749 protein-coding genes, 3 tRNA genes, 7 pseudogenes and 2 riboswitches (2 of these 761 cut by a window edge) are annotated in these 922,746 nt (G+C 72.6%); of the genes and pseudogenes, 355 read left to right on the forward strand and 404 right to left on the reverse strand.

Translation table 11 applies throughout. The features are described 5' to 3' along the window. The 3 genes in view from Actkin_RS13580 to Actkin_RS13590 are tightly spaced (at most 7 nt apart) and all read right to left on the reverse strand, a layout consistent with a single transcriptional unit that may run on beyond the window. Window positions 1-754: the 5' portion of a carbohydrate ABC transporter permease gene (locus tag Actkin_RS13580; protein ID WP_189213802.1), read on the reverse strand. Its footprint begins 77 nt before the window's first position; the window shows 754 of its 831 coding nt (coding positions 1-754); the start codon lies at window positions 752-754; the stop codon falls past the left edge of the window. Continuing rightward, on the reverse strand, window positions 755-1,741 hold the full coding sequence (locus Actkin_RS13585) for a carbohydrate ABC transporter permease (RefSeq protein ID WP_189213803.1): 987 nt from the start codon (window positions 1,739-1,741) through the stop codon (window positions 755-757). 7 nt (window positions 1,742-1,748) lie between these two features. After that, a complete protein-coding gene (locus tag Actkin_RS13590; RefSeq protein ID WP_258907445.1) occupies window positions 1,749-3,035 on the reverse strand; it encodes a sugar ABC transporter substrate-binding protein in 1,287 nt (428 codons plus the stop codon). A gap of 173 nt (window positions 3,036-3,208) precedes the next feature. Here Actkin_RS13590 and Actkin_RS13595 point away from each other — a divergent pair, with 173 nt between their 5' ends. After that, window positions 3,209-3,958, forward strand: coding sequence for a GntR family transcriptional regulator (locus Actkin_RS13595; protein ID WP_189213805.1), 750 nt, complete (start codon window positions 3,209-3,211; stop codon window positions 3,956-3,958). A gap of 74 nt (window positions 3,959-4,032) precedes the next feature. Here the strand turns inward: Actkin_RS13595 and Actkin_RS13600 are convergent, their stop codons facing one another. The 4 genes from Actkin_RS13600 to Actkin_RS13615 all read right to left on the reverse strand — a co-directional run bounded on the left by Actkin_RS13600 (window position 4,033) and on the right by Actkin_RS13615 (window position 9,376). Continuing rightward, the gene (locus Actkin_RS13600; RefSeq protein WP_258907446.1) at window positions 4,033-5,529 is read right to left on the reverse strand and encodes a beta-N-acetylhexosaminidase; all 1,497 of its coding nucleotides are present in this window, start codon (window positions 5,527-5,529) and stop codon (window positions 4,033-4,035) included. A gap of 102 nt (window positions 5,530-5,631) precedes the next feature. Continuing rightward, window positions 5,632-6,564 carry a lactonase family protein gene (locus Actkin_RS13605; RefSeq protein ID WP_258907447.1) on the reverse strand — a complete coding sequence of 311 codons (933 nt, stop codon included), beginning with the start codon at window positions 6,562-6,564 and terminating at the stop codon, window positions 5,632-5,634. An 8-nt stretch (window positions 6,565-6,572) separates the two neighbouring features. Next, window positions 6,573-8,108 (reverse strand): N-acyl-D-amino-acid deacylase family protein, encoded by a 1,536-nt coding sequence (locus Actkin_RS13610; RefSeq protein ID WP_258907922.1) that lies wholly within the window; start codon window positions 8,106-8,108, stop codon window positions 6,573-6,575. After that, window positions 8,105-9,376 carry an alanine racemase gene (locus Actkin_RS13615; RefSeq protein ID WP_189213808.1) on the reverse strand — a complete coding sequence of 424 codons (1,272 nt, stop codon included), beginning with the start codon at window positions 9,374-9,376 and terminating at the stop codon, window positions 8,105-8,107. Before Actkin_RS13615 ends, Actkin_RS13610 begins: the two co-directional genes overlap by 4 nt. 161 nt (window positions 9,377-9,537) lie before the next feature. On the opposite strand from Actkin_RS13615, the gene Actkin_RS13620 reads away from it, so the two are divergent. The 5 genes from Actkin_RS13620 (at window position 9,538) to Actkin_RS13640 (ending at window position 14,122) form a co-directional block, all read left to right on the forward strand. Next, window positions 9,538-10,506, forward strand: a complete 969-nt coding sequence (locus tag Actkin_RS13620) for a sugar kinase (protein WP_396122988.1) — start codon at window positions 9,538-9,540, stop codon at window positions 10,504-10,506. After that, on the forward strand, window positions 10,503-11,258 hold the full coding sequence (locus Actkin_RS13625) for an IclR family transcriptional regulator (RefSeq protein ID WP_189213809.1): 756 nt from the start codon (window positions 10,503-10,505) through the stop codon (window positions 11,256-11,258). Before Actkin_RS13620 ends, Actkin_RS13625 begins: the two co-directional genes overlap by 4 nt. A 1-nt stretch (window position 11,259) precedes the next feature. After that, window positions 11,260-11,640 (forward strand): RidA family protein, encoded by a 381-nt coding sequence (locus Actkin_RS13630; RefSeq protein ID WP_189213810.1) that lies wholly within the window; start codon window positions 11,260-11,262, stop codon window positions 11,638-11,640. Between the two features lie 103 nt (window positions 11,641-11,743). After that, window positions 11,744-12,682: a sporulation protein gene (locus Actkin_RS13635; RefSeq protein WP_258907449.1), complete on the forward strand. Its 939-nt coding sequence runs from the start codon at window positions 11,744-11,746 to the stop codon at window positions 12,680-12,682. 1,041 nt (window positions 12,683-13,723) lie between these two features. Continuing rightward, window positions 13,724-14,122, forward strand: a complete 399-nt coding sequence (locus Actkin_RS13640; protein WP_258907451.1) for a pyridoxamine 5'-phosphate oxidase family protein — start codon at window positions 13,724-13,726, stop codon at window positions 14,120-14,122. 142 nt (window positions 14,123-14,264) lie between these two features. On the opposite strand, the gene Actkin_RS13645 is transcribed toward Actkin_RS13640, so the two are convergent. Next, window positions 14,265-16,073 carry a DNA/RNA non-specific endonuclease gene (locus Actkin_RS13645; RefSeq protein WP_258907452.1) on the reverse strand — a complete coding sequence of 603 codons (1,809 nt, stop codon included), beginning with the start codon at window positions 16,071-16,073 and terminating at the stop codon, window positions 14,265-14,267. A gap of 259 nt (window positions 16,074-16,332) precedes the next feature. Here Actkin_RS13645 and Actkin_RS13650 point away from each other — a divergent pair, with 259 nt between their 5' ends. The 4 genes from Actkin_RS13650 to Actkin_RS13665 are packed head-to-tail and all read left to right on the forward strand — an operon-like array spanning window position 16,333 to window position 20,313. Continuing rightward, window positions 16,333-18,864 carry a sensor histidine kinase gene (locus Actkin_RS13650; RefSeq protein WP_308425936.1) on the forward strand — a complete coding sequence of 844 codons (2,532 nt, stop codon included), beginning with the start codon at window positions 16,333-16,335 and terminating at the stop codon, window positions 18,862-18,864. Between the two features lie 43 nt (window positions 18,865-18,907). After that, window positions 18,908-19,360, forward strand: a complete 453-nt coding sequence (locus tag Actkin_RS13655) for a roadblock/LC7 domain-containing protein (protein WP_189213814.1) — start codon at window positions 18,908-18,910, stop codon at window positions 19,358-19,360. A gap of 10 nt (window positions 19,361-19,370) precedes the next feature. Beyond that, window positions 19,371-19,742: a DUF742 domain-containing protein gene (locus Actkin_RS13660; RefSeq protein ID WP_189213815.1), complete on the forward strand. Its 372-nt coding sequence runs from the start codon at window positions 19,371-19,373 to the stop codon at window positions 19,740-19,742. Continuing rightward, window positions 19,723-20,313 (forward strand): GTP-binding protein, encoded by a 591-nt coding sequence (locus Actkin_RS13665; protein ID WP_189213816.1) that lies wholly within the window; start codon window positions 19,723-19,725, stop codon window positions 20,311-20,313. The genes Actkin_RS13660 and Actkin_RS13665 overlap by 20 nt, the downstream gene beginning before the upstream one ends. Here the strand turns inward: Actkin_RS13665 and Actkin_RS13670 are convergent, their stop codons facing one another. After that, window positions 20,314-20,643, reverse strand: coding sequence for a hypothetical protein (locus Actkin_RS13670; protein ID WP_258907453.1), 330 nt, complete (start codon window positions 20,641-20,643; stop codon window positions 20,314-20,316). Then, a complete protein-coding gene (locus Actkin_RS13675) occupies window positions 20,640-20,807 on the reverse strand; it encodes a hypothetical protein (RefSeq protein ID WP_258907455.1) in 168 nt (55 codons plus the stop codon). The genes Actkin_RS13670 and Actkin_RS13675 overlap by 4 nt, the downstream gene beginning before the upstream one ends. 88 nt (window positions 20,808-20,895) lie before the next feature. Here Actkin_RS13675 and Actkin_RS13680 point away from each other — a divergent pair, with 88 nt between their 5' ends. From Actkin_RS13680 to Actkin_RS13690, 3 genes are all read left to right on the forward strand, one after another. Then, window positions 20,896-21,744 carry a helix-turn-helix domain-containing protein gene (locus Actkin_RS13680; protein ID WP_258907456.1) on the forward strand — a complete coding sequence of 283 codons (849 nt, stop codon included), beginning with the start codon at window positions 20,896-20,898 and terminating at the stop codon, window positions 21,742-21,744. Next, window positions 21,741-21,905, forward strand: a complete 165-nt coding sequence (locus Actkin_RS13685; RefSeq protein ID WP_258907457.1) for a DUF397 domain-containing protein — start codon at window positions 21,741-21,743, stop codon at window positions 21,903-21,905. The genes Actkin_RS13680 and Actkin_RS13685 overlap by 4 nt, the downstream gene beginning before the upstream one ends. A 94-nt stretch (window positions 21,906-21,999) precedes the next feature. Beyond that, window positions 22,000-22,647 carry a maleylpyruvate isomerase N-terminal domain-containing protein gene (locus tag Actkin_RS13690; RefSeq protein ID WP_258907458.1) on the forward strand — a complete coding sequence of 216 codons (648 nt, stop codon included), beginning with the start codon at window positions 22,000-22,002 and terminating at the stop codon, window positions 22,645-22,647. A 7-nt stretch (window positions 22,648-22,654) separates the two neighbouring features. Here the strand turns inward: Actkin_RS13690 and Actkin_RS13695 are convergent, their stop codons facing one another. Next, window positions 22,655-24,022 (reverse strand): tryptophanase, encoded by a 1,368-nt coding sequence (locus tag Actkin_RS13695; protein ID WP_258907459.1) that lies wholly within the window; start codon window positions 24,020-24,022, stop codon window positions 22,655-22,657. 32 nt (window positions 24,023-24,054) lie between these two features. Next, window positions 24,055-25,140 (reverse strand): tryptophan dimethylallyltransferase family protein, encoded by a 1,086-nt coding sequence (locus Actkin_RS13700; protein ID WP_189213822.1) that lies wholly within the window; start codon window positions 25,138-25,140, stop codon window positions 24,055-24,057. A 464-nt stretch (window positions 25,141-25,604) separates the two neighbouring features. Between Actkin_RS13700 and Actkin_RS13705 the strand changes: the two genes are divergently transcribed. The 3 genes from Actkin_RS13705 to Actkin_RS13715 are packed head-to-tail and all read left to right on the forward strand — an operon-like array spanning window position 25,605 to window position 28,679. Continuing rightward, complete coding sequence (locus tag Actkin_RS13705) at window positions 25,605-26,957, forward strand: hemolysin family protein (protein ID WP_258907460.1); 1,353 nt, start codon at window positions 25,605-25,607, stop codon at window positions 26,955-26,957. Further along, window positions 26,954-27,997 carry a hemolysin family protein gene (locus Actkin_RS13710; protein ID WP_258907461.1) on the forward strand — a complete coding sequence of 348 codons (1,044 nt, stop codon included), beginning with the start codon at window positions 26,954-26,956 and terminating at the stop codon, window positions 27,995-27,997. Before Actkin_RS13705 ends, Actkin_RS13710 begins: the two co-directional genes overlap by 4 nt. Window positions 27,998-28,043: 46 nt before the next feature. Continuing rightward, window positions 28,044-28,679, forward strand: a complete 636-nt coding sequence (locus Actkin_RS13715) for a DUF998 domain-containing protein (RefSeq protein ID WP_229787660.1) — start codon at window positions 28,044-28,046, stop codon at window positions 28,677-28,679. On the opposite strand, the gene Actkin_RS13720 is transcribed toward Actkin_RS13715, so the two are convergent. Beyond that, entirely contained in the window at window positions 28,651-29,373 is a 723-nt protein-coding gene (locus Actkin_RS13720; RefSeq protein ID WP_258907462.1) for an LmeA family phospholipid-binding protein, read from the reverse strand. The genes Actkin_RS13715 and Actkin_RS13720 overlap by 29 nt on opposite strands. 180 nt (window positions 29,374-29,553) lie before the next feature. Between Actkin_RS13720 and Actkin_RS13725 the strand changes: the two genes are divergently transcribed. From Actkin_RS13725 to Actkin_RS13735, 3 genes are read left to right on the forward strand one after another with little or no spacing between them, the layout of a single operon-like run. Then, window positions 29,554-30,726, forward strand: a complete 1,173-nt coding sequence (locus tag Actkin_RS13725; protein ID WP_189213826.1) for a PP2C family protein-serine/threonine phosphatase — start codon at window positions 29,554-29,556, stop codon at window positions 30,724-30,726. Continuing rightward, entirely contained in the window at window positions 30,719-32,317 is a 1,599-nt protein-coding gene (locus Actkin_RS13730; RefSeq protein ID WP_258907463.1) for a sensor histidine kinase, read from the forward strand. The genes Actkin_RS13725 and Actkin_RS13730 overlap by 8 nt, the downstream gene beginning before the upstream one ends. Next, window positions 32,314-32,754: a response regulator gene (locus tag Actkin_RS13735; protein WP_189213828.1), complete on the forward strand. Its 441-nt coding sequence runs from the start codon at window positions 32,314-32,316 to the stop codon at window positions 32,752-32,754. Before Actkin_RS13730 ends, Actkin_RS13735 begins: the two co-directional genes overlap by 4 nt. Here the strand turns inward: Actkin_RS13735 and Actkin_RS13740 are convergent, their stop codons facing one another. The 3 genes from Actkin_RS13740 to Actkin_RS13750 all read right to left on the reverse strand — a co-directional run bounded on the left by Actkin_RS13740 (window position 32,755) and on the right by Actkin_RS13750 (window position 35,142). Further along, on the reverse strand, window positions 32,755-34,137 hold the full coding sequence (locus Actkin_RS13740) for an SDR family NAD(P)-dependent oxidoreductase (RefSeq protein WP_189213829.1): 1,383 nt from the start codon (window positions 34,135-34,137) through the stop codon (window positions 32,755-32,757). It abuts the gene before it with no gap. 62 nt (window positions 34,138-34,199) lie between these two features. Further along, the gene (locus Actkin_RS13745; protein WP_189213830.1) at window positions 34,200-34,607 is read right to left on the reverse strand and encodes a four-helix bundle copper-binding protein; all 408 of its coding nucleotides are present in this window, start codon (window positions 34,605-34,607) and stop codon (window positions 34,200-34,202) included. A gap of 106 nt (window positions 34,608-34,713) precedes the next feature. Then, on the reverse strand, window positions 34,714-35,142 hold the full coding sequence (locus Actkin_RS13750; protein ID WP_189213965.1) for a DUF6319 family protein: 429 nt from the start codon (window positions 35,140-35,142) through the stop codon (window positions 34,714-34,716). A 226-nt stretch (window positions 35,143-35,368) separates the two neighbouring features. On the opposite strand from Actkin_RS13750, the gene hrpA reads away from it, so the two are divergent. Beyond that, the gene (gene hrpA, locus Actkin_RS13755) at window positions 35,369-39,259 is read left to right on the forward strand and encodes an ATP-dependent RNA helicase HrpA (protein WP_258907465.1); all 3,891 of its coding nucleotides are present in this window, start codon (window positions 35,369-35,371) and stop codon (window positions 39,257-39,259) included. A gap of 266 nt (window positions 39,260-39,525) precedes the next feature. Beyond that, a complete protein-coding gene (locus Actkin_RS13760) occupies window positions 39,526-39,981 on the forward strand; it encodes a lipase family protein (RefSeq protein WP_258907467.1) in 456 nt (151 codons plus the stop codon). Here Actkin_RS13760 and Actkin_RS13765 read toward each other — a convergent pair whose 3' ends face one another. Beyond that, window positions 39,982-40,893 carry an anti-sigma factor RsbA family regulatory protein gene (locus Actkin_RS13765; protein ID WP_189213832.1) on the reverse strand — a complete coding sequence of 304 codons (912 nt, stop codon included), beginning with the start codon at window positions 40,891-40,893 and terminating at the stop codon, window positions 39,982-39,984. A 127-nt stretch (window positions 40,894-41,020) separates the two neighbouring features. Here Actkin_RS13765 and Actkin_RS13770 point away from each other — a divergent pair, with 127 nt between their 5' ends. Next, entirely contained in the window at window positions 41,021-41,812 is a 792-nt protein-coding gene (locus tag Actkin_RS13770) for an ion transporter (RefSeq protein ID WP_258907468.1), read from the forward strand. Window positions 41,813-42,369: 557 nt separating this feature from the next. Here the strand turns inward: Actkin_RS13770 and Actkin_RS13775 are convergent. Together Actkin_RS13775 and Actkin_RS13780 are read right to left on the reverse strand one after the other, a co-directional pair. After that, window positions 42,370-42,618 (reverse strand): ketohydroxyglutarate aldolase, encoded by a 249-nt coding sequence (locus Actkin_RS13775; RefSeq protein ID WP_189213834.1) that lies wholly within the window; start codon window positions 42,616-42,618, stop codon window positions 42,370-42,372. After that, window positions 42,615-43,793, reverse strand: a complete 1,179-nt coding sequence (locus tag Actkin_RS13780) for a S8 family peptidase (RefSeq protein ID WP_258907469.1) — start codon at window positions 43,791-43,793, stop codon at window positions 42,615-42,617. The genes Actkin_RS13775 and Actkin_RS13780 overlap by 4 nt, the downstream gene beginning before the upstream one ends. A gap of 148 nt (window positions 43,794-43,941) precedes the next feature. Between Actkin_RS13780 and mshC the strand changes: the two genes are divergently transcribed. Then, window positions 43,942-45,180: a cysteine--1-D-myo-inosityl 2-amino-2-deoxy-alpha-D-glucopyranoside ligase gene (mshC, locus tag Actkin_RS13785; protein ID WP_258907470.1), complete on the forward strand. Its 1,239-nt coding sequence runs from the start codon at window positions 43,942-43,944 to the stop codon at window positions 45,178-45,180. A gap of 838 nt (window positions 45,181-46,018) precedes the next feature. Here mshC and Actkin_RS13790 read toward each other — a convergent pair. Further along, window positions 46,019-46,924: a PAC2 family protein gene (locus Actkin_RS13790; RefSeq protein WP_258907471.1), complete on the reverse strand. Its 906-nt coding sequence runs from the start codon at window positions 46,922-46,924 to the stop codon at window positions 46,019-46,021. 131 nt (window positions 46,925-47,055) lie between these two features. On the opposite strand from Actkin_RS13790, the gene Actkin_RS13795 reads away from it, so the two are divergent. Then, entirely contained in the window at window positions 47,056-47,691 is a 636-nt protein-coding gene (locus Actkin_RS13795) for an HAD family hydrolase (RefSeq protein ID WP_396122989.1), read from the forward strand. Here Actkin_RS13795 and Actkin_RS13800 read toward each other — a convergent pair. Continuing rightward, on the reverse strand, window positions 47,688-48,716 hold the full coding sequence (locus tag Actkin_RS13800) for a hypothetical protein (RefSeq protein ID WP_258907473.1): 1,029 nt from the start codon (window positions 48,714-48,716) through the stop codon (window positions 47,688-47,690). The two genes, Actkin_RS13795 and Actkin_RS13800, sit on opposite strands and share 4 nt — an antisense overlap. A gap of 129 nt (window positions 48,717-48,845) precedes the next feature. On the opposite strand from Actkin_RS13800, the gene Actkin_RS13805 reads away from it, so the two are divergent. Both Actkin_RS13805 and Actkin_RS13810 read left to right on the forward strand, forming a co-directional pair. Further along, window positions 48,846-49,847, forward strand: coding sequence for a glucose 1-dehydrogenase (locus Actkin_RS13805; protein ID WP_258907474.1), 1,002 nt, complete (start codon window positions 48,846-48,848; stop codon window positions 49,845-49,847). Next, a complete protein-coding gene (locus Actkin_RS13810) occupies window positions 49,844-51,691 on the forward strand; it encodes a glycoside hydrolase family 15 protein (protein ID WP_258907475.1) in 1,848 nt (615 codons plus the stop codon). Before Actkin_RS13805 ends, Actkin_RS13810 begins: the two co-directional genes overlap by 4 nt. Before the next feature lie 704 nt (window positions 51,692-52,395). On the opposite strand, the gene Actkin_RS13815 is transcribed toward Actkin_RS13810, so the two are convergent. Further along, window positions 52,396-52,917: a TetR/AcrR family transcriptional regulator gene (locus Actkin_RS13815; protein ID WP_258907476.1), complete on the reverse strand. Its 522-nt coding sequence runs from the start codon at window positions 52,915-52,917 to the stop codon at window positions 52,396-52,398. A gap of 70 nt (window positions 52,918-52,987) precedes the next feature. Between Actkin_RS13815 and Actkin_RS13820 the strand changes: the two genes are divergently transcribed. From Actkin_RS13820 to hisG, 3 genes are read left to right on the forward strand one after another with little or no spacing between them, the layout of a single operon-like run. Next, the gene (locus Actkin_RS13820; RefSeq protein WP_258907477.1) at window positions 52,988-53,404 is read left to right on the forward strand and encodes a DUF3995 domain-containing protein; all 417 of its coding nucleotides are present in this window, start codon (window positions 52,988-52,990) and stop codon (window positions 53,402-53,404) included. Window positions 53,405-53,458: 54 nt separating this feature from the next. Continuing rightward, window positions 53,459-53,722, forward strand: a complete 264-nt coding sequence (locus tag Actkin_RS13825; protein WP_229787665.1) for a phosphoribosyl-ATP diphosphatase — start codon at window positions 53,459-53,461, stop codon at window positions 53,720-53,722. A 45-nt stretch (window positions 53,723-53,767) separates the two neighbouring features. Further along, on the forward strand, window positions 53,768-54,613 hold the full coding sequence (gene hisG / locus Actkin_RS13830) for an ATP phosphoribosyltransferase (protein ID WP_189213843.1): 846 nt from the start codon (window positions 53,768-53,770) through the stop codon (window positions 54,611-54,613). Here the strand turns inward: hisG and Actkin_RS13835 are convergent. Next, complete coding sequence (locus Actkin_RS13835) at window positions 54,610-55,464, reverse strand: RecB family exonuclease (protein ID WP_258907480.1); 855 nt, start codon at window positions 55,462-55,464, stop codon at window positions 54,610-54,612. The two genes, hisG and Actkin_RS13835, sit on opposite strands and share 4 nt — an antisense overlap. Window positions 55,465-55,539: 75 nt before the next feature. On the opposite strand from Actkin_RS13835, the gene Actkin_RS13840 reads away from it, so the two are divergent. Together Actkin_RS13840 and Actkin_RS13845 are read left to right on the forward strand one after the other, a co-directional pair. Next, complete coding sequence (locus Actkin_RS13840) at window positions 55,540-56,661, forward strand: site-2 protease family protein (RefSeq protein ID WP_189213845.1); 1,122 nt, start codon at window positions 55,540-55,542, stop codon at window positions 56,659-56,661. A 55-nt stretch (window positions 56,662-56,716) separates the two neighbouring features. Next, entirely contained in the window at window positions 56,717-57,550 is an 834-nt protein-coding gene (locus Actkin_RS13845; RefSeq protein ID WP_258907481.1) for a tRNA (adenine-N1)-methyltransferase, read from the forward strand. Window positions 57,551-57,554: 4 nt separating this feature from the next. Here the strand turns inward: Actkin_RS13845 and Actkin_RS13850 are convergent, their stop codons facing one another. From Actkin_RS13850 to Actkin_RS13860, 3 genes are all read right to left on the reverse strand, one after another. Further along, window positions 57,555-58,277 carry a flagellar basal body-associated FliL family protein gene (locus Actkin_RS13850; RefSeq protein ID WP_258907482.1) on the reverse strand — a complete coding sequence of 241 codons (723 nt, stop codon included), beginning with the start codon at window positions 58,275-58,277 and terminating at the stop codon, window positions 57,555-57,557. 62 nt (window positions 58,278-58,339) lie between these two features. Further along, window positions 58,340-58,981 (reverse strand): hypothetical protein, encoded by a 642-nt coding sequence (locus tag Actkin_RS13855; protein ID WP_258907483.1) that lies wholly within the window; start codon window positions 58,979-58,981, stop codon window positions 58,340-58,342. 109 nt (window positions 58,982-59,090) lie between these two features. Next, window positions 59,091-59,744 (reverse strand): hypothetical protein, encoded by a 654-nt coding sequence (locus Actkin_RS13860; RefSeq protein WP_189213849.1) that lies wholly within the window; start codon window positions 59,742-59,744, stop codon window positions 59,091-59,093. 234 nt (window positions 59,745-59,978) lie between these two features. Here Actkin_RS13860 and arc point away from each other — a divergent pair, with 234 nt between their 5' ends. The 4 genes from arc to Actkin_RS13880 all read left to right on the forward strand — a co-directional run bounded on the left by arc (window position 59,979) and on the right by Actkin_RS13880 (window position 64,577). Further along, window positions 59,979-61,799: a proteasome ATPase gene (arc, locus tag Actkin_RS13865; protein ID WP_189213850.1), complete on the forward strand. Its 1,821-nt coding sequence runs from the start codon at window positions 59,979-59,981 to the stop codon at window positions 61,797-61,799. A 61-nt stretch (window positions 61,800-61,860) separates the two neighbouring features. After that, complete coding sequence (locus Actkin_RS13870; protein ID WP_258907484.1) at window positions 61,861-62,763, forward strand: aldo/keto reductase; 903 nt, start codon at window positions 61,861-61,863, stop codon at window positions 62,761-62,763. 59 nt (window positions 62,764-62,822) lie between these two features. After that, window positions 62,823-63,893 carry a hypothetical protein gene (locus Actkin_RS13875; protein ID WP_258907485.1) on the forward strand — a complete coding sequence of 357 codons (1,071 nt, stop codon included), beginning with the start codon at window positions 62,823-62,825 and terminating at the stop codon, window positions 63,891-63,893. Between the two features lie 60 nt (window positions 63,894-63,953). Beyond that, the gene (locus Actkin_RS13880) at window positions 63,954-64,577 is read left to right on the forward strand and encodes a hypothetical protein (protein ID WP_258907486.1); all 624 of its coding nucleotides are present in this window, start codon (window positions 63,954-63,956) and stop codon (window positions 64,575-64,577) included. Window positions 64,578-64,985: 408 nt separating this feature from the next. Here the strand turns inward: Actkin_RS13880 and Actkin_RS13885 are convergent, their stop codons facing one another. Next, window positions 64,986-65,495 carry an NUDIX hydrolase gene (locus tag Actkin_RS13885; RefSeq protein WP_258907487.1) on the reverse strand — a complete coding sequence of 170 codons (510 nt, stop codon included), beginning with the start codon at window positions 65,493-65,495 and terminating at the stop codon, window positions 64,986-64,988. Between the two features lie 70 nt (window positions 65,496-65,565). Between Actkin_RS13885 and dop the strand changes: the two genes are divergently transcribed. The 4 genes from dop to prcA all read left to right on the forward strand — a co-directional run bounded on the left by dop (window position 65,566) and on the right by prcA (window position 69,062). After that, window positions 65,566-67,071: a depupylase/deamidase Dop gene (dop, locus tag Actkin_RS13890; protein ID WP_189213855.1), complete on the forward strand. Its 1,506-nt coding sequence runs from the start codon at window positions 65,566-65,568 to the stop codon at window positions 67,069-67,071. Between the two features lie 107 nt (window positions 67,072-67,178). After that, the gene (locus tag Actkin_RS13895) at window positions 67,179-67,373 is read left to right on the forward strand and encodes a ubiquitin-like protein Pup (protein WP_189213856.1); all 195 of its coding nucleotides are present in this window, start codon (window positions 67,179-67,181) and stop codon (window positions 67,371-67,373) included. 46 nt (window positions 67,374-67,419) lie between these two features. Then, the gene (prcB, locus tag Actkin_RS13900; RefSeq protein WP_189213857.1) at window positions 67,420-68,256 is read left to right on the forward strand and encodes a proteasome subunit beta; all 837 of its coding nucleotides are present in this window, start codon (window positions 67,420-67,422) and stop codon (window positions 68,254-68,256) included. A 38-nt stretch (window positions 68,257-68,294) separates the two neighbouring features. Further along, window positions 68,295-69,062, forward strand: a complete 768-nt coding sequence (prcA, locus tag Actkin_RS13905) for a proteasome subunit alpha (RefSeq protein WP_189213858.1) — start codon at window positions 68,295-68,297, stop codon at window positions 69,060-69,062. Between the two features lie 662 nt (window positions 69,063-69,724). Here the strand turns inward: prcA and Actkin_RS13910 are convergent. Next, the gene (locus Actkin_RS13910; protein ID WP_258907488.1) at window positions 69,725-69,940 is read right to left on the reverse strand and encodes a hypothetical protein; all 216 of its coding nucleotides are present in this window, start codon (window positions 69,938-69,940) and stop codon (window positions 69,725-69,727) included. Between Actkin_RS13910 and Actkin_RS13915 the strand changes: the two genes are divergently transcribed. Next, the gene (locus Actkin_RS13915; protein WP_258907489.1) at window positions 69,931-72,336 is read left to right on the forward strand and encodes a S8 family serine peptidase; all 2,406 of its coding nucleotides are present in this window, start codon (window positions 69,931-69,933) and stop codon (window positions 72,334-72,336) included. The two genes, Actkin_RS13910 and Actkin_RS13915, sit on opposite strands and share 10 nt — an antisense overlap. Before the next feature lie 178 nt (window positions 72,337-72,514). After that, entirely contained in the window at window positions 72,515-73,501 is a 987-nt protein-coding gene (locus Actkin_RS13920; protein ID WP_189213860.1) for a LysR family transcriptional regulator, read from the forward strand. Between the two features lie 21 nt (window positions 73,502-73,522). On the opposite strand, the gene Actkin_RS13925 is transcribed toward Actkin_RS13920, so the two are convergent. After that, entirely contained in the window at window positions 73,523-75,025 is a 1,503-nt protein-coding gene (locus Actkin_RS13925; RefSeq protein ID WP_189213968.1) for a bifunctional phosphatase PAP2/diacylglycerol kinase family protein, read from the reverse strand. Between the two features lie 115 nt (window positions 75,026-75,140). Between Actkin_RS13925 and pafA the strand changes: the two genes are divergently transcribed. From pafA to Actkin_RS13975, 10 genes are all read left to right on the forward strand, one after another. After that, entirely contained in the window at window positions 75,141-76,499 is a 1,359-nt protein-coding gene (gene pafA, locus Actkin_RS13930; RefSeq protein ID WP_189213861.1) for a Pup--protein ligase, read from the forward strand. Between the two features lie 702 nt (window positions 76,500-77,201). Beyond that, window positions 77,202-78,176 carry a helix-turn-helix transcriptional regulator gene (locus tag Actkin_RS13935; protein ID WP_258907491.1) on the forward strand — a complete coding sequence of 325 codons (975 nt, stop codon included), beginning with the start codon at window positions 77,202-77,204 and terminating at the stop codon, window positions 78,174-78,176. Continuing rightward, complete coding sequence (locus tag Actkin_RS13940) at window positions 78,173-79,138, forward strand: helix-turn-helix transcriptional regulator (RefSeq protein ID WP_189213863.1); 966 nt, start codon at window positions 78,173-78,175, stop codon at window positions 79,136-79,138. Before Actkin_RS13935 ends, Actkin_RS13940 begins: the two co-directional genes overlap by 4 nt. 48 nt (window positions 79,139-79,186) lie before the next feature. Then, window positions 79,187-79,432 (forward strand): hypothetical protein, encoded by a 246-nt coding sequence (locus tag Actkin_RS13945; RefSeq protein ID WP_189213864.1) that lies wholly within the window; start codon window positions 79,187-79,189, stop codon window positions 79,430-79,432. Beyond that, window positions 79,429-79,719, forward strand: coding sequence for a Sec-independent protein translocase subunit TatA (gene tatA / locus Actkin_RS13950; protein WP_189213865.1), 291 nt, complete (start codon window positions 79,429-79,431; stop codon window positions 79,717-79,719). The genes Actkin_RS13945 and tatA overlap by 4 nt, the downstream gene beginning before the upstream one ends. A gap of 13 nt (window positions 79,720-79,732) precedes the next feature. Further along, complete coding sequence (tatC, locus tag Actkin_RS13955; RefSeq protein ID WP_396122968.1) at window positions 79,733-80,677, forward strand: twin-arginine translocase subunit TatC; 945 nt, start codon at window positions 79,733-79,735, stop codon at window positions 80,675-80,677. A 49-nt stretch (window positions 80,678-80,726) separates the two neighbouring features. Continuing rightward, window positions 80,727-81,608 (forward strand): diacylglycerol/lipid kinase family protein, encoded by an 882-nt coding sequence (locus Actkin_RS13960; RefSeq protein ID WP_258907492.1) that lies wholly within the window; start codon window positions 80,727-80,729, stop codon window positions 81,606-81,608. Window positions 81,609-81,642: 34 nt separating this feature from the next. Next, window positions 81,643-84,411 (forward strand): DEAD/DEAH box helicase, encoded by a 2,769-nt coding sequence (locus Actkin_RS13965; RefSeq protein WP_258907493.1) that lies wholly within the window; start codon window positions 81,643-81,645, stop codon window positions 84,409-84,411. Between the two features lie 105 nt (window positions 84,412-84,516). Then, a complete protein-coding gene (locus tag Actkin_RS13970; protein WP_258907494.1) occupies window positions 84,517-85,164 on the forward strand; it encodes a DUF4333 domain-containing protein in 648 nt (215 codons plus the stop codon). 4 nt (window positions 85,165-85,168) lie between these two features. Next, window positions 85,169-86,356: a GNAT family N-acetyltransferase gene (locus Actkin_RS13975; RefSeq protein ID WP_258907496.1), complete on the forward strand. Its 1,188-nt coding sequence runs from the start codon at window positions 85,169-85,171 to the stop codon at window positions 86,354-86,356. On the opposite strand, the gene Actkin_RS13980 is transcribed toward Actkin_RS13975, so the two are convergent. Further along, the gene (locus tag Actkin_RS13980; protein ID WP_258907498.1) at window positions 86,353-87,279 is read right to left on the reverse strand and encodes a 5'-3' exonuclease; all 927 of its coding nucleotides are present in this window, start codon (window positions 87,277-87,279) and stop codon (window positions 86,353-86,355) included. The two genes, Actkin_RS13975 and Actkin_RS13980, sit on opposite strands and share 4 nt — an antisense overlap. A gap of 127 nt (window positions 87,280-87,406) precedes the next feature. Between Actkin_RS13980 and Actkin_RS13985 the strand changes: the two genes are divergently transcribed. After that, window positions 87,407-87,652, forward strand: a complete 246-nt coding sequence (locus tag Actkin_RS13985) for an RNA polymerase sigma factor (protein WP_258907500.1) — start codon at window positions 87,407-87,409, stop codon at window positions 87,650-87,652. A gap of 201 nt (window positions 87,653-87,853) precedes the next feature. Here Actkin_RS13985 and Actkin_RS13990 read toward each other — a convergent pair whose 3' ends face one another. Further along, window positions 87,854-88,837 (reverse strand): LacI family DNA-binding transcriptional regulator, encoded by a 984-nt coding sequence (locus Actkin_RS13990; RefSeq protein ID WP_258907501.1) that lies wholly within the window; start codon window positions 88,835-88,837, stop codon window positions 87,854-87,856. Between the two features lie 61 nt (window positions 88,838-88,898). Between Actkin_RS13990 and malQ the strand changes: the two genes are divergently transcribed. Beyond that, the gene (malQ, locus tag Actkin_RS13995) at window positions 88,899-90,785 is read left to right on the forward strand and encodes a 4-alpha-glucanotransferase (RefSeq protein ID WP_258907925.1); all 1,887 of its coding nucleotides are present in this window, start codon (window positions 88,899-88,901) and stop codon (window positions 90,783-90,785) included. Between the two features lie 129 nt (window positions 90,786-90,914). After that, on the forward strand, window positions 90,915-93,809 hold the full coding sequence (locus tag Actkin_RS14000) for a glycoside hydrolase family 9 protein (RefSeq protein ID WP_258907502.1): 2,895 nt from the start codon (window positions 90,915-90,917) through the stop codon (window positions 93,807-93,809). A 58-nt stretch (window positions 93,810-93,867) separates the two neighbouring features. Here the strand turns inward: Actkin_RS14000 and Actkin_RS14005 are convergent, their stop codons facing one another. Next, entirely contained in the window at window positions 93,868-95,421 is a 1,554-nt protein-coding gene (locus tag Actkin_RS14005) for an adenylate/guanylate cyclase domain-containing protein (protein ID WP_258907503.1), read from the reverse strand. A gap of 123 nt (window positions 95,422-95,544) precedes the next feature. Here Actkin_RS14005 and Actkin_RS14010 point away from each other — a divergent pair, with 123 nt between their 5' ends. The 5 genes from Actkin_RS14010 to Actkin_RS14030 are packed head-to-tail and all read left to right on the forward strand — an operon-like array spanning window position 95,545 to window position 99,688. Continuing rightward, the gene (locus tag Actkin_RS14010; protein ID WP_258907504.1) at window positions 95,545-96,465 is read left to right on the forward strand and encodes a ParB/RepB/Spo0J family partition protein; all 921 of its coding nucleotides are present in this window, start codon (window positions 95,545-95,547) and stop codon (window positions 96,463-96,465) included. Window positions 96,466-96,476: 11 nt separating this feature from the next. Further along, window positions 96,477-97,100 (forward strand): isochorismatase family protein, encoded by a 624-nt coding sequence (locus tag Actkin_RS14015; RefSeq protein WP_258907506.1) that lies wholly within the window; start codon window positions 96,477-96,479, stop codon window positions 97,098-97,100. Beyond that, complete coding sequence (locus Actkin_RS14020) at window positions 97,097-98,965, forward strand: anthranilate synthase family protein (protein WP_258907507.1); 1,869 nt, start codon at window positions 97,097-97,099, stop codon at window positions 98,963-98,965. Before Actkin_RS14015 ends, Actkin_RS14020 begins: the two co-directional genes overlap by 4 nt. A gap of 15 nt (window positions 98,966-98,980) precedes the next feature. Further along, on the forward strand, window positions 98,981-99,193 hold the full coding sequence (locus Actkin_RS14025) for a hypothetical protein (protein ID WP_189213877.1): 213 nt from the start codon (window positions 98,981-98,983) through the stop codon (window positions 99,191-99,193). A gap of 9 nt (window positions 99,194-99,202) precedes the next feature. Then, complete coding sequence (locus Actkin_RS14030) at window positions 99,203-99,688, forward strand: DnaJ family domain-containing protein (RefSeq protein ID WP_258907509.1); 486 nt, start codon at window positions 99,203-99,205, stop codon at window positions 99,686-99,688. Window positions 99,689-99,848: 160 nt separating this feature from the next. Here Actkin_RS14030 and Actkin_RS14035 read toward each other — a convergent pair whose 3' ends face one another. Next, the gene (locus tag Actkin_RS14035) at window positions 99,849-100,436 is read right to left on the reverse strand and encodes a helix-turn-helix domain-containing protein (RefSeq protein WP_189213879.1); all 588 of its coding nucleotides are present in this window, start codon (window positions 100,434-100,436) and stop codon (window positions 99,849-99,851) included. 117 nt (window positions 100,437-100,553) lie between these two features. On the opposite strand from Actkin_RS14035, the gene Actkin_RS14040 reads away from it, so the two are divergent. Genes Actkin_RS14040 through Actkin_RS14055 form a run of 4 tightly spaced genes read left to right on the forward strand, consistent with a single transcriptional unit; the run spans window position 100,554 to window position 103,196 of the window. After that, the gene (locus Actkin_RS14040; RefSeq protein WP_258907511.1) at window positions 100,554-101,534 is read left to right on the forward strand and encodes an NAD(P)/FAD-dependent oxidoreductase; all 981 of its coding nucleotides are present in this window, start codon (window positions 100,554-100,556) and stop codon (window positions 101,532-101,534) included. Between the two features lie 11 nt (window positions 101,535-101,545). Further along, entirely contained in the window at window positions 101,546-102,127 is a 582-nt protein-coding gene (locus Actkin_RS14045) for a class I SAM-dependent methyltransferase (RefSeq protein WP_258907512.1), read from the forward strand. A 13-nt stretch (window positions 102,128-102,140) separates the two neighbouring features. Then, window positions 102,141-102,629 carry a DinB family protein gene (locus tag Actkin_RS14050; protein WP_258907514.1) on the forward strand — a complete coding sequence of 163 codons (489 nt, stop codon included), beginning with the start codon at window positions 102,141-102,143 and terminating at the stop codon, window positions 102,627-102,629. A gap of 9 nt (window positions 102,630-102,638) precedes the next feature. Further along, entirely contained in the window at window positions 102,639-103,196 is a 558-nt protein-coding gene (locus Actkin_RS14055; RefSeq protein WP_258907515.1) for a DinB family protein, read from the forward strand. Window positions 103,197-103,295: 99 nt separating this feature from the next. Here the strand turns inward: Actkin_RS14055 and Actkin_RS14060 are convergent, their stop codons facing one another. Then, window positions 103,296-104,225 (reverse strand): VOC family protein, encoded by a 930-nt coding sequence (locus tag Actkin_RS14060; RefSeq protein WP_258907516.1) that lies wholly within the window; start codon window positions 104,223-104,225, stop codon window positions 103,296-103,298. A gap of 58 nt (window positions 104,226-104,283) precedes the next feature. Here Actkin_RS14060 and Actkin_RS14065 point away from each other — a divergent pair, with 58 nt between their 5' ends. Beyond that, window positions 104,284-104,856 (forward strand): TetR/AcrR family transcriptional regulator, encoded by a 573-nt coding sequence (locus tag Actkin_RS14065; protein ID WP_258907518.1) that lies wholly within the window; start codon window positions 104,284-104,286, stop codon window positions 104,854-104,856. Here Actkin_RS14065 and Actkin_RS14070 read toward each other — a convergent pair. Further along, entirely contained in the window at window positions 104,853-106,298 is a 1,446-nt protein-coding gene (locus tag Actkin_RS14070; protein WP_258907520.1) for a BamB-related PQQ repeat family beta-propellar protein, read from the reverse strand. The genes Actkin_RS14065 and Actkin_RS14070 overlap by 4 nt on opposite strands. Before the next feature lie 114 nt (window positions 106,299-106,412). Between Actkin_RS14070 and Actkin_RS14075 the strand changes: the two genes are divergently transcribed. Then, window positions 106,413-107,852, forward strand: a complete 1,440-nt coding sequence (locus tag Actkin_RS14075; RefSeq protein ID WP_189213887.1) for a flavin-containing monooxygenase — start codon at window positions 106,413-106,415, stop codon at window positions 107,850-107,852. Here the strand turns inward: Actkin_RS14075 and Actkin_RS14080 are convergent. Further along, window positions 107,813-109,141 (reverse strand): FAD-binding oxidoreductase, encoded by a 1,329-nt coding sequence (locus Actkin_RS14080; protein WP_258907522.1) that lies wholly within the window; start codon window positions 109,139-109,141, stop codon window positions 107,813-107,815. The genes Actkin_RS14075 and Actkin_RS14080 overlap by 40 nt on opposite strands. Window positions 109,142-109,188: 47 nt before the next feature. On the opposite strand from Actkin_RS14080, the gene Actkin_RS14085 reads away from it, so the two are divergent. Then, on the forward strand, window positions 109,189-110,598 hold the full coding sequence (locus Actkin_RS14085) for a MocR-like pyridoxine biosynthesis transcription factor PdxR (protein ID WP_258907524.1): 1,410 nt from the start codon (window positions 109,189-109,191) through the stop codon (window positions 110,596-110,598). Here Actkin_RS14085 and Actkin_RS14090 read toward each other — a convergent pair. The 6 genes from Actkin_RS14090 to Actkin_RS14115 form a co-directional block, all read right to left on the reverse strand. Next, the gene (locus Actkin_RS14090) at window positions 110,576-112,045 is read right to left on the reverse strand and encodes a PQQ-dependent sugar dehydrogenase (protein ID WP_258907526.1); all 1,470 of its coding nucleotides are present in this window, start codon (window positions 112,043-112,045) and stop codon (window positions 110,576-110,578) included. The two genes, Actkin_RS14085 and Actkin_RS14090, sit on opposite strands and share 23 nt — an antisense overlap. Window positions 112,046-112,106: 61 nt before the next feature. Next, window positions 112,107-113,534 (reverse strand): DUF4153 domain-containing protein, encoded by a 1,428-nt coding sequence (locus tag Actkin_RS14095; protein ID WP_258907527.1) that lies wholly within the window; start codon window positions 113,532-113,534, stop codon window positions 112,107-112,109. A gap of 661 nt (window positions 113,535-114,195) precedes the next feature. Next, entirely contained in the window at window positions 114,196-115,218 is a 1,023-nt protein-coding gene (locus Actkin_RS14100; protein WP_229787685.1) for a HAMP domain-containing sensor histidine kinase, read from the reverse strand. Continuing rightward, on the reverse strand, window positions 115,215-115,889 hold the full coding sequence (locus Actkin_RS14105) for a response regulator transcription factor (RefSeq protein WP_189213892.1): 675 nt from the start codon (window positions 115,887-115,889) through the stop codon (window positions 115,215-115,217). The genes Actkin_RS14100 and Actkin_RS14105 overlap by 4 nt, the downstream gene beginning before the upstream one ends. A gap of 63 nt (window positions 115,890-115,952) precedes the next feature. After that, window positions 115,953-116,489, reverse strand: coding sequence for a vitamin K epoxide reductase family protein (locus Actkin_RS14110; protein ID WP_189213893.1), 537 nt, complete (start codon window positions 116,487-116,489; stop codon window positions 115,953-115,955). Beyond that, window positions 116,486-117,217, reverse strand: a complete 732-nt coding sequence (locus Actkin_RS14115) for a DsbA family protein (RefSeq protein ID WP_189213894.1) — start codon at window positions 117,215-117,217, stop codon at window positions 116,486-116,488. Before Actkin_RS14115 ends, Actkin_RS14110 begins: the two co-directional genes overlap by 4 nt. Before the next feature lie 87 nt (window positions 117,218-117,304). Between Actkin_RS14115 and Actkin_RS14120 the strand changes: the two genes are divergently transcribed. Beyond that, a complete protein-coding gene (locus Actkin_RS14120) occupies window positions 117,305-118,174 on the forward strand; it encodes an exodeoxyribonuclease III (protein ID WP_396122969.1) in 870 nt (289 codons plus the stop codon). An 85-nt stretch (window positions 118,175-118,259) separates the two neighbouring features. Continuing rightward, window positions 118,260-119,129, forward strand: coding sequence for an NAD(P)-dependent oxidoreductase (locus Actkin_RS14125; protein WP_258907529.1), 870 nt, complete (start codon window positions 118,260-118,262; stop codon window positions 119,127-119,129). Here Actkin_RS14125 and Actkin_RS14130 read toward each other — a convergent pair. The 4 genes from Actkin_RS14130 to Actkin_RS14145 all read right to left on the reverse strand — a co-directional run bounded on the left by Actkin_RS14130 (window position 119,108) and on the right by Actkin_RS14145 (window position 122,001). Further along, complete coding sequence (locus Actkin_RS14130) at window positions 119,108-119,533, reverse strand: PPOX class F420-dependent oxidoreductase (RefSeq protein WP_258907530.1); 426 nt, start codon at window positions 119,531-119,533, stop codon at window positions 119,108-119,110. The two genes, Actkin_RS14125 and Actkin_RS14130, sit on opposite strands and share 22 nt — an antisense overlap. 54 nt (window positions 119,534-119,587) lie before the next feature. After that, the gene (locus tag Actkin_RS14135) at window positions 119,588-120,430 is read right to left on the reverse strand and encodes a hypothetical protein (RefSeq protein ID WP_189213898.1); all 843 of its coding nucleotides are present in this window, start codon (window positions 120,428-120,430) and stop codon (window positions 119,588-119,590) included. 98 nt (window positions 120,431-120,528) lie between these two features. Continuing rightward, window positions 120,529-121,527, reverse strand: coding sequence for a methyltransferase (locus Actkin_RS14140; protein WP_258907532.1), 999 nt, complete (start codon window positions 121,525-121,527; stop codon window positions 120,529-120,531). A 9-nt stretch (window positions 121,528-121,536) separates the two neighbouring features. Further along, the gene (locus tag Actkin_RS14145) at window positions 121,537-122,001 is read right to left on the reverse strand and encodes a PhzA/PhzB family protein (protein ID WP_229787689.1); all 465 of its coding nucleotides are present in this window, start codon (window positions 121,999-122,001) and stop codon (window positions 121,537-121,539) included. Between the two features lie 119 nt (window positions 122,002-122,120). Between Actkin_RS14145 and Actkin_RS14150 the strand changes: the two genes are divergently transcribed. Next, entirely contained in the window at window positions 122,121-122,957 is an 837-nt protein-coding gene (locus Actkin_RS14150) for a PhzF family protein (protein WP_258907533.1), read from the forward strand. Here the strand turns inward: Actkin_RS14150 and Actkin_RS14155 are convergent. From Actkin_RS14155 to Actkin_RS14180, 6 genes are all read right to left on the reverse strand, one after another. After that, window positions 122,954-123,535 carry a pyridoxal 5'-phosphate synthase gene (locus Actkin_RS14155; RefSeq protein WP_258907534.1) on the reverse strand — a complete coding sequence of 194 codons (582 nt, stop codon included), beginning with the start codon at window positions 123,533-123,535 and terminating at the stop codon, window positions 122,954-122,956. The genes Actkin_RS14150 and Actkin_RS14155 overlap by 4 nt on opposite strands. Before the next feature lie 61 nt (window positions 123,536-123,596). Continuing rightward, a complete protein-coding gene (locus Actkin_RS14160) occupies window positions 123,597-124,955 on the reverse strand; it encodes a GH1 family beta-glucosidase (RefSeq protein ID WP_189213901.1) in 1,359 nt (452 codons plus the stop codon). A gap of 26 nt (window positions 124,956-124,981) precedes the next feature. Then, complete coding sequence (locus Actkin_RS14165; protein ID WP_258907536.1) at window positions 124,982-126,154, reverse strand: ABC transporter substrate-binding protein; 1,173 nt, start codon at window positions 126,152-126,154, stop codon at window positions 124,982-124,984. 60 nt (window positions 126,155-126,214) lie between these two features. After that, window positions 126,215-127,126 (reverse strand): MBL fold metallo-hydrolase, encoded by a 912-nt coding sequence (locus Actkin_RS14170; protein WP_258907537.1) that lies wholly within the window; start codon window positions 127,124-127,126, stop codon window positions 126,215-126,217. Between the two features lie 54 nt (window positions 127,127-127,180). Then, window positions 127,181-127,855, reverse strand: a complete 675-nt coding sequence (locus Actkin_RS14175; RefSeq protein WP_189213903.1) for a response regulator — start codon at window positions 127,853-127,855, stop codon at window positions 127,181-127,183. Between the two features lie 63 nt (window positions 127,856-127,918). Continuing rightward, window positions 127,919-128,992 (reverse strand): sensor histidine kinase, encoded by a 1,074-nt coding sequence (locus tag Actkin_RS14180; protein ID WP_258907538.1) that lies wholly within the window; start codon window positions 128,990-128,992, stop codon window positions 127,919-127,921. A 73-nt stretch (window positions 128,993-129,065) separates the two neighbouring features. On the opposite strand from Actkin_RS14180, the gene Actkin_RS14185 reads away from it, so the two are divergent. Further along, the gene (locus Actkin_RS14185; protein WP_258907540.1) at window positions 129,066-130,010 is read left to right on the forward strand and encodes a CE1 family esterase; all 945 of its coding nucleotides are present in this window, start codon (window positions 129,066-129,068) and stop codon (window positions 130,008-130,010) included. Between the two features lie 320 nt (window positions 130,011-130,330). Continuing rightward, window positions 130,331-131,353 carry a class 1 isoprenoid biosynthesis enzyme gene (locus Actkin_RS14190; protein WP_258907541.1) on the forward strand — a complete coding sequence of 341 codons (1,023 nt, stop codon included), beginning with the start codon at window positions 130,331-130,333 and terminating at the stop codon, window positions 131,351-131,353. On the opposite strand, the gene Actkin_RS14195 is transcribed toward Actkin_RS14190, so the two are convergent. Both Actkin_RS14195 and Actkin_RS14200 read right to left on the reverse strand, forming a co-directional pair. Beyond that, window positions 131,244-133,214, reverse strand: coding sequence for an NACHT domain-containing protein (locus Actkin_RS14195; RefSeq protein ID WP_258907542.1), 1,971 nt, complete (start codon window positions 133,212-133,214; stop codon window positions 131,244-131,246). The genes Actkin_RS14190 and Actkin_RS14195 overlap by 110 nt on opposite strands. Window positions 133,215-133,256: 42 nt before the next feature. Continuing rightward, window positions 133,257-134,141, reverse strand: a complete 885-nt coding sequence (locus Actkin_RS14200) for a phosphorothioated DNA-binding restriction endonuclease (protein ID WP_258907543.1) — start codon at window positions 134,139-134,141, stop codon at window positions 133,257-133,259. Window positions 134,142-134,227: 86 nt separating this feature from the next. Here Actkin_RS14200 and Actkin_RS14205 point away from each other — a divergent pair, with 86 nt between their 5' ends. Genes Actkin_RS14205 through Actkin_RS14215 form a run of 3 tightly spaced genes read left to right on the forward strand, consistent with a single transcriptional unit; the run spans window position 134,228 to window position 136,726 of the window. After that, on the forward strand, window positions 134,228-134,818 hold the full coding sequence (locus tag Actkin_RS14205) for a TetR family transcriptional regulator C-terminal domain-containing protein (protein WP_189213909.1): 591 nt from the start codon (window positions 134,228-134,230) through the stop codon (window positions 134,816-134,818). A gap of 27 nt (window positions 134,819-134,845) precedes the next feature. Continuing rightward, window positions 134,846-135,727: an alpha/beta fold hydrolase gene (locus Actkin_RS14210; RefSeq protein WP_258907544.1), complete on the forward strand. Its 882-nt coding sequence runs from the start codon at window positions 134,846-134,848 to the stop codon at window positions 135,725-135,727. A gap of 54 nt (window positions 135,728-135,781) precedes the next feature. Beyond that, window positions 135,782-136,726, forward strand: a complete 945-nt coding sequence (locus Actkin_RS14215) for a LysR family transcriptional regulator (RefSeq protein ID WP_258907545.1) — start codon at window positions 135,782-135,784, stop codon at window positions 136,724-136,726. Here the strand turns inward: Actkin_RS14215 and Actkin_RS14220 are convergent. The 5 genes from Actkin_RS14220 to Actkin_RS14240 form a co-directional block, all read right to left on the reverse strand. Next, window positions 136,723-137,664 carry an ABC transporter ATP-binding protein gene (locus tag Actkin_RS14220; protein WP_258907546.1) on the reverse strand — a complete coding sequence of 314 codons (942 nt, stop codon included), beginning with the start codon at window positions 137,662-137,664 and terminating at the stop codon, window positions 136,723-136,725. The genes Actkin_RS14215 and Actkin_RS14220 overlap by 4 nt on opposite strands. After that, entirely contained in the window at window positions 137,654-138,682 is a 1,029-nt protein-coding gene (locus Actkin_RS14225; RefSeq protein WP_189213913.1) for an ABC transporter ATP-binding protein, read from the reverse strand. The genes Actkin_RS14220 and Actkin_RS14225 overlap by 11 nt, the downstream gene beginning before the upstream one ends. Then, a complete protein-coding gene (locus Actkin_RS14230) occupies window positions 138,679-139,662 on the reverse strand; it encodes an ABC transporter permease (RefSeq protein WP_258907548.1) in 984 nt (327 codons plus the stop codon). Before Actkin_RS14230 ends, Actkin_RS14225 begins: the two co-directional genes overlap by 4 nt. A gap of 339 nt (window positions 139,663-140,001) precedes the next feature. Next, entirely contained in the window at window positions 140,002-141,726 is a 1,725-nt protein-coding gene (locus Actkin_RS14235) for an ABC transporter substrate-binding protein (protein WP_258907549.1), read from the reverse strand. 23 nt (window positions 141,727-141,749) lie between these two features. Beyond that, window positions 141,750-142,736 carry an ABC transporter permease gene (locus tag Actkin_RS14240; protein ID WP_258907550.1) on the reverse strand — a complete coding sequence of 329 codons (987 nt, stop codon included), beginning with the start codon at window positions 142,734-142,736 and terminating at the stop codon, window positions 141,750-141,752. 207 nt (window positions 142,737-142,943) lie between these two features. Between Actkin_RS14240 and Actkin_RS14245 the strand changes: the two genes are divergently transcribed. Beyond that, entirely contained in the window at window positions 142,944-144,212 is a 1,269-nt protein-coding gene (locus tag Actkin_RS14245) for an alpha/beta fold hydrolase (protein WP_258907551.1), read from the forward strand. 4 nt (window positions 144,213-144,216) lie between these two features. On the opposite strand, the gene Actkin_RS14250 is transcribed toward Actkin_RS14245, so the two are convergent. Further along, window positions 144,217-145,566 carry a type II toxin-antitoxin system RelB family anti-toxin gene (locus tag Actkin_RS14250; RefSeq protein WP_258907552.1) on the reverse strand — a complete coding sequence of 450 codons (1,350 nt, stop codon included), beginning with the start codon at window positions 145,564-145,566 and terminating at the stop codon, window positions 144,217-144,219. A 117-nt stretch (window positions 145,567-145,683) separates the two neighbouring features. Then, window positions 145,684-147,750: a S8 family serine peptidase gene (locus Actkin_RS14255; protein WP_258907553.1), complete on the reverse strand. Its 2,067-nt coding sequence runs from the start codon at window positions 147,748-147,750 to the stop codon at window positions 145,684-145,686. Window positions 147,751-147,973: 223 nt separating this feature from the next. On the opposite strand from Actkin_RS14255, the gene Actkin_RS14260 reads away from it, so the two are divergent. The 10 genes from Actkin_RS14260 (at window position 147,974) to Actkin_RS14305 (ending at window position 156,963) form a co-directional block, all read left to right on the forward strand. Further along, window positions 147,974-148,945, forward strand: coding sequence for a LysR family transcriptional regulator (locus Actkin_RS14260; RefSeq protein ID WP_258907554.1), 972 nt, complete (start codon window positions 147,974-147,976; stop codon window positions 148,943-148,945). A 91-nt stretch (window positions 148,946-149,036) separates the two neighbouring features. After that, complete coding sequence (locus tag Actkin_RS14265) at window positions 149,037-149,582, forward strand: carboxymuconolactone decarboxylase family protein (protein WP_189213921.1); 546 nt, start codon at window positions 149,037-149,039, stop codon at window positions 149,580-149,582. Between the two features lie 330 nt (window positions 149,583-149,912). Next, window positions 149,913-151,301, forward strand: coding sequence for a glucuronyl esterase domain-containing protein (locus Actkin_RS14270; protein WP_309569133.1), 1,389 nt, complete (start codon window positions 149,913-149,915; stop codon window positions 151,299-151,301). An 82-nt stretch (window positions 151,302-151,383) separates the two neighbouring features. Further along, window positions 151,384-151,872: a GNAT family N-acetyltransferase gene (locus Actkin_RS14275; protein WP_258907555.1), complete on the forward strand. Its 489-nt coding sequence runs from the start codon at window positions 151,384-151,386 to the stop codon at window positions 151,870-151,872. A gap of 56 nt (window positions 151,873-151,928) precedes the next feature. Beyond that, a complete protein-coding gene (locus Actkin_RS14280; RefSeq protein ID WP_258907556.1) occupies window positions 151,929-152,240 on the forward strand; it encodes a hypothetical protein in 312 nt (103 codons plus the stop codon). A 285-nt stretch (window positions 152,241-152,525) separates the two neighbouring features. Continuing rightward, window positions 152,526-152,599: transfer RNA gene (locus Actkin_RS14285), tRNA-Arg, on the forward strand. Between the two features lie 35 nt (window positions 152,600-152,634). Further along, window positions 152,635-152,705 (forward strand) — tRNA-Asp (locus tag Actkin_RS14290). 111 nt (window positions 152,706-152,816) lie between these two features. Beyond that, window positions 152,817-154,217, forward strand: coding sequence for a cellulase family glycosylhydrolase (locus Actkin_RS14295; RefSeq protein WP_258907558.1), 1,401 nt, complete (start codon window positions 152,817-152,819; stop codon window positions 154,215-154,217). Window positions 154,218-154,439: 222 nt separating this feature from the next. Then, complete coding sequence (locus Actkin_RS14300; RefSeq protein WP_258907559.1) at window positions 154,440-155,876, forward strand: S1 family peptidase; 1,437 nt, start codon at window positions 154,440-154,442, stop codon at window positions 155,874-155,876. 79 nt (window positions 155,877-155,955) lie between these two features. After that, entirely contained in the window at window positions 155,956-156,963 is a 1,008-nt protein-coding gene (locus Actkin_RS14305) for a LysR family transcriptional regulator (protein ID WP_258907561.1), read from the forward strand. Between the two features lie 4 nt (window positions 156,964-156,967). Here Actkin_RS14305 and Actkin_RS14310 read toward each other — a convergent pair whose 3' ends face one another. Next, entirely contained in the window at window positions 156,968-158,371 is a 1,404-nt protein-coding gene (locus Actkin_RS14310) for an ATP-binding protein (protein ID WP_258907562.1), read from the reverse strand. A gap of 116 nt (window positions 158,372-158,487) precedes the next feature. On the opposite strand from Actkin_RS14310, the gene Actkin_RS14315 reads away from it, so the two are divergent. After that, window positions 158,488-159,081, forward strand: coding sequence for a cysteine hydrolase family protein (locus Actkin_RS14315; protein WP_258907564.1), 594 nt, complete (start codon window positions 158,488-158,490; stop codon window positions 159,079-159,081). On the opposite strand, the gene Actkin_RS14320 is transcribed toward Actkin_RS14315, so the two are convergent. Further along, complete coding sequence (locus Actkin_RS14320) at window positions 159,078-159,629, reverse strand: TetR/AcrR family transcriptional regulator (RefSeq protein WP_258907565.1); 552 nt, start codon at window positions 159,627-159,629, stop codon at window positions 159,078-159,080. The two genes, Actkin_RS14315 and Actkin_RS14320, sit on opposite strands and share 4 nt — an antisense overlap. A gap of 940 nt (window positions 159,630-160,569) precedes the next feature. Here Actkin_RS14320 and Actkin_RS14325 point away from each other — a divergent pair. Both Actkin_RS14325 and Actkin_RS14330 read left to right on the forward strand, forming a co-directional pair. Beyond that, window positions 160,570-162,240: an ABC transporter ATP-binding protein gene (locus Actkin_RS14325; protein WP_258907927.1), complete on the forward strand. Its 1,671-nt coding sequence runs from the start codon at window positions 160,570-160,572 to the stop codon at window positions 162,238-162,240. Next, window positions 162,237-163,937 carry an ABC transporter ATP-binding protein gene (locus tag Actkin_RS14330; RefSeq protein ID WP_258907567.1) on the forward strand — a complete coding sequence of 567 codons (1,701 nt, stop codon included), beginning with the start codon at window positions 162,237-162,239 and terminating at the stop codon, window positions 163,935-163,937. The genes Actkin_RS14325 and Actkin_RS14330 overlap by 4 nt, the downstream gene beginning before the upstream one ends. Window positions 163,938-163,948: 11 nt before the next feature. Here the strand turns inward: Actkin_RS14330 and Actkin_RS14335 are convergent, their stop codons facing one another. From Actkin_RS14335 to Actkin_RS14360, 6 genes are all read right to left on the reverse strand, one after another. Further along, a complete protein-coding gene (locus Actkin_RS14335) occupies window positions 163,949-165,076 on the reverse strand; it encodes a homoserine O-acetyltransferase MetX (protein WP_258907568.1) in 1,128 nt (375 codons plus the stop codon). Beyond that, the gene (locus Actkin_RS14340; protein WP_258907569.1) at window positions 165,073-166,365 is read right to left on the reverse strand and encodes a bifunctional o-acetylhomoserine/o-acetylserine sulfhydrylase; all 1,293 of its coding nucleotides are present in this window, start codon (window positions 166,363-166,365) and stop codon (window positions 165,073-165,075) included. The genes Actkin_RS14335 and Actkin_RS14340 overlap by 4 nt, the downstream gene beginning before the upstream one ends. A 154-nt stretch (window positions 166,366-166,519) precedes the next feature. Next, entirely contained in the window at window positions 166,520-167,497 is a 978-nt protein-coding gene (yjfF, locus tag Actkin_RS14345; protein WP_258907570.1) for a galactofuranose ABC transporter, permease protein YjfF, read from the reverse strand. Then, window positions 167,494-168,480, reverse strand: coding sequence for an ABC transporter permease (locus tag Actkin_RS14350; protein WP_189213931.1), 987 nt, complete (start codon window positions 168,478-168,480; stop codon window positions 167,494-167,496). The genes yjfF and Actkin_RS14350 overlap by 4 nt, the downstream gene beginning before the upstream one ends. Then, window positions 168,477-170,021 carry a sugar ABC transporter ATP-binding protein gene (locus Actkin_RS14355; protein ID WP_258907571.1) on the reverse strand — a complete coding sequence of 515 codons (1,545 nt, stop codon included), beginning with the start codon at window positions 170,019-170,021 and terminating at the stop codon, window positions 168,477-168,479. The genes Actkin_RS14350 and Actkin_RS14355 overlap by 4 nt, the downstream gene beginning before the upstream one ends. 110 nt (window positions 170,022-170,131) lie before the next feature. Then, window positions 170,132-171,109, reverse strand: a complete 978-nt coding sequence (locus tag Actkin_RS14360) for an ABC transporter substrate-binding protein (protein WP_258907572.1) — start codon at window positions 171,107-171,109, stop codon at window positions 170,132-170,134. A gap of 363 nt (window positions 171,110-171,472) precedes the next feature. Between Actkin_RS14360 and Actkin_RS14365 the strand changes: the two genes are divergently transcribed. The 4 genes from Actkin_RS14365 (at window position 171,473) to araA (ending at window position 176,496) form a co-directional block, all read left to right on the forward strand. Further along, window positions 171,473-172,459, forward strand: coding sequence for a LacI family DNA-binding transcriptional regulator (locus tag Actkin_RS14365; protein ID WP_396122991.1), 987 nt, complete (start codon window positions 171,473-171,475; stop codon window positions 172,457-172,459). Window positions 172,460-172,616: 157 nt separating this feature from the next. After that, window positions 172,617-174,299: a ribulokinase gene (gene araB, locus Actkin_RS14370; RefSeq protein WP_258907574.1), complete on the forward strand. Its 1,683-nt coding sequence runs from the start codon at window positions 172,617-172,619 to the stop codon at window positions 174,297-174,299. Then, the gene (locus Actkin_RS14375; protein WP_189213935.1) at window positions 174,300-174,974 is read left to right on the forward strand and encodes an L-ribulose-5-phosphate 4-epimerase; all 675 of its coding nucleotides are present in this window, start codon (window positions 174,300-174,302) and stop codon (window positions 174,972-174,974) included. It begins immediately after the preceding gene. Window positions 174,975-174,999: 25 nt separating this feature from the next. Further along, the gene (gene araA / locus Actkin_RS14380) at window positions 175,000-176,496 is read left to right on the forward strand and encodes an L-arabinose isomerase (RefSeq protein ID WP_258907576.1); all 1,497 of its coding nucleotides are present in this window, start codon (window positions 175,000-175,002) and stop codon (window positions 176,494-176,496) included. Here araA and Actkin_RS32740 read toward each other — a convergent pair. The 3 genes from Actkin_RS32740 to Actkin_RS14395 all read right to left on the reverse strand — a co-directional run bounded on the left by Actkin_RS32740 (window position 176,438) and on the right by Actkin_RS14395 (window position 180,721). After that, the gene (locus tag Actkin_RS32740) at window positions 176,438-176,818 is read right to left on the reverse strand and encodes an RbsD/FucU domain-containing protein (protein ID WP_396122970.1); all 381 of its coding nucleotides are present in this window, start codon (window positions 176,816-176,818) and stop codon (window positions 176,438-176,440) included. The genes araA and Actkin_RS32740 overlap by 59 nt on opposite strands. Before the next feature lie 177 nt (window positions 176,819-176,995). Continuing rightward, window positions 176,996-179,224: a rhamnogalacturonan lyase family protein gene (locus Actkin_RS14385; protein ID WP_309569134.1), complete on the reverse strand. Its 2,229-nt coding sequence runs from the start codon at window positions 179,222-179,224 to the stop codon at window positions 176,996-176,998. A gap of 48 nt (window positions 179,225-179,272) precedes the next feature. Beyond that, window positions 179,273-180,721, reverse strand: a complete 1,449-nt coding sequence (locus tag Actkin_RS14395) for a family 43 glycosylhydrolase (RefSeq protein ID WP_258907578.1) — start codon at window positions 180,719-180,721, stop codon at window positions 179,273-179,275. 353 nt (window positions 180,722-181,074) lie between these two features. On the opposite strand from Actkin_RS14395, the gene Actkin_RS14400 reads away from it, so the two are divergent. Continuing rightward, window positions 181,075-182,442, forward strand: a complete 1,368-nt coding sequence (locus tag Actkin_RS14400; protein ID WP_258907579.1) for a glycoside hydrolase family 43 protein — start codon at window positions 181,075-181,077, stop codon at window positions 182,440-182,442. A 30-nt stretch (window positions 182,443-182,472) separates the two neighbouring features. Beyond that, window positions 182,473-183,924: a family 43 glycosylhydrolase gene (locus tag Actkin_RS14405; protein WP_258907580.1), complete on the forward strand. Its 1,452-nt coding sequence runs from the start codon at window positions 182,473-182,475 to the stop codon at window positions 183,922-183,924. A gap of 543 nt (window positions 183,925-184,467) precedes the next feature. Here Actkin_RS14405 and Actkin_RS14410 read toward each other — a convergent pair. Continuing rightward, window positions 184,468-185,370, reverse strand: a complete 903-nt coding sequence (locus Actkin_RS14410; protein ID WP_258907581.1) for a 3-hydroxyacyl-CoA dehydrogenase family protein — start codon at window positions 185,368-185,370, stop codon at window positions 184,468-184,470. A 236-nt stretch (window positions 185,371-185,606) separates the two neighbouring features. On the opposite strand from Actkin_RS14410, the gene Actkin_RS14415 reads away from it, so the two are divergent. Beyond that, window positions 185,607-187,253 (forward strand): tannase/feruloyl esterase family alpha/beta hydrolase, encoded by a 1,647-nt coding sequence (locus Actkin_RS14415; protein WP_258907583.1) that lies wholly within the window; start codon window positions 185,607-185,609, stop codon window positions 187,251-187,253. A 45-nt stretch (window positions 187,254-187,298) separates the two neighbouring features. Here the strand turns inward: Actkin_RS14415 and Actkin_RS14420 are convergent, their stop codons facing one another. Further along, the gene (locus Actkin_RS14420; protein ID WP_258907585.1) at window positions 187,299-189,083 is read right to left on the reverse strand and encodes a helix-turn-helix domain-containing protein; all 1,785 of its coding nucleotides are present in this window, start codon (window positions 189,081-189,083) and stop codon (window positions 187,299-187,301) included. A 12-nt stretch (window positions 189,084-189,095) separates the two neighbouring features. Further along, window positions 189,096-189,866, reverse strand: coding sequence for a CoA transferase subunit A (locus Actkin_RS14425; protein ID WP_258907587.1), 771 nt, complete (start codon window positions 189,864-189,866; stop codon window positions 189,096-189,098). A gap of 346 nt (window positions 189,867-190,212) precedes the next feature. Between Actkin_RS14425 and Actkin_RS14430 the strand changes: the two genes are divergently transcribed. From Actkin_RS14430 to Actkin_RS14450, 5 genes are all read left to right on the forward strand, one after another. After that, entirely contained in the window at window positions 190,213-191,538 is a 1,326-nt protein-coding gene (locus tag Actkin_RS14430; protein WP_258907589.1) for an MFS transporter, read from the forward strand. Continuing rightward, the gene (locus tag Actkin_RS14435; protein WP_189213945.1) at window positions 191,535-192,188 is read left to right on the forward strand and encodes a 3-oxoacid CoA-transferase subunit B; all 654 of its coding nucleotides are present in this window, start codon (window positions 191,535-191,537) and stop codon (window positions 192,186-192,188) included. Before Actkin_RS14430 ends, Actkin_RS14435 begins: the two co-directional genes overlap by 4 nt. Before the next feature lie 65 nt (window positions 192,189-192,253). After that, on the forward strand, window positions 192,254-192,481 hold the full coding sequence (locus Actkin_RS14440) for a hypothetical protein (RefSeq protein WP_258907591.1): 228 nt from the start codon (window positions 192,254-192,256) through the stop codon (window positions 192,479-192,481). A 160-nt stretch (window positions 192,482-192,641) separates the two neighbouring features. After that, window positions 192,642-194,423: a vWA domain-containing protein gene (locus tag Actkin_RS14445; RefSeq protein WP_258907592.1), complete on the forward strand. Its 1,782-nt coding sequence runs from the start codon at window positions 192,642-192,644 to the stop codon at window positions 194,421-194,423. Further along, window positions 194,423-194,977, forward strand: coding sequence for a hypothetical protein (locus Actkin_RS14450; RefSeq protein WP_258907594.1), 555 nt, complete (start codon window positions 194,423-194,425; stop codon window positions 194,975-194,977). The genes Actkin_RS14445 and Actkin_RS14450 overlap by 1 nt, the downstream gene beginning before the upstream one ends. Before the next feature lie 67 nt (window positions 194,978-195,044). On the opposite strand, the gene Actkin_RS14455 is transcribed toward Actkin_RS14450, so the two are convergent. The 3 genes from Actkin_RS14455 to Actkin_RS14465 are packed head-to-tail and all read right to left on the reverse strand — an operon-like array spanning window position 195,045 to window position 199,212. Beyond that, complete coding sequence (locus tag Actkin_RS14455) at window positions 195,045-196,637, reverse strand: amidase family protein (protein WP_258907595.1); 1,593 nt, start codon at window positions 196,635-196,637, stop codon at window positions 195,045-195,047. A 24-nt stretch (window positions 196,638-196,661) separates the two neighbouring features. Then, window positions 196,662-198,590 (reverse strand): FAD-dependent oxidoreductase, encoded by a 1,929-nt coding sequence (locus tag Actkin_RS14460; RefSeq protein WP_258907596.1) that lies wholly within the window; start codon window positions 198,588-198,590, stop codon window positions 196,662-196,664. A 52-nt stretch (window positions 198,591-198,642) separates the two neighbouring features. Beyond that, window positions 198,643-199,212: a TetR/AcrR family transcriptional regulator gene (locus Actkin_RS14465; protein WP_258907598.1), complete on the reverse strand. Its 570-nt coding sequence runs from the start codon at window positions 199,210-199,212 to the stop codon at window positions 198,643-198,645. 86 nt (window positions 199,213-199,298) lie between these two features. On the opposite strand from Actkin_RS14465, the gene Actkin_RS14470 reads away from it, so the two are divergent. Further along, on the forward strand, window positions 199,299-199,742 hold the full coding sequence (locus Actkin_RS14470) for a nuclear transport factor 2 family protein (RefSeq protein WP_258907599.1): 444 nt from the start codon (window positions 199,299-199,301) through the stop codon (window positions 199,740-199,742). A 7-nt stretch (window positions 199,743-199,749) separates the two neighbouring features. Here Actkin_RS14470 and Actkin_RS14475 read toward each other — a convergent pair whose 3' ends face one another. Next, entirely contained in the window at window positions 199,750-200,328 is a 579-nt protein-coding gene (locus tag Actkin_RS14475) for a CGNR zinc finger domain-containing protein (RefSeq protein ID WP_258907600.1), read from the reverse strand. A gap of 149 nt (window positions 200,329-200,477) precedes the next feature. Between Actkin_RS14475 and Actkin_RS14480 the strand changes: the two genes are divergently transcribed. From Actkin_RS14480 to Actkin_RS14515, 8 genes are all read left to right on the forward strand, one after another. Further along, window positions 200,478-200,930: a VOC family protein gene (locus Actkin_RS14480; RefSeq protein ID WP_258907601.1), complete on the forward strand. Its 453-nt coding sequence runs from the start codon at window positions 200,478-200,480 to the stop codon at window positions 200,928-200,930. 29 nt (window positions 200,931-200,959) lie between these two features. Next, on the forward strand, window positions 200,960-201,844 hold the full coding sequence (locus Actkin_RS14485) for a pyridoxamine 5'-phosphate oxidase family protein (protein ID WP_258907602.1): 885 nt from the start codon (window positions 200,960-200,962) through the stop codon (window positions 201,842-201,844). Between the two features lie 75 nt (window positions 201,845-201,919). Further along, the gene (locus tag Actkin_RS14490) at window positions 201,920-204,952 is read left to right on the forward strand and encodes a CHAT domain-containing protein (RefSeq protein ID WP_258907603.1); all 3,033 of its coding nucleotides are present in this window, start codon (window positions 201,920-201,922) and stop codon (window positions 204,950-204,952) included. Between the two features lie 10 nt (window positions 204,953-204,962). Then, a complete protein-coding gene (locus Actkin_RS14495; RefSeq protein ID WP_258907604.1) occupies window positions 204,963-205,322 on the forward strand; it encodes a hypothetical protein in 360 nt (119 codons plus the stop codon). Window positions 205,323-205,325: 3 nt separating this feature from the next. Beyond that, window positions 205,326-205,523: a hypothetical protein gene (locus Actkin_RS14500; protein WP_258907605.1), complete on the forward strand. Its 198-nt coding sequence runs from the start codon at window positions 205,326-205,328 to the stop codon at window positions 205,521-205,523. Continuing rightward, window positions 205,502-206,059, forward strand: a complete 558-nt coding sequence (locus Actkin_RS14505; protein ID WP_258907606.1) for a hypothetical protein — start codon at window positions 205,502-205,504, stop codon at window positions 206,057-206,059. Before Actkin_RS14500 ends, Actkin_RS14505 begins: the two co-directional genes overlap by 22 nt. A 201-nt stretch (window positions 206,060-206,260) precedes the next feature. Beyond that, window positions 206,261-207,184 (forward strand): hypothetical protein, encoded by a 924-nt coding sequence (locus tag Actkin_RS14510; RefSeq protein WP_258907607.1) that lies wholly within the window; start codon window positions 206,261-206,263, stop codon window positions 207,182-207,184. A 71-nt stretch (window positions 207,185-207,255) separates the two neighbouring features. Continuing rightward, window positions 207,256-208,362 (forward strand): hypothetical protein, encoded by a 1,107-nt coding sequence (locus Actkin_RS14515; RefSeq protein WP_258907608.1) that lies wholly within the window; start codon window positions 207,256-207,258, stop codon window positions 208,360-208,362. Window positions 208,363-208,371: 9 nt separating this feature from the next. Here the strand turns inward: Actkin_RS14515 and Actkin_RS14520 are convergent, their stop codons facing one another. After that, a complete protein-coding gene (locus Actkin_RS14520) occupies window positions 208,372-209,613 on the reverse strand; it encodes a PucR family transcriptional regulator (protein WP_258907609.1) in 1,242 nt (413 codons plus the stop codon). A 223-nt stretch (window positions 209,614-209,836) separates the two neighbouring features. Between Actkin_RS14520 and Actkin_RS14525 the strand changes: the two genes are divergently transcribed. The 6 genes from Actkin_RS14525 to Actkin_RS14550 all read left to right on the forward strand — a co-directional run bounded on the left by Actkin_RS14525 (window position 209,837) and on the right by Actkin_RS14550 (window position 224,317). Next, window positions 209,837-210,676, forward strand: coding sequence for an SGNH/GDSL hydrolase family protein (locus tag Actkin_RS14525; protein ID WP_258907610.1), 840 nt, complete (start codon window positions 209,837-209,839; stop codon window positions 210,674-210,676). A gap of 132 nt (window positions 210,677-210,808) precedes the next feature. Continuing rightward, window positions 210,809-211,078 (forward strand): hypothetical protein, encoded by a 270-nt coding sequence (locus Actkin_RS14530; RefSeq protein ID WP_258907611.1) that lies wholly within the window; start codon window positions 210,809-210,811, stop codon window positions 211,076-211,078. 128 nt (window positions 211,079-211,206) lie between these two features. Further along, window positions 211,207-221,070: a DNRLRE domain-containing protein gene (locus Actkin_RS14535; protein ID WP_258907612.1), complete on the forward strand. Its 9,864-nt coding sequence runs from the start codon at window positions 211,207-211,209 to the stop codon at window positions 221,068-221,070. Further along, window positions 221,067-221,381, forward strand: coding sequence for a PIM8 family immunity protein (locus tag Actkin_RS14540; RefSeq protein ID WP_189214131.1), 315 nt, complete (start codon window positions 221,067-221,069; stop codon window positions 221,379-221,381). The genes Actkin_RS14535 and Actkin_RS14540 overlap by 4 nt, the downstream gene beginning before the upstream one ends. A 28-nt stretch (window positions 221,382-221,409) precedes the next feature. After that, complete coding sequence (locus tag Actkin_RS14545; protein ID WP_258907613.1) at window positions 221,410-223,278, forward strand: S8 family serine peptidase; 1,869 nt, start codon at window positions 221,410-221,412, stop codon at window positions 223,276-223,278. Further along, a complete protein-coding gene (locus tag Actkin_RS14550; RefSeq protein WP_258907614.1) occupies window positions 223,268-224,317 on the forward strand; it encodes a Dyp-type peroxidase in 1,050 nt (349 codons plus the stop codon). The genes Actkin_RS14545 and Actkin_RS14550 overlap by 11 nt, the downstream gene beginning before the upstream one ends. Before the next feature lie 22 nt (window positions 224,318-224,339). Here Actkin_RS14550 and Actkin_RS14555 read toward each other — a convergent pair whose 3' ends face one another. Together Actkin_RS14555 and Actkin_RS14560 are read right to left on the reverse strand one after the other, a co-directional pair. Next, complete coding sequence (locus Actkin_RS14555; RefSeq protein WP_189214134.1) at window positions 224,340-224,903, reverse strand: EF-hand domain-containing protein; 564 nt, start codon at window positions 224,901-224,903, stop codon at window positions 224,340-224,342. Between the two features lie 125 nt (window positions 224,904-225,028). After that, complete coding sequence (locus Actkin_RS14560; RefSeq protein ID WP_189214135.1) at window positions 225,029-225,901, reverse strand: alpha/beta hydrolase family protein; 873 nt, start codon at window positions 225,899-225,901, stop codon at window positions 225,029-225,031. Between the two features lie 168 nt (window positions 225,902-226,069). Here Actkin_RS14560 and glpK point away from each other — a divergent pair, with 168 nt between their 5' ends. From glpK to Actkin_RS14605, 9 genes are read left to right on the forward strand one after another with little or no spacing between them, the layout of a single operon-like run. Continuing rightward, window positions 226,070-227,614 carry a glycerol kinase GlpK gene (gene glpK / locus Actkin_RS14565; RefSeq protein ID WP_396122971.1) on the forward strand — a complete coding sequence of 515 codons (1,545 nt, stop codon included), beginning with the start codon at window positions 226,070-226,072 and terminating at the stop codon, window positions 227,612-227,614. Window positions 227,615-227,616: 2 nt separating this feature from the next. After that, a complete protein-coding gene (locus Actkin_RS14570; protein WP_258907615.1) occupies window positions 227,617-229,143 on the forward strand; it encodes a glycerol-3-phosphate dehydrogenase/oxidase in 1,527 nt (508 codons plus the stop codon). Beyond that, a complete protein-coding gene (locus Actkin_RS14575) occupies window positions 229,140-230,021 on the forward strand; it encodes an alpha/beta fold hydrolase (protein ID WP_189214136.1) in 882 nt (293 codons plus the stop codon). The genes Actkin_RS14570 and Actkin_RS14575 overlap by 4 nt, the downstream gene beginning before the upstream one ends. Beyond that, entirely contained in the window at window positions 230,015-230,773 is a 759-nt protein-coding gene (locus Actkin_RS14580) for an ABC transporter ATP-binding protein (protein WP_258907616.1), read from the forward strand. The genes Actkin_RS14575 and Actkin_RS14580 overlap by 7 nt, the downstream gene beginning before the upstream one ends. Then, on the forward strand, window positions 230,770-231,495 hold the full coding sequence (locus tag Actkin_RS14585) for an ABC transporter ATP-binding protein (protein ID WP_189214138.1): 726 nt from the start codon (window positions 230,770-230,772) through the stop codon (window positions 231,493-231,495). Before Actkin_RS14580 ends, Actkin_RS14585 begins: the two co-directional genes overlap by 4 nt. 2 nt (window positions 231,496-231,497) lie before the next feature. After that, window positions 231,498-232,379 carry a branched-chain amino acid ABC transporter permease gene (locus Actkin_RS14590; protein WP_258907617.1) on the forward strand — a complete coding sequence of 294 codons (882 nt, stop codon included), beginning with the start codon at window positions 231,498-231,500 and terminating at the stop codon, window positions 232,377-232,379. Next, on the forward strand, window positions 232,376-233,377 hold the full coding sequence (locus Actkin_RS14595) for a branched-chain amino acid ABC transporter permease (protein ID WP_258907618.1): 1,002 nt from the start codon (window positions 232,376-232,378) through the stop codon (window positions 233,375-233,377). Before Actkin_RS14590 ends, Actkin_RS14595 begins: the two co-directional genes overlap by 4 nt. A 5-nt stretch (window positions 233,378-233,382) precedes the next feature. After that, window positions 233,383-234,645, forward strand: coding sequence for an ABC transporter substrate-binding protein (locus Actkin_RS14600; RefSeq protein WP_258907619.1), 1,263 nt, complete (start codon window positions 233,383-233,385; stop codon window positions 234,643-234,645). Next, window positions 234,645-236,291, forward strand: a complete 1,647-nt coding sequence (locus Actkin_RS14605) for a carboxylesterase/lipase family protein (protein WP_258907620.1) — start codon at window positions 234,645-234,647, stop codon at window positions 236,289-236,291. Before Actkin_RS14600 ends, Actkin_RS14605 begins: the two co-directional genes overlap by 1 nt. On the opposite strand, the gene Actkin_RS14610 is transcribed toward Actkin_RS14605, so the two are convergent. The 3 genes from Actkin_RS14610 to Actkin_RS14620 form a co-directional block, all read right to left on the reverse strand. After that, window positions 236,213-238,549, reverse strand: coding sequence for a LuxR C-terminal-related transcriptional regulator (locus Actkin_RS14610; protein WP_258907929.1), 2,337 nt, complete (start codon window positions 238,547-238,549; stop codon window positions 236,213-236,215). The two genes, Actkin_RS14605 and Actkin_RS14610, sit on opposite strands and share 79 nt — an antisense overlap. A 43-nt stretch (window positions 238,550-238,592) precedes the next feature. Continuing rightward, entirely contained in the window at window positions 238,593-239,729 is a 1,137-nt protein-coding gene (locus Actkin_RS14615; protein ID WP_258907930.1) for a helix-turn-helix domain-containing protein, read from the reverse strand. Between the two features lie 105 nt (window positions 239,730-239,834). Continuing rightward, window positions 239,835-240,698 (reverse strand): SGNH/GDSL hydrolase family protein, encoded by an 864-nt coding sequence (locus Actkin_RS14620; RefSeq protein ID WP_258907621.1) that lies wholly within the window; start codon window positions 240,696-240,698, stop codon window positions 239,835-239,837. 263 nt (window positions 240,699-240,961) lie between these two features. On the opposite strand from Actkin_RS14620, the gene Actkin_RS14625 reads away from it, so the two are divergent. Beyond that, a complete protein-coding gene (locus Actkin_RS14625) occupies window positions 240,962-241,609 on the forward strand; it encodes a hypothetical protein (protein WP_258907622.1) in 648 nt (215 codons plus the stop codon). A 3-nt stretch (window positions 241,610-241,612) separates the two neighbouring features. On the opposite strand, the gene Actkin_RS14630 is transcribed toward Actkin_RS14625, so the two are convergent. The 3 genes from Actkin_RS14630 to Actkin_RS14640 are packed head-to-tail and all read right to left on the reverse strand — an operon-like array spanning window position 241,613 to window position 246,283. Next, window positions 241,613-243,592, reverse strand: a complete 1,980-nt coding sequence (locus tag Actkin_RS14630; protein ID WP_258907623.1) for a carbamoyltransferase family protein — start codon at window positions 243,590-243,592, stop codon at window positions 241,613-241,615. 28 nt (window positions 243,593-243,620) lie between these two features. Continuing rightward, window positions 243,621-244,205, reverse strand: a complete 585-nt coding sequence (locus Actkin_RS14635; protein WP_258907624.1) for a class I SAM-dependent methyltransferase — start codon at window positions 244,203-244,205, stop codon at window positions 243,621-243,623. A 50-nt stretch (window positions 244,206-244,255) separates the two neighbouring features. After that, window positions 244,256-246,283 carry an MMPL family transporter gene (locus Actkin_RS14640; protein ID WP_258907625.1) on the reverse strand — a complete coding sequence of 676 codons (2,028 nt, stop codon included), beginning with the start codon at window positions 246,281-246,283 and terminating at the stop codon, window positions 244,256-244,258. 86 nt (window positions 246,284-246,369) lie between these two features. Between Actkin_RS14640 and Actkin_RS14645 the strand changes: the two genes are divergently transcribed. Both Actkin_RS14645 and Actkin_RS14650 read left to right on the forward strand, forming a co-directional pair. Then, window positions 246,370-246,843, forward strand: coding sequence for a MarR family winged helix-turn-helix transcriptional regulator (locus tag Actkin_RS14645; RefSeq protein WP_258907626.1), 474 nt, complete (start codon window positions 246,370-246,372; stop codon window positions 246,841-246,843). 71 nt (window positions 246,844-246,914) lie between these two features. Beyond that, on the forward strand, window positions 246,915-247,337 hold the full coding sequence (locus tag Actkin_RS14650) for a nuclear transport factor 2 family protein (RefSeq protein WP_258907627.1): 423 nt from the start codon (window positions 246,915-246,917) through the stop codon (window positions 247,335-247,337). A 130-nt stretch (window positions 247,338-247,467) separates the two neighbouring features. Here Actkin_RS14650 and Actkin_RS14655 read toward each other — a convergent pair whose 3' ends face one another. The 3 genes from Actkin_RS14655 to Actkin_RS14665 all read right to left on the reverse strand — a co-directional run bounded on the left by Actkin_RS14655 (window position 247,468) and on the right by Actkin_RS14665 (window position 251,448). After that, window positions 247,468-248,925 (reverse strand): APC family permease, encoded by a 1,458-nt coding sequence (locus tag Actkin_RS14655; RefSeq protein ID WP_258907628.1) that lies wholly within the window; start codon window positions 248,923-248,925, stop codon window positions 247,468-247,470. Further along, on the reverse strand, window positions 248,922-249,752 hold the full coding sequence (locus tag Actkin_RS14660; protein WP_189214153.1) for a carbon-nitrogen hydrolase family protein: 831 nt from the start codon (window positions 249,750-249,752) through the stop codon (window positions 248,922-248,924). Before Actkin_RS14660 ends, Actkin_RS14655 begins: the two co-directional genes overlap by 4 nt. 79 nt (window positions 249,753-249,831) lie before the next feature. Further along, complete coding sequence (locus Actkin_RS14665) at window positions 249,832-251,448, reverse strand: PucR family transcriptional regulator (protein ID WP_258907629.1); 1,617 nt, start codon at window positions 251,446-251,448, stop codon at window positions 249,832-249,834. 133 nt (window positions 251,449-251,581) lie between these two features. On the opposite strand from Actkin_RS14665, the gene Actkin_RS14670 reads away from it, so the two are divergent. The 3 genes from Actkin_RS14670 to Actkin_RS14680 all read left to right on the forward strand — a co-directional run bounded on the left by Actkin_RS14670 (window position 251,582) and on the right by Actkin_RS14680 (window position 255,563). Then, window positions 251,582-253,072, forward strand: coding sequence for a CoA-acylating methylmalonate-semialdehyde dehydrogenase (locus Actkin_RS14670; RefSeq protein WP_258907630.1), 1,491 nt, complete (start codon window positions 251,582-251,584; stop codon window positions 253,070-253,072). A gap of 34 nt (window positions 253,073-253,106) precedes the next feature. Next, window positions 253,107-254,483, forward strand: a complete 1,377-nt coding sequence (locus tag Actkin_RS14675) for an aspartate aminotransferase family protein (RefSeq protein WP_258907631.1) — start codon at window positions 253,107-253,109, stop codon at window positions 254,481-254,483. Window positions 254,484-254,702: 219 nt separating this feature from the next. Further along, window positions 254,703-255,563 carry a metal-dependent hydrolase gene (locus Actkin_RS14680; protein ID WP_258907632.1) on the forward strand — a complete coding sequence of 287 codons (861 nt, stop codon included), beginning with the start codon at window positions 254,703-254,705 and terminating at the stop codon, window positions 255,561-255,563. A gap of 37 nt (window positions 255,564-255,600) precedes the next feature. Here Actkin_RS14680 and Actkin_RS14685 read toward each other — a convergent pair whose 3' ends face one another. The 4 genes from Actkin_RS14685 to Actkin_RS14700 all read right to left on the reverse strand — a co-directional run bounded on the left by Actkin_RS14685 (window position 255,601) and on the right by Actkin_RS14700 (window position 260,033). After that, window positions 255,601-256,968 (reverse strand): Evf family palmitoylated virulence factor, encoded by a 1,368-nt coding sequence (locus Actkin_RS14685; RefSeq protein ID WP_258907633.1) that lies wholly within the window; start codon window positions 256,966-256,968, stop codon window positions 255,601-255,603. Between the two features lie 109 nt (window positions 256,969-257,077). Then, window positions 257,078-257,662 (reverse strand): LuxR C-terminal-related transcriptional regulator, encoded by a 585-nt coding sequence (locus Actkin_RS14690; RefSeq protein ID WP_189214158.1) that lies wholly within the window; start codon window positions 257,660-257,662, stop codon window positions 257,078-257,080. A 216-nt stretch (window positions 257,663-257,878) separates the two neighbouring features. Further along, window positions 257,879-258,817 carry a sigma-70 family RNA polymerase sigma factor gene (locus Actkin_RS14695; protein WP_189214159.1) on the reverse strand — a complete coding sequence of 313 codons (939 nt, stop codon included), beginning with the start codon at window positions 258,815-258,817 and terminating at the stop codon, window positions 257,879-257,881. 10 nt (window positions 258,818-258,827) lie between these two features. Continuing rightward, window positions 258,828-260,033 (reverse strand): NAD(P)/FAD-dependent oxidoreductase, encoded by a 1,206-nt coding sequence (locus Actkin_RS14700; RefSeq protein ID WP_258907634.1) that lies wholly within the window; start codon window positions 260,031-260,033, stop codon window positions 258,828-258,830. Window positions 260,034-260,175: 142 nt separating this feature from the next. On the opposite strand from Actkin_RS14700, the gene Actkin_RS14705 reads away from it, so the two are divergent. The 7 genes from Actkin_RS14705 (at window position 260,176) to Actkin_RS14735 (ending at window position 292,335) form a co-directional block, all read left to right on the forward strand. Next, window positions 260,176-261,510, forward strand: a complete 1,335-nt coding sequence (locus Actkin_RS14705; protein ID WP_258907635.1) for a hypothetical protein — start codon at window positions 260,176-260,178, stop codon at window positions 261,508-261,510. Between the two features lie 59 nt (window positions 261,511-261,569). After that, on the forward strand, window positions 261,570-261,794 hold the full coding sequence (locus tag Actkin_RS14710; RefSeq protein WP_258907636.1) for a hypothetical protein: 225 nt from the start codon (window positions 261,570-261,572) through the stop codon (window positions 261,792-261,794). Window positions 261,795-262,386: 592 nt separating this feature from the next. Next, window positions 262,387-263,715 carry a serine hydrolase domain-containing protein gene (locus tag Actkin_RS14715; RefSeq protein WP_189214163.1) on the forward strand — a complete coding sequence of 443 codons (1,329 nt, stop codon included), beginning with the start codon at window positions 262,387-262,389 and terminating at the stop codon, window positions 263,713-263,715. 55 nt (window positions 263,716-263,770) lie between these two features. Beyond that, a complete protein-coding gene (locus Actkin_RS14720; protein ID WP_258907637.1) occupies window positions 263,771-271,279 on the forward strand; it encodes a non-ribosomal peptide synthetase in 7,509 nt (2,502 codons plus the stop codon). Continuing rightward, on the forward strand, window positions 271,276-290,850 hold the full coding sequence (locus Actkin_RS14725; RefSeq protein WP_258907638.1) for a non-ribosomal peptide synthase/polyketide synthase: 19,575 nt from the start codon (window positions 271,276-271,278) through the stop codon (window positions 290,848-290,850). Before Actkin_RS14720 ends, Actkin_RS14725 begins: the two co-directional genes overlap by 4 nt. Before the next feature lie 55 nt (window positions 290,851-290,905). Then, a complete protein-coding gene (locus Actkin_RS14730; protein ID WP_258907639.1) occupies window positions 290,906-292,135 on the forward strand; it encodes an MFS transporter in 1,230 nt (409 codons plus the stop codon). Next, entirely contained in the window at window positions 292,132-292,335 is a 204-nt protein-coding gene (locus tag Actkin_RS14735; RefSeq protein WP_258907640.1) for an MbtH family protein, read from the forward strand. The genes Actkin_RS14730 and Actkin_RS14735 overlap by 4 nt, the downstream gene beginning before the upstream one ends. A 34-nt stretch (window positions 292,336-292,369) precedes the next feature. Here the strand turns inward: Actkin_RS14735 and Actkin_RS14740 are convergent, their stop codons facing one another. Beyond that, entirely contained in the window at window positions 292,370-293,098 is a 729-nt protein-coding gene (locus Actkin_RS14740; protein ID WP_258907641.1) for a hypothetical protein, read from the reverse strand. 183 nt (window positions 293,099-293,281) lie between these two features. On the opposite strand from Actkin_RS14740, the gene Actkin_RS14745 reads away from it, so the two are divergent. Then, window positions 293,282-294,718: an FAD-dependent monooxygenase gene (locus Actkin_RS14745; protein WP_258907642.1), complete on the forward strand. Its 1,437-nt coding sequence runs from the start codon at window positions 293,282-293,284 to the stop codon at window positions 294,716-294,718. Beyond that, the gene (locus Actkin_RS14750) at window positions 294,715-295,317 is read left to right on the forward strand and encodes a TetR/AcrR family transcriptional regulator (protein ID WP_258907643.1); all 603 of its coding nucleotides are present in this window, start codon (window positions 294,715-294,717) and stop codon (window positions 295,315-295,317) included. Before Actkin_RS14745 ends, Actkin_RS14750 begins: the two co-directional genes overlap by 4 nt. Window positions 295,318-295,460: 143 nt before the next feature. Here Actkin_RS14750 and Actkin_RS32600 read toward each other — a convergent pair whose 3' ends face one another. After that, on the reverse strand, window positions 295,461-296,639 hold the full coding sequence (locus tag Actkin_RS32600; protein ID WP_309569135.1) for a trypsin-like serine protease: 1,179 nt from the start codon (window positions 296,637-296,639) through the stop codon (window positions 295,461-295,463). Window positions 296,640-297,039: 400 nt separating this feature from the next. On the opposite strand from Actkin_RS32600, the gene Actkin_RS14765 reads away from it, so the two are divergent. Next, the gene (locus Actkin_RS14765; protein ID WP_258907644.1) at window positions 297,040-298,014 is read left to right on the forward strand and encodes a TerC/Alx family metal homeostasis membrane protein; all 975 of its coding nucleotides are present in this window, start codon (window positions 297,040-297,042) and stop codon (window positions 298,012-298,014) included. 143 nt (window positions 298,015-298,157) lie between these two features. Here the strand turns inward: Actkin_RS14765 and Actkin_RS14770 are convergent, their stop codons facing one another. Both Actkin_RS14770 and Actkin_RS14775 read right to left on the reverse strand, forming a co-directional pair. Next, window positions 298,158-298,511 (reverse strand): hypothetical protein, encoded by a 354-nt coding sequence (locus Actkin_RS14770; protein WP_189214172.1) that lies wholly within the window; start codon window positions 298,509-298,511, stop codon window positions 298,158-298,160. A 131-nt stretch (window positions 298,512-298,642) separates the two neighbouring features. After that, entirely contained in the window at window positions 298,643-299,206 is a 564-nt protein-coding gene (locus Actkin_RS14775; protein ID WP_189214173.1) for a hypothetical protein, read from the reverse strand. 230 nt (window positions 299,207-299,436) lie between these two features. On the opposite strand from Actkin_RS14775, the gene Actkin_RS14780 reads away from it, so the two are divergent. From Actkin_RS14780 to Actkin_RS14790, 3 genes are read left to right on the forward strand one after another with little or no spacing between them, the layout of a single operon-like run. Beyond that, window positions 299,437-299,979, forward strand: coding sequence for a D-alanyl-D-alanine carboxypeptidase family protein (locus Actkin_RS14780; RefSeq protein WP_189214174.1), 543 nt, complete (start codon window positions 299,437-299,439; stop codon window positions 299,977-299,979). Between the two features lie 49 nt (window positions 299,980-300,028). Next, a complete protein-coding gene (locus Actkin_RS14785; RefSeq protein ID WP_189214175.1) occupies window positions 300,029-300,715 on the forward strand; it encodes a response regulator in 687 nt (228 codons plus the stop codon). A 26-nt stretch (window positions 300,716-300,741) separates the two neighbouring features. Further along, window positions 300,742-302,103, forward strand: a complete 1,362-nt coding sequence (locus Actkin_RS14790) for a sensor histidine kinase (protein WP_258907645.1) — start codon at window positions 300,742-300,744, stop codon at window positions 302,101-302,103. Here the strand turns inward: Actkin_RS14790 and Actkin_RS32745 are convergent. Next, window positions 302,072-302,236, reverse strand: coding sequence for a class I tRNA ligase family protein (locus Actkin_RS32745; protein WP_396122972.1), 165 nt, complete (start codon window positions 302,234-302,236; stop codon window positions 302,072-302,074). The genes Actkin_RS14790 and Actkin_RS32745 overlap by 32 nt on opposite strands. 980 nt (window positions 302,237-303,216) lie before the next feature. On the opposite strand from Actkin_RS32745, the gene Actkin_RS14795 reads away from it, so the two are divergent. The 7 genes from Actkin_RS14795 (at window position 303,217) to Actkin_RS14825 (ending at window position 311,086) form a co-directional block, all read left to right on the forward strand. After that, the gene (locus Actkin_RS14795) at window positions 303,217-304,383 is read left to right on the forward strand and encodes a Cmx/CmrA family chloramphenicol efflux MFS transporter (protein WP_258907646.1); all 1,167 of its coding nucleotides are present in this window, start codon (window positions 303,217-303,219) and stop codon (window positions 304,381-304,383) included. A 65-nt stretch (window positions 304,384-304,448) separates the two neighbouring features. Continuing rightward, complete coding sequence (locus Actkin_RS14800; protein WP_258907647.1) at window positions 304,449-305,432, forward strand: serine hydrolase domain-containing protein; 984 nt, start codon at window positions 304,449-304,451, stop codon at window positions 305,430-305,432. A 112-nt stretch (window positions 305,433-305,544) separates the two neighbouring features. Further along, a complete protein-coding gene (locus Actkin_RS14805; protein ID WP_189214179.1) occupies window positions 305,545-306,696 on the forward strand; it encodes an ROK family transcriptional regulator in 1,152 nt (383 codons plus the stop codon). A gap of 140 nt (window positions 306,697-306,836) precedes the next feature. Then, the gene (locus tag Actkin_RS14810; RefSeq protein WP_258907648.1) at window positions 306,837-308,027 is read left to right on the forward strand and encodes a Gfo/Idh/MocA family protein; all 1,191 of its coding nucleotides are present in this window, start codon (window positions 306,837-306,839) and stop codon (window positions 308,025-308,027) included. An 8-nt stretch (window positions 308,028-308,035) separates the two neighbouring features. Then, window positions 308,036-309,331 (forward strand): ABC transporter substrate-binding protein, encoded by a 1,296-nt coding sequence (locus tag Actkin_RS14815; protein WP_189214181.1) that lies wholly within the window; start codon window positions 308,036-308,038, stop codon window positions 309,329-309,331. Beyond that, window positions 309,328-310,278, forward strand: coding sequence for a carbohydrate ABC transporter permease (locus Actkin_RS14820; protein ID WP_258907649.1), 951 nt, complete (start codon window positions 309,328-309,330; stop codon window positions 310,276-310,278). The genes Actkin_RS14815 and Actkin_RS14820 overlap by 4 nt, the downstream gene beginning before the upstream one ends. After that, window positions 310,271-311,086 (forward strand): carbohydrate ABC transporter permease, encoded by an 816-nt coding sequence (locus Actkin_RS14825; protein ID WP_189214183.1) that lies wholly within the window; start codon window positions 310,271-310,273, stop codon window positions 311,084-311,086. Before Actkin_RS14820 ends, Actkin_RS14825 begins: the two co-directional genes overlap by 8 nt. Window positions 311,087-311,152: 66 nt before the next feature. Here the strand turns inward: Actkin_RS14825 and Actkin_RS14830 are convergent, their stop codons facing one another. The 4 genes from Actkin_RS14830 to Actkin_RS14845 all read right to left on the reverse strand — a co-directional run bounded on the left by Actkin_RS14830 (window position 311,153) and on the right by Actkin_RS14845 (window position 314,110). Then, window positions 311,153-311,506 (reverse strand): hypothetical protein, encoded by a 354-nt coding sequence (locus Actkin_RS14830; protein WP_258907650.1) that lies wholly within the window; start codon window positions 311,504-311,506, stop codon window positions 311,153-311,155. Between the two features lie 77 nt (window positions 311,507-311,583). Beyond that, window positions 311,584-312,417 carry a MetQ/NlpA family ABC transporter substrate-binding protein gene (locus tag Actkin_RS14835; protein ID WP_189214185.1) on the reverse strand — a complete coding sequence of 278 codons (834 nt, stop codon included), beginning with the start codon at window positions 312,415-312,417 and terminating at the stop codon, window positions 311,584-311,586. A gap of 29 nt (window positions 312,418-312,446) precedes the next feature. Beyond that, on the reverse strand, window positions 312,447-313,127 hold the full coding sequence (locus Actkin_RS14840) for a methionine ABC transporter permease (protein WP_189214186.1): 681 nt from the start codon (window positions 313,125-313,127) through the stop codon (window positions 312,447-312,449). Further along, entirely contained in the window at window positions 313,127-314,110 is a 984-nt protein-coding gene (locus tag Actkin_RS14845; protein WP_258907651.1) for a methionine ABC transporter ATP-binding protein, read from the reverse strand. Before Actkin_RS14845 ends, Actkin_RS14840 begins: the two co-directional genes overlap by 1 nt. 604 nt (window positions 314,111-314,714) lie before the next feature. On the opposite strand from Actkin_RS14845, the gene Actkin_RS14850 reads away from it, so the two are divergent. Then, entirely contained in the window at window positions 314,715-316,022 is a 1,308-nt protein-coding gene (locus Actkin_RS14850) for a glycoside hydrolase family 10 protein (RefSeq protein WP_258907932.1), read from the forward strand. A gap of 62 nt (window positions 316,023-316,084) precedes the next feature. Here Actkin_RS14850 and Actkin_RS14855 read toward each other — a convergent pair whose 3' ends face one another. Then, window positions 316,085-317,617, reverse strand: a complete 1,533-nt coding sequence (locus tag Actkin_RS14855; protein WP_258907652.1) for a non-reducing end alpha-L-arabinofuranosidase family hydrolase — start codon at window positions 317,615-317,617, stop codon at window positions 316,085-316,087. Window positions 317,618-317,929: 312 nt separating this feature from the next. Here Actkin_RS14855 and Actkin_RS14860 point away from each other — a divergent pair, with 312 nt between their 5' ends. Then, window positions 317,930-318,970 carry a LacI family DNA-binding transcriptional regulator gene (locus Actkin_RS14860; RefSeq protein WP_258907653.1) on the forward strand — a complete coding sequence of 347 codons (1,041 nt, stop codon included), beginning with the start codon at window positions 317,930-317,932 and terminating at the stop codon, window positions 318,968-318,970. 10 nt (window positions 318,971-318,980) lie between these two features. On the opposite strand, the gene Actkin_RS14865 is transcribed toward Actkin_RS14860, so the two are convergent. Beyond that, the gene (locus Actkin_RS14865) at window positions 318,981-319,280 is read right to left on the reverse strand and encodes a PadR family transcriptional regulator (RefSeq protein WP_189214190.1); all 300 of its coding nucleotides are present in this window, start codon (window positions 319,278-319,280) and stop codon (window positions 318,981-318,983) included. A gap of 235 nt (window positions 319,281-319,515) precedes the next feature. On the opposite strand from Actkin_RS14865, the gene Actkin_RS14870 reads away from it, so the two are divergent. Next, the gene (locus Actkin_RS14870; RefSeq protein ID WP_258907654.1) at window positions 319,516-323,349 is read left to right on the forward strand and encodes a Pls/PosA family non-ribosomal peptide synthetase; all 3,834 of its coding nucleotides are present in this window, start codon (window positions 319,516-319,518) and stop codon (window positions 323,347-323,349) included. A gap of 8 nt (window positions 323,350-323,357) precedes the next feature. After that, on the forward strand, window positions 323,358-324,605 hold the full coding sequence (locus tag Actkin_RS14875; RefSeq protein ID WP_258907655.1) for a M1 family metallopeptidase: 1,248 nt from the start codon (window positions 323,358-323,360) through the stop codon (window positions 324,603-324,605). 9 nt (window positions 324,606-324,614) lie between these two features. Here Actkin_RS14875 and Actkin_RS14880 read toward each other — a convergent pair whose 3' ends face one another. The 4 genes from Actkin_RS14880 to Actkin_RS14895 all read right to left on the reverse strand — a co-directional run bounded on the left by Actkin_RS14880 (window position 324,615) and on the right by Actkin_RS14895 (window position 327,991). Then, complete coding sequence (locus tag Actkin_RS14880) at window positions 324,615-325,289, reverse strand: DUF2306 domain-containing protein (protein WP_258907656.1); 675 nt, start codon at window positions 325,287-325,289, stop codon at window positions 324,615-324,617. Window positions 325,290-325,404: 115 nt separating this feature from the next. Beyond that, window positions 325,405-326,064, reverse strand: a complete 660-nt coding sequence (locus Actkin_RS14885) for a response regulator transcription factor (RefSeq protein ID WP_189214194.1) — start codon at window positions 326,062-326,064, stop codon at window positions 325,405-325,407. Next, entirely contained in the window at window positions 326,061-327,188 is a 1,128-nt protein-coding gene (locus tag Actkin_RS14890) for a sensor histidine kinase (RefSeq protein ID WP_258907657.1), read from the reverse strand. The genes Actkin_RS14885 and Actkin_RS14890 overlap by 4 nt, the downstream gene beginning before the upstream one ends. Window positions 327,189-327,388: 200 nt before the next feature. After that, complete coding sequence (locus tag Actkin_RS14895) at window positions 327,389-327,991, reverse strand: hypothetical protein (protein WP_258907658.1); 603 nt, start codon at window positions 327,989-327,991, stop codon at window positions 327,389-327,391. Between the two features lie 140 nt (window positions 327,992-328,131). Here Actkin_RS14895 and Actkin_RS14900 point away from each other — a divergent pair, with 140 nt between their 5' ends. Continuing rightward, window positions 328,132-328,749, forward strand: coding sequence for a DsbA family protein (locus Actkin_RS14900; RefSeq protein ID WP_258907659.1), 618 nt, complete (start codon window positions 328,132-328,134; stop codon window positions 328,747-328,749). A 110-nt stretch (window positions 328,750-328,859) separates the two neighbouring features. After that, window positions 328,860-330,161: a cation:proton antiporter gene (locus tag Actkin_RS14905; protein WP_258907660.1), complete on the forward strand. Its 1,302-nt coding sequence runs from the start codon at window positions 328,860-328,862 to the stop codon at window positions 330,159-330,161. 16 nt (window positions 330,162-330,177) lie between these two features. Here Actkin_RS14905 and Actkin_RS14910 read toward each other — a convergent pair whose 3' ends face one another. Together Actkin_RS14910 and Actkin_RS14915 are read right to left on the reverse strand one after the other, a co-directional pair. Then, entirely contained in the window at window positions 330,178-330,813 is a 636-nt protein-coding gene (locus Actkin_RS14910) for a DUF2238 domain-containing protein (RefSeq protein ID WP_258907661.1), read from the reverse strand. 54 nt (window positions 330,814-330,867) lie between these two features. Continuing rightward, window positions 330,868-332,028 carry a UDP-N-acetyl glucosamine 2-epimerase gene (locus Actkin_RS14915; protein ID WP_258907662.1) on the reverse strand — a complete coding sequence of 387 codons (1,161 nt, stop codon included), beginning with the start codon at window positions 332,026-332,028 and terminating at the stop codon, window positions 330,868-330,870. A 163-nt stretch (window positions 332,029-332,191) separates the two neighbouring features. Between Actkin_RS14915 and Actkin_RS14920 the strand changes: the two genes are divergently transcribed. From Actkin_RS14920 to Actkin_RS14930, 3 genes are all read left to right on the forward strand, one after another. After that, on the forward strand, window positions 332,192-333,394 hold the full coding sequence (locus Actkin_RS14920) for a sensor histidine kinase (protein ID WP_258907663.1): 1,203 nt from the start codon (window positions 332,192-332,194) through the stop codon (window positions 333,392-333,394). Beyond that, a complete protein-coding gene (locus Actkin_RS14925; RefSeq protein ID WP_258907664.1) occupies window positions 333,391-334,080 on the forward strand; it encodes a response regulator transcription factor in 690 nt (229 codons plus the stop codon). Before Actkin_RS14920 ends, Actkin_RS14925 begins: the two co-directional genes overlap by 4 nt. A gap of 178 nt (window positions 334,081-334,258) precedes the next feature. Further along, complete coding sequence (locus Actkin_RS14930) at window positions 334,259-336,163, forward strand: B12-binding domain-containing radical SAM protein (RefSeq protein WP_258907665.1); 1,905 nt, start codon at window positions 334,259-334,261, stop codon at window positions 336,161-336,163. A gap of 127 nt (window positions 336,164-336,290) precedes the next feature. On the opposite strand, the gene Actkin_RS14935 is transcribed toward Actkin_RS14930, so the two are convergent. The 11 genes and pseudogenes from Actkin_RS14935 to Actkin_RS14985 form a co-directional block, all read right to left on the reverse strand. Next, on the reverse strand, window positions 336,291-336,488 hold the full coding sequence (locus Actkin_RS14935; protein ID WP_258907666.1) for a ferredoxin: 198 nt from the start codon (window positions 336,486-336,488) through the stop codon (window positions 336,291-336,293). Window positions 336,489-336,506: 18 nt separating this feature from the next. Continuing rightward, on the reverse strand, window positions 336,507-337,736 hold the full coding sequence (locus tag Actkin_RS14940; protein WP_258907667.1) for a cytochrome P450: 1,230 nt from the start codon (window positions 337,734-337,736) through the stop codon (window positions 336,507-336,509). Window positions 337,737-337,761: 25 nt separating this feature from the next. Next, window positions 337,762-338,781: a methyltransferase gene (locus tag Actkin_RS14945; protein WP_258907668.1), complete on the reverse strand. Its 1,020-nt coding sequence runs from the start codon at window positions 338,779-338,781 to the stop codon at window positions 337,762-337,764. A 35-nt stretch (window positions 338,782-338,816) separates the two neighbouring features. Next, on the reverse strand, window positions 338,817-340,019 hold the full coding sequence (locus tag Actkin_RS14950) for a cytochrome P450 (RefSeq protein WP_258907669.1): 1,203 nt from the start codon (window positions 340,017-340,019) through the stop codon (window positions 338,817-338,819). Window positions 340,020-340,045: 26 nt separating this feature from the next. Then, window positions 340,046-341,200: a flavodoxin-dependent (E)-4-hydroxy-3-methylbut-2-enyl-diphosphate synthase gene (gene ispG, locus Actkin_RS14955; protein ID WP_258907670.1), complete on the reverse strand. Its 1,155-nt coding sequence runs from the start codon at window positions 341,198-341,200 to the stop codon at window positions 340,046-340,048. Further along, window positions 341,197-342,972: a 1-deoxy-D-xylulose-5-phosphate synthase gene (locus Actkin_RS14960; protein WP_258907933.1), complete on the reverse strand. Its 1,776-nt coding sequence runs from the start codon at window positions 342,970-342,972 to the stop codon at window positions 341,197-341,199. Before Actkin_RS14960 ends, ispG begins: the two co-directional genes overlap by 4 nt. Before the next feature lie 105 nt (window positions 342,973-343,077). Continuing rightward, window positions 343,078-343,941, reverse strand: a pseudogene (gene ispH, locus Actkin_RS14965) (4-hydroxy-3-methylbut-2-enyl diphosphate reductase); the annotation flags it as partial. A gap of 3 nt (window positions 343,942-343,944) precedes the next feature. Then, a complete protein-coding gene (locus Actkin_RS14970; protein ID WP_258907671.1) occupies window positions 343,945-344,991 on the reverse strand; it encodes a polyprenyl synthetase family protein in 1,047 nt (348 codons plus the stop codon). Between the two features lie 35 nt (window positions 344,992-345,026). Then, window positions 345,027-346,961, reverse strand: a complete 1,935-nt coding sequence (locus Actkin_RS14975) for a KedN5 family methylcobalamin-dependent radical SAM C-methyltransferase (protein ID WP_258907672.1) — start codon at window positions 346,959-346,961, stop codon at window positions 345,027-345,029. 135 nt (window positions 346,962-347,096) lie between these two features. After that, window positions 347,097-347,849 carry a methyltransferase gene (locus Actkin_RS14980; RefSeq protein WP_189214320.1) on the reverse strand — a complete coding sequence of 251 codons (753 nt, stop codon included), beginning with the start codon at window positions 347,847-347,849 and terminating at the stop codon, window positions 347,097-347,099. A 152-nt stretch (window positions 347,850-348,001) separates the two neighbouring features. Then, complete coding sequence (locus Actkin_RS14985) at window positions 348,002-349,168, reverse strand: FAD-dependent oxidoreductase (protein WP_258907673.1); 1,167 nt, start codon at window positions 349,166-349,168, stop codon at window positions 348,002-348,004. Window positions 349,169-349,227: 59 nt separating this feature from the next. Here Actkin_RS14985 and Actkin_RS14990 point away from each other — a divergent pair, with 59 nt between their 5' ends. After that, window positions 349,228-350,199 (forward strand): UbiA family prenyltransferase, encoded by a 972-nt coding sequence (locus Actkin_RS14990; protein WP_189214322.1) that lies wholly within the window; start codon window positions 349,228-349,230, stop codon window positions 350,197-350,199. A gap of 46 nt (window positions 350,200-350,245) precedes the next feature. Here Actkin_RS14990 and Actkin_RS14995 read toward each other — a convergent pair whose 3' ends face one another. The 10 genes from Actkin_RS14995 to Actkin_RS15040 all read right to left on the reverse strand — a co-directional run bounded on the left by Actkin_RS14995 (window position 350,246) and on the right by Actkin_RS15040 (window position 362,439). Further along, entirely contained in the window at window positions 350,246-351,073 is an 828-nt protein-coding gene (locus Actkin_RS14995; RefSeq protein WP_258907674.1) for a phytanoyl-CoA dioxygenase family protein, read from the reverse strand. Between the two features lie 61 nt (window positions 351,074-351,134). After that, on the reverse strand, window positions 351,135-352,304 hold the full coding sequence (locus Actkin_RS15000; RefSeq protein WP_258907675.1) for a cytochrome P450: 1,170 nt from the start codon (window positions 352,302-352,304) through the stop codon (window positions 351,135-351,137). A gap of 26 nt (window positions 352,305-352,330) precedes the next feature. After that, on the reverse strand, window positions 352,331-353,497 hold the full coding sequence (locus Actkin_RS15005; protein ID WP_258907676.1) for a nucleotide disphospho-sugar-binding domain-containing protein: 1,167 nt from the start codon (window positions 353,495-353,497) through the stop codon (window positions 352,331-352,333). After that, window positions 353,494-354,735, reverse strand: coding sequence for a cytochrome P450 (locus tag Actkin_RS15010; RefSeq protein ID WP_258907677.1), 1,242 nt, complete (start codon window positions 354,733-354,735; stop codon window positions 353,494-353,496). The genes Actkin_RS15005 and Actkin_RS15010 overlap by 4 nt, the downstream gene beginning before the upstream one ends. Next, window positions 354,732-355,922, reverse strand: coding sequence for a cytochrome P450 (locus Actkin_RS15015; RefSeq protein ID WP_258907678.1), 1,191 nt, complete (start codon window positions 355,920-355,922; stop codon window positions 354,732-354,734). The genes Actkin_RS15010 and Actkin_RS15015 overlap by 4 nt, the downstream gene beginning before the upstream one ends. 8 nt (window positions 355,923-355,930) lie before the next feature. Continuing rightward, on the reverse strand, window positions 355,931-357,307 hold the full coding sequence (locus Actkin_RS15020) for a cytochrome P450 (protein WP_258907679.1): 1,377 nt from the start codon (window positions 357,305-357,307) through the stop codon (window positions 355,931-355,933). After that, the gene (locus Actkin_RS15025; RefSeq protein ID WP_189214329.1) at window positions 357,271-358,974 is read right to left on the reverse strand and encodes a prenyltransferase/squalene oxidase repeat-containing protein; all 1,704 of its coding nucleotides are present in this window, start codon (window positions 358,972-358,974) and stop codon (window positions 357,271-357,273) included. The genes Actkin_RS15020 and Actkin_RS15025 overlap by 37 nt, the downstream gene beginning before the upstream one ends. A gap of 32 nt (window positions 358,975-359,006) precedes the next feature. Continuing rightward, window positions 359,007-360,101, reverse strand: coding sequence for a class I SAM-dependent methyltransferase (locus Actkin_RS15030; protein ID WP_258907680.1), 1,095 nt, complete (start codon window positions 360,099-360,101; stop codon window positions 359,007-359,009). 135 nt (window positions 360,102-360,236) lie between these two features. After that, window positions 360,237-361,286: an NAD-dependent epimerase/dehydratase family protein gene (locus Actkin_RS15035; RefSeq protein WP_258907681.1), complete on the reverse strand. Its 1,050-nt coding sequence runs from the start codon at window positions 361,284-361,286 to the stop codon at window positions 360,237-360,239. Between the two features lie 109 nt (window positions 361,287-361,395). Beyond that, window positions 361,396-362,439, reverse strand: coding sequence for a ParB/RepB/Spo0J family partition protein (locus tag Actkin_RS15040; RefSeq protein WP_258907682.1), 1,044 nt, complete (start codon window positions 362,437-362,439; stop codon window positions 361,396-361,398). Between the two features lie 185 nt (window positions 362,440-362,624). Between Actkin_RS15040 and Actkin_RS15045 the strand changes: the two genes are divergently transcribed. Further along, window positions 362,625-365,573, forward strand: a complete 2,949-nt coding sequence (locus Actkin_RS15045; protein ID WP_258907683.1) for an AfsR/SARP family transcriptional regulator — start codon at window positions 362,625-362,627, stop codon at window positions 365,571-365,573. 71 nt (window positions 365,574-365,644) lie between these two features. Then, window positions 365,645-366,367, forward strand: a complete 723-nt coding sequence (locus Actkin_RS15050; RefSeq protein WP_258907684.1) for a polyamine aminopropyltransferase — start codon at window positions 365,645-365,647, stop codon at window positions 366,365-366,367. 32 nt (window positions 366,368-366,399) lie between these two features. Here Actkin_RS15050 and Actkin_RS15055 read toward each other — a convergent pair whose 3' ends face one another. Then, the gene (locus tag Actkin_RS15055) at window positions 366,400-369,201 is read right to left on the reverse strand and encodes an ATP-binding protein (protein ID WP_258907685.1); all 2,802 of its coding nucleotides are present in this window, start codon (window positions 369,199-369,201) and stop codon (window positions 366,400-366,402) included. A 209-nt stretch (window positions 369,202-369,410) separates the two neighbouring features. Here Actkin_RS15055 and Actkin_RS15060 point away from each other — a divergent pair, with 209 nt between their 5' ends. After that, complete coding sequence (locus Actkin_RS15060) at window positions 369,411-370,952, forward strand: S8 family peptidase (RefSeq protein ID WP_258907686.1); 1,542 nt, start codon at window positions 369,411-369,413, stop codon at window positions 370,950-370,952. A 47-nt stretch (window positions 370,953-370,999) separates the two neighbouring features. Continuing rightward, a complete protein-coding gene (locus tag Actkin_RS15065; RefSeq protein ID WP_258907687.1) occupies window positions 371,000-372,454 on the forward strand; it encodes a trypsin-like serine protease in 1,455 nt (484 codons plus the stop codon). 163 nt (window positions 372,455-372,617) lie between these two features. On the opposite strand, the gene Actkin_RS15070 is transcribed toward Actkin_RS15065, so the two are convergent. The 5 genes from Actkin_RS15070 to Actkin_RS15090 all read right to left on the reverse strand — a co-directional run bounded on the left by Actkin_RS15070 (window position 372,618) and on the right by Actkin_RS15090 (window position 380,085). After that, on the reverse strand, window positions 372,618-373,541 hold the full coding sequence (locus tag Actkin_RS15070; RefSeq protein WP_258907688.1) for a TAXI family TRAP transporter solute-binding subunit: 924 nt from the start codon (window positions 373,539-373,541) through the stop codon (window positions 372,618-372,620). Window positions 373,542-373,582: 41 nt separating this feature from the next. After that, the gene (locus Actkin_RS15075; RefSeq protein ID WP_258907689.1) at window positions 373,583-374,950 is read right to left on the reverse strand and encodes a HAMP domain-containing sensor histidine kinase; all 1,368 of its coding nucleotides are present in this window, start codon (window positions 374,948-374,950) and stop codon (window positions 373,583-373,585) included. 9 nt (window positions 374,951-374,959) lie between these two features. Continuing rightward, a complete protein-coding gene (locus tag Actkin_RS15080) occupies window positions 374,960-376,279 on the reverse strand; it encodes an Nramp family divalent metal transporter (protein ID WP_189214339.1) in 1,320 nt (439 codons plus the stop codon). Window positions 376,280-376,366: 87 nt separating this feature from the next. Beyond that, on the reverse strand, window positions 376,367-377,029 hold the full coding sequence (locus tag Actkin_RS15085; protein WP_258907690.1) for a response regulator transcription factor: 663 nt from the start codon (window positions 377,027-377,029) through the stop codon (window positions 376,367-376,369). A gap of 80 nt (window positions 377,030-377,109) precedes the next feature. Then, window positions 377,110-380,085 (reverse strand): AfsR/SARP family transcriptional regulator, encoded by a 2,976-nt coding sequence (locus tag Actkin_RS15090; protein WP_258907691.1) that lies wholly within the window; start codon window positions 380,083-380,085, stop codon window positions 377,110-377,112. 247 nt (window positions 380,086-380,332) lie between these two features. Between Actkin_RS15090 and Actkin_RS15095 the strand changes: the two genes are divergently transcribed. Further along, window positions 380,333-380,572: a hypothetical protein gene (locus Actkin_RS15095; RefSeq protein ID WP_189214342.1), complete on the forward strand. Its 240-nt coding sequence runs from the start codon at window positions 380,333-380,335 to the stop codon at window positions 380,570-380,572. Here Actkin_RS15095 and Actkin_RS15100 read toward each other — a convergent pair. Continuing rightward, complete coding sequence (locus Actkin_RS15100) at window positions 380,569-381,498, reverse strand: hypothetical protein (protein WP_258907692.1); 930 nt, start codon at window positions 381,496-381,498, stop codon at window positions 380,569-380,571. The two genes, Actkin_RS15095 and Actkin_RS15100, sit on opposite strands and share 4 nt — an antisense overlap. 116 nt (window positions 381,499-381,614) lie before the next feature. Here Actkin_RS15100 and Actkin_RS15105 point away from each other — a divergent pair, with 116 nt between their 5' ends. Next, window positions 381,615-381,971: an MmcQ/YjbR family DNA-binding protein gene (locus Actkin_RS15105; protein WP_189214344.1), complete on the forward strand. Its 357-nt coding sequence runs from the start codon at window positions 381,615-381,617 to the stop codon at window positions 381,969-381,971. 153 nt (window positions 381,972-382,124) lie between these two features. Next, on the forward strand, window positions 382,125-382,478 hold the full coding sequence (locus tag Actkin_RS15110) for a MerR family transcriptional regulator (RefSeq protein WP_189214345.1): 354 nt from the start codon (window positions 382,125-382,127) through the stop codon (window positions 382,476-382,478). 137 nt (window positions 382,479-382,615) lie between these two features. Here the strand turns inward: Actkin_RS15110 and Actkin_RS15115 are convergent, their stop codons facing one another. The 8 genes from Actkin_RS15115 to Actkin_RS15150 form a co-directional block, all read right to left on the reverse strand. After that, a complete protein-coding gene (locus tag Actkin_RS15115; protein WP_258907693.1) occupies window positions 382,616-383,614 on the reverse strand; it encodes an aldo/keto reductase in 999 nt (332 codons plus the stop codon). A gap of 46 nt (window positions 383,615-383,660) precedes the next feature. Then, window positions 383,661-384,893: a protein kinase domain-containing protein gene (locus tag Actkin_RS15120; RefSeq protein ID WP_258907694.1), complete on the reverse strand. Its 1,233-nt coding sequence runs from the start codon at window positions 384,891-384,893 to the stop codon at window positions 383,661-383,663. Between the two features lie 69 nt (window positions 384,894-384,962). Next, complete coding sequence (locus tag Actkin_RS15125; RefSeq protein WP_258907695.1) at window positions 384,963-386,975, reverse strand: transglutaminase TgpA family protein; 2,013 nt, start codon at window positions 386,973-386,975, stop codon at window positions 384,963-384,965. Beyond that, window positions 386,972-388,090: a DUF58 domain-containing protein gene (locus tag Actkin_RS15130; RefSeq protein WP_258907696.1), complete on the reverse strand. Its 1,119-nt coding sequence runs from the start codon at window positions 388,088-388,090 to the stop codon at window positions 386,972-386,974. Before Actkin_RS15130 ends, Actkin_RS15125 begins: the two co-directional genes overlap by 4 nt. Continuing rightward, complete coding sequence (locus Actkin_RS15135) at window positions 388,087-389,046, reverse strand: AAA family ATPase (protein WP_189214350.1); 960 nt, start codon at window positions 389,044-389,046, stop codon at window positions 388,087-388,089. Before Actkin_RS15135 ends, Actkin_RS15130 begins: the two co-directional genes overlap by 4 nt. Continuing rightward, window positions 389,031-391,070, reverse strand: coding sequence for a fibronectin type III domain-containing protein (locus Actkin_RS15140; RefSeq protein ID WP_258907697.1), 2,040 nt, complete (start codon window positions 391,068-391,070; stop codon window positions 389,031-389,033). The genes Actkin_RS15135 and Actkin_RS15140 overlap by 16 nt, the downstream gene beginning before the upstream one ends. Window positions 391,071-391,111: 41 nt before the next feature. Continuing rightward, window positions 391,112-392,362 (reverse strand): sensor histidine kinase, encoded by a 1,251-nt coding sequence (locus Actkin_RS15145; protein ID WP_189214352.1) that lies wholly within the window; start codon window positions 392,360-392,362, stop codon window positions 391,112-391,114. Beyond that, window positions 392,359-393,018: a response regulator transcription factor gene (locus tag Actkin_RS15150; RefSeq protein WP_229787821.1), complete on the reverse strand. Its 660-nt coding sequence runs from the start codon at window positions 393,016-393,018 to the stop codon at window positions 392,359-392,361. Before Actkin_RS15150 ends, Actkin_RS15145 begins: the two co-directional genes overlap by 4 nt. An 89-nt stretch (window positions 393,019-393,107) precedes the next feature. On the opposite strand from Actkin_RS15150, the gene Actkin_RS15155 reads away from it, so the two are divergent. The 3 genes from Actkin_RS15155 (at window position 393,108) to Actkin_RS15165 (ending at window position 395,216) form a co-directional block, all read left to right on the forward strand. Further along, on the forward strand, window positions 393,108-393,869 hold the full coding sequence (locus Actkin_RS15155; RefSeq protein ID WP_189214353.1) for an AfsR/SARP family transcriptional regulator: 762 nt from the start codon (window positions 393,108-393,110) through the stop codon (window positions 393,867-393,869). A 70-nt stretch (window positions 393,870-393,939) separates the two neighbouring features. Continuing rightward, complete coding sequence (locus Actkin_RS15160) at window positions 393,940-394,548, forward strand: helix-turn-helix transcriptional regulator (protein WP_189214354.1); 609 nt, start codon at window positions 393,940-393,942, stop codon at window positions 394,546-394,548. A 17-nt stretch (window positions 394,549-394,565) separates the two neighbouring features. After that, the gene (locus Actkin_RS15165) at window positions 394,566-395,216 is read left to right on the forward strand and encodes a response regulator transcription factor (RefSeq protein ID WP_258907698.1); all 651 of its coding nucleotides are present in this window, start codon (window positions 394,566-394,568) and stop codon (window positions 395,214-395,216) included. Here Actkin_RS15165 and Actkin_RS15170 read toward each other — a convergent pair. Beyond that, the gene (locus tag Actkin_RS15170) at window positions 395,213-395,740 is read right to left on the reverse strand and encodes a hypothetical protein (protein WP_258907699.1); all 528 of its coding nucleotides are present in this window, start codon (window positions 395,738-395,740) and stop codon (window positions 395,213-395,215) included. The two genes, Actkin_RS15165 and Actkin_RS15170, sit on opposite strands and share 4 nt — an antisense overlap. 70 nt (window positions 395,741-395,810) lie before the next feature. Then, entirely contained in the window at window positions 395,811-396,575 is a 765-nt protein-coding gene (locus tag Actkin_RS15175; RefSeq protein ID WP_258907700.1) for an SDR family NAD(P)-dependent oxidoreductase, read from the reverse strand. A 77-nt stretch (window positions 396,576-396,652) separates the two neighbouring features. On the opposite strand from Actkin_RS15175, the gene Actkin_RS15180 reads away from it, so the two are divergent. Next, window positions 396,653-397,798, forward strand: coding sequence for an MFS transporter (locus Actkin_RS15180; RefSeq protein ID WP_258907701.1), 1,146 nt, complete (start codon window positions 396,653-396,655; stop codon window positions 397,796-397,798). Here Actkin_RS15180 and Actkin_RS15185 read toward each other — a convergent pair whose 3' ends face one another. Both Actkin_RS15185 and Actkin_RS15190 read right to left on the reverse strand, forming a co-directional pair. After that, a complete protein-coding gene (locus Actkin_RS15185; protein ID WP_258907702.1) occupies window positions 397,799-398,233 on the reverse strand; it encodes a DUF4383 domain-containing protein in 435 nt (144 codons plus the stop codon). It lies immediately after the preceding gene. A gap of 64 nt (window positions 398,234-398,297) precedes the next feature. Further along, window positions 398,298-398,672 (reverse strand): SSI family serine proteinase inhibitor, encoded by a 375-nt coding sequence (locus Actkin_RS15190; RefSeq protein WP_258907703.1) that lies wholly within the window; start codon window positions 398,670-398,672, stop codon window positions 398,298-398,300. A gap of 335 nt (window positions 398,673-399,007) precedes the next feature. On the opposite strand from Actkin_RS15190, the gene Actkin_RS15195 reads away from it, so the two are divergent. Continuing rightward, on the forward strand, window positions 399,008-399,469 hold the full coding sequence (locus Actkin_RS15195) for an HNH endonuclease (protein ID WP_258907704.1): 462 nt from the start codon (window positions 399,008-399,010) through the stop codon (window positions 399,467-399,469). On the opposite strand, the gene Actkin_RS15200 is transcribed toward Actkin_RS15195, so the two are convergent. After that, window positions 399,455-399,820: an Hsp15 family ribosome-associated heat shock protein gene (locus Actkin_RS15200; RefSeq protein WP_258907705.1), complete on the reverse strand. Its 366-nt coding sequence runs from the start codon at window positions 399,818-399,820 to the stop codon at window positions 399,455-399,457. The genes Actkin_RS15195 and Actkin_RS15200 overlap by 15 nt on opposite strands. 1,314 nt (window positions 399,821-401,134) lie before the next feature. On the opposite strand from Actkin_RS15200, the gene Actkin_RS15205 reads away from it, so the two are divergent. The 3 genes from Actkin_RS15205 to Actkin_RS15215 are packed head-to-tail and all read left to right on the forward strand — an operon-like array spanning window position 401,135 to window position 408,456. Next, window positions 401,135-402,118 carry a multicopper oxidase domain-containing protein gene (locus Actkin_RS15205; protein WP_229787825.1) on the forward strand — a complete coding sequence of 328 codons (984 nt, stop codon included), beginning with the start codon at window positions 401,135-401,137 and terminating at the stop codon, window positions 402,116-402,118. Window positions 402,119-402,146: 28 nt separating this feature from the next. Next, entirely contained in the window at window positions 402,147-406,052 is a 3,906-nt protein-coding gene (locus tag Actkin_RS15210) for a ThuA domain-containing protein (protein WP_258907706.1), read from the forward strand. Window positions 406,053-406,104: 52 nt separating this feature from the next. Beyond that, entirely contained in the window at window positions 406,105-408,456 is a 2,352-nt protein-coding gene (locus tag Actkin_RS15215; protein WP_258907707.1) for an OmpL47-type beta-barrel domain-containing protein, read from the forward strand. A 1,106-nt stretch (window positions 408,457-409,562) separates the two neighbouring features. On the opposite strand, the gene Actkin_RS15220 is transcribed toward Actkin_RS15215, so the two are convergent. Genes Actkin_RS15220 through Actkin_RS15245 form a run of 6 tightly spaced genes read right to left on the reverse strand, consistent with a single transcriptional unit; the run spans window position 409,563 to window position 414,727 of the window. Beyond that, a complete protein-coding gene (locus tag Actkin_RS15220; protein WP_189214364.1) occupies window positions 409,563-410,477 on the reverse strand; it encodes an anti-sigma factor RsbA family regulatory protein in 915 nt (304 codons plus the stop codon). Further along, window positions 410,474-411,307 (reverse strand): MEDS domain-containing protein, encoded by an 834-nt coding sequence (locus Actkin_RS15225; protein WP_189214365.1) that lies wholly within the window; start codon window positions 411,305-411,307, stop codon window positions 410,474-410,476. The genes Actkin_RS15220 and Actkin_RS15225 overlap by 4 nt, the downstream gene beginning before the upstream one ends. 28 nt (window positions 411,308-411,335) lie before the next feature. Continuing rightward, window positions 411,336-411,998, reverse strand: a complete 663-nt coding sequence (locus Actkin_RS15230) for a cyclase family protein (protein WP_258907708.1) — start codon at window positions 411,996-411,998, stop codon at window positions 411,336-411,338. A 7-nt stretch (window positions 411,999-412,005) separates the two neighbouring features. Next, entirely contained in the window at window positions 412,006-412,584 is a 579-nt protein-coding gene (locus tag Actkin_RS15235; RefSeq protein ID WP_258907709.1) for a LutC/YkgG family protein, read from the reverse strand. Next, on the reverse strand, window positions 412,581-413,957 hold the full coding sequence (locus tag Actkin_RS15240) for a LutB/LldF family L-lactate oxidation iron-sulfur protein (RefSeq protein WP_396122992.1): 1,377 nt from the start codon (window positions 413,955-413,957) through the stop codon (window positions 412,581-412,583). Before Actkin_RS15240 ends, Actkin_RS15235 begins: the two co-directional genes overlap by 4 nt. An 11-nt stretch (window positions 413,958-413,968) precedes the next feature. Continuing rightward, a complete protein-coding gene (locus tag Actkin_RS15245; protein ID WP_396122973.1) occupies window positions 413,969-414,727 on the reverse strand; it encodes a (Fe-S)-binding protein in 759 nt (252 codons plus the stop codon). Window positions 414,728-414,760: 33 nt separating this feature from the next. On the opposite strand from Actkin_RS15245, the gene Actkin_RS15250 reads away from it, so the two are divergent. Next, window positions 414,761-415,462, forward strand: a complete 702-nt coding sequence (locus Actkin_RS15250; protein WP_258907712.1) for a FadR/GntR family transcriptional regulator — start codon at window positions 414,761-414,763, stop codon at window positions 415,460-415,462. Here the strand turns inward: Actkin_RS15250 and Actkin_RS15255 are convergent. The 8 genes from Actkin_RS15255 to Actkin_RS15290 form a co-directional block, all read right to left on the reverse strand. Next, window positions 415,449-417,092, reverse strand: coding sequence for a RecQ family ATP-dependent DNA helicase (locus Actkin_RS15255; protein ID WP_396122974.1), 1,644 nt, complete (start codon window positions 417,090-417,092; stop codon window positions 415,449-415,451). The two genes, Actkin_RS15250 and Actkin_RS15255, sit on opposite strands and share 14 nt — an antisense overlap. After that, entirely contained in the window at window positions 417,089-417,388 is a 300-nt protein-coding gene (locus Actkin_RS15260) for a DUF6766 family protein (protein WP_258907714.1), read from the reverse strand. Before Actkin_RS15260 ends, Actkin_RS15255 begins: the two co-directional genes overlap by 4 nt. Before the next feature lie 13 nt (window positions 417,389-417,401). Further along, entirely contained in the window at window positions 417,402-418,613 is a 1,212-nt protein-coding gene (locus Actkin_RS15265; RefSeq protein ID WP_258907715.1) for a cation:proton antiporter, read from the reverse strand. A gap of 752 nt (window positions 418,614-419,365) precedes the next feature. Beyond that, on the reverse strand, window positions 419,366-419,929 hold the full coding sequence (locus Actkin_RS15270) for a GNAT family N-acetyltransferase (RefSeq protein ID WP_258907716.1): 564 nt from the start codon (window positions 419,927-419,929) through the stop codon (window positions 419,366-419,368). Between the two features lie 43 nt (window positions 419,930-419,972). Continuing rightward, on the reverse strand, window positions 419,973-421,964 hold the full coding sequence (locus Actkin_RS15275; RefSeq protein WP_258907717.1) for a discoidin domain-containing protein: 1,992 nt from the start codon (window positions 421,962-421,964) through the stop codon (window positions 419,973-419,975). 123 nt (window positions 421,965-422,087) lie between these two features. Beyond that, window positions 422,088-422,621 carry an LppU/SCO3897 family protein gene (locus Actkin_RS15280; protein WP_189210185.1) on the reverse strand — a complete coding sequence of 178 codons (534 nt, stop codon included), beginning with the start codon at window positions 422,619-422,621 and terminating at the stop codon, window positions 422,088-422,090. 99 nt (window positions 422,622-422,720) lie between these two features. Next, window positions 422,721-423,977: an SGNH/GDSL hydrolase family protein gene (locus Actkin_RS15285; RefSeq protein ID WP_258907718.1), complete on the reverse strand. Its 1,257-nt coding sequence runs from the start codon at window positions 423,975-423,977 to the stop codon at window positions 422,721-422,723. A 60-nt stretch (window positions 423,978-424,037) separates the two neighbouring features. Continuing rightward, window positions 424,038-425,051, reverse strand: a complete 1,014-nt coding sequence (locus tag Actkin_RS15290; RefSeq protein ID WP_229786778.1) for a LacI family DNA-binding transcriptional regulator — start codon at window positions 425,049-425,051, stop codon at window positions 424,038-424,040. Between the two features lie 129 nt (window positions 425,052-425,180). On the opposite strand from Actkin_RS15290, the gene Actkin_RS15295 reads away from it, so the two are divergent. Further along, window positions 425,181-426,314 carry an endo-1,4-beta-xylanase gene (locus Actkin_RS15295; protein WP_189210188.1) on the forward strand — a complete coding sequence of 378 codons (1,134 nt, stop codon included), beginning with the start codon at window positions 425,181-425,183 and terminating at the stop codon, window positions 426,312-426,314. Between the two features lie 29 nt (window positions 426,315-426,343). Then, a complete protein-coding gene (locus tag Actkin_RS15300) occupies window positions 426,344-427,618 on the forward strand; it encodes an SGNH/GDSL hydrolase family protein (RefSeq protein ID WP_258907719.1) in 1,275 nt (424 codons plus the stop codon). Here Actkin_RS15300 and Actkin_RS15305 read toward each other — a convergent pair. After that, entirely contained in the window at window positions 427,615-429,171 is a 1,557-nt protein-coding gene (locus Actkin_RS15305; RefSeq protein ID WP_258907720.1) for an amidohydrolase, read from the reverse strand. The genes Actkin_RS15300 and Actkin_RS15305 overlap by 4 nt on opposite strands. Before the next feature lie 100 nt (window positions 429,172-429,271). After that, window positions 429,272-429,341: riboswitch (cobalamin riboswitch) on the forward strand. Between the two features lie 90 nt (window positions 429,342-429,431). Between Actkin_RS15305 and Actkin_RS15310 the strand changes: the two genes are divergently transcribed. The 5 genes from Actkin_RS15310 to Actkin_RS15330 all read left to right on the forward strand — a co-directional run bounded on the left by Actkin_RS15310 (window position 429,432) and on the right by Actkin_RS15330 (window position 434,977). Next, window positions 429,432-430,649 (forward strand): prenyltransferase/squalene oxidase repeat-containing protein, encoded by a 1,218-nt coding sequence (locus Actkin_RS15310; RefSeq protein WP_258907721.1) that lies wholly within the window; start codon window positions 429,432-429,434, stop codon window positions 430,647-430,649. Then, window positions 430,646-431,458 carry a hypothetical protein gene (locus Actkin_RS15315; RefSeq protein ID WP_258907722.1) on the forward strand — a complete coding sequence of 271 codons (813 nt, stop codon included), beginning with the start codon at window positions 430,646-430,648 and terminating at the stop codon, window positions 431,456-431,458. Before Actkin_RS15310 ends, Actkin_RS15315 begins: the two co-directional genes overlap by 4 nt. Then, window positions 431,455-432,510, forward strand: a complete 1,056-nt coding sequence (locus Actkin_RS15320; RefSeq protein ID WP_189210193.1) for a CbiQ family ECF transporter T component — start codon at window positions 431,455-431,457, stop codon at window positions 432,508-432,510. The genes Actkin_RS15315 and Actkin_RS15320 overlap by 4 nt, the downstream gene beginning before the upstream one ends. Next, complete coding sequence (locus Actkin_RS15325) at window positions 432,507-434,108, forward strand: ABC transporter ATP-binding protein (RefSeq protein ID WP_258907723.1); 1,602 nt, start codon at window positions 432,507-432,509, stop codon at window positions 434,106-434,108. The genes Actkin_RS15320 and Actkin_RS15325 overlap by 4 nt, the downstream gene beginning before the upstream one ends. Before the next feature lie 98 nt (window positions 434,109-434,206). After that, window positions 434,207-434,977 (forward strand): ECF transporter S component, encoded by a 771-nt coding sequence (locus tag Actkin_RS15330; protein WP_229787027.1) that lies wholly within the window; start codon window positions 434,207-434,209, stop codon window positions 434,975-434,977. Here the strand turns inward: Actkin_RS15330 and Actkin_RS15335 are convergent. Next, a complete protein-coding gene (locus Actkin_RS15335) occupies window positions 434,953-435,882 on the reverse strand; it encodes a PASTA domain-containing protein (protein ID WP_258907724.1) in 930 nt (309 codons plus the stop codon). The two genes, Actkin_RS15330 and Actkin_RS15335, sit on opposite strands and share 25 nt — an antisense overlap. A gap of 229 nt (window positions 435,883-436,111) precedes the next feature. Here Actkin_RS15335 and Actkin_RS15340 point away from each other — a divergent pair, with 229 nt between their 5' ends. The 5 genes from Actkin_RS15340 (at window position 436,112) to Actkin_RS15360 (ending at window position 456,391) form a co-directional block, all read left to right on the forward strand. Further along, the gene (locus Actkin_RS15340) at window positions 436,112-437,143 is read left to right on the forward strand and encodes an iron-siderophore ABC transporter substrate-binding protein (RefSeq protein WP_229786779.1); all 1,032 of its coding nucleotides are present in this window, start codon (window positions 436,112-436,114) and stop codon (window positions 437,141-437,143) included. 126 nt (window positions 437,144-437,269) lie between these two features. Continuing rightward, on the forward strand, window positions 437,270-453,490 hold the full coding sequence (locus Actkin_RS15345) for a non-ribosomal peptide synthetase (RefSeq protein WP_258907725.1): 16,221 nt from the start codon (window positions 437,270-437,272) through the stop codon (window positions 453,488-453,490). Between the two features lie 10 nt (window positions 453,491-453,500). Beyond that, a complete protein-coding gene (locus Actkin_RS15350; protein WP_258907726.1) occupies window positions 453,501-454,526 on the forward strand; it encodes a FecCD family ABC transporter permease in 1,026 nt (341 codons plus the stop codon). Then, a complete protein-coding gene (locus tag Actkin_RS15355) occupies window positions 454,523-455,566 on the forward strand; it encodes a FecCD family ABC transporter permease (RefSeq protein ID WP_229786780.1) in 1,044 nt (347 codons plus the stop codon). The genes Actkin_RS15350 and Actkin_RS15355 overlap by 4 nt, the downstream gene beginning before the upstream one ends. 15 nt (window positions 455,567-455,581) lie before the next feature. Next, entirely contained in the window at window positions 455,582-456,391 is an 810-nt protein-coding gene (locus tag Actkin_RS15360) for an ABC transporter ATP-binding protein (RefSeq protein ID WP_258907727.1), read from the forward strand. On the opposite strand, the gene Actkin_RS15365 is transcribed toward Actkin_RS15360, so the two are convergent. The 3 genes from Actkin_RS15365 to Actkin_RS15375 form a co-directional block, all read right to left on the reverse strand. Beyond that, window positions 456,371-457,198: a siderophore-interacting protein gene (locus Actkin_RS15365; protein ID WP_258907728.1), complete on the reverse strand. Its 828-nt coding sequence runs from the start codon at window positions 457,196-457,198 to the stop codon at window positions 456,371-456,373. The genes Actkin_RS15360 and Actkin_RS15365 overlap by 21 nt on opposite strands. A gap of 128 nt (window positions 457,199-457,326) precedes the next feature. Then, window positions 457,327-457,764, reverse strand: a complete 438-nt coding sequence (locus tag Actkin_RS15370; protein ID WP_189210202.1) for a CBS domain-containing protein — start codon at window positions 457,762-457,764, stop codon at window positions 457,327-457,329. An 84-nt stretch (window positions 457,765-457,848) separates the two neighbouring features. Then, window positions 457,849-458,685, reverse strand: coding sequence for an NAD(P)-dependent oxidoreductase (locus Actkin_RS15375; RefSeq protein WP_258907729.1), 837 nt, complete (start codon window positions 458,683-458,685; stop codon window positions 457,849-457,851). Between the two features lie 60 nt (window positions 458,686-458,745). On the opposite strand from Actkin_RS15375, the pseudogene Actkin_RS32605 reads away from it, so the two are divergent. Next, window positions 458,746-458,883: pseudogene (locus tag Actkin_RS32605) on the forward strand (MerR family DNA-binding transcriptional regulator); the annotation flags it as partial. On the opposite strand, the gene Actkin_RS32610 reads toward Actkin_RS32605, so the two are convergent. Together Actkin_RS32610 and Actkin_RS15385 are read right to left on the reverse strand one after the other, a co-directional pair. Beyond that, window positions 458,856-459,056, reverse strand: a complete 201-nt coding sequence (locus Actkin_RS32610; protein ID WP_309569136.1) for a hypothetical protein — start codon at window positions 459,054-459,056, stop codon at window positions 458,856-458,858. The pseudogene Actkin_RS32605 and the gene Actkin_RS32610 sit on opposite strands and share 28 nt — an antisense overlap. A 40-nt stretch (window positions 459,057-459,096) precedes the next feature. After that, complete coding sequence (locus Actkin_RS15385; protein ID WP_258907730.1) at window positions 459,097-460,083, reverse strand: helix-turn-helix transcriptional regulator; 987 nt, start codon at window positions 460,081-460,083, stop codon at window positions 459,097-459,099. 83 nt (window positions 460,084-460,166) lie between these two features. On the opposite strand from Actkin_RS15385, the gene Actkin_RS15390 reads away from it, so the two are divergent. After that, window positions 460,167-461,375 (forward strand): FAD-dependent oxidoreductase, encoded by a 1,209-nt coding sequence (locus tag Actkin_RS15390; RefSeq protein ID WP_258907731.1) that lies wholly within the window; start codon window positions 460,167-460,169, stop codon window positions 461,373-461,375. 509 nt (window positions 461,376-461,884) lie between these two features. Here the strand turns inward: Actkin_RS15390 and rox are convergent. Continuing rightward, a complete protein-coding gene (rox, locus tag Actkin_RS15395) occupies window positions 461,885-463,312 on the reverse strand; it encodes a rifampin monooxygenase (RefSeq protein WP_258907934.1) in 1,428 nt (475 codons plus the stop codon). 187 nt (window positions 463,313-463,499) lie between these two features. On the opposite strand from rox, the gene Actkin_RS15400 reads away from it, so the two are divergent. The 3 genes from Actkin_RS15400 to Actkin_RS15410 all read left to right on the forward strand — a co-directional run bounded on the left by Actkin_RS15400 (window position 463,500) and on the right by Actkin_RS15410 (window position 464,903). After that, complete coding sequence (locus Actkin_RS15400) at window positions 463,500-463,913, forward strand: VOC family protein (RefSeq protein ID WP_189210207.1); 414 nt, start codon at window positions 463,500-463,502, stop codon at window positions 463,911-463,913. A 101-nt stretch (window positions 463,914-464,014) separates the two neighbouring features. Continuing rightward, complete coding sequence (locus Actkin_RS15405) at window positions 464,015-464,455, forward strand: hypothetical protein (RefSeq protein WP_189210208.1); 441 nt, start codon at window positions 464,015-464,017, stop codon at window positions 464,453-464,455. Between the two features lie 10 nt (window positions 464,456-464,465). Further along, window positions 464,466-464,903, forward strand: coding sequence for a hypothetical protein (locus Actkin_RS15410; protein WP_258907732.1), 438 nt, complete (start codon window positions 464,466-464,468; stop codon window positions 464,901-464,903). 171 nt (window positions 464,904-465,074) lie between these two features. Here the strand turns inward: Actkin_RS15410 and Actkin_RS15415 are convergent, their stop codons facing one another. From Actkin_RS15415 to Actkin_RS15425, 3 genes are all read right to left on the reverse strand, one after another. After that, a complete protein-coding gene (locus Actkin_RS15415) occupies window positions 465,075-465,536 on the reverse strand; it encodes a hypothetical protein (RefSeq protein ID WP_258907733.1) in 462 nt (153 codons plus the stop codon). 83 nt (window positions 465,537-465,619) lie between these two features. Further along, window positions 465,620-466,777: an aminoglycoside phosphotransferase family protein gene (locus Actkin_RS15420; RefSeq protein ID WP_258907734.1), complete on the reverse strand. Its 1,158-nt coding sequence runs from the start codon at window positions 466,775-466,777 to the stop codon at window positions 465,620-465,622. A 119-nt stretch (window positions 466,778-466,896) separates the two neighbouring features. Beyond that, window positions 466,897-467,592, reverse strand: coding sequence for a hypothetical protein (locus Actkin_RS15425; RefSeq protein ID WP_258907735.1), 696 nt, complete (start codon window positions 467,590-467,592; stop codon window positions 466,897-466,899). A gap of 82 nt (window positions 467,593-467,674) precedes the next feature. Between Actkin_RS15425 and Actkin_RS15430 the strand changes: the two genes are divergently transcribed. Both Actkin_RS15430 and Actkin_RS15435 read left to right on the forward strand, forming a co-directional pair. After that, entirely contained in the window at window positions 467,675-468,784 is a 1,110-nt protein-coding gene (locus Actkin_RS15430) for a M24 family metallopeptidase (RefSeq protein ID WP_258907736.1), read from the forward strand. Then, window positions 468,781-469,230, forward strand: coding sequence for an Lrp/AsnC family transcriptional regulator (locus Actkin_RS15435; protein ID WP_189210214.1), 450 nt, complete (start codon window positions 468,781-468,783; stop codon window positions 469,228-469,230). Before Actkin_RS15430 ends, Actkin_RS15435 begins: the two co-directional genes overlap by 4 nt. On the opposite strand, the gene Actkin_RS15440 is transcribed toward Actkin_RS15435, so the two are convergent. The 7 genes from Actkin_RS15440 to Actkin_RS15470 form a co-directional block, all read right to left on the reverse strand. Next, complete coding sequence (locus tag Actkin_RS15440) at window positions 469,216-469,659, reverse strand: GNAT family N-acetyltransferase (protein WP_258907737.1); 444 nt, start codon at window positions 469,657-469,659, stop codon at window positions 469,216-469,218. The genes Actkin_RS15435 and Actkin_RS15440 overlap by 15 nt on opposite strands. Continuing rightward, window positions 469,656-470,783 carry a DUF418 domain-containing protein gene (locus tag Actkin_RS15445; RefSeq protein WP_258907738.1) on the reverse strand — a complete coding sequence of 376 codons (1,128 nt, stop codon included), beginning with the start codon at window positions 470,781-470,783 and terminating at the stop codon, window positions 469,656-469,658. Before Actkin_RS15445 ends, Actkin_RS15440 begins: the two co-directional genes overlap by 4 nt. A 98-nt stretch (window positions 470,784-470,881) precedes the next feature. Further along, window positions 470,882-471,937, reverse strand: coding sequence for a GDSL-type esterase/lipase family protein (locus tag Actkin_RS15450; protein WP_258907739.1), 1,056 nt, complete (start codon window positions 471,935-471,937; stop codon window positions 470,882-470,884). A 127-nt stretch (window positions 471,938-472,064) separates the two neighbouring features. Next, entirely contained in the window at window positions 472,065-472,727 is a 663-nt protein-coding gene (locus tag Actkin_RS15455; protein WP_258907740.1) for an ABC transporter ATP-binding protein, read from the reverse strand. Next, on the reverse strand, window positions 472,724-473,434 hold the full coding sequence (locus tag Actkin_RS15460) for an ABC transporter ATP-binding protein (RefSeq protein ID WP_258907741.1): 711 nt from the start codon (window positions 473,432-473,434) through the stop codon (window positions 472,724-472,726). The genes Actkin_RS15455 and Actkin_RS15460 overlap by 4 nt, the downstream gene beginning before the upstream one ends. Continuing rightward, window positions 473,427-475,967 (reverse strand): ABC transporter permease, encoded by a 2,541-nt coding sequence (locus Actkin_RS15465; protein WP_258907742.1) that lies wholly within the window; start codon window positions 475,965-475,967, stop codon window positions 473,427-473,429. Before Actkin_RS15465 ends, Actkin_RS15460 begins: the two co-directional genes overlap by 8 nt. 167 nt (window positions 475,968-476,134) lie before the next feature. Beyond that, on the reverse strand, window positions 476,135-477,586 hold the full coding sequence (locus Actkin_RS15470; RefSeq protein ID WP_258907743.1) for a KamA family radical SAM protein: 1,452 nt from the start codon (window positions 477,584-477,586) through the stop codon (window positions 476,135-476,137). 79 nt (window positions 477,587-477,665) lie between these two features. On the opposite strand from Actkin_RS15470, the gene Actkin_RS15475 reads away from it, so the two are divergent. The 9 genes from Actkin_RS15475 to Actkin_RS15515 all read left to right on the forward strand — a co-directional run bounded on the left by Actkin_RS15475 (window position 477,666) and on the right by Actkin_RS15515 (window position 488,429). Next, window positions 477,666-478,718 (forward strand): L-erythro-3,5-diaminohexanoate dehydrogenase, encoded by a 1,053-nt coding sequence (locus tag Actkin_RS15475; RefSeq protein WP_229786783.1) that lies wholly within the window; start codon window positions 477,666-477,668, stop codon window positions 478,716-478,718. A gap of 19 nt (window positions 478,719-478,737) precedes the next feature. Beyond that, a complete protein-coding gene (locus Actkin_RS15480; RefSeq protein ID WP_258907744.1) occupies window positions 478,738-480,402 on the forward strand; it encodes an amidohydrolase in 1,665 nt (554 codons plus the stop codon). Beyond that, a complete protein-coding gene (locus Actkin_RS15485; RefSeq protein ID WP_258907745.1) occupies window positions 480,389-481,963 on the forward strand; it encodes a lysine 5,6-aminomutase subunit alpha in 1,575 nt (524 codons plus the stop codon). Before Actkin_RS15480 ends, Actkin_RS15485 begins: the two co-directional genes overlap by 14 nt. Beyond that, window positions 481,960-482,706, forward strand: coding sequence for a lysine 5,6-aminomutase subunit beta (locus Actkin_RS15490; protein WP_189210221.1), 747 nt, complete (start codon window positions 481,960-481,962; stop codon window positions 482,704-482,706). The genes Actkin_RS15485 and Actkin_RS15490 overlap by 4 nt, the downstream gene beginning before the upstream one ends. After that, on the forward strand, window positions 482,703-483,086 hold the full coding sequence (locus Actkin_RS15495) for a 3-aminobutyryl-CoA ammonia lyase (RefSeq protein ID WP_258907746.1): 384 nt from the start codon (window positions 482,703-482,705) through the stop codon (window positions 483,084-483,086). Before Actkin_RS15490 ends, Actkin_RS15495 begins: the two co-directional genes overlap by 4 nt. Window positions 483,087-483,254: 168 nt before the next feature. Then, window positions 483,255-485,327 carry an AMP-binding protein gene (locus Actkin_RS15500; protein ID WP_258907747.1) on the forward strand — a complete coding sequence of 691 codons (2,073 nt, stop codon included), beginning with the start codon at window positions 483,255-483,257 and terminating at the stop codon, window positions 485,325-485,327. Between the two features lie 253 nt (window positions 485,328-485,580). Continuing rightward, entirely contained in the window at window positions 485,581-487,134 is a 1,554-nt protein-coding gene (gene lnt / locus Actkin_RS15505) for an apolipoprotein N-acyltransferase (protein WP_258907748.1), read from the forward strand. A 23-nt stretch (window positions 487,135-487,157) separates the two neighbouring features. Continuing rightward, the gene (locus Actkin_RS15510) at window positions 487,158-487,922 is read left to right on the forward strand and encodes a polyprenol monophosphomannose synthase (RefSeq protein ID WP_189210225.1); all 765 of its coding nucleotides are present in this window, start codon (window positions 487,158-487,160) and stop codon (window positions 487,920-487,922) included. A 120-nt stretch (window positions 487,923-488,042) separates the two neighbouring features. After that, window positions 488,043-488,429: a hypothetical protein gene (locus Actkin_RS15515; RefSeq protein ID WP_189210226.1), complete on the forward strand. Its 387-nt coding sequence runs from the start codon at window positions 488,043-488,045 to the stop codon at window positions 488,427-488,429. Between the two features lie 77 nt (window positions 488,430-488,506). On the opposite strand, the gene Actkin_RS15520 is transcribed toward Actkin_RS15515, so the two are convergent. From Actkin_RS15520 to Actkin_RS15540, 5 genes are all read right to left on the reverse strand, one after another. Then, window positions 488,507-488,851, reverse strand: a complete 345-nt coding sequence (locus Actkin_RS15520) for an RNA polymerase-binding protein RbpA (RefSeq protein WP_189210227.1) — start codon at window positions 488,849-488,851, stop codon at window positions 488,507-488,509. A gap of 242 nt (window positions 488,852-489,093) precedes the next feature. Further along, window positions 489,094-489,828: a thymidine kinase gene (locus tag Actkin_RS15525; protein ID WP_189210228.1), complete on the reverse strand. Its 735-nt coding sequence runs from the start codon at window positions 489,826-489,828 to the stop codon at window positions 489,094-489,096. Between the two features lie 16 nt (window positions 489,829-489,844). After that, on the reverse strand, window positions 489,845-491,254 hold the full coding sequence (locus Actkin_RS15530; RefSeq protein WP_258907935.1) for an MFS transporter: 1,410 nt from the start codon (window positions 491,252-491,254) through the stop codon (window positions 489,845-489,847). Window positions 491,255-491,398: 144 nt separating this feature from the next. Then, a complete protein-coding gene (locus tag Actkin_RS15535; protein ID WP_258907749.1) occupies window positions 491,399-492,226 on the reverse strand; it encodes an arylamine N-acetyltransferase family protein in 828 nt (275 codons plus the stop codon). A 34-nt stretch (window positions 492,227-492,260) separates the two neighbouring features. After that, a complete protein-coding gene (locus Actkin_RS15540; protein WP_189210229.1) occupies window positions 492,261-493,055 on the reverse strand; it encodes a glycerophosphodiester phosphodiesterase family protein in 795 nt (264 codons plus the stop codon). A gap of 67 nt (window positions 493,056-493,122) precedes the next feature. Between Actkin_RS15540 and Actkin_RS15545 the strand changes: the two genes are divergently transcribed. Together Actkin_RS15545 and Actkin_RS15550 are read left to right on the forward strand one after the other, a co-directional pair. Continuing rightward, window positions 493,123-493,461: a hypothetical protein gene (locus tag Actkin_RS15545; protein WP_258907750.1), complete on the forward strand. Its 339-nt coding sequence runs from the start codon at window positions 493,123-493,125 to the stop codon at window positions 493,459-493,461. A 61-nt stretch (window positions 493,462-493,522) separates the two neighbouring features. Beyond that, complete coding sequence (locus Actkin_RS15550; RefSeq protein ID WP_229786786.1) at window positions 493,523-495,205, forward strand: putative bifunctional diguanylate cyclase/phosphodiesterase; 1,683 nt, start codon at window positions 493,523-493,525, stop codon at window positions 495,203-495,205. 228 nt (window positions 495,206-495,433) lie between these two features. Here Actkin_RS15550 and Actkin_RS15555 read toward each other — a convergent pair whose 3' ends face one another. The 3 genes from Actkin_RS15555 to Actkin_RS15565 form a co-directional block, all read right to left on the reverse strand. After that, window positions 495,434-496,258 carry a tyrosine-type recombinase/integrase gene (locus Actkin_RS15555; RefSeq protein ID WP_258907751.1) on the reverse strand — a complete coding sequence of 275 codons (825 nt, stop codon included), beginning with the start codon at window positions 496,256-496,258 and terminating at the stop codon, window positions 495,434-495,436. A 991-nt stretch (window positions 496,259-497,249) separates the two neighbouring features. Then, complete coding sequence (locus Actkin_RS15560) at window positions 497,250-498,887, reverse strand: peroxidase family protein (protein ID WP_258907752.1); 1,638 nt, start codon at window positions 498,885-498,887, stop codon at window positions 497,250-497,252. A 120-nt stretch (window positions 498,888-499,007) separates the two neighbouring features. Then, window positions 499,008-499,820, reverse strand: a complete 813-nt coding sequence (locus Actkin_RS15565) for an SDR family oxidoreductase (protein ID WP_258907753.1) — start codon at window positions 499,818-499,820, stop codon at window positions 499,008-499,010. A gap of 435 nt (window positions 499,821-500,255) precedes the next feature. Here Actkin_RS15565 and Actkin_RS15570 point away from each other — a divergent pair, with 435 nt between their 5' ends. After that, window positions 500,256-500,912: a maleylpyruvate isomerase N-terminal domain-containing protein gene (locus tag Actkin_RS15570; RefSeq protein ID WP_258907754.1), complete on the forward strand. Its 657-nt coding sequence runs from the start codon at window positions 500,256-500,258 to the stop codon at window positions 500,910-500,912. Here Actkin_RS15570 and Actkin_RS15575 read toward each other — a convergent pair. Further along, window positions 500,871-501,749, reverse strand: a complete 879-nt coding sequence (locus tag Actkin_RS15575) for a sigma-70 family RNA polymerase sigma factor (protein WP_258907936.1) — start codon at window positions 501,747-501,749, stop codon at window positions 500,871-500,873. The genes Actkin_RS15570 and Actkin_RS15575 overlap by 42 nt on opposite strands. Then, window positions 501,749-502,156, reverse strand: a complete 408-nt coding sequence (locus tag Actkin_RS15580; protein ID WP_258907755.1) for a VOC family protein — start codon at window positions 502,154-502,156, stop codon at window positions 501,749-501,751. Before Actkin_RS15580 ends, Actkin_RS15575 begins: the two co-directional genes overlap by 1 nt. Before the next feature lie 631 nt (window positions 502,157-502,787). Here Actkin_RS15580 and Actkin_RS15585 point away from each other — a divergent pair. Continuing rightward, the gene (locus tag Actkin_RS15585) at window positions 502,788-503,921 is read left to right on the forward strand and encodes a coiled-coil domain-containing protein (protein WP_258907756.1); all 1,134 of its coding nucleotides are present in this window, start codon (window positions 502,788-502,790) and stop codon (window positions 503,919-503,921) included. 222 nt (window positions 503,922-504,143) lie between these two features. Here Actkin_RS15585 and Actkin_RS15590 read toward each other — a convergent pair whose 3' ends face one another. Continuing rightward, on the reverse strand, window positions 504,144-504,713 hold the full coding sequence (locus Actkin_RS15590; protein WP_258907757.1) for a dihydrofolate reductase family protein: 570 nt from the start codon (window positions 504,711-504,713) through the stop codon (window positions 504,144-504,146). A gap of 70 nt (window positions 504,714-504,783) precedes the next feature. Between Actkin_RS15590 and Actkin_RS15595 the strand changes: the two genes are divergently transcribed. Then, window positions 504,784-505,344: a TetR/AcrR family transcriptional regulator gene (locus Actkin_RS15595; protein ID WP_258907758.1), complete on the forward strand. Its 561-nt coding sequence runs from the start codon at window positions 504,784-504,786 to the stop codon at window positions 505,342-505,344. A gap of 52 nt (window positions 505,345-505,396) precedes the next feature. On the opposite strand, the gene Actkin_RS15600 is transcribed toward Actkin_RS15595, so the two are convergent. From Actkin_RS15600 to Actkin_RS15620, 5 genes are all read right to left on the reverse strand, one after another. After that, window positions 505,397-505,831 (reverse strand): DUF4383 domain-containing protein, encoded by a 435-nt coding sequence (locus Actkin_RS15600; protein WP_229787028.1) that lies wholly within the window; start codon window positions 505,829-505,831, stop codon window positions 505,397-505,399. A gap of 55 nt (window positions 505,832-505,886) precedes the next feature. Continuing rightward, window positions 505,887-506,798, reverse strand: a complete 912-nt coding sequence (locus Actkin_RS15605) for a pseudouridine synthase (protein WP_258907759.1) — start codon at window positions 506,796-506,798, stop codon at window positions 505,887-505,889. Next, complete coding sequence (locus tag Actkin_RS15610; protein ID WP_258907760.1) at window positions 506,799-507,767, reverse strand: tyrosine-type recombinase/integrase; 969 nt, start codon at window positions 507,765-507,767, stop codon at window positions 506,799-506,801. A 419-nt stretch (window positions 507,768-508,186) separates the two neighbouring features. Beyond that, entirely contained in the window at window positions 508,187-508,768 is a 582-nt protein-coding gene (locus tag Actkin_RS15615) for a dihydrofolate reductase family protein (protein ID WP_189210240.1), read from the reverse strand. Window positions 508,769-508,832: 64 nt separating this feature from the next. Then, window positions 508,833-509,654, reverse strand: a complete 822-nt coding sequence (locus tag Actkin_RS15620) for a helix-turn-helix domain-containing protein (protein ID WP_189211708.1) — start codon at window positions 509,652-509,654, stop codon at window positions 508,833-508,835. 216 nt (window positions 509,655-509,870) lie between these two features. On the opposite strand from Actkin_RS15620, the gene Actkin_RS15625 reads away from it, so the two are divergent. Beyond that, window positions 509,871-510,812, forward strand: a complete 942-nt coding sequence (locus tag Actkin_RS15625) for an alpha/beta hydrolase (RefSeq protein ID WP_258907761.1) — start codon at window positions 509,871-509,873, stop codon at window positions 510,810-510,812. Window positions 510,813-510,910: 98 nt separating this feature from the next. Here Actkin_RS15625 and Actkin_RS15630 read toward each other — a convergent pair whose 3' ends face one another. Next, complete coding sequence (locus Actkin_RS15630; RefSeq protein WP_258907762.1) at window positions 510,911-511,312, reverse strand: STAS domain-containing protein; 402 nt, start codon at window positions 511,310-511,312, stop codon at window positions 510,911-510,913. Window positions 511,313-511,426: 114 nt separating this feature from the next. Between Actkin_RS15630 and add the strand changes: the two genes are divergently transcribed. Together add and Actkin_RS15640 are read left to right on the forward strand one after the other, a co-directional pair. Beyond that, window positions 511,427-512,398, forward strand: a complete 972-nt coding sequence (gene add, locus Actkin_RS15635) for an adenosine deaminase (protein ID WP_258907763.1) — start codon at window positions 511,427-511,429, stop codon at window positions 512,396-512,398. Between the two features lie 66 nt (window positions 512,399-512,464). Continuing rightward, window positions 512,465-512,725: a hypothetical protein gene (locus tag Actkin_RS15640; RefSeq protein WP_189210244.1), complete on the forward strand. Its 261-nt coding sequence runs from the start codon at window positions 512,465-512,467 to the stop codon at window positions 512,723-512,725. 249 nt (window positions 512,726-512,974) lie between these two features. Here Actkin_RS15640 and Actkin_RS15645 read toward each other — a convergent pair whose 3' ends face one another. Beyond that, window positions 512,975-514,018, reverse strand: coding sequence for a winged helix DNA-binding domain-containing protein (locus Actkin_RS15645; RefSeq protein ID WP_258907764.1), 1,044 nt, complete (start codon window positions 514,016-514,018; stop codon window positions 512,975-512,977). A gap of 62 nt (window positions 514,019-514,080) precedes the next feature. Between Actkin_RS15645 and Actkin_RS15650 the strand changes: the two genes are divergently transcribed. The 5 genes from Actkin_RS15650 (at window position 514,081) to Actkin_RS15670 (ending at window position 518,322) form a co-directional block, all read left to right on the forward strand. Next, window positions 514,081-515,040, forward strand: a complete 960-nt coding sequence (locus Actkin_RS15650) for a helix-turn-helix transcriptional regulator (RefSeq protein WP_258907765.1) — start codon at window positions 514,081-514,083, stop codon at window positions 515,038-515,040. A gap of 46 nt (window positions 515,041-515,086) precedes the next feature. Further along, window positions 515,087-515,971 carry a ferredoxin family protein gene (locus tag Actkin_RS15655; RefSeq protein ID WP_396122975.1) on the forward strand — a complete coding sequence of 295 codons (885 nt, stop codon included), beginning with the start codon at window positions 515,087-515,089 and terminating at the stop codon, window positions 515,969-515,971. A 204-nt stretch (window positions 515,972-516,175) separates the two neighbouring features. Then, window positions 516,176-517,309, forward strand: a complete 1,134-nt coding sequence (locus Actkin_RS15660) for a DNA glycosylase AlkZ-like family protein (RefSeq protein ID WP_258907767.1) — start codon at window positions 516,176-516,178, stop codon at window positions 517,307-517,309. A gap of 31 nt (window positions 517,310-517,340) precedes the next feature. Then, entirely contained in the window at window positions 517,341-517,820 is a 480-nt protein-coding gene (locus Actkin_RS15665; protein WP_309569137.1) for an RrF2 family transcriptional regulator, read from the forward strand. Window positions 517,821-517,866: 46 nt separating this feature from the next. Next, on the forward strand, window positions 517,867-518,322 hold the full coding sequence (locus tag Actkin_RS15670; RefSeq protein WP_189210250.1) for a carboxymuconolactone decarboxylase family protein: 456 nt from the start codon (window positions 517,867-517,869) through the stop codon (window positions 518,320-518,322). Window positions 518,323-518,325: 3 nt separating this feature from the next. On the opposite strand, the gene Actkin_RS15675 is transcribed toward Actkin_RS15670, so the two are convergent. Further along, the gene (locus Actkin_RS15675; protein ID WP_258907769.1) at window positions 518,326-518,910 is read right to left on the reverse strand and encodes a TetR/AcrR family transcriptional regulator; all 585 of its coding nucleotides are present in this window, start codon (window positions 518,908-518,910) and stop codon (window positions 518,326-518,328) included. 85 nt (window positions 518,911-518,995) lie between these two features. Here Actkin_RS15675 and Actkin_RS15680 point away from each other — a divergent pair, with 85 nt between their 5' ends. Then, window positions 518,996-519,742, forward strand: a complete 747-nt coding sequence (locus tag Actkin_RS15680) for a class I SAM-dependent methyltransferase (RefSeq protein WP_258907937.1) — start codon at window positions 518,996-518,998, stop codon at window positions 519,740-519,742. Between the two features lie 48 nt (window positions 519,743-519,790). Here Actkin_RS15680 and Actkin_RS15685 read toward each other — a convergent pair whose 3' ends face one another. Genes Actkin_RS15685 through Actkin_RS15695 form a run of 3 tightly spaced genes read right to left on the reverse strand, consistent with a single transcriptional unit; the run spans window position 519,791 to window position 522,297 of the window. Further along, window positions 519,791-520,978 carry an SPFH domain-containing protein gene (locus Actkin_RS15685; protein WP_189210253.1) on the reverse strand — a complete coding sequence of 396 codons (1,188 nt, stop codon included), beginning with the start codon at window positions 520,976-520,978 and terminating at the stop codon, window positions 519,791-519,793. Window positions 520,979-521,005: 27 nt separating this feature from the next. Next, a complete protein-coding gene (locus Actkin_RS15690) occupies window positions 521,006-521,431 on the reverse strand; it encodes an NfeD family protein (protein WP_189210254.1) in 426 nt (141 codons plus the stop codon). Between the two features lie 50 nt (window positions 521,432-521,481). Next, window positions 521,482-522,297: a DUF3097 domain-containing protein gene (locus Actkin_RS15695; RefSeq protein WP_258907770.1), complete on the reverse strand. Its 816-nt coding sequence runs from the start codon at window positions 522,295-522,297 to the stop codon at window positions 521,482-521,484. 105 nt (window positions 522,298-522,402) lie between these two features. Here Actkin_RS15695 and Actkin_RS15700 point away from each other — a divergent pair, with 105 nt between their 5' ends. Beyond that, window positions 522,403-522,912 carry an RNA polymerase sigma factor gene (locus Actkin_RS15700; protein WP_189210256.1) on the forward strand — a complete coding sequence of 170 codons (510 nt, stop codon included), beginning with the start codon at window positions 522,403-522,405 and terminating at the stop codon, window positions 522,910-522,912. Next, a complete protein-coding gene (locus tag Actkin_RS15705; protein ID WP_258907771.1) occupies window positions 522,909-523,781 on the forward strand; it encodes a VOC family protein in 873 nt (290 codons plus the stop codon). The genes Actkin_RS15700 and Actkin_RS15705 overlap by 4 nt, the downstream gene beginning before the upstream one ends. On the opposite strand, the gene Actkin_RS15710 is transcribed toward Actkin_RS15705, so the two are convergent. Continuing rightward, window positions 523,778-524,572, reverse strand: coding sequence for an Rv2133c family protein (locus Actkin_RS15710; RefSeq protein ID WP_258907772.1), 795 nt, complete (start codon window positions 524,570-524,572; stop codon window positions 523,778-523,780). The two genes, Actkin_RS15705 and Actkin_RS15710, sit on opposite strands and share 4 nt — an antisense overlap. 7 nt (window positions 524,573-524,579) lie before the next feature. Further along, complete coding sequence (locus Actkin_RS15715) at window positions 524,580-525,146, reverse strand: Rv2134c family protein (protein ID WP_189210259.1); 567 nt, start codon at window positions 525,144-525,146, stop codon at window positions 524,580-524,582. Window positions 525,147-525,247: 101 nt separating this feature from the next. Between Actkin_RS15715 and Actkin_RS15720 the strand changes: the two genes are divergently transcribed. Together Actkin_RS15720 and Actkin_RS15725 are read left to right on the forward strand one after the other, a co-directional pair. Next, window positions 525,248-527,152 carry a S9 family peptidase gene (locus Actkin_RS15720; protein WP_258907773.1) on the forward strand — a complete coding sequence of 635 codons (1,905 nt, stop codon included), beginning with the start codon at window positions 525,248-525,250 and terminating at the stop codon, window positions 527,150-527,152. A 5-nt stretch (window positions 527,153-527,157) separates the two neighbouring features. After that, window positions 527,158-528,066 carry a S66 peptidase family protein gene (locus Actkin_RS15725; RefSeq protein WP_396122995.1) on the forward strand — a complete coding sequence of 303 codons (909 nt, stop codon included), beginning with the start codon at window positions 527,158-527,160 and terminating at the stop codon, window positions 528,064-528,066. On the opposite strand, the gene Actkin_RS15730 is transcribed toward Actkin_RS15725, so the two are convergent. Next, window positions 528,063-528,746, reverse strand: a complete 684-nt coding sequence (locus Actkin_RS15730) for an MBL fold metallo-hydrolase (protein ID WP_258907775.1) — start codon at window positions 528,744-528,746, stop codon at window positions 528,063-528,065. The two genes, Actkin_RS15725 and Actkin_RS15730, sit on opposite strands and share 4 nt — an antisense overlap. Window positions 528,747-528,815: 69 nt before the next feature. Here Actkin_RS15730 and Actkin_RS15735 point away from each other — a divergent pair, with 69 nt between their 5' ends. Next, window positions 528,816-529,379 (forward strand): dihydrofolate reductase family protein, encoded by a 564-nt coding sequence (locus tag Actkin_RS15735; RefSeq protein WP_189210262.1) that lies wholly within the window; start codon window positions 528,816-528,818, stop codon window positions 529,377-529,379. Here the strand turns inward: Actkin_RS15735 and Actkin_RS15740 are convergent. The 6 genes from Actkin_RS15740 to Actkin_RS15765 all read right to left on the reverse strand — a co-directional run bounded on the left by Actkin_RS15740 (window position 529,376) and on the right by Actkin_RS15765 (window position 537,295). Further along, the gene (locus tag Actkin_RS15740) at window positions 529,376-530,056 is read right to left on the reverse strand and encodes a Clp protease N-terminal domain-containing protein (protein WP_189210263.1); all 681 of its coding nucleotides are present in this window, start codon (window positions 530,054-530,056) and stop codon (window positions 529,376-529,378) included. The two genes, Actkin_RS15735 and Actkin_RS15740, sit on opposite strands and share 4 nt — an antisense overlap. Before the next feature lie 50 nt (window positions 530,057-530,106). Next, the gene (mptB, locus tag Actkin_RS15745; RefSeq protein ID WP_258907776.1) at window positions 530,107-531,615 is read right to left on the reverse strand and encodes a polyprenol phosphomannose-dependent alpha 1,6 mannosyltransferase MptB; all 1,509 of its coding nucleotides are present in this window, start codon (window positions 531,613-531,615) and stop codon (window positions 530,107-530,109) included. Between the two features lie 122 nt (window positions 531,616-531,737). Then, entirely contained in the window at window positions 531,738-533,339 is a 1,602-nt protein-coding gene (gene nikE / locus Actkin_RS15750; RefSeq protein ID WP_258907777.1) for a nickel ABC transporter ATP-binding protein NikE, read from the reverse strand. Further along, the gene (locus Actkin_RS15755; RefSeq protein WP_258907938.1) at window positions 533,336-534,187 is read right to left on the reverse strand and encodes an ABC transporter permease; all 852 of its coding nucleotides are present in this window, start codon (window positions 534,185-534,187) and stop codon (window positions 533,336-533,338) included. The genes nikE and Actkin_RS15755 overlap by 4 nt, the downstream gene beginning before the upstream one ends. Before the next feature lie 343 nt (window positions 534,188-534,530). Further along, window positions 534,531-535,538 (reverse strand): ABC transporter permease, encoded by a 1,008-nt coding sequence (locus tag Actkin_RS15760; RefSeq protein ID WP_189210266.1) that lies wholly within the window; start codon window positions 535,536-535,538, stop codon window positions 534,531-534,533. Further along, window positions 535,535-537,295 (reverse strand): ABC transporter substrate-binding protein, encoded by a 1,761-nt coding sequence (locus tag Actkin_RS15765; RefSeq protein ID WP_258907778.1) that lies wholly within the window; start codon window positions 537,293-537,295, stop codon window positions 535,535-535,537. Before Actkin_RS15765 ends, Actkin_RS15760 begins: the two co-directional genes overlap by 4 nt. Before the next feature lie 91 nt (window positions 537,296-537,386). On the opposite strand from Actkin_RS15765, the gene Actkin_RS15770 reads away from it, so the two are divergent. Then, window positions 537,387-538,208 carry a M55 family metallopeptidase gene (locus Actkin_RS15770; protein ID WP_189210267.1) on the forward strand — a complete coding sequence of 274 codons (822 nt, stop codon included), beginning with the start codon at window positions 537,387-537,389 and terminating at the stop codon, window positions 538,206-538,208. Window positions 538,209-538,212: 4 nt separating this feature from the next. Here the strand turns inward: Actkin_RS15770 and Actkin_RS15775 are convergent, their stop codons facing one another. The 5 genes from Actkin_RS15775 to Actkin_RS15795 all read right to left on the reverse strand — a co-directional run bounded on the left by Actkin_RS15775 (window position 538,213) and on the right by Actkin_RS15795 (window position 542,420). Continuing rightward, window positions 538,213-538,953, reverse strand: a complete 741-nt coding sequence (locus Actkin_RS15775; RefSeq protein ID WP_258907779.1) for a S8/S53 family peptidase — start codon at window positions 538,951-538,953, stop codon at window positions 538,213-538,215. A gap of 105 nt (window positions 538,954-539,058) precedes the next feature. Then, window positions 539,059-539,565 carry a hypothetical protein gene (locus Actkin_RS15780; protein ID WP_258907780.1) on the reverse strand — a complete coding sequence of 169 codons (507 nt, stop codon included), beginning with the start codon at window positions 539,563-539,565 and terminating at the stop codon, window positions 539,059-539,061. Between the two features lie 246 nt (window positions 539,566-539,811). Next, window positions 539,812-540,522: an Rv2135c family putative phosphatase gene (locus Actkin_RS15785; RefSeq protein ID WP_258907781.1), complete on the reverse strand. Its 711-nt coding sequence runs from the start codon at window positions 540,520-540,522 to the stop codon at window positions 539,812-539,814. A gap of 24 nt (window positions 540,523-540,546) precedes the next feature. Further along, on the reverse strand, window positions 540,547-541,374 hold the full coding sequence (locus Actkin_RS15790; protein WP_189210271.1) for an undecaprenyl-diphosphate phosphatase: 828 nt from the start codon (window positions 541,372-541,374) through the stop codon (window positions 540,547-540,549). Further along, window positions 541,371-542,420 carry an LLM class F420-dependent oxidoreductase gene (locus Actkin_RS15795; protein ID WP_258907782.1) on the reverse strand — a complete coding sequence of 350 codons (1,050 nt, stop codon included), beginning with the start codon at window positions 542,418-542,420 and terminating at the stop codon, window positions 541,371-541,373. Before Actkin_RS15795 ends, Actkin_RS15790 begins: the two co-directional genes overlap by 4 nt. Before the next feature lie 83 nt (window positions 542,421-542,503). On the opposite strand from Actkin_RS15795, the gene Actkin_RS15800 reads away from it, so the two are divergent. Beyond that, complete coding sequence (locus Actkin_RS15800; RefSeq protein ID WP_258907783.1) at window positions 542,504-543,481, forward strand: aldo/keto reductase; 978 nt, start codon at window positions 542,504-542,506, stop codon at window positions 543,479-543,481. A 794-nt stretch (window positions 543,482-544,275) separates the two neighbouring features. On the opposite strand, the gene Actkin_RS15805 is transcribed toward Actkin_RS15800, so the two are convergent. Next, window positions 544,276-544,665 carry a hypothetical protein gene (locus Actkin_RS15805; RefSeq protein WP_258907784.1) on the reverse strand — a complete coding sequence of 130 codons (390 nt, stop codon included), beginning with the start codon at window positions 544,663-544,665 and terminating at the stop codon, window positions 544,276-544,278. A 191-nt stretch (window positions 544,666-544,856) separates the two neighbouring features. On the opposite strand from Actkin_RS15805, the gene Actkin_RS15810 reads away from it, so the two are divergent. Both Actkin_RS15810 and Actkin_RS15815 read left to right on the forward strand, forming a co-directional pair. Then, entirely contained in the window at window positions 544,857-545,816 is a 960-nt protein-coding gene (locus Actkin_RS15810) for a YncE family protein (RefSeq protein ID WP_258907785.1), read from the forward strand. Next, entirely contained in the window at window positions 545,813-546,025 is a 213-nt protein-coding gene (locus Actkin_RS15815) for a DUF5703 family protein (RefSeq protein ID WP_189210276.1), read from the forward strand. The genes Actkin_RS15810 and Actkin_RS15815 overlap by 4 nt, the downstream gene beginning before the upstream one ends. On the opposite strand, the gene Actkin_RS15820 is transcribed toward Actkin_RS15815, so the two are convergent. From Actkin_RS15820 to Actkin_RS15830, 3 genes are all read right to left on the reverse strand, one after another. After that, complete coding sequence (locus Actkin_RS15820; protein WP_189210277.1) at window positions 546,018-546,515, reverse strand: DUF2231 domain-containing protein; 498 nt, start codon at window positions 546,513-546,515, stop codon at window positions 546,018-546,020. The two genes, Actkin_RS15815 and Actkin_RS15820, sit on opposite strands and share 8 nt — an antisense overlap. A 70-nt stretch (window positions 546,516-546,585) precedes the next feature. Beyond that, on the reverse strand, window positions 546,586-547,461 hold the full coding sequence (locus tag Actkin_RS15825; RefSeq protein WP_229786794.1) for an alpha/beta fold hydrolase: 876 nt from the start codon (window positions 547,459-547,461) through the stop codon (window positions 546,586-546,588). 19 nt (window positions 547,462-547,480) lie between these two features. After that, the gene (locus Actkin_RS15830; protein WP_189211712.1) at window positions 547,481-548,797 is read right to left on the reverse strand and encodes a M20/M25/M40 family metallo-hydrolase; all 1,317 of its coding nucleotides are present in this window, start codon (window positions 548,795-548,797) and stop codon (window positions 547,481-547,483) included. Window positions 548,798-548,924: 127 nt separating this feature from the next. Between Actkin_RS15830 and Actkin_RS15835 the strand changes: the two genes are divergently transcribed. The 3 genes from Actkin_RS15835 (at window position 548,925) to Actkin_RS15845 (ending at window position 550,646) form a co-directional block, all read left to right on the forward strand. Then, window positions 548,925-549,011: transfer RNA gene (locus Actkin_RS15835), tRNA-Leu, on the forward strand. A 356-nt stretch (window positions 549,012-549,367) separates the two neighbouring features. Beyond that, window positions 549,368-549,646, forward strand: a complete 279-nt coding sequence (locus Actkin_RS15840; RefSeq protein WP_258907786.1) for a hypothetical protein — start codon at window positions 549,368-549,370, stop codon at window positions 549,644-549,646. Beyond that, a complete protein-coding gene (locus Actkin_RS15845) occupies window positions 549,639-550,646 on the forward strand; it encodes a tyrosine-type recombinase/integrase (protein WP_258907787.1) in 1,008 nt (335 codons plus the stop codon). The genes Actkin_RS15840 and Actkin_RS15845 overlap by 8 nt, the downstream gene beginning before the upstream one ends. 78 nt (window positions 550,647-550,724) lie before the next feature. Here Actkin_RS15845 and Actkin_RS15850 read toward each other — a convergent pair whose 3' ends face one another. Beyond that, window positions 550,725-550,970, reverse strand: a complete 246-nt coding sequence (locus tag Actkin_RS15850; RefSeq protein WP_258907788.1) for a type II toxin-antitoxin system RelB family anti-toxin — start codon at window positions 550,968-550,970, stop codon at window positions 550,725-550,727. Window positions 550,971-551,223: 253 nt separating this feature from the next. On the opposite strand from Actkin_RS15850, the gene Actkin_RS15855 reads away from it, so the two are divergent. The 3 genes from Actkin_RS15855 to Actkin_RS15865 all read left to right on the forward strand — a co-directional run bounded on the left by Actkin_RS15855 (window position 551,224) and on the right by Actkin_RS15865 (window position 555,935). Beyond that, window positions 551,224-552,171 (forward strand): tyrosine-type recombinase/integrase, encoded by a 948-nt coding sequence (locus tag Actkin_RS15855; RefSeq protein ID WP_258907789.1) that lies wholly within the window; start codon window positions 551,224-551,226, stop codon window positions 552,169-552,171. Next, window positions 552,168-552,590: an AbrB/MazE/SpoVT family DNA-binding domain-containing protein gene (locus Actkin_RS15860; RefSeq protein WP_258907790.1), complete on the forward strand. Its 423-nt coding sequence runs from the start codon at window positions 552,168-552,170 to the stop codon at window positions 552,588-552,590. The genes Actkin_RS15855 and Actkin_RS15860 overlap by 4 nt, the downstream gene beginning before the upstream one ends. A gap of 2,073 nt (window positions 552,591-554,663) precedes the next feature. After that, window positions 554,664-555,935, forward strand: a complete 1,272-nt coding sequence (locus tag Actkin_RS15865; RefSeq protein WP_258907791.1) for a hypothetical protein — start codon at window positions 554,664-554,666, stop codon at window positions 555,933-555,935. 1,038 nt (window positions 555,936-556,973) lie between these two features. Here the strand turns inward: Actkin_RS15865 and Actkin_RS15870 are convergent. Continuing rightward, entirely contained in the window at window positions 556,974-558,002 is a 1,029-nt protein-coding gene (locus tag Actkin_RS15870) for a hypothetical protein (RefSeq protein WP_258907792.1), read from the reverse strand. A gap of 1,223 nt (window positions 558,003-559,225) precedes the next feature. On the opposite strand from Actkin_RS15870, the gene Actkin_RS15875 reads away from it, so the two are divergent. Next, window positions 559,226-560,950 (forward strand): hypothetical protein, encoded by a 1,725-nt coding sequence (locus Actkin_RS15875; protein ID WP_258907793.1) that lies wholly within the window; start codon window positions 559,226-559,228, stop codon window positions 560,948-560,950. A gap of 53 nt (window positions 560,951-561,003) precedes the next feature. Further along, window positions 561,004-563,280 carry a hypothetical protein gene (locus Actkin_RS15880; RefSeq protein ID WP_258907794.1) on the forward strand — a complete coding sequence of 759 codons (2,277 nt, stop codon included), beginning with the start codon at window positions 561,004-561,006 and terminating at the stop codon, window positions 563,278-563,280. Between the two features lie 647 nt (window positions 563,281-563,927). On the opposite strand, the gene Actkin_RS15885 is transcribed toward Actkin_RS15880, so the two are convergent. After that, a complete protein-coding gene (locus tag Actkin_RS15885; protein ID WP_258907795.1) occupies window positions 563,928-564,695 on the reverse strand; it encodes a ComF family protein in 768 nt (255 codons plus the stop codon). Next, window positions 564,692-565,633: a DNA-processing protein DprA gene (locus tag Actkin_RS15890; RefSeq protein WP_258907796.1), complete on the reverse strand. Its 942-nt coding sequence runs from the start codon at window positions 565,631-565,633 to the stop codon at window positions 564,692-564,694. The genes Actkin_RS15885 and Actkin_RS15890 overlap by 4 nt, the downstream gene beginning before the upstream one ends. A gap of 709 nt (window positions 565,634-566,342) precedes the next feature. Between Actkin_RS15890 and Actkin_RS15895 the strand changes: the two genes are divergently transcribed. The 5 genes and pseudogenes from Actkin_RS15895 (at window position 566,343) to Actkin_RS15915 (ending at window position 570,503) form a co-directional block, all read left to right on the forward strand. Beyond that, a complete protein-coding gene (locus Actkin_RS15895) occupies window positions 566,343-567,017 on the forward strand; it encodes a hypothetical protein (protein WP_258907797.1) in 675 nt (224 codons plus the stop codon). A gap of 556 nt (window positions 567,018-567,573) precedes the next feature. After that, window positions 567,574-568,953 (forward strand): ISL3 family transposase, encoded by a 1,380-nt coding sequence (locus Actkin_RS15900; RefSeq protein ID WP_258907798.1) that lies wholly within the window; start codon window positions 567,574-567,576, stop codon window positions 568,951-568,953. Next, complete coding sequence (locus Actkin_RS15905) at window positions 568,881-569,201, forward strand: transposase (protein ID WP_258907939.1); 321 nt, start codon at window positions 568,881-568,883, stop codon at window positions 569,199-569,201. The genes Actkin_RS15900 and Actkin_RS15905 overlap by 73 nt, the downstream gene beginning before the upstream one ends. A gap of 82 nt (window positions 569,202-569,283) precedes the next feature. Further along, window positions 569,284-570,064 (forward strand): annotated as a pseudogene (gene istA / locus Actkin_RS15910) (IS21 family transposase); the annotation flags it as partial. Window positions 570,065-570,107: 43 nt separating this feature from the next. Further along, complete coding sequence (locus tag Actkin_RS15915) at window positions 570,108-570,503, forward strand: hypothetical protein (protein ID WP_258908106.1); 396 nt, start codon at window positions 570,108-570,110, stop codon at window positions 570,501-570,503. A 268-nt stretch (window positions 570,504-570,771) separates the two neighbouring features. Here Actkin_RS15915 and Actkin_RS15920 read toward each other — a convergent pair whose 3' ends face one another. The 5 genes and pseudogenes from Actkin_RS15920 to Actkin_RS32750 form a co-directional block, all read right to left on the reverse strand. Then, complete coding sequence (locus tag Actkin_RS15920; RefSeq protein ID WP_258907799.1) at window positions 570,772-571,827, reverse strand: AbiV family abortive infection protein; 1,056 nt, start codon at window positions 571,825-571,827, stop codon at window positions 570,772-570,774. A 257-nt stretch (window positions 571,828-572,084) separates the two neighbouring features. After that, on the reverse strand, window positions 572,085-572,390 hold the full coding sequence (locus Actkin_RS15925; RefSeq protein ID WP_258907800.1) for a hypothetical protein: 306 nt from the start codon (window positions 572,388-572,390) through the stop codon (window positions 572,085-572,087). A 141-nt stretch (window positions 572,391-572,531) separates the two neighbouring features. Beyond that, the gene (locus Actkin_RS15930) at window positions 572,532-573,527 is read right to left on the reverse strand and encodes a hypothetical protein (protein WP_258907801.1); all 996 of its coding nucleotides are present in this window, start codon (window positions 573,525-573,527) and stop codon (window positions 572,532-572,534) included. Window positions 573,528-573,867: 340 nt separating this feature from the next. Beyond that, complete coding sequence (locus Actkin_RS15935) at window positions 573,868-574,221, reverse strand: hypothetical protein (protein ID WP_258907802.1); 354 nt, start codon at window positions 574,219-574,221, stop codon at window positions 573,868-573,870. Between the two features lie 76 nt (window positions 574,222-574,297). Further along, window positions 574,298-574,627, reverse strand: a pseudogene (locus Actkin_RS32750) (recombinase family protein); the annotation flags it as partial. 1,543 nt (window positions 574,628-576,170) lie between these two features. On the opposite strand from Actkin_RS32750, the gene Actkin_RS15945 reads away from it, so the two are divergent. After that, window positions 576,171-578,885 carry a DEAD/DEAH box helicase gene (locus Actkin_RS15945; RefSeq protein WP_258907803.1) on the forward strand — a complete coding sequence of 905 codons (2,715 nt, stop codon included), beginning with the start codon at window positions 576,171-576,173 and terminating at the stop codon, window positions 578,883-578,885. Between the two features lies 1 nt (window position 578,886). On the opposite strand, the gene Actkin_RS15950 is transcribed toward Actkin_RS15945, so the two are convergent. Further along, window positions 578,887-579,633: an IS5 family transposase gene (locus tag Actkin_RS15950; protein WP_258907804.1), complete on the reverse strand. Its 747-nt coding sequence runs from the start codon at window positions 579,631-579,633 to the stop codon at window positions 578,887-578,889. A gap of 974 nt (window positions 579,634-580,607) precedes the next feature. Here Actkin_RS15950 and Actkin_RS15955 point away from each other — a divergent pair. The 5 genes from Actkin_RS15955 to Actkin_RS15975 all read left to right on the forward strand — a co-directional run bounded on the left by Actkin_RS15955 (window position 580,608) and on the right by Actkin_RS15975 (window position 584,754). Beyond that, entirely contained in the window at window positions 580,608-580,871 is a 264-nt protein-coding gene (locus Actkin_RS15955) for a hypothetical protein (RefSeq protein WP_258907805.1), read from the forward strand. 42 nt (window positions 580,872-580,913) lie between these two features. Continuing rightward, entirely contained in the window at window positions 580,914-581,855 is a 942-nt protein-coding gene (locus Actkin_RS15960) for a hypothetical protein (RefSeq protein ID WP_258907806.1), read from the forward strand. After that, a complete protein-coding gene (locus tag Actkin_RS15965; protein WP_258907807.1) occupies window positions 581,852-582,382 on the forward strand; it encodes a DUF3558 family protein in 531 nt (176 codons plus the stop codon). The genes Actkin_RS15960 and Actkin_RS15965 overlap by 4 nt, the downstream gene beginning before the upstream one ends. Before the next feature lie 857 nt (window positions 582,383-583,239). Further along, the gene (locus Actkin_RS15970; protein ID WP_258907808.1) at window positions 583,240-584,199 is read left to right on the forward strand and encodes a DUF2157 domain-containing protein; all 960 of its coding nucleotides are present in this window, start codon (window positions 583,240-583,242) and stop codon (window positions 584,197-584,199) included. 51 nt (window positions 584,200-584,250) lie between these two features. Further along, a complete protein-coding gene (locus tag Actkin_RS15975) occupies window positions 584,251-584,754 on the forward strand; it encodes a hypothetical protein (RefSeq protein ID WP_258907809.1) in 504 nt (167 codons plus the stop codon). Window positions 584,755-584,873: 119 nt separating this feature from the next. On the opposite strand, the gene Actkin_RS15980 is transcribed toward Actkin_RS15975, so the two are convergent. The 4 genes from Actkin_RS15980 to Actkin_RS15995 all read right to left on the reverse strand — a co-directional run bounded on the left by Actkin_RS15980 (window position 584,874) and on the right by Actkin_RS15995 (window position 587,771). Then, window positions 584,874-586,268 carry an MBL fold metallo-hydrolase RNA specificity domain-containing protein gene (locus Actkin_RS15980; protein ID WP_258907810.1) on the reverse strand — a complete coding sequence of 465 codons (1,395 nt, stop codon included), beginning with the start codon at window positions 586,266-586,268 and terminating at the stop codon, window positions 584,874-584,876. Further along, window positions 586,265-586,672 (reverse strand): OsmC family protein, encoded by a 408-nt coding sequence (locus Actkin_RS15985; protein ID WP_189210296.1) that lies wholly within the window; start codon window positions 586,670-586,672, stop codon window positions 586,265-586,267. Before Actkin_RS15985 ends, Actkin_RS15980 begins: the two co-directional genes overlap by 4 nt. A 92-nt stretch (window positions 586,673-586,764) precedes the next feature. After that, on the reverse strand, window positions 586,765-587,352 hold the full coding sequence (locus tag Actkin_RS15990; protein ID WP_258907811.1) for a CBS domain-containing protein: 588 nt from the start codon (window positions 587,350-587,352) through the stop codon (window positions 586,765-586,767). A gap of 14 nt (window positions 587,353-587,366) precedes the next feature. Beyond that, a complete protein-coding gene (locus Actkin_RS15995) occupies window positions 587,367-587,771 on the reverse strand; it encodes an Hsp20/alpha crystallin family protein (protein ID WP_258907812.1) in 405 nt (134 codons plus the stop codon). Between the two features lie 207 nt (window positions 587,772-587,978). On the opposite strand from Actkin_RS15995, the gene Actkin_RS16000 reads away from it, so the two are divergent. The 3 genes from Actkin_RS16000 (at window position 587,979) to Actkin_RS16010 (ending at window position 590,218) form a co-directional block, all read left to right on the forward strand. Beyond that, entirely contained in the window at window positions 587,979-588,710 is a 732-nt protein-coding gene (locus Actkin_RS16000) for an HPF/RaiA family ribosome-associated protein (protein ID WP_258907813.1), read from the forward strand. 86 nt (window positions 588,711-588,796) lie between these two features. Next, the gene (locus Actkin_RS16005; RefSeq protein ID WP_258907814.1) at window positions 588,797-589,327 is read left to right on the forward strand and encodes a Gmad2 immunoglobulin-like domain-containing protein; all 531 of its coding nucleotides are present in this window, start codon (window positions 588,797-588,799) and stop codon (window positions 589,325-589,327) included. Between the two features lie 78 nt (window positions 589,328-589,405). Beyond that, window positions 589,406-590,218, forward strand: coding sequence for an FAD-binding oxidoreductase (locus Actkin_RS16010; protein WP_309569138.1), 813 nt, complete (start codon window positions 589,406-589,408; stop codon window positions 590,216-590,218). A gap of 14 nt (window positions 590,219-590,232) precedes the next feature. On the opposite strand, the gene Actkin_RS16015 is transcribed toward Actkin_RS16010, so the two are convergent. From Actkin_RS16015 to Actkin_RS16045, 7 genes are all read right to left on the reverse strand, one after another. Next, entirely contained in the window at window positions 590,233-591,336 is a 1,104-nt protein-coding gene (locus Actkin_RS16015) for an acetate/propionate family kinase (protein WP_258907940.1), read from the reverse strand. Continuing rightward, window positions 591,336-593,699 carry a phosphoketolase family protein gene (locus Actkin_RS16020; RefSeq protein ID WP_258907815.1) on the reverse strand — a complete coding sequence of 788 codons (2,364 nt, stop codon included), beginning with the start codon at window positions 593,697-593,699 and terminating at the stop codon, window positions 591,336-591,338. Before Actkin_RS16020 ends, Actkin_RS16015 begins: the two co-directional genes overlap by 1 nt. 100 nt (window positions 593,700-593,799) lie before the next feature. Further along, window positions 593,800-594,096 (reverse strand): BON domain-containing protein, encoded by a 297-nt coding sequence (locus Actkin_RS16025; RefSeq protein WP_258903198.1) that lies wholly within the window; start codon window positions 594,094-594,096, stop codon window positions 593,800-593,802. A gap of 17 nt (window positions 594,097-594,113) precedes the next feature. Further along, window positions 594,114-594,374, reverse strand: coding sequence for a DUF1918 domain-containing protein (locus tag Actkin_RS16030; protein ID WP_189210304.1), 261 nt, complete (start codon window positions 594,372-594,374; stop codon window positions 594,114-594,116). Window positions 594,375-594,391: 17 nt separating this feature from the next. After that, the gene (locus Actkin_RS16035) at window positions 594,392-594,835 is read right to left on the reverse strand and encodes a universal stress protein (protein WP_189210305.1); all 444 of its coding nucleotides are present in this window, start codon (window positions 594,833-594,835) and stop codon (window positions 594,392-594,394) included. A 111-nt stretch (window positions 594,836-594,946) separates the two neighbouring features. Continuing rightward, entirely contained in the window at window positions 594,947-595,789 is an 843-nt protein-coding gene (locus tag Actkin_RS16040) for a universal stress protein (protein ID WP_258903199.1), read from the reverse strand. After that, complete coding sequence (locus Actkin_RS16045; RefSeq protein ID WP_258903200.1) at window positions 595,786-596,496, reverse strand: CBS domain-containing protein; 711 nt, start codon at window positions 596,494-596,496, stop codon at window positions 595,786-595,788. Before Actkin_RS16045 ends, Actkin_RS16040 begins: the two co-directional genes overlap by 4 nt. A 151-nt stretch (window positions 596,497-596,647) precedes the next feature. Between Actkin_RS16045 and Actkin_RS16050 the strand changes: the two genes are divergently transcribed. Together Actkin_RS16050 and Actkin_RS16055 are read left to right on the forward strand one after the other, a co-directional pair. Further along, window positions 596,648-597,655, forward strand: a complete 1,008-nt coding sequence (locus tag Actkin_RS16050) for an Acg family FMN-binding oxidoreductase (protein ID WP_258903201.1) — start codon at window positions 596,648-596,650, stop codon at window positions 597,653-597,655. 23 nt (window positions 597,656-597,678) lie between these two features. After that, window positions 597,679-598,269: a DoxX family membrane protein gene (locus tag Actkin_RS16055; protein ID WP_229786799.1), complete on the forward strand. Its 591-nt coding sequence runs from the start codon at window positions 597,679-597,681 to the stop codon at window positions 598,267-598,269. 63 nt (window positions 598,270-598,332) lie between these two features. On the opposite strand, the gene Actkin_RS16060 is transcribed toward Actkin_RS16055, so the two are convergent. After that, window positions 598,333-598,719: a hypothetical protein gene (locus Actkin_RS16060; protein ID WP_258903202.1), complete on the reverse strand. Its 387-nt coding sequence runs from the start codon at window positions 598,717-598,719 to the stop codon at window positions 598,333-598,335. A 171-nt stretch (window positions 598,720-598,890) separates the two neighbouring features. On the opposite strand from Actkin_RS16060, the gene Actkin_RS16065 reads away from it, so the two are divergent. After that, the gene (locus Actkin_RS16065; protein ID WP_258903203.1) at window positions 598,891-601,152 is read left to right on the forward strand and encodes an SLC13 family permease; all 2,262 of its coding nucleotides are present in this window, start codon (window positions 598,891-598,893) and stop codon (window positions 601,150-601,152) included. Window positions 601,153-601,453: 301 nt separating this feature from the next. Here Actkin_RS16065 and Actkin_RS16070 read toward each other — a convergent pair whose 3' ends face one another. Beyond that, on the reverse strand, window positions 601,454-604,249 hold the full coding sequence (locus tag Actkin_RS16070; RefSeq protein WP_258903204.1) for a toll/interleukin-1 receptor domain-containing protein: 2,796 nt from the start codon (window positions 604,247-604,249) through the stop codon (window positions 601,454-601,456). A gap of 291 nt (window positions 604,250-604,540) precedes the next feature. On the opposite strand from Actkin_RS16070, the gene Actkin_RS16075 reads away from it, so the two are divergent. The 3 genes from Actkin_RS16075 to Actkin_RS16085 are packed head-to-tail and all read left to right on the forward strand — an operon-like array spanning window position 604,541 to window position 610,775. Continuing rightward, window positions 604,541-606,361, forward strand: a complete 1,821-nt coding sequence (locus Actkin_RS16075) for a protein kinase domain-containing protein (RefSeq protein WP_258903205.1) — start codon at window positions 604,541-604,543, stop codon at window positions 606,359-606,361. Then, window positions 606,358-608,532 carry an ATP-binding cassette domain-containing protein gene (locus Actkin_RS16080; protein WP_258903206.1) on the forward strand — a complete coding sequence of 725 codons (2,175 nt, stop codon included), beginning with the start codon at window positions 606,358-606,360 and terminating at the stop codon, window positions 608,530-608,532. The genes Actkin_RS16075 and Actkin_RS16080 overlap by 4 nt, the downstream gene beginning before the upstream one ends. Further along, complete coding sequence (locus Actkin_RS16085; RefSeq protein WP_258903207.1) at window positions 608,532-610,775, forward strand: XRE family transcriptional regulator; 2,244 nt, start codon at window positions 608,532-608,534, stop codon at window positions 610,773-610,775. The genes Actkin_RS16080 and Actkin_RS16085 overlap by 1 nt, the downstream gene beginning before the upstream one ends. Before the next feature lie 16 nt (window positions 610,776-610,791). Here Actkin_RS16085 and Actkin_RS16090 read toward each other — a convergent pair whose 3' ends face one another. Then, the gene (locus Actkin_RS16090; protein ID WP_258903208.1) at window positions 610,792-612,867 is read right to left on the reverse strand and encodes a tetratricopeptide repeat protein; all 2,076 of its coding nucleotides are present in this window, start codon (window positions 612,865-612,867) and stop codon (window positions 610,792-610,794) included. Between the two features lie 237 nt (window positions 612,868-613,104). Here Actkin_RS16090 and Actkin_RS16095 point away from each other — a divergent pair, with 237 nt between their 5' ends. Then, window positions 613,105-614,094, forward strand: a complete 990-nt coding sequence (locus Actkin_RS16095; protein ID WP_258903209.1) for a toll/interleukin-1 receptor domain-containing protein — start codon at window positions 613,105-613,107, stop codon at window positions 614,092-614,094. Between the two features lie 491 nt (window positions 614,095-614,585). Here the strand turns inward: Actkin_RS16095 and Actkin_RS16100 are convergent, their stop codons facing one another. Next, on the reverse strand, window positions 614,586-614,966 hold the full coding sequence (locus Actkin_RS16100) for a DUF6578 domain-containing protein (protein WP_258903210.1): 381 nt from the start codon (window positions 614,964-614,966) through the stop codon (window positions 614,586-614,588). Between the two features lie 67 nt (window positions 614,967-615,033). Beyond that, window positions 615,034-616,228: pseudogene (locus Actkin_RS16105) on the reverse strand (FAD-dependent monooxygenase). A gap of 314 nt (window positions 616,229-616,542) precedes the next feature. On the opposite strand from Actkin_RS16105, the pseudogene Actkin_RS16110 reads away from it, so the two are divergent. Next, window positions 616,543-617,436, forward strand: a pseudogene (locus Actkin_RS16110) (ferritin-like domain-containing protein); the annotation flags it as partial. A 971-nt stretch (window positions 617,437-618,407) separates the two neighbouring features. Here Actkin_RS16110 and Actkin_RS16115 read toward each other — a convergent pair. Next, window positions 618,408-619,496, reverse strand: coding sequence for a recombinase family protein (locus Actkin_RS16115; protein ID WP_258907941.1), 1,089 nt, complete (start codon window positions 619,494-619,496; stop codon window positions 618,408-618,410). 303 nt (window positions 619,497-619,799) lie between these two features. Further along, window positions 619,800-620,108: a hypothetical protein gene (locus Actkin_RS16120; RefSeq protein ID WP_258903211.1), complete on the reverse strand. Its 309-nt coding sequence runs from the start codon at window positions 620,106-620,108 to the stop codon at window positions 619,800-619,802. 563 nt (window positions 620,109-620,671) lie between these two features. On the opposite strand from Actkin_RS16120, the gene Actkin_RS16125 reads away from it, so the two are divergent. From Actkin_RS16125 to Actkin_RS16150, 6 genes are all read left to right on the forward strand, one after another. Then, window positions 620,672-621,067: a hypothetical protein gene (locus Actkin_RS16125; protein WP_258903212.1), complete on the forward strand. Its 396-nt coding sequence runs from the start codon at window positions 620,672-620,674 to the stop codon at window positions 621,065-621,067. Between the two features lie 76 nt (window positions 621,068-621,143). After that, window positions 621,144-622,631, forward strand: a complete 1,488-nt coding sequence (locus Actkin_RS16130; RefSeq protein ID WP_258903213.1) for a ComEC/Rec2 family competence protein — start codon at window positions 621,144-621,146, stop codon at window positions 622,629-622,631. Between the two features lie 48 nt (window positions 622,632-622,679). Beyond that, entirely contained in the window at window positions 622,680-624,050 is a 1,371-nt protein-coding gene (locus Actkin_RS16135; protein WP_258903214.1) for a hypothetical protein, read from the forward strand. A 214-nt stretch (window positions 624,051-624,264) separates the two neighbouring features. Further along, complete coding sequence (locus Actkin_RS16140; RefSeq protein WP_258903215.1) at window positions 624,265-633,093, forward strand: RCC1 domain-containing protein; 8,829 nt, start codon at window positions 624,265-624,267, stop codon at window positions 633,091-633,093. Between the two features lie 64 nt (window positions 633,094-633,157). Then, window positions 633,158-633,481 (forward strand): hypothetical protein, encoded by a 324-nt coding sequence (locus Actkin_RS16145; RefSeq protein WP_258903216.1) that lies wholly within the window; start codon window positions 633,158-633,160, stop codon window positions 633,479-633,481. 47 nt (window positions 633,482-633,528) lie between these two features. After that, window positions 633,529-633,765 carry a hypothetical protein gene (locus tag Actkin_RS16150; protein WP_258903217.1) on the forward strand — a complete coding sequence of 79 codons (237 nt, stop codon included), beginning with the start codon at window positions 633,529-633,531 and terminating at the stop codon, window positions 633,763-633,765. Between the two features lie 208 nt (window positions 633,766-633,973). Here Actkin_RS16150 and Actkin_RS16155 read toward each other — a convergent pair whose 3' ends face one another. Together Actkin_RS16155 and Actkin_RS16160 are read right to left on the reverse strand one after the other, a co-directional pair. Further along, a complete protein-coding gene (locus tag Actkin_RS16155; RefSeq protein ID WP_258903218.1) occupies window positions 633,974-634,186 on the reverse strand; it encodes a hypothetical protein in 213 nt (70 codons plus the stop codon). 336 nt (window positions 634,187-634,522) lie between these two features. Further along, complete coding sequence (locus Actkin_RS16160; RefSeq protein WP_258903219.1) at window positions 634,523-634,933, reverse strand: hypothetical protein; 411 nt, start codon at window positions 634,931-634,933, stop codon at window positions 634,523-634,525. Window positions 634,934-635,734: 801 nt separating this feature from the next. On the opposite strand from Actkin_RS16160, the gene Actkin_RS16165 reads away from it, so the two are divergent. Beyond that, entirely contained in the window at window positions 635,735-636,004 is a 270-nt protein-coding gene (locus Actkin_RS16165) for a hypothetical protein (protein WP_258903220.1), read from the forward strand. A 366-nt stretch (window positions 636,005-636,370) separates the two neighbouring features. On the opposite strand, the gene Actkin_RS16170 is transcribed toward Actkin_RS16165, so the two are convergent. Next, the gene (locus tag Actkin_RS16170; protein ID WP_258903221.1) at window positions 636,371-636,973 is read right to left on the reverse strand and encodes a hypothetical protein; all 603 of its coding nucleotides are present in this window, start codon (window positions 636,971-636,973) and stop codon (window positions 636,371-636,373) included. 163 nt (window positions 636,974-637,136) lie between these two features. Between Actkin_RS16170 and Actkin_RS16175 the strand changes: the two genes are divergently transcribed. Continuing rightward, on the forward strand, window positions 637,137-637,817 hold the full coding sequence (locus tag Actkin_RS16175) for a TetR/AcrR family transcriptional regulator (RefSeq protein ID WP_189210396.1): 681 nt from the start codon (window positions 637,137-637,139) through the stop codon (window positions 637,815-637,817). A 92-nt stretch (window positions 637,818-637,909) separates the two neighbouring features. On the opposite strand, the gene Actkin_RS16180 is transcribed toward Actkin_RS16175, so the two are convergent. From Actkin_RS16180 to Actkin_RS16220, 9 genes are all read right to left on the reverse strand, one after another. Continuing rightward, window positions 637,910-638,536 carry a lytic polysaccharide monooxygenase gene (locus Actkin_RS16180; protein ID WP_258903222.1) on the reverse strand — a complete coding sequence of 209 codons (627 nt, stop codon included), beginning with the start codon at window positions 638,534-638,536 and terminating at the stop codon, window positions 637,910-637,912. A gap of 340 nt (window positions 638,537-638,876) precedes the next feature. After that, window positions 638,877-639,332 (reverse strand): DoxX family membrane protein, encoded by a 456-nt coding sequence (locus Actkin_RS16185; protein WP_258903223.1) that lies wholly within the window; start codon window positions 639,330-639,332, stop codon window positions 638,877-638,879. Then, window positions 639,329-639,736, reverse strand: coding sequence for a hypothetical protein (locus tag Actkin_RS16190; RefSeq protein WP_258903224.1), 408 nt, complete (start codon window positions 639,734-639,736; stop codon window positions 639,329-639,331). Before Actkin_RS16190 ends, Actkin_RS16185 begins: the two co-directional genes overlap by 4 nt. A gap of 67 nt (window positions 639,737-639,803) precedes the next feature. Next, entirely contained in the window at window positions 639,804-640,511 is a 708-nt protein-coding gene (locus Actkin_RS16195; RefSeq protein WP_258903225.1) for a hypothetical protein, read from the reverse strand. 235 nt (window positions 640,512-640,746) lie between these two features. Then, window positions 640,747-643,017, reverse strand: a complete 2,271-nt coding sequence (locus Actkin_RS16200; protein ID WP_258903226.1) for a family 49 glycosyl hydrolase — start codon at window positions 643,015-643,017, stop codon at window positions 640,747-640,749. A 108-nt stretch (window positions 643,018-643,125) separates the two neighbouring features. Further along, on the reverse strand, window positions 643,126-644,853 hold the full coding sequence (locus tag Actkin_RS16205; RefSeq protein WP_258903227.1) for an alpha-glucosidase: 1,728 nt from the start codon (window positions 644,851-644,853) through the stop codon (window positions 643,126-643,128). 19 nt (window positions 644,854-644,872) lie between these two features. Further along, window positions 644,873-645,772: a carbohydrate ABC transporter permease gene (locus Actkin_RS16210; RefSeq protein ID WP_258903228.1), complete on the reverse strand. Its 900-nt coding sequence runs from the start codon at window positions 645,770-645,772 to the stop codon at window positions 644,873-644,875. Continuing rightward, window positions 645,762-646,697, reverse strand: a complete 936-nt coding sequence (locus Actkin_RS16215; RefSeq protein WP_258903229.1) for a carbohydrate ABC transporter permease — start codon at window positions 646,695-646,697, stop codon at window positions 645,762-645,764. Before Actkin_RS16215 ends, Actkin_RS16210 begins: the two co-directional genes overlap by 11 nt. Before the next feature lie 20 nt (window positions 646,698-646,717). Further along, window positions 646,718-647,998 (reverse strand): ABC transporter substrate-binding protein, encoded by a 1,281-nt coding sequence (locus tag Actkin_RS16220; protein ID WP_258903230.1) that lies wholly within the window; start codon window positions 647,996-647,998, stop codon window positions 646,718-646,720. A 189-nt stretch (window positions 647,999-648,187) separates the two neighbouring features. Between Actkin_RS16220 and Actkin_RS16225 the strand changes: the two genes are divergently transcribed. Next, window positions 648,188-649,348 carry an ROK family transcriptional regulator gene (locus Actkin_RS16225; RefSeq protein WP_258903231.1) on the forward strand — a complete coding sequence of 387 codons (1,161 nt, stop codon included), beginning with the start codon at window positions 648,188-648,190 and terminating at the stop codon, window positions 649,346-649,348. Window positions 649,349-649,847: 499 nt separating this feature from the next. Here the strand turns inward: Actkin_RS16225 and Actkin_RS16230 are convergent, their stop codons facing one another. From Actkin_RS16230 to Actkin_RS16240, 3 genes are all read right to left on the reverse strand, one after another. Further along, on the reverse strand, window positions 649,848-650,759 hold the full coding sequence (locus tag Actkin_RS16230; protein ID WP_258903232.1) for a helix-turn-helix transcriptional regulator: 912 nt from the start codon (window positions 650,757-650,759) through the stop codon (window positions 649,848-649,850). Window positions 650,760-650,840: 81 nt separating this feature from the next. Next, on the reverse strand, window positions 650,841-651,314 hold the full coding sequence (gene ectA / locus Actkin_RS16235) for a diaminobutyrate acetyltransferase (RefSeq protein ID WP_258903233.1): 474 nt from the start codon (window positions 651,312-651,314) through the stop codon (window positions 650,841-650,843). Between the two features lie 142 nt (window positions 651,315-651,456). Beyond that, window positions 651,457-652,329: an EamA family transporter gene (locus Actkin_RS16240; protein WP_258903234.1), complete on the reverse strand. Its 873-nt coding sequence runs from the start codon at window positions 652,327-652,329 to the stop codon at window positions 651,457-651,459. Between the two features lie 148 nt (window positions 652,330-652,477). Between Actkin_RS16240 and Actkin_RS16245 the strand changes: the two genes are divergently transcribed. Further along, window positions 652,478-653,392 (forward strand): LysR family transcriptional regulator, encoded by a 915-nt coding sequence (locus Actkin_RS16245; protein WP_258903235.1) that lies wholly within the window; start codon window positions 652,478-652,480, stop codon window positions 653,390-653,392. Window position 653,393: 1 nt separating this feature from the next. On the opposite strand, the gene Actkin_RS16250 is transcribed toward Actkin_RS16245, so the two are convergent. The 12 genes from Actkin_RS16250 to Actkin_RS16300 are packed head-to-tail and all read right to left on the reverse strand — an operon-like array spanning window position 653,394 to window position 663,622. After that, window positions 653,394-653,897 carry a flavin reductase family protein gene (locus Actkin_RS16250; protein WP_258903236.1) on the reverse strand — a complete coding sequence of 168 codons (504 nt, stop codon included), beginning with the start codon at window positions 653,895-653,897 and terminating at the stop codon, window positions 653,394-653,396. Further along, entirely contained in the window at window positions 653,890-655,398 is a 1,509-nt protein-coding gene (locus tag Actkin_RS16255) for an AMP-binding protein (protein ID WP_258903237.1), read from the reverse strand. The genes Actkin_RS16250 and Actkin_RS16255 overlap by 8 nt, the downstream gene beginning before the upstream one ends. Next, complete coding sequence (locus Actkin_RS16260) at window positions 655,391-656,365, reverse strand: hypothetical protein (RefSeq protein ID WP_258903238.1); 975 nt, start codon at window positions 656,363-656,365, stop codon at window positions 655,391-655,393. Before Actkin_RS16260 ends, Actkin_RS16255 begins: the two co-directional genes overlap by 8 nt. 17 nt (window positions 656,366-656,382) lie before the next feature. Continuing rightward, window positions 656,383-656,958: a 4'-phosphopantetheinyl transferase family protein gene (locus tag Actkin_RS32755; RefSeq protein WP_396122726.1), complete on the reverse strand. Its 576-nt coding sequence runs from the start codon at window positions 656,956-656,958 to the stop codon at window positions 656,383-656,385. After that, window positions 656,946-658,013 (reverse strand): acyl-CoA dehydrogenase family protein, encoded by a 1,068-nt coding sequence (locus tag Actkin_RS16265; protein ID WP_258903239.1) that lies wholly within the window; start codon window positions 658,011-658,013, stop codon window positions 656,946-656,948. The genes Actkin_RS32755 and Actkin_RS16265 overlap by 13 nt, the downstream gene beginning before the upstream one ends. A gap of 1 nt (window position 658,014) precedes the next feature. Further along, complete coding sequence (locus Actkin_RS16270) at window positions 658,015-659,193, reverse strand: acyl-CoA dehydrogenase family protein (RefSeq protein WP_258903240.1); 1,179 nt, start codon at window positions 659,191-659,193, stop codon at window positions 658,015-658,017. Then, window positions 659,190-659,444 carry an acyl carrier protein gene (locus tag Actkin_RS16275; RefSeq protein WP_258903241.1) on the reverse strand — a complete coding sequence of 85 codons (255 nt, stop codon included), beginning with the start codon at window positions 659,442-659,444 and terminating at the stop codon, window positions 659,190-659,192. Before Actkin_RS16275 ends, Actkin_RS16270 begins: the two co-directional genes overlap by 4 nt. 1 nt (window position 659,445) lies before the next feature. Then, entirely contained in the window at window positions 659,446-660,684 is a 1,239-nt protein-coding gene (locus tag Actkin_RS16280) for a type III PLP-dependent enzyme domain-containing protein (protein ID WP_258903242.1), read from the reverse strand. After that, window positions 660,677-662,161 (reverse strand): class I adenylate-forming enzyme family protein, encoded by a 1,485-nt coding sequence (locus tag Actkin_RS16285; protein ID WP_258903243.1) that lies wholly within the window; start codon window positions 662,159-662,161, stop codon window positions 660,677-660,679. Before Actkin_RS16285 ends, Actkin_RS16280 begins: the two co-directional genes overlap by 8 nt. Further along, window positions 662,158-662,406 (reverse strand): hypothetical protein, encoded by a 249-nt coding sequence (locus Actkin_RS16290; RefSeq protein ID WP_258903244.1) that lies wholly within the window; start codon window positions 662,404-662,406, stop codon window positions 662,158-662,160. The genes Actkin_RS16285 and Actkin_RS16290 overlap by 4 nt, the downstream gene beginning before the upstream one ends. Window positions 662,407-662,444: 38 nt before the next feature. Then, window positions 662,445-663,380 (reverse strand): hypothetical protein, encoded by a 936-nt coding sequence (locus Actkin_RS16295; protein ID WP_258903245.1) that lies wholly within the window; start codon window positions 663,378-663,380, stop codon window positions 662,445-662,447. Then, window positions 663,377-663,622 carry an acyl carrier protein gene (locus tag Actkin_RS16300; RefSeq protein ID WP_258903246.1) on the reverse strand — a complete coding sequence of 82 codons (246 nt, stop codon included), beginning with the start codon at window positions 663,620-663,622 and terminating at the stop codon, window positions 663,377-663,379. The genes Actkin_RS16295 and Actkin_RS16300 overlap by 4 nt, the downstream gene beginning before the upstream one ends. A 181-nt stretch (window positions 663,623-663,803) precedes the next feature. On the opposite strand from Actkin_RS16300, the gene Actkin_RS16305 reads away from it, so the two are divergent. Together Actkin_RS16305 and thpD are read left to right on the forward strand one after the other, a co-directional pair. Beyond that, the gene (locus Actkin_RS16305; protein WP_258903247.1) at window positions 663,804-664,187 is read left to right on the forward strand and encodes an ectoine synthase; all 384 of its coding nucleotides are present in this window, start codon (window positions 663,804-663,806) and stop codon (window positions 664,185-664,187) included. A 70-nt stretch (window positions 664,188-664,257) separates the two neighbouring features. Continuing rightward, on the forward strand, window positions 664,258-665,100 hold the full coding sequence (gene thpD, locus Actkin_RS16310; protein WP_258903248.1) for an ectoine hydroxylase: 843 nt from the start codon (window positions 664,258-664,260) through the stop codon (window positions 665,098-665,100). Between the two features lie 243 nt (window positions 665,101-665,343). On the opposite strand, the gene Actkin_RS16315 is transcribed toward thpD, so the two are convergent. Continuing rightward, window positions 665,344-665,952 (reverse strand): excalibur calcium-binding domain-containing protein, encoded by a 609-nt coding sequence (locus Actkin_RS16315; RefSeq protein ID WP_258903249.1) that lies wholly within the window; start codon window positions 665,950-665,952, stop codon window positions 665,344-665,346. A 294-nt stretch (window positions 665,953-666,246) separates the two neighbouring features. Next, window positions 666,247-666,846, reverse strand: coding sequence for a TetR/AcrR family transcriptional regulator (locus tag Actkin_RS16320; protein ID WP_258903250.1), 600 nt, complete (start codon window positions 666,844-666,846; stop codon window positions 666,247-666,249). A 96-nt stretch (window positions 666,847-666,942) separates the two neighbouring features. Between Actkin_RS16320 and Actkin_RS16325 the strand changes: the two genes are divergently transcribed. Continuing rightward, window positions 666,943-668,433 (forward strand): carboxylesterase/lipase family protein, encoded by a 1,491-nt coding sequence (locus Actkin_RS16325; protein WP_258903251.1) that lies wholly within the window; start codon window positions 666,943-666,945, stop codon window positions 668,431-668,433. 147 nt (window positions 668,434-668,580) lie between these two features. Then, window positions 668,581-669,030, forward strand: coding sequence for a hypothetical protein (locus Actkin_RS16330; RefSeq protein WP_229786823.1), 450 nt, complete (start codon window positions 668,581-668,583; stop codon window positions 669,028-669,030). Between the two features lie 675 nt (window positions 669,031-669,705). On the opposite strand, the gene Actkin_RS16335 is transcribed toward Actkin_RS16330, so the two are convergent. The 3 genes from Actkin_RS16335 to Actkin_RS16345 are packed head-to-tail and all read right to left on the reverse strand — an operon-like array spanning window position 669,706 to window position 672,920. Next, the gene (locus tag Actkin_RS16335; RefSeq protein WP_258903252.1) at window positions 669,706-670,743 is read right to left on the reverse strand and encodes a hypothetical protein; all 1,038 of its coding nucleotides are present in this window, start codon (window positions 670,741-670,743) and stop codon (window positions 669,706-669,708) included. Between the two features lie 35 nt (window positions 670,744-670,778). Continuing rightward, the gene (locus Actkin_RS16340; RefSeq protein WP_258903253.1) at window positions 670,779-671,690 is read right to left on the reverse strand and encodes an RNA polymerase sigma-70 factor; all 912 of its coding nucleotides are present in this window, start codon (window positions 671,688-671,690) and stop codon (window positions 670,779-670,781) included. A gap of 39 nt (window positions 671,691-671,729) precedes the next feature. Beyond that, window positions 671,730-672,920, reverse strand: a complete 1,191-nt coding sequence (locus Actkin_RS16345; RefSeq protein ID WP_258903254.1) for an NAD(P)/FAD-dependent oxidoreductase — start codon at window positions 672,918-672,920, stop codon at window positions 671,730-671,732. A 287-nt stretch (window positions 672,921-673,207) separates the two neighbouring features. Between Actkin_RS16345 and Actkin_RS16350 the strand changes: the two genes are divergently transcribed. Beyond that, on the forward strand, window positions 673,208-673,621 hold the full coding sequence (locus tag Actkin_RS16350; RefSeq protein ID WP_258903255.1) for a DUF6578 domain-containing protein: 414 nt from the start codon (window positions 673,208-673,210) through the stop codon (window positions 673,619-673,621). 58 nt (window positions 673,622-673,679) lie between these two features. On the opposite strand, the gene Actkin_RS16355 is transcribed toward Actkin_RS16350, so the two are convergent. Both Actkin_RS16355 and Actkin_RS16360 read right to left on the reverse strand, forming a co-directional pair. Continuing rightward, window positions 673,680-674,435 (reverse strand): class I SAM-dependent methyltransferase, encoded by a 756-nt coding sequence (locus Actkin_RS16355; protein WP_258903256.1) that lies wholly within the window; start codon window positions 674,433-674,435, stop codon window positions 673,680-673,682. Between the two features lie 2 nt (window positions 674,436-674,437). Then, a complete protein-coding gene (locus Actkin_RS16360; RefSeq protein WP_258903257.1) occupies window positions 674,438-677,218 on the reverse strand; it encodes a BTAD domain-containing putative transcriptional regulator in 2,781 nt (926 codons plus the stop codon). Window positions 677,219-677,503: 285 nt separating this feature from the next. Between Actkin_RS16360 and Actkin_RS16365 the strand changes: the two genes are divergently transcribed. The 3 genes from Actkin_RS16365 to Actkin_RS16375 all read left to right on the forward strand — a co-directional run bounded on the left by Actkin_RS16365 (window position 677,504) and on the right by Actkin_RS16375 (window position 680,192). Further along, window positions 677,504-678,796, forward strand: a complete 1,293-nt coding sequence (locus Actkin_RS16365; RefSeq protein WP_258903258.1) for a cell wall-binding repeat-containing protein — start codon at window positions 677,504-677,506, stop codon at window positions 678,794-678,796. Between the two features lie 14 nt (window positions 678,797-678,810). After that, window positions 678,811-679,494: a hypothetical protein gene (locus Actkin_RS16370; RefSeq protein WP_258903259.1), complete on the forward strand. Its 684-nt coding sequence runs from the start codon at window positions 678,811-678,813 to the stop codon at window positions 679,492-679,494. A 299-nt stretch (window positions 679,495-679,793) separates the two neighbouring features. Continuing rightward, window positions 679,794-680,192, forward strand: coding sequence for a hypothetical protein (locus tag Actkin_RS16375; RefSeq protein ID WP_189210419.1), 399 nt, complete (start codon window positions 679,794-679,796; stop codon window positions 680,190-680,192). 70 nt (window positions 680,193-680,262) lie between these two features. Here the strand turns inward: Actkin_RS16375 and Actkin_RS16380 are convergent, their stop codons facing one another. From Actkin_RS16380 to Actkin_RS16415, 8 genes are all read right to left on the reverse strand, one after another. After that, window positions 680,263-680,889 carry a chloramphenicol phosphotransferase CPT family protein gene (locus Actkin_RS16380; protein WP_258903260.1) on the reverse strand — a complete coding sequence of 209 codons (627 nt, stop codon included), beginning with the start codon at window positions 680,887-680,889 and terminating at the stop codon, window positions 680,263-680,265. A gap of 67 nt (window positions 680,890-680,956) precedes the next feature. After that, window positions 680,957-681,583 carry a nitroreductase family protein gene (locus tag Actkin_RS16385; protein ID WP_396122730.1) on the reverse strand — a complete coding sequence of 209 codons (627 nt, stop codon included), beginning with the start codon at window positions 681,581-681,583 and terminating at the stop codon, window positions 680,957-680,959. Between the two features lie 19 nt (window positions 681,584-681,602). Continuing rightward, window positions 681,603-682,781: a cytochrome P450 gene (locus Actkin_RS16390; RefSeq protein WP_258903261.1), complete on the reverse strand. Its 1,179-nt coding sequence runs from the start codon at window positions 682,779-682,781 to the stop codon at window positions 681,603-681,605. Further along, window positions 682,778-683,578 (reverse strand): hypothetical protein, encoded by an 801-nt coding sequence (locus tag Actkin_RS16395; protein ID WP_258903262.1) that lies wholly within the window; start codon window positions 683,576-683,578, stop codon window positions 682,778-682,780. Before Actkin_RS16395 ends, Actkin_RS16390 begins: the two co-directional genes overlap by 4 nt. 62 nt (window positions 683,579-683,640) lie before the next feature. Further along, on the reverse strand, window positions 683,641-686,241 hold the full coding sequence (locus tag Actkin_RS16400; protein WP_258903263.1) for a PEP/pyruvate-binding domain-containing protein: 2,601 nt from the start codon (window positions 686,239-686,241) through the stop codon (window positions 683,641-683,643). Continuing rightward, a complete protein-coding gene (locus tag Actkin_RS16405) occupies window positions 686,241-686,876 on the reverse strand; it encodes a methyltransferase family protein (RefSeq protein WP_258903264.1) in 636 nt (211 codons plus the stop codon). Before Actkin_RS16405 ends, Actkin_RS16400 begins: the two co-directional genes overlap by 1 nt. Beyond that, window positions 686,873-687,673: an AfsA-related hotdog domain-containing protein gene (locus Actkin_RS16410; protein WP_258903265.1), complete on the reverse strand. Its 801-nt coding sequence runs from the start codon at window positions 687,671-687,673 to the stop codon at window positions 686,873-686,875. Before Actkin_RS16410 ends, Actkin_RS16405 begins: the two co-directional genes overlap by 4 nt. A 283-nt stretch (window positions 687,674-687,956) precedes the next feature. Next, entirely contained in the window at window positions 687,957-688,976 is a 1,020-nt protein-coding gene (locus tag Actkin_RS16415) for an NAD(P)/FAD-dependent oxidoreductase (protein WP_258903266.1), read from the reverse strand. A 367-nt stretch (window positions 688,977-689,343) separates the two neighbouring features. Between Actkin_RS16415 and Actkin_RS16420 the strand changes: the two genes are divergently transcribed. Continuing rightward, window positions 689,344-690,897 (forward strand): proprotein convertase P-domain-containing protein, encoded by a 1,554-nt coding sequence (locus Actkin_RS16420; protein ID WP_258903267.1) that lies wholly within the window; start codon window positions 689,344-689,346, stop codon window positions 690,895-690,897. A gap of 50 nt (window positions 690,898-690,947) precedes the next feature. Here Actkin_RS16420 and Actkin_RS16425 read toward each other — a convergent pair whose 3' ends face one another. After that, window positions 690,948-692,138, reverse strand: coding sequence for a helix-turn-helix domain-containing protein (locus tag Actkin_RS16425; RefSeq protein WP_258903268.1), 1,191 nt, complete (start codon window positions 692,136-692,138; stop codon window positions 690,948-690,950). Window positions 692,139-692,308: 170 nt separating this feature from the next. Next, window positions 692,309-694,963, reverse strand: a complete 2,655-nt coding sequence (locus Actkin_RS16430) for a helix-turn-helix transcriptional regulator (RefSeq protein WP_258903270.1) — start codon at window positions 694,961-694,963, stop codon at window positions 692,309-692,311. A 203-nt stretch (window positions 694,964-695,166) separates the two neighbouring features. On the opposite strand from Actkin_RS16430, the gene Actkin_RS16435 reads away from it, so the two are divergent. Then, window positions 695,167-695,556 carry a hypothetical protein gene (locus tag Actkin_RS16435; protein ID WP_229786825.1) on the forward strand — a complete coding sequence of 130 codons (390 nt, stop codon included), beginning with the start codon at window positions 695,167-695,169 and terminating at the stop codon, window positions 695,554-695,556. A gap of 390 nt (window positions 695,557-695,946) precedes the next feature. Here the strand turns inward: Actkin_RS16435 and Actkin_RS16440 are convergent, their stop codons facing one another. Then, window positions 695,947-696,177: a hypothetical protein gene (locus tag Actkin_RS16440; RefSeq protein ID WP_189210430.1), complete on the reverse strand. Its 231-nt coding sequence runs from the start codon at window positions 696,175-696,177 to the stop codon at window positions 695,947-695,949. Between the two features lie 105 nt (window positions 696,178-696,282). Here Actkin_RS16440 and Actkin_RS16445 point away from each other — a divergent pair, with 105 nt between their 5' ends. Further along, complete coding sequence (locus Actkin_RS16445) at window positions 696,283-696,795, forward strand: DUF421 domain-containing protein (protein WP_258903272.1); 513 nt, start codon at window positions 696,283-696,285, stop codon at window positions 696,793-696,795. 34 nt (window positions 696,796-696,829) lie between these two features. Here Actkin_RS16445 and Actkin_RS16450 read toward each other — a convergent pair whose 3' ends face one another. From Actkin_RS16450 to Actkin_RS16490, 9 genes are all read right to left on the reverse strand, one after another. Then, window positions 696,830-697,615 (reverse strand): MerR family transcriptional regulator, encoded by a 786-nt coding sequence (locus Actkin_RS16450; RefSeq protein WP_258903273.1) that lies wholly within the window; start codon window positions 697,613-697,615, stop codon window positions 696,830-696,832. Between the two features lie 72 nt (window positions 697,616-697,687). Then, a complete protein-coding gene (locus tag Actkin_RS16455; protein ID WP_258903274.1) occupies window positions 697,688-698,893 on the reverse strand; it encodes a serine hydrolase domain-containing protein in 1,206 nt (401 codons plus the stop codon). A 431-nt stretch (window positions 698,894-699,324) separates the two neighbouring features. Then, window positions 699,325-700,689 (reverse strand): salicylate synthase, encoded by a 1,365-nt coding sequence (locus tag Actkin_RS16460; protein WP_258903275.1) that lies wholly within the window; start codon window positions 700,687-700,689, stop codon window positions 699,325-699,327. A gap of 10 nt (window positions 700,690-700,699) precedes the next feature. Beyond that, on the reverse strand, window positions 700,700-702,298 hold the full coding sequence (locus Actkin_RS16465; RefSeq protein WP_258903276.1) for a (2,3-dihydroxybenzoyl)adenylate synthase: 1,599 nt from the start codon (window positions 702,296-702,298) through the stop codon (window positions 700,700-700,702). Then, window positions 702,295-703,560 carry a cytochrome P450 gene (locus Actkin_RS16470; RefSeq protein WP_258903277.1) on the reverse strand — a complete coding sequence of 422 codons (1,266 nt, stop codon included), beginning with the start codon at window positions 703,558-703,560 and terminating at the stop codon, window positions 702,295-702,297. Before Actkin_RS16470 ends, Actkin_RS16465 begins: the two co-directional genes overlap by 4 nt. Beyond that, the gene (locus tag Actkin_RS16475; protein ID WP_258903278.1) at window positions 703,557-704,669 is read right to left on the reverse strand and encodes a Gfo/Idh/MocA family oxidoreductase; all 1,113 of its coding nucleotides are present in this window, start codon (window positions 704,667-704,669) and stop codon (window positions 703,557-703,559) included. The genes Actkin_RS16470 and Actkin_RS16475 overlap by 4 nt, the downstream gene beginning before the upstream one ends. Beyond that, window positions 704,666-705,817, reverse strand: coding sequence for a saccharopine dehydrogenase NADP-binding domain-containing protein (locus Actkin_RS16480; protein WP_258903279.1), 1,152 nt, complete (start codon window positions 705,815-705,817; stop codon window positions 704,666-704,668). The genes Actkin_RS16475 and Actkin_RS16480 overlap by 4 nt, the downstream gene beginning before the upstream one ends. Continuing rightward, window positions 705,814-711,435 carry a non-ribosomal peptide synthetase gene (locus Actkin_RS16485; RefSeq protein WP_258903280.1) on the reverse strand — a complete coding sequence of 1,874 codons (5,622 nt, stop codon included), beginning with the start codon at window positions 711,433-711,435 and terminating at the stop codon, window positions 705,814-705,816. Before Actkin_RS16485 ends, Actkin_RS16480 begins: the two co-directional genes overlap by 4 nt. After that, on the reverse strand, window positions 711,432-719,639 hold the full coding sequence (locus Actkin_RS16490) for a non-ribosomal peptide synthetase (RefSeq protein WP_258903281.1): 8,208 nt from the start codon (window positions 719,637-719,639) through the stop codon (window positions 711,432-711,434). The genes Actkin_RS16485 and Actkin_RS16490 overlap by 4 nt, the downstream gene beginning before the upstream one ends. A 373-nt stretch (window positions 719,640-720,012) precedes the next feature. Here Actkin_RS16490 and Actkin_RS16495 point away from each other — a divergent pair, with 373 nt between their 5' ends. After that, a complete protein-coding gene (locus Actkin_RS16495) occupies window positions 720,013-720,531 on the forward strand; it encodes an EF-hand domain-containing protein (RefSeq protein ID WP_189210440.1) in 519 nt (172 codons plus the stop codon). A 154-nt stretch (window positions 720,532-720,685) separates the two neighbouring features. On the opposite strand, the gene Actkin_RS16500 is transcribed toward Actkin_RS16495, so the two are convergent. Continuing rightward, a complete protein-coding gene (locus tag Actkin_RS16500; protein WP_258903282.1) occupies window positions 720,686-721,423 on the reverse strand; it encodes a class I SAM-dependent methyltransferase in 738 nt (245 codons plus the stop codon). Between the two features lie 38 nt (window positions 721,424-721,461). Beyond that, window positions 721,462-722,910 carry an NAD(P)/FAD-dependent oxidoreductase gene (locus Actkin_RS16505; protein ID WP_258903283.1) on the reverse strand — a complete coding sequence of 483 codons (1,449 nt, stop codon included), beginning with the start codon at window positions 722,908-722,910 and terminating at the stop codon, window positions 721,462-721,464. A 329-nt stretch (window positions 722,911-723,239) separates the two neighbouring features. Here Actkin_RS16505 and Actkin_RS16510 point away from each other — a divergent pair, with 329 nt between their 5' ends. The 9 genes from Actkin_RS16510 to Actkin_RS16550 all read left to right on the forward strand — a co-directional run bounded on the left by Actkin_RS16510 (window position 723,240) and on the right by Actkin_RS16550 (window position 735,608). After that, window positions 723,240-725,081, forward strand: coding sequence for an ABC transporter ATP-binding protein (locus tag Actkin_RS16510; protein ID WP_258903284.1), 1,842 nt, complete (start codon window positions 723,240-723,242; stop codon window positions 725,079-725,081). Then, window positions 725,078-726,802, forward strand: coding sequence for an ABC transporter ATP-binding protein (locus Actkin_RS16515; protein WP_258903285.1), 1,725 nt, complete (start codon window positions 725,078-725,080; stop codon window positions 726,800-726,802). The genes Actkin_RS16510 and Actkin_RS16515 overlap by 4 nt, the downstream gene beginning before the upstream one ends. Window positions 726,803-726,817: 15 nt before the next feature. Further along, window positions 726,818-727,651: a class I SAM-dependent methyltransferase gene (locus tag Actkin_RS16520; protein ID WP_258903286.1), complete on the forward strand. Its 834-nt coding sequence runs from the start codon at window positions 726,818-726,820 to the stop codon at window positions 727,649-727,651. 13 nt (window positions 727,652-727,664) lie between these two features. After that, the gene (locus Actkin_RS16525; RefSeq protein WP_258903287.1) at window positions 727,665-728,702 is read left to right on the forward strand and encodes a methyltransferase; all 1,038 of its coding nucleotides are present in this window, start codon (window positions 727,665-727,667) and stop codon (window positions 728,700-728,702) included. Continuing rightward, window positions 728,699-729,931, forward strand: coding sequence for a cytochrome P450 family protein (locus Actkin_RS16530; protein WP_258903288.1), 1,233 nt, complete (start codon window positions 728,699-728,701; stop codon window positions 729,929-729,931). The genes Actkin_RS16525 and Actkin_RS16530 overlap by 4 nt, the downstream gene beginning before the upstream one ends. Continuing rightward, entirely contained in the window at window positions 729,928-730,770 is an 843-nt protein-coding gene (locus tag Actkin_RS16535) for an alpha/beta fold hydrolase (protein WP_258903289.1), read from the forward strand. Before Actkin_RS16530 ends, Actkin_RS16535 begins: the two co-directional genes overlap by 4 nt. Beyond that, window positions 730,686-731,228: an EF-hand domain-containing protein gene (locus Actkin_RS16540; RefSeq protein WP_189210448.1), complete on the forward strand. Its 543-nt coding sequence runs from the start codon at window positions 730,686-730,688 to the stop codon at window positions 731,226-731,228. The genes Actkin_RS16535 and Actkin_RS16540 overlap by 85 nt, the downstream gene beginning before the upstream one ends. 196 nt (window positions 731,229-731,424) lie before the next feature. Next, on the forward strand, window positions 731,425-732,699 hold the full coding sequence (locus Actkin_RS16545; RefSeq protein ID WP_258903290.1) for a cation:proton antiporter: 1,275 nt from the start codon (window positions 731,425-731,427) through the stop codon (window positions 732,697-732,699). A gap of 161 nt (window positions 732,700-732,860) precedes the next feature. Next, entirely contained in the window at window positions 732,861-735,608 is a 2,748-nt protein-coding gene (locus Actkin_RS16550; RefSeq protein ID WP_258903291.1) for a helix-turn-helix transcriptional regulator, read from the forward strand. Window positions 735,609-735,635: 27 nt separating this feature from the next. On the opposite strand, the gene Actkin_RS16555 is transcribed toward Actkin_RS16550, so the two are convergent. Next, window positions 735,636-737,411, reverse strand: coding sequence for a fibronectin type III domain-containing protein (locus tag Actkin_RS16555; RefSeq protein ID WP_258903292.1), 1,776 nt, complete (start codon window positions 737,409-737,411; stop codon window positions 735,636-735,638). Beyond that, entirely contained in the window at window positions 737,408-738,904 is a 1,497-nt protein-coding gene (locus tag Actkin_RS16560) for a S8 family peptidase (RefSeq protein ID WP_258903293.1), read from the reverse strand. Before Actkin_RS16560 ends, Actkin_RS16555 begins: the two co-directional genes overlap by 4 nt. Between Actkin_RS16560 and Actkin_RS16565 the strand changes: the two genes are divergently transcribed. Together Actkin_RS16565 and Actkin_RS16570 are read left to right on the forward strand one after the other, a co-directional pair. Continuing rightward, complete coding sequence (locus Actkin_RS16565) at window positions 738,893-739,207, forward strand: hypothetical protein (RefSeq protein ID WP_258903294.1); 315 nt, start codon at window positions 738,893-738,895, stop codon at window positions 739,205-739,207. The two genes, Actkin_RS16560 and Actkin_RS16565, sit on opposite strands and share 12 nt — an antisense overlap. Window positions 739,208-739,803: 596 nt before the next feature. Beyond that, window positions 739,804-740,847, forward strand: a complete 1,044-nt coding sequence (locus Actkin_RS16570) for a trypsin-like serine protease (protein WP_258903295.1) — start codon at window positions 739,804-739,806, stop codon at window positions 740,845-740,847. A gap of 154 nt (window positions 740,848-741,001) precedes the next feature. Here Actkin_RS16570 and Actkin_RS16575 read toward each other — a convergent pair whose 3' ends face one another. Continuing rightward, on the reverse strand, window positions 741,002-741,937 hold the full coding sequence (locus Actkin_RS16575) for a YVTN family beta-propeller repeat protein (protein WP_258903296.1): 936 nt from the start codon (window positions 741,935-741,937) through the stop codon (window positions 741,002-741,004). A 956-nt stretch (window positions 741,938-742,893) separates the two neighbouring features. On the opposite strand from Actkin_RS16575, the gene Actkin_RS16580 reads away from it, so the two are divergent. The 5 genes from Actkin_RS16580 (at window position 742,894) to Actkin_RS16600 (ending at window position 749,328) form a co-directional block, all read left to right on the forward strand. Continuing rightward, window positions 742,894-745,464, forward strand: coding sequence for a M14 family zinc carboxypeptidase (locus Actkin_RS16580; RefSeq protein WP_258903297.1), 2,571 nt, complete (start codon window positions 742,894-742,896; stop codon window positions 745,462-745,464). 517 nt (window positions 745,465-745,981) lie between these two features. Further along, the gene (locus tag Actkin_RS16585; RefSeq protein ID WP_189210453.1) at window positions 745,982-746,536 is read left to right on the forward strand and encodes a papain-like cysteine protease family protein; all 555 of its coding nucleotides are present in this window, start codon (window positions 745,982-745,984) and stop codon (window positions 746,534-746,536) included. 10 nt (window positions 746,537-746,546) lie between these two features. Beyond that, the gene (locus Actkin_RS16590; RefSeq protein WP_258903298.1) at window positions 746,547-747,407 is read left to right on the forward strand and encodes a hypothetical protein; all 861 of its coding nucleotides are present in this window, start codon (window positions 746,547-746,549) and stop codon (window positions 747,405-747,407) included. Window positions 747,408-747,655: 248 nt separating this feature from the next. Next, complete coding sequence (locus Actkin_RS16595) at window positions 747,656-748,609, forward strand: pentapeptide repeat-containing protein (RefSeq protein ID WP_258903299.1); 954 nt, start codon at window positions 747,656-747,658, stop codon at window positions 748,607-748,609. 185 nt (window positions 748,610-748,794) lie between these two features. Then, complete coding sequence (locus tag Actkin_RS16600) at window positions 748,795-749,328, forward strand: cysteine dioxygenase family protein (RefSeq protein ID WP_258903300.1); 534 nt, start codon at window positions 748,795-748,797, stop codon at window positions 749,326-749,328. Between the two features lie 3 nt (window positions 749,329-749,331). On the opposite strand, the gene Actkin_RS16605 is transcribed toward Actkin_RS16600, so the two are convergent. Then, window positions 749,332-750,600 carry a pyridoxal phosphate-dependent aminotransferase gene (locus tag Actkin_RS16605; protein WP_258903301.1) on the reverse strand — a complete coding sequence of 423 codons (1,269 nt, stop codon included), beginning with the start codon at window positions 750,598-750,600 and terminating at the stop codon, window positions 749,332-749,334. A gap of 104 nt (window positions 750,601-750,704) precedes the next feature. Here Actkin_RS16605 and Actkin_RS16610 point away from each other — a divergent pair, with 104 nt between their 5' ends. Continuing rightward, window positions 750,705-751,646, forward strand: a complete 942-nt coding sequence (locus tag Actkin_RS16610) for a LysR family transcriptional regulator (RefSeq protein ID WP_258903302.1) — start codon at window positions 750,705-750,707, stop codon at window positions 751,644-751,646. Window positions 751,647-751,648: 2 nt separating this feature from the next. On the opposite strand, the gene Actkin_RS16615 is transcribed toward Actkin_RS16610, so the two are convergent. From Actkin_RS16615 to Actkin_RS16635, 5 genes are all read right to left on the reverse strand, one after another. After that, entirely contained in the window at window positions 751,649-752,644 is a 996-nt protein-coding gene (locus Actkin_RS16615) for a YeiH family protein (protein WP_258903303.1), read from the reverse strand. A gap of 166 nt (window positions 752,645-752,810) precedes the next feature. After that, on the reverse strand, window positions 752,811-753,212 hold the full coding sequence (locus Actkin_RS16620; RefSeq protein ID WP_258903304.1) for an OsmC family protein: 402 nt from the start codon (window positions 753,210-753,212) through the stop codon (window positions 752,811-752,813). Window positions 753,213-753,225: 13 nt separating this feature from the next. Beyond that, the gene (locus tag Actkin_RS16625; RefSeq protein ID WP_258903305.1) at window positions 753,226-754,311 is read right to left on the reverse strand and encodes an S-methyl thiohydantoin desulfurase family protein; all 1,086 of its coding nucleotides are present in this window, start codon (window positions 754,309-754,311) and stop codon (window positions 753,226-753,228) included. Beyond that, a complete protein-coding gene (locus Actkin_RS16630) occupies window positions 754,308-755,861 on the reverse strand; it encodes a hydantoinase/oxoprolinase N-terminal domain-containing protein (protein WP_258903306.1) in 1,554 nt (517 codons plus the stop codon). The genes Actkin_RS16625 and Actkin_RS16630 overlap by 4 nt, the downstream gene beginning before the upstream one ends. A gap of 10 nt (window positions 755,862-755,871) precedes the next feature. Next, window positions 755,872-757,227: a purine-cytosine permease family protein gene (locus Actkin_RS16635; RefSeq protein ID WP_258903307.1), complete on the reverse strand. Its 1,356-nt coding sequence runs from the start codon at window positions 757,225-757,227 to the stop codon at window positions 755,872-755,874. Window positions 757,228-757,366: 139 nt separating this feature from the next. Here Actkin_RS16635 and Actkin_RS16640 point away from each other — a divergent pair, with 139 nt between their 5' ends. Together Actkin_RS16640 and Actkin_RS16645 are read left to right on the forward strand one after the other, a co-directional pair. After that, window positions 757,367-758,422 (forward strand): S-methyl thiohydantoin desulfurase family protein, encoded by a 1,056-nt coding sequence (locus Actkin_RS16640; protein WP_258903308.1) that lies wholly within the window; start codon window positions 757,367-757,369, stop codon window positions 758,420-758,422. Continuing rightward, window positions 758,419-759,999 carry a PucR family transcriptional regulator gene (locus tag Actkin_RS16645; RefSeq protein WP_258903309.1) on the forward strand — a complete coding sequence of 527 codons (1,581 nt, stop codon included), beginning with the start codon at window positions 758,419-758,421 and terminating at the stop codon, window positions 759,997-759,999. Before Actkin_RS16640 ends, Actkin_RS16645 begins: the two co-directional genes overlap by 4 nt. 105 nt (window positions 760,000-760,104) lie before the next feature. On the opposite strand, the gene Actkin_RS16650 is transcribed toward Actkin_RS16645, so the two are convergent. The 4 genes from Actkin_RS16650 to Actkin_RS16665 all read right to left on the reverse strand — a co-directional run bounded on the left by Actkin_RS16650 (window position 760,105) and on the right by Actkin_RS16665 (window position 765,241). Further along, on the reverse strand, window positions 760,105-761,361 hold the full coding sequence (locus Actkin_RS16650) for a PP2C family protein-serine/threonine phosphatase (protein ID WP_258903310.1): 1,257 nt from the start codon (window positions 761,359-761,361) through the stop codon (window positions 760,105-760,107). Further along, window positions 761,358-762,161, reverse strand: coding sequence for an alpha/beta fold hydrolase (locus Actkin_RS16655; protein WP_258903311.1), 804 nt, complete (start codon window positions 762,159-762,161; stop codon window positions 761,358-761,360). Before Actkin_RS16655 ends, Actkin_RS16650 begins: the two co-directional genes overlap by 4 nt. A 343-nt stretch (window positions 762,162-762,504) precedes the next feature. After that, entirely contained in the window at window positions 762,505-763,416 is a 912-nt protein-coding gene (locus tag Actkin_RS16660) for an XRE family transcriptional regulator (protein WP_258903312.1), read from the reverse strand. 67 nt (window positions 763,417-763,483) lie between these two features. Further along, window positions 763,484-765,241 carry a fibronectin type III domain-containing protein gene (locus Actkin_RS16665; protein WP_396122997.1) on the reverse strand — a complete coding sequence of 586 codons (1,758 nt, stop codon included), beginning with the start codon at window positions 765,239-765,241 and terminating at the stop codon, window positions 763,484-763,486. Between the two features lie 187 nt (window positions 765,242-765,428). After that, a riboswitch (cobalamin riboswitch) is annotated at window positions 765,429-765,508 on the forward strand. 86 nt (window positions 765,509-765,594) lie between these two features. Between Actkin_RS16665 and Actkin_RS16670 the strand changes: the two genes are divergently transcribed. The 3 genes from Actkin_RS16670 to Actkin_RS16680 are packed head-to-tail and all read left to right on the forward strand — an operon-like array spanning window position 765,595 to window position 768,436. Then, a complete protein-coding gene (locus Actkin_RS16670) occupies window positions 765,595-766,614 on the forward strand; it encodes an ABC transporter substrate-binding protein (protein WP_258903314.1) in 1,020 nt (339 codons plus the stop codon). Next, a complete protein-coding gene (locus Actkin_RS16675; protein WP_189210469.1) occupies window positions 766,611-767,639 on the forward strand; it encodes a FecCD family ABC transporter permease in 1,029 nt (342 codons plus the stop codon). Before Actkin_RS16670 ends, Actkin_RS16675 begins: the two co-directional genes overlap by 4 nt. Then, on the forward strand, window positions 767,636-768,436 hold the full coding sequence (locus Actkin_RS16680; RefSeq protein ID WP_258903315.1) for an ABC transporter ATP-binding protein: 801 nt from the start codon (window positions 767,636-767,638) through the stop codon (window positions 768,434-768,436). Before Actkin_RS16675 ends, Actkin_RS16680 begins: the two co-directional genes overlap by 4 nt. A gap of 262 nt (window positions 768,437-768,698) precedes the next feature. On the opposite strand, the gene Actkin_RS16685 is transcribed toward Actkin_RS16680, so the two are convergent. The 4 genes from Actkin_RS16685 to Actkin_RS16700 all read right to left on the reverse strand — a co-directional run bounded on the left by Actkin_RS16685 (window position 768,699) and on the right by Actkin_RS16700 (window position 772,682). Next, entirely contained in the window at window positions 768,699-770,138 is a 1,440-nt protein-coding gene (locus Actkin_RS16685; RefSeq protein WP_258903316.1) for a ricin-type beta-trefoil lectin domain protein, read from the reverse strand. Window positions 770,139-770,362: 224 nt separating this feature from the next. Further along, window positions 770,363-771,634, reverse strand: coding sequence for an RNA polymerase sigma factor (locus Actkin_RS16690; RefSeq protein WP_258903317.1), 1,272 nt, complete (start codon window positions 771,632-771,634; stop codon window positions 770,363-770,365). After that, window positions 771,631-772,002 carry a YciI family protein gene (locus Actkin_RS16695; protein WP_258903318.1) on the reverse strand — a complete coding sequence of 124 codons (372 nt, stop codon included), beginning with the start codon at window positions 772,000-772,002 and terminating at the stop codon, window positions 771,631-771,633. Before Actkin_RS16695 ends, Actkin_RS16690 begins: the two co-directional genes overlap by 4 nt. A gap of 44 nt (window positions 772,003-772,046) precedes the next feature. After that, complete coding sequence (locus Actkin_RS16700) at window positions 772,047-772,682, reverse strand: DUF998 domain-containing protein (protein ID WP_258903319.1); 636 nt, start codon at window positions 772,680-772,682, stop codon at window positions 772,047-772,049. 153 nt (window positions 772,683-772,835) lie between these two features. Between Actkin_RS16700 and Actkin_RS16705 the strand changes: the two genes are divergently transcribed. Continuing rightward, on the forward strand, window positions 772,836-773,264 hold the full coding sequence (locus Actkin_RS16705) for a hypothetical protein (RefSeq protein WP_258903320.1): 429 nt from the start codon (window positions 772,836-772,838) through the stop codon (window positions 773,262-773,264). A gap of 52 nt (window positions 773,265-773,316) precedes the next feature. On the opposite strand, the gene Actkin_RS16710 is transcribed toward Actkin_RS16705, so the two are convergent. Beyond that, the gene (locus Actkin_RS16710) at window positions 773,317-774,489 is read right to left on the reverse strand and encodes a DUF418 domain-containing protein (protein WP_258903321.1); all 1,173 of its coding nucleotides are present in this window, start codon (window positions 774,487-774,489) and stop codon (window positions 773,317-773,319) included. A 77-nt stretch (window positions 774,490-774,566) separates the two neighbouring features. Here Actkin_RS16710 and Actkin_RS16715 point away from each other — a divergent pair, with 77 nt between their 5' ends. Both Actkin_RS16715 and Actkin_RS16720 read left to right on the forward strand, forming a co-directional pair. Then, window positions 774,567-775,166 (forward strand): TetR/AcrR family transcriptional regulator, encoded by a 600-nt coding sequence (locus tag Actkin_RS16715; RefSeq protein ID WP_258903322.1) that lies wholly within the window; start codon window positions 774,567-774,569, stop codon window positions 775,164-775,166. Between the two features lie 152 nt (window positions 775,167-775,318). Further along, on the forward strand, window positions 775,319-776,929 hold the full coding sequence (locus Actkin_RS16720; RefSeq protein WP_258903323.1) for an ABC-F family ATP-binding cassette domain-containing protein: 1,611 nt from the start codon (window positions 775,319-775,321) through the stop codon (window positions 776,927-776,929). 97 nt (window positions 776,930-777,026) lie between these two features. Here the strand turns inward: Actkin_RS16720 and Actkin_RS16725 are convergent, their stop codons facing one another. The 6 genes from Actkin_RS16725 to Actkin_RS16750 all read right to left on the reverse strand — a co-directional run bounded on the left by Actkin_RS16725 (window position 777,027) and on the right by Actkin_RS16750 (window position 781,427). After that, window positions 777,027-778,040: a calcium-binding protein gene (locus tag Actkin_RS16725; RefSeq protein ID WP_258903324.1), complete on the reverse strand. Its 1,014-nt coding sequence runs from the start codon at window positions 778,038-778,040 to the stop codon at window positions 777,027-777,029. 111 nt (window positions 778,041-778,151) lie between these two features. Next, complete coding sequence (locus tag Actkin_RS16730; RefSeq protein WP_258903325.1) at window positions 778,152-778,916, reverse strand: cytochrome c oxidase assembly protein; 765 nt, start codon at window positions 778,914-778,916, stop codon at window positions 778,152-778,154. Between the two features lie 23 nt (window positions 778,917-778,939). Continuing rightward, window positions 778,940-779,389 carry a DUF2243 domain-containing protein gene (locus Actkin_RS16735; RefSeq protein WP_258903326.1) on the reverse strand — a complete coding sequence of 150 codons (450 nt, stop codon included), beginning with the start codon at window positions 779,387-779,389 and terminating at the stop codon, window positions 778,940-778,942. Window positions 779,390-779,392: 3 nt separating this feature from the next. Beyond that, a complete protein-coding gene (locus tag Actkin_RS16740) occupies window positions 779,393-779,818 on the reverse strand; it encodes a DUF6292 family protein (protein WP_258903327.1) in 426 nt (141 codons plus the stop codon). A 108-nt stretch (window positions 779,819-779,926) separates the two neighbouring features. Then, window positions 779,927-781,240 carry an APC family permease gene (locus tag Actkin_RS16745; protein WP_189210482.1) on the reverse strand — a complete coding sequence of 438 codons (1,314 nt, stop codon included), beginning with the start codon at window positions 781,238-781,240 and terminating at the stop codon, window positions 779,927-779,929. A 46-nt stretch (window positions 781,241-781,286) separates the two neighbouring features. Further along, a complete protein-coding gene (locus tag Actkin_RS16750; RefSeq protein WP_258903328.1) occupies window positions 781,287-781,427 on the reverse strand; it encodes a hypothetical protein in 141 nt (46 codons plus the stop codon). Window positions 781,428-782,391: 964 nt separating this feature from the next. On the opposite strand from Actkin_RS16750, the gene Actkin_RS16755 reads away from it, so the two are divergent. Next, entirely contained in the window at window positions 782,392-784,539 is a 2,148-nt protein-coding gene (locus Actkin_RS16755) for a putative Ig domain-containing protein (protein WP_229786836.1), read from the forward strand. A 69-nt stretch (window positions 784,540-784,608) separates the two neighbouring features. On the opposite strand, the gene eis is transcribed toward Actkin_RS16755, so the two are convergent. Both eis and Actkin_RS16765 read right to left on the reverse strand, forming a co-directional pair. Then, window positions 784,609-785,793, reverse strand: coding sequence for a GNAT family N-acetyltransferase (eis, locus tag Actkin_RS16760; protein WP_258903329.1), 1,185 nt, complete (start codon window positions 785,791-785,793; stop codon window positions 784,609-784,611). 205 nt (window positions 785,794-785,998) lie between these two features. Then, complete coding sequence (locus Actkin_RS16765) at window positions 785,999-786,274, reverse strand: hypothetical protein (protein ID WP_258903330.1); 276 nt, start codon at window positions 786,272-786,274, stop codon at window positions 785,999-786,001. 196 nt (window positions 786,275-786,470) lie between these two features. On the opposite strand from Actkin_RS16765, the gene Actkin_RS16770 reads away from it, so the two are divergent. Both Actkin_RS16770 and Actkin_RS16775 read left to right on the forward strand, forming a co-directional pair. After that, entirely contained in the window at window positions 786,471-786,848 is a 378-nt protein-coding gene (locus Actkin_RS16770; protein WP_258903331.1) for a hypothetical protein, read from the forward strand. A 73-nt stretch (window positions 786,849-786,921) separates the two neighbouring features. Further along, window positions 786,922-787,488 carry a dihydrofolate reductase family protein gene (locus tag Actkin_RS16775; RefSeq protein WP_258903332.1) on the forward strand — a complete coding sequence of 189 codons (567 nt, stop codon included), beginning with the start codon at window positions 786,922-786,924 and terminating at the stop codon, window positions 787,486-787,488. 5 nt (window positions 787,489-787,493) lie between these two features. Here the strand turns inward: Actkin_RS16775 and Actkin_RS16780 are convergent, their stop codons facing one another. Next, window positions 787,494-788,414, reverse strand: a complete 921-nt coding sequence (locus Actkin_RS16780; protein ID WP_258903333.1) for an ArsR/SmtB family transcription factor — start codon at window positions 788,412-788,414, stop codon at window positions 787,494-787,496. Between the two features lie 113 nt (window positions 788,415-788,527). Here Actkin_RS16780 and Actkin_RS16785 point away from each other — a divergent pair, with 113 nt between their 5' ends. The 3 genes from Actkin_RS16785 to Actkin_RS16795 are packed head-to-tail and all read left to right on the forward strand — an operon-like array spanning window position 788,528 to window position 790,082. Further along, window positions 788,528-788,923 (forward strand): hypothetical protein, encoded by a 396-nt coding sequence (locus Actkin_RS16785; RefSeq protein ID WP_258903334.1) that lies wholly within the window; start codon window positions 788,528-788,530, stop codon window positions 788,921-788,923. Between the two features lie 45 nt (window positions 788,924-788,968). Further along, window positions 788,969-789,601 (forward strand): adenosylcobinamide amidohydrolase, encoded by a 633-nt coding sequence (locus Actkin_RS16790; protein ID WP_258903335.1) that lies wholly within the window; start codon window positions 788,969-788,971, stop codon window positions 789,599-789,601. Next, on the forward strand, window positions 789,591-790,082 hold the full coding sequence (locus Actkin_RS16795) for a GNAT family N-acetyltransferase (protein ID WP_258903336.1): 492 nt from the start codon (window positions 789,591-789,593) through the stop codon (window positions 790,080-790,082). The genes Actkin_RS16790 and Actkin_RS16795 overlap by 11 nt, the downstream gene beginning before the upstream one ends. Window positions 790,083-790,088: 6 nt before the next feature. Here Actkin_RS16795 and Actkin_RS16800 read toward each other — a convergent pair whose 3' ends face one another. Continuing rightward, window positions 790,089-790,997, reverse strand: a complete 909-nt coding sequence (locus tag Actkin_RS16800; RefSeq protein WP_229787032.1) for a glutaminase — start codon at window positions 790,995-790,997, stop codon at window positions 790,089-790,091. Between the two features lie 116 nt (window positions 790,998-791,113). Here Actkin_RS16800 and Actkin_RS16805 point away from each other — a divergent pair, with 116 nt between their 5' ends. Further along, window positions 791,114-792,004, forward strand: a complete 891-nt coding sequence (locus Actkin_RS16805; protein WP_258903337.1) for an XRE family transcriptional regulator — start codon at window positions 791,114-791,116, stop codon at window positions 792,002-792,004. Between the two features lie 36 nt (window positions 792,005-792,040). Here the strand turns inward: Actkin_RS16805 and Actkin_RS16810 are convergent, their stop codons facing one another. Further along, window positions 792,041-792,727 carry a S1 family peptidase gene (locus Actkin_RS16810; RefSeq protein WP_258903338.1) on the reverse strand — a complete coding sequence of 229 codons (687 nt, stop codon included), beginning with the start codon at window positions 792,725-792,727 and terminating at the stop codon, window positions 792,041-792,043. A gap of 822 nt (window positions 792,728-793,549) precedes the next feature. Between Actkin_RS16810 and Actkin_RS16815 the strand changes: the two genes are divergently transcribed. Further along, window positions 793,550-796,003, forward strand: a complete 2,454-nt coding sequence (locus Actkin_RS16815; protein ID WP_258903339.1) for an NACHT domain-containing protein — start codon at window positions 793,550-793,552, stop codon at window positions 796,001-796,003. A 17-nt stretch (window positions 796,004-796,020) separates the two neighbouring features. On the opposite strand, the gene Actkin_RS16820 is transcribed toward Actkin_RS16815, so the two are convergent. Both Actkin_RS16820 and fusA read right to left on the reverse strand, forming a co-directional pair. Next, complete coding sequence (locus Actkin_RS16820; protein WP_258903340.1) at window positions 796,021-797,016, reverse strand: NADP-dependent oxidoreductase; 996 nt, start codon at window positions 797,014-797,016, stop codon at window positions 796,021-796,023. Window positions 797,017-797,083: 67 nt separating this feature from the next. Then, window positions 797,084-799,123 (reverse strand): elongation factor G, encoded by a 2,040-nt coding sequence (gene fusA, locus Actkin_RS16825; RefSeq protein WP_258903341.1) that lies wholly within the window; start codon window positions 799,121-799,123, stop codon window positions 797,084-797,086. 555 nt (window positions 799,124-799,678) lie between these two features. Between fusA and Actkin_RS16830 the strand changes: the two genes are divergently transcribed. Then, window positions 799,679-800,680 carry a cytochrome P450 gene (locus Actkin_RS16830; protein WP_258903342.1) on the forward strand — a complete coding sequence of 334 codons (1,002 nt, stop codon included), beginning with the start codon at window positions 799,679-799,681 and terminating at the stop codon, window positions 800,678-800,680. A gap of 166 nt (window positions 800,681-800,846) precedes the next feature. Next, window positions 800,847-802,634: a pectate lyase-like domain-containing protein gene (locus tag Actkin_RS16835; protein ID WP_258903343.1), complete on the forward strand. Its 1,788-nt coding sequence runs from the start codon at window positions 800,847-800,849 to the stop codon at window positions 802,632-802,634. Between the two features lie 46 nt (window positions 802,635-802,680). On the opposite strand, the gene Actkin_RS16840 is transcribed toward Actkin_RS16835, so the two are convergent. Beyond that, the gene (locus tag Actkin_RS16840) at window positions 802,681-803,943 is read right to left on the reverse strand and encodes an MFS transporter (RefSeq protein ID WP_258903344.1); all 1,263 of its coding nucleotides are present in this window, start codon (window positions 803,941-803,943) and stop codon (window positions 802,681-802,683) included. Between the two features lie 377 nt (window positions 803,944-804,320). Between Actkin_RS16840 and Actkin_RS16845 the strand changes: the two genes are divergently transcribed. The 3 genes from Actkin_RS16845 to Actkin_RS16855 all read left to right on the forward strand — a co-directional run bounded on the left by Actkin_RS16845 (window position 804,321) and on the right by Actkin_RS16855 (window position 807,977). Beyond that, on the forward strand, window positions 804,321-805,973 hold the full coding sequence (locus Actkin_RS16845; protein ID WP_258903345.1) for a M3 family metallopeptidase: 1,653 nt from the start codon (window positions 804,321-804,323) through the stop codon (window positions 805,971-805,973). Window positions 805,974-806,241: 268 nt separating this feature from the next. After that, window positions 806,242-807,354, forward strand: a complete 1,113-nt coding sequence (locus Actkin_RS16850) for a HesA/MoeB/ThiF family protein (RefSeq protein ID WP_189210502.1) — start codon at window positions 806,242-806,244, stop codon at window positions 807,352-807,354. A gap of 107 nt (window positions 807,355-807,461) precedes the next feature. Continuing rightward, entirely contained in the window at window positions 807,462-807,977 is a 516-nt protein-coding gene (locus Actkin_RS16855; protein WP_258903346.1) for a hypothetical protein, read from the forward strand. 155 nt (window positions 807,978-808,132) lie between these two features. Here the strand turns inward: Actkin_RS16855 and Actkin_RS16860 are convergent, their stop codons facing one another. Then, window positions 808,133-808,678: a helix-turn-helix domain-containing protein gene (locus Actkin_RS16860; RefSeq protein ID WP_189210504.1), complete on the reverse strand. Its 546-nt coding sequence runs from the start codon at window positions 808,676-808,678 to the stop codon at window positions 808,133-808,135. A 280-nt stretch (window positions 808,679-808,958) separates the two neighbouring features. Between Actkin_RS16860 and Actkin_RS16865 the strand changes: the two genes are divergently transcribed. After that, a complete protein-coding gene (locus Actkin_RS16865) occupies window positions 808,959-809,642 on the forward strand; it encodes a VCBS repeat-containing protein (protein ID WP_258903347.1) in 684 nt (227 codons plus the stop codon). A 156-nt stretch (window positions 809,643-809,798) separates the two neighbouring features. On the opposite strand, the gene Actkin_RS16870 is transcribed toward Actkin_RS16865, so the two are convergent. Then, on the reverse strand, window positions 809,799-810,458 hold the full coding sequence (locus Actkin_RS16870) for a thiaminase II/PqqC family protein (protein ID WP_189210506.1): 660 nt from the start codon (window positions 810,456-810,458) through the stop codon (window positions 809,799-809,801). A gap of 157 nt (window positions 810,459-810,615) precedes the next feature. Here Actkin_RS16870 and Actkin_RS16875 point away from each other — a divergent pair, with 157 nt between their 5' ends. Continuing rightward, entirely contained in the window at window positions 810,616-812,658 is a 2,043-nt protein-coding gene (locus tag Actkin_RS16875; RefSeq protein ID WP_258903348.1) for a diguanylate cyclase, read from the forward strand. Here the strand turns inward: Actkin_RS16875 and Actkin_RS16880 are convergent. The 6 genes from Actkin_RS16880 to eccCa (Actkin_RS16905) all read right to left on the reverse strand — a co-directional run bounded on the left by Actkin_RS16880 (window position 812,615) and on the right by eccCa (Actkin_RS16905) (window position 822,009). Beyond that, on the reverse strand, window positions 812,615-813,199 hold the full coding sequence (locus Actkin_RS16880) for a sugar O-acetyltransferase (RefSeq protein WP_189210508.1): 585 nt from the start codon (window positions 813,197-813,199) through the stop codon (window positions 812,615-812,617). The two genes, Actkin_RS16875 and Actkin_RS16880, sit on opposite strands and share 44 nt — an antisense overlap. A gap of 27 nt (window positions 813,200-813,226) precedes the next feature. Beyond that, entirely contained in the window at window positions 813,227-814,054 is an 828-nt protein-coding gene (locus Actkin_RS16885; protein ID WP_258903349.1) for a type VII secretion EccE family protein, read from the reverse strand. Window positions 814,055-815,200: 1,146 nt separating this feature from the next. Next, window positions 815,201-816,598: a type VII secretion protein EccB gene (gene eccB, locus Actkin_RS16890; protein ID WP_258903350.1), complete on the reverse strand. Its 1,398-nt coding sequence runs from the start codon at window positions 816,596-816,598 to the stop codon at window positions 815,201-815,203. A 27-nt stretch (window positions 816,599-816,625) separates the two neighbouring features. After that, on the reverse strand, window positions 816,626-817,720 hold the full coding sequence (locus tag Actkin_RS16895; RefSeq protein ID WP_258903351.1) for a WXG100 family type VII secretion target: 1,095 nt from the start codon (window positions 817,718-817,720) through the stop codon (window positions 816,626-816,628). Window positions 817,721-817,723: 3 nt separating this feature from the next. Then, window positions 817,724-818,053 (reverse strand): hypothetical protein, encoded by a 330-nt coding sequence (locus Actkin_RS16900; protein ID WP_229786841.1) that lies wholly within the window; start codon window positions 818,051-818,053, stop codon window positions 817,724-817,726. Continuing rightward, window positions 818,050-822,009, reverse strand: coding sequence for a type VII secretion protein EccCa (gene eccCa / locus Actkin_RS16905; RefSeq protein ID WP_258903352.1), 3,960 nt, complete (start codon window positions 822,007-822,009; stop codon window positions 818,050-818,052). Before eccCa (Actkin_RS16905) ends, Actkin_RS16900 begins: the two co-directional genes overlap by 4 nt. Before the next feature lie 209 nt (window positions 822,010-822,218). Here eccCa (Actkin_RS16905) and Actkin_RS16910 point away from each other — a divergent pair, with 209 nt between their 5' ends. The 6 genes from Actkin_RS16910 to Actkin_RS16935 all read left to right on the forward strand — a co-directional run bounded on the left by Actkin_RS16910 (window position 822,219) and on the right by Actkin_RS16935 (window position 826,158). Beyond that, window positions 822,219-822,827: a WXG100 family type VII secretion target gene (locus Actkin_RS16910; RefSeq protein WP_258903353.1), complete on the forward strand. Its 609-nt coding sequence runs from the start codon at window positions 822,219-822,221 to the stop codon at window positions 822,825-822,827. Between the two features lie 31 nt (window positions 822,828-822,858). Beyond that, window positions 822,859-823,149, forward strand: a complete 291-nt coding sequence (locus tag Actkin_RS16915) for a hypothetical protein (RefSeq protein WP_189210514.1) — start codon at window positions 822,859-822,861, stop codon at window positions 823,147-823,149. Window positions 823,150-823,238: 89 nt separating this feature from the next. Next, window positions 823,239-824,981: a WXG100-like domain-containing protein gene (locus tag Actkin_RS16920; RefSeq protein ID WP_258903354.1), complete on the forward strand. Its 1,743-nt coding sequence runs from the start codon at window positions 823,239-823,241 to the stop codon at window positions 824,979-824,981. 22 nt (window positions 824,982-825,003) lie between these two features. Then, window positions 825,004-825,507: a hypothetical protein gene (locus tag Actkin_RS16925; protein WP_258903355.1), complete on the forward strand. Its 504-nt coding sequence runs from the start codon at window positions 825,004-825,006 to the stop codon at window positions 825,505-825,507. Next, entirely contained in the window at window positions 825,461-825,838 is a 378-nt protein-coding gene (locus Actkin_RS16930; protein WP_258903356.1) for a YbaB/EbfC family nucleoid-associated protein, read from the forward strand. Before Actkin_RS16925 ends, Actkin_RS16930 begins: the two co-directional genes overlap by 47 nt. After that, on the forward strand, window positions 825,835-826,158 hold the full coding sequence (locus Actkin_RS16935) for a hypothetical protein (RefSeq protein ID WP_258903357.1): 324 nt from the start codon (window positions 825,835-825,837) through the stop codon (window positions 826,156-826,158). The genes Actkin_RS16930 and Actkin_RS16935 overlap by 4 nt, the downstream gene beginning before the upstream one ends. Window positions 826,159-826,207: 49 nt before the next feature. Here Actkin_RS16935 and mycP read toward each other — a convergent pair whose 3' ends face one another. After that, a complete protein-coding gene (mycP, locus tag Actkin_RS16940) occupies window positions 826,208-827,476 on the reverse strand; it encodes a type VII secretion-associated serine protease mycosin (protein ID WP_258903358.1) in 1,269 nt (422 codons plus the stop codon). Window position 827,477: 1 nt separating this feature from the next. Continuing rightward, the gene (eccD, locus tag Actkin_RS16945; protein ID WP_258903359.1) at window positions 827,478-828,842 is read right to left on the reverse strand and encodes a type VII secretion integral membrane protein EccD; all 1,365 of its coding nucleotides are present in this window, start codon (window positions 828,840-828,842) and stop codon (window positions 827,478-827,480) included. A 135-nt stretch (window positions 828,843-828,977) separates the two neighbouring features. Between eccD (Actkin_RS16945) and Actkin_RS32615 the strand changes: the two genes are divergently transcribed. The 6 genes from Actkin_RS32615 (at window position 828,978) to Actkin_RS16980 (ending at window position 832,626) form a co-directional block, all read left to right on the forward strand. Next, window positions 828,978-829,742: an arsenate reductase/protein-tyrosine-phosphatase family protein gene (locus tag Actkin_RS32615; protein WP_309569064.1), complete on the forward strand. Its 765-nt coding sequence runs from the start codon at window positions 828,978-828,980 to the stop codon at window positions 829,740-829,742. Beyond that, window positions 829,726-830,115: a VOC family protein gene (locus tag Actkin_RS16960; protein WP_258903360.1), complete on the forward strand. Its 390-nt coding sequence runs from the start codon at window positions 829,726-829,728 to the stop codon at window positions 830,113-830,115. The genes Actkin_RS32615 and Actkin_RS16960 overlap by 17 nt, the downstream gene beginning before the upstream one ends. A gap of 141 nt (window positions 830,116-830,256) precedes the next feature. Continuing rightward, window positions 830,257-830,847 (forward strand): hypothetical protein, encoded by a 591-nt coding sequence (locus tag Actkin_RS16965; RefSeq protein WP_258903361.1) that lies wholly within the window; start codon window positions 830,257-830,259, stop codon window positions 830,845-830,847. Beyond that, entirely contained in the window at window positions 830,844-831,248 is a 405-nt protein-coding gene (locus tag Actkin_RS16970; RefSeq protein WP_189210523.1) for a phage holin family protein, read from the forward strand. The genes Actkin_RS16965 and Actkin_RS16970 overlap by 4 nt, the downstream gene beginning before the upstream one ends. Further along, entirely contained in the window at window positions 831,224-831,820 is a 597-nt protein-coding gene (locus Actkin_RS16975) for a DUF3618 domain-containing protein (RefSeq protein WP_258903362.1), read from the forward strand. Before Actkin_RS16970 ends, Actkin_RS16975 begins: the two co-directional genes overlap by 25 nt. 575 nt (window positions 831,821-832,395) lie before the next feature. Continuing rightward, entirely contained in the window at window positions 832,396-832,626 is a 231-nt protein-coding gene (locus tag Actkin_RS16980) for a hypothetical protein (protein ID WP_189210525.1), read from the forward strand. A gap of 122 nt (window positions 832,627-832,748) precedes the next feature. Here the strand turns inward: Actkin_RS16980 and Actkin_RS16985 are convergent, their stop codons facing one another. Beyond that, entirely contained in the window at window positions 832,749-833,690 is a 942-nt protein-coding gene (locus Actkin_RS16985; RefSeq protein ID WP_258903363.1) for a bacteriocin fulvocin C-related protein, read from the reverse strand. Window positions 833,691-833,879: 189 nt separating this feature from the next. Here Actkin_RS16985 and Actkin_RS16990 point away from each other — a divergent pair, with 189 nt between their 5' ends. Beyond that, window positions 833,880-834,794 (forward strand): bacteriocin fulvocin C-related protein, encoded by a 915-nt coding sequence (locus Actkin_RS16990; protein ID WP_258903364.1) that lies wholly within the window; start codon window positions 833,880-833,882, stop codon window positions 834,792-834,794. On the opposite strand, the pseudogene Actkin_RS16995 reads toward Actkin_RS16990, so the two are convergent. From Actkin_RS16995 to Actkin_RS17010, 4 genes and pseudogenes are all read right to left on the reverse strand, one after another. After that, a pseudogene (locus Actkin_RS16995) lies at window positions 834,738-835,745 on the reverse strand (type I restriction endonuclease); the annotation flags it as partial. The gene Actkin_RS16990 and the pseudogene Actkin_RS16995 overlap by 57 nt on opposite strands. Window positions 835,746-835,812: 67 nt before the next feature. Continuing rightward, complete coding sequence (locus Actkin_RS17000; protein WP_258903366.1) at window positions 835,813-836,454, reverse strand: NADPH-dependent F420 reductase; 642 nt, start codon at window positions 836,452-836,454, stop codon at window positions 835,813-835,815. Between the two features lie 49 nt (window positions 836,455-836,503). Continuing rightward, window positions 836,504-836,833: a winged helix-turn-helix transcriptional regulator gene (locus tag Actkin_RS17005; RefSeq protein ID WP_258903367.1), complete on the reverse strand. Its 330-nt coding sequence runs from the start codon at window positions 836,831-836,833 to the stop codon at window positions 836,504-836,506. Then, window positions 836,830-837,837, reverse strand: coding sequence for a glycoside hydrolase family 113 protein (locus Actkin_RS17010; RefSeq protein ID WP_258903368.1), 1,008 nt, complete (start codon window positions 837,835-837,837; stop codon window positions 836,830-836,832). Before Actkin_RS17010 ends, Actkin_RS17005 begins: the two co-directional genes overlap by 4 nt. Window positions 837,838-837,933: 96 nt before the next feature. Between Actkin_RS17010 and Actkin_RS17015 the strand changes: the two genes are divergently transcribed. Beyond that, the gene (locus Actkin_RS17015; RefSeq protein ID WP_258903369.1) at window positions 837,934-838,557 is read left to right on the forward strand and encodes a TetR/AcrR family transcriptional regulator; all 624 of its coding nucleotides are present in this window, start codon (window positions 837,934-837,936) and stop codon (window positions 838,555-838,557) included. On the opposite strand, the gene Actkin_RS17020 is transcribed toward Actkin_RS17015, so the two are convergent. Next, window positions 838,558-839,214, reverse strand: a complete 657-nt coding sequence (locus Actkin_RS17020; RefSeq protein WP_258903370.1) for a phosphonatase-like hydrolase — start codon at window positions 839,212-839,214, stop codon at window positions 838,558-838,560. Beyond that, a complete protein-coding gene (locus Actkin_RS17025; protein ID WP_258903371.1) occupies window positions 839,211-839,951 on the reverse strand; it encodes a GntR family transcriptional regulator in 741 nt (246 codons plus the stop codon). The genes Actkin_RS17020 and Actkin_RS17025 overlap by 4 nt, the downstream gene beginning before the upstream one ends. Before the next feature lie 145 nt (window positions 839,952-840,096). Here Actkin_RS17025 and Actkin_RS17030 point away from each other — a divergent pair, with 145 nt between their 5' ends. The 4 genes from Actkin_RS17030 (at window position 840,097) to phnE (ending at window position 844,411) form a co-directional block, all read left to right on the forward strand. Then, window positions 840,097-841,206: a TIGR03364 family FAD-dependent oxidoreductase gene (locus tag Actkin_RS17030; protein ID WP_258903372.1), complete on the forward strand. Its 1,110-nt coding sequence runs from the start codon at window positions 840,097-840,099 to the stop codon at window positions 841,204-841,206. Then, window positions 841,203-842,093, forward strand: coding sequence for a phosphate/phosphite/phosphonate ABC transporter substrate-binding protein (locus Actkin_RS17035; RefSeq protein WP_258903373.1), 891 nt, complete (start codon window positions 841,203-841,205; stop codon window positions 842,091-842,093). The genes Actkin_RS17030 and Actkin_RS17035 overlap by 4 nt, the downstream gene beginning before the upstream one ends. Next, window positions 842,093-842,797, forward strand: a complete 705-nt coding sequence (locus Actkin_RS17040; protein WP_258903374.1) for a phosphonate ABC transporter ATP-binding protein — start codon at window positions 842,093-842,095, stop codon at window positions 842,795-842,797. Before Actkin_RS17035 ends, Actkin_RS17040 begins: the two co-directional genes overlap by 1 nt. Before the next feature lie 861 nt (window positions 842,798-843,658). After that, entirely contained in the window at window positions 843,659-844,411 is a 753-nt protein-coding gene (phnE, locus tag Actkin_RS17045; RefSeq protein WP_258903375.1) for a phosphonate ABC transporter, permease protein PhnE, read from the forward strand. 93 nt (window positions 844,412-844,504) lie between these two features. Here the strand turns inward: phnE and Actkin_RS17050 are convergent, their stop codons facing one another. Further along, entirely contained in the window at window positions 844,505-844,645 is a 141-nt protein-coding gene (locus Actkin_RS17050) for a hypothetical protein (protein WP_258903376.1), read from the reverse strand. Window positions 844,646-844,661: 16 nt separating this feature from the next. Here Actkin_RS17050 and Actkin_RS17055 point away from each other — a divergent pair, with 16 nt between their 5' ends. Then, the gene (locus tag Actkin_RS17055; RefSeq protein WP_258903377.1) at window positions 844,662-844,988 is read left to right on the forward strand and encodes a hypothetical protein; all 327 of its coding nucleotides are present in this window, start codon (window positions 844,662-844,664) and stop codon (window positions 844,986-844,988) included. On the opposite strand, the gene Actkin_RS17060 is transcribed toward Actkin_RS17055, so the two are convergent. After that, window positions 844,960-848,316: a TM0106 family RecB-like putative nuclease gene (locus Actkin_RS17060; RefSeq protein WP_258903378.1), complete on the reverse strand. Its 3,357-nt coding sequence runs from the start codon at window positions 848,314-848,316 to the stop codon at window positions 844,960-844,962. The two genes, Actkin_RS17055 and Actkin_RS17060, sit on opposite strands and share 29 nt — an antisense overlap. Window positions 848,317-848,454: 138 nt before the next feature. On the opposite strand from Actkin_RS17060, the gene Actkin_RS17065 reads away from it, so the two are divergent. Further along, window positions 848,455-849,807, forward strand: coding sequence for a serine hydrolase domain-containing protein (locus Actkin_RS17065; protein ID WP_258903379.1), 1,353 nt, complete (start codon window positions 848,455-848,457; stop codon window positions 849,805-849,807). A 2-nt stretch (window positions 849,808-849,809) separates the two neighbouring features. Here Actkin_RS17065 and Actkin_RS17070 read toward each other — a convergent pair whose 3' ends face one another. Next, window positions 849,810-850,778 carry a helix-turn-helix domain-containing protein gene (locus Actkin_RS17070; protein ID WP_258903380.1) on the reverse strand — a complete coding sequence of 323 codons (969 nt, stop codon included), beginning with the start codon at window positions 850,776-850,778 and terminating at the stop codon, window positions 849,810-849,812. A gap of 96 nt (window positions 850,779-850,874) precedes the next feature. Between Actkin_RS17070 and Actkin_RS17075 the strand changes: the two genes are divergently transcribed. Next, on the forward strand, window positions 850,875-851,885 hold the full coding sequence (locus Actkin_RS17075; protein ID WP_309569065.1) for a saccharopine dehydrogenase family protein: 1,011 nt from the start codon (window positions 850,875-850,877) through the stop codon (window positions 851,883-851,885). A gap of 264 nt (window positions 851,886-852,149) precedes the next feature. Here the strand turns inward: Actkin_RS17075 and Actkin_RS17080 are convergent, their stop codons facing one another. The 7 genes from Actkin_RS17080 to Actkin_RS17110 form a co-directional block, all read right to left on the reverse strand. Next, window positions 852,150-853,514, reverse strand: coding sequence for an FAD-binding oxidoreductase (locus Actkin_RS17080; RefSeq protein WP_258903381.1), 1,365 nt, complete (start codon window positions 853,512-853,514; stop codon window positions 852,150-852,152). A gap of 76 nt (window positions 853,515-853,590) precedes the next feature. Continuing rightward, window positions 853,591-854,313, reverse strand: coding sequence for a class I SAM-dependent methyltransferase (locus Actkin_RS17085; RefSeq protein ID WP_258903382.1), 723 nt, complete (start codon window positions 854,311-854,313; stop codon window positions 853,591-853,593). Continuing rightward, window positions 854,313-855,269: a TauD/TfdA family dioxygenase gene (locus Actkin_RS17090; protein ID WP_189210539.1), complete on the reverse strand. Its 957-nt coding sequence runs from the start codon at window positions 855,267-855,269 to the stop codon at window positions 854,313-854,315. Before Actkin_RS17090 ends, Actkin_RS17085 begins: the two co-directional genes overlap by 1 nt. A 5-nt stretch (window positions 855,270-855,274) precedes the next feature. Then, window positions 855,275-856,861, reverse strand: a complete 1,587-nt coding sequence (locus Actkin_RS17095) for an AMP-binding protein (RefSeq protein WP_258903383.1) — start codon at window positions 856,859-856,861, stop codon at window positions 855,275-855,277. Further along, window positions 856,861-857,496 carry a thermostable hemolysin gene (locus tag Actkin_RS17100; RefSeq protein ID WP_189210541.1) on the reverse strand — a complete coding sequence of 212 codons (636 nt, stop codon included), beginning with the start codon at window positions 857,494-857,496 and terminating at the stop codon, window positions 856,861-856,863. The genes Actkin_RS17095 and Actkin_RS17100 overlap by 1 nt, the downstream gene beginning before the upstream one ends. A gap of 323 nt (window positions 857,497-857,819) precedes the next feature. Continuing rightward, complete coding sequence (locus tag Actkin_RS17105) at window positions 857,820-858,224, reverse strand: arsenate-mycothiol transferase ArsC (RefSeq protein ID WP_258903384.1); 405 nt, start codon at window positions 858,222-858,224, stop codon at window positions 857,820-857,822. Between the two features lie 27 nt (window positions 858,225-858,251). Further along, complete coding sequence (locus Actkin_RS17110) at window positions 858,252-858,929, reverse strand: arsenate reductase/protein-tyrosine-phosphatase family protein (RefSeq protein WP_258903385.1); 678 nt, start codon at window positions 858,927-858,929, stop codon at window positions 858,252-858,254. A gap of 77 nt (window positions 858,930-859,006) precedes the next feature. Here Actkin_RS17110 and Actkin_RS17115 point away from each other — a divergent pair, with 77 nt between their 5' ends. Further along, complete coding sequence (locus Actkin_RS17115; protein WP_189210543.1) at window positions 859,007-859,300, forward strand: ArsR/SmtB family transcription factor; 294 nt, start codon at window positions 859,007-859,009, stop codon at window positions 859,298-859,300. Next, window positions 859,297-860,355 carry an ACR3 family arsenite efflux transporter gene (arsB, locus tag Actkin_RS17120; RefSeq protein ID WP_396122740.1) on the forward strand — a complete coding sequence of 353 codons (1,059 nt, stop codon included), beginning with the start codon at window positions 859,297-859,299 and terminating at the stop codon, window positions 860,353-860,355. Before Actkin_RS17115 ends, arsB begins: the two co-directional genes overlap by 4 nt. A 3-nt stretch (window positions 860,356-860,358) precedes the next feature. Here the strand turns inward: arsB and Actkin_RS17125 are convergent, their stop codons facing one another. The 5 genes from Actkin_RS17125 to Actkin_RS32620 form a co-directional block, all read right to left on the reverse strand. Beyond that, entirely contained in the window at window positions 860,359-860,868 is a 510-nt protein-coding gene (locus Actkin_RS17125) for a hypothetical protein (protein WP_258903386.1), read from the reverse strand. A 38-nt stretch (window positions 860,869-860,906) separates the two neighbouring features. Continuing rightward, window positions 860,907-862,088, reverse strand: coding sequence for a metallophosphoesterase (locus Actkin_RS17130; RefSeq protein WP_258903387.1), 1,182 nt, complete (start codon window positions 862,086-862,088; stop codon window positions 860,907-860,909). Between the two features lie 475 nt (window positions 862,089-862,563). Continuing rightward, window positions 862,564-863,742 carry a serine/threonine-protein kinase gene (locus tag Actkin_RS17135; protein ID WP_229786844.1) on the reverse strand — a complete coding sequence of 393 codons (1,179 nt, stop codon included), beginning with the start codon at window positions 863,740-863,742 and terminating at the stop codon, window positions 862,564-862,566. A 76-nt stretch (window positions 863,743-863,818) separates the two neighbouring features. Continuing rightward, window positions 863,819-864,760: a hypothetical protein gene (locus Actkin_RS17140; protein ID WP_189210546.1), complete on the reverse strand. Its 942-nt coding sequence runs from the start codon at window positions 864,758-864,760 to the stop codon at window positions 863,819-863,821. A 147-nt stretch (window positions 864,761-864,907) separates the two neighbouring features. Then, complete coding sequence (locus Actkin_RS32620; RefSeq protein ID WP_309569066.1) at window positions 864,908-867,892, reverse strand: S8 family peptidase; 2,985 nt, start codon at window positions 867,890-867,892, stop codon at window positions 864,908-864,910. 292 nt (window positions 867,893-868,184) lie between these two features. Here Actkin_RS32620 and gdhA point away from each other — a divergent pair, with 292 nt between their 5' ends. Then, complete coding sequence (gene gdhA, locus Actkin_RS17160) at window positions 868,185-869,525, forward strand: NADP-specific glutamate dehydrogenase (RefSeq protein WP_373292410.1); 1,341 nt, start codon at window positions 868,185-868,187, stop codon at window positions 869,523-869,525. Here the strand turns inward: gdhA and Actkin_RS17165 are convergent. Continuing rightward, window positions 869,522-870,112, reverse strand: a complete 591-nt coding sequence (locus Actkin_RS17165; protein WP_258903388.1) for a TetR family transcriptional regulator — start codon at window positions 870,110-870,112, stop codon at window positions 869,522-869,524. The genes gdhA and Actkin_RS17165 overlap by 4 nt on opposite strands. Before the next feature lie 85 nt (window positions 870,113-870,197). Here Actkin_RS17165 and Actkin_RS17170 point away from each other — a divergent pair, with 85 nt between their 5' ends. Continuing rightward, window positions 870,198-870,518 carry a DUF2867 domain-containing protein gene (locus tag Actkin_RS17170; protein ID WP_258903389.1) on the forward strand — a complete coding sequence of 107 codons (321 nt, stop codon included), beginning with the start codon at window positions 870,198-870,200 and terminating at the stop codon, window positions 870,516-870,518. After that, complete coding sequence (locus tag Actkin_RS17175) at window positions 870,518-870,895, forward strand: DUF6463 family protein (protein WP_258907947.1); 378 nt, start codon at window positions 870,518-870,520, stop codon at window positions 870,893-870,895. Before Actkin_RS17170 ends, Actkin_RS17175 begins: the two co-directional genes overlap by 1 nt. On the opposite strand, the gene Actkin_RS17180 is transcribed toward Actkin_RS17175, so the two are convergent. After that, on the reverse strand, window positions 870,880-871,521 hold the full coding sequence (locus Actkin_RS17180) for a response regulator (protein ID WP_258903390.1): 642 nt from the start codon (window positions 871,519-871,521) through the stop codon (window positions 870,880-870,882). The two genes, Actkin_RS17175 and Actkin_RS17180, sit on opposite strands and share 16 nt — an antisense overlap. Next, window positions 871,509-872,732 (reverse strand): sensor histidine kinase, encoded by a 1,224-nt coding sequence (locus tag Actkin_RS17185; protein WP_258903391.1) that lies wholly within the window; start codon window positions 872,730-872,732, stop codon window positions 871,509-871,511. The genes Actkin_RS17180 and Actkin_RS17185 overlap by 13 nt, the downstream gene beginning before the upstream one ends. Before the next feature lie 132 nt (window positions 872,733-872,864). Here Actkin_RS17185 and Actkin_RS17190 point away from each other — a divergent pair, with 132 nt between their 5' ends. Together Actkin_RS17190 and Actkin_RS17195 are read left to right on the forward strand one after the other, a co-directional pair. Then, window positions 872,865-873,620, forward strand: coding sequence for an ABC transporter ATP-binding protein (locus Actkin_RS17190; protein ID WP_189210552.1), 756 nt, complete (start codon window positions 872,865-872,867; stop codon window positions 873,618-873,620). A 3-nt stretch (window positions 873,621-873,623) separates the two neighbouring features. Then, window positions 873,624-876,146: an ABC transporter permease gene (locus tag Actkin_RS17195; RefSeq protein ID WP_258903392.1), complete on the forward strand. Its 2,523-nt coding sequence runs from the start codon at window positions 873,624-873,626 to the stop codon at window positions 876,144-876,146. 21 nt (window positions 876,147-876,167) lie between these two features. On the opposite strand, the gene Actkin_RS17200 is transcribed toward Actkin_RS17195, so the two are convergent. From Actkin_RS17200 to Actkin_RS17210, 3 genes are all read right to left on the reverse strand, one after another. Continuing rightward, window positions 876,168-877,079: a GlxA family transcriptional regulator gene (locus tag Actkin_RS17200; protein WP_258903393.1), complete on the reverse strand. Its 912-nt coding sequence runs from the start codon at window positions 877,077-877,079 to the stop codon at window positions 876,168-876,170. 7 nt (window positions 877,080-877,086) lie between these two features. Next, window positions 877,087-877,638, reverse strand: coding sequence for a cysteine hydrolase family protein (locus tag Actkin_RS17205; RefSeq protein ID WP_189210555.1), 552 nt, complete (start codon window positions 877,636-877,638; stop codon window positions 877,087-877,089). Window positions 877,639-877,720: 82 nt separating this feature from the next. Beyond that, window positions 877,721-878,134 (reverse strand): ATP-binding protein, encoded by a 414-nt coding sequence (locus tag Actkin_RS17210; protein ID WP_189210556.1) that lies wholly within the window; start codon window positions 878,132-878,134, stop codon window positions 877,721-877,723. A gap of 187 nt (window positions 878,135-878,321) precedes the next feature. Here Actkin_RS17210 and Actkin_RS17215 point away from each other — a divergent pair, with 187 nt between their 5' ends. After that, window positions 878,322-879,542, forward strand: coding sequence for a PP2C family protein-serine/threonine phosphatase (locus Actkin_RS17215; RefSeq protein WP_258903394.1), 1,221 nt, complete (start codon window positions 878,322-878,324; stop codon window positions 879,540-879,542). Between the two features lie 49 nt (window positions 879,543-879,591). After that, the gene (locus Actkin_RS17220) at window positions 879,592-880,533 is read left to right on the forward strand and encodes a sensor histidine kinase (protein WP_258903395.1); all 942 of its coding nucleotides are present in this window, start codon (window positions 879,592-879,594) and stop codon (window positions 880,531-880,533) included. A 306-nt stretch (window positions 880,534-880,839) separates the two neighbouring features. Here the strand turns inward: Actkin_RS17220 and Actkin_RS17225 are convergent, their stop codons facing one another. The 3 genes from Actkin_RS17225 to Actkin_RS17235 are packed head-to-tail and all read right to left on the reverse strand — an operon-like array spanning window position 880,840 to window position 883,822. After that, window positions 880,840-882,630: a hypothetical protein gene (locus tag Actkin_RS17225; protein WP_258903396.1), complete on the reverse strand. Its 1,791-nt coding sequence runs from the start codon at window positions 882,628-882,630 to the stop codon at window positions 880,840-880,842. Window positions 882,631-882,635: 5 nt separating this feature from the next. Further along, entirely contained in the window at window positions 882,636-883,301 is a 666-nt protein-coding gene (locus Actkin_RS17230) for a response regulator transcription factor (protein ID WP_189210559.1), read from the reverse strand. Beyond that, window positions 883,292-883,822 (reverse strand): sensor histidine kinase, encoded by a 531-nt coding sequence (locus Actkin_RS17235; protein WP_189210560.1) that lies wholly within the window; start codon window positions 883,820-883,822, stop codon window positions 883,292-883,294. Before Actkin_RS17235 ends, Actkin_RS17230 begins: the two co-directional genes overlap by 10 nt. Window positions 883,823-883,959: 137 nt before the next feature. On the opposite strand from Actkin_RS17235, the gene Actkin_RS17240 reads away from it, so the two are divergent. Next, entirely contained in the window at window positions 883,960-885,825 is a 1,866-nt protein-coding gene (locus Actkin_RS17240; RefSeq protein ID WP_258903397.1) for an Hsp70 family protein, read from the forward strand. Here Actkin_RS17240 and Actkin_RS17245 read toward each other — a convergent pair. The 4 genes from Actkin_RS17245 to Actkin_RS17260 all read right to left on the reverse strand — a co-directional run bounded on the left by Actkin_RS17245 (window position 885,726) and on the right by Actkin_RS17260 (window position 897,246). Continuing rightward, window positions 885,726-888,743 (reverse strand): AAA family ATPase, encoded by a 3,018-nt coding sequence (locus Actkin_RS17245; protein WP_258903398.1) that lies wholly within the window; start codon window positions 888,741-888,743, stop codon window positions 885,726-885,728. The genes Actkin_RS17240 and Actkin_RS17245 overlap by 100 nt on opposite strands. Then, window positions 888,728-889,303: a hypothetical protein gene (locus Actkin_RS17250; RefSeq protein WP_258903399.1), complete on the reverse strand. Its 576-nt coding sequence runs from the start codon at window positions 889,301-889,303 to the stop codon at window positions 888,728-888,730. The genes Actkin_RS17245 and Actkin_RS17250 overlap by 16 nt, the downstream gene beginning before the upstream one ends. Window positions 889,304-890,191: 888 nt before the next feature. Beyond that, a complete protein-coding gene (locus tag Actkin_RS17255) occupies window positions 890,192-891,886 on the reverse strand; it encodes a hypothetical protein (RefSeq protein ID WP_258903400.1) in 1,695 nt (564 codons plus the stop codon). Window positions 891,887-892,062: 176 nt separating this feature from the next. Continuing rightward, window positions 892,063-897,246 carry a glycosyltransferase gene (locus Actkin_RS17260; RefSeq protein ID WP_258903401.1) on the reverse strand — a complete coding sequence of 1,728 codons (5,184 nt, stop codon included), beginning with the start codon at window positions 897,244-897,246 and terminating at the stop codon, window positions 892,063-892,065. A 550-nt stretch (window positions 897,247-897,796) separates the two neighbouring features. On the opposite strand from Actkin_RS17260, the gene Actkin_RS17265 reads away from it, so the two are divergent. Continuing rightward, the gene (locus tag Actkin_RS17265; protein WP_258903402.1) at window positions 897,797-898,777 is read left to right on the forward strand and encodes a hypothetical protein; all 981 of its coding nucleotides are present in this window, start codon (window positions 897,797-897,799) and stop codon (window positions 898,775-898,777) included. 600 nt (window positions 898,778-899,377) lie between these two features. On the opposite strand, the gene Actkin_RS17270 is transcribed toward Actkin_RS17265, so the two are convergent. From Actkin_RS17270 to eccD (Actkin_RS17305), 8 genes are all read right to left on the reverse strand, one after another. Further along, window positions 899,378-899,689, reverse strand: coding sequence for an aldo/keto reductase (locus Actkin_RS17270; protein WP_258903403.1), 312 nt, complete (start codon window positions 899,687-899,689; stop codon window positions 899,378-899,380). Continuing rightward, on the reverse strand, window positions 899,686-900,081 hold the full coding sequence (locus tag Actkin_RS17275; protein ID WP_189210568.1) for a YbaB/EbfC family nucleoid-associated protein: 396 nt from the start codon (window positions 900,079-900,081) through the stop codon (window positions 899,686-899,688). The genes Actkin_RS17270 and Actkin_RS17275 overlap by 4 nt, the downstream gene beginning before the upstream one ends. A gap of 17 nt (window positions 900,082-900,098) precedes the next feature. Further along, complete coding sequence (locus Actkin_RS17280; protein WP_258903404.1) at window positions 900,099-902,351, reverse strand: hypothetical protein; 2,253 nt, start codon at window positions 902,349-902,351, stop codon at window positions 900,099-900,101. Between the two features lie 27 nt (window positions 902,352-902,378). After that, on the reverse strand, window positions 902,379-902,762 hold the full coding sequence (locus Actkin_RS17285) for a hypothetical protein (RefSeq protein ID WP_189210570.1): 384 nt from the start codon (window positions 902,760-902,762) through the stop codon (window positions 902,379-902,381). 70 nt (window positions 902,763-902,832) lie between these two features. Further along, window positions 902,833-903,123: a hypothetical protein gene (locus Actkin_RS17290; RefSeq protein WP_258903405.1), complete on the reverse strand. Its 291-nt coding sequence runs from the start codon at window positions 903,121-903,123 to the stop codon at window positions 902,833-902,835. 31 nt (window positions 903,124-903,154) lie between these two features. Then, window positions 903,155-903,445 carry a hypothetical protein gene (locus Actkin_RS17295; protein ID WP_258903406.1) on the reverse strand — a complete coding sequence of 97 codons (291 nt, stop codon included), beginning with the start codon at window positions 903,443-903,445 and terminating at the stop codon, window positions 903,155-903,157. 24 nt (window positions 903,446-903,469) lie between these two features. Further along, window positions 903,470-904,780 (reverse strand): type VII secretion protein EccB, encoded by a 1,311-nt coding sequence (gene eccB / locus Actkin_RS17300; RefSeq protein ID WP_258903407.1) that lies wholly within the window; start codon window positions 904,778-904,780, stop codon window positions 903,470-903,472. 49 nt (window positions 904,781-904,829) lie between these two features. Then, complete coding sequence (gene eccD / locus Actkin_RS17305; protein WP_258903408.1) at window positions 904,830-906,227, reverse strand: type VII secretion integral membrane protein EccD; 1,398 nt, start codon at window positions 906,225-906,227, stop codon at window positions 904,830-904,832. A 103-nt stretch (window positions 906,228-906,330) separates the two neighbouring features. On the opposite strand from eccD (Actkin_RS17305), the gene eccCa (Actkin_RS17310) reads away from it, so the two are divergent. The 4 genes from eccCa (Actkin_RS17310) to Actkin_RS17325 all read left to right on the forward strand — a co-directional run bounded on the left by eccCa (Actkin_RS17310) (window position 906,331) and on the right by Actkin_RS17325 (window position 913,160). Then, window positions 906,331-910,263, forward strand: a complete 3,933-nt coding sequence (eccCa, locus tag Actkin_RS17310) for a type VII secretion protein EccCa (RefSeq protein WP_258903409.1) — start codon at window positions 906,331-906,333, stop codon at window positions 910,261-910,263. Further along, window positions 910,260-911,903 (forward strand): S8 family serine peptidase, encoded by a 1,644-nt coding sequence (locus tag Actkin_RS32625; RefSeq protein ID WP_309569067.1) that lies wholly within the window; start codon window positions 910,260-910,262, stop codon window positions 911,901-911,903. Before eccCa (Actkin_RS17310) ends, Actkin_RS32625 begins: the two co-directional genes overlap by 4 nt. Window positions 911,904-912,062: 159 nt before the next feature. Next, window positions 912,063-912,563, forward strand: a complete 501-nt coding sequence (locus Actkin_RS17320) for a sigma-70 family RNA polymerase sigma factor (protein WP_189210577.1) — start codon at window positions 912,063-912,065, stop codon at window positions 912,561-912,563. A gap of 60 nt (window positions 912,564-912,623) precedes the next feature. Continuing rightward, window positions 912,624-913,160: a TetR/AcrR family transcriptional regulator gene (locus tag Actkin_RS17325; RefSeq protein WP_258903410.1), complete on the forward strand. Its 537-nt coding sequence runs from the start codon at window positions 912,624-912,626 to the stop codon at window positions 913,158-913,160. Window positions 913,161-913,164: 4 nt separating this feature from the next. Here Actkin_RS17325 and Actkin_RS17330 read toward each other — a convergent pair whose 3' ends face one another. From Actkin_RS17330 to Actkin_RS17375, 10 genes are all read right to left on the reverse strand, one after another. Next, the gene (locus Actkin_RS17330; protein ID WP_258903411.1) at window positions 913,165-914,067 is read right to left on the reverse strand and encodes an ABC transporter permease subunit; all 903 of its coding nucleotides are present in this window, start codon (window positions 914,065-914,067) and stop codon (window positions 913,165-913,167) included. Between the two features lie 467 nt (window positions 914,068-914,534). Then, window positions 914,535-915,488, reverse strand: coding sequence for an ABC transporter ATP-binding protein (locus Actkin_RS17335; RefSeq protein ID WP_189210579.1), 954 nt, complete (start codon window positions 915,486-915,488; stop codon window positions 914,535-914,537). Next, window positions 915,485-916,540, reverse strand: a complete 1,056-nt coding sequence (locus Actkin_RS17340) for a hypothetical protein (RefSeq protein WP_258903412.1) — start codon at window positions 916,538-916,540, stop codon at window positions 915,485-915,487. Before Actkin_RS17340 ends, Actkin_RS17335 begins: the two co-directional genes overlap by 4 nt. Next, on the reverse strand, window positions 916,524-917,126 hold the full coding sequence (locus Actkin_RS17345) for a sigma-70 family RNA polymerase sigma factor (RefSeq protein WP_258903413.1): 603 nt from the start codon (window positions 917,124-917,126) through the stop codon (window positions 916,524-916,526). The genes Actkin_RS17340 and Actkin_RS17345 overlap by 17 nt, the downstream gene beginning before the upstream one ends. Window positions 917,127-917,212: 86 nt before the next feature. Next, window positions 917,213-918,046: an AfsA-related hotdog domain-containing protein gene (locus tag Actkin_RS17350; protein WP_258903414.1), complete on the reverse strand. Its 834-nt coding sequence runs from the start codon at window positions 918,044-918,046 to the stop codon at window positions 917,213-917,215. Window positions 918,047-918,181: 135 nt separating this feature from the next. Next, a complete protein-coding gene (locus Actkin_RS17355) occupies window positions 918,182-918,994 on the reverse strand; it encodes a carbohydrate ABC transporter permease (RefSeq protein WP_258903415.1) in 813 nt (270 codons plus the stop codon). A gap of 370 nt (window positions 918,995-919,364) precedes the next feature. Next, entirely contained in the window at window positions 919,365-920,351 is a 987-nt protein-coding gene (locus Actkin_RS17360) for an ABC transporter ATP-binding protein (protein WP_258903416.1), read from the reverse strand. Next, window positions 920,348-921,574 (reverse strand): ABC transporter substrate-binding protein, encoded by a 1,227-nt coding sequence (locus Actkin_RS17365; protein WP_258903417.1) that lies wholly within the window; start codon window positions 921,572-921,574, stop codon window positions 920,348-920,350. The genes Actkin_RS17360 and Actkin_RS17365 overlap by 4 nt, the downstream gene beginning before the upstream one ends. Further along, the gene (locus Actkin_RS17370; protein ID WP_258903418.1) at window positions 921,571-922,341 is read right to left on the reverse strand and encodes a carbohydrate ABC transporter permease; all 771 of its coding nucleotides are present in this window, start codon (window positions 922,339-922,341) and stop codon (window positions 921,571-921,573) included. Before Actkin_RS17370 ends, Actkin_RS17365 begins: the two co-directional genes overlap by 4 nt. Before the next feature lie 61 nt (window positions 922,342-922,402). Next, on the reverse strand, window positions 922,403-922,746 hold the 3' portion of the coding sequence (locus Actkin_RS17375) for a WD40/YVTN/BNR-like repeat-containing protein (RefSeq protein WP_258903419.1). 1,978 nt of this gene lie beyond the right edge of the window; 344 of the gene's 2,322 nt are visible here — the last part of the coding sequence; its start codon lies beyond the right edge, outside the window; the stop codon is at window positions 922,403-922,405.

Consider the following 922,746-nt stretch of genomic DNA (forward strand, 5'->3'; position numbering starts at 1 on the left):
CGGCGTAGATGACCGACGCGGCCATGATGCCGCCCCAGTCGGTGCCGAACGCCGTCCGGAACGACGACAGCCACACCGGCAGCGTCTGGTTGCCCTTGTCCCTGATGAACACCAGCGCGAACAGGAACTCGTTCCACGCGGTGACGAAGCTGAACACCGACGTGGCGACCAGGCCGGGCCCGAGCAGCGGCAGCGTGACCCTGCGGAACACGCCCCACCGGCCGCAGCCGTCCACCATGGCCGCCTCCTCCAGCTCCACCGGGATGCCCTTCACGAACCCGCGCAGGGTCCAGACCGTGAACGGCAGGGTGAAGGCGACGTACACCAGCAGCAGCGACGGCAGCTTGTCGAGCAGGTTCGCGTCCCGCATGATCAGGTACAGCGGGACGAACAGCGCCTCCAGCGGCGCCAGCTGGGCGATGAGCACCAGCAGCACGAAGCCCTTGCGGCCGCGGAAGCGCATGCGCGCCAGCGGCACGGCCGCCAGCAGGCCCGCCGCCAGCGCCACCGCCACCGAGCCGAGCGTGACGATCAGGCTGTTGGTCAGGAACGAGGTGAAGCCGTCCTTGCCGAACGCCGAGGCGAAGTTGTCGAAGGTGACCGACAGCGGGATCAGGTCGTAGTCCGGCGACAGGATCTGCGCGGGCGTCTTCAGCGCGGTGGTGATCATCCAGTACGTCGGGAAGAAGAAGAACACGGTGGCCGCGATGCCCAGCACGGCGAGGCCGACGCGCTGCCCACGGGTCTTGTGCATCTACAGCTCCGTTTCCTGCGAGCGGACCAGCAGGCGCATGTACCGCCAGGTCACCAGGACGAGGACGATCAGCATCAGCACGGCCACCGCGGCGGCCACGCCGAACCCGCTGCCGGAGATGCCCTTGAGGTACAGCAGCACGGGCAGCGTCGTGCTCTGCCCGTCCGGGCCGCCCTGGCGGATGGCCCAGACCTGGGTGAAGACCTTGAAGTCCCACAGCACCGACAGGAAGACCACGATCGCCAGCACCGGGCGCAGCGCGGGCCAGCTCACCGCCCGGAACGCCTGCCACCCGGTCGCGCCGTCGATCGACGCGGCCTCGTAGAGGTCCTTGGACGCGCCGAGCAGCCCCGCGTAGAGGGTGAACGCGACGAACGGCACGGCCTGCCAGCACACCAGCAGACCGATGACGGTCAGCGTGCTCGCGCCGGTGCTGAACCAGGAGTGGCCCGAGTAGCTCTCGAAGCCGAGCAGCACCAGGGTCTTGTTGAGGATGCCGTACTGCTGGTCGAACATCCACTGGAACACGGTGGTGGTCGCGATGATCGGCGTTGCCCAGGCCAGCACCAGGCTGATCTGCAGGGCCATCCGGACACCGCGGCTCAGGTGCCGCATCAGCACGGCAAGGCCGAGGCCCAGGAGCACGGTCGCGGCCACGACCCCGGTCGTGAAGACCACGGTGCGCAGGGTGATCGTCCAGAACTCCGGGTCGGACAGCACCTCGACGTAGTTGTCGAAGCCGGTCCAGATCACCTCGCCGCGCACGAGCTCGCCGAGGTTGAGCTCGCGGAAGCTGATGAACACCACCTGCAGCGCGGGCCAGCCCAGCAGCGCGACCAGGAACACCAGGGCGGGCGCCATCATCAGGTAGGGCACGGCCCGCTCGCTGACCCGCAGGAAGCCGCGGGGCCCGCGCGGGCCGGACCGCCCGGCCCGCGGGTTCGCACCCGCGGGCCGAGCGGCCCGTGCCGATGTCGTCGAGGTCATGACCCGATCAGCCCGCGAATGCCTCGTTGAGCACGGCGTTGGCGTCCGCGGTCGCCTGGTCGATGCTCTTGGCGCCGGTCAGGTACGCGGTGAGCATGTCCTTCAGCGGGTTCTGGCCCGCCTCGATCGTGGCCCAGCCCGGCGTCGCCGGGACGCCCTTGCCGTTGGTGGAGGACTTGGCCATGGCCGCGCTGGCCGGGCCGCCTGCCTCAAGGGCGGACAGGTCGGTCGAGGTGCCCGGGATCATGCCCGCCTTGGCGAACTCGCTCTGGTACTTCGCGCTGCTGATCAGCTTGATGTACTCCTTGGCGAGGTCCTGGTCCTTGCTGTTGGCCGGGATGGCCAGGTTCGAGCCGCCCTGGAAGACCGGCGCGGGGCCCGCCTTGCCCGGGATCGGGAACGCACCGGTCAGCTCGGTGATCTTCGGGTCGCTCTTGGCGGCCGTGGCGACCTCCCAGGGCAGACCGATGATCATCGCGACCTTGCCGCCGCCGTAGATGCCCGCCTGCTCGGGGGTCTGCTCGTCGGCGTCCTTGGGCGCCTTGGTGCCCGAGGCCTCGACCAGCTCCTTGTAGAACTCCAGGCCCGCCTTGGCCTGCGGGCTGTCCAGCGCCGCCTTGAAGGTGGTGCCGTCCTGGGTGGCGATGTCGCCGCCCTCGTCCCAGATGAACGACAGCAGCGAGTACCAGTTCTGGCCGGGCAGGTAGAGCGCCTGGAAGTCCTTGTCCGAGCCGAACTTGGCCTTCAGCTTCTCGATGGCGGCCAGCCACTCGGCGCGGTTGGTCGGCTCCGCGGTGATGCCCGCCTGCTCGAACATGTCCTTGCGGTAGAGCACCACGCGGTTGGCGGCGTAGAACGGCACGGCGTACTGCTTGCCGTCCCAGGTCGCCGAGCCCTCAAGGCCGGAGAGCCACTGGTCCTTGTTGAAGCTCGCGGTGTCCGCGCTGATGTCGAGCAGCACGCGCTGCTGGGCGAACTTCGGCGACTGGGTGTTGCCGATCTCGATGACGTCCGGGGCGTCGTTGCTGGCCAGGGCGGTGGTCAGCTTGTCCTGGATGCCGTTCCACTGCTGCACCTCGTACTTGACCGTCACGCCGGGGTGGGCGGCCTGGAACTCCTGGTGCAGCGCGTTGGTGAGGGTCTCGGGGGCCGACCCGTTCATCAGCCACACGGTCAGCTCCCGGGGACCGCTCTGGGCGTTGTCGCCCCCGGTGTCGCCACCGGAGCCCGCGCAGCCTGCGACCGCAAGGGCGACCGCGACACCCCCGATCAGCGACTTCGACCAACTTCTCACTGGAGGTACTTCCTTTCGAGCAGCCCATCCGGCAACGAAGGGCTTGAGTGGTTTAGACCATTGCGATTAGAGTGGTCCGTAGTTCTCGGGCTTGTCAAGATAAATGCGGAACCGTGACCTTTCGTCCCCGCAGCGGCCCACCCTGCCCATCGGCGCGCGACCAAGGAACACTCATGGCGGACAACCTCGCGGAAAACGGCCGGAAATCGGCCCGGACGCCCAAGCACTGGGCGCTGAAGGACCGGCTGCTCGCCATGGTCGCCGCTGCCGGGCCCGGCGGCCCGCTGCCCGGCGAGCGGGCGCTGGCCGAGGGGTTCGGGGTCTCGCGGACCACCGTGCGCAAGGCGCTCACCGAGCTGATGGCCGAGGGCAGGCTGACCCGCGTGCACGGCAGCGGCACCTACGTCGGCTCGGGCAAGGTGACCCAGCGGCTGCAGCTGTCCTCCTACACCGAGGACATGCGCTCGCACGGGCTCAACCCCACATCGTCCCTGCTGGAGGCCGCTATCGAGGCCGCGGAACCGGAGCTGGCCGCGCTGCTGGCCGTGCCTGCGGGGGCCGACGTGCTGCGGCTCAGGCGGCTGCGCAGCGCCGACGGGGAGCCCATGGCGATCGAGACGTCGCGGCTCCCGCTGACCCGCTTCCCCGGCCTGGAGGCCCGCGTCGGGGACACCTCGCTGTACCGGGTGCTGTGGGAGCACTACGGCGTGGAGCTGGGGCACGCGGAGGAGACCATCGAGACCACGCTGGCCACGCCAGCGGACGCCGCCCTGCTCGGCAATGAGGTCGGCGCGGTGATGCTTCGGCTGTCGAGGCATTCTTTCGACACCGACAATCGGCCGGTTGAATGGGTGCGCTCGGTTTACCGTGGCGACCGGTACAAGTTCGTCGCGACGCTGGTTTCCCCGCGCGAAGTGGAATAGGGAAGGAATTTTCCGGCCCGGTCGAATACGGCCGGGCCGCTTTTGTGCGGTCGCGTCGAAAGCGGCTCCTCTCCTCAGCGCTGCCTGCCGGGCACGCCCGGCCGGGTCTGCCACGGCAGGGGGCCCGAGAGCGGGCGGTACTCCACGCCCAGCGCGTCGAGCCGGGGCAGGTGGTGGGCGGCCAGCCGCTCGACGAACCCCGCCGGGTCGCGGCGCTCCGGCGGCGTCCACACCACCTCGGCGAAGGCGGCCAGCCGAGGGAACGCCGCGTAGTCCACCCGGCGCGGGCCGTCGAGGTGCTCGGTCCAGATCTGGGCCTGCGCCCCGAGCACGCGGTGGTGGGCGTCCTCGGGCAGGCCGTCGGGGATGGGGTCGTAGGCGTAGACGTCCTCGACCGTGCGCACGTACCCGACGGGGATCGGCTCGTCGGGGTGCTCGGACTGCCGGTGGTCGAGGTAGACGTGCTGCTCCGGGCACATGACCACGTCGTGGCCCGCGAGCGCCGCGGCCCGCCCGGCCTCCTCGCCGCGCCACGACGCGACGATGACCCCGGGCGGCAGGTCGCCAGCGTCCATCACGTCGTCCCAGCCCAGGGTGCGCCTGCCGTGCGCGGCCAGGTGCCTGCCCAGCGTGCGCAGGAACCAGCCGGGCACCGCGTCGACGGAGTCGAGGCCGAGTTCGGCGACCCGGTCGGCGTGGTGCTCCTGCCACTGCTTGGTCGGCACCTCGTCGCCGCCGAGGCAGACGACCGGCGCGTCGAACACGTCCAGCACGTGGTCCAGCACGGCGGTGTAGAAGTCGATCACGTGGTCGGTCGGGGCGAGGACGTGCTCGCTGACGCCCCACGCGTGCCACACCTCGACCGGCGCGCCGGACGCGCCGAGTTCCGGGTAGGCGGCGATGGCGGCCTGGCTGTGGCCGGGCACGTCCACCTCCGGCACGACGGTGATGTGCCGGGCGCGGGCGTAGGCGACGATCTCGCGCAGGTCCGCGGTCGTGTAGAAGCCGCCGTGCGGGCGGCCGTCATGGGTGAGGTCGCCGTCGGGCTGGCGGCCGGTCCACGAGCCCTTGCGCCAGGCGCCCACCTCGGTCAGCCGCGGGTAGGCGGGGACCTCGATGCGCCAGCCCTGGTCGTCGGTCAGGTGCAGGTGCAGGACGTTGAGCTTGTGCGCGGCCATCAGGTCGATGAACCGCAGCACCGCCGCCTTGGGCTGGAAGGTGCGGGCGACGTCGAGGAGCACGCCGCGCCAGGGGAAGCGCGGGTGGTCGACGACCTCCCCGCACGGCAGCGTCCACTCGCCGGTGTGGATGTCGGCGGCGCGGAAGGCGTCCGGGCCGAGCAGCTGGCGCAGCGTGCGGGCGGCGTGGGCCGCGCCAGCCGCGTCGCCCGCGGTGGCCTGGACGCCCTGCGGTGTGATGGAAAGTCGGTATGACTCAGGATGTGGCAGCGCGACCGGGTCGATGACCACAGTGGAGGCGTCGGTGAGCGCGGCGGGGTCGGTGACCCGGCACGTCCCCCCGGTCGACCGGGCCGACACCGGGCGGGGGAGCAGGGTGTCGAAGGCGTTCATCCCCGATCCTTCCCCGCTGTTGCATCTTACGCAACATAGATTTCACTGGCGGCAATGGAGAGGATGGTAGAACGCGCTCATCCCGGGCACAAGCTGACCCTCTCAGGCGAACGCCACCATGCACGCGCCACGGACCGTGACACTGCCGACCGGCTCGCCCAGCTCGCCGGTGGCCGGGTCGCGGGGCAGCCAGGTGACGTTGTGGGAGCGCTGGTTGGCCACGTAGAGCCAGCGCCCGGTGGGGTCGACGGCGCAGTGCCTCGGCCAGTCCCCGCCCACCGGGACGCTCTGGCGCAGCGTGCCGTCGAGGTCGAGCCGGGCGATCACGTTCTCGCCCCGGTTGCTCGTGTAGAGGTGCGTGTCGGCCGCGATGATCTCGGCGGGGAACGTCTCGGGCGCGCCCGGCGCGGTGACGAGGTGGTGGCCGGTCACGGTGAAGGCGCCCGCGTCCCAGGCGAGCCGGGTGACGCCGGGGATGTACTCGCCCAGGACGTAGGCGGCGGTGTCCCCGTGGAAGGCGAGGTGCCGGGGTCCCGTGCCCTTGGGCAGGTCGCAGCGCGCGTGCTGGGTGATCCGGCCGTTGTCGACTCGATGGGTGAGCACCGCGTCCGCGCCGAGGTCGACGGCGACCAGCCAGTCGCCGCGCGAGACGACCTGGTGCGCGTGCGGCTCGTCGGCGTCGTGGCGCAGGCGGTCGGTGACGGCGAGGGTGTCGAGGTCGTGGATCGTGACGGTGCCGTCGGTGTAGTGCGCGACGGCCAGGTGGTCGCCGTGCAGGCACAGGTGCGTGGGGCCCGCCTGGCCGGTCGCGACGACCCGGCGGACCTTCGGCGCGGCCGGGTCGGCGATGTCGAGCTCGGTGACGGCGCCCTCGGGCTCCTCGACCACCGCGTACAGCGTGGTCCCGCGCATGGCGAGGAACGAGGGCTCGCGGACGTCGGCGAGCGTGTCGGTGACGGTGAGCCCGCCGGTGGCCGGGTCGGCGGTGGCGACGGTGAGGCCGTCGCCCTCGATGGCTCCGATGTAGACGATCACGGTGTCCCCTAGCGGATGCTGTGGCCCGGGAGGGCCCCGGTCGGTCGGCCGTCCTCGACCACGGGCACGCCGTTGACGAGGACGTGGTGGATGCCCGCCGCTGGCGTGCGCGGCTGGTCGAAGGTCGCCCTGTCGGCGACGGTGTCGGGGTCGAACAGGACGAGGTCGGCGGCGTATCCCTCGCGCACCACGCCGCGGTCGGCGAGCCCGAGCCTGCGGGCGGGGCGGCCGGTGAGGTGGTGCACGCACTCGACGAGGTCGAGGACTCCCTCGTCGCGGACGTAATGGCCCAGGTAGCGGGGGAACGTCCCCCAGGCGCGCGGGTGCGGCCGGTCGCCGACGAGCAGCCCGTCGCTGCCGCCGGTGTGGGCGGGGTGGCGCATGATCGCGCGGACGTTGTCCTCGTGGCCCACGTGCATCAGGCACGACGTGCCCAGCCGCTCGGCGACGAGGAGGTCGGCGAAGAACTCGAACGGCCGAGGGGCCTGGCCGACGCGCGTGCCCACGTGGCGGCGGTTCGCGGGGTCGCGCACGCCGCTGATCTCGATGGCCGACCAGTCGACCGGCACGCCGTGGCAGCCGTCGGACCCCTCCTCCTCGATCTCGCGCCGGATGCGCTCGCGGGTCGCCGGGTCCGTCAGCCGCGCGATGGTGGCCTCCGGGCCGCCCGCGGACGCCCAGCCGGGCAGCAGCGCGGCGAGGCTGGTGGCGCCGGGCAGGTAGGGATAGGTGTCGAGGGTCAGGTCGGCGGTGTCCAGGAGCGCGAGGAGTTCCGGCGCGCGGCCGGCGTTCTCCGGGAAGTTGAGCGTCGCGTGGGCCAGGTGCAGGGGGCAGCCGGACGCCCGGGAGACGGCGATCATCTCGGCGTAGGCGTCGAGCGCGTTGCGGCCGTAGCTGCGGTGGTGGGGGCTGAAGTAGCCGCCGTGGGCCGCCACGACCTCGCACAGGGCGACGAGTTCGGCCGTGTCGGCGTACATCCCGGGGGAGTAGGTGAGCCCGGCGGAGAGGCCGACCGCGCCCTCGGTCATGCCGGTGGCGACCTCGCGGCGCATGCGGTCCAGTTCGTCGGCAGTGGGCGGCCGGTCGTCGGAACCCATGACGAGCATGCGGATGGTGCCGTGCGGCAGCAGGTAGGCGGCGTTGACGGCGATGCCCTGATCGAGGCGGTCGAGGTAGTCGGCGACGGAGCGCCAGGACCAGTCGAAGTCCTCCGGGTTGCCGTTCCAGCCCGCGAGTTGGGTGCGGAGGGTGGCCAGGGTGGCGTCGTCGACGGGGGCGTAGGACAGGCCGTCCTGGCCCAGCACCTCGGTGGTCACGCCCTGGGTGGTCTTGGCCTCGTGCGCGGGCTCGGTGAGCAGGAGCAGGTCGGAGTGGGAGTGCATGTCGATGAAGCCGGGGGACAGGACCAGGCCGTGGGCGTCCGTGCCCGCGCCGGGGACGCGCCCGATCCGGGCGACGCGGCCCTCGGCGACCTCGACATCGGCCCGATAGGCGGGGGCCCCGGTGCCGTCGATGACGGTGACGCCTTTGTAGACGGTCATCAGAAGAAGGTCCGGATGAGGTCGACCACGGTCTCGCCGTCCTCGGCGGTCACCGGGATGAGCGGCCACTTGTCGAAGGTGGTGCAGGGGTGGGAGATGCCGAGCGCCACCCAGTCCCCGATGGACAGTGGGTGGTCCGCGGGCACGCGGAGATAGGTGTGCTGGTCGTTCATCGCCGTCACCTCGCAGCCCTCCAGCGGCGTCACGCCGTCGGCGGTGCGGTGCAGGCGGGGGCGGGGCATGCCGAGGTCGTGGGAGAGGTCGCGCTTGCCCGCCGCCAGCAGGGCCAGTCCCGGCTCCGGGCGGGAACTCACCTGGGCCCACGCGGTCAGCGCGGGCTTGAGCGGCGGCACGCCCGTGAGGCGGGGCGTGGCGCCGAGAGGGGAGACGTCGCGGTAGAAGCCGTCGTCGTGCGTGATGTACGCGCCGCTGCGCAGGACGGGCAGCACGGGCATGGGCCACGCGCCGGTCAGGGACGCGGCGACCACGTCGAAGTACGCGCTGCCGCCCGCGGTGACGATCGTGCGCGGGGTCTCGACCATCGGGTGCAGGCTGACGGCCGCGGTGCGCAGGGCGTCGAGGTACGACCAGACCGCGGACAGGCCCTCGACGTCGGCGGTGGAGGCGGCCGGGCCCTCGTAGCCCGCCACGCCCGCGAGGCGCAGCGCCGGGCTGGCGGAGACCGCCTTGGCGACGGCGGTGGCCTCCGCGAGATCGCGCACGCCGGTGCGCCCGCCCGCCATGCCGACCTCCACCAGGACGTCGATGGGTCGCGGCGCGCCTGCCAGGCCCCGGGTCATGAGGTCGACGGCCTCGACCGAGTCGGCGAAGCACAGGAACTCGAAGCCGGGGTCGGCCAGCTCGCCGGACAGCCAGGCCAGGCCGCCGGGGTCGGTGAACTCGTTGGCGACCAGCACGCGGGTCACGCCGAAGGCGCGGCAGACCCGGGCCTGCCCGGCATGGGCGACCGTGATGGCCCACGCGCCGAGGTCGAGCTGGCGGGCGAAGAGGGCCGGGGCCATCGTCGTCTTGCCGTGCGGGGCCAGCGCCAGTCCCTGCCGCGCCGACCAGTCGGCCAGCGTCGTGAGGTTGTGCTCCAGCGCGGCCTCGTCCAGCACTACCAGGGGGCCGAGGAAGCCGTCGCGGAAGAGGTTGGGCCGGGCCGCGGCGGTCTCGCCGAGCGTCCGGCCGGTGGGGACCTGGCGGAAGCGCCAGTCCAGCGGCTCGTCGCGGAGCCGGGCGACGGCGGACCTGTCGAGGCTGGCGTTCATGCGGTGCCGACCTTTCTCCCGGGTACCCGACTCCGATCCGACCAGAACGAATCATTCTTGCCAAGTTGCACTACTTGCAACGCCTAGTGCGTCAGACGCTATGTGATGTGTAGCATGCCGCTGCGAACCGGTTAAGTTAACCGGGAGTTGTGGGGGTGCCTGTGGAGCGGGTCGACACTCCCGAGGTGCTGTGCCTCGGCGAGTCCATGGCCGTGTTCGTGCCCGGCGAGGACGGGCCCGCCGACCAGGTCCGGACCTGGGTCCGCGACGTCGGCGGGGCCGAGTCGAACGTCGCGTGCGCCCTCGCCGGGCTCGGGGTCCCGACGGGCTGGGTGAGCGCGGTGGGCGACGACCCGTTCGGCCGCGCCGTCGTCGCCGCGGTGGCCGCAGCTGGGGTGGACGTGTCCGGGGTCGCCGTCGACCCGACCCGCCCGACCGGGGTCTACATCAAGGAGGCCAACGCCTCGGGCAGCCCGATGCGGTACTACCGCTTCGGCTCGGCTGCCTCCGACATGGGGCCGGACGTGCTCGACCGCGTCGACGTCGCCGCCGCCCGGCTGGTCCACCTGACCGGGATCACCGCCGCCCTCTCGCCGCGCTGCCGCGCCCTGATCGAGGCCGTGCTCGACCGCGCGCCCCGGGTGTCGTTCGACGTCAACTGGCGGCCGGCGTTGTGGGACTCCGGCGCGCCGGACGTGCTGCGCGGCCTCGCGGCGCGCGCGGACATCGTGCTCGTGGGGGCCGACGAGGCCGAGGCGCTGTGGGGCGTGTCCGACCCGGCCGACGTGCGGGAGCTGCTGCCCGAGCCGACCACGCTCGTGGTCAAGCAGGGCTCGCTCGGGGCGACGCTGATCGAGGCGGGCGAGGCGGTGTTCGAGCCCGCGCTGCGGGTGGACGTCGTCGAGCCGGTCGGCGCCGGGGACGCCTTCGCCGCCGGGTTCCTCGCCGCCACGCTGGCGGGCCAGTCGCCGAGGCGGCGGCTGCGCGCGGGGCACCTGCACGCGGCGGGGGCCCTGCGCACCCAGCATGATGTTGCGGTCCCACTGCCCGGGGACCTCGTCGCCCGCCTGCTCGACGCGGACGCCACGACCTGGGCGACGACGCACGTGACCGCCAGAGGGGTCAGATGAGCCAGAGCCTGGACCGCGCGCTGACGGTGCTGACCGCGCTCGCCGAGGGGCCGCGCACCCTCGACCAGCTCGCCGAGTCCGCGGGCGTGCACAAGACCACGGTGCTGCGGCTGCTGCGGACCCTGGAGGCCCACCGGTTCGTCCAGCGCGCCGACGCCCGCCACTACCGGCTCGGCGCGACCCTGTTCGACCTGGCGTCGCGGGCGCTCGACCAGCGCGATGTCCGCAGGCAGGCCGAACCGGCGCTGCGCGCGCTCAACGACGCCACCGGCCACACCGTGCACCTGGCCAGCTACGAGAGCGGCGAGGTCGTCTACATCGATAAGTACGAGAGCAAGCACCCGGTGCGCATGTACTCGCGCATCGGCAAACGGGCAGCGCTGCACTGCACCGCCGTGGCCAAGGTGCTGGTCGCGGCGTTCGACGAGCCGCGCCGCCGGGAGATCGCCGAGTCGATCACCTACACCCCGATGACCGAGAACACGATCACCAACGCCGCCGACTACCTGGCCGAGCTGCGGACCGTGGCCGAGCGCGGCTACGCCATCGACGACTCCGAGCACGAGGACTTCATCCACTGCGTGGCCGCGCCCATCCGCGACCAGGCGGGTGCCGTGCTGGCCGCGGTGTCGGTGTCGGTGCCGAAGATCCTGCTCGACCGGCCCGGCCTGCTGGCCCTGGTCCCCGACCTGCTCGCCGCGGCCGACACCGCTTCCCGCGCCTGCGGGTGGAACCCCGTCGGAAAGGACTGACATGCCCAGGACCGCCATCACCCCGCCCGGCGCGCTGCCCCCGCCCGTGCCGCTGTCGCCGGGCATCCGCAAGGGCAACATCGTGCAGGTCGCGGGCCAGGTGGCCGTCGACCCGGCGACCGGGTCGCTGGTGGGCGACACCGTCGCCGAGCAGACCCGGGCGTGCCTGCGCAATGTGTTCGCCGTGCTGGAGGCCGCGGGCGCGACCGAGCAGGACATCGTGATGCTGCGGGTGTACCTGACCGACGTGGCGCACTTCGCCGAGATGAACGCCGCCTACGCCGAGCTGCTCAGCGAGCCGTTCCCGGCGCGGACGACCGTCTACGTCGGACTGCCCGAGGGGCTGCTCGTGGAGATCGACGCCCTCGCCGTGGTCGACTAGTCACGCCGGGGACGCCGCGGGCGACGTACCCGGCGGAACCAGCGAACGGTCCGCGCGTCCCAGGGGACGAGGACCGGCTACCGGCGTAAGGAGAGCTCCGACGATGGTGTTCAAGAAGATGCTGCGCGCTCTGGGCGTGGGCGGCCCGTCCGTGGACACCGTGCTGTCCTCGGGCTCGGCCATGCCCGGCGGCACGGTCACCGGCGAGGTCCGGATGCAGGGCGGCGAGCACGACGCCGACATCGATTACGTCGCCCTCTCGCTGGTCACCCGCGTCGAGCGCAGCGACGACACCCAGGGCCACGTCGAGTTCGACCGCCACGTCGTCGCGGGCCGCTTCCCGCTGCGCGCGGGCCAGTCGCACGTCGTCCCGTTCCGCATCCAGATCCCGTGGGAGACCCCGGTGACCGCGATCGGCGGCCACCGGCTCCACGGCATGACGCTCGGGCTGCGCACGGAACTGGCGGTCGCGAAGGCCGTCGACAAGGGCGACATGGACCCGCTGCACGTCGAGCCGCTGCCGTCGCAGGCGGCGGTGCTGGCGGCGTTCGAGCGGATGGGCTTCCACTTCCGGAGCGCGGACCTGGAGATGGGCCGCATCCACGGGGTGAACCAGCAGCTGCCGTTCTTCCAGGAGATCGAGTACCACCCGCCCGCCCAGCTGGCGGGCGGCATCAGCCAGGTGGAGCTGACGTTCATCACCGATGCGCACGGCATGACCGTCGTCCTGGAGGCCGACAAGCGCGGCGGCCTCTTCACCCAGGGCGGCGACGTCTTCGGCCGCTTCCAGGTCAGCCACGCGGAGGCGGAGACGACCGACTGGACGTCCCGCATCGGCGAGTGGCTGACACAGGCGGCGGGCAGGCGAGCGTCCTTCGGCCAGGGCGCCCACGTCGCCCATGGCGGCGATGGTGCCCATGGCGGCGGCCACGGCCTCCACGGCGGCGGCTTGGTCGCAGGCGCCGCCGCAGGCATCGTCGGCGGCATGATCCTCGGCGAAGTCCTGGACGAAATCGGCGACGCCATCTTCGGCGACGACTAGAAGCGGCAGGCCGCCCTGAGTGGCGGCTGGGTGATGGGTGGCCGGGCGGTTGTTTCGCCCGGTCGCCCGGTGGCCGGTCCGGTGGTTCTGATGGTGGTCGGCCGTGGTGGTGGGTCGGCTGGCGGCTGGGTGGTGGCCGACCGAGTGGTTGGCCCGGTCGCCGAGCGGTCGGCCTGGTGGTCCTGACGGTGGGTGGCCGTGGTGGTGGTTGGCCGTGGTGGTGGTTGGTCGGGTGGCGGCTGGTGGTGGTGGCCGGGCGAGTGGTTGGCCCGGTCGCCCGGCGGTCGGCCCGGTGGTTCTTATGGTGGTGGGCCAGGGGTGGTGGGTTCGTCGTTGGCGGCCGGGGTGGTGGGTGGCCGGGGCGAGTGGTTGGCTCGGTCGGCTGGGGGTCGGCTCGGCGGCCCGATGGTGGTTGGCCGGATAACGGTCGGTGGTGCTGGCTGGTCGGGTGGGGTGGTTAGCCCGGTGGTCCCGGTGGTTGGCGCGGTGGCCCCGTGGTGGTGGTTGGTGGGGCGGTGGTTGTCGGGGGATGGTTGGCCGGGCCGGTGGTTGACCTGGTGGCCCGGCGCCGGTTGGCCGGATGGTGGTGGGGGGCGGGTGCAGGTTCGGTCGGTGGGCGGTTGGCCCCAGCGGTCGGGCTGGCCCCGGGGTTGGGCCAGGCCCGGGGGGTGGGCCGGGCCCGGGGGGTGGGCCGGGCTCGGTGGTTTGGCCCGAGGGTGGTCGGTCAGGCGGTGGTTTGCCGGGTGATGGTTGGCCGGGGTGGTTAGCCGGGGTGCGGTTAGCCGGGAGGGCGGTTTGCACGGTGCCCCGGTGGCCGAAGGTGGCTGGTCGGGTGGTGTTCTGCCGGGTGCCGGGTGCCGGGTGCCGGGTGCCGGGTGCCGGGTGCCGGGTGCCGGGTGGGGTGCCGGGTGCGGGATGGGGGTGCGGGTGCTGGGTGCGCGGTGCCGGGTGCGGGCGTGCCGGTTGTCGGGTGGTCGGGCTGGTGGTTGCTGCGTGGCGGGGACGGGGTGGGCGGTGCTCGCCCCCCGTAGTCTTGGTTGCGTGTGGCAGCCCGATGCGGAGTTTCTGGCGTTCTGGACGGAGCGTCATCTGTGTACGTTGACTACTCGGCGGCTGGATGGGTCGCCGCATGTTGTGCCGGTGGGGGCGACCTTTGATGCTGACGCTCGGTTGGTTCGGGTGATTACCTCGCGTGGGTCGTGGAAGGTGCGGAACGTGGTCGCTGATCCGGTGGTGGCTGTTTGTCAGCTGGACGGGCGGCGGTGGTCCACTGTGGAGGGGGTGGCTACCGTGCGGGACGATGCTGTTGCTGTGGGGGAGGCGGTTCGGCGGTATGCGGAGCGGTATCGGCAGCCTCGGCCTAATCCGGAGCGGGTGGTCATCGAGATCGCTGTCGGCAGGGTGATGGGGACCGTGAAGGGCGTCCGCGATCTCCGATGATCTGACCATGTGAAATCTGGTCAGATGATGGCGTCATCCGAGAACGCAGATGATGTCGCCATTCGGAATTGGGATGATGTCACCATCCGAAAGTCAGATGATGACATCATCTGAAACTGCGCGATGATGTCATCATCTGGGCTTAGGGGGTCCAGCGGATGTCGGCGGGGCCGGTGAGGGGGTGGGGTGGGGTGTCGGCCTCGGGGCGTGGGGGTGCGGTGTCGGCGTCGGTTAGGGCGGTGGGGAAATTGAGACCGGTGCGGGCGCCTACTTCGGCGACCGGCAGTTGGTACACCGCGAACTCGTCCAGGTCCAGCGTTTCCAGCCGGTCCAAATTCTGGGTCAGGAGGAACGCCGACGCGCGCAGCTCCCCGCCCACCGTGTGCGCGATGACCTTCCAGAACTCCCGAGGCACCGCCACCCCCCGGTACACCCGGTCGTCCGCGCCGAACACCGGGCCCGCCACCACGCTCACCCGCAGGTCGTCGACCTCCACGTCCTCGAAGAGCGCGTCCTCCAGACGCCCCCACAGCCCGTTCCGCGCCGCCTGGTTGAACGCGTCCAGCTGCGGCGTGATGTTGGTGAAGTAGAACGAGTCCCGGTTGGCCCGGTCCGCCTCCTCCGCGCTGCCCCACAGCAGGTCCGCCCGCCGCGCCAGGTGGCCGCGGTCTAAGCGGTTGCCCCGGTACAACTCGTCGCCGTGCTGGGTGTCGGCGGGCAGCCTCGGGTCCTTCACGAAGGCAATCCCCGACCGCGGCAGCTTGCGCAACCCGCTGCCGTCGATGTTCCACGCCACCCAGAACGCGAACCGGCGGACGGACGACAGCGCCAGCGAGAAGTGCGTGTAGTCGATAGTCGTGCTGCCGTCGAGCACCACCGCCGACGCCCCCGCGTCCAGCCCCGGCACCGGCACCTTCACGCCCAGGAACTCCGCGTCGTAGCCGATCGCGGTCTCGGCGACCTCCGGCCGGTCCAGCGTGATCCCCAGCTTGTCGAACACCGACTTGGGCAGGCAGGCCAGCGCGTGCTCGTCCGGGTCGCCGCCGCCCTCGCCCGCGAAGTGCAGCCCGGCCAGCACGCCGGTCGGCTTCCCGTCCGCCGCGACCAGCCAGGCCGCGCCCGAGTCGCCGCCCCGGCTGATCTCGCCGTCGGCCGCGCGCCGGTCCGGGTCCGGGCCGATCTCCAGGCCGCCGATCTCCCGGGTGCCGATGTCCCCGCCGTAGTCCAGCTTGGCCAGCACGTCGACCCGCCGCACGATCCCGTGCGTGACGCCCGTCGTCCGGCCGCTCTTGACCACCGCGTCACCCAGCTCCGGATCGCCCAGCTCGCTCGGCACCACGTCGAGGTCGAGCACCGACGGATCGATCCCGCGCCCGCTCACCGACACCACCGCACAGTCCCCGGCCACCCCCAGGTGCGAGCGCGCGAGCACGCCCACCGCGTTCTGCTCGGTGCGGTTGTCGTCATGTGTCCCCGGCTGCACCACGGTGTCGCCCAGCTCGCCGTCCAGCCCATGCAGGACGTGCCAGTTGCTCAACAGGTACGGCGCGCCCGTCTCCCGGTCGTACACCACCGCGCCCACCGTCCCGCAGGTGATCCGGGGATGGCCGATGCTCACCCCCGGCCGCACCGGGTCCATCCGCGACTTGCGCGGCTCCGGCGGCGAGGCCTCCACCACGCGGAACGCGGGCCGGTAGGTCCGCTCCACCACGTCGGTCGGCACCGACACGCCCGCGATCTCGATCGACTCCGGCAGCGGCGACGTCGCCAGGTCCCCGAGCGCCTCCGGCTCCACCTTCGCGCCGACCGTGAACTGCACGCACACCTCGTCCGTGCGCTCGCCCCCGCGCACCTTGTTGCCGATGCCGATCGAGGTGACGTTCGGGTCGCGGAGGTAGTCCGAGCCGCGGAGTCGGACGAACGAGCGCAGCGCGGCGGAGAGATCCGTCATAGCGGTTCCTTACAAAAACGGTGGGGTGTCCCGACCATGCCCACGCCCACCGCCGGGCGACAAGGGCCGGGGGTCACCCGTCACCGCTTGTTGCCCTTTCGGTCACCCGCCCTGGCCCGAACGGGTTGCCGCTACCCGAAACGGGGGTGTCACCCACGCCCACGGGTGAACCGGTACGCTCCGGATGCGCGTACCGCAGGCGATCATTGGCTCTCCGTGATATTGATCAAGGTGCACGCGCAACAACTCACTCGGTGAGGTGAAGCTGGGATGGCTGGAGAAGGGGAACGTGAAGCTGACTAGTGGTCCGCAGCAGCCGGGCGACACCCGCGCTACCACGACCATCCGTTCCCGCCTGACCGGCGTCGTCGTCTTCCCCAGTGTGATCCTGCTGGTGATGTGGGCGGTCTTCTCGTCCTACACCGTCTTCGACGCGATCTACCTCAAGGCCGTCACCAGCGGCGTCAAGGACGCCTCGATCCCCGCGCTCAACACCTTCAGCGCCGTCCAGCGCGAGCGCCAGCTCACCATGACGGTGCTGTACTCCAACAACGACGACACCGTCGGCCTGGAGAACCAGCAGCGCGCCACCGACCGCGCCGTGCGCGAGCTGCAGACCGCGATGGCGGAGCTGTCGGCCAACGCGCCCACCGAGGTGACGGTCAAGGTCGAGGCGCTGACCGAGGTGCTCGGCCCGCTCGACCAGCGCCGCGCCCAGGTCTCGGCGGGCAACGCCGACCCGGACGAGATCTACCGCTACTACAACAGCCTGCTCGACGCGGCCCACGGCCTGTTCGACACGCAGGCCCGCATCGTGCCCGACCCGGTCGTGCTCCAGGAGGCCATCGACGCGGTCGGCCTGTTCCGCGCGGGCGACTTCATGTCGCGCGCGTCGTCGGTCGCCTCCGCCGCCATCGCCGCGGGCAAGTTCACCCCGGCCCAGCACGTCGAGTTCACGTCGCTGGTCGGCAGCTACCGCACGCAGCTGGCCGCGATCGCGCCGACGGCGACCGACCAGGTCCGCGACCACTACCGCGAGCTGACCGGCTCCGACACCTGGCAGCAGCTCGGCGCCGCGGAGAACCGGCTCATCGGGGCCGCCGCGCCGCCGCCACCGCCGGAGAACGGCGAGAACGGCGAGGACACCGTCGAGCCCACGGTCCCGGTCTCCGCCGCGCAGTGGCAGGAGCTGACCACCCGGGTCTCCGAGGAGCTGATCAAGCTCACCACCGAGCAGAGCAACGCGGCCGTGCAGCTCGGCCTCGACCGCGCCGACGAGCAGTTCACCGAGGTCATCATCGGCAGCCTGATCGCGCTGCTGGCCGTGGTGACCGGCATCGTGGTCGCCATGCGGATCTCCCGCCGCCTGGTCAACAAGGCCCTGGTCACCCGCCTGGAACAGCTCAAGACCGACTCGCTGCGGCTGGCCCACGAGCGGCTGCCGTCGCTGGTCGACCGGCTGCGCCAGGGCGACCGGGTCGACGTGGCCGCCGAGGTCCCGCCGCTGGACTACGGCACCGACGAGATCGGCCAGGTGGCCGACGCGTTCAACGCCGCCCAGTACACCGCCGTCGCCGCCGCGGTGAAGGAGTCCCAGGCGCGCGAGGGCGTCAACCGCGTCTTCCTCGGCATCGCCCACCGCCACCAGGGCCTGGTCCACCGCCAGCTCAAGATCCTGGACCGGATGGAGCGCGAGGAGGAGAACCCCGAGCACCTCGACTCGCTGTTCCAGCTCGACCACCTGGCCACCCGCGCCCGCCGCAACGCCGAGAACCTGATCATCCTGGCGGGCGAGCAGCCGGGGCGGCAGTGGCGCAAGCCGGTGCGGCTGCTGGACATCCTGCGCGCCGCGGTCGCCGAGACCGAGCAGTACGTGCGCGTGCGGGTCAACCAGGTGCCGGACGTGTCCCTGCACGGCGTCGCCGTCGCCGACACCATCCACCTCGTCGCCGAGCTGGTGGACAACGCCGCGTCGTTCTCCCCGCCGCGCTCGCAGGTCGAGGTCTACACAAGCCAGGTCTCCGGCGGCGTCGTCGTCGAAATCGAGGACCACGGCCTCGGCATGGCCCCGGAGGATCGCGACCAGCACAACCGGATGCTGGCCCACCCGCCGGAGTTCGACGCGATGGCGCTGCGCGGGGAGTCCCGGCTCGGGCTGTTCGTCGTGGCCCGGCTGGCCGCGCGCCGCTCGATCCGCGTGGAACTGCGGGAATCCCCGTACGGTGGGACCGTGGCCCTGGTGTTCCTGCCCGCCGAGATCGTGGCCGAGACCGCGGAGTACCCCGCCGAGCCCGAGCGCCCCAGCCCGCGTCCGCGCAAGCAGACGGAGCGGCGCGCGGGCACGGTCCCCTCGGCCCGCGAGCCCGCCGCGCTGACCGCCCACGCGCCCCCCGGCCGGTCGCACCAGTGGGCCGACGCCGAGGAGATCGAGGCCCAGTGGCCCGTGGATGACGAGGAGATGCCGGAGATCTCCCCGCCGCTGCCGAAGCGGCTGATCACCGAGGAGAACGGAATCGGACCCACGCCGCGACGCGCCGATCCGCCCAGCAACGATGATCCGCACCCGCCCGCTCCCGAGTTGAACGGGAACGGCGGACGACCCGCCCTTCCGCGCAGGCAGCGCCAGCAGAACCTGGCGCCGCAACTGCGCGGGGAGCCCCTGCTGCCGGACTGGGCCGAGTACCCGGAGCCGGAGGAGGAGGATTCCGCCGAGCGGGTCCGCGACACGATGTCCGCGTTCCAGCGCGGCACCCGGCAGGCCCGCGAGGCCGATCCCGGGGTCGAGTCATGATCGCCGCCACGATGTCCGGTTACCCGGGGAAGGACCGCGCAAGGTGAACGACAAGATCGGCCAGGACCAGCAGCTGAACTGGCTTTTGGACGACCTGGTTCGTCGGGTCGTCGGCATCCGCCATTCGGTCGTGCTCTCCGCGGACGGCCTGCTCCTCGGCAGGTCGGCCGAACTGTCCAAGGACGACTCCGAGCACCTGTCGGCGATGGCCTCGGCGTTCCAGAGCCTGGCCAGGGGCACCGGCAGGCACTTCGGCGGCGGTCAGGTGCGCCAGACCATCGTCGAGATGGACCACGCGTTCCTGTTCGTCACCGCGGCGGGCCGCGGCGCGTGCCTTGCCGTCCTCGCCGAGGAGGACGCCGACGTGGGCATGATCGCCTACGAGATGAACATGCTGGTCAAGCGGGTGGGCGCGCACCTGGCGTCGGCGCCGCGCTCGGGGTCGACACCTCCGGGCGGCCAGCCCATGGCGGTGCCCGGCCGACGCCCGTCGTGAGGGCGCGCGGATGAACCCGGACCACGACTGGTGGTACGACGAGGCGGCTGGCCCCCTGGTCCGGCCCTACGCGATGACCAGGGGGCGGACGCGCCCGAACGCGCCGAACCTCAACCTGGTCACCCAGGTCCGCGCGGCCGGTCACCCGGCCGATCCCGGCGCGCTGAGCCCGGAGCACCTGCAGATCCTGGAGATCTGCCAGGCCCCGCTGTCGGTCGCCGAGGTCGCCGCCTACCTCGACGTCCCGCTGGTCGTGGTCAAGGTGCTGCTCGGCGACCTGATGGAGAGAGGTCACGTGGTCGCGGGCGCGCTGTTCCAGACCTCCGACATCACCGACACCAAGCTTCTGCAGGCCGTACTCGATGGCATTCGGAGGATCTGAACAGGTGAGCGACACGCCGCTGATCCCCACCTCGATCAAGATTGTGGTGGCGGGCGGATTCGGGGTCGGCAAGACCACGCTGGTCAACACGGTCTCCGAGATCCCGCCCCTGCGCACGGAGGAGGTGCTGACCGAGGCGAGCGTCGGGGTGGACGACCTCGTCGACGGCAAGGAGACCACCACCGTCGCGCTCGACTTCGGCCGCATCACGATCAACGCCCAGGTGGTCCTGTACCTGTTCGGCACACCCGGTCAGAACAGGTTCTGGTTCATGTGGGACGAGCTCGCCCACGGCGCGCTGGGCGCGATCGTGCTGGTGGACACCCGCAGGCTGGACTCCAGCTTCCCGTCGATCGACTTCTTCGAGCGGCGCGGGATCCCGTTCATCGTCGCGGTCAACGAGTTCGAGGGCGCGTGGCCGCACACGATGGAGGAGGTCCGGCACGCGCTGGACATCGCCCCGTCGGTGCCGGTGATCGCCTGCGACGCGCGCGACCGCGAGTCGGCCAAGCGGGTCCTGGTGGAGCTGGTCCACCACACGATGCGCAGGCTGGAGACGGCGCCCGCCTGATCACGGCGTCCACAGCAGGCTCGGCCGCCGCACCAGCCGCGGCGCGCCCGGCGCGTCGGGTTCGGGCAGCGCCGACAGGTCGCGGGCGATCTCGGCGAGGTCGCCGCCGTCCTTGAGCCAGACGCAGCCGTCCCCGTCGAGCACGCGCGCGCCGACGAAGTGCCCTCGGTCGAAGACGAACAGGGCGTCGGTGAAGTCCTGGCGGCAGCGCGTGCCCACCAGTCCGGCGAGTTCGCCGCGCCCGTCGCGCAGCGGCCGGAAGACCCAGCCCGCGTCCTTGAGCCGCACCAGCTCCGCGAGTTCGGGATACCGCCGGACCGAGTCGTTCACGACTCCAGCACTCCCCGCGCGAGCCCGACGAAGCGCTCCAGGGCGTGAGCGCTGAAGAGGAGTTCGAAGCCCTCCTCGAAGGTGACCTCGATGGCCCCGCACGCGGTCACCTCCATTTCCATGCGGCAGTTGTCGTTGATACACGCCCAGGTCCCGAGGGCCATCTCACTCACTGTCGGTGCCTTCCGGTAGCAATACGCTGTGTTGCCGAAAGTAGGCCGTTGCCCACGTGGACAGAAAGGTGAGAGAACGATGACGGATCGACACAAACTCGGAACGCCGCGCGATCGTGCGCTGGGAGCGGAGCTTCGGAGCATTCGCGAGCAGGCTGGCATGAGCCTCACGCGGGTTTGCTCGCAACTGCACTGGAATGTCTCGACGCTAAGTCGACTCGAAAGGGGGATGCGGCATGTCTCGCCGGAGGCGGTGATGGGCCTGGCTGTGATCTACGGCCTGCCACCAGACCGGCGCAAGCAGTTGCTGCGGTGGGCAAAGACTTCGCCCTCGTCGGGGTGGTGGGACAGCGGCCCGATGGGGATGCCCGGCGAACTGGGTGCCATGACCTCTTATGAAGAGGACTCCAAGCGGATGACCAAGTGGGCTCCCGGTCTGCTCCCTGGCTTGCTGCAGACTTCGGAGTATGCCGCTGCAGTTATGCGGGACTATGGGCACGGTGAAGAGAAAGTCCAAGCTCTGGTCGACGCCCGACTCCATCGGCAGGCGTTGCTTGATCGCCGAGGGGTGGACTACACCGCAATCATCGGCATCAACGCACTCCGGAACATGCTGAGCAGCCGGAAGGACTTCGTCGAACAGCTATGGCACGTCCGTTGCCTGAGCAAGCGTGACGGCATCAGTATCCGACTGGTGGAGCGGCCGACGATGCACGCAATGAGTGCTTGGTACCTGCTGGACTTCGACCGATTCGGCTCGATGGTGCACCTGGAGCACCTGCGGTCAGCCACGTTCTTGTTCGACGAGGAGGCGAAGCCGTACCAGGAGGTCAAGCGTCGCCTGCTGGAAATTGCTCTCCCACCTGCGGAGACGACGACTAGACTGGAGGTGATCACCAAGATGTGCGAGGACGGGAGTTGGCCATGACCAGGGAAGCGTTGCGGTTCAAGAAGTCCAGCCGTTCCGGCGGTCACACCGAGTGCGTCGAGCTTGCCCACACCCTGAGCGCAGTCCGGGACAGCAAGAACGGCGCCGTCCTCACCGCCGACGCGCGCGCTCTGGTCGCGTACGCGCGCGCACAGCGCTGACGTTCGACCGGACATCGCTGTCGGCCAGGACGCCGGTGACAGACAGCGCTGATCGTGCGAAAACCGTTCGCTCAGCGCTCCTACACTGGGCTCCGTGACCACCGACGTACGTGCTCTCTTTCTGTCCACTGCGGACACCGCGGTCCGGCTCATCGCCCATCCGGCGGTGGGCCGGGCCTGGGACGGCCCCAGCGCGCTGCCCGAGTTCTCCGTCCGCGGCCTCGCCGGTCACCTGGCCGGGCAGATCTTCGCCTTGCCCACCGTGCTCGCCCTCGACGAGGCGACCGGCGAGCCCATCTCCGTGCTCGACCACTATCTGCGGGCCAAGTGGCGCGAGCCCGAGGTCCCGCTCGACGACCCGAGCAAGGTCAAGGCCCGCGACTCCGGGGAGTCCCACGCCGCCGACGGGCAGGACGCCCTCGTGCGGCGGGCGGGCGACGCCGTCCGCGACCTCGCGGACGCGCTCACGCGGGAAGCCGCCGACCGGGTAGTGCCCATCCCGTGGGCGGGCACGACCCTCACCCTCGACGGCTTCATCACCACGCGGCTGCTCGAACTCGTCGTCCACTGCGACGACCTCGCCGTCAGCGTCGGCATCGACACCCCGGAGCTGGACCCGGACGCGGTCGCCGTCGTGCTCGACGTCCTGCTGAAGCTCTCCGTCGACCGCCACGGCCCGATGAGCGTCCTGCGCGCGCTCAGCCGGGCCGAGCGCGCGCCCGCGCACATCTCCGCGCTGTGACGACCCGCTAGGAGATCGGTTCCGTGCGGCAGTGGAAGTGGCGCAGCAGCTTCGGCGCCGACACGATCCGCTGCCCCGGGACCGACTCCGGGTCCTTGGCGATCCCGGCGATCACCTCGGCCACGTACTCCAGGTGGCTCTGCGTGTAGACCCGCCTCGGGATGGCGAGGCGGACGAGCTCGTACGGCGCAGGCTTGACCAGCCTGCCCTCGGCGTCCTCGACGCCCAGGTACAGCGAGCCCAGCTCCGCGCAGCGGATGCCGCCCGCGACGAACAGCTCGCAGGCCAGCGCGTGGCCCGGGTACTGCGCGGGCTCCAGGTGCCTGAGCAGCCTGCCCGCGTTGAGGTAGAGCGCGTGGATGCCCGCGGGCCGCACGATCGACACGCCCGCGGCCTGGATCAGCTCGGCAAGGTACTCCGTCTGCGCCGCGCGAGTCCGCAGGTACGCCGGGTCCACCACCTCGCGCAGGCCGACCGCGATCATCTCCAGGTCGCGCCCGGCCAGGCCGCCGTAGGTGCGGAAGCCCTCGGTCGCGATGAGCATCGCCTCGCACCGGGTGGCCAGCTCCCGGTCGCGCAGCGCCAGGAACCCTCCCATGTGCACGATGGCGTCCTTCTTCAGGCTGCACACCGCGCCGTCGGCCAGGTCGAACGCCGCCCGCGCGACCTCGGCCGGGGTGCGGTCGGACCAGCCGGGCTCGCGCTGGATGACCAGCCAGGCGTTCTCGGCGAAGCGGGCGGCGTCGAGGATGAGCGGAACCCCGTGCGCGCGGCACAGCTCGGCCGTGGCGCGCAGGTTCGCCATGGACACCGGCTGGCCAGCGCCGCCGTTGTTCGTGACGGTCATGACGACCACCGCGACGTCCTCCGGGCCTGCCAGCATCGCCGAGAGCGCGTCGAGGTCGATGTCGCCCTTGAACGGGTCGTCGCTGTCGAGGTCCTTCATGGCCGCCGACGGCAGGTCGACGGCCGCCGCCCCGCTCAGCTCCACGTTGGCCCGGGTGGTGTCGAAGTGCGTGTTGGACACACACACCCGGCCCGGACCGAGCATCGCGCCGAACAGGATGCGCTCGGCGGCGCGGCCCTGGTGCACGGGCATGATGTGCTCGAAACCGGTCAGCTCGGCGACGGCGTCGTGGAATCGGAAATAGGACCGCGCGCCCGCATATGTTTCGTCGCCGAGCGCCCCTGCTGCCTGTTGCGCCGCGGAAAGCGCGCCTGTTCCCGAATCGCTGAGCAGGTCAATCGTGATCCGGTCGGCGGAAAGGTTGAACGGATTGTAACCCGCCGTTTGCATGGCCTCGGTCCGCTCGGCGCGGGTGAGCACCGGAATCGGCTCCACGACCTTGATTCGGTACGGCTCCATCAGCGGCATCGGCGACAACCCCTCGTCAGCACGTCAACTCCTCATGCGGCCCCCACACTACGGCCACGGGTGATCATGGCGTACGACTCGGCGGAGAGGTACACCGTCATCCCCGGCCGCGGCGGGCCGGTGCGCAGCGACAGGTGGGCGATCAGGCCGGGGCCGTCGCGCAGGTCGCGCCCGAGCACGGCCGACACGGCAGCGTCGACCGCGCGGGCGGGCACGCCGTAGCGGGTCGACAGGTCGCGCGTGCGGTTCAGCGCCTCCAGGTCGTCGGTGACGTAGTCGCGGACCGGGACGTACAGCGAGTACCCGCTGGGCTCGGCGCCGTCGCCGCTGAGGAAGGTGTAGGAGGACACCAGCGGCCTGCCGGTGTACGGACCGTCCGAACCGGCCGCGGCCAGGCAGAACCGGGCCACCTCGGCCGGGTCGCCGCCGCGGCTCACCGCGGCGGCGCGCTGGGCGTCGGCGCGGGTCGCGCCCGCCTGGCTGACGTACACCTTGGCCCGCGCGTCCGGCCGGTCGTCGAGGTCGAGCGCGAAGAACGAGTAGTGGTCCACTGAGGACAGATCGCGCAGCCCGCCGCGCAGCACCCGCTCCGCCCCGGTGAAGCCGAGCCGGTCCAGCGCCTCGCCGACCAGCTCCGGCGCGCGCTGGCGGCCGTGCGCGAGCGGGTTCAGGTACACCTTGAGCATCGGCCGCACGCCGGGCCGCGCGACCAGCGAGAACCACAGGGAGAACGGCTCGGCGGGGGTGTCGGCCAGGAACGGCTCGGCCACGCGGGAGAAGCGGTCCAGACACAGTGGAAGCCGGCTGGCGAGCCGGTCCAGCGCGGCGAGCGCGGCCCGCTGGTTCGCCGCGGGGGACGGGTCGTCGGCGACGCACTCGACCAGCAGGCGCAGCGTGGGCGAGCCGTCGGGGGCGAAGGCGACCGAGTACTCGATGGGGGAGTGGTCGTCGGCCACATCGGACGACCAGCGGGGAGCGGTCAGCGGCCAGCGCGCCGCGGCGCCGAGCAGGTCGTCGAGCAGGCCGCGGACCCGGTGCGTCGTGGCGCCCAATCCGATCGCGGAGCCGAGCGCCCGCAATTGCGCGTTGACGTGATCGCCGAGTGTTTCCGCGCTCATCCCGACTCCGAAGATTGTGAACACAACAGCCCGCCGACCGGGCAAACCTACGGGTGAACGCTGACCGTCCTCTACCGCCAAAATGGTGATCTACGCCTCGTCCCCACTCACCGAGCGTGAGAGATTTCGGCGAAACACCCGCCGGTTGTGATCCCACCGTCCTGTGTGATAAGAGCTCACTTTCGCTACGGAGCGTGGCTAATCGCAATTACCGCGATATGTTCGCCAATTCCTCGAATACCGTTGTGGCGAAGGTCCTGATCAGTGCGGATCGGACGGTTTGGACATCCACACCGGAGTGGACGGCCCATGGGATGATCACCGCGCGTGGTCGCGTGATCGCGCGCACGTCCCGCGGGCCAGGGCTCTGCCGCGCCCGATTCGTCGTGTTAGCTTGGATCCATGAGTTCGGAAGGCTGCAGTACCGCGCCGGGTCGCACCCGGCACCCCGCGGCGGTCCCGCCGTGTTGATCCTGCTCGGCCTCGCCACCATCGTCCTGCTCACCGCCGCGACGGGCTACTTCGTCGCGCAGGAGTTCGCCTACGTCGCCGTCGACCGCAACCGGCTGCGCGGCGCGGCCCAGGCGGGCGACAAGGTCGCCGAACGCGCCTACCGCGTCACCGAGCGCCTGTCGTTCATGCTCTCCGGCGCCCAGTTCGGCATCACCGTGACCGCCCTGCTCGTCGGCTACGTCTCCGAACCGCTCCTCGGCCGCGGCGTGGCCGAGGCGTTCGGCGCGACCGGGCTGCCCGGCGGCGTGACCACGGCGCTGTCGGTGGTCGTCGCGCTGCTGTTCTCCACCGGCGTGCAGATGGTCCTGGGCGAGCTGGCGCCGAAGAACCTGGCGATCGCCAAGGCCGAGGCGCTGGCCCGGGCCCTGGCCCGCTCGACGCTGATCTACCTGGCCGTGTTCGGCCCGCTGATCCGCCTCTTCGACGCCGCGTCCAACCGGCTGCTGCGCGCCGTGGGCATCGAGCCCATCGAGGAGCTGCCGTCCGGGGCGACGGCGGAGGACCTGCGCGGCATCATCGACGAGTCGCGCAGCGGCGGCGCCCTCGACGAGGGCACCTCCCGGCTGCTGGAGGGCGGGCTGGACTTCCGCGTCCTGGTCGCCGGTCAGGTCATGACCCCGAGGGTCGACGTCCACACGCTGCGCGCGAACGAGCCCGCCGCGCGCGTGGTCGAGCTGCTCGACACCGGCCGCTCGCGGTTCCCGGTCGTCGGCGCGGACGTCGACGACGTCGTCGGCGTGGTCGGCCTCGCCGAGCTGCTGACCGTGCCGCCCGCCGACCGGGCCGCCGTGACGGTCGGCGAGATCGCGGCCGCGCCCCTGTACCTGCCCGACAGCCTGCCGCTGCCCGAGGTGCTGGAGCGGCTGCGCGCCGAGCACCGCCAGCTCGCCGTCGTCGTCGACGAGTTCGGCGGCTTCGCGGGCGTGGTGAGCTTCGAGGACGTCGCCGAGGAGGTCGTCGGCGAGATCCTCGACGAGGACGACGCGGTCGAGGCCGCCGCCGTGGCCAACCCCGACGGCTCGTGGTCGCTGCCCGCCCGCTGGCGGGTCGACGAGATCGCCGAGGCCACCAGCATCGAACTGCCCTCCGGCCCGGACTACGACACCGTCGGCGGCCTCGTGCTGGAGCGGCTGGGCCGCACTGCCCGGCCCGGCGACCGCGTCGAGGTGCCCGCGGCCCTGCCGGAGACCGACCCCGACGAACCGGCCCCGCGCCGGGTGGCCGTGATCGAGGTGGTCGACGTGCGCAGGCACGTGCCCGCCCAGGTCATGATCACGGTCCGCGACTCGGAGGTGCCCGCATGAGCCTCGGCTGGGCGCTGACCGTCTCGGTGCTGCTGCTGGCGGCCAACGCGTTCTTCGTCGCCGCCGAGTTCGCCCTGGTGGCGAGCAAGCGGCACCGGCTGGAGGAGATGGCGGCGGGCGGCAGCCGGGCGGCCAGGGCCGCCGTCGACGGCGCGCGGCACCTGTCGCTGATGCTGGCGGGCGCGCAGCTGGGCATCACCCTGGCCACCCTCGGCCTGGGCGCGCTGGCCAAGCCCGCCGTCGCCGAACTGCTCGCGCCGCTGTTCGACCTCGTCGGCCTGTCGTCGGGCTGGGCGGACGCGGTGGCGATCGTGCTGGCCGTGGCCCTGGTGGTGTTCCTGCACATGGTGATCGGCGAGATGGCGCCGAAGTCGTGGGCGATCTCGCACCCGGAGCGCTCCGCGCTGCTGCTGGCGCTGCCGTTCCGGGCGTTCACCACCATCACCAAGCCGCTGCTGCGCTGGCTCAACGGCATGGCCAACGCGCTGCTGCGGATGGTCAACGTGCAGCCGCAGGACACCGTCGCGCAGGCGCACGGGCCCGACGACCTGCGGATGCTGCTGCGCGAGTCGTACGAGCACGGCCTGCTGCCCGACCAGCAGGCGCGCATGCTCGCGGGCGTGCTCGACGTGCGGCGCATCCGCGTCGCCGACGTGATGGCCCCGCGCGCGGACCTCGTCACCGTCCCGGTGCACGCCGACACCGCCGCGATCGAGGCGGCCAGCCGCGACAGCGGCCGCTCCCGCCTCGTCGTGCTCGACCCGGACCGGCCCGACGCCGACCCGCTCGGCATCGTCCACGTCCGCGAGGCCGTGCGCGCCGAGGCTGCCGGACGCCGCGCCACCGCCCGCGAGCTGATGACCGAGGCGCTGGTCCTGCCCGCCGAGCGCACCGCGGCCGAGGCCGTCGCGGAGATGCGCGCCCGGCGCGCGCAGCTGTGCCTGGTGCGCGGCGGCTCCGGCGCCGTGGTCGGCCTCGCGGCGATGGAGGACCTGCTGGAGGAGATCCTCGGCGAGTTCGAGGACGAGACCGACCGGTAGCGCGTTCACAGCGGTTTTTCAGGGTGGTTGCCTACCCTTGCCGATCGTGGACCGCAGGCTTCCCTTGCTCGGACTGACCTCGTTGCTCGCGGGCGTGATGGTGTTCCTCGCCCTGCACGTGCTCCCGCCGACCAGCGGGATCAGCCCGGTGCGCCGCACGCTCAGCGAGTACGCGCTCGGCGAGAGCAAGTGGGCCTTCGACCTGGCCGTCGTGCTGATCGCCCTCGGGTCGGCGCTGGTGTTCGCCGAGCTGCTGCGCCGCGGCCACGGCCGCTTCGCGGTCGTGATGGGCGCGGTGTGGACGGCCAGCCTGGTCGTGGTGGTCGTCTTCACCAAGACCGACTGGTCGGTGGGCCCGAGCCTGGGCGGCACCATCCACCGCTACGCCAGCGTGGCCGCCTTCCTGTCGCTGCCGGTGGCCGTGATGGCGGCGGCGGGCGCGGTCTTCCCGGCCGCCGCGGGCTGGCGGCTGCTCACCCGCGCGCTCAGCGCGGTCTCGCTGGCCTGGTTCGGCACGATCGTCGTCGGCGTGGTCAACATGGCCATGGGCGGGGTGAGCTGGTGGCGGTTCGTCCCGCTCGGCCTCGTGGAGCGGATGATCGCCGGGTTCGCGGTGGCGGGCCTCGCGGTGCTCGTCCTCGGGCTGCTGCGGGCTAACCGGCAGGCCGCGCTCCCACGGTGAACGTCGTGGCCGCGGCGGTCAGCAGGCCGAGCAGCTCGGTCAGCGGGGTGCCGGAGAGCCGGTCGCGCCAGTCCACCGCGGTCCCCTCGACGTCGAGTCCCGTCTCGGTCACGGTGACGCCGGTGATCCGCACGTTCGGCGGCAGGTCGGGCAGCGCGACCGGGATCGCGGGGCGGGTCACCGGGACCCGCAGCCTGCCCGCCCGGACCGCCACCGGCCGCACCAGCAGCGCGCCGTCGGCCACCTCCGGCTCCACCTGGAGCGCGCCCGGCCAAGGGCTCTTCCGCACCCACAACCGGCCGTCGACCACCTCCACCGCCAGGGGAGGCCGCGCGATCGCCTCGGCGGACACCGACACCCGCAGCCCGACCGACCCGATCACGACGCGCGTCGACAGCGGACCGCCGAAGCGCACATCGCGCCCGCACACCGTCAGCGCGTCGACCGGCAGGCCCGGCCACGCCACGTCCCGGGCGGCGAACCGCACCTCGTTGATCCGGCCCTGCGCCAACCCGACCGTGTCGGTGGACACAGCAAGGTCCACGACGGTCATCGGCACGTCCCGGACGGTCACCACGCGCCCGCGCATGCGGTCGGCCGCCACGCGCACGGCGCTCTCCAGCACCCCGGCCGGGGTCGCTGAGCGGCCGACGGACAGCAGCGCGTCGATCCCGGGGAGCCAGTCGCCGAACACCGGCCCAGTCTTGCCGACGCCCGCCTGGTGGGCCGGACGGGCGGGGGTTGTGCGTCCAGTGCGCGAACCACCACGCTGAGCGGGTACGACCGCGCGTCCCGCGATGGCGGGCGGGCTGCGGGAGACTACGATCGCAACGCCTTGTCAGCGCCAGTGTGAGTGCACCGTGGAGTCGGGTGGATGGATGTGTCCGTGGCCGCGCGCGACCTTGTCAGCGTTCTGCTGGTCGAGGACGACCCTGGCGACACCCTCCTGGTGAAGGAACTGCTGGCCGACGGCGACGCCCAGGTCCGGCTCACCACCGTGCGCACGGTCGCCGAGGCGCGCCGCAACCTGGCGGGCCAGGACTGCGTGCTGCTCGACCTCGACCTGCCCGACGCCACCGGCCTTGAGGCGCTGCGCCTGCTCGACGACCCCGACGGCGTGGCCGTCGTGGTGCTCACCGGCCGCTCCGACGCCCAGCTCGGCGTCGCCGCCGTGGCCGCGGGCGCGCAGGACTACCTGCTCAAGGGCGAGGTCGACCCCGACCTGCTGGCCCGGGTCATCCGGTATGCCGTCGGCCGCGTCAAGGCCGAGGAGATGCAGCGGCAGCTGCGCGAGGAGCGGCTGCTGGCGATGGAGAAGGCCCGCCTGGAGCGCGGCCTGCTGCCCTCGCCGCTGCTGGACGACCCCCGGCTGCGCGCCGACTTCCGCTACCAGCCCGGCCGCCAGCGCGCCCTGCTCGGCGGCGACTTCTACGACCTCGTCCAGGCCGACGACGGCACGGTCCACGCCATGGTGGGCGACGTCTGCGGCCACGGCCCCGACGAGGCCGCCCTCGGCGTCTACCTGCGGGTCGCCTGGCGCACGATGATGCTGGCGGGCAGGCCGGTGGACGAGGTCTTCGACGCGATGCAGCGCGTCCTGGTCCACGAGAGACACCTCGACGGGCTGTTCGCCACCCTGTGCACCCTGTCGGTCTCCGCCGACCGCGAGACCGCCGACCTGCGGATCGCGGGCCACCCCGCGCCCGTCCTGCTCACCCCGGACGGCGCCGCGCTGCTCAGCGCGCCCATCGGCATCCCGCTCGGCGTGCTCGACGAGGCCAGCTGGGAGGCGCAGACGGTGAAGCTCGGCCCGCAGTGGTCGGTCCTGCTGTTCACCGACGGGCTCATCGAGGGCCGCATCGGCTCCGGCGCCGAGCGGCTCGGGCCCGAGCGGCTGGCCGAGATGGCGGGCCAGTTCGCCGCCGCGGGCGGGGACTGGCGCGCGTCGCTGCTGGACGACCTCGTGCGCACCGTCTGCGCCCTCAACCAGGGCGACCTGGTCGACGACGTCGCGGCGCTCATGCTGACCAGGGTCGCGGATGCCTGAGCGCCGCCGCCCCCGCTGGCCGCTGCGTCAGTGGATCACCGTCACCATCGGCGCGGCCATCGCCATCTGCGTCACGTCCATCGTGATCGGCGCGCTGGCCATCGCCTCGCTGTCGGACAACCAGCACCAGCTGGTGGACCGCATCGACCCGGCCGTGCAGGAGGCGCTGCGCCTGGACAACGCCCTGCTCGACCAGGAGAGCGGCGTCCGCGGCTACGTGCTCACCGCCGACCCGGTCTTCCTCGACCCGTACCACGAGGGGATCGGCAGGCAGGAGGACGCGGTCACCTCGCTGCGCGAGCTGGTCCGAGGGCACGCCGAGCTGATCGCCGAGCTCGAACGGGTCGCCTGGCACATCTCGCTGTGGCGCAAGGAGTACGCGACCCCGGTCATCGACCTGGTGCAGGCCGACGTCGAGGAGCCGCAGAAACCCCTGCCCGAGCGCACCGAGGCCGCCAAGCAGCGCTTCGACGCCGTGCGCGGCGCGTCCAACCGGCTGCAGACCGGGCTGGAGCGGGTGCGGGCGGAGAGCCGGGAGGCGCTGGACCGCGCCACGAACCGGGTCGTCGTGGTGTCGGTCGCCGTGGCCGTCGTCCTGCTGCTGATCTTCGTGCTGCTCACCCTGGTGCTGCGCGGCGCGGTCGTCGGTCCGCTCACGAGCCTGGCCGGGCAGGTCCGGCGGGTCTCCGACGGGGACTTCCAGCACGCGCCCAAGGTCACCGGCCCGCAGGAGATCGTCACCCTCGCCGACGGCGTGGACTCCATGCGCAGGCGCATCCTCGACGAGCTGGCCGCCCAGCGGGAGATCAACGCCGAGCTCGACCTGCGCACCGAGGACCTGGCCCGCTCCAACAGCGAGCTGGAGCAGTTCGCCTACGTGGCATCGCACGACCTGCAGGAGCCGCTGCGCAAGGTCGCCAGCTTCTGCCAGCTGCTCGAACGCCGCTACAAGGGCCAGCTCGACGAGCGCGCCGACCAGTACATCGGCTTCGCCGTCGACGGGGCCAAGCGCATGCAGGTGCTGATCAACGACCTGCTCGCGTTCAGCCGGGTCGGCAGGCACGTCAACGACCACGTGCTGCTGTCCGCCGCGGACATCGTCGAGCAGGCGAAGGTCAACCTCGCCCACGCGCTGGAGGACGCGGGCGCCGAGGTGGAGGTCGGCGACCTGCCCGTGGTGCGCGGCGAGGCGGCGCTGCTGACCGCGGTGTTCCAGAACCTCATCGGCAACGCGGTGAAGTTCCGCGGCGAGGAGCTGCCCCGCATCAGCGTCGAGGCGGTCCGCGACGGGGACTTCTACGAGTTCTCGGTCAGCGACAACGGCATCGGCATCGAACCCGAGTACGCCGAGCGGGTGTTCGTGATCTTCCAGCGCCTGCACGGCAAGGAGGAGTACCCGGGCACCGGCATCGGGCTGGCCATGTGCCGCAAGATCATCGAGTATCACGGCGGCCGGATCTGGCTGGACCAGGAGTACGCTTCCGGGACGCGGTTCCGCTTCACCCTCCCGGTGCCAGATACGCTGGACGCCGAGGACGCCGAGGACGCCGAGGCGCCCCCCACACCGGATCGGAGCGAGGAAACCCAGTGAGCGAAGCGGACTTGAAGGCCATTGACGTCCTCCTCGTGGAGGACGACGAGGGCGACGTCCTGATGACGCGCGAGGCGTTCGAGCACTACAAGATCCGCAACTCGCTCCACGTCGTCCGCGACGGCGAGCAGGCCGTGCAGTTCCTGCGCCGGGAGGGCTCCTACGCCGACGCCCCGCGCCCCGACCTCGTCCTGCTCGACCTGAACCTGCCCCGCTTCGACGGCCGCCAGGTGCTCGCCGAGATCAAGTCCGACGCCGCGCTGCGCTCCATCCCGGTCGTCGTCCTCACCACCTCCGAGGCGGAGGAGGACATCGTGCGCAGCTACGAGCTGCACGCCAACGCGTACGTGACCAAGCCGGTGGACTTCGACCGGTTCATCGAGGTCATCCGCAAGATCGATGAGTTCTTCGTGACCGTCGTCAAGCTGCCGGGCTGATCACCACGCGGCGGGCTGGTAGTCCTTGAGGAACACGCCGTAGAGGTCCTCGCCCGCCTCGCCCCGCACGATCGGGTCGTACACCCGCGCCGCGCCGTCCACCAGGTCGAGCGGCGCGTGGAACCCCGCGTCGGCCAGGCGCTCCTTGGTCGGCTGCGGGCGCTCGTCGGTGATCCAGCCGGTGTCCACCGACGTCATCAGGATGCCGTCGCGGTAGAGGTCGTCGGCGCTGGTGCGGGTGAGCATGTTGAGCGCGGCCTTGGCCATGTTGGTGTGCGGGTGGCCCGCACCCTTGTAGCCGCGGGCGAACACGCCCTCCATGGCCGAGACGTTGACGACGTACTTGCGCCGCGCCGTGGAGCGCTTCATGGCCGGGCGCAGCCTGCTGACCAGGATGAACGGCGCGGTCTGGTTGCAGAGCTGCACCTCGAGCAGCTCCACCGGGTCCACCTCGTGCACCCGGTGGGTCCAGCTGTTCACCGGATCGGGGTCGGGCACCAGGCCGCCCGCGTCGATGCCGTCCTCGGTGCCCGCGGTCAGCGCCTTGGCGGTCACCTCGGCGGGCGCGACCATCCCGGTGATCGCCACCGGATGGGCCCGGTCCGCGCGGCCGAGCGCGACGATCTCCGGCAGCGGCCCGGACGGCAGCGGCGCGCTCTCCGCGGCGATCAGCGGCGCGTAGGCCGCGGGGGAGCGGCGCACGGTCTGGGCCGCGTTGTTGATCAGGATGTCCAGCGGCTCGTCGGCCATCAGGTCGGCCAGGGCGACGACCTGGCCGGGGTCGCGCAGGTCGATGCCCACGACGCGCAGCCGGTGCAGCCACTCCGCGCTGTCCGGCTCGGCGGCGAAGCGGCGCACCGCGTCGGTGGGGAAGCGCGTGGTGATGGTCGTCCGCGCGCCGTCGCGCAGCAGGCGCAGGGCGATATACATGCCGATCTTGGCGCGGCCGCCGGTGAGTAGCGCCGTGCGCCCGGTGAGGTCGGTCCCGGCGTCCCGCTTGGCCCGGTTGACGGTCGCGCAGGCGGGGCAGAGCTGGTGGTAGAACGCGTCGACGACGGTGTAGCGCTGCTTGCAGACGTAGCAGGCGCCCGCCTTGATGAGCGTGCCCGCGACGGCGCCGGGGGCGTTCGACACCAGCGGGATGCCGCGCGTCTCGTCGTCGATGCGTTTGGGCGACCCGGTGGCGGTCGCGGCGATCACGGCCTGGTCGGCGGCTAACACGGCGGCGCGCTTGGCGGCCTTGCGCTGCTTGCGTACGGCCTTGTAGATGCCTGCGGTCGCCCTGCGCACGGCGACCGCGTGCGGGTGGTCGTCGGGCAGGGCCTCGACCTCGGCGAGGACCTGGAGACAGGTCTGGAGGCGGTCCGCGTCGATGCCTGTCATGCCGTCCCTGCCGTGCTAGCCCGTCTGTTCGGCCCTCACTCTAGAAGCGGGCGGGCAGGGGGTTAACCGAGGGCCGCGAGCAGCTCCCGGCAGGCTCGCTCGCAGGCGCGGCAGGCGTCCGCGCAGGTCCGGCAGTGCTCGTGCATGTCGGCGTGGGACGCGCACTCGTCGCCGCAGCTCTTGCACGCGGTGGCGCAGGCTTCGAGGACGGCGCGGGTGAGATGGGCGTCATAGCCGGTGTGCCGCGACAGGACGCGGCCGGTGGTCTCGCAGATGTCGGCGCAGTCGAGGTTCGTGCGCACGCACTTGACCAACTCCGCCACCATGTCCTCGCTCAGACAGGCGTCGGCGCACGCGGTGCAGGCCTGGGCGCAGGTGAAGCAGGCCTCGACGCAGGCGGCGAGCTTGGCGGTGTCGACCCCGCCGAGGTCCTTCGGGTAGGTCCTGAGCATGTCCGCGGCGACGCTCATGCGTCCGCTCCTCTCCTCTGGGGTGAGGACGCGGTACCCGGCGGGCGCGCCCGGGAAACGCGCCCTGCCGCGCCCAGGCCACCGGCGCGGCAGGACGCCCAGGCGGTCAGCCCTCCTGGAGCTCGGCCAGCGCGGCCTTCACCTTGTTCAGCTCCTCCTCCAGCTCCGCCATCCGCGCGCGGTGCTGCTCCCGAGCGGTCTCCAGGACCGACTCGATGGCGGTGGAGATGTCGGTGTGCAGCTCAGCCGCCGCCCGCGACACCGCGGCGGCCGGGACGGAGAGCCCCTGCAGGACCCGCTTGCCCGCCTGGGTCAGCTCAGCCTGCCACTCGCCGTCGGCGGTCCCGGTCACGGTCAGCGTCAACTCGACGGTGCGGGTCTTCTTGGCGGTGCTGACCGCCTTGGCCGCCCGCGGCTTCTTGGCGGCCTTGGGCTCGGCGGCCTCCTTGGGCTCGGCGGCCACGGTCTCCTTCGACTCGGCGGCCTGCGGCTCAGCGACCGGGTCGGGCGTCGCCGATGGCTCGGACCCGCTCATCTCGGGCGCACGCTCCACCGGCACGGTCTCGGTATCGGTCGACACCATCCACTCCCTCTCAGGACTCCTGCTGGACCGGTGTGAATTAGAACATCCGTTCGTCTGCCCGAGATCGTCGGGTTCGCTCCGCGCCCGCGGTGGCGAGGATCTCCACCGCGGGTCGGTCCCCCGGCCGGTCGGAAACCGGATGAGCGGCCGTCGGGCCATTGCCTAGGCTTGACGCGAGATGAGCACCGACCTCGACGCTTCCCCCGCCGACCTGCGCGATCGCCTGGCCGGGTTGATGGCGCACGACCGTGACCGGCTCGGCCGTCGGCTCGACGGTGTCCGCAAGCTGCGGGACAAGCACAAGCGGCGGGCGGTGCTGGGCCGCATCGAGGCCGACGTGGTCGCGGCGGAGGCGCGGGTCGCGGCGCGGCGGGCGGCGGTGCCGGTGCCGCGGTATCCCGAGGAGCTGCCGGTCAGCGCCAAGCGGGACGACATCATGGCGGCCATCCGCGATCACCAGGTCGTGATCGTCGCGGGGGAGACCGGGTCGGGCAAGACGACGCAGATCCCCAAGATGTGCCTGGAGCTCGGCCGGGGCGTGACCGGCCACATCGGGCACACCCAGCCGCGCCGCATCGCCGCGCGGACCGTCGCCGAGCGGGTGGCCGAGGAGTTGGGGACCGAGCTCGGCGAGGTCGTCGGCTGGAAGGTGCGCTTCACCGACCAGGTCGGGCCGAACACGCTGGTCAAACTGATGACCGACGGCATCCTGCTCGCCGAGATCCAGAACGACCGGCTGCTGCGCCAGTACGACACGATCATCATCGACGAGGCGCACGAGCGGAGTCTGAACATCGACTTCCTGCTCGGCTACCTGGCGAGGCTGCTGCCCAACCGGCCCGACCTCAAGATCATCATCACCTCCGCGACGATCGACCCCGAGCGGTTCTCACGGCACTTCGGGAACGCGCCCATCGTGGAGGTGTCCGGCCGCACCTACCCCGTCGAGGTGCGGTACCGGCCGCTGGTCGACCCGGAGGACCCCGACGCCGACCCCGACCGCGACCAGGTGCAGGGCATCCTCGACGCCGTCGACGAGCTGCGCGCCGAGGGACCGGGCGACATCCTGGTGTTCCTCTCCGGCGAGCGGGAGATCCGCGACACCGCCGACGCGCTCGCCGCCCGCAAGCTGCGCGACACCGAGATCCTGCCGCTGTACGCGCGGCTGTCCGCCGCCGAGCAGCACCGGGTGTTCCAGCCGCACCGCAACCGGCGGATCGTGCTGGCCACCAACGTCGCCGAGACCTCGCTGACCGTTCCTGGCATCAAGTACGTGATCGACCCGGGAACGGCCCGCGTCTCCCGCTACAGCAACCGGCTCAAGGTGCAGCGGCTGCCGATCGAGCCCATCTCGCAGGCCTCGGCCAACCAGCGCAAGGGCCGCTGCGGCCGCACCGCCGACGGCATCTGCATCCGCCTCTACACCGAGGACGACTTCCTCGCCCGGCCCGAGTTCACCGACCCGGAGATCCTGCGCACCAACCTCGCGTCGGTCATCCTGCAGATGACCGCGGCCGACCTCGGCGAGATGGCGGACTTCCCGTTCATCGAGCCGCCCGACCGCCGCCACATCGCCGACGGCGTCAACCTGCTGCACGAACTGGGCGCGCTCACCGCCGACGGCAAGGCGCTCACCCCCATCGGCCGCACCCTGGCCCAGCTCCCCGTCGACCCGCGGATGGGCCGCATGGTCGTCGAGGCGGGCAGGACGGGCGCGGTCGCCGAGGTCATGGTCATCGCCGCCGCGCTGTCCATCCAGGACCCGCGCGAGCGCCCGCAGGACCAGCAGCAGGCCGCCGCCGAGAAGCACGCCCGCTTCGCCGACCCCGACTCCGACTTCCTCGCCTTCCTCAACCTGTGGAACTACCTGCGCGAGCAGCAGAAGGAGCTGTCCGGCAACCGGTTCCGCAAGATGTGCAAGGCCGAGTTCCTGAACTACCTGCGCGTGCGCGAGTGGCAGGACATCCACTCGCAGCTGCGCCAGGTGGCCCGCCAGCTCGGCATCGACGTCAACGACACCCCGGCCGAGCCGCGCAATATCCACATCGCGCTGCTGTCGGGCCTGCTGTCGCACGTCGGCTTCCGCGACCCGCAGGGCCGTGAGTTCTTCGGCGCGCGCAACGCCAAGTTCGCCGTGTTCCCCGGCTCGGCCCTGGCGAAGAAGCCGCCGCGCTGGGTGATGGCCGCGGAGCTGGTGGAGACCTCCCGGCTGTGGGGCCGCATCGCCGCGCGCATCGAGCCGGAGTGGATCGAGCCGCTGGCCGGGCACCTGGTCAAGCGCACCTACAGCGAGCCGCACTGGGAGGCGCGCCAGGGCTCGGTCGTGGCGATGGAGAAGGTCACCCTGTACGGGCTGCCGATCGTGGTCTCCCGCAAGGTCCAGTACGGCCGGATCGACCCGGAGCTGGCCCGCGACCTGTTCATCCGGCACGCCCTCGTCGAGGGCGACTGGCAGACCCGGCACAAGTTCTTCCACGCCAACCGTGAGCTGCTGCGCGAGGTCGAGGAGCTGGAGCACCGGGCGCGCAGGCGCGACATCCTGGTCGACGACGAGTCCCTGTTCGCCTTCTACGACCAGCGCGTTCCCGCCGACGTCGTCTCCGCGCGCCATTTCGACGCGTGGTGGAAGAAGACCCGCCACGAGCAGCCCGACCTGCTGACCTACCCGAAGGACCTGCTGGTCAACGAGTCCGCGCGGGACATCACCCCGGAGTCGTTCCCGGACACCATGACCCAGCGCGGGCTCACCCTCCCGCTCACCTACCGCTTCGAGCCCGGCCGCGCCGACGACGGCGTGACCGCGCGGGTGCCCATCGCCGTGCTCAACCAGCTCACCGGGGACGGGTTCTCGCTCACCGTGCCGGGGCTGCGCACCGAGGCGGTCACCGCGCTCATCCGCTCGCTGCCCAAGCAGCTGCGCCGGATGTTCGTGCCCGCCCCGGACTTCGCCAAGGCCGTCGCGGCCCGGCTCGCCGACGACGAGCCGTCGCTGCCCGACGCCGTCGGCCGGGAGCTGAAAGCCCTGACGGGCGTGGCGATCCCGCGCGACGCGTGGAACCTCGACGCCGTCCCCGACCACCTGCGCACGACCTTCGAGGTCGTCGACGACGGCAGGACCCTGGCGACGGGCAAGGACCTGGAGAAGCTGAAGCAGCAGCTCAAGGACAAGCTGCGGCAGTCGCTGACCGCCGCGACCGACCTCGCCCGCTCCGGGCTGACCGAGTGGACGATCGGCTCGCTGCCGAAGGTCGCGCGGACCGCGCAGAACGGCATGTCCGTCACCGCCTACCCGGCCCTGGTGGACGAGGGCGGCTCGGTGGCGGTGCGGATGTTCGACACCGAGCCCGAGCAGCGGCAGGCGATGTGGCTCGGCACCCGGCGGCTGGTCCTGCTGGGCGTGGCGTCCCCGGTCAAACAGGTGGTGCGCGCGCTGTCGAACCAGGCGAAGCTGACGCTCTCGCACAACCCGCACGGCAGCGTCAACGCCCTGCTCGCCGACTGCGTCGACTGCGCCGCCGACCACCTGATCACCGCAGCGGGCGGCCCGGCGTGGACCGAGGCGGCCTTCGCCCGACTGCGCGAGTCCGTCCGCAGGGAACTGGTGCCGACGACCCTGACCACGCTGGAACGCGTCCGCGCCGTCGTGGCCGCGTGGCAGTCGGTCACCGAGCGCATAGCCCGGACCCGGGGCCCGATCTTCACCGAGCCGCTGGCCGACCTCCGCGAACAGGTGGCGGGCCTGGTGTTCCCCGGCTTCGTCACGGCCACCGGCTTCGACCGCCTCGCCGACGTCGAGCGCTACCTGCACGGCATCGAGCGCCGCCTGGACAAGCTGCCCGAGCGCCCGGACCGGGACCGGACGTGGATGCACATCGTCCAAGACCTGGAGGACGCCTACCACGAGGTCCTGAACCGACTCCCGACCTGGGCCCAGGACACCCCCCGCGCGCGGGCGGTGCGGTGGATGATCGAGGAGCTGCGGATCAGCTACTTCGCCCAGACCCTCGGCACCGCCGGTTCGGTCTCCGACAAACGAATCCGGACCGCGATCGCCGAACTGGCGCCCTGATCGTCGGCTGGGCGTCGCACCTCCGGGGGTGTCCTCCCGCCTGGCATGCGCGTGCGCCGGCCGCGGTCTAGGACGCCCGCTGGAGGACACCCAGGCGTTCACCGCGGCCTGCGACCGCATGATCGTCACCGCGTTCCGCGGCACCGAACCGAGGAAGATCAAGGACTGGCTCTCTGACGCATCGACCCCCGCCGTGGCCGGGGCCGGGCGGCACGGGGTTCATCCACTACGGCTTCGGCGCGGCGCTCCAGTCGATCTACCCGCCCGTGCGCGAGGCGATCACCGAGTTCCGCGACAACGACCAGACGATCTGGTTCACCGGCCACAGCCTCGGCGGCGCGCTGGCCGCGCTGGCCGCGATGCGCCTGCACTTCGAGGAACCCCGGCTGCTCGCCGACGGCGTCTACACCTTCGGCCAGCCCCGAGTGTGCGACCGGACCCTGGCGCAGGCCCACGACGAGGCGTTCCGCGGCCGCGCGCACCGGTTCGTCAACAACAACGACATCGTCCCGCAGGTGCCGCCCGCACCGGCGTTCCAGCACACCGAGGCGGTGCACTACATCGATAGCGACGGCAGGATCCGCGACTCCCTGTCGGTGTTCGGCGGGTTGGCCGACCGGGCCAAGGGGCTCACGGCGGACGCGTTCGCCCCGGCGGGCGACGGCGTCCGGGACCACCTGATGAACCGCTACCTGGAAGCCCTGAGGAACAACGCGGGCTGATCAGAGCAGCATGTAGAGCCGCACGACCGTGCCGCGCTTGGGGCAGGAGCGGATGCGCACCAGGTCGCAGAGCTGGTTGGCCAGCCACACGCCGCGGCCGCCGCGCACCGAGGGCAGGGGGGCGACCCGGCCGATCAGGGCGGAGTCGAGGTGGCCGCTGTCGCTGACCTCGCACACGATCGCGTCGGGCTCCGTCCACACGCGCAGGGTGCCGCGCTCGCCGCCGTGGCAGATGCTGTTGGTGACGATCTCGTTCACGGCCAGCGTGAGGTCCAGGGCGCGGTCGCGGTCGAGGCCCGCCGCGCTCGCCCTGATCGTCACCAGGTCGCGCAGTTCGGGGAGGTCGTCGAGGCAGAAGTGGGCGACGTCGGCGACGGTGTCGGGGTTGTCGTCCATGGCGGCGCTGAAGGTGACCGTCGCCAGGTCCGGGTCGTAGGACCGGCTCGGCCGCTCGGCGCCCGCCTCGATCACCGACCGGTGGCAGGTCTCCAGCCACGGCGGGCCGTCCACCGGGTACGGGCACATCAGCCGGAAGCCCGCGGAGTCGGCGAAGGCGATGTCCAGCAGGGCCTCGTGCAGCATGACCTCCGAGGTCGCCGCCGGGCTGCGCGTCGGCCACCACGACTGGCCCAGGCCGCGGACGCGCCCGCCGTCCGCGGCGTCGGCGATCTCACGCAGCACGGGGACGATCCGGGCGGGGTTGGCGCCGACGGCGGCCATGTCGATGATCCGCACGGCCGTGCCGTCCTCGCCCAGGGCCTCGCGCAGCGGGTCGGCGGTGGCGGGCGGGACGATGGCGAACACGGTCTCCCCGTCGGCCAACCCCGCGCGCAGGTACGACACCGACTCGGTGACGAGCTCCGCGGTGTCGCTGTACACGAGGGCGTGGTGCGCGAAACCTCGTGTGGTCATGGGGCTGCCTCCGGACGACCGGGTTCTCGGGGCCCCGGTCGGCCGACGCCAGGGTACCCAAACCGGCCGGTGGCTGCGAGGCATCCGGTGTGGCCGGGGGCGGCGCGCCGTGCGATCGTTTCCCACCATGGTCGTCTCCCTGACGGGCTCGCCGAAGAAGCTCCGGGTCAGCCTCGACGACTGGCTGATGATGGCGCTCGCCGTGGTGTCGGTCGGGCTGCTGGCCTACCGGACGTTCTTCGACCCGCCGCCGCACGTGGCCGAGACGATCGTGCGGATCGACTGGGGCTTCTGCGCGGTCTTCCTGATCGAGTTCCTGTGGCGCTGGCGGGCGGCCCGGTTCCAGGCCCGGTTCCTGCGGGTCAACTGGTACGACGTCGTGGGCATGGTCCCCGTCGCCCACCTGGCGTTCCGCTCGTTCCGACTGCTGCGCGCGGTGCGGATCGCCGTCGTGCTGACCCGCCTGAGCAGGCCGGTCAACCGCTCGGTGGGGGAGGAGCTGGCCTACCGAGCCCTCGGCCGCTTCGGCGGCGCGCTGATCGACCCCGTCGTCGACCTGATCAAGAAGCCGCTGACGGTGGCGGTGCTGGACGAGGTCGTCTCGGTGCTGCGCACCGGCCACTACGCCCGCAACGTCGCCGCGGCGCTGGAGGAGAACCGCACCGAGATCCGCGCGATGGTCCTGGAGAAGATCAAGCAGGACCGGCAGGCGGGCAGGCTCTCGATCCTCCCCTTCCACGACGAGATAGTCGGCACCGTCACCGACACAGTCCTCCGAGTCGTCCTGGAGATGCTGGCCGACCCCCGCACCGACGAACTGATCAGCGACCTGCTGAGAGAGAACATCGACCAGATCCGCCGCTCCGTCCGCGCAGGCGACCACCGCGACCTACCCGACCCAAGCCCGCCGGGCCTGTAGCCCCTGATCGGGGGGATGTCGGGGGAGGTAGCGCCCGCTCGGGGGCCTCACTGACCCGGGTCGGGCCGCCCGGGTTGGACCCTGCACGCGTGCCCGGCTCGGGCAGGTGGGACAGCGAGACCCGCCCGAGCCAGCGTCGCTGCCGGGCTGGGGGGTTGGTGGTGGCGGGGTCGATCCTGCGTTCGCCCACCGGGCATTGCTGCCCGGCTGGGGACAGGTGGGACGTGGTGACCTGCCCGTGGCAGTGTCACTGTCGGGCTCGGGGGGCCGGTGCCGCCCACAGGGTGTTGCTGCTCGGCTTGGGTAGGTGACACGTCGTGACCCGCCTGTGCCTGCGTCGCTGCCGGGCTTGGGGGGTTGGTGGTGACCGGTTCGGTCCCGCGCCCGCCCACCCGGCTGGGCGCCGAACGTCGTGCCCCGCCCTCCGCTGCCCGCCTAAGGAGGGCTCGGCTCGGGCGGCGGAATGTCCTGTCCTGCCCAGTTCGGTGTCCGTCCGGTGGCGGCGTTGCTGGGCTTGGGTGGGTGGAGCGTCGTGGCCTGCCCGCTCCACCTCCCGCCTACTGGACGTCGCTGCCGGGTTCGGGTAGTTGGAACGTCGTGATCGGTTCGATCGCCTCCACGCCGTCGACCTCGGCGAGGGCGGACACCGCGTCCACCGCGACCGCGCCGCTGATGACCCCGACCGAGTCGAGCACCTCGTCGACGCGCAGACCGGCGGCCTCCAGCCCGGCCACCACCTCGGGCAGCCGGGCCAGGCCGGAGTCCGCCAGCACGACGAGCACCCGCTCGACGGGGTCCTCGCTCACGGGGCCTGCACCAGGCCGGAGCCCACGTCGGTCGAGGGCAGGGGCAGCCGCTGGGCCGTCTGGGTCAGGCGGGCCCACAGCTCCAGCCCGCGCGCGCCGGTCGCCTGGGCGATCAGCGCGGCGACGCCTGCCGCGTGCGGGGTGGCCATGCTCGTGCCGCTGATGCGGTTGTGCCGCAACGGCATCGGCCACGACGAGTGCACGTCGACACCCGGCCCGACGAGGTCGACCGCGCCGATCTTGTCGACCGTGCCGCAGGAGAAGCGCGCGATCTTCGACTGCGCGTCGATCGCGCCGACCGCCATGATCGACGGGCAGTTCGCGGGGTGTCCGACGGGTGCCACGACGCCATTCTGCCGCTCGGACTCGTTTCCCGCCGCCGCGATGATGAGCGTGCCCTGGGCCAGCGCCCGCGCCGCCACCCGCTCGTACGTGCGCGAGTACGGATCGCCGGGCCGGGTGCGCGCCCCCAGCGACATCGACACGACCGGGCAGTTGTTGCTGATCGCCCACGCGATGCCGGACAGGATGCCGCCGTCGGAGCCGGACCCGGCGTTGCTCAGCACCTTCCCGGCGAAGATCTCCGCCTCGTAGGCCACGCCGTAGCCGGGGCCCTCCGACGGCTCGCGCGGCCCGCACGCCGTGCCGATGCAGTGCGTGCCGTGACCGTGCCCGTCCTGCACCTCCTCGCCCGGGACGAACGAGCTCGACTCGATTTCGCGCTCGGCGAAATCGGGGTGGGCGAGGTCGAAGCCGGTGTCCAGAACCGCGACCCGGATGCCCTTGCCGGTCGCCGTGCTCAGCTGCGCGCCGACGGCCTGCAGGCCCCAGGTGAACACCGACTCGTCGCTGACCGTCGGCTCCTCCGCGGGCGCGGGCGCGGCGATCGCGTACACCATGCGCTCCTGCTCCAGCAGCGCGATCGGGCCGGGCTCGACCACCGCGCGGGCGAGCGCCATGGCCTGTTCCTCGTCGGCGTTGACCACCGCGACGCCGAGCTGGTGCAGCACCACCCCCTGGCTGGCGTCGAAGCTCATCATGTCCACGCCCGCATCGGCCGTGCTCGCCGCGCGGATGCCCGCGACCTGGTTCAGCGCCTTGGTGCCCGCCGCGACCGCGTCGTCCTGCAGCAGCACCAGATAGCGCCCCGTCGTGCCGTTGTCCGCCGTCGTCATGGTCTCCCCGCCTCCCGTTGATGGCTCCCGCATCTAGTGTCTGACGGCGGCCAGACAATGTAACGGGCATCACACGTTCGGCCCTGTGCGAATTCCGTCATCCGGCCAACTCGCACCTGATCGGACGAACGCCGTTTACTGTCGATGTATGCAGACTTGGCTCTCCCAGCCGGTGCCCCGGGTGCCGGGGCCGCCGCGCCCCCTCCGACTGCACGACACCGCGACCGGCGAGATCCGGCCGACCGCGCCGGGCCCCACCGCGACCATGTACGTCTGCGGGATCACCCCGTACGACGCCACCCACCTCGGGCACGCCGCCACCTACCTGGCGTTCGACCTGGTGCACCGCGTCTGGCTGGACAACGGCCACGACGTCCGGTACGTGCAGAACGTCACCGACATCGACGACCCGCTGCTGGAGCGCGCCGCGCGCGACCAGGACGACTGGGTGGTGCTGGCGATGCGGGAGACGGCGCTGTTCCGCGAGGACATGACGGCGCTGCGGGTGCTGCCGCCCGCGTCGTTCGTCGGGGCCGTCGAGTCGATTCCGGAGATCGTGGAGGCCGTCGCCAAGCTGCTCGCGGGCGGGAGCGCCTACCGGGTCGACGACCCGGAGTTCCCGGACGTCTACTTCGACCACACCGCGGGCGGGCGCTTCGGCTACGAGTCCAACTACGACGAGCCGACGATGGCCCGCTACTTCGCCGAACGCGGCGGCGACCCGGACCGGCCGGGCAAGCGCCACCCGCTCGACGCCCTGCTGTGGCGCGCGGCCAGGCCGGACGAGCCGAGCTGGGACTCCGAGCTCGGGCCGGGCAGGCCGGGCTGGCACATCGAGTGCAGCGTCATCGCCCTGAACCGGCTCGGCATGGGCATCGACCTGCAGGGCGGCGGCTCGGACCTGATCTTCCCCCACCACGAGTACAGCGCGGCGCATGCGGAGTGCCTGACCGGCGAGCACCCGTTCGCCCGGCATTACACCCACGCGGCGATGATCGGGCTGGACGGGGAGAAGATGTCGAAGTCCCGCGGCAACCTGGTCTTCGTCTCCCGCCTCCGCGCCGACGGCGTCGACCCGATGGCGGTGCGCCTGGCGTTGCTGTCCGGCCACTACCGGACTGACCGGGCGTGGACGGATGAGCTGCTGGCCGAGGGCGAGGCCCGCCTGACCCGCTGGCGCGAGGCCGTGTCCCGCCCCTCCGGCCCCGACGGCGCGGCGTTGGTGGCCCGCCTCCGCGACCACCTGTCCAACGACCTGGACACCCCCGCCGCCATAGCCGCGATCGACGCCTGGTCCGCCCAAACCCTCCAGGGCGTAGGCCAAGACCAGACCGCCCCCACCCTCGTCCGCACCGCCGTGGACGCCCTGATGGGCATCGCCCTGTAGCCGAGCCGCTCGGATTCCGGATGGTCAGATCATATGATCTGACCATCCGGATGATGAGCTCATATGATGTCATCATCCGGATGCTGGCATCACCTGGATGACGACATCATCTGGATGGCGAGAACATCTGAAAGGTCGACCCCTGCCTGCCGGGGCGGACCCAGCGGTCCTGCATGGCGGTCGCACGCGGCGGTCCTGTGGGGCGACTCCGCGTGGCGATCGTGCGGGCAACCCTGCGTGGCGATCGTGCGGGGCGACTCTGCGTGGCGATCGTGCGGGGCGACTCCGCGTGGCGATCGTGCGGGCAACTCTGCGTGGCGATCGTGCGGGGCGACCCCGCGTGGCGATCGTGCGGGCAACTCTGCGTGGCGATCGTGCGCGGCAACCCTGGGCGGCGATCGTGCGCGGCGATCCTGCTCGCCGACGCTGCGGGGCCGGTCGTCCCGGTCCCTCGGGTTCGGTCGGCCGGGGCGCGGCATCCGCCAGTGGCCCGGCCGCGCTCCTTGCCTCTCAGCGCCACGCCCGTAGCGCCCCGCCCCGTTGTGGCGGTTGCGCCTGCAGCGCTTCGTGCCGTCTCGGTGGTCGCACGTGCGTCGCTCCACCTTGCCCGGGGGGCGTTCAGATGATGCCATCATCCGGATGATGGCATCATCTGAACGCGCGCGAGGGGGTCCGTGAGCTGTTCGGATGGTCGCGTCATCCGGATGGTGTGGGCATCCGGGCGAGCGCGGTCCGCGCGGCGCGTGGGCGGGGCGGACTAGGTGCGGGCGGGCCCGCTAGTGCCGGGTGGGCTGGGCCACGGGCCCGCTAGATGGCGGTGGGCTTGGGCCACGGGCCGCTAGATGCCCGTAGGGCCTGGGCCGCTGTGGCCTCGGCCTGGGCCTCGCCTGCGGAGGTAGCGCTCGAACTCCGCGGCGATCGTCTCGCCGCTCGTCTCGCCGAGGGTGTCCTCTGCGTCCCCGCGCTCTTCCAGGGCTCGGACGTAGTTGCGGACGTCCTCGTCCTCCTCCGCCATCTCGCTCACCGTGCGCTGCCATTCCTCGGCCTGTTCGGGGAGGGAGCCGAGGGGGACCTCCACGTCCAGGACCTCCTCCACGCGGTGCAGGAGGGCGAGGGTGGCTTTCGGCGACGGCGGCTGCGACACGTAGTGCGGGACCGCCGCCCAGATGGAGATGGCGGGCACCCCCGCGCGCACGCACGCGTCCTGGAAGACGCCGACGATGCCGGTCGGGCCCTCGTACCGTGAGCGCTCCAGGCCGAACTGGGCCGCCGACTCCGCGTCGTACGCGGTGCCGGTGACCGGGACCGGGCGGCTGTGCGGGGTGTCGGCCAGCAGGGCGCCGAGGGTGACGACGGTGGTGACGCCGAGGTCCTCGACATGACCCAGCAGCTCGCCGCAGAACTTGCGCCAGCGCATGTTGGGTTCGATGCCGTGGACCAGCACCACGTCGCGGCGGGAGCCGGGTGGGCGGCACACGGACAGCCGGGTCGTCGGCCACTCCACCCGCCGGGTGACGCCCTCGATCAGGCGCACGGTGGGCCTGCTCACCTGGAAGTCGTAGTAGTCGTCCGGGTCGAGTTCGAGCAGCGGCGTGGCGTCCCAGGTGAGCTGCAGATGCTCGATGGCGGTGGTGGCGGCGTCCCCGGCGTCGTTCCAACCCTCGAAGGCCGCGACGAGGACGGGCTCGTCGAGCACGGACCGGGCGGTCGGGGTGTCGGTCGGGGGCGGTTCCGCATTCGTCACCGCGCAAGACTACGACCCAACGGCCGCCGAGGGAGATCGTAGGCCGCGTGTCCGGGTAGCGTTGCGGCGGAGAACCCCCCGTTGACCTGTTGGAGGACGGTTTGACCGCGCCCGCCGCCGTGCTGTGGGACATGGACGGCACCCTGTTGGACTCCGAGAAGCTGTGGGACATCCCGCTGCACGAGTACGCCGCGAAGCTCGGCGCGCGGCTGTCGCCGGAGACCAGGGCCGCCATGGTCGGGACCAACATCCCGACCACCATGGCGCTGCTGTTCGGCGCGGCGGGCCTGGAGCCGAGCACCGACGACATCCGCGACGCCATGGCCTGGATCGACCTGCGCATGGCCGAGCTGTTCCGCTCCGACCTGCGGTTCCGCCCCGGCGCCGAGGCCGCGCTGCGGGCCGTGCGCGACTCCGGCGTGCCGACGGCCCTGGTCACTTCCACCGAGCGGCCCCTGGTCGAAATCGCCCTGGACACCGTGGGCCGGGAGTTCTTCGACGTGATCGTCTGCGGCGACGAGGTGGACGGGCTCAACAAGCCGCTGCCCGAGCCGTACCTGCGCGCGGCCCGCCTGCTGGGCGTGGACCCGGCCGCGTGCGTCGCCGTGGAGGACTCGCCGACCGGGACCGCGTCGGCCGTCGCCGCCGGGTGCTCGGTGCTGGTCGTGCCGTGCGATGTGGACGTCGAGCCGGGGGAGCGGCGGGTGTTCCGCGACAGCCTGGTCGGGGTGGACATCCACGTGCTCGCCGAGGTGCTGCGCGGCTAGTCCTCCACCCGCTCGCGGCGCTCCTGCTCGCGGTAGCCGTAGGTGGCCAGGCGCACGGTCGTGTCGTCCTCCAGCCCCGAGCCGACCGCGCCCGCCAGGGTGCCGAGCGCGCTCGCCATCAGCGCGATGGTGACGTAATCGCCGACGCCGACCGGATGGCCCAGGGTGGTCTCCAGATAGGCGGGCGGGACGACGATCGCGACGGCCGCGAGCGCGATGGCGAACAGCGCCGTGAAGAACGCGACCGTGCCGACGGCCACCGTGATGGCGGTGCTGGCGTTGCGGAGGCGGACCTGCGGATCGGGGACGACCGTCGCCCGCGACCGCGACTCCCACAGCCGGTGCCCCGCGATGAGCCACACCGTCATCGCCGCGATCGTCGCCACGGTGAGCGCGGCCAGCCGCAGCGGGTGCAGCGCGGTGGCCAGCGCCCAGATCGTGGAGTAGAGCACGCCGAACGCCACGCCCGTCATCGCGCTGGCCAGCGCCCGGGACAGGCCGAGGATGAGCTGCCACGGCCGGTTCGCCCTGACCATCCCGGCCAGCAGCCGGGTGCGGTGGAACCGGCCCGGCCAGACGATCTCGACCGTGCCGTCCTCGGGGTCCGGCGCGAGCACCCGCAGCCCGGGCAGCTCGCTCGGCACGCGCCGCTCGGCCAGGGCGCGGATGAGCGGCAGCACGACCGAGCGCAGCCTGCTCAGCAGCCGGACGCCGCCCAGCGCGGGCAGCGAGACGACCGCGACCCGGCTTGCCGGGTCCACACTGGCCAGCACCGGCCCCGACGCGCTGCGGATCGGCAGGTCGGTGATGCAGATGGCCAGGTCCCAGCTGGTGGCCCGGATGCGCTCGGTGGCCTTGTCCATCAACCGGCCGTGGTCGGGGTACATCGACTCGAACGGGTCCTGGGCCGTGTCGACGGTCGCGGCGGGCTCGCCCAGCCGCTCGGGCAGGTCCGCGCTGAGCCGCTCGGCCAGCGCGGCGGGCAGGTCGGGGTCGGCCAGCAGGCCGATGACGATATCTCTCACAACGGGTCTCCCATGGCAGTCGGACACGTACCCGATCGGCGAGCGGGGAAACAGCGGCCGTGCGACGGTGGGGGCATGCGTGCGCTGACCGTTGTCCCGAAAACACCCGGGTCACTGGCGGTGACCGACGTGCCCGAACCGCGCCCGGGGCCCGACGACCTGCTGGTGGACGGCATCGCGCTGGGCGTGTGCGGGACGGACAAGGAGATCGCCCGCGGCGAGTACGGCTGGGCCCCGTCCGGGCAGGAGCGGCTGGTGCTCGGCCACGAGTCGCTGGGCCGGGTCCGCGCGGCGCCGGAGGGCGGCGATTTCGCCGAGGGCGATCTGGTGGTCGGCGTGGTGCGGCGCCCGGACCCCCGCCCGTGCGGCGCGTGCGCCCGGGGCGAGTTCGACATGTGCCGCAACGGCGAGTACACCGAGCGCGGGATCAAGGAGATCGACGGCTACGGCAGCCAGGTGTGGACCGTGCACCGCGACTACGCCGTGCGGCTCGACCCCCGGCTGGAGCGGGTCGGGATGCTGATGGAGCCCACCACGGTCGTCGCCAAGGCGTGGGAGCAGATCGAGCGCGTGGGGGCGCGGGCGTGGTTCGAGCCCAAGCGGCTGCTGGTCACCGGGGCTGGCCCGATCGGGCTGCTCGCCGCGCTGCTCGGCAGTCAGCGCGGGCTGGAGGTGCACGTGGTCGACCTGGTGACCGACGGCCCGAAGCCGGGGCTGGTCAAGGCGCTCGGCGCGACCTACCACCACGACCCGGTCGCCGAGGTCGCGCCGCGGCTCGAACCCGACGTGGTCATCGAGGCCACCGGCGTCGGCGCTGTCGTCTTCGACACGATCGCCAACACCGCCCCCTACGGGATCGTCTGCCTCACCGGGGTCTCGCCTGCTGGCCGCAAGCTGGACGTCGACGCGGGCGGCATCAACCGGGACATGGTGCTGGAGAACGACGTCGTGCTCGGCTCGGTCAACGCCAACCTGCGCCACTACCGGCAGGCCGCCGACGCGCTGGCCGGGGCCGATGTGGACTGGCTCGAGGAGATGGTCACCCGCAGGGTGCCGCTGAGCCGCGCCGAGGAGGCCTTCGACGCGCGGCCGAACGACGTCAAGACCGTCATCGACCTGGACGAGTCGTGACGGCGCGGACGACGCCCGCCGGGATCGAGGACTACGCGCTGCTCGGCGACCTGCAGACGGCCGCCCTGCTGGCCCGCGACGGCGGCATCGACTGGCTGTGCCTGCCGCGGTTCGACTCGCCCGCCTGCTTCGCCATGCTGCTGGCCGACCAGGAGGCGGGCATGTGGCGGCTGGCGCCCGCGTCCGGCGGGGTGGCGAGCAGGCGCGGGTACGTGGGCGACTCGCTGATCATGTCGTCGGAGTGGGACACCCCCGACGGGACGGTCCGCGTGTTGGACTTCATGCCCCCGCGCGGCGAGGCGGCCGACGTCGTGCGGATCGTGGAGGGCGTCAGCGGGGCCGTGCCCATGCGGATGGAGCTGCGGCTGCGGTTCGACTACGGCTCGATCGCGCCGTGGGTCCGGCACAACGGCGGTGAGCTGGTGGCGATCGCCGGTCCGGACGCCGTGTGGGTGCACACGCCCGTCCCGCTGCACGGGCACCAGATGGCCACCGTGGCGGAGTTCACCGTCCGGCCGGGCGAGCGGGTCCCGTTCGTGCTGACGCACAAGCCGTCGCACCTGCCCGCGCCCCAGCCGGTCGACGCCGAGCAGGCGCTGCGCGACACCGAGCGGTTCTGGGCGGACTGGATCGGCCAGTGCGACTACTCGGGGCGCTGGTCGTCGGCGGTGCGGCGCGCGTTGATCACGCTCAAGGCGCTGACGTACGCGCCGACCGGCGGCATCGTGGCGGCCGCGACGACGTCCCTGCCGGAGGACCTGGGCGGCTCGCGCAACTGGGACTACCGGTACTGCTGGCTGCGCGACGCGACTTTCACCCTGCAGGCGCTCATCGGCACCGGCTTCGTCGACGAGGCGCGGGCCTGGCGCGAGTGGCTGGTCCGCGCGGTGGCGGGCGACCCGCAGAAGCTGCAGATCATGTACGGGCTGGACGGCTCGCGGCGGCTCCCGGAGTACACACTGGACTGGCTGCCCGGGTACCAGGGCGCGGCCCCGGTGCGCATCGGCAACGGCGCGGCGACGCAGTTCCAGCTCGACGTCTGGGGCGAGGTCCTCGACGGCCTGCACCTGGCCCGCGAGGCCGGGCTGCCGACGCTGGACCCCGCGTGGGACCTGCAGCGCGCGCTGCTGGACTTCCTGGAGGGCCACTGGGACGACCCCGACAAGAGCCTGTGGGAGGTGCGCGGGCCCGACCGGCACTTCGTTCACTCGAAGGTGATGGCGTGGGCTGGCGTGGACCGCGCGGTGGACACCGTGGAGAACCACGGCCTCGACGGCCCGGTCGACCGGTGGCGCGCCCTGCGCGAACGCATCCACAGCGAGGTCTGCGCGAAGGGGTACGACGCGGAGCGGGAGACGTTCACCCAGTTCTACGGCTCGCGCGGGCTGGACGCGGCGCTATTGCTGTTGCCCAGGGTCGGGTTCCTGCCGTGGGACGACCCACGCGTGCGCGGCACCGTCGACGCGGTCCGCCGCGAACTGTCCGGGGACGGATTTCTTCTGCGGTACCGAGTGGACGCCGACGGCGGGGTGGACGGGCTGCCGGGGGAGGAGGCGACCTTCCTGCTCTGCTCCTTCTGGCTCGCCGACGCCCTGCACAACACCGGCCGTCGGGAGGAGGCGACAGCGCTGTTCGAGCGCCTCCTGAGCCTCCGCAACGACGTCGGCCTCCTGAGCGAGGAGTACGACACCAGGACCGGCAGGCTCGTGGGCAATACCCCCCAGGCGTTCAGCATGGTCGGCCTGGTCAACACCGCCCGCCAACTCACCGGCAGCCGCACCACCACCTCGGCGTCCCGGGGCGAGCAGGATTTGGACCGGGGGAGCCGGGGACGGCGGAGGTAGCCGGGTGGGTTGAGGGGCCTCGGGCGCGGGCTTGATGGCCTTGGGCGGATCGATCCGGTTGGAAGGGGCTCGGTTGTGGGCTGCGAGTCTGGGCGGGTTGATTCGGTGGGGTGGGGCTGCGGGTTTGCACATCCGGATTGGCTGATGCGGTAAGGCGGGCTTGCGGGCCTGGGTGGGCCGACCCTGGTTGGTAGGGCTTCGGTCGGTGGGTCTGGGTGGGCTGGTGCGGTGGGCGGGGCTGCGGGGTTGCGGGCTTAAGTGGGGCCGAACCCGGTTGGTCGGTGCCTCGGTCGCAGGTTGTGGATCTGGGTGGGCCGGCGCGGTGGGCGGGCTTGCGCCTTTGCGGGTCTGGGTGGGTTGATTCGGTTGGGTGGGGCTGCGGGTCTGGATTGGCTGATGCGGTGGGGCGGGCTAGCGGGCCTGGGTGGGCCGATCCCGGTTGGTCGGGCTTCGGTTGCAGGTTGTGGGTCTGGGTGGGCTGGTGTGGTGGGCGGGCTTGCGCGATTGCGGGTCCGGGTGAGGCCGATCCGGTTGGACGGGCCTCGGTCACAGGCTGCGCGCCCGGGTGGGCTGATGCGGTGGGCGGGGCTGCGGGTGTGCGGGTCCGGGTGGGCCAATCGGTTCGGCGGCTGCGGCTGCTGGCGGCCCGGCCTCGGAGCGCGGAAGCGCTGTCCTGGTTGGCCAGCGCCGTCGCCGGGCGGGTGTCAGGGCAGTAGGGCGCGGACCAGGTAGTCGACGCTGGTGTCCGGGGTGGACTCGGGGACGGCGCGGCGGAGGGTTACCCAGCCGACGTAGGTGGCGTAGGCGACGCGGGCGCGGTCGTGGGGGTCGGGGGCGCCTGCGGCGGCGAAGGCCTCGGTCAAGTAGGCGATGCGCCTGCCGGTGACGCGGTGGAGGACGGGGGCGACCTGCGCGTCCTCGGCGTGGGCGACCAGGGCGGCCTCCAGGCCCTCCGTGGGGTCATCGGTGATGGCCATGCGGAACAGCGTGGCCAGGCGCTCCCGGGGGTCGGCGATGGGAGCGACCTCCTCGATCAGGGCGGTGGTGCCCTTCTGCTCCCACCATTCGAGTGCGGCGTCGAGCAGGGCGGCGCGGTCGGCGAAGTGCCAGTAGAAGCTGCCCCTGGTCACCCCCAGCTCCGTCGCCAGCGGGTCGACCGCGACCGCGGCGACGCCGCCGCGGGCCAGCGCGGCCAGGGCGGCGGTGATCCAACTCTCTCGGCTCAACCTGGGCTTCGGCACCTCCGTACACTACTGTACGGATTGACCATACAGTGGTGTATGGAAGGAGTCGGAGATGACCGTCGTCGTCTGGGCGCTGGTGGTGGCGCTGGTGTTGATCGCGATCCAGCACGTGGTCTGGATGATCAGCCCGTGGCCGTTGCGCACGCCCGAGGAACTCGCCCGGAAGGTGGTCGGCGTCGAGGCCGACCGGCTGCCCAGCAGGCCGCTGACGTTCGGCGTCGTCGTGCTCCTGGCGGCCGCGGCCTACCTCGTTGCCGCGCGCGGCGGGCTCGTCGACGCGCCGGGGCCGGAGTGGCTGGTCACCGTCGGCGCGGGCGGCGTCGCGGTGGTGCTGCTGGCCCGCGGCGTCTCCGGGATGGCCACGTCCCTGCGCAGGGACACCGAGTTCGCGCACTGGGACGTGCGGATCTACTCGCCGCTGTCGCTGACCCTGGGCGTGCTCGGCGCGGTGGTGACCCTGCTCGCGTGATCTGGGTCCCCTCGATGCTGCCGAGGGTGGGCGGGGATGAAAGGATCGGTCCCCGTGAAGACGTTCGACGAGCTGTTCGCCGAGCTCAGCGACCGCGCGACGACCCGGCCGGAAGGCTCGGGCACCGTCGCGGCGCTGGACGCGGGCGTGCACGCCCAGGGCAAGAAGGTGCTGGAGGAGGCGGGCGAGGTGTGGATCGCCGCCGAGCACGAGTCCGACGAGCGCCTGGCCGAGGAGGTCTCCCAGCTCCTGTACCGCGTGCAGGTGCTGATGCTGGGCCGCGGCCTGACCCTGGAGGACGTCTACCGACATCTGTGAGGCGCGTGTCCCGGCCACCCCCTCACACCCTCCTTTGGAGCCCCCATGCTGCGCGTCGCAGTCCCCAACAAAGGCGCCCTCGCCGCCGCCGCGTCCGAGATGCTCTCCGAGGCCGGATACCGCCAGCGCCACGAGTCGCGCGACCTGACGGTCATCGACCCGGCCAACGAGGTCGAGTTCTTCTTCCTGCGCCCCAAGGACATCGCCATCTACGTCGGCTCCGGCGAGCTCGACCTCGGCATCACCGGCCGCGACCTGGCGCTGGACTCGCGCGCCCCGGTCACCGAGCGCCTGGCGCTCGGCTTCGGCGGGTCCACCTTCCGCTACGCCGCCCCCGCCGGTCGCGAGTGGAAGGTCACCGACCTCGCGGGCAGGCGGCTGGCGACCAGCTACCCCAACCTGGTCGTCGACGACCTGGCCCGCCACGGCGTCACCGCCGACGTGATCCGCCTCGACGGCGCGGTCGAGATCTCCATCCAGCTCGGCGTCGCCGACGCGGTGGCCGACGTGGTCGGCTCCGGCCGCACGCTGCGCCAGCACAACCTGGTCGCCTTCGGCGAGGCCATCTGCGTGTCCGAGGCCGTGCTGGTGGAGCGGGCCAACGCGGAGCCGTCGGCCGCCCGGGACCAGCTCGCCGCGCGACTGCAGGGCGTGGTGTTCGCCCAGCAGTACATGATGCTGGACTACGACTGCCCGAAGTCCCTGTTGGACGCCGCGATCGAGATCACCCCGGGCCTGGAGTCGCCCACGGTGGCGCCGCTGGCCAGCGCCGACTGGGTCGCGGTGCGGGCCATGGTGCCGCGCAAGGACGTCAACGCGACCATGGACGAGCTGGCCGCGCTGGGCGCGAAGGCCGTGCTGGCCTCCGACATCCGGGCCTGCAGGCTCTAGTCCGCGCGGTCCACAAGCGACTCGTCGCTCGCATCAGGCTCCGGCCACCCCGGGTACTCCGGCGGCGTGCCGCCGAACTCGGGGCAGTGGGCCTGGTGCGAGCACCAGTCGCACAGCCGCGACCGGTTGGGGCGGAAGTCGCCCGTGCGGCCCGCCCGCAGGATCGCCTGCCAGATCGCGTCCAGCGTCCGCTCGAAGCGGGTCAGCTCGGCCTCGTCCGGCGTGTACGCCAGGGACTGCCGGTCGGCCAGGTACATCAGCCGCAGCTGGCGGGGGACCACGCCGCGCAGCCGCCACAGCGCCAGCGCGTAGAACTTCATCTGGAACAGCGCCTTGGCCTCGCCGATCTCCCGGGGCGCCGTGCCGGTCTTGTAGTCCACCACCCGGATCTCGCCGGTCGGCGCGACGTCCAGCCGGTCGATGTACCCGCGGAGCAGGACCCCGCTGGGCAACTCGGTCTCGACCAGCAGCTCGCACGCCTCCGGCTCCAGCCGCCGCGGGTCCTCCAGCTCGAAGTACCCGCCCAGCAGCGCGCCCGCCGAGTCCAGCGCGCCGCCGGAGAGCAGCGTGGCCAGCGCGGGCTGCTCGGCAACCAGCCGCTCCCACGTCGGGGCCACGAGCTCCTGGGCCCGCGACAGCACCCGCTCCTCCCGGGGCAGCCCGAACAGCTGCTCCAGCACCGCGTGCACGACCGTGCCGCGCAGCTGCGCCGCCGTCGGCGTCTCCGGCAGCTTGTCGATCGCCCGGAAGCGGTACAGCAGGGGGCACTGCTTGAAGTCGCCCGCCCGCGACGGCGACAGCGCGGGCCTGCGCGGCGGGGCGCTCTCCTCGGCGACGAGATCGGGAAGCATGGCCTGACCATATAGTCGGCGACCGACAGCCCCGGATCACCCCCATCCCACACCCGCCGCTCTACGCTGGGCCGGATGTCGAGCACGGCGCCACCCGCCCCGCCCGGCGGCGGACTCCTGCTGTTCCGCTTCCGCGGCGTCCCGGTCGTGCTCGCCCCGTCGTGGTGGCTGGGCGCGGTCGCGATCGTCGTCCTCTACACGCCGCTGGTCGAGCGGCTGCTCCCCGGCGCGACCACGACGTCCTCCGTCGCCCTCGCGGCCGCGTTCGCGGTGCTGCTCGGGCTGTCCGTGCTGGCCCACGAGATGGGGCACTGCGTGACGGCGCTGCGGCTGGGCCTGCCGGTGCGCAGGCTGCGGCTGTTCCTGCTCGGCGGCCTCGCCGAGATCGCCAGGACCCCGCGCAGGCCCGCCCACGAGGGCGTGGTCGCCGCCGCGGGCCCTGCGGTGTCCATCGTGCTCGCTGCCCTCTTCGGCGCGATGGTGCTGGTCCTGCCCGGGCAGGGGGCGCTATGGCTGCTCGTGCTGGAGTGCGCCTTCGCCAACGTCGCCGTCGCCGTGTTCAACCTGCTGCCCGGCCTGCCCCTCGACGGCGGGCGCATGCTGCGCGCGGGCGTCTGGGCGATGACCGGCCGCCGCGCGACGGGCACCCGCGCCGCCGCGGTCGGCGGCTGGGTCGTGGCGGGCCTGCTGGTCGCCTGGGCGCTCTGGGGCGTGGCCACCGAGTCCCCCGACCGCTGGCTCCGCCTGGGCATCTGCCTGTTCACCGCCTGGTTCGTGGTGGCGGGCGCGGGCGGCGAGCTGGCCGCGGAGCAGCGGCCGCTGCCCGAGGGGTTCCGGCTCGCCGACGTCGTGCGCCCGATCCTGCAGCTGCCCGCCGAGAGCCCGGTCGCCGACGCCCTCGCCGCCGCTGCGGGCCGGGGCGTCGTGCTGGTGCGCGCGGACGGCGTGGCCGCCGGGCTGCTCGACCAGGCCGCCGCCGAGCGGCTGGCCGCCAGCTCGCCGTTCTCCCCGGCCGAACTGGCCGCCGAGCCGATCCGGCCGGAGTCGGTGCTGCTGGCCTCCGAGCCGGTCGCCGACATCGTCGACCGGGTCCGCGAGACCGCCGCGTGGCAGTTCGTCGTGGTCGACGACGACGGCAGGCCGTCCGGGGTGCTGCTGCGCACCGACCTCGGCGCCGCGCTCGACGGGGCTGGCTGAACCGGCGCGCACGCGCTCTGCGACCATGTCCCGGTTTGCTTAAGGAGGCGAATCGGTGACGGCGCGCAGGATCAGCGGCCCCTTCCAGGCCGGGGACCGGGTACAACTGACCGACCCGAAGGGACGGCACTACACCCTGGTTCTCACCCCGGGCGAGAAGTACCACACCCACCGCGGCGCGCTGGCCCACGACGACATCATCGGCCAGCCCGAGGGCTCCGTCGTCACCTCCGCGGTCGGCACCGGCTACCTCGCGCTGCGCCCGCTGCTGTCGGACTACGTGCTGTCGATGCCGCGCGGCGCCCAGGTGATCTACCCCAAGGACGCCGCGCAGATCGTCATGCAGGGCGACATCTTCCCCGGGGCGCGCGTGCTGGAGGCGGGCGCCGGGTCGGGCGCGCTCACCTGCTCGCTGCTGCGCGCCGTGGGTCCGCAAGGGACGGTGACCTCGTACGAGATCCGGGAGGACCACGCCGTCCACGCCGAGCGCAACGTCATCGAGTTCTACGGCGAGCACCCGACCAACTGGACGCTGACCGTCGCCGACCTCGCCGAGCACACCGGCGAGGTCGACCGCGTCATCCTCGACATGGTGGCCCCGTGGGAGGTGCTGCCGACGGTCGCTGCCAACCTGATCCCCGGCGGCGTGCTGGTGGCCTATGTGGCCACCACGACCCAGCTGTCCCGGGTGACGGAGGCGCTGCGCGAGCAGCAGTGCTGGACCGAGCCGTCGGCGTGGGAGACGCTCATCCGCCCGTGGCACGTGGTCGGCATGGCGGTCCGCCCGGAACACCGCATGATCGCGCACACGGCGTTCCTGCTGACCGCCCGCCGCCTCGCCGACGGGGTCACCCCGCCCCGCCCGCAGCGCAGGCCGAGCAAGGGCTGACCGTCTACAGGCTCACGCACCAGCCGTTGTCCTCCTGGCTGAGCAGGATCGGGAACGGCTCGTCGCCCACCGAGGTCTTGGTGTTGACGGTGGCGAAGGTGCCCGCCACCTCGACCTGGCCGGAGATCTCCACCGTCCCGTTCGCCGCGACGATGGCGGTGTACATCAGGCCGGGCGGCTCGGTGCTCGCGCAGACCAGGTCGCCCGCCGCGGACTCGTCGCGGTCGTTGACGGCGTCGACGTAGGCCTGGGCCACCGCGTCCGGGTCGTCCCCGCCGCCCCCGCCGGAGTCCCGCTCGGTGGTGGTCGGGTCGGCCGACTCCTCCGTGGTCTCCTCGGTGGTGGTCTCCTCCTCGGAGGTGGTGGTGCGCGGCGGCGCGGTCGTGCTGCCGCCGCTGCCCGCGGTCTGGCCGCTGTCGCGGGTGAGGAAGTACACGCCGACGCCCGCGCCGCCGAGGACGAGCAGGGCGATCGCGACGATGGCCACGATCTTGCCGGTGTTGTTGCCCTTGGGCGGCTCGCCGCCGCCGTAGGGCTGCTGGTAGCCGTACTGCTGGTCGTAGCCGGGCTGGCCGTAGGGCTGCTGCTGGCCGAACACCGGCTGGGCGTAGCCCGGCTGCGGCTGTCCGTAGGGGTCCGGCTGCTGCTCGTAGGGACCGGGCTGCTGGCCGTACGGGTCCGGCTGCTGGCCGTACGGGTTCTGGCCGTAGGGGGGTGGCGTGGTCATGGCCCGACTCCTCGGATCGCCCGCTTGGGGGGTGTTGGCTGGTTGTGCGAAGGGTGGCGCGGTCAGGCCGTTTCCTCCCCGCAGAACCGCCACTCGCCGTCTTCCTTGACGATCTTGATCTCGATGTCGACGTTCTTCACGTCGCCCCCGCCGGACAGCTCCAGGGCGATGCGCGCCGTGGCGACGTCGCCCCTGACCTCCGGCGCGCCCTGCGCCGAGCCGGTGATCTCGTACTTCTCCAGCTGGCTCTCCAGCTGGGTGGTGTCGGTCCCGTACTTCTTCTTGTACGCCTTGCACGCCTGGCCGGTCACGGCGGCGAAGCTCTTGGTCTCGTAGGCGTCGATGTAGTCCTCGACCACCGCTTCCGGGCCCGCGTCCGCCGTCGTGGTCTCGTCGGACTTCGGGGAGGTGGTCACCGGGGCCGACGGGGCGCCAGCGGTGTTCGGGCCGCCGTCGCGCGTGAGGAAGTACACAGCCACGCCCGTGCCGCCGAGGAGCAGCAGGGCCATGGCCACGATGGCCACGACCTTTCCCGCGTTGCTCTTCTCCGGCGGGGGCGGCGGCGCCGGGGGCTGGGGCGGGCCGTATCCCGGCTGACCCGGGTATCCGCCCTGGTAGGGGCCCTGCTGACGCCACGGATCGCGACCGTAGCCCGGCTGCGGTGGTCCCCCGTACGGACCGGGCTGCTGCGGTGGGTAGGTCATGTCGATCCCCGGCTAGTGGTGGTGTCGGCCCATCCTATTGGCCGATATCGGACGAGCTGACACCGCCGCCGCCCGGCGAGTTGCCCGGCGGCGGCGGAGTGTGCGGAGGTCAGGCGGGGCCGAAGTCGTCGGCGCACCAGTCGCCGTCCACCTTCTTCATCTTGATCTCGAGGTCGATGCTCCTGCCCTCGAAGGTGGCCGTCACGAGCGCGGTCGCGGTGTCGCCGCTCTCGGTGACCTTGCCGAGGGTGATCTTGAGGTCCGAGGGGAACTCGTCGGTGTCGACCGAGTCCTCGATCTCCTGCGGGTCGCACGCCACGGAGCGGACCGCGGAGGCGTCGCGCGCCGTCATGCCGTCGACCACGGTCTCGGCGACGTACTGCGCGGAGTTCCCGCCGGTCAGGACCAGGATCAGGGTCACGGCGACGCCGATGACCACCACGCCGACGCCCGCCAGGATCCACGGCATCGCGCTCTTCTTCTGCGGCTGGCCGTAAGGCTGGCCGTACGGGCCCGGCTGCTGCCCGTACTGCTGCTGCTGGCCGTAGGGGTCGCCACCGAAGGGCTGGCCGCCGGGCGGGGTGCCGTAGGGCTGGCCGCCGGGGGGAGTGCCGTGCGGCTGGCCGCCCGGCGGAGTGCCATACGGCTGCTGGCCGTATTGCGGCGGCTGCTGCTGGGGGAAGCCGCCCTGCTGCGGCGGCGGGTACTGGGGTTGCTGCGGCTGGCCACCGTAGGGGTCCTGCGGTGGCGGCGGGTAGGTCATGTCTTCCCCGGTCGTTAGCTGTGAATAGGAGGTGCACAACGCTGGCGCGAGTGGCCTAATACACCGACGCACGGTAGCGGCAGCCCGGTTCCGGCGGATACCGGATCGGCCCAGTGACTGCGGCCGAGCGGGTGTTGCGGACCGGTGACACGCGGGTTCCGGGATGCGGATGCTCTGTTGTTGTCGGTGATCGCCGGTACCGTAGTGGGTACGAGTTCGGGAGGAGGTGCCGACATGCAGCACGATCGTCCCGGCAGTCGGCCTGAAGATGCCGACGATCAGCACGGTGACACGCCCGGCCCGGGGGGCGAGCGCGAGCAGCGCTCGGCGGCCGCGCAGATCCGATTCCTGGAAGAGGAAGTCGCTCTGCTGCGCCGGAAACTGACGGAATCGCCGCGGCACTCGCGGCTGGTGGAGCAGCGGTTGGCCGAGGCGACCGAGCGGGTGAACCAGCTCACTGAGCGGAACACCAAGCTGGTCGACACGCTGCGGGAGGCCCGCGGCCAACTGCTCGCGCTGCGCGAGGAGGTCGACCGCTTGGCGCAACCGCCCAGCGGGTACGGCGTGTTCCTCGAACGGCACGAGGACGGCACGGTCGACGTGTTCACCGCGGGCCGCAAGATGCGGGTGTCGGTCTCACCCGCGGTCGAGGGCGAGGACCTGCGCAAGGGGCAGTCCGTACGCCTCAACGAGGCGCTCACGGTCGTCGAGGGGGGCGGCTTCGAGCGCACCGGCGAGGTCTGCGCCTTGCGCGAGTTGCTCACCGCGGACGGCGACGAGGTGCCCACCCGGGCGCTGGTCGTCGGGCACGCCGACGAGGAGCGCGTGGTCTGGCTGGCCGATCCGCTGTTCGAGGCGCCGCTGAAGCCCGGCGACTCGCTGCTGGTCGACGCCAAGTCCGGCTACGCCTACGAGCGGGTGCCCAAGGCGGAGGTCGAGGACCTGGTGCTGGAGGAGGTGCCCGACGTCGACTACGCCGACATCGGCGGCCTGTTCCGGCAGATCGAGCAGATCCGCGACGCCGTCGAGCTGCCGTTCCTGCACAAGGACCTCTTCGCCGAGTACGAGCTGCGCCCGCCCAAGGGCGTGCTGCTCTACGGCCCACCCGGGTGCGGCAAGACGCTCATCGCCAAGGCGGTGGCGAACTCGCTGGCCAAGAAGGTGGCCGCGGCGCGGGGCGACCGCAGCCCGTCCGACGCCAAGTCGTACTTCCTCAACATCAAGGGCCCCGAGCTGCTCAACAAGTTCGTGGGCGAGACCGAGCGGCACATCCGGCTCATCTTCCAGCGGGCCAGGGAGAAGGCGTCGGAAGGCACCCCGGTGATCGTGTTCTTCGACGAGATGGACTCGATCTTCCGGACCAGGGGCAGCGGCGTCTCCTCCGACGTCGAGACCACGATCGTGCCGCAGTTGCTCAGTGAGATCGACGGTGTCGAGGGCCTGGAGAACGTCATCGTCATCGGCGCGTCCAACCGCGAGGACATGATCGACCCGGCGATCCTGCGACCAGGCAGGCTCGACGTGAAGATCAAGATCGAGCGGCCGGACGCCGAGGCGGCGCGGGACATCTTCTCCAAGTACCTGACCCCCAAGCTCCCCATCCACGCCGACGACCTCGCCGAGTTCGGCGGCGACCCGGCCGCGTGCATCGACGCGATGATCCAGCACACGGTCGAGCGGATGTACGAGGAGACCGAGGACAACCGGTTCCTGGAGGTCACCTACGCCAACGGTGACAAGGAGGTCCTGTACTTCCGGGACTTCAACTCCGGCGCGATGATCCAGAACATTGTGGACCGGGCCAAGAAGTCGGCGATCAAGTCGGTGCTGGAGACCAAGCAGCCCGGCCTGCGCGTGCAGCACCTGCTGGACGCCATCGTCGACGAGTTCGCCGAGAACGAGGACCTGCCCAACACGACCAACCCGGACGACTGGGCGCGGATCTCGGGCAAGAAGGGCGAGCGCATCGTCTACATCCGCACCCTGGTGACCGGCAAGAACCAGGAGGCGGGCCGGGCGATCGACACGGCCAGCAACACCGGTCAGTACCTCTGACCCGAACCGCGGCGGCCCCGGAGCGCACGCTCCGGGGCCGCCGCGCGTACGCTCACCGCCGATGGTGTCGATCAACCGGTTCGGGCTGGGGCTGGCCGCCCTGGGCAGGCCCGCCTACCTCAACGTCGGCCGCGACCTGCCGCGGGACCGGGGCGTCGAATCGCTGCGTGCGCGCACCTGGGATGTCCTGGACGCGGCCTATGCCGCAGGGGTGCGGCGGGTCGACGCGGCCCGGTCGTACGGGCTGGCGGAGGAGTTCCTGGCGGGCTGGCTCGCCGAGCGCGGCGTGTCCGATGTGTCCGTCTCGTCCAAGTGGGGCTACGCCTACGTCGGCGAGTGGCGGGTCGACGCGGCAGTGCACGAGGTCAAGGAGCACTCCCTGGCCCGGTTCCGGCAGCAGTGGGACGAGACCCGCGCCCTGCTCGACGTGGACCTCTACCAGGTGCACTCGCTGACCGAGGACAGCCCGCTGTTCGCCGATGACGCGCTGCTGGACGCGCTGGCCGCGTCCGGGGTCCGGCTGGGCTTCTCGACCTCCGGCCCCGACCAGGCCGCGGCCATCCGGCGCGGGCTGGCGCTCGAACGCTCCGGCGTCCGGCTGTTCACGGCGGTCCAGGCGACGTGGAACGTGCTGGAGCCCTCCGCCGGGCCCGCCCTGGCCGAGGCCCACGCCGAGGGCGTCCACGTGACGGTCAAGGAGGCCATGGCCAACGGCAGGCTCGCGGTCAACCCGCCCGGCGCGGTCCGCGAACTGGCCGACGCGCACGGCGTCGGGCCCGACGCGGTCGCCCTGGCCGCCGCCGCCCAGCCGTGGGCGGACCAGGTGCTCATCGGTCCGGCGAGCGTCGACCAGCTGGCCGCCAACCTGCGTGCCCTCGACCTCCCCGACGCCCTCGACCTGCCGGACCTGGCCCGCGAACCCCGCCGCTACTGGACCGAGCGATCCCGGATGACCTGGAACTGACGTTTTCGGGTAGTTTGCCCACGTTGTCGGGTCGGGGGACTTGACTGGGGGAGTTCCTGGTGCGGCCTGCGCTGCTGGTGTCGATGGCCGTGTCCTTGCTGGCACTCGGCTGCACCGCCGATCCCGACGTGGCGCCGCTGGGACCGCGCACGTCGGCGGAGTTGACGTCGGCCCTGGTCACCGAGGGGGACCTCGCGGGCGAGGGCGTCGTCGCCCGGGTCGAGAGCGAGCAGAAGCCGTTCCTCGGCGCCTGCGTCCCGGACAGCCCGTCCGCACACGCCCTGGCGCGGTGGACCCTGCGGGAGGACCGCGCGGTCACGCACGCGGTGGAGACCTACCGACGCCCCGCCGACATGATCGACGCGCTGCGGGACCGGGAGGTGTGCCTGGAGAAGGGCATGCGGACCGCCATGGGCCCGGTGCTGGGCGCGCTCGACGTGGACGCGCAGCACTCCTGGTGCCTCACCGAGGACGACCGGCGCTACCGGTGCGGCGGCGTGGTCGCCAAGGGCGACCTGCTGGTCATCATCAGCGCGGACGCGGTGGGCCGGAACGAGACCGGGACGATCGTGGCGAACCTCTTCCCCGCAGCCCTGCGCGGCGTGGAGCGCGTCGGGGTCAGGCCGAGCAAAGTCCTGCCCGCCGATCCGACCCCGGGCGAATGGGCGCCCGGTGACCCCTCGGCCGCCCTGCTGACCCTGGACGACCTCGCGGGTGAGGGGGAGGTGCGGTCCCTGAAACCGCCTGCTGCCTCCGTCGCGCAGCTCTGCCTGCTGGCGACGCCCGAGGCCCAGGCCATCGGGTCCTGGCGGCTCGCCGACGGGAGCGTGGTCGTGCACTCCGTCGAGTCCTACGAGAACGCCGCGGGGCAGGTCCGGGTGTTCACCAGGGACAGCCGGTGCACCTACGGCGACGGTCGGTGGGAGCCGGGGCCGGAGTGGGGACACCTGGACGTGCACGTCCAGGTGTCGTGGTGTTCCACGCGGCCAGGGGTGCGGGGCTGCGGCGGGGTGGTCGTCCGGGGCGACCTGATGAGCACCGTGGTCGTGGCGGCGGAGACGACGGCCGCCGCGCGGGCGGCCGTGGCCCGGCTGATGCCACTGGCGGTCGCGGCGCTGGACCGCGTGTAGGCGGGTGCGGTGGGACCGGTAGGTTCGGCGGGCGTACCGCAGTCGATCTTTGGGGGACCGTTGTTCCGCCGTGCGCTCGCGCCCGCCGCGGTGCTGCTGCTCGCCGCAGGCTGTTCCGGCCGGGCGAACGACCTCGACACCTACTACGACGACCCGACGACCACCGTCGAGCCCACCCTGGTCGCGCCGGTCGCCGCGCCGACCACCCCGGTGTCGACCACTACGCCACCACCCACGACGACCACGCCCCCGGTCGACGCCGACGCCGTGCTCCTCACCGACGACGACCTCGCGGGCGAGGGCGTCGAGCAGGTGGGCAGCCTCTCCTACACCCCGCTGAACTGCGCCCCCGACGCCAGCGCGGCCTGGGAGTACCCGAGCGGGTCGACGCTCGACCAGACCGTCCACGTCCTCCCGGACGCCGCCGGGCGCGTCGCGGAGATGCGCGAGACGGGCGAGTGCCTGGACACCGACGGCACCACCACACGCCCCGACCTGCCGGAACTCGGCGACGACCGGTTCGGCTGGTGCTTCGTCGGCCCCACCGACCGCGGCTGCGGCGCGGCCATAGCCAAGGGCGACCTGCTGACCGTCATCGTGGTCAAGGCGGGCACGGTCGACCGCGCCAGCGCCGCCGTCGTCCGCATAGCCCCCCTGGCCGCCGACGCCCTCGGCCGCGCCTGATCACCGCCAGGGCGCTCAGCCCCGGAGGGCGAACCAGCGCTCCATGACCAGGCGCCCGTCCGGGACGAAGGGCCATTCGTGGGTCGCAGGCGGGTGCGGAGCTGGTCGACGGGCATCCATCAGCTCTCCTCGACCGCGCCAGCGCCGCCGTCCTTCGCATAGCCTCCTGGCCGCCGACGCCCTCGGCCGCGCCTGATCACCGCCAGGGCGCTCAGCCCCGGAGGGCGAACCAGCGCTCCATGACCAGGCGCCCGTCCGGGACGAAGGGCCACTCGCGGCCCGCCAGGCGGGTGCGGAGCTCGTCGACGGGCATCCATCAGCTCTCCTCGACCGCGCCAGCGCCGGCGTCCTTCGCATAGCCCCCTGGCCGCCGACGCCCTCGGCCGCGCCTGATCACCGCCAGGGCGCTCAGCCCCGGAGGGCGAACCAGCGCTCCATGACCAGGCGCCCGTCCGGGACGAAGGGCCACTCGCGGCCCGCCAGGCGGGTGCGGAGTTCGTCGATGGGCATCCACCAGCCCTCGGCGATCTCGCTCTCCTGCGGCGTGATCGGGCCGTCCCAGCGGGTCTCGTAGGCGAACACGTGCGTGCGGACCGGGGGCAGCTCGACCGGCATCGTGAACACCGGGGTCAGCTCGGCGCCGACCACGCCGTACTCCTCGGCCAGTTCGCGGGCGGCCGCCAGCGCGGGGTCCTCGCCCGCCCCGACCACGCCGCCCGCGGCGCAGTCGTGCAGGCCGGGGTAGATGTCCTTGGTGTCGGTGCGGCGGTGCACGTAGACCCGCTCGCCGTCGCCGGAGCGGACCAGGACGGCCGTGGCCGCGTGCCAGAGGCCCTCGGCGCGCATCCGCGCCCTGGTCACCGACCCGATGACCCGACCGGCCGCGTCGTACAGCGCAACCCACTCGTCCGTGCTCACTTCGCCCATCCTGCCCTCCGCGACGCGGCTCACCGCCGGTTCGTCGGGATCGCCCCGTAGGCTGGCCGGTATGCGGCGGATCATGGGAACCGAGGTCGAGTACGGCATCGCGGTGCCGGGCGACCCGACGGCCAACCCGGTGTTGACATCGACCCAGGTCGTGCTGGCCTATGCCGCGGCGGCGGACATACCGCGGGCCCGGCGGGCCCGCTGGGACTACGAGGTCGAGTCCCCGCTGCGCGACGCCCGGGGGTTCGACCTCGGCGCGCCCGGCATGGCGCCCACCGACCCCGACGTCGAGGACCTGGGCGCGGCGAACGTCATCCTCACCAACGGCGCGCGGCTCTACGTCGACCACGCCCACCCCGAGTACTCCGCGCCCGAGGTGACCAACGCGCGCGACGCCGTCATCTGGGACAAGGCGGGGGAGCGGGTCATGGAGGAGGCCGCCCTGCGCGCGGCCACCGTGCCCGGGCAGCCGCGCCTGCAGCTCTACAAGAACAACGTCGACGGCAAGGGCGCCAGCTACGGCACCCACGAGAACTACCTGATGGCCCGCAACACGCCGTTCACCGCGGTCATCGCCGGGCTGACGCCGTTCTTCGTCTCCCGCCAGGTCGTCTGCGGCTCCGGCCGGGTCGGCATGGGCGTGGCGGGCGAGGAGGCGGGCTTCCAGCTCTCCCAGCGCGCCGACTACATCGAGGTCGAGGTCGGCCTGGAGACCACGCTCAAGCGCGGCATCATCAACACCCGCGACGAGCCGCACGCCGACGCCGACAAGTACCGGCGCCTGCACGTGATCATCGGCGACGCGAACCTGGCCGAGACGTCGACCTACCTCAAGGTCGGCACCACCGCGCTCGTGCTCGACCTGATCGAGGCAGGCGTGCGGTTCGACCACCTCAAGCTGGCCGACCCGGTGCGCGCGGTGCACGTCATCAGCCACGACCCGACGCTGAAGACCAAGGTCGAGCTGGCCAACGGCCGCAAGTACAGCGGCCTGGACATCCAGTTCGCCTACCACGAGATGGTCGCCGACAAGCTCGGCCGCGCCGACGTCGACCGGGTCTCCCTCGACGTGCTCGACATGTGGGGCACGATCCTGGACGCGCTGTCCCGCGACCCGATGGAGTGCGCCGACCGGCTGGACTGGCCCGCCAAGCTGCGGCTGCTGGAGGGCTACCGGGCCCGTGACGGCCTGGCGTGGTCGTCGCCGCGGCTGCACCTGGTCGACCTGCAGTACTCCGACGTGCGCCTGGACAAGGGCCTCTACAACCGCCTGGTCGCCCGCGGCTCGATGAAGCGGCTGGTCAGCGAGGAGGAGGTGCGCGCGGCCATCGTCACGCCGCCGTCGGACACCCGCGCCTACTTCCGCGGCCGCTGCCTGGAGCGCTACCCGACCTCGATCGCGGCGGCGTCGTGGGACTCGGTGATCTTCGACCTGGGCCGCGAGTCCCTGGTCCGCATCCCCACCCTCGAGCCGCTGCGGGGCACGAAGGCGCACGTCGGCGCGCTGCTCGACGCGGCGAACACCGCAGAGGAGCTGGTGGACGCGCTGACCGGGGCGCGGCGTTAGCCCCGTTCACCCAGGGCGAATTTCGATCTCGGTCCCGGCGGGGACCGCGACGAAAGTCGGTCCCGCTCGGTACTGTTCGGTATAGGCCAGACCACCGGGAGGCGAGGATGTCCCAGGAGCAGAAGCAGCGCCAGGGCGGCGGCGACGGCGACGAGGGTGTCGACGACACCACCGCCGCCGGTCAGGAGCGCCGGGAGAAGCTCAGCGACGACACCGACGCGATCCTGGACGAGATCGACGACGTCCTGGAGGAGAACGCCGAGGACTTCGTCCGCGCGTACGTCCAGAAGGGCGGCCAGTAACCCCGGCCGCTCCGTCCCCGCCCCGCGACCCGAAACGAAAGCAGGCATGGATCACACCTCTTCCCGTGGGCTGCCCGCCGCCTACCTCACGACGGGCACCTCGTCGTTCACCGACTTCCTGCGCGCCCAGGCCCCCGAACTGCTGCCCGGCGGCCGCCCGATGAGCGGGGCGGCCCCGGCCGACCTCACGCACGGCACCACGATCGTGGCCGTCGCCTTCTCCGGCGGCGTCCTCATCGCCGGTGACCGGCGGGCGACGGCGGGCAACCTGATCGCGCAGCGCGACATGGAGAAGGTGTTCGTCACCGACGACTACTCGTCGGTGGGCATCGCGGGCACGGCGGGCATCGCGGTGGAGATGGTCCGGCTCTACGCCGTCGAGCTGCAGCACTACGAGAAGATCGAGGGCACGTCGCTGTCGCTCGACGGCAAGACCAACAAGCTGGCCACGATGGTCCGCGGCAACCTCGGCACCGCGCTGCAGGGGCTGGCCGTGGTGCCGCTGTTCGTCGGCTACGACCTCGCCGCTGCGGACCCGGCCAGGGCGGGCCGGATCGTCTCCTTCGACGTGGTGGGCGGCCGCTACGAGGAGCGCGCGGGCTTCCACGCGGTCGGCTCGGGCTCGAACTTCGCCAGGTCGGCGCTGAAGAAGCTCTACGACCCCGACAGCGACCGCGACAAGGCAGTCCGCATCGCCGTCGAGGCCCTCTACGACGCCGCGGACGACGACTCGGCGACCGGCGGGCCCGACCTGGCCAGGCGGATCTACCCGAGCATCGTCACCATCACCGCCGAGCAGGGCGCGGTGCGGCTGTCCGAGGAGGAGGCCGCCGCCGTCGCCGAGGCGGTCGTGACCGAGCGCGCGGCCCGCCCCCGAGGCTGAGTTCCGATGACCCCCACCGACCGAAGGAGCCCACAGTCGTGACGATGCCGCTGTACGCCTCTCCCGAGCAGCTGATGCGCGACCGCTCGGAGTACGCCCGCAAGGGCATCGCCCGGGGCCGCAGCGTCGTCGCGCTCAAGTACGCCGACGGCGTCCTGTTCGTGGCCGAGAACCCCTCGGCCACGCTGCACAAGGTCTCCGAGATCTACGACCGCATCGGGTTCGCGGCCGCGGGCCGCTACAGCGAGTACGAGAGCCTGCGCCGCGGCGGCATCCGGCACGTCGACCTGTGGGGCTACTCCTACGACCGGCGCGACGTCTCGGCCCGCCAGCTGGCCAACGTCTACGCCCAGACCCTCGGCACGATCTTCACCGAGCAGGTCAAGCCGCTTGAGGTGGAGCTGTGCGTGGCCGAGGTCGGCGCCACCGCGGCCCAGGACCAGCTCTACCGGCTCACCTACGACGGCTCCATCGTCGACGAGCCGCAGTTCCTGGTCATGGGCGGGCAGACCGACCCGATCGCCGCGTCGCTCAAGGAGACCTTCACCGAGGGCATCACGCTGGCCGACGCGGTCGGCCTGGCGATCAAGGCGTTCGCGGCGGGCGGGGCCAACGGCGCCAACACCCCGCCCTCGCCGGACAAGCTGGAGGTCGCGGTGCTGGACCGCAACCGGCCCACCCGCGCGTTCCGGCGGGTCACCGGCGCGGCGCTGACCGCGCTGCTGCCCCCCGAGGCGCGCACCGAGGCGGGCTCGGAGTCCCCGGCCAAGCCGGTCGAGGACGTGCAGCTGCCGCCCGAGGAGTAACCAGCGGGAGCATCGACGGGGCCATCCGATCGGGTGGCCCCGTTCGCTGTGCGCCAAGATCACGACTCGATCACCACATCGAATAAAACCGCTGGTCGCGTCGATGTTATGGGCGTTCGGGATGGGAGTGTCACAGGTCGATCGGGCCATAGTGCCTCAACGGATTCGCTCGATCGGGTGAGATATCGGGTGTCCGGATCACCCTGCTCAACCCGAGGAAGCCACATGCCGCGTCACCGGCCGAGACGCCTCGCCGCGCTCGCCGCCGTCCCCGCTCTGGTCGCCACGCTGGCGGGCGGGACAGCCGTCGGACAGCCCGCCCCGACGGACCTCCCCGAGGCCCCGATCCGCCTGGTCAGCGGCGAGTTCCTGCCCAGCGCCCTGCCCGCGTACCCGGCCCCGGCGCTCGCCGCCGCCGAACGCGGCTCCTACCTCGTCCAGTTCGCGGGCCCGGTCCGCGAGGACTGGAAGGCCGGGCTGACCGCGATCGGCGCCCGGCTCGTCGAGTACATCCCCGACTTCGCGTTCAAGGTCCGGATGAACCCGGGCCAGGCGCGACGGGCGGAGAAGCTGCCCGGAGTGCGCTGGGTCGGCCGCTACCAGGCCGCCTGGAAGGTCACCGCCGACGCGCGGGCGGAGATCGCCGAGGGCAAACCCGCCGTCTACGAGGTCCACGCCGAGAACGGCGTCGACCTGGCCGCCGTCGCCGCCGCCGCCACCGCGACCGGCGCCGTCGCCACCCCCACCGGCAGCCGGACCCTGCTGCTGGCCGCCACCCCCGCCCAGGCCACGAGCGTGGCGGGGATCGAGGACGTCGCCGTCGTCGACGGCTTCCACGTCCACGAGAAGCACAACGACCACGCCGCCGGTGGCCTCATGCGCGGCAACCAGGCGTACGCGCTCGGCTACGACGGTTCCACCCAGATCGTCGCGGTCGCCGACACCGGGCTCGGCGGCGGCACCCCCCGCCACCGCGCACCCGGACATCCCCGTCGCCCGCGTCAAGGCCATCCGCCCGTGGGCGGGCGCGGACGCGGCCAACTGCTACGACGTCCAGCCCGACGGGGCGCAGGACGTCGACAGCGGCCACGGCACCCACGTCGCCGTCTCGGCGGTCGGCGACGGCATGGCCGACGGCCGCGGCAAGGCGGCGGCGCACTCGGCCCGCCTGGTGTTCCAGGCGGTCGAGGACTACGTCGACATCATCGGCGCCTGCGCCCAGCAGGGCTACCCCGACGGCTACTACCTGTTCGGCATCCCGACCGACCTCGGGCTGCTGTTCCAGCAGGCCTACGACGAGGGCGCGCGCATCCACGCGAACTCGTGGGGCGCGGACGAGGCGGGGGCCTACACCGAGGACTCCCGTCTCGCCGACAAGTTCGCCAACGAGCACCGCGACATGCTCATCACCTTCTCCGCGGGCAACGCGGGCGTCGACCTGAACGCCGACGGCGTCGTCGACAACGACTCCATCGGCGCCCCGGGCACCGCCAAGAACGTGCTCACCGTCGGCGCGTCCGAGGTCAACACCCTCGCGCCGCAGTGCGACCGGAACCTGACCTACCAGGCGCAGAACCAGGCCGAGCGCACCACGATGGGCAACCGCTCCTGCAACCAGGCGGGCGGCAACAACGTCATCCCGACCTGGGGCGACTGGTGGGGGTCGTCCTTCCCGGCCAACCCGATCAGGTCCGACCGCCAGACCGGCAACCACCAGCAGATCGCGGCGTTCTCCAGCCGGGGCCCGACCGACGACGGCCGGATCAAGCCCGACGTCGTCGCGCCCGGCTCCTGGGTGCTCTCCGGCTACTCCGACAAGCACCAGCAGCAGTACGACGGCACCTCGGTCAACCCGAAGACCCGCGTCCACCAGCACGACGGGTACGGCTTCCCGCTGAACGACGACTACAAGTACTTCAGCGGCACGTCGATGTCGAACCCGCTGGCCGCGGGCGGCGCCGCGGTGGTCCGCGACTTCTACAAGAAGAACTGGGCCGTCGACGCCTCCGGCGCGCTCGTGAAGGCCACGATGGTCAACAGCGCCACCGACCTGCTCGACGAGAACAACGACGGGTCCAACGACAACGACCTGCCCATCCCCAACGCCCACGAGGGCTGGGGCCTGGTCAACCTGGAGAAGGCGACCGCGGGGACGGCCCGCTTCCTCGACGAGACCGTCCCGGTCAGCACCGGCGGGGTCCACGAGACGCGGTACAGCATCCGCGGCGGCTCCGGCCCGCTGAAGATCACCATGGGGTACGCCGACAAGGAGGCGGCGACCACGGCCGCCGTGTCCCTGGTGAACGACCTCAACCTCATCGTGCAGTCGCCCAGCGGCATCACCTACTTCGGCAACAGGTTCTCCGGCGGCTGGTCCACCGCGGGCGGCAGCCCGGACCAGCGCAACAACGTGGAGAACGTGTTCATCCCGAACCCCGAGGCGGGGGAGTGGATTGTCCGGGTCACCGGGAGCAACGTGCCCTCCGGCCCGCAGCGGTTCGCCCTGGTCGTCGACGCCACCTTCGGCCAGGAGGGCAACACCGCCAACCCGGTCGTCACCAACCCCGGCAACCAGGCGGGCGAGCGCGGCGTCCCGGTGAGCCTGCAGATCCAGGCCACCGACGCCGACGGCGACACCCTGGCCTACTCGGCCACCGGCCTGCCCGCCGGGCTGACGATCAACGCCGAGACCGGCCTGATCACCGGCACGCCGACGACCGCGGGCACCACCCACGTCCGGGTCCGGGCGAGCGACGGCCGCGACGGCCTGGGCGTCGCCGCCTTCACCTGGCGCATCGGCGCGCCCGCCCAGCTGCTCAAGAACCCGGGCTTCGAGTCGGGCACGGCGAACTGGAGCGGCCAGACCACGGTGATCACCAACAGCACGGTCCGCCCGACCCACGGCGGGACGTACTGGGCGCGCATGGCGGGCACCGGGCGCAGGGGGTCCGAGACGCTGTACCAGCAGGTCGCGATCCCCGCGGGCGCGCTGTCGGCGACCGCGTCGTACTGGGTGCGGGTGGACACCGCCGAGCAGACCACCACGGGCCGGTACGACACCCTCCAGCTGCGGGTGCTCGACACCAACGGCGCGGTGCTGGCGACCCTCGGCGCCGTCTCCAACCTCGACGCCGGACCGGCGTACGTCCAGAAGACGTACGACCTGAGCGCCTACAAGGGCCGCACGATCCGGCTCGCGTGGGTCGCGACCGAGGACAGCTCGCTGCAGACGACCTTCGCGGTCGACGACACCGCCGTGGTCGCGGTGTCCTGACAGGCAACCGCGGCGCGGGCGGTGCCCGCGTCGCGGTCTCCACCCCGGCTCCGGGGGCGCCGTGCGCCGCACGACGCCCCCGGAGCCGTTTCGACACGCCGCGAGCGCGAAATGTGGCACTGTTCCCAAACCCCACCCGGAATTTGCATAACGTCGCCACAGGGGGCATAACACTCGTGTGAACGAGCTGGAGCTGCGTCATCTCCGAGTCATCTGCGCCGTCGCCGACGCCGGGAGCCTGTCCAAGGCAGCCGTGCAGCTCGGGGTGTCGCAACCGGCGCTGACCGCCCAGCTCCAGCGGCTGGAACGCCGCGTCGGCGGCCTGCTGTTCGCCCGCACCGGGACCGGCGTCGTGCCCACCGACCTGGGCAGCTACGTGCTCACCACCGCCCGCCTGCTGCTCGGCGAGGTGGACGACCTGATGGCCGGGATCAAGCAGCGCACGCAGAGCACCACGGCCACCGGCGTCGTGCGGGTGGGCGGGCCGCCCGGGCTGATCGTGCCGCTGTTCGCCACCGCCATCGCCGATCGGCTCGGCGGCGCCGAGGCCGCCATCGAGATCGAGACCCAGCCGACCGAGGTGCTGCGCAAGCTGGTCGACCGCAAGCTCGACTTCGCCGTGCTGGAGGAGAACCCCGGCTTCCGCACGCCGCTGCCCGCCCACGTCCACGCCCGGGTGATGCTGCGCGCGCCGCTGTTCGTCGCGCTCGCCGAGAACCACCCGCTGGCCCACCGCGGCGACATCGACCTCGCCGAGCTGGCCGACGAGAACTGGGTGATGCCGCCGGTCGCCGAGGGCACCGAGCAGCTGGCCTTCGTCCGCGCCTGCGCCGCGCGCGGGTTCACCCCGAGGATCCGCCACCAGATGTCGGACTCGACCACCACCAGGGCGCTGGTGCAGGCGGGCGCGGTGACGCTGGCCAAGCCGGTCGCCAGGGAGGGCAACGGCCTGGTGATCCGCGGCCTGGTCGGCAACCCGATGCTGCAGGAGATCGTGCTGGTCTGGCACGAGGACAGCAACCTGGCCGACGCCGCGCGGGAGGCGCCCAAGTCGCTGCTGGAGGCCTACGACCAGCTGACCGACACCAACCCGCTGTTCGCGGCGTGGTGGGCCGAGCACAAGCACAGCCCCATCCAGCCGGAGGTGAGCCCACCGGCTCGGTAGGGGGTGGCGGTTCCGGGTGGGTCAGTCCTCCTGCCCGATGGGCCGGTAGACCGACAGGGCCTGCGGGCGGGACCGGAAGACGAACCGGCTGCCCAACGGCCCGACCTCGCCGTCGGTGGCCACCCTGCGCTCGACGTCGTCGAGCAGCACCACGTCCAGCTGGGCCGCGTCGCGCTGGCGGTAGACGTGGCTGGTGTGCAGGGTCCTGGTCAGCGTGGCCAGCACGAACCGCAGCCGCGAGTACGGGACGTCGGCGCGCAGGTAGCGCACGTCGAGCAGGCCCGAGTCCAGCACGGGGCGGTGGGTGGGCACGAAGCCCTTGGGGGAGTAGGTGCCGTTGCCCACGAACAGCCACCACACCAGGTGCGAGCGGCCGTTCAGCGACAGCCGGATCGGCTGGGCGCGGCGCAGCGTGCGGTGCAGGGCGACCGCGGCGGCGGGCCACTTCGGCCAGCCGCGCCCCTCCAGCCGCTCGCGCAGTCGCACCATCTCCGGGTAGCCGCCGAGGCTGGCGGTGTTGACGAACCAGCGGTGCCGCCCGCCGCCCGCCCCGCCGATGTCGACCCCGGCCAGGTCGACCACGACGCCCTCGCCCCCGGCGACCGCGTCCGCCGCGGCGTCGACGTCGGCCACGCCGATGTCGCGGGCGAAGTGATTCAGCGTCCCGGCGGGCACCACGACCAGCGGCAGCCGGAACTCGGCCGCCACGGCGGCGACCGCGGCGACGGAGCCGTCACCGCCCGCGACCCCCACGGCGCGGATGTCCGCCGGGCCCCGGGTGAGCTCGTCGGCGAGCTGTTCGACCAGGTCCGCGCCCGGGTGCGGGTGCACGACGGTGGCCCTCGGCCAGCGCTGCTTGACCACGTCCGTCGCGTCCTCGCCCGCGATGCCCGCGTTCGGGTTGACCAGGATCAGCAGGCCGTCGCCGTCCTCGAGGGCAGGCACGCGGGCGGCGTGCGCGGTGCGGGCGGGGCGCTCCGGGCCGAGCGGCCACCAGTGCAGCGTCGCGTAGGCCGCGCCGACGCCGATCGCCGCGCCCGCCATGACGTCGGTCGGCCAGTGCACGCCGGTGTGGACTCGCGAGTAGGCGACCGCGCCCGCCAGGGGGGCGACGAGCCTGCCGAGTCCCTTGTGCTCGAGCGCCAGCGCGGTGGTGAAGGCCGCCGCGGAGGCGGCGTGTCCGGAGGGGAACGACGAGCTCGTCGGCCGCGGGGTCAGCCTGCGGTAGATCGGCAGCAGCTCCGCGGCGGGGCGCCTGCGCGGGAACAGGTTCTTCCCGACCAGGTTCGCCGACACGCTGGCGATGGCGATCGCGCCGATCCCGCGCAGCGCGGCACGTCTGGTCTTGCCTTTTTTCGCGCCCAGGATGGTCGCGATCGCGAACCACAGGGTGCTCTTGTTCGCCGCCATCGACAGCGACGTGAGCGCCGCGTCGACCGGTGTCGGCGGCAGGTGCGCGCTGCGGATGACCAGGTCGCGGTCGACTCGGTTGACCTGCCGCGCCGAGCGCCGGACGTGTCTCATCACGGTCGCGATTGAACAGGACGGGCCGGTCGGTCGCCGAATGAGTCCGGAGTGAGACACGCGCCGACCCGAACGGCGCACGGCTTTGGACGGTGCGAGGACCTAGGCTGGTGGGATGCAGCGGCGGATCTTCGGGATTGAGACCGAATTCGGCGTGACCTGTACGTTCCACGGGCAGCGCAGGCTGTCGCCGGACGAGGTCGCGCGCTACCTGTTCCGGCGGGTGGTGTCGTGGGGGCGTTCCTCCAACGTGTTCCTGCGCAACGGCTCGCGGCTCTACCTCGACGTCGGCTCCCACCCGGAGTACGCCACGGCCGAGTGCGACGACCTCGTGCAGCTCGTCACCCACGACAAGGCGGGCGAGCGGATCCTGGAGGACCTGCTCGTCGACGCCGAGCGGCGGCTGGCCGACGAGGGCATCGGCGGCGACATCTACCTGTTCAAGAACAACACCGACTCGGCGGGCAACTCCTACGGCTGCCACGAGAACTTCCTGGTCACGCGGGCCGGGGAGTTCTCAAGGATCGCCGACGTGCTGCTGCCGTTCCTGGTCACCCGCCAGCTGATCTGCGGCGCGGGCAAGGTGCTGCAGACCCCGAGGGGGGCGGTGTACTGCCTGTCGCAGCGCGCCGAGCACATCTGGGAGGGCGTCTCCAGCGCCACGACCCGGTCCCGGCCGATCATCAACACCCGCGACGAGCCGCACGCCGACGCCGAGCGGTACCGGCGGCTGCACGTGATCGTCGGCGACTCCAACATGGCGGAGCCGACGACGCTGCTGAAGGTCGGCACGGCGAACCTGGTGCTGGAGATGATCGAGGAGGGCGTGCAGTTCCGCGACTTCAGCCTCGACAACCCGATCCGCGCCATCCGCGAGATCAGCCACGACCTGACGGGCCGCCGCCTGGTGCGCCTGGCGGGCGGGCGCGAGGCGTCGGCGCTGGACATCCAGCGCGAGTACTACGCCAAGGCCGTGGAGCACGTCGCCCGGCGCTCGCCCGACCCCCTGGCCGACCGCGTGGTCGAGCTGTGGGGCCGCGTGCTCGACGCGGTGGAGGCCCAGGACCTGACCCGGATCGATCGGGAGATCGACTGGGCCATCAAGCACCGGCTGGTGGAGCGGTACCGGGCGAAGCACGACCTGGACCTGTCGAGCCCCCGGATCGCCCAACTGGACCTCGCCTACCACGACATCCGCCGCGGCCGGGGCATCTTCGACCTGCTCCAACGCAAGGACCTCGTCGCCAGGGTCACCGACGACGGCGAGATCGAGGCCGCCAAGGACACCCCGCCCCAGACCACCCGAGCCAAGCTCCGCGGCGACTTCATCGCTGCCGCGCAGCAGGCAGGGCGCGACTTCACGGTGGACTGGGTCCACCTGAAGCTGAACGACCAGGCCCAGCGAACGGTCCTCTGCAAGGACCCGTTCCGAGCGGTGGACGAACGGGTGGAACGCCTGATCGCGTCGCTGTGACGGTGGTTCGCGGGAGGCCCTGGTGCTTGCGCACCGGGGCCTCTCTGTGTCTGGGGGAGGTGGCGGGCAGTCCTGGCCGGGGGCAGGTGGGGGAGAGCAGTGCTGGCAGGCGGTGGCGCCGGACACGACGCCGAGGACGTGGTGCGGACGCTTCCGGTTGGGTGAGGTGATGGGGGCGGGCCTGACAGCTGAGTAGATGGCCCGCGTCGTGTCCGGCGCGCTGGGAGGCCGCCGAGAGCTGACGCTTCGGGACTCGTTGATCTCGTGCTGAGTGACCGCGTCCCGGCCCACCGCGCCCCTCGGCCACGCCCACCCGCTTCGACCGGGCAACCGCCCCGCCACCTCTTGTGCCGTGCTCGTGTGGCGGCCTGACCTCGGCACCTCGGCACCTCGGCACCTCGGCACCTCGGCACCTCGGCACCTCGGCACCTCGGCACCTCGGCACCTCGGCACCTCGGCACCTCGGCACCTCGGCACCTCGGCACCTCGGCACCTCTATCTTCATTCTCCTACTTCCCCCTATTCACTATCAAGATATTCGGAACATCTCGCACATGAAGGCCGCGCAGTAAGGCGCGCGGGCCGCAGAAAGGGGTAAAAAGCACAGCCCAGAGGGGTGGGTGGGCACACTACCGCATCGTTCGCACGTATGTTCGGTGTGTTGGGTGTCGGGGCCGGTGGGGGGCGCGTTAGGGTGCGCGGGTGTCCGTTGCTCGCGCGGAGCGCTTGGTGAATCTGGTGCTGTGTCTGTTGTCGACGCGGCAGTACCTCAGTGCGGAGCGGATTCGGGGGATTGTGCCCGGGTACGCCGACGCGCCCTCTGATGAGGCGTTCTTCCGGACCTTCGAGCGGGACAAGACCGAGCTGCGGGAGTTGGGCATTCCGCTGGAGGTCGGCCGCAACTCGATGTTCGACACCGTCGACGGCTACCGCATCGCGCGGCGGGACTACGAACTCGGGGAGATCGACCTCGAGCCGGACGAGGCCGCCGCCGTCGCGTTGGCCGTGCGGCTGTGGGACTCGCCGGAGTTGACCGGGGCCGCGCACGGCGCGCTGCTCAAGCTCAGGGCCGCCGGGGTCGACGTCCACCAGTCCCCGCACGCCATCGTGGAGCCCAAGGTCAGGACGACCGAGCCCGCGTTCGCCCCGCTGCTGGCCGCCGTCGAGGCGAGCCAGGCGGTGACCTTCGACTACCGCAGGCCCTCCGGCCCCGAGGCGCAGACCCGGACGCTGGAGCCCTGGGGCGTCGTCTCCTGGCGCGGACGCTGGTACGTCGTCGGCCAGGACCGCGACCGGGGCGCCCCGCGCTGCTTCCGGCTGTCGCGCATCGTCGGCGATGTGGGCAAGGTCGGGAAGCCGGGGCAGGTCCGCAGGCCCGACGGCGTCAACCTGATGGCGTTCGTCGCCTCGTTCGACAGCGAGCAGCGCCCCGGCCAGCCCGTGCGGCTCTGGGTGGCCGATGGCCGCGCCGCCGGGGTGCGCAGGCGGGCCACCGTGGTGGGCGCCCAGGAGATCGACGGGGCGAAGGGGGACGTCGTGGAGCTCGACCTGGCCTACCCGGACTCGGCGGCCAAGTGGCTCGCCGGATACGGGCCCGACGTGGTCGTGTTGGCCCCGGACGTGCTGCGCAAGGCCGTCCGCGAGCGCCTGCTGGCCGTGGCGGAGGAGGCCCGATGACCGCCGCCCAGGACCGGCTGCCGCGCCTGCTCGCGCTCGTCCCCTACTTCATCGCCCGCCCCGGCATCCGCATCGACGAGGCCGCCGCCGACTTCGGGGTCACCGTCAAGCAGCTGCGCAAGGACCTCGAACTCCTCTGGATGTGCGGCCTGCCCGGCTACGGCCCCGGCGACCTCATCGACATCTCCTTCGACGAGGACACCGTCACCGTCACCTTCGACGCCGGGATGCGCAGGCCGCTGCGGCTCACCGGCGCCGAGGCGACCGCGCTGCTCGTGGCCCTGCGCGCCCTGGTCGACACCCCCGGCGTCGCCGACGCCGACGCCATCCGGCGCGCGCTGGCCAAGATCGAGGCCGCCGCGGGCCAGGCGGAGCCCGCGGGCGTCGCCGTCGGGCTCGGCGTCCGCGAGGGCGCGGCGACGGCCGAGGTGCGCGAGACCGTCCAGTCGGCGCTGCGCGACAAGCGGGCGCTGCGGATGTCGTACTACACCGCGGCGAAGGACGAGGTGACCCAGCGGGTCGTCGACCCCATGCGGGCGATGATCGTCGAGGGACGCGGCTACCTGGAGGCGTGGTGCAGGCGGGCGGAGGCCGTGCGCCTGTTCCGGCTCGACCGCATCGACGACGTCACCGTGCTGGACGAGCCGTCGGTCCCGCCGCCGCACGCCCGCCCGACCGACCTGACCGGCGGGTTCTTCCAGCCCGAGCCCAACCAGCGCACCGCGCGCCTGGTCCTGGAGCAGGACGCGCGCTGGGTGTCGGAGTACTACCCGGTCGACGACGTCGAGGAGCTGCCCGGCAACCGGCAGCGCGTGGTCATGCGCTACGCCGACGAGTCCTGGATGACCCGCATGCTGCTCGGCCTCGGCGGCGACGTGCGCGTGGAGGAGCCCGAGGCCCTGGCCGCCGCGCTGCGCGCCCGCGCTGCCGACGCCGTGCGGCGCATCGATTCGCTGGGCTGACGCCCCTGGTTGGTTTCCCGGTCATCCGCTCACCGGTAGAGTCGGGATGTGCCGTTCCTGCTCAGCGCGTTGATCCTGGTCGCACTGGTGTGCCTCGCCGTGGCCCTGATCGCGGTGCTCCGCCGGGCGGGCCGGACGCGGGCCGCGCTGCGCGCGGCGGGTGCGGGTCTGGCCGACCGGTCGGGCCTGGTGCGGGCCAGGGGCGCGGCGCTGCGGGTGGCGATCGACGACCGGAGGTCGCCCGGCCAGCGCGTAGGATCGATCCAGCGAGGCGAGACAGGAGGTCGGCCGTGAACTTTGGACCGTGGGAGATCCTCATCATCGCGGTGGTGATCGTGCTGCTCTTCGGGGCGCGCAAGATGCCGCAGATGGCGAGGTCGCTCGGACAGTCCATGCGCATCCTGAAGGCCGAGACCAAGGGCATGCGCAAGGACGAGGACGACGACGCCCCGGCGAAGGCGGAGGCCCCCGCCCCGCAGCAGCTGGCGGCCGCGAAGCCGGAGAAGACCCCGGAGCAGCTGCAGAAGGAGATCGACGAGCTGCAGCGCAAGGTCGACCAGCAGCAGAAGAACGCCAGCTGAGCGGATACTGACGGTGGTGCGTGATCAGTCCCGCCGGTCAGCGCGCCGCGAGCAGAGGAAGCTGCGCAGCCGTCGGCACAACCCCGACGGCACGATGTCGCTGCGGGAGCACCTGTACGAGCTGCGGCACCGGCTTGGCCTGGCGGTCCTCTTCGTCCTGCTCGGCGGCGTCTTCGGCTTCGTGTGGTTCATGGTCCCGCTGGGGCCGGTGCCCTCGCTCAGCGACATCCTGCTGACGCCCTACTGCGCGCTGCCGACGGACGTGCGGTTCGAGCCGGTCCCCGGGCAGTGCCAGCTGTTCCAGACGAAGCCGTTCGAGGCTTTCATGGTGCAGTTCAAGGTGGGCATCGCCGTCGGACTGGTCGTGATGTCGCCCGCCTGGCTGTACCAGGTGTGGGCGTTCATCACCCCGGGCCTCTACGTCCGCGAGCGCAGGCTGGCGCTGACGTTCGTGCTGATCGGCTCCCTGCTGTTCGCCACGGGCGGCTGGCTGGCCTTCTTCGTCATCCCCGAGGGCCTCGAGGTCCTGGTCAGCTTCGGCGGCGACGCGTTCATCACCGCGCTGAACGCCCAGGACTACATCTCGTTCGTCCTGGTCATGCTGCTGATCTTCGGCGTCAGCTTCCTGCTGCCGCTGCTGATCACGATGCTCAACCGGGTCGGGGTGCTGCCGTACGCCAACCTCAGGAAGTGGCGGCGGTTCATCATCTTCGGCCTGTTCGTCTTCGCCGCGGTCGCGACCCCGGGCACGGACCCGGTGTCGATGATCGTGCTGGCGGCGGCGATGACCGTGCTGTTCGAGGTGGCGGTGCAGATCGCGCGCGTCCACGACCGCCGCAAGGCCAGGCGGGAGGCGCTGGAGGACGCGGAGAACGCGACCGACCTCGACACCCCGTCCGACCTCGACCTCGCGGTGAAGCCGGTGGAGCCCGCGCGGGACCTCGACGACGTCACTTGAGTCTTCCGCGCCGGTCTGGTGGAGTTACCGACCGGTAGAGGGAGGGCTCATGCGCGTGGCGCTTGCGGTGCACCCGGCCTCCGGGCACGGCGCGGCGGGCCGGGTGACCAACGCGGTCGCAGGCAAACTGCGGGCGGTCGTCGACGACCTCGCGGTGGTGTCGGCCGCGTCGGTCGAGGAGTCCCGGGCGCTGATGCTGCGGGCCCGCGACGCCGGTCTCGACCTCGTCGTGGTGCTCGGCGGTGACGGGTCGGCGCACCAGGGCGTGCAGTTCTGCGCCGAGCACGGCGTCGCGCTCGCCGTGGTCCCCGCGGGCACGGGCAACGACCTGGTCCGCGCGCTCGGCGGCCCGACCGAGTCGCTGAAGGCGGCGGACGCGCTGGTCGAGGCGCTGGGCCGGGGCGCGGCGCGCAAGCTGGACCTGGGGCGGGTCGACGGCGGCCCGTGGTTCGCGACGGTGCTGTGCGCGGGGTTCGACTCCGCGGTCAACGAGCGGGTCAACCGGATGCGCTGGCCGCACGGCCGCCGCCGCTACGACCTGGCGATCCTGGCCGAGATGGCCGCGCTGCGCCCCAAGCGGCTCGTCGTGGACACCGACGACGGCCGGATGGAGCTCGACGCGGTCCTGGTCGCGCTGGGCAACACGCCGTACTACGGCGGCGGCATCCCGGTCTGCCCGGACGCCGACCCGGCGGACGGGCTGCTGGACGTGACCGTGGTCGGCCGGGCGTCCCGGCTGGACCTGCTGCGCATCCTGCCCGGCCTGCGCACCGGCAGGCACGTCGATCACCCCGCGGTGCGGACGCTGCGCGCGCGGCGGGTGTCGCTGGGCGGGGACAACGACTGGATCGCCTACGCCGACGGCGAGCGGATCAGGCCGCTCCCGGCGACCGTCGAGTGCGTGCCCGGCGCGTTGACCGTTATTGGCTGAGGCATGTGTCGTCCAGGTGTGAAAGCCTGGTGGTGTGTCCGCTGGTGCAACCCCCTCTCCGGCCGAGGCGTACGCCGCATCCCGGCGTCGTGCCCGCCACCCCAAGCTCACCGACTTCACCGGTGAGCTGTCGTTCGAGCTCGATCCGTTCCAGCACGACGCCTGCGCCGCCCTGGAGGACGGCCACGGCGTGCTGGTGTGCGCGCCGACGGGCGCTGGCAAGACCGTGGTGGGCGAGTTCGCGGTGCACCTGGCGCTCACCGAGGGCCGCAAGTGCTTCTACACGACGCCGATCAAGGCCCTGTCGAACCAGAAGTTCGCCGACCTGACCGCCCGCTACGGCGCGAAGTCGGTCGGGCTGCTGACGGGCGACACCGCCATCAACGGCAGCGCGCCCATCGTGGTCATGACGACCGAGGTGCTGCGCAACATGCTCTACGCCGAGTCCTCGGCGCTGCACGGCCTCGGTTATGTGGTCATGGACGAGGTGCACTACCTCGCCGACCGCTTCCGCGGCGCGGTGTGGGAGGAGGTGATCCTGCACCTGCCGGAGTGGGTCACCCTGGTCAGCCTGTCGGCGACGGTCAGCAACGCCGAGGAGTTCGGCGAGTGGCTGGTCGAGGTGCGCGGCGACACGACGGTGGTCGTCGACGAGCACCGCCCGGTCCCGCTGTGGCAGCACATGCTGGTGGGCAACCGGATGCTGGACCTGTTCGCGGGCGGCGAGCCGGGGACCGACGCGCGGATCAACCCGCAGCTGCTGCGCCGGGTCGAGGACGTCGGCCGGATGCACGCGCCGTGGCGGTCCCCGCGCCAGCGCGGCGGCAGGCCGGAGCGCGCGCCGCGGTCGCGGTTCCGTCCGCCGTCGCGGATCGACGTGATCGGTCGGCTGGACGCCGAGGGGCTGCTCCCGGCGATCGTGTTCGTGTTCAGCCGGGCGGGCTGCGAGGCGGCCGTGACCCAGTGCGTGCGGTCCGGGCTGCGGCTCAACACCGAGGACGAGGTGGCCGAGGTCCGCAGGATCGTGGAGCGGCGCACCAAGGACCTGCCCGACGCCGACCTGACCGTGCTGGGCTTCTGGGAGTGGCGGGAGGCGCTGGAGCGCGGGTTCGCCGGGCACCACGCCGGGCTGCTGCCCGCGTTCAAGGAGACCGTCGAGGAACTGTTCGTGCGCGGGCTGGTCAAGGCCGTGTTCGCCACGGAGACGCTGGCGCTGGGCATCAACATGCCCGCGCGCACGGTCGTGCTGGAGCGGCTGGTCAAGTACAACGGCGAGGCGCACGTCGACCTGACGCCGGGGGAGTACACGCAGCTCACCGGGCGGGCCGGGCGGCGGGGCATCGACGTGGAGGGCCACGCCGTCGTGCTGTGGCAGCCCGGCGTCGACCCCAAGGCCGTCGGCGGGCTCGCCTCGACCAGGACCTACCCGCTGCGCTCGTCGTTCCGGCCCGGCTACAACATGGCGATCAACCTCGTCGACCGGCTCGGCGTGCGGGAGGCGCGGGAGATCCTCGAGCAGTCCTTCGCCCAGTTCCAGGCCGACCGCTCGGTGGTCGGGCTGGCCCGGCGCGTGGACCGCAACAAGGAGGCCCTGGAGGGCTACGCCGAATCGATGACCTGCCACCTCGGCGACTTCGCCGAGTACGCCGAGCTGCGGCGGCGCATCTCCGAGCGGGAGAAGCAGCTCGCCAGGCAGAACACGGCGGCGCGGCGGGCGGAGACGGCGCGCTCGCTCGAGGCGCTGCGCAAGGGCGACGTGATCGCCGTCCCGGCGGGCAGGCGCTCGGGCCTGGCCATCGTGATCGACCCGGGCGTCGAGCCGATGGGGGAGCCGCGGCCGCTGGTGGTGACCGAGGACCGGTGGGCAGGACGGCTGTCGGTGGCGGACTTCCCCGCGCCGGTCGAGCCGCTGGGCCGGGTCCGGCTGCCGAAGCAGGTCGACATCCGCTCGCCCAAGTCGCGGCGGGACCTGGCCTCGTCGCTGCGGGCCACCGGGATCGAGGCGCCCGGGCGCGGCAAGCGGCGGACCGGGGCCGACGAGGACAGCGAGCTGCTGGCGCTGCGGCGGGCGCTGCGCGCGCACCCCTGCCACGGGTGCCCGGACCGGGAGGCGCACGCCCGCTGGGGCGAGCGCTATCACCGGTTGCGTGCCGAGACCGACCAGGTGGCGCGCAAGGTCGCGGCGACCACGCACTCGCTGGCCCGGCAGTTCGACCGGATCCGGGCGCTGCTTGCCCAGCGCGGCTACCTGGCCGCGGACGACGAGCGGCCCGGCGAGCAGGTGGTGACCGAGCACGGCAAGCGGCTGTCCCGGCTCTACAGCGAGTCCGACCTGCTGGCCGCGGAGTGCCTGCGGCACGGGGTGTGGGACGGGCTGGACGCCGCCGAGCTGGCCGCGGTCGTCTCGGCGCTGGTGTTCGAGGCGCGCCGCGACGGGCCGATGGAGGCCAGGGTCCCCGGCGGGGCGGTGACCGACGCGCTCACCGCGACGGCGCGGCTGTGGGCCGAGCTGGAGTCCGACGAGCGGCACCACCGGCTGGACCGCACCCGCGAGCCGGACGCCGGTTTCGCCTGGACGGTGTACCGGTGGGTGCGCGGGGAGTCGCTGGAGAAGGTGATCACCGCGGCCGAGTCGGCTGGCCAGGAGCTCTCCGCGGGCGACTTCGTGCGCTGGTGTCGTCAGGTGATCGATCTGCTCGACCAGATCCGGGACGTGATGGGGGAGAAGGCCCCGGTGGGGGCGGCCGCGGCCGCCGCGGTGAAGGCGATCCGGCGCGGGGTGGTGGCGTTGGCCTCGGCGTAGCGGGTCGCCGCACACCCGGGCGGGTCGCTGTGGTTTGATCGCGCGAGGTGGTGTCTGGGCGTCGGAGTCCGGGCGGTGGCGCGCGAGACCAGGCGGAGGCGAACGATGAGCAGCCCTTACGGGCCGTCCGGTGGACAGGACCCGCAGCAGCCGTGGGGCCAGCAGCCCTATGGCGGCGGCCAGGTGCCCGGCCCGCCCTCGGGCGGGTTCCCGGCGCAGGGCTACCCCCAGCAGGGGTACCCGCAGCAGGGCCAGCCCCAGTACGGGTACGGCCAGCAGCAGCCCCAGCCCACGCAGCAGTACCCGGGCGGCGGCTACCAGCCGTACGGGGACCAGCACCAGCAGCCGTACGGCGAGCAGCAGCAGCAGTACCCGGGCTACGGCCAGCAGCAGTACCCCGGTCAGCAGCCGAAGAAGAAGTCCAACGGCCTGATCTGGGGCATCGTCGCCGTCGTGGTGCTCGCGGTCGGCGCGGTGGTGGTGCTCGGCTTCGTGACCCCGGGCTGGTTCAACAAGCGCGTGTTCGACAACACCGCCGTGCAGGACGGTGTGAAGACGGTGCTGGTCAACGACTACGGCGCCGACGACGGCAAGATCGAGTCGGTCTCCTGCCCCGAGGGCGAGCCGGTGACGAAGGACCACCGCTTCACCTGCAAGGTCAAGTACGACGGCCAGGAGTTCCAGGTGGACATCACCGTCCGCGACGAGTCCAACGGCCAGTACGAGGTCGCCAACCCCAACCTGCCGGACTGATCCTTTGCCCGACGTTCGACCGCTCGCCGCCGACGAGGTCCGCGCGGCGCACACGCTGTTCCGCGCCGCGCTGCACCGGGGGCCGATGTCGGCCGACCAGTGGGCGTTCAGCGGCCGCTCCTTCGAGCCCGGCCGCACGCTCGGCGCCTTCGTCGACGGCCGGATGGTCGGCACGGCGCTGGCCTGGTCGTCCGATCTCGTCGTCCCCGGCGGCGCGAGGCTGCCGATGGCGGCGGTGACGCGCGTCGGCGTGCGCACGGACTTCCGGCGGCGCGGCGTGCTGCGGGCGCTGATGCGCGAGCAGGTGGACGACGTGGCCGAGCGCGGCGAGGTGTTCGCGGGTCTGCACGCGACAGAGCCGGTCATCTACGGGCGCTTCGGATACGGCGTGGGCACGCGCGCGTTGCGCGTCGCCGCCCGGGGCGCGCGGCTGCTGCCCTCGGTGCCGACCGGCGGCGCGGTGCGCGTCGTCGACCCGGGTTTCCCCGGCCTGCCGGGGATCTACGACCGGGCCAGGCGGTCGCGAGTCGGGTCGATCGCCCGTCCGCCGGAGTGGTGGGTGAACTACGAGCGGGCGTGGGGCGTCAACGAGAACCTGGTCGTCGCCGTGCACAGCGGTGACGACGGCGACGACGGGTTCGTGGCGTGGCGGCCGTCGGAGACGGCCGACCCCACCGACACGACCACGCTCGCGGTGGAGGACTTCGTCGCGGCGACGCCCGCGGTGGCCTACGCGCTGTGGGAGTTCCTGCTGGGCATCGATCTCGTCAGCTGCGTGCGCGCGTTCATGCGCCCGCTGGACGAGTCGCTGACGGTCGCCGTGCCGGACCCGCGCACGGTGTCCATCGAGGACGTGGTGGACGACCTCTGGCTGCGCCTGGTCGACGTCCCCGCCGCGCTCGGCGCGCGGGTCTACGGCGACGCCGACCCGGTGGTGGTCGAGGTGGCCGACCCGTTCCGCCCCGGCAACGACGGCTGCTACCGGATCACCCCGGACAAGGCCGAGCGCTGCGACGACGCGCCAGCCGTGTCCGTTGGGGTCGAGGTGCTGGCGATGCTCTACTTCGGCGCGTGGTCGTGGTCGTCGCTGGCCGAGGCGGGCCGGGTGACGGTCGACGACCCGGCCGCGCTCGCGCACCTCGACCGGCTCTTCGCGCTGGAGCGGCCCGCCTTCTGCGGGACGTACTTCTAGGGCGCGGTCAGCGCGTCGATCAGGCGGTCGACGGAGCTGCCGAGGTCCCAGCGCTCCTGGAGCGCGCGCATCCGGTCGACGTCGACCTCGCCGGGCAGCGCGTCCGGGCAGCTCGCGGTGATCAGGGCGTCCTCGTTGACCTTGACGACCAGCGGCGCCTTCGCCAGGTAGTCGGCGTCGTGCTCGAACGCCTGCCGCACACGCAGAGGCACGTCCGAGGAGCCCGCGGCGGCGGCGTCGACGAGGGCCTGCAGCGAGCCGAACTTGGTGATCAGCCGGGCGGCGGTCTTCTCGCCGATGCCGGTGATGCCGGGCAGGCCGTCGGACGGGTCGCCGCGCAGCACGGCCATGTCGGCGTAGGCGGAGCCGACCGGCGGCAGGCCGTACTTCTCGGCCAGCTCGACCGGGCCGATCACGGTCTTCTTGCGCCAGCCCGCGCCCACGTACACCACGCGGACGGTCGTGGGCTCGTCGCGCACGCACTGGAACAGGTCGCGGTCGCCGGTGATGATCTCCACCGGGTCGGCCTTCTCCCGGGCGGCCAGCGTGCCGATCACGTCGTCGGCCTCGTGGCCTGCGGACTCGGCCATGCAGATGCCTGCGGCGTCGAGCAGGTCGACGATGATCGGGACCTGCGGGGTGAGCGTGTCGGGCACCTCCTCGACGTTGTTGGCCGGGTCGGCCACCCGCTGCGCCTTGTAGCTCGGGATCGCCGCGACCCGGAACGCCGGGCGCCAGTCGGCGTCCATGCACGCCACCAGCCGCGAGGGCGACCGCTCGGTGATGATCTGCGCGACCATCCCCGCGAACCCGCGCACGGCGTTGACCGGCACCCCGTCGGGTGAGGTCATCGACTCCGGGACGGCGTAGAACGACCGGAAGTACAGGCTCGCCGAGTCCAACAGCACCAGGGGTCCGCTCACGCCGCGAACCCTGCCACACCGGGCCGACAAGGTCCACGTGAGCGAGCACCTGGGTGCGAAGAGAGCAAGGTGGGAAGTTTCGCCGAATTCCCCCGTCATGGGGATGCCCCGGCCCCGTCTCCCGATCATGCGGAAGCCCCGACTGTCCTCGAGCAGGCGCCCCGCGATCCCCGGTCCACGCCCGACCTCCGAGGTGCGGACCGCCATCGCCGCGCTGCCCCCGGTGCAGCGCGAGGTGCTGCGCCTGCGATTGCTCGAGGGCCTTTCCGCCGACGAGGTGGCCGAACGCCTGTCGATGACCCCGGCGGCGGTCCGCCTGGTCCAGCACCGCGCGTTGACCGCGCTGCGCGTGTACCTGGCCTCCCGGAACTGAACGCCCCGCGTCCCGGGCCGGATCGTCCACATCGGAGCGCTGGCGGGTGGCGGCGGCGGAGTGCGCGGGAGCCCCTGGCGCGTTACACCGGATTGCGCGGCGGGCGGGCCCGCGGCTCGGCGTACCGCGGGCCCGGCTGCGCGTGGAACCGGTTCCGGAACCGGTTCCGGGACTGATTGAACCGAACCGTCGCCGGTCGCGTCAAGGCGCGGATTCGCGGACGACCAGGGTCGTCGGCACCACGACCGGTCCCTCGGGCGGCGGCTCGCCGTCCAGGAGGCCCAGCAGGAGGCGGGCCGCGGCCTCGCCCATCTCCCTCGACGGCTGGCGGATCGTGGTCAGCGCGGGCACGGTGTGGCAGGCGAGGTCGTCGAAGCCGACCACCGCCACGTCCGTCGGCACCTTCAGCTCGGCCGCGCGCAGGGCATCGAGCGCGCCGATGGCCATGTGGTCGTTCTGGGCGAAGACGCCGTCGAAGCCGACGCCCTCGGCCAGCAGGCCCTCGATGGCGGCCCGGCCGCTCTCGCGGGTGAAATCGCCCTCGACGACCAGGGCGGCGGGCAGGCCGCGGGCGGACAGCGTCTCGGTGAAGCCCTCGGTGCGGGCGCGGGTGCAGCCGAACTCGGCCGGGCCGGTGATCAGCGCCAGCCGCTCGCGGCCCAGCGACAGCAGATGGCGCGCGGCGTCGGCCGCGCCGTCGCGGTTGGTGGTGGCCACGGACGGGAAGCCGGGGTTGTCGCCGCGGTCGTCGATCATGACCACCGGCAGGCCGGACTCGTGCAGGCCCGTCAGGTAGCCCAGGGTGCCGGGCGGGGCGATGAGCAGCAGCCCGTCGAACGCCTTGGCGCTGACGTGGCGGGCGAACTGGGCCAGCGACTCCTCGCCCCGGTTCATCGTGTTGAGCAGCAGCCCGTAGCCGCGGGCCTCCAGGACGTCGGCGACGCCCTGCAGCACCTCGCCCATCCACGGCCACGTCAGGCTGGGCACGAACATGCCGACGGTCTGCGTGCGCCCCCGGGCGAGCCCGACCGCGCGGGCGCTGGGGGTGTAGCCGGTGGCGGCGATCACCTCGCGCACCCGGACGGCGGTGGCGGCGTCGACGTCGTCCTTGTTGTTGAGCACGCGGGAGACCGTCGTCTTGCTGACCCGCGCGCGGCGGGCGATCTCGGCGATGGTGACGCGCACCGGCGCCTCCTTGTGTTCCGCGGGTGCGGGTGGCCCGCCGTGCCCCTACCGTGACACCGTGATCACCGAAGACCTGGCCACCCTGGCGTCAGCCTACGGCGTCTCCACCGGCTACGAGGACGGCGCGGGGGACTGGCACGACGTCGACGCCGAGGTCGTCGTCGCCGTCCTGGCCCAGCTGGGCGTCCCGGCGGGCAGCCCGGACGAGATCAGCGCCAGCATCGCCGCCGCGCCTGCCGACCCGACGCCGACCGTGGTGACCCAGGGCGACGCCGTCCACCTCGGACAGGGCGAACTCCTGCTGGAGGACGGCGGGACGCTCCCGGTCGACGGCGTGCTCCCGGCCGACGCGCCGCTCGGCTGGCACCGGCTGCGCCGCGGCGACACGGTGACGCCGCTGGCGGTCACCCCCGCGCGGCTGGCCCCCGTCCCGCGCGCCTGGGGGTGGATGGTGCAGCTGTACGCGCTGCACTCCGAGCGCTCCTGGGGCATCGGCGACTACGCCGACCTGCGGACCTTCGCCGCGGGCACGGCCGCCCAAGGCGCGGGCGCGCTGTTGGTCAGCCCGGTCGGCGCGATCACCCCGACCGAGCCGGTGGAGCGCTCGCCGTACTCGCCGTCGAGCAGGCGGTTCCACAACCCGCTGCTGCTGTCGGTCACCGAGACCGAGGCGTTCCGCGCCGCCGACCCGGACACCCGCGCCGCCGTGCTCGCCCTGCGGCCGGACGAGCCCGACGAGCTGATCGACTACCCGGCCGTGTGGCGGGCGAAGTCCGCGGCGCTGGCCCTGCTCGCCCCGCGCGAGGCGCCCGAGCCGGACGCCGCGCTCGGCGAGTTCGCCACCTTCTGCGCGCTGGCCGAGCGGCACGGCGGCGACTGGCGCACCTGGCCGCACGGCCTGCGCAGGCCCGACTCGCCCGAGGTCGCCGCCGCTCGCCGCGAGCTCGCCGAGCGGGTCGCCTTCCACGTGTGGGTGCAGCGCGAGTGCGCCGCCCAGCTGGCCTCCGCGCACGCCGCCGCGCACCGGATGGCCGTCGGCATCCTGCACGACCTGCCGGTGGGCGTGGACCCCGGCGGGGCGGACGCGTGGGCGCTGCAGGACGTGCTGGCCGCGGACGTCACCGTCGGCGCGCCGCCGGACGCGTTCAGCCCCAAGGGCCAGGACTGGGCGCTGCCGCCGCTGCGCCCCGACCGCCTCGCCGCCGAGGGCTACCTGCCGTTCCGCGACATGATCCGCGCGGTGCTCGCCCACGGCGACGGCATCCGCGTCGACCACGTGGCCGGGCTCTGGCGGCTGTGGTGGATCCCGCCGGGGCAGTCGCCGGACCGCGGCACCTACGTGCGCTACGACGGACGCGCCATGCTGGGCGTGCTCGCGCTGGAGGCGCACCGGGCGGGCGCGGTCGTCGTCGGCGAGGACCTGGGCACCGTGCCCGACGAGGTCTCCGCCGAACTGCGCGAGCGCGGCGCGCTGGGGTGCGCGGTGGCCTGGTTCGAGCGCGACGACGACGGCAGGCCGCTGCCGCCGGAGCGCTGGCCCGCCCGCGCCGTGGCCACACTGTCCACTCACGACCTGCCGACCGCCGCGGGGTTCCTCTCCGGCGAGCACGTCCGCGTCCGCGCCGACCTCGGCCTGCTCGACGACCCCGACGCCGAGGCGAGGCGCGCGCGGCAGGAGCGCGACGACCTGCTCGACCTGCTCGCCGCCGAGGGCCTGACGGACGACGACCGCGTCCTCGCGCTGCACGAACTGCTCGCGCGCACACCGTGCGACCTGGTGCTCGCCGCGCCGACCGACGTCATCGGCGACACCCGCCAGCCCAACCTGCCGGGCACCGTCGACGAGTACCCCAACTGGCGAATCCGGCTCCGCCCGGACGTCCACGAGCTGCTGGCCGACGCCCGGATGCAGCGCATCGCGGCGCTGCTGGGCGACGCCGCTCGGTAACGCCCTCTATACATCCGCGTGTCAGTGCGCCTATGCTCTCGAAACTGAGAGCGCTCCCAACGCCATGTCCCACGCCGTCGGAGTGGACGGCACGGCACGTCGATGTGCCGTTAGGCAAGGAGTTTGTCGATGGTTTCGAGCCAGAGGCGCAGACTGGCGCGGATCGGGGTGGCCGCGACGGCGACCCTGGTCGCGGGCACGGTCGTGACCGCGCTGCCCGCCTTCGCCGACCCGCCGTACGAGCGGATCGTGGGCGGTGAGTTCACCGGGAGCACGCCGGACCCGTTCTGGAACGGCACCGGCACCACGGGCCGCGTCGTCGACGGCGAGTTCTGCACCGAGGTCCCCGGCGGCACCGTGAACCCGTGGGACGCCCTCGTCGGGCAGAACGGCGTGCCGTTCGAGGCGGGCCAGTCCTACACCCTGACCTTCGACGCGCACGCCACCCGGCCGCAGCCGGTCGGCGCGGGCGCCGGCGAGGGCGTCGCGCCCTACCGGGAGATCGCGCGGCAGACCTTCGCGGTCACCAGCGTGAAGCAGACCTTCTCCTTCACCTTCACGTCCACACTGGACTTCCCGGAGGCAGGCAGCGGCCAGGTGACCTTCCACCTGGGCGGGCAGGCCGAGCCCAACACCTTCTGCCTGGACAACGTCTCGCTCATCGGCGGCGTCGTCCCGCCGGGCGGGACGCCGGAGGAGGCGCCGCCGATCAAGGTCAACCAGGTGGCCTACGTGCCGAGCGCGGCCAAGCGGGCCAGCGTGACCTCGGACTCGACGACCCCGCTGGCGTGGACCCTGCGCGACGCCGCCGGTCAGCCGGTGGCGACCGGGCAGACCACCCCGCGCGGAAACGACCCGCTCGCGGGCGAGTCGGTGCACGTCATCGACTTCTCCGACTTCGAGACCCCCGGCACCGGCTACACGATCGCCGTGGGCGACGACGTGAGCAAGCCGTTCGACATCGGCGTGGAGGAGATCCAGTCCCTGCGCGAGGCGTCGCTGGCGTACTTCTACCACAACCGCAGCGGCATCGAGATCGAGGCGCAGTACGTCGGCGCGGAGCACGCCCGGCCCGCTGGCCACATCGGCGTCGCCCCCAACCAGGGCGACACCTCAGTGCCGTGCCGCCCGAACACCGGCTGCTCCTACAGCCTCGACGTCAGCGGCGGCTGGTACGACGCGGGCGACCACGGCAAGTACGTGGTCAACGGCGGCATCTCGGCGTGGCAGCTGCTCGACCTGTACGAGCGGACCGCGGCCTTCGGCGACCTCGACGCCTACGCCGACGGCAGCCTGGCCATCCCCGAGCAGGGCAACGGCGTGTCCGACCTGCTCGACGAGGCGCGCTGGGAGGTCGAGTTCCTGCTGAGCATGCAGGCCCCGGCGGGCAGCGTGAACGCGGGCTGGGTGCACCACAAGATGCACGACGACGCCTGGACCGGGCTGCCGATGATGCCGCACCTTGACCCGCGCGCCCGCTACCTCGCGCCGGTCTCCACGGCCGCGACGCTCAACATGGCCGCGGTGGCCGCGCAGGCCGCGCGCGTCTGGGCCGACATCGACCCCGAGTTCGCCGCCCGCGCCCTGAGCGCGGCGCGCACCGCGTACTCGACGGCGAAGAACAACCCGGTCAAGATCGCCGACCCGAACGACGGCACCGGCGGCGGCTCGTACAGCGACGGCACCGTGACCGACGAGTTCTACTGGGCCGCCGCGGAGCTGTACGCCACGACCGGCGAGGCCGGGTACCGCTCGGACGTCATGGCCTCCCCGCACTACAAGGGCGCGGGCATCACCACCCGAGGGTTCGACTGGGGCTCCACCGCGGCCTTGGGCGACATCACCCTGACCGTGGTGGACAACGGGCTGCCCGCCGCGGACCTGGCCGCGATCGAGGGCGTCATCACCGACACCGCCGACGCGCACCTGGCCCAGATGGCCACGATGGGCTACCCCGCGCCGTACCGCGAGGGCAACGGCGAGTACGTGTGGGGCTCCAACGGCCTGATCGCCAACAACGGCGTGGTCATCGCCCTGGCCCACGACCTCACCGGCGACGACCGCTACCGCGACGGCGTGTACGAGACGCTGGGCTACCTGCTGGGCCGCAACCCGGTGGACTACTCCTACGTGACCGGCTACGGCGAGCGTCCCGTCCGGAACGTGCACCACCGGCACTGGGCCAACCAGCTCGACCCGAGCACGCCGATCGCCCCGCCGGGCGCGCTGTCCGGCGGTCCGAACAGCGGCCTGCAGGACCCGATCGCGGCCCGGCTGCTGCCCGGCTGCGCCCCGCAGAAGTGCTTCGTCGACCACATCGAGGCGTACTCGCTCAACGAGGTCACGGTCAACTGGAACTCGGCGTTCGCCTGGCTGGCGGGCTGGACGGCGGAGAAGGCCGTCGTCGACCCGCCCGCCGAGGACACCCCGCCGACCGCGCCCGGCACGCCGGTCGCCTCCGCGGTGACCAGCACCGGCCTGACCCTGACCTGGCCAGCGTCGACCGACGACAAGGGCGTGGCGGGCTACGAGGTCCTGCGCGTGCAGGGCGACGCGATCGCGGTCGTGGCCACGGTGAGCGGCACGACGGCGCAGCTGTCGGGCCTGACCCCGAACACCGAGTACACCTACGCGGTGCGGGCCAAGGACACCGCAGGCCAGTCCTCGCCCCTGTCGCCCCGGGTAACGGTGCGGACCGCGCCGGTCTCGACGGCAGGCTGCAAGGTCGTGTACTCGGCGCACACGTGGAACAACGGGTTCACCGCGTCGGTGACGATCACGAACACCGGCTCGTCGGCGTGGACGGACTGGTCGCTCGGCTTCGCCTTCCCCGGCGACCAGCGGGTGACCCAGGGCTGGTCGGCGACCTGGTCGCAGTCCGGCAAGAACGTCACCGCGAAGAACATGCCGTGGAACGGCGCGCTGGCCAAGGGCCAGTCGGTGAGCATCGGGTTCAACGGCTCGCACTCCGGCGGCAACCCGGCCCCGACCGCGTTCACGGTGAACGGAGCGACCTGCGGATAGGTGTCCCTCCGCACGGAGACGGCCGCCGGTGGCAATCCCACCGGCGGCCGTCGCCGTCTCACCGCAGCGCGTGGACCGTGGTCTCCGCTGTGCGCCCGCGCAGGGTGACCGTCGTGTGGGCGGCCCAGTGCGCCTGCTCGTCCGCGTCCGCCGCCCTGACCGCCTCCGCGGACGCGGCGAGGTTGCCCGGCACCGACTTGGCCAGCTCCGTCAGCCGCGCCGCCTCGTTCACCGGGTCGCCGATCACGGTGTACTCGAAGCGGTGCGCTGCGCCGATGTTGCCCGCCACGGCCTGGCCCGCCGCGACGCCGATCCCGGCCGGGCACTCGGGCACCTCGGCGGGCAGCCGGGCGGCGACGGCGCGGGCGGCGGCCAGGGCCGACCCCGCCGCGTCCGGCAACTCGGCCGGGGCGCCGAAGACGGCGAGCGCGGCGTCGCCGATGAACTTGTTCACGAACCCGCCGTGCTTGTCGACCTCGTCGACGATGACCGCGAAGAAGCGGTTGAGCAGCTCGACGACCTCCGTCGGCGGGCGGGTCGCGGCCAGCGTCGTGGAGCCGACGATGTCGACGAACACCACCGCGACCGGGCGGACCTCCCCGCCGAGGCGGTCGGCGCCCCCGGCCACCGCGACGTCGGCGACCTCCTGGCCGACGTGCCTGCCGAACAGCTCCCGGATGCGCTCGCGCTCCCGCAGCCCGGCCACCATCCGGTTGAACCCGGCCTGCAGCATCCCCAGCTCGGTCCCGTCGTAGACGGGCACCTCGGCGGCCAGGTCGCCGCGCTGCACGCGGTCCATCCCCACGCGCACGGACTGGATCGGGGCGACGGTGTTGCGCGCGCTGAACACCATCACCACCAGCCCGATCACCAACGCGATCGTGCCCAGCACGATGACGGTCACCGCCAGCTGCGTGGTCGAGTAGTCGCGCACGAGCGCGAAGATCGCCACGACGACCACGCCCGCCACCGGCACGCCCGCGCCCAGCGCCCAGAACAGCAGCGTGCGCACCAGCACCCCGGCGCCCGCCACCCGGGCGGGCGCGCTGCCCGACAGCGCGCGCGCCGACACCGGGCGCAGGGCGAACTCGCTGAGCAGGTAGGCGTTGGCGCAGACCACGATCCCGGCGAAGCTCACGGTGAAGCCGACGGTGGGCACCTGCGCGGGCTGCAGCGCCCAGAACAGCCCGGTGAACACCACCGTGGCCAGCCCCCACAGGAACACCTGCATCACCGTCAGGTTCAGCGGCACCCGCAGCGCGGACCGGCGGGCCTCCTCGTCGTTGGCCGGGTCGTCGTCCTCGGCGCCGTCGAGGGCCCAGCGCAGGTCCCGCAGCGCCCAGCGGGTGCCCCAGACACCGCCGGCGATGAGCGCCCCCACGACGTAGACCGGCACCGCGATCGCCATGACCACGGCCGTGCGGTCCTCCAGCCCCGGACCGGGGATGACCACGGTGGACAGCACCGCGACGACGACCGCGCCGATCAGGTTCGCCACCACGAGGGTCACGGTGAGCAGCAGCTGCACCCGCGTGCGCAGCGCCACGCGGTCCTCGCCCGCGGGGCCGAGCAGGCGGGAGCCGAACGGGCGCCGGGCCGGGTCTACGCTCACCGGCGTCAATTTACTGGGCAGTAGGAAATGGTGCGCGAGTGGGCGCGTGATCGATTCATCCGACACTCGTGATCTCTGGGGTCGTTCGACGGCAGACGAAATTCCTACCATGGACCGCGTCCGGTGTTCGAGAACTGGCGGGGGGTGGCGGTGCTCGACTTCGCGGCCGGTCACACGCGGGAGGACGGCGACACGTGCGGCGGCGGGGTCGTCCGGCTGCCGATAGCCGAGCTGCTGACCATGCGGTCGCCGCGCTCGGCCGGCGAGGACCCCGAGCACGTGCGGCGGCTGGCAGACAGCCTGACCGAACTGCCGCCGATCGTGGTGCACCGCGACACGCTGCGGGTCGTGGACGGCCGCCACCGGCTGCGCGCGGCCATCCTGCGCGGCCAGGACGACATCGCCGCCCGCCTCTTCGACGGCGACGAGATCGAGGCGTTCCTGTTCTCCGTGCGGGCCAACACCACGCACGGGCTCCCCCTGTCCACAGCGGACCGCAAGACGGCGGCGGCGCGGATCGTCACCGCCCGTCCGCAGTGGTCGGACCGGCTGGTCGCCTCGGTGGTCGGGCTCGCGCCCGCCACCGTCGCCGAGGTGCGCAGGCGCCAGTCCGGGCCGCAGCCGGTGGCCCGCATCGGGCGCGACGGGCGCATCCGGCCGGTGGACGCCGCGGCGCGCCGCCGGGCCGCCCGCGAGCTCATGGTGGCCCAGCCGCAGCTGTCCCTGCGCCAGGTCGCCCACCGGGCGGGCATCTCCCCGGAGACCGCCCGCGCCGTGCGGGCGAGCCTGGCCACCCCGGAACCGCGGCCCGACTCGGACACGGCGGCGCTGATGCGCGCGCTGCGGTCGGATCCGAGCCTGCGGTTCTCCGAGAGCGGGCGCATGCTGCTGCGCCTGCTCGACGCGGGCGCGATGAGCCACGAACGCTGGGCGGCCATCGGGCAGAGCGTCCCCCCGCACTGCCGCGACGCGATCGCGCGCGCGGCCATGGAGGCCAGCAGAGGCTGGCGCCGGTTCGCCGAACGCCTGGCCCAAGAGAGCTGAAGGAGACGGCAATGGTGGGCATCCCCGCCATCGGGTCCTACCCGATGCCCGTGCGGGACGACCTTCCGGACAACATCGCGCCCTGGGTCGTCGACCCGGACCGCGCGGTGCTGCTGATCCACGACATGCAGCGGTTCTTCCTGCGACCCTTCGGCGAGGACGTGCGCGGCACGCTCGTCGCCAACACCGCCGCCGTGCGGGCGCGCTGCCGCGCCGCGGGCGTGCCGATCGCCTACACCGCCCAGCCCGGCGGCATGACCGAGGCCGAACGCGGTCTCCTCAAGGACTTCTGGGGACCGGGCATGCGCGTCGACCCCGCCGACCGCGCGGTGGTGGAGCCGCTGGAGCCCGAGCCGGGCGACTGGCTGTTCACCAAGTGGCGCTACAGCGCCTTCTGCCGCTCGGACCTGTTGGAGCGCATGCGCGAGCACGGCCGCGACCAGGTCGTGCTGTGCGGGGTGTACGCGCACATCGGGGTGCTGATGAGCGCGGTGGAGGCGTTCACCAACGACATCGAGGCGTTCATCGTCGCCGACGCCGTGGGCGACTTCTCCGCCGAGCACCACCGGATGGCCGTGGAGTACGCGTCCCGGATCTGCGCGGTGGTCGTCACCGCCGACGAGGTCCTGCCGTGAGCGGGGCGACGGTGCGGGACGACCTGCTGGCGCGCGTGCTCGCGCCCGACCCGCCGCCGTTCGCGCTGCTGCACCGCGGCGGCGACCGGGTCGACGTGCTGGTGGGCGCGGTGTCGGAGGTGGCGAGCCTGCGCGAGGTCGAGCTGGCCGACCACACCGGGCACCAGGTGCTGCTGCTGGTGCCCTACCGCCAGCTCGCCGAACGCGGCTACGCCGTGGTGGACGACGGCGCCCCGCTGCTCGCGCTGCGCGTGGACGAGCAGGACGTGGTGAGCCTGGACGACGTGCTCGCCCGGCTGCCCGCGGAGCCGGTCGCCCTCTGCGGCGGCGAGTTCGAGCCCGACGATTCCACCTACGCCGACACCGTGCGGCGGGTCATCGACGAGGAGATCGGCGCGGGCGTCGGGGCGAACTTCGTCATCCGCCGGACCTACCGCACCCGCATCGCCGACTACCGCACCGCGCACGCGCTGACGTTCTTCCGCAGGCTCTGCGAGCAGGAGTTCGGCGCCTACTGGACGTTCATCGCCCACACCGGGCGGACCGCGTTCGTCGGCGCGACCCCGGAACGGCAGGTGAGCCTGCGCGGCGGGGTGGCGGCGATGAACCCCATCAGCGGCACCTACCGCTACCCGCCGACCGGGCCGACCGTCGCGGGCGCGCTGGAGTTCCTCGGCGACGGCAAGGAAAGCGACGAGCTGTTCATGGTCGTCGACGAGGAGCTGAAGATGATGGCCCGGCTGTGCCCGGACCGGGTGCGCGTGCTGGGCCCGCGGCTCAAGCGGATGGCCCGCCTGGCGCACACCGAGTACCACATCGAGGGCCGCACCGACCGCGACGTGCGCGACGTGCTCGCCGAGACGATGTTCGCCCCCACCGTGACCGGCAGCCCGGTGGAGAGCGCGTGCCGGGTGATCAGCCGCTACGAGTCCACCGGCCGCGGCTACTACAGCGGGGTGGCGGCGCTGATCGGCCGCGACGCCGACGGCCCGACCCTGGACTCGGCCATCCTCATCCGCACCGCCGAGATCGCCGAAGACGGCGCGGTCCGGGTGGGCGTCGGCGCGACCCTGGTCCGCCACTCCGACCCCGCCTCCGAGGCGGCCGAGACGCGGACCAAGGTCGCCGGGCTGCTCGGCGCGCTGGACGGCACCGCGGCCTGGCACGACCACCCCGACGTGACCGCCGCGCTCGTGCGGCGCAACGACGGCCTGGCCCGGTTCTGGCTCACCGGCGACCGCCCGGCCACCCGGTTCGCGGGCCTGCGCGTGCTCGTCATCGACGCCGAGGACACCTTCACCGCGATGATCGCCCACCAGTTGCGCGCGCTCGGGCTCGCGGTCGAGGTGCGCCGCTTCGACGAGGAACACCGCTGGGACGGCCACGACCTCGTCGTGCTGGGTCCCGGCCCGGGCGACCCGACCGACGCGGCCGACCCGAGGATCGCGCACCTGCGCGCGGCGGCGTCCGGGCTGCTGGAGGGGCGGCTGCCGTTCCTCGCGGTGTGCCTGAGCCACCAGGTCCTCAGCGGGGTGCTCGGCCTGCGGCTGGCCCGCTGCCCGGTGACCCTGCAGGGGACCCGGCGCGAGATCGACCTGTTCGGCGCGCGGGAGACGGTGGGGTTCTACAACTCCTTCGCCGCGCGCAGCGACGCCGACGAGCTGCGCCATCCCCGGTTCGGTCGGGTGGAGATCAGCCGCGACGCCGACACCGGCGTGGTGCACGCGCTGCGCGGCGGCTGGTTCTCGTCCATGCAGTTCCACGCGGAGTCGGTGCTGACCGAGGACGGGCCGCGCATTCTCGCCGACCGCATCGGGGAAGTGGTGGCGTTTCACCCGACCGTGGAGGACGCCGACGCGGCCTAGACTACGCTGCCGGGCGTGCCCAGCTCAGACCGCCGCGACACGCCCGCCCGCCCGCTGGTCGGATTCGGTCCGATCGACCTGTTCTGCCTCTTCGCGGTCGTGCCGCTGGTGATCGCCGCGGGCATCCTGATCATCGAGGGCGTGCCGTCGATCGGGATCGTGTTCATCGTGCTCGCGGCGCTGGTGCTGGCGTTCGATTCCTGGGTGCACCGGCCCGATCCCCGGTAGCCTGGCGGGGTGACCGAGCGCAAGCCCGCGAACGTCGACTTCGCCGACTGGATCGAGGCGCAGATCCGCGCCGCGCAGGAGCGCGGCGACCTCGACGGCCTGCCCGGGTCGGGCAAGCCGCTGCGCCACCTCGACGACGACCAGTGGTGGCTCAAGGCGTTCCTCAAGCGCGAGGACCTGGACACCGCCCCGCTGCTGCCGGAAGGCCTGCGGCTGCGCAAGGAGATCGAGCTGCTGCCGACCGCGGTGGCCGCGGTGCCCACCGAGGACCGCGTCCGCGCACTCGTCGCCGAGCTGAACGAGCGGATCGACCAGTGCATCCGCACCCACACCGGCCCGACCGTCCTGGTCCGGTTCGTCGACCCCGACGAGATCGTCGAAGGCTGGCGGGTGGACCGGGCCGCGCTGCTGGAACGGCTCGCCGATGCCGAACCGGAGCCTGAGCCGCAGCCCGAACCGCCCGCGAAGCGGCGGTGGTGGCGCCGCAGGCGCTGAACATGCGCCCCGGGCGCCTGGCGAGAGGCCAGAACACGCCCGCCTTCCCGGTTCTCGACGCCCGTGGGGACCGGCCGGTCCCGGGAACGCCGCCGATCCACGGCCGCCCGGTCGTGTGGGATCGCGGCGCTGAGGTTGCTGGTGCCGAGTCCCCCGCCGCTCAGGTTGATCCCTTCGGGCGGGTGCGCAGGTGCGCTCGCTCGCCCTGTTTGCCGAACAGGCTCAGGAACTCCACCGGCTCGCCGTCGGCCGGGCCGAACCAGTGGGGGACTCGGGTGTCGAACTCGGCCGCCTCGCCGGGCACGAGCACCACGTCGTGGTGGCCGAGGACGAGGCGCAGGCGGCCGTTGAGGACGTAGATCCACTCGTAGCCCTCGTGGGTCTGCGGGTCCGGCTCGCCGGGGCGGTCGGTGATCACGATCTTGAACGCCTGGATGCCGCCCGCCCTGCGGGTCAGTGGCAGCATCGTCATGCCGTGGTGGGTGACCGGGCGCAGGTGGATGCGCGGGTCGCCGGTGAGGGGGGCGTCGACGAGTTCGTCGAGCGTGACGCCGTGGGCGCGGGCCAGCGGCATCAGCTGCTCCAGGGTCGGCCTGCGCGCGCCGGACTCCAGGCGGGACAGCGTGCTCACCGAGATCCCGGTCGCCGCCGACAAGTCGGCCAGCGTGGTCTCCCGTTGCTTGCGCAGCGCGCGCAGCCGCGGCCCGACGGCCCGGATCGCCTGCTCGTCGTGGTTGGTCTCGTGCATGCCCGCCAGTTTGCCAGATCGGCAACTCGATTTGCGCTCCGGTCGGGTCAGGCCGCATGGTGGTCATGGAGGTGGTCGACAGTGACCGATCGGCTGTTAGACGGATATGACGTGGTAGTGGTCGGCGGAGGCGCCGCGGGGTTGAACGGGGCGCTCATGCTGGCCAGGGCCCGCCGGTCGGTCGTGGTGATCGATGCCGGTTCCCCGCGCAACGCCCCCGCGTCGGGCGTGCACGGGCTGCTGGGGCGCGAGGGGATGCCGCCCGCCGAACTGCTGGCGCGTGGTCGCGCGGAGGTGCGCGAGTACGGCGGCCATGTCGTCTCCGGCGAGGTCCGCGACGTGACCCGCGAGGGCGAGGAGTTCGCGGTGGCGCTGGCCGACGGCCGGACCGTCCGCGCGCGCAGGCTGCTCGTGGCCACCGGCGTGGTCGACGACCTGCCGGAGATCCCCGGCGTGCAGGAGCGGTGGGGCAAGGACGTGCTGCACTGCCCGTACTGCCACGGCTGGGAGGTGCGCGACCAGGCGATCGGCGTGCTGGCGACCGGCCCGATGTCGGTGCACCTGGCGCTGATGTTCCGCCAGTGGAGCCCCGACATCACCTACTTCGCCCACACCCGTCCGCTGAGCCCGGAGGACGCCGAGCAGCTGGCCGCGCGCGAGATCCGCGTGGTGACCGGCGAGGTCGCGGCCGTCGAGTCCGCCGACGACCGGCTCACCGGCGTGCGGATGGCCGACGGCACGGTCGTCGCCCGCGCCGCGCTGGCGGTCGCGCCGCGGATGTCCGTGCGCGCGGACTTCCTCGCCACGCTCGGGCTGCGGGCCACCGACCACCCGTCGGGGATGGGGGAGTACCTGCCCGCCGACTCGACCGGCCGCAGCGACGTGCCCGGCGTGTGGATCGCGGGCAACGTCGTGGACATGGCCGCCCAGGTCGGCGCCGCCGCCGCGGCGGGAGCGGGCGCGGGCGCCCAGATCAACGCCGACCTGATCGACGAGGAGACCCGCCTGGCGGTCGCCGCCTACCGGGAGCCGTTCGCCGCGACGGCCGAATCCGAGGTCTGCGACCTGGTGGCGGGCGAGCGCCGCCACGGACTGTGAAGGAGCGTCCCGTGTTCGACCAGGCCTATTGGGAAGAGCGCTACCGCGCGGGCGGGCACCACCGGCAGGTCCCCAGCCCGCAGCTGGTGGCCGAGGTAGCCGACCTCCCGCCCGGGACCGCGCTGGAGGCGGGCTGCGGCGAGGGCGCCAACGCCATCTGGCTCGCGGGCCGGGGATGGCGGGTGACCGCGGTCGACATCTCCGCCACCGCACTGGAGCGCGCGCGGGAGGACGGCGCGGACGTCCCGGTCGACTGGGTGCACGCCGACCTGACCGACTGGACGCCGCCCGCCGAGCACTTCGACTTGGTGTCCGCCCACTACGTCCACCCGACGGGCCCGCCCGGCGCGCTGTTCGCCAAGCTGGCCTCGGCCGTCTCGCCGGGCGGCACGCTGCTCGTCGTCGGCCACGACCCGGCCGACCACCACTCCGTGCCGGAGGCGCACTCGACGACCGCCGACGTCATCGCCGCCCTGGAGCCGGACCGGTGGGACGTGGTCGTCGCGGAGTCCCGGACCCGCGTCGCCACCGACCCGCACGGGCGCGGCGTCGAACTGCACGACGCGGTCCTGCGGGCGCGGAAGCGGTCGTGACATGCTCCGGCCCATGATCACGCGCTTCTCCCACGACGTCCTCGGCGACCCGATCCGCGCCCAGTTCGAGGCTTTCATCGACGAACACCGCCACGCGCTTAACAACAGCCTGGACGGGCTCACCGAGGACCAGGCGCGGCGGTCCCTGGTGCCGTCCCGGACCACGCTGCTGGGCCTGGTGAAGCACGCGGTGTTCGTCGAGAAGGTCTGGTTCGACGAGTCGATCAGCGGCCGGACGCGCGCGGAGCTCGGCCTCCCGCCGACCCCGGACGAGTCGTTCATCCTCGACGACACCGACACCGTCGAGTCCGTCCGGCAGGCCCACCGCGAGGCGTGCGAGGCCTCCCGGCGCGCGGTGGCCGGGATGGACCTCGACGACCTCGTCCACCACAACCGCCGCGGCCCGCTGCCGCTGCGCTGGGTGTACCTGCACGTGCTGCGCGAGCTGGCCCAGCACTGCGGCCACGCCGACATCCTGCGGGAACAGGTGCTCAGCCAGTAACGTGGAGTGATGACCGAGTGTCCGTGGGAACCGCCGCTGGCGGGCAGCGAGGTCGAGCACCTCGTCGGCGCGCTGGACCGACTGCGGGCGACGTTCCGCTGGAAGGCCGACGGCCTCGACGCCGAGGGCCTGCGGACCCGCGTCGGCACGTCGGCGCTGACCCTGGGCGGACTGCTGAAGCACCTCGCCGCGGTCGAGGAGCACACCTTCACCACGAAGCTGACCGGCGATCCCGTCGGCGCGCCTTGGGCGGGCCATGACGAGGAGTGGCCGTTCACCTCGGCCGCCGACGACTCCCCGGACCGGCTCTACGCGCTCTGGGACGACGCCGTCGCCCGCTCGCGCGCCCGGCTGACGGCGGCGCTGGCCCAGGGCGGCCTCGACCAGCCGGTCCACGTGGCGGCTGCCGACGGGCACCGAGCCAGCCTGCGGCGGCTCGTCTGCGACCTGATCGAGGAGTACGGCCGCCACACCGGCCACGCCGACCTCCTCCGGGAGGCAGTGGACGGCGTGATCGGCGAGGACCCGCCGCCGGGATGGCACCCCACCTCCCCAACCGGCGGGTGATGGCGCCGAAGGGGATCTAGGCGTGACGCTCAGCGGTGCACGGTGGGTTGCCTGGCGCGAATCCGCCGGTCCGGCGGGAATGTCGGGCCGGGGTCGCGGCTAGTTCTCCGGGCGGAAGGCGATGACCGCGCCGAGCGCGGAGGTGAAGATCTCGCCTGACGGGGTCTCGCGTAGCGGGAAACCGTTGTCCTGCAGGAGTTGCCGGGGTGTCCCGAGGTCGCGCACGGCGACTGTGGTGGCGACTAGGGCGGGGACGGCGGGCGGGGTCACGCCCGGCAGTACGGCGTCGAGGTCCGAGGCGGCCACGAGGGTCACGGTGGCGTCGCCGGTGGCGAACACTCGGGTCTTCCCGTCAACGCGGGCCCTCCTGCCGAGGTAGCGCTCGTAGCGGTCCTGGGTCTCGTCCACGTCGGTCGCGCACAGCAGGACGTCGGCCAGACCGGTGGCGCCGTTGGGGTGCTCGCTGAGCCGGGCCGCCTGGAGGCGGGGGTCGAGATCGGCGACGACGCCGACCCGGCCCTCGGCGACGGCTCCGGGGCGTTCGCCGTCGATCTCCAGGTAGCGGACGGTCTCCACCTCATCGCCCGCCGGGCGGCGGACCGTGGTGACGCCGCCGTGGCCGACCCCGGCGGTGCGCAGGCGGTCGGCGGCGGCGTCGATGTCGGACGCGGAGAACATCAGGATGTGCAGGCCCTCGAAGCGCTCCAGACACGCGGCGAGGGTCGCGCTGGTGGCCGTGACGCGCTCCAGCAGGGTCGGCAGCACCTCGGGCGGGGCCTGCAGCGGGACCACCCGCGCGTCCGCCGGGACCGCGCCGCCCGGGTCGAGGACGGTGGCCAGCTCCAGGAAGTCGGCGGCGAAGTCGGCGTGCGTGTTCGCCGCCCCGAACGGCACGGGCTCGCCGTCGTCGCCGGGCAGCGCCGGGTAACTCGGGGCGGGCACGGCGAACCCCAGCCGCCGGTACACATCGAGCGCTGCGGTCATGTCGCGGACGACGTGGCCGATGTGGTGCAGGCCGGTGATCTCCATGCGGCCCACGGTAAAGTAGCTCGACCAAGTGGTCAAACAACCTGGTACCGTCACGCCGGTGGACACCGACGGCAGGCGCCTGCGCTATCAACACCGCCGACCCGAACTCCTCGACGCCGTGGTCGACTACGTGCTGGCCCACGGCGTCTCCGGCCTGGCGATGCGCCCGCTGGCCGCGGCCGTCGGCGTCAGCCACGGCACGCTGCTGCACCACTTCGGCTCCAAGGAGAACCTGGTCACCGAGGTGATCGAGGTGCTGCGCCAGCGGCTGAGCGAGGCGGCGGGCAGCACCTCGGAGCCCGCCCGGCTCGCCGACCTCACCGACTGGTGGCGGCGGTCCACGACCGAGGAGCGCCTGCCCGTCTACCGGCTGCTGTTCGAGGTCTTCGCCCACGCCGTCCGCGAACCCGCCCAGTACGAGCGGTTCCTCCGACAGGTCGTGCACGACTCGCTGGCGCTCATGGAGAACCTGCTCATCGCCGACGGATGCGCGCCGGAGCGGGCGCCGCTGGTCGCCTCGATCGTGGTCGCCCAGGCCCGCGGCCTGCAGCTGGACCTGCTCGCCACCGGGGACCGCGAGCGGGTGGACGCGGCGTTCGCGCTGTTCGTGGACCTGATCGACCGGATCTAGGCCGCCGGGAACCCGAGGACGTCCGGCTGTCCGACGCGCACGGCGACGACCGCGCCCGGGACGGACAGCAGAACCGCCTGCGTCCTCCCGCTCCACGGCAGGGGGACGCGGGTGATCGGGCCGCCGTAGGTGTGCCAGACCAGATCGACTCCGTCGGCGTTCTCGCACAGCCGCAGGTAGGTCGTCGCGGTCGTGGCGTCGTCCAGCGGTCTCGGGCAGGCGCGCGGGTCCAGCGCGGTGGGCTCGCCGGTCTCGACGTCGAGCACGGCGGCCCGCAGCACCTCCTCGGCGGCGCGCTCCTCCGCCACCGGCCGGACGCCGAGGTCGACGCGGGGGTAGCGGGGGCCGGACGCGAGGTCGGCGACCGGCTCCCCGGACTCGGCCCACACCAGGCGCGGGTCGCGGCCGGGGAGCGTCACGGCGGCGACGCGGCCGTCCGGGCTGGTCGTCGTCGTGAACCGGCCCGCGGCGAAGGGCTCGGACTGCTCCCAGCGCACCTCGCCGGTCCGCTCGTCGAGCGCGAGGACGGTGACGGTGTCCGCGCACCACAGCGGGACCAGCAGGACGTCAGCGCCGCTCACCGGACCGTCGGCCGTCGGGCGGCATCCGGCGGGGGCCGACCACGACCACAGCCGCGTGCCGTCGCGGAGGTCGACCCCGGTGACGCGGTGGTCGTCGTCAATGCCCTGCCAGATGGGGAGCACGGTGGTCGTGGGCGTCGTCGGGTGCGCCTCGCCCGCCCATTCGCTGAGCGGCTCCCCGGTCATGGCGTCGAGGGTGACGAGCAGGGACTGGTGGCTGCGCCAGTCGTTGCCGGGGGCGAAGGCGGCCACCACCAGCGCGCGGTCCGGGGTGGCGGTGAGCGCGGTCAGGGCGGCGTCCGGGCGGGCGTAGCTCCACCGCCGGGCGCCGGTGGGGCCGTCGACGCCGACGATCTCGTCATGGCCGGGGGACTCGTCACGGGCGCCGATCACGACACCCGCGCCCGCGGGCACGGCCGCCACCACCGCGCCGCTGCCCGTCCACTTCCACGGCTGGTCGGCCGGACGTTCCGCGAGCGCCGCCGGGACCACCGGCTCGCCCGCGGTGAGCGACACGGCGGTCGCGGGCACCCACGCGGCGCCGGACACCGCGAGCGCGGCGACCAGCGCGACCGCGATCACCGCGCCGAGCACCCGTGTGCCGCCGATCAGCGCGCCTGCCGTCACGGCCAGCGCGGACACCAGGAGCAACGTCGTGGAGTTGCCCGGCACGCCGCTGTCGAGGTCCACGTAGAGCAGGACCGCCGCCCAGAGCGCGGCGACGACCCCCAGCGGTCCGGCCCAGTGCTGCCGTCCGGCCAGCGCAAGCCCGGCGGCGACGAGCACGACCACCGCGCACGCGATGACCAGACCCGGATACGGGCGCGCCGCGCCGCCGTCGCCCCAGAGGGCCGCGACCACCGCGCAGACCGCTCCTGACCCCACCACCGCGTTGCCGATCACCCCCGTCCGGACGCGCGACCGCCCCTCGGGGTTCCGGTACGGTCCCAAGCGAACCGACTAGGGGAGGACGGCATGGAGCACGTCGACGTCCTGATCGTCGGCGCCGGGCTCTCCGGCGTCGGGGCCGCCTGCCAGCTGCGCGAGCGCGTGCCGGGCGCGTCGATCGCGATCGTGGAGTCCCGGGGGGCGATCGGCGGGACGTGGGATCTGTTCCGGTACCCGGGCGTGCGCTCGGACTCGGACATGTTCACCCTCGGCTACTCGTTCCGCCCGTGGCGCGCGGCCGCCGTCCTGGCCGACGGGTCGTCCATCCGCGAGTACATCCGGGAGACCGCCCGCGAGTACGGCGTCGACCGGCTCGTCCGGTTCAACCACCGGGTCACCGCCGCCGCCTGGGACTCCGACACCGCGCGCTGGACGGTGACCCTCGACCGCGGCGGCGAGACCGTGGAGATGACCTGCGGGTTCCTGTTCAGCTGCACCGGCTACTACCGCTACGACGAGGGCCACACCCCGGACTTCCCCGGCCGCGAGGACTTCGCCGGGCCGGTCGTGCACCCGCAGCACTGGCCGCAGGACCTCGACTGGACGGGCAAGCGGGTCGCGGTGATCGGCAGCGGCGCCACCGCCGTGACGCTGGTGCCCGCGCTCGCGGAGAAGGCCGAGCACGTGACGATGGTGCAGCGCTCGCCCAGCTACGTCGTCTCCCTCGGCTCGCGCGACCCGCTGGCCGACTTCCTGCGGAAGGTCCTCCCTGACCGGGTCGCCCACCCGGCGGTGCGCTGGAAGAACGCCCTGGCGGCCACCGCGCTGTTCCGGTTCAGCCGCTGGCGGCCGGACGTCATCCGCAGGCTCATCCGCTGGGACGCCAAGCGCAGGCTGCCCGAGGGCTACCCGGTCGACGTCCACTTCCGCCCCCGCTACGACCCGTGGGACCAGCGCATGTGCTTCGTCCCGGACGCCGACCTGTTCCGGGTGATCGGCAGCGGCCGGGCGTCGGTGGTCACCGACGCCGTCACCGGCTTCACCCCCACCGGCCTCGCCCTGGAGTCCGGCGCGACGGTGGACGCGGACATCGTCGTCACCGCCACGGGCCTGTCGGTGCTGCCCTTCGGCGGCATCCAGCTCACCGTCGACGGCACGAAGATCGACTTCGGCGACACGGTGGCCTACAAGGGGATGATGCTCAGCGGGGTCCCCAACCTCGCGGTGGCCATCGGCTACACGAACGCGTCGTGGACCCTGAAGTGCGACCTGGTGGCGGCCTACGTGTGCAGGCTGCTGAACCACATGCGCGCCAACGGCCTGCGCCGGGTCATGCCCCTGGCCCCCGACCCGAGCCTGCCGACCGAGCCGTTCATCGACCTCAAGGCCAACTACGTCCTGCGCGCCCTGGACCAGCTTCCCCGGCAGGGCCCGACGACGCCGTGGCGGCTGCACCAGAACTACCCGAAGGACGTCGTGCTCCTCCGTCACGGCCCGGTGGACGACGCCGGGGTGGAGTTCGCGTAGTCCGGTCGTGAGGTCGGGCGGATGTTCTGGTTGAGGTGGAACACGTTGTCCGGGTCGTAGACGTCCTTCAGCGCCGTCAGCCTGGCCAGCTTGGCCGGTGGATACGCGCGGCGCACGCCCGCGGCGCCCTCGTCCGCGAGCATGTTCACGTACACGCCCGCGGCGTGCGGGGCCAGATGCGCCGCGGTCCGCCGCGCGTCGGCGATCCGGTCGGAGTCCTCGGCCGGGTCGGTCCAGGACATGCCCGCCCCGTACTCGAACTCCGTGCCCCGGAAGCCGAACGCCGCGTCGTCGTCCGGCACGTCCGCGATCGCGCCGCCGTAGGCCTGTAAGCCCTGGTTCGGGACGAAGCCGTCCTCGACGGTGAGGAACGCGTCGATCGCGGCGTCGGTCAGCTCCGGGAGGTAGTGCCCCGCCGAGTACCGGCGGATCGCGTGCTTCTGGACGGTGTCGTCGCGGGTCTGCAAGTCCAGATAGGACAGCTCCCGCACAACAGCCGACCGGGGCGTGCCCAGCGCGTTCAACTCCGACGCCAGGGCTCGACCCGCATCGGGATCGCCCACCCACACGAAGCCGACCACCAGCGTGTCGCCGTCGCGGAAGGACGCGTCGAACGTCGCCTGCCGAGGCGCCGAACGGCTGATGTCGCGCCAGGCGCGCAGGACGTCGGCGGACGGGTCGAAGGTGTACTCCGCCGACAGGGCCCGGGTGCCGACGGGGTGCAGGCGGAACTCGAACTCGGTGACGACGCCGAAGTTGCCCCCGCCGCCCCGCAGGCCCCAGAACAGGTCCGGGTGCTCGTCGCGGCTGGCCGTCACCACCGTGCCGTCGGCCGTCACCACCCGGTAGGAGAGGACGTTGTCGCAGGCCAGGCCGTGCGCGCGGGCCAGCCAGCCCATGCCGCCGCCCAGCGTCAGGCCGCCGACGCCGGTGTGCGAGACGTTGCCCGCCGTCGTGGCCAGGCCGTACGGCTGCGTGGCCGCGTCGAGCGCGCCCAGCAGCGCGCCGCCGCCGACGCGGGCGGTCGACCACTCGCGGTCGACGCTCATACCGTCCATGCCGCGCAGGTCAATCATCAGCCCGTCCTCGGGGACGGCGAAGCCCACGGCGTTGTGGCCGCCGCAGCGCACGCCGAGCTCCAGGTCCCGCTCGCGGGCCAGCCGCACGGCGGCGGCCACGTCGGCGTCGGTCGCGCAGCGGGCGATCAGCCGGGGGCGGCGGTCCACCATGCCGTTCCACACCCGGCGGGCCTCGTCGTATCCGGGCTCGCCCGGTCGGATCAGGATCATGGCGACCAGCATGTCCGAGATTGGTTCTGGCGGTATGGTCCATTCCGATGACTGTTCCCAGGACCAATTTCGCCCAAGACCTGGTCCTCGACCTGCGCCGCGGCGACGGCCCGCTGCACCGGCAGATCGAGACCGCGCTGCGCGCGGGCATCCGGTCCGGGCGGCTGGCCGCGGGCACCGCGCTGCCGCCGACCCGCGCGCTCGCCGCCGATCTCGGCGTCTCCCGGGGGGTCGTGGTCGAGGCCTACCAGCAACTCGTCGCCGAGGGGTACCTGACCAGCCGGATGGGCGGCTACACCCACGTCGCCGCGGTCACCGCGACCGCGCCGTCGCCGGGTCCCGTCCGGCAGCCGCCCCTGCCCTACGACTTCGGCTACGGCCGCGCCGACGTCACTCGCTTCCCGCGCGCGGCGTGGCTGCGGTCCGTGCGCCGGGTGCTCACCGAGGCCCCCGCCGACCGGTTCGGCTACCTCAGCGGGCGCGGGATGCCCGAGCTGCGGGAAGCGCTGGCCGACTACCTCAACCGCGCCCGCGGCACCGCGGCGCACCCGGACAACATCGTCGTCTGCTCCGGCTACGCGCAGGGCATCGCGCTGCTGCTGCAGGTCCTGGCCGTGCGCGGCGCGCGGCGGCTCGCCGTCGAGGACCCGTCGGCCGACGACGACGCCCGCCCGATCGCGGCCAGCCTCGGCATGGAGATCGTGGGCGTCCCGGTCGACGAGGGCGGCGTGCGGGTCGACGAGCTGGCCAAGCGCTCGGCGGACGCGCTGATCCTCACCCCGGCCCACCAGTGGCCGACCGGCGGCGTCCTGCCCGCCGACCGCCGCGCCGCCGTGCTGCGCTGGGCCGGCGAGCACGACGCGATCGTCATCGAGGACGACTACGACGCCGAGTACCGCTACGACCGCCCCGCGCTCGGCGTCCTGCAGGGCCTGGCGCCCGATCGCGTGGTCTACGCGGGCTCGGCCAGCAAGACACTCGCCCCCGGCATGCGGCTGGGCTGGCTTGCCCTGCCCGCGCACCTGGTCGACGCCGTGGCCGCTGCCAAGCTCGCCGCCGACCGCGGCGCGCCCGCCCTGGACCAGCTCACCTTCGCCGACTTCCTCGCCCGCGGTGAGTTCGACCGCCACCTGCGGCGCATGCGCCCGATCTACCGCGGCCGCCGGGACGTCCTGCTGTCGGCGCTGCGGGAGCGGCTGCCCGACTTCGACCCCGTCGGGATCTCCGCGGGCCTGCACCTCGTCGCGTGGCTGCCGCCGGGGCTGGGCGAGCAGGACACGATCGCCGCCGCGCGCACGGCGGGCGTGGGCGTCGGGGGAGTGGGCCCGTACCGGATCGCGCCGTCGGGGCGCGGCGGGCTGATCTTCGGGTACGCCACCCTCAACGAGCGCGCCGTCCGGGCCGGGATCGACGCGCTCGCGAGGGTGCTGGACGTCAGCGGCACGCGCCGCCGTTGAGGCTGAATGCCGCGGGCGGGCTGTTGGCCCCGGTGCGCGAGCCCAGGAATCCGAACTGGACGGACGCGCCCGGGGCGATGGCCGCGTTCCAGTCGGCGTTGCCCGCGGTGACGGCCGCGCCCTCCTGGCGGACGGTCGCGTTCCACGCCTGCGTGACCCGTTGGCCGTCGCCGAACGACCAGACCAGCGACCACGCGGACACCGGCTCGGCCCCGGTGTTGGTGACGGTCACCTCGGCGTGGAAGCCGGTGCCCCACTGGGTCACCAGCCGGTAGTCGACCGCGCAGGACGGCTGCGTCGCCGTGGAGCGGAACGACACCTTGTGCAGCTGGCCGGGCAGGTCGTTGACCAGGTAGATCTCGCCGTCGGCGTCGGTGCCGAAGCTGGTCGGCTGGATGGGCAGCTCGCCGATGCGCGCGTGGGTGTGGGTGCCGTCGGGATTGGCGCGGATCGCGAACGCCGGGTTCGTGCAGTAGTCCGACGCGAGGTAGACGCCGTCGGCGATGTCGGCGAACCGCGAGCCCCGGTAGACCACGCCGCCGATGACGGCACAGCCTTCGACCGAGGTCCGGTAGGTGAACACGGGGTCTACATAGGACTCGCCCGCGCGGCAGCGGGAGGCGTCGAACACCTCGGTGCCCTCCCGGCACGACCAGCCGAGGTTCGCGCCCGCCTGGTCGGCGCGCAGGTGGTCGACCTCCTCCAGGGTGCCCTGGCCCACGTCGGCGATCCACAGCGAGTCGTCGGCGGGGTCGAAGGAGAAGCGCCACGGGTTGCGCAGGCCGTACGCCCAGATCTCCGGCCGCGCGCCCGCGACGCCGACGAACGGGTTGTCGGCGGGCACGCAGTAGAGCGGGCAGCTCACGTCCAGGCGCAGGATCTTGCCGAGCAGCGTGTCGAGCCGCTGGCCCGCGTCGAACGGGTCGCCCGCGTCGCCGCCGTCGCCGATGCCCCAGTACAGCAGGCCGTCGCCGTCGAAGGCGAGCTGGCCGCCGTTGTGGTTGGCGTAGGTGGCGTGGTCCTGGCTCAGCAGCTCGGTCAGCGTGCCGTCGGCGTGGCGGGCGAGGGTGACGGCGTTGTCGGACGCGCGCGTGTAGGCCAGGTAGAGCGTCTGGTCGGTGGCGTAGCCGGGCGACGGCGCGATGCCGAGCAGGCCGCGCTCGTTGCCGCTGACGCTGACGTGGGCGGTGATGTCGATCAGCGGCTCGGCGGCCAGTCCGGTCTGCGGGTGGTAGACCCGCACGGTGCCCGCCTTCTCGGTGATGAACAGCCTGCCGCTGCCGTCGTCTGGCGCGGCGATCGCCGTCGGCCGCTTGAGTCCGAACGCGACCTGCGTCGTCTCCACGGTCAGCGTCGGCAGGTCGGCGGCTTGGGCCTGGGGGACCGTCACCGCGGCCGCGCCGATGACGACCGCGGTCAGCGCGGCCCTGCGCATGCTTCGTCGCATGTCCACTCCTGTCCTGTTGGGAGCGCTCCCAGACTGGCCGGTGGAAGTTGCTCTGTCAACCTTATGTTTCGCAGGCGTGGGGGCGGAGCAGGAGATCGCGGGCGGCGGCGCGGGCCCAGTTCCACTCGGTCGGGCTGTCGTCGGTGAGGCGGGCGGCGTGGGGGAGGAGCACGCACGCGCGGACGGGCTCGGGCAGGTCGGCGAGCGCGGGGACGGCGTCGGCGGAGAGGGCGCCCAGGTAGGCGGTGTCGATGCGGCCGGTGTCGGCGTAGCGCTGGACGTTCCACCGGGCGATGAACGCTTCCGGATTGAGGACGACCAGCCCGAGCAGCGCGGCGAGCCCGCTGCCCAGCACCGCGCGCGGCAGCCATGCCGCCGCGAGACGCCTGCCCGCGGCGAGCACCATCAGGCACACCAGGCCGAGCCACAGCTCGGCGACGCCGACGAGCAGACGCAGGACCGTGAAGCCGTAGGTCTCCTGGTAGAGCCACAAGCGGGTGAGCGCGGACGCGACGATCACCAGGGTGGCGGCGGTCAGCCCGCCGAGCAGCCCACGCAGCCAGCCCCGCTCGACGGCGGTGCGCCGCGGCGCGACCCGGGCGGCGATCGCGATGACGGCGAGCGTGAGGGCGGTGACGGCGAGGAGCTGCCAGAACCCGGACCGGGCGTACTGGGCGTAGGTCAGGCCGGAGGTGCGGGTGACATAGGCGTCCCCACCGAAGAGGGCGGCCACCTGCACGCCGATGAAGAGGGCGAACAGCATCAGCAGGACGTTCACCGGCAGCGCCCACTCCACCAGCCGCACGCGCTTGACCGGCCGCCCCACCCGCGCTGGCGCGCCCCGGTGATACGCCGCCCCCGCCAGCAACACGACCACGACGAGAAACACCACCACCGACGGCCCGGGAACCCCGGAGAAGTCCGGAACCAGCGACGACACCACCTCGGCGAACGCCGCGTCCGCCGCCGCGAACAAGGCCCCGAACACCAGCACCAACACCGCCCCGACCCCCACCGCGGCCCAGATCCGCACCCCGCCTTGACGACTGCGCACCGCGACCCAAACCCCCACCACGAGCCGAGGCCACGACAGCAGCCCCGACCCCCACACGGCGACCGACCCCCGGGCAAGCTCACCGGCGGACCGTCCACCCGCGACACTCAACGACAGGCACACCGCCGCCCCCACCACGCAGAACCCGAACAACCACCCGGCATCCCGAACCGCCCCGGCAACCCCGAGCCCGACGGCGAGCACCAACCACCCTGCCTGCATCTGCCTGCGCTCGGCGATCCGGCCAAGCACGACGATCGCGCAGGCGACGACCGCCACCGCCAACGTCCACCCGAGCCCGACTTTCCCGATGGGGACCAGCATCGCCGCGACAATCCCGCCTGCGCCGACAACTCCCAGCACGGCCCGGGAGGCGGGCGTGGCCCACTCCCGATCGGGGGTGGTCAGCTGGCCGATGGAAACGGATTCAGACATGGCTCTCCCGTGAGCGCTATTCGAGGAATGGATTGGTGCAGGGGAAATGTATGGAGATGGGCGCAACCGACGAGTCTGCTATGGACTCCGGAGAACCCTGGGATGACCGAGAAGGACGGGGATCGGGCTTACGTGAACGGCGTGCTGGTGGTGGTGGGCGGGGTGGTGTGTGCCGGGGAGGGGGAGGAGGAGAGAGAGGGTGAGGGCAGGGGGAGGGAGGGTGAGGGCAGGGAGGGCAGGGCAGGGAGGGCAGGGCAGGGAGGGAGGGTGAGAGCAGGAGGAGGGAGGGTGAGGGCAGGGAGGGCAGGGCGAGAGATTGTTCGTGTTCTGTGGTGGGTGGGATGTGGGTGGTCCCGGCTGGAGCAGCTGGGGTTTCGATCAGTAGTGGTCGCGGTGGTGTCGTGTGGCCTTAGTAGGTGGGTTGTGGATTGGGTGGATGTGGCCCGGGTGGGTGGGCTGTGGTCGTGGTGGGTGTGGGCGTGGCTTTGGTGGGGTGCAGCTGTGGTCTTGGTGAGTGGACTGTGGTCGCGGTGGTGCACTGCGGCCGTGGTGGGTGTGGCTGCGGCCTCGGCGGAGGGCGATTCCTGCGCCCGGTGCGGGCAGGGCGGTGGTGCGCGGTGGCCAGCCCTCTGCCTACGCGCCTGCCTAGGGCTACGCGCCCTCAGGCGGGGAGGGTTACCCGGATTCGGCAGCCGCGCGTGGAGTCGATCACGCCAATGGTTCCGCCGTGAAGGTCTACCGCCCAGCGTGCGATGGAGAGGCCAAGGCCGGTGCCGCCGCCGGAGGCTCGGTCGCCTCGGGTGAAGCGGCCGAAGACCTGGGCGCGTTCCTCGACGGCGATGCCGGGGCCGTCGTCGGCGACCTCGAGGGTGAGGCCGGTGGGGCCCATGGTCGCCGTGACGCGGACCTCGCCGTCGGCGGGGCCGTGGCGGACGGCGTTGTCCAGGAGGTTGGCCAGGACCTGGTGCAGGCGTTCCGGGTCGGCCCGGACCACGGCGGCGGAGGGTTCGACCGAGACGCGGAAGGTCGGGGTGCGGGCGGTGGCCGCGGCGTTGACCTCGGCCTCGGCGACCACGTCGGCCAGCAGGGGTGCGACGGCCACCGGTTCCAGGCGCAGGGGGTGGGCGCCCGCGTCGATGCGGGACAGGTCCAGCAGCTCGGTCACCAGCCTGCCCAGCCGCTCCGTCTGGGCGAGGGCCGTGCGCAGGGTCGCCGGGTCAGCCGGGCTGACACCGTCGACGACGTTCTCCAGCACCGCGTGCAGGGCGGCGATCGGGGTGCGCAGCTCATGGGAGACGTTGGCGATCAGCTCGCGGCGGGTGCGGTCGACGTCGGCGAGGTCGGCGCTCATCTGGTTGAACGCGCGGCCCAGCTCGCCGACCTCGTCGCGGGCGGTGACGCGGATGCGGCGCGAGTAGTCGCCGCGGGCCATCGCGCGGGCGGCGGCCGTCATCTCGCGCAGCGGACGGGTCATGCCGTGCGCCAGGATCTGCGAGGTCAGCAGCGCGCCGATGATCGCGGTGACCGACGTGGTCGGCGGGATCCAGCCGATCATCAGCCAGAAGTACGCCAGCGCTGCCCCGCCCGAGGCGACCAGCAGGATGCCGAGCTTCAGCTTGATCGACCGCACCGGGTCGAGCGGCCGGGGCAGCAGCTCCACCAGCGCCGACAGCCGGGCCCTCACCGGGCCACCTCCAGCGCGTACCCCACGCCGTGGACGGTGCGGATCAGGTCCGCGCCCAGCTTCCGCCGCAGGGCCTTGATGTGGCTGTCGACCGTGCGGGTCCCCGCCGCGTCCGTCCAGTTCCAGATCTCGGCGAGCAGCCGCTCCCGGGGCTGCACCGCGCGCGGGCGGGCAGCGAGGTAGGCCAGCAGCTCGAACTCGATGGGCGTCAGGTGCGCCTCCACCCCCGCGCGCCGCACCCGCCGCTCCACCGGGTCCACCTCGAGGTCGCCGACGACGAGCGGCCCCGTGGTGCTCGCCGCCCGCTCGACCCGCCGCAGCAGGGCGTGCACGCGGGCGGCGAGCTCGCGGATCGAGAACGGCTTGGTCAGGTAGTCGTCCGCGCCGACGGCGAGGCCGATCAGCATGTCGGTCTCGTCGTCGCGGGCGGTCAGCATGAGCACGGGCACCGGCCGCTCGGCCTGCACCCTGCGGCACACCTCCAGGCCGTCGAAGCCGGGCAGCATGACGTCCAGCACGATGAGGTCCGGCGGGTTCGCCTGGGCGGCGGCCACCCCGGACGGCCCGTCGCTGGCCACCTCGACGGTGAACCCCTCGGCCCGCAGCCGCGCCGCGACGGACTCCGCGATGGTCTTCTCGTCCTCGACCACCAGCACTCGCCTGTTGCCCATGCAGCCGACTCTAAGCAGGGGTTGTGGGCGGCCCCGGGGCGAGGTGTGAAGGTTGTGTGCGCGTCAGCTCGTCCAGAAGTCCCAGAACGCCTGCAGGATCAGCGCCACGATCACCACGTACCAGAGCGCGAGGATCACGCTGTGCACCCGCCGCAGCGACGGCAGCGCGAAGGTGTCGAGCAGCGTGTACCAGAACAGCGGGGCCATCACCGCCCACACGACCATGCAGTACGGGCACAGCGCCCGGATGTCGTACAGGCTGGCGAAGATCAGCCAGTGCACGAACAGCAGGCCGAGCGCGGTCCCGACGAGCATGCCCAGCCGGAACCACCTCGGCGGGGTGAACCCGGTCAGCCCGACCACGCCCACGGTGACCACGACCGCGAACGCGGCGATGCCGATCAGCGGGTTGGGGAACCCGAACGCGGCGGCCTGCGGGCTCTCCATCACCGAGCCGCACGAGACCACCGGGTTGATCGAGCACAGCGGGACGTGCGTCGGGTCGGCGAGCACGGCCAGCCGCTCCAGGATCAGCGCGACGGCCGCGACCAGGCCGATGCCGCCGCCGACGACGTAGAGCCAGGCGAGCGCCCGGCTCACTCCGCCAGCTCCGCGTCGATCCGCTCGCGCAGCTGCCGCTCGACGTCGGCGTAGGTCTCCCCGGTCGGCTCGAACAGCTGCCCGCCGACGAAGATCGACGGCGTGCCGGACACCCCGGCGGCCTTGCCGTCGGCGATGTCCTTGTCGATGCGCGCCTGCACCTCCGGCGAGGCCAGGTCGGCGGTGAACTTCGCGACGTCGAGGCCGCTGGCCTCGGCGTAGCCGCGGAACAACTCGGTGGCGCGCTCGACGTCGTCGCTGACGGCCTGCCCGTCGGGGGCGAGTGCCCACTCGTTGTAGTTCTCGTACAGCGCGCGGTACATCTCCCGGAACTTGCCCTGCAGGGCCGCGGCCTCCGCCGCCCGGGCGGCGGGCATCGCCAGCGGGTGCATGTCCAGCGGGTAGTTGCGCACCACGAAGGTGATCTTGCCTGCGTAGTCCTGCTCGATCTTGCTGGTGACGGTCTTGTAGTACTGCTCGCAGGCCGGGCACTGGTAGTCCAGGAACTCCACGACCGTCACCGCGCCGTCGGGCGCCTCGGTGAGCGTGTGGCTCCCCTCGGGCGCGAGCACCGACGCGGGCACCGCGCCCTCGTCGGAGCCGGAGTTCTTGAACAGCAGGATCCCGCCGACGACCAGGACAGCCACGACCACCACGACGGCGGTCAGGATCACGTTGAGGGACACCCCGCGCCGGGCGGCGGTCACGGGGTTCTTGCTGCGCGTCATCTCTGGGGGTCCACCTCGGCGTCGACAGTACCTGCACCTGAGTAGTCGGACGGGTCGGCGCGGGAGTTCCCGGCTACGGTGGGGCGCGTGCGGATCGCCACCTGGAACGTCAACTCGGTCAAGCAGCGCGTCCCCCGGCTCCTGCCCTGGCTCGACCAGCGCGCCCCCGACGTGGTCTGCCTCCAGGAGACCAAGCTCTCCGACGAGGCGTTCGCCGAACTGCTGTCGGCGGAGTTCGCCGCCCGCGGCTACGAGGTCGCCGCGCACGGCGAGGGCCAGTGGAACGGGGTCGCCCTGCTGTCGCGGGTCGGCCTGGACGACGTGGTCGTCGGGCTGCCCGGCGGGCCCGGGTTCCCGCACCAGGAGGCCAGGGCGATCTCCGCGACGTGTGGCGGCCTGCGGGTCTATTCGGTGTATGTGCCCAACGGGCGCGTGCCCGACTCCGACCACTACCGCTACAAGCTGGAGTGGCTCGCCGCCCTGACCCGGGACGTCGCCCCGCACGCGGACTCTGCGGTGGTGTGCGGGGACGTGAACATCGCCCCGACCGACGCCGACGTGTTCGACCCGGCCGCCTACGCGGGCCACACCCACGTCACCGGGCCCGAGCGGGCCGCGCTCGCCGCGTTGCAGGACCTCGGCCTGCACGACGTCGTGCGCGAGCGGTGGCCGGACGAGCGCGTCTTCTCCTACTGGGACTACCGCGCGGGCATGTTCCACCAGAACCTGGGCATGCGCATCGACCTGATCCTGGCCGCGACGCCGCTGCGCGACCGGGTGCGGGCGGCCTGGGTCGACCGGCACGCGCGCAAGGGCGCCAAGCCCAGCGACCACGCGCCGGTGATCGTCGACCTCGACGAGGCGCCCGACGGCGACATCGGCCCGGTCGTGCCGCCGCCGTCGGTGGGGGCGCCGCGGCGCGGGAAGCGGCTGCCGCAGTCCGACATCGCGGGCTGAGCCCGTGCGCCGACCCTCAGCCGATCGTGCGCGGCGTGGGTGAGTGTGGTCTCGACAGCAAGAGACCACGACAGCAAGGGCGATCATGACGAAGCAGCTGACCCTGATCGGACTCGGACCGATGGGGCAGGCCATGGTGGGGCGCTACCTCGACGCGGGCTACCGGGTCACGGTGTGGAACCGGACGGCGAGCCGGGCGGACGGGCTGGTCGCGCGGGGCGCGGTGCGCGCGGAGACGGCGGCCGACGCCGTGGCCGCGAACAAGCTCGTGCTCCTGAGCCTCACCGACTACAAGGCGATGTACGACATCCTCGACGGCGTCGACGTGGCGGGACGCGTCATCGTCAACCTCAGCTCGGACACCCCGGCCGACTCGGTCAAGGCGGCGGCCTGGCTCGCCGAGCGCGGCGCCGAACTCGTCGTCGGCGGGGTGATGGTCCCGGCCCAGCTGGTGGGCGAGGAGCCCGCCTACGTCTTCTACAGCGGGCCGCGGGCGGTCTTCGACGAGCACGTCGAGACCCTGCGGGTCATCGGCAGGCCGGACTACATGGGCGCGGAGCACGGGCTGGCGCAGCTGTTCTACCAGGCCCAGCTCGACGTGTTCCTGACCAGCCTCGCGGTGACCCTGCACGCGAGCGCGCTCATCGAGGCGGCGGGCGTCGACCCGAAGGTGCTCGGCCCCTACCTGGCCGAGACGTTCACGACGATGCCGATGTACTTCGAGGAGACCTTCGAGCACATCGCCCGGGGGGAGCACCCGGGCGACGAGGCGAACATCCTGATGATGGGCGCGACCGCCGAGCACGTCGTCGGCGCCAGCGAGCAGGCGGGCGTGGACACCGCGCTCCCCGCCGCGGTGGCGTCGCTGTACGAGCGGGCGATCGCGGCGGGGCGCGGGCGGGAGAGCTGGACGGCCCTCTACGACGTGATCCGTCAGCGCACGCTGGTGCCGTAGTGGCGGTCGATGCGCAGCCGTAGCACCAGCCGCTTCTCGGCGACCATGGCGGCGCGGTACTCGTCCCAGTCGGGGTGCTCGCCGCTGATGTCCCGGTAGAGCTGGACCAGTTCGTCGACGGCGGCGTCGTCGGGGGACGCCGCCACGGCGGAGAACTCGGCGGTGCCTTCCACCACCAGGAAGCGCCAGCCGTCCTCGCTGGTGACGTAGTAGGAGGCGCGGGGATCGCGGCGCAGGTTCGCGGTCTTGGCGCGGTCGGCGGTCACCGAGACGCGCAGGGTCGCCGACTCGGCGTCGTAGTGGTGGATCACGTTGGACAGCTGGGGCCTGCCGTCCTTCTTCAGGGTGACGAGCGCCCCGATGCGGCGGGTGCGGAGCAGGTCCAGCGCGGTGTCGTCGGTCATGACCGACCCCAACGCGCCGGACCCGCACCGTGTTCCTTCACGGACGTGCTCTGCTCACCTGCGGCCGCCGAGGCCCAGCCAGCCCCTGCGGTGGTGCTGCTCGTCGACGGCGGTCTCGTCGCGGGCGGCCTGCTCGTAGACGTCGTCCCGGCTCATGTCGGTGCTGGCGCGGTGCTTGCCGCCCGCGTCGTCACGGGCGATCCGGGTGTCGTCGTCGTGCAGGGTGTCGCCGCTCCGGACGTCACCACGGAGACTTTCACCGCCGAGGTAGTCACGGCGGACGGTGTCGCCGCGCAGGCTGTCCTCGCGGACCTCACCTTCGGGCGCCGGGCGGACGTCACGCTCGCGGGTGACGCGGGTGTCGTCGTCGTGCAGGGCGCGGTACTGCTCGGGCACCTCGGCGACCACACGGCCCGTCCCCGCGGTGAACCGGCCCAGCGCCACCGCCGCCAGGAACACGATCAGCGTGCCGAGGCCGAGGTGGTAGATCAGCTCGATGACGCCGCGCCCGGCCGGGGAGTCGGCGATCGGCTGGCCGGTGATGGGCCTGCCGCCGTTCCACATCGAGCTGATCGTCGGCCCGAGGACGAACCAGGCCCCGCCCAGCGCGGCCAGCCATCCCCACAGGACCCCGCCCGCGCTGTGCTTGCTGGCGATGAGTCCGAGCCCGGCCAGCGCGACGAGCAGGCCGGGCAGGATGTTCAACAGCAGGCGGTCGGCCGTGAACTGCCACGGCCGATCCGTTCCGTACGACAGGCCCAGATAGGGCCCGATCAGCGGGAGCAGCGCTCCCAACAGCCCCAGCAGCACGAGAAGTGTCCCGTTCACCGCTCCCCGCCGCCGGGGCACGCGTCCCACGTCCTCCCGGTGCGTGGTGACGACATCGGCCCTGGTCATCTCGTCGGTCCTCTCGACAGACAATGGGTATGGCGGGGATACCCATCCGGTGGCGGACCGAATCACGCTGAGCTGTCGAGCAGGCCCGTTCGGGTGATTCAGGCCTGCTTCGCGATGATCGCCGAGGTCTCCATCGGCAGGTCCGCCACGCGCTCCACCACCAGGCCCGCGCGCTCCAGCATGCCGACGAAGCGGTCGAGGGTGCGGTGCCTGCCGCCGTTGGTCATGAGCAGGTGCAGGTCCCACAGCGACGGCAGGACGGTCGCGCCCTCGTCGACCACGAGCCGCTCCAGGATGACGACCCGGGCGTCCGGGCCGGACAGCCCGGCCCGGCAGTTCTCGAACAGGCCCACCACGGCCTCGTCGCTCCAGCCGGCCAGGACCCGGCACAGCAGGTAGACGTCGCCGCCCTCGGGCACGGCGGCGAACATGTCGCCGCCGACGACCCGGACCCGGTCGCCGAGGCCCGCGAGCTTCTGCTCGGCGATCGGGGCGACGTGCTCGCGGTCGATGAGCGTGCCGCGGGCGTCCGGGACGGCCGCGAGGATCGTGCCCAGCAGCTGTCCCGCGCCGCCGCCCACGTCGACGACGTGCTTGCCCGCGAAGTCGATGACGTCCGGGACGTAGTCGAAGAACAGGTTGCCCGCCTTCATCGCCGCCTGGAAGCGGTCAGCGGCCTCGGGGCGGCTGTCGAGATAGGTGTAGAGCGGTTCGCCGAAGGCGACGTCCCAGCCCGCGGTGACGGTGCGGACGGCGTGCTCGGCGTGCGCCCAGGCGGTGTAGAACTCCTCGCCGTAGAGCAGGCACATGTCGCGCAGCGTCCCCGGCCGGTCGAGCAGGACGCGCGCGACGTCGGTGTTGCGGTAGCCGGACTCGCCGTCCCCGGCGAACACGCCCATCGCCACCAGCAGGCGCATCAGGCGGTGGACGCCCTCGGGGTCGGCCCCGGTGGCCTCGGCCAGCTCGGCGGTCGTCGCCCGCCCGGCGTCGATGTGGTCGGGCACGCCGAGCTTGACCGCGACGTAGAGGGCCTGGGCCCGCCAGCCGCCGGTGATGATCTCGATGGCGTCCCTGGTCGCGGTGAGATCGGTCTGCACTGGTGCTCCTCAGGTCGGGATGCCGCCTCGGTTGATCACCGGTACCTCGATGCCGAGGGCCCGGAGCTGGTTGAACGGGTTCATGAACTCGCGCTGGCGCGCGATCCGGCCGTCGGCGAACTCGAAGGAGTGGATGAAGTGGTTGCGGTACACCCCGGGCGCGTAGTTGGGGTACCGGATCTCGCCCTCGCCGTCGCACTCGGCCCAGAACCGGTTGGGGTCCTGGGTCTCGAAGACCTCGATGTTGAACCACTTCCAGTCCGGGAACATCCGCAGCGACCACTCGCCGTGCCTGCGCAGCAGCTCGTGGCCCTGGGAGACGACCGGCTCCGGGGTGTCGGCGGTGTAGAGCCCTGCGCTGCCGTCCTCGGTGAACAGCAGGTACCGGGTGAGCCGGGATTCCCCTTGCCTGCTCAGGTAGTCCTCGACCACCGCGCGGTTGCGGCGGCGCAGCTCGATGTCGGTGTCGAACACGCGAACCTCGCTCGGTCGGCGGGAGTGTGACCCAGTTCTAACGATCACCGCTGCGCGGGGTCAACCGGTGTCCAACCGGTCAATCGAGGGGTTGGACGAATCGCGGTAGCGTGCCTGCCATGACCCCCTACACGATCGCCGACGTCTTCACAGACGTTGCCCTGCAAGGCAATCCGGTCGCCGTGTTCACCGAGGCCGACGGCATCCCGGCCGAGCGCATGCAGCGCATCGCCCGGGAGATGAACCTGTCCGAGACGGTCTTCGTGCTCCCGCCGCGGGGCGGCGGCGATGTCCGGGTGCGCATCTTCACCCCGGTCAACGAGCTCCCGTTCGCGGGCCACCCCACGCTGGGCACCGCGATCGTGCTCGGCGAGCGGGCCGACGGCGACGAACTGGTCATGGAGACCGGGATGGGCCCGGTCCCGTTCCGGCTCACCCGGGTCGACGGCGTGGTGCGGTCGGCGTCGATGAGCCAGCCGGTGCCGGTGTGGGAGCCGTACGAGCGCGCGGACCACCTGTTGGCCGCGCTGGGCGTGGAGTCGTCGACGCTGCCGGTCGTGGTCTACCGCAACGGCCCCCGGCACGTCTTCGTCGGGCTGCCGGACGAGCCCGCGCTGGCCGCGCTCCGCCCCGACCTGCTGATGCTGGCGGAGCACGAGGACATGGCGGCCAACTGCTTCGCGCCCGCCGGTCCCCGCTGGCGCACGCGGATGTTCTCCCCGGCCTACGGCGTCGCCGAGGACGCGGCCACCGGATCGGCCGCGGGCCCGTTCGCCCTGCACCTCGCCCGCCACGGCCTTGCCCGCTACGGCGAGCGGGTCGAGATCCTGCAGGGCGTCGAGATGGGCCGTCCGTCCACAATGCACGCGACCGTCACGGGGTCGGACGCCGGTGTCGAACGGGTGGACGTCGCCGGCTCCGCCGTGGTCGTGGCCAGGGGGACGTTCCTCGCCTAGGGCTGCAGTCGGGTCGTGGTCCAGCCGTCGGCGCCGCGGTCGTAGCGCAGACGGCGGTAGAAGCGGTCCGGCTGGTCCTCCCAGAACTCGATGGTGGACAGGGTGATGTGGTAGCCCACCCAGGTCGCGGGCCTGGCGGGCCGCTCGCCGTCGGCCAAGGCGCGCACCCGGGCGCGCAGGCCGTCGGCGTCGGTCAGCGGCGCGCTCTGCCGGGTGGCGACCGACATCGGCAGCACGTGGTCGGGCCGGGCCGCCCACAGCGCGTCCGACTCGGCCGCGGGCATGATCGCCGCGGCCCCCGCCAGGGTGACCTGGCGGCGGTTCTCCCGCCAGTACAGCACTCCCGACGCCCAGCCGGTCGTGGCGATGTCGCGGCCCTTGGGGCTGTCGCTGAAACTGGCGAACACCACGCCGGAGTCGGTCACCCGCAGCAGCTGCACGATCCGGCTGGACGTGCGCGCGTCAGTCCCCGCCGTGGCCAAGGCCAGCGCGCCCGGGTCGGCGAGGCCGGGGACGGCCAGCCACTCGCGCAGCAGGTCGCACGGATTCGCCGCGGGGTTCTCGTACCAGGTCGTCACCAGTCCTGGATAGGCCGGGATTCCCGGCCGGACAAGGGAAACAGCGGCGAAGGTGACCAAGTCACGCCGTGGCCGTGGCCCGGATCAGGTCGCGGTACCACGCGTAGCTGGACTTCGGGGTGCGCTCCAGCGTGGCGTAGTCGACGTGGACCAGCCCGAACCGGGGGCCGTAGCCGTGCGCCCACTCGAAGTTGTCCAGCAGCGACCAGTGGAAGTAGCCCCGCACGTCCACGCCCTGCGCGATGGCGTCGGCCAGCGCCTTGAGGTGGGCGTCGAGGAAGGCGATCCGCTCGGGGTCGTGGAACGGCGGGCCTTGCGGGTCCGGGTAGGCGCAGCCGTTCTCGGTCAGGTAGATCGGCGGCAGGTCCGGATAGCGCCGGACGAGGTCGGTCAGCGCCTCGGTCAGGCCCGCGGGCTCGATCGGCCAGCCCAGGCCGGTGCGCGGCACGTCCGGCAGCCGGGTGAGGTCGACGCCGATGTCGTCGGCGGTGCGCGCGGCCGGGTCCGCGGTCGCCGGGGGAGCGTCGGCGACATGGCGGCGGTAGTAGTAGTTGATGCCGACGTAGTCCAGCGGGACGCCGATGACGTCGAGGTCGCCGTCGCGGCGGAACGACAGGTCGCTGATCGCGCCGAAGGTGTCGGCGTAGTCCGCCGGGTACGCGCCGCCGAACAGCGGCTCGGTGAACTGCCTGCGCAGCAGCAGGTCGAACCGGCGGGCCGCGTCCGCGTCGCCCGGCCCGACCGGCACGGCGGGGGACTGGTTCAGCACGATCCCGAACCGGTGCGACCCCGGCGCCTGCTCGCGCATCGCCCGCACGCCCAGGCCGTGGGCGAGTTGCAGGTGGTGCGCGGCGGCGAGCGAGCCGTGCCCCTCCCGCGCGCCGGGCGCGTGCCTGCCCTCGGCGTACCCGGCGACGGCGGAGACGAAAGGCTCGTTCATCGTCGTCCAGAACCGCACCGAGTCGCCCAGCTCGCCGTGGATGAAGGCGGCGTAGTCGGCGAAGCGGTGGGCGGTGTCGCGGGAGCGCCAGCCGCCCAGGTCCTCCAGCCCCTGCGGCAGGTCCCAGTGGTAGAGGGTGGCGAACGGCTCGATGCCGCGCTCGCGCAGCCCGTCGACGAGGCGTCGGTAGAAGTCCACGCCCCGCCGCTCCGGCGTGCCCCGGCCCGTCGGCTGGACGCGGGGCCAGGAGATCGAGAACCGGTAGGCGCGCACGCCCAGCCCGCTCAGCAGGTCCAGGTCCTCGCGCCAGCGGTGGTAGTGGTCGCAGGCGACCGCGCCGGAGCTGCCGTCCCGGATGGCGCCCGGCGTCGCGGCGAAGGTGTCCCAGATGGACGGACCGCGGCCGTCGTCGGCCGCGCCGCCCTCGATCTGGTAGGCCGAGGTGGCCACGCCCCAGAGGAACCCGTCGGGGAACTGCATGTGGTGTCGCTCCAGGTCAGAAGGGGTCACGTGAGGTCGGTCAGCAGCCGCGCCCACGACTCGTCGGGGGCCTGGCCCTGTTCGACGCGCTGGACGGCCGCGTCGAGGGCGGTCTGGACAGCTGCGGCGTCCGGTCCCCGGTACTGCGGCTTGAGCGACTGGGCGGCCTCGGTGAACAGCACGCCGACGCGGGCGCCGCCGAGCGCGGGATCGGTGCGCCCGGCCAGCGATTGCTCCCCGTACACCGACGGCGTGGACGGGATCCGGCCGTGGCGGGCGAACCGGCGGGCCTGCTGCTCGGGCGCGGTCAGCCAGTCCGCGAGCGCCACGGCGGCCTCCGTCTCGTCGCCCTGCGCGGGCACGGTCAGGTACGAGCCGCCTCGGTTGCCCGCCGTGCCGGGCACGGCGACCACGCCCCACCCGCCCGCGTCCCGCACCGCCGCCAACTGGGAGGCCGAGCAGAGGATGGTCGCGAAGCGGCCCTGCTTGAGCCCTTCGGCCCACTGCTCGGTGCCGGGGCTCAGCCCGGCGGACAGGTCGGCGTCGACGGCCGCCGTGGTGATGGCCCACGCCCGCGCGATGTCCGGGTTGGTGTCCACGACGACGGCGTCCTGGGCGTCGTGGTAGCCGACCGGGGCCTGGTCGATGATCGCGTCCAGCAGCGTGGTGGCCCCGTCCATCCAGCGCACGTCCTCCGGCGCCTGAGCCTGGAACCGCCTGCCCGCCTCGACGTAGGCCTCCCAGGTGGGCCAGTCGGGGGCGTCGACGAGCTCGGCGCGGTAGCAGAGCGCGAGCCCGCCGACCTCGGCGGCGTAGCCGATCTGCCTGCCGTCGCGGCTCAGCGATGCCGTCCACGCCCAGTCCAGCCAGCGCCGCTGGAACGCGCCCGCGGAGTTGAGGTCCACGAAGTGCTCCGGGGTCGCGGTGAACCGGGAGATCAGCTCGGCGTCGACCGCCTCGACGTCCGCGGCGCCCTCCTCGCCAGCCAGGTGCGCGGCGAGGTCGTCGTGGTGCTGGGCGTGGGGCGCCACGCGCTCGACGATGTCGATGTCCGGGTGCGCCTGCTCGTACTCGGCGAACAGGTCGGCGTAGCCGTGGTCGCCGAACAGGCCGACGGTGATCTCGGTCTTGCCCGACCCGCAGGCGACCAGCATCCCGGCGGCGAGCACTCCGACCAGCGCGACGGCTTTCCCAGACACCTGCTTATGGGAGCGCTCCCACCCGGCCGGTGTCAAGTAACGGAAGCATCACGCCTGCCGTCAGACCGCGCAGTGCAGGGGCCCGCCGTTCCAGGTGATGGCGTCGGTGAGCGCGGCGACGAGGTCCACCGGCCGCCCGTCGAGGTCGGCGTAGGCGCGGTGCAGGTTGAGCACGACGCGCTCGGGGTCCGGCCAGTCGGCGAACTCGCCGAGGTCGGCGTCGGTGGCCGCGGCCAGCGGCGACCTGCCCGCCGCCCGGCCCGCCACGGCGGTGGCCTCGATGAAGCGGTAGTACCGCTCGTGCGCGTCGAGGACGGGCGCGAGGTCGTGGATCACCGGCCCGTGCCCGGGGACGACGGTGGCCGCCCCGAAGTCCGCCAGCCACCGCAGCGAGCGCAGCGCGCCCGCGAGCGAGCCCATGAGGATCATCGGCGTGATGCCGTGGAACAGCAGGTCGCCCGCGAAGAGGACCCCGCTGTCGGGCAGCCAGGCGACGACGTCCCCCTCGGTGTGCGCGGCGTACCCGGGGTGCACGAGCTCCACGCGCCGCTCGCCGACGTACAGCGTCAGGGAGCTGTCGACGATCACGGTCGGCGGCCGGACGGTGTCGACCCCGAAGTCCGGCATCGGCGACCAGACCGGCGGGGCCGCGGTCAGCAGCACGTCGGCGAGCAGCCCCTCCCGGGTCTTGGCGTGCCCGGCGATCGCGGTCTCGGCGGGCAGCAGCGCGTTGCCGTAGCAGTGGTCGCCGTGCAGGTGCGTGTTCACCGCGAACCGGATCGGCGCCGGGCCCGCGACCTCCCGCACCGCGGCGAGGAACCGCTCGGTGCGCTTGCGCGTGGCGCAGGTGTCGATCAGCGCGACCTCGTCGCCGTCGCACACCATCCCGGCGTTGTTGATCCACCACGTGCCGTCGGGCTGCACCCACGCGTGCACGCCCTCGCCGATCCCGGTCAGCACACCGTCGCCCACGGGCACCCCTTCCGTCGGGGTGAGGCTACCGGCGGTGGATCTTGGCGGTCGAGATCACCACGACGCGGCCTCCGGGTGCACCAGACCGTGCTCGTAGGCGAACACCACGGCTTGGACGCGGTCGCGCAGGCCCAGCTTCATCAGCACGCGGCCGACGTGGGTCTTGACCGTCGTGGACCCGAGGACGAGCTCGGCGGCGATCTCGGCGTTGGACAGGCCGCGCGCCATCAGCACCAGCACCTCCCGCTCGCGCGGGGTCAGCGCGGCGACGGCGTCGGTGTCGGTGCGGACGGGCGCGTGCCGGGTGAACCGGTGGATCAGCCTGCGGGTCACCGTGGGCGCGAGCAGCGCGTCGCCGGAGGCCACGACCCGCACGCCGTCGACGAGCCGGTCGCAGGGCACGTCCTTGAGCAGGAACCCGCTCGCGCCCGCGCGCAGCGCCTCGTAGACGTACTCGTCGAGGTCGAACGTCGTCAGGATCAGCACCGGGATCGGGTCGGCCACGCCCGGCCCGGCCAGCGCCCTGGTCGCGGTGATGCCGTCCATCCTGGGCATCCGGACGTCCATGATCACCAGGTCGGGCCGGTGCTCGCGGGCCAGCGCCACCGCCTCGGCGCCGTCGCCCGCCTCGGCGACCACCGCGATGTCGGGCTCGGCCTCCAGGATGAGCCGGAATCCCGTGCGCATGAGGGCCTGGTCGTCGGCGAGGAGAACGGAGAGGACGCCCATATCGGCCGCAGCGTAGTCCCGGCCCGGGGGCCGCGATCGGCCCTTCACCCGGCAGTGGGCGGTTCAGCCCTGATAGGGGAGCGTGGCCGTCACCCGGAACTCGCCGGGGTCGTGCCGGATGTCGATCGCGCCGCCCACCAGCGCTGCCCGCTCGCGCATGCCGATGAGGCCGTGGCCGGGGTCGCCGCCACCGCGGCCGGGGCCGTCGTTGCGGACGTCGATGCGCAGTTCGGCGTCGCGGTAGTCCAGATCGACGGTGACCTTGGTCGGCTTGGCGTGCTTGGCGGCGTTCGTCAGGGCCTCCTGCACGATCCGGTACGCGCACAGCTCGACGCCCGCGGGCAGCGGCCGCCGGTTCCCCGCGACGGACAGCCGGACGGGCAGGTCCGCTGCCACGCAGCGGGCGACGAGGTCGTCGAGGTTGTCCAGGCTGGCGTGCGGGGCGAGATCGGCAGGCTCGGTGCGCAGCGCGCCCAGCAGCCTGCGCAGCTCCGCCAGGCTCTCCCGGCCGGACGCCTCCACCTGCGCCAGCGCCGCGTCGGCGCGCCCCGGGTCCGAGGTGACCGCGCGCCGGGCCACCGAGGCGTACAGGACCATGACGCTCACCGTGTGCGCGACGACGTCATGCAGTTCCCGCGCGATCCGGCTGCGCTCGGCCGCCGCCGCGAGCCGGGCGCGGGCCTGCTGCTCCTGCGCGGCCAACTCCCGGTTGGCGCGCTGCTGGTCGCCCAACACCACCGCGGTGCAGTAGAGGATCAGCAGCACCGGGATCCAGGACAGGACGAACCCCGCCACCAGCTCGGCCGCGACCTTGGCGAGCCCGAACCCGACCAGGCACCGCACCGCCACCGACCGGGGCCGCCACGAGCCGACGGTGTAGAGCGCGACCAGGACGCCCGCCTCGCTGATCGCGACGCCCGCCACCGTGCCCGCGACCACGACGGTCCCGACGATCCCCAGCACCGGGACCGGCGCGAGCCGCCGCCAGCCGAGCGGGAGCGTGCTGCCCGCGAGGAACGCCGCCGACCACGCCATCGGCGGCGTGGGGGACTGCACGGCGGCGTTGAACCAGAGGTCGACGGCGAGCAGGACGAGCGCGCCCGTGCTGTCCGCGGTGTTGGGGCGAGCGACGCGCATGGCCCCCAACACTAACGAGCGAACCTGCCCCCGGCCCGCCGTCCACGAGGGGTTCGTCCGCCAGACTCGGCTCGTGCTCACGCGCGCTGTCCTCGCGACGCTGGCCGTGCTGGCCGCGTTGGCCGTGCTGGTCGGGGCCGCCCCGGTCCGCTCATCCTCGGCATCGTCCTGCGCCCCGCCCGGCGACCACACCGAGGCGGCGTGGCCGGTGGTGCAGCACAAGCCCGACGGCACGCCCGTCGCCCGCACCTACCGGGCGCACGTCCCGCCCGACCCCGGCGGCGCGCTCGTCCTCGACCTGCACGGGGCGCTGAGCGACAAGGACGAGCAGGACGCCCGCAGCGGCATGCGCGCCAAGGCGGACGCGGAGGGCTTCGTCGTCATCCAGCCGGACTCCGCGCCGCACTGGACCACCTCGCCCGCCGACGAGACCGCCCGCGGCGTCAGCGACATCGAGTTCCTGCGGGCGCTGATCGACATCGCCGTCCGGCGCCTGTGCGTCGACCCGGACGCCGTGCACGCCGTCGGGTTCTCCAGCGGCGGGCTGATGGCCACGCAGCTGGCCTGCGCTGGCGCGCAGGGCCGACTCGGCGGGGTCCGGCTCGCGGGCATCGGCCTGGTGGCCGCCGCACCGCTGCCGGACGCCACCGGCCGCGCCTGCCCGGCGCTGCGCGCGCACCCGGTGCCGATGCGGTTGGTTTTCTCCCACAACGACCACGTGCTCGCCCACTGCTGCGGCGGCGACCTCGCCGCGATGACCGCGGGGGTGCGCATCATGGCCGGGGTGTGGGCCGACGACAACGGCTGCGCGGGCAAGCAGGTGGCGACGGCGACCGGCCACACCGGGTGGGGAGTGCTGGCCGTGCAGGTCCATTACCACTGCTCCCATCCCGGCGAGGTCGTCATCGATCAGCTCGACACCGGAAGCCCCGGCCGCGACGGCCACTTCTGGCCCGGCCCGCCCAGCGGCGCGGCGTTCGACGCGACCCGTGCGTTCTGGTCGTTCTTCACGGGGTGAGGCAGGACCCGCGGCGGGGCCGCGGGTCCTGCGCCGGTCCGCGTCGGTACCCCCAGTGACCGGCGCGTGTTCCCCCGTCAGCTGATGCTCATCCGCCTGCTCCTGTCCGATCGACTGGGTCAAGGATCGCCCGCGGCGCGGGGCCCTGTCGTCGTGCGCTGCGACGATTCCGGTGATCGCCATCGGGGAGGAGCCGGGTCCTCCTCTGGGAGGACCCGGCTCTGTTCCTCAGTAGACGCCGCGCACTGCTCCTGACGGCGGTTCGGTCGGGTCGGCGAGGGCCGATACTGGGCGGGGCGCGGGGACGGAAGGCTGAGGCCGTGGGTGTGCTCCAGGATGTGATCGCCTTGGTCCGGCATGCGCGCTGGGCGGGGGCGGTGCCCGGGGTCCGGCGGCGCGCGGCCCGGTTCGTCGCGGTGTTCGACCGGGTCGCGCTGCCCGTTCTGGCGCGCGGCGGGGCGGAGGACGGGGTGGCCGACGAGGTGGCCGATGTCCTGCGGGCGACGGCGGTGAAGCTGGCGTTCCTCGCCTCGGCGTACGCCGACATGGCGCGGGTCGCGCTGCGGGAGGACCTGGCCGTGCTGGCCGGGGCCGTCACCCGGGTCTACGACGACCTGGTCGACCACTTCGGCGGCCCGGGCGTCGACGAGCGGCTGGCGCTGCGGTTCGCGGGCGGCGGGTTCACCCCGGCCAACGCCATGGAGGCCGTCTTCGCCGGGCTCTACGACGAGATCATCGCCCGGCTCGACCGCCCGCCGGACGACCCGGTGTTCGGCGCGCTCGCCCGGGCGCACGCCTTCCAGGTGCGGTCGCGGGAGCAGACGTCGCCCCACATCGACAGCGCGACCGTCGAGCGGATCACCGACGGCAAGGGCGGCTACGGCATGGTCGTGCTGTTCGACGTGGCCGCCGGTCCGGTCCCGCCGCAGGCGGTGGGGCTCATCCACGAGCTGGGCGGCGCCCTGCAACTCCTCGACGACTACCAGGATGTCGACGCCGACCGCGCCGAGGGCGTGACCACCAGCGCGACGCGGGGCGCTGCCGGGCTCGCCGAGGTCTGCGCCCGGCTGCGGGACCTGGCGCCGCGCCTGCGCGCCTGCTTCGGCGACCACTCGCCCCTGTACGCGGTGGTCTACGCGGCGCTGTGGATGTCGTTCGTCCGCAGGCGTTTCCCCCGGCGGGCGCGGGCGTCCCGGAACCCGCTGGGGATCCTGCTGCGCCGGGTGCTGCCGCTCACCGCCGCCGCGCCAGGCGGTCGCGCAGGAGTTCGTGGCGGAACTGGTACACCGGACCGACCAGGCGCAGCACGCCGACGCGGTGGGCGTCGCGGAGGAACGCCATGAGCCGCCACGGGGTCTTCCCGGTCACCGCCAGCCAGATCCGCGCGGTGTTGAAGCGCGCGGACGCGCTCGTGGCGTAGGTCGCCAGGCCGAGCCCGCCCGCCCCGCACAGCAGGCCGACCGCCCCGCCGAGCAGGCCGAGCTGGACCGGGTCGGAGATCGGCACGACGAGGTCGTGCGCGGGCAGGCCGATCACGCCTGCGAAGAACGCGCCCACCAGCATCCCCAGGCCCGAGCCCAACGCCGCGGCGATCAGCACCGCGCGGCGGTCGTCACGCAGCACCGAGTCCGGCGTGACCGCCTCGGTCGGCTCCGTGGGCTCGGTGAAGCGGCGCACCAGCCCGAACGCCGCGCCGAAGACCAGGCCGATGACCACCCCGTACAGCCCGCCGTAGAGAGCGCCGACGGCCACACCGCCCGCGACCGCGCCGACCACGGCGAAGACGAGGTCGCGGCTCACCTCGTCGCGCCTGGGCACCCTCGGCACGAACCGGCGCGGCGGGTCGGCGGGCACCAGGCCGAGGCAGAGACCGCTGACCAGGCCCACCGCGGCGCCGAGCAGCAGGCCGAGCACCGGCCTGCCGAACAGGCCCAGCAGCAGCCAGCCCAGCAGCGCCGACAGCGTCCCGCCGATCAGCACGCCGCGCGCGACGAACACCCAGGCTGGCACCTTGCGCCACAGCTGCCACCAGGCCACCTCGCGGCACTGGTCGGCCAGGAAGCCCAGCCAGCGCTCGGCCCGCCTCGGCGGCCACCGGCCCGGCCGGTGCTCGGAGCTGTCGAGCGGGGACGGCCGCCGGGTGGTGAAGGCCCGGGTCGTGAACTCGTCGAGCAGCTTCGCCGCGACGGCCCCGGCGTCCGGGAGGCCCAGCAGCTCGCGCACATCCCGCTTCGGGTCGCTGTAGACCGAGTGCGCGAGCGACAGCATCAGCGGCGTGCGCAGCACCTGCCCGAGCGGGCCGTCCGGACGGTCGGTCAGCTCGGCGAGCACCGGCTCCCACCGGTCGATTCCCGCCTGGGGCACGGTGGTGCGCAGGTGGCCGACGATGTCGCGGTCCCGCAGCGGCAGCAGCCGGACCACCTGCGAGTCGCGGATCTGCCCGCCCGCGTTGGCCGAGGCGAACTCGGCCGTGCGGCTGGTGAGCACCAGCGGCCTGCCCGCGCCGAGGTCGCTGTTGATGGCGCGCAGGGCGGCCGTGCGCTGGTCGTCGGGCAGCTCGTCGAGCCCGTCGAGGACGAGCAGAACCCGATCCCTGGCCAGGATCTCCCGAGCGGCCGTCGGGCCGTAGCGGGAACGGCTGCCCAAGGAGGGGTACGTCTCCAGCAGCCAGGTCAGCAGCCACGCCTCGAAGTTCTCGTCCGGGTTCCACGCCGAGACCGGCACCAGCAGCGGCACCCGGTCCGCGTCCGGCCTGCGCAGCATCTCCAGCGTCAGCAGCACGCACAGCCCGGTCTTGCCCGATCCGGGCGGTCCGACCACCACCAGCCGCCGGGGCGCGTCGGCGTACGCGGCGACGAGTTCGTCGCAGTCCACCTCGTCGCCCGGTCCGCCGTGCAGGGGCGCGCAGCGCACGTCGAGCCGGTTCGGCTCGTCGAGCATCCGCCTGCGGCCCTCGGGCACCCACTGCTTGACCAGCTCGCGGGCGAGCGCGTCGACCGCGGCGTCCACCTGCTCGGGCGTGCTCGCGCCCGGCTTCGGCTTCCACCGGCCCGCCATCAGGAACTGGGTCACCGCAGCGGCTCCGGTGAGGATCGTCAGCGCGGTGGCGACCGCGTTGGCGTCGTGCCGGGACCAGATGAGGATCAGCCCCAGGACGAGCAGCCCCCACAACGCCAGTTGGACGAGCGCTCCGCGACGAGACACAGGGAGCAGTCAACCGCACAAGGTCACGTGCGCCAAAGGGCGTCAGGCGACCCGCCACGCGGGGCCGCGGAAGACCGCATGGACGTGCCATTCGCGATGTTCCCTCGCCACCGGCGGCTCGCCCGCGCGCGGACCGCGCAGTGGCGCGCCCGCCAGCCCGACCACGGCGGCCGGGGACCGGCTCTCGAAGTCCGACGACACGGTGACGGTGTCCTCGTCGACGGCGATGCCGAGGACGCCGCCGTCGAACAGCCGGTGGTGCAGCGCGCACAGCGCCATGCCGTTGTCCGTGGCGTCCGGCCCCTCGATCGCCCACCAGCGCACGTGCGCGGCGTCCACGCCGATGCTCTGGCCCTTGAGGTAGCCGTCGTACCCGCACATGGCGCAGCGGTAGTCGTACGCGTCGAGGACCGCCTCGCGGAAGGCGGGGTCCCTGCGGCGGTCGGTCGCGGTGATGATGTCGATGACCTCAAGGCCCAGGCCGGTGCGCGCGATGAGGTCCGCGTGCAGCGACGGCGCGAAGTTCGCGTCCAGCAGGTGCCGCACGACGGAGGCCAGCAGCACCGGGTCGGTGGCCAGGGCGCGCTCGAACTCCGGCTCGAGGCGGCCGATGGCGCCTGCGGCGCGGAGCGCGCCTGGGCGGGCGTCCAGCGCGGTGCCGTTGCCCTCGGCGTCGGTGATCACCCACAGGCCGTCGTTCGCGAGATAGCGGAACGGGTAGGCCGCCTCGGTCTGCCGGGGCGGTCCGAAGTCGCGCAGCAGCGGGTCGAGCAGCTTCTCGACCTCGGTGAACGCGATGGGACCGAGGTGGCCGCGCCGGACCCTGCCGAGCATGAGCAGCAGGAGCAGGGGCTTGTGGGCCGCGCGCTCGCCCTTGCGCGCCCACTGGCGCACGTTCCGCACCCGGTCCAGCCAGTCCTCCCGCATGCGCACATCCTGGCGTCCGCGACCCGTGCGGCCAAGAGTCGATCACGGAGCTGGCCCAAACCGAACGATCGTGCTAGAAAGGAGCGGTGAGCAAGGGCGAGGCCACCAGGCAGGCCGTGCTGGACCAGGCGGCGGCGACCGCCAGCCGCATCGGTCTCGCGGGCCTGACCATCGGCACGCTCGCGAGCAGCACCGGCATGTCCAAGAGCGGGCTGTTCGCCCACTTCCAGTCCAAGGAGTCCCTGCAGTCGCAGGTGCTCGCGCACGCCAGGGAGAAGTTCGTCGACCAGGTCGTGCGGCCCGCGCTGGCCGCGCCGCGGGGCGAGACCCGGGTGCGCGCGCTGTTCGAGCACTGGCTCGCTCTCAGCCGCGACGGCGGCTCGGCCTGCCTGTTCGTCTCCGCCTCCGCCGAGTACGACGACCAGCCCGGCCCGATCCGCGACCAGCTCGTGCGCGACCACCTCGACTTCTCCGACTCCGTGGCGCAGATGTTCCGCACGGGGATCAGCGAGGGCCAGTTCCGCGCCGACGCCGACCCCGACCAGTTCGCCCACGACCTGCACGGCGTGATGCTGGCGTTCTTCCACGCCTACCGCCTGCTGAACGACGACACGGCCGAGACGATGGCCCGCCGCGCGTTCGACGCCCTCCTCGCCGCTGTGCGAGTCCCCGAGTAAATCCCGTGTCACGGAAGGACCGGCACCATGTCTCTGGTTAGGAAAAGCACGATCGTTCGTGCTAAGTTCACCGCACTGAAGGCGACGTTCCGAGTGCTGGAGCGGGCCGCGCCGAACGTGGGCGGTGCGCTCGCCTTACGGCTGTGGTGCACTCCCCGCCACGCGCGACCCGCGGCGGCGGGCACACCGGGAACCCGCCGCCGGATCACCGTCCACGGCGGCGAGGTGCTCACCGAGACCTGGGGCGAGGGCCCGACCGTGTACCTGGCGCACGGCTGGGGCGGGCACCGCGGCCAGCTCGCCGGACTGGTGGACCCGTTGGTGGCGGCCGGATACCGGGTCGTCGCCTTCGACGCGCTCAGCCACGGCGAGTCCGGCCCGGGCGCGCTCGGCCCGGACCGCTCGACGCTGCCGGAGTTCGCCGCCGCGCTCACCGCCGTGGTCGCCGAGTCCGGCCCCGCGCACGGCATCGTCGCGCACTCGATGGGCGGCACGGCCGCCGCGCTCGCCGTCCTCGACGGCGTGCGGGCGAGCAGGCTGGCCCTCGTCGCCCCGGTGGCCGAGCCGATCGGGCAGACCGCCGAGTTCGCCAAGGCCCTCGGCTTCGGCGAGCGCGTCCACGCCGCGATGCTGCGCCGCCTGCGCAGGCTGGCGGGCCGCCCGCTGACCGACTTCGACATCCCCGCCCGGGCCGCGGGCCGCGCCGACCTGCCCCCGCTGCTGGTGGTGCACGACGTCAAGGACCGGGAGGTCGCCCACGCCAACGGCGCCGCCATCGCCGAGAGCTGGCCGGGCGCGCGGCTGGTCACCACCGAAGGGCTCGGCCACCGCCGCGTCCTCGCCGACCAGGACGTGCTGCGCGCGGTGATCGGGTTCGTCACCGCGCACGAGCCCGCCGCGGCGCGCTGAACGGCAGCGTTCGGCGGATTACGCCGGGGCGCGCGGAGGTCTAGCCTCTGGCGGATGGGGCTTGAGCTGCGGCACCTCCGCTCGGTGTGCGCCATCGCGGACGCGGGCAGCGTGACCAGGGCAGCGACCGTCCTGGGGGTGTCGCAGCAGGTGCTGACCGCGCGGCTGCAGCGGGTGGAGCGCGAACTGGGCGGCAGGCTGTTCGAGCGGGACCGCGACGGCGTCACCCCGACGCCGCTCGGGGAGTTCCTGCTGACCCGGGCGCGCGGCGTGCTGCTGGGCATGGAGGAACTGCGCCGCAGCACCGGGCGGCACGTCTGCGCCGAACGCCCGCTGGTGACGCTGGGCGGGGTGGCCTGCGCGGTGTCGGTAGGGCTGGCCGACCGGGTCAGCGACCTGCTCCCCGGCGTCGAGGTGCGGCTGCGCGCGGAGTACTCGCCACGCGCGCTGTGGGACCTGCTGCTCGCCGACCGCATCGACGCCGCGGCCGTGGTGGACTACCCCGGGTTCCCGTTGAACACCCCGTCCACGGTGGTCTCCGACGTGATCGCCGTGGAGCCGGTGTTCGTCGCCATGTCGGACCGGCACCCGCTGGCCGGGCGCGACGAGGTGGCGCTCGCTGAGCTGGCGGGCGAGCGGTGGGCGCTGACGCCGCAGGACGGCGCGGGCTGGCCCGACTGCTTCTACGTCGCCTGCCACCAGGCCGGGTTCACACCCCGCGTGCTGTACTCGGTCTCCGACGCCGTGCCGCAGCGCGACATCGTGGCCACCCGGCGGGCGGTGAGCCCGTGCCAGGCGGTGTTCCCGACCGGCGACGGCGTGGTCGTCAAGCCGCTGGCCGGGAACCCGCTCCACATGCGACACCTGCTGGTGTGCCGGGGGGAAAGCCTGCTGGCGGACAGCTTCGACGACCTGCTGCGGCTGGCGCGGGAGGCCTACCACGCTTATGCGGGTCGTCGTCCGCACTACCAGTCGTGGTTGAGCCAGTCGTCACGCTAGGCGTGGTGGCAGGCGGCCACGTGCTCGTCGGTCCCGCTCAGCGCGGGTTCCTCGGCAGCGCACAGGTCGTCGGCCTTCCAGCAGCGGGTGCGGAAACGGCACCCGCTGGGCGGGTCGACCGGGCTGGGCACGTCCCCCGTGAGCCGGATGCGGGGCCGGGGGGTGCCCGTGCGGACCACGGACAGGTCGGGCGCGGCGGACAGCAGCGCCTGGGTGTAGGGGTGGCGCGGCCGGGTGTAGATCTCCTGGGCCGTGCCGGTCTCGACCACCTTGCCGAGGTACATGACCGTCACGCGGTCGCAGAAGTACCGCACCACGCCGAGGTCGTGGGCGACGAACAGGACCGCGATGCCGAACTCGCGGCGCAGGTCCTGCAGCAGGTTCATGATCTGCGCCTGGATCGACACGTCGAGCGCGCTGACCGGCTCGTCGGCCACGATCAGCCGGGGCCGGGTCGCCAGGGCGCGGGCGATGCCGACGCGCTGGCGCTGCCCGCCGGAGAACTCGTGCGGGTAGCGGTCGACGTGGTCGGCGTCGAGGCCGACGACCTCCAGCAGCTCCCCGACCCGCGTGCGGGTCTCCCGCTCGCCCGAGCGCGCGACGGCCGCGCCGATGATGGCGCCCACGGTGTGGCGGGGGTTGAGCGAGAGGTACGGGTCCTGGAAGACCATCTGGATGTCGCCGCGGAAGGGCCGCAGCCGCCGTTCGGCCAGCCGGGCGATATCGGTGCCGCGGTAGTGGATCCGGCCGCTGGTGGGCGCGAGCAGCCGGGTGACGAGTCTGCCCAGAGTGGACTTGCCGCAGCCGGACTCGCCGACCAGGCCCAGCGTCTGGCCCTCGGCCAGCTCCAGGCTCACCCCGTCCACCGCGCGCACCCGCTCTCGCCGGGGACCGAAGTGCTTGACGACGTCCTCCACCCGGAGGAGTTCATCGGACATGCTGGTCTCCCGTGCCGAGCAGGGGCAGGACCTCGGCGCGGAACACCTGGTCCGGCCGGGGGAGGTGGCACCGCGACAGCCGGTCCCCGTCGCCGGTCAACTCGGGCATGCGGTCGCGGCACGCGGTGTCGCCCACCCGCTCGGGGTAGCGGCAGCGGGGGTGGAAGGCGCATCCGGTCGGCGGGGTGCGCGGGTTGGGCGGGCTGCCGGGGATCGGGCGCAGGCGGGCGGGCTTCTCGGCGACGACCGGGATGCTCTCCAGCAGGCCCCAGGTGTAGGGGTGGGCGGGGGCGCCGAGGACCGTCCTGGTCGGTCCCCGCTCAACGCACCGGCCCGCGTACATCACCAGCACGTCGTCGGCGATCTCGGCGACCACGCCGAGGTCGTGGGTGATGACCACGACCGCGGAGCCGAACTCGCGACGCAGGTCGGCGATGAGGTCGAGGATCTGCGCCTGCACGGTCACGTCCAGCGCGGTGGTCGGCTCGTCGGCGATGAGCAGCTTGGGGTCGTTGACCAGGGCCATCGCGATCATGACGCGTTGGCGCATCCCGCCGGAGAACTGGTGCGGGTAGTCGTCTAGGCGTCGTCGCGCCGCGGGGATGCCGACCCGGCCGAGCACGTCGGCGGCGTGCGCGCGGGCCGCCCTGCGGGAGACGGCGTTGTGCGCCCGGTAGGCCTCGGCGATCTGCGCGCCGACGGTGAAGTACGGGTGCAGGGCGGACTGCGGGTCCTGGAACACCATCGCCGCCCGGCTGCCGCGCAGCGCGCGCAGTTCGGCGGGCGCCATGCCGACGACCTCGGCGCCGCCGACGGTGACGGACCCGGTGATCCGGGTGGTGGCGGGGTCGTGCAGGCCCATGACGGCCAGCGCCGCGGCGGACTTCCCCGAGCCGGACTCGCCGACGATGGCGAGCGTGCGGCCGAGCGGCACGGCGTAGCTCAGGTCGGACACCGCGCGCACGTCCCCGAAGGCGACGGTGAGGTCGCGGACGGCGAGGTAGGGGGTCGTGGTCATGTCAGGCGCACCCTCGGGTCGAGCACGGTGTAGGCGATGTCGACGACCAGGTTCATCACGACGAGGATGGTCGCGCCGACCAGCACGGCGCCCATCAGCACGGGCAGGTCGAAGACCGCGAACGCGCGCAGGGTGAGCACGCCGAGGCCGGGCAGCCCGAAGATCGCCTCGGTGAACAGCGCGCCGGTCAGCTGGAAGGCCACGTCCATGCCGAACAGCGTGGCCACCGGGGTGATCGCCGCCCGCAGCCCGTGCCGGTAGACGACCCGCCGCTCGGTGAGCCCCTTGGCGCGCGCGGTGCGGATGTAGTCCTCGCCGAGGGACTCGATCATCGCCGCCCTCGCGTGCCGGGTGTAGGCGGCCGCGCTGACCACGCCTAGGGTCAACCAGGGCGCCAGCAACCCGGCCGCCCACCCGAGCGGGTCCTCGGAGATCGGGATGTGCTCGGCCTGGGGCAGGACGGTGCCTGCGAGGTAGAGCGCGGAGATGAGCGCGACGACGAAGAACGGCACCGAGCCCAACCCCAACGCCGCGGCCACGGCAGCGCGGTCGGCGACCCGCCCCCGCCTGCGCGCCGCGAACGCCCCGGTGAGCACCCCGACCGTGAGTGACACCGTCGCCGCACCGGCCACAATGGACACGGTAACGGGGAGCGCGTCGGCGATGAGCGCGGTCACCGGCTGGTTGAGCTGGTAGGAGAAACCGAGGCAAGGGGCCGAACAGTCGACGACGACCCCGCCCGCCTCATACGTGCGTCCCACCAGCACACCGGTCAGATAGGCCCCGAACTGGCTGAGAAACGGCTCATCGAGCCCCAGACTGGCCCGGATATGCGCTATCCGCTCCGCGGAACAGTTGTTGCCGCAGATGGCGCCAGCGGCGTCGGTGGGCGCGAGGAAGAACAGCCCGAACCCGGCGAACATCGTCGCCACGACCACCGAGACGGCCGACGCCAGCCGCCGCAGCACGTAGAGCAGCATGCGATTCCTTCCACGAGCCGGTCCGGCGGCAGGGGAGACCGCCGGACCGGTCTGCGCCGGGCCCGGTCACCGCGGTGGACACCACCAGGGGGCGCGTTCACCGCGGGGTCGGCTTGGTCGAACGGGTGCACTCCGTCGGGATGTGGACTGGTCGGGAGCCTCTGCTCATCGCCAGTCGACCCGCATGACGCTGGCCAGGGCCACCACACGGGGTCGCGCTCAGTCGGCGCCGGTCGGTCGGGTCATCCGCGTGCGGGTCGTGCTGTCCCGGCCCGAGTCCCTCGCCGCCGGTACCCCGACCGTGGCCCGTGATCGGCCAGCCTGGGTCCATCGCTCCCACTACGCGCTCTTGACGTAGAGGTTGGTGTAGGTGGGCTGGCCGAGGGAGCTGTCGGCGGCCGCGCCGCCGACGGCGGTGCCCACGATGAAGGCCGTCTTCATGTAGAAGCGGGGGATCACCAGGTACATCTCCATCAGCTTGCGGTCCAGCTCGCCCCACTTGGCGGTCGCCTCGGCGGCGGGGAGGGCGGCGATGGACTCGATCTCGGCGTCGATGGCGGGGTCGGTGAGCATGCCCAGGCTCTGCCGGTTCGCCAGGGCCTCGGAGGTGAACAGGACCGGGAACCAGCCGCCGCCGGTCGGCCAGTCGGAGCACCAGCCCTGGGGGCTCTGGCCCATGTTCACCGGGGCGTCGTAGTCCGACGTCTTCGCGCGGACCTCGGCGGTGGTGATGCCGATCGGCTTGACGGTGAAGCCCGCGGCGGTGAAGGCGTCGGCGCGGATCTGGGAGGTCTGTTGGGCCTGGGCGGAGGTGTTGTCGTAGTACCAGCTCAGCTCGAAGCCGAGTCTGCCCGCGTCCTCCAGCATCTTCCTGGCCGCCGCGGGGTCGCCGGGGCCTTCGCTGGTGAGGTCGGGGACCGGCGGGTACTGGGTGTACCCGGGCACGCTCGGGGACAGGATCGTGGTGGCCTTCTGGGCGATGTGCCCGTTGAGGCCTTCCGCGCGCCACATCTGGTCGGCGGGCCACGCCTTGGCGACGGCCTTGCGCACCTCGAGCGGGATCTTGCGGGAGTCCAGCTGGAACGTGCGCGTGCACGGGCTGGCCCCGGTGACCAGCTGCGCCGCCTTGTCCCCGGCGAGCTGGGGGAGCAGGGAGGCGTCGACCTGGGCGTAGTTGAGCGCCGCGGCGTCGGGGCCGGTGGAGTTGAGCACCTGCTGCTGGGTCTTCACGTCGTCCTGGCCCCAGCGGAAGTCCCAGCCGTCGACGTACTGGTGGCGGGCCGGGTCGGTGGCCGGGTCCCAGTGCGGGTTGCGCGTGAGCGTCAGCCTGCTGCCCGGGGTGTACGCGTCGAACTGGTACGGCCCGGTCGCCATCGGGTCGTTGCCGTAGGTCTCCTTGGTGTCCTTCGCCTTCGGGATCGGCGTGAACAACGGGAAGGCCATGAAGAACGGCAGGTCCGCGAACGGCTTGGCCAGGTGGATGACCAGGGTGTGCGCGTCCGGCGTCTCCACCCCGGAGTAGTCGTCCCCGGAGGCGTAGGGCCCCTTGTAGGTGTCACCGTCGCGGAAGTAGGACAGCTGGTACGACGGTCCATACGGGAACACGTCGTGGGCGAAGGACCGCTTGATCGCGTAGGCGAGGTCTTCGACCTTTACCTCGCTCCCGTCGGCGTACTTGATCCCGGGCCGCATCCTGAACGTCCACGTCAGCTTGTCGTCCGACACCGTGCCCAGGTCGGTGAGGTCGGGCACCAGCACCGGGTTCCCGTCGCGCATCATGACCTGCGTCGGGGTGCGGAAGATCAGCTTGGCCATGGCGTTGGCGTCGGCGTAGTAGATGTTCGTCGGGTCGAACGTGTTGGGCGTCGTCCGCGCGTAGACGGTGATGACGCCGCCCCGGCGCGCGCCCGGGACCTCCGGCGCGGGGCCGGTGGCCGCCGGGTCGATCGCCGTGCGGTCCTGGGCGATCCCGCCCGCCGGGCCCGGGTCCTGGCTCTGCCGCCCGCTTCCGCCGCAGCCCGCGGCGGCCAGGCACACGGCCAACGCGGCGGCGAGGGTGCGCATTCTCTTCACGGTGCTGCTCCAGATCATCGGGGGCGGGTCTTGGGGTCGAACGCGTCCCGCACGGCGTCGCCGAGCAGGCTCAGGGCCAGCACCAGCACCGTGATGCCCAGCACGGGCAGCCACAGGTACAGCGGTTCGGCGCGGTAGTAGGTCTGGGCGGCGGCGATGGTCCCGCCCCACGACGGCGTCGGCTCGGTCAGGCCGACCCCGAGGAAGGTCAGGCCCGCCTCGACGACGATGTAGCCGGGCAGGGCCTGCGACGCGGCCACGGTGATCGGCGCGACCAGGTTGGGCAGCAGCTCGCGGAACAGGATCGCCCGCCGGGGCAGGCCGAGGACGCGGGCGGCGCTGATGAAGTCCCGCTCGCGCAGCGACAGCACCTGCCCGCGGATGAGCCGGGCCAGGCTCGCCCACCCGAACACCGTCAGCACCGCGATCAGCGACCAGAACCGGACCCCGCTGACCTGGTCGGGATTGGTGTTCTCGGCCGAGCCGTAGACCACCGAGATCACCACGGCGGGCAGCGCGATGGCGACGAGCAGGTACGGCAGGCTGAGCACGAAGTCGATCACCCAGGAGAGCACCCGGTCCACCCACCCGCCGAAGAACCCGGCGACCAGGCCGACGACCACCCCGATCACGGTGGTCAGCACCGTCACGATCCCGGCGACGAGCAGCGACGGACGCGCCCCGTACACCCAGCGCGCGAACAGGTCGCGCCCCAGCCGCGGCTCGACGCCGAACCAGTGCTCCGCCGTGGGGCCGTCGAACGGGAACCCGTAGTCGTCGAGGAGTTCGAAGTGGAGCGTGTACGGGTCCTGCCCGGCCAGCCGCGCGAGCAGCGGCGCGAAGACGGCGACCGCGACGAAGAACCCGAACACGGCCAGGCACGTCATCGCCACCCGGTCCCGCCGCAGCCGCGCGAGCGCGATCCGCGACGGCGAGCGGTTCGGCGCGCTCGCGGCCACCGCGGCGGTGGCGTCGAGCGGGCGCGAGCCAGGACCGGACATCGGGGCGCCTCCAGGGATGCGGTGGGAGTCGCGCCATCCTGTGGCCGCGGCCGCGGCGAACACCAGCCCCCCGGCCGCGCGCGGTTCCGCGTCTTCGCAGGTAGGCGTACTTCGATAATCGGGGAGCTATGGAAGGTGTGATGCCGGGACCGGCCGCGCGGGGGCAATAGTCGGACCACCGCCAACGTCGACCGGGGGTTCCCAGCCATGCCCTTGACCTACCGCCGCCCCGACCAGGTGTGCGTCGAGCACACCTTCACGGCGCCGCTGGACCACGCCGACCCGGCCGGTCCGGCCATCGAGGTGTTCGCCACCGAGGTCGTGCGCAGCGGCAACGTCGGCAGGGACCTGCCGACCCTGCTGTACCTGCAGGGCGGGCCCGGCCACGCCGCCGACCGGCCGTCGTCCGGGGCGGCGTGGCTCGGCAGGGCGCTGCGCGACTACCGGGTGGTCCTGCTCGACCAGCGGGGCACCGGCCGCAGCACCCCCGCGACGAGGCAGTCCCTTGAGCGGTTCACCAGCAAGGAACAGGCCGCCTACCTGCGCCACTTCCGCGCCGACTCCATCGTCCGCGACGCCGAGCTCGTGCGGCGCCAGCTGATCGGCGACCGCCCGTGGAGCCTGCTCGGGCAGAGCTTCGGCGGCTTCTGCGCGCTGACCTACCTGTCGCTGGCCCCGGACGGCCTGGCCGAGGTGATGATCGCGGGCGGCCTGCCCGGCCTGACCACCGGCCCGGACGAGGTGTACCGCGCGGCGTATCCGCGCGCGCTGGCGCACAACGAGCGGTTCTTCGCCCGGTACCCCGGCGACCGCGACATCGCCAGGGCGGTCGCCAAGCACCTCGCCGACACCGACACCCGCATGCCGACGGGGGAGCGGCTGACCCCGGAGCGGTTCCGCATGCTCGGCCTGTGCCTGGGCATGGCGGGCAGCTTCGACCTGGTGCACCACCTGCTGTCCCAGGCGTTCATCCCCGCGGGCGCGGGCCCTGCCCTGTCCGACGCGTTCCTGCGCGGCGTCGACGGCGCGCTGTCCATGGCCGAACGCCCGCTGTACGCGCTGCTGCACGAGTCGATCTACTGCCAGGACGGCGCGTCCGGGTGGTCGGCGCACCGGGTGGGGCAGGAGTTCCCCGAGTTCGGCGCGGACGTGCTGTTCACCGCGGAGATGTTCTACCCGTGGCTGTTCGAGCAGGACCCGAGCCTGGCGCCGCTGCGCGACTGCGCGCACCTCCTGGCCGCCACCCCGTGGCCGCCGCTGTACGACCTGGGCAGGCTTTCCGCCAACACGGTGCCCGTCGCGGCCGTGGTGTACTTCGACGACCTGTACGTCGACCGCGGGCAGTCGCTGGCCACCGCCGCGCTGGTCCGCGAGCTGCGCCCCTGGGTCACCAACGAGTTCGGCCACGAGGGGATCGGCAGCAGGCCGGGGGTGTTCGACCGGCTGCGCGCCATGGTCGCGGGCGAGGCGGGCTGAGCGGTCAGGTCCGCAGCCGCTCGTCGAGGTCGCGGACCCGCCGGTGCCCGCCCCAGCGGCGGGTGAGCCGGGCGTGGAAGTCCTGGAACTCGCGGCGCACGGTGATCAGCGGGGCCGAGGGGATCTCGGGGATGATCGGGTCGACGGTGGCCAGCGCGGCGTCGAGCTGGCCCGCGCAGGCGTAGCTGTCGGCGAGGCGGACGGTGAACTGCAGGTACGTGGGGCGCATCCGCGTGGGCAGGTGCTCGATCGCGTCCTGTGTGGACGCGATCGCCTGCCGCGCCGTGGACGTGTCGCCGGTGATGGCCGCGACGGTGCGCAGGGCGCTGGACAGCGCGGACTCGATGCGCATGCGGCCCTCGTCGCCGGTCAGCCAGGGCGCCTCCACGCGGTCGCGGAGGTCGAAGCGGGCGATCGTGGCGCGTGCCCGTTCGATGTGGTGACGGCACTGGGCGAGGTCGCCGCGCTGCCCGTGGCCCAGGGCGCGGTTCACCTCGGCCATGACCGACGGCCAGCGGCCGCCGCCGGAGACGCCGAACAGCGCGTCGGCGTACGCCGACGCGGCGTCGACGTCGTGCTCCAGGCGCGCCACCAGGCCCATGTCGCACAGCACCGAGACCTTGACGGTCCGGCTCCCGGACACCTCCGCCCAGCGCAGCGCCTGGTCGAGCCACGCCATGCCGGTCCCGGTCTGCCCGGCCAGGATCCGCAGCCTGCCCGCGAGGTGGGCGTACTCGGCCGCGGTGCGCAGCAGGACCTGCGCGGTCCGCTCGTCGGCCCGCGCCGCCCAGCCAGCGGCCCGCCTGGCCACGTGCTCGGCGACCCCGCGCTGGGCGGACGGCGAGCCCGACTCGCACTGCCCGGTCAGCGCCACGTACCAGGCGGCGAGCAGGTGGATCGCGTCGACGTCGGGAAGGTCTCGGTCGGCGCCGAACACCACGCGCTGGAGGTCGGCGGCGTCGGCGGGGGCGGGCAGCGCGCACCCGGAGTACCCGTGCACCGGGCAGGCGTAGCCGCGGTGGGGCAGCTTGGCGGGCCAGTCGGCGGGCGACACCGCGCCGACCGACGACGCGGGCGCGTTCTCGTTGGCGGCGAGCACGCCCGCGCCGCCGACCCACTGTCCCAAGCGGAGGGACGTCGTCATCCTGGCCAGCTCGCCGCCGGTGCCCAACACGCGGTCGGCCCGCCGGAGGACGTCGACCAGCGGCTCGCGCGACCCGTTCTCCAGCTTGCTGATCTGGCTGTGGTGGTACCCGAGCCGGTCGCCCAGCTGGGCCTGGGTCAGCCCGGCGCGCCTGCGCCAGTGGCGCAGCGCCAGGCCGATCTGCCGCCACTGCGCCTGTTTGGCGTCCATGGCACCTCCCGAAGCCGTCGTCGGCGACGGACCACAGTAGCCCCGTGGGCGCTGCCGTGACCAGGTGCGGGAAGCGGAGGCCCGGGCCCGCCGCGCGGGCAGGCCCGGGCCGACGCGTCACGGCGCGTCGTAGCCGAGCGTGTAGGAGCCCGAGCCTGCGTAGGCGTGCACCCGGTACCGGTAGTACCCGGCTGAACCGGTGTAGGTGAGCGTTTCGTCAGCCTGGTCGGTCGTTCCCTGGGCGACGGTTGTCCACGTGCTTCCGTTCCAGAGCTGCAGATACAGGTCGAAATCGCCCGTCGGGCCGTCCAGGCAGGCACGGTGCGCGCCCGCGGCGCTCTGGAAGTAGCCGCCGTCGGGCTGGTAGGCGCTGGCGCCCGAGGCGAGCGTCCCGGTACGCCTCGTCTCGTACCCGGCGCACCCGCCCGTCTCGCCCCGGACGGTCAGCTGATACGCAGCGGTGCGCGTGGCGCTGGAGCCTTGGCCGGTGACGGTGATCGTGTACGTGCCCGCTGGCGTCGTGGCGGCGGTGCTGACGGTCAGCGTGGCGGACCCGCCCGCGGTCACCGACGACGGCGTGACCGTCGCGGTCGCCCCGCTGGGCAGACCGGTCGCCGACAGGGCGATCTGCTGGCCTGCGCCGGTGGTCGAGACCGTCGCCGTCGCCGACCCGCCCGCGTCGACGGTGCCCGACGCCGGGGACACCGCGAGCGAGAAGTCCGGATCGCCCGGATCGGAGAGCGCGGCGATGGCGGCGCGCAGGTTCGGCAGCGAGCCGATGGTGCCCGAGGACGGGTTCACCTGCGGCGTGCCTGTGGCCTTCAGCATGCTCCTGACCTGCGCCGGGGTCAGCGTGACACCGCGCTGCTTGGCCACGCTGGACAGCGCCGCGGCGGCGGACGCCACGATCGGCGACGCGCTCGACGTGCCCGCGAACTGCTTGGTGTACATGCTGTCCGTGCTGGGCCGGTAGAGGTCGCCGTAGCCGGTGGTCACCACGCACTCGCCCCAGCCCTGCAGGTCGACACGGCTGCCGTAGGTGGAGAACGACAGCCGCGCGCGGGCCGTGCTGCACCCGGGCGCGCCGCCCGCGCCGACGATGATCGCCCCGGAGTCGGCCCGCCCGCGCGGGAACGACGAGCCGAAGCAGGCGGCGTCGAGGTTCATCGAGCCGTTGCCCGCGGCCTCGACCACGACGATCCCCGCTGCCGTGGCGCTGACGACCGCGTCGTACACGGCCGGGATCCACTCGACCGGGACGTAGCCGGAGCAGCCGGGCGGTCCCGCCGCCTGCTGTTCGAGGAGCATCACGTCGCCGGGGCGCAGGACGGTCATCGCGGTGGTGATCGCGGTGGGCACGTCGTAGCCGCGCTCGCGGTTGTTGGCGTTGGTCACGTGCATCCGGGCGTCCGGCACCAGGCCGGTGACGCCGCCGCCGTTGTCGTCGCCCACGATCTCCCCGGCCACGGCGGTGCCGTGGTTGGTGTCGCCGAACGGGTCGGCCGGGGTGCCGTTCGGGACGTAGGCGCCCGACTCGCGGAGCTTGGACAGGTCCTCGTGCCGGGAGTTCCACGAGTACTCGATGTCCAGCACGCGCACGTTCTGGCCGCGGCCACCCGGGACGGTGTGCGCGTAGTGGGCGTCGATGCCGCTGGCGGACGCGGGGGCGTGGTAGCCCTGCCTGCCGCTGTAGTCCGGCGCGATCGGCTGGCGGACGGGCAGCGGCTCGGCGTACGCGATCTCCACAATGGACAGCGCGTTGAGCGCGTCGATCACCTGGGCGGGGTCAGCGCCGGGCCGCACCCGGAACCGGTACCACTGGTTGAGGTCGGCGACCCGCCGGTCCGACCGGGCCGCCGCGGTCGCGGTCAGCCTGGCCAGGGTGGCCTCGTCGGTGCCGAACAGCCGGGTGACGCCGCTGACCGAGTCCCGGACCAGCGCGCGCACCGCCGAGAGGTCGGCGGGGGAGTCGAGCTTCCCGCCGCGCAGCCGCACGCGCGTGCTGTCGACGAACTTGACGTGCACGAACTCGCGGGAGTCGGTCGCCGACAGTGTCGTGCTCGCGGGTGGGACCGCTTCGGGCAGGGCGACGGCCGGGGGCGCCGTCGCGACGGCGGCGAGCAGGGCGGCCGCGATGATCGACGCGCGCCACGGGCGCCGTCGACGATGGGGTGTCGTACGCAAGATGATCGCCTTTCCTGCAGGGAGGCAGGCATCCCCGCGCCCATCCGGCGGCGCGGCGACCCGGCCCGTGGCAAGCGATCCTGAGCGGGGCCCTGGTGGTGGGCAAGGTTTCGCGGGCGTCCGGCGAAAACTGGCAAGTTCGGCCCGCGGGCTTCGCCGCGGCCGCGCCCAGCGGTGATGATGCGGTTCTCCCCGTCCGCTCACCCCAGGAATGGCGCAGATCATGGAGCTGGAACTCCGGCATCTCCGGGCGATCACCGCCATCAACGACACCGGCAGCCTCAGCAAGGCCGCCCGCAGGCTCGGCATGAGCCAGCCCGCCCTCAGCGCCATGCTCCAGCGCGTCGAGCGCGCCATCGGCGCGGAACTGTTCATCCGCGGCGTGCACGGCGCCCAGGTGACCCCGCTGGGCGCCGACGTGCTCAGCGAGGCCGTCGCCGCCCTGCGCGCGGTCGAGGAGATCCAGCGCTGCGCGCGGTCGTGGATCGATCGAGGCGGCAGCCCGGACACCGTGCGCGTGGGCGGGACGTGCGGCCTGCTACCGGTCGAACTGAGCCGGTGGATGCGCACGCAGCCGTGGGCGGGCCCGGTCAGCGTGCAGGAGGACATCGACCCGCACACGAACGTCGACATGGTGGTGGCGGGCACGCTCGACCTGGCGCTGGTCTACCTCCCGCCGACGTCCACGCTGACGACGGCGCAGCTGTCCGTGCCCAGCGCGGTCGTCTTCCCCGAGGAACCCGTCTTCGTGGCGATGGCCCACGACCACCCGCTGGCGCACGAGGAGACCGTCTCGCTGGACACGGTGGCGGACTTCCCCTGGATCGATGAACCCCCGGGCCACTCCCCGTGGCCCACCTACCTCCGCCAGGTCTGCCGGGCCTGGGGCGTCCGCCTGGACCAGCAGTACAGCACGATCAGCGTCTCCACCGTCCGCGACCTCCTGACGTCGACGGCCGCCGTGGCGCCCGTCCTGGCCCCCAGCCGCAACCGCCCCGACAGCGTCGTCATCCGCCCCCTCCACGGCGACCCCCTACGGCAGGAGCTACGCCTGTTCTACCGACCGTGCACGGTGGTCGAGACGCACCTGCCGCGGATCATCACCCAGATCGTCCACATCTACGACCTGCTCATCGGCCGCAACGACGCCTTCGACACCTGGTGGCTCAAGTCAGGCCGCGCGAGCGTGGCCTGACGGCGTCGCGCCGGAGCATGCGGGGAGTTGTCGTTCGCCGGTGTGCGCACAAGGCTGGGGGGAGATGCGGAGGAACGGAGCGAGGGGACCGATGGCGCACATCGAGCTTGGGGTGGACGAGAACCAGTTCCCGGGGATCAACGGGCCGATGCGGTTTCGGCCGGAGACGGCGAAACCGCTGAGCGAGTTGGCCGAGGTGCTGCTTCGGCAGGGGCCGCATCCGCTGAGCGCGGGGGAGCGGGAGCTGATCGCGGCGTATGTGTCGGGGCTCAACGAGTGCGACTTCTGCTGTTCGTCGCACGCCGCGTTCGCCGCCGCGCAGCTTGATGAGGGGATGTCGCTGGTCGAGCAGGTTCGGGTGGACCTGGACAACGCGGCGGTGTCGGAGAAGTTGCGCGCCCTGCTGCGGATCGCCGGGGCCGTGCAGGAGAGCGGGCGCAAGGTGACCGCGGACCTCGTCGCCGCCGCGCGGGCCGAGGGCGCGACCGACCTGGAGATCCACGACACCGTGCTGATCGCGGCCGCCTTCTGCATGTACAACCGCTACGTCGACGGGTTGGGCACGCTCGCGCCCGGCGACCCGGCGCGGTACGCGGCGGCGGCGAGCAAGATCGTGGAGCGCGGGTACCTCGACTGATCGGGTCGAAAGTATTCGGATGGGAAATGTTTCGGGATTTCGAGACTTTTGATTGTCGACACCCGTGATCTTTGATCGCTATCGTCGGCTTATCACCCCATCCGGAGGGAGGGCCCAGTGATTGTCGGCTCGGGCCGCTCAAGGATCCGTTCGACGGCCGTCATGCTGGCGGTGGCGGCCCTCGCGATCACGGGAGCGGCGACGGTGGTTGCCAGAACCGCTGAACCAGGCGCGTTGGCGGCGCCGGTCGAGGACGACGGCGCGGACTGCCCGGTGACCCTGCCGGGCTCTCTGCCCGCCACTGCGAAACTGCCGGACCCGTTTCGGAAAGTGGACGGAACGCGCGTCTCCGCCAAGTCCGATTGGCGGTGCCGACGCGCGGAGATCCGGGAGTTGGCCGAGCGGCACGTCTACGGGGAAAAGCCCGCCAAACCGTCCAGCGTCACCGGAACGGTCTCCCGAACCGGAATCACCGTCACCGTCTCGCACAACGGCAGGAGCGCCGCATTCTCGGCGAGCGTCGACCTGCCCAGCGGCACCGGCCCCTTTCCGGCCGTGATCGTCGTCGGCGGCTTCGGCGCGGACACCGCCGCCATCAAGGCCGCGGGCGCCGCCGTGATCAGCTACGACCCGCTGGCGGTCGGGCGGGAGGGCACGCCGCGCACCAACAAGCAGGGCGCGTTCTACAGCATCTACGGGTCGTCGAGCAGCACCGGCCTGCTCGCCGCCTGGGCGTGGGGCGCCAGCCGGATCATCGACGTCGTCGAGCAGTCGGGCGGCACGATCCTCAGGGCCGACGCGCTGGGCGTCACCGGATGCTCCCGCTACGGCAAGGGCGCGTTCGCGATCGGCGCGTTCGACCAGCGCATCGCGCTCACCATGCCGGTCGAGTCGGGCAGCGCGGGCGCGCCGATCTTCCGGGGCATCGCGGGCGAGAGCGGCGCCCAGCCGCTGAGCAGCGCCTACGGCGAGCAGCCCTGGCTGGGCGACGCGTTCGGCTCCCACACCGGCAACCCGGCGGGCCTGCCGATCGACACCCACCAGGTCGTCGGCATGATCGCGCCGCGCGGGCTGTTCATCATGGAGAACCCGCACGTCGACTGGCTGGCCGCGCGCTCGGGGAGCGTCGCCGCGCTGGCGGGCGCGGAGATCTACAAGGCGCTCGGCGAAGGGGCCAACATCTCCTACTGGTCCGACGTCCAGGACGGCACCCACTGCGCCGCGCGCTCGGAGTGGCGGGCGCCGCTGCAGCAGAGCATCCAGCGGTTCCTGCTGAGGACTGGGACCGCGCCCGGCGTCTTCCGGGTGTCGCCCCGCAAGGCGGGCAACCTGGCCGACTGGAGGGACTGGCAGACCCCCACCCTCTCCGACGGCCCCACCACCCCGCCCACCACGACAACGACGACAACCACCCCGCCGCCGGTCGGTGACGACTGCACGGCATCGGCGTCGGTGAACCAGTGGACGGGCGGATTCGTCGCCACCGTGCGGGTGACGGCGGGATCGTCGGCCGTGAACGGCTGGACGGTGGAGATGGCGCTTCCGCCCGGCACGAGCATCACCAACGCCTGGAACGCCAACCGCAGCGGGAACACCGGCACGGTGCGGTTCACCAACGTCGGCTACAACGGCGCCATCGCCCCGGGGCAGTCGACCGAGTTCGGCTACCAGGGCACGGGCGGCCCGCCGGGTTCCCCGCCCACCTGCTCGGCGGGCTAGCCCTCGCGATATCCGGTGCGGCGACCTCGCCGCACCGGATATCGGCTCGTCCTGGCCGGAGCGGCGGGATACGTTGGCGCGTATGCGCGTGCGCGAGTTCACCGACGCCGACTGGCCGCGGGTGTGGCCGATCGTCCGCGAGGTCATCCGGGCCGAGGACACCTTCCCCTACGATCCGGCCTGGACGTCGGACCAGGCCAGGGACGTGTGGGTGGTGCGCGCCCCCGGCGTGACGGCGGTGGCCGAGGAGGACGGCCGCATCCTGGGAACCGGGCACATGCAGTCCAACCGACCCGGCCGAGGCGCGCACGTCGCCACGGCCAGCTTCATGGTCGCGGGGCACGCCCGCGGTCGCGGCGTCGGCCGGGCGCTGTGCGAGCACGCGCTCGACTGGGCCCGATCCCTCGGCTACGCGGGCATGCAGTTCAACGCGGTCGTCGAGACCAACACCGCGGCCGTGAACCTGTACCTCGACCTGGGGTTCACCATCATCGGCACCGTCCCCGGCGCGTTCGACCACCCCCAGCACGGCCGCGTCGGCCTGCACGTGATGTATATCGAGCTCGGCTGACCGGATCTGCCACGAACGGATATCCCCGGGCGGCGCGTTCCCGCCACACTGGAGCCATGTACTTCCGCATCACCGAGGACAGCGTCGAGCTCGTCGAGCCGGAGAACCTGACGGCGTTCCACGCGGTCCGCTCACCCGGGCTCGGCGACGCCGCCTTCGCCGAGAGCGTGCGCCGGGCCGGGCTCGGCGAGCCAATCGGGGACGGCCACCTCATGGTGTCGATCGACGCCGTGCGCAGGCTCGCCGCCGGACGGGTCGGCCCGGACTGGGCGGACGGTCTGGCCAAGATGGTGGCCTACGCGGCGGGCAAGGGGTGGGTCGACGAGACCGGCGCCCGCGTCCGCGCCCACGTGGAGATAATCGATTGACGATCACCCGGGTGATCGGCAGGATTTGCGTTACCGGCCAAGGAGGAAGCGATGGGGCAGCGGGGACAGCAGCGGCGTTATCGCGTCGGCGGCCTGTCGCGCCCCCGATCCTCCGGCTCCCCGCCATGACCCGTCGGTCATGATCCGGGAGCCGCCCGTCGGGAGTCCGACCGGGCGGCTTTCCTTTGTGGACTCTCCAGGTGGAGCTGGGCTGTGGAGCCCGACCCGGCGGTAAACCGGGAGCCCCTGCGGGCACAGGTGGTTCGACTCCACCCTCCACCACATACCCCTGTAGCTCAGCTGGACAGAGCAGCGGTCTACGAAGCCGCGGGTCGTCGGTTCGAATCCGGCCGGGGGTGCGGCGTCGCGGACAGGGGTGCCCGCGACGCTTTTCGCGGCCGTGGTGAACTCGGCGGACACGCCGGTCATCGACCGGAGCAGGGGGTTCGATGCCCTCCGGCCGCGCCGACCACTCTCCGTCACCGCTGTGTACAGGTCGGCATCTCGCGGTGTACCGTCCCCGACGATGTCTGGGAGCGCTCCCAGATTTGGCTGTCGAGAGATGAGGAGGGCCCAGTGAAGCGCTCCATCGCCGCTCTTGCGGCATGCGGGGCGGTCGTCGGCGCCGCGGCGGTGGTCCTGCCGCAGGCCGCGGCCGCGGCCCAGGGATGCCGCGTCGACTACACCGTCACGAGTCAGTGGCAAGGCGGCTTCCAGGCGAGTGTGAAGCTCACGAACCTCGGGGACCCGGTCAGCGGCTGGTCGCTGGGCTTCGGCTTCCCGGACGCCGGGCAGCGGGTGTCGCAGGGGTGGAACGCGGCCTGGACGCAGTCCGGGTCGGCGGTCACCGCCGCCAACGTCGACTGGAACCGGTCGCTGGCCACCGGGGCCGCTGTCGACCTCGGCTTCGTCGGGTCGTGGTCGGGCAGCAACCCCGAGCCCGCGTCGTTCACGCTCAACGGCGTCACGTGCACCGGAGGCACCACCCCGCCCACGACGACGACCACCACGACCACCACCACGCCCCCGCCGACCGGCCACACGCCGGTCGCGATCAACGGCCAGCTGCGGGTGTGCGGGGTCAACCTGTGCAACCAGTACAACCGGCCGATCCAGCTGCGCGGCATGAGCACGCACGGCCTGCAGTGGTTCTCCCGCTGCTACAACAACGCCTCCCTCGACGCGCTGGCCACGGACTGGCAGGCCGACCTGTTCCGCATCGCCATGTACGTGCAGGAAGGCGGCTACGAGACCAACCCGTCCGGGTTCACCAGCCAGGTCAACAACCTCGTCGACATGGCCGAGGCGCGCGGGCTCTACGCGGTGATCGATTTCCACACGCTCACCCCGGGCGACCCGAACCACAACCTCGACCGCGCCAAGACGTTCTTCGCCTCGGTGGCGTCCCGCAACGCGGCCAAGAAGAACGTGATCTACGAGATCGCCAACGAGCCCAACGGGGTGAGCTGGGCGGCGATCAAGAGCTACGCCGAGCAGGTCATCCCGGTGATCCGCCGGGCCGACCCGGACGCGGTCATCCTCGTCGGCACCCGCGCGTGGTCGTCCCTGGGCGTCTCGGAGGGCTCGAACGAGAGCGAGATCATCAACAACCCCGTGAACGCGACGAACATCATGTACACGTTCCACTTCTACGCGGCCTCGCACAAGGACAACTACCGCGCCACGGTGAGCCGCGCGGCGGGCAGGCTGCCGCTGTTCGTCAGCGAGTTCGGCACGGTCACCGCCACCGGCGGCGGCGCGTACGACCGGGCCAGCACCGCGGCCTGGCTCGACCTGCTGGACCAGCTCAAGATCAGCTACGTGAACTGGACCTACTCCGACGCCAACGAGAGCAGCGCGGCCTTCCGCCCAGGCACCTGCAACGGCGGCACGTATACCGGGAGCGGCGTCCTGACCGAGTCCGGGGCGTACATCAAGAGCCGGATCAGCACGCCGGACACCTTCCCGACCAGCTGACCGACGCCCGGAGCCCTGCCGAGGCAGGGCTCCGGGCCACCTCCTCCGACGAGGCCGCCCCATGCAGACCGGCATGGGGCCGCTGTGCGGGCAAACCGCTATGGCCGGTTGTGATCTCCCGACCTCGCGCGGGTCGCGCCTACCGTCCAGGTACCACCTGGGCCGCGGTCGACCCGGTGCGCCGCCCGGTGGTCCAACCCCTGCACAGCGAGGAGTCCTCCCATGCCCTTTGCGCTATCCAGACCAGGACGTGCCGTCGTGGCCGCGGTGGTGCTCGCCGCGTCGTTCACGGCGGGCGCGGCGCAGGCCGAACCCACCCAGGAACAGGCGGTGCTCGCCGCCATGGAGCGTGATCTCGGTCTGGACGCCGCCGCCGCGCGGGCCAGGCTGGCCGCCGAGCGCACGGCGATGGGGGCCGAGCGGGCCGTGCGCTCGCGGGTCGGGCCGGGCAAGCTCGGCGGCGCCTGGTTCGACGCGGCGCGCGGGGCGCTCGTCGTCGCGGTCACCGATCCGGCCGCCGCGGCTGCCGTCCGCGGCCTCGGCGTCGAGACCACGCTCGTCGCGCTGTCGCAGTCCACTCTGGACAGCACCAAGGCCCGGCTGGACGCCGCGGTGGCGACGAAACCGGCGGCCGTGCCCGGGTGGTACGTCGACGTGACCACGAACTCGGTCGTCGTCAAGCACCGGGGACCGGGCGAGGCCGCCCGCGCCTGGGTGCGCGGGGCCGGGGTGACCGGCGGGGTGCGGTTCGAGCAGACCTGGGAGCAGCCCAGGCTGGCGATCGACGTCGTCGGCGGGAACCGGTACTGGACCTCGCAGTACGGGTGCTCGGTCGGCTTCGCGGTGCAGGGCGGGTTCATCACCGCGGGCCACTGCGGCAAGGTCGGCGAGACGACCACGCAGCCGTCCGGGCGGTTCGCGGGCTCCAGCTTCCCGGTCGACGACATGGCGTTCGTGCGCACCGACGCGGGCAACACCCTGATCGGCGCGGTCAACAACTACTCGGGCGGCCGGGTCGCCGTCGAGGGGTCGCGGGAGGCGCCGGTCGGGTCGTCGATCTGCCGCTCCGGCGGCACGACCGGCTGGCACTGCGGCACGATCCGCTCCCGCAACGCCACCGTCGACTACGGGTCGCAGGGCAAGGTGTACGAGGCGATCGAGACCACGGCGTGCGGCGAGCCCGGCGACTCCGGCGGGTCGGCGATCTCCGGCGGCCAGGCCCAGGGCGTGACCTCCGGCGCGGCGGGCGACTGCCGCGGCGGCGCGGCCACGACCTGGTACCAGCCGGTCCCGGAGATCCTGACCCGCTACGGCGTCACCCTGCTGACCACCGACGGCGGCGGCGACCCGCCCGGCGAGTGCGGCGCGGACCGCTACAGCGGATCGCTGTCCGCGCGCCAGAGCGCCGTGCAGCCGACCTCGGGGTACTACCAGGCCGCCGCGGGAACGCACCGTGGTTGCCTGACCGGCCCGTCGGGCGCTGACTTCGACCTGTACCTGGAGCGGTGGACGGGCTCGGGGTGGGCCGCGGCCGCGTCGGGCACCAGCGCCGCCGCCGACGAGGAGGTCGAGTACAGCGGGCAGGCGGGCTACTACCGCTGGCGGGTGCACGCCTACAGCGGCACCGGGGCCTACACGCTGCTGGCGGCCAAGCCCTGACTGCGTCGGTGGACCCGTCGGACCCGTGCCGGTCCGGCGGGTCTACCGGTCCGCCCGCCCGGGCCCGTACTCTCGGCCGGTGCGCCGCCTGCGCGCGCTCCGGGAGGTGCCCATGCGGTTGGAGATCCGCCACCTGCGCACGCTCGCGGCGATCGAGGAGACCGGCAGCCTCAGCCGCGCGGCCAAGCGGCTGGGCATGTCCCAGCCCGCGCTGACCGGCCTGCTCCAGCGGATGGAGCGCAGCCTGGGCGGGCGGCTGTTCGTCCGGTCCGAGCGCGGCTCGGTCCCCACCCCGCTGGGCGCGGAGGTGCTCGACGAGGCCAGGGTGGTGCTGCGCGGCATGGACGCCATCCACGCCAGGGTGGACCGCTGGTCGCGGCGCGGCGGGGACACCCAGCCGGTGCGGCTGGGCGGGTTCTGCGGGTTCCTGCACGTGCCGCTCGGGCAGTGGCTCGGCGAGCAGCCGTGGGTCCCGGACGTGGCGCTGTGCGAGGACGTCGACCCGAGGGCCAGCGTGCACAAGGTCGCCATCGCCGCCGTGGACCTCGCCGTCGTCTACCGCTCGCCCACCGACCCGCAGCCGCTGCCGCCCAACGTGCGGGCGCGGACCGTGCACCCGGCCGAGCCGGTGTTCGTCGGCATGGCCCACGACCACCCCCTGGCAGGCCAGCGCGCCGTCGACCTGGCCGCGCTGACCCGCTACCCCTGGGTGGACGAGCCGCCGGGCGCGACGCCGTGGTCGCGCTACATCGCCCAGGTCTGCCGCGAGGCCGACATCGACTTCACGCACGTGCACACCACGATGAGCGTCGTCACCGTCCTCGACCTGCTGCGCGGGTCGACCGCCACCGGCCCGGTGCTGGCCACCAGCCGCGAGCACGACCACGACGTGGTGATCCGCGCCGTGCGCGACATGCCCCTGTGGTGGGAGCTGCGGCTGGTGTACCGGGCGGAGACGGTGATCGCCGACCACATCGACCAGATCCACGCGCAGGTGATCGACCTCTATCGCGGCCGCCGCGGGTGCAACCCGGCATTCGACGAGTGGTGGTCGACGTCGGGGGCGGAACTGGCCTCGGCCGGGTGAGCGGTCAGTCGAAGCCGAGGGGTTCCCAGTAGGCGGGGTGTGTCGCCCTGTCCAGTTCGTGCAGGGCCGCGGCGATGGCATGCGGCGACCGTCCGGTGTCCTTGGCGAGGTAGAGCGCGCCGATGAGGTTGCCGTACTCCGCTTCCAGCTTGTCGATGAGGCCGTAGCCGTCGCCGAAGATGGGTTCCCAGTGCGATGCGCGGCGGGTGTCGAAGTGGCTGAGCGCGGCCTCGGCGACGGACACGTAGTGCGCCACGAGCCGGTCGAGCGCCGGTTCGCGTTCGGCGTCGCCGTCCACCTGCTCGGCCGCGTACAGCCGCAGCAGGTCGTGCATGCGCCAGCGGCCGCGGCTCGACCCCGCCTGCACGAGGTGGGCGCGGCGCAGGTGGGCGAGCACGCGCCGGGTCTGGGCGACGGTGTGGTCGGCGAGCGCCGCGGCGGCCGCGGTGCGGACCTCCTCGCCGGGGTTCAGCGCCAGCAGGCGGAACAGCCGCGCGGCCGGGTCGGGGAGGTGGCGGTAGGACAGGTCGAATGCGGCGCGGACGTCGAGGCTGCCGTCGTGGTTCAGCTCCGACAGACGCTCGCGTTCGTCCTCCAGCGCGTCGGCCAGCTCGCTGACCGGCTGGCCGGGGTCCTCGGCCAGCAGGGCGGCGGCGACCCGCAGGGCCAGGGGCAGTCCGCCGCACAACCGGACGAGCCGCTGCGCGGCCTCGGGGTGGGCGCGCACGCGGCCGTCGTGGGCGTGGCAGGCGGCCAGGTGTTCCCGCAGCAGCGCCACGGCCTGCGCCGCGGACAGCTCGCCGATCTCGACGAGCCGCGCGGCGTCCACGTCGGTCAGGCTGTGCCTGCTGGTGATCAGCACCCGATGGGCTCCCTCACCGGGCAGGAGAGGGTGGACCTGATCGCCGCTGCCCGCGTTGTCCAGCACGACGAGCATGCGCTGTCCCGCGGCGTGGCGGTCGGCGAGGAGCGAGCGCCACAACCGGGACCGATCGGCCTCGCCGTCGGGGATGTGATGGCGGGAGACGCCGAGCGCGCCCAGCAGGCCCGCCAGCGCCGCGGCAGGCGAGACGCGCTGGTCGTAGCCGCGCAGGTCGACCATGAGCACGCCGCCGGGGAACCACCCGGCGGCGACCGCGTCCAGGGCGGCGCGCACCGCGAGCGCCGTCTTGCCCGCCCCGGGCAGACCGGCGACGACCGCGCCCGCGCCGGGCCCGGCCGCCGGGTCGAGCACCTCGGCCACCCGGGCCAGCTCGGCCTCGCGGCCGACGAACAGCGGTTGCGCAGGCAGCCCCGCGACGGCTTCCGGCTGCGCGTCGGGCAGGGCGATCGTGACGTCCCGCCCCTGAACCACGGTCCCGACCACCGTGCCGCTGAACTCGTTGCGCACCTGCGGCTGTTGGCTCACGTGATCATTGTGGCAGCGCGGGAGGCCCGGCGACACGCGCGCGAGGTCGCCGTGGTCGGGTCGGACGCTCCGCTACGGTCACGGCTCCGACGCCGTCCCAACAAGGGAGTCCACCCATGGAACTGACCAAGTCCACCACCGCGTTCCTCGCCTGCCACTGGGAGAACGACATCGCGGGCGCCGACGGGGCCTTCGCGCCCTTCTTCCGGGCCGAGATCGAGCGCCGGGGCGTCATCGGGGTGGCCCGGCGCCTGCTCGACGGCGCCCGCGCGGCCGGGGTCCAGGTCGTCTACACCAGAGTCGCCTTCCAGGAGGGGCACCGCGACCTGGTCGCCAACATCCCGCTCCTGGGGATCGTGGCCCAGCAGGGCAGCCTGCTCGACGGCACCCCGGCCACCGCCATCCTCGACGAGCTGACCCCCGGGCCGGGCGATCTGATCGTCACCAACCCCAAGGTGGGCGCGTTCGCCGCCAGCGACCTCGACGAGCGGCTGCGCGCGGCGGGGATCGATACCGTCGTCCTCTTCGGCGTGGCCACCAACATCACCATCGAGAACACCGGCCGCGCGGCGGGCGACCTCGGCTACCGCGTGGTGGTCGTGGAGGACGCGTGCGCGGCCGCGTCGCCGGAGGCGCACGAGGCCACCATCGCCTCCTTCGGCCTGCTGGGCGAGGTCGCCACGGCCGACGAGGTGCTCGCGGCGCTCTAATCGGCGAAGTGGGCGACGACCATCTCGGTCAGCGCCGCCACGTCCGCGTCGACCATCGGGGCGCCGGTCATGCCCATCCGGTGCAGCAGCGCCCCGACGACGGTGTCGATGAGGAGCAGGACCCGGTGCCCGGGCTCGCCCAGCGCCTCCTGGAGCACCAGGAGGTACGGGTCCTGCAGCCGCGTTGACAGGATCTCCCGAAGCGACGCGTCGTTGACCGCGTCGACGAAGACGCCCGCGAACGCCGTCCCCACCCCCGGTTCGCCGGTCTTCGCCGCGATCCACCGAATGGCCGACGCGATCATCTCGCCGCGAGTCGCGCCGTCCAGCGGCACCGGCCCCAGCGCGTGCACCAGGCAGTCGGTGATCAACGCGCCCTTCGACGGCCAGCGCCGGTAGATCGTCGTCTTCGCGACCCCCGCCGCCGCCGCGATGCGGTCCATCGTGGCACCCGCATAGCCCAACTCGTGGACCGTGGCCAGGGCGGCCGCGAAGACCTCGGCGTCAATCCCGACACGCGGACGCCCAGGCGACTTGGGGGACGGCATGGCACCACCCTAGCCCTTTTCGCTACCATCGGTATCGCTACTGATGGTAGCGAAATTGAGGAGGGGCTATGCCACGACCACCACTCGACGTCCGACCAGCCGGGACGCTGGCCAGGCGCCGCACCCGGTCGAGGGGCGTCGCGGCTTCGGCAGCGTCGGCACACGGGGCTGAGGGCGGCCCGAAGACCGGACGGACGAAGCGCGCCAGGTTGCCCGGTGACCATTTCGGATCCACGCTCTGGCCGTCGGCACGTCCGGGTGGCGCGTATGTGGGGGTTGTGGGGGCGGAGTGTGGTGGGCTCGGCCGCCGTGGGTTCTCGCTTCTGGCCCGAGGGTCGTCGGCAGGTCGGGGTGGCGGGTATGTGGGGGTGGAGTGCGGTGGGCTCGGCGGCCGTGCACTCTCGCTTCTGGTCCGAGGGCCGCTGGCGGGGCGGGGTGGCGGGCGTGCGGGGGTTGTGGGGGCGGAGTGTGGTTGTCCCCACCGCTGTTGGGTGTCGCTGCTGTCCCGAGTGCCGTCGGTGCGGCGGGTTAGTGGATGTTCGGGTGTGGAGGTTCTGCGGTCGGAGGGCGGTGGTCCCGACCGCCGCTTTCGGCCGCCGATTCCCGTCCGGGGGCTGTCAACGCCTCGAGGTGGCGGGTGTGCGCGGGTAGGGGCGGAATATGCCCACTCCGACCGTCTTGGATTCTCGGCGCCATCGCGGGAGTTGTTGGTGGGTCGGGGGCGTGGGTGCGTGGGGGTGGAGGGCGCCGCGGTTGGGCGGCTTCGGGACTCGGGTTCGGGGTGGAGGTCGTGGGTGGGTTGGGGTGGCGGGGGTGGGTGGGTGGAAGGGGCTGGCCTTATCCGGGGCCAAGTGAGGTTCCCTGTCCGGACCGCGTCGATGGGTGGGGGTGTGGGGTGAGCGGGTTGGTTCGGGGCTTTATCGCCACGTTCGTCGTTGTGGTGGTCCTGCAGGCCGTGGGGGCGGTGGCTGGGCTGGCGCCGCTTCTGGCGGTGGCGGAACTGGGGCGCATCCTGTTGTCGTCGGGGCCCCTCGACCATGGGCGCGTCTGGCTCGTCGTCCTAGCGGGTGCGGGCGGACTGTTCGTCCGTTTGGTGTTCACGGCCGCCTCCTCGGGGATCGGGCATCTGCTTGACGATCGGGTGCAGTTGGCGTTTCGCAGGCGGCTCGCCGAGGGGTTGGGGAGGGTGCCGGTCGGGTGGTTGTCGCGGCGGCGGACGGGGGAGTTGGGGAAGGTGGTGGGGGAGGACGTCAGCGCCGTCCACCCCTTCATCGCGCACGCGCCCGGGGAACTGGTCTCCGCGTTCCTGGTGCCGGTGGTGTCGCTCGTCTACCTGTTCACCGTGGACTGGCGGATGAGCCTGATCACCCTGATCCCGGTCGTGCTGGCCCTCGCGCTGGTGCCGCTGATGATGACGCCCACCCGCCTGCGCGAGCAGCGGCAGTTCGACGCCGCCATGGGGCGCATCAAGAACTCCGTGGTCGAGTTCGTGCAGGGCATCGCGGTGGTCAAGGCGTTCGGGGGCATGGGCCGTGCGCACAGCAGGTTCACCGCGGCCGTGGAGGGCTTCGTCGACACCTTCTACCGGATGGTGCGCGGCCTGTCCGCGCCCGCCGCCGGGATGCAGGTGGCGTTGTCGCCGCCGTTCGTGTTGCTGGTGGTGCTCGTCGGCGGCGCCGTCCTGATCACCTCGGGCGGCCTCCCGCCCGCGGACCTGCTGCCGTTCCTGCTGCTGGGCCTGGGCCTGGCCGCGCCGGTCGCCGCGCTCGGGCACGGGTTCGACGACCTGCAGGCCGCCCGCAGCGCCGTCGGGCGCATCCGGGACGTGCTCGCGGTCGACCCGCTGCCGGAGCCCGCGCGGCCCACCCCGCCGCGGGGGCACCGGGTGGAGTTCCGCGGCGTCCGCTTCGGCTACGACCCAGACCGCGAGGTGCTGCGCGGGATCGACCTGGCGCTCGAACCCGGCACCGCCACCGCGATCGTCGGCCCGTCGGGCAGCGGGAAGTCCACAGTGGTCCAACTGCTCCCGCGCTTCTTCGACCCCACCGAGGGCAGCGTGACCATCGGCGGCGTCGACCTGCGCGAGATAGGCAGCCGCGAGCTGTACCGGCTGGTGTCGTTCGTCTTCCAGGACGTCCGCCTGCTGCGCGCGTCCGTCGCGGACAACATCGCCCTGGCCGTCCCGCACGCCGACCGCGACGACGTCATCCGCGCCGCTCGGCAGGCGAGCATCCACGACCGCATCCTCGCCCTCCCCGACGGCTACGACACCGTGCTCGGCGACGAGATCACGCTCTCCGGCGGCGAGACGCAACGGATCGCGCTCGCCCGCGCCCTGCTCGCCGACACCCCCGTCCTGGTGCTCGACGAGGCGACCGCGTTCGCCGACGCCCAGACCGAGCACGCCATCCGCGCGGCACTGGCGGCCCTGCGCGGCGACCGGACGATCCTGGTCATCGCCCACCGCCGCGAGACGATCGCCGACTGCGACACCGTCGTGCTGATCCAGGACGGGGTGATCACCGAACGCGGCGGACCCGCGGAACTCCTGGCGCGCGACGGAGAGTTCGCCGCCTTCTGGCGATCCCGGCAAGGAGACGACCTCACATGATCAGAACACTGCTGAGCGTCCTGGGGCGCGAGCACGCCCGCCCCGTGCGCCGCACGATCGCCCTGATGACGACGACCGCGATCGCCGAGGGCCTGTCCTACGCCCTGCTGGTCCCCGTGCTGCGCGCCCTGTTCGGCGACACGCCGGAGGACGCGTGGCCCTGGCTGATCGGGTTCGGGGCGGCGGTCACGGCCTTCGCGGCCCTGCGCTACCTCAGCGACCTGTCCGGCTTCCGCGTGGGCACGACGCTCCTGCGGGGCATGTACCACCGGCTGGGCGACCACCTGGCCCGGCTGCCGCTCGGCTGGCACACCGCCGCCCGGGTCGGCGAGGTGTCCGTCCTGGCCAGCACCGGCGTCCTGCAGGGCGTGGGCGTGATCGCGCACCTGCTGGCCCCGTTCATCTCCGCCTGCGTGACACCCCTGACGGTCATCGCCGTGATGCTCGCGTACCACTGGCAGCTGGGCCTGGCCGCGCTCGTCGCGGCGCCGGTCGTCGTGGCCGTCCAGGTCTGGACGGGCCGCTCGACGGCCGCGCGGGACGCCGAGCGCGCCGAACGCGACCACGAGGCCGCCGCGCGGGTCATCGAGTACCTCCAGGCCCAGCCGGTCCTGCGCGCGGGCGGCCGCACGGCGGACCGCTTCGGCCTGCTGGACAACGCCCTCACCGACCTGCAGCGCGCCTCGCGCCGCACTCTCCTGTCCGCGCTGCCCGGCGTCGTGGCGTCGACGCTGGTCGTGCAGGCGACGTTCACCGCGCTGCTGGTCCTCGGCGCCTACCTCGCGCTGGGCGGGCACATCGGCGCGGCCGAGGTCCTGGCGGTCCTGGTGCTGGCGGCCCGGTGCGCCGATCCGCTGCTGTCGTTGTCGGACCTCGGCGGCCAACTCCGCGCCGGACGCGCCGAGCTCGCGCGGCTCGACGCGCTGCTGAGCGCCGACCCGCTGCCGGAGCCGTCCGACCCGGTGTGCCCGGACCGCCACGACCTGGAGTTCGACTCCGTCGTCTTCCGCCGGGGCGACCGCACGGTCATCGACACCGTGTCGCTGTCCGTGCCCCAGGGACACCGGCTCGCCGTCGTCGGGCCGTCGGGCTCGGGCAAGACCACGCTGCTGCAACTCCTGGCCCGCTTCCACGACGTGGACGCGGGCGCGGTGCGCGTCGGCGGGGTCGACGTGCGCGCGATGGACCCCGCGGAGCTGATGTCCCGCATCGCCATCGTGTTCCAGCAGGTCTACCTCTTCGACGGCACGATCGAGGAAAACGTCCGCATGGCCCGCCCCGACGCCACCGACGCCGAGCTGCGGGCGGCGGCCGCTGCCGCCCGCCTCGACGAGGTGGTCGCCCGCCTCCCCGGCGGCTGGTCGACCCCGGTCGGCGAGGCGGGCGCCGCCCTCTCCGGCGGCGAGCGCCAGCGCGTCTCGATCGCCAGGGCCCTGCTCAAGGACGCCCCGATCGTGCTCATGGACGAGGTGACCTCCGCGCTCGACCCGGTCAACGAGTCGGCCGTGCACGCGGCCGTCGAACGCCTCACGGAGGGCCGGACGGTGGTGATGGTCGCCCACCGCCTGCGGACCATCCGGAACGCCGACCACATCGTGTTCCTCGACAAGGGCCGGATCACCGAGTCGGGCGCCCACGACGACCTGCTCCGCCGGGGCGGCCGCTACGCCGAACTCTGGGACCTGTCCCGGACGTAGGGCCTGACCGCTCACACGGTCTCGGCGCGGCGGGCGGGGATCAGGGTCCGCAGGGCGGCGTCCGCCTGGTCGGTCTCCAGGAGGAAGCCGTCGTGCCCGTGCGCCGAGGTGATGGTGTGCAGCGCGGCGTCGCGCAGGTGGGACGCGAGGTCGCGCTGCTGCCGCATCGGGTACAGCCGGTCGCTGTCGACGCCCGCGACCAGGGTGGGCGCGGTGATCCGGCGCAGCGCCGCCGCCGTCCCGCCCCGGTCGCGCCCGACGTCGTGGTGGTTCATGGCGGTGGCCAGGACGACGTAGGCGCCCGCGTCGAAGCGGTGGGCGAGCTTGGTCGCGTGGTGGTCCAGATAGGACTCCACCGCGTATCGGGCATACCCACCCGGTTGCCGCGACCGGCCGAACCGGGTGTCGAGTTCGGACGGTGTGCGGTAGGTGATGTGGGCGATGCGGCGGGCGGTGCCGAGGCCCCGGTGCGGGCCGCGGCCCGGCGGCAGGTGGTGGTAGTCGCCGCCGTGCCAGCCCGGGTCGCCGCGGATCGCCTCGATCTGGGCGTGGGTCCAGGCGATCTGCTCCGCGCTGCTGCGGGCGGTGGTGGCGAACAGGGCGAGGGTGCCGACACGGTCGGGATGGGTGACCGCCCATTCCAGGGCGCGCATACCGCCCATGGAGCCGCCGACGACCATCGCCCAGGTGCCGATGCCGAGGTGGTCGGCCAGCGCGGCCTCCGCGGCGACCTGGTCCCGGAGGGTGAGCGCCGGGAACCGGCTGCCCCACGGCCTGCCGTCCGGCGCCGCGCTGGCCGGGCCGGTGCTGCCCTGGCAGCCGCCGATCACGTTGGGGGCGACCAGGAACAGCCTGGTGGGGTCGAGTGCGCGTCCCGGACCCACCAGGCCGTCCCACCACCCGGCCGTGGGGTGGCCGGGTTCCCGGGGACCGGCGACGTGGCTGTCGCCGGTGAGCGCGTGCAGCACCAGCACCGCGTTCGCGCGGTCGGGGGCGAGCGTGCCCCAGGTCTCGTAGGCGACGCGGTAGCCGGGCAGGACGCCGCCGGACTCCAGCGCGAGCGGCCGGTCGGCGGTGAACCAGCGGCGGCGGCCGGGCGGGTCCCCCTCCCGCCACGCGCCGCTGGCAGGCGGGGTCACAGCCGGTCCTTGGCCGCGCGGAATCCCGACTCGAGGTCGGCCGTGAGGTCCTCGACGCCCTCCAGCCCGACCGACAGGCGCACGAGGCCGTCCGACACGCCCGCGACGCGCCGCTCGTCCGGGGTGAGCTGGGAATGCGTGGTGCTGGCCGGGTGCACGATGAGGCTGCGGACGTCCCCGATGTTGACCAGCTGGCTGAACAGCTCGGTCCCGTCGATGAAGGCCCGCGCGGCGTCCGCGCCGCCGCGCAGCTCGAAGGAGACCACCGCGCCCGCGCCGCGCGGCAGGTAGCGGCGCGCGGCGGCGTGCCACGGGCTCGACGGCAGCCCCGCGTAGTGCACGGCGGCGACCTCGTCGCGGCCCTCCAGCCACTCGGCGACGGCCAGGGCGCTCGCCGAATGCCGCTCCAGACGCAGCGAGAGGGTCTCGATGCCCTGGAGGACAAGGAAGCTCGACAGCGGCGCGATCGCCGCCCCGGTGTCGCGGAGCCACTGCACGCGCAGTTTCGCCGCGTAGGCGCCGGGGCCGATCGCGGGCCAGTACCGCAGGTCGTGGTAGCTGGGGTCGGGCCGGGTGAACTCGGGGAAGCGGGCGGGGTCCGCGCCGAAGTCGAAGGACCCCGCGTCCACCACGACCCGGGCGACCGCGGTGCCGTGGCCGCCGAGGAACTTCGTCGCCGAGTGCACCACGATGTCCGCGCCGTGCTCGATCGGGCGCAGCAGGTACGGGGTGGGCACGGTGTTGTCCACCACCAGCGGCACCCCGGCGTCGTCGGCCAGCCCGGCGACGAGGTCGATGTCGAGCACGTTGGCCCGGGGGTTGCCCAGCGTCTCGGCGAAGAACAGCTTGGTGTTGGGCCGCACGGCCGCGCGCCACTGCGCCGGGTCGTCGGGATTCTCGACGAAGGTGGTCTCGACGCCCAGTTTCGGCAGCGTGTGGTGGAACAGGTTGTAGGTGCCGCCGTAGAGCGAGGCGCTGGAGACCAGGTGGTCGCCCGTGCCCGCGAGGTTGAGGATCGCGGCGGTCGTGGCGGCCTGCCCCGACGCGAAGGCCACCGCGGCCACCCCGCCCTCCAGCGCGGCGACCCGCTGTTCGAGCACGTCCTGCGTCGGGTTGTTGATGCGCGTGTAGATGTTGCCGGGCTCGGCGAGGCTGAACAGGTCGGCCGCGTGCCGGGTGTCCCGGAACGCGTACGAGGTGGTCTGGTAGATCGGCGTCGCGCGGGCCCCGGTCGCGGGGTCGGGCGCGGCCCCGGCGTGGATCTGGCGGGTCTCGAAGGACCAGGTCATGGCATGTCCCCTGTCAGCGGGAGTGGGGGTGGATGCCGGCGATCGTGGCACGCGGCGGGACCGCAGCGCGGAGCGTCCCGCATTGTGAAATGCCATTCCATCGACCTGGCGGCGGCGGGCCGAACCGGCCGGTGACCGGCTCGGCCCGCCGGTGTCAGGTCCCTGGCCCTCGGCGGACGATGAGGCGCTGCAAGGCGATGAAGGCCAGCAGCAGCACGCCGATGACGATCTTGGTCCACCACGAGCTGAGGGTTCCCTCGAACGAGATGAGGGTCTGCACGGTGCCGAGCACCAGCACGCCCACCAGCGAGCCCGCCACGTAGCCCACGCCGCCCGCCAACAGGGTGCCGCCGATCACGACCGCGGCGATGACGTCCAGCTCCATGCCCACCGCGTGCAGGCCGTAGCCGGAGAGCATGTAGAGGCCGAACAGCAGCCCGCCCAGCGCCGAGCAGAAGCCGCTGACGACGTACACGCCGACCTTCGCCCGGCCGGTGGCCAGGCCCATCAGCCGGGCCGAGGACTCGCTGCCGCCCACCGCGTAGACCGTGCGCCCGAAGCGCGTCAGGTGCAGGACGTACGCCCCGGCCGCCAGCACGAGAAGGGCGACGACCACGGCGTAGGTGATCACGACGCCGCCGCCCAGCCCGATGGTGTCGGTGGCGGCCGCCCGGAACGCCGGGTCCTTGATGGACACCGACTCGACGCTGATCAGGAAGCACAGGCCGCGGGCGAGGAACATGCCCGCCAGCGTCACGATGAACGGCTGCACCTGGAAGTGGTGGATCACCAGGCCCATCAGCAGGCCCAGCGTGCTGCCCGAGGCCAGCACGGCCAGCACCGACAGCCAGACCGGCCAGCCAGCCTGCAGCGTCGCCGCGGCGATCATCGTCGACAGCGCCAGCACCGAGCCGACCGACAGGTCGATGCCGCCGGTGAGGATCACGAACGTCATACCCACGGCGAGCACGATGAGGTGGGCGTTGTCGATGAACAGGTTCGCGACCACCTGGCCGGAGGCGAAGCCCTCGTAGCGGACCGAGCCCGCGCCGAAGGTCAGCACGAAGACCGCGAACGTGGCCACGACGGGCAGGAAGCGCCGCGGGATCCGCGTGGGGGCCATGGCGGTCATCGGGCCGCCACCTCCTCGGCTCGGGCCGGGCGGCGCAGCAGGGCCGCGGAGCGCGGCGACTGCAGCAGGCACACGGCGATCACGACGACGGCCTTGAAGACCAGGGTGACGTTGGGCGGCACGCCGATCGTGTAGACGGTGGTGGTCAGCGTCTGGATGACCAGGGCGCCGATCAGCGTGCCGACCAGCGAGTACCGGCCGCCCGCCAGGGACGTGCCGCCGATGACCACGGCCAGGATCGCGTCCATCTCGATCCACAGGCCGATGTTGTTGGCGTCGGCGGAGTTGACGTTCGAGCTGATCATCAGCCCGGCCACGCCCGAGCAGACGGCGATGAAGACGTAGACCGTCCAGACGATCGTCCGCGAGCGCACCCCGGCCAGCCTGCTGGCCTCCGGGTTCACCCCGACGGCCTCGATCAGCATGCCCAGCGCCGTGCGGCGGGTGAGCAGGGCGACGCCAGCCAGCGCGGCCAGGCTGATCAGGATGGCGATGGGCAGCACCAGGAAGCCCGCGCCGACCTGGCTGTAGAGGTCGTCGGAGACGGTGATGATCTGGCCCTCGGTGAGCAGCATGGCCAGGCCGCGCCCGGCGATCATCAGCACGAGCGTGGCGATGATCGGCTGGATGCCGACGACCGTCACGAGGAAGCCGTTCCACACCCCCAGCAGCGCCGAGAGGCCCAGGGCCAGCAGCATCGCGGTGATCGCGTCGCCGCCGGAGGCGATGTGCGTGCACGCGACCGCGGCGGCGATCGCGGCGATCGCGCCGACGGACAGATCGATGCCCCGGGTGGCGATGACCAGGGTCATGCCGAGCGCGATGAGCAGTGTCGGCGCGCCGTTGCGCAGGATGTCGACGGTGCTGCCGAACAGGTGCCCGTCCTGGAACCGCAGCTCCAGGAACGACGGGGTGACCACGACGTTCAGCACGATCAGGGCGGCCAGCGCCGCGAGCGGCCAGAGCAGGCGGTTGGCGCTCACCCGGCCACCGCCGTCGGCTCGGGGTGCGCGGCGATGCGGGTCATCACCGCGTCGACCGTGACCTCGCCACCGCGCAGCTCCCCGACGACGCGCCGGTCGCGCAGCACGACCACGCGGTCGGACACGCGCACCACCTCCTCCAACTCGGCGGAGATGAACACCACCGCCATGCCGTCGGCGGCCAGGTCGGCCACCACCTTCTGGATCTGGGCCTTGGCGCCGACATCGATGCCGCGGGTGGGCTCGTCGAGGATGAGCACCTTCGGCCGGGTGACCAGCCAGCGGGCCAGCAGCACCTTCTGCTGGTTGCCGCCGGACAGCGTGCCGATGACCGCGTCCGGGTCGGCTGGCCGGATGTCCAGCTTCCCGATGAACTCCGCCACCAGCGCGTCCGCGGTCCGGCGCGGGATCGGCCGCGCCCAGCCGCGGGCGGCCTGCAGCGCGAGCACGAGGTTGTCGCGGATGGTCAGGTCGGCGACCAGGCCGTCGGCCTTGCGGTCCTCCGAGGAGAACGCGACGCCGCGGGCGATCAGGGACCGGGGGCCGCGGACGCGGACCGGCGTCCCGCCGACGACCAGCCTGCCGGTGTCGGCGCGGTCCGCGCCGAACAGCAGCCGGGCCAGCTCGGTGCGGCCCGAGCCGAGCAGCCCGGCCAGCCCGACGACCTCGCCCGCGTGCAGGTCGAGGTCGAACGGCGCGATCGCGCCCGCGCGGCCGACGCCCTCGGCCCGCAGCACGACGTCGGCGCCGGGGGAGTGACGCTCCACCCGCCGCTCCACCTCGGCCAGCGCGCCGAGCTCGCGGCCGATCATGGCCGACACCAGCGCCATGCGGTCCAGCTCCTCGGTGCGCCACTCGCCGACGAGACGGCCGTTGCGCAGCACGGTCATCCGGTCGGAGATCTCGTAGACCTGGTCGAGGAAGTGGGAGACGAACAGGATCGCCACGCCGTCGTCGCGCAGCACCCGCAGGATGCGGAACAGCTCGGCGACCTCCTCGGCGTCCAGACTGGACGTCGGCTCGTCGAGCACCAGCACGCGCGCGTCGACCGCCAGCGCCCTGGCGATGGCCACCAGCTGCTGCACCGCGATCGGGTGGCTGCCCAGCGTGGAGCCGGGATCGATGGCCAGGCCGATGCGGGCCAGCAGTTCGGCGGCGCGCGCCCGGGTGGCCTTGCCGTCGATGCGGCCGAACCTCCTCGGCTCACGGCCCAGCAGGATGTTCTCCGCCACCGACAGGTTCGCGCAGAGGTTGACCTCCTGGTACACCGTGGCTATGCCCGCCTCCTGCGCCTGGCCGGGCCCGGTGAAGGAGACCTGCGCGCCGTCGAGGCGGATCTCGCCGGTGTTGTGGGTGTGCACGCCGGTCAGGGTCTTGATCAGGGTGGACTTCCCGGCCCCGTTCTCGCCCATCAGGGCGTGCACCTCGCCGGGGAACAGCCGGAAGTCGACCGCCGAGAGCGCCTTCACGCCCGGGAACCCGATGGAGATCCCGCGCATGTCGACCACCGGGTCGGGGCCACCCCGTGGGGAATCGGTCATCGCCGAACTTTCGTCGTCGGTGGAACGCGGCCCCCGCCACCGCCTCACGCGGACCAGGGCGTCCGTGGTGGCGGGGGCCGCGGCTGGGGGATGGGCGGACAGGCCAGGTCTCAGTACTGCCGCTCGGGAAGGACGGCCTTGGCCTGCTCCGGGGTGAAGGTGGTTTCCTCGGTCACCACCCGGGCGGGGACCTCCTCGCCCGCGACGACCTTGGCGGCGAGGTCCATCAGCTGCTCGCCCAGCAGCGGGTTGCACTCGACGATGAAGTTGATCTCGCCGTTGGCCAGGGCGGTCATGCCGTCCTTGACCGCGTCCACGGTCACGATCTTGATGTCCGTGCCCGGCTTCTTGCCCGCGGCCTTGATCGCCTCGATGGCGCCGAGCCCCATGTCGTCGTTGTGGGCGTAGACGACGTCGATGTCCGGGGTGGACTTGAGGAACGCCTCCATGACCTGCTTGCCGCCGGACCGGGTGAAGTCCCCGCTCTGCGTGGCGACGATCTTGATGTCCGGCCGCGCCGCGATGACCTCCTCGAAGCCGGTCTTGCGGTCGATGGCGGGCGCCGCCCCGGTCGTGCCCTGCAACTCGACGACGTTGACCGCGCCCTGGGTGTTGTCGACGACCCACTGGCCCGCCTTGCGGCCCTCCTCCACGAAGTCGGAGCCGAGGAACGTCTTGTAGAGCGAGGTGTCCTCGGAGTCGATCGCGCGGTCGGTCAGGATCACCGGGATGTCGGCGCGCTTGGCCTCCAGCAGCACGGTGTCCCAGCCCGTCTCGACGACCGGGCTGAACGCGATGACGTCGACCTTCTGCTGGATGAAGGACCGGATCGCCTTGATCTGGTTCTCCTGCTTCTGCTGGGCGTCGGAGAACTTCAGCTCGACGCCCGCCGCGGCGGCGGCCTCCTGGATCGACTTGGTGTTCGCCGTCCGCCAGCCGCTCTCGGCGCCCACCTGGGAGAAGCCCATGGTGATCCTGTCGTCGCCCTGGGCCGCCCCGCCCGGCGCCGCCGCGCCGTCGCCGCCGCCGCACGCGGCGAGCGTGGACAGCAGGACCGCGCCGACCGCCGCCGTGATTGTTCTCAACACGATGCTTCTTCCTCCGTGGTCGACCGTGGCGCCCGCTGTCGGCGAAGCGCGTGACCCTGGTCACGGGAGCTAGAGTGAACGTTCACAATCCTGCCGTCAACCCCTGCGGAACCACGAATTCGCATCGTTGACACCCCGTGAGCGGCCCCGTCGGCTGCGTGCCAGCTTTCCTTGCAAGGTACGGCCACCAGGCACTCCTGGTAGTCTGACCACTGTGATCGGCGCGGCGGGACGGTCGCCGGGTCGGTCGACGGATCGGTTCAGATCCCTGTTATCGCTAACAAGTATCGAACCGGTAACGACGGAATCGAGGCTGCTGTGGACAATGCGACGGCGAGTGGGCGCGTGGCCAGGGACCCGGCCATGGTCGACGTCGCGCGGCTGGCGGGCGTGTCGCACCAGACGGTGTCGCGGGTCCTCAACGGCCACCCCAACGTCCGCGAGCAGACGCGGCTCCGGGTGCGCGCCGCGATGGAGGAGCTGGGCTACCGGCCCAACGCGGCAGCCCGCGCGCTGGTCACGGGCCGCTCGCAGCTGATCGGGGTGGTCGCCCAGAACTCCACCCTCTACGGGCCGTCGTCGCTGCTGGCCGCGTTCGAGCTGGCCGCGTCCGCGGCGGGCTTCGCCGTCAGCGTCCGGCGGGTGCGGGAGCTGGACCGGTCCTCGATAGAGGCGGCCCTCGAACAGCACCGCAACCAGCGCGTCGCGGGCATCGTGGCGATAGCGCCCACGGCGTCGGCGAACGAGGCCCTGGCCACCGTCTCGGCCGGGGTCCCGCTGGTGACCATCGACGGCGACCCCGAGCGCGGCGCGCCGCTGGTGACCGTCGACCAGGAGGCGGGCGCCTACGCGGCCACCAGGCACCTGCTCGACGCGGGCCACGCCACGGTGTGGCACGTGTCCGGGCCCGCGGACTGGTTCGACGCCGACGGCCGCGTGCGCGGGTGGCGCCGCGCGCTCGACGAGGCGGGCGCGGAGGTCCCGCCGCTGGCGGCCGCGGACTGGAGCGCCGCCGCCGGGTACCGCGCCGGGCAGATGCTGGCGCGGATGCCCGAGGTCACCGCGGTCTTCGCCGCCAACGACCACCTCGCGCTGGGCATCCTGCGCGCGCTGAGCGAGCGCGGCCGGTCGGTGCCCGACGACGTCAGCGTGGTCGGCTTCGACGACGTGCCCGAGGCGGAGTTCTTCATCCCGCCGCTGACCACCATCCGGCCGGACTTCGACGCCGTGGCCGCCGAGACGCTCGGCCTGCTGCTGGCCCAGCTCTCCGGCACCCAGGCGGCCCCGGTGCAGCGCACCCTCGTCCCGGAGTTGGTCGAACGTCGCAGCGTGGCGCCGCCCCAGCGCTGATCACCGTCCGAACGAGGGCCGGGATACACATCTCGGCCCTCGTTTTGTGCACGCTCACTGCGGCTGACACCGCTTGTTGGAACCGGGTCTTGACGGCGATCGTGTTAACGATAACACTCGGCGCTGTCCCCCTCTTCCCCCTGACAAGGGCGGCTTCATGACCAACGATGACGACGCGCTGGTGGTGGGTGTCGACTTCGGCACCCTGTCCGGCCGCGCCGTGGTGGTCCGGGTGCGCGACGGGGCCGAGCTCGGCGCCGCGGTGCACGAGTACCGGCACGGCGTGGTGGACCGGGTCCTGCCCGCCACCGGCGCCGCGCTCCCCCCGGACTGGGCGCTGCAGGTGCCCCAGGACTACCGCGACGTGCTGCGCTCGGCCGTGCCCGCCGCGCTCGCCGACGCCGGGGCGGACCCGGCCAGGGTGATCGGCGTCGGCACCGACTTCACCGCCTGCACGATGGTCCCCACCACCGCCGACGGCACGCCGTTGTGCGAGCTGCCGGAGTTCGCGGGCAACCCGCACGCCTACGTCAAGCTGTGGCGGCATCACGCCGCCCAGCCGCAGGCCGACCGGATCAACGAGCTGGCCGCCCGGCGGCGGGAGAAGTGGCTGCCCCGCTACGGCGGGCTGATCTCCGCGGAGTGGGAGTTCGCCAAGGGCTTGGAACTGCTGGAGGAGGCGCCCGAGGTCTACGCGGCGATGGACCGCTGGGTCGAGGCCGCCGACTGGATCGTCTGGCAGCTCACCGGCCGCTATGTGCGCAACGCCTGCACCGCCGGGTACAAGGGCGTCTACCAGGACGGCCGGTACCCCAGCCGGGACTTCCTGGCCGCGCTCGACCCCGGCTTCGCCGACTTCGTCGCCGACAAGGTCGAGCAGCCCATCGGCGCGCTCGGCGCCGAGGCGGGGACGCTGACCGCGGCGGCCGCCGCGTGGACCGGGCTGCCCGAGGGGATCGCCGTCGCGGTCGGCAACGTCGACGCGCACGTCACCGCGCCCGCCGCGCGCGCCGTCGAGCCCGGCCAGATGGTGGCGATCATGGGCACGTCGACCTGCCACGTGATGAGCGGCGACGTGCTGCGCGAGGTGCCGGGGATGTGCGGGGTGGTCGACGGCGGCATCGTCCCCGGGCTCTGGGGTTACGAGGCCGGGCAGAGCGGCGTCGGCGACATCTTCGCCTGGTACATGGAGAACCAGGTCCCGCCGCGCTACCACGAGCAGGCCAGCGAGCGCGGGATCAGCGTGCACGACCTGCTGTCCGAGCTGGCCGCCGCGCAGGAGATCGGCGAGCACGGGCTGGTCGCCCTCGACTGGCACAGCGGCAACCGCTCGGTGCTGGTCGACCACGAGCTGTCGGGGATCGTGGTGGGCATGACGCTGGGCACCCGCGCCGAGGACGTCTACCGCGCGCTGGTGGAGGCCACGGCGTTCGGCACCCGGGTCATCATCGACTCGTTCACCGACGCGGGCGTGCCGGTGCGCGAGCTGATCGTCGCGGGCGGCCTGCTGCGCAACCCGCTGCTCATGCAGATCTACGCCGACGTGGTGAACCTGCCGCTGTCGGTGATCGGGTCGGCCCAGGGCCCCGCGCTCGGCTCGGCGCTGCACGCCGCCGTCGCCGCGGGCGCGTACCCGGACATCCGGGCAGCCTCGGCGGCGATGGGCGCGAAGGAACCGTCGGTGTACCAGCCGGTCCGGGCGAACGTCGAGGCCTACGAGCGGCTGTTCGCCGAGTACGCCGAGCTCTACGACCACTTCGGGCGCGGCGGCAACGACGTCATGCACCGGCTGCGGGCGATCCGGCGCGCTGCCGTCGCCCGGCGCGAGGGGGAGGACTAGATGGCGCTGACCCAGGCGGTGGCCGACGCGGTGGCCGGACTGCGCCGCACGGTGGCGGACCTGCACCGGGAGCTGACCCGGTACGAGCTGGTGATCTGGACGGCTGGCAACGTCTCCGCGCGGGTCGCGGGCGCGGACCTCATGGTGATCAAGCCGTCCGGGGTGTCCTACGACGAGTTGGGGCCCGAGAAGATGGTCGTCACCGACCTGCATGGCAACCTCGTCGACGGGGAACTCGCGCCGTCGTCGGACACGGCCGCGCACGCCTACGTCTACCGGCACATGCCCGAGGTCGGCGGCGTGGTGCACACGCACTCGCCGTACGCCACGGCGTGGGCAGCGCGCGGCGAGCCGATCCCGTGCGTGCTGACCATGATCGCCGACGAGTTCGGCGGCGAGATCCCGGTCGGCCCGTTCGCCATGATCGGCGACGACTCCATCGGCCGGGGCATCGTGGAGACCCTGCGCGGCAGCCGGTCACCTGCGGTGCTGATGCGCAACCACGGCCCGTTCACCATCGGGCGGGACGCGCGCGCGGCGGTCAAGGCCGCGGTCATGGTCGAGGACGTCGCCCGCACCGTCCACTTCGCACACCAGCTGGGCAGGCCGGACGTGATCGACAGCGGCGCCGTCGACCGGCTCTACGAGCGCTACCAGAACGTCTACGGCCAGTAGCCCACCGACTTCCCAGGGGACTCCCATGTCAACACCGCCCAAGCCGCAGGTCTGGTTCCTGACCGGCAGCCAGCACCTCTACGGCCCGGAGACGCTCGAGCGGGTCGCGGGCCAGTCGCAGCGGATCGAGCGCGCGCTGACCGCGACCGGCGCGCTGGGCGCCGAACTGGTGTGGCAGCCGGTGCTGACCGACTCATCGGCGATCCGCCAGACGCTGGAGGCGGCCAACACCGACCCCGCCTGCGTCGGCGTGATCGCCTGGATGCACACCTTCTCCCCGGCGAAGATGTGGATCAGCGGGCTGGACGCGCTGCGCAAGCCTCTGCTGCACCTGCACACCCAGCTCAACGAGGCGCTGCCGTGGTCCACGATCGACATGGACTTCATGAACCTCAACCAGGCGGCGCACGGCGACCGGGAGTTCGGCTACATCCAGACCCGCATCGGCGTGGCGCGCAAGACGGTCGCCGGGCACGTGTCCGACCCGCGCCTGGTGAGCCGCGTCGCCGAGTGGGTGCGCGCCGCGGTCGGCCACAACCACCTGCGCGGGCTGCGCCTGGCCCGCTTCGGCGACAACATGCGCGACGTCGCGGTGACCGAGGGCGACAAGGTCGAGGCCGAGCTGCGCTTCGGCGTCAGCGTGAACACCTACGGCGTCAACGACCTGGTGGCGGTGGTCGACGCGGTGGCGGACGCCGAGATCGACCAGCTGGTGGCCGAGTACGCCGACGCCTACCGGCTGGCCCCCGAACTGGCCGTGGGCGGGGAGCGGCACGAATCCCTGCGCTACGCCGCGCGCCTGGAGGCGGGTCTGCGCCGGTTCCTCGTCGACGGAGGGTTCGGCGCGTTCACCACCAACTTCCAGGACCTGGGCGGATTGCGGCAGCTGCCCGGCCTGGCGGTGCAGCGGCTGATGGCCGAGGGCTACGGCTTCGGCGGCGAGGGCGACTGGAAGACGAGCGCCCTGCTGGCCGCGGTCAAGGCAATGGGCCCGTCGGCGTCGTTCATGGAGGACTACACCTACCACTTCGGCCCCGGGACGCCGAAGACGCTCGGCGCGCACATGCTGGAGGTGTGCCCGTCGATCGCCGCCGACCGGCCGTCGTGCGAGATCCACCCGCTGGGCATCGGCGACCGCGACGACCCGGTGCGCCTGGTCTTCGACGCCGAGCCCGGCCCGGCCGCGGTGATCGGCCTGGCCGACCTCGGCGACCGGTTCCGGCTGGTGGCCAACGAGATCGACGTCGTGCCGCCGGACGAGCCCCTGCCGAACCTCCCGGTCGCGCGCGCGGTGTGGACGCCGCGGCCGTCGCTTCCGATCTCGGCGGAGTGCTGGCTGACCGCGGGCGGCCCGCACCACACCGTCCTCACCCGGTCGGCGGGCGTGGGCGTGCTGCGCGACTTCGCCAGGATGGTCGACACCGAGCTGGTCGTCATCGGCGAGGCCACCACGACCGACGACTTCACCGACCGGCTCCGCTGGAACCAGGCCTACCACCGGCTCGCCCAGGGCCTGCGCTGACGGTCGTGGCTGGGGCCGCGCCGACTGCCAGCAGGATGTTCGCGAAGAAGCGCGCGTCACCCGACGCCACGCCCAGGGCCAGCTCGGTGGTCTTGCACGCGGCGTAAAAGTCGGCGAGGGCAAGGGGTTGCAGCGGGAAATCGGAACCGAGCAGGTCCGCATACCCCTCCCACACCTGCGGCCGAGGGCTGCCACCGTCGGGCCGCTTGACGGGGGCCGCCTCGACCGGGACGGTCGTCAGCAGCGACACCAGGATGTCGTCGACCGCGATCAGGCCGGGTCGCCTTCCGTGGCGCTGGTTCGGCGTTCCCCGGCGGCACACTGCGCCAACGGCGGCCGGGTGCTCGGCGTGAACGGCGCCGCCGCAGCCGGTGCGCAGATCGTCTTCCGGGAACCACCACGGGAGCGACTACCTGCGTGCTTCGTGCAGACGCACGCCGTGGCCCGCCTGGGGGGGGGGGGGGCGGGCCACGGCGGTGGTCATTTCTGGGGGATCAGCTCAGCGGAGGGCGAAGCTGGGGTGGGGTGGCTGGTTGTAGGCGGTGTTCTGCCAGGCGATCGCCACCCGGTACTGGGTGTCGTGGACCAGCGTGGTGAAGCGCCGGTCGGTGGGGTGGGGGGTCGAGTAGATGCGCAGCGCGCGGTTGTCGAGGGTGGGCCAGATGACCTCCTCGCGCCAGTCGCCGAGGATGTCGCCGGACAGGGACGGGGTGGCCTTGGAGCCGTTGTTGGAGTGCACGCCCGACGCGGTGAGCAGGCGGGTGTCGCCGCCGGTGCCGTACTTGTCGATGCGGGTCTGGTCCAGCAGCTCGCGGGTCGGGTCGCCGTCCCACCACACCAGGAAGTTGATCGAGGAGGGCTTGCGGCCGACGGCCTGGCCGCGGGTGTTGCGCAGGCTGCCGTCCATCGCCGACCAGGACTCCGCGCCGGGGCTGCCCGCGTAGATGTCGGCGGACACGCCTCGGCCGTTGTCGCCGCCGGACGCGGTGGTCCACAGGCGCTGGCCGGCGCGGGCGTCGGCGAACCAGGAGCCGGGCTGGTTGCTGCTCTCGGAGACCTTGAAGTACTCCAGGCCCGGCCGCGACGGGTCCAGGTCGCCGAGGTGGCCAGCGTCGCCGTGGCCGAGGCCGGTGGTCCACAGGCCCCGGCCGTTGTCGTCGATGGCGGCGGCGCCGTAGACGATCTCGTCGCGGCCGTCCTGGTCGACGTCGCCCACGGTCAGGGAGTGGTTGCCCTGCCCGGCATAGCCGCTGGCGGTGTTGCTGTCGAAGGTCCAGCGCTTGACGAGCCGCCCGTCGCGGAAGTCCCAGGCCGCGATGACCGCGCGCGTGTAGTAGCCGCGGGCCATGATCAGCGACGGGCGGACGCCGTCGAGGTAGGCGGTGCCCGCCAGGAACCGGTCGACGCGGTTGCCGTAGCTGTCGCCCCAGGAGGCGACGTTGCCGCGCGGCGGGTCGTAGTCCACCGTCGACATGGCCGCGCCGGTCAGCCCGTTGAACATCGTCAGGAACTCCGGGCCGGACAGGATGTAGCCGCTGGAGTTGCGGTAGTCGGCGTTGGCGTTGCCGATCACGACACCGCGGCCGTCGCGGGTGCCGTCCGCGGTCTTCATCGCGACCTCGGCGCGCCCGTCACCGTCGTAGTCGTACACCTGGAACTGCGTGTAGTGCGCGCCCGCCCGGATGTTGCGGCCGAGGTCGATGCGCCACAGCCGGGTGCCGTTCAGCCGGTAGGCGTCGATGTAGACGTTGCCCGTCACGCCGGACTGCGAGTTGTCCTTGGCGTTGTTCGGGTCCCACTTGAGGACGATCTCGTACTGCCCGTCGCCGTCGAAGTCGCCGACGCTGGCGTCGTTGGCGCTGTAGATGCTGCCCGGCGGCTGGATCGGCACGTCGAGGTGCCCGCCGCCGGTGAACCGCAGCGACGGCTCCGACGGCGCCTGCTCCACGCCGCCGACCACCGCGCGCACCGTGTAGGAGGCGTCACCGGCCGCGCCGTTGTCGAGGTAGTTGGTCGAGGAGGTGATCGGGCTGCCGTTGAGCCTCGTCGCGCCGCGGTAGACGTTGAACGCGACGCCCTGCGGGTCACCGGCCAGCAGCCGCCAGCTCACCAGGTTGCCGTTGCCCGACCGCACACTGGTCAGACCCCGGTTCAGGCTCTCGAGCTGGCGGCCGTCCGGACCGGGGCCGGGGTCGGGGTCGGGGTTCGCGTCCACCCGCACCAGCCGCCACTGCTGGTTGGCGCCGTCCTGGTCGGTGTACTGGGACACCCGCGCGCCGTCGGCGGTCGACCGCTCCCACACGTCCAGCGCCTTGCCGCTGTTGCGGTTCACCAGCCGCACGTGCCCGTCCGCGGAATCGCGGAGCTGGAACTGCTGGTTGGTCCCGTTGTGGTCGGTCCACTGCACCACGTTGGCGCCGTTCTCGGTGGACCGGCCCTCGACGTCGAGGACCTTGCCGCTGTGCCGGGACTTGAGCCGGTAGTAGCCGCCGCCGGAGTCGACGAACTGCCACTGCTGCCACGCGCCGTCGTTGCGCGCCCACTGCACGATCGGCGCGCCGTCGTCGGTGGCGAGGTTGTAGACGTCGAGGGCTTTGCCGCTGTGCCGGTTCACCAGCACGTAGTAGGCGTTGGTGTCGACCACGGCCGCGGACGCGGACTGCGTCACCACGACCGTGCCGCCTACCACCATCGCGGTGGCCGCCAGGGCCACCCCGAGCTTTCTCATCGAGTCCTCCACTTCGTCATGCCCGTGGGAGCGTCTTGGGGGGCAGGCTCACTCCAGGACGAACGTCGCGTCCGCCCGGCCGAGCGCGTCCGGCGCGGTCGCGAGGACCAGCTGGAAGCCGACGTGCCGGAGGTAGTGGCCTGGGAAGTTCACCGACTCGAACGACACTGCCGCGCTGGACGCCAGGCCGGGGCGGCGGTGGAACGACGCGTCGGCGCGGAAGGTAGCGCTGCCGTCGTTGCGCTCCACCCACGCCTCGTGGTCGCGGTGGCGGAGGTAGTAGCCGGGGAAGTTGGTCGACTCCAGCGCCACCGTGTCCGATCCCGTCAGGCCGGGAACGACGCGGAACTGGGAGTCGGCCAGCGGGGTGACGCCCGCGTCGATGCGGGCCCGGTACTCCCAGTGGCGCACGAACCGGTCGGGGAAGTTGTGGGACCTCAGGCGCACGGGCGTCACGCCGTCGGCGACCGGGATGCCGAAGTCCGGGGTGCCGTCGGGCTTCCAGTAGAACTTCTGCACGCGGGTGCGGCGGTTGGGGTCGCGCAGCGGGTCGCCCGCGATGTCGCGGTAGTCGCGGTCGTGGTAGACGAGGATGTCGCTCTGGCCGTCCTCGGACGTGGTGAACGAGTTGTGCCCGGGCCCGTACTGGCCGGTGGCCGCGTTGGACTGGAACACCGGGTTCGGGCTCTTGGTCCACGAGGCCGGGTTGAGCAGGTCGGCGGACGCGGACGCGGTGAGCATCCCGAGGCAGTAGTTCGCGTCCGTGGCGCTGGCGGAGTAGGTCATGAACACCCGCCCGTTGCGCTGCACCACCGCGGGCCCCTCGGCCACGCGCACGCCGCCACGGGTCTCCCAGGCCAGGGTGGGGACGGTCAGCCGGGCGACCGGCCCGGTGATCTGCCAGGGGTTCGCGCCCATCCGGGCGAGGTAGAGGTTGGAGTTGGTGGAGATCCCCGGCTCGGCCTGCGCCCAGGTCAGGTAGCGCACGCCGTTCACGGTGAAGGTGGACATGTCCAGGGAGAAGGTGTCCCACGGGACGTTGACGCGGCCGCGCTCGACCCAGGAGCCGGTCATCGGGTCGGCGCTGGAGTTCTCCAGCACGTACGGGCGAATGCGCCACACGTCGTCGGTGCGGCCCGCGGCGAAGTAGACGTACCACCGGCCGTTGATGAAGTGGATCTCCGGCGCCCAGATGTGCGCGCCCATCTCGCCGCTGGCGTGCCGCCGCCAGATCACCGACTCCGGCGCGGTGGCCAGGCCCTGGATGGTGGTCGCCCGGCGCAGCACGATCCTGTCGTACTCCGGCACGGTGGCGGTGAAGTAGTAGTAGCCGTCGGAGTGCTTGACGATGTGCGGGTCGGCCCGCTGGGCGGCGATCGGGTTCGTGTACCGGACCGCCGGGGCCGCCGAGGCCGGGGCCGCCATCACCGTGGTCAGGCAGGCCAGCAGGGCGCCCACCACCAGCACGACACGATGGCGCGGAACGCGGATGTTCATCGAGCAGCTCCTCTCTCACCACCCAGTGCGCGCCGGTTCCGCGTTATCGCTAACAGAGCGGAGTCCGGCTTCCGGGCCGCAGGCGCGCGGGGGAGTGTCTATGGGTAACGCGAAACTTATCGCCGTGTCAATAGACCGATTGTGCTGGGGATTTGCACGCTGCAATCGCTCCCAGTCGAGCCGATCATGGGACGTGCTCGCTGGGTGGGGAATCATCGCGGCGACGGCTGAGTCTTGCCGTGCATCCGTGGCTGCTGTTAACGTTCACAGCGCTGTTCGGCCGCGTGTTCCCCGGCTTACCGGCCTGTCGCGGGTCCCGCTGGCCGCCATCCCGGACGAGGAGTTGTCCGACCATGCCGCAACGACGCGCATTCCTGGTGGGCGGGCTGTCCGCCGTCGCCCTGGCGGGCGCGGGCCGCCTGGTCGCGCACGCCGCGCCCGGCGATTCCGCTTACGTGATGGGCTACTTCACCGAGTCGCCGGACCGGCTGGCCGACCGGTACGCCCTGCACCTGGCGGTCAGCTCGGACGGGCTGATCTGGGTCCCGCTCAACCAGGGCAACCCCGTCGCCACGCCGACCGGGGGCACGCGCGGCCTGCGCGACCCGTTCATCATGCGCAAGCGCGGTGGTGGGTTCGTCGTCCTGGCCACCGACCTGACCGGGACCGATTTCACCCGGCAGAACCAGCACATCCACGTGTGGGACTCGCCGGATCTGCGGTCGTTCACCGGCTACCGCAGGCTGCGGATGCACTCGATGCCGACGCACACCTGGGCGCCCGAGGCGTTCTGGGACGCCGGGCGCGGCCAGTACGGCATCATCTACTCGGCGAACAGCGGCGGACGCGACGGGATCTGGGTCAACTACACCACCGACTTCGTCACCGTCGGCCCACCGCAGCTGTTCTTCGACCCCGGCTTCGATGTCCTGGACGCAACTGTCCACCTGGGACAGGGCATGAACTTCCTGTACTACAAGAGCTTCGCGGACGGGCGTCTCTACGGCGCCCGCTCGCCCACGCTCACTCCGCGCAGCTTCACCACGTACACACGCGGTGTGGTCAGCGGCGGGATCGAGGCGCCGATCGTCGTGCAGGCCCACGACCGCGACGAGTGGTGGCTGTGGGGCGACTCCTTCGCCCCTGTCAACGGCGAGCTGTACGCCTGGCGCAGCGGCGACATCGCCACCGACTCGTGGGCACCGCTCTCCAAGGCGGAGTACACCCAGCCGCTCAACGCCAAGCACCCCACCATCTGCGGCATCACCGCGACGGAGCACGCCGACCTGCTCGCCCGCTGGGGCGCGCCGGGCTGGAACCGGATCAAGTCCCACAACCTCCCCGACCACCTGATCCGGCACGCCGACAACGTGGGCTGCATCGATCCGTACCCGTTCGACCCCTACCAGGACGCGATGTGGCGGCTTGTGCCCGGTCTCGCGTCGTCGGCCGGGCTGTCGTTCCGCTCGGTCAACTATCCCGACCGCTATCTGCGGCACGCCGGTTTCGTGGTGGGCCTGGCCCGGAACGACGGCTCGGCCCTCTTCGCCGCCGACGCCACGTTCCACCGCGTGCCCGGGCTCGCCGACAGCACGTGGACCTCGTTCCGGTCGCACAACTTCCCGGACCGGCACCTCCGGCACGCAGGCCACGTGCTGCGCGTGGACCCGATCGCCACCGCGGCCGACCGCGCCGACGCCACCTTCCGGATCGGTCACTGACCGGTCCCGTCCCGCAGAGTGGAGGACCCGATGAGAAAGCTCGGGGTGGTCTTGGCGGCCACCGCGACGGTGTTCGCAGGCACGACCGCGGCGCCGCGGCAGGCGTCCGCGGCCGTGGTCGACACCAACGCCTACTACGTGCTGGTGAACCGGCACAGCGGCAAGGCATTGGACGTCTACAACCTCGCCACCGAGGACGGCGCGCGTATCTCGCAGTACACGCGTAACGACGGGGCCTGGCAGCAGTGGCAGTTCGTCGACTCCGGCGGCGGCTACTACCGGCTCAAGTCCCGGCACAGCGGCAAGGTGCTCGACATCGAGGGCGCGTCGACGGCCGACCGGGCCGACGTGATCCAGTGGGCCGACCACAACGGGAGCAACCAGCAGTTCCGGCTGGCGGACTCCGGGGGCGGGTTCGTCCGGCTGGTCAACCGCAACAGCGGCAAGGCGGTCGACGTGCTGGACTTCTCCACCGCCGACGGCGCGCGGCTCATCCAGTGGCCCGACACCGGCGGGGCGAACCAGCAGTGGCGGCTGGTGAGACTCGGCGCGTTCACCAACCCGATCAAGCGCAACGGGCCCGACCCGTGGATGCAGTACCACGACGGGTACTACTACCTGGCCACCACGACGTGGAACTCCACGATCACGATGCGCAGGTCGCGGACGCTGGCGGGCCTGTCTACGGCCGCCGACCAGGTGGTCTTCAACCTGGCCGGCAGGCAGAACGGGTGCTGCAACATGTGGGCCCCGGAGTTCCACCTGCTCAACGGCCGCTGGTACCTGTACTACGTCGCGGGGCAGAACGTGCCGGACTTCAACCCGACGCAGCGCATCCACGTGCTGGAGAGCGCGGGCGCCGACCCGATGGGTCCGTACTCCTTCAAGGCCGACCTGGGCAGCACGTGGGAGCTGGACCCGAGCATCCTGCGGCACAACGGCAGGCTCTACCTGCTGGGCAGCGCCATGGACGGCACCCAGAGCATCACCATCACGCCGCTGTCCAACCCGTGGACGATCAGCGGGGCGCGCCGGACGATCAGCCAGCCCACGCTGGCCTGGGAGCGGCAGACGCACCCGGTCAACGAGGGCGCCGAACCGCTCTACCGCGACGGCCGCGTCATGATCGTCTACTCGGCCAGCGCGTGCTGGGGCCCGGACTACAAGCTGGGCCTGCTCACCCTGACCGGCGCCGACCCGCTCAACCGGGCGCACTGGACGAAGACGCCCACCCCGGTGTTCCAGCGCGACGACGCCAACGGCGTGTTCGCCCCGGGCCACAACGGCTTCTTCAAGTCCCCCGACGGCACCGAGGACTGGATCGTCTACCACGCCAACGACTCCGCCACCGGCGGCTGCGACATGAACCGCTCCACCCGGGCCCAGAAGTTCACCTGGAACGCCGACGGCACCCCGAACTTCGGCACCCCCGTCCGCCTCGGCACCCCCCTTCCCGCCCCCTCCGGCGAGCCCACCGCCTGACCGGAAGCCGCCTGCGGGCGCCGAACCATCGGCACCCGCAGGCGGTTCGGACGGCGGGCGGATGCCACCAGCGCGCGGCGCCTCGGGGCAAGCGGGACATCGGGACTCCCTGGGCGTGGTCGGTCGGGCCGCGCGTGACGATTTCGGCTCGGTCACCGGCAATGGGAGCGCTCCCAAAGCACGTTAACACGCCCCGCCTGCAGGCTCAAGATGCGGAGTTTCCTGGATTCGTGTCCCTTGCTGTGTGGTGAGCGGGGAGCCCGGGGCTGCCGGGCTCCCCGCTCACCGTGAATCAGGGCCAGCGACGGCTGGGCCTTCGGGTTGCGTTCGAAGACCGACCAGAACGAGGACGAGCAGTACGCGCAGTTCGGGCCGGAGTAGAGGCCGCGGGCCTGCTCGTCGTTCATCAGGTGGGGGCGCGAATGCCGGAGAGGCTGTCGACAGCCTGCCGAATCCGGCTGAGGTCCATTGAGCGGAAATGGAAAGGGGGCGTGTAAGCCGCTGATCGCAGGCTCACACGCCCCCGGGCATTCGGGACGGACGCTACAGATTCCGCCGGACGCCGTCGATGAGGCGGCGTGCCACCTCGTCGCCCCGGTCGAGCGGCCAGGGGAGCAGGCCCTGGCCGGAGGCCCGGCCGCGGTGGCCGTCGGCGAGGAGGTCGTTCAGGCAGGAGAACGGGCCCGAACTGGCGGACAGGCCGGGCGCGAGGTTGGTCAGGATGGAGCTGGTGAGGTCGAGGCCGATGTAGTCGGCGTTCTCCATGGGACCGACGGACGCCAGCCGCAGCCCGAAGCTCGACCGCACCACGGTGTCGATGGTGGCGGCGTCGCAGACGCCTTCCTGCAGCAGGTGCAGTGCCTCCCGGAGCAGGGCGAACTGGAGCCGGTTGCCGATGAAGCCGGGCACGTCGCGGTGGAGGCGGACGGTCGTCTTGCCGAGCGCGCCGAGCAGGTCCTCCACTTGCGACACCAGCTCCGGCGCCGTTCGCGCGCTGGGCGCGATCTCCACCAGCGGGATGACGTGCGGCGGGTTCCACCAGTGGACGCCGACGAGGCGTTCGGGGTGGCGCATCGCGGACCCGATGTCGGTGAGCGGGAGGACCGAGGTGTTCGACCACACCGGCACCCGCGGGGAGACGACCGCCTCCACCTCCGCGATCACCTCGTGCTTGACGGACAGCCGTTCCGGCACCGCCTCGACGACGACATCGGCAGCGCGCAGGGCGTCCGGCAGGTCGGGTGTGGGGACGATCCGGTCGCGCGCCCGGCTGCTCTCCTCCTCCGATGCGCCGCACAGGCGCAGGGCCTTCTCCACCCGGATGTCGAGGCTGCCCAGCGTCGCCGGGTCCCGATCGTGGACATGGACCCGGTGGCCGCCCTGGGCGAGCGCGACCGCGATCCCGTGTCCCATAAGCCCGGCACCGATGATGCCGAATCGCGCCATGACTGTCCTTCTGCTTGTGCTGACATGTCGGCTGTTCGCCGTGATCGACGCTATTGGCGACGGCGGCGCACGCTCAATGTCCGTTGCTCTACAAGCCCGCCGCGTTCTGTGGAGATCCGAACACCAGTGGAGCAGCACATGCCGGGTGCGGCGAGAGTGTTCCCATCTCCATTGTCGGCCGAGGAGGCGGTGCCGAGAATGCCGTATCCACCCGGGGGAATGTCGGAAGGGTTCGCATGAGAAGGTCTGTCGTTCTTGTCCCGCTTGCCGCGTTAGCGGCCTCCACGATCGCCTCCGCTCCCGCGTCCGGGACGGCGGAGCCGGTCGCCTGCGCCGATCTCGCCGGGCTGCCGATCCCCGCCTCGGTGATCGGGCTGCCGACCGGGGGAGGTGAGGTCACCGCGGCGCGTCTGGTCGCCCCGTCCGGGCAGGGGCCCGCCGCGGTCGGCGAGCACTGCCAGGTCGACGCCGCCGTCCACCCGGTGGACCCGGCCGCCCCCGACATCAGACTGCGCGTCGCGCTGCCGACCGGGTGGAACCGCAAGGCGATGATGTTCGGCGGCGGCGGATACGACGGCGTCCTCCCCGCGATCACGGGCACCGTCCCCTACGGCCCGGCCGACGCGCCCACCCCGCTCGGCCGCGGATACGCCACGTTCGCCAGCGATTCCGGGCACCAGGCCGCGCCGGACTTCCGACCGACCCCGCTCCTGGACGGCTCCTTCGGGGTCAACGACGAGGCGCTGCGCAACTTCGCGGGCGACGCGCTGAAGAAGACCCGCGACGCGGCCGTGTTCCTCATCCACGCGCGGTACGGCGAGAAGCCCGCGCACAGCTACTTCGCGGGCGGCTCCAGCGGCGGCCGCGAGGGCCTGGCCGTGGCGCAGCGCTGGCCGACCGACTTCGACGGGGTGATCGCGGTCTACCCGGCGTGGAACGCGGCCAGCCTCGACCTGTTCTTCGGCTACCAGGCCCGCCTGCTCGCGCAGCCCGGCGCCTTCCCGAACCCGGCGAAGCAGGCCCTGCTGCACCGCAGCGTCATCAAGGCGTGCGACGGCATCGACGGGATCGCCGACGGGGTCATCTCGCATGAGTCGGGCTGCCGGTTCACCCCCTGGTCGCTGCGCTGCCCCGGCGGCGGGGACCGGGGCGACACCTGCCTGTCCGACAGCCAGATCCGCGCCGTCACCGCGCTGTCGTCGCCCCTGCGGTGGCCGTATCGGCTCGCCAGCGGGGAGCGGGGCTACCCCGGGTTCCCGTTCCTGTCCGGGGCCGACATGACGACCCCGCTGCTGGGCATGGGCGCCGTGGCCCCGGCCGACCCGATGCCGAAGGACAGCGGCTTCGGCCCGCAGTTCTGGGACCAGTGGGTGCGCCACTTCGTCACCCGCGACGCCGGTTTCGACCCGCTCGCCATCGACCCGCGCGCGCCCGGGCCGTGGCAGCGGCGCATCAGCGAGCTGTCCGCCCTGCAGGACGTCAACGATCCCGACCTGCGGCGCTTCGCCGCGAACGGGGGCAAGCTGCTGCTCCTGCACGGCACCGCGGACGAGCTGGTCAGCCACCGGTCCACAGTGGAGTACTTCGAGCGCGTCCAGCGGACCATGGGCGGGCACGCCGTCGACCGGTTCGTCCGGTTCTACCTCGTGCCGGGCGCCAACCACGTCAACGTCGACACGCCGTTCGCCGCGGGCTGGGACTCGGTCGGCGCCCTGGAGACCTGGGTCGAACACGGTCAGGCGCCGGTCCACCCCGTGGTCGCCGACAAGAACCCGACCGCCGACCGCACCCGGCCGCTGTGCCGGTACCCGACCTGGCCGAGGTACGACGGCTCCGGCGACCCGGACTCGGCGGCGAGCTTCACCTGCGTGCGAGGGCGCTAGCGGGGCACGCCCGCGACGGACCCGTGTGTCCGTCGCGGGCGGGGGTCAGGTGGCCTGCAGCGAGTGCAGGCGCAGCGCGAGCTGGATCTCCAGGATCCGGTCGGGGGACTGCCAGTCCGGGCCGAGCAGCCGCCCGATCCGGTCCAGGCGCTGGCCGACGGTGTTGACGTGGATGTGGAGCAGGTCCTTCGTGCGGGGCAGGCTGCACCCGCTGGTGAAGTAGGCCTCCAGGGTGCGGATCAGCTCGGTCCCCCGGTCGCGGTCGTAGTCGAACACCGGCCCGAGCGTCTGCTGGATGAAGCCCGCGTGGTCGGCGCGGTCGGCCAGGACGAGGCCGATGAAGCCCAGCTCGGCCATCGACGCCCCGGTGCCGTCGCGGCCCAGCCGCAGCAGCGCGCGCAGGCACCGCTCCGCCTCCCGGTAGGCGGCGGCCAGACCCGTGGGCCCGCGCGCCGGGCCGCCCGCCGCGACCGTGACCGGGCAGCCCGCCTGGGCGCCGAGCGCGGCGGCGACCCGGGCGGCCAGCGCGCCGGGCGCCTCGGTCTGGGCCAGCAGCACTACCTGTTCGGCGTGGATGCCGCTCAACGCGGCGAACTGGGCGGCGGCCGCGGCCAGCCGTCGCCGCGACACCCCGTCGGCGTGGGCGATGAACACCGCGTGCCGGGTGGTCAGGTCCACGCCGAGGTGCCTGCCCCGGTCGACCAGGGTGCCGGGGTTGCGGTCGGGCGCGGTCAGCAGGTCGGTGAGCAGTTCGCCGCGGACCTCGTCCTCGGCCTTGGCCACCGACCGGCGCAACAGCTGCAGCAGGGCGGTGACCACGGCGGCGCGCTCGAACAGGTGCCGGTCGGCGTCGGTCAGCTCGGTGTCGGTCGTGAGCACGATGCTGCCCAACAACTCCGGCCCTGCCTGCACGGCGCACACCCAGCCGCGCTCGGTGCGGGTGGCCCGGCCGGAGTTGTAGGACGCCGCGACCGCGTCCGGGGCCGGGGCCGAGGTGGGCAGCCCCGCGTGCGCGAGCTCGCCGCCGCCGGTCGTGTAGACGCCGATCCCGCCGTGCAGCACGTCGGCGACCGCGGCGGCGACGGCGGCGATGTCCCCGCCGCGCAGCACCAGGTCCATGAGCCGGTCGTGGGCGGCCTCCGCGCGCTGGACGGCCTCGCTGTGCGCGCTGACCTCGGCGAGCAGCCGCGCGTTGTCCAGCGCGATGGCGGCGTGGTCGGCCAGGGAGGACAGCAGCGCGATCTCGTCGGGGGTGAACTCCCGGGCGGCGCGGTCAGCGGCGTAGAGCACGCCGATGACGGTGTCGCCCACCGCGAGCGGCACCGCCAGCAGCGCGGTCAGCCCCTCGCCGCGCACGGCGTCGTCCACCGGGTCGGAGTGCAGGAAGTGCTGGTCGGACAGGTAGTCCGGGGTGGTGTAGGGGCGGGCCGTCTGCGCGACCAGCCCGCCGAGACCCACCCCCATCTTCATCCTGACCTGCGGGAACAGCGGAGAGACCGACCCGTCGGTCACCCGCATGTAGGTGATGCCCGCGTCGGCGTCGTTGAGGGTCAGATAGGACAGGTCGACGCCGAGCAGGCGACGGGCGCGGTGCACGATGGACCGCAGCACCGCGTCCGGGTCGCGCAGTCGCGCCAGGTCGCCCGCGGTGTCGAACAGCGCCGACAGCTCGGCCTCGCGCCGCCGGTGCCCGCGCACGGTCGCGTTGATCCGCAGCGCGAGCTCGACGGCCGCGGCCGACCCGGGCTCCTCCACCGCCAGCCGCGCCAGTTCGTCGCTGCCCGCCCCGGCCGCGACCAGCTCGAGCAACCGGAAGGCGACACCGTCCACCCGCCCACCTCCTCACCGCGCCGCGGCGCGCACGGTGCGCCGCTCGATCCGTTTCTCCACATCAGGGCCGACGTGCACGACCCGCTGGACGAACACGCCGGGCAGGTGGACGTCGTCGGGGTCCAGCTCGCCCGGCTCGACGAGGTCCTCGACCTCGGCGACGGTGATCCGGCCCGCCATAGCGCACAGCGGGTTGAAGTTGCGGGCGGACCGGGCGAACACCAGGTTCCCGTGCCGGTCGCCGCGTGCGGCGTGCACCAGGGCGTAATCGCAGGTGATGGCGTGTTCGAGGACGAACCGCCCGCGCCGCCCGTCGAGGATGAGGTCGCGGACCTCCTTGGGCGGCGAGGCGACGGCGACGCCGCCGTCCTCGGCGTAGCGCAGCGGGATGCCGCCGTCGGCGACCTGCGAGCCCACCCCGGTGGCCGTGTAGAAAGCGGGGATGCCCGTGCCGCCCGCGCGCAGCTTCTCGGCGAGGGTGCCCTGCGGGACGAGCTCGACCTCCAGCTCGCCTGCGAGGAACTGCCGCGCGAACTCCTTGTTCTCGCCGACGTAGGAGCTGGTCATGCTGGCGATGCGGCGGTCGGCGAGCAGGATGCCCAGGCCGAAGTCGGCCACCCCGCAGTTGTTCGACACCACCCGCAGCCCGCCGACGCCGCGGGCGTGCAGCGCCTTGATCAACTCCGTCGGCACGCCGCAGAGCCCGAACCCGCCCACGGCCAGGCTCGCGCCGTGGGGGATGTCGGCCACGGCCGCCGCGGGCGTGGAGACCACCTTGTCCATGCTGCCCTCTCTCCATAGGTCACGTGGACGTCAACACTGCTGACCCGGCAGGCGCCCCGACAATGTCTCCTCACACACGCTCGGACCGGCCATTATGTGTCACCGCACATTGGTTTGCGAGGGGGCCGCGCCTACCGTTCCCCGGCATGCGCACCGCCCACCCCGGTCCGTTCCGCTCCGCCCGCGCCGGGCGGGGCCCGGGCCGGAGGGCCGCCCGCCCGGCGCGCCGAGCACGGCGTCACCGGGTGATCCCGGCGCCGACCCCCGGGTCGCTCCCGACCCAGCACGGGCCGTCGCCGGGGGTGCCTGTCTCCCGGCGACCCGCCCGCACCACTAGGAGCACGTGATGAGCACTGCCGCCGCATCTCCACCGCAACCAGGGACGCGCATCGGCCGCGTGCTGGCCGCCAGCCTCGTCGGCACCGCCGTGGAGTGGTACGACTTCTTCCTCTACGGCTCGGCCGCGGCACTCGTCTTCAACAAGCTGTTCTTCCCGCTGAGCGATCCGCTGGTCGGCACCATGCTGGCGTTCCTGACCTACGCGCTCGGCTTCGTCGCCCGTCCCCTGGGCGGGCTGGTGTTCGGCCACTTCGGCGACCGGGTCGGCCGCAAGAAGCTGCTGATGGTCAGCCTCGTCATGATGGGCGTCGCCACCGCGGCGATCGGCCTGCTGCCCACCTACGCCAGCATCGGGGTGTGGGCGGCCATCCTGCTCACCACGCTGCGCCTGGTGCAGGGATTCGCCATCGGCGGCGAGTGGGGCGGGGCGGTCCTGCTGGTCAGCGAGCACGGCTCGGCCCGGCACCGGGGGTTCTGGGCCAGCTGGCCGCAGGCCGGTGTGCCGGTGGGCAACCTGCTGGCCACCGCCGTGCTCGCGATCCTGGCCGCGACCATGGACGACGCGACGTTCGAGAGCTGGGGCTGGCGGGTGCCGTTCCTGCTGTCGGCGGTGCTGATCATCCTCGGCTACTGGATCCGCTCGTCCATCGAGGACGCGCCGGTCTTCACCGAGGCCCGAGCCAAGGCCGAGGCCGAGGGCGGGCCGCGGCGGGCGCCCGCGATCGAGGCGCTGCGCCGCTACCCCAAGCAGATCGGGATCTGCATCTCGGCGCGGCTGGTGGAGAACATCTCCTACTACGTGATCACCGCGTTCGTGCTCACCTACGTCACCACCTACCTCGATCTCGGCCGCGGCCTGGTGCTCAACGCGCTGCTGATCGCCAACGTCGTCCACCTGGTCGCCATCCCCGCCTTCGGGGCGCTGTCGGACCGCCTCGGCCGCAAACCGGTCTATCTGTTGGGGACCGTGGGCATGGGCCTGTGGGCGATGGTGTTCTTCCCGCTGCTGGACACCCGCGACGGCTGGCTGATCACCCTCGCCATCACGGGCGGGCTGATCGCGCACGCGGCGATGTACGGACCGCAGGCGGCGTTCTTCGCCGAGCAGTTCGACACCACGGTCCGCTACTCCGGCACCTCCATCGGCTACCAGGTCACCTCGATCATCGCCGGGTCCCTCGCCCCGCTGATCGCCACCGCCCTGCTCACCCGGTTCGGCAGCCCGACCCCCGTTGCCCTCTACGTCGTCATCGCCGCCGTCATCTCCACCGCGGGCGTGCTCATGGCGACCGAGACCCGCTCCCGCGACCTGGCGGAGGTGCCAGCCCGATGAGCCTCACCCGGACCCAGATGGCCGCCCGCGCCGCCCGCGAACTGCCCGACGACGCCTACGTCAACCTCGGCATCGGACTGCCCACCCTCATCGCCGACCACATCCCCGACGGCAAGCACGTAGTCCTGCAGTCCGAGAACGGCATCCTCGGCGTCGGGCCGTACCCCGTCGACGGCGCGGAGGACCCCGACCTGATCAACGCGGGCAAGGAGACCGTCACCGTCCAGGCGGGCTCGTCCTTCTTCGACTCGGCGCTGTCCTTCGGGATGATCAGGGGCGGGCACATCGACGTCGCCGTCCTCGGCGCCATGCAGGTCTCCGCCGTCGGCGACCTGGCGAGCTGGATGATCCCCGGCGCGGTGGTCAAGGGCATGGGCGGCGCGATGGACCTCGTGCACGGCGCGAAGAAGGTCATCGTCCTGATGGAGCACACGGCCAAGAACGGCGCGCCGAAGCTGGTGGACGCCTGCTCGCTGCCGACCACCGGCCTCCGGGTCGTGCACCGGGTGATCACCGACCTCGCGGTCATCGACATCACCCCGGGCGGGCCGGTGCTGCGCGAGCTCGCGCCGGGGGTGAGCGTCGCCGACGTTCGGGCCGCCACCCAGCCGGAGCTGCGGGTGGACGGGCAGCTCACCCCGATGCGGTAGCCGCGGGGGATCGGCGGCCGTCCCGCCGGTCCCCACCCCATCCGACACACGAAAGGGCATGACCGGTGACAGGCGCGGAATTCTCATGGGATCGGGAGAACCGGACCGCCGCGGGGTACGCCGCCCGCCACCTCGGCGGGCAGCTCGCCGACCCCGCCGACTTCGGCGCGGTGTGGGCCAACATGACCCGCGGCTTCCACGTCGGCGAGCTGCGCGACCTGCCGCCGCTGGAGGCCGCGTTCGCCGACTGGCTCCACGAGCTCCGACTCCACCAGGACGAGTCCCGGACTTGACGCAAGCGCGTCAGTCGCGTGGTTCCGATGGCTGACGCGGGCCACGATCGCACGCCTCCGCGCCCTGGTCCGCCGATACGGTCGATTCCGACGATTCGGGTCCCCGCGTGGGCGGGATCTGCCAGACTGGCGGCTCCTAAGATCATCAGCGGAGGGCTTCGTGGCGCAGTCGGACCAGCGCGGCCGGTGGCCGCTGATCATCGCGGTGGTGGTGGGGCTCGCAGCCAGCGGCGGCCTGTACGCCTACCTGGACGCCGCGGACCGGCCGCCCGCCGACTGCGTTCCACTGGAGATCAGCTCGTCCAGCGAGAAGGACAAGCTGCTCGCGCAGATGGCCGCCGACTACAACGCCGCCGACCGGGAGTTCGGCGGCAAGTGCGCCAAGGTCACCGTGCACGGCCTCACCTCGGGCGCGGCCATGGAGGCGCTGATCGGGGGCTGGGCGAGCGCCAAGACAGGCACGCCCGAGCCGCAGGTGTGGATGCCGAGCACGTCGCTGTGGCTGTCGCGGATGGGCGCGCGCAACAGCACCGGGCTCGTCGTGCGGCTGGACAACCCGTCGGTCGCGGCGAGCCCGCTGGTGATCGCCATGCCGGAGGAGATGGCCGAGCAGGTGCGCACCCGCACCCCGGACCCCGGCTGGGCGGACATCCTGCGCCTGGCCACCGCCCCGGACGGCTGGGCCGCCGCTGGCAGGCCGGAATGGGGCGACTTCACCCTCGCCCGGGACAACCCGCTGCTCTCCTCGTCCGGCCTCGGCGCGTCGGTGGCGACCTTCCACGCGGGCGCGGTGGCCGCCCGGACACCGCTGACCGACGACGCCGTGCACAACGCCGAGGTGCTGAAGTTCGTCCGCGGCGTGGAGTCGTCGGTGACCCGCTACGGCAACGACGCCGCCCGCTTTGTCGAGGAACTGGCCGACGACGACCGGCGCGGCACGCCGCCGATCAGCGCGATCGTCATGCAGGAGGAGCTGGCCTACCTCTACAACCGCGGTGCGACTAGCGGCGAGCCCGGCGCGCTCGACCGGGGCACGCCGCCCAACCGGCCGTTCTCGGTCATCCACCCGCGCGAGGGCACGCTGGTCTTCGACCACCCGTTCGTCGTGCTGGCCTCCGCCAGCCCCGAGCAGCGCGAGGCCGCTGAGGACTTCCGGCGGTTCCTGGCCGAGGACGAGCAGCGGGCCCGGTTCCGCCAGTCGGGCTTCCGCGACGCCGACGCCCCGGACCGCGCGACCGCCGAACTCCAGGACACCCTCGGCCTGTCCGCCGACGCGGGCCTCGCGGTGATCGCGCCGCCGCCGCCGAAGGTGGTCGAGGCGATGGTCGACGCGTGGGCCGCCACCCGCAGGCACGCCCGCGTCCTGCTCGTGCTCGACGTGTCCGGCTCGATGGCCGAGGTCGCCGACCCGAACAGCGTCGACGCCGACCTGGCAGGCCGGTCGAAGATCTCCCTGCTGCCGACCGCGGTCACCCGCGCGCTGGAACTGCTCAGCCCGCACGACGAGGTGGGCCTGTGGACGTTCTCGACCGGCAGGCAGCAGAAGGTCCCCATCGGCGCACTCAAGTCCAACCGCGACGCGCTGCTCACCACGGTCGAGGACCTGCCGACCAAGGGCGAGACGGACCTGTACGACACCGTCGTCGCCGCCCACGACGCCATGGTCGGCTCGCTCGACGGCGACCGCATCAACGCCGTCGTCGTCCTCTCCGACGGCGCCAACACCCCGGCGGACGAGCGCGGCAGGAAGGCCATGCTGGACAAGATCGACGTCGACAACAGCGAGGTCGCCCTGCCCGTCTTCACCATCTCCTTCGGCGCGGACGCCGACCGCGAGACCATGGCCGCGATCGCCAAGACCACCAACGCCCTCCACTACTCCGCCGTCGACGACCCCGGCACCATCGACGAGGTGTTCGCCAGCGTCTTCAGCCACTTCTGATGCGCAGACCCGAACCCGCGGCCTGGGCCGCCGCCCTGATGATCGCCGCCCTGGCCGCGTCGGCCACCGCGGCCCGCGCGCCGTCGCCGTGGTGGGCGCTGCCCGTGTTCGCCGTCATGGCGGCGTTGGTCCTCGGCGTCCACGCCCTGCTGTCGCGCGGACCCGCCCCGCCCGAGAGCACCCGCACACCCCCGCTCCCGGCCGAACCGCTGGACCGGGCCCGCGCGCTGGTCCGCCGGGCGTCGGCCCTCGCCGGCGAGATCCGCGCCCAGACCCTCACGGTCCCCGAGGCCGACGCCGTGGCCACCAACGCCGCCATCACCGCCGACGCCGCGCACCGCCTGGCCTGCCTGGCCGCCCGCTCCCCGGACTCCGCCCCCGCCGCCCTCACGACGCTCACCAGCGCCCTGGAGGACATGCGGACGACCGCCGAGAACCTCACGACCCCGACCGGGATCCCGGTCCGGCACCTGGTGGAGACCCTCACCGCGATCCGGGCGTCGATTGAGGACAAGGAGACCGAGATCCGGACCAGCTTGCGCGGCCACCCCTGAGCCCCGTGACGGGGTTCGCGGACCGCGCCGGGTCCGGTGCTCGATCGGCGCGGCGGTCACGCCGGGGTCAGGGGAGAGGTGGAGTGCTGGTGGGCGGCCTGCGATGTCGGGTGGCCTGTTCGTAGTCGTAGCCGAGGCCGAGCAGGGTCGGTTCGGTGAAGGGGCGGCCCAGCAGTTCCACGCCCACCGGCAGGCCGTCGGGTGTGAAGCCCGCCGGGACCGTGAGTGCCGGGAAGCCGGTGTTCGCGGCGAGGTTGCAAGGGCGGTTGCCCGCCTGCGGGACGCCGATCGGCGCGGCCTGCTGCTGGACCGTCGGGTAGACGATCGCGTCGAGGTCGTTGTCCGCCAGCAGCGCCTGGAGCAGGTGCTGAGCGCGGGCGCGCTGGGCCAACCGCTCGTAGTACGGGCCCGACGGCCTGTCCCGCCTGCTCTTGATCCGCTCCAGCACAACGGGATCGACCTGGCCGGAGGCGATGATGTCGTCCAGGGTCACGATGTCGGCGGGCGGCTCCAGCCGGGCCAGCGGGCGCGGGAACCGGGAGCCCGGCGCCGCCAGGTAGCGGTTGAGATCGCGCTCGAACTCGTCGCCGTACACGCTGGACGCGTCGACGGCCGTCATCAGCGCGGGCTGGGCGGGCAGCTCGACCACGACCGCCCCCTGCGCCGCCATGTCCGCCGCTGCCGCCCGGATCAGCGCCGTCGTCGCCTTCGCGGCCGCCGAGCTGTCCAGATAGTCGGTCAGCACACCGATGCGGGCGCCCCTGAGCGCGGTGTCGTCCAGCGCCGCGGTGTAGGTGCGCGGGACGCGTCCGATGGACGCCGCGGTCGACGGGTCGTCCGGGTCGTACCCGGCGGTGGCGTCCAGCACCAGCGCGACATCGCCGACCGACTTGGCGAGCGGCCCGCCGACGTCCTGGGTGGCGGAGATGGGCGCGATGCCGTCGCGGCTGGACAGCCCGGAGGTCGGGCGCAACCCGACCAAGCTGTTGTGCGCGGCCGGATTCCGGATGGAGCCGCAGGTGTCCGAGCCGAGGCCGACCGCGCCGAACCCGGCCGCCACCCCCGCGGCCGTGCCGCCGCTGGACCCGCCGGGGTTGCGGGACTGGTCGTACGGGTTGCGGGTCTGGCCGCCGAGCGAGCTGACGGTCTCGATCCCGGAGGCGAACTCGTGCAGGTTCGTCTTCGCGACGATGACCGCGCCCGCCGCGCGCAGCCGCGCGACCTGCTCGGCGTCGTCCGGGGTGCGCCAGCGCGCCAGCGCCAGCGAGCCGTTGGTGGTGGGCAGGTCCCCGGTGTCGTAGTTGTCCTTGATGAGGACGGGAATCCCGTGCAGCGGGCCGCGGACGTGTCCCCGACGGCGCTCCGCGTCCAGCCGGGCGGCGTCGGCGATCGCCGTCGGGTCCGCGCGGATGACCGCGTTGACGCCGGGCTGGTCGCCGTATGCCTCCTCGTACGCGTCGATCCGCGCCAGGTACGCCCTGACCAACTGGACCGAGCTGACCCTGCCGCTCGCCAGCAGAGCGCTCAGCTCGCCCGCGTCCTTGTCGACCACCCACCGCGCGATAGCCGCATCGGGTTCCGCGTGGACCGGCGCCGCCGTGGCCGCCAAGGCGCAGGCCACGAGGGCGGCCGCTCGGGTTCGCCGCTTCCGTCCGGCCACACCGGCCTCCTCGTCGGACCGCGGTCAGGTCCAGACCCGGGTTGTTCCCGTCTCCCGTCGCGCGGTGGGCAGCGTGGCGGAGTTGAGCGCCGTCTCCAGTTGCTCCCAGCGCGTGACGAGGTCCGACATCATGACCATCATGACGTCGGGGAAGGCGTAGAGGAAGCTCTGGTAGCGGTAGTGGTCCAGGTACCACACCACGGTGTCGTCGCCAAGGGCGGTGACGGAGGTGGTGCGGGCGTCGAAGAACAGGTCGTACAGGCCCAGAAGCGCCCCTCGGCCCAGCACCGCGCGCTCGTAGATGCCGCCGAAGTCGACCTCGACCTGGCCGCTCGCGACGAGGAACACACCGTGGGCGACGCCGTCCTCCCGGCAGATCGGGTCGCCCGCCGCGTACGGGATCTCGTCGAACATCGAGGCGAGCGTCTCCAGCTCCGACGGGGCCAGCGCGGCGAGGACCCGCACGCCGTGCGGGTCGAAGCTCTCCCGCAGGCAGGCCACCCGCTCGGTCAGCTCGCGCTCGGTGATGTGCGTCATCCGCATCCGCACGAAGCGCAGCATCCGGTCGGTGTTGCGCGACTGTCGGCGGGACTTCCCGGCGCTGGGCGGGGTGTAGACGGCGGAGTTCCCGCTGATCCGCGCGGCCTCGCGCCTGCCCGACTCGTACGCGCTGTGCACGCACGCCCAGTGGTAGGGATTGGTGCCCTCGCCCGCGAAGAACAGCCGGTCGCCGACCGGTTCGGCGAGCGTGGCGATGTCCCGGGGCGAGGCGTCGACGCCGATGCAGGTGTAGGAGCCCCGCGCGAAGGGGTCGGCGGACCACGCGGTGCGCGAGATGCGCTCGGGCTCGGGCGCGTGGTCGCCGAAGATGTCGCGGACAATAGTCGTGGTGTAGTCCGCGACCTCCGCGTCGGACCAGGACTCCAGCTCCCGGCCGAGCGACGCGCCCAGCAGGATCACCAGGATCGGCTTGCCGTGGGACTTCCACATGCTGATGACGACCGTGGGGTAGCGGTCGGTGTCGCGGCACAGGTAGCCGAAGACGTACTGCTCGGTCGGCCAGAAGGGTTCCCGGTAGTGCAGGGCGATCTTGTTGAGCGTGCCGAAGCCCAGCCGGGCGATCGCCGACCGCTTCGCCTCGGGCAGCTCGGGCTCGAAGCGGACCACGCCCGCCTTGAGCACGCCGAGCGGCACGGTCACCAGCACCTTGTCCGCCTCGAACACCCCGTGGTCCGTGGTGACCCGCACCGGCGTTGCCCGGGTGTCGATCCCGGTGACCACGTGCCCCGGCCGGACGTCCAGTCCCTCGGCGAGGGCGTCGACGACGCACTGGTAGCCCTGGTGCAGGATGCTGTCGCCGTGGCCGTAGACGAGGTAGCCGTCCTCCCAGTACTTCAGGGACAGCTTGTCGATGTCCTCGGCGACGTCCTCGCGCAGGATGATGTTGAGGTGGTAGCGCACCGCCTGCTCGTCGTCGGGAGACAGCCCGCGCTGGGCGATGATCTGGGTGACGGCCGCGCACAGCGGCATATCCGGCTGCTGCTCCTTGCGCGCCCGCTCGGCCCGCTGCTCCAGCTCGTGCAGCACGTCGTCGACCAGCTCCAGGGTGCGGCTCTTGCGGCGGTGGTTCGCCCTGCGGTGGTCCGCGCCGAACAGGTCCAGGTTGTCGAAGCCGCCGGTATAGGCGCTGTCGCCGCCCACATAGCTGTAGGGGATGCCCAGCTGGTCGACCAGTTCGGTGATCGGGTTGCCGTCCGTCCCGTGGATCCAGTGCGCGCCGAGGTCGACCCCGTGCTCGTCGGTCCAGATCCGGCCGCCGACCCGGTCCCGCGCCTCCAGCACGGTGACGGGATGGCCGAGGTCGCGCAGCGCCCGCGCGGCGGCCAGGCCGGACATCCCGGCTCCCACGATCAGGACGGGGCACGCACCGCCGGTGTCGCCTTCGCTGGCCATTGCGTGATTGTCGGCCTGGTCGGGCTACCCCGGACAGCCCCGGATCGGGTGGTTACGGCGCAGTGGACTGCGCCATTCGGGCCACGAGGAGGGCGGACGCGGCCGCCCGGGCGCTGTCGGCGGCGTTCGGGTTCCGCATGATGGAGGCGGAGACGATCGCGCCGTCGATGAGCAGCAGGAGTTCCTCGGCCAGCCGCGCGTCCACGGGAAGGCAGGCGACCAGCCCGTCGAGGTAGTGCCGCAGCGCGTCCTTGTGCTCGCGTGCGATGTCGGCGACGACGGAGGGCGCGCCGAACTCGCCGAAGGAGTTGACGAACGCGCAGCCGCGGAAGCCGGGCTCGGCGAACCAGCGGCCCAGCCAGTCGAACACCGCCAGCACCCGCTCGGCCGGATCGGTCCTCTCGTCGACGAAGTCGGCCATCCTGCGCCGCCACCGCTGATCGCGTCGACGGAGGTATTCGGCGACCAGGCGCTCCTTCGACGGGTAGCACCGGTACAGGCGCTTGAACGGCACGCCGGACGCCGCGCGGATCGCGTCCATGCCGACGGCCTGCACGCCGCGCTCGTAGAACAGCGCGTCGGCGGCGTCCAGGACCCGCAGCGCGGCCTCGTCGTGATCCACAGCACCTCCGATGGGCAACGAGAACGATCGTTCTCTACGGTAGCCCAGAGAACGATCGTTCTCCACCCGACAGAGGGAGATCCCGGATGCGACCGCCTTTCGACGAGCAGACCGCGCTGGCCAAGGTGCAGGCGGCCGAGGACGCCTGGAACACCCGCGACCCGGAGCGCGTGGCGCTCGCCTACACCGAGGACTGCGTGTGGCGGAACCGCGACCGGCACGTCACCGGCCGCGCCGAGATCGTGGAGTTCCTGCGGCGGAAGTGGGACCGCGAGCTGGACTACGCGCTGCGCAAGGAGCTCTGGGGCTTCCGCGGCAACCGCATCGCCGTCCGCTTCCAGTACGAGTGCCGCGACCGCGACGGGCGGCACTGGCGCAGCTACGGCAACGAGCTGTGGGAGTTCGCCGAGGACGGGCGGATGCGCCGCCGCGAGGCGAGCATCAACGACGTCCTCATCGCCGAGTCCGAGCGCCGCATCCTGGGCCCGCGCCCGGCGTCCGAACGCGGGGTCCTGCTGCCGATCCTCTAATCGTGTCCTAAGTAGACTTACCGGCGCGGTGCCGCTCGTAGTGGCGGGCGGCCCGCGCCCGGTTGCCGCAGCCGGATGAGCACCACTCCCGACGCGAGTGGTCCTTCCGGAAGTACAGCACGCATCCCGGCCCGTAGCAGGCGCGCAGGGCGGTGGCGGCCTCCCCGGTGAACAGGTGCGCCGCCGCCAGGCCGATCGCCGCCAGGGCGTGCTCCGCGCCGCGCGCGGTCGTCTCCCAGTCCAGCACGAGGCCGGTGTCCCGGCGCACGAGCACGGGCGTCCGGGCGACCGCGACGGAGTTCAGCTCGGCGATCGCCGCGTCGAGATCGGCCATCGCCGACGCCGCGCGCTCGCGGCTGTCGGCGGTCACGTGGGCGGCGATGCGGCGCAGCGCGTCGCGCAGGCGCACGAACGCGGCGAGGTCGGCCTTCGGTGCGGGCTCGAACCCCGCGCCGGGGAGCCAGCGGCGCAGACCCGCGGCCGTGGCCAGGTCGTCGTGGCGGCCGTCGCGGTCGGCCCAGACCGTGTTCATCAGCCGGATCGGCAGCGGCTCGTCCGGGAGCAGATCGGCGATCTCGTCCGCCATCACGCACCTTCCCTCGGTCTTCTAATGGTAGAGCGCTGGGCAAGCGTGAGGAGTTCTAACGGATAGATCGTTGACAAGCGTTAGAGGACGTGCGAGGGTTGATCTAACGGAAGCAACGCCTGCAAGCGTTAGAACACTGGAGGGACCCGATGGGCGCCACCGCTCTCAAGGCCGGACACGTCGGCATCAACGTCACCGACCTCGACCGCTCGACCGACTTCTACCGCCGCGTCCTCGACCTGGACGTGCTGGGCTCCAGCGCCGACGGCGACCGCCGGTTCGCCTTCCTCGGCAGGGACGGCGCGCTGCTGGTGACCCTGTGGCAGCAGAGCGCGGGCGTGTTCGCCACCGACCGGCCCGGCCTGCACCACATGTCGTTCGAGGTGCCGGACATCGCCGACGTGCGCAGGGCGGAGGCGACCCTGCGCGAACTGGGCGTGGAGATCCGGCACGACGGCGTCGTGCCGCACGGCGAGGGCGCGTCCTCCGGCGGCGTGTTCTTCCACGACCCCGACGGCGTCCGGCTGGAGATCTACGCCCCCAGCGGCGCCGACGCCGCGCCCGCCCCGACGCCGGGCGCGCCGACCTGCGGCTTCTTCTAAGCGAACGGACCCGAGGACGAGGAGCGGCGGTGCACCACCCCGGAGAGATCGAACTGCAGCGGCGGGTCGGCATGACCCGCGCGTGGGGCAGCGGGCGCGTCGGCGCGGACATCCCGCCGGTGGCCGCCGACTTCCTCGCCGCGCAGCGGCTCGTCGTCATCGGCGCGGCCGATGACGACGGGGCCGTGTGGGCGGGTCCTCTGGCCGGTCCGCCCGGCTTCGCCCGCGCGAGCGGCAGCCGGACCGTCGTGGTCGACCGCGAGCCCGTCGACCACGACCCGCTCGGCGCCCTGTTCGCCACCGAGCGCGATATCGGGATGCTGGCCATCGAACCGGCGTCCCGGCGGCGGATGCGGATCAACGGACGCGCCCGCCAGAGCGGGGGCGCGCTCGTCCTGCACACCGAGCAGGTCTACGCGAACTGTCCCAAGTACATCCAGACCCGCACCGTGGTCGACGGGGACGAGCCGACCGCGACGACCGTGCGCACGTCCACCTCGCTGGACGCGGACCAGCGGGCGTGGGTCACGGCGGCTGACACGTTCTTCATCGCCACCCGCGCGCCCGGCCTGGGCGCTGATTGCTCCCACCGCGGCGGCGGCCCCGGTTTCGTCACCGTCGCAGGCGATCGGCTGACCTGGCCGGACTACGTGGGCAACTCGATGTTCATGACCCTGGGCAACCTCGAACTCGACCCGAGGGCCGGACTGCTGTTCCTCGACTGGGAGCGCGGCGCGACCCTGCAGCTCACCGGCCGCGCCCGCGCCGACTGGGACGGCGAGCGGGCCGCGGCCGTGCCCGGCGCCCAGCGGATGGTCGACTTCGACGTCGAGCGCGTCGTGCAGATCGCCGGGCTCGCCCTGCCGCGGTGGGTCTTCGGCGCCTACTCCAAGTTCAACCCGGGAAACCCGTGACGCCCGTCCGGTCATCCCGAGCGCGTCCCGTGGTTGTCGGCGATCTTCCGGCCGGTCGGGCGATACGGAGCGGGGGTGCCCGACGATGTGATGATCATGAGCGAGCAGGTCGAGGCAGGGCGCGGTGGGGCGTTGTCCGCGCAAGCGGTGCGGATGGTGCGGGACGGCATGGCCGATCCGGACCGGGCGCGGCCGTTCCTGGCGGACACACCGGAGTGGCTGCGCTCGACGCGTGCTCTGGCCAACATGACCCGGACACTGCTGCTCGCCCACGATCGCCTGACGCCGGAGAACGTCGACCTGGAGGCCGTGTACCTGTCGGCGTGCTTCCACCAGGCCAGGGCGGCGGTGGTCGATCCGGAGGTCGTGCGGCACGACGCCGCGGCCGCCGCCGCCCTGTTCTCGGTGGTCCACGCCGTGCGCCCGGACGCGGTCCCCGAGCCGCTGCGATCGGCCTACGCCGAGAGTCCGCCCGCACTCCTGTCGCCCGCGACGATCCTGTACCGCGCCGGGGCGGTGCTGATGGTGGAGGGCACGCGCGCCCGAGACGTCAAGTTGCTGGAGCAGGCGGTCGGCCTGATCGTGCTGGCGGACAGAGCCGGATTCGATCCCGACGTGCGGCCCTCGATGCTGTTCGCCATCGGTTCCCTGTTTCTGCAGCTGGGGTTGCTGACGGGGGACAAGGAGCGGTTCGAGAAGGCGGTGGGGTTCATCCGCTGGGCGGTGAGCGACTGGCCTGCCGACCGTCCGCTGCCGAGGCGGATGCTCCGGATGCTGGCCGCCGCGCGGGCGGGGCTGCCCGAGGAGGCATCGCCCCTCAAACAGCGCTTCAGCCGGTACCTGGACTCGGGGACGAAGGACCCGGCCGAGTTGGCCGCGCTCATCGCCGACACCCGCGCGGCGCTGGTGGACACCGGGCCCGGCGACCCCGACTGGCACCTGAACCGGAACATCCTGGCCTCGCTGCTGCGCATCCGGTTCGAGCTGGCCGGGGAGGCCGACGACATCGACCAGTCGATCGCGCTGCTGCGCGAGACCCTGGAGACCACCGACGACCGCGCGATCACGGGGATGCTCAACAGCGCGCTCGCCTCCGCCTGCCTCGACCGCCACATCGAGACCGACGACCCGGACGACCTGGCGGCGGCCATCGCCGCGGGGCGGGCCAGCGTGGCCGCGAGCCTGCCGCACGAGCCCGGGCACCCGAAGTCGCTGACCAACCTGGCCGCCGTGCTGCAGGCCAGTTACAACCGGACCGGGGACCTCGCCGAACTCGACGAGGCCATCGGCTACCTGGAGATCGCCGTCGACGCCGAGGTGGCAGGCACCGGCGACCACCAGGTCATGCGGATCAAGCTGGCCGTCGGGCTGCTACTGCGCGCGCTGGAGACGGACCGGGAGGCCGACCTCGACGACGCCGCCCGGCTGTTGGAGTCCGTCGCGGTCGAGGAGCCCGTGGACGGGGTCAACCAGCATCAGGCGCGGCTGGAGCTGAGCCGGGTCGCGTTGGTCCGCGCTGCCCTGTCCCGACGGCCCGAGGAGCTGTACTCGGCGCTGGTCGGATTCCGGGACACCGCGCAGGCGGCCTCGCACGACCTGCGGACCCGGCTGCATGCGGGCGGCCACTGGGCCGACGCGGCCGAGCGCTTCGGCGACGCCGAGGAGACGGCCCGCGCCTACGGCTACGTGCTCGACGAGCTGCTGCCCAAGTCGGCGGGCCTGGCCCTCGACCGGCGGTCGCGGGAGCTGCGGCTGCGCCACACCAGCGGCTATGCCTGCGACGCCGCGTGGGCCGAGTTGCGGTGCGGCCGGGTGCAGAACGCGATCGTCCGCCTCGAACAGGGTCGGGGCGTGCTGCTGACCCAGGCGCTGCGGCTGCGCGGCGCGCGGGAGGCGCTGGCCGAGGCCGCGCCGGGACTGGCCGAGCGGTACGACCGGGTCGGCGCGGCGCTCATCGCCGACACCGCGCTTCCCGAGGAGCGCAGCAGGCTGGCGGCGGAGTTCGACGAGGTGGTCGAGCTGATCCGGGCTGTGCCCGGGTTCGCGCGCTTCGGGATGCCCGCCGACTGGGCCCGCCTGCGCACCGCGGCGGACGGCGGGCCGGTGGTGGTGGTCAACGTCGCCAGCCGGGGCGGTGACGCGCTGATCCTGCGTCCCGGCGGCGACGTCACGGTGGTCGCGCTGCCGGAGGTCACCCACGACGAGGTGGCGAGGAGGGCTGATGCGTTCCTGCACGCCGTCGACGGGATGTCGGCCTCGGCGTCGGACCTCGCCGCCCGGATGGCTCACGACGGCGTCATCACCGGCACTCTCGGCTGGTTGTGGAAGAACGTGGCGGGGCCGGTCCTGGGCGCGTTCGACGTCCTCCCGGAGCGGCTCTGGTGGTGCCCGACCGGTCCGCTGGCGCTGCTGCCCCTCCACGCCGCGCACCGGGAGAGCGACGGCGTCTACGTGCACGACCTGGTCGTCTCCTCCTACACCCCCACGCTGACCGCGCTGATCGAGGCCCGGACGCGGCCGCCTGCGCCCGACACCGGCCTGTTGGGCGTCGCGTTCGCCGGGGAGCCGCCGCTGCTCGGCGTCGCGGAGGAGGTGGCCGCGATCGGGCACGACACCGACCCGGCGACGGTGCTCGTCGGCGCGGACGCGACCCCGGGCGCGGTGCTCGCGGCCATGGGCGCGCACACCCGCGTCCACCTGGCCTGCCACGGGGTGCGCGACCCGAGCGACCCGTCGAACGGCGCGCTGTGCCTGCACGGCGGGGACCTCACGGTCCGCGAGCTGGCGAGGTGGCGGTCGCCCGGGGCCGAGCTGGCGTTCCTGTCGGCCTGCCACACCGCCGCGGCCGGGCCGGAGCTGGTCGACGAGGTGATCACCCTGGCGTCGGCGCTGCGGCTGTGCGGGTACCGCCACGTCGTCGGTGCTATGTGGACGGTGCAGGACGTGGTGGTCCCGCAACCCGCGGTCGAGTTCCACCGTCTGCTGCGGGAGGCGGGATCGCTGGCGCACACGGCCACCGCCTTGCACGCCGCGGTCGATCTTCTCCGGCGGACCCCTGAGTATTCGTCCCCGCTGTACTGGGCCTGCCTGGCCCACATCGGTCCCTGAGGAGGAGCCCGTGACCGACGACCGCCGATTCCTGCTGGCGTTCTGCCAGGCCCTGCCGGAACTGCTGCTGGTGACGCGCGCCCAGGGCGCGGAGGCGGCGCTGGAGGAGGCCGCGGAGCGCGTCCGCGCGGGCACCCCCGTGCTCCACGTCCTTCCCCGCCTCGGCATACCACCTCACGTGCTGACCGGGACCGGCCCAGGCAGACGCGCGGGCGACATGCTGGCCCCACTGCCCCGCCCCACCTCCGGCGAGACCTACCGCTGCCCCGACGGCGCATGCGGACTGGAGGTGCCGAGAGCCCCCGGCGGCCCCATCCCGAAGGAACGATGCTGGCTCCGCAACCGCCCCCTGACGGCAGGGGAGGCCTGACCCATGACGCACCTCCGCAACGCGCTGGGCAAGAACCTCACCGAGCACCGGCCGCCGCGATCGGCGGTGCCGGGCGCGCTGGTGGTCGTGGCGGCCGGTATGGGGCAGGGCTCGGCGCTGCATGCGGCAGTGGCAGGTGCGGGGATGGACACCGCTGCCGCGACGGTGGCGCGTTGGCTGTGGGCGAGGCCGGACCGGTGACGTCGTTTCCCGATGAGCTGGGCAAGAGGCTCGCCGAGCGCTGGCTGGTGGTGCCGGACGTGCTGATCGAGGCGGGCGTTGTGGTTGCGGGACGCTTCGGCGGTGGACTTGTCGTAGCGCGCGCGAGCGGCTGGCACCGCCGCGGCGATGGCGATCCACGGGCCGTGGGGGAGACCGGGCCGGTGACGCCGTTTTTCGATGAGCTGGGCAAGAAGCGCGATGAGCCCTGGCTGTCGCGGTGGGGCCGGGCGCGCTGTTTGATCGCGACGGTGGCCGCTGGCCGTGGGCAGGTTTCGTCGGTGACGCCGTTTTTCAATGGGTTGGGTAGGGAACTGGCTGCGCGATGGTTGTCGCGGTTGGTGGTGCGCGGGTCTGCTTTTGGTCGCGACTCTGGCCCGTTGGCTATGGGGGAGGCCGGACCGGTGACGTCGTCTTCGCATGGGTCGGGCAGGAAGTTCGCTGAGCGGTGGGTGGTGCCAGGGCTGCCGTTGGTCGGGACGGTGGTTGGTTGGCGGTGGGGGAGGGCTGGTCGGTGATGCTGTTTGTCAATGGGTTGGGTAAGAGGCTCGCTGAGCGGTGGTTGTGGTGGGTGGTGCCGGGGCTGCCGTTGGTTGCGATGGTGGTTGGCGGGAGGGCGGGCCGGTGATGCTGTTTCTCAATGGGTTGGGTAAGAGGCTCGCTGAGCGGTGGTTGTGGTCGGTGGTGTCAGGGCTGCCGTTGGTCGGGACGGTGGTTGGGTGGCGGTGGGGGAGGGCTGGTCGGTGACGCCGTTTCTCAATGAGTTGGGTAAGAAGCTTGCCGAGCGGTGGTTGTCGCGGTTGGTGGTGCCCGGCCTGCTGCTGGTCGCGGCCGTCGTGGTGGCGGTGCGGTGGGGGCACGGTTCGGCGTTGGACTTGGCCGGGGCGCGTGCGTGGGGTGAGGCCGTCGCTGTGACGGTGAGTCGGTGGTCGGGTTTGGTGCAGGCGGGGGCGCTGATCGCTGTCCTGGTCGCGTCGGCCGGGGTGGGGGTGGGGGTGGGTGCGGTGGCTGAACTGGTCGCTCGGCCGTTGTGGTTCGGGTCGTGGCCTGGGTGGCTGGGCAGGCGCGGGGTCGCGCGGCGTGTGGGGCGGTGGTGGCGGTGGCAGGACGAGGTGGTGCGGCTGCGTCAGGAGGTCCCGCTCGATCAGCGGTCGCCGGAGGTCGACCGGGAGTTGGCGCGGCTGTCCGCCCGGCGGGACCGTGTCTCGTTGGCCGAACCCGTGCGACCCACCTTCACCGGTGATCGGTTGGCCGCGACCGCCACGCGGGTGGGCAACCAGTACGGCGTGGACCTGGTGTCGGTGTGGATGCGGTTGTGGGTCGTCCTGCCGGAGGACGTCCGCGCCGAGTTGCGCACCGCTCGCACGCGGCTGGACTCCGCCGTCGCGCTCTCCGTATGGGCGGCCGCGTACGCCGTCCTGGCCTGTTGGTGGTGGCCCGCCGCCCTTGTCGCCGTCGTCGCCTGGGCCACCGCGTGGCGCCGGATACGCCGCGCGGTGGTCGACCACACCGAGCTCGTGGAGGCGGTCGCGGACGTCCACCTCCCGAAACTCGCCGCCACCCTCGGACTCGCGCCCGCCGACACCCCCATGGACCACGACATCGGCGCCCGCCTCAACCGGTTGGTGCGCAAGGGTGCTTAGCTGCGCCCATTCGGCCTAACGGCCTCGCAAAACGGGTCTCGCGCTGATCAAGGCCGCCCTAGGATTCGATCATGCAATCGGAGGCAGATCGGCACCTCGTGCTCGCGGGAGAGCCGCCCGTCCGGGACCACGGCGTGTGGGCCACGGTGACGGCCGAGGTGGGCACGCTGCACGACGACCACCTGACCCGGGAGACCGTCGAGCGGCTCGGCGCCGAGGCGGTGCTGGCCGTGCCGTTCGTGCGGGTGATCGGCAAGCGCGGCGGCCGTCGGCTGGTGGTCGGCATGGTCCGGCTCACCGTCGCCTCCGACGACTCCGCCGCCGTCACCCTGCTGCTGCACAACTCCTGGTCGGAAACGGGCGGCTGGCACCAGGACGTCGTGTCCGCCGACCAGGTCGACGACGAGTTGCTGGCCTCGCTGGCCCGACCGGAGCACGTTCTCAGCGGCGATCCGCGCGCCCGGGCGGTGGCCGCGGCGAAGGCGCTGGCCGAGGCGTCCCGCAACGAGGTGCTGCGGCTGCGCGAGGTGCGCTACGAGCTGGAGCGGCAGGTCGCCGACCTCCTGGCGCAACGCAGGAGCTTCGCGTTGCGCCCGGTGCTCGCGCAGGTCATCGAGCTGTCCATCGCGCTGGGCCGGGCCAGGGACGTCGCCTGCGAGGCCCACCGCGACGGCCTGTGGATCTGGCTGTGGGACCCGGAGACCTACCACCACAACCGCAAGACCGACAACGGCGCCCCCGACCCCACGCCGTGGGGCGGCACCTACCGCGCCGCCCTCGCGCACTGCTCCGCGATGGACGCGCAGCTGGCCGAGGAGGTCGAGCGGCTGACCTCCCTGCTCAACAGCATGTCCACCTTCGCCGTCGCCCAGGACGGCGAGGCGCAGCAGCGGTTCAACATGATCGCCGCCGCCGCGGCCGCCGGGCTCGGCCTCCCGGCCCTGATCCTCTCGCTGTACGGCGCGGACGCGTTCCTCCCCCTCACCAACCTCGACCACGCCTGGCGCGCGCTGCTGCCCATCGCCGTGACCACCCTCTGCGCCGTCACCGTCGTGCTGCGCCGCATGCCCGGCCGGGCCCGTCCCCGCCACTACCTGTTCGCCGTCCTCCTGGTGCTGAGCCTGAGCGCCGTCCTCCTCGTCGCAGGCGCTCTCGCCCCCGGCCCCACCGCCCCCTGACCCAGGGGGTCACGGGTTCGCGGCCGCCGCGCGGTGGGCGAGGAGGGCGGCGGTCAGCAGACCGGCGTGGCCGACGTTGCTCGCGTCCAGACCGGTCAGCTCGTAGACCTTGCGGAGCCGGTAGTCGACGGTGTTGGGGTGCACGTGCAGCGCCCGCGCCGCCGGCCGCCTGCTTCCCTCGCGCAGGAAGACCTCCAGGGTCTGCATCAGCTCCCCGCCCGGTTCCAGCGGGCCCAGGAGCGCGGCGAGCCGGTCGACGGCCTCGCTGGACCGCGACAGCTGGAACTCCAGCAGCACGTCGTCGATCCGGTACACGCCCGCGGGCTTGGCGAAGCGCACCGCGACCTCCAGCACGTCCGCGGCGAGCGCCGCGGCGTCGGCGACGGCGTCCGGGGCCGCCGCGGCCACCCCCGCGGTGACCGGCGCCCCGGCGGCACGGCCGACCGCGCGGACGACGGCGGCGAGCCGGTCCCACTCGTGCGCGGTGATGTCCACGGCGGGCGTCGGGACGAGGATGGTCCCGCCCTCCGGCGTCAGCGACGACAGGACCGCGCCCCGCACCTGCCGCTCCAACTCCGAGCGCAGCCTGCGCAGCTTCCGCCGCCCGGCGACGAGCGGGTCGACGCCCGGGCGGGCCTCGTCGGGATGGGCGCCCACGGCGAGGGCGAGCACGAGGTAGGCCGCGGGCAGGGGGATGCCCGCCCGGCCTGCGGCCGCCGGGACGTCCGTGCCGGTGAGCAGGGCGGACAGCAGCGTGTGGCGGGCGGACCGCTCGTCGTCGTACATGGCCTGCCGCTGGTCCAGGTAGCCCGCGCCGACCGCGGGCGTGACCAGCTCCAGGTACCGCAGGACCAGCCCGTTGACCGCCATGGCGTCGCCGACCTCCTCGGGCCGGACCCGCAGGCTCAGCGCCTCCCACACCACCTGGACGCCGACGTGGTAGGCGGTGAGCACCACGTCGATCGGGAGGCCCTCCTCGGCCCGCCGCGCCGCCGACTCGCGCAGGTAGTCCAACTCCTGCCGGGTGGGGAGCGCCCCGGTGCGCATCATCGCGATGAACGACTTCAGGGCGTGCTCGGTCACCTTGGTGATGTCGCCGTAGATCTCCTCGCCGGGCAGCCGCGCGTAGGCGGGAACCCGCGCGGTGATCTCCTTCAGCACATCCGTCACCAGGTCGGGCAGCAGGGCGGCCAGGATCTCCGACACCGGCCGTCCCCCGAAGGTGAACAGCGCGCGGTTGTGATCCGTCACGATGATCGCCGCCCCATTCTGGACCTCGCCCAATCCTCGGCAGACAGTTGGTCAGCCATCATCACACGGCCGGACGGGCCTGCGGAAAGAGGTCCGGATAGTGCTCAATCACAATGCCGTTGAGATTTCTCTGAGAAGGGTCCTACTGCTTTCCGGTCGCCCCGCCGCCACGATGTGTCCACCACATTACTTCCCGGTAACCGGGTGAGCGGCGGAGGTGGCTATGCGGTTGGGCAGGCGACTGGTGGCGGGTTTGGCGGTGATGGGCGCCATGGCGGCGTCCGTGACGGGCGCCCACGCCGACGACCGGTTCGAGTACGTCGCCATGGGCGATTCCGCCGCGGCGGGGCCGTTCGTCCCGCACCAGGACATCAACCTGCTGTGCCTGCGCTCGGACCGCAACTACCCGGCGGTCGCGGCGAAGGCCCTGGGCGCGGTGCTCACCGACGTGTCGTGCTCCGGCGCGACGACGGAGCACCTCGCGACCCGCCAGTTCGGCGTGGTCCGGGCGCAGTACGAGGCGCTCAAGCCCAGCACGGACCTGGTCTCCCTCACGATCGGCGCCAACGACCTCGACCTGTTCACCACGGCCCTCAGCTGCATCAACGTCCTCCCCGAACCGCTCGGTGTGTCCTGCCACGACCGGATGACCGCGGATGGGCGCGACACCATGGCCGAGGCCGTCGCCGCCTGGGCGCCCACCTTCGGCGCGGTCATCGACGAGATCAGGAGCCGGGCCCCGCACGCCAGGATCGTGGTGACCGGGTACGGCACGTACATCCGCGAGGGCGGCTGCTACCCCAGGCAGCCGGTGTGGGCGCGGGACGCCGACTACCTGCAGGGCGTCATGAACCGCCTGAGCGCCGCCATCCGCGCCGAAGCCGAGAAGCACGGCGCGGTGTACGTGGACTTCGCCGCGATCACCGTCGGCCACGACATCTGCGCCCCCTGGGACGAGCGCTACCTGGAGGGCCTGGTCCCCGCCGACGCCGCGGCGCCCCTCCACCCCAACGCGAAGGGCATGGCCGCCTTCGGCGCCGCGGTCGCCGCCGCCGCCCGATAGCGGACGGCCAGTGTCTACTTAGGTCGTCCACAGTCGGAAGCACGATGCCGTTGGCTCGCCCGCAAAGCGCCAGCGGCATCGCGCTTCCGGGAAAGCCTGGCCCCGCCGTCGGGTTCCTCGTACGCTCGGCCCATGACACTCCGGGGGATCGGCGCCGTCGTGGCGGTCGTGGGGATGCTGGTGTCCGGCTGTTCGTCCACGGATCGGCGGGACGCGGTGATAGAGCGGATCAAGGCCGATCCGGGGATGGCCGACGCCCCGCGGGCCGCGGTGGACTGCATCGCCGACTGGTACGCCGAGCACGCCTCCGACGCCGAGTACGAGCGGTTCGTCGCGGGGGAGCCCGCCGAGGACACGGAGCCGCAGGCGGCCGTCGTCGAGTGCGTGAAGCAGGCCATGTGAATTCGGTGTTTGTGCGTACCCTGATTGGCCGATAGGCGGGGAGTCCCCGGCCGGATACCGTGATCGCGGGCCGGGAGTGCCGTGGTCACCTGGGGGTGGCAGCTGCCCGGCGTCGACCTGGGGGGTCCGTGCGCACGCGCGTCTTCGGCATGCCTAGATTCCTGCTGCTCGCCCTGGCTCTGCTGCTCGCCGTGGGCGCGCTGCCGTTCACCGGGCTCTTCGACGGCGAGCCCGATCCCGTGGCCGAGGCGGGTCCGCCGACCCGCGTGCGCGAGCTGGTCGACCGGCGCTCGGCCGTGCAGCGGGTGTTCGAGCTGTCCAACGGCCAGTTCGAGGCCGAGGTCTCCGCCCGGCCACGCCACTACCGCGACGGCGACACCTGGCGGGACATCGACACCGCCGTCCGCGAGCACGACGCCGACGGGTTCGCCTACGCCAACACCGACAACGCCTTCCACACCGCCTTCGGCGAGGACAGCGGCCGGATGGCCCGCTTCGCGCTCGGCCACACCCGGGTCGACCTCGGCATCGACGGTCCACAGCGCACTCTCGACCCGGAGGCCGACGGCGACACCGTCACCTATCCCGACGCCTTCGACGGAGCCGACCTGCGCTACCAGGTCACCGGTGAGGCGCTGAAGGAGGAGATCGTCCTCCACCGCGCGCCCGCCGACCCGACCTACCGGTTCACCGTCGCCGCGGAGGGCGTCACCGCCCGCGCCCAGGACGACGGCTCCATCGGTTTCTTCGCAGGCGACGGCCCGCCGCTGTACGTCATGCCCGCCCCCTTCATGCACGACAGCGCCGACGACCCGAAGTCCCCGCACGGCAAGGCGTGGAGCGACAAGGTCACCCAGACCGTCGAGCAGGACGGCGACCGGGTGACCGTCGTCGTGCGCGCGGACAAGGACTGGCTGCACGACCCCGCCCGCGCCTACCCGGTCGTCATCGACCCCACCATCCGCGTCGACCCGACCTCGACCGGCGGGCAGGACGTGCAGATCTGGTCGGACACCCCCGACCGCAACGACGGGGCCAGCTACCGGCTCTCCGTGGGCACCGACCCGTGGGGCAGGGCCCGCGCCCTGGTCAGGTTCGACACCTCCGTCGTGCCCGCCGGGACCACGCTCGCCTCCGCCAAGCTGCGCCTGTACTACGACAACGAGCTGCACACCGACGCGGGCGACATCGCCGTCGAGGCGCGGCGGATCACCGGGCCGTGGGCGGAGGACAGCGCCACCTGGAACACGATCCACAGCGCCTTCGCCGAGGCCGGGCTGTCCACCGCCGTCCGCAGGGCCGGTGTCGCGGGCGTCTGGCACGAACTCGACGTGCGCAACATCGCCCAGTCCTGGGTGTCCGGCTCCGCGGCCAACCACGGCGTGATGGTCAAGGCCGTCGACGAGAGCACGCTCGGCCGCGGCGGCGCGGTCTACCTCGGCGCCGAGGGCGACTACAACGGCGACGCCCCCACCAACCCGCAGCTCGTGCTCACCTACGGCCGCCCTGGCGTCGCGCTGCACCCGATCGCCAAGACCTATGCGACCGGCGCCGAGCTCACCTGGTCGCCCTACCCCGACCCGGACCCGGCGAACCCGGCCGACGACCTCGTCGAGTACCAGGTGCACCGCTCGGCGGCGCAGGTCTTCACGCCGTCGTCGGCCACGCTCGTCGGCACGGTCGGCAGCAGCGTCACCAGGTTCACCGACACCACCGCGGCGCCGACGCCCGCCGACCGGCCCGACCTGCAGTGGAACGCCTATCACTACATGGTCGTCGCCAAGTCGCGCGACGGGCAGCTCGTCCCCGGCGCGACGCAGCTGGCCCGCACGCCCAAGGCGGGCCTGGTCACCCAGCTGTTCCGGGCCACGGCGGACACCACCATCGCGGCCAACCTGCCGACCGCCAACCACAACCAGGTGGCGGGCCAGCCGTGGCTGATGGTGGGCAACAACAGCGGCACCTACGGCAAGTCGCGCGCGCTGGTGCGCTACGACCTGTCCGCCATCCCGCCGGGCACCGAGGTCGTCGACGCCGACCTGTCGATCTGGGGCTTCTACACCTACGGCAGCGGCGCGGTCTTCGACGGCCATCCGCTGACCCGTCCGTTCACCGAGAGCCAGGCCACCTGGAACCAGGCGGCCACCGGCGTGCCGTGGACCGCGCCGGGCGGGGACGCGGCTGCCGCCGCCGACCACGTCATCGGCATCCAGGACCGGCCGACCTGGCACATCTGGGAGAACGCCGCGATGGCGCAGGCCTGGGTGGACAACCCGGCCGCCAACCACGGCTTCATGGTCAAGGTGCGCGACGAGGCGGGCGCGGGCCAGCGCGTGCTGCTGCACTCCGACGAGGCGGGCGAGCCGATGCTGCGGCCCAACCTCGCCGTCACCTACCGGATGCCCGCGCCCATCCCGACCGCCCCGCAGGTGGTCTCCTACGACTACCCGGCCGACGGACAGCCGCACGGCGGCCCCGACGAGCCGGGCACGTTCACCTTCAAGACGGCGGGCGCCGTCCCGATCGCGGGCTTCCGCTGGCAGCTCAACGGCGGCGCCACGACCGACGTCGCCGCCACCGGCAAGGTGCTCGTCGCGGTCACCCCGACCACCGCGGGACCGCACACGCTGACCGTCCGGTCCTACACCGCGGAGGGCGCCGTCTCGGCCCCGACGACGTATGAGTTCGTCGTCGCCACCCCGCCCGCGCCGATCCCGGACGCGCCGCGGGTGTCGTCGGTGGACTACCCGACCGAGGGCGAGCACGGCGGCCCCGGCCGGGAGGGCGTGTTCACCTTCCAGCCCACCGGGACCGTCCCCGTGACCGGCTACCGCTGGCGCTTCGGCGACGGCCCGACGACGGACGTGCCCGGCACCGGCCGCGTCGACACCCGCATCGCCCCGCCCTCGGCGGGAGCGCAGACGCTGACGGTGTGGGCGTTCAACGCCGACGGCGCGCTGTCGCAGCCCACCGAGTACACCTTCACCGTCGCCGACGCCCCGGTCGGCGTGCCGGACGCGCCCCAGGTGTCCTCAGTGGACTACCCGGCCGACGGGCAGCCGCACGGCAGCCTCGGGCAGGCGGGCGTGTTCACCTTCCGCGCGGTGGGCAGCCTGCCGCCGGACGTGTTCCGCTACCAGCTCGACACCGACGCCGCGCCCACCGAGGTCGCCGTCGCCGACGGCACGGCCACCGCCACGCTCATCCCGGTCCGGTCGGGCAAGCGCACGCTGACCGTGTGGGCCAAGATCACCGGCACCGGCGCGCTCTCCGCGCCCACCACCCACACCTTCGTCGTCGGCACGCCCGCGGGCGGCCGCGAGTACCACTACGACGCCGCGGGCCAGCTCGCGGGCGTCACCACCGACACCGGCGAGGCCGCGGCGTTCCACTACGACGACGCGGGCAACCTGCTGCGCACCGACCGCTACGCCACCGCGACGCCGAGCGTGTTCGCCGTCGTCCCGGCGCGCGGGCCGGTCGGCGCCCGGGTGGAGATCAGCGGCACCGGGTTCAGCACGACCCCGGCGGAGAACGCCGTCGCCTTCGACGGCATCGCCGCTACCGTGACCTCGGCCACCGCGTCGCGGATCACCGCCGTCGTCCCGGCGGGCACGACCGACGGCGCGGTCACCGTCACCACGCGCGGCACGACCGCGTCGGCGCCCCGGCCGTTCCTGGTGAGCGCGGCGACGTCCGCGCCCACCATCACCGCGATCTCCACCGACCGGGGCACCCGCGACGAGCTGGTGACCATCACCGGCACCGGGTTCGACCCGGACAAGACCCGCGATATCGTGCTGTTCCACCGCACGGTCGCCCAGGTGCAGTCCGCGAGCCCGACCAGCATCACGGTCAGGATCCCGGAGGCGGCGTCCTCCGGGAAGATCACCGTGCGCACGCCGGGCGGGGTCGCCGAGAGCGCGGGCACGTTCCTGGTCGCCCCGCGCGGGTTCGCGATGTCCGGCCTGGTCTACGGCGGCACGATCAGCGCGGGCAGCCCCGCCGTCGACGTCGCCGTGCCCGCGGGCAAGTCCGCGCTGGTGCTCGTCGAGGGCATCGCGGGCGAGCGGGTCAACGTCACGCTGGACAACAACACCATCCCCGTCCGTTCCGCGATGTGGATGTTCACCCCGTACGGCGGCAACTTCGCCCGGCAGGCGCTCGGCGACCCGCTGGACCTGTGGGCGGGCGGACGGCTGAGCCAGGACCTGCCCGCCTTCCCCACCACCGGCACCTACGCGCTGGTCCTGGAGCCCAACGACGACGGCGCGGGCTCGGTGCGGATGTCCGCGTCGCACGACCTGACCGGCAGCAGGCTCACCAAGGACGGCGCGGGCGTCGGGTTCCAGATCACCGAGCTCGGTCAGACGGTGGAGTTCCCGTTCACCGCCAACCAGGGCGAGTGGCTCAGCCTCGGCCTGACCGAGATGAGCGAGCCGAACAACTACTACAACGTGCGGGTCTACCACCCGGACGGCAGCTACAACACCTGGTCGTCGCGTCCGAGCGTGCACACGCCGACGATGGTGTTCAGGACCAAGCAGGCCGGTGAGCACAAGGTCACCGTCTCGTTCGACTCCACCGAGCTGGGCTTCGCCAGGCTGTGGCTGTCCGGGGTGATCGACGGCGAGCCGCTGGTGGTGGACGGCCCGGGCACGCCCATCCGCATCCAGCGGCCGGGCCAGTCGGTGCGGCTGCCCTTCCAGGGCACGGCCGGGCAGGTGCTCGGCCTCGGCTACACCGAGAACACCCTGGCGCAGAACGACCGGCCCGCGTTCCCGTCGGCGATCATGTCCGAGCCCGACGACGTGCAGGTCGAGGTGCGCACCGGCTGGGCGGAGACGCGGGACGTCCCCACCCTGCGCAAGACCGGCGCGCACAACCTGTTCGTCACCGGCTGGCAGGCCGTCGGCACGGTGAAGGTGTGGCTGTCCACGGGCGTCCAGGGCGGCGTGATCGCCACCAACAGCGTCAAGGACGTCACCGTCGAGCGGCCCGGCCAGGACGTCTGGCTGGACTACGACGGCGTGGCGGGCCGCCCGCTGTTCCTGACCACCACCGACCGGGCCATCTCCGGCGAGGTGTCGATCCAGGTCTACCGGCCCGACGGCGTGCGGATCGGGCTGCGCAACCGCACGGTCGACATCCCGACGCTGCCCACCACCGGGCGCTACCGCGTCCAGGTCGACCCCGAGACGCCCGGGACCGGCGCGCTCGGCGTCGTCGCCGCCGAGCCGAGGGACGTCGGCGAGCTGGTCGCGGGCGCGACGCCGACCGACCTCACCCTCGACCTGCCCGGCCAGCGCGTGGTCGGCCGGTTCACCGGGACGGCCGGGGAGCGGCTGAGCCTGGGCACCAGCCCGTCGAGCTTCGCCAACGTCCGGGTCAAGGTGATCAAGCCCGATGGGGCGAACCTGGAGAACCTGACCATCGACACCCGCTTCGGCATCGACCTGCCCGCGCTCCCGGTCACCGGCGAGTACCGGGTGGAGATCACCCCGTCGACGGTCGCCGAGGGCACCCTGCGCCTGACGCTGTCCGGCGAGGCCGACGCGGGCCTGCTCGAACTGGGCACCGCCAAGCGCATCACCATCGACCGCGCCGCGCAGAACGGCAAGGCCACCTTCGCCGCGACGGCCAACCAGCGGCTGCGGATGCGGCTCGGCCTGGGCTTCCCGAACAACTACGGCACGTACTACTCCATCATCGCGCCGGACGGGACCTACGTCGCGCGGCACTGGTGGGCGTCCTATCTGGACTTCTCCCTGCCGACGCTGTCGCAGACGGGCACCTACACCCTGGTGTTCGACCCGACCGCGGGGTCGGTCGGGACCCTGGACGTGACCGTGTACGTCCCGCCGACGGCGGCCGGGGCGAGCGCGGAGACGGCGTCCGCGCCGGTCACCCCGCGCCAGCCCGACTGCGCCCCGGTGCCCAGCGCGGCGCGGCCGGGCGCGTCGGCTGCCGACCGCGACCCCGCCGAGGAGGTGGAGGAGCCGGGCTCGGCGCTGCCGTACGGCTGCGAGGAGCCGGACTCGCTGGGCTGGCGCCCGGACGCGCTCAACCTCAACGGCGACGGCTGGTCCACCCGCCACGACCCCGCGCCCGTGCGCGAGCGGCCGCTGCAGTTCCCGCTCGGGTTCACCGGCGTGGCGGGCAAGGTCCTCAGCACCGCGGGCGCCCCGCTGGCCGGGGTCAAGGTGAGCGTGGGCGACCAGCAGACCTCGACCGACGACCAGGGCCGCTTCGTGCTCACCGGGGTGCCGTCCGGGCACGTCGCGGTGCGCGTGGACGGCCGGGGCGCAGGCGACCACGGCGTGTTCGACATCGGCGTCGACCTCGCCCGCGGCCAGGTGCTCGTGCTGCCGCACACGGTGTTCCTGCCCGAGCTGGACCCGGCGGGCACCGTGCGCGTGGCCAGCCCGACCACCAGCGACGTCGTGCTGACCACCAAGGCCATCCCCGGCCTCGAGGTCCGCATCCCCAAGGGCACGGTCGTCCGCGACGCGGACGGGAACGTGGTCACCGAGCTGAACCTCACGCCCATCCCGATCGACCGCGCGCCGTTCCCGCTGCCGCCGACCAAGGTGCCGGTGTACTTCACCGTGCAGCCCGGCGGGGGCACGCTGTTCCCCGAGGGCGCGACGATCGTCTACCCGAACTACACCAAGGAGCCGCCGGGCACCCGGACCCAGTTCTGGAACTACGACCCCGACGGCAAGGGCTGGCACATCTACGGCCAGGGCACGGTCTCGGCCGACGGCAAGCAGATCGTGCCGGACGACGACGTGAAGTTCTACCGGCTCACCGGGGCGATGACCGCGGTGCCCGGGATGAACCCGCCGCCCAAGGCGCCCATCCCCGGCGGCCAGCTCGGCGGCGACCCGGTCGACCTGGCCACCGGCCTGCTCGTCGACGAGGCCGTCGACCTGGTGGTCGACGACATCATGCCGATCGAGATCAAGCGCACCTACCAGCAGGGCGACCCGGACGTGCGGCCCTTCGGCGTCGGCACGAACTTCGACTACGGCATGTTCCCGTGGTCGCCGGGGCAGATCGGCAACTTCGACTTCTCCCAGTTCGACCTGATCCAGCCCAACGGCGCGAAGATCCACTACCACCGGGTCTCGCCCGGCTCGGACTACGCGGGCGCGGTGTTCCGCGCCGACCCGACGCCGACGGAGTACGACGGCTCGACCGTGCGCTGGAACGGCGACGGCTGGGACGTCGAGCTGCGCGACGGCCGGGTGATCGTGCTCGCCGACGAGGCCCCGATGCAGTCCATCCGGGACAAGTTCGGCAACACGACCACGATCACCCGCGCGCCCGCGCCGCCGTGGACCGACGGCAAGGTGCGGCTCAACGGGCCGATCACCCAGATCACCTCGCCGAGCGGGCGCTGGGTGAAGTTCACCTACGACAGCGGCAACCCGCCGCGCGTCGCCGCCATCGAGGACAACCTGGGCCGCCGGGTGTCCTACACCTACGACTCGACCGGGCGGCTGAGCACCGTCACCGGCCCCGACGGCGGTGTCACCCGCTACACGTGGGAGAACGGCCTGCTCAAGACCATCACCAAGCCGAACGGCAACCGCTACCTGGAGAACGAGTACGACGCCGAGAAGCGGGTCAAGCGGCAGGTCGAGGCCGACGGCGGCGTGACGACCTTCGACTACACCGCGGTCAACGGCGTCATCACCGAGACCCGGATGACCGACCCGCGCGGGCACGTGCAGCGGTTCACGTTCAACGCCAAGGGCCGCGTCCTCACCGACACCCGCGCCTTCGGCACCCCGCTGGCCCAGACGCTCACCCACGAGTACGACACCGCTGGCGTGCGGCGAGTGGCCACTGTGGACGCGCTCGGCAGGCGCACGACGTACGCGTACAACGACCTCGGGCAGGTCAGCGAGACGGTCACGCTGGCGGGCACGCCCGAGGCGCGCACGGAGCGGTTCGAGTACAACGGCCCGCACGCCGAGCTGACCAAGCACACCGACATCTACGGCAAGACCACCGTGCACGAGTACGACGCGCGCGGCGGACCGCTGGGCACGACCGACCGGCTCGGCAAGCGCACGGCGTTCGAGACCGACCTGTCCGGCCAGATCACCAAGACGACCGACCCGGCGGGCAAGGCGACCACCACCGAGTACATCGGCGGGGACGCCGTGCGGATCACCGACCCGCTGGGCCGGGTCACGGCGACCGCGTTCGACGGCATCGGCAGGCCGGTCCGCACCACCGACCCGCGCGGCGCGGCCACCGACACCACCTACACCGCGCGCGACCACATCGCCTCGGTGACCGACCCGCTGGGCCGCGTCACGGCCTACACCTACGACGACAACGGCAACCGCACCAAGGTGCGCGACCCGCGCGGCGGCGAGACGGTGTTCGCCTACAACTCCATCGACCGCGTCTCGTCGGTGACGGACCCGCTGGGCGCGGTGGAGACGTTCGAGTACGACCTGCACGGCAACGCGGTCAAGCACACCAGCAGGCGTGGGATCGTCACGACCCACACCTACGACGAGCTGGACCGGCGCACGCGCACGGAGTTCGGCACGGAGATCGCTGTCGACTACGGCTACGACGCTGCCAACCGGACCGTCCGGGCCGAGGACTCGACCAGCGGCGTCGTCAGCACGGAGTACGACGGCCTCGACCGGGTGACGATGAGCACGACGCCGCACGGCACGGTGTCCTACTCGTACAGCCCGACCGTCCGCGACCGGACCATGACCGTGCCCGGCGGGACGACCGTGCGCCACGTGTACGACGCCGAGCAGCGCCTGTCCGCGATCGAGCGGGACGGCACGGTGGTCTCCGCCGTCGTGCGCGACGACCGGGGGCTGGCGACCCGCGTCGGCGCGCCCGGCGCGGGCGTGCACCAGACGCAGAGCTACGACGACGCGGGCCGGGTCACGGGCATCACCTACCGCAGGGACCAGCAGGTCCTCGGCGAGCTGACCTACGGCCGCGACGCGGCCGGGCTCCCGGTCAGCACGGGCGGGTCGTTCTCCCGTGGGCTGCTGCCCGAGCCGTTCAGCGGCGCGTACGACGCGGCCAACCGCCTGACGAGCGTCGGGTCGACGGCCGTCGCCTACGACGCCGAGGGGCACCTCACCTCCGACGGCGTGACCACCTACACCTGGAACGCCAGGGGCCAGCTGGCCGGGCTGTCCCGGCCGGGCGTGTCGGCCGCCTTCACCTACGCGGCGGCGGGCGAACGGCTCGGCAGGACGGTCAACGGGACCACCACCCACTACCTGTACGACGGGCCGAACCCGCTGCAGGAGCTGGTGAACGGGACCGTCACGGCCACGATGACCAGCTCCGGCATCGACGGCTGGCACACCCGGCAGGCCGGGGGCGTGGAGCGGCGCGTGCTCACCGACGCGCTGGGCAGCACCGTGGCCCTGGTGGACGCGTCGGGCGCGGGCGCGGCGTACTCCTACGAGCCGTTCGGCCGCACCCAGGTGACCGGCGATGACCTCGGCAACCCGTTCCGCTACACCGGCCGCGAGGACGACGGCACCGGGCTCTACCACTACCGGGCCCGCTACTACAGCCCCGTCCTGCAGCGGTTCATCAGCGAGGACCCGATCGGCTTCGCAGGCGGGGTCAACCTGCACGCCTACGCGGCCAACCAGCCCACGCACGCCACCGACCCGGACGGCAAGAAGCCGTACGTGCCGGGCGCGTACCTGGTCGACAAGGCGTTCAAGGCGCCCAAGCAGACCACCCCGGGCACCCGGACGCTGACGGGCGAGTACATCAACGACCGAGGACCCGGCGGCGTGCGCGTGGAGCCGTGGGTCGCCCACTACGACCAGTACGGCAGGCTCATCGGCCGGACCGACTACAACGCGGGCCTGCCCAAGCAGGGCATCCCGGACGTGCACCACCACAAGTTCGAGTACGGTCCTGGGCGCCAAGGTGGCCAGGAAACCGTGAAGCACGCCCCGGGGGAGTACCCAGGATGACCGCGTTGTCGGACTACGCCGCGCTGTACCGGCAAGGGGACTGGACGATCGTCCGCGCCGTCGTCGAGCGCGGTGACGACACCGAACTGGACCTGCGGCTGGAGGTGACGCTGGATGGGGCACGGGCGAGCCTGTGCTTCACCGGCGTGACCGACCTGGAGTTCCGCGCGCCGTCGCCGTGGCTGGCCCTGACCCTGCAGATCGTCGACGTCTCCGCCGACGGTCTTGAGGGGGTCCACTACAAGGTCACGGACCCGGACAACGGCACGGCGTCGTTCTGGTGCGCCGGATTCGAGATCGTCCGCGAATGACGCGGCAAACGACTGGGGGTAACCGATAGTGGGCATCAGGAGATGGGCGGCGGGCGCAGTCGCGGTGGCGTTGGCCGTGGTCGGGGCGGGACAGGCGCAGGCGGTTCCCGAAGGGGTCGTGCACGCGGCCGGGGCGCAGGTGGTGGAGGGCCGCTACATCGTGGCGCTCAAGCCCCGGCCCGGGGTGGCCGCGCAGGCCGCCGCCGAGGACATCGCCGGGCGCTACGGCGTGCAGGTCGAGCGGGTCTACCGGCGGGCGCTGACCGGGTTCGTGGTCAGCGCCGACCCGAAGGACGCGCGGCGGCTGGCCGCCGACCCCCGGGTGGCCAGGGTCGAGGCCGACGCCGTGGTCTACGGCACCGGCACCCGGGTGAACCCGGTGTGGAACCTGGACCGGATCGACCAGCGCACCTCCATCCTCGACGGCGCCTACCACTACCCGGACGAGGCCGGGGCCGGGGTGACGGCGTACGTCTTCGACACCGGCATCCGCACCTCGCACGCCGAGTTCGGCGGGCGGGCGAGCGTCGGGTTCGACGCGATCGGCGACGGGTGGAACGGCCAGGACTGCAACACCGAGGGGCACGGCACGCACGTCGCCGGGACCATCGGCGGCGCGGAGCACGGCCTGGCCGCCCGCGTCGACCTGGTGTCGGTGCGCGTGCTGAGCTGCGAGAACCTGGGCACGGTCAGCCAGATCATCGCCGGGGTCGACTGGGTGACGCAGAACGCGATCAAGCCCGCGGTCGCCAACATGAGCCTCGGCGGCGGGGCATCGGAGCTGGAGGACGCCGCCGTCGCCAACTCCATCGCCAGCGGGGTCACCTACGTGGTCGCCGCGGGCAACTGGGAGCGCGACGCCTGCGAGTACAGCCCGGCCCGCGTGCCCGGCGCCATCACCGTGGCCGCCAGCAACTCCAGCGGCGAGCGCGCCCGGGGGTGGGGCGGCGAGCAGAGCGGGTCCAACCACGGGTCCTGTGTGGACATCTTCGCGCCCGGCCAGGAGATCAAGTCCGCGCACAACGGCTCCGACACCGCCACGCGCATCCTGCGCGGCACCTCGATGGCGTCCCCGCACGTCGCGGGCGCGGCGGCGCTGGTGCTGTCCCGCTTCCCCGACGCCACGCCCGCCGAGGTCACCGACATCCTGCTCGCCAGGGCCACCGTCGACGCCCTCGACCCGGCCGCCCTCGGCGCGGGCTCGCCCAACCGCCTGCTCTACACCGGCGGGTCGTTCGAGCCGCCGGACCGCGACTTCGGCGTCGCCGTGGGGTCCACCGCCGTCACGGTCGAGGTCGGGTCCAGCACGACCGTCCCGATCACCACCACGAACCTGGTCGACAAGCCGCAGACCCTGGCGGTCACCGCGTCCGGCGCGCCCGCGGGGGCGAGCCTGTCGGTGAGCCCGGCGTCGGTGCCCGCGGGTCAGGGGGCGACGCTCACCATCGCCGTGACCGGCGACGCCCCCAGCTTCACCGCGACCGTCACCGCGACCGGGCCGTACGGCCTCGTGCGGACCGCGACCGTGGACGTGACCGTCCCTCCGCGTGTGGTGTGCACGTTGGAGAACACCACGCGCACGCCCATTCCGGACATGGAGACGGTCACCAGCACGCTGACCGTCACGTCCTGTCCGCGTCAGGTCTCGTCGGCGCCGACCGTGCGGGTCCGGGTCGAGCACACCTACCGCGGCGACCTGTCCGTCCGACTGGTCTCACCGGACGGCGTGGAGCACACGCTCAAGGCGGCCGACGGCGCGGACGGGGCGGCGAACCTCGACCAGACCTTCCCGCTCACGCTCGCGCCGCAGCAGGCCAACGGCGAGTGGCGGCTGGTGGTCCGGGACAACTTCGGCTTCGACGTCGGCACGCTCGTCGGGTGGACACTTGCCCTCTAGCGACCCGTCCGCCGGGCGGGGACGCCCCACCCGGCGGACGGTGCTGGCCGCCGCGGTGGGCGCGCTGACCGCGAGCTGCGCGCCCACCGCGGATCCAGCGCCGACCACGCGAACGGGCGGCCTGGACCCGCCGCACCAGGACGCCGCCCTGGACCTGCGGGCGCTGCACCAGGACGGCGTCCTGGCGCCGCCCGCCGCGCTCACCCTCACGGCCTTCGACGTCACCGCGGCCGATCGGGCTGGCCTGGCGGCGGCGCTGCGGGCCGCGGGGGAGATCCCGGGCGCGGTGGTCTCGGTGGGCGCGTCCCTGTTCGACGGCCGGTTCGGCCTCGCCCCGCCGCGCCTGCTGCGCCCGATGCCCGCCTTCCGCGCCGACGTGCTCGACCCGGCGTGGTGCCACGGCGACCTGCTGGTGGGCGCGCCCGACCCGGCCGCCGTGTCCCTGCCCGGCACGCGGCGGCTGTGGCAGATCAGCGGGACGGCCCACGAGCGCAACCTCTTCGGCTTCCGCGAGGGCGCGGGCAACCCCGCCCCGGACCTGGCCGACGACCTGGTCTGGGCGGGCCGGGACGAGCCCGCGTGGTGCGCGGGCGGGACCTACCTGGTGGTGCGCCTGATCCGATTGGCCATGCCCACCTGGAACGCCGAGAGCACGGAGGAACACGAGCGCGTCTTCGGCCGGACGAAGGACACCGACCTCCCGCTCGGCCAGTCCACTCCGGACCCCGACTACGCCACCGACCCCGACGGCGCCCGCATCGCCCTGGACGCCCACATCCGCCGCGCCAACCCCCGGACCCCGGAAAGCCAGGCCCACCGCGTCCTCCGCCGCGGCTACACCTATCGCCACTCGTCGGAGGACGTCGGCCAGATCTTCCTGTGCTACCAGAAGGACCTCGAACGCGGCTTCGAGGCCATCCAGCGCAGGCTCGCCGGGGAGGCCCTGGAGCGCTACACCCTCCCCTTCGGAGGCGGCTACTACTTCGTCCTCCCCGGCGAACCTGAGAACAGACCACTCGGGCACACGCTGCTGGCATAGCGTCCGCCGCTGATCACCGGCGTCACTGGGCCACGGGGTCGCCGAGCCACCAGTTGCCGGGGGAGGCGGGGTCGGAGCTGGTCCAGTACTCGATGGTGGCGCGGATGAACTCCTCCGGGGAGAGGTGGCCGTCGCCGTCGGTGTCGAGGTGGGTGAAAGCGGTCTGGGCGGCGGTCTCGGTCATGCCGGGGAAGTGGCCGTGCTGGTAGGCCAGGAACTCGCGGAACGTCACCGTGCCGTCGGCGTCGAGGTCGGCGATCTCCAGGAACGCCTCGGCCAGGGCGCCGAGGGTGGCCTGGGCGGCGGCGGGGTCGTCGGCCAGGGCGCTGGTGGAGGTGACGAAGCTGTCGCGGGAGATGCCGGGGGCTCCCGGCTCGACGTGCGGCAGGTGCACCTCGCGCCAGATGCGCAGATACATGTCGATGATCCGCTGTTCCTCCGGTGAGCCGGGCGCGTGGCCGAGGGACTCGGCGATGCGGCGGCCCATCAGCACGTGGTCGTCCTCGTCGAGCCAGCCGTCGCGGTCGGCGTCGAGGTGGTCGAAGCCACGCTGGATCTTGGTGGAGAGCAGTTCGGCGGGTGTCATGCCACCGAGCTTCGGATGATCAGCGCAGGCGGGACAAGCACGCTCACCGGATCGGGGACAACACCCACCCGTCCAGCCCAGAGCGCGGCCGTGGGCCCTGACCCGGCCAGGGCCCACGGCGGCGGTCAGGCGTGCGGGCAGGACGACCGGTACTCGGTCAGGTACGCCCCGGACGGCGGCGGGCAGAGGAAGCGGTCGTAGCGGGTGTCGCTGTCGATGAAGCGCTTGAGCCAGGCCACGGTGAACTTGCCGACCGTGGGGTGGTCCTCGAAGAGGAACGACGAGTTGTGCGTGGCGCCTGCCAGCTCCGCGTACGCGCGATCCCGGGCGTACACCAGGCTGTTGTAGAACACCTCCGCGTGCTGCTCCACGGTCGCCACCGTGTCATCGCTGCCGCCGATGAACATGGTCGGTGTGCGGATCCCGCTCCAGTTCTTGATCGTGTGGTACGGCGCCAGCGGCACAGCGGCCTTCAGGGACGGCCGGGCCCAGACCGCGTAGAGGGAGCCGCCGCCGCCCATCGAGTGGCCGACGACGCCCATGCGGTCGGGGTCGAGACGCTGCCGCACCGCCGTGGGGGACTTGGTGGCCAGGTGGTCCAGCGCCGCCAGCAACTGCTGCCCGCGCTCGGTGGGATCGTCGTACAGGCTGTTGGTGGTGACGGTGATGACCACGAACCCGTGCGAGGCCAGCCGGGAGCCGAGCCAGGCGATGTGGGCCTCGGTGGAGGTGTAGCCGGGGGAGACGGCCACCCCGCCGAAAGTGCCCTGGTCGGTCTCGTTGGGGTAGTAGATGGTTCCCCGGCCGAAACCGGCAGATGCCCAGTCGCTGACCGAGACCGTGGAATAGGTGAACGGGCCGGTCGCGGAGAGGACGCTCTGCTCGGTGGGGTCGGGGCCGCGCTGGTATTCGGTGGCCGCGGCGGCCGGGGGAGCGGCCGCGACGGCGAGGAACAGGGCGATGGCGGGCAGCGCCGCCGATGTCCTGGCGAACCGCATGGATGAACCTCCACGGGAGGAGTGCTGCGGGGATTTCGTTTCCCGAATGGGGCCATCACCATACGTCGGTGATCCCGAAATCGGTTATCCGCTGGTGATAACGCCAGCCGGGAACGTTATCCCGCGTTTCGTAGTGCCCCGCCTTTTCCTTTCCTACTGTCTTCGGCCGTGACCAGTCCGAACGAGGAGGGGGACCACATGGCGCAGCGCCTCGTCGCGGCTGTCGACCAGGGCACGACCTCGACCCGCTGCATGGTGTTCGACGCCGCGGGCCGGGTGCTCGGCGCCGACCAGCGGGAGCACACGCAGATCTTCCCCAGGCCCGGATGGGTGGAGCACGACGCTGCCCAGATCTGGGCGCGGACGCAGGAGGTCGTGGCGGGCGCGCTGCGGGCCGCGGGCGTCGCGCCCGGCGACCTGGCGGCGGTCGGGATCACCAACCAGCGGGAGACCACCGTCGTGTGGGACAGGGCGTCCGGGCGGCCGGTGCACAACGCGCTGGTCTGGCAGGACACCCGGACCGAGGCGCTCTGCGCCGACCTGGCCGCCGACCACGGCCGCGACCGCTTCCGGTCGGCGACCGGCCTGCCGCTGGCGTCCTACTTCTCCGGACCCAAGATCCGCTGGCTGCTCGACAACGTGCCCGGCGTCCGAGAGCGCGCCGAGCGCGGCGAGCTGCTGTTCGGCACGCTCGACACCTGGCTCATCTGGAACCTCACCGGCGGCGCGCTGCACGTCACCGACGTCACCAACGCCAGCCGCACGCTGCTGATGGACCTGCGGACGCTGGACTGGGACGACGCGATCCTCGACGCCATGGCGATCCCGCGCTCGCTGCTGCCGGAGATCCGCCCCTCCGCCCAGGTCTACGGCACCGCGCGCGGCGTGCTCGACGGCGTCCCGATCGCCGCGGCGCTGGGCGACCAGCAGGCCGCGCTGTTCGGGCAGACCTGCTTCGCCGAGGGCGATGCCAAGTCCACCTACGGGACCGGCGCGTTCCTGCTGCTCAACACCGGCCACGAACCGGTGCCCTCCGAGCACGGCCTGTTGACGACCGTCGGCTTCCAGCTCGCGGGCGAGGCGCCCGTCTACGCGCTGGAGGGGGCGATCGCCAACACCGGCTCGCTCACCCAGTGGCTGCGGGACCGCTTCGGCCTCATCGCCAGCGCTGGCGAGATCGAGGCCCTGGCCCGCTCGGTCCCCGACAACGGCGGGCTCTACCTGGTGCCCGCGTTCTCCGGCCTGTTCGCCCCGCACTGGAGCCCGGACGCGCGCGGCCTGCTGATCGGCCTCACCGGCTACGCGGGCAGCGGGCACCTGGCCCGCGCCGCGCTGGAGGCGACCGCGTACCAGACCCGCGAGGTCGTGGACGCCATGGCGCTGGACTCCGGGCTCGCGCTGGGATCGCTGCGCGTCGACGGCGGGATGACCGCCAACGGCCTGCTCATGCAGACCCTCGCGGACGTGCTCGACGTCGAGGTCGTCCGGCCCGAGGTCGCCGAGACCACCGCCGTGGGCGCTGCCTTCGCCGCCGGGCTGGCCGCCGGGGTCTGGGCGGACCTGGACGAGCTGCGCGCGTGCGGGACGCGGGAGACCCGGTGGCGGCCCGAACCGGGCGGCGGGTTCCGCGACCGGAAGTTCCGCAAGTACCGCAAGGCGGTCGAGCTGGCCAAGGGCTGGCTCGACGCCGACGACGCGATCGAGGGGAGGTAGCCGTGGTGGGCAAAGCGACGGCGACACACCGTGTCGCCGCCCGCGACGAGCTGCGGCGGGGCACGTTCGACCTGCTGGTCATCGGCGGCGGCATCGTCGGCATCGCCGCGGCGTGGACGGCGGCCCAGGCCGGGCTGCGGGTCGCGCTGGTCGACGCCGGGGACTTCGCGGGCGCGACGTCCAGCGCGTCGACCAAGCTCGTCCACGGTGGACTGCGCTACCTGCAGACCGGCAACATCCGCCTGGTCGCGGAGAACCACCGGGAGCGGCGCGCCCTCGCCGCCGAGATCGCCCCGCACCTGGTGACCCCGCGCCGGTTCATCGTCCCCGTCTACGGCGACGGCCCGCACGGCGCGGCCAAGCTCGGCGCCGGGGTGTTCCTCTATTCCGCCCTGTCGGCCTTCGGCGACGGACTCGGCCGCGTCATCAGCCGAACCGAGGCGCTGCGGCAGGTGCCCGCGCTGCGCGCCGACGGCCTGCGGGCCGCCGCGGTCTACACCGACCACCAGATGAACGACAGCCGCGTGGCGATCATGACCGTCCGCGCCGCGGTCGCCGCCGGGGCGGTCGTGCTCAACCACGCCGCCGTCGCCGCCCTGCGCACCAGCCACGGCCGGGTGGTCGGCGCCGAGGTGCGCGACGGCGTGGACGGCACGGAGTTCGGGATCGACGCCCGGCTGGTGCTCAACGCGACCGGGCCGTGGGTCGACCGGGTCCGCGCGCTGGAGGACCCCGCCGCCGCCCCGACCGTGCGGCTGTCCAAGGGCGCGCACGTCGTGCTCAAGCGGCGAGCGCCGTGGCAGGCGGCGGTCACCGCGCCCGTCGACAAGTACCGCGTCACGTTCGCCATACCCTGGGAGGACCACCTGCTGCTCGGCACCACCGATGAGGCCTACGACGGCGACCCCGCCGACGTGCGCGCCACCGACGCCGACATCACGACGATCCTCGACGAGGTGGGGCAGGCGGTGGGCGGACTCCGCCGCGACGACGTCACCTGCGCCTTCGCCGGGCTGCGCGTGCTGCCCGGCGGCCCGGGCGCGGTGGCCACCGCCAAGCGGGAGACCGTGATCACCGAGGGCCGCGGCGGCATGCTCTCCATCGCGGGCGGCAAGTGGACCACCTACCGGCACATCGGCCGGATGGTGCTGGACCGGCTCGGCCTCGGCGCGCGGACCCTGCCGACCACGCCGCTGCCCGGCGTCGCCGCCCCCGCCGCGGTCGCCCACCGCCTGGTGGCCGACCGGTCGAGCGGCGAGCCGATGGACCAGCGGATCGCCGCGCACCTGGCCACCCACTACGGCACGCTCGCACTCGACCTCGCCGACCTCATCCGGGCCGACCCCGCGCTGGCCGCCCCGGTCCACCCGGACGGGCCCGACATCTGGGCCCAGGTCGTCTACGCCCGCGACCACGAGTGGGCGGCGACCCCGGAGGACGTGCTGCGCCGCCGCACCACCCTCACCCTGCGCGGCCTCGACACCCCCGAGGTGCGGGACCGGGTCGACGCGCTGCTGGGGGACCGGTGAACGGCTTCACCGCGGCCGACGGGCTGCGCCTGCGCGTGCGCTCATGGCCGCACACAGGGGAGCTTCGCGGCGTAGTCCACCTCTCGCACGGCATGGGTGAGCACGCGGACCTCTACGACGGTCTCGCCACGACCCTGAGCCGCCACGGCCTCGCCGTCTACGCCCACGACCTGCGCGGCCACGGACTGTCCATGACGGACGGTCCGGGCCACCTCGGCGACGACGGGTGGAACCGCCTGGTCGACGACCTGCGGGTGTTGGCCGAGCTGCTGCGAGAGCGCCACCCCGGCCTGCCGCTCGTCCTGATGGGACACAGCATGGGCTCGTACGCGGTGCAGCAGCTCATGCTGGACCACGGCCACCTGCTGGACGGCGCGGTCCTCGCGGGCACCACCGCGCTGGACGGGCTGCTCGACCGGCTCGCCCGCGAGCCCGACCGGCTCGACTACTACAACGCGCGCTTCCAGCCCACGCGCACCCGCTACGACTGGCTCAGCCGCGACGACGCCTTCGTCGACGCGTTCCTGGCCGACCCGCGCTGCGCGTTCCCGCTCGACGGCGCGGGGCTGCGCGACATGCACGCCGCCGCGCCCCGGCTCGCCCGACCCCGGGGCGTGCCGCCGGGGCTGCCGCTCTACGTGGTGGTGGGCGACCGCGACCCGCTCAACGACGGGCTGGCGCTGAGCGACCTGCTCGTCCGCCGGTACCGCGCGGCGGGCCTGGTCGACATCACCTACCGCACCTACCGGGCGGCCCGCCACCAACTGCTCTACGAGACCAACAGCGCGGAGATCACCGCCGACCTCATCGGCTGGCTGACCCGCGTGACCGATCGAAGGAGTTCCGAGATGAGTCCCCCGCTGGAGAACACATGCTAGAGGTATCCGGCCTCACCGTGCGGTTCGGCGGCATCACCGCGCTCGACCACGTCGGGTTCACCGTGCGCCCGGGCGACATGGTCGGGCTCATCGGGCCCAACGGCGCTGGCAAGACCACGCTGTTCAACTGCCTGACCCGCCGCTACCAGGCCGACGAGGGGACCGTCCGCTGGGACGGGGCCGACCTGCTCGCCGTCGCCCCGCACGCCATCGTGGGGATGGGCATCGCGCGGACCTTCCAGAACCTGGGCCTGTTCCCGGAGCTGTCGGTGCGCGACAACGTGCTCGTCGGCGCGCACCGCCACGCCAAGGCGGGCTTCCTGTCGGCGGCGCTGCGGTTGCCGTCCGTGCGCAGGGAGGAGGCGGCGCTGCGCGCCGAGGCCGACGCCCTGCTCGACCGGCTCGACCTCGCCGCCGTCGCCGACCACCCGGCCGCCGGGCTGCCGTTCGGCACGCTCAAGCGGATCGAGCTGGCCCGCGCGCTGGCCGCGCGGCCCCGGCTGCTGCTGCTCGACGAGCCGTGCAACGGCCTCAGCCACGGCGAGGTCGACGAGTTCGCCGCGCTGCTGCGCGCGTTGCGCGAGGAGCGGGAGCTGACCGTCATCGTCGTGGAGCACCACATGGGATTCGTCATGGGGATCTGCGACCGCGTGGTGTGCCTGGAGTTCGGCCGCAAGATCGCCGACGGCACGCCTGCCGAGGTGCAGAACGACCAGGCCGTCCGGGACGCCTACCTGGGAGCGGCGGCATGAGCGCGCACGCCTTCCTCACCGTCGAGGACCTCCACGCCGGGTACGGCGCCGGGAAGGTCCTGCACGGCATCGGGTTCGACGTCGCCGAGGGGGAGATCTGCGCGGTCCTCGGACCCAACGGCGCGGGCAAGACCACCCTGCTCCGCGCGCTGTGCGGGATGATCCGCACCGAGGGCGTCCTGCGGCTCGACGGCGTCGCGCTGCCTCGGCGCAGGCCGGAGTCGGTGGCGCGGATGGGCGTGGCCCACGTCCCCGAGGGGCGCGGCACCTTCGCGCCGCTGAGCGTGGCGGAGAACCTGCGCCTCGGCGCGTACACCCGCCGCGACCGCGCCGCCGTCGCCGAGGACATCGAGCGCGTCTACGACTACTTCCCCGTCCTGCGGGAGCGGCGGGCGCAGGCGGCGGGCAGCCTCAGCGGCGGCGAGCAGCAGATGGTCGCCATCGGGCGGGCGCTGATGTCGCGCCCTCGGCTGATCCTGCTCGACGAGCCGTCGCTCGGCCTGGCCCCGCTGGTCACCCGCGAGCTGTTCCAGATCGTCCGCGCCGTCAACGAACGGGAGCGCACCACCGTGATCCTCGTCGAGCAGAACGCGCACCTCACCCTGGAGTTCGCCCACCGGGCGCACGTCCTGGAGACCGGGCGCGTCGTGCTCTCCGGCGCCGCCGCCGACATCCGCGCCGACGCGCAGGTGGCCAGGGCCTACCTCGGGATCGAGGGATAGCCGTGGCCGACTTCATCCAACAACTGGTCGAGGGCCTCGGCGCGGGCGCGATCTACGCCAGCCTCGCGCTGGCCCTGGTGCTCATCTACCGGTTCACCGGCATCGTGAACTTCGCCCAGGGCGAGATGGCCATGTTCGCCACGTTCATCGCCTGGCAGCTGGTCCAGGCGGGCGTGCCGTTCTGGCTCGCGCTCGGGGCCACGCTGGCGATCGCGTTCGGCGGCGGCATGCTCATCGAGCGCGTCGTCATCCGGCCGGTCGAGGGCGCGCCCGAGCTGGCGCTGGTGATCGTCACCCTCGGGCTGTTCATCCTGGTCAACGCGGTGGCGGGCTGGATCTGGTCGTTCCTGATCAAGGACTTCCCCAGCCCGTTCCCCAGCGGCGCGCTCGACGCGGGCGGGGTCCACCTCAGCTACTCGACCCTCGGCGTCCTCGGCGTGGTCGCGGTCGTCATGGGGCTGCTCTACATCCTGTTCCGCTACACCAAGATCGGGCTGGCGATGCGCGCGGTGGCGAGCAACCCGGCGTCCGCGCGGCTGCTCGGCATCCGGGTGAGCGGCGTGCTCGCGCTGGGCTGGGGCCTGGCCGCCCTGGTCGGCGCCGTGTCCGGCGTGCTCGTCGCGCCGGTGCTGTTCCTCGAGCCCACCATGATGGGCGGGGTCCTGATCTACGCCTTCGCCGCGGCCACGCTGGGCGGGTTCGACAGCCCGGTGGGCGCGGTGGTCGGCGGGCTGGTCGTCGGCATCGCCGAGACCCTCGCCGGGGCGTACGTCGGCGTGATCGGCTCCGACCTGAAGATCGGGGTGCCGCTGGCCGTCATCATCGGGGTCCTGCTGTTCCGCCCGCAGGGCCTCTTCGGACGCGCGGCGGTGGAGCGGGCATGAGCGACGTCGACATCCCCCGCACGGCCGGGCTGGCCGTTCCCAGCGCCACGGCGCTCCGCAGGCTGGCCGTCGCCCTGGTCGCCGTCGCGGCCTGCGTCGCGCCGTTCCAACTGGAGCCGTTCCGGGTCTTCCAGCTGACGATGGTGCTGGTGTACGCAGTGGCGCTGCTCGGGCTGAACCTGCTGGTCGGGCACGCCGGGCAGATCTCGCTCGGGCACGGCGGCTTCTTCGCCATCGGCGCCTACACCGCGGCGGTCATGCTCGACCGCTGGGACACCCCGCACGTGCTGACGCTGCCCGCCGCCATGGCGGTGACGTTCGCGCTCGGGTTCGGCCTCGGCGTCCCGGCGCTGCGGCTGCGCGGGCTGTACCTGGCGCTGGTCACGATGACCATCGCGATCTTCCTGGTGCCGCTGCTCAAGCGGTTCGAGTCGGTCACCGGCGGATCGATGGGCCTGACCCTGTCGCGGCCGGAGCCGCCGTCGTGGACGGGGCTGGCCGAGGACCAGTGGCTGTACTTCCTCGCGCTGGCCGTGGCCACCGCGGCGGGACTCGCCGTGTGGTCCCTGCTGCGCTCCCGGGTGGGCCGTGCCCTGCACGCCGTGCGGGACAACGAGACCGCCGCCGAGGTCATGGGCGTGCGGCTGGCCCGGTACAAGACGCTCGCGTTCGCGTGGAGCGCCATGCTCGCGGGCGCCGCAGGCGCGGTGAACACCTGGGTGATCGCCTTCGTCTCGCCGGACTCCTTCACCGTCAACCTGTCCATCCTGCTGCTCGCCGGGATCGTCGTCGGCGGGCTGGGCTCGACCTTCGGCCCGCTGCTCGGCGGCGCGTTCGTGCTGTTCGTCCCGACGCTGGCCCAGGACGTCAACCAGGCGGCCCCCGGCGTCGTGTTCGGCGTCGTGATCATCCTGATCATGTACGTCGCCCCCCGCGGTCTCGCCGGGCTGGCAGGCCGCGGCGGCCGTTTCCTCGACCAAGCCCTACGGAAGAAGTGAGCACCATGCGCACCAGAACGATCCGACTGGCCGCCGTCACCGCGGCCGCCCTGGTCGCGGCCTCGGCCTGCGGCGGGCGCGGCGAGGACGGGGCGACCACCGCGGGCGACGGCGCCTGCCAGGGGCAGCAGACCACCGGGATCACCGACGACGCGATCAAGCTCGGCGGCATCTACCCGCTGTCCGGCCCGACGTCCGCGTACGGCGAGATCCCCAAGGGGGTCAAGGCCTACTTCGACTACCTCAACGCGGAGAAGGGCGGCGTCAACGGCCGCAAGATCGAGTACATCGTCCGCGACGACGGCTACCAGCCGCCCAAGTCCGTCGAGGAGGCCCGCAGGCTCAACGAGCAGGACAACGTCTTCTCCCTGTTCCAGACCCTCGGCACGCCCACGTCGTCGGCGGTCATGGAGTACGCCAACCAGCGGCAGGTGCCGCAGGTGTTCGTCTCCAGCGGGGCGTCGAAGTGGGGCGCGGACCCGGTGAAGTACCCGTGGACGATCGGCTGGCAGCCCAGCTACCTGTCCGAGGGCCGGATCTACGGCCAGTACCTCGAGCGGGAGCGGCCCTCGGCCAAGGTCGCGATCCTCTACCAGAACGACGACTACGGGAAGGACCTGCGCACGGGCTTCGTCGAGGAGATCGCGGGCAGCGGCGTCACGGTGGTCGCCGAGCAGACCTACGAGGCCACCGACCCGAGCGTCGACCCGCAGATGCGCAACCTCGCCGGGTCGGGCGCCGACGTGTTCCTGAACATCACCACGCCCAAGTTCGGCTCGCAGGCGCTGGCCGCCGACGCGGCGAACACCGCGTGGAACCCGCTGCACATCATCAACAACGTGGCGTCGTCGAACACCGTCCTCAAGCCGGTCGGCTTCGACAAGGTGCAGAACATCGTCTCCGCCGCGTTCCTCAAGGACCCGTCCGATCCACAGTGGGCGGACGATCCGGAGATGGCGCTGTACGAGGCGAAGATGGCCCAGTACGCGCCGGGGCTGGACACCAAGAACGCCTTCTACAGCCTGGGCTGGGCCTCCGCGGGCGCGATGGAGAAGGCGCTCGCCGCGATGCAGTGCCCGACGCGCGAGGGCCTGATGGCCGCCGTCCGCGGGCTGACCGACGTCCGCTCGGACCTGCTGCTGCCCGGCGTCACGATGAACACCGGACCGCAGGACGGCTACCCGATCGAGACCCTGCAACTGCAGCGGTTCCAGGGCGAGCGCTGGAACCTGTTCGGCGAGCCCATCGACACCAGGAAGGCGGGCTGATGAGGACCAGACGACTCGCGGTCGCGCTCACCGCCGTCGCGCTCGGCGGCATCATGGGCGGCACCGCCGCCGCGGGCCAGCCCGACCTCGGCTTGTCCGCGGTGAGCGACCGGGGCGGGGCCGCCGCGGCCGAACTTGATCGCGTTCCGTCTGCGGCCAGCGACGGCGCCGCCGCGGCGGGGCCCGGCCGCGGTCCGGTCGTGGTCACCGACGCGGGGGTCCTGCGCGGCGCGACCTCCGGGACCACCGACCGGTTCCTCGGCATCCCGTACGCGGCCGCGCCGGTCGGCGAGCTGCGGTGGCGACCGCCGGGCCCGGTGGCCCGCTGGCAGGGCGTGCGCGAGGCGACCCGGCTCTCGCCGCGCTGCCCGCAGAACACGACCGCGGCCACGTCCGAGGACTGCCTCTTCCTCAACGTCCACACCCCGAAGGGCGCGGCGCGCGGGCGGGACCGCCTTCCCGTGATGGTCTACATCCACGGTGGCGCGCTCACCTCCGGCATGGGCGGCAACTACGACCCGACCGCGCTGGTGGAGAACGGCACGGTCGTCGTCACGATCAACTACCGGCTCGGGGCGCTGGGGTTCCTGGCCCACCCCGCGCTGGCGGCGGCCGACGGCTCGGCGGGCAACTACGGGCTCATGGACCAACAGGCCGCCCTGCGCTGGGTCCAGCGCAACATCGGCAGCTTCGGCGGGAGCCCGGACCGGGTGACGATCTTCGGCGAGTCGGCGGGCGGGCTGAGCGTGCTGGCGCACCTGGCCTCGCCCGGCTCGGCGGGCCTGTTCTCCGCGGCGGTCAACCAGAGCGGCGCCTACAACCTGCGCCTCCAGTCGCTCGCCGACGCCAAGGCCGACGGCGGCGCGCTCAGCGCAGCGGCGGGCTGCCCCGACCAGACCGCCGAGTGCCTGCGCTCCCTGCCCGCGTCGGCGCTGCTGGCCAAGCAGCAGCCGATCGGCTTCCTGCAGACCGACGGCGCCGTCCTGCCCACCTCCCTGGACAAGGCGTTCCGCTCCGGGGAGTTCAACCGGGTCCCGGTCGTCAACGGGAGCACGAGCGACGAGTCCACGTTCTTCGTCGCGACGAACTACGACATGGTGGGGCGGCGGGTGACGGCGGAGAACCTGGTGGCCGAGATCAGCGCCATGACCGGCGTCCCTGCGGAGACGGCGAAGCGGGCGGCCCAGCTCTATCCGCTGGCCGACTACCCCAACCCGGCCGCCGCGCTCGCCGCCGCGGCAACCGACGCCACCTTCGCCTGCCCCGCCCTGGAACTCGACGGCTGGCTGTCGCGGTGGGTGCCGACCTACGCCTACGAGTTCGCCGACCGGGAGGCGCCGCAGCTCTACCTGCCGCCGGTGTCGTTCCCCTACGGCGCGTCGCACGCCTCGGAGCTGCAGTACCTGTTCGGGATCGGCAACGCGGCGTTCCCCGCGCGGCTCACCGCCGAGCAGGAACGGCTCGCCGCCACCATGCGCGGGCACTGGACCGCCTTCGCCACCACCGGACGGCCCGCGAGCGCCGCCGTGTGGCCCGCGTACACCGCCGCGCGGCCGCACATGCTCTCCTACGCGCCGCCCACGCCCGGCCGGGTCGCGGACTTCCCCGCCGCCCACCGCTGCGGCTTCTGGTCCGCTGTGGACTGAGCGTTGGCCGTCTCGGTGAACCAGACAGCGATCTGGGCACGGTTGTGAAGACCGAGCTTGTTCAGGATGTTCTGCACGTGGGTGTCGGCGGTGCGCTGGGAGATCACCAGCCTGGTGGCGATGTGCCGGTTCGACATCCCCGCGGCGACGAGTCCGGCGATCTCCCACTGGCGCCTGGTCAGCACGCCCGGCCAGGCGTCGGTGGGGGGCTCGGTCTCGCCGAGGGCGAACCGGGCCACCTCGTCGGCGCCCATCGCCCGGCCCTCGGCGTGCGCGCGGGCGAACCGCTCGGCGCCGAGCGCGGCCATGGTGTCGGCCTTGTGGGCGCGGTGCGGCCCGGACACCGCGATCTCCGGGGCCGACCCGATCGCCGCCCAGACCCGCGCCGCCGCCCCGAACAGGACGGCGGCGCGCTCGTGCTCGCCCTTGCGGTCGGCGATCCAGGCCAGCGCGTCGAGCAGGTACGCGGTGCCCGAGCCCTCGCCGATGCCCACCAGGCTGCGCAGCGACTGCCGGGCGAGGTCCTCGGCCACCAGCACGTCGCCGCGCTCGACCTCCAGGTAGGCCAGGCCGAACTGAGCCATCGCCCGGTAGCGGGTCTCGCCGTGCGACACGCAGAGGTCGAGCATGCGGCGCAGCGAGCGCCTGCCCTCCGCCACGTCTCCCTTGCGGTAGCCGGTGGAGACGCCGTGGATCCACAGCGGGTGCAGCTCCCGCCGCACGTCGCCGTGCGCGCGGAACACCGCGGCCGCCTCCCCGGCGAGGTCGGCGGCCCGGGTGTCCGTCCTGATCTGCGCGGCGAGGGCGCGCACGTAGGTGAGGAACGCGCCGAACAGCTCGTCGTCCGCCGCTGCCGGTTCGGCGTCGGCGAGCAGGAGCTCGGCGGCGTCGAGGTCGAGGTGCCAGACCGCGTGCAGCGCGCACACCGCCAGCGCCCTCGGGCGGTCGGGGTGGTCGTCCGGGGTCGCGGCCAGCGCCCGCTCCAGCCACTGGCGGCACTCCACGCTGTGGCCGAAGAACATCCAGTACTCGTCCAGCCGGGACGCGATCCGCAGGGCGGCGCCCGCCTCCCCGGGCTCGGAGATCGACCAGTCGAGCGCGGCGCGCAGGTTCGCCTGCTCCCGCCGCAGCCGGGTGATCCAGCCGACCTGCTCGTTCCCGGCCCAGTTCGCGTCGGCGGCCGCGGTCAGCTCATCGATCCAGTCGCGGTGCAGGCGCCGGACCCTGGCCCGGTCGCCGCTGGCGTCGAGCAGCTCGCGACCGTGTTCGCGCAGCGTCTCCAGCATCCGGTAGCGGACGATGTCGCCGTGGTCCTCGCGGATGAGGACGGACTTGTCGATCAGCCCCTCGACGGTGTCCAGGACGTCGTCGGCGGGAAGGTCGGGGCCCGCGCACACCCGCTCGGCCGCGCTCAGGTCGAAGCTGCCCGCGAAGACCGACGCCCGCAGCCAGAGCGTCTGCTCGGCCGGGGAGCACAGCGCGAAGCTCCAGTCGATGGTGGCGCGCAGGGTGCGCTGGCGCTCGGGCGCGGTGCGCGGGGCGGCGGCGAGGGCGGGCAGCCGCCGGGTGAGGCGGTCGGCGATCTGGTGCGGCGACAGCGAGCGCAGCCGGGCGGCAGCGAGCTCGATCGCCAGCGGCAGGCCGTCGAGGTGCCTGCAGATGTCCAGCACGGCCGCGCTGTTCTCGGCGGTCAGCTCGAAGTCCGGCAGCACGGCGCAGGCGCGCTGCACGAGCAGGGCCACCGCGTCGTAGCGGAGGAGGGCGTCCGGCGACGCCGCCACGTCGTCGGCGGGCACCGCCAGCGGCGGGACCCGCAGTACCTGTTCCCCGGCGGCGCCGAGGGTCTGCCTGCTGGTGGCCAGGATCGCGACCCGGGGGCAGGCGGCGAGGACGGCGGCGGCGAACGCCGCGGCGGCGGCCACCACGTGCTCGCAGTTGTCCAGCACCAGCAGCAGCGCCCGCTCCCGCAGGGCGGTCACCACGGCGTCGGGCTGGCCCATGCGGTTGTGCAGGCCCAGCCGGGTGGCGACGAGATCCGGCAGCAGCGCGCCGTCGCCGAGTTCGGTGAGGTCGACGAACACCACGCCGTCGGCGAACTCGCGGCAGGCCTGGCTCGCGACGGCGGTGGCCAGCCGGGTCTTGCCGACGCCGCCCGGACCGGTCAGGGTCACCAGGCAGCCGGGCCGCAGGGCCGCCCGGACGGCCGAGGACTCCCGCCGCCTGCCGACGTAGCCGGTGGTGGCGCGCGGCACGTCCATCACGACGCCACCGTAACTCAAGGTGATGAGCGTGACCAAACAATCACTCGCCGTGGTGGCCGTGGCGGTCCGCCAGGCGGGCGTGCAGCAGCAGGTGCAGGTCGAGCTGGATGCGCGGGTCGTAGAGCCCGTCGCCGAACAGCGCCTCGATCTTCCGCAGGCGGTAGCGGACGGTCTGCGGGTGCACGTGCAGCCGCTCGGCGGCGGCGTTCGCCCGGAAGTGGCACTCCAGCAGGGCCAGCAGGGTCGCCTCCAGGTCCGCGCGCAGCGGGGCGCGGACGGCGGCCAGCGGCGCGAGGCGGTCGGCGGCGGCGTAGTCGACCAGCTCGGCGCCCCAGGACGTCATGAGCCGGGGCAGGTGGTCGGTGGCCCGGACGGGAGAGCGGCCCGCGTCGACGCGTCCGACCAGGCGCAGCGCGCGGCGCGCCCAGCGCAGCGACCGCGCGGCGTCGGTGACGGCGACCGTCGGCCCGATCGCCGCCGCCCAGCCGCGCAGGCTCGCCGCCAGCCCGCCGCGCCTGCCGGGGCCGTCGGGGTCCGGCATGACCAGGCACGGCTCGTCCAGGTGCAGGGCGGGCAGCGTGTCGTGCGGCAGCCCGCGGGGCACGGCCGGGCCCCCGGGCCGCACGGCGACCACGGCGACGCCGGTCGGGACCGGCCAGCCTGCCGCGCGCGCCGCGGCCCGGATCTCGGCGGCCCCCGGCTCGGGGCGCAGCAGCAGGTCGACGAGCGCCCGCCGGTCCCGCTCCCGGCCGTCGAGCGCGCCGACGCCCGCGTGCCCCTCGGTGACGGCCTCGACGAGCCGCTCGGTGTGGGCGAACGCGGTCTGCGCCATCCGCCCGACCGCGCCGATCTCGTCGCCGAGGCCCAGCCGCCGCGCGTGCTCGGCCAGCCGCGCGATCGCGATCCCCGTGCCCAGCCGCACTGCCGCGTGCAGCACCTCCGGCCCGCGTCCCTCCCGGGCCTCCCGCGCGCCCGCGTCCCGCCCCCTCGACACGACCTCGTCCGCCGCGGCGCCGCTCGGGTCGATGAACTGCCCGACCAGGCCCTCGACCAGCGGGTCGAGGTACCGGGCCGCGCCCAGCACCGGCAGCTCCCGCCGGATCCGGACGGTGACCTCGGCCGCCACCTCCGCCACGGACAGCCGGAGGGCCTCGCCCACCGCGACATCCCGCCGCATCGCCGTCACTGCGCCTCCTCCTCGAAGCCCGGGGTACCGGCAAGAGTCGTCGGCGACGCGCGATCCGCGCCATCAGCAGAACTACGTAAAGCTCTCGCGCAGGGGTCAGCCGAGGTCGAGAGCGGCCATCGCGGCGGCCGCCATCTCGCGCTCGCCCAGCGCGTTGGGATGGGCGAAGATCGAGTTCTGGGCGCCGATGGGCGGCTCGATCCAGCGGACGCCCGGGGGCTGGCACACGTCATGCCCGTCGGAGAGCCCGTTGAGGTCGACGTAGGTCGCCCCGGTCTCGGCCGCCGCGCGGCCGACGGCGTCGTTCAGCGTGGCCTGCAGCGAGCGCATGTAGGGGATGTCGCCTGCGGCGATGGTGATCTTGTCGAAGCAGCCGCCGGTGGCCGGGACGATCCACGGGTAGCCCAGGACGGCGATCTCGGCGTTCGGCGCCTTCACCCGGACCGCCCGGAGCGCGTCGACCAGGTCCGGGTAGGTCTTGTCGCGGACGGTGTCCTCGAACGAGCTCCCGTTCTGGTCCTTGCACGGGCTGCCCTTGCCGCCGGTGAAGAACCCGGCGATCGAGCAGGTGAGCGCCGCGCGGATGAAGATGCCGCTGTCGTTGCCGCCGATGGTCAGGGTCACCACGTCGGTGTCGGCGCTGAGGGCGTCCACCTGCGGCCGGATGCCCGGGTACTGGGCGGCGGTGAAGTCCTTGGTCTGGGCCGCCCCGCACGTCACGTCGGTGAGCCTGGCCCCGGTCCGCTCGGCGATCACGTTCGGGTAGTTGAGGGCGGAGCGCAGGCACTGGGCGGGCGATCCCGGCGCGGTCGGCATGACGCCGGAGGCCGCGCTGTAGGAGTCGCCGAGTGCGACATAGTCGATGGGGTCGGCGCCCTGGGCGGGACCGGCGGAGGACAGCGCCACGGTCCCTGCGGCCGTGACGGCGGCGGCGGCGATGGCGATCAGGCGTCGGGGCAAGGGACTCTCCGTGTCGTCGGCGACAGCAGGGATTCCTACTTGAAAGTAGGTAAAGCCTCGCCAGCTTGTCCCCGGCCTCCACGCCTGTCAACACGCGGTACCCGGAACGCTGTCGAACCCAATACCAGAGCGGCCGCTTGTGTCATCGGCACGACAATCGAGGCCGGGTCCACTTCCTCGTCGATCATGGGCCCGCGCGGGTCGCGGCAGTGCTAGGTTCGGCCGCGATCGGAAGCCGGAAGCGACCTCCAGGGGAGTCGGGTTTGTCCACGACGAGCGGCCCTGCCAACCCACCCGCGCACCCCCCGACGGCCGCTGGTCCGGCCGCCGCGCCGTCCGACCCCGCCAAGGGCGCGGGGCTCGGCGTCCTGGCCGTGGTCCTCGGCGCCATCGGGTGCCTGCTCCTGGTGGCCCCGTTCGCCCTCACCGGCACGCGCGCCTACCTCGCCCTGGGCTTCGCCCTGCCCGGCCTCGCCCTGGGGATCGCCGGGTCCACCGGCCGCCGCCGAGGCAACGCGCTGGCGGTCGCGGGATCGATCCTGGGCGGGATCGCGCTCGGGCTCGCGGTCATCATGCTCGTCGCGGGCACCCCGAAGTCCTCGCCCAACGCCTTCCCGGACGACCGGACCGCCGAGATCCTGCACAACGACCTCGACGTGCGCCTCGGCGAGCGGCACGCGGGAACCGACGGCACGGCCGTCACCGTCACGCTGCGCAACAAGGGCCTCGAAGCCGCTTCGTTCACCGTGCTGATCGAGGTGACGGGCGGCGGCGTGTGCGAGACCCCGGTGAGCGTGGACGACCTCTCGCCCGGCGCCAGCTACCAGACCGAGGTCGGCGCCTGCTCGTCGACCAACAGCGGGCCGCCGCATGCTTTGCAGCTCAAGGTGCTCAAGGTGACGAAGGAGTAGCCCTCAGTCGGCCACGGGCGGGCGGAGGGTGATGAACCGCTCGCTCCACAGCTCGCGGATCCGGTCCAGTGTGGACGAGCCCGGCTCGACATCGAGGTCGCGCAGGGTGCGGGCGCCGTCGGCGCGGGCCAGGACGAGCAGGGTGGCGTCGTCCACGGTCAGCTGCCTGCCGCCCGCGGTGGCGAAGGCGACGACATGCCGTGCGGCGCCTCCCGGTTCCGTCTCGGTCCGCAGGCGGGCCAGCGGAACGAGCGCGGGCGCCATCCCGCAGAGGTCGGCGTCGGTCCAGTCCGTTGTGGACACGATGTGGTCGCCGATCACCAGGTGGTCCAACTGCGTGGTGAGGTAGCACTGGATGGCGTCTTCGGCGGAGTCGACGATGGGCTCGGCGTGGTTGTTGAACGAGGTGTTCAGCAGGACGGGGACCCCGGTGCGGCGGGTGAACTCGTCCAGCAGGCGCCAATAGCGCTCGTTCACCGCCTTGTCGACGGCGTGGACGCGCGCGCTGCCGTCGACGTGGGTGACCGCGCCGAGCCCGGCGCGCTTGTCCTCCCGCACGGGGACCGCGAAGACCATGAAGTCGGGGGTCCGCGCGCCCTCCGGGAAGTCGAAGTAGTCGCGCAGGCGCTCGGCCTGCACCGACGGTGCGAACGGCCGATAGCCCTCCCGCTGCTTGATCATCCGGTTGACCCGGTCGCGGTTGGCCGCCGGGCGCGGGTCGGCGAGGATGCTGCGGTTGCCCAGGGCGCGCGGGCCGAACTCGGAGCGGCCCTGCACCCAGCCGATCACCGCGTCCGCCGCCAGCAGCTCCGCCGCGTCGCGGGTCACGTCGGTGGAGCGGCGCGCGGTGAGGAACGGCCGATAGCGCTCCAGCAGCGCGACCAGGTCGCGGTCCTCGGGCAGCGGGCTGCCCCAGAAGACCTGGCGCAGCCGGGAGCGGGGGAGGGCGCCCGAGAGGTCGGCGTTGGCCTTGACCGCCGCGCCGAGCGCCGCGCCCGCGTCGTGGGCGGCGGGGTGGACGAAGACGTCGTCGAAGAGCCCGCCGCGCAGCAGCCTGCCGTTCATCGTGCAGTTCTGGGCGACACCGCCCGCCAGCGCCAGGCGGCGGTGGCCGGTCGCCCGCTGCCATGCGCCGATGACGTGGTGGCCGATGGTCTCCACGGTCTCCTGCAGCGCGGCGGCGAAGTCGCGGTGGTGGCGGTCGAAGGGCTCGCCGCGGCGGCGGGGCCGGAACCCGGCGGCCGCGAACGCGGGGCGGAGGCTCGTGTGGTCGAGGTCGAAGTCGCCGTCGGGGCGCAGGTCGTACAGCGACCGGAAGACCGGGCGGTAGGTGCGCGGGTCGCCGTGCGGGGCCAGCCCCATCACCTTGTACTCGTCGCCGAGGCCGTAGCCCAGCAGGCGGGTGCCCGCCAGGTACAGCATGCCCAGCGAGCGGCTGATCGCGTGGCTGGTCAGCATCCGCATGGCGCCGTCGTGCGCGTCGTAGACGGAGATGGCGCTGTCCTCTCCCGCGCCGTCCATGACGACGACGAGCGCGTCGTCGTACCCGGACTGCGGATAGGCGGAGTAGGCGTGCGCGCTGTGGTGCTCGACGAACTGGAGCCGGTCGTCGGGCACGTCGGCGTCCAGGGCCTCCCGCAGCCGGGTGGCGAGCAACTGCCTGCTCCACACCAGCGGGAGCGCGGGGTTGTCGGCGTAGTGCTCGAACAGCTCCCGGTCGGTGTACTCCTCGCCGAAGAAGAACGCGACCCGGTCGAGGTCGCCCGGCTTGGCGCCCGCCGCGTCCAGGCAGACGCGAATGGCGTCTCCGGCGAACGCGGTGGTGTGCTTGACGCGGTTGAGCCGTTCCTGCTCGACGCCCGCGACGACCTCGCCGTCGCGCAGCAGCACCGCCGCCGCGTCGTGGAAGTGCAGCTCCCACCGGCGGGCCATGAAGTCGTCGGCCGCCGGGGCCAGCGAGCAGGTGATCCCGAGTACCAGCATGGCTCACTCCCGTCCGAGGACCGGGCGGCTACCGGCCCCGCGGCCGCTCGCAGTGGTAGGCGAACATCGGCGGGAACTCCGCCCACACCGTCTGCCCGCGCCAGACCGTGCCGAAGCGCGACCGCAGCAACCGGTCGAAGGACCTGGCCCCGGCCGTGGCGGCGCGGTGCCTGCACATGAGCGTGCTGAAGCGGCCGTCGTCGGCCACCACGTCGGCGACGGCGGAGACGATGTCGGCCCGCAGTCCCGAGGGCATCGTCGTCCACGGCACCGCGCTGATGACCCGGTCGACCCGCCCCATGCCGTGCTCGGCCAGGACCTCCCGCAGGTCCGCGGCCGACGCGGCCACGACCGACACCCGGTCGTCGGCCAGCCTGCGCCGCAGCCGGGCCACGAACGAGGAGTTGACCTCCAGCGATAGGACCCGGGCGTCCGGCGGGAGCCGCTGGAGCAGCGCCCTGGTGATCGCGCCCGTCCCCGCGCCGAGCTCGACCACGCTCCGCGCGCCCGCCACCTCCGCCTCATCCAGCAGCGACCGGATGGACCACGGCGAACTGGGCGTCACCGCCCCGGTGCGTCGGGGATCCCGCAGGAACTCGACGAGGAAGACCACGGACACCTCATTACGTCAGAGAGTGCACGCGATGCTACCGTACGCAACCTTCACTCCGCCTGTTCAGCGTTTCGCCTGCTGAGGGCCGACGGCCACCAGACGCGGCGGCCGATGTCGAGGGTGAGGGCGGGCACCAGCAGGGACCGCACGACCAGGGTGTCGAGCAGGACGCCGAACGCGACGATGAAGGCGATCTGGGCCAGGAACAGGATCGGCAGCACGGCCAGGGCGGCGAAGGTCGCGGCGAGCACCACCCCGGCGGAGGTGATCACGGCGCCGGTCAGCCGCAGGCCCCGCAGCGTCCCGTCCCGGGTGCCGTGGGCGGCGGCCTCCTCGCGGACGCGGGTCATCAGGAAGATGTTGTAGTCGATGCCGAGCGCGACGAGGAACACGAACCCGAACAGCGGCACCACCGGGTCGGCGCCGGGGAAGCCGAGGACGTGGTTGAACACCAGGGCGGAGACGCCCATCGTCGCGGCGAACGACAGCACGACGGTGGCGATCAGCATCAGGGGCGCCAGCAGGGACCGCAGCAGCAGCGCCAGCACGGCGAAGATGACGACCAGCACGATCGGGATGATCACCTGCCGGTCCCGTTCGGAGGTCTGCTGCGTGTCGAGCAGTTGCGCGGTCGGGCCGCCCGCCTTGGCCTCGGCGCCCGGCACGGCGTGCACCGCCTCGCGCAGCCGCTGCACGGTCGCGACCGCCGCCTCGGACCCGGCGGGGTCCGACAACACCGCCTCGACGCGCACCAGTCCTTGCGCCTGCCCGGTGATCCGCGCGTCGGCGACGCCGTCGACGCGCGCGGCGCGGGTGACGGCCTCGCCGTGCTCGGCGCGAGCGACGACGACGGTGGGCGCGCCCGTGCCGCCGGGGAAGTGCCGGGAGAGCAGTTCCTGACCCGCCACCGACTCCACGGGCGTCAGGAAGATGTCGGACTGCGCGGTGCCGGAGGCTTTCAGCTGCGGGAAGAACGCGGCCAGAGCCAGCAGCGCGAGGCTGGTGGCGATCCAGATGGCGCGGGGCGCCCTGCCGACCCGGCTGGCCACCTTCCCCCAGAAGCCGCCGCCGTCGGACGGCGCATCGGGCTTGGGGGAGAACGGCCAGAACGCGGCCCGACCGGCCAGGGCGAGCACGGCCGGCAGGAAGGTCATGGCCGAGACCAGGGCCGCCGCGATGCCGATGGCGGCCACCGGGCCGAGCCCCCGGTTGGAGTTGAGGTCGCTGAACAGCAGGCACAGCACGCCGAGGATCACCGTGCCCGCGGAGGCGGCGATGGGCTGGATGGTCGCCCGCCACGCGCGCGCTGTGGCCGTGTACTTGTCGGCGTTGCGCAGTTCTTCGCGGTAGCGCGCCACGAGCAGGAGGGCGTAGTCGGTGGCGGCGCCGAACACCAGGATGAAGAGGATGCCCTGGCTCTGTCCGTTGAGCGCCAGCACGTCGTTGTCGGCCAACAGGTAGACCACGAGGCTGGCCACACCGAGCGCGAACACCGCGGACAGCAGGACGAACAGCGGCAGCAGCGGACTTCGGTAGACCACCACGAGGATCACGGCCACGACCGCGCCCGCGACGAGCAGCAGCAGCCCGTCGATCCCGCCGAACGCCTCACCGAGGTCCGCTCCCTGCGCCGCCGGTCCGGTCACCAGGACGGTCAGCCCCGGCGGCGCGCCCTCGCCGACCGCCTTGCGCAGCGCGGCGACGCTTTCGGCGGGCTCCTGCGCAGGGGTCAGCGCCACGATCACGCGCGCTGCCGCACCGTCGTCCGAGGGAAGGACCGGCGAGACCTCGCCCAGGGCGGACGCCTTGTCCGCCGCTCTGGTCAGGTGGTCCCGGTCGGCGGCCGTCAGCCCGTCGGCGCGCTGGGCCACGACTACGGCCGGGATGCCCTGGCGGTCGCTGAACAGCCGTTGCAGCTCGGCGACCTGCGTCGACTCCGCCGAGGCTGGAAGGAACCCGGCGGCGTCGTTCTCCGACACCTCGGCGAGCCTGCCCGCGAACGGCCCGGCGAGCGAGCCCAGGGCCAGCCACGCCACCAGGACCACGGCCGGGACCAGCCACCGCCGGGTTGTCCGCATACCAGGCTCCAGTAAATTCGACGGCAGGAAATTTCGGTGACCGAAGGATATGGTGGGCCCGCACGGGCGGCAACCGGAGGGGCGGCATGGCGGACGGACAGCGGTTCGACGACGAGGTGCTGATCAGCCTGCTGCGCAGGCTGACCGTGGAGTCCGACCGGTTCGCCGAGATGTTCGCCGAGGTCCACGGCGTCCACCGGACGGACATGAACGCCCTCGCGGTGATCATGGACGCGGCCAAGGCGGGCACCCCGCTGAGCCCCACCGCGCTCGCGGCGGCGCTGAACCTCAGCAACTCGGCCACCACGTCGCTGCTCGACCGCCTCGAACGCGCCGGTCACGTCGAGCGGATCCGCAGCGCCCGCGACCGCCGCAAGATCGAACTGCGCATGCGGGACCAGGCCCGCGAGCTCGGCATCGCCTTCTTCGCGCCCCTACGGCAGGAACTGCTCGCCGCCTGGCGCGACCTCCCCGATGACCACCGCGCCGTCATAGGCCGGTTCTTGACCACCACCATCGACGCCACGGTGACCGCGCGCGGCCGGTTCGTTGAGCCGTAACGGACGCTGGTGATCGACGGCGTAGGTGGGAGATCATCTTGGGTCTCGGCTCTACGCGAAGGAGCACCCCGATGACCGACCCCACCGACGTCGAGTCAACCGTCACCCGCTACTGCGCCGCCTGGAACGCCCACGACGTGGACACCTTGCTGTCGATGCAGGCCGACGACATGGTCTTCCACCTGCACCTGGACGGCGCAGCCGAGGTCAGGGGCACGGATGCCCTCCGCGAGCAGTACGCCGCGTTCTTCCAGGTGATGCCCGACTATCACGCAGAGGACCCGCGAATCATTGTCCGCGGCGACCTGGCGGTCATCGAGTACACCATCGCCGCCACCCTGGCGGCAGACTTCCCCATCGGCCGGTACACCGGCAAAGCAAGCACCCACGCCCGCTTCGAAGCCGTAGACCTCCTCCACCTGAAGGCCGACAAGATAACCCGCAAAGACGTCTACGTAGACGCCTTCGCCATGCGCGCGGGCTGGGACATGTGACCCCGCGTCCCGCCGCCTGCTCAACGAACCGACCGCCGCGGCTGGCCTAGGCTGCCTCCAGTTGCCAGGGACTAGGGCACCGGCCGGGAGAGTGCTGCCCGGGGAGACCGGGCAGCACCGACCGGCGGTGTCACTTCGGCTGGTCCGCGCCGACTAGCCGCGAGCGCGGGCCGATGGCGGCGCCCGCGATCAGGGCGGCCACCGGGATCAGGCCGAGGACCGCGCTCACCCCGACGCTGCCGCCGGTCACCAGGGTGAAGTTGGAGACCACCAGCCACAGGCTGACGAGCAGGCCGACGACCGCCAGGACGGGCGCGACCACCGTGGTCCACGTCCGTCCGGCGCGGGCCTCGGGGGCGCGCAGGAAGAAGGCGACGACCGCGACCGAGGTCAGCAGCATGAGCAGGACCATGCCGACGGTGGCCACGCCCGCCATGGAGCCGAAGACGCCGACGAGCGGGTCGAGGCCGACGAGGGTGAAGACGAGCACCAGAACCAGCGCCGTGCCGGTCTGGACCACCGAGGAGAACGCGGGCGAACCGTGGCGGGGGTGGACCCGGGCGAGCGGCGCGGGGAACGACCCGTTGCTCGCCAGGGCGAACTGGTAGCGCGCGATGACATTGTGGAACGACAGCACGCACGCGAACACGCTGGTGCACAACAGGACCTGCATGACGTCGCGCAAGACCGTGCCCAGGTAGGTGCCCGCCGAGTCCAGCAGCATGTTGCCGCCGCTGCTGAGCGCCTCGTTGGCCACCTCGCCCGCCCGGCTCGCGCCGATGCCCTCGATCAGGCTCCAGCAGGAGACCGCGTAGAAAACGCCGATGATCAGCACGGCCAGGTAGGTCGCCCGGGGGATGGTGCGCTCGGGGTCGCGCGCCTCGTCGCGGAAGACCGCGGTGGCCTCGAAGCCGATGAACCCGGTGAGCGCGAACAGCACCGCGATGCCCAGCGGTCCCGACGCGACGGCCTCCGGGGTGAAGGAGGCCCCGCTGATCCCGTCCGCGCCGCCCGTGCCGATGATCGCCACGTCGAGCGCGACGACGACGGCGATCTCCAGCACCAGCGCGACCCCGAGCACCTTGGAGCTCAGCTCGATGTGCCGGTAGCCGAACAGGCCCACCACGACCAGTCCGGCCACGGCGAAGACCCACCACGGGATCGAAGGCCCGCCGTAGTGGGTCACCAGGTCGCCGACCGCCCAGCCGAAGTAGCCGTACATGCCGACCTGGATGGCGGTGTAGGCGACCAGCGCCACGTACGCGGTGCCCATGCCGGGCCTGCCGCCGAGGCCGTGGGTGACGTAGGAGTAGAACGCGCCCGCGTCCCGCACGTGCGGGGTCATGGTCACGAACCCGACCGAGAAGACCAGCAGCACGAGCGCGGCGATCACGAACCCGACGGGCGCGCCCGCGCCGTTGCCCGAGCCGATGGCCAGCGGCACGTTGCCGCCGATGACGGTCAGCGGGGCGGCGGCCGCGATGACCATGAAGACGATGCCGCCGGTGCCGAGGCGGCCCGCCAGGCGCGACCGGGGCGCGGGCTCGGCGGTGGGCTCGTGGCTGTCGCGGGTGGTGGGGATGCTCATGGCTGGTCGTCCTCACGGGAAGGGGGAGGCAGGTAGAGGCCGGGACGGCGGTCGGTGAGGTACGGGTTGTCCCGCTGCGCGCGCCGCACCGCCTCGGGGCTCACGTCGGCGACGAGCAGGCCGGTGCCGTGCTCGACGCGGTCGAGGACATCGCCGGACGGCGCGACGACGCTGCTGCGTCCGATGTAGTCGAGCGAGCCCTCGCTGCCGTCGTGGTTGATGTAGGCCAGGTACACCTGGTTCTCCCAGGCGCGGGTGCGGACGAGGTGGTCCGCGGTGAACTCGAACGGGGTCATCTGCGCGGTGGGCACCGCGACCAGGTGGGCCCCGGCCAGCGCCGCGGCCCGGACCGGCTCGGGGAACTCCACGTCGTAGCAGATGAGCAGGGCGACGGTGATGCCGTGGAACTTGGTGGTGCAGACCAGGTCGTCGCCGGGGGTGAAGTAGCGGCGGTCGAGGTCGCCGAACAGGTGGGCCTTGCGGTAGCGCGCGGTGACCCGGCCGTGGTCATCGATGAAGTAGGCGCTGTTGTAGTACGCGCCGTCGGCGTGCTCCGGCGCGCCGAGCACGATGCCGACCCCGGTGCGCGCGGCGATCCCGGCGGCCGGGCCGACCAGGTCCTCCCGGGCCAGGGCGTGCACGGCGTCGCCGATGTCGTACCCGGTGACGAACAGCTCGGGGGTGATGAGCAGCCGGGCCCCGGCGGCCGCGGCCTGCTCGGCGGCGCGCTCCAGCGCGGCGAGGTTGGCCCGCACGTCGGCGGGCGCGCTGGGCGTCTGCAGGCCCGCGATCCGGACGGCCTCGGGATCCTGCGGCGGCTCGGTCATGCGGTGCACTGTCGATCGTGGACAGGCGGACGGACAAGTGACGATCCGTAAACCGTGTGGTGTGTTCGGCGACACACTGTCAAGGGGTGCGCGCGGCCTGGTCGTAGGCGAGCACCGCGAGGTGCAGCGTCAGGCGGGTCTCCGCGTCGGCGATGTCGCGGCCCAGCACGTCCGACAGCCGCTTGAGCCGCGCGTACACCGCCGGGCGGCTCAGGTGCAGGGTGCGGGCGAGCACCGCGATGTTGCCGTTGGCGGCCAGATAGGTGCGCAGGAGGTCAAGCAGCTGGTCCTGCTCGTCGCCGTGCCGCGGGGAGCGGTGGCTGAGCAGGGGCTGGAGCTGCAGTTCGGCGAACCGGTGCAGCCGGGGGTCCGCGCGCAGCGACCACAGCAGACCGCGCGCGCCGAGGTCGCGGCTGCGGTAGACCTCCCGCTCGCCGACCCGGTCGGGGTCCGCGGCCACCACGTCGGCGATGTGGGTCGCCTCCTCCAGCGCCGCCGACAGGCCGGTGAGCTTGCCCGCCGGGGCCGCCGCGGCCGCCGAGGTGCCCGAGGGCAGGCGCGGCTGGGCGGCCATCGCGCTCAGGAACGACCGGACGGCCGCGGGCTCGTCGGCCTCGGACGGACAGGGGAACACGACCGCGACCCGGCCGGGGGCGGTCACCCCGGTCAGGGCCGCCCGGCCCTGCGCGCGGGCGGTCGCCGCGGCGGCGTCGAGCGCTGCCTGGTCCAGCGCGGCCGACGGCGAACCCGGCGACCCCACGGTGAGCACGAGGACGGCATAGGCGCGGCCGGGCCGAAGGCCGAGTGCCCGCAGCCGCGCGCTCATCGCCCGCTCGTCGGTGAGCTGACCGGCCAGCAGGTCCCGGAGGAGGCCGCCGTGCGCGTCGAGGGAGACGTCCCGGCCCTCGCCGTGGAGCATGCGGGTGATCGCGAGCGTGTCGGCGGCGCGTTCGAGCACCGCGGCCACCCGGTCCGCGTCGGTTACCGCCAGCGGCACGACCAGCCGCCCCCACCGGCCCCGGCGCGGGCCGACCGGGGTGCACAGCCAGCGCTCCGGGCCCGCGACCGCGGTCTCGGCGCCCGCGGCGGCCAGCCGCGACCGGGCCTCCCAGTCGCGCAGCAGCTCCTCGGCCTGCGTCGTGCCGCTGAAGGCGATCGCGTGGTGGGACAGGTCCTCCAGGACGACCGGGTGGTCCCCGAGGGCGCTGGCCTTGGCCAGGATCTCCTCGACGCGGGCGCCCTCGACGGTCAGCGTCGTGAACACCTCGTTGACCGTCTGCGTGAACCGCAGCCGTTCGTGCTGGACGTTGAGGATGCGGGCGTGCACGGCCTCGGTGATCTCGACGAACCGCACGGTGCGCCGCAGCTCCACCAGCGGGAACCCCAGTCGGCGCGCGGTGCGGACCATCGGCTCGGGCAGCGCGGGCAGGTGCCCGCCCAGCTCGACCACCAGCCCGCTGGCCCCGGCGTCGCGCAGCGCGGCGACGTAGGCGGCCAGGTCGACGCCGGGGTCGGTGGCGACGATCCCGGTGGACAGCAGCAGCTCCCCGCCTTCGAGCGTCCCCGCCACGTTGCTGATCTCGCTCACGTGCACCCACCGGACGGGCCGGTCGAGTGCGTCGCCGCCCGCGCGCACCCGGGGACGACCCGCCCGCACGGCGGGGGTGGCGAGCACGTCCGCCACGGTCGGGTACATCGCCGGACCCTAACACGCGGTTTTACACATCGTCGGTCCTCGTGCTTGATCAGCGGCACTGTGTAACTGGTTGGCCTGGGGCCGCGCACCCGACGCTGGGGGCAACCAGTCGGTCGCAGGCGGAGGGAACGGGATGAGCGCGGACATCGTGGGGCACTGGATCGACGGCGCGGAGGTGCCCGGGGACCCGGGCCGCGCGGCCGACGTGTTCGACCCCGCCACCGGCAAGGTCGCCCGCCGGGTGGCGCTGGCGGGCGCGGAGGAGGTCGAGCGCGCGGTGGCCGCCGCGGCCGCCGCCTTCCCCGGGTGGCGCGACACCTCCCTGTCCCGGCGCACCCGGGTCCTCTTCGCGTTCCGCGAGCTGCTGCACGCGGCCGCGGACGAGCTGGCCGAGATCATCACCGCCGAGCACGGCAAGGTCATCTCCGACGCGCAGGGCGAGGTCGCGCGCGGGCTGGAGGTGGTGGAGTTCGCCTGCGGGATCGGCCACCTCGTCAAGGGCGCGCACACCGAGAACGCCTCGACCGGCGTGGACGTGCACTCCGTCCGCCAGCCCCTCGGCCCGGTGGCGGTGATCAGCCCGTTCAACTTCCCGGTGATGGTGCCGCTGTGGTTCGTGCCCATCGCGATCGCGGCGGGCAACACCGTGGTGCTCAAGCCGAGCGAGAAGGACCCGTCGGCGGCGCTGCTGCTGGCGCGGCTCTGGCAGCGCGCGGGCCTGCCGGACGGGGTGTTCACCGTGCTGCAGGGCGACAAGGAGGCCGTCGACGGGCTGCTCGACCACCGGGACATCAAGGCCGTCTCGTTCGTCGGCTCGACCCCGGTCGCCCGGTACGTCCACCAGCGCGCGAGCGCGGCGGGCAAGCGCGTGCAGGCGCTGGGCGGGGCGAAGAACCACATGGTCGTGCTGCCCGACGCCGACCTCGGGCAGGCCGCCGACGCCGCGGTGAGCGCCGGGTTCGGCTCCGCGGGCGAGCGGTGCATGGCGATCAGCGTGGTGGTCGCCGTCGGCGCGGCGGCCGACCCGCTCGTGGCGGCGATCGCCGAGCGCGCGCGGGGCATCCGCGTCGGCGACGGCAGGCTGGGCTGCGACATGGGGCCGCTGGTGACCGCCGCCCACCGCGACCGGGTGGCCGCCTACATCGCCGAGGGCGAGCGGGCGGGCGCGACGCTGGTGCTCGACGGGCGGGACGCGGCGCTCGGGTCCGACGGCTTCTTCCTCGGCCCCACCCTGCTCGACCACGTCACGCCCGCGATGTCGGTCTACACCGACGAGATCTTCGGCCCGGTGCTCTCCGTCGTGCGCGTCGACACCTACGCCGACGCGCTGGCCCTGGTCAACGCCAACCCCTACGGCAACGGCACGGCGATCTTCACCGCCGACGGCGGCGCGGCCCGGCGCTTCCAGAACGAGGTCGAGGTCGGCATGGTCGGGGTCAACGTGCCGATCCCCGTCCCGGTCGCCTACTACTCCTTCGGCGGCTGGAAGGACTCGCTGTTCGGCGACACGCACGCCCACGGCGTCGAGGGCGTGCACTTCTTCACCCGGGGCAAGGTCGTCACCTCGCGCTGGCCGGACGGCGGCCAGCGGGGGCTGAGCCTCGGCTTCCCGCGCAACGACTGACACGACGACTGACTGACACGACAGGACGGCACCCATGACACTCACCGAGCACTCGCCAGCGGCCACCGGTCGCGCCTCGGCCGCCTGGGGACACCTGTGGCCGCACTTCACCAGGATGTCGGCCGGCACCGGGCCGGTGATCACCCGAGGCGAGGGCGCCTACGTCTGGGACGACCGGGGCAGGCGGGTCCTGGACGGGCTGTCCGGCCTGTTCGTCGTGCAGGCCGGACACGGCCGCCGCGAGCTGGCCCAGGTCATGGCCGCCCAGGCCGAGGAGCTGGCCTACTTCCCCGTCTGGGGCTACGCCACCCCGCCGGTGGTCCGGCTGGCCGAGCGGCTGGCCGACGCCGCGCCCGGCGACCTCGACCGGGTCTTCTTCACCACCGGCGGCGGTGAGGCGGTGGAGAGCGCGTGGAAGGTGGCCAAGCAGTACTTCAAGCTCACCGGCCGCCCGCTGAAGCACAAGGTGATCAGCCGTGCCGTCGCCTACCACGGCACCCCGCAGGGCGCGCTGGCGATCACCGGCCTGCCCGCCATGAAGCAGCAGTTCGAGCCGCTGACCCCGGGCGGCTTCCGGGTGCCCAACACCAACATCTACCGCGCCCGCGAGCACGGCGACGACCCGGTCGCGTTCGGACGGTGGGCGGCGGACCGCATCGAGGAGGCCATCCTCTTCGAGGGGCCGGAGACCGTCGCCGCGGTCGTGCTGGAGCCCGTGCAGAACTCCGGCGGCTGCCTCACCCCGCCGCCGGGGTACTTCCAGCGGGTCCGCGAGATCTGCGACACCTACGACGTCCTGCTCGTCTCCGACGAGGTGATCGGCGCGTTCGGCAGGCACGGCACCACGTTCGCGTGCGAGAAGTTCGGCTACGCGCCCGACATCGTGACGTGCGCGAAGGGCATGAGCTCCGGCTACGCCCCGATCGGCGCGATGATCACCACGGAGCGGATCGTCGAGCCGTTCCTGCGCGGCAAGACCATCTTCCCGCACGGCTACACCTTCGGCGGCCACCCGGTGGCGGCCGCGGTCGCCCTGGCCAACCTCGACATCTTCGACAATGAGCGCCTCAACCAGCGCGTCCTGGACAACGAGGCCGCGTTCGGGGCGACCATGCGCAAACTGCTCGACCTCCCGATCGTCGGCGACGTCCGCGGCGACGGCTACTTCTGGGCGGTGGAACTGGTCAAGGACAAGACGACCAAGCAGACCCTGGACGCGGACGAGCGCGAACGCCTGATCCGCGGCTTCCTGCCCCAAGCGCTGTTCGACAACGGCCTGTACTGCCGCCCTGACGACCGCGGCGACCCGGTCGTGCAGGTCGCCCCGCCCCTGATCTGCGGCCAACCGGAGTTCGACGAGATCGAGCGCATCCTGCGCCACACCCTGACCGAGGCCGCCACCCTGCTGTGACCGCCGCGCCGCCCTGACCTCGGGAGCCGGATGGCAGGGTCAGGGCGGCGGTGAGGGGCCGCACAGTCGACGAAGAGGCAGATGATCGCCCTGCGGTTTTGTCCACAGAGAACACGTTTCCGGCTGGTGGGCGCCCGCCGCGGCGGAGGGCCTACCTAGGACCTCCGGTAGCTGTTACCGTCAGTCCGGCTATCGTCGGTCGACGCACGGGAGCACGCGATGAGCATGGCAGGCAAGCCCGTCCCGCACCGCGACGTGCGGACTCGGCGGATCCGCTTCGCGTATCCGAGCGGGTCGCTCGACCGGCACTACGTCAAGGGCGACCTGGTGATGAGCCACATCGTCGCGGTGCTGTCGGCGATGTTCCCCGAAGGCGAGGACTTCTTCGTCCGCTCGGTGCGTGACCAGGCCGGGAAGATCACCGACCCGGCGCTGAAGAAGCAGGTCGCGGGCTTCATCGGGCAGGAGGTGACGCACGGCCGCGAGCACCGCGCCCTCAACGAGCGGCTCCAGCAGATGGGCTACCCGACCCGACGGGTGGACTGGCACACGCGGGTCGCGCTGCGCCGGGCCGAACGTCTCCTGAACCCCATGACCTGCCTGGCGATCACCGCGGCCCTGGAGCACTACACCGCCGCGCTGGCCGAGACCCTGCTGAGCGACGAGCGCGCGCAGGAGCTGCTGGGCACCACGGAAGTGCGGGAGATGCTGCTCTGGCACGCCGTCGAGGAGTCCGAGCACAAGTCCGTCGCCTTCGACGTGTACCGCGTGGCGGGCGGCACCGAACGCCGCCGCATCTGGACCATGCGCGCGGTCAACGTCGCCTTCCTGTTCGGCGTCGTCCTGCACACGATCTTGTCGCTGCTCGCCGACCGCGCCGCGTACAACCCGCGCAGGCTGTTCCGGAGCATCGCGGCGCTGCGCCACTCCCCGTTCCTCACCAGCGCCGTCGTGCGGCGCATCCGCGCCTACACCAAGCCCGGGTTCCACCCGGACGACGACGACAACACGGCGTTGCTGGAGCGCTGGACCGCCGAACTCTTCGGCGAGGGCGGCAGGCTGGTCGACCACCTGCGCTGACCCCACGCGACGCCGTGTCGCCGTCATCGCGGGGCCCCTACGCCAGCGTCAGCCGACGGGAGCGGTTGGCCTGCACGAGCGGGTAGGCGCGCAGATCGACGTTGAACGCGCCCAGCCCGTGCGGCGCGACCGGCGAGGCCGAGACCGTGCCGTCGAGGATCATGTCCAGCTTCTGCTGCGCGTCCTGATAGTTCACCGCCTGCGCTTTGTCCAGGTACGCCAGGAACTTCTGGTGCTCGGCCGAATTCCCGTCCAGCACGGCGGCGCTGACCCCGGTGACGTAGTACTCGTAGTTGAAGTCGAAGGTGATCTGCTGGAGCTTCGAGCACGGCGTGGTGAACTCGGTCTGGTGCGCCGACACGGAGAGGTAGTAGTACTTCAGCTTCGGGAAGTACCGGTAGATCGGCTTGTCCGGATCGGTGTTCTCCTGCACGGCCTCGTGGCACTGGCCGAGCAGCGCCACCGAGTAGGTGCGCGTGCGGTCGTCCCAGCTGTGCCGCAACGTGTCGCCGACGCCGGAGATGAACCCGGTCACCCCGCTGATGATCGAGCTGGGCACCATGACGGCGTCGAACACCGTCTTGATGAACGCCGTGCTGAACTCGGCGAGGTACTGGGTGTCGGAGTAGGTCTCCCGGGTCAGCGAGTAGTCGGTGAGGCCGCCCGCCTCCTGCAGCAGGAACTGCATGTAGTGCGTGACGGCCGGGGACCACTGGTCGGCCGGCGGCGCGTCGTCCTGCAACGGCTTGATCTTTCCGTTCGCCAGCGCGGTGAAGACCTTGATCCGCAGCGTCGAGAAGAAGTTGGCCATCTTGTCGAACACCGCGGTGCCGGTCTTGAACTCGGCGTTGTCCTTCACCAGGCTCGTGGACAGGTTGATGAAGGAGATCAGCCCGTCGGAGTCGATGAACTTCGTGGAGTCCGCGGCCGCCCCGAGTGGTTCCGGCTCGGCGAGGATCAGGTCCAGCCGTTGGTGGGCGCTGTCCATCGCGGCGTCCGGGACCGGCGCGGCGGCGGTGTTCAGCAGATTGGGCGGATGCTGCGGCGCGTTGCACTGCACCCGGTTGTTGGTGCGGCCCGTGGTGTACCCGCGCGGGATCGCGGGGATCCAGAGGTAGAGGCCGGACGGCCGGTACTCGGTCCCGCTCGGGTTCACGCCGCGGCTGGCGACCGGCCGGTCGCCGGTGATGAGCGTGGTGGGCTCCCAGCTCCGCGGTGGGTGCGTCGACGCGGGCACCCAGTACGACCCGGTGTCGAAGGTGGCGACCTGATAGTGCCAGTGCGCCGTGGTGGACCAGTCCCAGCCGTGCAGCCTGCGGAAGGTGCCGTCGCCGTTGCTCCCGTAGACCTCCACGCCCGGCCAACCCGCGATCGTCGTGCCCGCGACGGACAGTGTCTCGCACATGGTGCCTCCTCCTGGCTCGGTACGGCGGCCGCCGTACGTCGAGCCAGTCTGTGGCGGTGCGCGGTCGCGCGGCATCGTCACAATCGACTACTCAGTCACAATCGACAACTCAGGGGTCGTGGTCGGCCAGGTTCAGCTCGCGCCAGCCGCGTCGGCCCTCGGCCACCGCGGCCAGCTGGGACGGCACGTCCAGCTTGTGCAGGATCGAGCGGATGTGCGCGCGCACCGTGGCGATGCTGACCTGGTCCCGGCGGGCGATCTCGGCCGCGGCGCGGCCCGAGGCCAGCCCGGCCAGCACGGCGCGCTCCCGCCCGGTGAGCCGGTCGATCCGGTCCTGCAGGACCAGCCTGCCGCGCAGCGCGTCCAGCAGCCCGTCCCGGCGCCCGGTGGCGGTGAGCGCGCCCTGCACGGCGTCCAGCAGGTCGAGGACCGGCAGGTCGCGGTCGACCACGCCGGTCGCGCCCGCGTGCACGGCGATGATCATCTCCTGCGGGCTGCGGACCGACCCGAGCACCACCGTCGGGATCGCCCGCGCGGCGCACTCGGCGACGACCTTGGCCACCGCCATGCCGCCGCCCGGGATGATCAGCGCCGCCTGGGCTGCCGTCGCCGGGTCGGCGACGCACGTCCACCCCAGCGCGGCGAGCCCGGTCGCCAGCACGGCGCGCAGCACCCCCACGCCGAGGAGCCCCACGGTCCGCGCGTCCCCGCCGCGGGGCTGTGGCGCCCAGGTCCCCGGCCCCACCGGTTCGGTTGGATGTCTGTGCGACGACCCACCTCCCCGTGCCACCGATCACCGCAGACGGTGACAGGTCCACCGGGAGCCGGGCAACGAGCCGGACGAAGGGTTAGCTTTTCGGGTGAATCCTCCTCAGTGGAGGAAACACGCCGCCGTCGCTGTGCTTTCGGGTCACCACTGGGCGATGAGCGGCGCGTCCGGCTCGCGCTGCCGCCAGACCTCGGTGACGCGGGCCAGGCGGGTGGGGGAGGCGATGCCGCGCACGGTCGCGATCCTGCCGTTGGCGATGTCGAACGCGACCGAGCCGACGACCCGGTCGCCGAGCACCACCAGGATGGCGGGCCCGCCGTTGACCAGCGCGTAGTGGATGGCGGGCGTGCCGCCGACGAACCGCCGTTTCGCGGCGGTGGGCTTGAAGCCCGCCCGCGCGATGGCGGCGATGCGCTCCGGGGTGTCGTAGTGCAGCAGCGTCTCGGTGAGACCCGCGCCGTCGGTGATCGCGGTGGCGTCGTCGGTCAGCAGCGCCACCAGCCGGTCGATGCGGCCCGAGGTCGCCGCGGCGAGGAACTCCTCAACGATCCTGCGGGTGGACGCCGGGTCGACCTCGTCAGCGCGGCGGCGGGCCGCGGAGACGCGGCGCCGGGCCCGGTGCAGGTGCTGCTGGCTCGCCGACTCGGTGATGTCGAGGATCTCGGCGATCTCGGCGTGGCTGTGGGAGAACGCCTCGCGCAGCAGGTAGACGGCCCGCTCGACGGGGGACAGGCGCTCCATGAGGGTCAGCACGGCCAGCGAGACCGACTCGCGCTGCTCGACGGTGTCCGCCGGGCCAAGCATGGGGTCGCCGTCGAGGAGCGGTTCGGGCAGCCAGGCGCCGACGGTGCGCTCGCGGCGCGCCTGCGCCGAGCGGAGCCGGTCGAGGCACAGGTTGGCGACGACCTTGGTCAGCCAGGCCTCGGGCACCGCGATCAGCCGCCGGTCGGCGGCCTGCCAGTGCAGGAACGCGTCCTGCACCGCGTCCTCGGCGTCGGCCGCGGAGCCGAGCATGCGGTAGGCCAGCGAGGCCAGCCGGTTCCGGCTGGCCTCGAAGCGGTCGGTGGCGGTCGCGTCCACGGGGACCACCCTAGGCGGCCGCGGTTCCGACGGCGGTCACGGCGGACGCGTCCGGCACGGCCAGGCGGCGCTTGCGCTTGGGCAGGCCGAACGTCGGGTGGGAGGTCGCCCACAGCGCCGTCCTCAGGATGCCCGCCTTGATCCGCGCGGCCGCCCGCCCGCCCAGGTACTTCGGCTTCGCCAGCCCCTGTTCGTCGACCAGCTGCAGGATCGCGTCCCGCCGCCCGAGGCTGATGTGGTTGCCCACGTAGGTCAGCTTGACGGTCGGGATCGGGCGGCCGGTCAGCCGCCCCATGATCGCCTCGAGGGCCTGCTTGCCGGTGTACCCGGCCGAGGCGCAGGACATCGGCAACGGCAGTCCGTTGTCGCCGATGGCGCGGACGCTGTCGCCCGCGGCGTAGACCTCCGGGTGCGAGACCGACCGCATGGTGCGGTCGACGACGATCTGGCCGTTCTCGGCGACCTCCAGCCCGCTGGCGGCGGCGATGGGGTGGACCGCGAACCCGGCAGTCCACACGGTGGCGTCGGACCGCAGGACGGTGCCGTCCGCGCACAGCACCCGCGTCTGCTCGACGACCTCGACGGTGGCGTGCTCCACGACGGTGATGCCCAGCCGGTCGCAGGCCCGGCGCAGGTGGGCCCGCGCCCCGGCGGAGAGGCGGGCGCCCAGCTCCCCGCTGGCGATCAGCGTCACGGCCAGCCCCGGCCGGGACTCGGCGATCTCGGTGGCGGTCTCGATGCCGGTCAGGCCGTCGCCGACGACCAGCACGCTCCCGCCGCCCCGCTTGTCCAGGCCGTCCAGGCGCTCGCGCAGGCGCAGCGCGGAGGCCAGGCCGGTGACGTCGAAGGCGTGCTCGACCACCCCGGGGACGCCGTGGTCGGCGACGTGGCTGCCGAGCGCGTAGAAAAGCGTGTCGTAGGGGAGTTCGCCGCCGCCGTCGGCGTCGGCCAGGGCCACGACCCGCCGGTCCGGGTCGACGGCGGTGACCCTGGCCAGGCGCAGCCGGACGCCCATGCCCGCGAAGACGTCGGCGAGCCGCACGGTCGCGATGTCCTGGCCCGCCGCGAGCTGGTGCAGCCGCAGCCGCTGGACGAAGTCCGGCGCGGCGTTGACCACGGTGATCTCGGTGTCCTCCTGGGACAGCCGCCGGGCGAGGTTCCCGGCCACGTAGGCCCCGGCGTAGCCCGCGCCGAGGACGACGATGCGGTGCTTCATGAGCTGCTCCTGTCGGTTCGCTTGGCTTCGGTGACTTGAGCGGGACAGCGCGCCGATTGCTGACAGGAACCGCGTATGGCGTGGGTCACACCCCCGGGGCTGCCGAAGTGATCAAGCCGGGCACCGCGGCTACGATCGACGGATGACCCGGAGCCGCGGCCTGCCGATCATCGCGGCCGGTGTGGTGCTGTTCGCCTCCGCATGCGACGAGACGGCGGAACCCGGGCCGTCCTCGACCGCGCCGACCACCTCCGCGGCGGCGTCCGATCCGGATGCCGATCCCCGGTCCCGGCTCGCCCGCGAGCTCGCGCCCGCGGTGTGGCTGGCCGACGGGGAGGTCAACCTGCCCATGGACGCGAGCCGCTTCGTCGCGGGCGCGGATCTCTGGTTCGACCACGGGAAGCTCTGTAAGGACGACAAGCCGGTCGCGACCGAGGTGAGCGAGTCGGGGCTGGCGAGCGGCGAGTACTCCCACCCCGCGGCCTCCACGATCCAGCCGCACAGCGAGGACCCGCTGCCCTGCACGCACGACGAGGACGCCACGCTGTACCGCACCAACAGCGCCGAGCGGCAGGTGTACGGCGACGGCCGCGGCTTCTACCTCGACCTCGACGACGATCTGCGCCGCGGCGACGGCGCGACCGCGCCCGTGTACTGGCAGCACGTCGGCGACCCGGACGGGCACGGCGCCTTCGTCTACTGGCTGTTCTACGGCTACAACGACTTCATCAACAACCACGAGGGCGACTGGGAGCGGGTCGCCGTCCAGGTCGACGGCGGGCACCAGACCGGGATGGTCTTCTGGCGGCACAACGAGCCCGCGTGCCACCTGCCGTGGAACCGCCTGGAGTTCGCCGGGAACCGCCCGGTCGCCTACGCGGCCAAGGGCTCGCACGGCTCCTACCCGCGAGCGGGCGCGTTCCCGCTCGCCACCACGGCCGTCGCCGACCGGACCTCCGCGGGAACGCCGTGGCACACCTGGGAGAGCCTGCGCTCGGTCGAGGAGGAACCGTGGTGGGGCTACCGCGGCCTGTGGGGTGTGATCGGCCCGGAGAGCCTGGGCGCGTCCGGCATCGCCGGCCCGAACCCGGACCGCAGGCCGACCGTCGAGTACGACGCGCTCACCACGCTCGCGTGCCCCGCCGTCGACCGCCGCTTCCTCGGCGACTGGGAGTCGCGCGGACCGGTCGAGCAGCCGGGATCGGGGACCGCCTACCACGCCCGGCTGTCCCTAAGGGACGGCGACGTCGGCGACGAAGTCGGCACCTCCCACTACCCGGAGCTGGGCTGCACCGGCTCGCTCAAGCTCCTGGAGAGCGCCCCGGAGAAGCTCGTCGTCCTGGAGACCATCACCTCCGATCCGCGGTCGAGGTGCGCGAGCCTGGTCACGATCACCCTCGGCATCGACGGTGAGTCCCTGTCCTACTCCGCCGACTACGAGCCCGGCGCGGCCGAGGCGACGCTCGTTCGGCAGTAGCGTCCCGGATACGGTCAACGCAGCGTGGTCATCACCGAGTGACAATCCGATCGGCGCTGATGATCGCGCTGATCACGATCCGCCTTCGGCGATTAGCGTTGCCGCGCGGGAACCGGCGGATGAACTCCAAGGAGCCCCGCAGCCCAGGAGAACGGCCGATTCCGGCCCGGGCGACGGCGATCCGGACCGCAAGGCCGACCGGCATCTTCGGGATCGCTGTGACGCAGCGCACCAGAGTGACAGGTGCTGACTTGCGGTCTTTCCGGGCGCTGAACGCGTCGTGACGATTGATCGAAGATAGTTCTCTGCGCGCGCTCCACGCGCACCTTCTGGCACCTTGGCGACCGAAGTTCCGTGGATGTCGAAACTACTCCGCAGTCGGGTGATCGGCACTGCGTCGATCGGGTTGAGAAAATTTCTTCCACGCCACGCCATGTGCGACCGAAAACGGACGATTCCCCCTGCTGTCGGCCGTTGTCCGCGCGACAGAAGTGAGAGTGCTTCCTCTTCTTCGTTCTACCTGTGCGAGTCGGAACACCGCTGGTCGCAGGCCGGTTCGCGGGCGCTAGCGCAAACGGGTGTGATTGGTATCACGACAACCCGGCTGAGCGGTTTTCGTTTGGCCGCATAGCCGCTGGAAAGCGTGGATCTCGAGTTCTAAACGTGTTACCGCGATTTTCTTCTCCGCTCATCGGCTCCGCTTGTCGTGAAATCGCCATTGCTCCAATCGGCGGTAGCTCACAGAAGCGGACCGTAGTCACCATTAGTTCAGTCGAGGACGCGATTCCGCTCCGGCGGGCGCTTATTCGACCTACCCGAGACAGACCGTGGGTGGGGGAGCGGTGGGTGGCCAACCGGTGTCGACAGTGAGGAAGCATGGACAGCGCCCGCATTCGCCGCAGACTGACCGAGCTCGCAGCGGAGTACTCCATCCCCGGCCTACAGCTGGCGATCCACGGGGACCGGCTCATCCGGACCTTCGCGACGGGGGTGCGGCGGCACGGGACCGCCGAACCGGTCACCGACGAGTCCGCCTTCCCCACCGGCTCGATCACCAAGCTCCTCACCGCCGCCACCGCCATGGTGCTCGTCGCGGACGGCGACCTGCACCTGGACAAGCCGCTGGCCGAGCAGGTCGACGGGCTGAGCGCCCTGCCGGAGCGGACCCGCGGCCAGCTCACCGCCCGGCACGTCCTCAGCCACACCGGCGGACTGCCCTCCGACCCGCCCGATGTGCGCGCCACGTCCCTGCGCAGGCACGTCGAGGACTGCTGCCGCGCCGTCGACCCGCTCGCGGCGCCGGGGACTGCCTTCTCCTACTCCAACATCGGCTACCTGATCGCCGGGCACGCCATTGAGGACATCACCGGCATGACATGGGCCGAGGCGGCGCAGGCGCTGGTGCTCGACCCGCTCGACCTGCCCGGCCGGTTCGTGGTCGGGCCCGGCCGGGCGGCCGATCTCGTCACCGGGCACGCCGTGCGGCGGGACACGGGGGTGGCGCGGCCGGTCGCGCAGTCGCTGTGCCCGCCGGAGGCGCCCGCGGGCGCGTGGGCGGCCAGCGCCAGCGACCTGGTGCGGCTGGGCAGGGCGCTGGCCGGGTTCGAGCCGGACGGGCCCCTCGATCCCGACGCGCTCGCCGAGATGCGCGCGCCCGCCCCGTGCGCCGAGCCGTTCGGCCTGGCCGACGGCTGGGGCATCGGCCTGGCCAGCTACGGCGGCGGCGCCCTGCGGTCCGTCGGCCACGACGGCACCGGCGACGGCACGTCCTGCCACCTGCGCGTCGACCCGGCCACCGGCACCGCCGTCGCGCTGACGGCCAACGGGGCCACCGGCTTCGCCCTGTGGCGCGAGCTGGTCGCCGAGCTGCCCGACCTGGGCGTGCCCATCGCCGACTACGACCCGCTGCCAGACCTCGGCGACCCGGTCGCGCCGCCGCCCGGCTGCGTCGGCGAGTACGCCAACGGCGAGACCACCTACCGGATCACCCACGCTGGCGGCGGGCGGCTGCACGCCGCCGTCGACGGCGCCCCGTTCGCCGACCTCACCGTCTACCCCGGACTGCGCTGCGCGCTGCGCGACTGCGACACCGGGGTGACCGACCAGGTCGGCCGGTTCATCACCGGCCCGAACGGCGAACCCGCCTGGTTCCAGGTCGGCGGCAGGCTCGCCCACCGCGGGCGCGCGGCCGTCTCCGCGGCCTGACCGACGCCCCGCGCGCCCCTCGGCGCGTCATCCCCATGCCTGGAAAGGGCGACCCGTGCCAGAAACCCTCCTCGACCTCTTCGCTGCCCAGGTGCGCCGCGCGCCGTCGGAACCCGCCATCATCGATGCGCGCGGCACAGTGTCCTACCGCGACCTCGACACCTGGTCCAACCGCGTCGCGCACCGGCTGATCGCCGCGGGCGCGGGCCCGGAGTCCATCGTCGCGCTGGTGCTGCCCAGGTCGGCGGCGATCGTGGCGGCGCAGCTCGGCACGCTCAAGGCGGGCGCGGCCTACCTCCCGGTCGACCCCGGCTACCCGCCCGAGCGCATCCGCGCCATGCTCGACGACGCCCGCCCCCAGGTCGTGCTCGACGACCCCGACCTGGTGACCACCATGGACGGTCCTGTCGAGGACCCGGGCCGCCGCCCGGAGCCCGACCAGCCCGCCTACGTCATCTACACCTCCGGATCGACGGGCCGTCCGAAGGGCGTCGTGGTCACCCACCGCGGCCTGGCCACCTTCGCCAGGGCGGAGATCGAGCGGTTCGCGGTGCGCCCCGGCGACCGGGTGCTCCAGTTCTCCTCGCCCAGCTTCGACGCCTCGGTGCTGGAACTGGCCATGGCGCTGCCGTCGGGGGCCGCGCTCGTCGTGCCCGAGCCGGGCCCGCTGGTCGGCGACCACCTGGCCGACGTGCTCACCGCGAACCGGGTCAGCCACGCGCTGATCCCGCCGGTCGCCCTGGCCACGGTGCCCGACGTCGACCTGCCCGACCTGCGCACGCTGATCGTCGGGGGCGACGCCTGCACCGCCGAGCTGGTGCGGCGCTGGGCTCCGGGCCGCCGCATGATCAACGCCTACGGCCCCACGGAGTCGACCGTGGTGTCCACGTGGAGCGAGCCGCTGTCCCCTCGGGACACCCCGCCGCCCATCGGCCTGCCGATCACCGGGACCCGCGCGCACGTCCTGGACGACGACCTGCGCCCGGTCCCCGACGGCGCGGCGGGGGAACTGTACGTGGCGGGCGTCGGCCTGGCCCGCGGCTACCTGCGCAGACCGGGGCTGACCGCGCAGCGGTTCCTGCCCGACCCGGCGGGCCCGCCCGGCGCGCGGATGTACCGGACCGGCGACGTGGTGCGCCGGGGCCCGGAGGGCCTGGAGTTCGTCGGCCGCGCCGACCACCAGGTGAAGATCCGCGGCTACCGGATCGAGCCGGGCGAGATCGAGGCGGTCCTCGCCGCTGACCCCGCGGTCGGCCAGGCGGTGGTCGTGCCGCGCACCGAGGCGGGCCTCAAGCGCCTGGTCGCCTACGTCACCCCGGCGGCGGGCGGGCGGCCCGAGCCGGAGGGCCTGCGGGAGCGGGTGGCCGCGACCCTCCCGGACTTCATGGTGCCCGCCGCCGTGGTCGTGCTCGACGAGTTCCCGTTGAGCCCCAACGGGAAGCTCGACCGTAACGCGCTGCCCGCGCCGGAGATCGGCGCCCGACCGGCCGGACACGTGCCGCCGCGGGACGACCGCGAGCGCGCGGTCGCCGCTGTGTGGGCCGACATCCTCGGCGTGGACGCGGTGAGCGTCGACGACGACTTCTTCGCCCTGGGCGGCGACTCGATCCTGGCCGAGCGCGTCCGGGCGCGGTTGGTCGCCGATCTCGGGGTCCGGCTGTCCGGCCGGGCGCTGTTCGACCGGCGCACCGTCGCCGCCATCGCCGCCGCGCTGCCGGAGACCGCCGCGGCGCAGGCGCCCATCCCGCGGGCACCGAGGACCGGGCCGTTCCCGCTGGCGCCCGTGCAGCGCAGGCTGTGGCTGGCGGAGCAGACCGCGGGCAGCGCGGTGAACGCCACCGGCATCGGGGTCCGGCTGAGCGGCCCGCTGGACCGCGCCGCCCTCCAGCGCGCGCTCGACCGGCTCGCGGACCGGCACGACGCGCTGCGCACGACCTTCGAGCTGGTGGACGGCGAGGTGGTGCAGGTCGTCGCCCCGAGCGGTCGGCTGCCGCTGCACACGGCCGCGAGCGTCACGGTGGAGCCGGTGGACCCGCTCGCCGGGCCGACCACACGGGCGGCGTTGGTCCCGCTCGCCGCCGACGAGCACGTCCTGGTGCTGGCGCAGCACCACCTCGTGACCGACGGGTGGTCGGCGGGCGTGCTCACCGCCGAGCTGGCCGCGCTGTACGGCGAGGAGACCGGCGGGCCGCCCGCCGACCTCGCCCCGCTTCCCGTCCAGTACCCGGACTACGCGGTGTGGCAGGCCGGACGGCGCGACTGGACGGCCGACCTCGCCTTCTGGCGGGACCGCCTGGACGGGCTGCGCCCGCTCGACCTCCCGACCGACCGCCCCCGCCCGCCCGCGCGTGTCGCCGCGGGCGCCGTGCACCGCCGTGAGGTGCCCGCGGACCTCGTACGGGCACTCCGCGCCGTGGGTGCCGCCCATGACGCCACGCTGTTCATGACGCTCACCGCCGCCGTGCAGCTCCTGCTGGCCGCGGTGTCCGGCAGCCGCGACATCGCCGTCGGCGCGGTCCGCGCGGGCAGGCCCAGGCCCGAGCTGGACCGGGTGGCGGGCTTCTTCGTCAACACCGTCGTCCTGCGCTCCACAGTGGACCCGAACCTCCCGTTCAGCGACTTCCTCGACCAGGTGCGGACCACGGCGCTCGACGCGTTCGACCACGACGACGTGCCCTTCGACCAGGTGGTCGACCACCTCGACCCGCCACGGGACCCGGCCAGGACCCCGCTGGTGCAGGCCGCGGTGGCCCTGCACCAGCCCGTCGTCGCGGAGACGGAGTCCGGCGGCGTCCGCTTCGCCGAGCACGACCTGCCCCGCCCCGCCGCCCGCTTCGACCTGGCCGTCGAGTTCTGGCCGCGCGGCGACGCCCTGGCCATGACCCTGGAGTACGACGCCGCCCTGTTCGACGAGCCCAGGATCGCCGACCTCGCGGCGGCCATCGACGGCGTGCTCCGCGCGATCACCACCGAACCCGACCGCCTGCTGCGCACCCTGGCCGAGTGGTCCGGGGGCGAGACCGGCGCCGCGGTCGCCGAGCCGGTCCGCAGCGGCTACCTGGCCCCGCGCACCCCCGTCGAGGCCACCCTCGCCGAGGTGTTCGCGTCCGTGCTGGGGGCTTCCCGGGTCGGGGTGCGGGACAACTTCTTCGCGCTCGGCGGCGACTCGATCCTGAGCATCCGGGCCGTCTCCGCCGCCCGCGCCGCCGGGTTGGCGGTGACCTCGCGGGACATCTTCGAGCACCAGACCGTGGCCGCGCTCGCCCCGCACGCGCGGGCCGCGGTGGAGCGGCCTACCGGGCCCGTGGAGGGGCCCGCGCCGCTCACCCCGATCCAGCGCTGGTTCCTGGAGGCCGGGTCCCCGCACCCGGAGTGGTTCCACCAGAGCATCACCGTCGACCTCGGAGGCCCGGTCGACCCCGAGGCGCTGGCCCGCGCCGCCGACGCGCTGGTCGAGCACCACGACGCCCTCCGGATGCGGTTCACGCCCGGCTGGCGGCAGGTGAACGCGCCGCCGGGGGAGGCCGGTGACGTCAACGGCCACGGCCCGCTGTTCACCGCGACCGCCGTGGGCACCGGCGCCCGGCTGCGCGCCCACCACCTCGTGGTCGACGGCGTCTCGTGGCGCGTCATCGCCGAGGACCTGCGGACGGCCTACGACCGGATCGCCCGAGGCGAGCCCGTCGCGCTGCCCGCCCGCACCACCTCCTTCCGCGAGTGGGCCACCCGGCTCGTCGAGCACACCCGGGCGGGCGGGTTCGACGCCGAGCGGGCGCACTGGGCCGAGACGCCCGACGGGACCGTGCCCCGCGACCGCGACGGCGCGAACACCGTGGCGGGGGAGCGGACCGTCCGCGTCGAGCTCGACCCCGCCGAGACCGCCGCCCTCCTCCGCGACATCCCCGCCGCCTACCGGGCCACGGCCGAGGACGTGCTGCTCACCGCACTGTCCGCCGTCCTCACCGACTGGACCGGCCGCGACCGGGTCGCCGTCCACCTGGAGGGGCACGGCCGGGAGGACGTCATCGACGGCGTGGACCTCACCCGCACGGTCGGCTGGTTCACCACCCTCTACCCGGTCACCCTCGACGCGCCCCGAGGCGCGGGCTGGCCCGGCGCGCTCAAGGCGGTCAAGGAGCGGTTACGCGCCGTGCCGCACCGCGGCATCGGATACGGCGCGCTGCGGCACATCGCGGGCGTCGTGACCGGGACCGACCCCGAGGTGGCGTTCAACTACCTCGGCTGTGTCGACGGCGGACTCGCCCTCGACGCGCACCCCGACTCACCGCGCCCCCACGTGCTCGACGTGAACGCCGTCGTGACCGACCGCCTCGCCATCACCTGGCACTACAGCGAGGCGCTGCACGACGCCGCCACCGTCACCCGGCTCGCCGAGGCGATGCTGTCCGCGGTGCGCGCGATCGTCGCCGAGTGCGCGGGCGCCCACGGCCGCACCCCGTCGGACTTCCCGCTCGTCGCCCTGGACGCCGCCACCGTCGACCGGCTGGCCACCCCCGGCGTCGCCGACATCCTGCCGCTGACGCCGATGCAGGCGGGCATGGTCTTCCACGGCCTGTCCCGGCCGGGGACCTACTTCCAGCAGCTGGCGTTCGTCCTCGACGGCGTCCCCGACCCGGCCGCCTACGCCGCGGCCTGGCAGCGGGTCGTGGACGAGACGCCGGTGCTGCGCTCCGCCGTGGTGTGGGAGGACGTGCCCGAACCCGTCCTGGTCGTGCACGAGCGGGCGACCGTGCCGGTGACCCTGCTCGACTGGACCGGGCAGGACCGCGAGGCGTGCCTGGCCGACCTCATCGAGCGCGACGCCGAGCCCTTCGACCTCGCCGCCGCCCCGCTGACGCGGGTCTCCGTCGCACGCCTGTCCGCCACCGAGGTCCAGGTGCTGTGGACGTTCCACCACGTGCTGCTCGACGGGTGGAGCGCGTTCGGCGTGCTCGCCGACGTCGCCGCCGCGCACGCGGGCCGGGACCTGCCCGAGCGGCCCCCGTTCGCCGACCACCTGCGCCACCTCGCCCGCCAGGACCCGGCCGAGGCCGCCGAGCACTGGCGCGGCGTGCTGGCGGGCATCACCGCCCCGACCCCGCTGCCCTGCGACCGCCCGCGCGCGTCGGTCGACGAACCCAGCACGACCGCCCACACGGAGACCACGCTGTCCGAAGAGGACTCGGCGGCGCTGGACGCCTTCGCCCGCGCGCACGGCCTGACCACCGGCACGGTCGTGCTCGGCGCGTGGGCGCTGCTGCTGTCCGCCCACAGCGGGCACAAGCGGGTGTGCTTCGGCACGACCGTCTCCGGCAGGCCAGCCGACCTGCCCGGCGTGGACGCCATCATCGGCATGTTCGTCAACACCCTGCCCGTCGTCGCCGAGGTCGACGGCGGCACGCCGGTCGCCGACTGGCTGCGCGGGGTGCAGCGCGGCCAGGCCGAGGCCCGCCGGTTCGAGCACACCGCCATCGCGGACCTGCGCGGGCACACCGACGTCCCGCGCGGCGTCGAGCTGTTCGACAGCGCCGTCATCTTCGAGAACTACCCCGCCGAGGCCATCCCGGGCGTGCGCGGGATGACCGCGGCCGAGCGGACCAACTTCCCGCTCACCGTGACCGCCTACCCGGCCGCCCGGCTGCGCCTGGTGTTCGGCTACGAACCCGGCCTGTTCGACGCCGACACCGTGCGCGGGCTCGCCGACCGCCTCGCGCACCTGCTGCGGGAACTCGTCGCCGACCCCGCCCGCCCGCTCGCCCGCGTCCACGCCCTCACCCCCGGCGACCGCGAGCGCGTGCTGGACGCATGGAACGACACCGCCGTGCCGGTGCCCGACACCACACTCGTCGCCCTGCTCGACGCGCAGGCCAACCGGACGCCGGACGCGCTCGCCCTGGTCGCGGGCGGGGTCCGCTGGACGTACGCGGAGCTGTCCGCCCACGCCAACCGCCTCGCCCACCGGCTGGTCGCCCTCGGCGCGGGCCCGGAACGGGTCGTCGCGGTCCGGCTGCCCCGGTCGCCCGAACTGGTCGTGGCGCTGCTGGCGGTGCTCAAGTCGGGCGCGGCCTACCTGCCGATCGATCCGGACCTGCCCGCCGAGCGCATCGCCTTCCTGGTGTCCGACGCCGACGCGGTCACCGTGCTCGACGACCCCGCGGTAGTGATGGACACCGCCGACCGGCCCGCGAGCCCGCTGGACCCGGGGGTGACCGGGGCGAACGCCGCGTACGTCATCTACACCTCCGGCTCGACCGGCACGCCGAAGGGCGTCGTCGTGCCGCACGCGGGCATCGTCAACCGGCTGCTGTGGACGCAGGACCGGTTCCGGCTCGACGCGGGCGACCGCGTGCTGCAGAAGACCCCGGCGAGCTTCGACGTCTCGGTGTGGGAGTTCTTCTGGCCGCTGATCACCGGGGCCGCGCTGGTGCTCGCCGCCCCGGACGGGCACCGCGACCCGCACCACATCGCCGAGGTGATCCGCGCCGAGTCGGTCACGACCGTCCACTTCGTCCCGTCGATGCTGCGGGCGTTCCTGCGGCACGCGGACCTGACGGCGTGCTCGGGCCTGCGCCGCGTCCTGTGCAGCGGCGAGGCGCTCCCCGCCGACCTGGCTGCCGACTTCCACGCCCGGGTCCCCGCCGAACTGCACAACCTGTACGGGCCCACCGAGGCGTCGGTGGACGTCACCCACTGGGCGTGCGCGCCGGGGGAGGAGACCGTGCCCATCGGCCGCCCGGTCTGGAACACCCGGCTGCGCGTGCTCGACGCCGACCTGGCCCCGGCCCCGCCCGGCGCCCCGGGCGAGCTGTACCTCGCGGGCGTCCAGCTCGCGCGCGGCTACCTCAACCGGCCCGGCATGACGGCGGAGCGGTTCGTCGCCGACCCGTTCGGGGCGCCCGGCACGCGGATGTACCGCACGGGCGACCTGGTGCGCTGGACGCGAGACGGCGCGCTGGAGTACCTCGGCCGCACCGACCAGCAGGTGAAGATCCGCGGCTTCCGGATCGAGCCGGGCGAGGTCGAGGCCGTCATCGCCGCCCAGCCCGGGGTCGCCGAGACCGCGGTGATCGCCCGCGACGGCAGGCTCCTGGCCTACGTCGTCCCCGCCAGCCTCGATCCCGCGCCGCTGCGCCGGGCCGTCGCGGCGGTCCTGCCCGAGCACATGGTCCCGGCGGCCGTGATGGCGCTCGACCGGCTGCCGCTGACCCGGTCCGGGAAGCTGGACCGCCGCGCCCTGCCCGACCCGGACTTCACCCCCGACACGCACGTCCCGCCGGAGACCGACGCCGAACGCACCCTCGCCCTCATCTGGTCGGAGGTGCTGGGCGTCCCGCGCGTCGGCGTCGAGGACAGCTTCTTCGACCTCGGCGGCGACTCGATCCTCAGCCTGCACGTGACCGCCCGCGCCAACGCGGCGTTCGACCTGCGCCTCACCCCGCGCGACGTGCTCACCGCCCGCACCGTCCGCGCGCTCGCCGAGCGCGTCGAGGACCACGTGCTGCGCGAACTGGAAGAACTGGCCCGACTCGGCGACCAGCAGCCGGAAGGACACCCCGCCCCATGACCTCATCGAGAGAGCGCCGCCGCGACGCCCTGCCCGAGCACCTGCGGGCCCGGCTCGCCGAGCGGCTGGCGGGCACGCGCGCCGCCGCGCCGGACGCCATCCCGCCCGCGCCGCGCGACACGCCGCTGCCGCTGTCCTCCGCGCAGCAGCGGCTGTGGTTCCTCAGCCAGTTCACCCCCGGCGGCGCCGACTACAACAGCGGTGTCGCCCTGCGGCTGACCGGCGCGCTCGACGTGACCGCCCTGGGCGCCGCGCTCGACGCCGTCGTCGCCGCGCACGACATCCTGCGCACGACCTTCGACGAGGCCGACGGCAGTCCGGTGCAGATCGTGCACCCGCCCTCGCCGGTCCACCTGCACCGGATCGACCTCGCGGACGGCGACCTGGACGACGTGCTCGAAGCCGAGTTCTCCCGGCCGTTCGACCTGCGCGAGGGTCCCCTGCTGCGCGCCGCGCTGGTCCGGCTCGGCGACCGCGAGCACGTGCTGCTGCTCAGCGCGCACCACATCGTCGTCGACGGCTGGTCCCTCACGGTCCTGCTGGAGGACCTGGCCGCCGCCTACGCCGGTCGCCCCCCGGTGCAGGACGGCCCGCGCTACGGCGACTTCGCGGCCTGGCAGCAGCGGCAGCTCACCGGCCCGGCCATGGACGAGCACGTCGCCTACTGGCGGCGGGCGCTCGCCGGGGTCACCCCGCTCGACCTGCCGACCGACCGCCCGCGCCCGCCCGTGCGGTCCACCGACGGCGCCGCGGAGCACCTCGCCGTTCCCGGCGAGCTCGCCGCCCGGCTCGCCGCGCTGGCCAGGGCGCACGACACGACCCTGTTCACCGTGCTCATGGCGGCCTGCCAGGTGCTCTTCTCCCGGTACGCCGGGCAGGACGACGTCGCGCTGGGCACCATCACCGCGGGCCGCGACCGCGCGGAACTGCACCGCGTGGTCGGCTTCTTCGCCGACACCGTCGTCCTGCGCTCCACTGTGGACGAGCAGCGCACCTTCGCCGACTTCCTCGGAACCGTCCGCGACACCGCGCTGACGGCGTTCACGCACGCCGCCGCGCCGTTCGACCGGCTGGTCGAGGCCGTCGGCGCGCCCCGCGACCCTGGCCGCAACCCGCTGTTCGACGTGCTCGTCATGCTCCAGAACGCCCAGCGCGGCCTGCCGGAGTTCCCCGGGCTGGCGGTGGCCGAGGTGGAACTGCGGCGCTGGGCGGCGAACTTCGACCTCAGCGTCGAGTTCACCGAGCGGCCCGACCGGCTCGACTGCGTGCTGGAGTACCGCACCGACCTGTACGACGCCGCCACCGTGCGCGCGCTCGCCGACCGGCTCACCGTGCTGCTCGGCGCCATCGCCGACGCGCCGGACCGGCCACTCGACGAGCTGCCCTGGCTGACCCCCGCCGAGCGGCAGGCCGTCACGCGCGACTGGGCCGGGCCCGCGCTGCCCGTGCCGGAGACCACCTTCCCCGCGCTGTTCGAGGCGCAGGCCCGGCGCACCCCGGACGCGGTCGCCCTGGTCTGCGGGACCGAGTCGCTGACCTACACCGAGCTGAACGCCCGCGCCAACCGGCTGGCCCACCGCGTCATCGCCGAGGGCGCGGGGCCGGAGCGGGTGGTCGCGGTGTCGCTGCCGCGCGGCGTCGACGCCGTGGTCGCGCAGCTCGCCGTGCTCAAGGCGGGCGGGGTGTACCTGCCGGTCGACCCGGCGCTGCCCGCGCAGCGGCGCGCGCACCTGGTCGCGGACTCGGGCGCGGTGCTCGTCATCGACCGTCCACTGGAGACCGACGGGCTGCCGGACACCGACCCGGACGTCGGGCTGCGCCCGGACAACACCGCCTACGTCGTCTACACCTCCGGGTCCACCGGCCTGCCCAAGGGCGTGGCGGTGGAGCACCGGAGCATGGTCAACCTGCTGCACAACCACCGGGCGGACTTCGTGGCCGCCGCGGGCGGGCGCAGGCTCCGCGTCGCGCTCACCGCGGTGTTCTCCTTCGACACCTCGTGGGAGGGCCCGGTGCTCATGGCCGACGGCCACGAGCTGCACCTGCTGCCCGACGAGATCCGCATGGACCCGGCCGCGCTCGTCGAGCACGTGGCCGCCCGCCGGATCGACTTCCTCGACCTCACCCCGTCCTACCTGCGCCAGCTCTTACCCGAGGGCCTGCTGACCGATCCGCGCCACCGGCCCGCCGTGCTGATGGTGGGCGGCGAGGCCATCGACGACGCGCTCTGGCGGGAGCTGGCGGCCGCGCCGGACACCGCCGCCTACAACTTCTACGGCCCCACCGAGGCCACCGTCGACGCGGTGTCCACGCCCGTCACCGGCGACCGGCCGGTCATCGGCAGGCCGCTGCGCAACCTGCGCGCCTACGTGCTCGACGCCCGCCTGCGGCCGGTGCCGCCCGGCGTCCCGGGCGAGCTGTACCTCGCGGGCCCGCAGCTGGCCCGCGGCTACCTGGGCAGGCCGGGGCTGACCGCCGAGCGGTTCCCGCCCGACCCGTTCGGCGGCCAGGGCGAGCGCATGTACCGCACCGGGGACCTGGCCCGCTGGACCGCCGACGGCAGGCTGGACTACCTCGGCCGCGCCGACGACCAGGTGAAGGTCCGCGGGTTCCGGATCGAGCCGGGCGAGATCGAGGCGGCGCTGGTCGCCGCGGGCGCCCGCGAGGCCGCCGTGGTGGTCCGCGAGGACGGCGGCCACCGCAGGCTCGTCGCCTACGTCGTCGGCGACGAGGACCCGGCCGCCCTGCGCGCCGAGGTGCGGCGGACGCTGCCGGAGCACATGGTGCCCGCCGCGTTCGTCCGGCTCGACCGGCTGCCGCTGACCCCCAACGGCAAGCTCGACCGCCGCGCCCTCCCCGAGCCCGACCGCCACGCCGCCGACCACGTCGCCCCGCGCGGCGCGACCGAGTCCCTGCTGGCCGGGATCTGGGCCGACGTGCTCGGCCTCGACCGGGTCGGCGTGACGGACAACTTCTTCGCCATCGGCGGCGACTCCATCCTCAGCATCCAGATCGTCTCGCGCGCCCGGCGGGCCGGGCTCGCGCTCACCTCGCGCGACGTCTTCGCCCACCAGACCATCGCCGACCTCGCCACCGCGGTCACCCGCGCCGCCGAGCCCGCCGCCCCGACCCGGACCGGGCCCGCCCCGCTCACCCCGATCCAGCACTGGTTCTTCGCCGCGCACGGCCCGCGCGCCCGGTTCGCCATGACCCTGCACGTGGAGACCACCGCCGACCCGGACCTGCTGGCCGAGGCCCTGGCCGCCGTCGTCGCCCACCACGACGCGCTGCGCATGCGGTTCCACCGGACCGACGGCGAATGGCGGCAGCACCCCGTCGCCGACCCGGTTCCGCTGCACCGCCCCACCGTCTCCGACCTGGACGCCTACGCGGACGCGGCGCGCGACGGGCTCGACATCGAGCACGGACCGGTGCTGCACGCGGCGCTGGTCGACGTCGAGGGCAGCGCGCGGCTGCTGCTGATCGCCCACCACCTCGTGGTCGACGCCGTGTCCTGGCGCATCGTCGTCGAGGACCTGCGCACCGCCTACGAGCAGCTGCGCGACGGCAAACCCGTCAGCCTGACGCCGGTCGGCACCCCCTACCCGCAGTGGGCCCACCTGCTCGCCGAGCACGTCGGCGCGGGCGGCTTCGACGACGACCTGCCGCACTGGGCCGCGACCCCCGAGCCCGTGCCGCTGCCGAGGGACCACGACGGACCGACCCGCGCGGGCGCGGCCGGGCGGATCACCGTCCGCGTCGACCGCGACACCACCGACGCCCTGCTGACCCGGGTGCCCGCGCTCTACCAGACCCAGGTCAACGACGTGCTGCTGAGCGCGCTCGGCCGGACCCTGGCCGAGTGGACCGGACGCGCCGACGTCGCCGTCACCCTGGAGGGCCACGGCCGCGAGGACGTCATCCCCGGCGTGGACCTGTCGACCACAGTCGGCTGGTTCACCACCCAGTTCCCCGTCGGGCTGACCCTGCCCGACGGGGACTGGGGCTCGGTGCTCAAGGCAGTGAAGGAGCAGGTGCGCGCCATCCCGCGCAAGGGGCTGAGCTACGAGGCGCTGCGCTACCTGCGCCCCGGAAGCGGCCTGGGCGGACCCCTGCCGCAGGTGTGCCTGAACTACCACGGCCGCTTCGACGCGGGCACGACGCACCCGACGCCGGGGTCCGAAGTGGACCCAGCGGCCAACCGGGACTTCCTGTTCGACATCACCGGCGTGGTCGAGGCCGGAGAGCTGGTACTGACCTGGGAGTACTCGCCGGAGGCCCACGATGAGGCCACCGTCGCCCGGCTGGCGGGACGGATGGCCGACGCCCTCGCCGGCATCGCCGAGCACTGCGCCCGGCCCGGCGCAGGCGGGCGCACCCCGTCGGACTTCCCGCTCGCCCGGCTCACCCAGGCCCAGGTGGACCGGATCGCGGGCGACGGCTCCGGCGTCGAGGACATCTACCCGCTGACCCCGCTGCAGGCGGGCATGGTCTTCCACGGCCTGGTCGACCCCTCCGGCACCGCCTACGTCGACCAGGTCCGGCTGGTGCTCGACGACGTCCACGACCCGCACGCGCTGGCCGAGGCGTTCCAGCGGGTCGTGGACCGCACGCCCGTGCTGCGGACCTCCGTGGTGTGGGAGGGCGTCGACGAGCCGGTCCAGGTCGTCCACCGCGGCGTCCGGCTCGACGTGCTGCACCGGGACCTGCGCGGGCTGCCGGACCGCGACGCCGCGCTCGCCGACCTGGTCGCCGAGGACCGGGCGGCCGGGTTCGACCTCGGCCGGGCTCCGCTGCTGCGCGTGGCCATCGCCCGGCTGGCCGACGACCGGGTCGCGGTGGTCTGGTCGACCCACCACGTGCTGCTGGACGGCTGGAGCACCGGGCAGGTGTTCGCCGAGATCCGCGAGCACTACCGCGCCATCACCGAGGGCGTCCCGGCCGCCGCGCAGGCCCGCAGGCCGTTCCGCGACTACCTGCGCTGGCTCGCCGAGCGCGACACCGAGGCCGCGGACGCGCACTGGCGCTCCGTCTTGTCCGATGTGGACAGCCCGTTCGCGCTGCCCTACGACCGGCGGCCCGAGCAGGCGCACCGCACCGAGTCCAGCGAGTCGGTCCGGTTCGCGCTGGACGCGGAGGAGACCGCCGCCCTGAGCGCCGCGGTCCGCGCCGCCGGGGTGACCGTCAACACCGCGGTGCAGGGCGCGTGGGCGCTGCTGCTCGCCCGCTGGGCGGGCGTCGACGACGTGCTGTTCGGCACCACGGTCTCCGGGCGCCCGGCCGACCTGCCCGGCGTGGAGTCCATGGTCGGCATGTTCATCAACACCATCCCGACCCGCGCCCGCGTCGACAGCGCCCGGCCCGTCGCCGACTGGCTGCGCGCGCTGCAGGACGCGCAGAGCGAGTCCCGGCGCTTCGACTTCCTCGCGCTCACCCGCATCCGCTCGCACAGCCCCGTGCGCGCCGACCTGCCGCTGTTCGACAGCGTCGTGGTCTTCGAGAACTACCCCTTCGACGACTCCGGCGCCGGGCCCCGGGTGCGCGAGGTGGCGACGACCGACACCACCACGCTGCCGCTCACCCTGTCCGCGCACGCCGACGACCGGCTCCACCTCGATCTCGCCTACGACCCGGCCCTGCTGGACGACGCCACCGCGCGCCGCGCGACCGGATGGCTGCGCACCCTGCTCACCGCGCTCGCCGACGACCTCACCCGGCCCGTCGGCGCGCTGCCGTGGCTGTCCCTCGAGGACCGCGAGCGCGTGCTGACCGGCTGGAACGCCACGGCGACACCGTTCCCGGCGACCAGCTACCCCGAGGAGTTCGAGTGGCAGGCAGCGCTGACGCCCGGGGCCACCGCCGTCGTGTGCGGGGACACCGCGCTCACCTTCGCCGAGCTGGACGCCGCCGCCAACCGGCTCGCGCACCGGCTCATCGCGCAGGGCGTCGGGCCGGACCGGGTCGTGGCGCTGCACCTGCCGAGGTCCGCAGACCTGGTCGTGGCCATCCTGGCCGTGCTCAAGGCGGGCGCGGCGTACCTGCCGGTCGACACGGCGCTGCCCGCCGAGCGGGTCCGGCTGCTGCTGGACGACGCCCGTCCCGTCCTGGTGCTGACGGAGATCGGCGACACCGCCGGTCTGCCCGACACCAGCCCGGCGATCAGGCCGCACCCGAACCAGGCCGCGTACGTCATCTACACCTCCGGCTCGACCGGCCGCCCCAAGGGGGTCGTCGTCGAGCACGGCGGCCTGGCCAACCTGCTCCACGACCACCGGGCCGACCTGACCGGCCGCGCCGGTCCGCTGCGGTTCGCCCTCACCGCGGTGTTCTCCTTCGACACGGCGGTGGAGGGCCTGCTGTTCCTCGCGGCGGGCCACGAACTGCACGTCATCGAGGACGACCTGCGGCTGGACCCGGCCGGTCTGGTGGAGCACATCGCGGCCACCGGCATCGACGTCCTCGACCTCACCCCGACCTACGCGGTCCAGCTGGTCGACGCGGGCCTGCTCGACACCCCGCTGCGCACACTGCTGCTCGGCGGCGAGGCGGTGGGGGAGGCGCTGTGGCGCGAACTCGCGTCCCGCCCGGGGCTGGAGGTCGTGAACTACTACGGCCCCACGGAGTGCACGGTCGACGCCACGCGCGCCGTCGCCGCGCCCGGGACGCCGCCGCTGATCGGGCGGCCCCTGCGCAACGTGCGGGCGTACGTGCTCGACGACGACCTGCGCCCGGTGCCCCCCGGCGTCCCCGGCGAGCTGTACCTGGCGGGCGCGCAGGTCGCCCGCGGCTACCTGGACCGCCCCGGCCTGACCGCCCAGCGGTTCGTCGCCGACCCGTTCGCCCCCGGCCGCATGTACCGCACCGGGGACCGGGTGCGCTGGACCGCAGACGGCCAGGTGGACTACCTCGGCCGCGCCGACGACCAGGTCAAGATCCGCGGCTTCCGGATCGAGCCCGGCGAGGTCGCCGCCGCGCTGCGCGCCTTGCCGGGCGTGCGGGACGCCGCCGTCGTCGCGCACCGGGACGGCACGGGCCCGGCCCGGCTCGTGGCCTACGTCGTCGGCGGGAGCGCCGACCTCCGCGCCGCGCTCGCCGACACCCTCCCGGACTACCTGGTGCCCGCCGCGTTCGTGCCGCTGCCCGCCCTGCCGCAGACCCCCAGCGGCAAACTCGACCGGCGCGCCCTGCCCGCGCCCGACTTCGGGGCGGGCGCGGGCGACTACGTCGCGCCGCGCACCGAGGCCGAGCGCGTGGTCGCCGCCGTCTGGTCCGACGTGCTCGGGGTGCCCCGGGTCGGGACTGCCGACAACTTCTTCGCCCTGGGCGGCGACTCGATCCTGAGCATCCGCGTGGTCTCCCGGCTGCGCGCGGTGTTCGGCGCGCGGATCTCCCCGCGCGCCCTCTTCGACCACCCGACCGTCGCCGCGCTCGCCCGCGTGGTCCCCGCCGGCGAGCAGGACACCATCCCGGCCGCGGTGGTGTCCGGCCCCGTGCCGCAGTCCTTCGCGCAGCGGCGGCTGTGGTTCCTCGACCAGTTCGAGCCGGGCGGCGCCGAGTACGTCAGCCCCACCGCCCTGCGCCTGCGCGGGCCGCTGGACGTCGACGCCCTCACCGCCGCGCTCACCGCGCTGATCGCCCGCCACGAGTCCCTGCGGACCACGTTCGACGAGATCGACGGCGAGGCCGTGCAGATCGTGCACGACCCCTACCCGGCCGACCTCGTCCAGGTGACCGCCGACGACCCCGCCGCGGTGCTGGCGCGCGACTGCGCCCAGCCGTTCGACCTGCGCCGGGGACCGCTGTTCCGCACCACGCTGATCCGCGTCGGCGACGACGACCACGTGCTGGTGCTGACCCTGCACCACATCATCACCGACGGCTGGTCCACCGCCGTGCTCACCGACGACCTGGCCGCCCTGTACGCGGGCGCCCGGCTGCCCGACATCCCCGTCCGGTACACCGACTTCACGCTCTGGCAGCGGGAGCGGGCCGACCTCGACGCCCAGCTCGCGCACTGGCGCGCCGCGCTCGCGGGCGTCGAGCCGCTGCGGCTGCCCACCGACCGCCCGCGCCCCGCCGTGCGCTCCACCGCGGGCGCGATGCACGCGTTCACCGTGCCCGCCGAGGTCGCTTCGGGCCTGCGGGAGGTGGGCAGGCGCCGGGACAGCACCCTGTTCATGACCCTGCTCGCCGCCTGCCAGGTGCTGTTCGCCCGGCACAGCGGTCAGTCCGACTTCGCCGTCGGCACCGCCGTCGCGGGCCGGGACCGGCCCGAGCTGGAGCGGGTCGTCGGGTTCTTCGTCAACACCCTGGTGCTGCGCGCGTCGGTCGACGAGGACGCCTCGTTCGCCGACCTGCTCGCCCGGGTCCGGAGCACCGCGCTCGCCGGGTTCGCCCACCAGGACGTGCCGTTCGAGCGCGTGGTCGACGCCGTCGCCCCCGAGCGCGATCCCAGCCGCAACCCGCTGTTCGACGTCATGGTCATGCTGCAGAACACCCCGGACGAGGTGCCCGGGCTGCCGGGCCTGGCGGTGGCCGAGGAACAGCTGCCGGTGCTGACGTCCACGTGCGACCTGACCATCGAGTTCCAGGAAGCCGGGCAGGTCCTGAACGGCGCGGTCGAGTACAACCCGGACCTGTTCGACGAGGCCACCGTCGCGCGCATGGTCGAGCACCTGGGCGTCTTGCTCGCGGCCGCGGCGGCGGACCCGGAGCGCCCGGTCGCCGACCTGCCCATGGGTCCGCCGCCGCCCCCCGCGCGCCCGCTGCGCGAGGTGCCGCCGGTCCCGCTGCACCGCTGGCTCCCCACGACCGACGCCACCGCCGTCGTGTGCGGCGATGACCGGCGCACGTTCGCCGAGCTGGACGCCGCCGCCAACCGGCTCGCGCACCTGCTCATCGCGCGCGGCGCCGGGCCGGAACGCCTGGTCGCGCTCGTGCTGCCGCGCTCGGCGGACATGGTGGTCGCGATGCTGGCCGTGCTGAAGTCCGGCGCCGCGTACCTGCCGCTCGACCCCGCGCTGCCCGAGGAGCGCCTGCGGTCCGCGCTGGCCGACGCCGACCCGGTCGTGGTGCTCGACGCCATGCCGGACACGTCAGGCTGTCCCGACACCGATCCCGGCGTGCCGGTGGACCCGCGCAACCCGGCCTACGTCGTCTACACGTCCGGGTCGAGCGGGACTCCCAAGGGCGTGGTGGTGGAGCATGGCGGCCTGGCCGCCCTGTTCGCCCACCAGCAGGCCGAGTTCATCGCCCCGCTCGCGGGGCAGGGGCGCCTGCGGTACGGGCAGACGGCGGTGTTCTCCTTCGACACCGCGGTGGAGGGGCTGCTGTTCCTCGCCGCCGGGCACGAGTGGCACGTCATCCCCGACGACGTCCGCCTCGACCCGCACGAGCTGGTCGCCTACGCCGCGGGCCTCGACGTGCTCGACGTGACCCCGGCCCACGCCCGCGGCCTGATCGACGCGGGACTGCTCGACACCGGGCTGCGCGCCCTCACCCTGGGCGGCGAGGCCGTCGGCGACGCGCTCTGGCACGACCTGGCCGCCGCCGACCTGCCCGTCTACAACATGTACGGCCCCACGGAAGCCACAGTGGACGCCGCCTGGTCGGAGATCAGCGGCGAGCGGCCGCGCATCGGCCCGCCGCTGAGCACGGTGCGCGCCTACGTCCTCGACGACCGCCTGCGCCCGCAGCCCGTCGGCGTGCCGGGAGAGCTCTACCTGGCCGGACCGCAGCTCGCCCGCGGCTACCTGAACCGGCCCGGCCTCACCGCCGAGCGGTTCGTCGCCGACCCGTTCGCCCCCGGCCGCATGTACCGCACCGGCGACCGCGCGCGGTGGACGGCAGACGGCGGGCTGGAGCACCTGGGCCGGGTCGACGACCAGGTGAAGATCCGCGGCTTCCGGGTCGAGCCCGGCGAGATCGAGACCGCGCTGCTGCGCCACCCGGCAGTGCGCGAGACCGCCGTGGTCGCGCGCGACAGCGGCGAGACGCGGCGGCTGGTCGCCTACGTGGTCGGCGCCGCCGAACCGGACGAGCTGACCGCGTTCCTGCGCGCCCGCCTGCCCGACTACCTGGTGCCGTCGGCGCTCGTCCCGCTGCCCGCGCTGCCCACGACGCCCAACGGCAAGGTCGACCGCCGCGCGCTGCCCGAGCCGCCCCGACCCGACCACGGGCACGTCGCGCCGAGGCCGGGCGTGGAGAGCGAGCTGGCGGCGATCTGGGCGGGCGTGCTCGGTGTCGAACGGGTCGGCGCCCGGGACAACTTCTTCGCCATCGGCGGCGACTCGATCCTCAGCATGCGGGTCGTCGCGCGCGCCCGGCAGGCCGGGCTCCGGGTGACGGCCAAGGACGTCTTCCTGCGCCAGACCCTCGCCGACCTCGCCGCGGTCGCCACTCCCGTGACCGTGGAACGCATCGCCGACACGGGCGGCCCCGCGCCGCTGACGCCGATCCAGCGCTGGTTCTTCGAGACCTGTCCCACCGACCACTTCACCATGTCGATCACGCTGCGCGTCGACCCCGCCGTGGACGAGGACCGGCTGCGGGAGGCGGTCGCCGCGCTGGTGGATCGGCACCCCGGCCTGCGCAGCCGGGTCCGCCCGACGGCCCAGGAGCCGCTGCCCACGGTCGATGACGTGTTCCACGTCGTCCGGAGCGGTGACCGCGACGAGCACGCCCGTGCCGCCCAGGCCGGGCTGCGCCCCGCGGAGGGACGCGTGTTCCGGGCGATCCTGTTCACCGGACCGGACCCCGTGCTGTTCCTGACCGCCCACCACCTCGTCGTCGACGCCGTGTCCTGGCAGGTGCTGCTCGCCGACCTGGAAGCGGCGTACCGCGACCCCGCCGCCGAACCCGCCGCCACCGTCACTTTCGGACACTGGGCGCGCCTGCTGGTCGACCACACCCAGGCGGGCGGGTTCGACGCCGACCTCCCGCACTGGCGGGCCATCCCGGCCGCGCCCGCGCTCCCGGTCGACCACGACGGCGGGGCCAACACCGTCGGGGCCGCGCGGACCGTCTCGGTCGAACTGGACACCGCCACCACCGACGCGCTGCTGCGGCAGGTGCCCGACGCCTACCGGACGCAGGTCAACGACGTCCTGCTGGCCGCGATCGGCCGGGCGGTCGCGGACTGGACCGGCCACGACCGCGCCGTCGTCACGGTGGAGGGCCACGGCCGCGAGGACCTGTTCGACGGCGTGGACACCACGGGCACCGTCGGCTGGTTCACCAGCCAGTTCCCGGTCGCGCTCGACCTGCCAGCCGGGGACTGGGGCGCGGTGCTCAAGTCCGTCAAGGAGACCCTGCGGGCCGTGCCGCACCGCGGGCTGAGCTTCGAGGCGCTGCGCTACCTGCGCGACGGCAGCGGCCTGGACGCCGTGCCGACGCCGCAGGTCTGCGTCAATTACCTGGGCCGGTGGGACGGCGGCGACGAGCTCGGGGCACTGCTGCGCGGTTCCGCGGCCGACCTCGGCCAGGACGTCGCCCCCGACACCCCGCGCAGCCACCTCGTCGACATCACCGGCGCGGTCACCGGCGGCAGACTGCGCCTGGAGTTCGAGTACGCGGGCGAGGTGCACGACGAGGCCACCGTTCGCGTTCTCGCCGACCGCACGGCGGACGCGCTGCGGGCCATCGTCGCGCACTGCGCCGTCGCGGGCGGCCGCACGCCGTCGGACTTCCCGCTGGCCCGCCTCACCCAGTCCCAAGTGGACGCCCTGGTCGGCGACGGGCGGGCCGTCGAGGACGTGTACCCGCTCACCCCGCTGCAGGCGGGCATGCTGTTCCACAGCCTCGCGGGCGACGCGAACGCCTACGTCAACCGCACCCGCGTGCGGCTATCGGGCGTGGCGGACCCGCGACTGCTGGGCGAGGCGTGGCAGGCCGTCGTCGACGACACCCCGGTCCTGCGCACCCAGGTCGTCTGGCAGGGCGTGCCCGAGCCGGTGCAGGTCGTGCGCCGGACCGCGCGCCTGCCCGTCGAGTACCGGCCGATCACCGACGCCGACCTGACGGCCCCGCTCGACCCGGGCGGCCCGCTGCTGCGGCTGGTCGTCGCCGAGGGGCCGGACGACACCGTCGACCTGCTCTGGACCGCGCACCACCTGCTCCTGGACGGCTGGAGCACGTCCCAGGTGTTCGCCGACGTCCTCGCCAGGATGACCGGGTCGGACACCGAGCCGCGCCGTCCGTTCCGCGACTACCTGGCGTGGCTCGCCGACCAGGACGCCGAGGCCGCCGAGGCGCACTGGCGCGACGTCCTGGCAGGCGTCGAGGGCCCCACGCCCCTGCCGTACGACCGCGTCCCCGCGGCGGACCACCCCGTCGAGTCGACGGCGGCCGTGCGCACCGCGGTGCCCGTCGCGCCCGTCGAGAGGATGGCCCGCGCGCACGGGCTCACCGTGAACACCGTGGTGCAGGCAGCGTGGGCGCTGCTGCTGGCGCGGTGCGCCCGCGAGGACGACGTCGTGTTCGGCACGACCGTCTCCGGCCGCCCCGCCGATCTGCCGGGCGTGGAGTCCATGATCGGCATGTTCATCAACACCGTGCCCACGCGGGTGCGGGTGGACCCCGCCGAGCCCGTGCTGTCCCTGCTGGGCCGGGTGCAGGCCGACCAGGCCGAGTCACGGCGGTTCGACCACGCCCCGCTGGCGACCACCCAGGCCCACGGCGGCCGGTTCGACAGCGTCCTCGCGTTCGAGAACTACCCCGTCGGCGACGCCCCGGACGGCGGCCCCGCCGTCGTGTCGGTCGAGTCCGCCGAGGCCACCACGCTGCCGCTGAGCGCGGGCGTCCACACCGACGGGACCCGGCTGCACCTCGAACTCGGCTACGACCCGCGCCTGTTCGACGCCGAGACCGCGGCCGCGCTCGCCGACCGGCTGCTCCGGCTGGTCGCGGCCATCGCCGCCGACCCCGAGCGGCCGGTCGGCGACCTGCCGTGGCTCGGCGACGACGAGCGCGACCGCGTTCTGCGCGAATGGAACGACACCGCGTCCCCGGTCGCGCCGCGGACCTTCCCGGCCCTGATCGCCGATCAGGTCACGGTTCGCCCCGACGCCCCGGCCGTGCGGTCGGGGGACACCGTGCTCACCTACGCCGAGCTCGACGCCGCCGCGAACCGGCTGGCGCACCGGCTGATCGCGGGCGGCGCTGGCCCGGAGCGCATCGTCGCGCTGAAGCTGCCGCGCTCGGTCGACCTGGTCGTCGCCCAGCTCGCCGTGCTCAAGGCGGGCGCGGCCTACCTGCCGGTCGACCCGGACTACCCGGCCGAGCGCGTCGCGTTCATGCTCGACGACGCCCGGCCCGTGCTCGTGCTCGACGGCCCGGTCGACGCGGCGGACCAGCCGGACACCGACCCCGGTGTCGCCGTGCCGGTCGCGGCTCCGGCGTACCTGATCTACACCTCGGGCTCGACCGGCAGGCCCAAGGGCGTGGTCGTGACCCACACCGGCCTGGCGAACTTCGCCGCAGCCGAGGCGGAGCGCTTCGCGGTCGAGCCGGGGGACCGGGTGCTGGCGTTCTCCTCGCCGAGCTTCGACGCGTCCGTGCTGGAACTGTGCCTGGCGCTGGCCTCCGGCGCGGAACTGGTCGTGCCGCCGCCGGGGCCGCTGGTCGGCCGCCTGCTGGCGGACGTGCTGCGCGACCAGCGGATCACCCACGCGCTGATCCCGCCAGCCGCGCTGACCACGCTGTCCGATGTGGACTTCCCGGACCTGCGCACGCTGGTTGTCGGCGGAGACGTGTGCCCGGCCGAGCTGGTCCGCCGCTGGGCGCCCGGCAGGCGGATGGTCAACGCCTACGGGCCCACCGAGTGCACCGTCGTCTCCACCTGGACGCTTCCGCTCGACCCCGCGGCCGAGGCCCCGCCCATCGGGCGGCCCCTGCCGAACACCCGCGCCTACGTCCTCGACCCCGACCTGCGTCCGGTGCCGCCCGGCGTGCCCGGCGAGCTGCACGTCGCCGGGGTCGGCCTGGCCCGCGGGTACCACGACCGGCCCGGCCTGACCGCGGAACGGTTCGTCGCCGACCCGTTCGGCGCGCCGGGGGAGCGGATGTACCGCACCGGCGACCTGGTGCGCTGGACCCGCGACGGCGAGCTGGTCTTCCTCGGGCGCGTCGACGAGCAGGTCAAGGTGCGCGGGTTCCGGATCGAGCCCGGCGAGGTCGAGACCGCGCTCGGCGCGCTGCCCGGGGTCCGCTCGGCCGCGGTGGTCGTGCGCGAGGACGAGCCCGGCGCGCGGCGCCTGGTCGCCTACGTCGTCGGCGACCTGCCCGCCGACCCGAGGGCCGCGCTCGGGGCGACGCTGCCCGCGCACATGGTCCCGTCGGCCTTCGTCACCCTCGACGCCCTGCCCCGCACGGCGAACGGCAAGCTCGACCGCCGCGCCCTGCCCGCCCCGGAGATCGAGCAGGCGGCGGGCCACGTGCCGCCGCGCACCGAGGCCGAGCGCGTCGTCGCCGAGGTGTGGTCCCGGGTGCTCGGCGTGCCGGTGGTCGGCGCGTCGGACAACTTCTTCGCCCTCGGCGGGGATTCCATCCTCAGCATCCGGGTGGTGTCCGGCCTGCAGGACGCCCTCGGCGTCGAGGTGTCGCCGCGCGCGGTGTTCACCGCGCCGACCGTCGCGGCGCTGGCCGCCACCTTGGACGATGGGAAACCCGCACCTGCGATCCCGGTGGGGGATGACGACGACCCGCCGCTGTCGTTCGCGCAGCAGCGCCTGTGGTTCCTCCAGCACTTCGAGCCCGACAGCACCGAGTACCTCACCCCGCTGGCCCTGCGGCTGCGCGGCCCGCTCGACGTCTCCGCGCTCACCACGGCGCTGACCGGCCTGATCGACCGCCACGAGGCCCTGCGCACCAGCTTCCATGAGATCGACGGGCACGGCGTCCAGCGCGTGCACCCGGCGGTCGACTCGCTGGCGCTGCCGGTCCTGCCGATCACCGAGGCAGACCTGCCTGCCGCGCTGGCCGAGGAGGCGGGCAGGCCGATCGACCTCACCGCCGCCCCGCTGCTGCGCGCCACGCTGTACCGGCTCGGCGCGGACGACCACGTGCTCGCGCTGACCATGCACCACATCGTCACCGACGGCTGGTCGGCGGGCGTGCTCATCGCCGATCTGGCGGAGCTGTACCGCTCGGCGCATTCCGGCACAGCGCCCGACCTGCCCGAACTCCCGGTCCGCTACCGCGACTTCGCCCGCTGGCAGCGCAGCCGCACCGACGTCCTCGACACGCAGCTGGCGTACTGGCGCGACCGGCTCGACGGCGTCCCGGCGCTCGACCTGCCCACCGACCGCCCGCGCCCGGCCGTCCACACCACCGCGGGCGACCAGGTCGAGTTCGCCGTCCCCGCCGCCGTGGCCGAGCGTCTGCGCGCGCTGGCCGGACAGCGGGACGCGACGCTGTTCATGGCGCTGGTCGCGGCGTGCCAGGTGCTGTTCCACCGGTTCAGCGGGCAGGACGACATCGCCGTCGGGACCGCCGTCGCCGGCCGCGAGCACCCGGACCTGCGGCGGCTCGTCGGGTTCTTCGTCAACACCGTCGTCCTGCGCTCCACCGTCGACCCCGCGATCCCGTTCGCCGAGTTCCTGACGGCCGTGCGCGCCACGACCCTCGACGCCTTCGCCAACCAGGACGTCCCGTTCGAGCGGGTGGTGGACGCCGTCGCCCCCGACCGCGACACCAGCCGCACCCCGCTGTTCCAGGCCATGGTCGCCCTGCAGAACGCGCCGACGCCGACCACCGGCTTCGCCGACCTGACCGCCGCCGACGTCGCCGTCCCGGTGGTCACCGCGGCCTACGACGTCACCGTGGAGTTCCACGAGGCCGACGACGGCGGGCTCACCGCGACCATCGGCTACAACACCGACCTCTTCGACCCCGCGACGATCCACCGCATGGCCGACGGCCTCACCACCCTCCTCACCGCCGCCGCTGCCGACCCGACGACGCCCGTCTCCCGCCTCCCGGTCACCACCGAGACCGACCAGGCCCTATTGCGCTCGTGGAACGACACGGCCCGGGAGATCCCGGCCCGGTCGCTGGCGGACCTCTTCGCCGAGGCCGTCCGGCGCCACCCGGACGCGCCCGCCGTCATCGCCTGCGGGCGGACCCTCACCTACGCCGAGCTGGACGCGTGCGCGTCCGACGCCGCCCGCGTGTTCGCCGCTCGCGGCGCGGGGCCGGAGACCGTGGTCGCCTTGGTGCTGCCGCGCTCCCCGGAGCTGGTGATCGCGCAGTTGGCCGTGGCCAAGACCGGCGCCGCCTTCCTGCCCGTCGACCCGGACTACCCGCCCGACCGGATCGCCTTCATGCTCGAGGACGCCCGGCCGGTCCTGGTGGTCGACGACACCGCCTGGCTCGCGGAGGAGACCCGCGCCGCCGGGCCGGACGATGCGCTGTGCGACCTCGTCTCGTCCCCCGACCACGCCGCCTACGTCATCTACACCTCCGGGTCCACCGGGCGGCCGAAGGGCGTGGTCGTCACCAACCGCGGACTGGCGAGCTTCGCCGCCGCGGAGGCGGAGCGGTTCGCGGTCGAGCCGGGGGACCGGGTGCTGGCGTTCTCCTCGCCGAGCTTCGACGCGTCGGTGCTGGAGCTGTGCCTGGCGCTGACCTCCGGCGCGGCGCTCGTGGTGCCCCCGCCGGGGCCGCTGGTGGGCGACCCGTTGGCCGAGGTGCTGCGCGGGCGGCGGGTCACGCACGCGCTGATCCCGCCGGTCGCCCTGGCGACGCTGCCCGCGGGGGACCTCACGGACCTGCGCACGCTGGTCGTCGGCGGCGACGCCTGCTCGGCCGAACTGGTCCGGCGGTGGGCGCCGGGCAGGCGGATGATCAACGCCTACGGCCCCACGGAGTCCACTGTGGTCAGCACGTGGAGCGACCCGCTGCCGGACGACGGCACGCCGCCGATCGGCAGGCCCATCTGGAACACCGAGGCGCACGTCCTCGACGCCGCGCTGAACCCGGTCCCGATCGGGGTCGCGGGGGAGCTGTACGTCTCCGGGGTCGGGCTGGCCCGCGGCTACCTGAACCGGCCCGGCCTCACCGCGGAGCGGTTCGTCGCGAACCCGTTCGGCGGGCCGGGGGAGCGGATGTACCGCACGGGCGACCTGGTGCGCTGGACCCGGGACGGCCAACTGCGCTTCCTGGGGCGGGTCGACCACCAGGTCAAGATCCGCGGGTTCCGGGTCGAACTCGGCGAGGTGGAGGCCGCGCTGCGGCGCCATCCCGCCGTCGTGGACGCGGTCGCCACCGTGCACACGGATGACCGCGGGCACAAGCGCCTGGTCGCCTACGTGGCCTGTCCGCCGGTCCCGGCCGGGGAGCTGCGGGACTTCCTCGCCGCCACCCTGCCCGACCACCTCATTCCGAGCGCCTTCGTCGTGCTCGACGCCCTTCCCGTCTCGCCCAACGGCAAGGTCGACCGCCGGGCGCTGCCCGCGCCCGACCTCGCCGCCACCGGCACCGAGCACCGGGAACCCCGGACCGCCGTCGAGGTCGCGCTCGCCGAGGTGTGGGCCGACGTGCTGGGCGTCGACCGGGTCGGCGTCGACGACAACTTCTTCACCCTCGGCGGCGACTCCATCCTCAGCATCCAGGTCGTCTCCCGAGCCCGCCGAGCGGGTCTCACGGTGACCACCAAGGACCTGTTCCGCCACCAGACCATCGCCGAACTGGCCCCCACGGTCACCGCCACCACCGACCACCCCGCCGACCACGCCCCGGTGACGGGCCCGGTGCCGCTCACTCCCATCCAGCACTGGTTCTTCGCGGGCGAGCGCGCCAACCCGCACCACTTCAACCAGGCCCACCACACCGAACTGTCCCCCGACGTCGATCCAACCGCACTACGCGCGGCCCTGAACGCCCTGACGACCCACCACGACGCCCTCCGCCTGCGCTTCACCCAAGACCCCGACGGCTGGCGCCAGCACAACGCCGCCCCCATCGAGGCCGACCACCTCACCGTCCACCAGGTGCCCACCCCGGACTCCCCCGAGGTGACCACCATCGCCGATCACCTCCACTCCAGCTTCGACCTCACCCAGGGCCCCCTCTTCCACGCCGCCCTCTTCCACTTCACCGACGGCTCCGCCCCCCGCCTCCTACTGGCAGCCCACCACCTGGTGGTGGACGGAGTGTCGTGGCGCATCCTGCTGGAGGATTTGGAGACCGCATACAACCAAGCCAGAACGGGCACGCCCATCGACCTCGGCCCCAAGACCACGTCCTTCCAACACTGGTCCCACTCCCTGACGACCCTCGTCACCACAGGCGCCTTGGACGACGACCGCCTCTTCTGGTCCACCATGGAAACCGCCCCCCACCTCCCCATGGACCACCTCACTCCGGTTGGGCCCGATCACGTCGAGCGAGGTGGGCAGGCCGAGGATGGCCATGCCGGTGCGCGCCCTGCGGTGGCCGCCACCCCCGACTCCCACCCCGCCCTCGCTGACCCCGGTCGCATCGGGCGAGGTGGGCGGGCCGAAGGTGGCCATGCTGGCGTCCGCCCTGCGGTTGAGTCCACCTCCGACCCCCACCCCGCCCCGGCTGACCCCGGTCACGGCGACCGAGGTGGGCGGGCCGAAGGTGGCCATACCGGTACCCATCCCGCGATTGATTCCACCCCCGACCTCCACCCCATTCCGGCTGATCCCGGTCATGCCGAGCGTGGTGGGCAGGTCGAGAGCGGCCACGCCGAAGCCCACCTCGCGGCGGAATCCACCCCGGACCCCGTCGAACCCGGCCGCGTCCCGGCCGAGTCGAGTCACCGTCCGGCGGAGTTTGGCTACGCTTCGGCTGAATCCGGCTCCGCTCCGGCCGAACCGGACTTCGCACCGGCTGAGCCCGACCGCGCTTCGGCCGACCGCGGCCGCGCTTCGGTGCGATCCGGCCCCACCGCCCCGGCGGAGCCCGGTCCCACCCCCGCCGAGCCCGTCGCCGTTGTCCTGGACATTGACGACACCGCCGCACTTCTCCGGGGTGCGCCGCGGACCTACCGCACCCGGATCAACGACGTGCTGCTGACTGCCCTGGCGTGGTCGCTGACCCGCTGCACCGGTCAGCCGAGGATCACCGTGGACCTGGAGGGCCATGGCCGCGAGGACGTCATCGACGGCGTCGATCTGTCGCGGACGGTCGGCTGGTTCACCACGATGTTCCCCGTCACCCTCACCGTCACCGGGCAGAACTGGCGGGAGATGGTTCGCGAGGTGCGCGGGGCGTTGCGAGCCGTGCCGCGCAACGGGTTCAGCTACAGCGCCTTGCGCTACCTCGGCGACCTCCCCGAGCTGCCGACCCCCGCGGTCTCGTTCAACTACCTCGGCCAGTTCGAGGACGCCCCGCCCGACAGCGGTCTGCTGCGGTCCAGCCTCCCCGTCATCGGCCAGGACCACGACGACCACTCCCCGCACACGATCGACGTCGTGGGCGAGGTCAACGACGGGGTCATGACCTTCGCCTGGCACTACCGCCCCGACCGCTGCCGTCGGGCCGCCGTGGAAGCACTCGCCGCGGACTTCGCCGACGCCCTCCGCGCCATCGCCGGGGAATGCCGATGACCGCCCCTCCGCGACACAAGGCCGACAGGCGCGGCGCCGACCGCCGAGGTGGGCGATGACCGTCCCGCTCCGACGCAACCGCGACTACACGCTCCTCTGGGTCGGCCAGGCCTGCGCCGAGGTCGGGTTCAGCGCGTCGCTCATCGCGTTCCCGTTGCTCGTGCTGGCCGTCACCGGCTCCGCGGTGGCGTCCGGCGTCGTGCTCGCCGCGGACGCCGTGGCGCAGTTCGTCGTCGGCTTGCCCGGGGGAGCGCTGGCCGACCGGTGGGACCGGCGGCGGGTCATGCTGGCGTGCGAGGGCGTGCAGGCGGCGGCGCTGGCCTCGCTCGTCACCGTCCTGCTGCTGGACGCCGTCGTACTCCCGCACCTGGTGCTCGTCGCCGTGGTGTTGGGCGCGTGCCGCGCGCTGTTCGAGCCCGCCGAGGACGCCAGCATCGCCGCCATCGTCCCCGACGACCAGCTGGCGACCGCCATCGCCCTGAACTCGGCCCGGTCGTCGATCGGCCAGCTCGCGGGCACCGCGCTCGGCGGCGTGCTGTTCGCCATCGCCCGCTGGGTGCCCTTCCTGCTCGACCTCGTCACCCACGTCATCGCCTTCACCGCGCTGCTGTTCCTGCGCCTGCCCCCGCGCCGGGTCGAACGGGCGCCGCTGCGCGGTCTCGGACGGGAGGTCCGCGACGGCGTGCGCTGGGTCGCCCGCCACCCCGAGATCCGGGTGACGACGCTGTGCGCGGTCGTGCTCAACCTGTTCTTCAGCGCCTACTACCTCATCGTCATCGTCCTGGCCGACCAGCGCGGCGTCCCGGCGGGCGAGATCGGGATCATGGCCGCGATGCTGGGCGTGGGCGGCCTCCTCGGCGCCCTGATCGCCCCCGCGCTGCACCGCGCCCTGCGCCCGCACATCGCGATCGCCGCGGTGTTCTGGGCGCTCACCGCGCTGGCCCCGCTCACCCTCCTGGTGCCCGGCGGCTACCTCATGGGCGCGGTGTTCGCCGCCATGGCCCTGTTCGCCCCCACCGCCAACACGACCATCACCACCCACCAACTCCTGCTCACCCCCGACGAAATGCGCGGCAGGCTCAGCGGCGTCATGAACGTGGCGGTAGGCGCCGCCGCCGCCATCGGACCCGCCCTCGGCGGCGTCCTCGCCGAAACCCTCACCGCACGCCACGCCGTCGTCGTCTGCGTGATCGGCATGGCCGTGGTGACGCTGTTCGTCACCGTCAACCCCACCCTGCGCCGCTATCCCGGGCGCGCCCACCAGAGAGAGGAAGTCCAGCTATGAGGGACGACATCACCTACCAGGTCCTCGTGAACGACGAGGGCCAGTACTCCCTGTGGCCAGCCGACCACGAGATCCCCGCGGGCTGGCACGCCGAAGGCACCACCGGCACCAAGGAGGACTGCTCGGCCCACGTCGACCGCGTGTGGACCGACATGCGCCCGCTCAGCCTCCGCAAGCACATGGAGGCCAACCCGACCTGATGGTGCGGGCGGGGGACACCGTCCCCCGCCTCCGTCAGAGCCAACTGACCCGCCGTGGTCTGTCCACCGGATCGGTCTCCGCCGACAGCACCCGGACTCCGAGCGGCGCCAGGGTCGCCACCAGCAGCCCCAGGATCACCAGCTCATGGACGTGCGCCTCCTTGAGCACACCCATCCACAGACCGGCCGCGAACACGACCACACCGCGCACGACGCCCACCGTGCCGGACCTGATCGCGGCGATGGCCAGGAGAGCGAGCCCGAGGTAGTAGAACACCACGATGATCACCGGAATCCGCAGCGGCCCATAGGAGATCGGCATATAGGCGTCCCGCACGAGCTGCGTCGCCGCCTCGACCCCCAACCGCTCCACCAGTTGGAACGCGGTGTGGTCGACCCCGCTGTAGTAGACCCGCGCACAGATCCCCACCACGACGAACACGGCCCCCGCCGTCGCAAGACGCGGACACCGCCCCGCCGCCAGCCGCCCCAGGGTGACGAGAGCGAGCATCATCAGGATGGCCCCCGCGGCGAACAGCGCGTAGCCCGCCGTCATCAATCCCGGATTCCGCTCATACGCCGCCAACTCCGCCACCGCGGCCAACGGCTCCACATCGGACGTCGAGTGGTCGACGGCCAGATACCGGATCAGCAGCCCGGCAAACCACACGACGGGCCCCACAACCAGCGCTGCCCCGCCCACGATCCGCCCGGGGAACCAGCTTCCCCGGTGGACGGTGGCAGGCACTTCCAGAATCCGCACCCCCTCATTGGGCGGGTGCGGCGGCCTCGGGCACAAGCAAGATCAGACCGTGGTCGGACCCCCGATCGCCGATCTCACCCTCGGGTCCGACCCGGCATCGCCCCCGGGACGCACGCCCCCTGCCCCCAGAGGCGCCGTAGCGAGCAATTACGATACGCCTACGACTACGTATATGATTGACGCATGGACGTGCTGATCGTGGGAGCGGGACCGACGGGGATGGCGTTGGCGTGCGGCCTGGCCGCGCAGGGTGTCGGGGTGCGGTTCGTCGACCGCGCCACCGGGCCCGCCGAGACCTCGCGGGCGAACATCCTGCACGCCCGTGGGGTCGAGGTCCTCGACCGACTGGGTGCCCTCGGTGACCTGCGGGAACGGACGCTCGAGCCCGCTGGCATGCGGATGCACGTCGGCGGCAGGCCGATCGCCACCATGCGGTTCCTGCCGGACCGGCGGGAGCGCACGCAGGCGCTGTTCGTGTCGCAGGCCGCGATCGAGGCCGAGCTGCGCCGCAGGCTCACCGAGCTGGGGGTGCCCATCCACTGGGGGACCGAGGTCACGTCCCTCGACCAGAATCCGCGGGCCGACTGGGTGGTCGGGTGCGACGGCGCTCGCAGCACGGTCCGCGAACTCGCGGGGATCGACTTCCCCGGCGTGCCGGTCGCCGAGCGGTTCCTGCTCGCCGACGTCCGCGCCGACTGGGACCGCGACCGCAGCGTCTCCGCAGGCTGGTACCACCGGGACGGCATGCTGCTTGCCATGCCGATGCCCGGCGAGCCGGACCTCTGGCGCCTCATGGCCGACGTGCCGCACGATGGCGAGCGGCTCGCCCCCGAGCAGGTCGTCGACCGGCTGCGGCAGCTCCTCGCCGAGCGCGCGGGTCAGTCGGAGATCGGCATCCGCGAGACCGTGTGGGCCTCGGTGTTCCGTATCCACCGACGGCTGGCGGCCGACTACCGCCGCGGCCGGGTCCTGCTGGCGGGCGACGCGGCGCACATCCACAGCCCGATCGGCGGTCAGGGCATGAACACGGGCATCGGCGACGCGGAGAACCTCGCGTGGAAGCTGGGCCTGGTGGTCCGCGGCCTGGCAGGCCCCGAACTGCTCGACACCTATGGCGCCGAACGCAGGCCGCTGGCGGCGGACGTCCTGCGCAACACCACGGCGAACACGCGGCTGCTGCTCGGCGAGACGGCGCTCACGCGGTTCCTCCGCGACCGGGTGGTGGTGCCGTTGCTCGGCATCCCGGCCGTGCAGCGCCGCGCTACCCGGGTGGCGTCGCAGTTGTGGGTCACCTACCGGCGTGGCCCGCTCGGTGGCCGCGGCCCGGCGCCCCGGCCCGGTGACCGCATCCCGGACGGTGAATACCAGCGCACCGACGGAACCCGGACACGGCTGCACGCGGAGCTTGGCCCGGAATGGGCCTTGGTCGGCGGCTCGGCCGAGCTGTCGGCCGTGGCCCGCACAGCGTTGGGCGAAGTGGCCTGGCTGCGAGGGGAGGGAGACGCGCTGCTCATCCGCCCGGACGCGCACCTCGCGTGGCGCGGCGACGACCCGGCCGCGCTGCGGGATCGGCTGACAGCGATGCTGCGGCCGCCGGGCGTTGGCACAATGCGCCCGTGACTTCCCCACGCACCGGTCCTGGCCGTCCGCGCGACCCGGAGGCGGACGAGGCGATCCTGCGGGCCGCCGTCGAGCTCCTGATCGAGCGGGGTGTCGAGCGGACGAGCATCGAGCAGATCGCCCGGCGGGCAGGCGTGGCCAAGGTGACCGTGTACCGGCGGTGGAGTTCGAAGGAGAAGCTGTTCGCCCACGCGCTCGAGTCCATGCACGAGCAGGTCCGTGCCGTCGACGAGGTCAACGGTCCGCTGCTTGACGTGATCGAGGAGCTGCTGCCCCGGTGGGGTGAGCTGCTGGCCGACCCCGGCGCGCGAGCGCTGACCGCCCGGATGATCGGCGCCGGACCGGACCACCCGGAGCTGCTCTCCACGTACTGGCGCCACCACCTCGAGCCCCGCCGCGAACGTGCCCGGAAGACCCTCGCCCGCGCGAAGCGGGACGGCGTGCTGCCTGCCACCACGGACGTCGACATGGTGATCGACCTGATGTGGGGGGCCGTGCTGCATCAGCTGGTGCTGGCGCCCGGCGACCGCTCGGCCACGGAGCTGACCGCCTACCTTCGCCGCATGCTCCGCCAGGTGGGCTTCGCCCTACCGGGGTGAGCCGGGATCGGGGTATTCCTGCGATATCTTCCGTTGCTGGACCAAAAATGCTGTGCTGCAACGGGTCTCTGCGTGATCTGGTCCGCGTCCGGTGCCCCGTTGCCCACCCCGCCAGGACGGCGGCGGGGTGGGCGGGGAACACGCTAGAAGACCAGCTTCCAGGCGTCGATGTAGCCGGTGTCGCCGGAGTAGACGTCGCGGACCTGGAGCTTCCAGGTGCCGTTGGCGGCCTCGGCTGAGGCGTTGACCGTGTAGGTGGTGATCACGTTGTCCGCGGAGTCGCTGCTGGAGGAGTTCTTCAGCCGGTAGGCGGTGCCGTCCGGCGCGACGAGGTCGATCACCAGGTCACCGCGGTAGGTGTGCTTGATGTCCACACCCACCTGCAGCCCCGACGGGGCGTTGCCGCTCAGGCCCGAGACGGCGACCGGGCTGGAGACGGTGGTGAGGTCGCGGATCGTCACGTTGTCCGTGTTCGCGAACTCCTTGCCCCCGGGCTGCGGCTCGCCGTCGAGCTCAGCGGCCTTGCGGGAGATCGCCGCGGCGAAGGTGCTCACCTCGGTGTAGACGCCGGGCTTGCCGGGCCGCGCGCAGCCCAGGCCCCAGCTGACGATGCCGACCTGGATCCAGTTGCCAGCGCCGTCCCTGCGGAACATCGGACCGCCCGAGTCGCCCTGACAGGTGTCGATCCCGCCCTGGTCGTAGCCCGCGCAGATCTCCCGCTCGGGGACCAGGCCGTCGTAGATCCCGCCCGCCGCGGCGCACTTCGAGTCGCTGACGAAGGGCACCTCGGCCTTCAGCAGGTACCGCGAGCCCGTCTGGCTGCCCTCGCGGGTGTCGCCCCAGCCCGCGATGGTGAAGGTGCCCGTGTCGTACGCCTTGGTGGTGGTGATCGGGAGCGTCGCCGCGCCCGCGATCGGGCTGGACAGCTTCAGCAGCGCCCAGTCGCCCGCGTTCGCGTCGGAGTAGTCCGGGTTGATGTACAGGTAGCTCGCCCGGCGCTCGACCGCCCGCGAGTCCTGCAGGTCGACCACGCCGTAGGTGACGGTGGTCGAGGTGTGGTCACTGCCGCCCGGAGGGGAGTACCGGAAGCAGTGCGCGGCGGTGAGCACGACCTGGTCGGTGATCATCGCGCCACCGCAGCCCATCGACAGCCGCACCATCCACGGGAACTCGCCCTCGGCGGCCCGGGTGCCGCCCACGACCTGGATGCCCGCCTCCCCCGAATCCGGCGGCGGCGCCGCCAGGGCGGGCCCCGCCGTCGCGACCAGGGCCGCGGCGGCGCTCGTCGTCAGGGCGAGCGCCATCCTCGATGTCTTTCGCACGATCAGTCCTTTCCGGGCCGGCAATGGAGCAGCAGGGCGCCGAACCCGTCCTCGCAGGGACATCCCGGCGCCGTTCTCGGCGCCGGAAACCCGATCGTGCTCAACCGGGGACCGGTCTATCAATCCGTGCCGCCACGGGTCTTCCCCGCCATTGCGGTAGGGGTTTTCCGGCCGATGTTCGTCACTCGATCGGCGCACGTGGCGGCGTTCCGCCCGTTCGGGTGACAGCGACTGCTTTACCCCGGCTTTACTGACGGGCCCGCATTGGTGATACTGGTCGCGAGGGGAGTACTTCCGTCAGGGTCTACCCGGTCAATACGGACAGCGTGGATGTCCTCGGGAGGCCGCCCCGGGAGGGGTGAAGGAGACCTCGAACGCGTAGTCGTTTGAGGAGGTCTCCATGCCGCATTCCGTCGGTTCGCCCATGCTGTGGCTGATCAGCATCATCGTCCTGCTGGCGCTGGTGGTCGCCGATTTCCTGGTGACCCGCCGCCCGCACGAGGTGTCCGTGCGGGAGGCCGTCGGGTGGTCGGTGTTCTACCTGGCGCTCCCGCTGCTGTTCGGGGTCTGGCTGTGGTGGGACTTCGGCGGTGACCAGGCCGTCGAGTTCCTGACGGGCTACGTGGTCGAGAAGTCCTTGTCCGTGGACAACCTGTTCGTGTTCATGCTGCTGCTGGCCGCGTTCGCGGTCCCGCCCGCCGTGCAGCAGCGCGTCCTGCTGTACGGCATCGTCGGCGCGCTGGTGCTGCGCGGCGTCTTCATCGCGGCGGGCGCCGCGCTGCTCGCGGCCGGGACCTGGGCCTTCCTGGTGTTCGGCCTGATCCTGTTCGCCTCGGCCGTGAAGATGCTGCACAGCGCGCTGTCCGGGTCGGAGGCCGAGCCGGACATCTCCCGGATGCGGTCGGTGCGGTTCCTGCGCAAGCTGATGCCGGTCACCAACGAGTACCACGGCGCCCGGCTCACCGTGCGGGAGCACGGCAGGCGGGCGCTGACCCCGCTGGCGGTGGTCGTGGTGGCGGTGTTCGCGACCGACGTGGTGTTCGCCATCGACTCGGTGCCCGCCGTCTACGGCATCACCGACGACCCCTACCTGGTCTTCGCCACCAACGCCTTCGCCCTGCTCGGCCTGCGCGCGCTGTACTTCGTGCTGCACACCGCGCTGGCCAAGCTCATCCACCTCAACCACGGGCTCGCGGTCATCCTGGCGTTCATCGGGGTGAAGTTGACGCTGCACTGGGCGCACGGCATCTGGCCAGCCGTGCCGGAGATCCCGACCGCGGTCTCCCTGGCCGTCATCATCGGCGTCCTGGCCGTGGTCACCGCGACCAGCCTGCGCGCCGGGAACCGGCCGCGCGCCCTGGCCTCCCGGGAGTGACCATGCTCGCCGCGCTCCTCGACCTGGCGCTGGTCCTGTTGGTCATGGCCGCACTGGTGATCACCTGCGCGGCGCTGATTCCGCCGAGGCCGTTTCACTAGCTGTGGCGGCCGCGGTGGAGCCGCGGCCGCCGTCGCGAGGTGTCAGCGCCCCGAGCTGGACGACGTGTGCGTCGAGCCCGCGCTGTACGGTCCGGCGTGGGAGTGGAACTGCTGGAAGTGCGCGCCGTCGCGCCCGGCCACGGCCGTCGTGCCGAGGGAGCCCGCGCCGTCCGGCCCGGCGTAGAACTGGACCTCGTAGAAGTACGCGTTGCCGTCGGCGTCGACGCCGCTGAGGATCAGGTGGCGCGCCGCCCCGTCCGGGCCCGCGGTGGCGTTCGACTGCTGGTAGCCAGCCACGTTGGAGCGACCGCTGTCGGCAGCGGCGACGCCCGCGCCTGCGAAGACCAACGGCACGGAGAGGACGACTGCCGCGATCGAGCGGGTAACCGTACGCACGAAACCCTCCATCATTCAGGCGGACACTGCTCCCTCATCATCAAGAACGCCCCGGCCCGCTGCCACACCGACAACCGATCGTGTGAACCGGAACCGAGACACCACGTGGTTCCGCACGATCCTGGTGCCGACTACGCCGCCTTGCCGTCGGCGCGCGCCGAGGAGCGGCTGATGCGCCTCGTGTACTGGACCAGGTAGTAGACGACGAGTGCGCCGTCGAGGACGGCGAGCGGGATCTTCGTGCCGAGCGAGCCGTCGAACTGCCACGCCAGCACGAGGGCCGCGACCGTCGGCGCCAGCACGGTCAGCATGATCGGGAGGTGGAGGAGGGAGAGCCCGCGGAAGCGGTTCTGCCGCTCCGGCCGCGTGTGCCAGCCCATCGCCCCGTCGTAGAGCGCGTTCATGGGCGCCTCGATGCGCGTCGCCACGTGCTGGGCGATCTCGGCGACGATGGCGGTGTGGTAGAGGACCAGCAGTCCGAACAGCACGGCCATGACGGGGGCCACCAGGAGGAGCGAGCCGTCCTTGCGCTCCACGCCGAACCCGAGGATCGCGCCGCTGATGGTCAGCGAGCTGACCAGGAGGGTGACCCGGTGGTCCATCCGCTTCATGCTCTCGTCGCGCAGCGCCCGGTACTCGGCCAGGACCAGTTCCCGCCGGTGCTCCGACAGCGGTTCCGGCTTCTCGTTCCGCATGCGCGCTACTCCCCTCGGGCCCGCCACAGCATACGGGAACGATCATGGTCTCCCGGGTGGTTTCGAGTTTGAGCACCTTCTCCCCGGCAGGCCCGTGAACGCTGTCCCGGTCCCAGCAGTGGCCGTCGGCGGACTGTTCCCCGCACTCCGTGGGGAACCGTCTCATCTCGTCGACGAACTGTCACAGAACGGCGGAGGTGGACGCACACTGCGCGGGCACCGTGGCAGGCATGCGGATCTTGCGAGAGCGTGTGCTCCACGTCGCCACCATCGTCATCGCCGTCGTCCTGCTCCCCATCGCCTGGGCGGTCGGGCCGGGCGGTGGGCGCAGACGGGCCTGCCAGTGGGCGCTCGGCCTGCGGTTCCCCCGGGAGTCGCTGACCGGGCTGGCCGCGGGGACGCGCGCGGCGTTCACGGCGGCGCGGACCGAGGCGTTCTGGCGCGACGGGGTGCTGATCGGGCTCACCTCGGGACACCGGGACGCGGGGGAGCAGCACCGGCTGTTCGCCGCCGAGGTGCGGCGCACGGGGTCGGCGGCGGCCGCGCGGCTGCGGGCGCTGCCGCCGGAGGAGTCCCGGCACGTGGCGGGCACGGCGCTGGACGTGCGGCCGGTGGAGGGCGCCCGCTGGCTGGAGGTCAACGGCGGCCGGTACGACCTGTACCGCACCTACGACAACGAGTGGTGGCACTTCGAGCACCACCCCGGCAGGGCGGGCTTACCGCCGGTCCGGCTGCCCCACCCGGGCGCGGCGCGGACCGCCCGCCACTGGTGACCGGTGGTATACGTGTGCAGGTCACCCCACTCACCCGAAGGGAGCAACGGTGCCCCGACTCCTCCTCGTCGAGGATGACGCGGCGCTCGCCGAGGCGCTCGCCCGCGCGCTGCGCGGCCTGGGGCACGACGTCGCCGTGGCCGGGTCCGGGGAGCAGGCGCTGGCCGAGCTGTTCGACGCCGCGCTGCCGGTCGACCTGGTCCTGCTCGACGTGATGCTGCCCGGCATCGACGGGTTCGAGGTCTGCAGGCGCATCCGGGCCCGCGCCACCGTCCCGGTCGTGCTGCTGACGGCGCGGGGCGACCCGGTGGACGTGGTCGTCGGGCTGGAGGGCGGTGCCGACGACTACGTGGTCAAGCCCGCCGAGCCCCGGGTGCTCGACGCGCGGGTGAAGACGATCCTGCGCCGGGCCGCCGCCCCGCCCGCGCCGTCGCCGGTGACGCGGGTGGGCGACCTGGTGATCGATCGCGCGGCCATGCTGGTCACCCGCGACGGGGTCGAGCTGGGCCTCACCTCGACCGAGCTGCGCCTGCTGATCGAGTTCGCCGACCACCCCGGCCAGGTGCTCAGCAGGCAGACCCTGCTGCGCAACGTCTGGGACTACGGCTACTCCGGCGACTCGCGGCTGGTCGACGCCGCGGTGGCCCGGCTGCGCGCCAAGATCGAGCCGGACCCGGCCAACCCGACGCTGCTGCGCACCGCGCGCGGGCTGGGGTACCGGTTGGTCAAGCCGTGAGGCTCGGCCTGCGGGGGAGCATCGCGATGACGGTCATGCTGATCACGGTGGCGGCGTCCATCGCGGTCGCGGCGCTGTCCTACCAGATGCAGTCCGGTCCGGCGTGGGACCGCTTCGCCGCGTCGGCGCTCGCGGGCTTCCGCTCGGACGCCCAGCAGGCGGCGAGGCACTTCGGGGCGCCCGGATCGTCCAAAGTGGAGCGCATCGCCGATTTCATGGAGGGCAGGCTCGGCGTGGCGTGGGCGGTGGTGGACCTGCGCGGCGCGACGGCGGCCGACGGTGTCCGGTACACCGCGGCCGCGGGCTCGCCCGGCCATCCGGGGGACCTGCGGGTGGACGAGATCGATATCGCCCGCCAGGGTCTCGACCCGGTCACCTACACCGCCGACGACGGCCCCCGGGCGTGGTTCGCGGTGGCGGGCACGGTGTCCCCGGACATCGTGCTCGTCGAGTTCTACAACCGCGACAAGATCGACCGGGAGCTGGCCTGGCTGCGGACGCGGCTCGTCGTCGTGGCGTCGGTCGTGTCGGTGGCGGCCGCGCTGATCGGCGTGCTCGCGGCGGGCCTGGTCCAGCGACCCGTCCGGGTCGCCGCGGCCGCCGCGCGGCGCTTCGGCGCTGGCGAACTCGACGTGCGCGTGCCCGTGCGCGGCAGCGACGAGCTGGCCGACCTGGCGGGCTCCTTCAACAGCATGGCCGCCCGCCTCGGCGACTCCATCGCCGCGCTGCGGGCCAAGGAGCGCCAGCAGCGCCGGTTCATCGCCGATGTCGCCCACGACCTGCGCACCCCGCTGGCGTCGATGCTGGCCGCCGCCGAGAGCCTGGACAGCGCCTACCCCGGCGACCGCGAGCGCTCGGCCCACCTGGTCACCGCCCAAGCGCGCCGCCTGAGCGCCCTGGTGGACGACCTGCTGGAGATGTCGCTGCTGGACGCGGGCGCGGCCGACTACCGCCCCGAACCCGTCGACCTCCCCGCCCTGACCGCCGACGCCGCGGCCCTGGCCGCCCCCGACCAGTCCGTCACCGTCACCACCTCCGGCGACGCCACGGTCGTCGGCGACCCGCGCAGGCTGCACACCATCATGCGCAACCTCCTCTCCAACGCCGCCCGCCACGGCGCGCCCCCGATCACCGTCACCATCGACGGCCGCGACCCCACCCAGGTGTCGATCACCGTCACCGACGCGGGCCCCGGCCTCCCCGCCGACCTCCTCCCGGTCGTCTTCGACCGCTTCGTCCGCGGCGACCGGGCCAGGACGGGCTCGGAGGGCAGCGGCCTCGGCCTGGCCATCGCCCGCGAGAACGCCGCCCTCCACAACGGAACCCTGCGTGCCGCGGGCGGCTCCACCTTCATCCTCACCCTGCCCCGAGGCACCCCACCTGACTGAGGACGACCGGCGAGTGTGGACAGACGCTGGCGCCACGGAACCGGACCTCGTGGCCGCGATGCCGCCAGTGCCGGGCCATGACGTCGGCCTGCACCAGCTCCAGCGCGAAGCCCAGGCGGGGCTCGGCGTTCACGTACGGGATTGGCGGTGGTGAGGTACCGACGGGTCATCCTGGCCTCCCCCCAGCTAGGACAGGCCCAGGCTATCCGTTGATCGCCCGCCCGCGCCGCGCTATTCCATACTGGGGCGCGTGTCCGTGATCGGGGGTGTGGGTGGCCGAGCCGGGGATGACCGTGAACCCCCTGCGCGCGGGGACGGTGATCGGGACCGTCGTGCAGGCGTAGACGGTGGTGGTCGGCAGCGGTGACGTGCCGGTCGACGAGGCCGTCTGCGATCCCGGGCCGGTGTTCGCCGACGTGCTGGCCGATGGGTTCACCGGCCGGGGATGACTGACCCTTATAGACCCCATCACCCGCGACGATCCGGCTTCTCCCGTCCGCTGGCTGCTGGGCCGCTGAACGATCGCGGGACGGGAGCCGCGGGTGGACGGTGTCGGAGGGGCGCTGTAGCTTGTGAGGCGTGTCCAGCCCCGAGGCCTCCAGTAGGTAGCCACCGAACGGTGGCCCTCTCCGCTGTCGCGCCCATCCGGCGCTGACTGTTCGGACCGCGCGCTCGCTCGGGCTTTCCCGGTCCCGCCACTGGTTGCGGCCGAACAGCCTGCGGCCTCGCTGGCGTGTCCGGCTTTCCCGGTCCCGCCGCCGCTTGCGGTCAAGCAGCCCGCGGCTTCGTTGGCGTGTCCGGGTTCGTCGGTCTGCCACCTCGTGGTCAAGCAGCCCGCGGCTTCGTTGGCGCGTCCGGGTTCGTCGGTCTGCCACCTCGTGGTCGAGCAGCCTGCGGCTTCGTTGGCGTGTCCGGGTTTCGTCGGTCCCGCCAGCGAAACCGGTTTTCCCGCGGAGTGGTCCTCCGGCCTCGCTGACGTGCTTGGGCCCTGCCCTCCGTCCGGGCTTCGCCGGTCCCGCCACCGTTCTCGCGATCGCCCCGCACCCCGGATTCGACCGGGGCCGGCCGTGCCGTCCGGTGCCGTCGGTGGACCCTGTCTCCTGGAGCCTCTTGATGCCTTTCGCCGTGTATGTCCTCGCGTTGGCGGTCTTCGCCATGGGGATGTCGGAGTTCATGCTGTCCGGCCTGGTGCCGGACATCGCTGTCGAGTTGGGGGTGTCGATCCCCGCGTCGGGGTCGCTGATCTCCGCGTTCGCTGTCGGGATGGTCGTCGGCGCGCCCGTGGTGGCGGTGCTGAGCCTGCGCTGGCCGCGCCGGGCCGCGCTGTTGGCCTTTCTCGTCACCTTCCTGGTGATGCACGTGGTCGGCGCGATCACCGACAGCTTCACCGTCCTGCTGGCTACCCGTGTGGTCGCCGCCTTGGCCAACGCGGGCTTCCTGGCCGTGGGCATCGCCGCGGCGGCGGGCATGGTCGGCGCGAACGCCAAGGGCAGGGCGACCGCGGTCCTGGTCGGCGGCGTGACCATCGCCTGCGTCGCCGGTGTGCCCGCGGGCGCGTACCTCGGCGAGCTGTGGGGGTGGCGCTCGGCGTTCTGGGCGGTCGCGGTCCTGTCTGCGCCGCCCTTCGTCGCCATCCTGCGGTCGGTCCCCGGCGCCGCGCCCGACCGGAACGCGCCGAGCGCGCTGCACGAGCTGCGGGCGATGCGCAGCCCACGCCTGATCGTCGTGCTGGTGCTCGGGGCACTGGTCAACGGCGCCACCTTCTGCTCGTTCGCCTACCTCGCCCCCGTGGTGACGGAGGTGGCCGGACTGCCGTCGGGCTGGGTCCCGCTGGCGCTGCTGCTGTTCGGCCTCGGCTCGTTCGCGGGCGTCACCCTCGGCGGCCGGTACGCCGACACCAACCCGACGGCGCTGCTCGGGCTCGGCGGGATCGGGCTGCTGATCGGCTGGCTCGTGTTCGCCACGACCGCGGGCGACCCGGTCGCGGCGTTCGTGTGCACGGTCGTCCAGGGAACGCTGTCGTTCGCTGTCGGTTCGACGCTGATCTCCCAGGCCCTCTACGCGGCCAGCGGCGCGCCGACCCTCGCGGGCGGCTTCGCCACCGCCGCCCTCAACGTGGGCGCGGCGGCGGGCCCGGCCCTCGGCGGCGCGGCCATCGGCGCGGGCGCGGGCTTCCGCTCCCCGCTGCTGGTCAGCGCCGCTTTGGTCGCCGCGGCGCTGCTGGTCGGCGGCATCGCCCTGCTGTCCGCCCGCACCAGGTCGGGAGTGTCGACGGGCTAGCCCACGTGCCGGAGAGCGCGGAAAATCGGGGGACTTCGGCACGCCCACCCTGTCATCGTGGGCCGATGGAGGATGGGCTGGACGTCGTCGCTCGGGACACCGGGTTCTCCGGCGTGGTCCGGGTCGATCGGGACGGGCAGGTGTTCGCCAAGGCGTACGGGCTGGCCCACCGGGGATACGGCATCGCGAACACGGTCGACACCCGGTTCGCGATCGCCAGCGGTTGCAAGGGGTTCACCGCGTTGACCGTGGTGAGCCTGATAGAGCAAGGGCTGTTGACGCTGTCGACGACGGCGCGGGAGGTGCTGGGGGAGGACCTTCCGCTGATCGATGCCGCCGTCACCGTCGAGCACCTGCTGGCGCACCGGTCCGGGATCGGGGACTACTTCGACGAGGATGTCGTCACCGACCTCTCCGCGTACGTGCTGCCCGTGCCGGTGCAGTGCCTGCTCGACATCGAGCAATACCTGCCGGTGCTCGACGGGTATCCGCAGAAGTTCCCGCCCGGCGAGCGGTTCTCCTACTGCAACAGCGGTTTCGTCGTGCTCGCCCTGATCGCCGAGCGGGTGAGCGGGGTGCCGTTCCACGACCTGGTGCGGCAACGCGTCTGCGCACCGGCCGGGCTCGTCGACACCGATTTCCTCCGGTCCGACTCGCTCGGCGAGCGCACGGCGGTCGGCTACCTGCAGGTCGACGGGGAGTGGCGGACCAATGTGTTCCACCTGCCCATCCGCGGCGGCGGCGACGGCGGGATCTACACCACCGCGGCCGACGTCACCGCGTTGTGGCGGGCGCTGTTCGCCGGGCGGATCGTGTCGCCGGACTGGGTGGCCGAGATGGTGCGCCCGCGCAGCGACGTCCCCGCCGAGTCGATGCGGTACGGGCTCGGCTTCTGGCTGCACGAGACCGGCGGCGCGGTCATCCTGATCGGCGGCGACGCCGGGGTGTCGTTCAAGAGCGTGCACGTGCCCGAGTCCGGCACGACCCACACGGTCATCGCGAACACGTCGGAGGGCGCCTGGCCACTGGCGCGCTTCCTCGGCGTGTGACGTCCGGCGCCTGCCGAGGGCGCGCGTGCCGGGCGCGACCCGCACGGCCTACGGTGTGCGCTGGTCATAAGCTCGGCGGTGGAGGCCGGTGGATGGACGCGGGGGTCGGTGCATGCTGAGGGCGACGACGCCGAGGGGACGGTGCCTGGAAGGGCTGCGCGAGGTGCGCGTGGCGACCATCCGTGAGCTGGCCACCCGGACCGGGCTGTCGCGGCCGACGGTCGAGGCGCTGATCGCCGACCTGGAGGCCGACGGCCTGGTGGACGGCGACGTCCCGCCCGCCCCGCCGAGTTCGGGTGGCGGCAGGCCCGCTCGGCGGTACCGCTTCCGCGCCGAGCGGCACCACGTGGTCGGGCTGGACCTGTCCGACGTGCGCCAGCGCGTGGCGATCGCGAACCTGGCGGGCGACATTGTCCACACCGACATCGACGGACCCGCCAGCCCGCGCACCGGCTCGGCGGACCTGCTGCCGCTGCGCGCGCACGTCGCGCGGGCGTTCGAGGCGGCGCGGCTGCCGCTGGGCACGCTGGCGGGCGTCACGCTGGCGGTGCCCGGCATCGTCGGCGACGACGGCAGGCTCGCCCGGTCGCCCGCGGTCCGGGAGTGGCAGGACGTCGACATCGCGAGCAGGCTGGGCGAGCTGTTCGGCTGCCCGGTCGCGGTGGAGAACGACCTCGTGCTCGCCGCGGCCGCCGAGGCCACGCTCGGCGCGGCCCGCTTCGCCGACACCAGCCTGTACCTGCTCACGTGGTTCCACGTCTCCGCCCGGATCGTGCTCGGCGGGCGGGTCCACGTCGGCCGCCACCACCAGGCGGGCGAGCTGCTGGCGCTGCGGGTCCTCGCCGGGCCCGCGCGCGGCGACGAGCGGCCGTGGGAGCACATCGAGGCGGCCGACGCGCGGCTCGCCGCGGGCGGGCCGGAGGGGCTGCGGGTCGCCGAGGACCTGACCGACCGGATGGCGCCCGCGGTGGGCGGCCTGCTCGCCGCCGTCGACCCCGACCTCGTCGTCCTCGGCGGACGGCTCGGCCGCTACGCCGACCTGCTGGTCCCCATGCTGCGCTCGAAAGTGGCCGCCCAGCTCGACCTGCCCTTCGAGTACCCGATCGTCGGGCACGCGCTCGGCGAGCTCGACGTCCCGCTCGGCGGCGTCCTGCGGACCTTCGACACCCTCGGCGGCACGCTGCTGGGCAGCTCGGACGTGAGCACACCGCCGCTGGCCCTGCACCCGGACTCGCCGCGCGAGCACCTGCCCGCCGCGTTGTGAAAGCGCGCAGCAGAACTGGGGCCATTCAGGTCACGGTTGGCTAACGCGCACCCGTTCAACCCTTGAGTTGACCAAGTATCTCGGCAACCCTGCTCACCCAACAGTAAGAAAACTGCTTTTCACTACTGCGGGGAGAGCGTGTGATCAAGGACCTGACCATCGCCGTCGTCGGGGTGGGCGCGCGGGCGCCCATCGCCGAGCACGCGGTGGCCGAGGGGGCGCGGCTGGTCGCCGCGGTCGACCCCGACGACCGGGCCGCGGAGCGCGCCGCGCGCTGGTTCGGCGACATCCCGGTGCACCGCGACGTCCCCGCCCTGCTGCGCGCGTGCCCTGACCTCGACGCCGCGATCGTCACCAGCCCCGACCACACCCATGCCGAGGTGAGCGAGCGGCTGCTCAGCGCGGGCGTGGCGGTGTACCTGGAGAAGCCGCTGGCGACGACCATCGAGGACGCCGACCGCGTGCTCGCCGCCGCGCATGCCTCCGGCGCCCGGCTGTACGTCGGGCACAACATGCGGCACATGCACGTCGTGCGGCTGATGCGGGAGATCATCGCGCGCGGCGACATCGGCGAGGTCACGTCGATCTGGTGCAGGCACTTCGTCGGCCACGGCGGCGACTTCTACTTCAAGGACTGGCACGCCGAACGCGCCAAGACGACGTCGCTGCTGCTGCAGAAGGGCGCGCACGACATCGACGTGGTCCACTGGCTGGCAGGCGGCGTCACCCGCGAGGTCGTCGCCATGGGGGACCTGACGGTCTACGGCCGCGTCGACTCGCGCCGCGACAACAGCGACCGCACCATGCGCGACTGGTTCTCCCTGGACAACTGGCCGCCGCTGGCCCAGACCGACCTGAACCGGGACATCGACGTCGAGGACCTGTCGATGGTCCTCATGCGACTGGACAACGGCGTGCTGGCGAGCTACCAGCAGTGCCACTACACCCCGGACTACTGGCGCAACTACACCGTCATCGGCACCGAGGGCCGGATCGAGAACTTCGGGGACGGCGCGGGCGGCGAGGTCAGGGTCTGGACCAAGCGCACCGGCTACCTCCCCGGCGGCGACCGGTCCTACCCGATCACCGGCGACGACGGCGGGCACGGGGACGCCGACGCGCTGACGATGGCCGAGTTCCTGCGGTTCGTCCGGGACGGCGTGCCGACCGACACCGATCCCGTCTCCGCCCGCGAGGCCATCGCGGCAGGCTTCGCCGCGACCCGGTCCCTGCGCACCGGGTCGACGCCGCAGCGCGTCCCGCCGGTCGCCCCCGAGGTGGCCGCCTACTTCGCCGCCCACCAACCCGCACGCCCCCTGCTCGACCACTAGGAGCACCGATGAAAAAGCACCTCGCCGTGCTGTCCGCGCTCGTCGCCGCGTCCGTCGCCCTCGCGGGCTGCGGCGGCGGCCCCGGCGGGAACGCGGCAGCTGAGCAGCCCGCCGACCCCGCCGACCTCACGGCCGAGATCTCCTACGGGGTCTGGGGCGAGAACGTCGCCGAGGCGACCCAGCGGGTGGTCGCGGACTTCAACCGGACCTACCCCAACGTCAAGGTCAACGTCCAGGTCACGCCCTACAAGAGCTACTGGACCAAGCTGCAGACCCAGGCGGGCTCCGGGACCATGCCCGACGTGCTCTGGATGAACGGGCCGAACTTCCAGCTGTACGCCAGCAACGGCAAACTCGCCCCGATCACCGGCCTGGTCGACGCCGGGAAGATCGACCCGGCGAACTACCCGCAGGCGCTGGACACGCTCTACACCTACGAGGGCGTCCGCTACGGCGTCCCGAAGGACTTCGACACCATCGCGGTGTTCTACAACAAGAAGCTGTTCGCCGAGGCGGGCGTCGCCGAGCCCGCGGCGGACTGGACGGTCGAGCAGTTCACCCAGGCCGCCAAGGACATCCGCGCCAAGCTGAAGTCCAAGGACGTCTTCGGGGTGACCGCGACCCTCGTCGACGGCGGGCAGCAGACGTACTACAACACCATCGCCGCCGCGGACGGGCATGTCATCTCCCCGGACGGCAAGCGGTCCGGCTTCGACAGCCCCGAGGCCGCGCGCGGCCTGCAGGTGTGGGCCGACCTGATCGCCGCCGACGCGATGCCGAGCCTGGAGCAGGACGCCGACACCTCCGCGCTGAGCCGGTTCACCAGCGGCCGCGCCGCCATGTTCTGGTCCGGCTCCTGGGACACCAAGCTGATCGCCGACAGTCCCATCGCCGCGGACGTGGCCGTCGCCCCGCTGCCGCGCGACAAGCGGCAGGCCACGGTCATCCACGGGCTGGCGCACGCCATCAGCGCCGACACCGAGAACAAGGCAGCGGCGGAGGCGTTCCTTACCTACCTGGCCGGCAAGGAGGCCGCCGTGACCTTCAGCGAGCTCAGCGGCGTCATCTCGGCCCACAAGGGCACGCAGGACTCGTTCCTCACGGTGCTGCCCGACGCCAACCTGCGGGTGTTCCTCGACGGCGCGGAGAACTACGCCGTGCCGTACCCGGTCAGCAAGAACTCGGCGGCATGGGGCAAGTTCGAGCCCGAGCTGCTGCCGGACGCGTTCTCCGGGGCCAAGCCGGTGGCCGAGGCCGCCAGGGCCATGGCCGAGGCGATGAACCAGGCGCTGGAGAAGGAGTGACCGCGGGCACGACCGCGCCCGGGGCGGGACGCACGGCTCCCGCCCCGGGCGGCCCCGCCCGGCGGCGCGGGCCCGGCGCTGGCCAGGGCGCGTGGCCGCTGCTGTTCGTCGGGCCCCTGGTGTTCGGCGTCGCGGTGTTCTACCTGTGGCCGATCCTGCGCACCGCGTACTTCAGCTTCACCGAGTGGGGCGTGTTCGGCGGGTCCACCTGGGTGGGGTTCGACAACTACGCGCGGCTGGTGACCGACCCGGAGCTGGGCCGCGCCGCGCTCAACACCCTGGCCTACACCGCCATCGTCCTGCTCGGCGTGCCCATCGCGCTGGTGCTGGCCGCACTGCTCAACCGGCCGGGCCTGCGCGGCGTGACGCTGTACCGGACGCTGTTCTTCCTGCCGTACGTGGCGATGCCGGTCGCCGTCGCCCAGGTGTGGAAGATCATCTACAACGGCGACTACGGCATCCTCAACTGGGCGCTCGGCCTGGTCGGGATCGAGGGCGTCTACTGGGTGTCCACGCCCGGCTGGTCGCTGGTGGCCACCGCGGTGCTCGGGCTGTGGCTCTCCCTCGGGTTCAACATCATCATCCTCTCGGCCGCGCTGCGGAACGTGCCCCGCGAGCTGTACGAGGCGGCGTCGCTGGACGGCGCGTCGCCCGCCCGGCAGTTCCTCGCGATCACGGTGCCGATGGTCGGCCGGTCGGTGTTCTTCGTGACCGTCGTGACGGTGATCGGCGGCCTGCAGCTGTTCGACCTGCTCTACGCGCTGGTCGGCACGGCGAACCCGGTGATGCGGGAGACGAAGTCGCTGGTCTACCTGTTCTGGGAGGCCTCGTTCCCCAGCAACGAGAAGGGCTACGGCGCCGCGATCGCCATCGCCATCCTGGTGATGACCGCCTGCGTCACCGCCGTCCAGTTCCTCCTGCAGCGGAAGTGGGTGCACGATGTCTGACCGCACGCGGGCGTGGCCGACCCACCTGGTCCTCGCGGTCGGCGCGGCGACGATGCTGTTCCCGTTCGTGTGGCAGGTCGTCCTCAGCCTGTCCACGCAGAGCGAGGCGACGAGCGCGACGCCGACGCTGCCCGCCGCGCCCAGCCTCGCCGCCTACGCGCTGGTCTTCGAGCGGCTGCCGTTCCTGTCCCAGTTCTGGGTGTCGGTGCTGATCACGGTGCTGCGCACCGCCGCGCAGCTCGTCCTGTGCTCGATGGCGGGCTACGCCTTCGCCAGGATGCGGTTCCGCGGGCGCGGGGTCCTGCTCGCGCTGACGCTGTCGGTCCTGATGGTGCCCAGCCAGGTGTACCTGATCCCGCAGTACGAGATCGTCGAGTCGCTGGACTGGCTGAACACGGTGCAGGGCGTGGTGGCCCCCGGCCTGTTCAGCGCGTTCGGGACGTTCCTGATGCGCCAGTTCTTCGCGGCGCTGCCCCCCGAGTTGGAGGAGGCCGCCCGCCTCGACGGCTGCAACCCGTTCCAGGTGTTCTGGCGGGTGATGCTCCCGCTCACCCGGCCCGGCCTCGTCGCGCTGGCGATCATCACGGTGCTGTGGTCGTGGAACGACCTGCTGTGGCCGCTCGTCGTCACCACCAACAGCACGGACATGCCCCTCGCGGTCGGCCTTGCGACCCTGCAGGGCGAGCGCAGCACGCAGATCCCCCTGGTCATGGCGGCCAGCCTGCTGGCGATGGCCCCCGTCCTGATCCTGTTCATCACCCTCCAGCGGCGGGTGATCGAGGGGATCGCGCACTCCGGGCTGAAGTAGTCCCGGCGTCCTCGACCGTGACGGCGGCACGGTCGAGGACGTCGCCTTCCGGCTTGCGCACGGGCGTCACCGGCCGGACGAACTGGAGAACCTTCTCGCGAGATCCCGGAGGTGTGCCACGGCGTCGTCCAGCTGCTCGCGGGTGATGTCCACGCCGGGCATCGGGGTGCGGCCCAGACGCTCGACCTGGTCGGCGAAGCGCAGGTGCTCGCGGTGGGCGTGGTCGCGGCAGGCGAGGCACGTGACGCTTTCCGGGCGGGGAGAGGTCATCGCGTAGGGCACCTGGAGCCCGCAGCCTGTGGTGACGACGGTGGGGGCGTCGATGGCCCGGCCCAGGGTGGTCGAGATCAGGTTGCGCATGGCGGGGTGTGCGTGGAGGACCCGCCGGTCGACGTGGATGTGCGGATCACTCGTGGCCATCGCGCCTCCGTCCGCCCTCGGTGAAACCGAGGATATCCGGGCGCCAGCCCTACCGGGCTGGCGCCCGGCGTCCCGGATCAGAAGGCGGGCAGGACCTCGCCGTTCGGCCAGCGCTGCTGGATGAAGCCGCGGACCTCGGGGGAGCGCAGCAGGCGGTCGAGGGTGGTCAGGGCCGCGTTTCCCTCGTCCGACTTCCGGTAGGCCAGGAAGTTGGCGTACGGGTTGTCCTGGCCGGACTCGACGAGCAGGGAGTCGTTCGTGGCGCTGAGGTCCGCCTCAAGGGCGTAGTTGCCGTTGATGATCGCGGCGTCCACGTCCTCCAGGGTGCGGGCCAGGGAGGCGGGGTCGGCCTCCTGGAACCGCAGGCCCTTCGGGTTGTCCTGGACGTCGAGGACCGACGCTGCCGGGTCGGCGGGGTCCTTGAGGGTGATCAGGCCGTCCTTGACCAGCAGGTTGAGGGCCCTGGCCTGGTTCGACGGGTCGTTGGTGATCCCGATGACCGCGCCGTCGGGCAGGTCCTTCGTCGAGGTGTAGCGCGGCTTGCCGCCCTCGCGGCCCGAGTAGAGCGCGTACGGCTCGATGTGCACGCCGGGGAAGTGGCCGAACTCGTAGCCGCGCTCGGCGACCTGGGCGTCGAAGTACGGCTTGTGCTGGAAGTAGTTGGCGTGGAGCGTGCCGTCGGCGAGGTTCTCGTTCGGCAGCACGTAGTCCTCGTACTCGACGATCTCCAGCTCGATGCCCGCTTTGGGGGCCAGCTCCTCCTGCACGAACTTCAGGATCTCCGCGTGCGGGGTGATGCTCGCGCCGACCGAGAGCGTGGCGTCGCCCGCGGCGGGCTCCTCGGAACCGCACGCAGTCAGCGCCAGAGCGGCGGCGACGGATAGCGCGGTGGTGCTGATGGCCTTGCGCATGGGTTTCCTTCTCTGACGGGTGGTGGGTCTCACCGGTGGTCGACAGCGCGGGCGATGAGGTCGCCCGCGGTTTGCAGGAGTTGGACCAGCAGCACGATGACGATCACGCACACGATCATCACGTCCGACTGGAAGCGGTTGTAGCCGTAGCTGATGGCGAGGAAGCCGAGCCCGCCCGCGCCGATCGCGCCCGCCATCGCCGAGTACGACACCAGGGCGATCACCGTCACGGTGAAGCCGGACACCAGGCCGGGCAGCGACTCCCGGACCAGGACCCCGGTCAGGATCTGCGCCCGCGACGCCCCGGCGAGCTGCGCGGCCTCGACCTTGCCTGCGGGCACCTCGCGCACGGCGCTCTCGACGAGGCGGGCGAAGAACGGGATCGCGCCGACGGTCAGCGGCACGACCGCGGCCTGCCAGCCCAGCGCCGAGCCGGTCACCGAGCGGGTGAACGGGATCAGCGCGATCGCCAGGATGATGAACGGCAGCGACCGGCCGACGTTCACCACCAGCGACAGCAGCGCGTTGACCGAGCGCCGCGGCCGCAGCCCGCCCGGGCCGGTGGTGTGCAGCCACAGGCCCAGCGGCAGTCCGCCGACCGCGGCCAGCAGCGCCGACCAGCCCACCATCAGCAGCGTCTCCAGCGTCGCTTCCGGCAGCCGGTCGGTGATCGCGGGGTTGCTGAACAGGTCGGAGAGCCAGTCGCCCATCAGGCTGCCTCCTCGCCGGACGCGACCGTGACGTGCAGGCCCGCCTCCCGCAGCGCGGCGAGTGCGGCGGCGCGGCGGTCGGGCGCCACGTCGAGGCGCAGCCTGCCGACCCGGACCCCGCCCAGCGTCTCGACGGTGCCCGCGGCGACGGCGACGCCGTCGATCCCGCCGATGGCGCGGAAGACCTCCCCGGTGTGCTCGACGGCGAACGCCGCCTCGACCGCGGTGCTGTCGGCGGTCACCGGCAGCGGGATCAGCTCGCGCGCCAACCGGGTCCCGTGCCTGCCGACGACCTCGCCGATCGGCCCGTGCTCGACGATCCGGCCCCGGTCGAGCAGCGAGACGGAGTCACAGACCTCGCGCACGACGGACATCTCGTGGGTGATGATCAGCACGGTCACCCCGACGCGGTCGCGCACGTCGCGGATCAGCGCCAGGATCTGCCGGGTCGTCGCCGCGTCGAGCGCGGACGTGGGCTCGTCGCACAGCAGCACCGACGGGTCGGCGGCCAGCGCGCGGGCGATGCCGACCCGCTGCTTCTGCCCGCCGGAGAGCTGGGCCGGGTAGGACCCGCCGCGCCCGGCGAGGCCGACGAGGTCGAGCAGCTCGGCCACCCGCTCGCGCCTGCGCGCCGCCGGGACCTTGGCGATCCGCAGCGGGTAGGCGATGTTCTCCGCCGCCGTGCGCGAGTCGAACAGGTTGACCTGCTGGAACACCATGCCGATGCGGCGGCGCACCCGGCGCAGGTCGCGCTCGCCCGCCGCGCCGACCGCCTCCCCGTCGACCAGCACGCTGCCGGACGTCGGCCGCTCCAGCGCCGTGACGCAGCGCACCAGGGTCGACTTCCCCGCCCCGGACTCGCCGACGATGCCGTGGATGGCGCCCCGCGGCACCCGCAGGTCGATCCCGTCCAGCGCGACGACGTCCCCGCCGCGCAGCGGGTACACCTTGCGCAGCCCGGTCAGCACGATCCCGTCGGTCATGACCGCCTCGGGCTGGGGGACTGGGCTGTGGACATGGAAGGACGACCTCCTGGAACGGGAAGGGGGGACGACGGGCGCGCTCGATCGGGCGGGAAGCCCCCGGGGACGGACCTCGGTCAGCGGGCCGCGCAGGGGGGCCGCATGTGCCCTCCCGTCGTGACCGGCGCGCTGTCCATGCCGCGATGCTCGCACCCGCCCCCGCCGCTTCCGGAATCGCCGAGCCGCCGTTCCACTATGTGAACTTCCCTGCGGCTCCAGGCCATGCGTGCCCGCCCAGCGGAGTGACTTCGGTCTCCCACGGCGCGCCAGAACCGGTGCGGCTGGCTCCGCCGAGCGGACGGGCTCGAATGAGCGCCCGGGAAAGTCATTCCTCCTACGAAAGTCCGAAGAATTCTCGAAAACCGCGCACGACATTTCGTCCGCCACTCCGGCGGCTTACAATCCAGAATGTTTCGAGATGTTGACCGAATGTTTCGGTCGCGCTCAGTGTCGAATTCCGGCCGAATCCGTGCGAGGTGTAGTGGTGAGTACGAGTGCACAGCAATTCAGGAGCCGCGGGCTGGCGGTGGGACTGGCGGTCGCGGCCGTGGCCGCGCTGGGGACGATGACCGCGGTCGGCGGGGGCGCCGTCGCCGACGACGCCGCCGTCGAGGCGAGCGCCACCACGCTGGCCGGGGCGGCGAACATCTCCGGCCGCTACTTCGGGGTGGCCGTGGCGGCGGGCCGGTTGTCCGACTCGACGTACACCGGGATCATCGGCCGCGAGTTCGACTCGGTGACCGCCGAGAACGAGATGAAGCTCGACGCGACCGAGCCCAACCAGAACCAGTTCACCTTCACCAACGCCGACCGGATCGTGAACCTCGCCCTGCAGCAGGGCAAGAAGGTCCGGGGGCACACGCTGGCCTGGCACTCCCAGCAGCCGGGCTGGATGGCGCGCATGGAGGGCTCCGCCCTGCGGCAGGCGATGCTGAACCACGTCACGCGCGTGGCGACCTACTACCGCGGCAAGATCCACTCCTGGGACGTGGTCAACGAGGCCTTCGCCGACGGCTCCAGCGGCGCCCGCCGCGACTCCAACCTCCAGCGCACCGGCAACGACTGGATCGAGGCCGCCTTCCGCGCCGCCCGCGCCGCCGACCCCGGCGCCAAGCTCTGCTACAACGACTACAACACCGACAACTGGTCCCACGCCAAGACGCAGGCCGTCTACCGGATGGTCCAGGACTTCAAGGCCCGCGGCGTGCCCATCGACTGCGTCGGCTTCCAGGCGCACTTCAACAGCGGCAACCCCGTGCCGTCGAACTACCACACCACCCTGCAGAACTTCGCCAACCTCGGCGTCGACGTGCAGATCACCGAGTTGGACATCGAGGGGTCGGGCACGTCGCAGGCCGAGCAGTACCGCGGCGTCACCCAGGCCTGCCTGGCGGTCTCGCGCTGCACCGGCATCACCGTGTGGGGCGTGCGCGACACGGACTCGTGGCGCTCGTACGGCACCCCGCTGCTCTTCGACGGCTCCGGCAACAAGAAGGCCGCCTACCACGCCGTCCTGGAGACCCTGAACGCCGCGGACCCCGGCAACCCGCCCACCACCACGCCGCCCACCTCGAACCCGCCCACGACCACGACCCCGCCCGGCGGGGGCTGCACGGCCACCTACTCCGAAGGCCAGAAGTGGGGCGACCGGTTCAACGGGAACGTCACCGTGACCGGGACCGACAACTGGGTCGTGACCGTGACGGTGCGCTACCCGCAGCGGATCATCGCCACCTGGAACACGACCCCGACCTGGGACTCCAGCGGCAACGTCATGACCGCCCGGCCCAACGGCAACGGCAACACGTTCGGCTTCACCGTCATGCACGGCGGCAACTGGACCTGGCCGAGCCTGACCTGCCGGGCCGCCTGACCGGCGAACGACCCCCGGAGGGGAGGCGCGACGGCCTCCCCTCCGGGACCTCACCCGAAACGTCAGCAGGGGGAGTTGGTCTGGGTCAGCAGGCCCATGCGGTAGGGCAGCTGCGAGTACTCGCCGCCCGCGCTCGGGTCCAGGCCCTGGTACAGGAACTGCAGGCGGCACGGGGTTATTGGCATCGTCTGGTCGTTGCCCGCCCTGAGCAACTCGCCGTGGCTGATGTCGCGGGTCCACTGCCCGGTGGGGAACGTCGTGGTGCTCGTGCGGGCGAACGGGTTCGACTCGCTCGCGGCGTGCGGGGTCCAGGGACCCTCGATGCGGGTGGAGACGAAGGACTTGTAGTAGCGGCCGGTGGAGCCGATGGCCTCCTGCAGCAGCAGGTACTGGCCGCTGTCGCCGACTTTGTAGACCGCGGTGCCCTCGAACAGGCCGTACGGGTTCGAGTCCTGCAGCGCGATGACGGTGTTGCCGAAGCCGTTGGGGAAGTTCGCCAGCGAGGTCTGGGCGCGGTAGATGTGCCCGTTGTCGTCGCTGGAGAACAGGTGGCAGTTCGCGGTGTCGCAGATGACCCAGAAGTCGAGCCAGTGGCCGTTGCCCTTGTTCCGGCGGACGATGTCCGGCTCGGCGCTCATGAAGTTGCGCGGCGCGGACCAGGACCGGGGATTGCTGGGGTCGCTGCTGGTCGAGTAGCTCGGCAGACCGGTCTGGTAGACGAGGTACCACAGGTTCTGCGGCGCGAAGTAGAACACGTGCGGCGCGGCCCGGTACCCGGGTCCGACGCCGGACGCGGTGTCGAGGAACGTGTGCGGCGCGGCCGCGGCCTGCGCCCAATCCGGGAACTGGAAGTGCGCGAGGTTCCAGCCGCCCTGCCTGCTGGCCGTGGTGGCGTACACCTGCCAGTTGCCGTTGTGCCGCACGACCGAGTAGTCCTTGATGGCGACGATGTCGTGCTGCGCGTCCGACTTCGGGCCTGCGAGCACGCCGCTGGACGACCAGCGGAACGACGAGGGCAGCTCGCCGCCGGGCTGGGGCGTCGTGGTGGTCGGCTGACCGCCGCCGACCCGCACGAGCTGCCACTGCTGGTTGGCGCCGCCCCAGTCGTCGTACTGGACCACGTTGGCGCCGTCCGCGGTGGAGGCGCCCTGCACCTCGACGGCCTTGCCGGAGTGGCGGCTGATCAGCCGCACGTGGCCGCCCGCGGAGTCGGCCAGCCGGAACTGCTGGTTGGTCCCGTTGGTGTCGGCCCACTGCACGATCGCCCCGCCGTTGGCCGTCGACCAGTTGTGGACGTCGAGCACCTTGCCCGAGTGCCGCGACCGGAGCCGGTAGTAGCCGTTGCCGGAGTCGACGAACTGCCACTGCTGCCAGTTGCCGTCGTTGCGGGTCCACTGGGTGATGCGGGCGCCGTCATTGGTGGCGAGGTTGTAGACGTCGAGCGCCTTGCCGCTGTTGCGGTTCACCAGCACGTACCACGCGCTGGTGTCCACCGACGCCGCCGATGACGGGGCAGCGCCCGCGATCATCAGGCCACCGACCAGGGTGGTGATGACCGCCGCGGCCAGCGCCGCGAGCCTGTGCCGTCTCCGCATCGGTGTCCTCGGGGTGGATGTCCTCGGGGTGGATGTCCTCGTGCGTGTCTTCGTGGTGGGTTTCTCCGTGCCGACCATGGGCACGCTCCTCTCGTTGCCGGGTTCCGGCACTCCACGACCGAGTGTTAGCGTTAACAATCCGCGCCGGGCGCAGGCTGGGGCGGAAACTGCGGGATCTCCGGTCGCTTCTGAAACTTTCGGACGAATGGCCGGAACTTCGCGGATCAATTTATCCACCGAAACCCGGCGGCGTCAACGACGGCGGCGCACTGCGCCCGGGGGGAGCGGACGCGCGGTCGATAGACTCCCGCCATGACCGACGCCCCCGATTCCGCAGGTGAGGCCCAGGGTGTGCTCACCCTCGCGCAGATCGCGGAGCTGGCCGGGGTGTCGACGGCGACCGTGTCGAAGGTCGTGAACGGCCACCAGGAGGTCGCCTCCGACACCCGGGCGATGGTCGAGTCCGTGATCCAACGGCACGGGTACCGCAGGCAGAAGCGGCAGGCGAAGGCGCAGCTGCTGGAGGTCGTCTTCCACGAGCTCGCCGGGCCCTACCCGGTCTCGGTGCTCAACGGCGTCGAGCGGGCAGCCCGGGCGCACGGGCTGTCCATCGTGCTGACCCAGCTGCAGGGCAGGCACGAGCCGGGCCGCAGCTGGACCGACACCGTGCTCACCCGGAGGCCGACCGGCGTGGTCATGGTGTACTCCGAGCTCACCTCGGCGCAGCAGGTGCAGCTGGCCAGCCGCGACATCCCGTTCGTGCTGGTCGACCCGACCGGCGAACCTGCCCACGGCGTGCCCTCGGTGGGCGCGGACAACTGGAGCGGCGGCCTGGCCGCGACCCGGCACCTGGTGAACCTGGGACACCGCCGCGTCGCCGTCATCACCGGCGGTCCGATGCTCTCCGCCCGCGCCCGCCTGGACGGCTACCGCGCGGCCCTGGAGGAGGCGGGCCTGCCCGTCGACCCGGCGCTGATCCGCGAGGGCGAGTACCGGATCGTCGACGGCTACCGCCACACCACGGCGCTGATGCGCCTCCCCGAGCCGCCGACGGCGATCTTCGCCAGCAACGACGGTGAGGCGCTCGGCGTCTACCAGGCCGCCCACGCCCTCGGCCTGCGCATACCCGACGACCTCAGCGTTGTCGGGTTCGACGACCTGCCGCCCGCGGAGATCATGATCCCGGCGCTGACCACCGTCCGGCAGCCGCTGGGCGAGATGGCGGCGATCGCGACGGAACTGGTCGTGGAGCTGTCGAGGGGGCTGTCCGACCGCCAGCGTCGGGTCGTCCTGCCGACCGAGCTGGTGGTGCGGGCGAGCACCGCGCCCCCGCGACGGCGGCTTACTCCGTGAACGGGCGAGGTCAGCCGAGGTCGCGGGCCAGTTCGGCGACGACGGCGCGGCAGTCGGCGAGCAGGCGCTTGCCGCGCTTGGTGGTGCGGTAGCGGCGCAGGCGCCTGCCCGCCTCGACGACGCTGGTGGACTTGAGCAGACCCGCTTCCTGCATGCGGTGCAGCAGGGGATAGAGCGTTCCGGGGGAGACCCGGTGTCCGCGCGCGGCCAGCTCCTCGGCGAGCCAGGCCCCGTGCACCGGGGTCTCGGCGGCGTGGTGGAGCACCCGGAGCCGCAGCGCGCCGGTGTGGAACTCGCGGAGGACGTCCATCGCCCCATGATATCGGATGCCGATATCGAAGGCCGAGTCGAGTTAGAATCCCGGGAGGGCAAGGAATATCGGTTGACGATATCGGGTCGCGATCCGGTAGTCCTTGTGGCGCAACCGTTCGGGCGTGTGACGCCGCGCACCAAGGGGGTGTTCCGACGCGACAGCGGCGATCAAGACCGGGTAATGTCCTGCGGTTGTCGCTGTTCTCCAGGCCCGAGTGAGGCGCACGCCACCGATGACCGTTCCCGTTCTCGCCCAGCGCGCCGTCTTCCGGTCCGGTGCGGAGAGCCCGCCGCGCACCCTTGTCGACATCCTCGCCGCCACCGCCGCGCGCCACCCGGACGCGCCCGCGCTCGACGACGGCACGAGCGTCCTCGACTACGCCGGACTGCTCGCGGAGGTGGACGGGCTGGCCGCGGTGCTGGCCGGTGCGGGCGTCGGCCGCGGCGACCGGGTCGGCGTCCGGGTCCCCTCCGGCACCGCCGACCTCTACGTGGCGATCCTCGCCGCCCTCAGCGCCGGGGCCGCGTACGTGCCGGTCGACTTCGACGACCCCGACGAGCGGGCCGAGACCGTGTTCACCGAGGCGGGCGTGTGCGCGGTCATCGGCGAGGGCCGGGCGCTCGCGCTGCGCGGACCGGCCGGGGGAGCGCCGGGCGGTCCCACGCCGGACGACGACGCGTGGATCATCTTCACCTCCGGCTCGACCGGCAGGCCCAAGGGCGTCGCCGTCGGCCACCGCTCCGCCGCCGCGTTCGTCGACGCCGAAGCCGACCTGTTCCTGCCGGACGCGCCGATCGGGCCGGGCGACCGCGTGCTGGCCGGGCTGTCGGTGGCCTTCGACGCGTCCTGCGAGGAGATGTGGCTGGCCTGGCGGCGCGGCGCGTGCCTGGTGGCCGCGCCCCGGTCGCTGGTCCGCTCCGGCGTCGACCTCGGCCCGTGGCTGGTCGAGCGCGGCGTCACCGTCGTCTCGACCGTCCCCACGCTGGCCGCGCTGTGGCCGGTGGAGTCGCTGGACGCCGTGCGCCTGCTGATCCTCGGTGGGGAGGCCTGCTCCGCGGAGCTGGCCGCGCGCCTGGCCGCTCCCGGCCGCGAGGTGTGGAACACCTACGGCCCCACCGAGGCCACGGTCGTCGCCTGCGCCGCCCGGCTGACCGGCTCCGGCCCGGTCCGCATCGGCCTTCCGCTGGAGGGCTGGGAGCTGGCCGTCGTCGACGCCGACGGCGAGCCGGTGCCCATGGGCGGCTCGGGGGAGCTGGTCATCGGCGGCGCCGGGCTGGCCCGCTACCTCGATCCCGCCAAGGACGCCGAGAAGTTCGCCCCGCTGCCCACCCTCGGCTGGCGGCGCGCCTACCGCAGCGGCGACCTCGTCCGCGGCGACGCCGAGGGCCTTGTCTTCCTCGGCCGCGCCGACGAGCAGGTCAAGCTGCACGGCAGGCGCGTCGAGCTGGGCGAGGTCGACGCGGCCCTCGCCGCGCTGCCCGGCGTCGCGGGCGCGGCCGCGGCGATCCGCGCCACCGCGGCGGGCGCGCAGCTGCTCGTCGGCTACGTCGTCGCCGAACCCGGCTTCGACCCCGACGCCGCGCGCGAGCGGCTGACCGCCGCCCTGCCCGTCGCGCTGGTGCCGCTGCTGGCCCAGGTCGACACCCTGCCCACCCGCACGTCCGGCAAGGTCGACCGCGACCGGCTGCCCTGGCCGCTGACCACCACCGAGACCACCGAGGTCGCAGTGCCGCTGTCGGCGACCGAGGCCTGGCTCGCCGAGCGCTGGACCGAGGTCGTCGGGATCGGCCCGAGCGGCCCGGACGCCGACTTCTTCGCCGCGGGCGGCGGCAGCCTCGCCGCGGCCCAGCTCGTCTCCCGGATCCGGGCGACGCACCCCAGCATCGCCGTGGCCGACCTCTACCAGCACCCGACGCTCGGCGCCCTCGCCGCGCTGGTCGAATCGGTCGCGGGGACCGACCGGCAGCGAACCCGCGAAGTCGTCCCCACCCCGCGATCGGCGCGAATCGTCCAGACGCTGCTCACCATCCCCCTGCTGACCCTGGTCGGCGCCCGCTGGGCCGTCGTGCTCGCCGCGCTGAGCAACCTGCTGGGGACCGCTTGGGCGCCGACGACCCCGTGGTGGGTGATCGCGGTCGGCTGGGTGGTCTTCCTGTCCCCACCGGGGCGGATCGGGCTTGCCGCGGGCGCGGCCCGCCTGCTGCTGCGCGGCGTTGCCCCGGGCGCCTATCCGCGCGGCGGCAGCGTCCACATGCGACTCTGGGCCGCTGAGCGGATCGCGGAGTTGGCGGGTGTCACCGGGATCGGCTGCGCGTCCTGGCTCACGCTCTACGCCCGCGCCCTGGGCGCGCGCGTCGGCGACGACGTCGACCTGCACTCCGCGCCGCCGGTCACCGGTCTGCTGCGGGTGGGCCGGGGAGCGGCCGTGGAACCCGAGGTCGACCTGTCCGGCCACTGGCTCGACGGCGACCTGCTGCACATCGGGACCGTCCGGATCGGCGCGGGCGCGGTCGTGGGCGCGCGCAGCACGCTGCTGCCCTGCGCCCGGATCGGCAAGCGCGCCGAGGTCGCGCCCGGGTCCGGCGTCACGGGGACCGTCCCGGCGGGCGAGCGGTGGGCAGGCTCGCCCGCGACCCGCGCCGGCCGGGCCGCCCGCCGCGGCCCGCGCCCGGTCCGCCGTCGCGGCTGGGTGCTCGGCTACGGCCTGACGTCGATCGGGCTCGGCCTGCTGCCCGCGGTCGCCGCCGTGCCCGCGCTGCTCGTGCTCGGTCACGCCGTCTCCGGGGCGCCGGGTCTCGGCGCGGCGCTCGGCTCGGCGCTGCTCGCCGCGCCGCTGGCGGCGATCGCGTTCCTGGCGGCGTACGCGCTGATCGTGCTGGTGTCGGTCCGGCTGCTCGCCATCGGCCTGCGGCCCGGTGACCACCCCGTGCACAGCCGCGTCGCTTGGCAGGCGTGGACCACCGAGCGGCTGATGGACCTGGCCCGCGACGCCCTGTTCCCGCTCTACGCCAGCCTTGCCACGCCCGCGTGGCTGCGCGCGTTGGGCATGCGGGTCGGCAAGCGGGTGGAGGCCTCGACCGTGCTGGCGCTGCCCAGCCTCACCACCGTCGGCGACGGCGCGTTCCTCGCCGACGACACCCTCGTCGGGTCGTACGAGCTGGGCGGGGGCAGGCTGCGGGTGGCCACCGCGCGCGTCGGCAAGCGGGCGTTCCTCGGCAACTCCGGCATGGCCGCCGCCGGGCGCAAGGTGCCCAACCGCGGCCTGGTCGGCGTGCTGTCGTCCACGCCGAAGAAGGCCAAGGCGGGCACGTCCTACCTGGGCATGCCGCCGATCCGGCTGCCGCGCACCGCCGAGGACGGCGACGAGAGCACCACCTTCGCCCCGCCGACCCGGCTCGTGGTGGCCAGGGCGCTGGTCGAGCTGTGCCGCCTGGTGCCCGTCGTGCTGTCGGTGGCGCTGGCCGTGCTGGTCGCGGCCGGGTACCTGGCCCTCGCGGAGGTGTGGGGCGGATGGGCGGCCGCGGCGACGGGCGTCCTGCTCGCCGGTGCGGGCGTCGTGGCCTGCGTGCTGTCGATCGCGGCGAAGTGGCTGCTGGTCGGGCGGTTCCGGGCGACCCGCAAGCCGCTGTGGAGCCCGTTCGTCTGGCGGGCCGAGCTGGCCGACACCTTTGTGGAGGTGCTCGGAGCGCGGTGGGCCGCGCCGGTCGCCCAGGGCACCCCGCTGCTGGCGCTGTGGCTGCGCGGGCTCGGCGCCCGCGTCGGCGCGGGCGCCTGGGTGGAGACGTACTGGCTGCCGGAGGCCGACCTGGTGCGGATCGGCGCGGGCGCGACCGTCAACCGGGGCTGCGTGGTGCAGACGCACCTGTTCCACGACCGGATCATGGCGCTGGGCCCGGTCACCCTCGGCGCGGGCGCCACCCTCGGCCCGCACGGGATCGCGCTGCCGGGGGCCTCGATCGGCGCGGCGGCCACCGTCGGCCCGGCGTCGCTGGTCATGCGCGGGGAGTCCGTGCCCCCGGGCACGCGGTGGCTGGGCAACCCGATCGCGGCGTGGTCGTCCTGTTGAATGGGGACATGGGAGACGGCTACCGGGTCGTCGAGTACGACCTGGCCATCGACTACCGGGTGGGCCCGGGCAGGCTGACCGGCCGCGCCCGCGTCGCCGCCGTCGCGGCCGGGCCGCTGCGCCGTCTCACCCTCGACCTGGCCGCCCCGCTGCGGGTCGCCAAGGTGACGGTCGACGGCAAGCAGGCCCGTTACGCCCACCATGGCGGCAAGCTGACGATCACCCCGGCCCGGCCGGTGCCGGAGGGCGCCGCGTTCGCCGTCGAGATCCGCTACGCGGGCAACCCAGCGCCGATCCGGAGCCACTGGGGCGACATCGGCTGGGACCACCTGGACGACGGCGTCCTGGTGGCGTCCCAGCCGTTCGGGGCGCCGTCGTGGTTCCCGTGCAAGGACCATCCGTCGGACAAGGCGGCGTACCGCATCGCCGTCACGACCGCCTCCGCCTACCAGGTGCTGGTCACCGGCACCCTGGTGTCGACCCGCACCTCAGCGAGCACGACGACCTGGGTGTACGAGCTGCCCCAGCCGACGCCGACGTATCTGGTGAGCGTCCAGATCGGACGATACGAGCTGCACCGCTCGCCGGGCGATCTCCTCCTGGCCGCTCCCGCGCGCCTGACCGTCCCCGCGCGCCACGACTTCGCCCGCCAGCTGCGGATGATGACGCTGTTCACCGAGCTGTTCGGCCCTTATCCGTTCCCGCAGTACACGGTCGTGGTCACCGACGCCGACTTGGACGTTCCCGTGGAGGCCCAGTCCCTGTCCGTGTTCGGTGCGAACCATGTGGACGGTCACCGAGGCTGTGAACGCCTGGTAGCCCACGAATTGGCGCACCAGTGGTTCGGCAACAGCCTCACCATCGCCGACTGGCGGCACATCTGGCTGAACGAGGGCTTCGCCACCTACGCGGAATGGCTCTGGTCGTCGGCATCCGGCGGCCAGCCGCCGCACTGGCACGCCGCCCGCGCCCACCAGACCCTCGCCACCCTGCCGCAGGACCTGCCTCTGGCCGACCCCGGAACCCCGAACCTCTTCGACGAGCGCGTCTACCTGCGCGGAGCGCTCACCCTGCACGCCCTCCACACCCACCTGGGCACCCCCGCCTACACCGCCCTGGTCACCGACTGGGTCGCCGCGCACCGCCACGGCCACGTCACCACGGACGTGTTTCTCACCCACTGCGCGGGCTACGGCGACGTCGGACCGCTGCTGCGGCAGTGGGTGCTCTCGCCCGCCCTCCCGCCGTGTCCGTGACGTGGCGGGCTAGCTCCTGACCAGGTGATCGGCGCGGGCCGCGCGCCCGGCGGCGCGGCCGGGCCCGCGGATGATCCGCTCGGCCACGGCGAGGTTGAGCAGCCAGGCCAGCGTCATCAGGAGGGTGTTGGCCAGCACCGTGGGCGGGCCCGACACGATCATCCAGCCGCCGATGATCACCGCCTGCGAGCCCGCGCCCATGGCCACCGCGTAGGCGCGGATCATCCAGGCGCGGTGCGCGGCGAAGTCGCGTCTGCGGACCGCCGTGAAGCCGAGGACGATCGCGACGGCCATGAACGAGCCGAAGATGACGCGGATGACGGTGAGGACGTCGCCCACGGCGGGTCCGTACGGGTAGAACAAGGTCATCCACAGTCCGGACAGCGCCGCGACGAGTCCACTGGGGACGAGGACCCGACCGGCGAGCCGGTGCCACGCCGACCGGCGGCCGCGCAGTCCGGGGACGAACTGGAAGGCGCCCACGACGCAGTACAGGGTCACGCCCGCGATGTGCAGCAGGACCGGCACGGGCGAGGCGAAGAACCGGGCGTTGGCCTCGGTGATCTCGGCGCCGGACGCCAGCTCGGCCGTCCGGACCATGCCCGCCACGACGGGGACGGCGCTGAGCAGGACCAGCGCGGCGGGCACGCGCCACTGCCGCCGGGCGAGGGGTTGCGTTGTCATGGCCCCGATCCTGCCGATCCGGCCGGGGCCGATCATCGGGAATCCGGCCGGGCGGCGGGTCCGCCGATGGTGCTGCGGGGATGTCGTACTTTCGGCGTCAGCGGGGCTTTCGGCGTCAGCGGGGCCGGACGCGATCGGTCGCGTAGGCCCACATGGCGATCTCGACGCGGTTGCGGGCGCCCAGCTTGGTCATCAGGCTGGCCACGTGGGACTTGACGGTGCTGAGCGTGATGTGGAAGCCGTCGGCGATCTCGTTGTTGGTCCGCCCGCTCGCCACGGCGACGATGATCTGCTCCTCGCGCTCGGTGAGCGGGTCGACCGGCTGCGCCGGGGGAGCGGCGGGGCCGTTCCGGGCGAAGGTCGCCAGCAGCCGCGCGGTGATGCTCGGCGCGATGAGCGCGTCCCCTGCGGCGGCCGCGCGCACGGCGCGGCTGAGCATGTCGGCCCCCGCGTTCTTCAGCAGGAACCCGCGGGCGCCCGCGCGCAGCGCGGCGTAGACGTACTCGTCGAGGTCGAAGGTGGTGATGACGACCACGGCGAGCGGGTCGTCGACGGTCGGCCCGGCGAGCAGGCGGGTGGCCTCGATCCCGTCGACGTCGGGCATCCGGATGTCGAACAGGCACACGTCCGGCCGCAGGCGGCGGGCCAGCGCCACCGCCTGCCGCCCGTCCTCGGCCGCGCCGACGACCGTGATGTCGGGCTGGGCGTCGAGGATCATGGCCAGTCCGGTGCGGACGATCTCCTGGTCGTCGGCGACCAGCACGCGGATGCTCACGCGCGCGCCCCGGCCCTGGGCAGCACGGCCGTGACCGTCCACCCGCCGTCCGGGTCCGGGCCCGCCGCGCAGGTGCCGCCGAGCAGGTTCGCGCGTTCGCGCATCCCGATGAGGCCGTAGCCGGGGGCGCCGGACAGGTGCCCGGCTTCGCCGTCGTCGCTCACCAGCACGCGCACCTCGGCGTGATCGGCCACCACGCGCACGTCGACCCGGGTGGCGTGCCGGGCGTGCCGCCGGGCGTTGGTGATCGCCTCCTGCGCCAGGCGGTACACGGCGGCGGCGACCGGCGACGGCAGGTCGTCGACGTCGCCGCGCAGCTCCACGGCGACGACCGGTCCACTGTGGGACACGAGCCGCCTGAGGTCGGCAACGCGGGGGTTGGGCGCGAGGTCGTCGGGCTGCTCGGCGCGCAGGATCCGCACGATGCCCCGCATCTCGTCGAGGGCGCGGGCGGCCTCGGCGTCGATCAGGCGGAGCGCGTCGACGGCGGCGGTCGGATCGGTCGCCGCGGTGGCCATCCCGGCCTGGGCCCGGATCGCCATCGCCGTCACGTGGTGGGCGACGGTGTCGTGCAGATCGCGGGCGAGCCGCTCCCGCTCGACCAGCCGCACCTGGTCCACCGCCCGCGCCCGCGCCGAGGCCCGGTAGCGCACCGCCGCGCCGAGGGCCATCGCGAACAACAGCACGGTGACCCCGCCCAGCGCCTCGACCGGCCGCAGATGCCCGATCACCGCCGAGAGCCCCACCTTGCCCAGCATGATCGCCGCGCCGAGGACGGCATGCCGCCCGGACCCCCACCGGAACAACGCGAACGGCAGCAACAGCACGAAGACCGCGACGTCCTGATCGGGGACCTCGCGTCCCAGGGCCACCGACACCACCGTGAACACCCCGAATACGATCCCCACCATCAGCAGTGGTCGGGACCGTCGCCACAGCAGGGTGAACACCAGCCCGGCGACCACCACCGCGGAGAGTCCCCGGTGGTGAAGGCCGGACTTGGTCATCGCCTCGACCACGGCGAGCGGCGCCAGCACGGCCACCAGCGCCCAGTCCCACCACACCCGGGGTGTCGACAGGACAGGCGGCGGCTCCCGCCACACCGAGCGAAGCAGTTCGCGCACCGGGCCATGGTACGAGCCCGCGGACCAGCCCGGATCAGCCGAAAGTGCGAGCAGCGGTCCCGGATCAAGCGACTCGGCGGCGTATCACCGAGGGGTCAGGCGGAGCGCGTTCGGTGGGAGTCCGACTCGGGCGGCGAGCGGAGGCGGTGCTGCCGGACGTCGGCTCGGCCCGAGCGGTGGGAGGACGGCGGGTGTCGTGGTCAGCCGCAGGCGGTCCAGCGGCGCTCGTAGTCGGCGCAGACCTGGGGCGTCGCCTGGTTGTAGCCGCCGCGCGCGGTGCCGGTGCTGGTGGTGGTGCGGCCCGCGGCCGTCACGGTGAGCGTGCAGGTCACCTCGCCGCCGCCGTGGAGCTGGGCTCGGATCGAGTAGTACCGCGCTGTCCGGCTGACGCTGCTCTCCTGCGCGGTGAACGGCAGGCCGGTGGCCTGCAGACCGCTGGTCGACGAGCCGTAGGAGATCGCGATGCCGTGGGGCGCCGACCCGGTGCACCGGTAGGTGACGCCGTCGGGCGCCGTGGTCGTGGTGCCGGTGGGCCCTCCGGACGTGCTGGCGGGCGACCCGGCGGTGCCGGTGGTCTGCTCGGCGGTGCTGGGGGGCTGCTCGGAGGTGCTGGTCGGCGCTCGGGTGGTGGGGGCGGGCACGGCGGTGGGGTCGGGCTTGTCGTGCTGCACCAGCGCCGCGGTGATCGTGGCCGTGGCCCCGATGAGCGCGGCGATGATCGTCCCGATCAGGGCGATCCTGGCGCCCGTGAGCGTCGCCCTGGCGGCGCTGACCTCCCGCGACCGGTCGTCGGGCTGGTTCATCGATTCTCCGCGTGGGCCGTTGATCACAGACGACGCGCTGTTCAGTGTGCAGCAAACCGCGAGGAGCCACCACCGACCCGACAAGTCCGCCTGCCGTGCGGTGGAAGGGCGCTGCCCTCGGTGGGAGCTAGGCTGCGGCCATGGCCGCACCATGGGTCGCCGACATCTGGTTCGACCCGTCCTGCCCGTACACCTGGATCACCTCCCGGTGGCTGGTGGAGGTCACCAGGGTCCGGCCGGTCGAGGTCCGCTGGCACGTGATGAGCCTGTCCGTGCTCAACGAGCACCGCGATGACGATCCGGAGGGCGATCCGGACGGCTACCTGTGGGTCCCGGTCCGGGTCTGCGCCGCGGTGGCCGAACTCCACGGCCAGGAAGCGCTCGCCCGGTTCTACGCCGCGCTGTGGGCGGGCGCCCGGGCTTCCGACGACTGGCTCGGCGACCTCGAGACCGCCCTGGCCGCGGCCGGGCTGCCGAGGGAACTGGCCTCCGCCGGGACGACGACCGAGTACGACGCCGCCGTGCGGGCCTCCCACGCCGAGGGCGTGCGGCTGGTCAGCGCCGACACGGGCACGCCGGTGATCGCCGTCTCCGGTCCCGGTGTGGAGCGCGTGGCGGTGTTCGGCCCGGTCATCTCCGAGATCCCCCGCGGGGAGGACGCGGGCAGGCTGTGGGACGGCCTGCTGCTCATGACCTCGGTGCCGGGCTTCCACTCCGTCAAGGGCGCACCCCTGGCCGAGCCGCGACACACCCCCTGACGCCGGTCCGCTCATCCCGGGACTCGGGTTCGTTCCCGCCCTGGCGGGGTACTGGCCCCTAGTGCGGCTGGCGCTGATCAGCCCGGCTTTCGGCGGAGAGGAGCCGCGTGGTGGACCCGGGCGCGATCGCCTACGCGGGGATCGGCGTCGCGACCCTGTTGGCCGCGATGCTGCCGCGGGTCCTGGGCCGGGCCCCGGTCTCGATGCCGATGGTGTTCCTGGCCGCGGGCGCGCTCGCGTTCACGGTGTTCGAGCCCTTGCCCGACCCCGACCCGATCCGGCACGGCACGGTCGTCGTCCACCTCACCGAGCTGTGCGTGATCATCTCCCTGATGGGCGCGGGGCTCGCGCTCAACCGGCCGCTGGGCCTGCGGCGCTGGTCGTCGACGTGGCGTCTGCTGGGCATCACGATGCCGCTGACGATGCTGGCCGTCGGGCTGCTGGGCTGGGGCGTGCTCGGCTGGGGCGTGGCGGCGTCGGTGCTGCTCGCCGCGGTGCTGGCCCCCACCGACCCGGTGCTGGCCAGCGAGGTCCAGGTGGCCGAGCCGGTGGAGGACGCCGACGACCCGGGCTCGGTGGAGGACGAGGCGCGGTTCGCGCTGACCTCCGAGGCCGGGCTCAACGACGGGCTGGCGTTCCCCTTCACCTACGCCGCGGTGGCCATCAGCCTCGTCGGGGCGGCCCCGAGCGCCTGGGCGCCGCACTGGCTCGCGGTGGACGTGCTGTGGCGGCTCGCCTGCGGCCTCCTCGTCGGGCTGCTCATCGGGTGGGGGCTGCGCAAGCTGTTCTTCTCCGTGCCGTCGGAGAAGGTTCGACTGGCCGAGCACGCCGAGGGCTTCGTCGCGCTGGCCGCCACCTTCCTGGCGTACGGGCTCACCGAGCTGGCCGAGGGGTACGGCTTCGTCGCGGTCTTCGTGTGCGCGTGCACGATCAGGGCGGGGGAGCGCTCGCACGGCTACCAGCGCGTCCTGCACCGGTTCGTCGAGCAGGTCGAGCGCATGCTCACGGTGCTGCTGATCTTCCTGCTCGGCGGCGCGGCCGTCACCGGCCTGCTGGCGGGGACCGGGTGGCGGGAGGTCCTGGTCGCGCTGGCCGTCCTGCTCGTGGTGCGCCCGCTGGCGGGCGTGGTCGGGCTGGCCGGGGGCCGGACCGGCCCCCGGGAGCGCCTGGTCATCGCCTTCTTCGGGGTGCGGGGCATCGGCTCGCTGTTCTACGTCGCCTACGCCCTGGAGAACGGGCACTTCGGCGAGCAGGCCACGATCTGGCGAGTGGTCGCCCTGGTGGTGATCGGCTCGATCGTCCTCCACGGCATCACCGCGAGCCCGTCCATGATGGTGCTGGACCGGCTGCGGGTGCGCGTCTCCCGCAACCGGCACGGCGACGAGGGCCAGGCGCCGTCGACCCCTGTCTGACTACGCCTCTGTCTGACTACGCCTCCCGGCCGACGAGCGCGATCTGCCGGTCGTGCACCCGGCCGAGGGCCAGCTGGGCCGCCAGCGCCCCGAACAGCGCGCAGGTCATGTCCCACTGGGCGTCGAACTCGTCGCCCTGGGTGCCGAGGTAGTCCTGGCCCGCCTGCCCGGTGAAGGCCGCGGCCAGGGCCTCGACCAGCTCGAAGCCCCCGCTGACGCCGAGGCAGACGAGGGTGGTGACGCCCAGCAGCCACCACCCGGCGCGCAGCGGGGTGAGCCGGACCAGCAGCTCCCGCACCCCGATCGCGGCCACGGCGCCCTGGGCGACGTGCCCGATCCGGTCGTAGTGGTTGCGCTCGAAGCCGAACCAGTCCCGCATCCACTCGCCCAGCGGCACCTCGGCGTAGGTGTAGTGGGCGCCCAGCGCGATCAGCAGCGCGGCGATCGCCAGCGCCCGGTAGGCCAGCGGCGTGAGGCGGAACCGGGGGAAGGTCGGCACGAGGACCAGCAGCGCCAGCCCGATGGGGGCGACCTCCAGCACCCAGGTGCCGTACTCGCGGGCGCCGACGGCCGACGCCGCCACCGCGGCGAGGACGACGGCCAACAGGACCCGCGGCTCGTGGCGCAGCGTGCTCGGTTTCGTGTCGGGCATATCCGGACATACCCCCGATGGGGGTCAAGACCACGCTTTCGGCGCCGCGCATTTCTACCCGCGCGCGGCCAGGGCGACGTGGCGCACCGCGTCGGCGATGCGCTCGCCGCCCCGCCCGTCCCCGAACGGGGACGGCAGCTCCGCCAGACGGGCGCGCCGCTCGCCGTCGGCGAGCCAGTCCAGCGCGATCGCGGTGATGTCGTCGCCCGGTCCGACGAGCCTGCCGAAGTCCCGCAGCACCTCGGGGCGCTCCGTCGACCGGCGGACGACCAGGATCGGCCGCTTCACCACGGTCGCCTCCTCCTGCACGGCACCGGAGTCGGAGACCAGCAGCCCGCAGTGCCGCGCCAGGGCGAGGAACTCCGAGTGCCAGAGCCGGTTCACCACGCGCACGTTCATCCCGGAGGCCAGCACCCCGGCGCGGATCGCCGCGGCCCTGGTGCGCGGGTGCGCGGCCAGCACCACCGGGTACCCGGCCTCGGCGACCCCGGAGAGCTGGTTCGTGATCGCGAACAGTGCCTCGTCGTCGGTGTTCTCCGGGCGGTCGAGGGTGGCCAGCACGTACCCGTCGGGCTCCAGGCCCCACTTCCGCACGACCGCGCGCCGCTGCGCCTCCGGCATGAGCCGGTGGCGCACGGACTCCACCGTCGTGGTGCCGGTCAACCTGATGTTCCGGTCGCCCAGCCCGTCGGCCTCCAGGTTGGCGACGGTGACCGGGGTCGGCGCGCACAGCACCTCCGCTGCCCGGTCGACGAGCACCCGGTTGTGCTCCTCGGGCTGACCGAGGTCCCGGCTGCGCAACCCGGCCTCCACGTGCACCACCGGGACGCCGTGCGAGCGGGCCGCCAGCGCGCCCGCCAGCGCGGTGTCGGTCGCGCCCCGCACGACCACGACGTCCGGGCGGTCGGCGGCGAACACCTGGTCGAGCCGGTCCATCGCGGCGGCGAGCCTGCAACTCCTGGACACCGCCTCCGCGCCGACGGCCGCCAGCGGGCCTGCCAGCCCCTCATCGCCGAGGATCGCGGGGTCCGTCCGCCTGACGCGCACGACCCCGGCCAGGTCGCGGAGTTCGCGCATGACCGGGGCGAGGGCGAGGATCTCCTGCCGCGACCCCAGGACCATCGCCGCGCCGCCGCGGCGCGGTGCTGCGGGACGGGCCGGCGGGCGTCGGCGGGTGGGTCGTGCGGGTCGAGCGGCCTGCTGGATCATGGTCATGGTCGTCTCCCTGAGCCGGGGGCGGTTGGTCTCCTCAAGGAGACCTCGGTCAGGCGCCTGCCCGCGTCGTCCCGCGGTGACGGCTCGCGCCGGCTTGTGGACCCTGGTTGACACCACCCGATCGGGATCGCGTGAGTCGCCCCGGCACGGCCGGGGTGTTTCCATGGTGTGGGTGGTGGAACATTGGCAACGCCTGTTCCGTTCGCGCAGGGCGCGCGACGTCATGGTCGCGCTGGTGATCGCCGGTCCCGCCGCCGTGGGACTGCTGACCGGCCTCTACCGCACGTCGCCCGCGCTGTCCCCGGCCGCGTTCGCCACGATCGCCGCGCTGTGCGCGATCGTGGTCGCGTTGTGGCGGCGGGAGTACGACTGGGCGGCCGTCGTGGTCGCCTGCGCCACGTTCGTGGTGACGGACCTGCCCTACCCGGTCTACGTGATGACCTTCTCGCTGACCCGGCGGCGGCGCTGGCTGCCCGCCGTCGTCAGCATGGGCGTGCTGCTGGTCCTGCCCGCCCACCAGGCGTTGTTCGAGCCCGTCGCGACGTCCGGTCACCTGTTCGAGTTCGAGGCCAGCCTGCCCGCGAGCGGGTTCAACGGGTTGGTCTACTGGTCCTTCGCCGCCGTGGCGCCCTTCGTCGTGGGCCTGGCGAAGAACAGCCTGGAGGAGGCGTCCCTCGACCGGGAGCGGCACGCCGCGCAGTCGGCCGAGCGCCAGCGGCGGCTGCGGGAGAGCACGCTGCGGGAGCGCAGCCTGGCCGAGCGGGCCCGGCTGGCGTCGATGATGCACGACGGCGTCGGCCACCACGTCAGCGTGATGGTGACCACGGCGGGCGCCATCAGCGTCGACGCCGCGGCCACCGCGTCCATCAGGGACCGCTGCGACCTGATCGTGCGCGTCGGCCAGAAGGCCGTCGGGGAACTCGCCGAGGTGCTCGACATGCTGTCGGGGACCGACACCGAGGAGACGCGGTTCGCCATCGCGGACATCGCCGACCTCGTGCGCGACTACCGGTCCCTCGGCGTCGACGTGGCCTACTCGGTGGACGAGACCGTCGAGGCGTGCGACACGGCCATCGGGGACCTGTGCTACCGCATCGTCCGGGAGGCGCTGACCAACGTGCTGCGGCACGCCGACGAGCCGCGCGCCGACGTCCGGCTCGCCCACGCCGCCGACCGGATCCGGCTGACGGTGACCAGCCCGCTGGCCCCGCACGACCGCCATTCCCTGCCCGGCACCGGCCGGGGGCTGCGGCTGCTCGCCGAGGAGGCGGCGCTGGCGGGCGGCGACCTCGCCGCCTGCCCGACCGAGGACACGTTCGTGCTGCGCGCGGAACTGCCGCCGCCCGACCGGGAGCGCGAAGGATGACCGACACCGTGATCAGGGTGGTCGTCGTCGACGACCAGACCCTCATCCGCGCGGGGACCAGGGCGATCCTGGAGTCCGCCGGGGACATCGATGTGGTCGGTGAGGCCGCCGACGGCGCCGAGGCGGTCGCCGTCTGCCGCGACCGCCGACCCGACGTGGTGCTGATGGACCTGCGGATGCCCCGCGTCGACGGGGTCACCGCCACCGCGCGGCTCAAGAAGGACCCGGACCCGCCGTACGTCCTGGCGCTGACCACCTTCAACGACGACCAGCTCATGATCGACGCGCTGACCGCGGGGGCGGACGGGTTCCTGCTCAAGCAACTCACCCCCAAGGACCTCATCAGCGCGGTCCGCGCGGTGCACGGCGGGGCGTCGGTGTTGAACACCGAACTCAGCAAACGCATCCTCCGCCGGATCGCGGGCAGGCTCACCCCGCCCACCGCCTTCCCCGACGCCGCCGACCGCCTCGACCTGCTCAGCGACCGCGAACGCGAGGTGCTCGGCCACGTGGGCCTCGGCCTCAACAACGCCGAGATCGCCGAACGCCTCTACATGAGCGTCTCGACGGTGAAGACCTACGTCTCCCGCACGCTGACGAAGCTGCACCTGGACAACCGCGTCCAGGCCGCACTGCTCGCCAACCAGCTCCGCCTGGCGCCCAGCGCGCCACCGCCCGACGCCTAGAACCCGTTGAGCCGGAAGGCGTTCGACGGAATCGTGCTTGTCGCCGTGCTCGCGGGCGTCCTACGGTTGTGCACTTCTGACATCCGCGACCCGGTGCGGCAGGGGGCATCCGTGGGTCCTCTGTCCGGGTTCGCCCGCGTTGTGCACTTATCGGCTCGATGAAGCGAAGGTCGGACCTATGGGCACGAAAGTCACGTTCGTCGAACTGACCACCTACGAGGGTGTTCTGCCGCTCGCGACCGGATACCTCCAGGCGTACGCGTCGCAGGATCCGGAGATCGCCGCCGAGTGCTCGTTCGAGATCGTCTCGCGCAACGTCGAGAGCGATCGTGACGCCATCGCCGAGGAGTTGATCGGCAGGGACAGCGACGTCTACGCGGTCAGCTGCTACCTGTGGAACATGGGCACCACCAAGTGGCTGCTCGAAGAGCTGCACCGGGAACGGCCGGACGCGAGGATCATCCTCGGCGGCCCGCAGGTGATGAACCACCTGGCCAAGTACGTCCCGCCGGAGCGGGAGAACGTCGTCGTCTGCAACGGGGAGGGCGAGCGGACCTTCTACGCCTACCTCAAACAGGTAATCAGCGGGACGATGGACCTGCGCGCCGTGCAGGGGCTGAGCTTCTGGGAGAACGGCCAGGTGGTCACCACGCCGAAGGCCGAGCGGATCAAGGACCTGACCGAGGTGCCGTCGCCGTTCCTGACCGGGGTGTTCAAGGAGCGCGAGTACAGCTTCGCGATCCTGGAGACGAATCGCGGCTGCCCGTTCAACTGCGGCTTCTGCGCGTGGGGCGCGGCGACCAACGACAAGGTCTACAAGTTCGACGACGACCGGGTGAAGCAGGACATCACCTGGATCTCGGAGAACGGCTTCCACTCCATCTTCATCGCGGACGCGAACTGGGGGATCGGGCCGCGCGACGTGGAGTTCACCGAGTTCATCGTGGCGTGCAAGGAGAAGAACGGCCTGCCGTACCGCGTGGACGTGGCCTCGGCGAAGAACCGGCCGGACCGCACGGCCAGGATCACCCAGGTGTTCGTCGACGGCGGCATGGTGACCAGCCAGACGATCTCGCTGCAGTCCATGGACCAGGACACGCTGAACCAGATCCAGCGCAGCAACATCCGGCTGAGCGCCTACATCACGCTGCAGCAGACGCTGCGGGAGCGCGGGATCAACTCCAACGTCGAGCTGATCTGGCCGCTGCCCGGCGAGACGCTCCAGTCCTACCGCAAGGGCATCGCCGAGCTGTGCAGGCTGTCCGCCGAGGTGATCATCACCTACCCGCAGTTGCTGTTGCACAACACGCCCATCTACGAGCAGCGCGACGTGTTCGGCGTGCGGACCGCGCGGGTGCCGAGCGAGATCGCCGAGGCGGAGATCGTCGTCAGCACCCGGTGGGTCGACTCGGCGGAGTACGAGCTGGGCGTCTGGTACTCCTACATCGTCCAGGCGTTCTACAACGTCCGCTCGCTCTACTACCTGGCGAACTACCTCGACCGCGCCGGGGTCATGGCCTTCGAGGACTTCTTCGCCAGCGCGGTCGAGTACTTCCAGGGCAGGCTGGACACCCACGTCGGCCAGCACTTCGCCGAGTCGGTGAAGAACCTGGGGAACTACGACATCCGCGACAGCGGCCTGGTCGCGCACATGGTGCTGCACGCCCACCGCGGCGAGTTCGACGCCACGGTGGCCGACTTCGTGCGCAGGCAGCCGTGGTGGTCGCGGGACCCGCTGGCCCGCGCCGCCTTCGAGCTCGACCTGATCGCCCGCCCGTACATCTACGACGAGCCGATGCGGCTGCCCGACTACGAGTTCGAGCACGTCGCGTACGAGCCGATCGACGAGTACCGGGGCACGGTGACGGTGCCCGCCGAGGTGGGCGGCCTCCTGGCCGCACTGGACATGCCGACCTACGACGGCCCGCCGCCGGAGCGGCTGCTCATCACCCACGGGCCGAAGCGCAAGAAGCCGCTCAACGACAAGTGGAGCCTGCACACCGCCACCCTGTACTGCCAGGGGATCTTCATCTGCCAGCGGGAGTACATCCCGACGTTCGAGGCGGCGCCGCCCGAGGGGTGAGGGCGGGCAGGCCGAAGCCGCCGGGGCGGGAGGGAACCCGCCCCGGCGGCTTGTCCGCGCTCAGCGATCGTTGCTGAGTGACCGTTCTAGTGCCGGGGACACGCGGTCGAACACAATGCGGCCCTGGTCAGTCCTCGTTGACCTTGATCGCGGCGCAGGGGCAGTTGGCGGCGGCTCGGCGCGCCTGGGCGGTGTGGGCGGGGGGTGGTTGGGGTTGGCGGAGGACGACGACACCGTCGCTGTCGCGTTGGTCGAACACCTCCGGGGCGATCATCACGCAGTTGCCGGTGCCGCAGCACCTTTCCTGGTCGACGGCGACTCGCATAGGGGCTCCTCGGCCTGGTCACCAGGTCACGGGCAGGGATTCCAGGCTGTAGGCGGCCGCGTTGGGCCGGAACCGGATGTCCTCGAACGGCACAGCCAGCCGCAGCGTGGGGAACCGCCGCAGCAGGGCGGGGAAGGCCACCTGCAGTTCCATCCGCGCGAGCGGGCGGCCGAGGCAGTGGTGGATGCCGTGGCCGAACGCCACGTGCAGCTCCGGGTCGTGGGCGAGGTCGAAGCGGTCGGCGTCCGGGTAGCGGGCGCCGTCGCGGTTGGCCGACTGGAGCGAGACCATGACGTGCTCGCCCGCCGGGATGGTCGTGCCGTCGATGGTCACGTCCGCCAGCGCGGTGCGGACCAGCGTGCTCGGCACGACGGAGAGGTAGCGCAGCATCTCCTCGACCGCGTGCTCGACGACCTCGGGGCGCTCCCGGACCACAGCGGCCTGCTCCGGGTGTCGGATGAGCAGGAGCGTGCCGATGGCGAGCACGTTCGCGGTCGTCTCGTGGCCCGCGCTGAGCAGCATGTTGGTCAGCCCGATGAGCTCTTCGTCGGTTATGTCGTCGCCGTGCTCGCGCACCAGCATGCCGAGCAGGTCGTCGCCGGGGTCCGCGCGCTGGGCGGCGACGAGGCCCGCCATGTACTCGTGCATCTCCATGAAGTTGGCCATGCCGTCCTCGTGCCGCACGTCCACCTCGACGGCCATCCGGCTGCGCCGTTGGAAGTCGTCGCGGTCGCGGTACGGGACGCCGAGCAGCTCGCAGATCACCAGGGACGGGATGGGCAGCGCGAAGACCTTCATGAGGTCGACCGGCCCGCCCGCCCGCGCCATGGCGTCGAGGTGCTCGGCCACGATGTGCTCGATGCGCGGGCGCAGCCGGTCCATGCGCTTCACCGTGAACTCGCCGGTCACCATCCGGCGCAGCCGGGTGTGCCCGGGCGGGTCCATGCCGACGAACATGCCGGGCGGGATCGGCGGCGCGTCGGCCGGTCCGTCGGGGTCGGGCGGGCGCAGCAGCGAGTCCGGCGGCGGGACGCTGCTGAACCGCGGGTCGCTGAGGACGGCGCGGACGTCGGCGTGCCGGGTGACCAGCCACGCGGAGTCCCCGCTGGGCAGCAGGAAGCGGGCGATCGGGTCCTCGGCGCGCCGCCGGACGATCTCCGGCGCCGGATCGAACGGGCAGTCCGGCGCGCGCTGGTAGGTCAGCGGCACGGACTGCGCGTCGGGCACCCGGTTGTGGGTTCTGGACACGGTGTTTCCTCTCGGAGGAGGGCGGTCAGTTCTTGGCGGCGCGCAGGATGCTCACCACGGTCGCGGCCTGGTCTCCGCCGATCTCGACGAGACGCAGGCCCGCCGAGGCGAACAGGTCGCCGAACTCCCGCTCGGTGCGGACGGCCCCGCCGCAGGCGAGCGTGCACAGGTCGCTCATCAGGGCCACCGGATGCGCCGTCGTGTCGCCGTCCGGCAGGACCATGTCGATCACCAGCAGCACGCTGTCCTCCCGCATCGCCTCGTGGCAGGCGCGCAGGATGCGGACCACGTCGTCGTCCGGCCAGTCGCTGAGCGTGCTCTTGATCAGGTAGGCGTCGCGCCCCTCGGGCAGCGCGTCGGCGAGGAAGTCGCCCGCCACCAGCGTGCAGCGGTCGGCGACGCCCGCCTCCGCCAGCACGGCTGGCGTGTGGGTGAGGCTCGCCGCCTGGTCGAAGACCGTGCCGACCAGTCCGGGGTGCGCGGCCAGCAGCCCGGCCATCAGGATGCCGTTGCCGCCGCCGACGTCCACGATGTCGCGGACCCCGGTGAGGTCCAGCGCGGCGACGAGTTCCGGCACGTCGTGCCGGGCCACGTCCATCATCCACTGGTAGAACAGGGCCTGCGTCCGCGGGTTGTCGGCCATCCACTCGTAGCTCGACTTGCCGAACACGTGCTCCACGGCGGGCCTGCCGGTGCGCACGGTGTGGTCGATCCGCCCGGCGGCGCTCCACGTCGGCTCGCCGCTCATCTGCATGGCCATGAACTTCGCCGAACCCGGCACGTCCGCGCGCAGCAGCCGCCCGATCGAGGTCAGCTCGTAGCCCTGGTCGCCCTTGTCGACGACGAGTCCCAGGTGCGCGGCGGCGCGGAGCAGTCTGCGCAGCGACGGCTCGTGGCACTCCGCGGCCTTCGCCAGCTCCGCCAGGACGACCGGGCCGTCCGCGAGCCGGTCGGCGAGGTCGAGCGTCGCCATGGTGCGCACGACCTGTGCCGGGATGAAGCCGAACACCATGTCCAACAGCCGGGCGGTGTCGTCGTGAACCATGCGTCCACACCTTTCGTCTCGGGCAGCGGGTTTCGTCACCATGTCGCAGGCAGCTCACGCAGTCCGCCGACGACCGGGTTGTTGTTGGGGCGCAGGCGGTCCACCGGAACCGCGAGGCGCAGCGTCGGGAACCGCTCGACCAGGCGGCCGAACACGACCCGCAGCTCGACGCGGGCCAGGTTCCGGCCGACACACAGGTGCCTGCCGTGCCCGAAGGCCAGGTGCGGGTTGGGGCTGCGGGAGATGTCGAAGCGGTCCGGGCGCTCGAACGCGCGCGGGTCGTGGTTGGCCCCGATCAGGTTCATCACCACCGCGTCGCCCGCCTTGATCGTCACCCCGCCGATCTCGATGTCCGCGCCCGCGTAGTGGGCGAGCGCCTCACCGCCGGACATCCGGCGGCGCAGGATCTCCTCCACCGCCGAGGCGAGCAGCGACGGGTCCCGGCGCAGCGCGTCCCACTGGTCCGGGTTGGTCAGCAGGTGCAGCGCGCCCCACTGGATGACGACGACGGTGGTCGCGTTGCCCGCGAACAGCAGCCCGCTCGCCATCGCGCCCGCCGAGAAGGCGTCCAGCACGCCTGCCTCGCACGCGGCGGCGAGGTCGGACAGCACGTCCTCGGCCGGGTCGGCCCGCTTGCGCTCCACCAGCTCGCCCATGCTCGCGAACAGGCTCCCCATCGCCGCGCGCGAGCCCCGCGCGTCCATCGGGTCGGCGCCCTGCTCCGACCACTTCTGGAACCGCTCGCGCTCGTCGTGCGGCACGCCGAGCAGCTCGCAGATGACCAGCGTGGGCAGCGGGCGGGCCAGGGCGTCCACCAGGTCCACCGGCGGGCCGTGCTCGGCCATCGCCGTCAGCAGGTCGTCCACCAGCGCCTCGATCCTCGGCCGCAGCGCCGCCATCCGCCTGGCGGAGAAGGACTTCGCCAGCAGGGCGCGCATCGCTGCCTCGTTGTCGTACTCGGCCTGGTAGTCCTCGTACTCCCAGTCCGAGCCGTCGAGCAGCGCGGAGTGGGTCACCCGGGGCGCGTTCTCCGGGTCCGGGTGCGAGCGGGTCAGCCGGGGATCGAGGAACAGCCGCCGCGCCTCGGCGAACCGGGTGACCATCCACGCCTCGTCGCCGACCATCGTACGGAACCGCGACACCGGGCCGCGCTCCCGCATCCGCCGCACGGCGGGCGGGATGTCGAGGATGTCCGGGCGGTCGAACGGGCTCGTCGGCAGGTCGGGTTGCTCGGTCATGGCCCCTCCTGGGGATCGCGCCGGACTCAGGACACGGTGACGACCGGGCTCCCGCCGCCGTCGGTGGTGTCGGCGTCCTCGGCGTTCTCGGCCATCCGCATGGCCTCCTCGATCAGCGTCTCCACGATCTGGTGTTCGGGCACGGTCTTGATGACCTCGCCCTTGACGAAGATCTGGCCCTTGCCGTTGCCGGAGGCGACGCCGAGGTCGGCCTCGCGGGCCTCGCCGGGCCCGTTGACCACGCAGCCCATGACCGCCACGCGCAGGGGCACCTCCATGCCCTCCAGACCGGCGGTGACCTCGTCGGCGAGCTTGTAGACGTCCACCTGCGCGCGCCCGCACGACGGGCAGGAGACGATCTCCAGCTTGCGCGGGCGCAGGTTGAGCGACTGCAGGATCTGCTGGCCGACCTTGACCTCCTCCACCGGCGGCGCCGAGAGCGAGACCCGGATCGTGTCGCCGATGCCCTGGCGCAGCAGCGCCCCGAAGGCCACCGCCGACTTGATCGTCCCCTGGAAGGCGGGCCCGGCCTCGGTGACGCCCAGGTGCAGCGGGTAGTCGCAGGACTCGGCCAGCAGTTCGTAGGCGCGCACCATCACGACCGGGTCGTTGTGCTTGACCGAGATCTTGATGTCGTGGAAGTCGTGCTCGGCGAACAGCGAGGCCTCCCACAGCGCCGACTCCACCAGCGCCTCCGGCGTGGCCTTGCCGTGCTTGGCCAGCAGCCGAGGGTCCAGCGACCCGGCGTTGACCCCGATCCGGATCGGGGTGCAGTGATCGCGCGCAGCCTGCGCGATCTCCTTGACCTTGTCGTCGAACTTCCTGATGTTGCCCGGGTTCACCCGCACCGCGGCGCACCCGGCCTCGATCGCGGCGAAGACGTACTTCGGCTGGAAGTGGATGTCGGCGATCACCGGGATCTGCGACTTGCGCGCGATCGCTGGCAGCGCCTCCGCGTCGTCCTGCGACGGACACGCCACCCGCACGATGTCACACCCGGCCGCGGTCAGCTCCGCGATCTGCTGCAACGTGGCATTCACATCCGCGGTCAGGGTCGTCGTCATCGACTGCACCGACACCGGGAAGTCGCTGCCCACGCCCACCGGCCCGACCCTGACCTGTCGGGTCGGCCGCCGTCGGGCCAGCGCCGCGGGGGCGGGCATGCCGAGGTGGACGCTCATCCGACCGACCCGCTCGGCTCGACCGCCCGCCACCGCTCGGGCGCGGCCACCCGCCTGCCCAGGTCCGCCGCGATCGCCTCGGCGGTCAGGCCGCAGTCGGCGAGCACCTCGTCCCGCCTGCCGTGCGCGAGGAAGCGCCGGGGGAGGCCGAAGACCGCCACCGGGGTCCGGACACCGGCGTCCCGGAGGTCATCGGCGAGCGCGGACCCGAACCCGCCCGCCGCGAGGTTGTCCTCCACGGAGGCGACGACCTGGAAGCGCGGGGCCATGACCCGCAGCAGCGGGTTCACCGGCCGCACCCAGCCCGGGTCGACCACGGTCACCCCGATTCCCCGCGCGGCCAGCCGGTCGGCGGCGTCGAGGCAGGTGCGCGCCATCGGGCCGACCGACAGCAGCAGGACGTCGTCGCGGGGATCGGGGCGCAGCACGTCCAGCCCGGCGTAGGAGAAGGCCGCCGGGAGGTCCGGGCCGACCGTCCCCTTGGGGAAGCGCACCGCGCACGGGCCGTCGGTGACGCGGAGCGCGCTCCGCAGCGCCTCGCGCAGCGTGGCGGCGTCCCGCGGCGCCGCGACCCGCATGGCGGGCACGGTGTTCAGCAGGGACAGGTCGCACATCCCGTTGTGCGACGGGCCGTCGTCGCCGGTCACCCCCGCCCGGTCGAGGACGAGGACGACCGGGCACGAGTGCAGCGCCACGTCCAGCAGCACCTGGTCGAAGGCCCGGTTGAGGAACGTCGAGTAGATCGCCACGACCGGCCGCATGCCCGCCATCGCCAGCCCGGCCGCGGCGGTCACCGCGTTCTGCTCGGCGATCCCGACGTCCAGCACCCGGTCCGGGAACCGCGCGGCGAACGCGCTCAGGCCGGTCGGGTCGCGCATGGCGGCCGTGACGGCGACGATGTCCGGGCGCTTCGCGCCGAGCTCGACGAGCTCCTCGCCGAACACCGATGTCCACGACCGCCCGCCGGACGACAGCGGCACGCCCGTCGCCGGGTCCATCGGCCGGACCGCGTGGAACCGGTCCACCTCGTCGTTCTCGGCGAGCGCGTGGCCGCGTCCCTTGCTGGTGAGGCAGTGCACGACCACCGGCCCGTCGGCGTCCCGCGCCTGGAGCAGCGCCCGCTGGACCGCGACCACGTCGTGCCCGTCGACCGGCCCGACGTAGCCGATGCCGAGCGCGGCGAAGAACGTGTGCGGCTCCGCCCCCGCCAGGTGCCGGGCCAGCCCGCCGATCGTGGGCGAGTACGACCGGCCGTTGTCGTTGAGGACGATCACGACCCGGCTGCCGTCTCCGCCGATGGAGTTCAGCGCCTCCCAGGCCATCCCGCCGGTCAGCGCGCCGTCGCCGACCACCGCGACCACGCGGCGGTCCCCGACCCCGCGCAGCCGGTCGGCGGTGGCCATGCCGTAGGCGTAGGACAGCGCCGTGGAGGCGTGCGAGTTCTCGATGACGTCGTGCGGCGACTCGGCGCGCGACGGGTAGCCGGACAGCCCGCCGCGCGCCCGCAGCCCGCCGAACTCGCTCCACCGGCCGGTCAGCGCCTTGTGCACGTACGCCTGGTGCCCGGTGTCCCACAGGATCCGGTCGGCGGGGGAGTCGAACACCCGGTGCAGGGCCAGCGTCAGCTCGACCACGCCGAGCCCGGGCCCGAGGTGCCCGCCGGTCCGGGACACCTCCGCCACCAGCAGCGCCCTGATCTCGGCGGCCAGCCCGTCCAGTTCCGCCACCGTGAGCCGCCGCAGGTCGGACGGGCGCCGGATCGCGGGCAGCAGCCGACGGCCCGGCTCGACGGACCGGCCGCCGGGCAGCGAGAACGTGACGGTCTCGACGGCGGTGGTGTCCACATCGACCTGGTCGAAACCGTGCTCGGCCAGCCGGGCCAGCACCTCGTCGACCAGGACCTCCGGCGCGCTGGCCCCGGAGCTGACGCCGACGGTGCGCACGCCGCGCAGCCACTCGGCGCGCAGGTGCCCGACGTCCGGCACGAGGTGGCCGCGCACGCCCGCCTTCCCGGCGACGTCGACCATCCGCTGGGAGTTGCTGGAGTTCTCCGAGCCCACCACCAGGATCAGCTCGCACTGGCGGGCCAGCGACTTGATGCCGGTCTGCCGGTTCTGGCTGGCGTAGCAGATGGTCTCGCTGGAGGGCTCCTCCACGTCGGTGAAGCGCGCCCTGATCCGGGCGACGACGTCGGCGGTGTCGTCCATCGACAGCGTCGTCTGCGTCAGGTAGGCGACCGGGGTGTCCGGCGCGAGGTCGAGCCGGTCCACGTCCTCGACCGTCTCCACGACCACGGTCCGCTGGGGCGCCTCGCCCCGGGTGCCCTCGGTCTCCTCGTGGTCGTCGTGCCCGATCAGCAGCAGCAGCCGACCGTCCCGGGTGGCCCGCTTCGCCTGCTGGTGCACCTTGGCCACCAGCGGGCACGTCGCGTCGATGACGTGCAGGTCGGCAGCGGCCGCCTCGGCGCGCACGGCGGGGGAGACCCCGTGCGCGGACAACACGCAGACGCTGCCCCGGGGCACCTCGGCGATCTCGTCGACGAACCGCGCGCCCTTGCGCTCCAACATGCCGACGATGAAGTGGTTGTGGACGATCTGCTTGCGCACGTAGACGGGCGGGCCGTGCAGTTCCAGCGCCCGCTCGGTCATCGCGATCGCGCGGTGCACCCCGGCGCAGAAGCCGCGCGGCTCGGCGAGCACCACCCGCCGTCGTGGCAGGCGGTCGGTCGGGTTCGGGGCCACGGGTCACCGGTCCCGGTCGATCGCGGCCTGCGCGAAGCCGTGCAGCCGGTCGCGGCTCGCCGAGCGGGGCAGCATCCGCAGCGCGGCGATCGCGCGCTCGCAGTAGTCCCTGGCCAGCGCGGCGGCGGCGCCGATCGCGCCGGTGCGGTCCAGGATCGCGACCAGCGTCGCCCGCCTGCCCTCCGGGTCGCCATCGCCCACCAGAACCTCGGTGATCGCCACGCGATCGGGGGGATCGGCGGCCCGGTAGGCCATGATGACCGGCAGCGTCAGCCTGCCGTTGCGGATGTCGCTGGTGTCCGGCTTGCCCATGACGTCGGTGCCCTGGGTGTAGGACATCACGTCGTCGTGGATCTGGAAGGCGCAGCCGAGGTTCTCCGCGAAGGTCCCCAGCGCCAGCACCGACTCCTCGTCCCCGCCCGCCAGCAGCGCCCCGCACTCGCACACGCCCCGGAACAGCGCTGCGGTCTTCAGCCGCACCATGGTCAGGTACGCGTCGAGGTCGAAGTCGACCCGCTCGCACAGCTCGGCCTCCAGGCTCTGGCCCCGGCACAGGTCGATGCCGCACCGGGCGACGACGTCCAGCGCGGCCACGATCCGCTCCGGCGCCGCCCCGGTGTGGCGGCACTCGGCCAGCGCCACGAACAGGTCGAAGATCAGCGCGTCGCCGACGATGATGGCGTTGTCCGCGCCGAACTTGTGCTGCACCGACGGCCGTCCCCGGCGCAGGTCGTCGTTGTCGATGATGTCGTCGTGCACCAGGCTGGCCACGTGCCCGGACTCCGCGCCCACCGCGGCGGGCAGCACCACTGCCGGGTCGCCGCCGACGGCGCCCGCCGACTCCAGCAGCAGGATCGGCCGGAACAGCTTGCCCGCGGGCACCAGCGCGTGCGCGCACATGGCGGCGAGCAGGCTCGACTCGGCCTGCCAGCGCTCGGTGAGCCCCTCGGCGACCTGGCCCACCCTCGCCTCGTGACCGGCGGCCGACGCGGGCCGGTCACGTGCTCCGGCGCCGTCGGCGAGCGGGTCGATCGTCACATGACCGGACATCGTTTTCCTCCATCGTGCGCATGAGACGGCCCGCGTCACGTCAGGACCGTGCCGAACTGGCGGCCCAGCCTGCCCATGTAGTAGAGGATTTCCTCGTGGTTGGTGGACGGCAGGAAGTGGTCGGCGCCGACCTTGTAGTAGAGCGAGTGCACCGACTCGGTGAGCAGGTGCTCGTACGGCTCGTCGCGGCGCAGCGCCAGGCTGAACGCGGGCACGTCGAACCCCTTCCAGCCGTCGCGCCACACGTAGTAGCCGTCACCGTCGATCTCCACCTGGGGCAGCGACTCGTTGGCGTGGCGCGGTGAAGGCTCCTGGGAGGGCATGGTGTACGCGGGCAGCGTGATGAGGTCGTATTCGAACACGGCGTCCAGCAGGGGGCGGACCTCCGGCGGCACGCGCGGGATGGTCGACTCGGCCCACCAGCGCCGCAGCATGTCCTTCGCGTCGTCGCTGCCGTACAACAGGGTCAGCACCGGGGCGAGCACGTCGGAGTCGGTGAACGAGTTGACCATGCCGGTGCGGAACGGCTCGGCGATCGGGTGCTGGTCGGTCTCGAACCACTCCATGAGGGACCGGATCAGCTCCGACTGGGTGATGCCGCCGAGGGTGCGCAGCGGCGCCCAGACGAACCGCAGCACCGGGTTCTCGGCGATGAGCCGCGAGACGAAGATGAACCGGTGCATGTACTGGTTGTCGCGGGGCGACATGGTGTCGTGCGACAGCAGGTACTCGAAGTCGTCGGTGTTGCCGCGCACGGTCACCATGCCGAACCGCTCGCGGTCGGTGTGGTAGGTGGTGTTCGGCAGGATCAGCATCGGGTAGACCGCGACCCGCGAGACGTGGTTGGCCAGCCGGTCGTACCCCTTCATGAACGTCTCGATCGTCTCGCCGGGCGCGCCCCAGATCAGCTCGGCGTAGCAGTCCAGCCCCTCCTTGCCCAGCCACTCCGCCAGGCTCTCCCAGTCGTTGACCTTCATGTTGCGGCGGTTCATCAGGTCGAGGGTGTCCTCGTCCAGCGTCTGCAGCGCGAGGGTGAACGAGCTGTGCAGGCCCGCGTCCTTCATCGCCTTGACGATCTTGTAGAACACGGCGGACTTGTTCTTCGCCCACGAGGTCTCGATGCTCTTGGGGTAGCCGTGCTCCTCGCGCGCGGCGATGACGTCCTCGACGAACTCCAGATCGCTCGGCATCATCCCGAAGTTGGCGTCGCACAGCACGAGCGTGTGCACCTTGTGCCGGGCGAACAGCTCGATCTCCGCGCGCAGCCGTTCCCGGGAGAACGCCCGGACCCGCTGGCCGACCGCGCCGCCCCAGTAGCAGAAGGAGCACTTGTACGGGCAGCCGCGGTTGGTCTCCAGCAGCGCGACGTCGTACGGGAACCTCCCCTCGTCGTCGGTCATCGGGATGGCCCCGGTGAGGAACGGCGACGCGATGTCGTCCAGGTTCTCGATCCTCGGGCGGTCGCGGGTGGTGACGATCTCGTGCCCGCCCGCCTGGAAGGAGATCCCGTCGACAGCGTGCAGCGCGCGGACCGACCGCCCGTCGAGGCGGGCGCGCAGCAGCTCGCAGAAGGTGAACTCGCCCTCGCCGTTGACGATCACGTCGACGTGCGGGTGCATGCCGAAGACGCGGGCCGCCTGGTGGGAGACGTGGTTGCCGCCGAACACCACCCAGCCGTCCGGGTTGAGCTGCTTGAAGGTCTCGGCCAGCGCGGCGAACTCCTGGTAGTTCCAGCCGAGCACGGAGAAGGCGATCACGTCCGGCGCGCCTGCCGCGAAGAGGTCGTTGGCCATGCCGAAGAGCGTGCTGCCGCCGTCGAAGTTGTGGATCGTGATGTCCGCCCGCGCGGCGATGTCGTCCTGCTGCAGTGCGGTGGCCTTGAGATATCCGGAGGCAAGCGGCATGGACTCCAGCGACATGGCCCAGACGCCCTGCTGCACCAGCCAGACCTGCAACGGCCGATCTACCATCGGTGAATTCCCCTTGCGCTGGTTCGGTTTCGTGGCGGGGCGGTGAGCGCGCGGCCGGGCGGTCGGCGGCGCGCGAGCGCCGTCGTCGGCCGCCGCCCCGGGCGGGCGATGGCTCCCCGGTCGGTCCCGGCGGCCTCACCTGGGCGTCAGCTCCAGCAGGTGCAGGTGCCACGCGCCGCCGCCATCGCCCTCCCCACCGGTCAGGTCGGCGGGGAACGCGTCGACCAGGGCCTCGGGGATCTCCGACATCTCCACGCGCTGGAGCACGTCGAGCCGGTAGCCGGTCTCGTCGGCGAGGTCGCTCACCAGGGTCGGGTTGCCCAGCGCCTCGCCGAACCACAGGTAGGCCCGGCCGCGCGGGGTCAGCAGCCCGCGGCCCTCGGACAGGAAGCGGCGCAGCTTGGTGTACGCCGGGTCGAACATCGTCTCGTGCCAGATGGAGGAGTCGACGGTCTCCTCCGGCGCGTTCAGGAACGGCGGGTTCCAGTAGATGCCGTCGAACCGCTCGCCGGGCCCGACCGCCGAGTAGAGGTTGCTCTCCCGGGCGGTCACGCGGTGCGCGACATGGTGGCGCGCCGCGTTCAGCTCGGTGTTCCGGACGGCGGCCGGGTTGATGTCCAGGCCCAGCACCCGCTCGACGCCCGCCAGCGCCGCGAGGACCGACATGATCCCGGTCCCGCAGCCCATCTCCAGGAACGAGGACATGTCCGCGAACGGGATCAGGTGGGCGTAGAGCTCGCCCCCGGGCGAATACGTCGGCGGCCACACGTCGTCGAGCAGGTCCCACTCCATGCCGACCAGCTCGAAGACCTGCGGCCTGGTCGAGTCGGAATGGTATCTGTCGATGATGTTCTGGCCGATGAGCAGCTCGAAATCCCGCGCTTCCATAGTGTCCCATCTCCGCATCGGAGTGATTTCCGCGCCTGCGGCGAAATCAGGAGATCGGTCGCCAAGAACGTTCCACGCTGGCAAAGGCCATTCAAACAGCGCGCCCGGTGGCTGGCAACGAGTCGCGGGCGAACGCCGTGCCGTGGCGGCGGTCACCGCGGCGGCGGGACCGACCAGCCGACCATCGCGTCCATGGACCGGCGGGACACCGCCTCCGGCAGGAGCCCGCCGAGCCACACCCCGGTGTTGCGGGCGGCCACCGCGACCGGCGCGGACAGCCCCGCGACCCGCCCCATCCAGCGGGACATGGCGCGCAGCCGGGTGGTGCGCGCCCGGCGGCTCGCGTCGTAGGCGGCCAGGCCCGCCCGCAGGGCGTCCCACGACCGCGCGCCCGCGGTCGCCTGCGCCAGTTCGACGGCGTCCTCCAGGGCCAGGCCCGCCGCGCCCACGTTGGGCGTCATCGGGTGCGCCGCGTCGCCGACCAGGACCACGCGGCCGTGGGCGAACCCGTCGAGGGGGCGGGCAGCGTCCTCGATCCGGTCGAAGTGCAGCTCCGCCCGGGACGCGCGCTCCAGCAGGTGCGGGATCGGGTCGTGCCAGCGGCCGAACAGGCCGGTCAGCCGCTCGTGCCCGCCCGCGGCCCGGTGCGGCGGCATCTTCGCCAGCGCGGAGAAGTGCGCCCTGCCCTCGGGCAGCGGGAGGATCGACAGGCGCTGTCCGGCGCCCCACGTCTCGGCGGCCACCACGTCCAGCCCGTCGGCGGGCACCACGCACCGCCACGCGGCCGAGCCGGTGTCGACGAGGCCGGGGTGTCCGGGGTGCAGGGCGCGGCGCAGCGCGGACCGGATGCCGTCCGCGCCCACCACCAGGTCCGATTCCACGGTCGCGCCGCCCACCACGAGCGTCGCGGGCGTCGTCGGGCCGCCGCTGCCCGCCAGGCACGCCTCCTGCCCGTAGTGGACCGTCCCGGGCGGCAGCGCGTCGGCCAGCGCGCGCACCAGGTCGAGCCGCAGGAGCGCGCGGATCGGCTCGCCGTAGCGCTCCTCGACGAACCGCAGCCCGGTCCTGGCGATCCACCGGCCGCCCGGCGCGCGCACCCCGCCGTGGGCCTGGACGACGGACCGCGCGCGCACCGCGTCGGCCACCCCGATCGCGGCCAGCGCGCGCATTCCATTGGGCGTAACGCCGATTCCGCCGCCGGACGCCCGCAGTCCCGGAGCGCGTTCATAGACCCGGACGGCCCAGCCCCGGCCCGCCAGCGCGACGGCGGTCGCCAGGCCCGCGATCCCGGCGCCGACGATGTGTGCGGTGCGTGTCATGGAATTCCCCTCACGCGATGATCGGAAGCCGAATCGGTTCCCCGCCAAGGAAGCAGATGATGCACGGCACCCACACCATTCGGGTCAGATTCCTCGCCCATCTCGAAGCGTGCCGCCCCGACACGGTCTTCTACGCCGGGACCGTCGGATTGAGCGGCGCGGTGCTCACCGATCCGGACGCGCCGGGGCGACTGCTGTTCCTCGCCTGGCTCGTGCCGACCCTCGCCTGGATCGCCTCGCTGTACGGCGGCGACTACTTCGACCGCGACCTCGACGCGCTGACCAAGCCGCACCGCCCGGTCCCGTCCGGGCGCATCGCCGCCGCCACCGCGCGGAACACGATGATCGCGCTGATCGGGACCGGCGCGGTGATCGCGGTGCTGGTCAACCCGCTGACCGCCCTGCTCGCCCTGCCCGCGACCGTCTTCGGCATCGCCTACGCCCGGTGGCTCAAGGGCCGGGGGCTGTGGGGGAACGCCAGCCGGGGCCTGCCGACGGCGCTGACGGTGCTCTTCGGCTCGATGATGGTGCAGCCGCTGCCTGCGGCCGGGCTCGTGCCGCTGGCGCTGATGTTCTGGCTGCACGACTCCGGGTCGAACCTGCTCGGCGCGCTGTGCGACCGCGACGGCGACCGGCTCGGCGGGTACCTGACGTACCCGGTGCGGCGGGGCGACGCGGCCACCGTGCGCGGCCTGATCGGGTTCTACGTCGGCTGGGTGGCCATCGCCCTCGCGTGGCCGATCCCGTTCGGCGACGGGATCGACCCGCGGATCTACTACCCGGTGCTGCTGGTGGTCGTGGCGCTCGGCGGGGTGTCGCTGTGGGGCGTGGCCCGCGCGCCCCGGCCCATCGCGCGGCCGGTCGGTCTGCGGGCGCACGAGATCGTGGTGGCCGAGCGGATCGTCCTCGGCACGTTCCTGGTCGCCGCTGCGGGCGAGGTCCGGCTCGCCCTGCTGGTCGGCGTGCCGTCCCTGGCCCTGACCCTGCTGGCGCGGCAGCTGATGCGGCGCCGGTACGAGCCGGTGCGGTGACCGGTCGCGGCGAGGGCCCGGCGGGTCGGCCGGGCCCTCCTCGCGGTCACACCTTCAGCGCGTTCTGCGGCGGCCCGCCCTTGTAGAGGCCCAGCACCAGTTCGTGCGAGTAGCCCAGCAGCTCCTGCAGCTCCGGGTCGAACTCGCGCACCTTCTCCGGCGGGACGCTCAGCAGGCTGTTCTCCACCTGCCGCAGCCAGCCGACCTGGTAGCCGAACGACAGGATGTGCCGGACGTCCGACTCGGTGGTGTTCGCCCCGCCCGCGTGGAACAGGTCCTGCCGGAACAGCAGCGCGTCGCCCTTGGTCATCTCGACCTGGACCGCCTCGCTCCAGTCCGGCGGCGGCGCGACCGGCGAGCCGCTGTGCGCGCCGGGCACCACCCAGGTCGCGCCGTTCTCCTTGGTGAAGTCGCTCATCGCGCACATGACGGACAGCGCGACGGGGTTTTCCCCGAACGGTGCGTGCTGCCAGGAGAACGTGTCGCGGTGCATCTGCTGCCGGGGCGCGCCCGGGTAGCGGCCCATGTACTCGGCGATGATCAGCAGGATGGTCTCCGACAGCGGGGCCAGCAGCCTGCGCGCCGCGTCGACGATGTCCCGGTGCAGCACCATGGCGGGCGCGCAGTCGATGGCGCCGATGAGCTGGTGCATCGTGACGGTCGTCTCGCCCTGGAACTGAGCGAGCAGCGAGTTGGCCGCGTACTCCTTCTCGTCCGGGTGCTCGTCGAGGTAGGTCCTGACCTGCTCGACGTACGTGTCGCACTCCTCGGCCGTGTACGCGCCGGTCAACACGACCGCGCCCTCCTCGCGGAACGCCCGGTCCATCGCCTCCCGGTCGTACGGCCGCGCCAAGCGCGGGATCGACTTTCCCATGGTCACCCATCACCTTCCGATTCGCGTCGTCCTCGTCTGCGTCCTCGCGCGCGGCCGCTCGTCACCAGGTGACCGGGAGCCGCTCGATGCTGACGTCCATGCCCTCCGCCCGCCACCGCACCTCGTGCGGCGGGTCCGCCCGCCGGATGCCGGGAATCCGGCGGACCAGCGTGCCGAGCGCGACCGCGAGCTCCATCCGGGCCAGCGCCGCGCCGAGGCAGTGGTGGATCCCGTGCCCGAACGCCAGGTGCGGGCCCCGCTCGCCGGTCACCGCGATCGCGTCCGGGTCGGTGAACGCTGCCGGGTCGCGGTTCGCGCCGACCCGGGAGGCGATCACCGTATCGCCCAGCGCGATCCGCACCCCGAGGATCTCCACATCGGACTGCGCGATCCGCTGGATGCCGACCTCCTCGTCCTGCAGCCGCAGCAGTTCCTCGACCACGCGCTCGACCTCGACGCGGCCCTCGCGCATCCCGTCGAGCACCGCGCGGTCGGAGAACAGGCGCAGCAGCCCGTGCGAGATGGCTGACGCTGTGGTCACGTACCCGGCCATCAGCAGGCCCATGGCCATCGAGGAGACCTCGATCCGGGTCAGGCCGTCCGCGGTGCCCGATCGGCGCGCTAGCTCGCTGAGCAGGTCGTCGCCGTTCGGCTTGGACTCCACGAGCCGGACCACGAACCGCTGGAGGTCGGCGAACGCGGCGCCGACGTCGCCGCCAGCCGAGCGGAGCACGATGTCGGCCCAGCCCCGGAACCGGTCTCGGTCGGCGTCGGGGATGCCCAGCAGCTCGGAGACGATCGTGATCGGCAGGGGATAGGCGAACTCCTCCTGCACGTCCACCACCGGCCCCTTGGCCAGCATGGCGTCGATCAGGGCGTCGGTGACCGCCTGCGCGCGCTCGCGCAGCGCGGCGACCCGGCGGGCGGTGAACGCGCGGGTCACGCTGCGGCGCAGCCGCGTGTGGTCCGGCGGGTCCTTGAGGAACATGAAGCCCGCCGCGAGGTTGTCCTCGTCCGCCTCGGGGATCGAGCCGGGGTACCCGGTGCCGAAGGCGGGGTGGCCGAGCAGCACCCGGACGTCCTCGTAGCGGGTGACCAGCCAGGCCTGCCCGCCGCCCGCCAGCCGCACCCGGTGGATCGGGGCGGCGGCGCGCAACCGCGCCAGGTCCTCGGCCGGGTCGATGATCGAGTCGCGCGCGAACGGGTAGTCGGTGAGCTGGTCGTGCTGCACGGGAACCCCCTGTCTCGCTCCAACGGTCAGACGAACGCGGCCTCGACAGCGTCGGCGAACTCGCCCCCGCTGCGGCCGCCGCGCAGCTTCCGCCGGAACAGCGCCAGCCGGTCGGCCATAGCGGTGTCGTTGACGACCTCCTTGATCACGTCGGCCAGCTCGGCGGCGCTGAAGGGCTCCGGCAGCCGCACGCCGAGCCCGAGCCGCTCGATGCTGTCCGCGACCCCGCGCTGCTCGCCGATCTGCGGGGCGACCAGCACCGGGACCCCGTGGGCCAGCGCCTCGACGGTGCTGGTGAGGCCGCCGTGCGAGACGGCGACCGACGCGTGCCGCAGGGCGTCGATCATCGGCAGCCTGGCCCGCAGCAGGACCCGGTCGGAGACCGGGCCGATCCGCTCGGGCGGCACCTTGTCGCCGAGCGCGGCCGCCGTGTGCCAGCCGAGGCGTTCGACGCCCTCGACACACGTGCGGAAGAACCCGATCTTCTCGTTGAACACCGTGCCGAGCGAGACCACGGCCAGCGGCCGCGCCGCCGCCAGCCAGCCGACCTCCGGGGAGTCCTCGGCCGGTCGGATGCACGGCGTGATGAACGTGAACCGCTCGTCGAAGGTCTCCCCGCGCGGCTGGATCTCCCGGGGGAACAGCACGATGTTGCGGTCGGCCTCGTTGTCGAAGAACCGCTGCGGCGACACCGACGACGACAGCCCGACCTCGTCGAGGAAATCCGCCACCGCGGCGAAGAACGCCGCCATCGACTCGTCGGTGTCCGACCGCGACCCGTAGTCCTGGTGCAGCGAGAACTCCGAGTTCGACGCGAACACCGGCCACGTGCGGACCACCGGGATGCCGGTGGCCTGCCCGATCAGCCAGCCCGCCGTCGACAGCACGTCGGCCACGATCACGTCCGGCGGGTCCTCCCGGACGACCCGCTCCAGCGCGGCGTAGGCCGCCCGGGTCTCCTTGAGCATCAACGGCAGCACGTTGCCCATGTCCGACAGCTCCACGTGCGCGGTGTCCATGGGCGAGTCGTAGCGCACCACGTCGACCGCCTTGCCGACCTCGGGCGCGAAGCTGCCCGACGCCGACGCGCTCACCCGGTGCCCGCGCCGGACCAGCTCGGTCAGGCCCTCCAGCACCGGGTACACGTGCCCCCACGCGGGGATCGACGCGTACAGGACGTGTTTGCCCGTCATGCCGCCATCACCCGCAGCACCATCCGGTCCGGGAACCGGTCGCCGAGCATGTTCACCTTCCACGGCACCGCCTTCCACGCCTCGACCATCTCGAAGTCCAGCCCGCACTCGGCCAGCGCGTCGACGGCCACCTGCAGTTCGAGCCGGGCCAGGTTCGCGCCGAGGCAGCGGTGGATGCCGAACCCGAACGCGAGGTGGCGGACCAGGCCAGGACGCGACGGGTCGAAGGTGTCCGGGTCGCTGAACAGCTCCTCGTCCCGGTTGGCCGCGACGAGCGGGGCCACCACCGTGTCGCCCTTGCGGATCGTGACGTCGCCCAGCCGCACGTCCTCGGCCGCGAACCGGGGCATGGACTCGCCGTTGTCGCCGGACTGGATCCGCAGCACCTCCTCCACGAACCGCTTCCGCAGGTCCGCCGGGTCGGCGGCGGCGCGCAGCCTGCGCAGCCACCCGAACTCCACGAGGTAGCGCATGGCGACCGCGATCGCGTTGGCCGTGCTGACGTAGCCCGCCACGGGCAGGCCGAGGACCATGGTCGCCAGCTCGACGTCGTCGACGGTGCCCTCGTCCTCCTGCGTGCGGATCATGTGCGCCAGCAGGTCCGTGCCGTCGCGGCCGCCGATGCGGCGGCGTCCGGCGATCAGGTCCCGAACGTAGTCGTTGAGCCGCTTCCAGCCCTCCAGCGCGATGACGCCCTGCGCCTCGGACACCGGCACCAGCAGCCGGTCGGACAGCTCCTGGAACATCCGCCGGTCGGGCTCCGGCACGCCGACGACCTCGGCGATGACGTTCATGGTCAGCGGTTTGGCGAAGTCCGCCATCACGTCGACCGGCGCGTCGGCCGCCCCCATCCCGGCGATCAGCTCGTCGGCCTTCGCCCGGATGGTGTCGCGGTAGCGGCCGACGTGGCCGACGGCGAACGGCCCGGCGACCAGGCCGCGCAGCCGGGTGTGCTCGGGCGGGTCCTGGAAGATCGACTCGTTGGCCTCAGCGGTGCCGCCGCCGCGGTCGAGGTCGATCGGGGACACGCTGAACGCCGCGCCGCCGAGCACCTGGCGGATGTCGGCGTAGCGGCTCACCAGCCACACCTGTGTGCCGTCCGGCCCGTCGGCCCGGGACACCGGGCAGGTCGCGCGCAGCGTGCGCCAGTCCTGCTCGTCGAGGTCCGCTGGCCGGAACCGCTCGACCGGCGGTGGCTCCCGCGAGGTGACCTCGGCGCCGGATTGAGGCGATGTCATGATCCGCTCCTCTCGGTCAGCATCAGGCGGGACGGGCCGCGCACGAGCATCCCGGCCTTCCAGTCGACCCCGTCCGGCGAGACGATCCGCAGGCCGGGCGCGGTCGCAGCCAGCACGTCGAGCGCCACCCGCAGCTCCAGCCGGGCGAGCGGCGCGCCGAGGCAGAAGTGCGCGCCGACGCCGAAGCCGAGGTGCGGGTTCGGGTCCCGGGTGAGGACCAGGCGGTCCGGGTCGGCGAAGACCCGGGGGTCGCGGTTGGCGATCACCGAGGCGGGCACCACCGGCGAGCCCGCGGCGATCCGGGTGCCGCTGAGCACCACGTCCTCGACGGCGTAGCGGGGTGTCGTGCCGTTGGCCTCCAGCGGCACGTACCGCATGAGCTCCTCGACCGCGGACGGGATCAGCAGCGGGTCCGCCGCCAGCGCCCGGAACCGCGCCGGGTCGTCGAGCAGCACGTACATGAAGTTCGGCAGCTGGGTCGACGTGGTCTCGTAGCCCGCGACCAGGATGGTCATCACGACGACCACCAACTCGTCGTCGCTCACCGTCCCCGTGGCGGACTGGACGGCGAGCATGGCCGAGATCAGGTCCTCCCTCGGCCGGGCGCGCCGCTCGGCGACCAGGGCGGCGACGTAGTCCCACATCCGCCCGGTCGCCGCCCACCGCTCGTCCTCGGAGATCGCGGTCGTCGCCAGGCCCGCCTCGGCCCAGTGCCGGAAGTGCTCGCGGTCGGCGTACGGCACGCCGAGCAGCTCGCAGATCATCTTGAGGGTGAACGGCAGCGCGAAGTCCTCGACGCCGTCGAAGGCCTCGGCGGCGAGCGCGTCCTTGACCAGCTCGGTGGCGACGGCGGTGGCGCGCTCCCGCAGCCGCGCGACCGTCCGGGGCGTGAACGCGTGCCGGCACACCGAGCGGACCCGGGTGTGCTCGGGCGGGTCCATGGCGACGATGCCGCCGCTGAAGTCCTCCCGCGTCACCCGCGGCACGTCCCGCTCCAGCGACGCGGCCCGGGAGAACCGCGGGTCGGTCAGCACGGTGCGGACGTCGGCGTGCCGGGTGACCAGCCAGGCCTCCTCGCCGTAGGGGAACCGGACCCGGCTGACCGGCTCGTCGTCCTGCAGCGCGCGGTACTCCGGCTCCAGGTCGAGCCGGGGCGCGCGGGGAAAGGGGAAAGCACGGACGGTCACGTCGGTCCTCACTCTCGTCCGGCCGCGACGCGGTTCGCCACGACGACCACCTCCGCGCCCCGGCGCGGCACGAGCATCGGCCCCCTCGGGGTGACCGCCTCCGGCGCGGCCCGGCGCGCCCGCAGCCGGACGTCGCGGACGACGGCCGCGATCACGGTGCGCATCTCGACCATCGCCAGCGACGCGCCGAGGCACCGGTGGCTGCCGCCGCCGAACGGCAGGAAGTGCGCGCTCGGCGGCTCTACCGGGTGAAACCGGTCGATGGCGTAGTCGTCCGGTCTCGGGTGCAGGTCGTCGGAGAGGTGCAGCAGGCCGAGCGAGACCGCGAACAGCGTGCCCGCCGGGAACGTGTAGCCCTCGGCCGTCCACTCCTCGGTCACGACCCTGCCGATGTCCAATGTGGTCGGGCGGGCCCTGATCGCCTCGTGGATCGCCGCGTCGAGCACCTTCCAGTCCTCGGCCCGCACGGCGGCCTCCACCCGGTCGAGCGCGCCCGGCGCGCGCACGACCCGCTCGAAGAACCAGGCCAGCTGCGTCGCGGTGGTCTCCTGGCCGACGGCGAGCAGGGTGACCATGTGGTCGCGCAGCTCCCGGTCGGTGAGGGGCGGGTTCTCGCCGCCCTGCGTCAGCAGCAGGGAGAGCACGTCGCCGCCGCGGCTGCCCGGGTCGGCGGCGATCCGGGCGCGGCGCTCCCGGATCTCGGCGATGACGATCCGGTCGACCTCGGCCAGCAGGCGCTGGAACGCCGCCCACGGCCCGACGCCGCCGAAGCGCCTGCGCAGCGCGGGCAGCAGGATGATCAGCGGGTTCACCGCGAGCAGCCTCGGCACCAGCGCCCGCAGCCGGTCCAGCCGGGCGGAGTCGGTGATGCCGAACACCGCGCGGATCATCACCTCCAGCGTGACCCGCTGGAAGCAGTCGAGCAGGCGCACGGTCGACCCGGGCGGCCACCGCCGGATCTCCTGCTCCACGACCGACTCCATGACCTCGACGTAGGCCGCGACGTTGTCGCCGTGCAGCGGCCGCATCAGCACCTTCCGCCGCTCGGTGTGCTCAGCGCCGCCGGACATCAGCAGCGAGTGCTCGCCGACGACGAACCGGATCGACTCGTTGGCAGCGGCGGCGTCGAAGCGGGCGGCGTCGTCGCGCAGGATCCGGCGGATCCCCTCCGGGGTGCTGATGTAGACGACGTCGCCGAACCCCAGGATGCGGGCGGTGAAGACGGGCCCGTAGCGGCGCGTGCACGACCGGCCGAACCGGACCGGCGCGACCGCCCACAGCACGGTCTGCGCGAGCGCGGGCAACCGGGGCCCGGGCGGCATGGCGGCCCTGCGCGCCACCGCGCTGCTCACCGGGACCCGCCGCGCGCGCTCGTCCTGATCCACCGGCCCAGGGCCCGCAGGGCGAACGTGTGCGCGATCAGGTCGTCGGTGTAGCACAGGTCGTCGAAGTACAGCCCCACGTTGCTCGGCCGCCACGTGCCGTGGTGGTCCTGGCGCTCGATCAGCCACTCCACCGCCCGCACCACGGCCGGGCTGCACGGGTCCTCACCGGCCTTGAGCAGCGCGAACAACGCCCATGCCGTCTCCTCGGCCGTGCTGCCCTGCGGCGGGAGCTCGTGCTTGAGCGGCCAGCCGCCGTCGGTCGCCTGGTTGTCGAGCAGCCACTCCCGCGCCGCCACCGCGGGCCGCGCGTCGCCCCTGCCGCTGTCCACGAACGCCTCCAGCAGCCTGCTGGTGCCGTGCGTGTTGTCGCGGAACCACACCGAGGCGATGGAGCCGTCCTTCTCCTGGTGGGCGCGCAGGTACTCCAGGGCCCGGGCCAGCGCGCCGCCGGGCGCGTCGGACAGGCCGTGCCGCCGCAGGGCCATGATCACGTGCGCGGTGACGCCGGGGCAGGGCCGGTCGTTCATGATGGCGGTGTCGCGGACCCACTCCGACCAGGAGCCGTCCCGGTTCTGCATCTTCAGCAGCCAGCGCACGCCGAGCTGCACGGCCGGGTGCGTGCGCGGGACGCCGAGGTCGGCGAGGACGCCGAGCACGACGGCGGTGTCCTCCGACTCCGGCCAGCCGGACGGGTTCGCCCAGCCCCACCCGCCCGCCGGGATGCCGAACTGGCGGAACGGCTTGTTCCACTGGTTGCGCAGCAGCCACTCCCGGGTGCCCTGCATCAGCGGCTCGTCCGCCACGTCCTGGAACTCGCCGAGCGCCATGATCGAGTAGGCGGTCACCGAGATCTCCAGGTCCCGGTCGATCGCCCACGACCCGTCCTTGCGCTGGGTCTCCAGCAGGTAGCGCAGGGACGCGAGCTGGAGGTCGAGCCCGGTGTCGGCGTGGCGCAGCCCGAGGTAGAGGAACCCGGCGATCATCGGGCACTCCTCGATGCCGCCGTTGGTGCCCGAGACCTCCCGCAGCCAGTTCAGCGCCAGCGGCTCGGCGATCCGGCCGAGCACCCGGCGCACCGCGGAGCGCTTCATCGTGCGGCTCTGCATGACCCCGAGCCCGAGGATGGCGGGCAGCGCGATGGACACCTTGTTGCGCCAGCGGCGCGGCACCAGGATCGTCTCGACGGGCAGGTCCGGCTGCTGGTCGAACTCGCGCAGGCCGGTCAGCGCCCAGATCGTCGGCAGCGCGGCGGGCCACGTCTTCGGCGCCTGCCCGTTGAGCCCCGGGATGGCGTTGACCGCGTCGTTCTCGTCAAGGAACCGCCTGCCGCGCTCGATGGCCTGGCGGGAGGCGGCGGAGTCGACCTCGTGCAGCGCCGCGACCGCGAAGGCCGTCATGCCGGGGCTGCTCGGCCACTCCGCGTCCGCCATCGCCCAGCCGCCGTCCGGGCGCTGGTGCCGCCGCAGCCACTCGACCGCGGTGCGGACGCGCTCGGCGTAGCCGACCGGGTCGGCGCGGTTGAGGGAGAGGACGCCGAGCGCGGTGGCGATCGTCGACGACGACAGCCGGTCCACCCAGGACCCGTCCTCCCGCTGCCGGTCGTAGAGATGGGTGATCGCACGCTCGGCGGCCCGATCGACCCCTGCTCGCAGCTGTCCCACGTTCACGTCCACGCCTTCCCTGTCGCGAAGCTGTCGTGCTAGCTGGGGGGATTCCTCCTCGGACGGGCCGCGGCGACGATCCGGTAGGCGTTGCCGCCCCGGCTGCCCGAGGTCATCACGTGCAAGAGCAGGTCGAGCGCGAACGCGAGGGCGAGCACCGGGGTCGAGGCCGCCATCACCGCCCGCCGGAGCAGGCGTTCCGCGGGGCGCACCGGGCGGCTCAGCCACGGCCACGACGCCGCCGCGGGCAGGTGGTGGTTCAGCGCGGTGAGCAGGGCGGCGACGTTGTCGAACGGCTTGTTGGCAGCGCCGAGCCGCACGCGCACCACCTCGAACCCGCGCTCCTCCAGCAGCAGGCACAGGTTCCGGTGCGGGATCAGGTGGAGGTTCTGCGGCGCCATCCAGCCGTACCAGAACCGGCCGTGCAGCCTGGCGAACCGGCTCGCCGGGTTGACCAGCTCGATCAGCGCGACGCCGCCGTCGCGCAGCAGCGCGCGCGCCGCGTCGACCTCGGCGGCCGGGCAGGGCGTCCGCTCCAGGTAGTGGATCATGCTCACCACGTCGAACCCGCCCGCGTGCCCGCGCGCGAACTCGGTCAGCGGCGTCTGCTCGGCGACGTCCACCCACCCGCGCCGCACCCCGTCGTGGATCACCGGGCTCGGGTCGAGCGCCCAGAACTCCGTGCCGGGCAGCAGCCGGCGGGCCACGCCGCACAGGTGTCCGTGCCGCGCACCGACGTCGAGCCACCGCGCAGGCCGCCGGTCCCCGAGCAGCCGGACCAGCCCGCGGTGCGCGGCGGCCCGGTGCCGGGCGACCGAGGCGTAGTGCTCGCGGCCGATCCCGTCGTAGGAGTCCCGGTAGTAGTAGGCGAGCCCGACGTCGGTCAGCCTCGGGTTCTGGAAGAGGTGCCCGCACGCGCGGCATTCCCACATCCGGAACGACCCCGGCTTGCACTGCCGGGTGTCCGGCAACTCGATCCGGCATCGCACCGCGGTCGCCCCGCACCACGGGCAGGAATCGGCCTGCGGGTGGAAGAACCGGTCGCGGCCCGCCCGCAGTTCGCGGTCGTACTCGGCGCGCCTGCGGTCGTTCCCGACGACGTCGACGGCCGGGGCGGACGCGGATGACTGCATTCTGGACGATCCTCCGATGCCGGTGCGGCGAGGATGTGGCCGAGGGAGAGGGGTTCTGGGGTGAACCCGGGTGTGATGCGGGTCCGCCTGCCGCCGGAACACGGTGGGAACCTCGATCCCCGAACGTACTGACCCTCAGGTGGTCTGGCAACGGTCGTCACCGGGCGCGGGCCCGATGCCGAGGTCGCGCATGAACCAGCCGATCGTGCGGCGCAGCCCCTCGGACATGGAGACCGCGTTGCGGTAGCCGAGCGCGCCGAGTTTCTCGGCGTCGCAGTGCTGCCGTCCGAGGGCGCGCGGCATCCCCGTGCCCGCCACGATCTCGTAGCCGTTCTCCAGGATGGCGTCAGCGCGGTCCCGGTCGTGCGGTTCGCAGGCCTTCCTGGCCTGATCTATCATCTCCTCGACCAGGTCCAGCGTCGTGCGGTGCCCTGCGGGCGCCATGTTGAAGACCTCGCCGAGGGCCCTGCGGTCGACGGCGATCAGCGTCAGCGCGCGCACCACGTCCGTCACATAGGCGTAATCCCGGCCGTGGGCGATGGAACCCTGGTAGATGACCGGCGGCAGCGGACCCGGCGGGGCGAACACGCGGCTCAGCGTGCGCGGCACGATCCGCGACCCGGTGTTCGGGTCGCCCGGCCCGAAGACGTTGCACAGCCGCAGTGTCGAGACGGGCAGGCCGAACTCCGCGCCGTAGAGCCGGACCAGGGTGTCCGCGGACATCTTCCCGACGTCGTAGACGCCCCGCGCGTCCAGTGGCGAGGTCTCCACGTACGCGTCGCCGGACAGCTCCCCGTAGACCTTGTCGGTGGAGGAGAAGACGAACCGCTCCAGTCTCGTGCACCCGATCCTGGCCGCCTCCAGCATGTTGACGGTCCCGCCGATGTTGGCGACCAGCGCGCCGTGCGGGTCGTCGAACGCGGCCTCGATGGTCGAGGCCGCGGCGAGGTGGAAGACCAGGTGCGGGTCGACCGCCCGCACGGTCTCGACACACCCGGGGAAGTCCGCGATGTCCAGGCGCACGGACTCCACCGGATCGTCGGGCCGCGCCGCCCGGTCGACAACGACCACCCGGAACCCCTGCTCGGACAGGCTGGTCGCCAGGTGCGTGCCGATGAACCCACAGCCGCCGGTGATCAGCACCGTCCGGCCGACGTCCCTGCGCTGCATATCGCGGATTCCCATCGGGGCTTCGCCGCGGTCGGGCGCCGAGGGGACCGGCGCGATGCCGCGGGCTTCGGGGGTGTTCGGGGGCCATCGGCCCGATCGGACGGCTTTGTCCGGGTTCGGGCTTTCAGTGCGCCTGCGCGGCGTGCCTGCCGTCCTGGTCGAGGTCGTCGAGGTACTTGCTCAGCGCCATCCAGAACCGGCCGTTGTGCCAGGCCAGCGTGGCGACCGTGCCGAGGCAGTGCGCCGGGATGTCCCCCGGCGGCGGCGCGGCGTGGCCAGCGACCGAGTGCGCGTCGAGCCAGCGGAGCAGGGCGCGGCCCGCCTCGCTGAACCGCAGCGAGGGGTCCTTGCGGAGGGTGACCATGATGTCCGCCGGGTCCACTTCGGACCTTAGTCGCGCCGCGGCCGGGCGCTTCGGCGACCGGGATGCTCCGTCGCCCGGGGCGGACCTCGTCGCGCCGTCCCGGCGCGGGGGAACCGGGTCCTCGCCCGAACTCAGCCGGTTGCGCACGTCCAGCACTGTCGACGGCGCGATGCCGACCGCCCTGGCGATGTCCCGCAGCGACCGGCCCGGATCGGCCCTGATCAGCTCACCGGCCAGCCGCCTGCGTTCGGAGCTGTCCAGCGGGCGCAGCCTGCCGTCGCGCCCGATCCGGCTGTTCGACTGTCTGTCCGACACAGTCGAACACCGGCGGATCGCGCTGACGGTCGTCGCGGCGAGCCCGCTCACCAGCGCGATCCACCGGTCCGAGCGCGTGGGGTGGGTCGTGATGATCCGCGCGGCCGCGGCCTTGCGGTCGGCCAGCGTCAACGGCAGGCCGTTCACCACGTTCGCCTCGACGGCGAGCACGAACGCGTCGTCCTCGTCGCCGTCGAAGAACCGGGCCTCGATACTGCGGTGCGCGCCGAGTTCCGCGGCGCGCAGGCGGTGCACGCCGTCGATCACCCGCATGGTCGGCCGGTGCACGATGATGGGCGGCAGCCGGGTGTCGGTCTTCGCCAGCGCCTGCACGTGTTCCTCGCTCACCCCGCCCGTGCGCGGGGTGTCGCCGAGGCGCAGCAGGCCGACCGGGACCGACTCCGACGGCAGGCCGCCGGACCGGTAGGTCTGCCAGAGCGAAGGCGCGTCGGCGGTCTCCTCGGCTTCCCCACAGCCGTGACGATCCATGCGAGGTCATCCCTTCGGCGCGCGAGTCGATGGCGGGGCACTTCTCCCTGAACGGCATGTCCCTGCCCGTTTCCGGTGATCGCCGGTGACCGAGGCCAGTCTTCCCGATCTGCGCACACAAACGCGCACACACCGCGCGTACAGTCGGTGACGGAACGTGTGTGACTGGGGAAGGAGGCCGTGGAATGCCGCGGGCACATGCCGTGGAGTTCACGTTGCTCGGGCCGGTGGGGGTGCACATGGCCGGGCAGCCGCGACCGCTGGGTGGCCCACGACAGCGCGCCGTGCTGGTCGCCCTTCTGTTGCACGCCAACGAGGTGGTCCGGACCAGGCAGCTGCTCGACCTGGTCTGGTCGGACCTGCCCACCTCGGCGGAGTCGAACCTGCGGACGTACCTGACCAGGCTGCGCCGCATCCTGCGCGCGCCGGACGAGACCGAGTCCCGGCTGCAGACCCGCCGCGGCGGGCACCTGGTGACGGCGCACCCCGGTGAGCTGGACGTGGACCGGTTCACCGAGCTGGCGGCGCGGGGGGAGCAGGCGGAGGACCCCGTCGCCGCGTGCGACTTCCTCGAGCGGGCGCTGCGCACCTGGCGGGGCCGGGCCCTGGAGGACGTGGCGACCGGGCACTGGCTCGAAGCGGAGGCGACCCGGCTGGAGTCACTGCGCGAGCGCGTTTATGAGCAATACCTGCACACGCGGTTGTCACTGGGCCACCATGCCGAGGTCCTGCCGGAATTGCGCGCACTCCTCCTGCGGAATCCGTTGTGGGAGCGGATGGCGGGAATGCTGATGGTCGCCCTGCACCGGTCCGGCCAGCGAACCGAGGCGTTATCGGTGTTCCGGCGCACGCGCAACCGCCTGGTGGAGGAACTGGGGGTGGAGCCAGGGCACGAACTGAGCGCGCTGCACCAGCGGTTGCTCTCGGACGAGGTGCCGGGGGTGCACGCGGCGCCCATCGTGCTCGCGACCCGGCCCGACGGGCTCGCGGTGGTCGAAGTGGACCCGAACCGGGCCGACGGCTCTGCGTCGGCGCGGGTCACCGGGACGACGCGCACACGCGACGTCCCGTGGCAGCACCGGCACAGGCCCCCCACCCGCGCGGAACCGGGAACGCGCGGGGGAGCGGAGCGGCCCGCCCAACTGCCGGTCGACCTGCCCACGTTCACCGGCCGGGAGGCCGAGTTGGCCGAACTCACGGCCGAGGCCGTCGATGACCGGCCGATCATCACGATCGTCGGGATGCCCGGCAGCGGCAAGACGACGCTGGCCGTCCACGCGGCGCACCGGCTCGCTGAGCGCTACCCCGATGGGCAGCTCTTCCTCGACCTGCACGGACACACGGACGGCGCCGACCCGCTCGACCCGAACGAGGCGCTGGGGCTGATGCTGCGGGCCCTCGGCGTGCCCGCCACCCGGATGTCGGTCAGCACGGAGGCCCGCGCGGGCCTGTACCGCTCGCTGCTGGCCGATCGCCGGATGCTCGTCGTGCTGGACAACGCGCTCAGCGAGGCGCAGGTCAGCCCGCTGCTCCCCGGGGCGGGCGCGAGCCGCACGCTGATCACCAGCCGGGGACGGCTGACGGGACTGGCGCACCAGGCCCACTCGCTGCCGATCGACGTCCTGCCGCTCGCCGACGCGGTGTCCCTGTTCACCACGATCGCCACGCCGCAGCGGGTCGCGGCCGAGCCGCCCGGGCTCGTGGCTGAGGTCGTCGAGCTGTGCGGCAGGCTGCCGCTGGCCATCCGGCTCGCCGCGGTCCGGCTGCGCGACCGTCCCTTCTGGACCCTGGCGGACATCCGGGACCGCCTCGGCGACCCGAAGGGGCGGCTCGCCGAGCTGTCTGCGGGAGAGCACGGCGTGTCGGCGGCGATCGACCGCTCGGTGGCCCACCTGGAACCCGACCGACGGCGGATGCTCACCCTGCTCGGGCTGCACCCCGGCGCGGTCATCGACCTGAACGCGGCTGCGGCGCTCGCCGGGGTGAGCCTGCCTGCCGCCGACCGGGTGCTGGAGGACCTGGTCGACGCGCACCTGCTCCGCCAGACCGCGCCCGACCGGTACGAGTCGCACAGCCTCGTGCGCGCCTTCGTGCTCGAACGGGCGCAGGGCATGGACCAGCAGGACGTCCGCGACGCCATGCGACGACTGCTCGACTTCTACCTGCACACGGTCGACGCGTGCGACAGTCTGATCCACCCGGTGCGCAGGCACACCGAACCGCCGCCGCCCGACCCGGTCGTGGTCCCGTTGCGGTTCACCGCCGTCGAGTCGGCCCTGGCCTGGTGCGACGCGGTCTGCGCCGACCTGCCCGGGGTGGTCGAGGCGGCCGGGCGGCACGGCCTGCTCGCCCACGCCTGCCAGGTGGCGCTGCGGCTGGAGGGCTACTTCGACGCCCGCGAGCGCTGGGCGGAGGGCACCGCGACCTACGAGGCGGCGCTCGGACCGGCCCGGATGCTGCACGACCAGGAGATGGAGGCCGAACTGCTCCTGGGCATGGCGTTCGGGCGGGCGCGGCAGAGGCAGTACGAGAGCGCTCTTGCCTACTACGAGGCGACGGTCGAGCTGTGCGGGCACACCGAGGTCCGCTACATCGCGGGCTTCGCCGTGATGGGCCTGGCCGAGGTGAGCAGGCGCCTTGGCCGGTACGACCAGGCGATCGAGAACTACCGGCGCGCCGTGGCGCTGTACCGCGGGACCAACGACGTCACCGCCATCTGCGCCAACCTCGACCGCCTCGGGAGCATGTACCGCGAGCTGGACATGGTCGACGAGGCGATCGAGTGCTACCGCCAGGCGTGCGAGCAGAGCGAGCAGGCGGGCAACCCGCGCGGCGCTGCCCGGTTCCTGATCACTCTGGGCCAGGCCTACCTGACGCGCGACCGGTACGAGGAGGCCACCGCGGTCACCACGCGGGCGCTCGCCCTCTGCGCGGCGGGGGGCGACCGGGACGGCCAGAACCGCGCCCTGACCGCGCTGGGGCGGATGCGGACGGTGGCGGGGGAACGCGACCAGGCCATGGCCCACCTGGCGACCGCCCAGGGCCTCCTGGCCGACCTCGACGACCATTCGTCCGCCGACGCCTGCCTGCCCGAGACCCACCCCGACCGCCCCGCCCCGAAGCCGACGGCATGACCGCGTGATTCACCCGGACGCGGACCGGTCCCGCGCGGACCGCCGCTCGCCCGGCCGAGTACGGTGGCCCGATGAGCATCCGATTCCAGGAGCTGGGCTGGTGCCGGACGCCCATGGGGGAGCTGGTGCTGCGGCGCCGGTTCGACCCGGTCACCCGCCGGGAGATCGACGAGATCAAGCTCGGCGACGAGTTCCTGATGTCGAGCCAGTTCACCGACGCCGAGGTGGAGCTGGGCAGGCTGGCGACGGCCCGGCTCGGGGACGCCACGGATCTGGACGTGGTGGTGGGCGGCCTCGGCCTCGGGTTCACGGCGCTGGCGGTGCTGGAGCACCCGGCGGTGCGCTCGCTGACGGTCATCGATGCGCTCGGCGAGGTCATCGCCTGGCACGAGCGCGGCCTGATCCCCGCGGGCGCCGTGTTGACCGCCGATCCCCGCTGCCGGTTCGTCCACGGCGACTTCTTCGAGCTGGCGCGCTCGCCGGACGGCCTGGACCCGGCCGCGCCCGGCAGGCGCTTCCACGCGGTCGTCGTCGACATCGACCATTCCCCGCGTCACCTGCTGCGCCCGGAGAACGCCGACTTCTACACCCCCGCGGGCCTGCGGCGGGTGCGCGACGGCCTCCACCCGGGCGGGGTCTTCGCCCTGTGGTCCAACGATCCTCCGGACGACCCGTTCCTACGGGCGCTGGGCGAGTCCTTCGACCGGGTGGCCGCGGAGGTCGTCCGCTTCCCGAACCCGCTGCGGGGCGGGGAATCGACCAACACCGTCTACCTGGCATCGGCGCCGGAATAGGCGTCGGCGGCTCCATCGTCCACTGTGGTGGGTCAGAAGTGGACATCGTGGCGCGAGGAGGCGTTCAGCTTGCGCCGGACCTTGACGACGTACTCCTCGACGGTGCGGCGGGAGAGGAACAGGGCCTGGGCGATCTCCCGGTTGGTGTGCCCACCCGCCAGGAGGCGCGCCACGTCCTGCTCCCGGGGGGACAGTTCGCTGCCGTAGCCGCGCCGACCGCGCCGCGAGGGGGTCGTCGCCCCGGTGCTGCGGATGCGGTGGCGGCAGCGGGCGGCGTCGACCGTCGCGCCCAGGGCGTCGTAGGACCGGGCCAGCGCGTCGAGCACCGCGGCGTCGGTCCGGGCCGCGCCCTCGGCCTGCTCGGCGAGCTGGGTGGCGCGATAGGACAGCCCCAGCTCCCGGTGCAGGTCGATAGCCTCCCGGTAGAGCCGTTCGGCGTCGTCGCGGTCCTCTGACGCGGCCAGCCGCGCGCGGCAGGCGGTCAGCGCCGCCCGGGCCAGCGGGGCGTCGACACCGCTCAGCCCCGCGGCCGTCTCCGCGACGACCTGCCGCGCGGCGTCGACGCGGCCCACCGCCAGATAGCAGTCGACGGCCTGGGGCAGGATGTCGCCCGACCACACCCACGCGCCCTTGCTCCGCAGCACCGCGACACCGCGCTCGACGTGCTCCTCCGCCGCGGCGGCCTTGCCCCGGCTGAGCAGCATGCCCGCCATCCCCCCGGCCGCCGAGACGCCCACCGGGAACACCTGGTGCGCGCCCGCCGCCTGGAACGCCTCCTCGGCCCGCACCCACTCGCCGCGCGCCGCCGCCAGCCAGCCCCGCGTGAGGTGCAGGTCGGTGGTCAGCAGCAGGTTCCCGTAGGTGGCGACCAGGCGGTCGATCCGCTGCTCCAGCCCCGCCCACCGCCCGCAGAGCCAGTCGAGCCGCACCGCCGTGGCCTCAGCCGTGCCGACGACGTAGTCGGCGGCGACCCGCTCGGCCAGGGCGATCCCGGTGCGCAGGAACTCCCGCGCCCGGCCGTAGTGCCCGATCCACGAGCACGCGTCCGCCAGGTTGCAGTGCGCCCTGGCCAGGTGGTGGACCTCGTCGGGATCGCGCACGTCGGCAGGCGACGGCAGTTGGGCGACGCGCTCCCAGGCGCTCGGGTCGCCGAGGACGAGCCGCCCGCCCAGCGTCGTGGCCAGCAGCGCGACGCGCAGGGCCGGGGTGGGCAGGTGGTCGACGATCCGCTCCACCCGCCCGAGCGCGGCCCGGTTCTCGGCGACCGACGCGGTCCCCAGGTAGGGCCCGGCCATCGCCGCCAGCCCCCGCGCGGTCCGTTCCGGCTGGTCGGCGAGCAGGTCGACGGCCTGGGCCAGTTCCTCGGCGCCGCGGACGATCTCCCCGGTCTCGCGCTGCAGCAGCAGCCCGAACCACAGGTGCACCTCGCCCCGCACGTCCGGGGCCAGCCGGGGGTCCGCCAGCAGCCCTTCGACTCGCGCGGTCACCACCCCGCCGGGCAGTCCCGTCAGCGCGTAGCCGCACAGCCTGGTGGCCAGCCGGTTGGTGTCCTCGACGCTGAGCCCGGGATCGGCCAGCACCGCTGAGAGCAGGTCGACCGCGGTGGCCGCGTCCTTGGCCTCCTCGGCGGCCTCGGCGGCGAGTTCGCAGTACCGCAGCCACTCGCCGGTCATGCCCGCGGCCTTGGCATGGGCGGCAAGGCGCGCGAGCGGCGCGGGGTCGAGGCCGGACAGCACCGCGACGGCGCGCTCGTGCAGTTCCCGCCGCCGAGGGCCGGGCAGCGACGCGCGCACCACGCGCCTGGCGACGCCGTGCCGGAAGCCGTACCTGTTCGGCGTCTCCTCCACGAGCACACCGCTGTCGACCAGGTGCTCCGCCTCGCCCGCCACCGCGCCGATGACCTCGGCCGTCTCCGGCACGCCCAGCACGGCGGCGGCCTCGACGACGGACCGCGCGGCGTCCGGCAGGGCCCGGATCCGCTCCCGGACCGCGTCCGCGACCAGGACGGGCACGTCGATGCCGTCCAGGAGCCGCTGGGCGAGGTCGCCGTCGGCCCGCACGTCCCGCACGGGGTCGCGCAGCGCCCGCACGGTTTCCTCGACCACGAACGGGAGCCCGGCCGTCTCGCGCAGGACGGCCTCGGCGAACCTCTCCGAGGTCACCTCGGCTCCCACGATCGCGTCGATCATGGCCCGCACGTCGGCGGCGTCGAAGGGGCGTAGGACCAGGTGGCGCCCGTGCGGGATGTGCACGACGCGTCCGAGCGGCGTCCCGGCGGGCAGGTCCTCGCGGCGGTAGGTCGCCACGATCGACAGGCCCGGCGGCGGGCTCGCCATGACGAACCGCAGCACCTGGCGGGTCTCCTCGTCCGCCCAGTGCAGGTCGTCCAGCACGAGCACGGTGGGCCCCAGCGCGCGGAGCAGGTCGCGCACGGCCCGGAACATCCGGTGCCGCTCGGCGTCGGGATCGCCGAGGGCGGGCGGCGCTGGCGGCAGGCGGTCGGCGAGTTCGGGCAGGTGGGCCCGCAGCGCCCCGGTCACCGGGCCCGGGTCGTCCAGGCCGTCGCGGCACTGGCTGAGGCAGTCGAGGAGCACGCCGTACGGGAACGCCTCGGGCAGCGGATGGCACGTGCCCATGACCACCCGCCTGTCCCGGCAGGCGGCGGCGAACTCGCTGACCAACCTGGTCTTGCCCACACCGGCCTGACCCTCGACGAACACCACCGACGGCGCGTGCCGGACCGCGGCGAGCAGGGCGGCCAGCTCCGCGTCCCGGCCGATCATCGGCGCCGGGCCGGATCTGACCGAGAGGGGAGTCGCGTGACCTTGGCCCATGTCCGCTCCTGGTGGTGGGACCGCCCGCAGAGGAATGCCCGACAGGATAGGTCGGCCCGGCGGACGCCGTAACCCGCGAGCGCACGATCCGTACCCCTACGGGTCGTCGCCACGCTTGTTCCCCTGTCGCCCACGCCGAAGGGTGAATCCCGAGCGGCCCGCTGTCCCGAACCCTGCCGGACGGCCGCTCGGACGATGGAGGAAAGCACATGCGAGATCGCACGAAACGATGGATACCCCGGCTGTTCACCGCGGCGATCGCGGCCACCGCGGCGGTCGCGGCCGCGGGTGTCGCCGTGGCGCAGCAGGCGGAAGCGGCCGTAGCCCAGGCCGACCGGCACTACTCCGGACAGTACATCGTGGTGCTCGAGGACGGCGCCCGCGCGGGCCACGCCGCGACCCTCACCCAGCGCTACGGCGGCGAGGTGACCGCCACGTACTCGGTGACGCTGAACGGCTTCGCGGTCCGCGGCCTGTCCGAGCGCCAGGCGCGGCGACTGGCCGCCGACCCGGCGGTCCGGTCGGTCCACCAGGACGGCACGGCGACGGCGACGGGGGAGCAGCCGAACCCGCCGTCCTGGGGCCTCGACCAGATCGATCAGCGCACCACCGCGCTGGACAAGCTCTACACCTTCCCGAACGAGGGCGCGGGAGTCACCGCCTACGTCATCGATTCCGGGATCAACGCCCAGCACCCGGAGTTCGAGGGCAGGGCGGGCCACGGGTACGACTTCGTCGACAACGACACCGACGCGAGCGACTGCTTCTGGCACGGTTCGCACGTCGCGGGGACGATCGCGGGCAAGACCGTGGGCGTGGCGAAGAAGGCCAAGGTCGTGGCCGTGCGCTCGCTGGGCTGCAACGGCTCCGGCCCGGACTCGGCCACGGTCAGCGCCATGGAGTGGGTGGCCAAGAACGCCGTGCGGCCCGCGGTGGTGAACCTGAGCCTGGGCATGGACACCCTCGGTGTCGGTGACGAGCAGATCAGGGCCATGGCCGCCAAGGGGATCGTGGTCGCGGTCTCCGCGGGCAACAACGGCCAGGACGCGTGCGGCGTGAGCCCGGCCCGCGTGCCCGAGGCGCTGACGGTCGGCTGGTTCAACAAGGACCGCACCCGAGGCGGGAACTACGGCCGCTGCATCGACCTGTTCGCCCCGGGCGGCAACATCTACTCCAGCGACCACACCGGATCGTTCCGCACCGGAAGCGGCACGTCGATGGCGTCCCCGCACGTCGCCGGGGCGGCGGCGCTGTACCTGTCGGCCCACCCCGACGCGACCCCCCAGCAGGTGAGCGACGCGCTGGTGGCCAGCGCCAGCCCGGACCTGATCACCAACCCCGGATCGGGCTCGCCGAACAAGGTCCTCTATGTCGGCGACATCGGGGGCGGCACGCCGCCCCAGTGCGGGGTCAAGGGCAACGACGAGGACGTGGCCATCCCCGACGCGGGAACGGCCGTCGGCTCCTCGGTGACCCAGGACTCCTGTGACGGCAAGGCCTCGGCGACGCTGCCGGTGCGGGTCGACATCGACCACGGCTACACCGGCGACCTCGCCATCGACCTGATCGGACCGAGCGGGACGTCCTACCCGCTCAAGCGCGCGGGCGGCGTCGGCGAGTCCGACGGCGTGCACCAGAGCTTCACCGTCGACGCGTCGCGCGAGGACGCGAACGGCACCTGGCGGCTCTCGGTGCGCGACGTCTACCGGTTCGACGTCGGCACGCTGACCGGCTGGTCGATCACGTTCTGACCTCAATGGACGGCCACCGCCGTCTACCCTGCCATCGAAGGAGAACGATGAGAACACCACGCTTCGCCGCGGCGCTCGCCGTGGCGCTGGCCGCGGTGGCCCTGCCCGTCACCGCGGGCGCCGCGCCCACCGACGGGATCAGCGTCGCCGCGACCCCGACCGACCAGCTCCGCCCGGGAGACGCGGGCGCCCAGATCGTCAACGGGGAGCGCACCACCGTGCGCGAGCACCCGTTCGTCATCGCGGGCATGCGCGTCGGGGGCGGCGGCCCGCAGGGGCAGTCCTGCACCGCTTCCGTGGTCGGCAAGCGCAAGATCCTCACCGCGGCCCACTGCATGGTCGACGCCACGGGCGCGAAGAGCTACATCTACGGCGACGACGACCTCAACACCCCGGGCGACGAGACGTTCCGCACGGCGGTCGCCTCGTTCAAGACCCACCCCGGGTACACCGGCTCCGGCGGCTGGCGGACCGGCTACGACGTCGCGGTGGTCACCACCGTCGACGACCTCCCGGTGCCGGAGAGCCAGTGGGCCAAGGTGGCGGGCTCGGGCGACAGCGCCCTGACCCAGCCGGGCAAGTCGGGCCTCTCCCTCGGCTACGGCAAGACGTCATCGGGCGGCGGCTCCGGCGAACTGCGCAAGACCACCCTGCCGGTGAACGACCCCAACAGCTGTCAGGTCTTCGACATCCGGGTCAACGGCGACCTGATGGTGTGCACGGGCTACAACGACGGCCGCACCGCCAACTGCTCCGGCGACAGCGGCGGCCCGTTCATCGTGGACGGCGTGGTCGTCGGCGTCTCGTCATGGGGCTCCAGCGGCTGCGACCGCTACAGCATCATGGCCCGCCTGACCAACGCCATGGGCGACTGGGTCCGCGCCGAGATCGGCGGGAGCCAGCCCGGCGGGTTCGGGGTCGCGCTGTCCCCGTCCTCGGGCAAGGCCGATCCCGGCAAGCACGTCTCCACCAGCGTCACCACCACGGCCGCCGAAGGGGGCCCGGAGAAGCTGGACCTGAGCGCGTCCGCCCTGCCCGCAGGCACGACGGCCACCTTCCAGCCGTCGTCGGCCATCACCTCCGGCGAGGTCGCCAAGCTGACCCTGCAGCCGTCGACGACCACCCCGCCGGGCAACTACAAGATCACCGTCACGGCCAAGGGTTCTTCCGCCGCCAAGACAGCCGAGTACACCCTCACGGTCGGCGACGGCGGCACCACGAACGGCCCGAAGCCCACCGCCACCCCGAACTCCGCCACCGTCCCACCCGGCGGCTACGCCAACGCGACGATCGCCATCACCGGCGGCACGGCCCCCTACCGCCTCACCGCGACCGGCCTGCCCCACCCGCCGATGTTCACCCCGCAGACCGTCTACCCCGGCCGCACCTCCCGGATGACGGTCATGGGCCCGTACCAGCGCGGCACCTACACGGTGACCATCACCGCGACCGACACCGACGGCAGAACCGGCACGACCACCTACACCCTGACCGTCCGCTGACCACCCCGACGGGTCGGTGATCCCGACCCACCTGTGGAGCCCGCACCCGCCCAGGCGGCGGCGGGCTCCACAGGCATGCCAGGACCGGACCCGGGGAGCAGGAGCTGCTGGTCCGGATCAGTGGTCCGGGCGGATCGCTGACGTTCCGGCCGCTCCGGTCCTCCTATCGGCGCAACTCGCGGTAGGCGGCGGCCGCGCCGGGGTGCAGGCGGATGCCGCTGGTGACGATCAGGGAGCGCAGGTCGAGGTACTGGGTGCCGAGGGCGGACGGGGGGATCAGGCGGGGCGCGCTCCGCACGAGGGTGCGGGCGACGGCGGCGGCGACGGCGTCGGGCAGGTCGGGAGTGGTCACCAGGAGGTTCGCCACGCCGACCGTCTCGACCGGGCGCGTCGCGCCGTAGCTGCCCGCGGGCACAGTCACGCGGTGATACGCCGGGTCGTGGTCGGCGCGCAGCGCGGGCAGGTGGTCGGTGAGGTCGATGAGCCGGATGGGGTGGGCGGCGGCGAGTTGGGTCAGCGCGGGCGTCGGCACGCCGCCGGACCACAGCAGCGCGTCGACGCGCCCGGAGCCGAGGCGTTCGACCGCGGTGGCGAGCGTGTTGTGCTCTATCGCCGCGGCCACGTCGGCCGCGTCGAACAGCCGGGCGCCGAAGATGGCCGCGCCCGACCCGTCGGCGCCCAGCGACACCCGCCTGCCCGCGAGATCGGCAACCGAGGCGACCGGGCTGTCCGCGAGCACGACCAGCTGCATGTAGTTCTCGTACACCCGCCCGATCGCCCGCAGCGGCAGCGGTTCGCCGAACCCCACCCGTCCCTCCGCGGCGCCGCGGGCGATGTCGGCGAGCGCGAGCGCGAGGTCCGCCCCGCCTGTCCGCAGGAGCCCGAGGTTCTGCGCCGACCCCTTGGTGCCCACCACGATCGCGCCGAGCGCACGGTCCAGCTGCCCGGCGAGCAGCTCGGCGAACTCCACGTAGAACCCCCCGCGCTCACCGGCGGCGATCCGCAGGGTTCGGGCGGGCCCGGCGTACTCCCCGCTGCCGCATCCGGCGATTCCCGCCGCGATGGCGCCCGCGCCGAGCCGCAGCACCGCCCTCCGCGTAGGGCCACCTGTCCAGCTGCGCTGCGGGTTCACGCCTGCGCCTCCGGAAGTTCGATGTGGACGGTCAGGCCGCCGCCGGTGGTGACCGCGAACCGGCCGCCGCGGGCGGTGATGAGGCGTTCGGCGATGGCGAGGCCGAGACCCGAGCCCGCTGTCGCGCGGGCGGCCGGGCCGCGCCAGAAGCGCTCGGTCAGCCGGGGCAGCTCCGCATCGGCCACGCCGGGGCCGTCGTCGGCCAGCTCCAGCTCGACGACGCCGTCGCGCGCCCGGCCGGACCAGCGGATCGTCGCGCCAGCGCCCGCGTGCTTGACGGCGTTGTCCAGGATCACGTCGATCACTTGGGCCAGCTCGCCGTCGGCGCAGCGCACCGGCAGGGACGTGGGCGGGTCGGGCGGACCCGCCATGGTCACCCCGGCCGCCGTGGCGGCCGCCTGCCAGGCGTCGAGCCGTTCGGCGATGACCGTGACGGCGTCGCAGCGCGCGTCCGCGCCGGACGCGGCCAGGTCGGTCGCGGTGCTGTCGGCGCTCGCCAGCGCCAGCATGCCGTCCAACAGGGCCTCCAGCCGGTCGAACTCGGTGAGCATCGAGCGCTGGACCGCGCCGTCGGCCAGGCCGTCGACCCGCAGCCGCAGCGCGGCCATCGGGTTGCGCAGCTGGTGGGCGATGTCGGCGACCAGCCCGCGCTGGGCCTGCGCCGACGCGGCCAGCGCGTCGGACATGCGGTTGAACTCCCCGGCCAGGCCGCGCAGCTCCGGCGGCCCGGCCACGACGTCGACGTGCGGGTGCTCGCGGCCCTCGGTCATCCGGTGCATGGCCCGCGCCAGCTGGTCCACCGGCAGCAGCACCCACCGGGCGACCCGGAAGACGACCACCACGACGGCCGCCGCCGCGACCAGCGAGGCGAGCAGCACGAGCGCCCACCGCACCGCGATGTCCTCGACGGCCGGGCGCACGGACGTCCGCAGCACCACCGCGCCGGACACCCGCACCCCGGTGCCGACCGCGTGGCTGACCAGCACGTCGCCGCCGGACCACGGCCGCAGGTCGGCGGGCGCTGGTCTGGGCTGGTTGCGCAGGGCAGCGTCGACCGCGGCGGCCACGTCCGGCTCGGCCGCGCCCATCCCCTCGGCGACGACGACCGCGCGCCGCGCGTCCACGACCACCACGCCGTCGCCGAAGAGGTCGGCGTGCGCCCGCACCTCGGCGCGCAGTTGGTCGGTCGACCCGCCCGCCAGCGCGGGCTGGGCGAGCGCGGCGAAGCGGGCGGCGTCGGCGGTGCGGGCCATGGTGAACTCGTAGGTCCGGTTCGCCGCCGTGCTGGCCAGCAGCGGCACCGCGAACCCGGCGACGGCGAGCACCGAGAACACGAGCAGCACGATGAGCAGACGGCGGCGCATCGGACCGGCTCAGCCGAACCGCTCGACCAGATCGGCCACCAGCAGCACCAGGAACAGCGCCGACGACGCCCCGAGCACGACGTTCGACAGCGGCCCCGACCGCCCGTCCGCGGCGATCCGCCGCGAGTTGAGCAGCAGCATCAGCGTGATCGCCAGGAACGGCATGAACACCGAGCCGAGCACGCCGTAGACGAGGGTCAGGGCGAACGGGCGGTCCAGGAACAGCAGCGCCATCGGCGGGAACGTCAGCCACAGCAGGTAGCCGCGGAAGGGCACCGACCGCTCGGCGGCACCCGCGTGGTAGCCCTTGCCCGTGCCGGGCTCGTCGCCCACCACGGCCTCGACGACGGCGAGGTCGGCCTCCGCGCGGCGGCCGTGCGGGAGCCGGATCGTGCGCGTCCAGTCGGCGAACAGCAGGCTGACGCCGTTCCACACGCCCAGCAGCGAGGTCGAGGTGACCGCGAGGAAGCCGATGAGGAACAGCAGCCGCGCCCAGTCGCCGTACCGCTCGCCCAGCGCGGTGCCCAGCACCAGCAGGCCGCTGTCGGACTGGGTGAGGTTCTGTCCGAAGAGGATGGTGGAGCCGACGATGAGCATGGACACCACGAACACGCCGGTCATGAGGTAGCCGACGGCGTTGTCCAGCCGCATCATCGACAGCCAGCCGGTGCCCTTCCAGCCCTTGGCGAACATCCAGTAGCCGTAGGCGGCCATGGTGATCGTGCCGCCGACACCGCCGATCAGGCCGAGCACGTAGACGGTCGAGCCCTCGGGGAGGCGGAAGGCCAGCCCGCTGAGCACGTCGCCGAGGTCGGGCGCGACCAGGACCGCGATCGAGACCACCGAGACGAACTTGATCAGCACCAGCACGGTCATGAACTTCTCGAACACGTGGTAGCGCTGCGCCCACACCAGCACCAACCCGACCGCGCCCGCGATCATCGCCCAGTACCGCACCGACAGCCCGCCGAAAAGCGCGTTCAGCGGCAGCCCCACCGCCGACATCGCCGTCGCGCCGTACACGAAGCCCCAGAGGACGATGTAGACGCCGAAGAAGCCCGTCGCCCAGCGGCCCAACCGCCGCCAGCCGTCCAGCAGCGTCGTCCCTGAGGCCAGGTGCCAGCGCCCGACGCCCTCGCCGAGGCCGAGCTTGAGCACCGTGCCCAGCAGGGCGGCCCACAGCAGGACCGTGCCGTACTGCGCGCCCGCGACCATGGTGGCGACCAGGTCGCCCGCGCCGACGCCGGTCGCCGCGGCGAGCAGGCCGGGGCCGAGTCCGCGCAGTTTCTTCCTGCCTGTCGGTGGGGTGACCGCGTCCGTGGTGACCATGGCTCCGCTCCTCGTCGCGCCGGGAATGCCTGTGGCGGGGGACTGTAAGGGGACGTGACCGCGGTCTCAGGCGTCCTTAACACCGCCTTAAGTCATTCCGCCCAACCGGTACCCGAACCCGCGGACCGTGGCGAGCAGCCCCGGGCGGCCGAGCTTGGTGCGCAGCGAGGTCAGGTGCACGTCGAGCGAGCGCGAGACCCCGGGCGCCGCGCGCCCCCACACCTCGTCGAGCACCTGCTCGCGGCTCACCGCCACGCCCGCCCGCCGGGCCAGCACCGCGAGGATGTCGAACTCCTTGGCGGTCAGCGCGACCTCCGCGCCCGCGACCGTCACCCGCCGGGCGTCCAGCTCCACCCGCACGTCGCCGACCTCGACCGCCGTGCGCGCCGCCGTCGGACCCACCGCCCGGCGCGCGACGGCGTCGATGCGCGCCAGCAGCTCCCGCAGCCGGACCGGCTTCACCAGGTAGTCGTCGGCGCCCAGGTGCAGCCCGCGCACCACGTCCCGCTCGGCGCCGAGCGCGGTCAGCACGAGCACCGAGACGTCGGACGCGCGGCGCAGGTCCCGCAGCACGTCGAGCCCGTCGCCGTCGGGAAGCACGAGGTCGAGCAGCACGAGGTCGACCTCGCACCGCAGCTCCGCCACCTCCGCCGCCGTCGCCACCCGCAGCACGCCGTGCCCGCGCGCCCGCAGGGCGTCCACGACCGCCGCGGCCACGCCAGGGTCGTCCTCGACCACCAGGATGCGCATCCCCCCATCATGCCGACGGGGGCAACCCCGAGCGCTCACCCCACCCGGTGGCCGGTCCCTGACGGGCTGACGGTGACGGCTCACTCCTCTATGGACACCGCCCCGGCCGACAGGGCGGCGCGGACCTCGTCGGCCTCGGGGACGCCGAGGTCGGCGTAGATCTCCAGCGCCCGCCGCCAGTGCGCGCGGTCGTCGCGGCCGAGCGCGGCGCCGATGCCGTGGTGGGCGCGTCCCTGCTGGTACCGGTCGGGGATGGCCAGCGCCAGGTCGAGGGCGGCGCGGTGCGCGGCAAGCGCCTCCTCCGGGTCGCCGACGGCGAGGTGGACCGTGCCCAGGTCGTTGAGGACCGTGCACTCCTCGCAGCGGTCGCCGACCTCGCGCGCGATGGCCAGCGCCTGCCGCAGGTGGGCCAGCGCCGTGTCGTGGTCGCCCAGGGCGTTGTGGACCATGCCGAGGTTGGCGAGCACCTGCCCTTCCCGCTCGCGGTCGCCGAGGTCGCGCATCAACGCCAGCGCGGTCTGCTGGGCGGCCATCGCCTCGGCGTGGTCGGCCATGCGGGTGTGGATGATGCCGATGTGGATCAGGGTCGCGCCCTCGAGCCAGCGGTCGCCGAGCTCGCGGATCAGGGCCAGGGCGCGGGCGCAGTGGTCGAGGGCCTCGGGGTAGCGGCCGATCCGCTCGTAGGCCAGGCCGAGGTTGCTCAGCGTCGTCGCCTCGCCGCGCCGGTCGCCGAGGTCGAGGCACAGGTCCAGGTCGCGCCGGTGGTGCTCGATCGCCTCCGGGTACCGGTCGGTCTGGTAGAAGATCAGGCCCATGTTCCCGAGCACCGCGGCCTCGCCGCGCTGGTCGCCGAGCGCGCGGTAGAGGTCGAGCGCCCGCTGGTAGTGCTCCAGCGCCTCCGGGAACCGGCGCGCCTGCCACTGCGCGGTGCCCAGCGCCTTCAGCGTGACGGCCTGCGCGGACCGGTCGCCCAGCGCTGTCGCCGCGGTCATGGCGAGGTGGTGGGTGGTGATCCAGTCGTGCAGGTGGCCGCGCTGGAAGTAGAACCGCCACAGCGCCATCGGAAGCTGCCAGGCGTGCTTGTGCCACCCGTGCTCGGCGGCGTGCCGCACGACCTCGGCGAGGTTCGCGCGCTCGCCGTCCAACCAGGACAATGCGGCGGTCCGGTCGGCCAGCGCCGGGACGTGGTCGGGCGGACGGGTCGGCTCCACGGGGTGCGCGTGCGGACCCAGGTGCTCGGTGGCCGCGGCGGCGGTGTGCAGGTGGTAGTCGAACAGCCGGGTCAGGGCTGCGGTCAGCTCGGGCTCCGGGATGCTCTGGCGGGCCAGCGCCCCGGCGTGGTGGCGGAGCAGGTCGTGGAAGCGGTACCGGCCGGGCGCGGGTTCGGCCAGCAGGTGGACGTCGACCAGGGCCTCCAGCATCCGGTCGGCGTCCTCCGGCCGCGCGCCCGCCAGCGCGGCGGCGGCGTGGACGTCGAAGTCCGGGCAGGGCGAGATGCCCAGCAGGCGGTACAGCCGCCCCTGGTCGGGCGGGAGCTGGCGGTAGGACAGCTCGAACATCGCGGCGACACCGCGGTCGTCGGCGTCCAGTTCCGATAATCGCTGGTGCCCCAGCGCCAGCCGGTTGGCCAGGTGGCGCACGGACCAGGTCGGGCGGCTGCGGAGCCTGCCCGCGGCCACCCGGATGGCCAGCGGGAGCCGCCCGCACAGCCGGACGACCTCGGCCACGGCGTCGGGTTCGCGCTCGGCCCGCTCGGCGCCCACGATCCGGCCGAACAGCGCCACCGCGTCCGCGGTCGGCAGCACGTCCAGGGACAGGACCCGGGCGGCGGGCAGGTCGATCAGGCTGCGCCTGCTGGTGATCAGCGTCAGGCAGCCCGCGCCGCCCGGCAGCAGCGGACGGACCTGCGCGCTGTCGGCCGCGTCGTCGAGCACCACGAGCATCCGGCGGTCGGCCACCTCCGCGCGCCACAGCGCCGACCGCTCGGCCTGGTCCGGCGGGATGCGGTCGGCGGGGACGTCGATCGCGCGCAGCAGGGTCTCCAGGGCGTGCATGGGGTCGGTCGCCATCCCGTCGGGCACGTGGCCGCGCAGGTCGACGAACAGCTGCCCGTCGGGATACCGGGCGGCCAGCCGGTGGGCCACGTGCACGGCCAGGCTCGTCTTGCCGATGCCCGCCATGCCGTCGATCGTCTCGATCACCATGGCCGTGCCCGCCGGGTCGTCCGGGATGGCGGCGAGCAGCTCCTCGAGCTCGGCCGTGCGCCCGGTGAAGTCGGCGAGGTCGCCGGGCAGGTCGTTGCGCCGCGTCCTGGCCACGACGCGGGCGGGGGCGCCGATCTCGCCGCGCAGCATCGACTCGTGCAGCGCGCGCAGCTCCGGGCCGGGGTCGACGCCCAGCTCCTCGGCGAGCAGCCCGCGCACCTGCTCGAAGTGGCCCAGCGCCTCGGCCTGGCGGCCCGCCCGGCACAGGGCCAGCATGAGCTGGCAGGCCAGCCGCTCGTCCAGCGGGTGCTCGGCCGCGGCCACCAGCAGGTCGGGGAGCACGGCGGCGTGCTCGCCCTCGGCGAGCGCGGCGTCGTTGCGGTCCAGCATCGCGGTGAACCGTTCCCGCGCCAGCGTCTCCCGCAGGCCCGCGAGCCACGGCGTGTCGAGGGCGCCGAACGGCTCGCCGCGCCAGAGCCCCAGCGCCTCGTCGAAGAGGGCGGTCGCGCCGTCGGCGGCGCGGGCCCGGCACACCAGGGCGCGGAACCGGTGCAGGTCGACAGCGTCCGGGTCGACGATGAGCGCGTACCCGCCGCGGCGGCGCTCCACGGTCACCTCGTCCTCCGGCAGCACCCGCCGCAGGCGCGACAGGTAGCTGTAGAGGGTGTCGCGCCCGCGCAGCGGCGGCTCCGCGCCCCACGCGCGGTCGAGGAGGGCGTCGACCGAGACCACCCGGTTGGCCTCGACCAACAGCGTGACGAACACGCACTGCTGCCTGGCGTGGCCCAGGTCGATCGGTCCGCCGTCGGCGACCGCCTCGACCGGGCCGAGCACCCGAAACAGCACACCCATCGCTGACACCCTTCCCGCACGCCGACGGCCTCCCCACCGGAATACCAGCTTGGGCTGGGGATTCCAGGCCTTTCGCAAGATTCGTCCGCCACGATGTCGGCATGGGTGGCGCAGGCGGGGGACGGCCGTACCGCCATCCGCCGGGGGAAGGGGCCGCGGTGGCGTTCGCCCACCGCGGCCCGGCGTCAGGAGGAGAGATGGAAGTGCGAGTCCGCAGGCGGCCCTGGACGATGCTCAGCCTGTCGAGATGACGCACTGCCAGCCGGTGGTGGGCGGTCGGCCGCCCGCCACCGGCTCCGCGTGGCAGCGCGCGATCGCCGTGGTCCTGGTCGTGCTGTCCGGGGTGGTGCTGGTCGCGTCGACGTGGCCGGGCGCGGTCCGACGGGCCGATGGGGGTGCGCCCGGCCCGTCCCCGGTGGTCCACGGGGCGCACGCGGACTGCCCGTCAGCGGCGGCCGGGGACCATCTGCGGGTGTTCTCGCCCTAGACGCAGCGCCATAGGCCGCTGCGGGTGGCGCTGCCGACCCGGTAGTCGCTCACGATGGCGTTGTCGTCGGTGATGTCCAGGACGTGGCTGCGCGCGGGCGCGGGTGACGTCACGTGCTCGACACCGCCGTTGCGCCAGACCGCCACGGTGCCCGCGGTGTGGACGCCGACGATGTCGCCCGCCGCGTTCACCCCGGTGGGGACGCCGTCGGGGACGCGCCGCACGAGCCGGCCGGTCAGGTCCCACTCGACGATGGTGTACGGGCTTGCGGCGCCCTGGTAGCCGACGATGCGGCCGTCCTCGTAGGCGGACGGCAGGCCGCCCTGCAGCTGCCAGGAGGTCCCGTCGGCGTTCACCACCCGACCGGTGGACAGCACCACCCGGCCCGCGTCATCGATCCCGCGCGGCGACGCCTCACCGAGGTCGACGTACCCGCCCGGGGCGTCGACCGGCCACCGCAGGGTGTTGACCTGGGCGCCGCCGAAGAACAGCCTGCTGAAACCGACCACGTCGCCCGCCCGGTTGATGTCGGTGGGCACCGACACCCAGCTGCCCCGACCCGGGAGGAACTGGTAGACGCCCTCGGCGTACCGCCACGCGGTGTGGCTGCCGTCGTTGCCCGCCCACCGGCCCGCGATGACCCCGGAGGCGTTGACCGCTGCCGGATAGTTCGACCCGGCTCCCTTCCCCGGCGGGGTGGGCAGGACCCGGGGAACACCGTCGCGCCAGACGACGCCTTCCCGGTGATCGGTCTTCCACACGGTTCCGACGACCAGCCCCGCACCGGCGTGCGCGGTCGCGGTGGCGTGGGAGTACCCGGCGGGAGCGGGCAACTCGGTCACCGTCCACGCGCACCCCGCCGCCGCTGCCGTCCGCGGAGCCGCGACCAGCCCGAGCGCCAGGACCACCACCGCGATCAGCTTCATACCCGGCACGCTGCCACCCCCGGTTGACGCGCCCGGCACATCCGCCTGATGTCCACCGGTCGGCGTTGTCGGTGGCGCCCTCTACGCTGGCCCGCGAGCGACCGATGTGAGGGGACATGCCTGCGACCAGCGCCGACTTCCAGTTGATGGTGGACTCGCTCGTCGACGTCGAGTGTCGGCAGGGCGGGGAGTACACCTCCTACAGCGTCCGCGGCAGGCGGTTCGGGTACTACTGGCCGCGCACGCAGACCGTGGGGCTGAAGCAGACCCTGTCCGAGCAGCGGGCGCTGGTGTTCGAGCGGCCCGACGTGTTCGAGGAGCAGTTCACCTCCGGCGGCTTCGGCTGGGTCGTCGTCCACCTCGACCGCGTCGAGACCGACGAACTGCACGAGCTGGTCTACGAGGCGTGGCGGCTCTCCGCGCCCGAGGACCTGGCGGACGCCTCACCGCCGCCCTGGGAACAGGCATCCTGATCCGGTGAGCCGAGGCCGTCTGAGCCCGAGGAGCTGGCGGACGCCTCACCGCCGCCCTGGGAACAGGCATCCTGATCCGGTGAGCCGAGGCCGTCTCAGCCCGAGGAGCTGGCGGACGCGTCGCTGCCGCCGTGGAGCAGGCATCCTGATCCGGTGACCGAGACCCTCCCACCCAGCGAGGCCGCCCGCCGCACCGGCCTCACCCTCGACGCGCTGCGCTACTACGAGCGCGAGGGCCTGATCGGCCCCATCGGCCGCACCGCGGGCGGCACCCGCCGCTACACCCCCGACGACGTCGCCTGGATCGGCATCGTCACCTGCCTGCGCGACGCGGGCCTCGGCATCGACGAGCTCCGCCGGTTCACCACGCTCCTCAGAGGCGAGCACGAACCAGCCGACCGCGTCGCCTTCCTCCGCCGCAGACACGCCGAACTGGCCGACCAACTCGCCCGCACCCAGGCGGCCATGAAGGTCCTGGAGGACAAGATCGCCTACTACGGAGGCTGACGACCGCTCGAACTCGGCCAACTCGGTGCTCGTCAACGACCCGAACACCGCCGCGCCCGTGTTCCTCCACGTTCTGGCGTGTCGTCCGGGTGCCCGGGGCGGGCATCGTCGCCCTGCCCCGGGCGGTGATGGCGGTCTTAGCGGACGAGATCGCCTGCGACGGGGGCTGACAGCCGGTCGATCTCGGCCAGCTCCGCGCTCGTCAGCGGGCCGAACGCCATCGCGCCCGCGTTCTCCTCCGCCTGCCGCACCGTCCGGATGCCTGGGATGGGGATCGTCACCGGGCTGCGTGCCCAGAGCCAGGCCAGCGCTCCCTGGGCGAGGGTGCGTCCGCCACTCGTCAGCACGTCGCGGATCTGTGACAACCGGGTGAGCCACTGCTCGTTGGGCCTGCCGTCGCGGAAGTAGGCCATCCACTCCAGCCGCTGTGCCCGGACGTCGTCGTCCGGCAGGCGGTCGCCCGCGCGGAACATCCCGGTCAGCACGCCCATCCCCAACGGGCTGCGGGCGATGCTCGCCATGCCCGTCCGCTCGCACAGGGCGAGCATCTCCGGATCGTCCTGCATGACGTTGAGCGTGTGCTGGATGGCCGCGCAGGTCCCGGTTCCGGCGAAGCGGCGGGCGCGGTCGACGTCGTCGGTGCTCCACCCGTACGCGCGGATGCTGCCCTCGGCCACCAGGGACTCCAGCGTGTCGCGGACGTCGTCCGCCCGCGCCGGGTCGAGGTCGCCGACGTGCAGCTGGAACAGGTCGAGGTAGTCGGTGCCGAGCCTGCGCATGCTCGCCTCGCACGACGCGCGCACGTCCTCCGGCTCGACCGCCACGTCGAGGATCAGCCGCGCGGACTCGTCGATGCGGTGGCCGAACTTCGTCGCCAGCACGGCCTCCGAGCGCCGCCCGGCCAGCGCCCGGCCCAGCACCCGCTCGCTGTGCCCGGTCCCGTAGTTGGCGGCGGTGTCGAACAGGGTGACCCCCGCCGCCATCGCCGCGTGGATTGCGCGGACCGACTCGTCGTCGTCGACCGCGCCCCAGCCGACCTCCAGGTCCCCCAGGCGCATCGGGCCGCCGATGGCCCAGCAGCCCATGCCGAGCGCGCTGACCGCGATCCCGCTGTTCCCCACTGTCTTCGTCGTCATGGCGATTGACCGTAGGAACTGGTGCGCGCACCAGATCAAGCCCGAATCAGCCGGAGCAGACCGCGCCGCGGATGGGCTTGGGGTCGGTGACGTAGAAGTCCACGGTGTCCGAGCCCTGCACCGAGAAGCAGTACTTCAGCTTCGGGTCCACCGTCACCGTGTACGACGTGCGCGTGCCGACCAGCCGGTACGGCGCGGGGCCGCCGCCCTCCACCGCGACCCGGACCGCGAACTGCATCTCCCGGGTGGTGTGCCAGCGCAGTTCGACCCGGTCGCCGAGATCCTTGGGATCGGCCAGCTCCAGCCGGACCTCCGGCGCCTGCGAGGTCGTCGCCGCCGTGACGGGCTGGCGCGGCGGGACCGCCGACACCGCGGGCTCCCGTTGCACCACCATCGCCAGCACGACCGCCAGCACGCCGAGCACCACCACCGCTGCGGCCGCCAGGCCGTACCGCGGCCCACGGGGCGGCGGCGGGGGAGTCTCGGACGGCTCCTCGGCGGCGACCGGGACCGCGACCGGGCCGGTGTCGGCCAACTGGTCGGCGACGGCGGCGGCGTCCAGCGTGCGCTGCGCCGCGCCGGGCGCGAGCAGCCGGGCGATGAGGGTGGCCAGCGCGACCGGCACGTCCGGCCGGTGGATCGCGGGCACCGGCTCGCCGAGCACGCGCAGCACCCGCTGGCCGGGCTGCTCGCCCAACCTGCTCGGGTACGGCGACTGCCCGGTGAGCGCGAAGTGCAGGACCGCGCCGAGCCCGTAGAGGTCCGAGCGCTCGTCGCGCACGCCCGTGCGCAAGGTGTCCGGGTAGGTGTACTCGACGCCGTGCATGGGATCGCGGGTGAACGCGTCGCGCAGGACGGTGCCGAAGTCCGCCACCGCCGGTTCCCCGGACGGCCGGATCAGGATGTTCGTCGGGGTGATCCCGCCGTGCACGACCCCGACCGCGTGGGCGGCGGCCAACGCGCCCGCCACGGCCGCGCCCAGGATGACGACGTCGTCCACCGGCAGCCCGCCGGTCCGCAGGACCCGGTCGGCCAGCGACTCCGCGCACAGCGGCAGCCGCAGCGCGTGGCGGCCGTCGGGGAGCCGGGTCACCTCCTCCACGGCCAGGATCGCCCGGTTCGGCGGCAGCGCGGCCTGCTCGCGGGTGAACGCCGCCAGCGTCCGCCGGTCGAACCCGCGCGGGAACACCTTGAACGCGGCGGGCTCGCCGTCATGGGTCCCGGAGTAGACCGTGGCGACGGGCCCGTGGCCGATGGGGTGCAGCCCATCGTCGGACATCGCCACCTCCTCCACTCGTCGCCATCGTAGAACCGGATGCCGCCCGTCCGGCCGTGCGGCAGGTTGTTGTCACGGCCGCAGCGCGGCCCGCATTCGGGCCGGGGCCGGGAGCCCACGGCGGATCCGCCGGACCACGGCCCACGCCCGCGCGGTGTGCTCACCGGGCCGGCCTGACCACAGCGCCTCGTCGACGATCGCGGCCAGCTCGTGCAAAGCGTCCACAAGAGACTGATCGGGCGCCGTGCGCGCCAGGTCCCGAACGGTCATGCCCGGCGCGGTCGGGACACCGCAGGCGCGTATCAGGTCCCGTGCCTCCAACCAGGCGCCCGGAACGCCCATGCGGCGTCGCCGCCACCGCCGGACTGCGGCCGCGACAGGCATCGCGAGCAGCGCCAACAGCAGGAGAGCGCCGAGCGCGAGCACCACGGGGAGCACCGGGAACGCGCCGCCCGGCTCCTCCGCCTCCGCAACGGGGGTGGGCTCCAACTGAGGCTCGGGCAGTTCGGACGCGGGCGGCAGCACCTCCCGGGCGCGTTCGGCCGCGGCGGCCAGCCCCGGTCCGCCCGCCGTGGTGCGCGCGGACCGCGTCGGGTCCAGCGGGACCCAGCCGACGCCCTCCACCGCCACCTCGGGCCAGGCGAGCACATCCCCGTTGCGCACCGTCACCGTGCCCGCCTCGGCAGCGCCCCGGTACCCGACGACCAGGCGCGCCGGGATGCCCAACGCGCGCGCCAGCACGACGTACGCCGCGGCGAACTGCTCGCTGGTGCCGCGCTTGACGCGCCGGAACTCCTCCAGGTGCCGCCACGCGCTGCCGGTCGGCAGGTCCGCCCCGCGGGCCAGCCGGAACCCGTCGCGGAAGTACTCCTCCAGGGCGAGCGCCGTCTGGAACGTCGGCCGCAGGTCGCCGACGGCCTCCCGCGCCCACTCGGCCGCGCCCGCCGGAACGGGCCCCTGCTCGGGGATGCGGTCGGCGGCGTCGGCGTCGACCGCGGCGGCCAGCAGGGCGGTCGCGTCGACCGCGGGCTCCCGCCACGTCAGCCGGTAGGCGAGCGCGCGGTCGGCGCCGGGGACGAGCAGCATCCCGCCGTCCTCGTCCACCAGCGGCGCCACCCCGGACACGGCGACCGGGAGCGGCTGACTGGGCAGCTCGCCCTCCGGCTCGGGCACCTCGACGTCCGCGCTGCGCTCCACGACCGGGCCGTCGACGCGCGGGTCCAGTTCCGCGCCCATGCGGCGGTAGTCGGGGCTGGCGGTCCACGTGCCGCCGTCGAACCGGTCGTAGACCGCTGTCCGCCACCGGTCGACGGGGTGCGCCGCCGTGTAGGTGAAGACGGGCTCGTCGGGATCGATCAGCCGCCCGGCCAGTTCGGCGAGCGGGCTGACCGTGCGGACCGGCGGGACCACGCCGCGGTCGGCCTGCAGGCGGTACGGCTCCCGGTCCAGCGGGTCGAGCACCCCGGCGAGCAGCGCGCCCGCCAGCGCGAACACGACGGTCGGGACCACGACCAGCGACCGCCGCGCCGACCACGACCCGGACGTGACCCCCAGCAGCGTGGCCACGACAGCGGCGTAGGCGAGCGCGGACACCGTCGCCGCGGCCCCGTCCGCGGCCTGGTACGCCTGGCTCAGCGCGACGACGGCGAGGCTCGGCAGCACCGCGAGCAGCGGCCTGCGCAGCGCCTCGATCCCGAGCACGGCCGCGGCGAGCACCGCCAGCGGCACGAACAGCAGCAGTTCCGGGTCGTCGCGGGCGGGCCAGGTCGACTGGAGCGTGAGCTGCCAGGACTCGGCGAGCCCCGCCGACAGCGCCCGCACCGTCGCGCCGGTCGGCACGCCCGCCGCCGTGGTGTCCCACAGCACCGTCTCCACGACCGCGAGCAGCCCCGCGGCCAGCGCCACCACCGGACGCCAGGGCACCAGGACCGGTGCGCGCGCGCACAGCTCGAAGACGGCGTAGACGACGGCCACCACGGCCATGATCGGCACGAGCAGCGGGCCGACCCCGAACACGGGCGCGAACAGCAGCCCGGCCCAGGCCGCGGCCAGCAGCACGCACCCCACCGCGACGCGGGTCCTCATCCCGCGACCACCGCGTTCCACCGCCGAGCCGCCTCCGCCGCGTCCGCCGCCGTCAGCACGCGCGCTCCCGGCATGCCGACCGTCCCACCCCCGACAACGACCACCACGGTCATCGGATACCGCAGCCGCGCGATCGCCACCCGGTCGTCCGCGTCGAGCCGCGTGGTCACCACCGCGAGGCAGCCGCCGGAGCCGCCCAGCGTCGGCGGGACCAGCGGCCCGTCGGCGGCCGACGGTTCGAGCACGCACAGCGCGTCGAGGAGCTGCCGGGTCGCCTGGATACCGCCCCAGGTCGGGATGTCGACCCCGCACGGCGTGACCAGCCTGCAGCGGTGGTCGGCGCCCGCCGACGCCGCGAGCAGGGACGCGGTGAAGTCCACCGCCTCCTCGAACCCGTCACCCGCCGACCGGGTGTCCAGCAGCGCGGTGAACCTCGGCTGCTCGGGGTCGAGGTAGTCCCTGATCATCAGCCGCCCGGTCCGCGCCGTGGCCTTCCAGTGCAGGTGGCGCACCTCGTCGCCCACGACGTACTCGCGGACGTCGCGCACGTCCAGCGACCCGTGCGGGGACCGCTCGGTCGTGCGGCCGTCGTGGTGGTGCCGGGGATGCCCGGTGACCACGGCCCGCACGGGATGGACCCGGGGGTGCACCCACAACGTCGTCGTGTCGCCCGCGGTCACCCGGCTGCGGCCCAGCCCCAGCGGGTCCGTCCGCTCCAGGGTCAGCGGCCCGACCTCATGCCGTCCTCTTCGGACGGTCGGCAGCTCGTAGTGGTAGACCGCCTCCCCGCCCGGCGGCAGCGGGCGCACGGCGACGGTGTGGAAGCCCGAGCCCACCCGGTCGCCCGCGACGAACCCGGCGTGCCGACGCGAGCCGGTGCCGCGCACCCGCAGCCGGGCGAACGCGGGCCGCCCCCGCTGCACCCGGTCGGGGTAGACCTCCCGCACGACCTCGACGCGCACGCGCCCCCGCGTGCTGACGAAGGCGGCGGCCACCGCGCCGAGCCCGACGCCCGCCAGGACGCGCAACAGCGGATAGCCGAGCAGCACCCCGGCCGTCCCCACCCCGACCGCGGCCACGAGCAGCGCGACACCGCGCGGTGTCAGCCGGGTCACCGCGCCGGGGAGGTGGGCGCGGGGGTGGCGGCCAGGACCTCGGCGACGATGTCGGCCGGGGCGCGCTGGTTCAGCTCGGCGTCCGGGGTGAGCACCAGGCGGTGGGCCAGCACCGGCTCGGCCACCTCCTTGATGTCGTCCGGCGTGACGTAGCCGCGGCCGTGCGTGGCCGCCACTGCCTGTGCTGCGCGGACCAGCGCGATGCTCCCGCGCGGGCTCGCGCCGTAGCGCAGCGCGTGGTGCTCGCGGGTCGCGGCGGCCAGCCGCGCTGCGTACTCGCACACGGCGGGCTCGACGTGCGTGGCCCGCACCTGCGCCACGGCCGCGCGCAGCGCGTCGGGGTGCACGACGGGGGAGAGCTCGTCCGGGCCGACGCCCGCGCAGTCGCTCATGATCACCAGGACCTCGGTCTCCAGGTCCGGGTAGCCCACCGACAGCCGCATGAGGAACCGGTCGAGCTGCGCCTCGGGCAGCCGGTAGGTGCCCTCCATCTCGATCGGGTTCTGCGTGGCGATCACCAGGAACGGGCGGGGCACGTCGTGGCGGACCGAGTCCACGGTCACCGTCCGCTCGGCCATGACCTCCAGCAGCGCCGACTGCGTCTTCGGCGTTCCCCGGTTGATCTCGTCGGCCAGCACGACGTTGGCGAACACCCCGCCGGGGTGGAACTCGAAGCGCTCAGCGCCCTGGTGGTACACCTGCACGCCGGTGATGTCGCCGGGCAGCAGGTCCGGGGTGAACTGGATGCGCCGGTACTCGCCGCCGACGCTGCGGGCGAGGCAGCGCGCCAGCGTCGTCTTGCCCAGCCCGGGCACGTCCTCCACGAGCAGGTGGCCCTCGGCGAGCAGCGCCGCGATGGCCAGCCGCACCACCCTCGGCTTGCCGCGCACCACCGCCTGCACGTTCGCCGAGATCAGCCGGTAGACCTCGGCCGCGTCCGTCACCCTGACCTCCATGTGTACCGGGCCGATCTGGCCACGACCTCGCCGTCGAGGGTGGCCTCGACCCACACCTGCTCGCCGACGCCCTCGAAGGGGAACGCCTCGAAGTCCGCCTTGCCCTCGCCGTCGGTCGTCGTGCCGCGACCGGGATTGGTGTAGTCGCTGGTCGCGTACACCTCGACCTCGTAGTGGGTGTCCGGCTCGAAACCGGTCATGGTCACGAGCATGTACCCGCACTCGGGCACCTCGCAGCCGTCGTAGCCCTCGGTCCTGCCCCGGGTCACCGTGATGACCGGGCGCGGTGCCCGCACGACCGCGCTCGCCGCGGCGCCGTCGACGTTGCGCCCGTTCACCTCGGTCACCGCGCGCACGGCGAAGGTGACGTCCCGGTCGGTCGGCAGTCCACTGAGGACGACCGAGGTGCCGGTCACCGTCCGCGCCGCGACGCCCGTCGCGCTGACGCGGTAGTGCACGAACCGCCCGCCGCCCATCGCGGGCGCGGCCCAGGTCAGGGTGGCCTCGCCGGACGCGGCGTCGACCACGAGGTCGCGGGGCGCCGCCGCGGGGCCTGCCGGGACGACCGGGTTGGACTGGGTGCCGGGCCCGACGCCCGCGGCGTTGACCGCGGCCACGGTCAGCACGTAGCGCGTCCCGTTGGTCAGCCCGCCCGCCCGCGCCTGGCGGACGTTCGGCCCCACGGTGGTGGAGCCGCCCGGCCAGGAGACCCGGTACCCGGTGATCGGGCCGCGGTTGGCGGCCGCAGCCTGCCAGGTGACCGTCGCCGACCCGTCGCCCGCGATGGCCCGCACCCCCGGCGGCGCGCCCGGCGGGCTCGGCGGGGCCACCGGCGGCGGGATGCGCGTCGTCGGCTCGACCCGCGTCGGCGTCGTGGTCGTGACGGTGGTGGAGGTGGTGGTCGGGTCCTCGCCCGCGGTGGTCGTGTCCCGGGTCGGCGTCGTGGTCACGTCGACGCCGTCGACCGGCACGTCGGTGACGTCGCCGCCGCGGTCGACGATCACCACGTGCTCGCCCTCGCCGCCCTTGACGTAGAGCCTGCCGTCCTGGCCCGCGGCCAGGGTCGGCTCGCCGCCCTCGGGCGGCAGCGGCTTCCTCGTGCGCTCGGCGCCCGCCCCGTCGAACACCAGCAGCGTGTCGTCCTCCCGGTCCACCACGGCGAAGACCTCGCCGGTGGACGCCGGGGCGGTGTAGTCGCCGGGCGGGAGGTCGACGCTCGTCGGCGGGGCCGCCGCGCCCACGATGTGCACGCGGCTGTTGGCCGGGTCGAGGACCGCGACGCGCCCGGCGACGTCCGTCGCGGCGGGCTGCGCGGTGTCCGGCAGGTCGACGCCGAGCGGCACGGCCGCGCCGAGACCGCCGCCGTCGACGGCGTGCATGGCGTTGGCGGACAGGTCGAGGAACACCGGCTCGTCCGCGATCGTGGTGAGCGCGCCCGTCGCGCCCTGCGGCGTGGGGACAGAGCAGTCGGCCTCCGTGCTCTCGCCCGCCAGCCTGCACAGGCTGCTCGTCGCGCCGCGGTGGACCCACAGCGTGCCGTCGGCGGTGACCACCGGCCTGCTCAGCGGGCCCGTCAGCCGCACGTTGGCCTCGACCTCCCCGTACCGCACGATGATCCCCGCGTCGAGGTAGGCGAGGTACGGCCCGCCCGGCGCCTCCAGCGCCACCGGGGTCTCGTCGACCGGCGCGGGCACCGTCTCGACGACCTCCAGCTCGGCCTGGTTGAACCGGTGGATGTCGTCGCTCACCACGACGGCCGCGGTGTCGCCCTGCACGACCTGCGCGCCCGGCCCCGCGGCCACGTCGATCCGCGCGTCGATGTTCCCCGTGCCGCCGTCGACGTGGAACGCCGCGCCCATGATCGTGTTGTAGACCCAGTTGCCCGCGGGCAGGAACCGCACGCCGGGGACCCGGGACGCCGCGCCGGACACGGCGACCACGACCGCCCCCACGACGGCGACCACGGCCACGAGCGCGGGCACCCTGGCCCGGCGAAGCGACGATCTGGTGTCCCCCCGGTCCATGCCACAGAGGGTAATCCATCCGGTACATCCGCCGGACCGGGTCACCGCGGCGGCAGGACGAGCTCGAAGATCGCGCCGCCCTCGTCGGCGTTGTAGACGTTCAGCGCGCCGCCGTGCGCCTGCGCCACCCAGCGGACGATCGCCAGGCCGAGGCCGGTGGAGCCGCTGCCGGTGCGGAACCGGTCGAACACCTCGGCCGCCAGCGCGGGGTCGACGCCGGGGCCGTGGTCGGCGACGGTGACCCGCCCGCCCGCGACGGTGATGTGCACGACCGCCTTGGCGTAGGGCTGGCGGCCGTGGCGCAGCGCGTTGTCCAGCAGGTTGCCGATCGCGCGCTGCACGAGTCCCGGGTCGGCCATCACCTGGGTGGGGGCGGCGGTCAGGGTGATCGACGCGCCGTCGGCGGGCGTCTCGTCCACCACGACGGACACCAGCTGGTCGAGCCAGATCGGCTGGATCGCGAGGTCGTCGACGCCCGCGGCGAGCCGGGCGCGCACCAGCAGGCTGTCGATGATCCCGCCCATCCGGCCCGCGAGGCGGACGGTGCGGGGGAGCAGTTCCGGGCTCTGCTCCGGGTTGCGCAGCGCGCTCTCGGCCAGCGCCCGCAGCGCCGCGATCGGGGTGCGCAGGTCGTGCGCGGTCTCGGCCAGCAGCACCTCCTGCTGGCTCAGCGCGGTGACCGCCGGCTTGATCGCCCGCCCGGACAGCACGTGCCCCGCCCCGGCGAGCAGCAGCAGCGTCAGCAGGCAGCCGCCCGCGACGAGCAGTGTGAACCCGTCGTGCCGCGCCTCCTCGGCCTCGGCGTCGGCCCACGCGATCACCGCGCCGATGTACTGGCCGGTCGGGGCGCGGACCGGTTCGGCGAACAGCAGGACGAGGTCGCCGTCGACGTCGTGCTCGTACGCCGACAGCGTCTTGTCCACGTCCACCGCCTCGCGCGCGTAGCCCGCGAGCGTCGCCGCGGGCACGTCCGGGCACGGGGCCGGGCTGGTGTAGGTCGGGAAGGTGGCCGCGCCCGCGCTGACCACGGCGAACCTCGGGCACCGGTCGTTGAGCGTGTCCTTCTTGACCTCGCTGAAGTGCATGGTGCCGTCCACGTAGACGAGCAGCCTGCTGATGACGCTGGTGACCCGGTGCAGCTCGGCGTCGATGCGGTCGCGCCCCCGGTCGCGGTCGGTGTCGACGATGACCACCGCGAGCACGATCAGGCCCGCGGTGTTGAGCACGGTGAACAGGACCGTGAGCACCAGCCGCAGCCTGCGCAGCCGGTCGGCGGCGGAGCGGGGCCTCACGCGGTGGCCAGCCGGTAGCCGCGGCCGCGGATGGTGTGCACCAGCCCGGGTTCGTGCAGCTTGTCCCGCACCCGCTTGATCACCTTGTCGACCACATTGGACATCGGGTCGGTGCCGTCGTCCCAGCAGTGCTCGATCAGCTCGCTGCGGGTCACCACCTGCTCGGGGCGGATCGCCAGGTACTCGAGGACGGCGAACTCCTTGCGCGACAGCGAGATCAGCGTGCCCGCGCGGCGCACCTCCCGGCGGGCGCAGTCGACCTCCAGGTCGGCGTACCGCAGCACCGGGGGCCGCGCGCCCGCGCGCCTGCACAGCATCCGCACGCGCGCGGCCAGCTCCGCCATGGCGAACGGCTTGACCAGGTAGTCGTCGCCGCCGTGGGCGAAGCCGTCGACCCGGTCGCCGACGGCGGCCAGGGCGGTCAGGAACAGCACCGGCGTCGTCCAGCCCCGCTGCCGCCCGGCGCGCACGAAGTGCAGGGCGTCGCCGTCGGGCAGCATGCGGTCGAAGACCACGCAGTCGTAGGCCGCGGCCCGCAGGGCGAGGTCGGCCTCGCCGATCGACCGCGCCGCGGTGACGACGGCCCCGTGCGCGCCGAGTTCGGCGCAGACGGCGACCCGGAGATCCTCGTCGTCCTCGACGACCATCACCCGCATGGCGTGCCCCAGAGTGTCATCGAATCCTCATATCTCCTGGTCGATCGTAGGGGCAGCACGGCGTGACGACGCCGACGGATGGAGGAGTGATGCTGTTCCACGTGCTCGGCCCGGTCGAGGTCCGCACCCCGGAGGGGGTGGTGCTCGACCAGCGCGCCCGCAAGCCCGCCACCGCGCTGGCCACGCTGTTGGCGCACGCTAACGCGTGGGTGCCGACCCCTCGGCTGATCCGGGCGATCTGGCCGGAAACGGCCACGCCGACGTCCGTCGAGGCCAACCTCAAGACCTACGTCTGGCGGCTGCGGCGCACCCTGCCCGCCCCGGCCTGCGGCGTGCGCATCGACAGCCGTCCCGGGGCCTACCGGCTGCGCGTGGACCCGGGCGAGCTGGACTCCGAGGTGGCAGCGTGCCGGGCGGCCGAGGCGCGGCAGGCGGCGCGGCGCGGCGATCACGCTGCCGCGGCGGCGCTGTGCCGCCAGGCGCTGGGACTCTGGCGCGGCGAGCCGTACGGCGGGCTGGCCGTCGCCGAGCCGCTGCTGCCCGAACTCGACGAGCTGCGCTGGGCACTGCGCTCGGCGTACGCCGAGGCGTGCGCCGCCCTGGGCCGGGTGCGCGAGGCCGACGCCGCGCTGCGCGAGCTCACCGACGACGACCCGCTGCGCGAGGAGCCCTGGGCGCGCTGGGTGCGGCTGCTGACCGACGCGGGCCGCGCGAGTGCCGCGCTCTCGGTCTACGCCAGGGCCCGCGCGGTGCTCGCCGAGGAACTCGGCGTCGAGCCCGGCCCCGCCCTGCGCGCCGCGCACGCCGCCGCGCTGCGCTCGACCGCCCGCGACCCGGCCCGCGTCGCCTGACCCCGCCCGCCACCGACCGAATGGAGCACACGATGTCCGACGCACGCACGGCTTGTCCCGGGAGGCAGGCATGAGCGTCCTCGCCCTCGACCCGCCCGTCTCCCGGCACACCGGGGTCGACGCGCTGCTGGCCACCGCGGACCGCGAGGTCCTGCTCATGACGTCCACGGCCCCCGCGGTGCGCCGCGTCGACCAGGCCAACCTGCGCCGCGGCGTCCGCTACCGCGTCCTCGCCCCCGACCAGGCCCGCACGGCCACCCTCCAGGCGCCGCGGCTGGCCGCGCTGTCCGTCGCCGGGGCCGCCACCCGCACCGTGCCCGACGTCCCCGCCGACGTGGTGGTCATCGACCGCGCGGTCGCGATCCTGCCCGACGGGGTGTTCCGCCTGCCGAGCGTCGTCACCGCGGTCATGGGTCTGTTCGACCGGGTCTGGGCGGCGGGGACCCCGCTGCTGGCCGACGACCTGCCCGACGACGGCGACCTCGGCCCGCGCGAGCGCGAACTGCTCGGGCTGCTGTGCGCGGGCTGCACCGACGAGACGGCCGCGGCGCGGCTGGGCGTCTCCGTGCGGACGGTGCGGCGCATGGTCGCCGACCTGATGCACCGGCTCGGCGCGCGCAGCCGCTTCCAGGCCGGGGTGAAGGCCGCCGACCGGGGCTGGCTGAGCGCGGCGGGGTGATCCACTACCGTGAGGCGGTGCGCATCCTGGTCATCGAGGACGACGCCGACCTGCGGCTGGCGGTCAGCAGCGCCCTGCGCGGCGCGGGGTTCGCCGTGGACGCCGTGGCCGACCTGCCCGCCGCCGACGAGGCGCTGGCCGTCAACGCCTACGACTGCGCCGTCTTCGACCGCATGCTCCCCTCCGGCGACGCGCTGGGCTACGTCCGCGCCCGCCGCGTCCCGGCGCCGGTGCTGTTCCTGACCGCGCTCGACAGCATCGCCCACCGCGTCGAAGGGCTCGAACACGGCGACGACTACCTCGTCAAGCCGTTCGCGCTGGACGAGCTGATCGCCCGCGTGCGCACCCTGTGCAGGCTCGGCCCGACCATGGCGCACGCGCCGCTGCGCTGCGGCGACCTGGAGATGGACGTGGCCCGCCACCAGGTCCGCCGGGGCGCCGTGCTGCTCGGCCTGACGGGCAAGGAGTTCGCGGTCCTGGAGCACCTGCTCGCCCACCAGGACCGCGTGGTCACGCGGGACGAGCTGCTCGCAGGCGTGTGGGACGCCGTGGTCCGGCCGGAGTCCAATGTGCTCGATGTGACGCTGTCGAGCCTGCGGCGCAAGCTGGGCGACCCGCCGGTGATCCACACGGTGCCGCGGGTCGGCTACCGCGTCCTGCCCGGCTAGACCTTCGCCACGTCCAGCACGGCCGCGCCGCCGTCGACGCCGAGCAGGTCGATGCGCAGGTTGTTGAGGATCGTGCCGCCGGACTGTCCCAACTCGACGGTGAACGCGGTGTTGTGGGCGGACATGGTGCAACTCTGCAGGCACGCGCCGCGGAAGCTGTTGCCGGTCGACTCGCCCGCGAGCGTGACCCGCGCGCCGTCGATGGACTGGACCCGGACCCCGCCGACGCCGGTCCCGGACGGGATCGGCACGGCGCCGCCCTCCGCCACCCGGATGCCGTCCGGGGCGGCGGCCGTCGTGGTCGGCTTGGTCGTGGTCGGCTTGGCGGTGGTCGACTGGGTGATCGGTTCGCTGGTGGTCGGGTCGGTGCTCGTCGGGGTGGTCCACGGGCGTGTCGTGGGCTGTGGGGGAGGGGTGGTCTGCGTGTCGGCGTGGGCGGCGAAGAGGTCGGGGATGGACCGGTCGCCGCAGCCTGCCAGGAGCAGCGTGGTCCCGGTGAGCAGCACTAGGCAATGACGGCGCATGGGTCGACGGTGCCACGCTTCGGCCGCGCCCACCGGCACACGGCCGGAACCGGCCACCGGTCGGGTGACCTCACCCGGGCAGGGCGACCCCGGTGAGGTCCGCGCAGAGGGAGAGCAGCCGCTCCTGCACGGCGATGTCGTACGCGGCCGGGTTGGCGCGCAGTTCCCGGCGGCGCTTGTAGTAGCGGCCGGTCGCCGTCGCGTCGGTGGCGGTGGCCAGCCAGACCTGGGTCTCCGCGCCCTCGGGCAGCTCGTCGGTCGCGTCCGGGCCGCCCAGCCTCGTCTTGATCCAGCCCGGGTCGACCGCGTTGCTGAGCACGCCCGGCCACCGCCGTGCGACGGCGAAGGCCAGGACGACGTCGAGGAGTTTGGAGTCGGAGTAGGCCTGCATGCCGTCCCACGGCTTGCGCTCGTACTGCGGGTCGTCGAGGTCGGCGACGCCGACGGACTCCAGGCCGGAGGTGAGGTAGACCAGCCTGCGCGGCCGCGGCATGAGGGCGGTGAGCAGGTACGGGGCGAGCACGTTGACCTGGAACAGCAGCTCGATCCCGTCCTCGGTCACCGCCCGCTCGGCGCGTCCGCCGCCGAGTCCGGCGTTGTGGATCACGACGTCGAGCGGGCCGTGCGCGGCGGCGGCGTGGGCCAGCGCGCGGGTCTGGCGCAGCGAGGCCAGGTCGCCGACGACGCACACCGCGCCGGGCGCCGCGGTCCTCGCGTGCGCCGCGCGGTCCTCGTCCCGCGCGTGCAGCACCACGCGGTGGCCCGCGGCCGCCAGCGTCGCCGCCGTCTCCCGGCCGATGCCGTCCGCCGAACCCGTGACCAGCACGCTCGCCATGTGCGCTCCACCCCAATCCGGTTGCCGTCGGCCAGCCTACGGCGCATTGTGGGAACGCTCTCAACAAGGGGGAACGCGTGTCAGCACTCCAGGTCGGCCGGTCGTCGGCGGTCGTCGCGGTCGCGGCGCTCGGGTTGGCGCTGTTCACGCTGGTGATCACCGAGAACCTGCCGATCGGCCTGCTGCCGTTGATCGCAGCGGACCTCGACGTGTCGCTGACCGCGGTCGGCCTGCTGGTCACCGGGTACGCCGCGGTCGTGGTGGTCGCCTCGGTCCCGCTGACCCGGTGGGTCCGCCGCATACCCCGCCGCACGCTGCTCACCGGGCTGCTGACCGTCTTCGTGGCGGCGTGCTGGCTGTCGACCATCGCGCAGAACTACTGGCTGCTCATGGCGGCCCGGCTGGTGATCGCGCTGGTGCACGCGGTGTTCTGGGCCGTGGTGACGGCGACGGCGGCCGGGCTGTTCCCGGCCCGGGTGCGCGGCAAGGTGATCGCGGGGCTGTTCGCCGGGCCGTCGCTGGCGATGGTGGCGGGCGTGCCGCTGGGCACCTGGCTGGGCCAGCAGGCGGGCTGGCGGACCGCGTTCCTCGTGGTGAGCGCCGTCGGGCTCCTGGCGCTGGTGACGATCGCGGCGGCCCTGCCGAACGTGCGCCCGGAGGACAACCACGCCTCGACCGGCACGTCCCCGGACGCCCGGCGGTTCCGGATCCTCGTCGTCACCGTCGCGCTGGTGGTGACCGGCGTGTTCGCGCAGTACACCTACGTCACAGCGTTCTTCACGCAGGTGAGCGGGTTCGCCGAGGCGGCGGTCAGCCTGGTCCTCTTCGCGGGCGGCGCGGCAGGGGCGGTGGGAAACGTCCTCTCCGGCGCCGTCCTGGACCGCTGGCCGCGTGCCGTGCTGGTGCTCTCCGTGGCGCTGCAGGTGGTGGTGCTGTTGGGCCTCTACGCCTTCGGCCCGGTGAAGGTGGTCGCGGTCGGGTTGCAGGCGCTGTCCGGGTTCGCCATGGCTTTCATGGTGACGGCGTTGCAGAGCCGCATCCTGGAGGTCGCGCCGGGCAGCACGGAGGTGGCGTCGGCGGCCAGCTCGGCGGCGTTCAACGTCGGCATCGGCGGGGGAGCGCTGCTCGGCGGCGTCCTGCTGCCGCTGGCGGGCGTGCGCCCGATCGCCCTGGTGGGCGGCCTGGTGGCGGCGGTCGGCCTGCTGGTGCTGTCGCGCGAGTAGCTAGTGCTGCTCGCCCTCGAAGTCATGCGTGGCCCGGTTGGCCAGGGCGACCATCAGCACGCAGGCCAGCAACCCGAGCGCGTGCAGCACCAGCACCGGCCACCTGGCGCCCAGCGGGTCGTCCGGGTCGTCGGCGATGAGCGCCACGATGTCGTAGGCCAGCAGCCCGGCGAACGCGATCATCCCGAACAGCCCGGCCATCCGCGCCCCGTTGCGCAGCGCGGCGAACAGCGCGAGCGCGCCCATGATCAGGTGGATGACGCTGAGCAGCGTCGACCCCCCGAACGACACGTCGGTCCGATCCGCCGTGCCCTCCGGCACGGGGGCGAACCCGCTCAGCCCGATCTGGGCCAGCCCGATGATCCCGAAGGTCAGCAGGGCCGCACCCAGCAGCCCGCACAGCACGCGCGCCCCCGTGCCCCGACCGTTCCTCACGTGACCCTCAGCTCGTCGACTCACGACCCTGGAGTGCCCGCGATGCGGCCCCGCTAACCCCGCGTCAGATGTTCCAGAGCTGCCCGGCGCTGTTGGCGAAGACGCAGGTGTTGCCGTAGGTGCGGGTGTAGTCGACGATCCCGTCGCCATACCACCCGACCGCCCGAACCGTCACCGGCTCGTAGTGCATCGGACAAACCCGCGTCATCTCCCGATCGGCCGCCGCGATATCGCCGCTGGCGCCATACAGCTCCGCACAGGCCCCCTCGGGGTTCCGGTGCTGCCCACCAATGGGTGAACAGCTCAAGGATCCGACGGAGACGGTGTTGTCGTAATAGGTCACGCTCAACGCCAACCGAACCTCCGGCCCACTCTCGGCCAAAGCAGGCACAGCAGCCGCCACCAGCATGGATGCGGTGGCGGCGAGGATGCGGAACATCGTTCTCCTCAGGTTGTTCCGACAAGCGGCTGTCACCCCCGACATTAATCCCCCGCCCCGTCCTGTGCAGCGTGATCAACCTCTAAATGCTAAACACTCTAAAAATGTAACTCCCTCCGCGTGGGAATTAAGTTAACAGTATTCCGCCCGCCGTGAGCGCTGCCTGCTGGAAACACTCCAACAGCCGCCACCGATGACCTGACCGACAATCGCGACCAGCGAAGGCGGCACCGGATGACCGCCGACCCGACCACACCGCCCCGCGACCCGCCATCGCCATCCGGCATCCCGACTCCGCCCGCAAGGCGACCAACGGCGGCAGGCTCGACCGGGAGGTGCTGGCCGAGTTCCTGGACCGGCCCGACGAGATGCGCGCCGCGGCCCAGCGGATCCGGGAAGGTGTGCGCGCCGGGGAGTTCGACGGCCTTCCGGACCTCGGCTCCGTCGAATCCGACGATGAGGGCGCGTTCGAGGGACGGCTGCTCCTGCTCAGGCACAAAGCCCGCGAGCGCGACCCGAAGCTGCGTCGTCGGAAGATCGAGAAGGTGCTCGCCGAGCACGGCAAGCTGGAGTGCGAGGTCTGCTCGTTCGACTTCGAGCGCACCTACGGCGACCGCGGGCACAGGTTCGCCGAGGTCCACCACGTGGTGCCGCTGCACGTGTCCAACGCGACCACGACCAGGCTCGCGGACCTGGCCGTCCTCTGTGCCAACTGCCACCGCATGATCCACCGCAAGCGGTGGATCAGCCCGGATGAGCTGCGCGCGCTGGTGCGGGCGCGGCTAGAGCTGTCCTGACCGGAACTTGTCGAGGATGCGCCGCTCCCGCTTGGTGGGCCTGCCCGCACCTCGATCGCGGCGGGCGACGGGGATGGCGGCTTCCGGCGGTGGGGCGGGGGTCCGGTCGATGAAGCAGGTCGCCGCGTCTGCGGCGCCGACGCGCTTCTGGATGACCCGCACGACCTCCACCACCCGCGTCACGTCGCCGACGCGGGCGCGGATCTCGTCGCCGGGGGAGACGGTGGTGGCGGGCTTGGCGGGGCGGTCGTTGACCCGCACGTGACCACCCCGACAGGCGGCCGCGGCGTCCGGGCGGGTCTTGGTCAGTCGGACCGCCCACAACCAGCGGTCCACGCGCGTGGATTCCACCGCACCATGATGCCAGCGGCGCCCGACACCGCCCGCCATCCAGCGCACCGCGGATGCAGGCCGTCACCACCCAGCGAACCACCGCCAAGCAGACGCCGCCGCTGAGCAGGCTGGCGCTGCCGAGTGGACCAGCCTGCGGAGTGGACCCGCTGCCGAGTAGACGCCGCTGCGGAGCGGGCCGCCGCTGCTCGGTCAGCTGGTGCCGAGTGGACTACCGCGAGCGAGTGGAGCGCCGCTACCGAGTGGCCCGGTGCCGAGTGGCCCGGTGCCGAGTGGGCCCGGTGCCGAGTGGCTCGGAGCCGAGTGGGCCCGGTGCCGAGTGGGTCCGCGCTGTGGAGCGGCCGCCGCTGCCGAGCGGGCCATCACCGCGCGGGTTACCGCCACTGGGCTGGGCCAGCGCGGGCCGGGCCGGTCCGGTGCCGAGCGGACTGGCGCCACCGTGCGAACCGCCGCCCGGGCGGATTGGCTCCGAGCGGACCGCCGCTGCCGTGCGGACCGTCGCTCGGGCGGGCCGAGGCCGAGCGGACGGCCGATGCCGAGTGGACCGGCGCTGCTGAACGGACCATTGCCCGAGCGGGCCAGCGCTGCCCAGGGACCGGCGCACCCGCCGCACCGCCACTGCCCAGCGGGCCGTCGCGTCAGTGCGCCGCCCCCATCGAACGCGGTCACGCCGCTCGCCACACGGCTGGCACCCAACGTCCTGGGCTGCCGGGGATGCGGCGCTGCCCGGCAAACCGCCGCTGCCCGGCGATCGCCCGTCAACCAGCCGTCGCCCCTCGCCGCACCGCAACGAGCGAATCGAGGCTTCGCCCCTCGTTCGGCGATGTCCGGATGCCGTGCAAGCCGCTCTGCCGGAATTCGCGACGGCCTGCGGCGGTATCCGCCGAATCGTCGCCTGCGAACCACCGCCCTCACCGCCCGCTGGCATCCAGCGATCCCCTTACCGGCCCACCACTCATCGCCACCACCGCTGGCCTGCCCGCCACCCTCCGCCACCACCCCCGCCGAGAACCGCTGATCAACTCGATGATCGAAGGGCGTTACTCCATTTGGACCTTCACTTTTGTTCGACACATGCATAAGTTCAGGTCGTCAGGTCGAAACGTCATCCTGTAGGTACCAAAGTCAGGCAATACCGACAGTGAGATACGGACCGTAGCGGCAAAAGGCCATGAGGCGGTGGCCTGAGGTCGCGCGGGTCCTGCACGGCCATGTTCGTCGCGCCCCTGCGCAGACGCGGCGGATCGGGCCGCCCCACCCCCTATCCCCACCCCGGGTTCCGGCATGCCGTGAAACGGGTGAACGGAGACCACTATGGACTTTCCAGGCCGGTCGGTGAGCCGCCGCTCGATGCTCGCCGGGGCCGCCGTCGGGGTCGTCGCGCCCGCGGCGCTCGCCAGTTCCGCCGCGGCGCAGCCGCCCCAGAAGGGCGCTGTCCGCAAGATCACCATGTACGCCGAGGCGCTGCCCGGCGGGCTGTACGGCTACGGCCTCGCGCCCGGCCAGGCGAGTGTGCCCGGACCGGTGTTGGAGATCTGGGAGGGCGACACCTTAGAGATCACCCTGGTCAACAACACCGACAAGCGCCTGTCGATCCACCCCCACGGCGTGGACTACAGCACCGAGTCCGACGGCAGCCCGCTCAACGACTCCTTCAACGACCCGGGCGAGACCCGCACCTACACCTGGCGCACCCGCCCCAACTTCAAGGCCCACGGCAACCTCTGGATGCCCGGCAGCGCCGGTTACTGGCACTACCACGACCACGCCATGGGCACCGACCACGGCACGGTGGGCCTCCAGAAAGGACTGTACGGCGCCCTCATCGTGCGCAGGCGCGGCGACCTGCTGCCCGACCGGCAGTTCACCTGCGTGTTCAACGACATGACGATCAACAACAAGGTAGCCCCGGACACCCCCATGTTCGAGGCCAACCACGGCGAGCGCGTCGAGTTCATCGCCATCGGGCACGGCAACCAGCCGCACACCTTCCACCTGCACGCCCACCGCTGGGCCGACAACCGCACCGGGATGCTGGAGGGCCCGAACGACCCGAGCCAGGTCATCGACAACAAGGACCTCAACCCCGGCGGCTCGTTCGGCTTCCAGGTGATCGCGGGCGAGGGCGTCGGCCCCGGCGCGTGGATGTACCACTGCCACGTCCAGTTCCACTCCGACGGCGGCATGGCGGGCGTGTTCCTCGTCCGCAACCGCGACGGCAGCATGCCGCCCGGCGCGCAGGAGGCGATCGACCGCTTCCGCCACCACCAGCACCACCCCCACTCCGCGCACAACTGAACCAGGCCGTCGACAAAGGAGTTGAGGCATGAGACCGCAGGTCCTCCTCGCCGCGACCGTGACGCTAGGCGCGACCCTGACGCCGCTCGCCGTCGCGGCCGAACCCGAGGCGTCCCCACCCGCGGGCGTCTCCGTGCTGGTCTTCCACGGACCGGCCGCCGAACAGAAAGACCCCGTGGAGAAGGCCGCCGCCGCCATCGCCCAGATCGGCGCTGCTAACGGCATCGGCGTCGACAGCGCGTCCGACCCCGCCGTCTTCACCGCCGCGAACCTCGACCGCTACCGCGGCGTCGTGTTCCTCTCCGCCGAGGGCGTGACCCTCGACCGCGGCCAGGAGGGCGCGCTGCGGGACTACATGGCCGACGGCGGCGGCTTCCTCGGCGTGTCCGACGCGGCCAAGGCCCAGGACGAGTCCGACTGGTTCACCGGCCTCATCGGCACCCGCCCGGTCGGCAGCCGCCCGACGCCGGAGACGGTCGCCAAGGTGACCGCCAGCGCGGAGAACCCGCCGCGGGAGACCAAGGACAAGCTGGTCGACGGCGACGAGAACACCAAGTGGCTGACCTTCGCCCGCACCGGCTGGGTCACCATGGAGCTGGCCGAGCCGACCGCCGTGGCCCGCTACTCGCTGACCTCGGCCAACGACTTCCCCGGCCGGGACCCCAAGGACTGGACGCTGAGCGGCTCCACCGACGGGCAGAACTGGACGGAGCTGGACAAGCGCACGGGGGAGGCGTTCTCCGACCGGTTCCAGACCCGCGAGTTCGAGCTCGCCAACACCACCGCGTACAAGTACTTCAAGCTCGACATCACCGCCAACCACGGTGAGCCGCTGATCCAGCTCGCCGACTTCCTGCTGTTCCGCAAGGACCCGGCGCCGACGCCCGAGCCCGAGGTGGCCGAGTCGGTGGTCAACCTCGTCGACCGGCAGCACCCGGCCAACCAGGGCATCCCGGTCAAGTGGACCCGCGCGGACCGCTGGCTGAACTGGGAGCCCAACCCGATCGGCACGGTGCACACCGTCGCGCAGGTCGAGGAGCGCCACTACGACCCGGGCCAGGGCGCCAACGGCGCGTTCCACCCGGTGTCCTGGTGCCGCGACTACGAGGGGGGCCGCTCCTTCTACACGGGCATGGGCCACACCGAGGCGGGCTACGGCGAGGAGAACTTCCGCAAGCACCTGCTCGGCGCCCTGCAGTGGACCACGGGCATCGTCCGGGCCGACTGCCAGGCGACCATCGCCGCGAACTACAAGGTCGAGCGGCTGACCGCGCAGAACAAGCAGGGCCAGCTCGACCAGATCGGCGAGCCGCACGGCATGGACATCGCGCCCGACGGCACCGTGTTCTACATCGGCAAGGCGGCCTGCCCCAGCGGCCCGATCGTGCCGTGGGAGAACCCGAAGGTCGGCCTGGGCTGCGGCACCATCCACACCTGGGACCCCGACACCAAGAAGGTCTCGCTGCTGACCACGCTCGAGGTGATGGGCAACCGCGGCAGCGGGTCCGAGCTGGTCAAGAACGAGGAGGGCCTGGTCGGCATCGCGCTCGACCCGGACTTCGCCGACAACGGCTGGGTCTACGTCTACTGGATGCCGCACGAGTCCATCGACCGCGACAAGCGGATCGGCAAGCGCACCATCTCCCGCTTCACCTACGCCGACGGGACGATCGACCAGGCGACCCGGGTGGACCTGCTGGAGTGGGACGCGCAGATCCACAGCTGCTGCCACGCGGGCGGCGGCATGGCCTTCGACAAGGACGGCAACCTCTACATCGGCTCCGGCGACAACAACTCGTCGCAGGGTTCCGAGGGGTACTCCGGCAACAACTGGACCGCCGAGTACAAGGGCGTGTCCTTCCAGGACGCGCGCCGCACCTCGGGCAACACCAACGACCTCAACGGCAAGATCCTGCGGATCCACCCCGAGGCCGACGGCAGCTACACCATCCCCGAGGGCAACCTGTTCCCCGAGTCCGCGGACCCGGGCGACAAGACCCGTCCCGAGATCTACGTGATGGGCGTGCGCAACATCGCCCGGCTCGACATCGACCCGGTGCACAACTGGCTGACCGCGGGCTGGGTCGGTCCGGACGCGTTCGCGCCCAGCCCCGAGCTCGGCCCGGCCAAGTACGAGACGGCGACCATCATCACCGAGTCGGGCAACCACGGTTGGCCGTACTGCATGGGCAACCGCCAGCCGTACCGGGACCGCAGCAACACCGACGCCAGCGTGCTCACCGGCTGGTACGACTGCAACAACCCGAAGAACAACTCGCCGCGCAACACCGGCCTGGTGGACCTGCCGCCGGTCAAGGACAACATGATCTGGTACTCGCCGGGCGGCGGCGGGCCGATCTTCCCCGACCGCGGTGACGGCATCCCGACCTACAAGGACGAGGACGCCATCTACACCCAGCCGTACCTGCGTGGCGGCGGCCAGGCCGTCATGTCCGGCCCGACCTACCAGCGCGAGCTGGTCGACACCGACAGCGGCGTCGCGTGGCCGGAGTACTGGGACGGGAAGTGGTTCATCGGCGACCAGTCGAACTCGGCCAACCGCATCGCGGTCACGGTCGACCCGAAGGGCGTCCCGACGCAGGCGCCGCCGCTGTTCGCCGAGACGCTGCGGCAGATCATCCCGGGCGGGCGGAGCGACACGTCGCTGCAGAGCTGGATGGACGCCAAGTTCGGTCCCGACGGCGCGCTCTACCTGCTCGACTACGCGGGCGGCTTCTTCAGCCTCGACTCCAACCAGAAGCTGATCCGGATCACCTACACCGGCGGCCCGGCCACCCCCGCGCCGACCGCGACCGCGGTCAACGTGCAGAACAAGCCGATGGACGTCCAGTTCACCGGCGAGCGCTCCGGCGGCCTGTCCTACCACTGGGACTTCGGCGACGGCACGACGTCGACCGAGCCCAACCCGCGCCACACCTATGCCCGCCTCGGCGAGTACACCGCGGTCCTGACCGTGAAGTACGCCGACGGCACCACGGGCACGGCGCGCGTGGAGGTGACGGTGGGCTGCGCGGTGCCGGACGACCGGGACACCGTGTGGCTGCGCGACAGCGACACCGGCCTGCCGAACAAGGACGTCGGCCACGGCTGCACGATCAACGACCTCATCGACGACGAGTCCGCCTGGGACAGCCACGGCGCGTTCGTCAGCCACGTCACCGAGGTCGCCAACGGGCTGAAGAAGGACGGCGTGATCACCGGGCGCGAGCACGGCGCGCTGACCAAGGCCGCCGCCAAGTCCGGGATCGGCAAGCCCGGCGACACCGGCTACGTGGCGATCTTCGACGGCACCTCGCTGGAGGGCTGGTCGATGGCCCCGTCCGGGGAGTTCCACATCCAGCCGGACGGCACCCTGCGCCCGACCGGCGGGCTCGGAATGCTCTGGTACGACGCGAAGCAGTTCGGGGACTTCTCGCTGAAGCTGCAGTTCCGCGACGTCGCCCCGGACCCGCACCGCGCCAACAGCGGGGTGTTCGTCCGGTTCCCCGACCCGCGCACACCGCTTGACCAGCGGCCCGAGGGCAGCTGCGGCACCTTCGGCTCGGCCAGGACGTCGCAGGCGTGGGTGGCCATCTACTGCGGCCACGAGATCCAGATCTACGACGGGACCTCCGGCGAGCCGCAGAAGACCGGGTCGGTCTACAACTTCGACCCGGTGGGCATGGAGCAGGCGGGCGCGACGCCCAAGGGCGAGTGGAACGACTACGAGATCCGGGTCGTCGGGCAGCGCTACACGATCATCCGCAACGGCGTGGTGATCAACGAGTTCGACAACACCCCGGGCAAGCAGTCGTCGCGGGCCGGTGACCCGCCCACGGACCTGCGGCAGTTCGCCGAGGGCTTCATCGGGCTGCAGAACCACGGCAACAACGACCTCATCGAGTTCCGCAACATCCGGGTGCGGCAGCTGTAGGCCGCGGTGGTGGGGGCGGGTCCGCCCGCCCCCACCCTGGTTGGGAGACACAATGCTTCGTCAGAGATCACTGATAGCCGCGCTCATCGCGGCGCTGGTCGCGCTCTGGGTCGTGCCCGCGTCGGCCCAGGCCGAGCAGGTGCTGACCTGGACCGCGGACAACGGCGTGACCAGCTACAAGTCCGCCCCGGCCACGGCGACCGCCGGACCGGCGACCATCGTCTTCGAGAACAGCCTGGCCACCGGCAACACGACCGGCATGCCGCACACCCTCACCTTCGACACCTCGACGCCGGGCTACAACCACGACGTCGCCCTGGACATCATCGCCAACCCGTTCGACGCCAGCGGCGGGCGGCACCAGGCGCAGGTGACGCTCAGCCCGGGCAAGTACCGCTACTTCTGCGCCATCCCCGGGCACGGGCAGATGGTCGGGGAACTCGTCGTCACCGACGGCGGTGGCGGCGACACCACCCCGCCCACGGTGACCGCGTCGGTCACCGGGGACCGCGACGCCGAGGGCAACTACCGGGGCGCCGCGACCGTGACCGTGTCCGCCGCGGATGAGGGCTCCGGGGTGGACACCATCGAGTACAACCTCGACGGCGGTCCGTTCACGGCTTACACCGAGCCGGTGCTCGTGAACACCGTGGGCTCGCACATGGTGCACTACCGGGCGACCGACGTCGCAGGCAACGTGTCGGCCGAGGGCATGGTCTCGTTCACGGTGGTGGAGGACGCGGACACCACCGCGCCGACCGTGTCGGCGACGGTCACCGGGAACCAGGACGCGGCCGGTGACTACGTGGGCAGCGCGACCGTGACGGTGTCCGCCGAGGACGCGGGCTCCGGGGTGGCGTCGGTCGAGTACGAGATCGACGACACCGGCTTCCGGCCCTACACCGGGCCGGTCACCGTCACCGCCGTCGGCGACCACGCCGTGCAGTACCGGGCCACCGACGCCGCGGGCAACGTGTCGGAGACCGGGTCCGTGGCGTTCACGGTGGTCGAGCCCGTCGAGGAGGACACGACCGCTCCTGCGGTCTCGGCCGCGGTGTCGGGCAACCAGGACGGCTCGGGCGCCTACATCGAGCGGGCGACCGTCACGGTGACGGCGTCGGACGAGCAGTCGGGCGTGGCGTCGGTGGAGTACGAGCTGGACGGCGGGGGCTGGGCGGCCTACACCGCTCCGGTGTCGGTCGCCGCTGTCGGCGAGCACACCGTGCGGTACCGGGCCACCGATGGCGCGGGCAACGTCTCGTCCATCGGGACGGTGACCTTCGCCGTCGTCGAGCCCGCGCCGGTGGACACGACGCCGCCGACGGTGTCGGCCGTGGTGTCGGGGGAGCGGAACGACACCGGCGCGTACGTGGGCAGTGCGCTGGTGACCGTGACCGCCGAGGACGTCGAGTCGGGCGTCGCGGGCGTGGAGTACAACCTCGACGGCGGGCCGTTCGTGGCGTACACCGAGCCGGTGCTGGTGAACGCGGTGGGCTCGCACATGGTGCACTTCCGCGCCACGGACAACGCGGGCAACACCTCCGGCGAGGGCATGGTGGCGTTCACCGTCGCCGCGCCGCCGGTCGAGGACACGACGCCGCCGGAGGTGTCGGCCGTGGTGTCGGGGGAACAGGACGCCTCCGGCGCGTACGTGGGCAGCGCTTCCGTCACCGTGACGGCGACGGATGCCGGGACGGGCGTGGACACCGTGGAGTACAACCTCGACGGCGGCCCGTTCGTGGCGTACAGCGGTCCGGTGGTCGTGAACGCGGTCGGGTCGCACATGGTGCACTTCCGGGCCACGGACCTGGCGGGCAACACCTCCGCCGAGGGCATGGTGGCGTTCACCGTCGTCGAACCCGCGGAGGAGGACACGACCGCGCCGACCGTGGCTGCCGTGGTGTCGGGCAACCAGGACGGCACGGGCGCCTACATCGACAGCGCGACGGTCACGATCACTGCCGAGGACACCCACTCGGGCGTGGCGACGATCGAGTACTCGACCGGCGGCGAGTGGGCGGCCTACACCGCCCCGCTCACCATCGGCGAGGCGGGCGAGCACACCGTCCGCTACCGCGCGACGGACGTCGCGGGCAACGTGTCGGAACCGGCGACGGTGACGTTCACGGTGGTCGACCCGGGCACGGACGACTGCGCCGACTCCGACACCCGCGCCACCGTCATCATCGACGGCGACGACACGGGTGTGGCCAATGTGGACACCGGTAACGGCTGCACGGTCAACGACCTGATCGCCGAAACCGCCACCTACGCCAACCACGGCGCCTTCGTCACCCACGTGGACCGGGTCACCGCCGCCTTGGTAGCTGACGGCGTCCTCACGAAGCAAGACCGCACCCGCATCGTCCGCGCGGCAGCAAGGTCCACCATCGGCAAGGCCTGACACCCCGACCTGAGCCGCCACAACCACAACTGAACGAACACCCCGCGGCGCCGTCGACGACCTCCCAGGTCCCGACGGCGCCGCTTCCCTGTTCACCCGACCTGCCCCGCGATCCGAGGCACCCCCTGTTCCTGTCCCTTGCGCTAAATTTATCTGTTTCACTATTTACTATCAAGATAGTATCTTGTTCGCCTGGGTGCGAGGGGGAGGAGGGACAGGAGAACACGCACCTAACAAAAACGCCAGGATGGGGTGAGGGGGCCGCCGACGCGCTGCCAAGATCCTCGCCGGAACGCGGTAGGGGACCGTCGGGCGCAGCCACCTCGGCGCCCGACCCTTGCTCGATCCCGCCATTGCTGGTGAAGGCCCCATCGGCAGAACGCGGTGAGGAACTGGCTGGCGCAAGCACCGCGGCGCTTGGCCGTTGTGTGATCGACGATTGGAGCGGGCGGGCCGGGTCGCCCTCGTGCTGGCCGCGCGTTCGGCGCGCATGGCCGCTCGTGATTCTCCCGCGCTGGGCGGACGCGCTGGCCTTGCAGCGTCGAAGTGAGGGGGGTCGGTGTTCTTCCTTGCAGGTCACGCGGGCGGCGAGTTGGCTGGCACCCCCGCCGGCTCGCTGCCGGACCGGAAACGCCAGCGCGGCGCCTGCCGGACCTCAGCAACGGTGGTTGCGTCGCTGCCTCTACGGCAGGCACGGCCGTCCAGGCGAGTTGCGTCCCGCGACCGCCGAGCCGCGGCGACACGGTGTGCCTTTCCCGGGCACGCCCGAGGCCGTACCTCCATCACCGCCCCCCGCCGACCCAGGGCACGTACTGGCCCGGCCCAACGCAGTCACCGACTTCGGCCCGACGCAGCCACGGACCCCGGCCCAACCGGCCACCGACTCCGGCCCAACGCAGCCACGGACCCCGGCCCAACCAGCCACCGGCCCCTACCCGGCGCAGCTACCGGGCCCGACCCGGCGCAGCCACCGGCCCGGCCCATGGCACTCACCGGACTCGGCCCAGCGCATTCACCGCTCGCGGCCGCAGGACATCCAGCCGCTCCGCCGAGGCAGGGCATCCGCCCGCCCGACCCAGGTCATCCACCAGCCCGCAGCGTGGGTGTTAGTCGAGTTTGCCGCCGCGGAGGCGGATGGTGAAGCCGTGCGGCGTGGTGATCAGGGCTACGTCGATGTCCAGTTGGTGGGTCAGCCAGAGGCCGAGGCCGCCCGCCTCCTTCACCACCGGCATGAGGCCCGCCAGGGGGTTCCGGGGGCCGGAGCCGGTGTCGGTCACGTGGACGACGACCCGGCCCGGGGTCGACCAGATGCGGATCGACGTCGGGGGTCGGCCGTGGATGATCGCGTTGGTCGCCGCCTCGGAGGCGCCGAAGACCAGGTCGTCGAGGATCTGGGCGGGGAGGTGGGGGCGGGCGGCCTGTTCGACGGCTCTGCGGGCCTGGACCGGGCTCGGGTTGGTGAGGTCGATGAGCGGGGGAGTGGACTCCAGCGGGTCCGCGGCGATGACCGGGGTCGGGTGCGCCTGCGTGTACCGGGCGTTCGCCTCGATCACCCCGGCGGGGGAGAGGAGCAGCGGGTGGGTCCGCTCGACGACCTCCCGGACGTACGGGCTGATCAGGGTGGCGTCGTAGAGGCAGGCGCTGAGGACGGGATAGGCGGACCAGACCGTGTTGACCGCCCACTCGTAGCGGTCCCAGCCCGCGAAGCGGCCGCCGTTGCCCTCATGGGGGACATCGCCCGCGATCCGGATCCGGGTCACGCCCCGCGCGAGGTGGTGCTCGAACAGGCGGCGGTAGTCGGCGATGGTCCTGGCCGGGGTGGAGTAGTGGCCGGGGCCGACGAAGACCACCGCGTCGGGCTCGGACAGCCAGGTGCGCAGCAGCGCGCTCTTGCGCTCGTCGTACCCGAGGACGACCGCCTCGCCCGCCGCCGTGCCCTCCTCGACGAACGGCACGATGAGCGCGCGGAACTCGGCGTCCGAGGCGTAGAACCCCGCTGTGTGGTGGTGCCCAGCCGTCATGCCTCGCCCACCGGGTCGACCCGCAGGTTGCGCAGGGTCATGATGTCCGACAGCCGCGCGGCGACCAGGCACGACGTCGACAGCACCGCCGTCGCCCCCACCTCGCCGAGCACGGCGTCGAGTCTGGCGAGGGCGCGGTGGTCGATGAAGACGAGCCCGCGCCCGTCGATGCGCAGGTCGCGGGCGGCGGACAAGGGCAGGGTGCGGCGCAGCGTGGTGGCGAACACCGCCACGCACGAGGCGTCCAACTCGCCGCTCAGGGCGAACTCCGATGGCCCATCGGCGTAGATTCGGAAGAGGCTGGACCCCGGATTGGTGAACGGATGCAGGCAGACCAGCTCGGTGGTCGCGGTCTTGTCCATCCGGCCGAGGTCGTAGCCGCACACGGTGGAGATCGGCAGGCTGCTCATCTTCTGGTCGATCAGGTACTCGAAGCGGGCGAACGCCGCGCGCTGCTCGGGGGTGAGTGCGGCGGCCGTGGCGTCCACGACCGCGCGCACCCCGGTGTAACCCGCGTCGACGGCGGTCTCGACCGCGCGCACCTGCTTGTCCACCGACGCCACCGGGTCGACCACGTCCCCGGCGAACTCGTAGAACTCCGCCACGGTCGCCACGCCGATGTCCGAGGTCGGGACCCCGGACAGGCTCACCAGCTCGTCGCGCAGCGTGTCGCCGTCGCCGACGAACTCGATCCACTGCCCCTCGGCGACGCCGTCGATGATGTACTCCCGCGCCCGCGCCAGGAAGTCGGCCCGGTCCCGGTAGGCCCAGCCGAGGTGGCCGAACGGCCGCAGCCCGGCGGCCGAGTCGACGACGCCGTGTGCGCGCATACCGGCACGATACCGCGCCGACCCCCGATCAGACCCCGTCGACGATGGCGTACGCCCGCACCGGGAACGTCCCCATACCGACCACCCCGACCGGCGCGGCGTGGAAGCGGAAACCGGCCGGGGACAGCCGGTCCAGGCCGCGCAGGTGCTCGATGATCGGGATGCCCGCCGCCAGCAGGGCGGTGTGCGTGGGCCGGGAGAGGTCGGCGAGGTCGTCGATGTTGACCGAGTCGATGCCCACCAGGGCGGGCTGCCGCTCGACCAGCCACTCGGCAGCGGCCGCGGTGACGAACGGGGCCTGCGCGCCGCCGTACTCCGGGGTGCGCCAGTGCCGGTCCCACCCGGTCCGCACGATCACCGCGCGGCCGGTCACGTCGAGGTCGGCGAACGCCTCCGGGCCGACGGCGCGGTCGGTCGCGTCGACGACGACGCCGTCGAGGTCGACGAGCCTGCTCAGGTCGAGCGCGGCGAGGTCGGCGCCGTCGGGGAAGCGGTGGAAGGGGGCGTCGAGGTAGGTGCCGGTGTTGGAGAGCATCGTGACGGTCCCGATCTGGAACTCGGTGCCCTCGGCGTAGCGGCCGCGCGAGTCGGCGCGGCTCAGGTGGTCGCCGATCACGGGACCGGGCAGGCCGGGGTAGGTGACCATGTTGTGCTCGACCGGGTGCGAGAGGTCGATGACGCGTGTGTTCACCGCCCCATCATCGGATGTCGATGATCACTTCCAGCGTGCGGGGCCCGTGAACGCCCTCGACGCGCTCGAGCTCGATGTCGCTGGTGGCCGAGGGGCCGCTGATCCAGGTCTGGGTGCGGACGCCTGCCAGCGCCGCGACGGCGTCGGGGACGCCGGGGACGATCTGGTCGGCGCGGACGACGACGATGTGGTGGTCGGGCACCAGGGTCAGGGCGCGGGCGCCCTGGTCGGGGGCGTCGTGGTCGAGGACGATGGTGCCGGTGTCGGCGATGGCGACGGCGCACGCGGTGATCACGCCGTCGACCCGGTCGAGTTCGGTGACGGTGCGCGGGCGGCGGTCGCCGCCCCACTCCGGCGGGCAGCCGGGCGCGGCGATGAAGCCCCGGTCGCCGATGGCGGCGGGGACGTCGTCGGTGATGCGGACGAGGGCGCGGTAGTCGCGCAGCATCTCGGCGAAGCGGTCGAGGTCGCCTCGGCCGCGGGTGCCCGCGCGGCGGTAGTCGCGGGCGACCGTCGCGGAGGGACGGTCGCGCAACGCGCTGCGGACGCGGGCGAGGATGGCGGCGCGGGCGCCGGGCTCGGTCATCGGGTGTCCCACCAGTCGCGGAAGGTCTGGCGCGGGGGTTCGGGCAGGTCGCGGGCGCGGGTCCACGCCGACAGCGGTGGCGGCAGCACGGGGCGGCGGCCCAGGGCGCGGCCGAGGCGGCCCGCGCGCAGCAGGCGGCGCCAGCGGCGGTGGTCGGACATCGCCCAGGCGGCGGCGCGCATGGCGGCGGCCTCCGCGTGGGGTTTGGGCGCGCGGCCGCGCAGGTGGACCAGCATGGACGGGATGTCGATGGCGACGGGGCAGACGTCGTAGCAGACCCCGCACAGCGAGGACGCGTACGGCAGGGTGGGGTTGCGGTCGATGCCGGTGAGCTGCGGGGACAGCACCGCGCCGATGGGCCCGGGGTAGGTGGAGCCGTAGGCGTGGCCGCCGGTGCGCTCGTAGACGGGGCAGGAGTTGAGGCAGGCCGAGCAGCGGATGCAGCGCAGGGCGGCGCGGCCGTCGGGGTCGGCGAGGGTGGCGGTGCGGCCGTTGTCGACGAGCACGACGTGGCTGGTCTGCCCCTCGGTGGGGCCGCTCCAGACGGAGGTGTAGGGGTTCATGCGCTCGCCGGTGGAGGAGCGCGGCAGCAGTTGCAGGAACACTTCGAGGTCCTGCCAGGCCGGGATGATCTTCTCGATGCCGACGACGCTGATCAGGGTGCGCGGCAGGGTCAGGCACATGCGGCCGTTGCCCTCGGACTCGACCACGACGAGCCCGCCGGTCTCGGCGATGGCGAAGTTCGCCCCGGAGACGGCGACGTCGACGGTGAGGAACTTGCGGCGCAGGTGGGCGCGGGCGGCCTCGGCGAGCACGCGCGGGTCGTCGGTCAGGTCGGTGGCGCCCATGCCCTCGGCGAAGATCTCGCGGATCTCGGCGCGGTTGCGGTGGATGGCGGGCACCAGGATGTGGCTGGGCCGGTCGTGTCCGAGTTGGACGATCAGCTCGGCGAGGTCGGTCTCCACGGCGGCGACGCCCGCGGCGGCCAGCGCCTCGTTGAGGCCGATCTCCGCGGTGGCCATCGACTTGACCTTGATGACCTCGCGGGCGCCGGTGGCGGTCACCAGCTCGGTGACGATCCGGGTGGCCTCCTCGGCGTCGCGGGCCCAGTGCACGGTGGAGCCGCGCTCGGTGAGGGCGGCCTCGAACCGCAGCAGGTAGGTGTCGAGGTTGGCGAGCACGTCGTCCTTGATCGCCGCGCCCGCCGCGCGCAGGGCGGCCCAGTCGGGCAGTTCGTCGACGACGGCGGCGCGCTTGGCGCGGATGGTGCCGGTGGCCTTGGCGAGGTTGCGGCGCAGCTGCGCGTTGTCCAGGGCCTCGCTGGCGGCCTCGGGGAAGGGCGCGCCGGTGAGGTTGCCGGTGCCGCGGGGCATGCCGATGAAGGTCATGTCGCCGCCAGGATCTCGGCCAGGTGCAGGGTCCGCACGCCGCTGCGCAGCCGGGTCAGGCCGCCGCCGATGTGCATCAGGCACGACGAGTCGCCCGCGGTCAGCACCTTCGCGCCGGTCGTGGTGACCGCGGACATCTTGTCGGCCAGCATCGCGGTGGAGGTGTCGGCGTTCTTCAGCGCGAACGTGCCGCCGAAGCCGCAGCAGGTCTCCGCGCCCGGCAGCTCGACCAGATCGCTGCCCCGCACCGCGCGCAGCAGCCGCAGCGGCCACTCGCCGACGCCGAGCACGCGCAGCGAGTGGCAGGTCGGGTGGTAGGTGACCCGGTGCGGGAAGTACGCGCCGACGTCGGTCACGCCGAGCACGTCGACCAGGAACTCCGACAGCTCGTAGGTCCGCGCGGCGACCGCGGTCGCGGCGTCGGCCAGCCCGGGACGGCCGTGCTCGCGGGCGACCTCCGCGTGCTGGTGGCGGATCGAGCCCGCGCACGATCCCGACGGGACCACCACCACGTCGGCGTCGGCGAACGCCTCGACGTGGTTGGCCACGATCGGCGCCGCCTGGGCGGCGTAGCCGGTGTTGATGTGCATCTGCCCGCAGCAGGTCTGCCTCGGCGGCACCACCACCTCGTGCCCCAACCGCTCCAACAGCGTCACCGTCGCCTTGCCGACATCCGGGAACAGCCCGTCGACCAGGCATGTGACGAACAGCGCGACCCTCACCCCCGGCACTCTAGACTGCTGTGGTCTGACCATACCAGCCCTGTGGCCAGACCACAGGAGGTGCGCGTGAGCGGATACGCCGCGGTGCTGCGGCACGTGGAGGCCGAGCTGGCCGCGGGCAGGCTGACCGTGGGCGCCCAGCTGCCCGCCGAGCGCAGGCTGGCCGAGGACCTGGGCGTGAGCAGGCCGACCGTGCGCGAGGCCATCCGGGTGCTGCAGGCGCTCGGCGTCGTGCGCAGCGGCGTCGGCTCGGGCCCGGACGCGGGCACGACGGTCATCGCGGACCCGGCGGGCGGTATCGCCGCCGCGCTGCGGCTGCACCTGGCCACCCGCCGCCTGCCCATGGCCGACCTCGTCGCCACCCGCGCGCTGATCGAGGGCGCGGCCGTGCGCGCCGCCGCGCGCGCCCCGGGGCACCCGGACCTCGACCTCGCCGAGGACCTGCTCGCGCGGATGGACGAGCCCGGCATCGACGCTGACACCTACCACCAGCTCGACGCCGACTTCCACGTCGCGCTCACCCGGGCGGCGGGCAACGCCGTCAACACCGCGGTCATGACCGCCCTGCGCGACGCCATCCACCACACCGTCCTGCACGCCGTCGCGTCGCTGCCGGACTGGCCGCGCACCGCGGCTCGGCTGCGCCGGGAGCACCGGGCCGTCCTCCGCGCGGTCCGCGCTGGCGACGGCGAGCGGGCCGCCGCCCTGGTCGTGCGGCACATCGAGGGGTTCCACCGGGAGTGGACCCGGCGCGTCAGTCCCGGGTGAGCAGATCGCCGTCGCGGACCGCGTCCACCGACAGGGTGCGGTAGCCCGCGTCGTCGAACAGCACGGTGACGCGGTCCTCGGTGGACTCGGTGACCACGCCGTGGCCCCACTCCCGGTGGCGCACGGACGCGTCGACCGGGAACTCGCCGCTCTCCGGCTCGCCCTGCCCGGCGGTGCCCGCGGCGCAGGTGTCGCAGTTGCCGCACGGCTCCGGCAGGTGCTCGCCGAAGTAGCCGAGCAGCCGCTTGCGCCTGCAGTCGGTGGTCTCGGCGTAACCGCGGACCATCTCGACCCGGGAGCGCACCAGCCGCTCGCGCGCCTCCGCGGTCTCGACGGCCTGGCCGACGGGGTCCTCGGCGTCGGTCGCCGACAGCAGGCCGTCGGCGTCGGCGGTGACCGCGCCGACCTCCTCCAGGAGGTTGATCGCCCGGGTCGCGCGGTGGGCGGAGGCGTCGACCTCCTGGCGGACCTGCTGGGGCGTCACCGGCTCGTCGTGCTCGCCGAGGACGCGGGTCACGTCGCCGATCGCGTCCTCGGGCGCGGCGGACGCGGTGAGGAAGCGCTGCAGGCCCAGGTCCTCGGCCCGGTAGAACAGCACGGCGTCGGCGGGCTCGCCGTCGCGCCCGGCGCGGCCGATCTGCTGGTAGTAGGAGTCCAGCGAGTCGGGGACGGAGGCGTGCACGACGAACCGGACATCGGGCTTGTCGATGCCCATGCCGAACGCGGAGGTCGCGACGACGACGTCCACCGCGCCGTCGAGGAAGTCCTGGTGCACCCGCTCGCGCGCGTTCGCGGCCATGCCCGCGTGGTAGTGCGCCACCCGCTGCCCGGTCGAGGCGAGTTCGTCGGCGTAGTACTCGGTGTCCTTGCGGGTGGCGGCGTAGAGCAGCCCGACGCCGGTGAGCTCCCGGACCCGCTCGACGACGGCGGCGCGCTTGCGGGCGTCCTCGGTGAACCGCTCGACCGACAGCCGCAGGTTGGGCCGGTCGAAGCTGGCCATCACCTCGCGGTGGTCGCGCAGGCCGAGGCGGCGGGTGATGTCCTGGCGCACGGGCGGGGCGGCGGTGGCGGTGAGCGCGACCGTGCGCGGGTGGCCGAGCCGGGCGAGCACGGGACCGAGGCGCAGGTAGTCGGGGCGGAAGTCGTGGCCCCACGAGGAGACGCAGTGCGCCTCGTCGACGACGAACAGGGACACGCCGAGTTCGGCGAGGGCGTCGACCAGGTCGTCCTTGGCGAGTTGTTCGGGGGAGAGGAAGACGTACTCGGCGGTGCCCTCGCGCAGCGCGGCCCAGGCCTGGCGGTTCTCCTCCTCGGTCTGCGCGGAGTTGAGCACGACCGCGTCGGGGGCGCGGCTGTCCTCGATGCCCTCGCGCTGGTCCTGCTGCAGGGCGATCAGCGGGGACACCACGAGCGTCGGGCCGTCGAGCAGCAGCGCGGGCACCTGGTAGATCGCCGACTTGCCCGCGCCGGTCGGGAGCACGGCCAGCACGTCGTGGCCCGCCATGAGGTGTTCCATCGCCCGCAGCTGCTCGGGCCGCAGCCGCCGCCAGCCGAAGGTGTCCGCCGCCAGTCGCCGCAGCCGTTCGCCGTCCGTCACCGCCCCGGCGTACCACCCTGGGCGCTGGTTCATGCCGGTCGCACGCCGCCGTCCTGTTTGCCCGGCTCGGTGCGGTCGAGGAGTTCCTGCAGCATGGCCTTGGTCTCGTCGTCGCCGTCAGGGCTCTGCGGCCAGAAGTCCGACCAGGAGAACGCCTGGCCGTGCTCCTCAGCGGTGTCCCTGACCTCCAGCACCTGGGCGATGAACTGGCCCACCCAGGACACCAGGAACAGCGTGACCAGCACGATGGTCAGGGCGTGGTCGTGCAGCCAGCCGCGGCGGGCGGTGCGGGCGGGCAGGTGGCGTCGCCAGTCGGTGTCGTGCGCCATCGGGTCCTCCGTCTCACGGGGCGCGGCGGTCGAGGGGGTCCTCGTCGCCGCCGCTGGGCAGGTTGTCCGGCGGCTCGACCCGCAGCGCCTTCGCCACGGGGACGTCCGTCGAGGAGTGGAGCACGATCGACAGCGCGATCGTGACCGCGACCAGGTCGAACAGGTCCTGGGCCTCGGGCAGGCCCGACTGCAGCGCGAGCAGGCCGTAGACCACGGAGGCGAACCCCTTCGGTCCGAACCAGGCGACGACGGCGCGCTCGGGCGTGGGCAGCCGGGTCCGCACCAGCGACAGCGCCATGGCCGCGGGCCGCACGACCAGGATCGCCAGGACCGCCACGACCCAGGCGCCCGCGCTGAGGTCCAGCAGCCGCTCGGGGGTGATGAGCGCCCCGAACACCAGCAGCGCGGCGAACTTCGTGATCTCCGAGAGCAGGTCCCCGAAGCGCTCGAACCGCTCCGCGGCGTACGGGTCCAGCGTGGCCAGCGTCGACCCGGCGGCGAACGCCGCGAGGTAGGGGTTGGCGTGGGTGAGGTGGCAGGTGGCGTAGAGGATCACGGCCACGGCGAGCGGGCCGAGCGCGTGCAGCCTCGGCTCCGCGGTGAGCACCCGCAGCCGCCACGCCGTGGTGACCACGGCCGGTATCACGATCCCCAGCGCGAGCCCCGCGACGAGCTCCAGCGCGATCGTGCCCGGGTGCGGGTCCTCGTGCGCCGCCGCGGCGAGGAAGACGAGGACGAACGGCAGGGCGAGGCCGTCGTTGAGCCCGGACTCGACGTTAAGCAGCCCCCGCACGCGCGCGGGCACCTCCTTGCGCCCGACGATCGCCGCGGCGAACACCGGGTCGGTGGGGGAGAGGATGGCGCCGAGCAGCAGGGCGATCGTCCAGTCGAGCCCGGCCAGGTAGTGCGCGGGCACGGCGATGCCGAGCATGGTCAGCGGCATCGCCAGCCCCAACGCCCGCCCGGACAGCCGCCACCCGTCCCGGAGCGCCCGCAGGTTGGCCCGCTGCCCGTCGGTGAACAGCACCGTGAACAGCGCGAGATCAGCCAACCCGGTGACGAACGCCCCGTCGGCGGGCACCGCCACCCACCCGAACCCGCCCGGCCCGATCAACGCCCCCGCCACCAGGAACAACAACGCCGTCGAAAGCACGGTCCGCGCCGCCACCCCGGAGAGCGACACGCTCACCAGCAGAACCACGCCGAAAGCGAGCACGAGAGCCACAGCCCCACCTTGCTGGACCGAGGTGGGACGCGCTCGCCGAGCCGCCCGCCCCCAACGCCCCGCCTCAGGCGGGCCGGGGTCAGCGACCTCCACCGGTTCGCGTCGCGCTCGCACTTCGGCCGGGTGTGGCGGCCTCAACGCCCCGGCGCCCCGCCCCCACTCGGGCCGGCGCCCCGCCTCACTCGGGCCGGCGCACCGCCCCCACTCGGACCGGAGGCCCGGCCGCGTCCACGGTTCGCGTCGTGCTCCCGCTCCGGCTGGGTCGGCGACCTCGACGCCCGGTGCCCCGCTTCCGGTCCGGCCGGGGCTGGCGGCCTCCACGGTTCGCCTCGTGCTCCCGCTCCGGCTGCGTCGGCGACCTTCACGCCCGGTGCCCCCTCCCGCTCGGGCCGGGGCTGGCGGCCTTCACGGTTCGCCTCGTGCTTCCACTCCGGCTGGGTCGGCGACCTCGACGCCCGGTGTCCCGCTTCCGGTCCGGCCAGGGGTGGTGGCCTCCACGGTTCGCGTCGTGCCCTCCGCTCCGGCTGGCTCGGCGACCAAAACCCGGTGCCTCACCTCCACTCCGGCCGGGTCGGCGACCTGACCACCCGGCGCCCCACCTGCGCTCCGGCCGGGGCTGGCGACCTCAGCGTTTCGCGTCCTGCTTCCACTCCAGCCGGGTCGGCGGGCCCGACGCCCGGTGCCCACCTGCACTCCGGCCGGGTCGGCAGCCTCAGCGCGTCGCGACCCCACTGCGGTTGGGGCTGGCGGCCTCAGCGTGTCGGGGCCTGCTCCCACTCGTGTCGGGTCAGGGCGTATTCGACTTCGCCGTGTTCGTCGCCGGGGATGGGGTTGGGCCAGTTCTGGAAGAACGTGCGCACGTACCGCAGGCCCGCCTTGGCCATGACGCGGCGGGAGGCGGTGTTGACCGTCATCGTCTCGGCGAAGATGCGGTCGACGCCCAGTTCGGTGAAGCCCTTCTCGATCAGGGCGCGGGAGCCCTCGGTGGCGTAGCCCAAGCCCCATGCCGCGCGGCGGAGGCGGTAGCCGAGTTCGACGCCGTCGCGGTCGCCGTCGGGGTGGGGGCGGAAGTGGAACCAGCCGAGGAACGCGCCGGTCGTCTTCTCGATCGCCGCCCAGAAGCCGAAGTCGCCGCGGTCGTAGTAGGACAGCCAGTTCGGGATGATCTCGTCGCGGACCTCCTCCGGCGGCGTCGGCCTGCCGCCGGAGAGGTACCGCATCACCTCGGGGTCGCTGTCCAGCTCGACGATGAGGTCCACGTCGGCGGGGGTGAACCGGCGCAGCACCATCCGAGGGGTCTCCAGGTACACGTGCACGCCGTCATCGTCGACCAGACCGCCCGGCTCAGGCCAGCGAGATTCAGTAGACCCGCAGCTCATACAGCGAGTACCCGTGCCGTGTGCCCCTGCGCTCCCCCTGCATGCGGACGTAGCGCGCCGTCGTAGGCGGGAAGGTCACCACGTCCAGGCCGCCCGTGCGGCCGGACAGCGCGGCCGCGGTCTGCCAGGTGCTCCCGTCCACCGACGTCTCGACGCGGTAGTCCGCGCCGTAGGCCGCCTCCCAGTGCAGGGCCACGCGGCTCACCGGTCGCGGCTGGCCGAGGTCGACCCGCAGCCACTCGCCGTCGCGGTTGGTGCTGGCCCAGCGGGTCCGCATGTCCCCGTCGACGGCGTGCCGGGGGCGCAGGTCGGTCAGGAGGTTGAACTCCGTGCTGCTCGCCGTCGCCGTCCCGGCGAACGGGACCGGCGGCACGTGGGCCTCCGCCGCCCGCATGGTGCGCAGATAGGACTCCGCGCCGCGGACGAGGTCGTCGACGATCTCCGCGCCCGCGACCTTGCGGATGTCCTCGATCCAGTCCGGCATCAGCCCGTAGTGCGCCATGCCGTCGGTGTTCATGTCCCAGGTCCGCTCGCCCATCGTGTACCGCTCAACCCGCACCGATCCGTCGGCGGAGGTGAACGGGTAGGTGACCGGGTCGCCGCCCGCGCGCGGGCCGGGCAGGCCGCCGATGCCGTTGGCGTCGATGCCGAACCCGTAGCCGTCCACACCGTACTGGTCGCGGACCGGCTCGCTGCGCCGCCACTCTTCGGCGAACGCCCCAGCGCCGTGGCCGTACTGGGCGACCATGCCGCCGAGGGCGTAGATGCGCGGGAACAGCTTCGGGTCGCTCCAGCTGTGCGAGGACACCACGCCCGGGTAGTCCGCCTCCTCCAGGATGTCCAGCGTGCGGTCGGCGGCCTTGACGCTCATGTGGTCCAGCTCGATCAGCATGCCGCGCTCCATCATCCCGCGCACCATGTGCTCGCCGAGCGCGCTGAGCCCGTGCACGTTGCAGTGCGGCGCGGGCGGGTACAGCGGCAGCGCCGGGACGAGCGGGGCGATCGGGTCCGGCAGGACGCCGTCGGGGGTGACGGTGTTGTCGGCCAGCTCGCCCGTGCAGGTCCTGGCCTGCCAGAACCGGCCGGTGCTCAGGAAGTTGCCCGCGTTGACGAACACGCCCTGCGCCCCGGAGTCGAACCGCACCCCGCACAGCGCGTTGTCGTACTTGTGGCAGACGAACATCGAGCGCACGCCCAGGGCGTGCATCTCGTCCAGCCCCCGGTCGATGTCGGCCGTCGTGCACTGCGGCACGCCCAGGACCTGCCTGCAGCCGAACGGCTCGGAGGTCTCCACCCCCAGCAGTACGGCCAGCCTGCCGCTCTCGATGACCTGCCGCGCCTCGGCCTCGCCGCGCACGATCCGCAGCCAGCCCCGCCCGGGCCCGCCGTTCTCGGCGTCGATGAACGCCTCCAGGTCGCGCATCATCCGCGCCTGCAGCCGCAGCGACTCCATCTCCCCGCACGGCTTGTTCTTCAGCGGGTAGATCTCGCACAGCTGCCGGTTGGCGACCAGGTGGTTGACCATCAGCCGCAGGCCGCCGCGCCAGGCCCGCTCGATCCACTTGTAGTAGGCGGCCTGGTGGGTCAGCGAGTCGTGCGCGGGCCAGTCCGTGAAGGTCGGCCAGCCGGTGGGGTCGTGCGTGCCGACCGGGCTGCCGTGCCGGGTGAAGTTCTCGAACCAGGCGAACTCGCCGTTGGGCTCGTGGTCGTGGCAGTCCTGGAGCGCCGCGGCGGGACCCCTGGCGTCGAAGACCTTGCCGCAGATGAGGTTGCCGCCGAAGGCCACATCGGACATCACGTGGTTGTGCGCGTCGAGCAGACCGGCCACGCTGCCGTCGGGCAGGGTGCCGCGGAACGGCTCGCCGATCACCCCGACGTCGGCGCCCGGCTCCGCGCCCTGCGCGGGCGGCGTGCCGAGCACGGCGACGGCGGCCAGCAGGGCCATCCCGAGGATGACTGGACGTCGGGGCATGGCGGCCTCCTCCTCACCGGAATGAGGGCCGACCCTACGCGTGAAACAGATTCACGTATAGGTCCGTTCCGGGGAACGCCGAAGGCCCGGCACGCACGGGTGCCGGGCCTTCGGGGAGAGCGGTTACGCCTCGGTGGGCTGGGTCAGGCAGTAGACGACCTTCGGCTCCGGGTACGCCAGCGGCGTGCCCTCGGCGCAGTCGGCCTCGGCGGTGACCTCGGTGACCTTCAGCGCGCCCTGGGTCGAGCAGGGGACCTTCGGGTAGCCCATCGTGGTGGAGCCGGAGAACTGGTGGCACTCGCCAGCGACCAGCCTCGGCGCCAGGCACAGCTTGGAGTCCGGGCCGCGCCGCGCGGTCTCGGTGTACTCGTCGTAGCCCTCGCCGCAGCTCTCCGAAGTGGACGACAGCACCTTGCCGACGGTGTAGTTCGCCTCCGGGGCGGTGCACTCCACGGTGCTGAACTCCGGCGCGCTCGTCGTGCCGGTCACGCTCGCGCAGTCGCCCGCCTTGGTCTGCGCGGCGTCGCTGCTGAAGTAGTTGACGGCGTAGGCGACGCCGCCCGCCACCACGAGCGCGACGACGAACCCGAGGATCCGCTTGGCGACGCTCGGCTTCTTCGTGGGCGCGCTCGACTGGTCAGGCGTCTCAATGGTCATTCAGAAATCCCAGATTCTCCGTAGGTCCCCAGTACCTCGGTTGAGGTGCGCGGCGGATGCTAGCCAGGTCACGATCCGGTGTAGCCACCGGGGTGATCGTCACCGGAACAGCCGCGCGGGGACCGCCGCGGCCAGCGCCGCCATGCCCGCGTCGTTCGGGTGCAGGTGGTCGCCGCTGTCGTACTCGGGCCTGAGCCGCAACGGGTCGGCCGGGTCGCGCAGCGCCGCGTCGAAGTCGATGACCGTGTCGTACTCGCCGCTGGTGCGGATCCACTCGTTGACGGCCTGGCGCTTGGCCTCGTTCTCGGGGCTGTGGAAGCCGAGCGTGTCGCCCTTGAACGGCAGGATCGTGCCGCCGTGGATCCGCAGGCCCGCCTCGTGCGCCCGGGTGATCAGCTGCCGGTGCGCGCCGATGATCTGCTCCGCGGTCACCACTTCGGACAGCGGCGCCGACGTGCCCGGGTGGCCGAGGTCGTTGACGCCCAGCAGGACGATGACGTGTTCGACGCCGGGCTGGGCCAGCACGTCGCGGTCGAACCGGCGCAGCGCGCTCTGTCCGAAGTACGCAGCGTACGCCTCGGCGGGATGGCCCGCGGGCGGGTTCGGGTCGTGCAGCAGCCGGTTGCCGGCGACGCCGAGGTTGAGCACCCCGGTGTGCCGCAGGCGCTCGGCCAGCAGGTCCGGGTAGCGGTGGTTGGCGCCCACGGCGGTCTCGAAACCGTTGGTGATGGAGTCGCCCAGGGCCACGACCGCCTTCGCGTGCGGCTGTCGCGTTCGGACGCTGACCCCGGACAGGAAGTACCACTGGGTGATCGTCTCGGTGACCGTGACCGAGCGGTCGTCGGTGGCGTTGCCCGCCGCGATCACGTTCTCCTGGTAGGCGAACCCGTGCACGGTCGTGACCGGCGTGGTGTCCGGCAGGTAGATGCTGACCACCAGGTCGGCGGCCGCGGGCAGGCGCAGCGCCACCGGATCGCTGAGCAGGGGAGACCCGGCGGGGATGGTGACCGAGCGCTGGCCGCCGAAGGTCACGGCCCGGTCGGTGGCCGGATCGATGTCGGTGCCCTTGGTCCCGGCCCGCAGCGCCACCCTGACCTCGCCGACCCGCAGCGCGACGTCGCCGAACTCGTTGGTCAGCCGCAGCCGCAGCTGGTCGCCGCCGATGCTGGTGCGCAGCACCTGCCGCACGGTCTCGTCACGCAGTTCCGCCGTCCCGGACACCGGGGTCGCCGTGGGCACGCTGGCCCACGTGCCGACCCAGGCTGGCCGAGGACTCGCCGTGCCGGTCGCGGTCCACCCGCCGAGCAGGAGCGTCACGGCGGCCAAGAGTAGGGCCAGGCGACGGGATCGGGACATGGGACGCCTCCTCGGACATCCGGAAGTTTCCGGAAATCTAGAAGCGCGCCCGTCGCGCTGTCAACGACCGGCGGGCGCCGTGCTGTCCCGGACCACCAGCTCGGTCGCCAGCTCCACCCTCGGGCTGTCGATCTCCTCGCCGCGCAGCAGCCGCTGCACCGTGCGCACGGCGAGCTTGCCCATCTCGGCCATCGGCTGGCGCACGGTGGTCAGCGGCGGGGACGACCACCGGGCCTCGGGCAGGTCGTCGAAGCCGACCACGCTCACGTCCTCCGGCACCCGCAGGCCCCGCCGCCGCAGCGCCTCGTAGACGCCCAGCGCCATCTGGTCGCTCGCGGCGAACACCGCCGTCGGCGGCTCGGGCAGCGCGCACAGCCGCTCCCCGGCGCGGAACCCGGACTCGTAGTCGAACTCGCCCGGCACGATCAGCGCCGGGTCGACGCTCAGCCCCGCGGTCTCCAGCCCCGCCCGGTAGCCGTCCAGCCGGGCGCGGCTGCACCACAGCTCGGCGCGGCCGGAGACGAACCCGATCCGGCGGTGCCCCAGCCGGATCAGGTGCTCGGTCGCGCTGAGCCCGCCCGCCCAGTTGGTCGCGCCGATCGTCGGCACGTCGAGGCTGGGCACCCCGGCGGGGTCGACCACCACGGCGGGCACGTGCAGCTCGCGCAGCTCGGCGTGCAGCGCGGGGTCGAGGTCGGTGGTCACCAGGATCGCCCCGTCGCTCGCGCGCGAGCGGACGTTGTCCAGCCACTGCCGCGTGGAGCTGGCCCGCCGGTGGATGGCCGAGACCACGGTGCCGCTGCCCGCCGCGTGCGCCGCGTCCTCCACGCCCCGGATGAGCTCCACGGCCCACGGGCTGTCCAGGTCGTTGAAGACCAGGTCGAGCAGGCCGATGGCGGCCTGCTGCCCGCCCCTGCGGCGGTAGCCGTGGTCGCGCAGCAGGGCCTCGATCCGCTCACGGGTGGCCGCGGCGACGTCGCCCCGGCCGTTGAGCACGCGCGAGACCGTCGGCGCGGACACCCCGGCCGCCGCGGCGATGTCCGAGATCGTCACGGCGGGTCGTTGGCTGGCCACGGCGTCCTCCTTCTCCGACCGTTCGGGTCTTGACGGTCGCACAGCGGGCAATCTAGCGTTCCGCGGCATCGTATTCCGGAATATTCCGAAACTATATCGCTGGGGTTCACCCCGAACGCAGGAGACGCGATGAAGCCCCTCCGCATTGTCGGCACCACTCTGCTCGCCACCGCGCTCACGATCCCGCTCGTCGCCCCGGCCACGGCCGCGTCGCTCGAGCGCCACCAGCCGCCCGGCCACGCCAAGAAGGACACGCTGCGGGCCGCGGCGCCCAAGGGCTTCGTCATCGGCACGGCGGTCGCGGGCGGCGGCCACCACGAGAGCCAGCCCTACCCCGACCCGTTCACCAGCGACGAGCCCTACCGCGCCGCGCTGGCCCGCGAGTTCAGCTCGGTCTCGCCGGAGAACCAGATGAAGTGGGAGTACATCCACCCCGAGCGCGACCGCTACAACTTCGCCGCAGCCGACGCCATCGTCGACTTCGCCCGCCGCAACCGCCAGGTCGTGCGCGGCCACACGCTGCTCTGGCACAGCCAGAACCCGGCGTGGCTGGAGCAGGGCGGGTTCTCCAAGGAGGAACTGCGGGAGATCCTGCGCGAGCACATCTTCACCGTGGTCGGCCGGTACAAGGGCCGCATCCAGCAGTGGGACGTCGCCAACGAGATCTTCGACGGCGAGGGCAACCTGCGCACGCAGGAGAACATCTGGATCCGCGAGCTCGGCCCCGGGATCATCGCCGACGCCTTCCGCTGGACCCGCGAGGCCGACCCGAAGGCCGAGCTGTTCTTCAACGACTACGGCGTGGAGAGCATCAACGCCAAGAGCGACGCCTACCTCGCGCTGATCAAGGACCTGCGGGCCCAGGGAGTGCGTGTCGACGGCTTCTCCGCCCAGGCGCACCTGAGCATGCGCTACGGCTTCCCCGCCGACCTCGCCGACAACCTGCGCCGCTTCTCCCGGCTGGGCCTGGAGACCGCGATCACCGAGCTGGACGTGCGCATGGACCTGCCCGAGAGCGGCACGCCCACCGACGAGCAGCTGGCCACGCAGGCCGAGTACTACCAGCGCACCCTCGACGCCTGCCTGAGCGTGCGCGGCTGCGACTCGTTCACCATCTGGGGCTTCACCGACAAGTACTCGTGGGTGCCGGTGTTCTTCCCCGCCGAGGGCGCGGCCACCGTCATGTGGGACGACCTGACGCGCAAGCCCGCGTACTTCGCCCTGCAGGACTCGCTGAAGGAAGCCTCGAACTGCCGTAGGTAGGCCACAACCGGATCAGGGAGCGTGCGGCCATGAGCAGGGTGTCCTCGATCGTCGCCATCGTCGGCCTGGCAGCGGCGGCGGTCGCCGCGTCGCCCGTGGCCGCACGCCCCGGACCGGAACCGGCCCACCACGCCCGGTGGGTCCACACGTGGACGGCCATGCCGCAGCTGACCGAGCCCCACAACCTGCCGCCCGCGCCGTTCACCGAGGACGGGCTGGTCATGGCCGACACCACGCTGCGGCAGACCGTCCACACCTCGATCGGCGGGCGGACCGTGCGGCTGCGGTTCTCCAACGCCTTCGGCGGCGCCGCGCTGCCGATCACCGCGGTGTCGGTGGCCAAGCCCGCGGGCGGGCAGGCGGGCGTCAGCGCGATCGACGCGGCGACCGCGCGGCAGGTGACGTTCCACGGCAAGACGTCCACGGTGGTCCCGGTCGGGGCGCAGGTGGTCTCCGACCCGTTCCCGTTCCCGCTCGGCGCGCAGGAGAACCTGGCGGTGTCGGTGTACCTGGCCGACGGGCAGGCGACGAACGAGGTCACCTCCCACCCCGGCTCGCGCACCACATCGCACCTGCTGCGCGGCAACCACGTCGCCAGCCCCGACCTGGCGGGCGCCACGCCCACCGACCACTGGTACCTCCTCAGCGGCGTCGAGGTCATGGCCAGGGCGAGCGCGGTCGCCATCGTGGGCGACTCGCTGACCGACGGGCGCGGCTCCACGACCAACGGCAACAACCGCTGGCCCGACCGGCTGCTGGCCCGGCTCCAGGAACATCCGTCCACAGCGGACATCGCCGTGTTGAACCAGGCGGCTGGGGGCAACCGCGTCCTCAACGACGGCCTCGGTCCCAACGCCCTCGCCCGCCTGGACCGCGACGTGCTCGCCCACAGCGGCGTCCGGTGGATGATCGTGTTCGAGGGCGTCAACGACCTCGGCACGGCCGCGCCCACCGAGGCGGCGCAGAAGCAGGTCGCCGACGACCTGATCGCCGCATACGAGCAGCTGATCGTCCGCGCCCACGCCCAGGACATCCGGGTGTACGGCGCGACCCTGCTGCCCTTCGGCGGCCACACCGGCTACGACGACCCCGGCGGCCACCGCGAGGCCGCGCGCCAGCAGGTCAACGACTGGATCCGCGCCAGCGGCCGCTTCGACGCGGTCATCGACCTCGACCGGGCCGTCCGCGACCCGCGGAACCCGCGCGCCCTGCTGCCCGCCTACGACGACGGCGACCACCTGCACCTGAACCCGACCGGCTACCAGGCCGTCGCCGACGCCGTCCCGGCCCGGCTGTTCCGCTAGCCCCAGACCCGGCGCCCCGCGAGCCAGGTGCCCAGCACCGCCACGTCCGCGGGGCGCCCGGCCGTCGTGGGGTCCTCGGACAGCAGCGCCAGGTCGGCCTGCCTGCCCACGGCGAGCGTGCCGCGCTCGTGCTCGGCGAACGCCTGATAGGCGGTCCCGGCCGTGTAGCAGGCCAAGGCCGTCTCCCCGTCGATGCGCTCCGCGGGCACCCAGCCGCCGGGCGGGTCGCCGGCGAGGGTCTGGCGGGTCATGGCGACCTGGACGCCCTCCAGCGGCTTCAGCGAGTCCACCGGCCAGTCGCTGCCGAAGGACACCCGGGTCGTCGCCGTCAGCGTCCTGATCGGGTACTGGGCGGCGGCCCGGTCGGGTCCCAGGCGCGGGATCGTCAGCTCGGTCTGGGCGGGGTCCAGCTGCGCCCAGTACGGCTGCAGGTTGGCGATCACCCCCAGCTCCCGGAAGCGCGGCACGTCCGCCGGGTCGACCAGCTGCACGTGGGTGATCACCGGCCGCCGGTCGCGGGGCGGGTTGACGGCGGTCGCGTGCTCGACGGCGTCCAATGCCAGCCGGACGCCCGCGTCGCCGATGGCGTGCAGGTGCAGCTGGAAGCCCGCCGCGTCGACGGCGGCCGCCGCGGCCAGCAGCTCAGTCCGCGGCCAGACCGGCGTGCCGTGCCCGCAGGAGTGGGCGTAGGGGGCGAGCAGGGCGGCGGTCTCGGTCTCGATCACGCCGTCGGTGAAGAACTTGACGGTGTGCGCGCTGACCAGGTCCGTGGCGACCCGCTCGCGCTCGGCGCGGAACAGGGGGAGCTGGTCGCGCCAGTGGTCCGGGTCGGCCCGCAGCGCCAACGCCACGCGCAGGCCGGGGTTGGCCAGGTAGGCGTCGGCGAACCCGGAGTCCAGGTCGACCCACGCGTCCTGCACCCAGGTCACCCCGGCGGCGGCGTAGGCGGCGTAGGCGTGCCGGACGGCCGCGCCCAGGTCGGTCAGGCCCGGCGGGATCAGCCGCAGCACGAGATCGCAGGCCGCCCACTCGCGCAGCGTGCCCAGCGGCGAGCGCACGATCCCCTCGACCGTCGAGTCCTCGACCCCGGCCCGCGCCAGCGCCGCGGAGTTGCACCACACCGCGTGATAGTCGCCCGCCCGCAGCACGACCGGGCGGTCCGGGACCACGGCGTCGAGCCAGCGGGCGTCGTAGACCCCGTCCGGGGCGAGCGTCGGGTCGTAGCCCGCGCCCACGATCCACGGCACGTCCGGGTGCGCCTCGGCGTACACCCGGACCGCCTCGACGATCTCGGCCACGCTCGCCAGGCCCGTCACCAGCGGGCCCTGCCGCTCCAGGCCGCCGAGGACCGGGTGCGCGTGGCCGTCGCCGAACGCGGGCATGAGGAAGCCGCCCGCGAGGTCGATCTCCGCCGCGCGGTCGCCGATCAGCGCGGCGTCGCCGAGCGCGTGGACCCGGCCGCCCCGCACGGCGAGGGCGTGCGTGCGGCCCGTCCCGGTCCACACGGTCCCGCCCCGGAAGACGACGGTCGGCTCGTCGGCGCTGTCGGTCACGTCCGTATGATCTCCCGTCGGGAGTGCTCCATCTCATGGGATTCGTCGCGGAGACGGCCGTCCGGTCACGTATCATCCGCAGTCGAGTACTCGCGTCCCCAGGGGGAAGACCGGTCGAAGTCCGGCGCTGACCCGCAACGGTAGGCCACTCGTGGCGAGCCCGAACACCCGAGGACGCGACCTGCTCCGGACACCGTCGAGGACAGCGGGTCGGGGCCTGGCAACCGGGCTTCGTTCGCGCCATTTGAAGGGCGTGACACATGGGCGTGCGCACGGCAGCGAGAGTCGCCATCGCGTTGGCACTGGTCGTCGGGACGGCGCCGGTCGCCGCCGCCGACGAGCAACCGGGACCGGCCGAGGCCGCCGCGAGCTGGCTGGCGGGCCAGCTTGCCGACGGCACCCACATGACCACCACGTTCGACGGCACCGCCTACCCCGACCACGGCCTGACCGCGGACGTCGTCCTGGCCCTCGACGCCGGGGGAGTGGCCCAGGACGCCGCCTCGGCGGCCACCGCGTGGCTGGCCGCGAACAGCGGCGCCTACCTCGGCGAGGGCGATGAGGCGTACGCGGGCGCGCACGCCAAGCTGGCGCTCGTCGCCCAGGCGCAGGGCGCCGACCCCACCGACTTCGGCGGCGTCGACCTGATCGCCCGGCTCACCGCGTTGCAGACCGACTCCGGCCGGTTCAGCGACAAGTCGCAGTACGGCGACTACAGCAACGGCATCAGCCAGGCGCTGGCCGTGCTCGCCCTGCACCGCGCGGGCGGCGCGCCTGCCGATGCGGTCGACTTCCTGGCCAAGGCCTGCCCCGACGGCGGCTTCCGGCTGCTCATCGACCAGGAGCCCTGCGTGTCCGATGTGGACGCGACCGGGTACGCCGTCCAGGCGCTCGTCGCCGTCGGCCGCGACGCCTCCGCCGCGCTGGACTGGCTGGAGGGCAAGCAGCGCGCCGACGGCGGCTTCCCCGGCAGCGACCCGACCCCGGGCGTGAACGCCAACAGCACCGGCCTCGCCGCGACCGCGCTGGCCGTGGGCGGGCGCGACGCCGCGGCGGCCAAGGCCGTGACCTACCTGCTGAAGCGCCAGGTCGACTGCTCCGGCAAGGCCGCCGCCCGCGGCGCGATCGCCTACGACGACGGCGGCTTCGACTCCCGCGCCGCCCGCGCCACCGCCCAGGCCATTCCCGGCATCGCGGGCGTCTCGCTGGCCGAGGTGAGCGCCGACGGCGCGGCGGCCGACGCGCGCGGGCTCACCTGCGCCACCCAGCCGACGTCCTCCACCCCTCCGGGGACCAAGCAGGCGACCACGACCGCTCCGGCCACGACGACCACCAAGGGCGGCGTCGTGCCCGCCGCCGACATCGACGACCTCGCCGACACCGGCGTGGAGGTCGGTCCGGCCGTCGGCCTCGGCGCGCTGCTGGTGCTCGGCGGGGCGGGCCTGCTGTTCGTCGTCCGCCGCCGACACGCGTCGTGACCCGGCTGTCCGCGCTGGTCGCGGCGCTGGTCGCGACCGCGTCCACCGTGGTGTGGGCACCCTCGGCGGCGGCTGCGGCCTGCTCGGGGACCGCGGGCGTGACCGTTGTGGTCGACTTCGGCTCTCTGGGCGGCGGCACGCGCGTCGCGTGCGCGCCCGGCGACCCTTCCAGCGGCATGGGCGCGCTGTCCGGCGCGGGCTTCGGCTACACCGGCGTGTCCAGCCATCCGGGCATGGTCTGCAAGATCAACGGCCAGCCCGCTGCGGAGGCGTGCAGGCGGCCGCCGCCGACCACGGCGTACTGGTCGTACTGGTACGCCACCCGCGGCGGGTCGTGGACCTACAGCTCGACGGGCGCCGGATACCGCGACCCCGCGCCGGGAACGGTCGAGGGCTGGGCGTTCGGCGCGGGCAGCCCGCCCGGCACGCCGCCGCCCGCGCCCGCGCCCGCCCCGAAGCCGCCGCCGCCCGCGCCCGAGCCGACCGCGACCACCCGGCCGGGCGCTCCGGCGAAACCCGCGCCGTCGGGCCAGCAGCGGACCACCACCCCGCAGGCGACCACGATCCAGACCACGAGCGCGGCGACCACGACCGCATCCGGCCAACCCACGACCAGCGCGACGACGACCGGCCAGCCCGCGGGCGACCCGACGACGTCGGGGCCGGTCAGCGCCGAGGTGGCGCCGAGCGCGGCCGAGCGGGAGGACGGCGGCGCGCCGACGTCGTTCCTCATCGGCGCGGCGGCCGTGGTGCTGATCGGCGGGCTCGCGATCGGCGCGGCGCGGCGGCGGGCCAAGGCCGACCCGTGACGGTCCACCCCGGGGCGTGGTGGCTGTGGGCGCTCGGACTGGCGGCCGTGGCCGCGCGCACCACCAACCCGCTGCTGCTGGGACTGGTGGCGGTCGTCGCGGGCTACGTCGTCATGCGCTGCCGCACGGCCGCGCCCTGGGCCGCGGCGTACGGGATGTTCCTCAAGCTCGGGTTGATCGTGATCGCGATCCGGGTGCTGTTCCACGTCCTGATCGGCGGCACGTCCGGCCCGACGGAGCTGTTCGCGCTGCCCGAGGTGCCGCTGCCGGACTGGACCGGCGACATCCGGCTGGGCGGCCCGGTCAGCGCCGAGGGCCTCGCCCACGCCGTCTACCAGGGACTGCAGTTGGCGGTCCTGCTCGGCTGCGTGGGCGCGGCCAACGCGCTGGCGAACCCGAAACGCCTGCTCAAGACGTTGCCCGCCGCGCTGTACGAGGTGAGCGTGGCGGTCGTGGTGGCGTTGACCGTCGCCCCGCAGTTGGCCGTGGCCGCGCGAGACGTGCGGCGCGCCCGGCAGTTGCGCGGCGACCCGGCCCGGGGCAGGCGGGCCGTCCGGACGCTGCTCGTTCCCGTTCTGGAGGACGCGTTGGACCGCGCGCTGACGTTGGCCGCCGCGATGGACTCGCGCGGCTACGGCCGCACGGCCGGGCTGCCCGCGCGCACCCGGCTGCTCACCTCCGCGCTGGTCGTGGGCGGGCTGCTCGGGCTGTGCGTGGGCGCGTACGGGCTGCTCGACGCGAGCGCGCCTGCGGTCGTGGGGCTGCCGATGCTCGTGGCGGGCGCCCTGCTCGCCGTCGCCGGGCTGCGGCTGGGGGCGCGGCGGGTGCGGCGCACGATGTACCGCCCGGACCGGTGGAGCGTGCCCGCCGGGCTCATCGCCGCGTCCGGGGTCGCCGCGATCGCGGTGACCGTCGTCGCCGAGGTCATGGGCACGGTGCTGGTGCCGCAGACCGTCCCGCTGGTGTGGCCCGAACTGCCGCTGCTGCCCGCGGTGGGCGTCCTCGTCGCGCTCGCGCCGATCGCCCTGCGGCGTCCGGAGGTGCCCGCGTGATCCGCTTCGAGAACGTCTCCTTCGCCTACGGCGACACACCCGTGCTGTCCGGTGTGGACTTCGAGCTGCCCGAGGGCGAGCTGTGCCTGGTGATCGGCGGCACGGGGGCGGGCAAGTCGACCCTGCTGCGCGCGATCAACGGCCTGGTCCCGCACTTCACCGGCGGCACGCTGACCGGGCGGGTCGTGGTCGACGGGCGCACGACCCGCGATCACCCGCCGCGCGAGCTGGCCGACGTGGTCGGCATGGTGGGGCAGGACCCGGCGGCCGGGTTCGTCACCGACACCGTCGAGGAGGAGCTGGCGTACTCGATGGAGTCGCTGGCGCTGCCCGAGGCCGTGATGCGCAAGCGGGTGGAGGAGACCCTGGACCTGCTCGGCCTGGCCGAGCTGCGGGCCCGCACGCTCAGCACCCTCTCCGGCGGGCAGCAGCAGCGGGTCGCCATCGGCGCGGCGCTGACCGCCCACCCGCGCGTGCTGGTGCTCGACGAGCCGACCAGCGCGTTGGACCCCGGCGCGGCCGAGGACGTCCTGGCCGCCCTGCACCGGCTGGTGCACGACCTCGGCATGACGGTGGTGATCGCCGAGCACCGGCTGGAGCGGGTCGCCCAGTACGCCGACCGCGTCCTGTGGCTGCCGGGCGCTGCCGGGGCCCCGGTGCTGGGCGATCCCGGGCCGGTGCTCGCCGAGGCGCCGGTCGCGCCGCCGGTGGTGCGGTTGGGCCAGCTCGCGCGGTGGTCGCCGCCCCCGGTGTCCATCCGGGACGCGCGCCGCAAGGCCGGTCCGCTGCGCGAACGGCTGGCGACCCTGCGGCCGGTCGTCGAGCAGGCGGTGCTCGGGGATGTGCTGCTGAGCGCGTCGGACGTCAGCGTCCGCTACGGCGCCACCCACGCGGTCCGCGCGGCCGGGCTGACCGTGCGCGCGGGGGAGCGGGTGGCGCTGATGGGCCGCAACGGGTCCGGCAAGTCGAGCCTGCTGTGGGCGTTGCAGGGCACGGGGAAGCGCGCGGGCGGGACCGTCGAGGTGGCGGGGTCCGACCCGGCGGCGCTCAAGCCCGCCCGCCGCCGCGCCCGCGTCGGCCTGGTGCCCCAGCGCCCCGCCGACCTGCTGTACCTGCACACCGTCGCCGCCGAGTGCGCCCAGGCCGACCGCGAGTCGGCCAAGCCCGCGGGCACCTGCCGGACGATCCTGGACGACCTCGCGCCCGGCCTCGCCGACGAGAGCCATCCCCGCGACCTCTCCGAGGGCCAGCGGCTGGCCCTCGTGCTGGCGATCGCCCTCACCCCCGCGCCGGACGTCCTCCTGCTGGACGAGCCCACCCGCGGCCTGGACTACCCGGCCAAGACCCGCCTGGCCACAGCCCTCCGCGCCTTGGCCGCGCAGGGCCACGCCGTCCTCCTCGCCACCCACGACGTCGAGTTCGTGGCCGAGACCGCCACGCGGGTGGTGGTCATGGCCGACGGCGACATCGTCACCGACGGACCCGCCGCCGAGGTCGTCACCGCCTCGCCGGTCTTCGCCCCCCAGGTGGCGAAGGTCCTGGCCCCGGCACCCTGGCTCACCGTCACCGACGTCCGCACGGCCCTGGAGTCCGCGTGAGGCGCGCGGACCGAGGCGGGCTCGGTGGCGTGATGCGGGCTCGCGAGGTGGCTGTCCATCCGCGGCGGAGGTCGGGGGAGCGGGCAGGCGTGGTGCAGATGGGGCCGCGGGCGGCGGTCGCCGTCGGGCTGTCCGGGGTGTTGGGGATCGCGGCGTTCTGCTGGCCGTTGCTGGTCGATCCCGGCGCGGGGGTGGCCCATGGCGGGGACGCGCCGTTGACCTTCGCGTTGCTGCTGCCGCTCGCCCTGGCCGTCGTGCTGGCTGAGGTCAGCGAGGGCGGGATGGACGCCAAGGCGGTCGCCATGCTCGGGGTGCTCAGCGCGCTCGGGGCGGCGATCCGCACGCTCGGGGCGGGGACCGCGGGGATCGAGACCGTCTTCTTCCTGATCGTGCTGGCCGGGCGGGTGTTCGGGCCCGGGTTCGGGTGGGTGCTCGGCAACACGACCCTGTTCGCCTCGGCGCTGCTGACCGGCGGGATCGGGCCGTGGCTGCCCTACCAGATGCTGGGCGCGGCCTGGGTCGGGCTGGTCGCCGGGCTGCTGCCGCGCGCCCGGGGCCGGGTGGAGCTGGCCATGCTGGCCTGCTACGGGATGGTGGCCTCCCTGGTCTACGGGATGCTCCTCAACCTGTCCTTCTGGCCGTTCGCGCTCGGCACCGGAACCGAGCTGTCGTTCGTCCCCGGCGACCCGGTCTGGGACAACCTCGCCCGGCTCGTCGCGTTCAGCCTGGCCACCTCGCTGGGATGGGACATCGGCCGCGCGATCACGACCGTCGTCCTGGTGCTGGCCACCGGCACCGTCCTGTTGCGCGTGTTCCGCCGCGCGGCGCGGCGGGCGCGCTGGGGTCAGGAGACCTCCCACGTCGTGTAGTCGATGTGGAGGTTGCGTCCGCTGGGCCCCTCGCTGGTCCCGGTGATCCGCACGGCCGAGGGGCGGCCCTCGTCGGTCCACACGCAGACCACCGTGCCCACGGGCAGGTCGTCCGCCGGGATCTCCGCGCTCGAGGTCTTCGCGGTCGCGCACGTCCGGTGCTCCGGCGAGACCTGACCGACCACCGCGGCCCCGCCGGGGGACATGGGCTGCAGGTGGAAGGCGAGGGTGTTGGCGTCCTGCCCGAAGTAGAGGTCGCCGCCGTGCGACGGGCTGTAGGCGCCGGTGTCGAGGTCGACCCAGTTGTAGCGGCCGACGACGATGCTCGTCTGCAGGTGGACCGGTTGTGCCCGGGGGGTGGTGGTCGTCGTGGTCGGCCGAGGCGGTTGCCCGCCACCAGTCGCCCGGGTGGTCGGGCCACCGGTCGGACCGGGGCCGGGACCAGGGCCGGGGCCCGGACCGGGACCGGGGCCGGGTTGGCCATGCGGGCTGGTCAGGGTGGTCACGCTGGTGATCGGCGGCGGCGCGCTCCCCGCCGGGACGGCCAGGTAGAGGATCACGCCCGCGCCGTCGTCCAGCCGCGTCCCGGCAGGCGGGTCGGAGCGCACGACCGAGCCCGGCGGCAGCGCCGACGGCTCGGGCACGGTCGCCCTGACGACGAGGTCCTTGGCCCGCAATTGCTCCTCGGCGGCGGCCTGCTGCAGGCCGGTCAGGTGCGGCACCTCGGTCTTGGGCTGGTGGACGAACACCCACCAGGCCACGACCGCGACCACGGCCACCAGCCCCGTCCCGGTCACCGCCAACCCGGTCGACGACCACTGGATCCCGAGGTCCAGCCGCCGCCACCACGGCTTGCGCTTGTCCTCTTCGGGTGCGGGCTGCTCCTGCTGCTGCTGCTCGGTCATGTCCATCCCACGCTGCCGGAAGCGCCGATGCGGTCGCTTCGGTAATCGGCGGGTGCGGGCGATCATGGCGGGCCCGGCCGGAAGATCACCCGAAAGGCTGACGGACGGATGTGGCGCAGGCCGCTTGATCGGCACTTTGGGACGACGCGACCTTCGGTTATGTTAGGCACGCCTAACTAAGGCTAGCTTTACCCAGGTGTCGGGGCGCCGTCCGTTCGAAGGGAAGTCCATGTCCATCATGTCCACGGGGTCGAGGCGCCTGCGCCTGGTCGCCGCCGTCCTCACCGCGGGCTTCGCGCTCGCCGCGTGCGGTGGCGGCGGCACGGCCGAGACGCCCGCCAGCACGACCGCCGCCGCCCAGACGCAGGCCGAGGGCAACTCGCTGCCGGTGACGGTCGAGCACAAGTACGGCACCACGACCGTGGAGAAGGCCGACCGCATCGTCACCCTGGGGCTGTCCGACCACGAGATCGTGCTCGCCCTGGGCGTCAAGCCGGTCGGCGCGGTGGACTGGTTCGGCGAGCGTCCCTTCGGCGTCTTCCCGTGGCAGGCGGAGAAGTGGGCGGGCACCGAGCCCGCCATCGTCGGCGTCCGCGACGACTACGACATCGAGAAGATCATCGAGCTGCAGCCGGACCTGATCATCGCCCAGTACTCGGGCATGTCCCAGGAGCAGTACGACACCCTCTCGGAGCTGTTCGACGTCGTCGCCCAGCCCAAGGAGCACGCCGACTACGCCGCCCCGTGGCAGGCCATGACCCGCGCCGTGGGCAAGGCCATGGGCAAGGCCGACCAGGCCGAGGCCCTGATCAAGGGCATCGACGAGAAGTTCGCCAAGGTCCGCGCCGAGCACCCCGAGTTCGCGGGCAAGACCGTCGTGGTCGCCGACGCCTTCCAGCCGGGCACCTACTCCGCCTTCGCCGCGCACGACCCCAAGGTCGTGTTCATGAACGAGATCGGCTTCCAGTCGCCGCAGCGGATCAAGGACGTGCCGAAGGAGAAGAACGTCATCGACGTGTCCTCCGAGGGCCTCGACCTGTTCGAGTCCGACCGCCTCATCTGGCTGACCTCGGACCCCGAGGCCGAGAAGCGCATCAAGGCCGACCCGCTCTACGGCAAGCTGAAGGTCGCCGCCGAGGGCCGCGACCTCTTCGTCCCCTACTCCGACCCGCCGGTCGGCGCCGCGATCTCCTTCAACACCGTGCTGAGCATCCCGTACGCCATCGACAACATGGTGCCCCTGCTCGTCGCGCAGTCCTAACCGGACACCACACGTGATCCCCGCCCGCCTCGGGGGACAACCCACCGAGGCGTCGGGGGCAAGTTATCGATCACGTGTTCGAGGTGTCAAACGGGTTTCAGCAGATCAAGTCCGAAAGGGACAACGGTGGCGATCTCCTCGTCCGGCCTTCCGCTGACCGGCGGCCAGTCGGGTGTCTGGCACGCGCAGCGCATCGACCCCGACAGCGCGGTGTTCCGGGTGGCGGTCGTGGTGGAGATCGGCGGCGCCGCCGTCCCGGTCGACGTCGACCGCCTGGCCGCCGCGGCGCGCCGGGCGGTCGAGGAGACCGAGTGCCTGCACATGACCTTCGCCGAGGTCGACGGCGCGCCCCGGCAGTTCCCGACCCGGGTCGACGTCCCGCTGCCGGTGGTCGACCTGCGCGGCGAGGCCGACCCGGAGGCCGCGGCGCTGGCGTGGCTGGACGCCGAGCGCGCCCGGCCGATGGACCTCGCGGTCGCGCCGCTGTTCGCCCACGCCCTGGTGCGCCTGGCCGACGACCGGGTGTGGTGGTCCATGGTCGGGCACCACCTGCTGTTCGACGCCACCAGCACGATGATGGTCGCCGCGCGGGCCGCGGCGCGCTACTCCGGGAGCGAGCCCGGCCCGATCCCGTCCTTCGCCGCGCTCGTCCAGTCCGAACAGGACTACCTGGCTGGCGACCAACACGAGGCCGACGCCGCCTTCTGGGACGAGCGGATGGCGGGCGTCGGCGAGCCCGCCCGGGTGCTCCCCGCCGCCGAGCGCCCCGCGGACCGGTCGCACCGGCAGGTCGTCCGGCTCGACGCCGAGCGCACGGCGGCGCTGCGCACCGTGGCCGAGGCGCGTGGCACCCGGCTGTCCCGGCTGCTGATCGCGGGCATCGCCGCCTACACCCACCGCGCCACCAGCGCCCACGACATCGTCATCGGCCTGCCCGTCGCGGGTCGCCCGGACCGGCTCACCCGCAGCACGCCCGCGATGCTGGCCAACGTCGTGCCGCTGCGCCTGGCGGTCGCACCCGGGCAGACCGTCGCCGACCTCCTCGACCACACCACCGCCCGCATCGCCGACGTCCTGGCGCACAGCCGGTTCCGTGGCGAGGAGGTCGCCCGGCGCATCGATGCCGCCGCGGGCGTGCACGGCCTGGTCGGCCCCTCGGTCAACGTGATCCCCTTCCACCGGCCGATCCGGTTCGGCGAGCACGGCTCCCGGCTCCTCCCCGTCTGGTACGGACCGGTCAGCGACCTCAGCGTCACCGTGCACGACCCGGCCGACGGCCATCCCACCCGCATCGACATCGAGGCCGACCCCGGCGTGTGCTCCGCCGACGAGCTGGCCCGCCACGCTGCCCGTCTGACCGCCGTGCTCGACGCGCTCGCCGACCCCGGGCGCAGGCTCGCCGAGATCGATCTCCTCGACGCCGACGAACGCGCCCGCGTGCTGGCCATGGGCATCGACGAGCACGACTCGCCCGAGGTGACCTGGCCGGAGGCGGTCGAGGTCCAAGCCAGCCGCGACCCCGACGCGGTCGCCGTGGTGTGCGAGGACGTCCACCTCACCTACGGCGAACTCGACGCGCGCGCCAACCGGCTGGCCCGGATGCTCGCCGCGCGCGGCATCGGCCCCGAGGACGTCGTCGCCGTCGCCGTGCCGCGCTCGGCGGACCTGGTCGTCGCGCTGCTCGGCGTGCTCAAGTCGGGCGCGGCCTACCTGCCGCTGGACTCCGACCACCCGGCCGAGCGGCTGGCGTACATGGTGTCCGACTCCGGCGCCGCCGCGGTGCTCAGCGGCGGCGGGGACGTGCCCGACCTGGGCGTGCCCGTGCTGGACCTGACCGACCTGGCCGACCACGACAGCGCCCCGCTGGACGTGCCCCGGCGGCTGGACGCCGCCGCCTACGTCATCTACACCTCCGGATCGACCGGCAGGCCCAAGGGCGTCGTCGTCACGCACGACGGCATCGGCAGCCTGATCACCACCGCCGTCGAGCGGCTGGGCGTGCACCGGGGGAGCCGGGTCGCCCAGTTCGCCTCCGTCGGCTTCGACGTCGCCGTCTGGGACCTGGTCATGGCGCTCGGCACGGGCGCGCGGGTCGTCGTCGTGCCCGCCGAGCGGCGCGTCGCGGGCCCGGAGCTGACCGGGTACCTGACCGCGCACGGCGTCACGCACATGATCCTGCCGCCGTCGCTGGTGGCCGCGCTGCCCGCCGAGTGCGAGCTGCCCGAGGGCGGCGTGCTGGTCGTGGGCACCGAGATGGTGCCCAACGAGCTGATCGCCCGCTGGTCGGGCCGGATGCGCGTGGTCGTGGCCTACGGCCTGACCGAGGCGACGGTGAACTCCACGCTGTGGCTGTCGGAGCCGAGCTGGGAGGGCGCAGCGCCGATCGGCGTGCCGGACCCGAACACCCGCTGCTACATCCTCGACTCCGCGCTGCGCCCGGTCCCGGTCGGCGCGGTCGGCGAGCTGTACGTCGGCGGCCGCGGCCTGGCCCGCGGCTACCGCGGCCGGGCCGACCTGACCTCCACCCGGTTCGTCGCCGACCCGTACGGGCCCGAGGGCGCGCGGATGTACCGCACCGGCGACCGCGCCCGCTGGCGCGCCGACGGCACCATCGACTTCCTCGGCCGCTCCGACGGCCAGCTCAAGATCCGCGGCCACCGCATCGAGCCCGGCGAGGTGGAGAACGCGCTGATGACGCACCCGGCGGTCGCCGCGGCGGCGATCGCGGTGCGCAAGGACCACCGCGGCACCGCGCGGCTCGTCGGCTATGTCGTCGCCCAGGAGTCGGGCGCCAGCCCGGCCGATGTCCGCGCCCACGTCGGCAGCCTGCTGCCCGAGGCGATGGTGCCCTCGGCGATCGTGCCGCTCGACCGGCTGCCGCTGACCCCCAACGGCAAGACCGACACCGCCGCCCTGCCTGACCCGGACTGGACGGCCGGGACCTCCGACGTCGCCCCGCGCACCCCCGTGGAGACGGTGCTGGCCGACTGCTTCGCGGCCGTGCTCGGGCTGGAGTCCGTCGGCGCGCACGACGGGTTCTTCGACCTCGGCGGCGACAGCATCGTCGCCATGCAGCTGGTCAGCCGGGCCCGCGCGGCCGGGCTGCTCATCACGCCCCGGCAGGTGTTCCAGCACCGGACCGTGGCCGCGCTGGCCGCCGTGGCCGAGCCGGTCGCGGCGGTGGCGGCCGAGTCGGGCGTCGGCGACGTGCCGGTCACCCCGATCGTCGGCTGGCTGCGCGGGCTGGGCGCGGCGTCGGTGGACCGGTTCCACCAGTCGATGCGGGTGCGGGTGCCCGCCTCGGCCGACCGCGCGCGGCTGACGTCGGCGCTGCAGGCCGTGATCGACCGCCACGACGCGCTGCGCGCGACCCTGACCCCGGAGTGGGAGCTGCGGATCGCCCCGGTCGGCGCGGTGCGCGCGGTCGTGGAGGTGTCCGACGAGCCCGTCGACGCCGCGGCCGGGCTGGACCCGGCGGGCGGGGTGATGCTGCGGGCGGTGTGGTCGCCCTCGGCGGGCACGCTGCTGCTCGCGGTGCACCACCTGGTCGTCGACGGCGTGTCCTGGCGGATCCTCCTGGAGGACCTCGCCGCCGCGTGGGCGGGCGAGCCGCTGCCTGGCAGCGTCTCGCTGCTGCGCTGGGCGCGCACGCTCACCGCGGCGTCCTATGAGGACGAGCTGCCGCACTGGCGGGCGATCGAGCCCGACGCGCCGATCGGCGCGCGGGCGCTGGACCCGGTGGTCGACCTGGCCGTGACCGCCCGCGCCCGCGACATCGCGCTGGACGCCGAGACCACCGAGCCGCTGCTGACCACCCTGCCCGCCGCGTACCACCTGGGCACGCACGAGGTGCTGCTGACCGCGTTCGCCGTCGCCGTGGCGCACTGGCGCGGCGGCGGGTCGCGGGTGCTGGTCGACGTCGAGGGGCACGGCCGCGAGCCGATCGCGGGCGTCGAGCTCGACACCACCCGCACGGTCGGCTGGTTCACCAGCGTGCACCCGGTGGCGCTGGACGCGGGCGCGGTCGACTGGGCCGAGTTCGCCGAGGGCGGGCCGGTCGTCGGGCGGGCGCTGGCCGCCGTCAAGGAGCAGCTGCGGGCCGTCCCGGGCCACGGCCTAGGCTACGGCGTGCTGCGGCACCTGCGCGGGCACGACCTCGCGCAGGCCCACTACCTGGTCAACTACCTGGGCCGCTTCCCGTCGACGGGCGGCGACTGGACCCCGGACGGGCCGATGGGCGCCGGGCCGGACCCGGCGATGCCGCTCGGGCACGCCGTCGAGCTGAACGCGATGGTCGCCGACGACCGGCTGACCGCGACCCTGTCCTGGGCGGGCGGGGTGCTCACTGAGACCTCCGCCGCCGAGCTGGCCGCGCACTGGCTGACCGCGCTGCGCGGGCTGGCCGCGCACGCCGCGCGCCCCGGCATCGGCGGGCACACTCCGTCGGACTTCCCGCTCGCCGACCTGGACCAGGCCACCGTGGACGAGCTCGCCACGCCGGGCGTCGTCGACATCCTGCCGCTCACCCCCGTCCAGCGCGGCATCTACTTCCACGCCGCGACCTCGGCGACCGACCCCTACACCGTCCAGCAGGTCATCGAGCTGGCCGAGCCCGTCGACGCGGGCGCGCTCGCCGCCGCCGTCACCGCGCTGGTCGCCCGGCACGCGCCGCTGCGCACCGGGTTCGCGCGCGCGGGCGACGGCCGGGTGCGGCAGGTCGTCGTCGCGCCCGTGCCCGTCCCGGTTACCGCCGTCGACGGCGACGCCGACCGGATCGCGGCCCGGGAGAAGGCGGCCGGGTTCGACCTGGCCACCCCGCCGCTGCTGCGCTGCGCCCTGGTCGGCGGCACCCGGGTCGTGCTCACCCTGCACCACCTGGTGGCCGACGGCTGGTCCGTGCCGCTGATGCTGCGCGACCTGCTCGGCCTGCTGCGCGGCGAGCAGCTGCCGCCGGTCGCGCCGTTCCGCGACCACATCGCCTGGCTGGCGACCCGTGACGGCGAGGCGACCAGGGTGGCGTGGGCCGCGGCGCTCGCGGGCGCGGAGCCGACCCGGCTCGTCGCGCCGGGGGAGGCCTCCGGCCGCACGCGGCTGATCGACGTGCCGCTGGCCGCGCCCAAGACCGTTCTGGCGGCCGCGCGCGAGCTGGGTTTGACCGCGAGCACCGTCGTGCACGGCGCGTGGGGACTGCTGCTGGCGGCCGAGACCGGGCGCTCGGACGTGGTGCTGGGCAGCACGGTGTCCGGGCGGAACACGCCGGTGCCGGGCGTGGCCGACATGGTCGGCCTGTTCATCAACACCGTGCCGGTCCGCGTGCGCGCCGCGGCGGGGGAGACCCTGTCGGCGGTGCTGACCCGGCTGCAGGACGAGCAGTCGGCGCTGATCGAGCACCAGCACCACGGCCTCGGCGACATCCAGCGGGAGACCGGCGAGCTGTTCGACACGCTCGTCGTGGTCGAGAACTACCCGCTCGACGCCGACGCGCTGCGCGCTGCCGGGATCGTCGACCTGCAGGTGCACGACGCCACGCACTACCCGGTGTCGCTGATGGCGATCCCGGACCCGGCGCGCGGGCTGGTGCTGAAGCTGGAGCACGACCCGGCGCGGATGACCGACGCGGCGGCCGACGCGCTCGCCGCGCGGCTGGGCCTGCTGCTGGACACCTTCGCCGTCGACGCCGGCACCCGTGTCGCGGCCGTGCCCCGCACGCTCGACCCGTCGAGCGGCAGGCTGTCCGGCGACGTGGTCCCGCTGCCGGATGAGTCTATTGTGGACATGATCGACCGGGTCGTCGCGCAGGCCCCGGACGCGGTCGCCGTGCGCGCGGAGGACGGCGAGCTGACCTACGCCGACCTCGCCGCGCGCTCCGACGCCGTCGCGGGTGCCCTGCGGGCCCGGGGCGTCGTTCCCGGCGACGTCGTCGCGGTGGAACTGCCCCGGTCGCTGGACTGGGTCGCGGCGCTGCTGGGCGTGCTCAAGACAGGCGCCGCCTACCTGCCGATCGACCTCGACCTGCCCGCCGAGCGGCGGGAGTTCCTGCTGGCGGACTCGCGGGCGCGCGTCGTGATCGACGCCGACTTCGCCGCCGACGGCGGCCCGGCGGGCACCCGCCCGCACCCCGACCACGGCGCGTACGTGATCTACACGTCCGGGTCGACCGGCACGCCGAAGGGCGTCGAGGTCACCCACCGGGCCGTCGTGAACCAGCTGGCCTGGCTGCAGGGCGTGTTCGGCCTCGCGCCCGGCGACCGGGTGCTGCAGAAGGCCCCGGGCGGCTTCGACGTGGCGGTGTGGGAGCTGTTCTGGCCGCTGGCTCGCGGCGCGACCGCGGTGCTGGCCCGGCCGGGCGGGCACCGCGACCCGCTGTACCTGGCCGAGGTGATCCGCCGGGAGCGGATCACCGCGGTCGAGTTCGTCCCGTCCCTGCTCTCGGCGTTCCTCGACGGCGGGCCCGGCCCGCTGCCGAGCCTGCGGCTGGTCTTCAGCGGCGGCGAGGCCCTGACCGGCGACCTGGCCCGCCGCTGGGTCGACGCCACCGGCATCCCGCTGCACAACATGTACGGGCCGACCGAGACCACGATCGGCGTCACCGGCTACACGTTCGCCGAGGACGTGCCCCAGGTGCCCATCGGCTACCCGGTGTGGAACACGACCCTGCACGTGCTGGACGCCCACCTGCGCCCGGTGCCCGAGGGGACCCCGGGCGAGCTGTACGTGGCGGGCGTCCAACTGGCCCGCGGCTACCTGGGCAGGCCCGCCCTGACGGCGGCGCGGTTCGTGGCCAACCCCTTCGCCGCCGACGGCTCCCGCCTCTACCGCACGGGCGACGTGGTCGTCCGGGGGGAGGACGGCGCGCTGACCTACCTGGGCCGCACCGACGACCAGGTCAAGATCCGGGGGAACCGGGTGGAGCTGGGCGAGGTGGAGGCCCGCGTGGCCGACCTCCCGGGCGTCGCCAGGGCGGCGGCGGCCGTGCGCGGCGGCAGGCTCGTCGCCTGGGTGATCCCCTCGGGGTCCGACCTGGACGTGCGCGGGCTGGCCGCGCACGTGGGGGAGCGGCTGCCGTCGGCGCTGGTGCCGTCCGCGTTCGTCGTGGTGGACGCCTTCCCGGTGACCGCGGCGGGCAAGCTCGACCGCGCGGCCCTGCCCGACCCCCGGCCCTCCGCCGAGCCCCGGCCGCAGGTGTCCGCGCCCTCGACGGTCCAGACACTCCGCGAGGTGTTCGCCGCTGTGCTGGGCGTGCCCTCTGTCGGTCCTGACGACGATTTCTTCGTGTTGGGTGGGGACAGCATTCTGTCGATGTCGGTGTCCACGCAGGCCCGTCAGCGGGGAGTGGACGTCAGCCCGACCGACGTCTTCACCCACCGCACGCCCTCGGCGCTGGCCGCTGTCGTCGGTGCGCAGGATTCCGTCGCCGCTCCGACCAGCGCGTCTGTTGACGTTCTGCGCGAGGTGTTCGCCGCTGTGCTGGGGGTGCCCTCCATCGGTCCCGATGACGACTTCTTCGTGCTCGGCGGCGACAGCATCCTGTCCATGGCGGTGGCCACGCAGGCCCGTCAGCGTGGGCTGGACGTCAGCCCGACCGACGTCTTCACCCACCGGACACCGGCCGCCCTGGCCGCGCGGACGCCCGAGGCTCCCGTCCCGCCCGCGCCCGCCGGGGACTCCGACGGCGTCGGGGACGTGCCGCCGCTGCCGATCGTGCACCAGCTGCGGGAGGACGGCGGCGGCATCGACCGGTTCACCCTGCCCGTCCTCGTCCGCACCCCCGCCGACGCGACGCTGCCCGCGCTCACCCGCGCGCTGTCCGCGCTGATCGCCACCCACGACGCGCTGCGGCTGCGGCTGACCCGCATCGCCTCGGTGCTCTGGACCCAGGAGATCAGCGCGACGGCGAGCGCGGACGACCTGATCGTCCGGGTCGACGCCACCGCTCTGGACGACGACGCCCTGCGCGCGGTCATCGCCGAGGAGGCCGACGCGGCAGCGGGCAGGCTCTCCCCGGACGCGGGCGTCGTGCTCCAGGCCGTCTGGTTCGACCGCGGCGACCGGCCCGGCAGGCTCGCGCTCATCGCCCACCACCTCGTGGTCGACGGCGTGTCCTGGCGCGTGCTGCTCGCCGACCTCGCCCGGGCGTACGCGGGGCTGCCGCTGGAGCCCGTGCCGACCTCGCTGCGCCGGTTCGCCCGGCTCGTCCACGAGCAGGCGGCCAGCCCGTCCCGGCTCGGCGAACTCCAGCACTGGGCCGCGACCCTCGCTCCCGGCGCCGACCTGGTCCCCGCGCACACCCCCGCCACCGTCGCCGAGGCCGCGACGCACCGGGTGACGCTGTCCATCGAGGACACGCGCCCGCTGCTGACCACCGTCCCGGCCGCCGCCGCCGCCGCCGATGTCACCGAGGTGCTGCTGACCGCCCTGCGCGTCGCCGCGCGCCGCTGGCAGGCAGCGCCGACCGACGACCTGCTGGTCGACCTCGAACGCCACGGCCGCGAGCCCATCGACGGGATGGACCTGTCCCGCACCGTCGGCTGGTTCACCAGCGTGCAGCCGGTCCGCCTGCCCTCGGCCGACACCGCCGCCGCCACCCTCGCCGTGGTCCGCGACGCCGTCCGGCAGGCCCCGGACCACGGCATCGGGCACGGCCTGCTGCGCCACCTTAACGCCCAAGCCGCCCCGGTGCTGGCCCGCATGGCCCGCGCCCAGGTGCTGTTCAACTACTACGGCCGCTTCGCCGCGGGCCACGACGCCGACTTCACCCCGGCGCCCGAGCCGCTGGCCGTCCGGCCCGACGACGACCTGGCACTGCCGTACGCGCTGCAGGTCGACGCCGTCTGCGACGACACCCCCGACGGCCCGGCGCTGACCGCGGCGTTCACCCACGGCCCGAGCCTGTCCGCCGCCGACGTCGCCGCGATCGCCGACGCCTGGATCGATGCGCTCAAGGAGCTGTCCGCCCAGGCCAGGCCGCGCGCGCTGATCGAGCTCACCGACGAGGAGATCGCGCGGGTCACCGCCCGGGGCGAGGTCGACGACATCTGGCCGCTGTCCCCGCTGCAGGAGGGCCTGTACTTCCACGCGGGCTACGACCAGGGCGACATCGACGTCTACACCGCCCAGGACAGCTACGACTTCGCCGCCCGCATCGACGTCGACCGGCTCGAGGCCGCGCTGCGCGCCCTCGCCCGCCGCCACCCCAGCGTCCGGGTCGGGTTCACCAGCGACGGCCTCTCCCGGCCGGTGCAGTTCGTCGCCGCCGACCCGGGCATCCCGGTCACGGAGATCACCACGGACGAGGCAGGCGTCGACCGCATCCTCGCCGAGGACCGCACCACCCGCTTCGACCTCGACCGCCCGCCGCTGCTGCGCGTGCTCGTGCTGCGCCTGCCCGACCGCGACCGGCTCGTGGTCAGCCACCACCTGCTGCTCTGGGACGGCTGGTCGGCGGGCATCTTCACCAGCCAGCTGCTGGCCCTCTACCGCGACCCGAACGCGGCGCTGCCCCCCGCGGGCACCTACCGCGACTACCTCGCCTGGCTGGCGGAGCAGGACGAGCGCTCGGCCCGCGAGGCTTGGAAGAGCGCGCTCTCTGGCCTCGACGAGCCCACCCTGGTCGCGCCCGAGCCCGGCCACCCCGCCGTCCCCCGGCAGCGCCGCCACGCCCTGTCCGAAGCGGACACCCGCGCGCTCCGCGACGCCGCCCGCGCCGCGGGCGTCACCCTCAACACCGTGCTCAGCGCGGCATGGGGACTCGTGCTGGCGGCCGAGACCGGCCGCGACGACGTCGTGTTCGGCACGACCGTGGCGGGCAGGCCCGCGAGCGTGGCGCACGTGGAGACCGTCATCGGCATGTTCCTCAACACCGTGCCGCACCGGATCGCGCTGCGGCCGGACGAGCCGGTGCTGGCCTTCCTGCGCAGGCTGCAGGACGAGCGCACCGCGCTCATGGCCCACGACTACCTCGGCCTCGGCGAGATCCAGCGCGAGGCGGGCCACGACCGCCTCTTCGACACCCTCTACGTGCTGCAGAACTTCGCCGACGAGGACGGCGCCGCCGCGCTCATGGCCGAGCACGGCATCACCGCGGGCACCGGCGTCGACGCCACCCACTACCCGCTGACCGTCGTCATCACCCCGGGCGCCGCCATCAAGGTCAAGCTCGACCACCGCCCCGACCTGATCGACGACGAGCGGGCCGAGGCGATCCTCACCCGGTTCCTCACCGTCGCCCGCAGGCTCGCCGAGCGGCCCGACGCGCTCGTCGGCACGCTCGACCTGCTCATGGACCACGAGCGCGCCGAACTGGCGGCCGAGTGGGACGCCAGCGCGAACCCGGTGGTGGAGAAGACCGTCGCCCAGCTGCTGGCCGAGCAGGCCGAGCGCACCCCGGACGCCACCGCGCTCGTCTTCGGCGACCGGCGGCTGACCTACGCCGAGCTCGACGCCCGCATCAACCAGCTCACCCGCCTGCTCGTCGACCGCGGCGCTGGCCCGGAGCAGGTGGTCGCGCTCGCGCTGCCCCGCTCGGTGGAGATGGTGGTCGCGCTGTTCGCGGTGCTGCGCGCGGGCGCGGCGTACCTGCCGCTGGACCTCGACCACCCGGTCGACCGGCTCCAGCTGATGATCGACGACACCCGCCCGCTGTGCGTGCTGACCACGTCCGCGCAGAGCTTCACGGCCGAGGTGGTCAACCTCGACCAGACCGATCTCGACGCCTACGACGCGTCCCCGGTCGAGGTGGCCGCGTTCAGCCTGGACCACCCGGCGTACGTCATCTACACCTCCGGCTCGACCGGCCGCCCCAAGGGCGTCGTCACCCCGTACCGGGGTCTGACGAACATGCAGCTCAACCACCAGGAGGCGATCTTCGGCCCGGCCATCGCCGCGGCGGGCGGGCGCAGGCTGCGCATCGCCCACACCGTGTCCTTCGCCTTCGACATGTCGTGGGAGGAGCTGCTCTGGCTGGTCGAGGGCCACGAGGTGCACGTCTGCGACGAGGACCTGCGCCGCGACGCCGAGGCCCTGGTCGCCTACTGCCAGGGGCACCGGATCGACGTCGTCAACGTGACCCCCACCTACGCCGCGCTGCTCATCGAGCAGGGCCTGCTGCGCGGGCACGTGCCGCCGCTGGTCCTGCTGGGCGGCGAGGCCGTGTCGGACTCGGTGTGGACGACGCTGCGGGAGACCGACGGCACCTACGGCTACAACCTCTACGGGCCGACCGAGTACACGATCAACACCCTCGGCGCGTCTACCGAGGACAGCGCCACCCCCGCCGTCGGCCGGGCCATCTGGAACACCCGCGCCTACGTGCTCGACCCGCACCTGCGGCCCGTCCCCGTGGGGACGCCCGGCGAGCTCTACATCGCGGGCATCGGCCTGGCCCGCGGGTACCACGACCGGCCGGGCCTGACCGCCGACCGGTTCGTCGCCGACCCGTTCGGCGCGCCGGGCACCCGCATGTACCGCACGGGCGACCTCGTGCGGGCCCGCCGCGACGGCATCCTCGACTTCCTCGGCCGCACCGACGACCAGGTCAAGATCCGCGGTCACCGGGTCGAGCTCGGCGAGGTCACCTCCGCGGTCAGCGCGCACCCCGCGGTCGCGCACGCCGCCGTGATCGCCACCGGCGAGGTCAAGCGGCTCGTCGCCTACGTGGTGTGGTCGGGGGAGGAGCGGTCCGACGAGCTGCGCGCGCACCTGAGGACCCGGCTGCCCGACTACATGGTCCCGGCCGCGGTCATGACCGTGGAGCGCATCCCGCTGACCGTCAACGGCAAGCTCGACGTCCGCGCGCTGCCCGCGCCGCGCGTCGAGGCGACGGCGGCCAAGCGCGAACCGGCCAGCGAGGCCGAGCGCGTGCTGTGCGACCTGTTCGCCGAGGTGCTGGGCGTGCCCGGCGTCGGACCGCTGGACAACTTCTTCGAGCTGGGCGGGCACTCGCTGCTGGCCACCCGGGTGATCAGCCGCGCCCGCACCGCGCTGGGCGCCGAGCTGGCGATCCGCGACCTGTTCGAGGCGCCCACCCCGGAGGAGCTGGCGGTGCGCGCCGCCCGCACCGGGGAGACGCGTCCCGCCCCGGTCGCCGCCGCCCGCCCGGCGCGGCTGCCGCTCTCGGCCGCCCAGCGGCGGCTCTGGCTGCTCCAGCAGTGGGAGACCGGGTCACCGGCCTACAACTTCCCGCTGTCGCTGCGCCTGCGCGGGCCGCTGCACGTGCCCGCCTTCCGCGCGGCGATCCGCGACGTGGTCGGCAGGCACGAGGCGCTGCGCACCCGCATCGCGGTGCACGAGGGGGTGCCGTACCAGCACATCGTGCCCGCCGCGGACGCCGACCCGGCGTTCGAGCTGGCGCAGGTCGGCGACCTGGCCGCGTTCGTGCAGGAGCGGGTGGACCGGCCGTTCGACCTCGCCGCCGAGCTGCCCATCCGGGTCTGCGTCGGCCGGATCGGGCCGGACGACCACGTCGTCGTGGTGCTGCTGCACCACATCACCACCGACGAATGGTCCGACCTGCCGTTCCTGCGCGACCTCGACCACGCCTACACCGCCCGCTCGGCAGGCCGAGCTCCCCAGTGGACTCCACTGCCGCTGCAGTACGCCGACTACACGCTCTGGCAGCACCGCCTGCTCGGCGACCCCGCCGACCCGACGAGCCTGGCCGCCCGCCAGCTCGACTTCTGGCACCGCAGCCTCGACGGCGCGCCGGAGGACCTGGAGCTGCCCGCCGACCGCGGCAGGCCAGCGCACCCGACGTTCACCGGCGGCGAGGTCGACTTCGCGCTGTCGGCCACCCGGCTGCGCCAGGTCGCCGCCGACACCGGGGCCAGCATGTTCATGGTCCTGCACGCCGCCGTCGCCGCGCTGCTGCACCGGCTCGGCGCGGGCGCCGACATCCCGCTCGGCGCGCCCGTCGCGGGCCGCACCGACGCCGCGTTCGACGACCTGATCGGGTTCTTCGTCAACACGCTCGTGCTGCGTGCCGACGTGTCCGGCGACCCCGCGTTCACCGAGCTCGTCGGCCGCGTGCGGGAGACCGCGCTGGCGGCGCTGGAGAACCAGGACGTGCCGTTCGAGGCGGTCGTGGAGAAGGTCAACCCGGTCCGCTCGCCCGCCCGCAATCCGCTGTTCCAGGTCATGGTCGGCTACCACGCCCGCTCGGGTGACGGCGTGCGGCTGGGCGGGATGCGCGCGGAGTGGGTCGAGCACGAGACCCGCGCCGCCAAGTTCGACCTGGTCTTCAGCTTCACCGACCACCTCGACACCGACAGCCTGCACTGCCGCCTGGAGTTCGCCCGCGACCGCTTCGACCCGGCCACCGCGGCCCGGCTGGCCGAGCGGCTGCGCGGACTGCTCGACGCGGCCGCCGCCGACCCGACCGTGCGGGTCAGCGCGCTGGACGTCGTCACCGACGCCGAGCACAAGCAGGTCGTGGACCTGTTCAACGCAACCGACCGCGCCGTGCCCGCCCAGACGCTGCCCGAGCTGTTCGCCCGCTGCGTGGCCGACGGCCCGGCGAAGACCGCCGTCGTCGACGGCTCCGGGGTCACCGACTACGCGACCCTGGACGCCGAGTCCGACCGGATCGCCGCGCTGCTGGCCGCCGACGGCGTTGGCGAGGGCGCGGTCGTGGCGATCGCCGTGCCGCGCTCGGCGCGCATGGTCGCCACCGTGCTCGCCGTGCTCAAGCTCGGCGCGGCCTACCTGCCGCTGGACCTGGCGCACCCGGCCGACCGCATCGCCTACCTGCTCACCGACTCCGGCGCGGCCGCCATGGTCGCCACCGCCGCCGAGGCCGTCCGCGTGCCCGATGTGGACGGCGTGCGGCGGGTGCTGGTCGACGAGGTGCCCGACGCCCCCGCGCCCGAGTACCCGGCGCTGACGCTGGAGCACCCCGCGTACGTGATCTACACGTCCGGGTCGACCGGCAGGCCCAAGGGCGTGGTCGTGCCGCACGACGGCATCGCCAGCCTCGCCGCCACCGCGATCGACCGCATGCGCCTGACCCCCGACAGCCGGGTGCTGCAGTTCGCCTCCGTCGGCTTCGACGTCGCGGTGTTCGAGCTGACCATGGCGCTGACCGTGGGCGGGGCGCTGGTGTTCTGCCCGGCCGACGCCCGCGTCGCCGGACCGGCGCTGACGGACTTCCTGGCCGCCCAGCGGATCACCCACATGATCCTGCCGCCGTCGCTGGTGGCCGCGCTGCCGCAGGACTGCGAGCTGCCCGCCGGGTCGACGGTCCTGGTCGGCACCGAGGTCGTCCCGCCGTCGGTCATGGAGCGCTGGGCGGGCAAGGTCAACATCCTGTGCGCGTACGGCCTCACCGAGGCCACCGTGAACTCCACGCTCTGGCAGGCAGAACCGGGCTGGACCGGCGCCATCCCGATCGGCGTCCCCGACCCCAACACCCGCTGCTACATCCTCGACGAATACCTGCGGCCCGTGCCGCCGGGCGTCGTCGGCGAGCTGTACGTCGGCGGCCGCGGCCTGGCGCTGGGCTACCTGGGCAAGCCGGGCATGACGGCGTCGCGGTTCGTGCCGAGCCCGTTCGGCCCCGCCGGGGCCCGGATGTACCGGACCGGCGACCGCGCCCGCTGGCGCGCCGACGGCAACATCGACTTCCTCGGCCGCGTCGACGACCAGGTCAAGGTGCGCGGCTTCCGGGTCGAGCTGGGCGAGATCGAGGCCGTGCTGGCCGACGACCCGGCCGTGCGGCAGGCGATCGTCGTGCCCGACCGCGACGGCGACATCGTCCGCCTCGCCGCGTACGTCGTCCCCGACGACGGCGCCGCGCCCGACCCGGCCGCCCTGCGCGCCCGGGTGGCCGCGTCGCTGCCGGAGTACATGGTGCCCGCGGTCGTGATCGTCCTCGACGGGCCCGCGCCGCTGACCCCCAACGGCAAGCTCGACAAGCGCAGGCTGCCCAAGCCCGACTTCGCCGCCCTCGCGGGGGCCGACGCGCCCGCCACGCCGGAGCAGGAGGCGCTGGCCGCGCTGTTCGCCGAGGTGCTCGGCCTGCCCAGGGTCGGCGTCCGCGACGGCTTCTTCGACCTGGGCGGCCACTCCATGGCCGCGATGCGGCTGCTCGGCCGCGTCCGCGCCGTGCTGGGCGTCGACCTGTCGATCCGCGACGTGTTCGACGCGCCGTCGGTGGCCGCGCTGGCCGAGCGGCTCGCGGGCGCCACCGCCGCGCGGCCGCCGCTGCTGGCCACCGGCATCACCGGGCCCCGGCCGCTCGCCCCCGCGCAGCGGCTCTACCTCGGCGGCACCCGCTACGACCACTCGCTGCTGCTGCGGCTGCCGGAGCCGTTCGACGTCGACGTCCTCCGGACGGCGCTGGCCGACGTGTCCGCCCGGCACGCGCCGCTGCGCACGTCGGTCGACGCGTCCGGCCAGACCCCCTGCGACCCGCCTGAGCTGGGGATCGCCCTGGGCGCCGACCCGACCGCGCTGGCCCAGGGCCCGGCGACCACGCCGTGGCGGCCGGTACTGGTGGCCGAGGACGCCCTGCTGCTCCTGCTGCGCTACACCGTGGTCGACGAGTGGTCGGTCGTCCCGCTGGTCCGCGACCTCGGCACCGCCTACGCCGCGCGGAAGGCAGGCGCCGCGCCGGACTGGACACCGCTGCCGGTGTCCTATGGCGACTACACCGACTGGGCACTGCGCGTGGCCGACGACCCCGCGCAGCTCGCCTTCTGGCGGGAGGAGCTGGCGGGCCTGCCCGACGCCGGGCTGTCCTCCGGCACGCGGCGGGGCACCGGCGACCACGTCGCCTTCGAGCTGCCCTCAGACCTGCGCGCCGAGCTGGACCGGCTGGCGTCGGAGACCGGCACGAGCCTGTTCATGCTCCTGCACACGGCTTTCGCCACCCTGGCCGCCCGCCACGGCGCGGGCGCCGACCTCGGCATCACCGCCCAGGTCGCGGGCCGGGGCGACGACCAGCTGGTCGACCTGGTCGGCTGCTTCGCCAACCACGTCGTGCTCAGGGTCGACGCCGACGGCGGCTTCACCGACGTGCTGGCCCGGGTCCGCGCGGCCACGCTGCGTGCGCTGGACAACCAGGACGTGCCGTTGACCGACGTGCTCGCCGCCGTGGACCTGCCCCGGCCGCGCCTGGCCGTCGTGCACCACGAGCAGGCCGTGCTGGGCGGCGAGGCGGGCGCCCGCGTGGACGCGCTGCCCACCGGCGTCGCCCACACCGACCTGACCCTGAGCGGCTATGAGACCCCGGCTGGCCACGCGGTGCAGTGCTATCTGGAGTACGCCGACGACCTGTTCGACCGGGAACGGGTGGCGGCATGGGCACAGGAACTCCTGGCGATCCTGCGTGGAGCCGTGGGAAGGCAAGGCTAGGCTAACCGTCATGGCCGTCCAGTCCCCACCGGTCGAGCGCGCCCCCGCGGCGCGCTTCATCGGGCTGCTCGCCGCGCTGGGCGTGCTCGTGGTCGCCGTCGGCCTCAGCGTGTGGGTCGGCTTGAAGGACATCCCGTTCAGCACGGTGCTGTCCGCGCTGCTCGACGGGGACGGCAGCATCGCATCGGTCACCATCCGCGACGTGCGGCTGCCCCGCGCGCTGCTCGGCGTGCTCGTCGGCGCGGCGCTCGGCCTCGCGGGGGCGGTGATGCAGGCGCTCACCCGCAACCCGCTGGCCGACCCCGGCCTGCTCGGCGTCACCATGGGCGCCTCGACCGCCGTGGTGCTCGCGATCTCCGTCTTCGGGATCTCCAGCGTGCTCGGGCACGTCTGGTTCGGGCTCATCGGCGCCGCCCTGGCCTCGCTCATGGTGTACGCGCTGGGCGCGACCGGCAGGCAGGTCGCCACGCCCGACCGGCTCGTGCTCGCCGGGGCCGCGGTCTCTGCGGTGCTGTTCGCGGTCAACTCGGCGATCCTGCTGCTCGACCCGGCGGCGTTCAACCAGTTCCGGTTCTGGAACGTCGGCTCGCTGGCCGGGCGCGAGGTGGGCGTGCTGCCGGTCGTCGTGTGGTTCCTGGCGCCCGGGATCGTCCTCGCCGTGCTCATGGGCCGCGCGCTCAACGCGCTGGCCCTCGGCGACGCCGCCGGGCGCGGGCTCGGCGCGAACGTGGGCCGGATCCGGCTCGTCGGCGTGGCCGCGATCATGGTCCTGTGCGGCGCGGCCACCGCGGCCGTCGGCCCGCTGGTGTTCGTCGGGCTGGTCGTGCCGCTGGTGGCCCGGCTCATCGTCGGCGCCGACCAGCGGTGGGTGCTCGCCTACTCTGCGGTCCTCGCCCCGACTCTGCTGGTCGCCGCCGACATCGTCGGCAGGCTGGTCGTGCAGCCGGGGGAGCTGCAGGTGGGGATCGTGACCGCGGTGCTCGGCGCCCCGGTGTTCATCGCGCTGTGCCTGCGCAAGCGGGTGGGCCAGTGGTGACCGCGCGCGTCACGACAGGCGTCGTCGTCCGGGCGTTCGGCGTCAGCGTCCGCGTCGCCCCGCGCACGCTCGTCGTCGTCGCGGTGCTGGCCGCGCTCGCCGCGGTGGTCTCCGTGCTGTCGATGACCGTCGGCCAGGTCTCGCTCAGCCCCGGCGAGGTCGTCGCGGCGCTGTTCGGCGGCGGCACGCCCGTCTCGGAGATGGTCGTGCTCCGGCTGCGCCTGCCCCGCGCGCTCACCGGACTGCTCGCGGGCGCCGCGCTCGCCGTCAGCGGCGCGCTCCTGCAGAGCATCACCCGCAACGTCCTGGGCAGCCCCGACTTCATCGGCATCACCACCGGGTCGGCCACGGGCGCGCTCATCACGATCATCGTGCTCGGCGGCGGCATGCACCAGACCTCGCTCGGCGCGCTCGTCGGGGGACTGGCCACCGCAGCGGTGATGTACGCGCTGGTGCTGCGCCGCGGCCTGCAGGGCTTCCGGTTCGTGCTCGTCGGCGTCGGCGTCGCCGCGCTGCTGCTGGCGGTCAACTACTACCTGATCACCCGCGCCGACATCTACGACGCCGTCGCCGCGCAGGAGTGGCTGACCGGCAGCCTCAACCTGCGCACCTGGCCGCAGGTCATCGCCATCGCCGTCACCGTCGCGCTGCTGCTGCCGCTGGGCGCGCTGTGGTCGCGCAGGCTCACCGCCATGGAGATGGGCGACCCGATCGCGGGTGCGCTCGGCGTCCCGCTGGTCCCCACCCGGCTCGTGCTGATCGGCGCGGCGACCGGGCTCGCCGCCGTCGCCACCGCCGCCACCGGCCCGATCGCCTTCGTCGCGCTCGCCGCCCCCCAGCTCGCCCGCGCCGTGACCAGGGCCAACGGGCCCGCCGTGCTGACCTCCGCGCTCATGGGCGCGGTGCTGCTCGGCGCCAGCGACTTCGCCGTCCAGCGGATCTTCGGCACCGCCCAACTGCCCGTCGGCATCGTCACCAGCGCCGTCGGCGGGCTCTACCTGGCCTGGCTGCTCGCCGCGCGCTGGCGCGGCCGGACCTGACGAGGAGACCACCCCGTGAGCCGACTGACCGCGGAGAACCTCACCCTGGCCTACGACCGCCGCGTCGTCGCCCGCGACCTGGACGTGGCCATCCCCGACGGCTCGTTCACCGTGATCATCGGCCCCAACGCGTGCGGCAAGTCCACGCTGCTCAACGCCTTCGCCCGGCTGCTCACCCCGACCGCTGGCCAGGTGCTGCTCGACGGCAGGATGATCTCCGGCTACCGGTCCAAGGAGGTCGCGCGCAAGCTCGGCCTGCTGCCGCAGTCCTCCACCGCGCCCGGCGGGATCACCGTCGGCGACCTCGTCGCCCGCGGCCGCTACCCGCACCAGAAGCTGCTGCGCCAGTGGTCGGCCGAGGACGAGGACATCGTGCGCGAGTCGATGGCGCGCACCGGCGTGCTCGACCTCGCCCACCGCCCGGTCGACGAGCTGTCCGGCGGGCAGCGCCAGCGGGTGTGGCTGGCGCTGGTGCTCGCCCAGCAGACCGACATCCTGCTGCTCGACGAGCCGACCACGTTCCTGGACATCGCGCACCAGTTCGAGGTGCTGGACCTGTGCGCCGACCTCAACGAGCGCGAGGGCCACACCCTGGTCGCCGTGCTGCACGACATCAACCAGGCCTGCCGCTACGCCACGCACCTCATCGCGCTGCGGCCCGGCGGGGTGGTCGCCGCGGCGGGCCGCCCGGCGGAGATCGTGGACGCCGACCTGATCGCCGACGTGTTCGGCATCCAGGCCAGGGTCATCGACGACCCGGAGACCGGCACGCCGATGATCGTGCCGGTCGCGCGGACGCGGGCGTCAGCCCCGAGCCTGGCCTAGCTTCCAGTAGCCGGAGAACAGCACCTGCCTGCGGTCCATGCCGCACTCGTGCAGCAGGTGCCTGCGCACGCGCGCCACCATCCCGGCCTCGCCGCACACCCAGGCGAACTCCGGAGCCGCGGGCGGGTTCGCGGTCAGCGCCTCGATCAGCCGGTCGCCGTGCTCGCCGTCGCGGCGCAGCAGGATCGGCTGGACGGCGGCGGCGATGGGGGAGGGGCGGAAGTCCGGCCCGACCTCCAGGTAGACGCGCAGGTCGGGGGTCTCGGCGGGCAGGGACTCCAGGATCGCCGCGAGCGCGGGCAGCGCCGCCTCGTCGGCGACGAGCACCTGCGTGCCGGTCGGCGGCTGGTAGCCGGACCCGCCAGCGCGGAAGCCGACCTCGTCGCCCTGCCGGGCGCCCGCTGCCCAGCGGGTGCCGGGACCCGCGTGCTCGTGCAGCACGAAGTCGACGTCGATCTCGCAGACGGCGGGCCGGTGCGCGCGCACGGTGTACCAGCGCAACTCGGGCCGCTCGTGCTCGCCGATCCGGTGCACGGCCTGGCGGGTGTTGAGCCTGCCCGGGTCCGGCATGACCAGGCCCGCCGGGTGGGGGATGAGCAGGCCGAAGTACTCGTCCGGGCCGGTCACCGCGAAGTCGGCGAACTCCGGCGCGGTCAGCGTCACCCGGCGCTGGTGGGCGCTGAGGTCCTCGGTCCCGGCGACCCGCGCCCGGAACTGCACGGGCGTCTCCCGCCTGCGCGAGGGCGCGGTGACCAGGTTGTTGACCTTGTCGATGAGCTTCATCTGCAAGCGATCCACCCCGTACACGCGGTCTCCTCCCCCAGTAGGATTAGGTAAGCCTAACTTATCTCCTGCTCCTGCGGGTCCGGAACTGTGCTGTGCCCCACGACGAAGGCCGCCGGGACGCTGCCCGGCGGCCTTCGCGGATCGGGACGTCAGTGCGGGGTGTAGACCTTGCCCACGAACTCGGCGATCTTCTCGTCGCTGAGGTTCCGCGCGATCTCGGCCTCGCTGATGATGCCGACCAGGCGCATGCCCGCCTGGGTATCGATCACCGGCAGCCGCTTGATCTGGTGGCGTTCCATGGTGTCGAGCACCTCCTGGACGTCGGCGTCGGCGTCGATCCAGCGCGGCGTGCCCTGGGCGAGCTCGCCCGCCCGCACGCGGCCGGGGTCACCGCCCTCGGCGATGCACCGCACGACGATGTCCCGGTCGGTGATCATCCCGCCGAGGCGGTCGTTGTCGCAGATCGGCAGGGCGCCGACGTCCAGCTCCCGCATCAGCTGCGCGGCTTCCCGCAGACTGCGGTCCGGCGGGATGCAGCGCACGTCCCGGTGCATGATGTCGCGTGCCTTGAGGTTCTTCGAGGTCATCTCCCGTCCTCCTCACGGTGGCCGGTCACGGCGACTCGGCCACGAACCAGGATGAGCCGACCGCCCGGCGCCAGCCACCGCACGCTAGAGCGCCGCGAGCCTGGCGAACCCGTCCGATCCGCGCCCGGCGTCGATCGCGCGCTGCACCTCGGCCCGGGCGGCGCTGAGCACGCCGTTGTCGAGGCCGTTCGCCCGGATGGTGCTCAGGACGTGGTCCATCGCCGCGGCCGCGGCGCTGATCGGGCCCCCGTCGCCGGGGAAGTCGCCCGCTGCCAGCTGCCCGGCGAGCTGGTCGATCATGTCGGGGAAGAAGCCGAGCAGCGCCTTGGCGTGCCCGGCCAGCTCGGTGGCGTCGATGTCCTCCGCCTTGGCCAGGGCGAACGCGTGCACCGCGCCGCTCATCGATGTCCACAGCAGGTCCTGCAGGGCCGCGTCGAACGCGGCGGCCCGGCCGGGGTCCTCGCCGACGTGGGTCGCGTTCTCGCCGAGCGCGGCCAGGGTCGTCCGGTGCGCGGCGTAGACCTCGTGCTGGCCGCTGTAGAACAGCGCCGCCTCCGGGCCGCCGATCGCCTCGGGCGGCGCCATGATCACGCCGTCGAGGTAGTCGGCACCGTGGTCCGCCGCCCACGCGGCCATCGCGCGGGCCTGCTGGGGGGAGCCGCCGCTGAGGTTCACCAGGGTGCGGCCCTTCAGCGTGTCGGTGTCGACGATCTCGCGCGCCACCTCGTAGTCGCGCACGCACACGATGACGAGCGGACTGGCGGCGATCGCGTCGGCGGCGGTGCGCGCCACGGCGGCGTCGAGGTCGTGGTCCTTTCCGGGAGTGCGGTTCCAGACGGTGGTGGGGTGCCGGGCGGCGACGAGGGCGGTGGCCAGGGCGTGTCCCATGGGGCCGAGTCCGAGGACGGTCACTGCGGTCATGCCGGGGAACCTAAACTCTGACATCGGTGTCAGAGTCAACTCGCAACCTCGGGGGCGGCCATGCGGATCGGTGAACTGGCCCGGCGCACGGGCGTCAGCGAGCGGTCGTTGCGCTACTACGAGACGCAGGGGCTGCTGATCCCGGAACGGCGTCCGAGCGGATACCGCGTCTACCGCGAGGCGGATGTGGCGGCGGTGCGGAGGATCCAGATCCTGCTGGCGGCCGGTCTGGGCACGGCGCAGATCGCGGAGATGCTGCCGTGCGTCGTCGACGACGACGGCCTGCTGACCCCGGACTGCCCGGGGCTGGTCGACGCCCTGGTGCGCCACCGCGACCGCATCGACGCCGCGATCGGCGAACTGGAGTCCACCCGCGCCAACCTCGACGCGATCATCGCCAGAAGGCGCCGGTCAGGCGATGGTGATCCAGCGGCGCGCGAGCCGTCGGCAGGCCTCGACGAGCTCGGGCGGGCGGACGTCGGTGAGCTCGGTGTCGAACGTCGCGAGGATGCCTGCGACGCCCGCCCAGGACCAGGCGCCGAGCGTGAGCCTGCAGTGGTCGTCGTCGAGGTGCTCGACGACGGAGCCGCCCGGCGCCCAGCGGGCCACGACGTGGGCGGGCAGGGCGAGCCGGGCGGAGCCGGTGCACTCCCAGTCGGCGGGTGTGTCGCCGCGGTCGGGGCTGCTCATCACGAAGCGGGCGAGGTCGTCGTCGGGGAGCCTGCGGGCGGGGAAGCGCCGTGTCGTGGGGCGGGGGAGGAGCCGGTCGACGCGCAGCACGCGCCAGCGGGCGTCGGTGAGGTCGTAGGCGACGAGGTACCACCGCGCGGCCCAGACGACCAGGTGGTGGGGCTCGACGTGGTGCGCGGGCCGGAAATCGGGCTCGCCCGGTTCGGCGCGGGTGCCGTCGGGCCGCAGCGTCTCGGCGACGAGTAGGCAGCGCTGGCGCACCGCCGCCCCGACGGCGGTCAGTGCGGTCGGGTCGATGGGCGGGCCCGGGAACTCCCAGTAGTTGCGCAGCCGGGTCAGGCGCAGGGACTCCATAGCGGCGCGCAGCGTGGGCGGCATGACCTGGTGCAGGGTGGCCAGCGCCCGCGCGGCGTCGTCGGCGAGGCCGAACATCGTGCTGGGCGCGGTCTGCAGGGCCACCGCGACCGCGAGGGCCTGGTCGTGGTCGAACAGCAGCGGCGGCAGGGTGTGCCCGGGTCCTAGCTGGTAGCCGCCGTCGGGGCCGTGGATGGTGGAGATCGGGTAGTCGAGCCCGCGCAGGGTCTCGATGTCGCGGCGGACGGTGCGCTCGCTGGCCCCGAGCCGGTCCGCCAGTTCCCGCAACGGCCACCGCCGCCCTGATCCGAGCAGGGACAGCAGTCGCAACGCCCGCTGTGAAGTGTTCGCCACGGTCCCATCATCGCCGGTACTGGTCACTCGATGTCCAGTACCGCTGACAGGGTCGGTCCCAGTCGAGCGAAGGGACGGTCGGTATGCGGGTGGTCGTGGTCGGTGGGGGGATCGGCGGGCTCGCCTTGGGGGCGGGGCTGCGGCGGCGGGGGTTCGAGGTGGCGGTGTTCGACCGCGACACGGACGTCACGGCGACCGGCGGCTACCACATCACCCTGGACGAACGGGCGCAGTCAGCGCTGAGCGAGCTGGTGGAACCCCGGATCATGCGGCGGCTGCTGGCCTCGGCCTCGGCCCTGCGCCTCCGCGAGCGCGACGCGTTCTGGGACCGGCGCGGCAGGCTGCTCGGCCACGGCCCGGACCTCAGCGGCAGCCGCAGCGTGGACGTCGACCGCATCACTCTGCGCATGCTGCTCGCCGAAGCGGTCGGCGACGACCTGCACCTGGGCTGCCGGGTGTCCGCGGTCGGCTATGACGACGACGGCGCGCCGCAGGTGCTCTTCGCCGACCGCGAGCCGGTCTCCGCGGACCTGGTGGTGGGCGCGGACGGCGTTCATTCGGTGGTCGCCCGGCATCTGGCAGGCGGCCCGACCAACCGTCCCGCGGGCATCATCGGCTTCTCCGGCCGCACCCTCCGCCGGGACCTGAGCGCGGCCGAACAGCAGCGCCTGCGCCCCCGATCGGGCCTGGCCGTAGGCCCGCACGGCGCGGCCCTCTACATCGGCTACCTCGACCCCACCGGCAACGCCGCACTGGACGCCCCCGAGCTGCGGATGTCGATGACCACCGAACCCACTTACATCTGGGGCGCCATGTTCCCCGCCCCCGACGCCCCATCCGGCGACGATCTGCAGAGCGCACTGTTGGCGAAGTTCCAGGAGCGCGGCTGGTCCGCCCACACCCTTGAGGTCATCACCCGCGCCGCCCCGGACAGCGTCGCCCGCTACCGCTTCAACGCCGCCTCCACCCGAGCCCACGACCTCGCCCCCTGGCCACCGGGAAGAATCACCGCCCTCGGCGACGCCGTCCACGCCACCCCGCCCACCGCCGGAATGGGCGCTGGCGCCGCCATCCGAGACGCCGCCAGCCTGCTCGACCACCTCAGCGAGAGCCCCACCATCACCGAGGCCGTCGGCGGCTTCGAGGCGGAGATGCGCCAGCGCGGCAGCGAAGTCCTCACCCTCGCCATGAAGACCGTCCGCCTCATCCTGGCCACCAACACCCCACTCGGCGCCGCGGCCACCGCCCTGACCACCCCGCTCCTGGCCGCGACCGCCCGCCTCCGCCGCTGACGAGTGGCCCAGAGGCCGACACCTCTCGCCAGAGCGAAGGCGGCGGTGAACTCCCCGGCGCCGATAGCGCGCTCGCTCGCGGGCCGTGAACGCCCGCACACCAGCCGAGGCCACGGCTGAACGGCGCCGAACGACCACCTCAGGGCACCTCGTCTCGCACTCTCTACTCCACTCTCCCCCGAATTTACCTTTTCACTATTCACTATCAAGATAACCAAGAGTGCCTATACAGCCAGCGGCACACCAGTATCACCGCGACCTGACCGAAAGTGTGGCGACCAAAACCAGCCCAGAAGGAGAGCAGTGAGAGGTGGCAACCTTCCGGTGTCCAATTGGGTGAGGAGGACTCACTCGGCAGGGATGCTCCTTTTCGGGAGCGGCTGGAAGCGCATGCCCGGCGACGGCCAAGCCGACTACATCTAGCACCGGTTGGACGGGCGACTGGTACGACTGCACGCCGTAGCTGAAGCGCGCCCTCCCGAGACTCCGAGCCGGGAGGGCGCGTGTCCTCAGTGGGCGGTGCCGAACCAGCGGGATAGGTGGGTGTGCAGGTCGTCCTGGTCTTCGCCTATCCACGCCACGTGGCCGTCGGGGCGGAGGAGGACGGCGGGGGCGTCGAGTTCCTCGCTGGCGTCGACGACGTGGTCGACTCGGTCGGACCAGCCTGCGGTGGAGAGTGTGGCGGTTTGGTCGAGCAGGAGGCCGCGGCCGCGGTGCATCAGCTCGTACAGGCGGCCCCGCTTCAGCGGCACGTCCCGCAGGCGTGTGCCGAGGAGGGGGTGGCCGTCGCCGAGGTCGTAGCGGATGGCGGTGGCGGTGATCTTCTCGGTGAGGCGGCGGTTGACCTCGGGGAGGTCCATCAGCTCCGACAGGAGCCTGCGCACGGCCTGCGGGCCCGGCTCGGGGGAGAGCAGCTGCATCTGGGCGCGGGTGTTGTCGAGGACGTCGGCGGCCACGGGGTGGCGTTCGCTGTGGTAGGTGTCCAGCAGGCCCTCGGGCGCCCAGCCCGCGATCTGGGCGGCCAGTTTCCAGCCGAGGTTGGCCGCGTCCTGGATGCCGAGGTTGAGGCCCTGTCCGCCGACGGGAGGGTGGATGTGGGCGGCGTCGCCCGCCAGCAGGACGCGGCCGACCCGGTAGCGCTCGGCGAGGCGGGTCGCGTCGCCGAAGCGGGAGAGCCAGCGTGGTGAGTGCGCGCCGAAGTCGGTGCCCGCGACGGCCCGCAGTTGCCGCCTGAACTCGTCCATGGTCGGCGGCGTGGCGCGGTCGTCGGCCACCGCCGCCGCGGGCACGACGACGCGGTGGACGGTTCCGTCGCCGATGGGGCCGACGCCGAAGCGCTTCTGGGTCTCGCGGACCTCGGCGACGATCGCGGCCAGCGTCTCCGGCGGCGTGGTCACCTCCATCTCGCCCAGCAGGGTGTCGACGCGGCTCGGCTCGCCGGGAAAGGCGACGCCTAGCAGCTTGCGCACGGTGCTGCGGCCGCCGTCGCAGCCGACGAGGTACCGCGCGCGGAGCTGGCCGCCGTCGGCGAGTTCGACCGTCACGCCGTCGTCGTCCTGGCTCAGGCCGACCAGTTCGCGGCCGCGCTGGAGCTCGGCGCCGAGTTCGGTGGCGCGGTCGGTCAGGAGGCGGTCGGTGGTGGGCTGGGGGATGGCGAGGACGTAGGGGTGGGCGGTGTCCAGGTCCTCGGGCGCGGGTTTGGCGATGGCGGCGAAGAATCCGCCGAGCGGGTGGCGTGTTCCATGCTCGAGGAACCGCTGCAGGAGTCCGCGCTGGTCCATCACCTCGATACTGCGCACGTGGAGGCCGAGCGAGCGGACGAATGTGCCCGGCGTCGGGTCCTTCTCCACCACGACCACGCGCACGCCGTGCAGGCGCAGTTCGCAGGCCAGCATCATGCCGGTCGGTCCGCCGCCTGCGATGACCACGTCGATCACGTAACCCCCGTTTGTTTCCATGAAATCGAATTCGGACGCAGAGTGTGCGGGACGGCCCCGGTCTTGCCGCAAGTCCCCCGGTGCGCTATAAGTTGGAGGTGGCAAGGAGTGGTTTATCTCCTTGCCTTTTTGTTTTCGTGGGCTGAACGGAGAACGAGGACATGCTGAGTGACATGGGGGTGCGGGCGTGAACTGGACGCTGGAGGTGATCGTCGTCCCGGTGTCGGATGTGGACCGGTCGAAGCGGTTCTACGCCGAGGTGCTGGGGTTCGCGGTCGACCACGACACCGAGGTCGGCGGCGGGCGGCGGATCGTGCAGCTGACGCCGCCGGGGTCGGGGTGCTCGGTGGTGATCTCCGACGCGCTGTCGGAGATGGCGCCCGGGTCGCTCAAGGGCGTCCAGCTGGTGGTGAATGACGTGCGCGCGGCGCGCGAGCAGTTGCTGTCGCGGGGGTTCGACCCGGGGGAGGTCGTGTTCGTGGGCCGGGAGGGGATGCGTCCGGCCACCGAGGAGGACGACCTGAACAACCAGGGGTTCCTGTTCTTCGCCGATCCGGACGGCAACGGCTGGGCCGTGCAGCAGATCACCGCTCGGCCGTGATCCCGAGGGGGTGGTGACGCGCTGCTCCGAACGGCCCAACCTCCGTTTTGCCGGTCGGGGCCAGTGGTAGCCATCGGGCAAGCGACCTTGAAGGAGATCCGATGTCCACTGGAGCGATCATCGGCATCGTCGTCGCCGCGGTTGTCGTGCTCGGCCTGTTGGTGCTGGCGGCGGTCGTGCTGCGGCGCAGGCGGTCCGGTTTGGCGTTGCGCCCGTTGGAACCGAGGGCGCGGGAGCAGTTCAGCAGGCGGTGGGCGCGGGCGCAGGAGCAGTTCGTCGACCGTCCGGACGCCGCGTTGGCCGAGGCCGAGCGAATCGTCACCGACGTGATGACCGAGCGCGGCTACCCGGCGATCGCCGACCACGACCGCCGCGAGGCCGATCTGCCCCGCGGCGACCGTGAGCACTACCGCGCCGCCCACTCCGTCCTGGAGCGCGTGCCCAACGGCGCGTCCACTGAGGACATGCGGGCGGCCATGGTCCGGTACCGCAGCCTGTTCCAGGACCTGATCGGCGACGACCGCGCCAAGGCGAGCCACTGAGGAGGACAGCATGCGTTCCACCGACCACCGCCGCGGCGTCGAGGACTGGCAGGGCGGGCCCGACGGCCATCCGACCCCGGACGACGCGGGCACCCCGTCCCGTCACCCGGAGGCACGGCGCCCGGAGGCCCGTCGTCCGGAGGCACGGCACGGCGAGCAGTCCACCGCGGATGAGCGGACGGCGGCGATCCCGACCCAGCGCGACGGTGTCTTCACCGCGCAGGAGGCCGACGGTTACCGCGACCGCTGGCACCGGGTGCAGGGCGCCTTCGTCGACAACCCGTCGGTCGCGGTGGAGGAGGCGGACAAGTTGGTCGTCGACGCCATCCGCACGCTCTCGGAGCACAAGCGCTCCCTGGAGCGCTGGCGTGAGGGCGCGGAGACCGAGGAACTGCGTCAGGCCCTCCAGGGCTACCGGTCCTTCCTGGACCGGCTGCTGAAGGTCTGACCGGAACACCCAGTGGGGAGTCCCGCCATCGCGGCGGGGCTCCCCACTGTCGTCCGCCCGGCCTCGGTTCCGGTGGCCGGGCAATCGCTTTCCGCTGCTGCCATCGTCCAGGACGGACTCATCGGTGGGATGATCCACTGATGCCGTCCGGGCCCCGCCGGGGCTGTGGGCTCAGTCGTCGGGGCTGTCGGCTTGCCAGGGGCTGTCGGCCGAGTCCACCGGGGGCGCGGGGCGGCGGGCCGGGCTGTCGGCGGATTCCACCTTCGGGCGGACCACCCGCGTCGCCGGGCTGTCGGCCGAGTCGAGGCCGAAGCCGCCGGACGGGGAGGTACGAGCGGGCGGGTCGGTCGGGGAGGCGCCGGAGTCCGTGGATTCCGGCGAGTCGTTCACGGACGCGGTGGGGGAGTCGGCCGATTCCGGGGAGGGGTCGCTTCGGTCGGGGGTGTTCGCCGAGTCGGCGGGGGAGGCGGTCGGGGAGTCGGCGGATTCGGGGGAGGCGTCGGCCAGTTCGATCGCGCCCACCGGTTCCCTGTCGTGCGCCTCTCCGGCGTCGGCGAGGGCGACGGCGGTCGTGCCGAATCCGGCGAGCGCGAGTGTCGCGGTGGCTACCAGCCAAGGGCGCCGCATCGTCATGGTTGATCCCTTCCTGTTCTGTCGGACATCTCAAGCCTCGTGGGCGTGGATGAGTGGGGGCCGAGTGCGGCGTGAGGGTTTCCTCATGACCATTCGACCCACTGCTGGGCCAGTCGCAGGCGGGCGCGGGTGTTCTCGCGCCATCGTGGTTCCTGGACGCGGTGGGGTCCGGTGGCCAGTGACAGCACGACGGCGGCGGTGCGGCGGCGCAGGGCCGAGGGGCACAGGTCGCGTTCGAGGCGTTCCTGCAGTCGGGTGCCCGTGGCGGTGATGGCGGGTGCGCGGTCGGGGCGGAGTTGGGCGAGGACGGCGAGGTGGCCGAGCAGGCAGGCGGCGTCGTCGAGGCGTTCGCCCTGTCCGGTGGTGTCGAGGTCGAGCAGGCCGGTGGGCAGGCCGGACTCGACCATGAGCTGGGCTTCGTAGAAGTCGCCGTGGACGGGGACGGTGGGGCCTTCCGGGCTGGGGTGGTCGACGGCGGTGGCCAGGTCGGTGGCCCAGGCGCCGAGTTCCGGGGCGATGCCCGCGATGACGCGCGCGTAGTGCGGGGCCTTGCGTCCCCAGGTGTCGCGGTGTTCGGCGATGTGGGGGAGCCGGTCGAGCAGGGTGATGACCGCGTCGGGGTCGAGGTGGGGTTCGCCGGGGGCCAGGAGGGTCTCGCGGAGGGTGCGGCCGGGGAGGGCGGTCAGCACCACCAGGCCGTCGTCGGTCCAGCCGAGGGAGCGCGGGGCCGGGCAGTCGTGGGCGGCGCGGTGGCGGGCGTGCAGGGGTTGGGCGCGGGTGGGTCGCACGACCTTGACGAACACGGTGCCGCCGGTCGTCTGCGCCTGGATGACGGCGCGGCGGCGTGGTCGGTAGGCGCGGAGCCGGATCGTGGCGGGTGTGCCGTCGCCGAGGCCGAGGTCGGCGGCGAGTCGTCCGAGGCGGTGGGGGTCGGTGGCGTGGGGGAGGCCGGGCAGGTCGGGGTCGTGGGGGAAGCGCCAGAGGCCGATCTCGGTGTCGCCGTCGCGGAGGCGGGCGGTGGCGGCGGGGAGGTCGCCGTGGCAGGCGCCGAGGGTCTCGGTGGTCTCGGCGCCGTCGGCCCAGCGGACGCGGGCCCGGTAGGCGACGGTGGTGCCGGTGCCGGGTTGGTGGTCGACCTGGCGTGGGGTCCAGCGGAGGAGTTCGCCGCCTGCTGCGGCGAGTGCGGCGGCCAGGGGGTCGGCCGCGTCCGGTCCGGTCAGCAGTCGGAGCCCGTCGTTCATGGGGTCAGGGTCGTCGGGGGGTGTGAGGGGTGGCTGAAGGGCGGATGAGCGCGGCTTCATGTCTCAACCTCTACTTGAGGTTGACCCTCAAGTAGAGGTTGAGCATTGCCGTTGACCTGCTATAACCGTGTGCCGGTGAAGGTGGCGGTGAAGTCGACCGGCGGCGCCGCCAGACACGGCCCGCGCGCGGTGACCGATCCCGTCACCGCCCCGCTGGCCCCGAAGCGCACCTCCATGCGCCCCTCGGACACCGGGTGCAGGCACTCCAGGGGCCCGATGAAGGCGTTGAGCCCGGTGACCGCCGGGTCGGCATCGACGGTCACCGTCGCCCCCGCGGCGCTCGTGCGGGCGAGGTCGGTGTCGGCCACGCCGACGTTCGGGAAGCAGCCGGTGTTGCTGCCGAACCACACCGCCCCGGCCTCCGGGGTGGCGAGCGGGAAGCCGGAGGCCAGGCAGACGTCGAGCGCGTTGACGCCGTTGGGCGTGCCGGTCTCGGTGATGGTGCCGGTGACGGAGAGCTGCGCGGGCCGTTCGACGGGCTGCCCGTCGAGGGTCCCGGTCAGCGTCACCGCGTACTCGCCGAGCTGGATGTCGGGTTCGACGGCGGCGCTGGTCGTGGTCGGCGGGGCGCTGACCGTGGCGCGTGCGGTCGTGCTCGGCGGCGGTGGGGTCGTCGTGGTCGGGCTGGCGCTGGTGGGGGCGGTGGTCGTGGTGGTGGGCGCGGGTGTGGCGCGCGCCACGGGCGCGCCCGGTTCGGGGCGCGCGCACGCGGTCAGCGCGGCGATCAGGGCGGTGAGGACGACGAGACGGGCCATCACAGGCGGCGTCGCCCGGTTCGGCGCCGGTGTTACCGCGTCGCGGCGGTGGGGCGGGGCGGTGGGCCGATAGGCTGATCGCATGGCGAGCACGGACCAGGACATCGCGCGGACGCGGCTGGATCGAGCCCGGCGGGCGGCGGTGGCCGCCGGGGTGGACGCGCTGGTCGTCGCCCCCGGCTCGGACCTGCGGTACCTGATCGGGCAGGCCGGGCATTCCTTCGAGCGGCTCACGGCGCTGCTGGTGCCCGCCGAGGGCGAGCCGGTGCTGGTGGTGCCCAAGCTGGAGGCCCCGGGCTTCGGCCCGCTGGGCGGGCTGGGCGTGCGCGTGGCGACCTGGGTGGACGGTGAGGACCCGTACCGGCTGGCGGCGGAGGTCGTCGCGGGCGCGGGCCGGGTGGCCGTCGGCGACATGCTGCCCGCGCTGCACGTGCTGGGCCTGCGGGCGGCGCTGCCGGGCGCCGAGCAGGTGCTGGCCGGGCCGGTGCTCAGCGGGCTGCGGATGCGCAAGGACGCCGCGGAGGTCGCGGCGTTGCGCGCGGCGGGCGAGGCGATCGACCGGGTGCACGCGCGGATGGGCGAGTGGCTGCGGCCGGGGCGCACGGAGGCGCAGGTGGCCGCGGACATCGCCGAGGCGATCGTGGCCGAGGGGCACAGCAGGGCGGACTTCGTGATCGTGGGGTCCGGGCCGAACGGGGCGAGCCCGCACCACGAGGTGTCGGACCGGGTGATCGAGGCCGGGGACGTGGTGGTGGTCGACATCGGCGGGCCGACGCCGGAGGGCTACTGCTCGGACAGCACGCGCACCTACAGCCTGGGCGAGCCCAGGGAGCCCGACGTCGCCGAGGCGTACGCGGCGCTGGAGGCGGCGCAGGCGGCTGCGGTGGCCGCGGTGCGGCCGGGGGTGAGCGCGGAGTCGGTGGACGCCGCGGCGCGGCAGGTGCTGGCGGAGGCGGGGCTGGCGGAGTTCTTCATCCACCGCACCGGGCACGGCATCGGCCTGGACGTGCACGAGCACCCGTACATCGTGGCCGGGAACGGGCTGGTGCTGGAGCCGGGGATGGCCTTCAGCGTGGAGCCGGGGGTGTACCTGCCGGGGCGGTGGGGCGCGCGGATCGAGGACATCGTGGTGGTCACCGAGGACGGGGTGGCGGCGTTGAACAACCGCCCGCACGGGCTGGCGGTGCTGTGACCGAGTTGGAGCCCATCGACGCGGCGATCGTGCGGGTGCTGTCCGACGATGGGCGCTGCAGTTTCACCGATCTCGCCGAGCGGGTGGGGTTGAGCGTGTCGGCGGTGCACCAGCGGGTGCGCAGGCTCGAGCAGCGCGGCGTGGTGCGCGGGTACGCCGCGCGGCTGGACAGCGAGGCGATCGGGCTGCCGCTGACGGCGCTGATCTCGCTGACGCCGATCGATCCGGCCGCGCCGGACGACTACCCGCAGCGGCTGGAGCACATCCCGGAGATCGAGTCGTGCTACTCGGTGGCCGGGGACGAGTCGTACGTGCTGCTGGTGCGGGTGGCGGGGCCGACGGCGCTGGAGGACCTGCTGCGCAAGATCCGCGAGTCGGCGAAGGTGTCCACGCGCACGACGGTGGTGCTGTCGACCCCGTACGAGGGGCGTTCACCCGCGCTCTAGCCGGAAGGTGACCACGGTCAGCCCGGGTTCGGGCTGGAACTGTCCGGTGCGGGTGAAGCCGTGGCGCTCGTAGAGGGTGATGGCGGGGGTGTTGGCGGCCGCGGTCGAGACGGTGACCGGCCCGCTGGTGCGGGCGAGCAGGGCGCCGAGCAGCGTGGTGGCCAGGCCGCGGCGGAAGTGGTCGGGGTGCACGCACAGCCGGTCGATGTCGACGACCTCGTCCTCGACGGTCCAGGCGATGATCGCGTCCGGGGCGCCGACGCCGAGCCAGCGCAGCGGCAGGGCGCGCAGTTCGGCGAGGGTCTCGCGCAGCGCGGGGATGGCGTCGGAGCCGATGAGGCCGGCCTCGACGCGGTAGGCCGCCCGCACCACCTCGTGGGCGGTGCGGGCGGTGGTGTCGTCGGTCAGGTCGAGTTCGCGCGCGGTCACACGGTGGTTTCTACCCGCCGCCGCTGCGGGGCCAGGTACAGGCGGTGCCAGACGGTCTCGATGGGGCCGCGTTCGAAGCGCCGCGTCCACCCGGCGGCCCCGGCCATGAGCAGCGCGGTGACGGTGAGCCACGCGCCCGCGGTGAGCCAGGGGCCGTGGTGGCCGAACCGGTCGGCCAGGCCGAGGCCCCAGTCGTAGCAGAGGGCCGAGGCGATGAGGTTCTGCAGGATGTAGCAGCTCATCGCGCAGCGTCCGACGGCGGTGAGCCCGGCGCGCAGCGGCCCCGGCCGGGGGCGCATGCGGTGCACGACGGCGGTGATCGCGCCGAGCAGGCCGAAGGCGACCAGCGGCGCGCACAGGTAGCGGTCGACGAGGAACCACGACGGCCCGGCGAGGGCGGCCAGGAAGTTCAGCGGCACGCCGACGCCGATGCCCCAGCCGATGAGGCGGGCGCGCAGCGCGGCGCCGCGGGCGGTGTCGGTGAGCGCCCCCGCCCGCCACAGCAGCACCCCGGCCAGGAACAGCACGGTGGACAGCGGCAGCACGAACAGCCCTTCCGCGCGCAGCGTCACCCAGTGCTCCAGGCGCATGGCGACCTGCCCGGTCCAGGTGTCGGGTGCGGGCAGCCCGCCGCCGTCGACGGCGCCGCCCGTGGCGGTCATCGCGGCGGTCAGCAGCGCGACCGCGGCGACGTGCAGGGCGCCCGCGGTGATCATCCAGGCGCGGATCGTCCGCTCGGAGTGGGCGGCGAGGTAGGCGACGATGACCGAGACGACGGCGTAGAAGGCGAGCACGTCGCCCTCGAAGACCAGGATGTAGTGCAGGACGCCCTCGGCGAACAGCAGGGCGGCCCGCCACAGGTACCAGCCGGGCCAGCGGGCGCCGCGGCGGCGGGCGGAGCCGAGCTGGATGGCGATGCCGATGCCGAACATGATCGACAGCAGGCCGAGGAACTTGCCGTTGCTGATCGTGCGCAGGATGGTCTCGCCGGTGCCCGCCGTGGCCGTGTCGGCGAGGAACCCGGCGAACCCGCCGGGGTTGGTGAAGATCCAGATGTTGGTGCCCAGCGTGCCGAGGATCGCCACCCCGCGCAGCGTGTCCAGGGCGGTGACGCGTGTGCTCACGAAAGTTCTCCCCCTTCTCCCTGGCGAGCACGCTAGGGGCGGGCGGCGCGCCGGGGCGTCCGTCGTCGGGGGGAGGGCGGGTCGGCGGTTGGGGTGAGTCAGGGGCCGATGGCGGGGGCGGGGTGCAGGTCGCCGTCCGCGCCCGCCAGGCAGGCCGCGGCGGTGTGGTCGGTGCCGAGGAACTCCCCGAGGCAGCGGCCGAACTGGGTGTGCCCGGCCGCGTTGGGGTGGAAGGACTCCTGCATGGCGTGCCCGGCGCGGGCCTCGTCGCGCAGGTCGTCCCAGCGCACCGACAGCCGGGAGAACCACTCCTGGGCGGGGTCGCGGTGCGAGCAGGCCTCGCGGCCGACCCCGGCGCGGGAGAGGTCGAGGAAGCGGGCCTCGGCCGCGCGGGCGGCGCGGCGGATGCCGTCGGTGATCTCGGGGACGGCGCGCTCGCGCACCCAGACCAGGTCGTCGCGGCGCAGCGGGCAGCCGTTGAGGTTGCGCAGCTCCTCGAGCATGTCCGGGCCGACGGGGGCGGCGTAGGACTGCAGGACGAGGGTGTAGTCGGTGGGGGCGTAGCCCGCCTGGGCCATGACGTGGCGGATGTCGGCGAGGGCGGCGGTCACCTTGGGCACCATGGCCTCGACGCGGCGCGGCCACTCCTGGCCCATCTCGTCCGCGCAGCTGGGCCGGTTCGGGTCCAGCCAGGCCTGCACGCAGGCGTCGAGGACGTTCGAGAAGCGCGGGTCGTCGTTGGCGCCGACGGCGACGACCACGGCCACCACGCGGCGTTCGCGGGCGAGCACGCCGAGGCGCCGCGCCTGCGACGGCTCGCCGTACTGCTGGGCGTCGCCGAGGCCGACCTGCGCGGAGCCCGCGCCGGAGCAGGCGAGGTTGACGGTCTCGTCGATGCCGCGCAGCCCGGTGGCGTGGATGCCCGCGTGCTCGGAGCGGTGGCACCAGTTGCCGCCGCGGCCGTCGGTGCCGGGCAGGTAGTCGCCCGCGGCCTCGCCTGCCATGGTGCTGTCGCCCATCGCGACGAGCACGCGGGGCACCCCGGCGGGCGGGGCGGGGGCGGGCGGGGGTTCGGGGTCGCCGAGGATGAACAGGCCGCCGACCAGCGCGGCCACGGACAGCAGGGCGGCTGGCCAGACGATCTTGCGGTTCATCACCGCAGAGTCTAGATGCCCTCGGCGGCGCGCAGGCGACGACGATCGACCGGGTGCGTCCGGCCGCGGCGCCGCTCCCGGATGGCCCCGGCGGCGCGCCGCGGCCGACTCGGCGCCGGGTCGGGGGTCAGGCGGCGATGCGGCCCTCGACGAGGGCGAGGCGGCGGTCGGCGATGGTGTGGACCTGGTCGTGGTGGGTGGCCACCAGCACGGCGGTGCCGGTGTCGGCGACGCGGCGCAGCAGGCCCAGCACGGCGGGGATGCTGCCGTGGTCGAGGTGGGCGGTGGGCTCGTCGGCCAGCAGCACGGCGGGGCGGCCGACGGCGGCGCGGGCGAGCGCGGCGCGCTGCTGCTGGCCGTAGGAGACCTCGCCGGGGTAGCGGTCGCCGAGGGCGCCGATGCCGAGTTCGCCGAGCACGTCGGCGACCCGGGCGTCGACGTCGGCGGAGTCGCCGGACAGGCGCAGCGGCAGGGCGACGTTCTCGGCCAGGGTCAGCTCGGCGGACAGGCCCAGCGCCTGCGGCAGGACGGCGCAGTCGCGCCACGGCGGCGCCGAGTCGACCACCCGGCCGCGGACGGTCACGGTGCCGCTGTCGGGGCGGTCGAAGCCGCACAGCAGCGCGAACAGGGCGCTCTTGCCGGAGCCGGAGCGGCCGGAGACGGTGACCAGCTCGCCCGCGGCGACGTCGAGGTCGACGCCCCTGAGGACCGGCAGCGGCCCGTCGGGGTGGGGGAAGGCGCGGGTGAGGCCGCGCGCGGTCAGCTCGGGCTGTGTCGACGGTGCGCTCACGCGGCCTCCTCGATGCGGCCCTCGCGCAGCCGCACGACGCGGTGGGCGCGGGCGATGACCTCGTCGTCGTGGGAGGCCACGACGACCGGGACGCCGTCGGCGACGAGCCGGTCGACCACGTCGAGCACGAGCGCGGCGGAGGCGGCGTCGAGCTGGGAGGTGGGTTCGTCGGCGAGCACGACGGCGGGGCGGCGGGCCAGGGCGCAGCCGAAGGCCAGGCGCTGCTGCTGGCCGCCGGAGAGGGCCTCGACGCGCCAGTCGGCGGTGTCGGGGATGCCGAGCCAGCCGAGGACGGCGTCGGGGTCGGCGGGCACGCGGGCGGACTCGGCGGCGGCGCGCAGGTTCTGCCCGACGGTGAGGTGGCCGATCAGGTTCTCCGGCGGGTACTGCACGACCAGGGCGATGCGGTCGCGGCGCAGGAGGCGGCGCTGCCGGTGGCCGAGGCCGCCGACGTCGCGGCCGGAGACGCGGACGCTGCCCGCGGTGGGGCGGTCGATGAGGCCGAGCACGCGCAGCAGGGTGGACTTGCCGGACCCGGAGGGCCCGGCGAGCACGGTCAGCCCGTCGGCGGGGACGGTGACAGTGACCTCCTCCAGGGCGGGCACCGGCCCGGCGGGGGTCGGGTACTCCACGCGCACGCGGTCGACCTCGAACAGCGGGGCGGGTCCCTCGGCGAAGAGGGGGTCGTCGGTCAGCAGTTCAGCCACGGATCAGCTCTCCCACTCGGGCGGTGGTCACCGACCGCACCGCCGACCAGCACACCAGGGCGACCACGGCGAGCGCGGTGGCCAGCGTCGTGGACACCAGCCCGACGAGGTCGGGGGCGGCGGCGACGGGCCGCAGCCACGGCGAGGGGTCCAGCATCGGCGAGGCCACGGCGGTGCACGCCCATCCGGCGGCGGCGCCCGCGGCGACCGAGAGCCCGGCCAGCGAGCCCAGTTCCAGCAGGTGGCTGGCGACCAGGGTGCGGGGGCGCAGGCCCATGCGGGTGGCCAGGGCCCCGGCGAGGGCGTTCTGGCGCCTGCGCACCTCCACGGCCAGCAGCAGCGCGGCCGCGGCGACCACGGCGAGGACGAAGCCCAGGGCGGTGACGAAGTCGAAGGTCCAGCGCACGGTCAGGAACGGCAGCCCGTCCAGCGCCTCGCTCTTGCCTCGGGCGTGCAGGTGGTGCAGTCCGGCGGCGTCGAGGTCGGAGAGCAGCAGGTCGACGGGTTTGGGCGACCAGATCTGCCAGACGTCGATGTCGCCGGGGTCGGGGATGGCGGCGGTGGACACGACGTAGCCGCGGTTGCCGACCAGGGGGAAGGCGGGCAGGTGGTCGACGGGCTCGACGTCGCCGATGCGGGGCAGCCGCACCCGCTGGTCGGGTGCGGAGCCGACGCGCAGGGTGGGCAGCGCCCCGGCGGCGGGGGCGTCGAGGCGGGCCAGGCGGGCGGCCAGCTCGGCGCGGTCGCCGTCGACCCAGGCGATGGTCGCGAAGGTGGCCGGGTCGACGGCGAGGATGACGTCGTCCTGGCTCTTGAGGACGCCGACGAGGGTGGTCTGGGCGGCCAGCAGCGGCGGCAGCCCGGTCTCGGTGGCGACCCTGGTGGAGATCTGGGCGCTGGACTCGGCGCCGACGAAGAGCCCGGACTTGGTGTCGAAGGCGTCGTCCTGGGCGGTGGCGATGCCCACGCCCACGGTGAGCGTGCCGACGGCGAGCGTGCCGACCAGCAGGATCCCGACGGCCGACCCGGCGGCCGCGGCGAGGCGGCGGACGGCGAGCTGGGCGGCCGGGACGCGCCACCAGCGCAGCCGGTGGGCCGCGCGCAGCCCCCACCGCACCAGCCGCACGGCGACCAGGGCGACGGTCAGCACCACCAGCAGCGGGAAGGCCAGGCCGACGGCGTCGGGCTGTTCGGGCAGCGGCTGCCCGAAGGCCATGCGCACCGGGGTGGCGTCCAGCCGCGCCCACGCCAGGTAGGCGGCGACGCCGGTGGCCAGTTCCCAGGGCAGGTAGCGCAGTCCGCGCCAGAGGCGCCTGCGCCCGCCGGTGGCCTGGAAGGCGCGGTGGGTGTGGGCGACGGTGACCGCGCCGGTCACCAGCAGCGCCGCGGCGAACACGCCGGTGGCCACGAGCGCGGAGACGACCGCGGTGCCGTCGCTGAGGTAGGGCGAGGGGGCGTACCAGGGCAGGGCGAGGCGGGCGATGAGCCAGCCGAGGACGGCGCCCGCCAGCAGCGGCGCGGCCAGTTCGAGCACGGCGCGCCCGCCGAGGGCGCGGGGCCCGGCGCCGCGCGCCCACAGCAGCCGCAGCTCGGCGCGGCGGCGCTGGCACCACTGCACGGTGACCGCGGCGACCCCGGCCAGGCCGACGAGCAGGCTGACGATGGTCAGCGGCAGCACCGCGCCGAGCACGGTGTCCCCGGCCTCGCGGCTGACCTCGACGGGGGTGGCGAAGTAGTTGCCGGTGATGACCATGTTCGGGCGCGGCAGCATGGCCTCGATGGCGGGCAGCATGGCCGCGCCGCGGGCGGCGACGTCGGCGCCCTCGTCGGCGGTGCGCGGCAGCCGCTCCAGCGGGAAGCGCACCGAGACGGTCACCGAGTCGCCCGCGATGTCGTCGAAGGCGGCGACGAAGGAGTCGCGGTCGGGGAACAGGACCAGCGCGCCCGCGCCGCCGTCGGGGGCCAGCGGGTTGACCACGGCCTCCTCGCGCTCGGCGCACCAGTAGTCGCCGACCGGGTCGGCGAGGTCCTCGTAGATGGCGGTGACGCGGGGGAAGCCGGGCAGGGCGACGGTGTCGCCGAGCCGCACGTCGCCGTCCTCGGCGACAGTGCGCGGCACCCACAGCCCGTCGCGGGAGCCGCCCTGCAGCACCGTGAGGTTGTCCATGGCGCCCTCGCGCCAGCCGAAGCGCGACCACGGGTGCAGCCCGCTGTCCCAGGTCCACTGCCGCACGGGGGAGTAGAGCGCGCCGATCGGGGCGGGGAAGCCGTGGCGGGGGGCCTGGGCGGCGGCGGCGTCGATGACCGCGGCGCCCTCGCCCGCGGTGACGCGGCGGTGGTCGATCACCGGGGCCACCGACTGCGGGCACAGCCTGCCCGCCTGGTAGCCGGCGGCGGCGTTGCCTGCGGCGTCGGAGTGCAGCACCGCGGCGGCGCCGACGAAGGTGAGCAGCAGGGCCGCGACCACGGCGACCAGCACCGTCAGCGGGCTCGACAGGGCCGCGCGGGGCGCGGATCTCCAAGGCAGCTGCATGGCGGCACGTTACCCGGCGTTCATCCGTTCGGGTGGCGGCGCGATCGTTTCGATATTTACCGAACTGCCATTCGGCCGGACGCGCTGGGCGCTCTGGCCCAGGCGCGGGCCCAGGTCAGAGCGCCCCGTGAGCGCGTGGCTGCGGCTCGTGGCCGCGGCGGGCGCCGTTACGCGCGGTGGTCGGGGTTGGCGGCCCAGAAGCGCCTGCCGGACTCGGGCAGGGTGCTGATCGGGTCGTAGTAGGGGTAGCGGCGGGACAGGATCGCCGCGGCGTCGGCGTCCTCGTCGCGCTCGGTGCCCGCGCGGTAGTTCTTCGTCCAGTAGGAGACGCCGAGGTCGCGGTCGTACTCGGCGATCTGGTGCACCCACCGCTTGCCCACGTAGGGCACGTCGCAGATGATGCGCGGGGTGGCGTAGCCGGGCAGGTAGCCCATGATGGCGTGCTGGAGCTCCTGCGCCTCCCACACCGCGAGCCGCCAGTGCTCGGCGTTGGGGATCATGTCGCACATGTAGAAGTAGTAGGGCAGGATGTTCGCCTCGCCCTGCAGGGCGAAGCACAGGTCCAGCAGCGCCTCGGGGGTGGCGTTGACCCCGCGCATGAGCACGCCCTGGTTGCGCACGTCGCGCACGCCGACCTCCAGCGCGGTGCGGGCGGCCTCGGCGACCAGCGGGGTGACCGACTGGGCGTGGTTGACGTGGGTGTGGATGGCCAGGTTGACCCCGCGGCGGGCGGCGGTGCGGGCCACGCGCTCGAGGCCCTCGACGACGGCGGGCTGCAGCCAGTGCTGCGGCAGCCCGGCCAGCGCCTTGGTGGCCAGGCGGATGTCGCGCACGGTGGGGATGTCCAGCAGGCGCATCAGGAAGCCCTCGAGCTGCTTCCACGGCACGTTGGCCACGTCGCCGCCGGAGACCACCACGTCGCGCACGCCCGGGGTGCGCTTGAGGTAGTCGATCATGGCGTCCTGGCGGTCGACCGGTTTGAGCGTCAGCTTGTGCTTGTCGATCTGCGGGGTGGAGTTGCCGACGAGGTCCATGCGGGTGCAGTGGCCGCAGTACTGCGGGCAGGTGGACAGCAGCTCGGCGAGCACCTTGGTGGGGTAGCGGTGGGTCAGGCCCTCCACCACCCACATCTCCGCCTCGTGCAGGGAGTCGCGCGCCGAGTGCGGGTGGCTGGGCCAGTCCGGGTCGCGGTCGGAGGCCACGGGGAGCATGTAGCGGCGGATCGGGTCGGCCAGGAACGCCTCGGTGAACTCGGCCTGGCCCGCGGCCGGGTCCAGCGCCGAGGCCATGGTGTTGAGCATCTGCGGGGGCAGCAGCATCGACATCGTGGCCATGGTGGCCTGGTCGGCGGCGAGGTCGTCGTAGAAGGACTCGGCCAGCAGGCCGCCGGTCACCGCGCGCAGCTGCTTGGCGTTCTTGACGCAGTTGACCCGCTGCCACTGCGCGTCGCGCCACTGGGCCTCGGTGACGTGCGCCCAGCCGGGGAAGCGGCGCCAGTCGGGTTCGACCAGTTCCCGTCGCTCGTACTCGTACGGCTGGTGCCCGGCCCGGTCCAGAGCCTCGGACACGCTGGTGACCGGGGTGTCCGGCCCGCCAGCAACTTCACGCAGCGCAGTCATATGTACTCCTCGCCGTTCGGGTGGCGTAAAGATATGCTGCCAGACGACACGCTGGACGTAAATTTTTCAGGAGGCGGTTGTGACGGTGTCTTCCGGGGTTCCCGCCGGGCCGTCTGCGCGGACAAGCTCGCCGTGGGGCCTGCACCGGGTGCAGGACCCGCCCGGCGTGCTGCCCCAGCAGGCCTGGCGGCTCGACCCCGACCCGACCCCGCACGCCGACGAGGTCGTCGTCGCCGTCGAACGCCTCAACCTCGACGCCGCCTCCTACCGCCAGTTGCGCGAACAGCACGGCGGCGGCGCGGCCGTGCGCGATGCGGTGCTCGGGATCGTCGCCGAGCGCGGCAAGATGCAGAACCCCGTGACCGGCTCCGGCGGCATGCTGCTGGGCACCGTCGCTGCCGTCGGCCCCGACTCCCCGCTCGGGCTGGCCGTCGGCGACCGCGTCGCCACCCTCGTCAGCCTCACCCTCACCCCGCTGCGCATCGACGACGGCCTCGCCGACTGGGACGGGGAGTCCGAGCAGGTCCCCTGCCGGGGCACCGCCGTGCTCTTCGGCCGCTCCATCGCCGCGCGGCTGCCCGCCGACCTGCCCGACACCCTCGCCCTCGCCGTGCTCGACGTGTGCGGCGCGCCCGCCCTCACCGACCGCGTCGTGCGCGACTACCGCGCCCCCTCCGTCGCCGTGCTCGGCGGCGGCGGCAAGTCCGGGTCGCTGTCGCTGGCCGCCGCCCGCCGCGCCGGGGCCCGCCGCCTCGTCGCCCTCGTCCCCACCGAGGCCGAGGCCGCCGCCGTGCGCCGCGCCGGGCTCGCCGACGAGGTCGTGCTCGCCGACGCCCGCGACCCGCTCGCCGTCGCCGCCGCCGTCGGCGAGCAGGTCGACGTCACCGTGGTGTGCGTGGACGTGCCCGGCTGCGAGCACGGCGCGATCCTGGCCACCGCCGACGGCGGCACCGTCGTCTTCTTCTCCATGGCCACCTCCTTCCCCGCCGCCGCCCTCGGCGCCGAGGGCCTGGCCGCCGACGTGCGCATGCTCATCGGCAACGGCTACGTCCCCGGCCACGCCGAGTTCGCCATGGACCTGCTGCGCGCCGCGCCCGGGGTCCGGGCACTGTTCGAGGCCCGCGCCCACTGACCCGCGAGACTGTCTGACCGTGACCACCACCTCCGCGACCGACACCCACGCGACCGGCGCCCCCGCGAGGACCACGCTGCTGACGGGCGGCCGGATCCACTCCCCGGCCGACCCGCACGCCACCGCCATGGCCGTGCAGGACGGCGTCGTCGTCTGGCTCGGCCAGGACTCCGTCGGCGCCACCCTCTACGCGAACGCCGAGGAGACCGTCGACCTCGACGGCGCGTTCGTCGCGCCCGCCTTCGTCGACGCCCACGTCCACGCCACCAGCGCGGGCCTGCTGCGCACCGGCGTCGACCTCACCTCGGCCCCCACCATGGCCGCCGCGCTCGACGCCCTCGCCGCGCACGTGCGCCGCCACGGCCGCGCCCCCGTCTGGGGCCACGGCTGGGACGAGACCCGCTGGCCCGAGGGCCGCCCGCCCACCCGCGCCCAGCTCGACGCCGCCGCCGACGGCGCGCCGGTCTACCTCTCCCGCGTCGACGTGCACTCCGCGCTGGTCTCCACCGCCCTGCTCGACCGCGCTCCCGACGCCGCCCGCGCCGACGGCTGGCACCCCGAGGGCCCGCTCACCCGCGACGCCCACCACCACGCCCGCCGCGCCGCCCGCGACGCCCTCACCCCCGGCCAGCGCGACGACGCCCAGCGCGCCTTCCTGCGCCACGCCGCCGCCATGGGCGTGGCCAGCGTCCACGAGTGCGCCGGACCCGACATCTCCGGGGCCGCCGACCTCGCCGCCCTGCTCGCCCAGCCCGGCGACCTGCCCGAGGTCGTCGCCTACTGGGGACAGCCCGTCACCGCCGACGCGGGCGCGGTCGCGGCCACCCACCGCGTGCGCGGCCTGGCCGGGGACCTGTTCGTCGACGGCGCCCTCGGCTCGCGCACCGCCGCCCTGCACGCCCCCTACACCGACTCCCCCGACACCAGCGGCGCCCTCTACCTCGACCCCGCCGCCATCGGCGAGCACCTGCGCGCCTGCACCGAGGCCGGGATCCAGGCCGGGTTCCACGTCATCGGCGACGCCGCCGTCACCGCCGTCATCGAGGGCTTCGCCCGCGCCGAACAGCACCTCGGCCGCGTCGCCATCGCCGCGGCCGGGCACCGACTCGAACACCTGGAGATGGTCACCCCCGGGCAGGCCCAGCAACTGGCCCACTGGGGCGTGATCGCCTCCGTGCAGCCGCTGTTCGACGCCCACTGGGGCGGCCCGCACGGCATGTACGCCCAGCGCCTCGGCGTCGAGCGCGGCACCGCGCTCAACCCCTTCGCCCAGCTCGCCGCCGCCGGGGTGGTCCTCGCCCTGGGCTCCGACGCCCCCGTCACCGCCGTCGACCCGTGGGCCGCGGTCCGCGCCGCCGTGCACCACCGCACCGACGGGCACGGGCTGTCCCCGCGCGCGGCGTTCACCGCCCACACCCGGGGCGGCTGGCGCGCCGCCGGGGTCGACGACGGCCTCACCGGCACCCTCGTGCCCGGCGCCCCCGCCACCTACGCCGTGTGGGACGTCGAGGACCTGGTGGTGGCGGCCCCCGACGCCCGGGTGCAGCGCTGGTCGACCGACCCGCGCTCGCGCGTGCCCGCCCTGCCCCGCCTCGACCCCGGCGCGGCACCGCCCGTCTGCGCGCGCACCGTCCTGCGCGGGCGCACGCTGTTCGACCGACAGGAGAACCATGCCCCTGCTTGACCTGGACCCCGAGGTCGTGGCCACCGCGCGGGCGCTGGCCGCCGAGGCCGCCGCCCCGGTGATCGACATCGCCCGCGCGCACACCACCGTCGCCGTCGAACGCGCCACGCTGCGCCTGGCCGGGATCACCGGCGCGGACACCACCCACCGCGCGGGCGACGTGCCGTGGGTCAACCGGGTCGTCGACACCGTGCGCGAGCACTGCGGCCTGGAGCACGGCGTCGCCCTGCCGGTCTTCCACGCGCTGCGCGAACACGACCTCGGCTCGCTCACCGAACTGGCCGAGGCCACCGCCGCGGGCCAGGTCACCTACCGGCTGCCCGAAGGCCGCGACGCCACCCGCGCCGCCAAGGCCGCCCGCACCGCCGTCGCCCGCGGCCTGCGCACCGTCGACCGCAACCGCGCCCAGCGCGACCGGCTCGTCGCCAAACTCGGCGACCCGCCGCGCCGGCCCTGGATCTACCTGATCGTGGCCACCGGCGACATCGACGAGGACGTCGTGCAGGCCGCCAACGCCGCCCGCGCCGGGGCCGACATCATCGCCGTCATCCGCTCCACCGGGCAGTCCCTGCTGGACTACGTGCCCGAGGGCGCCACCCACCACGGCTTCGCGGGCACCTACGCCACGCAGGAGAACTTCCGCATCATGCGCGCGGCCATGGACGAGGTGTCCAAGGAGGTCGGCCGCTACGTGCGCGTCACCAACTACGCCTCCGGGCTGTGCATGCCCGAGATCGCCGTGCTCGCCGGGCTGCAGCGGCTGGACATGATGCTCAACGACTCCATGTACGGCATCCTCTTCCGCGACATCAACCCGATCCGCACCTTCGTCGACCAGCGCTTCTCCCGCCAGGTCCACGCCCGCGCCGGGATCATCATCAACACCGGCGAGGACAACTACCTCACCACCGCCGACGCCGTCGACGCCGCCCACACCGTGACGGTCTCCCAGCTGCTCAACGAGCACTTCGCCCACGAGGCCGGGCTGCCCGACGAGCTGCTGGGCCTCGGCCACGCCTTCGAGATCAACCCGAGGGTGCCCGACTCCTTCCGCATGGAGCTGGCCCACGCGCTGCTGGCGCGCGAGCTGTTCCCGGACGCGCCGCTGAAGTGGATGCCGCCCACCAAGCACATGACCGGCAACGTCTTCGACGGCTACCTGCTCGACGGGTTCTTCAACCTCGCCGGTGTCCTCACCGGACAGTCCATCCTGCTCGTCGGCATGATGACCGAGGCCGTGGTCACCCCGTTCCTGTCCGACCGCGACCTCGCCCTGGCCAACGTGCGCTACGTGCTGGAGGCCGCCGGGAACCTGCGCGAGGACTTCCGCCCCGCCCCCGACGGGTTCATCGCCAAACGCGCCCACCAGGTCCTCGGCGAGGCCGTCGACCTGCTCGCCCGCATCGTCGACGAAGGACTCCTGGAGGCCATCGGCAAGGGCACCTTCGGCCTGATGAAACGCCCCGCCGACGGCGGCAAGGGCGCCGACGGCGTCATCGCCAAGGCCGACGGCTACACCAACCCCGCGAGCGAACTGCTGGAAGAGGGTGCCACCGCGTGAAGCGCCACCTCCGCCCCTACGGCGACACCACCGGCGACGGCATGGTCCAGCTGTCGTTCACCCTGCCCGTCCCGCACGGCCCCCGCGCCGACGGCGCCGCCCAGCAACTGGCCAACCGGATGGGCATCGACCCCGCGCTCGTCGTGCACTCCCACCCCATCGGCGAGGACTTCACCTTCTTCGTCGTCTACGGCTCGGTGTCCCACATCATCGACATGGACGCCGTCACCGTCGTCGAGCGCGAATACCCGCTGCTGACCCCCGGCGAGATCAACACCGCCGTGAAGAAGGCGCTGCGCCGCAAACTCGTCGTCGTCGGCGCCTGCATCGGCACCGACGCCCACACCGTCGGCATCGACGCCATCCTCAACATCAAGGGCTTCGCCGGGGAGAAGGGCCTGGAGTACTACCGCGAACTGCGCGTGATCAACCTCGGCGCCCAGGTCACCGTCCCCGAACTGGTCAAACGCGCCCGCGCCGAGAAGGCCGACGCCGTGCTGGTCTCCCAGGTCGTCACCCAGCGCGACGCGCACATCCTCAACACCCAGGAGATGTCGGCGGCCTTCCGCGAGGCCATGGGCGAGCGCAAGCCCCTCCTCGTCGCGGGCGGGCCCCGCTTCGACCCGCTCATGGCGGGCGAACTCGGCGTCGACCGCGTCTTCGGCCGCGGCACCACCCCCGGCGAGGTCGCCTCCTACCTCGTCCACGCCCTCACCACCCGGAAGGACACCGTCCCAGCATGAGCGCCCAGGTCGGCATGAGCGTCACCCACCGCCGCTACGTCCCCCACTCCCACGCCCACTACGGCGGCAACCTCGTCGACGGCGCCTACGGGCTGGGCATGTTCGGCGACGTCGCCACCGAGCTGTGCGTGCGCACCGACGGCGACGAGGGCCTCTTCGCCGGGTACAGCGAGGTCACCTTCGCCGCCGCCGTCCAGGCCGGGGACGTCATCGAGGCCACCGCCACCCTCGTGCGGGTCGGCACCCGCTCCCGGGAGATGGAGTTCGAGGCGCGCGTGGTCTGCCGCGCCGCCCCCGACCGCGGCCCCTCCGCCGCCGACGTGCTCGACCCGCCGCTGGTCGTCACCCGCGCCCGCGGCACCGTCGTCGTCCCCGCCTGATCGGGGCATACCCCCCATCGGTGAGCACTCCTCGTCGAATTCCGCTGCGCCGAGCGAGTGATCTTGGCCCGTACTGGGCCGAACGGCGCAACCGGCCCTTGCCCCGGTCGGCCGTTCGCTGATAACAACCGGACCCACACCAACCGTCCGGGGCCGCCGCGGAGGACCATGCCCACCGAACTCGTCGAGGCCGACCACGTCCTGGACCACCCAGCGGCCCAGGTGTGGGAGCTGCTCGGCGATCCCGTGCTCTACCCCCGGTTCGTCCGCGAGATCGCCGCGTGCGACCCCGCGGGCGAGGGCGGGCCCTCCGGGCGCGGCGCCCGCTACCGCGTCCGCTACGCCCCCCACCGCGGCCAGGACCCCGTCCTGGACGAGCTGACCGTCCTGGTGCACCGGCCCGGCGAACACCTCGTGCTCGTCGGGCCCGCATGGCACGGCGGACACGTCAGCGTCCGGCTCACCGCCGAGACCCGCCGCCGCACCCGCGTGCAGGTCGTGGTCTCCCTGCCCGAGTCCCTCACCACCGGCACCCTGCTCACCGACGCCTGGCTGCGCAAACGCATCCGCCGCGCCCTCGACCTCGTCGACCACCACCTCGCCGGGCGCGCCGCCACCGTCTCGCCCACCCGCATCGACGCCACCGCCCGCGGCGCGGGCGCCGTCACCACCATGCGCGTGCTCGCCAGGGCAGGGGTCATCACCCCGGGACGGCCCGACCGCATGGCCCGCCAACTGGCCACCGTCGCCAAGTGGGGCGCCACCCTCGTCGGCGGCTACCGCTCCGCGGCCATCGCCGCCCCCGACGCCCTCGCCGTCATCGACGAGAACGGCGAGCACACCTACGCCGACATCGACGCCCGCACCACCCGCCTGGCCAACGCCCTCGCCGACCGCGGCGTGCGCGCCGGGCGCCGCGTCGCGCTGATGTGCCGCAACCACGCCGGACTAGTCCAGGCCGCCGTCGCCTGCGGCAAACTCGGCGCCGACGTCCTCATGCTCAACACCGGCCTGTCCGCCGACCAGGTCGCCGACACCGTCGAGCGCCACCGCCCCGCCGCCCTGCTCGCCGACGACGAGTTCGCCCCGCTGTTCCACCACCTGCCGCCCGCCCTCGGCTACATCTCCACCTGGAGCGCCGCCCCCGCCGACCTCACCGTCGACAACCTCATCGCCACCGGGGCCGACACCCCGCCGCGCGCCCCCCGCACCCCCGGCCGCGTCATCGTCCTGACCTCCGGCACCACCGGCACCCCCAAGGGCGCCCGCCGCCGCAATCCGACCGGCCTGTCCGCCGCCGCCTCCGTGCTCTCCCGAATCCCGCTGCGCGCAGGCGAACGCGCTCTCGTCGCCGCCCCCCTGTTCCACACCTGGGGCCTGGCCGCCATGCAACTGGCCACACCCCTGCACGCCACCCTCGTGCTGCAGCGCCGCTTCGACCCCGAGGCCACCCTCGCCGCCATCGCCGAACTGCGCTGCACCACCCTGATCGCGGTGCCGATCATGCTGCAGCGCATCCTCGCCCTGCCCGCGCGCGTGCGCGCCCGCTACGACACCGCCAGCCTGCGCGTCGTCGCCTCCAGCGGCGCCCCCCTGCCCGGCGCGCTCGTCACCGCCTTCATGGACACCTTCGGCGACATCCTCTACAACCTCTACGGCTCCACCGAGGTCTCCTGGGCCAGCATCGCCGACCCCACCGACCTGCGCGCCGCCCCCACCACCGCGGGCCGCTGCCCGGTCGGCACCAAGGTCGGCATCCTCGACGCCGACGGCCGCCCCCTGCCCCCCGGCATGGTCGGCCGCATCGCCGTGGGCAACGAGATGCTGTTCGAGGGCTACACCGACGGCGCCGACGCCGAGATGCACGGCGACCTCATGGTCACCGGCGACCGCGGCTACCTCGACGCCGACGGCCGCCTGTTCGTCTCCGGCCGCGACGACGACATGATCGTCTCCGGCGGCGAGAACGTCTTCCCCCGCCCGGTGGAGGAACTGCTGCTGAGCCTGGACCAGGTCGCCGACGCCGCCGTCGTCGGCGTGCCCGACCCCGACTACGGCCAGCGCTTCGCCGCGTTCGTCGCCCTCAAGCCCGGCGCCCGCCTGCACGCCACCGACATCCGCGACTACGTCCACGCCCACCTCGAACGCTATTCCGTCCCCCGCGACGTGGTGTTCGTGCCCAAGGTCCCCCGCAACGCCACCGGCAAGGTCGTCCGAGACCTACTCCTCGAACAGGTCTGACCACGCGACCAGGCCCCGCCACACCCCGGAATCCGTCCGCAGCCGCGATTCGGAAGCCACCGCCGAGCTCCCGCACCGCTCGGCCTCCGCGCACTGCCCGGCGCCTGTGCCGTGGACCCGCCACCCTCGCCACCGGGCACGCCCGACCCGACCCGTGACCGCCGCGCTGATCGCCGCGGCGGCGGCCCGACCGCCCGTGCGGCGTGGCGGGCCGGTGAACACGGCGTCACCGGGTCGGCCGTAGGCTTGCGCGGTGGCCGTCCCGACCGCCGTCCCCGCCGCCGACCAGCCCGCACCCGCGCCGCGCGCGCGGGTGCTCGTGATCGGCCGCACCGTGGCCGCGCTGGCGGGCGGGCTGGCGGTGTTCCTGGCGTTCCCGCCGCGGCCGACCTGGTGGCTTGCGCCGCTGGGGTTCGCCGTCCTCGGGCTGCTGCTGCGCACCGCGCGCGCCCGGGCCGGGTTCGGCTACGGGTTCGCGTTCGGGCTGGGCATGATGGTGCCGCTGCTGGCCTGGACCGGCGAGTTCGTCGGCCTGATCGCCTGGCTGCCGCTGGCCGCCGTCGAGGCGCTGCTCGTGGCGCTGTCCACCGCGGCCATCGCCGTCGTCGGGCGGCTGCCGGGGTGGCCGCTGTGGGCGGCGCTGCTGTGGACGGCGGGGGAGACGCTGCGCGCGGTGTTCCCCTTCGGCGGGTTCCCGTGGGCCAAGGTCGCCTTCAGCCAGCCCGAGGGCTGGTACCTGCCGCTGGCCGCGCTCGGCGGCACCCCGCTCATCGCCTTCGCCGTCGCCCTCACCGGCTTCGGCCTGGCCGCCCTCGTCCACACGCGCAGGCCCGCGCTCGCGCTCGTCGCCGTCGCCCCGCTGCTGGCCGGGCTCGCCGCCACGCCCCTCGTCGGCACCGACGCGCAGGCGGGCGAGGTCACCGTCGCCGCCATCCAGGGCAACGTGCCGCGCGCCGGGCTGGACTTCAACGCCCAGCGCCGCGCCGTGCTGGACAACCACGTCGCCCGCACCGAGCAGCTCGCCGCCGACATCGCCGCGGGCCGCGCCCCGCGGCCGGACCTGGTGATCTGGCCGGAGAACGCCTCCGACATCGACCCCTACCGCAACCCCGACGCGCGCGCGGCCATCAACCGCGCCGCCGACGCCGTCGGCGTGCCCATCGCGGTCGGCTCGGTCCTGGTCGACCCCGACGGGCGCCCGCGCAACACCGTGATCCTGTGGACGCCGGAGCAGGGCCCGGTGGCCGAGTACACCAAGCGGCAGCTGCAGCCCTTCGGCGAGACGATGCCGATGCGCGACTTCTTCCGCCTGTTCACCGACTACGTCGACCGCGCCAACAACTTCCGCGCCGGTGAGGCGCCTGGCGTCTTCACCGTCGACGGCATCCGCCTGGCCGTGGCCACCTGCTACGAGGTCGCCTTCGACGACATCGTCCGCGAGAACGTCGCCCTGGGAGCCAACCTCATCGCCGTGCCCACCAACAACGCCACCTTCGGCCGCACGGAGATGACCTACCAGCAGCTGGCGATGGACCGCGTGCGCGCCGTCGAGCACGGCCGCGCCGTGGTGGTCGCGGCCACCAGCGGGGTGTCGGCGATCGTCGCCCCGGACGGGTCGATCACCCGATCGACGGGTCTGTTTACCCCGGATGCCCTGGTGGAGCGCGTCCCCCTGCGCACGGAGACTACGATGGCCCACCGACTGGGTGCCTGGCCCGAGTGGGTCATGGTCGTCGCGGGCCTGGCCGCGCTGGCGGCGGCCCTGGTCGCAGGCGGGCGCGCCCGCCGGACCGGCACCACCCCCTGACGCCGCCGAGAGGACATGCCCCTATGGCCGACCAGCTGCCCGACCACGGCCCGACCGACCCGGTGTTGGTGGTGATCCCCACCTACAACGAGCGCGAGAACCTCGGGCCCATCGTGGAGCGGCTGCACGCGGCCCTGCCCGCAACGCACGTGCTCGTCGTCGACGACGGCAGCCCCGACGGCACCGGCGACCTCGCCGACGCCATGGCCGCCGCCGACGAGCGGATCAGCGTGCTGCACCGCACCGAGAAGGCCGGGCTGGGCGCGGCCTACATCGCCGGGTTCACCTGGGCCCTGGAGCGCGACTACAACGTCGTCGTCGAGATGGACGCCGACGGCTCGCACGCCCCGGAGGACCTGCCGAGGCTGCTGGAGGCGCTCAAGTCCGCCGACCTGGCCCTGGGCTCGCGCTACACCCGCGGCGGCAAGACGGTGAACTGGCCGCTGAGCCGCCAGCTGCTCTCCCGGGGCGGCAACGTGTACTGCCAGCTGGCGCTGGGCACCCGGGTGCGCGACATCACCGGCGGCTACCGCGCCTTCCGCCGCCACGTGCTGGAGACGCTGAAGCTGCACAACGTGGCCTCGCAGGGCTACTGCTTCCAGGTGGACCTGGCGTGGCGCACGATCGAGGCCGGGTTCACCGTGGTGGAGGTGCCCATCACCTTCGTCGAGCGCGTGCGCGGCGAGTCGAAGATGAGCGGCAACATCGTGCGCGAGGCGCTGCTGCGGGTCACCAAGTGGGGCCTGCGCAGGCGCGGCACCCAGCTGAGGTCGCTGCTGCGCCGCTAGACCGCCGCACCGGTGCCCCGCTCCAGGTCCCGGACGCGGGGCACCGGTACGGCCCCCGCTGTCACACCTTCCGCCGGTTCCCCGTCGAAGTGTCCGTAGGGAACGCGAGAAGGGAATCAGATGGCGCGAGGGCAGCGAGTGCACCCGTTCGTCGCGGCGGCCGTGGTGCTGCTGGCGTTGACGGCGCTGGTGGCGGGCTGGTGGGCGTGGCTGGACCCGGCGGGGTTCGCCCGGTTCACCAACTGGCCGAACCACGCGCACTTCCTGCACGACGCGGGGGTGTTCCAGATCGGCATCGGGCTGACGATGCTGTTGGCGCTGTGGTGGCGCGACGGGGTGGCGGTGGTGCTGACCGGGTTCGTGTTCACCAACACCTTCCACGCCTACAACCACGCCATGGACCTCGACCACGGCGGCCACGCCTACGACGCGTGGGCGCTGCTGGCGGTGTCGGTGGTCGGCGGGGTGGCGCTTGCGGTGCGGGTGCGCAGGCGCGAGCGGGCCTGAGCCGCGGAAAGGGGACGGCCGCCCGGCGGGGGGAGGTCCGGGCGGCCGTCGGTCCGAGGGGGACGCGGGAGGGGCGGTCAGGCGGAGCGGCTGCGGCGGCCGCGCAGTTCGGCCAGCCGCTCGGTCAGCAGTTCCTCCAGCTCCGGGATGGAGCGGCGCTCCAGGAGCATGTCCCAGTGGGTGCGCGGCGGCTTCGCCTTCTTCGGCTCGGGGTCGCTGCCGTCGATCATCTTCGACTCCAGGCCGTGCAGGCGGCACTCCCACACGGGGGGCACCTCGGCGTCGTCGGAGAAGGGGACCTCGAAATCGTGGTCCTTCGGGCAGGCGTACCGGACGGTCCGGCGCGGGGCGAGGTCGTGATTGCGGTCAGTCTCGTAGCTGACCGCTCCCAGCCTGCTACCACGAAGCACACGGTCGGCCATGGCGCGTCCTTTCACTCGGCCCGATGTCAAACGGAGCCCGGGTCTTGCTCACCCTGTGCAACGACCGTAGCGGGTAAATGATTCCCGAGTACCCGTCACCATCGCTCAGGGTGACAAGTTTCACCCGTCAACAACAGCATCCACCCTAGGGATGCCACCGCGCCGGGCCCGTGACGCGTTCTCGGTCGAACAACCACAGGAGATCACCCTCACGGGGGACCTTACCAGCGCGCCCGCGTCGATCACGCGAACGACAATTGCCCCTGCACCCCCGGGTCCACCCCGAGGTCGCCGAGCCGAAAGTGACGCCGGCACAACACTTGATAACGCACCGTAGCTGACGGTGGGGTCTCGGGGAGGTCACGCTGAGTGTGCGTGGGAGCGGTGTCCGCGACGAGGACGGTGTCGCCCGCGCGCACGATGCGCCCGTCGACCACCCGGGCGTTGAACCGGGCCGGGAGCCCGCACCAGCACAGCACGTCCACCTGCACCGGCCGCAGCTCGTCGGCCAGCTCCACCAGCCGCGCCGCGCCCGGGAACAGGCGGCTGCGGAAGTCGGTGGCCAGCCCGAAGCAGTACACGTCGATCTGGGCGTCGTCGGCGAGCTCGGCGAGCTGGTCGACCTGGGCGGGCTCGAGGAACTGGGCCTCGTCGACGATCAGGTAGTCCACCCTGCCGCCCTCGGCCCAGCGGGCGCGCACGAGCGCGCGCAGGTCGGTGCCCGCGTCGAGCTCGACGGCCTGCCGGGCGATGCCGATGCGGCTGCTGATGCGCGGCTTGCCGGAGCGGTCCCGCGACACCAGCCGCAGCCCCTGGCGGCCCTGCCGCGACTGGTTGTGGTCGACCTGCAGCGCCAGCGTCGACTTCCCGCAGTCCATCGGCCCGTAGTAGAAGCGCAGGTGCCCGACGACCGGCAGCTCGCGCGGGGCCGGGGACAGCGCGTCGGTGGGGTCGGGGTCGGGGCTGGTGACGGTCACGGGCCACGACCTTAGATCACAGCCTGTTCGGCACGGGGTTGCCCACGGCCTCGATGGCCCGGCGCACCGGCACGAAGTACAGCAGGACGAACCCGATGACGAAGAACGCGATCAGCGACAGGATCGCGTAGCGGTAGGAGCCGGTGGCCCCGGCGGTCACGGCGAACACCAGCGGGCCCAGCCACGACGTGGCGCGCTCGCCGACCTCGTAGATGGAGAAGTACTGGGCCTGCTTGCCCGCCGGGATCATCTGGCTGAACAGCGACCGCGACAGCGCGTTGGTGCCGCCCAGCACCAGCCCGATGCCCCCGGCCAGCGCGTAGAACTGCAGCTGCTCCCCGGCCTGGACGAAGTAGGCCAGGCACAGCACCACGACCCACACCGAGAGGCTGCCCATGATGGTCCGCTTGGTGCCGAACACCCGCGCCAGGCGCCCGTGCAGCACGCCGCCGAGGAACGCCACGAACTGCACGATGAGGATCGTGGTGATCAGCACCTGGTCGTCGAAGCGCAGCTCCTCGCTGCCGTACTGGGCCGAGAGGTTGGCCACCGAGGCGATGCCGTCGGTGTAGATCAGGTAGGTGCCCAGGAACGCCAGGGTCAGCGGGAAGCGCCGCGCGTCGCGCAGGGTCGCCCCCAGCTCCTTGAACCCGGCGGTGAGCACCGACCCGGCGCGCGGCTCGGCGATCGGCCGGTGGTCGCGCAGGGTGCGCAGCGGGATGAGGGTGAACAGCGCCCACCAGATGCCGGAGGTGAGGAACGCCAGCCGGGCCGCGGCGCCCTCGTCGACGCCGATGCTCTCGCCGAAGAGGACCAGCACCAGCTGCAGGCCCAGCGCGAGGCCGCCGCCGAGGTAGCCGAAGGCCCACCCGCGCGTGGACAGCGCGTCGCGCTCGTCGGCGGTGGCGATCTCGGGGATGAACGAGTAGTAGATCGCGATCGAGGTGCCGTAGCCGATGTTGCCCAGCACGAACAGGACCACGCCGAGTTCCCAGTTGGTGCCCGCCACCAGCGCGATCGCCATGGTGACCGCGGCGCCGCCGAAGGCGAACCCGGCGAGCATGGCCTTCTTGCGCGCCGAGCGGTCGGCGATCGCGCCGATCAGCGGCACCACCAGCACCTGGATGACGGTGGCGAAGGACAGCAGGTAGCCCCACAGGGACCCGGCGGCGAACTCCAGCCCGAACAGGCCGATGTCGCAGTTGACGAGCTTGTTGGCCGCCCCGTCGGGGCCGACGCACGGGGTGGGGCCGTTGCGGGCGGTGTCGGCCAGGGCGGCGTCCCCGGCGACGGCGGTGAGGTAGAGCGAGCCGAACACCGTGATCACCGAGGTGGGGAAGACGGAGTTGGCGAAGTCGTACCAGACCCAGCCGCGTTGCTCGCGGCGGCGCGTGGCCGGGTCGGCTGTCGGGCTGTCGTCCACCATGCTCACTGCCGCCTCCGCGCGGTCCCGCCTGCGCCGGAGATCACAACCGGCACGCCGGAGACTAGCGGCCGGGTTCGGCGGCCACGCCCGCCGAGTCCCAACCGTTGCGTCCCGGCCGCCCCCCAGTGCGGCCGGGACGCGGCCTCAGCGCACGGCGGCCAGCTCGGCCTCGTCCAGCTCCAGGCCCAGCTGCGCCAGCAGCGCGCCCATCTCCCGCGGCTCCACCGTGCGGGTCTCCACGCCGCCGTCGGCGTGCCGCACGGTCAGCTCGCGGCCGTGCAGCGTGGTCGCCATGCCCGGCTCCAGCCGCTTGACCAGCAGCTTCCTGACGAACGGGGAGTCGGGGTGGGTGGCGGTGTAGTGGTGGGCGACGTCGAGGTCGACCTGGCGCAGCGGCGGCCCCTCGGCGAACTCGTGCTCGGCGGTCCAGCCGTCGTCGCCGCGGCGGGTCAGCACCCAGCGCCCGTCGGGCAGCGCCACCAGCCGGGTGGGCCACCCGGCCTGGTCGACCTCGACGCCGTCGATGAGCGGCACCGGCGCCCACATGCTCGCGCCGAACCCCACATCGGCCAGCATCGTGCCCTCGTCGGTGTCGACCAGCAGCATCATGTGGGTGCTGGCGCCGGAGCCCTGCGGGTGCACCCGCGCCAGCCTGCGCCGGACGGGGTAGCCCAGGCGCTCCAGGACGGCGGCGAAGAGGGTCGCGTGCTCGAAGCAGTAGCCGCCGCGGCGGCGGGTGACGAGCTTGTCGGCCACCGCGGGCAGCCGCACGCCCGGATGCCGCCCGGTGATCACGTCGACGGTCTCGAACGGGATCGCGGCCACGTGCGCGGCGTGCAGCCCGCGCAGCGCCTCGGCGGTGGGGGCGGTGACGGCCGGGTGGTCGATCCGCGCCAGGTAGGCGGTCAGGTCCAGCTCCTCGACGCCCCAGTCGGTGGCGGCGTCGGGGTTGTAGTCCAATGCGATGCTCACGGCGGCAAGCCCATCACCTCCAGCGCGCTGGAGGTCAAGCCCGAGCCCACGCCCCGCGTTCGATGAGCACGTCCTTGAGCACCCGGGGCCGGTCAGTCATGAGCCCGTCGACGCCGAGGTCGAGCAGCCGGTGCATCTCCTCGGGCTCGTCGATGGTCCACACGTGCACCTCGCCGCCGCGGCGGCGGGCGGCGGCCACGAGGCGCCGGTCGACGACGGTGAGCGCGCCGTGGCGCACCGGCACCTGGGCCAGCGGCGGGCGGCCGGGGGAGCGGCCCAGCGGCAGCGCGGGCAGCCGCCCGGAGGCCCAGAACAGCGCCATCGCCCGCATGCCCATCGAGGTCAGTACCGACGGCCCGGCCAGCCTGCGCACCCGGGCCAGCCGCGCCTCGGAGAAGGAGGCCACGCACACCCGGTCGGCGGCGTTCGTGCGGCGCAGCACGTCCAGCAGCGGCTCGACGGCGGCGTCGGCCTTGACGTCGATGTTGAACAGCGCCTCGGGCAGCTCCTCCAGCACGTCCTCGAGCCGGGCGACGGGCTCGCGGCCGCCGATGCGCGCCTGTCTGACCGTCGACCAGGGCAGGGCGCCGACCTCGCCGGTGGCGTCGGTGGTGCGGTCCAGGCGCGGGTCGTGCTGCACGACGACGACGCCGTCGCTGGTGGCGTGCACGTCGGTCTCGATGTAGCGGTAGCCCTCGGCGACGGCGCGGCGGAAGGCCGCCAGGGAGTTCTCCATGCCGTGCATGTCGTCGCCGGGCACCGTGGAGTGCCAGCCGCGGTGGACGAAGGCCCTGGGGTGGGGGCCGGTGAGGAAGCCGTGTGTGGGCACGGTCCTGAGTCTGCCTCAGCGGCGTGGCGTTGTGGTGCACGACGGGTGTCGGGCTAGCGTCGCGGCCATGGTGAAGCTCTCCACCCGGCAGGCGCGGCACTGCGGCTGGTGCGGCGCGGGCCTGCCGGACGCGGCGGCGTCGGGTCGGCCGCGCCGCTATTGCGGGCAGGCGTGCAGGCAGCGGGCCTATGAGCGGCGCGGCATGGTGCAGCGCGGCGGGCTGCCCGAGGACGCGGTGGTGCTGTCGGCCGCGGAGCTGGCCGACCTGCAGGATCGGCTGTTCGCGCTGCGCTGCGCCGCCGAGGACGTGGTGACCGCGGTCCAGGACGGGGCCAGCCCCGCGGAGCTGGCGGCGTTGGCCGCCGAGATCGGTTTCGCGGCGAAAGCTGCCGAGCGTCTACGCTGACGATCACCCGTCCACTACGCTACGTGCCCATGTCCCCACGGAAACGGGTGAGGGTGACCGGGTGACGGACGACTGGGCCGCCGCGGCGGCGATACTCACGGCCACCGACACCGCCTACGCGCTCACCGACCAGCAGGGCCGGGTGCTGTGGGTGAACCCGGCCATGGCCGGGCTGCTCGGGCTCGGCGTCGAGCGCTGCGCGGGCCGGTCGCTGACGGCGCTGCTGGCGGGCGCGCCCGACGAGCCGCACCCGGCGGGCGTCGAGGAGGGCACGGTCGTGCCGCTGCCGGGCCCGCACGGCTACCGGTGGCTGGAGATCCGCTGCACGGCGGTGGACGAGGACCGCCTGCTCTACCGGGCGGTGGACGTGACGCACTGGCGGGCCCGCGAGCTGGAGGCGGGCGGGCTGTCCAAGCGGCAGGACGAGCTGCTGCGGCTGGTGGACGAGGACCCGCTGACCGGGCTGCCCAACCGGCGGGCGCTGACCCGCGAGCTGGAGCGGCAGCTGTCGATGGGCGCGCGCGGGGCGTTCCTGCTGCTGGACCTCGACCACTTCAAGGACGTCAACGACCTGCACGGCCACCCGACCGGCGACAAGGTGATGTGCACGCTGGCCTCGCTGCTGCGCGACCGCATCGGCAGCCGCCAGGTGCTGGGCAGGCTCTCCGGCGACGAGTTCGCCGCGGTGCTGCCCGGCATCGACGAGCGCGCCGCGGTGGCCGTGGCCGACCGGCTGCGCAACGCCATCGCCGCGGTGCCGCTGACCGGGGTGGCCGGGACGGGCCGCATCACCGTCAGCATCGGCATCGCCCCGTTCGACTCGGGCGTGTCCTGGCAGGAGGTGCTGGCCAACGCCGACATGGCGCTGTACGCGTCCAAGGCGGCCGGGCGCAACCGGGCCACCGTCTACGAGCAGGGCCACTACAAGGACACCGCGCTGCGGGTGACGGTGATCGAGCGGGTGCGCGCGGCGCTGCGCGACGGCGGGTTCGTGCTGCACGCGATGCCGATGGTGAAGCTGGCCAGCGGCCGGGTCATCGGCCACGAGCTGCTGCTGCGGCTGGAGGACGGGCGGGAACCGGCGCTGGGGCCGGGGGAGTTCCTGCTGGCCGCCGAGCGCAGCGACCTGGTATGCGAGATCGACCGGTGGGTCGCGGGCAAGGCCATCGAGACGCTGGTCGAGCACCCGTACCCGGGGCTGCGGTTCAACGTCAACGTCTCCGGCCGCACCCTGGAGGACGAGGACTTCGGCGACTTCGTGCTCGACCGGCTCACCGCGGCCGGGGTGGCGCCGGGCCGGTTGGGCTTCGAGATCACCGAGACCGCTGCGGTGACCAACCTCGACGCCGCCCGCAGCCTGGCCCAGCAGCTGCGCGCCTCGGGCTGCCGGATCACCCTGGACGACTTCGGCTCCGGGTTCGGCTCGTTCGTGCACCTCAAGGAGCTGCCGATCACCGGGCTGAAGATCGACGGGGAGTTCGTGCACGGCATCGACTACGGCAGCCGCGACACGGTGCTGGTGCAGGGGCTGGTGGAGATCGCCCGCGGCCTGGGCCTGTCGGTGGTGGCCGAGTGGGTGGAGCGGGCCAGCCAGGTCGAGGCGCTGTCCCGGCTGGGCGTGCGCGTCGCGCAGGGCTTCCACCTGGGCAAGCCGGAGCCGCTGGCGGCGCTGCTGGCCCGCCCGCACGGCACCTGGATGCGCCGCCCCACCCTGATGCAGGACCTGCAGACCCTGGAGTCCTGACCCCGGACACACGGCGGCCCCCGCCCGGGCGGGCGGGGGCCGATTGCGCGTGCGGGATCAGAGCGCGTTGCGCGCGCTCTCCCACTCGCGGTCGGTACGGACAGCCATGACACCATCCCCCATTCGTGTCTGCGCCGCGACACCCCCCTGGCATCCGGACCCGGCCGAGTGGCCTTTCCGGTGCGGCGCGTGACAATTCTACCGCGAAACGACCATGCGATGCCGCAATTAGAGTGAACCGCTGCGGCTGTTCGGGGGGCCGAGCACCTCGCCTACCAGATCCACCGCGCTGCGCTGCGGGTCCCGGGCCGCGCTGTTGTAGACCTGCTCGGTGGTGTCGACGCTGCTGTGCCCCACATCCGCCTGCACGTGCACCAACTGCGCCCCCGCCTCCACCGCCGTGGTGACGTAGAAGTGCCGCAGCGCGTGCGGGTGCATCGCCGAGGCCACGTCCCGCAACACCGGCCCGCCCGCCTCCGCCAGCCGCCGCAGCAACTGCCACACCGCCTGCCGCTGGTACCGCGCCCCCGTGCGCGTGCGCAGCAGCGGACTGTCCACCAACGCCCGATCCCGCCGCGCGGGCAACGACCCCTCCGCGGCGTCCCGCGCGCGCAGGTAGTCGCTGATCGCCGACTCGGCCAGCGCGTGCAGGTACACCACCCGCGTCTTGCCGCCCTTGCCCCGCACCCGCAGCGCCCGCCGCCCCCGCGTGACGTGCAGGTCACCGCGGTCCAACCCGCAGATCTCCCCGACCCGCAGCCCCAGGGTGAACAACGCGACCACCGCCGCGGCCCGCGCGCTGTCCACCGGCCCGGCCCCCCGCCGGGGCGCGGCCGCGGTGTCGTAGAGCGCCCGCACCTGCGCCGTGGTCAACGTGACGGTCCCCGAGGCGGAGTCGGCGGGCACCGCCAACCCGAGCCGCCGCCGATCCAGCGCGGCCGGGTTGCCCGCGGCCAACCCCGTGTCGGCCAGGTGCGTGTAGAGCGCCTTCACGGTGGCCAACATCCGATCGCGGGTGGCCACCGCGGCCCGAGCCTGCTGCAGGTCCGCCAACCACACCTTGACCTCGGAGGACCGCGCCGCACAGGGGTCGATGCCGCGCGCGGCGCACCACCGAAACCAATGCAGCGCCCGCAACCTCCCCCGAGCCGCAGGCGGCGGCCCACCCCGCCCCGCTCCAGCCCCCCGACCGTTCGCCCGGGAGGCCGAGGCGGCAGCGGACACACCGCCACCCGCCGAACCATCAGCGCCCAACACACCGCCGCTCCCCAGCGACCGACCGCCGCCCGGCACACCGCCGCCGCCCGGCACACCGCCGCCGCCCGGCACACCGCCGCCGGCCGACACACGGCCGCCACCCACCGCGCCGCCCCCGATCGCACCGCCGCTGCCCGGTGAACCATCGCCGCCAGGTGCACCGGCACGGAGCGCGCCGCCGCCACCCTCCGGCGAACCGCTGTCACCCGCCCAGCCGCCGCCATCCAGCGCACCGCTGCTGCCCGGCGAGGAACTGCCGCCCGCCCAGCCGCCGTTAGCGGGCGCACCACTGCCACCAGGTGCACCGCTGCCCGAACCACCAGCGGAGGTCGTTCCGCCGCCGACATCCGCAGCGAACAGTTCCTCTGCGTGGCCTCCGGCTGCCCGCACGTGTGACCCGGCCCCGGGCGCCTGAACCCTGTCCTGGTCCGGGCGCCCGGGCGCATCGCCGCTGCCCGTCATGCCCCCCGCCGTGCCGCTGCTGCCTGTCGGGCCGCCGGTGTTCGCCGCTGTGTGGTCGGTGGGTGGGGTGAGGCCGAGGGCTCGGGCGTAGCGGGCGAGGGCGGCGGTCCAGCCGGGTGGGTGGTCGGTGTGCCAGTCGCGCAGGTCGGCGACGGTGACCGGGAGGCCGAGGCCCTCGGCGTAGGTGCGGCGGGTGCCCGCGTTGCCGTACCCGGCCAGCCACTCGGCGATCTCGCCCAGCAGCCGCACCGGGTCGGCCACGCCGGGCCAGGGGCCGGGGGCGGGTCGCGGCGCTAGATCATCAGGCACGCCGCGACCCTACGGCCTAGTCGCCGAGCGGGTTGAGCAGGTCGGCCTTGCCCTCGAAGGCGAACAGCAGCAGGTCGGTCATGCGGAAAGTGGCCGCGTCCGGGCCGAGGGTGGGCCGCCAGTGCGGCTCGCGCACGATCGAGACCCGCGAGCCCTCCATGGCCCGGTGGAACACCTCGGCGACGATCCGCCCGCCGACCGCGCCCAGGCGGCCGCCGCCGAACTCGGCCTCGCGCAGCACGTAGAACCACAGCGGCGTGGCCTCGGCGACGGTGGCGCGCTGGGCGTCGGTCAGGCCCGCCAGGTCCGCCCCGCCGTTGCCGTCGAGGATCTGCTCGCGGGTCAGCGGCCGCACCCCGAACAGCCGCGCCATCTGCTGCCCGGTCGCCAGCTCGATCATCGACGCGCGGGTCAGGTTGCGGAAGGCGAGGTTGCGGGCGATCTCCGGGAACGCGGTGCCGCGCCCGGCGAACGTCCCGGCCGGGAGCTGCGCCAGCGGGTCGACCAGCAGCGTGTCGATCCGCTTGGTCACGTTGCCCCCGCCCGGCGGCGGCGCGAGGTCGGGGCGGTCGGCCTCGGTGAAGTCGTAGAGCCTGCGGAAGTCGGCGATCCAGTTCGTCGGCAGCCGGTCCACCGTGCCGGAGTTGGGGTCGTCCAGCTCGGCGAGCCCGCCGCCGGAGAAGTTGCCGGACACCCCGGTGAAGGTGAACAGCAGCAACAGCGACGCCACCGGTCCGGGGCCCTCGGAGCGGAACACCCGGTTCCACTCGTACGCGCCGCGCACCATGCTGTGCCCCATGCGGTAGGCGGCGACGGCGAACTCGACGGGCATGGTCGGGCGCCGCCCGCGGTGCGGGGACTCGAAGAACCGCCGCCCCCGGGTGAACACGTCCTCGACGACCGCGGGGTCGACCACGCGCGGCAGGAAGTCGGTGCGCAGCATCCACTGGTAGTGCTTGACCACCTGCTCGCGCGCGGCCTCGAACAGCCTGCGCTCGGCGATCCCGGTCAACGCCAGGTGCTCGACGACCCGGTTGTGGAAGCGGATGAACGCCAGGTGCGTCTGCGCGATCGCGAGGTTCTCGTCGTTGCGCGGGTCCGGGATCAGCGGCAGCCGCCGGTCGGCCAGCGTGCCGCCGGTGCCGCCCACCCTCGGCAGGTCGAACCCGGCGAGGTCGACCGCGACCCGCTCGTCGGGGAACGCCGCGGCGACCGTGGTGCCCGTCTTGAGCCGCACCCGGTCCTCGGCGTAGAACTTGCCGTCGTTGGCGTCCTGCGGGCCGCGCCCGTAGACGGAGTCGAGGTCGAGCGCGGGGGAGCGGCCCTGGACGAGCTCGTCGAGGGTGACGTCGCTGCCCAGCTGGGTCGCGGTGCGGTCCATGGTCAGGTCGTGGTCGACGAACTGGCCCAGGTAGGTGAACCCGGCCGGGACGGTGTCGTCGGGGTGCACGGCCTCGGCGTCGGTGATCGCGGCGGCCAGCGCGGCGCGCAGCTCCTCGTCGGTGCGCGGCCCCTTGGGCCCCAGCCGGGAGAAGCGGAACCGCCGCAGCTCCTCGGCGGTCGACGGCGCGCGGGTGATCGGCGCGCCGGAGTCGTCGGTGTCCAGCACTCCCTCGCCCACGACGAAGAAGCTGTTTCGGGCATGGCGAATCATCGGAACTCCCCCAGGTGAATTTCCCGGAGACCGGTTGATTTCCTCCCCAGGAAACCGGATCCCCGCTGGTCCCGAGGCTACCGGAAACGCGTGGTCCGGGCGCGGGAGCTGAGCGGGTGTTCAGCTATTTCCGATTTGCCGCGCGATTCGCCGCTCGTATTCCGCGCGGGCGGCGCGGTCGACCCGCAACGCCCGCCGGTCGTCGGCCAGCGTCCGCAGCCACCGCATCACCGGCTCCGGCGCCAGCGCGGCGAGGACGTCCCACGCCGCGAGGTACCCGGGCACCGCGATCTCCGCCTTGCGCGTGCGGCAACTGCCCACCACGGCCGCGGCGACGTCCTCCGGCTCCACCAACGCCAACCCGCGCCCCACCGGAGCCCCGGACGACAGCTCGGTGCGCACCGCCGAGGGCAGCACGGCGCTGACACTGACCCCGCTGTCGGCGTACTCGCGCCGCACGGCCGCGGTCAGCCCCAGCGCGGCGTACTTGCTGGCGTTGTAGACCGCCATGCCCGGGATCGCGATCTTGCCCGCCATCGACGCGATCGTCACCACATGACCCCGGCCGCGCGCGAGCATCCCGGGCAGCACCAGCCGCAGCCCGTTGATCACGCCCCACACGTTGACGTCCATCGTCACCCGCGACAGCGCGTCCGGCTCCTCCAGGAACCCGCCCAGCGGCATCACGCCCGCGTTGTTGACCAGCACGTCGATACGGCCGTGAGCGGCGAGGACGTCGTCGACGAAGGCGGCGTAGGACTCCCGGGAGGTGACGTCCAGGCGGCGATCGGTCCCGTCCAGATCACCCGCGCAGACGGTGGCCCCGGCGGCGGCGAACGCCCGCGCCGTGGCCAGCCCGATCCCCCTGGCACCCCCGGTCACGACGACGACGGCGTCGGCCAGGTCGATCGCCGGATAACGCGCACGGAACACCGAAGCACCTCCCGAGACCCGCTCTGGACCCTAGCGCCACCCCGGCCCGCCGCCGACCTCGGCGGGCGGGTCTGTGGCCGGGCTGCCTTGCAGGTACCTCGACGGCGGGGCTCGCGCCTGGCACCTCGCCGAAGCAGCGCTCGGTCACCGACGGGTCGGACCGGGGTGTCGTCCGGGCAGGCGGACTCGTGGCCTTCGCCAGCACGGTGCCCGCGCGGGCCGCGCGCAGGTGGCAGTCCGGCTGCGGTACGGGTCTTGTCCCTGCCATTCGATGTACGCCTGCTGTCGTGTTCCCGCCCTGGCAGGAGGCTCCCGTCCTGCCAGGGCGGACACCTGCGGCGCAGACCACCGCGGCCTGGCGTCGATCGTGTCCGCCTGCCAGGGCAGTGCGGGGCGATCTTGTCCGTCGTTCCGGCTCCGCACTACCGTGCCGGAGTGGATCTGTTCTCCTCGTCGTGGTCGGCCCTGCGGGCGGCGGTCGCCGGGTTGGCCGAGGCGGACTTCGCCCGACCGTCCGGATGTGCGGGGTGGCTCGTCCGCGACCTGGCCTGCCACCTGGTCATCGACGCCCAGGACGTGCTGATTACCCTCGCCACCCCGACCGACCGGGAGCCGACGCGTGACGCGGTGACCTACTGGACCGTCACCGACACCCCGCCCACCGGCGAGGACCCGCTCGACGCGCTCATCGTCCGCCTCGCCGCCGCGTACGGGGATCCGGCCCTGTTGCAGTTCCACCTCGACGACGTCGGCTCCGCGGCGGGCCGGGCCGCCGCCTTCGCCGACCCCGCGACCCGGGTCGGCACCAGGGGAGAGGTCCTGACCACCGCCGACTACCTCTCCGCGTACGTCCTGGAGTGGACGCTGCACCACCTCGACCTCACCGCCCACCTCCCCGACGCGCCCCCGCCGCCGGGGGAGGGCCTGGCCCGCGCCCGCCGGATGCTGGAGACGATCGCGGGCACGGCCTTCCCCGCCTCGTTCACCGACACCGATGTCCTCCTGGTCGGCACCGGCCGCCGTGCCCCCACCGACGGGGAGAAGGCCGCCCTAGGCGCGACGGCCGCCCGGCTGCCCTTCGTCCTCGGCTGAGCCAGCGCGGGCGAGCTCGGCCGGGTCGGTCACGACGGCGATGGCGACGATCTGCCCGCCGACGACGGTGAACACGAGGGCCGACAGCGGCGCGCCGTCCGCGCGCCAGGACACGATGCCCGGCCGCCCGTCGATGAGCACGACCCGTCCCCGCGCTGCCCCGGCGGCGGCCATCCGCGCGCCCGCGGCGACCTTGGTGGCGCCGAGCACCACGACCGCGCCGTCGGGGGTGTCGACGGTGAGCCGCACGTCGGGGGCGAGCACGCGCAGCAGGCCCGCGAAGTCGCCGTCGCGGGCGGCCGCCAGGAACGCCTGCACCACCTCGCGCTGCTCACGCCTGGTCGAGGTCGGCTCGCTCGCGCGCGCCTTGCGCCGGGCGCGGCTGGCGAGCATCTTCGTGGCGTCGGTTGACCTGCCGAGGATGCTGCCGATCTCGGCGAACGGCACCGCGAACAGGTCGTGGAGCACGAACGCCAGCCGCTCGTCGGGCCGCAGCGCGTCCAGGACGGCCTGGAGCGCGAGCCCGACCGCGTCGGCGAGCGCGGCGTGGTCGTCCGGGGCGGGGGCGTCGTCGACCGGCGCCGCCCAGTCGTCGTAGGCGGCCTCGGGTCGGGACTGCCGGGAGCGCAGCACGTCGAGGCTGATCCGGCCGACGACCGTGGTCAGCCAGCCCGCGAGGTTGTGGATGTCCGTGGTCTCCTGGCGGGCCAGCCGCAGCCATGCCTCCTGGACCACGTCCTCGGCGTCGGCGTGCGAGCCGAGCATGCGGTAGGCGACCGCGCGCAGCCGCTCCCGCTCGGCCTCGAACGCCTCGGCGACCGCTCCCGCCCGGACGATCACCCCTGCCCCCCGAACCGCTGCTGACGCAGCGAGATCCGGTTGCCGTCGGGGTCGACGGCCTCGACGCGCACCCCGAACGGGTAGTCCTGCGGCTCGTCCTCGACGAAGGCCACCCCGCGCCCGCGCAGCACCTTGAAGTCCTCCCACAGGTCGTCGGACTCGATGACGAGCGGCCCGGGCGCCGCCCCCGGCTCGACGGGCTGCCCCGCCGCGGGCGCGTGCTGCCACAGGATGATCTTCACCGGGCTGTCGGCCACCCCCACGGCGAGGAAACGCCCGTCCGGCCCCGCGACGTCGATGTGCTTCACCAGCCCCAGCCCCTCGGTGTAGAACTCCAGCGCACGCTCCTGGTCGGTGACGTACACGGTCACGTACATGATGTCGGTCAGCACGGTGGCTCCCACTCTCTCTCGTTGGTCGCCGGTATGACGGGAGCCGGGAGCAAGAGGTAACCGCGCCTCCCCACGCTGGCTGACCGCCCCCGAGTTCACGGCACTGGCCGACGTTCTTCGACGGCCCACGCGCCTCCCCACGCTCCCCACGCTCCCCACGGTCCTCATGCGCCTCCCATGCGCCCCTCATGCGCATCCCGACGCGCCTCCTCCTCCTCCTCCTCCTCCTCCCGCCATCCCTGCCGTGCACACCCCCTGCCGTGCAGAGCCCGGCAGCCACCCCAGTCCGTCCGCGGCTCCCCAGTCCCCCTCGGCAGCCCCCGCTCCGCCACATCTGCCCCCGGGAAACCCCTCCCGTTCACTCCGCTACAAAAGCTCTGTTCTGTAGCTGACCTAGGTTCGAGTTAAGCAACCAAAACCTCCAGTTGTGGTTCATGAACTGAAACCATACGATGCGCTGGTGATCGACGCGCTGATCGAGAAGGCACCGCCGGGACTCTGCGGCTTCAGTCGTTGCCGGGCGCCGCTGCCCGGACCGGGCCCGCGTGGAGGAAGGCCGCCGGAGTTCTGTCCCGAGCGGGAATGGCCGGGGGGACGCAGCTGTCGTCAGCTGGCCGCCGCGGAGGAAGCGCTGCGCGCGGTCGTGGGGGAGCAGGCACTCGGCGGCGGAGGGCTCAGCGCGGGCGCCGCCGTTCTCGTCGACGCCGTCGACCGGGTGCTGGACCCACTGCGGGAACTGCTGCTGACCACGCAGGAGATCCGGGCCACCGCCACCACCGAACTCGCCGCCGCCGACGCACGCGTCGCCCAGGCCGAGGAGGCCGCCGCCACCGAACGCGGCCTACGCGAAGCCGCCGACCACCGCGCCGAGACCGCCCGCGCCGAGGCGACCCAGGCCGTCGAAGCCGCCCAACAGGCGCACGCCGAAGCCGAGACCGCCCGCCAGGACCGCGCCGACGCCCTCGACCGCCTCCGCGCCGCCGAGACCGCCCGCACCCGAGCCGAACGCGACAAGGCCGCCGCCCAAGCCACCGCCGCCGCCGAACACGACCACGCCCGCCACGCCCAACAGGAAGCCCGCACCGCCCACACCCGAGCCGAAACCCTCCGCGCCGACCTGGCAGCCGCCCACGCCCGCATCGACGCCCTCCAGGCCGAGCTCACCGCCGCCCAGACCCACGCCGAAACCACCACCGCCGAACTCGCCGAGTACCGCAGCCGCACCGAGGCCCTGACCACCGAGCTGGCCGACCACCGCGCCCACACCGAAACGCTCACCACCGAACTCGCCCACCAACGCCAGCGCGCCGACACCGCGACCGCCGACCTGGCCCACCACCGCGCCCGGACCGAGACCACCATCGCCGAACTGACCGAGCTCCGCACCCGCGCCGACGCCACCATCGCCGAACTCCGCGCCCGCGTCGACACCCTCACTGCCGAACTCGCTGAGACCCGCGCGCGCGGAGACGTCGAACTGCGGGCGCGGGCTGACGCCGCCGCCCTCCACCAAGCCCGCGCCGAGGACGCCCGCGCCGAGCGGGACGCCGCCGTCGAGGCCGGGCGGCTCCTGCGCGCCGACCTCGACCGGGCGCACGCCGACACCGACCGCCTCCGGGCGCAGCTCGACCACCTCGCCGCCGAACTCGCCGAGGTCCGCGAGCAGCGCGCCGGGTGGGTGCGGGCCGTCCGCAGCGTCCTGCGGGACAGCGATAGCGAGGCGGTCCGCAAGCGGCTGGCCGCGATCCTTCCGCCGGATCAGCACGACCCGGCCTAGCCGCCCCCGGGCACGGCCCACCCAACGGCCCTTGGTCACGGCCCGCCCGAGGGCCCCCGGGCACGGCCCGCCCAACCGCCTCCGGATACGCCCCTGCCCCCGAACACGACCTACCCAATTGCCCCCGGACGCGCGATCCACCCAGCCGTCCCGGCACACCGCCCCCGGACACGACGCGGCCCCGCCGTCACACTCGACGACGGGGCCGCACCCAAAGAAGCGTCACGCCCGCTCGTACGACAGCACGACCATCCCGCTCGGCAGCGACTTCGTGCCCGTCAAGGTGAACGCGGTGGGGGAGAAGTCCGCGCTGAACAGCGGCACCCCGGAGCCCACCACCACCGGGTACACCTTGAGCACCAGCGCGTCGACCTCCGCCAGCAGCGCGCCCGCCAGGCGGCCGCCGCCGGCGAGGTAGATGTCGCGGCCCGGCTGCGCCTTCAGCTCCCGGATCCGCTCCACCACACCCGACGACACGACCTCCACCGCCGGGTCCGGGCTCTCCCCGAGACTCCCCGACACCACCACCTGCCGCAGATGCGCGTACGGGCTGGTCACCCCGATCTCCAGCGCGGGCTCATACGTCACCCGCCCCTGCACGCACACGTCGAAGTTCGGGTTCGGCACGTCCACACCCAGCTGCGCGCGCACGTGCGTGGGCAACGTGTCGGGGTAGTCGTCGCGGATGAAGCCGACCACGTCCTCCGTCACCGGGAAGAAGTCGACCTCCCCGCCGGGCCCGGCGATGAACCCGTCGATCGACATGCCGACGTAGTACACGAGCTTGCGCACACAGCCTCCACTACACTTGAACTACTCTCACTGTAGTACTCCAGATGTAGTGGTGTCAACGAGGAGACCCATGCGCCACAACCCCGCCCGCCGCACCGCCCTGCTCGACGCCGCCATCGACGTCCTCGCCCGCGACGGCGCCCGCGGCCTCACCTTCCGCGCCGTCGACACCCACGCCGCCGTCCCCACCGGCACCGCCTCCAACTACTTCACCAACCGCGACGACCTCCTCACCCAGGTCGCCCACCGCGTCTACGAACGCCTCACCCCCGACGCCCCCACCATGGCCGCCGTCCACCACGGACCCCGCGACCACACCACCCTCACCCGACTCATGCACGAACTCGTCGACCGCGTCACCGCCTTCCCCAGCGGCCACCTCGCCCTCCTCGAACTCCGCCTCGAAGCCACCCGCCGCCCCCACCTGCGCGAACTCCTCACCACCCGCATCCGCGCCGACGTCGACGCCAACATCACCACCCACATCGACTCCGGCCTGCCCGGCGACCCCACCACCGTCGAACTGCTCTACCTCGCCCTCAACTGGCTCATCCTCGAACGACTCACCCTCCCCGACGTCTTCCCCGACCCCCACCACCTCGTCACCGAACTCGTCCGCCGCCTCGCATGAGACGAAAACGGGGCGCGACCCGACCGGCCGCGCCCCGCCCCCGACACCCTCATCACATCCGCGACCGCCGCGGGCTCGCCACCAGCAGACCCAACGCGATCATGCCGACCGCCAACAGCAGGTGCAGCCAGTTGTCCGCGTTGTTCAACGGCACGAAGTTCGCCGCACTGTCATGCCCGATGAACAACCCATACAGCCACAGCAGCAGGTAGATCAGCCCACCGCCCAGCAGGAACGCCCGCGCACCCGACAACGTCCGCGCCATCGCCAGCCCCGCCACACCGAACAACAGGTGCACCAGGTTGTGCAGGATCGACACCTGGAACAACCCGAACAACAGCGCGCCGGACTCATGCCCGGCGAACTGCATCTCGTCGTAGTTCGTCGTCACCCCCGGGATGAACCCCAGGATCCCCACCAACAGGAACACCGCACCGACCGCCGCGGCCACCTGCTGACCGGGGTGTCGAGTACGCGTACCGGACATGTCGCCCATCACGACCTCCTCGAAGTGACCGTCACCCCGAAGAGGTACCCACCGATCACCCCGCCCACGCAGACAACGACAAACCCGACACAAACCGCCGCTCCACCCCCGACACCGGATCCCGGAACTCCACCGCCCGCGCCAACAACTGCAACGGCGCCGAGAAGTCGTCCGGCGCCCGCTCCGCCACCACCGGATACAGGTCATCACCCACGATCGGCGCCCCCAACCCCGCCATATGCACCCGCAGCTGATGCGTCCGACCCGTCTCCGGCACCAACCCGAACAACCCCACATCCCCCCGCCGCTCCACCGACACCACCCGCGTCACCGCGTTCACCGGACCCGCCACCTCCCGCGCCGCGTGCACCCCCCGCTCCTTCACGATCCGACTCCGCACCACCGTCCCCGGCGACGGCGCCACCCCCGACACCCGCCCCACCGCCTCATACTCCTTGCGCACCAACCGCCGCGCGAACAACCCCTGATACACACCCCGCAACTCCGGCCGCGCCACGAACACCACCACCCCCGCCGTCAACCGGTCCAACCGGTGCGCCGGACTCAACTCCGCGATCCCCGTCAACCGCCGCGCCCGCACCAACGCCGTCTCCCGCACATGCGACCCCCGGGGGATCGTCGCCAGGAAATGCGGCTTGTCCACCACCACCAGGTTCTCGTCCCGGAACAGCACCGACACCTCGAACGGCACCGGGACCTCCACCGGCAACTCCCGGTGGAACCACACCGACCCACCCCGCACGAACGGCGCGTCCACCCCCAACGGACCCGACTCCGCCCACACCGCCCCCGCCGCGAACATCGCGTCCACCCGCGCCGCCGACACCGGCAACCGATCCACCAGGTGATCCCGCACCGTCGCCCACTCCGACGACACCGGCAGCCGCACCCGCACCGCGTCCACCCCGTCGACCTGGGGGAGCGGTGAGCGCACCTTCCGCCGCATCTACTCCTCCACCAACTCCGACAACACCCGGTACGTCCGGTTCGACGCCGCCGCCGCCCGCCGCTGCGCACCCGTCGCCTCAATGTAGTTCTGGCTCGTGTTCAACGACGCGTGCCCCAGCAGCGCCATGATCTCCACCGCGTTCGCCCCGTCCTCGGCCAACCGCGTCGCGAACGTGTGCCGCAACGCGTGCAGGTTCGCCCCCGCGGGCACCCGGTCCCGCAACCCCGCCGCCTGGAAACACGACCGCACCAGGTAGTCCAACGCGCCCCGCCCGATCCCCGCCCCGTCCGACCCCAGCACCAACGGCGACTCCGGTCCGAACGACACCCCCGGGAACCGCCGCCCACACGACTCCACATACGCCTCGATCACCCGCTCCAACGGCGCCTCGATCGGGATGGACCGCTCCCGGTTCGCCTTGCCCCGCACGAACAACCGCCGCTCACCCGGCCGCCCCACCACCGACGAACGCCGCAGCGCCCGCAACTCCGCCGCCCGCAACCCGGCCACCAGCCCCAACGCCACCACCAGCAGATCCCGCTCCGGCCACGGCCTGCGCGCCCGCCGCGCCCCCGACGCCGTCGCCGCCAGCAGCTCCTCCGGCGTGCCCTCGCCGCGCAGCGGCTTGGGGGAGAGGGGAGCGGGCCTCGGCCTGCCCACCGCGCCCATCGGGTTGCCCGCCACCAGCCCGTCGGCCACGCAGAACTGGAAGAACTGGTTCCACGTCGACCAGGCCCGCGCCACCGAGCTGCGCGCGTGGTCGTCGGCGAAGGACCCGAACGCCGCCCGCAGCGCGGCCGCGTCCACCTGGTCGAGCTCGATCTCCTCGGCCGCCGTCCCCAGCTCGTCGACCAGCCGCCCGGTCACCCCGGCCAGGTCCCGCCGGTAGGCCGCCGTCGTGTTGGGGGAGTCCTTGCGCGGCTTGCGCGCCACGAAGAACGCCGTCTGCGCGTCGATCAACTTCACGACATGTGGATACCGCGCCCCACCGACATCCCCGCCACCGGGCCCACCCTTGATCACCCGACTGAACGTAACCAGTTACATGCATAATGGCGGTTATGCATGATTCGCCGACGACCGATCACTCATGCCCGTTTCGTCACGGTGACGATTTGATGTGCCGAGCCCGTAGGTCGTAGCCGGGGATCGAAGCGTCACCGCGGGGCCCCATCCGGTGCTCTGGGCACTCGCGCATCAGTCGCGCCGAGGGCGGGTGTCGCGGGCCGTCGGTGTCGGCGTCATCGAACCGTCTTGAGTCGCGCGCTGTGAATCAGCGGAACGACTGCGGATCGACCCCTTCCGGCACGTTCTCGCAGGTCGCCCAAAGTTCGATAATCGACATTATGTTAAGTACGGCGTTCGTGGCAGCCCCCCGCCTCTGGTCACCGGCGCACCCGATAGCGCAGATGCAGCACTCGATCGCCCTGGATCACCACGTCGGGGTCCTCCAACAGGTGCTGCGCGTCGACGGACCCGAAGTAGCGTTTGCCGGACCCGAACACCACGGGTACGACGTCCATGCGCACCTCGTCGACCAAACCCGCGGCGAACACCTGGCCTCCGACGTCGCCTGCGGCGACCTCGACCACGCGGTCACCCGCGAGCTCCCGCGCCTTGGCCACGGCCGCCTCGACCCCGTCGACGAAGTGGAACGGCGCCTCGAGGTCCCAGCCCTCGGGCTTCGGCCGGTGCGTCACGACGACCACGTGGTCGACCCCGCCCGGCGGCGTCCCGTCCCAGCCGTCCGTCAGGTCGAAGACGTGGCGGCCGACGATCGTCGCCCCGATCTGGTCCCAGTACGGCCGGGTGTGGTCGTAGGACGCCCGCGACACCTTCAGCACGCCGCTCTCGTCCAACGGGACGTCTCCGTTGGACAACCAGTCGAACAGCGGCCCGGGCTGGTCGTTCTCGTCCGCGACGAAACCGTCCACGGACACCGAGCTGTACATGACCACCTTGCCCACGGCCTCTCCTCTGCTTCGGGGTGCCCGAAACTAGCGCGTCGTGAGCTGTCGCTCTTGTAAGAAATCAATCGGCGGGCAGCGGCCAGCCGTCCAGCGCGTGGCCGGGATGGTCGCGCAGGAACCGTCGCCGGACCTCGAGGTACCGGGTCGGCGTGAGCCCGGTGAACTCCCGGAACTCGTGGCCGAAGTGGGCCTGGTCGAAGTAGCCCGCGCCATTGGCGAGGCCGCTCCAGTCGATCGGCTCGGCGGGGTTGATCGTGAACACGGCGGCGGCGAAGCGGTAGGTGCGGGCCAGCCGCTTCGGGGTGACGCCGATGAGCTCCTTGAACCGCTGTGCCAGATGGGTGCTGCTGACACCGGCTGCCGCGCTCAGGTCGCCGATCGCCACGGCCCCGCTGGTCGCCACGATGACACCGCTCGTGTGGCGGACCAGTCCCAGGGATGCGGTCTCGCTCAGCCGTCGCGTCAGCTCCTCCTCCAGCAGCGTCAGCATCTCGTGTGGTCCGGCCGCCGTGCCCAGCCGGTCTCGCAGCTCGGCGGTGGCGGGTCTGCCCCAGGCCTGCTCGACCGTCACCGGCCGGTCGCACAGTTCGGCCGCGGGCATCGGCAGGAACGGCGCCAGCCCCCATGGCTTGAAGTGCACGCCGACGGATCGGGTCCGGGGTGGGTAGCCGAACTCCAGTGCGCGGGTGGGTGTGGTGACCACGCAGCCGTCGGCGTACTCAGCCGTCTCGATGTCGGCGCCCGCGCGGATGCGGAACGGCGCCCCGAGGTTGACGATGAGCAACGCGGCGGGCATCGGCGGCAGCGTCAGCCGGGCGTACGGCGGGGTGCCCTCCAGGTAGTAGAGGTCGTCGATCAGCCCGTCCAGCGGCGGTCGCGGCACTCTGGAAAAGTACTCCACGCCCACAGCATCACCGAGGGCCCGCTGGTCTCGCGCGTCGGGGCGTCGATTGCGGTGTGTCCTGCGGGGCGGACGTTCTTTGTGCAGGTCAGCGAGCGCGAAAGGGCGTTGTTGTCAGCGCGCCACAGCTCCCCGAACTGATCATGGTGTCTGCCCGGTCCGCGAAGCTACTATCCGGTAACTCTGGAGGGAGCCGCCGTGGAGCCGGTAGTCGACACGTTCAGCGGGATCAGCGCGAAGGCGCGGCGGTTCGCGCGGTTCATGCGGGTGGTGATCCGGCCGGTCTTCCGGTACAGCCCGCTGACGCCGGTGATGCTGCGGCTGGCGGTGGTGTTCGAGTGGGCGGCGTCGTTCGTCGTGCCGGTCACCCGGGACACCGAGGTCGAGCGGGTGGACTTCCCCGGCTTCCACGGCGAGTGGATCAGGCCGCCGGGCGCCGCCCCGGACAAGGTGATGTTGTTCCTGCACGGCGGCGGGTTCTTCTGCTGTGGTCTGCGCACGCACCGGAGGCTGGCGGCGCGGATCGCGGAGCGGGCTGGGGTGACGGCGTTGTCGGTGGCGTACCGGCAGTTGCCCGCCTCTCCCCTGGCGGTCTCCATGGCCGACGCGCACCACGCCTACACGTGGTTGGTGGAGCAGGGTTTCAGCGACATCGTGATCGCGGGTGACTCCGCGGGCGGGTTCCTGGCGCTGACGACGGCGTTGACGGCGCGGGACGAGGGTCAGCCGGGGCCCGCGGCGCTGGTGGCCCTCTCCCCCTTGGTCGAGCTGGATCACCTGGGCCGGGCTGAGCATCCGAACCTGAAGACGGACGCGTACCTGCCCGCGCACCGGCTGCCGAAGCTGCGGACGATGCTGTTGGCGGGGTTGGACGAGGACCCCTCCCCCGCGCGCCGGGACCTGTCGGGGCTGCCGCCGGTGTTGATCCAGGCCGGTGGCGCGGAGGCGCTGCTGTACGACGCGCACCTGTTGGCCGCGCGGTTGTGCGCGGCGGGTGTGCCGCATCGGCTGCAGGTGTGGGAGGGGCAGTTGCACGTGTTCCAGGCGTTCGCGGGCCCGATTCCGGAGGGGCATGCCGCGCTGGACGAGGTGGGGGCGTTCCTGCGGGCGGCGACCGGGAGTGGCCACGCGGCGGCGTAGTCCGCTGCGGCCGTCGGCGCGCTGGTGTTCGTTAGGGCTGGTCGTGCCGCTGAAGGGCCCGGTGCGGTGGCTAGTGGGCCAGGCCGGGCTGTGGCGGTTTAGGCGATGAGCCATTCGCTGTGGTTGTGGGCGGTGGCGGTGCGGGCGGTGGTGGTGGCCGGGGTGATGGTGAGGGTGTGGTCGAGGCGGGTGAGGCGCAGGCCGGTGAGGATGGCGCCGCCCGCGCGGACGACGAGGTGGCGGCCGCGGGCGGCGCAGGCGTGGTGGGCGCGGATGAGGGCGGCGGTGCTGGCCCAGCTGAGGTAGGTGACGTCGGTGAGGTCGACGACGAGGTGGGTGGTGCCGTCGACGCTGGTGGCGGCGTCGATGAGGTGGTCGTGCCAGGGGGCGTCGGTGGCGAGGTCGATGTGGCCTTGGGCGGCGATGGTGTGGACGGGTCCGCTGCGGTGGCTGGTGACGGCGAGGTGGCGGGTGCGGGGTGGGGCGAAGCGCAGCGGCACGGTGGGCCTTCCGTGGGTGGTGATGTGTCACTCCCTTGATCTCGGTGGGGCGGGAAAGGTTGCCATGGGTTATTGATTTGAGTGTGGCGGGTGGGTGGGGGTACTGGTGTGGGGGTGCGGGATCTGGTGGCGTTGCCGAAGGCGCATCTTCACGTGCACCTGGAGAGTGCGGTGCGGGCGTCGACGTTGGCTGAGTTGGCGGCCCGGTACGGGGTGGTGGTGCCGGGGGTGCCGAAGGGCGGGTTCTCGGGGTTCCGGGAGTTCGCGGACCGGGGCTCGGTGGTGCGGTCGTGTCTGCGGGAGCCGGAGGATTTCGCGCGGGTGGCGCGGGAGTTCTGCGCGGACGCGGCGGCGGACGGGGTGCGGTACGCGGAGGTGACGTTCTCGGCGGGGTCGCATGGTGAGCGGTTGGGGTCCGGGGACGAGCCGTTGGCGGCGGTGGTGGCGGGGTTGGCGGAGGGGTCGGCCGAGCACGACGTGGTGACGCGGTTGATTCTGGATCATTCGCGGCGGCGGTCGGTGGGGCGGTTGGCGGCGATGGTGGAGTGGGCGTCGCGGTTCCCCGAGGTGGTGGCGGTGGGGGTGGCCGGGGATGAGGCGTTCCCGTTGGCGCCGTTCGCGTCGGTGTTGGCGCAGGCGCGGGCGGCGGGGTTGCGGATGGTGCACCACGCCGGGGAGATGGCGGGGCCGGAGTCGGTGGTGGAGGCGGTGCGGGTGGGGTTGGCGGATCGGATCGGGCACGGGATCAGGGCGGACGCGTCGGTGGTGGCGGAGTTGCGGGAGCGGGGTGTGGCGGTGGAGGTGTGTCCGTCGTCGAATGTGGTGTTGGGGTTGGTGGCGGGGTTGGGTGTGCATCCGTTGCCGGGGTTGATGGCGGCGGGGGTGGCGGTGTCGGTGAACCTGGATGTGCCGGATGTGGTGGGGACGTCGTTGAGTGGGGAGTTCGGGCGGTTGCGGGCGCGGTGGGGGTGGTCGGATGAGGTGGTGGCGGGGTTGTCGGTGGCGGCGGTGGAGGCGTCGTTCGCTCCGGTGGGGGTGAAGGAGCGGGTGCGTGGGGAGATCGCGGGGTGGTTGGCGTCGGGGTGAGCGGGATGTCAGTGGCCGCTGCTACACCTGGTTGTGACAGGCGTCACGAGACCGGGGGTGGTCGGGATGAAGGGTGTGGTGGAGGCGCTGGGGCATGTGGCCGCGGGGGCGGTGTTGTTCCATGCGGGCTGGTGGGGTGGCCCGGAGGGGTTCGTGTGGGCGGGTGCTGACGGGTCGGCGGCGGGTCGGGTGCCGGAGTGGGAGGCGGAGGTGTTGATGGTGGCCGAGCGGCGGGGGTTGGTGGCGATCGGTCGGGGTGTGGGGTCGCGGGATGTGCCGGTGGCGGTGACGGCGGCGGGGTTGGCGGTGTTGGGCGGGGTCGCGTGATCTCGGGTCGGGTCTCCCCCGGTTCGTGATGGTGCAGGTGGGGCGGTCGCTCCTGCGGTGGTGCTCGCGGTCGGCCACTCGGCGCGGTGATCGGCTGGTGCCGGTGCAGGGTTCAGGGTCGCTGAATAGCCGAACCCTGGTCGGGGCCGTCGACGGTCATTGCCAGGTTCGGGTGGTCCTGCTGCCGGAGACCGGTGCAAGGACGCAAGGCCTGCTCCAGCCGGGGCGCGGTGGGGCTCGTGTCGGGGCCTAGACCTGGACGTCGTGGGTGCGGTCGGGGTCGGTGGCGGTGAGGAGGGCGTGGCCTTCGCGGGTGAGGTCGTCGCGGTCGGCGGGGCGCAGTGGGGTGAACGGGGTGACCGTGAGGGTGGCGGCGGTGCGGGTGCGGGTGATGCGCCAGGTCCCGGCGACGTGGCCGTCGATGAGGATGGTGGGGTGGACGATGCCGTTCTTGGTGATGACGGTGAGGCGGTGCTCGTCGCTGATGACGCGGGTGCGGTCGGCGTGGGAGAGCAGCAGGTTGTCGAAGTCGGTGAGGTAGCGGGCGGGTGCGGGGGTGTCGGCGGGTGGTCGGGGTGCGTCGGGGAGGTCGTGGAGGGTGCGGCCGTCGGTGTGGACGGTGCGCAGGGGTAGGCGGTCGAAGACCTCGCGGAGTCCGGTGAGGCCGGACCAGGCCTGGGCGTCGGCGGGGGTGGCGGGGCCGAAGGCGGCGAGGTAGCGCAGGACGAGGTCGTCGATGGTGGGCCGCTCCCCCGTGGGTTCGCCGAGCCAGGTGGTGGCGAGGGTGTGGGCGGCGGGTCCGGTGCGCTGCCAGAGGCCGCGGGGCGGGACCTGGACGAGGGGCAGGCGCAGGCGGGCGAGGGCGGCGAGGGCGCCGGGGTCGTGGTCGGGGAAGTCGGGGGCGAGGAGCTTGCCGAGTTCGACGGCGGTGAGTGGGCGCTGGTGGAGGTGGTGGCGGGCGGTGTCGAGGACGGCGGGGATGGCGGTGGCGGGGATGGGGGTGGGTGCGCGGTCGAGCACGGGTTGGACGAGGGGGCGCAGGTTGTGGGCGTCGCGGGCGGTGACGAGGTGGATGGTGCCGCGCATGAGGAGGATGCGGGTGAGGGTGCGGTCGGTGATGCGGTGGGCGAGGTCGTCGAAGGTGAAGTGGGTCAGCCGCGACCAGAGTCCGATGTAGGGCGGGTTGGGTGCTTGGGCCTGCATGCCGACGAGGTGCTCGATCAGGGTGGTGGGGTCGAGGTCGGCGCGGGTGAGCAGGTGTTGGCGGGCGAGCAGGGCGCGGTTGAGCGACATGCCGCGCAGGTTACGGGCGGTTGCGGACCGGTCCTGTCCGCAGGGGGTGGGATGCTGGGGGCATGTTGGAGACCTCGGCGCGGCTGTTGCGGTTGTTGTCGTTGCTGCAGACGCGGCGGGAGTGGTCGGGTGGGGAGCTGGCCGACCGTCTTGGGGTGACGGACCGGACGGTGCGTCGGGATGTCGACAAGCTGCGGTCGTTGGGTTATCCGGTGGAGTCGGCGACGGGGACGGCGGGCGGGTACCGGTTGGGGGCGGGTGCGGCGTTGCCGCCGTTGTTGCTCGACGATGACGAGGCGGTGGCGGTGGCGGTGGGGTTGCGGACGGCGGCGGGTGGGTCGGTGTCGGGGATCGAGGAGACCTCGGTGCGGGCGTTGGCGAAGTTGGAGCAGGTGTTGCCGTCGCGGTTGCGGCATCGGGTGGCGGCGTTGCAGGCGGCGACGGTGGCGGTGCCGGGTCGGGGGCCGGTGGTGTCGGCGGAGACGTTGGCGGTGATCGCGGGGGCGTGCCGGGACCGGTGTCGGCTGCGGTTCGACTACCGGTCGCACGGGGGTGGGGTGTCGGTGCGGGAGGTGGAGCCGCTGAAGCTGGTGCACGCGGGTCGGCGCTGGTATCTGGTGGGGTTCGACGTGGAGCGGGATGACTGGCGCACGTTCCGGGTGGACCGGTTGTCGCCGAGGACGCCGTTGGGGCCGCGGTTCGCGGAGCGGACGCCGCCGGATGAGGACATCGCCGCGTACACCGCGTTCGGGGTGACCAATCGGGCGTACCGGTATCAGGCGGTGTTGCGGTTGTTGGTGCCGGTGGAGCGGGCGGCGGAGTTCGTGACGTGGCAGACCGGGGTGTTGGAGCCGGTGGACGGGGAGAGTTGTCTGCTGCGGATCGGGGCGAACGTGTTGGAGGAGTTGGCGGTGTGGGTGTGGTTCCTGGGGTGTGAGTTCGAGGTGGTGGAGCCGCCGGAGTTGGTGGCGCGGATGCGGGAGTTGGCGGAGCGGATCGTGCGGACCTGCGACCGCTCCTAGGGGGTGTCACTCGATCGGCGGTACCGGGCGTGAGAGTCTGGCGCTGATGACTGCGACTTGTTCGGCGGTGTCCGGGGCGGCGGGTGAGCGTCCTGCGGGGACGGCGGCCGTGGCGGCGACGTGGCTGTGTGTTGAGCAGCCGGGTCCGTGGGGTGCGGAGGCGCTGACGGCCTCGCACCTGGATCCGGGGTTGGGCGCGGAGTTGGCGGCCAGGGCGAAGGGGACGGGGGTGCGGGTGGTGTTGATCCGCCGCCCGGGCCGCCATCCCGATCGGCATCGGCCGCTCCCCCGCCGGGCTTATCTGGCGCACACGGCGCCGGGGCGGACGTTCCTGCGGTCGGCGACGCTCAATGACCCGAAGCAGCTGCTGGACCTGGATTTCGCGGCGGCGGGGGCGGGCAGTGTGGCGGGGTTCGGGGCTCCGGCGGCGGGCCGGTTGCTGTTGGTGTGCACCAATGGGCGTCGGGATGTGTGCTGCGCGGTGTTGGGGCGTCCGGCGGCGGCGGAGTTGGCGGCCGCGCACGGGGATGTGGTGTGGGAGGCGACGCATCTGGGTGGGCACCGGTTCGCGCCGACGGCGTTGGTGTTGCCCACGGGGTACGCGTACGCGCGGGTGGATCGGGAGGCCGGGGAGGCGTTGGTGACGGCGCCGGGTGTGGTGTTGGCGAACTGTCGGGGCCGGTCGACGTGGGCGGCGCCCGCGCAGGCTGCGGAGTTGGCGGTGCGGGAGTTGACGAACACGCTGGACCCGGATGTGTTGGCGGTGCGGGAGCCGGAGCGGGTGGAGGGCGAGTGGCGGGTGGTGGTCGCGCATGACGACGGTCGGGCGTGGCGGGTGAGTGTGGTGGAGGTGCCGGGCGCGGCGCGGCCGGTGAGCTGTGGCGCGGCGGCGAAGGTGGTCTCCGAGCACGTGGTGACGCGGATCGACTAGTCCGGCAGACCTGCCGCCCACGGGCAGGTCGCGGAGTGCCTGCTCGGCGGCGGTGGACGCCTGGCCGTGAGACGGAATGGCGGCCGGGGTCGTCGTCGGCGCCGTGGTCGGTCGTCTCCGGACAGCGCGGGTGTCCGTCGTGGGGTCCGGTCGGCGGAGGCTCGTGGGCCGTCCGGTGTCGGGGGGCGCGGTTACGGTCGGGGGATGGAGTTCAGTCGCGCCCAGGTCCTGGCCCACCGCGTCGCCCGGCACGGGTTGCGCCGCGAGGCGGCGGTGGCGACCGGGCTGGGGGTGTTGGAGCTGGGGGTGCAGGACACGGCCGGGGCGGGCGCGCGGGTGGCGTTGGCGGCGCGGCTGCCCGATGGCGCCGAGCTGTCCCCTCCCGACCTGGTGCTGGTGTGGGCGCAGCGCGGGGCGCCGCATCTGCTGCGGCGGGCGGACGTCGCGGGCCTGGCGGCGTTGTTGTATCCGCGGGGTGATGTGGACGCGGCGGCGCGGTTGGGGACGGCGGCGGCGCGGTCGCTGCGGGCGGCCGGTGTCGGGGCGGCGGCGGGGTTCGCCGCGGGCGCGGCGGCGTTGCGGGCGGTGGTGTCGGAGGAGATGCCGCGGGCCCGGGCGAGCGCGGAGATGACGGCGATGCTGCCGCCCGCGTATTCCTATGACTGTCGCGCGTGCGCGAGCACGCACGTGTTCGGCAGCCTGTTCCAGCTGGTGGGGATCGCCGCCGGGGTGGAGGTGGTGGCCGAGACGCGGCCTGCCCGGTTGCGTCCGCTGCCCGATCGGCACGCGCTTCCGGAGGAGGCCGCGGACGCGGGGGCGCTGGTCGCGGCGTATCTGCGGGTGCACGGGCCGGCCTCTCCCGCCGATCTGGCCGCCTATCTGGACACCACGGTGGGGGTGGTGAAGGCGGTGTGGCCCGAGGGGCTGGTGCCGGTGCGGGTGGACGGTCGGCCCGCGGCGCTGCCGGAGTCGGATGTGGCGGCGGCGCTGCCGGAGTCGGATGTGGCGGCGGTGCGGTCGGCGCCGGACGCGCGGGGGCTGGTGCGGCTGCTGCCGCCCGCGGACCCGCTGCTGCAGGGCCGTGACCGGGAGGTGCTGGTGCCGGACGCGGCGCGGCGCAGGCAGGTGTGGCGGGTGATCGGCAGCCCGGGCGTGGTGCTCGCCGAGGGCGACATCGCCGGGGTGTGGCGCACGCGGGTGGCGGGTGCGCGGCTGGACGTGGCGGTGGCGTTGTTCTCCCCCGTGGGCAAGGCGGCGCGGGCGGGGATCGCCGACGAGGCGCAGCGGGTGGCGCGGGCGCGGGGGCTGCGGGAGGCGCGGGTCACCCTCGACACCTAGATCTTGGACATGTAATGTCCAGGTTATGCGGATGAGCGAGGGCGTGGAGTGGGCGCTGCACACGTGCGCCAACCTCGCCTGGGTCGAGCCGGGCGACGCGGTGCCCGCGGCCCGGCTGGCCGCCGTGTTCGGCCTGCCCGCCGCCTACCTGAACAAGCAGCTGCAGGCCCTGGTCCGCGCCGGGATCCTCACCTCCACCTCCGGCCCGCGCGGCGGGTTCCGGCTGGCGCGCGCGCCGGAGGCGATCAGCGCGCTGGACGTGGTGGTGGCCGTCGAGGGCGCCGAGGACGCCTTCCGCTGCGCCCGCATCCTGGCCGACTCCCCCTGGGGCGACCCGGCCGTGGACTACCGCGCCACGTGCGCGATCTCGCAGACGATGCGCCGCGCGGAGCTGGCCTGGCGGCGCGAGCTGGCCGGGCAGTCGATCGCCGACATCGTCGGCGCCGTCGAGCGGCGCAACCCCGGCACCGGCGAGCGGTTACGCCGGTGGCTGACCGCCGCGCGCGCCTGAGTTTTCCCCGAATCCTGGATATCGAACACCCTGAATGGAGAGATTGATGCAGCAGCGGATCGACGTCGCCGCCCACGCCCCCGAGGCCTACCGGGCGATGCTCGGTTTGGAGAAGTTCATGGCGGGCAGTTCGCTGCCCAAGAGCACCTACGAGCTGGTGAAGGTGCGCGCCAGCCAGATCAACGGTTGCGCCTACTGCGTCGACATGCACTGCCACGACGCCAAGGCGGCGGGCGAGACCGACGAGCGCCTCTACGCCGTGGCCGTGTGGCGGGAGACGCCGTTCTTCACCCCGGCCGAGCGCGCCGCCCTGGCCTTCGCCGAGGCCGCGACCCGGCTGCCCGACCACGGCCACGGCGTGCCGGACGAGGTGTGGGCCGAGGCCGCCGAGCACTACGACGAGCCGACGCTGGCCGCGTTGATCGTCGCGGTGGCCACGATCAACGCCTGGAACCGGATCGCGGTGTCCAGCCGCGCGATCCCCGGCTCGCACCGCAAGTGAGCCTCACGGCCGCGTGACCCCGGCGAGGACGGCGGCCACCATCGCGCGCACCGACTCCGGCCGTGCGCCGTCGCGGTCGGCGTAGGCCAGGTGCCCGCCGCCCAGCAGGGTCGGGGCGAGCACGTCGGGGTCGGCGTCGGCGGCGACGCGGCCCAGCTCGCGCTCGCGGGCGAGGTAGTCGGCGAGCATGGCCGCCGCCTCGGTCAGCAGGGGGATGCCGGTCGGGGTGTCCGCGCGCAGCCGGGCGCGCAGGTCGTCGCGGAAGATCAGGAGGCTGACGATGGCCGCGGCGACCGAGCCGAACAGCTCGGTCAGCGCGGCGGCGACGTTGTCGACCACGTCGCCGGTCCCGGCGCGGCGGGCCAGGGCGGCGCCCTGGTCCGCGACGCGGGCGACGCGGTCGCGCACCAGGGCGGCGAGGAAGTCGTCGAAGTCGGCGAAGTGCCGGTGCAGCACGCCCTTGGCGCAGCCCGCCTCGTCGGTGACGGCGCGGCTGGTCAGCGCGCTGGGCCCGGAGCGCAGCAGGACGGCCTCGGCGGCGTCGAACAGCCGGGTGCGCGCGTCGGTGATGCGGACTCCGGTGGGCATGGCGTGGTCCTCGCGATAGTGGGCACGTGCCCACTATGGTGGGCGCATGCCCACTCTATCCGGGGAGCCGCACCGGCAGCGCGGCATGGCCGAGTCGTTCGGCGTCGACGTCGAGCGCTACGACCGCACCCGCCCGCCCTATCCCGACGCCCTCGTCGAGCGGGTCGTCGCGCACTCCCCCGGCCGCGCCGTGCTCGACGTCGGCTGCGGGACCGGGATCGCCGCCCGCCAGTTCCGCGCCGCGGGCTGCACGGTGCTCGGCGTCGACCCGGACGAGCGGATGGCCGCCTTCGCCCGACGGAGCGGGATCGCGGTGGAGGTGGCCGCGTTCGAGGCGTGGGACCCGGCGGGCCGGGTGTTCGACGCGGTCGTGGCCGGGCAGTCCTGGCACTGGGTGGACCCGGTGGCGGGCGCGGCCGCCGCCGCCCGGGCGCTGCGCCCGGGCGGGCTGCTGGCGGTGTTCTGGCACGTGCCGCACACCCCGCCGGGCATCACCGACGCGCTGGCCGCGGCGCTGCCCGACATGCCTCGGCCCGCCGAGGACGGCTACCGGACGCTGGACGCCCTCGCCGCCGACGGCATCCGGGCGAGCGGCGCGTTCACCGAACCGCGGCGGTGGACGTTCGACTGGCAGCGCGACTACACGCGCGCGCAGTGGCTGGACCAGCTGCCCACCAGCGGCCTGCTCACCCGGCTGCCGCCGGAGCGCCTGGCCGCCGCGCTGGACGGGGTGGGGGCCGCGATCGACGCCCTCGGCGGCGCGTTCACCCTGCCCTACACCACCGTCGCGGTCACGGCCGCCGTCCCCGGAGGGCCGACCCGGCCGCGGTGACGCCGATGCCCCCGCGCGAGCACCACGCGCGGGGGCATCGAGGGACGGTCAGAGCTGGTCGGGCTCGATCCGGGCGGGCGGCGCGCCCACCTCCGGCGCGGGCATCCCGGCAGCGGGCGTGGCGGGGCCGACCCGGGGCACGGCCAGCGGGCTCTCGACCTCCTTGCGCGCCACCTCCTCCGCGGCGCGCACCGCCTCGGCGACCTTCGGGTCCGTGGAGGTGTCGAACCAGCCGCTGACGGAGGCCTCGTCCTCCTCAGGGGCGGTCGCGGGCGCGTCGGCGGGCGGCTCGTAGCGGAACACGCCGTCCTCGCCCGGGGCGCCGAGCATGCGGGCGAAGCCCTCCAGCGCCTTGCCGTAGTCCGAGGGGATCAGCCACACCTTGTTCGCGTCGCCCTGGGCCATCGTCGGCAGCGTCTGCAGGTACTGGTAGGCCAGCACCTCCGGCGAGGGGCGGGCGGCCTTGACCTTCTCGATCGCCTTGGCCTGGCCCTGCGCCTGCAGGTAGCGGGCGGCGCGGTCGCCCTGGGCGCGCAGGATGCGCGACTGCCGCTCGGCCTCGGCGGCCAGGATCGCGGCCTGCTTGGCGCCCTCGGCGGCCAGGATCTGCGACTGCTTCTGGCCCTCCGCGGTCTTGATCGCCGACTCGCGCTGGCCCTCGGCGTTGAGGATCATGGCGCGCTTCTCCCGGTCGGCGCGCATCTGCTTCTCCATCGAGTCCTGGATGGACGGCGGCGGGTCGATCGCCTTGAGCTCCACGCGCGCCACCCGGATCCCCCACCGCCCGGTCTCCATGTCCAGCACGCCGCGCAGCTGCTGGTTGATGTTGTCGCGCGAGGTCAGCGTCTGCTCCAGGCTCATGCCGCCGACGACGTTGCGCAGCGTCGTGGTGGTCAGCTGCTCCACGGCGACGATGTAGTTGGAGATCTCGTAGACCGCCGACCGCGAGTCGGTGACCTGGAAGTACACGACCGTGTCGATGCGCACGGTCAGGTTGTCCTGCGTGATCACCGGCTGCGGCGGGAACGACACCACCTGCTCGCGCATGTCGATGCGGGCGCGCACCTTGTCCAGGAACGGCACCAGGAAGTTCAGCCCCGGCTGGGCGACCACCTTGAACCGGCCGAGGCGCTCGATCACCGCCGTCTGCGCCTGCGGGATCACCAGGACCGCCTTCACCAGCACGATCACCACGAACAGGGCCGCCACGATCGCGACGATCAGCCCGACATCCACTCGTCCGTCCTCCCAACCCGGGGGCGCTCAGCCGCCGTGGGCGTACACCACGGCGGTGGCCCCCTCGATCTCCACCACGGTCACCGTCGTACCGGGCTCCAGCACCTGCCGGTCGTCCAGGGCGCGCGCCGACCAGTCTCCGCCGCGCAGCCGCACCGTGCCGCCGGTGGCGTCCACCGTGGCGGTCACCACGGCGGTCTCGCCGATCAGCCCGGCCACGTTGTCGGCGGTCAACCGGCCCTGCCAGCGCCGCTTGAGCGAGGGCCGCACCCCCGCCAGCAGGCCCAGCGCGGTCGCGGCGAACACCGCCGCGGAGACCACCGGCAGCCCGAACAGCGCCTCGGCGCCCGCCCCGGCCAGCGCCGCGACCCCGAGCATCACGAGCACGAACTCGCCGGAGAGCACCTCGGCGACGACCAGCACGACCCCGACGATCAGCCAGATCAGCGCCATGACCCCATCCTCGCAGAAACCGGACACCCGCAGCGGACGAACCGCGCAGGTCACGCCTCGGTCACGAAGTCGATCAGCCGCTCGACCGCGCCCACCAGCGGCGCCTCCAGGTCCCGGAACCCGGTCACCGCCGCACGCACCCGCCGCCAGCCCTGCGCCGGGTCGCCCCAGCCCAGCGCCGCGCACACCCCGTCCTTCCACGCCACCCCGCGCGGCACCGACGGCCACGCCGGGATCCCCAGCACCGACGGCTTGACCGCCTGCCAGATGTCGACGTACGGGTGCCCGGTCACCAGCACGTGCTCGCCCGCCACCCCGGCGGCCACCCGCGACTCCTTGCTGCCCGCCACCAGGTGGTCCACCAGCACCCCCAGCCGCCTGCCCAGGCCCGGCCCGAACCCCGCCACCGCCTCGGCCAGGTGGTCCACCCCGTCCAGCGGCTCCACCACCACGCCCTCCACCCGCAGGTCGTGCCCCCACACCAGCTCCACCAGCTCCGCGTCGTGCACGCCCTCCACCCAGATGCGGCTGGCCGCCGCCGTGCGCGCCCGCAGCCCCTCCACCCGCACCGACCCCGACGCCGACACCCGCCGCGCCGGGGCGGGCGTGGCCACCGGCCGCACCAGCGTCACCGGCCGCCCGTCCAGCAGGAACCCGGCGGGCGCCATCGGGAACACCCGCTGCCTGCCGTGCCGGTCCTCGAGCACCACCGCGTCGTGGCGGGCGGTGCCGCGCTCCACCCGCACCACCGCGCCGCAGAACCCCGACCCGGGCTCCTCCACCACCACCCCGGCCTCGGCGGCCACCTCCGGCGCCACCCGCCGCGCCCGCCCGCCCAACACGTCCCCGTACTCCTGTGATCGCACCCGGCCACGCTAGCCGGCCCCGCCGCTGAGGCCGACCCGCCACGCCGGGGTGAAAAAGTCCCCGCCGGGGCGTCGGAGGACGGCCCGCCCGCACGACTATGGGGTGTGAGCCCGCACCCCCGGGCGCGCCCGGACCCGGCCGTGGCGCTGCTCGACCTCTACGACCACGCGCTGCCGCACGTCTACGGCTACCTGCTGGCCCGCGTCGGCGACACCGCCCTGGCCGAGGACCTCACCGCCGAGACGTTCCTGGCCGCCGTCGCCGCCGCCCGCCGACCCGGGGCCGACACCCCGTCGGTGCCGTGGCTGATCGGCGTGGCCCGGCACAAGCTCGCCGACCACTGGCGCCGCGTCGCCCGCGAACGGCTGCGCGTGGTGGAGGACCCCGGCGTCGAGGACCCGTGGGAGGTGCGCCTGGACGCCATCCTCGCCCGCCAGACCCTCGCCGCGCTCGGCCCGCACCACCGCGCCGCGCTCACCCTGCGCTACCTCGACGGGCTCCCCGTGCCCGAGGTCGCCGCCCACCTGGGCCGCACCGTGCACGCCACCGAGGCGCTGCTGGTGCGCGCCCGCGCCGCGTTCCGTCGCGCCTACCCCGAGGGAGGGCAGCCGTGAGCGACCCGTTCGACGCCCTCCGCGTCCCCGACACCCCCGAGCACCCGGACCCCGGGTTCGCCGCCGACCTGCGCGAGCGCCTCCGCCGCGCGGTCCTGACCTGGAAGGACGACACCACCATGACCACCAGCACCCAGACCCAGGCGGGGGCCGGTCCCGCGATCAGCCCCTACATCGTCGTCACCGACGCCGCCGCGGCCATCGACTGGTACGTCGAGGCCCTCAACGCCCACCGGCGCGGCGAGCCGGTCGTCATGCCCGACGGGGCGATCGGCCACGCCGAGCTGACCATCGGCGACGCGGTGCTGATGCTGGCCGACGCCGCCGCGGCGGGCGACACCCCCGTCGCCGCGCCCGAGCAGGGCCGCCCGGCCTCGCACACCCTGCACCTGCGGGTGCCCGACGTCGACGCCGCCTTCGCCCGCGCCGTCGACCGCGGCGCGCGCCCCGAGCGCGACCCCGCCGACTACCCCTACGGCCGACTGGCGGTGCTGGTCGACCCGTTCGGGCACCGCTGGATGCTGGCCGAGGACGAGACCGCGCCCCGCCCCGGCGACATCGGCTACGCCACGGTGGTCGTCGCCGACGCCGATGCCGCCCGCGCCTTCTACGGGGCGGTGCTCGGCTGGTCGTTCAGCCCCGGCTCGGTGCCGGGCGGCTGGCAGGTGAACGGCCGCCAGGTCGGGCTGTGGGGCGGCGGCGGGTCGCCGAGGGTGGACCTGTGCTACCGGGTCGCCGACATCCGCGCCGCGGTCGACGCGGTGCGCGCGCACGGCGGCACCGCCGGGGAGATCGACACCAAGCCCTACGGCCGGTACGTGGAGTGCGCCGACCCCGAGGGCAGGGCCTTCCAGCTCTGGCAGCCCTAGAACGCGGGCCAGGGGATCGGGCGGCCCGCGGCGTCGGGCACCGGGAACACCGGGGCGGCCAGCAGCCGCGCCACCCGGGTGCGCAGCGCCTTGACCTCGCGGACCGTCAGGTGCTCGCCCACCTCGTCGGCGAAGTCGCCGTCCAGGGCGGACCTGAGCCGGGCGAGGTGGTCGAGCACGTCGGCGGGCAGCGGCTCCCCCGCCCACCCCCACAGCACGGTGCGCAGCTTCGGCTCGTGGTGCAGGCAGATGCCGTGGTCCACCCCGTACACGCCGCCGTCGGTGCCGTGCAGGACGTGCCCGCCCTTGCGGTCGGCGTTGTTGAGCACCACGTCCAGCGCGGCCAGCCGGGCGACGGCCACGTCGCCGGAGTGGATGAGCGCCGCCGGGTCGCCGTGGCGGTCCAGGGCGTGCAGCACGGTGCGCCAGCCGGGCGGCACCTCGTCGGGGGTGACCAGGTCGACGAGGTCGTCGCCCTCCTTGGTGTCCACCCACAGCTGCACCATGCCGGGCCCGACCGGGCCGTCGCGCAGCACCGTCGGCGGGATCAGCGGCAGCCCGGCGGCGCGGGCGACGAGGTAGGCGGCGACCTCCCGCCCGGCCAGCGTGCCGTCGGGGAAGTCCCACAGCGGCCGCTCGCCGCGCACCGGCTTGTAGACGCAGCGCGCGCTCACCCCGTCGAGGGTGATGCCGCAGAACAGGGTGATGTTGGAGGCGTCGACCATGCGGCCCTCGATGTCCAGCTCGCCCTCGCGCAGGAACGCCTCGGCGTGCGGGTCGGTCGGTAACACCGGCGGGTCAGTCGTCGTCGCCGCGGCGGTAGCCGTTCTGGCGCGGGCACACGTGCCCGCCGGGGTCCAGCGGCTCCCCGCACAGCGGGCACGGCTTGCGTCCGGCCTTGAGGACGCGGTCGGCGCGCTCGGCGAAGGCGCGCGCCATCACCGGGGTGAGGAACACGCGCACCGCGTCGGGGCCCTCCTCGGTGTCGTCGAGCACCACCGACTCGTCGACCTCGCCCTCGGTGATCGCCAGCAGCTCGATGACCACCGCGCGGGACTCCGCGTCCCAGCCCAGGCCCATGGTGCCGACGCGGAACTCCTCCTCCACCGGCACGGTCAGCGGCTCGGAGTCCACGTCGGTCTCGTCGACGTCGTCGGGCACCTCGGCGCCGAAGCGGCGGTGCACCTCCTCCAGCAGCGACCCGATGCGCTCGGCGAGCACCTGCACCTGCTGTTTCTCGATGGTCACCGACACCGTCTTGGCCGACTCCACCGCCTGCAGGTAGAACGTGCGGTCGCCGGGCTGCCCGACGGTGCCCGCGACGAAGCGGTCGGGTTGGCGGAAGACGTGGATGACGCGAGCCATGGCACCTCGACCTTATTGCACGACGCGGGGACGGGCAGGTCCCGCCCCCACCGGACAGCGTTGACGCGTCCACCGTATCGGGCGGTCGGTAGGGTCGTCTCGTGGTCCACATCGCCCCGCACGGCGGCTGGGAGTCGCCCCTGACCGCCGCCGACGTCGCCCGCTCCGCGGCCGCCCCGACCTGGGTGCTGCCGCACGGGGGCGCGGTGTGGTGGACGCGGTCGCTGCCGGAGGAGGGCGGGCGGCAGGCGCTGCTGCGCTCCGGGCCGGACGGGCCGGTGGAGGTGCTGGGCGCGCCGTGGAGCGCGCGCGACCGCGTCCACGAGTACGGCGGGCGCCCGTTCACCGTCGTCGACGGGCGGGTGGTGTTCACCGAGTGGGGCGACCAGCGCGTCTACGCCGTCACCGACGACGGCCCCGTGCCGCTGACCGGGGTGCCCGACCGCGAGCACGGATGGCGCTACAGCGACCTCACCCCCGGGCCCGGCGGCGAGGTGTGGTGCGTGCGCGAGACCGTCACCGGCGACGCGCCCACCGACGTCGTCCGCGACCTGGTGGCGGTGTCGCTGTCGGGCGGGGTGCGGGTGCTGGGCCGCTCGCACCACTTCATGACCGCCCCGCAGCCCTCCCCGGACGGGCGGCACGCTGCCTGGATCGGCTGGTCGCACCCGGACATGCCGTGGGACGCCAGCGAGCTGTGCGTGGCCGCCGTCGGTGCCGACGGCGTGTTCGGCCCGCACCGGGTGGTCGCGGGCGGGCCCGGGGTGTCGGTGTGCCAGGTGTGCTGGGAGGCGCCGGACTCGCTGCTGGCCATGGCCGACCCGCGCGGCTGGTGGAACCTGCACCGCATCGGCCTCGACGGGGCCATGGTGGCGCTGGCCCCCGGCGACCACGAGCTGGGCGGGCCGCTGTGGCAGCTGGGGCGGCGCTGGTTCGCGCCGCTGGGCCGCGGCCGCCACGCCGTGCTGCGCGCGGGCGCGCTGGCCGTCCTGGACGAGCGCAGCGGCACCGTGACCGACGTGGACACCGACTTCGCCGTGTTCGCCCCCGACCTGCACGCCGCCGACGGGGTGGTCACCACGTGCGCGGCGGGACCGCGCACCCCGTGGACGGTGATCAGCCTGGACCTGTCCACCGGCGTCCACACCGAACACACCCGCCCCGACGCGCCGGACCCCCGCTACCTGCCCGAGCCGGTGGCGCGCACCGTCGACGCCGACGGGCACGCGGTGCCGGTGCTGGTGTACCCGCCGACCAATCCGGACTTCGCGGGCCCGGAGGGCGAGTCGCCGCCCTACCTGCTGTACCCGCACAGCGGCCCCACCACCGCCTTCAGCAGGGCGCTGGATCTCGACATCGCGTTCTTCACCAGCCGCGGGTTCGGCGTGGTGGCCGTGGACTACGCCGGGTCCACCGGGCACGGCCGCGCGTTCCGGGAGCTGCTGCACGGCCGGTGGGGCGTGGTCGACGTCGCCGACACGATCGCCGCCGCGGCCGCCCTGGTCGCCGACGGCACCGCCGACCCGACGCGGCTGGCGGTGCGCGGCGGCAGCGCGGGCGGCTTCACCGCCGCCGCGGCCATGACCGGCGGCGCCGTGTTCGCCTGCGCCACGCTGATGTTCCCGCTGCTGGACCTGTCCCCGTGGGCCGAGGGGCGCGTTGAGACCCACGACTTCGAGTCCCGCTACGTCGAGCGGCTCGTCGGCGCGCTGCCCGAGCACGCCGACCGCTACCGCGAGCGCTCCCCCGTCGGCGCCGCCGACCGGGTGCGCGGCCCGGTGCTGGTGCTGCAGGGCGCCGAGGACCCCGTGTGCCCGCCGGAGCAGGTCAAGCGGTTCGTCGACGGCCTGCGCGTCCCGCACGCCTACCTCAGCTTCGACGGCGAGCGGCACGGGTTCCGCCGCGCGGAGACCATCGCCGCCGCCTACGCCGCCGAACTGTCCTTCTACGGCCGGGTGTTCGGGTTCACCCCGCCCGGTGTGCCCGAACTGGAGCTGACGCCATGACCAGGATGCGCCCGCCGAGGCTGCGCGAGGGGTCCCTGGTCGCGGTCGTCGCCCCGGCCGGGCCGGTGGAGCGGGCGCGGCTGGCCGAGGGGGTCGCGGCGCTGGAGTCGTGGGGGCTGCGGGTGCGGGTGGGCGAGCACGTGCTCGACCGCCACCCGCGCCTGCCCTACCTGGCCGGGACCGACGCCGACCGGGCCGCCGACCTGCAGGACGCCTGGTGCGACCCGGCGGTGGAGGCGGTGGTGTGCGCGCGCGGCGGCTACGGCTGCCAGCGGCTGGTGGACCTGCTGGACTGGGCGGCGCTGGCCGCCGCGGGCCCGAAGGTGCTCGCCGGGTCCAGCGACGTGACCGCCCTGCACGCGGCCTTCGGCGCGAACCTGGACCTGGTGACGCTGTTCGCCCCGATGGTGGCCGGGAAGCTGTTCGACGCGGGAGCGCGCGAGCACCTGCGGGCGACGCTGTTCGACCCGGAGTCCACGGTGGTGCTGACCGGGCCGAGGGTGTCCACCGCCGAGCACGGGGTCGCCGAGGGCGTCACCTGCGGCGGCACGCTGAGCCTGCTGGCCGCCGACGTCGGCTCGCTGGACGCCGCGCCCCCGCCGGACGGGTCGATCCTGCTGCTGGAGGACGTCGGCGAGGACCCCTACCGGGTGGACCGGCTGCTCACCCAGCTGCTGCGCGCGGGCTGGTTCACCGGGGTCACCGGGGTCGCGCTGGGCTCGTGGGCGGAGTGCGGCGAGCCGCGCGAGGTGTACGCGGTGGTGGCCGACCTGCTGGGCGGGCTCGGCGTGCCGATGGTGTGGGAGCTGGGCTTCGGGCACTGCCCGGAGCAGCTCACCGTGCCGTTGGGCGTCTCCGCCCGGCTCGACGCCGACGACGGGACGCTGACGCTGGCCGAGCCCGCCCTGGCCTAGAGGTCGGCGGCCGCGGTGCGCAGCGCGGCCGACGCCCCGGCCAGCACCGGGTCGCCGTGGCCGAAGCAGGCGATCTCGACCCCGTCGAGCGCGGCCTGGCGGCGGAAGGACTCCACGGCCAGCGCGGGGTCGCTGTTGAACACCCCCAGCATGATCCGGCCCTCGTGCTCGGCGATGGTGTCGCCGGTGAACAGCACCCCGTCCTCCGGCAGGTGCAGGGCGAGGCTGCCGGGGGTGTGCCCGGGCACCCCGATCACGCGGGCGCCGAAGTCGAGGACCTCGCCGCCGCGCAGGACGACGTCGACCGGGCAGGGCGCCGCGGGCGGCACGCCGGGCACGATCGCGGCGAACAGCTCCCGCTCCCAGTCGGCGGTGAGCACCGGCTCCGGCGGCGGCTGCTCGCCCTGCACGAGCGCGACGTCGGCGTGGTGGGCGTGCACGGGCGCGCCGTGCCAGGCGCGCACCTCGGCGGCGGCCCCGGCGTGGTCGTTGTGGCCGTGGGTGAGCACGATCCGCCGGATCGCCGCGGTGTCCATGCCCAGCCCGGCGACCGCGGCGGCGATCGCGGGCCCGGACCCGGCCGGGCCGGTGTCGATCAGGGTGAGGTCGTCGCCGTCGCGCCACAGGTAGGCCTGGCCGACGGCGAAGCGCAGCATGGTGAGCCGCTCGGTGATCCGCATGCCCGCGAGGCTATGCCGATCACCACCGCCGCGGTGTCGGGTTTCGCCCACGGCAGTACGGTGGGGATCATGACGGTGGTGGTGCGGGCGTCGGTGTCGCTGGACGGCTACTGCGCGGGCCCGGGGGTGAGCGTGGCCGAGGGCATGGGCCGCGACGGGGAGCTGCTGCACGCCTGGCAGTTCGCCGACGACCCGGCCCCGGCCGACCGGGCGGCGGTGGAGCGGATGCGCGCCGAGGTCGGGGCGACCGTGCTCGGCAGGCGCACCTACGACGTGGGCGTCGGGCACTGGAACGACGTGCCGTTCGCCGGGGCGGCGTTCGTGCTCACCCACCGGCCCGGCCCCGACGTGCCGATGGCCTCGGGCACCTTCCACTTCACCGACGCCGGGATCGCCGCCGCCGTCGAGCGCGCCACCGCCGCGGCGGGCGGCCGCACGGTCAACGTCATGGGCGGGGAGACGGTGCGCCAGGCGCTGGCCGCCGGGCTGGTCGACGAGCTGGACCTGCAGGTGGTGCCGATCCTGCTCGGCGACGGCGTGCGGCTGCTGGACGGGGCGCGCGCGGACCTGGAGTGCGTGTCGGTCACCCCGTCGCCGCGCGCGACCCACGTCCACTACCGGGTGCGCCGCTAGGAGATCCGCCTCTCCAGCGCCTCGATGCGCTCGACGAGCGGCTTGAGCGCCGCGGCGATCACCCCCGCCGACATCTCGCCGGTCTGGGCGCGCAGGTGCACGTACCCGGCGAGGGCGGCGGTGACGGCGGCGCGCAGCGCGCGGGGCTCGGCGCCCGCGGCGCGCAGGGCGGCGGAGCCGGGCCCGTCGGGCTCGGTGGCCAGGCCGAGCAGCAGGTGCTCGCAGCCGATGTAGTTGTGGCCGAGCGCGACGGCCTCGGTGACGGCCAGTTCCAGGGCGTTGGCGGCGTCGGAGCTGAAGCGGGTGGCCTCCCCGCCGCCCCGGGGGGACTCGATGGCGCGGCGGACGCGGTCGGGGCTGATGTCGAGGGCGGCGAGCACGCGCAGGGCGAGGTTGTCGCCCTCGTCGAGCATGCCGCGCAGCAGGTGTCCGGTGTCGACCTCGGGGGCGTTGTCGGCGCGGGCGGCGTCGATGCCCATGCGCACGGCGGTGCGGGCGCGGTCGGTGAAGTTGGGCAGCTCGTGCTCGGCGTCGCCGCCGAGGACGACGGCGCGGATGGCGCTGACGCGGCGCGCGGACTGCTCCAGCGCGCGCTGGCACACCGCGGAGACGGGCACCCCGGAGGCGCGGACCTCCTCGGCGAGGTCGTCGGGCAGGTACACGTTGATCTTCGGCATGACCCCACCGTAACCCCAGAAGGGGTTACACGTCTACCCCCAAGATGGGGTTATATGTGGGCGAGTTCGTCGTGGTCGCGGAACAGGCGCAGCGGGTCCGGCCGCAGCAGCGAGATCCCGGCCAGCACCGACACCGCCACCGCGCAGGCGATGAACGGCCAGTTGTAGAGCAGGTCCTCCCCGGCCGGGGAGTAGGTGAGCACCAGGAACACCGCGCCCGCCACCACCAGCGCCAGCTGCCGCTGCTGCCAGGCCAGCGCCGCGGCGATCGCGAAGCCCCAGGTCAGGTACCAGGGCAGCATGGTCGGCGACAGCACGGCGATGGCGATGAACACCAGCGCCATGCGGCGCACCGCGTCCGGGCCGCCCTCCCGCGCCCGCCACCACTGCTTGACCGCGATGTAGAGGAACACCAGCGCGCCGAGCACGCGCACGATGTTGACGAACCAGCTCTTGTTGGCCTCGACGAACAGGCTCACCAGCGAGTGGATCACCTCGCCGATCGCGGTGGGCAGCGACAGCCAGTTGACGATCATCGTGGGGGCGTTGACCGAGTTGAGCCAGCCCAGGTCGAACGCGCCCAGCGACAGGAACGTCACCCCCACGAACGTGACGGCGAACGTGGTCACCGCCGCGCAGAACGCGCGCACGAAGTTGCGCAGCGGAGTGGAGTCCAGGTGCCCGGCCCACACCCACACCAGGAACGGCAGCGCGATCAGCGAGGTCGCCTTCACCGCCGCGCCCAGGGTCACCAGCACCACCCCGAGCACGTGGCGGCGGTCCAGCACGCACAGCGCCCCGGCCGCCAGGAACCCCACCATCAGCAGGTCGTTGTGCGGGCCGCCCACCAGGTGCACCACGGTCATCGGCCCGGCCACCGCCAGCCACAGCGCCACCGACAGCTTCCCGCCCAGGTGCCGCACCAGCCCCGGCAGCGCCCACAGCAGCAGCCCCAGCCCGATCAGCAGCACCAGCCGAGTCAGGATCACCCCGACGATGACGTTGCTGCCCGCCACCGCCGCCACCCCCTTGGCCAGCAGGATGAACAGTGGCCCGTAGGGGGCGGGGGTCGACACCCAGAACGGGTGCACGTTCTGCACCAGCTCCGGCACCCCGAGCATGATCGGCCCCACCTCGTAGGGGTCCATGCCGTGCAGCGGCAGCGCCCCCTGCGCCAGGTAGGAGAACACGTCGCGGGTGAACACCGGCGGCGCGATCAGCAGCGGCGCCGTCCACGCCGCCGCGGCGATGAGCACCGGGCGCGAGGCGACCCGGTCGGCCAGCACGTGCCTGCCCAGCCGCACCCACGCCCACACCAACATCAGGAACCCGACGTAGAGCACCATCGTGGCCAGCATCTGGCCGTGCCCGTACCGGATCCACGACAGCGGCCCGTGCCCCAGGACCGGGTCGCGGGCCAGGATGCCCGCCGCCCCGAACGACCCCAGCAGGACCAGCACGCTGCCCGCGGCGCCCAGGGCGATCGTCCGCACCGGCAGCGGCCTCCTCGGGGACGCGGGCGCGGTCGCGGCGGCGGGCTCGGCGTTGTCTGCGACCAAGGGTGCGTCCGTGTCTGGGGAGGGGCCTGCGGTGGTGGTCATCGGAAGCTGAGCCTACACAGGGCACACCGACCCGGTTCGCGCAATGCGGGAACCGGCGGCCGGTCGCGCCGCCGAACGGCTCACGTGGGGCGGCTCGCCCACCGCGCCCGCGGGATCGCCGCGAGCAGGGACCGAGTGTAGGCCTCCGCCGGGTCGGTGAGCACGCGCTCGACCGGACCGGACTCCACCACCCGCCCCGCGCGCAGCACCACCACCCGGTCGGCCACCGTCCACGCCACCCCCAGGTCGTGGGTGATGACCAGCGCCGCCAGCCCCAGCCGGGCGCGCAGGCGCAGCAGCAGCGCCAGGATCTCCCCCCGCACCGACGCGTCGAGGGAGGCCACCGGCTCGTCGGCCACCAGCAGCCGCGGCGCCAGCGCCAGCGCCGCGGCGATCACCACGCGCTGGCGCTGCCCGCCGGAGAGCTCGTGCGGCAGCGCCGAGAGGTACCGCTCGGGCGGGCGCAGCTCGGCCTCGGCCAGCGCCGCGGCGGCGAGCGCGGCGTGGTCGCCGGGCACCCGGTGCACGCGCAGCCCCTCGGCGACGGCGTCGGCGACGCGGTGGCGGGGGTTGAGCGCGCTGGTGGGGTCCTGCGGCACCCACTGCACCTGCCTGCGGTGCTCGCGCAGCCCGCGGCCGCGGGCGGGCACGGCCCGCCCGTCGAGCAGGACCCGCCCGCCGTCGGGGCGGACCAGGCCGAGCACGGCGCGGGCGAGGGTCGTCTTGCCGGACCCGGACTGCCCGACCAGGGCGACGATCTCCCCGGCGCGCACGTCGAGGTCGGCGCCGTCGACGGCCACCGTGTCGCCGAAGCGCACCCGCAGCCCCTCCACGCGCAGCAGCTCGCCGCCGACGCGGTCGACGCCCGCGGGGGCGGGCTCGCCGGTGGTCGCGGGGGCGCGGCGGTGGCGGGGCTCGCCGACGGCGGGGAAGGCGGCCACCAGCGCCCGGGTGCGCGGGTGCGCGGGCTCGGCGACGACCCGCCCGGTCGGTCCGCTCTCCACCACGCGCCCGGCGTCCATGACCGCCAGCCGCCCGCACACCCGCGCCAGCACCGCCAGGTCGTGGCTGATCAGCAGCATGCCGATGCCGCGCTCGGCGACCACCCCGGAGAGCAGGTCCAGCACCTGGGCCTGCACGACGACGTCGAGGGCGGTGGTCGGCTCGTCGGCCACGATCAGCCGGGGCCCGCAGGCCAGCGCCATGGCGATCATGACCCGCTGCTTCTGCCCGCCGGAGAGCTCGTGCGGGTAGGCGCGGGCGCGCTCGGCGGGCAGCTCGACCTGGGAGAGCAGGTCGGCCACGCGGGCGCGCGCCTGCGCGGCGGTGACCGTCGGGTCGTGCAGGCGGATGGGCTCGGCGATCTGCTCGCCGACGCGGCGCACCGGGTTGAGCGCGTGCATCGCGCCCTGGAACACCACCGACGCCCGCGCCCACCGCAGCGCGCGCAGCCGCCCCCAGTTCAGCGTGGTGACGTCCTCGCCGTCGACGCTGATCTCGCCGCTGACCGCCGCGGTGCGGGGCAGCAGCCGCAACAGCGACAGCGCCACGGTCGACTTGCCGCACCCGGACTCGCCCGCCAGCCCGAGCGTCTCCCCGGCCTCGACGTCGAGGTCCACCCCGCGCACGGCGTGCTCGGACGGGTAGCGCACGTGCAGGTCGCGCACTCGCAGCAGGCTCATCGCGGCTCCCGCAGCCGCGGGTCGAGCACGGTCTCCAGCGCCCGCCCGCACACGGTGACCGCCAGCACCACCCCGGCGATCGCCAGCCCGGGCGGCACCAGGTACCACCACGCGCCCGCCGTGACCGCCCCGGTGCTCGACGCCGTGCGCAGCATCGCCCCCCACGACACCGCGGTCGGGTCGCCGAGGCCGAGGAACGCCAGCGTCGACTCCGCCACGATCGCCGTGCCCACCGCCAATGTCGTGTTGACCACCACCAGCGGCACCACCCCGGGCAGCACGTGCCGCACCACGACGTGCACGGTGCCGCCGCCGAGCGCGTGCGCCCGCTCGACGTAGGGCCGCGCCGCCACCGCCAGCGTCTGCGCCCGCACCAGCCGCGCCGCCCCCGGCCAGGACGTCAGCCCGATGGCCAGCACGATCGTGCCCACCCCGCGTTCCAGCACCGTGGACAGCGCGATCGCCAGCACCAGCGAGGGCAGCACGAGGAAGAAGTCGGTGAGCCGCATCAGCACCGCCGACACCCACGCGCCCGCCATCGCCGCCACCAACCCCACCAGCGTCCCGATCCCCACCGACAACACCGCCGCTGCCACCCCGACCAGCAGTGACACCCGCGCCCCCCACCAGGTCAGCAGCAGCACCGACCGCCCGTTCTCGTCGGTGCCCAGCCAGTACTCGCCACTGGGCGCCCCCAACCGCGGCCCGTCGACCCGCGTCACGTCCAACCCCGCCGGATCGGTGACCCACGGCGCCACCACCGCCAGCAGCGCCACCACCACCAACACCAACCCACCGACAACCCCGCCCCGCCTCACCGCGCACCCCCCGCGCGCACCACGACACAGCCACCCACCTGCCGGAACGCCACCACAAGAACCAGACCAACCCCGCCAGACCCACCGCGCCGAGACCGCGCCCGCACCGGGGGGAAAAGCCCCACCCACCCGGGGGCATGCCCCCACAACACAACGCTATCGAACACCCGTTCGGCGTGTCCATCGAATATTCCACGGCCGCGAAACGACCTGGTCACGGCGGTCGCGGCTGTCCCAACCGCCATGCCGCCCGCACCCATGCCCGTCCCGCCGCCCGCGCCCGCCAGGCCGCACCTGCCCGCCAAGCCCCAGCTGTCCGCCACGCGGCACCTGCCCGCCAAGCCCCAGCTGTCTGCCACGACGCACCTGTCCGTCATGACGCACGCACCCGCGGGTCCAGCACCCGGTACAGCAGGTCCGCCGCCAGGTTCGCCAGCACCACCGCCGCCGCCAGCACCAGGAACGTGCCCTGCAGCAGCGGCAGGTCCGGGCCGCGCAGCGCCTCGAAGGTCAGCAGGCCCAGGCCCGGCCAGGAGAACACCGTCTCCACCGTGATCGCCCCCGACACCACCAGCCCCAGGTGCAGGAACACCAGCGTCACCGTCGGCAGCAGCGCGTTGGGCACCGCGTGGCGGCGCAGCACCTGGTCCTCCCGCAGCCCCTTCGCCCGCGCCGTCAGCAGGTGCGGCGCCGACAGCTCCTCCACCAGCGACGCGCGCATCACCAGCTGGTACTGCGCGTACACCACCGCCACGAACGTGATCACCGGCAGCACCATGTGGTGGGCGGTGTCCACCGCCTGCGACCAGAAGTCCGGCGGCGTGTCCGGGTAGGTGATCCCCCCGGACGGGAACAGCCCGGACGTCCACGACAGCAGCAGCAGCCCCAGCCAGAACGTCGGCACCGACCACAGCCCCAGGGCCACCCCGGTCGCCGCCTTGTCGAAGCGGCCGCCGCGCCGCCACGCCGACCGCGTCCCCAGCCACAGCCCCAACGCCACCGCCAGCAGCGTGCCCGTGCCCACCAGCAGCAGCGTCGGCCCCACCCGCTCGGCGATCTTGTCGGCCACCGGCACCCGGAACGTGTACGACATGCCCAGGTCACCGCGCGCCAGATCGGCAAGATACGACCAGAACTGCTCGATCAGCGGCCGGTCCAGCCCGTAGGCGGCCTCCAGCTCGGCGATCTGCGCCGCGCTCACCGGACGCCCCCGCGTCATCGTCGTCACCGGGTCCCCCGGCAGCGCCCGGAACAGCAGGAACCCCAGCACCGCGATCAGCCCCAGGCTCAGCAGCGCCCCGCCGACCTTGCCCGCCACGTACCGGCCCAGACGGCGCCGCCGCGGCCGCTCGACCGCGACGACGACCGGCGCGTCGCTCACTCCCGCTCGTCCGCGCTCGCCGCGCGCCGCCGCGCCAGCCACCACCCGACCCCGGCCAGCAGCACCACCCCGCCGCCCACCGCGCCGAGCACCAGCCCGGTGTTGCCGCCCTCCTCGGCGCGCGCGATCGGGGTGGCCGAGTAGTAGCCCCAGTAGGACTGCTGGTTCATGATCGGCCCGCCCGGGTCGGGGGAGACCTGGAAGGCGGCGAAGCGGTCCGACCGCCACGCCTCCAGCATGTCGTCGTAGCCGAGGATCACCATCGGCGCCAGCTCGTGCAGCCGCTGCTGCATCCGCTTGACCAGCTCGGCGCGCCTGCCCCGGTCGAACTCGGCGACCTGCTGGGCGTAGAGGGCGTCGTAGGTCTCGTCGCACAGGAAGCTGTCGGGGGTCGCGCCCTTGCCGTCGGCGCCCGGCCGCGCCGCGCACGTCTGCAGCGACAGCACGTAGTCCGGGTCCGGGTTGGCCGACCAGCCGCTGTAGGCCAGGTCGAACGTGCCGCGTGTGGTCGCCTCGTTGACCTTGGTGTCCGACACCGCCTGCACCTGCACGGCGATGCCCAGCTCCCCCAGCCACCCCTTGATGTACGGGGCGGACTGCTCGTCGAAGTTGGTGCCCGCGTGCGCCAGCAGCCGCAACGCCAGCGGCCGCCCGCTGCGCGGGTCCACCCGCACCCCGTCGGGCCCGCGCGCGTACCCGGCCGCGTCGAGGTCGGCGTTGGCCCCGGCGATGTCGAACGGGCGCGAGGTCGACCAGTGGAAGTCGGCGAACACCGGCGGGATGTAGCCCGAGCCCGGCTCCCCGTACCCGCCCCACACCTTCTCCACCAGCGTGCGCGTGTCAATCGACTGGGCGATCGCGCGCCGCAGCACCGGGTCGCGCAGCGCAGGGTGGCCGTCGCCGATGGGGTTGCCCGCGCTGTCGGCGGCGCCGGGGTTCATCAGGATCTCGTTGAACCGCTTGCCCTTGGCCTTGTTGCGGGAGACGCCCGGCTCGTCGGCGAGCTCGTCGAACTGCGCGGGGGTGAGCCGGTTGACCAGGTCGACCTCGCCGTTGCGCAGCGCGGCCACCGCGGCGTCGGAGTTGCGGTAGTAGACGAAGTCCAGCCGGTCGATCCTCGGCCTGCCCCGCCAGTACCGGTCGTTGGCGACCAGCCGCGTGTACTGGCCCTCCTTGAACTCGGTGATCACGAACGGCCCGGACCCCACCATGGGGAACGTCGGCGGCGCGCCCGGGTCCAGGTCCGACCACACGTGCTCGGGCACGATCGGGACGTCCAGCGCCGTCATCGTCGCCTGCGGCGACCGCGTGCGCACCACCAGGGTGCGCTCGTCCTCGGCGGTCACCGACTCGAACAGCGCCACGAAGTTGCCGTTGGCGGTGCGCGCCGTCTCGTCGCGCATCATCAGGTCGAAGGTGAAGGCCGCGTCCCGCGCGGTGATCGGCCTCCCGTCGCTCCACACCGCGCCATCGCGCAGCGTGAACCGCCAGGTCAGCTTGTCCGCCGAGGGCTCCCACCGCTCGGCCAGCGCCGGGACCGGCGCCAGCGTCGCCGCGTCGTAGGTCGTCAGCTGCTCGAACGCCGTCCGCAGCACGTCGGTGCCCGTCCGGGTGATCGACAGGAACGGGTTGAGCGAGTCGATCTCCTGCGTCACCGCCACCCGCAGCGTCACGTCCCCGCGGGGCGCCTCCTCCTGGGCCTGGGCCACCGGCGCGAACCCGGCCACCGCCACCGCCGCCGCCACCACGATCCGCACGCGACCACCCCCATCCGAGTAGTTGGCAAGAAAGTAACCACCCCTGGTCAGTCCACGTCAACAATCCGCCCGCACCGGTACCGTGATGGCCGTGCGCATCCTGATCTCCGCCGACATGGAAGGCGCCACGGGCGTCACCGCCACCACCGACGTCGTCCCCGGCACCGAGGCCTGGCAGCGCTTCCGCCGTCTGCTCACCGCCGACGTCAACGCCTGCGTCGACGGCCTGCACACCGGCGGCGCCACCGACGTCCTCGTCAACGAGGCCCACTCCAGCCAGCGCAACCTGCTCATCGAGGACCTCGACCCCCGAGCCCGCCTGCTCACCGGCCGCCACAAACCCCTCTCGATGATGCAGGGCATCGACACCGGCGTCGACGGCGTCGTCTTCCTCGGCTACCACACCGGGGCAGGCGCCCCCGGCGTCCTCGCCCACACCTACCTGGAGAACTCCATCACCGAGGTCCGCCTCGACGGCGCCCCCGCCAGCGAAGGCCGCCTCAACGCCGCACTCGCCCACGAACACGGCGTCCCCGTCATCCTCGTCACCGGAGACGACCTCACCTGCGCCGAGGCCCCCGACTTCGGCGCCATCGCCGCCCCCGTCAAGACCTGCGTCAGCCGCTACGCCGCCATCTGCGACCCGCCCGCCGTCACCACCGCCCGCATCACCGACGCCGCCCGCCGCGCCATGACCCGCGCAGGCCGCCGAACCCCCACGACCGCACCCCACCGCGTCGAGGTCGACTTCGACGCCACCCACCTCGCCGACGCCGCCGCCGTCATCCCCACCGTCGACCTCACCGCACCCCGCACCGTCGCCTACACCGCCCCCACCATGACCGACGCCATGAAGACCTTCAAGATCGTCACCACCATCGCCGCCCGCGCCATCGACGGCCTCTACGGCTGACCGCTCACCCCGTCGCCCGCCACGCCGACGGCGCCACCGCCAACCGCTCCAGGAACTCCACCGCCCGCTGCGCGTCCAACAACGGCGGCCCCGACCGGTGCGCGTGCAGCGACCCGATCGACAACGCCGCCCGCACCTGCGCCCCCGACGCCCCTGGGAACATCCCCCACAGCAACGCCCCCGTCCCCGCCACCCACGCCGCCGCGATCCCGTTCCCCGACGCCGGACCCAACGGCCCCGGCACATCCTGACCCGGCGCCAACAACCCCCGCTGCGCGTCCTCGAACTCCACGAACCAGCTCAACCGCCCCGACACCGAACACGACGCCACCGGGATCACCCACCGATGCCCGGTCAACACCGGCGGCCCCGACCCCGCGGGCACCACCACCGGCACCCCCGCCGCCTCCGCCGAGTCCAACACCTCCGCCAACGCCCGCCGCTCCCGCTCCGTCCCGTCCGTCACCGGAGTCCCCACCAACAGCAACCGCACCCCCTCGGCCACCAACCCCGCCAACGCCACCGCCAACCCACCCGGCGTCGACCCCGCCGCCCCCGTCGGCCGCACCACCACCGGCGACAGCGGACACACCGCCAACGGCTCCGCCGACAACACCGCGGCCAACACCGACGCCTCCGACGGCTCGGCCACCAACCCCACCGCCACCTCCGGCGACCCCGCCCCACGCCGCCGCGCCCAGGACAACCGGACCAGGTCCAACAACGGCGAACGCAAGCGCGGCACGGACTTCAACCCCTCTCACCGTCCGCCGACATGCGCGCACTGTAACGGCGTTTACCCACCCCTGTACTCAGCCGAGTGAGTGATGCTCACCCCGCCGGTGATCACTCACAGTCGCCCACCCGAGTACTCCCGCACCGCCGCCCGGATCTCCCCCACATCCCGCCGGTACAACCGCGAATCCACCGGCAACCCCGGCCCCGACGCCACCGGCCACACATCCCGCCGATGCATCCCCCGCACCCCCTCCGTCTGCGGCGTCACCCCCGCCCGCACCCGGAACCGCACCGTCGGACCGTCCACCACCACCTCCCGCACCGTCTCCCACGGCAGGAACGCCGGACCCTGCGCCGTCGGCACCCACACCCCCTCCGCGTCCACCATCAACGGCGTCTCCCGCCGACGCCGCTGCGCCACGAAACCCGCCACCTTCGCCACCGGCACCACCAACCCGACCGCCACCACCGCCACGACAACGCCCACCGGAACCCCGAACACCGCCAACAACACCCCGACCACCACCACACCCACACCGGCGGCACCCCACGGCACCACCCGCCGCCGCCACGCCACCACATCAACATCGGCCACGAACCGCGCCCCGACGGCCGCCATCGCCACCCCTCCCCGACCGGCAATCCTGGCAGCGCACGCTACTTGACCAGCCGGTAACCAGGCACGCCGACGCGCCGGAAAAGAGCAACGGCCGGGCGCCGCTTCCTCGTCGACGCCCGGCCGCAGCCGCCGCACTCCCCACCGCCATCATGCCGCCACCCACCCACCCGACGCCAACACCAATATCACCCACACCGATTCGGCGCCACGCCGACGATCACGCACAGTGTTCGGCGACAACCACCCTCAACGCCCCTCACACGCGGCCGTCCCCGTCGACCCACCGACCGTCGCGTCCTCCGGCGCCTGCCCCGCCTCCGGCTCCGCGGGGACCACCCCGCCCAGGTCACCACCGCAATCATTCATCCGCAGCACGAACGGCCGCGTCGCCGTGTACCGCACTACCGACACCGACGCCGGATCCACCACGATCCGCTGAAACGAATCCAGATGCTGACCCAACGCGTCCGCCAGGATCGCCTTGATCACATCCCCATGACTGCACACCAACCACAACGCCCGCTCCCCGAACTCCGCCTCCACCCGCGCGTCATGCGCCCGCACCGCCGCCACCGCCCGCGCCTGCACCCCCGCCAACCCCTCACCGTCCGGGAACACCGCCGCCGACGGATGCCGCTGCACCACCTTCCACAACGGCTCCTCCACCAGATCCCGGATCGCCTTGCCCGTCCACGACCCGTAATCCACCTCCGCCAACCCCGGCTCCACCACCGGCGACAACCCCAACTCCGCCACCAACGGCGCCACCGTCTGCCCACACCGCGTCAACGGCGAGACCACCACCGACCGCACCGGCAACCCCGCCAACCGGCCCACCAACCCGGCCGCCTGCCGCTCCCCCGTCTCATCCAGCAACACACCCTCACTGCGCCCGGCCAACACCCCCGCGTTGTTCGCGGACGACCGGGCATGACGGAGCAGAACAACCGTGGCCACGGAACCGAGCCTAGGCCGCCCCGATCACGTCGGACTCACGACCCCGGTCGCCAGCAACGCGCACAACACCGCACCCAACGCGATCCGATACCAGACGAACACCATGTAGCTGTGCTTCGACACATACCGCAACAACCACGCCACACACGCATACCCCACCACGAACGACACCACCGTCGCCGCGATCGTCTGCGGGATGTCCGCCTGCAACCCCGGCCCGCTGCGGTCCATCACATCCGGGATGCTGAAGATCCCCGCCCCGAACACCGACGGGATCGCCAACAGGAACGCGTACCGCGTCGCGTCCTCCCGCCGCAAACCCAGGAACAACCCCGCCGTCAACGTCCCACCCGACCGCGACACCCCCGGCACCAGCGCCATCGCCTGCGCGAACCCCATCACCCAGCTGTCCTTCAACGTCAACCGCGTCCGCGCCTGCCTCCCCGTCTCATCGGCCACCGCCAGGATCGCCGCGAACACCATCAACACGATCGCCGTGATCCACAGGTTCCGCAGCCCACTGCGGATCTGCTCCTTGAACAACACCCCCAACACCGCGATCGGGATCGACCCGTAGATCACATACCAGGCCATCCTGTAATCCGGATCCGACCGCGCCGCCCGCGACACCAACCCGCGGAACCACGCCTTCAGCAGCCGCCAGATGTCCTTCGCGAAATAGATCACCACCGCGGCCTCGGTGCCCAACTGGATCACCGCCGTGAACGACGCCCCCGCGTCCTCCCCGAACCACAGCTCGGAGACGATCCGGATATGCGCCGACGACGAGATCGGCAAGAACTCCGTCAGACCCTGGACAAGACCGAGCACCAGGGCTTCAAACCAGGTCAAGAACCGACTCCCGCGAGATCGAGTGCTTCCGCGGCCACCCGCAGGGCCGCCAGGCTTCGCTCAAGATCTTGCAGGATGGGCGACACCGTCAGTGTGGTGACCCCCGACTCGGCCAGGGCCTGCATCCTCTCCGCGATCCGCTCCTTCGGCCCCAACAGCGACGTCTGGTCCACGAACCCCACCGGCACCGCCGCCGCGGCCCCCGCGTAATCCCGCGCCAGGTACAGATCCTGCACCCGCGCCGCCTCCGCCTCGAACCCCATCCGACACGCCAGGTTGTTGTAGAAGTTCTGCTCCCGACTCCCCATCCCACCCACATACAGCGCCGCATACGGCCGCACCGTGTCCGCCGCCGCCTCCCAGTCGTCCTGCACCACCAACGGCACCGTCGGCACCACGTCGAACCCCTCCAGCGACCTGCCCACCTTCGCCCGACCCGCCGCGATCCGCGCCAACGACTCCCGCCCGTGCTCCGGCGAGTAGAAGATCGCCAACCAGCCGTCCGCGATCTCCCCCGTCAACTCCAGGTTCTTCGGCCCGATCGAGGCCAGATACACCGGGATCTCCTCCCGCACCGGATGCACCGTCAACTTCAACGGCTTCCCCGGACCCTCCGGCAGCGGCAGCGTGAAATGCCTCCCCTGGTAACTCACCCGCTCCCGCCGCAGCGCCGACCGCACGATCTCCACATACTCCCGCGTCCTGGCCAGCGGCTTGTCGAACCTCACCCCATACCAACCCTCCGACACCTGCGGCCCCGACACCCCCAACCCCAACCGGAACCGCCCACCCGACAACGCGTCCAACGTCGCCGCCGTCATCGCCGCCATCGTCGGCCGCCGCGCCGGGATCTGCAGGATCGCGCTCCCCACATCGATCCGCTCCGTCTGCGCCGCCACCCACGCCAACACCGTCGGCGCGTCCGACCCGTACGCCTCGGCCACCCACGCCACCGAGAACCCCAACCGATCGGCCTCCCTGGCCAACGCCAGATTCGCCGCGTCGTTGCCCGCACCCCAATAACCCATGTTCAGTCCGAGTCGCACCCGCCCGACATTACCCCCCAGTAGACCTTGACCGGAGTGGCGCTCCCCCTCCCCACGCCCCCCGCCGCCTAGGCTTGGCCGCCGTGGAGCAACGACACCTCGGCCGCAGCGGCCTGCGGGTCTCCCGACTCGCCCTCGGCACCATGACCTGGGGCCGCGACACCGACGCCGAGGCCGCGGCCGCCCAACTCGCCGCCTTCACCGAAGCAGGCGGCACCCTCGTCGACACCGCCGACGTCTATGCAGACGGCGACACCGAACGCCTCATCGGCGCCCTCATCGACGACATCGTCCCCCGCGACCACATCGTCCTCGCCACCAAGGCCGTCGCCCGCCGCCACGACGGCCCCTTCGGCGGCGGCGCCTCCCGAGGCGCCCTCCTCGCCGCCCTCGAGGCCTCCCTCACCCGCCTCGACACCGACCACGTCGACCTCTGGCAACTCCACGCCTGGGACGCCCTCACCCCACTCGAGGAAACCCTCTGCGCCGTCGACGCCGCCGTCCGCAGCGGCAAGGTCCGCTACGCGGGCATCTCCAACTACAGCGGCTGGCAGACCGCCACCGCAGCCACCCGCCAGGCCCACACCCCCGGCGCCGCACCCCTGGTCAGCACCCAGGTCGAATACTCCCTGCTCGAACGCGGCATCGAACGCGAGGTCGCCCCCGCCGCCGCCCACCACGGCATCGGCATCCTCGCCTGGGCCCCCCTCGGCCGAGGCGTCCTCACCGGCAAATACCGAACCAACACCCCCGCCGACTCCCGAGGCGCCTCCCCCCAGTGGGGCAACTACATCGAACAACACCGCACCGACCGAGCCGCCCGCATCGTCCAGGCCGTAGCCACCGCAGCCGACGGCCTAGGCACCTCCCCCCTGGCAGTAGCCCTCGCCTGGGTCCGCGACCGCCCCGGCGTCACCGCCCCCGTCGTCGGCGCCCGCGACGCCGCCCAACTCCGCGGCTCCCTGGCCGCCGAATCCCTCATCCTCCCCCCAGAAATCCGCGCCGCCCTGGACGACGTCAGCAAGCCAGACCTCGCCTACCCAGAACGCCACCTCGACTGACGACCACAAGCCCACCACCACCACCACCACCACCAACACCGCAGTCCCGTCGATCACGGCAGTCCCGTCGATCACGCAGTCCCGTGAACCACGGCAGTCCCGTCAACCACCGAGAGACACGCCGACCACCGGAGGCACGCACCTCAGCCGCCCACCCACGGCAGCCAACCACCACGGCAGCTGCCCACCCTGGCGGCCAGCCACTACGGCAGCTGCCCACCTCGGCCGACGCAGCAGCTCTGCCAGCGATGTCGCTGCCCCCATGCGCGAGCAGCCCTGCTCCCGATGCGTGAGCGGCCCTGCCGTCTCCTCCCGTCCGCTCGTAGCCCCCCTGCCCTCCCCACCCAAGCCGACCGCCACAGCGGGCAGGTCCGGTACGTCCCCCACACCACCCTCGCGCCTCTCAGCTACCTCTCTCCCAGCCCCCACGTCCCGTGCTTCTCACACCCACCCATGCCCAGCCCGACCACCCATCGGCCGTCCCCGACCCTCCCCAACTCCTCGTCGCTACGGACGCCAGCCCGGTCCCAACGACGAACCGTTCCCACCTCCCGTTCTCGTGTCCTCGGCCCAAAGCCCAGATCCACCGGCCTCAGCTCGTCACGCGCCCTGCTGCCTGCCCCCTTCTCTATGCGTTTTTCTTTGTATTGAGGTCTGTCTCGCAGCTGGTCTCCCCGGCGTCGTGTCATCATCCACTACCTTGATAGTGATTAGTGAATAGTGAAATGCAGCTCGGCGAGGGGCGCAGGTGCGCTAGCTACCGCACCTCGATTGAGGAAGACGCGAGATAACGATCAGTCAACGTCTGATGACGCGAAGTAGCCCTGGACCTCAGCCCGGAACATCAACCGCAGCGACGACGCCAGCAAGGCCCCGGAAACCCCCACGAGCGCCAACACCACCACCCCGTCGATAACCGCGATCGACAGAAACAGCGACGCGAATGCGCTCGCCCCGACCGCGGGCCTCGCCCAATCCCGGCCAGCCCGCAACGCGTGGGTGAATGCCATCGTCAACAACACCGCGATGGCGAAGAACGTCGGATCCGCCCCCGCATGGACCGCGACCGCCACGGTCAGCGCTGCCTGGACCAGCAGCAAGACCGCCGCCGCCCGGACCGCGGCCGGGGGCTGGACCGGCCGGGGGTCACCGAAGATCGGCAGGTGCATAGGATCGATCGCCATTGATTCCTCCCGCACTCGTGCCCGGTTATTCGACCCGACCCCACCCGCCGTTACAAACGCGCAACCATCGGCCGGGTGGGCGACACGGACCACATGGACGTGGCTTGCCGAGGTCCGGTGCGGGATGCTGGGGGACAGCCCGTTCAGCCCAATCCCGTCGGAGGAGTTCGTTGCGCCTTCCGGTCGCCGCCGTGGCCACTGCCGTCCTGCTCGCCGGATGCTCGAGCGGGCAGCCGCAAGACGAGCTGATGGTCACCACCGACCCGGTGGCCGCCACGGCCGCCCGCTCCCCCGCCCCGACGGCCGAGCCCGCGGGCCGGGTCCTGCCCGCCGAGGCGGCGAGCGCCGTCGCCGTCACCGGCGGCACCCTCGCCGTCGCCACGGACACCGGCGTTGACCTCTACGACCTCGCCGCGCTCGACAAGGCCCCCCGCTCCGTCGCGCTCCCCGGCCCCGTCGAGACCCTGACCGTCGACGGCGCCGACCTCCTGGCCGCTGTGCCCACGAAGAACCAGGTCGTGCGCGTCGACACCGCGTCCGCGGCCACGTCCGAGGTCGGCGTCCAGGGCGCGCCCGCCGCCGCGACGCCGTTCGCCGACGGCACGATCGTCGCGGTCCGCGAGAGCAAGGGCGTCGCCGTGCTGACCGACGGCACGGTCACCAAGAACTTCAGCGGCGGCCTGCTCAGCGCCGACCGCGTCTTCGCCACCGGCGACCACGCCGTGGTGCTCGACCACCTGCGCAACGCGGTGTTCCGGCTGGACATGGCCAAGGGCTCGGTCGAGGAAGGACTGCGCGCGGGCGAGGGCGCGACGAACGGCGTCGTCGACCGGTTCGGCCGGGTCCTGGTCGTCGACACCCGGGGCAACTCGCTGCTCGCGTTCGGCCTCGACCCGCTGCTGCTGCGCCAGCGCTACCCCGTGCCCGGCGCGCCGTACGGGATCGCCTACGACGCCGAGCGCGATCTCGCCTGGGTGACGCTCACCGCGACCAACGAGGTGGTCGGCTTCGACGTCGCGGGCGGCGAGCCCGAGGAGCGGTTCAGGTTCCCCACCGTCGGCCAGCCGAACTCGGTGGCCGTCGACCCCGCGGACGGCCGCGTCGTCGTGGCGTCCGCGAACGGAGGAGGTGTCCAGGTGATCGCACCATGACCGAGGGAGTGATCGACGGCGACTGGGAGTACCGGCCGCTGCGGCTGCCGCCCCAGGTCTCGCGGCTGACGGCGGCCACGCAGCTGGCCATCCACGCGGAGTTCTCCGGTTGGGAGCTGTCCAACGTGCGGCTGTACGCGGACGGCACCCGCAAGGTGTGGCTGCGGCGCAGGCGGCGGCCCGGGGTCGTATCCGGCGTCATCACCTAGCCGGAAGGTTGGCGACGCCCTCCCACACCGCGCGCGAGCCCGCCTCGCCGACGCGGAACACGTGCACGGCCGCCGCCGCAGACAGCCCGACGGCCAGGACGGCGGTCACCGCCAGGATGACGCGCGCGCGGGCGGAGGGCCCGCCATCGGCGCGCTGGGCGGACTGGTTGACGGTGTGGGCGACCATCAGCCCGAGGACGGCCAGCAGCTGCGGGACGACGAAGTAGATGAGCTGCTCGCCCAGCTGCTGGTGGGCGACGATCAGCGGGTTCTCCGGGAGCCTGCGCTGCAGCAGCTCGCCGCTCTCCGCGGCGATGGGCGTGAGCGCGGTGCCCACCGCGACCGTCCCGGCGACCAGCCACCCGACTCTGCGCCGGGCCGCGGGCCACGCGGCGATCAGGATCGTGCCCAGCGCGCCCAGCGGCACGAACACGACGACCGCGTGGATCATCAGCACGTGCAGGGGCAGTCCGTTCACGAACTCGGGCATGCACACCTCCGGTTAGGCCTCGTCCCAGATGGTGAGTCTCCCGAAACCACGCTTCGGTTCCCCCACGGGTTCACCATGTTTCCCCCACTTTGCGCAAGGCGGCGTGCACCAGGCCGACCAATCGGGGCAGTACCTGCGGCGCGCCCTCCAGCGGCAGCATGTGCCCGAGCCCGGGCAGCACGACCGCGGCGCCGTCGTGGGCGGACCCGGCGAGCGCGTCGGCGTGGGCCGCGGGGACGAGGCGGTCGCGGTCGCCGACCATGGCGAGCACGGGCACGTCGGCGGCGACGGCGAGCGCGGCCTCCCGGTCGTAGCGGTCGAGGCCGGGGCGGAAGAGGGCGACCGTGTCGGGCCAGTGCGCGCTGACCATGTCGGCGACCAGGCGCATGTCGTCCGGGTCGGGGTCGTCGCCGAGGAGTAGCCAGCGCAGCCCGACGGCCATCGCCTTGCGGCTGACCCGGTCGACGCTGCCGCCGAGGATGCCGCGCAGGTCCTGCACCACGCGGCCGACCGAGTGCGGGACGGCCGCGGACGTGTCGCACAGCCTGCTCGCGCTGGTGGCCAGGAACGCCAGCCCGGCGACCCTGCGGGTGAACAGGTCGACGTGGCGGACGGTGAGCGACATCAGCGCGAGCCCGCCCATGCCGTGGCCAGCGAGCACGACGTGCCCGCTGGCCTGGTCGGCGATCAGCTCCGCGAGGTCGTCGCCGAGCTGTTCGACGGTCGCGGTCTCGGGCGTGGCAGCCGTGGAGCGGCCGTGCCCGCGGTGGTCGTAGGCCAGGACGCGGACGGGCTGCTCGGTGGCGTGCGGGAGGGTGTCGATGATCTTGTGCCAGACGCGGTGGTCCTGGGCGTAGCTGTGCGCGAGCACCACCGTGACCTCGGCGGCGGGGTCTCCCGCTGCGGCGACGGCGAGCTCGGCCCCGTCACCCAGGACGACCCGCATGGCTCGCATCCTGGCACGGTCAGCAATTGCGCAGAAACCGGTCCAGCACCCGGGTGCCGAACTGCAGCGCGTCGACGGGGACGCGCTCGTCCACACCGTGGAACAGGGCGGTGAAGTCCAGGTCGGCGGGGAGCTTGAGCGGGGCGAAGCCGAAGCAGCGCATCCCGAGTGAGCTGAACGCCTTGGCGTCGGTGCCGCCGGAGAGCATGTAGGGCACGGCGCGGGCGCCCGGGTCCTCCGCGGCGATCGCGTCGGTCATGGCGTCGACCAGCGCGCCGTCGAAGGTGGTCTCCACCGGGGGGAGCTTGCTGATCCACTCGCGCTCGACGTCCGGGCCGAGGATCTCGGCGAGTTCGCGCTCGAAGGCCTCCTCGCGGCCGGGCAGCACCCGGCAGTCGACGACGGCCTCGGCGACGGAGGGGATGACGTTGGCCTTGTACCCGGCGGTGAGCATGGTGGGGTTGGCGGTGTCACGCAGGGTGGCGCCGATCATGCGGGCCACGGTGCCGATCTTGCCGACGGTCCCGTCGAGGTCGTCCTCGTCGAACTCCAGCCCGGTCAGCTCGCTCATGGCGGCGAGGAACTCGCGGACGGACTCGGTCAGCACGAGCGGGAACCGGTGCGTGCCCAGCTTGGCGACGGCCTCGGTGAGCTTCGTCACGGCGTTGTCCTCGTGGACCATCGACCCGTGGCCCGCGCGGCCCCGGGTCCGCAGCTTCATCCAGGCGATGCCCTTCTCGGCGGTCTCGATCAGGTAGGCGCGCACGCCGTCCTTGACGGTGATCGAGAACCCGCCGACCTCGCTGATGGCGTCAGTCGCGCCCTCGAACAGGTCGGGCCGGTTCCGCACGAGCCACTGCGAGCCGTAGTCGCCCGCCGCCTCCTCGTCGGCGAGGAACGCGAAGATGATGTCCCGCGGCGGCACGATCCCGTCCCGCTTGAACCGGCGCGCGGTCGCCAGCGTCATCCCCAGCATGTCCTTCATGTCGACCGCGCCCCGCCCCCAGACGTAGCCGTCCTGCACGGCGCCACTGAAGGGGTGCACAGACCACTCGGACGGGTCCGCGGGCACGACGTCGAGGTGCCCGTGCACGAGCAGGGCGCCCCGGGAGGGATCGGCCCCCTCGAGCCGCGCGAAGACGTTCCCCCGCCCCTTGGCCCCCGACTCGACGTAGGTGGTCTCATACCCCACCTCAGCCAACTTCTCCGCGACGTACTCCGCCGCCTCCCGCTCCCCCACCACGGTCGCCGGATCCCCGGTGTTCGTGGTGTCGATGCGGATAAGTTCGCTGGTCAAACCCACAACCTCAGCCTCGGCGACAGCCAGGCCGCCCATCTCCTGCTCGCTCACACCGCCCTTCCTACCACCCCCCACACCCCCAAGCCCCACCCGATTTGGGCGCCCGGGGGACGATCAGTTAAGGTATGTCCACACCACGCGGGAGGCCCAGGCTCCCCCGCACGTCCGGGTGGCGGAATGGCAGACGCGCTAGCTTGAGGTGCTAGTCCCCGTTAAGGGGGTGGGGGTTCAAGTCCCCCCTCGGACACCACTTCAGCTGGGATTCCAGCTGCGGGAGCTCCACGGAGAGTCACATCGACTACTCTCCGTGGAGCTTTTGGCGTTCGCGGGCACGGATCTCTGCAGTTAGGAGTACTCACTGCTGCCCTACACACGTAGACGTGTGGCCTGTCTCCGCGGAATCGGCTGGGATCCCAGCCTGGGCGGTCTGGTGGTGACACGGTGACGGACGGTCCTGTTCCCTTGTTCGTTCCACCCGCGAGTAGACCCCGGTCGAGGCTTCCAGCGTCCCCACCTGCGGCCCTGCCGAGCGCCCACGACGATCACGGCCTCCTGCTGGCTACTGCTCGTGTCGATCACTCTGGTCGCGTAGGCGATCTCCGGATCTTGGACACGCTCGGTTGGCTACCTCACGATCGGTACTCGATTGCCCTGAAGCAAGACGGCGTACTCCTTACGCTCAACGCCGAGGGTCGCTACGAGCTCAATGCGCGCAAACACCTGTTCTTGCCAGTAGGCGTTCGAAGGATTCTTTCACTGGAATCGGGCAGTCTGGCCGTTCTGGTGGCCCGACCGAAATCAAACTCCCTGCTGGTTCATTCGGCTTCGATGGTTGCGGCGATCATGTTCCAGCACTACGCCAAACAGGGACTCTTCCATGATTGATGACCAGAAGCGAGCGTTGTTTACCCAACTCCTCGCCGAGTTCGGCCTGTCGCCCGCCGATCTCTTACGGCGCGCGCGTCCGACGGTGTCGGAGTACATGCCCATCGTGCGCGCAGCGGCGTCCGAAGGCCAGCGAGCCAGGTACGCCCTGCACTGGACGCGTGCACTGGCCGCCTTCGGTGAGCGCCACCTTGACGAAGTCAAGGTCACCGACATCCTCGCCCTCCAGCGCCAAGCAAGCCGCGAAGTCGTCCGTCGGTCCAACCAGAGGGGAGGCAGGCATGCTGGCGAAAGCGCGGTCCGTGCGATGCGACTGTTCTTCCGGCTGGCGATCGCGGACGGCTGGCTTCCCCGTGGCACCAATCCGGGGAGGGAGGTCGAACTTCCGCGGCGGTTGCCGAACGTACGGCGGGCACTCACGCCCAATGAGGTGAGGCTGATCAATGAAGTGGCGCTGGCCACGAGCAGGGATCCGATCTTGGACTCACTGCTGCTCAGGCTGCACACGGAGACCGCCTGTCGCCGAGGAGGAGCACTCCGCCTTCGCGCAGTCGATCTCGACGTGGATCTCTGCGCGGTGCGGTTGAACGAGAAGTTCGGCACAGTGCGCTGGCAACCGATCAGCCCGACCTTGGCCAGCAGCCTGGCGCATCACGCCACCGTTCGAGGCGCTGCCGCCCCTGAGGACGCACTGCTGCGGCATGCGGATGGCAGGCCTCTTTCCAGTCAACGCTACGACCGGATGTGGGAACGAGTCCACAAGCGCCTGCCCTGGGCCGAGAAGCTCGGCGTGTCCATGCACTGGATGCGGCACACCACCCTGACCTGGGTCGAACGCCGCTACGGCTACGCCGTCGCCCGAGCCTACGCAGGCCACACCGACACCAGGGGCGGATCGACCCTGACCTACATCAAGGGCGTGCCTCACGAGGTCGCCCGAGCACTGTCGGCATACACCGGCGAACCGCACCCACTCGCCACCCATCAGCCAGGCCGATAAGCCCGCGCGCAAGCAGGCACGGCACCCGACGAACCAGCCGACGTCTACAACCGGCCAGGAGCGACACGATCGGGTGATTCAGGAATCCGCCCAGGTGAACAACTCCACCGGCGGCACGTTCAACGCGTCGGCCAGGACGAAGACCCTGTCCAAGCTCGGCGCGTGCCTGCCGTTCTCGATGCGGTTGATGGTCTTGCGGTCGAACCCGCTGGCCTCGGCAAGCTGCTCCTGGGTCCACTCGCGGCCCTGCCGCAACGCGGCCACGCGGTGCCCGAAACGCGCACGGTTCTCCGCAAGACGCGGATGAACCGGCGACGCAGGCACGGGGCAACGTTGGTACGCGCCACCGTGCAAGTCCGTACCAACGCTGGTACAACATGCGCACCAACCAGTCGGAGCCACCAAACCCGCAGCTCAACGGCCAGCCGCCCCGCCAAGGCATCACCACTCGAGTGAGAGCACCCAGTGACCGCCACGCCCACGACCATCCACGCCGCGCGCATCCTCCTGACCCAACTCGGCCTCACCCCCGAAGACCTCCTCTGTCCCGACCGACATCCCCAAGTTCAGCGACTACGTGCCCCACGTCATCGCCGCCTCAGGCCCCGGCGCACGCCGCACCTACGGCACCTACTGGACCCACACCGTGGCCGCCTTCGGCGACAAACGCCTCGACGAGATCTCCCCGTCCGACATCGAAGCCCAGATGCGGCACCTGGTCGCCAACCGCCGCATCCGCCGCAACGACCGCGGAGGCCACTCCGTCGCCGAGCACTTCATCTCCGCCGTGCGCGCCATCTACACCCGCGCCGTCAACGACAACCTCCTGCCCGCCAGCCACAACCCCGCCGACAAAGTCCCCAAACCCAGACGTCGACCCAGCACCCGCCACTCCCTCAGCCCAGCCGAGATCGCCGCCCTGGCCGACGAGATCACCACCAGCGGACACGACGCCGTCCTCGACACCCTCCTCTTCCGCCTCCACCTCGAAACAGCCTGCCGTCGCGGCGGCGCCCTCGCCCTCCGCGAAGACGACATCGAACCCACCACCTGCCTCATCCGACTCCACGAGAAGAACAACACCATCCGCTGGCAACCCGCCAGCCCCACCCTCATCGCCTCACTCCTGGCCCACCGACAGCACCGCGGCAACGACAAACCCACCCCAGAACCCCTCCTCCGCCACACCAACGGCAACCCCATCACTCACCGCCGCTACGACCACCTCTGGCAACGCCTCGGCAAACACCTCCCCTGGGTCTCCGCCCGCAACATCTCCACCCACTGGCTCCGCCACACCACCCTCACCTGGGTCGAACGCCACTACGGCCCCTCTGTCGCCCGCGGCTACGCAGGCCACGCCCACCCCCGCTCCGACGACATCACCGCCGTCTACACCAAACCCTCCCTCCCTGACCTTGCCACCGCCCTCTCCGCGTACACCCGAGAACCCCACCCTCTCGCCACCACTCCCCCACCACTCAATTCCCTTCCCACCTTCCCCATCCTCGCCCGACAACCATGAGCGAACGCCTCACCGCCCTCTTCTCCCCACCCACGCCCGAACCAGCGCCACCGCTGACAACAACCAACGCCCAGCTGTGGCCCGATGAGACCGACCTGCTGCTGACACTCGGAACGATCGACCACTCCGGCCGGGTAGCAGCCAGCAAACTGCTCCAAGCCATGGGTTGGCACGCCGGACAGGCCACAAACGCCCGGCTACGCGGCCACGCGATCGTCATCAGCCCAATGACGCAGAGCCCAAACAAGATCGACTGCCGACAACAGGTCTTCATCCCCGCAGGGCTACGCGACCTCACCGGCATCCGCAAAGGCGACACAGTCATGCTAATCGGAGTACGCCAACAGCAGCTCTTGATCGCCTATTCGGCGAAAGCGATGGCAAAACTCGTCAGCCGTATCGCCCAGGTCACTCCTTGAGCACCGGGCGCCGCACGAAGGTCGAGGACGGAGCGAACCCCGCGGCTACTGGCGAGCCATGGACGGGCCGCGCGTCAGGGCTGAACGGCGGGCGCCGGCCGGGAGCATGGCGGCCACCAGAACAACGAGCGCAAGGGCCCCACGGTAGCCGAGGACCGAGAACCAGGACAACGAGCATCGCCGGGCCTGCCCGGGTGGGGTACGGATGCAAGCCTTGGCAGCCTTCGCCGGGCCCGTTCTCCGTCTACGCCCGTCCCAGTCATGGCGGTGTGTCGGTTGGAAGCCGTCGGACTCGAAGTGAGCTGAGCGATCAGCGACGGGACTGCCCAGTTGGAGCGGCACGAGAAAGCAAACGTAGGGCAGTTGTACAACACGAAAGGCTTTCAAGTCGCCCTCTCGCTGACACCTGGTGACGCGTGGTCGATCTTCCTTGCCATCCGAGCCCACTGCGGACATCCGGCAATCACGCTCTCCCCTGTCTCCACCAGGATCAGTCGGGGCGCGGTCGGGAACAGGATGGCGGCGTGCAGGATCTTCAGCGCGTCGACCAAAGACCTCGGTCTACTGGGCCGGTTTCGGTGGACGTGGTGAGCCCACGCCTCGACCAGGACTGTGTTGCCGTGGTCGACTCCGTCGATCTCGATCCGCGCCGCGCCGGGCGGCGCTACCATTCGTCGACGGCCGCGGTCGCCTCCACCTCCAGCGGCAGGGATTCCGGATCGGTGGGCACGGCTTGAGCAGCTCGTCTATCTACCGCCCGAGGTCGGCGACGCGCTGGCACACTAGGCGCCCGCGGGCGCGGGCCAAGCGCTGCCGATAGCGCTACGCCTCGATCCCCGGCGCGGCCACCTTCGTCTCGAACGCGTGCAAGCCCAAGAGCTCGTCGATCTCCCGGTGGTCCAGACGCGGTACAGCGACCTCAACCAAGAATCTTCAACGAATCTAAGTGTTCTCGTCCCTGAAACGAGAACATGGTGAAGATCAGACAGGTGCCGTTCGAAAGTCGTCGCCGTCGCTCACGTGTGACATTCTCATACTCGTTGATCACTCCACCGAGCATCCAGGTGCGAAGTGGTGGACGACCAAGGCCACCTGTTGCGAGCATCGGCCGCGAGTCAGGGGTGAGCCACTGTTCTAGGAGTTGCGGTATGCTCACTCCCGGCGGGCGCGGTCCGCCTGATTGGGTCGTCACCTCCCGGCAGCGGTGACAGGGCCCCACAGTGCTGATGCACACCGCGGTTCTGCCAAGCTGTTCTCCTGATGGTTCTGTGTACTGCGTCCTTGTCAGCCGTGCCGGGCGGCGGAAACGGGGATCGAGGTGCGCAAGACCAAGCTCCCAGACAAGCTGCTCTCGTTGCGGGGTTCGCTCAGTGGCGAGTCCAGACAGGCACTCCACCGCTGGGCGCGTGACCTGGCTCCGGCTATCTCTCCTGCCGAACACCACGCTCTTCTCGTGGCGCTGGATCACGCGGTCACGCGCGCGGGCGGCACCATCGGTTCGCCCATGTTGTCCCGGGAACTGCGCCAGCGGATACTCCCCGCGGCACAGACGGACGCCCAGTGCGAACTCGAGACCGGCGTGCTCCACGCACTGACCCGCGGGATCCAACACCTGCGCTTCCACCGACACGCCTGCGGCTTCGCCTCGGCGACGTCGTCAAGAACGTCCGCCCGGCACCGGGCTCACTGTCGCTTCTACTCGATCCGCACGTCTTGGGGCCGATGCTGGCGGAACTCCTCCCGATCGGCAATCCAGACTCTCCCCTTGACATCAGCGGCACAGTCGGCACACGTGTGCGGTGGTGTGCCCCCGGAAGACTCGAGATCGTTCTGATCGACGCGCCGACGCGCGCCGCGGTGATCGTGACCGGAGTTGGATCGCGGGAGTGGCGCGCCGCCGTCGCCTACGTCCGTGCGGAGAGGCCAGCCGCTCTTGAGTTGGGCGACCATCATCCGACAGCCTTGGCACCGGACGAGCAGGCAAGGCTCGATCACGGCCCACGGTTCTACTTTCCTGCGTACCTCGCTAGCGGAGTGCTCCGGCGCATCCGAGCATTTAGCGACGTGTGGTCTATGAGCGTCATCGGCCGAGGTTTCGACTCTCTCGAGGTGGAGTGGAGCGGCGGACCCCTCCTCACGACCGTGCTGACCGCGTTCAGCCATCCGGTGACCCAGATAGTGAGCGGCCAGTTCACTTCTCACGCCTGGCGCGACAGTGACCTGGCCGAGATCAAAGACCACAACACACCGCCGCGGACAGCTGGCCAGCGCGCGTTCAAGAATGGAAGCCTTCTCCTGCAACGACTGCGCGCCACCGAACCTCATCCTGCCACTTCCGGCTCGGGGCTGATGGCAGACGTTTGGCAGGTGTGGGAGTCGGCTTACGTCCCCTCGACAGGGAAACTCCGCGCCCGTCATCAGTTCGATGAGCTAGTCGCCCTGAGATGCACCTACACGGGTGAGTCACAGACGAGCGCTTCGAGGATCGTCAAAGGCCTGTCACAGGATGCCCTGCCGAACCGTGACGCCGGATGGCTGATTCCCGAGGCTCACTCGGTGCACCAGAGAGTTCTCGAGACCAGCCTGCTGCTCGCCATCCGCGACGCCGATGCCCCGGTCGGCGATCACCACCTCCTCCAACACCAGGTCTATCGCACGGTGAGTCCGCGCAGGCGCCGGCTGGTCGTGGAGGTCGAACACAGGTTGGCAAGGAAGTTGTTGCGCTCACTGCTTTCCTCGCAGCTGCCAAATCCAAGCGGCTCCGGTGTACCCGGCCTGCGCGTGAAGCAGGGTCACAACGGCATCGCGTTGACGCTCCTGGATAGGAATGGCGAACTCACCGACGCCGAGGTCGAGATCAAGAACATCACCATGACTCACTGGGACCGCTTCTGGGCCGACATCGACAGCGCCGTCGCGCCGGAGCACCGTCGTGTCGACCCTCGACTAGATCGTTCACCTCGGCTGAGCCCGGGTGAACATCAGGACTTCGACTACCACCGACGCTCGTGCGGCCCAGTAGGTCTCGGCAGCGCCATGCTGCGCAGGATCGGCCTGCTCGCTGGCGCCAGTGCCGTCGACGTGTGGGCGGGTCTCGGCAAGACGGAGATCCACATCGAGATCCACGACGGGCCACCCGTCCACCGGGTCGTCAAGGCACTCCGTCACCTGCACGCAGGGCTAGACCCCGATCTGGTCATCTTCGACGAGAATGACAGCTCGTTCTGTCGAGTCTCCGACCGGATCACCGCCGCTGATCGGTTCACAGGAGACCCAAAGCGCATGCACTCCCGACCTTCCCTTGTCTTCAGGCCATTGAACTGGCGTGACCAGAGGCAAAGCTGATGGCGGCGCGGCGAGGTTCACCCGTTGGCCCGTGGCAACTCCTGGACAAGGTCCTGGCCTGCGACGCACGAACTCGACGGGCAGGACGCCTGATGGTGGTGGCATCGACCTGCCTGGTTCTGACGGGCACGAGTGCGGCTCTGCTGCTCAGCACCTCGGGCTGGATGGGTGCCAGCCTGCTCGGATGCACTTCTCTCGGCGTCGCGGCGCTCAGGTCACGGCGCGCTCGGGCTGTCGCAGGGACCGAGAAAGAGGGCTGACGCCAGCGTACCGGCATCGATAAACAGGTAGGGAACACGGCGCGTTGGTCACAATCTCTGATGTGAACGTGGGAAGCCCGCCGCCTCGGCACCGAGAGACGGCCACGTCTACCATCTCGACCTTCGCCTCCCGTCGACGCCGCGCGCGGACGGTTGCCCAAGCGGCGACGATGGCTGCGCCGAGAGCGCCCGCCACACCGAATATCTCGCGGTAAGCACGTGATCAGAATACGGCGCATACAACCTAGACACCGTCGCGCCACGTTGGTCAGCTCGGCTGCAACGAGTAGGTTCCCCTAGCGTCTCCCTATCCGACACAGTGCGGATACCTTCGAGCTGACCCACTCAGTCCCGACATCAGCCAGCGACGGAAGGGCTGCGACGAACCCACCTCAACCTGGGGCAACAGATCCGGATTGATCTGAGACCCGCGTCCGCCCGACTCATGCGAGCCGAACGCGGACGTGAGATCATCTCGGCAACGTAGCGGGATGTTGGATCCGTTAGTACCTCAACCCGTCGAGCGGCTATCTCCACGTGTGATCGTCTTCTCCGGCCACAGCAGACTTGTCGCCCTCGTCGCTATCACATGCGTACTGGCCAGCTCTTCTCTGGAGACCAGCAACGCACTCGCTGGAGTGCTCGGTGGTCTGCTGGCGCTCGCTGGCGGGACCGCCGCGCTGGCGCGCTATCTCTCAGTGCGCCAGAAGCCCGTCGCGCGCATGCGCGACCGAGATCCGGGACGTGCAACCCGCCTGCCGTCTGTTCAGGACTCGAGTCAGTCCGTGCCCAATCTCCGTGTCGGGTTGCCCACCTGCCGGTCATAACGTTCCGTGACCACGAAGACCGTGCCATCGAGAGGCTCCCCGACCGCCGTCTTCGCCCACGCAGCGAGTTGCTCGGGATCTCCTCCGCTGCGGTTCAACAGTTCGGCGATCTCGGCCGCGGTCGGCGGCGTGGAACGGGCACATCGAAGTACGGGCTCGCCGGTCGCGCCTCCGTACTCCTCGTCCGGATCGTCAGGAACCCAGCGGCAGAGGTCGATCTGCCACTCCTGACGGTCGTGCGCGAGAAGCGGCGCCAGCACATCGACAAAAAGGTTGTCCCGCTCATCGTCAGCAGGGTCATCCGAGATCGCGAAGTCGCTGACCATCAGCAGCGCATGACTGTTGCCGCATTGGGCGTACGCGTCGAGCAACAGCCGAAGGTCGGCAGCCGCGTTCCCCAACTCCTGTGCCGTGAGGCCTTCCTCCGCTCGGTCGAGGAAACCGCGGTCCTCGGTGCCGAGGCCATCGACGCCGCCCCCGAACGCCACGAACGGGGCACCGAAGTCCCAGCACCGTCGGTTCACCGCTTCAGGTGGCTCGACACCTTCGGAGTACTCGGCCAACGCCTCGCGGAGTCCCCGCGCCTCGGCTTCCAGTTCCGCCGTCACTGCTATCCGAACTGGTCCCGGCACTTCAGCCAATGCGGCGTCCAGATCGGTGAGACCTTCGTGAAGAAGCACCTTGACATGCTCATACCACAGGCTGTGCGCACCTACGAGAAGGTCAGCGCGAGCACCGCGATCAGTCAGCGCGTTCAGGTGCTCCGACGGGTAGTTTCTGATCCGGTTGTCCCTGGTGTCATGCACGCTGACAGGCACGGTGGCGCAAGCCGAGATCTGGTTCAGAGCCTCGACGATCGGTGCGGCCAACGCGGCGTTGTCAACGCTGGTGACGGTAGTGGAGTCCACGCCGTTGGGCCCTCGGTAGGTGGCCAGGATCTGAATCTTGCCTCGGTTGGGATGCTGCGAGTAAATCGTCACAGACAGACCTTTCTGCCGACGCCCAGGAGTCGCGTCAATTTCGCCAGTGTCAGGGGTGAGATGCAGAGGCGGTGGCGCAGGTATGTTCCGACGCTCCATGCCAACGAGGTACTGGCGGTGACTCAGGCCCAATCCCGAGCTCCTTGCCTGCACGCCAGCATACCGCATAGCGCGCCACCGCCCGCTTCACCCGAGACGCCACCAATCAACCCACCATCCCCGGCGGCCGCCGCTAACCAGTGTCACGACCGTCCCAACCCTCCACCGACGAGACCACCACACCGCTCGGACGTACGAAGCCAGCTTCGCGGCACACGGCCAAGCGCACGCTGTCCACCCAACCTGCCGCTAACCGCTGCCGTAACGCCCAAGACACGCGGCGCGGGTCCAGCGGGCACAACCAACGCCGCCGCGGCGTCCCGCTCGGGCCACGCCCACCGCCGTGAGCGCCCCTCATCGAAGAACGCCACCGCGATCTCCCCGAACCCGTCGATCAACTGCTCGGCCACCGCACGCTGCCACCCCCGCGAGGTCGGCGGGTCCTGGAACCCGGTGGTGGACATACGACCGTAGAAGGCAAACCGCAGCCCACACTCAGACTCATCCACAATCGGGCGCGACGGACGACGCTCCATCAACGCCACTATGAAGTCCGACCCAACCACGGCCACCTCCAGCTCACCCACGGTCTGGTCAGAGTTGCGACGAAGACCTGACCAGGGCGATGACGCACACGGCGCCACGACCACCCGAACAGCGCAATCGCTAGCGGTATGCGCATGGCGCCCCGATCGCGGGATCCGCACGAAACGGCGGCGACGCCGATGTAGCCTTCGCATTCCGGGCAGACATCACGGGTGCCGTCGGCGCGGAGCAGGGCCCGTCGAGGTCACCGCGCTCAGCGCCGCGGGCGCTCCCTCCCTCGGCAGGTCGCCGCAGCGCTGGCCGAGGTCCTCGCTGCCCGCTCGCACCGTCAGCCTCGTCGCGGCGACCGGTCACCGCCGGGTTCGATCCCACGTACGACGCGGAGGCGGCAACCGACGACCCGTACGAGGTCCTGCGCGTAGACGCGGCGCGCGAGGCGCCACCGTCGTGATGGTTGACCTTTGCGGACCGTCGTCGCCGATCTGCATGCGACGGAACCAGCCAGCATCGCGGATCTGCGTCCTCGCCCGTCGACGCGCACATGCGGCGGGTCGGTATGAAGGACCGCTGTCGGTGGGATGCGGCATGATGCGTTGATGCTGAGCTGGTCTGACCTGGACCCGAGGCGGCTTGAGCGGGCCGTACAGATGCTGGTGCGTGATGCATATGGCGCGATCAGTATTGACGGCAGCGGCGGCGATGATGCTCAAGATCTGCGGTCTGTTCACGCGGGCGAGTTGACCATCTACGAGATCAAATCTTATGTCAGACGTCTCACCGCGGCGCAGAAGAGGAAGATCAAGCAGTCGTGCATGCGCGCCATCACGCTACATCGTCCGCAACGTTGGGTCTTGATCATGCCGCTCAATAGATCGCCTGCCGAAGCTGCCTGGTTTGACCAGCTTGGTGCCGAGGTGGCCGATGTAAAGATCGAGTGGTGGGGTCAAGATTGGCTCGATGCGCATTTCGCCGGCCGTGAGGACCTCATCAGCTACGTGGAGGGGCCGGACTATCGACTGCTGGCTCGAGCCAAGTTGCACAACTTCGAGAGACAGGTGGTCGCGACCGGAGCCGATCTGGCAGAGCGGATGGAGAGCCTGATCGGATCGGGGAACGACATCTCGCCCTACTGGCGATTGCGGTTCGATGAGACTGAGCACGGCTTGATGCGAACCATCGTGCCACGCCGGCCGGATTCACACATCGCTGACCCGATACAGATCACCCCTACATTCCAGTTCCCGCCCGACGATCCCAACGCGCAACAACTCGCCGATCAGTTGCGGGGCACGATCGAGTTCGGCGGCGACATCGAAGTACCCGGTCGATTCGTCACTCGCCTTCAGGTAACAGCCGCCTCGGATGCGACTCGAAGGCTCCTTGGTGACGAAGACCAGCCAGGCGGAACGCTCCGATTGACCAGTGTCCCCGACACAGCAGGCTTACCGTTGCGCGGCGAACTAGTGGTGGAATCACCGGTCGGGCTCCCTCAAGTTTCGCTGCCTTTCATATTGCGCGACCGAGTGACGGGAACACACGGCACCACGTTACGAGGGGCCGACCCGAACGATGGCCTCATCGGTCAGCTGCGAATCGGTAACACAACCACACCCGGTTTGACCATTATTCTGACTATACGAAGCCCGATCGGAGCATACAGTCAGGACGTTCTCCCCGCCTTTCGACTGATGGCAGCCCTTCAGCCGGGCTGCACTCTCAGCTTCCGAGTGGGGCCCGAGAAGATCGCGTTCTTCCAAGTGGCCAATAACCTTGATCCGAAGGTTGCCGACGCCCTCCGCATGATCGAGGCAATGAACGTTCTCCAGGACCACCTCGGCGTTCTGATCCCGATCGATGTACCGGCGTCGAATGCGGATCATCATGATCTGTTGGCCATCGCCGACGCTCTCCAGAGCAGGCCCGCGCCGACACATTTCTCAGGCTTCACCGCCACCGTGCCTGCCGAACGCCTCGAGCACTTCCTTGCGACGGTGCCCGATCACCCTACGCAGATGCGCATGGGCAAGGGCGACTACGCCATCGCTCTCGGAGACCGAGAGTACGACATTCCAGGCTTGGCGATCTGGGCACCCGATGTCGTGCTGATCAACAGAGACGAGATTCTCGGGGCGGCCTCAGAGGCGGGTAGAGAGCACGAGGCCCACTTTGCCAGTCACAGAGGCCGACGATTCTTCTTCATCCGCGACGAGGACTTGAACACCGCACCCGCAGTCATCGAGGCCATGGACTCCGCGATCAGCGCCTGTTCTAACCGAGGGTGCCCGGACAAGGGATCTGACTGAACGCCAGTTGCTTCCTTCGGTCCGCTGTCGGCCCCACGATCTACGATCGGAAGATGCTGGGCGAGATCCATCCGCGTGCGTACGGGCACCTGATCGCGGCGCGATCGGTCCGGGCGAGATTGCTGGAGAAGTGGTCGGAGATCCTGGACGAGGAGATCTTCGACGTGTCCATGGGTTGTGGGCCGGACGGCCTCGGAGCGATCACAGTTCATGCGGCGTGGCCCGATGGCAGCCGGGAGCAGTTGACCGAACTGTTCCGCGAGCTCGTTGATCGACTCTGGGAATGTCTGGACTCGCTGATCCAGGAGTCGGTCGAGATGTTCTCGGTGCATCAGCGGGTGCGGGATCCTCACCGGCCGCGGTTCTTTCCCGTGGCCGACTCCGACGATGGTCTGGCCGACCTGCTGGACGAGTCGTGCCTGAACGGGATCCTGCGCACCCAGTATCAGCTGGTTCGGGTGTGCCAACCGCACCTCGGACACAACCCTGATCCGAGAGTGTCGGACCTGCGCACTGGGCTGCGTCGGCTGGTGGCTTGGGCTTCGCGGCTCGCCGATGGCGGCCGGATGGGAGGCTGGGTTGGGATTGGCAGCCCGAGGGCGGAGGCGGCCATGCCAGCGACCGTAGTCAATGTGACTCCGCACGTTCCTGGCGAGTTGGACGAGGAGTTCGTGGTCGCCGAGTTCACGGTGAAGGGCTACTTCGACGATTGCCAGCTCTCAGGACGCGCGGACAGCCACGTCGATCTGGCCTTCGCAGGGTTCGAGCCGAACGGCCCTCAGGACACCTTCTCCGGGCATCTGCGACAGGTTATGGACGTGGTCACCAGGTTCGTGGGGTTGTTCGAAATGTTCGCTGCCAAGGTGGACGGGCCACGCGCTCTGCCCACGCTTGCCGACTTGGAGCGGCCGTGGGTTCCCGCCGAAGAGTCGGAGCAGCGTTGGTTGCCCTCCGAGCTCGACCTGTTGGCCACGTCCGACTTCGGTGTGGGCGTCGTGGCTGGCACTGATCACTTCACGATGCTCATCACCACCGAGCACGGCGTCTACGAACGCCGCATCCCCGCCGCGACCCGACCCAATCCCCACCTCGTCAACGGCATTGCCGTCGAACGCCTCGCCCAAGACGCCGCAGCTACGTGGGGGCTACCCGACTTCGTCATCCCGCCATCGGTCGAACGCAAAGGCCGTGGCGTCCGTGAGATCAGCGACGGAATGATCCTCGTCGGCAACAACGGACTCATCATGCAGGTGAAGAGCCGCTCCCCCCGCGCCATCGACACCACCAGCGGCGACGAAGCCGAACACAACTGGCTCAACAAGAACATCGCAAAGGCCACACGCCAGGTCAACGGCACAGTCCGACGACTCGCCACCGCCACCACCATGATCAACGGACGCGGACGACCCATCCTGATCGATGGCACCACCACCCGCTGGCAGGGAGTCGTGATCATCGACCACCCCAACCCACCCCAGCATTACCGCCCACCCGCCCAGATCACTCGAACACCCATCATTGTCCTGCTTCGCCGCGACTGGGAGTTCCTGTTCAACCAACTCAAGTCCTGCCACGCCGTCCTCGCCTACATCCAGCGCGTCGCCGACGACGAACCCACCCCGCTCGGCAACGAGCCGATCCGCTATTACGAACTCGCAGCCGCCGACGCCATCGCACCCCCCGGTCCGATCGACGTCGAGGGGGTCGGCGGCGGCGAACCCGTTTCGGTGCCCCTGCTGCCGAGATCGCCAGCAGGCAGCGACGACGACGCAGCACACGGCATGGTCCGCGTCACGTGCGAAGACATCGCCAACAGCAGCACCCGGCCCGCCGACGAAAACCGACTTCGCCACATCCTGTCGACCATCGACGCCCTCCCAGTCGGATACCGCACCGACCTGGGACGCATGCTGCTCGACGCCCTCGCCGCAGCACCCCACACCAACCCCGACCACACCTTCTGGCAGCTACGCACCTTCCGCGCCCTCGGATCCAACACCCAACTTGGCTTCGGCGTCAGCAACCAGCTCACCGACTTCACCCGCACCGCGTTCCAATCCTGGCTCACCCTCCGCCACCACGAACGCGGCACCGCAGGCGGCGACCTCGACACCCTCACCTCCATCGGCATCCTCCTCACCCCACGCACCGATGGACTCCGCGACTGGGACACCACCATGCTCGCCCACACAGGTGACCCAGAACTCGACGACACAACCCTGGAACTCATGCGCGACATCTGGAACCGAGGTCGCCTGTCCGCGCCGCCAATCACTCAACGCCCCAGGCCCAGCCAGGTTGGGATCGGCGGTGCGGGCAACGACCTGTAGAACCCGCCTCCTACGCCTCTGCTTGGGCGGCCGCGCGAACCGTGAATCGGCAGTCATCGTGAAGCAGAGTCCGAATGTCCTCGGTCCCAGCTCTTCCGGTCTCGGCGAGCCCGTGCGCAAGTACTAGGCGGACGATACCGACAGGATCGCGCACCAAGCGCCGTCGGTCCCGGGATCACTACCGGGACGCGCGCCCAGCAACGGGCTGCGGAAAGCGCGGATTGCCGGGGACTGCGAGATCGCGAGCGCGAGAAGGTCACTCCTGAAGGTAGTGGGGGTGCTCGCAGGAGCGCGTTTTGGAGCAGGAGGGGTCCTGACTGCCCCATCCATCAGGAACAACAACAGGGACCGCACAACCGGGTCTCGGTCGTCTCCGATGTCGGCAAGTACAGACCGGCCCCTACGGCGCTGCTCCATGCTCAGGGCGAGCGTGAGCATCAAGTCCAAGCACTCCCACTTAACGGTCCTGCCGAACCAACGGAACACGACAAGGTCATGACGGAACCTGCGCCCCGATAAACCAGGCGGCTAATCTTGGCAGCAGCCACGCCGACGGTGTAGCCACGACCCACGGTCGCGCCCGCATGCAGCCACTCGCCCGCACGAGATACGGCAGGACGGCGATGGGGGTGGAGTACGCCTGGGCTCTATCCCCAAGGCTGTCGAGCGAGCGTGACGCCGCGGACCACGCTCGCTCCTGCTTCGCGAAGGCGTCGCGCAACAGCGTCGAGGGTCAAGCCGGTCGTAAACACGTCGTCCACGACGACGACGGTCTTGCCTTGGACGGCGCCGGGGTCGAGCATCTGCAGAGCGCGGTAGATGTCGGCGGCGGTGGTGCGGCGTTCGCTGTAGTTCGAGGTACTGGCCATTCTGGACGTGGCCCGGGTCTTGATGATCACGGGCGGGTCGGCGCGGAACGGGTATCGGTGGCGGGTGTCTTGGATCGCGGCGCTCTCGATGACCCATCCCGAGTGGTCGATCCCCATCCGGCTCGTCGCGCCAGAAGGAAGGGGTGCCGCGGGCATCGGGATGATCAGGTCAGCCGCGGCGACGTCCGGGTGAGAGTCGAGGTAGCCGAGCAGCACGCGGGCGAAGATGGTGCCCCATCCCGTGACGCGGTCGTACTTGTGGGCTCGGACGCCTCTATCGAGCACACCGGTCTTCATCGCAATCGCGCGGTTGAACTCGAACTGCCGGTGCGGGCTGGTGCACAGCGGGTTCGAGCACTGCGCGGTCTCGGTCAGGAGCTGCTGACCGCAGACCCCGCAGAAGAACGGCATCGCCGGTTCCAGTGTCCAGCTCGCGCACATCTGGCATACCCACGGCGGACCGGAGGCGAAGTACTTGCACGAGCCGCAGTTGCCCAAGCCCGGGGTCTCCGGTAACTGGAACGGGTCGGAGTCCGGTGGGGTCACGCGAAATCCATCACCAACTGGGAACGCAAGGCGTCGACAGCCTGTACGCGCTCGGGTGGGGCGAGAACGTCGGCGACCTCATCGACAGTCTCGACCTGGGTCGCGCCGCGCTTGTCGACATAGGTGCGAGCCCATTCCTGCTGCTCGGTCAGGCTCTTGATCAGGAAAACCCGTTTGCCGTGCTCCAGCGCGACCCGGGCCTGCATCTTGGCACCGGAAGTGCTGCCCGCCTCGATGACGACGGTCCCTTGTGCGATCCCGGACATGGTGATGTTGCGGCGGGGGAAGGTGTAGGTGGCCCCCGGAGCGTCGGGCCAGAACTGGGACAGCACCGCGCCCTGGTCGCCTGCGGCGATGCGGTCGGTGAGGTCGCGGTTCTCGGCGGGGAAGTAGCGGTTGATCCCGGTGCCGATCACCGCGAGGGTCCGGCCACCCGCCTCGAGGGCGGCGGTGTGGGCGGCGGTGTCGATGCCACGGGCCAGGCCGGACACGACGGTGACGCCGCGTTCGGCGAGCTTGCGGGCCATGCTCGCGGCGCGCTGGCGGCCGATCTCGCTGGCATTGCGGGTGCCCACGACCGCGACACTGCGCAGGTCGACATCGGCCATGGCACCGCGGATGAACACGAACGGCGGAGCGTTCGGGATCAGGCGCAGGCTCGCCGGATAGTCGTCATCCAGCACGGTGATCAACCGCGCGTCCTCGCGGGCCTTGTCAACCTCGGCCTGCGCGGAGGCGACATACTCCTCCGCCGCCCCCGTGAGCGGGGCGAGCACCTCGATCGCCTTACGCGCGTCCTCGGACGCTTCGAGGGGCTCGGCGTTCCACAGCCGGTCGACCCCGCCGGGGCGCTGCGCCTCCCGGGCGATCAGATACCAGTTAACGCCACGCACGCGGCACAGGGCCAGCAGACGGGCCTGCTGCTCGGTCAGTCGCATTCCTACTCCCAATCGAACTTCTGTTCGGATGCGTTACCTCTTACATCGCACCACACCCCCGTCCGAGTTACATCTCCTGGCGGGACCACTGCAGCCAACGGCACCCGTACGCGCAGGTCAATGACTGATCGGGCACCGGACGGCACCCTCAAAGGGTCGTGACGGACGTCGAAGGGCGTCGCCGGTCAGGACAGGCTGGTACCGCGCCCGCTCTCGCTCTCTCCCCCTCGGCAGCCCGCCCACGTCGGAGGAGCCCTAACGCCCAGCGCCACGCAGGCTGACACCTTCGTCGCCGTCGACATCGAGACCGACAGTCCTGCGCCGACCTGGGACTGCGCAGTCTTCGGCAGCGGGTGGATCCACAGCGACGGCACGCCCCCTCCGCCACTAAGCCCTCGACACTGCGCAGCCACGCCGGGGATCGGCGCACGATCACGCTCGTCAGGCCGCGCCGGTCCCGTCCGTGCTCAGCGCCCCCGCGGTCGCGGACAACCTGCGGTACTACGAGCGGATGAGCTGACGAGCAACGCGCACGGTGCAGCTGCTCGGCCGTGCGGCACCCCGTCGCCCGTCTGCGGGCCGGAACGAGCGCCACGAAGTGGTCCGGGTGCACAACCGGGTGAGTTCCGCGAAGTCAGCGCGGTCGAGTACGTGGCGTTGTCGGTGCGGGCGAGGACGATCTCGGGTAAACGTGGAAGGGAGTGCAATCGTGACGGACTGGTGGGCTATCGCCAGTGCTGGAGCCGGCTGGGTTGCCGCCGGGGTCGCCGTTGCGGCGACATTCATTAGCCGCCGATCAGCCAAGGCGGCGGAAGGGTCGGAAGCAGCGGCCAAGGAGTCCTCGGTCAGCGCAGCCACAGTGGCCCGCGTAGAGACTGATCGCGAGCACCGCGAGTTGACACCGGATCTCGACTACGCGTTGATCGTCGACAACGGCGAAGCGGGATCGGTCCTGGCGAAGCCCGGAGCCACCGCCCGCCTGGTCATCACCCTGAACGGCCCACACGATCTGGACGACGTCACCGTCACCATCCGCGACGACCGGCCCGGCCGGGCCGCGGATATCCGCACCGCCGGGGGCCCCACCCGTGAGGCTGTGGCCGCGGTGATCTGGGGGCCCTGGCGGTTCCGGCGTGGAGTCGACAACGCTGGCCCCGACGGGCGCAGCGTCCCCGGCCGCCCCCTCGCCCGCCTCGACGAACTCGTGTTCGCGCTCGACCCCACCCCGGCGCCAACATGGTACGACGACGCCCGGGACTGGCTCCGCCAGTACGAGGACGCCCCCGTGCGGCTGGTCATCACCTGCACGCGAGCCGGACACGAGCCGTGGATCGTGCCGAAAGACGTCCCGCCCCACCCTAAGGACCCCTGGCTCCTCCACTAACACCGACGAAACCCATGTGCCTACGACCGGCAGCTCGCGCGGGTGGCAGTCAGCCGCGGGGTGTCCGCCGCATCCTCGCCGTCCCGGCCAGCGGGCGGTGTGTTCAAGCTCGGCCAACAGCACACGGAGGTCGTCGCCACCGGTACATCCCGGTGCGCTCAGTCGAGCGCTCGTCCTCGAGGTCGACGACCACCGACTCGCCGTACTGCAGCGTCGTCAGACCACCGGGCAGCGCGGAGCACCACGAACAACTCCCCGACTGCCCGGCCCGCGCCCGCGCCATCCTCGACTGTCCCTCCGGTACTTCTCGCCGCGATCGTGACACCAACGCCGTCGAGGACGTTGGTCTGCAGGAACGCGAAGAAACGTCCATGGCGGCGTTGTCTCCGGCGGCGCGACTCCACCCGTTCAGGCGAACGAGCCTCCACGGGGCACGGCCATCTCGGTCGAGCCTCAGGTACCGCCCCAACGTGCGGCAGAAGCTGTCAACGGCACGCGAATCTTGGCTCTGTCCCAGATTCGGTGATCATCTCTGGGTGCGGTAGGACCTTGGTTCGTGATCTTGGATGATGTAGCTAACGATCTTGTGGTGGCGTTGTTTCCGCACTTCACGGGCGTGCGGGTGGATCGGGTGGCTACCGCTGCGCGATGGGTGCGGTTCGATGTGGCGGGCCGTGATCCCGTAGCGGACTGCCCAGCATGCGGTCGCTCGTCGGATCACAGTCGCTACGAGCGCACGGTCGCCGACCGTGGCCTGGGCGATCGGGAGGTCCTGATCCGGTTGCGGGTTCGACGTTTCCGCTGCCGAAACGACGACTGCGCTCGACGGATCTTCGCTGAGCCGATCGTTGGTCTGACCCAGCGCTATCAACGTCGCAATCCGCCGCTGACGTCGTTGCTGGTCGACGTGGCCTTGGCGTTGGGGGGCCGCGCAGGGGCGCGGTTGACTCGGCGACTGCTCGTCGACGCCTCGCACATGACCTTGCTGCGCCTGCTTCGCGCGCTACCGGTGCCCGATCCCGGGCAGCTGTGCGAAGTCGGAGTGGACGATTTCGCCCTCCGCCGCGGACACCACTACGGCACCGTGCTCGTCGACATGCGCACCCACCGGCCGGTCGATCTGTTGCCGGACCGAACGGCGGACACCGTGGCCGCGTGGTTGGCGCGGCATCCCGGTATCCGTGTCGTCTGTCGTGACCGCGCGGGCGCCTATGCCGACGGAGCCGCTCGTGGTGCGCCCCAAGCGATCCAGGTCGCCGATCGCTGGCATTTGTGGCACAACCTCGGCCAGGCCGCAGAACGCGTCGTGGCCCGCCACCGCGCCGCCATCCAGCCAACCGACCCGACGGCCACACCTGCACCTCCGAGCCGCAGCGAAGGATCGGTCGCACCGCCCGGGTCGAGGCCACCGGCACCAGCCGACCGCCAGGACCGCACCGCGCAACGCACCCGGGACCGCTTCCGCCAAGTGCACGACCTGCTCGAACAAGGCACCGGCCTTCGCGGCATCGCCACGAAACTGCGGCTCTCACGGGGAACCGTGCGCCGATTCGCCCGCGCCGAGACCGCCGAGCAACTGCTGGTCAACAACGGCACCGGATACCGCACCAGCATGCTCGAACCGCACAAGCCTTACCTGCACATGCGCTGGGAAGCCGGAGCCACCAACGCCACGCACCTGCACGCCGAGCTCACCGCACGCGGCTACACCGGCGGCTTCACCATCGTCCGCGACTACATCCACCGGCTGCGCAACACACCCGGCCATGTCCGCCCGCCCGCGCCGACCCCGCCAACCGTTCGCAAGGTCACCACATGGTTGATGACCGACCCGCCACCCTTGATCCTGACACTCGCGATGACCTGGACGCGATCCTCGATCGCAGTCCTCAACTCGCCGCCCTCGCCGACCACGTCCGCCGGTTCGCCCACATGATCTGCCACCTTGCAGGCGCCGACCTACCGGCATGGATCAGCACCGCCAAGCAGACCGCGATCAAGGAACTGCGCTCGTTCGTCAGCGGACTCGAGCGCGACCTCGACGCCGTGACCGCCGGACTCACCCAGCCTTGGAGCTCAGGCGCCGTCGAAGGCCAGGTCAACCGTATCAAGATGCTCAAACGCCAGATGTTCGGCCGCGCAAACCTCGACCTGCTCCGCATCCGCGTTCTGCATCCCAACTGACCACGATCACCGAATCTGGGACAGAGCCTGAAAGCTGACCCCCTACCGACGGGTGGAAACGGACCCCCGTTGACAGTAGGGAGTGCTGAACGTGGAGGACTGGGCGGAGATCCGTCGTCTTCACCGGGCCGAGGGTGTGTCGATCAAGGCGATCGCTCGTCGGTTGGGAGTCGGGCGGAACACGGTGCGGCGGGCGTTGGCCCCTCGGCCGGGCCGCCGCAGTATCGGCGGCCGGCGAAGGGGTCGATCGTCGATGCTGTGGAACCGCGGATCCGCGAGCTGCTGGCGGAGTGGCCGACGATGCCCGCGACGGTGATTGCCGAGCGGATCGGGTGGGCTCGGTCGATGACGGTGCTCAAGGACCGGGTGCGGGAGCTGCGACCGTTGTTCGCTCCGCCGGATCCGGCTGGCCGGGTCGACTATCAGCCCGGTGAGCTGGCTCAATGCGACCTGTGGTTTCCGCCGGTCGACGTTGCGTTGGGAGCCGGGCAAGTGGGGCGGCCGCCGGTGCTGGTGATGGTGTCGGGCTATTCGCGGGTGATCACGGCGGTGATGTTGCCGTCGCGGCAGTCGCCGGATCTGTTGGCCGGGCACTGGCAGCTGATCTCCGGCTGGGGTCGAGTCCCTCCAGGTTGGTTTGGGACAACGAGACCGCGGTCGGGCAGTGGCGGGGCGGTCGCCCGCAGCTGACCGAGGCGATGAACGCCTTCCGCGGAACCCTGGCGATCAAGATCGTCCAGTGCAAGCCGGGCGATCCGGAGTCGAAGGGCCTGGTCGAGCGGGCCAACGGCTATCTGGAGACCTCGTTCCTGCCAGGCCGCTCGTTCACCAGCCCGGCCGACTTCAACACTCAGCTCATCGACTTATGCTGCGCACCTCGCGAGCGCAGTCGAGGATGCCGGGAATGTGCACCAACTTCAAACCACGATCGAACAACTTCGAGACGAAGTTTCGAGGGCGATCTCCAACCTCGAACGAGCCTCAGCCTCCGCGTCGCAGTCCCTCTATCGAGCCCAAAGCGACCTCACCGAAGAGGTTACTGCGTTCACGACGGCAGCATCCGAGGTCCGCCACGCCAACGCCGCTGGGCCAGCGACCGTCAAACGATCAAACCGCGACGAGAAGTGGACCTACTTCAAGTACGGGCTCATCACCGCCGTGGCCATTGGTGCTGCGATCTGCATCCTCGTCCTGGTGTTGATCAACAGAAACGCAGCCGAGAACTCGCAAAGCGCACCCGCCCTGACGACCCCGATGATGAGCGGGCAGGTCGTCCACGAACCATCAGATACTACCGACTGATTGGGCCGTGATGCGGTCGCGCAGGCAGCACGCCCCAACGCCTCTCTTGCGCTCGTCGGACCTGGATCTGGCGGTTGAGGGATTCCTAGGGTGTAGATCATGGCCGTCTGTCGGGCCCGCGGAGGTCCAGGCGCATCGGGTGGCTGCTCAGCTGGTCGGAGGTGCCATCTGCTGAGGTCTGCGACGAACCTGTCGAGCCGGGCCGGGCTGACCTGGGACTTTCGCCCCATGGTCAAGGACCAGCGTCACTGCTCATGGTCGGCGGCGGCTAACCCCGGTCCTCCGTATCCGGCTCGGCCTGGCCCTCTTCTGCGTGACGCATGCCGAGTTGGTCGGCGAGCTGTAGCAGCTCGCGAGTCTGGGCCTCATAACCGGGCTTGTCGAGGTTCGCGAACGGGTTGCTCCCGGCCGAGGGAAGGTGAAGCCGGTAGCCGTCGTTGTTCCACTTGGTCCCAGCATGGCCGCGGCGCATCCCGTCCAGCACCTGTTCGGAGAAGTCGGACGAGTCGCCGAGGGACGGGTTGCCGAGCGCGGCGCGCATCTGCTCGATACTCTCCTCGGATGCTGGCGGCACGTCGCGGGCCATCTCCGCTTGCTGCTTGGCTTCGATGTGCTCACCCAGCCGAATCTGCCACCCGATCTGGTGAACATGGCTGATCACCTCGGGCAGCGACGCCTCGTCCGACGCATCCGCCGGGGTGAGCACCCCGTCCTGCTCGGTGACGTCGACGTAGAAGCCGCGCTGCTTGAGCACGTTGTGTCGACGTGTCCAGTCCTCGATATCGCCCAGCCAGGCGCTGTTCACCTCCGGGTCCGAGGGCTCCGTCCCGAACCAGTACTGCTCCTGCACGAGGAAGTCGTGGACCAACGTGAGCTTGGCCTGGTGGTCAGCCCAGAGTTTCCTCAACGCCGGGTCGACGAATGGCTCGCCTTCGGGTGCGTAGGCGATCTCGACACGCCGCCGATGGATGGCGATGGCCTTACCGGACTCCTCCATGCCGAGGATTGCCAGGGACCGCGCCAAGCCGACGTGGCCCAGGTCAAGGACTGCGACCGCCGACATGAGAAGTCGGTCCGCGTTCGCCAACAGCTCGTCTTGCAGTCGCACCACCTGGGCGGGTGTCAACGGCGGCAGCGTGTTCTTCCCGGGCATGGCCACAGTTTGCACGAAGCCACCGACCATCCTGGTCACGCCGCCTGCGTTCACGGCCGTCTCGGGGTCACCGACGCCAAGCACCGAGAGAAGGCCGCCGCCCGGCTCAGCGCCGACCTCGCCGAAGTCCCGACCGACCACAGCCAGCAGCCCGCGTTCAACTCGCCTCACTGGGCTACCTGCACCCCTTGCCGACAGCGACCTCGAACGGCACCGACATCGACAACCACGCCCTCGACACCACCTGCAAGTCAACTCCACTCACCTGCTCGACGCCCCCTCGAACCCCTCCAAGCCGAGGCCACTCCTCCCGGGTGTGGGTGTTCAGGTTGTCTCGGGTTCAGCCGCGTAATCGCGCTGTGACGACCTCCTCGTCCGGTACTCGCTATCGGGTTCCTCGACGAACGCTGACGCCGGTCGACGGCGATCTACCGGATAACCCGAAGTGGGCCCGACGAGCATTCAATTCGGACCGGACGCTTCATCCCGTTCAGCCCACCCGCGCTCGCACCTGCGATCACATCGACCACGACCCGGCGCGGCTCGTCACCGCTGTGGCACAGGTCCCGCCAGCGCCGCGCCAGCTCCTCGTCGTACGGTTGGGACGGTGACGCGCTGTTCGAACCGGACGCGCGCCGGACCAGGTCCAGTTCGTGGGGCACCCCACCCATCCAGACCGCCAGGCTGACCCCGCCGTTCAGGACCAGCGCGACCCTGTCCTCGTGCTCGGTCATCGGTTCCTCCTGACGCGACACCCCTCACCGGATACATCGCGGGCACGCGTCGCCAACGCTGCAACAGCACGCGAATGTCACCTGGTCGGGTGACGCCTCGTACCGAATGATCAGACTTTTGCCGGATTCCGTCAAAGTCCGCTAGAGATCAAGACGAAAATCTTCTATTTTCTGTCGAATAACAAGTTCTGCGGCCGTGCCACTATCGCGCGCAATCAACATTTGACGAACGTCAGAGTCGTCAAGGACAACAATTAGCTTGTTGTATAGGACCCATTGCTCTCGCATGGTCCACCGAGCACCCACGCTGGCCCCGACCCGCGTAATTATCAGTCCGAACAGGCCAGCTCCACGATCGGTCAAATAGTTAGCAATTTGCAACACTTCCGACTTCTTGATCGCAGCCGCGTAATTCTTCGCGTCCGCGATAACAAAGTCTGCACGATAATGGCTGCGCATGAACTCCCAGAAGCCGTCCGTGGCGTAGTTGGCCATCACAATATCACGGCGATTAACTTTGGACGCCGTAGACACTTCGGTCCTTGGATTCTCCAATCCAGGACAGAACAGATAGGCCAATATCTCCTCACACAGCTTTTGATAAGCTACCCAACCTGTTGCGCTCTGCTTCTTCCCGGCAGGCAATGCGTCCAATCTTTGAATCAGTTTCTTGCCTACTAGGTCGGCGTGGTCATCTGCAAAATCCACTGACTCGGGAAGTTGGACACCAAGGCGACGAGCAGTGCGCGTCAGGATTCGACCGTCCAGAACCTGGACATTGTCCTTCTGTAGTACGGCGAGTCGATCGGGCGCGACGACTCCTGGCACCGCGAGGACCATGCGAGATCCAGGGATAAGCTGGCCAATCTCTCGCATTCGAGAGCCGATTTGTCGGGCGCGATTTGAGGTACTTGGAGTATCCAGCTTAACTTCGACTAGGATTTCCTGGCCTTCACTTGAAATTTGGAAATCGAATCCACCGTCCGCTACATCCGACCGAACCTCGCCGGTTACCCCGAGAGCCTCAAGCACCACTTTCCCTACAAATTCTTCAAACTCAAAAGCTGCTTTCGCGCGTTGCGAGAAGGGTACTCGTTCACGATGATCCACCTGCGCGCCTCCGGTCGACGAGGTCATGTGATCGAACCATCGGTCCCGGACACTAGATCATTACTGGTTGCCTCGCCTTCGAGCTCTGCGCACTACGGTGCTGCACCTGGGACACCACGGGACGGACAGACACGACACGGCGGACGGGTCGACAGTGAGACCACTTCCCGTCGCCTCGGGTCATGCTCATGGGACACCCAGGCCACGTGGGGCATGCCTGACCCGACCTGTCCCTCCTGGTCAGGGCATTCGTGCCTGTCCCAGTCCGGCAACCAGATCCAATTGGTCAGGACAGGTTCAACGTTGTGGTTAGTGTGCAACTCGGTCCTCGGACACATAACTGCCCCACGGGTGCATTCTGAATCTATCAGGTGCGGTCCGTGGGGCTTGGTGTTTCGGCGTTCTTCGGCTCGATGATGGTGCCGTTCACGGAGTGACGGATGACCATTCCGGTACGACGCAGGTAGTCCTCCACGCCTGACTTCGGGATGCCATCGCCGGGGTGCGCGAGCTGGGCTGTGATGGTCTCCAGGAGATGGTCCTCGCGCACGTACACCGGTTTCGGCACGTCGGTGCTTGGGATGTGCGCGCTGGTGCGGCCGTGGCGGCAGCGGTAGCCGGGTCGTCCGTGCACCCAGTGCGAGTTCCATCCGTCGTTCGCACAGCCCGCAGCGCACCAGCCCGGACAGCCGATACCTGCGCGTACGACCGCACTGATCAACCCTCGCCACCTGCACCGCCTGCGCCGCAACGAAATCCGCCTCCGCGATCAGCGGCTCGTGCGCCAACCGCTCCGAGACCGCCCACTCCCCCACCGGCCTCCGCACCGACGGCCGCCGACCACTCGCGGTCCGGTGGCCGCGGTCGGCAGCGGTCCGGCTCCACACCTGCCGGCCCGTGTAGCGCGGGTTCTCCAAGATCTCGATCACCGACCGCAACAACCACCGCAGCTTGGTGCGATGCCGATTGCGGCCGGGGTCCACCGCCGACGGACACGCGACACCCCGCTCGTTCAACGCCCGCGCGATCCCCGCGGCGCTCTTCCCCGCAATCCGCTGGGCGAAGATCCACCGCACCGTCTCCGCGGTAGCCGGATCCGGCTCCAGACGCTGCAGACGGCGCCCCACCCGGCATGGCGCCGGTTAGGATGCGGCCCCGCGTCCACCAGCCGATACCCAAAGGGCGGCCGCCCACCGAGGTAGCGACCCTGCTCCACCACCTGCCGACGCATCGCGATCATCGCCCGATGCCGCGCACGCAACACCTCACGCCGCGGCTGCGCACCCAGCAGCTTCACCAACGCCTCATGCCACACACTGCCCCGCTCCACCGGCCCCTCCGCCTCCGGCAACCACAACTGCACCCCCGCCTCATCCAGCACCTCCAACACCGCATCCAACTGACCAGCGTCAAACGCCCGCTCGAACTCACCCACCACCACCGCATCGAACTCCCGGTCCGGACTCATCACCGCCGCCAGCAACGCCGACCCAGCCGGACGCTCCGGCCACGGCACCTGCCGCGACACACCGACGTCGAAAACTCCACCACGATCCGCCCATGCCCCTCAACCAGACGCGACGCCACCTCCCGCTGCCACGCCCGCGTCGTCGCCGGATCCTGAAACCCCTCCGTTGACGCCCGACCGAACAACGCGAACCGCAGCCCACCCCCACCCGGTCCATCTCGGCCACCGACCGCACGACAACCACCGATCCAACGACCCACCCGAGCCCGACATCCCTCGGCCACCTCCACTCGACGGTCCTGCCGAACCGACAAGTCCCGACCAAGCCCATGACGGAACCACCGCAACGATCACCCAAGTGGCCCAACACGCAGCAGCAGGAGCCATCCGAGGGATCTAGCGACGATTGATACCGACGCCCAGGGTCCGCACGCAGTCAGCGAGACTGCAGGCGATGCGACGGTCGAGTTGCCGGGCCAGGTCGAGACCGAGCTGGCGTTGCGGTCCGGCCATGCGTGGCAGAGGAACAGGTCACGGTCGCGCTCGACGGGGTCTGCGCGCACGGCCTCGAAGGTGTCATCGAGCATCTGCTGCTCGGCCAGGGGAGCACACGGTGGTCCTCGTCGTGGTGCTGGGCAGGCGCCGATAGTGCTGGATCGGCAGTGATCTGCGGACGCAGTCAGGCGACACCGATGACGGCCGCCGCCTTCCTACGGAGAGCCTGCGGTGGTCGACCAAGGGTTACCGGCTCTGGCGCGACGGCGGCTTCGCCATCGGTGCCCTCCTGGCGGGCATCGTCGCCAACCTACGGGGCCTGCGCGTCCCGGTCTGGGTCGTCGCCGCGCTCACCGCCGCCTCCGGAATCGTGGTCGCCATCCGGATGTACGAGACGCACCCGCGCACTGCTCGCACCCCCGGTCGAAGAGAACGCCCGATGACCGCGCCACCCGCTCTCGCCGAGCGACCCCACTACCTCGACACAAAGCCACCACGCCTCTTGATCCCACCGTCAACGAGGCGATGCAGTGCCATCTACGAGCATCGCATGCGGCAATCCCAAGCGATTCGCGAGTATCGCTCAGCTCACGACACGTGACCGCTTACGCGCAAAGACCGCAAATCCTCGGCCCTCGGTGACACTCTGGACTCGGACATGCCCTGGTTAGGGCCATGTCGGACGAGACCGGACGTTTGGAGGTCACGTGCAGGTGAGGACGTCCCGCGTCTGGGCGATCGAAGACAAGGTCGAGGGGAACCACGTTAGGCAGTTGCTGGTTCCTGCTGGCCCCCTCACCGTGCAGGAGGACTCGAGCGGAATCCGGGTGTCGAACTCCTTCGGCAGTTGGCCTGCACAGCGGGTGTCACAACCCGAACCCGACGCCGCCCTAGCCGCGACCATCCCGCTCATGGCTTCGAGCGGCTCCAGAGTTCAGTGGTCCGGGAGTCGAAAACTATGGAAGCCGGAAGACATCACTCGATCGTACGCAGGCACTCTCGGCTTCCGCGACCACACCGAGGAGAACAGCCTCCGACGTCCTCAGGTCGGCGCGCTGCATTCAGTCCTCGGGCATTGGGCGTCCGGGGTCAGCGACCCGGGAATCGTCGTCATGCCAACGGGCACTGGCAAGACCGAAACCATGCTGGCCTTGATGGTGGCGGCCCGGCCTCGCCGCGTCCTGGTGCTGGTGCCCACCATGGCCCTACGGGACCAGGTCTCAGACAAGTTCGAGAGCCTGGGTGTTCTGCAGGAACTGCAGATCGTCGGTCCGTCGGCCCAGCGGCCGGTGGTCGGCAGACTTGAGCACGGCATCTCCGACCCCGTGAACGCCCGCCGCTTCGCGGAAGCCTGCAATGTCGTGGTGGCAACCCCATACGCGGTGGATGCCTGCACCCAGGACGCGCGGGCGGCACTACTGGCGAGCTTCTCACACCTCATGGTCGACGAGGCTCACCATGCACCGGCACCGAGGTGGACCAGTGTCATCGAGGCTTTCGCCGACCGGAAAGTGCTGCTGTTCACCGCCACCCCCTTCCGCGAGGACGGCAGGCCGGTGCCTGGACGGTTGATCTTCCGGTTCCCCCTTCGGGAGGCCCAGGGCGATGGGTACTTCACCCAGATCGACTACAAGGCCGTGTTCGGGGTCGAGGGCACCGACGTCGCGGTCGCCCGGCAAGCCGTTGCCCGATTGCGGTCAGACCTCGAGGCTGGTTACGACCACGTACTGATGGCCCGAGGAAAGTCGGTCGCCCGGGCCAAAGACCTGCTGGCCCTGTACCAAGACGAAGCCAGCGATCTAGGGCCGTCGATCTTGTACGACAGCCTGGCGCCCAAAGCTCGCAAGGCCGTCTTCGCCGCCCTCAACACCCGGCAGTGTCGCATCGTGGTGTGCGTCGACATGCTGGGCGAGGGGTTCGACCTACCCTCGCTGAAAGTCGCAGCCCTGCACGACGTGAAGAAGAGCCTCGGCCCGATGATTCAACTCGTCGGTAGGTTCACCCGTTCCCGGTCCGCGACCTCGAACATCGGGACGGCAAGTGTCTTCGTCGCCCGGGATCCCGCCGCGGCGCTGTCACCGCTGCGGGATCTCCTCCGTGAAGACGCGGACTGGAACCTGCTGTTGCGGGACATCACCGAGCGTGTGGCGCGCGAAGCTGAGGACAACAAGCAGTTCGACGCCTCGTTCTCTGACGGACCCGATGAGGTCTCGACCGCATCGCTGCGCCCGAAGATGAGCGCCATCGCCTACCGATCCCCGCTCCCCGCCTGGGAACCCGAGAAGGCCCGCGAGGTGTACGGCGGCCTGCTGCTCGACGACACCGTCGCCCTGGGCGGAGAGGGCGCGCTCGCCTGGTTCGTCGTCGAGCACCGAGACGACGTCGCGTGGGCCGATCAACGCACCCTGCACTTGGTCGACTACGAGTTGATCGTGCTGTACTTCGACAAACGTACGAGACTGCTCTACATCCACAGCTCGGCGAACAACGGCGACTACGCCGAACTGGCCGAAGCCGTTCTCGGCCCCGGCACGCGCGGTGTCAAGGGAGCGGAAACCTTCCGGGTGCTCGGACGCGTCGACCGGCTGATACCCACCAACGTTGGCCTGCTCGACTCACGCAACCACTTCAACAGGTTCTCCATGCACGTCGGCAGCGACGTGCTCAAGGCGCTCAACGCCGCCGAAACCGAGGGGCAGACCCAAACGCACATTGCAACCTCAGGGTTCGACAACGGGCAACCGATCACGATCAGCGCCGCTCTATCCGGCCGATTCTGGTCCATGAGCACCGCGTCGGACCTGCGCTCGTGGCGTGACTGGTGCGACCGCCAGGGCACACGCCTACTGGACAAGACGATCGACCTCGAAGCGATCTTTGCCGGGTTCATCATCCCCGAAGACATCACGGCTCGCCCCGAGTTCGTCCTCATCGGCGCGGAATGGCCGTGGGAGTACTACGCGGGCAGCGGCGCAGAGCTGCGCCTATCCGTCGATGACAAAGCGTTCACACTGACAGAGGTCGGCATCGCGGTCGACGACTATTCGACCACAGGGCCCTTCCTTATATCCTTCGTCACCCGGAGCTGGCGAGTTCATTATCGAGCCGACTTCACCGAATCCGGACTCCAGTACACCCCGATAGACCGAGACGCCACCGCACGCACAGCGCGCACGACGTTGACCTTGCAGCAATGGATCAACCAACCGAAACACAAACTTACCCTCTTCCTCGAGGGAAACCGCATGCTCACCGCCCAGGACCGGCTCCTCAAGCCACGCAATGACCCGCCGTTTCCACCCGACCGGCTGACGGCTATCGACTGGACCGGAGTCGATCTTCGAGTCGAATCCCAAGGGCCCGAACAGCGACAAGACTCCATTCAGGCCCGCGTAGCCACACATCTAAGTGCCTGTTCCTGAGCTAGTGGGTGAGTCGGCGGGTGTGGATGCGGATCATGGCCCATTGGACGAATGTGGCGTGGTGGGTGGGGTGTCGTTCGTAGTCTCGGGCGCATCTGCGGTGTCTGGTGATCCAGGCGAGGGTGCGTTCGACCACCCAACGCCGTGGTAGGACGGTGAAGGTGTGCGTGTGCAGGCGTTGAACGATCTGCATGCGAAGGCCGAGTTGGTGGGCGTCGTTGATGGGGTGGCCGGTGTAGCCGCCGTCGGCCCACACGTGCTTGAGCCGTGTGCCGGTGGCGCGCAGGAGTCGGAGCAGGCGTGGTGCGGCGGCGCGGTCCTGGGTCGAGGCCGGTGTCACCAGGATGGCGAGCAGCAGGCCAAGGGTGTCGACGGCGATGTGGCGTTTGCGTCCGTTGACCTTCTTGCCGGCGTCCCAGCCGCGAGAACGTCTGCGGACGGTCTCGGCCGCGCGGATGGATTGGGAATCGATGATCGCCGCCGACGGGGCCGCGACACGCCCCGCCGCTTGGCGGACTCGGTCGTTGACCGCGCCCATCACCCGTGTGACTGCCCCGGACCTTGCCCACGCCTGGAACCGTTTGAACACCGTCGACCAGGGCGGGAAGTCCGCCGGGAGCGCCCGCCACTTGATGCCGTTGTCGGTGACATAGAAGATCGCGTCCACCACCAGGCGGCGGCAGTGTTTCTCCCACCTCCCGCCACGACCCAGAGTGCAGCCCGGGTCGGGCAGCAGCGGATCGATCACCGCCCATTGCGCGTCGGTCGTGTCCGACGGATACCGGCGGGCACGAGCTGCGGGTTGGTGGGTGGCTGAGAACCGACAACACGACCCCGCCACGGACACGGCGTTGCTGGTGGTGCACGATAACAACGGAACTCCTGGTGGACCGGACGCCTAGACAACGACCGATCTACCAGGAGTTCTCTACGTCCAGGGTCAAGACACGCCGCACATGATCAGCTCAGGAACAGGCACTAAGGAAAGCCACCGCATACGACGTCCTCGTCAACGACGACGGCTCCTACGAAGCTGCTGACCTTGTGGGTCTGAAGGTCGTCGACGACTCGACCCTGCACGTCACGCTCGTCCACTGCAAATACTCCGCTGGCACGTCGCCAGGACGACGAGTGGAAGACCTCTACGAGGTATGCGGCCAGGCCGTCCGCGGCGCGAAGTGGAGCCGCAACGGCGCACAACCCCTACTGCAGCACCTTGACAAACGGGCACAACGCTACTACGCCCGAACCCAGCGATCCCCGTACCTTATAGGTGACATGAAAGCGCTATACGACATTATGACGATCGCACCCCAACTGCGCGTTCGATTTCTGACAATTGTGGCACAACCTGGACTACGAGCATCCGGGGCGAGCGAAGCCCAGCTTCGGCTACTTGCTGGCGCAGATTCCTACGTACGCACAGCCACCGGAGGCGAGTTCGAGGTGCTTTGCAGTCCATGATCGCGTGCTCCGTCTTTTGCGGACAAGTGCACGCAACACTGCCTTCCGTTCGATCCTGTCCGAGTGCCCACCGCATCAAGGGTGCGTTGACGCTCCCACCCGACATTCACGCGATAGTGTGACGGTTGCCACAGCACGCCATCCTTCGTCCTCGATCCGCCCATCCGCACGCGACGAACCATCTATGCTCAATGCCCCAGGACGCCGGGTACCGGGAGATGAATCTTGCCGAATGACAAAGAGGAGTTCCAGGCTCACGTGGACGGCTTGGAGGAGATCGCCAACCGATTCCTGCCAGCAGTCGCAGAGTGCTTGCGTCACCCGATCGGGGTGATCACCGCCCACGAAGGTCTCGAGGCGTCGGGACATTTTTCTCTCGCGGACAGCCTGCAGCAGACATATGCCCACTTCACCGACGTCATCGGCGGCAGGCAGAGAATCGGCGCGGATCGCGTCGACGAAACGGCGCACACGTTGCGCGAGATCATCGGCCTGTACCGCAGGGCTGACGGCCAAGTCTGACCTAGAGGAGCAGTCTTGGGCACGTGGCGAAGCGATGACGAGATGCGTGACATCGCGTGCCGTCTCGCGGACAAGATCATCGAGATGTACACCGACGCGGGCGAGTGGGTACCGAGTTGGGGCGGCCCGTCCGGGAACCCCAGGCAGACGTACACAGACAGCTTGGTCCTCGATGCCGAGGACTTCATGGCGCTGGATCCACAGAAGATCAATGACGAGTACTTCCGAATCCAACGCGCGGCCCGCGATACTGGCGAGGATGGTGAAGCTAAGGGCTACCTGGAGGTGGCGGGAGCTCGACTGGCGGCCAACTGGCACGGAGCGGCCGCGACGGCGTTCGCCTTGCAGATGTCCCACATCGACACCTTCATGACGCAGCAACAAGACCGCCTCCTCTTGGCCGTGCAATCCATGGGTGCGCTCTACAAGCTGGTTATCGACGTTCGCGACAGCTATTACGAACTCGCCGATGCAACCATTGCCGCATGCGACCTCGAGATGGGCAAGCAAGCGACTCGCGAAGCCAAGGGCGAGATCGTCATCGGCGCTGAGATCGCCTCAGCTGCCGTTCAACTGTTCTCCGCCAGCAATCTACGCGACCTACTCACGGCCGGAGTCGAGAAGTTTATTTCCATCTCCAAAGAAAGCGCTAACATTTATCTGGAGGGCAGCGAAGCAGGCGAGGTCGTCAACAACTACATCCGTGAGCGAGATGAGTTGAGACGTTCCTGGGAGAGCGGACTCATAGTCATTCGGGACTGGATCAGCAATCAGGAATCTCAGCTCGCAGGCGACAGCATCCCCTTGCTCGAGCCACTCCCGCCCAACGTTGATATCGACAGTCCGGATTTCAGCTACGAGCACTTCGCCAACACCAATTACAGTGTCGACATCTTTTCTCCCAAGGTGAAGCAGAAACGCGAGGAGATGGCGTTCGAAGAAGAACCGAGCGGAATCATTGCGGACCGCCTGGACCCAGCATGACAGCCCGCCTCGCTGCCTGTGCATTGGCTTTGTTCATCGCAGGATGCACGACCTCCGACACGACCGCCCCTCCGCCTACGATCACCGAGTCGACCACTCCACCCTCGATACCGATCGCAGGCGACGTCGCACAGTTCCTCGATCGCGCATGCGAGTTGCTCCCCGCGGAGCAAGCAACCGAGTTCGGGCTGTCCGGCGCACCGGTCCAAACGCGGTCTGGCGACCGTGGGCTCTGCATCTGGGAAGGCGACATTCGGCTCGGCGTCCAAGTACGCCCGACCGGCGACCCGTTGGCGGATGCGTACCGCCGTAGGAACACCTGGCAGGTGTTCACCCCGACCGCCATCGTCGGTCAGCCGGCCGCGATCATCACAACCAGCGAGCCCGGAACCGGATGCGTCATCGTCGTCGGAACCGCTCCGGGCCAAGGCCTCGACCTGGACCTGTCCACCACCAGAATCGACGCTGGATGGTGCCTGCATCTCGAGCGCATCGCCGAAGCAATGATCAAGCAGCTACGCCGATAACCACAGTCGAGCGCGGTGTAGAGAGTCGACGCCTGCCGATGGCAGACAAGGTGAAGGCTTCGTGGAGCCTCGATCGGGTCTGCTGGCGACGCGCGCCTACGTTCGACGGTTCGCCACTCGGGCTCAGCCGCGATGGAAGTCCACTTTAATCAGCTACACAGCGCCACGCCATAACCCAGCGTGACGGGTGGCATGCGGGCAACGGCCCACGGTTGATCATGGCCGTATAGGCCTGCTAACCTGCGAGTATGACTTACCGTACCGATATCGGTACGGGATTTTGCCCGCGTTTGCGTGTCTGGGAAGCCCTCTCGGACACAACCAGTACGCCCCAGCCCTGGTGGGAGTCGGCATGAGCCTCCACCAGGTTGGCGTGTTTGTCGAATCTGACGTTCAGTCTTAGCAGGCGATACAGCTCGTTCTTGTCGGCTGCATTGAGTGCCGCTGTCAGGCGCTCGACGCTGATGTCAGTTGTCGCCTTCTTTTTGCGCTGCCTGCGCCACCGCCGGGCGCGACCCTGTCTGGACATGCTGTTCGGTTCCATCGGAAGCGGCGGTTCGACGGCGCGCGGGACGAGTAGAGGTGTCGTCGGAGGCGGTAATCGGGTTGTGGGGACCCGGGGGGTCGAGAGGTTCCGGATTCGTTCCGCGAGTGGAGACCTTGGACGCGCTTGAGTAGGGACGCACGTCCCTTACCCGGTTGCTGCCGCCTGGACATGATCGCCTTCGGATGCCCGACGGGGCGGTGCACGCGGCGAACAGGGAGCAGTCATGGACCGTGTCCTGACATCGGAACAGGAAGCAGCGTTGCGCAAGCTGGTTGGGGAGGGCGTTCTGGCCAGTTGACAACACGATGCCGTGCGTGACGCCCTCGCCGAGGAACGGGTCCCGGCAACCGCTAGGCGCAGCGAGATCCTCGCGTACCTCGGTGGCGGCTTGGTCCTTGTGGGCGCGGCGCTGACGGTCGCCACCTCCTGGGCGGACCTGTCGCGCCCGGCGCGCAGCCTTGTGGTGCTGGGGGCGACCGCGGGTCTGCTCCTGGCTGGTCTGCTGGTCAGCCAGCATGGCAGCCGCGCGGGCCACCGCGCCGCGACCGCTCTGTTCGCTCTCGGCGCCGGGGTCGGTGCCCTGGCCGCGGGCACTGTCGCAACCGCCCATGCAGGGATGTGGGCTGCTTCGACCGCCTTGGCCCTGTCGGCTCTGACCTACGCGTACCTGCCATCACTGCCCAGCCTGGGCGTCGCGGGGATCAGCGCGTTCGCCCTGGTCGTCGACCTTGTGCTGGCCGAGGGCAGGGGCGAGGGGCGGGCCGCGGCGGCGGCCCTGGTGGCACTGGGCGTGCTGTGGGGCGCTCTTACCGTGTCCGAACTCGTGCGACCGGTCTGGGCCGGGTACGGGATCGCGGTGGCCACCGCGCTGATCGGCGCCCAACTGGCGATCGATGGGCTCGGCCGGGTCACCTGGGCCTACATCCTCACCGCAGGGATCGCGGTGTTCTGCTCGCTCGCCTACGCCCGCTACCGCCATCCGATCCTGCTCGCGGGCGCGGTCATCGGGACCACCGTCGCCGTACCGCAAGCCCTGTGGGACTGGACCGGCGGCACCGTGGGCGCCGCGGCGAGCGTGCTGGTCGCCGGGGCAGTCCTCCTGCTCTTCGGCACGCTCGGAGTGTGGCGCCGGTCCAGGGGCTCCTATCCGCGACGGAGGCACAGCAGCCGCGTGGGTGGGCGCCGCCAAGCGGAAGGTGACCGCGGTGTGCGGGGCCGCATCCTTGGCCAGAGGCCCGAGAGGGACGCGGAGGCGTCCGCCAGCCCCTAGCCGAACAGGAGCCGCGTTCACCACGCCGGTCAGAGCGAAGCGGTGGGCGCCGTGCTGCTTGCCGTCGCTCCGGCGGCGCCGGGTGCTACCGGCAGGCTGGCGGCCACGGTGGCGCAGGCCGACTTCCCCTACCGGCCGGATGCCTTGGCGCTGTTCAACCGCACCCAGAGCCAGAGTTGGCAGCTCTACAGCGTCAGCAAGGTGCTGCTCTACCTCGCGCCGTTCCTGATCATCGCCGTAGTCGCGTTCCTGGTTCTGCGTCTCGTCGGCGACGCGCTGACGGTCAACGTGAGCAGGCCGCCGCTCGCCTTGGTCCACGGCGTCATCGCGGCCGCCGCCATCACCATGCCCGCCACGCTCGCCTTCGCCGGTTGGGACAAGGACCGGCTGACGCCGCCCCAGGTCGCGGTGCTGGTCGCCGCGATGCTGCTGATCACGCACCTCCCGATGAGCTACTTCGACGGATACGCCCCACGACCGCTGCACTGGACGGCGATCCGGCAGTTCCTGAGTGAGGTCGTGCACGGTCACGTCTTCGTGATCCCCACGAGGTAGTGGGGACCGATCCGGATCGCGATGGCGCGTCAGGCCTCGTGGACGAGTTGGACCCACGGGGTCAGATTCTGAAGCGTCGTGAGCAACACGTTCGGTTCCGTCAGGTACGAGACGCCACCTCAGACGAGGACGTGTTCGCCCTCGCGGGGTACTACGGCGTTCCAGCCGTGGTCTTCGCGCAGGCGTTGCGCGAGGGTGCTGCTGGCGTCGGGTTCGCCGTGCACGACGTAGGCGGTGTGAGGTGGGGGCGCGGCGGTGGCCCACGCGATGAGGTCCTCGGCGTCGGCGTGGGCGCTGAAGCCGTCGAGGACGCGGACTGTCGCGCGGACCGGGACGTAGTAGCCGTGGATCTTGATGAAGCGGGCGCCGTCGGCCAGGAGTCGAGCTCGGGTGCCCGCGGCGGCGAAGCCGACGATGACCACCGTGTTTCGGTTGTCGGGAAGGAGGTGTTTGAGGTGGTGCAGAACGCGTCCGCCGGTGGCCATGCCCGAGGCGGAGACGATGATCGAGGGCACTCGCGGGTGGTTGGCTGTCATCGACTCCTCGACCGTGTGCAGTTCGTGCAGGCGCAGTGGGGCGAAGGGGTCGTCGCCGCGCCAGAGTTCGGGGCGCAGTCGTGGGTCGTGGTCGGCGATCGCCTGGCGGTAGACGCGCAGGGAGGCCAGGGCCATCGGGCTGTCGACCAGGACCGGCAGGTCCGGGATCAGGTCGGCTCGCCGCAGGCGGGCCAGGGCCATCAGCACGACCTCGGTGCGGTCGACGGCGAAGGCGGGGATCAGCACGCTGCCGCCGTGGCGGACGGTGGTGTTGATCGTTTCCGCCAGGTGCTCATCGACACCGGTGTCGTCGTGCGAGCGCAGGCCGTAGGTCGATTCCAGCAGCAGTGCATCGCAGGCGGGGCGGGGGCGAGGCGGGTTGAGCAGGGGGTGGCCTGGCCTGCCGAGGTCTCCGCTGACGACCACGGTCTTGGCGCCGCCTGCGAGGCCCAGGCGCACCCATGCCGAGCCGAGGATGTGCCCTGCGGTGCCGAACTCCGCCTCCACGCCGTCGGCGACGGTGAACGGGGTGTCGAAGTCTACGGGTCGCAGGCAGGCCACCGCCGCGGCGGCGTCGCGCTGGTCGTAGAGAGGGAGGGCGGGGTGGTGCTTGGACCAGCCGCGGGCGTTGGCGTGCGCGGCCTCCTCCATCATGAGGTGGGCGCTGTCGGCGAGCAGGATCTCGGCCAGCCGCGCGGTGTCCGCGGTGGCGTACACCGGCCCGCGCCAGCCCTCGCGGACCAGAACTGGCAGGTAGCCGGTGTGGTCGAGGTGGGCGTGGGTCAGCACGACGGCGTCCAGTTCGGACACGTCCAGCGGCGGGCGCGACCAGTTGCGCTTGCGTAGCGAGGACAGTCCCTGGAACAGGCCGCAGTCGACCAGGACCCGGGCGGTGCCGGAGGAGATCAGGTGCTTGCTGCCGGTGACCGTGCCTACCCCGCCCAGGAAGTCCACCGCGGGTGCGACGTCGGCGTTCATCGGCTGCCCGCCAGGCTGGCGCCGTCGGTGACGCGCACGTCGATGTCCGGTGGTAGGCGCAGGGTGTTGTGGACGGTGCAGTGGTCGACCGCGGCGAGCAGCCCGCAGCGGTGCTTGTCGGTCAGCGGCTGCGGGGTGCGTACCGCGATCTCGACCCGTCCGACGCGCGCCGGGTTCGGCCGCATCGACCAGCGGCACTCGACGGTGACGCCCCGGTCGCACAGGCCCTCGGCGCGCAGGTAGCCCACGGCGTAGTGCGCCGCGCAGGACGCCAGTGCCATCACGCACAGCTCGACGGGGGTGGGGGCGATGTCGTCGCCCGGTTGGTCCACCAGCACCGGGTGGTTGCGCGTGGTGGCCAGGAAGCGGTTGCCATGCAGGTGGGTGACGCTGATCGTCGCCATCGGTCTTCCCTGTCGGGTTCCCACCGCCCGTGCGGTGGTCGTCGGGTTTCGGGTGGCCGAGCACCGCACGGTGGGCGCCCGGCCACCCGGGTTCAGTCGGTCCAGGCCAGGTCGGCGTGGACAGGACCCACCTGCACCGAGGTCACCCCGGGCACGGTGCGGACCAGGGCGGTGACGACCCGGCGCTCGGCCTCATCGGCGAACTCGCCGGTCACCGTCGCCGCGCCGCGGCGCAGGGTGACCGACCAGCGCCTCGTGCTGCCCGCGTAGTCGTCGAGCAGGGACCGCACGTTCGCGGCGACCACGTCTTCGTCGCGCACGAGCACGCGCAGCAGGTCCCGCCGGGCGATCATCCCGACCAGCACGCCCTCCTCCACCACCGGCACACACCGCAGGCGCCCGCGCAGCATGCGGGCCGCGATCGCGGCGGTGTCGTCGGTGGGCGCGGCCACCTCGACCGGCCTGCTCAGCGCCGTGGACACCGGGTCGTCCCGGTGATCGGCGCCCGAGGTGGCGGCCAGGGCGTCGGATTCGCTGAACAGCCCGATCACGCGGCCCGCGTCGTCGACCACGGGCAACGCGGCGAACCCCTTGTCGGTGAGGATGGCGATCGCCTCGCGGATGGTCGTGCCCGCGCCGACACTCACCACGGGCCTGGTCATCACGTCCCGCGCTTTCATCACACCCTCCCTCGTCAGGGTTTGCCGACCTCGACGGCGATGCGCCGGGCCGGGCTCGCCTCGGTGATCGGCACGCGGACTTCCAGGACACCCGCCTCGTAGCTCGCGGTGATCCCGGCCGGGTCGGCGCCCGCGGGCAGGCGGACGGACCGGCCGAAGGAGCCGTAGCGGAACTCCGAGTGGGACTTCTCGTGCCTGCTGTCCGAGCGCTCGGCCGTGACGGTCAGCAGGTTCCCGTCGACGCTGACATCGATGTCCTGGGCGGGGTCGACGCCGGGGAGCTCGGCGCGCAGGACGTACTGGCCGTCCTCCTGGTAGTCCTCGACCCTGACGACGTGGCGCCCGGCGAAGGGGAAGCCCTCCTCCAGGACGCGGAACAGGTCGGCGATCGCGGTGTTGCGGGGGATCAGGCTGGTCATCGTCTCTCCTTTCGCGAACCTGGCTTCAGCCCACCACGCCGAGAGCGGCTCGCGACAGCGACCAAAGCCCCGACCTCCGGGGGACCAAAGCGCGAAGTGGTCCTCGGCTGCCGACGGTCCCGACGCGGGTGCGACGGAAGTCCCTGTCCGCCTGCCCTGCCCGCACTCCAGTCTCGAGTTGTCAGTCCACGCTCCACAGGAGACACCATGAGCCACGCGACAACCGACCGGACCGCCCCTATCGTGACCGTTCGCGGCGTGTTGGGCCTGGGCATCGGCGAGTACGCCGAAGCGAAGGTCAACGCCGCGCTCGAGCACGCGCACGGACCGGTGCACAGGGTTCGGATCACGATCACCCGGTTGCCCGACCCCGCGGTCGCCGAGGCGGTGGAGGCGACGTCGCACGTCGACGTCGACGGCACGGTGCTGCACACCCACGCCCGCGCCGACACCGCCCGGACCGCCGTGGACCGCCTCACCCACCGCCTGGCGCGCCAGCTCCGCACCCACTCCCGGCGCCGGCGCGGTCACCGCGTGACCACGGTCCACGACGGGCCCGCTCCTGGCCGGACGGTGGTGTCGCATCCGACCTACAGCGCCGACCGCTGTTCGGTGGAGGACGCCATCGCCGACATGGAGGCCCTGGACTACGCGTTCCACCTGTTCACCCACACATCCGGTGAGGACTGCCTGCTCCGCCGCACGACGGAGGGCTACCTCCTCTCCGCCGCGCACGGCACTCCGCCGTGGATCGGCCCCGACCTGCCCGTGTGGCCGTCGGACCAGAGCGCCGCACGGCTCACCGCCCGGCAGGCGCAGGCGCGCCTCGACCTGTCCGCCGAACCCGCGCTGTTCTACCTCGACGACACCGACGGTCGCGGACGCCTGCTGTACCGGAGGGACGATGGCGGCTACGGCCTGGTGACCGCCGCCGACTGACGATCGGCCGACGCCGCGCGGGTCTTCCTGCCCTGGCGGGGTCCGCGCGGCGGTGGTCAGGCTGGTGTGGCGAAAGGGGGCAGGTCATGAGTATCGATGTGCAGCAGCCCAGGATGTACGACCTGGTGGGAACCACGATCATGGTGGCCGGGGGCGCGGGGGGCGCGTTCGAGGCGAACTTCGAGTATCGCGTCCACGAAGGTCACGACGAGGTGACCGGGCACTTCATGGCGGGTGACGGCATCGGCGGCCACGGCCAGTTCCAGATCACCGTCGATGTCGCGGGGGCGGCCTTCACGCTCGACCGGCTGTTCGTGGAGGTCTTCCACACCTCCCCCGACGACGGCGCCGAGCTCGACAAGGTCATCGTCCCGGTCGTGTACGGACCCAAGATCGTCCCCGGCTACCGGGTGTACTCCGAGCACGTCGTCCAGCAGGGCGAGACGCTGTGGGGCATCGCCGCCCAGCACTACGGCAACGGCGCCCTCCACCACCGCCTCGTCGCCGCCAACCCCGGCACCATCACCAACCCCAACATCATCCACCCCGGCGACGTCATCCGCGTGCCGAGACTGATTACGACCGCCCGCGGGATCGCCCGGGACCAAGGTCCTTGATCTTGCGGTCGTTGCTTCCCTATCTCCCGTTCACGCGCGGCCGCAGAGTGAGGACAGCGTCCCACTGAAGGAGATCCCGTGCTGTCCGCAGCCTCCGCGGCCGTTGTCCGCGCCACGTTGCCCGTCGTCCGGGCCGGAGTGGAGCCGACCGCCCTGTGGCGGCGCTGGCGGGTGGCCAAGCGCCTCGACGAGGCGGGCGACACCGTGTCGTTCACTCTGATCCCCGACGGGGACGACGCGATCCCCGACTTCACCCCGGGGCAGTATGTCTCCGTGGCGGTGGATCTGCCCGACGGCCGCCGCCAGCCCCGCCAGTACTCGCTGTCTCAGGGGCTCGGCCGCGGGTCGCTGCGGATCACGGTGCGCCGGGTGCGGGGCACCGCCACGACACCGGACGGCGTGGTGTCCATCCACCTGCACAACCACCTGGCCGAGGACGATTCCCTGCTGGTCGGACCGCCCGCCGGGGAGACCACGCTCGTCCCCGGCACGTCCCCGGTGCTCCTGGTCAGCGCGGGGATCGGCATCACCCCCATGGCGGCGATGCTCGACCACCTCGCCCGCACCCAGCCCCCGCGGCCGGTCGTCGTCGCCCACGCCGACCGCTCCCCCGCCCACCGCGCCCTGCGCGCCGACTGCGCGCACGCCCTCGCGGGCCTGACCCACTCCGACTGCCTGACCTGGTACGAGTCCGGCCAGCACAACGACTCGCGCCCCGGCCGGATGGACCCCGGCGTCCTTCCGCTGACCCCGGACACCACCGCCTACCTGTGCGGGCCGGTGCCGTTCATGCGGGATGTCCGATCGTCCCTGCTGCGCCGCGGGCTCCCCGCCGAGCGCGTCCGCTACGAGGTGTTCGGGCCGGGGATGCTCGACCAGCACACCGGCTGACGGCCCCGGCGGGATCAGCGCGCTCGCAGCGCGGCTCGGGTCTGGGCGGCGATCTCGATGTCCTCGCGGGCCGTGATGACCCAGGTCGTCACGGTCGCGTCCGGTGCGCTGATGCGGGCGTCATCCGAGGTGCCGCGGTTGCGCTCGTCGTCGAGGGTGATTCCCAGGAAGCCGAGCCCGGCGGCGGTCTCCGCCCGCAGCGCGGCGTCGTGTTCGCCCGCGCCGCCGGTGAACACCAGCAGGTCGAGGCCGCCGAGGGACGCGGCCATGGCGGCGACGGCCTGGCGGAGGCGGTGCACGTACACCTCCAGCGCCAGTGCGGCGTGCGGGTCGCCCGCGGCGGCGGCGCGGCGCACGTCGCGCATGTCGCCGCCGTGGCCGCTGAGCCCCGCGAGCCCGGAGGCGTGCTCCAGCCCGTCGGCCAGGTCGTCGAGGGTGAGCCGGTCGCCGTGCAGCAGCCACAGCAGCAGGCCGGGGTCGACGTCGCCGCTGCGGGTGGCCATCACCAGCCCCGCCAAGGGGGTGAACCCCATGGTGGTGTCCACCGAGCGCCCGCCTGCGACCGCCGCGACGGACGCCCCCGCTCCCAGGTGGCAGACGACCACCCGGGCCCGCTCCACGGCCAGTCCCGCGAGCCCGCTCGCCCGCCGCGACGCGTAGGCGTGGGAGAGGCCGTGGAACCCGTATCGGCGCAGGCCCCATCGACGGCGCCACGCGGCGGGCAGGGCGTAGGTCGCCGCCGAGGGCGGCATCGTGGCGTGGAACGCCGTGTCGAAGCACGCCACCTGCGGCACGTCGGGCAGCAGGGCCGTGGCGGCGTCGATCCCGGCCAGCGCGCGGGGTTGGTGCAAGGGCGCCAGCTCGCCCAGCCGTTCGATCACCGCGCGCGTCTCGGTGTCGACGCGGACGGGACCGGTGAACTCCGGGCCGCCGTGCACGACCCGGTGCCCGACGGCGTGCACCCTCGGCGCGTCGGCCAGGAAGTCCGCGATCGGCGCGGTCTCGTCCTGACCTGTCCACCGCTGGATGTCGTGGCTCGCCAGGACGGTGTCATCGGCGCCGAGGACGCGCAGCTTGAGGCTGGACGAGCCCGCGTTGACCACGAGCACGGCGGACATCAGAACTGCCACGTCCAGCCGCGCACCTCGGGCAGGTCCTCACCGTGCTCGCGGATCCAGGCGTGGTGGCGGGCGCGCTGGTCCTGCATGTGCTGACGCAGCCGCGCCGCCCTCGGCCCCAGCCCGGGCACCCGGTCGATGACGTCGATGACGAGGCGGTAGCGGTCCATGTCGTTGAGCACGAGCATGTCGAACGGCGTGGTCGTGGTGCCCTCCTCCTTGTAGCCGCGGACGTGGAGGTTGGCGTGGTTCGTGCGGCGGTAGGTCAGCCGGTGGATCAGCCACGGATAGCCGTGGTAGGCGAAGATGACCGGCCGGTCGCGGGTGAACAGCGCGTCGAACTCGCGGTCGGGCATGCCGTGCGGGTGCTCGGTGTCCGGTTGCATGCGCATCAGGTCGACGACGTTGACCACGCGGATCCGCAGCCCGGGCAGGTGCTCGCGCAGGAGCGCGGTGGCGGCGAGCACCTCCATGGTGGGCGCGTCGCCCGCGCAGGCGAGCACCACCTCCGGTTCCACGTCGCCGTCGTCGGTGCTCGCCCACTCCCAGATGCCCGCGCCCCTGGCGCAGTGCAGGACCGCGTCCTCGATGCCGAGCCAGTCGGGTGTCTCGTTCTTCGCCGCGACGACGACGTTGATCGCGTCGCGGCTGCGCAGGCAGCTGTCGGCGACCGCGAGGAGCGTGTTGGTGTCCGGCGGGAGGTAGACCCGGACGACCTCGGCCTTCTTGTTCATCACGTGGTCGATGAAGCCGGGGTCCTGGTGGGAGAAGCCGTTGTGGTCCTGCCGCCAGACGTGCGAGCTGAGCAGGTAGTTCAGCGAGGCGACGGGTCGGCGCCACACAAGCTTCTGGTGGGTCTTGAGCCACTTCGCGTGCTGGTTGAACATCGAGTCGACGATGTGGATGAACGCCTCGTAGCAGTTGAAGAGCCCGTGCCTGCCGGTGAGCAGGTAGCCCTCCAGGAACCCCTGGCACAGGTGCTCGGACAGCACCTCGACGACCCGCCCCCGGTGGCCGAGGTGCTCGTCGACGGGCAGCGTCTCTGCCTGCCACTGCTTGTCGCTGGCCTCATACACCGCGTCGAGCCGGTTGGAGGCCGTCTCGTCCGGTCCGAAGAGCCGGAAGTTGCGCGCGTCGGCGTTGGCGACCATCACGTCACGCAGCAGGCGGCCCAACGCCCTCGTCGGCTCCGAGGTGGTGGCGCCGGGCTTGGCGACCTCCACGGCGTGGGCGCGCATGTCGGGGATGTGCAGGTCGCGCAGCAGCAGGCCGCCGTTGGCGTGCGGGGTGGACCCCATGCGCCGAGGCCCGTCGGGGACCAGTGCCGACAGCTCGGGGCGCGGCGCGCCGCGCTCGTCGAACAGCTCCTCCGGGCGGTACCCGCGCAGCCAGGACTCCAGCAGCCGCAGGTGGTCGGGATTGTCGCGGACGCCGGCGAGCGGGACCTGGTGTGAGCGCCAGGTCCCCTCGACCGCCACGCCGTCCACGGTCGCGGGCCCGGTCCAGCCCTTCGGGCTGCGCAGCACGATCATCGGCCAGCGCGGGCGGGCGCCGTCCTGTCCCGCGCGTGCTTCGTGCTGGATGCGCTGGATGTCGTCGATCACCTGGTCGAGCACTTCGGCCATGCGGGCGTGCATCGCGGTCGGGTCCTCCCCCTCGACGTAGCGGGGGTCGTAGCCGTAGCCGCGCAGCAGCGCGTCCAGCTCCTCGTGCGGGATGCGCGCCAGGACGGCGGGATTGGCGATCTTGTAGCCGTTCAGGTGCAGGATCGGCAGCACGGCGCCATCGCAGGCCGGGTCGAGGAACTTGTTCGCGTGCCAGCTGGCGGCCAGCGGTCCGGTCTCGGCCTCGCCGTCGCCGACCACGCAGGCCACCAGCAGGTCCGGGTTGTCGAACGCGGCCCCGAACGCGTGCGCCAGGGAGTAGCCGAGCTCGCCGCCCTCGTGAATTGAGCCGGGCACCTCCGGCGCGACGTGGCTGGGCACCCCGCCGGGGAAGGAGAACTGGCGGAACAGCCGCCGCATCCCGGACGCGTCCCTGGGCACATCCGGGTAGGTCTCGCTGTAGGAGCCCTCCAGCCAGGTGTTGGCCAGCAGCGCTGGCCCGCCGTGACCGGGTCCGGTCACGAACAGCACATCCAGCTCCCGGGCCTTGATCACCCGATTGAGGTGGGCGTAGACGAAGTTCAGCCCGGGTGTGGTCCCCCAGTGCCCGAGCAGTCGGGGTTTGATGTGCTCAGGGGCCAGAGGCTGGGTCAGCAGAGGGTTGTCCAGCAGGTAGATCTGCCCTGCCGAGAGGTAGTTCGCGGCCCGCCAGTAGGCGTCCACCAAGGACAGATCCGCCTGCCCGACTGCTTGCGACACCGTCGTTCTCCTCACTCGTCGGGGCGTACTGATCTCCCTTTCGCCTACCCAATCCCGAGTTGGGCAAGCGTGCAACCTGATGCGCTCTGATCCCACGGCTTCACTCACGGAGGCGGTGCCAGGGGCGGAGGCGGGTGCTGTCGTCGTAGTGGAAGCCGATGCGGTCGCGCACCTCGTGCGGGGCGAGGACGCGGCGGAGCCGGTCGCCGACCGCACGGGCCTCGCTGCTCCACTGGACGCGGCCGAGGAGCAAGATCGCGCCGTCCTGGCTGGCGGCGCGGACGTGTGTCGTGTCGATGTCGGGGACCGCGCGCAACGCGGCTTCGGCGAGGGCGAGCGGGTCGGGGGCGTCCGGCGGCGTCCTCGGCATCGGGACGCGGGTGACAGTCGTGGTCATGGCGGAGTCCAGGGTTCCTATCCGCGGGTGCGGATCGCGTGCTGCAGGCGCGCGGCGCGGCGTTGGGCCGCTTCGTCGCGTTCGTGGAGTTCGGCGCTGGTGAGGATGTGGGCGTCGGGTCCGGGGAAGACCAGGGCGCGGCGCTCGGTGTCGGTCCAGCGGACGAGGTAGGGCGGGGTTCCGTCGGGGTGGGCGACCTCCTCGATGTGGCCGCGGCGGGCCTCGCGGTGGTCGTCGGCTCGTTCGACGACGAGCCAGTCGCCGGGGTGGGCGCGCATGGCGGGCTCCCTGGGGATCAGAACAGCGGACCGGGCGTGAGCGCGGTCGCTTCGGCGGTGGTGGGGGCGGGTGCGAGGGCGTCGGGGATGAGCACGACGGGCACCCGGGCGTGGCGGACGCAGTAGGCGGCGACGGAGCCGAGGAGGGCGGACAGGACCGCGTTCGCGCCGTGGCTGCCGAGCACGAGCATCGCCGCGCCGTCGGCGGCGGCGAGCAGGGCGTCGCCGATCGTCCCGGTCAGGACCCGGTGCTCCACCGGAACGTCCGGGTGGCGGGCGGCGGCCGCGGTGACCTCGGCGGCGATCGCCCCGGCCGCGGCGGCGCCGCGGGGACGGACGGTGACGGCCAGGACGCGGCAGCCGCGCCGCCGCCCTTCGGTGATGGCCCACTCCAGCGCGGCGAAGGACAGGTCGGAGCCGTCGGCTCCGACGACGATCACGCCGGTCGGTGCTGTGTCCACGATGTGCTCCTTCACTCGTCGATGACTCGATGGTGGCCGGGCGGCCCGATGTCCGACACACACGACGGTCCTCACCCGTGTGGGACCTAGGCCCCTTGGTGGGTCGTGGGCTCAGGAAGGTCGCACGACGGCGACCGGGCAGGGGGCGTGGTGCAGGACGGCCTGGCTGGTCGAGCCCAAGCCCATCGCCGTGAACTCGCCGGTCCCCCGGGTGCCCACCACGACCAGCGCGGCGCCCTCCGCGTGCTCGACGAGAGCACGCACCGGACGGTCGCACCGGACGACCCGCTCGACGGCGACCAGCGGGTACCTCGTCGTCCACGGGGCGATCCAGTCGTCGAGCAGCCGGGCGGCGGCGGCACCCGCGGCAGTGCGGTCGGCGTCGGGCAGTGCGCGCCACCGGCCCGAGAGCATGACCTCCGACCAGGTGTGGACCGCGACCAGCCGGGCGCCGCGCAGCGCGGCGGCGCCGAACGCGTGGGCGATCGCCGCCTCGCTCGCGGGGGTGCCGTCGACCCCCACGACCACCGGCCCGTCCTCCGCGCTCGTTCCGCGCACCACGACGACCGGGCACGCCGCATGCGCGGCGAGGGCGACCGCGACCGAGCCGACCAGGGCCCGGTGGAACCCGCCCAGGCCGCGGTGGCCGATGACGAGCGAGTGGGCGCGCGCCGACTCACCGACCAGCGCCGGGACGGCGGACCCGATCAGCACCTGGTGGTCGACGACGACGTCCTCGACCGCGGCCGACGCCGTGCGCAGGGCCTGTTCCCCGAAAGCGGTCAGTTCCGCGACCCACCGGCGTTCGTCGGCAGGCGCGAGGAGCGGGGGCAGCGCGCAGGCGTGGACCAGGCGCAGCGGGAGGGCGCGGCGGCGGGCCTCGGCCGCGGCCCAGGCGACCGCCGCCAGCGCCGAGTCCGAGCCGTCGACCCCGACGACGATGGGGGCGGTCATGGCCGGGGCTCGTGGCGGATGTCGACGACCATCGCCTCGGGGATGGTCACGCCGGTGTCGTCCCAGGACCAGCCGAGTCGGTTGTGGACCGAGACGACGCCGTCGACGCGTTCGGACAGCGCGGCGGCGATCGGCACCCAGCTGCGCCGCTCGACGGTGCCGTCGAGGGTCACCTGGCCGTCGTGCACGGTGACCCCGACCCGGTCGGCCGGGGTGTCCAGGGAGCGCTCGAACACCTCGTGCCGGATCTCCTCGGCGATCGCGTCGTCGCCGCGCAGGAAGACGCCGAGCAGGTCCGAGCGGCTGACCACGCCCGTCAGCACGCCGTCGGCGGTGACGACCGGCAGCCGCTTGACGCGGTGCTCGGACATCAGTCGCGCGGCGGTGGTGACCGGGGTGTGCTCGGTGGTGGTCACCGCGGGACTGCTCATCAGCTCGGCGGCCACGGTTCCCGCGGCACGGGACTTGTCGGCGTGCCTGCGCAGCAGCGCGCGCAGCGAGTGCGGCGCGCCGTCGGCGCGGGCGCTCTCCTTGGCCAGCAGGTCCGCTTCGGACACCACGCCGACGACCCCGCCGCTCGCGTCGGTCACGGGCAGGGCGCTGACGGAGTGCTCGGTCATCAGCCGGACCAGTTCGGCGAAACCGGTGTCCGGCCGGGCGGTGACCACCGTGCGGGTCATCACATCGGCGACGGTGCGCTTGTGCATCTCGACCTCCTCAAGACGTTGTGCGACCAGTGAATCCGCGCCGCCGTCCCGGTCGCAGGAAGCCAAGGTCCCGCATCGGCACCCTCTTTGGACTCTCCACCGAGCACGGCGCGGCGGCGATGGTTGAGGCATCGAGAGGGAAGGAGGCGCCATGACCGCCGCGAAACCCGACCACGGCACAGTGCGCGCCGTGCTCGCCTTGGCCGGACGGGCGCCGTCGGTGCACAACACCCAGCCGTGGCGCTGGGTCGTCGGCGCGGAGTCGGTGCACCTGATGGCCGACTGGGACCGGTGGCTGCGCGCCACCGACCCGGACGGGCGGGACCTGCTGGTCAGCTGTGGAGCCGCGCTGCACCACCTGCGGACCGCGTTCGCGGGCATGGGCTTCGCCACCCGCGTGCACCGGTTGCCCAACCCCGCCGACCCGGTCCACCTGGCCGCCGTGGAACCGCGCGCCGCGACCGCGTCCGACGAGCAGGTCGCGCTTTCCGCGGCGATCGGCAGGCGGCGCACCGACCGCCGCCGGTTCTCGTCGTGGCCTGTTCCCGCTGCCCATCTCGACCTGTTCGCGGCCAGGGCGGCCGAGGAGGGCGTGCTCGCCGTCCCGATCGCGGGCGCCCGGGAGCGAGGCAGGCTGGCGTCGGCGTTCACGCGGGCCGCGGCGCACCAGGAGCGCGTCGAGGGCTACGGCACCGAGCTGGGGCTGTGGTCCGGGCGCGGCCGCACCGCCGCCGACGGCGTCCCCAGGACCGCGGCGCCGAGCGGGCCGATGGCGCACGACGGCCTTCCCATGCGCGCCTTCAGCGCGGGCTCCCTGACCGCGTCCACCGCCAACGACCAGGAGGTCGACGCGGGCGCCCTGCTGGTGCTCGCCACCGCGGGCGACGACCCGCTCTCCCGGCTGCGCGCGGGCGAGGCGGCCAGCGCCGTGCTGCTGGAGGCCACCGGCCTCGGCCTGGCCACCTGCCCGCTGTCCCAGCCGCTCGAACTGCCCGAGACCCGGGCGGCGATCCGCGACGGTGTGCTCGACGGGGCCGCCGTCCCGCAGCTGGTCCTGCGGATCGGGTGGGCGCCCGCCGCGGCTCCCCCGCTGCCCTCGACCCCGCGCCGCCCGGTCGAGGACATCCTGTCCCGTCTGCCGGGCACCGGAACACCGTGATCACCGAACCGATGGAGGAAGAGATGTCCCTGCACCACGCCGAACGCCCCACCCGCCAGTCCGCGCGCCCCGCCCCCGCCGTCGGCGCCGGGTGGCCCCTGCCCGCCGCGCGGCTGCTCGCCACGATCCGGATCGCGATGGGCCTCGTCTTCGCCTGGGCGTTCCTCGACAAGTCCTTCGGTCTCGGCTACGCGACCCCGTCGGCGAACGCCTGGATCAACGGCGGCTCGCCGACCAAGGGTTTCCTCGGCGGCATCGACCGCGGCCCGCTCGGGGACATGTTCCGCTCCTGGGCCGGGCAGGCGTGGGCGGACTGGCTGTTCATGGCCGGGCTGCTCGGCATCGGGGTCGCCCTGCTGCTGGGCGTGGGCCTGCGCGTGGCCGCCGTGGCGGGCTCGGTGCAGATGGCGCTGATGTGGGCGGCGGAATGGCCGCTGGCCCGGCACACCGACGTGGGCGAGTTGACCCGCTCGACCAACCCGGTGCTCGACTACCACATCGTCTACGCCCTGGTGCTGGTCCTGCTCGCCGCCGCGTGCGCGGGTGACGTCTGGGGCATGGGCAGGCGCTGGGCCCGGCTGGACCTGGTCGACCGCAACCGCTGGCTGCGGTGACCCCGACCGAGAGGAAGCCCCGACCCGCGAGCGGGTCGGGGCTTCGCGGCGCGCGATCCGCGGTCACCGGGCCGCCAGGGCGTCGGCCAGGCGGTCGACGGAGGTCACGGTGACGCGCGCGGCCAGGCCCACGGGGGCGGTGGCCGCGACGAGCGGGTCGGCCTCCACCACGAACACCGGCCGGTTCGCGCGCAGCGCGCACACCACGCCGTACTCGCGGGTGGTGAGCTCGTCGTCGGCGCCGCGCACATCGACGAACAGGTCGACCGGGTCGGTGCGCGTGTCCAGCGGGCAGCGCGACCCAGGGGCGAGCGCGCGGCACAGGCCCGCGTCGGCGTGGCAGGTGCTGACGCGGGCCCCCGCGGCGCGCAGCCGGGCCGCGACGGGCCCGGCGTCGCCGAAGCGGGCCTCGGTGAGCAGCACGTGCTGGGGCTTCGGGTCGATGGTCATGGCGTCCTCCTCGGCAGAGCTGTGCTTCCAGCGTTCCGGCCCGGGCTCGGGGACGCAGTGGCCGAAAGTCCCGCACGGGTGGGGATGTCCGCCGCGCGGACCGGGACCTGGCTCCCTGTCAGCGAGCCCGCGCGTGTCACAGGCTCGGGGAAGACGACCAGGAGGAGAGCCATGACGCGATGGGTGAGCACACTGTCCGAAGTCGACAGCGAGGATGTGGCGACGGTCGGCGGCAAGGGGGCCAACCTCGGCGAGCTGATGGCCGCGGGCTTCCCCGTGCCCGACGGGTTCGTGGTGACCGCGGACGCCTTCCGCCGGTCCATGGTCGACGCGGGCGTCCGCGTCGACGACCCCGACACCGACGCCGAGCGGCTGGGCAAGGCCGTGCACGCCGCGGGCGCGGCCGACGAGGTCCGCGCGGCGATCGCGGCGGCCTACCGGGAGCTCGGCGATGACGTCCTGGTGGCGGTGCGGTCGTCGGCGATCGGCGAGGACTCGGTGACGACCTCGTTCGCCGGGATGAACCGCACGCTGACCAACGTGCGGGGCGCCGACGCCGTCGTGGAGGCGGTCGTCGAGTGCTGGGCGTCGCTGTTCGCGCCGAGGTCGGTGGCCTACCGCGCCGAGCACGGGCTGGCGGGCGCGCCCGCGATCGCCGTCGTGGTGCAGCGGATGGTGCAGTCGGAGCGCTCCGGGGTGATGTTCACCGCCGACCCGCTGACCGGCGACACCGGCAGGGTGGTCGTCGAGGCCGCGTTCGGTCTCGGCGAGGTGGTGGTCGGCGGCGCGGTCGAGCCCGACACCTACGTGCTGGCCAAGGCCGGTCCGTCGGTGGAGCGGGTGCGCGTCGGCACGCAGACCCACGTGATCGCCCTCGGCGCGGACGGCGAGCGCCGGGTCGAACTGCCCGCGGACCGGGCGGGCAGCCGGGTGCTCGGTGCGGCCGAGGCGGTCGAGCTGGCCCGCACGGGTCTGGCCATCGAGCGCCACTACGGCCGCCCGCAGGACATCGAGTGGGCCATCGCCGACGGCAAGACCTGGATCGTGCAGACCCGTCCCGTCACCACCATGGGCGGGGAGCGGCCCGTCATCGCGGGCCTGCCCGCCGCGCCCGGGGTGGCCTCCGGCCGGGTCAGGGTCCTCCGCGACCCGGCGGAGGCGGACCGGTTCGCCGACGGCGACGTGCTGGTCGCCCGGATGACCGACCCGGACTGGGTGCCGCTGATGCGCCGTGCCGCCGCGGTGGTCACCGACGAGGGCGGGGCCACCTGCCACGCCGCGATCGTGGCCCGCGAGCTGCGCGTCCCCTGCGTGGTGGGCGCCCGTACCGCCACCACGGCGCTGCGCGAGGGCATGACGGTGGTCCGGCAGACGGGCGTGTTCGACTACCTGGGCATCTGGGCGGCGAAGAAGTCGCGGGGAAAGCCGTACCGGCTGATGGTGCTGCTGATGGCCATCACCGCCCTCGCCTCGCCCCTGCTGGACAACGTCACCATCATCATGCTCGTCGTGCCTGTGACCGTGGTGGTCTGCAACCGGCTGCGCATACCGGCCCAGCCCTACATCATCGCCGAGGTCCTGGCGTCCAACATCGGCGGCGCCGCCACGCTGATCGGCGACCCGCCCAACATCATCATCGGCAGCCGGGCAGGACTGTCCTTCACCGACTTCCTGGTCCACATGGCGCCGCCGGTGGTCGTCATCTTCGTGGTGTTCACCCTGTTCACCAAGATCCTGTTCCGCAAGGAGTTCCGGTACAACCCCGAGCACGTCGCCGCGGTCATGGCCCTGCAGGAGCGGCGGGCGATCACCGATCCCCGGCTGTTCGTGCGCTGCATGCTGGTGCTCGCCGGGGTCGTCGTCGCCTTCGGGCTGCACGCCGTGGTGCACATCGAGCCGTCCGTCGTCGCGCTGGTCGGCGCGGGCGTCATGCTGGTGGTGTCCAAGGTGGACGCGGCCGAGGTGCTCGCAGGCATCGAGTGGCCGACGCTGGTGTTCTTCATGGGCCTGTTCGTCATGGTCGCCGGTCTGGTGCACACCGGCGTGATCGCCGCCATCGGGGACTGGGCGATAGCCGCGGTGGGCGACGACTTCCTCGCCGCCGCCACCGCGCTGCTGTTCGGCTCCAGCGTGCTGGGCGCCTTCTTCGACAACATCCCGTACGTCGCCACCATGGCGCCCGTCGTGGAGGGCCTCGTCGCCGAGGCGCCCGACCCGGCCACCGGCCAGGCGCTGTGGTGGGCCTTCGCCCTCGGCGCGGACTTCGGCGGCAACGGGACCGCCGTCGCCGCCAGCGCCAACGTCGTGGCCATCGGCATCGCCGCGCGCACCGGCCACCGCATCAGCTTCTGGCGGTTCACCAAGTACGGCATCGTGGTGACCCTGCTCAGCACCGCGCTGGCCTGGGTGTACGTGTGGCTCCGCTACTTCTGACCGACAGCCGCGCGGCCTGCGTTGGCGGCTCGCCGCGCGCTGGCCGACGGTGACGGCGGTCCAGTGTTACCTTGATCCTGGCTGACAGCATCCGCCCCCGGTTGGCTCCCGTGCAGACGGTCGACCGGTCGCTATAACGGGACAACAAGCTCGGCGGAGGCGAGGCGCGCGTTCGCACCCCGACCGGTCCGCGAGCGAATCGATCCCGCCTGCGAGATCACCCCGGGCTATTCGCTACGTATCCCGGTATCGGTGAGCTGGGTACTGCGTAGTGAGGGGTTTCCCGGATGGGGCCGAGCGGTCACCGGCGGCGTAGGAGGCGTTCGAGCGCTGCGAAGCCGTGGTACACCGGCGATGGCAGATTCGCGAGGGCATCGGCGCACATGGCCTTGCCGTAGAGGTTCGTGCGTGTGCCTACCGAGTCCGCCGCCCTGCTGATCACGTGCTTGAACGCCGCCTTCGCCTGGACCCGGTCGCCTCGGCGGAGGTCGGCGACGCCGAGTTCGTAGATGGTCTGCAGCGTTTCCGGATGGTCCGGGCCGAGTACCGAGAGCTGGTGCTCCCTGGCTTCGCGATGGAACGCGGCGGCCTCGTCGTGGCGGTCCAGGTTCGCGTAAGCCCAGCCGAGGAGGAACAGCGCGCGAGCGCGGAGCCGGTGGTCCGGCCCGAGGTGTTCGGCCAGTTGGGCAGGTAGTCCGGTGTGGACCTCGATGGCCTCGGCCGAGCTGCTCGCTCCGATCAGCGCCCGTAGGTGGGTGACTGCGATCACCAGGGTTCGCGGATTGCGCGCGCCGAAGGTCTTCCGCGCGCGGTTCCACTCCCTGCGCAGCTCGGCCGCCGCCGCGAGCAGCGTCGGCCGGTCCGGGATACTGTCGGCGATGAAGACGTCGAACATGCTCTCGTAGAACAGGACGGTGGCTTCGACCGCGTCGCGGTGTCCGGGGAGGCCGCGCTCCTGGTAGTGGTCCATCACCGACTTCGCGGCGGCCCGCGCGTCGTCGGCGTCACCGGTGCTGATGCCGATCGCGGCGAGTTCGAGCCGCGCCGGGACGAGGGCGTCGGCGAGCGTTGCGTCGGTGATGTCGGCCAACAGGTCGTGTGCGAGTGCCCTGGCAGTCGGATAGTCCGCCAGGATGCGCAGGTTGCGCAACCTGCCCGTCCTGGCGGAGATCTTCTCCTCTACACGCACTCGACCCATCAGTGGATCGGTGACGACCGCCGACCACAGCTCCTTGGCCTCCCGGTGGCGGCCTCGATCGTCGAGCACCGCGGCCTGGATGCGCTGCCCGTGCCAGCGAGCTAGCGGATCACCCGCCGTCGCCAGGACCTCGACGTGCGCGTCGGCTTGATCCAGCTGGCCTGCGGCTTGTCGAGCCTGGGCGGCGTGGACCAGGTGGACAGGGTCGTCGGGGCACAGGGAGTGCAGGTTCTCGTAGAACGGCGCGGCGGCCAGCGGCTCGCCGCGAAGGGTGTGATGCCGGGAAGCCAGCTCGTTCAGCCCGATCGCGTAGGTCGGCGACCCCGCGACCCGGTCCAGCAGGGCGGCGCCGTGCTCGACCATGCCAGCCTCGCCGCGCTCCGTGAGGGCGAGCACGGCGTGCGCCGCCACTGCGGCGACCGTGTCCAGCGAGCTGTTCTCCGTGATCCGCAGGCAAGCCTCGCGCACGACCTGGTGCACTCGCCACGCCGTGCCGTCCGCGTCGATCAGATTCGCCCGCTCCAGCCCGGTGAGGACCGCGTTCAGCCGCGCCAGGTCCGCTGGCGCGAGCGCGGCCACGACGTCCCGGATCAGCGGCGCGGGCAGTGGCCGTGCCGCGCACACGGCGGCGAGCGCGAGCACGGTGCGCTCGGTGGGGCCGAGTGCGCGCAGGGTCTGCTCGACCACCTCGATCCGAGCCGCGTCCGCGGTGAGCACCGCCGCGCGCTCGCGCAGCCGCCACAGACCCGCGCGACCGTCGGCCGCGGCCGCGGCGAGCAGGATCGCCTGCGGATGGCCGCCGAGTCCGCGCACTATGTCGTCGATGGCATCGGCGTCGTCCGGGTCGGCCGCTCGGTCGCTGAGGAACAGCTCGTGCCCGTTGTCGGCCGTCATGGGCCCGACGCGTGCTGGCGCGGCGACCTCGCGGGGAAACTCGTGCCCACCGATCAGCACCGTGTGGACGCCGGGCGCCGACGGGATGAGCTGCCGCAGGACGTCGGCGTCCAGCCCGGGCGGCACATCGTCGACGACCCAGAGCGTGGGGCCGCCCGCGTTGGCGAGGCGGTTGTCCCACCAGGCCCGTGCTTCGGCCGAGTTCGTCGGCGCGGGAGAGTCGAAGGTGCGTGCGAGCGCGATCAACTCGTCGCCGTGAACTGAGGCGATCGTGGCCGGTGTCGCCCCGGCCAGCGAGATCCAGTGGCTGCCGCCCGGGTACAGGAAGCCGAAGTCGTGGATGTAGACGCGGGCGATGCTGCTCTTGCCGATGCCTGCCAGCCCGGACAACCCCGCCACGGGGGCCGCGGTGCTCCTGGTGATCAGCGGTTCGTCCGAACGGTGCAGCGCGGCGTGCAGGGCCCAGAGCTCCCGGTGGCGACCGACGAACGCCCGGGACCTTCCGTGCGCTGTCGTCTGCCTGGTGCGCACGCGCCTGCTGAAGTCGATGTCAGCGAAGGGGCCGGTCACGCCGTCGGCGGCCGCGCGGACCCACCGGGCCAGGTTCTTCAGATCGGCCCCGGACACGCAGGGGCGGTGGTAGCGGTTGGCCTGCGCAGCCAGCGGAAGTAGGTGCCCTGTCTCCGGGTCCTCGGGATTCACCACCAGGACCCGCTGGTGCACCTCGTCGCGGCGCAGCGCGGACAGGTAGGCGTGGTGCAACTCGAACTGGCACGCGGTCCGACTCGGGAACGACGCCGAGTAGTACAGCAGGATCGTCTTCGCGCCGCGGAGGCCGTTCTCGATCTCGCTGCTGATGCTGTGCGCGAAGCGGATGCTGTCGGGGTCGCTGTCCATGAACACCCGAAGTCTCGCGTCCACGAGCGCGTCGCGGATCTCCGTGACCCGGGCGCGGTCGTCGCCGCTGTAGCAGATGAAGACGTCGAACGGGGCGTTGGAGCTCACCGCCGGAGGATATCGAGTCCGCCGGAACGGGTGGAATTCCGAGGAGGGTGGCATGTTTTTGTCCATGAACTGTCAGAAACGTCGGGCCCACCTGGTTCTTCGCCGGAACTTTGTCGGGATTCCTTACCGGCTTTGTCTTGTGCCTGCCTCGCCAGGCACGGTTAGATGGACCGGTCTTCCTTGTCCCGTAGGGGATTCCGGGAGCGGCCCGCCGCCGCTCCCGGCTGCGTGCGCGGGCGCGGTCGACTTCTGCTCGCGACGCATTCAGGCATGAGAAATGCGAGGTAGCGCATGACGCGCGCTTTGGGGAGCCAGTACACCCTGGGAGAACTGCTCGGTTCAGGTGCGATGGGTCAGGTTTTCCGGGGAACCGACCAGAGTGGAAAGGAATTCGCGTTCAAGCTCCTGCGGAGCGATCTGTTCGACGAACCTGAGTTCATCTCGCGATTTCTGCAGGAGCGCTCCATTCTGGTCGCGGTGCGGGGGGACAACCTGGTAGGCGTCCACGACCTGGTGGTCGAGGGCGGAACCGCCGCGATCGTGATGGACTTGGTCCCGGGGCGGTCGCTGCGCCACCGACTGGACGAGCAGGGGCCCCTGTTGCCCGCCGAGATCGCCCGGATCGGCGCGGGCATCGCCCACGCCCTGGCGGACGTGCACGCCGCCGGGATCGTCCACCGGGACGTCAAGCCGGACAACGTCCTGATGGACGAGAGCACCACGCTCCCCACGCCCCGGCTCACCGACTTCGGTGTGTCCAAGATGGTCGCGGGCTCCAGGATGGGCCGCAGCACGATGCTCGCGGGCACTCCGGACTACGTCGCCCCCGAACTGGCCGACGGCAAGGAGGTCACCCCAGCCGCCGACCTCTACTCCCTGGGCATCATGCTCTACGAGATGTCCTGCGGCGTGCCGCCGTTCGCAGGCGACTCGGTCCTGCAGGTGCTGCGCAGCCACGGCGAACTGCTGCCGGGCAAGCCGGACGGCATCCCACCCGAGCTGTGGAACGTCATCTGGCACCTCCTGCAGAAGAATCCGGATGCCCGGCCGGGCTCGGCCATCCACGTGGCCGCCGAGCTCGTCCGCCTGGCCGACCTGTACTGGCAGACGCGTCCCCCGGTGGCGACCCGACTGACCACGCCGCCGCCGGGCGTGCCGATCCATCGCGGCAATGAGAACGAGACCATGATCCGCCCGCCGCAGCCGATGGGAGATCCGATGGTGGGCCCGCCCGTGCGGACGAGGAAGCGCCGCACGCCCCTGGTGGTCGCCGCGCTGGTGCTCCTCGCCGGGGCTGGTGGCGGCGGCTATTACCTGGCCACGCAGGATTCCGGTGGTGGCGGCGGCGCGGCAGGCGGCGGGGGGAGCACCTCGACCCCGACCACCGCCGTCGTGCCCGCTGGCGGGCAGGGGTCGGGACCGCCGACCACTACCACCACCACGACCGCGGTCACCGCGATCGCCGTGATGCCCGACCTCGTCGGGAAGACGCTCGGCGAGGCGAAGGACTCGCTGCCGCCCGACATGCCGGTCGAGATCGTCGAGCAGATCGACGAGTCGGCCAAGGACGGCACGGTGCTCAGCCAGGAGCCAGCCGCTGGCACCAGCCCGGTCGACAGCGTGACCCTCACCGTCGCCAGACCAGCGGTGTCGGTTTTCCTGCACACGTACACGCCTGCGGCGGGCGGATGGAACAGCCCAAGCGGCAGCACCTCCGCGGCGATGCAGGGGAAGCCCTACGTCAACTCGCTGCTCGACGCGACCGACTACGGCTGCACCTCCGACGCGCGCGTGGTGGAGTACAACCTGTCGAAGAAGTTCCGCAGGCTGGTGGCCACCGCGGGCGTCGACGACGGGTCCAGCTCGTCGAACCTGAGGATCCAGCTCCAGATCTTCGCCGACGGCAGGGCGGTGCTCAACGAGGCCGTGCAGTTCGGCAAGGTCGTCGAGATCGATGTCGACGTGACCGACGTCCTCAGACTTCGGTTGCAGTGGATCGTCACCAGCGGGCACGACGCGTGCCGCGTCAACAACGTGTTCGTCCTCGGTGACGCCCGGCTCCTCGGGATCGTGGGAACGGTGCCGGTCGAGACCACCACCACGACCGGATGACCACCCAGGTGGACACGGGGCACCTCGCGGTGGCGGCCGGGACCGAGCAGTGGACGTTCCGGCCGGGGGACGTGGTGCGCATCGGCCGCAGCCCGGGCTGCGACATCGTCATCGACGACCCGGCCGTCTCGCGGGACCACCTGCGGGTCGAGTTCGACGACGGCTGGGTCGTCCGCGACCGGTCGGCGGCGGGGACGACCTGCGACGGTCGCCCGGTCACCGAGCTGCGGGTCGCTGGCCGGGTCGTGCTGCGCCTCGCGGGGGCCGTCGAGGTGGTGCTGTCCGCCGGGCAGGCGCGGACCGCGGCCGTCTCGATCGGCCGGGGCGCTGGCAACGACGTCGTCCTCGACGATCCCATGGTTTCCCGTCGCCAGGCCGTCGCCCGGCGGGTCCCCGGCGGATGGACGTTGACCGAACTCGGGGGTCGCAATCCGACCCTGCACAATGGCAACCCCGTGCGGGGGGAGATCTTCGTCGCGGATGGGGACCGGGTCACCTTCGGCTCGACGGAAGTGGCGATTACCGCCCTCGGTTTCACGCCGCTGCCGTCGTCAGGGCGGCGCCTCCTGGTCGAGGAGGTCAGTGTGCGGGCTCCGGATGGGAAGACGCTGCTGTCCGGCGTGGACCTGGCCGTGGCGGCGGGGGAGCTGATCGCGGTCGTCGGGCCGTCGGGCGCGGGCAAGTCGACGCTGCTGAAGGTGATGGCGGGGCAGCTGGAGCCCGCTGACGGCCAAGTGACCTTCGAAGGGGCGGATGTGCACGCCGACGGGACCGTCCGCACGCGCATCGGGGTCGTCCCGCAGGACGACATCCTGCACACGAGGCTGACCGCCCAGGCCGCGCTGTCCTACTCGGCCTCGCTCCGCCTGCCGTCCGACACGTCCCGGGCCGAGCGCCGCGAGCTGGTGGCCGCCGCCCTCGACGAGGTCGACCTCGCCGCGCACGCCGGCACGCGGGTCCGCCGCCTGTCCGGTGGGCAACGCAAGCGGGTCTCGATCGCGATGGAGCTGCTGACCTCGCCGCCCGTGCTGCTGCTCGACGAACCGACCTCCGGGCTGGACCCGAACCTCGACCGGCAGATCATGGCCTCACTGCGCCGGATCGCCGACGCAGGCCGCTCGGTGGTCGTCGTCACGCACAACACCGCCAACCTCGACCGCTGCGACCGCGTCCTGGTCCTCGCACCCGGCGGTGTGCCGTGCTTCCTCGGCCCGCCGGACGGGCTGGCCCCCTGGTTCGGCACCACCGACTGGGCGGAGATCTTCGAGGCGATCCAGAACGTGCCGCCGATGCCGCTGCCTCCGCAGGCGCCGAGCGGGCTCCAGTCGACCGGATCGGCGCCTGTCCCGGCACCGGCTCGGCGGTCGTGGCGGCAGCAGGCGCGCACGCTCACGGCGCGGCACGCCGCCCTGCTCGCCGCGGACCCGGGGTACTCGGCGTTCCTGCTCCTTGCCCCGGTGATCGTCGCCGTGCTGGCGCTGGTGGTTCCCGGAGCGGCAGGCCTGGGCCCGCCCCTGCCCGATGATCCCGGGGAGAGCGGGCAGATCCTCGTGCTCATGGTGGTCGGAGCCGCGTTCACCGGGGCTGCGTCCGGTGTCCGTGAGGTGGTCGCGGAACGGGCGATCTTCCTCAGGGAGCGGGCGGCCGGATTGCGGCCGCTCGCCTACGCCGCGAGCAAGCTGATCGTGCTCGGAGGGGTCGCGGCGGTCCAGGCAGCGGTGTTGACGGTCGGGGTGCGTCTGCTGAAGGCGGGGCCAGCGGAGGCGGTGCTGCTCGGCGACCCCTGGCTGGAGATCGCCGCCGCGCTGTGGTTGACCGCGTTCTCGACCTGCGCGTTCGCGCTGTTCGCCTCGGCGGCCATCCGCTCGGTCCAGCAGGCCATGCCGGTGCTGGTGGTGATCGTGATGGCCCAGTTGGTGCTCTGCGGCGGGATGGTCCCGGTGGCAGACCGGGTCGTGCTCGACCAGGTGTCCTGGCTGGCCCCGGCCCGGTGGGGATACGCGGCGGCCGCGGGCACGGCCGACCTCGCGCGGTTCGTCCCCGGCGCGTCGGACGACGTGCTCTGGCGCCACAGCCCGTCGTGGTGGTCGCTGGCGGCGTCGGTGATGGTCGCCATGACCGCGCTGTCTACGCTGCTGCTCGTGCGCAGGCTGACCCGAATGAGGCCGTGATGGACCGGGACGGGTCGGTGGTCGAGCCCGCGTTCGGCGCGGAGCTGCGGCGCAGGAGGCTGGCCGCCGGGCTCTCCCTGAGCCAGTTCTGCACGCGCATCTACTACAGCAAGGGCTACCTCAGCAAAGTGGAGACCGGCAAGGCGGCGGGCAACCGCGAGTTCGCACAGGCCTGCGACGACGCGCTCGCGGCGGATGGCGCGCTGGTGGCGCTGGCGCCGCCCGAGACCAGTCGGCAGGCGGGCGACGACGCGGTCACCGCGATCGTCGGCCTGCCGCCCGCCACGCCGACGTTCCTGGGACGGACGCGGGAGCTCGACCAACTCGCCGACTTCCTCTCCGCAGGGCACGGCCGCACGACCTGCGTGCTCAGCGGCATGGCCGGAGCGGGGAAGACGGCGCTGGCGCTGGCCGGGGCCTGGCAGGCGGTGGCGGACTTCCCGGACGGATGCCTGTTCCTCGACCTCGGCGGGCATACCCCGGACGCGCCGTACGCGACCGCCCACGACGCACTCAGTCCGCTGCTGCGGTTCCTCGGTGTCCCCGACGACCAGGTCCCGTCGGACTACCCGGTCCGCGCCAATCTCTACCGGAGCAGGCTGCGGGGTAAGCGCATCCTCATCGTCCTCGACAACGCGCGCAACGCCGCCCAGATCGCCCCCCTGGTCCCCAGCGAGCCAGGCTGCCGGATCCTGGTCACCAGCCGAGGTCGGCTGAACGCCCTGGACGACGCCGTGGCCCTGCCGGTCGACGTCCTGCCCCATCAGGAGAGCGTCGAACTCTTCATCACCGTAGGTGGGGCGCGGGCGGCGAACGCGCCTGCGGAGGTCATCGCCCGTATCGCAGGTCGGTGCGGCGGTCTGCCGTTGGCGATCCGGATCGCCGCGGCTCGCTTCCGCTGCGGTTCGGGCTGGACCGCGGCGGAGTTCGACGAGCGGCTGGCCGACGAGTCCGCCCGCCTGGACGTGCTCGACGACGGCGAGCGCAGCGTGGCGGCGGCGTTCGCCCTGTCCACCGGGGAGCTGCCACCCGACCAGCTGCGCCTGTTCGGCCTGCTGGCCCTGTACCCCGGCCGCGACATCGAGGTCCGAGCGGTCGCCGCGCTGGCCGGGGTCCCCTTGGCCGCCGCCCGCGTGCTGCTTGACCGCCTCGGCGACGCGAATCTCGTCGGCCTGGGCCCGGACGACCGTGTGCTGGTGCACGACTTGGTCCGTCAATTCGCCAGGACCAGGGTCCTGCCCGCGGTGGCGGCCGAAGATCAGGACGCGGCTGTGCGCAGAGTGCTTGACCACAGCCTGCTGCTCGCTCGATCCAGCGACGAGCTCATCGCCCCGCACCGCTACCGGTTGGCCGTGGTCATCGGCGAGCTGCCCGACGGCTCGGTCGGGTTCAGCGCGGCCGAGCCCGCGACACGCTGGCGCGAGCGCGAGTGGCCCGCGTTGGTGGGCCTGTGCCGGTTGGCCGCCGAACGGGGTTTCCTCGCCCAGTGCTGGCAGCTCGCCTTCCTGATGCGCGACTTCTTCTTCCTGACCAAGCGGTGGGAGCCCTGGATTGACACCCATGCGCTGGCCGCTCGCTGCGCCCGACAAGCCGGTGATGTCCTGGCCCTGGCGATGACGCTCAACAACCTCGGCGTCGCCTACGTGGACCGAGGTGATCTCGCGGTTGCCGTGGGGTACTACGCCGAGGCGCTTGAGCTGTTCGGGGAGGCGGGCGACGAGCACGGGATCACGACCGCGCGCTCGCACCTGGCATGGGCGGCGCTGTACCTCGGTGAGCCCGAGACCGCGCTGCGCGATCTGGGCGAGGCGGTCGAGGCGTACCGGCGGCTGGGCAATCCGCGCAACGTCGCCATCACGCTGCGCGGCATGTCCCTCGCCGAGACCGAGTTGGCGCGCTACGCGGACGCGATCGCCCACGCCGAGCGCTCCCGGGTCGAGTCCGTCCGGATGAACCTGCGGCTCGACGCGGTGATGTCCGTCAACTGCGCTGCGTGGGCGCATTTCCGCTCAGGCGACCTCGACGCCGCGCACCGCAGCTACGCCGAGGCAGTGGCGCTGGGGGAGGAGTGCGGAAGCGCTTACGAGGTCGCCCGCGCGATCACCGGGCTGGGCAACGTCCACGCGGCCCGCGGTGACGAGGCCGGAGCCTACGCGCTCTGGGCCCAGGCTGACGACAAACACAACCGGCTCGATCCGGTGATCGTAGGCGAGTCGAGGGCGCGCGCGGCAGCCGGTAACTGAGCGCAGGCCGCCGACCTCACCGCTCGCTCAGCCTGCGCAGTTCCTGCTCGGCTTCCTGCGCCTCAGTCGCCCGCAATGCGGTGTACAGGGCCAGGGCCTCGCGCAGGTCGGCGACAGCCGTGACGTGATCACCGTCGAGCACCGCGGCGCGGGCTAGACCGCGGTGCGCCCGGGCGCGTTCGTAGACACTGCCGTGGGCCAGGCTCTGCGTCAGCGCCCGGCGGTGGGCGGACCGGCTCGCTTCCGCGTCGCCTGCCTGTGCGTTCACCTCGCCCAGGCAGTTCAACGCCATGATCGTGTCCAGGGGCGACGGGAACCGGCTGAACACCGCCATCGCCTCGTGCAGGTGGTCGATCGCCTCGTTGACGCGCCCCAGGGCCGCCTCGAACACCGCGATCCCGCGCAGCGTGATCCCCACGTTGGATTCCGCTCCGCACCGGCGGTAGTTGTCCAGGGCCCGGTCGGCGAGGTCGAGTGCGCCCGCGTTGTCACCGCGGCCGTGCAGGACCCATGCCTGGTTGCCCATCGCGTTCGCGGCGCCGCGCAGGTCGCCCAGCCGCTCGAAGCTGGTCAGCGCGGCCAGGAAGTGGGGTTCGGCGGCGTCCGGGTCGCCCCGCTCCAGCAGGGCGATCCCGAGGTTGTTGCCGGTCGTGGCCGCGGCAGCCGGATCGCCGATGCGCAGCGCCGCGGCGAGCGCGGCGGAGTGCGTCGCGATCCAGACGTCCCAGTCCTTGGTCAGGAAGAAGTAGCCGCGCAGCGTGTAGGCCAACTGCCAGCGGTATTCGTCGAGCCCGTCATCGCCGCTTGTCAGCAAGGCGGACATGGTGGGGAGTTCCGCGCCGAGCCAGGCTACGGCCGAGTCGAGGTCGCTGAACCGCGGCGCTGCCACCGGGTCGCCCGCCAGCGGCAGCGGAAACCGGTTGGGGCTGATGAGCTGGTCCGCCGCCGCCGCGCCGTGGAGAAAGTGGCCGAACAGGCGGGTCGTCGCGGCCTGGCGCTCCACCGGGCTGGCGAGTTCGGCGGCGTAGGCCTTCAGCAGGTCGTGCATGGCCACGCGGGTTCCCACGTAAGTGACCAGTTGCGCGTCAGCTAAGGCGGCGATCGACTGGGAGACCGACCGCACTGGATCGCCTGCCAGCGCGACGAGGGCCGCCACGCTCAGGTCCGGCCCGCCGACCGAGCCGAACAGTCGGAACAGGCGGGCGGGTTCGGCCGCGAGATTGCGGTATGACCAGGAGAACGCCGTCCGCACGGCGGTCCGCGAGTCGACGCCGATGTGGAAGGCGTCCAACCTGCTCTGCTCGTCGTCCAGCGCGCGGACGATGTCCGACAGCGGGCTGGTTGGCCTGCTCGTGGCCAGCCCGGCCGCCACACGCAGCGCCAGCGGCAGCCGGGCGCACCGGTCGATCAGCGCGTCCGCGGCGGCCGGTTCCGCTGCCGCGCGTGGGCCGACCAGCACGCGGATGACCTCGCGCGCCGCGTCCTCGTCGAGGACGTCCACCGGGAGCAGCGCTGCCCCGGGGTCGACCAGGAGGCCCGCGAGCGTGGTCCGGCTGGTGATCAATACGCAGGAGGCCGGTCCGGGCAGCAGGGGCCGGACCTGGGCGGCGTCGTGCGCGTTGTCCAGCAGAACGAGTGAGCGCTTCCCGGCGAGCATGGACCGGAAGAGCGCCGCGCGCTCATCGGTGTCGCCGGGGACGTGCTCGACGCCGAGCGCGCGCAGGAACCGGGCGAGCACCGCCTCCGGGGCCAACGGCTCGTCGGGGCCGTATCCCCGGAGATCGACGTGCAACTGGCCGTCCGGATACCGGTCGATGCGCTGGTGCGCCCACCGGAGCGCGAGCGTCGTCTTGCCGACCCCGCCCATGCCGGAGAGCACGACGAGTGGCGCGGTGTCCTCCTGGTGCTCGGCGACCATGTCGTCCAGCGCGGCCAGGAGGTTGTCGCGGCCCGCGAAGCCGCGCGGTGGGCTGGGCAGTTGGCGGGGGACCGAACGCTGCTGCCCGCCGACGTGGAAGTGCACACCACCGTGCACTGAGCCCGCCTGCACGACATTCCCTGACGGATTGGACATTGAGTTGTGGCCGGTCATGCTCGCTCCTCGACTGGGCCTCACGCCTGTGTGATCATGAGCTATCCGCCGCGGCCGGGAACTGGCCGGGGGCTGGCGGCCTCCGCCACCAGGACTGCGATCATGGTCCGTTCAGCGGCGTGTTCCCTGCTCTGGCCCCGACCCCACCGCAGGCACTTCCGCGGTACGCCCCGGATGCGTCGACGACACTCGTAAGATGACGGTGTCGGAATCCGTGCTTTCTAGAGGGGCGTGCGCATGCCGCGGGTGTTCTTGACCTATGCGCACGATTCGAAGAAGCACAAGGATGATGTGCGGCGCTTGGGCAACCTGCTGGTGGAGTCCGGTATTGACGTCGATCTCGACCAGTGGGCCGAAGGCGTACCCCGGGACTGGTCGGTATGGGCCTTGCAGTCGACCCGGGCGGCGGACTACGTCATCGTGGTCGCGTCGCCGCGATACGCTGCCGCGGCCGACGGCCTCGGACCCGCCACGGTCAACCGCGGTGCCCGTTCCGAGGCGGCGACCCTACGCAATCTCCTGCACGGAGATCGCGACCTATGGACCACCAAACTCCTGCCGGTCGTCCTCCCCGGGCACTCGGTGAGCGACCTTCCGTATTTCGTGTTGCCGCACATCGTCGACCACTACGTGATCGAGGAGCTCAGCAGTCCCGGGCTCGAGGGCCTCATCCGGGTGATCACGAGGCAACCTCGCTACACCAAGCCCACGCTCGGCGCGATCCCCCATTTCCCCGCGGAGTCCGACTCCGGCGAGAACAACCCCGGAACCACTACCACCGCGCACCGGTCGGTCGAGGATTACGTCGGTGAGGCTTCGCCGATCTGCCTGCGGATCCGGGCGGGTATCGCGGAGGCGGAGAAGAAGACTCTGGAGGATGTCGCGGCGGGGGCGCTGTCGGAAAAGGCCGCGGAAGCCCGCAAACTGCTGCGCTTCCACGACGTCATGGACGAGGGCTGGCGGCAGTTGAGCGAAGTGCGGCTCCCCTCAGGTGATGACGACCGCAGTCGCCTCCTCCAAGCGTGGCAGGAGACCTACCTCCGTATCCAGATGTCCCTTGGCACGACAGCGAAGTACTTCGACGGGATCGTGCGCAAACCCGGCGTGCTCTCTTTCCTGGTCCGCCCCATCGCCGGGCTGACGGCAGGCGTGGAGACCCTGAACCTGACCAAGGAGTTCCGGCGCCTGTCGAAACTCCTGGGGATCGAGAACCCGCTGGAAGGATGATCGCGGTCGAACCCTTCGTATCGGCGTACCTCCGCGGAAGCAGATGTTGAAGCCGCGCTCCGACGTTCTGCGGGTGACCGCGACGTCCAGCCGGTGAGTAAGCCAGAGCCCCAAGCCGCCGGCCTTCTCTGCGTCACAGGGACGAGCTACCGATTCCAGCACGCCAAGATCCAAGACCATCTCGCAAAGATGGCAGGAGAAACTCGCCCTCGACGTGGTTTTTACCGGAGAAGCCGCCGAAGGAAATCAATGATTCCGTCGAACCGCGAAATCCAGGTCGCAGGATCCAAATTCGGCGGCGGTAGAGCATGCGTCAACACAACTCAGGGCCACCGATGGTCGACACCCAGCTGCGTAGGACGACACCGAGCGCTACTGCGGGTTGCCCGCGTAGGAGCGAACAACCGGTCCTGCCACCTGGTAGACTAGCCGCCCGTGGCGCTGATCCCACGTACTGTGGAGGCGTTGATGGTCACGGTGAACCGGCGTGTTCACACAGAGACGTCGAGGAGATAGCCCGCGAAGGCCAGGTCCTCGACCTCGTCCCACCCCGTTGCTCTATCAACAGCGGTGACACACGCCGACCCTTCGACGGGGTGGAATTGTCGCGGATCGCCGTATGGGTCCGGTGCCGCTCGGTAGTGCACCGCGCGGATCGCTACGACGACTCCCTCCAGGGAATCCGGGTCTCGCTGGCCGTCACTGTGGTGCTCCTCGGCGTGGGTCAGCTCTGCGGCCAGTGCCGGGCCCGCGACCGCCGCCAGCCACTCCGAGTCGGGCTCGGTGACCGACCACGCCACCCGGGAACCCACCACGAACGGCTCCCCGCAACACTGCATCTGCCAGCCGTCAACCCACACAGTCGCCTTCATAGAGCCAGTTCCACCCCACTCTTCACCCGACCCGACTTCCCGTGCGTCAACCGTGCGCTCTCGTCGATTACCGGGCCCTGGAGTCCGGCACCCCTGCGTAGTCGGGCAGCTCGACGCCAGTGAACGCGCGCCCGATCAGCTCGGTGAACCACTCGCCTGTGAAATCGGGGCTCGGCTCGGCGGCTGGCCCGGGGACGTCGCGGCTGCGGGCGTTCAGCCTTCCGATCTCCTGGTTGGCCTCGACGAACGAGCGCATCCGCGTCTCGTAGCGGGCGAACCCGGCCTCGGGGTCCCACCCGGCGGCCGCCAGTTCACCGGCCAGCAGGTAGGCGCCGACCAGGGCCAGCCCGGTGCCCTGCCCGGACAGCGGCGACGAACTGAACGCCGCGTCCCCGAGCAGCCCACTCGTCCGCTCGACCAGCGGTCCATCACCACCTGGGCGACCTGGTCGAGGTAGAAGTCCGGGGTGTCGTCCAGGTGCGCGAGGATGTCCGCGGCCAACCAGCCCAGGCCGGTGACCCGCTCACGCAGCAGAGCCTTCTGGGCCGCGACGTCACGGTAGTCGACATCGAAATCAGCCGAGGGGAAGGAGAACATCGCCATCGCCCGGGTGGCGTCCTGGATGGGGCGCAGGAGGGCTGAGCGCCCGGTCCCCGGATCCTGGTACTCGAGCAGCCAGCGGTCCAGCCCGAACTCGTTGGGCACGCTGTAGAAGGCCAGCACGTGCCCGAGGTGGCGGAGAAACCGCTCCTGCGGCCCGAAGACCATCGCCCGCAGCGCCGAGTACAGCCCGTCCGCCCCGACCGCCAGGTCGAAGCGCCGACGGTCGCCGCCCGCGAAGGCCACGTCGACCCCGTCCGCGTCCTGGGCGAGCTCGGTGATCCGGTCGCCGAAGACGTACTCGACGTCGTCGCGGGTGTCCTCGTAGAGCACCCGGGACAGATCCCCGCGCAGGATCTCGATGTCCGCGATGAACCCGTCGCCACCGTCGTCGTCGGCGCGGAAGGTCTCCAACACCTGCCCGTCCGCGTCCACGGTGTGCGCGCCGGCGGTGTCGGTGCACGCCGCGCGCACCGCCGCGTCCAGCCCCATGCGCCGGATGACCTCCTTGGCCACTCCGCGCGCGTCCACCGCCTGCCACCAGGACGCAACTCGGAGGCCCGCTCCACCACGGTCACCTCGGCTCCCCGCCGACACAACCAGTGGGCCAACGCGGGACCCGCGATGCTCGCCCCCGTCACCAAAACCTTGGTACCGCTCACCGCGCCCCCTGCACGCCGTCCGCATCAAGGTCCTGATCGTACAGTGATCCTCAGCTGAGGGTTCCAGCGTCAAGCCGCTGAGGACATCTTCCTCCTGGTGCAGGGATGTCAGCCGCACATTCAGGTAGACCTTGCCGCACTGTCGTGGGGGTGAGGATCGCGCACCGCGCTGGTGGGGGTGCTCGTATGGTTGAACCTCCTCCCCGCTGGTCTCTCGGGCGCGCGAGCGCGGCTCGGCGGTATCGGACCTGGCTTACAGTCGAGGAATCCGAGCCGCCGCTTGAGCCGAAGGGCCGACTGGGTAAGGTGCCAGCATGAAGCAGGCCGTCGTCGCCGAGACCGTGACGCCTCGTCCGATCTCCCATTTGAAGGCGGACATCTCCGCCGTGCGTGCGATCGCCCAGGCCGCCGTGAGCGTGGAGCTGTTCACGATTCCGCTCTACCTGGCCGCGATGACCTCGATCCAGGGCATGCACCAGATCACCGGCAAGGACCAGGATTTCTACAAAGGGCGGTTGTGGCCCGGCCCGGCGCCGACCGCGGAGCCGCAGACGGCCAACGAGGAAGCGGTCAACATCTTCTTCTCGGTGTTCATCGAGGAGATGCTGCACCTGCAGATGGCGGCCAACCTGGCCAGTTGCATCGGCGTCAAGCCGACCTTCACCAGCCCGCTGCTGCAGGACAAGCACTACGGCTGGACCTGCTACGGGCCGGACAAGACCAAGATCCCGCACATCATCGACCTGACCGACACGCTGCCCTGGTCGGATATCACGGTCGACATCGGCGCCGTCGACGAGAAGCAGGTGCGGCTGTTCGAGGCCATCGAGCAGCCCGAAGAGGGCGCCAAGGACAGGATCAAGCCCGAAGCGCTGCCCAAATACTTCCCGACCGTGCCGTTCGAGGGCTGGAAGCAGGAGTACACCGACAAGGACCTGCCGATGTTCGGCACGATCGGGCACATGTACCTGTGCTACTACGACTATCTGAACCTGTCCTATGCGGGCAACCCGGAGAAGAAGTTGTGGGAGTACCTCTACGACCGCGGCGCGGTGCAGCGGGACCTGTTCAACGTCGAGCGATCCGGCCACCCGAAACGGGAGTACCTCGGCTTCGACACCACCATCGATGACCTCCCGGACATCACCCGCCGTTCGCTGAGGCAGGTGTGGGATCTGATCAGCGCCATCACCGACCAGGGCGAGGGCAGCGAACTGCCGCGGGAGCGCCCGCGGGCTGTCCTGGACAAGTACCAGGCTTCGCAGGAGGCGCTGGCGGCCGACTACCCCAGCTACACCGACGACGGCAAGCTCACGAAGTCCGCGGACGCCGCGGCCCGCCACGACAACGGCGGCATGGACCACTACGAGCGCTTCGCGGAAGTCCGGCGCATGGTCGAGGACGATCAGATCCTGACCTGGCCCCAGTGGCGCGCGGGCCAGGAGCGGCCGTGGCGGGCCGAGGACCTGCGAACCGCGTCGTGGCAGGGCGGCGAGTACAAGCTGCCGAGCCCCGAGGACGTCGCCGAGGCGATGAACGACCTCGGTGGCGACCCCGCGATGTACGAGAGGATCTGCCAGGCCGCGGTCGGCTCGATCGCCGGGATCACCACGGTCCTGAACAAGTACTGGAGCGAACCGAACGTCACGTTCCCGTACCCGTCGATGGCGGGTTCGGGTGACCGGATGGCGATCTGCTGGGCGTTGTTCCGCAAGGCGCCCGTCCTCAAGGGCTCGGGGGAGGAGCGCCCCACGGGCAAGCTCCTCCACGCCTGCCAGGGGCTCGACCTCACCAACACCACGGGACAGTCCAACGACTGCGCCGCCGTGCCCGTCTACCACTCCTGCCGGGGTTCCAACGCCTGCAAGGCCGAGGGCGGCTGCGGGTTCGTGCAGAACGACAAAGGCGGGGGAAGCTGCGGCTTCGGCCTGGTGAAGGCGAAGATCGTCGACGACACCGCCGACGACGACGCCGAGGAGGTCCGGTACTCCGCGCCCGGCGACAACCGGTGCGGCGGCTTCGGCGGCTGCGCGGTGCCCATCTCGGCCTCGCAGATCTTCCCGAAGACCGGGACCATGCAGCTGTACGACTTCGAGGGCAAGGAGAACAAGCCCACGAAACTCGACAAGACGATCCCGTTCAAGCGCGGCGAGACCGTCTACGAGGTCGCCTACCGCGCCTACAAGGAAGTGATGAAGCACCGCGGGCAGGCCGTGCCGGAGGAGCCGAAGCCGAACAACGTGCGGCTGGCGTTCCCGCCGTCGAAGGTTTCCTCGTCCACCAACGTCTCGTGCACGACCCGCTCGGAGAAGACCCACTCCCCCACCGGGTTCACCCGCACCCGGCCTGAACCGCGACCGCCAGCCCGACCACCCTCACCATGCCCTGTGGTGCCCTGCCGATTCCACACCTGCCGACCCGTGTACCGAGGATTACCCAAAATCGCGAGCACGGTCCGCAGAACCCACCGCTGCCTCGACCGGTGGCCGTTTCGACCCGGATCGCTCGCCGACGGACACGGAGCACCCCGCTCGCTCAGCTCCCGCACCAACGACGCCACCGAACGCCCCTTCGCCCGCTCCGCGAACATCCAGCCCACCCACGGCGCCGTCCGCGGATCCGGGACCAACACCTTCACCCGACGACCCCACCCAGCCTGCTCCCTATTCGGATGCGCCCCGCCATCGGCCAACATGTACCCATAGGGCGGACGACCACCCAGATAACGGCCCTGCTCTCGCGTCTGCCCCGCCATCGCCGCCAACGCCCGCCGCCTGGCCCGAGCCACCTCCCGCTGCGCCTGAGCGCCCAGCAGCACCATCAACGCCTGATGCACCGGACTGTCCAACTCCACCGGCCCACCAGCCTCCGGCAACCACACCCGCACACCCAACTCATGCAACCGGCGAACAACATCCCAAAACTGATCACCGTGGAAAGCCCGCTCATACTCCCCCACCACCACCGCATCAAACCCACGATCCGGGTCCTCCGCAGCCGCCAGCAGCGCCGAGGCAGCCCGGCGCTCCGGCCACGACCAGCGCCGCGAACGGCCAGCATCGAAGAACTCCACCGTGATCCGACCGAACCCATCGATCAACTCTTCCGCCACGGCACGCTGCCATCCGCGCGAGGTGTCCGGGTCCTGGAAACCGACGGTCGACATCCGACCATAGAACGCGAACCGTAGCCCCTCCACCGATTCCGCCCTGCTCCGCTGCGGAGGGAGCCGCTCGATCAACGCCGTCACGAAGTCGGTGTGGGTCATGCCCCCAAGCCTCCCTCCATCGGCTGGCCGTCAGTGCCCGAGACGACTCGATCCGCCATCGGTTGACGGCACGGACAGAGAGACGTGGGGCTGGCCTCGCGAGTCGATGTCCGCTGTCATCCCGGGCAACGTTGTCCGATATCGCCATGTTGGGCCCGGCCGCGCGGTTGCAGTCCAGCTCGTCAGCGAAATCGACCTCTCGGGCCGTCGTTCGACCGCGCCCGTGACGGCACGGGCGGCGATGGCAGGCAACGTGCGCCGCGATGACCTCGCCGCCGCGCTGGCGGGCATCTCCGCAGCCCATCAGGCCCTGATCACCCGCTGCGCGCCCACATCGAAACCCTGCCCACCGACGCGGTGGTCAACTAGCCCGTGCGACGCACAACCCAGGGGGTCGAGGTCTTCGCGAGCAGGCCGTGCCTTGCAAGTGCCGTGAAGGACACCGATCCGATGGTCGATGCTGTCGCGCCGGAAGTGCTGTGATTCCCTCGGAATCGGCCGCACCACGATCTGCCTGGCACCTGCGGGCGAGCCTGCGAACGACACACGCACGTTCTCAACGCGCCCGGCCTGCACCACGTTGTGCGCGCTACCGGAGAACTCGTTGCGCATGACTACTGGTCCCTTGACGCCGTGCCCGGGATCACTCACTGCGCTACCTGGCAGTGGGAGCAGCAACCGGCTCAGCGTGTCGGCGGCCATCACTGGACGGTACGGCGCAGCGCCTCAGCTGAAAGTCGACCGCCGCGGCGAAGCGCCGACAACACCAGCCAGGGGCGCCGCCGCCCTTCGCGCGCGGTCTTCACCTGGTCGGTCGTACACGTCGGCGCGGGACTGGAATGGTCCCGATGAGGGGGAGACGACCGGCGATCGTGCCAGTTTGAGCAGTCGACCGTGACTCCCAGTCGAAGTTTGAGGCGCCTATTCGACTGCGTCACTCCGTGGTGAAATTACGATGATGCGCGGAAGGGGTCGACATCTGGTCGCACGGTGACCACTCTGCCGGGAGTCGGGTTGACATGCCGTTCCCGTCGACCCACGCTGATAGCGACATTCGCTCCAGGTTCTCTGGGCGATAGTCAGGCAAATTCGGAAAACCCACGTCGAGAAAGAGTGATCGCGTGATGATGCGAAGTGTCAGAGCGGATGCCCAAGCAACTGTTCGGTCCAACTCCATGGAAGCGGTGACGAGTCGCTCCCGGGTGGGGTTGGGGGTGCGACGAGCCTCGGGCGGGCTCGCCGTGCTGGCTCTCACCGCTGCCACCTTGATGGGAACAGGATCGATCGCCGCGGCCGCGGAGGATTCGCATCCTCTAGCGCCCGCTGCCGGGTGTGTAAGCCGCCTCGGAAACAACGGCTACTCGGCCTACGCGAGGTGTAACCGGGACTCGGGTTCCGCCGAGGTGTTCCGCGCGGTCGTGGCTTGCGAGAAGGAAAACGGCCACAGGTATTACCGGACCAGCGGGTGGGAGCGCGCCTGGTACGCCGGCGGCAAATACGCCTACGCCTACTGCAGCGATAAGGACAACGCGGTCGACCACGGTTACGAGCTTCGGTACGAGAACGACTGAGTGAGTCCCGGGGTCGTGGTCAAGGTCCTGCCTTCGTGAACGACACCAGTGCCAACACCTGACTGAGGTGGTTTCCGTGTCCAGGAGCGCGTGCCTGGAGATCCACGCCATCAACGTGAGTCAGGGCGATCTGATCCTGATCATCAACCGCGATCTGGCGAAGGTGAAGGAGAAGATTGAGGCCCGTGACGACGCGGAACTCCCGGGCGACCCGATCGACTGGGTTCCGTATGCGCGCCACCACGGCGTTTCTCTCTACGGCACGGTGCGGAAGGCCCTGTGGATCGATGGTGGTGACACCTGTTTCGCGGATGGGGTCTACGTGCTGCTCGAGGACTGGGGCGTGGTGGATCGCGGTGAGACGTGGTTTCCCCACTTGTCCATCCTGGTGAGCCACTTCCATGACGATCACATCGGTGCGCTGACCAACCTGTTCGGTTACTACGAGACGAAGGTGATCGACAAGAAGAAGCGCAAGGTGTACTGCGAGCGGATCAGGCCTGCGGCGGTTTACCTCAACGTGACCAATTCAGCGGCGGACGCGCAGGCGTCCACCCTGACCACCGATCTTCGACGACGCATCAAGGAAGGGCGCGTGGCGTCTGCCGAGAAGGCCACCGCCATGCGCGAGGTCTGGCCCGGTGGACTGACGCCGGAAACGCCGGACAAGGCGTCGACGCCGGTGGAGATCGATCTCGGCACCGGCGTCGACGACATCCCGATCAAATGCGTTCTGCGGGCCGCTCATGGCGTGTTCAACCCCGTCACGAAGACGGTGCACAAGCCGAAATCACGCAAGGGAAAATGGGATGAGAACGACCGGTCCTTGGCCGTGGTGGTCGAGTACGGTTCTTTCCGGTACTTCGCGGCAGGCGACATCGCGGGCGACGGTCGTGCCGGTGGCGGGAATGAGGGCGACAACGCGATGCCGGACGGCCCCGGCCTCTCGAGCGGGCACGGCGACATGGAGAAGCCGCTGCGGGAAGCGCTGACGGCGGCCTATCCGAAGACGGAGGACACGGGGTGGACCGCGGGCAGGGCCAAGTTCACCAGCGCGGGTTACGCCACGGTGATGAAGATCAGCCACCACGGCAGCGCTTCCAGCACCGACGTGCACACGCTGGCCACCCTGCGGCCGCTCGTCGTGACGATCAGCGCCGGGTACAAGATCAAGTACCACGCCTTCCCGCGCAAGCAGGTGGTCAATCGGATGGACCCGAACAAGACATCGACCTGGAAGGCTCCGGACGGTTCTGCCGTGCCCAACTCCGTCAAAGGGGTATACCTGACGGAGCCCGCCACCAAGAACGACGAAGACCTCACCCCGAAAGCGCTGCCCGACCACTGGCGCGTCGTCGGGGACATCGTCGTCCGTCCCGTGGATGAAAGCGTCCGCGCTGTGCAGAAGAGCATCGCCAAGGGGGAGAAGATCGAGGTGCAGGTCTACGGAGTCGGCATCCAGGAAAAGCCGGAGAGCGAGAAGTTCACACTACGACCGCTGGCGAAGAAGAACACCGAGGGTGTCTACCCGATCGGCCCGTTCTGGCACTCGGACGAGCACTGATGCTCGGCAAGCGCAATGCAGGGACACGTGAATGAAGGCGTGGTGTCGATGGGTCTCTCAGTCGAGAAGAAGGGCGGCTTGTGGGTCGTCAACAACGTAACGGCGAAAGGGGCCAGCGCGCCGCTGGGCCGGGTGTACGCCACAGTAGGCGCCCACTACGTCGGTTTCGACGACCGTTTCGACGAACCCCTCGTCGTCCGCGCGTACCTCGATCCCACGATCGACGATGCCATCCTCAAAGCGCAGCGGAACGGTGAGTTCGACCACCTCGGTTATGTGCAGGTCGCCGAACTCGGTTTCCGCTCGATCCCCATCCCACCGGCCGTCTACGGGGGCAGGCTGGCCGAGCGAGAGGCCTACCGCTACGGCGCCGAGCAGCGCTTCCTCGACTACATGGGTCCTGCCGACGCCAGGGCCCGGATGTTCGACGTCCCCTTCTACGCCTGCAACGCCGCCTTGGCTGACCCGAGCCTGTCCGAGTACCGGCAGCTCACCGACCACCCGCTGGGAAACGGCTCGCTCTACTGGCCCAAGGGCACCGGTGAGAACCGCTCGCTCTGCGCCTCCTTGGTGGCCTCCGTGGTGACCAGCCTCGTCACCCCCGCGGACGTGCGGGCCGCGCTAACCCCCGAGCGCCTGCTGCTCAGCATCTCCGCCACCCGGGCCGAGCTGAAGAAGAAGGAGGCGTACCGGATCGCACTGGACCACCTGCGCACCCACCCGCTGCCTGACCGGCCCAAGGCGTCCCCTCCCCTGGCCAAGGTCGACGAGACCACCCTGGCCGCCGAGGTGGTCGGTGATCTGGTGCTGATCTCCCTGCCGCCCTCGCTGGAGGAGGAGCCGCCGACGCTCTGCGTCGGCACGAAGGAGGTCGACGCCTCCACCGTCGAGGTCGTGGTGCACGTCCTGACGGTGTACGACGTGCAGAACCTCACCAGGGACACCGGTCTGGCCGCGCTCCAGCGCATCTGCTCGTACCTCGCCGACTCGGGACTGGTCAGCGACCTCGCCGAGGCCGACCTCGACAGGCCGCAGCCGCGGCGGCGCGCGTCCGGCCTGCCCTTCCACATCCCCCCGGGCACCGACCTGCTCGAGCTGCGGTATTCGACGCTGGCCTACGGGCACCGCGCAGGCGTGCCCACCCGCATGCCGAGGAGCTGCTTCGGCGGCTTCACCTGGTCGTTGATCTTCCGGTTCGACAACGACACCGCGTCGCTGTCCCCGGTGGAGGTCCGCGCCCCGAAGGCGCTGGGAGCCTTCGACATCCAGCCCGCCATCGACCGGTACCGCCAGGCCGTCGCCCGTCCGCAACCTCGTGACACGGTCGACAGGACCATCTTCACGCGCGCGCGGATGCGCCGGGAGAACTTCGCCGCAGGCCGACGGTTGCGCTTCAGCGGCGCTTTCAAGGGCGTCTAACGGCCGCGCGCCGCACCAGCCTGCCCGGCTCACCCACCCTGCCCGACACCAGCTCCTGCGAACGGAAGTGACGAGCATGTCGCAGCCGACCACACCCCCCGCCGGGACGGAGAGCTCCTTCCGCGACGGTCGCGACGGATGGACGGTGCTGCTCGGCTCCGCCACGTCCGGGCCGAGGGTGAAACCCGCGTGGGCACCTGGTCCGGATGGCGCGGTGGGCGCGATCCGCTACCAGCCGGAGGCGGTGGGCCCCTGGTGGTTCGCCGCACCGGCCAGACTCCTCGGGGATCGTTCCGCCTGTGCAGGCGGATCCCTCTCCGTGACCTTCGCCTTCGCGCCCTCCGCAACCGGCGAGAACCACATCGCCACGCCGGGGCGCGGTCTCGTCCTGCGTGCCGGTGGCGCGGGCCTGACCATCGATGCGGCCGCCGCGGGTTTCCTCGCTCCTCGGCCCGAGCACGGTACCCGGCGCATCGACGTCCCACTGCGGGCGGACGCGGGCTGGCTGGACGAGGCCACCGGCCGCCCGGCCACCGAACCGCAGCTGCGCCTGGTGCTCGCCGCCCTCGACACGCTGCTGGTTCCCGGGGCGCCAGTCGAGCACGCGGCGTGGACCGAGCTGCGCGCCGTCCGGTTGGGCGCAGAGCCCGCGGCCCTCGCGCTGACCGTGCGCCAACGCGACGGTGGCCTGGTCGCCTCCTGGCCCGTCACGAGCGACGAGAGCCACTACGAGGTGCGCGTCCACGACGGCACGGGCACACTCGTCCACAGCACCGTCGTGCCGGCGGATGAGTACACACCACCCGTTCCGCTGAGTTCGGACACCTTCATCCCCGAGCAGGGCATGACCTACACGGTGGAACTGGTCACCGGCACGAGCCGCACATCGGCGCTGGCCGCGGTGACACACTTGACGTTGGAGAAGCCCGCAATCCGGAGCCACGGGTACGTGGTCGGCGGCTACGAACTGATCTGGCACGCGGTGGACAGCGCCGAGAGCTACGATTTCCAAGTGCTCAAGGGCACCGTGGTGGTGCACAGCGACGACCGCATCAAGACGTGCCAGGCCAGCGCTGGGCTCGATCAGGGCTTGGTCGCCGACACGGGCTACCGGGCCAGGGTGCGCGCCAATGCCGGGGGTGCGGCAGGGCCGTGGAGCGACGAGTACGCCTTTGAACTGCTCTCAGCCACCACGTTGCTGAACCGGCTGTCCAGCCGCCTGCAGGAGGCCGGTGGCTCGGGGAGCGTGCGGATCTACCCGCTGAACCCCAAGACGCTGCCGGGCGGGGAATCCGGACTCGCCGAGCAGGTGCGGACCGTCCTGACCTCTTTCGACGCGTCCCCGATCGTCAGCTCCACCGAGGATCCTGTGCTGACGCCAGGGCAGAAGCTGACGCTGAGCGGCGTCAGCAACCTGCTGGGTGGGGAAGGCGGGCAGACCACCGTCGTCTTCACCGTCTCCGAGAAGCTCCAATTGCGCTTCGAATGGCGTACCACCCTGCCCGCGCACTGGAGCCTGAGCAGGGCGTTCCCCCAGTTCGCGGGCACCGCCCATGACGCCCTGCCGCTGCGGGACGCACTGCTGCTGGTGACCGGGCACGCGCACCGGGCCGACGGCGTCTTCTTCACGCTGCAGCCCGGCCTGTCCCTCCAGGCGACCCTTCCCGTGCGGACCGGCCTTCTGCCGCCACCGCGGCCCGGCGACCCGCTGCCATCGGACACGCAGACCGTCCGGGTGGGTGGACCGTTCGTCAACTACGGGTGGAACGACCCCCGGTGGGGCTTCGCATGGCAGGGCGAAGAGCCCCTGTCCGCCCTCACGATCTCGACGGTGGGCGGCGACCCGATGACCCTCACCGGCGGTCGGGTCAGCCTGGCCAGCGAGGCGAAGGGCGACACGCTGCTGATCCACGGGAAGATCAACCTCGGCGGTGGTCGACGCGACTGCTCCGTCGGCATCCCCACCCTCGCCTCGGAGACGCTCACCGCCACCACAGCGGGCTGGCAGTCCGACACGCTCAGCGCCGCGTTGACCGCCCTCGGCATCGGCGACCCGCTGGCTTCGCGGCTGCCCAACGCGCTGGTCTCCCTGGCCAAAGCGCGCATCAGCGAGCTCGCGATCCACTTCGCCCCTACTGGCGAGCGGGCCACCCGCACCACCGCGACCATCATGCTCGGGACCAGTTGGACGCCTGCAGGCAAGGTCACGCTCGCCGACCCCGCCGTCGCCGTGACCGTCACCCGCACCCCCCGGCCCGGGGGCGGCGCCCCTGTCGTCGCTTGGAAGGTCCGGCTCACCGGGCAGATCACCCTGGGTACGAGCCCCTACCGGGTCGAGGCCACCGTCCCCGCCCGCGGCGCATGGCGCCTGCGCGTCACCGGCAGCGACACGATGCCGCCGCTGGCCGACGTCGCCGCTCTCACCGGTGCCACCAGCGGCTCGATCACCAACGTCCTGCCGGAGGCGCTGCGCCCCAATACCACGGTGAAGCCCACCCGGGTGGAACTGCACATCGATCCCTTCACCACTCCCCTCCAGGCGATCCAGGCGGTCGGGGTCACCCTCGCCCAGACCACGCCGTGGACTCCCATCGCCGATCAGCTCACGCTCTTCGACTGGGCGGCGGACCTCGACATCGCACAGGCGGGCGGACACTGGGCGGTCAGCGGCCTGCTCTCGGGAAAGGTCGGGCTGGGCAAGTCCAAGTCCCCCGCGTTCGCCGTCTCCATGGCGGTCCCGTTCGGTCCGGACGCCGTGTGGCGGGTCGCTCTGGACCCCGACACCGTGGTCACCGTCCCCACCATCGGCGAACTGCTCGCCCTGGTCACCGATGCCGCGGGCACCCTGCCCAGTGGCCTGTCCTCCCTCGGCGGCCTCAAGATCACCGGCTTCGACGTCGCCATGACCCCCTCGCCGCTCGCCCTGCGGCACCTCGCCTTCGCGTTCGCCCAGAGCGGCACCTGGACCGTCATCGACGGCGCCCTGGCCGTGCGCGAGTTGCGAGGCGACCTGCTGATCCGGCGCGACACCGGCATCACACGGGTGACAGGATCCCTGAGCGGTGTCCTCACCCTCGGCGGCACCCCGGTCGGCCTGCTCCTCAGCAGGGAGACCGCCACCGACGGTTGGACGCTGCGAGCCGCATACGCCGACCCCGTCCACGTGCCGCGCTTCTCAAGCCTGGAGAGCTGGCTCGCCCCCATCGAGTCCGCAGCCGCCCTCCCCACCCAGCTCCCGCTCACCAACGGCTTTGACGTCGGCGACGTGCACCTGCGCTTCGGCGGGACGGGCGGCACGCTCGACAGGGTCGGATTCGCCGTCGCCATCCCCGAGGCGTGGACCGTGGTGCAGGGCAAGTTGGCTCTCACCGACGTCCGCGCGCGGCTGTCGATGCCGTACCCCGTGGGGTTGAACGATGTCACGGGCGAGGTGTCCGGCGTCGTCACCATCGCGGGAGCCGCGGTCCTGGTGACCGCCAAGAAGCCCGGTTCGGGCGACGACTGGGAGTTCGCGGGCACTCTGCAGCACGGCTTCACCATCGATCTGGTCAGCGCCGCGCGGCAGATCGGCGAATCCCATTTCGACCTGCCTTCCGCCGCTATCGGCAAGGGCCTGCCCAAGGCCATCGAGCTGACCACGGCCGCGGTCAAGGCCGTCCCCTCCACCGGCGCGTTCCACGCCACCGCGGCCACCCGCCTGGACTGGCGCCTCCCGCTTGCCACCACCCTGCGCATCACCTCGCTCGGCGCCACCCTGGCCAAGGACTCCACGACCGCCCCGCTGAAGGCCCGCGTCACCGGGACATTGGAGTCCGCCGGGATCCGGGCCGCACTCAGCCTGGCCCTCGGAACCGCGGACACCCCCGCGATCCTGGACGGCAGCATCACCAACCCTGCCGCCATCGAGATCGCCGCCGCCGCCGACGCCCTGGCCAATCCGCCCGAGGGCGAGGGATGGACGCAGGTCGTTCCCGCCGACATCGCGAAGATCACCTTTGAGCGCGCTGCCCTTCACCTCGACCTCACCACGCCCCGTGCCCTGCTCTACGGCAAGCTCGGCTTCGGCACCGCGAGCGGGATTGACGCCCTGCTGTACTGCGCAACGGACGAGCGGACGGTTGCGGCCGGGGCGGCGCCCTGGTCGTACGCTGTCGCGCTGCGCATGGGACCCGGCTTCCGGTTCGGCCTGCTCACCGAGCACCTGAAGCCGCTCGACAATCTGCTGACCGTGAGCGACGCCCGGGTGGTCGTCTGCAACCTGTCCGAGGGAACGCTCAAGGAACTCGCCGAGACCACCACCAAGCTGCTCAAGGGCATCGACAAGAACGCCACACCCCCGCTGGGCGACCTGCCGAAGGTCGCCGTCGCCCTGAAGACCGGCGCCTACCTCGCCGCCCGCGTCAACGGCTCCTCGCCGCTGCTCGCCCACCTGGCGGAGATCGGCAAGGACGGCAAGGCGCCGGAGGTGGCCCTGTACGCGCTCATCGACCGGGCGCAGCCCACCAACACGACGTTCGCCGCCGATCTTCCGGACATCACCATCTTCGACACCATCACGCTCACCCACACCGCCAACCACCCCGGTATCCACCTGACCTACCAGCCGAACAAGAACCGGGCTTTCAGCCTGGCAGGCTGCCTCAAACTCGGCCTCTTCAAGAAGACGTACGCGTTCGATGTGGAGCTGACCTGCGACGACAAGGGCCTCACCTCCCGAGCCCGGCAGACGGGGCAGGAACTGCGGCAGCCGTTCGGCCTGCCGGGGTTCACCCTGACCCAGCTCGCGGTCGCGGTGACCTACACCTGGGCGAAGGTCAAACCGCCGGTGCCGAAGCGCTCCCAGTTCACCCTCGAGGCCACCGCGGCCATCGGCCCCGCCCCGAAGTCAGACGCGAGCGACGACCGCCTGCGCGGAACGGCCAAACTGGCCCTCCTCGACGGTGCCCCCACGCTGGTCTACGCGACCGTCGACACGTCCGTCGGCATCGCCGGGTTCCTCACCCGGATCGCCTCCGGCGGCGGGGTGAGCTGGCCCGCGGACTTCATAGAACTCCGCATCCTGGAGAAGTCGCGCGTCTACTACTACGACCAGGCCAAGGACCCTGGGAAGAAGCTCGCCACTTTCGACGGTCTCACCTTCAACGACGGGTTCCACCTCGACGCCGGGCTCCGCCTCACCCTGGTCGGCGAGGTGTCCGCCCATGCCGACATCGCCATCACACGCGAAGCGCAGCAGCGCACGAGCGGCGTCAGCGCCACGATCGCCCTGAAGGACCCGGTGGACTTCGGCTTCATGCAACTCGCCGGTACGACGCTCGCCAATGGCGTCTACACCGGCGGTCCAGCGCTGAAGTTCGAAAGAACCGCCACGCGCAAGCGGTTCGCGGCCGACGCCGGGATCAACTTCTTCGGCGAGGCGTTCAGCACAGTGAGCGTCACCGTCGCGCGCCAGGCCGACAAGGGCCGCCGCTTCACGGGCCGACTCGAAGCTGCCCGAGCGCTGCCGCCCTTCGGCACGCTCAAGTGCGGATTCACCTACACCACCCATCCGGGGAAGAAGAGCGATTTCGCGATCCAGGACTGGCCCAGCTTCGAATGGCTCGAGAACATCATCGGGATCGCCAAGGCGATCACGGCCATCGCGGACGCGGCGGGCAACGACGCCTGCGGGGCGATCGCCGGACAGTTCATCAACAACGCCTACGACGAGAAGCTCACCGTCACCCCGAAGGTCTCCCTTGATGGCACCGACGTGGTCTTCACACTGCGGATCAATCTCACCCTGACGCTCCGGGGGGCCAAGGAGAAGTTCCTCGACCACGCTCTGCCGTCCCTGGCGATCAAGGTCCCGGCCGCCACCAAGTGGGCAGCTCTTCCCGAAGCGCTGAAGAAGGGGGTGGCCGACGGCGCGGAGGGGTTCGCGAAGGACGTGCTCAGCGACCCCAAGACCCTCGCGCTCATCGCTGCCATGATCGCCGGGCGGAAGGCCGTCGAGTGCCTGGCCAGCCTGGTCTGCAAGGGGCTGGCGGACGCGGCGGCCAGCGCGGCGGCGGCCGCCGCCCTGGTCGCCATCGAAGACGCAGGCGGCTTCCTCGCCGCCGGAGCCGCCGCGGCCGCCGCGGCCGCCATCGCCGGCGCGCTCGCCGACTCGGCTCAGAAGAAGAAGGACCAGGGGAACGAGGACGACGGCAGCCGCGGCGGGAGCAACCCGACACCTGGCCGTCCCACGATCCTCTCGATGACCTACCAGGCAGGCAAGATCACCGGTTGCTGGGACAGTGCGCCCTACGCCACCGGATACGAGTTCGAGGTGCTCAAACCCGACGGCCAGTCCCTCGAAAAGGCCGAATGCGGCAGGGCCGACCTCACCGCGAGCCTGGCGGTGACCGCGGAGGGCCTGCCTGCGGGCATCTACACCTGTCGCGTCCGCGCACTGCGGCAGACGAACAACACGCGGAGCCAATGGGCCCAGTGGCCGCTGGAGAAGCCGAGCTCACCCACTCCGGAGCTGCACTTCGGGGACGACCAGCTCACCGCGACCTTCGCGGGTCGGGACAAGGACGTGTACTGGGTGAGCTTCACCGATCCGTCGGACAAGGCGCTGGGGGACATGCAGAAGATCGACAAGTCGCCGTACAGCGCCCACCAGCCGCTCGCCAACCCCAGCGCGGGCAGGTACGGCGCGCAGGTCCGCGTCGAACGCGCCTGCTGCATCCCCGCCGACTGGAGCCCCAAGGCCACGCTCAACGTCCTCGCCTTCGACGCCCCATCGATCCTGGAGGTCTGGTGGGCCGACTCGCAGGTCCACGTGGTGTGGAACAGGGTGCACAAGGCGAACAGCTACGAGGTGAAGGCGTTCCTGGGCGCGACCGAGATCGCGAGCGGCACCACGTCCGCCCCCACCACGCGGCTGTCCCTCACCGCGCAGCAGGGGAAGAAATTCACCCCAGGCAGCACCTACACAGTGCAGGTGAGGGCCCGCGGAGCGGATGGCGAAAGCCCCTGGTCCACGAAGGAGTTCACTGTCCCGCGCATCCCGCAGCCCGCCAACGTCGCCCTGTCGACGGACGCCGACCAGCTCATCGCGAGCTGGGATGGTGTGCGGCCTGAACGGGCGGAGGCGGTGGTCGCGTACGACGTTCGGCTGTTCGCCACCACCAGTCCCCAGCACGTAATCGGCGCCATCAACGGCATCACCTCCCTCCGCGCCGTCCTGCGCCGCGACGACGATCAGCCACTGGTCGAAGGAACCTCGTACGGTGTCCGTGTTCGCGCCCGAGTGGGGCGCAGCGTCGGACCGTGGAGCGCCGACGTCAACCTCCGCTACCGGAACCTGCCCGCACCCGCTTCCCCGATGCTGGAGTTCCGCGGAACCACGCTGGTCGGCTCCTGGCAGCAGGCGAACTCCGCCGACACGTCCGAGCAGGCGCGCTCGTACGAAGTCAAGCTCAGCGCCGGGACAGTGCCGCTGGCGGGCCCTGTCACCGTTACGAAGACGACCTATGAGCACCCCGTGAAGCGCCCGCTGGCGACCGGCGACCGGTGCACCCTGCGAGTGCGCGCTCTCATCCCCTCCCACACCAGCGCCTGGGTTCGCGCCGAGGCGCGCTACCCGGGCACCGTCGCCATCACCGATGCCGAGTACCAGGGCGGGGCCGTCAACGCGGTGCACCTCGCCTGGACCGCCTCCCCGCTGTCCGACGCGACCTACGAGGTCTCCCTCGTCAACCCGACGACGGGCGCGACCATCCGCACCCAGCCCGTCCGGGGCCGGGCCGGCGGGCTGGCACCGACCACCGCGGAGTTCCCCCTCACCGAGCAGGAACGGGGCCAGACGCTCCGCTTCGCGGTGGCGGTGCGCATCGGGAGCTCGATCGGTGCCCGCAGCGCCCCACTGGACATCGCGGCCACCGAACCCGCTGGCGCAGGCATGGCCTGGGGCGGGAACAACCGCGGCCAGCTCGGCGACGGCACCACCGTCGACCGTCGCACGCCCGTGGCGGTGAAGACCAGCGGCGGCCACGCGTTGACGAACGTGACGGCCATGGCCGCAGGTGCCCGCCACAGCCTGGCCTTGACGTCTGACGGCAAGCTGTTCGCGTGGGGTGACAACGAATCCGGCCAGCTCGGCGACGGCACCAGGGAGGTTCGTCGCACCCCCGTGCCGGTGAAGACCGCGGACGGTCAGCCGCTGACCGAAGTGCGGGCCATCTCCACCGGTGCCGACCACAGCCTGGCGCTGATGCGCAACGGCACGGTCTTGGCCTGGGGCAGGAACGATTGCGGCCAGCTCGGGATCGGCACCACCCAGCGGAGCAACCACCCTGTGCAGGTCAAGATCTCCGAAGATCAGTACCTGACCGACGTGCGGGCGCTGGCGGGCAGTGGGTGGCGGCACAGCGTGGCCCTGCTGCGCAACGGCACGGTGATGACCTGGGGACTCAACGTGCAAGGCCAACTCGGAGAGGATCCCGCCATCACCGGTTGGTGCCGCGCCTTCGCCGCGGAGGTGCGGAACCTGCCCGCGGCACGTGCTGTCGCGACGGGTGTCAACCACGTCCTGGCCCTCCTGGAGGATGGGCAGATCCTGGCGTGGGGTTCGAACAGGCTGGGGCAGCTCGGGTGCGGGAAGGGCGTCGAGCAAAGCCACGTCCCCGTGCGGGTCAAGCTCAACGCGGGCGAGAAGGCGAAGGCTGTCGGCGACGCATGCGGCTACCACAGCGTGGTCATCCTGGAGAACGGCAAGGTGATGGCCTGGGGCTACAACGGAAACGGCCAACTCGGCGACGGCAGCGCTCTGGACCGGTACGAGCCTGTGGAGGTGAAGACCATCTCCGGTCCCAGGGCCGTCATCGCCGGTTACCGGCACACCATCGCACTCCTCCCCGACCACACGGCGATGGCTTGCGGTGACAACACCTGGGGTCAGCTCGGCGACGACACGGCCGAGCAGAGGAACACCCTGGTGGCCGTGGAGGAGCTCGCAGGCGCACTCACGATCGCGGCCGGTGCAATCCACAACCTCGCCCTCAAGGCTCCATAGGACGATCGTGCGCCTCGGCTCCCAACCGTGCGCACATGGATCCGGACGGTCCCAGGAGGTCACGATGGGCAACCATGACGAGCCGCGCGGGACGGCCGAAGCAGCTGGGCCTGCCGCAGGAACGGCCGGATCCGCCCGGAACGACCTGCACGATCGCGACAAGCCCCCGCGCCGAGATCTCAAGGCACCCGATCATCGACCACGCGTCGTGCCGCTCTGGTCGAAGGCTGTCATCTCGGCCCGCGGCACTCAGATCGCGGTGCACTCCGGGCATCTGGGGTACCGGTACTACGTCACCTACCTGCCGCGCGGCTACGGCGGTGGAACGCCGAAAACCGGCAAACCTGGGACGACACCTCCACCGGCCCCATCACCGGCGCTGACCTGATCATGGAGCTCACCGCAGCCTCGGGGCGGACGGGGGCGACGACGACCATGCTCGCCGACACCGCGATGGAGCGGTCCACAGGGCGGCTGACATTGGCGGCCGGCGACTTCAACGAGCCTTATCACCAGGACGGGGACGACCGAACCGAGGGGCAATTCGACCACCACGGCGCCAGCGTCACGTGGTCGACGACCAAGGCGATCGGGGACTCGGGTTTCCTCGACAGCTACCGCGAGGCCAACCCGGGACCCGGTCGACGCACCGAGCTTCACCTGGGCCAGTGACAACCCCGACCAACTCACCTGGGCGCCGAAGGCCGACGAGCGCGACCGCATCGACTTCATCAACCACCCCAGACGATCGCCTCCGCCTCCTCAACAGCATCTTGTCGGACCGTCGAAGTCCGTCATTCACAACAAACGCGTCGACGAATCGGGCAACGACATGTTCCAGCTGCTCACCCGGACCTGGCCCACCGACCACCAGGTCGCGTCAGCCGCGGCTGCTTGCCGCCTCGCAGGCGTCGCTGACCTGACCTACGACGCCTTCGGCCAATACGGACACCAGCAGCCCGACCGTGACGGTCGGGCTGCTGGTTTGCCGAGCCTCGTGCATCGCCGCGGCGGGTGCCAATTCGGCCTTGCTGGGTAGTACATCCCGTGCTTGCGCGGGCTGCCCTCCATCTTCCGGGAGCAGATCCCGCACCGGATGTATCCCCTGAACAGGTGGGTCCGCTTCGTTGGTCGCCCGGCACGCTCGGTCTTGCGCGCCTTATCCAGCCTGCCTTTGCCCTTCCGAATCAACTGCAGTTCGACGAACTCGATCAGGTCGCGCGTTGGTCATCTGGAACAGGTGCGGACCTGGTTCGGCATACCCACGGGGCACACCACCGAAAGGCACCCGGCCAGCGCGGTTCACCGCCGCGACCAGTGCCCGGCGCGCCGCGTCGAACGCCTACCGCTTGTCGTCCGGTGCCGCGCGGACGCGAGCTCCGCGATGAGGAGGCCGCCTCCGGTTCGGACCGTCTGCGGGTGGCTGGGCTCAGACCGGGGCGAGGAGCAGGGGGCGCAACGCCTTGTCGAGCGCGTCCCCGGTGAGGCTGCGGGCGACGACGGTGCCTGGGTCGTCGGTGGCGAAACCGGGGCAGCTCTCCGCCGGGGACTCCGTTCCGGGCAGGGTGACGACCTTGACCTCTCGGCCGGTCCGGGCCTCGCGGACCGTGACCCGGTACGTCGCCTCGTACAGTGGCCAGGTGCGGCTCTTGGCCACCCCGCGGTCGAACCGGCAGGTGACCTTGCCGGAGCGTTCGCCCAGTACCGGGACGACACACGCGAACAGCTGTATCAGGTTGTGGTCGAAGTCGAGCGTGCTCCCGGGAGGCAGCAGCTTGGTCTCGCCCGCCACGATCGGCGAGTGCTGCATCCGCCGGTTGGTCAGGGACACCTCGTACACGTCGATGTAGTGCGGGCCCGGTCCGGCATATGGGGCGCTCGTGGGGTTGTAGACCCGGGACTTCGGCTGTTCACAAGCCGCTCTCCTGGCCTCGTGCGCTTCCTCGGACGACAACTTCTTCGGCGGAGCAGTGGGAGTTGTGGTCCTCGCGGTGGTGGTCGTCGTTGTGACGGCCGATGTGGTGGTTGTGCTCGTCCGGGCCACCTCTGGCGTCGCCGCCCGCGGTTCGTGGCTGGTCCCACAAGCGGACAGCATGACCAGCACGACCGCGACCGGGGCGACGCGGGCGCACATCGCCGTTCCCCTTGTGCGTATACCGGTTGACACAACATCGACAGTAATCAGGCATCCCCGGGGCCAGCCCCCCTTGGCCTGAAGCTGTCACCCTGGCCGGGCCAGGCGGACGGCAGCAACGGTTGGCCGTCGCGCTGCGGAAGCCACCGAGCACACCGACACCGCCCTGCACGCCCCTCTCCACAACCTGTCCCGCGCCAGCCACACCTGCGGCCCGACCATCCGCCCGCCACTGGGCCGAGCCCGACCGGGCGACGTTCGTCACCGGGCACGCGGGCACTCCCAGCAGCCTCGGGGCGGTCGGCGACGGCGGGCCCGAGTCCGACCTCGACGACTACTAACCCGCATGCGGCCCTACTTCGCCGAGCTGGTCCGGGGCAGATCCCCCAGTCACTCGAACAGGGGACGCGGCGGTTCCTGGCCCCGGCACCGGGTACTTCTGCGCTTGCTGTCGCCTCAGGACGGTGCCCGCCGTGCCGGGGCGTACCATCGAGAGGAGCCCAGAGGATGTTCCGCACCGCTGTCCTGGCCGCAGCCACCTTCGCCGCCGCCGGTCTGTCCCTGCTGATCGCCGCCCCGGCGCAGGCGACGGCCGACGACTGCCTGAAGGTTCTTCAGTGGGCCGGGCACAACGTGACCGAGCAGACCGTTTCCGCCTGCCGGGCCGGGGAGAACGACTTTTCCGCGTGCATCGTCGGGCTGTCCGAGGACGGGGTGCAGGACGGCCGCATCATCGTCGCCGCGTGCGCGTCGGCCAGCCTGAACACCGAAGGCTGAGCGGGCGTAGTTCAACTGTAGACAGTCTCCGCAGTGGGCGGTGCTGGTTCCCCGGCAACGTGGGCCGGGCGAACCCCGTCGAAGCTGCCAACCAGGTTCGTACACCTTGTTGACGGCACGCGGCTCGACGGCTTGGTCCTCCGACGGACAGGGCAGGGGTGCCGTGACGGCTTGGGCGCGAGGCTTAGGCACGGTTTGTCGGCCGGCCCGCACCGGCGGCGGTACGGCCATGGCTGCTACCGCGGATACACGGCCACCCAGCACAGCGTCTTCCCGCAGGGCGAGTCCTGTGGACTAGGCGGGCGCTCGCCGCCTGGTCGGTCCGCGCCCGCCCGCCATGGACGTCACCCGCAAGGCTGTCCCGGGCTACTTCTTGGCCGACAGGGTGATCTGGATGGTGTTCTCCTTGCCGACGACGAGGGCGTTGATGATCTCGGTGTCGAACATGCAGTCGGCGAACGGCGGGAGCTGGTATTTCCCGGTGACCGTCCCTCCGGTGGACGGGTTGAAGGTGCCGCTGGAGGTGAGGTCGATGCGCACCGAGGCGGTCGTCTTGCAATTGGGCAGCGGAATGCCGATGTTAAAATGCCCGACCTCGGTGATCTGCACGTCGAATTGACCGGACGCGGTCACCGCGTTGTTCCGGAACGTGCCGCTCAGCGGACCGGCCTGGGTGACCTTGACCTTGGCGTGGGTGGAGAGGAACCCGAAGAGGTTGAAGTCCGTGCGGGTCTCCGGCAGCGTGATCACGCCGGTGAACCCACCGCTCTGCAGGTCGATGTCGATGTCGGTCTGCCCCGGGCCCAGCGGCAGGTCGGCCCCGAGGCCGGTCAGCCGGGTCGAGCCCTCGGTGCCGTAGGCGATCTTCGTCGTGGCCGCCTCGCTCACGGGCGCCAGGACCGCGAGGGTGCCGCTCAACGCGACCACGCCCATCGCCGAGCCGAGGACCTTGCCGATTTTCCCGCGCATGGTGGTAATCCAATCCGTGTCCAGAAACTGTCTAGTACCCGAGGTACTGTAGAGTTTCCAGATCCACCGCGGCAAGGCTGGACGGAAAAGTGGCGACGACTTGTGCGAATGTTCGGAAATCACCCGGAGCGGTTTGTGCCGAGACGCCAGGTATCCTGTGCCGATGAGTGCCTCGCGTCCGGCTGCGGACGGCGCGCCGCCCCGTCGGGCCGATCAGCGGCTTCCCAGCGGCAGACACGGCCTGAGCCGGGCGGACGTCGCCTCGTCCCAGCGCGCGCGCATCGTCCTGGCGCTGTTCGACGCCGTCGCCGAGAAGGGCTACCCCGCCACCACGATCGGCGACGTGGTCGACCGGGCGGAGGTCTCCCGCCGGACCTTCTACGAGCACTTCACCAGCAAGGAGGCCTGCTTCCTGGCGGCCTTCGACGAGGCGGTCGCCGACGTCGGGGTCCAGCTGGCCGCCGTGCTCGACCCCCTGCCCAAGGACGACTGGCGCACCCGCATCCGGCAGTCCTGGCGGGCCTTCCTCACCGCCCTGGCCGCGAGCCCCACCATCACCTGGTCGCTCTACGTCGAGACGTTCTCCGCCGGTCCCGCGCTCATCGAGCGCACCAGCGCCGTCAACGCGGGCTTCGCCGAGGTCTTCCGCAAGCTGCACCGCCTGGCCCGCAAGCAGGAACCCGCCGTCACCGAGCTGGCGCCGGAGGTGTTCGACCTCTACATCGGCGGCACCGCCGAACGCATCCGCCACTGCCTGCGCACCGACGGCGCCGCCGCGCTCCCCGCCCTCGAAGACCTCTTCGTCGACACGCTTCTGGCCCTCTTCGGCACCCCATCAGCCTGAGCGCTACCCGGGCCGGGGACCGACGCGTGGTCTTCAGGGCCCTGCCCTAGCGGGCGCCGTCTCGGTCGGTGCGGGACGGCGCCGGGGTGGGGTCAGCCGAAGTCGATGTCACTGCACAGGAAGTACTTCTGGTCCATGTGCGAGGCCTTCCAGATCGTGACGAGGACGTGGTGGCCGCTGTAGCCGGAGGTGGACACGTCGGTCTTGTACTCGAACTGGGAGGGGTAGCGGCCGGTCTGCTTGATGAAGTCCAGGTCGTCCCAGGCGATCATGGAGTTGGCGGGGTCGAAGCCCTGCTTGGTGATGTAGATCTTCAGGTAGTCGGCGCCGTGCCGGGCCACGTCCTGCACCGTGATGGGGAAGCTGCTGCCTACCCTCGTGGTCTTCCAGGGGCCGGGGTTGTCCATCGGCGCGTAGCGGCCGCCTTCGGAGCGTCCGGCGCTGCAGATCTGACCGTCGGGGATGGCGCTTTCGAGGTTCTCGTCCAGGTTGTTGGCGTACAGGGCGTTCCAGTTCCACATGGCGTCGGGGCTCTGGTTCCAGGCCAGATAGCACATGAAGTCCTGCTCCTGCATGCCGGGCGCGTCGGGACCGTTCCAGCGGGTGGCGCAGCCGTAGTTGCGGGTCGGCGGGTCGACGACAGTGCCGTGGGCCGAGGCGGTGGTCGGGTGGAAGACCAGCGCCGAGGCGATGAGGGACGTCAGGAGCCCGATCTGCACGGCAATTCGGCGTCGGGTTGTGGATGCGGTGTGCATGCGATGTCCTCCGTGCGTGACGTGGTGCCGTCGGCAGGGGCGCCGGTCGGCGACGTTCGTCCGGGTTGGCGTTGTGGGAGCGGTGGCGTCGTCAGGGACCGACGACGCCACCGCTTTCTGCACGAGCGGGATCAGCCGGCCGCCACCGGGCGGTCCCGCTCACCCCCACGTGGTGGGCCACACGGGGGCGTCGAGGGAAATCGCGCGTCTTCTCGGCGTCGCGAGCCCACCGCGAACCGGTGTGCGCAGCGTCGGCCGCGTGCTCTACCAACGCCGAGGCGCGTCGGCGGTGAACGCGGGAGCGTCAATCGGTCGATGGGCTGCCGATCGCGCTTCGCGCCTGGTCGGGGCTGTCGCCGATGTCGAGCAGCTGTCGTGGCCGCTCGGTGGACATGAGCACCAGGCACGCGGTGATCAGGACGAGGTTCTTGACGACGAACTCGCCCTCGATGGTCAGCAGCAACGGGTTGCCCGCCTGGAACGCCGCGTGCGGCTGGACCACCAGCACGAGGAAGGTCCCCAGCAGGTGGGCCACGGCGGCGGCCGCGACCCAGCGCAGCCAGCGGCCGAGCCACAGTGCCGCACCGAGCGCGATCTCCGCCGATCCGAGCGCGACCAGCAGCAGGTCGCGGTCCAGCCAGGGCACGGTGTCCGCGACCAAATCGGCGACCGGTGTCACGTCGGCGGCCTTGAGAGCGCCGAACCACACGAAGACCAGGCCGAGGGAGCCGCGCAGCAGGGTCGTGGCGCGGGCGTTCATGGTGCACCGCAGGTGATGGTGTCGGGGGTGTCGACGCGCCAGTGGCCCTCGTGCAGGCGCAGCCGGAGTTCCCCGGTGTGCTCGCCGTGCCGCCAGGAGACCCGGGCGAGGTCCGGCCCGTCGGAGACGACGCCGAGGACCTCGTACGGGACTCCGGGCGCGCAGTCGGCGATCCGGTCGGCGAACACTTCCCGCGGTTGGCGCTGCTGCGCCTCGGGAGTCCACATGCCCCAAGCCGTGGTCGGGTCGCCGCCCGAGAGCAGGCCGAGGTAGGTGGTGGCGGTCCCGCGCAGCTGGGCGGTGTCGTCCGCGGTCGTCGAGTGGTGCTGGTGGTGCTCGTGCCCAGAGCCCGCGCAGCCAGCGGAGACCGCGGCGACCAGGGCAAGGCAGACGAGGGTTTTCATGGGATCCTCCCGAGGTCGGCTCCGGTGGCGGCCCCGCGTCGCTGCGGGGCCGCCACCTCACCTGGCGTCAGTTGCCCAGGCGCTTGGTGCCGTACTGGGAGATCCAGGCGTTTCCGCCGACGTTCACGTCCGCCAGGACCTCGACGGAGTCACGCGTGGCCTCCAGGCTCATCGAGCTCTGGTTGGAGCCTGCCAGCTCATAGGTCCACGTCTGCCCGACCGGGATGGTGCGGTCGGCCAGGGGCACGTCGTGGAATCCGAGCCGGATGATGTAGTGCGACTCGCCGTTGCCGCGGGGAACCTCGACGTAGTCCTGCTGCGGGTGCCCGTACTGGACCGACGCCCGGTAGTGGTGGTCGACCGAGCCCGACGGCGCGCGGAACTTCAGCACCAGGCAGTCGGTGTGCACCGGGGCGTTGCTCGTGTTGGTGAAGATGAGCTTGCGGTTGCCGTAGAACGTGCCGCCCTCGAGCTGCACCTTGACCGACAGGCCGACGTTGCTCTCGAAGCCGGTGTTCAGCGGCTCGTCGAGGACGGGGTTGCGGCTGGGCACGGGGTAGTCGGTGCCGCGGCGGCACCGCTCCAGCGGCGAACCGTCCACCGAGGAGGGACCGTCCGGGTACTGCTGGCCGTGGTCCGCCGGTCCCGCGCTCACCGGTGAGGTGACCGCGATGACGTTCGCGGTGGCGGGCAGCGAGGACAGGACGAACATGGCCGACAGCGCGACGCCGACGGCGCCAGCCGCGGACCAGACCGTTTTGGCCGTCTTCTGCATGGGTGTGCCTCCGTCAAGATCGGAAGGAAGCACCGGGGGAATAGATCGTCCCGCCGGGGCTTGGGACACCGTGGCGGCGGCGTTATCAGATTAAGGGCCCTGCGTTTTCTGTGTCAACGAGGGAAGATCGGCATTACTCGATCGGACCAGCACCACTGTCTATTGCGGATCGCGCGCAGGAATTACTGTGCCCACTACAGCACTCCCAGACGAACTGTCCACTTCAGCGGCCCGGTCAGCTGGTGAGGGTCCACTTCTGGCTGTTCCACGTGCCGCAGTCCCACAGGTGCAGGCGCGCGCCGTCGGCCGTGCTCTGGCCTTCGATGTCGAGGCAGCGCCCGGACTTGATGTTCTTGAGGGTGCCGCTCGGCTGGAATGCCCACTTCTGGCTGTCCCAGGTGCCGCAGTCCCAGAGGTGGGCCTTGGCGCCGTTGGCGGTGGCGCCGCCTTCGACGTCCAGGCACTTGCCGCCGGACTTCAGCTGCTGCCCCTCGAGCGCCCAGGTCATGGCGGGGGCGTTAGCGCAGGCCCACTGCTGGACGGGCGTGCCGTTCGCCGTGCCGCCGCCCGCGCGGTCGACGCACTTGCCGGTGGCTCCGTTGACGATCGTGCCGCCGGTGACCGGGTCGGGGGTGGTTCCGCCTGGGCCCCAGGCGTTCCAGTTGTCCCAGGTCTCGGCGTCGAAGCCGAGCCTGCCGAGTCGGTCAGCGGCCCAGTTGGTGCCGGACTTGGTGATGACGGTGCCGCCGACGGTGTAGTTCTCCAGCTTCAGGCCCCGGCTGTCGCGGGTCTCGTTGCCCAGGGTCACCTTCTGGCCTGCGCTGTTGCTGTACCGCTTGAGGAGGCTGACCTGGGATGAGGCGTCCAGGTGGCTCCACGCGTCGATCTTGAGGTTCTTGACGTGGATGTTCTCCGTGCTGGACAGGGCGAAGACGCGGATCGCGCAGTTGGCCATGCCTTCGACGGTGATGTTCTCGAAGGTCATGTTCCTGACCCACGTGCTGGGGTTGGCCGTGGTGGTCGAGCCCATGTTCTCCCAGTGCGAGGAGGAGTTGAGGATGCAGGTGTTGTACTTGACGTCCTTCCAGTACATCCGGTTGTGGATGACGTGGGTGTTGGCGACCCGCACGTTGTCGATGTTGCGCGGAGTCCATCCCCATTGGATGACAGGGCCGTTCTCGTTCTTCCAGACGACGGTGTTATCGATGGTGACGTCGCTGTGGTACATCTTCAGCACGTCGTCGTTGGCGTTGAAAAACGTGTTCTTCATGGTGCTGCCGCGGTAGAGCTCGATGCCGTCGGTCTGCCAGTACCAGGAGCCGACCTGCTTGTAGTTCTCGACCCGCATGCTGAAGGTCTGCTCGTCGCCGTAGACGACGAACGAGTGGTACGGGGGCTCGTTGATGGTCACGCCCTGCAGGTCGAGGTGCTGCTGCCGACCGTTGGCGGACTGGAACTGCAGCATCTTCACGCAGGTGGCGTGGCAGTTCGACGCCCCGGAGAGGTGGTCGTAGTTGTTGGCGGTGTCCGCCTCGTAGACGTACTGCTCACCGGAGAGCACGCCGTAGCCGGTCACCTTGTACAAGCCCTGGCTGTCGTCGGGGAAGCGGACGGCGCCCTTCACGTACGCTCCCGGCGCCAGGTACACCCACTTGACCTGCCTGGGCACCAGCGCGTGGTACTTGGAGGTCATGTAGTAGGTGCCGGGCCGGAAGTACACGATCTCCTCACTGATCGTGTTCAGGTTGGTGACCTGCCCCTGGGGCGGGTAGTAGATGCTCCCCGATGCCGAAGTGGGGATCAGCCGGTCGCGCTCGGCGCCGGTGGGCGCGGGCTCGGCGAAGATCATCATCGAGTTGCGCGGCTCGGTGTGGATGGCGCGGTTGCCACCGCCGGAAGCGGTGGTGAGCTTGCCCGCGTCGTTGGCCGGGCCCGACATGTCGTTGTACGCGGTGTACAGCTGCGGGTCGAACTCGACGGAGAAGCGGTGGCCCGCCGCGCTGTAGGGAACCCTGATGCGGATGGTGTCGCCGTCGACGAGCTGCTTGGTGAAGTTGAGACTGCTGGGCTTGATCTTGACCTGGTCGGCCGAGGAGACGGTCTGGCCTGTGCGCAGGGTGACATCGACCCACACGTCGGTGGCGTACTGGAAGGACGACCAGCTCATCGTCAGGTTCGCCGACGAGGAGAACTCGGCGCCGTCCTCCTTGGTGTAGCCGATCTTGCCCTTACCGCTGCGCGGGATGCTCATGTACGTGAAGGAGTCGTACCGGCTCCCGGGCGTGGCGGCGGTGGCGACCTGGACGTCGTAGAACGACGAGCGCCTGACCTTGTCGTTGGCGACCGGACCCGTGGTGTTGAACTCGTGGTTGTCGTGCCACCACGTCTTGAGCTGGTCGCTGTCGATGGTGGCGGCCTGGGCCTGCGGCGCGCCCACCACGGCAGGCGCGATGGCGCCGACCAGGGCGAGCGCCAGACCGGCGGCGAGCACCGCCGGTCGTCTCACTCTTGCTATGGACATGCGGATTCCTCTTCTCATCGTTGGGAAGGGTTTACGTCATCCTGCGGTCACGGTGGACACAGGAAGTCCAAGGAGTGCTGCCCGAACGAGAACTCAGCGAACGAAGACGTGCGCGGACCACGGTTCGAGTGCGATCCGGCCGCTCACGAACGACACCTCTTCGGTATTGGACAGAACCAGGTCCGCCACGGTCCACTCCCCGTCCAGGGCGGCGGTCCGCGGTGTCTCGCCGAGGTTGGCCACGACGAGCATCCGGGTGTCATCCAGGGTCCGTTCGTAGGCGAAGACGAACGGGTCGTCGGGCAGGAGCATGCGGAAGTCGCCCAGGGCGACCACCGGGAGCCGGTGGCGCAGTGCGATCAGCCGTCGGTAGTGGTTGAACACCGAGCGCGGGTCGTCGTATTGCGCCTGGGCGTTGAGCCAGGTGTGGTTGGGGTTGACGGCGATCCACGGCTCGCCGTCGGTGAACCCCGCGTTCGGAGCGGCGTCCCACTGCACCGGGGTGCGGCCGTTGTCGCGTCCCATGGCGCGCAGACCGCGCAGCACCGATTCCGGGTCGGCGCCTGCCGCGACGGACTGGTGGTAGTGGTTGAGCGATTCGACGTCACGCAGGTCGTGCACGCCCGCGAGCGGGGCATTGGTCATCCCCAGCTCTTCCCCCTGGTAGACGAACGGCGTGCCCCGTTGCAGGTGCAGCACGGTGGCCAGCGCGGTCGCCGATTCCCGCCAGTACCGGTCGTCGTCGCCGAACCGGGAGACCACGCGCGGCTGGTCGTGGTTGTTCCAGTACAGGCTGTTCCAGCCGACCTCGGCCAACCCGGCCTGCCACCGGGCCAACGACGCCTTGAGCTCGCGCAGGTCGACCGGCTTGGGGTCGAACTTCCCGCCGGGGCCGTGGTCGAGGGACACGTGCTCGAACTGGAAGACCATGTCCAGCTCACGCCGGGCCGGGTCGGTGAACAGCCGGGCCTGCTCCCACGTCACGCCCAGCGTCTCGCCGACGGTCAGCAGATCACCGGCCCGGCCCTCGAACACCTCGCGGTGCATCTCCTGGAGGAACTCGTGGATGCGCGGGCCCATGCTGTAGTGCGGGAAGCCGTCGCCGAGGCCGCCGACACCGATGGTGGCGCCGTCGGGCAGCGCGGGGTTCTTGGAGATCAGGTTGATGACGTCCATCCGGAAGCCGTCGACGCCTCGGTCGAGCCACCAGCGCATCATCGCGTACACGGCCTGCCGGACCTCGGGGTTCTCCCAGTTCAGGTCGGGCTGCTTGCGGTCGAAGAGGTGCAGGTAGTACTCCCCCGTGGCCTCGTCCAGCGTCCAGGTCGGGCCGGAGAAGAACGACTGCCAGTTCGTCGGCTCCGCGCCCGGCTGCCCTGCCTCGAATCCGTCCCTGGGCGGACGCCACCAGTACCAGTCCCGCTTGGGGTTGTCCTTGGAGGACCGCGACTCCACGAACCACGGGTGCTCGTCGGAGGTGTGGTTGACCACCAGGTCCATCACCAGCTTCATGCCCCGCGCGTGCACCTGGGCCAGCAGCTCGTCGAAGTCGTCGAACGTGCCGTACACCGGGTCGATCGCCTGGTAGTCGGAGATGTCGTAGCCGTTGTCGGCGTGCGGGGAGGCGTAGACCGGCGACAGCCAGATCACGTCGACGCCGAGCCGTTCCAGGTGGTCCAGCCGCGACGTCAGGCCCGCCAGGTCGCCGACGCCGTCGCCGTCGGAGTCGGCGAAGCTGCGCGGATACACCTGGTACACCACGGCCGAGGTCCACCACGGCGCCGGGGTGACGGCGATGGCGACCGGCTGTTCGAGAGTCATGGATGTCCTTTGCGAAGAGTTACTTGACCGCGCCGAGATTCACGCCGCGCATGAGCGTGCGCTGGAAGAGCAGGAAGAACACCAGAGCGGGCAGGATGCCCGCCAGTGAGGCCGCGGCCAGCGCGGTGGGGTCGCTGGTGTACTGGCCGCTCAACGCGCCGAGGGCGACCGACACGGTCTGGTTGTCGGCCGAGGGCAGCAGCACCAAGGGCAGGAAGAAGTCGTTCCAGGTCCAGATGAAGAAGAAGGTCACCAGCACCGCCATCGTCGGCCTGGTCAGCGGCAGGACGACGAGCCGGAGCACCTGGAAGCGGGAGGCGCCGTCCAGCCGCGCGGCTTCCAGCACCTCCGGCGGGAAGGCGCCGAGCACCGAGGACAGCATGTAGGTGCCGAACGCGCTCTGGAGCACGGCCAGGATGATGATGACGCCGGTCATCGTGTCGTAGAGCCCGAGGTCCCGGGTGAGCACGAACAGCGGATAGACCAGGGCTTCCTGCGGGATGGTGAACGCGAGCATGAACAGCGCCAGGATCCACACCCGGCCGCGGATGCGGCCGATGCCGATGGCGAACGCCGACAGCAGGCTCAGCGTGACCGCGATGAGGGCCACGCTGCCGCTGATCACAGCGCTGTTGAGCAGCTTGCGATTGAAGTCCACCCCGCTCCAGAAGTCGGCCAGGGCGGAGAAGTCCAGTTCGGTGGGCAGGGAGACCGGGCCGTTGGCGATGTAGTCCTGCGCGGGCTTGAACGCGTTGATCACCGCGATCCAGAACGGGAACAGCATCAGCAGCCCCACCCCGGCGACCAGGGCGAGCACCGCCCAGCCGCCCGCGCCGCGCTTGCCGCGCCTGCCCCGGTGCGGCGCGGGGGCAGGCCGGGTCGTCACGACCCGCCCCCTGCCCATGATCTCAACGCCCATCGTCGAACCCTTCGGAACTGCGGGTCTGGTAGCGCAGGAGCGCGACCGCGACGACCGCGATCATCAGGGCCAGCACGGACGCCACCGCCGCGCCGTAGCCGACCTTGGTTGTGGTGAAGAAGTTGGAGAACGAGAAGTAGGCGGGCACCATCGTGCTGGTGCCCGGCCCGCCTCGGGTGAGCACGAAGATCGGCGCGAACACCTTCAGCGCCGCCACCGATGTGGTGATGAGCACCACCGCGATCTCCGGCCGGAGCTGGTTGAGCGTGATCGCGCGGAACTGCTGCCACCAGTTGGCTCCGTCGATCTCGGCGGCCTCGTACAGCGTCGGGTCGACGCGGGAGAGCCCGGCCATGAACACCACCACGGTGTAGCCGATCTGAAGCCAGACCAGCACGTTCATCACCGCGTAGATGGCCAGGTCGGAGTCGCCGAGCCAGTTCCGCGCCAGGCCGTCGAGCCCGATGTCGCGCAGGGTGGTGTTGATGATCCCGTACTGGGGCTGGTACATCCACTTCCACAGCACGCCTGCCACCGCGATGGGTAGGATCTGCGGCAGGTAGTAGGTGGCACGCAGGAAGCTGGCCATCTTCGACCCGAACCTCGGCGAGATGTGGTTGAACAGCACGGCCGCGACCACCACGCCGATGGCGGTCGGGAGGATCGCCATGGCCACGATGAACGCCACGCTGTGCCGGAACGATGCCCAGAACAGCGGGTCGGCGAACAGCCGCTGGTAGTTCTCCAACCCGATGAACACCGGGTCGCCGACGCCTCGGTATGAGGTGAGGCTGTACCAGAGGTTCATCCCGAACGGCACGACGACGACGGCGAGGAACCCGATCGCGCCGGGAACGATGTACCACCAGTAGCCGCCGCGGCGTTCGGACTTGCTCCTGCGCCGCACGGCGGTGAGCGAGGACATGGCGATCCCTTCCCGGATGGCTACGTGGTCGGCTTGCCTGCGTCGTAGGCGGCCCGGATCGCCTCGACCACCTGCTGCGGGGTCGCGTCGCCGCCGACGAGGTTCGTCGTGTTGGCCAACAGCACGTCGTTCAGCCCGGCCACCGGCCAGTCCGGGTACCAGGCCAGTCCCCCACCGCCGTCGGACAGCAGTCCGGAGAAGCGGTCGCCGACCAGCTGGCCCATCTCCGAGCTCGCCGACCCGGGCTCGGCCGCGACCGGCACCCCGCCCTTCTGGGCCAGGAGGTTCTGCACCTCGGGTCGCTGCGTGATCTCGATGAAGTCGTAGGCGAGGTCCTTGTTCTTCGCCTTCGCGGGCACGACCCACAGGTTGCCGCCCGAACCGGGGTGCAGCCTGTTGCCGGGGAACAGGAACTGGCCTGCCTTGAAGGTCGTCTGCTCGGCGAGCTGACCGGCCCACCAGGTGCCGGAGACGAACATCGGGTACTGACCCGCGATGAACGCGTTGCCCGCGTCCTGCGCCGGGATGCCGGTGGAGTCGGTGCTGATGTACTTGCGCTCCACCCACTGCCGCATGGTGGTGGCGGCCTTCTCCCACGCCGCCCAGTCCACCTCGCCCTCGAACCGCTGGTAGGCGGCCAGCGAACTGTCGTCCATGTGCGCCAGGGCCAGCGAGTAGAGCAGGTGCGGGCCGGGGTAGTCGGCCGAGCCGAGCGCGAGCGGGGTGACGCCCTTGTCGGCGAAGGCGGCCAGCGCGTTCTCGAACTCGGTCAAGCTGGTCGGCACCTGCACGTTGTGCTGGGCGAACAGATCCTGGTTGTACCAGACACCGACGTACTCGCCGTAGTTCGTGACGCCGTAGCGCTTGCCGGAGCCCATGAGCCCGTTGTCGTCGTAGAGCCCCACGTCCTGGGCGGTGTCGTCCAGCTTCCAGCCGCGGGTCTGGGCGACCTCGGTGAGATCGGTGAGCAGACCCGCCTTGGCCACGACGCCCGCGGTGGCGTTGCCCTTGAGGTACTCCAGCACGTCGGGGGGATCGTTGGAGTCGAGGATGAGCTGGCCTGACTGCTGCATCTGCTCGTAGGTCTTGAGCTCCTGCTCGACCCGGACGCCGGGATGCTCCCGCTCGAAGATCGAGATGGCCTGCTTCCACGCGGCCGACAGCGCGCTGTCGTCGCTCTCCCACCACCAGACCTTGAGCGTCTGGGCGGCCCCGGGATCACCTCCGCCCGAGCACCCGGTCGCTAACAGGGCCAAGGCGGCGGCCACCGCGGTGAGCAGCCGTAGGGGACGTTTGCGCATACCGAACCTCCAGAGTCGCGACACGGCGTCGTCAACCGTGGTTTTCTTCGTCGCAACATTAAGAGCGATGTCACTGTAACGCGTCAACCCGCTGCTAGTCACGGTTTAGTCACACAGGAGGCCTTGCTAGGTAGTTTTGTCGCGGTACTATTGCCCTCCGGTTACCCCCGACCTTGACGAGGAGCACCCGTGCTCGACGCCGCATCGCCCTGGGCGCCCTTGCTGCCCTCCGCCCGCCGCGTGACGCTGGAGGTGCTGCTGCACGGCCCGCTGGCCCGCTCGGAGCTGGCGGACCGCCTGGGCCTGTCGACGGCGAGCCTGACCCGGCTGACCAAGCCGTTGATGGACGCGGGCCTGCTGCGCGAGGCGGACACGCCGTCACTGCGCGGGGGCGGGCGACCGTTGCAGCCGTTGGACGTCGACCCGGACGTGCAGCGGTTCATCGGCATCAAGCTCGCGGGCTTCCGCGCCTACGGCGTGCTGACGAACCTGCGCGCGGACATCCTCGGCAGCGCCGCTGTCGAGATCACCGACCAGAGCCCGGACGCGGTCGTGGCCAGGATCGCCGAGCTGGTCGCCGAACTGGACGACCGGGCGCGTCCGGTCGCCGCCATCGGCATCGGCATCGGCGGTGTGGTGCGCGACTTCTCCCGTGTCCAGCGGGCGGTGTTCCTGCACTGGGGCGAGATCGACCTGGGCGCCGCGGTCACCGCGGCCACCGACAGGCCGACCGTGGTGTCCAACGACGTGGACGCGCTGCTGGAGGCCGAGCACTGGTTCGGCGACGGGCGTGATGTGGAGAGCTTCGCCGTGCTCACCATCGGCGCCGGTGTCGGCGGCGGACTGGTGATCCACGACCGCCTCGTCAGCGGTCCGGACTCCGGCCTGGGCCTGCTCGGCCACTTCCCCGTCGACCCGCTCGGCCCGGCCTGTCCCGAGGGACACCGCGGGTGCGTGAAGGCCCTGCTCACCACCGACGCCATCCAGTCCCAGGCCGCCCTGACCCTGGACCGGCCGGTCACCTACGACGAGGTCCTCGACCTCGCCGAAGCGGGCAACGCCGTCGCCGACCAGATCGTCGGCCGGGCCGCGCACGCGTTCGGCACGCTGATCGCGGCCGTCGCCAACATCGCCCAACCCGAACGGATCATCCTCACCGGCGAGGGCATCCGACTCGCCCAGGTCGCCGAGGCACGCGTGCGGGCCGCCATAGCCCAGTCCCGCCACGCCGAGGCGTCCCCGATCGACCTGCGCTTCATCAACGACGACCCGACGCTCTGGGCCCGAGGCGCCGCCGCCGTGGCAATCCAGCGCACCGTGCTCGTCGCCCTTCCCTCACGCACCAACTGAACCCATCGCACAGACCTCTTCCACGGCGATCGCAGCCGTGGCGATGACGCACGCCCATCACATGCATGCCGAATGGCGGCCACGCCGCCACTTCATTGGGTGTACCGGTCATGCCGTATGGCTGAGCTGCGGCGGCACGCGCACAGCACGACGAGGAACCGGTCGAGATGACAGGCTCGCCGTCCCGACCGGTCCCTCGATGAGGACGGCTCCGCCGAGCACCCTGCTCACCCGGCGGCTGTCCCGCTCCGCCGCCTCGATCCGATCGATGCCCGCACGGTGGATGTCCGTGGACGGCGCCGCCCGAAACACGTGTCCGATTCACGCTTATCACCGCGGTCGAACGTCCGTCCACCGTCCGTGCTGTGGTCTCCTGAAGCGGCCGTCCCGACCTCGCGGCCGACGCCCTGCCGGAGGTGGTCGCCCCTGACCTGCTCATCGTCGGCGGCCTCGACCACCTGGTCACCGACCTCAACCCTCGCCGGGTTCGAGCCACCACCTATACCCATCCTCTGCCCCGGGCCAGCACTCCGGCCTGGAACCGACTGGTGGCGTCCAATGTGGTCAGCAACAGGGAGATGCGCCTGCGAACCGTCCGCACGGACATGCCCAGCGCACGGGCGACTTGCTCGTCTTTGGCCCCCTCACCCAGCAGTTGCAGCAAGGCGATGTCGTCGCGGTCGGGCAACTGCGTCTGCCTGGAGCCGGATTGCGGCAGCAAGGGCTGGCCGTGGGTCCAGGTCACCGCGAACAGGGCTTCGAGTGCGTGGACCAAGACGGGTTCCCGCACCGCGAAGCCCCTGGTGCTGCCCCGGACCGCGACGACGGCTGCGCGGCTGTCGAACAGGTGCAGGGTGATGGGCGGCTGCGCCACTGAACGGACCGTGACTGCCTGGGGCTGCTCGTCGATGTGCTCCGGGATGCACGCGCTGGGGTAGATGAAGCGGATATCCAGAGCTTGTTGAGCAGCGACAGAGCCAACTGCGCCATGAAAGCGAGTGAGCGGGATGGGTTGTTCCGACCACATGGAGTACACCGCGACGCGCGCGTGCCCGGCGAGCTCGAGAAGGCACATCTCGACGGCTGTGTCACTGTTCAGGCGGTGAATTGTCGACGCCTGTCCGGAGTTGCCCAGGACCGCATCGCCCAACGTTCGAGACAGCAAGGTGCGCAATTCAAGCGCTTGGCCGCGTTTTCGGTTGTACTCACCTTCTATCCGCGAGCGGAGTCGCTCGAAGAGTAATTCCGGCCCATCGGGAGTAGCCCGCGGCCCATGATCATCGTCGTGGTCGACGAGACCCATTTCTCGCAGGTGTCGCAATTCATCCCGCACATCCGATTCGCTGAGACCCAAAATGTGGCCAATCGCCCGAATGGAGGCCCCAGGTTTCCGTGCGACACAGTCGTACACCCTAATACTGTCAGCATCCGGACACAACTGATCCAAAGTCCGATCCCCCTAGTGATACGCCCGTCTACGGGACGATTGCGATCAGCGCAATGGACCTACCCGGTAGAGGATCTCCGCGTCGTGCCCGTCCGGGAAAGCGTCCTCGTCGAAGAGGACACTGGTTTCGATCTCCACGTCCCGTTCGGCCGCGAACCGTCGCAACATCATCCGCACCGCGCGATTGTGCGGACTTATCGTGGTTTCCAGGTGTCGGACTCCGAGCGGCACCATGCGGTCGACGAGCGTGGTCAGCATGAGGGTGGCCAATCCCGGGGCATTCACCGCAGGGTCGACAGCCGTCTGCCACGCGAACAGATCGGCCTGCGAATCGGGACGGCGGTAGCCGGTGATGAATCCGATCAGCTCGCCATGGTCGCATGCGACCACCGAGGTGTCGGAGAAATCGTGACACAGCAACAGATAGTGGTACCGACTGTTGGTGTCGAGACTGTCAGTCCTTCGGACGATATCCCACATAGCCTCCGCGTCATCAACGGACGGCTTGCGGATTTCCATCGAAGACAGTGCGACGCTCCCCATGCCTCGATTAGAGCAAACAGTCCAAAAGGCGGTCAAGGCCACCGCGCCGGTCCACCCGATCAGCCTAAACAAAACTGCGCCACAATCTGCCGATCAAAATTCCGCACAGACTGCGTGTTTAAGCTCCACCAAATCGGGTATCCGAACATCTTTCCTGTCCGGCAGGTCGGTCAGTATCCGCCCGTTCCCGGTCGGTGGCCGACGCGCAAACCGACGCGGTGACAACGAGCGCGACGGCGACGGTCTGGGACACACTCAACTGCTCCGTCAGCAGCACGGCGGCCGCGAGCGCCCCGATAGCGGGTTCCAGGCTGCCGAGCACGCCGAAGAGCCGGGCTGAGATCCGGCGCAAGGCGAGCCAGTCGAGCAGGTACGGGATCACCGCGGAGATGACCGCGATCGCCAGGCCGATGAGGACGATCCGACCGCTGCCGACCAGCGCCGCCCCATCGGTCACGAGGCCGACGGGTACCGTCACTGCCGCGGCGCAGGCCACGGCGAGCGCCAGGGCCGCGGGCGTGCCCGTCTTGTTGCCCGCGTGCTTGTTCACGACGATGTAAGCCGCCCACGAGGCCCCCGATAGCAGCGCGAACACTATCCCGAGCCAGGACAGCGGCGAGGTCGGCGTGTCGGGCACGACGAACAGCACCACGCCCGCGCACGCCAGCACCGCCCACACCGCGTCCAGCCACCTCCTGCTGCCCACCAGGGCCACGGCGAACGGACCGAGGAACTGGAACGTGACCGCGACGCCCACCGGCAGCCGGTCCAGTGCCGGATAGATGAACAGGTTCATGCCCGCGATCGCCATGCCGAGGCCGATCACCACGAGCCACTCCCCCCGGTCAGCGGGCGCCCGGGGACGGATGACAGCGAGCATGACGATCGCGGCGAACCCGAGCCGGAGCGCGACCACGCCCAACGGGGTGAGCTCCCCGAACAGGCTCTTGCCCCAGGCCTGCCCGAACTGGATGCCGACGATGCTGGCCACCACCAGCAAGGGAGCGAGTCGGGCCGCGGCCTGCGGCGCGGGAGTCGGGTGGATGACGGTCCTGCGAGGAGCCATGGGCCCAGTGTCGAACATAAGTGGCTTCAGCTCCATTCCACAAAACCGCACCTGAACGTGTAGCCTCGGCTTAATGATCGATGTGCGAAAGGTGCACCTCCTTCGGGTCCTGCGCGAGTACGGGACCGTGACCGCGGCTGCCGCCGCACTCCGCCTGACGCCGTCGGCGGTGTCCCAGCAGATCCGCGCCCTCGCCGACGAGGTGGGTGTCGAATTGCTGCGCAGGGAGGGACGCGGCGTCGCCATCACCTCGGCGGCAGAGCTGCTGATCGAGCACGGCGACCGCATGGCGGCCGAGTGGGAGCGAGTGCGGGCCGAGCTCGACGCGCTCGCAGTCGACGAGCCCACCGCAATGGTGATCGGCGGGTTCCCCAGCGCGCTGGCCGGGCTCGCCGTCCCCGCAGCTTCCCGGCTCCGCGCTTCCGACCCGCGGTTGCGGATCACGCTCACCGAGGCCGAGACCGGGGAGTGCTTCGACATGCTTTCCACGCGCCAACTGGACATCGCCGTGATCGTCCCGCTCCCCAGCAACCCCGCACCCGACGATCCGCGATACGAGCAACACCCGCTGCTCGACGATCCGCTGGACCTCCTGGTCGCCGCCACGCACCCACTCGCCACTCGCCCGGCAGTCGCCCTCGCCGACGCCGCGCACGACGACTGGATCGCCGCCCCGAACAGCATCGACCAGCACCACCTGATCCTCGCCGCCTGCGCCGCGGCCGGATTCGCACCCCGGATCGCCCACGCCGCACAGGAGTGGAACGCCATCTGCGCGCTCGTCGCAGGCGGCTACGGGGTATGCCTACTCCCCCGTCTCGCCCCGGTCGCCGCCGATCACGCGGTCGTCCGCCTCCCACTGACCGGCAACCCGGCACCGTTCCGACGCCTTATGACCTGCGTCCGACGCGGCAGCAGCGGACAGCGCGCGGTGTCGCTCGGCTTGACGGCCCTGCGGCAGGTCGCTTCCACGGTCGAAGGGTGCTGACTTACTCAGCGAGCTGGTAGGGCTTGCGATGGCAGAAGACCAAGCTCTCGGCGCTCTCCTCCCCGATCGTGGAAGTCACCGTGCCGACGAGCAGGAGGTGGTCGAGCAGCGGGACGGATCGGTCGAGGTCGCAGGTGATCGTCACCGCCGAGCGGTCGAGCACCGAGACCCCATGGCTACGGCGCAGGCGCACCCCCGCGAACCGGCTGCTGTGCGGTCCGCGAGCGAATCGGTCGATCAGCAGGCGTTGGTTCCACCCGAGCACGTTCACCGCGAACCGCCCCGCCTCGATCGCCGCGGTCGCGGTACTCCCGTCGCAGGCCAACGACACCACGAGTGACGGCGGGCGGGTCGACAGTGACATCACGGCGTTGGCCGTGCACCCGACCGGCCCCTCCCTACCGTCGGTTGTGACAACCGAGACGAGCGTGGGCACGCGGGCCATCGCCTCGCGGAACGCCCTCGCCTCGTCCTGGCTCTCCAGCCTCGGGGAGACGTCAGTCATGGCTGTGATTCCTTCCCGGTGCCGCGATGGCGGCTCGGAGAACACCTCGATCGACCTTTCCGTTGCGGTTGAGGGGGAACTCGGCCATGGGCGTGACGCTCCGGGGCATCATGTAGCCGGGCAGCCTGGCAGCAAGGTGGGTCATGACGACGGCGGGATCGACGGGCTCACCGATGTAGGCGGCGACGAGTTCCACGTCCGGCTCACCCGGGACAGCGATGACCACAGCGTCGTGAACGCCGTCTACCGCGCGGATCGCGGCCTCGACTTCTCCGGTCTCCACCCGGTATCCGCGAATCTGCACCTGGTCGTCGAGCCTGCCCAGGTGCACCAGGTTCCCATCGACCCAACACACGCGGTCGCCCGTCCGATACCAGTCATGCTCCGACACATCGGTCCGCACCAGAGGTTCGCCCGAGCCAGTGAGGAAACGGTTCCTGTTGTCCTCCGGGTCGAGGTAACCGCTGAACCGCTGTACCCCGCGCACCAGCAGCTCGCCTTCGGCGCCGCGCACCGACTCTTCGAGCCCTGGGTGGGGCCGCCCGATCGGCACGCTCCCGTTGGGTGTCACCGGCCAGTCCCGTCGATCGGTCGGCAGGCGATAACCCGTGCAGGTCACGGTGAGTTCGGTAGGTCCGTAAAGGTTGTCGATGGAGCTGTTGGACGCGGCTCTCGCCCAGGCGGCCGCCTGCCCGTAGGTCAGCCGCTCACCGGCGAAAGCGCTCGACACGAGCGACGGCATGCTGTTCGGCCGCAGGCGGCGGAAGCGCTCCGCGAGTGAGATCACCGACGGCACCGAGAACCAGTGGGTCACCCCTTTCCGGTTGACGAACGACACCGGGTCGAGCAGATCGTGCCGGTCGAGCACGGCCACTGACGCTCCCGAGCCCCAGGCGACGAACAGGTCGAACAGCGACGGGTCGAAGGTGAGCTCGAAGGCCTGCGAGAACACATGCCCCGGACCCGGCGCGTACCGCGCGATCATGGACCGCAGATAGGCGGCGATGTTGCGTTGACTGATCGGCACGCCTTTCGGCGCTCCAGTGGAGCCCGAGGTGAACAAGATGTACGCGAATGGCTCCCCGGACGCGGTCGCCGCTGGGCACCGGCGGGCAGGCAACTGATTCCGATCAAGCACGAGTATCGGCACTGAGTAGAAGGGAGTGGCGTCGTCGGCTTCCACCAGCACGAGGTCCAACCCTGCCAGCGCGGCTATCCGCGCGTTCCGGTCGGCTGGAGAACTCGGATTGAGCGGGACAACGGTCGCGCCGATTCGTTGTACAGCCAGGTATGCGGCATAGGTCATCAGTGTGCGGTGGGCGACCAGGCCAACCCGACGAAGTGAACAGAACCCCCTGCGATCGAGGATCGCCGTGGCGACTCGCGCGGACAGTTCGTCCAGCTCCCGGTAGGACAGCCGCGCGCCCCCCACGTCGACGGCGGGGCGCTCGGGAAAGCGCCGCGCGCTGGCCGTGAAGATCGAGTGCAAGGTATCAGACACTCGAACCAACCCCAGCGAAGGCGGGCCGCGACAGTACCGCGGCGAGATTCTGCTCCGTGCGGGCGAGCCTGGTCAGGGCGTCGGGCACCAGTGCGGGCCGCGGCCTGCCCCGGACGGCGGAGGCCACCCCGATGTGCAGGATCTGAGGAAGGGTGCGCCACTGCTCACCCGCTTCTGCGACAACGGCGCCTACCAAGGCGTTTCCCGCGGCCTCGGCAACCAGGTACTCGTTGCGGAGCAGGTGGTGTCGTGCCGCCGCCCACAGATCCTCGGTGAAGGACGGATTGCGCAGAAAGTGCCGGGAATCGGCAACCAGGCCAGCGAGGTACGACAGGCTGTCCGCCGTGTCGAGGCACCAGTCCGACGCGGAGATCCTGTCGGTTCGCGCTGGATCACCACCTGTCCGGACCACCCACTGGAAGGTTCCGTCTGGCGGAACGACTGAGGCGTGCCCGAAGGCGTACCGGTTGCGCAACCGGTGCTCGCCCCGCAGGGACGCGATGGGCGCCAGCATGTCTTTGAGATCGCGATCCGAAACGGTTCCGGCGAACTCCGATTGCACGACTCCGTCGGGGAACAGTCCGGTGAAGTTGTCGGCGAGCCGCCAGCCGTCCCGATCCCGGCCTGTCAGGAGGACGAAGTGCGGCGCGGCGGCGGATTGCGCCGACCACGGCAGGCGGTCGCTTCGGGCGACGAGCAGGACCTGCCCGTGCTTCTCCAGTTCCGATTCCACTTCGCCACGGGCGGTGGCGAAGCTGGTCGCCCAGCGGTAGGTCAGCCGCGTCCCGTCGGGAAGCTGGTTCAGCGGGTGGTCGTGGTGGGAGAACGCGAGAGGCCACCGAGGCGACCTGCGGACCGCCAGCCGCACAGACCGCGCGACCTGGTTCGCCGCGTGCGGGAAGCACCGTTCGAGGTAGGCCACGAGGTTGGCCGTGTAGCAACTCAGCAAGGCGTTCGGGTTGTCCATTGACTCCTCCACAGATCTCAACCTGGTTCGGGACCTATGCACACCGCTGCGGCGCAGGTGAAGCCAGGTATCACGTGCCAACGGTGGCCCCGCCAGTCACCGCCGCACTCGTCGATCCCCACCGGTATCCGCCACGGCGCCCCCGCGAGTCCCTCGCCGGTGGCCTTGACGCATGCCTCCTGCACCGACCACACCCGGGCGAACGCACGCGCTCGTACCGGCCGAGGTGCGTCCGACAGGCGGCGGGCCGCCGCGGTCCCGCAGCATCGGGCCAGCAGGCCGGGTGAGGGGTCCAGTGGTATCTGCACATCCACACCGATCGAGCGGCCGCGGGCGACCGCCGCGGCCACGGTGCCGCCTGAGTGCGACAAACTGACGGCCAGGTCGGGTCGGTCAGGCAGCACCGGTCTACCGCTGTCCAGCCGTGACAGGCGCTGCGCGCCCGCGCCGACGGCGTCCAGCAGGACACCCAGTAGCGCCCGAGAAGCGTGCCGCTCCGCCCGCACGTGGTCGGGACGCCCGCGTGCCGCCGGTCGGACCGGGGCCATCGCCACCCACGCCCGTGGGCCCGGAATCAGCACTACGACGCCCATAGCGCGTCTTCAAGGAGTCGATCGGCGCCGGATGCGACCAGACCCAACATGGTGTGGGTGGCTCCGCCCGCGGTGCCGAACATCGCGGCCTGGGCCCGCACCTGCTGGATGCCCTCGTCGAGGAAGCCGTCGCGGCCGGCGAGGTCGGCACAGATGCCGAGGACCCGGTCGACGGCAAGGCCCGCCGCCGCCTTCACCAGCGCGGCCTCCGCGTCGGTGCTCTCCGCTCGCTCCCTGGCGCGGCACAGCCGATCGCACAGCGCGGCGAGCTGCCTGAAGTGCATGAGCGCCTCGGCGAAGCGAATCCGCACCGCGCTGTGGCGCCACACCCCGTTCGCGCCGAGCTGCCGCCGCACCAGGGCGAGCTGGCGCCGGAGCAGCGCCGTCGACCAGAACGCACCCGCAAGCCGCTCTGTCGCCATTCGCCGGGAGAATTCGACCATGCCTCGCCCGGGTGGGACGAGCAGATGATCGCGGTCGACGACCACGTCGTCGAAGCGGATCCGTCCGACAGCGGCCGGAAGGTACATGGCGCTTCTCTGCGCGGTCACTGCGACTCCACGAGACCGCATGGGGACGAGTACGAGAACGAAACTCGTGGGGTGTGGGCCTGGTCGGTGACGAGCCAGGACGACCGCGTGGTCGGCGACCGTGGCGTTGACGATCCAGTCCTTCGCCCCGGTCACGGTCACGCTGTCCGGACCGATCTTCGCCGTGGTGGCCAGTGCGGTCAGGTCGGAGCCGGGCAACTCGGCGTCGGTGACGGCGAGGGCAACGGTGGAGCGCCCGTCCAACGCCGCACGCGCGACGCCCGCCGCGGCGCGGGAACTGCTGTTCATGACGATCGGCAGCGCGGTGGCCACCTGCACGCAGACGCTCAGCACCACGGCAAGCGGATGACGCTCGTCCAGGGTCGTCAGAAGTCGGCTCAGCGCTGCTGTGTCCAGGCCGAACCGTTTGTCGACATCGCCGGTGTAGAGTCTCCTCAGCTCGCCGGATTCGCCGAGCTCTCGCCACAGGGGCGCCGCGTGCGCGCTGTTCACGCCGGTCTCCATGTCAAGCAAGGTGAACCTCGCTGTCCATCAGCGTCAGCGTGCCGTCCGCCATGCGGAGTCGGTCGTTGGCGTAGTTCAGCGACGCCGACCGCAGATCCCGCCACGCCCGCTCCAAGCGCAGTGGCGAGTCCCGCAGGTATCCGTGACGAAGTCCGAGCAGTTCGATCAGCTCGTCAACGGCGGCGAGGCACCGCTCGGACGCGGTCAGTTTGAGCGCGTTGAAAAGCAACTGGCAGGACGGCGTGGACAGGTCACGCCCACTGAGGAACACCTGGGTCGCGTGTTGTAGCAGGGCGTTGACGGTGTCGATCGCCTGGCGGGCCGCGGACAACCTGCCGAGCAACAGTTCGGAGTCCAGTTTGCGCCGTGCTCGCTCTTCAGGGGAACGCAGGAATCGCACGACGCGTTCGAGAGCCCCCGCCGCAGTCCCCAGCCACGAGGCCGACCAGCCCAGGTGGGCCAACGGGCCGAACGTCGTCACGGTGATGTGCCGGAAGCGCCCGTGGCCACCGATCACGTTGCTCTCGGGAACGCTGCCGGTGAGACGCATGGGCCTGCTGTCGGTGGCCCGCATGCCCATCGGATTCCACGCCCCCGATGGCGCGGTCGCCAAATCGGCCCGGTCGGCGTAGACGAGCGACACCTCGTTGTCGGTGCGCGCACCAGGCGCCCGCATCGTGATGAGGAACCCATCGGCATGTGCACCGCCGGTGACGATCGGAGCGAACCGGTCGATCGCGAGGCGCTCGTCGCGAGCGCTCAACGCGGCCTGCGCCGAGAGCAGCCGTCCACCGGTGCCCGCCTCGGTGGTGACCGAGGCGAGGTAGAGTTCACCGCGAGCGACGCGCGGCAGCAGCGCTGCCCGGGTGTGTGGCCGCGCGAATCGGCACAGGGTGAAGACCTGTTGCTGGTGCATGGCGAACACCATCGCCGCGGACATGCACTCCCGAGCGATCGACGAGGTGACATCGAGCATGTCCGGGATGCCGAGGCCCGCTCCGCCGTACTCGGCCGGAACCAGCATTCCCAACAATCCCGACTCCCGCATGGCCCGAAGCGCTTCGATGGGAAACCGGGCCGCCTCGTCGGTCTCGCCCATGTGGCCGCGGACGACCTCGAGGACCGTGCCGATATCGACGCCGCCCGCCACTCGCTGAGGCGACGCGACGGACGCGCTCATCGGGTCACCGCCCCTCGCCCCCGCGCCCCAGCGACGACAAGCCAGAGACTGCCTGCCGTCTCGAAGGTTCCTTCGGTGAGCTCGTCCTCGGTCAGGGCGATGTCGTAGCCGTCCTCCAGGGCGAAGAGCAGTTCGATGGCCTGCATCGAGTCCAGGCCGAGGTCGTGGAGCCGGTGCTCCGGTTCGATCGGCTCGCCATCGGCCAATCCCCGCAGGTAGGGGCGAAGTGTCTCGATGAACTGGGTTTCCACGTCATCCTCCAGAAGGTGTGCCGATGGGAGCGCGTCGCACGGTGAGCTGGGACGCGCTCACCACCGATGGACCGTCCACGGCCACTTCAGCGGGCATCGGATGGCCCAGGAACAGAGCCAAGCTCGCCGAGAGCCCGTAGGCGCCCACATTGGGAACGACGAGCAGGTCACCCGGCGTCACCGGCGCGAGCTGCGCCTGCCTCGACCAGGTATCCAAAGGCGTGCAAAGCGGGCCGCACACCATCGCCTGCGATCGCGAACCCCGGACCACCCCGCCCGACGGAGCCAAGTCCACCTGGATCGGCGGTACTCGCCGGAGCCCCGACATGCCACCGAGGTGATGGATTCCCGAGTCGATGACGACCACGCGGCGGCCATGGGACGTCTTGGCGTCGAGCACCCTGGTGAACAGCCGACCCGACGTCGATGCCAGATACCGCCCGGACTCGAAGGCGACCATCGGGCTCTGGTCGCGCCACCGGGGGAAAGACTCGTCCAGCAGGCCGGTCAGCCGCGCCGCGAGACCGGGAAACGACGGCAGCGTGCCGGACTTGGCGTACGGGGCGCCGAAGCCGCCGCCGAGATCAATCATGTGGAACGGCACGCCCAGCTTGGCCCGGAGCAGGGCCGCAGTGCGCACCGCCAAGCGGAACTGAGCCACCAGCTCCGCCTCGTCGAGGAGGTTCGTGGCCAGATACAGGTGCAGACCGTGCAGGTCCAGGTTCTGGTAGCCCACGAACCGCTCAGGGGACGACGCCACGGCCGAGCTGTCCGCGCCGAACTGCGACGTTGTTCCCGTCATGCGCAATCCGGCCGATGAGACTGCCTCGCTGGGGTTGACGCGGATCAGGTAACGCGCCCGTGTTCCCTGGGTTCGCGCCCTGGCGTCCAGCAGATCCAGACTCGCGGGTGAGTCGACGGAGAACAGTCGCACTCCCTCGACCAGCGCCGCGTCGATCTCGCCGGACGTCTTCCCAGGACCGGTGTAGAGGATCTCCGCGCCGCTGACACCGGCCGCGCGCGCCGCCGACAACTCACCCGTCGAGCTGACCTCCGCGCTACAACCCCGCTGGTGGAGAGCACGGACCAAGTCGGGGTGGGGATTGGCTTTGAGGGAGTAGTACAGCGAACTCGGGCTCGGCAGGTAAGAGCGCAGCCGGTCCGCGGCGTCCCGAGCCGCCGCCAGGTCGTAGGCGTAGAGCGGAGTGGGCCAGCGGGCGGGGTCGAAGTCCTCAGACACCGTCGACCACCAAGTCTGCCACCTGCGCGGCCAGCGCCCGCTTGTCGGTCTTGCCGTTCGCGTTCGAGGGCAGCCGCGACACCACTTGGCACAGCCTGGGCATCTTGTACTCCTCGACTTCGCCCCGCATGGCCCACAGCACCTCGCTCGGCGCCTTGTCGGAGACCACGACCAGGACAGCCTCGGTCCGGTCACCGTCGGGCACGAGCACGGACGCGGCGTCGACTCCCGGAACCCTGCGGGCCGCGCTCTCGACTTCGACGGCGCTCACCCGGAACGCGCCCTGTTTGTAGATGTCGTCCCGGCGTCCGGAGAAATGCAGGTATCCGTCGTGGTCGATCCAACCGTAGTCACCGGTCCGCAGTTCGGGGAACAGTCCGTCCCGCAGTACGAACCGTTGGCGGGTCAGTTCCGGCCGCCGCCAGTACCCTGACATCACATTCCCGCCGCGGACGGTGATCTCACCGGATTCACCGCTGGGAAGCCGGTTCCCTTGCTCGTCGACGGTGAAGACCTCCGTGCCGGGTAGCGGCCGCCCAACCGCGTCGGGCCGGTCCAGGTCCTCGTCCGGGTCCATGATCGCGATCCGCTTGCACTCGGTGAGCCCGAACATCAGCTGCACCCGCAGATCAGGCAGATGCCCGCGCAGACCGGCGAGGACGTCACGGGACATGGCGGATCCGGTGTTCGTGATGAGTCGCAACGCCGGCCGCCCACTGGTCCGGTCCAGCAGGCTCAGCAGCGCCGAGGCCAGCGGCGGGACCGCGGGCAGGACTGTGACCCGTCGGCGGACGAGTTCCAGGAGCCAGCGTGGCCCCTCGTCCGGTCCCGGAGCCAGCACCAAGTGCGCACCCGTCATCGCGCTGAGGAAGATCTGGTAGAGCCCGTAGTCGAACGAGAGTGGCAACGCGCAGTAGACAACATCGTCTGGGCGGTAGTTGAGCCGCGACTGGATCGCCGTCGCGGCGAACATCATCTGCGCATGCGTCGACACGACCGCCTTCGGCATGGCCGTCGTTCCAGAGGTGTAGATCAGGCAAGCCGGGTCGGCGGGGATCGGGCAGGGAGCGTCCGGGGCTTCGGCCGCCAGGGGTATCGCGTCCCATGCCGCAGTCGCGACTCCCAGTCGCTCGACAGTCGCCGTGACTGTGGCATCGTCCGTCACCACCAGCGCTGGGTCGCAGTCGTCGACGATGTGCTCCAGCACGTGCACCGGCACTTGCCGGTTGACGACCGAGAACACCACACCCAGACGCGCGGCTGCGAACAGCAGCGACACCAAGCGCACGTCGTCACGCGCTGTGATCAGGATCCGGTCGCCTTTGGTCAATCCGCGCTCTCGCAACGCCGCCGCCATCCCGGCACTCATCGCCCGAAGCTGCCTATAGGTCAGAGTTCGGCCGCGAGCCGAGACCGCGTCGGCGTCATCCGGCGCCGCGCCGATGCACTCGTGGACGAGACACATCGCTTGGCTCATCGTGCGATCTCCCTCTTCTGCGCTCGTCGGAAGGTCCGACACAGAGCGTCGAGCCGGAGCAGGTTGGCGGGCACGAGGTCATCCGGATCCAACTCGACATCGAGTTCACGCTCGACGCGGTCGACGATCTCCATGACCTTGAAGGAGCTGTAGGTCGGCAGCGTGTCCAATCCGGGCAAGCCCTCCAGCGCGGCCCGTTCGACGGTGAGCACATCCGCCGCGGCATTCAGGACACGATCACGCACTAGGTCAATCATCGGGCCTTCCTGTTCGGCTTGAGGAGTCAGCGGAGGTCGAGATCACGCGCGAGCGCGGCCTCGTCGGCCAACAGCTCGTGCAGGAGGTGGTGCACATCAGAAGCCTTCCGACCGGCCTGGACGCGCCGCAGCGCGAAGAACGCCCTGGCCGAGACATCCGAGCAGCGCTTGGCGTGGTCCGCGGCGGGCCGCGCCGCCCGAAAGCCCACAGCTCGTTGGAGCCACAGCGCGTGCAGCTGCCTGCTTCTGGCCAACAGCCACGTTTCGAGCGTCATGCGCCGCAGCGCGAGGACCTGGTCGGGATGGGTTCGGTAGGCCTCGATGTAGCGGTCGAGCACGACCGGAACGTGAGGATCGTTGAGATGCTGGGCGTTGTCTCGCAGCACCATGCGCGGTTGGAGCTCAGGCAGCGTTCCCGGGACCACCGCGGTGGTCCGCGTTCGAGGGCTGTGCATGATCGGCTCGAGGTCTTTCCACCCCGTTCGGCGAGCCGTCGGCTCGGCCGGGCCGTGGACCGTGTCGTTGCGGTAGACGTCGATCATGAGCGCGCTCGCGTCATCTCCGCTGGTCAGAAGAAAACTGTGGTCCATATGCTCACGCCGGAAGTAGGGAAGCCAAGGGAGTTCGTAGGCGTCTGCCACGCAGAGGAGAAGCGATGTGCGTGCTGCGGAGCGCGCCTCATCTGCACCTCGAATCGTGTCGGTGAAGCGAATTCCGACCGCGTCGACTGCGGCAGACAGATGCGGCTCGGTCTCTGCTTCGATCGTCCACAGAGCATCGTCGGTCGGTCGGGGGCGGAATCGGAGGTGCGCTCCCATGCGGGAGAAGGTGCCGGGACCGTGATACCAGTCCGCCACGACCGCTACGCTGGACTGCAGGCAGTCGAGGGCTGTCGGATCGACGGTGTCGAGGGCTGACGTCAGCTTGTCCGGCAAAGTCTCGACTTGCGCGATGTCTGTCATTTCGCCGCCAGCCGCGCTTCGCACACGGCATCGACGAGGTCACGCACCCGGTACATTCGGGAAAGCCACTCGTCGGCCACGACAACGCCCAACTCCGTCTCCACGGCGTCGAGCAGACCGATCAAGGCCGCGGAATCCATCCGCAGGTCGTACTCGAAGCTCATGTCGCAGCGGACCTCACCCGCCTCGGTCGTCGCCCGAACCGCCGAGAGCACACGCGCCGCGGTGTCTTCGTCGTTCATGCGTTGATCCCCAACACTCGAAATCGGTTACCGCCTCCAGTCTGCGCAGCGGTCCTGTCACGCCGTCCGACGAAGGTAAGTTGTTGCCACTTGCGGAAGTGACAGGAAAGGGCAGCCGCACCGCGCGGTCGCTGGGCCATGGTTAGCGTCGAATCAGTTCATCGAGCGAACAAGGCGGACCATGATCGTCACATCACTCAAGGAGATCGCGTCCAGCGAACGAGATGTGGACGCCGGGCAGTGGCGCAGCAGGCGCCTGGTGCTCGCCGAGGACGGAGCGGGGTTCTCGCTACACGACACGCTTGTTCGAGCAGGTGCGCAGTACACGTTGCACTACACGAGTCACATCGAGGCCGTGTACTGCATCGAGGGCGAGGGCGAACTGGTGGACGAGTCGACGGGACACGTCCACCGACTCGAACCGGGGAGCCTCTACCTGCTGAACGACCACGATAGGCACACCTTGCGCGCCAAGACTGCGATGCGCACGGTCTGCGTGTTCAACCCGGCATGCACCGGACAGGAAGTGCACGACGAGAACGGCGCGTACCCCGCGCCGGAGTAGGGATCAACGGGACAGGGAGACCATGACCACCACAGCCGACCCATACGTGACACGGCACCCGGGGACCTCGATGCGCATTCCGCGGAGCCACCCCACCGTCTGGGGCTCGACGCCGGGACCGATCGCCGAAGCCGACCTCGCGGCCTACGACCGCGACGGCTACCTGGTGCTGAAGGACCTCCTCAGCGACGAAGAGGTCAACCGGTACCGGGAGGAGCTGCGCAGGCTGAACACCGACGAGGACGTCCGCTCCGACGACCGCGTCGTCCTCGAACCGGACTCCGAGGACATCCGCTCGGTGTTCGAGGCCCACCTGATCAGTCCGGTGTTCGGGGAGCTGCTCCGCTCCCGCCGTCTGGTGAGCATCGCACGCCAAGTGCTCGGCTCCGACGTCTACATCCACCAGAGCCGGGTGAACTTCAAGCCCGCCTTCGGCGGCGCGGAGTTCGACTGGCACTCCGACTTCGAGACCTGGCATGCCGAGGACGGCATGCCGGTTCCCAGGGCGTTCAGCATGTCGATCGCGCTGACCGAGAACCATCCCCACAACGGACCGCTGATGGTCATTCCGGGCTCCCACAACACCTTCGTCTCGTGCGTCGGCGAGACGCCGCCCAACTACCACGAGACCTCCCTGCGAGTGCACCGTCTTCCCATCGGCTCGGCCGACCGTGAGAGCCTCACCGATCTGGCCAACACCCACGGCATCCGCCAGATCACCGGACGAGCCGGGTCGGCGGTGATGTTCGACTGCAACATCCTCCATGGCTCCAACGGCAACATCACGCCGCACCCGCGTTCAAACATATTCGTCGTCTTCAACAGCATCGAGAACACCTTGAAGGAGCCCTACGCCGCCCTCAACCGCCGCCCATCCCATCTCGCGAGCCACGACTTCAGCCCAATCCGCTGAGCATCGGCGGAGCGCTCGAGGCAGCTACTGACGGGTGGCTGCCTCGAAGCACGTCGCCTAGGGCGTGTGGCGAAGACGCCAGGCCCGACGAACTGGTCGTGTTCTCCAGCATCCCGCACCACCTCGTCCAGAAGGTGCTGCCGTGCGACATCGCCTTGACCGTGCACGGCATCCCCAGCCTGGGATGCGTCGACGCCGACCCCCAGCGCCGTAGCTTTTTCTCCGAAACCCGGAGGGATCGGGTTAGCTGTCGCAGGCGATGCCGTCTTTGTCGCGGTCGAGTGCGGGCCGGTAGCCGGGCTGCCCCGCGTACAGGGGCGCGGCGCCCGCGGCTCTGGCGGCCGCGCAGTTGGCGTAGTAGACACCCGGGTCCGGCTCAGGTTCGGGCTCGGGCACGGGTTCCGGCTCGGGCTGTGGCTCGGGCTGCGGCTTGGGCTTTGGTTCGGGCGAAGGTTCCGGAGAGGGGGACGGAGAGGGAACAGGGTCCGTGGTGGTCGGCGTGGGCTGGTTCGTGGTGGTGTGCTGGATCTTGTCCACTCGCAGGACGATCGGGTCGCCCTCGACGACGGCGATCACCGTCCAGTTCGACTTCACGATGACGTTGCGCCCGTCCACCGACTCAATTTCGACGTCGAAGCCTGCGGCGGTCAGGGTGTCTTGGGCTTGGTCGGCTGTCATGCCCACGAGCCCGGGAGGCAACACCGCCGTCGCGGTGGTCGTCGGCGCGGACACGGCAGGGTTCGGGGACCGGTCGTCGACGATCGCGCCCAGCACGGACAGCGCCAACAGCACGGCGAGGGCGATCCACGGCCACCTGCGCTTCCGGTTGCGCCACCACGTCCGCAGGTCCACAGCGCCTCCTTCACCAGTTGAAGAGTCCATGAGCGGATCGCGCCTTCAGCACATGGTGTTACCCCTCCGAGGGTTTCCATCTCATGTGCCGATGAGAACCGAGAAAGAGAGAAAGGGCCGGGGTCGCTGCGGCCACCTTGGGCCTGGTGGTGCTGTGATGGGCAGCCATCAGCGCCTTGGAGGGCGCGAAACTGGGCACCGCTCGCTTCGCCGCCCTGACCATCGAAGGACGGCAGGCAAGTCCCCGTTCCCCATCTGGAATGGCGCATCGAGAAGCAGAGCGACCTGGTCAGGTCACGGACTCCCGAACAGCCGGTCCAGATGTACGTCGATCGCGGCGAGGGCGTCCTGGGGCTCAATTACGTCGAGTTCGATCAGGGGCGTGAAGCCGGTGAGGGCGAGGAGCAGGTTGGTCTCGGTCGCTGGGTCTCGGTCGGAGTCGATGTGGCCGTCGGTGATTGCCTGGCGGATCAGTTGCTCGACGAGGGCTCGCCCTTGGGTGAGGCCGCGGCGCGCCTGCTCGTGCACGGCCTTGTCGTGCAGGGCCTCCAGGACGTAGGCGGCGCCCATCCGGCTGGTCGCGCGGGCGTCGGCGTGCAGGGGAAGCATTTCCGCGAGCGTCAGTCGCAGCACGTCACGGGGGTGCGGACGGTCACCGAGCTTTTCGAGCCCCTGCTGGACGCGCACCGAGGTCTGCTCGGACGCGAAGTCCATGGCGAAGGAGAGCATGGCGGTCCGGGAGGCGAAGTAGTGCTGCAGCTGCCCGAGTGACATGCCCGCCTCCTGCGCCACCACGCGCATCGTCAGCTGGGTGACGCCGCGCTGTTCCACCACCCGCCACAGTGCGCGGGCGATCGCTTCGCGGCGTCCGCGGTGATCCACCTGTTTCGGCATCGCCCGCCCCTCCTCTTACCCGGGATCGTTCCAATACAGTTGACATAATACATCTGACCCATAATCCTGGGGTCCACTCAAGGGGAGGGAGCCGTCATGTCCGAGCAGCCGAAGGTACGGACCACGGAAGGCGTGGTGCAGGGGCTCCAGCGGCAGGGGCACGCGGTGTTCCGCGGCATCCCCTACGCCCGGCCCCCGGTCGGAGCGCTCCGCTTCGCCGCGCCCGCGCCGCCGCGCCGCTGGGAGGGGACGAGGCAGGCGGTCGAGTTCGGCCCCATGGCGCCGCTGTCCCTGCCGATCGACGTGTCTCCGCAGGGCACCGACTGGCTGACGCTCAATGTCGGGACTCCGGATCCCGGCGCGGCAGGACTGCCGGTGCTGGTGTGGATCCCCGTGGGCGGCTACCTCTCGGCGATGTCGAGCGACCCGATGTACGACCCGGCAGCGCTGACCGGGGCGGGAGTCGTCGTGGTGACCATCAACTGCCGCGTGGGCGCGGAGGGGTTCGCGTTTCTCGACGACGCGCCGCCCAACCGCGGATTCCTCGACCAGATCGCGGCGCTGGAGTGGGTGCAGCGCAACATCGCCGCCTTCGGCGGCGACCCCGGCCAGGTCACCGTGGGCGGGGTGTCCGCCGGAGCGGGCTCGGTCGCCGCCCTGCTGACGATGAAGTCCGCGCGCGGCCTGTTCCGGCGGGCCATCGCCCATTCGGTGCCGGGGCTGTGCAGCACCCCCGCGCTGGCCCGGCAGGTCACCACCGCGTTCGCGGACCGGGTCGGCGCGGCGGCCCCCACCGCCGAGGCCCTGCGGGACATCGACCCATGGCACCTAGCCGCCGAGCTCACCTCCTTCAACGCTGGCCTCCACGCGCACCGGGCGAGTTGGGGACGCCTCACGGAGACCGGCACCGCGCTCTGCCCCGTCGTCGACGGCGAGGTCCTCCCGGAGACGCCGTGGCCCGCGCTGACCAGCGCGCGAGCGAGCGGGACCGAACTGCTCGTCGGCCACGCGCGGGACGAGTTCCGGTACTTCAGCGTCGTGAGTGGACGGTATGGCACCTTCACCGAGAAGGACGCCCACGCGGCCCTGGAACTGCTTGCCCCGCAGCCGGACGGCGCGCGTGCCTACCGTGCCGCGTTCCCGCAGGCAGGCCCGGAGGAACTGGTGGAGACGGTGTACTCCGACGCCCTCTTCCGCATGCCGTCACAGAAGCTGGCCGAAGCGAACGCCGCAGCAGGCGGCACCTCGTACCTGTTCGAACTGTGCTGGGTCGCCCCGCCCCTCGGCGGCATCCTGGGCGCCTGCCACAGCCTCGACCTGCCCCTGGCGTTCGGCACGCTGGACAGCCCCGTCGGCACCCAGCTCATCGGCGAGGAGCCCACTCCCGAGGCCGTCGCGCTCTCCCGCGAACTCCAGGAGACCTGGGCCCGCTTCATCACCACCGGCGACGCGGGCTGGCCCGCTCACCGGCCGGGCGGGTACCTGACCCGCATCCTGGACACCGAGTCGAAGACCCTGCCCTACCCCGAAGAGGCATCCCGCCGGATCTGGGAAGGCCACTCCCCCGCTCCTTTCGATCTGTCGTAATGTGGTCCCTTCCCTTCGTCGGATATGCGTAGCTCGCATTGGGATTGTGGGTTGTTCGCCCCTCACGGCCCCCGTTGCAGCACACCTAAGTTGACGGTGTCAGTTGATGAGGTGGTTCACCACCTCGACAAGGGGGAAGGGAAGCTCATGCGTGGAGGCAGAGTTCTTGCCGTCATCGCCATGATCGTGGCGATGCTGGGCGCCGGTTTCGGTGTGGCGGCGGCGGAGAGTGGGGGAGTCGCCGCCGCGAACGGGGTCGTGGCGGCGGGGAAGACGGGGCGCGTGGACGCGTGCTTCGCCGGGGCCTGTGGCAGCGCGACGTTCACGCGGGTCAACAGCCAGTACTACAAGCCGGTGAAGATGTCGGTCAAGGACAACAAGTGCGACGGGCACCCGGTCTACATCCAGGCGGGCGTCTGGGACATCACGAGCATGACCGCTCCCACCTGGCTGCCCGCGCGGTACAACAAGTCGGGCTGCAAGGGCGGGTACGCGGTGTTCAACTCCTACATCAAGTGGAAGTACCCGATCAAGGGCCTGGTGTTCCGCGTGTGCGTCGACGACGCCGGGCCGAACACCTGCCGCACAGCGCACTGAGTGACCTCGGCCCGGGGCGCCCGCCCCGGGCCGAGCGGCGGGCCAGGACGGGGCGATGCGGTAGCGGAAGGTGCGGATCATGGGAGGTGGACGGAGAGTGCGGCGGAGTCTGGTTGCCCGATGTGCCTACCCGGGTCATCACCCCACCGGGTCCGAGTGGCCACGAGATCGGCGATCTGGGTGCCCCACAGCCGAGTGCGGGACGCCGTCTGATGAGATTGGTATGCACGAACATCACCACGAATAACCCCCATCGCGAGCACGGCGGTCCCGCCGTGAACAGCGGCACCCACAGCAGCCCAGCGGGCCTCCGCCACATCTCGGTGCAGGCTGGGTCTCCTCGGTCCGCCGCACTGGCGACGCATCGCTTCACGGGGGCCCGGCTGACACGTCATCAGGATCATCACCATCTCGTGCTTGGCCCAGCGGCCGAATCCGCGTACCCGGTGTAGCGCTGGTTCTCCAGAACCGATCGGACCGTGCTGACCTCTCAGCCGTCCGCCGCGACCTGTGGCGGGTCTGGTCTGGCTGCCGTGCCGGTGGGCAGGGGATGCCGTACTGGTGGTTCGGGCTGCGTCGGGCCGCAGCCGAGGAGGCCCGGCAGGCACCGCCCATGCTGCCGGGCCGTTCGAGTCCGTTGTGCGCGTTCTTCTGGGGCGGCTGTTGGTTAAGCCGCTAACGGTCGGCGGGCACGGATGCGGTTTCGGGCGGCGAGGTACCGGGTTTCCGAGGTGCCGCGGCGCGCTGGGTGCCGATCAGGCACAGCACCGCGCCTAGTGCGATCCAGGCGGCCAGCACGGTGATGGCCTGGTCGGCGCCGCGGCCGTCGAAGAAGGCCGTTGAGCGGAGTAGGTGGCCTCCTGCCCCGGGGGGCAGCAGTTGGCCGAGTGTGCCGGTCCAGCCGGGCAGCATCTCGGGTGCGGTGGCTGTGCCCGAGAGGGGGTTGGCGATGAGGACCAGGCCGACGGCGCCGATCCCGATGCCCGCGTACCCGAGCAGGGATTCCAGCCCGAGGACGGTGAGGGAGGTGGCCGCGACGGCCAACGCGATCGCGCTGGCGTTGGCCGGATACGACCCGCTCAGCGAGCCGAGCCAGAACTGCAGGATCGCGGCCACTGCCAGGCCGCCGGTCACCGCGAAGGCGAGTGCGCCGGTGACCCGGCGGCCGGTGCCGCGCACGAGCCTCGTCAGCAGCACCGCGGCCAGCAGGCCGCCCATGACCAGCGGGAAGGCGCCCGCGGCCAGGCCCGCGCCGCGCGGGTCGTCGGCGGGCAGGGCGGCGAGGTCGCGGACGGCGGTCGGTGCGCCGGGCTCCCCCGGCTGGCCGAGACCGGTCGCCATGGTCCGCAGGGTCTGGGCGATCGCGGCGCTGCCGCCGGAGGCGACGAGGACCTGCGGGCTGCCGGAAGTGAGGTCGATCGCCCCGTACACCTGCCGGTCGCGGATGAGTTCTTCCGCCGTCGCGGTGTCGGCGACCTCGGTGACGTCGAAGCCGCCCGGCAGCCGCTGGTCGAGCGCGGCGCGGACCGGCGCGACGGCGGCGGCGGGTCCGGCGACGGCGATCGGGACATCGTGCGGCGACGACCGCACCGACGGCCAGGCGAAGGCGACGAGCAGCACGCTGATGATCGCCGTGAGAACGCCGACCACTCCGGCCACTATCGGCCATGGTGACGGCTGGGCGCCTGCGGCGAGCGGTGCTCGCGTGGTCATGTCTACTCCTCGAACAGTGGGGCCGTGAGCGCTGCTCATCGCAGGCTGAGCGGGGTCTCGGACTCGATGTGGGTCAGCTTGCGCGGGTTGCGGACGAAGTACAGGCCGGTGATGCGGTCGTCCTCGACCCGCATCGCGATGACGCCGTCGAGTTCGCCGTTGACGTGCAGGGTCAGCGCTGGCCCGCCGTTGACCGCGGTCAGCTCGACGGTGAGTTCGACGTCGTGCTTGGTGAGGCCGCCGACGATGAAGCGGGCCACCTTGTCGGCGCCGATGACCGGCCGCGGGGTGGCCTGCTTGACGCCGCCGCCGTCGCTGATCGCCACGACGTCGGGGGCGAGCACGTCGAGCAGGCCCTGCAGGTCCCGGGTGGCCAGCGCGCGCCGGAACGCCCGGGCGGCGGCCTCGGCCTGGCCCGCGGTGACGGAACGGCGCGGGCGGCGGGCCTCGACGTGGCGGCGGGCGCGGTGGGCGATCTGGTGCACGGCCGCCGGGGTCTTGTCGACCGCGGCCGCGATCTCGTCGTAGCCGAACCCGAACGCCTCGCGCAGCACGAACACCGCCCTCTCGGTCGGGCTCAGCGTCTCGAGCACGAGCATCAGCGCCATCGACACGCTCTCGGCGAGTTCGACGTCGGCCGCGACGTCCGGGGTGGTGCGCAGCGGCTCGGGCAGCCAGGAACCGACATACGACTCCCTGCGGCGTTTCAGCGACCGCAGCCGGTTGAGCGCCTGCCGGGTGGTGATCCGGACCAGGTACGCGCGGGGGTCGGCGACAGCGGTCGCGTCGACCGCGACCCAGCGCAGCCAGGTCTCCTGCAGGACGTCATCGGCGTCGGCTCCCGAGCCGACCATCTCGTAGGCGACGGTGAACAGCAGCCTGCGGTGGGCGAGGAACGTCTCCGTCGCCTCGATGACGGCGCGGTCGCCCGGTTCCTTTGTGGTCATCTGGGTCTCCCGTCCTGGCGCGACGACCGCGCTCATGTCCTATGTGAGCGGTGCCGCGACGTTCTCACGCCGCGCCTGCAGCAGCTGCGGCCGGTGCTTGCCGTCCTTCGGCCAGTGGTGCGAGCCGGGCTTGCGCGCCTCGGTCACCAGGTGCTTGACGCTGGCCTCGCAGGAGAACTCCTTCAGCTTCTTCCCCGCGCCCCCGCTGAAGTAGACCGGCACCGCGGTCTCGTCCTTGCGCGCGAGCTGGAAGATCCCCGCCTGCCTGCCGAAGCTGATGCACATGGCCGGGAACGCCAGGTCGACCGGCCTCGGCTGCTCGCCCGCGATCCGGCTCAGCACGGTGTCGGCGGCGTGGGCGCCCAGGCATCCCGCGGCGTAGGCGCTCATCCGGAACGGCAGGCCGGACGGCGCGGACGAGTCCCCCGCCGCGACGATGCGCTCGTCGTCGACGCTGGTCAGGGTCTCGTCGGTGAGCAGGCGCCCGACGGCGTCGGTGCGCAACCCGCTGCGGGCGGCCAGGTCGGGCACCTCGAAGCCCGCTGCCCAGAGCGTGACCCGGCTCGGCAGGGTCCGGCCGTCACCGAGTTCCACGGCGTCCGGCGTCACCGCGGTGACCGCCGTCTCCTGGCCTTCGACGAGCGCGACCCCGAGCCTGGCGAGGTACTTGCGGGCCTTGCGCCGAGCCCGGGGGTGCAGGTACGGGCCGACGACACCGCCGCAGACCAGGGTGACGGCGCGCCCCTGCTCGGCCAGCTCCGCCGCCGTCTCGATGCCGGTCGGACCGCCGCCGACGACCGTCACCGCTGCCGTCACGGGCGTGTCGTCGAGCACGGACCGCACCCGCTGCGCCGCCTCCAGGGTCGCCACCGGGTAGGCGAACTCGGCCGCGCCCGGGACCCGCGGGCCCGCACTTCCGCTGCCGACCGCGTAGACCAGGTGGTCATAGCCGATGTCGTCGCCGTCGGCCACCACCAGGCCGCGCCCGGCAGCGTCGATCCGGGCCGCGCTGTCGACGACCAGCCGGACCCGGTCGGCCAGGACGTCCTCGTAGGCGACGACCGCGTCGTGGGTGCCCGCCACCAGCTGGTGCAGCCGCAGCCGCGGGACGAAGACGGGACGTGGATTGACCACCGTCACCGTCACGTCGTCGCGCCGGGTCAGGCGGTTGGCCGCCATCACCCCGGCGTACCCGCCGCCGACCACGACCACCTCGATGTTCTTGCCCATGCTGTCCCCTTTGCTCGGAGGTTCGGCCACAAGACACCGGGCGCGCCCCGATCCTGACAGCGTGTGAAGCAGATCACCCGCCGCCGGGTTCCTCCAGGCGGTGGACGGCGGCGGTAGCGGGGGGAACAGCAACTCGGAGGGCCGTGGTCGAGCACGAACACGTGTCGGCTCCGATGAACACCGGCGGCCCGCGTCCGACGCAGGCGGCAGCTGCTGACCCTCGCTGTGCTCTGCTCCACCGACCGCCCGGTGGACGGGCCGATACCCGAAGCCGGGGTGGGTGTCCGGTGGTGGAGTCGTGGGGTGAGACTGGCTCTGTGAAGGCGACTGTGTGGGTCGACGGGTGGCAGATGCAGTGTTGCGGGGAGCCGTTCGTGGTGGGTTCCCGGGTGGTGTGGTCGGTCACCGAGCCCGACTCGGAGTGGCTGGCGGTGGTCGCGGGTCCGGCGCTGGCGGTCGGGGTGACCCACGCCGAGGAGCACCACAGTGACGGCCAGCGGGACCTGGATTCGCTGGAGGGAGTCGTCGTGGCGATCCGCGCGGTGCACTACCGGGCGGCGCCGGATCCGTACGGTGATCCGCGGCAGCTCCACCCCGTCGCAGGGTCGGCGAAGATCGTCACTGTCGAAGAAGCGACCGGGTGGGACGAGGTCGAGGACTTGAGCTTCGCGGGCTATCTCGTGAACCTCGGCGAGCGTTGATGGTCGTGCGCACGCGAATCTCGTGGGATCACTGGTCGCGCTGGGCTGCTAGTCAATCTCAGTCGGCTTGGAGGACGAAGAACAGGAAGCCCAGGAAGCTTGTGCCCGCGAATTCCTGGAACACCTCGGGGAACACGTCGCGGGCCGTGGGCGCCGGTGGTGGCTCGCTGATGACGGTGATGCGGAAGCCTGCCGCGGTGAAGGCGTCGGTCATCGCGTGGAGCGGGCGGTCCCAGAAGGTCAAGCGGACGGTCTGCCCGCCCAGGGTCCACTCCTCGGTTCGGTTGCGGGTCTGGAAGTAGTCGGGCTTCTCCCCGGCCATGCGCTGCATCAGGGTGATGACGAACGGGTGCTCGACCGAGACGATGAGCCGTCCGCCCGGCCTCAGCACGCGGCGCAGTTCGGCCAGTGTCGGGCTCCAGTCCCGCAGGTAGTGCAGCACCAGGGAGGCGATGACGTCGTCGAACGAGTCGTCGGGGAAGGGCAGCGGGTCGGCCAGGTCGGCGATCCGCAGGTCCGCGTCGGCGCCCAACCGCCGCCGGGCCAGCTCCAGCATCCCGGCGCTCGCGTCGACGCCGGTCACGGCCGCGCCTCGGTCGCGCAGCGCGGCGAACAGGGGGCCCGAGCCGCAGCCCGCGTCGAGGATCCGCCGTCCGGTCACGTCTCCGGCGAGCTCCAGCATCGCGGGCCGCTCGTAGTAGGCGTTCATGAGGCTGTTCTCGTTCTCGGCCGCGTACGCCTCGGCGATGCTGTCGTAGCCGTTCGCCTGGGCCGGACCAGCGGGAAGCGCGCGGCCTTCCGGAGTCGACGTCATGCTCAGAGGACGTCCGGGCAGTGCACGCGTTGCCCACACCCCCGCGCCGCGAGTCGTTCCTGGAGGCGGGCGTGGCGGAACTGGTACACGGCGCCGACCTGGCGGAGCACTCCCCGGCGGTGGGCGTCGTCGAGGAAAGTCATGAAGTCCAAGGGGATGTGGCCATGCGCGGCCAACCAGAGCCGCGTGAACGCGAACGTGCCCCACGCGCGCGCCACGCACACGGTGAGTCCGACCCCGAGCCCGAAGATCGTGCCTGTGGCCAGCGCCGCCGTCGGGGTGCCGCCGGGCACCGTCTGCCCGCTGACGACCGCGCCTGCGAGCCCGTAGGCCCAGGTCCCCGGGCTGCGCAGGATATAGCGGCCGAGCAATGCCGAGGCGACCCCGCCGCCCAGCGCCAGCTTGTAGTCGAAACCGGGGACGAACGTGCCGATAGCGGGCGCCTGGGCAATGGCGAGCCCGTAGAACAGGCCCACCGCCACCATGAAGGACACGGTGAACGACAGCGTCGCCGTCCGGTCGTTGCCCAGGACAGTCGCCGGGCTGGACACCCGGTTCGCGTCCAGCGGTGTGCCCAGCCAGACGTGGACGCCGACGGCCAGGCCGAACACCACCATCAGGAGGCCGACCACCCAGGCCGACAGCGACCAGCCCACGCCGAAGCTGATCCCGATCACCATCCCGACGGCGAACCGGCGCGCGAAGCTCGCCCCGGTGCCGCGGAACCGGCCCTGCACCCGCACCGGCCCCGGGCGCCTGCCCGCGCTGTGGGTGACGCAGCCCGCCGCCGCGAACGCCCCGCCGTAGATCACCCCGATCCACAGGCCCGCGACGAGCCAGCCGGTGGACAGGAACAACAAGGCGGGCGGCAGCCCGAGGTACAGCCCGACGACGACCCTCGGCACGGCGCTGTCGAGTTGCCACCAGGCGAGGTCGCGGGTGCGGCCGCGCTCCAGGTGGCGGGCGAGGAAGCCCAACCACCGCTCCGCGTGGTCGAGATCGTAGTCGCGCACAGCACGTCGGCGGTCGGTTGGTGCAGGTGGGGGCGGGTTTCGGGTGTAGACCGCGGGCAGGTAGGCGTCGAGCAGGTGGCCCTCAACGGCGGCGCGATCGGGAAACCGCGCCGTGTCGCACAGCTCGCCGGGCTCCGTGGCGGGATGCGCGTAGGCGGTCCTGGCCAGATCGACCATCAACGGGGTGCGCAGAGCCTGTGCGAGCACTCCGTCCGGCTCCGCGCGCAGCCGCTGGACCACCGGCCGCCAGCGGTCGTCGCCGAGCCGCTGGCGCGCGGTGAGGAACCCGATGGCGTTCTCGAGTTCGACCGGCTCGATCTCCACGACCGCCGCCCTGGCCAGGAAGGAACCCGCCTGGTTCACCGCGAGCTCGTATTCCGCGCTGCGACAGGTCACCACGATCGGACGGCCGCCCGCGACGGCCTGGTCCAGCGCCTCGATCGCGGCCGCGTGCAGCGCGGGCGGGGTCTCGTCGAGGCCGTCGAGCACCGGGATGACCCGGCCTTCCAGCACCAGGCGCAGCGCGGCGTCCTTGCCGTACGCGGCGGTGTTGGCCAGGCCGGGGTACTCCTCGACGAGCCTGCGGGCGAGCCAACCGTGCAGATGTTCCTGCCGCGGGTTCCACGAGGCGAGGGACAGGAGCACCGGCACCGGCTCGTCCGGCGGCGGATCGGCGAGCAGTCCGAGGGTGAGCAGGATGGCCAGCACCGTCTTCCCGGCCCCGGGGTCGCCGAGCACGACCAGCTGGCGGGACGGAACCTGCCGGAACTTCGCGACCACGTCCGCGAGGTCCCCGTTCAGGACCAATCGGTCCCGGCCCCCGGCCCGCCGCTCGCCCAGCACCGCCGAGGCGACCGCCGCCACCTGCCGCTCGGTGCTGGACCACGTCAACGGCACGGGCTCGGGCCGGTTGAGGCAGCGCATCTCGGCTTCGGCCCTCCACTGCCGAGCGATCGCCGCCGCGAGCTCACGAGCCGCGGGAGCCAAGTCGTCCTGGTGGCCCGACGCGGTCGTTTTGTGGTCACCGGGGTACTCGACGCGGGGCTCGCCACGAAGGATCCGCTCGTGCAGTGCCCGCACCTCGGCGCCGGGATCGATCCCGAGTTCCTCGGCGAGGTTGGTCCGCAGCCGGTGGAACACCGCCAACGCGTCCGCCTGCCGCCCGGCGCGGTCCAGCGCGACCATCAACTGCGCGTGCGGCCGTTCGCGCAGCGGATGCTCGGCGACGACCTCCGCGAGCTCGTCGGCGACCTCGCGGTACTCCCCGAGCGCCAGCCGCCAGTCTGCGCACAGTTCGATCGCGTCGAGTCGCTGCTCGTCCCATCGGGCCGCGCGCCCGGCCACCATGACGCTGTCGATCCCGTCCAGCGCGGGACCGCGCCACAGGCTCAACGCCGACCGGATCGCCCGCACCCCTTCGGCGAGGTCTCCCTCCGCGACGGTCCGCCGGGCTTCCGCGACGAGCCTTGTGAATCGCAGCGCGTCGAGTTGGTCCTCGCGGACGACGATCCGGTAGCCGGGCCCGTCGGTGCGGATCAGGCCCGTGCAGCCCAGGCGTTCGCGTAACGCCGAAATACAGTTCTGGATCTGCTTGGTGGCGGTCGCGGGGGGTTCGTCATCCCATGTCGCCTCGATGAGTTTCGTTATCGGGACGACCGAATTCGGCGCCAACAGCAGCGCCGCCAGCACCCGCTGATGACGCGCGCTGGGCAGTGCCAGCCGCCCCCGCTCCGTCCACACCTCCAACGGGCCGAGCACACGAAAATCCACGTTCCCCGGTCCTCCCCCAGCCGGTGACGGTGCCGATCGAGCATAACTGACCAGGGATAACCAGGGGAATGACGACGTGGTGACACCGCGAGGACAGGCAACGGCAGGGTGGCGCCCGGGTCATGCGCCGGAATGCTCGCCGATAGGCGAGGATTTTTCGCTGGCCGCGAGCACCGTGCCGAATTCCACGCCGGGAGGCGCTCTCACAGACGTTCCCGCCGCTGCGCCTGCAGGCGAGCTGCTCGATTCGATCAGGAATACCTCTGGGGAAGGAAACTGCTAGTTATGATCATCGGAAGATTGCGCCGGTTGCCTGCCGGTTCGCGCATGGCCGCCGCCGTGCTCGCCGTCGCTATCGCAGGCGGCGCGCTCACCGCCCCGCAGGCGGCAGCCGCCGGGCCCGTCGAGGGCGCGCCCATCGCTAAGGCGGAGATCACGGACGCGCTGCGGTCGGCCTATGAGTACGGCAGGCGCTCCGGCGAGCTGCGGGCGGAGCACCCGTCCGCGGCCGCGCCGCCGGAGAACTGCCTGGAGGTCAACTACGTCGCACGGCACCGCGTCCAGTACCGGTATGCCGGGTCTGACCGTTATGAGACCGCCGTCTGCACCTCGTACTCGACCTGGGCCGACCACGACGCCACCCACGGGCCGAAGGCGAACGCCGTGGTGCTCGCCCGCGGCGACCTGTACGCCGACGCGCTCGCGGGCGGGCCGCTGGCCGGGTACGAGAACGCTCCGCTGCTGCTCAACCCTCCGCAATCGCTGCTGCCCGCCGTCAGGACGGAGATCCAGCGCGTGCTGGCCCCCGGCGGCACGGTCTACCTGCTGGGTTCGACCGGCGCGCTGTCCGCCTCGGTCGACTCGGCGCTGACCTCGGCCGGTTTCGTGACCAAGCGGCTCGCGGGGTCGGACCGCTTCCGCACCGCGATCCGCGTCGCCGAGGAGATGGCGACGACCAACCGGTTCTTCGTCGCCACCGGCACGGACTTCGCCGACGCGCTGCCCGCAGGCGCGTTCGCGGCCACGTACAACCTCGGCATCACCCAGGACGACGACCCCGCGACGACGATGCCGATCGCCCTGCTGTTCACCGACCACGACGTGATGCCCGCCAGCACGAAGGACTTCATCACCACCCGCTGGTTCGAGCACGGCCGCACGACCCTGTACGCGGCGGGCGCTCCGGCGAACACGGCGGCCTTCCGCGCCTTCGGTGGGGATTCGCTGTACTCCTTCGTCGGCGAGGATCGGTTCGACACCGCCGCCGAGGTCGCCGAATACCTCTACACCGATGTCGACAACAGGCTCGTCGCTCCCGGCGTCGGCCTGGCGAACGGGATGAACTTCCCCGACGCGCTGGCGGGCACGACGGTGCTGATGCGTTCGGCGCATCCGCTGCTGCTCACCCCGCCCACCACGCTTGTCTACGCGACCAGTTCGTTCCTGCGGCGCCACAGGGACGACCACCACGATCCGGAGTCGGGCCAGCAGATGGGACACCTCAGCGTGTTCGGCGGCACCCCGGCGGTCTCCGCGGACGTGGTGCGGGAGGCTGTCTCGGTGTACCTGGGCGGATGACAGGAGTGGGAAGAGTGGATTCGGCGAAGCTGGTCTCGTGCGCGGTGTTCGCGGCGCTGCTCACCGCGTGTTCGAGTGGTGGCGACTCGACCAGCGGCGGTTCGACGGGCGATGGCACGGCGGAGACGACGGACGCGGGCGCAGTCCCGACGAGCGCGCCTCCCGCGTTCGACGACTTCCCCGGCGACGGTGTCGTGTTCATCCAATCGGGTATGCGAGTCGGGGTGAAGACCAAGGCGATCGACTCCACCTGGACCACGGAGGTGATGGGCAGCCCGGCGAACCCCGGCTACCACTACCTCGCCGTGTGGATCGCCGTCACCCCGGAACTGGCGGACCGAGGGGCCGATGAGGTGAACATCGACAAGGTCTTCCACCTCCGCTACAAACCGTCCGGTGGCACGTGCGGGGGATCGCAGCCCACCACGTCCGGCGGCTACTGCTACCACCAGGGCAACCCGGGCAGCCAACTCGTCGCCTTGGAGGACGGCGGGTGGCGCGACCACCAGTGGGAGAAGGGCGAGTACGTCCGCAGCGCCCTCGACCGCGGCGAGACCCGCTTCGGCCAGATCGGTTTCCAGATCGACGACACCGTCGAGCCGAGCGAGTTCGAGCTGTGCACACCGAGCAGGGAGGAGCCGTTCTCCACGGAGAGGTTCCCCTGCACTCCGGTCAAGGCCCCGGACGGTTCGCGCTGATCCGCATTTCAGGAGAGTCCGGCGCCGGACACCAGTGAGAACGACGGTCCCCGGCCGCTCAAGGCGGCCGGGGACCTTGCTTCTGAGGGCCACCGTGCCCGGTGGCCCCGGGGGCGTGCCTGATCCGGTACATCAGGCACGGCGTTCGGCGCGTTGCAGCCCTGTGGCGAGCCGGAGCCCCTCGCTTGGGGCGCGGTCGAGCAGGTCGACCGGCGTGGCGTACCGCGATCTCACCAGCGCAATGTGCGAATCGTCCGGATTCCGGGACAGGGGCGGCGCGGGCATGTGACAGTGTCGCCATGCGGACTACCTGCCTCGTCCTGGGGACGCTGAGCCTGCTGATGTCGGCCATCTGGGTCGGCATCGGCCTCCTCGACCTCCTCGCCGGTGGCCCGTCCACCTCCAGCCCCGCAGTCACCGGACTCCGGATGAACGCCGCGTCTGCGGCCGCGATCGACCTGAGGGGCTTCGACTTCGGCACGACCTCCACGCTGGCACAGGTCTCCGCGATCGCGGGCGTGGGATGGATGATCGCCGCCTCCGCCTTCAAGCCCGCCCAGACCGCCCCGAGCACCACACCGGACGGACGACACTGGCAGCCCCCGCTCCAGAACCACCCCGCTCCCCAGGCGCAGCCGTACGCGCCGCAATGGCAGCAGCAGGCCCCACCCCACCAGCACCCCGAACAGCAGAGCTGACCGGACGGACGCTAGCCAGCAAGGGTGATCCGGGCACGCCGCCAGAGCAGATCACTCCGCCTCACACGCCTTAAAATCCACGGCTGACAGAAGGACCCAACTGATCGGGGCGGAGCGTGCCTGCTGTGAGGGCATTCACCCGCAGACGGTCGAATGCGCGGGTTCCCGCAGGACGTGCCAGGAAGTCTTTGATGCGTAGCGCGCACGCGCGTGCGCTGAGCACGCTGGTGTCGCACTCGATGTCGTAAAGGCCATGCGCGTGCACCATCGCGAGCTGCCCCTCCGCTTGGCCGATTTCCCGGTCGCCCCTGCTGATCTCGCGGCGGCGCAGCTCTTCGAGATCGCAGTGCACTCCGACGAGAACGACATCCAGCCCGTTCATGACCGCAAGGCAGTCGATCAGCCTCCAGGGCTCGCTCAGCACGTGGTCCATCACCACGTCGTTGCCCGCGTGTGCCATGCCTGCCACGGCTCGGTGGAAGCCTGCCCTCGTGTGGACGAGCACCTCACGAATCCCGTCCTCACCGAGTTCGAGGGTGCGTTCCTTGGCCCTCAGGCCATTGATGACGTCGACGCTCATGGCGAAATAGGGCGTGTCCAGCACCGACAAGAGTTGCGCCGCGATGCTGCTCTTCCCTGAACTCGATACACCGTTCAAGAAAATGATGCGCCCCTTGCGGCTGGCCGCGAAAACCACGACCAGCACTCTAGCATTTGGACGTCAATCCCATCATCGGTCGGGAACATCCGGGCAAAGCTGTCGGTCACCACCGGTCGAGGTGGAGGGTGGTGTTCAGTGGGGGGCGGGAGGCGGGGTGGAAGTCGGCGCCGAGGTGGTAGGCGGTGGGGATCAGGGCGCCTTGGTGGATGCCTTCGGGGATGGCCAGGAGGTCGGCGACCTCCTTTTCGTGGCGTAGGTGGGCGGCGGTCCACGTGGTGCCTAGGCCGTGGGATCGGGCGGCGAGCATGTAGCTCCACACCGCGGGGAGGAGGGTGCCCCAGAGGGCTGCCTGGTTGCCGGGAGATAGGGGCGCGCCGGTTTCGACGCAGGCCAGGACCAGCACCGGGACCTCGCCGAGGACCTGCGCCAGATAAGCGGCGCTGTCGATCGAGCGTCGCTGGGTGCCCGTCAGGCCCGTCGACGGGACCCTGCCCGACCACTGGTCCGCGAATGCCGACCGGTAGATACGGCCGAGTTCGGCGCGCGTGTCCGGATCGGTGACGACGAGCCAGTGGGCCGGGGTGCGGCCGGAGCCGCAGGGGGCCTGTTGGGCGATGCGGAGGCACTCCTCGACCAGGGGCAGGGGGACCGGGCGGGTCAGGTCGAGGCGGCGGCGGACGGAGCGGGTGCGGGTCAGCAGGGCGTCCGCGGTCAAGGGGGCGGTGAGCACGGGGGTCTCCTCGGGTCGATCACCAGGCGACGGGGAGTTCCCAGAGGCCGCGGATATACATGTCGGTGCGCCAGCGCAGGGTCGCGTCGGCGGCGGCGATGCGCAGGTCGGGGAACGTGCCCAGCAGCGCGGTGACGCCGATGCGCAGTTCGACGCGGGCCAGTTCGGCGCCGACGCAGTGGTGGGCGCCGTAGCCGAAGGCGACGTGCGGGTTCTCCGCGCGGTCGAAGTCGAGGGTGTCCGGGTCGGCGAACACGTCCGGGTCGCGGTTGGCGGCGTCGGGGATCGGGATGACGACCTCGCCCGCGCGCACCACCTGGCCATGCGACAGCTCGACGTCCTCCATCGCCACGTGCGGGACGCCGCCGGTGGCGTTCCCGCAGACGTACCGCAGGATCTCGGCGATCACCGGGTCGATCGGGCGGTCGAGCAGCTCGGGATGGCGCAGCAGGTGATGAATGACCGTCGCGAGCGCGTTGCTGGTCGTCTCATACCCCGCGACCAGCATCCCCGCGGTCATCACGACCGTCTCGACCGGACTCAGCGCGCGTTCCGGCGAGCGGGGGTTCAGCATGTCCGCCACGAGCCCCTGCGCGGCGCGGCCCGCGGCGAGGTCGGTCGCGACGCCGGTGACGAACGCCGCGACGTACGCCTGGAACCCCGCGTGCGCCTCGGCTACCGCCTCCGCCGGGTAGCGGCCCGCGGACATCATCGGGTCGACCCACTGCCTGAACAGCGGAATGTCCTCCTCGGGCAGCCCGAGGACGCGGCACATCACCCGCTGGGTGAACGGCACGGTGTAGTCCGCGACGAGATCGGCCGGGGAGCCGGACTCGGCCAGCTCGGCGAGCTGCGCCTTGGCGACCTCCTCGACCATCGGCGCCAGCTCGCGGACCCGCCGGGCGGTGAACGCGTGCGCGACAGCGGAGCGGCGGCGGGTGTGGTCGGGGGCGTCGACGGTGATCAGCGGCAGCGACTCCGGGGACCGGGCGAACAGCGTCCCCTCGTACGCGGCCCGGCTGAACCGGGGGTCGGACAGCACCAGCCGGACGTCCTGGTGCCGCGTCGCCAGCTTCGCCTCGCGGCCGTTGGCCAGCCGAACCGTGGGCAGCACCGGGCAGCGGCGCAGCTCCGCGTACTCCGGCGGCGGCTCGACGCCCTCGGACACGGCGAACGGGAAGGACGGCAGGTCGGTCACAACAGCTCCAACAGGTTGGCGATCACGGGACCGGCGAAGCCGGTGAGCAGGAACGCCGCCGCCAGCCCGTACGGCCAGCGCGGCAGGCGCCGGAACCGCAGCGCGGCCAGCACCGGGAACACCAGCGGCAGCACGACGACCAGCGCCGCGGGCGACCACGGCCGCGCCGCCGCGACGAGCAGCGCGACGCCCACCACGGCGCAGCCGACCGCGGTGGCCGCGCTGCCGCCCACGCCCAGGGCCGTGACGTACGTGCGCTCGCCGGGCCTCGGCCGCCGAACCGTCTTGCGGGCGAACTCGAAGTGCGCGAACAGGAACGCGGCCACCACGACGCCCACCGCGCCGGACCACGACGGCCCCAGCCCGGTCGAGTGCAGGAGGCCCGCGTAGAGGAACCCGTTGAGCAGCAACTGGACCGGCAGCGCGAGCGCGTAGTTGACGAACAGCGCGTCCCCCGACGGCCATCCCGTCCGCCGCTCCACAGTCACCATCACCCCGACGTACGCGAGCTGCACGGCCAGGAGCGCGGCCACCGCGGGCCGCCACGCGTTGGCCGCCAGCACCACCGCGGCCCCGACCGCGAGCAGCACGGCCAGGTCCTGTGTGGACACTGCACCGCTGGCGAGCGGGCGGTCTGGGTTGCGGTCGCGGTCGTAGTCCAGGTCCCGGATGTCGTCGACCGCGCGCATCATCAGCAGGACGACCAGCATCGTCCCGACCGTGACGACGATGTCCGCGCCGGGGACCCAGCCGGTGATCCGGGTGTCGGTCAGCGCGCAGGCCGCCGTCGCGCCCACCGCCCAGGCCACCGCCAGCGGCAGGTACGCCGCGGGCGGGAAGCTGCCCCGGATATACGCGGCTAGGCGGGCAGCAAGCGCACCGTGCCCGCCGCGCCGTCCACCTCGATCATCATCCCGTCCTCGATCAGCGACGTCGCGCCCGGCACGGCCACCACCGTCGGGATGCCGAGCAGCCTGCCCGTGATCGCGGTGTGCGAGAGCAGTGTGCCCCGCTCCACCACCATCCCGCGGGCCGCCGTCATGAGGAACAGCCATCCGGGATCGGTCTCCTTCGCGACGATGATGCGGTCTCGGCAGGACTCCGGCGCGATCGACGGGTCCAGCACGACCCGGGCCGGGTAGCGCACGACGCCCTTGCTCGACGGCAGACCCCGCAGCTGCGCGGGCCGCTCGCCGAGCAGCGCGGCGTCCACGCGGGCGGGCAGGCCGTCGCCCACGGGCCGGTCGTAGGCGGTGCTCAGCCGGGCGTCGAGGTCCGGCCGGGCGGTGGCGGCGAGCCGCTCGGCGCGCCTGCGCGCGACGATGCCGCGCAGGTCGCCGTCGATGAGGGTGCCGTCGTAGGCGCCGAACACCTCCTCGACGGTCAGGTCGACGACATCGGCGCGCTCGTCGAGCCGACCGGCGGCGACCAGGTGGTCGCCGAGGCGCCACAGGACCTCCCGGGTCAGGCCGTAGAGCTGGCTGCGGCAGTAGCGGGTGTCCTCGCGGGTCTTGACGAACCAGCGCAGCCCGGCCGCGAGCGACCGGATCACCATGCGCCGAACCGGGTTCGGGCACCGCGCGCGCAGGTCGGCCTCGGCGTCGGCGCGGCTGGCCCGCTCCTTGGCGCGGCTGTCGGCGACGGTGAGCCCGCCGCGGACCATCGGGCGGAGCATGTCGACGATCATGCCCGGCCGCTGGCGCGGCGAGGGCTCCTCCAGCTTGAGGTCGTGCAGCGCGCGGTCGCCGTAGCGACGCAGGTGCTCGGTCGCGGCGGCCGCGACCCGCTTGCCGTGCACGCCGCCGACGATGTCGGCCCACACGTCGTCGGCGGGGTCGTCCTGGACGCGCGCGGCGAGCACCGGATCGGCGGCGACCAGCTCGGCCAGCGCGATCGCCGACCGCACGCCCAGCACGGAGCGGTTCTCGGCACCGCCGAGCAGCAGTCCGCCGATGATGCGCTTGTCGTCATCGCCCACCCAGCGGCGCAGCAGCGCGGAGGTCGCGGTCGCCCAGGACAGCAGGTAGACGGAGTTCATGAGGGTGATGCCCCAGCGCTCCCCCACCTGCGCCCACAGCCCCCGGTGGAAGGCGATCAGTTCCTCCGGCGACCACCGGTCCATCCCGTCTGCGCCCGCGACCAGGTCGTCCCACCAGGCCAGGAACCCGCGGACCGAGCCGCGCAGCCGCGCCAGCCGAGTGATCAGGCCGGGCACGGTGGGCAGGGCGCGGACGAAGTCGGCGCGTGTGGGCGGCTTGGCGTCGTTGAGGCCCATCGACTGCTCCCACCACGGCCGCACCAGCGGGAAGGCGGGGATCTGGCCGTGGAGCGCGAACCAGGCGTCGAGGCGGTAGTAGACGCGGCCGTCGAGCAGGCCGATCATGCGGTCCAGGTGGTGCTTCTTGTCGGCCAGCCTGCGCTCGGACACGCCGAGCCTGCGGTAGGCGTCGTGGAAGGCGAGTTTGTAGAACTCGCGCGCCTGGGAATAGGTCAGCGCGCCGGAGACGCCCGGGAAGCTCTCGGTGATGTTGTGGTTGCTCCACGGGATGCGCGGTTCGTCGGGGGGCGCGGCGAACACGACGGGCCGGGCCTGGACCAGGTGGACGCGGCCGTCGGGGGTGATCGTGCCCTCGATGTCCTGCGGGAGCCCGAAGAACGCCTCGACCTTGCCCGCGAGGTCGTTGATCCGGCGGGCGAGGTCGTCGGACAGGACCGGCGCGGCGGCCAACTCGGCGGGGACGGCGGTGGTCACCGGTCCGCCGTCGCCTTGGGCCACCATCCACCGCTTGGTGACCACGTCCGCGCGGACGTCGTCACCGTCGACGTAGAAGTGGTCGACGTCGGCACGCTCCTGCACGACCCCCTCACCGATGCCGTGCGCGGCGGCGATGACACCGGTCGCGCCCCCGGTGCGCGGGTCGCGGCTGAACGCCACGAACGACCGCGTCCCCGACACCATGCGCTGCACCCCGACCGCGACCCGCGCGGAGTCCGCGGCGTGGCCGCGTCGCACGCGGTAGGCGACGGACTCGGGGTTGAACGCGGACGCCCAGCAGCGCGCGACGGCGGCGGGCACGTCTTCCGGGCGGACGTAGAGGAAGGAGTCGGTCAGCCCGGCGAACGCGTCGGTGGCGCCGTCCTCTCCGACCCCGTGCTCGTCGGCGACCACGCACGCCCGCACCGCGACCAGCCCGCCCATCGCGTCGGCGGCGGCGACGAGGTCCCGGGCCAGGGCCAGCGGGACATCCTCGACGGCGGCTTTCGCCTTCTCCGCCCACGCCACCAAGTCGTCGCTCGGTGTGGTCACGCCCGCGGTGGCGGCGTCGAACGCCGAGGCGGGGACGCAGACGAACTCGGGCACCGCGAAGCCCGCGTCGCGCAACCGCGCCTGCCGCGCGAACTTGTGGCCCACGACCGTCGCGTCGAGCAGCCGGTCGTCACCGGGACCGATGAGCGTCATCACCAGACCCCCGGGATCAGGCGGGCCCGGGTGGCGGCGAAGGCCGGGTACCCGGCCAGCGACCACAACACCCGCTCCTCGGTGACGATCCGCCACCCGAGCGCCGCCGCGAGCAGCCCCAACGCGACCACGGCCGCCGGGTTGAGGAAGAACCCGACGAACCCGGCGTTGGCCAGCAGCATGCCGGAATACGCCGGATGCCTCAGCATCCGGTACGGCCCGTGCGTGACGAGTTCGTGGTCGTCCCGCTTGACAACCTGGTGCGTGTACTGCCGTCCCAACGCCCTGATCGCCGCGAACCGCAGCGCGATCCCGGCCCCGAACACCGCGATCGGCGCGGCCAACCAGGGCGACCACGCGGTCCACGGCACGGCGGGCAGCACCGCGCAGATCCCGACCACGGTCCGAGCCGACGCGTACGCCGTCAACGTCCGGCTCTCAGCGGCCTCCTGCGACGGCTCCTGGAACGTCACCCGCGTCTCCAGGACCACCCAGGCCAGGTAGGCGACCATGAACAGCCCGGCGACCAGCCGCACGGGGTCGTCCCCGGCGAGCAGGTGCGTGACCGCGCGGAACACGAGCAACGCGCTGCCCGCGACGAACAACACCCTCGTCAACAGGATCGCGGCGCTCACTGGACCGGCACCTCGCCCCGCATCCGCCGGTACACCCCGGGCTTCGCGGAGAAGTAGTCGAACACGATCCGCCCCGCGGCCTCCCCATCCGCGACCACGTCGATCCCGTCCTTGTGCCTGCTCCTCGGCGCGGCCGTCTGTCGCCTGTTCAACCGGACCTCACCGGTCAACCCGCACGCCACCTCGACATCGAGTCCCAGCAGCACCAGGGTCGTGTCGGCGGACCGCTTGAACTCCTCATGGCACAGCAGCGTCCCGAACTGCCGGGTAGCGTCGATCACCGTCTCCACCCGCAACGGGTCCCCATCACCGGTTGCCAACCGGTGCCCGGGTGGCGGCCGCAGCACATCCACAGAGGACACCTCGGCGATCACCGGCGTCCCGATGAGCACGTTCTCCGCCCGCCGCCGGTGCACCAACCCCGGATCGGCGGGCGCCGTGGCGACGTGCTCCCGCCCCTGCCCCCGCACAGCGGACTCCCGGAACGCCACGCTCCCCTCGCACACGACCTTCCCCATCTGCGTCACCCGCAACGCCGTGGCCCCCGGCAGCGGCACCGCCTCCAACTCCACAGGCGCGGTCAACTCGCAGAACGCCGGGAACTCCAACGAAAGCGACATCCACCCGCCGGGCTCCTCCGGCGACCCGAGCCCGGCGCGACGGACGATGTCGAGCAGCCCGCAGACGAGCGCCATCCCCGGCATGTGGTCCAACGGGTGGTCGAAGAAGTAGGGATCGTCCCGGGCGACCTCCAAAGTGGCCACCTGCCGCAGATCCCGGACCACGTAGCGGTCCACCACCACACGATCACTGACAACGGTCAACGCATACCTCGATTCACAGGGACCCGCGATGCCGAGGTGATCCCCACGGTTGATCGGGACGCGCATTTGGTAACACCCGCCGCTGATACGCCACTGATGAAACATGTTCACATCAGCTCGCCAGCACGCTTCTGACCTTCGAGGACGTCCACTCGGCACGCCTGCCCCACCGCACGTCCTCAAGCGCCGGTGTCGGCCGCCCACTGCGTCCCCGCCCTAGGCGCACCACACAGGAACGCGGTACAACCCCAAGACACTAGAAGCGGTCGAGGCGGCAGTCCGCCAGCGCGGGCTCGGCGACGCCGTCGACCAACTCCTGCGCGACCAGACGGCCGATCGGGGCGAGCGTGACCGCCGCGTGCATCACCGCCAGATAGAGGCCCGGCACGGCGGCGACCGGGCCGATGATCGGCTCGCCGTCGGCAGGCATGGGGCGCACACCGATCCCTGAACCGAGCAGCTCGACGTCCGCTGCGCCGCGGAAGGTCGACCGGACGGCGGTGAGAGTGTGCTCAGCCGAGTCCGCGGCCGCGTGGAGCCGGTCCGGGGCGACCTGGCGGAGATCGAAGTCCCGGTTGTGGACGACGGTGCGGACCAGGCCGGCCGGAGCGCGGAGCCGGAAGAGCGTCGCCGGTGACGGGTCGACCGGGACCTGGACACCCAACGGCGCGGCCAGCGCGGCCGTGGCCACCCCGGCCGCGAGCACCACGGTCGCGGCGGTGAGGGGTCCCGCGCCCGTCTCGACCCCGGCGACCCGGCCTGTGGCGTCCCTGCGGACCGCGACGACCGGGGTGTCCGCATGCACGCGCGCACCATAGGCACGGGCTCCCTCGACCAGCCGCTCGGTGACGCCCAGCGGGTCGGCGGCGCCGTCACCGGGCGCCCACACCGCCCACTCCGGGGGCTGCCGCAGGCCGGGCTCGAGCCGCGCCACGGTGGCCGCGTCCACGACCTCCTCCCCCGGCCCGACCTCCGGCACGGTGTCCGCAACGCCCCAGGACAGTGAGCCGGACCAGGTCACGGGGAGTCCCGGCAGCTCGGCCTCGAGCAGGCGGTACTCCTGCGGCGCGGCCATCCGCAGCCTGGCGGACGGACCCGTCCGCACGCCTGCCGTCCCGATCCAGGCGAACGACTGCGCCGTCACGCCCGCGCCCGGCCGCCCGACGTCGACCAGGGTCACGTCGGCACCGGCCCGAGCGGCGTGATAGGCCACCGAGGCGCCGACGATGCCAGCGCCGACTACTACCAACTCCCTGCTCTCAGGTGAGTTCACCATCATGACGATCTTACGGCCAGCGGGTTGGAACCTCGTCCGAATCACCCACTCCCCAGGGACAGAGCGCAACCAGGACGCACTTCCTGTTGCCGGGTCGACGCGGACGAACCGCGTCGATGACGCCCTGACCCTCCTTGCCTGTTTTTGCGGCCACGACATGCGCTCAGCCGCGATGGCGGTGCTCAGCTCAACAATCCATTTATCTTGATAGTAGATAGTGTGAAAATGATCCAGCGGGTCTTGTCTGTCGAGGAGTAGGCCGCGCATTGACAGTTTGATTGTCAAGCCGCGCTGCCTGTTCACCCACAGTGCTGACGCGTATACCGGATCGGAGGCAGATTCACGTACTCAGGTGAGGAGGTAAGACGTGTCCCGACTCCCGAACATGGCGCTCAGCCTGGCCCTGGTCCTCTCGGCAGGCGGCGCGGTGCTCGTCCCTGCGGAGGCGGAACCCGTTGCCGACCACTCGATCAGCGGAGTACCCGCGATCACCCAGGTCGGCGAGGAACTGTCGTTCGCCCAGGCATACGCAGGCGCGGACCGCACCGTGGTCCGGCATCCCGGCGCCACCTATGTCAAGGTCCACTTCGCCGAGCTCCGGCTCGCCCCGGGCGACTACGTCACCGTCGCCAGCCCGGACGGGCGCGAGGTGCACACGTACCGAGGCAACCCGGCCCTCGGTCAGTCCCGTCCCGACGACAGCTCCTTCACCCGACACGGCACGCGTGGCTTCGCGGCGATGTCGGTGGAAGGCGACACCGCTGTCGTCACCCTGCACGAGTCCGGCCGGGGCGCGTCGAGCTACCGCGTCGACCGGTACTGGCGCGGGTTCACCGACGCCGAGGTGATGGCGCACAACCCGGCCCTGATGAGCGTCTGCGGCACGGACGCCCGGCGGGACACCGTGTGCTACCAGTCCAGCCACCCCACCGAGTACGCGAAGTCCGCGGCGGTGGCCAGGCTGCTCATCGGCGGCGGCGGGCTGTGCACCGCGTGGCGCGTCGGCAACACCAACCGGCTGCTGACCAACAACCATTGCGTGTCAACGCAATCCGGCGTGGCGAGCTCGGAGGTGCAGTTCCAGTACGAGTGCGCCACCTGCGGCGGCAACAACCCGCGCCCGGGCACGAAGGTCAGCGGTGCGACGATGCTCAAGACCAGCCCCGGCGGGTCGAGCCGGTTGGACTACACCCTGTTCTCCGTCGACGACTTCGCCGCGATCGAGCAGTTCGGCACGCTGTACCTGAACACCCGGGCGCCGGTGACCGGCGAGCGGATCTACATCCCCGGGCACGGCGACGGCAGGCCCAAGCGGCTGTCGATCTACGAGGACACCCAGGGCGGGGCGCTGTGCACGGTCCGCAGCGCCAACGCGGACTCCTACAACATGAGCTACAGCTGCGACACCTCCGGCGGCAACTCCGGCTCGCCGGTGCTCTCGGCCGACCACAAGGTGATCGCCCTGCACCACCTCGGGGGCTGCCCGGGCAACCGCGGCGCGCGGATGAGCCTGATCTACCCCGAGATCAGCGGGCTCATCGACAACAACGACGACCAGGCGCCGCCGGGACGTCGGTTCGAGAACACCACCGACGTCCGCATCACCGACCTGGCGACGGTGGAGTCCCCGATCACGGTCTCCGGCGTGGGCGGCAGCGCCCCGGCGGCGCTGTCGGTGTCGGTGGACATCAAGCACACCTACCGGGGCGACCTCGTCGTCTCCCTGGTGTCCCCGGACGGGACGTCCTTCCTCCTGGAGGACTTCCCGGACAGCGACAGCGCTGACAACGTCGTGCGGACCTACTCGGTGAACGCCTCGGCGGAGACGGCCGACGGCCGCTGGGCGCTGCGCGTCCGGGACCAGGCGAACCAGGACGTCGGCTACATCGACTCCTGGTCGCTGCAGTTCCCCTCGGCCTAGCCGAACCGGCGGGCGTCCGCCCATCCCTGCCTCGGGGTGGACGCCCGCCGTCACCGGGGCGAGGCGCTCCGCACCTGGTCCGACAGCTCCCGGACGGCCCCGACCGCGGGCCAGCGCGTGGCCAGGTGCACCTGGACGGCGCGCAGTTCGGTGCCGATCCTCGGCCAGCCCCGCAATCCGGCCGACGCGCTCAGCAGGTCCGACAGCACCCCGGCGGCGTCCTCCGGTTGATCCGCGCAGGCCAGGGCGCCCGCCAGGCGGATGGTCACCAGCACCCGGTCGTGCTCGGAGACGGCGGGCACCTCGTCCAACGAGCGGGACACGTGCTCGACGGACCGCCCCGCGAAGGCCGTGCCGCCGCGCAGCGCGAGGTCGCGGTAGCAGGTGCCCGCGTTGAGCGCGAACACCGAATCGGTGATCCCCGCCGTCCACGGCTCGTCGGCGGGATCGTGGTGGGCCAGCAGTCTTTCCGCCACCGCGAGCGAGCGTTCGCACGCGCGGGCGTCGGCGACCGCGGCGTGGGCACGCGCTTCGGCGAGGACCGCCCACGCCCGGGTGCGGGGTCCGAGGCCCTCGACCCGGCTCGCCGCCCCGGCGAGGGCGATCGCGGTCTCCGGGTCGCCGGTCGACAGGTGCACGATGCTCTGCCGGACGAGGAGCCGGGCGGACAGCTGGGGATCGCGGGCCAGCGTCGCCCACTGGTAGCCGGCTTCGCACCAGGACAGGGCGGCGGCGCGGTCGTTCTCGCCGTCGAGCCACGCCCATCCCGCCGCTTCGGCGAACCCCGCGGCCAGGACCAGCAGGGCGGTGGACGTCGCGCCGGGGGCGCCCGACCACCACCGCATGATCGTGCGGGCGTGGTGTTCCAGCGGAACGATGAGATCGCGGCCGCCCACCTCGGCCATCGTCCGGGTGTAGGCCTGCAGGAGCCGGTCCATGGCCTCGGCCGCGTCCGTGCCGGGCATCGACGTCGGTGGGCCCGGCGCCGCGGGCGCGGTCCGCCGCTCCCGCGCCCACAGCGCTGTCAGTTCGCCGTCGGTCTCCAGCAGCCGGTCGGCGCGCTCGGCCAGTTCCCTCGTCGGCCTGCGGCTGCCGCTCTCGATCTTGCTGAGGAACGTGTGGTCGTAGCGGAGTTCCCTGCCGAGCGCCGCCTGGGACAGGCCGCGGACGCGGCGCCAGTGCCGCAGCCGCGCGCCGAAGTGCGCGCGCGCCGGGTCCTGCGGCCGCGGTGGGCCGGGCATCGGCGGACCTCCTGTCTCGGCGAGCCGGAACGGGCCACGCCCTCGGGGCGCAAGGGCGGGCTTGTCGACGCGGCCCGTTCCGGCTCCGCGCGGTCCGCCGCGCACTTTCCGACGGCGACGTGGCGAACGCTAATCGCGCGCGACCGCCATGGCATCGGGGATAACCCTTGCTATGGCCGCCGCAGCGCCCGGGCGAGCTGCGTGCGGGAGCGCACGTCGAGCTTGCGGTAGACGCGGGTGAGGGTGGCCTCGACGGTCTTCACGCTGAGGTAGAGCCCGGCGGCGATCTCCCGGTTGGTGGCGCCATCCGCCGCCAGGTCCGCGATGCGCCGCTCGGTGGCCGTCAGCTCCGCTGGCCGGGCGCGCTCATGCCCGTCGAGCCGCGCGCGCAGGTGGTCGGCGTGCGCCAGCCACGGCCGCGCCCGCGCCCCGGTGAACAGCCGGACCGCGTCGTCCACCGCGCGCCGGGCCGCGGCGAGCCTGCGCGCGCGCCGCTCGACCTGGGCGCGGACCACCAGGGCATGCCCCGCTTCGATCGGGTGGCCGAGGTCGGTGAACCGCCCGACCGCGCGGTCGAGCAGGTCCACCGCGGCCGCGTGGTCGCCGCGGGCGCTGTGCCAGGCGGCCTCGGCCCGGTCGAGGCGGGCGGTGACGCCGAGCCCGTGCGGTTTGTCCACCAACGCCGCCCTGGTCTGGTCGAGCAGCGCGCGGGCGGCGTCGAGCTCGCCCGTGGCCACGAGCGCGGCCGCCAGGTCGCCGTGCCAGCGCAGGTTCGAGGGGTCGGCGATGGACCGCGGGCCCTCCAGTTCGGGGATGCGGCGCAGGACGTCGACGGCGCCCGCCGGGTCGCCCGCGCGCAGGTGCGCCTGACCGAGCGCGTACAGGTGCCTGCGCAGGAACACGTTGTCCTGCTCCTGCTCGGACGCGGCCACGCCGCGCTCGGCGTACTCGCGGGCCCGGGCGATGCTGCCGCCCGCCAGTTCGGCCAGCGCGCAGGCGTACCACCCCGGACCGGGGCTGAGCCGGGCCGATCCCCCGACCCGCGCGGCGCGAGCGGCGTAGTCGAGCGCGTCGGCGCAGCGGCCCATCACCACCGTCACCTCGACCAGCGCGCGCAGCACGCTCACGTGCTCCTCCGCCGTGCCGCGCTCGACCACCGCGAGCAGGGCGAGCAGTTCGGCGTGCGCGTCGGCGGTGCGGTCGTCGAGCAGGGCGAAGCGGGCGTGCACGAACCGCGGTGACAGGTGCGCGCTGCCGTCGAGGTGCGCCGGGGGCAGCGCGAACGCGGCGGCCAGCGGCTCATTGTGGTCGGCGCGGCCCATCAGCCGGTACATCAGGGCGATGACGGCGTGGCCCAGCGCGGCGGTGGCCCAGTCGCCGGTGGCGGTGGCGTGGGCGACCGCCTGCTCCGCCTCGGCGACGGCGCTCGCCGGGTGCGCCGTGATCACCGCGGACCACGCCCGCCACAGGTGCAGCACGGCCAGCGCGGCGGGGTCGGACCCGGCGTCGACGGCCGCGGCGGCGAACACCTCGGGGATGTCGCCGACCCGCTGGCCCTCCAGGTGCGCCAGCGCCATGCGCACCCGCACGCGGTCCAGTGGCAGCGAGTCCGCCGACAGCACGGCGTCCACGGCGCGGCGGGTGAGGTCCTCCAGCCCCGCGCCCGCCCCGGCCTGCGCCGCCGCCACCAGCCACCGCTGTCGGGTGGCGGCCTGGTCGACTGGGGTGCGGTCGGCGGCGAGCATGAACAGCTCGGCGGCCAGGTCCCGGGCGCCCCGGCGCAGCGCGCCGTCGGCAGCGGTGACCAGGGTGCGCGCCACCCGCGCGTCGGGCCGGTCGGAGGCCAGCGCCAGGTGCCGCTCGCGCTGGTCGGGGAAGACGACCGCGTCGGCGAGCACACGGTGCGCCCGCGCCCTGTCCTCGGCGGCAGCGAGATCGGCGACGACCGTCGCGGCGCCGGGCGGGGTGAAGCGGATCGTGTCGGCGTCGAGGAAGACGAGCCCGGCGGCCACCGCCTCGGCCAGCTCCTGCCGCGCGTCGGCCCGCCCGGCCCGCAGGAGCAGGCGCGTGGTCGGCGCGCTGGCCAGCGCGCACAGGAGCAGCGTCTCCCTGGCCTGCGGCGACAGCATGGCCAGCCCGGCCCGCACGCGGGCGGCCCCGGCCGACGGCGGGGCGACGGCCTGTCCCTCCGCGGCCAAGGCGAGTGCCAACGCCGGGTTGCCCGCAGCGTCGGAGTGCAGCGCCTGCGCCTCGCGCGCGGACAGGCCGTATTCGGCGACGAGTTCGGCGATGTCGCCTGCCCGCAACGGCGGCACGGCCACCCGCAGCACGGGCCGCGGCACCAGCAGCCCGACCTGCGCTGGCTCGTCCCGACCTGCCAGCACCACGGCGAGCGTCGCCCCGAACACCCGCACAGCGTGCGCGTGGACCTCGGCGGACACCGCGTCGATCCACTGCACGTCGTCCAGCACCACCAGCGGCTCCATCGCGACCAGCACCGCCCGCCACGCCGCCCGCAACGCCACCGGGTCCCCCGCCCGCTTGAGGACCGTCTCCCGCTGCGCGTCCGGCAGCCCCTCCACCACGTCGTCGGGAACGGCGGCCAGCAGATCGGCGAGCACCCCGCCGTCGACCCACCGATCGGCCTCCGCCCCGGCCGCCCGCACCACCGGCCCGGGATACGCGGCGGCCACCATGTCGAGCACTGTGGACTTCCCGATCCCCCCGGGCCCGGTCAGCACCACACCCCCGCCGTCGGCGAGGTGCGCGCCGACGGCGGCCACCAGGTCCGCCCGCCCGACAACCGCCCGCCCCGCCGCCCTCACCTCGCCCCGCGCAGGTCCACACCGGACCAGCCACCCTACCCACGCCCGGGTGCCCAGCCAACCCTGCTGTCAGGGCATAGGGGCTCTCCCGGCTGGCTGTCCGCACCGCGCGGCGGCCAAGCCTCCTCGACGCCTGGGCGGTCCATCTGTTTCCGAACCGGGGTGGTCCGGGTACCCGGGCACCAGCGGACAGGAGGTCCCGGATGACAACCAAGGCAGTCGCGCTGGCCGTGCTCGGAGCAGGCGGAGTGGTCCTCTTCGTGATCGGGTTGACGACCGGGGCGAACGGGCTGGTGGGACTGGGTGTGGCGGTCATGCTGGCCGTCCTGGTCATCGCCAGCTTCACCGTGCGCCGCAGTGGTGCGCAGGATGGCCCGGCCGAGCAGGACGTGGCCTCCGACGACGCGGTGGCGGGCAGCAGGGCGACCGGGGGCGCCGACGGCCCCGGCACCGGTGACCGGGGGAGCACCACCGGCGCGGGCCCCAGCGACACCTTCGTCGGCCGGGTGGCGGGCGACCCGGAGAGCGCAGCGGGCCAGTCCGGCGCCGAGGCCAGGGCCGAGGACCGCCGCCGCGGCGGCACGGGCTCCTGACCCGCCCCCCTGCGGCACAGCAACGGACCCGCCTGCGGCACTGCATTGGATCCGCCGCTTGCGGCCCGGCGACCGGGCGAACGGGCCGAGCCCGGGGCGCTTCTCCCGGCTCACGTCTTTTGCCGCAGCCCCCGGGCTCGTTCCGCCACGGCCAAGTCGGAGTCCGTCCCGCCGAGCACGCTCGGCGGGCACGTTCCACCATGGCAGCCTCGGGGAGTTCGTTCCCCCGTGGCGACTCGGCGGGCACGTTCCCGCCGTGGCAGCCTCGGCGAGTTCGGTTCCGCCGTGGCAGCCTCGGCGAACTCGTTCCGCCGTAGCGGCTCGGCGGGCTCGGTTCCGCCGTGGCAGCCTCGACGGGCTCGTTCCGCCGCGCGCGCCTTCGGCGGGTGGCTACCGGCCGAGTCGCTGGGCCAGCAGTTGCTTGCCCTGCTCGCCGCCCTTGCGGCTCTCGCCCTGCGCGCGGCGGAAGAAGTCGGCGAGTTCGCTGTCGCCTGCCCGCTCGGCGTCGGCGATGTAGGTCTCCAGGCGCAGCGCGTTGCTCAGGCATGCCTCGACGAACCAGATGAGGTTGTAGTCCTTGTCCGGGGTGCCGGTCACCTGACCGGTCTCACTGCTGGACACGGTTCCTCCCGTCGTTGATCGGTTTCGTCCCTCGGCTACCCGCTCGCCTCGGAACGACACCTCGATCGCGGGTGTCCGCCTGGTCGCGCGCGGGTAGGCGGGGGCATGTTCTTCGACTCCTGGACCGGGCTCGGCCGCGTGGTCGTGGTCGGCGTCCCGGCCTACGTCCTGCTCATCGTGGTGCTGCGGCTGTCGGGCAAGCGGACCCTGGCCAAGATGAACGCCTTCGACCTCGTCGTCACCGTGGCGCTCGGCTCCACCCTGTCCACCATCCTGCTGACCACCGACGTCGCGCTGGCCGAAGGCGTCCTGGCGCTGGCCCTGCTCATCGCCGCCCAGTTCGTCGTCGCCTGGACAGCGGTGCGCTACCGGCCGTTCCGGCGGGCCGTGCGGTCGCGCCCGAGCCTCCTGGTCCGGCAAGGCCGACTGCTCGAGCAGGCGATGCGCGAGCAGCGCGTCACGCGATCGGAGGTCCTGCAGGCGGTCCGCACCCAGGGCCTCGGCGGGCTCGACCAGGTGGCGGCCGTGGTCCTGGAGACCGACGGCTCACTCAGCGTCATCCCGACCGACAAGACCGGCGATCACAGCGCCCTCGCCGACGTGCCGAAGGGCGACTGACCCGCCGCTGCGCGCACCCCCTCCTGGCGTCCGGTCATTGGTGTGGGATGGGTACGCCCGCGGCGCGCAGTCTGGCTTCGACCAGCGCGTTCAGCCGCGCCCAGGTCCGCTGGTGTTCGCGGTGGTGGTTGATCAGCCCGTACCGACTCGCGTCGTCGGATCGCGGCTCGTAGCCGCTCGGTAGCGCCAGCAGGTCGTGGTCGGCCAGCAGCTTGTCGGCGAGCGCGGTGGCCAGTTCGTCGACCCGGGGGTCGTCCGGGTCCCAGGTCTGCGCGTCCCAGGCGCGTTGGGTCAGCTGGACGAACTCGGGGTCGTCGAGCCGGTGTTCGAGGTGAGTCAGGAGAATGGCGAACAGCTCCGGCGCCAGAGCCTTGGCCAGCACCAGGGCTTCCCGTTGGCCTGCCACGTAGTCGGGGTCGAGGTCGAGTTCGGTGAGCCGGTCGAGGATGGCGAGGGCGCGGTCGGGCAGCAGGAGCCGGTCGGCGTCGGCGAGCTGCCGCAGGGTGTCGCGGCGGGCGATCAGGTCGTCGATCCGCTCGGTGAGGCGTCGTTCCACGTCGACGAGTGCGGTGGCGAACTGCTCGGCGTCGGCGTCGAGCAGCGGCCCGACATCGGCCAGCGGCACCCCGGCGGCGGCCAGGGTGCGGACCTGGACCAGCCGCAGCAGGTCGGCCGAGGTGTACCGGCGGTAGCCGGAGCTGTCGCGTCGCGGTTCGTCGAGCAGCCCGTGCTGGTGGTAGTGCCGCACGGTCTTCACCGTGACGCCTGCGAACGCCGCCGCCTGCCCGATCGTGACGCCGCCGGTCGTCGTGGGTGCCATGCGCCGAGTGTGCGGCCTGACCCGAGGTCAAGGTCAAGCCGCACCGCCTCGTCGCTTTGACGCTAGGGCTCGTCAGCCGCAGAACACCTCCGTGAGGAGGCCGTCCAACGCCTTCGGGTAGTCCTCCACCAGATTGACCTCGGCGTTCCCGCCAGTTATCGACGCCGTCAGCGTCTTACCGCCGTCGGGGGTGCTGTATACCAGCGCCCCGTAGCCGACGGTGCTGCCGTTGTGGAAGAAGAGGGTGCCTGCGCAGTCGGGGCCCGCGTCCTGCACGCGCAACCCCAGGCCGAAGCCGCTCTTCGGGTGCGGCGTGCGCATCTCGGCCAGCAGCGGGGCGGGCAGGAGCCTGCCGCCCAGCAGCGCGGAGAAGAACGTGTGGAGATCCTGGGTGGTCGAGATCATGTCGCCTGCGCCGAACAGCAGGGAGGGATTCTGGCGGGTGACGTCGACCGTCTTCGGATGGCCCGCGTCCTGGTAGTGGTAGTAGCCGTGGGCGTGCGGCGCGGGAAGCCCCGACCAGGCGCCCGGCACCACGGTGTCGCGCAGCCCGAGTGGGCGCAGGACTCGGCGCCGCATTTCCTCGGCGTAGGAGTGACCGGTGACCTGCTCGATCAGCAGCGCGGCGAGCGTGTAGTTGGTGTTGGAGTAGTTCCAGTCCGTCCCCGGGGCGAACAGCGGCCCCTGGGACAGCGCGAACCGCACCAACTCCTCCGGCCGGTAGGTGCGGAACCGGTTGTCCACCCACTCCCGGCCTGTCGAGGGAAGACCGGGCATGGCCTTCCCTTCGTAGTAGTCGCCGGTGTGGTTGAAGATCCCGCTGGTGTGCTGCAACAGCATCCGCACCGTGATCCGCGGGTCCAGACCGAACCGCGGCAGGTGGTCGGCCACGGGGTCATCCAGGCCTAGCCTGCCCTCGGCCACCAGGTGCAGGACCACGGTCGCGACGAAGGTCTTGGTGTTGCTGCCGATCCGGAACCGCCCGTCCGTCGGCGGCGGCGCGCTCGCGCCCAGCTTGCGCACCCCGGCGCTGCCCACCCACTCCCCCCGTTCATCGTGCACGCGCACCTGCATCCCGGCGAAGCCGATGTCGACGAACTCCCGCATGGCTTTCCGCAACTCCGGACGATCCTGCCCGGCCTCCACCGCGGCCGTGCCACGCGCAGCGGCCATCCCGGCCACCAGCGTGACCGCCAGCGCCGCGATCCCCACCCGCCGGAAGGTCCGCGACCTGCGCCCTCTCTGCTGAATTCCCTGGGTCGGTCTGTTCTCGGTCATGCGGCCAGGCTCCAGGCTGACCTTGGGGCGGGGTCAACTCAGTCCGGGCTGCTACTGGTATCGGAGGATGAGGCGGATCAGTTCGTACTGCTGCCTCAGTTCGCGGTGCAAGGGTTGGCGGTGACGGTGTCGAGGGTGGCGGGGATGGTGGTGATCCGGGCGGCCTCCTTCGGGGTGTCGGGGTCGGGCATCCACATGACTTCGAGCTCGACGGGCTCTTTCCGACCGGACTGGCAGGTTTGACGACGGTGCGGAGGTGTCGCTCAGTATCGGGCTGGGGTTGGCGCGCGTCATGCTGCGTGACGATCGCGCATGGTGCCGGTTAGAGGTGGAAACGGCCCCACAGCGCGGTCGTCGAGGAGGGAGGGTTTCGGAGCTTGCCGCCCGGATGGCCGATGCACTGCACCGGGACCACCGGTTCGTCGGCGGCGTCAGTGATCGTGGAGACAGGCGGGTTGGGGTGGGTTGCCGTCTGTCGGGTGTTCGTGCTCGGACGGGGCCGGGACGAGGAAGCGGGCGACGCTGTCCAGCTTGGCGCAGGTTTCGGCGAACTCGCGGTCCGGTGTGGACTGGGCGACGATGCCCGCGCCCGCGCGGAGCCAGGTGCGGCCGTGGTGGCGGTGGATCGATCGGAGCACCAATGCGGCGTCGAGTTCGCCGGAGGCGTCCACCGTCATGACCGCGCCCGCGTACAGGCCGCGGGGCTCGGGTTCGTGGCGGCGGATCGCGGCGTAGGCGGCTTCCTTCGGGACTCCGGAGGCGGTGACGGCGGGGAAGACCGCGGCGAAGGCGTCCCAGGCGTCGCGGCCGGGGGCGAGGAGGCCACCGACGTGGGAGGCGAGGTGCTGGACGGTGCCGCGCCGCTTCACCGTCATCAGGTCCCGCAAGTGCACGGACCTGGGCGCGCAGACCGCCAGCAGCTCGTCGTGGCAGAGCTTGACGGAGATGGCGTGCTCGTGGATCTCCTTGACGTCGGAGAGCAGTTCGGTCCGGTAGTGCTCGTTCAGGTTCTCGTCGCCGGTGAGCGGGCGGGTGCCCGCGAGCGGCTGGCTGACGACCTCGCCGTCCGCGGCCACGGATACGACGACCTCGGGGCTGAACCCGGCCGCCTCGACGCCGTCCATGCGCAGCAGGAAGGACCGTGCCGGGGTGTTGGCCCGGCGGCCCAGCGCGTAGGTGGCCGCGAGGTCGACGGCGCCCAGTTCGACGACCCTCGACAGGATCGCCTTCTGCACCAGGTTGGCGCGGATGTCCCCGAGCACGTCCGCCACGGCGGCGCGATAACGGTGGCCGTCGACGGCGCGGACGTTGACCGGACGGGGGCACGGCACGGCGAGCGGACGGGACGCGGCGACCACGTCGGCCAGGACGGCGACCTGGGTCGGGTCGACGGCCCTGATCCGCGCCCGGCCGTCCGCGACGCGGACCTCGCCGCGCGGAACCATCAGGTGCGCGAGGCGCTGGTCGCCGAGCCGGTCGCGGTCGCTGGCGTAGGCCAGCTCGAAGGCCGCCCACCCGTAGGCCCGCCACCCCGGCATCGGCAGGGTCGCCAGCAGGGCCCTGACCAGTTCCAGCGGCCTGCCGTTCCAGGGCAGCGCGGTGTCGCCGAGCCTGCCGCCGTGGCGGTCCACGGTCACCTCGGCCAGCACCCCGCCCGCGTAGGTGAACGCGCCGTCCTTCTCGTAGACGACGTAGTCGTCGTCCGGTCCCGCCTCGGCCAGGCGCACCACCACGTCGAGCGGGTCGGCGGTCACCGGGACGGTCGTCTCGTGGTAGCACGGGGACGTGGTGGTCATGCGCTTCCCTTCACGGGGCGGTCGGTTCGTCGTCGAGCAGCTGGGCGAGCGCCTTCTTGTCCAACTTGCCGACGGGGGTGCGCGGCAGGTCGCTGAGCGGCCGCACGTCGTCGACCGTCTTGTAGGCGGCGAGGCCGCGGTCGGACAGGTACGCCGCCAGGTCCCTTCGGGTGGGCACGGTGGACCCGGCGGGCACGATGAAGGCGACGGAGCGCTCGCCGAGGACCGGGTCCGGCGCGGGCACCAGCGCGACCGACCGGATCGCCGGGTGGGCCTGCAGGTGGCCTTCCACCTCGGGCGCGGCGAACTTCTCCCCCGCCCGCTGGATCTGGTCCTTCCGGCGGCCCACCACGACGATGTGTCCCGACGGCAGACGGCGCACGAGATCGCCTGTGCGGTAGTACCCGTCGACGAACGCGGTGGCGTTGTGCTCAGGGGCCCGGTAGTAGCCGCGCAGCGTGTACGGCCCCTTGACGAGCAGTTCACCGACCTCGCCGTCCGGCACGTCGACATCGTGCTCGTCGACCACGCGCAGCTCGTCGGCAGGCGAGACCGGTGTGCCCTGCGTGGTGGCGATGACGTCGGGCGGATCGTCGAGCCGGGTCAGGCACAGCAGGCCCTCGGCCATCCCGAACACCTGCTGGACGGTGCAGTCGAAGCTGTCGATCACCTCGCGGGCCAGGTCCTCGGCCAGCCGGGCGCCGCCGATCTGCAGGACGCGCAGGCTCGACAGGTCCGCTTCCCGGTGCCGCGCCTCGTCGGCCCACACCGGGGCGAGCAGCGGGGTGATCGCCGTGATGGTCACCCGCTCGCGCTCGATCCAGTCGAAGCAACTGGCCGGGTCCTGGGTGTCGGCCAGCACGACCGTCCCACCGACACCCAGCGTGCCCAGCACGCCGGGGCAGTTCATTGTGAAGTTGAAGGCCACCGGCAGGGTCGCCAGGTACACCGTGTCCGTGTCCAGCCGGCACACCTCGGCCGCGGCCCTGGCGTTGTAGAGGTAGTCGTCGTGCGTGCGGGGCACCAGCTTCGGCAGGCCGGTGGTGCCGCCGGAGAGCAGGAGCAGCGCCAGGTCGTCCGGCCGCGCGGAGACGCCGACCGGTCGGGCGCGCGCCGACATGAGGTCGTCCCACGCGATGAACCCGCTGGTCCCCGGTGCGCCGACGACGATGACGTGGCGCACTGCCGAACAGGCAGCGGCGAGGTCGCGGTAGTCGAACCGCGCGTGCACGTCCGGGATCACGTGCGCCACGGCGCGGGTCATGCGGGCGAGGTGGGTGATCTCGGTCCGCCGGTGGCCGGGCTGGGCGTGCACCGGCACCGCGCCGATCTCCTGCAGCGCGAACCACAGCACCACGAACTCGGCGCGGTTCGGCAGTTGCACCAGCACCGCGTCCCCCGCGCCGATCCCGAGTTCGCGCAGGCCGCGGGAGACGACGTCGACCTGTGCGCGGAGTTCGGCGTAGGTCAGCCGCACGCGGTCGTCAACCAGCGCGGTCCGGTCGCCGTACGCGGCCGTCACCCGCGCGAGGAAGCGGGGAAACGTCTCCCCGCGCCAGTAGCCCTCCGCGCGGTAGCGGGCCGCGTCCGCCTCGGGCCAGCCGTTCATCGAGCGAACCCTCCCGTCCTGGCCACGTCGCGCACGAGCAGGGTCAGCCCGTGCTTGGGACGCATGCCGACGAGACCGGTGGGCGTCGCGTCCCTCGACACCAACCAGGGATCGGCGCTCCTGGCGACCTCGGCGAGCGCGGCCTTGACCATGGCCGTCGCCAGCCCGGCCCCGACGCAGCGGTGCGGCCCGCCGCCGAAGGGCAGGTACTCGTGGCGGCGCGGCCGCGCGCGGTCCCAGCGGCCGGGGTCGAAGCGAAGCGCGTCCGTCCACAGTGCCTTGATGCGGTGCGTGTGGTACGGGCTGAACAGCAGCGTGGTCCCGGCCGGGAACCGGTGGCCCGCGAAGGCGAACTCGGTCGCCGCGACCCGCTGGGCGACCGCGGTCGCCGGGTACAGCCGCAGCGTCTCCCGCACCACTTGGTCCAGGTACGGCGGATCGTCCCCCGCGGACGCCTCGCCGACGATGCCGTCCCACACCGCCCGATCGGACAGCGCACAGTGCAGCGCCCAGGCGACCGTCGCCGCCGTGGTCTCCGCCCCGGCCGCCCAGAAGCTGACGAGTTGGTCGCAGACCTCGTCCTGGGTCAGGCCGCCGTCGTCCCGGCTGTCCAGCAGCGCGGACAGCACGTCGGGACCGGACCGGCCGCGCACGCTCTCCTCGGCCACCCACTGCCGGATGACCGCACGGGCGGCGAGAGCGCGTCGCCATGACGGCAGCCCCCGGCCCTGGAGGCTGCGCACCAGGGGGCCTGCGTCGATCGCCTCGTGGATGGCCTGCAGGTGGGCGTTGAGCCCGTCCGCGCGGCGCAGCGCGCCGGGCCCGAAGAGGCATTCCGCGGTGGCGTCCCGCAACGCCGAGCGGAGGCGGGCGTACACCTCGACCACGTCGCCCGGCCGCCAGGTGTCGATCACGGTCTCCACATGCCGCCGCGTGGCGTCCGCGCACGCGGCGAGCCGGTCGGCGGTGAACGCGGGCCGCACCAGCCTGCGCAGCCGCCGGTGCCGGGGCCCGTCGTTGACCACCAGCGCTCCCGGGCCCGCCAGCGATTCCAGGGCGGCGAAGGCGCGCCGCCAGCTGAAGAGCTCGGAGTTGCCGATGACGAACTCGGTGGCCTCGGGACCGAGCAGCAGGGCGAAGCGGACCGGCCCGGCGCCCACCCACGACACCGGGCCGTTGCGCTCATACAGCCGGTCCATCGTGCGGTAGGGGTCGGTGGTGAACCGGGCCAGCGCGGTCAAGGACTGGAGCACGGCGTTCATCGGCGTTCGCCCCGGCCGACGAGGTCCGGCAGGTCGACGCGCTCGGGGGTCGGCGGGCGGATGAGCAGCGGCGGGCCGAGCCGTTCGGTGATGTCGTGCCAGATGGCGGTGACCGTGAGCGCCCACTGGCCCGCCACCGTCGCGCGGTGGCCGTCGGCGATGTCGGCCCTCAGCTCCCCCAGCGCCACTCTGACCGCGTCCGGCCACACCCGGTCGAAGACCTCGCGGAAGGTGGGGCCGTCCGCGTGGCCCAGCGGCTCGGTGCCCGGCACGTCGAGGCGCGCGGTGCCCGGGCCGTCCATGATCAGCCTGCCGGTCTCATCGCGTTCGCTGTGCATGCGCGGGCTCCACAGGACCGGGCCGTGGGTGTCGGCGAGGGTGAGCACACCGGACTCGAAGACCAGCGCGAGCCGGTGCAGCAGCAGGGCGTGGTTGTCGGGGTCGGCCGGGTGGATCTGGTTCTGCACGCGCAGGGACACCGGTGTCGCGCCGATGACCCCGTGCAGGTGGGTGTACGGGCCGGGGGCGTGGGCCAGTCCGTCGAGGACGGCCGGTGGCGGGACCGCGTCGGCGAAGCGCCACGGCCGGGCGCCGCCGACGGCGCGGGCGATCACGTCGACCAGCGGGTACAGCACCTGGGCGCCCGCCGTGGCGTCCACGCACAGCGGCCGGTGTCGGCGCCGCAGGACCTCGGCCGCGTCCAGGAACCGGCGCACGGCCGCCACGTGCGGGTAGAACGCGTTCACCCGGTACCGGACACCGTGGCGGCGGGCGGCGCGCAGGCAGGCCGCCAGCTCATCAGGGTGCAGCAGGTGTTCCTGCAGCACATGGATACCCCTGGCCATCAGGCGTTGGGACAGCTCGGCCCCCGAGCCGCCCGCGACGGCAGCGCGGACGACGACGCAGGCGATGTCGAGGCCGTCGGGCAGTTCGTCGACGTCGCGGTAGCAGGGCACGCCGTAGGCGTCGGCGCACTGCCGCGACGCCGCGCTGCCCCGCGACAGCACGCCCGCCAGGTCGACCGTCGGATCGTCGTGCACGGCACGCAGGTAGACGCGGCCGAACGACGTGCCGCAGACGAGGACGCGGGGTCGGTCCGCGCTGCTCACAACAGCCCCTCCTCGATCACTGTCGCCCCCCGTTCGTGGTCCCGGACGTCGAACACGGGCAGCGCGCCGAGGTCGCGCACGCCTTGCAGCGTCGCTTCGGGGTGCAGGACATCGTCGGCGTAGTGCAGGCCGCGGGGGATCTCCCCGTTCACCACCGCGCGGACGGTCAGCGCGGCGGTCGCGGCGGTCAGCTCGAAGCTGCTGCCCGTCTTCAGCACCGCGGTGCGTCCGGCCGTCCCGGAGCACAGCGTGAAGGCCATGAGGTAATAGGGGTCCTGGCCCGCGCGATCCACCTCGCCCGCCGCCATCAGCTCGTCCACGGCCGCGTCGAGCGCGGCGGGGTCGCGCGGCACGCGCCCGCGCAGCCGGGTCAGGGCGGGCCGCAGGCGGGTTCCGGTGAACACGTTGAACCAGTCGAGCGCCGCAAGACCGGTCGTCCGCGCCAGGCGGGCGCTGTCGGCGGTGAGGAACGGCATCAGGCCGACCCGGCCGGGGAAGTGCGGCAGCTCGACGTCCTCGGCGGGCGCGAGCGCGCCGGAGACCGGACGGCCGTCCCGCCACGCGGCAAGGGCCTCGCCGTACCAGTGGCCGCCGCGCCCAGTGCTGTCGAGCCCAGTGCTGTCGAGCCCAGTGGGGTCGAGCCCGGTGCTGTCGACCGAGAGCACCAGGTCGCCCGCCGACGCGCGGCCGAACCGCTCGATCCCGCCCGCGTGCACGACCAGTTCCGCGCCCGCGAGGCTGACGCCCGCCGCCAGCACGCGGGGCACCAGGTTCGCCAGCCCCGGCAGCATGCCCGCGGAGAGGACCACGCAGGTGCCCGGGTCCGACCCGGCCAGCAGGTGGTAGGCCGGTTGGTCCCCGGACACGTCGACATAGTGGGCGCCCGCGGCGAGCGCCGCCCTGGCCACCCGGTCCAGCAACAGGTAGGACGGCCCGGCGCAGTTGAGCACCAGGTCGGCGTCGGCGCAGAAGCGCGCCAACGACACGGGGTCGTCGGCGTCGACGTGGACCGGCTCGGCGAAGCCGTCCCGGGGCGGTGTGTGACGGAAGCCCGCCCGCACCTCGCCCACGCCCAGCTCCCGCAGCATGCCCACCGCCGCCCGCCCCACCAGCCCGGCGGCCCCGAGGACCGCGACGGACGCGCTCACCCACCACCCCCGGTCAGCAGCGTGCCCAGGCCCTCGGCCGACACGCAGCCGAAGTGGTCGCCGGGGATGTCGCGCACGGTCAGCTCGCCCACGCAGATCCGCTGCCAGAACGCGCCGACGTCGGCGCGGGTTCCGGGCAGGAGTGTCGACGAGTCGCTGTTGCGCAGCAGGGTGACCGGGCCGAGATAGGGCTCCGGGACGTGATGGGACACCGCGAGCATGGTGTGCCGGAACACGTCGAGGAGCCGGGTGAACTCGGCCAGGTTCTGCTCACCGAGGTGGTAGGCCCCGGTCCCGCGCGTGGCCCGGTGCAGCGCGGCGACGCGGTCCTCGCGGGAGCGTGCCGCCAGCGCCCGGAAGCGCTCGCCGATCTCGTCGTGCTGGCCGGTGAGGCTCGCGAGCGCGCCGTCCGGGACGCACTGCGGCGACTCGTCCAGGATGGCGCGGACGGCGCCGCCGAAGGCGTCGGCGTCGGCTGGCAGCCCGGCCGCCGTCATGTCGACCCCTGCGGCGAGGGCGAACACGTACTCCACCAGCAACTCGTCGTGGACCGCTGGCGGACGGTAGGAGCTGATCACGGTCAGCTCGTCCACCGTGGCCCCGGCCTCGGTGAGCGTGCGCGCGATCTCGGTGGCGAGCAGCCCGCCCACGCAGTAGCCGATGAGCCGGAACCGCTCCCCCACGCCGAGGAGGCTCTCGGCGTAGTCCGCCGCGAGCCGGTCGATGACCACCTCGGCGGGCAGCGCCAGGTACCGGTCGTGCTCGTCGAGCTGCAACCCCGCCAGCCTGCCGGGGTACGCGGCCCGCAGGTGCGGCAGGACCGCCCGGTAGGGCTGCAGCGAACCGGACCCGGCGTGCACGAGCACGCAGGCGGCCTGATCGCCGGTCGGGCCGTCCAGCCAGATCAGCCCCGAGGACGTGGCCGCCGCGTCCTGCGACGTCGGCTGGGCGGAGCGCAGGTAGTTGGCAAGTCCCCGGACCGTGGCGTCCCGCAGCAGGTGGCGGAGCAGTTCCGGCCATTCCAGTCCGGCGGCCTCCGGTTCGCGGTCGCGGAGCAGGCCGACCATGCGCGACAGCAGCAGGGAGTCCCCGCCGAGGGAGTAGAAGTCCTTACCCCGGTCCACCTGGTCGACGCCGAGCAGCTCGGCCCACAGCGCGGCGATCCGGCGTTCCAGGTCGTCGGCGGGCTCCTCGCCCGCCACGACGTGGTCACCGGGGTCGGGATCGGCGGCCCAGGCCGTCAGCGTGGAGCGATCGGTCTTGCCGTTGGCGGTCCTCGGGATGGCGTCCACCAGTTCGAGGCGCGGAGGCACCATGTGGTCGGGCAGCCGCCGGGCCAGGTGCGCGCGGAGGTCGTCAGTGGTCAGCCTCGCGCGGTCGGTCTTGAACCGCGCCAGGAACAGCCCCTGCCCCGACGCGGCCAGCGCGTGGTCGGCAGGCGGCAGGCACAGCGGCTCCTCGGCTCCCGCCCGTTCCAGCAGCGTGAGCCACTGGTCCCTGGTGAAGAACGCCTGCCCGGTCTCCTTGCGCAGGTCGGTGAACCGGGTCAGCTCGCTGAAGAACTCGAACTCCATCGACACCAGCAGCGGGAAGTTGTGCCGCTTCGTCGGTTCGAGGAACACCAGCCAGCCGCCCGGGGCCAGCACCTCGCGCAGCCGGGCGAGCACCTCGTCGGCGTCGCGCGAGTTGTGCAGGACGTTGGCGCAGATGATGACGTCCGCGCTGTTGGGCGGCAAGCCCTGCGCGCGGGCGTCGACGTTGATGTCGAAGCGGCCGTAGCGCACCCACGGGTGGTCAGCGAACTTCTCCCGCGCGGCATTGAGGAAGAACTCGGAGATGTCGGTGAACAGGTAGTCCGGCTCGAACTCCGCGAGCGCGGGGATCAGGTCGGTGCTGGTGCCCGCGATCCCGCCGCCGACCTCCACCACCCGCATCCCACCGCGCGGGTGGCCGGACGCGATCGCGCGCACGGCGGCGATCACCATGCGGTGCACGCTGTGGCCCACCAGGTTCTCCCGGTAGACCGCGTGGGCAGCGCCGATCTCGCCGCCGGGGAACAGCAGGTCGCGCACGTCGAGCCTGCCGTCGAGCAGTTCGTCGAGGCGGCTCGCGCAGGTGCGGATGTACTCGAGGGTGGCCGCGCCGTAGCCCACGCGCTCGTTCAGGTCCCCGATGCGCTGCCAGGCCGCGTCGATGTCGGACCCGGTCGCGGGGACGAGATCTCGGTAGCGCCCCGACGCGGGGTCGACGCGCACCGCCCCGGCGTCGGCCAGTGCGGCCATCCACCGGCGCAGCAGGCTGTGCTGTGCTGCCGAGACCCCGGTGGCCTCGGCGATCGCGGCGAGGTCGTGCTGGTCCGTGGTCTCGGCGAACAGCCCGGCGGCGCGCAGGCGGGCCGCGATCGAGAGGACGGCGACCTCGTCCACGGCGCGCATCAGCGCGGTGAAGTCCCCGCCGCCGAGTTCGGCCTCGATCGCCGCCGCGGTCGACGCGGCGGCGGCCGCCACAGCCGGGTCATCGGACGGCACGCCGCGGGCAGGTTCGGCGAACCCGGCCAGCCTGCGGGCGCCCCGGTCGCCGACGGCGACCACGGCCGCGTCGGCGACCGCCGGGTGCGCGCGCGCCGCCGCCTCGATCTCGCCGAGTTCGACGCGGTGGCCGCGGACCTTGACCTGGGTGTCCTCGCGGCCGAGGAACTCGATCGTCCCGTCGGGCAGGTACCGGCCCAGGTCGCCGGTGCGGTAGAGGCGTTCCCCGGTGCGCGGGTGCGTCACGAACCGCGCCGCCGTGCGCTCGGCGTCGCCGAGGTAGCCCTCGGCCAGGCCCATGCCGCCGATGTGGAGGTCGCCCGGCACGTAGTCCGGGCAGTCCTGACCGGCGGCGTCGAGGACGTGGAAGGTCTGGTTCTCCAGCGGCGATCCGTACGGGATGCTCCGCCAGTGCGGGGGTACCTCGTCGATCGGGTGCCAGATGGACCAGATCGCGGCCTCGGTGGCCCCGCCGAGGCTCACCACGCGCAGGCCGGGGTGCCGCGCATGCACGCGGCCCGGCAGCTCGACGGGGATCCAGTCGCCCGACAGCATGGCCAGGCGGAGGCAGGTGAGGTCGGCCGCGGGCTCGGACTCCAGGTAGTCCCACAGCATCTGCAGTTGGGCGGGCACGCTGTTCCAGAGCGTCACGCCGTGCTCGGCGATCAGCGCGGCCCAGTGCGACGGGTCGCCCGCGCGGTCGTCGTCGGGCAGCACGAGGCCGCCGCCCGCGCCGAGCACCCCGAACACGTCCCACACCGACAGGTCGAAGCCGAGACCGGCGACGCCGAGCACCCGGTCTCCTGAGCCGACCTCGAAGCGGCGGTTGATGTCGTCGATGGTGTTGGCGGCGGCCCGGTGGCTGATCACCACGCCCTTCGGGTCGCCGGTCGTCCCCGAGGTGTAGATGACGTAGGCGGGGGCGGCGGGCGAGGTGTCCACCGCGGGCGGGACGGCGGCGCGGGCCTCTTCGGCGAGGTCGACGACGACTGAGGGCACCGGCAGGCCGTCCGCCGAGCCGTCGCCGGGCCGCACCACCGCGAGCCGGACACCGGCGTCGCGCAGCACGCGATCGCGCCGCACGGCGGGCTGGCCCGCGTCAACGGGCACGTACACCGCGCCCGCGGCCAGGATGCCCAGGACGGCGACGACCTGTTCGGCCCCCTTGCCCATGACGACCGCGACCCGCTCGCCCGCCGCGCAGCCCTGGGCGCGCAGCCGCTCGGCGAGAACGGCCGCTCGGTCCGCGAGTTCGCCGAAGGTCAGCGTGGTCCTGCCCGCCACGACCGCGACGGCGTCGGGCCGCTCGGCGGCGCGGGCGAACACCGGCTCGTGCAGCAGGCGCGCCTGCCGGTCGACCGCGGTGTCGTTGACCCGGCGGCGCCGGGCCGACTGGTCGGCGGGCAGGGGCACCGGGAAGCGGGAGCCCCAGGAGCGGTCGTCGGTCGCCAGGTCCGCCACCAGTGCGGCGAAGGCGGCGAACGCGTCGGCGGCCAGGCTCCCGGGCAGGACGCCGCGCCGCACGTCCCAGGCGAGCATGAGCCCGCCGTCGTGCTCGGCGACCTGGCAGTCCACCCACACCTGCGGGGTCTCGGTGAGACCGCGGCGAACCCGAGGAGCAGGCGCCGACGCGGCGACGCCGGACCCCGCGATGCCGATCCCCTCGGTGCCGGACCCGACAATGCCGGACCCCGCGGTGCCCGACCCCGCAATGCCCGCCCCCGCGGTGCCCGACCCCGCAATGCCCGCCCCCGCGGTGCCCGACCCCGCGGTGCCGATCCCCGCAATGCCGGTCGCCGCCGTGCTGGTCCCCGCCGTGCTGGTCCCCGGCGTGCCGAATCCCACCGTGCTGGTGAACACCACCGGCATCAGCGCGGGCCGCCCGGCGGTGCGGGCCAGTTCGGCCAGCACGTCCACGCCGGTGAACAGGCGGTGGTCGAGGTCGTCGAACAGGCGGGCGGAGAGCGCCCGGGCCCGCTCGGCGAAGCCGTCGGCAGCGTCGAGGTCGACGGCGAGGAGCGAGACCGAGGTGAAGTCGCCGACGAGGTCGTCGATGTCGTCGTGCAGCGGCCACCTGGTGACGATCGGCAGGTTGAGGGTGAACCGGCGGTGGCGGCTCCAGCGGCCGACGACCTCGGCGTAGGCGGTGAGCACGACCGCGGAGACGGTGAGGCCGTGCCGGGCCGCCCTGTCCCGCAGACCGGCCAGCTCGGCGGCGGTGAGCGTGTGGTGGTGCCGGTCGAAGCGCGCCGGGCCGTCGTGTCGTTCGGCGAGCGGGAGCTCCGGGGCGGGCGGGAGGTCGGCGATCCGGTCGAGCCAGTAGTCGCGGTCGCGGTGGTAGCGCGGGGTGTCCCGCAGCCCGTGCTCGGCGAGGACGTAGTCGCGGAAGGTGATGGCGGGCGGCGGGGCGGGTTCCCCGCCGTGGACCAGACCGTCCAGTTCGGACAGCAGGGCGCGCAGGCTCGCCGCGTCGACGACCAGCAGCTCGACGGCGAGATGGGCGATCACGCCCGCGTCGGTCACGGTCGTCCGCAGCGCGAACAGCGGCCAGCGCGCGGGATCATCGACCCGCCCGGTCATCTCGTCGCGGCAGCGGTCCAGGTGAACCGCCAGCCGCCGGGCGTCGGCGCCGCGCAGATCCGAGACCGGGACGCGGTAGTGGTCGACCTCCGGGAGCACCCGCTGGTAGCCGTCCGGGTGGACGACGGCGCGGAGCATGTCGTGCCGGGCGACGAGCTGGTTCCAGGCCCGCTCGACGTCGTCCGGCCCGACTCCGGGGAACTCGACCTCCAGGTAGCTCCGACAGGCGACGCCGCCGTGGTCGTATGCGCTGGTGCGCCCGAGCAGGTAGGCCGACTGCACGGGGGTGAGCGGGAACGGCTCGTGCCTGCCCTCGGGGTCGGCGCTCAGCCTGGGCAGCGCCGAACGGCCGTCGAGCAGGCGCAGCACCTCGGCCTTGTGCTCGGCGAGGACCGCGCGCCGCTCGCCGGTGAGCACCCCGCGCGGCGCGCGGAAGCGCAGGGCGTCGCCGTCGGCCCACAGGCGCACGCCGAGGTCTTCCAGTTCGACCAGCAGATCGCCGACGTTCACAGGCTGCCCTCCTCCGGCTCGGATCCCACGCCCTGCTCGGCGACGGCCCGATCGATGGCCCGTACCAGATGGGCGATGGTGGGGTCGGCGAAGAAATCGCGCAGGGACAAGGCGACGCCGTAGGCGCCGCGCACCCGTTGGGTCAGCCGGGTGGCGCTGAGCGAGTCGCCGCCGAGCGCGAAGAAGTTGTCCTCCGCGCCGCGCGGCTCCCGGCCGAGCAGGTCGCGCCACATCGCGGCGAGCGCGCGTCCGCGTTCGCCGACGATCTCCGACTCGGATGCCACGGCGGGCTCGGCCTCCCGACCGGCCAGCGCGACACGGTCGATCTTGCCGTTGGGCGTCAGCGGGAACCCCTCCACCGGGACCACCCTGGGAATGGCGTGGGCGGGCAGGCGGTCGGCGAGGAACCGCGGCAGGTCGGCGAGCGAGCCGCTCTCCGTGGGCCGCACGAAGGCGACCAGCCGCCTGGCGTCCCGGTCGCCGACGGCGACGGTCACCGCGCGGTCGACGCCGGGGTGCGCCGAGACGGCGGCGTCGACCTCGCCGAGTTCGAGCCGGTGGCCGCGGATCTTGACCTGGTCGTCGCGCCTGCCCAGGAACTCCAGCGTGCCGTCCGGCCAGTAGCGGCCGATGTCGCCGGTGCGGTACCAGACCGTGCCGTCGTGCTCGACGAACCGGGCGGAGGTGAGGTCGGGCGCGTTCCGGTAGCCGCGGGCCACGCCGTCGCCCCCGATCCACAGTTCGCCCGGCACCCAGTCCGGCCGGTCGCGGCCCTCCTCGTCCACGACCCGGAACCGCTGATTGCGCAACGGGAATCCGTAGGGAACCGACACCCAGTCCGGTGCGACGGCATGGACGTCGTAGGCGTTGGACCAGATCGACGCCTCGGTCGCCCCGCCGAGGGCGACCAGCGCGCAATCGGGGTTCGCGGTCTGCGCGCGGAGCCTGCCCGGCAGGTCCAGCCCCACCCAGTCCCCGGACAGCAGCACCAGCCGCAGCGAGTCCGGCAGGTCGTCCCCGGTGGAGAGCAGCATGTCGAACACCGCGGGGACGCTGTTCCACACCGTCACCCGGTGCTCGTGCGCCAGCCGCAGCCAGCGCTGCGGGTCGCGGCGTTCGGCCTCCGCGATGCAGACCACCGCGCCGCCCGCGCCGAGCAGCCCGAACACGTCGAACACCGACAGGTCGAAGTCGACGGCCGACACCGCGAGGACGCGGTCGTCCGGCCCGAGGTGGTACCGGTGAACCAGGTCGTCGACGGTGTTGACGGCACTGCGATGCCGGATCTCGACGCCCTTGGGCTCCCCGGTGGAGCCGGAGGTGAAGATGACGTAGGCCAGCCCGCCCGGTTCGTCGCAGACGTCGTCCACGGGCGGATATGCCGCAGCGCCTCCGATCCCCAGGCGCCGCACGCCCTCCGGCGGAGTGACGTCGTCGTCGCCCAGCAGGAACCTGACCCCGCCGCGGTCGAGGACGCGCTGGACGCGCAGCGGCGGGTGCCCGACGGCGACCGGCACGTAGGCGGCCCCTGCGGCCAGCACACCGAGCAGGGCCGCGATCTGCTCCGGCCCCCTCGGCAGGCACACCGCGACCGGCTCGCCGGCGGCGACGCCGTGCGCGAGCAGCATCCCGGCGACGCGCCGCGCGTGGTCGGCCAGTTCGGCGTAGGTCAGCTCGCCGCCGTCGTGGACGAGCGCGACCCGGTCGGGGTGGGCGGCGGCCTGGGCGAAGAACGCGCCGTGCAGCAGCCCGCCGCCGAGAGTGCTCTCCGGCTCGGGTCCCGCCGTGTCGTTGACCCGCTCACGCACCGCCCGTTGGGCCGAGGGGAGCAGGTCGGGGGGCGCGGCGGCCCAGTCGGCGGTGGCCAGCTCGCGCAGCAGGGCGTGGTAGGCGTCGAACATGGCGTCGACCAGTCCGTCGGGGAACAGCTCGTCGACTGAGTCCCAGCTCAGCAGGAGTCCGTCGGGCAGGTCGATGACCTGGTGGTCGAGCCACACCTGCGGGGTCTGCGACCGCGTGAGGTCGGGCCAGCGCACCGATCGGGCCAGCGCGTCGTCCACGCCCAGCATGCTGGTGAACACGACCGGCACCGGCTCGGCCAGCCGGGCGTTCTCGGTGGCCAGCTCGCGCAGCACGCGGACCGCGGACACCTGCTGGTGGTCGAGGTCGCGCCACACCTGCTGCTGCAGCCGCCGGGCGCGGTCCAGCCAGCTCTCACCGGGCGAGGGCCGGTCGGCGACCAGGAGCAGGGAGGTGAAGTCGCCGACGACGCGGGTGATGTCCGGGTGCACGGGGCGCCGGTCGAACAGCGTCAGGTTCACGGTCAGGTCCCGGCTGGCGCTCCACGTGCCCAGGACGAGGGTGTAGCAGGCGAGCAGCACGACGCTGGGGGTCAGGCCCGCGTCCCGCGCCCGCTCCGTGACGGCCTGCCAGGTCGCGGTGTCGACGCGGCGCTCGCGGCGGGTGAACCGGGGCCGGTCGACCTCGGCGGGCCGGACCCGCAGCGGCAGCCGGGGCCCCGGCGGGAGGTCGGCCATCCGCGCGCGCCAGTAGTCGAGCACCTCGGCGTGGCTGTCGGGGTCGGCCGCGGTGTCGAGCACATAGTCGCGGAAGGAGACCCCGATGGGTGGGAGCTGGGCCTGTGGGTCCTGGTAGAGCCGGTCCCATTCCGACAGCAGCGTGAGGATGCTGAGCCCGTCGGCGATGATGTTGTCGAACACCACGCACAGCCGTGCTCCGCCCTGCCCGGTGACGACCCGCACGTCGAACAGCGGCCACTCGGTCGCCTGGAGAGCGCCGTGGCACAGCTGCTCCCGAACGCGCTCCAGCGTCTCGTCCCGGCACTCGCCTCCCTCCACCACGGTGATGCGGTAGGCGGGCGGGTCGGGCAGGACCCGTTGGGTGCCGTCGGGTTCCACCACCGCGCGCAGCATGTCGTGGCGGGCGATCAGCCGGTTCCACGCCTGTTCCAGTCGGGGCACGTCGAGGTCGGTGTGCTCGTACTCGACGTAGAGCTGGGCGCCGATGCCGCCGAGGGTGAAGTCCGGCAGGCGGCCGAGCCAGTAGGCGGCCTGCACGTCGGTCAGCGGGAACGGGTCATGGCGGTGTTCCTCGTCGGCGACGAGCGCGGCGCGGGCCCGCGCCGTTCCCCGCGTGATGGTCGCCGCGAACTCGTGCAGCACCGGGTGGGTGAACAGGCGGGCGATCTCCGCCCCGACCAGCCCTTCCGCGCGGAGCGCGACCATCAGGCGGGTGGCGACGATGCTGTCGCCGCCCAGGGCGAAGAAGTCGTCGGTGCGGCGGACCCCGTCCACGCCGAGGACCTCACCCCACAGCCGGGCGACCGCCGCCTCCACGGCGTCACCGGGCTCGTCCGATGGCGGCTCGGCGGACGGCGCGTCCTGCTCGACCACGGCGCTCTCCCGCGCCCAGTCCCGCAGCGCCCGGTCGCCGTCGGTCAGCGCGGGTGGCAGCGGGGCCGTCCAGTCGGCGCGGGCCAGTCCCTCGACCATGCGCACGTAGCTGGCGAACATCGCGTCGGCCATGCCCTCGACGAACAGCTCGTCCACCACGTCCCAGTCGACCGCCACTCCCCCGCCGGACGGCGTGACCTTCGCGTCCAGCCACACCTGGGGTGTCTGCGTGACGCCGTAGACCTGCTCGGGGAACGAGCCGGGCAGGTCGAGGGAGACGTCGTCGACGACGCCGAGCACACTGGTGAACACGACGGGGAACGACGCGGACGCCGTGCCGCCGCGCCGGGCCAGCTCGCGCAGCACCCAGACCCCGGACGCTGCCCGGTGCGTCAGGTCGCGGCCCACCTGCTCCTGGAGCCTGCGCGCCGACGCGGCGAACGCCTCCCCGGCGCCGCGCCGGTGCCCGACGAGCAGCAGCGACGCGAAGTCGCCGACGACGCGGTGCACGTCCGGGTGCACATCATCCCGGTCGAAGGCCGTCATGGTGACCGTCAGGTCGGTCTGATCGCTCCACTCGCCGAGCACCTCGAGGTAGCAGGCGAGCAGGACGGCGCTCGGGGTGAGGCCGTGGCCCGCCGCGGCACGGGTCACCGCGGCCCAGGTCGCCGCGTCGAGGTGGTGGCGCAGCCGGTGGAAGACCGGCCTGCCGACCGCGGCGGGCTCCTTCGCGAGGGGAAGTCGGGGAGGCGGCGGAAGGTCGTCGAGGCGCCCGCGCCAGTAGTCCCGGGCCTCGGCGACGCGCCTCGGGTCGGGCGCCGCGTGGAGCAGGTAGTCCCGATAGGACAGATCGAGTGCGGGCAGCCGGGTGTCCGGGTTCGCGCACAGCTCTGCCCATTCGGTGTAGAGCACCATGATGCTGCGTCCGTCCATCACGATGCTGTCCATGCCGACGTACAGGCGGACGCGCTGCCTGCCGCCGCTGACGTAGCGCGCGGCGCGGATCTCGAACAGCGGCCAGGTCCCGACGTCGAAGAGCCGGTGGGACAGCGTCGCGCGCAGCCGGTGCAGCACCGGCTCGGGGTGATCGCCCGCGTCGACCACGGCGATGCGATAGCGCGGGACCTCGGGCAGGATGCGCTGGGTGCCGTCCGCGGCGATGACCGCCCGCAGCATCTCGTGCCGGGCGACGAGCCGGTTCCACGCCTCCTCGACCCGGTCGATGTCGACGTCGTCGCCGTCGAACTCCAGGTAGTAGTGCGAGCCGACACCGCCGAGCGGCAGCCGGGGGTCGCGCCCGATCCAGAACGCCCGCTGCACGTCGGTGAGCGGGAACGGGTCGTGCCGGTGCTCCGGGTCGGCGGGCACGACCGCGGGCGCCGCGGCGGCGCCGGGGGCGAGGAGGGCGGCGAAGTCGCGGAGCACCGGCCTGGCGAACAGGTCGGCGAGGTCGGCGCCGCGCAGGCCGGTGGCGGCGAGCCCGCGCATGAGCCGGGTCGCCAGGAGGCTGTCGCCGCCGAGGGCGAAGAAGTCGTCGTCGAGCCCGACGCGGTCGACGTCGAGCAGGTCGCGCCACAGGTCGGCGACCACGCGCTCGACCGGGCAGCACGGCTCGCGGTGCGCGCGGTCGCCCCGCTCCCGCCCGTCCAGCAGCGCCCGCTGGACCGCCGCCCGATCGATCTTGCCGTTGCGGGTCAGCGGGATCGTCTCGACGACGCGGATGTGCTCGGGCACGAGGTAGCCGGGGACCCGCTCGGCCAGCCAGGCCCGCAGCTCGGCGGGGTCGGTCGGCGCGCTCGTGACCACTGCGGCCGCGAGCTGGCGGGCGGCGGCGCGCACGACGGTCGCCACGGCCTTGTCCACCCGGGGGTGGGCGGCGAGCACCGACTCGATCTCGCCGAGTTCGATGCGGTGGCCGCGGATCTTGACCTGGTGGTCGGTCCGGCCGAGGAACTCGATGGCGCCGTCGGGCCGGTAGCGGGTGAGGTCGCCGGTGCGGTACCAGCGGCGGCCGTCGTGCTCGACGAACCTCTCCTCGGTGCGCGCCCGGTCGCCGCGGTAGCCGTGGGCGAGGCCCGCGCCCCCGACCCACAGCTCCCCGGGCACCCAGTCCGGGCAGTCCCGTCCCCGGCTGTCGGCGACACGGCAGACGACGTTGCGCAGCGGCACGCCGAACGGGACCGAACGCCACGTCGGGTCGACGGCGTCGACCTCGCACAGGGTGGCGTGGATCGCCGCCTCGGTCATCCCGCCCAGGCCCGCGAACCGGCAGCCGGGCGCGAGCTCCCGCAGTCGGCCGGGAAGGTCGACGCCGACCGTGTCGCCGCCGAGCATCACCACCCACAAGTCGCTCCCCAGCCCGTCCTCGGCCGCGGCGACGAGCAGCATGTCGAGCAGCGCGGGAACGGCGCTGACCACGGTGACCCGCCACCGGCGGATCAGCTCGGCCCACGCGGCGGCGTCGCGCCGCTGCGCCTCGTCGAGCACCACCACGCTGCCGCCGAACCCGAGGAAGGCGAACAGGTCGTAGGCGGACAGGTCGAAGTCCAGGGCGGACAGCGCGATCGTGCGGTCGGCCGGGCCGATGCCGAAGTGGTCGTTGACCGCGTCGACGGTGTTGGCCACCGCCCGGTGCGGCACCTCCACGCCCTTGGGCTCCCCGGTCGAGCCGGAGGTGAAGATCACGTACAGCACCGACTCCGGGTCGACCGGGACCGGCGCGGCCAGCGGCTCGACCGCGGCGGCGTCCTCGACCACGACCCGCTCCAGGTCGCACTCCTCGGACACCGACCGGTCGGTGAGCACGTGCCGCGCCCCAGCCGCGCGGAACACCCGGGCCCGGCGGGCGGGTGGGACGTCGACGCCGGAGGGGACGTAGGCGGCCCCGGCGGCGAGCACCCCGAGCACGGCCGCCACCTGGTCGGGCCCCTTCGGCAGGGTGATCCCCACACTGTCGCCCGCCGCGACTCCGCGGTCGCGGAGCAGCCGCGCCACCCGCAGCGCCCGATTGGCCAACTTGCCGTACGACAGCGACCCGTCCCGCCCCCACATCAAGGCCGTGCGCCCGGGGTCGGCCAGCGCGCGGGCGAAGAACCGCTGGTGCAGCGGCACGCCCGGGCCTGCGCCGCCCTCGGTCTGGTTGACCCGCGCTCGGACGGCCCGCTGGGCAGGCGGCAGCATCGGCGGGACCGGCTCGTCCCAGCGCGCCGCGTCGTCGAGCAGGCCCCGGACCAGGCCGACGTAGGCGTCGAACATCGCGTCGAGCACCCCGTCGGGGAAGACTGACTCGCGCGCGTCCCAGTTCAGCATGACGCCGCCGTCGAACTCGATGACCTGGGCGTCGAGCCACACCTGCGGCGCCTGCGACGCGAACCAGCACGGGTCGCCGAAGCGGCGCCGGACCTGCGGGCCGAACAGCTCGCCGAGTTCCAGGGCGCTGGTGTAGACGACCGGCGCGATCACGCGGTCGCCCTCAAGGCGGTTCAGGTCCCGCAGCACCTCGACGCCGGTGTAGGCGGCGTGGCCCGCGCCGTCGCGCAGCCGCGCGCGCAGCCCGCGGGCGCGGTCGGCGAAGGGCATGGTCTCGGACACGTCGACGTCGAGCAGCACCGAGCTGGAGAAGTCGCCGACGAGGCCGTCGACGTCGGGGTGCAGCGGCTCGCGGTCGAAGACCGGCAGGTTCAGCAGGAAGCGGTCTCCCGCGCTCCACTCCGCGACCGTCTCGGCGAACGCCGTCGCCAGGACCGTGGCCGGGGTGAGCCCGTGGCGTGCCGCTTCCGACCGCAGCCGCCCCAGGTCCTCAGTGGACAGCCAGTGGTGGCGCCGGGTCATCCGGGGCGGCCCGTCCTCGTCGACGACCGGCAGCGCGGGCGGACCGGGCAGCAGCGGGAGCCGGTCGGCCCACCAGGCCCGCGCCTCCATCCGCTGGTGTTCGCGGGCGGCGGCGCGCTCGGCGAGGTAGCGGGGGTAGGAGTAGCCCAGCGGGGCGGGCGGGTCGGCGGGATCGTCGTACAGCCCGGCGAGGTCGGCCAACAGGTTGCGCAGGCTCAGCGCGTCCGCGGCGACCATGTCCACGGTGACGTGCAGCCTGGTCGCCCCGGACGGCAGCAGCGTCAGCCCCACGGCGAGCACCCGGCCCTCGGCCATCTCCACGCCGCGGCGCGCCCGGATCGCCGCCAGTTCGGCGTCCGCCTGCCCGTCGGCGGCGGCACGCAGGTCGGTGACGACGAGACCGGGCCACTCGGCGCGCTCCTCGACGCGCTGGGTCCCGTCCGCGCCGATCCGCACCCGCAGCATGCCGTGCCGCTCCACCAGGCCGTGCAGCGCGCGGTCGAGCCGGGCCGGGTCGACGCCCTCGTCCGGGCGGCTGTGGAACTCGGCGTAGAACCGCGCGGGCACACCGCCGCACGGCTGGCTGGGAGCCCGGCCGATCCAGAGCGCGTGCTGCATCGGCGCGAGCGGGAACCACGCGGACTCGTCCACGGCCCCCGCCTGCTGCTGGGCGGCGGGCCCGCGCTCCCGGATGAGCTCCCACCACGCCGCCGGGGTGGGCCGCTCCGCGAGATCCCGGAACCCGGCCCGGATGCCGTGCCTGCGCAGCACGGCGGCCAACCGGATCAGGAAGATCGACTCGACGCCGAGCGCGGTCAGGTCGGCGTCCTCGGTGACCTCGTCGTAGCTCAGCCCGGTCCACTCGCAGACCCGCAGCCGGACCTCGGAGACGTTGCCCGGCAACGCCTCCACGTCCGGTCCGATGTCGACCAAGCGGGGAAGGGGGATACTGTCGGTCATCGCCTCACCTGGTGGGAGCTGCTGGGGCACCGGCGACGACGTCAGCGACGATCGCGCCCTCGCCAGAATGCCGTCGCACGATCATCGATGCTCTCGAGCGAACCCACGTCTACCCGATCGTGGGACCACCGACGAAACAGGACACTCTTCGATTCGTTCCCGGCTACCGAAAACATATGCGCGTGAACGCTTCTGTTGTCGCGACAATCAGAATCTCCATCCGCCGGTCCACTGTCCGGGCACTCTTCCCGCCCTATTGGATGACCAGCCGTTGTGGGGGAAAGGGGTGACGGCTATACCTGGTTCGGAGCTGTCACGCGGCTCGATAACCGCACTTCACAGCGACATACCGGTTCACCGGCAAGGAGGACATGTGGCCACGGACGTGGAAACCCGTAAGCGCGAGGAGATCTTCACCAAGCTCGACACCAACCGGGACGGGACCATCGACGAGAACGACATCCGCGAGCACATCACCCATTTCCTGAGCAAGTACAACATCTCCGCGGACTCGCCCCAGGCGCGCAAGGCCATGGACACGGCCAAGCAGATCTGGCAGAAGCTGGGCAGCCGGGGCGACGGCTCGGCGATCACCAAGGAGACCTACGTCCAGTCGATGGACCAGGACCTGGTGGAGAACGCCTACATCCCGCTGAACTCCGTCTTCTTCGACGTCGTCGACAGCGACCACGACGGCAAGATCAGCGAGAGCGAGTTGGTCAGCGCCCTCCAGCGCGACGGCCTGTCCGCCGACAACGTCCGGGAGGCGTTCCAGCGGATGGACCGGGACAAGGACGGCGACATCACCCGGCAGGAGTGGGACCAGGCCGTCCGGGAGATGCTGCTGAGCTCCGACCCGAACGCGCCCGGCAGCATCATGCTCGGCGCCTGAACGACCTCCTGCCCCGACCGCGCCGAGAGCCCGTCCGGAGCCTCGACGCCAGCACGACCGGTCGTCCCGTCGGCACAACCTGACCGGATCGCCGCGAACGACCGACGCCGGTCGGAGGCGCAGCGCCTCCGACCGGCCGCTCAGGTGGCTCCGCTCACCCCGCGGGCGTCCGGGCCGGACACGGAGCGCGCAGCACCCCGATGTGCCCGGCGACGTGCTCGACGGCCAGACCGGTCTCCTCCGCCAGGTTCTCGACGCCGAAGGTGTGCCACTCGCTGGTGTTCCGCACGACCCTCGGTTCGGTCGCGGCGCCGCTGACCGTCCACGTCGACGTCAGGCGCATGATGTCGCCGCCGACCGGTTCGCCGGTCATCCACGCCTCGTAGGTGAGCTCGCCGATCCGCTCGCGGGCGAGGTTCATCCGCGCCAGCGGCGCGGGCCGGGCGATCGGCAGCAGCTCCACCACCACCGGTGCGCCCGGCGCCAGCCGGGGCAGCGCGCGGTCCCACAGCGCGCGCCGCTCGTCGGGGTCGAGGTAGCCCAGGACGCCGAAGAGCACCAGCGCCGAGATCGGGTCGGGCAGGGCGACCGTCTCCGCTGGCTCGGCCATGATGGTGACCCGGCCGCGGAGATCGTCGTCGCCGATCACCGCGTGTGTGAGCACCGCCCGCATCCCGGGCGCGGGCTCACACGCCACGATCGGCGTGCCCGGCAGGGCGTCGGCGATGATGCGGACCGTGCGGCCCGTTCCCGACCCGATGTCGACCGCCGTGCCCACGGCAGGGTCCACATCGGAGAGAGCGGCCCGCAGCACCCGCTCCCCCTCGGGGTGCGCTCGCGGGACGAGATCGTAGAACTCGGCCACCGACGAGCAGAAGTCCTGCATTCGCATACCTCCCGGCAGTTGTGCGGCGAATCGTGTCCGCGGGATCAGGCGCTCTGGTAGGCAAGGCCGAGGCGCGGTTTCGTGACCAGGTAGAGGCCGGGGGCGGCCTTGACCCCGCCGGTCTGGGCGTAGCCCATCTTCCCCGAGTTGAACAGCTGCGCCCGCGCCTGGGCGAGCTCGCTCTCCTGCGGCGAGGCGGCGGCCGCGCGGTCGGGCGTCTCCTTCCGCATGGCGATCATCTGCGCGAGCGACCGGTCGGTGACCTCCACGGCGAGGTCGAGCGCCGCCTGCGCGTCGTGCAGGTCCTCGATGCCGGAGATGACGTTGGCGAACGCCAGCTCGATGTCGTCCGCGGCGCAGTCGCGCAGCGTGAGGCGCTGTGCCTCCCAGAAGTAGGAGGTCTTGCCGCGGTACTGGTTGTAGAGGCTGGAGACGACCACCAGGTAGCGGAGGTACGCGGTGCGGTAGGTCCGCTCGTAGTGGGCCGAGGCGTGCTCCTCGCTGACGTCCCCGTTGACGGTGCTCGCCAGGCAGGCGGAGGCGAGCATCGCGCTGTACATGGCCAGGTGGACCCCGGTGGAGAGCAACGGGTCCAGGAAGCACGCTGCGTCGCCGGAGAGGAAGTAGCCCGGGCCGGTGAACCGGTCGGCCGCGTAGGAGTAGTCCTGCTCGACGCGCAGGGGCGCGACCCGCTCCGCCCGGGACAGCAGGTCGGACATGACCGGGGACTCGGCGATCGCGTCCCGGTAGATCCGCTCCAGGTCGTGGCCCAGCGCCCGCCGGGCGGCGAAGTGGTCCTTGTGGACGACCAGCCCGACGCTGAGCCGGTCGTCGCGCAGCGGGATGCCCCAGAACCACCCGTCGGTCACCGAGCAGATCTCGATCGCGCCCTCCGGCCCGGCGATGGGCCCCGCGCCGGTCCAGTACCCCCAGACGGCGACGTTCTTGAAGACCTCGTGGTGCCGCCGCGTCCGCAGGTACCGGGTCATCAGGCCCGCCCTGCCGGACGCGTCGACCAGGTAGTCGAACGCCAGCTCCCGCTCCGGGCCGCCCTGCGCCGGGGCCCATCGCGCGGCCGTCGGCCGCTCGCCGTCGAACACCAGCTGCTTGACCTCGACGCCTTCCCGCACCGTCACGCCCTGGCTCTTGGCGTGTTCGAGGAGGAGGTGGTCGAAATCGGCGCGCTCGACGTGGTAGGAGTAGCTGTCCTCCCAGCCCGGCCGGTCGCCGAAGCCGATGTCCCACTGCTCGGCGCCCCAGTCGAAGTGCGCGCCGCCCTTCACCCGGAACCCCTGCCGCTCCACCTTCTCCCGCACGCCGAGCAGGTCCAGGATGGGCAGGCAGGCGGGCAGGAGCGACTCCCCGATGTGGTAGCGGGGGAAGACCGCCCGCTCCATCAGGGTGACGTCCATGCCCTCGCGGGCCAACAGCGTCGCGGCGGTGGATCCGGCTGGACCACCGCCGACGACCAGCACTCGGGCGCGTCCGTCCACATTCACTCCTGAGGGGATCGATTCGATCAAGACAGTGCCTACCGCGCAACGGTTCGGGGTCGGCGCGGCCGTGCCGCGCGTCGCGCGCTCGCACAACGGAGACTGCCCGAGGTGGTGGTGGGCCGCAAGATCTCCGCGCACATACCCACCGTGATCAACGCCGATGCACCCGGAAGTGTTGTCTTCGCTGGGGAACCGCCCATCGTTCGGGTTGGCGGAGGCCGAGCGCCGTGACCAGGTGATCCGGATCAGCGGGCGCTGGTGCGGCGGTTGACACCATGGTGTTGGACGAGTTGACAGCGGACTCCGGAGGGACCGTTATTGATCGCGTGTCCACCGTGGTGTCCGCATCGGCAGCACCGATCCCCGAGTCCACCGATCCGCCCGCCCGGCCCCGCAGGCCAGTCCCCGCCCTGGGGCCGGTCCTGGCCCGGGTCCGCGGTCCGCTGGCCGTCGCCGTGGTGCTGCAGGTGTTCGGCTCGGTCGCGGGCCTGGTCCCGCTGCTCGCGATCGCGGAGCTGGCGCGGGTCCTGCTGCCCGCCGCCGACGGCGCGCCGGTCGACGCCGAGCGGGCCTGGACGGTGGTGCTGGTGGCTTGCGGGGCCCTGCTGGCGCGTTTGGTCCTCCTGCTGGCCGCCGCAGTGGTGACCCACGCGGCGGACCTGCGGCTGGCGCTCGGCCTGCGGCTGGACCTGGTGCGCCTGCTGGGCCGGGTGCCGCTGGCCTGGTTCGACCGCCGCAACTCCGGCCGCGTCCGCAAGCTGGTGGTCGACGACGTGGAGAGCCTGCACGTGCTGGTGGCGCACGCGGTGCTGGAGATCACCGCGGCCGTCGTCGTCCCGGTCGTGGCGGTGGCCTACCTGCTCACGGTCGAGTGGCGGCTGACACTGCTGACGCTCGCGCCCATCGTGCTGGCGATGGTGGTGGCGGCGCGCGCGATGCGCGGGGCGATGAGCCGCTATGAGGACTACGAGCGGTCGCTGTCGGAGCTGTCCGGGCGGGCTGTCGAGTTCGTGCACGGGATCACGGTCGTCAAGACCTTCGGGGTCACCGGTCAGGTCCGCGGGCGCTTCCGGGCCGCGGCCTCGCGGTTCGCCGACTCCTTCGGGGACTGGGTCGCGGCGACCAGCCGGGCGGGTCTGGTCGCCGACCTCGCGACCGCGCCGGTCACCACCCTGCTGGTCGTGCTCACCGGCGGCCTCGCGCTGGTCGGGGCGGGCGCGCTGACGCCTGTCGACGTGCTCGCCTTCCTGTTGCTGGGGTTGGCGATCGGGCCGCCGCTGCACACGCTGACCTTCGGCATGGGCAAGCTCGGCGAGGCCAGGCAGGCGGCGCTGCGCGTGGCCGAGGTGCTCGCCACCGAGCCGCTGCCCGTGGTCCCCGACCACCGGGCGCTGCGGCCCTCCGGGACGGACGTGCGGGTGCGGGACGTTGACTTCGGCTACGACGGACGGGAGAACGCGCTGACGGACGTCAGCCTGGACCTCGCCCCGGGCACGATCACCGCCCTGGTCGGCCCCTCCGGCGCAGGCAAGTCGACGCTGGCCCGGCTGGTGCCGCGGTTCGCCGACGTCACCGCGGGCTCGGTCGGCATCGGCGGCGCGGACGTGCGGCTCGTCCGGCCCGCGGAGCTGTACCGGCAGGTCGGCTTCGTGTTCCAGGAGGTCGAGCTGCTGCGCGCCAGCGTCCGCGCCAACGTCGCCCTGGCCCGACCCGGGGCCAGCCTCGACGAGATCCGCGCCGCCGCGGCCGCGGCCCAGGTGGACGAGCGGATCCGCGCCCTGCCCCGAGGCTACGACTCGGTGATCGGCGAGGACGCCGTGCTGTCCGGCGGCGAGGCCCAGCGCGTGTGCATCGCCCGCGCGCTGCTGGCCGACAGCCCGGTGCTGGTGCTCGACGAGGCCACCGCGTTCGCCGACCCCGACGCCGAGGCCGCCATCCAGGACGCGCTGAGCGAACTCGTCGCCGACCGCACCGTCCTGATCGTGGCGCACCGGCTGCACACCCTGACCCGCGTCGACCGGATCGCGGTGCTCGACCGGGGGCGGGTCGTGGAGACGGGGACGCACGAGGAACTGCTGGCGGCAGGGGGTCGCTACGCGCGGATGTGGCGCTGCGCCGAACAGGCTCGGGGCGGGCGGTCCGACGTCGTGGCCGGGGTGGGCCGGTGATCCGGCTGCTCGGCGGCATCGTCCCGGAACCGTCGCGGGGCCGGTTCCGCAGGCTGGTCGCGGGCTCCGTCGCGGCCTCGGTCGCGGGCGGGCTGGCGTACGTGGTGCTGGTGCCGCTGCTGCGGGCCCTGTTCGCCGAGGACATGACGACCGCGTGGCTGTGGGCAGGCGTGCTGGCCGCCGCCTGCGCCGCGTACTCCGTGCTCACCGTGTGGACGACGAGCGTGGGGGTCGCGCTCGGGATCGATCTGCTGCGTGAGACGCACCGCCGGATCGGCGACCACACCGCGGCGCTCCCCCTGGCCTGGTTCGGTCCCGAGCGGACCGGAGCGCTGGGCCGCATGGCGGGCCGCGGAGCCATGGACGTGGCGATGGTCCCGGCGCGGCTGGTGCGCCCGCTGGTGTCGGCGGTCGTCACGCCGCTGACCCTGGTGGTGGCGATGGTCCTGTTCGACTGGCGGATGGGCGTCGCGCTGCTGGTCTGCGTGCCCGTCGTCGCCGGGGGCGCGCGGGCGCTGGCGGCCATGGTAGGCCGAGGCGAGGCCGCCGAGCACGCGGCCACGGCGGCCGCCTGCGACCGCGTCGTGGAGTTCGCGCGGCACCAGGCGGTGCTGCGCTCGGCGGGCCGCACCGCCGACAGCACCGAACGCGCCCTGCGCGAGCAGCACGCGGCCAGGCGTCGGTCCCTCTTCGGCGGCAGTGTCGGAGCGGCGGTGTTCCTGCTGGTGCTGCAGCTCGCGCTGACCGCGATCCTGGCGTGGGGCACCTATCTCGCGCTCGGCGGCGGGCTGCGGGTGGTCGAGCTGATCGCCCTGCTGGTCCTCGCCGCCCGCTCGGTCGACCCGCTGGTGCAGGCGGGTGAGCTGAGCGCGGTCCTGAGGGTCGCCACCGAGGCGGTGCGCCGGATGACGGACCTGCTGACCACACCGACCCTGCCCGAACCCGCCCGGCCAGCCGCTCCCGCTGACGCGTCCGTCGAGTTCGACCACGTCACCTTCGGCTACGACGGCACGCCCGTGCTCCGCGACGTCTCGTTCACCGTGCCCGCGGGCACCACGACCGCCATCGTGGGCGCGTCGGGCGCGGGCAAGACCACGGTGACCCGGCTGGTCGCCCGGTTCGCCGACCCGGACGATGGCGCGGTGCGCATCGGCGGCCGCGACCTGCGCGAGCTGGGGACCGCCGTCGTCCTCGACCACGTCTCGGTGGTGTTCCAGCAGGTGTACCTGTTCGACGACACGCTGTGGGAGAACATCCGGGTCGGCCGCCCGGACGCCGACGACGCCGAGATCGAGCGCGCGGCGCGCATGGCCCGTGTCGACGAGATCGTGCGGCGGCTGCCCCGGGGGTGGGACACCCCGGTCGGGGAGGGCGGCGCGGCGCTGTCCGGCGGCGAACGCCAGCGGGTGTCGATCGCCCGCGCGCTGCTCAAGGACGCCCCGGTGGTCCTGCTGGACGAGGCCACGGCCGCGCTCGACGCGGAGAACGAGGCCGCGGTCCGCGACGCGCTCGACGCGCTGGGCCGGGACCGCACGGTCCTCGTCGTCGCCCACCGGCTGGCCACCATCGCCGCAGCCGACCAGATCCTGGTCATGGGCTCGGGGACCGTCGTCGAGCGCGGCGCCCACGACGACCTCCTGGCCGCGGGCGGCGCCTACGCCCGGCTGTGGGCCAGCCGCGAGCGCGCCGAAGGCTGGCGCCTGACCAGGCCCGCCCGGTAGGAAGGTCACCCCGGAATGCCCGACAAGCACACCGTCGCGTTGCCCGCCGCCCAGGAGACGCTGCTCATCCCGCTCTACGCCCGGGCGCTGGAGACCCGCAAGAGGCGGCCCCTGCTCCGCGACCCGAGGTCGGTCGCCATGGTCGAGCGGATCGACTACGACTTCGCCCGGCTCGGCACCGGCCGCAGCATGATCGGCGCGGTGCTGCGCGGGATGATCGTGGACGCGTGGGTGTCCGGGTTCCTGGCGGCGAACCCCTCGGGCACCGTCGTCGAGATCGGGGCGGGCCTCAACACCCGGCACGAGCGGCTCGACAACGGCCGGGCCCACTGGGTCGAGTACGACCTCCCCGAGGTCATCGACCTGCGGAAGCGGTTCTTCGCCGACACCGAGCGCCGGACGATGCTGGCCGCCTCCGCCACGGGCGAGGAGTGGGTGCCCGCCGTCAAGGCCCGGCCCGGTCCCTACCTGTTCGTGTCCGAGGCCGTGCTGATCTACGCCTCCCGGACGGGCGCCGCCGAGGCCGTCGGGCACATCCGGCGGCACTTCCCGGGCGCGGGACTGATCATGGACACCTTCACGACCACCGCGGTGTCCATGATGGACTCCCACGACACCCTGCGGCACATGAGGGCGCGGCCCGCCTGGGGTGTCGACGACCCGGCGTCCGAGCTCGCCCGGTGGGGCCTGTCCGTGGAGCGGACCTGCACGCTGCCGCGCGCGACGCCCGAGGTCTGGCGCGCGCTGCCGCTCGGCATGCGCCTGACCACCGCGCTGATCGACCGCACTCCCCCAGGCAGGCGATATCACCTGCACAACACGCGCGTGACCCCTTGTCCGCCACGGTGACCAGGAGACCGACATGTCCACAATAGAGGCCGGTCGGGCGACGGCCGATCACCTGCGACTGATGACCCTGATGTACGGCACGATCGCGGCGCAGGTCGTCGGCATCTCCGCCCGTCTCGGGCTGGCCGATCGGCTCGGCGACGCCGAGCGCGCCAGCGCCGAGGTGGCGGCTGCGGTCGACGCCCATCCCGACGCGACCACCCGGCTCCTGCGCGCGCTGGCCGCCCTGGACCTCGTCGCCGAGACCGGGCCGGACCGCTACCGGCTCACCGAGACCGGCGCCTTGTTGCGCAGCGACCGGCCGGACTCGCTGCACACCGCGGTGCTGCTGCTCACCGACCCGGCGATGCTGGCCACCTGGGCCCGGCCGGACGCCGCGGTGCGCACGGGCCTGCCGGTGTTCGAGCGGGTGCACGGCGCGGACTTCTTCACCCACGTCGGCGCGGACCCGCGGCTGTCCGAGCGGTTCAACGCGATGATGCGCCAAATGACCCTGCCCGTGGCGCGGGCGCTCCCGGGAGCGTACGACTTCTCGCGGTTCCACACCGTCGCCGACATCGGCGGCGGCGACGGCACCGTGCTGGCCGAGATCCTGCGCGCCAACCCGACGCTGCGCGGCGTCCTGTTCGACAGGGCTGAAGGGCTCGCGCAGGCGGCCACGACGCTGGACGCGGCGGGCGTGGGCGACCGCTGCGGGACGGTGGCGGGCGACTTCTTCGTGTCGGTGCCCGGCGGGGCGGACGGCTACCTGCTCAAGAGCGTCCTGCACGACTGGGACGACGCCCGGTGCGCCACCCTGCTCGGGCACTGCCGCGCGGTGATCCCGGACGGCGGCAGGCTGCTCATCGTCGAGACGGTCCTGCCCGACCGGATCGACCCCGCGGACCCGACGCCGTACCTCAGCGACATCACGATGTTGGTCAATACCGGCGGCCGCGAACGCGGGCGGGGCGAATTCGCCGCCCTGTGCGCGCGCAGCGGGTTCGCGGTCGTCGCCACGCATCCCCTCCTCGGGCCGTATTCGCTGATCGAGGCGGTGCCCACCGGATGACGACCCAGCTCGCGAGCACGACCGTGGACCTGACGGCCGAGGACTTCCACGCCACCGCCCACCCCCTCTACGACGCGCTCCGTGCCCGTGACCCGGTCAGCTTCGTCCGGCTGCCGCACCAGCCCGAGGCCGAGGGCTTCTGGATGATCACCGGTCACGCCGCCGCCGAGGCCGCGCTGCGCCACCGCGGCCTGGCCAACGACCCCCGCCGCGCGCTGTCGCCCGAGGAGATCGCCCGGCGGCCGGAGACCCGGCATCCGGGGGCCCAGGCCACCATGCTGTTCACCGACCCGCCCGAGCACACCCGGCTGCGCCGGGTGCTCACCAAAGCGTTCACCCCGCGGCTCGTCGCCCGGCTCCGCCCCGCCATGGCCGGGCACGCCGACCGGCTGCTGGCCTCGGCCGCCCGCTCCGACGAGGTCGACCTGATCAGCGCCTACGCGTATCCGCTCCCGCTGGCCGTGATCGGCGACGTGCTCGGCTACCCGGAATCCTGGCACGACCGGCTGCGGGACTTCGCCGTGCGCGCGGCAGCGCGGTCCAGCCCGCTCGACGCGCCGGACGGGGACGTCGGCGCGGAGTTGGAGGGCTACGCCCGCGACGTCGTCGCGCTGAAGCGCCGCGAGCCGGGCGACGACCTCGTCAGCAGGCTGCTGAACCCCGACTCGGCCGACGACCGGCTCACCGACACCGAACTGCTGGCCATGATCGGCCTGCTGACCGCGGCCGGGTTCGAGACCACCGCCAGCGTGATCGGCTGCGCGGCGCTGGCCCTGGCGGGCCACCCCGACCAGTGGGCGGCGCTGCGGCGCGATCCCGGGCTGGCGAGCGCGGCCGTCGAGGAGACCCTGCGCCACTGGTGTCCCATCGAGACCGCGACGATGCGCTTCGCCGTCGCGCCGCTCGACATCGCGGGCAGGCGGATCGGCGCGGGCGACACCGTGCTGGTCTTCCCGGGCGCGGCCAACCGCGACCCCGACCACGTCCCCGACCCGCACCGCTTCGACATCCACCGCGAGCCGCGCGGCCATCTCGGCTTCGGCGGCGGCATCCACACCTGCCCCGGCGCGGCGCTGGCCCGCGCCGAGTGCCGCACGGCCATCGCGATGCTGGCCAGCCGCTGGCCGGACCTGCGCCTGGCCTGTTCGCCGGAGGAACCGAGGTGGCGGCCGGGCATGGGGCTGCGCGGTCTCCGCGAGCTGCCGGTCCACCCGGGTGTGCCGCGGTGACGCCCGCCGTCGTCCTGGTTCCCGGCGCCTTCACCGGGGCGTGGATGTGGGCCGACGTCGCCGCGGGCCTGCGTCGTCGGGGCATCGCCGCGAGCGCGATCGACCTGCCGTCGATCGGGCCGGACGCCGGGGACGCGGGTTTCGCCGCGGACGTGCGCGCGGTGCGCCGGGCCCTCGACCGGCTGGAGCCGCCGGTGCTGCTGTGCGGCCACTCCTACGGCGGCGGCGTCATCACCGAGTCCGCCGCGGGCCCGCACCCGGCGGTGCGCCGTCTCGTGTACGTCAACGCGGCCGTTCCCGACATCGGGGACAGCCTCGTCAGCCTCATGACGGCGGCGGTCGCCACGGCGAGGCGAGGCGAGCGCCCGGACCGCGGTGTGGTCCTCCGCGGCGACGGCCTCGCCCACCTCGACCGCGAGTACGCCCGCCGCATCCTCTTCAACGACTGCGGCCCGGACCGCGCGGAGGCGGCGCTGGCCCGCCTCAGCCCGACCAACCCGAGCGGGTCCGACCGGCCGCTCGCCCACGCCGCCTGGCGCGACCTGCCCGCCACGTATCTGCGCGGCACCGAGGACCGCCTGGTGGAGGCGATCGCGCCCGCCTTCATCGCGCGCGGGCCGGAGCTGGTCGAGTTCCCCGTCGGGCACTGTCCGCAGTGGAGCCGCCCGGAGCTGGTCGTCGACCTGCTCGCCGACCGCGCCTGGCGCATGACCACCGGTCCGTCCGCAGCCGAACGAGCCCGCACGGGAGACCCATGCTCACCAAACAGCAGCTCATCGATCAGACCTTCGCCAGCGCCGACGTGGACGGCGACGGCTACCTCACCGAGTCGGACCTGATCGCGAGCGCCACCCGGCTCTCCACCGCGATGCTCGACAAGGTCGCCGCCGGTGACGCGACCGGGAAGCCGCTGCCCGCCGATGTGGCGGAGATGCTCACCACCGCGGCGGACCTGATGCCGAGGATGTCGGCGGTGCAATGGCGGATGATCGGTTCGATCGCCCGGCTGGACGACCAGGGCCGGTTGACCCGCGACGAGTTCGCCCGGATCACCGACCACCTGATGGCCGGGGAGACCGACGACGCCCACAACCTCGTCTTCGACGCCACCTGGCACCTCCTGCACGCCGACGGCGAGGACTTCATGCGCCGGGACGACTGGCACCGCTTCGCCGAGGCCCACGCCATCACCCGCTACGTCGACGACCTCTTCGACGAGATGGACAGCGACCACGACGGCAAGGTCAGCAAGGACGACTACCTGGCCGTCCGTTCCGGGTGGGACGAGCGCGCGTGACCGAACCCGGCGATGACGTGGCCGCAGTGGCTGGCGATCCCCGGCCGCTCCGGCGAACGGGCGACCGCCCCTTGCCAGGCCATCGCCTGCTCATCGGGGTCCTCGGCTCGACCTGGAGCCACGCCCTCGCGCCCGGTGGCCTCTCCGAGGCGTGCCGCCTTGGTCGCGCATCCCGCGCGTGATCTGGAGTGAACCGGTGAACACGGCCATGCTCCTGCTCGCCCTCGCGGTCATCCTCGTCGCGGCGCAGGTGCTGGGCGCGGCGGCCAGACGGGTGGGGCAGCCGCCGGTCGTCGGCGAGATCGCGGCGGGCGTGCTGCTGGGCCCCACCCTGTTCGCCGGGGCCGTCCCGGAAGCGCTGTTCCCGCAGGACGTCCGGCCCGGGCTGGCCGCGCTGGCCGACCTCGGCGTCGCGGTGTTCATGCTCGTCATCGGCATGGACCTCGACCAGCGGCTCCTGCGCGGGCAGCGGGTCGCCGCCGCGGGGGTGGCCGCCGGGTCCATCGCGCTGCCGTTCGCTTCGGGCGCCCTGTTGGCGCTGTACCTGGCGCGCACGCACGAGAGCACGGGGACCACGCCTGCCTTCGTGCTGTTCTTCGGCGCGGCCATGGTGATCACCGCGTTCCCGGTCCTGGTCCGCGTCCTCACCGACCGCGGCATGCACCGCACCGCCGTGGGCGGGCTGGCCGTCGCGGTCGCGGCGATCGGCGACGCGGTGGTCTGGTGCCTGCTGGCCGCGGTGCTGACCCTCACCGGCGAGCAGAGCGGCTGGCAGACCGTCCTCGCCGTGCCTTACCTCCTGGTCATGGTGTTCGCCGTGCGGCCCGCGCTGGCCAGGGTGGCGGCCGCTCTCGCGCGGCGTGGCCGTCCCCTGCCGCCGAGCGCGCTCGCCGGGGTCGTGGTGTTCGCGGCCGCGTCGGGCGCGGCCACGGAGTGGCTGGGACTGCACTTCATCTTCGGCGCGTTCCTCGCGGGCGCGGTCATCCCCCGCGCCGGGACCGAGGCGCTGCGGGCGGAGATCGTCGCGCGGATCAGGCCGCTGGGCTCGGTGCTGCTGCCGGTCTACTTCGCGGTAGCGGGCCTGGCGGTGGACCTCTCCACCGTCACCGTCACCGCGGTGGGGGAACTGGCGTTGATCCTGCTGATCGCCGTCTCCGGCAAGTTCCTCGGCGCCTACGCCGCCGCCCGGGCCTGCGGCCAATCCTCCCGCCACGCCGCCACTCTGGGCGTGCTGATGAACACCCGCGGCCTCACCGAACTGATCGTCCTCGACATCGGCCTGCGGGCCGGGCTCCTGGACACCGCGCTGTATTCGCTGATGGTCGTGATGACCATCGTGGCCACCGCGATGACCGGCCCCCTGCTGCGCGTGGTCTACCCACCCCGCCTGCTCGACGCCGACCTGCCGTCCAGGATCACCCATCCGAGGGTGCCCGAGCCAGGACCTGCCGGAGGGGCCTGCCAGCCCTGACGGGGCGCTGCCTGCGCATCCGCCGCCACGCCGTCACCCCCGACCGCCCACACCCCGGCATCGAGGTCGCGGGCGTCGAGTGTGGAGTCGGCGCGGCAGGCACTCTCACCTGTCCTCCTCGGACCGGCGACGGTCCTCGCGGGGAGTCGTATGGTGTCGGGATGGCGGGACGGACGCCCCTCGTGGGACGCCGCGCGGAGTTGCGGGCGCTGCTCGACCTCGTGCGCGCTCCGGCGGTCGTGCGGATCGACGGTGAGGCCGGGGTCGGCAAGACGCGGCTGCTGGCCGAACTGCGGGAGCAGCGGGAGCTGCGCGGCCGTCGCTGGCTGTGCGGGGCCGGGCAGCCGCTGCGGGAGCCGTTGCCGCTGGCGCCGCTCATCGACGCGGTGCTCGCCGACGAGGGCGCGCCGTGGTGCGCGGACCCGCTGCTCGGCGCGCTGGTGCCGGTGCTCCCGGAACTGGGCCCCCGGCTGCCCCCGGGACTGCCGCCGCTGGGTGACGTCCGTGCCGAGCGGCACCGGGTCTACCGGGCGCTGCGCACGGCGCTGGCCGCCGCGTGCCCGGCCGTCCTGGTCCTGGACGACCTGCACTGGACCGACGACGGCACCGCCGACTTCCTGCACTTCCTCGCCGGGCGCCTGCCTGCCGGGCTGTCGGTCGTGCTCGCGCACCGGCCCGGCGCCCCTGATCTGCCGGGCACCCGGCTGCGGCTGGACCCGCTGAACCTCTGCGGGACGGCGGAGATGCTGCACGCCATGGTCCGCGAACGGCCACCCGCCGCCGCCGCGGAGGCGCTGCTGCGCCGCACGGGCGGTGTCCCGTTCGCCATCGAGGAGGTGGTGCGCACCGCGGTCACGCAGGGCGCGCCGTGGGACGCGCTCGACGGCGGGCTGGTGCCGGACGGGTTCGCCGAGGCGATCGCCACCCGGCTCGACCGCCTCGACGACGTCGCCCGGCGCGTCGTGCACGCCGCCGCCGTGCTCGGCGCGCCCGCGACCGCGGCCGACCTGCTCGCCGTCGCCGAGGTGCCCGCCGAGGCGGGCGAGGCCGCGCTGGACGCGGTGACCGGCTCGGAGCTGCGGGAGCACGGCGGGCGGTACGGATGCCGCCACGAGTTGGCCGAGCAGGCGGTCCTGCGGACGATCGGCCCGGCCCGTGCCCGGCGGCTGCACCGGCGGGCGGCGGAGGTGCTGCTCGCCTCGGCCGCGCCACCGCACCGCCGCGTCGGCGACCACCTGCGGGCCGCCGGGGACGTCGGGGGCTGGCTGGTGCACGCCGAGCTGGCCGCCGACCGGGCCGTCGAGGTCGGTGACACGGGCACGGCGGTGGGCGCGCTCCGCGAACTGCTCACCGCGGCGGACGACGCCCGCGAGCGGAGCCGCCTGGCCCTCAAGCTGGGCCGGGCCGCGCTCGACGGGGTGGACGTCGGCGCGACCGTCACGCTGCTGCGCGAACTGCTCGCCACCGTGGACCTGCCGCCCTCGATCCGCGGTGAACTGCGCGCCGACCTCGGCCTGCTGCTGCTCAACCAGGCGAGCGCCCCCGAGGACGGCTACCGCGAGCTGGAGCTGGCCGCGGCCGACCTGCGCGGCCCCCGGCCCGACCTGGCGGCGCGGGTGATGTCGTCGCTGGCCAACGTGCACGCCGGGCACCACCACATCGACGTCCATCTGCGGTGGCTGGCCGAGGCGGAGGCGCTGGCAGACGCGCTCACCGACCCGCGGGCGCGGGTCGCGTACCAGGTGAACCGGGTGACGACATTGATGACCCGGGGCGAGCCGGGCGCCGCCGGGCAGGCCGAGTGGATCCTCGCCGACCCCCCGGACGCCGAGACCGCCCGGCACCACACCCGCGGCTGCCTGAACCTCGTCGACGCCGCGTCCTGGCTCGGGCACTACGACCAGGCGACCCGGTTCCTCGACCGCGCCCGCCGACTCGACGACGTCTCGCCCTACGTGGAGGAGCAACTGCAGGTGGCCTCGGTGCTGCTCGACTGGCTGAGCGGGCGGTGGACCGGGCTGCGCCAGCGCGCCGCGGACCTGGCCGCGCGCCAGGCGGGCCTGCCCCGCATCGCCGCCGAGTGCCGCGTGATCGCGGGCGCGCTCGCCGCGGAGGAGGGCGATGCGGCCGCCGCGCTCCCCCTGCTCCGCGCCGCGGCGGGCGAGGGGCCGCCGCCGGTGCTGGCCACCGCGCGGGTGCTGGTCGCCCAGCTGCGGCACCAGCGGCTCGTCCGGTCCGCGGTGGTGCGCGGCGTCGACGACGCGCTCGGGGTGATCCGGCGCACCGGCATGTGGGTGTGGGCGACCGAGGTGACGCCGATCGCGGTGGAGCTGCTGTCCGCTATGGACCGTCAAGCCGACGCGGAGCGGGTGGTCGATGAGCATCGCGCGGGTGTCGCTGGCCTGGACTGCCCGGCCGCGCACGCCGCTCTCGCGCTGGCCGACGCGGTGCTGGCGCACGAGCGCGGAGACCTCGACGCCGCCGACGCGGGCTACCGCGCCGCCGCGGCGCTGACCGCGAGCCGACCGCAGTGGCACGCTCGGACCCTCCTGCGGCACGCGGAGTGCCTGTTCGCCGCCGGACGCGACGGCGTCCCGCCGCTGCGCGCCGCGGAGCGGCTGTACAGCGGACTGGGGGCGGTGGTGCGGGCAGAGCGGTGTCGCGAGGTGCTGCGCGCCCATCACGCGCTGCCTGGCCCGAAGCGCGGGCGGCCGGGGTACGGGGACAAGCTGTCGCCCCGGGAGCGGGAGGCCGCGCGGCTGGCGGCGGCCGGGTGCACCAACCGCCAGATCGCGGCGGGCATGGGCTTGTCGGTGCGCACCGTGGAACAGCACGTCGCGCGGGCGCTGCACAAGCTCGGCGTGGACTCGCGCAGGGAGCTGACCGCGGTGCTCGGCCCGTCCGGTTAGGACGGACCGAGCACCGGGAGCCGTGGGCTACAGCGTGATCGACCAGCGATCGAGGACACCGGTGTCGCCGGGTCCGCTGTCCCGGATGTAGAGGTTCCAGGTGCCCGCGGCCTGCTCACCCGTGACCGGCGCCGAGTAGGTGGCGGTGCCGGGGAACGGGTGGCAGACGGAGCCGCCGTACGCGTGCAGCCGGTACCACCGGTTGGACGGGGACAGCAGGTAGATGTCGAGGTCCTCGACGCAGGTGTGCCGTCCGGTGACCTCGACCCGCACCGGGCTCACCGCCGCTCCGCTCGCGGTGGAGCGGATCGGGCTGTAGAGGTACTGGTAGTCCTGGATCGGGTAGTCGGTGTCGTTGGTGAACGTCCGCGTGCCGCCGCTGCCGTCCGACGTCCGCACGGTGATGGGACCCGCCGCGGGCGAGGTGTTCCCGGCGGCGTCCCTGGCCCGGACGGAGACCTGGTAGCTCGTGCCCGGGGTGAGACCGGTGAGCGTGGCGGTCGTGCCGCTCGTGCTCGCCGCGAGGGTGGAGCCGGTGTAGACGTCGTACGCGGTCACCCCCACGTTGTCGGTCGACGCGGTCCAGGCGAGCGACGCGGACGTCGAGGTGGCGCCGGTGGCCCGGAGGTTCCCCGGCGCGGTCGGCGCCTGGGTGTCGCCGCCGCCCGCGGTGTGCAGCGTGAGACCCCATTTGCGCAGCGCCTCGTTGACCGGCTGGAACAGCGACTGGTCCGGCGCGCCACCCGGGCTGCACGACGACTTGCCGCCCGAATGCAGCCCGACCGCCTTGTCGCCCGCCAGCCACGCGCCGCCCGAGTCGCCGCCCAGCGAGCACGCGGTCGTGAACGCCATGCCGTCGATCGGGCCGCTGGCGTAGACGACGGTCTGCTCGACCGCGGTCACCCTGCCGCACTGCCAGCGCGAGGCCACGCCGGAGTGGCAGACGACCTGGTTGACCAGCGGCTCGGTGCTGCCGGTGACGGTGACCCCGGCGCCACCCCAGGTGTTCACCTCGGCGGACAGCGCCCATCCTGGCTCGGTCACCGCGACGACGCCCATGTCGCCTTCCCTGGCGAACACGCTGCGCGTGCCGCCGGTGTTCGACGTGCCGATGCGGTTCTGCCCGCCGGAGCCCGCGTACGCGGGCTGGTCCCGGTCGTCTGTGCAGTGCCCGGCGGTGAGGAAGTGCCTGCCGCCCGAGGCGTCCACCGCGGGGAAGCCGATCGAGCAGTTGGCCTCGAAGCCGGGGAACCACGGGTTGCCCGGCCGGATGTCGCCGCCCTGGGGCACGGGCGACGCCGAGGTCTCGTGGACCCGCGCGCCGAGGTCGGCGGCGCGGGCCAGGAAGGCGCGGGTGGCCGAGGTGACCCGGGTCGTGTCGACGCGCACGACGACATCGTTGTTGACGACGTCGACGCCCCACCCGAAGACGCCGGGGACGCCGATGGCGTGGTCGCCGACCGCGCGGGCGAGTCGGTCGAGGTCGGCCCGGCTCCGGGTCACCCGCCTCGGTTCGGCGCCCGCCGCCCGGACCCGCGCGGCCGCGGCGTCGTCGGTGACCGCCACGACGACCGCGCCGGTCCGCTCGTCCAGCCACACGCCCGCGCCCCGCTCGGCGAGCCGGTCGATGACCCGCTGGGCGTCGGCCTGCCCGGCCAGCGCGGCCCGGGCCGCCCGGTGGCTGATCCCGAGATCGCGGCTGATCGAGGCGATCATGGTGTCGTCGGCCGGGCTCGCGGTCGCCGGGGCCGCGCCGAAGGCCAGGGTCGAGGCCGCCAGCACGGCGGCGGGACGGGCCCTCATCGCGACACCGCCTGGTGGGTGATGCGGACGTCGTCCACGCCCGCCTCGACCAGGCTGCCGCCGGAGACGTCGCCCGCCTCGACGACGACGCGGACCGTGGCGCCCGTCCACGCGGACAGGTCGGCCGTCGCCGTCGCCCACGCCGCGGCGGTGTCCGCGGAGCCGGTCTTCTTCTCGAACACCGTCGTGCTGCCGGATGCCGAGACCACGCGCACGCGCAGGAAGTCCGCGCCCGCCGAGTTGGCCAGGTGGCCGACGAACCAGGAGAAGGAGAGCGTCGCCTTGCCGCCAGCCGGGATCGCGACCGGCGGGGAGCCTGCCGAGGTCACGCCGCCGTCGAGGTCGTTGTCGCCGACAGCCGCGCCCGGCGCCGCCCCGGTGACCAGCGCCCGCACACCGCTGGGCGTGGTGCCCGGCTGCATGGTGTGCCCCGACCACGTCGTGGCTCCCGGGTCGCCGACCTCGAACCTGCCGCCGGTCGCGGTGTCGGCGCCCGCCGGGTTCACCGTCCAGGTCCCGCTCTCGAAGTCCGTGGCGTACACCGTGGTCACCGGGCCCGGGTCGGGATCGGGGTTGCCGCCGGACACGGCGGCCAGCGCGTTGGCGATCCCCTCGCCGAAGTGGGAGTTCTTCGCGGGAGTCCCCGTGCACCGGGTGTCGCCCGCCGGGCAGGGCGTGTCGATGGCCTGGGCGAGCAGCATCGAGCGCAGCTGGTCGGGGGTGGCGGTCGGGTGCGCGGACGCCAGCAGCGCCACGACGCCCGCCGCGTGCGGCGACGACGCGGACGTGCCGTGGAAGGTGGTGTATCCGTTGTTCAGGCCGGTCGTGTTGACCATCGCGTAGCCGTCGCCGCCCGGGGCGGTCAGCTCGACGGTCTGGATCCCGTAGTTGGAGTAGTAGGCGAGTTCCCTGCGGGTGTTCGCCGCCGTCACCGAGATCGCGTTCGGCAGGTCCCCCGGGAGGAACAGCCCCGGCTCGGTGTCGAGGTTCACCGCGTAGTTCCCGGCCGCCGCGACGGTGACCGTGCCGCGGCTGTGGGCGTAGTCGACCGCGCGGCGGACGGCCTCGATCACCGCGTCTTGATCGGGGTTGCCCGGGCTGTTGTACATCCACGGGTCGACGTAGTAGCTGTTGTTGGTCACGGCGAAGCCACGCTCGGCCGACCACATCAGACCGCAGACGACGTTCTCCGCGTACATGTAGCCGGTCGGCTCCATCACCTTCACCGACGCGATCTTCACGTTCGGCGCGACCCCGACGACCCCGCGCCCGTTCCGCGCCGCCGCGATGATCCCCGCGACCGACGTCCCGTGCCCCGCGGCAGGCGCGTACGAGTCCGGCTCCCACGCCCCGGGCGCGGTGTTCGCCCTGCCGTAGAGGCAGGACACGGAGTTGGCGGCGTCGAAGTTGTCCCGCAGGTCCTCGTGCGTGCCCTGCACGCCGGTGTCCAGCACGCCGACGGTGACCGACCGGCTGCCGGGGTGACCGCCCACGCCCTGTCGGCGCCCATCATCGCCATGTTCCACTCGACGGGCTCCGCGGGCGCCGAGATCGACGCCCCCATCTGGGGTTCGAGGTACCGCTGGGCGGTGGTCGCACCGGAGACATCGGTCTCCCGGGTCTGCCCGACCTTCTGCACGCCTGCCACCGCCCGCATCCTGGTGGCGAAGTCGGTGGCCGCGGAGTGGGCGACGACGACCCCGATGGGCGCGTGCGCGTTCTGGACCGTGCCGCCGTTGGCGGTCACCGCCTGGGCCACGGCGCCGGTGGACCCGGGCGCGGTGATCACCAGGTAGGCGCGCGTCCCGAGCGGCGCGGCGTCGGCCACGGCGGGCGTTGCGCCGAGCGCGGCGGCGCCGAGCGCGAGCACGCACAGCACCCGCGAGCGGCGGCGGTTCTGGTTTCGTCTCATGGCAGGGACCTCTCCTCGGTGAAGCGTCCGTTCACCCGGGATGAGATTCCGACCTGCGCCCCGGCCCGTTCAATCCGCGACACCACCTACCGAAACGCGGCTCCACGGTGCGAATCCCGCACGCCGGGCCTGCCCGGGAGCTAGACGGATCACTGGCATGCGGGGGCCGACGACGTGGCGTAGCGGGCACGTACGTACAACAGGATCGTCTCCGGAATCGACTACGGAGATAACCACCTATATATTCTCCAGCGAATGCCCTATCCGCCTAAGCGGCGAGACGACTCCGCCTGTTATAAGTGCCGTTACGGCATTTTGATAGGTGCGCCTACGGATTGTTTTCAACAAAGGGCGCTGTTACGACTGGAAGTGGCACATCCGTCCACGTCCCACGCGTTGTTGTGCCGCTGACCGGGAGCGCGACGAATGCTCGCCGGATCGTTGATTCGTGTTTGAGAACCCTGCACACGAGGAGTCATCGTGAGAAAACTGTTCGGTGTCGCCGCTGCCGCGGTGCTGGCGCTCGGCGGGGCGGCGGCCGCGTCGGCCGCGCCGGAGCCGCCGCCCACGTTCGAGCCGTACATCGTCGGCGGTGAGACGGTCAGTTCCGCGCCGTGGGCCGCGGCCCTGTACGGGAACGGCACGTTCCGGTGTTCGGGCAGCCTGGTCGCGGCGCAGTGGGTCCTCACCGCCCGTCACTGCCTGGCTTCGGGGCTGACCGTCCGGGTCGGCAACGTGATCAAGGACCAGGGCCAGTCGGTGACCGTGGCGTCCACTCAGGCGTACAGCCGAGGCGACCTCGCGCTCCTCAAGCTGGCCACCCCGGTCAGCATGACCCCCGCTCGACTCGCCGAGCAGGACCCGCCCACCGGCTCCACCAACCACATCTACGGTTGGGGCCGCACGAGTTGCAACGGAGTCTCGTCCGGTCAACTCAAGCGCGCCTCGGTCCGCGTCACCGGTCGGTCCACCGACGCCTACAACGGTCCGGCCATCGCCTCCACCGGCATCGACGGCTACGCGTGGAAGGGCGACTCCGGCGGGCCGCAGATGTACAACGACGCCATCGTGGGCGTCGCCTCCACCGCCGACTGCGCGGGCCGCCAGTACTACGCCAGCGTGGCAAGCGGCCTGAGCTGGATCCGCCAGCACATCGGCACCCAGGACCCCGATCCCGGCGAGAGGTTCGAGAACCCGAACAACGTGGACATCCCGGACAACGGCAGCGCGGTGTCCTCCCCCATCACCGTGACGGGCGTGTCGGGCAACGCCCCGACGGGGCTGCGGGTCTCCGTGGACATCAAGCACACCTTCCGCGGCGACCTCCGGATCGACCTGGTCGCGCCGGACGGCTCCGCCTACCTGCTCAAGGGCAGCAGCACCAGCGATTCGGCCGACAACGTGCTCGCCACCTATACGGTGAACGCCTCCAGCGAGGCCGCCGACGGAACCTGGAACCTGCGCGTGCAGGACACCTACCAGAACGACATCGGCTACATCGACTCGTGGAGCCTGGAGTTCTGACCCATGCGGGGAGGGCCGTCCCATGACGGACCCTCCCCGCGATGGGGTCAGTGGCGATCGCGGGGCCGCACGCGCGGGTCGCGGGGCAGGATTCAGGCGGGCCGTGTCAGGTTCAGTGGAAACGCCGCGCGGGACTGGCGGGTTTCCCGGCGGGTCAGGACGTGACGACCACGCCCTCGGGTTGCGCGCCCACCGCGAACGGGGCGGCGGGCTTGCCGGTCTTGGCGTCGATGACCGACACCGTGTCGGAGCCGGTGTTGGTCACGTCCACGTGGCTGTCGTCGAACGCCGCCGCGGCGCCCTCGGGCATGCGCTGGACCTGGACCACATCGAGGGGTTGCCCTGTCGGCCCGAGGACGCTGACCGTGTCGGAACGGGTGTTGGCGACGTGGACCCGGCCACCTCGGGTGACCGCGACGCCGAGGGGCGCGGAGCCGACCTCGGCGGTCGCGGAGGGGCCGTTGTCGGCCGTGTCGATGACGGTGATCGTGTTGCTGCCGGTGTTGGCCACGTACAGCAGCTTGCCGTCGAAGCTGATGGCGATGCCTGCCGGGAAGATGCCGACCGGGATGGTCGCGACCGGCGTGTTCGTCGACGTGTTGATGACCGTCACGCTGTCACCGCCGTTGTTCGTCACGTACACCCGCGAGCCGTCGGGACTGGCCACGGCGCTGTGCGGAGACCTCCCGACCGGGATCGTCGCCACGGGCGCGTTCGTCGTGGTGTCGATGACCGTGACGTCGTGCGAGCCGAAGTTCGTCACGTAGGCATGGGTGCGTGTGGCCGCGACGCCGTAGGGATTGGCGCCTACTGGCACCGTGGCGATGACCGCGAGGGTCCGGGTGTCGATCACTGACACGGTGTCGGACGACTCGTTGGCGACATAGACGCGGTGGCCCGCGGGGTGCGCGCCGACGCCGGTGGGGTAGTCGCCGACCTGCACGGTGGCCGTCACCTTGCCCAGGCGCGGGCTGTACACGCTGACGTTGTCGGAGCCGCTGTTGGCCACGAACACCTGGATTCGGGTCGGCCACCGGGGCGCGGCGTCGAATCCGGAGCCCGTCAGTACGACGAGCACCGCGATGGTCACCCGCAAAGGGCGGATCCGACTCGTTCGGGCAATGACGTGAGAGGACGCTGCGAAAAAGCGCGCGCGTACCGAATAACCGGACATGAGCTCTCCGTATCGGTTCTTGGAAAACACGGGCCGTCACCGGTCCCGTGCTTGCCATCACGCTAACTACCTCGCAGCACACCGCGCCTCTCCAACTCCCCCTTGCCCCCGTCTCGGGTGAATGGCCAAGCGTTCACCTAAGCGCGGATCGCCAACATCATTGCTCGTATAGTTGTGTAGCCAAATAACTTGCGACGCGAACTAATGACTCCAACGCCACATTGATCAGGCCGGGCGGTCCGAATTCCGGATGTCCTCGCATACCCGCGATAGAGCGTTCCTCTTGCGTAGACTGTCGGTCGTCTGCAGGTTGACCAGGCCCAGTTGGGGTCTCTCGTCATTGCTCAGCGGTCGATGACCCGAGTCGCCGATGCGCCGGGCGGTGGATCGGAGCCCTTTCGGCCACGCATCCCGCACTCGGGACCGGCGCTGTGATCGCCTGGCACCACCGTCACCGCCTAGGCGGCCACCGCGGCTGCGGCGATTGTGCTGCTTAACCCATGGCGTTCTCCCCGGGCGGATGCTGGTCGAGACCCGCCCCGGCTACCCCGCCCGGTCGGTTCGCGCACCGGTGATCACCACCCGTACCGCATCGGGTGACCTGCACCAATGGCGATGAGCCCACCCACCGGCTGAGGGGCGAGGGGCAGACTTTGCAGCACCGACGCCCGGTCTCGGCGGCGAGAATCCCGGTGTCCTTCTACGCGAGACGTGGAAGTCGGGACCAGCACGGTCCGGCCGTTCGGCGTGGGACAAATGTCCCAACGGAACCCGCGCGGGCGCGGCTCTTGCCTCCGTCGTCGAATCAAGCCCGTTGACCTGCGGCTTTGAGGCGACTAGAGAAGTACACCTTGCCTGCAACGGAGGTATCGATGCCCGCTATCCGCCCCAGATCGGGGTCGGCCGCGCTCGCGGTCCTGTTCCTGGCGGCCTGTACCGCCCTCACCGGTCTTCCGGCTACCGCCGAGCCGGTCGGGGCGGCCAAGGCCCCTACCCGTAACGAGCACCCGGCCAACGGCGTCGAGCGGAACCAGGTCGCCGCGCTCGACGCGCCCGCCGCGCGGGCCGCGGTGGTGCCCGGTGGCGCTAACCGCGCCCGGCCCCACCAGGGCTATCCGCGCCAGACGTCGCTGCGGGTCTACCCCGAGGACGCGAACGACCGATCGATCAAGCTCGGGCTGTACCCGTACCACGCGCTGGCGCCGAAGCTGAACGAGCTGCAGGAGCGCAGCGACCGGATCTCGGTGGAGGTGGTCGGGCAGTCCACCCTCGGTCGTGACCTGTACCTGGTCACCGTGACCGCGCCGGAGTCCGCGCGGGAGACGCGCGAGCAGCAGCGGTGGAAGGAGCTGATCGAGGACGACCCGGTGCGGGCGGCCCGCGATCCCCGGCTGCGGCGGGAGTACAAGGCGCCGATCTGGATCAACAACAACATCCACGGCGACGAGTGGGAGGGCACCGACGGCGCCATGCGCCTGATCGAGCACTTCGCCACCACGTCCGACCGGGCGACGCTGGACCTGTTGGGCCGGACCCGCATCTACTTCAACGTCACGGCCAACCCGGACGGCCGCAACGCGGGCACGCGACCGAACGCGGCCGGGTTCGACCTCAACCGCGACTTCGCCACCGCCTCCCAGCCCGAGACCCGGGCGATGCGCGAGATCGGGCTGACCACGCAGCCGTTGGTGATGCTGGACGAGCACGGCTACACCGGCGACACGCTGATCGAGCCCGCCACCGCGCCGCACGGGCAGAACTACGAGTACGACCTGTACATCAAGCACGCCTACGCCAACGCCCTCGGCATGGAGGCCGCGGTCAAGGCGCTCGGCTACGCCGAGACCGAGTCGGTGACCATCCCGTTCCGCGACCTCGCGCCGGGCGACTGGGACGACTGGCCGCCGATCTTCACGCCGATGAACGTGATGTACCACGGCGCGGTCGGCCACACCGTGGAGATCCCGCTGCGGGTCAACCGCGCGTCCTACACCGACCTGCCGGTGTCGGAACTGCGCAGGCGCTCGGCGATCAACACCGACGTGGCCGCCGCGACCATCCGGGCCGCGATCACCTACACCGACACCAACCGCGACGCGCTGATCGCCGACCAGATCGAGTTCTTCCGCCGGGGTCGGGCGGGCGAGGCGCAGCGCCACATCCCGGACGGCTACGTGCCCGGCTTCGGCCCCGAGGACCGGTACTCCACGACCTTCGCCCGGGCCTGGGTCATCCCGTCCGGACCGGCGCAGCGCTCCGAGGCCGCGGCCGCACGGCTGGTGGACATGCTCGTGGCCAACGACATCCGCGTGACCCGCGCCCACCGCGGGTTCCGGTTGAGCGGGCGCGCCTACCCCGCCGGGTCCTACGTGGTGGACATGCACCAGCCCAAGCGCGGCCTGGCGAGCGCGCTGCTGGAGGCAGGCGGCGACGTCTCGCAGCGGGTGCCGCAGATGTACGACATCTCCGGCTGGAGCCTCGGCCTGCTGTGGGGCGCGACGGTCGACCGCGTGGCGAGCGGACCGGTCCACGTGCCCGGCCGCCCGGTCGTGGCCGCCGCGCCGACCGGCGGCGTGGACGCAGGCCCCGGCCGGGACCTGGCGATCACAGTGCGCGACGGCAAGGACGTGCAGGCGGTCAACGACCTGCTCGGCAGCGGCCTGCCCCTGCGCCGCGCCGCCGACGGCGTGGTCATCGCCCCGGCGGAGACCCGCGCCGAGGTGCTGGAGGTCGCGGACCGCTACGGCGTCCGGTTCACCGCGGCGCCCCCGGGCGCCTCCGGCACGCCGATGCGCCCGCAGGTCATCGCGGGCGCGGTCGCCCCCGACGAGCTCAAAGCCCTGCGTGACATGGGCTTCGAGGTCCGGCCGGTCAACGCCGCGATCCTCAACGCGGGCTTCGACTGGTCCCGGGTGGACACGCTGTACGTGTCCTCCGGCCTGCGCTACAGCGACCTCAACCCCGAGGCCGTCGCTGCGCTGACCACGTTCCTCAGCCGGGGCGGCGTGGTCACCCGAGGAGTCACCGGCGCGCGCTTCAACGCCGACGCGGGCCTGCTGGCGGCCCGCGCGGTGGCCGGACGCGAGGACGCCAACGGCGTGGTCACCGTGGTCAACGGCGGCGGCCTGACCAGGGATGCCCTGCCGCACTCGTTCGTCTACTCGCCGCTCTGGTTCACCGACCTCGGCGCAGGCGTCGCCGTGGAGCAGCGCTACGCCGCCGACCCGCTGGTGGCGGGTCACTGGCTGCCCCGCGCCAACGGCACCGGCGGTCCGGCGGACGCGGCGGGCCAGGCGTCTGTCGTCTCCGGGACCGACGAACGCGGCGCCCGGGTGGTCCTCTTCGGCAGCGAGCCGATGTTCCGCGACCACCCCAAGGGCCTCTACGCCCAGACCGCCAACGCCCTGTACTGGACCGCGGCGGTCCCCGCCCTGACGAGGTAGCCGTCCGATGGCCCGCGCCCTTCGCGGGGTGCGGGCCATCGTGCGCGCCAAACACCCACTCCTCACCGCGCTCGGTGGTCCCCCGTTCGGGCATGATGCCGACAACGGTGGTCGCGACCGGGAAAGGCGCGGGATCGGGCACTCCGCCCGGTCCCGGTGCGCTCGAATCAGTCGGCGCTTCCGCCCTGTCGCGTTCACCTGGCCGTGTCCGCCGATCCTCCGGCCCTGCCCGGGGGACGCGGTCGGTCATCTTTCCGGCCGCCGACAGCACCGGATGAGCGCGGCTGCGAATCCATCGTGGGGTGAAAGGCCGCGGATCACCGCAGATCCGAACATCGGCATGTCGATGTTCGCCGCTTCGCCGACAGCCGCCGGGAAAGACCGACTCCGCAAGGGAATGGCTCTTCACGCTTACGGGCATATTCCCGCTTCACCTCTGTCTGCCGACGGCGGAACGCGCTGTCATGTCCCTACGGATCGCCCGGCACTCGTGGTGCACAGGGGAAAGGCAGGATCGATGGGCAAGGTGAGGACCGCGACCGCGGCCATCGCGCTGGCGGCCTGCGGGGTGCTCATGGCCGCAGGCCCGGCCGCGGCGGAAGCGGGATACGACGACATCGCCATGTACAAGCAGGAGAAGACCCAGTGGTGCTGGGTCGCCTCCGGTCTGACGATCGCGAGATACCAGGGTTACGGCAGCACGCAGACGGACTTCTGCAACCGGGCCCAGCCCTATTACGGCTGCGACAACAAACCCGCCACCCTGGACGACATGGCGCGGGCCTGGGGCAGCCTCGGCATGGCCCACACCGGCACGGGGCTGAACAGGGCAGCCTCGTTCGACCAGATCCACACCGAGGTCAAGGCCTCCCGTCCGCTGGGCGCGCGCATCGGCTGGACCTCCGGCGGCGGCCACATGAACGTCATCTACGGCTTCGACACCTCGAACACCACCATCGGCGTGGCCGACCCGTGGCCGGACACCACCACCTACACCTGGTGGAACTACAACCACTACGTCAGCAACAACTCCCACCAGTGGACCCACTCCCGGATCGGCATCTCCCGTTGAGGCAGGCGACATGCGCGCAACACCGGCGTTCGGCGGAACAGTGGCATCGCGCCTCTCCCGCCTGACCACCGTCCTGGCACTGAGCGCGTCCGCGCTGCTGTGCGTCACGGGCCCGGCCCACGCGGCCCGGGACCCGCTCCCGGCCGACATCCCGGACTACCAGGCCGCGCTCAGCCTGGTCAAGTCGCCCGCGGTGCTCGAAGCGGTCTGCCGCTTCGTGAGCGTGCCGTTGCCCCGGGGCGATCTCGGCTCAGCTCAGACGATCCCCGACGTCGCCGAGCCGTGCGCGGGACTGCCGACCTTCACGCTCAAGGATCCGGTGGCGGTCCACGAGATCACCCCGGGGTTCGTCGCCGGGACGGCCCCGCCCATCGCCGCCGAGGCGGTCCGGCTGAGCTACCTGGTGTCGTCGCTGCGCATCGCTGTGAACGACCGGCAGGTCACCGTCATGCTCGCCCGCACCGAGGGCGGCTGGCAGCTGGCGGCGGTGCGCGAGGGCGACAGCGACTTCGTCCACGCCGACATGGCCGCGGTGGGGGACCTGGTGTTCACCGAACCCCAGATCCGCGGCTGGTACCGGTTGAGGCTGCTCACCGTGACGCCGCTCAACGATCAGGCACGGGAAGGCCTGGGCGGCCGGGCGTCGATGTCGCTGAGCGACTACCAGAAGCTGGTGGGTTCCCGCTACGCCGACAAGCTGGCGGGCTCCGAGTACGACACCAAGGGTTACTCCAGCGGCTACGGCACCGCGAGCGGCGGGGCCGACGACGGGTCGTCGCCTGCCCAGCTGGTCCTCGGCGGTTCGACGATGGCGCTCGTCCTCGCAGGCGGCGCCTTCGTCCTCCGTCGCCGTCGCGACACCACCGGCTGATCCCCGTCTGCGCCCCGGTTCCCATCAGGTTGGGACCGGGGCACAGTCTTGTGCTGATCAGCACCGGCGGCCTGTCACACAGCAGGTCGCCCCGGATCTAGTGGCACGGCGGGTGGCCGTCGCGCGATGATCGGCAGGTGATGGGAGAGCGACGCGGTGGTTCGGGTTGGTGGCGGCGGTCCACGAAGCGTGGGTCGGGCGAGCTGTACGCCGAGGCTGTTAAGCAGCTCGACTCGGAGCAGGCCGCGGTGCGTCATGGTGCCCTGCGGGCGCTGGAACGTATCGCGCAGGACAATCCCGACTACCGCCAGATGGTGGTCGATGCCATCTGCGCCTACCTGCGCACTCCCTATTCGGCGCCCGCCGAGGAGCACGGGCATCTGCACGCGCCGCTGTGCCCCGCAGGCGCCGGGTTCGCCGTCCCTGTCGCGGACGCCGCGCCGGCTGCGGCGCAGGGGCAACCGCACCAGGAACACGAGGTCCGGCTCACCGCCCAACAGATCCTGCACGAGCACCTCCACCCGGGTCAGCGGTCCTGGCCGCTGCGCCGTCCCGCGCAGTCGTTCTGGACCGACATCGGCCTCGACCTCACCGGCGCTGTCCTTGTCGACCTCGACCTCAGCGAGTGCGTCATCGGCGACGCCCGGTTCACCGGTGCCACCTTCGCCGGGGTCACCCTGTTCAGGGCAACCGCCTTCACAAGGGATGTCGATTTCACCGAGGCGACCTTCACCACCGTCGTCGAGTTCGACGACGCCACTTTCACCACCGCACGCTTCACCGACGCCACGTTCGCCAGCGTCGCCGGTTTCGGCAAGGCCACCTTCGCAGGCGCCGCGGACTTCACCAGAGCCACCTTCACCTACAACGCCGCGTTCACCGGGGCCAGCTTCACCGGCATCGCCGACTTCACCAGGGCGACCTTCCACAGCAACGCCTGGTTCGGCGCGGTCCCCTTCGCAGGCGACGCGAAGTTCACTGCGGCCACCTTCATCGGCAACGCCGGTTTCGGCAGAGCCACCTTCGCAGGCGACGTCGACTTCACCGGCGCGACATTGCCCCCTGCAGGCGAGACCGACCTCAGCGCGCCCTCGTCCTGGACCGACTTCGCGGCCACCACGTTCAGCAGGGGTGTACCCCCGGAACTCGCGCCCTTCGTCTCACCCCCGCCGGGCGGATCCCTGCCGGACACGGGGCAGTGATTCGGCATCAGGTGCGCGTGAAGACTGCGGCGTGGCGGACAGGCACAGTCACCGCCTGGCCTTCACTCCAAGGCATAAGCCCGACTTGGGGTCCTCCAAAGTAATGAGCCGTTGTGGACGGTGATCGCTCCCTCGCACACTGTCGGGGCCTGCGGTGAGCAGGCCACTTCCGAAAGGTGCGAGGCATGACGAACCGGCAGTTGGACGTGCTGGTCAAGGAGATCAAGCGCGTGACGTCGAGGCTGACGTCGGTCCCGGACACAGCGGACTCGGTGGCCGAGGTCCTGCGGGCGAACCTGCCCACCAGCGATCTGCTCACCGAGGAGCAGCTCCGGGGCGATCCCGACACCTACACCCAGCACGTCCTGCACGCCGAGCCGGACGGCCTGTTCTCCATCGTCGCCCTGGTGTGGCGGCCGGGGCAGCGCACGCCGATCCACGACCACCTGTGTTGGTGCGTGGTCGGGGTCGTCGAGGGCGCGGAGTCCGAAGTGGTCTACCGGCTCGTCGAGGACGAGAGCGGACAGGCGCTCAAGCCGGTGGCCTCCACCCGCAACGCGCGGGGTGACGTGTGCGCCTTCGCCCCGCCCGGTGACATCCACGAGGTGCGCAACATCGGCGCCGAGACGGCCGTGTCAGTGCACGTGTACGGGGCAGACATCTCCCGGGTCGGGTCGAGTGTCCGCCGCCGCTACGCGCTGCCGGTGCTGGCGAGCTGATCGTCAGCGGTGCTCGCAGATCATCCGCCGCAGGCGCTCCAGCCCCTCGACGAGCCGCGCGTGCTCCGGTCCGAAGGAGAACCGCGCCCAGGACGCGTAGGCGCTGCGGCCGCGACGTCTTCCCCCGGGGTTCACGTCGAACACCCGACCCGGGATCGTGACGACGCGGTGGCGCAGCGCGGCGCGGAAGAACGCGTCGCCGTCGGCGATCGCCTCGGGCAGCTCGTCCAGCCGTCCCCACACGTAGAACGTGCCCGCCGGTTCGACGTCCACGCGCACTCCCATCTCGCGCAGTGCCGTGACCGCGGTGTCGCGCTTGCGGGCGAACTCCCGGCGCACGGCCAGGGTCTCCCGCGCCGCGTGGTCGGGGGCGAGCACGGCGAGCGCTGCCCGTTGCGCGGCCCGGGACGCGCCGCCGTCGAGGACGGCGCCCACGCGGTCGAGCGCGGCGATGAACTCCACCGGCCCGACCACCCACCCGAGCCGCCAGCCCGGGTAGCGGAAGTTCTTGGTCAGCCCGTCGATCAGCAGGACCTGGTCGGCCTCCGGGTCCGCCACGTGCGCGGCCGCGCTCACCGGGAGTTCGGCCGGACCCCAGGCGCCGTCCGGGCCGGGCGCGTAGTGGTAGTGGCTGTAGAACTCGTCGATCAGCAGCGTGCAGCCGGTGGCCTTGGCTTTGTCCACGAGCCGCCGCAGCGCTTCGCCCGCCAGCACCGAGCCGGTGGGGTTGCACGGGTTGGACATCAGCAGCACGCTGCCGCCGCAGCGGGTCACCAGGTCATCGAGCGCGGTCTCGTCCAGGACGAACCCGTTGTCCGCCTGCGTGGGGATCGGCACCGGGCTCAGCCGGGCGAGATGCGTGCCGAGCATGTCGCTGTACCCGGCGTAGTCAGGGAATCGGTAGCCGATCGTGCACTCCCCTAGCGCGGCCAGAACCCGGTTCAGCGCGAGCCTGCCGCCCTGCACGATCGCGATGTTCTCGGCGGTGTACTTGCGCGCCGCCCCCGCTCGGTAGGTGCGGTTGTAGTGGTCCGCCACCGCCGCCCGCAACTCGGGGATGCCGTTGACCGGGCCGTAGGTGCAGTCGCCGGGGTCCAGCTCCACCTGCTTGACCCGCTCCGGCGCGCCGGGCAGGGCGCCGGACTCCGGCTGGCCCTGCCCGAGATTGATCCACTCTGGAGCGTCGGCGCGGAATCCGGCCGCCGCGGCGTCGACGAGCACGGAGGCGACTCCCATCAAGGGGATGTCCCGCAGATGTCCGATGGCGGTCACGATTGTCCTCTCGGCGTGGGTTCGCCCCATGGTCCGGTTCGCCGGGGGAACCTCACAAGACGAGAGGTCCTTTCATGCCGATAAGGACAGGTTATGCTCGTGCGATGATGGACCTGCGCCAGCTCAGCATGTTCCGGGTCGTGGTGGAGCAGGGGTCGTTCTCCGCGGCGGCGCGGGCGCTGCACTGCACCCAGCCCGCGGTCAGCCAGCAGATGAAGGCGCTGGAGCGCAGCGTCGGCGGCCCGCTGTTCATCCGCGTGGGCCGCGGGCTGCGGCTGACCGAGGCGGGAACGGCGTTGTCCCATCACGCCAAGGAGATCCTCGACGGCGCGGCCAGCGCCCACCAGCGGGTGCGGGCCATCGCCGCCAGCGAGCTCGACTCGATCCGGCTGTGCGCGTTCCCCAGCGCCAACGCCGCCCTCGTGCCGCGCGCCGCCGCGAAGCTGCGCCAGGACTCCCCCGGCCTGCGGCTGGAACTGCTGGAGCACGAGCCGCCCGACTCCCACCACGCGCTGCGGCGCGCCGAGTGCGACCTCGTGGTCGCCTTCACCTACCCGGCCGCGGACCGGCAGGCCGCCGACGACGGGCTGCTGGAGGTGCCGCTGCTGGACGAACCGCTGATGCTGCTCGTCCCGGCCGACCACCCGATGGCCCGCCGCTCGCCCGCGGTGTTGGCGGAGCTGGCCGGGGAGACCTGGATCGCGGGGTGCCCCCGGTGCCGGGACGAGTTCGTGACGGCCTGCGCCGACAGCGGGTTCGAGCCTGCCATCGCCTGCGCGACCGACGACAACCTGGCCATCCAGGCGCTGGTGGCGGCCGGGCTCGGGGTGGCCATGGTGCCCGCGCTGGTGTTGTCGTCCCTGCGGCACCCCGACGTCGTCGCGCTTCCGATCGATCCCCTGGTGCGCCGCCGGGTCTCGGCCTACACCTGGCCGGACCTGGTCCGGTCGGCGACCATCCGGTCCGTCATCGAGGCGCTGCGCGCGGCCGCGACCCAGCTCCCCGGGATCGGCATGGGCATCCGGGGCCTCACCCCGGCGGGCTGACGTCAGGCGAGCCAGAGGGTCAGCACGCAGGCGACGCCCACGACCAGAACTCCCACCAGAAGCCCCGAGAGCAGCGCCCTTCCCCCGGTGCGGACCAGCGCGCCGACGCGCACCGCGCAGCCCAGGGAGAACATCGCGGCGGCCAGCAGGGCCGTGCACAGCACCTTGGCGACGGCGGCCACCGGGACCGGCACGACGCCGAGACTGTTGACCACCGCCATCACCAGGAACCCGATGACGAACAGCGGGACCACGGGCGGTTTGCGGCCGTCGGCGCCCGATCCGCGCTCCCACAGGCCCATCGCGGTGACCATCGGCGCCAGCAGCACCACCCGGGTCAGCTTGACCACGATCGCGGCCTCGACCGCCACCGCGCCCGCCGGGGCGGCGGCCGCCACCACCTGCCCGACCTCGTGCACCCCGAGCCCGGCCCAGATGCCCAGCTCCACATCGGACAATCCGAGCCAGGACCCGAGCAGGGGAACCGCGGCGATCGCCAGGGTGCCGTACAGGGTGATGAGGGCGATGGCCGTGGCGACATCCGATTCCCTGCGCCTGATCGTGCCCTCCATCGCCGCGATCGCCGACGCGCCGCAGATCGAGGTGCCGGTCGCGAGCAGGATGTTGAGCCCGCGCGGCAACCTCAGCAGGGCGCCGACGGCAAGGGAACCGAGAAACCCGACGGCGACGGTGAGCACGACGGCGAGCAGGACGCCCGGCCCCAGGGCGAGCATCCGGGGGACGGCGAGCTGGAGTCCGAGCAGGACGACCCCGGCGCGGAGCAGCTTCCTGCCGCTCCGCGCGACGCCCGCCAGGACCGCCGGGACGAGCAGTCCGCTCGACGCCGCGGCCACCCCCAGCAGCACCGCCACCGAGAGCGCGCTCAACGCCGGGACCAGGAAGTTGACGCCGTACGCGACGGCCACGGCCACGGCGAGAACGGCCCACGCACGCACATCCGACCGCGAAATCCGTCTGGTGCCAGCCAGGATTCCCATGTGTTCATCCTCGGAGCAGCCGCTGTCCACCGGCACCCGCTGAGTGCTTGGAGAGTCATAAGCGCCCCTTATGCCGTCGAGCCGCGTGAAACGCCGCGGGCCTGGCCCGGCTGACGTGGACAGCCGGGCCAGGCCCGCTCGGTGGTGGGCTGCCGCCCACGTGCTCTCAGGCGCGCTGCGCGCTTACCGTGTGCACGACGATCTCCGGGTGGTGCTCGATGGTGTTGTGCACCTTGCACCGGTTGCCCGCACGCACGAGTGCGTCCACTTGGGACTGAGTGAGCGTGTCGGGCAGCCGATAGGTGATCGTCAGCGCGCCCATGCGCACCGGCCGGGTCGCGCTCTGCGCGGTGACCCGCACATCGGCCCCGCTGACGTCGATGCCGTTGGTCTGGGCGTAGTCGACCATCGTGGCCAGCATGCACGCGCCCAGGCCCGCGAGGAACAGCTCGGTGGCCAGCCAGGAGCCCTCCTCCGGGCCCCACTCGGTGGTCAGGCTCGTCCGGCCGTTGTCGACCTCGAACGACAGGGCGCCGGAGTGGCGGACGTCGACGGTGTAGTCACTCATGATTCAAGTCCTTTCAGGACTGGCGGGCCAGGTGCTCGACGGGCAGGTAGGGGTGGTCGTAGCCGAAGTAGGCGGGGCCGACGAGCACCAGTCCCTCCGGGGTGCGCCACCGGGAGTGGCAGGGCAGTCCGACGACGGTGACGCGGTAGCCGTAGCCCATCGCCTCGGTGGTGACCGGCTCGCCGGTCTCGGCGTCGAGCACGCAGATCAGGTCGGGCACCGAGGCGACCACCCGGCCGTCCCGCGCGGCGACCAGGTGCTCGTTCTGGAACGACAGCGTCAGCGCCGCGCCGTCGTCGGCGCCCGTGCCCGCCAGCACCGCCTCGCCGCGGGCGAAGCCGCCCGTGGTCTTGCGGGCGACGTCGACGACCTTGCCGGTGAACAGCACCGCGCCGCCCATCTCCTCGGCCACCGCGCGCGCGGCGTCCCGGTGCTCGGCCCGGCACTCGGTGACCAGCCTGCCCAGCCGGGCCGCGAGTCCCAGGGTGTCGGGCACGAGCGCGGCGCGGGCGGCCTTGCCCGCCATCGGGTAGAGGGCGATGCTGGCCGAACAGCCCATCTCGACGGTCGCCCCGCGCGCCAGGCGCTCGGCCCAGGTGTTGTCGACGGTGTCGAGCACCACCGTGTTGCCCTTCTCGTCGACCATCACCATCGGACTGCACGGGACGCCGTCGAGCGTGGGCAGCACCATCTGCAGCTCGGGGAACGCCCGGCCCATGCCGTCGCCGTCGATGAGCGGCAGGCCGGTGGCGGCGGCGGTCGCGATCGGGGTCATCGAGTTGAGCCCGCCCGCCTCCAGGCAGGCGATGTGGGTCACCGGCCTGCCCAGCGCGCCCTCGATGGCGGCGACCGCGCGGACCAGCTCGTCGCCAGCGGGCGGCTTCTCGACGATGACCGTGGGCGCGCCCATCATGGCGACCGGCAGCACCAGGGCGTCGTCCGGGAGGTCGGACACCGGCACGACGCGCACCGGCCCGCTGCGCTCGACGGCCCGCTCGGCCAGCAGCCTGCCCAGGTAGGGGTCCCCGCCGCCGCCCGCGCCGAGGATCGCCGCGCCCTTGGCGATGTCGGCGATGTCCGCCACGTCGATCTTGTTCATCGTGTTCCTCCCAACACGAGGTCGCCGACGGCCTTGACCCGCACGCGCACGGCGTCGCCGGGCAGGTAGGCCATGGGCAGCTCCTCGACCTCCACGACCCGGACGGTGTCCTCGTCCGCCCCGGCCAGCACCGCCTTGCGCAGCGCCTCGTCCTTGGCCTTGTCGAGGATGTCGACGCGCGAGCCGTCCGCCGCGGAGAACACCCGGTCGACCTCGCCGCCCACCTGGGCGATCGCGGCCCCGATGGCGTTGGCCACCGCGTAGTTCTCCGGGCGGACCACCTTGTCGAACCCCGGCACGGAGTCGGGCAGCAGCACGCTGCCCCCGCCGACGAGCACCATGGGGATCGGCTCGGCCGAGGTGCGCATGGTGTCGGCCAGCACGCCGACCCGCCGGGCGATGGCGTCCAGACAGCGTCGCACCCGCGCCCGGTCGAGGTGGGCGACCAGGGCGGGGTCGCCGATGTCGGCGAGCCCGCCCGCCACGGCCACGTCGGTCGCGGTCAGGGTGGAGCCGCCGAAGACCAGCCCCTCGGTGTGCAGGCGCAGCCCGACGCTCTCGGGACCGACCACCGACTCCTCGCCGAGGACGACCCGGCTGCCGCCGCCGATGCCGATGGAGACCACATCGGGCATGCGGAAGTTCGTGCGCACCCCGCCGATGTCCACCTCGGTCGTCGCCGGGCGCGGGAAGCCGCCGACCACGGCGCCGACGTCGGTGGTCGTGCCGCCGATGTCGACCACGACGCAGTCGGACAGCCCGGACAGCAGCGCGGCGCCGCGCATCGAGTTCGTCGGCCCGGCGGCGAAGGTGGCCACCGGGTAGCGGCGCACGTACTCGGCGTCCATCAGCGTGCCGTCGTTCTGCGACAGGTACAGCGGCGCCTCGATGCCCACCTTGACCAGCGCGGCGTGGAAGGCCCCGGTGATGCGGTCGGCCACGGGCAGCAGGCTGGCGTTGACGATCGTGGCGTTCTCGCGCTCCAGCAGGCCGACCCGGCCGACCTCGTGGGACAGCGAGATCCGCAGCCACGGGACCTGCGCGCGCAGAATCTCCGCCGCGGCCAGCTCCATCTCCTGGTTGACCGGCGAGAAGATCGAGGTGATCGCCACCGAGTCGACCCCGCAGGCCACGATGTCCTCGGCGACCCGCTTGAGCTCGTCGGGGTCGAGCGGGGAGATCTCCCGCCCGTCGAACTCGTGGCCGCCGTGGCAGAGGTGCACGTGCTCGCCGATGGCCGAGCGCAGCCGGGCGGGCCACCCGGTCAGCGGCGGGATGCCCGCGGCGGCGGGCAGGCCGAGCCGGACCACCGCCGTCGCGGCCAGGCCGCTGGCCTGGATCACCGCGTTGGTGAAGTGGGTGGTCCCGATCGCGACCACGTCGATGTCGCCCGGCGCGAACGGGTGCGCCTCGGCCAGCCCGTCGAGCGCGTCGCGGATGCCGGTGGTGACGTCCTGGGTCGTCGCCGTCTTGATGGTGGCCAGCACGCGGTCGCCCGCCATGAGCACGGCGTCGGTGTTGGTCCCGCCTACGTCGATGCCGATGTGCATGTCGATTACCTCACTCCGTCGCGGGCGCGGGGACGCCCGCGGCCTTGGTGTCGCTCAGGGGGGTGGACCGGCGGACGTAGCCGAGCTTGCCGATCACGGCGTAGACCGCGAACCCGACGGCGAGCGAGTTGACCGCCGGGATGCCCGCGGTGACGAAGTGGCCGACCGCGGCGGCGGCGATCCACGCGATCAGGCTCGCGGGCACCCAGTCGGGGGCGTGGTCGGGCAGCGCGCCGCGGGCGCGGGACTCGTCGAGGTCGCCGCGCCAGGCGCGGACCACGAAGTACTCGGCGATCATGATCCCGGCGACCGGCGGGATCAGCACGCCGATGAGCATCAGCATCGGCACGAACGAGCTGAGGATGCCCGCCGCGGACAGCACCGCCCCGATCCCGCCGACGACCAGGGTGACCGTCGCCCGGCCCAGTCGCCGCCTGAAGAGCACGTCGATCACGTTGACCAGGCCGAGCGACGACGAGTACAGGTTCCAGTCGTTGATCTTCAGGATGGACGCGACCAGGACGACCGTGCCGATCACGCCGCTGGTGCCGGTGATGATCATGACCACGTCGCTGGTCTTGGCGGCCTGCGCGAGCAGCACGCCGATCAGGCCGACCACGTACTCCCCGAGCGTGACCCCGACCAGCGTCTGCTTGACGACGTCGCCGACCGAGCGGTTGAAGCGGGTCATGTCCGGGGTCATCACCGCGCCCACGATGAACCCGCCCGCCACGATGGTCGCGCCCGCTGCCAGCGACAGCGGCTCGCCCGGCGGCGGCGCGCTGACCAGCTCGCCGATGCTGTGCCGCGACAGCTCCGCGATCACCGAGATCGCGGCCAGCACCAGGAACGCGGGCACCGTGACGTAGGCCGTCCACGCCATCGACCCGAAGCCGAACACCACGATGGCGGTCACCGCGGCGCCGCCGAGCAGCGCCCACGCCCACACCGGCAGCCCGCCCGCGAGCGAGTGCAGGCCCTCGGCGAACACGGCGTTCTGCACGCCGAACCAGCCGATGAGGCTCAGCGCGATGATCGCGCCGATGACCGCGCTCCCCTTGCTGCCGAACCCGCACCAGCGCGCCAGCACCGATGTGGACAGACCTTCGCGCATCCCCGCGACGCCGATGAGGATCGTGACGATCTCCAGGAGGACGGAACCGAGGGTGATCGCGAGAACCGCGTCCCAGAAGCTCATCCCGAGGCCGAGGGTGGCGCCGAGCAGGAACTGCGCGAGCGCGGACAGCTGGCCGAAGCGCTGGGTGGCCACCGAGAACCAGGAGTAGCGGGCGGACGCCGGGACGCGTTCGAGCGCGTAGTCGTCGTGGTCGGGTGACCGTTCGGCGGTGGGGGGTGGGCTGGCCACGACGACCTCCAAGGCTGTGACGGGTGGCACATGGCGTGTCATCGGGAAGGTTATGAGGGTCCATAAGAGCGACCTAGAGGCGATTTGCTACCTCTATCGGCCTAGACAGTGCACTCTGCTGTCCCCGTATGGTTTGCCCATGCACCTCCGATCGGGTGACGCCGCCGATCTCGCCGTCGGGTGCACCCTGCTCGGGTCCGGGGGCGGCGGGGCGGTCACCGCCGGCCAGCTGCTGCTGGCCGCGACCCTCGCCGCGCGCGGGCCCCTCCCCCTCGTCGCCGCGGCCGAGCTGGAGCCGACGGCGCGGGTCGCCTGCGTCGGCGCGGTGGGCTCGCCGACGGTGATGCGGGAGCGGCCCGCCGGGGTGGACGAGTTCGTCGCGGCGGTGCGCGCCCTCGAACGGCACACCGGGCACCGGTTCGACGCCCTCCAGCCGCTGGAGATCGGCGGCGTCAACGGCCTGTTGGGACCGATGGTGGCCGCGGCGACCGGCCTGCCCCTGGTGGACGGCGACGCCATGGGCCGCGCCTACCCCCGGCTGGACCACACCGTGCTGCAGGGCGTCGTGCCCGCCACGCCGCTCGCGCTCGCCGACCCAGGCGGCCGGTTGCTGATCATGCAGGACGCGCCGCGCGAGTCGGTCGAGCCCGTGGTGCGCGCCGTGTTGCCCGCGCTCGGCGCGTGGGCGGCGATCTGCCTGCACGGCGGGACAGCGGCGGACTACGCGGGCGCGGCGGTCGGCGGGTCGGTGAGCCGCGCGCTCACCCTCGGGCGCGCCCTGGCCCGGCGCGCCCGCGACGACGGCGCGGACTTCCTCGCCGCGGCAGGCGCCACGGTGCTGGCCGAGGGGACGGTCGACGAGGTCAGGCGTGGCAGGCCGGGTTCGGGCGACGGCGGCGTGGCCACCGTCCGCCTCGCCGGTGACCCGCTGGGCAGCCTGCGGCTCGACTTCGCCGACGAGTACATCGCGGCCATCGTCGACGGGGCGCCGGTGGTGACCGCGCCCGACATCATCGGCCTGCTCGACGCGCGGACGTGGGCGCCGATCACCGTCGAGCGGCTGGCCACCCAGCAGCGGGTCCGGCTCGTGCGGCTGCCCGCGCCCGGGGAGCTGCGCGACCGCCAGGCGCGCCGCCCCGACTTCGGCCTGGCCGCCTACGGCATGGCCCCGGTCCGCCCCGAGGAGGTCGGATGAGGATCGACCTGGTGCGCGTGCGCGACCTGCTCGCGCTCGACGCCCTCGACGGCGCGGACGTCATCGGCGGCTGCGCCGGGATCGACGCCGTCGTCCGCGACGTCGTGATCGCCGAGCCGGGGACCGCGCTGACCGTCCCGCTGCCCCGGGCCGCCGCCGTCGTGTTCGACCTCTACGCGGGCGGCGGTCCCCTGCACCGCGAACACCTGCTCGACCTGCTGCTGCGGCGGGCCCAACACGCCCAGGCCAGCGCGCTGCTGGTGCTGGGCGTGCGCGACGTCGCCTCGGCCACCCACCGGCTGGCCGACAAGGGGCGCGTCGTCACCGCGCGCGTCCCGGCGGACCGGACCGCGCTCTCCGTCGCCGTGGACCTGAGCACGGCCGTCCACGCGTCGGAGGTCGCCCAGAACCGCGTCCTGCTCGCCCTCGCCGCCCGCCTGCGCGTCCCGTCGCCGGACCTGTCGGCGCTCCTGCGCGCGGTGGGCACGACCCTCAAGGCTGCCGTGTGGGCCTGCACCGCCGCCGGGGTCGTGGAGGGCGAGGACGCGCCGCGGACGCCGATGCGGGAGATCACCACCACCCGCGCGCTGACCTCCTACCGCACCGACGGCACCAGCGCCGCCGTGCTGCCGGTCAACGGCCTCGGCGTCGCCCCCGCCCTGTGGCTGGTGGCGGAACGCGCCGACGCGGGGCCGCTGTGGGTCGACACCGCCGAACGCGCACTAGCCCTCGCGCACGGCCCCACCGTCGCCTGGCTCGCGCGCGAGCAGCTGGCCGCCGAACGCGATGTGCGGCTGCGCGGCACCCTGCTCACCGAGATCCTGGAACACCGGGACGCGGTCTCGGTCACGGTCAAGGAGCAGGCGGCGATGGCCGGGCTCAGCCTCAGCGGCTGGCACATCGGCGTGCACCTGAGGTTCGCCGGGAAGACCCCGCCGTCGGCGTTCGCCCTGAGCGCCCTCATCCGCGACCTGGAGGCCGCGGGCGTGCCGGTCGGCCCGTTCCTGGAGCGCTCCGACGGCTGGTCCACCTGGGCCACCACGCAGGCACCGCCGCCGAGCGAGCGGATCCGCGACCTCGAACGGGTGCTGACCAAGGCGCTCACCGCCTTCGCCGAGAACGGCGCGCCGGACGCCATCGCGGCGGGGCTGGGCTCGCCGCAGCGCGACATCGGCGGGATCGCGACCACGCTCGGCGAGGCCCGCCAGGCCGCGCTCATCGCCGCCTCCGACGACGAGCCGCTCGCCGTGCGCGTGGTGCAGGACCTGGGCGCGTCCCGCCTCCTGCTCGCGCTGTACTCCTCCGGCCCGTTCCGCGAACACGCCAACGAACTCGTCCGCCCGATCACCGACGCGGGCGGCGCGACGCTGCTGAACACCGTGAAGGTCTACCTGGACAACGCCTGCTCGGCCACGGCGACCAGCCGCGCCCTCAAGATCCACCGCAACACCGTGGCCACCCGGATCGCCCGGGTCGAGCAGATCCTCGGCGCGTCCCTGGACCACTCGCACACCCGCCTGGCCCTCCAACTGGCGATCGGCACCGCCAAGGCCTGGCCCGCCGACTCCACCGCATGAGCCCGGTAGCGGGTTGCGACGCTCAGCAGGGCCGCTGACCGACGGAGCCCGGTCGGAACCGTCGCGCGAACGGCGGCGCCCCAGCGCTACACCCTGCCCGCTCAGCTATGGCGTGGTGCCCGGTTCGTCGCGCGGGACGCCGAGGGTGAGCAGGGCGACGTCGTCGTCGAGGCCCTCACCGAACTCCTCGAGCAGGTCGACCAGGGCGGTGATCAACGCGGGGGCGCTGATCGGGGCGAGGGCGTGGACGTGGTCGAGCAGGGCGGCCTCGTCGTAACGGCGCCCGGGGCCCGTCTCGCGGCCGGTGCGGGCCTCGATGAGGCCGTCGGTGTAGAGCAGCAGGGTGTCGCCGGGGCGCAGCCGCATCGTGGCGGTGGTGAAGCGGGCGTGGGTGAGGGCGCCGACGAGTTGGCCGCCGGGGGTGTCGATGAAGCGGGCGGCGCCGTCGGCCCCGACCAGCAGAGCAGGCGGGTGACCGCCCGCGGCCAGGGTGACCGCGGCCCCGTCGTGGGTGGTGGTGAGCGAGCCGTAGATCACGGTGCAGAACCGCGGGGTCTCGCCTGCGAACTCCTGGCCGAGGACGGTGTTGAGGTTGGTCAGCACGGCGACCGGGTCGTCGTCGTAGGCGGCGGCCGCGCGCAGGGTGTACCGGGTCAGCGAGGTCACGGCGGCGGCGTCGGCGCCCTTGCCGCACACGTCGCCGAGGAAGAACCCCCAGCGGTCCGCGGCGAGCGGGAACAGGTCGTAGAAGTCGCCGCCGACCTGGTCGGGCGAGGCATGGTGGTAGTGGGCGGCGACAGCCATGCCGGGCACGTCCGGCAGGCGCGGCGGAAGCAGGGTGCGCTGCAGGGTGGTGGCCAACTGCTGGACCTGGTCGCGCTCGCGGTCGGCCTGCTGCCGCGCGCGCAGCAGCTCCTGCTCGTAGGCGCGGCGGTCGCGCGCGTCGAACACCGTGGCGCGGATCAGCAGCGGCGCGCCGTCGGCCCCGGTCTTCACGGTCGCGCTGACCAGCACCGGCAGTCGGGACCCGTCCGCGGCCACCAGCTCCAGGGCGATCCCGCTGATCGAGCCCTGCATCCGCAGCAGCGGGGCGAAGTGCGTCTCGTGGTAGATCCGGCCGCCGACGGTGAGCAGGTCGGCGAAGCGGGCGACGCCCACCAGCTCCTCGCGGGAGCGGCCCAGCCAGTCGAGCAGCGTGGCGTTGATCCTGGCTATCCGCCCGTCGAGCATGGTGGACAGGTATCCGCACGGCGCGTTCTCGTACAGGTCCTCGGCGCTGTCCTCCAGCAACGCCGAGAACCGGGCCGCCGCCTCGTCGGCGGCGCCGCCGCGGTCGGGGCCGCAGCCGTTCTGACACATCATGTGGTCACGGCCGCGAACGAGGCGATCGCCTCGGTCGTGGCCTCCGGGGCGCTCAGCTGCGGGCAGTGCCCGGTCGCGTCGAGGGTGACCAGCCTCGCCCCCGGGATCCGGGCCTGGACGTACGCGCCCACCTCGCGCGGGGCGATCGCGTCCTGGGCGCACTCGATCACCAGGGTCGGCACCCGCACCGACTCCAGATCCGCCCGGTTGTCGGAGAGGAACGTCGTGCGCGCGAACACCCGGGCGATGGCCGGGTCGGTGCGGCAGAAGCTGTTGGTCAGTTCCTGCCCCAGCTCCGGCCGGTCGGGATTGCCCATGATCATCGGGGCGATCTGCGCCGACCAGCCCAGGTAGTTGCTCTCCAACGACGCCAGCAACTCGTCGATGTCGGCGGGGCTGAACCCACCCCGGTAGTCCCCGTCGTCGATATAGCGCGGGGAGGGCGTCAACAGCACCAACCGCGCGATCCGCGCCGGGTCCTCGATCGCGGCGAGGACACCGATCATCGCGCTCACCGAATGCCCGACGAACACCACGTCGTCGAGGTCCAATTCCCGGCAGATCTCCAGCACGTCCTCGGCATAGGCGTCCAACCGCGAATAGCGGTCCGCGTCCCACGCCGACAGATCCGAGCCTCCCGCGCCCACGTGGTCGAACAGCACGACCCGGAAATCCCGGGCCAAAGCGGGCGCCACCAGCCGCCACATGTTCTGGTCACACCCGAAACCATGGGCCAGCATCACCACCGGCGCACCGACCCGCCCGGTGACCACCACGTTGTTCCTCACCCGGGCGCTCATCACCCCATCCTGCCCCGCCTTCTCATCACACGCTGGCGCTGGCCGTGACCTGGAGCTGCCACAGCGAACCCGGTGTCGGCTCCCGCAGGCGTGGTCACCGCGACCCGACCGCGCGGGCCGCCGCCCGGCTCCGCGGTCCGGGGTTCGGCTAGGGCTGGGGTTCGGCTTCGGGTTCCCCGTCGTCCGCGGTGGGTTCCGCGGGTGGGACCGTGTCCGGGAACTGCGCGCGCAGTTCGTCGTAGATCGGCGTGTGGACGCTCACGGCGAAACCATCCCCTCGTTGGCGACGCCGGGGACTTCCCCACCGGGCGGGGTTCGTAAACATCCGGATCGGGGTGGGCGGTCAGGCAGGCCAGCCCCAGCGGAACCCGTAGCAGCCCGGGCCGAAGTTGAGGGCGACGCCGTGCACCGAGCAGCCCGCGTCGAGGGTGGCGGGTCTGCTGTCCTCGATGTCGCGGTCGTCACGGGTGTACTGCTCGCAGAACCCGGGCGGGTGGGCCGGGTCGAAGGTCACCTCCAGGACGAACTCGCGCACCGGCAGCCGGAACTTGCGCTCGTAGTTGCCGTCGACCGGCCCGGGCGGGATGTTCACCAGCTCGTGCTCGGTGATCAGAGTCTCGCCGCGGGCGAGCGGGCGGTCGAACAGCAGCTCCGCCACCACCAGACCCGCGTCGCGGTCCTCGCCGACTCGGCCGAGCGCGCAGTTGCGCACCGGCCGGACCAGCGGGACCGGGTAGCCCGGCTCGTCGGTGTGCATGATCACCACCCAGCGGTCCGGGCCGTCGGCCTCCGCGCGCAGCACCTGCCGGGACAGGCAGGACAGCGCGCCGCCCTCCGGGCCGACCCACACCCGGTCGTGCTGGCTGATCCGGGTCAGCCGCTCGTCCCAGCTGGTGTCGATTCCGTCGAGCGCGTCCTCCACCGAGGCCGGGTCGGGCCAGAGCGCGCCGATCGCGGGCAGCCCGCTGGAGACGTAGCGCCAGTGCCCGCGCGGCCGCGCCGGGCCCAGCAGCGCGGCGAGCGCGCCCTCCGGCACCTCCAGCACCTCCTCCAGGTGCCGCAGCGCCAGCAGCGACTCCCGCCGCTCGGGGCGGCTGCGGCCGGACTGCCAGTAGCTCAGCGTCGCCATGCTGACGCTGACGCCGCGCTGCCGCAGCCGCTCCCTGAGGCGCTCCAGCCCCAGGCCGCGTGCGGCGATGGCCGCACGCAGCGCGGCGGGGAAGGAACCGCTGCGAAGGTCCTGTTCGGCTGCCATGCGCGCTCCTGGATCAGCGTTCACCGAAGAGGATGAGCAGCGTATACCCGTGGGTCAACCGGTGACTTCAGAGCGTGATGGACCAGGAGTCGAGCACCCCGGTGTCGCCGGTGCCGGTGTCGGTGATCTCCAGGGTCCAGGTGCCCGACGCCTGCTCGCTGAACGGGCTGAACGAGTAGGCGACGGTGCCCGGGAACGGGGTGCAGGTGGAGCCGCCGGAGTACTTCAGGTTGTACCACCAGCCCGCCGGGCTGACGACGCGCACCCGCAGGTCCTCCTGGCAGGTGTGGCGGGCGGTGATCGCCACCCTCACCGGGTTCGCGGCCGTGCCGGTGGCCGTCGAGCGGACCTGGCTGGAGGTGGTCCGGTGGTCCGCGATCGGGTGGTCGGTGCCGTTGGTGAACGTGCGGCCGCCGCTGCCGGGCTGGGTGCGGACCGTGATCGCCGTGCTGGGCGCGGAGACGTTGCCCGCGGCGTCCTTGGCCCGGACCGTCACCGAGTAGGCCGTATCGGGGTCGAGGCCGGAGATGGTGGCGGAGGTGGCGCCCACCGAGGTGGCCAGGGCGTTGTTGACGTAGACGTCGTAGCCGGTGACGCCGACGTTGTCGGTGGCGGCGTTCCAGGCGAGGGAGATGGAGGTGGCGGTCTGGGACGTCGACCTCAGGTTCCCGGGTGCGGACGGGGCCTGGGTGTCGCCGCCGCCGCTGCCGGTGACCAGGGTGAGGTTCCACTTGCGCAGCGCCTCGCCGACCGGCTGGAAGATCGACTGCTGGTCCTTCGACGGGTTCGACACGCACTGCGCGGGCCCGCCCGAGTGCAGTCCGACGGCCTTGTCCCCGCGCAGCCACGCCCCGCCGGAGTCGCCGCCGCGCGAGCACGCGGTGGTGAAGGTCAGCCCCTCGATCACGATGCCGCCGCCGTAGTTGACGGTCTCGTTGACGTAGGTGACCGTGCCGCACTGCCACTTGGAGGTGTTGCCCGTGTGGCAGACGCGCTCCCCGACCAGCGCCTCGGCCACCCCGGCCACCGTCACCGGGGACGACCCCCACGTGTTGACCGACGGCGACAGCGTCCACCCGGGCTCGGTCACCGCCACGACGCCCATGTCGCCCTCACGGCCGTTGACACTGCGCGTCCCCCCGACGTTCGAGGTGCCGATGCGGTTGGCGTTGCCGCTCTGTCCGTAGGCGGGCTGGTTGGCGTTGTTGGTGCAGTGCCCGGCGGTCACGAAGTGCTTGCCGCCGTTGGCGTCCGTGGCGGCGAAGCCGATCGAGCAGTTCGACTCGCCCTGCGGCCACCACGGGTTGCCCGGCCGCACCTCCCCCGCCTGCTGCCGGGGCCCGCCGTCGGACAACTCCACCCGCACACCCGAGATCGACGACACCGCCTCGACGAACCGCCGTGTCGCCGCGTTCATCCGGGTCCGGTCGACGGTGACCAGAACCTCGTTCGCCCGCTGGTCCACACCGACGGTGTTGAACGCGACCTCGGGCGTGATCAGCGCGAGCACCCGGCCCCGCAGCATGGACAGCGTCTCAGCGTCGCGAGCCACCATCACGGCCTGCGCGCCTCGGGACCGGGCCACCGCGGCCGCGCCCTCGGTGGTCACCGCGACGGCGAGCCGCCCGCTCGCCTCGTCGAACCACACCCCCGCCGGGGCGACCGAGGCGGGCAGGGCCGCCAGCACCGCGTGGGCCCGCTCCTGTCGCCGCAGCCGCTCGCCCGCGGCCTGGTGGCTGACTCCCAGTCCTTCGGCCAGCGCGACGACCTCAGGGCCGACCTCGGGGGCGGCCGACGCTGTTCCAGTGTGGACACTCACGGCCATTCCGACCGTCAGTGCGGCAACGATGATTCTGCGCATGCGCCGCTTCTCCTTCGTGAATCGCAGGGAATCCGAAGGTAAACCGCCCTTCCGGACGAGCGCGCCGTTTAACGGTTAACTTGGCTCCCGACGCGTGATCGACCGCACACGGGGGGCGGCGGCGTCCTGTGCTAACTTTCTGCGGCCAGCGGGGGAATCCGGTGTGAATCCGGAGCTGACGCGCAGCGGTGTGGACCTGCCCATGACGGGGCAGGCCGAGTCCGACTACCCGACTGGCGACCGCCGGGGCCACGCGCCCGGGCGGACCACCGTACGGACGGGCCCCGCGTTCGGGCCCTCGACGTGAAGGACCCGGTGTGCGCCACGCGCGACAGGCTCGTCTCCCCCTCCTGCTCACGGTCACCGCTCTCGCCCTGTCCGCGTGCGGCGGTCCGACCTCGGCGGGCGACCCGGCTCCCGGCCGCACGGTCGAGAACTGCGGCCGGACCGTGTCCGTCGGCGAGCCGCCGAAGCGGGCGGTCGCGCTCAACCAGGGCAGCGCGGAGATCATGCTGGCCCTCGGCCTGGCCGACCGGATGGTCGGCACCGCGACCTGGACCGACCCGGTGCTGCCCGAACTCGCCGAGGCCAACGCGAAGGTCCCGCGCCTCGCGGAGAACAAGCCCTCGCTGGAACGGGTGTTGGAGGTCGAGCCGGACTTCGTGGCCGCGTCCTTCGAGTCCGTCCTCGCCGTCGGCGGCGTCGCCACCCGGGACCGGTTCGCGGAACTGGGCGTGGCGACCTACGTGTCCCCCACCGACTGCGGGACCAAGGACAACAGCGGCGACGGCGACGGCGCCCGCTCGGCCCCGCTCACCATGGACGACGTCTACCGCGAGATCCGCGACCTCGCGACGATCTTCGCCGTGGAGGCGCGCGGGGAGGAGCTGATCGCGGGCCTCCAGCGGCGCATGGCGGCCGCGGCCGAGGGCGTGGACGCCGCGGGCGTCACCGTCCTGTACTGGTTCGCCAACTCCGAGTCGCCCTACCTGGCCGGGTGCTGCGGCGCTCCCGGCGTGATCACCCGGGCGCTCGGGCTGCGCAACGTCTTCGACGACACCCGCGCCGAGTGGCCGCAGATCAACTGGGAGACCGTCGCCGAGCGCGATCCCGCCGTGCTGGTCATCGGCGACCTCACCCGGCGTTCGCAGACCGCGGAGACCGCCGAGGCGAAGATCGCGTTCCTCGAGTCGCACCCCGTGACGTCCCGGATGACCGCCGTGCGGGAGAAGCGGTACGTGCCGCTGAACGGGCAGTCGATGAACCCCACGATGCGCACCGTCGACGGCGTGGAGCGCGTCGCCGAGGCGCTGCGGCGGTTCGGACCGCTCGGGTGAGCGCGGTTCCGACCCGCCTGCGGACCGTTCCCTGGTACGCGGCGGGCCTCGGCCTGCTGGCGGCCTCGGTGGCGGCCGCCATCACCATCGGGCCCGCGTCCATCGGTGTCGGCGAGGTGTGGCGCACGGTGTGGGCGCACCTGCGCGGCAGCGAGCCGGTGCTCACCCCGATCCGCGACGGCATCATCTGGCACCTGCGGCTGCCGAGGACGCTGCTGGCCGCGGTGTGCGGGGCGGGGCTGGCGGTCTGCGGGGTGGTGCTGCAGTCGCTGCTGCGCAATCCGCTGGCCGACCCGTTCGTGCTCGGCGTGTCCTCCGGCGCGTCCACGGGCGCGGTGCTCGTGGTGGTGCTCGGCGTCGGCGGCGGCGCGCTGAGCCTGTCGGCCGGGGCGTTCGCGGGCGCGGTCGCGGCGTTCGCGCTCGTGCTGGCGCTGAGCCGCCTGCTGGGCGGGCAACTGGACCGCGTGGTGCTGTGCGGGGTCGCGGCGATGCAGCTGTTCTCCGCGCTCACCTCGTTCATCGTGCTGACCGCCGCCGACGCCGAGACCACCAAGGGCGTGCTGTTCTGGCTGCTCGGCTCGCTGGCCAGCGCGTCGTGGACCGAGGTCGCCGTCGCCGCCGGGGTGCTGGTGGCGGTGTTGGCGGTCTGCCTGGCGCACAGCCGCGCCCTCGACGCCTTCGCCTTCGGCGAGGACGCCGCCGCCGCGCTCGGCGTGGACGTGGCCCGCACCCGCATGGTCCTGCTGTGCGCGACCGCGCTGCTCACCGCCGTGCTGGTCAGCTCGACCGGCGCCATCGGATTCGTCGGGCTGGTCCTGCCGCACGCCGCCCGCGCCGTCGTCGGCGCGGGCCACCCCCGGCTGCTGCCCGCCGCCGCGCTGGCCGGGGCGGTGTTCCTGGTCTGGGTCGACACGGCCGCCCGGTCCGTCATCGATCCGCAGGAGGTGCCGGTCGGCGTGCTCACCTCGCTGATCGGCGTCCCCGCCTTCGTCGTCATCCTGCACCGCACCCGGACGCGCCGATGACGCTGGCCGCCGACCGCGTCACCCGCGCCGCGGGCGGGCACCTGCTGCTCGACGGCGTGACCGTGGCCTGCGCCCCGGGCACGACCCTCGGCCTGCTCGGCCCCAACGGCGCGGGCAAGTCGACGCTGCTGCGCCTGCTGGCCGGGCTCCTCGCCCCGGACACCGGCGTGGTCACCCTCGACGACGACCCGCTGCCCGGCCTGCCCCGCCGCGCCATCGCCCGCCGCGTCGCCGTGGTGGAGCAGCAGGCCGACACCCAGGTCGACCTGACCGTCCTCGACGTCGTCCGCCTGGGCCGCACCCCGCACCGCGGCACCTGGTCCGTGGAGTCCGAAGAGGACCGGACGGCGGTGCGGGAGGCGCTGGCGGCCACCGGTCTCACCGACCGGGCGGACCAGTCCTGGCACACCCTCTCGGGCGGCGAGCGCCAACGCGTGCACCTGGCCCGCGCCCTCGCCCAGCGCCCCAGGGAACTCCTCCTCGACGAGCCGACCAACCACCTCGACATCGCCCACCAACTCGACCTGCTCGCCCTCGTCGCCGCCCTGCCGATCACCACGGTCGTCGCGCTGCACGACCTCAACCTGGCCGCGATGTTCTGCGACCACCTCGTCGTCCTCCGCGGCGGCCGCGTGGTCATCTCGGGCCCACCCGCCGACGTCCTCACCGAGACCCTGATCGCCGACGTCTACGGCGTCCGCGCCCACATCACCCACCACGAGGGAACACCCCACGTTCGATTCCTTACGGCACAGGGTATTCAGGCAGTCGGCAGGAGCCCCACGAGGACAGCGTGACAGGCCGCGGTGGTCGGGAGGTGGGGGCCGTCAGGGGGAGTATCGGCCCCCACCTCCCGTATTCAGCGCGCCGACCGGTGTTGGGAGGCGGAGTCGGCGCACGTGGTGAGGACGGCCCTGGCGCCGCCGGACACGGTGGTCAGGGCAGCCAGGAGCCCGTGCCGGTGCTCGGACATGGCTGCTCCTTCGGGACAGGGCGCCGAACCGCCTCGCATCGAAGCGGTGGCCGGGAACGCTCGCAAGGATCGCGAGCCGCCGTCGTCTAGGCGCTGCGCGTCCAGGTCTGGCCGGTCGTGCCCGCGCAGGTGGCGAGGACGAGTCGGGTCCCGTTGACGCCGCTGCCCGCGTCGACGCACTTGCCCGACGCGGCGTTGCGCAGCGTGTTGTTCGTGGAGGTCCAGCGTTGGTTGGCGCCGCCGTGGCAGTCCCAGACGATGACGCGCGTCCCGTCGGCAGTGCCGCCCGCCTCGGCGTCGAGGCACTTGCCCAGGGAGCGCAGGGTGCCGTCGCCCGGATCCGCCCACTGCTGGTTGCTTCCGCCGTGGCAGCTCCAGACGACCGCCGGGGTGCCGTTCGCGGTGGCGGCGCCCTCGATGTCGAGGCAGCCGCCCGCTCCCCCGACGAAGCGGTAGGGCGTGGTGATCCGCACGGTCGCGCTGGTGGCGGTGGCCGACAGGGTCTCGATGGTCACGCCGCTGGTGGCGTCGGTGATCCGGGCGCCGACGTCGAGGTCGGTGTCGGTGGACCCGCTCGTGCCTGCGGACGGGTCGACGAGCGTGGAGACGCGGTAGGCGCCTTCCTTGGTCAGGTGCAGTTGCACGCCCTCGCCCACGCCGGTGTCGATGGTGTTGGCGTTCTTGCGATAGGCGACCGTGATCCGGTCTCCGGTGGTGTTGCGCGGGATCTCCAGGACCCGCGTGCCGGTCGCCGAAGCGGGCGCGTGCAGCGGCGTGAGCGTGTAGGTACCCGATGAGGGCGCGACGACGCGCTGGGACGTCGGAAGCCACCCCGCGTGGATCAGCTCGGGCGCGGCCAGGCCGCTCTGGTACCCGCCGCCGCCCATCGGGGACGAACCGCGATAGCCCGCGTCGGCGCACCCGGACAGCGTGCCCGGTGTGCAGGTCACCGAGGCGAGGTGCGCGAAGCCGAAGTTGTGGCCCAGTTCGTGGACGACGCCGCTGGGATTGCCGTGCGCGTCCGGCATCCAGGTCGTGCTGCCGGGCATCTGCCCGAGCCCGCCCCAGTCGCACTGGGCGAGCCGGTTGGGGAACCAGATGGCGAGCGACTGGTACCCGCTGATCCCGCGCGCGGCCAGGGCCTCGCGGGTCTTGGTGTTCATCGCGCCGGAGTCGCAGGCCGCGGCCATGCTGATCGTCCACGGTCCCAGCACCTCGGGCTGACCGGCCAGCGGCGTGAACCGCACGGCGCCGTCGCTGGCCTCCTCGTAGTAGCGCGACAGCGACTGCCCTGCTCCGAAGTACATGTCCCGGACCTTCGTCCGGAAGGTGGTCGAGGAATCGATCGTGTCGTTGGTGAAGTTGACCAGCACCACCGCGATCGGCCTGGTCGCCGAGGCCGACAGGGACTCCGCCGCGGTGACACCGGCCGACACGGTCGTGTTTGAGGTCAGCAGGAGGGTGCTGAGGGCTAGTGCGGAACCTATCGCCAGCCGGGCGGGCAGCTTGAGCACGTTCGGGTTCATGGGCGTCCGCTTCCTATCGCAGGGTGCTTCCCCGTTGAGGGGAGGAACGGGACCGGGACACAGCCGCACAACAGTGCAGCCCATGAACATCTTCTGTCAAGAGTTGATTGAAGCGTCCATATTTCATGCAGTATCGAACAATGACGAAGGGTGTGCTTAGGCGCCTCTTACGATCGTGGGCCGGTCGATGCGCAGGAGTGCCTGCCGCAGTGGGCAGGCCGGGTTCAGCGGTGGGCCGGTGGGTCGAGACGGTCGGCCTTGGCGTGGAGGTAGCGCTGCTCGACCTGGTTGACGGTGAGGGCTGCCGCCTCGCGGTAGAGGGCGGCCGCGGCGGGAGCGTCACCGGTCATCTGGAGCAGATGGGCGCGGACGGCGCGTTCCCGTTGGCTCGTCAGCGGATCCTGGTCGAGGTGGTGGCGTCGGTTGAGGTCGTCGAGCAGTGCCAGCGCCCGGTTGGGCCCGTAGGCCTTGGCCACGGCGACGACCCGACTGAGGCGGACCGGCGCGGTGGGGGCGAGCCGTTCGAGCCACAGGTAGAGCGCCGCGATCTGGGGCCAGTCGGTCTGCTCCGGCGATGCGGCGGCGGCGTGCACGGCGGCGATCGCGGCCTGCAGCTGGTACGGCCCGACCTCGCCGCGGTGCCAGACGCTGTCGATCAGCGCGGTTCCCTCGCCGATGAGCTGCGCGTCCCACCGCGTCCGGTCCTGGTCCTCCAGCGGCACCAGTTCGCCGTCGTCGCCCGTGCGGGCGGGCTGCCGCGACTCGGTGAGCAGCATGAGCGCCAGCAGGCCGGTCACCTCGGCGGCCATCGGGTCGTCGGCAGGCAGGGTGTCGCGGAGCATGCGGGTGAGCCGGATCGCCTCGTGCGTCAGGTCGACGCGGGTGAGCTCGTCGCCGGACGAGGTCGTGTAGCCCTCGTTGAAGATCAGGTACAACACCTGCGTGACGGCGGCCATCCGGCTGGCCCGATCGGCGTCGGAGGGCGGGGTGAAGCGCGCGCCCGCGCGAGCGAGTTGCTGTTTGGCACGGCTGATGCGCGTGCCCATGGTGTTCTCGGTGGCGCCGTAGGCGTGGGCGATCTCGGCGGTGGACAGGCCGCCGACCGCGCGCAGGGTGAGCGCCACCTGGGAGGTGGTGGACAGCGCGGGGTGGCAGCACAGCAACAGCAGGGTGAGGCTGTCGTCGGTCGCCGGTGGTGGGCCCGCCAGGCGAGCCGGTTCGTGCATGGCGACCTCGGCGAGGCCCGCTTCCTGTTCGCGCCTGCGGCGGGCCTGGTCGGAGCGGAGCAGGTCGACCATCTTGCGGTAGCCGATGCGGATCAGCCAGCCGCGCGGGTTCTCCGGCACCCCGTCGACGGGCCACGCGCGGCTCGCGACGAGCAACGCCTCCTGCACCGCGTCCTCGGCGATGTCGAACTGGCCGAACCGCCGCACCAGCGCGCCGAGCACCTGCGGCGCCTCGGTGCGCAGCAGGTGCTCGACGGTCGCGGCGCTCACGCCGCGAAGTCCTCGCCCATGATCGGGCGGATCTCGATCGGCTCCCCCAACGCGTCGACGATGCGCGCGACGATCTCGACGGCCCGTTCGTGGCTGGCGACGTCGATCACGGCGAAGCTGGCCAGGACCTCCTTCAGCTCGGCGAACGGCCCGTCGGTCGCGACCACGCCGTCGGCCGTCCTGCGGACCGTGGTGCTGACCGCGGGGTGCCCGAGGCCCTCGCTGGTGACGAACTCGCCGGTCTCGACCAGTTCCCTCTCGAACTCCTGGTACACGGCGAACGCGGCCAGCGCCTCCTCCGACGGCCTGTCGGCGGTGCTGGCGTCCCATGCGGCGGCCGGGGTGTAGCTGAGCAGCAGGTACTTCACGGTGGTTCCCTCTTCCTCGATCGTGCTCGGCAACGGTACGGGGGTCAGGCGGTGTCCCGCAGGGACAGTGCGACAACGGTCGTCCAGGTGAACGCCACCAGGCCGTTCACCGCGACCTGGATGCTCATGAGTTCCGGCGACACGGGCAAAAGCAACACAAGCGCGGTCGCCGCGCTCAGCACCGCGGGCCGCGCCCGCCGCCCGCGGGCGTGCCGGACGGCCAGCACGACGGCAGCGGCGGCCAGCGCGGTGAACGCGGTCGCTGCCGCCGCCGAGTGCGCGATGCTGTGCCACGACATCTGGGCGACGGGCCCTTCGGGGGTGCCGACGGGAAAGCCGTTCTCCGGGTCCATGGTGAACAGGCCCGAGGCGACCAGACCGGCACCGAAGACCCCGATGAAGATCGGCAGCACGCGCCTGCCGACCCCCTCGAGAAGCGTGCGCCGGGCACCCACGGCCAGCGCCAGCACGCCCAGACCCGCGAGCACGAAGGTCAGGACCTGTAGCCAGCCCGAGCCGCCGTTGGCGAGCTGGCTGAGCGGGTGCCGAGTGATGTCGAAGCCCTCCCGGGCGAGCATCTGGGTGATCGACGAGGCGAAGAAGACCGGCCCGGCGAGAGCGCCCGCGAGCAGCAGGCGCTCCGACGAACGACGGGTGCCGGGAACGACGGTTGTGGTCATGGCTCCTCCTTGATGGGTGCTCGTCGCAACCACGGAGCCGCGTCGCGGGTCTCGACATGTCTCGAACGTGACCTGAGTCACTAAGGACGGGTGTCGAGGCGGGGGTGGCGGCTTCGAGGTATCGGCACACAGCAAGCGACCGAGGAGGACGAGATGTCCGAGACGACCATCCGGCCGAGCGCCGACCTGCAGGCCCTGGACCGACTGGTGGGCACGTGGGCGGTGACCGGCGGTGTCGAGGGAACCGTGCGGTACGAGTGGATGCCCGGCGGGTTCTTCCTGCTCCAGCACGTCGAGCTCACCCAGTTCGGCCAGCAGGTCACCGGCCTGGAGGTGATCGGCAACCTGCGCCCGTTCGGCGAGCCCGTCGGCGAGGACGTGGTGTCCCGCTTCTACGACGCGACCGGCAACACCTTCGACTACGTCTATGAACTGGCCGGCGACACCCTGACCATCTGGGGCGGCGCGAAGGGCAGCCCGGCCTACTACCGAGGCGCGTTCAGCCCCGACGGCACCACGGTCACCGGCGGATGGGTCTACCCCGGCGGCGGCGGATACTCCTCCACCATGACCCGGGTCTGAGCCCGCCCGCACCGGCTGGGAGCGGCGGTCCACACCACCGCTCCCAGCCAGGTCAGGGACGGAGAGCGGGTGGGCGAGCGGCGGCGGGCCGTGCGCCTGTGGTCACCGCGCGGAGGAGCCATTCCAGTGGTCCGTAGCGGTGGCTGCGCAGCCACAGCGCGCTGAGCGCGAGTTGGATCGCGTAAATGACGACGACCAGCCCGGCGACTGCGGCGTAGGGCAGGTTGCCCACCAGTCCCAGCCCGTACGCGGTGAAGACGAGGCTCAGGATGACCGACTGCAGGATGTAGTTCGACAGCGCGACGCGGCCCACGGGGGCGAACACGGTCGCGGCGCGGGTCTCGAACAGGCGCAGCAGTGCGGCCACGTACCCGCCGGTGAGCAGTGGGGCCGTGAGGAGGGTGACCCCGATCGCGAGGGTCTGCGCCCCGCTTCCCGGATGGTGCACGGTGAGGTACGCGTAGAAGGCCGCCCCCGCGAGCCCGATCGGCAGTCCGGCGCGCAGGAGCCACGTCCACAGTGTCCGGTGGCGCCACGGTTCGGCGAACAGCTGCCGCTTTCCCGCCGCGAACCCGAGCAGGAACATCGCCAGGGCGCTGGGAGCCTGCACGAACACGACGAGTGCGAGCGTGCTGGGCAGTTGCCGCAGGTGCTCGGCGACGACGGTCGCCGGGGTCCCCTGGTAGGCCGCCACCGTTTCGGTCACCCGCGCGGCCGCCGCGGCGCCGTCGACCGGGGTGGGGGTGAGCAGGTCGAGAACGCCCAGCAGGGTCCACAGCACCCCGCTTGCGAGGAGCAGGCCGATCGCGAGCCAGACCGCGCGCCGCGCCGAGATGTCGCGCAGCGCCAGCAGGACGAGGCCGAGCACGGCGTAGGTCGTGAGGATGTCGCCGTGGAACAGCAGGACGGCGTGCGCGACGCCGATCACCGCGAGCCCGAGGTGCCGCCGCAGCATCCGCGGCCGGAAGGCGGCGTCGGCGCGCGCGGCGGCGTCCATCTGCAGCGTGAAGCTGTAGCCGAAGAGGAAGGAGAACAGCAGATAGAACTTGGTCTCGAAGAACATCGAGACGGCGAACTGGACGACCGGATCGCCCGCCGGGTCCGCGATCCCGGAGCCGTAGTAACCGGTCGCGAAGGCCCACACGTTGACGGCGAGGATGCCCACCAGGGCGAATCCGCGGAGCGCGTCCAACCGCACGAGGCGGGACGGGGTAGCCACAGGCATGCCTTTCATAAACCGAGCAGTCGGTCTAATATTGGAGGCGGTGATCGACACCGTCAACCCCCTGATTGAATCGGGCCATGCGCACCATCGACCCAGCCAAGCGCGCGGCGAAGCGGCTCCAGATCCTCGCGGCCGCGGCGCGGTGCTTCGCGCGCAAGGGGTTCGGGCAGACCCGCACCGCCGACATCTGCGCCGAGGCGGGGATGAGCTCGGGGAACCTGTTCTACTACTTCGGCAGCAAACAGGACATCTTCGCCGCGGTCGTCGAGCAGGACGGCGCCGACACCGAGGCGCTGTTCGCCGACCTGGCGGCCGCCGAGCCGTGGGACGCGCTGACCAGGTTCCTCGACCTGGCGATCGACCTGGCCGCGGACGCGGACTACGCCCGGCTCACCCTGGAGATCTCCGCCCAGGCGCACCGCGACGAAGGGATCGCGGCACTGGTCTCGACCAACGACCGGCTGGTGCGGTCCGGTCTCGCCGACCTGGTCGGCCGGGCCGCCGAGGCGGGCCGGATCGACCCCGCGCTGGACCCGACCACCACCGCCACCTGGCTCGCCGCCCTGGTGGACGGCCTGTTCAACCGCGTCGCGGTGGACAGCGAGTTCGCCCCCATGCGCGAACGGGAGACGCTGAAGGTGCTGGTCGCCAGGCTCCTGCGCCATCAGCCCGGATAGTCCGGGTCCGCCGTCTGGCGACCTGGTCTCATCGGCCCTGGCGGCGGTGACGTTCACGCCGACCATGGCGGTCGGCGCGGCGAAATTGACGCGCGTCCTGCCGCCCGCGCGTGGTTCAGTGGGCCCGGATTCACCGACGGGAGAGCTGGGCCATGGGGCACGTGGAGGTCGCGCACGTCGAGTACCACCTGCCCGACGGGCGGCTGCTGCTCGACGACGTCTGCTTCCGGGTCGGCGACGGCGCGGTGTGCGCGCTCGTCGGCGCCAACGGCGCGGGCAAGACGACGTTGTTGCGGCTTATCTCAGGCGAGCTCAAGCCCGACGCCGGATCGATAACCGTCAGCGGCGGTCTGGGCGTGATGCCGCAGTTCGTCGGCTCGGTCCGCGACGAGCGCACGGTGCGGGACCTGCTGGTGTCGGTGTCCCCGCCCGCGCTGCGCGCCGCGGCGCTGGCCGTCGATGCCGCCGAACTCGTGCTGATGGACCGCGACGACGAGGCCGCGCAGATGGCCTACGCGCAGGCGCTCGGCGACTGGGTCGAGGCGCGCGGTTACGAGGCCGAGGTCGTGTGGGACATGTGCACGACGGCGGCGCTCAACACGCCCTACCAGAAGGCCCGATGGCGGGAGGTGCGCACGCTCTCCGGCGGCGAGCAGAAGCGGCTGGTGCTGGAGGCGCTGCTGCGCGGCGGCGACGGCGTGCTGCTGCTCGACGAGCCGGACAACTACCTCGACGTCCCCGGCAAGCAGTGGTTGGAGGAACGCCTGCGCGAGACCGAGAAGACCGTGCTGTTCGTCTCCCACGACCGCGAGCTGCTGGCCCGGGCCGCGCAGAAGATCATCAGCGTCGAGCCGGGCAGCGACGTCTGGGTGCACGGCGGCGGGTTCGGCACGTACCACCAGGCCCGTGCGGAGCGGTTCGAGCGGTTCGACGAACTGCGCCGCCGCTGGGACGAGAAGCACGCGCAGCTGAAGAAGCTCGTGGTCGACATGCGCCAGTACGCGGCGCGCAGCGACGGGATGGCCTCCCGTTACCACGCCGCCCAGACGCGGCTGCGCAAGTTCGAGGAGCTCGGCCCGCCTGCCGCTCCCCCGCGCGAGCAGAAGATCACCATGCGGCTGCGTGGCGGCCGCACCGGTGTCCGCGCCCTCACCTGCGCCTGCCTTGAGCTGCACGGCCTCATGAAGCCCTTCGACCTGGAGGTCTTCCACGGCGAGCGGGTCGCGGTGCTCGGCTCCAACGGCTCCGGCAAGTCGCACTTCCTGCGTCTCCTCGCGGGCGAGCCCGTCGCGCACGACGGGGCCTGGAAACTCGGCGCGCGGGTCGTGCCGGGGCACTTCGCGCAGACCCACGCCCATCCCGAGCTGGTCGGCCGCACCCTCGTCGACATCCTCTGGACCGACCACGCGCTCGCCCGCGGCCCGGCGATGGGCGTCCTGCGCCGCTACGAACTCGACTCCCGGGGCGACCAGCCGTTCGAGAAGCTCTCCGGCGGACAGCAGGCCCGGTTCCAGATCCTCCTGCTGGAGATCGGCGGAGCCACGATGCTGCTGCTCGACGAACCCACCGACAACCTCGACCTGGCCTCGGCCGAGGCGCTGCAACAGGCGCTGGAGGCCTACGAGGGCACCACGCTCGCCGTGACCCACGACCGGTGGTTCGCGCGCTCGTTCGACCGCTACCTCGTCTTCGGCTCCGACGGCAGGGTCCGCGAGACCACCGATCCGGTCTGGGACGAACGGCCCGTGCGACGGGAGCGGTAGCCGATCACCTCGGCGGCCCGACGAGCACTCCCGCCTGTGCTGGGCGGAGCCACGGTCGGCGGACCCGCCCAGGTCCACAGTGGAGTCGCGCTCGGTCCTACGAGCAGTTCCTGATCTCGGTGGTGACAGGGCTGTAGTCGGAGAGCAGGTTGCACGTGTTGGTGCCCGCGCCGCCGTCGATGGTGGTGCTGCCGGGTTCGATGTAGTGGATGGTGATGGTGTCGTTGCCGTCCTCGCCGTAGATGGTGGGACGCTGGAGTCCGCTGGTCTGGCGGTTGCTGCCGACCTCGATGGTGTCATCGTCGGCGCCGCCCCTGATGACGGCGCTCACGTTGTCGGCGGTGGTCATGCGGTCGGCGCCGGGGCCGCCCGCGATGGTGCCGAACCGGCTGTCCTGGAAGCGGTTGTCGGCGATGTCGAAGGTGTCGTCACCCGCGCCGCCGTCGATGAGACCGTTGTTGTAGCCGCCGTTGCGGAGGGTCAGGACGTCGTTGCCGTCCTCGCCGTAGATCTCGCTCTTGTTGGTGGTCACGCTGATGCGGTCGGCGCCGCGACCGCCGTAGACCCTGCCCTTGTCGATGTCGGAGTCGAACTCGTTGGTGCCCACCTCGATGATGTCGTCGCCGTCGTCGCCGAGAACGCGGGCGGTCACCCGGACGAGCCCGACCTTGATCGTGTCGTTGCCCGCGTCGCCGTGGGTGACCGGGCCGCTGGTGTAGACGGTCTCGGCGATGGTGATGGTGTCGGCGTCGTCGCCACCGTGGACGGTTTTGCCCTGTCGGTCCACGCGGATGCTGTCGACACCCGGTCCGCCGAGGATCGTGCCGACGTTCGACTCGGCCTGGATGTCGTCGTTGCCCCCACCGCCGTCGATGGTCACATTGTTCACGTAGGTGGTGATCGTGTCGTTGCCGTCCAGGGCGTTGATCCCATCGACCGTGTAGGTGGTGAAGCAGTCGATGCGGTCGTCGCCCGGGGTGCCGGTGATGACGGGTCCTTGCTGCTCGACCCCGTTGACCGTGCACTCGGCGGCGGGGGCTGCCGACGCGGGCGCGGCGAGGGGAAGGGTGAGCAGTGCCGCCCAGACGGCGGGCAGGAAATGACGTCTCATACCGTTCAGATCTCCCTTTGCTGTCGACGTTGCACTGTCAGGACTGACAGTCGCAGACCTCGAACAGGCCGGGAAGTCTCCTGACGGCGGTCCGCCGATCAGGTGGACGCGTCACTCCGCGCTCACCGTTGGGCGAGTGGCCATAGTGGACCTGCGGAGGGCGCGGCCGGTGGCGCGGTACCACTGGGTGGCGAGGACGGCGGCGAGGGCGAGTTCCACCAGGTCGCCGCCGTAGTACATGAGCTGCGATCCCGTGTGCAGGTCCGTCGCGGCGTAGGCGGTGCCGGGCGGGGGCGCGGCGTAGAGGGACTTGGCGAGGACGGCGTGGGCGGCGCCCGCGCCCAGCAGGGTCAGACCGCGCCAGGCGAGGCTCCAGCGGTGGCGCACCGGGTCGAGCTGGCAGACGGCGAAGGTGAACAGCAGGCCCGCCAGCAGGACGTGGACCTGCGCCAGCGGGTGGTGGGACGCGGCGAGCGGGGTGCGGTAGAGCAGCCACAGGCCGCCGACGTCCAGCACGGCGGCCGCGGGCGGGAAGAGCAGCCAGCGGACCGGCCGGGCTCGTGCCGCGGCCAGGAGGGTCCTGCGGGTCCCGCGCGGTGGCAGGACGCGCAGGAGCAGGGTGAGCGGGCGGCCCAGGACCAGCGACAGCGGGGCGGCCATGGCCACGACGAGGTGCTGGGCCATGTGGGCGGTGAACGGCCCGCCCGGCAGGTGCCCCAGCAGCGCCCACACGAGCGCGCCGCCACCGGCCAGGAACGAGAGGTCGCGGAGCACCGGCCAGGCGTCGCCGCGGCGGCGCAGCCGGGCCGCGGCGAGCAGGTAGGCGGTCACGGCCGCCGCCGCGCCCGCGGCGATGACCCATTCGACCAGGGCCACCTGCGGGTGGTGGGCGCCGGGCATCAGCGGCGGGCGCGCACGGTCAGGACCGCGCCGACGGCCAGCAGGAGCAGTCCCGCGCCGTTCCACGCGAGGTCGTAGGGCAGGAGGTCGACGCCGTAGCGGATCTGGTGGACGCGCAGCAGCTTGTGGTCGACGATGCCGTCGAACAGCTGGAAGCCGCCGAGGCCGAGGAACAGCCCGGCCCAGGCGTGGGCCGTGGACAGCGCGCGGCGCCTGAGCAGGTCGGCGAACAGCGCGAAACCGGCGACCAGCCCGACCAGCTCCGCGGTGTGCAGCAGCCCGTCGGAGATCAGGCCGACGGACGGGGTGGAGCGGTCGTAGAAGTGGTGCCAGGCCAGGATCTGGTGGAACACGATCTCATCGACCGCCGCCATCCCGGCGGCGCCCAGCAGGGCGCACACCCACAGCGAACGCCCCGGCCGGTGCTGGAGCCCGCTGCTCTTGTCCACTCGTCAAGCCACCTGAGGCAGCGGGACCAGGCCCGCGACGGCGTACGGCGCCAGGCGGGCGGGCAGGTCGTCCTGGGGCTGTCGGGGCTGCGTCAGGCGGGGCTGACCGGGCGAGCCGTCGAGCAGGCCCCGCGTCCAGTGCGCCACCCGGTGCGGCGGCGGGACGACGTCGCCGGGCAGCCAGGCCTGGACGATCAGGTCCTCGCCGCTGTGGGTCTCCACGGCGGCGGCCCAGCCGCGCTCGGCGTCCCACAGCAGGGCCGCGTCGCGGTCCGGGAAGCCCGAGAACCTCCCGTCCAGGGCCAGGTACGCGCCCAGCGGCACGGACTGGACATAGAAGCACTCACCGGACAGGCCGAGCTGCTCGGACACCGCGCGGACATAGCCCTGCAAGCCGCGCACCAACGCGTCTCCGAAATCGAACTCCACGAGTCGCCGTCCTCTTGCCTAGAGCGCCGCCTGGCTCGACGCGGGTTCTCCAGATTCCCGCCCGGGCGGACGGCCAAACCCCGGGCGCGCTGTGAAGGTCGGCACAGCTCATCCGGCGGCGGGGACGGCGTCGTCGGCTCCGCGCCGCTGACGGCGCGCGTTGACGGCGGCTAGCACCAGCGCCAGGGCGATCAGGACCGCGCCGCGCAGCCAGACCTCGGCGCTCATCTGGGTCAGCAGCAGCGCGCACGACCCGATGCCCAGCCACGGGACGACCGTCGGGACGCGGAAGTGGTCGGTGTCCGCCGAGTCGCGGCGCAGGACGAGGACGGCGATGTTGACGACGGTGAACACGATCACCAGCAGCAGCACCAGGGTCTCGGCCAGCGCGGCGACCTGGCCGGTCAACGCCAGGACCAGGGACAGCGCCGTGGTCGCCAGGACCGCGATCCACGGCGTCCTGCGGTTGGGCAGCACGCGGGTCAGCGCGGACGGGAGCAGGCCGTCGCCCGCCATCCCGTAGGCGAGGCGGGAGGACATGATGCCGGTGAGCAGGGCGCCGTTGGCCACCGCGATCAGCGCCACCAGGCCGAACAGCCAGGTGGGCACCCCGCCCGCGGCGCGCACGACCTCCAGCAGCGGCCCGCTGGACCCGGCCAACTGGTCCGTCGGGACCGAGGCGCTGGTGACGAGCCCGATCAGCAGGTAGACCGCGCCCGCGGCGGCCAGCGCGCCGAAGAGGGCGCGCGGGAACGCGCGGCGCGGGTCCTTGGTCTCCTCGGCGAGGTTCACCGAGGTCTCGAAGCCGACGAACGAGTAGTAGGCCAGCACCGCACCGGCCAGCACGGCCGTGAACGGGCTCTCCCCCGGCGTCCCGACCTCGGCCAGCCGCCCGAGATCGGCGTCGCCGCGCAGGACGATCCACATCCCGAGCCCGATGACCAGCACCAGGCCGCCCACCTCGATGACGGTGGCGACGACGTTGGCCCGCAACGACTCCTTGATCCCGTAGATGTTGAGCATGGCCAGTCCGACCAGGAACACCGTCACCACGAGTGCGACGGGCAGCGAGACGAACTCGGCCAGGTAGTCCCCGCCGAACGCCCGGGACAGCGCCGCCACGGACACGATCCCGGCGGCGAGCATGCAGAACCCGGTGAAGGTCGCCGCGGCCGGGCCGAACGCGAGGTTCGCGTAGTGCGACGCTCCCCCGGCGCGCGGGTACTTCGTGGCCAGTTCGGCGTAGGACCCGGCGGTGAGGCCTGCCAGCAGCAGGGCCAGGAGCAGCGGCAGCCACACCGCGCCGCCGGACGCGCCGGTGACCTCTCCGATCAGGACGTAGACGCCCGCGCCGAGGATGTCCCCCAGGATGAACGTGAACAGCAGAGGCGTGGAGATCGCGCGCCGCAGAGGAACCGACATGCGCTAAGTCTCATGGGGACCCGCCGATTCCGCACGACGCACTCGATCATGCGGTCCGAGGTCGGGCGGGCGGGACGAACACGGGGACGGGCGGCCCGGCCAGCCGCCGCGGCGTGGCCCGCGTTTCGATCGCCCGGTGGCTGAACACAACAGGGCGCACGCGGTCGGACGTGGTCTTGGACACCATGGGAACTCCTCGTTTTGGTGCAGGGGTCTGTGGGGAACGGGCTCCGGACTCGACGAGGCGCGTCGATGGACGCCCACGATCGTCCGCGGGGTCGGCGGTACGCCGTAGAGCCGAGGTGGTGCTGCGTGACAAGTGGTCTCCGTCTACTCGGGAAGCCCTTCGACGGCACGAGCACTGCCCAAGGGCGAATCGCCTGACGACCAGACACACACCTGGGCGGCGATGACGGGGCGACGACGGCACCCGCTCACCACCCAGTGTACGCCATGGCCACCGGATTCATCGCCTATTTGCCCACCCACCCGCCGAGTGAAACCCGAAGGGCGGGGGACGAGCATGGTGGCGGCGGGCGTGCTCGCGGTCCTCGCGGCCGTGAGCACGCACTGACCAGCCTGCGAACGCCCCTCCCGATACCACCACCCCCGAGAGGCACGCTGGCCGACCGGCGCACACCCTCGCCGTTCGGCTCGACGCCGGCGGAGTGGCGTGTCGTCCTTCGCGGTCATGTCGACAAGACCCGGTACGCGCGCCGCAGGGGCTGTCGTGGTGCTCAACGTCCCGATATCGGGGGTGTCGGGTGAGGTTGTCGCTGGGGACGAGGCGGATGCAGCAGAGTGACGTCTGCCGGGTCACCGGACTGTCGAGATTCTTGTGCGCCAATGGTTTTCGGCCTCACGGGACGGCGCATCCCGCGAGTGGCGCTCACCCTTATGACCCCCGCTTATGTCCACTCGGAACCGTGATCGTCGAGTGATAGCACGCACGACGATTGGTCCATACCATGTGTGCTGATCGGAGCAACTTCGGCGGAAACCGTGGCGGATGAGCCGAATGCGCGGTTTCCTGCGACCAGTCGGAGTTCCGATCGCCAGAAACGTTCGCGCGGACGTCACACACCCTGCACTCTCCCCGGTCGGCGACCCCGTCCCGGGGGGAACCCTTGCCATGAGGGAGAGACACTGCGATGAGACAGTCCCGCGCGGCCTGGGCACGGCGGCTTGCCGTTCCCGCGCTGGCCGCCGCCACCACCCTGTCGCTGACGATGGCCACACCCGCCGCCGCTGCCGAGGGGACCATCCTCGGCGCGAACGCCGAGGGCGCCATCCCGGGCAGCTACCTGGTCGTCTTCAAGGACCACGCGACGTCGAGGGCGGCCGTCGCGCAGTCCGCGGAGACGATGGCCGACCGCTACGGCGGCACGGTCACCGCGACCTGGCGGCACGCGTTGCGCGGTTACGCCGCCACGATGACCGAGCGGCAGGCCCGCAGGCTCGCCGCCGACCCCGCGGTGTCGGCCGTCGAGCAGAACCGGGTCGTCCGGGTCGCCGACACCCAGCAGAACCCGCCGTCCTGGGGGCTCGACCGGATCGACCAGCGCGACCGGCCGCTCAACAACGCCTACACCTACCCGACCACGGCGTCGAACGTGCACGCCTACGTCATCGACACCGGCATCCGCACCACCCACCGGGACTTCGGCAACCGGGCGACGTGGGGCACCAACACCGTCGGCGGCTCCAACACCGACTGCCACGGCCACGGCACCCACGTCGCGGGCACCGTCGGCGGCACCGCGTACGGCGTCGCCAAGGGCGTGCGGCTGGTCGCGGTCAAGGCGCTCGACTGCCAGGGCAGCGGCTCCACCCAGAGCATCGTGAGCGCGGTCGACTGGGTGACGGCCAACGCCGTCAAGCCCGCCGTGGCGAACATGAGCCTCGGCGGCGGCGCGTCCACCGCCATGGACAACGCGGTGCGCAACTCGATCACCTCCGGCGTCGTCTACTCGATCGCGTCCGGCAACTCCAACGCCAACGCCTGCAACACCTCGCCCGCCCGGGTGACCGAGGCGCTGACGGTCAACGCCAGCACCAGCACCGACGCGCGCGCCTCGTTCTCCAACTGGGGCACCTGCACCGACCTGTTCGGCCCGGGCCAGGACATCACCTCGGCCTGGCACTCCAGCGACACGGCGACCAACACCATCAGCGGCACGTCGATGGCGGCGCCGCACGTGGCCGGGGTCGTCGCGCTGTACCTGTCGACGCACCCGAACGCGACGGTGACGCAGACCAACCAGGCGATCATCAACGCGTCCAGCTCCGGCAAGATCAGCAACCCCGGGACGGGCTCGCCCAACCGGCTGGTCTTCGTCGAGCAGGGCGCGCCCGCCGACGTCGCCGTCACCAACCCCGGCGGCCAGACCGGCACCGTCGGCACCCCCGCCAGCCTGCAGCTCACCGCGACCGGCGGGGTGGCGCCCTACACCTGGACGGCCACCGGGCTGCCCGCCGGGCTGAGCATCTCGCCGTCGACCGGCCGGATCTCGGGCACGCCGACCACGGCGAACACCTACCAGGTCACGGTGACCGCGACCGACACGACCAACGACTCCGGGTCGGCGACGTTCAGCTGGGTCATCGAGCCTGCCAGCGGCGGCGACCTCACCCTGCCCAACCCGGGCACGCTGACCGGCAGCGTGGGTGTGGAGGCCGGGGTCAAGCTGGTCGTCTCCGGCGGGACCGGCCCGTACACCTGGACCGCCGACGGGCTGCCGCCGGGGCTGTCGCTGAGCAGCGACGGCTCGGACACCGCGATCGTGGGCGGCGTCCCGACCGCGGGCGGCACCTACCGGGTGACCGTCAGCGTCACGGCGACCACCGGCGGGTCCACCTCCGTCCAGTTCGACTGGGTGATCAGCGGCGGCGGGCAGATCACCGTGCCCAGCCCGGGCAACCAGACCACCACGGTCGGCTCCCCGGTGAACCTGCAGCTGACCGCCTCCGGCGGCGCCGCGCCGTACACCTGGAGCGCGTCCGGGCTGCCCGCGGGGCTGTCGATCAGCGCGAGCGGCCTCATCACCGGCAGCCCGACGGCCGCGGGCACCTCGACGGTGACCGTGACCGCGACCGACTCGGCTGGCGCGTCCGGCTCGGCCACCTTCACCTGGCGCGTCGAGCCGTCCGGCGGCGAGACGTCGTGGGCGCCGTGGACCCCGTACACCGCGGGCGCCACCGTCACCTACGAGGGCGTCAGCTACCGGTGCCTGCAGTCGCACACGTCGCAGCCCGGCTGGACGCCGCCGGTCGTCCCGGCGCTGTGGCAGCGGCTCTGACCGGGTGATGTCCGTCGGGCCGTTCGCCGCGGGTGGTCCACCGCGGCGAACGGCCCGACGACGTGTTCCTCAGCCTTTGCCGAACGACCGGGGGACGCGCCGCGGCAGGAGCGAGCGCAGTTCGGCGGCCGCGGCGTCGGTGATCTCGCCGAGGCCGCGGGCGACCACGTCGAGCGGGTCGAGCACTCCGTAGGCGAGGCCGGACAGGCCCGCCGCGGTGAGGGTGGCCCGCTCCCCCGTTCCGGACGCGCTGACCTTGAGCGTCCCGCCGCTGCCGTCGAGCAGGTACCGGCCCGCGAGGAGCTGGTCGTCGACCACCTCGATCGCCACGCGCCCCGGGCCGCAGTGGGCGCCGTGCAGCGCTTCCATCGACAGCAGCCGCGCCATCAGGGGCGGCGCGGTCGGGAAGGCGGTCTCCGTGTCGGTGCGGACGGCGAGACCGCTCACCCAGGTCTCGGGGAAGTCGTCGGGCGCCACGGTGACCGTGATCCTGGTGACCTGGTGCGCGTGCAGGGCGAGGAAGCGCAGGAGCAGCGCCCGGCCGATCGCGTCGGCGCAGAGCAGTTCGTCGACGATCAGGGCGCCGCCGTAGCCGTCGATGCGGTAGGTCATGGTGCCGACCACCGTGTCGCCGACGGTGGCGGTGACCAACCAGCGGTTCGCGGCGTCGAGGACGCGGGCGGCTCGGTAGTCGGGGGTGTAGGTGAAGCCGTGCCATCGCGGCAGCAGACTTCGCTGGAACGCCCGGTAGGTGTCGAAGCCGTCCTTGATGTTCTGCCAGCGCACCTCACCGGGGAGTCGGACGTCAAGCAGCGGCGCCAGTCCTTCGGGGGTGAACGTCGCCGTGGGGTTCTGCGGAAGGCAGATGTAGCCGAGCTTGTCGTAGAACGACGGGTGGAACGGGAAGAGAGTGGCCAGCCGGTGTCCTTTGTCGACCATGTCGCTGTGGAGCCTGCGCATCAGGCGACGGCTGTGCCCCTGTCTGCGGGCCGAGGGATGGGTTGCCACCCAGGCGATGCCCGCCATCGGGCTGACAACGCCGCGCAGGTTCTGCCACGCAGGGAAGGCGGCCGCGGTGGCGAGCGTGCGGGCGTCCTCCTCGGCGATGAGGGTGTGGTTGCCCTCGTGGTAGGGCAGGAGACCGCGCAGGTCCTCGACCGCGGCCGGGGACGGGGTCTCGTCGAAGGCGTAGGGGTACAGGGTGAAGGCCGTGCGCAGCCGCTCGTCGCCGGAGACTTGCCGGATCGCGCTCATCGGCTCACCGCCTCCCACCGGCCGGGAAGTCCTGCGCAGCGTGGCCAGACACCCGCGGGTCTGGTGGTGGTCGCGGTCAAGCGGCGCCTCCAGGTGGCTCGGTGCTCCTGACCTCCATCACAACCGCTGGACGGATTGACCGGCAGGTTTGATTCGGCGAGCAAATCAACGCAGACCTCCGCACCCGGGCCGATCCGCGTGACCGCTACTTCCGGGGCTCCCGTTCGATCCGGTACTGCTCGATGAGCTCCGGGTGGTCGTCAGGGTCGCCTGGGGTCGGTGGGCTCCCGCCGACCCGCCGGGCCACGTCCTCTGCCGTCGCTTGATCGGCGTAGATCGTCAGCAGCAGACCGTCCTCGGCGTACCCCAGGCTCCACGGCACCGGACACGGCGGCGGGTGGTGCTCGTCCGGGCACAGCGTCCGCGCGATGGACTCTTTCAGCTCGTCGCCGCCCGCGACGAGGATGTCATACACCTGCACCTCGCCCACGGTAGGCGCCCGGCAACCCCCGCACATCGGGAATGTCCCTGATCCGAGGACAACCCGTCGACAACGCCCACGTGTGGGAGTTCCTGGTGGCTCAAGCGCCCGGCACCACTGAGGTGACGACCCGCAAGGGGCGGTGACACTTCCGACAATTGACCTCAAGCGGACTTGAGGTTCTAGCGTCGGCGGCATGACCGACAAGAACGGAACGCTCCTCTTCCACAACACGATGCGCATTCGGGAGGGGCGCCTGGACGAGTTTCAGGCCGCTGTCGTCAAGGCCGTCGACTTCGTCCGCGAACACGGACCCCAGCTGATGGTGGAGGTGTTCATCGACGCCGAGGCGATGGTGGCGCACAGCTTCCAGCTCTACGCCGACGACGAGTCCGTGTTGCGGCACTGGGAGCTGTCCGACCCCTACATCCGCGAGGTGATGGAGCACTGCACAGTGGAGCGGTTCGAGGTGTTCGGACACCCGGGGAACAGGTGCGGACGGGCCTACACGGCCCAACCGGCGAATCCTTCCCCACCTCGGTCACGCCACGCCTCACCGGCTTCACCCGGCTGACCGCACGCCCCTAACGCGATCCCGCGAGGTCAGGGCTCGCATTCAGGCTCCTTGACCGGCAGGCTGTACTGCCATGGGCAGACTGACCTACGGCATGAACGTCTCCGTGGACGGCTACATCGCGGACCCGAACGGGGAGATCGGCTGGAGCGACCCGGACGACGAGTTGCACCAGTACTGGAACGACCAGGTCCGCGACACCGAGGTGGCGCTGTACGGGCGCAAGTTGTACGAACTCATGGCGGCCTACTGGCCGACCGCCGACCAGGAGCCCGACGTCACCCCGGTGACCGCTGAGTACGCGCGCTTGTGGCGGGGGATGCGGAAAGTGGTGTTCTCGAAGACCCTCGAGTCGGTGGGCTGGAACTCCGAACTGGAGCGGGGGGACGTGGTCGAGGTAGCCAGGAGGCTCAAGGCCGAGACCGACGGGCTGGTCGAGGTCGCGGGCGCCACGCTCGCCGCGCCGTTGGTCAGGGCCGGGCTTGTCGACGAGTTCCATGTGGTGGTCGCGCCCGCGGCGGTCGGCGGCGGCACGCCGTTCTTCCCGTCGATGGACAAGTGGGTCCACTTGCGGCTGATCGAGAACCGCACTTTCCCGACGGGCGCGGTCCTCCTGCGCTACGAGACCGTGCGCGACTAGGACGGTCAGGTGCGCTGGTAGAGCACGTGGTGCCCGTCGCGGTGACGGGAGACCAGGCCCGCTTGGTGCAGCACGCGCAGGTGGTAGGACGCCGTCGACGGGGCTATGCCGTGGCGGGCGGCCAGGTGGGCGGTCGAGCGGGGCTGGGTGAGGTCGGCGAGCAGGGCGGCCCGGGTGGCGCCGTAGAGGCGGGCCTGGGCGGCCGGGTCGCGGTGGCCGTCGCGGGGCAGGCCCGCCGCCGGGTAGCCGATCACGGCAGGCGCGTCCCCGCACACCTGCGCGGTGGCGTTGGGCCAGTTGAGCGCGGTGGGCACCAGCACCAGGTCCCGGTCGCCGAGGGCGACGGTCTCGGCGTGGGGGCCCAGGGTGATCGTCAGTGAGTCCCCGGTCCAGCCGATGTCGGGGTGCAGGCTGGTGAAGAGGCTCGCCAGGCCGCCGGACGCCATGGTGCGCATGCGCTGCGCGAGGTCAGCCTCCAGGACCTCGCGCAGCGCGGGCCAGCCGTCGGCGAGCACGTGCCGCCAGAACACCAGCAGCCCGTTGGCCGCGCGCCTGCCGAACGTCCCCGCGTCGACCGCGTCGCGCACGGCCGGGGGGACGCGGTTGCGGGAGGCGACGTAGCCGATCTGGTCGGCGACGACGTCCGGCCGGGCGCTGGAGACCAGGTCGAGCTGGTCGTCCAGCGTCGACGCGGGCGGGGGCGGCGGGGTCAGCAGGTCGGGGGCGTAGCAGGGGAACAGCGTCCCGGCGACGAGCGCCACATCGGGATGGCGCAGCGCGGCGCGGGCGAGCGGGCCGTGGTCGCCGAACAGCGGGTGGCTGCGCCCCAGCACGAGCGTCCAGAGCCACACTGCGGCCTCCGCGGCCGGGGATACCGCGAGCCGGGTGCGCGCCACCGCGTCGGGCGTCATGCGCACGGTGATCACCACTCGATGGAACCACGCGGGGGCATTCGAGCGGGCTCGAATCAGTTCACCGGCACTCCGGCGCGCGGTTTGCTCGTCCTGTTCGCAATGAACCGTAGTGAAGGAGGTTTCCCGTGTCCCGTCAACGCGTGCCGCGACTCGCGGTGATCGGCCTGCTCGTCGTGGCCCTGGTCGGGCTCGGCGGCTCGGCGGTGGCCGCCACCAGGACGGCCGGGCCCGGTGTCCAGGCGTGCAAGGACGTCACCAGCCCCGGCGGGGCGAAGGTGCGGTTCTGCTGGGCCTACGGCGAAGGGACCGACTTCGCGGGCGGCAGGCTCCCGATGTGGCTGGTCTCCGGCGAGGTGTTCGGGGCCAGTTTCGGCCAGGTCCAGTGGGTGACCGCGGATGGCCGGGCCGTCTGGCAGAGCACGGCGCGGCCGACGTTCGTGGAGTACTTCACCTGGGCGTCGGAGCGGCTGCGGTTCCGGGCCTGCAACGTCAACGGCTGCGGCGCCTGGGTCTCGGCGTGACCTAGGGGGAGCGGGCTCCCGCCCGCTCCCCCGTACAGTGCCCGGGTGATCGAGCAACCCGACATCCTCGCCCAACCGGACGGGCGGCCCGCGCTGCTGTGGCGGCTGCCCGCCGGGACGCGGTGCGTGTCCAGCGCAGTGCTGGGCGGCGGGATCGGCTCGGCCGAGTGGGTGGTGAACGTCGAGGTCGACAAGGACTACGACCGCGAGCCCGTCACCCACCTGAGCGCGCTCGTCGCCGGGTGGGGGCTGGCCGGGCGGGGATCGGGGCTGCTCACCGCCGCGGCCGTGCGCCGGTTCACCGTCGGGCGGGACGGCGAGGTCGAGTGCGCGGCCACCGTCGGGTTGACGTACCCGGTCTACGCGGCGGATCCCGCCTCGTCCGCCGTCGCGGCCGTGCCGGGGACGATCAACCTGGTCTGCTGGATTCCCGCCCCGCTCGCCGACAGCGCGCTGGTGAACGCGGTCGCCACGGCGACGGAGGCGAAGGCCCAGGCCCTGGCCGAGGCCGGGGTGGCCGGGACCGGGACGGCAAGCGACGCCCTCGTCGTCTGCTGCCCGCCCGGGGGCCGGGAGCCCTACGGCGGTCCGCGGTCGCGGTGGGGCCTCCGGCTGGCGAACGCCGTCCACACCGCCGTGCTCACCGGCACCCGCGACTGGCAGCGCCGTGCGCGCTGAGCCGCTCGGGGACGAGCTCGTCGTCCTGGAACCCCTCTGCGTGGAACACGCCGAGGAGATGGCAGCCGTGCTGGCCGACGGCGAGTTGTACGCGTTCACCGGCGGAGAGCCCCCGACTCCCGGCCGGTTGCGCCGCCGGTACGAGGCGCAGGTCCGGGGGCGGTCGGCCGACGGCGGCCAGTGGTGGCTGAACTGGGTGGTGCGCTGCCGCGCCGACGGGGCGGCGGCCGGGTACGTGCAGGCGACCGTCGACCACGAAGGCTCCGAGCTGGCGTGGGTGATCGGCCTGCGCCACCAGGGCCGAGGGTTCGCGCGCGCGTCGGCAGGACTTGTCGTGGCGTGGTTGCGGGAGCAGGGGGTGGGGCGGGTGATCGCGCACGTGCATCCCGAGCACGCAACCTCGGGCGCGGTGGCTCGCGGGATCGGGTTGGCGCCGACCCAGGTCGTCGTGGACGGCGAGGTCCGGTGGGAGAGCCGGTAGGGCCGGTCAGAACACCGACAGGCCGGTGAGGGTGGTGAACCGGTCCAACGCCTCGACGCCCGCGACGGAGTTGCCGTGGCGGTCGAGGGCCGGGCTCCACACGCACAGCGTGCAGCGGCCGGGGACGACCGCGAGGATCCCGCCGCCGACGCCGCTCTTGCCCGGCAGACCGACCCGGAAGGCGAACTCGCCCGCCGCGTCGTAGGCGCCGCAGGTGAGCATGATCGAGTTGATCCGCTTCGCCGCGCTGCGGTCCAGCAGGCGGGAGCCGTCGCCGCGCAGCCCGTGCCGCGCAAGGAACAACCCGGCGGCGGCCAGGTCCTCGCAGCTCATCGCGATCGAACACTGCCAGAAGTAGTGCTCCAGCACGTCCGCGACGGGGTTGCGCAGGTTGCCGTAGCTTGCCATGAAGTGGGCCAGCGCGGCGTTGCGGTCGCCCCGCGCCGCCTCCGACCGCGCCACGCTCGCGTCGAAGTCGACGCGCGGGTTGCCGCTCTCGGCGCGCAGCAGCTCCAGCACCGCGCCCCGCGCGTCGCCGGTCGTGGTCAGCAGGTGGTCGGTCACCACCAGCGCGCCCGCGTTGATGAACGGGTTGCGCGGGATGCCGTCCTCCTGTTCCAGCTGCACCAGCGAGTTGAACGGGTTGCCGGACGGCTCGCGTCCGACCCGCCGCCACAGCGCCTCGGCGTCGGCGCCCAGCGCGAGCGCCAGGGAGAACGCCTTGGACACGCTCTGGATCGAGAAGGGCGTCCGCGACTCCCCCACCCCGAGCACCTCGCCGTCCACCCCGGCGACGGCGAGCCCGAACGCCGTCGGGTCGACCTCGGACAGCGCCGGGATGTAGTCGGCGACCCGGCCCTCGGCGCCCGCGCGGGGCCCGACCTCGTCGGCGATCTCCCGCAGCACCGGCAGCAGCCGCCGAGCCTCAGTGGTGGGCAGGTCCTCGACTGTCACTGCTGCTCCCTTCGCCGTAGCTGAGCTGTTAGTGGCCGGCTACACTTCCGGGCCGATCGGGCGGACGGAAGTGCGGAATGGAACCAGGAGGGGAACGGACCTTCCACCACGTGCTGCGCGCGGCCGTGCAGCGTAGCGGACTCGGGCTGGACCGCATCCGGTATCGGCTGGAGCAGCAGGGCCACCGGCTGAGCGTGGCCACCCTCAGCCTGTGGCAGACCGGGCAGCGCAGGCCGGAGCGCCGCGAGTCGCTGGCCGCGCTCACCGCCCTCGAGGAGATCCTGGCCGTGCCGAGCGGGTCGCTGACCTCGGTCCTGGGACCGCCCCGGTCCCGGGGGCCCGGGCCGAACGGGCAGCGCCGGGTGCCGGTGGAGGCGATGTGGCCCGCCGACCCCCAGGTCCCCGCCCTGCTGGGCGACGTCGACGCCGAGGACGAGTTCCTCGTGCGGCTGAGCCACCACGACCTCGTGACGCTCGGCCCCGACGGGAGCGAGCGGTCGCTGCGGGTGCGCCTGGTGCTGAAGGCGACGCGGTCCGGCGTGTCCCGGCTGCCGATCGCGTTCGCCTCCGATCACCCGGACGCGCCGCGCCCGGTGGTCCGGCCGCTGCGGCACTGCTCGGTGCGGTCGGCGGAGTACGTGCCGGAGCGGGGATACCTGGTCGCCTCGGTGGAGTTCGACCGCGTGCTGGCGCGGGGCGAGGTGATCATGGTGGAGTACGTGGTGGAGCACGCGCCCGCGCCCGCGCGGTCGGTGCGCAGCGAGCGCAAGCTGCGGTTCCCCGTGCACGAGTACTTCGCCGAGGTCAGCTTCCACCCGGACGCGGTGCCCGCGCGGTGCGGGTGGAAGTTCTACGGCGACGAGACGACCACGCGCGGGGGCGAACTCCCCATCGACAGCACGCACTGCGTCCACTTCGCCGCCTCCAACGCCAAACCGGGCCGTTACTCGATCCACTGGGAGTGGTGAGGGGCTGCCCACCGGGATGCACAGCCCCTCACGGGATCAGGCCGCCATCCGGCTCTGACCGCTGTGGTAGAGGATCCACTGGCGGTAGGTGGAGACGTTGACGTGCCCGGAGGTCCCCGCCGAGGTGTTGCCGTAGGAGTGCACGCCGATCAGCCTGCCGTCCTGGAACACCGGGCCGCCGGAGTCGCCGGGGCCGGTGTAGCCGTCGACGGCGGTGGCGTTGATGAAGGTGCTGGAGACGCTGGTGATCCGCATGGTCGCGACCTTGAGGTAGCGGGAGTCGCGGGAGGACTGGGTGCGGCCGTAGCCGTAGACCCGCTCCGTGCTTCCGACCCGGGGCTGCACGGAGGTGAGCGTCGCGTACGTGGTGCTCACCGGGAGGTTCAGCTCGTACAGCATGATGTCGGCCGACGGGTGCGAGATGGCGCGCACCGGCCTGCGGGACTGCCCCTGGGTCCGGTCGACGTTGCCGATCAGGAAGGTGTTGCCCGAGTTCGCGCAGTGCTTGGCGGTCAGCACATAGCGGGCGTTGATGATCGTGCCGGAGCAGTTCTGCTGGCCGTTGACCATGATGGCCACCGCCCACGGCCCCTGGGACGCGTACTCGCCGCCGATGATGTACGGCTGCACGTCCCCCGCCGGGGCGGCGTCGGCGAAACCGACACCACCGAGACTCGCGGCGATCGCACCGCACAGGGCGATCAGATTCCTTTTGATGCGCACGGGAAATCTCCAATACAATGCAGGGAAGTCGGGAGCTGTGCGCTTTTCCGTCCAACCACAACTCCGCAATCAGCCTTTCCAGGCCGCGAATCGCACTGTAGGAGCGGCGACTGACAGAGATCAAGGCCCGATATCGACGGCATGCGCACACGCAGGCGCGCGACCAGCGGTTTCGGGAGCAATCTGTCAAGAGTAAACGGCACACCACTCGGCTCGTTGAACTCCTGCGCGTTGTTCCGGCTGTCCGGGATCGCTTAGGTGCCGCAGGAGTGGGATCTCGGTGCCCCGCTGAACCAAGGGGCACCCGATGGACGACTCGCGGTTCTTCGTCAGCCTCGGCAAGGCGACGCCCGTGCTCGCCGGAATCCTCGCCATCGTCGTGGGGATCCCGCGACCACCCGCCGAGCCGAAGGTGAACGGCCGGATGTGGGCCGCCCAGGACGACGAGGCCACCTCGTGGTCCACACGAACTACGTCTTCGCCTACGCCTTCCTCCCCGCGGCCTGCCGGGCACGCGCGGAGGGCACCCTGGCCCCCCGTTTCAGCGAACGCTCCGTTGTGGACACTCAGCCGAAGGCCCCGGCCGCCTACTTCGACCCGGCCCAGCCTCTCCCAACCGAGCCCTGCGTCAGATGATCGCCTTCCACCAGGCCACTGACACGGGGTGGCCTGAAACGCGGTAACAGCGACGGCGCGGTTTCCTACCGCAGCGTCATCGGCGGCAACCGGAGCCATGCGGCGTCCCCGCCGAGCGGTGATCATGTAAAGTTCCGTCACCGTCTGTAAACGCATGCGAGGAACACCGTGTTAAGAGTCCTCCTGGTGGTTGCTCTGCTGGCGTGCGCGATCACTGCGGGGATCATCTGGGGTCCGGTGGGAGGCGTGCTGCTCGGCGCGGTGGGCGCCGCGGGGACCGCGGTGACGCGTGGGGTGTGGAAGTGGCACCACGAGCGGATCGTCCGCGGGCTCGGTCCTCGGGTCGCCGCGCTCACCACGGGGTTCGACGAGCGGTACCGCCAGTACGTGCTGGCGACCGCCCGCTACGTGGACGTCAAGGGCTTGGCGACGATGGGTTTCGCGGCGCCCGAACTGGATGACGTCTACGTGCACGTCGGGCTCGGTCCGCAGTCGCTGCACAAGGCGGCGAGCGCGCTGGTCGGCGGTGAGTACGACAGCCCGTCGAGGCGCGACATCGTGGACTTCCTCGACGGCAAGGAGCCCGCGTTCCTCGCCGTGGTGGGGCCGCCCGGCAGCGGGAAGACGACGTTGTTGCGCCACACGGCCCGCAGGGCGTGCGACAGCCGGAAGCGCAGGCGGTCGATCCCGGTGCTCGTGGTGCTGCGCGAGCACTGGGAGACGATCAGGAACGGCAGGTCGCTGGCGCATCTGATCACGTCCTCGCTCGGGGCGCTCTCGGCCCACGCGCCGCCCGGCTGGGCCGACCACCATCTGCTGCAGGGCCACTGCCTGGTCCTGTTCGACGGGATCGACGAGATCGCCAGGGTCGAGGACCGCAAGGCGGTGGCGAACTGGATCGAGCGGCAGAGCCGGGAGTACCCGAGGAACGACTTCGTGCTGACCTCGCGCCCCCAGGGCTACCGGGAGGCGCAGGTCGACGGGGCCCAGGTGCTGCAGACCCTCCCCTTCACCGTCGACCAGGTGCGCGCGTTCGTCCACGGCTGGTACCTCGCGGTCGAACGGCTGGAGGCCAGCGACCCGCTCGACGCGGTGAAGACGCGCTCGGCAGCGGCGGCCGAGGACCTGCTGACCCGGCTGGAAAGCGTGCCCGCCCTCGTCGAGCTGACGCCCAACCCGCTCCTGCTCACCATGATCGCCAACGTGCACCGCTTCCGGGGCGCCCTGCCGGGCAGCCGGGCCGACCTGTACCGCGAGATGTGCGAGGTGGCGCTGTGGCGGCGCAACGAGGCGAAAGGCTTGCCGCAACAGCTCTCGGGCAACAAGCGGGAGGTCGTCCTGCGCGCACTCGCCTACCGGATGATGGAGGCCGGGGTGCAGGTGTGGCCGCGGGACCTGGTGCTGGCCGAGTTCGTGCGGGTGTTGCGCCGGTTCACCACCACCCAGGGCGCGGAGCAGGTGCTGGCGGACATCACGTCCAACGGGCTGCTCGTGGAACTGGAGGCCGACCAGCTTGCCTTCGCGCACCTGACGTTCCAGGAGTACCTGGCGGCCGCGTACGTGCGTGACGCCCATCTGGTCGACGCGCTGGCCGAACGGGTCGACGACTCGTGGTGGCGCGAGACGATCCTGCTCTACGCTGCGATGGTCCGCGGCGACGAGATCGTGGCGGCGTGCCTGATGGTGGGCGGCGCCGACGCCATCAACCTCGCCTTCGAGTGCGCCGACAACGACGCCGACCTCGACCCGGAGCTGCGCAGGCGGCTGAGCACCTGGCTCCGCGCGACCATGGACGACCGCATCGCGATGCAGGACCGCCACCAGCGGGCCCAGGTCCTCGTCGTCCGCGACCTGCGCGCGGCCGTGCCGTTGTCGCCGTCGGTGTCGCTCTGCCTGGAACCGCTGTCCGACGACGTCCTGGCCAACACCCCGGTGACGATCCCGGCAGCGGGCATCTCGTCGGCGACGGCGTCCGCGCTGGCCAAGTGGGCCGACCTGTGCCACCGCGGCCGGGGCCGGAGCGTGCGGTTGCCGCGTCCCGACGAGGTCGCGAACTCACCGCTCGGCTCGGCGGACACCGGACAGGCGATCTGGGTCGAGGACCCGGGCAGCAGGCCGTTCCTCTGGTGGTCCGGCGACCGCCATCCGCACCTGGTGACCGGCGCCGACATCCTCACCCAGGTCGACCACGACCTGGACACCCCGCTCTCGACGGCCGCGAGCGAGGCCGCGTGGGAGCTGCGCGCCACCCTGGCCGTGTCGAACGACGAGTGGAGGTTCGCCCGGCAGCTGGCCGCCATGCCCGAACTCGCCCAGTGGCGCGCCACCGACGAACCGGCCTTCGTCACCGACGCCTGGGCCGCCGTGGCCGCCGCCGGAGCGGCGTTCTCGGGATGGCGCCTGCGCGCGTTCAGCGAGCTGGCCTCCGCCATCACCCCGTTCATCGACCACGACCGGGTGGTCACCGGGGAGACGGCGCGCAGCATCCGCATCCTCGGCCTGATCCTGGCCCGAGCGGCCGAAGGCGGCCTTCGCAACCAGCTGATCGCCCTGACCTCGGTGATCACCCTGCTCGAACAGCGCGCGGGCGCCCGCGCGCTGCCCGAATCAGTGCATCTGGCCGTCGAGAAACGGGCTTAGCCCGCCCGTGGCCGACGTCAGCTGACGTCGAGGACCAGTTTGCCGACGTTCTCCCCGCGGAACAGCATGGTGAGCGTGGCGGGGAAGTCGTCGACCGTGCCCTTGACGACGTGTTCCTTGAGGACGATGCGGCCCTCGGCGATCCAGGCGGCGAGTTCGGCGGCGGCCTCGGGGTAGCGCTTGACGTAGTCGAAGACGATGAAGCCCTCCATGCGGCCGCGGCGGACCAGCAGGCTCAGGTAGTTCGACGGGCCGGGGACGGGTTCGTCGGCGTTGTACTGGCTGATGGCGCCGCAGATGACCACGCGCCCGTGCATGGCCAGGTTGGCCAGGGCCGCGTCGAGGATGTCGCCGCCCACGTTGTCGAAGTACACGTCGACGCCGTCCGGGGCGGCGGCGCGGATCGCCTTGCGGACGTCGTCGGCGCGGTAGTCGATCCCGACGTCGAAGCCCAGTTCGTCGGTGAGCAGGGCGGTCTTCTCCGGGCCGCCCGCGATGCCGATCACCCGGCAGCCCTTGACCTTGGCGATCTGCCCGACGACGCTGCCGACCGCGCCCGCGGCCCCGGAGACCACGACGGTCTCCCCCTCCTTGAGCGCGCCCACCTCCAGCAGTCCGAAGTAGGCGGTCATGCCGGGCATCCCGAGCGCGCCGAGGTAGGTGGGCAGCGGCTTGTCGACCTTCAGCGCGCCCCGCCCGTCGCTGACGACGTGCTCCTGCACGCCGAACGTCCCCACGACGAAGTCGCCGACGGCGTAGTCCGGGTGCTTGGACTCGGTGACCTCGACCAGCGTCCCTGCCCGCATCACCTCATCGATGCCCACCGGCGGCAGATACGACGGCCGATCGTCCAACCACCCGCGCATGGCCGGGTCGAGGGAGATCAACAGCGTGCGCCCGGCGAACTGCCCGTCCCCCGGCGCGCCCGCGTCCACGGTCACATGCGCCCAGTCCCCAGGCTTGACCTCCCCGCGCGGACGAGCGGCGAGGCGGATCTGACGGTTGTTACCCATGAGTACACCCTAGCCCCGGACCCCGGGGTGACCCCACCCGCAACGCGGTGGGGTCACCCCTCTGGGGCTATCCGCCGACCGGGACGTAACCCGACGGCCGGGCGGTGAACGTGCCCCGCCCCTGCGTCCGACCGCGCAGCACGGTCGCGTAGCCGAACAGCTCGGCCAGCGGCACGACCGCGGTGACGGTCGCGGCGCCGGACCGCACGGCCGAGTCGGCGACCCGGCCGCGGCGCGCCGCGAGATCGCCGAGGACGCCGCCCACGGCCTCGGCCGGGGCCGTCACGACGACCTCGACCACCGGCTCCAGGAGCCGCATCCGGCTGAGCCGCAGCGCCTCCCGCAGCCCGAACCGGCCCGCGGCGCGGAACGCCGTCTCGGAGGAGTCCCGGACGTGGGTGGCGCCGTCGGTCAGGGTGACCCGCACGCCGGTCACCGGGTGACCGCCGAGCGGACCCTCGGTCAGGGCGTCGCGGCACCCGGCCTCCACCGCGCGGACGTACTCGCGCGGCACCCGGCCGCCGACCACCGTCGACCGGAACTCGAACGCCCCGTCCGCCAGCGGCTCGACGTCCAGGACGACGTGGGCGAACTGGCCCGCGCCGCCGTCCTGCTTGACGTGCCGGTACACCAGTCCCGTCACGCCGTGGACGACGGTCTCCCGGTAGGCCACCTCCGGTCGGCCGACGGCGATCTCCAGTCCGCGCTCCCGGCGGATCTTCTCCACCGCCACCTCCAGGTGCAGTTCACCGAGACCGGACAGCACCGTCTGCCCGGTCTCGGCGTCGGTCCGGACCGACAGCGACGGGTCCTCGTCGACCAGCCGCGCCAGCGCCGAGGTCAGCCGCTCGGTGTCGGCGGACCGCCGGGCCTCGACGGCCACCGAGACCACCGGTTCGGCGACGACCGGCGGCTCCAGGAGCAGCGGGGCGTCGGGCGCGCACAGGGTGGCGCCGACCCGCGCCGCCTTCGGCCCCGACACCGCGACGATGTCCCCGGCCACCGCCTGGTCCACTTCGGAATGCCGGTCCGCCCGCACCCGCAGGATCCGGGCGATCCGCTCCGTCCGGCCCGCGCCCGCGTCGCGCACCTGCGTGCCCTTCCGCAGCGTCCCCGAGTAGACCCGCAGGAACGTCAGCCTGCCGGTGGCGGTCGCGATCACCTTGAACACCAGCGCGGCGAAGGGCGCCGCCGGGTCGGCCCGCCGCTCGCGCGTCTCGCCGTCGTGCGTGCCGCGCACGGGCGGCACGTCCTCCGGCGAGGGCAGGTAGGCCACGGCGGCGTCGAGCAGCGGCTCGATCCCCCGGTCCCGGTAAGCGGACCCGCACAGCACGACCAGTCCCTCCCCGGTGTGGGTCAGGTCGCGCAGCGCGGCGGCCAGCGTCTGCGCGGACACCGTCCCGTCCGCGCAGAACTCCTCCAGCGCCAGCGGGTGCAGTTCCGCGACCGCCTCCGTCAGCCGCCGCCTCCGCCGCCGGGCCTCGTCCAGCAGGCCGTCCGGCACCGGCCGGTCCTCGACCGCGCCGTCCATCCAGACAAGAGCCCGCATGCGGAGCAGGTCGACCACGCCGACGAACCCGTCCTCCCGCCCGATCGGCAGGTGGACGACGAGCGGCGCCGGGTGCAGGCGCAGCCGGATCGACTCGACCGCCGCGTCCAGGTCGGCGCCCGCCCGGTCCAGCTTGTTGACGAACGCGATGCGCGGCACGCCGTGCCGGTCGGCCTGCCGCCAGACCGACTCGCTCTGCGGCTCGACGCCCGCGACGGCGTCGAACACCGCGATCGCGCCGTCGAGGACCCGCAGCGACCGCTCCACCTCGTCGGCGAAGTCGACGTGGCCGGGCGTGTCGATGAGGTTGATCCGGTGCGCGTCCCACTCGCAGCTCACGGCGGCGGCGAAGATGGTGATGCCGCGGTCGCGTTCCTGCGGGTCGAAGTCGGTGACCGTGGTGCCGTCATGGACCTCACCGCGTTTGTGGGTGGTCCCGGTGGCATAGAGGATCCGTTCGGTGATGGTCGTCTTGCCCGCGTCGACGTGGGCGAGGATGCCCAGGTTGCGGACACGGTCCAGAGCGGTGGCGTGGGTTCGGTCCAGGTCGGTGCGCACGGCGGCGGGACCCTTCGGGTAGTCCGGATCGGGGAAGCGCGATTCCCGCGACGAACACCGCCGCGCGCCGGGATCCGGCCAGGGGTCAGGTGTTCGTCAGCACGTCCGGTGCGGGCCGCGCGGCCCGCACCGGGAACCCGGAGACACGAGGATCACCTCGTAGCGCGACGAGGGGACGACAAGCGCGCTGCGATGACGCACGGCCCGCTCCCCCCACTCGTCGGGCGCGCCGCGAACCCGGCGCGCGAAGTCGTGCGGAGACTAGCGATCAGCGCACCCCGCCGTAAACCGGGATTCCGGCCGCCGGCATCCGGGTGATCGCGTGGGGTCGTGGTTGACGGTGTCGGAGGCGCGGATCGACACTGGGATTTCCCCTTGGAGAGGTAGGGATCGGATAATGCGACTCCTTCGGCGAATCCTGCGTCGTTCCCGTTCCGGCTACTACGCCTACCCCGCCGTCTGATTCCGTGCCCGGTGTTGGCCGGGGATCCGCGGGAACGGTTGGCGGCCGCGGCGGTCCGCGGGGTTGTCGAGGTGGGGCCTGGGCTCCGGCTGGTGACCGATCCGCGGGCCACCGCGCGGCTGTTGGCGTGTTCGGCGGCTCGGACCCTGCGGGTGGAGCGGGGGGTCGCGGAGACGTCGTGGGGGCCTGACGGGCTGGCCACCTGGATGGCGGTTCGCGCCGCCCTGCGGCCGTGGTTGGGCGGGGTGGGCGGACAGGCGGGCGAGTTCGCGGAGCGGGTGCGGCGGGTGGTGGCCGGGTGGCCCGCGCGGGGGGTCATCGACCCGATGCGCGAGTCGGTTCGGGTGGTGGGTGAGGTGGGGGCCGGGTTCGTGTTGGGGGAACCGTCGCCGTCGCTGGTCGGGTTGGTGGAGCGGGAGTTGACGGTGGCGGCGCGGCCCAGGCTGTTGCGGGGCGGGTTGCGTGCCGCTCAGCTGGCCACGTATGCGGCGATCCGCGGTCACCGGGATGCCACCCCGCTCTCCGACTTCGACGAGCACACCCGTGCCCTGGCCGTCCGCACGCTGTTGCTGGCAGGGCATCATGTCCCGGCCGCCGCGCTGGCGTGGACGCTGCACGAGCTGGCCCGGCACCCGGAGGCGCAGCGCGAGATCCGCGCCGACCCCCGGTTCGCGGCCGTCGTGGTCCGGGAGGCCCTGCGCCTGCACCCGCCGGTCTGGCGGCTGGAGCGGCGGCTCGACGCGCCCGTCGACGGCTTTCCCGAGGGCACGGTCCTGCTGTTCAGCCCGTACGTCAACCAGCGCGATCACCGCGTCTTCCCCGATCCGCACGAGTTCCGGCCGGGCCGGTGGCGCCGCGACCCCCGCCCGCCGCCGGGCGCCTACTTCCCGTTCGCGCTGGGGCCGCGCGGCTGTCCGGGCGCGCGGTTGGCGCTCACGCTGCTGTCGGTCACCCTCTCCGTCGTCCTCGACACCCACGAGCTGGTCCCGCACCGCGAGCCGCGGGTGACCCAGGGCGTGCTCCACCACCCGCGCGGCGCGCGCATCGGACTTCGGCCGGTCGGGGACCTGGCGCGCGGGCGGTCGACGGGGTAGAAAGAGCCACCCCCGGATTCGCCCGCGGCTGACCTGCGCGACCGCGCCAGAGAGCGCTCTCCCGGTCCCGGCCCGAGCGACCATCAGGAAAGGCAGGTACATGTCCCTCCCCCGTGTGCGTGAGAGCGCTTACACGCTCCGCCGACGACTCTTCGGGTTAGCCGCGGTGGCGGCGCTGGTCGTCGTCACTCCCCCAGCGATCGCCGAGCCGCCCGGGCCCACGGACCTGGGCGCGACCGTCACCGTGTTCGACCCGGCCATGCCCGTCCGCGACATCCAGGCCGTCCTCGACGCCGCGCACGCCACGCAGGTGGACGACGAGATGGGCGAGCGGCGGCACGCCTACCTCTTCAAGCCGGGCGAGTACGGCACCGCCGACGAGCCCCTGCACATCAAGGTCGGCTACTACACCGAGATCGCCGGGCTGGGCGCGTCGCCCGGCGACGTCGTGATCAACGGCAAGGTCGAGGTCTACAACCGGTGCCTGGCCGACGGCGGCGTGGGCAACTGCATCGCCCTGGTCAACTTCTGGCGCACCCTGGGCAATCTCACCCTCAACATCGACGCCGACGGTCAGGACGGCTGCCGGGCAACGGCGAACTTCTGGGCAGTGTCGCAGGCGGTGTCGATGCGCAGGCTCGACGTCACCGGCGGCACGCTGTCGCTGATGGACTACTGCACCGCGGGCCCGCAGTACGCCAGCGGCGGGTTCATCGCCGACTCCCGGCTCCCGTCGGTCGTCAACGGCTCGCAGCAGCAGTGGCTCACCCGCAACAGCGAGATCGCGGGCTGGTCGAACGGCGTGTGGAACCAGGTGTTCTCCGGCGTCGAGGGCGCTCCCGACGACACGGGCTTCCCGGACCCGCCGTACACCACCCTGGCCACGACTCCGCTGAGCCGCGAGAAGCCGTACCTGTTCGTCGACGAGTCGGGCGAGTACAACGTCCGCGTCCCGGCGGCGGCGCGCGACACCCGCGGTGTCTCGTGGGCGGACGGCATGACGCCCGGCCGGACGGTCCCGCTGTCGGACTTCTTCGTGGCCACCCCGGCGGACTCCGTGCGGCGGATCAACAGCCAGCTCGCGCGCGGCAAGCACCTGCTGCTCACGCCGGGCGTGTACGACATCGCGCGCAGCATCGAGGTCAAGCGGCCGGGCACCGTGGTGCTGGGCCTCGGGCACGCCACGCTGACCGCGGTCAACGGCTCGGTGCCGGTCGACGTCGCCGACGTGCCCGGTGTCGTCATCGCGGGCGTCACCATCGACGCGGGTGAGCGGCTCTCGCCCGTGCTGCTGCGCGTCGGCAAGGAGCACGGCGAACGCCGCGCCACACCGGGTGATCCGACCACGCTGTCCGATGTGTACTTCCGCGTCGGCGGCCCGCACGTCGGCAGGACCGACACGGCGTTGCAGGTCAACAGCGACCACGTGCTGATCGACCACACGTGGGTGTGGCGCGGGGACCACGGCGTCGAGGGCTTCACCGACACCGAGCGCTGGCGCACCAACACCGGCCGCACCGGCGTGGAGGTCAACGGCGACCACGTGACGGCCACGGGTCTGTTCGTGGAGCACTTCCAGCGGCACAACACCGTCTGGAACGGCGAGCACGGCACCACGGTGCTGTACCAGAACGAGCTGCCGTACGACCCGCCGACGCAGGCGGACTGGATGAACGGCGACGTCGAGGGTTGGGCGGGCTACAAGGTGGGCGACCACGTCCGCGCCCACACCCTCCACGGCGGCGGCGTCTACGTCTTCAACCAGAACAACCCGGCCATCCACACCGAGAACGGCTTCGAGGTCCCCGAGACGCCGGGCGTGCGGCTGCGCCACATCATGACGGTCAACCTCAGCGCCGGGACGATCGACCACGTCGTCAACGGCATCGGCGCCCCGGCGGATACCACCAAGGTCGGCGTGCCGGTCTACCTGGCGGAATACCCGCTCCCGTGAGTCCGGGGCCCGGTGCCGCCGCATGCGGCACCGGGCTACACGGGCGTCACCGGGTGGCGGGCTCGTCGGACAGCGGTCGCGCCTCGGCGCGGACGAGGCTGCTGCGCAGGCCGAGCACGCCCACCAGGGCGCGCAGGGCCGCGCCGATCAGGATGATCAGGACCATGTTGCGCAGGGCGCTCTCCAGCCCGCCCGCGATGACCGAGGCCAGCGGGATGCTGGAGAAGGCGATCATCCGGGTGGCCGCGACGACCCGGCCGAGCATGTCGCGGCGGACGATGCGCTGGCGCAGCGTGAACCAGGCGACCACGTTCATCGAGCCCAGGGTGAACACCAGCGCGGACACCACGGACACGCCGACCGGGTCGCGGAAGACGGCGAGCAGCGCCGTCGTCAGACCCGCGGCGACGGTGGACAGCGCGATGGTGCGGCCGTTGCCGATGCGGCGGATGACCACGGGCGCGATCAGCGAGCCGAGCAGCGCCCCCGCCCCCTGGGCCGCGAACACCACGCCGACGACCGTCGAGGAGAGGTGCAGGTAGGAGGTGAGGTAGTAGACGAGGTTCGCCTGGATCAGCCAGATCGCGAAGTTCGTGCCGGTGAACAGCAGGCTGCCCGCGAGCAGCGGCCGGTTCTCCCTCGTGATGTACCGCAGGGCCTCTCGGATGCCGCTCACCATGCGCACGGGCTTCGGGGGCTCCGCAGGCGTCGTCCGCCGGGACGTGACGCGGATCAGCAGGATGATCAGCGCGCTGGCGATGAACGAGAACGCGTCGATGTAGATGGCCATCTCGAAGCCCACGAAGGCGACGAGGCCGCCCGCGAGCACGGGACCCGCGAGGCTGACGACGTTGTCGCTGGACTGCAGCAGCGCGTTGGCGCGGTCGAGGTTCGCGCGGTCCACCAGGTCCGGCAGCCAGCCCTGGAACGCCGGGTGGTAGATCGGCTCGACCGAGGACAGGAGCAGCGCCACCACGTAGATCAGGGCGAGGTGGGCGGCGCCCAGGGACACCATGACCGCCAGCGTCATGGCGAACATCCCGGCCACGAGGTCGCCGAGGACGAGCAGCCGCTTGCGGTCGAAGCGGTCGGCGAGCACCCCGCCGGGCAGCGACAGCAGCAGGAACGGCCCGTACTCCAGGGCGTAGAGCGCCGCGGTCTGCAGGGCGGACCCGGTCAGGTCGAGCACCAGCAGCGGCAGGGTGAGCCGGTAGATCCAGGTCCCGGTGTTCGAGATGATGTACGCCGCCCACAGCAGGTGGAAGCGCGAGCCGAGCGGCGTCGCCCGCTCGGCCGTGTCCCCGCTCATCCGCACTCCTGTCCCCCGGTCCGCCGAATAGCGTCCCCAGATTACGGGTGCCCGCAATAGCCCGATAGCCGGGACGATTATCCGAGCACCCCTCACTTCACGCTGTTATTCACCATTTGTCGACCATTCACCGGTATCGCCGTACGCCCGTTCGGCGGGTCGCCCGTTCCACCGCCGCAGGACGGTCACCACAGGCGATATCGACGCGCGGGAAATTGCCGGTCAGGGCCACCCGATCAGACCAGCGGTGTGCCTTGACCGGGGTTTGGGCGCTGGATAGCCTCGGCGGAAGTGACGTTCGCTTTAATGCTCCATCGAATGGGGGAGTATTGACCTCGCCTGCGTTATCCGGCCGTCCGGTGAATGTGTTCGCGACTGTGGACGCGCAGGTTCTGGTGGCGGAGCTGGACTCGGTGCCCTCGGCCTTGGCCCCGTTCCGGGCGGCCCACCGGGGCGCGCTCGCCGACGCCGACGGCCCGCGCCTGGCGGCGGCCGTCGCCGAGGCCGAGCGGATCCTGGCCCCGCTGCTGGAGGCGACCGCCTACGCCGAGGGCCGGTTGGCGGCCGACGCCGACGACGAGGCGGGCGCCCGCGTGCTGGCCCGGTGCGAACGGGTGTGGGCCGAGGTCGCGGCCCAGTGGGACTTCCTTGAGCCTGAGCTGGCCCGGGCGCGGGAATCGGCCGAGCCGGACCGGCACCGCAACTACCTCGCGCGCATCCGCGACTCCGTCGCGCTGCAGCCCCCGGACACCGTCGCCGCGGCGCTGGCCCGGCTCGACCCCGTCCCCGCGCTGGAGTCCCTGGCCCGGCAGCTGCTCGCCAGGATCACCGTCGGGGGCGGCCCGCTCGGTGCGGCGCTGCCCGCGCTCTACGGGCCCGACCGCGCGCACCGGCGGGAGCGGGCGGACGCCGTCGATTCCGCTTTGCTCGCCGAGGTCGATGTGCGGGCGTCAGTGCTGGGCGCGCTCGCGGAAGCGCGGGTGGCCAGGGCCGAGGTGTCCGGCGCGCGGGATTGGCTGCACGCCGACCGGGTCACCAACCAAATCGCTGACCGCGATCTCGACGCGTTGCTCACGGCGGTTCACGACCACCGGGACATCGTTCACCGGTATTACCGGTGGAAGGAAACCCAATTAGGCCATCCGCTCACCGACTCCGATCGCTACGCGCCATTGCCCGGATTGACCGGTGAGTTCTCGTGGGAATTCGCCTGCGCTGTCGCGACCGAGACGTTCGCCCGGCTCGGCCTCGACGAATTGGCCGCCGAACTGCTGTCCGGCGACACGGTCGACGCTTTTCCCCGGGCCGGGAAACAACGCGGCGCGGTGACGGTCGGGCTTCCGTCCGGCCGGGTCGCCGTCCTGCTCAACTTCACCGGGACCCCGCGCGACGTGCTGACCCTGGCGCACGAACTGGGCCACGCGGCCCACGCCCGCCTCGCCGCCGGGCGCGGCGCGTTCAACGCGACCTGTCCCGCCGTGCTCGGCGAGACCGTCGCGCTGTTCACCGAGTCGCTGGCCGCGACCGTGCTCGCCGAGCACGTGGACGACGCGCGGACGGCGGTGACCGCACGCGCCGTCGAGGACCGGCTGGTCGCGGTGTTCCGCCAGGTCGCGTTGCACGACTTCGAGACGTGGTTGCACACCCAGCAGGAGCCCGCGGGCGCGGAAGCCCTTGCCGCCGAATGGATGCGCGGCCAACGCGACCTCTACGGCGACGCCGTCCGCCTCACCGAGGGATACCGGCACTGGTGGAGCTATCTCGACGAGTTCTTCCTGCGCCCCGGCGGCCGCTTCGCCTACCCGTACGGGCAGGTGGCCGCGATGGCGCTGCTGGCGCGCTTCGCCGACGCGCCCGAGTCGTTCGGCCCGCGGTTTTACGCGCTGCTGTCCGCGGGCGCCTGCGCGCCGCCCGCGGAGCTGCTCGGCGCGTTCGGCGTCCGGCCGGACGACCCGCGCTCCTGGCAGGCCGGGCTGGACGTGCTGTCCGGTCAGGTGGACGCGCTGTGCGGGACCGAGACCACCGGGTGAGCCCTCCGGCCGCCCGGGCCCGACGAACCCGACGAGGAGGTGAACCGACATGACCGTCACGATGAAGATCCGCAAGACCAGCACCGCGTCCGGCGCTGCCGAGGGCTGATCGGCGCAGGAGCCCGCTGGTGGACCGCGTGACGGGCGGTCCACCAGCGGGCGAGCACACCCTAGTCCGGTGTCGGCGCGGCGCAAGCAGGCCGTCGCCGACGTGCGTCGTCACGAGGGAAGCCCGATGAGCCGACCGATCCTCCCCAAGCTTAAGCACATGACCCCCGCCTTCCCCGCCGACGGCGTGCTCTACATCGGCGGATACGGCCAGGTCGCCGAGATCCCCGACGAGAACGGCGCCATCCACCGGATGTGCCAGCTGCTCGACGGGACGCGCACCGCGGCGCAGGTGCACGGCGAGCTGGCCGAGGACTACCCCGAGATCACCGCGGCCGAGGTCGAGACCGCCATCGCGCAGTTCGACGAGGCGGGCTTCCTGATCAACGGCGCGGTCAGCGCCGACGGCCTGCTCGACGACTACGAGCAGGCGCGCTGGGCCCGCAACATCAACTTCTTCGGCTCGTACTGCTCGCTGGCCGACAACCAGTTCCAGCACCAGCGCAGGCTGCTCGACGCGCGGGTGACGCTGCTGGGGCTCGGCGGGCTCGGCTGCCACATCCTGCAGGACCTGGCCGCGATGGGCATCGGGCACCTGCGGGTGGTGGAGTTCGACCGCGTGGAGCTGTCCAACCTCAACCGCCAGGTGCTCTACCGCGACGAGGACATCGGCAAGGCCAAGATCGACCTCGCGGTGGACCGGGTGCGCCGGTTCAACCCGCGCATGGAGATCGAGAAGATCCCCCGCCGCATCGAGTCGACCGAGGACGTCCTCGCCGCGGCGGCCGACGCCGACGTGGTGATCTCCGTGGCCGACCGGCCGAAGATGGAGATCAACCACTGGGTGAACGAGGGCTGCGTGCGCGCGGGCGTCCCCCTCGTCACCGGCGGGCTGGACACCCAGCGCGCGGTGTACTTCACGATGGTGCCGGGCCAGACCGGCTGCATCGAGTGCTGGCGGCTCGGGGTGTTCCGCACTGACCAGGTCTCGGCGACGCTGCTCGCCGAGAAGCGCGAGCGCCGCATCGGCGGCGACAACGCAGCGTTCGTCCCCCTGGTGACCATGGTGACCGGCCTGCTCATCGGCGAGGTCGTGCGGCTGCTCACCGGCATCGCCCCGCCCGTCGCCGCGGGCAAACTGATCCAACTCCGCTTCGACGACTACGAGATGACTGAGTACGAGCGCTGGGACCGCCTGCCGGACTGCCCGGTGTGCGGCGCCACTCCCCCGGCCGACCACCCCGCCCCGGCCGTGGGAACCGCGCAGGGCTGACGCCGAGAGCCGCGGCCGTGGGATCGACAGCACGGCCGCGGCTGTCGGGTCGCTCTGCGGCATCCGGGGATGAACGCAGTCCGAAGGTCGTCAGCGGAGGGAGAGCCATGTCGCGCAGCGGAGCAGTCCTGTCCGTCGTCCTGGTCGCCAGCGGGGTCGTCGCCGGAGGTGTGCCCGCCCGTGCGGGCGGGCTGGTGCAGACCTGCGTGGGCACGGAGGTCACCAGCTTCGACCCGCCGCTGACGTTGGTCTCGTGGCCCACGGAGATCACCGTGTCCGGCCTCTTCCCCACGTGCACGCACGCGACGGCGCGGACGGCGTCGTACGCCGAGACGTTCACGATCAACGCCTCCTGCCTGGTCCTGGGCGACTCCGGGACCGCGACGCGGTCGTTCGTGTGGGGTGATCCGGCGGTCGCGCCCAGCACGTTCGTCTACAACGTGACGAGCAGCGCCGTCGGCGGTCAGATCGTCGTCACCAGTTCCGGTCTGATCACCGATGGCACGTTCGCCCCCGCGGGCGCCGTGCAGACGGTCACCCTCCTCACCCCGAACACCCTCCAATGCGCGACCACCGGTATCGCCACCGTCACCGGACCGACAACCGTGAATATTAATCAGTAATAACGATTGAATCGCCGCAGGCGCATTCACGCGCGGCGAATTGTCGGGCAGCGCCCGACGGGTAGCCGACGATAATGGCAGACCGGAAAGCTCTGATACGGCCATCCGAGCTAACTTGCCCGTCCGCGCATGACACTTTCGGCTGAAAAGATCGGCTACCGCAGCGCCGCGCTGACGGCTCTGGCGATCTCGCTCACGAAACCGGGCTGCGGATGATCGCGGCTCACCGTGCCGACCATCCCCACATTCCGCCCGGTCGGGGCGAGGACCGGCGCCATCACCAGCTCGACGCCCTCGGGCACCGCGCACCCGGGTCTCAGCAGCAGCGCGTCCTCGACCCGGACCGGGCTGGCCGCCGCGATCATCACGCCGCCGTGGCTCCGCACGGTCAGCACCGCGCTGGCCTTCGTGGCCGCTGCCAGCACATCCAGCGGCCTGCGGGCCGCCGACAGCAGGCGCGGATAGGGCTCCCAGGCCTGGCCGAGCCGGAACAGGTTCGAGCCCACCCGGTACAGCCCGTCGCAGCGCTGGACCGCGCCGAGCGCCTCCAGCTGCCGCAACAGCCGGTACGCGGTGGTTTTCGGCACCCCGCACGAATGGGCGATCCAGGAGAGGCCGACCCCGTCCGAATGGCTCACCAACGCATCCAACAGAGTGAACGCCCTCCCGAGAACGCCCCGGTCGCTCTCCGCATTGTTCATCTGCTTCTACCCCCTTCAGGTGGCCACGCGGCCAAATGTCTCTTCCCGGTCCGATGGGCGGAACAAGCCATTCTCGACAGTGCAGGACCACCCCCAGACTATGGCCATGAGTATTTGCAGAAAAAGTGTTGTCGCGGCAATCGCAACCGTAGCGGTCATCGGGCCCGTCGGTACAGCGGCCGCGCAACCGGACGAAATCGAGACCACGTCCGCGGCATCGGAGTCCTCGCCCCAGCGCGTCGCGGGCGACTTCAACGGCGACGGCGCCACCGAGATCGCGGTGTGGCGACCGAGCAACGGCACCTGGTACGTGCGTGGCCTGTTCACCGTCCAGTGGGGCGTGGCCGGGGACATCCCCGTCGCGGCGGACTACAACGGCGACTCGATCACCGACATCGCGGTCTGGCGACCCAGCAACGGCACTTGGTACGTGCGAGGCCAGTTCAACGTCCAGTGGGGCACGGGCGGCGACGTGCCCGTGGTCGGCGACTACAACGGCGACAACCGGGCGGACGTCGCCGTGTGGCGGCCCAGCAACGGCACCTGGTACGTCCGCGGCCTCGCGACGGTCCAGTGGGGCACCGGCGGGGACATCCCCGTCGTCGGGGACTACAACGGGGACAACCGCACGGACTACACGGTCTGGCGGCCCAGCAACGGCACCTGGTACGCGCGGGGCATCGCCACCGTCCAGTGGGGCACCGGCGGGGACATCCCGGTGACGGGTGACTTCAACGGCGACAACCGCAGCGACCTCACCGTGTGGCGGCCGAGCAACGGCACCTGGTACGTCCGCGGCATCGCCACGGTCCAGTGGGGCGTCGGCGCGGACATCCCGGTCTCCGGCGACTTCAACGGCGACAACCGCACCGAGTACACCGTCTGGCGGCCCAGCAACGGCACCTGGTACGTCCGAGGCATCACGACCGTCCAGTGGGGCACCGGAGGGGACATCCCGGTCTAGCCCCGACCCGTGGGGACCGGCACGCCGAGGCGTGCCGGTCCCTCTCGGCGTCCTACGCCCGGCACCCGGCGCTGGAGTGTGGACGGCAACTGTCCACACTGGTCATGCCGGGGCTCGGGTCCTTCCAGAGAGCAGGCGCCCGCGTGCTGCGCGGGTTCAGCCGGCCAGGTCGGCGAGGGTGTCCCAGAACATCGACTCGTAACCCTGGAGCAGCCGGGCGAGGCCCATAGCGCCGTCGGGGTCCCAGCCGTCGTCGAGCGCTTCCTGCACGCCGCGCAGGGCGAGCGCGTCGAGGTCGGGGGCGGGGGTGGCGAACAGGTCGAAGAAGGCGGTGCCGGTCTCGTCGAAGCCGTAGCGCTCGCGCAGCCCGCGGCTGATCGCCGCGCAGTAGCCGCCCCACTCGGCGAAGTTCGCCACGATGGCCAGGAGCGCGTCGCGCGGGCTCCCGTTCATCACCAGCCATGCGATGTAGGACGGGTACGCCTGGCACCCCGGCTGGGGCGTGTGCTCGCGCAGGTCCTTCGGCGTGAGACCGCACGCCGCGGCGAAGTCGACGAGTCGGGCCGCGGCGACCGCCTCGCCCTGGCCGAGCATCGTGAAGAACTCGCGGGCCGACTGATCCCCTGCCTGCGCGGCCAACATGAGGAATGCTCGCCAGTCGCTGGCGATGATCCGATGCTGCTCCGCGGCGAGCGCGCCGAGCGCCGAGAGCGGGGCCGAGCCCGCCTCGACCAGCGCGACCATGCGGTTCTCCCGCGCGCTCTCCGCCAATTCGCGCCGGACAGCCGCAAGGACCTCATCGGCTCGTCGCCCCACTGGTGAACTCCTCTCGGCTTACCGTGTTGATCACGATACCAACCGTGTTGTCCGCTCTGATAACGTTCCCACTTCCTCTTGACCACCGCACGTGCGCAATGCGCACTGCACAGGGGTGACGAAAGGATCGCGAGCTTTGGCCTCTGGTCGCCCACCGTTGCGGTCCCTCTGGGTCGGCTACCTCGTCGTCGGCGGCCTGCTGATCTGCGCCTACTACGCCGCGCCGGACGGGCCCGCCCAGGTGCCGGTCAGGCTGGTCACCTACTGCGCGGTGAGCGCGTCGGCCGCGCTCGCGGTGGCCTGGGGGCTGGCGCGCCACCGGCCCCGGCCCGCGCTGCCGTGGATCCTGCTGGGGCTGAGCCAGGCGGTCTACGCGCTCGCGGACGTGATCTTCTACGTCGCGCATTACGTCCTCGACGACACCAGCTATCCGTCCCTCGCGGACGCCGCCTACGTGGGCCACTACCCGCTGGCCGTCGCGGGCATCGTGCTGCTGGCCCGGCGGCGGCGCAGCGGGCCCGAGCTGGCAGGCCTCATCGACGCCCTGTCGCTCACCGCGGTCGCGGGCCTGCTGTCCTGGGTGATGATCATCGGACCGCAGTCGCGGGCCGACACGCCCGCGCTGGTGAAGGCCGCGTCCCTGACGTACCCGCTCATGGACCTGGCGCTGCTGCTGGTCGCGCTGCGGCTCGTGTTCGCGGGCGGGCGGCGGAGCGGGGCGTTCGTGCTGCTCGTCGGCTGGCTGGCCGCCATCCTCGCCGCGGACACGCTGTATGTGCTGCAGCGGCTCTCGGGCGACTACGCGGCGGGCAACTTCCTGGACGCCATCTGGCTCGCGGGCAACCTGGCCCTGGGCGCGAGCGCGCTGCACCCGTCGATGCGGCGGCTCGGCGTCCGCTCGACCGCGCCGCCCGCCAGCCTGAGCTGGCTGCGCCTGGCCGTCCTCTGCGCGGGCGCGCTCGTCGCACCCGCGCTGCTGCTGCTCCAGCACGCGCGCGGCGAGCTGCGCGACGTGCCCGCGTACGCCATCGCCTGCGCCATCCTGTTCGGGCTGACGGTGGCCAGGCTGGCCGTGATCGCCATCGACCAGCGCAGGCTCGCCAACACCGACGGGCTCACGCAGCTCTACACCCGCCGCTACTTCGAGTCCAGACTGGACACCGAGGTCGAGCGCGCCGGGCGCGAAGGCCCCGCGTTCGCAGTGCTGATCGTGGACGTCGACCACTTCAAGGCCATCAACGACACCTACGGCCATCCGGCGGGCGACCGGGTCCTCGCCGAGATCGCGCACCGCCTGCGCGGGGCCGTGCGCTCCGGCGAGGTGCTCGCCCGCTACGGCGGCGAGGAGTTCGCCCTGCTCGCCCAGGACGTCGCCGCGGCGGACCTGCCGAGCCTGGCCGACCGCCTCCGGCGCACGGTCGCCGAGGCCGAGATCGCGCTCGGCCCGGGCGAATCGGTGAAGGTCACGGTGTCCGTGGGCGCGGTGATGTCGACCGGGCAGGACAGCGGGGCCGCATTGGTCGCCGCGGCGGACCGGGCGCTGTACCGGGCGAAGGCCGCCGGGCGCGACCGGGCGGCGGTCGGCTCCTGCGACGACGTGCCCGCCCGCCGGAGCACCGACGTCGGCTCCGACTTCCTCTACCGGATCGCGGACCTGGTCGAGCAGCGGATGGGGCGGGTGGGCCACGGCGCGGCGGTCGCGGACTGGGCGCAGGTGCTCGCCACCGCGCTCGGGCTCGACCAGGCGACCGTCGCCCGCGCCCGGCGCGCGGCCCGGCTGGCGCACATCGGCGCGATCATGGTCCCGAACGACGTCCTGCTCGACCCGCTGACCCCCGACGACCACGGGCTGGCGCGCATGCACCCGGTGGCGGGGTCGCGGCTGGCGCTCGTCGTGCCCGACCACGCGGAGGTCGCCCAGGTCATCCGGCAGCTCCACGAGCGGTGGGACGGGACCGGGTGGCCGGACGGCCTCGCGGGCGCGGACATCCGCGTGGAGGCGCGCATCGTGGCGCTGTGCGAGGGCTGGGCGTCGGTCGCCGCCGGGTGTCCGGACGCTGCGTGCGAGCACCTGCTGTCCGGGCGCGGCACGCGGTTCGACCCGGAGCTGGTCGACGCCTTCCTGGCGTTGGACGAGGACGAGCGGCTGCTCGGCGTCAGATCCCGCGGAGGACCCGGGCGGGGTTACCCACCGCGATGACGTTGGCCGGGATGTCGCCGGTGACCACGGCGCCCGCGCCGACGACGCTGTTGTCCCCGATCGTCACGCCGGGGCAGACCACGACCGCGCCGCCGAGCCAGACGTTGTCGCCGATGGTGATCGGCTTGGCCGCCTCCAGCTTGTCGCGGCGCGGGATCGGGTCGACGGGGTGGGTGGGGGTGAGCAGCTGGACGCCCGGCCCGAGCTGGCAGTCCTCGCCGATCGTGATCGGGGCGACGTCCAGGGCGGTGAGGTTGTGGTTGACGAACGTGCGGGCGCCGATGTGGAGGTTCTCGCCGTAGTCGACGAACAGCGGCGGCTTCACGAACGCGCCGTCGCCGAGGCTGCCGAGCACGGACGCCAGGGTCCGCCGCGCCGCCTCAACGCGCCCGGCGATCATGTCGACGCGGTAGGACTCCAGCAGCGCGACGGCCCGCTGCGCGATCCGGGCGCTCTCCGGGTCGTCGGCGATGTAGAGGTCGCCTGCGAGCATGCGCTCGCGGTTGGTGCGCGGGTCCCCGGCGAAGTAGTCCGTCGGCATGCGTGTGAACGTACCCCGGTCGCGGGGTCACGGCCCGCGGAGCGGGAACGCGCCGATGGGGAGGGTGGCGGCCACGCCGGACCGGTGCTCCCCGTCGAGCCGCACGAGATCGGCGACCCGGCCCAGGACGCGCGCGGCGTCGTCGACCGCGCCGCCACTGCCCGCGGCGATCCGCACCACGACGTCCTGGCGGTCGGCCGCACTCCACCCGACGGTGACGGCGACCCCGGGGGCGCTGGTGAGCAGGGCGGTGATGAGGGCGGGGTGGGGTGCGGTGGTGACCCGGAAGCAGGCCTGCGAGATGGGGCCGGTCCGCCAGAAGTCCCAGTCCTCCCGGATCTCGGCGCTGCCGTTCAGGTGGGCGAGGGCGGTGAGGCCGGTGGCGCCGGAGCGGGCGGTCATCCCCTTGTGCTTCAGCGCTTTGCGGATGCGCCGGAGACCGTTGCTGAGGTTCACGCGGAGTTGGTCGTCGGTGAGGTGGTCGACGGTCCTGGACGCGTGGACGCCCAGCCACACCTGCGTCGGCCGTCCGGGCTGGGCGTGCCAGATGGCCTGAACCGCGAGGGAGGGGGTGTCGGGTAGGAGGTCCGTGGGGGTGGAGACCGGGCCGGAGGGGTAGAGCACGGCCGTCATGCCGGACTCGTGGGTGATGACCAGGTCGGTGTCGATGGTCTGGCAGGTGGCGCCCGGCCGGAGGAGGGCGATGAGGCCGATACCCGCGCTGTCCCAGGCGAGATCCTGCCGCCGTTTCCGCGAGAGGAAGCCAGCGGCGAGGGGGACGAGTTCGTACAGCCACCGTCCCTTGACGCGGACGACGGTGGCGGCGAGCAACACCAGTCCCACGGCCGCCGTCACGAGGGCTCCGGGAAACTCCTGCCGCACAGCCACGACGGCGAGCACTATGGCGAGTTGGAGGCAGACCAACTGTCCTGGCCGAAGCCACTTACGCCGCCGCTTGGCCCGCATGCTGGGGTGGGGTGCAGGGGCAGTCGGCCTGGCTCCGGGCTGAGGCTGCCAAGGGGACGGTGCAGCGGGCCCAGGAGTCCGAAGCCGCGCAGGCGGCCGAACCCGACTCCCGGGAGGGCGGGCCACCACCCCCGGGAAGGCCGCCGTAGCACCGGAAACGGGCTGAGTCACCGACGCGTCCGTCGGCGCCAACGCCTGCTGCGCAACCGCCCGCCCCAGAATGACCGTCGGCGCCGGGTCCGGAACGATCGGGATCGCCGAGGCCGCCCAGGGCGAGGGACCGGCACTAGGGCGGGCGACCAACCGATTCCCCGCAACCGCACCGGAATCCGCCACCCCACCCACCGAACCCAATCGGCCACGAGGCGCGGCGTTCGGAACGGCCAAAGCCGCTGCGGAAGTCGCTGACACCACCGCCCCCGCAACCTTCCCGGTCCCGCCCGCCGCCCCCTGGCCATGCGGCATCGCGGGAGCCCGGTGGGTGGGGTTAGTGGCGCCTGAGAGTGGAATGGCGCCTTGGCGGTTCGGCGTCGCCGGAGCCGGGCGTGTGGGATTCACGGCACCCAGGCTGTTCGACGGCAATGAAGCCGCGTGGGTGGAACTCACGGCACCTGGGGGTGCGATGGCGCCTTCGCCGTCCGACACCGGCGGAGCTGGTTGCCTGGATTTCGTGACACCTGGAGGGCCGTCCGGCATCGACGAAGCTGCGTGCCCGGGATTCGTGGCACCTGGGGGGCCGTCCGGCACCGAGAAGGCTGGGCGCGCGGCGTTCGCGGCACCGAGCGGTGGCACGGTGCCCTGGCCGTTCGGCGTCGCCGGAGTTGGGGGTGTGGGGGTCGCCGGAGTTGGGGGTGTGGGGTTTGTGGCGTCTGGGGTTGGGATGGGGCCGTGGTCGTCCGCGCCTTTGCTCATCGGGTGTGCGGCTGTGGCCTCCGGGTCGGTGGTGGGCTCGGCGCTGGTTGGTGGGTGGGGGGTGGTGATTGCGGCTGAGGGGATTCGGTGGGTTGGGTCTGTGGGGTGCGCGTTCTGCATTGGTCACCTGCCCATCGCGGCGGGGTGGCTTAGGGCGGGGCCTTGGGGGACTCGGGCTACCAAGGGGGTGGGGAGGCGGATGGGGGGTGTGGCCGCGTAGCCCAGGATCTCCAGCACCGCTCGGTCCGCCAGCGGGTAGGCCATGCCCAGGTCGGTGACCACGGTCAGGGTTCCGGCGGGGGCGGTCGGGCTGGGTATGGCCTCGACAACCGCGATCGAGCCCGGGGGCACCACCAGCCGGTCCGCCAGGGGGAGGCCTGCGACGGTGCGGCCGGGGGTGATGGTCATCGGGTCTGCGGGAGGCAGGGGTGGGTCCAGGGTCACCTGGGGCAATCCCGTCGACGGGGTGAACGTCAGGCAGGTCGTGGGGGTCGGGCGGGGTGGGGCGGCCAGGGTGGGGCGGGTGGCGGGTGGGTCGGCGTCGGCGGCGGGGGGCTCGGCGGCCACCTCCGCGTCGGCGAGGGCGATCAGCTCGAGCGGGATGGCTACCGGCTGCTCGCCGTCGTAGGCGGCCGCGGTGGGCTGGTAGGCGCGTTGGATGTCGTACTGGAGCGCGCTGATCGGGCGCAATCTCGTCGCCTCCACCAAGTAGTGGCGGTCGCCGCCGACCACGAGTTGGCCGATCTCCAGCGCATGCCCCGGCACCGCCGTCGACGCCGTGCCCGCCTTCGGGACGGGGATCGGGGCGATGGGCTCGCCCGCGGGCAGGACGTCCACCACCGCCGGGGCGACCCGGACGACCGTCGCCGCCCCCAACGCCAGGCCCACGGTCGCCGGGTCCGCGATCCGGTGGCGGTAGCCCTCGTGCACCAGGTGCCGTTCCCCCGACCCCTGCACCTCCACGACAAGCGCGTCCCTGCCGAGCGGGGCGCCGCCCGCGGCCTCCTGGCCCACCAGCAGCGCAGTGCGCTGGACGGTGTCCCCGGTCGGCGTCGCGGTGGGCTCGGAGCACAGCGTCCACCCGCCGCCCAGGACCATGTCGGGGCCGGGCAGGGCATCGGGCGCGCCGGGGATGCCGATGCGGGGACCGCGCGGGACCCCGGCGAGGGAGTCCCGCGACACCGTCTGGGTCTCCGCGTGCCGGTTGAGGGCGAGCAGCGCGGAGCTGTAGTTGGCGACCGGGTGCAGCCTGCCGTCGAGGTACACGTACCGCGTCCCCGTCTCCTTCTCGATGATCACCCGCTCGCCCCCGGCCCACGCCCGGTTGCCGCCCGGCGAGAGCAGGCCCCACACGCCGAAGCCGACCAGGACGACGGCGGCCAGGGCGACCCCGCCGAACGCGGCGCCGAGCGGCCTGCGGAACGGCGGCTGCTCGGGGTCGGTCTCCCTGGTCACCAGTGCGGACACCGCGCGCTGGGCGAGGAACTGGTGGGCGTGCAACTGGTCGCGCTTGGTCGCCATGTCAGCCCCCGGCCGCGCCGCTGGTCGTCATGCCGTCCTCCCGTCGTGCCGGGTGCGGCGACGGGCCCCGCCGGGCGCGGGCCGCTCCGGCCGCAGCGGCGACGCCGCCCCCGGCTCCCGCACCTGCCACACCTCGTGGTCGAGGACCTCGCCGTCCGGCGGCTCCTCGGTCCGCCGGGTGGGCGGCCGGACGCGGTCGCCCGCCCGGCCGCTGAGCCGCGCGGGCACGCCCGGCACCGGCTGCACGCCCCGCGCGGGCCGCTGCTCGCCGCCGACCGTCCTGGAGGTGCGGGACGCGCGGTTCGCGGTCCCGGCGAGCATCGGCGGCATCATCATCGGCGGGAAGAACCGACCACCCGTGGACGTGCCTGTCTGCGAAGTGACGGCAGTCTGCTGCGGCAGGCGCGGGGCCTCCTGCGCGGGCGGCGGGACCTCGGCCACCACGGGCCGCGCGGCCTGGTCGATCGACGGAGGGCCCGACCGCGCCTTCCCCGGCCCCACACCGCGCAGCCCGCTCGGCGGGATCGCGACGAGGCCCGGGACGGACACGCCCCCGGACGGCGGCGCGCCGCCGACACCCGCGGGCGCGGCGAGCACCGGCGGCCCGCCCGAGGTGAGTCCGGCCAGACCCGGTCCCGAGCAGCAGGACGCCTCGTCGTCCGCCATCATCGTGACCTCCGGCAGGCGGTCCTCCACCCCCGAGCACTCGAACACCGCCCGGGCCGCCGCCTCGAAGTAGCGGTCCAGTTCGTCGAGATCGACCGCGACGCCTTCAGGCACGATCACCGGGTCGCACCCGGTCAGCCGCGCATGGGTCAGCATCAGCTGCCGCGCGAGGTCGTCGAGAGCACGCCACGGCTGCCGCTCCTCGATACGCGCCACCATGGCGTCGATGACGGCCTTGCGCCGTTCCACCTCCGCGACGAAGCCCGTGCCCGTGGAGTCGGCCCAGTCCGGCGCCAGGGCGGCCAGTTCCCGCCGCAGGGAGTCCGCCAGGTCCCGCAGCCGCTCGGCGACGGCCAGCCACATCCGGCCCGCGTCCTGGATCCTCGGCAGGTGATGGTGGGCCTCGACGCCGACGAGCGCGTGCCGCTCGGCGGCGGACAGCGAGTCGTAATGCACCGCTCACGCCTCCGGGCGGGTCGCGCCGAGCAGGTCGAGCGCCCCCGCGAGGTCCGACGCCAGGTAGTCCTGCGCGGCCAGGAACGACGCCGCGCGCAGCGCCGCCACCGCGTGCTCGGTCTCCGCCACGAACTCGGCCAGCGCCGCGGTGGACAGCATGTCCGCCGCGGCGAAGACCGCGCACCCGCGCATCCCGCCGGGACACGGGGGAATCACGGGATCGACGTCGACCGGCGCGCTGCCCTGCCCGACCCGCGCGGCGAAGCGCAGCATCGCCTCCGGGTCGCCGTCCAGCTCACGGCGCTGTCCGCACATGTGGTCCTCCCCGTTCATCGAGCGTCCTTGGGCAGCCAGGCGAGCTGGACGAGCCGGGCCGGGAACCGGCGGTTCACCAGCCACGCCCGGCCCCTCGGCAGCGGCTCCGGCTTGAGCCCGCCGAGCAGCGGGCCCTCGTCCTTGTCGCCGGACATCAGCAGTCCCGGCGAGCCGACGTCGCGCAGCCGCGACAGGAACGGCTCGAACAGCGCCCGCCCCGCCCCGCCGGTCCGGCGCGTCACCACCACGTGCATGCCGATGTCGCCGCCCTGGGCGAGCAGGTCCACCAAGGGCAGGAACGGGTTGTCGAGCTGCCCGGCCACCAGGTCGTAGTCGTCGATCAGGACGAACAGCTCGGGGCCGCGCCACCAGCTGCGGTCGCGCAGCTGCTCCGGCGTCAGGTCCTGGCCGGGCAGCCGCACCGCCATCTCCTCGGCCACCTGCCGCATGAGCCGCGCCGTGGTGTCCCGGTCGGTGCCGTAGCCGAGCAGGTGCTCGGTGGTGACGTCGCCGAGCAGGCCGCGCCGGTGGTCGACGATGACCATCCGCGCCTGCCTCGGCTCGTAGGTGTCGACGATCGCGCGCGCCAGCACGCGCAGGAACGTCGTCTTGCCCGCCTCGGTGTCGCCGAGCAGCAGGAGGTGCGGGTCCGCGCCGAAGTCCACGTGCACCGGCCCGAAGTCGTCCTCGGCGATGCCGACGGCCAGCCGGTGCGCGCCCGCGTCGTGGGCGCTCGCGAGCTGGTCGTAGGGCAGTTGCGCGGGCAGGATCCGCACCGCGGGCGCGGGCGCTCCCTGCCATGCCGACGCCACCGCCGCCACCAGGCCGCGCACGCCGTCGGCGAGGCTGCCCGGGTCGCTGTCACCGTCGACGCGCGGCAGGGCGGTCAGCAGCTGGTGGCGGGTGAGCGTGACACCGCGGCCCGGGGCGCCCTCGGGCACCTTCATCGCCGACGCCCGGTCCACCATGCTGTCGACCGGGTCGCCGATCCGCAGCTCGATGCGGGTCCCGAACAGGTCGCGGATGTTCATCCGCAGGTCGAACATCCGCGCGCAGGACACCACGACGTGCACGCCGTAGGACAGGCCGCGCGCGGCGATGTCGGCCACGACGGCCTCCAGGTCGTCGAACTCGGTGCGCAGCGTGGACCAGCCGTCGATGACCAGGAAGACGTCGCCGAACGTGTCGTCGGCCGAGGGCCGCCGACGCCGGTAGTCGCGCATCCCCTCGACCTCGTGCTCGGCGAAGGCGCGCTCGCGGTGCGCGATCAGGGTGCGGACCTCGGCGACGGTGCGGCGCACCGCGCCGACGTTCTGCCGCCCCGCGACGCCGCCGACGTGCGGCAGCCCGCGCAGCGCGCCCAGGGCGCCGCCGCCGAAGTCGAGGCAGTAGAACTGGACCTCGCGCGGGGTGTGGGTCAGGGCCAGGCTGGCGATGACCGACCGCAGCGCCGTGCTCTTGCCCGACTGGGGAGCGCCGATCACCAGCACGTGCCCCGCCGCGCCGGACAGGTCCAGCACCAGCGAGTCGCGCCGCTGCTCCAGCGGGCGGTCCACGACGCCCACGACCGCGCGGAGCGCCCCGGCGAGCCGGTCGTCCGCCGTGCCGAACCCGCGGTCGTCGTGGGCGCGCAGGTCCGGGAGCAGCTGGTCGAGGGTGGGCGAGTCGCCGAGCGGCGGCAGCCACACCTGGTGCGCAGGGGTTCCCCGGCCGCGCATCCGCTCGACGAGCACGTCCAGCAGGCTCTCGCCCACCTCGTCGCCGTCCGGCTCGGGAACCTCCGGGCTGGCGGGCAGGGCGGGTGCGAGGTAGTCGGTCGTGTATTCCAGCAGCGACAGGGCCTTCTGGTGGTGCTGCCCGGTCGTGTCCGCTGTGCGCGTGCGGTGGATGCCGGAGACGTAGGCCGCGCGGAACCGCACCAGCGGCTCGGTGCCCTGCCGCAGGAAGCCGTGGCCCGGCGCGCGCGGGAGCCTGGCCGCGTCGCCGACGCCGAGCACCGCGCGGCTCTCCAGGTCGGAGAACGTGCGCAGGCCGATCCGGTACGACAGGTGCGTCTCCAGGCCGCGCAGTCTGCCCTCCTCCAGCCGCTGGCTCGCCAGCAGCAGGTGCACGCCCAGCGACCGGCCCACCCGGCCGATCTGCACGAACATGTCGATGAAGTCGGGCTTGGCCGACAGCAGCTCGCTGAACTCGTCGCAGATCACCAGCAGCGTGGGGACCTCGGGCAGCGGCGCGCCGGTCGCGCGGGCCTTGTCGTACTCGCGCAGGGAGGCGAAGTTGCCCGCCGCCCGCAGGAGTTCCTGCCTGCGCAGCAGTTCGCCGTTGATCGCGTCGGTCATGCGGTCCACGAGGTGCAGCTCGTCGGCGAGGTTGGTGATGACGGCGCTGGTGTGCGGCAGCTTGTCGAGCGTGGCGAAGGTCGCGCCGCCCTTGAAGTCGACCAGCGCGAAGTTCAGCGAGTTCGGCGGATGGGTGATGGCCAGCCCCAGCACGATGGTGCGCAGCAGTTCGCTCTTGCCGGAGCCGGTGGCGCCGATCAGCAGGCCGTGCGGCCCCATCCCGTCCTGCGCTGACTCCTTGAGGTCGAGCTCGACCGGCGTGCCGTCGGCGCGGATGCCGAAGCGGACCCGCAGCCGGTCGCGGTTGGGCCGCCGGACCCAGGTGTCGGCCGGGTCGAACGCGGCGGGGTCGCCGACCTCCAGCAGCTCGGCGAGGTCGAGGTCCGTGCTCATCGGCTGCTCGCCCCGGCCGCTCGCGGAGGCCCGCAGGGGCGCGAGGACCCGGGCGACGCCGAGCGCGGTGGGCAGGTCCATGGCGTCGGCGGCGCCGAGGTCCACCACGCCGTCCATCGTCTCGCTGGACAGGGCGCCGTCGGCGTCGACCGTCAGCACGATGACGGACGGGTCCAGGGCGCGCGGCGGCTCGGTCCGAGTGTCGATGACGGTGACGCCCTCCAGGCCCCCGTCGGCCATCACGTGGTCGGAGCCCGCCGTCGCGCCGCCGTCGATGACGACGACGATGTGCGGCAGGGCGTCGCGGCGGTCCACCGCGGGGTCGAACCGGGGGCGCTTGCCGATCAGGTCGTCCACCATGGCCTCGATCGCCACGATGGACGGCGCGACCAGCCGCAGCGGGCCCGCCGCGTCGGTCCGGTCGGGGTGCAGCGCGTGCGGCAGCCACTTGAGCCAGTCCCACTCCGACCGCGCGTCCGGGGCCGGGCACGCGGCCACGCGCAGGTCGTCCGGCGAATGGAAGGTGGCGAGCTGGACCAGCAGCGCGCGGACCAGCGCGAGCACCCGGGCGCGGTCGCCGCGGAGGTAGACGCGGCTGAAGCCGTTGACCGCCATCGCGAGCGGCAGGTCGGGCACGGCGGCGTAGGTGGTGATGAACCGGCGCAGCGCGAGCGCGGACAGCGGTTCCAGCTGGTCGAGCGGCTTGGCCTCCGGGGGTACCAGGGTCAGCGCGGGCCGCTGGGCTCCGGTGCCGATGCGGGCCACGCCGAAGTCGCCGTCGACCGGGCGGCGCTCCCAGAGCCGGTGGCCGACGGCCAGGGTCAGCAGCGCGGCGGGCTCGGGATGCAGGTACAGCATGGATTCCCGCTGTGCGCGCATGGCGCGGGCCATCCGCATCCGGTGCTGTGCCAGGTGACGCAGGTAGCCGCGGCGCTCGTACCCCATCTCGCGCTTGTTCGGGCCGGACGAGTTGAGCAGCGCGATGCCGAGCATCCCCAGCATGCCGACGCCGAACAGGCCGAAGACCACCAACCGCGTCGAACCGGAGCCCTGGGTGAAGCCACCGGAGAACATCAGCATCATCGCGGCCATCATGGCGATCATCGGGACGACCATGAGCAGCTGCGTCCACTGCCTGCCCCCGGGTTTCGGGATCTCCGGGGGCGGGTCGATGACCAGCTCGCCCGACGGCGGCTCGGGCGCCGGGCGGCGCACCGGCCTGCGCACCACGACCGTTGCCACGGAGAACACCTCCCCCTCGTCGTCCAGCGTGGACCGATTCTCGGGCCGCGATCGGGCGCGGCGGCGGCCGTGGCAGGAACGTGCCGCGGACACCTTCCGACGGGGTCGGGGGAACTAGCTTCGGGCCGTGTCCCTCGTGGCGCACGACCGATCCCGCTTCCGCTGCGCGCGGGGAACAGACCAACCCGTCCGATCGGAAGGAGAGTCCTATGGCCGGAAACGGTCTCATGGACGCCAACACAGACACCCTCGCCCGCGCGGCGCAGCTGGCGATGATGGTCGTCCAGGAGCTGGAGGGGCATCGGAAGAACCTGGACGGCCAGGTGAACTCGGTGATCCCCGCGCAGTGGAACATGGACCAGTCGGTCGCGCTGCAGCAGGCGTTCCGCAAGTGGGACATGGCCATCCGCAACCTGTGCGCCAAGCTCGAGAAGCTGGGCAACGACACCCGGTTCGCGATGAACGACTACCTGGAGGCCGACCGCCAGGGAACCATGTGCCTCAGCGGCGCCGAGGGCGGCGGAGGCGGGTTCGGCGGCGGCTTCGGGGGTGGATTCGGCGGGGGCTTCGGCTTCGGCGGCGGGTTCGGGGGCGGCTTCGGCGGTGAGCTGAGCGGCGACTTCGGTGGGGGCGACTTCGGCGGCGGCGATTCCGGTGGCGGTGACTCCGATGGCGGGGACTCCGACGGTGGCGGCTCCGACGGCGGGGACGGCGGTGGCGACTCCGACGGCGACTCGGGCGGCGGTGGCGCCCAGTCGGCCGCGCTGGCGGGCGGGTCGTCGGCGGCGTTCGCCTTCGCCGGTGTCCTGCGCGGCTGACCACTGACAGACAACCGGAAGGAGAGCGACGATGACCCGTAAGCTCGCGGTGTTCGCGGCACTGGAGTCCCTTGCGGCGGGCATGAACGGCTGCGTCGGCGGCGTCCAGGGCTCGATGGACAACTGGCGCCAGACCTCGGGCATGACCGAGGCCGAGTGGACCGACCAGGGCGGCGGCGTGTTCGCCGAGATCAGCCAGGCGTTCCAGGCGGCCATGCAGGCAGGCCAGGAGCTGCTGCAGGCGATGAACCAGGGCGTCATGTCCTGTCAGCACGAGAACATGGGCGCGGTCCAGCGGTCCTGCGGGCGCATGAGCGCCTGACCACGTCACGACCGGAGGCCCCGGCCCGTCCCGCCGGGGCCTCCTCGGGGCTGTCCACAGTCGACAGATGAGAAGAGAGGTGTCCCGCGATGGCCGATGCGGCCCCAGGCGGCGGCGCGACGTCCGATCCGGCCCCGGCCCCGGAGTCACCGCCTGCCGAGTCCTCAGCACCCGCCGAATCGTCTCCCCCCGCCGAATCGTCTCCCCCCGCCGAATCGTCTCCCCCCGCCGAGTCATCACCTCCGGCCGAGTCATCACCTCCGGCCGAGTCGTCGCCGCCGGCCGAGGAGTCCGCCGCGGAGTCGTCGGAACCCGCCCAGGAAGGCGGGTCGGCGCCGGAGAAAACCCAGGGCGAGGCGGACCCTGCGCCGGAGGCCGCCGATGAACCCGGCAAGACCGCCGAGGACCCTGGCAAGACAGCCGAGGAGGCGCCCGCCGAATCGGCCCCGCCTGCCGAAGGCGGGGACGGCAAGGGCGAACCACCGGCAGGCGACGGGGCGCCCGCCGAGGACCGCCCGACCGGGGAGTTCGAGGCGCGGGTGCGCGAGCTGGTCCGGATGCCGGAGACCGAGCCGGACCTGCTGCGCGGGATCGGCGACGAGCTGACCAAGGCCGGGACCAGCGGCAAGAACGCAGGCGACGAGGGCAAGCAGGCCACCGCCGAGACCGCGGCGGGCTGGTCCGACCCGGCTGGGCGGGAGCTGGACGAGCGCGCGGCCGGGGTCACCGACGACGCGGCCGCCGTCGGCGACCTCGCGACGAGGGTGGGCACGGCGGCGACCGAGACCGCCGGCGACTTCCGCCACGCCAACGCCGAGATCGACGGCGAGCTGGACCGGGGCGGGACGACCTACGACATGGCACGGGCGACCCTCCCGCCGGGCGAGCGCGAGTACGCCGAGCAGAGCCTGGTCACCAACGCGGCGAACGGGATCTCCGGCTTCATCGACGACATGAGCCAGACTGTTCGGGACCGGTGGAACCAGTTCGACGCCGAGCACCTGGAGTACGGCAGGGAGCGCGCCGAGGACTCCGCGCCGGACTACTGGGCCTACGGCGACAAGCCCGAGAACCAGGACGACCCCCGGCGGCCGGTCGAGTCGCGGGAGACCAGGACCGAGCGGGTGGGCGTGGAGACCGCCCAGAAGCGCGGCGACCTCGGGTCGCCCAGCAAGCTCGGCAACGCCAGCTACACCCGGGACTACAGCCAGGTCGCCGACGCGTGGGCGAAGCTGGACAGCAAGACGCACCAGCTGAACATCGCGGGCAAGGACCACGACGTCCGGTTCACCGCGGACGCCGGTTCGTGGCACTCGACCGGCCTGCCGTCGGAGTCGCTGTACCGCGAGTCCGCGTCGACCCTGACCGAGCAGGGCGGGAAGTTCGAGGAGCGGGCGGCCTGGGGCACGGGCGGGTCGCTCGACACCCAGCTCGACGTCGGCGACCTCACCGCCAGGACCCGGACGGAGGTCCTCGGGGGCCTGGAGGCGAGCGCGACGCTCGACGTGGGGCCGAAGTACCTCGACACCGAGGTGGGCGCCTTCGCCGGGGCCAAGGTGAGCAACTCGCTGAACGTGGAGGCGGGCGGGCTCGGCGCGGGCGTCACGCACGAGAAGTGGGCGGGCGTCGGATTCGAGGCCGGGGTCACCATGGGCACCCGGCCCGACGGCAAGTTCGAGATCGGCGGCAGCCTCGGCGGCGCGCTCGGCATCGGCGGGAAGGTCGGCGGCACCATCGTCATCGACCCGGCCGAGTCGCTGCGGACGCTGCAGGACGCGGGCGCCGCGCTCGGCGACACCGTGGCGGGCTGGTTCACGCCGTCACCGTCCTGATCCGGTCGAAGGGAGCCGAGCTGTGGACACCCCGCCCCCCATCCCGATCGAGTTCGCCCTGCCGGACGGCTGGCGGCTTCCCGAGCCCGCCGAGACCTCCGGGGGCACTGTCGTCGCGGTGCACCCGTCCGGCGGGTCCATCGCGGTGAGCGGCCAGTTCCGCCCCGACAACGCGCAATTGGTCGATATGGCCGACGAGGCCGTCGCCCGGTTGCGGGAGACGGGCGCGACGGTGGAGGTGCTGTCCCGCAACGAGGTCGGGACGGCGGGCTCGCCGGGCTTCACCCAGGTCCTGCGCCTCGTCGGGCAGGACGTGGTCCAGTGCCAGGTCCTGCTCGCGCTGCTGGACGTCGGCGATGACCGCAGGCGCGTCGTGCTGCGGATCGTGATGACGACGGGCAAGGACCAGGTCACCGTGCTCGTGGGGGACTTCCAGCGGTTCCTCGCCAGCGTCAAACCAACCGGGTTGGGAGGAACCGATGGAACGGCCGAGGATCGACGCGGCGGCGCGCAGGGCGGGCCATGAGCGGCTGCGCGACGACCTGCTGGAGATCAGGAGCAGGATCGCCGACATCACGGCGACGGCGGACTCGCCGGACGGGCTGATCAGCGCGACGGTGGTGGGTCGGGGCGAGCTCAGTGAGCTGCGCCTCGACCCGAGGATCTACCGCACCGCCGACGCCAAGGCCCTCGCCGCGACCATTGTGGACACCGTGCGGGAGGCGGTCGCCCGCTCCCAGGAGGAGTTGTTCGCCGTGGTCCGCCAGTTCCTGCCGCCCGGCGCGGAGCTGGCGACCAGCGACGTGCACACCGACCCGTTCCTGCACCAGTTGGACAAGGAGATCGAGCGCGGATGACCCAGTACGACATGGACCCGGACGGCGTGACCAGGGGCGTCAACCGGCTGCGGGCGGCGGGCGAGTCCTTCGGAAGCGCCTGGGCAGGACACCGGAGCGCGCTCGACGCGAGCCGGTCCGGGGTGGGCGGCGACCCGCTCTCCCAGGCGTTCCTGCAGGGGTATCTGCCGCTGGCGGAGAGGCTGGCGGCCCGCGCCGACGCCATCGCCCCGGCGTACAGCGCGCTGTGCGACGACGCGATGAGCTGCGTGGCCGAGTACCAGGCAGCGGAGGCGTCGGGCACGGGCACGATCCGCCGGGTGACCGACGATCCGAGGTGACCGGCGACGACTTCGGCCCTGGCCTGGTGGCCAGGGCCGTTGTCTTGGCTCACCGCCCGGGCGGGTCGAGCAGGAACAGCTGCTCGGGCGGCTCGTCCCGCACCGGGCGGGCGGCAGGCAGGTGGGTGGTGCCGGGCGCCCAGCGGCGCCGCCTGCCCCGGGGCACGGTCAGCGCGGCGGCGAGGGCGACAGCGGTCCCGATGAGCACCACGAGCGTCCAGGCGTGGGACCGGGACCGCGTGACGGCCCACCGCTCGGCGGCGCGCAGCTCCCCCGGGTCGGGCCGCGGGATGACGACCGGGGCCGTCACGTTCGGCGGGGAGTCGACCAGGCCCTCGGTGACCGCGCGGTACGGGTTCACGGTCCCCGCGCCGTAGGCCAGGCTGCCGATGCCGCCCCGGCTGGGGCCCGCGGTGGCCAGCAGGCGGCGGGCCACCTGGTCGGCGGGCAGGTCCGGCCACGCCGAGCGGACCAGCGCCGCGGTGGCGGCGACGAAGGGCGCGGCGAAGCTGGTGCCGTCCCAGTAGGTGTGCCCGGCCACCCTGGTCGCGCCGAGCACGCCACCGCCGGGGGCGACGATGTCGACGTACGGCCCGATCTGGGAGGACTCCAGGCGGGCGCCGGAGATGTCGACCGCGCCGACGCCGATCACCCCGTCGTACCCCGCCGGGTACGACGGCAGGCTTCCCTCGCCCTGGAGGTTGCCGACCGCGGCGATGATCAGGACGTCCTTGCTCTGCGCGTAGGCCACCGCGTCCCGCACCGCCTTGTCGTCGCGGGTGCCCGACAGCGACAGGTTGATGATGTCCGCCCCCTGGTCGGCGGCGTAGCGGATGCCCTGCGCGAGGACCTTCGGGTCGATCCCCGCCCCACGGCCGCCGTCGCGGTCGGTGACGCGGATCGGCAGGACGCGCGCTCCGGGCGCGAGGCCGCGGAAGCCGATCCCCTCCTGCGGCGCGGCCGCGATGATGCTGGCGACGGCCGTGCCGTGCGACCCGCAGTCGAAGGCGCCGGGCAGGTCACCGACCAGGAAGAAGTCCTGGCCCCGCAGCACCCGGCCCCCGCGCAGCTGCGGGTGGTCGGCGTCGACGCCGGAGTCCACGACCGCGACCACGACCCCGGCGCCGGTGCTGTGCGGCCAGACGCGCTGGGGCGCGAGCAGCTCCTGCGCCCACGGGAGTTCGCGGACCGGCGGCCGCGCGGGCTCGGTGTCGCGGCACGCGCCCGGCGGCGGCGCGGCGGCGGCGGCGGCGGGCGTCGGCTGCCCTGCGGCGATGACCGCGGCGATCACGGCCGCGCCGACCCGGTTCCCGCGCATCTCAGCCGCCCAGGCCGCGCGCGGAGCTGTAGAGGTCGAGCACCCAGCAGCCCACCGGGACCACCGCCAGCACCACGACCACCTCCAGGATCTCGGCGTACCTGCCCAGGAACGGTCCGGCCGCCCGCCTGCTGCGGACCAGGCCGACGGCGAGCGCGGCCGCGCCGACCAGCACGGCGACCGGCCCGGCGACCAGCAGCGCGCCCAGGGCGGGCAGCGGACCGAGCGCCAGGCAGCCGAGCCCGACCAGGCCCGCCGTCAGCAGCGCCGCGCGCTGCCACAGGACCGGGTACAGGCGGGCGCGGAGAAGGAACCCCACCGCCAGCAGGGCCACGAACACCGTCGCCGCCGTCCCGCCCCGGATGGTCAACAGCACTTGGCAGGCAGCGCTGACCACGCCGACGGCGACCACGATCCCGGTGAGCATGGCGTCGGCGCGCACCACAGCGGCGTGCACCGCGTCCCTCGGCGGCTGCGGGGTGTCGCGCACCAGGTCCGCCGTGGTCCTCGGGAGCACCGGCATGGGCACCCGGCTCAACCGGATCGCCGCGGAGGCGGCCATCGGCGAGAACGCCAGCAGCAGCCCGGCCACGACCGCGGCCGCGTCATGCGCGGCCAACGCGTCCGTTGTGGACAGCCAGGCGCCCGCGACCCCGAACAGGCCCGCCGTCGCGGCGGCGACGAACAGCACCGGGCAGGCGGCCACGGCGATGTGGCCCAGCACGGCGACGAGCACCACGGCGGCGCATCCGGACAGCAGGTGCGGCGCGCCCAGGTCGCCGATCGGGCTCTCCCCCGCGTACACCAGCGCGCCGCCGGCGAAGGCGTACGGCAGCGCGATCCCCGCGGGCACGGCCCCCGCCCCCGCGTCGCCCACCGCCCTGGCCAGGCACGCGCCGCCGACGAGCAGCAGCGCGGCGAGCCCGAGCGACCAGAGCGCCGCGCCCGTCCACGACGGTCCCGAGGCGAGCACAGCGCCGAGGCCGACCGCCATGAGCGCGCCGCCCGCGGCGAGTCCCGCGGCGCGGGTGTGCCGGGGCCCCCACGTCCGGCCCGCGCGGCCCGAACTCGTGGCGATGGCGTCGACCAGGTCGTCGTACTCCGGTTCCGGCCACTCGACGCGCCGCGGCACCAGGTGGAGCACCTCGCCGTCGCGCACGCCGTGCCTGCCCAGGGTGCGGCCGAGGTCGAGCGGGGTCCCGTCGCCCCGGCGCAGCGTCCAGCCGCCGTTGTCCGCGCCGCGCTCCCCGGCGTGGACGAGCAGTCCGGGCAGGATCTCGGCGATCGGCGAGGCGTCGGGCAGCGCGAGGTCGATGCTGCGGTGCGGTGCGGTGACGGTGATCCGGACCAGTCCCGTGCCAGTCATCCCGCGTCCTCACCTCCATTGTGGCTTCCCAGCCTGGGGGCGCGGTGGTGTCCGGTTCAACCACACGGCAGGTTGCTGACACGGAATCATCAAATGGGATTGATACATCAAGCTGGTTGGATGTATCTTCGGGCGATGGGAGACGACCGGGCATCCGTTCCGTTGGTGATGCGGATGGCCGCGCACCCGCTGCGCTGGGCGTTGATGAGCGAACTGGCGGGGGGCGACCGCCGCGTGCGCGAGTTGGTCGCGGCGGTCGGGGAGCCGCAGAACCTGGTCTCCTACCACTTGCGGCTGTTGCGCTCCGCCAATCTCGTGACGGCTCGGCGGAGCACGTTCGACGGCCGCGACAGCTACTACCACCTCGACCTGGCCCGGTGCGGCAGGGCGTTCACCGAGGCAGCCGGGGCGCTGCACCCGGCGCTGGCTCCCCCGGCCCCGCCCGGCCCGCTCGGCGGTTCGGTGTTGTTCCTGTGCACCGGGAACAGCGCGCGGTCGCCCATCGCCGAGGCGTTGCTGCGCCAGCGCGGCGGCGGCCGGGTCGAGGTGGCCAGCGCGGGCAGCCACCCCAAGCCCGCCCTGCACCCGAACACCGTGCGCGTCATGCGGGAGCGCTACGACATCGACCTCGGCGGCAAGACCACGACCGCCGTGGCGAGCCTCGCCGACCGCCGGTTCGACTACGTGATCACGTTGTGCGACAAGGTGCGCGAGGTCCCACGCGACCACGGGTCCGCCACGACCGTCCACTGGAGCCTGCCCGACCCGACCGCGGCGGGCTCGTCCGACGACGCGGGCTACGCGGAGTTCTGCCGCGTGGCAGAGGAGATCGAGACCCGCAACCAGTTCCTGTTGGCCCTGCTCACCACCGGGAGTGCCGAGAATGCCCGCCACGACTGAGACAGCGAGCGTGCGCTACATAGTCGACGATGTCGCCGCCGCCGTCGACTTCTACCGCCGCCACCTCGGGTTCGCCGTCGACTTCGACGCCGCGCCCGTCTTCGCCGCCGTCACCCGGGGTCCGCTGCGCCTGCTGCTGGCCGGACCGGGCAGCTCGGCGGGCCGCCCGATGTCCGACGGCGCGGTGCCCGAGCCCGGCGGCTGGAACCGCATCCACCTCATCGTCGAGGACATCGCCGCCGAGGTCGCGCGGCTGCGGGCGGCCGGTGTCCCCTTCCGCAACGACATCGTCACCGGCCCCGGCGGGCAGCAGGTCCTGCTGCGGGACCCGGCGGGCAACCTCGTCGAGCTGTTCCAGCCCGCCGGGCGCTGATGCCCGAATTGTCCGCCGGTTACGCCTCCCCGGATCGGGTACTCGACCGGAGACCCGATTCGACACCTTCCGGAGGCAATGGTGGATCCACACTCGACGGGACAGGCGCCGCCGCATGCTCGGCAGGGTGAGCAGGGGGGCATGCGGGAACAGGCGAAGGCCACCGCGGACCAGGCGAAGACGTCGGCGTCCGAGGTGGCGGGCACCGCTCAGGAGCAGGTCAAGCACGTGGCGTCGGAGGCGAGCCGCCAGGTGCGGCACGTCGCGTCCGACGTGCGGGACCGGCTCGGCCAGGAGGCCCAGGAGCAGAGCGGCCGAGCCGCCGACATGCTGGCCAAGTGGGCCGACGAGCTCGGCGAGATGGCGGGGTCGGGCGACACGCCCGCGCGGGCGGTCGCGCGGCAGCTGTCGGACAAGGGCCACGAGTTCGCCGACCAGCTGCGCCAGGGCGGGCCGGACGACCTGCTCGACCAGGTGCGCGGCTTCGCCCGCAGGCGGCCGGGCGCGTTCCTGCTCGGATCGGCGGCCGCGGGCTTCCTCATCGGCAGGATCGGCAAGGGCCTGGCGGGCTCGGGCGAGTCCACCCCCGACGTCGAGGAGCGCGTCGAGCGGCAGCCGTCGGCGGAGAGCGTCAACCCCGCGTACGGCCGCATTCCCGACCAGCCGGGTCCCGTCCCGACGATGCCCGCGCACCAGACGGCCGACCCGAGCCGAGGACCGGTGCGCCGATGACGCATTCCACTCGACCGCGCACTGAGGAACCGTCGCTGGGCGAACTCGTCAGCGAGATCACCGACGACCTCGGCAGGCTGTTGCGCCAGGAGGTCGCGCTGGCCCGCGCCGAGCTCAAAGGGGAGGCCGCCAAGGCGGGCAAGGCCGCCGGGATGCTCGGCGGGGCGGGCTTCGCGGGCGGCATGGTCGCCCTGCTGCTCAGCCTCGCCGCCGCGTACGGGCTGGGCAACGTGATGGACCTCGGCTGGGCCACGCTGCTGGTCGCGGCCGTGTGGGCCGTGATCGGCGCGGTGCTGTACTTCCGCGGCCGCGCGGCCATGCGCTCGGTGTCCCCCAAACCGGAGCAGACTCTGCAGACCCTCAAGGAGGACGCGCAATGGGCACGACACCCGACCACATAAGCGCTGACATCCGGCGCACGCGCGCGGAACTCAGCCACAACTTCGACCGGCTCGTCGACAAGACCAGCCCCAAGCGCATCGCCCACCGACAGGGCGACAAGGCGCGCCGGGGCCTCGGCCGGTTCCGAGAGCGGGTGATGGGCACGATGGACGACGCGAAGCACTCGATGTCCGACGGCGCGGGCACCGTGCGCGAACAGGCCCACCACGCGGCCGAGGCCGCGCGCGAGGCCCCGCAGAGGGTGCGGGCGGAGACGCAGGGCAGCCCCCTGGCGGCGGGCCTCATCGCCTTCGGCGCGGGCCTGCTGACCGCGGGCCTGCTCCCGGCCACCGACGAGGAACGCAAGGCCGCGCGGCAGGTCCGGGACAAGGTGCAGGACAGCGACCAGCTGGAGTCGTTGAAGCAGCAGGCCACCGAGACGGCCAAGGGCATCGGCGCCGACGTCGGCGAAACGGCCAAACACGCCGCCCACAACGTCCAGGAGACGACGGCGGCCGCCGCCCGCGAGGTCGGCGACAAGGCCCGCGACGAGGGCGGCCGCACCGCCGACCAGGCGAAGAGCGGCCGCTGACCCGAACCCCGGCGAACGGCCGTGACCGCGACCGCCGTAAGCGGCAGCTGGCACCCGGGACTGCGAGCCCTCAAGTGGCACAGCAGGCTCCCGCGACCGGGAGCACCCAGGTGGCATAGGCGGCTCCCGCCACCCTGGAGCACCCAGGTCTCCCGCCACACGGGAGCCCCTAGGTGGCGAGCCGCCGCCCTGTGGCGGTCGCGGTCGCGCCGTCGACGGCCGACCGGCCCGGTACCGCGAACCAGCCGTACCGCCCCGACCGCCGAGGTCGGCGGCGGGCCGGAGGCCGACCGCGGTTGGCGAACGGCCCCGCGACCGCGGCCATCCACGTGCGCATGGCCCCCGCGAAGTCGACCGGCAGGTGGCGAGCGGCTCCCGCGAGGCCAACCATCCACGAGCGGCCCCGCAAACCGACCATCCGCAAGCAGCCCCGCGAGACCGACCACCCAGGTGGCGAGCGGCCCCCGCGGGGCCGACTATCCAAGTGGCAAGCAACCCGCGAGGGCGAGCACCCGGTGGCGAGCGGCCCCCTCGGCCGCTCGCCACTCCCCTGCCCCCAACCCGAAAGGTCCCCCATGACCGAGTTCGACCCGGCCCGCACCCCGGACGAGGCCCAGGACAGCAGCGCCCTGCCACCCGTCGAGGTCTCCCCCGAGGATCCCGAGGCCGACGCCGTCGAACAGGCCCAGCCCGCGCAGGACGAACGTCCGGAGGAGCCTCCGCGCGAACTCCCCTCCGACGCCAACCCCGCCGACGCCCTCGACCAACACCGCACCGCGGCCGCGGACGAAGAGGACTACCGCTAGCCCCCGCACACCGCCGGAGCGACAACCGGCTATCGCGGCGGCGCGCCGGGATAGCCGGTTGTCGGCATGCGTGGTTCGCTGCCGTCCTCCCGCTGCCTCCGTGCAGTGGTCCCGTCAGGCGGCTAGTTGAAGCAGCGGCCGTTGCATGGGGCGAGCCAGAGGTCGCCGCAGCCGGAGCTGGTGCGCTCGCAGTCGCCCTGGATGGCGATGCAGGAGGTCTCGTTGCTGCACCAGTCGTCCCAGAGGTTGCAGGCGCACTTCGGGGCCAGGAGGGACTGGGGGTCGTCCGGGCCCAGGGCGGCCAGCAGGCGGAAGGCGTCGGCGTGGCCGAACTCGGCAATCGCCCGCTCCTTGATGCCCAGCAGGGCGTCGCGGACCTCGGGGGACGCCGGGAGCCGGAACGTCGACTCGGTCGCGGCGATCTTCCGGACGGCGGCGACGATGTCGGCCTGCTCCCGCGTCAGGCCGCCGCGAGCGCGCGCCCACTTGTCGATGTGCTCGACCCACATGGCGCTGCGGACGGCGGCGGGCAGTTCGGCGAAGATCGCGCGGCGGTAGGTCACGGTGTGCCGCACCATCTCGGCGTACGTCTGCGGGAGGCGGGAGCGGTTCGCGGCCGCCCACGCCTTCGCGGCGTCGGCCTCGGACGCGCCGAACGCGGGCGTCCGGCCCGCCGCCAGGATCGCCGCCGCGGCGACAGCGCCCGCGCCCAACCGCAGGAACTGCTTGCGCCCCATGCCCTCCGTCGCGCCGCCCGCCGCCTCCCGGGCCTCGCCGATGGCCTGGAGCACCCGGACCGTCGAGCGGACTCCGAGCCAGCGCACCAGCGGCAGCGCCATCGCCGGTCCCGTCCACGCCCGCACCCGCTCGCCGCGCACCCGCAACAGCGTCGGCGCCCATCGGGGATTCGGCCCCAACGCCTCCGTGCGCCACCGCACCACGTCCGGGTCGGTCAGCGCGAGCACTTCGAGTTTGCCCTCACACGCGCGGCGCACCACGTCGGACAGTTCGCGGCATTTCCCGCAGGACGCGTCGAACGCCAGAATCCACCGCTGATCAGTCATTGGTTACAACCTCCCCAGGTCCCCCAGGCACTTCGACAGTAGCCACGGCTCGGGTTCACGCCCCAGCACCCAACCGGGTGACTCGTTCCTATCACCCAGCAGTGTTTCGGTACTGCGTCACCCGGTCGGGTGCTGGGTGCGCGCGGCCCGCGCTGGTTACTGTCGGCACGACTGGGGAGGTCTTTTCCGATGATTCAGCAACGATGGGTCCTGGCCTTCGACGCTGCCTGCGCCACGTGCAGGCAGCTGTCCGACGCGGTGGCGCGCGCGTGCGACGGCAAACTCGAGATCCTTCCGCTCAGCCACCCCGAGGTGGTCGCGTGGCGGTCCGAGGACGCGCCGTGGGCGCCCACGCTGGTGCGCGTGCGGGGCGATCAGGTGCGCGTCTGGACAGGTCCGGGGATGGCGCTGCCGCTGGTGCGCTGGCTCGGATTCCGCTCGACGGTCCGGGTGCTCCAGGCGCTGGGCGAGCTTCGTCGCTCCGAAAGCGACAGTTCCGACGGCATGGGGCGCAAGCAGTTCCTGCGACTCGGCGCGGGCACGGCCGTCGCCGCCGCGATCCTGGTCGGCGGCCGGGTTCCCGCCTTCGGCGACACGGACGCGGTCCAGACGTGGATGCGGGCCAACCGGGACCGGCTGCCCCGGACGTACGGGGAGATCGTCAAGCACCCCACTGCGTACCGGCGCGCGATCCTCGCCGAACTGCCCGCGAGCACCCGCAGCGCGGTCTGGGTCGAGCACATCGACAAGTGGGTGCTGGACCAGCCCGGGCTGACGCGCGCGCAGGCGGACGCGGTCGCCGCGTTCCGGAAGATCGCGGCGACCGAGTCCACGTTCGCGGGCCCGGTCACCGCGTCCGTCCACGGCGCCCTGACGCGGGCCAGGGAGTCGGCCGTCGCGGCGTTCGGGCAGGAGAAGGCGTTCCAGCTCATGGCCGAGCTCGGCCCGGCCGACGAGGCCACCGTGCAGGACAACTGCACCTGCAACACGATCGACAACTGGTGCGTCAACCCGCCCTACTGCAGGCGCGACGGGTGCACGGTCCTGTCATCGGGCTGCGGCGCCCTGTACATCTACGCCTGCACCGGGCGCTGCTACTACTGACGGATCGAGGTAGCGGTTGACGGTGCGCCGCAACTGGTCCGCGTGGGCGTAGATGTCCTCGACGGTGTCGATGGGAACGCGGGTCTCGGCCTTGTTCTCGTCGAACACGCCCAGGTACTTCCTCGACCGGTTGAACCACAGCCGGGCGATGGGCTTGCGGTTGTTGTCGTCCAGCAGGACCCCGCAGTAGGTCTTGGCGTCCCGCGCCACGACCCGTGCCGCGGGGACCTCGCTGCACACGATGGCCCGGATGACCCGGTAGCCCTCCAGTTCCTCCTCGGTCGTCTGGATGTCCCCTTCCGACCGGGCGGACGGCTCGGCGGCCTGGTCCACTTCGGCCTCCACCGGATCGCTGGAGACGCTGACGTAGGACCCGGGGCCGCCGAGCGCGTTCTTGAGCCGGTCGTTGACCTGCTCGTTGAGGAACTGCCGGGACGCCTTGGCCACCAATGGGATGAACTGGTCCCGCACCTTCTGCGTGAAGGACCCGTCGTACACCCGGCTGGTGAGGAAGCGCACCCAGTCGTCCTCGGGCTCCTTGAACTGCGCCCCCAACACCCGCTTGAGCTGCCCGATGTACTTCAGCTCCCCGGCCGCGCTGATCACGGAGTCCAGGTCGAAGGACTCCTTGGTCAGCTTGGCCAACTCCGGCAGCAACGTGTCGTCGATGTCGGCGAAGTCCAGCACCAGGAAGGGCTTCGCATCCATCCGGTTCGGCGCGTCGAGATCGGTGTAGAACTGGTACACCTGCCCGTTCGTCAGGATCGCGATACGCGCGTTGGTGACCGCGAAGTACCGGAACAACTGCGACGCGTGCTCGATCCGCAGCGGGTCGTTGACCTTCTTCGCCTCGACCAGCACCTGCACCTAGCCGTCGTGGACCAGGGCGTAGTCGATTTTGTCGCCCCTCTTGGTCCCGGCGTCCGCGGTGACCTTCGGGCCAACGAGGGCATCATGAACGCGTTCTTCGCCGCGACGGAGGCGTTGTCACCGAAGTCGAGCACAACTCGTCACGGCCCTACGAGGCGACCGGTTCGGTTGTGTCGACCAGGTTGAAGACCGTGTGGGGGTCGTGGCCGGTGAACAGGAGGGAGATGACGATGGCGGCCATGGCCTCCAGGTGGTGGGCCTGTTCAAGTCCGCCGATGTGCAACGGCGTGCAGCCCAGGTCGGTGATCAGGGTGTGGGTCAGGGTTCGGGTGGTGGGGTCGTCGCCGCAATAGGGGACGACCAGCGGGCGGTGGTCGAAGCGGGGTGGGGTCATCTCCCAGACCCGGGTGTGGCAGAGGTTGAAGGCCTTGACGACGTGTCCGCCGGTGGCCTGCTCGATGTCCTCCGCCATCGCCCGGCCCGGGGTGGTTGTCAGGGTGAAGCGGTCCGTCTCCACCGGGTTGTTGCAGTCGATGATCGGCTTGCCGCGGAGCGCGTCGCCGATCTGGGTGAGGGTGTAGGGCATTCCCTGGTACAGCACCGCGATCAGGGCGACGTCGGCGAACGACGCCACCTCGCGGAACGTTCCCGCCCGGCCGCCCAGCTTGCGGGCCAGCGCTTCCGCCTTGTCCCGGGTACGCCCGGCGACCATCAGCTCGTGGCCTGCCGCCGCCCACCGGGTGCCGAGCGCGTCGGCCATGGAGCCCGCGCCGAGAAGTCCGATTCGCATGGGGACAACGCTAGGCAGGCGTGGGGAACCACCGGGTTCCCCACGGCGCTCACGCCAGGTCGTCCGCGTGGTCCTCGGCCCACCTGGCCAGCACGGACACCGGCCCGAGCAGGCTCTCGCCGAGCCCGGTCAGCCGGTACTCGACCCCGGCGGGCGCGGTCGCCAGCACCCGCCGCTCGACGAGCCGGTTGCGCTCCAATTTGCGGAGTGTCTGGGTGAGCATCTTCTTGCTGATCCCGCCGATCCGGTCGTGCAGGTCGCTGTAGCGCTGCGGACCCGTGCCCAGCCCGAACACGACCACGACCGACCACGTGTCGGCGACCAGGTCCAGTGTGGTGCGCGCGGGGCAGTCCGCGAGGAAGACGTCGTTTGCGCTCACCCCGCCAGCATCCCACCCCGCGAGGCGAGGGCGGTGAAGGCCGCCTTGGGCTCCCACTGCCCGTCCTCCCGGACCCGGACGATCCCCGGACTGGCGAGGTCCAGGTCATCCCGGGGATCACCGTCCGGCCGGTGCGGGAAGCTCGTGAGCGCGAAGAGGAACACGAACGCGCTGTCCACCCCGCCCTCGTCGAAGATCTCCAGCAGTTCCCGCAGATACGCGGCCTGCCCTTCCTCGTCGCGGACGTACTCGCCGTCGAGTCGGACGGGCACGCCCGCGTCGTCGTACTCGAGGATCTCCATGCACCGCCCGCCCCGCTCCCCCGCGCCGCGGTAGGCGGCGGTTCCGAACTCGGTGATCGCCACCGGCTTCCCCTGCGCGACGAGCGCGCGTACCCCGTCGGCGAACTGGTCGGCCACCTCTGCCGACCGGTACAGGTCCACGCCGATGATGTCGAACGGCGTCCAGTCGACGCGCTCCAGCGGGATCGCCGCATAGGTGATCCGCCCGCCGAACCGAGCGCGCACGAGCGCCGCCGCCTCGGCGAGGAACGCGTTGACCTTGGCGGACACCTCGCCGACCAGCCCGGGCAGCCGCTCCGGATCGTCGAGCAGCGACCGCAGCCGCTCCGCCTGGGTCGCGCCGGGCAGGAACCCCTTGTTCATCAGGCTCATCTCCGCGCCGACCACGAACACGACCTCGGCGCCGCGTTCCCGGAGCCGTTCGGCCCGCTCGGCGCAGTCGGCGAACAGCGACAGCATCTCGTCGGCCGCCAGTTCGAGCGGGTAGGGCGAGAACCAGACCTCCAGGCCGAGTTCGGCCGCGAACGCCGCCGCCACCTCCAGCCGTTCCGGGTCGCCGCCGATCACCCGCACGGCGTCGCAGCCGAGGTCGTCGCGGATGACGGTCAGCTCGCGCCTCACCTGCTCCGGGTCGAAGTGCTCAAGCGAGTTCGTGCCACCGCTGATGAAGCCGGTGTCGTAGCTGATGCCCACAGCTCGCATGGTCTTGTCCTCTCTCGGTCGGGCCACCCACGCTAGAGGCAAAACTTGCGCGCACGCAAGTTTGCGTGCGCGCACTTCGTCTGCGATGCTCCGACCGTGACAGAACGACCGAACGGCTTGCGGGAGCAGAAGAAGGAGGCCACCCGCAAGGCGCTGCGCGAGGCGGCGCTGCGGCTGGCCATCGAGCGCGAGCCGGACAACGTGCGCGTCGACGACATCGCCCAGGCAGCGGGTGTCTCGCCGCGGACCTACAACAACTACTTCCCCAGCCGCGAGCACGCGATCGTCGCCGCCGTCACCGCCGACCGGGAGTCCCGCGTCGCCGCGGCGGTGCGCGCCCGCCCCGACGCCCGCCTCGCCGACGCCGTGGCCGACGCGATCGTCGACGCCTACACCGACCCGGGCGAGCACGGCCGGGAGGCGCTGCTGCTGATCACCACCCACCCGGCCCTGCGCCAGACCTACGCCGAGACCACGTCCAGCGCGCTCGAGGGCCCCCTCGCCACCGCACTCGCCGAACGCGTCCACGCCGACCCGCAGACCGCCCGCGTGCTCGCCGCCAGCGTGGCCGCCGCCGTCCGGATCGCGATCGAGGAGTGGGCACGGCCATCCGGCGCTCTCGTCGTGCCCGCTGGCCCCCTCCCCGACCTGCTCCGCGCCGCCCTCGCCCCACTCACGCCAGCCCTTAACGCGGCCGAGAGCCGTGCAGCGGGCGACTGATCAGCCGACGATCTCCGGCAGCGCGGCGACCGACGGCAGCAGGTGCGTGTGGAACTCCCGACCGAGAGCGACGACGTCCTGCGCCCCGGTGAGCACGCCCGCGACGACCGCCGCCCCGGCGTTGCGGCCCGCGCGCAGATCGAGGACGGTGTCGCCCGCGGTGGCCACGGCCGAGACCGAGTGGACGCCGGTCGCCTCCATCGCGCGGAAGACCATGTAGGGCGCGGGCCTGCCCGCTGCCACGTCGTCGACGGTGACCAGGGCGTCCACCGTCCCGCCGACCGTCCACTCCAGACGCGTGAGGATGTCCTCGGCGACCTCCCTGGAGAAGCCCGTGGTCAGGGCCACCCGGACGCCCGACGACCGCAGCGCGGCGATGGCTTCCGACACCCCAGGCAGGGCGGTCGGCGGTGACGCGGCATACGCGGCGGCCAGCCGCGCGCCGAAGTCGGCGAACACGGGGTCGGGGTCGACGGACGAGCCCGCGAGCAGGCCTGCGACCGCCTCGCGCTTGCCCGCGCCCATCCAGCGGCGCAGCAGCGCCGGGTCCACGGGCGCGCCGAGCGCGGCGGACACGGCTGCGGAGAGGGCGCGGTAGACGGCGCCGCCCTCGTCGACCGTGGTGCCCGCCATGTCGAGGGCGACCAACTCGATCACGATGACTCCTTGAGCAGGCCCGGGCTCGCGGTCCGGACGTTGGTGATGGTGAAGGTGACCAGGTCCGGGCGGTACCGGTCGTCCCCGTACTCGACGGGGTTGCCCGAGGAGTCGCAGGCGCGGCGGCGCTCGCGCAGCAGCGGCGCGCCCGGTGGGACGTCGAGCAGGCGGGCGTCGACCGCGTCCGCGCCGACGGCGTCGATGGTGTGGCGGGCGGCGTGCAGGTCGACGCCTCGGGCGAGCAGGCTGTCGTAGATGGACCCGGCGTCGGTGTCCACATCGAACAGCAGGCGGCCGACCGGTTCGATGAAGCTGCCGCGCTCCAGCATCGCGGGGACGCCGTCGAGCAGGCGCAGGCGCAGCACCTCCACCACCGGCGCGCCCTCATCGATACCGAGCGCGTCGGCCGCGGCCGGGCCCGCGCCGCGGCGGGCGATCTCGATGGTGCGCTGCCCCGGCTCCCGGCCGAGCTGCTGCGCCCAGCGGGTGAACGACAGGAACGTCTCGAACGGCTGGGCCACCGCCGTCTCCCGCACGACCGGCGGCTTGCCCTGCCCGCCGCCGATCAGGCCCTCGTGCCGCAGCGCGGACAGGGCCTGCCGGACGGTTCCCCGGGAGGCGCCGAACTCGGCGCACAGCTGGGCCTCCGACGGCAGCGCGGACCCGACCGGGAGGACGCCGCGGGCGATGCGCCTGCGCAGTTCGTCGGCCAGTCTGACGTGCAGGGGTGCGGTCACGCACTTGACCATACGAGAGCCACCCCGACGCCTGTCAACACCGAGCGACATGCGCCACTAGCTGGGTAAACACCGGGAAAACTTGTCCGTACAAGTCCGGCTGGCGTCTTGTGATCACGGCGGTCGGGGCCGCACGGTTGCCGCCGTGAAACCCACCCTGGTGATCGTCGGCGCGGGCATCGTCGGCCTCGCGCACGCCGTCGACGGCGTGCGGCGCGGCATGCGGGTCGTCGTGCTCGACCGCGACGAGCGGGCCGTCGGCGCGTCCGTCCGCAACTTCGGGCACATCTGCGTCACCGCGCAGGACGGGCCCGCGCTCGACCTCGCGCTCGCCGCCCGGCGGACGTGGCTCCGGTTGGCGGGCGAGGCCGGGTTCCGGCTCGCCGAGTCCGGCACCCTCGTCCTGGCCCGCGCCGACGACGAGCTCGCCGTGCTGGCCGAGTTCGCGGGCAGGCGCGGCGAGGACCAGGTCCGGCTGCTGCGGCGCGACGAGCTCGCGTTCCCCCTGCTCGCCGACGACGTGCTCGGCGGGGCGCTGCTGCCGCTGGACCTGCGGGTCGATCCGCGGGAGGCCGTGCGGGCGATCGCCGCGTGGCTGGCCGCGCGGGGCGTGCAGTTCCGGTGGCGGACAGCGGTGACCGGCGTCGAACCCGGAGTGGTGCGGACGACCCGCGGCGCGCTCGGGGCCGACGCCGTGATCGTCGCCGTGGGCCACGACGTCGACCGGCTGCTGCCCGACCTCGCCGACGAGGCCGGGGTGCGGCGCTGCCGGTTGCGCATGTTCGAGGTGGCCGCACCGAACGGCGCGACGGTCGGACCCGCTGTCCTCTCCGGACTGTCCATGGTGCGGTACGCGGGCCTGGCGGGCACGCCGTCGGCCGCGCACGTGCGCGACCGGATCAGCCGTGAGCGGCCCGAGCTGCTCGACGTCGGCATGAACCTGATGCTCACCCAGCGCCCCGGCGGCGAGCTCGTCGTCGGCGACACCCACCACTACGCCACCACCCTCGACCCGTTCCTCGACGAGGACACCGACGCCCTGGTGCTGCGCGAGGCCGCCCGCCTGCTCGGTGTCCGCTCGCTGGCAGTGCGCCGCCGCTGGAGCGGCGTCTACGCCTCCGCCCCGACCGACTTCCTCGTCGCCGCCCCGCACCCGGCGACCCGGGTGGTGGCCGTGACCTCCGGGATCGGCATGACCACCGCGTTCGGCCTCGCCCCCACCGTGCTCGACGACCTCGCTGGAGATCACCGATGAAGCGCACCGCGATCCTCATCGCCGCACTGCTGGCGCTGACCGCCTGCGGCGGCACCGACCCGGCCGCGGACAGCCCGACCTGCCCCAACGGCGAGATCCGCTTCGGCATCGAGCCGTACGAGGACCCCGCCAAGCTGACGCCCGCGTACGGGGTCCTGACCGGCGCGCTGCAGCGCGAGCTGAACTGCCCGGTCCGCCTGCAGGTCGTCCACGACTACTCGGCCGAGGTGCTGGCCATGCAGAACGGCAAGCTCGAACTCGCCCAGTTCGGTCCGCTGGGCTACGTCTTCGCCAGCGAGCGCGCGCAGGCCGAGCCGCTGGTCTCCTTCGGCGACGCGAACGGCAGGCTCACCAGCTACCAGGCCGGGATCTGGGTGCCCGTCGACTCCCCCGTCAAGTCCCTGGCCGATCTGCGCGGCAGGTCCCTCGCGCTGTCCGAGCCCGGCTCGACCTCCGGCGACGCCCTGCCCCGGTACGCGCTGAGCAAGGCCGGGCTCGGCAGGGACGAGGTGAAGATCGACTATGCAGGTGGTCATCCGGAGGCCGTGCTCGCGCTGATCAACGGCAAGGTGGACGCCGCGGAGATCAACACCCAGCAGCTGGCCACCGCGTCCGCGGCGGGGACCTTCGACCCGGCGGGCTTCCGGCAGGTGTGGGCGTCCGACCCGATCCCCAACGACCCGATCACGGTGGCGGGCGCGCTGGACCCGGCGTTCAAGACGGCGGTCAGGGACGCGCTGCTGCGGCTGACCCCGCAGGAGATCGCCCAGGTCGGCGCGCTGCTCGACGTGGACCCGCCAGGCCCCATGGTTGCCGTCGACAGGGCCACCTACCAGCCGTTGTTCGACCTCGCCGCCGAACTCGGCCTGACCGAGGGCGACGTCTGATGGCCGCGTTGCGGGTGCGCGGGCTGACCAAGTCCTTCGGCGGGCGGCGCGTGCTGGCGGGCGTCGACCTCGACGTGGCCGCCGGGGAACTGGTGGCCCTCCTCGGCGCGAACGGATCGGGCAAGTCGACCGCGCTGCGGTGCGTGGTCGGGCTGACCGCACCGGACTCCGGGGAGATCACCGGCGAGCAGGCGGCGATGATCTTCCAGCAGATCCACCTGGTGCGCCGCCGCAGCGTGCTGGACAACGTCTGCGCGGGCGGCCTGGCCGGGCTGCCGCCGTCGCGGTCCCTGGTGCCCGCGCTGTTCCCGAGGTCGCTGCGCGAGCGTGCGATGGCCTGCCTCGACCGGGTGGGGATGGCCGACCGGGCCCGAGACCGCGCGGGCAGCCTGTCCGGTGGGCAACAGCAGCGGGTGGCCATCGCCAGGGCCCTCTGCCAGGGCGCCCCGGTCCTCCTCGCCGACGAACCGGTGTCCGCACTGGACCCGGCGGCGGCCACCCTGGTGATGACCCTCCTGTCCGAACTCGCCCACACCGACGGCCTGGCAGTGGCCGCAGTCCTCCACCAACCCACCCTGGCCCGCCACCACGCCGACCGGGTCGTGGGGCTCTTGCACGGCCGGATCACGTTGTCCGCCAACGCGGCCGAGGTAACCGAAGACGCCCTCGCGGCCCTGTACGCCCCGGACCGGGTGGCGGCGTGAACACCACCCCAGCACGCGCCGGGCGATGGCCGACGGTGGGCGGGACGGCCGGTGAGGTCGGGTCGGCCGAGGGACGCCGACGACTGGCCCGACGGCCCGACGGCGACGACCAGTGGTCGAAGCCGAGGTCGACTCGGCGGAAGGCGCCGACGGTTGTTGCAGTGAGACCAGCGGCGGGTGCAGTGAGGCCTGCGGTGGGCGCGGCCAGGCCAGCCGTGGACGCGGCCGGACCAGCGGCGCGTGCGGCCGGGCCAGCCGTGGACGCAGCCGAGCCAGCCATGCGTGCGACCGGACCCGCCGTGCGCGCAGCCGAGCCAGCCATGCGTGCGACCGGACCCACCGTGCGCGCAGCCGAGCCAGCCATGCGTGCGACCGGACCCACCGTGCGCGCAGCCGAGCCAGCCATGCGTGCGACCGGACCCGCCGTGCGCGCAGCCGAGCCAGCCATGCGTGCGACCGGACCCACCGTGCGCGCAGCCGAGCCAGCCATGCGTGCGACCGGACCCACCGTGCGCGCAGCCGAGCCAGCCATGCGTGCGACCGGACCCGCCGTGCGCGCAGCCGAGCCAGCCATGCGTGCGACCGGACCCGCCGTGCGCGCAGCCGAGCCAGCCATGCGTGCGGTCAGACCAGCGGTGGGTGCGGTGGTGGGTGGAAGGCCGGTGCCGAAGGCGGTTGGCCGGAGGCATCCATGGCCCACGTCCACCACGTCCACCCAGGACGCACACGGCCGCTCCGGCGTCGGCACCGGGCTTTCCCGTCCGTCACCGCTCGTTCTGTGTCAGCCGTTCACCCCATTCCCTTGCACCGGAAGTTGAGATGAGTAGGTCTGCTCCCCCGCGCCATCGCACTTGGCCGATTGTGTCGTTGATCGTTGTGGGGCTGGTCGCGGCGCATGTGCTCGCGTGGCGGGACACCGAGTTCTCGCCCGGGGCGCTGATCGACGGGTGGGAGGGGATGGCCCGGTTCGTCGGGGAGGCGCTGCCGCCGGACCTCTCGTGGTCGGCGGTGGTGCTGCCGGGGCTGCAGGCGTGCCTGACGACGCTGGCGATCGGGCTGCTCGGGACGACCCTGTCCATCCCGGCGGCGTTGTTGTTCGCGGTGTTGGGGGCGCGGACGCCGAGCCGGGGCAGGGTGGTGTACCAGGGGGCGCGGTCGGTGATGTCGTTCCTGCGCGCGGTGCCCGACGTCGTGTTCGCGTTGGTCTTCGTCACCGCCGTCGGGCTCGGGCCGTTCGCCGGGGTGCTTGCGTTGATCTGCCACAACGTCGGGGTGATGGGGAAGCTGTGGGCGGAGGCGCTGGAGGAGGCCGACACCGGGCCCGCCGACGCGCTGCGGGTCGCGGGGGCGCGCGAGTGGCAGGTGGTCGCGCATGCCGTGCTGCCGTCGGTCGTGCCCACCCTCGTGGGGCTGCTGCTCTACCGCTTCGACGTCAATGTGCGCTCGTCGCTCGTCCTGGGACTCGTCGGCGCGGGCGGGATCGGGTTTCTGATCAACCAGTCGATCCAGTTGTTCGCCTTCGACGAGATGGTCACCTACATCCTCATGGTCCTGGCCCTGATCGTCGCCGTCGACCTGCTCAGCGCCCACATCCGTCGCCGTCTGGCCGAGTGAGGCCCGGAAGGCGAAACGCCGGGTGGATCACAGTGGTGGCCGGGCCTGTAACGGGCACCGAGGATGGGTCGACGCCACGGGCATGAAGTTCGCTCATGTTGCGGCGGTTGTGGCGGTCGGGGTTCTGGTCACCGGGTGTGGTCCGGCGGTGACGGGGTCGGCCAGTTCGACCGGGGTGGGGAGCACGGCGCCGACCACGACGACGACCACGCGGAAGACGGTGCCGTCGATCACGATCAAGACCAAGGCCGTGACGACGACCGAGAAGGCGGCCGGGCTGCCGCCCGCGACGGTCGACGAGAGTCTGCCGTCGCAGTACTGCGAGGCCACCTTCGAAGGCGCGCTCGGCAAGCCGATGCACGCCGTGGTGGTGGAGACCCCCGGCGGTGTGCTCGGCTGCGAGGAGGCGGCGGCGGTCCTGTTCGACTACTACGTGGAGCGGCCCGAGCCGGAGTTCGGGCTGGAGCCGGTCCACATCGGGCCGTTGGCGTGCAACCAGGCCGACGAGGGGCAGCTGCCGCAGGTGATCTGCGCCGACGCCGACAACCTCATCTACTCGATGTGGCCGCAGACCTGACCGTCGCGCCGTCCATCAGGCCGATCATCCCCGACACCAGGCGCATCTGGTCGACCGTGCGGATGTCGGCCTCGACCAGCCGGGGCGAGCAGACCAGCAGCGCGACGGCCTGCGCGCGGGAGAGCGCGACGTTGATGCGGTTGCGGGAAAGCAGGAAGTCCAACCCGCGCGGCAGGTCGATCGCCGACGACGACGTCATGGTGGCGATGACGACCGGCGCCTCCTGCCCCTGGAAGCGGTCGACCGTGCCGACCCGCACCCCGGGGAATCCCGCCCGCGCGAGCTCGCGGGCGACCACGCGGGTCTGCAGGTTGTACGGCGCGACCACCATGATGTCCTCGTCCACCAGGGGCCGGACCTCGTCGTGGTCGCGCCAGGCGCGGCCGTGGAGGGTCGTGACGATCTCCACGATCGCCGCGGCCTCCTCCGGCGAGCTGGTCGTGTTGCCCACGTGGTCCACCTCAACCAGGTGCAGTCCCGGCTCCACGCCGTCGATGCCGCGCTCGGCGGCGCTCGGATGGGCGTGCAGGCGGTTGGCGTAGGACAGCCGGGAGACGGGCGCGCAGACGGCCGGGTGCATGCGCCGGGTCTGGTCGAGGAAGTAGCCCAGGTCCGCCGGGATGATGTCGGCGTCGCCGATCAGGTGCCCGAGCGCGGACGCGTCGGCGCCCGGCGGATGGGTGCCCTGCACGACCTGCGGGAGCTGCTGCGGGTCCCCGAGGAGCACCAGGTTGCGGGCGCATGTGGATACCGCGAGCGCGTCGGCCAGGGAGAACTGGCCCGCCTCGTCGATGATCAGCACGTCGACGGGGTCGGCGCGCATGGCGGTGCTGGTGAACTGCCACGCCGTCCCGCCGACGAGGTGTCCGTCCCGCTGATCGGCCCGCCAGCGGGCGAGCGCGGCGTTGTCCTTCGGCTGGTCCCACCGCGCGTCCTGCTCGGGCGCGCCGCGCGGACGCTTGGCGCACGGGATGCCCGGCGCGGCGGACAGGGCCGCCGACAGCACGTTCTCGACGGCCTTGTGGCTGTTGGACGTCACGCCGACCGTGCGGCCCTCGGCCACCAGGTGGGCGATCAGCTTGCCCGCGAGGTAGGTCTTGCCCGCGCCCGGCGGTCCCTGCACGGCCAGGGTCGAGCCGTCGAGGGCGTCGACCGCGCGGATCACCGTGGCGACGAGGTCGGGGCCGGGCTCGGGGAGCGCGGCGCCGCCGCGCAGCCGGGGCGGGACGCGGCGCAGCAGGTCGATCCCGGGGTGCGCGGGCAGCCGGGGCAGGCTCTCGACGACCAGCTCGGCGAGGTCGGCGACGGCCTCGTCCTTCGGCGCGGGCCGGACCGGCTCGCCCGGCAGGACCGCCTGCGGCCGCGCGTCGGTCGTGTCGGAGGGGCGGCAGCTCTCCAGCAGCTCGATGCGCTCGGCGGACGCCTCGGTCACCTGCGCCGCGCGGCCGGTCGGTCCATACCGGACCCGGACCTTGTCGCCGCGGGCGAAGGGGTGCGGGCGGTCGGGGTCGCAGCGCAGCGTCAGCCGCCGCTTCGCCAGCCCGTTGCGGCGGGTCGGCTGTTCCCACTCCCCCGCGTCCACGTGCACGGGCACGGCGCAGGTCGTGTCCGCCTCCAGGTCGCCCAGCGGTGCGGCGAGCTGCCGGAAGTACTCCCACCACGCCGGGTTCGTCTCCCGGCGGTGATAGCCGACCAGCGCGGCCAGCAGTGCGCGGGCCCGCTCGTCGGGGCCGAAGTCGGCCGGGTCCGGCGGCAGGCCGTCGCCCAGGGCCGTCACCAGCGCCGCGACCCGGGCGGCGCGGTCGGCCTGCTTGCGCTTGCGCTCCTCGTCGCCGTCCTCCGGCTCCGGCTCCGGGACGCGCGTCTCGATGCCGTGCTCGGCGCGCACGGAGTGCAGGAACTCGAACAGCTTCTGGGTGGAGACGCAGTCGTACTCGTTGTAGTCGGCGATGCCGCGCAGGACCTCGTCGGCGCTGTCGATCTCGCCGTCGCCCAGGTGCGCGAGGTACTGCTCGTAGGCCTCGATGCTCGACGCCGCGGTCTTCACCTCGCCCTCCCGCGCGGTGGGCATGTAGAGCGGTTCGAGCGCCTTGATCGAGTACGACCGCTGGGAGACCCGCAGCGCCTTCCGCACCACGGCGTAGAGGTCGACCAACGCATTGCGGCGCAGCAGCTCGTCCACCGCCTCCTCCCGCGTACCGTGCAGCGCCGCCAGCCGCTTGAGGGCCGACGACTCGTAGGGCGCGTAGTGGTAGACGTGCGCGTCCGGGTGCTCGGCCAGGCGCGCGACCGCGAGGTCGACGAACCGCTCGAAGGCCACCCGCTCCTCGGCCCGGCTGTGCGCCCAGAACGGCACGAACTCGCCGTCGGCGACGACGCCGAAGAGGTATTCGAGCCCCGCGCCGCCCGCGACGTAGGGGTCGCCCTCCATGTCGAAGAACAGGTCGCCCGGGCTGGGCGGCGGGAGCTCGGCCAGCGCGTCGGGGTCGGCGATCTCGTAGTCGACCTCGCCGGTGGCGTCCTGGCGGACCTGGATGGCGGCCTGCGCGCGCAGGGCGGTGAACGAGGCGGCGGAGAGCGTGCTCGGCCGGTCGGCCGCGGTGGCGAGGGCGTCGATGGTGGCGATGCCCGCCGTGATCAGCTTGCGCCGCTGGTCGCCGCGGATGCCCGCGACCAGCGCGAGGTCGCGGTCGGCCTCGCGGCCCGCCGCGCAGTGCTCGGCGAAGCGGCAGCCGGAGCAGGCCGGGCGCTCGTCGCCCCACAGCCGCTCCGGCAGCCGGGGCGGGCGGTGGACGAGCCGGTCGCGGAGGCGGTGCAGCAGCGGGCGGAAGTCGTCGACGCGCAGGGTGACCTGGCTGCCGTCGCCGAGCAGGAGGTGCATGTTCGGGCCAGCTGGCCAGCCCGCCGTGGCCAGCGCGTCGGCGTAGGCGGCGAGCTGGATCACCGCCGACGGGCGCGCGTGCCGGGCGAGCTTGGTGTCGTACACCTCGTAGCGGCCGTCGGCGTCGCGCATCAGGAAGTCGGCGCGCCCGCTGAACGCCGCGTCGTGGAAGACCGCCTGGTAGACGACGGGCGCGTGCGCGCGCAGGGCCTCGGCGGTCTCGGCCGCCGCGGCCACGGGGTCGGGGTCGCCGATGTGGATGACGGTGCGCTGCCTGCCGACCCGGGCGAGGGTGGCGTGCTCGTGGGCGCGACCGTGCTTGACGGTGATCCTGTCCGGTCCCGCCCCGGGCCGGGGCGCGCCCGGGAGCCCGGCGGCGTGGGCCTGCGCCAGGAGGCTGCGGTGCTCGCATTCGAGCAGGTCGGCGAGGTCCGACGGAGTGTGCATCGCCGGGCAGTCTCCCACCGGCTGGCCGCTCGGCGGCTCCGACACGCGGGTGCTGCCAAGTGGATCATGGAAGGGCTTGACGCCGCTCGGTTGCGATACCGTCGCTTGACGTCACGGCGACTGGGGAAGGCGGACGCGATGGAGCTGGCGGACTGGCAGGGGCGGCTGGTGGAGCTGTGCGAGCGCCACGACGTGCCCGGCGCGCAGGTGGGCGTGCTGGCCGACGGCGACATCCGGGTCGCCGCCGCGGGGATCACCAGCCGGGACACCGGGGTCGAGGTCACCCAGGACACGCTGTTCCAGTACGGGTCGATCACCAAGATCTGGACGACGACCCTGGTCATGCAGCTCGTCGACGACGGCAAGATCACGCTCGACACCCCGGTGGTGGAGGTGCTGCCGGACTTCCGCGTCGCCGAGCCAGGCCACGCGGACACGGTCACGGTGGCGCACCTGCTGACCCACACCAGCGGCGTCGCGGGCGACCTGTTCACCGACGTCGGCGACGGCGACGACTGCGTGGAGCGCTACGTCGCCTCGCTCACCACCGCGCCGACGGTCACCCCGCCCGGCGGGCGGCTGAGCTACTGCAACGCCGGGTTCGTCGTGGCCGGGCGGATCGTCGAGGTGCTGCGCGACAGGGCGTGGGACGACGCCGTCGCCGCCCACATCACCGAGCCGCTGGGCCTGCGCCACGTCATCACCAGGGCGAAGGACGCGCCGCTGTTCCGCACTGCGGTGGGGCACGTGACCGACCTCGAGGACATCGACGGGCCCGCCGTGCCGACGCGGCAGTGGATGCTGCCCCGGGCGATGGGGCCTGCCGGGCTGATCACCGGCAGCGCGGCCGACCTGCTGCGGTTTACCGAGACGCACCTGGGCGACGGCATCGGCGTCACCGGCGAGCGCATCCTGTCCACCGATTCCGCGCGGGCGATGCGCGACGTGGTGGTGGACCTGTCGTCGGTGTCCACGGTGTACCGGGGCTGGGGCCTGGGCTGGCGGGTCATGGACTGGACGCGCGACGGTCGGCCGGTGACCGCTGTCGAGCACGGCGGGCAGACGATCGGTCAGAACGCCCAGCTGTACGCGTTCCCGGACCTCGGCGTCGCGTTCTGCGTGCTGACCAACGCCAACAGCGGCCCGGGCCTCATCCAGGAGGTCAGGGACCTCCTCGGCGCCGAACTGGGCCTCACCGCGCCGGACCCGGCGGTCACCGACGACGGCGACCTCACGCCCGCGCTGGGCACCTACGAGTCGGTGATGCTGCGGAGCACGCTCTCGCGTGATCCGGACGGGCAGATCTACCTGGAGACGATCAGCAAGTCCCCCGCCAACCAGGGCGCTCCCGTGCCGCGCAAGCCGGTGCGCCCGACGGGCGGCGGCCGTTTCACGGTGGAGGTGCACGGCATGGTGGTGGAGTACGCCCACCTGGTCGACGACGACGCCGAGTACCTGTTCGGCAACCGCCTGCTCAAGCGCGTCGACTGACGTCAGCTCGCGATCGGCTCGCCCGTCCGTTCGTGGAAGCCGCGGCGGTAGGCCGACGGCGACATGCCGACGATCCGGGCGAAGTGCGCCCGCAGGTTGGCCGCCGCGCCGAACCCGCAGGTGGTGGCGATCCAGCTGATCGACCGGTCGCTGGTCTCCAGGAACTGCTGGGCCCGGCGCACCCGCTGCCGCAGCAGCCAGCGCAGCGGTGACAGGCCCAGCACCTCGGCGAAACGGCGTTCGAGGGTGCGGGTGCTGACGTTGGCCCGCGCCGCGAGGTCGGCGGTGGACAGCGGCAGGTGCAGGTGCTCGTCCGCCCAGTCCAGCAGGGGCGCCAGCCAGTCCCCGCTGGTCGGGGCCGCCGGTCGGTGGTACTGGGCCTGCCCGCCCTCGCGGTGCGGCGGGGTGACCAGGCGGCGGGCGAGCTCGGCGGCGACGGCGGCGCCGTGGTCGACCCGCACCAGGTGCAGGCAGGCGTCGATGCCCGCCACCGTGCCCGCCGAGGTGATCACGTTCGCGTCCTCGACGTACAGCACCGACGGGTCGACGCGGACGGCGGGATAGCGGCGGCTCAGCTCGTCCGCGTGCAGCCAGTGCGTGGTGGCCCTGCGCCCGTCGAGCACCCCGGCGGCGGCGAGGATGAACGCGCCCGAGCAGATCGACAGGATGCGGCAGCCGCGCTCGTAGGCCTCCCGCACGACGTCCACCAGCTCGCCGGGCGGGTCGTCGTGGACGTTCGTGCAGGCCGGGACGACGAGGGTGTCCGTGGTCGCCAGGTCGAAGCCGTCCGCGGGGTCGACGGTGAAGCCCGGGCTCAGCCGCACCGGGGCCGACCCGACCGGGACCACCGAGAACGCGTACCAGGGGTCGGCCAGGTGCGGCCGGTCGACGCCGAACACCTGGCACGGGACGGCCGCCTCGAAGACCGGCATGTCGGCGGTCACGGCCATGACGACGTGGTGGGCACGCATGTCGCGAACCTAGCGCAGGTTGTCGGTGTGGACGGTCGTCTCCCGGGGCCGCGCGCAGCAGGATCTCCCCCGAGTCACAACTGCTGGAGGAACCTGATGTCGCAGAAGGTCGCCGTGTTCGGCGCGTACGGGCACACGGCCCGGTTCGTGACCGCGGAGCTGGCGCGGCGCGGCCTGACGCCGGTGCTGTCCGGGCGGGACCCGGGGAAGCTGGCCGCGGTCGCCGAGGGCATGGAGTCCCACGTCGCCTCGGCCGACGAGCCCGCCTCGCTCGACCGCGCCCTGGCTGGCGCGAGCGCGGTGATCAACTGCGCCGGTCCGTTCGGCGACACCGCGCCCGCGCTGATCGAGGCCGCCCGGCGCGCTGGTATCCACTACCTGGACGTGACCGGCGAGACGCTGGTCGCGATCGACACCTTCGACGCCCACCGGGACCGCTTCCGGGACGCGGACACCGTGATCGCGCCCGCGATGGCGTTCTACGGCGCGATGGGCGACCTGCTCGCCACCGCCGCCATGGGCGACTGGCCCGCCGCCGACGAGATCGCCGTCGCGGTGGCGCTGGACAGCTGGCAGCCGACCCGCGGCACCCTGCTGGCGGGCAAGCGCCGAGCCGGGCGGCGGGTGGTCTTCACCGACCAGCGCCTGCGCGTCCTCCCGGGCGACGAGCCCGCCCCGACCGGCACCTGGACGTTCGGCGACCCGTTCGGCGAGCAGGAGGTCGTCGGCCAGTTCTCCACGACCGACGTCGTGACCATCGCCCAGCACCTGAAGACCGCGCGGATCGACGCCTTCCTCAACACCACCCCGCTCAAGGACCTCAGCGACCCCGACCCCGACGGCCCGCGCGCGACCGACGCCACCGGCCGCTCCGCCCAGGTGTTCCTGGTGGAGGTCGTCGTCAAGCGGGGCGCCGAGCAGCGGCGGGCGACGGCCCGGGGCCGCGACATCTACGCCGTCACCGCGCCGATCGTGGTCGAGGCAACCGAACGCGTCCTGACCGGCCGCACCCGGGCGACGGGCGTGGTCACCGCGGGCGAGGCCTTCGACGCCGAGGACTTCCTGCGCGCCCTGCCGCTGGAGGAGCTGGCACTGCCCACCCGCTGAACCGACAGGCCCGGACCGGCGACACCGCGCTCGCCGCCCGGGCCGCGCTCGACTCGACGCCTTCTCCCGGTGGGAGTGGGGCGGCGGTGGGAGTGGGATGGCAGTGAGAGTGGGATGGCAGCGGCGACGGCGGGCGGCGGCGGCGGCAGGCGGCCATGGCGGGCGGCGACAGTGGGCGGTCGCGACAGTGGGCGGTCGCGGCGGTGGCGGTGGCGGTGGCGGTGGCGGTGGCGGTGGCGGTGGCGGTGGCGGTGGCGGTGGCGGTTAGAGCTTGGTCGCGTTCGGGGTGATGTCGCCCCGGAACAGGCCGTCGGGGTCGATGCGGGCGCGGACGCGGTCGACCGCCTCGATCTGGGCGGTGTCCAGGTGGCCCTGCGGCTGGTCGTGGCTGCCGACGAAGCCGGGGATCGTGCGGCCGGTGTCCCACGGGGCCAGCGTCGAGCGGATCAGCGCGGCCCGCTCGCGGCTCGCCGCGAGGGTGGGTGGGTCGATCGCCGAGCCCACGCACTGGTACATGAACTGGGCGGACACGTGGTTGAGCACGCCGCCCGCGGGGTCGGGGACGGCCAGTGCGCCGCCGAGCTGGCGCAGTTCGGCGGCCAGCAGCGGCGAGCCGGGGCCCGCCACGCGCAGGAACTCCGCGACCCCCTGGGCGTCGAAGCCGTCGACGAGGAGGTGGTCGCCCATCGACAGGACCGGATTGGGCGGGTCCATGTGCGTGGACGGCACCGCGTCCGGGGTCGTCTCGCGCCAGGTGTCGAGCACCGGGTTGGCGACGGACCGCAGCGGGTCGAGCAGGTCGGCGTAGACCTCCCGTGCCGACGGCGAGCCGCCGTCGACGATCGCGCCGTCGAGGCAGACCACCGGGCCGGACGAGATGGCCTCCGGCCTGCCCGGCAGCGGGGGCAGGTTCATCAGCCGCAGCGAGGTCGAGGCCGCCTCGGGCGCCGTCGCGGTCCACGCGTGCCAGCGCGCCACGATCTCGGCGGCGTGCTCGGCGCGCCAGAAGGCCGCGCCGGTGATCACCGAGGTGACCGGGAACAGCGCGATCTCCACCGCCGTGACGACCCCGAAGCCGCCACCGCCGCCGCGCAGCGCCCAGAACAGGTCCGGGTCGGACTCCGCGTCGACCCTGCGGTGCGCGCCGTCGGCGGTGACCAGCTCGATCGCCCGGATCGTGTTGGTCGCCATGCCGAACAGGCGCCCGTAGAAGCTCACGCCGCCGCGCAGCAGGTACCCGACGACGCCCACGGTCGGCGACGTGCCGTGCGCGGACACCAGCCCGTGCGGGGTGGTCGCCTCGACCACAGCGCCCCAGCGGGTGCCAGCAGGCAGCCGCGCGGTCTTGGCCTCGGCGTCGACCTCGACACCGCCGCCGAGTTCGGTGCGCACGAGCAGCGCGTCGTCCATCGGGCCGAAGGTCGCCGCCGCGTGGCCCGTGGTGTGCGCCCTGACCCGCAGCCCGCGGGCCGCGGCGTGCTCGACCGCGGCCCGCACCTCCGCCACCGTGGTCGCGGTGACCGCGGCGGCGGGGGCGGCGGGCGCGGCCAGGTTGAACGTCCGCGTCGCCGCGTCGAATTCCGGGGAGCCCGGGCCTGCGATCGGGCCGTCGCCCTCGAACGTGCTCATGGTCTCCCCCGTGTCGCGGACCTTGACGGCATCATGCCGCAAGGTCCGCGCACGGCGCTTCCGCGAACGTGCTGTCCTACTTGACCGCGCGGATGCCGACGATCGTGGGATTGCGCCGGAAGTCGTCCCAGAACGCGTCGCCGGCGTCGGCGGGCAGCGTCGCGGGCCGGAACTCCACGTGCCGGAACCCGGCGTCGGCGAACGCGGTCCTGATTGGCTCCTCCGTCCAAAAGCAGGCCTGGAAGGTCACCGGCGGGTCGACGTGCAGGGTGACCGTGAGGTCCTTGCCGCCGGGGAAGTCCGCGTCCGGGCGGTGGGTGAGCCCGTACGCCGTGGCGGGCGGGCCCGACCAGTCGAAGCGCGGGTTCATCTCCACCCCGACGTACTCGCCGCCCGGGGCGAGGTTTTCGTACGCGGTGCGCGCCATGGCCGTCAGGTCGGCCCGGTCACGGGCGTAGCACAGCAGCCACACCGCGGTGACCAGGTCGAACTCGCCCACCGAGCCCAGGTGCCGGGCGTCGGCGCACAGGTAGCGGTTGCCCAGCGGGTCGGCCGCCTCCGCGCTCTCGGCCGCGCCGACCATCTCCGCGGAGATGTCGGCCCCGGTGACGGCCGCCGCGCCCGCCCTGCGGGTGAGCCTGCTGTACCAGCCGGTGCCGCACGCGAGGTCCAGCACGGACTTGCCCGCGCACCCGGCGATGAGGTCCTCGAAGGTGGCCCGCTCCGGCCCGCGCGCGAGCGGCATCTCCCGCTTGACGCGCTCGTAGGAGTGCCCGATGTCGTCGTATTGGGTGCGCATCAGCCGGCCTTGGCCAGGCGCGTCGTCCGCCGCTCGCGCACCGCCGCGGTGATGGCCTCCTGCAGGTAGCTCTGCGCGTTGTAGAGCGAGCGGCGCGGGTCGCGGATCTTGCGGCGGCCGTGCATCACCCTGCTGTTGTCGACCAGCGCGACATCGCCTGCGTGCCAGTCGATCTCGTCGGTCTCCAGCTCGGTGGCCTCGATGATCTGGCGCATCAGCATCGCGTCGAGCGGGCGGCCGTCCTCGAACTCGATGACCGGCGGCTCGTAGTTGACCGACGGGGTGAGGATGCTGTTGGCGAACACCATCTCCGACCCGAACAGCGTGGTGTGGGCGGCGTAGGTGAAGTACGTGTAGTGCACCGAGCCGTCGGCGCGCTGGTGGTACTTGACGTCCACGTCGTCGTCGGTCACCGCGAGCAGGTCGTCGAAGGTGACGTCCTCGACCGGCTTGGCGCCGTCGAGGAGGCGGAAGACCAGGTTCTTCCACTTCTCCTCCGGCATTGGCCTGGCGAAGGTGACGCGGGTGGTGCTGAACAGCTCCTGGGTGCGCTCCGGCAGCCGGTGCCACACGGGAAGGCCGTCGCAGATGGTGGTCTGCGAGCCGGTCTCCGCCGGGGTCTCGCAGTAGAACCACACCAGGTCGGGGACCCACGGCGTGGCGCCGTTCTCCACGTGCAGCCCCTGCGGGACCAGGCCCGCCTCGATCTTCTGGGCGACGTTGCCGCCCGCGAACTTGCGCGCCGGGTCCAGCGTGATCCGCGACGAGATGCTCTGCACCAGCGCGGAGAACGACTCGGCGTCGGTGTCGAAGCCCCTGAGCAGGACGTAGCCGTGCTCGGCGAGCGCGGTCACTAACTCCACCCGGTCGATGGTCTCCAGGCTCGCATGGTCGGTGCTGGAGACGATGAGGCCCTTGCCGTCGACGTGGGCGCTGGTGGGGAAGCTGTTCAGCATGGTTCTCAGACCTCCGCTAAGGGGAATCGACCGGCGGCGAGCGCCTCTCGGATGGCGGCCCGGCGCGGCCGCCCGGTGACGGTGAAGAACTCCGCGTAGAAGGCCTCGTCCGCCTCCACGATCGCGGCGGAGCCGACCTGCTCGATCTCGGAGAGCACCTCGGCGTTCACGTGGCGGATCTCGGCGAGCGCGGTCTCGGCGTCGGCCCCGCGCCGCACGACGAACACCCCGATGAGGCGCTCCAGGTTGTCGCCGAACACGGCGGCGGCCTCGACGCTCGGCCTGCTCTTGTACTGCGCCTCCACCCACTCCGGGCTCACGTTGCGCCCGTTGGAGGTGATGATGATGTTCTTGAGCCTGCCGGTGATGCTGACGTAGCCGTCGGCGTCGATCTCGGCGACGTCGCCGGTGTGCAGCCAGCCCTCGTCGTCGAGCGGCAGCGCGGTGGGGTCGTCGGAGCCGAGGTAGCCGGTCAGCAGGGAGGAGCTGCGGATCAGCAGCTCGCCGCGCTCGGAGCGGCGGACCTCGCAGTGCCGCAGGGGCTTGCCGACGGTGCCGAGCCGGACGAGCCCGGGGCCGTTGAGCGTGGCCACCGACCCGTTCTCGCTGAGCCCGTAGGCGACGTAGACGGGCAGGCCGCGGTCCCACATCGCGCGCAGCACCTCGTCGGACACCGGGGCGCCGCCGCTGAACAGCAGCATCGGGTCCTCGCGGCCGTAGACGGCCAGCGACAGCTCGCGCGCGGTGGCGTCCGGCATCGTGCGGGCGAACGCGGCGATGGACTCCACCAGCGACGGCGGCGTCAGCGACACCGTGGGCCGGGCGGCGGCCAGCAGCCCGCGCACCTGCTCGACGTCGCCGCCCGCGGTGCCCAGCGGCTTGGCCTCCTCGGGCAGGAACACCACGGTGCCGCCCGCGAGGAACGTCAGGTACACCGCGAAGACCTGCTCCACGAGCAGACTCGTCGGCACGACCGACACGTAGCGCTGCCACGCCTCCACGCCGACGCGGGTGGTGATGGAGGTGATCAGATCGTCGACCGCGCCCCGGCGCAGCATGACGCCCTTGGGGGTCGATGTGGTGCCGGAAGTGTGGACGATTTTGCAGATCGCGTCGCCGCTGAACGCCGCGGCGGCGCGCACCCGGGCGGTGATCTCCTCGGCGTCGTGCCCGCCGGGCACGTCGACCGGGATCACCACGCAGCCATCGGGCAGCATGTCGGCCTCGCTGCCCCATTCGGCCAGCCGCTTGCGCCCCTGCTCGTCCACCAGGCACACGACCGAGTGCGACAGCAGGTGCCTGGCCTGGTCGCGGCCGAAGGCGATCGGGATCGGCACCGAGCGCACGCCGGTCAGCAGGCAGGCGAGGTCGCCGACGACGCTCTCGACGCCGTTGCCGGTGAGGATGCCGATGGTGCTCGTCGGGCTCTCCCGGTCCCGCGCGGACTCCAGGACCGCCTCGCCGAGCCGGACGGCGGCGCCCAGCACGTCACCGTAGGAATACCGGCGCGGCGCGCCGCTGGACGACATCTCCTCGACGGCGATCGCGTCGAGCGTGTCCAGCCGCTCCACTGCCGTCGCGAGCCACTGCATCACTCAGCTCCTTGTTCGTCGGACGCCCCTACTGTCTGTCGACAGTGGAGCAACACGGTGCGTGGCCGCGCCGCGTAGTAGGTGCCCCAGTCGCCGGGCCGGAACCCGGCGAGTTCGGCGCTGCGGGCGTTGGCGAGCGTGCGGCCCGCCCACCCCGCCGCCTTGGCGAGCCCGTGCAGCCGCTCGGTGAGCGTGGTCAGCACGAAGTCGTATCCCAGGTGGATAGCGATGGTCGGCAGGCGGCGCATGAGGAAAAGACCGCAGCCGGGGTAGAACGAGGCCAGCGGGCCCATCTCCGCGATCGGCGCGCGGTCGGGCTCGGCGTCCCAGAGGTCGGCGCAGACGCGCTCCACGGGACGGTCCAAATAGTTCTCGGACAGCAGCTTGCGCCCGACGGCCGAGGTGATCCCGGCGCAGCCCATCGTCCGGCGCCTGGCGCTGTCGCGGGCGACCACGAACAGGTCCGGCCGCGGGTCGACCACCGCGTCATACCGCTTGAGGTACTTCCGTCGCACCAGTTCCGCGCAGTGCGCGTAGGACGCCGAACCGGGCTTGGCGAGCCCGATCCGGAAGTCCATCGGCGCTGGCTCGCTCCCCGCAGCGACCGCGCTGTCGAGCCGTGCTCTCAGGTGCACCGCCCACCTCCACCTTCGCGCGGCGCCCCCTGGCCGCCCCGATCCATGTGCAACTCATGGTGGCAACGGTGAAGACAGCCGACATCTTCCGCATTGCGACGTCACGGCGCGGGCATGAGGCGGGACCAGCGGGGACTGTGCACGTGACACGGTTCACCTGGGACCGTCCGGCCTACATGTGGCCGAGGATCGCCGAAGTGCCAGGTCGTGACCGCACGGAAGGGACCGAAGTGGATACCGGGGTAGGCAGGGCGCGGGGCGCGGCGGAGGTGACGGGCTCACCCCCGGCGGGGGTGAGTGCGTCATATGTGCCGGTGTGCCGGTCAGGCCGGGTCGTCGAGCAGTTCGGCGAGCAGGGCGCGGACGCGGCGGTCGATGTCGTCGCGGATGGGGCGGACGGCCTCGACGGACTGTCCGGCCGGGTCGGCCAGCTCCCAGTCGAGGTAGCGCTTGCCGGGGAAGACGGGGCAGGTGTCGCCGCAGCCCATGGTGATGACGACGTCGGCGGCGTCGACGTCCGCGGTGGACAGCTTCGACGGGACCTGCTCGGTGATGTCGAGCCCGAGTTCGGCCAGGGCCGCCGCGGCGGCCGGGTTGACCCGGTCGGCGGGCGCGGACCCGGCCGAGCGCACCGCGACCCGGCCGAGGGCGTAGTGCCGCAGCAGCGCGGCGGCCATCTGCGAGCGTCCGGCGTTGTGCACGCAGACGAACAGGACTTCGGGCTTCACGGGGTTCCTCCGGCTCTCGATCGGCTGCTACTCGGACGCGCGCACCGCGGCGGCCAACCGGCCGACGCGGTCGGCGAGGTCAGCGAAGGCGGCGGCGAACGCCTGGTCCGTGCCTGCCGCCGCCGGGTCGGGGACCGACCAGTGCAGCCGCTCGCCCGCGCGCAGCTGCTCGTGCGCGCTGTCGCAGACGGCCACGACCAGGTCGTCGGCGCGGACCACGTCCTCGATGGATCGCGGCCGGACGCGGGCCAGCGACAGTCCGTGGGCGCGGGCCACGGCCACCGCGCCGGGATGGACGCGCTCGGCCGGACGGAGCCCGGCGGACGCGGTCGGGATCCGGCTGCGCTTCGCCCACAGCGCGGCGGCCAGCGGGGAGCGCGCGGAGTTGCGGCTGCACACGAACACCACGCGGCCCGCCTCCCGCGCGCTCGTCGGGGTGAGACCGGCGAACGCCGCGGCGTGCAGCCGAAGGTAGGTGCGGCGGTGATCGCCCTCGGAGCGGGAGCGTCGCACCAGTCCGGCCTGCTCCAACAGCTTCAGGTGGTGGGCCAGCAGGTTGCTCGGCAGTCCCGTCGCCCTGCCGACCTCGCTCGGCGACGCGTCGCCGAGGACGAGCAGCTCCACGATCGCCAACCGGGCGGGCTCGCCGAGGGCGGCGTGCACCCGGGCGCGGGCCACGAGATCGGGATGCCAGTCAGCGCTCATTGACTCAATGCTGCTTGAGTGTTGCCCCTCCGGTCAAGACTCAATACATCATTGTGTCCTGATATCATCCCGCACTGATGAACGCTGACGTGCTGCGCGTGCTGGCCGACCCGCTGCGGGCCCGGATCGTGGAGTTGCTGGCGGAGGAGGCGTTGTGCACCTGCCACCTGGTCGAGGAGACCGGGGCCCGGCAGACCAATGTCTCCAACCACCTCAGGCAGCTGCGCGAGGCCGGGATCGTCGAGGCCGAGCCGTGCGGTCGCTTCACCTATTACCGACTCGTGCCCGACGCCCTGCACCGGGCTGCCGCGCACCTGACGGCGCTCGCCGACAAGGCGCGCGCCGCCGACCAGCCCCGGAGGCCCTGTTGACCGCGCCCACCACCGACCGGCCCGATGTCCTGCGCGGGCTGTCGTTCCTGGACCGGTTCCTGCCGGTCTGGATCGGCGTCGCGATGCTGGCGGGCCTGGCCCTGGGACGGCTCGTCCCCGGCCTCGCGGGCGCGCTGGACGCGGTGAAGGTCGCCGGGGTCTCGCTGCCGATCGCGCTGGGCCTGCTGCTGATGATGTACCCGGTGCTGGCCAAGGTCCGCTACGACCGGCTCGGCACCGTCACCGGCGACCGCCGCACTCTCGGCCTCTCCCTGCTCCTCAACTGGGTGCTCGGCCCGGCGCTGATGTTCGCCCTGGCCTGGCTGTTCCTGGCCGACCTGCCCGAGTACCGCACCGGGCTGATCATCGTCGGGCTGGCGCGCTGCATCGCCATGGTCATCATCTGGAACGACCTCGCCTGCGGCGACCGCGAGGCCGCGGCCGTGCTGGTCGCGCTGAACTCGGTCTTCCAGGTGCTGATGTTCGGCGTCCTCGGCTGGTTCTACCTCGACCTGCTCCCCGGCTGGCTCGGCCTCGACACCACCAGCATCGACTTCTCGCCGTGGGAGATCGCCCTGTCCGTGGTCATCTTCCTGGGCGTCCCCCTGGTCGCGGGCTACCTCAGCCGCCGGATGGGCGAACGCGCCCGAGGGCGCGACTGGTACGAGTCCCGGTTCCTGCCCAGGATCGGCCCCGTCGCGCTCTACGGGCTGCTGTTCACCATCGTGATCCTCTTCGCCCTGCAGGGCGGGCAGATCACCTCCCGGCCGCTCGACGTCGCCCGCATCGCCCTGCCGCTGCTGGTCTACTTCGCCGTCATGTGGACCGGCGGGTACCTGCTGGGCAAGGCGTCGGGACTGTCCTACGAGCGCACGACCACGCTCGCGTTCACCGCCGCGGGCAACAACTTCGAGCTGGCGATCGCGGTCGCGGTCGGCGTCTTCGGGGTCACCTCCGGCCAGGCCCTCGCGGGCGTGGTCGGGCCGCTGATCGAGGTCCCGGTCCTGGTCGGCCTGGTCTCCGTGAGCCTCTGGCTGCGGCGGCGGTGGGCCTGACCGTCACAGGCCGACGGTGAGCGCGCCGACGAGCGTCAGCTGGGAGACGCCGGTGGTCGCGCAGCGGATCGGGTCGGGGTTGACCGCAGTGAGCTGCATCTTGGCCGGTTCGCCGTGGAACCCGCCCGCGGTGATCGAGCCGAGCAGCAGGATGACGATGTTCGCCCCGACCCGGCTGGACGTGCGGTTGTAGGAGTACGTGCTCGGCGCGACGGCCGGGTCGGTCCAGGTGAACACGCGGGCGCCGCTGCCCTGGTAGAAGAGCTGCGTGCAGGTGTAGTCCGGCAGCGTGGCGGTCTCGGTGTAGGAGCCGGTCCTGGCGGTGGGGTCGGTGCAGTTGAACAGCTGCCCGCTGACGGTGACCGAGACCGTCTTCGGCGTGTTCGTCACCGGTTCGCTGAAGGTCACCACCTCGTTGACGAGGCAGGTCTGGGCGACGGCGGCCTGCGCCGTCGGCGTGACACCGGTCAGTGCGGCGGTCGTGATCGTGCAGATGGCGGCTGTGCGGATCATCGGCGTGGCCTCCCGTTCGTTTACGGTCGTATCGCCGATTACGCGGAGGTGTTAACCGCTGACCTCAGCGTGAGGACGGTGATCTCGCTGGGCGCCAGCAGCCGGAACGGCGGACCCCAGAACCCGGCGCCGCGGCTGGTGTAGATCCAGGTCCGCCCACCCGTCTTGGCCAAGCCCTGCAGGTGCGGCTGGTCGAGCCGGACCAGCAGGTGGAACGGCCAGATCTGGCCGCCGTGGGTGTGCCCGGAGACCTGCAGGTCCACCCCGTGGGCGACGGCGTCGGCGACCTGCTTGGGCTGGTGCGCCACCAGGAACACCGGCAGGTCGGGATCGGCCCCGAGCAGCGCGGCGGCCAGGTCCTCCCCGTGCCCGTCGATCCCCGCATGACGGGCGGTCCGGTCGTCCACTCCGGCGACGATGAGGCGGTCGCCGTCGCGCTCGATGACGGTGTGGGTGTTGTGCAGGTGGGTCCATCCCAGCTCGGCCATGTGCTCGACCCAGGACGGGGCTCCGCTGTAGTACTCGTGGTTGCCGGTGACGTACACCTTGGCGTACTCGGCCTTGAGCGGTCCCATGTGCTCGGACTGCGCGCGCCTGCGCTCCACGGGCCCGTCGGCTATGTCGCCCGCGTGCACCAGGATGTCGGGCTTCAGGGCGGCGACCGCGGCCATGGTCCGCCGCGACCACTGGGTCCGGTCGATGGGCCCGAAGTGCGTGTCGGCGAGCACGACGACCCGCAACCCGTCCAACCCCGGCCCGAGCCGCTCCAGCGGCACCTCGGTGGCCCGCACCCGAGGCACCCGCATCGCCTCGTAGTAGGCGTGGACCAAGGCGATCACGGCCACCCCGACCGTGCCCACCGCCACCACCCGCGAGCGCAGCGGGTCGGCCATCCCCGCCACAGCCAACCCGACTTCCACGAGCGCCCCGATCACGGCGCAGGTGAAGACGATCCACGCCGCCCCCAACAGCGTGTCGCCCACCTTCGCACCCCCATCCCACCCCCGCCCATGCCCGAGGACCAACCCCCAGGGCATGGCGACCGCACCGGCCAGGAAGACCACGGTGCCACCCGCGACCACCCACCCCGACCACGCCTGACCGCCGACCACCAACAACCACCACGGGACGCCGAACAGCAGCGCCACCACAACCAGCACCACGAGACCGAACGACACCCGCCGCCGCGTCCGCCCAGGCGCCTCTTCCACACGCGTCATCACGCCTCCTACCGACCACCCAGTGTAGGGATTCCGCAGGGATCGCCGGTCGGCCTGCGGATCAAGGTCCTGCGGGCGGGGAAGGCGGTCCTGCAGCAGCGGCGAAGCGGGAACGGCCATTTCGGAGCGGCAGTCCCGGCAGGACTAGGAGCGCCTCGCTGGCGGGGGCAGAGGGGCGACGCGTACCGGTTGCGGTGGCCCCGCTGGGGTGGAGGGGCTGCGTGGCAGGCGCAGTCGCCTACAGGTTTCGGCCACGCGGAATCGTCCGCCCCACGGCGGTGAAGGGGCCACATGGCAGGCGCAGTTGCCTACAGAAGCGCGGTGCGAAGGCAGCAGGGTCTGCGTTCGCGCTCGCGATGCAGGGACGAATCGATGCTGGCGGCGGTCGGAATGTGCAGTGGCGGATCAGCATGGGCTGAGAGGCGGTCGACCTTTCCGCACTGGCCACAGCGCGCCACCGCCGCTGGCCGCGCTGTTATCCGCGGCCCTTGTTGGCGCCCTTGCCCTTGGGGCCGGTCGGCTTGTCCACGGCCTTGCCCTTCCCGCCCTTTCCCTTCCCCTTCTCTTTCCCCGTGACGACCACCGCCGCTGTCCCCTCGTCCTCATCCGCGTGGTCCACAGGGGCGGCGGTTGACGTCGTCGTCGGGGGCGCCGTGGCCTCCGCACGCGGTGGGGTGATGATCGTGGGAGGGGGGACGGCCGTGGTCGGTCCGACGGAATGGACCGGGGCGGTGAGCATCAGTGTCGCGATGCCCGCCGCGGCGAGGAGGGTGCCTGCGCCCAGGAGCGCGTGGCGGCGCAGGGGTGGCGGGGGCGGCGGGTCGTCGGTCCACGGGAGGATGTCGAGGGCCGGGCGGGTCTCGGCGGTGGCCGACTCCGCCGCCAGGACCGACGCGCACTCCTGGGCGCTCGGGCGGCGGTGGGGGCTGAGGGCGGTCATCCTGGCCAGCAGGTGGACCAGGTCGGTCGGGAGGTCCTGCGGGACGACCGGCGGCCGGTGCAGGCGGGCGACGGCGCTCTCCACGTCGGTGCCCTGGTACTCCGGCACGCCGGTGTGGCACTCCAGCAGCACCAGGCCCAGGGCGTAGATGTCCGCGCGGCTGTCGACCTCGGTCCCCCGGACCTGTTCCGGGGCCAGGTACGCCGCCGTGCCCACCATCTGGTTGGACGCGGTGATCCGCTCCGCCCCCGTCAGCCGCGCCACCCCGAAGTCGGCGAGGTACGGCAGGCCGTCGGCGTCCAGCAGGATGTTCGACGGCTTCACATCCCGGTGGATCACCCCCTCCGAGTGCACGTACGCCAGCGCCTCCGCCAGCCGGACGCCCAAGCGCCGGATCTCGGCGACGGGCAGGGGCCCCTCGGCGATGCGATCACGCAGAGTGCGGCCCTCGATCAGCTGCAGCACGACGTACGGCCGCCCGGCCACCCCCGTGTCGTACACCTCGACCAGCGCCGGATGCGACAACGCCGCCATCGTGCGGACCTCGTTGTCGAACCGCAGGATGTCGACCTCGTCCGGCGTTCTGCGGAAGGTCTTCACCGCCACCGGTCTCGCCAGCCGGGTGTCCCACGCGCGGTAGACGCGGGCGGCGCCACCGGAGCCGAGGACCTCGCCGAGGCGATACCGTCCCGCGAACAGCTCGTCCTGGTCCACCGCGACACCTCTCCCTCGGATCCCCGCCGCACCTACCCCGTCCCGGGCGCGTTCAAACATCGAGGGCGACGCAGGGTCAGTCCCACTCCACCGTGATGCCGTGGACGCCGGGCGGCGTGGTCGGGAAGTAGGCGCTGACGGTGTCGTGGCTGCAGAACAGCTCGGTGGCCGACGAGCAGGGCTCATGCGCGCTGGGCCTGGAGTCCTGCAGGCAGCGGACCGGGCGCATGGCCGGGTCGAAGTGGAACTGCACCAGCAGCGAGCCGCCGCGGACGCGGGCCAGCTGGTGGTAGCCGTCGACGGGGCCGCCGGTGCCGTCCACGACCGTGTAGCTGAGGACGTGGACCTCCCCGGCCGCCAGGTGTCGGTCGAACGGCAGCTCCGCCACCATCGACCCGCTCGGCTCGTGCCTGCGGACGCGGCCGCGGCGGCAGCCCTCGCCCTCGCGCACCTCGACAGCGCCGATGTCGCAGCCCGGGTCGCCGCGGTAGACGGTGAAGTAGCGGTCCGGGCCGTCCCGGCGGGCCCGCAGCACGACCCGCGTCGTGCTCGCGCGCATGACCCGGTCCGGGCCGACCTCCATGCTGTGGTGGGCGGCCAGCACCTCGAGGTCGGCGTTGCACCGCGACTCCGGCACGTCCAGCTCGCCCAGCAGGTCGGCGGCCGAGCTCCACTGGCCGGACAGCTCGGCCCAGCGCCGGGGCGCGCCGCCGACGTCGCCGAGCGGGCGGCGTCGGGGCCGGATCAGGCCGACCAGCGCGTGCTCGGGCACGTTGAGGATCTCCTCGAGGGCGTGGACGACCGCCGCGGACTGCGGGCCGTCCGGCACGCGCAGGCCGCGCTGCCAGTAGCTGATCGTCGAGCCGCCGACCCGCAGGCCGCGGCGTTCGAGGTGGGCGCACAGCCGGGCCAGCGGGAGGCCGCGCTCGGAGATCGCCACCCGCAGCGCCCGGTGGAACGGCCCGTTCCGCAGCGCTTCGGCCAGCTCCGGCCCGCCCCGCACCGCACTGTCGACCATGCCACCACCTCCGGCCCGCCGCGTTCACGTTTCACTGTGAATGAGGGCTCGGGGGCCGGAAGTACACGCCCGGAGCGGCTGATCTTTTCCGTCCCGGACAGACCCGGGTGGGCTGATCCGCCATGGATCAGCCCACCCGGGGTTCGGTCAGGAGTTCACCCAGACCAGGGTGGACGCCGCCGTGGCCGTGCCGTCGCCGTACAGCAGGCGGCCGAGCCAGCGCCCGCCCGGGGCCAGGTCGGCCCAGGCGGCGGTGACCTTCACCGGGGTGGCGATCGTCACCGGCTGCGTCGCCGGGGTGGCGGTGAGGTTGCCCGCCGCCTCGGAGCCGAGCAGGAAGCTGAACAGCTTCACCTCCTGCGCCGGGCCCGCGTAGAGGTCGACGTACACGTCGTAGGACTTGGGCTCGGGGTTCTCGACCCAGACCCACTCCTGCGACGTGCCGCTCGCGCTGCCGCCGACCAGCGTCGTCGTGCCCGCCTCGTAGACGAACAGGTCGAGGTCGGTGCCCTCGGCCACGTCGGAGTCGAACGTCGCCCACCGCGCGTAGGTCGTCCCCGCCGGAACCGTCACGGTGAACTTGGCCGTGTGGTCGCTCGCCGTCGGGTTCTCCTGGTCGAAGTTCGCGCTGGTCGGGTTCTTCAGCTCGGCGCGGTTCTCGCCCGCCCTGGTCAGGCCGACGACGGAGGCGGTCAGCGTGCCGCTGAAGCCCGGCGTCGCGGTGACCTCGGCGCTGCCCGCCGAGCCCGTGCCGTGCACCTCGGCGGGCACGGCGGCGAGCACCGGCTTGACCGCGATCACGCTGCGCACGGCCTCGCCGCGCTGGGGCGTCCAGGTCAGGTCGCCGAACACGTACGACCCCAGCTGGGCGGTCGTGCGGGTGAAGGTGACCTTGAACGACCGGGACTGCCCCGGCGGGATGACCAGCAGGCGCGGCGAGACCGTCGCCGAGACCCCGGCCAGGCCGGAGAACCTCGGCCGCAGCACGTGCGCGTGCCTGCCGGTGTTGGTCAGCGTGCGGGTGACGGTCTGCTTGCCCGCCAGTTCGCCGATGGCGATCGAGGCCAGGTTGACCTCGCTCGGGTCGATGCCGGTCACGCCGTCGCAGGTGCCGCCCGGCGGGGTGACGTCCGCCCCGCAGAGCAGCCGGTCCCACTGGGCCGCGCCGCTGTCGTAGACCAGGTCGGTGTCGAGCGCGTCGCCGATGGACACGTGGCCGGAGCCGTAGTCGAACGGCGTCGCGTTCGCCCCCGTCTCCGTGGCGATGGGCTTGCCCTGGTTGTCGGTGGTCTTCGCCGAGGTCATCAGCGCCGACTTGACCGCCATGGGCGACCAGTCCGGGTGCCGCTGGATCAGCAGCGCGGCCAGGCCTGCGATGTGCGGCGAGGACATCGAGGTCCCCGACATCAGGTCCCAGTTCCGTCCGCCGTGCCGCTCCGGGGTCACCGCGGCGAGCACGTCGACGCCGGGGCCGAGGATGTCCGGCTTGAGGAAGTCCCCGCCCGCGGTGACGGCCGGGCCGCGCGAGGAGAACCCGGCGATGGCGGGCGCCCGCGCGCCTTCCACCCGCGCGCCCGCGGCCAGCGCCGCGGTCGGCGCGGCACCCGCGGCGTAGGCCTTGATGGCCGCGCCCGCGACCTCGTCGACGTGCACCGTGGGCAGGACGTGGAAGTCGGCGTTGAGCGAGCCCGGCGACACGTTGGCCAGGACCACGCCGACGCCGCCCGCCTGCTTGACCGCCCGGCTCTTGGCGACGCGGTCGATCACGCCGCGGTCGCAGAGCACGACCTTGCCCGCCACCTTGGCCGGGTCGAGCGTGCCCTCGTAGCACAGCCGCACCTGGTCGGCGTCCGCGCCGGGAAGGCCCGCCGCGGTGGACAGCAGCAGCGGGGCGGACGGGACGGCCTTGCCCGCGCCCGCGCCGGTGTAGGACTTGCCGTCGCCGGTGGTGACGGCCGCCTCGTACTGGCGCGGGTGCGTGCCCGCGGCGACCGAGGTCATCCACGGCATGTTCTTCGACACCGTCCGCGCGGTGGGACCGTCGTTGCCCGCGGACGCGGCCACGAAGACGCCCGCCTTGGCGGCGCGGTAGAACGCCAGCGTGACGAGGTCGCCGTAGGCCGACGCGCCGGAGATCGAGTAGTTGAGGACGTCGACACCGTCGGCGATGGCGGTGTCGATCGCCTTCACCGAGTCGCTGTTGATGCAGGTGTCGTCGCCGTCCTCGGTGATGATCCAGCAGGTCTTGTAGATCGCCAGCCGGGCGGCGGGGGCCACGCCGCTGGCCGTGCCGAGGTCGTTGCCCTCGATGGACACCGGCACGCCGAACTTGCCCGCCGCGGTGCTCGCGGTGTGGCTGCCGTGGCCGCCGTGGTCGCGCGGGGAGGTGTACTCGCCCGGGATCGGCAGGTCGCCGACGCCCTGGTTGAAGTAGCGCGCGCCGATCACCTTGTTGTTGCAGGTGACCTTGGGCTCCTCGACGCCCGGGTCGCACACGCCCTTCCAGCGCGCGGCGATCGCCCGGTCCGAGGCCCGGCTGGTGCGGATCGCGCCGAAGCTCGGGTTCTCCGGCACGAACCCGGAGTCGATCACGCCGATGATCACGCCGTCGCCCGCGCGCTCGTCGCCGCCGAGGCGGTTCCACGCGCCGCGGCGGCCGGTGAGGCCGAGGAAGTCGGGCGTGGACACCGTGTCCAGCTTGCTCTTGCCGTCCGGGACGACCAGCTTCACGCCGGGCGTGGCGGCCAGCTTCGCGGCCTGCTGCGGCGACATGCGCGCCGCGAACCCGGCGTTGGTGTAGTTGTAGTCGTAGACCTTCTCCGCGCCGTCCACGGTGTCGAGGACCCGCGCCCTGCGCTGGTCGAGGTGGGCGACGTAGCGCCGCACGTCGGGGTCGTCCCGGTCCACCTTGTCGCCGGGCCCCGGCGCGGTGGCCGGGATGCCCGCCACGCCGCCGTCGTACTCGATCACCGGCTCGTCGGCCAGTTCCACCAGGTAGATGCCGTTCGGCGAGGACGCGAGCGCGGGCTCGGGCTCGGACGCCGAACTGCCCGGGGCCAGGACCCCTACGCCTAATGAGGTCAGCGCGAGCAGGGCCGCCGCTCTGCCACGCCGCCGCGATGAGTGAGCCAATGCAGGGTCCTTCCAGCCAAAGATCGTCGACCGGCCGCCACGTGCAGACGGCGGGGGTGCGGCAATCTCAACCGCGTCGCACCCGGGGTTCAAGGACGCGCCGTTCACCACCGGCCGCGCGCGGACCGTGAACGCTGTGAGCGCCGCAGCGTGCGCGGCCTTTGCCCGCCTTGTGACACTCACCACGAGCACGCGGCCGGGAAGTGGCCCGCGCGATGCGGACTGGTACGAATTGAGGCTGGTCGTCCCACCAGAGGACGACGACGGGAAGACCGGGAGCGTTGGCGTGCCGATCCTTGACGTGAAGCTGGGTGAGATCTACGACGAGGTGCTGCGCCGCAACCCCGGCGAGACCGAGTTCCACCAGGCGGTGCACGAGGTCCTCGACACGCTGGGCCCGGTGCTCGCCAAGCACCCGCAGTACGCCGAGGCCGCGGTGATCAGCAGGCTGTGCGAGCCGGAGCGGCAGATCATCTTCCGGGTGCCGTGGGTGGACGACTCCGGCGCCGTGCAGATCAACCGGGGCTTCCGGGTGGAGTTCAACTCCGCGCTGGGCCCGTACAAGGGCGGGCTGCGCTTCCACCCGTCGGTCTACCTGGGCATCGTCAAGTTCCTCGGCTTCGAGCAGATCTTCAAGAACTCGCTGACCGGCATGCCGATCGGCGGCGGCAAGGGCGGGTCGGACTTCTCCCCCAAGGGCCGCTCCGACGGCGAGGTCATGCGCTTCTGCCAGGCCTTCATGACCGAGCTGTACCGGCACATCGGCGAGTACACCGACGTGCCCGCCGGCGACATCGGCGTGGGCGGCCGGGAGATCGGCTACCTGTTCGGCCAGTACAAGCGGATCACGAACCGCTACGAGTCCGGCGTGCTCACCGGCAAGGGCATCACCTGGGGCGGGTCGCAGGTGCGCACCGAGGCGACCGGCTACGGCACGGTGTTCTTCGTCGACGAGATGCTCAAGACCCGCGGCGACTCCTTCGACGGCAAGAAGGTCGTCGTGTCCGGCTCGGGCAACGTCGCCATCTACGCGGTGGAGAAGGTTCAGCAGCTGGGCGGCACCGTGGTGGCCTGCTCCGACTCCAACGGCTACGTCGTCGACCTCAAGGGCATCGACCTCGACGTGCTCAAGCACGTCAAGGAGACCCGCAGGGCGCGCCTGTCGGCCTACGTCGAGGCCCGGCCGCACGCCGAGCACGTGGAGAGCGGGTCGGTGTGGGACGTCGCGTGCGACATCGCGCTGCCCTGCGCCACGCAGAACGAGCTCAACGGCCGCGACGCGGCGACGCTGATCGGCAACGGCTGCGCCATCGTCGCCGAGGGCGCCAACATGCCCTGCACGCCCGACGCCGTGCGCCTGTTCGCCGAGGCGGGCGTGCTCTTCGCGCCGGGCAAGGCGGCCAACGCGGGCGGGGTGGCCACCAGCGCGCTGGAGATGCAGCAGAACGCGTCCCGCGACTCCTGGAGCTTCGAGCACACCGAGCGCAGGCTGGCCGACATCATGCGCGGCATCCACGACCGCTGCCTCGACGCTGCCGACACCTACGGCACGCCGGGCAACTACCAGGCGGGCGCGAACATCGCCGGGTTCATCCAGGTCGCCGACGCGATGCTCGCGCTCGGGGTCATCTAGCCCGGCTCACCGAGTCCGACCGACCGCAGCAGCACGCCGAGCGTGGCGTAGACGCGGTCGAGGTCGACGGCGTCCGGGGCGATGCGCCACTGCTGGTGGATGCCCATGGTCGCGCCGACCACGATCGCGCTGAGCGCGTCGGCGTCGACGCCGTCGGCGAGGTCGGACCGCTCGATCCAGGAGCGGCCCAGCGCGCGCAGCGCGGTGTGCACGTCGCCGTACCACTTGCGCAGGGGCGAGTCGGGTTCGGCCGCCTCGGCCATCAGGGTGATGAACAGCTTGGTCGTCGGGCCGCGGGTCAGTTCCACGATCCCGTGCAGCAGGTCGTCGAACGTGCCGGACTCCAGCCTGCGCGCGTCCGCCCGGATTGACGCCATGACGTGGTCGATGACCGCGGCCAGCAGGCCCTCCTTGTTGCCGAAGTGCCACGGGATGGAGCCGCGGCTCACCCCCGACCTGGCGGCGATGTCCTCGAACGTCGTCAGGCGGTAGCCCCGCTCGGCGAACAGCTCGGCCGCGGCGGTCACCAGCAGCCTGCGGCTCTCCTGCGTGGTCTCCGCCCGTCGCGTCGCCCGTGAAGTGGTCACGATCGGCAAGCCTATCCCTGGCTATCCAGCCACTCACTAGCTGTGCGATAGTTTCTATGTTGGTCAACATAGAACTGGGGGACGCATGTCGAGCTGGTCGACCTGGTCGGGTTGGGCGCGGACGGCCTGCGCGACGCGGGTCGCCGTCTCGCGGACCGCCGGGGGCGAACCGCCGTTGGCCCGGCTGCTGATGCAGACCCGATGGCGCCTGGGGGCGCTCCTGGGCTGGGCGCAGGGTGACGACGGCGATCACGAGCTGCGGATGGCCGTCCTGGTCAAGCCCAACGGCCGCTTCGGTCGGCTCTGCACGGCCGCGATCGCGCCGTTCCGGCACCTGGTCGTCCATCCGGCGCTGACGCGCCAGTGGGAACGCGCCTGGCGCGAGCGCGCGGCGGTGGGCGCGTGATGCTGCGGTGGGCGGGCGCCATCATGGTCGTCCTGGGCGCGGGACACCTGGTGATCCTCACGGCGCTGTCGTGGGACGCCATCGCGCGGTGGGTCGAGCAGGGGCTGTGGGCGGCGGTCCCCCTCGCCGAGTCGGCGGGGTCCGACGCGGTCGCGTTCTGGGCGGGGGCGGGCAGCTTCGCGGCGCCCATGATCGTGCTGGGGTGTCTGATCTGGCACCTCGCCGGGCGCGGGGTCGCGGTGCCCGCGTGGGTGGGCTGGGGACTGCTCGCGTGGTGGACGCTCGGCGGCGTGCTCCTGGTGCCGTCGCCGTTCTTCGTCGGGGTCGTGCCGAGCGTGCTGATCGTGCTGGCGGCCCGGCGTCAGGCGTTGAGGTAGGTGAGGACGGCGAGGACGCGGCGGTGGCCGCCCTCGTCGTTCAGGCCGAGCTTCGCGAAGATGTTGCGGATGTGCTTGTGCACCGCGCCCTCGCTGACGACGAGGGTCCTGGCGATCGCGCCGTTGTCGCGGCCCTCGGCCATCAGCGCGAGCACTTCGCGTTCGCGGGCGGTGAGGGTGCTCAGCGGGTCGTCGGCGCGGCGGGACACCAGCAGCTGCGAGATGACCTCCGGGTCCATCGCGGTGCCGCCGTCGGCGACGCGGTGCAGCGCGTCGAGGAAGTCGTCGACCCGGCCGACGCGTTCCTTGAGCAGGTAGCCGACCCCGCCGACGCCGTCGGCCAGCAGTTCGGCAGCGTAGCTGTTCTCCACGTACGCCGAGAGCACGAGCACGGGCAGGCCGGGATGGAGCTTGCGCGCGGCCACCGCGGCGCGCAGGCCCTCGTCCCGGAAGGACGGCGGCAGCCGCACGTCCATCACCACGGCGTCGGGCCGGTCGTCGGCGATCACCGCGTCGAACTCGGTGGTGTTGTCGACGGCGGCCACGACGTCCATGCCCGCGGTGCGCAGCAGCAGGACGAGGCCTTCGCGCAGCAGGACGTCGTCCTCGGCGATCACGACGCGCACGGCAGCTCCACTCGCAGGACGGTCGGGCCGCCCGGCGGGCTGCTCACCTCGGCGCGGCCGTCGAAGGCGTCGGCCCGGCGCTGGATGCCGACGATACCGGTGCCCCTGGCCGCGTCCGCCCCGCCCCGGCCGTCGTCGCGCACGACGATCACCAGCGCCCGGTCCGTCGCCTCGACGCGCACGGCGGCCCGGGTGGCGGCCGAGTGCTTGGTGACGTTCGTCAGCGCCTCGGCGACGATGAAGTAGGCGGCGGCCTCGATCGCGGCCGGGCGGCGGCCGATCGGCGCGACCTCCAGCGCGCACGGCACCGGGCAGCGCGCCGCGAGCGCGGCGATGGCGCCGTCCAGCCCGCGGTCGGAGAGCACCGGCGGGTAGATGCTGCGCACGACGTCGCGCAGTTCGGCCAGCGCGTCGACCGCGGTGTCCTGCGCCTTGCGCACCAGCTCGAACGCGCCGTCCGGATCGCGCGAGCGCAGCTGGTCGGCGATGCCCAGCTGCATGACCACCGCGGCGATCCGCGCCTGGGCGCCGTCGTGCAGGTCGCGTTCGATCCGGCGCAGTTCGGCGCCGTGCGCCTCCAGCGCGCCCGCGCGCGAGGCGGTCAGCTCGGCCACGCGGTCGCTGAGCCGCACGCCGGGCGCGGGGGCGAGCAGCCACCGCGCCATCCGCGCCTGCAGGCCCGCCAGCCACGGCAGGCGCAGGGTCAGCACGCCGAGCACGACGCCGAAGACCACCGCGATCGGCGTCTTCCACCAGGCGTCCACGACCAGCCCGAACGAGGTGCCCACGCCGCCGGGGACCAGCCACCAGTAGGCCGGGATCAGCACCTGGTTCACCGCCGCGGTCGGCAGCCCGACCGCGAGGGCCGCCAGGAGGAACCCCGCCGGGAAGTGCAGGACCAGCCAGGCGATGTCGCGGCGCGTCGCCGGGTCGGTGACCGCGGTCGCGAGCTGGCGCGGCAGCGGCCCGTCCAGCACCCGGTACGCCTCGGGGATCGGCTCGCCGAGCAGCGCGCCCGCCCGCCGCCGCTCGACGCCTGCCACCCGCCGCACCAGCCGCAGCGCCTCGGGCACCGCGGGCAGCCCGACGCCGACCAGGGACAGGACGCCTACGAAAACCACCGCGATGAGCGCGAACACCGCCGCTGCCGCCGTCCCCGCCCCGACGAGCAGATAGCGCGCGGCGGTCCACAGGGGAGCGAGGCGGGTCATGACCTCGATTCTTCCCGACGGCCCACCGGGGGTCGGTAGTGCTGGCACTACCACCGCACGCCCCCCTGCGGGATCGATCAGCGGGCCCGCGCGCACATAGCGTCACCGCGAACACCTCGGGAGGGGAAACTGATGACGGCAGGGACGGTCTCGGTGGGGGCGGCGCACGCGGTGCGCCTGGAGGCGGTGCGCAAGGTCTACGGGTCCGGCGCGACCGCGGTCACGGCGCTGGACGGCGTGTCGGTGGGGATCAGGCGGGGCGGGTTCACGGCGGTGATGGGACCGTCGGGCTCGGGCAAGAGCACGTTCCTGCACTGCGCGGCCGGGCTGGACCGGCCGACGGCGGGGCGGGTGCTGCTCGGCGACACCGACCTCGCCGGGTTGTCGGAGAACGCGCTCACCGAGCTGCGCAGGCGGCGGATCGGGTTCGTGTTCCAGGCCTACAACCTGCTGCCGTCGCTGACCGTGCGGCAGAACATCACCCTGCCCTCGCGGTTCGCGGGCACGAGCCCGGACGAGCGGTGGCTGCGGGAGGTCGCGGCCCGGGTCGGCATCGCCGACCGCCTCGACCACCGGCCCGCCGAGCTCTCCGGCGGCCAGCAGCAGCGGGTGGCGATCGCCAGGGCGCTGGTCACCCGGCCGGAGCTGCTGATGGCCGACGAGCCGACCGGCGCCCTGGACACCCGGACCGGGCAGCAGGTCCTCGCTCTCCTGCGCGACCTGGTGGACACCACGGGCCAGACCGTCCTGATGGTCACCCACGACCCCGTCGCGGCGTCGTACGCGCACAGCGTGCTGTTCCTCGCCGACGGACGGCTGGCGGGGGAACTCGCCGCGCCGACGCCCGCGCTTGTGGTGGAGCGCCTGACCCGCCTCGGGGAGTGGTGAGCCGTGCGGTCGCTGGCGTGGGAGATGGTGAAGGCGCGCAAGGTCGCGTTCGTCGGCGCGTTCATCGCGATCCTGCTCGGCACGGCGGTCGTGGCCGCCTGTGGCGTGCTGATGGAGTCCGGCATCCGGTCCGGGGTGCCGACCGAGCGCTATGCCGCCGTGCCCGTGGTGGTGGGTGGTCAACAGGTCGTCCAGCCGGAGGGCGCGGACTTCCTGGAGGCGCAGCAACTCGGGTCGCCGCCCGCCGTCCCGGTGGAGTTGGCCGAGCGGATCGCGGCGGTGCCGGGCGTGGCGCGGGTGGTCGGCGAGACGTCGTTCCCGGCGCGCGCGGTCACCGCTGACGGCGGCGTGGTGGAGGCGTTGGGACACAACTGGGACGCTGCGGTCCTCACCCCGATGACGGTCCGCGAAGGGCGCGCGCCCTCGGCGGCGGGCGAGGTCGTGGTGGATGCGGGCCTGGCGGCCCGCGCCGGGGTGTCGGTGGGCGACGCGCTGCCGGTGATGACCACGTCGACCCCGATGGAGTACCGGGTCGTCGGGGTCGCGGGCGGGGCGCTGGCCAAGCAGTCCGGGCTCTACTTCACGTCCCCGCTGGCGGAGTCGCTGTCCGGCACCCCGGGGCGGGTGCACGCGTTCGGGGTGTTCGTCCGCGACGGCGTGGACGCCGGCGAGGTCGCCGAGCGGGTGGAGCGGGCGCTGGCGGGCGAGGCGGTCACCGTCGCCGTGGGCGGCGACCGGGGCGGCGTCGAGTTCGCCGAGGTCGGCCGGTCCCGGGTCCTGCTGCTGGCGATCGCCGGGTCGTTCGCGGGCATCGCGCTGCTGGTGGCGGTCTTCGTGGTGGCCGGGACGCTCGCGCTGGCGATCAACCAGCGGCGGCGTGAGCTGGCGCTGCTGCGCGCGATCGCGGCCACGCCGAGGCAGATCGTCCGGCTGATCGGCAGGGAGACGACCGTGGTGGCCACGATGGCGGCCGGGCTCGGCGCCGCGGCGGGCGTCCGGGTCGCCGGGTGGCTGCGCGACGGCTTCGCCGCGATCAGGGTGATCCCCGACGACCTCGCGCTCGCCGTGGGCCCGGCGCCGCTGGTCGCGGCGTTCCTGCTCGGGGTCGGGGCCGCGCGGCTGGCCGCGTGGGTCTCGGCACGCAGGCCCGCGCGCATCCCGCCGACGGAGGCGCTCGCCGAGGCGGCCGTCGAGCCGCGCGAGCTGGGCCGGTGGCGGGTGGTCGCCGGGACGGCGTTCCTCGCGGGCGGCGCGGCGCTGGCGCTGGTGCCGCTGTTCACCCGCGGCCCGGCGGCCGTCGCCATGACCTCGATGTCGGTGCTGGTCGCGGTGATCGGGACGGCGCTGCTGGGCCCGCGCGCGGTGCGGCCGCTGGTGCGGCTGGCGTCGGCGCCGCTGGAGCGGCTGGGCGTGGGCGGCTATCTCGCCGCGCACACCGGCCGGGCCAACGCCCGCCGCCTGTCCTCGGCGCTGACACCGCTCATGCTGTCGATCGCCTTCGCCGTGGTGAACTTCCACAGCCAGACCGCCGTCGAGGCCGCGACCCGCGCCGAGCTGGCGGCCGCGACGACCGCCGACCACGTGCTCTCCGCGCCCGGCGGGCTGTCTCCCGAGGTTGCGGCCGCGGCCCGCGGTGTCCCGGGCGTCGACGGCGCGACCGCCGTGGTGCGGACCAACGTCGTCGTCACCTCCACCTTCGGCGAGGACGTCCGGGTCGAGCGCGCGCCCGCGCTGGGCGTCGACGACGTGCGCGGCACCCTGGACCTCGGCGTGGTGTCGGGCTCGCTGGACGACCTGCGCGGCGAGACCGTCGCGCTCGACGACGAGACCGCGTCCGGCAGGACCATCGGCGACGAGGTCGAACTGCACCTGGACGACGGCACGGTGGCGCGGTTGCGGCTGGTGGCGACGTTCGAGCGCGGCATGGCCTTCGGCGGCCACGTCCTGCCCGCCGACCTCGCCCGCGCGCACACCGCCGCCCGGACCGACACCGCCGTGCTGGTGCGCCTCTCCCCCGACGCCGACCGGCCAGCGACGGCCCGTGCGCTGGCCGCCCTGGCCGACCGGTTCCCCGGCCTCACCGTCGGCGACCGCTCGGCGTTGACCGCCCCAGACGGCGGCGACCGCTCCATGCAGTTCTGGGTCAACCTGATGGCGGTGGGCGTCATCCTCGGCTACATCGCGATCTCGGTGGCCAACACGCTCGTCCTCGGCACGGCGCAGCGCCGCCGCGAGTTCGCCCTGCTCCGCCTGATCGGCGCGACCCGGCGGCAGGTGCTGCGGGCGATGCGGGCCGAGGCGCTGCTGGTGGTCGCCATCGCGGTCGGCGTGGGCACGCTGCTCCCGGCGGTCCCGCTGGCGCTGCTGGGCATCGGGCTCATGGGCGACCCGCTGCCCACCGGCTCCCCGTGGGTGTACCTGGGCATCGTGGGCTTCACGGCCCTGCTCGGCCTCCTCGCCCTGACCATCCCGACCCGGCTGGCCCTGCGCACCCGCCCGGTCGAGGCGATCGGGCTGCGGGAGTGATTCACCCGACGCGGCGCGATCTCACCGAGGCTTGCCGGACACGACGGCGCGGAGGCGGCGGAGCATGCGGCCGTCCTCGAAGCCGACGGCGCGGGCGGCGCTCTCGACCGTCGAGCCGTGGCCGATCAGGTGCTCCGCGCGCTCGACGCGGAGGATCTGCTGGTAGCGCAGCGGGGTGAGGCCGGTCGCCCGGGTGAACATCCGGGTGACCGTGCGCTCGCTGCACGCGGCGACGCCCGCCAGGTCGGCCAGGGTCAGCCGCTCGTGGAACCGCGACTCGATGACGTCCTGGAGGCGGTGGACGGTGTCGTCGACGTGCGACCGGTGGCGCAGCAGCGCGCTGGCCTGCTGGTCGCCGCCGTTGCGGCGGGCGTAGACGACCATGGACCGGGCGATGCGCGCCGCCGTTGCGGGGCCGTGCCGGGTCGCCACCAGGTGCAGGGCCAGGTCGATGCCGCTGGCGATCCCCGCCGAGGTGACGACCGGGCCGTCCGTGACGTAGAGCACGTCCCGCACGACCGTCGCCGCCGGGTACCGCCGGGCCAGCTCGTCCTGCAGGTCGTGGTGGGTGGTGCAGCGCCGCCCGTCGAGCAGGCCCGCGCGGCCGAGGGCGTCCGCGCCCGCGCAGACGCTGGCCACCGTGCCGGGATGGGCGCGCAGCCAGTCGAGCAGGGCCGGGCTCAGCGGGCCGGTGCCCGCCAGCCGGGGCGCGCGCCAGCCCGGCACCACGATCAGGTCGTCGGCGGTCAGCACCGGCAGGTCCGTCTCGGCGCGCAGGGCGCTCCCCTGGGCGCTGGGCACCTCGGCGGCGTCGGCGACGTACGCCAGCTCGTACGGCAGGCCGATGTCCCGCGCGCCAGAGAACACCTGCGCGGGACCGGCCAGGTCGAGCAGGTGCACGCCGGGCACCAGCACGAAGACGACTCTCCTCACGATCCGGTCAGCGTAGCCCGGTGACCTCCGCGACCGTGGCCACGGTCGCGAAGCGCCCGGCGAGCGCGTACTCGGTCCGCTCGATGATCTCCGGGGTGGACAGCACGGCGCCCGTCCGCCAGTGGGTGATCGGGCTGGTCGCGGTCGCGTCGGTGACGAAGGTGACGTCGTACCCCAGGTCCGACGCGACCCGCGCGGTGGTCTCGCAGCACTGCTCGGTGCGGATGCCGCAGACCCGCAGCCCGCGCACGCCCCGGACGGTGAGCATCCGCTGCAGGTCAGTGGTGGTGAACGCGTTGTGCGCGGTCTTGGTCAGCGTGGGCTCGCCTGCTGCGGGGACGAGCCCGTCGATGAGCCGCACGTGCCCGTTCACCGGGTCGAACGCGCCGCCGGTGCCGGGCTCGCTGTGCAGCACCCACACGACCAGGTCGCCGCGCGCCCTGGCGTGGTCGACCAGCGTGCCCACGGGGGTGGCGATGTCGGGGTCGGAGATGTCCGCCCAGCTCTCCCGCACGCGGAAGGACTCCTGGACGTCGATCACGATCAGCGCTTCGGTCATGCGGCAAGCCTGTCGGCCGCTCCCCCGGGCCGACAGGCACGACCGGGCCGCACCCCGGAACGATCCGGTCAGGCAGGCGGGGTCAGGACGCCGCGTCGGTGCGGAAGGTGGCCCAGACGGTCTTGCCCGACGACCCGGGCTCGACGCCCCAGGTGACGGCCAGCGCGTCGACGATGATGAGGCCGCGGCCGCGGATGTCGCCGAAGCGGGAGCGGCCGAGGGCGGGCGGGTCGGGCGAGGGGTCGTCCACCTCGACGCGGACGGAGTGGGCCCCGGGGCGGACCAGGCGCAGCCGGAACGGCCGGTCGGCGTGCTCGTAGGCGTTGCCGACCAGTTCGGTCACCACGAGCTGGATGTCGCCAAGGAGCTGGGTGCCCTCCAGTTCGGGGAGCTCCCGGGTGACCCACCGCCGCACCTCGGCCACCTGGTCGGCGAGCGCGCTGAACTCCCAGATCGACACGCGTTCCGGCTCGCGCGGATCACCTCGACCACGCACTACTCGCTCCTGCCTGTCGTCTCACTGATACCCGAGGACAACCCGCCCAAACGCCGCCCCAGACGGTACCCCTCCCCCGCGACATCCCTCACCGCGCCGTGGTCGACGCGCGCCGCGACCTGCGGATCCACCCCTTGCAGGCAGCCGGGTGAGCCCGTTCGCCCGAGTCGTTCGCTAGGCTGCGCGGGTGGCCGAAAATCCCAGCTCAGAGGAACATCTACTCCTGCTGGAGGCCATTTCCGACGCCGCGCTCGGCCACATGGACCTCGACAAGCTCCTGCGCACGATCCTCGAACGCGTCCGGACCCTGCTCTCCGTCGACACGGCCACCGTCCTGCTGCTCGACCACGAGGGCGACCGGCTGACGGCGACCGCAGCCGCGGGCCTGGAGGAGGAGGTCGTCCAGGGCGTGATCGTCCCGGTCGGCTCGGGGTTCGCGGGGCGGGTCGCCGCGATGCGCAAGCCGGTGGTGCTGCCCAGGGTGGACCAGACCACCGTGGTGAACCCCCTGCTCTGGGAGCGCGGCCTGCACGTCCTGCTCGGCGTGCCGATGCTGGCCCGCGACGAGCTCGTCGGGGTCCTGCACATCGGCTCGGTCGCCCACCGCGGGTTCACCGCCGCCGACGTCCGGCTGCTGCAGATCGTGGCCGACCGGCTCGCCCTGGCCGTGCGGATGGACCGGCTGGCCGCCGAGCGGGGCGCGGCCGAGGCGCTGCAGCGCAGCCTGCTGCCGTCCCGGCTGCCCGCCATCGGCGGGCTGGAGTTCGCCAGCCGCTACGTCCCCGACTCCCACACCGGCGTCGGCGGCGACTGGTACGACGTGTTCCCCCTCCCCGGCGGCAGGCTGGGGATCGTGATCGGCGACGTCACCGGGCGCGGCCTCGGCGCTGCCGTGATCATGGGCAGGCTGCGCAGCGCCCTGCGCGCCTACGCACTCGACCACGACGACCCGGCCGAGGTGCTGCGCAGGCTGGACCACAAGGTCTGCCACTTCGAGACCGGTGCCATGGCCACGGTCAGCTACGCGGTGGTGGACGAGAGCCAGCGGCACCTGACCGTCTCGCTCGCAGGCCACCTCCCGCCGGTCCTCGCGGTGCCCGGCGAGGCCGGGAGGCTGCTCGACCTGCCGGTGGACCTGCCGATCGGTCCGGCGGAGACCGGCGCGGCCCGCCGCGCCACCCGGGTGGACCTGCCGCCGGGCGCCGTGGTCGCCTTCTACACCGACGGCCTGGTCGAGCGCCGCGACGCCATCATCGACGAGGGCCTGGGCAGGCTCGCGGCGGCGATCACCGCCGACCCGGCGGAACGGGTCTGCGCCCGGGTGATGGCCACAATGCTCGGCGCGAACCCCGCGGGCGACGACGTCGCGCTGCTCGTCGCCCGGCGGTCACCGTCCATAGTGGACTAGCTGCCCCCGCTGATCGCGCTGGGCGTGCCGAGTGACTACGGTCGGTCAGGTGCGAGGGCGGGAGCGGCGGGTGGCGGACGCGGTCTCGGCGCACATCGTGCGGACCGGGCGGATGCCCGCCGCTGTCGAGTTGGCCGAGGTCGTGGGCGTGGCGGCGGGGGCCGCGGGCTGCGCGCTGCTGGTCGCCGGGGAGCGGCACGGGTGGGGGCGCGCCGAGGGTCCGTGGGCGGAGTTCCCGGTCGAGTACGACGGGGAAACGCAGGGCGTGGTGGCAATCACCCCGGTGTCGGTCGGGTCGCTGGCCGAGGTCGCCCGCGCGCTGGGCCCGGTGATCGCGGCGATCCGCGCGGGCATCGACACCGACCGGTTGCGCCGCGACGGCGACGCCGCGGCCCGGCGGCTGGTCGACGACCGGTGGCGAGCCGCGGCCGAGATGGAGCGCGAGCGCCGCGGGCTGGAGCGCGACCTGCACGACGGCGCGCAACACCACCTCGTGGCCCTGCAGATGTCGCTGGCCCTGGCCGCGCACGTCGAGGGCACACCGGTCACCGACCTGCTCGACCGTCTGGACGCCGCGGAACGGGTGCTACTCGACACCGCCTCAGGCGTCCTCCCGGTCGCCCTGGTCACCGACGGCCTCGGCGCGGCCCTGTCGGACGAACTGAGCGGTCACGCCGACGTGACCCTCGACGTCGCCGGTCTGCGCCACCGCTATCCACCGTCGATCGAGTCCACGGTGTTCTTCCTCTGCCTGGAAGCTGTCAACAACGCCCACAAACACGCCCCCGGCGCCCGGATCACCGTCACCGCCGGAGAACAACCCCGCGGCGTGGCGTTCACCGTGACCGACACCGGCCCTGGCTTCGACACCACCGCCCCGAACGCAGGCCTCCACAACCTCTCCGCCCGAGCGGCGGCAGTCGGCGGCACAGTCGAGGTCCGCTCGACACCGGGACAGGGAACGACGGTCAGCGGCTTCGTGCCCTGGTGATCCCCTCGGGAGTCGCCCCTGACCGCCGCCGACGTCGCCCACTCCGCGGCCGCCCCGACCTGGGTGCTGCCGCACGACGGCGCGGTGTGGTGGACGGTCGCGCGCGGCCGATACCACCAGTCTCAGGCTCCACAACCCCGTGCGGGCGGCGGCGCGAGGCGATGTCCGTCCGTTCCACACACGGGCACCACAGTCAGCGGGGCCGTGCCCGGCTGCGGTCAGCTCGCGATCCAACCGGTCCCCGCCTACGGTGCCGGGGGTGCTCGACGCACCCGCCATACGATTCGGTCCGTGTCACGGCGGTGGTCAGTGGGCGCGTGTCCTGGTGATGATCCCCTCCGCCGTGCGGACCAGGATCTCGCAGGCGCGGCGGTCGCGGCCGGGGGTGGCGGGGTGTTCGGCGTGGGTGCGCCAGCGGGCGGCCGCGTGGTGGGCGGCCGTGGTCACGTCCTCGTCGGTGGCGGCGGCGGGCAGGCCGAGTCGGGTTCGGGGGTCGGGGCCGTGGGCGCCGAGGAGGCGGGCCGCGTCGGCTGCGGAACCGCGCAGCACGGCCGTGCTGTCGATGTCGTCCAGCAGGTCCAGTTCGGCGAGGTCGTGGGCCTCCGTCGTGATGCGGTCGGCGGCGAAGCGCAGGGGGTGGTGCGGGGGCAGTGCGGCGACCAGTCCGGCGACGGAGACGAGTGCGCGGCGGGCGGCGATCAGGGGCGCGCGGGCGGTCAGGGCGCGGGCGAGTTCGGCGATCCCGCCCGACCGCGCCAGCAGGATCCGGTGGCGGGACGCGCGCAGGGCCGAGGGGAACTCCGCCTCCGGCGGGTCCAGGCACAGCACGGCGTCGACGCCCGCGCGGGGGTCGTCGCCCGCCAGCCGCTCGGCCAGGCCGCGGTCCGCCGGTCCGGTCACCGCGACGACGTCGACCCCCTCGACGCGGTCCGGCACGGCGCCCGCAGCGTGCGCGCCGACGACCGCGATCCGCGGCGGGGCGGCCATCCGCTCGGCGACCGCGTCCCACGCCGCCTGGGCCCGGCCGCCCGCCGCGTCCCGCGCGCCCCGCCGCACCAGGTCGCGCACATCGCGGTACACCGCGCTGCGCTCGACGTCGGGCCGCGGCCCGGCGGCGGGCTCGATGCGCTCGGCGACGCGCACGGTCACCACGCCCACGCCGTCCTCCACCGCGCACTCCAGCATGCCGCCGAGCACGGCCAGCCGTTCGGCGTCGTAGGCGAGCGCGGAGCGCAACTCTTTCGCCGTCATCCCCGCCGTGTCCGCCGTGACGCGCACCAGCAACGCGTTGTCCCGCTGGAAGTCCACCGCGACCGGCCGGTCCGACGACACTCCCGCGAGGACGGTCAACACGGCCGCCACCGCCTGGTAGAGACCCGATTCCACCTCCCAGCCGACCCGCCTGCCGAGGTCGCCGCCGAAGCGGACGGGCCGGGGCAGGGTGGCGGCCAGCTCGGCGAGCGCCGCCGTCGGCCCCCGGTCGGGCAGCATCGCCGGGTACACCCCGCGCACCACGGTGCGGAACCGGTCGAGCAGGTCGTCGAGCGCGCTGCGGACGCCGTCGAGTTCGCGCGCGACCGCGTGGTGATCGGCGGTCTCCCGCACGGCGAGCAGCCGCCCGCGCACGTCGTCGAGATCGCGCAGGGTCGTCGCGGTGATGGACTGGACCAGCCGCTGCCGTTCCAGGTCGCGCACCTTCGCCAGGCGTCCCCGCGCCCGCGCCACCTCGGCGCGCAGCCGGTGCGCGCGGGACTCGGCCCGGACGCGGTCGGCGCGCGCCCGGTCCAGCCCCGCCGAGACACCGATCCACGCCGCTGTCTCCCTGAGCAGCGCCAGTTCCCCCGAGCCCCATCGGTCGACGCCCGCGACGACGAGCATCCCGTCGTCGGCCACCGGCATCCGCACCGCGTCCGGCCGGTCGATCCGCGCGGGCGGGTGTTCCGGCCATGACGTCACCACCGAGAGATCGCCCGCCATCGGGACGCAGTAGGCGACGTCCGCGCCGAGGCCGTCGGCGAGGTTGCGCACGAGGGCGTCGACCAGCGAGCCGGAGGGCACGCCTGCCACCACGTCGTGCGGGCGCCTGCCTTTCGGCACGCCCGCTACCCGTCGATCCGCTGCGCCCGCAGGTAGGCGAGCACGGCGAGCACGCGCCGGTGGTGCACCGCCTGGTCCCCGGGCAGGTCCAGCTTGGTGAAGATCGAGGCGATGTGCTTCTCCACGGCCTTGGCCGAGACGAACAGCTCCGCGGCGATCGCGTTGTTCGTGCGGCCCTCGGCCATCAGCCGCAGCACGTCGTGCTCGCGCTCGGACAGCGCGGACAGCGCCCCGCCGTCGCGCCCGCCGGGCACCTGCACCAGCCGCTTGGCGAGCACGGGCTCGATCACGATCTCGCCGTCGGCGATGCGGGTGAGGGTGTCGTCGAGCACCTGCACCCCAGCGACGCGTTCCTTGAGCCGGTAGCCGATCCGCTCGGTGCCCACCTCCAGGATCCGCATGAGGTAGTGCGTCTCGGCGTAGTGCGAGAGCAGAAGCAGGCCGGTCTCCGGGCGCAGCGCCCGGATCCGCTCGGCGGTGGCGAGCCCGCCGTCGGGGTCCGGCGGCATGCGGATGTCGAGCACGGCGACGTCGACGGGCGTGGTCGCGACGAGCGAGAGCAGGGCGTCGCCGTCGCCCACGCAGCCCACGACCTCGTGGCCGGCGGCCTTGAGCAGCAGCACAAGGCCCTCGCGGAACAGGACGCCGTCTTCGGCAATGGCTACCCGCATCGCAACGCCGCCCGGTAGTGGCGTGGCCCGGGTCTGCCGGGCTGCCGGTCGATGATCCGCACGCGGACCAGTCTCCTCCCCCGCACCCGCACGTGGACAGCGGTCCCCGGGCACAGGGTCTGCAGGTGGTCGGCGACGAGCAGGCCGGTGCGGGCGCGGGCGTCGCCGTCGAGGTCGTGGGCGGGCAGGTCGAGGCGCAGGCGCAGGCCGAGCCGGTCGGCGAGCGAGCGCAGCGCCGGGCCGACGCCCGCGCCCGCCAGCACCGGCGGGTAGATGGCAGCCCCGACGCTCCGGAGATCGTCGAGCGCGCGCTGGAGCGTGGTCTGCGCGGTGTCGAGCCGGGGATCGGCCACCGAGCGGGAGACCATGGCCAGCTCCAGTGCCAGCACCGACACGTCCGCGACGGCGCCGTGGTGCAGCGTGCGCTCCAGGGCGTAGCGCCGGTCGGCGGCGTCGCGGCTCGGCGCGCGCAGGCGCCGCGGCAGCACGCCGCCCCACCGCACACCGCCGATGACTCCCACCGCACCAGCGTCGTTCTCGATAGTTCCTCAGGCAAGGGGTGTCCACCCGACAGCGTGGTAGGGATTCCCCTACCCCCCTTGGGCTGTGCCACGATGGGTGTCGGTGTCGATCACTGAAATGGCCACGAGGGGACGCGATGCGGTACGGAGTGGGCATCGACCTGGGAACCGCGTTCGCCGCGGCCGCGGTGAGCGGACCCAACGGGACCAGGATGGTGCCGCTGTCCCCCGACGTCGTCACCCCCGCGGTGGCGTACGCGGCGCCGGACGGCACGTTGCTGACCGGCGCGGCGGCGCTGCGGGGCGACCCTGATCCGCGCCGGGTGGCGCGCGGGTTCAAGCGGCGGCTCGGCGACCCGACGCCGCTGGTGCTCGGCGGCACCGCCTACTCGCCCGCCGCGCTCATGGCCGCCCAGCTCCGCGAGGTGCTGGCCGCGGTCACCTCGGCCGAGGGCGGGGTGCCGGAGTCGGTCGTGCTGACCTGCCCGGCCGTCTGGGGCCCTTACCGCCGGGAGCATTTCGCCGAAGTGCCCCGGCTGGCTGGCCTGACCGATTTCCGGCTGGTCACCGAGCCCGAGGCGGCGGCGGCGCACTACTCGGCCGAACGACGCCTCGGCGACGGCGAGATCGTCGCCGTGTACGACCTCGGCGGCGGCACCCTGGACACCACGATCCTGCGGGTGCGCCCGGACGCGATGGAGATCCTCGGCACGCCCGAGGGCATCGAGCACATCGGCGGCATCGACTTCGACGAGGCGCTGATCGCGCACGTCGACGAGCGGCTGGACGGGGCGATCACCGCCCTCGACCGCTCCGACCCGGCGCAGGCCGCCGCGCTCGCCGAGATCCGCGCGCTCTGCGTGCGCGCCAAGGAGGAGCTGTCGATCGAGCCGGACGTGCGGCTCGACATCCCGCTGCCCTCGGGAAACCGCGAGGTCACCGTGACGCGGCTGGAGTTCAACGACATGATCCGCCCGCAGGTCCAGCTCACCACGGAGGCGCTGCGCCGCACCATCGCCTCGGCGGGCCTGCGCACCGAGGACCTGTCCGCGTTGCTGCTGGCGGGCGGGTCGTCGCGCATCCCGCTGGTCTCGCAGCTGGTGTCGCAGGAGTTCGGCAAGCCCGTGCGGGTGACCCTGCACCCGAAGTTCACCGTGGCGCTGGGCGCGGCGGCCGTCGCGGCGCGGGCCGAGGACGTGCCCACCCCGGCCGCCGACCCGCGCTCCGGCGTCCCCCGGCTGGCCACGCCCCCGCACGGCGCGCTGCCCGCTCCCCTCGCCGAGGTCCCGCCGAGTCCCGCGCGGCGGAAGTGGCTAGTGCCCGCCGCCGCTGCCGCGGTCGCCGTCGCGGTCGTGGCTGCCACGCTCGTGTTCGTTCTGGGCGGCAGCGAGACCCCGCCCGCCAACGCGGGCACGACGACCACCACGGCGAACGGCGCGCCCCCGGTGGCGGCCACGGAACCGCTGCGCGTCTACGACGACGGCGTGATCACCCCCTACCACGGGCTGGTCGCCTCATCGGAGAACTGGGGCGGCAACGAGCTGAACGGCGAGGGCGCCGCCGAGCAGGCCACGATCTCCGCGGTGTCCGGCGACGGCCTCAGGGTGACCTGGACCGGCGGCACACCCGCCCAGGTCTACCTGCAGAGCAGGCCGGGCGGGCGCAACCTCAAGTCCTATGTGGACGGCAACGGCGCGCTCGTCTTCGACGTGGTCGTGCACACCCCGCCCGCGAGCGGGCTCAAGGTCGCGTCGCACTGCGTCTACCCGTGCGCGGCCGAGCTGCCCGCGACGGACCTGTTCAAGGCCATGAAGCCGGGCGAGCGGTCCCGGGTCGTCATCCCGCTGTCGTGCTTCACCGCCGCGGGCCTGGACCCCACCCGGGTCGACACGCCGTTCCTCGTCTACACCGACGGGGCCTTCGAGGCGACGTTCTCCGACATCGGCTGGATCCCCGGCGCGGCGGCCGATCCCGCCGCCCTGGCCTGCGACGCGCTGGAGTAGGGCGGGGGGATGTCGGCGGGCAGCAGCACGCACAGGTCGTCCATGGTGGGCGCGACCAGCGAGCGGGTGCGCCGCGCGTGGCGGGTGACGGCCTCGTCGAGCACCTGCCGGGCGTAGCGGCCGTTGCCGAAGGAGTCCCCGCGCGGCGCGGCGACGAAGTGCGCCCGCAGCGCCGCGACCGTGGCCCCCGTGCACTCGTATCCCGCGCTCGACGCGTGCTGGTCGACGATCGTGACCAGTTCGTCGGGGGTGTAGTCGGCGAAGCGCACGCGGTGGGAGAACCGCGACGACAGACCGGGGTTGGCGGCGAGGAACCCGGCCATCTCCCGCTCGTAGCCCGCGGCGATCACCACGACCTCGTCGCGGTGGTCCTCCATCAGCTTCACCAGCGTGTCGATCGCCTCCCTGCCGAAGTCGTGGCCGGAGCCCGCGCCGGAGGAGAGCGTGTACGCCTCGTCGATGAACAGGACCCCGCCCCGCGCCCGGTCGAACGCCTCCGTGGTGCGCCGCGCGGTGTGGCCGACGTACTCGCCGACCAGGTCGGCGCGGCTGACCTCGGTGACCTGTCCCTGCGCCAGCACGCCCATGGCGGCCAGCAGCGAGCCGTAGAGGCGGGCCACCGTGGTCTTGCCGGTGCCGGGCGGCCCGGCGAAGATCAGGTGCCTGCCCAGCGACGGCACCGGCAGCCCGGCCGCCTGCCGCCTGCGCGCGGAGGCCAGCAGGTCGACCATGGCGGCGACCTCGGTCTTGACCTCGTCCAGGCCGACGAGCCCGCGCAGCGTGCCGAGCAGCTGCTCGACGCGTTCGGCGTCCACCCGGCCCGCGCCCGCGCCGACGGCCGCGCCGGGCAGCGGGCCGAGGTCCTGCGGCAGCAGGCGGGTCAGCGACACCTCGGACACCGGGTCCTCGTCGGCCAGCCGGTAGGCCTGCCTGCCGATCATCTCCTCGAAGACCTTGCGCGCGGTGCGGCCGTTGCCGAACGCGGCGTCGCGCGGGAGGTCGGTGAAGTAGGCGTGCAGGGCCGAGCGGGTCTCGAACTCCAGCCGGTAGTGGTGGTCTCGGCACAGGCCCTCGACGATGGTCACCAGCTCCGCTGAGGAGTAGTCGGTGAACTCGATGGTGCGGGAGAACCGCGACGACAGGCCCGGGTTCGCCGCGAGGAACGAGCGCATGTCGTTGGTGTAGCCCGCGACGATCACCACGACGTCGTCGCGGTGGTCCTCCATCAGCTTGACGAGCGTGTCGATGGCCTCCCTGCCGAAGTCGGGGCCGGCGCCGCCGGAGGCCAGGGTGTACGCCTCGTCGATGAACAGCACGCCGCCCAGCGCCTCCTGGAACCGCTCGGTGGTCTTCAGCGCGGTGCCGCCGATCACCGAGGCCACCAGGTCGGCGCGGGCGACCTCGACCAGCTGGCCGGTGCGCAGCACGCCGAGCGCGGCCAGGATCCGCCCGTAGAGCCGGGCCACGGTGGTCTTGCCGGTGCCCGGCGAGCCCGCGAACACCAGGTGCCTGCTCAGCGGCGGCGACGGCAGCCCGGCCGCGGCGCGGCGCTCGGCCATCTGGTGCAGCCGCACCAGGGTCTCCACCTCGCGTTTGACGCCGTCGAGGCCGACCAGGCCGGACAGCTCGGCGAGCAGCGCGTCCAGGCCCTCGCGGTCCGGGGTGTCCTCGGGCGGTCGGGGGGTCGGCTCGGGAGCGGTGTCCGGCCGTTCGACCGGCACGTGCTCCGAGGTCGTCATGACGACGTCGTCGCCGCGGTTGTCCTTGACCACGCACCCGGTGATCCCGCCGCCCGCCTTGTCGTGCCAGGCGACGCCCGTGGCGCACTCGCGCACCTCGCCGCCGTCGACGGTGAGCCGGGCGGCGCCGCGGGCGACCATGCCGGTGTCGCGCGCGCCGACGACCCGGGTGGCGCTCACCCGGACGTCGGCCTGCCCCTCGGCGAGCACCCCCGCGCCCGCACCCGAGGTGATCGCGCAGCCGCTGAGCCGCACGGTCGCGGTCCCGGCTGCCACCACGGAATCGTGGCCCGCCTTTATGATGACGCACTCGACGAGGTCGGCGGTCGCGGTGTCGACCACGTGCAGCGCGTGGCCCGCCGCGCCGTCGACGGTGACGCGCTCCAGCTCCGCTGCGCCGTCGCCCACCACGACGACGGCCTGCGCCGCGACCCGCTCCACCCGGCAGTCGCGCAGGACCAGGCGCGAGCCGTCCGCGCAGAGCACCGCCGCTCCGTCTACTTCGGACAGCACGGTGCCGGTGGCGACGAGTTCGCCGCGCTCCTCGGCCACGATCGCGGTGCCGCCGATCCGCTCGACGCGGCAGTTCCCGACCGTCGCCCGTCCCCGGTCGGCGACGAGCACGGCGCCGCGCGCGTCGGTCACCACGCAGTCCACCAGGGCGGGCGCGCCGCCGGTGCGGGCGACGACCGCGGTGCCGCCGATGTCGGTGAGGGTGCAGGTGGTGAGGTCGGCGCGGGCGCCGTCGAAGGCCAGGACGCCCGCCCCGCCGGGGTTGCGCAGCTCGAGGTCGGTGGCCCGGAGGTCGCTGCCGCCGCGCACCACGATCGCGACCTCGGAGTCGGCGCGCAGGGCGCACTCGTCCATCCGCAGCGAGCCCGCGACCACGTCGACAGCGGCCTCCCCGCCCCTGTGGGCAAAGGCGATCCCGCACACCTCGGCGTGCTCGGCGGTCAGCTGGAGGACGGGCGCGCCGGCGGCCTCGACCCGCACCTCACCGGCGGCGGACAGCGTGACCTCGCGGTCGATGACGACGGACTCCTGGTAGACGCCGGGCCACACGGAGATCACGTCCCCGGGGCGGGCGGCGGCGATGGCGTCGTTGATGGTGCGGAAGCAGTCCGGCTCGGTCGGGGACACGCCGAGCACGGACCGGGTGCCGGTCAGCCTGCTCGCCACAGCGACCCCTCCTCTGCGGCCGGGCTGAGCGCGGCCCGGACCCGATGCCGCTCCAACGGGCTCAGCCGCCCCGGCGGCGCGGTCACCACGGCGTGCTCGACCAGACCCTGGTCGGGGGCGACGAGGTGCCGGTCGAGGAAGTACCCGCTGGCGGCGGACCAGACCCAGGCCCCGTCGGACCGCAGATCGGCGGGGACCACGTCGGCGGGGCTTTTGGCGAGGACGTCGGGGAGGTGGTTCTCCGCGGCCATGACGACTTCCCCGCCGTCGAGGAAGTCGAGCAGCTTCTGGCGCTCATCCGCGTCGACGACCAACTCGCGCGCCGGGGAGAACCAGGGCCCCCGATTGGCGGAGGCGCCGTCGAACACGGGCGCGACCCGGACGGGCCGGGCGGGGGTGGCCGACCAGAGCAACACGGCGGACTGCAACGCGGTTTCGTGGTAGTCCGGCAGACGGGTGTCGGCCCCGAACACCTCCACTCGCGGGATGGCCCCCGCCGCAGTGAGGGCGTTCTGGACCTCCACGGTGACGGCGGTCAGCACGTCGTCCTCGGCCTGCACGAGATAGACCCGGTCGGTCCCGTCCCGCGTAACGGCCCAACACGCCTCGGTCCCCCGCTGACCCGCGACGGCAGCCACGGCGACCCGGTCGTACTCATCGCGCCCGTCGGGCGAGAACCGGTGCTGGGCCGGATGGCTCTGCAGGGCGGCTCTGAGCAGCCCGACCAGCCGATCACGCTCATGCCCCGACTCGGCGAAGCCCGCTCCTGCGCGGCGGTCACGGGGCTGAGACCGCCCGCCGCCACCCGAAGCAGCACCCTGCCCGGGCTGGGCCATCTCATCGCCCGAGGAAGCCCCAGCCAGACCGGCAGGACCCTCCCCCGAAACCAGACGGCCGCCACCCTGCACGGGCGCCTGGGTGGTCTCGGGGACCGAGCAAGCATCGACCACACCAACCTGCCCCGCAGGACCATCCCCCGAAAGCCAGCGCGGTCGCTCAGCTTCACGCGGAACCTGACGGTCGCTGCCCTGAGCGGGCGGCTGGGTGGGGGCGGCGGCGGGCCTGGTCTGTCCGTCGGTGCCCATGTCCAGGAACGGGCGGGGCCGCACGCGTTCCCCCGAAACCCCGGCTTTCCGATTTCGGGCGCGGGTGGGCTGCCATGGCGTCTCATCCTGGCGTTGGCTGGCGCTGGCCTTGCCTTCACCGCTGGCGCGCCCGGTCCGGGCTGGCTCGCCTGCGGTGGGCGGCCCGGCCGCCTGGGGTGATGTGGCGGGGTGGGCGTCGTGCGGGAGTGGGTTTCGGGCGGTGGTGAGGGCGGTGAGGAGGCTGGTCAGCCGGGCCGTGTCGCCCTCGGCGAGCACTTCGCGGGCGATGATGAGCCAGGGGTCGGGGGCGTGGCCTGCGAGGGCCAGCAGGTGGGTGTGGAGTTCTTGCATGTCTCCTCCTTCTCAGGCTGCGGGCAGCGCGCCGAACCAGCGGGTGGGGGTCGGGGTGGTGGTGGGGGGTCGGGTGGCTGCGGCGGCGCGGAGGCGGGTGAGGGCGGTGTCGGTGGGGGCGCCGTCCTCGGCGAGGAGCAGGCGGCTGTGCTCCACGGCGAGTACCCGGAGGCGGGTGTGGGCGGGCAGGACGGCGTCGCCGTCGCCGAGGTCGTCGAGCCTGCGGGCGGTGGTGGTCCAGATGAGGGCTTCGGCCGGGCCCACGGGCCGCGTCACCCGGGCGGGCAGGGCGACGACCGGGGTCGGCAGCCGGAGGACCGCTCCCGTCTGGGCGTTGCTCTCCTCCGGAATGCCGCGCACGACAACACCGCGAAGAGTGGGAAGCCTGCGCAGTCCGCCCGCGAGACAACTGTGGAAGTCCGCGTCGTAGAAGGCCTGCGGATCGTCGGCGAACACGTGGACCACGGCGAGTTCCGCCAGGAGCGCGGGATCGTCCCCACCCGCCCGCAGTCCGGGCCGCTCGGACAGCAACCTCGTCACCGTCCGGACGGCGATGTCGTACCGACTCCCCAACGCGGCCCGCACCCGCTGCCGCTGCTCGGGAGTGCTGTGCGCGTCGATCGGAACCTCGACGGCCGCGCGGGTCGCGGCGGCGGGGAGAGCCCGCGACGGGGCCGGGACAGCCGTCATCGCGGCGGTGACCTGCACGGCGGCGCGGGCGGCGGGCGGAGCGACCGCCGATACGGGCGTCAGCAGGGCCGGTGCCAGCGACACCGCTGGCGAACTCGATGCCGGAGCGGCCGGTGGCGGACCGGTCTGGGCAGCAGCCTGCATCGACGCCACCGGGGCAAGCCGCCTTGTTCGCGCGGCCACCGACGGCGCCACCGCCGTCACGGTCGTCGACGGCACGGAAGCCTGCGGACGGGCACGGCGGGACGGCATCGCGCTGGCCGTGCCGACGAGTGGATTCGCGGGCAGGACCCGTCCGTCGGCGGTGACCACCACGCGACCGCGAGGCGGGTTGCCCACATCCGCGTACTCCACCGTGACGTGATCCCGCACCTCATCCGGCAACGCGCGCAGTACCGCCTCGACAACGGACGCCGACGCCTCGGCGACAACCACCATCCGCTCCCCGCCCGCCATCCGAGGCCACTCCCCCGCCCGGGAACCGTGAATCCACAGCCCCGACGGCGTCTGGGTGACGTGCTCGCCCAAGTCCTCCGGCAGATACCGCTGCCACCACGGCTCCGGATAACGCGGTCCCGTCCGCACCCGCGGCCGCCCCGGCGCGTACGCCGCCCACCCCAGCCCTCGCCCCGACACGAACACCGCACCGCCCTCGAGCGCGACCAGCTCGCCCTCCGGCGCCACGACCTCCACCCCGAGTCGGTCCGCGAGCAGCCGGGCAGGCGGCGGCGCGCCATCCGCGCCGACCGCGCCCCAGTAGGGCGCGAACACCCGGATTCCCCGCTCCCCGCCGACGACCTCGGCGAGATCCGCGACAACCCACGGGTCCAGCCGGGTCAGGGCCGCCATGGCCGACGCCCCCACCACAACCGGCGTCCGCCCCGCCTCCCCGACCAACCGCTCGGCCAACTCCACCGTGTCCCCGGCCCCGCCGACGACCACGGCCGTGCCGACCCGCGTGACGGTGATCGCGTCGTCCATCGTGTCCTCCTCATCCACCACCGACACGGACGACACGGCCACGAGGGTTCAACCAAGGGGCTGATCGCGACCACCGAAGCCCACCGCTGGTCAGGTGGAGGGCTGGTTGCGCGGCTCGCCCGCACGCCGTCGCCACCACAGGAGCCGCGAGCACAATGCGCGCGCCGAATCACCGACAACACCGCCGTCTCTGCATGGCCCCCACGAGCAGGTCAGCCCGGCAGGGGCCTGCCCCGGGGCGGGAACCGCAGGGTGCGGGGTTCCTCGAAGTCCCCGCCGATCACCTGGGCCACGACGTCGCGGCCGGTGATGGCCGCGAGGTCGGCTGCCAGTTCGGCGGTGACCGCGGCGCCGATCAGGCGGAAGCCGTCGAGCCCCGGGACGAGGCTGGCCGTCGTCCCGCGCACCGGGATGACCTCCCCGGCCTCGGCCGCGACCTGGATGCGGTGCACGTCGACATCCCGCCGATGCGCGGCGAACCCGTACGCGTCCTGTTCGACCAAGCGCGGCGCCGCGGCGTCCAGGTCATCCAAATAGGACATCCAGTCCGGGTCAGGCGCCGACCGCACGCGCGCGTACTCCGCCGCCTGGTCGCCGAGGGTGTCGGGGGGCTCCGGCGGGTCCACCCGCTCGGGCCCCAGGACGAACCGGGCACCGCCGAACAGCGCCGTCAACCGTGCCCTCACCTCCGGCGGCAGCTCGACGTACGCCGTCTGCTGCTGCGTGCTCCCCGACGGCTGGAACTCGTACTTCGCCGACACCACCCCCACGTCCGCCGGGTCCAGTCCCAGCAGATCGAGGGCCGCCAGCCAGGCGGGCACCCGCTGGGCGGCGGGCAGCGCGTCGATGGCCTTTGCCGCCGATGGCAAAAGCAGCACGCCCGGCCTGCTCGCGAAGTCCCGGTGCAGGTCCGCGACCGCGCCCTTGACCGTGTCGAGCACCTTGCGCCCGTCCACCGCGGCGGGCACCGGGGACAGCCAGCTCTGGGCGGACTCCACGCGCACCACGTCGTCCGGCACGGACGGGAACGTGTCCTTCGTCCGTCCCAGCTTCGGGTCCACCTTGATGCCCGCGCGCCGGGCCAGCTCGTCGAAGGTCGTGATGTCCGGGCCGGTCCGGAAGATCGTCTCGTTGCGGGCGTTCTTGGTCTCCTCGATCCGGTCGCGGGTCGCGGGCGGGAACACGTCCCCGGTCACCGCCGGGCCCCGCCCCTCGGACCCCGCCACGATGTCGACGTACGACTTGGACACGTTCCCGCCGATGATGTCGAGCAGATGCCCCGTGCCCGGCGCCTTGGCCACCGCGATGAACGCCGAGTTGTTCACCCGGTTGTCCCGGTCGAGGGAGACGCCGAGCCCGAACGGCTCGCCCGCGATCCGCTGGACCGCGCCTGCGAGGTCGCCGTGGACCAGGTTGTCCCCGTCGGTGTAGACGCCGCCGAAGCGGTCGAGGACCTCCAGCCGCAGCAGGTCGCTCGCGGCGGCGTACCCGCTGCCGTTGCGCCGGGACCGCTCGGCGCGCACCTCGGCGTCGAAGCGCATCGGGCTCTCCGCGGTGAACACCTCGTCCACGTTCACCAGGCGAATGCCGTTCTCCGTTGCCCACTCCAGCATTCCCGCGACCTCGCGGGCGCGTCCGGTCAGCTGCTCGACGTCCTGCCCCCGCACCGCCTCGACCTCGGCGCGCGGCACGTCCGTCCAGACCACGAAGTCGAAGTCCGGCTGGTTGCGCCTGCTCTGCGCGACCGTGTCCATGAAGGCCGAGCGCGGGCCGGTGTCGGGGAACAGCGGGCCGCCCAGCCAGATGCTGTGCACCAGGTGCGGGATCTTCCGGCGCTTGGGGCCCAGCCGGGTGTCCGCGGTGGTCCACTTCCCGGTGGTCACCTTCGCCTCGTCGAGGCGGTCGAGGCTGGGCCGGGTCGAACCGGCGGGCGGGTGCGCGTCGAAGTGCGGCTTGGTCATGTCGATGGTGGAGAAGAACGCCGCGCGCTTGTCGGCGTGCAGGCCGGTGTAGTCGAACCCGTGCGCCCAGTCGGGGGCGGGCGGCGCGACGCGGTCGCCGAAGACGTCCTTGCCCAGCGGTGACGGGGTGGGCGTAGCTCGTTGCTCGCCGCGCAGCACGTCGGTGATCTCGTCGGGGGTGAGGGGGTGGGTCGCTAGGTCGCGGGCCGTGGTGTCGGGCTCGTGCCGGGGGCGTCCGGACTTCTGCTGGTCGAAGTGGGTCTGCGTGGGGGTGGGGTCGACGGTCGACGGGGCGTGCAGGGTGGCGTGCTCGCTGACCGGCAGGTGGACCTGGCTGGTGGTCATCCGGTCGATCATCCAGAGGTACCGGGGCAGCACGACGGGCGTGCTGTGCGACGTGGTGCTCATGATGCCGCCGTCGCCCTCGCGGACGTTGTTGAGGCGGGGCTCGTAGCGCACCTGCTTGTCGCCGTTCGCGTCGCGGTAGACGATCTTGTGGGGGGCGCCGCTGTTGAACACCCGCTGGTAGTCGCGGCCGCGGTCGCGGTACTCGTCGGGCAGTCCCAGGTAGTGGCCGACCTCGTGGGCCAGGGTGACCGGGGGAACGCGGGTGCCCCACATCTCCTCGTTGGCGCGGTTGTTGTTCTCGACGTCGACGACCACGTGCGCCGCGCCCGGGGTGTCGACGAACTCGAGGCGGACGTGGAGCTGGGGACCGGACGGCAGGCGGTATCCCTGGTTGAACAGGGCGTCGACGCCGAGGCGGGCCTTGTCCTTCATGTCGGTCACCTGGTCCGGCGTCACCGGCTTCTTCGGGACCAGGTGGAGGCGGACGGTGTACTCCTGCACCAGGCGGCCGGGCTCGACCTCCATCAGCCGGACGTCGTACCTGACGGTGCCGTGCACGTAGTCGGGATTGGTGCGGGTGGCGTCGCGGACCATGCCGATGTCGGTGAAGTCGACCTTGCGCACGGTGGCCTTGGCCCGCAACGACTCCCAGGACCGGGGCGGGAGCGGGTCGGACCGGGTGAACCACGGCGCGCTTCGCAGGGTCGACCGCCCCCATGCCGGATCGTGCTGCGGCTGGTGGTTCGACGGGGTGGGCGTGGTCTGGGGCGTGCTTTGCGGAGCGGTACCGGGCGACGGGGCGGACCGGGAGTGCGGGCTGCGCTCCACGGGACTGCCGGGGAAGGCGGCGGTGATCCTGTCCACGACGCTGTCAGGCACACCGGAGGCTTGGTAGAGCGACACGTGCGTGACGGAATCGGGGCGATCGCGCAGGAACAGGTCGATCGTGGCGTCCCACGCTGCCGGACGCTGGCTCACAGGCAACTTGTCGATGGCACGCTTGGCGGAGGCGAGGTGCACCACGCCGTGGCGGGCGGCGTGTTCGCGGTGCAGGTTCTGCACGGCCCCCTTCACGGCGTCGATGACGGTCCGCTCGTCCATGACGGGGGCAGGGGTGGCGGGACCGGGCTGGCCGCTGGCGGGAGCGGGCTGCGGGCCGCTCGCGGGAGCAGGCTGCTGAGTCGCGGGCTGCTGGCCTGCGGGCTGGCTTGCAGAGCGCTGGTCCGCTGGCGCCTGGCTCGCTGACTGCTGGTCCGCTGGCGCCTGGCTCGTTGACTGCTGACCCGCCGGAGGCTGAACTGCTGGCCGCTGGCCCACGGGCAGGTTTACCGGCTGCTGGCCTGCTGGCGGCTGGTTAACCCGGTGCTGACCTGCATGCGGCTGGTTCGCGGGTTGCTGCGTCGCGAGCGGTTGGCCTTCCGGCTGATGGCTTGCGGGCGCTTGGCCTGCTGGCGGCACTGGCTGCTGGTCCGTGATCGGCTGCTGGCTGTCCGCCGGGTCGTGGGGCCTGCTGTCGGTCGGCTGTTGGTCGCCGGGTCGCTGGTTGGCGGTCGGGGCGGGCTGTTGGCCATGGCTCGGCTGTTGGCCCTCGGCTGGGGTGGGCTGTCGGTCGCCACCGGACTGCGCGGGGACGCGCGGTGGCGGGTCGCCGATCAGGCCGGGTTGCGTGCTGCGCTGTTGGCCTCCTGCAGAGCTGGGCTGCTGCTCTGCCGCAGGACCGGACTGCGGACCCGCCTCGGGGCCGGACTGCCGGTCTCCTGCAGGGGCGGGTCGCTGGCCTCCCGCCGAGCTGGGCTGGTCGTCGGTGGGTTGGGTTTGGGGTTTGTCCAGCCAGGCCTTGGCCGAGTTGGAGACCACCACGTCATACGGCACCGCTGGGAGGTTGTGGCGGCGTCGGTCCTGGATTTCGTCCAGGGGGATGTTCAGGCGCTCGGCCAGGCGTTCGAAGGTGCGGCCGTCGGGGCCCGTTCGGCGGATGATCTCGTTGCGGGGGGCGTCTTCCAGGAGCTTGCCCGTCAGGTTCGAGGGGGAGAACTCCGGGAAGAGGGCGCTCATCGGCTTACCGGCGTTGTCGCCGGTGATGTCGAGGTATTCGCGGATGCCCTTCGAGCCCGCGGCGGCGATGATCGTCGAGTTGGTCAGGTGGGGCGACAGCGCGCCGGTGCGGCCGATGGCGAGGCCGTTGGGGTCGCTGGCGACGTGGTGGAACACCTCGGTCAGCTGGCCGACGATCTCGTTGTCGCCGTCGACGTACATGCCGCCGAAGCGGTTGAGGATCTCCAGGCGGAGGATGTCGCTGGCGGGGGCGTAGCCCGTCCCGGTGCGACGCGAGCGGTCCGCGCGGGCCTCGGCGTCGAAGCGCATCGGGTTGTCCGAGGTGAATACCTCGTCGATGTTCACCAGGCGCACGTTCGCCCTGTCGGCCCAGTCCACCATCTCCTTCACGGCGGCCTCGCGGTTGCTGCGCGGCGTCTGCCGGGCGGCGGTGATCTCCGCGCGGCTGACGTCCGTCCACAGGACGAACCGGAAGCCGGGGTTGCGGGCGGCCCCGGTCTCCACGTTGCGCTTGAACTCGGCGTCGCGCAGCGGGCCGCCCATCCAGATGCTGTGCACGATGTGCGGCACCTTCTGGTTCTTCGAGAACGGCCCGGTCGAGCCGAGCAGCGGGGGGACGCCGCTCTTGGCGATGCTGACCCCGGCGGTGACCCCCGACTCGTCGCTCGGCAGCCGCCGAGGCTTGAGCGCGTCCCGGGACGGCGGCGGGTTGCGCAGGTCGATCAGGTCGAAGAACGCACCGCGCTTGTCCGCGTGCAGGTCCTTGTAGTCGTAGCCGCGGGTGAAATCCGGCGGCTTCGGCGGCGTGCGGTCCCCGAACGCGTCGGTACCCAACCGCGCGTCCCGCCGCGGGGAGCGCTGGGGTTCGAGGCTGGCGATGAGCTCGTCCCTGGTGAGCGGGTTCGTCGCCGGAGACCGTTCCCCGACCGGCGCGTCCTGCGGCGCCTCCCTCGGCCTGCGCGGGGTGCTCGCAGGCCCCGCAGGCTCCCCGATGGACGCCGTGGCCACCGCAGGCTGTTGCGACGGCGTCATCTCGGGCACCGCCGTCGACGACACCCCCACCGACCCCTTGCCCCCAGGCGCGGTCCGACTAGCTTCGGTCGAGGGCATGGAGCGGGCGGCCGGCTGGGCCGGGGCGCTGGCAGGACGCTCGGCCGCCGGAGGCGCCTGCTGCGCACCCTGCCGCACCCCACTCTCCGACGAGGTGCTGGGGACGTCCTGCCGCACGGCTGTCGGGCCGACGGCAGGCTGAGCGACGGTCCCGGTGCTGTCGGACGACACCTGAGATGGCGCGTCAACGGTCGACACCGGACCACTGACGGGCGGCGGGAAACCACCGGGGGTCGTCGGAGCGACCTGTGCCGAGATCGGCCCACGACCATCCGAGCGGCTCGTGCCGTCGGAGTGACCAGTATCCGTACCGTCGTGAGGGACGGGGGCCTCGCTCCGACGCCCACCACCGCTGTCCGACCGATCCGGCTGGCCAGCCCCATCGACACCCTGCCTCGGTCCCGTGCCATCCCCCGGCAACTCCGTCCCACGACCGCCCGACTCGCCCGGCGAAGTCGAGGACGTTTGCGAGGTGGGCGAGGTCGGGGAAGTCGGCGAGGTCGGCGACGTCGGCGAGGTGGGCGAGGTCGGGGAAGTCGGCGAGGTCGGCGACGTCGGGGAAGTCGGCGAGGTCGGCGACGTCGGGGAACTCGGCGACGTCGGAGAGGTCGGCGACGTCGGAGAGGTCGGCGACGTCGGAGAGGTCGGCGACGTCGGAGAGGTCGGCGACGTCGGAGAGGTCGGCGACGTCGGAGAGGTCGGCGACGTCGGAGAGGTCGGCGACGTCGGAGAGGTCGGCGACGTCGGAGAGGTCGGCGACGTCGGAGAGGTCGGCGACGTCGGAGAGGTCGGCGACGTCGGAGAGGTCGGCGACGTCGGAGAGGTCGGCGACGTCGGAGAGGTCGGCGACGTCGGAGAGGTCGGCGACGTCGGAGAGGTCGAAGAGTTCGAAGAAGTCGGGGAAGTTGGGGAAGTTGGAGAGGCCGGGGAGGTTGGCGATGTCGAGGAGGTTGGTGAGGTAGGCGATGGCGGAGAGGTCGGCACCGGCGGTGGGACCGGTCCGGTGGCGCCGTCGGATCCCACCGGCTGCCCAAGGCCCTCCGTCCCTTCCGGACCACCCGTCGGGTCTGGGTTCGCACCGTCCCCCTCAGGACGCCGGGGGTCGTCCGGGGTGCCTCGGCCGTTGCCGCGTAGTGCGCCGCCGATTTCGCCGCCCAGGGCGGTGCCTGCGCCGGAGGCGGCGCCTGAAGTAGCGGCGAACGGGTTCATGTCGAACTCGCCCTCGGTGGCGTACTTGTACGTCGCCTCCGTCAGGGTCTCCTGCAGGCTCTCGATGCCGGTCCCGATCACCGCCTTCGGGACCGCCCCATGCCAGTTGTACCCCGTGGCGATCTTGCCCAGCAGGCCGTCCAGGCCCTTCGTCGTCAGGTTCGACAACGCGCCGCCCAGTGCTCCCAGGGGGACGCCGAGGGCCGCGCCCAGGGCGCCGATGGCCGCGGCGGTCTTCGTGTAGTCGGTGTTCCACTCCGTGCGGTTGCCCGTGGCGAACTGGATTCCCTGCGCGGCCGCGTCGATGACCAGCTGGAACGCCACCCCGAACACCGCGGCCTGGGCGAAGCGCAGCAGCAGGCGGCCCAGCAGGGTCTGCAGGAGGAACCGCACGATGGCGATCCGGGCCGCGAGCCAGACCATGCTCGCGCCCGCGGTCCAGAACGCCATCGCCGTCGCCCACGCGATCTCCGCGATCAGCGCGATCACCGACAGGATCGACACCAGCTTGACGTACTCGACGTCCAGCGCCAGCTCCCGCAGGAACTCCGCCAGCGCGCGGAACCGCTCCTCGGCGACCGCCAGGTGCCCCCCGCCGCCCTCGACGAACGGCGCCATCCGGTCGGCGAACGCCTGCTCGGCCTGCCCCAGGAACGTGGACCTGATGGTCGCGACGGCCTGCGCCACCTGCGGCGCCAGCTGCCCGAGACCCGCGGCGGCGGCGTCCCAGGCGTCGGCGAGCGCGCGCAGCTGGTCCTCGTTGGCGTCCGGCCATTCCTCGCCGGTGAGGACCTGGAACATGGTGCGCACTTCGTCGCTGACCATCATGGCCATGATGGGGCTCCTACTGGTTCCGGACGGACGAGTCCGCCTCGTTGCTGGTGTCGACGAAGACCCGCGCGGTGTCGAAGGTGCGGCCACCGGCCTCGCCGAGGACGTCGACGAGCAGGGCGAGGAAGCGCAGCGCCTCCTCCTCCCCCGGCTTGTAGCCCTGGTCGAACTTCTCGCCCATCTCGCCGGTGCCCCCGGCGCCGCCGAGGGTGAACACGACCGAGCGCAGGTCCCCGTAGATCCGCTGGGCCAGCCGCGCGGTCTCCTCGATGTTCACCCCGCCGCCGCGCAGCGCGTCGATGTCGACGGTGAGCCGGTCGGTCACCGCCCCCACCGCCCGGCCTCGTCGACGGCCTCGGCGACCATCGTGGACAGCTCGGGGCCGACGTCGCGCAGCCGGTCGAGGTCGATCCCCTCGGGCATCAGACCGGCGACGGCGCTCGCGGCCGCCTCCGCCGCCTTGTCCTGCGCCCTGGTCACCACGTCGACGACGCGCGCCGCGAGCTCGCCGGGGGCCAGGTCGCGCCAGCGGCGGCCCGCGAGGGCGATCTCGGTGAGCCTGCCGCGGCCGTCCACGGTCGCGGTCACCATCCGGTCCTCGGTGGCGGCCGACGCCGTCACCTCCCCGACGCGGCCGAGGGCGTCGGCGATCTTCGCCTGTTGCGCGCGCAGCTCGGCCAGCGCGGCGGCCATGTCGTTGTGCAGTGGGGTGAACATCATCGTCCCTTTCGGAATCAACCGGTGCCGGACTCGGTGGCCTCCGCGCCCTTGCGCGTGGCCGCGGTCCGGCCTCGGGGCGCGACGGATCGCACGTGCACGTGGGTGGGCGCCAGCGGCTCGTCGGCCTGCGGCCCCTCGCCGCCGGGCCTGCCGATGACGCCGGGGCAGCCGTCGCGGTCGGCGCCCCAGACCTTCTCGTCCTCGGTCAGCCAGGTCTGCCGCTCCCGTTCGCGGTCGTTGCCGGAACCCCCGCCGGGACCGCCCATCCCGCCCATCATCGGCGGGAAGAACGGCATCCCGCCCAGCTGGTTCGCCCCGCCCTGGGCCGAGGGCGCGGTCGGCGGGCCGTCGGGCCCCGTCCCCGGGACCCGCTCGGACCAGTCCGACCAAGCCCGGTCCGTGCCCTGGCCGTCAGCTCCCAGCCCGTCGGTGCCCAGCCCGTCCGTGCCCAGCCCGTCCGTGCCCAAGCCGTCGGTGCCCAGGCTCCCGGTGCCCCCGGCTCCCAGCCCGACGCCCTCCCCCAGCGCCTCGGGGTCGAACCCGGGACCGCTGCCCGGCGACGAGCCCGGCCCGAAGCCCAGCCCGCCGTTCGCGTCCCCCTTGCCGGACGGCTGGAACCCCGGCAGGTCGGTCACCGGCTTCAGGGGCGGAACGACATCGGGCGACCAGCCGTCGGCGTCGTCGGGGTCCGGCGCCACGTCGGGCGCGGGCGGCTTGGGCTCCACCACGCCGTCGACGATCCGCCGCCCGCCGGGCGAGCCGCCCAGCGGCGGCACGACCAGGGGCGGCGCCATCCCGCCCGCCGGATCGACCGGCCGCCCCGTCACCGGGTCGATCGGCCGCCCGGTCACGGGGTCGATCGGCCGCCCCGTGACCGGATCGATCGGGTTGCCCGTGACCGGGTCGATCAGCTGGCCGGGGAAGCGCGCCGCGCCCTCGGGCAGCGGCGCCACCTTGAACCGCTCCCCGCCGGGCCCGGAGCCGCCGTCGGGACCGCTCATGCCGCCCATGGCGTCCGGCATCCGGATCGTCGACCCCGACGTCAGCTCGGGCCCGCCACCGTTCGGCCCGCCCTTCGGGCCACCGCCACCGCCGCCCATCGGGTCCAGCTTGAACCGGCCGTCGCCGTCGCCGCCCTTGTCCTTCTTGTCGTTCAACAGGTCCTCGAGGTTCGGCGGCGGCGGCATCCCGCCGCCCCCGCCCCCGCCGCCCTTGGGCAACGGGCTGCCGACGTTGGGCGGCGGGTTGTGCACCAGCTCGCGGAGCGAGCGGGCGGCGTCCTCGTAGGAGCGCGCAAGCACGGTGCTCATCGGCTGGGCCACGGCGTCGAGCTTGTTCAGCTCCGCGCGGAGGTAGTCGCTGATGGCGGCGTTGAACTTGTCCCACGTCGCCCGCTGCCGCAGGTCGCCGGACACGGAGGTGAGGCCAGAGGGGAACTGGACGCCGCCGACGAAGGCGTAGGAGTGGGAGTCGTAGGTCTGGAGCACGTGGGCGATCCACTCCTCGGCGGACAGCCCCAGCGGGTTGCCGTCGTCGAGGTAGTACGGGTCGCCGCCCTCGCCCTTGTTGGCGAGGAACAGCCCGCGCTTGCTCAGGTAGTTCCGGACGTTGGCCATGATCGCCCGCGCCGCGTTCGCCGCGCCGTTCAGCAGGAAGGCGTTGGACTTCCACCAGGCGTTCGCCATGTTCTGGCCGAACAGGCCGAGCCACTGCGCGGCGTTGCGCAGCCCTTCCGGCGTCGGGGGCCTGCGGGCCAGGAAGATCTGGCTGCGCAGGTCTTCCAGGGTGAAGGCGAGCCGCCGCAGGTTGACCTGGATGGCGTACGCCGCCTTGCCCTTGAACGCCGATCCCTCGCCGGAGAGGCTCGTGGTCCACGTCCTGACCGACTCGGAACTGGTCCTGAGCCAGGACACGTACTTCTCCACGACCGCGGCGCTGTCCCACAGCCGCTGGACGTCCATCGTCCCGAGCTTCCCGGCGAACAGCTGGTCCGCGACGCCGTTGATCTCCTCGACCATGGTGCGCCAGTTGTCGAACGCGGCCATGTTGAGGTCGACCCCGAAGTAGTAGGTCTTCCAGGCCCGGTAGTGCCAGGAGTTCTCCGCGCTCGGCTTGTCGGAGAACAGGAACCACGTGTGCTGGCCGCCCGGCGCTCCCCCGGTGTTCACCTGGCCACGCAGGTCGGGGCCGGTCCCGGTGACGGCGAACAGGATCTGCTCGAACGACGATGCGGAGAGGTCGTCGCCCTCCGGCAGGGTCACAGGCATGGTCTTTCCTCCGTGGTGTCGCCGGGGTCAGGCGGCGGGCGGCTTCCCGCCCAGGCCGCCGCCGACGTTGAAGTCGGGGTACTGCGCGACGAAGTCGGCGATGTCGTAGGTCGCCAGGTCGTCGGTCTCCTTGAAGATCTCCTTCGCGATCTCCAGCGCGTTGGCGAAGGTCACGATGGACTTGCGCAGCAGCTCGTTCTGCTGCTCCACCGAGCCGCCGAACTCGGTTCCCTTGCTCACCAGCCTGCTCGCGGGCCCCCACGGCTGCTTGCCCGGCTGCAGGATGATGTCGCCGTCGAGCACAAGCGCCGGGGTGGTCGTCGATTCGAGCAGCAGGCCGTTCTCCAGCTCGTTCATCGCCTTCACCAGCCGGTTGTACTTCTCCTCATCGAAGGTGATCTTGTCTGCCATCAGGGTTCCTCCTTGCGGTCGCGCGGGAAGGCGGTCGTGGGTCCACACCGGACCCACGACCGCCGATGGGTCAGGAAAGCATGATCTGCGCGCCGGTGCGGTCGCCGTCGCGGAAGATCTCGTGCACGTTGATCGACGAGAGCGTGTTGGCGTTCAGCTTCTGCTGCATCTCGCCGTAGATCCGGTTCCAGTTCGTCTGGGCCTCCAGCCAGATCGGCGTGGCCTGGCCGCGCGCGGCCTCCGGGATGTTCTTGAGCGCGGTGTTGAGGTTCTCGATGATGTCGCCGAACGAGCGCACGTGGCCGAGCAGCTGCTCGTTGACGCCCAGGTAGCCGTCGTGGTCGATGTCGAACGCGGTCATGAGACTGTCCTTTCTAGACTGTCAGGTCGAGTCAGACGCCGGTCGCGCCCTCGGCCTGGTTGTCGACGCTGCGGTTGGTCTTGAGCAGGTCCCTCGCCTTCTCGTTGAGCATCATGAGCTGGGCGACGACCCGGTTGAAGTCGGTGTTCCAGTCGGCCAGCGCGGCCGAGAGGCGCTGCCCCGACCGGGAGGCGTTGACCGTGGGCAGCAGCTGGGCGATGGCGGACACCCGCCCGTTGACCGTGTTCATCTGGTCCTGCGCCGCGCCGGTCGCGGTGATGATCTGCGCGAGGGCCGCGTCGTCGTAGCCGTACTTGGCCATGGGTTTCTCCTCCTGGGTGGTGGGTCAGCCGATGCGGTCGAGCACCGGTCCGGTCGGGAGCAGGGCGAGCAGGTCGGCGGGGACGAGCCGGGCGGTGTCGATGGGCAGGCCGAGCGCGGCTGCGGCCTCGGCGCTCGCCACGGGGAACTTCGCGCCGGACTCGGTCACCAGGTAGGCGCCCGCGCCGGGCACCCCGGGGGCGGGGCGGGTCCTGGCGAGCAGCCCGGCGCCGGGGGCGACCGCGATCCGGTCGGCGACCCGGCCGTCCCGGACGAGCCCGGCGGACGGGGCCTCGGCGGCGGGCGGCGGCGCGGAGACGAGTGCGGCGGTGTCGTCGGACCAGAGCACGCAGGGCGCTCGGTCGTCGACGCGCAGCGGCACGGGCGGCTCGGGCGGCAGCTCCGCCTGCCACACGGGCGCGGGCAGGACGGTCTGCTGGGCCAGTTGCGCCGGGGTGATCCGCAGGTCGGGCGGCCCGCCCCGGTCGGGGTCGGCCCGCAGCAGCGCGGCCACGGTGGCGGTCACCGGCACCAGCCCCTCCGCCCGCACGACGTACCGGCCGCCGCCGACCGCGTCCGGCACGCTGACGAGCTGCCCGACCGTGGTCGGCAGGCCAGCGACCAGTGGCCCCGGTCCGCCGCTGGGCAGCGGCGGCGGGCCAAGGTCGGGGCCGGAGGGCAGCGCGTTGAGCCAGGCCGGGTCGACCGGGACCGCGGTGGCCGGGTCGAGCCCGATGGCGCGCGGCGCCCACGGCGCGGTGACCCGCAGCCGCCGGTCCCGCCACGCCAGGTAGAGCTCGTCGCCCGCGGTCACCAGCAGCGCCTCGCCCTCCGGCGCGGTGACGACGCCCGGGGTCGCGCCGATGGTCAGCGTGACCTCGGGGTCCGAGCACACCAGCCACGGCTGGGGCGCCGACGGCGCGGGCACCGAGTCCGGCGCGCCCAGGATCCCGATGGGGGACCCGTGCGGCGTGCCCGCCAGCGCGTCGGAGCCGACTTGGGCGACCTTGAGGTCACCGCCGATCAGCAGTCGGGCGGAGGCGTAGTTGAGCACCGGGCGCAACCGGCCGTCGATCAGCAGGTACCGGTTGCCCGTGCCCTCGTCGACGACGAGCGTGCCCGGCTTGCGCCAGTCGTCCCCGCCGCGCCCGGTGAGCAGCGCCACCACCAGCACCCCGGCGGCGACCAGCGCCGCGACGGCGATCCCGCCCGCGACCCCGACCGTGGTCCGCCGCAGCGGCCGGTCCGGCGCGTCGGGGTCGGCGCGCAGCAGCGCCGCGATGAGCCTGCCGACCAGGAACGAGTGCGCCTGGACCTGTTCGCGCCTGCTGTACATGTCGGTTCCTCCCTTCCGGATGGGACACGGCCGCCGGGTGCCCCCGGGTTCACACCAGCGCGGCGATCAGCCCGTAGACGTCGGCGAGCGCGAGCACGAGCGGCACGATCGCGAGCGCGCAGATCCAGTGCAGGACGTCGCCCCAGCGGCCCCACCGGGGCACGAGCCTGCGGCCGGGCAGCGCGACCGCGGCCGCCAGCCCGCAACCGACCAGCAGCACCAGTCCGATGAGGACACCCACGACACCGGCGTCGGGCAGCGTCGCGGCCCACCCGACCAGCACCGCGACGAGCCCGACGGCGGCCGGGACGAGCGCGGTGACCCGGTGCCAGACGCCCGCCAGCTCCCGCGCCTGCAACAGCAACAGCACAGCGGACGCCGACACGAAGGCCACCGCCTCCCACCGCGACGCCGAAGCGACCACCGGCAACGCGCCCGCGCACACCGCGCCGAACACCGCGAGGAACGCGGTGAGATGCGCGTTCGCCACGGCGGCGCGGTCGAGCACCGCGCGGCTGGGAAGGGGGTCCAACCCCTCCTGGAACTCCGCGGCGCTCGTGGGCACCGGTTCCACGGCCAGCCCGGCGAGCCACATCGCCAACTGCGGCGCGAGCCTGGTCAGCGGCAGCGCCACGGCGACGACGACGGCGGCGGTCGTCGGCGCGTCGAGCCCGGTCAGCACACCGAGTGTCGCGCCAACGGCCACCACCGCGCCGCCGCTGGCCACCGCGAGGAAGGCTGGCCCGGCGGTCCCGAGCAGGGCCCGGGCGGCGGCCGCGACCAGCGCGGCGCCCGCACCCGCCGCCAGCACGCCCGGCCCGGTGAACCAGGCCCCGCCGCCTGCCACCGCCAGGCCCGCGACCGCGGCGCCCGTGGCGGCCACCGCGGCGAGCGCGACGGCGGCGGTCCGGTCGTCGAGCACCCGGGACGCCATCACGGCCACCGCGAGCAGCACGGCCGCGACCGCGCCTGCGGCGAGCGCCGCGAACATGCCGGGTCCGGAGAACACCGGGAGCAGCACCGCGAGCAGTCCGCACACCACGGCGGTCGCGACACAGACCGTCCTGGTGAGCGCCGGGCGCCAAGCGTCTTCACGTGTGGACAGTCCGGAGTAGACGCCGTCGACGATGTCGTCGAAGTCGACCGGCGGGAGCTGGTCGTCGCGGGGTCGCAGGTACAGCACGTCGCCGTCGTAGAGGCCCGCGGCCGCGGTGCCGTCGTCCTCGTCCAGCGGCGGCTCGCCGAGGCGCTGGAGCACCCAGCCGCCGTGGGCCATGCCGCTGGTGGCGAGCGCGGGGTCGAGGTGGCCGAGCACGGTCGGCAGCAGATCGGAGAGGGGCACGTGCGCCGGGACGGCCAACTCCACCCGGGAGGCCGGACCGCAGATGGTCAGCCTGCACATCTCCCCGGAGCCGGTGGTCGCCGCGGTCGAGGTCGTCCTTGCCATGCCGCCTACACGTCCGTCCCGCCCGGGAGGGTTCAGCGTGAACGCGTCGGCAGGTCGCGTCCGTGTAGTGCGCGTCAGGACGATGACGGAAGGGCCTACCGCGATGACCACGACGTTGTTCCGCAGGCAGGGCCGCGAACAGCCGCCGGAGATGCCCTCCGGCGACCTGCCCCTCCAGGAGCCGCCGACCCTGCCCGAGACCACCGGCGGCGGCCTGGGCTCCACGCTGGTGATGCTGCCGATGACGATCGGCGGCGCGGTCGTGATGCTGATGTTCATCGGCCCGAGGAACCCGGCGTTGGGCCTCGGCATGGCCGCGATGATGGGCGTGATGGCCGTCGTCATGGTGTTCAGCCAGCTGGGTCGCGGCGGCGCGGAGCGGCGGCAGCGGATGCGCGGCGAGCGCCGCGACTACCTGCGCTACCTCGGACAGGTGCGGTCGCAGGTCCGCGATGTCGCCGCCCGGCAGCGCACCGCGCTGGCGTGGCACCACCCTGACCCGGCGGGGCTGTGGTCGGTCGCGATGACCGGGCGGCTGTGGGAGCGGCGCGCCGCCCACGCCGACTTCGCCGAGGTGCGGGTCGGCCTCGGCACCCAGCGCCTGGCCGTGACGCTGACCCCGCCGGGGACCAAGCCGGTCGCCGACCTCGAACCGCTCTCGGCGCGGGCGCTGCGGCGGTTCATCAACGCCTACACCACCGTCGCCAACCAGCCGACCGCCTTGTTCCTGCGCGGTTTCGCCCAGGTCCGGCTCCAGGGCGACGCCGACGCGGCGCGCGGCCTGGCCCGGGCGGTCCTGGCCCAGCTCGTCACCTTCCACTCCCCCGAGGACCTGCGCGTCGTGGTGTGCGCGCATCCCGACCGCGTGGGGCTGTGGGACTGGGTCAAGTGGCTGCCGCACGCGCAGCACCCCGTCGACCAGGACGCCGCCGGTCAGGTCCGGCTCGTCGCCGACGGCACGGCCGCGCTGACCGACCTGCTCGACGCCGAACTCGGCGAGCGGGCCCGGTTCGAGGCGGGCGCCGCGCCCGGGCGGGAGGAGCCCTACGTCGTGGTCGTCCTCGACGGGGTGGACGTGCCCGCCGAGTCCCGGCTGGCGGGCGCGGGGTACCGCAACGCCGTCGTGCTGGACGTCTCCGGCGCGCTCGACGACGTGCCCGGCCGCTCCGCGCTGCGCCTGGACGTCTCCCCCACGCAGGTGCGGATGGTGCGCCACGACCGCACCGGCCAGGAGGTCCGCACGGCGCTGTGCGCGCCGGATCTGCTGTCGCTGGCCAAGGCCACGACGCTGGCGCGGATCATCTCGCCGTACCGGCTGGGCGGGGCGACCGAGGTGGCCGACTCGATGGTGGCCGACTTCGACCTTCCCCGGCTGCTCGGCGTCACCGACCTCGACGAGTGGGACCCCAGGACGCTCTGGCGCACCGGGCTGAACCAGGAGCGGCTGCGCATCCCGCTGGGCATCGCCGAGGACGGCTCGACCGTCGAGCTGGACATCAAGGAGTCCGCGCAGGGCGGCATGGGGCCGCACGGCCTGCTGATCGGCGCCACCGGCTCCGGCAAGAGCGAGCTGCTGCGCACCCTCGTGCTCGGCATGGCGATGACGCACTCCTCCGAGGTGCTCAACTTCGTCCTGGTGGACTTCAAGGGCGGCGCGACCTTCCTCGGCCTCGACCGGCTGCCGCACACCTCCGCGGTGATCACCAATCTCGCCGACGAGGCGCCGCTGGTGACCCGGATGCGCGACGCGCTCCACGGGGAGATGGTGCGCAGGCAGGAGCTGCTGCGCGCGAGCGGCAACCACAGCTCGCTGCTGGACTACGAGAAGGCCCGGCTCGCGGGCGCCCCGCTCGACCCGCTGCCCACGCTGTTCGTCATCGTCGACGAGTTCAGCGAGCTGCTGGCGGCCAACCCGGACTTCGCCGAGCTGTTCGTGATGATCGGCAGGCTCGGCCGCTCGCTGGGCGTGCACCTGCTGCTCGCCAGCCAGCGCGTCGACGACGGGCGCATGCACAAGCTGGAGAGCCACCTGTCCTACCGCATCGGCCTGCGCACGTTCTCGGCGATGGAGAGCCGGTCGGTCATCGGCGTCCCCGACGCCTACCAGCTGCCGAGCGCGCCGGGCAACGGCTACCTGCGCAGCGATGTCGCCACGCTGGTGCGGTTCAAGGCCGCCTACGTCTCCGGTCTCCACCACCGCCGCACCCGGGAACAGCGGCAGGAGGAGGTCCGCAGGCAGGTGGTCCCGTTCGGGCTCGCCCGCTCGGCCTCCCCCGCCGAACCCGAGCCGGACCAGCCCGTCCCGGCCGACGAGACGACCGAGTCGGTGCTGGAGGTCGCGGTCGGCAGGCTCGTCGGGCACGGCCCGCCCGCGCACCAGGTGTGGCTGCCGCCGCTGACCGCGCCGCCGTCGCTCGACCAGCTCCTCCCCCCGCTCGAACCCGACCCGGAGCTGGGCCTGACCGCGGGCCGCGGGCGGCTCACCGTGCCCGTCGGCGTGGTGGACAAGCCGTTCGACCAGATGCGCGACCTGCACCGCGTCGACCTGTCCGCGGGCGGCGGCCACGTCGGGGTCGCGGGCGGGCCGCAGTCGGGCAAGAGCACGCTGCTGCGCACGCTGATCACCGGTCTCGCGCTCACCCACACCCCGGCCGAGGTGCAGTTCTACTGCCTGGACTTCGGCGGCGGCACGCTGGCGGCGCTGGCGGGCCTCCCGCACGTCGGCGGCGTGTGCGGGCGGATGCAGGGCGAGCAGGTGGCGCGCACGATCGCCGAGGTGCAGACGCTGCTCGCCGACCGCGAGCGGTTCTTCGCCGAGCACGGTGTGGAGACCATGGGCGAGTACCGCGCCCGCCGGGCCGCTGGCGAGTTCGCCGACGCCGAGCACGGCGACGTGTTCCTCGTCGTCGACGGGTGGGGCGTGCTGCGGGCCGACTTCGAGCAGCACGACGTGGCCATCCGCCAGCTCGCCCAGCGCGGGCTGTCCTACGGCGTGCACCTGGTCCTCACCGCGAACCGGTGGTCGGACATCCACAGCATGCTGCGCGACCAGCTCGGCACGCGGCTGGAGCTGCGGCTGGGCGACGCCATCGACTCGGTGATCGACATGCGCGGGGCCGCGCAGGTGCCCGCCGTGCCCGGGCGCGGGCTGACCCCGGACAAGCTGCACTTCCTGGCCGCCGTGCCGCGCATCGATGGGCGGTCGACGGTCGACGGGCTGGCCGAGGCGACCCGGGAGCTCGTCGCCGCCGTCCAGGAGACGTGGACCGGGCCGCGCGCGCCCGAGGTGCGGATGCTGCCCTCGGTGCTGCCTGCGGCCGAGCTGCCCGCCCCCGAGCCCGGCCCGCGCGTCGCGCTCGGCGTGGGTGAGCTCGACCTGCTGCCCGTCTGGCACGACTTCGCCACCCGCCCGCACCTGACCGTGCTGGGCGACAGCCGCAGCGGCAAGACCGCGGCGCTGCGGCTGATCACCGAGGCCGTCACCGAGGTGTATGGGCCGGATGAGGCGCAGCTGCTGGTCATCGATCCCCGGCGGTCGCTGATGGACTCGGTGCCGGACGCCTACCGGCGCGGGCTGGCGGTGTCCGCCGCGAGCGCGGCCGAGCTGATCGGCACGCTCGCCGCCGAACTGCGCCACCGCGTGCCGGGCGCGGACATCTCCCCGAGCAGGCTCCGCGACCGCGACTGGTGGGACGGGCCGGAGGTGTTCGTCGTCGTCGACGACTACGACCTGCTCATCGGGTCGCTCGGCGGCCCGCTCGACCCGCTGGTCGAGCTGATCCCGCAGGCCGCCGACATCGGCCTGCACGTCGTGCTCTCCCGCGCCGCGGCAGGCTCCGCGCGCACGGGGATGGACGCGGTGGTGCGCAGGCTCCAGGAGTCGAACACGCCGGAGCTGACGCTGTCGATGCCGCCGAACGAGCTGCCCCTGCTCAACGGCTCCCGAGGCAGGCAACTACCCCCGGGCCGCGCCGCCCTCGTCACCCGACGGGACGCGGTGGGGCTGCAGATCGGCTGGACGGAGGAGCCGTCATGAGGACCGCGCTGGTGGTCGCCTTCCTGGCGCTGTGGCTGGCGCCGCCGAAGGCGTCGGCACTCACCGACTGCGCCCCTGCGGCACACGACCCCGCCCCGCACCGCTCATGGGCCCAGGACCGCCTGTCCCCCGAGCGCGCCTGGCCCCTGACCACCGGGGGTGGGGTGGTGGCGGTGATCAGCACCGGGGTCAGCGCCACCGCCCCCGCCCTCGCAGGCGCGGTCCTCCCGGGCACAGACCTGGCGGGCGGTCGCGGCGACCAGGACTGCTCGGGCCACGGCACATTCCTCGCGGGTTTGGTGGCCGCCCGACCGACCGATCCCACCGACCACCCGGAGTCGGCGGAGACGGCCGAACCGGCATCGCACTCCGGCGCCACCGACCACTCTGGACCGACCACCGATACCGACCCGACCACGCAGCCCGAACCAACCGCCACCTCGGCGGCCAACTCCGAACCGACCGCCCACGCCGAGCCAGCCGCCTTTCCCGGACCAGCCGCCAACCCCGACCCGTCCGCGCGCTCCGAACCCGCCACGCACTCCGGACCGGGCACGCACTCCGGAGCCGCCGACCTCCCATCGGCCGCGCTCTCCACGCTGACCGCGCACTCCAAACCAATCGCACTCTCCGAATCGGTCGCGCATTCCGGAACCGTCGACCACATCGAATCGACCACACCCTTCGGACCCGTCGTGCACTCCCGAGCAGCCGACGACACCGAACCGGCCAACTATTTCCAAGCAGCTGTCCACACGGGACCGGTTGTCCGTGCACGGCCAGCGGGCGCGGGCGGAAAGCCGGGCGTCGTCCATGCCGCCCGCTCCAATCCCGTAGCGGCGGTGCGGCTCGCCTTCGCCGCCTTGAACGTCCGGGCTGTGATGGCGGAGTCCAGTGCCCGCGTCGGCACCAGTCCCGGGGCTGGGGTGGCGCCGGGGGTGCGGATATTGCCGGTGCGGGTGGCCGACGAGCCCGGTGAGGTCTCGCCGGAGCGGTTGGCGGCGGGGATTGTGGCGGCGGTTGAGGGTGGGGCGTCGGTGATCGCGGTGGGGGTGGTGGCTACGCGGGACTCGGCGGGGTTGCGGGCGGCGGTGGAGTTGGCCAGGCAGCGGGATGTGCTGGTCGTGGCGTCAGCCCGGGTGCGGGAGGACGGAGAGGTCGCGTTTCCCGCGGCCCTGCCCGGGGTGCTCTCGGTGGCGCCGATCGGGCCGGACGGGCCCGTGGCGGGTGTGCGGCTCGGGGCGCGGCCGGACCTGGCGGCGCCCGCCGTGGACCTGATCGGCATCGCGCCGTCGGGGGCGGGGCACCGGGTCGCGTCGGGCGCGGAGTTGGCGGTCGGGCCGGTGGCGGGGGCCGCGGCGCTCGTCCGGGACTACCACCGCGACCTGACCGCGCCGCAGGTGGCGGCCCGCCTGGTGGCCACGGCGGACCGGCCGGTCGCGGGGGTCGGGGTCGTCGACCCGGTCGCGGCCGTCACCACGATCCTCACGGACGCGACACCGCCCCCGCTGGCCGAGGAGCGCCTGACCATCCCGAAACCCGCTGAACCGGACACCGGCCCGCTCCACCGGGCGCTGTGGTTCGCGGCGGTGGCCGTCGTGGTGGCCGTCCCGCTCGCGGCCGTCCGACGGCGGGAATGACCATCGGGGGGGTGGGGATTCCCCCACCCCCTCCGGCGGGTTTGCCGCCGGAATCCGGCGGGTCGGGCCCCCGGCGCCGGAGGGAAAGCTCCAGCGACCGCGCGGCCGCCAACCGAGACGCTTGTGGTGTCGGAAACCCGTGCGGACAAAGGAAAAACGATGGTCACGATCGAAGGACTCATCCAGGCCCACGGCCCCGCCCTGCTCGCGCACGCCGTCCGCCTCACCGGCGGCGACCGGCACGCCGCGGAGGACGTCGCCCAGGAGACGTGGCTGCGCGCGTGGCGGCACGCCGACCGGCTGACCGAGGACCGCGGCTCGGTCCGCGCCTGGCTGCTGCGGGTCGCCCACAACATCGCCGTCGACCAGCACCGCGCCCGCCGCGCCCGCCCCACCGAGGTGCCCCTGCCGGACGGCGACCTAACCCGCGCCGCCACCGCCCCGAGCCCCAGCGAGGAGGTCGAGAACCGCATCATGGTCGACGCCGCCCTCGACACCCTCTCCCCGCCCCACCGCACCACCCTCGTCGAGGTCTTCTACGCCGACCGCACCGCCGCCGCGGCCGCCACCACCCTCGGCGTCCCCACCGGCACGGTCAAAAGCCGCGTCCACAACGCCCTCCGCACCCTGCGCGACCTCCCCGCCCTGCAAGCGGCGTGACGCCAGCCGCCCATACATCCGTCTATGACGCGCGTATAAGTCCTGCGGTAGGTTGGCCCGATGGGACATCGCGAGGATCTTCTGGCAGGCGCCAAGCGGTGCCTCATCGAGAAGGGCTACGCGCGGACGACGGCGCGGGACATCGTTGCGGCGTCCGGGGCGAATCTCGCTTCCATCGGGTACCACTACGGGTCGAAGGAAGCCTTGCTCAACGCGGCGCTCGTTCAGGTGAACGCCGAATGGGGTGCCGCGGTCGGCGAGGTGGTGGCGGCGTCAAAGGACTTCGAGGACGCGTGGACGCGGGTGACGGAGCTGTTCGCCGCGCAGCGGGAGTTGTTGGTGGTGAGCTTCGAGGCCCTCGCCCAGGCCGAGCACACCCCCGAGATCCGCGCGGCCCTGGCGAGCGGCCTGGACGAAGCCCGCGCCTGCATGGCCAAGGCGTTCCTCGACAACACAACCGACGACACGCACCGCGCGGTCGGCTCGTTCTGCCTGGCCCTCCTGACCGGCGTGATGGCCCAGTGGCTCATCGACCCGGCGACCGCCCCCACCGCCAAGGACCTCACCCTCGCGATCCGCACCATCGCCACCCGCTGACCTCTCACAGGTCCTTGCGCTGGAAGGAAATCGCGGCCAACCCCCACACCATCGCCGTCCACACCGCCGCCCAGACGAGGTAGGTGGCGGTCAGCGGGGCCTGGCTCAGGAACGGGAACCCCTCCATCGCCGCCCCGAACTCGGCGAACCCGGCCGGGTCCTGGAACGCGTGCATGGCCCCCCGCCACAACCCGTCGGTAGGAAGCAACATCCGCGAGATCGTGCCGACCCGAGCAACCCCCTCATTCCCCAACGCGTCCCCGATTCCACCCACCACCCCCGCGATCCACGTGGCCCCGAACAACCCGACAGCGACCACCCCGGACGCCATCGGCGAGATGGCCGTGGACAGCAACAGCCCCAGGGTCAGCAGGACCGTCGTCTGCCCCGCCAACAAGGCCAACGCCACCACAGGCTGCGGCGGCCAATAATCCACCGTGACCAGAACGACCAGACACTGGGCAAGCCCCGCCACCACGACAAACCCGGTCCCGAACACCACCAACCCAAGCCACTTCCCCAACAGCAGCGTCGACCGCCGAATAGGCCGAGCCAACACCGCCAACACAATCCCCGACTCAGTCTCCCCCGACAACGTGGGCCCGGTAAGAAACGCCGTCCCCAACGCGGCGATGAGGCTCATGCCGAACATCACCAGATTGAGCAACTGAGAAGCCACCAGCCGCGCCTGCCCACTGGTCATCGTCCCGAACTCGGACTCCCCAGCCAGTCGGGAGAATCCCCAAGCACTCAAGGCCAACAGGGCAACAGTAAGCCCCGCCAACGCCCACAAAACCCGCCGCCGAGAAGCCTCACGCAACGTAAGACCGGCAACAGTCACCACAGTCCCCACAACCAGCCACCTCCCTAAAGAACGCATCAACCCGGCGAACAACAACAACAACACCCGCCCACCCACAAAAGCAGGGCTTGCCTGCCATCCCGTCGACCTGGCGCAGCCTTACCACACCCAGGGTGGGGGCGCGGCCCCAAGACAAAACAGGAACTTGCCAGGCCAGGGCCCCCAGGGCCCTGGCCAGCGAAAACGCAAGCTCCGCGCCCCCACCCTGGGTGTGGTAACCCTCCGGGAGGTCGACGGGATGGCAGGCAAGCCCGACCCCATCCCGGAGACCTGCCCGTCCGGCGAGGACGCTTGTGACCAAGAGCAACGCCGGGAACCGGCGAGCCGACCCCACCGGAAACCGGCGAGCCGACCCCAGCAAGAACCGCCGAACCGACCCGCCAAGAACCCGGCGAGCCCACCCCAGCGGAAACTGGCGAACCAACCCGCCAGAAACCCGGCGAGCCCACCCCACCAGGAACCGGCGAACCCACCGCCGTCACCGAACACCCCCGCACCCGCCAGCCCACCGATCACCCCCCGTCCTGTCCAGCCCGCAAGATCCCCAACAACCGCTCCTCCAAACTGATCCGCGCAGGCTCCACCGCATGCACCCGCACCCCCACCGCCGCCAGATCCCGGACCAGGTCAGGCACCAGCTCCCCGTCATCCACCCCAGGCAACCCCACCGTGAACCACTCCCCTTCCCGCGACACAACCCCGACCGCCGCCAACCGGGCCTCCGCCTCCGCCCCCACCGAGGTCAGTCGCAGCCGCAACTCCCGCTGCCCCAACAACTCCGCGAGCGTCCCCGAAGCAGCCACCCGACCGTGATCAAGAATGACCACGCGATCGCACACCCGCTCCACCTCGCCGATCAGATGCGAGTTCAACAGAACCGCAACCCCGTCCGACCGCAACGACAGCACGATGTCGCGGACATCCGCCCGACCGAGCGGGTCGAGCGCGCTCGTCGGCTCATCCAGGATCACCAGCGCAGGCCGAGCCACCAAGGCGACCGCCAGGCCCAGCCGCTGCTGCATCCCCTTCGAGAACCCGCCCACCCGGTCCCGCGCCCGCTCCCCCAACCCCACCAGGTCCAGGCATGACCGCTGCTCCGCCGAGGACACCGCCGCCCCCGCCAGCCGCACATGGAGCGCAAGCACCTCAGCAGCGGTCAGCCAAGGCTGATACCGGAACAACTCCGGCAGATAGCCCACGGCCGCCCGCGCCGCCGGGTCGGTGGCGGGCCGACCCAGCAGCATCGCCTCGCCCGCGTCCGGCTGGACGAGACCGAGCAGCATCTTGATCACCGTCGTCTTGCCAGCGCCGTTCGGCCCGAGCAGGCCGACGACCTCGCCGCGCCCCACCTCCAGGGACACGTCGTCGACGGCCTGCCGCCTGCGGTACCGCTTGCGCAGCCCCGAGCACCAGACGGCGGGCGCGGGCGGCAGGGTGGCGATCTGCCGCGCGAGCTCGGCGGTCATCGCAGGCTCTCGGCGACCGACAGCACCTCGTCGGAGTCCAGCGCGCCCGCCACCGCGGTCACCACGCCGTTGTCCACCCACAGCACGACAGCCATGGCGCGGTCCCGGGTCGCCAGAACCGTGGCGGGGACGCCGTTGACCTCCGCCGACGCGGTCGTCACGTAGTCGGCGGGCACCGGGAGCGGCAAGGTGGAGCCGTCCGCGGCGAACGCGCGCAGCTGCGCCGCGACGTCGGCGGGCAGGCCGGGCAGCGACAGCAGGTAGTCGCGCACCGTCTCGAAGGGCACGCCCCGGGAGAACGCCGTCGGCGCGACCGCCCGGCCGACCACGAGGGACGGCACGCCCGCGGGCTGCGCCCACACCGCGGCCACGCCGGGCCCGGCGACCAACTGCACCTGGCTGCCGTCCAGCCCCGGCGGCGGGGGCGGCGCCGCGCCGCCCGCGGCCTCGGCGGCGCGCTCGGCGGAGAACGTGAAGGTCAGGTTGACCTTGCCGCCCACCTGGTACGTCGGCTCCCCGGCGACCCCGCGCGGCAGGGAGGTCACCTCGGGCACGTCCAGCCCGGTCTCCGCCGCGGCGGCCGCGGCGTCCGGGACCTCGTGGACGTCGCCGTCGCGGGTCACCTCGACCTCGCCGTACGCGCTCAGGTCCGGCAGGGCCATGACGTCGGCGGTGCTGAAGCCGACGGGGGCGACCTGCTCGGTCCGGAAGATCTGCAGCCAGTCGTTGGCGGCCGCCGTCCCAGCGCCCGCCAGGACGACGGCGGCGGCGACGGCCGCGACCACGGGTCGGCGCAGCAGCGAGCGCCCCCGGCCGGTCCTCGGCGTCGCGGCGCGGCCGGGCGAGGCGGTCGACAGGCGCGCCCAGGCGGCGTCGGTGTCCGGGGCGGTGTCCATCGCCAGCGCGGCCTCGACCAGGTCGGCGTCCTCGCGCATCGCCACCAGACCGGCGAGGCACTGCTGACAGGAGCCCACGTGCTGGCGGTCCGCGTCGGACACCCCGGCGGGCTCATCGAGCAGCCTGCGCAGCACGCCTTCATTCGGGTGTCGCATGACGGTTCAACTCCTTGCGCAGAGCGGATTCGGCGCGCCGCACGGTCGTGCCGACGCTGCCGGGGGACATGTCGAGTGCCGTGGCCACCTCGGCGTAGCTCAGGCCGCTGTGCCGCAGCACGAGGGTCAGCGCCTGCTTGCGGGGCAGCCGGGCAAGCGCGACGCGGACCCGGCGGCGCTCGTCGCGGCTCACCACCGCGTCGGCGACGTCGGACACCACCGTGTGCTCGGCCGCGGCGACGGTCTCCTCGCGGGAGGCCCGGCGGCGTTTGGCCCGGAGCAGGTTCAGCGCGGTGTGCGCGGCGGCGACCGAGAGCCAGCCGCGGACCTCCCCCTCGGGCACGGTCGTGCGGCCGAGGGCGAGGAACACCTCCTGCGCGACGTCCTCGGCCTGATCGCGCGAGCCGAGCACGCGGGCGGCGACGCTCACCACCCGCCGGTACTCCCGGCGGAAGATCACGTCGAGGTCGGCGCGCACGCGCCCCTCTGCCGCCACGCGCCGCTCCCTCCCGTCCCGCGCCACCGGCGCGCCGGGGGCCGCCAGGACGGCCGCGGGCGCCGCTCGGCCGTGCTGAACCAGGTCCATACCCGTAGAGCACCGCCGACCCCAAGAATGTGACATCCGGATCGCCAGCGCTCGGCTTGACCGTGCCGCGGGCGTGTTGTCCCAGGTCAGGCCGAACGCGCCTCGCCGCGCATCCGCCGGTACGCCGCCGGGCTCGCGGCGAAGCAGTCGAGGCCGATCCGGCCGAGCGCGGCGCCGTCGGAGGTCGTGACGGTGAACTCCACGCGCGAGCGCCCGCGCGGCGGACGCGTGCGCGACCAGCGCAGGTGCACGCCGCCGGGCACGCCGACGACGAGATCGGCCTCCAGTCCGAGCAGGACGAGACGGGTGTCCTCCGGGCGGCGGAACTCGGTGTGGCAGAGCATGGTGGCGAACTGGCGGGCGGCGTCGAGCAGCGCTTCCGGCCGGGCGGGCGCGTCCGGCGCGACGCCGAGCCGGTGTCCGGGGGCGGGCTCGCGGAAGGCGACGACCCGGCCGTCCCCGGTGTCGGCCATGCCGGTGACCAGCACGTTCTCCAGGTCGCAGCGGTGGACCAGGACGGGGTCGGCTGGCAGGCGGCGCAGGCTCGGCGGCGCGGGCCGGACGGTGTGCAGCGGCAGTGCGGTGCGGTTCAGCTCGCCGGAGCACACCACCTCACCGTCCTGTTCGGCCAGCAGGGCCGTTCCGCTGTGGACGAGCGCCACGTCGGCGTTCGGCTCGCAAAAGGACGGGAACTCCATCCGCAGGGCGAGCCGGGCCGGGTCGTCGTCGGGGCGGGTGAGCCTGGCCAGGTCGAAGAGGGCGCAGACCAGGGCCATGACCGGCACGTGGTCGAGCGGGTGGTCGTAGAAGTACGGGTCGTACTCGGACAGGGCGAGTTCGGCGGTCGTCGCGGTGTCCGTCCGCTGTGGACTCCGGAGTAACGGCGCGGTGGATTCCAGTTCCTGGGGAAGGGCTGTCACGGTCCTCACCTTTAAGATCGAAGTCAGGCGATCCTGTCGGCGAGGCCGTCGGGGCCGCATCTTCGGCCGTGCGCCCGGCGGGAATGTTCCGATTACTGGCGAGTCTTTCTCATTTTCGATCGAGCACAGCGGACGTCACGCGCGGGTCCGCTGGCGGGCGGCGAGCCGTGCGGCGATCCAGAGCGGGAGGGCGGCGGCGATGCCGGTGAGGACCAGCAGCGTGATCGACAGGGTGCTGGCGTAGCCGAGTTCGCCGTACTCGAAGGCGCGGCGGTAAATCAGCAGGGGCGCTGTGAGCGTGGCGTCGGCCGGGCCGCCGTCGGTGACCAGGAGTGCGGGCACGAACGCGTTCTGCACGACGACGACCATGTCCCGCACGGCCAGGACGATGACGATGGGCGCCATGAGCGGCAGCGTCACCCGGGTCATCGCGAACCAGGGCGAGCCGCCCTCCAACGCGATCGCCTCGTGCAGCCGGACCGGTATCGCCATCCGCGCCGCCAGGGCGACCGTGAAGGCCTCGCCGATCTGGAACACCATCACCAACACCAGCCCGATCCGCGCGCCCCAGGGGGTGGTGAGGAAGCCGGGGTCGGGGAGCCCGAACATCTTGAGCAGAGCGGGCAACGGCCCATAGAGCGGGTTCAGGATCCATAGCCACAACAACGCCCACGCCGCGTCCGGGATGACGGAGGGCAGATACGCCGCGACCCGCCCGACAGACGTCCCCACCCGACGGCGGGCAAGCAACAACGCCGCCCCCACCGCCAGCCCCACCCGCAGGGGCACGACGAGCAACGCCACCACCGCGCTGACCCCGACCGCCTCCCAGAACGCCCCATCCCCCACCAGCCGCCCGAGGTTGTCTCCCCCCGTGAACTCCGGCGCCGTGAACCCGTAGTAGTCCGTGAACGCAAGCGCCGACGCCACCACCAACGGCACAAGCACCAGCAGAGCGGACCCGACGAGATACGGACCCGCCAACGGCCACCGCCGAGCGAACCTCGCCCTCGTCACGACGCCCCACCAAACCGAACAACGCCTACAACCGAACCCCAATCACCCACGACGAGTGAGACCACACCCCTCCGCCGCATCACACCCCGCTGACAACCCCCGATCGCGCCCCTCACCCACGAGCCCGTCATCGGCGACCGAGCTGGCTCCACCCCACGCCACCACACCCACCGACGACCGGCGACCGTCTCACCCGTCCGAGGCGCACGGCCTGGCCACTCCACCCGAACCGACCCACGCCGTGACAACTCCGAACCACCCTGCCACTGGCGGCCCACGGTCAGACCGACCATGCCGGCCGTCATCGGCGGTTGCCTGTGGCGGCGTCGAAGTGGTGTTCGTCCTCAGTCCGCCACGTCACCGTCACGCTGGTGCCCGTCTCTGGTGCGGCCGTCCACGGCAGACGGGCCAGGAGGTCGCCCTCCACGACCTCGACGGGCGCCTCGAGGCGGACAAGGCATTCCTCGCCCGCCTGTTCCACCGCCAGGACCGTCGCCCTCAGGCCATCACCGCCCAGGCGGATCCGCTCAGGGCGGACGCCCACGACCCTGCCCTCCGACGCCAGCAGGTTCATCGGCAGTGGACCCACGATCCGCGCCACCGCCGTCGTGGCGGGCCGCGCGTACAGCGCCGTGGGTGTGTCGCACTGGAGGACCCGGCCACCGTGCATCACCGCGACGCGGTCGGCCATGGCGAGGGCTTCCAGTTGGTCGTGGGTGACGTGGACCATCGGAACACCCAGCGACCGCTGGAGCGCGCGGATCTCGCCGCGCATGCGGAGGCGGGATTCCGCGTCGACCGAGGCGAGGGGTTCGTCGAGGAGGCATACCGCAGGCACGCGGATCATCGCCCTGGCCAGCGCCACCCGTTGCCGCTCGCCGCCGCTCAGCTCGCCCGGCATGCGGTCGAGGAGGTGGTCGACGTCGAGCACGCCCGCCACCTCGCGGACCCGGGCCTCGATCGACCGCCGCCCCGCCCCCCGCGCGCGTTCGCCGATGCCGATGTTCGCCGCCACGGTGAGGTGCGGGAACACCGCGGCCTCCTGGAACACCATCGCCACATCCCGTGCCGCGGGCGGCAGGGAGGTGGCGTCCCGGTCCCCGATGAGCACCCGTCCGGCGTCCAGGGGTTCCAGACCCGCGATAGCGCGCAGCAGCGTCGACTTCCCCGACCCGGACGGCCCCACGATGACGAGCAGCTCGTCCTCGGCCGCGATGTCCACGCCGTCGAGGGCGACCACGCCGCCCGCGCGGAAGGCCTTGCGCGCGCCCTCGACCCGCAGGCTCATCGGCGCCGCAGCAGGGGATCGGCCTGCCGCTGGATCTCCGCCAGCACCTCCTCGAGCGGGACGCCGTCGTGGAAGGCCCGCTCCAGCTGGGTGCCGATCACGTCCTCCACCTCCGGCCACGACGGCACCACCGGCGTGTGCCGCAGGTGCGGGATGGCGTCGAGGAACACCTGCGACGACGCGGGCGCGCGGGTCGGGCTGAGGAACGCGGGCGAGGTCGCCACCGAGCGCAGCGACGGCACCGTGCGCCCGCCCAGCGCGGTGATCGTCTGCCCCTGCTGCCCCACCGCGTACGCGATGAACCGCGCCGCCGCCTCCGCGTTCTCCGATGTCGACGAGACGCAGTACGCGTCCGAGTGCAGCACCGACGCGGGCTCGCCCATCACCGGCAGGGCGGCGACGTCGAAGTCGAGCCCGCGCTGCTCGCGCAGCGCCGGGACCTCCACCCGCGAGCTGAGGAACATCGCGAGCTTCCCGGTCATGAACTGCTCCTCCACCCCCTGCGCGGCGAGCTGCTCCTTCGACGGCGTGGCGCCCGTGCCGATCAGGTCGAGCACCGCCTGGAGGGCGGCCTTCGCCCTCGGCTCGTGCAGGGTCGTGCGGGTGGGGGCGGCGTCGTCGTCGACGATCGCGCCGCCGCTGCCCCAGATGAACGGCGCCATCCGGGTGATCGAGGCGTCGATGCCCACGCCCTTGACCCCGTCCGTGGTCAACGCGCGCGCGGTGCGCACGAAGTCCTCCCAGGTCCACCCGGCCGAGGGCGCCGCGACGCCCGCGTCCCGGAACAGCGCGCGGTTCCAGTAGACGACCAGCGACGAGATGTTCTGCGGCATGCACTGCAGCGCGCCGTCGGAGGTGAACGCGCGCAGCGGCTGCTCGTAGTAGTCCGCCGTGTTCACCCCCTGCTCCTCCAGCAGCGGCCCCACGGCGCGCACGGCCCCGCGCTGCACGAACGGCGCGAAGTCGCGGTAGTTGATCAGGAAGACGTCCGGCGCGTCCCCCGACGCGAACGCCGTCGACAGCCGGGTGAGGTGGTCATCGCGCCCCACGGCGACGAGTTCGACCTCCCCGCCCTGGTACGCCGAGATCAGGCTCCGGTAGACCGCCGCCTCCTCCGGCTCGGCCCGGATCTGCAGGGTGATCCGCGCTGGCCCGTCCGCGCTCGGCTCCGCGCACGCGCTCGCCGCGAGCAACATGGCCAGGCACACCGCCCTGGCCCTCACGAGCGCTCCACCGACGAGAAGAACGACCGCTGGCCGATGCCGAAGGCGATGAGCGCGGGCGCGGTCACCACCACCGCGGCGGCGAGGTAGATCGGGTACAGAGCGGCCTCCATCTCGCTGAGGCTCCGCAACCCCAGCGCCACCGGCCAGTTGGCGGGCGAGGACACCAGGGTCAGCGGATCCATGAACGTGGACCAGTAGAACAGCCCGGACAGCGCGGCCACCGCCACGACAGCGGGCCGGGCCAGCGGGAGCGCCACGCGCCACCACACCGCGACCGGGCTGAGCCCCTCCAGCGTCGCCGCCTCCAGCAGCGAGGTGGGGATGCGCGAGCAGGCGAGGGCGAACAGCAGGACGTAGAACGGGGTCGTCCCCGCGAGCGCGAGCAGGGCGACGGTGAACGGCGTGTCGGCCAGCCCGACCCCGCGCAGCAGGACGACCCGGGGCACCCACAGCGCCGCCGCGGGCACCAGCAGCATCAGCACCGAGACGCCGACGAGCCACCGCCGCGCCCGGCCGCGCGCCATGGCGATCGCCAGGCCCGCCATCGAGGTGACGACGACCGTGACCGGGACCGCGACGACGACGAGCAGCAGCGAGTTCAGCAGCAGCCTGCCGACCGGCATGAACCGGGGCACGGCGGCGTAGTTCGCCCACTCGGCGGGGTCGGGCCAGAGGTCGAGGCCGTCGGGCGGCGGCTGGAGCGGGCGCTGCAGCGAGCCCAGCGCCATCACCGCCAGCGGCGCGAGGAACACCACCGAGAGCACGACGACCCCGGCGGCCCACCAAGGCCGCCGGGGTGCTCGGGTGCGCCGCCGGTCCAGGGCCTCAGTCGGCGAGCGACGTCGTCCAGATGCTGCGGCCATAGGTCGCGGCGTAGAGCGTGTCGCTGCCCGCGGGCAGGTCGATGTCGGTGATCGGCACGAGCGGCAGGTTCGTGCCGACCTTGGTCCACGTCCGGCCGAGGTTGGTCGTGCGGTAGACGCCCACGTCGGTGGCGATGAACAGCCAGCGCGGCTTGGACGGGTGGCGGATGACGTCGTTGACCGGCGCCTGCGGGATCTTCTTGCCCGCGATGTCGGCCCACGTGCGGCCGCCGTCGCTGGTCATGACCAGGTGCGGGTAGCCGTCGCCGGAGCGCCAGCCGGAGAAGCTCGCCCAGGCCACCCTGG

Source organism: Actinokineospora sp. UTMC 2448 (assembly GCF_024760565.1).
GTDB lineage: Bacteria > Actinomycetota > Actinomycetes > Mycobacteriales > Pseudonocardiaceae > Actinokineospora > Actinokineospora fastidiosa.

Coding starts and splice junctions, on each gene's coding strand:
- Actkin_RS13585 (WP_189213803.1), bottom strand. CDS start 1,741: ATGACCTCGACGACATCGGCACGGGCCGCTCGGCCCGCGGGTGCGAAC.
- Actkin_RS13595 (WP_189213805.1), top strand. CDS start 3,209: ATGGCGGACAACCTCGCGGAAAACGGCCGGAAATCGGCCCGGACGCCC.
- Actkin_RS13600 (WP_258907446.1), bottom strand. CDS start 5,529: ATGAACGCCTTCGACACCCTGCTCCCCCGCCCGGTGTCGGCCCGGTCG.
- Actkin_RS13615 (WP_189213808.1), bottom strand. CDS start 9,376: ATGAACGCCAGCCTCGACAGGTCCGCCGTCGCCCGGCTCCGCGACGAG.
- Actkin_RS13625 (WP_189213809.1), top strand. CDS start 10,503: ATGAGCCAGAGCCTGGACCGCGCGCTGACGGTGCTGACCGCGCTCGCC.
- Actkin_RS13630 (WP_189213810.1), top strand. CDS start 11,260: ATGCCCAGGACCGCCATCACCCCGCCCGGCGCGCTGCCCCCGCCCGTG.
- Actkin_RS13635 (WP_258907449.1), top strand. CDS start 11,744: ATGGTGTTCAAGAAGATGCTGCGCGCTCTGGGCGTGGGCGGCCCGTCC.
- Actkin_RS13645 (WP_258907452.1), bottom strand. CDS start 16,073: ATGACGGATCTCTCCGCCGCGCTGCGCTCGTTCGTCCGACTCCGCGGC.
- Actkin_RS13660 (WP_189213815.1), top strand. CDS start 19,371: ATGAACCCGGACCACGACTGGTGGTACGACGAGGCGGCTGGCCCCCTG.
- Actkin_RS13665 (WP_189213816.1), top strand. CDS start 19,723: ATGGCATTCGGAGGATCTGAACAGGTGAGCGACACGCCGCTGATCCCC.
- Actkin_RS13675 (WP_258907455.1), bottom strand. CDS start 20,807: ATGGCCCTCGGGACCTGGGCGTGTATCAACGACAACTGCCGCATGGAA.
- Actkin_RS13680 (WP_258907456.1), top strand. CDS start 20,896: ATGACGGATCGACACAAACTCGGAACGCCGCGCGATCGTGCGCTGGGA.
- Actkin_RS13685 (WP_258907457.1), top strand. CDS start 21,741: ATGACCAGGGAAGCGTTGCGGTTCAAGAAGTCCAGCCGTTCCGGCGGT.
- Actkin_RS13695 (WP_258907459.1), bottom strand. CDS start 24,022: ATGCCGCTGATGGAGCCGTACCGAATCAAGGTCGTGGAGCCGATTCCG.
- Actkin_RS13700 (WP_189213822.1), bottom strand. CDS start 25,140: ATGAGCGCGGAAACACTCGGCGATCACGTCAACGCGCAATTGCGGGCG.
- Actkin_RS13710 (WP_258907461.1), top strand. CDS start 26,954: ATGAGCCTCGGCTGGGCGCTGACCGTCTCGGTGCTGCTGCTGGCGGCC.
- Actkin_RS13725 (WP_189213826.1), top strand. CDS start 29,554: ATGGATGTGTCCGTGGCCGCGCGCGACCTTGTCAGCGTTCTGCTGGTC.
- Actkin_RS13730 (WP_258907463.1), top strand. CDS start 30,719: ATGCCTGAGCGCCGCCGCCCCCGCTGGCCGCTGCGTCAGTGGATCACC.
- Actkin_RS13740 (WP_189213829.1), bottom strand. CDS start 34,137: ATGACAGGCATCGACGCGGACCGCCTCCAGACCTGTCTCCAGGTCCTC.
- Actkin_RS13745 (WP_189213830.1), bottom strand. CDS start 34,607: ATGAGCGTCGCCGCGGACATGCTCAGGACCTACCCGAAGGACCTCGGC.
- Actkin_RS13750 (WP_189213965.1), bottom strand. CDS start 35,142: ATGAGCGGGTCCGAGCCATCGGCGACGCCCGACCCGGTCGCTGAGCCG.
- hrpA (WP_258907465.1), top strand. CDS start 35,369: ATGAGCACCGACCTCGACGCTTCCCCCGCCGACCTGCGCGATCGCCTG.
- Actkin_RS13765 (WP_189213832.1), bottom strand. CDS start 40,893: ATGACCACACGAGGTTTCGCGCACCACGCCCTCGTGTACAGCGACACC.
- Actkin_RS13770 (WP_258907468.1), top strand. CDS start 41,021: ATGGTCGTCTCCCTGACGGGCTCGCCGAAGAAGCTCCGGGTCAGCCTC.
- Actkin_RS13780 (WP_258907469.1), bottom strand. CDS start 43,793: ATGACGACGGCGGACAACGGCACGACGGGGCGCTATCTGGTGCTGCTG.
- mshC (WP_258907470.1), top strand. CDS start 43,942: ATGCAGACTTGGCTCTCCCAGCCGGTGCCCCGGGTGCCGGGGCCGCCG.
- Actkin_RS13795 (WP_396122989.1), top strand. CDS start 47,056: ATGGACGGCACCCTGTTGGACTCCGAGAAGCTGTGGGACATCCCGCTG.
- Actkin_RS13820 (WP_258907477.1), top strand. CDS start 52,988: ATGACCGTCGTCGTCTGGGCGCTGGTGGTGGCGCTGGTGTTGATCGCG.
- hisG (WP_189213843.1), top strand. CDS start 53,768: ATGCTGCGCGTCGCAGTCCCCAACAAAGGCGCCCTCGCCGCCGCCGCG.
- Actkin_RS13835 (WP_258907480.1), bottom strand. CDS start 55,464: ATGCTTCCCGATCTCGTCGCCGAGGAGAGCGCCCCGCCGCGCAGGCCC.
- Actkin_RS13840 (WP_189213845.1), top strand. CDS start 55,540: ATGTCGAGCACGGCGCCACCCGCCCCGCCCGGCGGCGGACTCCTGCTG.
- Actkin_RS13850 (WP_258907482.1), bottom strand. CDS start 58,277: ATGACCACGCCACCCCCCTACGGCCAGAACCCGTACGGCCAGCAGCCG.
- Actkin_RS13855 (WP_258907483.1), bottom strand. CDS start 58,981: ATGACCTACCCACCGCAGCAGCCCGGTCCGTACGGGGGACCACCGCAG.
- Actkin_RS13860 (WP_189213849.1), bottom strand. CDS start 59,744: ATGACCTACCCGCCGCCACCGCAGGACCCCTACGGTGGCCAGCCGCAG.
- arc (WP_189213850.1), top strand. CDS start 59,979: ATGCAGCACGATCGTCCCGGCAGTCGGCCTGAAGATGCCGACGATCAG.
- Actkin_RS13870 (WP_258907484.1), top strand. CDS start 61,861: ATGGTGTCGATCAACCGGTTCGGGCTGGGGCTGGCCGCCCTGGGCAGG.
- dop (WP_189213855.1), top strand. CDS start 65,566: ATGCGGCGGATCATGGGAACCGAGGTCGAGTACGGCATCGCGGTGCCG.
- Actkin_RS13895 (WP_189213856.1), top strand. CDS start 67,179: ATGTCCCAGGAGCAGAAGCAGCGCCAGGGCGGCGGCGACGGCGACGAG.
- prcB (WP_189213857.1), top strand. CDS start 67,420: ATGGATCACACCTCTTCCCGTGGGCTGCCCGCCGCCTACCTCACGACG.
- Actkin_RS13910 (WP_258907488.1), bottom strand. CDS start 69,940: ATGAGGCCACCGGCGGCGTGGTCGTTGTGCTTCTCGTGGACGTGGAAG.
- Actkin_RS13925 (WP_189213968.1), bottom strand. CDS start 75,025: ATGAGACACGTCCGGCGCTCGGCGCGGCAGGTCAACCGAGTCGACCGC.
- pafA (WP_189213861.1), top strand. CDS start 75,141: ATGCAGCGGCGGATCTTCGGGATTGAGACCGAATTCGGCGTGACCTGT.
- Actkin_RS13940 (WP_189213863.1), top strand. CDS start 78,173: ATGACCGCCGCCCAGGACCGGCTGCCGCGCCTGCTCGCGCTCGTCCCC.
- Actkin_RS13960 (WP_258907492.1), top strand. CDS start 80,727: ATGCGCGTGGCGCTTGCGGTGCACCCGGCCTCCGGGCACGGCGCGGCG.
- Actkin_RS13970 (WP_258907494.1), top strand. CDS start 84,517: ATGAGCAGCCCTTACGGGCCGTCCGGTGGACAGGACCCGCAGCAGCCG.
- Actkin_RS13985 (WP_258907500.1), top strand. CDS start 87,407: ATGCGGAAGCCCCGACTGTCCTCGAGCAGGCGCCCCGCGATCCCCGGT.
- Actkin_RS14000 (WP_258907502.1), top strand. CDS start 90,915: ATGGTTTCGAGCCAGAGGCGCAGACTGGCGCGGATCGGGGTGGCCGCG.
- Actkin_RS14015 (WP_258907506.1), top strand. CDS start 96,477: ATGGTGGGCATCCCCGCCATCGGGTCCTACCCGATGCCCGTGCGGGAC.
- Actkin_RS14035 (WP_189213879.1), bottom strand. CDS start 100,436: ATGCACGAGACCAACCACGACGAGCAGGCGATCCGGGCCGTCGGGCCG.
- Actkin_RS14050 (WP_258907514.1), top strand. CDS start 102,141: ATGATCACGCGCTTCTCCCACGACGTCCTCGGCGACCCGATCCGCGCC.
- Actkin_RS14055 (WP_258907515.1), top strand. CDS start 102,639: ATGACCGAGTGTCCGTGGGAACCGCCGCTGGCGGGCAGCGAGGTCGAG.
- Actkin_RS14060 (WP_258907516.1), bottom strand. CDS start 104,225: ATGGAGATCACCGGCCTGCACCACATCGGCCACGTCGTCCGCGACATG.
- Actkin_RS14075 (WP_189213887.1), top strand. CDS start 106,413: ATGGAGCACGTCGACGTCCTGATCGTCGGCGCCGGGCTCTCCGGCGTC.
- Actkin_RS14080 (WP_258907522.1), bottom strand. CDS start 109,141: ATGATCCTGATCCGACCGGGCGAGCCCGGATACGACGAGGCCCGCCGG.
- Actkin_RS14085 (WP_258907524.1), top strand. CDS start 109,189: ATGACTGTTCCCAGGACCAATTTCGCCCAAGACCTGGTCCTCGACCTG.
- Actkin_RS14090 (WP_258907526.1), bottom strand. CDS start 112,045: ATGCGACGAAGCATGCGCAGGGCCGCGCTGACCGCGGTCGTCATCGGC.
- Actkin_RS14095 (WP_258907527.1), bottom strand. CDS start 113,534: ATGTCTGAATCCGTTTCCATCGGCCAGCTGACCACCCCCGATCGGGAG.
- Actkin_RS14105 (WP_189213892.1), bottom strand. CDS start 115,889: ATGGGCAACAGGCGAGTGCTGGTGGTCGAGGACGAGAAGACCATCGCG.
- Actkin_RS14115 (WP_189213894.1), bottom strand. CDS start 117,217: ATGACGCGCAGCAAGAACCCCGTGACCGCCGCCCGGCGCGGGGTGTCC.
- Actkin_RS14125 (WP_258907529.1), top strand. CDS start 118,260: ATGACGAAGCAGCTGACCCTGATCGGACTCGGACCGATGGGGCAGGCC.
- Actkin_RS14130 (WP_258907530.1), bottom strand. CDS start 119,533: ATGACCGACGACACCGCGCTGGACCTGCTCCGCACCCGCCGCATCGGG.
- Actkin_RS14135 (WP_189213898.1), bottom strand. CDS start 120,430: ATGACCAGGGCCGATGTCGTCACCACGCACCGGGAGGACGTGGGACGC.
- Actkin_RS14150 (WP_258907533.1), top strand. CDS start 122,121: ATGACCCCCTACACGATCGCCGACGTCTTCACAGACGTTGCCCTGCAA.
- Actkin_RS14160 (WP_189213901.1), bottom strand. CDS start 124,955: ATGCAGTTCCCCGACGGGTTCCTCTGGGGCGTGGCCACCTCGGCCTAC.
- Actkin_RS14175 (WP_189213903.1), bottom strand. CDS start 127,855: ATGGGCGTCCTCTCCGTTCTCCTCGCCGACGACCAGGCCCTCATGCGC.
- Actkin_RS14180 (WP_258907538.1), bottom strand. CDS start 128,992: ATGCGCGTCGCTCGCCCCAACACCGCGGACAGCACGGGCGCGCTCGTC.
- Actkin_RS14200 (WP_258907543.1), bottom strand. CDS start 134,141: ATGCGGGAGGACTGGCTGGACCGGGTGCGGAACGTGCGCCAGTGGGCG.
- Actkin_RS14210 (WP_258907544.1), top strand. CDS start 134,846: ATGTCTCTGGTTAGGAAAAGCACGATCGTTCGTGCTAAGTTCACCGCA.
- Actkin_RS14215 (WP_258907545.1), top strand. CDS start 135,782: ATGGGGCTTGAGCTGCGGCACCTCCGCTCGGTGTGCGCCATCGCGGAC.
- Actkin_RS14220 (WP_258907546.1), bottom strand. CDS start 137,664: ATGTCCGATGAACTCCTCCGGGTGGAGGACGTCGTCAAGCACTTCGGT.
- Actkin_RS14225 (WP_189213913.1), bottom strand. CDS start 138,682: ATGACCACGACCCCCTACCTCGCCGTCCGCGACCTCACCGTCGCCTTC.
- Actkin_RS14230 (WP_258907548.1), bottom strand. CDS start 139,662: ATGCTGCTCTACGTGCTGCGGCGGCTGGCGTCGGCCGTCTCGGTGGTC.
- Actkin_RS14235 (WP_258907549.1), bottom strand. CDS start 141,726: ATGCGCACCCTCGCCGCCGCGTTGGCCGTGTGCCTGGCCGCCGCGGGC.
- Actkin_RS14240 (WP_258907550.1), bottom strand. CDS start 142,736: ATGTCCGGTCCTGGCTCGCGCCCGCTCGACGCCACCGCCGCGGTGGCC.
- Actkin_RS14245 (WP_258907551.1), top strand. CDS start 142,944: ATGCCCTTGACCTACCGCCGCCCCGACCAGGTGTGCGTCGAGCACACC.
- Actkin_RS14250 (WP_258907552.1), bottom strand. CDS start 145,566: ATGGACGCCAAACAGGCGCAGTGGCGGCAGATCGGCCTGGCGCTGCGC.
- Actkin_RS14260 (WP_258907554.1), top strand. CDS start 147,974: ATGGAGCTGGAACTCCGGCATCTCCGGGCGATCACCGCCATCAACGAC.
- Actkin_RS14265 (WP_189213921.1), top strand. CDS start 149,037: ATGGCGCACATCGAGCTTGGGGTGGACGAGAACCAGTTCCCGGGGATC.
- Actkin_RS14275 (WP_258907555.1), top strand. CDS start 151,384: ATGCGCGTGCGCGAGTTCACCGACGCCGACTGGCCGCGGGTGTGGCCG.
- Actkin_RS14280 (WP_258907556.1), top strand. CDS start 151,929: ATGTACTTCCGCATCACCGAGGACAGCGTCGAGCTCGTCGAGCCGGAG.
- Actkin_RS14300 (WP_258907559.1), top strand. CDS start 154,440: ATGCCCTTTGCGCTATCCAGACCAGGACGTGCCGTCGTGGCCGCGGTG.
- Actkin_RS14315 (WP_258907564.1), top strand. CDS start 158,488: ATGGAACTGACCAAGTCCACCACCGCGTTCCTCGCCTGCCACTGGGAG.
- Actkin_RS14320 (WP_258907565.1), bottom strand. CDS start 159,629: ATGCCGTCCCCCAAGTCGCCTGGGCGTCCGCGTGTCGGGATTGACGCC.
- Actkin_RS14330 (WP_258907567.1), top strand. CDS start 162,237: ATGATCAGAACACTGCTGAGCGTCCTGGGGCGCGAGCACGCCCGCCCC.
- Actkin_RS14340 (WP_258907569.1), bottom strand. CDS start 166,365: ATGACCTGGTCCTTCGAGACCCGCCAGATCCACGCCGGGGCCGCGCCC.
- yjfF (WP_258907570.1), bottom strand. CDS start 167,497: ATGACCGCCATGGCCCCCACGCGGATCCCGCGGCGCTTCCTGCCCGTC.
- Actkin_RS14355 (WP_258907571.1), bottom strand. CDS start 170,021: ATGACCGATTCCCCACGGGGTGGCCCCGACCCGGTGGTCGACATGCGC.
- Actkin_RS14365 (WP_396122991.1), top strand. CDS start 171,473: ATGGTCGACGTCGCGCGGCTGGCGGGCGTGTCGCACCAGACGGTGTCG.
- araB (WP_258907574.1), top strand. CDS start 172,617: ATGACCAACGATGACGACGCGCTGGTGGTGGGTGTCGACTTCGGCACC.
- Actkin_RS14375 (WP_189213935.1), top strand. CDS start 174,300: ATGGCGCTGACCCAGGCGGTGGCCGACGCGGTGGCCGGACTGCGCCGC.
- araA (WP_258907576.1), top strand. CDS start 175,000: ATGTCAACACCGCCCAAGCCGCAGGTCTGGTTCCTGACCGGCAGCCAG.
- Actkin_RS14385 (WP_309569134.1), bottom strand. CDS start 179,224: ATGAGAAAGCTCGGGGTGGCCCTGGCGGCCACCGCGATGGTGGTAGGC.
- Actkin_RS14395 (WP_258907578.1), bottom strand. CDS start 180,721: ATGAACATCCGCGTTCCGCGCCATCGTGTCGTGCTGGTGGTGGGCGCC.
- Actkin_RS14400 (WP_258907579.1), top strand. CDS start 181,075: ATGCCGCAACGACGCGCATTCCTGGTGGGCGGGCTGTCCGCCGTCGCC.
- Actkin_RS14405 (WP_258907580.1), top strand. CDS start 182,473: ATGAGAAAGCTCGGGGTGGTCTTGGCGGCCACCGCGACGGTGTTCGCA.
- Actkin_RS14410 (WP_258907581.1), bottom strand. CDS start 185,370: ATGGCGCGATTCGGCATCATCGGTGCCGGGCTTATGGGACACGGGATC.
- Actkin_RS14415 (WP_258907583.1), top strand. CDS start 185,607: ATGAGAAGGTCTGTCGTTCTTGTCCCGCTTGCCGCGTTAGCGGCCTCC.
- Actkin_RS14425 (WP_258907587.1), bottom strand. CDS start 189,866: ATGGACAAGGTGGTCTCCACGCCCGCGGCGGCCGTGGCCGACATCCCC.
- Actkin_RS14430 (WP_258907589.1), top strand. CDS start 190,213: ATGAGCACTGCCGCCGCATCTCCACCGCAACCAGGGACGCGCATCGGC.
- Actkin_RS14435 (WP_189213945.1), top strand. CDS start 191,535: ATGAGCCTCACCCGGACCCAGATGGCCGCCCGCGCCGCCCGCGAACTG.
- Actkin_RS14450 (WP_258907594.1), top strand. CDS start 194,423: ATGCGCAGACCCGAACCCGCGGCCTGGGCCGCCGCCCTGATGATCGCC.
- Actkin_RS14460 (WP_258907596.1), bottom strand. CDS start 198,590: ATGGCCAGCGAAGGCGACACCGGCGGTGCGTGCCCCGTCCTGATCGTG.
- Actkin_RS14470 (WP_258907599.1), top strand. CDS start 199,299: ATGCGACCGCCTTTCGACGAGCAGACCGCGCTGGCCAAGGTGCAGGCG.
- Actkin_RS14475 (WP_258907600.1), bottom strand. CDS start 200,328: ATGGCGGACGAGATCGCCGATCTGCTCCCGGACGAGCCGCTGCCGATC.
- Actkin_RS14480 (WP_258907601.1), top strand. CDS start 200,478: ATGGGCGCCACCGCTCTCAAGGCCGGACACGTCGGCATCAACGTCACC.
- Actkin_RS14500 (WP_258907605.1), top strand. CDS start 205,326: ATGACGCACCTCCGCAACGCGCTGGGCAAGAACCTCACCGAGCACCGG.
- Actkin_RS14515 (WP_258907608.1), top strand. CDS start 207,256: ATGCAATCGGAGGCAGATCGGCACCTCGTGCTCGCGGGAGAGCCGCCC.
- Actkin_RS14525 (WP_258907610.1), top strand. CDS start 209,837: ATGCGGTTGGGCAGGCGACTGGTGGCGGGTTTGGCGGTGATGGGCGCC.
- Actkin_RS14530 (WP_258907611.1), top strand. CDS start 210,809: ATGACACTCCGGGGGATCGGCGCCGTCGTGGCGGTCGTGGGGATGCTG.
- Actkin_RS14540 (WP_189214131.1), top strand. CDS start 221,067: ATGACCGCGTTGTCGGACTACGCCGCGCTGTACCGGCAAGGGGACTGG.
- Actkin_RS14555 (WP_189214134.1), bottom strand. CDS start 224,903: ATGACACCCGCCGAACTGCTCTCCACCAAGATCCAGCGTGGCTTCGAC.
- Actkin_RS14560 (WP_189214135.1), bottom strand. CDS start 225,901: ATGCGGTTCGCCAGGACATCGGCGGCGCTGCCCGCCATCGCCCTGTTC.
- Actkin_RS14580 (WP_258907616.1), top strand. CDS start 230,015: ATGCTAGAGGTATCCGGCCTCACCGTGCGGTTCGGCGGCATCACCGCG.
- Actkin_RS14585 (WP_189214138.1), top strand. CDS start 230,770: ATGAGCGCGCACGCCTTCCTCACCGTCGAGGACCTCCACGCCGGGTAC.
- Actkin_RS14595 (WP_258907618.1), top strand. CDS start 232,376: ATGAGCGACGTCGACATCCCCCGCACGGCCGGGCTGGCCGTTCCCAGC.
- Actkin_RS14600 (WP_258907619.1), top strand. CDS start 233,383: ATGCGCACCAGAACGATCCGACTGGCCGCCGTCACCGCGGCCGCCCTG.
- Actkin_RS14605 (WP_258907620.1), top strand. CDS start 234,645: ATGAGGACCAGACGACTCGCGGTCGCGCTCACCGCCGTCGCGCTCGGC.
- Actkin_RS14610 (WP_258907929.1), bottom strand. CDS start 238,549: ATGGACGTGCCGCGCGCCACCACCGGCTACGTCGGCAGGCGGCGGGAG.
- Actkin_RS14615 (WP_258907930.1), bottom strand. CDS start 239,729: ATGCGGCGGGATGTCGCGGTGGGCGAGGCCCTCCGGCTGTCCGTGGCG.
- Actkin_RS14630 (WP_258907623.1), bottom strand. CDS start 243,592: ATGCTGGTACTCGGGATCACCTGCTCGCTGGCCCCGGCGGCCGACGAC.
- Actkin_RS14640 (WP_258907625.1), bottom strand. CDS start 246,283: ATGCGGACAACCCGGCGGTGGCTGGTCCCGGCCGTGGTCCTGGTGGCG.
- Actkin_RS14645 (WP_258907626.1), top strand. CDS start 246,370: ATGGCGGACGGACAGCGGTTCGACGACGAGGTGCTGATCAGCCTGCTG.
- Actkin_RS14650 (WP_258907627.1), top strand. CDS start 246,915: ATGACCGACCCCACCGACGTCGAGTCAACCGTCACCCGCTACTGCGCC.
- Actkin_RS14655 (WP_258907628.1), bottom strand. CDS start 248,925: ATGAGCATCCCCACCACCCGCGACAGCCACGAGCCCACCGCCGAGCCC.
- Actkin_RS14660 (WP_189214153.1), bottom strand. CDS start 249,752: ATGACCGAGCCGCCGCAGGATCCCGAGGCCGTCCGGATCGCGGGCCTG.
- Actkin_RS14665 (WP_258907629.1), bottom strand. CDS start 251,448: ATGTACCCGACCGTGGCGGACGTGCTCGCCACCCCCGCCGTGCGGGCG.
- Actkin_RS14670 (WP_258907630.1), top strand. CDS start 251,582: ATGAGCGCGGACATCGTGGGGCACTGGATCGACGGCGCGGAGGTGCCC.
- Actkin_RS14675 (WP_258907631.1), top strand. CDS start 253,107: ATGACACTCACCGAGCACTCGCCAGCGGCCACCGGTCGCGCCTCGGCC.
- Actkin_RS14680 (WP_258907632.1), top strand. CDS start 254,703: ATGAGCATGGCAGGCAAGCCCGTCCCGCACCGCGACGTGCGGACTCGG.
- Actkin_RS14685 (WP_258907633.1), bottom strand. CDS start 256,968: ATGTGCGAGACACTGTCCGTCGCGGGCACGACGATCGCGGGTTGGCCG.
- Actkin_RS14700 (WP_258907634.1), bottom strand. CDS start 260,033: ATGAAGCACCGCATCGTCGTCCTCGGCGCGGGCTACGCCGGGGCCTAC.
- Actkin_RS14705 (WP_258907635.1), top strand. CDS start 260,176: ATGACCCGGAGCCGCGGCCTGCCGATCATCGCGGCCGGTGTGGTGCTG.
- Actkin_RS14710 (WP_258907636.1), top strand. CDS start 261,570: ATGATCGCGCTGATCACGATCCGCCTTCGGCGATTAGCGTTGCCGCGC.
- Actkin_RS14715 (WP_189214163.1), top strand. CDS start 262,387: ATGGACAGCGCCCGCATTCGCCGCAGACTGACCGAGCTCGCAGCGGAG.
- Actkin_RS14725 (WP_258907638.1), top strand. CDS start 271,276: ATGACCTCATCGAGAGAGCGCCGCCGCGACGCCCTGCCCGAGCACCTG.
- Actkin_RS14730 (WP_258907639.1), top strand. CDS start 290,906: ATGACCGTCCCGCTCCGACGCAACCGCGACTACACGCTCCTCTGGGTC.
- Actkin_RS14735 (WP_258907640.1), top strand. CDS start 292,132: ATGAGGGACGACATCACCTACCAGGTCCTCGTGAACGACGAGGGCCAG.
- Actkin_RS14745 (WP_258907642.1), top strand. CDS start 293,282: ATGGACGTGCTGATCGTGGGAGCGGGACCGACGGGGATGGCGTTGGCG.
- Actkin_RS14765 (WP_258907644.1), top strand. CDS start 297,040: ATGCCGCATTCCGTCGGTTCGCCCATGCTGTGGCTGATCAGCATCATC.
- Actkin_RS14775 (WP_189214173.1), bottom strand. CDS start 299,206: ATGCGGAACGAGAAGCCGGAACCGCTGTCGGAGCACCGGCGGGAACTG.
- Actkin_RS14780 (WP_189214174.1), top strand. CDS start 299,437: ATGCGGATCTTGCGAGAGCGTGTGCTCCACGTCGCCACCATCGTCATC.
- Actkin_RS14790 (WP_258907645.1), top strand. CDS start 300,742: ATGACGGTCATGCTGATCACGGTGGCGGCGTCCATCGCGGTCGCGGCG.
- Actkin_RS14795 (WP_258907646.1), top strand. CDS start 303,217: ATGCCTTTCGCCGTGTATGTCCTCGCGTTGGCGGTCTTCGCCATGGGG.
- Actkin_RS14800 (WP_258907647.1), top strand. CDS start 304,449: ATGGAGGATGGGCTGGACGTCGTCGCTCGGGACACCGGGTTCTCCGGC.
- Actkin_RS14805 (WP_189214179.1), top strand. CDS start 305,545: ATGCTGAGGGCGACGACGCCGAGGGGACGGTGCCTGGAAGGGCTGCGC.
- Actkin_RS14815 (WP_189214181.1), top strand. CDS start 308,036: ATGAAAAAGCACCTCGCCGTGCTGTCCGCGCTCGTCGCCGCGTCCGTC.
- Actkin_RS14825 (WP_189214183.1), top strand. CDS start 310,271: ATGTCTGACCGCACGCGGGCGTGGCCGACCCACCTGGTCCTCGCGGTC.
- Actkin_RS14830 (WP_258907650.1), bottom strand. CDS start 311,506: ATGGCCACGAGTGATCCGCACATCCACGTCGACCGGCGGGTCCTCCAC.
- Actkin_RS14835 (WP_189214185.1), bottom strand. CDS start 312,417: ATGCGCAAGGCCATCAGCACCACCGCGCTATCCGTCGCCGCCGCTCTG.
- Actkin_RS14840 (WP_189214186.1), bottom strand. CDS start 313,127: ATGGGCGACTGGCTCTCCGACCTGTTCAGCAACCCCGCGATCACCGAC.
- Actkin_RS14845 (WP_258907651.1), bottom strand. CDS start 314,110: ATGACCGACGGGATCGTGCTGACCGGGCTGCGCAAGGTGTACCCGCTG.
- Actkin_RS14850 (WP_258907932.1), top strand. CDS start 314,715: ATGACCGCGGTCGGCGGGGGCGCCGTCGCCGACGACGCCGCCGTCGAG.
- Actkin_RS14855 (WP_258907652.1), bottom strand. CDS start 317,617: ATGCGGAGACGGCACAGGCTCGCGGCGCTGGCCGCGGCGGTCATCACC.
- Actkin_RS14860 (WP_258907653.1), top strand. CDS start 317,930: ATGACCGACGCCCCCGATTCCGCAGGTGAGGCCCAGGGTGTGCTCACC.
- Actkin_RS14865 (WP_189214190.1), bottom strand. CDS start 319,280: ATGGACGTCCTCCGCGAGTTCCACACCGGCGCGCTGCGGCTCCGGGTG.
- Actkin_RS14870 (WP_258907654.1), top strand. CDS start 319,516: ATGACCGTTCCCGTTCTCGCCCAGCGCGCCGTCTTCCGGTCCGGTGCG.
- Actkin_RS14875 (WP_258907655.1), top strand. CDS start 323,358: ATGGGAGACGGCTACCGGGTCGTCGAGTACGACCTGGCCATCGACTAC.
- Actkin_RS14880 (WP_258907656.1), bottom strand. CDS start 325,289: ATGACAACGCAACCCCTCGCCCGGCGGCAGTGGCGCGTGCCCGCCGCG.
- Actkin_RS14895 (WP_258907658.1), bottom strand. CDS start 327,991: ATGAACCAGCCCGACGACCGGTCGCGGGAGGTCAGCGCCGCCAGGGCG.
- Actkin_RS14900 (WP_258907659.1), top strand. CDS start 328,132: ATGGCCGCACCATGGGTCGCCGACATCTGGTTCGACCCGTCCTGCCCG.
- Actkin_RS14910 (WP_258907661.1), bottom strand. CDS start 330,813: ATGCCCGACACGAAACCGAGCACGCTGCGCCACGAGCCGCGGGTCCTG.
- Actkin_RS14915 (WP_258907662.1), bottom strand. CDS start 332,028: ATGACCATGATCCAGCAGGCCGCTCGACCCGCACGACCCACCCGCCGA.
- Actkin_RS14920 (WP_258907663.1), top strand. CDS start 332,192: ATGGTGTGGGTGGTGGAACATTGGCAACGCCTGTTCCGTTCGCGCAGG.
- Actkin_RS14925 (WP_258907664.1), top strand. CDS start 333,391: ATGACCGACACCGTGATCAGGGTGGTCGTCGTCGACGACCAGACCCTC.
- Actkin_RS14930 (WP_258907665.1), top strand. CDS start 334,259: ATGGGCACGAAAGTCACGTTCGTCGAACTGACCACCTACGAGGGTGTT.
- Actkin_RS14935 (WP_258907666.1), bottom strand. CDS start 336,488: ATGCGAGTCGCCGTCGACCAGGAAAGGTGCTGCGGCACCGGCAACTGC.
- Actkin_RS14945 (WP_258907668.1), bottom strand. CDS start 338,781: ATGGTTCACGACGACACCGCCCGGCTGTTGGACATGGTGTTCGGCTTC.
- Actkin_RS14950 (WP_258907669.1), bottom strand. CDS start 340,019: ATGACCGAGCAACCCGACCTGCCGACGAGCCCGTTCGACCGCCCGGAC.
- ispG (WP_258907670.1), bottom strand. CDS start 341,200: ATGAGCGTCCACCTCGGCATGCCCGCCCCCGCGGCGCTGGCCCGACGG.
- Actkin_RS14970 (WP_258907671.1), bottom strand. CDS start 344,991: ATGTCCGGTCATGTGACGATCGACCCGCTCGCCGACGGCGCCGGAGCA.
- Actkin_RS14975 (WP_258907672.1), bottom strand. CDS start 346,961: ATGGTAGATCGGCCGTTGCAGGTCTGGCTGGTGCAGCAGGGCGTCTGG.
- Actkin_RS14980 (WP_189214320.1), bottom strand. CDS start 347,849: ATGGAAGCGCGGGATTTCGAGCTGCTCATCGGCCAGAACATCATCGAC.
- Actkin_RS14985 (WP_258907673.1), bottom strand. CDS start 349,168: ATGACACGCACCGCACACATCGTCGGCGCCGGGATCGCGGGCCTGGCG.
- Actkin_RS14990 (WP_189214322.1), top strand. CDS start 349,228: ATGCACGGCACCCACACCATTCGGGTCAGATTCCTCGCCCATCTCGAA.
- Actkin_RS14995 (WP_258907674.1), bottom strand. CDS start 351,073: ATGGGAAAGTCGATCCCGCGCTTGGCGCGGCCGTACGACCGGGAGGCG.
- Actkin_RS15005 (WP_258907676.1), bottom strand. CDS start 353,497: ATGACGGGCAAACACGTCCTGTACGCGTCGATCCCCGCGTGGGGGCAC.
- Actkin_RS15010 (WP_258907677.1), bottom strand. CDS start 354,735: ATGACATCGCCTCAATCCGGCGCCGAGGTCACCTCGCGGGAGCCACCG.
- Actkin_RS15030 (WP_258907680.1), bottom strand. CDS start 360,101: ATGCAGTCATCCGCGTCCGCCCCGGCCGTCGACGTCGTCGGGAACGAC.
- Actkin_RS15035 (WP_258907681.1), bottom strand. CDS start 361,286: ATGGGAATCCGCGATATGCAGCGCAGGGACGTCGGCCGGACGGTGCTG.
- Actkin_RS15040 (WP_258907682.1), bottom strand. CDS start 362,439: ATGGATCGTCACGGCTGTGGGGAAGCCGAGGAGACCGCCGACGCGCCT.
- Actkin_RS15045 (WP_258907683.1), top strand. CDS start 362,625: ATGCCGCGGGCACATGCCGTGGAGTTCACGTTGCTCGGGCCGGTGGGG.
- Actkin_RS15050 (WP_258907684.1), top strand. CDS start 365,645: ATGAGCATCCGATTCCAGGAGCTGGGCTGGTGCCGGACGCCCATGGGG.
- Actkin_RS15055 (WP_258907685.1), bottom strand. CDS start 369,201: ATGGGCCAAGGTCACGCGACTCCCCTCTCGGTCAGATCCGGCCCGGCG.
- Actkin_RS15060 (WP_258907686.1), top strand. CDS start 369,411: ATGCGAGATCGCACGAAACGATGGATACCCCGGCTGTTCACCGCGGCG.
- Actkin_RS15065 (WP_258907687.1), top strand. CDS start 371,000: ATGAGAACACCACGCTTCGCCGCGGCGCTCGCCGTGGCGCTGGCCGCG.
- Actkin_RS15075 (WP_258907689.1), bottom strand. CDS start 374,950: ATGCGCCGCCGTCTGCTCATCGTGCTGCTCGTGTTCTCGGTGCTCGCC.
- Actkin_RS15080 (WP_189214339.1), bottom strand. CDS start 376,279: ATGGTCACCACGGACGCGGTCACCCCACCGACAGGCAGGAAGAAACTG.
- Actkin_RS15085 (WP_258907690.1), bottom strand. CDS start 377,029: ATGCGCATCCTGGTGGTCGAGGACGACCCTGGCGTGGCCGCGGCGGTC.
- Actkin_RS15090 (WP_258907691.1), bottom strand. CDS start 380,085: ATGGGTGTGCTGTTTCGGGTGCTCGGCCCGGTCGAGGCGGTCGCCGAC.
- Actkin_RS15095 (WP_189214342.1), top strand. CDS start 380,333: ATGACGCACTGCCAGCCGGTGGTGGGCGGTCGGCCGCCCGCCACCGGC.
- Actkin_RS15100 (WP_258907692.1), bottom strand. CDS start 381,498: ATGAAGCTGATCGCGGTGGTGGTCCTGGCGCTCGGGCTGGTCGCGGCT.
- Actkin_RS15105 (WP_189214344.1), top strand. CDS start 381,615: ATGCCTGCGACCAGCGCCGACTTCCAGTTGATGGTGGACTCGCTCGTC.
- Actkin_RS15115 (WP_258907693.1), bottom strand. CDS start 383,614: ATGACGACGAAGACAGTGGGGAACAGCGGGATCGCGGTCAGCGCGCTC.
- Actkin_RS15120 (WP_258907694.1), bottom strand. CDS start 384,893: ATGTCCGACGATGGGCTGCACCCCATCGGCCACGGGCCCGTCGCCACG.
- Actkin_RS15125 (WP_258907695.1), bottom strand. CDS start 386,975: ATGAGGACCCGCGTCGCGGTGGGGTGCGTGCTGCTGGCCGCGGCCTGG.
- Actkin_RS15135 (WP_189214350.1), bottom strand. CDS start 389,046: ATGGAGGTCAGGGTGACGGACGCGGCCGAGGTCTACCGGCTGATCTCG.
- Actkin_RS15140 (WP_258907697.1), bottom strand. CDS start 391,070: ATGGACCGGGGGGACACCAGATCGTCGCTTCGCCGGGCCAGGGTGCCC.
- Actkin_RS15150 (WP_229787821.1), bottom strand. CDS start 393,018: ATGCGGGTGATGGTCGTCGAGGACGACGAGGATCTCCGGGTCGCCGTC.
- Actkin_RS15155 (WP_189214353.1), top strand. CDS start 393,108: ATGCTGTTCCACGTGCTCGGCCCGGTCGAGGTCCGCACCCCGGAGGGG.
- Actkin_RS15160 (WP_189214354.1), top strand. CDS start 393,940: ATGAGCGTCCTCGCCCTCGACCCGCCCGTCTCCCGGCACACCGGGGTC.
- Actkin_RS15170 (WP_258907699.1), bottom strand. CDS start 395,740: ATGCGCCGTCATTGCCTAGTGCTGCTCACCGGGACCACGCTGCTCCTG.
- Actkin_RS15175 (WP_258907700.1), bottom strand. CDS start 396,575: ATGGCGAGCGTGCTGGTCACGGGTTCGGCGGACGGCATCGGCCGGGAG.
- Actkin_RS15190 (WP_258907703.1), bottom strand. CDS start 398,672: ATGTTCCGCATCCTCGCCGCCACCGCATCCATGCTGGTGGCGGCTGCT.
- Actkin_RS15205 (WP_229787825.1), top strand. CDS start 401,135: ATGGACTTTCCAGGCCGGTCGGTGAGCCGCCGCTCGATGCTCGCCGGG.
- Actkin_RS15210 (WP_258907706.1), top strand. CDS start 402,147: ATGAGACCGCAGGTCCTCCTCGCCGCGACCGTGACGCTAGGCGCGACC.
- Actkin_RS15215 (WP_258907707.1), top strand. CDS start 406,105: ATGCTTCGTCAGAGATCACTGATAGCCGCGCTCATCGCGGCGCTGGTC.
- Actkin_RS15220 (WP_189214364.1), bottom strand. CDS start 410,477: ATGACGGCTGGGCACCACCACACAGCGGGGTTCTACGCCTCGGACGCC.
- Actkin_RS15225 (WP_189214365.1), bottom strand. CDS start 411,307: ATGCGCGCACACGGCGTCGTCGACTCGGCCGCCGGGCTGCGGCCGTTC.
- Actkin_RS15235 (WP_258907709.1), bottom strand. CDS start 412,584: ATGACCGAGCCCGGCGCCCGCGCCGCCATCCTCGCCCGCGTCCGCAGC.
- Actkin_RS15240 (WP_396122992.1), bottom strand. CDS start 413,957: ATGCCCCGCGGCACCGGCAACCTCACCGGCGCGCCCTTCCCCGAGGCC.
- Actkin_RS15245 (WP_396122973.1), bottom strand. CDS start 414,727: ATGGTCAGACCACAGCAGTCTAGAGTGCCGGGGGTGAGGGTCGCGCTG.
- Actkin_RS15255 (WP_396122974.1), bottom strand. CDS start 417,092: ATGAACCAGCGCCCAGGGTGGTACGCCGGGGCGGTGACGGACGGCGAA.
- Actkin_RS15260 (WP_258907714.1), bottom strand. CDS start 417,388: ATGGCGCACGACACCGACTGGCGACGCCACCTGCCCGCCCGCACCGCC.
- Actkin_RS15275 (WP_258907717.1), bottom strand. CDS start 421,964: ATGCCCCGACGTCCAGTCATCCTCGGGATGGCCCTGCTGGCCGCCGTC.
- Actkin_RS15280 (WP_189210185.1), bottom strand. CDS start 422,621: ATGACCATTGAGACGCCTGACCAGTCGAGCGCGCCCACGAAGAAGCCG.
- Actkin_RS15285 (WP_258907718.1), bottom strand. CDS start 423,977: ATGTCCCGATCCCGTCGCCTGGCCCTACTCTTGGCCGCCGTGACGCTC.
- Actkin_RS15295 (WP_189210188.1), top strand. CDS start 425,181: ATGAAGCCCCTCCGCATTGTCGGCACCACTCTGCTCGCCACCGCGCTC.
- Actkin_RS15300 (WP_258907719.1), top strand. CDS start 426,344: ATGAGCAGGGTGTCCTCGATCGTCGCCATCGTCGGCCTGGCAGCGGCG.
- Actkin_RS15310 (WP_258907721.1), top strand. CDS start 429,432: ATGGGCGTGCGCACGGCAGCGAGAGTCGCCATCGCGTTGGCACTGGTC.
- Actkin_RS15330 (WP_229787027.1), top strand. CDS start 434,207: ATGGGGCCGCGGGCGGCGGTCGCCGTCGGGCTGTCCGGGGTGTTGGGG.
- Actkin_RS15335 (WP_258907724.1), bottom strand. CDS start 435,882: ATGACCGAGCAGCAGCAGCAGGAGCAGCCCGCACCCGAAGAGGACAAG.
- Actkin_RS15340 (WP_229786779.1), top strand. CDS start 436,112: ATGTCCATCATGTCCACGGGGTCGAGGCGCCTGCGCCTGGTCGCCGCC.
- Actkin_RS15350 (WP_258907726.1), top strand. CDS start 453,501: ATGGCCGTCCAGTCCCCACCGGTCGAGCGCGCCCCCGCGGCGCGCTTC.
- Actkin_RS15370 (WP_189210202.1), bottom strand. CDS start 457,764: ATGACCTCGAAGAACCTCAAGGCACGCGACATCATGCACCGGGACGTG.
- Actkin_RS15375 (WP_258907729.1), bottom strand. CDS start 458,685: ATGACCGCAGTGACCGTCCTCGGACTCGGCCCCATGGGACACGCCCTG.
- Actkin_RS15390 (WP_258907731.1), top strand. CDS start 460,167: ATGCGGGTGGTCGTGGTCGGTGGGGGGATCGGCGGGCTCGCCTTGGGG.
- Actkin_RS15405 (WP_189210208.1), top strand. CDS start 464,015: ATGTCCACTGGAGCGATCATCGGCATCGTCGTCGCCGCGGTTGTCGTG.
- Actkin_RS15410 (WP_258907732.1), top strand. CDS start 464,466: ATGCGTTCCACCGACCACCGCCGCGGCGTCGAGGACTGGCAGGGCGGG.
- Actkin_RS15415 (WP_258907733.1), bottom strand. CDS start 465,536: ATGACGATGCGGCGCCCTTGGCTGGTAGCCACCGCGACACTCGCGCTC.
- Actkin_RS15420 (WP_258907734.1), bottom strand. CDS start 466,777: ATGAACGACGGGCTCCGACTGCTGACCGGACCGGACGCGGCCGACCCC.
- Actkin_RS15425 (WP_258907735.1), bottom strand. CDS start 467,592: ATGGCCCGTCTCGTCGTCCTCACCGCCCTGATCGCCGCGCTGACCGCG.
- Actkin_RS15430 (WP_258907736.1), top strand. CDS start 467,675: ATGGCGAGCACGGACCAGGACATCGCGCGGACGCGGCTGGATCGAGCC.
- Actkin_RS15450 (WP_258907739.1), bottom strand. CDS start 471,937: ATGAACCGCAAGATCGTCTGGCCAGCCGCCCTGCTGTCCGTGGCCGCG.
- Actkin_RS15465 (WP_258907742.1), bottom strand. CDS start 475,967: ATGCAGCTGCCTTGGAGATCCGCGCCCCGCGCGGCCCTGTCGAGCCCG.
- Actkin_RS15470 (WP_258907743.1), bottom strand. CDS start 477,586: ATGACTGCGCTGCGTGAAGTTGCTGGCGGGCCGGACACCCCGGTCACC.
- Actkin_RS15485 (WP_258907745.1), top strand. CDS start 480,389: ATGCCCCTGCTTGACCTGGACCCCGAGGTCGTGGCCACCGCGCGGGCG.
- Actkin_RS15495 (WP_258907746.1), top strand. CDS start 482,703: ATGAGCGCCCAGGTCGGCATGAGCGTCACCCACCGCCGCTACGTCCCC.
- Actkin_RS15500 (WP_258907747.1), top strand. CDS start 483,255: ATGCCCACCGAACTCGTCGAGGCCGACCACGTCCTGGACCACCCAGCG.
- Actkin_RS15510 (WP_189210225.1), top strand. CDS start 487,158: ATGGCCGACCAGCTGCCCGACCACGGCCCGACCGACCCGGTGTTGGTG.
- Actkin_RS15515 (WP_189210226.1), top strand. CDS start 488,043: ATGGCGCGAGGGCAGCGAGTGCACCCGTTCGTCGCGGCGGCCGTGGTG.
- Actkin_RS15520 (WP_189210227.1), bottom strand. CDS start 488,851: ATGGCCGACCGTGTGCTTCGTGGTAGCAGGCTGGGAGCGGTCAGCTAC.
- Actkin_RS15530 (WP_258907935.1), bottom strand. CDS start 491,254: ATGGTGGACGACAGCCCGACAGCCGACCCGGCCACGCGCCGCCGCGAG.
- Actkin_RS15545 (WP_258907750.1), top strand. CDS start 493,123: ATGGTGAAGCTCTCCACCCGGCAGGCGCGGCACTGCGGCTGGTGCGGC.
- Actkin_RS15560 (WP_258907752.1), bottom strand. CDS start 498,887: ATGATTCGCCATGCCCGAAACAGCTTCTTCGTCGTGGGCGAGGGAGTG.
- Actkin_RS15595 (WP_258907758.1), top strand. CDS start 504,784: ATGCGCCACAACCCCGCCCGCCGCACCGCCCTGCTCGACGCCGCCATC.
- Actkin_RS15600 (WP_229787028.1), bottom strand. CDS start 505,831: ATGTCCGGTACGCGTACTCGACACCCCGGTCAGCAGGTGGCCGCGGCG.
- Actkin_RS15605 (WP_258907759.1), bottom strand. CDS start 506,798: ATGCGGCGGAAGGTGCGCTCACCGCTCCCCCAGGTCGACGGGGTGGAC.
- Actkin_RS15640 (WP_189210244.1), top strand. CDS start 512,465: ATGAAGGGTGTGGTGGAGGCGCTGGGGCATGTGGCCGCGGGGGCGGTG.
- Actkin_RS15645 (WP_258907764.1), bottom strand. CDS start 514,018: ATGTCGCTCAACCGCGCCCTGCTCGCCCGCCAACACCTGCTCACCCGC.
- Actkin_RS15650 (WP_258907765.1), top strand. CDS start 514,081: ATGTTGGAGACCTCGGCGCGGCTGTTGCGGTTGTTGTCGTTGCTGCAG.
- Actkin_RS15655 (WP_396122975.1), top strand. CDS start 515,087: ATGACTGCGACTTGTTCGGCGGTGTCCGGGGCGGCGGGTGAGCGTCCT.
- Actkin_RS15660 (WP_258907767.1), top strand. CDS start 516,176: ATGGAGTTCAGTCGCGCCCAGGTCCTGGCCCACCGCGTCGCCCGGCAC.
- Actkin_RS15665 (WP_309569137.1), top strand. CDS start 517,341: ATGAGCGAGGGCGTGGAGTGGGCGCTGCACACGTGCGCCAACCTCGCC.
- Actkin_RS15670 (WP_189210250.1), top strand. CDS start 517,867: ATGCAGCAGCGGATCGACGTCGCCGCCCACGCCCCCGAGGCCTACCGG.
- Actkin_RS15675 (WP_258907769.1), bottom strand. CDS start 518,910: ATGCCCACCGGAGTCCGCATCACCGACGCGCGCACCCGGCTGTTCGAC.
- Actkin_RS15680 (WP_258907937.1), top strand. CDS start 518,996: ATGGCCGAGTCGTTCGGCGTCGACGTCGAGCGCTACGACCGCACCCGC.
- Actkin_RS15690 (WP_189210254.1), bottom strand. CDS start 521,431: ATGGCGCTGATCTGGCTGATCGTCGGGGTCGTGCTGGTCGTCGCCGAG.
- Actkin_RS15715 (WP_189210259.1), bottom strand. CDS start 525,146: ATGGCTCGCGTCATCCACGTCTTCCGCCAACCCGACCGCTTCGTCGCG.
- Actkin_RS15725 (WP_396122995.1), top strand. CDS start 527,158: ATGCGCCCGCCGAGGCTGCGCGAGGGGTCCCTGGTCGCGGTCGTCGCC.
- Actkin_RS15730 (WP_258907775.1), bottom strand. CDS start 528,746: ATGCGGATCACCGAGCGGCTCACCATGCTGCGCTTCGCCGTCGGCCAG.
- Actkin_RS15735 (WP_189210262.1), top strand. CDS start 528,816: ATGACGGTGGTGGTGCGGGCGTCGGTGTCGCTGGACGGCTACTGCGCG.
- Actkin_RS15740 (WP_189210263.1), bottom strand. CDS start 530,056: ATGCCGAAGATCAACGTGTACCTGCCCGACGACCTCGCCGAGGAGGTC.
- nikE (WP_258907777.1), bottom strand. CDS start 533,339: ATGAGCCTGCTGCGAGTGCGCGACCTGCACGTGCGCTACCCGTCCGAG.
- Actkin_RS15780 (WP_258907780.1), bottom strand. CDS start 539,565: ATGGCGGCCGTCGGGGCGCGGTTCGTGGCCGATGTTGATGTGGTGGCG.
- Actkin_RS15805 (WP_258907784.1), bottom strand. CDS start 544,665: ATGGCGATCGATCCTATGCACCTGCCGATCTTCGGTGACCCCCGGCCG.
- Actkin_RS15815 (WP_189210276.1), top strand. CDS start 545,813: ATGACCGAGGGAGTGATCGACGGCGACTGGGAGTACCGGCCGCTGCGG.
- Actkin_RS15820 (WP_189210277.1), bottom strand. CDS start 546,515: ATGCCCGAGTTCGTGAACGGACTGCCCCTGCACGTGCTGATGATCCAC.
- Actkin_RS15825 (WP_229786794.1), bottom strand. CDS start 547,461: ATGCGGGTCGTCCTGGGTGACGGGGCCGAGCTCGCCGTCGCCGCAGCG.
- Actkin_RS15830 (WP_189211712.1), bottom strand. CDS start 548,797: ATGGGCGGCCTGGCTGTCGCCGAGGCTGAGGTTGTGGGTTTGACCAGC.
- Actkin_RS15845 (WP_258907787.1), top strand. CDS start 549,639: ATGATTGATGACCAGAAGCGAGCGTTGTTTACCCAACTCCTCGCCGAG.
- Actkin_RS15860 (WP_258907790.1), top strand. CDS start 552,168: ATGAGCGAACGCCTCACCGCCCTCTTCTCCCCACCCACGCCCGAACCA.
- Actkin_RS15865 (WP_258907791.1), top strand. CDS start 554,664: ATGAGCGTCATCGGCCGAGGTTTCGACTCTCTCGAGGTGGAGTGGAGC.
- Actkin_RS15875 (WP_258907793.1), top strand. CDS start 559,226: ATGCGGCATGATGCGTTGATGCTGAGCTGGTCTGACCTGGACCCGAGG.
- Actkin_RS15880 (WP_258907794.1), top strand. CDS start 561,004: ATGCTGGGCGAGATCCATCCGCGTGCGTACGGGCACCTGATCGCGGCG.
- Actkin_RS15890 (WP_258907796.1), bottom strand. CDS start 565,633: ATGCGACTGACCGAGCAGCAGGCCCGTCTGCTGGCCCTGTGCCGCGTG.
- Actkin_RS15925 (WP_258907800.1), bottom strand. CDS start 572,390: ATGACCGAGCACGAGGACAGGGTCGCGCTGGTCCTGAACGGCGGGGTC.
- Actkin_RS15930 (WP_258907801.1), bottom strand. CDS start 573,527: ATGACCTCGTCGACCGGAGGCGCGCAGGTGGATCATCGTGAACGAGTA.
- Actkin_RS15960 (WP_258907806.1), top strand. CDS start 580,914: ATGCGTGACATCGCGTGCCGTCTCGCGGACAAGATCATCGAGATGTAC.
- Actkin_RS15965 (WP_258907807.1), top strand. CDS start 581,852: ATGACAGCCCGCCTCGCTGCCTGTGCATTGGCTTTGTTCATCGCAGGA.
- Actkin_RS15980 (WP_258907810.1), bottom strand. CDS start 586,268: ATGAACGCCGACGTCGCACCCGCGGTGGACTTCCTGGGCGGGGTAGGC.
- Actkin_RS15985 (WP_189210296.1), bottom strand. CDS start 586,672: ATGGCGACGATCAGCGTCACCCACCTGCATGGCAACCGCTTCCTGGCC.
- Actkin_RS15990 (WP_258907811.1), bottom strand. CDS start 587,352: ATGAAAGCGCGGGACGTGATGACCAGGCCCGTGGTGAGTGTCGGCGCG.
- Actkin_RS15995 (WP_258907812.1), bottom strand. CDS start 587,771: ATGACCAGCCTGATCCCCCGCAACACCGCGATCGCCGACCTGTTCCGC.
- Actkin_RS16000 (WP_258907813.1), top strand. CDS start 587,979: ATGAGCCACGCGACAACCGACCGGACCGCCCCTATCGTGACCGTTCGC.
- Actkin_RS16005 (WP_258907814.1), top strand. CDS start 588,797: ATGAGTATCGATGTGCAGCAGCCCAGGATGTACGACCTGGTGGGAACC.
- Actkin_RS16015 (WP_258907940.1), bottom strand. CDS start 591,336: ATGTCCGCCGTGCTCGTGGTCAACGCGGGCTCGTCCAGCCTCAAGCTG.
- Actkin_RS16025 (WP_258903198.1), bottom strand. CDS start 594,096: ATGACCACGACTGTCACCCGCGTCCCGATGCCGAGGACGCCGCCGGAC.
- Actkin_RS16030 (WP_189210304.1), bottom strand. CDS start 594,374: ATGCGCGCCCACCCCGGCGACTGGCTCGTCGTCGAACGAGCCGACGAC.
- Actkin_RS16040 (WP_258903199.1), bottom strand. CDS start 595,789: ATGACCGCCCCCATCGTCGTCGGGGTCGACGGCTCGGACTCGGCGCTG.
- Actkin_RS16045 (WP_258903200.1), bottom strand. CDS start 596,496: ATGCACAAGCGCACCGTCGCCGATGTGATGACCCGCACGGTGGTCACC.
- Actkin_RS16050 (WP_258903201.1), top strand. CDS start 596,648: ATGACCGCCGCGAAACCCGACCACGGCACAGTGCGCGCCGTGCTCGCC.
- Actkin_RS16055 (WP_229786799.1), top strand. CDS start 597,679: ATGTCCCTGCACCACGCCGAACGCCCCACCCGCCAGTCCGCGCGCCCC.
- Actkin_RS16060 (WP_258903202.1), bottom strand. CDS start 598,719: ATGACCATCGACCCGAAGCCCCAGCACGTGCTGCTCACCGAGGCCCGC.
- Actkin_RS16065 (WP_258903203.1), top strand. CDS start 598,891: ATGACGCGATGGGTGAGCACACTGTCCGAAGTCGACAGCGAGGATGTG.
- Actkin_RS16075 (WP_258903205.1), top strand. CDS start 604,541: ATGACGCGCGCTTTGGGGAGCCAGTACACCCTGGGAGAACTGCTCGGT.
- Actkin_RS16080 (WP_258903206.1), top strand. CDS start 606,358: ATGACCACCCAGGTGGACACGGGGCACCTCGCGGTGGCGGCCGGGACC.
- Actkin_RS16085 (WP_258903207.1), top strand. CDS start 608,532: ATGGACCGGGACGGGTCGGTGGTCGAGCCCGCGTTCGGCGCGGAGCTG.
- Actkin_RS16090 (WP_258903208.1), bottom strand. CDS start 612,867: ATGACCGGCCACAACTCAATGTCCAATCCGTCAGGGAATGTCGTGCAG.
- Actkin_RS16095 (WP_258903209.1), top strand. CDS start 613,105: ATGCCGCGGGTGTTCTTGACCTATGCGCACGATTCGAAGAAGCACAAG.
- Actkin_RS16100 (WP_258903210.1), bottom strand. CDS start 614,966: ATGAAGGCGACTGTGTGGGTTGACGGCTGGCAGATGCAGTGTTGCGGG.
- Actkin_RS16115 (WP_258907941.1), bottom strand. CDS start 619,496: ATGACCCACACCGACTTCGTGACGGCGTTGATCGAGCGGCTCCCTCCG.
- Actkin_RS16120 (WP_258903211.1), bottom strand. CDS start 620,108: ATGCGCAACGAGTTCTCCGGTAGCGCGCACAACGTGGTGCAGGCCGGG.
- Actkin_RS16125 (WP_258903212.1), top strand. CDS start 620,672: ATGGAAGCGGTGACGAGTCGCTCCCGGGTGGGGTTGGGGGTGCGACGA.
- Actkin_RS16135 (WP_258903214.1), top strand. CDS start 622,680: ATGGGTCTCTCAGTCGAGAAGAAGGGCGGCTTGTGGGTCGTCAACAAC.
- Actkin_RS16145 (WP_258903216.1), top strand. CDS start 633,158: ATGGGCAACCATGACGAGCCGCGCGGGACGGCCGAAGCAGCTGGGCCT.
- Actkin_RS16150 (WP_258903217.1), top strand. CDS start 633,529: ATGCTCGCCGACACCGCGATGGAGCGGTCCACAGGGCGGCTGACATTG.
- Actkin_RS16165 (WP_258903220.1), top strand. CDS start 635,735: ATGTTCCGCACCGCTGTCCTGGCCGCAGCCACCTTCGCCGCCGCCGGT.
- Actkin_RS16170 (WP_258903221.1), bottom strand. CDS start 636,973: ATGCGCGGGAAAATCGGCAAGGTCCTCGGCTCGGCGATGGGCGTGGTC.
- Actkin_RS16175 (WP_189210396.1), top strand. CDS start 637,137: ATGAGTGCCTCGCGTCCGGCTGCGGACGGCGCGCCGCCCCGTCGGGCC.
- Actkin_RS16185 (WP_258903223.1), bottom strand. CDS start 639,332: ATGAACGCCCGCGCCACGACCCTGCTGCGCGGCTCCCTCGGCCTGGTC.
- Actkin_RS16190 (WP_258903224.1), bottom strand. CDS start 639,736: ATGAAAACCCTCGTCTGCCTTGCCCTGGTCGCCGCGGTCTCCGCTGGC.
- Actkin_RS16195 (WP_258903225.1), bottom strand. CDS start 640,511: ATGCAGAAGACGGCCAAAACGGTCTGGTCCGCGGCTGGCGCCGTCGGC.
- Actkin_RS16205 (WP_258903227.1), bottom strand. CDS start 644,853: ATGACTCTCGAACAGCCGGTCGCCATCGCCGTCACCCCGGCGCCGTGG.
- Actkin_RS16210 (WP_258903228.1), bottom strand. CDS start 645,772: ATGGGCGTTGAGATCATGGGCAGGGGGCGGGTCGTGACGACCCGGCCT.
- Actkin_RS16215 (WP_258903229.1), bottom strand. CDS start 646,697: ATGTCCTCGCTCACCGCCGTGCGGCGCAGGAGCAAGTCCGAACGCCGC.
- Actkin_RS16220 (WP_258903230.1), bottom strand. CDS start 647,998: ATGCGCAAACGTCCCCTACGGCTGCTCACCGCGGTGGCCGCCGCCTTG.
- ectA (WP_258903233.1), bottom strand. CDS start 651,314: ATGGAAATCCGCAAGCCGTCCGTTGATGACGCGGAGGCTATGTGGGAT.
- Actkin_RS16245 (WP_258903235.1), top strand. CDS start 652,478: ATGATCGATGTGCGAAAGGTGCACCTCCTTCGGGTCCTGCGCGAGTAC.
- Actkin_RS16250 (WP_258903236.1), bottom strand. CDS start 653,897: ATGACTGACGTCTCCCCGAGGCTGGAGAGCCAGGACGAGGCGAGGGCG.
- Actkin_RS16260 (WP_258903238.1), bottom strand. CDS start 656,365: ATGGACAACCCGAACGCCTTGCTGAGTTGCTACACGGCCAACCTCGTG.
- Actkin_RS32755 (WP_396122726.1), bottom strand. CDS start 656,958: ATGGGCGTCGTAGTGCTGATTCCGGGCCCACGGGCGTGGGTGGCGATG.
- Actkin_RS16265 (WP_258903239.1), bottom strand. CDS start 658,013: ATGGAGACCGGCGTGAACAGCGCGCACGCGGCGCCCCTGTGGCGAGAG.
- Actkin_RS16270 (WP_258903240.1), bottom strand. CDS start 659,193: ATGAGCGCGTCCGTCGCGTCGCCTCAGCGAGTGGCGGGCGGCGTCGAT.
- Actkin_RS16285 (WP_258903243.1), bottom strand. CDS start 662,161: ATGAGCCAAGCGATGTGTCTCGTCCACGAGTGCATCGGCGCGGCGCCG.
- Actkin_RS16295 (WP_258903245.1), bottom strand. CDS start 663,380: ATGACAGACATCGCGCAAGTCGAGACTTTGCCGGACAAGCTGACGTCA.
- Actkin_RS16300 (WP_258903246.1), bottom strand. CDS start 663,622: ATGAACGACGAAGACACCGCGGCGCGTGTGCTCTCGGCGGTTCGGGCG.
- Actkin_RS16305 (WP_258903247.1), top strand. CDS start 663,804: ATGATCGTCACATCACTCAAGGAGATCGCGTCCAGCGAACGAGATGTG.
- thpD (WP_258903248.1), top strand. CDS start 664,258: ATGCGCATTCCGCGGAGCCACCCCACCGTCTGGGGCTCGACGCCGGGA.
- Actkin_RS16320 (WP_258903250.1), bottom strand. CDS start 666,846: ATGCCGAAACAGGTGGATCACCGCGGACGCCGCGAAGCGATCGCCCGC.
- Actkin_RS16325 (WP_258903251.1), top strand. CDS start 666,943: ATGTCCGAGCAGCCGAAGGTACGGACCACGGAAGGCGTGGTGCAGGGG.
- Actkin_RS16330 (WP_229786823.1), top strand. CDS start 668,581: ATGCGTGGAGGCAGAGTTCTTGCCGTCATCGCCATGATCGTGGCGATG.
- Actkin_RS16335 (WP_258903252.1), bottom strand. CDS start 670,743: ATGACCACGCGAGCACCGCTCGCCGCAGGCGCCCAGCCGTCACCATGG.
- Actkin_RS16340 (WP_258903253.1), bottom strand. CDS start 671,690: ATGACCACAAAGGAACCGGGCGACCGCGCCGTCATCGAGGCGACGGAG.
- Actkin_RS16345 (WP_258903254.1), bottom strand. CDS start 672,920: ATGGGCAAGAACATCGAGGTGGTCGTGGTCGGCGGCGGGTACGCCGGG.
- Actkin_RS16355 (WP_258903256.1), bottom strand. CDS start 674,435: ATGACGTCGACTCCGGAAGGCCGCGCGCTTCCCGCTGGTCCGGCCCAG.
- Actkin_RS16365 (WP_258903258.1), top strand. CDS start 677,504: ATGATCATCGGAAGATTGCGCCGGTTGCCTGCCGGTTCGCGCATGGCC.
- Actkin_RS16375 (WP_189210419.1), top strand. CDS start 679,794: ATGCGGACTACCTGCCTCGTCCTGGGGACGCTGAGCCTGCTGATGTCG.
- Actkin_RS16400 (WP_258903263.1), bottom strand. CDS start 686,241: ATGACGCTCATCGGTCCCGGTGACGACCGGCTGCTCGACGCGACGGTC.
- Actkin_RS16415 (WP_258903266.1), bottom strand. CDS start 688,976: ATGGTGAACTCACCTGAGAGCAGGGAGTTGGTAGTAGTCGGCGCTGGC.
- Actkin_RS16425 (WP_258903268.1), bottom strand. CDS start 692,138: ATGCCCGGCCCACCGCGGCCGCAGGACCCGGCGCGCGCGCACTTCGGC.
- Actkin_RS16435 (WP_229786825.1), top strand. CDS start 695,167: ATGACAACCAAGGCAGTCGCGCTGGCCGTGCTCGGAGCAGGCGGAGTG.
- Actkin_RS16445 (WP_258903272.1), top strand. CDS start 696,283: ATGTTCTTCGACTCCTGGACCGGGCTCGGCCGCGTGGTCGTGGTCGGC.
- Actkin_RS16450 (WP_258903273.1), bottom strand. CDS start 697,615: ATGGCACCCACGACGACCGGCGGCGTCACGATCGGGCAGGCGGCGGCG.
- Actkin_RS16455 (WP_258903274.1), bottom strand. CDS start 698,893: ATGACCGAGAACAGACCGACCCAGGGAATTCAGCAGAGAGGGCGCAGG.
- Actkin_RS16460 (WP_258903275.1), bottom strand. CDS start 700,689: ATGACCACCACGTCCCCGTGCTACCACGAGACGACCGTCCCGGTGACC.
- Actkin_RS16465 (WP_258903276.1), bottom strand. CDS start 702,298: ATGAACGGCTGGCCCGAGGCGGACGCGGCCCGCTACCGCGCGGAGGGC.
- Actkin_RS16470 (WP_258903277.1), bottom strand. CDS start 703,560: ATGAACGCCGTGCTCCAGTCCTTGACCGCGCTGGCCCGGTTCACCACC.
- Actkin_RS16490 (WP_258903281.1), bottom strand. CDS start 719,639: ATGACCGACAGTATCCCCCTTCCCCGCTTGGTCGACATCGGACCGGAC.
- Actkin_RS16500 (WP_258903282.1), bottom strand. CDS start 721,423: ATGCGAATGCAGGACTTCTGCTCGTCGGTGGCCGAGTTCTACGATCTC.
- Actkin_RS16520 (WP_258903286.1), top strand. CDS start 726,818: ATGCCCGACAAGCACACCGTCGCGTTGCCCGCCGCCCAGGAGACGCTG.
- Actkin_RS16525 (WP_258903287.1), top strand. CDS start 727,665: ATGTCCACAATAGAGGCCGGTCGGGCGACGGCCGATCACCTGCGACTG.
- Actkin_RS16530 (WP_258903288.1), top strand. CDS start 728,699: ATGACGACCCAGCTCGCGAGCACGACCGTGGACCTGACGGCCGAGGAC.
- Actkin_RS16540 (WP_189210448.1), top strand. CDS start 730,686: ATGCTCACCAAACAGCAGCTCATCGATCAGACCTTCGCCAGCGCCGAC.
- Actkin_RS16550 (WP_258903291.1), top strand. CDS start 732,861: ATGGCGGGACGGACGCCCCTCGTGGGACGCCGCGCGGAGTTGCGGGCG.
- Actkin_RS16555 (WP_258903292.1), bottom strand. CDS start 737,411: ATGAGGGCCCGTCCCGCCGCCGTGCTGGCGGCCTCGACCCTGGCCTTC.
- Actkin_RS16580 (WP_258903297.1), top strand. CDS start 742,894: ATGCCCGCTATCCGCCCCAGATCGGGGTCGGCCGCGCTCGCGGTCCTG.
- Actkin_RS16585 (WP_189210453.1), top strand. CDS start 745,982: ATGGGCAAGGTGAGGACCGCGACCGCGGCCATCGCGCTGGCGGCCTGC.
- Actkin_RS16590 (WP_258903298.1), top strand. CDS start 746,547: ATGCGCGCAACACCGGCGTTCGGCGGAACAGTGGCATCGCGCCTCTCC.
- Actkin_RS16600 (WP_258903300.1), top strand. CDS start 748,795: ATGACGAACCGGCAGTTGGACGTGCTGGTCAAGGAGATCAAGCGCGTG.
- Actkin_RS16610 (WP_258903302.1), top strand. CDS start 750,705: ATGATGGACCTGCGCCAGCTCAGCATGTTCCGGGTCGTGGTGGAGCAG.
- Actkin_RS16615 (WP_258903303.1), bottom strand. CDS start 752,644: ATGGGAATCCTGGCTGGCACCAGACGGATTTCGCGGTCGGATGTGCGT.
- Actkin_RS16620 (WP_258903304.1), bottom strand. CDS start 753,212: ATGAGTGACTACACCGTCGACGTCCGCCACTCCGGCGCCCTGTCGTTC.
- Actkin_RS16625 (WP_258903305.1), bottom strand. CDS start 754,311: ATGAACAAGATCGACGTGGCGGACATCGCCGACATCGCCAAGGGCGCG.
- Actkin_RS16630 (WP_258903306.1), bottom strand. CDS start 755,861: ATGCACATCGGCATCGACGTAGGCGGGACCAACACCGACGCCGTGCTC.
- Actkin_RS16640 (WP_258903308.1), top strand. CDS start 757,367: ATGCACCTCCGATCGGGTGACGCCGCCGATCTCGCCGTCGGGTGCACC.
- Actkin_RS16645 (WP_258903309.1), top strand. CDS start 758,419: ATGAGGATCGACCTGGTGCGCGTGCGCGACCTGCTCGCGCTCGACGCC.
- Actkin_RS16650 (WP_258903310.1), bottom strand. CDS start 761,361: ATGATGTGTCAGAACGGCTGCGGCCCCGACCGCGGCGGCGCCGCCGAC.
- Actkin_RS16655 (WP_258903311.1), bottom strand. CDS start 762,161: ATGAGCGCCCGGGTGAGGAACAACGTGGTGGTCACCGGGCGGGTCGGT.
- Actkin_RS16660 (WP_258903312.1), bottom strand. CDS start 763,416: ATGGCAGCCGAACAGGACCTTCGCAGCGGTTCCTTCCCCGCCGCGCTG.
- Actkin_RS16665 (WP_396122997.1), bottom strand. CDS start 765,241: ATGGCCGTGAGTGTCCACACTGGAACAGCGTCGGCCGCCCCCGAGGTC.
- Actkin_RS16680 (WP_258903315.1), top strand. CDS start 767,636: ATGACGCTGGCCGCCGACCGCGTCACCCGCGCCGCGGGCGGGCACCTG.
- Actkin_RS16685 (WP_258903316.1), bottom strand. CDS start 770,138: ATGAACCCGAACGTGCTCAAGCTGCCCGCCCGGCTGGCGATAGGTTCC.
- Actkin_RS16700 (WP_258903319.1), bottom strand. CDS start 772,682: ATGACCACAACCGTCGTTCCCGGCACCCGTCGTTCGTCGGAGCGCCTG.
- Actkin_RS16705 (WP_258903320.1), top strand. CDS start 772,836: ATGTCCGAGACGACCATCCGGCCGAGCGCCGACCTGCAGGCCCTGGAC.
- Actkin_RS16710 (WP_258903321.1), bottom strand. CDS start 774,489: ATGCCTGTGGCTACCCCGTCCCGCCTCGTGCGGTTGGACGCGCTCCGC.
- Actkin_RS16715 (WP_258903322.1), top strand. CDS start 774,567: ATGCGCACCATCGACCCAGCCAAGCGCGCGGCGAAGCGGCTCCAGATC.
- Actkin_RS16720 (WP_258903323.1), top strand. CDS start 775,319: ATGGGGCACGTGGAGGTCGCGCACGTCGAGTACCACCTGCCCGACGGG.
- Actkin_RS16725 (WP_258903324.1), bottom strand. CDS start 778,040: ATGAGACGTCATTTCCTGCCCGCCGTCTGGGCGGCACTGCTCACCCTT.
- Actkin_RS16745 (WP_189210482.1), bottom strand. CDS start 781,240: ATGTCGGTTCCTCTGCGGCGCGCGATCTCCACGCCTCTGCTGTTCACG.
- Actkin_RS16750 (WP_258903328.1), bottom strand. CDS start 781,427: ATGGTGTCCAAGACCACGTCCGACCGCGTGCGCCCTGTTGTGTTCAGC.
- Actkin_RS16755 (WP_229786836.1), top strand. CDS start 782,392: ATGAGACAGTCCCGCGCGGCCTGGGCACGGCGGCTTGCCGTTCCCGCG.
- eis (WP_258903329.1), bottom strand. CDS start 785,793: ATGAGCGCGATCCGGCAAGTCTCCGGCGACGAGCGGCTGCGCACGGCC.
- Actkin_RS16770 (WP_258903331.1), top strand. CDS start 786,471: ATGACCGACAAGAACGGAACGCTCCTCTTCCACAACACGATGCGCATT.
- Actkin_RS16775 (WP_258903332.1), top strand. CDS start 786,922: ATGGGCAGACTGACCTACGGCATGAACGTCTCCGTGGACGGCTACATC.
- Actkin_RS16805 (WP_258903337.1), top strand. CDS start 791,114: ATGGAACCAGGAGGGGAACGGACCTTCCACCACGTGCTGCGCGCGGCC.
- Actkin_RS16820 (WP_258903340.1), bottom strand. CDS start 797,016: ATGGGTAACAACCGTCAGATCCGCCTCGCCGCTCGTCCGCGCGGGGAG.
- Actkin_RS16840 (WP_258903344.1), bottom strand. CDS start 803,943: ATGAGCGGGGACACGGCCGAGCGGGCGACGCCGCTCGGCTCGCGCTTC.
- Actkin_RS16850 (WP_189210502.1), top strand. CDS start 806,242: ATGACCCCCGCCTTCCCCGCCGACGGCGTGCTCTACATCGGCGGATAC.
- Actkin_RS16855 (WP_258903346.1), top strand. CDS start 807,462: ATGTCGCGCAGCGGAGCAGTCCTGTCCGTCGTCCTGGTCGCCAGCGGG.
- Actkin_RS16860 (WP_189210504.1), bottom strand. CDS start 808,678: ATGAACAATGCGGAGAGCGACCGGGGCGTTCTCGGGAGGGCGTTCACT.
- Actkin_RS16880 (WP_189210508.1), bottom strand. CDS start 813,199: ATGCCGACGGACTACTTCGCCGGGGACCCGCGCACCAACCGCGAGCGC.
- eccB (WP_258903350.1), bottom strand. CDS start 816,598: ATGGCGACCAAGCGCGACCAGTTGCACGCCCACCAGTTCCTCGCCCAG.
- Actkin_RS16900 (WP_229786841.1), bottom strand. CDS start 818,053: ATGAACGGGGAGGACCACATGTGCGGACAGCGCCGTGAGCTGGACGGC.
- Actkin_RS16910 (WP_258903353.1), top strand. CDS start 822,219: ATGGCCGGAAACGGTCTCATGGACGCCAACACAGACACCCTCGCCCGC.
- Actkin_RS16915 (WP_189210514.1), top strand. CDS start 822,859: ATGACCCGTAAGCTCGCGGTGTTCGCGGCACTGGAGTCCCTTGCGGCG.
- Actkin_RS16920 (WP_258903354.1), top strand. CDS start 823,239: ATGGCCGATGCGGCCCCAGGCGGCGGCGCGACGTCCGATCCGGCCCCG.
- Actkin_RS16930 (WP_258903356.1), top strand. CDS start 825,461: ATGGAACGGCCGAGGATCGACGCGGCGGCGCGCAGGGCGGGCCATGAG.
- Actkin_RS16935 (WP_258903357.1), top strand. CDS start 825,835: ATGACCCAGTACGACATGGACCCGGACGGCGTGACCAGGGGCGTCAAC.
- mycP (WP_258903358.1), bottom strand. CDS start 827,476: ATGCGCGGGAACCGGGTCGGCGCGGCCGTGATCGCCGCGGTCATCGCC.
- eccD (WP_258903359.1), bottom strand. CDS start 828,842: ATGACTGGCACGGGACTGGTCCGGATCACCGTCACCGCACCGCACCGC.
- Actkin_RS32615 (WP_309569064.1), top strand. CDS start 828,978: ATGGGAGACGACCGGGCATCCGTTCCGTTGGTGATGCGGATGGCCGCG.
- Actkin_RS16960 (WP_258903360.1), top strand. CDS start 829,726: ATGCCCGCCACGACTGAGACAGCGAGCGTGCGCTACATAGTCGACGAT.
- Actkin_RS16965 (WP_258903361.1), top strand. CDS start 830,257: ATGCGGGAACAGGCGAAGGCCACCGCGGACCAGGCGAAGACGTCGGCG.
- Actkin_RS16970 (WP_189210523.1), top strand. CDS start 830,844: ATGACGCATTCCACTCGACCGCGCACTGAGGAACCGTCGCTGGGCGAA.
- Actkin_RS16975 (WP_258903362.1), top strand. CDS start 831,224: ATGGGCACGACACCCGACCACATAAGCGCTGACATCCGGCGCACGCGC.
- Actkin_RS16980 (WP_189210525.1), top strand. CDS start 832,396: ATGACCGAGTTCGACCCGGCCCGCACCCCGGACGAGGCCCAGGACAGC.
- Actkin_RS16985 (WP_258903363.1), bottom strand. CDS start 833,690: ATGACTGATCAGCGGTGGATTCTGGCGTTCGACGCGTCCTGCGGGAAA.
- Actkin_RS16990 (WP_258903364.1), top strand. CDS start 833,880: ATGATTCAGCAACGATGGGTCCTGGCCTTCGACGCTGCCTGCGCCACG.
- Actkin_RS17000 (WP_258903366.1), bottom strand. CDS start 836,454: ATGCGAATCGGACTTCTCGGCGCGGGCTCCATGGCCGACGCGCTCGGC.
- Actkin_RS17010 (WP_258903368.1), bottom strand. CDS start 837,837: ATGCGAGCTGTGGGCATCAGCTACGACACCGGCTTCATCAGCGGTGGC.
- Actkin_RS17035 (WP_258903373.1), top strand. CDS start 841,203: ATGAAGCGCACCGCGATCCTCATCGCCGCACTGCTGGCGCTGACCGCC.
- Actkin_RS17040 (WP_258903374.1), top strand. CDS start 842,093: ATGGCCGCGTTGCGGGTGCGCGGGCTGACCAAGTCCTTCGGCGGGCGG.
- Actkin_RS17060 (WP_258903378.1), bottom strand. CDS start 848,316: ATGCACACTCCGTCGGACCTCGCCGACCTGCTCGAATGCGAGCACCGC.
- Actkin_RS17065 (WP_258903379.1), top strand. CDS start 848,455: ATGGAGCTGGCGGACTGGCAGGGGCGGCTGGTGGAGCTGTGCGAGCGC.
- Actkin_RS17070 (WP_258903380.1), bottom strand. CDS start 850,778: ATGCGTGCCCACCACGTCGTCATGGCCGTGACCGCCGACATGCCGGTC.
- Actkin_RS17075 (WP_309569065.1), top strand. CDS start 850,875: ATGTCGCAGAAGGTCGCCGTGTTCGGCGCGTACGGGCACACGGCCCGG.
- Actkin_RS17080 (WP_258903381.1), bottom strand. CDS start 853,514: ATGAGCACGTTCGAGGGCGACGGCCCGATCGCAGGCCCGGGCTCCCCG.
- Actkin_RS17085 (WP_258903382.1), bottom strand. CDS start 854,313: ATGCGCACCCAATACGACGACATCGGGCACTCCTACGAGCGCGTCAAG.
- Actkin_RS17090 (WP_189210539.1), bottom strand. CDS start 855,269: ATGCTGAACAGCTTCCCCACCAGCGCCCACGTCGACGGCAAGGGCCTC.
- Actkin_RS17095 (WP_258903383.1), bottom strand. CDS start 856,861: ATGCAGTGGCTCGCGACGGCAGTGGAGCGGCTGGACACGCTCGACGCG.
- Actkin_RS17110 (WP_258903385.1), bottom strand. CDS start 858,929: ATGAGCGCTGACTGGCATCCCGATCTCGTGGCCCGCGCCCGGGTGCAC.
- Actkin_RS17115 (WP_189210543.1), top strand. CDS start 859,007: ATGAACGCTGACGTGCTGCGCGTGCTGGCCGACCCGCTGCGGGCCCGG.
- Actkin_RS17125 (WP_258903386.1), bottom strand. CDS start 860,868: ATGATCCGCACAGCCGCCATCTGCACGATCACGACCGCCGCACTGACC.
- Actkin_RS17130 (WP_258903387.1), bottom strand. CDS start 862,088: ATGACGCGTGTGGAAGAGGCGCCTGGGCGGACGCGGCGGCGGGTGTCG.
- Actkin_RS17140 (WP_189210546.1), bottom strand. CDS start 864,760: ATGGTCGACAGTGCGGTGCGGGGCGGGCCGGAGCTGGCCGAAGCGCTG.
- Actkin_RS17170 (WP_258903389.1), top strand. CDS start 870,198: ATGTCGAGCTGGTCGACCTGGTCGGGTTGGGCGCGGACGGCCTGCGCG.
- Actkin_RS17175 (WP_258907947.1), top strand. CDS start 870,518: ATGCTGCGGTGGGCGGGCGCCATCATGGTCGTCCTGGGCGCGGGACAC.
- Actkin_RS17185 (WP_258903391.1), bottom strand. CDS start 872,732: ATGACCCGCCTCGCTCCCCTGTGGACCGCCGCGCGCTATCTGCTCGTC.
- Actkin_RS17190 (WP_189210552.1), top strand. CDS start 872,865: ATGACGGCAGGGACGGTCTCGGTGGGGGCGGCGCACGCGGTGCGCCTG.
- Actkin_RS17205 (WP_189210555.1), bottom strand. CDS start 877,638: ATGACCGAAGCGCTGATCGTGATCGACGTCCAGGAGTCCTTCCGCGTG.
- Actkin_RS17230 (WP_189210559.1), bottom strand. CDS start 883,301: ATGCGGGTAGCCATTGCCGAAGACGGCGTCCTGTTCCGCGAGGGCCTT.
- Actkin_RS17240 (WP_258903397.1), top strand. CDS start 883,960: ATGCGGTACGGAGTGGGCATCGACCTGGGAACCGCGTTCGCCGCGGCC.
- Actkin_RS17260 (WP_258903401.1), bottom strand. CDS start 897,246: ATGACGCCGTCGCAACAGCCTGCGGTGGCCACGGCGTCCATCGGGGAG.
- Actkin_RS17275 (WP_189210568.1), bottom strand. CDS start 900,081: ATGTTCACCCCACTGCACAACGACATGGCCGCCGCGCTGGCCGAGCTG.
- Actkin_RS17280 (WP_258903404.1), bottom strand. CDS start 902,351: ATGCCTGTGACCCTGCCGGAGGGCGACGACCTCTCCGCATCGTCGTTC.
- Actkin_RS17285 (WP_189210570.1), bottom strand. CDS start 902,762: ATGGCAGACAAGATCACCTTCGATGAGGAGAAGTACAACCGGCTGGTG.
- Actkin_RS17290 (WP_258903405.1), bottom strand. CDS start 903,123: ATGACCGCGTTCGACATCGACCACGACGGCTACCTGGGCGTCAACGAG.
- Actkin_RS17295 (WP_258903406.1), bottom strand. CDS start 903,445: ATGGCCAAGTACGGCTACGACGACGCGGCCCTCGCGCAGATCATCACC.
- eccB (WP_258903407.1), bottom strand. CDS start 904,780: ATGTACAGCAGGCGCGAACAGGTCCAGGCGCACTCGTTCCTGGTCGGC.
- eccD (WP_258903408.1), bottom strand. CDS start 906,227: ATGGCAAGGACGACCTCGACCGCGGCGACCACCGGCTCCGGGGAGATG.
- eccCa (WP_258903409.1), top strand. CDS start 906,331: ATGACCACGACGTTGTTCCGCAGGCAGGGCCGCGAACAGCCGCCGGAG.
- Actkin_RS32625 (WP_309569067.1), top strand. CDS start 910,260: ATGAGGACCGCGCTGGTGGTCGCCTTCCTGGCGCTGTGGCTGGCGCCG.
- Actkin_RS17320 (WP_189210577.1), top strand. CDS start 912,063: ATGGTCACGATCGAAGGACTCATCCAGGCCCACGGCCCCGCCCTGCTC.
- Actkin_RS17325 (WP_258903410.1), top strand. CDS start 912,624: ATGGGACATCGCGAGGATCTTCTGGCAGGCGCCAAGCGGTGCCTCATC.
- Actkin_RS17335 (WP_189210579.1), bottom strand. CDS start 915,488: ATGACCGCCGAGCTCGCGCGGCAGATCGCCACCCTGCCGCCCGCGCCC.
- Actkin_RS17340 (WP_258903412.1), bottom strand. CDS start 916,540: ATGCGACACCCGAATGAAGGCGTGCTGCGCAGGCTGCTCGATGAGCCC.
- Actkin_RS17345 (WP_258903413.1), bottom strand. CDS start 917,126: ATGGACCTGGTTCAGCACGGCCGAGCGGCGCCCGCGGCCGTCCTGGCG.
- Actkin_RS17360 (WP_258903416.1), bottom strand. CDS start 920,351: ATGAGCCTGCGGGTCGAGGGCGCGCGCAAGGCCTTCCGCGCGGGCGGC.